Annotated in this window: 694 protein-coding genes, 40 tRNA genes, 2 rRNA genes, 3 pseudogenes, 9 riboswitches and 6 other annotated features (2 of these 754 cut by a window edge); of the genes and pseudogenes, 621 read left to right on the top strand and 118 right to left on the bottom strand. The window is 31.5% G+C overall.

Features of this window, described 5'->3' with window-relative positions:
* The 4 genes from KQH81_RS15840 to KQH81_RS15825 all read left to right on the top strand — a co-directional run.
* Positions 1-2439 (top strand): 23S ribosomal RNA (locus tag KQH81_RS15840); it begins 465 nt to the left of the window's first position.
* Between the two features lie 132 nt (positions 2440-2571).
* Positions 2572-2689 (top strand): 5S ribosomal RNA (gene rrf, locus KQH81_RS15835).
* A gap of 5 nt (positions 2690-2694) precedes the next feature.
* Positions 2695-2770 (top strand) — tRNA-Phe (locus tag KQH81_RS15830).
* Positions 2771-2776: 6 nt separating this feature from the next.
* Positions 2777-2850: transfer RNA gene (locus KQH81_RS15825), tRNA-Cys, on the top strand.
* A gap of 35 nt (positions 2851-2885) precedes the next feature.
* On the opposite strand, the gene KQH81_RS15820 is transcribed toward KQH81_RS15825, so the two are convergent.
* Positions 2886-3791, bottom strand: coding sequence for a S66 peptidase family protein (locus KQH81_RS15820; protein ID WP_230028485.1), 906 nt, complete (start codon positions 3789-3791; stop codon positions 2886-2888).
* A gap of 78 nt (positions 3792-3869) precedes the next feature.
* Positions 3870-4814, bottom strand: a complete 945-nt coding sequence (locus KQH81_RS15815; RefSeq protein WP_027639755.1) for a magnesium transporter CorA family protein — start codon at positions 4812-4814, stop codon at positions 3870-3872.
* 354 nt (positions 4815-5168) lie between these two features.
* On the opposite strand from KQH81_RS15815, the gene KQH81_RS15810 reads away from it, so the two are divergent.
* On the top strand, positions 5169-5675 hold the full coding sequence (locus KQH81_RS15810; protein WP_027639754.1) for a hypothetical protein: 507 nt from the start codon (positions 5169-5171) through the stop codon (positions 5673-5675).
* Here the strand turns inward: KQH81_RS15810 and KQH81_RS15805 are convergent.
* Positions 5672-6841 (bottom strand): zinc-binding metallopeptidase family protein, encoded by a 1170-nt coding sequence (locus KQH81_RS15805; protein ID WP_074846598.1) that lies wholly within the window; start codon positions 6839-6841, stop codon positions 5672-5674. The two genes, KQH81_RS15810 and KQH81_RS15805, sit on opposite strands and share 4 nt — an antisense overlap.
* Before the next feature lie 183 nt (positions 6842-7024).
* Between KQH81_RS15805 and KQH81_RS15800 the strand changes: the two genes are divergently transcribed.
* The 8 genes from KQH81_RS15800 (at position 7025) to KQH81_RS15765 (ending at position 12265) form a co-directional block, all read left to right on the top strand.
* On the top strand, positions 7025-7228 hold the full coding sequence (locus KQH81_RS15800) for a sigma factor G inhibitor Gin (RefSeq protein WP_027639752.1): 204 nt from the start codon (positions 7025-7027) through the stop codon (positions 7226-7228).
* A gap of 25 nt (positions 7229-7253) precedes the next feature.
* Positions 7254-8666, top strand: a complete 1413-nt coding sequence (locus KQH81_RS15795; RefSeq protein WP_230028484.1) for an aminotransferase class I/II-fold pyridoxal phosphate-dependent enzyme — start codon at positions 7254-7256, stop codon at positions 8664-8666.
* Between the two features lie 160 nt (positions 8667-8826).
* Complete coding sequence (gene tmk / locus KQH81_RS15790; RefSeq protein WP_230028483.1) at positions 8827-9456, top strand: dTMP kinase; 630 nt, start codon at positions 8827-8829, stop codon at positions 9454-9456.
* Between the two features lie 75 nt (positions 9457-9531).
* Positions 9532-9861 (top strand): cyclic-di-AMP receptor, encoded by a 330-nt coding sequence (locus KQH81_RS15785; RefSeq protein ID WP_027639749.1) that lies wholly within the window; start codon positions 9532-9534, stop codon positions 9859-9861.
* A 20-nt stretch (positions 9862-9881) separates the two neighbouring features.
* The gene (locus KQH81_RS15780; protein ID WP_143081366.1) at positions 9882-10817 is read left to right on the top strand and encodes a DNA polymerase III subunit delta'; all 936 of its coding nucleotides are present in this window, start codon (positions 9882-9884) and stop codon (positions 10815-10817) included.
* Position 10818: 1 nt separating this feature from the next.
* Positions 10819-11724 (top strand): PSP1 domain-containing protein, encoded by a 906-nt coding sequence (locus KQH81_RS15775; protein WP_027639747.1) that lies wholly within the window; start codon positions 10819-10821, stop codon positions 11722-11724.
* 12 nt (positions 11725-11736) lie between these two features.
* The gene (locus KQH81_RS15770) at positions 11737-11940 is read left to right on the top strand and encodes a heavy-metal-associated domain-containing protein (RefSeq protein ID WP_027639746.1); all 204 of its coding nucleotides are present in this window, start codon (positions 11737-11739) and stop codon (positions 11938-11940) included.
* Between the two features lie 154 nt (positions 11941-12094).
* On the top strand, positions 12095-12265 hold the full coding sequence (locus KQH81_RS15765) for a DUF362 domain-containing protein (RefSeq protein WP_027639745.1): 171 nt from the start codon (positions 12095-12097) through the stop codon (positions 12263-12265).
* A 70-nt stretch (positions 12266-12335) separates the two neighbouring features.
* On the opposite strand, the gene KQH81_RS15760 is transcribed toward KQH81_RS15765, so the two are convergent.
* On the bottom strand, positions 12336-12974 hold the full coding sequence (locus KQH81_RS15760; RefSeq protein ID WP_027639744.1) for an MBL fold metallo-hydrolase: 639 nt from the start codon (positions 12972-12974) through the stop codon (positions 12336-12338).
* Positions 12975-13186: 212 nt separating this feature from the next.
* On the opposite strand from KQH81_RS15760, the gene KQH81_RS15755 reads away from it, so the two are divergent.
* The 9 genes from KQH81_RS15755 (at position 13187) to disA (ending at position 22644) form a co-directional block, all read left to right on the top strand.
* The gene (locus KQH81_RS15755) at positions 13187-13636 is read left to right on the top strand and encodes a CtsR family transcriptional regulator (RefSeq protein ID WP_027639743.1); all 450 of its coding nucleotides are present in this window, start codon (positions 13187-13189) and stop codon (positions 13634-13636) included.
* A gap of 20 nt (positions 13637-13656) precedes the next feature.
* On the top strand, positions 13657-14187 hold the full coding sequence (locus KQH81_RS15750; RefSeq protein ID WP_027639742.1) for a UvrB/UvrC motif-containing protein: 531 nt from the start codon (positions 13657-13659) through the stop codon (positions 14185-14187).
* A complete protein-coding gene (locus KQH81_RS15745; RefSeq protein ID WP_230028482.1) occupies positions 14187-15209 on the top strand; it encodes a protein arginine kinase in 1023 nt (340 codons plus the stop codon). Before KQH81_RS15750 ends, KQH81_RS15745 begins: the two co-directional genes overlap by 1 nt.
* Before the next feature lie 21 nt (positions 15210-15230).
* The gene (locus KQH81_RS15740) at positions 15231-17681 is read left to right on the top strand and encodes an ATP-dependent Clp protease ATP-binding subunit (RefSeq protein WP_027639740.1); all 2451 of its coding nucleotides are present in this window, start codon (positions 15231-15233) and stop codon (positions 17679-17681) included.
* A gap of 132 nt (positions 17682-17813) precedes the next feature.
* Positions 17814-18536 (top strand): GntR family transcriptional regulator, encoded by a 723-nt coding sequence (locus tag KQH81_RS15735; protein ID WP_230028480.1) that lies wholly within the window; start codon positions 17814-17816, stop codon positions 18534-18536.
* Entirely contained in the window at positions 18533-19261 is a 729-nt protein-coding gene (nagB, locus tag KQH81_RS15730) for a glucosamine-6-phosphate deaminase (protein ID WP_027639738.1), read from the top strand. The genes KQH81_RS15735 and nagB overlap by 4 nt, the downstream gene beginning before the upstream one ends.
* A gap of 89 nt (positions 19262-19350) precedes the next feature.
* Positions 19351-19887 (top strand): TDE2712 family protein, encoded by a 537-nt coding sequence (locus KQH81_RS15725; RefSeq protein ID WP_027639737.1) that lies wholly within the window; start codon positions 19351-19353, stop codon positions 19885-19887.
* Between the two features lie 309 nt (positions 19888-20196).
* On the top strand, positions 20197-21561 hold the full coding sequence (radA, locus tag KQH81_RS15720) for a DNA repair protein RadA (protein ID WP_027639736.1): 1365 nt from the start codon (positions 20197-20199) through the stop codon (positions 21559-21561).
* 18 nt (positions 21562-21579) lie between these two features.
* On the top strand, positions 21580-22644 hold the full coding sequence (disA, locus tag KQH81_RS15715; RefSeq protein WP_027639735.1) for a DNA integrity scanning diadenylate cyclase DisA: 1065 nt from the start codon (positions 21580-21582) through the stop codon (positions 22642-22644).
* Positions 22645-22768: 124 nt separating this feature from the next.
* On the opposite strand, the gene KQH81_RS15710 is transcribed toward disA, so the two are convergent.
* Positions 22769-23167 (bottom strand): nucleoside triphosphate pyrophosphohydrolase family protein, encoded by a 399-nt coding sequence (locus KQH81_RS15710; RefSeq protein ID WP_074846589.1) that lies wholly within the window; start codon positions 23165-23167, stop codon positions 22769-22771.
* Positions 23168-23491: 324 nt separating this feature from the next.
* Between KQH81_RS15710 and KQH81_RS15705 the strand changes: the two genes are divergently transcribed.
* The 64 genes and pseudogenes from KQH81_RS15705 to KQH81_RS15390 all read left to right on the top strand — a co-directional run bounded on the left by KQH81_RS15705 (position 23492) and on the right by KQH81_RS15390 (position 70719).
* The gene (locus tag KQH81_RS15705) at positions 23492-24571 is read left to right on the top strand and encodes a PIN/TRAM domain-containing protein (protein ID WP_027639733.1); all 1080 of its coding nucleotides are present in this window, start codon (positions 23492-23494) and stop codon (positions 24569-24571) included.
* A 40-nt stretch (positions 24572-24611) separates the two neighbouring features.
* Positions 24612-25316, top strand: coding sequence for a 2-C-methyl-D-erythritol 4-phosphate cytidylyltransferase (ispD, locus tag KQH81_RS15700; RefSeq protein WP_027639732.1), 705 nt, complete (start codon positions 24612-24614; stop codon positions 25314-25316).
* A gap of 83 nt (positions 25317-25399) precedes the next feature.
* Positions 25400-26992 (top strand): annotated as a pseudogene (locus KQH81_RS15695) (YbaK/EbsC family protein); the annotation flags it as partial.
* Between the two features lie 143 nt (positions 26993-27135).
* A complete protein-coding gene (gene cysS / locus KQH81_RS15690; protein WP_083405220.1) occupies positions 27136-28539 on the top strand; it encodes a cysteine--tRNA ligase in 1404 nt (467 codons plus the stop codon).
* A 117-nt stretch (positions 28540-28656) separates the two neighbouring features.
* The gene (locus KQH81_RS15685) at positions 28657-29082 is read left to right on the top strand and encodes a Mini-ribonuclease 3 (protein ID WP_027639729.1); all 426 of its coding nucleotides are present in this window, start codon (positions 28657-28659) and stop codon (positions 29080-29082) included.
* 19 nt (positions 29083-29101) lie between these two features.
* Positions 29102-29845, top strand: coding sequence for an FAD-dependent thymidylate synthase (gene thyX, locus KQH81_RS15680; protein ID WP_074846580.1), 744 nt, complete (start codon positions 29102-29104; stop codon positions 29843-29845).
* Between the two features lie 124 nt (positions 29846-29969).
* Positions 29970-30704 (top strand): 23S rRNA (guanosine(2251)-2'-O)-methyltransferase RlmB, encoded by a 735-nt coding sequence (gene rlmB / locus KQH81_RS15675; protein ID WP_035771215.1) that lies wholly within the window; start codon positions 29970-29972, stop codon positions 30702-30704.
* Between the two features lie 9 nt (positions 30705-30713).
* Positions 30714-31223 carry an NYN domain-containing protein gene (locus tag KQH81_RS15670; protein ID WP_027639726.1) on the top strand — a complete coding sequence of 170 codons (510 nt, stop codon included), beginning with the start codon at positions 30714-30716 and terminating at the stop codon, positions 31221-31223.
* A gap of 70 nt (positions 31224-31293) precedes the next feature.
* Positions 31294-31932 carry an RNA polymerase sporulation sigma factor SigH gene (sigH, locus tag KQH81_RS15665; protein ID WP_035771207.1) on the top strand — a complete coding sequence of 213 codons (639 nt, stop codon included), beginning with the start codon at positions 31294-31296 and terminating at the stop codon, positions 31930-31932.
* Positions 31933-32057: 125 nt separating this feature from the next.
* Positions 32058-32133, top strand: a tRNA-Thr gene (locus tag KQH81_RS15660).
* Between the two features lie 65 nt (positions 32134-32198).
* On the top strand, positions 32199-33392 hold the full coding sequence (tuf, locus tag KQH81_RS15655; RefSeq protein ID WP_074845260.1) for an elongation factor Tu: 1194 nt from the start codon (positions 32199-32201) through the stop codon (positions 33390-33392).
* 212 nt (positions 33393-33604) lie between these two features.
* Positions 33605-33769, top strand: a complete 165-nt coding sequence (gene rpmG / locus KQH81_RS15650; protein ID WP_267890578.1) for a 50S ribosomal protein L33 — start codon at positions 33605-33607, stop codon at positions 33767-33769.
* Positions 33770-33811: 42 nt separating this feature from the next.
* The gene (secE, locus tag KQH81_RS15645; RefSeq protein ID WP_027639836.1) at positions 33812-34066 is read left to right on the top strand and encodes a preprotein translocase subunit SecE; all 255 of its coding nucleotides are present in this window, start codon (positions 33812-33814) and stop codon (positions 34064-34066) included.
* Between the two features lie 40 nt (positions 34067-34106).
* Positions 34107-34628: a transcription termination/antitermination protein NusG gene (gene nusG / locus KQH81_RS15640; RefSeq protein WP_027639835.1), complete on the top strand. Its 522-nt coding sequence runs from the start codon at positions 34107-34109 to the stop codon at positions 34626-34628.
* A 79-nt stretch (positions 34629-34707) separates the two neighbouring features.
* Positions 34708-35133: a 50S ribosomal protein L11 gene (gene rplK, locus KQH81_RS15635; protein ID WP_027639834.1), complete on the top strand. Its 426-nt coding sequence runs from the start codon at positions 34708-34710 to the stop codon at positions 35131-35133.
* Between the two features lie 55 nt (positions 35134-35188).
* Entirely contained in the window at positions 35189-35878 is a 690-nt protein-coding gene (gene rplA, locus KQH81_RS15630; protein WP_027639833.1) for a 50S ribosomal protein L1, read from the top strand.
* A 36-nt stretch (positions 35879-35914) separates the two neighbouring features.
* Positions 35915-36041: a sequence feature (ribosomal protein L10 leader region), on the top strand.
* A 37-nt stretch (positions 36042-36078) separates the two neighbouring features.
* On the top strand, positions 36079-36576 hold the full coding sequence (rplJ, locus tag KQH81_RS15625; protein ID WP_027639832.1) for a 50S ribosomal protein L10: 498 nt from the start codon (positions 36079-36081) through the stop codon (positions 36574-36576).
* A gap of 56 nt (positions 36577-36632) precedes the next feature.
* Positions 36633-36998 (top strand): 50S ribosomal protein L7/L12, encoded by a 366-nt coding sequence (gene rplL, locus KQH81_RS15620; RefSeq protein WP_027639831.1) that lies wholly within the window; start codon positions 36633-36635, stop codon positions 36996-36998.
* 271 nt (positions 36999-37269) lie between these two features.
* The gene (gene rpoB, locus KQH81_RS15615; protein ID WP_027639830.1) at positions 37270-41001 is read left to right on the top strand and encodes a DNA-directed RNA polymerase subunit beta; all 3732 of its coding nucleotides are present in this window, start codon (positions 37270-37272) and stop codon (positions 40999-41001) included.
* 21 nt (positions 41002-41022) lie between these two features.
* A complete protein-coding gene (rpoC, locus tag KQH81_RS15610) occupies positions 41023-44559 on the top strand; it encodes a DNA-directed RNA polymerase subunit beta' (protein WP_027639829.1) in 3537 nt (1178 codons plus the stop codon).
* A gap of 156 nt (positions 44560-44715) precedes the next feature.
* On the top strand, positions 44716-44958 hold the full coding sequence (locus tag KQH81_RS15605) for a ribosomal L7Ae/L30e/S12e/Gadd45 family protein (RefSeq protein ID WP_099336536.1): 243 nt from the start codon (positions 44716-44718) through the stop codon (positions 44956-44958).
* Between the two features lie 57 nt (positions 44959-45015).
* Entirely contained in the window at positions 45016-45393 is a 378-nt protein-coding gene (rpsL, locus tag KQH81_RS15600) for a 30S ribosomal protein S12 (RefSeq protein ID WP_027639827.1), read from the top strand.
* 130 nt (positions 45394-45523) lie between these two features.
* On the top strand, positions 45524-45994 hold the full coding sequence (gene rpsG / locus KQH81_RS15595) for a 30S ribosomal protein S7 (RefSeq protein ID WP_027639826.1): 471 nt from the start codon (positions 45524-45526) through the stop codon (positions 45992-45994).
* Between the two features lie 75 nt (positions 45995-46069).
* Positions 46070-48133, top strand: a complete 2064-nt coding sequence (gene fusA / locus KQH81_RS15590; protein ID WP_027639825.1) for an elongation factor G — start codon at positions 46070-46072, stop codon at positions 48131-48133.
* A gap of 98 nt (positions 48134-48231) precedes the next feature.
* Positions 48232-49425 carry an elongation factor Tu gene (gene tuf, locus KQH81_RS15585; RefSeq protein WP_074845260.1) on the top strand — a complete coding sequence of 398 codons (1194 nt, stop codon included), beginning with the start codon at positions 48232-48234 and terminating at the stop codon, positions 49423-49425.
* 628 nt (positions 49426-50053) lie between these two features.
* On the top strand, positions 50054-50362 hold the full coding sequence (gene rpsJ, locus KQH81_RS15580) for a 30S ribosomal protein S10 (protein ID WP_027637855.1): 309 nt from the start codon (positions 50054-50056) through the stop codon (positions 50360-50362).
* 90 nt (positions 50363-50452) lie between these two features.
* Complete coding sequence (rplC, locus tag KQH81_RS15575; RefSeq protein WP_027637854.1) at positions 50453-51082, top strand: 50S ribosomal protein L3; 630 nt, start codon at positions 50453-50455, stop codon at positions 51080-51082.
* Positions 51083-51106: 24 nt separating this feature from the next.
* The gene (gene rplD, locus KQH81_RS15570) at positions 51107-51727 is read left to right on the top strand and encodes a 50S ribosomal protein L4 (protein ID WP_027637853.1); all 621 of its coding nucleotides are present in this window, start codon (positions 51107-51109) and stop codon (positions 51725-51727) included.
* Positions 51727-52023, top strand: a complete 297-nt coding sequence (gene rplW, locus KQH81_RS15565) for a 50S ribosomal protein L23 (protein ID WP_074845148.1) — start codon at positions 51727-51729, stop codon at positions 52021-52023. The genes rplD and rplW overlap by 1 nt, the downstream gene beginning before the upstream one ends.
* A 58-nt stretch (positions 52024-52081) precedes the next feature.
* Positions 52082-52915 carry a 50S ribosomal protein L2 gene (gene rplB, locus KQH81_RS15560; protein ID WP_027637851.1) on the top strand — a complete coding sequence of 278 codons (834 nt, stop codon included), beginning with the start codon at positions 52082-52084 and terminating at the stop codon, positions 52913-52915.
* Positions 52916-52975: 60 nt separating this feature from the next.
* The gene (rpsS, locus tag KQH81_RS15555) at positions 52976-53257 is read left to right on the top strand and encodes a 30S ribosomal protein S19 (protein ID WP_027637850.1); all 282 of its coding nucleotides are present in this window, start codon (positions 52976-52978) and stop codon (positions 53255-53257) included.
* A 22-nt stretch (positions 53258-53279) separates the two neighbouring features.
* Positions 53280-53615, top strand: a complete 336-nt coding sequence (rplV, locus tag KQH81_RS15550; protein ID WP_027637849.1) for a 50S ribosomal protein L22 — start codon at positions 53280-53282, stop codon at positions 53613-53615.
* Between the two features lie 20 nt (positions 53616-53635).
* A complete protein-coding gene (rpsC, locus tag KQH81_RS15545) occupies positions 53636-54301 on the top strand; it encodes a 30S ribosomal protein S3 (protein WP_027637848.1) in 666 nt (221 codons plus the stop codon).
* 17 nt (positions 54302-54318) lie between these two features.
* Positions 54319-54762 (top strand): 50S ribosomal protein L16, encoded by a 444-nt coding sequence (gene rplP, locus KQH81_RS15540; RefSeq protein ID WP_027637847.1) that lies wholly within the window; start codon positions 54319-54321, stop codon positions 54760-54762.
* Positions 54752-54964, top strand: coding sequence for a 50S ribosomal protein L29 (gene rpmC, locus KQH81_RS15535; RefSeq protein ID WP_027637846.1), 213 nt, complete (start codon positions 54752-54754; stop codon positions 54962-54964). Before rplP ends, rpmC begins: the two co-directional genes overlap by 11 nt.
* Positions 54965-54985: 21 nt before the next feature.
* Positions 54986-55240 (top strand): 30S ribosomal protein S17, encoded by a 255-nt coding sequence (gene rpsQ, locus KQH81_RS15530; RefSeq protein ID WP_027637845.1) that lies wholly within the window; start codon positions 54986-54988, stop codon positions 55238-55240.
* Between the two features lie 30 nt (positions 55241-55270).
* Positions 55271-55639 carry a 50S ribosomal protein L14 gene (rplN, locus tag KQH81_RS15525; RefSeq protein WP_027637844.1) on the top strand — a complete coding sequence of 123 codons (369 nt, stop codon included), beginning with the start codon at positions 55271-55273 and terminating at the stop codon, positions 55637-55639.
* An 18-nt stretch (positions 55640-55657) separates the two neighbouring features.
* Positions 55658-55972 (top strand): 50S ribosomal protein L24, encoded by a 315-nt coding sequence (rplX, locus tag KQH81_RS15520; protein WP_035770319.1) that lies wholly within the window; start codon positions 55658-55660, stop codon positions 55970-55972.
* A 23-nt stretch (positions 55973-55995) separates the two neighbouring features.
* Positions 55996-56538: a 50S ribosomal protein L5 gene (gene rplE / locus KQH81_RS15515; RefSeq protein WP_051196169.1), complete on the top strand. Its 543-nt coding sequence runs from the start codon at positions 55996-55998 to the stop codon at positions 56536-56538.
* A 15-nt stretch (positions 56539-56553) separates the two neighbouring features.
* Positions 56554-56739 carry a type Z 30S ribosomal protein S14 gene (locus tag KQH81_RS15510; protein ID WP_027637841.1) on the top strand — a complete coding sequence of 62 codons (186 nt, stop codon included), beginning with the start codon at positions 56554-56556 and terminating at the stop codon, positions 56737-56739.
* A 32-nt stretch (positions 56740-56771) separates the two neighbouring features.
* Positions 56772-57170, top strand: a complete 399-nt coding sequence (gene rpsH / locus KQH81_RS15505) for a 30S ribosomal protein S8 (RefSeq protein ID WP_027637840.1) — start codon at positions 56772-56774, stop codon at positions 57168-57170.
* Between the two features lie 94 nt (positions 57171-57264).
* A complete protein-coding gene (rplF, locus tag KQH81_RS15500; protein ID WP_027637839.1) occupies positions 57265-57807 on the top strand; it encodes a 50S ribosomal protein L6 in 543 nt (180 codons plus the stop codon).
* Positions 57808-57826: 19 nt separating this feature from the next.
* A complete protein-coding gene (rplR, locus tag KQH81_RS15495; protein WP_027637838.1) occupies positions 57827-58186 on the top strand; it encodes a 50S ribosomal protein L18 in 360 nt (119 codons plus the stop codon).
* 16 nt (positions 58187-58202) lie between these two features.
* The gene (gene rpsE, locus KQH81_RS15490; protein WP_027637837.1) at positions 58203-58700 is read left to right on the top strand and encodes a 30S ribosomal protein S5; all 498 of its coding nucleotides are present in this window, start codon (positions 58203-58205) and stop codon (positions 58698-58700) included.
* Positions 58701-58713: 13 nt separating this feature from the next.
* On the top strand, positions 58714-58893 hold the full coding sequence (rpmD, locus tag KQH81_RS15485) for a 50S ribosomal protein L30 (RefSeq protein WP_027637836.1): 180 nt from the start codon (positions 58714-58716) through the stop codon (positions 58891-58893).
* Positions 58894-58915: 22 nt separating this feature from the next.
* Positions 58916-59356: a 50S ribosomal protein L15 gene (gene rplO / locus KQH81_RS15480; protein ID WP_027637835.1), complete on the top strand. Its 441-nt coding sequence runs from the start codon at positions 58916-58918 to the stop codon at positions 59354-59356.
* Positions 59357-59358: 2 nt separating this feature from the next.
* On the top strand, positions 59359-60645 hold the full coding sequence (secY, locus tag KQH81_RS15475; RefSeq protein WP_027637834.1) for a preprotein translocase subunit SecY: 1287 nt from the start codon (positions 59359-59361) through the stop codon (positions 60643-60645).
* Between the two features lie 22 nt (positions 60646-60667).
* Positions 60668-61318, top strand: a complete 651-nt coding sequence (locus tag KQH81_RS15470) for an adenylate kinase (protein WP_230028479.1) — start codon at positions 60668-60670, stop codon at positions 61316-61318.
* Entirely contained in the window at positions 61318-62070 is a 753-nt protein-coding gene (gene map, locus KQH81_RS15465) for a type I methionyl aminopeptidase (protein ID WP_027637832.1), read from the top strand. Before KQH81_RS15470 ends, map begins: the two co-directional genes overlap by 1 nt.
* A gap of 59 nt (positions 62071-62129) precedes the next feature.
* Positions 62130-62426, top strand: a complete 297-nt coding sequence (locus tag KQH81_RS15460; RefSeq protein ID WP_074845153.1) for a KOW domain-containing protein — start codon at positions 62130-62132, stop codon at positions 62424-62426.
* A gap of 17 nt (positions 62427-62443) precedes the next feature.
* Positions 62444-62662, top strand: coding sequence for a translation initiation factor IF-1 (gene infA, locus KQH81_RS15455; RefSeq protein ID WP_027637830.1), 219 nt, complete (start codon positions 62444-62446; stop codon positions 62660-62662).
* 15 nt (positions 62663-62677) lie between these two features.
* Positions 62678-62791 carry a 50S ribosomal protein L36 gene (gene rpmJ, locus KQH81_RS15450; protein WP_003156543.1) on the top strand — a complete coding sequence of 38 codons (114 nt, stop codon included), beginning with the start codon at positions 62678-62680 and terminating at the stop codon, positions 62789-62791.
* Between the two features lie 153 nt (positions 62792-62944).
* Positions 62945-63310 (top strand): 30S ribosomal protein S13, encoded by a 366-nt coding sequence (rpsM, locus tag KQH81_RS15445; protein WP_027637829.1) that lies wholly within the window; start codon positions 62945-62947, stop codon positions 63308-63310.
* Positions 63311-63328: 18 nt separating this feature from the next.
* Positions 63329-63724 (top strand): 30S ribosomal protein S11, encoded by a 396-nt coding sequence (rpsK, locus tag KQH81_RS15440; protein WP_027637828.1) that lies wholly within the window; start codon positions 63329-63331, stop codon positions 63722-63724.
* A gap of 27 nt (positions 63725-63751) precedes the next feature.
* Positions 63752-64372 carry a 30S ribosomal protein S4 gene (rpsD, locus tag KQH81_RS15435; RefSeq protein ID WP_027637827.1) on the top strand — a complete coding sequence of 207 codons (621 nt, stop codon included), beginning with the start codon at positions 63752-63754 and terminating at the stop codon, positions 64370-64372.
* A 106-nt stretch (positions 64373-64478) separates the two neighbouring features.
* Entirely contained in the window at positions 64479-65426 is a 948-nt protein-coding gene (locus KQH81_RS15430; RefSeq protein ID WP_027637826.1) for a DNA-directed RNA polymerase subunit alpha, read from the top strand.
* Positions 65427-65438: 12 nt separating this feature from the next.
* Positions 65439-65780 carry a 50S ribosomal protein L17 gene (rplQ, locus tag KQH81_RS15425; RefSeq protein ID WP_027637825.1) on the top strand — a complete coding sequence of 114 codons (342 nt, stop codon included), beginning with the start codon at positions 65439-65441 and terminating at the stop codon, positions 65778-65780.
* A 259-nt stretch (positions 65781-66039) separates the two neighbouring features.
* Positions 66040-66873 (top strand): energy-coupling factor transporter ATPase, encoded by an 834-nt coding sequence (locus KQH81_RS15420; protein WP_407647353.1) that lies wholly within the window; start codon positions 66040-66042, stop codon positions 66871-66873.
* Positions 66858-67706, top strand: coding sequence for an energy-coupling factor transporter ATPase (locus tag KQH81_RS15415; protein WP_074845155.1), 849 nt, complete (start codon positions 66858-66860; stop codon positions 67704-67706). The genes KQH81_RS15420 and KQH81_RS15415 overlap by 16 nt, the downstream gene beginning before the upstream one ends.
* A gap of 45 nt (positions 67707-67751) precedes the next feature.
* Positions 67752-68555, top strand: coding sequence for an energy-coupling factor transporter transmembrane component T family protein (locus KQH81_RS15410; protein WP_022788120.1), 804 nt, complete (start codon positions 67752-67754; stop codon positions 68553-68555).
* A 27-nt stretch (positions 68556-68582) separates the two neighbouring features.
* Positions 68583-69317, top strand: coding sequence for a tRNA pseudouridine(38-40) synthase TruA (gene truA / locus KQH81_RS15405; RefSeq protein WP_027637822.1), 735 nt, complete (start codon positions 68583-68585; stop codon positions 69315-69317).
* A gap of 155 nt (positions 69318-69472) precedes the next feature.
* Entirely contained in the window at positions 69473-69907 is a 435-nt protein-coding gene (rplM, locus tag KQH81_RS15400; protein WP_027637821.1) for a 50S ribosomal protein L13, read from the top strand.
* A gap of 21 nt (positions 69908-69928) precedes the next feature.
* Positions 69929-70321, top strand: coding sequence for a 30S ribosomal protein S9 (gene rpsI / locus KQH81_RS15395; protein ID WP_027637820.1), 393 nt, complete (start codon positions 69929-69931; stop codon positions 70319-70321).
* A gap of 110 nt (positions 70322-70431) precedes the next feature.
* On the top strand, positions 70432-70719 hold the full coding sequence (locus tag KQH81_RS15390) for a peptidoglycan-binding domain-containing protein (protein WP_027637819.1): 288 nt from the start codon (positions 70432-70434) through the stop codon (positions 70717-70719).
* Between the two features lie 65 nt (positions 70720-70784).
* Here KQH81_RS15390 and KQH81_RS17655 read toward each other — a convergent pair whose 3' ends face one another.
* Complete coding sequence (locus KQH81_RS17655; RefSeq protein WP_268254211.1) at positions 70785-70910, bottom strand: hypothetical protein; 126 nt, start codon at positions 70908-70910, stop codon at positions 70785-70787.
* Entirely contained in the window at positions 70903-71379 is a 477-nt protein-coding gene (locus tag KQH81_RS15385) for a DUF2691 family protein (protein WP_099336068.1), read from the bottom strand. The genes KQH81_RS17655 and KQH81_RS15385 overlap by 8 nt, the downstream gene beginning before the upstream one ends.
* Before the next feature lie 208 nt (positions 71380-71587).
* On the opposite strand from KQH81_RS15385, the gene KQH81_RS15380 reads away from it, so the two are divergent.
* The 10 genes from KQH81_RS15380 to cwlD all read left to right on the top strand — a co-directional run bounded on the left by KQH81_RS15380 (position 71588) and on the right by cwlD (position 80326).
* A complete protein-coding gene (locus KQH81_RS15380; protein ID WP_074845164.1) occupies positions 71588-72037 on the top strand; it encodes a hypothetical protein in 450 nt (149 codons plus the stop codon).
* A 173-nt stretch (positions 72038-72210) separates the two neighbouring features.
* On the top strand, positions 72211-73494 hold the full coding sequence (locus KQH81_RS15375; RefSeq protein WP_230028478.1) for a GNAT family N-acetyltransferase: 1284 nt from the start codon (positions 72211-72213) through the stop codon (positions 73492-73494).
* A 56-nt stretch (positions 73495-73550) separates the two neighbouring features.
* Positions 73551-74030, top strand: coding sequence for a GNAT family N-acetyltransferase (locus tag KQH81_RS15370; protein WP_230028477.1), 480 nt, complete (start codon positions 73551-73553; stop codon positions 74028-74030).
* 4 nt (positions 74031-74034) lie between these two features.
* Positions 74035-74757, top strand: a complete 723-nt coding sequence (locus tag KQH81_RS15365; protein WP_099336071.1) for a carbon-nitrogen hydrolase family protein — start codon at positions 74035-74037, stop codon at positions 74755-74757.
* 47 nt (positions 74758-74804) lie between these two features.
* Complete coding sequence (locus KQH81_RS15360) at positions 74805-75281, top strand: flavodoxin family protein (RefSeq protein WP_027637815.1); 477 nt, start codon at positions 74805-74807, stop codon at positions 75279-75281.
* 136 nt (positions 75282-75417) lie between these two features.
* The gene (locus tag KQH81_RS15355) at positions 75418-75924 is read left to right on the top strand and encodes a hypothetical protein (RefSeq protein ID WP_027637814.1); all 507 of its coding nucleotides are present in this window, start codon (positions 75418-75420) and stop codon (positions 75922-75924) included.
* Entirely contained in the window at positions 75917-76810 is an 894-nt protein-coding gene (locus KQH81_RS15350) for an ABC transporter ATP-binding protein (RefSeq protein WP_230028476.1), read from the top strand. Before KQH81_RS15355 ends, KQH81_RS15350 begins: the two co-directional genes overlap by 8 nt.
* Positions 76797-77585, top strand: a complete 789-nt coding sequence (locus tag KQH81_RS15345) for an ABC transporter permease subunit (protein WP_099336072.1) — start codon at positions 76797-76799, stop codon at positions 77583-77585. The genes KQH81_RS15350 and KQH81_RS15345 overlap by 14 nt, the downstream gene beginning before the upstream one ends.
* A gap of 334 nt (positions 77586-77919) precedes the next feature.
* Entirely contained in the window at positions 77920-79533 is a 1614-nt protein-coding gene (locus KQH81_RS15340; protein WP_230028474.1) for a Na/Pi cotransporter family protein, read from the top strand.
* Between the two features lie 106 nt (positions 79534-79639).
* Complete coding sequence (gene cwlD / locus KQH81_RS15335; RefSeq protein ID WP_027637810.1) at positions 79640-80326, top strand: N-acetylmuramoyl-L-alanine amidase CwlD; 687 nt, start codon at positions 79640-79642, stop codon at positions 80324-80326.
* Positions 80327-80497: 171 nt separating this feature from the next.
* On the opposite strand, the gene gltS (KQH81_RS15330) is transcribed toward cwlD, so the two are convergent.
* Both gltS (KQH81_RS15330) and gltS (KQH81_RS15325) read right to left on the bottom strand, forming a co-directional pair.
* Entirely contained in the window at positions 80498-81706 is a 1209-nt protein-coding gene (gene gltS / locus KQH81_RS15330; RefSeq protein WP_027637809.1) for a sodium/glutamate symporter, read from the bottom strand.
* A gap of 631 nt (positions 81707-82337) precedes the next feature.
* Complete coding sequence (gene gltS / locus KQH81_RS15325; RefSeq protein WP_027637808.1) at positions 82338-83534, bottom strand: sodium/glutamate symporter; 1197 nt, start codon at positions 83532-83534, stop codon at positions 82338-82340.
* An 807-nt stretch (positions 83535-84341) separates the two neighbouring features.
* Here gltS (KQH81_RS15325) and KQH81_RS15320 point away from each other — a divergent pair.
* The 17 genes from KQH81_RS15320 to KQH81_RS15240 all read left to right on the top strand — a co-directional run bounded on the left by KQH81_RS15320 (position 84342) and on the right by KQH81_RS15240 (position 103337).
* A complete protein-coding gene (locus KQH81_RS15320) occupies positions 84342-85310 on the top strand; it encodes a GntR family transcriptional regulator (protein ID WP_027637807.1) in 969 nt (322 codons plus the stop codon).
* Between the two features lie 49 nt (positions 85311-85359).
* Positions 85360-85776: a methylaspartate mutase subunit S gene (gene glmS / locus KQH81_RS15315; RefSeq protein WP_027637806.1), complete on the top strand. Its 417-nt coding sequence runs from the start codon at positions 85360-85362 to the stop codon at positions 85774-85776.
* Between the two features lie 31 nt (positions 85777-85807).
* Positions 85808-87196 (top strand): methylaspartate mutase accessory protein GlmL, encoded by a 1389-nt coding sequence (gene glmL / locus KQH81_RS15310; RefSeq protein WP_027637805.1) that lies wholly within the window; start codon positions 85808-85810, stop codon positions 87194-87196.
* A gap of 41 nt (positions 87197-87237) precedes the next feature.
* Positions 87238-88692, top strand: a complete 1455-nt coding sequence (locus KQH81_RS15305; protein ID WP_027637804.1) for a methylaspartate mutase subunit E — start codon at positions 87238-87240, stop codon at positions 88690-88692.
* A gap of 94 nt (positions 88693-88786) precedes the next feature.
* On the top strand, positions 88787-90028 hold the full coding sequence (locus KQH81_RS15300) for a methylaspartate ammonia-lyase (protein ID WP_027637803.1): 1242 nt from the start codon (positions 88787-88789) through the stop codon (positions 90026-90028).
* Positions 90029-90085: 57 nt separating this feature from the next.
* Positions 90086-90928 carry a fumarate hydratase gene (locus KQH81_RS15295; protein WP_027637802.1) on the top strand — a complete coding sequence of 281 codons (843 nt, stop codon included), beginning with the start codon at positions 90086-90088 and terminating at the stop codon, positions 90926-90928.
* 21 nt (positions 90929-90949) lie between these two features.
* Positions 90950-91507 carry a Fe-S-containing hydro-lyase gene (locus KQH81_RS15290; RefSeq protein WP_027637801.1) on the top strand — a complete coding sequence of 186 codons (558 nt, stop codon included), beginning with the start codon at positions 90950-90952 and terminating at the stop codon, positions 91505-91507.
* A gap of 23 nt (positions 91508-91530) precedes the next feature.
* The gene (gene citD / locus KQH81_RS15285) at positions 91531-91794 is read left to right on the top strand and encodes a citrate lyase acyl carrier protein (protein ID WP_027637800.1); all 264 of its coding nucleotides are present in this window, start codon (positions 91531-91533) and stop codon (positions 91792-91794) included.
* Positions 91795-91820: 26 nt separating this feature from the next.
* Positions 91821-92693: an HpcH/HpaI aldolase/citrate lyase family protein gene (locus KQH81_RS15280; RefSeq protein WP_027637799.1), complete on the top strand. Its 873-nt coding sequence runs from the start codon at positions 91821-91823 to the stop codon at positions 92691-92693.
* 48 nt (positions 92694-92741) lie between these two features.
* Positions 92742-94280 carry a citrate lyase subunit alpha gene (citF, locus tag KQH81_RS15275; protein WP_027637798.1) on the top strand — a complete coding sequence of 513 codons (1539 nt, stop codon included), beginning with the start codon at positions 92742-92744 and terminating at the stop codon, positions 94278-94280.
* A 173-nt stretch (positions 94281-94453) separates the two neighbouring features.
* Complete coding sequence (gene citC, locus KQH81_RS15270; RefSeq protein WP_099336073.1) at positions 94454-95497, top strand: [citrate (pro-3S)-lyase] ligase; 1044 nt, start codon at positions 94454-94456, stop codon at positions 95495-95497.
* Between the two features lies 1 nt (position 95498).
* The gene (citX, locus tag KQH81_RS15265; RefSeq protein WP_035770313.1) at positions 95499-96014 is read left to right on the top strand and encodes a citrate lyase holo-[acyl-carrier protein] synthase; all 516 of its coding nucleotides are present in this window, start codon (positions 95499-95501) and stop codon (positions 96012-96014) included.
* A complete protein-coding gene (gene citG / locus KQH81_RS15260) occupies positions 96007-96867 on the top strand; it encodes a triphosphoribosyl-dephospho-CoA synthase CitG (protein WP_099336074.1) in 861 nt (286 codons plus the stop codon). The genes citX and citG overlap by 8 nt, the downstream gene beginning before the upstream one ends.
* Before the next feature lie 19 nt (positions 96868-96886).
* On the top strand, positions 96887-97603 hold the full coding sequence (locus KQH81_RS15255; protein WP_099336075.1) for a tetratricopeptide repeat protein: 717 nt from the start codon (positions 96887-96889) through the stop codon (positions 97601-97603).
* 153 nt (positions 97604-97756) lie between these two features.
* Positions 97757-98977 carry an exonuclease SbcCD subunit D gene (locus KQH81_RS15250; protein WP_178310767.1) on the top strand — a complete coding sequence of 407 codons (1221 nt, stop codon included), beginning with the start codon at positions 97757-97759 and terminating at the stop codon, positions 98975-98977.
* Positions 98964-102458: an AAA family ATPase gene (locus KQH81_RS15245; protein ID WP_230028473.1), complete on the top strand. Its 3495-nt coding sequence runs from the start codon at positions 98964-98966 to the stop codon at positions 102456-102458. The genes KQH81_RS15250 and KQH81_RS15245 overlap by 14 nt, the downstream gene beginning before the upstream one ends.
* 168 nt (positions 102459-102626) lie before the next feature.
* Positions 102627-103337, top strand: a complete 711-nt coding sequence (locus KQH81_RS15240; RefSeq protein WP_178310763.1) for a Fic family protein — start codon at positions 102627-102629, stop codon at positions 103335-103337.
* Between the two features lie 368 nt (positions 103338-103705).
* Here the strand turns inward: KQH81_RS15240 and KQH81_RS15235 are convergent, their stop codons facing one another.
* Positions 103706-105721, bottom strand: coding sequence for a sigma 54-interacting transcriptional regulator (locus KQH81_RS15235; RefSeq protein ID WP_178310761.1), 2016 nt, complete (start codon positions 105719-105721; stop codon positions 103706-103708).
* A gap of 535 nt (positions 105722-106256) precedes the next feature.
* Between KQH81_RS15235 and ptsP the strand changes: the two genes are divergently transcribed.
* The 7 genes from ptsP (at position 106257) to KQH81_RS15200 (ending at position 112836) form a co-directional block, all read left to right on the top strand.
* Entirely contained in the window at positions 106257-107873 is a 1617-nt protein-coding gene (gene ptsP, locus KQH81_RS15230; protein ID WP_099336080.1) for a phosphoenolpyruvate--protein phosphotransferase, read from the top strand.
* A gap of 208 nt (positions 107874-108081) precedes the next feature.
* Entirely contained in the window at positions 108082-108636 is a 555-nt protein-coding gene (locus KQH81_RS15225; RefSeq protein ID WP_074845173.1) for an RNA polymerase sigma factor, read from the top strand.
* A gap of 3 nt (positions 108637-108639) precedes the next feature.
* Positions 108640-109818 carry an anti-sigma factor family protein gene (locus tag KQH81_RS15220; RefSeq protein WP_027637788.1) on the top strand — a complete coding sequence of 393 codons (1179 nt, stop codon included), beginning with the start codon at positions 108640-108642 and terminating at the stop codon, positions 109816-109818.
* 148 nt (positions 109819-109966) lie between these two features.
* Complete coding sequence (locus tag KQH81_RS15215) at positions 109967-110296, top strand: tetratricopeptide repeat protein (protein WP_027637787.1); 330 nt, start codon at positions 109967-109969, stop codon at positions 110294-110296.
* 106 nt (positions 110297-110402) lie between these two features.
* Positions 110403-111575, top strand: coding sequence for a beta-aspartyl-peptidase (gene iadA / locus KQH81_RS15210; RefSeq protein ID WP_027637786.1), 1173 nt, complete (start codon positions 110403-110405; stop codon positions 111573-111575).
* A 76-nt stretch (positions 111576-111651) separates the two neighbouring features.
* The gene (gene trxA / locus KQH81_RS15205; RefSeq protein ID WP_196802069.1) at positions 111652-111960 is read left to right on the top strand and encodes a thioredoxin; all 309 of its coding nucleotides are present in this window, start codon (positions 111652-111654) and stop codon (positions 111958-111960) included.
* Between the two features lie 15 nt (positions 111961-111975).
* Entirely contained in the window at positions 111976-112836 is an 861-nt protein-coding gene (locus tag KQH81_RS15200; RefSeq protein ID WP_230028472.1) for an NAD(P)/FAD-dependent oxidoreductase, read from the top strand.
* Positions 112837-112852: 16 nt separating this feature from the next.
* On the opposite strand, the gene KQH81_RS15195 is transcribed toward KQH81_RS15200, so the two are convergent.
* Entirely contained in the window at positions 112853-113431 is a 579-nt protein-coding gene (locus tag KQH81_RS15195; RefSeq protein ID WP_027637783.1) for a cell wall hydrolase, read from the bottom strand.
* Between the two features lie 72 nt (positions 113432-113503).
* On the bottom strand, positions 113504-114460 hold the full coding sequence (locus KQH81_RS15190) for a hypothetical protein (protein ID WP_027637782.1): 957 nt from the start codon (positions 114458-114460) through the stop codon (positions 113504-113506).
* 216 nt (positions 114461-114676) lie between these two features.
* Here KQH81_RS15190 and cdaA point away from each other — a divergent pair, with 216 nt between their 5' ends.
* From cdaA to KQH81_RS15105, 17 genes are all read left to right on the top strand, one after another.
* Complete coding sequence (gene cdaA, locus KQH81_RS15185) at positions 114677-115528, top strand: diadenylate cyclase CdaA (RefSeq protein WP_074845178.1); 852 nt, start codon at positions 114677-114679, stop codon at positions 115526-115528.
* Positions 115495-116703 (top strand): CdaR family protein, encoded by a 1209-nt coding sequence (locus KQH81_RS15180; protein WP_027637780.1) that lies wholly within the window; start codon positions 115495-115497, stop codon positions 116701-116703. Before cdaA ends, KQH81_RS15180 begins: the two co-directional genes overlap by 34 nt.
* An 18-nt stretch (positions 116704-116721) precedes the next feature.
* Positions 116722-118335, top strand: a complete 1614-nt coding sequence (locus KQH81_RS15175; RefSeq protein ID WP_074845181.1) for an NAD(P)/FAD-dependent oxidoreductase — start codon at positions 116722-116724, stop codon at positions 118333-118335.
* A 275-nt stretch (positions 118336-118610) separates the two neighbouring features.
* Positions 118611-119525, top strand: coding sequence for a phosphate butyryltransferase (gene ptb, locus KQH81_RS15170; protein ID WP_027637778.1), 915 nt, complete (start codon positions 118611-118613; stop codon positions 119523-119525).
* Between the two features lie 13 nt (positions 119526-119538).
* Positions 119539-120609 carry a butyrate kinase gene (buk, locus tag KQH81_RS15165; RefSeq protein ID WP_027637777.1) on the top strand — a complete coding sequence of 357 codons (1071 nt, stop codon included), beginning with the start codon at positions 119539-119541 and terminating at the stop codon, positions 120607-120609.
* Between the two features lie 202 nt (positions 120610-120811).
* Positions 120812-121564, top strand: coding sequence for a VanZ family protein (locus KQH81_RS15160; protein WP_051196166.1), 753 nt, complete (start codon positions 120812-120814; stop codon positions 121562-121564).
* Between the two features lie 292 nt (positions 121565-121856).
* Positions 121857-122138: a ribosomal protein L7/L12 gene (locus tag KQH81_RS15155; protein WP_027637776.1), complete on the top strand. Its 282-nt coding sequence runs from the start codon at positions 121857-121859 to the stop codon at positions 122136-122138.
* Positions 122139-122163: 25 nt separating this feature from the next.
* Positions 122164-122328 (top strand): hypothetical protein, encoded by a 165-nt coding sequence (locus KQH81_RS15150; protein ID WP_099336086.1) that lies wholly within the window; start codon positions 122164-122166, stop codon positions 122326-122328.
* 708 nt (positions 122329-123036) lie between these two features.
* Entirely contained in the window at positions 123037-123537 is a 501-nt protein-coding gene (locus KQH81_RS15145; protein ID WP_230028471.1) for a hypothetical protein, read from the top strand.
* Positions 123538-123612: 75 nt separating this feature from the next.
* On the top strand, positions 123613-123813 hold the full coding sequence (locus KQH81_RS15140; protein WP_230028470.1) for a hypothetical protein: 201 nt from the start codon (positions 123613-123615) through the stop codon (positions 123811-123813).
* A gap of 143 nt (positions 123814-123956) precedes the next feature.
* Positions 123957-124394 (top strand): hypothetical protein, encoded by a 438-nt coding sequence (locus tag KQH81_RS15135; protein WP_230028469.1) that lies wholly within the window; start codon positions 123957-123959, stop codon positions 124392-124394.
* Positions 124395-124603: 209 nt separating this feature from the next.
* Positions 124604-125440, top strand: a complete 837-nt coding sequence (locus KQH81_RS15130) for an AIM24 family protein (protein WP_027637774.1) — start codon at positions 124604-124606, stop codon at positions 125438-125440.
* 180 nt (positions 125441-125620) lie between these two features.
* Complete coding sequence (locus tag KQH81_RS15125; protein WP_027637773.1) at positions 125621-125890, top strand: ATP cone domain-containing protein; 270 nt, start codon at positions 125621-125623, stop codon at positions 125888-125890.
* 324 nt (positions 125891-126214) lie between these two features.
* Positions 126215-127000 carry a glutamate racemase gene (gene murI / locus KQH81_RS15120; RefSeq protein ID WP_027637772.1) on the top strand — a complete coding sequence of 262 codons (786 nt, stop codon included), beginning with the start codon at positions 126215-126217 and terminating at the stop codon, positions 126998-127000.
* Between the two features lie 183 nt (positions 127001-127183).
* The gene (locus KQH81_RS15115) at positions 127184-128611 is read left to right on the top strand and encodes a potassium/proton antiporter (protein ID WP_027637771.1); all 1428 of its coding nucleotides are present in this window, start codon (positions 127184-127186) and stop codon (positions 128609-128611) included.
* A 51-nt stretch (positions 128612-128662) separates the two neighbouring features.
* Complete coding sequence (locus KQH81_RS15110; protein WP_178310755.1) at positions 128663-129487, top strand: hypothetical protein; 825 nt, start codon at positions 128663-128665, stop codon at positions 129485-129487.
* A gap of 119 nt (positions 129488-129606) precedes the next feature.
* Positions 129607-129795, top strand: coding sequence for a hypothetical protein (locus KQH81_RS15105; RefSeq protein ID WP_027637770.1), 189 nt, complete (start codon positions 129607-129609; stop codon positions 129793-129795).
* An 18-nt stretch (positions 129796-129813) separates the two neighbouring features.
* Here KQH81_RS15105 and KQH81_RS15100 read toward each other — a convergent pair whose 3' ends face one another.
* From KQH81_RS15100 to KQH81_RS15090, 3 genes are all read right to left on the bottom strand, one after another.
* Positions 129814-130983 (bottom strand): M50 family metallopeptidase, encoded by a 1170-nt coding sequence (locus KQH81_RS15100; RefSeq protein WP_074845186.1) that lies wholly within the window; start codon positions 130981-130983, stop codon positions 129814-129816.
* Positions 130984-131081: 98 nt separating this feature from the next.
* On the bottom strand, positions 131082-131549 hold the full coding sequence (locus tag KQH81_RS15095; RefSeq protein ID WP_051196164.1) for a helix-turn-helix domain-containing protein: 468 nt from the start codon (positions 131547-131549) through the stop codon (positions 131082-131084).
* Positions 131550-131593: 44 nt separating this feature from the next.
* Complete coding sequence (locus KQH81_RS15090) at positions 131594-132850, bottom strand: hypothetical protein (RefSeq protein WP_143750457.1); 1257 nt, start codon at positions 132848-132850, stop codon at positions 131594-131596.
* 206 nt (positions 132851-133056) lie between these two features.
* Here KQH81_RS15090 and KQH81_RS15085 point away from each other — a divergent pair, with 206 nt between their 5' ends.
* The 26 genes from KQH81_RS15085 to KQH81_RS14965 all read left to right on the top strand — a co-directional run bounded on the left by KQH81_RS15085 (position 133057) and on the right by KQH81_RS14965 (position 160538).
* Positions 133057-133767, top strand: a complete 711-nt coding sequence (locus KQH81_RS15085; RefSeq protein ID WP_027637768.1) for an ABC transporter ATP-binding protein — start codon at positions 133057-133059, stop codon at positions 133765-133767.
* Complete coding sequence (locus tag KQH81_RS15080) at positions 133760-135367, top strand: hypothetical protein (RefSeq protein ID WP_230028467.1); 1608 nt, start codon at positions 133760-133762, stop codon at positions 135365-135367. Before KQH81_RS15085 ends, KQH81_RS15080 begins: the two co-directional genes overlap by 8 nt.
* A gap of 89 nt (positions 135368-135456) precedes the next feature.
* Positions 135457-135662: a binding site (T-box leader), on the top strand.
* A gap of 109 nt (positions 135663-135771) precedes the next feature.
* The gene (gene thrS, locus KQH81_RS15075) at positions 135772-137706 is read left to right on the top strand and encodes a threonine--tRNA ligase (protein WP_074845190.1); all 1935 of its coding nucleotides are present in this window, start codon (positions 135772-135774) and stop codon (positions 137704-137706) included.
* Positions 137707-138036: 330 nt separating this feature from the next.
* Positions 138037-138657: a YhbD family protein gene (locus KQH81_RS15070; RefSeq protein ID WP_027637765.1), complete on the top strand. Its 621-nt coding sequence runs from the start codon at positions 138037-138039 to the stop codon at positions 138655-138657.
* Positions 138658-138670: 13 nt separating this feature from the next.
* On the top strand, positions 138671-139465 hold the full coding sequence (locus KQH81_RS15065) for a polymer-forming cytoskeletal protein (protein WP_099336089.1): 795 nt from the start codon (positions 138671-138673) through the stop codon (positions 139463-139465).
* A 12-nt stretch (positions 139466-139477) separates the two neighbouring features.
* Positions 139478-140263: a polymer-forming cytoskeletal protein gene (locus tag KQH81_RS15060; protein WP_027637763.1), complete on the top strand. Its 786-nt coding sequence runs from the start codon at positions 139478-139480 to the stop codon at positions 140261-140263.
* Between the two features lie 147 nt (positions 140264-140410).
* Positions 140411-140788 (top strand): DUF2089 domain-containing protein, encoded by a 378-nt coding sequence (locus KQH81_RS15055; protein WP_027637762.1) that lies wholly within the window; start codon positions 140411-140413, stop codon positions 140786-140788.
* Positions 140789-140831: 43 nt separating this feature from the next.
* The gene (locus KQH81_RS15050) at positions 140832-141230 is read left to right on the top strand and encodes an SHOCT-like domain-containing protein (protein ID WP_027637761.1); all 399 of its coding nucleotides are present in this window, start codon (positions 140832-140834) and stop codon (positions 141228-141230) included.
* A 9-nt stretch (positions 141231-141239) separates the two neighbouring features.
* A complete protein-coding gene (locus KQH81_RS15045; RefSeq protein ID WP_099336090.1) occupies positions 141240-141503 on the top strand; it encodes a hypothetical protein in 264 nt (87 codons plus the stop codon).
* 19 nt (positions 141504-141522) lie between these two features.
* Positions 141523-141657 carry a hypothetical protein gene (locus tag KQH81_RS17650; protein WP_268254210.1) on the top strand — a complete coding sequence of 45 codons (135 nt, stop codon included), beginning with the start codon at positions 141523-141525 and terminating at the stop codon, positions 141655-141657.
* A gap of 59 nt (positions 141658-141716) precedes the next feature.
* Positions 141717-142532: an ATP-binding cassette domain-containing protein gene (locus KQH81_RS15040; RefSeq protein ID WP_230028466.1), complete on the top strand. Its 816-nt coding sequence runs from the start codon at positions 141717-141719 to the stop codon at positions 142530-142532.
* Positions 142533-142540: 8 nt separating this feature from the next.
* On the top strand, positions 142541-143122 hold the full coding sequence (locus KQH81_RS15035; protein WP_230028465.1) for an ABC transporter permease: 582 nt from the start codon (positions 142541-142543) through the stop codon (positions 143120-143122).
* 96 nt (positions 143123-143218) lie between these two features.
* Complete coding sequence (locus KQH81_RS15030) at positions 143219-143371, top strand: hypothetical protein (protein ID WP_230028464.1); 153 nt, start codon at positions 143219-143221, stop codon at positions 143369-143371.
* A 13-nt stretch (positions 143372-143384) separates the two neighbouring features.
* Positions 143385-144206: an ABC transporter permease gene (locus KQH81_RS15025; RefSeq protein WP_230028463.1), complete on the top strand. Its 822-nt coding sequence runs from the start codon at positions 143385-143387 to the stop codon at positions 144204-144206.
* A gap of 128 nt (positions 144207-144334) precedes the next feature.
* Entirely contained in the window at positions 144335-145681 is a 1347-nt protein-coding gene (gene glmM / locus KQH81_RS15020) for a phosphoglucosamine mutase (protein ID WP_022788076.1), read from the top strand.
* A 615-nt stretch (positions 145682-146296) separates the two neighbouring features.
* The gene (gene glmS, locus KQH81_RS15015; RefSeq protein WP_027637757.1) at positions 146297-148123 is read left to right on the top strand and encodes a glutamine--fructose-6-phosphate transaminase (isomerizing); all 1827 of its coding nucleotides are present in this window, start codon (positions 146297-146299) and stop codon (positions 148121-148123) included.
* Between the two features lie 61 nt (positions 148124-148184).
* Positions 148185-148343 carry a hypothetical protein gene (locus KQH81_RS15010; RefSeq protein ID WP_168972047.1) on the top strand — a complete coding sequence of 53 codons (159 nt, stop codon included), beginning with the start codon at positions 148185-148187 and terminating at the stop codon, positions 148341-148343.
* 152 nt (positions 148344-148495) lie between these two features.
* Positions 148496-148912: a hypothetical protein gene (locus tag KQH81_RS15005; protein WP_074845204.1), complete on the top strand. Its 417-nt coding sequence runs from the start codon at positions 148496-148498 to the stop codon at positions 148910-148912.
* A 318-nt stretch (positions 148913-149230) separates the two neighbouring features.
* On the top strand, positions 149231-150841 hold the full coding sequence (locus KQH81_RS15000) for an ATP-binding cassette domain-containing protein (protein ID WP_074845208.1): 1611 nt from the start codon (positions 149231-149233) through the stop codon (positions 150839-150841).
* Between the two features lie 116 nt (positions 150842-150957).
* Positions 150958-151989: a DUF2804 domain-containing protein gene (locus KQH81_RS14995; RefSeq protein ID WP_074845210.1), complete on the top strand. Its 1032-nt coding sequence runs from the start codon at positions 150958-150960 to the stop codon at positions 151987-151989.
* 126 nt (positions 151990-152115) lie between these two features.
* A complete protein-coding gene (locus tag KQH81_RS14990) occupies positions 152116-154125 on the top strand; it encodes a sigma-54 interaction domain-containing protein (protein WP_027637753.1) in 2010 nt (669 codons plus the stop codon).
* Between the two features lie 190 nt (positions 154126-154315).
* On the top strand, positions 154316-155053 hold the full coding sequence (locus KQH81_RS14985) for a gamma-glutamyl-gamma-aminobutyrate hydrolase family protein (RefSeq protein ID WP_074845214.1): 738 nt from the start codon (positions 154316-154318) through the stop codon (positions 155051-155053).
* 30 nt (positions 155054-155083) lie between these two features.
* Positions 155084-156382, top strand: coding sequence for an APC family permease (locus KQH81_RS14980; RefSeq protein ID WP_074845216.1), 1299 nt, complete (start codon positions 155084-155086; stop codon positions 156380-156382).
* 66 nt (positions 156383-156448) lie between these two features.
* Positions 156449-157645, top strand: coding sequence for an alanyl-tRNA editing protein (locus KQH81_RS14975; protein ID WP_074845218.1), 1197 nt, complete (start codon positions 156449-156451; stop codon positions 157643-157645).
* A 217-nt stretch (positions 157646-157862) separates the two neighbouring features.
* Positions 157863-159071 (top strand): NupC/NupG family nucleoside CNT transporter, encoded by a 1209-nt coding sequence (locus KQH81_RS14970; protein ID WP_027637749.1) that lies wholly within the window; start codon positions 157863-157865, stop codon positions 159069-159071.
* Between the two features lie 144 nt (positions 159072-159215).
* The gene (locus KQH81_RS14965) at positions 159216-160538 is read left to right on the top strand and encodes an IS3 family transposase (protein ID WP_022788069.1); all 1323 of its coding nucleotides are present in this window, start codon (positions 159216-159218) and stop codon (positions 160536-160538) included.
* A gap of 101 nt (positions 160539-160639) precedes the next feature.
* Here KQH81_RS14965 and KQH81_RS14960 read toward each other — a convergent pair whose 3' ends face one another.
* Complete coding sequence (locus KQH81_RS14960; protein WP_074845220.1) at positions 160640-161371, bottom strand: class I SAM-dependent methyltransferase; 732 nt, start codon at positions 161369-161371, stop codon at positions 160640-160642.
* A gap of 114 nt (positions 161372-161485) precedes the next feature.
* Between KQH81_RS14960 and KQH81_RS14955 the strand changes: the two genes are divergently transcribed.
* The 9 genes from KQH81_RS14955 to KQH81_RS14915 all read left to right on the top strand — a co-directional run bounded on the left by KQH81_RS14955 (position 161486) and on the right by KQH81_RS14915 (position 172807).
* Entirely contained in the window at positions 161486-162289 is an 804-nt protein-coding gene (locus tag KQH81_RS14955) for an MBL fold metallo-hydrolase (RefSeq protein ID WP_230028462.1), read from the top strand.
* Positions 162290-162400: 111 nt separating this feature from the next.
* On the top strand, positions 162401-163318 hold the full coding sequence (locus tag KQH81_RS14950) for a D-alanine--D-alanine ligase (RefSeq protein WP_027637746.1): 918 nt from the start codon (positions 162401-162403) through the stop codon (positions 163316-163318).
* A complete protein-coding gene (locus KQH81_RS14945; RefSeq protein WP_027637745.1) occupies positions 163303-164766 on the top strand; it encodes an aminotransferase-like domain-containing protein in 1464 nt (487 codons plus the stop codon). The genes KQH81_RS14950 and KQH81_RS14945 overlap by 16 nt, the downstream gene beginning before the upstream one ends.
* A gap of 34 nt (positions 164767-164800) precedes the next feature.
* Positions 164801-166567, top strand: coding sequence for a sigma-54 interaction domain-containing protein (locus KQH81_RS14940; protein WP_027637744.1), 1767 nt, complete (start codon positions 164801-164803; stop codon positions 166565-166567).
* 284 nt (positions 166568-166851) lie between these two features.
* Positions 166852-168147 (top strand): L-cysteine desulfidase family protein, encoded by a 1296-nt coding sequence (locus KQH81_RS14935; protein WP_230028460.1) that lies wholly within the window; start codon positions 166852-166854, stop codon positions 168145-168147.
* Between the two features lie 75 nt (positions 168148-168222).
* Complete coding sequence (locus tag KQH81_RS14930; RefSeq protein WP_230028459.1) at positions 168223-169521, top strand: alpha-L-fucosidase; 1299 nt, start codon at positions 168223-168225, stop codon at positions 169519-169521.
* A 59-nt stretch (positions 169522-169580) separates the two neighbouring features.
* Complete coding sequence (locus KQH81_RS14925) at positions 169581-170624, top strand: DNA polymerase IV (protein WP_074845239.1); 1044 nt, start codon at positions 169581-169583, stop codon at positions 170622-170624.
* Between the two features lie 566 nt (positions 170625-171190).
* Positions 171191-171859 (top strand): DUF969 domain-containing protein, encoded by a 669-nt coding sequence (locus KQH81_RS14920; protein ID WP_027637740.1) that lies wholly within the window; start codon positions 171191-171193, stop codon positions 171857-171859.
* Positions 171860-171886: 27 nt separating this feature from the next.
* Positions 171887-172807 carry a DUF979 domain-containing protein gene (locus tag KQH81_RS14915; RefSeq protein WP_027637739.1) on the top strand — a complete coding sequence of 307 codons (921 nt, stop codon included), beginning with the start codon at positions 171887-171889 and terminating at the stop codon, positions 172805-172807.
* Between the two features lie 145 nt (positions 172808-172952).
* On the opposite strand, the gene KQH81_RS14910 is transcribed toward KQH81_RS14915, so the two are convergent.
* From KQH81_RS14910 to KQH81_RS14890, 5 genes are all read right to left on the bottom strand, one after another.
* Positions 172953-173933, bottom strand: coding sequence for an anti sigma factor C-terminal domain-containing protein (locus tag KQH81_RS14910; protein WP_230028458.1), 981 nt, complete (start codon positions 173931-173933; stop codon positions 172953-172955).
* Positions 173926-174252 carry an RNA polymerase sigma factor gene (locus KQH81_RS14905; protein ID WP_268254209.1) on the bottom strand — a complete coding sequence of 109 codons (327 nt, stop codon included), beginning with the start codon at positions 174250-174252 and terminating at the stop codon, positions 173926-173928. The genes KQH81_RS14910 and KQH81_RS14905 overlap by 8 nt, the downstream gene beginning before the upstream one ends.
* A 172-nt stretch (positions 174253-174424) precedes the next feature.
* On the bottom strand, positions 174425-175279 hold the full coding sequence (locus KQH81_RS14900; protein WP_230028456.1) for a metallophosphoesterase: 855 nt from the start codon (positions 175277-175279) through the stop codon (positions 174425-174427).
* A gap of 165 nt (positions 175280-175444) precedes the next feature.
* Positions 175445-176494, bottom strand: coding sequence for an ABC transporter substrate-binding protein (locus KQH81_RS14895; RefSeq protein WP_027637736.1), 1050 nt, complete (start codon positions 176492-176494; stop codon positions 175445-175447).
* A gap of 87 nt (positions 176495-176581) precedes the next feature.
* Positions 176582-176911: a hypothetical protein gene (locus KQH81_RS14890; protein ID WP_051196161.1), complete on the bottom strand. Its 330-nt coding sequence runs from the start codon at positions 176909-176911 to the stop codon at positions 176582-176584.
* 208 nt (positions 176912-177119) lie between these two features.
* Here KQH81_RS14890 and KQH81_RS14885 point away from each other — a divergent pair, with 208 nt between their 5' ends.
* A complete protein-coding gene (locus KQH81_RS14885; protein ID WP_027637734.1) occupies positions 177120-177461 on the top strand; it encodes a hypothetical protein in 342 nt (113 codons plus the stop codon).
* A gap of 51 nt (positions 177462-177512) precedes the next feature.
* On the opposite strand, the gene KQH81_RS14880 is transcribed toward KQH81_RS14885, so the two are convergent.
* Positions 177513-177965, bottom strand: coding sequence for an NUDIX hydrolase (locus tag KQH81_RS14880; protein WP_099336141.1), 453 nt, complete (start codon positions 177963-177965; stop codon positions 177513-177515).
* A 155-nt stretch (positions 177966-178120) separates the two neighbouring features.
* On the opposite strand from KQH81_RS14880, the gene KQH81_RS14875 reads away from it, so the two are divergent.
* The 6 genes from KQH81_RS14875 to KQH81_RS14850 all read left to right on the top strand — a co-directional run bounded on the left by KQH81_RS14875 (position 178121) and on the right by KQH81_RS14850 (position 185002).
* Positions 178121-179020, top strand: a complete 900-nt coding sequence (locus KQH81_RS14875) for a ribonuclease Z (RefSeq protein WP_230028455.1) — start codon at positions 178121-178123, stop codon at positions 179018-179020.
* Between the two features lie 60 nt (positions 179021-179080).
* Positions 179081-179310 (top strand) — a binding site (T-box leader).
* A 66-nt stretch (positions 179311-179376) separates the two neighbouring features.
* Positions 179377-181035: a glutamate--tRNA ligase gene (gltX, locus tag KQH81_RS14870; RefSeq protein ID WP_027637731.1), complete on the top strand. Its 1659-nt coding sequence runs from the start codon at positions 179377-179379 to the stop codon at positions 181033-181035.
* A 106-nt stretch (positions 181036-181141) separates the two neighbouring features.
* Positions 181142-181906, top strand: a complete 765-nt coding sequence (locus KQH81_RS14865) for an amidohydrolase family protein (protein ID WP_035770299.1) — start codon at positions 181142-181144, stop codon at positions 181904-181906.
* A 21-nt stretch (positions 181907-181927) separates the two neighbouring features.
* Positions 181928-182479: a TVP38/TMEM64 family protein gene (locus KQH81_RS14860; RefSeq protein ID WP_027637729.1), complete on the top strand. Its 552-nt coding sequence runs from the start codon at positions 181928-181930 to the stop codon at positions 182477-182479.
* Positions 182480-182646: 167 nt separating this feature from the next.
* A complete protein-coding gene (locus KQH81_RS14855) occupies positions 182647-184281 on the top strand; it encodes a PQQ-binding-like beta-propeller repeat protein (protein ID WP_168972039.1) in 1635 nt (544 codons plus the stop codon).
* 79 nt (positions 184282-184360) lie between these two features.
* A complete protein-coding gene (locus KQH81_RS14850) occupies positions 184361-185002 on the top strand; it encodes a pentapeptide repeat-containing protein (RefSeq protein ID WP_168972038.1) in 642 nt (213 codons plus the stop codon).
* A gap of 111 nt (positions 185003-185113) precedes the next feature.
* Here the strand turns inward: KQH81_RS14850 and KQH81_RS14845 are convergent, their stop codons facing one another.
* Entirely contained in the window at positions 185114-185983 is an 870-nt protein-coding gene (locus KQH81_RS14845; protein WP_074846384.1) for a methionyl aminopeptidase, read from the bottom strand.
* Positions 185984-186115: 132 nt separating this feature from the next.
* Here KQH81_RS14845 and KQH81_RS14840 point away from each other — a divergent pair, with 132 nt between their 5' ends.
* The gene (locus KQH81_RS14840; RefSeq protein WP_074846381.1) at positions 186116-186820 is read left to right on the top strand and encodes a PHP domain-containing protein; all 705 of its coding nucleotides are present in this window, start codon (positions 186116-186118) and stop codon (positions 186818-186820) included.
* 44 nt (positions 186821-186864) lie between these two features.
* Here the strand turns inward: KQH81_RS14840 and KQH81_RS14835 are convergent, their stop codons facing one another.
* On the bottom strand, positions 186865-187908 hold the full coding sequence (locus KQH81_RS14835) for a DUF6709 family protein (RefSeq protein ID WP_027637723.1): 1044 nt from the start codon (positions 187906-187908) through the stop codon (positions 186865-186867).
* Positions 187909-188161: 253 nt separating this feature from the next.
* Between KQH81_RS14835 and ald the strand changes: the two genes are divergently transcribed.
* Positions 188162-189280, top strand: a complete 1119-nt coding sequence (gene ald, locus KQH81_RS14830; protein WP_074846378.1) for an alanine dehydrogenase — start codon at positions 188162-188164, stop codon at positions 189278-189280.
* Between the two features lie 98 nt (positions 189281-189378).
* On the opposite strand, the gene KQH81_RS14825 is transcribed toward ald, so the two are convergent.
* The 4 genes from KQH81_RS14825 to KQH81_RS14810 all read right to left on the bottom strand — a co-directional run bounded on the left by KQH81_RS14825 (position 189379) and on the right by KQH81_RS14810 (position 193970).
* Complete coding sequence (locus KQH81_RS14825) at positions 189379-190071, bottom strand: 5'-methylthioadenosine/adenosylhomocysteine nucleosidase (RefSeq protein ID WP_168972037.1); 693 nt, start codon at positions 190069-190071, stop codon at positions 189379-189381.
* An 11-nt stretch (positions 190072-190082) separates the two neighbouring features.
* On the bottom strand, positions 190083-191105 hold the full coding sequence (asnA, locus tag KQH81_RS14820; protein ID WP_168972036.1) for an aspartate--ammonia ligase: 1023 nt from the start codon (positions 191103-191105) through the stop codon (positions 190083-190085).
* A 66-nt stretch (positions 191106-191171) separates the two neighbouring features.
* Positions 191172-191428: a binding site (T-box leader), on the bottom strand.
* Positions 191429-191548: 120 nt separating this feature from the next.
* A complete protein-coding gene (gene feoB / locus KQH81_RS14815; RefSeq protein WP_074846372.1) occupies positions 191549-193654 on the bottom strand; it encodes a ferrous iron transport protein B in 2106 nt (701 codons plus the stop codon).
* Positions 193655-193742: 88 nt separating this feature from the next.
* Positions 193743-193970: a FeoA family protein gene (locus KQH81_RS14810; RefSeq protein ID WP_027637718.1), complete on the bottom strand. Its 228-nt coding sequence runs from the start codon at positions 193968-193970 to the stop codon at positions 193743-193745.
* A 139-nt stretch (positions 193971-194109) separates the two neighbouring features.
* Between KQH81_RS14810 and KQH81_RS14805 the strand changes: the two genes are divergently transcribed.
* From KQH81_RS14805 to KQH81_RS14790, 4 genes are all read left to right on the top strand, one after another.
* A complete protein-coding gene (locus KQH81_RS14805; RefSeq protein ID WP_168972035.1) occupies positions 194110-194601 on the top strand; it encodes a metal-dependent transcriptional regulator in 492 nt (163 codons plus the stop codon).
* Between the two features lie 85 nt (positions 194602-194686).
* A complete protein-coding gene (locus tag KQH81_RS14800) occupies positions 194687-195685 on the top strand; it encodes an ABC transporter substrate-binding protein (RefSeq protein WP_206152981.1) in 999 nt (332 codons plus the stop codon).
* On the top strand, positions 195660-196412 hold the full coding sequence (locus tag KQH81_RS14795; RefSeq protein WP_168972034.1) for an ABC transporter permease: 753 nt from the start codon (positions 195660-195662) through the stop codon (positions 196410-196412). The genes KQH81_RS14800 and KQH81_RS14795 overlap by 26 nt, the downstream gene beginning before the upstream one ends.
* The gene (locus KQH81_RS14790) at positions 196400-197092 is read left to right on the top strand and encodes an ABC transporter ATP-binding protein (protein ID WP_168972033.1); all 693 of its coding nucleotides are present in this window, start codon (positions 196400-196402) and stop codon (positions 197090-197092) included. Before KQH81_RS14795 ends, KQH81_RS14790 begins: the two co-directional genes overlap by 13 nt.
* 165 nt (positions 197093-197257) lie before the next feature.
* Here the strand turns inward: KQH81_RS14790 and KQH81_RS14785 are convergent, their stop codons facing one another.
* Together KQH81_RS14785 and KQH81_RS14780 are read right to left on the bottom strand one after the other, a co-directional pair.
* Positions 197258-198544 carry an amidohydrolase family protein gene (locus KQH81_RS14785; protein ID WP_168972032.1) on the bottom strand — a complete coding sequence of 429 codons (1287 nt, stop codon included), beginning with the start codon at positions 198542-198544 and terminating at the stop codon, positions 197258-197260.
* A gap of 31 nt (positions 198545-198575) precedes the next feature.
* The gene (locus KQH81_RS14780; RefSeq protein WP_027637712.1) at positions 198576-199130 is read right to left on the bottom strand and encodes a DUF2284 domain-containing protein; all 555 of its coding nucleotides are present in this window, start codon (positions 199128-199130) and stop codon (positions 198576-198578) included.
* Positions 199131-199471: 341 nt separating this feature from the next.
* On the opposite strand from KQH81_RS14780, the gene KQH81_RS14775 reads away from it, so the two are divergent.
* The 6 genes from KQH81_RS14775 to KQH81_RS14750 all read left to right on the top strand — a co-directional run bounded on the left by KQH81_RS14775 (position 199472) and on the right by KQH81_RS14750 (position 203502).
* Positions 199472-199747, top strand: coding sequence for a cysteine-rich small domain-containing protein (locus KQH81_RS14775; RefSeq protein WP_027637711.1), 276 nt, complete (start codon positions 199472-199474; stop codon positions 199745-199747).
* Positions 199748-199812: 65 nt separating this feature from the next.
* Positions 199813-200874 carry a DUF4097 family beta strand repeat-containing protein gene (locus KQH81_RS14770; protein WP_168972031.1) on the top strand — a complete coding sequence of 354 codons (1062 nt, stop codon included), beginning with the start codon at positions 199813-199815 and terminating at the stop codon, positions 200872-200874.
* A gap of 7 nt (positions 200875-200881) precedes the next feature.
* A complete protein-coding gene (locus tag KQH81_RS14765; protein WP_074846362.1) occupies positions 200882-201424 on the top strand; it encodes an RNA polymerase sigma factor in 543 nt (180 codons plus the stop codon).
* On the top strand, positions 201400-201714 hold the full coding sequence (locus tag KQH81_RS14760) for a hypothetical protein (RefSeq protein WP_074846358.1): 315 nt from the start codon (positions 201400-201402) through the stop codon (positions 201712-201714). The genes KQH81_RS14765 and KQH81_RS14760 overlap by 25 nt, the downstream gene beginning before the upstream one ends.
* Before the next feature lie 13 nt (positions 201715-201727).
* Positions 201728-202267, top strand: coding sequence for a hypothetical protein (locus KQH81_RS14755; protein WP_168972030.1), 540 nt, complete (start codon positions 201728-201730; stop codon positions 202265-202267).
* A 116-nt stretch (positions 202268-202383) separates the two neighbouring features.
* The gene (locus KQH81_RS14750) at positions 202384-203502 is read left to right on the top strand and encodes an AI-2E family transporter (RefSeq protein ID WP_035770293.1); all 1119 of its coding nucleotides are present in this window, start codon (positions 202384-202386) and stop codon (positions 203500-203502) included.
* A 54-nt stretch (positions 203503-203556) separates the two neighbouring features.
* On the opposite strand, the gene ispF is transcribed toward KQH81_RS14750, so the two are convergent.
* Entirely contained in the window at positions 203557-204030 is a 474-nt protein-coding gene (ispF, locus tag KQH81_RS14745) for a 2-C-methyl-D-erythritol 2,4-cyclodiphosphate synthase (RefSeq protein WP_168972060.1), read from the bottom strand.
* Positions 204031-204450: 420 nt separating this feature from the next.
* On the opposite strand from ispF, the gene KQH81_RS14740 reads away from it, so the two are divergent.
* The 6 genes from KQH81_RS14740 (at position 204451) to KQH81_RS14715 (ending at position 209529) form a co-directional block, all read left to right on the top strand.
* The gene (locus tag KQH81_RS14740; RefSeq protein ID WP_027637705.1) at positions 204451-205041 is read left to right on the top strand and encodes a class D sortase; all 591 of its coding nucleotides are present in this window, start codon (positions 204451-204453) and stop codon (positions 205039-205041) included.
* A gap of 30 nt (positions 205042-205071) precedes the next feature.
* A complete protein-coding gene (locus KQH81_RS14735; RefSeq protein ID WP_027637704.1) occupies positions 205072-205986 on the top strand; it encodes an alpha/beta hydrolase in 915 nt (304 codons plus the stop codon).
* Between the two features lie 21 nt (positions 205987-206007).
* Positions 206008-206892, top strand: a complete 885-nt coding sequence (locus tag KQH81_RS14730; protein ID WP_027637703.1) for a polysaccharide deacetylase family protein — start codon at positions 206008-206010, stop codon at positions 206890-206892.
* Positions 206893-207010: 118 nt separating this feature from the next.
* Complete coding sequence (locus tag KQH81_RS14725) at positions 207011-207916, top strand: ABC transporter ATP-binding protein (protein WP_168972059.1); 906 nt, start codon at positions 207011-207013, stop codon at positions 207914-207916.
* Entirely contained in the window at positions 207916-208734 is an 819-nt protein-coding gene (locus KQH81_RS14720) for an ABC transporter permease (RefSeq protein ID WP_051196158.1), read from the top strand. The genes KQH81_RS14725 and KQH81_RS14720 overlap by 1 nt, the downstream gene beginning before the upstream one ends.
* Before the next feature lie 3 nt (positions 208735-208737).
* A complete protein-coding gene (locus KQH81_RS14715) occupies positions 208738-209529 on the top strand; it encodes an ABC transporter permease (protein WP_051196157.1) in 792 nt (263 codons plus the stop codon).
* Positions 209530-209571: 42 nt separating this feature from the next.
* Here KQH81_RS14715 and rluF read toward each other — a convergent pair whose 3' ends face one another.
* Entirely contained in the window at positions 209572-210405 is an 834-nt protein-coding gene (gene rluF, locus KQH81_RS14710) for a 23S rRNA pseudouridine(2604) synthase RluF (RefSeq protein WP_230028453.1), read from the bottom strand.
* A 197-nt stretch (positions 210406-210602) separates the two neighbouring features.
* Here rluF and KQH81_RS14705 point away from each other — a divergent pair, with 197 nt between their 5' ends.
* The gene (locus KQH81_RS14705; RefSeq protein WP_027637698.1) at positions 210603-210827 is read left to right on the top strand and encodes a glutaredoxin family protein; all 225 of its coding nucleotides are present in this window, start codon (positions 210603-210605) and stop codon (positions 210825-210827) included.
* Here the strand turns inward: KQH81_RS14705 and KQH81_RS14700 are convergent.
* A complete protein-coding gene (locus KQH81_RS14700; protein ID WP_074846349.1) occupies positions 210819-211889 on the bottom strand; it encodes an anti-sigma-I factor RsgI family protein in 1071 nt (356 codons plus the stop codon). The genes KQH81_RS14705 and KQH81_RS14700 overlap by 9 nt on opposite strands.
* 106 nt (positions 211890-211995) lie before the next feature.
* On the opposite strand from KQH81_RS14700, the gene KQH81_RS14695 reads away from it, so the two are divergent.
* From KQH81_RS14695 to KQH81_RS14615, 17 genes are all read left to right on the top strand, one after another.
* Positions 211996-212688, top strand: coding sequence for a DUF3298 and DUF4163 domain-containing protein (locus KQH81_RS14695; RefSeq protein ID WP_074846347.1), 693 nt, complete (start codon positions 211996-211998; stop codon positions 212686-212688).
* A 144-nt stretch (positions 212689-212832) separates the two neighbouring features.
* Positions 212833-214206, top strand: coding sequence for an aldehyde dehydrogenase (locus KQH81_RS14690; RefSeq protein WP_074846346.1), 1374 nt, complete (start codon positions 212833-212835; stop codon positions 214204-214206).
* A gap of 134 nt (positions 214207-214340) precedes the next feature.
* A complete protein-coding gene (locus tag KQH81_RS14685; RefSeq protein ID WP_074846343.1) occupies positions 214341-216119 on the top strand; it encodes a M3 family oligoendopeptidase in 1779 nt (592 codons plus the stop codon).
* A 170-nt stretch (positions 216120-216289) separates the two neighbouring features.
* Positions 216290-217219 carry an ABC transporter ATP-binding protein gene (locus KQH81_RS14680; protein WP_230028452.1) on the top strand — a complete coding sequence of 310 codons (930 nt, stop codon included), beginning with the start codon at positions 216290-216292 and terminating at the stop codon, positions 217217-217219.
* 48 nt (positions 217220-217267) lie between these two features.
* Positions 217268-218932, top strand: a complete 1665-nt coding sequence (locus KQH81_RS14675; protein WP_027637693.1) for an ABC transporter permease — start codon at positions 217268-217270, stop codon at positions 218930-218932.
* Between the two features lie 490 nt (positions 218933-219422).
* Positions 219423-222176 carry a sigma 54-interacting transcriptional regulator gene (locus KQH81_RS14670; RefSeq protein WP_074846339.1) on the top strand — a complete coding sequence of 918 codons (2754 nt, stop codon included), beginning with the start codon at positions 219423-219425 and terminating at the stop codon, positions 222174-222176.
* On the top strand, positions 222166-223023 hold the full coding sequence (locus KQH81_RS14665; protein WP_074846336.1) for a sugar phosphate isomerase/epimerase family protein: 858 nt from the start codon (positions 222166-222168) through the stop codon (positions 223021-223023). Before KQH81_RS14670 ends, KQH81_RS14665 begins: the two co-directional genes overlap by 11 nt.
* Entirely contained in the window at positions 223001-223414 is a 414-nt protein-coding gene (locus tag KQH81_RS14660; protein ID WP_027637690.1) for a PTS sugar transporter subunit IIA, read from the top strand. The genes KQH81_RS14665 and KQH81_RS14660 overlap by 23 nt, the downstream gene beginning before the upstream one ends.
* A gap of 17 nt (positions 223415-223431) precedes the next feature.
* Positions 223432-223902: a PTS sugar transporter subunit IIB gene (locus tag KQH81_RS14655; RefSeq protein ID WP_027637689.1), complete on the top strand. Its 471-nt coding sequence runs from the start codon at positions 223432-223434 to the stop codon at positions 223900-223902.
* Positions 223903-223920: 18 nt separating this feature from the next.
* The gene (locus tag KQH81_RS14650; protein ID WP_027637688.1) at positions 223921-224703 is read left to right on the top strand and encodes a PTS mannose/fructose/sorbose/N-acetylgalactosamine transporter subunit IIC; all 783 of its coding nucleotides are present in this window, start codon (positions 223921-223923) and stop codon (positions 224701-224703) included.
* Complete coding sequence (locus KQH81_RS14645; RefSeq protein WP_074846333.1) at positions 224690-225517, top strand: PTS system mannose/fructose/sorbose family transporter subunit IID; 828 nt, start codon at positions 224690-224692, stop codon at positions 225515-225517. Before KQH81_RS14650 ends, KQH81_RS14645 begins: the two co-directional genes overlap by 14 nt.
* A 28-nt stretch (positions 225518-225545) precedes the next feature.
* Positions 225546-226541: an SIS domain-containing protein gene (locus KQH81_RS14640; protein ID WP_027637686.1), complete on the top strand. Its 996-nt coding sequence runs from the start codon at positions 225546-225548 to the stop codon at positions 226539-226541.
* A 244-nt stretch (positions 226542-226785) separates the two neighbouring features.
* Positions 226786-227853 (top strand): mannose-1-phosphate guanylyltransferase, encoded by a 1068-nt coding sequence (locus KQH81_RS14635; RefSeq protein ID WP_027637685.1) that lies wholly within the window; start codon positions 226786-226788, stop codon positions 227851-227853.
* Positions 227854-228137: 284 nt separating this feature from the next.
* The gene (locus KQH81_RS14630) at positions 228138-228683 is read left to right on the top strand and encodes an NADH peroxidase (protein WP_027637684.1); all 546 of its coding nucleotides are present in this window, start codon (positions 228138-228140) and stop codon (positions 228681-228683) included.
* A gap of 157 nt (positions 228684-228840) precedes the next feature.
* Positions 228841-229185 (top strand): PadR family transcriptional regulator, encoded by a 345-nt coding sequence (locus KQH81_RS14625; protein WP_074846748.1) that lies wholly within the window; start codon positions 228841-228843, stop codon positions 229183-229185.
* Positions 229172-229876 carry a permease prefix domain 1-containing protein gene (locus KQH81_RS14620; RefSeq protein WP_027637682.1) on the top strand — a complete coding sequence of 235 codons (705 nt, stop codon included), beginning with the start codon at positions 229172-229174 and terminating at the stop codon, positions 229874-229876. The genes KQH81_RS14625 and KQH81_RS14620 overlap by 14 nt, the downstream gene beginning before the upstream one ends.
* On the top strand, positions 229869-230459 hold the full coding sequence (locus tag KQH81_RS14615) for a hypothetical protein (protein ID WP_230028451.1): 591 nt from the start codon (positions 229869-229871) through the stop codon (positions 230457-230459). The genes KQH81_RS14620 and KQH81_RS14615 overlap by 8 nt, the downstream gene beginning before the upstream one ends.
* A gap of 52 nt (positions 230460-230511) precedes the next feature.
* On the opposite strand, the gene KQH81_RS14610 is transcribed toward KQH81_RS14615, so the two are convergent.
* The gene (locus KQH81_RS14610; RefSeq protein ID WP_230028450.1) at positions 230512-231084 is read right to left on the bottom strand and encodes an NUDIX hydrolase; all 573 of its coding nucleotides are present in this window, start codon (positions 231082-231084) and stop codon (positions 230512-230514) included.
* Between the two features lie 251 nt (positions 231085-231335).
* Between KQH81_RS14610 and KQH81_RS14605 the strand changes: the two genes are divergently transcribed.
* The 19 genes from KQH81_RS14605 (at position 231336) to KQH81_RS14515 (ending at position 247033) form a co-directional block, all read left to right on the top strand.
* The gene (locus KQH81_RS14605; protein WP_027637679.1) at positions 231336-231845 is read left to right on the top strand and encodes a sigma-70 family RNA polymerase sigma factor; all 510 of its coding nucleotides are present in this window, start codon (positions 231336-231338) and stop codon (positions 231843-231845) included.
* A gap of 3 nt (positions 231846-231848) precedes the next feature.
* A complete protein-coding gene (locus tag KQH81_RS14600; protein WP_230028449.1) occupies positions 231849-232895 on the top strand; it encodes a type 2 periplasmic-binding domain-containing protein in 1047 nt (348 codons plus the stop codon).
* Between the two features lie 244 nt (positions 232896-233139).
* Positions 233140-233685: an NADH peroxidase gene (locus tag KQH81_RS14595; RefSeq protein ID WP_099336154.1), complete on the top strand. Its 546-nt coding sequence runs from the start codon at positions 233140-233142 to the stop codon at positions 233683-233685.
* 226 nt (positions 233686-233911) lie between these two features.
* Positions 233912-234238, top strand: coding sequence for a hypothetical protein (locus KQH81_RS14590; RefSeq protein WP_074846760.1), 327 nt, complete (start codon positions 233912-233914; stop codon positions 234236-234238).
* A gap of 420 nt (positions 234239-234658) precedes the next feature.
* Positions 234659-235204: an NADH peroxidase gene (locus tag KQH81_RS14585; RefSeq protein WP_027637675.1), complete on the top strand. Its 546-nt coding sequence runs from the start codon at positions 234659-234661 to the stop codon at positions 235202-235204.
* Between the two features lie 167 nt (positions 235205-235371).
* Positions 235372-236142: a type I 3-dehydroquinate dehydratase gene (aroD, locus tag KQH81_RS14580; RefSeq protein WP_230028447.1), complete on the top strand. Its 771-nt coding sequence runs from the start codon at positions 235372-235374 to the stop codon at positions 236140-236142.
* A 66-nt stretch (positions 236143-236208) separates the two neighbouring features.
* Entirely contained in the window at positions 236209-236775 is a 567-nt protein-coding gene (locus KQH81_RS14575; RefSeq protein ID WP_081670177.1) for a bifunctional chorismate mutase/prephenate dehydratase, read from the top strand.
* 139 nt (positions 236776-236914) lie between these two features.
* Positions 236915-238186: a patatin-like phospholipase family protein gene (locus KQH81_RS14570; protein ID WP_168972602.1), complete on the top strand. Its 1272-nt coding sequence runs from the start codon at positions 236915-236917 to the stop codon at positions 238184-238186.
* A gap of 148 nt (positions 238187-238334) precedes the next feature.
* Entirely contained in the window at positions 238335-238580 is a 246-nt protein-coding gene (locus KQH81_RS14565; protein WP_027637672.1) for a (2Fe-2S) ferredoxin domain-containing protein, read from the top strand.
* A 12-nt stretch (positions 238581-238592) separates the two neighbouring features.
* Entirely contained in the window at positions 238593-240302 is a 1710-nt protein-coding gene (locus tag KQH81_RS14560) for a [Fe-Fe] hydrogenase large subunit C-terminal domain-containing protein (RefSeq protein WP_168972601.1), read from the top strand.
* Positions 240299-241459: a SpoIIE family protein phosphatase gene (locus tag KQH81_RS14555; protein ID WP_027637670.1), complete on the top strand. Its 1161-nt coding sequence runs from the start codon at positions 240299-240301 to the stop codon at positions 241457-241459. The genes KQH81_RS14560 and KQH81_RS14555 overlap by 4 nt, the downstream gene beginning before the upstream one ends.
* A 15-nt stretch (positions 241460-241474) precedes the next feature.
* Positions 241475-242947, top strand: a complete 1473-nt coding sequence (locus KQH81_RS14550) for a 4Fe-4S dicluster domain-containing protein (protein WP_027637669.1) — start codon at positions 241475-241477, stop codon at positions 242945-242947.
* 149 nt (positions 242948-243096) lie between these two features.
* Positions 243097-243339, top strand: a complete 243-nt coding sequence (locus tag KQH81_RS14545) for a hypothetical protein (RefSeq protein ID WP_027637668.1) — start codon at positions 243097-243099, stop codon at positions 243337-243339.
* 196 nt (positions 243340-243535) lie between these two features.
* Positions 243536-244090 (top strand): GNAT family N-acetyltransferase, encoded by a 555-nt coding sequence (locus tag KQH81_RS14540; RefSeq protein ID WP_027637667.1) that lies wholly within the window; start codon positions 243536-243538, stop codon positions 244088-244090.
* Positions 244091-244202: 112 nt separating this feature from the next.
* Positions 244203-244658, top strand: a complete 456-nt coding sequence (locus tag KQH81_RS14535; RefSeq protein WP_027637666.1) for a VOC family protein — start codon at positions 244203-244205, stop codon at positions 244656-244658.
* Positions 244651-245322, top strand: coding sequence for a DNA alkylation repair protein (locus KQH81_RS14530; RefSeq protein WP_074846411.1), 672 nt, complete (start codon positions 244651-244653; stop codon positions 245320-245322). The genes KQH81_RS14535 and KQH81_RS14530 overlap by 8 nt, the downstream gene beginning before the upstream one ends.
* Before the next feature lie 67 nt (positions 245323-245389).
* Positions 245390-245551 carry a hypothetical protein gene (locus KQH81_RS14525; protein WP_168972600.1) on the top strand — a complete coding sequence of 54 codons (162 nt, stop codon included), beginning with the start codon at positions 245390-245392 and terminating at the stop codon, positions 245549-245551.
* 124 nt (positions 245552-245675) lie between these two features.
* Positions 245676-246173, top strand: a complete 498-nt coding sequence (locus KQH81_RS14520) for a GNAT family N-acetyltransferase (RefSeq protein ID WP_074846414.1) — start codon at positions 245676-245678, stop codon at positions 246171-246173.
* A gap of 110 nt (positions 246174-246283) precedes the next feature.
* Positions 246284-247033 carry a creatininase gene (locus tag KQH81_RS14515; protein WP_206153190.1) on the top strand — a complete coding sequence of 250 codons (750 nt, stop codon included), beginning with the start codon at positions 246284-246286 and terminating at the stop codon, positions 247031-247033.
* A gap of 41 nt (positions 247034-247074) precedes the next feature.
* On the opposite strand, the gene KQH81_RS14510 is transcribed toward KQH81_RS14515, so the two are convergent.
* Positions 247075-247803, bottom strand: coding sequence for a Crp/Fnr family transcriptional regulator (locus tag KQH81_RS14510; protein WP_081670175.1), 729 nt, complete (start codon positions 247801-247803; stop codon positions 247075-247077).
* 168 nt (positions 247804-247971) lie between these two features.
* Here KQH81_RS14510 and deoD point away from each other — a divergent pair, with 168 nt between their 5' ends.
* The 5 genes from deoD (at position 247972) to KQH81_RS14485 (ending at position 253921) form a co-directional block, all read left to right on the top strand.
* Positions 247972-248688, top strand: coding sequence for a purine-nucleoside phosphorylase (gene deoD, locus KQH81_RS14505; protein ID WP_027637662.1), 717 nt, complete (start codon positions 247972-247974; stop codon positions 248686-248688).
* Positions 248689-248698: 10 nt separating this feature from the next.
* Entirely contained in the window at positions 248699-249889 is a 1191-nt protein-coding gene (gene deoB, locus KQH81_RS14500; RefSeq protein ID WP_027637661.1) for a phosphopentomutase, read from the top strand.
* Positions 249890-250022: 133 nt separating this feature from the next.
* Positions 250023-250203, top strand: a riboswitch (cobalamin riboswitch).
* Positions 250204-250443: 240 nt separating this feature from the next.
* Positions 250444-251346, top strand: a complete 903-nt coding sequence (locus tag KQH81_RS14495; RefSeq protein WP_074846420.1) for an energy-coupling factor transporter transmembrane component T — start codon at positions 250444-250446, stop codon at positions 251344-251346.
* A complete protein-coding gene (locus KQH81_RS14490) occupies positions 251319-253007 on the top strand; it encodes an ABC transporter ATP-binding protein (RefSeq protein ID WP_074846423.1) in 1689 nt (562 codons plus the stop codon). Before KQH81_RS14495 ends, KQH81_RS14490 begins: the two co-directional genes overlap by 28 nt.
* Positions 252986-253921, top strand: a complete 936-nt coding sequence (locus tag KQH81_RS14485; protein WP_027637658.1) for an ECF transporter S component — start codon at positions 252986-252988, stop codon at positions 253919-253921. The genes KQH81_RS14490 and KQH81_RS14485 overlap by 22 nt, the downstream gene beginning before the upstream one ends.
* A 44-nt stretch (positions 253922-253965) precedes the next feature.
* Here KQH81_RS14485 and bcp read toward each other — a convergent pair whose 3' ends face one another.
* A complete protein-coding gene (gene bcp / locus KQH81_RS14480) occupies positions 253966-254436 on the bottom strand; it encodes a thioredoxin-dependent thiol peroxidase (protein ID WP_027637657.1) in 471 nt (156 codons plus the stop codon).
* Positions 254437-255066: 630 nt separating this feature from the next.
* Here bcp and KQH81_RS14475 point away from each other — a divergent pair.
* Genes KQH81_RS14475 through KQH81_RS14450 form a run of 6 tightly spaced genes read left to right on the top strand, consistent with a single transcriptional unit; the run spans position 255067 to position 259584 of the window.
* A complete protein-coding gene (locus tag KQH81_RS14475) occupies positions 255067-255765 on the top strand; it encodes a glycosyltransferase family 2 protein (RefSeq protein ID WP_074846426.1) in 699 nt (232 codons plus the stop codon).
* 14 nt (positions 255766-255779) lie between these two features.
* Complete coding sequence (locus tag KQH81_RS14470) at positions 255780-255926, top strand: hypothetical protein (protein WP_168972597.1); 147 nt, start codon at positions 255780-255782, stop codon at positions 255924-255926.
* Positions 255927-256274, top strand: a complete 348-nt coding sequence (locus tag KQH81_RS14465; RefSeq protein WP_027637655.1) for an EamA family transporter — start codon at positions 255927-255929, stop codon at positions 256272-256274. It begins immediately after the preceding gene.
* 23 nt (positions 256275-256297) lie between these two features.
* Positions 256298-257560 (top strand): ArnT family glycosyltransferase, encoded by a 1263-nt coding sequence (locus KQH81_RS14460; RefSeq protein ID WP_230028446.1) that lies wholly within the window; start codon positions 256298-256300, stop codon positions 257558-257560.
* Entirely contained in the window at positions 257529-258227 is a 699-nt protein-coding gene (locus tag KQH81_RS14455; RefSeq protein ID WP_074846433.1) for a response regulator transcription factor, read from the top strand. The genes KQH81_RS14460 and KQH81_RS14455 overlap by 32 nt, the downstream gene beginning before the upstream one ends.
* Entirely contained in the window at positions 258217-259584 is a 1368-nt protein-coding gene (locus tag KQH81_RS14450) for a HAMP domain-containing sensor histidine kinase (RefSeq protein WP_074846435.1), read from the top strand. Before KQH81_RS14455 ends, KQH81_RS14450 begins: the two co-directional genes overlap by 11 nt.
* Before the next feature lie 66 nt (positions 259585-259650).
* On the opposite strand, the gene KQH81_RS14445 is transcribed toward KQH81_RS14450, so the two are convergent.
* Complete coding sequence (locus tag KQH81_RS14445) at positions 259651-260094, bottom strand: threonine/serine exporter family protein (RefSeq protein WP_230028445.1); 444 nt, start codon at positions 260092-260094, stop codon at positions 259651-259653.
* A gap of 1 nt (position 260095) precedes the next feature.
* Positions 260096-260860, bottom strand: a complete 765-nt coding sequence (locus KQH81_RS14440) for a threonine/serine exporter family protein (protein ID WP_027637650.1) — start codon at positions 260858-260860, stop codon at positions 260096-260098.
* Positions 260861-261105: 245 nt separating this feature from the next.
* Between KQH81_RS14440 and rbr (KQH81_RS14435) the strand changes: the two genes are divergently transcribed.
* The 12 genes from rbr (KQH81_RS14435) (at position 261106) to KQH81_RS14380 (ending at position 273880) form a co-directional block, all read left to right on the top strand.
* A complete protein-coding gene (rbr, locus tag KQH81_RS14435) occupies positions 261106-261645 on the top strand; it encodes a rubrerythrin (protein ID WP_074846437.1) in 540 nt (179 codons plus the stop codon).
* Positions 261646-261807: 162 nt separating this feature from the next.
* Positions 261808-262524, top strand: coding sequence for a GntR family transcriptional regulator (locus tag KQH81_RS14430; protein WP_081670174.1), 717 nt, complete (start codon positions 261808-261810; stop codon positions 262522-262524).
* Between the two features lie 223 nt (positions 262525-262747).
* Positions 262748-263566, top strand: coding sequence for an acyl-CoA dehydratase activase (locus tag KQH81_RS14425; RefSeq protein ID WP_206153186.1), 819 nt, complete (start codon positions 262748-262750; stop codon positions 263564-263566).
* 20 nt (positions 263567-263586) lie between these two features.
* The gene (locus tag KQH81_RS14420; RefSeq protein WP_027637646.1) at positions 263587-264822 is read left to right on the top strand and encodes a 2-hydroxyacyl-CoA dehydratase subunit D; all 1236 of its coding nucleotides are present in this window, start codon (positions 263587-263589) and stop codon (positions 264820-264822) included.
* 2 nt (positions 264823-264824) lie between these two features.
* Entirely contained in the window at positions 264825-265943 is a 1119-nt protein-coding gene (locus KQH81_RS14415; protein WP_074846439.1) for a 2-hydroxyacyl-CoA dehydratase subunit D, read from the top strand.
* Positions 265944-265967: 24 nt separating this feature from the next.
* Complete coding sequence (locus KQH81_RS14410; RefSeq protein ID WP_027637644.1) at positions 265968-267101, top strand: YkvI family membrane protein; 1134 nt, start codon at positions 265968-265970, stop codon at positions 267099-267101.
* 89 nt (positions 267102-267190) lie between these two features.
* Positions 267191-268783: an AMP-binding protein gene (locus KQH81_RS14405; RefSeq protein ID WP_035770280.1), complete on the top strand. Its 1593-nt coding sequence runs from the start codon at positions 267191-267193 to the stop codon at positions 268781-268783.
* 15 nt (positions 268784-268798) lie between these two features.
* Positions 268799-269938 carry an acyl-CoA dehydrogenase family protein gene (locus KQH81_RS14400; RefSeq protein ID WP_074846442.1) on the top strand — a complete coding sequence of 380 codons (1140 nt, stop codon included), beginning with the start codon at positions 268799-268801 and terminating at the stop codon, positions 269936-269938.
* A 17-nt stretch (positions 269939-269955) separates the two neighbouring features.
* Positions 269956-270741, top strand: coding sequence for an electron transfer flavoprotein subunit beta (gene etfB, locus KQH81_RS14395; RefSeq protein WP_074846446.1), 786 nt, complete (start codon positions 269956-269958; stop codon positions 270739-270741).
* Between the two features lie 20 nt (positions 270742-270761).
* Positions 270762-271943: an electron transfer flavoprotein subunit alpha/FixB family protein gene (locus tag KQH81_RS14390; protein WP_074846449.1), complete on the top strand. Its 1182-nt coding sequence runs from the start codon at positions 270762-270764 to the stop codon at positions 271941-271943.
* A gap of 5 nt (positions 271944-271948) precedes the next feature.
* Positions 271949-272593, top strand: a complete 645-nt coding sequence (locus KQH81_RS14385) for a YczE/YyaS/YitT family protein (RefSeq protein ID WP_074846452.1) — start codon at positions 271949-271951, stop codon at positions 272591-272593.
* A 45-nt stretch (positions 272594-272638) separates the two neighbouring features.
* Positions 272639-273880 (top strand): CaiB/BaiF CoA transferase family protein, encoded by a 1242-nt coding sequence (locus tag KQH81_RS14380; RefSeq protein WP_027637639.1) that lies wholly within the window; start codon positions 272639-272641, stop codon positions 273878-273880.
* Positions 273881-273978: 98 nt separating this feature from the next.
* Here the strand turns inward: KQH81_RS14380 and KQH81_RS17815 are convergent, their stop codons facing one another.
* Together KQH81_RS17815 and KQH81_RS17810 are read right to left on the bottom strand one after the other, a co-directional pair.
* Complete coding sequence (locus tag KQH81_RS17815; RefSeq protein WP_289614339.1) at positions 273979-274851, bottom strand: IS3 family transposase; 873 nt, start codon at positions 274849-274851, stop codon at positions 273979-273981.
* Positions 274821-275402, bottom strand: coding sequence for a transposase (locus tag KQH81_RS17810; protein ID WP_407647304.1), 582 nt, complete (start codon positions 275400-275402; stop codon positions 274821-274823). Before KQH81_RS17810 ends, KQH81_RS17815 begins: the two co-directional genes overlap by 31 nt.
* Positions 275403-275526: 124 nt before the next feature.
* Between KQH81_RS17810 and KQH81_RS14370 the strand changes: the two genes are divergently transcribed.
* The 16 genes from KQH81_RS14370 (at position 275527) to KQH81_RS14295 (ending at position 296284) form a co-directional block, all read left to right on the top strand.
* Positions 275527-276294 carry an endonuclease/exonuclease/phosphatase family protein gene (locus KQH81_RS14370; protein WP_206153078.1) on the top strand — a complete coding sequence of 256 codons (768 nt, stop codon included), beginning with the start codon at positions 275527-275529 and terminating at the stop codon, positions 276292-276294.
* Between the two features lie 19 nt (positions 276295-276313).
* The gene (locus KQH81_RS14365) at positions 276314-276955 is read left to right on the top strand and encodes a cadmium resistance transporter (RefSeq protein WP_230028444.1); all 642 of its coding nucleotides are present in this window, start codon (positions 276314-276316) and stop codon (positions 276953-276955) included.
* A 37-nt stretch (positions 276956-276992) separates the two neighbouring features.
* Positions 276993-277721, top strand: a complete 729-nt coding sequence (locus tag KQH81_RS14360; RefSeq protein ID WP_074845274.1) for an aminoglycoside 6-adenylyltransferase — start codon at positions 276993-276995, stop codon at positions 277719-277721.
* Positions 277722-277834: 113 nt separating this feature from the next.
* Positions 277835-278021: riboswitch (cobalamin riboswitch) on the top strand.
* Positions 278022-278267: 246 nt separating this feature from the next.
* The gene (locus KQH81_RS14355; protein ID WP_027637636.1) at positions 278268-279410 is read left to right on the top strand and encodes a DUF4430 domain-containing protein; all 1143 of its coding nucleotides are present in this window, start codon (positions 278268-278270) and stop codon (positions 279408-279410) included.
* 25 nt (positions 279411-279435) lie between these two features.
* Entirely contained in the window at positions 279436-282798 is a 3363-nt protein-coding gene (locus KQH81_RS14350; RefSeq protein ID WP_230028443.1) for an Ig-like domain-containing protein, read from the top strand.
* Between the two features lie 88 nt (positions 282799-282886).
* Positions 282887-284845 carry a DUF4430 domain-containing protein gene (locus KQH81_RS14345; RefSeq protein WP_074845280.1) on the top strand — a complete coding sequence of 653 codons (1959 nt, stop codon included), beginning with the start codon at positions 282887-282889 and terminating at the stop codon, positions 284843-284845.
* Complete coding sequence (locus KQH81_RS14340) at positions 284778-286745, top strand: prenyltransferase/squalene oxidase repeat-containing protein (RefSeq protein WP_177192664.1); 1968 nt, start codon at positions 284778-284780, stop codon at positions 286743-286745. Before KQH81_RS14345 ends, KQH81_RS14340 begins: the two co-directional genes overlap by 68 nt.
* The gene (locus KQH81_RS14335; protein ID WP_230028441.1) at positions 286717-287709 is read left to right on the top strand and encodes an AAA family ATPase; all 993 of its coding nucleotides are present in this window, start codon (positions 286717-286719) and stop codon (positions 287707-287709) included. The genes KQH81_RS14340 and KQH81_RS14335 overlap by 29 nt, the downstream gene beginning before the upstream one ends.
* Entirely contained in the window at positions 287706-288872 is a 1167-nt protein-coding gene (locus tag KQH81_RS14330) for a DUF58 domain-containing protein (protein ID WP_230028440.1), read from the top strand. Before KQH81_RS14335 ends, KQH81_RS14330 begins: the two co-directional genes overlap by 4 nt.
* Before the next feature lie 12 nt (positions 288873-288884).
* Positions 288885-291242 (top strand): transglutaminase-like domain-containing protein, encoded by a 2358-nt coding sequence (locus tag KQH81_RS14325; protein ID WP_074845288.1) that lies wholly within the window; start codon positions 288885-288887, stop codon positions 291240-291242.
* 16 nt (positions 291243-291258) lie between these two features.
* Complete coding sequence (locus tag KQH81_RS14320; RefSeq protein ID WP_099336000.1) at positions 291259-291807, top strand: DUF4430 domain-containing protein; 549 nt, start codon at positions 291259-291261, stop codon at positions 291805-291807.
* 27 nt (positions 291808-291834) lie between these two features.
* Positions 291835-292716: an energy-coupling factor transporter transmembrane component T gene (locus KQH81_RS14315; protein ID WP_178310718.1), complete on the top strand. Its 882-nt coding sequence runs from the start codon at positions 291835-291837 to the stop codon at positions 292714-292716.
* Positions 292689-294368, top strand: coding sequence for an ABC transporter ATP-binding protein (locus tag KQH81_RS14310; RefSeq protein WP_178310716.1), 1680 nt, complete (start codon positions 292689-292691; stop codon positions 294366-294368). The genes KQH81_RS14315 and KQH81_RS14310 overlap by 28 nt, the downstream gene beginning before the upstream one ends.
* 12 nt (positions 294369-294380) lie before the next feature.
* On the top strand, positions 294381-295130 hold the full coding sequence (locus tag KQH81_RS14305) for an ECF transporter S component (RefSeq protein ID WP_178310715.1): 750 nt from the start codon (positions 294381-294383) through the stop codon (positions 295128-295130).
* Positions 295123-295365, top strand: coding sequence for a homing endonuclease associated repeat-containing protein (locus KQH81_RS14300; RefSeq protein ID WP_027637626.1), 243 nt, complete (start codon positions 295123-295125; stop codon positions 295363-295365). The genes KQH81_RS14305 and KQH81_RS14300 overlap by 8 nt, the downstream gene beginning before the upstream one ends.
* Before the next feature lie 289 nt (positions 295366-295654).
* A complete protein-coding gene (locus tag KQH81_RS14295; RefSeq protein WP_074845294.1) occupies positions 295655-296284 on the top strand; it encodes an HAD family hydrolase in 630 nt (209 codons plus the stop codon).
* A gap of 103 nt (positions 296285-296387) precedes the next feature.
* On the opposite strand, the gene KQH81_RS14290 is transcribed toward KQH81_RS14295, so the two are convergent.
* Entirely contained in the window at positions 296388-297017 is a 630-nt protein-coding gene (locus tag KQH81_RS14290) for a GNAT family N-acetyltransferase (protein ID WP_027637624.1), read from the bottom strand.
* A gap of 217 nt (positions 297018-297234) precedes the next feature.
* Positions 297235-298584 carry a DUF4317 domain-containing protein gene (locus KQH81_RS14285; protein WP_099335998.1) on the bottom strand — a complete coding sequence of 450 codons (1350 nt, stop codon included), beginning with the start codon at positions 298582-298584 and terminating at the stop codon, positions 297235-297237.
* 441 nt (positions 298585-299025) lie between these two features.
* Here KQH81_RS14285 and trhA point away from each other — a divergent pair, with 441 nt between their 5' ends.
* Positions 299026-299697, top strand: coding sequence for a PAQR family membrane homeostasis protein TrhA (trhA, locus tag KQH81_RS14280; RefSeq protein WP_027637622.1), 672 nt, complete (start codon positions 299026-299028; stop codon positions 299695-299697).
* 46 nt (positions 299698-299743) lie between these two features.
* Here trhA and KQH81_RS14275 read toward each other — a convergent pair whose 3' ends face one another.
* Positions 299744-300448: a DUF1287 domain-containing protein gene (locus tag KQH81_RS14275; RefSeq protein WP_207719576.1), complete on the bottom strand. Its 705-nt coding sequence runs from the start codon at positions 300446-300448 to the stop codon at positions 299744-299746.
* Positions 300449-300725: 277 nt separating this feature from the next.
* Here KQH81_RS14275 and KQH81_RS14270 point away from each other — a divergent pair, with 277 nt between their 5' ends.
* The 4 genes from KQH81_RS14270 to KQH81_RS14255 all read left to right on the top strand — a co-directional run bounded on the left by KQH81_RS14270 (position 300726) and on the right by KQH81_RS14255 (position 306619).
* Complete coding sequence (locus tag KQH81_RS14270; RefSeq protein ID WP_035770332.1) at positions 300726-301871, top strand: ribose-phosphate pyrophosphokinase; 1146 nt, start codon at positions 300726-300728, stop codon at positions 301869-301871.
* 188 nt (positions 301872-302059) lie between these two features.
* Complete coding sequence (locus KQH81_RS14265) at positions 302060-302524, top strand: prolipoprotein diacylglyceryl transferase family protein (protein ID WP_177192665.1); 465 nt, start codon at positions 302060-302062, stop codon at positions 302522-302524.
* Between the two features lie 125 nt (positions 302525-302649).
* Positions 302650-305847 carry a DEAD/DEAH box helicase gene (locus KQH81_RS14260; RefSeq protein WP_230028439.1) on the top strand — a complete coding sequence of 1066 codons (3198 nt, stop codon included), beginning with the start codon at positions 302650-302652 and terminating at the stop codon, positions 305845-305847.
* A 19-nt stretch (positions 305848-305866) separates the two neighbouring features.
* A complete protein-coding gene (locus tag KQH81_RS14255) occupies positions 305867-306619 on the top strand; it encodes an exodeoxyribonuclease III (protein ID WP_027637618.1) in 753 nt (250 codons plus the stop codon).
* 47 nt (positions 306620-306666) lie between these two features.
* On the opposite strand, the gene KQH81_RS14250 is transcribed toward KQH81_RS14255, so the two are convergent.
* Positions 306667-306975: a RepB family plasmid replication initiator protein gene (locus KQH81_RS14250; protein ID WP_027637617.1), complete on the bottom strand. Its 309-nt coding sequence runs from the start codon at positions 306973-306975 to the stop codon at positions 306667-306669.
* Between the two features lie 138 nt (positions 306976-307113).
* Here KQH81_RS14250 and KQH81_RS14245 point away from each other — a divergent pair, with 138 nt between their 5' ends.
* The 12 genes from KQH81_RS14245 (at position 307114) to KQH81_RS14190 (ending at position 326050) form a co-directional block, all read left to right on the top strand.
* A complete protein-coding gene (locus tag KQH81_RS14245) occupies positions 307114-308532 on the top strand; it encodes a sigma-54 interaction domain-containing protein (protein ID WP_099335995.1) in 1419 nt (472 codons plus the stop codon).
* A gap of 191 nt (positions 308533-308723) precedes the next feature.
* Complete coding sequence (locus KQH81_RS14240) at positions 308724-309626, top strand: trans-4-hydroxy-L-proline dehydratase activase (protein ID WP_099335994.1); 903 nt, start codon at positions 308724-308726, stop codon at positions 309624-309626.
* A gap of 30 nt (positions 309627-309656) precedes the next feature.
* Positions 309657-312017 carry a trans-4-hydroxy-L-proline dehydratase gene (gene hypD, locus KQH81_RS14235; protein WP_230028438.1) on the top strand — a complete coding sequence of 787 codons (2361 nt, stop codon included), beginning with the start codon at positions 309657-309659 and terminating at the stop codon, positions 312015-312017.
* Positions 312018-312072: 55 nt separating this feature from the next.
* Complete coding sequence (gene proC, locus KQH81_RS14230; RefSeq protein ID WP_099335992.1) at positions 312073-312888, top strand: pyrroline-5-carboxylate reductase; 816 nt, start codon at positions 312073-312075, stop codon at positions 312886-312888.
* Positions 312889-312962: 74 nt separating this feature from the next.
* A riboswitch (NiCo riboswitch) is annotated at positions 312963-313062 on the top strand.
* Between the two features lie 120 nt (positions 313063-313182).
* Complete coding sequence (locus KQH81_RS14225) at positions 313183-315711, top strand: HAD-IC family P-type ATPase (protein ID WP_099335991.1); 2529 nt, start codon at positions 313183-313185, stop codon at positions 315709-315711.
* An 84-nt stretch (positions 315712-315795) separates the two neighbouring features.
* The gene (locus KQH81_RS14220) at positions 315796-316962 is read left to right on the top strand and encodes an amidase domain-containing protein (RefSeq protein ID WP_099335990.1); all 1167 of its coding nucleotides are present in this window, start codon (positions 315796-315798) and stop codon (positions 316960-316962) included.
* Between the two features lie 157 nt (positions 316963-317119).
* Positions 317120-320884, top strand: coding sequence for an SH3 domain-containing protein (locus KQH81_RS14215; RefSeq protein ID WP_230028437.1), 3765 nt, complete (start codon positions 317120-317122; stop codon positions 320882-320884).
* A gap of 177 nt (positions 320885-321061) precedes the next feature.
* Positions 321062-321415 carry an ArsR/SmtB family transcription factor gene (locus tag KQH81_RS14210; RefSeq protein WP_027637611.1) on the top strand — a complete coding sequence of 118 codons (354 nt, stop codon included), beginning with the start codon at positions 321062-321064 and terminating at the stop codon, positions 321413-321415.
* A gap of 15 nt (positions 321416-321430) precedes the next feature.
* Complete coding sequence (locus tag KQH81_RS14205) at positions 321431-323893, top strand: heavy metal translocating P-type ATPase (protein WP_230028435.1); 2463 nt, start codon at positions 321431-321433, stop codon at positions 323891-323893.
* 201 nt (positions 323894-324094) lie between these two features.
* Positions 324095-324616 (top strand): NfeD family protein, encoded by a 522-nt coding sequence (locus KQH81_RS14200; protein WP_099335988.1) that lies wholly within the window; start codon positions 324095-324097, stop codon positions 324614-324616.
* Between the two features lie 33 nt (positions 324617-324649).
* A complete protein-coding gene (gene floA, locus KQH81_RS14195) occupies positions 324650-325624 on the top strand; it encodes a flotillin-like protein FloA (protein ID WP_099336006.1) in 975 nt (324 codons plus the stop codon).
* A gap of 3 nt (positions 325625-325627) precedes the next feature.
* On the top strand, positions 325628-326050 hold the full coding sequence (locus KQH81_RS14190) for a hypothetical protein (RefSeq protein WP_027637608.1): 423 nt from the start codon (positions 325628-325630) through the stop codon (positions 326048-326050).
* Positions 326051-326276: 226 nt separating this feature from the next.
* Here KQH81_RS14190 and KQH81_RS14185 read toward each other — a convergent pair whose 3' ends face one another.
* Entirely contained in the window at positions 326277-327008 is a 732-nt protein-coding gene (locus tag KQH81_RS14185; RefSeq protein ID WP_027637607.1) for a glycerophosphodiester phosphodiesterase, read from the bottom strand.
* Between the two features lie 92 nt (positions 327009-327100).
* Between KQH81_RS14185 and KQH81_RS14180 the strand changes: the two genes are divergently transcribed.
* The 7 genes from KQH81_RS14180 to KQH81_RS14150 all read left to right on the top strand — a co-directional run bounded on the left by KQH81_RS14180 (position 327101) and on the right by KQH81_RS14150 (position 333272).
* Positions 327101-327379, top strand: coding sequence for a hypothetical protein (locus KQH81_RS14180; protein WP_099335987.1), 279 nt, complete (start codon positions 327101-327103; stop codon positions 327377-327379).
* A 279-nt stretch (positions 327380-327658) separates the two neighbouring features.
* A complete protein-coding gene (locus KQH81_RS14175) occupies positions 327659-328306 on the top strand; it encodes a redox-sensing transcriptional repressor Rex (protein WP_027637605.1) in 648 nt (215 codons plus the stop codon).
* Between the two features lie 279 nt (positions 328307-328585).
* Entirely contained in the window at positions 328586-329368 is a 783-nt protein-coding gene (locus KQH81_RS14170) for a short-chain-enoyl-CoA hydratase (RefSeq protein ID WP_027637604.1), read from the top strand.
* 24 nt (positions 329369-329392) lie between these two features.
* Positions 329393-330532, top strand: coding sequence for an acyl-CoA dehydrogenase (locus KQH81_RS14165; RefSeq protein WP_099335986.1), 1140 nt, complete (start codon positions 329393-329395; stop codon positions 330530-330532).
* A gap of 12 nt (positions 330533-330544) precedes the next feature.
* Positions 330545-331324: an electron transfer flavoprotein subunit beta/FixA family protein gene (locus KQH81_RS14160; RefSeq protein WP_027637602.1), complete on the top strand. Its 780-nt coding sequence runs from the start codon at positions 330545-330547 to the stop codon at positions 331322-331324.
* A 20-nt stretch (positions 331325-331344) separates the two neighbouring features.
* Entirely contained in the window at positions 331345-332352 is a 1008-nt protein-coding gene (locus KQH81_RS14155; protein WP_027637601.1) for an electron transfer flavoprotein subunit alpha/FixB family protein, read from the top strand.
* Positions 332353-332423: 71 nt separating this feature from the next.
* Positions 332424-333272 carry a 3-hydroxybutyryl-CoA dehydrogenase gene (locus tag KQH81_RS14150; RefSeq protein ID WP_168972372.1) on the top strand — a complete coding sequence of 283 codons (849 nt, stop codon included), beginning with the start codon at positions 332424-332426 and terminating at the stop codon, positions 333270-333272.
* A gap of 65 nt (positions 333273-333337) precedes the next feature.
* Here KQH81_RS14150 and KQH81_RS14145 read toward each other — a convergent pair whose 3' ends face one another.
* Positions 333338-334159, bottom strand: coding sequence for a glycoside hydrolase family 65 protein (locus KQH81_RS14145; RefSeq protein WP_027637599.1), 822 nt, complete (start codon positions 334157-334159; stop codon positions 333338-333340).
* Between the two features lie 126 nt (positions 334160-334285).
* On the opposite strand from KQH81_RS14145, the gene KQH81_RS14140 reads away from it, so the two are divergent.
* The 4 genes from KQH81_RS14140 to KQH81_RS14125 all read left to right on the top strand — a co-directional run bounded on the left by KQH81_RS14140 (position 334286) and on the right by KQH81_RS14125 (position 338128).
* Positions 334286-334747 (top strand): hypothetical protein, encoded by a 462-nt coding sequence (locus KQH81_RS14140; protein WP_168972370.1) that lies wholly within the window; start codon positions 334286-334288, stop codon positions 334745-334747.
* Positions 334748-334832: 85 nt separating this feature from the next.
* A complete protein-coding gene (locus KQH81_RS14135; RefSeq protein ID WP_027637597.1) occupies positions 334833-335720 on the top strand; it encodes a sulfide/dihydroorotate dehydrogenase-like FAD/NAD-binding protein in 888 nt (295 codons plus the stop codon).
* A complete protein-coding gene (gltA, locus tag KQH81_RS14130) occupies positions 335720-337102 on the top strand; it encodes an NADPH-dependent glutamate synthase (protein ID WP_027637596.1) in 1383 nt (460 codons plus the stop codon). The genes KQH81_RS14135 and gltA overlap by 1 nt, the downstream gene beginning before the upstream one ends.
* A gap of 126 nt (positions 337103-337228) precedes the next feature.
* The gene (locus KQH81_RS14125) at positions 337229-338128 is read left to right on the top strand and encodes a DNA-3-methyladenine glycosylase family protein (RefSeq protein WP_230028434.1); all 900 of its coding nucleotides are present in this window, start codon (positions 337229-337231) and stop codon (positions 338126-338128) included.
* Between the two features lie 45 nt (positions 338129-338173).
* Here the strand turns inward: KQH81_RS14125 and KQH81_RS17805 are convergent, their stop codons facing one another.
* Positions 338174-338845 (bottom strand): TIGR01906 family membrane protein, encoded by a 672-nt coding sequence (locus tag KQH81_RS17805; RefSeq protein WP_027637594.1) that lies wholly within the window; start codon positions 338843-338845, stop codon positions 338174-338176.
* A gap of 301 nt (positions 338846-339146) precedes the next feature.
* Between KQH81_RS17805 and groES the strand changes: the two genes are divergently transcribed.
* From groES to KQH81_RS14005, 24 genes are all read left to right on the top strand, one after another.
* The gene (gene groES / locus KQH81_RS14120) at positions 339147-339419 is read left to right on the top strand and encodes a co-chaperone GroES (protein ID WP_027637593.1); all 273 of its coding nucleotides are present in this window, start codon (positions 339147-339149) and stop codon (positions 339417-339419) included.
* A 20-nt stretch (positions 339420-339439) separates the two neighbouring features.
* Positions 339440-341068 carry a chaperonin GroEL gene (gene groL, locus KQH81_RS14115; protein WP_027637592.1) on the top strand — a complete coding sequence of 543 codons (1629 nt, stop codon included), beginning with the start codon at positions 339440-339442 and terminating at the stop codon, positions 341066-341068.
* Positions 341069-341259: 191 nt separating this feature from the next.
* Positions 341260-342009 carry a prepilin peptidase gene (locus tag KQH81_RS14110; protein WP_027637591.1) on the top strand — a complete coding sequence of 250 codons (750 nt, stop codon included), beginning with the start codon at positions 341260-341262 and terminating at the stop codon, positions 342007-342009.
* A 28-nt stretch (positions 342010-342037) separates the two neighbouring features.
* Positions 342038-343726 carry a GspE/PulE family protein gene (locus KQH81_RS14105; RefSeq protein WP_178310704.1) on the top strand — a complete coding sequence of 563 codons (1689 nt, stop codon included), beginning with the start codon at positions 342038-342040 and terminating at the stop codon, positions 343724-343726.
* A gap of 12 nt (positions 343727-343738) precedes the next feature.
* A complete protein-coding gene (locus KQH81_RS14100) occupies positions 343739-344944 on the top strand; it encodes a type II secretion system F family protein (RefSeq protein WP_230028433.1) in 1206 nt (401 codons plus the stop codon).
* Between the two features lie 49 nt (positions 344945-344993).
* The gene (locus KQH81_RS17690) at positions 344994-345407 is read left to right on the top strand and encodes a type II secretion system protein (RefSeq protein WP_168972365.1); all 414 of its coding nucleotides are present in this window, start codon (positions 344994-344996) and stop codon (positions 345405-345407) included.
* A gap of 78 nt (positions 345408-345485) precedes the next feature.
* On the top strand, positions 345486-346637 hold the full coding sequence (pilM, locus tag KQH81_RS14090; RefSeq protein ID WP_230028432.1) for a pilus assembly protein PilM: 1152 nt from the start codon (positions 345486-345488) through the stop codon (positions 346635-346637).
* A gap of 13 nt (positions 346638-346650) precedes the next feature.
* A complete protein-coding gene (locus KQH81_RS14085) occupies positions 346651-347214 on the top strand; it encodes a PilN domain-containing protein (RefSeq protein WP_027637587.1) in 564 nt (187 codons plus the stop codon).
* Positions 347201-348352 carry a hypothetical protein gene (locus KQH81_RS14080; protein ID WP_230028431.1) on the top strand — a complete coding sequence of 384 codons (1152 nt, stop codon included), beginning with the start codon at positions 347201-347203 and terminating at the stop codon, positions 348350-348352. Before KQH81_RS14085 ends, KQH81_RS14080 begins: the two co-directional genes overlap by 14 nt.
* A 12-nt stretch (positions 348353-348364) precedes the next feature.
* Complete coding sequence (locus tag KQH81_RS14075; protein ID WP_027637585.1) at positions 348365-349162, top strand: prepilin-type N-terminal cleavage/methylation domain-containing protein; 798 nt, start codon at positions 348365-348367, stop codon at positions 349160-349162.
* An 11-nt stretch (positions 349163-349173) separates the two neighbouring features.
* Positions 349174-351063: a hypothetical protein gene (locus KQH81_RS14070; RefSeq protein WP_168972364.1), complete on the top strand. Its 1890-nt coding sequence runs from the start codon at positions 349174-349176 to the stop codon at positions 351061-351063.
* Complete coding sequence (locus KQH81_RS14065) at positions 351045-351593, top strand: prepilin-type N-terminal cleavage/methylation domain-containing protein (protein WP_230028430.1); 549 nt, start codon at positions 351045-351047, stop codon at positions 351591-351593. The genes KQH81_RS14070 and KQH81_RS14065 overlap by 19 nt, the downstream gene beginning before the upstream one ends.
* Positions 351594-351604: 11 nt before the next feature.
* On the top strand, positions 351605-353695 hold the full coding sequence (locus tag KQH81_RS14060) for a vWA domain-containing protein (RefSeq protein WP_230028428.1): 2091 nt from the start codon (positions 351605-351607) through the stop codon (positions 353693-353695).
* A gap of 201 nt (positions 353696-353896) precedes the next feature.
* On the top strand, positions 353897-354298 hold the full coding sequence (locus KQH81_RS14055) for a prepilin-type N-terminal cleavage/methylation domain-containing protein (protein ID WP_051196146.1): 402 nt from the start codon (positions 353897-353899) through the stop codon (positions 354296-354298).
* 241 nt (positions 354299-354539) lie between these two features.
* Positions 354540-354637, top strand: a riboswitch (purine riboswitch).
* A gap of 89 nt (positions 354638-354726) precedes the next feature.
* A complete protein-coding gene (guaB, locus tag KQH81_RS14050) occupies positions 354727-356181 on the top strand; it encodes an IMP dehydrogenase (protein WP_168972361.1) in 1455 nt (484 codons plus the stop codon).
* Between the two features lie 93 nt (positions 356182-356274).
* Entirely contained in the window at positions 356275-357807 is a 1533-nt protein-coding gene (gene guaA / locus KQH81_RS14045) for a glutamine-hydrolyzing GMP synthase (RefSeq protein WP_027637580.1), read from the top strand.
* Between the two features lie 476 nt (positions 357808-358283).
* Positions 358284-360029, top strand: coding sequence for an ABC transporter substrate-binding protein (locus KQH81_RS14040; protein ID WP_035770271.1), 1746 nt, complete (start codon positions 358284-358286; stop codon positions 360027-360029).
* Positions 360030-360106: 77 nt separating this feature from the next.
* Complete coding sequence (locus KQH81_RS14035; protein WP_027637578.1) at positions 360107-361069, top strand: ABC transporter permease; 963 nt, start codon at positions 360107-360109, stop codon at positions 361067-361069.
* A gap of 14 nt (positions 361070-361083) precedes the next feature.
* Positions 361084-362013, top strand: coding sequence for an oligopeptide ABC transporter permease (gene opp4C / locus KQH81_RS14030; protein WP_027637577.1), 930 nt, complete (start codon positions 361084-361086; stop codon positions 362011-362013).
* Positions 362014-362024: 11 nt separating this feature from the next.
* Positions 362025-363011 carry an ABC transporter ATP-binding protein gene (locus tag KQH81_RS14025; protein ID WP_027637576.1) on the top strand — a complete coding sequence of 329 codons (987 nt, stop codon included), beginning with the start codon at positions 362025-362027 and terminating at the stop codon, positions 363009-363011.
* Positions 363011-363979: an ABC transporter ATP-binding protein gene (locus KQH81_RS14020; protein WP_230028427.1), complete on the top strand. Its 969-nt coding sequence runs from the start codon at positions 363011-363013 to the stop codon at positions 363977-363979. The genes KQH81_RS14025 and KQH81_RS14020 overlap by 1 nt, the downstream gene beginning before the upstream one ends.
* A 108-nt stretch (positions 363980-364087) precedes the next feature.
* Entirely contained in the window at positions 364088-364246 is a 159-nt protein-coding gene (locus KQH81_RS14015; RefSeq protein ID WP_155850225.1) for a hypothetical protein, read from the top strand.
* Between the two features lie 180 nt (positions 364247-364426).
* Positions 364427-365776, top strand: a complete 1350-nt coding sequence (locus tag KQH81_RS14010) for a glucose-6-phosphate isomerase (RefSeq protein WP_027637574.1) — start codon at positions 364427-364429, stop codon at positions 365774-365776.
* Positions 365776-366213 carry a YaiI/YqxD family protein gene (locus tag KQH81_RS14005; RefSeq protein ID WP_099335982.1) on the top strand — a complete coding sequence of 146 codons (438 nt, stop codon included), beginning with the start codon at positions 365776-365778 and terminating at the stop codon, positions 366211-366213. The genes KQH81_RS14010 and KQH81_RS14005 overlap by 1 nt, the downstream gene beginning before the upstream one ends.
* Positions 366214-366267: 54 nt before the next feature.
* On the opposite strand, the gene KQH81_RS14000 is transcribed toward KQH81_RS14005, so the two are convergent.
* Positions 366268-366444 (bottom strand): hypothetical protein, encoded by a 177-nt coding sequence (locus tag KQH81_RS14000; RefSeq protein ID WP_155850223.1) that lies wholly within the window; start codon positions 366442-366444, stop codon positions 366268-366270.
* 141 nt (positions 366445-366585) lie between these two features.
* Between KQH81_RS14000 and KQH81_RS13995 the strand changes: the two genes are divergently transcribed.
* The 6 genes from KQH81_RS13995 (at position 366586) to KQH81_RS13970 (ending at position 374920) form a co-directional block, all read left to right on the top strand.
* A complete protein-coding gene (locus tag KQH81_RS13995) occupies positions 366586-368622 on the top strand; it encodes a triple tyrosine motif-containing protein (RefSeq protein WP_027637572.1) in 2037 nt (678 codons plus the stop codon).
* Between the two features lie 88 nt (positions 368623-368710).
* Entirely contained in the window at positions 368711-369427 is a 717-nt protein-coding gene (locus KQH81_RS13990) for a pseudouridine synthase (protein WP_178310692.1), read from the top strand.
* A gap of 345 nt (positions 369428-369772) precedes the next feature.
* Complete coding sequence (locus tag KQH81_RS13985) at positions 369773-370078, top strand: YerC/YecD family TrpR-related protein (protein WP_027637570.1); 306 nt, start codon at positions 369773-369775, stop codon at positions 370076-370078.
* A gap of 129 nt (positions 370079-370207) precedes the next feature.
* On the top strand, positions 370208-372463 hold the full coding sequence (pcrA, locus tag KQH81_RS13980; RefSeq protein ID WP_230028424.1) for a DNA helicase PcrA: 2256 nt from the start codon (positions 370208-370210) through the stop codon (positions 372461-372463).
* 26 nt (positions 372464-372489) lie between these two features.
* On the top strand, positions 372490-374481 hold the full coding sequence (gene ligA, locus KQH81_RS13975; RefSeq protein ID WP_407647303.1) for an NAD-dependent DNA ligase LigA: 1992 nt from the start codon (positions 372490-372492) through the stop codon (positions 374479-374481).
* Positions 374482-374599: 118 nt separating this feature from the next.
* Positions 374600-374920, top strand: a complete 321-nt coding sequence (locus tag KQH81_RS13970; protein ID WP_230028420.1) for a hypothetical protein — start codon at positions 374600-374602, stop codon at positions 374918-374920.
* Between the two features lie 26 nt (positions 374921-374946).
* Here KQH81_RS13970 and KQH81_RS13965 read toward each other — a convergent pair whose 3' ends face one another.
* Entirely contained in the window at positions 374947-375195 is a 249-nt protein-coding gene (locus tag KQH81_RS13965) for a hypothetical protein (protein ID WP_035770265.1), read from the bottom strand.
* A gap of 95 nt (positions 375196-375290) precedes the next feature.
* Here KQH81_RS13965 and KQH81_RS13960 point away from each other — a divergent pair, with 95 nt between their 5' ends.
* Together KQH81_RS13960 and KQH81_RS13955 are read left to right on the top strand one after the other, a co-directional pair.
* Entirely contained in the window at positions 375291-375731 is a 441-nt protein-coding gene (locus tag KQH81_RS13960) for a hypothetical protein (protein ID WP_027637567.1), read from the top strand.
* Positions 375732-375788: 57 nt separating this feature from the next.
* Positions 375789-377342: an ABC transporter substrate-binding protein gene (locus KQH81_RS13955; protein ID WP_180269217.1), complete on the top strand. Its 1554-nt coding sequence runs from the start codon at positions 375789-375791 to the stop codon at positions 377340-377342.
* A gap of 106 nt (positions 377343-377448) precedes the next feature.
* Here KQH81_RS13955 and KQH81_RS13950 read toward each other — a convergent pair whose 3' ends face one another.
* Positions 377449-378810, bottom strand: coding sequence for a hypothetical protein (locus KQH81_RS13950; protein ID WP_099335978.1), 1362 nt, complete (start codon positions 378808-378810; stop codon positions 377449-377451).
* A 171-nt stretch (positions 378811-378981) separates the two neighbouring features.
* On the opposite strand from KQH81_RS13950, the gene rdgB reads away from it, so the two are divergent.
* The 47 genes from rdgB (at position 378982) to KQH81_RS13715 (ending at position 396959) form a co-directional block, all read left to right on the top strand.
* On the top strand, positions 378982-379593 hold the full coding sequence (rdgB, locus tag KQH81_RS13945; RefSeq protein WP_027637564.1) for an RdgB/HAM1 family non-canonical purine NTP pyrophosphatase: 612 nt from the start codon (positions 378982-378984) through the stop codon (positions 379591-379593).
* Positions 379594-379608: 15 nt separating this feature from the next.
* The gene (locus tag KQH81_RS13940; protein ID WP_027637563.1) at positions 379609-380085 is read left to right on the top strand and encodes a metallophosphoesterase; all 477 of its coding nucleotides are present in this window, start codon (positions 379609-379611) and stop codon (positions 380083-380085) included.
* A gap of 114 nt (positions 380086-380199) precedes the next feature.
* Positions 380200-380275: transfer RNA gene (locus KQH81_RS13935), tRNA-Pro, on the top strand.
* A gap of 19 nt (positions 380276-380294) precedes the next feature.
* Positions 380295-380368 (top strand) — tRNA-Gly (locus KQH81_RS13930).
* A gap of 26 nt (positions 380369-380394) precedes the next feature.
* A tRNA-Arg gene (locus KQH81_RS13925) sits at positions 380395-380471 on the top strand.
* Positions 380472-380475: 4 nt separating this feature from the next.
* A tRNA-His gene (locus KQH81_RS13920) sits at positions 380476-380551 on the top strand.
* Positions 380552-380554: 3 nt separating this feature from the next.
* Positions 380555-380629 (top strand) — tRNA-Gln (locus tag KQH81_RS13915).
* Between the two features lie 4 nt (positions 380630-380633).
* Positions 380634-380709: transfer RNA gene (locus KQH81_RS13910), tRNA-Lys, on the top strand.
* A gap of 17 nt (positions 380710-380726) precedes the next feature.
* Positions 380727-380810: transfer RNA gene (locus KQH81_RS13905), tRNA-Leu, on the top strand.
* A 5-nt stretch (positions 380811-380815) separates the two neighbouring features.
* Positions 380816-380890: transfer RNA gene (locus KQH81_RS13900), tRNA-Gly, on the top strand.
* Between the two features lie 4 nt (positions 380891-380894).
* A tRNA-Gly gene (locus tag KQH81_RS13895) sits at positions 380895-380968 on the top strand.
* A 30-nt stretch (positions 380969-380998) separates the two neighbouring features.
* Positions 380999-381075 (top strand) — tRNA-Arg (locus KQH81_RS13890).
* Positions 381076-381079: 4 nt separating this feature from the next.
* A tRNA-Lys gene (locus KQH81_RS13885) sits at positions 381080-381155 on the top strand.
* 11 nt (positions 381156-381166) lie between these two features.
* Positions 381167-381242 (top strand) — tRNA-Pro (locus tag KQH81_RS13880).
* 19 nt (positions 381243-381261) lie between these two features.
* Positions 381262-381335: transfer RNA gene (locus KQH81_RS13875), tRNA-Gly, on the top strand.
* A 30-nt stretch (positions 381336-381365) separates the two neighbouring features.
* Positions 381366-381442, top strand: a tRNA-Arg gene (locus KQH81_RS13870).
* Between the two features lie 4 nt (positions 381443-381446).
* A tRNA-His gene (locus tag KQH81_RS13865) sits at positions 381447-381522 on the top strand.
* Positions 381523-381525: 3 nt separating this feature from the next.
* A tRNA-Gln gene (locus KQH81_RS13860) sits at positions 381526-381600 on the top strand.
* A gap of 53 nt (positions 381601-381653) precedes the next feature.
* Positions 381654-381737 (top strand) — tRNA-Leu (locus tag KQH81_RS13855).
* A 16-nt stretch (positions 381738-381753) separates the two neighbouring features.
* Positions 381754-381830: transfer RNA gene (locus KQH81_RS13850), tRNA-Arg, on the top strand.
* Between the two features lie 4 nt (positions 381831-381834).
* Positions 381835-381910, top strand: a tRNA-Lys gene (locus KQH81_RS13845).
* An 11-nt stretch (positions 381911-381921) separates the two neighbouring features.
* A tRNA-Pro gene (locus tag KQH81_RS13840) sits at positions 381922-381997 on the top strand.
* 19 nt (positions 381998-382016) lie between these two features.
* Positions 382017-382090, top strand: a tRNA-Gly gene (locus KQH81_RS13835).
* A 61-nt stretch (positions 382091-382151) separates the two neighbouring features.
* Positions 382152-382227 (top strand) — tRNA-Lys (locus KQH81_RS13830).
* A gap of 3 nt (positions 382228-382230) precedes the next feature.
* Positions 382231-382305, top strand: a tRNA-Gln gene (locus KQH81_RS13825).
* 4 nt (positions 382306-382309) lie between these two features.
* A tRNA-Lys gene (locus KQH81_RS13820) sits at positions 382310-382385 on the top strand.
* A 17-nt stretch (positions 382386-382402) separates the two neighbouring features.
* Positions 382403-382486: transfer RNA gene (locus KQH81_RS13815), tRNA-Leu, on the top strand.
* 5 nt (positions 382487-382491) lie between these two features.
* A tRNA-Gly gene (locus KQH81_RS13810) sits at positions 382492-382566 on the top strand.
* 4 nt (positions 382567-382570) lie between these two features.
* Positions 382571-382644 (top strand) — tRNA-Gly (locus tag KQH81_RS13805).
* Between the two features lie 46 nt (positions 382645-382690).
* A tRNA-Arg gene (locus tag KQH81_RS13800) sits at positions 382691-382766 on the top strand.
* A gap of 135 nt (positions 382767-382901) precedes the next feature.
* Positions 382902-383204 carry a hypothetical protein gene (locus KQH81_RS13795; RefSeq protein WP_035771285.1) on the top strand — a complete coding sequence of 101 codons (303 nt, stop codon included), beginning with the start codon at positions 382902-382904 and terminating at the stop codon, positions 383202-383204.
* A gap of 23 nt (positions 383205-383227) precedes the next feature.
* Positions 383228-383878 carry an isochorismatase family cysteine hydrolase gene (locus KQH81_RS13790; RefSeq protein ID WP_027639853.1) on the top strand — a complete coding sequence of 217 codons (651 nt, stop codon included), beginning with the start codon at positions 383228-383230 and terminating at the stop codon, positions 383876-383878.
* A 100-nt stretch (positions 383879-383978) separates the two neighbouring features.
* A riboswitch (cobalamin riboswitch) is annotated at positions 383979-384180 on the top strand.
* Positions 384181-384326: 146 nt separating this feature from the next.
* Complete coding sequence (locus KQH81_RS13785; RefSeq protein WP_027639852.1) at positions 384327-385061, top strand: energy-coupling factor ABC transporter permease; 735 nt, start codon at positions 384327-384329, stop codon at positions 385059-385061.
* A gap of 21 nt (positions 385062-385082) precedes the next feature.
* Positions 385083-385367 carry an energy-coupling factor ABC transporter substrate-binding protein gene (locus KQH81_RS13780; RefSeq protein WP_027639851.1) on the top strand — a complete coding sequence of 95 codons (285 nt, stop codon included), beginning with the start codon at positions 385083-385085 and terminating at the stop codon, positions 385365-385367.
* Position 385368: 1 nt separating this feature from the next.
* The gene (gene cbiQ / locus KQH81_RS13775) at positions 385369-386145 is read left to right on the top strand and encodes a cobalt ECF transporter T component CbiQ (RefSeq protein WP_230028418.1); all 777 of its coding nucleotides are present in this window, start codon (positions 385369-385371) and stop codon (positions 386143-386145) included.
* Between the two features lie 26 nt (positions 386146-386171).
* Positions 386172-387029, top strand: a complete 858-nt coding sequence (locus tag KQH81_RS13770; protein WP_027639849.1) for an ATP-binding cassette domain-containing protein — start codon at positions 386172-386174, stop codon at positions 387027-387029.
* A 45-nt stretch (positions 387030-387074) separates the two neighbouring features.
* Positions 387075-387761 carry a precorrin-2 C(20)-methyltransferase gene (gene cobI / locus KQH81_RS13765; protein WP_230028416.1) on the top strand — a complete coding sequence of 229 codons (687 nt, stop codon included), beginning with the start codon at positions 387075-387077 and terminating at the stop codon, positions 387759-387761.
* A complete protein-coding gene (gene cobM / locus KQH81_RS13760) occupies positions 387761-388516 on the top strand; it encodes a precorrin-4 C(11)-methyltransferase (RefSeq protein WP_027639847.1) in 756 nt (251 codons plus the stop codon). Before cobI ends, cobM begins: the two co-directional genes overlap by 1 nt.
* Positions 388516-389493: a cobalamin biosynthesis central domain-containing protein gene (locus KQH81_RS13755; RefSeq protein ID WP_027639846.1), complete on the top strand. Its 978-nt coding sequence runs from the start codon at positions 388516-388518 to the stop codon at positions 389491-389493. The genes cobM and KQH81_RS13755 overlap by 1 nt, the downstream gene beginning before the upstream one ends.
* Positions 389490-390689 (top strand): glutamyl-tRNA reductase, encoded by a 1200-nt coding sequence (hemA, locus tag KQH81_RS13750; RefSeq protein ID WP_074845326.1) that lies wholly within the window; start codon positions 389490-389492, stop codon positions 390687-390689. Before KQH81_RS13755 ends, hemA begins: the two co-directional genes overlap by 4 nt.
* Positions 390686-391417 (top strand): precorrin-3B C(17)-methyltransferase, encoded by a 732-nt coding sequence (gene cobJ / locus KQH81_RS13745; RefSeq protein ID WP_027639845.1) that lies wholly within the window; start codon positions 390686-390688, stop codon positions 391415-391417. Before hemA ends, cobJ begins: the two co-directional genes overlap by 4 nt.
* A gap of 10 nt (positions 391418-391427) precedes the next feature.
* Entirely contained in the window at positions 391428-391913 is a 486-nt protein-coding gene (locus tag KQH81_RS13740) for a precorrin-2 dehydrogenase/sirohydrochlorin ferrochelatase family protein (RefSeq protein ID WP_027639844.1), read from the top strand.
* 1 nt (position 391914) lies between these two features.
* Positions 391915-392787: a hydroxymethylbilane synthase gene (gene hemC, locus KQH81_RS13735; RefSeq protein WP_027639843.1), complete on the top strand. Its 873-nt coding sequence runs from the start codon at positions 391915-391917 to the stop codon at positions 392785-392787.
* Positions 392788-392792: 5 nt separating this feature from the next.
* Entirely contained in the window at positions 392793-394280 is a 1488-nt protein-coding gene (cobA, locus tag KQH81_RS13730; protein WP_027639842.1) for a uroporphyrinogen-III C-methyltransferase, read from the top strand.
* A gap of 13 nt (positions 394281-394293) precedes the next feature.
* Positions 394294-395277, top strand: a complete 984-nt coding sequence (hemB, locus tag KQH81_RS13725; RefSeq protein WP_027639841.1) for a porphobilinogen synthase — start codon at positions 394294-394296, stop codon at positions 395275-395277.
* Positions 395278-395290: 13 nt separating this feature from the next.
* Positions 395291-396589 carry a glutamate-1-semialdehyde 2,1-aminomutase gene (gene hemL / locus KQH81_RS13720; RefSeq protein WP_027639840.1) on the top strand — a complete coding sequence of 433 codons (1299 nt, stop codon included), beginning with the start codon at positions 395291-395293 and terminating at the stop codon, positions 396587-396589.
* Between the two features lie 4 nt (positions 396590-396593).
* A complete protein-coding gene (locus tag KQH81_RS13715; RefSeq protein WP_027639839.1) occupies positions 396594-396959 on the top strand; it encodes a sirohydrochlorin chelatase in 366 nt (121 codons plus the stop codon).
* An 82-nt stretch (positions 396960-397041) separates the two neighbouring features.
* Here the strand turns inward: KQH81_RS13715 and KQH81_RS13710 are convergent, their stop codons facing one another.
* Complete coding sequence (locus tag KQH81_RS13710; RefSeq protein ID WP_022788069.1) at positions 397042-398364, bottom strand: IS3 family transposase; 1323 nt, start codon at positions 398362-398364, stop codon at positions 397042-397044.
* 108 nt (positions 398365-398472) lie between these two features.
* Entirely contained in the window at positions 398473-399405 is a 933-nt protein-coding gene (locus tag KQH81_RS13705; protein ID WP_027638652.1) for a Rossmann-fold NAD(P)-binding domain-containing protein, read from the bottom strand.
* A gap of 239 nt (positions 399406-399644) precedes the next feature.
* Between KQH81_RS13705 and KQH81_RS13700 the strand changes: the two genes are divergently transcribed.
* The gene (locus KQH81_RS13700) at positions 399645-400274 is read left to right on the top strand and encodes a TrkA C-terminal domain-containing protein (protein ID WP_027638653.1); all 630 of its coding nucleotides are present in this window, start codon (positions 399645-399647) and stop codon (positions 400272-400274) included.
* 254 nt (positions 400275-400528) lie between these two features.
* On the opposite strand, the gene KQH81_RS13695 is transcribed toward KQH81_RS13700, so the two are convergent.
* Both KQH81_RS13695 and proS read right to left on the bottom strand, forming a co-directional pair.
* Positions 400529-401755 (bottom strand): IS256 family transposase, encoded by a 1227-nt coding sequence (locus KQH81_RS13695; protein WP_099336549.1) that lies wholly within the window; start codon positions 401753-401755, stop codon positions 400529-400531.
* Positions 401756-401934: 179 nt separating this feature from the next.
* Positions 401935-403374, bottom strand: a complete 1440-nt coding sequence (gene proS, locus KQH81_RS13690; RefSeq protein ID WP_099336018.1) for a proline--tRNA ligase — start codon at positions 403372-403374, stop codon at positions 401935-401937.
* Positions 403375-403431: 57 nt separating this feature from the next.
* Positions 403432-403641 (bottom strand) — a binding site (T-box leader).
* Positions 403642-403808: 167 nt separating this feature from the next.
* Here proS and KQH81_RS13685 point away from each other — a divergent pair.
* The 11 genes from KQH81_RS13685 (at position 403809) to surE (ending at position 414813) form a co-directional block, all read left to right on the top strand.
* Positions 403809-404324, top strand: coding sequence for a DUF2179 domain-containing protein (locus KQH81_RS13685; protein WP_027638655.1), 516 nt, complete (start codon positions 403809-403811; stop codon positions 404322-404324).
* A gap of 24 nt (positions 404325-404348) precedes the next feature.
* On the top strand, positions 404349-405914 hold the full coding sequence (locus KQH81_RS13680; protein WP_230028414.1) for a sigma 54-interacting transcriptional regulator: 1566 nt from the start codon (positions 404349-404351) through the stop codon (positions 405912-405914).
* A 257-nt stretch (positions 405915-406171) separates the two neighbouring features.
* Entirely contained in the window at positions 406172-407473 is a 1302-nt protein-coding gene (gene prdC, locus KQH81_RS13675; protein ID WP_230028412.1) for a proline reductase-associated electron transfer protein PrdC, read from the top strand.
* A 12-nt stretch (positions 407474-407485) separates the two neighbouring features.
* Complete coding sequence (prdA, locus tag KQH81_RS13670) at positions 407486-409579, top strand: D-proline reductase (dithiol) proprotein PrdA (protein ID WP_027638658.1); 2094 nt, start codon at positions 407486-407488, stop codon at positions 409577-409579.
* Positions 409580-409616: 37 nt separating this feature from the next.
* Positions 409617-409868 (top strand): CBO2463/CBO2479 domain-containing protein, encoded by a 252-nt coding sequence (locus tag KQH81_RS13665; RefSeq protein WP_027638659.1) that lies wholly within the window; start codon positions 409617-409619, stop codon positions 409866-409868.
* A 2-nt stretch (positions 409869-409870) separates the two neighbouring features.
* On the top strand, positions 409871-410596 hold the full coding sequence (gene prdB / locus KQH81_RS13660) for a D-proline reductase (dithiol) protein PrdB (RefSeq protein WP_081670259.1): 726 nt from the start codon (positions 409871-409873) through the stop codon (positions 410594-410596).
* A 72-nt stretch (positions 410597-410668) separates the two neighbouring features.
* On the top strand, positions 410669-411421 hold the full coding sequence (gene prdD, locus KQH81_RS17645; RefSeq protein ID WP_027638662.1) for a proline reductase cluster protein PrdD: 753 nt from the start codon (positions 410669-410671) through the stop codon (positions 411419-411421).
* A 19-nt stretch (positions 411422-411440) separates the two neighbouring features.
* Entirely contained in the window at positions 411441-411917 is a 477-nt protein-coding gene (locus KQH81_RS17640) for a glycine/sarcosine/betaine reductase component B subunit (RefSeq protein WP_027638663.1), read from the top strand.
* Positions 411914-412921, top strand: a complete 1008-nt coding sequence (locus KQH81_RS13650; RefSeq protein WP_027638664.1) for a proline racemase — start codon at positions 411914-411916, stop codon at positions 412919-412921. Before KQH81_RS17640 ends, KQH81_RS13650 begins: the two co-directional genes overlap by 4 nt.
* Before the next feature lie 113 nt (positions 412922-413034).
* Positions 413035-413913 carry a sulfite exporter TauE/SafE family protein gene (locus KQH81_RS13645; protein ID WP_027638665.1) on the top strand — a complete coding sequence of 293 codons (879 nt, stop codon included), beginning with the start codon at positions 413035-413037 and terminating at the stop codon, positions 413911-413913.
* Between the two features lie 141 nt (positions 413914-414054).
* On the top strand, positions 414055-414813 hold the full coding sequence (gene surE / locus KQH81_RS13640; RefSeq protein ID WP_027638666.1) for a 5'/3'-nucleotidase SurE: 759 nt from the start codon (positions 414055-414057) through the stop codon (positions 414811-414813).
* A 98-nt stretch (positions 414814-414911) separates the two neighbouring features.
* Here surE and KQH81_RS13635 read toward each other — a convergent pair whose 3' ends face one another.
* Positions 414912-415187 (bottom strand): acylphosphatase, encoded by a 276-nt coding sequence (locus KQH81_RS13635; protein ID WP_177192667.1) that lies wholly within the window; start codon positions 415185-415187, stop codon positions 414912-414914.
* 143 nt (positions 415188-415330) lie between these two features.
* Here KQH81_RS13635 and KQH81_RS13630 point away from each other — a divergent pair, with 143 nt between their 5' ends.
* The 3 genes from KQH81_RS13630 to KQH81_RS13620 are packed head-to-tail and all read left to right on the top strand — an operon-like array spanning position 415331 to position 419034.
* Positions 415331-416662 (top strand): DUF2334 domain-containing protein, encoded by a 1332-nt coding sequence (locus KQH81_RS13630; protein WP_051196235.1) that lies wholly within the window; start codon positions 415331-415333, stop codon positions 416660-416662.
* 33 nt (positions 416663-416695) lie between these two features.
* Complete coding sequence (gene eutH, locus KQH81_RS13625; protein ID WP_035770703.1) at positions 416696-417787, top strand: ethanolamine utilization protein EutH; 1092 nt, start codon at positions 416696-416698, stop codon at positions 417785-417787.
* Between the two features lie 20 nt (positions 417788-417807).
* Positions 417808-419034: an ABC transporter substrate-binding protein gene (locus KQH81_RS13620; protein WP_177192668.1), complete on the top strand. Its 1227-nt coding sequence runs from the start codon at positions 417808-417810 to the stop codon at positions 419032-419034.
* Positions 419035-419085: 51 nt separating this feature from the next.
* Here the strand turns inward: KQH81_RS13620 and KQH81_RS13615 are convergent, their stop codons facing one another.
* Positions 419086-420198 carry a glycosyltransferase family 4 protein gene (locus KQH81_RS13615; protein WP_027638669.1) on the bottom strand — a complete coding sequence of 371 codons (1113 nt, stop codon included), beginning with the start codon at positions 420196-420198 and terminating at the stop codon, positions 419086-419088.
* A 137-nt stretch (positions 420199-420335) separates the two neighbouring features.
* On the opposite strand from KQH81_RS13615, the gene KQH81_RS13610 reads away from it, so the two are divergent.
* From KQH81_RS13610 to KQH81_RS13600, 3 genes are read left to right on the top strand one after another with little or no spacing between them, the layout of a single operon-like run.
* Positions 420336-421340, top strand: a complete 1005-nt coding sequence (locus KQH81_RS13610) for a CotS family spore coat protein (RefSeq protein ID WP_407647301.1) — start codon at positions 420336-420338, stop codon at positions 421338-421340.
* Between the two features lie 2 nt (positions 421341-421342).
* Positions 421343-422092 carry a protein kinase family protein gene (locus KQH81_RS13605; protein ID WP_074845340.1) on the top strand — a complete coding sequence of 250 codons (750 nt, stop codon included), beginning with the start codon at positions 421343-421345 and terminating at the stop codon, positions 422090-422092.
* Positions 422093-422104: 12 nt separating this feature from the next.
* Positions 422105-423151, top strand: a complete 1047-nt coding sequence (locus KQH81_RS13600; RefSeq protein WP_099336014.1) for a CotS family spore coat protein — start codon at positions 422105-422107, stop codon at positions 423149-423151.
* Positions 423152-423174: 23 nt separating this feature from the next.
* Here the strand turns inward: KQH81_RS13600 and KQH81_RS13595 are convergent, their stop codons facing one another.
* A complete protein-coding gene (locus KQH81_RS13595; RefSeq protein ID WP_178311357.1) occupies positions 423175-424311 on the bottom strand; it encodes a glycosyltransferase family 4 protein in 1137 nt (378 codons plus the stop codon).
* Between the two features lie 105 nt (positions 424312-424416).
* On the opposite strand from KQH81_RS13595, the gene KQH81_RS13590 reads away from it, so the two are divergent.
* The 13 genes from KQH81_RS13590 to spoIIR all read left to right on the top strand — a co-directional run bounded on the left by KQH81_RS13590 (position 424417) and on the right by spoIIR (position 440245).
* The gene (locus KQH81_RS13590; RefSeq protein WP_027638674.1) at positions 424417-425421 is read left to right on the top strand and encodes a CotS family spore coat protein; all 1005 of its coding nucleotides are present in this window, start codon (positions 424417-424419) and stop codon (positions 425419-425421) included.
* 99 nt (positions 425422-425520) lie between these two features.
* Positions 425521-425841, top strand: coding sequence for a hypothetical protein (locus tag KQH81_RS13585; RefSeq protein WP_051196236.1), 321 nt, complete (start codon positions 425521-425523; stop codon positions 425839-425841).
* A 140-nt stretch (positions 425842-425981) separates the two neighbouring features.
* Positions 425982-426881 (top strand): sporulation peptidase YabG, encoded by a 900-nt coding sequence (gene yabG / locus KQH81_RS13580; RefSeq protein WP_178311355.1) that lies wholly within the window; start codon positions 425982-425984, stop codon positions 426879-426881.
* A gap of 273 nt (positions 426882-427154) precedes the next feature.
* The gene (locus KQH81_RS13575) at positions 427155-427391 is read left to right on the top strand and encodes a Veg family protein (protein ID WP_027638676.1); all 237 of its coding nucleotides are present in this window, start codon (positions 427155-427157) and stop codon (positions 427389-427391) included.
* Positions 427392-427657: 266 nt separating this feature from the next.
* On the top strand, positions 427658-428644 hold the full coding sequence (locus KQH81_RS13570; protein ID WP_168972418.1) for a D-isomer specific 2-hydroxyacid dehydrogenase family protein: 987 nt from the start codon (positions 427658-427660) through the stop codon (positions 428642-428644).
* 520 nt (positions 428645-429164) lie between these two features.
* On the top strand, positions 429165-430730 hold the full coding sequence (locus tag KQH81_RS13565; protein WP_168972419.1) for a DUF3794 and LysM peptidoglycan-binding domain-containing protein: 1566 nt from the start codon (positions 429165-429167) through the stop codon (positions 430728-430730).
* Between the two features lie 138 nt (positions 430731-430868).
* On the top strand, positions 430869-431699 hold the full coding sequence (locus tag KQH81_RS13560; protein ID WP_027638679.1) for a cyanophycinase: 831 nt from the start codon (positions 430869-430871) through the stop codon (positions 431697-431699).
* Positions 431680-434301, top strand: coding sequence for a cyanophycin synthetase (gene cphA / locus KQH81_RS13555; protein ID WP_027638680.1), 2622 nt, complete (start codon positions 431680-431682; stop codon positions 434299-434301). The genes KQH81_RS13560 and cphA overlap by 20 nt, the downstream gene beginning before the upstream one ends.
* Before the next feature lie 297 nt (positions 434302-434598).
* A complete protein-coding gene (gene ispE, locus KQH81_RS13550; protein WP_027638681.1) occupies positions 434599-435441 on the top strand; it encodes a 4-(cytidine 5'-diphospho)-2-C-methyl-D-erythritol kinase in 843 nt (280 codons plus the stop codon).
* A 254-nt stretch (positions 435442-435695) separates the two neighbouring features.
* Positions 435696-437162, top strand: coding sequence for a spore germination protein (locus KQH81_RS13545; protein ID WP_407647300.1), 1467 nt, complete (start codon positions 435696-435698; stop codon positions 437160-437162).
* Between the two features lie 15 nt (positions 437163-437177).
* The gene (locus KQH81_RS13540; RefSeq protein ID WP_168972421.1) at positions 437178-438278 is read left to right on the top strand and encodes a GerAB/ArcD/ProY family transporter; all 1101 of its coding nucleotides are present in this window, start codon (positions 437178-437180) and stop codon (positions 438276-438278) included.
* On the top strand, positions 438275-439456 hold the full coding sequence (locus KQH81_RS13535; protein ID WP_230028409.1) for a Ger(x)C family spore germination protein: 1182 nt from the start codon (positions 438275-438277) through the stop codon (positions 439454-439456). The genes KQH81_RS13540 and KQH81_RS13535 overlap by 4 nt, the downstream gene beginning before the upstream one ends.
* A 156-nt stretch (positions 439457-439612) precedes the next feature.
* Complete coding sequence (spoIIR, locus tag KQH81_RS13530) at positions 439613-440245, top strand: stage II sporulation protein R (RefSeq protein WP_027638685.1); 633 nt, start codon at positions 439613-439615, stop codon at positions 440243-440245.
* A gap of 57 nt (positions 440246-440302) precedes the next feature.
* Here the strand turns inward: spoIIR and KQH81_RS13525 are convergent, their stop codons facing one another.
* Positions 440303-441433 carry an MGDG synthase family glycosyltransferase gene (locus KQH81_RS13525; protein ID WP_027638686.1) on the bottom strand — a complete coding sequence of 377 codons (1131 nt, stop codon included), beginning with the start codon at positions 441431-441433 and terminating at the stop codon, positions 440303-440305.
* Positions 441434-441609: 176 nt separating this feature from the next.
* Between KQH81_RS13525 and KQH81_RS13520 the strand changes: the two genes are divergently transcribed.
* The 5 genes from KQH81_RS13520 to rho all read left to right on the top strand — a co-directional run bounded on the left by KQH81_RS13520 (position 441610) and on the right by rho (position 446139).
* Positions 441610-442083 (top strand): DUF1934 domain-containing protein, encoded by a 474-nt coding sequence (locus KQH81_RS13520; RefSeq protein ID WP_230028407.1) that lies wholly within the window; start codon positions 441610-441612, stop codon positions 442081-442083.
* Between the two features lie 16 nt (positions 442084-442099).
* The gene (locus tag KQH81_RS13515) at positions 442100-442276 is read left to right on the top strand and encodes a hypothetical protein (protein WP_196802072.1); all 177 of its coding nucleotides are present in this window, start codon (positions 442100-442102) and stop codon (positions 442274-442276) included.
* Positions 442277-442491: 215 nt separating this feature from the next.
* Positions 442492-442758, top strand: a complete 267-nt coding sequence (locus KQH81_RS13510) for a ribose-5-phosphate isomerase (RefSeq protein ID WP_143081328.1) — start codon at positions 442492-442494, stop codon at positions 442756-442758.
* 161 nt (positions 442759-442919) lie between these two features.
* A complete protein-coding gene (locus KQH81_RS13505) occupies positions 442920-444527 on the top strand; it encodes a CTP synthase (RefSeq protein ID WP_027638689.1) in 1608 nt (535 codons plus the stop codon).
* A 187-nt stretch (positions 444528-444714) separates the two neighbouring features.
* Positions 444715-446139 (top strand): transcription termination factor Rho, encoded by a 1425-nt coding sequence (gene rho, locus KQH81_RS13500; RefSeq protein WP_267890564.1) that lies wholly within the window; start codon positions 444715-444717, stop codon positions 446137-446139.
* A gap of 199 nt (positions 446140-446338) precedes the next feature.
* On the opposite strand, the gene rpmE is transcribed toward rho, so the two are convergent.
* Positions 446339-446551 (bottom strand): 50S ribosomal protein L31, encoded by a 213-nt coding sequence (rpmE, locus tag KQH81_RS13495; RefSeq protein ID WP_027638691.1) that lies wholly within the window; start codon positions 446549-446551, stop codon positions 446339-446341.
* 143 nt (positions 446552-446694) lie between these two features.
* Between rpmE and KQH81_RS13490 the strand changes: the two genes are divergently transcribed.
* The 28 genes from KQH81_RS13490 to mreB all read left to right on the top strand — a co-directional run bounded on the left by KQH81_RS13490 (position 446695) and on the right by mreB (position 471602).
* Positions 446695-447285, top strand: coding sequence for a thymidine kinase (locus KQH81_RS13490; RefSeq protein ID WP_230028405.1), 591 nt, complete (start codon positions 446695-446697; stop codon positions 447283-447285).
* 23 nt (positions 447286-447308) lie between these two features.
* Entirely contained in the window at positions 447309-449081 is a 1773-nt protein-coding gene (prmC, locus tag KQH81_RS13485; RefSeq protein WP_074845346.1) for a peptide chain release factor N(5)-glutamine methyltransferase, read from the top strand.
* A 61-nt stretch (positions 449082-449142) separates the two neighbouring features.
* Positions 449143-450225, top strand: a complete 1083-nt coding sequence (gene prfA, locus KQH81_RS13480) for a peptide chain release factor 1 (protein ID WP_230029293.1) — start codon at positions 449143-449145, stop codon at positions 450223-450225.
* Between the two features lie 70 nt (positions 450226-450295).
* Positions 450296-450877, top strand: coding sequence for a hypothetical protein (locus KQH81_RS13475; RefSeq protein ID WP_027638695.1), 582 nt, complete (start codon positions 450296-450298; stop codon positions 450875-450877).
* Positions 450878-450930: 53 nt separating this feature from the next.
* Entirely contained in the window at positions 450931-451647 is a 717-nt protein-coding gene (locus KQH81_RS13470) for a ZIP family metal transporter (protein WP_027638696.1), read from the top strand.
* Between the two features lie 20 nt (positions 451648-451667).
* On the top strand, positions 451668-452720 hold the full coding sequence (locus tag KQH81_RS13465) for an L-threonylcarbamoyladenylate synthase (RefSeq protein ID WP_027638697.1): 1053 nt from the start codon (positions 451668-451670) through the stop codon (positions 452718-452720).
* Positions 452721-452732: 12 nt separating this feature from the next.
* Positions 452733-453185, top strand: a complete 453-nt coding sequence (locus KQH81_RS13460) for a low molecular weight protein arginine phosphatase (protein ID WP_027638698.1) — start codon at positions 452733-452735, stop codon at positions 453183-453185.
* Positions 453186-453247: 62 nt separating this feature from the next.
* Positions 453248-453697: a ribose 5-phosphate isomerase B gene (gene rpiB / locus KQH81_RS13455; protein WP_027638699.1), complete on the top strand. Its 450-nt coding sequence runs from the start codon at positions 453248-453250 to the stop codon at positions 453695-453697.
* An 11-nt stretch (positions 453698-453708) separates the two neighbouring features.
* A complete protein-coding gene (gene upp / locus KQH81_RS13450) occupies positions 453709-454338 on the top strand; it encodes a uracil phosphoribosyltransferase (RefSeq protein WP_230028403.1) in 630 nt (209 codons plus the stop codon).
* 139 nt (positions 454339-454477) lie between these two features.
* Positions 454478-454966 carry a deoxycytidylate deaminase gene (locus KQH81_RS13445; protein WP_027638701.1) on the top strand — a complete coding sequence of 163 codons (489 nt, stop codon included), beginning with the start codon at positions 454478-454480 and terminating at the stop codon, positions 454964-454966.
* Between the two features lie 26 nt (positions 454967-454992).
* A complete protein-coding gene (locus tag KQH81_RS13440) occupies positions 454993-456021 on the top strand; it encodes a glycosyltransferase family 4 protein (protein WP_230028401.1) in 1029 nt (342 codons plus the stop codon).
* Between the two features lie 17 nt (positions 456022-456038).
* Positions 456039-457193, top strand: coding sequence for a non-hydrolyzing UDP-N-acetylglucosamine 2-epimerase (gene wecB / locus KQH81_RS13435; protein WP_027638703.1), 1155 nt, complete (start codon positions 456039-456041; stop codon positions 457191-457193).
* A gap of 119 nt (positions 457194-457312) precedes the next feature.
* Positions 457313-458497: an acetyl-CoA C-acetyltransferase gene (locus tag KQH81_RS13430; RefSeq protein WP_022788028.1), complete on the top strand. Its 1185-nt coding sequence runs from the start codon at positions 457313-457315 to the stop codon at positions 458495-458497.
* A gap of 765 nt (positions 458498-459262) precedes the next feature.
* A complete protein-coding gene (locus KQH81_RS13425) occupies positions 459263-459631 on the top strand; it encodes a hypothetical protein (protein WP_022788029.1) in 369 nt (122 codons plus the stop codon).
* Between the two features lie 4 nt (positions 459632-459635).
* Positions 459636-460316 carry a F0F1 ATP synthase subunit A gene (locus KQH81_RS13420; protein ID WP_027638704.1) on the top strand — a complete coding sequence of 227 codons (681 nt, stop codon included), beginning with the start codon at positions 459636-459638 and terminating at the stop codon, positions 460314-460316.
* A gap of 19 nt (positions 460317-460335) precedes the next feature.
* Complete coding sequence (gene atpE / locus KQH81_RS13415; RefSeq protein ID WP_027638705.1) at positions 460336-460572, top strand: ATP synthase F0 subunit C; 237 nt, start codon at positions 460336-460338, stop codon at positions 460570-460572.
* Positions 460573-460673: 101 nt separating this feature from the next.
* Positions 460674-461153, top strand: a complete 480-nt coding sequence (locus KQH81_RS13410) for a F0F1 ATP synthase subunit B (protein ID WP_027638706.1) — start codon at positions 460674-460676, stop codon at positions 461151-461153.
* A gap of 1 nt (position 461154) precedes the next feature.
* Positions 461155-461694: a F0F1 ATP synthase subunit delta gene (locus KQH81_RS13405; protein ID WP_027638707.1), complete on the top strand. Its 540-nt coding sequence runs from the start codon at positions 461155-461157 to the stop codon at positions 461692-461694.
* 10 nt (positions 461695-461704) lie between these two features.
* A complete protein-coding gene (gene atpA, locus KQH81_RS13400; RefSeq protein WP_027638708.1) occupies positions 461705-463213 on the top strand; it encodes a F0F1 ATP synthase subunit alpha in 1509 nt (502 codons plus the stop codon).
* 47 nt (positions 463214-463260) lie between these two features.
* Complete coding sequence (gene atpG, locus KQH81_RS13395; RefSeq protein ID WP_027638709.1) at positions 463261-464115, top strand: ATP synthase F1 subunit gamma; 855 nt, start codon at positions 463261-463263, stop codon at positions 464113-464115.
* Positions 464116-464127: 12 nt separating this feature from the next.
* Positions 464128-465528, top strand: coding sequence for a F0F1 ATP synthase subunit beta (atpD, locus tag KQH81_RS13390; protein ID WP_027638710.1), 1401 nt, complete (start codon positions 464128-464130; stop codon positions 465526-465528).
* 14 nt (positions 465529-465542) lie between these two features.
* A complete protein-coding gene (atpC, locus tag KQH81_RS13385) occupies positions 465543-465947 on the top strand; it encodes an ATP synthase F1 subunit epsilon (RefSeq protein ID WP_027638711.1) in 405 nt (134 codons plus the stop codon).
* A 192-nt stretch (positions 465948-466139) separates the two neighbouring features.
* On the top strand, positions 466140-466751 hold the full coding sequence (locus tag KQH81_RS13380) for a YwmB family TATA-box binding protein (RefSeq protein WP_027638712.1): 612 nt from the start codon (positions 466140-466142) through the stop codon (positions 466749-466751).
* 20 nt (positions 466752-466771) lie between these two features.
* The gene (gene murA / locus KQH81_RS13375) at positions 466772-468031 is read left to right on the top strand and encodes a UDP-N-acetylglucosamine 1-carboxyvinyltransferase (protein ID WP_027638713.1); all 1260 of its coding nucleotides are present in this window, start codon (positions 466772-466774) and stop codon (positions 468029-468031) included.
* Between the two features lie 123 nt (positions 468032-468154).
* Positions 468155-469204: a stage II sporulation protein D gene (spoIID, locus tag KQH81_RS13370; RefSeq protein WP_027638714.1), complete on the top strand. Its 1050-nt coding sequence runs from the start codon at positions 468155-468157 to the stop codon at positions 469202-469204.
* A 185-nt stretch (positions 469205-469389) separates the two neighbouring features.
* Entirely contained in the window at positions 469390-470142 is a 753-nt protein-coding gene (locus KQH81_RS13365; protein WP_230028399.1) for a M23 family metallopeptidase, read from the top strand.
* Positions 470143-470224: 82 nt separating this feature from the next.
* On the top strand, positions 470225-470479 hold the full coding sequence (gene spoIIID / locus KQH81_RS13360) for a sporulation transcriptional regulator SpoIIID (RefSeq protein WP_027638716.1): 255 nt from the start codon (positions 470225-470227) through the stop codon (positions 470477-470479).
* An 82-nt stretch (positions 470480-470561) separates the two neighbouring features.
* A complete protein-coding gene (gene mreB, locus KQH81_RS13355; protein ID WP_027638717.1) occupies positions 470562-471602 on the top strand; it encodes a rod shape-determining protein in 1041 nt (346 codons plus the stop codon).
* Positions 471603-471710: 108 nt separating this feature from the next.
* On the opposite strand, the gene yyaC is transcribed toward mreB, so the two are convergent.
* The gene (gene yyaC / locus KQH81_RS13350) at positions 471711-472274 is read right to left on the bottom strand and encodes a spore protease YyaC (protein ID WP_051196239.1); all 564 of its coding nucleotides are present in this window, start codon (positions 472272-472274) and stop codon (positions 471711-471713) included.
* 122 nt (positions 472275-472396) lie between these two features.
* On the opposite strand from yyaC, the gene KQH81_RS13345 reads away from it, so the two are divergent.
* From KQH81_RS13345 to metK, 10 genes are all read left to right on the top strand, one after another.
* On the top strand, positions 472397-472978 hold the full coding sequence (locus KQH81_RS13345; RefSeq protein ID WP_051196240.1) for a hypothetical protein: 582 nt from the start codon (positions 472397-472399) through the stop codon (positions 472976-472978).
* A gap of 228 nt (positions 472979-473206) precedes the next feature.
* Positions 473207-473292, top strand: a tRNA-Tyr gene (locus KQH81_RS13340).
* Between the two features lie 7 nt (positions 473293-473299).
* Positions 473300-473375 (top strand) — tRNA-Val (locus KQH81_RS13335).
* Between the two features lie 17 nt (positions 473376-473392).
* Positions 473393-473467 (top strand) — tRNA-Thr (locus KQH81_RS13330).
* Between the two features lie 6 nt (positions 473468-473473).
* A tRNA-Tyr gene (locus KQH81_RS13325) sits at positions 473474-473559 on the top strand.
* A gap of 9 nt (positions 473560-473568) precedes the next feature.
* Positions 473569-473644: transfer RNA gene (locus KQH81_RS13320), tRNA-Val, on the top strand.
* A 16-nt stretch (positions 473645-473660) separates the two neighbouring features.
* Positions 473661-473735 (top strand) — tRNA-Thr (locus tag KQH81_RS13315).
* A gap of 7 nt (positions 473736-473742) precedes the next feature.
* A tRNA-Tyr gene (locus tag KQH81_RS13310) sits at positions 473743-473828 on the top strand.
* 359 nt (positions 473829-474187) lie between these two features.
* Positions 474188-474781 (top strand): GNAT family N-acetyltransferase, encoded by a 594-nt coding sequence (locus tag KQH81_RS13305; protein WP_230028397.1) that lies wholly within the window; start codon positions 474188-474190, stop codon positions 474779-474781.
* 66 nt (positions 474782-474847) lie between these two features.
* Positions 474848-474950, top strand: a riboswitch (SAM riboswitch).
* A gap of 74 nt (positions 474951-475024) precedes the next feature.
* Complete coding sequence (metK, locus tag KQH81_RS13300) at positions 475025-476200, top strand: methionine adenosyltransferase (RefSeq protein WP_230028395.1); 1176 nt, start codon at positions 475025-475027, stop codon at positions 476198-476200.
* Between the two features lie 70 nt (positions 476201-476270).
* Here metK and nagA read toward each other — a convergent pair whose 3' ends face one another.
* Positions 476271-477404, bottom strand: coding sequence for an N-acetylglucosamine-6-phosphate deacetylase (gene nagA / locus KQH81_RS13295; protein ID WP_027638720.1), 1134 nt, complete (start codon positions 477402-477404; stop codon positions 476271-476273).
* A 192-nt stretch (positions 477405-477596) separates the two neighbouring features.
* Here nagA and recD2 point away from each other — a divergent pair, with 192 nt between their 5' ends.
* The 8 genes from recD2 (at position 477597) to KQH81_RS13255 (ending at position 489854) form a co-directional block, all read left to right on the top strand.
* Complete coding sequence (gene recD2 / locus KQH81_RS13290) at positions 477597-479828, top strand: SF1B family DNA helicase RecD2 (protein ID WP_027638721.1); 2232 nt, start codon at positions 477597-477599, stop codon at positions 479826-479828.
* Positions 479829-479843: 15 nt separating this feature from the next.
* On the top strand, positions 479844-480860 hold the full coding sequence (locus KQH81_RS13285; RefSeq protein ID WP_230028393.1) for a hypothetical protein: 1017 nt from the start codon (positions 479844-479846) through the stop codon (positions 480858-480860).
* Positions 480833-481516, top strand: coding sequence for a ComF family protein (locus KQH81_RS13280; protein WP_230028391.1), 684 nt, complete (start codon positions 480833-480835; stop codon positions 481514-481516). The genes KQH81_RS13285 and KQH81_RS13280 overlap by 28 nt, the downstream gene beginning before the upstream one ends.
* A gap of 649 nt (positions 481517-482165) precedes the next feature.
* Positions 482166-482693, top strand: a complete 528-nt coding sequence (hpf, locus tag KQH81_RS13275) for a ribosome hibernation-promoting factor, HPF/YfiA family (protein WP_168972586.1) — start codon at positions 482166-482168, stop codon at positions 482691-482693.
* Positions 482694-483047: 354 nt separating this feature from the next.
* On the top strand, positions 483048-485561 hold the full coding sequence (gene secA / locus KQH81_RS13270) for a preprotein translocase subunit SecA (RefSeq protein ID WP_027638725.1): 2514 nt from the start codon (positions 483048-483050) through the stop codon (positions 485559-485561).
* A 74-nt stretch (positions 485562-485635) separates the two neighbouring features.
* Positions 485636-486758 (top strand): peptide chain release factor 2 gene (gene prfB, locus KQH81_RS13265; protein WP_177192669.1). Its coding sequence is split into 2 segments (ribosomal slippage): positions 485636-485713 and positions 485715-486758, totalling 1122 coding nucleotides; the frame shifts between segments, so codons are not numbered across the junction.
* Positions 486759-486782: 24 nt separating this feature from the next.
* Positions 486783-488951, top strand: coding sequence for a Tex family protein (locus KQH81_RS13260; RefSeq protein WP_178311349.1), 2169 nt, complete (start codon positions 486783-486785; stop codon positions 488949-488951).
* Positions 488952-489007: 56 nt separating this feature from the next.
* A riboswitch (FMN riboswitch) is annotated at positions 489008-489122 on the top strand.
* Between the two features lie 96 nt (positions 489123-489218).
* Positions 489219-489854 (top strand): ECF transporter S component, encoded by a 636-nt coding sequence (locus tag KQH81_RS13255; protein WP_230028389.1) that lies wholly within the window; start codon positions 489219-489221, stop codon positions 489852-489854.
* A gap of 50 nt (positions 489855-489904) precedes the next feature.
* On the opposite strand, the gene rimI is transcribed toward KQH81_RS13255, so the two are convergent.
* The 3 genes from rimI to tsaE are packed head-to-tail and all read right to left on the bottom strand — an operon-like array spanning position 489905 to position 491532.
* Complete coding sequence (rimI, locus tag KQH81_RS13250) at positions 489905-490363, bottom strand: ribosomal protein S18-alanine N-acetyltransferase (RefSeq protein WP_027638728.1); 459 nt, start codon at positions 490361-490363, stop codon at positions 489905-489907.
* Positions 490364-490366: 3 nt separating this feature from the next.
* Positions 490367-491074, bottom strand: a complete 708-nt coding sequence (gene tsaB, locus KQH81_RS13245) for a tRNA (adenosine(37)-N6)-threonylcarbamoyltransferase complex dimerization subunit type 1 TsaB (RefSeq protein WP_027638729.1) — start codon at positions 491072-491074, stop codon at positions 490367-490369.
* On the bottom strand, positions 491071-491532 hold the full coding sequence (gene tsaE / locus KQH81_RS13240; RefSeq protein WP_027638730.1) for a tRNA (adenosine(37)-N6)-threonylcarbamoyltransferase complex ATPase subunit type 1 TsaE: 462 nt from the start codon (positions 491530-491532) through the stop codon (positions 491071-491073). The genes tsaB and tsaE overlap by 4 nt, the downstream gene beginning before the upstream one ends.
* Positions 491533-491683: 151 nt before the next feature.
* Here tsaE and KQH81_RS13235 point away from each other — a divergent pair, with 151 nt between their 5' ends.
* The 9 genes from KQH81_RS13235 to KQH81_RS13195 all read left to right on the top strand — a co-directional run bounded on the left by KQH81_RS13235 (position 491684) and on the right by KQH81_RS13195 (position 497215).
* Complete coding sequence (locus tag KQH81_RS13235) at positions 491684-492610, top strand: metal ABC transporter substrate-binding protein (RefSeq protein WP_027638731.1); 927 nt, start codon at positions 491684-491686, stop codon at positions 492608-492610.
* A 65-nt stretch (positions 492611-492675) separates the two neighbouring features.
* Entirely contained in the window at positions 492676-492942 is a 267-nt protein-coding gene (locus tag KQH81_RS13230; protein ID WP_027638732.1) for a hypothetical protein, read from the top strand.
* Between the two features lie 91 nt (positions 492943-493033).
* A tRNA-Trp gene (locus KQH81_RS13225) sits at positions 493034-493109 on the top strand.
* Positions 493110-493347: 238 nt separating this feature from the next.
* Complete coding sequence (locus KQH81_RS13220; protein ID WP_027638733.1) at positions 493348-493719, top strand: GNAT family N-acetyltransferase; 372 nt, start codon at positions 493348-493350, stop codon at positions 493717-493719.
* A gap of 173 nt (positions 493720-493892) precedes the next feature.
* Positions 493893-494975 (top strand): nicotinate-nucleotide--dimethylbenzimidazole phosphoribosyltransferase, encoded by a 1083-nt coding sequence (cobT, locus tag KQH81_RS13215; protein WP_027638734.1) that lies wholly within the window; start codon positions 493893-493895, stop codon positions 494973-494975.
* Positions 494976-494983: 8 nt separating this feature from the next.
* Entirely contained in the window at positions 494984-495568 is a 585-nt protein-coding gene (gene cobC, locus KQH81_RS13210) for an alpha-ribazole phosphatase (RefSeq protein WP_027638735.1), read from the top strand.
* A gap of 13 nt (positions 495569-495581) precedes the next feature.
* On the top strand, positions 495582-496133 hold the full coding sequence (gene cobU / locus KQH81_RS13205) for a bifunctional adenosylcobinamide kinase/adenosylcobinamide-phosphate guanylyltransferase (protein WP_027638736.1): 552 nt from the start codon (positions 495582-495584) through the stop codon (positions 496131-496133).
* 24 nt (positions 496134-496157) lie between these two features.
* Positions 496158-496913: an adenosylcobinamide-GDP ribazoletransferase gene (gene cobS, locus KQH81_RS13200; RefSeq protein ID WP_027638737.1), complete on the top strand. Its 756-nt coding sequence runs from the start codon at positions 496158-496160 to the stop codon at positions 496911-496913.
* A gap of 26 nt (positions 496914-496939) precedes the next feature.
* A complete protein-coding gene (locus KQH81_RS13195; protein WP_035770718.1) occupies positions 496940-497215 on the top strand; it encodes a hypothetical protein in 276 nt (91 codons plus the stop codon).
* Between the two features lie 139 nt (positions 497216-497354).
* Here the strand turns inward: KQH81_RS13195 and KQH81_RS13190 are convergent.
* Positions 497355-497430: transfer RNA gene (locus KQH81_RS13190), tRNA-Trp, on the bottom strand.
* A gap of 126 nt (positions 497431-497556) precedes the next feature.
* Here KQH81_RS13190 and KQH81_RS13185 point away from each other — a divergent pair.
* The 7 genes from KQH81_RS13185 (at position 497557) to KQH81_RS13155 (ending at position 511053) form a co-directional block, all read left to right on the top strand.
* Positions 497557-498393 (top strand): polysaccharide deacetylase family protein, encoded by an 837-nt coding sequence (locus KQH81_RS13185; protein ID WP_074845348.1) that lies wholly within the window; start codon positions 497557-497559, stop codon positions 498391-498393.
* A 162-nt stretch (positions 498394-498555) separates the two neighbouring features.
* On the top strand, positions 498556-503286 hold the full coding sequence (locus KQH81_RS17685; protein ID WP_027638739.1) for a S8 family serine peptidase: 4731 nt from the start codon (positions 498556-498558) through the stop codon (positions 503284-503286).
* A 187-nt stretch (positions 503287-503473) separates the two neighbouring features.
* On the top strand, positions 503474-503656 hold the full coding sequence (locus tag KQH81_RS13175; protein WP_027638740.1) for an alpha/beta-type small acid-soluble spore protein: 183 nt from the start codon (positions 503474-503476) through the stop codon (positions 503654-503656).
* A gap of 209 nt (positions 503657-503865) precedes the next feature.
* On the top strand, positions 503866-504999 hold the full coding sequence (locus KQH81_RS13170; protein WP_027638741.1) for a metallophosphoesterase family protein: 1134 nt from the start codon (positions 503866-503868) through the stop codon (positions 504997-504999).
* Positions 504996-507764, top strand: coding sequence for an ATP-binding protein (locus tag KQH81_RS13165; protein WP_027638742.1), 2769 nt, complete (start codon positions 504996-504998; stop codon positions 507762-507764). Before KQH81_RS13170 ends, KQH81_RS13165 begins: the two co-directional genes overlap by 4 nt.
* Positions 507765-507767: 3 nt before the next feature.
* Positions 507768-509549 carry a MutS-related protein gene (locus KQH81_RS13160; protein WP_027638743.1) on the top strand — a complete coding sequence of 594 codons (1782 nt, stop codon included), beginning with the start codon at positions 507768-507770 and terminating at the stop codon, positions 509547-509549.
* 142 nt (positions 509550-509691) lie between these two features.
* A complete protein-coding gene (locus KQH81_RS13155; RefSeq protein ID WP_027638744.1) occupies positions 509692-511053 on the top strand; it encodes an MATE family efflux transporter in 1362 nt (453 codons plus the stop codon).
* 18 nt (positions 511054-511071) lie between these two features.
* On the opposite strand, the gene KQH81_RS13150 is transcribed toward KQH81_RS13155, so the two are convergent.
* Positions 511072-512544, bottom strand: a complete 1473-nt coding sequence (locus tag KQH81_RS13150) for a hypothetical protein (RefSeq protein ID WP_027638745.1) — start codon at positions 512542-512544, stop codon at positions 511072-511074.
* Positions 512545-512628: 84 nt separating this feature from the next.
* Here KQH81_RS13150 and lexA point away from each other — a divergent pair, with 84 nt between their 5' ends.
* Entirely contained in the window at positions 512629-513684 is a 1056-nt protein-coding gene (lexA, locus tag KQH81_RS13145) for a transcriptional repressor LexA (protein WP_027638746.1), read from the top strand.
* A gap of 275 nt (positions 513685-513959) precedes the next feature.
* Here the strand turns inward: lexA and KQH81_RS13140 are convergent, their stop codons facing one another.
* On the bottom strand, positions 513960-515333 hold the full coding sequence (locus KQH81_RS13140) for an amino acid permease (protein WP_027638747.1): 1374 nt from the start codon (positions 515331-515333) through the stop codon (positions 513960-513962).
* 189 nt (positions 515334-515522) lie between these two features.
* On the bottom strand, positions 515523-515834 hold the full coding sequence (locus KQH81_RS13135; RefSeq protein ID WP_035770721.1) for a YtxH domain-containing protein: 312 nt from the start codon (positions 515832-515834) through the stop codon (positions 515523-515525).
* 195 nt (positions 515835-516029) lie between these two features.
* Between KQH81_RS13135 and KQH81_RS13130 the strand changes: the two genes are divergently transcribed.
* The 4 genes from KQH81_RS13130 (at position 516030) to KQH81_RS13115 (ending at position 519680) form a co-directional block, all read left to right on the top strand.
* Positions 516030-516455, top strand: coding sequence for a CBS domain-containing protein (locus KQH81_RS13130; RefSeq protein ID WP_027638748.1), 426 nt, complete (start codon positions 516030-516032; stop codon positions 516453-516455).
* A 260-nt stretch (positions 516456-516715) separates the two neighbouring features.
* Entirely contained in the window at positions 516716-516982 is a 267-nt protein-coding gene (locus KQH81_RS13125) for a metal-sensing transcriptional repressor (RefSeq protein ID WP_027638749.1), read from the top strand.
* A 9-nt stretch (positions 516983-516991) separates the two neighbouring features.
* Positions 516992-519433 carry a heavy metal translocating P-type ATPase gene (locus tag KQH81_RS13120; RefSeq protein ID WP_027638750.1) on the top strand — a complete coding sequence of 814 codons (2442 nt, stop codon included), beginning with the start codon at positions 516992-516994 and terminating at the stop codon, positions 519431-519433.
* A 49-nt stretch (positions 519434-519482) separates the two neighbouring features.
* The gene (locus KQH81_RS13115) at positions 519483-519680 is read left to right on the top strand and encodes a heavy-metal-associated domain-containing protein (RefSeq protein ID WP_027638751.1); all 198 of its coding nucleotides are present in this window, start codon (positions 519483-519485) and stop codon (positions 519678-519680) included.
* 95 nt (positions 519681-519775) lie between these two features.
* On the opposite strand, the gene KQH81_RS17800 is transcribed toward KQH81_RS13115, so the two are convergent.
* The 4 genes from KQH81_RS17800 to KQH81_RS13100 all read right to left on the bottom strand — a co-directional run bounded on the left by KQH81_RS17800 (position 519776) and on the right by KQH81_RS13100 (position 522627).
* A complete protein-coding gene (locus tag KQH81_RS17800) occupies positions 519776-520648 on the bottom strand; it encodes an IS3 family transposase (protein WP_289614339.1) in 873 nt (290 codons plus the stop codon).
* A complete protein-coding gene (locus KQH81_RS17795; RefSeq protein ID WP_407647298.1) occupies positions 520618-521199 on the bottom strand; it encodes a transposase in 582 nt (193 codons plus the stop codon). The genes KQH81_RS17800 and KQH81_RS17795 overlap by 31 nt, the downstream gene beginning before the upstream one ends.
* 109 nt (positions 521200-521308) lie before the next feature.
* Entirely contained in the window at positions 521309-521965 is a 657-nt protein-coding gene (locus tag KQH81_RS13105; protein WP_027640130.1) for a hypothetical protein, read from the bottom strand.
* A gap of 11 nt (positions 521966-521976) precedes the next feature.
* Positions 521977-522627 carry a PspA/IM30 family protein gene (locus tag KQH81_RS13100; RefSeq protein ID WP_027640131.1) on the bottom strand — a complete coding sequence of 217 codons (651 nt, stop codon included), beginning with the start codon at positions 522625-522627 and terminating at the stop codon, positions 521977-521979.
* A 212-nt stretch (positions 522628-522839) separates the two neighbouring features.
* Here KQH81_RS13100 and KQH81_RS13095 point away from each other — a divergent pair, with 212 nt between their 5' ends.
* From KQH81_RS13095 to KQH81_RS13065, 7 genes are all read left to right on the top strand, one after another.
* Positions 522840-523169, top strand: a complete 330-nt coding sequence (locus tag KQH81_RS13095; protein WP_143081321.1) for a hypothetical protein — start codon at positions 522840-522842, stop codon at positions 523167-523169.
* A 345-nt stretch (positions 523170-523514) separates the two neighbouring features.
* Entirely contained in the window at positions 523515-524675 is a 1161-nt protein-coding gene (rpsA, locus tag KQH81_RS13090; protein ID WP_074845111.1) for a 30S ribosomal protein S1, read from the top strand.
* A gap of 50 nt (positions 524676-524725) precedes the next feature.
* Positions 524726-525214 carry a tetratricopeptide repeat protein gene (locus KQH81_RS13085; protein WP_027640133.1) on the top strand — a complete coding sequence of 163 codons (489 nt, stop codon included), beginning with the start codon at positions 524726-524728 and terminating at the stop codon, positions 525212-525214.
* Positions 525215-525690: 476 nt separating this feature from the next.
* Complete coding sequence (locus tag KQH81_RS13080; protein WP_168972394.1) at positions 525691-527142, top strand: sensor histidine kinase; 1452 nt, start codon at positions 525691-525693, stop codon at positions 527140-527142.
* 90 nt (positions 527143-527232) lie between these two features.
* Entirely contained in the window at positions 527233-528696 is a 1464-nt protein-coding gene (locus KQH81_RS13075; protein ID WP_027640135.1) for an aminoacyl-histidine dipeptidase, read from the top strand.
* A 115-nt stretch (positions 528697-528811) separates the two neighbouring features.
* On the top strand, positions 528812-529606 hold the full coding sequence (locus KQH81_RS13070; protein ID WP_027640136.1) for a rhomboid family intramembrane serine protease: 795 nt from the start codon (positions 528812-528814) through the stop codon (positions 529604-529606).
* 99 nt (positions 529607-529705) lie between these two features.
* Positions 529706-530530, top strand: a complete 825-nt coding sequence (locus KQH81_RS13065; protein ID WP_178311336.1) for an alpha/beta fold hydrolase — start codon at positions 529706-529708, stop codon at positions 530528-530530.
* Between the two features lie 60 nt (positions 530531-530590).
* On the opposite strand, the gene KQH81_RS13060 is transcribed toward KQH81_RS13065, so the two are convergent.
* Complete coding sequence (locus KQH81_RS13060) at positions 530591-532003, bottom strand: HAMP domain-containing sensor histidine kinase (protein ID WP_051196383.1); 1413 nt, start codon at positions 532001-532003, stop codon at positions 530591-530593.
* Between the two features lies 1 nt (position 532004).
* On the bottom strand, positions 532005-532688 hold the full coding sequence (locus tag KQH81_RS13055; RefSeq protein ID WP_027640139.1) for a response regulator transcription factor: 684 nt from the start codon (positions 532686-532688) through the stop codon (positions 532005-532007).
* Between the two features lie 162 nt (positions 532689-532850).
* Between KQH81_RS13055 and KQH81_RS13050 the strand changes: the two genes are divergently transcribed.
* The 4 genes from KQH81_RS13050 to KQH81_RS13035 all read left to right on the top strand — a co-directional run bounded on the left by KQH81_RS13050 (position 532851) and on the right by KQH81_RS13035 (position 538122).
* Positions 532851-533801, top strand: coding sequence for an alpha/beta hydrolase (locus KQH81_RS13050; protein WP_051196384.1), 951 nt, complete (start codon positions 532851-532853; stop codon positions 533799-533801).
* Between the two features lie 190 nt (positions 533802-533991).
* On the top strand, positions 533992-534492 hold the full coding sequence (locus KQH81_RS13045; protein ID WP_027640141.1) for a TspO/MBR family protein: 501 nt from the start codon (positions 533992-533994) through the stop codon (positions 534490-534492).
* Positions 534493-534689: 197 nt separating this feature from the next.
* Positions 534690-535841 (top strand): amidohydrolase, encoded by a 1152-nt coding sequence (locus tag KQH81_RS13040; protein WP_027640142.1) that lies wholly within the window; start codon positions 534690-534692, stop codon positions 535839-535841.
* 121 nt (positions 535842-535962) lie between these two features.
* Complete coding sequence (locus tag KQH81_RS13035) at positions 535963-538122, top strand: type IA DNA topoisomerase (RefSeq protein WP_027640143.1); 2160 nt, start codon at positions 535963-535965, stop codon at positions 538120-538122.
* 82 nt (positions 538123-538204) lie between these two features.
* Here KQH81_RS13035 and KQH81_RS13030 read toward each other — a convergent pair whose 3' ends face one another.
* The gene (locus KQH81_RS13030; protein ID WP_035771425.1) at positions 538205-538603 is read right to left on the bottom strand and encodes a hypothetical protein; all 399 of its coding nucleotides are present in this window, start codon (positions 538601-538603) and stop codon (positions 538205-538207) included.
* A gap of 204 nt (positions 538604-538807) precedes the next feature.
* Between KQH81_RS13030 and KQH81_RS13025 the strand changes: the two genes are divergently transcribed.
* Positions 538808-541006, top strand: a complete 2199-nt coding sequence (locus KQH81_RS13025; RefSeq protein WP_027640145.1) for a VIT and vWA domain-containing protein — start codon at positions 538808-538810, stop codon at positions 541004-541006.
* Positions 541007-541030: 24 nt separating this feature from the next.
* Here KQH81_RS13025 and KQH81_RS13020 read toward each other — a convergent pair whose 3' ends face one another.
* From KQH81_RS13020 to KQH81_RS13005, 4 genes are all read right to left on the bottom strand, one after another.
* Complete coding sequence (locus KQH81_RS13020; RefSeq protein ID WP_051196385.1) at positions 541031-541867, bottom strand: tetratricopeptide repeat protein; 837 nt, start codon at positions 541865-541867, stop codon at positions 541031-541033.
* 85 nt (positions 541868-541952) lie between these two features.
* Positions 541953-542738 (bottom strand): ABC transporter permease, encoded by a 786-nt coding sequence (locus KQH81_RS13015; RefSeq protein ID WP_027640146.1) that lies wholly within the window; start codon positions 542736-542738, stop codon positions 541953-541955.
* Complete coding sequence (locus tag KQH81_RS13010; RefSeq protein WP_027640147.1) at positions 542731-543495, bottom strand: ABC transporter ATP-binding protein; 765 nt, start codon at positions 543493-543495, stop codon at positions 542731-542733. The genes KQH81_RS13015 and KQH81_RS13010 overlap by 8 nt, the downstream gene beginning before the upstream one ends.
* 15 nt (positions 543496-543510) lie before the next feature.
* Positions 543511-544548, bottom strand: a complete 1038-nt coding sequence (locus KQH81_RS13005) for an ABC transporter substrate-binding protein (RefSeq protein ID WP_027640148.1) — start codon at positions 544546-544548, stop codon at positions 543511-543513.
* Between the two features lie 220 nt (positions 544549-544768).
* Between KQH81_RS13005 and KQH81_RS13000 the strand changes: the two genes are divergently transcribed.
* The 10 genes from KQH81_RS13000 (at position 544769) to KQH81_RS12955 (ending at position 558275) form a co-directional block, all read left to right on the top strand.
* Positions 544769-545683: a hypothetical protein gene (locus tag KQH81_RS13000; RefSeq protein ID WP_027640149.1), complete on the top strand. Its 915-nt coding sequence runs from the start codon at positions 544769-544771 to the stop codon at positions 545681-545683.
* Between the two features lie 241 nt (positions 545684-545924).
* The gene (locus tag KQH81_RS12995) at positions 545925-547865 is read left to right on the top strand and encodes a BglG family transcription antiterminator (RefSeq protein WP_180269237.1); all 1941 of its coding nucleotides are present in this window, start codon (positions 545925-545927) and stop codon (positions 547863-547865) included.
* 12 nt (positions 547866-547877) lie between these two features.
* Positions 547878-548162, top strand: coding sequence for a PTS sugar transporter subunit IIB (locus KQH81_RS12990; RefSeq protein ID WP_027640151.1), 285 nt, complete (start codon positions 547878-547880; stop codon positions 548160-548162).
* An 8-nt stretch (positions 548163-548170) separates the two neighbouring features.
* Positions 548171-548617: a PTS sugar transporter subunit IIA gene (locus KQH81_RS12985; RefSeq protein WP_027640152.1), complete on the top strand. Its 447-nt coding sequence runs from the start codon at positions 548171-548173 to the stop codon at positions 548615-548617.
* Positions 548618-548682: 65 nt separating this feature from the next.
* Positions 548683-550017 carry a PTS galactitol transporter subunit IIC gene (locus KQH81_RS12980; protein ID WP_230028386.1) on the top strand — a complete coding sequence of 445 codons (1335 nt, stop codon included), beginning with the start codon at positions 548683-548685 and terminating at the stop codon, positions 550015-550017.
* Positions 550018-550200: 183 nt separating this feature from the next.
* Positions 550201-550824 carry a DUF488 domain-containing protein gene (locus KQH81_RS12975; RefSeq protein WP_027640154.1) on the top strand — a complete coding sequence of 208 codons (624 nt, stop codon included), beginning with the start codon at positions 550201-550203 and terminating at the stop codon, positions 550822-550824.
* A gap of 62 nt (positions 550825-550886) precedes the next feature.
* Positions 550887-552911 (top strand): prolyl oligopeptidase family serine peptidase, encoded by a 2025-nt coding sequence (locus tag KQH81_RS12970; RefSeq protein ID WP_035771429.1) that lies wholly within the window; start codon positions 550887-550889, stop codon positions 552909-552911.
* Positions 552912-553081: 170 nt separating this feature from the next.
* Positions 553082-555040 (top strand): GTP-binding protein, encoded by a 1959-nt coding sequence (locus tag KQH81_RS12965; RefSeq protein WP_027640156.1) that lies wholly within the window; start codon positions 553082-553084, stop codon positions 555038-555040.
* 78 nt (positions 555041-555118) lie between these two features.
* Positions 555119-556303, top strand: a complete 1185-nt coding sequence (locus tag KQH81_RS12960; RefSeq protein ID WP_230028384.1) for a MalY/PatB family protein — start codon at positions 555119-555121, stop codon at positions 556301-556303.
* A gap of 37 nt (positions 556304-556340) precedes the next feature.
* A complete protein-coding gene (locus KQH81_RS12955) occupies positions 556341-558275 on the top strand; it encodes an HIRAN domain-containing protein (protein ID WP_051196386.1) in 1935 nt (644 codons plus the stop codon).
* Between the two features lie 59 nt (positions 558276-558334).
* Here KQH81_RS12955 and KQH81_RS12950 read toward each other — a convergent pair whose 3' ends face one another.
* Together KQH81_RS12950 and KQH81_RS12945 are read right to left on the bottom strand one after the other, a co-directional pair.
* A complete protein-coding gene (locus KQH81_RS12950; protein ID WP_027640158.1) occupies positions 558335-559012 on the bottom strand; it encodes a L,D-transpeptidase family protein in 678 nt (225 codons plus the stop codon).
* A 124-nt stretch (positions 559013-559136) separates the two neighbouring features.
* Positions 559137-559327, top strand: a riboswitch (cobalamin riboswitch).
* 545 nt (positions 559328-559872) lie between these two features.
* Positions 559873-561255, bottom strand: a complete 1383-nt coding sequence (locus KQH81_RS12945; protein WP_027640159.1) for an MATE family efflux transporter — start codon at positions 561253-561255, stop codon at positions 559873-559875.
* 227 nt (positions 561256-561482) lie between these two features.
* Between KQH81_RS12945 and KQH81_RS12940 the strand changes: the two genes are divergently transcribed.
* The 6 genes from KQH81_RS12940 (at position 561483) to KQH81_RS12915 (ending at position 568741) form a co-directional block, all read left to right on the top strand.
* On the top strand, positions 561483-562325 hold the full coding sequence (locus KQH81_RS12940) for a Cof-type HAD-IIB family hydrolase (protein ID WP_027640160.1): 843 nt from the start codon (positions 561483-561485) through the stop codon (positions 562323-562325).
* A gap of 86 nt (positions 562326-562411) precedes the next feature.
* Entirely contained in the window at positions 562412-563920 is a 1509-nt protein-coding gene (locus KQH81_RS12935; RefSeq protein ID WP_027640161.1) for a DUF1846 domain-containing protein, read from the top strand.
* Between the two features lie 192 nt (positions 563921-564112).
* A complete protein-coding gene (brnQ, locus tag KQH81_RS12930; protein WP_027640162.1) occupies positions 564113-565417 on the top strand; it encodes a branched-chain amino acid transport system II carrier protein in 1305 nt (434 codons plus the stop codon).
* Positions 565418-565749: 332 nt separating this feature from the next.
* Positions 565750-566760, top strand: a complete 1011-nt coding sequence (locus KQH81_RS12925; RefSeq protein WP_027640163.1) for an aldo/keto reductase — start codon at positions 565750-565752, stop codon at positions 566758-566760.
* Between the two features lie 266 nt (positions 566761-567026).
* Entirely contained in the window at positions 567027-567719 is a 693-nt protein-coding gene (locus tag KQH81_RS12920; RefSeq protein ID WP_027640164.1) for an iron-sulfur cluster assembly scaffold protein, read from the top strand.
* 20 nt (positions 567720-567739) lie between these two features.
* Positions 567740-568741: a GGGtGRT protein gene (locus KQH81_RS12915; RefSeq protein ID WP_027640165.1), complete on the top strand. Its 1002-nt coding sequence runs from the start codon at positions 567740-567742 to the stop codon at positions 568739-568741.
* 480 nt (positions 568742-569221) lie between these two features.
* Here KQH81_RS12915 and KQH81_RS12910 read toward each other — a convergent pair whose 3' ends face one another.
* Together KQH81_RS12910 and KQH81_RS12905 are read right to left on the bottom strand one after the other, a co-directional pair.
* Positions 569222-569767: a hypothetical protein gene (locus KQH81_RS12910; protein ID WP_027640166.1), complete on the bottom strand. Its 546-nt coding sequence runs from the start codon at positions 569765-569767 to the stop codon at positions 569222-569224.
* 7 nt (positions 569768-569774) lie between these two features.
* Complete coding sequence (locus tag KQH81_RS12905) at positions 569775-570734, bottom strand: YeeE/YedE family protein (RefSeq protein WP_051196387.1); 960 nt, start codon at positions 570732-570734, stop codon at positions 569775-569777.
* Positions 570735-570917: 183 nt separating this feature from the next.
* On the opposite strand from KQH81_RS12905, the gene KQH81_RS12900 reads away from it, so the two are divergent.
* The 7 genes from KQH81_RS12900 (at position 570918) to KQH81_RS17780 (ending at position 578983) form a co-directional block, all read left to right on the top strand.
* Positions 570918-575978: a leucine-rich repeat protein gene (locus KQH81_RS12900; protein ID WP_230028382.1), complete on the top strand. Its 5061-nt coding sequence runs from the start codon at positions 570918-570920 to the stop codon at positions 575976-575978.
* Between the two features lie 876 nt (positions 575979-576854).
* The gene (locus KQH81_RS12895; protein WP_027640169.1) at positions 576855-577313 is read left to right on the top strand and encodes a GNAT family N-acetyltransferase; all 459 of its coding nucleotides are present in this window, start codon (positions 576855-576857) and stop codon (positions 577311-577313) included.
* A gap of 228 nt (positions 577314-577541) precedes the next feature.
* Positions 577542-577679, top strand: coding sequence for an RNA polymerase sigma factor (locus tag KQH81_RS17790; protein WP_233429148.1), 138 nt, complete (start codon positions 577542-577544; stop codon positions 577677-577679).
* Complete coding sequence (locus KQH81_RS12890) at positions 577627-577884, top strand: hypothetical protein (RefSeq protein ID WP_230028380.1); 258 nt, start codon at positions 577627-577629, stop codon at positions 577882-577884. The genes KQH81_RS17790 and KQH81_RS12890 overlap by 53 nt, the downstream gene beginning before the upstream one ends.
* A gap of 18 nt (positions 577885-577902) precedes the next feature.
* Positions 577903-578199, top strand: coding sequence for a hypothetical protein (locus tag KQH81_RS12885; RefSeq protein WP_051196388.1), 297 nt, complete (start codon positions 577903-577905; stop codon positions 578197-578199).
* Positions 578200-578464: 265 nt separating this feature from the next.
* Positions 578465-578605, top strand: coding sequence for a hypothetical protein (locus tag KQH81_RS17785; RefSeq protein WP_341349893.1), 141 nt, complete (start codon positions 578465-578467; stop codon positions 578603-578605).
* Between the two features lie 78 nt (positions 578606-578683).
* Complete coding sequence (locus KQH81_RS17780) at positions 578684-578983, top strand: group II intron maturase-specific domain-containing protein (protein WP_027640170.1); 300 nt, start codon at positions 578684-578686, stop codon at positions 578981-578983.
* Between the two features lie 264 nt (positions 578984-579247).
* Here KQH81_RS17780 and KQH81_RS12875 read toward each other — a convergent pair whose 3' ends face one another.
* The 4 genes from KQH81_RS12875 to KQH81_RS12860 all read right to left on the bottom strand — a co-directional run bounded on the left by KQH81_RS12875 (position 579248) and on the right by KQH81_RS12860 (position 581628).
* Positions 579248-579481, bottom strand: a complete 234-nt coding sequence (locus tag KQH81_RS12875; protein ID WP_027640171.1) for a hypothetical protein — start codon at positions 579479-579481, stop codon at positions 579248-579250.
* Between the two features lie 399 nt (positions 579482-579880).
* The gene (locus tag KQH81_RS12870; RefSeq protein ID WP_027640172.1) at positions 579881-580216 is read right to left on the bottom strand and encodes a thioredoxin family protein; all 336 of its coding nucleotides are present in this window, start codon (positions 580214-580216) and stop codon (positions 579881-579883) included.
* Positions 580217-580232: 16 nt separating this feature from the next.
* On the bottom strand, positions 580233-581240 hold the full coding sequence (locus tag KQH81_RS12865; protein ID WP_230028378.1) for a permease: 1008 nt from the start codon (positions 581238-581240) through the stop codon (positions 580233-580235).
* A gap of 82 nt (positions 581241-581322) precedes the next feature.
* Positions 581323-581628: an ArsR/SmtB family transcription factor gene (locus KQH81_RS12860; protein WP_027640174.1), complete on the bottom strand. Its 306-nt coding sequence runs from the start codon at positions 581626-581628 to the stop codon at positions 581323-581325.
* 196 nt (positions 581629-581824) lie between these two features.
* Between KQH81_RS12860 and KQH81_RS12855 the strand changes: the two are divergent.
* The 14 genes and pseudogenes from KQH81_RS12855 to KQH81_RS12795 form a co-directional block, all read left to right on the top strand.
* A pseudogene (locus KQH81_RS12855) lies at positions 581825-582218 on the top strand (integrase DNA-binding domain-containing protein); the annotation flags it as partial.
* Between the two features lie 117 nt (positions 582219-582335).
* Positions 582336-583394, top strand: a complete 1059-nt coding sequence (locus KQH81_RS12850; RefSeq protein ID WP_027640176.1) for a DMT family transporter — start codon at positions 582336-582338, stop codon at positions 583392-583394.
* Positions 583395-583604: 210 nt separating this feature from the next.
* A complete protein-coding gene (locus KQH81_RS17620; RefSeq protein ID WP_081670414.1) occupies positions 583605-583745 on the top strand; it encodes a sigma factor-like helix-turn-helix DNA-binding protein in 141 nt (46 codons plus the stop codon).
* On the top strand, positions 583735-583941 hold the full coding sequence (locus tag KQH81_RS12845) for a hypothetical protein (protein WP_230028376.1): 207 nt from the start codon (positions 583735-583737) through the stop codon (positions 583939-583941). The genes KQH81_RS17620 and KQH81_RS12845 overlap by 11 nt, the downstream gene beginning before the upstream one ends.
* 20 nt (positions 583942-583961) lie before the next feature.
* Positions 583962-584723: an anti sigma factor C-terminal domain-containing protein gene (locus KQH81_RS12840; protein WP_230028374.1), complete on the top strand. Its 762-nt coding sequence runs from the start codon at positions 583962-583964 to the stop codon at positions 584721-584723.
* Between the two features lie 16 nt (positions 584724-584739).
* Positions 584740-585519 (top strand): hypothetical protein, encoded by a 780-nt coding sequence (locus KQH81_RS12835; RefSeq protein ID WP_099336225.1) that lies wholly within the window; start codon positions 584740-584742, stop codon positions 585517-585519.
* Between the two features lie 255 nt (positions 585520-585774).
* Positions 585775-587157, top strand: coding sequence for a tyrosine phenol-lyase (locus tag KQH81_RS12830; protein ID WP_099336228.1), 1383 nt, complete (start codon positions 585775-585777; stop codon positions 587155-587157).
* Positions 587158-587326: 169 nt separating this feature from the next.
* The gene (locus tag KQH81_RS12825; protein ID WP_027640187.1) at positions 587327-588010 is read left to right on the top strand and encodes a GntR family transcriptional regulator; all 684 of its coding nucleotides are present in this window, start codon (positions 587327-587329) and stop codon (positions 588008-588010) included.
* Between the two features lie 125 nt (positions 588011-588135).
* A complete protein-coding gene (locus KQH81_RS12820) occupies positions 588136-588924 on the top strand; it encodes a class I SAM-dependent methyltransferase (protein ID WP_027640188.1) in 789 nt (262 codons plus the stop codon).
* A gap of 15 nt (positions 588925-588939) precedes the next feature.
* Positions 588940-589398, top strand: coding sequence for an NUDIX hydrolase (locus tag KQH81_RS12815; RefSeq protein ID WP_230028372.1), 459 nt, complete (start codon positions 588940-588942; stop codon positions 589396-589398).
* 246 nt (positions 589399-589644) lie between these two features.
* Positions 589645-591330, top strand: a complete 1686-nt coding sequence (locus tag KQH81_RS12810; protein WP_099336224.1) for a SulP family inorganic anion transporter — start codon at positions 589645-589647, stop codon at positions 591328-591330.
* A 153-nt stretch (positions 591331-591483) separates the two neighbouring features.
* The gene (locus KQH81_RS12805; RefSeq protein WP_099336223.1) at positions 591484-591687 is read left to right on the top strand and encodes a heavy-metal-associated domain-containing protein; all 204 of its coding nucleotides are present in this window, start codon (positions 591484-591486) and stop codon (positions 591685-591687) included.
* A gap of 35 nt (positions 591688-591722) precedes the next feature.
* Positions 591723-591878 (top strand): hypothetical protein, encoded by a 156-nt coding sequence (locus tag KQH81_RS12800; RefSeq protein ID WP_099336222.1) that lies wholly within the window; start codon positions 591723-591725, stop codon positions 591876-591878.
* Positions 591879-592053: 175 nt separating this feature from the next.
* Positions 592054-592713 (top strand): class I SAM-dependent methyltransferase, encoded by a 660-nt coding sequence (locus KQH81_RS12795; RefSeq protein WP_230028371.1) that lies wholly within the window; start codon positions 592054-592056, stop codon positions 592711-592713.
* A 72-nt stretch (positions 592714-592785) separates the two neighbouring features.
* Here KQH81_RS12795 and KQH81_RS12790 read toward each other — a convergent pair whose 3' ends face one another.
* From KQH81_RS12790 to KQH81_RS12780, 3 genes are all read right to left on the bottom strand, one after another.
* Entirely contained in the window at positions 592786-593379 is a 594-nt protein-coding gene (locus KQH81_RS12790; protein ID WP_230028370.1) for a chromate transporter, read from the bottom strand.
* A 2-nt stretch (positions 593380-593381) separates the two neighbouring features.
* Positions 593382-593933, bottom strand: coding sequence for a chromate transporter (locus KQH81_RS12785; RefSeq protein WP_099336220.1), 552 nt, complete (start codon positions 593931-593933; stop codon positions 593382-593384).
* A 114-nt stretch (positions 593934-594047) separates the two neighbouring features.
* Positions 594048-594425: a metal-dependent transcriptional regulator gene (locus tag KQH81_RS12780; RefSeq protein WP_027639380.1), complete on the bottom strand. Its 378-nt coding sequence runs from the start codon at positions 594423-594425 to the stop codon at positions 594048-594050.
* Between the two features lie 169 nt (positions 594426-594594).
* Between KQH81_RS12780 and KQH81_RS12775 the strand changes: the two genes are divergently transcribed.
* The 5 genes from KQH81_RS12775 (at position 594595) to KQH81_RS12755 (ending at position 598064) form a co-directional block, all read left to right on the top strand.
* Positions 594595-594807: a FeoA family protein gene (locus tag KQH81_RS12775; RefSeq protein ID WP_027639379.1), complete on the top strand. Its 213-nt coding sequence runs from the start codon at positions 594595-594597 to the stop codon at positions 594805-594807.
* A gap of 13 nt (positions 594808-594820) precedes the next feature.
* Positions 594821-595042: a FeoA family protein gene (locus KQH81_RS12770; protein ID WP_027639378.1), complete on the top strand. Its 222-nt coding sequence runs from the start codon at positions 594821-594823 to the stop codon at positions 595040-595042.
* A gap of 70 nt (positions 595043-595112) precedes the next feature.
* Positions 595113-597239 carry a ferrous iron transport protein B gene (feoB, locus tag KQH81_RS12765; protein WP_230028368.1) on the top strand — a complete coding sequence of 709 codons (2127 nt, stop codon included), beginning with the start codon at positions 595113-595115 and terminating at the stop codon, positions 597237-597239.
* The gene (locus KQH81_RS12760) at positions 597240-597407 is read left to right on the top strand and encodes a FeoB-associated Cys-rich membrane protein (protein ID WP_230028367.1); all 168 of its coding nucleotides are present in this window, start codon (positions 597240-597242) and stop codon (positions 597405-597407) included.
* A 27-nt stretch (positions 597408-597434) separates the two neighbouring features.
* Positions 597435-598064, top strand: a complete 630-nt coding sequence (locus KQH81_RS12755) for a DUF3793 family protein (RefSeq protein ID WP_027639375.1) — start codon at positions 597435-597437, stop codon at positions 598062-598064.
* An 88-nt stretch (positions 598065-598152) separates the two neighbouring features.
* Here the strand turns inward: KQH81_RS12755 and KQH81_RS12750 are convergent, their stop codons facing one another.
* Positions 598153-599796 carry a PucR family transcriptional regulator gene (locus KQH81_RS12750; RefSeq protein WP_027639374.1) on the bottom strand — a complete coding sequence of 548 codons (1644 nt, stop codon included), beginning with the start codon at positions 599794-599796 and terminating at the stop codon, positions 598153-598155.
* Positions 599797-600062: 266 nt separating this feature from the next.
* Here KQH81_RS12750 and KQH81_RS12745 point away from each other — a divergent pair, with 266 nt between their 5' ends.
* From KQH81_RS12745 to KQH81_RS12730, 4 genes are all read left to right on the top strand, one after another.
* Positions 600063-600923, top strand: a complete 861-nt coding sequence (locus tag KQH81_RS12745; RefSeq protein WP_074845142.1) for a DUF3100 domain-containing protein — start codon at positions 600063-600065, stop codon at positions 600921-600923.
* Positions 600924-600948: 25 nt separating this feature from the next.
* Positions 600949-601413, top strand: a complete 465-nt coding sequence (locus KQH81_RS12740) for a hypothetical protein (RefSeq protein ID WP_027639372.1) — start codon at positions 600949-600951, stop codon at positions 601411-601413.
* Between the two features lie 70 nt (positions 601414-601483).
* The gene (locus KQH81_RS12735) at positions 601484-602629 is read left to right on the top strand and encodes a M20 family metallopeptidase (protein WP_230028366.1); all 1146 of its coding nucleotides are present in this window, start codon (positions 601484-601486) and stop codon (positions 602627-602629) included.
* A gap of 14 nt (positions 602630-602643) precedes the next feature.
* A complete protein-coding gene (locus KQH81_RS12730) occupies positions 602644-603582 on the top strand; it encodes a DUF1177 domain-containing protein (protein ID WP_027639370.1) in 939 nt (312 codons plus the stop codon).
* 163 nt (positions 603583-603745) lie between these two features.
* On the opposite strand, the gene KQH81_RS12725 is transcribed toward KQH81_RS12730, so the two are convergent.
* Positions 603746-605092: an MATE family efflux transporter gene (locus KQH81_RS12725; protein WP_099336218.1), complete on the bottom strand. Its 1347-nt coding sequence runs from the start codon at positions 605090-605092 to the stop codon at positions 603746-603748.
* Between the two features lie 252 nt (positions 605093-605344).
* On the opposite strand from KQH81_RS12725, the gene KQH81_RS12720 reads away from it, so the two are divergent.
* The 8 genes from KQH81_RS12720 (at position 605345) to KQH81_RS12685 (ending at position 617273) form a co-directional block, all read left to right on the top strand.
* The gene (locus tag KQH81_RS12720; RefSeq protein ID WP_027639368.1) at positions 605345-605800 is read left to right on the top strand and encodes a low molecular weight protein-tyrosine-phosphatase; all 456 of its coding nucleotides are present in this window, start codon (positions 605345-605347) and stop codon (positions 605798-605800) included.
* Positions 605801-606050: 250 nt separating this feature from the next.
* A complete protein-coding gene (locus KQH81_RS12715; RefSeq protein ID WP_099336217.1) occupies positions 606051-606983 on the top strand; it encodes an FAD:protein FMN transferase in 933 nt (310 codons plus the stop codon).
* An 11-nt stretch (positions 606984-606994) separates the two neighbouring features.
* A complete protein-coding gene (locus KQH81_RS12710; protein ID WP_027639367.1) occupies positions 606995-607387 on the top strand; it encodes an FMN-binding protein in 393 nt (130 codons plus the stop codon).
* A gap of 11 nt (positions 607388-607398) precedes the next feature.
* Positions 607399-610191: an FMN-binding protein gene (locus tag KQH81_RS12705; RefSeq protein WP_230028365.1), complete on the top strand. Its 2793-nt coding sequence runs from the start codon at positions 607399-607401 to the stop codon at positions 610189-610191.
* 162 nt (positions 610192-610353) lie between these two features.
* The gene (locus tag KQH81_RS12700; RefSeq protein ID WP_051196302.1) at positions 610354-612243 is read left to right on the top strand and encodes a S8 family peptidase; all 1890 of its coding nucleotides are present in this window, start codon (positions 610354-610356) and stop codon (positions 612241-612243) included.
* Positions 612236-613981: a S8 family peptidase gene (locus tag KQH81_RS12695; RefSeq protein ID WP_230028364.1), complete on the top strand. Its 1746-nt coding sequence runs from the start codon at positions 612236-612238 to the stop codon at positions 613979-613981. Before KQH81_RS12700 ends, KQH81_RS12695 begins: the two co-directional genes overlap by 8 nt.
* Before the next feature lie 248 nt (positions 613982-614229).
* Positions 614230-615594 (top strand): SulP family inorganic anion transporter, encoded by a 1365-nt coding sequence (locus KQH81_RS12690; RefSeq protein WP_027639231.1) that lies wholly within the window; start codon positions 614230-614232, stop codon positions 615592-615594.
* A 209-nt stretch (positions 615595-615803) separates the two neighbouring features.
* Positions 615804-617273: a sigma-54 interaction domain-containing protein gene (locus KQH81_RS12685; protein WP_081670312.1), complete on the top strand. Its 1470-nt coding sequence runs from the start codon at positions 615804-615806 to the stop codon at positions 617271-617273.
* Positions 617274-617371: 98 nt separating this feature from the next.
* On the opposite strand, the gene KQH81_RS12680 is transcribed toward KQH81_RS12685, so the two are convergent.
* Both KQH81_RS12680 and KQH81_RS12675 read right to left on the bottom strand, forming a co-directional pair.
* Entirely contained in the window at positions 617372-618673 is a 1302-nt protein-coding gene (locus KQH81_RS12680) for an acetyl-CoA hydrolase/transferase family protein (RefSeq protein ID WP_027639229.1), read from the bottom strand.
* Positions 618674-618695: 22 nt separating this feature from the next.
* On the bottom strand, positions 618696-620147 hold the full coding sequence (locus KQH81_RS12675) for a 4-hydroxyphenylacetate 3-hydroxylase family protein (protein WP_027639228.1): 1452 nt from the start codon (positions 620145-620147) through the stop codon (positions 618696-618698).
* A 321-nt stretch (positions 620148-620468) separates the two neighbouring features.
* Here KQH81_RS12675 and KQH81_RS12670 point away from each other — a divergent pair, with 321 nt between their 5' ends.
* Genes KQH81_RS12670 through KQH81_RS12640 form a run of 7 tightly spaced genes read left to right on the top strand, consistent with a single transcriptional unit; the run spans position 620469 to position 626241 of the window.
* A complete protein-coding gene (locus KQH81_RS12670) occupies positions 620469-620753 on the top strand; it encodes a NifU family protein (protein ID WP_230028363.1) in 285 nt (94 codons plus the stop codon).
* Positions 620754-620764: 11 nt separating this feature from the next.
* Positions 620765-621535: a MaoC family dehydratase gene (locus KQH81_RS12665; protein ID WP_230028361.1), complete on the top strand. Its 771-nt coding sequence runs from the start codon at positions 620765-620767 to the stop codon at positions 621533-621535.
* 28 nt (positions 621536-621563) lie between these two features.
* Positions 621564-621803: an acyl carrier protein gene (locus KQH81_RS12660; RefSeq protein ID WP_027639225.1), complete on the top strand. Its 240-nt coding sequence runs from the start codon at positions 621564-621566 to the stop codon at positions 621801-621803.
* A 19-nt stretch (positions 621804-621822) separates the two neighbouring features.
* The gene (locus KQH81_RS12655; protein WP_027639224.1) at positions 621823-622479 is read left to right on the top strand and encodes an MBL fold metallo-hydrolase; all 657 of its coding nucleotides are present in this window, start codon (positions 621823-621825) and stop codon (positions 622477-622479) included.
* On the top strand, positions 622469-623542 hold the full coding sequence (locus tag KQH81_RS12650) for a LuxE/PaaK family acyltransferase (protein WP_035770901.1): 1074 nt from the start codon (positions 622469-622471) through the stop codon (positions 623540-623542). Before KQH81_RS12655 ends, KQH81_RS12650 begins: the two co-directional genes overlap by 11 nt.
* Positions 623532-624785, top strand: coding sequence for an acyl-CoA reductase (locus tag KQH81_RS12645; protein ID WP_230028360.1), 1254 nt, complete (start codon positions 623532-623534; stop codon positions 624783-624785). The genes KQH81_RS12650 and KQH81_RS12645 overlap by 11 nt, the downstream gene beginning before the upstream one ends.
* A 16-nt stretch (positions 624786-624801) precedes the next feature.
* Positions 624802-626241 (top strand): AMP-binding protein, encoded by a 1440-nt coding sequence (locus KQH81_RS12640; RefSeq protein ID WP_230028359.1) that lies wholly within the window; start codon positions 624802-624804, stop codon positions 626239-626241.
* Between the two features lie 72 nt (positions 626242-626313).
* Here KQH81_RS12640 and KQH81_RS12635 read toward each other — a convergent pair whose 3' ends face one another.
* From KQH81_RS12635 to KQH81_RS12625, 3 genes are all read right to left on the bottom strand, one after another.
* Positions 626314-627996 (bottom strand): ABC transporter permease, encoded by a 1683-nt coding sequence (locus KQH81_RS12635; RefSeq protein ID WP_027639220.1) that lies wholly within the window; start codon positions 627994-627996, stop codon positions 626314-626316.
* Between the two features lie 18 nt (positions 627997-628014).
* Positions 628015-628989: an ABC transporter ATP-binding protein gene (locus KQH81_RS12630; protein WP_230028358.1), complete on the bottom strand. Its 975-nt coding sequence runs from the start codon at positions 628987-628989 to the stop codon at positions 628015-628017.
* 74 nt (positions 628990-629063) lie between these two features.
* Entirely contained in the window at positions 629064-630128 is a 1065-nt protein-coding gene (locus KQH81_RS12625; RefSeq protein WP_099336263.1) for an extracellular solute-binding protein, read from the bottom strand.
* Between the two features lie 313 nt (positions 630129-630441).
* Here KQH81_RS12625 and KQH81_RS12620 point away from each other — a divergent pair, with 313 nt between their 5' ends.
* Positions 630442-631068, top strand: coding sequence for a PHP-associated domain-containing protein (locus tag KQH81_RS12620; RefSeq protein ID WP_027639217.1), 627 nt, complete (start codon positions 630442-630444; stop codon positions 631066-631068).
* Between the two features lie 43 nt (positions 631069-631111).
* On the opposite strand, the gene KQH81_RS12615 is transcribed toward KQH81_RS12620, so the two are convergent.
* On the bottom strand, positions 631112-631834 hold the full coding sequence (locus KQH81_RS12615; protein WP_051196280.1) for a helix-turn-helix domain-containing protein: 723 nt from the start codon (positions 631832-631834) through the stop codon (positions 631112-631114).
* 163 nt (positions 631835-631997) lie between these two features.
* On the opposite strand from KQH81_RS12615, the gene KQH81_RS12610 reads away from it, so the two are divergent.
* From KQH81_RS12610 to KQH81_RS12590, 5 genes are read left to right on the top strand one after another with little or no spacing between them, the layout of a single operon-like run.
* Entirely contained in the window at positions 631998-633668 is a 1671-nt protein-coding gene (locus KQH81_RS12610) for an NEAT domain-containing protein (RefSeq protein WP_230028357.1), read from the top strand.
* A gap of 58 nt (positions 633669-633726) precedes the next feature.
* Complete coding sequence (locus KQH81_RS12605) at positions 633727-634296, top strand: class D sortase (protein WP_027639214.1); 570 nt, start codon at positions 633727-633729, stop codon at positions 634294-634296.
* Positions 634297-634305: 9 nt separating this feature from the next.
* Complete coding sequence (gene isdE, locus KQH81_RS12600; RefSeq protein ID WP_027639213.1) at positions 634306-635214, top strand: heme ABC transporter substrate-binding protein IsdE; 909 nt, start codon at positions 634306-634308, stop codon at positions 635212-635214.
* 19 nt (positions 635215-635233) lie between these two features.
* The gene (locus KQH81_RS12595; RefSeq protein ID WP_027639212.1) at positions 635234-636226 is read left to right on the top strand and encodes a FecCD family ABC transporter permease; all 993 of its coding nucleotides are present in this window, start codon (positions 635234-635236) and stop codon (positions 636224-636226) included.
* A complete protein-coding gene (locus tag KQH81_RS12590) occupies positions 636223-637011 on the top strand; it encodes an ABC transporter ATP-binding protein (RefSeq protein WP_027639211.1) in 789 nt (262 codons plus the stop codon). Before KQH81_RS12595 ends, KQH81_RS12590 begins: the two co-directional genes overlap by 4 nt.
* 139 nt (positions 637012-637150) lie before the next feature.
* Here KQH81_RS12590 and KQH81_RS12585 read toward each other — a convergent pair whose 3' ends face one another.
* Genes KQH81_RS12585 through KQH81_RS12565 form a run of 5 tightly spaced genes read right to left on the bottom strand, consistent with a single transcriptional unit; the run spans position 637151 to position 640100 of the window.
* Entirely contained in the window at positions 637151-637603 is a 453-nt protein-coding gene (locus KQH81_RS12585; RefSeq protein ID WP_268254235.1) for an NUDIX hydrolase, read from the bottom strand.
* 25 nt (positions 637604-637628) lie between these two features.
* Complete coding sequence (locus KQH81_RS12580; RefSeq protein WP_027639209.1) at positions 637629-638162, bottom strand: DUF7010 family protein; 534 nt, start codon at positions 638160-638162, stop codon at positions 637629-637631.
* 51 nt (positions 638163-638213) lie between these two features.
* The gene (locus tag KQH81_RS12575) at positions 638214-638966 is read right to left on the bottom strand and encodes a methyltransferase domain-containing protein (protein ID WP_027639208.1); all 753 of its coding nucleotides are present in this window, start codon (positions 638964-638966) and stop codon (positions 638214-638216) included.
* A gap of 58 nt (positions 638967-639024) precedes the next feature.
* The gene (locus KQH81_RS12570) at positions 639025-639429 is read right to left on the bottom strand and encodes a GNAT family N-acetyltransferase (protein ID WP_035770898.1); all 405 of its coding nucleotides are present in this window, start codon (positions 639427-639429) and stop codon (positions 639025-639027) included.
* A complete protein-coding gene (locus KQH81_RS12565) occupies positions 639429-640100 on the bottom strand; it encodes a hypothetical protein (RefSeq protein ID WP_027639206.1) in 672 nt (223 codons plus the stop codon). The genes KQH81_RS12570 and KQH81_RS12565 overlap by 1 nt, the downstream gene beginning before the upstream one ends.
* 294 nt (positions 640101-640394) lie before the next feature.
* Here KQH81_RS12565 and msrB point away from each other — a divergent pair, with 294 nt between their 5' ends.
* From msrB to KQH81_RS12540, 5 genes are all read left to right on the top strand, one after another.
* A complete protein-coding gene (gene msrB / locus KQH81_RS12560) occupies positions 640395-640841 on the top strand; it encodes a peptide-methionine (R)-S-oxide reductase MsrB (protein WP_027639205.1) in 447 nt (148 codons plus the stop codon).
* A gap of 106 nt (positions 640842-640947) precedes the next feature.
* Complete coding sequence (locus KQH81_RS12555; RefSeq protein ID WP_027639204.1) at positions 640948-641904, top strand: carbohydrate kinase family protein; 957 nt, start codon at positions 640948-640950, stop codon at positions 641902-641904.
* Between the two features lie 229 nt (positions 641905-642133).
* Entirely contained in the window at positions 642134-643402 is a 1269-nt protein-coding gene (locus KQH81_RS12550; protein ID WP_035770897.1) for a sugar ABC transporter substrate-binding protein, read from the top strand.
* A gap of 82 nt (positions 643403-643484) precedes the next feature.
* The gene (locus tag KQH81_RS12545; RefSeq protein ID WP_035770896.1) at positions 643485-644363 is read left to right on the top strand and encodes a carbohydrate ABC transporter permease; all 879 of its coding nucleotides are present in this window, start codon (positions 643485-643487) and stop codon (positions 644361-644363) included.
* Positions 644360-645208 carry a carbohydrate ABC transporter permease gene (locus tag KQH81_RS12540; protein ID WP_035770895.1) on the top strand — a complete coding sequence of 283 codons (849 nt, stop codon included), beginning with the start codon at positions 644360-644362 and terminating at the stop codon, positions 645206-645208. The genes KQH81_RS12545 and KQH81_RS12540 overlap by 4 nt, the downstream gene beginning before the upstream one ends.
* 25 nt (positions 645209-645233) lie before the next feature.
* Here the strand turns inward: KQH81_RS12540 and KQH81_RS12535 are convergent, their stop codons facing one another.
* Complete coding sequence (locus tag KQH81_RS12535; RefSeq protein ID WP_027639200.1) at positions 645234-646292, bottom strand: ABC transporter ATP-binding protein; 1059 nt, start codon at positions 646290-646292, stop codon at positions 645234-645236.
* Positions 646293-646553: 261 nt separating this feature from the next.
* Here KQH81_RS12535 and KQH81_RS12530 point away from each other — a divergent pair, with 261 nt between their 5' ends.
* The 4 genes from KQH81_RS12530 to KQH81_RS12515 all read left to right on the top strand — a co-directional run bounded on the left by KQH81_RS12530 (position 646554) and on the right by KQH81_RS12515 (position 649837).
* Positions 646554-647861, top strand: coding sequence for an SPFH domain-containing protein (locus tag KQH81_RS12530; protein ID WP_074845888.1), 1308 nt, complete (start codon positions 646554-646556; stop codon positions 647859-647861).
* 11 nt (positions 647862-647872) lie between these two features.
* Positions 647873-648562: a hypothetical protein gene (locus KQH81_RS12525; protein WP_027639199.1), complete on the top strand. Its 690-nt coding sequence runs from the start codon at positions 647873-647875 to the stop codon at positions 648560-648562.
* A 39-nt stretch (positions 648563-648601) separates the two neighbouring features.
* Positions 648602-649057 carry a hypothetical protein gene (locus KQH81_RS12520; protein WP_027639198.1) on the top strand — a complete coding sequence of 152 codons (456 nt, stop codon included), beginning with the start codon at positions 648602-648604 and terminating at the stop codon, positions 649055-649057.
* Positions 649058-649168: 111 nt separating this feature from the next.
* A complete protein-coding gene (locus KQH81_RS12515; RefSeq protein ID WP_027639197.1) occupies positions 649169-649837 on the top strand; it encodes a hypothetical protein in 669 nt (222 codons plus the stop codon).
* A 69-nt stretch (positions 649838-649906) separates the two neighbouring features.
* Here the strand turns inward: KQH81_RS12515 and KQH81_RS12510 are convergent, their stop codons facing one another.
* The 3 genes from KQH81_RS12510 to KQH81_RS12500 all read right to left on the bottom strand — a co-directional run bounded on the left by KQH81_RS12510 (position 649907) and on the right by KQH81_RS12500 (position 653176).
* Positions 649907-650932, bottom strand: a complete 1026-nt coding sequence (locus tag KQH81_RS12510; RefSeq protein ID WP_230029289.1) for a PTS sugar transporter subunit IIC — start codon at positions 650930-650932, stop codon at positions 649907-649909.
* Positions 650933-651036: 104 nt separating this feature from the next.
* On the bottom strand, positions 651037-651891 hold the full coding sequence (locus KQH81_RS12505) for a response regulator (RefSeq protein ID WP_027639195.1): 855 nt from the start codon (positions 651889-651891) through the stop codon (positions 651037-651039).
* Entirely contained in the window at positions 651872-653176 is a 1305-nt protein-coding gene (locus KQH81_RS12500; RefSeq protein ID WP_074845890.1) for a sensor histidine kinase, read from the bottom strand. Before KQH81_RS12500 ends, KQH81_RS12505 begins: the two co-directional genes overlap by 20 nt.
* A gap of 157 nt (positions 653177-653333) precedes the next feature.
* Here KQH81_RS12500 and KQH81_RS12495 point away from each other — a divergent pair, with 157 nt between their 5' ends.
* The 17 genes from KQH81_RS12495 (at position 653334) to KQH81_RS12415 (ending at position 672746) form a co-directional block, all read left to right on the top strand.
* Entirely contained in the window at positions 653334-654260 is a 927-nt protein-coding gene (locus KQH81_RS12495; RefSeq protein WP_027639193.1) for a DUF7916 family protein, read from the top strand.
* Between the two features lie 85 nt (positions 654261-654345).
* The gene (locus KQH81_RS12490) at positions 654346-654753 is read left to right on the top strand and encodes a hypothetical protein (RefSeq protein ID WP_230028356.1); all 408 of its coding nucleotides are present in this window, start codon (positions 654346-654348) and stop codon (positions 654751-654753) included.
* Positions 654754-655005: 252 nt separating this feature from the next.
* Positions 655006-656061 (top strand): galactose ABC transporter substrate-binding protein, encoded by a 1056-nt coding sequence (locus KQH81_RS12485; RefSeq protein WP_027639191.1) that lies wholly within the window; start codon positions 655006-655008, stop codon positions 656059-656061.
* A 74-nt stretch (positions 656062-656135) separates the two neighbouring features.
* Positions 656136-657635 carry a sugar ABC transporter ATP-binding protein gene (locus KQH81_RS12480; RefSeq protein ID WP_027639190.1) on the top strand — a complete coding sequence of 500 codons (1500 nt, stop codon included), beginning with the start codon at positions 656136-656138 and terminating at the stop codon, positions 657633-657635.
* Between the two features lie 43 nt (positions 657636-657678).
* Positions 657679-658917 (top strand): galactose/methyl galactoside ABC transporter permease MglC, encoded by a 1239-nt coding sequence (mglC, locus tag KQH81_RS12475; RefSeq protein WP_027639189.1) that lies wholly within the window; start codon positions 657679-657681, stop codon positions 658915-658917.
* 205 nt (positions 658918-659122) lie between these two features.
* The gene (locus KQH81_RS12470; protein ID WP_230028354.1) at positions 659123-659839 is read left to right on the top strand and encodes a hypothetical protein; all 717 of its coding nucleotides are present in this window, start codon (positions 659123-659125) and stop codon (positions 659837-659839) included.
* A 367-nt stretch (positions 659840-660206) separates the two neighbouring features.
* Entirely contained in the window at positions 660207-661802 is a 1596-nt protein-coding gene (locus tag KQH81_RS12465) for a response regulator (RefSeq protein ID WP_230028353.1), read from the top strand.
* A 10-nt stretch (positions 661803-661812) separates the two neighbouring features.
* Positions 661813-663603, top strand: coding sequence for a sensor histidine kinase (locus KQH81_RS12460; RefSeq protein WP_230029287.1), 1791 nt, complete (start codon positions 661813-661815; stop codon positions 663601-663603).
* Positions 663604-663606: 3 nt separating this feature from the next.
* Positions 663607-664587, top strand: a complete 981-nt coding sequence (locus KQH81_RS12455; protein ID WP_230028352.1) for a substrate-binding domain-containing protein — start codon at positions 663607-663609, stop codon at positions 664585-664587.
* A 19-nt stretch (positions 664588-664606) separates the two neighbouring features.
* Positions 664607-665644 carry a galactose ABC transporter substrate-binding protein gene (locus tag KQH81_RS12450; RefSeq protein WP_027639184.1) on the top strand — a complete coding sequence of 346 codons (1038 nt, stop codon included), beginning with the start codon at positions 664607-664609 and terminating at the stop codon, positions 665642-665644.
* Between the two features lie 150 nt (positions 665645-665794).
* The gene (locus tag KQH81_RS12445; RefSeq protein WP_027639183.1) at positions 665795-666163 is read left to right on the top strand and encodes a GntR family transcriptional regulator; all 369 of its coding nucleotides are present in this window, start codon (positions 665795-665797) and stop codon (positions 666161-666163) included.
* Entirely contained in the window at positions 666163-666864 is a 702-nt protein-coding gene (locus KQH81_RS12440; protein ID WP_027639182.1) for an ABC transporter ATP-binding protein, read from the top strand. Before KQH81_RS12445 ends, KQH81_RS12440 begins: the two co-directional genes overlap by 1 nt.
* Positions 666858-667661, top strand: coding sequence for an ABC transporter permease (locus tag KQH81_RS12435; protein ID WP_230028351.1), 804 nt, complete (start codon positions 666858-666860; stop codon positions 667659-667661). The genes KQH81_RS12440 and KQH81_RS12435 overlap by 7 nt, the downstream gene beginning before the upstream one ends.
* Positions 667662-667794: 133 nt before the next feature.
* Complete coding sequence (locus tag KQH81_RS12430) at positions 667795-668556, top strand: DeoR/GlpR family DNA-binding transcription regulator (RefSeq protein ID WP_027639180.1); 762 nt, start codon at positions 667795-667797, stop codon at positions 668554-668556.
* Positions 668553-669458 (top strand): 1-phosphofructokinase, encoded by a 906-nt coding sequence (pfkB, locus tag KQH81_RS12425; protein WP_230028350.1) that lies wholly within the window; start codon positions 668553-668555, stop codon positions 669456-669458. The genes KQH81_RS12430 and pfkB overlap by 4 nt, the downstream gene beginning before the upstream one ends.
* Before the next feature lie 17 nt (positions 669459-669475).
* Positions 669476-671347, top strand: a complete 1872-nt coding sequence (locus KQH81_RS12420; protein WP_230028348.1) for a PTS fructose transporter subunit IIABC — start codon at positions 669476-669478, stop codon at positions 671345-671347.
* 187 nt (positions 671348-671534) lie between these two features.
* The gene (locus KQH81_RS12415) at positions 671535-672746 is read left to right on the top strand and encodes a dicarboxylate/amino acid:cation symporter (RefSeq protein ID WP_230028347.1); all 1212 of its coding nucleotides are present in this window, start codon (positions 671535-671537) and stop codon (positions 672744-672746) included.
* Between the two features lie 69 nt (positions 672747-672815).
* Here KQH81_RS12415 and brnQ (KQH81_RS12410) read toward each other — a convergent pair whose 3' ends face one another.
* On the bottom strand, positions 672816-674153 hold the full coding sequence (brnQ, locus tag KQH81_RS12410; RefSeq protein WP_230028346.1) for a branched-chain amino acid transport system II carrier protein: 1338 nt from the start codon (positions 674151-674153) through the stop codon (positions 672816-672818).
* Between the two features lie 119 nt (positions 674154-674272).
* Positions 674273-674517, bottom strand: a binding site (T-box leader).
* A gap of 332 nt (positions 674518-674849) precedes the next feature.
* Between brnQ (KQH81_RS12410) and KQH81_RS12405 the strand changes: the two genes are divergently transcribed.
* The 3 genes from KQH81_RS12405 (at position 674850) to KQH81_RS12395 (ending at position 678323) form a co-directional block, all read left to right on the top strand.
* On the top strand, positions 674850-676415 hold the full coding sequence (locus tag KQH81_RS12405; protein ID WP_027639175.1) for an ABC transporter substrate-binding protein: 1566 nt from the start codon (positions 674850-674852) through the stop codon (positions 676413-676415).
* 127 nt (positions 676416-676542) lie between these two features.
* Positions 676543-677493 carry an ABC transporter permease gene (locus KQH81_RS12400; RefSeq protein ID WP_027639174.1) on the top strand — a complete coding sequence of 317 codons (951 nt, stop codon included), beginning with the start codon at positions 676543-676545 and terminating at the stop codon, positions 677491-677493.
* A gap of 26 nt (positions 677494-677519) precedes the next feature.
* Positions 677520-678323 (top strand): ABC transporter permease, encoded by an 804-nt coding sequence (locus KQH81_RS12395; RefSeq protein ID WP_230029285.1) that lies wholly within the window; start codon positions 677520-677522, stop codon positions 678321-678323.
* A 46-nt stretch (positions 678324-678369) separates the two neighbouring features.
* Here KQH81_RS12395 and KQH81_RS12390 read toward each other — a convergent pair whose 3' ends face one another.
* Together KQH81_RS12390 and KQH81_RS12385 are read right to left on the bottom strand one after the other, a co-directional pair.
* On the bottom strand, positions 678370-679347 hold the full coding sequence (locus tag KQH81_RS12390) for a permease prefix domain 1-containing protein (RefSeq protein ID WP_230028345.1): 978 nt from the start codon (positions 679345-679347) through the stop codon (positions 678370-678372).
* Positions 679348-679677 (bottom strand): PadR family transcriptional regulator, encoded by a 330-nt coding sequence (locus tag KQH81_RS12385; RefSeq protein WP_027639633.1) that lies wholly within the window; start codon positions 679675-679677, stop codon positions 679348-679350.
* A 266-nt stretch (positions 679678-679943) separates the two neighbouring features.
* On the opposite strand from KQH81_RS12385, the gene KQH81_RS12380 reads away from it, so the two are divergent.
* Together KQH81_RS12380 and KQH81_RS12375 are read left to right on the top strand one after the other, a co-directional pair.
* Positions 679944-680087, top strand: a complete 144-nt coding sequence (locus KQH81_RS12380) for a hypothetical protein (protein WP_178311473.1) — start codon at positions 679944-679946, stop codon at positions 680085-680087.
* Entirely contained in the window at positions 680060-680341 is a 282-nt protein-coding gene (locus KQH81_RS12375) for a ChbG/HpnK family deacetylase (protein ID WP_178311471.1), read from the top strand. The genes KQH81_RS12380 and KQH81_RS12375 overlap by 28 nt, the downstream gene beginning before the upstream one ends.
* Here the strand turns inward: KQH81_RS12375 and KQH81_RS12370 are convergent.
* Entirely contained in the window at positions 680320-681678 is a 1359-nt protein-coding gene (locus KQH81_RS12370) for an MATE family efflux transporter (protein ID WP_230028344.1), read from the bottom strand. The two genes, KQH81_RS12375 and KQH81_RS12370, sit on opposite strands and share 22 nt — an antisense overlap.
* 283 nt (positions 681679-681961) lie before the next feature.
* Between KQH81_RS12370 and KQH81_RS12365 the strand changes: the two genes are divergently transcribed.
* Both KQH81_RS12365 and KQH81_RS12360 read left to right on the top strand, forming a co-directional pair.
* Positions 681962-682582, top strand: coding sequence for a nuclease-related domain-containing protein (locus tag KQH81_RS12365; RefSeq protein ID WP_230028343.1), 621 nt, complete (start codon positions 681962-681964; stop codon positions 682580-682582).
* A 203-nt stretch (positions 682583-682785) separates the two neighbouring features.
* The gene (locus KQH81_RS12360; RefSeq protein ID WP_099336291.1) at positions 682786-683412 is read left to right on the top strand and encodes a zinc dependent phospholipase C family protein; all 627 of its coding nucleotides are present in this window, start codon (positions 682786-682788) and stop codon (positions 683410-683412) included.
* A 48-nt stretch (positions 683413-683460) separates the two neighbouring features.
* Here KQH81_RS12360 and KQH81_RS12355 read toward each other — a convergent pair whose 3' ends face one another.
* Positions 683461-685449, bottom strand: a complete 1989-nt coding sequence (locus KQH81_RS12355; RefSeq protein ID WP_230028341.1) for a 5'-nucleotidase C-terminal domain-containing protein — start codon at positions 685447-685449, stop codon at positions 683461-683463.
* Positions 685450-685803: 354 nt separating this feature from the next.
* On the opposite strand from KQH81_RS12355, the gene KQH81_RS12350 reads away from it, so the two are divergent.
* Both KQH81_RS12350 and KQH81_RS12345 read left to right on the top strand, forming a co-directional pair.
* Entirely contained in the window at positions 685804-686352 is a 549-nt protein-coding gene (locus KQH81_RS12350; protein WP_027639625.1) for a GNAT family N-acetyltransferase, read from the top strand.
* A gap of 91 nt (positions 686353-686443) precedes the next feature.
* Positions 686444-687550, top strand: coding sequence for a metallophosphoesterase family protein (locus tag KQH81_RS12345; RefSeq protein ID WP_230028340.1), 1107 nt, complete (start codon positions 686444-686446; stop codon positions 687548-687550).
* Between the two features lie 74 nt (positions 687551-687624).
* On the opposite strand, the gene KQH81_RS12340 is transcribed toward KQH81_RS12345, so the two are convergent.
* Positions 687625-688515, bottom strand: a complete 891-nt coding sequence (locus KQH81_RS12340) for a DUF1002 domain-containing protein (RefSeq protein ID WP_230028339.1) — start codon at positions 688513-688515, stop codon at positions 687625-687627.
* Positions 688516-688677: 162 nt separating this feature from the next.
* Between KQH81_RS12340 and KQH81_RS12335 the strand changes: the two genes are divergently transcribed.
* Positions 688678-688893 carry a DUF1292 domain-containing protein gene (locus KQH81_RS12335; protein WP_027639622.1) on the top strand — a complete coding sequence of 72 codons (216 nt, stop codon included), beginning with the start codon at positions 688678-688680 and terminating at the stop codon, positions 688891-688893.
* Between the two features lie 43 nt (positions 688894-688936).
* On the opposite strand, the gene KQH81_RS12330 is transcribed toward KQH81_RS12335, so the two are convergent.
* Both KQH81_RS12330 and KQH81_RS12325 read right to left on the bottom strand, forming a co-directional pair.
* A complete protein-coding gene (locus tag KQH81_RS12330) occupies positions 688937-690058 on the bottom strand; it encodes an MGDG synthase family glycosyltransferase (protein ID WP_027639621.1) in 1122 nt (373 codons plus the stop codon).
* Between the two features lie 224 nt (positions 690059-690282).
* Entirely contained in the window at positions 690283-690750 is a 468-nt protein-coding gene (locus KQH81_RS12325) for a hypothetical protein (RefSeq protein ID WP_027639620.1), read from the bottom strand.
* Between the two features lie 193 nt (positions 690751-690943).
* Here KQH81_RS12325 and rbr (KQH81_RS12320) point away from each other — a divergent pair, with 193 nt between their 5' ends.
* A complete protein-coding gene (gene rbr / locus KQH81_RS12320) occupies positions 690944-691531 on the top strand; it encodes a rubrerythrin (RefSeq protein ID WP_027639619.1) in 588 nt (195 codons plus the stop codon).
* Positions 691532-691599: 68 nt separating this feature from the next.
* Here the strand turns inward: rbr (KQH81_RS12320) and KQH81_RS12315 are convergent, their stop codons facing one another.
* Complete coding sequence (locus tag KQH81_RS12315) at positions 691600-692313, bottom strand: lysophospholipid acyltransferase family protein (RefSeq protein ID WP_230028338.1); 714 nt, start codon at positions 692311-692313, stop codon at positions 691600-691602.
* A 267-nt stretch (positions 692314-692580) separates the two neighbouring features.
* On the opposite strand from KQH81_RS12315, the gene KQH81_RS12310 reads away from it, so the two are divergent.
* The 4 genes from KQH81_RS12310 (at position 692581) to KQH81_RS12295 (ending at position 696757) form a co-directional block, all read left to right on the top strand.
* Positions 692581-694074, top strand: a complete 1494-nt coding sequence (locus tag KQH81_RS12310) for a GTP pyrophosphokinase (protein ID WP_099336526.1) — start codon at positions 692581-692583, stop codon at positions 694072-694074.
* A 13-nt stretch (positions 694075-694087) separates the two neighbouring features.
* Positions 694088-694789 carry a DUF5714 domain-containing protein gene (locus tag KQH81_RS12305; protein ID WP_230028337.1) on the top strand — a complete coding sequence of 234 codons (702 nt, stop codon included), beginning with the start codon at positions 694088-694090 and terminating at the stop codon, positions 694787-694789.
* 130 nt (positions 694790-694919) lie between these two features.
* Positions 694920-695021: riboswitch (purine riboswitch) on the top strand.
* 39 nt (positions 695022-695060) lie between these two features.
* On the top strand, positions 695061-696467 hold the full coding sequence (locus tag KQH81_RS12300) for an NAD(P)/FAD-dependent oxidoreductase (RefSeq protein WP_027639616.1): 1407 nt from the start codon (positions 695061-695063) through the stop codon (positions 696465-696467).
* Positions 696468-696526: 59 nt separating this feature from the next.
* Positions 696527-696757 (top strand): DUF3892 domain-containing protein, encoded by a 231-nt coding sequence (locus tag KQH81_RS12295; RefSeq protein ID WP_027639615.1) that lies wholly within the window; start codon positions 696527-696529, stop codon positions 696755-696757.
* Positions 696758-696829: 72 nt separating this feature from the next.
* On the opposite strand, the gene megL is transcribed toward KQH81_RS12295, so the two are convergent.
* A complete protein-coding gene (megL, locus tag KQH81_RS12290) occupies positions 696830-698029 on the bottom strand; it encodes a methionine gamma-lyase (protein ID WP_230028336.1) in 1200 nt (399 codons plus the stop codon).
* A gap of 306 nt (positions 698030-698335) precedes the next feature.
* On the opposite strand from megL, the gene KQH81_RS12285 reads away from it, so the two are divergent.
* The 9 genes and pseudogenes from KQH81_RS12285 to KQH81_RS12245 all read left to right on the top strand — a co-directional run.
* Positions 698336-699943, top strand: coding sequence for an amidohydrolase (locus KQH81_RS12285; RefSeq protein ID WP_230028334.1), 1608 nt, complete (start codon positions 698336-698338; stop codon positions 699941-699943).
* A 120-nt stretch (positions 699944-700063) separates the two neighbouring features.
* Entirely contained in the window at positions 700064-701248 is a 1185-nt protein-coding gene (locus tag KQH81_RS12280; protein WP_027639612.1) for a M20 metallopeptidase family protein, read from the top strand.
* A gap of 266 nt (positions 701249-701514) precedes the next feature.
* Entirely contained in the window at positions 701515-702276 is a 762-nt protein-coding gene (locus tag KQH81_RS12275; protein ID WP_027639611.1) for a DeoR/GlpR family DNA-binding transcription regulator, read from the top strand.
* Between the two features lie 165 nt (positions 702277-702441).
* On the top strand, positions 702442-702783 hold the full coding sequence (locus tag KQH81_RS12270) for a PadR family transcriptional regulator (RefSeq protein WP_027639610.1): 342 nt from the start codon (positions 702442-702444) through the stop codon (positions 702781-702783).
* Positions 702776-703456 (top strand): DUF1129 domain-containing protein, encoded by a 681-nt coding sequence (locus tag KQH81_RS12265; protein ID WP_027639609.1) that lies wholly within the window; start codon positions 702776-702778, stop codon positions 703454-703456. The genes KQH81_RS12270 and KQH81_RS12265 overlap by 8 nt, the downstream gene beginning before the upstream one ends.
* A 23-nt stretch (positions 703457-703479) precedes the next feature.
* Entirely contained in the window at positions 703480-703836 is a 357-nt protein-coding gene (locus KQH81_RS12260; protein ID WP_051196332.1) for a DUF3221 domain-containing protein, read from the top strand.
* Between the two features lie 17 nt (positions 703837-703853).
* On the top strand, positions 703854-704114 hold the full coding sequence (locus tag KQH81_RS12255) for a GNAT family N-acetyltransferase (RefSeq protein WP_081670359.1): 261 nt from the start codon (positions 703854-703856) through the stop codon (positions 704112-704114).
* A 141-nt stretch (positions 704115-704255) separates the two neighbouring features.
* Complete coding sequence (locus KQH81_RS12250) at positions 704256-704894, top strand: DUF3267 domain-containing protein (protein ID WP_027639607.1); 639 nt, start codon at positions 704256-704258, stop codon at positions 704892-704894.
* A 196-nt stretch (positions 704895-705090) separates the two neighbouring features.
* Positions 705091-705415 (top strand): annotated as a pseudogene (locus tag KQH81_RS12245) (maltose acetyltransferase domain-containing protein); the annotation flags it as partial.
* Here KQH81_RS12245 and KQH81_RS17775 read toward each other — a convergent pair.
* Positions 705372-705470, bottom strand: coding sequence for a hypothetical protein (locus KQH81_RS17775; protein WP_353479580.1), 99 nt, complete (start codon positions 705468-705470; stop codon positions 705372-705374). The pseudogene KQH81_RS12245 and the gene KQH81_RS17775 overlap by 44 nt on opposite strands.
* A gap of 116 nt (positions 705471-705586) precedes the next feature.
* Here KQH81_RS17775 and KQH81_RS12240 point away from each other — a divergent pair, with 116 nt between their 5' ends.
* From KQH81_RS12240 to KQH81_RS12200, 9 genes are all read left to right on the top strand, one after another.
* Positions 705587-706633, top strand: a complete 1047-nt coding sequence (locus KQH81_RS12240; RefSeq protein ID WP_099336521.1) for a MerR family transcriptional regulator — start codon at positions 705587-705589, stop codon at positions 706631-706633.
* Positions 706634-706758: 125 nt separating this feature from the next.
* Positions 706759-707565, top strand: a complete 807-nt coding sequence (locus KQH81_RS12235; RefSeq protein ID WP_099336520.1) for a DUF368 domain-containing protein — start codon at positions 706759-706761, stop codon at positions 707563-707565.
* A gap of 332 nt (positions 707566-707897) precedes the next feature.
* A complete protein-coding gene (locus tag KQH81_RS12230; protein ID WP_035771126.1) occupies positions 707898-709544 on the top strand; it encodes a DEAD/DEAH box helicase in 1647 nt (548 codons plus the stop codon).
* 42 nt (positions 709545-709586) lie between these two features.
* Positions 709587-710456 (top strand): tRNA 2-thiocytidine biosynthesis TtcA family protein, encoded by an 870-nt coding sequence (locus KQH81_RS12225; RefSeq protein ID WP_027639603.1) that lies wholly within the window; start codon positions 709587-709589, stop codon positions 710454-710456.
* Positions 710457-710627: 171 nt separating this feature from the next.
* Positions 710628-711173: a sigma-70 family RNA polymerase sigma factor gene (locus KQH81_RS12220; RefSeq protein ID WP_230028333.1), complete on the top strand. Its 546-nt coding sequence runs from the start codon at positions 710628-710630 to the stop codon at positions 711171-711173.
* Between the two features lie 3 nt (positions 711174-711176).
* A complete protein-coding gene (locus KQH81_RS12215) occupies positions 711177-712511 on the top strand; it encodes a DUF4179 domain-containing protein (RefSeq protein WP_099336519.1) in 1335 nt (444 codons plus the stop codon).
* Positions 712512-712660: 149 nt separating this feature from the next.
* Positions 712661-713995, top strand: coding sequence for an MATE family efflux transporter (locus KQH81_RS12210; RefSeq protein ID WP_099336518.1), 1335 nt, complete (start codon positions 712661-712663; stop codon positions 713993-713995).
* Between the two features lie 134 nt (positions 713996-714129).
* Positions 714130-715158, top strand: a complete 1029-nt coding sequence (locus KQH81_RS12205) for a pyruvate kinase (RefSeq protein WP_027639599.1) — start codon at positions 714130-714132, stop codon at positions 715156-715158.
* A gap of 46 nt (positions 715159-715204) precedes the next feature.
* Positions 715205-717500: the 5' portion of a 3'-5' exonuclease gene (locus KQH81_RS12200; protein ID WP_099336517.1), read on the top strand. The gene runs 269 nt beyond the window's last position; the window shows 2296 of its 2565 coding nt (coding positions 1-2296); it begins with the start codon at positions 715205-715207; its stop codon lies off the right edge, out of view.

Genomic DNA, 717500 nt, shown 5'->3' with positions numbered 1-717500 from the left:
AATACTACCTGATGACCGATAGTGAAGCAGTACCGTGAGGGAAAGGTGAAAAGAACCCCGGGAGGGGAGTGAAATAGAACCTGAAACCGTGTGCCTACAACCGGTCAGAGCACTTTATATGTGTGATGACGTGCTTTTTGTAGAACGAGCCAGCGAGTTACGGTATGTAGCGAGGTTAAGGACTTAAGGTCCGGAGCCGAAGGGAAACCGAGTCTTAACAGGGCGAAAAGTTGCATGCTGTAGACCCGAAACCAGGTGACCTATCCATGGTCAGGTTGAAGCGAAGGTAAAACTTCGTGGAGGACCGAACCACGTTGGTGTTGAAAAACCATGGGATGAACTGTGGATAGCGGAGAAATTCCAATCGAACTTGGAGATAGCTGGTTCTCCCCGAAATAGCTTTAGGGCTAGCGTTGAGAATGAGTAGTGGAGGTAGAGCACTGAATGGGCTAGGGGGCATAGAGCTTACTGAACCTTATCAAACTCCGAATGCCACTAACTTGAATCTCGGCAGTCAGACTACGAATGATAAGATCCGTGGTCAAAAGGGAAACAGCCCAGACCATCAGCTAAGGTCCCAAAGTGTAGATTAAGTGGAAAAGGATGTGGGATTTCTAAGACAACTAGGATGTTGGCTTAGAAGCAGCCACTCATTTAAAGAGTGCGTAATAGCTCACTAGTCAAGAGATCCTGCGCCGAAGATGTCCGGGGCTAAAATCTACCACCGAAGCTATGGGTGTACACTAGATGTACGCGGTAGGGGAGCGTCCTATGTTGGAAGAAGTTGTACCGAAAGGAGCAGTGGACGACATAGGAGTGAGAATGCTGGCATAAGTAGCGAGAAGTGAGTGAGAATCTCACTGGCCGAAAACCTAAGGTTTCCTGAGGAAGGCTCGTCCGCTCAGGGTTAGTCGGGACCTAAGCCAAGGCCGAAAGGCGTAGGTGATGGACAATCGGTTGATATTCCGATACCACTATAAGCGTATGACCAATGGGGTGACGCAGGAGGATAAGATGTGCTAACTAATGGATGTTAGTCTAAGCACTTAGACAGTAAAGATAGGCAAATCCGTCTTTATAATGTTGAGGTGTGATGGGGAAGGTGCAAGCACCGAAGTATCTGATTCCACGCTGCCAAGAAAAGCCTCTAGGGAGCAAAGTAGTGCCCGTACCGCAAACCGACACAGGTAGGTGAGGAGAGAATCCTAAGGCCATCGGAAGAATTGCAGTTAAGGAACTCGGCAAATTGACTCCGTAACTTCGGGAGAAGGAGTGCCATAGAAATATGGTCGCAGAGAATAGGCCCAAGCAACTGTTTAGCAAAAACACAGGTCTCTGCTAAAGCGAAAGCTGATGTATAGGGGCTGACGCCTGCCCGGTGCTGGAAGGTTAAGGGGAACACTTAGTTTAGGCGAAGGTGTGAACTTAAGCCCCAGTAAACGGCGGCCGTAACTATAACGGTCCTAAGGTAGCGAAATTCCTTGTCAGGTAAGTTCTGACCCGCACGAATGGCGTAATGACTTGGGCACTGTCTCAACTGCAAATCCGGCGAAATTGTAGTGCCAGTGAAGATGCTGGCTACCCGCGATTGGACGGAAAGACCCCGTAGAGCTTTACTGCAATTTAGCATTGAGTTCCGGTATTGTCTGTACAGGATAGGTGGGAGGCTGAGAAATAGGATCGTCAGGTCCTATGGAGCCACCCTTGGGATACCACCCTGACAGTACTGGGATTCTAACCGGGCACCATGAAGCTGGTGACGGGACATTGTTAGGTGGGCAGTTTGACTGGGGCGGTCGCCTCCAAAAAAGTAACGGAGGCGCCCAAAGGTTCCCTCAGAAGGGTCGGAAATCCTTCGAAGAGTGCAAAGGCAGAAGGGAGCCTGACTGCGAGACCAACAAGTCGAGCAGGGACGAAAGTCGGGCTTAGTGATCCGGTGGTACCTCGTGGGAGGGCCATCGCTCAACGGATAAAAGCTACCTCGGGGATAACAGGCTGATCTCCCCCAAGAGTCCACATCGACGGGGAGGTTTGGCACCTCGATGTCGGCTCGTCGCATCCTGGGGCTGAAGTAGGTCCCAAGGGTTGGGCTGTTCGCCCATTAAAGCGGCACGCGAGCTGGGTTCAGAACGTCGTGAGACAGTTCGGTCCCTATCCGTCGCGGGCGTAGGAAATTTGAGAGGAGCTGTCCTTAGTACGAGAGGACCGGGATGGACTGACCTCTGGTGCACCAGTTGTTCCGCCAGGAGCATAGCTGGGTAGCTAAGTCGGGAAGGGATAAACGCTGAAAGCATCTAAGCGTGAAGCCCCCCTCAAGATGAGATTTCCCATAACGTAAGTTAGTAAGACCTCTTGAAGAACACAAGGTAGATAGGTGAGAGGTGTAAGTGCAGCAATGTATTCAGCTGACTCATACTAATAGGTCGAGGACTTAATCAAAGATACAAAGATAGAAAAGAAAATCTGTGTGCAATTTTGAAAGAATAATTAAGTTCTTTCAAAGGAAACTTACTCACTGAAGTGAGGAGTACAGTTTTTCAGCTAAATCGAAGATTTAGGAAAAACTAAGCATCTGGTGATGATGCGTAATTTGGTAATACCCGTTCCCATTCCGAACACGAAGGTCAAGCAAATTACGGCTGATGGTACTGCAGGGGAGGCTCTGTGGGAGAGTAGGTGGTCGCCAGGTCATATGGCTGGATAGCTCAGTCGGTAGAGCAGAGGACTGAAAATCCTCGTGTCCCTGGTTCGATTCCTGGTCCAGCCACCAAAGTGTGGCGCTATAGCCAAGTGGTAAGGTACGGGTCTGCAACACCCTCATCCCCGGTTCAAATCCGGGTGGCGCCTCCATAAAAAGAGTTAGTAGAATTTCTACTAACTCTTTTTTATTTTACTATAGGTTCCAATATTTCAATTACATGTCCACTTATGTCTAAAGTTGCTTTAGCACCTATAGGCAGAGTAAGGTTAGGGGTATTGTGTCCACACATAAAGTTATATATTACAGGTTTATTTAAAGAAAATATATAATGCTCTAATACACATTCTAATGAAAGCTCTTTACCATTAGAGCAATCTTTAAATTGACCCAAAATGAAACCAGCACATTGCTGTAGTTTGTTAGATAAGGTCAATTGGCATAACATTCTATCTATAGAATAAGGCTCCTCACTTATTTCTTCAATAAACAGAATTTTATCCTTAAAGTTAATTTCGTAAGGGGTACCTATGGTAGCACATATAAGAGAAAGATTACCTCCTACGATAATACCAGATACAGATTTTGAACCATAAGACTTTAATTGAGTATTATCAGGATTTTTTATAGAAAAAGGTTTATCACCATTCATGAGAGTATCTAAAAGACTCTTTAAAGTATCATCTTTTAATTCACTATTAGCCATAGGACCATGAAAGGTAATAAGGTTATTTTTTCTGTATACATGGTTTAAAAGAGTAGTTATATCACTATATCCTATAAAAATTTTTGGATTACTTTTTAAAAGATTAAAATTTACATAAGGTAGCATTCTCATAGTTCCATATCCACCTCTATAGCACATGATTGCATCGATGGAAGGATCTTGAAAGGCTGAATTGATATCAAATGCTCTATTTATATCTTTACCTGCTAGATATCCATATTTATCATATACATGTTCACCAATTTTTACATTAAAACCTAAAGATTTTAAAAGTTCTATTTTAGAAGTTATTTTTTCCTTTTCATCGCCACTTGCTGGACAAATTACGCCTATTGTATCACCAAATTTTAATTTTTTAGCTAACATAAATGACCTCCTTTTTAAATTTAATTTAACAAAAAAAGAGTAGTAATCATTAGATTAGTACTCTTTTGTAAATTTAAATTAAAACATATCCATTTTATTTAGGAATATAGTTACAAGTATACAAAGTATAGTTATCCCACCAAGAATAATCGCAAAGCCATTTCCAGTTCCAGATAACGGTATACCGCTCACATTCATACCAAACAAGCCGGATACCATGTTTGGTATAGACATAACTATTGTTACTGAAGCAAGAACTTTCATTACGATATTTAAGTTATTAGCAATTACAGATGCAAAAGCGTCCATAGTTCCTGAAAGTATATCACTATATATATTAGCCATTTCAATAGCCTGTTTATTTTCAATTATAACATCTTCTAGTACATCATTGTCCTCAGGATATCTTTGCATTAAATCCATTTTAAGCATCTTCTCAAGAGTAATCTCATTGGATTTCAGGGACGTTGAGAAATAAACAAGAGATTTTTCTAAAGAAAGCATTTGAATTAATTCTTTATTTTTCATAGATTTGTGAAGTTTCTTTTCTATCATTAAGCTCTTCTTGTCTATTTGTCTTAGGTATAGCAAATAATAAGTAGCAACTCTGCTTAGAATCTGTAGTATGAATCTAGAACGTTTAAATGTATAAAAGGAACGAATTTTCCCATCTATAAAATCAGTAATAATTTTACTGTTTTTTAGGCATACTGTAATTATATTTTTTTCGGTATGAATTATTGCTAATGGATATGTATCATAAGTTAAAGAGTTATCTTCCATTTCTGTAAAAGGGATATCTACAATAACAAGCACATTAGATCCATCTTGTTCTATACGAGATGTTTCTTCATCATCTAATGGGGATCTTAAAAATTCCATTGATACTCCAGTTTTTTTAGAAAGAAGAATTATTTCTTCGTCAGAAGGAGCCGTAACATTTATCCAACATCCAGGTTCAATATTATCTAAATTCTCTAGAGTATTATCAACTTCACTTTTACTTTTATAAATTGAAATCAACTTTACTACCTCCTTTGAAAGTCTTATTATATTATATACTATCCAATTAATTTTGGATATAACAGTTTTACTAGAAAAAAACAGTTGATTGAAGGATAGATGAAATATATAATGAGTATATTATTATCCTATGTCTTTTCTGTTAACAAAATATTAATGAAAAACAGAGCATGGACAAGCTAATTAGATTACCATGAGCCATTAAAGAGATAAATTAGTATTTAAGGTCAAATCACGATAATTTGAGTATTAAACAAGTCTAGGTGCTATAGATTTAATTATAAAGCCCTAGTATAATCACTATGTATCAATGAATACTTATATATGCAAAAGGAGTATATGGGGGAGCAAATTATGAATACTATGTACAAAGAAGTTGTAGGAAGAAGAATGACTCCAGTTATAGTGGGGAGTTTCGTCTTAATAACAATAATGATAAATTTATCAAACACAATAGAAAATGTTAAGATTTTTGATTATAAAATAGGGGGAATAACAAATCCGCTATTGTTAATCTTTACCATATCTGTGATTGGAATAGAATTCTTCAAGTGCAATGTGAAGTATAAGTATTCCATTATAGCAGGTGAACTTATAATATACAGAATGAATAATAAATACCAAGAAATAATAGAGAACATCAAGCTAGAAAATATAGTGTATATAGGAAGAAGAAAAGAATGCAAAAGAAAGATAAGTGTACTATCAAGTAAAAAATGTTTATGCACTTTATTGCATTTTGATAAAGCATGCTGTATATATAAAGATGGAGACAATTATAAGGAAGTATATTTTGATCCAAGCGAGAGATTGCTTGCAAAATTAAAAAAGATATCAAAAAATAACCAGGCTGCGGCCTAGTTATTTTTTTTGTTTATACATGCAACTTCTGCTTTAGCTTCGGTTAATAGAACTTGATTTTCTACTAAGTCTATAGCCGTTAAGGCAAGTGCCTTTGCAGCAGTAATAACCACTTCATTTCCATGCTCACTTATAGTTTGTGCAGCAAAGTCAGAGGTTCCATAAGATATATGTCTGTCATCTATTATAGATACATAAGGATGAATTGTAGGACATATATGGCTTACATCACCTAAGCTGATTCCGGCATATATATCACGAGGTGGTTTTATATCTATTATCCCATGTTCTTTTAAATTATGGGCAAATAAACGAGACATTGTCTTGTTAGTTAAGAGATTTTCATAAGGCATCTCATAAATTGAAATATCACATTTCATGTTCATAAGCGTACTTACCGTTGAAGATATTAATTTTATTTTCTCTTTTATATTTTCTGCATCCTTCATTGTTTTTGCTCTAATGTAAAATTTACCTTCACAATTACTAGGAACAATAAGTGGAGATACGCCACCTTGAGACAATATGCCATTTACAGAGACTTCATCTTTAAAGTTTTTATCTATGGAGTTTATTATATTAAAAGTGAGCACCATAGCATCTAAAGGTGAATAATTATGTTTATTCATAAAACTCAATAAAGAGCTGTCATAACTGTATTTAATCAATAGAGGAAGTATTGCTGAGGATGTTCCACTTTCACTGGTTGCTACATCAGGGTGAGCCATGAGGACGGCATCTATATCCTCAAAAACATTTTGCCTGCACATAGTAACAGTAGCACCACCTAAATATTCGCCTGGACATCCTAAAACTACTATAGTACCTTCAAAATCATCTATTATTTTGGAAATACCTAAAGCAGCACCTATAGAGATTGCGCTGATGGCATTATGACCTGTAATATGACCTTCATTGGGAATAGCATCATATTCACATATGAAACAGATTTTTGGATAACCGTTTCCTATTGATGCATAGAAGCTTGTATCAATATCTAAAAACTTTTCTTTAACTGTAAAACCGTGAGATTTAAGTAAATTTATTAAGTAACTACATGCCTTCACTTCTTTGTAACTTTCCTCTGGATTTGAATAAAGATATTTGGATATATTTAAAATTTCATCCTTTAAGCTTTCAATATAACTTATGGCTTGAGTTTTCATATTGAAACCTCCTTATAGTAATAATCAGAAGTAGTTTAACCATAATAGACAAATTATATTTATTATAAAAATTTTAAAAATAAAACTGTGGACACAATAAGTTTTATAAGTTTTATGAATACAATATAGTATAAGGGGCAAGAATTGAAATAGTTTAAGAAATAATAAGGAGGCTCGACATAAATGTCAAAGTGCAACTGTATATTATGCAGAAAACCCCTAAATGATGGTATAATAATAAACGGTAGAGGCATATGTGCATCTTGTGAGAGTAAGATGATAAACCTTACAGCGAATAATGATTTTTATGAGTATTACAAAGAGTGCATAAAAAAGTATATTGCAGAAGATTTTCTAAAAGAGGATTGCAAATCGTGTAAAATTTAAGCTTCTTCCGGAAGGAGTTCGATTTTTGAATACGCCATTGATAGACGCAGTAGTTAACTATATAAAAGAAAATAATACACCATTTTCTATGCCAGGTCATAAGAATGGAAAGGCATTTGATTTCTATACTCAAGGTTTAGAGTTTTCAAAGCTTATGCTTCAAGGAGATTTGACAGAAGTAGACGGATTGGATAATCTTCACAAACCTGAAGGCCCTATAAAAGAATCTTTAGAGTTATTGGCAGAAGCATACAAAGCAAAGAAATCATATTTTTTAGTAAACGGTAGTACAAGCGGTAATTTAACCATGATATTTTCCGCATTCAATGAGGGAGATAAAATTTTAGTAGATAGAGGATGTCATAAGTCTATTTTTAATGGAATGATAATGAGAAAGCTTAATCCTATATACATGAAGACACATATAAGCAGAGAGCTTAACATGCCTCTTTCCATTAAGTTATCTGATTTAAAGGTTGCGTTAAAAGACAAAGAGATAAAAGGCATAGTGCTTACTTATCCTACTTATTATGGAGTTACCTATGACATAAAATCTATTATAAACTTGTGTAAGAAAAATGGGTTAAAGGTGCTCATAGACTGTGCACATGGAGCACACTTTGGATTCAATGATAAGCTACCAATGAATCCTATAGAACTTGGAGCTGATATGGCAGTAATGAGTGCTCATAAAACTCTTCCAAGTTTAACTCAGACCGCATATCTTCATCTGGGAGATGATTCTTACAAAGAAAAAGTTGATTTCTATGTTGGAGCTTTTTCAACAACAAGTCCATCATATATGTTTATGATGAGTTTGGAGTATGCAAGGGCTTACACAGAAGACAATGGCATAGCAGGATATGATAAGCTTATAGATATGTGTGAAGAGCTAAAGGAAAAATTAAAGGGTCATAGTATCTTTAAAATAGTTGAAGATAAAGATTTAGATGAAGGTTTTCATATAGATCCAACTAGAATTATAATCAATTGTGCAAGAGGATATAGTGGACACAAAACCTTGGAATATTTGAGAACACAGGGAATACAGGCTGAAATGAGTGATAACAGTAATGTCATATTAATTCCATCTCTTTTTTCTACAGAAGATGATTTTAAAAAGGTATATGAATCTTTAATTAAATGCGACTTACAATTAATAAGAAGGAATGAACCTATTATTAAAGAAAGCGTAGATATAAAAACTGTAATGAAACCTTATGAAGCAATAGACATGCTGAAGACAGATGTTGATTTCACTAAAGCAGCTGGAAAAATAGCAGGAGAGAATATAACACCTTATCCTCCAGGAATACCTCTTGTGATGATGGGTGAAAAGATAAATAAAGAGGTTATAGAACTTATAAAGTACTACAAAGAGAGTAGAGTAACAGTTCTAGGCTTAAACGATAATCTTATAAAGATTTTAAAATTATAGAGAGTAAAAGGAGTATTGAAATTTGAGGTAGACTGAAGGCTTTAGGAAGAAGTTAACAGCTTTGGGTAGTACTTCGAAACTTAATACTCCTTTTTTTTATACAGAATAGAGTAAGAATATGATAAAATAGAATAAGCTTATGACATGGGAGGGATAACTTTTGAAGAAAGGTTTATTTATAGTATTTGAAGGCCCAGATGGAGCTGGAAAGACAACTATATTAGAAAAGGTACATAATGAGCTGAAGTCTAGGGGAATAAAATGTATATCAACTAGAGAGCCTGGCGGGATAGTTATATCTGAGAAGATAAGAAACATAATTTTAGATAAAGAGAATACTGCAATGGATGGTAGAACAGAAGCTTTATTGTATGCTGCAGCAAGAAGGCAGCATCTAGTAGAGAAAGTTATACCGGCATTAGAAGAAGGAACTATGGTTTTATGCGATAGATTTGTGCTGTCTTCTCTTGCTTATCAAGGATTTGCAAGAGGCATAGGAATAGATGAGGTTATGTCAATAAATGAATTCGCAATAGATGGATACATGCCTGATATGACTATATATTTTGATATAAATCCTGAAGCAGCTATGAAAAGGATAATGGCAAACTCAGAGAGAGAGATTAATAGACTTGATTTAGAAAGTATTAACTTTCATAATAAGGTTCAAGAGGGATATAAAAAGATTATAAGTTCATATGGATATAACATAAAAGAGGTAAACGGCGAAAAGTCCGTTGATGAAGTGTATAAAGCTGCAATTAGTATAATAGATGATATTTTAAAGTAATTTATTAAATTTTATAACTATTGAAATTAATTATATTATGGTAAAATATAATTAAAAACCATTGGAGGTGCTATTATGAAGCTTATAATTGCTATAGTCCAAGATGATGATGCAATAGATCTAATTGACGAACTAACAGAAAACGGATATAGAGTTACTAAACTCGCTACTACTGGAGGATTTCTAAAATCAGGGAACACTACACTTATGATAGGAGTAGATGATGAACAAGTAGATGCTGTTTTAAAGATAATAGAAGAAACAAGCAGAACAAGAGAGCAAATTGTCACAACTCCATCACCTATCGCTGGAACTACAGGAGTTTATGTACCATATCCAGTAGAAGTTCAAGTAGGTGGAGCAACAGTATTTGTAGTACCTGTAGATAAATTTATGAAATTATAAATTGAATGGAGGGGTGAACTTTGATTAATATAATAGGACATCAAGGAATAAGAGAAACTTTAAATAAATCTGTTATCAAGGACACCCTTTCGCATGGTCATCTTATAGTTGGAGAAGATGGCGTAGGAAAGAGCTTAGTAGCTAAAGAATTAGCTATGAATATCTTAAACAAGACAATTGATAAAGATTATGCAGATATAATAGATTTCAGATGCACAGGTAAATCCATTGGAGTGGATGATATTAGAAATATTATCGAAGAAATAAACAAAAAGCCATTTGAAGAAGATAAAAAAGTAATAATATTACATAATGGTGATGATATAACAGTTCAAGGTCAAAATGCCTTTTTAAAAACTATTGAAGAACCTCCAAAAGGAGTTTATATCATCATACTATGTGAAAGCGATAAAGGTATACTGGATACGATAAAATCTAGATGCCAAATACACAAGCTAAATTCACTTACGGATGAAGAAATGAAAACTTACATAAAGAATAAGTTTTCATCTATAGATGATGCCACTATGAGGACATTATTAGCATTTAGCGAGGGTATTCCAGGAAGAGTAGATAATTATATGACAAATAAGTCATTTAAGGATATACGAGAGTTGACTTTGAGAATTTTAATGGATATAAATTCTAGAGATACAAATGTGGTTGTAAATTACTCAAAAGAGATTAATGAGAAATATAAAAACTTCTTTAAAGATATATTAAATGTTATACTATTTTACGTAAGAGATATTATAGTATATAAAGAACTTGGTGATGAAAAATACATTTTAAATCAAGATATAACAGAGTCAATAAAAAAATTATCTCTTAATATGTCATTTAATAAATTAAATGCTATCGTTAGAGTTATAAATGAAACAAGAAATAATTTAGATAGAAATGTAAATGCAGTAATGACTTTTGATGTTATGCTGATGAACATGCTGGAGGGCTAATATGGTAAAAGTTGTAGGAGTACGTTTTAAAAAAGCAGGAAAAGTATACTATTTCGATCCAACAAATTTAAAGATAGATAAGGGCACTTATGTTATTGTTGAAACCGCTAGAGGAGTGGAGTTCGGCGAATGTGTAATTGGAGAGAAAGAAGTATCAGAAGAGGATATAGTATCTCCTCTTAAAAATGTTTTAAGGATAGCTGATGAAACTGATATTGTAAAGCATGAACAAAATAAAGCAAAGGAAAAAGATGCCTTTGAAATATGCTTAGGGAAAATAGAGCAACATAAGCTTACTATGAAGCTTATCGATGTAGAGTATACATTTGATAATAATAAGGTTATTTTCTACTTTACGGCTGATGGAAGAGTTGACTTTAGAGAGCTTGTAAAAGATTTAGCGACTATATTTAAAACTAGAATTGAACTTAGGCAAATAGGAGTAAGAGATGAAGCCAAAATGATAGGAGGACTTGGGCCTTGCGGAAGACCACTTTGTTGTTCTGCTTTCCTTGGAGATTTTGCTTCAGTTTCTATAAAGATGGCAAAGGAACAGAGCCTATCTTTAAATCCTACTAAGATTTCAGGAATATGTGGAAGACTTATGTGTTGTTTAAATTATGAGCAACAAACATACGAAGAGATAAGAAAGAGACTTCCAAAGGCTGGCGCTGTAGTGAAGACCGAACTTGGAAAAGGAGAAGTTGTAAGCAACAGCGTAGTGAAAGAAACTGTAAAAGTTAAGCTTAAGATAAATAATGAAGAGGTTATGGAGAACTTTAAGATAACAGATGTAGAACTTGTATCTGGAAGCTACGAAGGAATCTTGAATGATGATGAGATTAAAATAGATGTAGAAAACAAAGAAGATGCAATGGACATAAAAAATTTGCTTAAAGATAAATAAGGAGGATATCTCATGAAATCTTCATTGGAAATTTGTAATATGAATACAATTGATGATGTAAATAAAGTTAGAAAAGCTATAGCTAGTAATGAAGGAGTTATAGCCTGTGAGATAAGCAGAGAGAAAAAAGAAGTAAGTATAATATTTGACGATTATTTTGTAAATATAGATGACATCATAGAATCTATAGAAAATCTAGGATATACGGTGCTTTAGTGAAAAATGATGATATAAATGTAGTAAGTTGTAATTACAAGATACTATACAATGGCTAAAAATTCAAAATTAACTTTGAAAATATAAAAAAACGTGTTAAAATAAAACTGGACAATAACTTGTCCAGTTTTATAATTTTAGGAGGTGTTTTTTAATGGCATACAAAATAACAGACGCTTGTGTATCATGCGGAGCTTGTGCATCTGAGTGCCCAGTTAACGCTATAAGCCAAGGAGATTCTATATTTGTAATAGATGCAGACACATGTATCGATTGTGGAAATTGTGCAAATGTTTGTCCAGTAGGAGCTCCAGTACAAGAGTAATAAAACATATAAAGAACTATCTTACATTTTGTGAGATGGTTCTTTTTATTTTACATAAATATAATCATAGTCATTGAAGTGGAGGCATTACAAAAACTGCATTTATGCAATCAGGCATGAAATTTAAACTCAAAGAAGAGTCAGATAGTCTTTCACCATTTTTCATATCAAATATAAAATCCTCTGCGCCCTTGATGTCAAAACCATCCTTCATAAATTTATAGTGCATAGGAATTATAACTTTAGGACTTATCATATTACATAATGTACAAGCTTCTTTTGAATCGAGAGTAAAGTTTCCGCCAACAGGAATTAGTAGAATATCTAAATCTTTTAAAGAACATAGTGTTTCTTTATCTGGAATATGTCCTAAGTCACCTAAATGACATATCTTAAATCCATCGAATTCATATAAAAATATTATATTCTCTCCCCGCTTTAGTCCATTTATATTGTCATGAAAGCTTGGAAGTCCGCTTATACGAAGATCCTTATCTTCATAAGTACCAACAGCATCTATGATTTTTATATTTTCTTTGAAAGGTTCAGTGTAATTATGATTAGAATGACAATGGCTTACAGTAATCAAATTTACAGTTCCTATAAGATTTTTTTCTATAGCAGCACATTTAAAAGGATCTATAAGTATCTTTCTTCCCATGGCAGTTTGTAAAATAAATGACGAGTGTCCCAAATATATTATTTTCATTAAAAAATTACCTCCATAAATTAGCTATAAGCATTTTATATTATAACCATATATTTAAATGTAATTCTAAGAAAATGAGAGAAACTGAATAATATTTTAGGTAAATTACCCATAATCATAGAAAGAAGAATTTTTTAACTATTGAAATAAAGGAGGGAAAATAATAATATTTAATAAAGGTCAAAGAAAGTCAAAATAAAAGGAGAATGGATATGGCTAGATTATCAGATATAATAGAAGAATTTATAAAGGAAATGCTAGAAGAAAGTGGAGATATGGTTCAGATACAAAGAAATGAACTAGCAAATCATTTTAGCTGTGCTCCATCTCAAATCAATTACGTATTAACTACTAGGTTTACAACTGATAGAGGATATATTATAGAGAGTAGAAGAGGGGGAGGCGGATGTATCGTTATCAGACAAATCCCTTATGACAATAAAGATGAGCTTATAAATGTTCTTCAAGAAAAAATAGGAAACAGTATTACTTACAATGGAGCTTTAACTATAATAGAAGGACTTTTAGAATCAAAATTTATTACGGTAAGAGAGGCTGCACTTATGAAACTGGCGGCTAATGACAGAACTTTAAACTATACTGAAGAGAAAAATAAACTGAGAGCAGATATATTAAAGGCTATGATAATGATAATTGGATAGATGTAAAAGGAGGAGATAATATGTTATGCGATAAGTGTAATAAAAACAAAGCTACTATTCATATTGTGAAAATAGTTAATGGTGCAAAGCAGGAAATGAATTTGTGTGAATCCTGTGCAAAGCAGCAAGATGATATAGGATTTTATGGTATGGGGAATATGAGCACTCCATTATATTTTCAAAATCTTTTGAGCGGTCTTATGGATTACATGAAACCATCTCAAGAAAGCATAGCATTAAAAGAGCAGGTATGTGAATATTGTGGGATGACTTATAATGATTTTAAGGAAAAGAGCCTTTTAGGTTGTGAGAAATGCTATGAAACTTTTGCACCTATGGTAAATCCAGTTATAAAAAGAGTGCAAAGGGCAAATGAGCATATAGGTAAGGTGCCTCATAATGGTGGTAAAGAGCTTATAGAGAAAAGAACGTTACTCAAATTAAAAGAAGACCTTCAAAAGGCTATATTAGAAGAGGAATATGAAGAGGCTGCCGTAATTAGAGATAAGATTAAAGAAATTCAAGAGAGAAATAGGGAGGGAGAAAAGTAATGAAAAACTGGATAGAAAATAACGATGATAAAACCATCATTCTAAGCAGTAGAGTAAGACTTGCAAGAAATATAAAAGATAAGCCCTTTCCTAATAGATTGAATAAAGATGAAGCAAAAGAAATAATTAAATCCGTAGAAGATGCTTTCTATACTTCTGATGAAATAAAAGAGGAATTTAGAACTATATACCTTTGGGAAAGAAACAATAATGAAAATGTAAGCTTTCTAGAAAAGCATCTAATAAGCAGTAATCTTCTAAATTCAAAAGATAAGTCAGCTTTCATATGTAAAAATGATGAAACAGTAAGCATAATGATAAATGAAGAGGATCATATAAGAATGCAGTGCATATATGGAGGAATGGCTATAAGGAAGGCTTATGAAGAAATTAACTCTATAGATGATAAGCTTGAAGAAAGCCTAGAGTTTCCTTTTGATGAGAAGTTAGGTTATATTACAGCATGTCCTACAAATTTAGGAACTGGAATGAGGGCTTCTGTGATGCTGCATCTTCCAGCACTAGCTTCAAATAATCAAATTCCAGGAATAATTAATGCTCTAACTCAGGTTGGAATGACGATAAGAGGGCTCTATGGAGAAGGATCAAAGGGATATGGAGACATTTATCAGATATCAAATCAAATAACACTTGGAGTAAGCGAAGAAGATATCATAAATAATATTGAAGCTATAACATCTCAATTAGTAAATCAAGAGTTAGAACTTAGAGAAAAGATGACGGACCAATATAAAACTGAATTAGAAGATAAGATATGCAGATCATTAGGAATATTAAAGACAGCAAGAATTTTAAGTACTCAAGAGGCATTAAATTTGTTATCTAATGTTAGAATGGGGAAAGAAATGGGAATAATAGAAGATGGCGGCATAGAAATGAACAAAATACTTGTAAATGTTCAGCCTGCCACATTGCAATTATCTTATGGAAAAGAATTATCACCTAAAGAGCGTGATATTGAAAGAGCACGACTAGTTAGGAAAAGTCTAGGGCAAATGTAAACACATAGGAGGTGGAGTGTTATGTTTGAAAAGTTTACTGAAAGAGCTCAAAAAGTAGTGATGTATGCTCAAGAAGAAGCAATAGAGTTACGACATGGGTATATAGGTACAGAGCATATATTGCTTGGAATATTAGAGGAGAATGGATTAAGTAAAAATTTATTAAATAAGAAAAATGTGACATTAGAAATTGTAAAAGAATTGATACTACAATATGAAGGACAGGGGGATTTTGGCATTGATCAAAATCAAATCCCTTTAACTCCAAGAACAAAGAGAATTTTGGATTTAAGTCTTGTTGAAGCTAGAAATTTAAATCAAAATTATGTTACTCCGGAGCACATACTTCTTGCTATAACAAGGGAATCAGATGGGGTAGCCTATACTATCTTGACTAATATAGGTGTCAATATGGATTCTTTAAGACAAGAACTTTTATCAAGTTTTTCAAATCAAGGAAATGGAAAGACAACTAGAGATAATGTAAATAAGCATGTAAATACACCAACTTTAAATCAATATGGGAGAGACTTAACGGACCTAGCTAGAGAAGGAAAACTTGACCCAATCATAGGAAGGGACTCAGAAACACAGAGAGTTCTAGAAATCCTCTGCAGGAGAACTAAGAATAACCCATGTTTTATAGGAGATCCAGGTGTAGGCAAGACAGCTATAGTAGAAGGATTAGCGGAGAAGATAGTAGAAGGAAATATACCTGAGATTCTAGCAAGCAAAAGGGTTGTAACCTTAGATATATCATCACTTCTTGCTGGTTCAAAGTATAGAGGTGAATTTGAAGAGAGACTAAAGAAGGTTATGGAGGAAATCCGCAAGGCTGGAGACATAATTTTATTCATTGATGAGATACACACAATAGTAGGAGCAGGAGGTGCAGAGGGAGCAATTGATGCTTCTAATATTTTAAAGCCAGCATTAGCTAGAGGAGAAATTCAATGTATAGGTGCTACTACAATAGATGAATATAGAAAATATATAGAAAAGGATGCCGCTCTAGAAAGGCGTTTTCAACCGGTAATGGTAGTAGAACCTACAAAGGAAGAAACATTGCAGATTCTTAAAGGGGTAAGAGATAAGTATGAAGCTCATCATGGAGTTAAGATAACAGATGAAGCTTTAGAAGCATCAATAACTCTTTCAGATAGATATATAACTGACAGATATCTACCGGATAAAGCAATAGATCTTATGGATGAAGCTGCAGCCAAGATTAGAATAGAAAACCTTACAACACCTCCAGATTTGAAAATGTTAGAGGAGGCTCTAAATAAGGTTGAAAAAGAAAAGGAAGATGCTATAAACCTTCAAGACTTTGAAAAAGCAGCCTCACTAAGAGACAATGAAAGAGAGATAAAGAATAAAATAGAGGCATGCAAGATTAATTGGAAGTCAGAAGCTAATATAAGAACAAAAGTAGTTGGAGAAAGAGAAATAGCATCAGTAGTTTCAAGATGGACTAAGGTTCCCGTAGAAAAACTTACAGAAACGGAATCAGAAAGACTACTAAATCTTGAGAATATACTTCATGGAAGAGTTATAGGTCAAGATGAAGCAGTCAGAGCTATATCAAAAGCAGTAAGACGTGCTAGGGTAGGATTAAAGGACCCTAATAGGCCAATAGGATCATTTATATTCTTAGGACCAACAGGAGTAGGAAAAACTGAGTTAAGTAAAGCATTAGCAGAAGCTATGTTTGGAAATGAAAACAGTATGATAAGAATCGATATGTCTGAATACATGGAGAAACACTCAGTGTCTAGACTTATAGGTTCACCTCCAGGATATGTGGGATTTGATGAAGGTGGTCAACTTACTGAAAAGGTAAGACGTAATCCATACTCAGTAATTCTATTTGATGAAATAGAAAAGGCGCATCCAGAAGTATTTAATATATTACTTCAAATATTAGAGGATGGAAGGCTTACTGATGGAAAAGGAAAGACTGTAAACTTTAAAAATACAATTATAATAATGACATCTAATGCTGGAGCTAATACTCTTAAAAAGCAAAAAACTTTAGGATTTGCTACTGATGATTTTGAACAAGACAGTGAATACGAAAAGATGAAGGAAAATATTATGGAAGAACTTAAGAGAAGCTTCAGACCAGAATTCTTAAACAGGATAGATGATATAATAGTGTTCCATGAAATAAAAGAAGAAGACTTATCTAAGATAGTTAAGCTTATGCTTCACTCTGTAACAGAAAGGCTTCAAACACAGGAAATATATCTAAACTTTAATGAAGATGTTACAAAGCATCTTGCGAAAAAAGGATTTGATCCTGTATATGGAGCTAGACCACTCAGAAGAGCTATAACAAAAGCTGTAGAAGATAAATTGAGTGAGGAAATCCTAAAAGGAAATATACAAAGAGGAGACTCTGTGAATATCACATTGAAGGACAATGACCTTGAATTCACTAAGACAGATACTCAAAATGATATATTATAATTAATAAAAAATCCTCATACTTTTGATTGAATTAAAATCATAGGTATGGGGATTTTAAAAATCAATAAAATATTTTAACTGGTATAGACAACTATAACTCTATATTATATAATCACATTAGGAGGGATGATTATGATAAATAAAAATAGTCCGATCCCAGTATACTATCAGCTTAAAGAAGACATAGAACAGAAGATAAACAATGGTTTTTGGAAAGTAGGACAGTGTATAGATAGTGAAAGAGAGCTTTCAGAAAGTTATGGAGTGTCAAGAATGACCATAAGACAGGCTTTAGGAGAGCTGGTTAATGAAGGAATATTAGTAAGGGAAAAAGGTAAAGGAACTTTTGTCTGTGAGCCTAAGCTGAAGCAAAAGGATATAATGAGCTTTTCATCCATAATAGAAAAGATGGGAATGAAGTTAGATAATAAAGTAATAGAATTTAAGGTTATAGATACCCCAGCTACAATGGAAGAGGTATTTCCATTTGAGCATCTTTATAAGATAAACAGAATGAGGATAGTAGATGGAGAGAGTATAGCAAATGAAGTTGTATATATACCATGTGATTACTGCGGGTATTTAGATGAAAAGATGTTAGAAGGGTCATTATTTAGTATTTTAAAAAATTTTGGCTATGATATAGATTACTCGGAATCATCATTACAGGGAGTCTTACCAAATGATGAGTACAGAGAATTATTTAACATTAATTATGATGTACCTTTTTTAAGAAACATAAGTAGAAACATAGATAAATATGGAAAGGTAATTTTTATAGAGGACGCAATATACAGGTCCGATAAGTATATATTAGAAGTTAATATTTCTAGGAGAGAGGGAAGAATAAGATGAGGATATTAGTAGAAAAAAATTATGAAGCTATGAGCAAAAGAGCAGCAGAGGAAATGGCTGCGGTTATAAAGGAAAAGAATGACTGTGTTTTAGGATTAGCTACAGGGGGAACTCCAGTTGCTATGTATAAGGAACTTATAAACATGTATGAAAATGGAGAATTAGATTTTTCTAAAGTTTCATCAATAAACCTAGATGAATACAGAGGACTTTCAGGGGATCATCCTCAAAGTTATAGATATTTTATGAATACAAATCTATTCAATCACATTAACATAGACAAGTCAAAGACTTTTGTACCAAATGGATTAGCAGAAGATGCAGAAAAAGAATGTGAAAACTACGATAAAAAGATAGAAGAGTTAGGCGGAATAGATATTCAATTATTAGGAATAGGACCAAATGGTCACATTGGATTTAATGAGCCAGATGAGTATCTAAATACTAGAACTCACTTAACTAAATTAGAAGAAACTACTATAGAAGCAAATGCAAGATTTTTTGATAATATAGATGAGGTTCCAAGAGAAGCAATAACTATGGGCCTTGGCGGAATAATGAAAGCAAAAAGAATACTTCTTATAGCAAGCGGAAAGAATAAAGCAGAAGTTATAGAAGCTTTAGCAAGCGGAAAGATAACAACACAAATTCCAGCAACACTATTACAGGTGCATCCAAATGTTACAGTAATAGTTGACGAAGAAGCTGCATCTTTAATAAAGTAGGATTCTAGTGTATAATATTAATTGAAAATATTAAGAATTATGCAATTATTAGAGACTGATATAGTTTCTAATAGAAGGTGGGGGATTCTATGATTCAAAGAATTAAATTAAATCTTGAAGCTGTAGAAGCTATGTTATACTATTGGCAGGCAGCAAGTGAAAAGGAAAATATCTCAGAAGTATTTTTCAATGATGTTGCAAATATGAAAGCTTTAAGCATAGCTTATGATGATGAATTTGATGGAGAGTCTGTAAGGCGTGCATTAAGCGCCATCAAAAACAGAGAGCCATTCACAGGAAACAAGAAGGAAAGGAAATTCTGGAACAACAACATGTGGATGATGGAAGATCTAGAATACACTAAAGCAATGGCTAATCCTGTAAAACAGTTAAATGTAGATGACTTACTAGAAGATTTACAAAACGTAGAGAATAAGAACAACTATGAAGAGCTTGAGGTTATATTCTCACCATTACATTCAGATGAATATCTTATAGTTAAAAATGCATTGGTTATAAACTTCTTTAGAGTAAGACCAAGCGATTACGATGAAAATACTTTTATCGGAGATAAAGAGATAAAGGTATATATAAAAGAAAAGTTAGTTGAATTATTGACTAAATAGGAAGAGACCTGTAAAATGATTTAAATTATTTTACAGGCTTCTTTTTTATATACCAATATTTAAATTTGATTTTGACTATATATGTTGATATAAAGATATAAAAGAAAATATTTTTGAATAATATAAATGTAAGTAAAATAACAACTGTTTCTTCAAAATATGATAATATATATAGATATGGTCAATAATAAAAGATATATTAATGTAAATTTATTGATTATAAGGAATTAAAAAATGTATAATAAATTTATATGTTTAACTAAAGAACATTCTTATGATTTAATATAAAAATTTTTAGGAGTTGATAAGGTGGCAAAGTCAAAAACAGTTTATGTTTGTCAGCAATGTGGTTATGAAACAGCTAAATGGATGGGAAAGTGTCCTTCTTGTAATAATTGGAATAGTTTTGTGGAAGAACAAAAGATTCCAGAAGGTAAGGTGAAGAATCCATTAGCTAACGTTATATCAACTTCAACTCCAAGAAGCATAAAGGAAATAAAATCTGGAGAGCAAGAAAGATTTGATACTGGTATGCCTGAACTTAACAGAGTTTTAGGGGGAGGGCTTGTAAGGGGGTCCCTTACACTTATATCTGGAGATCCTGGAATTGGGAAATCAACACTTCTTCTTCAAAGCGCTAGTAGCATAGCTGGTAAGTATGGTAAGGTATTATATGTTTCAGGTGAGGAGTCGGAAGAACAAATAAAGATGCGTGCAGATAGATTGGATGCGGTTTCTTCAAATTTGTTTATTGTTTCAGAAACTAATCTTGAAACTATAGAAAAGCATGTAAATGATATAAATCCTATGTTTGTTATCTTAGACTCTATTCAAACTCTATTTAAATCTACGGTGTCCTCAGCACCAGGAAGTGTATCCCAAGTTAGAGAATGTGCAAATGACATAATGAGAATTGGAAAAGGAAGAAACATTCCATTTTTTATAGTTGCCCACGTTACTAAGGCAGGAGAACTGGCAGGACCAAGAGTCCTTGAACACATAGTGGATACAGTTTTATATTTTGAAGGTGAGAGGTCAGAGGAGTTTAGAATACTCAGAACCATCAAAAATAGATTTGGAACAACTAGTGAAATTGGAGTTTTTGAAATGAAACAGGAGGGTCTTATGGAGGTTTACAACCCATCAAAGATATTCCTAGAAGACACAAGTTTTAATCAAGAGGGTGCTATGGTAATAGGTATAATGGAAGGCAGTAGACCTATATTAGTAGAGGTTCAGGCACTAGTTAGTGAGACAAATGCTTACAACCCGAGAAGAACTGCTGTTGGAATAGAGGTATCTAGATTGAATCTAATATTGGCGGTATTAGAAAAGAAACTTAAGATACCATTCTACAATTGTGATGTTTATGTAAATGTTGTAGGGGGGCTTAATATACAAGGTCCTGTGGCAGATTTAGGAGTAGCACTAGCGCTTATATCAAGCTCAAAGAATACACCGTCAAAACTTGAAAATATGATAGCTATAGGAGAAATAGGTCTTACAGGGGAAGTGCGTCCTATAATGTCTAGTGAGAGAATCGTAAATGAAGCTTATAAGATGGGATTTAATAATGTTATATTACCCAAAAGAAATAAAGATAATATAGATATAGACGGAATAAATATAGTAGGAGTAAAAACATTGAGAGAAGCCCTTAATTCAGTATTTTAATGAGGAGTGTATAGTAAGGTGAGGATTGAAAATGACAAAGAATTAAAAAATATTTTAAAGATAATGGGCCCCGGAACGCAATTAAGGGATGGTTTAGAGAATATATTAAGAGCTAAAACAGGTGGACTTTTAGTATTGGGAGACAGTAACGAAATCTTAAATATAGTAGATGGTGGGTTTAACATAAATGCTGAATACAGTCCTTCGTATGTATATGAGTTAGCTAAGATGGATGGTGCTATAGTAATAAGCTCAGACTTAAAAAAGATAGTAAGAGCAAACGCACAGCTTATACCAAACTCATCAACTCAAACATATGAAACTGGTACCAGGCATAGAACTGCAGATAGGGTTGCAAGACAGACAGGAGCTATAGTTATTGCAATATCTCAAAGAAGAAATATAATTACAGTTTATAAAGGCAGTATAAAATATGTGTTGAGAGACAGTAGTGTTATAATAACTAAGGCAAATCAAGCAATACAGACTTTAGAGAAATATGTTTCAGTCTTAGATAGAGTCATTGACAATTTAAACTTATTGGAGTTTCAAGACTTAGTTACTCTATTTGATGTAGTCACATCAGTACAAAGAACTGAAATGGTTATGAGAATAGTTTCTGAGATAGAGAGATATATATGTGAGCTTGGCAATGAAGGAAGACTTATATATATGCAGCTTAATGAACTAATAAAAAATATAGAGAGAGATGGATTACTTCTTATTAGAGATTACTGTAGAGAAGACATGGATTACAATGAAATATATGAAGAACTTCAATCATTAACTCAGGAGGAACTTTTAGATTTAGAAGAGGTAGGTAAGATTTTGGGATTTAATACTAAATCTTTAGTTGATACTTTAATTTCACCAAGAGGTTATAGAATGCTTAACAAGGTTCCAAGAATACCAGCTCAAGTAATAGAAAATTTAGTTAAAGAATTTAAAGAATTAAAGCTTGTTATCGAAGCTAATTATGATGAACTTGATAAGGTTGAGGGGATTGGAGAAGCTAGGTCTAAAGCTATAAAGAACGGACTTAGAAGGATAAAAGAACAAGTGTCTTTAGATAAGCAACTTTAAGAAATAAAAAGGCTATAACTATTAGAGTATGGTTATAGCCTTTAATGCTATAAATATATATGTATAAAAATACATTACTCTCCTGCATAAGAGTATAAAATAAAGTGTTAGATAAGCGTATATTCTATCTTAGTCTATATTTTCCTAAAGTGTTTAGCTTATCATACTCATTAATTAGAACATCATATAGATTTAAGTCTAATGCATTGCAAAGTGATGCGATATAAAACAAATGATTTCCTAGTTCTGTAGAGATAATATCTCTACAATTGTCACAAAGCTCCCCGCTTAAATGTGATTTAAGACAATTATTAAGTTCTTCTATAGTTTGAGTTTCATCAGGAATACATTGTTTCTTACCATTGATTTCTATACAACCGCAATTGGTAACAGATTTTATTAAGGCTCTATTTACCCTTGCTTGAGACTCATCTAGTTTAGTAATTATATCCAATATGCTTTTGTGTCTTAAAAGAGATTCGCTCACACAGTTTTGGAAATCATCAAAAATCATATCTTTCATTTAGTCTCAACTCCTTAAAGAAATACTTATTATGGCTTATAAGGTAATTATAGTTTTCTTAAGTTAATTTTGTCAATAAACTTAAGAAAGATAACTAAGATGTGTATATATTAAATCACAATAAAAACTTTGTATAGGGGGTGAAAATATATAGATTTGAAAAAATAACATATAAATACAAAGAGTTAATATTTTTGGATGATAGTAAAAATTTTATTAAAGTATAATAACTTATATTGAAAAGGAAAATTGCTTAATATATAGTTATAATAGGATTTAAAAATTATATTTAAGTCAATAATGTTTTATAGGAGGTGAATTTAGTTGTTGAGGAAAATATTGAGGATTTCTTTTACAATCATAGGTATGACTATAGGGTTTTACCTTGGAACTATTGTTTTAGCAACAGAGTTCTTAAAAAGTTTTAAAGAGAGTGTTATAAAAAGTGGTGGAGTATTAGCTATAATATCACTAATATGCGGACTTATATTATATTTATTGTTCCCTTGGATATATAAGAATTTAAGAAAATTAATGGACTATATAGAAAAGAACATGCAGAAGCTTAGTGCTATGGAAATAATATTTGGGGCTGTAGGTGCTATATTATTCTTAGTGATTTCTGCACTAGTATTTAGTGTTCTAACTGGAGTACCTAGAGTGGGTAAATTACTATATGCTGTTATAAATATAATAATGGCTGTTTTAGGTGCTGATCTTGCTATAAAGAAGAAAGATGAGATTCTGAATGCATTAGGAAACTTTAAGAAAGTTGGATCAAACAAAGATAAAAAAGTTAAACATTCATATAAAGGAACTCCTAAGGTTCTAGATACATCTGTTATTATAGATGGAAGAATTGCGGATTTATGTAAGACTGGGTTTATAGAAGGAACTTTAGTAATTCCTAATTTTGTTTTAGAAGAGCTTAGACATATAGCTGATTCCTCTGATGGGCTAAAAAGAAACAGAGGAAGAAGGGGGCTTGATATATTAAACAAAATTCAAAAGGAATTGGATATAGATGTTGAGATATCAGAAAAAGATTTTCCTGATATAGCTGAAGTAGACAGCAAGCTTTTAAAATTAGCTCAGGTTTTAGGTGGTAAAGTAATAACTAACGACTACAATCTAAATAAGGTTGCAGAATTTCAGGGAGTACCTGTTCTAAATATAAATGAATTGGCTAATGCTATAAAACCAGTGCTTCTTCCAGGAGAAGAGATGAGTATACAGATTATCAAAGACGGTAAGGAATCTGGTCAAGGGGTCGCATATCTAGATGATGGTACTATGATTGTAGTAGAAGGTGGAAGAAAGCATATAGGAGAAGATCTAGATGTTATAGTAACCTCTGTACTTCAAACTCCAGCAGGAAGAATGATATTTGCTAAAGAAAAATAATTTGCTTTAAGATTATTGACCCTTAGGGAGGATGAAAAGATTGAGTAAAAATTATGCTCTTATCGTAGCAGGAGGAAAAGGTAAGAGAGTAGGTCGGGATATAAGTAAGCAATTTATTTGTATCAACAATAAGCCTATTATCTGGTATACCATAAAAGCCTTTGAAAGCTGTGAGCATATAGATGGTATAGTCGTTGTAATATCTAAAGATGATATGGATTATTTCAACGAAAATGTATTAGAAGTATATGATTTTAAAAAAATATTAGCTGTTGTAGAGGGTGGCGCTGAAAGGCAGGATTCAGTTTATAATGGACTCTTAATGATGAAGGATTGTGATATAGTTTTAATTCATGATGGAGCAAGGCCTTTTGTTTCTGAGAAAATAATAAACGAAGGAATAGAATATGCTAAATCATATGGTGCAGCAGCTTGTGGTGTTATGCCAAAGGACACAATAAAGGTGAAAGACAGTGATGATTTCTCAAAAGAAACTCTTCAAAGAGACACTTTATTTGCAGTGCAGACACCTCAATGTTTTGAATATAACAGCATTAAAAAAGCCCATGAGTTTATAAGAAAAGAAAATCTTATGGTGACTGATGATACGATGGTTATCGAAAAGCTTGGTAAAAGAGTATATCTTTATGAAGGCAGTTACACTAACATCAAAGTTACTACTCCAGAAGATATAGAGGTTGCGGAAATTATATCCAAAGGTATTGTTGACAATAACCATCAGTAAAATATATAATATAAACAAAACTTTAGAGCTCGCCTTACAATGATAAGGTGAGCTCTTATTATACAAGGCTTGGAGGGTTAGATATGAGAATGAAAAATACTTTATCATGTACTCTTAGAAATGCACCGGCAGAAGCAACAAAGGACATAGAAAGCTACAAGCTTATGCTTAGGGCAGGGATCATAAGAAAAGAAGCTCCAGGGGTATTTAACTTTTTACCTTTAGGAATGAAAGTGGTAAATAACATAAAAAAAGTTATTTTAGATACTATGGAGGAGTTGAATAGTGAAGAAATAAAATCTTCTTATTTAAGTAATGCATTCATAAACGGTTTTACAACAAAAGATTGTTATAATAATACATATTCTTTAAATAGGAACTATATAAGCAAGCTTACAGGAACATTTGGAGAAGTATTGGAGAACACAAAGAATAATGTATATAGATTTCATGAATTTACAACGGACTTTGAAAATATAGAGAAACCAAAGCATGGGCTTTTAAAGTGTAGAGAAAATATAATATTTCAAGGTTTTGAAATTCAAGGATTAGAGTCAGAAGAATCTAAAGAAAATCCTATGAAAGAAGAGATAATTAAAGACTTAGAAAATATGGGACTGGATGTATTTACTCTTAAAAATTGTATCACAAATGATTTAATAATAGAAGATATAGTAGTTTCAAGCGATTTAGGGGAAGATATGCTTTTACAATGTAAATCCTGTGAGACAATGGAAGAAAGTGAAATGTTTTCAATACATCCTCAGATAAATCAGCAAGATGAAGTAAAAGATAAAAATAAAGTCCTAACCCCTGATATAAAAACGATTGATGATTTAGTTAAATTTCTTGACATAAAGAAAGAAAATATAGCTAAAACCCTTATATATAAGGCGGGAAAGAAAACTATAGCTGTAATGATTCCTGGAAATAGGGATGCAAGTGAGGGAAAAATAAAAGAATTCTTAAAGTGTTTCCCTATTATAGATATGGCTGATGAAGAAAGTGTCAAATTTGCAACAGGAGCAGATATAGGATTTGCAGGTCCAATAGGAATAAAAGCTGATTATCTTCTAGTAGATGAAGAAGTAGCTAATATGAAAAATTTTGTAGTAGGGGCTAATGACACAAATTATCACTATATAAATGTGAATTACGGAAGAGACTTTGAAGGTCTTATTGGAGATTTTAAGACGGCAGAAGGAAGAGATACATGCAAAGAATGTGATGGTGAACTTTGTAGCAGTTCTTATATAAAGATAGGCAGTTTTATAACTAATAAAAATATAGGAATAAAGGGAAGATCATCTGTTACAGTTAATGAAATTAAAATAAATATATCTAGAGTCTTAGGATTAATAGTAGAAAATCATAGTAAAGAAAATGAGATAATATGGCCGGAAATTATTTGTCCATATCATGTAGCGATAATAATTGCTTTAGGAAAAAATGAAGAACAGATTAAAGCTGGTGAAGATTTATATAAAAGAATAAGAGCTATAGATAAAAATGTAATATTAGATGACAGAGAAGATAGGGTTGGAGCAAAATTTAAAGATATAGAGCTTATGGGAGTTCCAGTGAGAATTGTAGTTGGAAAGTATATAAAGGATGGTATGGTTGAATATAAAGATCGTAATAGTGATGAGCCCAGTATTATATCCTTAGATGAAGTTGTAGATAGAATAAACTAAATTTTAATCTTCAGATAAAATCTTTATAATTTTAAATAGGTCTAGTACGTTAAATTTAATTTCTATGATATAATATATTTGTATTTTGCTGTATTTAAATACACGAGGAGGTAATTAGTTTTATGATTAAGATATATAATACCCTTACCAGAAAAAAAGAGGACTTTGTTCCGATTAATGATAAAGAAGTAAAGATGTATGTGTGTGGACCGACTGTATATAATTATTTTCATATAGGTAACGGAAGAACTTTCATAGTTTTTGATACTATAAGAAAATACTTAGAGTATAGAGGTTATGATGTTAAGTTTATTCAAAATTTTACAGATATAGATGACAAGATGATAAAAAGAGCGAATGAAGAGAACTCAACAGTAAAAGAAGTTGGAGATAAATATATAGAAGAATATTACAAAGACGCTGATGGTTTAAAGCTTAAAAGAGCAACTGTAAATCCTAGAGCAACTGAATATATGGATGAGATTATAGAATTTGTAGAAGCTCTTATAGAAAAGGGTTATGCTTATGAAGTAGATGGAGATGTATATTTCAGTACGAAGAAATTCGATGAATATGGAAAGCTTTCAGGTCAAAATCTTGATGATCTTCAAGCTGGAGCAAGAATAAATGTAGATGAAAGAAAAAATGACCCTATGGATTTTGCCATATGGAAAGCTCAGAAGCCTGGTGAACCTGCTTGGAAGAGCCCATGGGGAATGGGAAGACCAGGATGGCATATTGAGTGCTCATGCATGTCCTATAAGCTTCTAGGAGAAACTATAGATATACATGCAGGTGGATCAGATTTGGTTTTTCCTCACCATGAGAATGAAATAGCACAAAGTGAATGTAGAACAGGAAAGCCTTTTGCAAAGTATTGGATGCATTCAGCTTTTCTTAATGTAAACAACCAAAAGATGTCTAAGTCTTTAAACAATTTTTTTACAGCTAGAGAAGTTTTAGAAAAGTATGACGCAGAAGTAGTTAGATTCTTAATGCTTTCAGCTCATTACAGAACTCAATTGAATTTCAGTTCAGAACTTTTAGATTCTGCAAAATCTTCTATGGAAAGACTATATAATGCAGTATTTAACTTAGAGAACTTATTAAAAGAAGTTAAGAGTGAAAATTTTACACATAGCGAAAAGGAATATGTTAAGACTTTAGATTCTTATAGAGAAAAATATATAGAAAAAATGGATGATGACTTCAACACTGCAGATGGAATATCAACTATTTTTGATTTAGTTAGAGACGTTAATACAAATATAAATGCAGAGTCATCTAAGGAACTAGTTAAGTATGCTTTAGGACTTATAAGAGAACTTGGAAAGCCTCTTGGAATATTAGAAAATTCAACACAAAATGATTTAGAAGCTCATGTTGAAAAGCTTATTGAAGATAGACAAAATGCAAGAAAAGAAAGAAATTGGGCTTTAGCAGATAAGATAAGAGATGATTTAAAAGCTCAAGGAATTGTATTAGAAGATACACCTCAAGGAGTAAGATGGCATTTAAAAAATGATTAAAGGCGTGTAATTAAAAGGAGGCTTTAAAGCCTCCTTATTTTAAATAAAATTATGCTACAAATTTATTTATATATATAGTATTATTAATTGTATTAATTAAACTAGAGGAGAAATGTTATGAGCAATAACTTTTTACATGAAACCTTAACTGTAGAGGAAGCCAGACAAATCAGTCCTCTAAATTTGGCTTTTATAGGTGATGGAGTTTATGAACTTTATATAAGAGATTATATATTAAAAAATCACAAAAAGATGTCAGCACACAAATTACATTTAAATGCAATAAGCTATGTAAAAGCATCAGCACAAAGTGATATAATAAAGGATTTAGAAGATAATCTGACAGATGAAGAGATTGGGATTTACAAAAGAGGAAGAAATGCTAAATCACCAACTGTTCCGAAAAATGCAGATGTTAGGGAGTATAGAAATGCCACAGGCCTTGAGGCTCTAGTTGGTTTTTTATATTTAACAGACCAAAAGGAAAGGCTAGAAGAGCTTATGTGCAAAATGATTGAAAGTAGAAAAAATGACATCAAATAACCAAGGAGGTATTAGTAAAATGAAATTAAAGGTTTCGCTTATAGAATATACGCCAAATCCAGAAGCAGTAATTGCAGCAGCAGCAAAATTATGTTACAGCCAAGTTGGAATTGATGAGATAATGGAAAATTTAAATGAGCAAAATATAGAGAAGTTTTTAAACATGTTAATGTCTTATGGTCATGAGTCTCCTATAGAACATGTAAGCTTTACGTTTGCGGCAGAAGGAGTATCTAGAAGCTTAACTCATCAGCTTGTTAGACATAGAATTGCTTCTTACTCTCAACAAAGTCAACGTTATGTAAAATTAGATCAGTTTGAATATATAGTTCCACCAGCAATAGAAAATAACGACAAAGCTAAAGATATATATATAAAGGCTATGGAGCAGTGCCAAAGATCTTATGATGAATTAGCAGATATGCTTAAAGCTCAATACATAGAAGGCGGCATGAAAGAAAAGGCTGCAGAGAAAAAGGCTATAGAAGATGCTAGATATGTTTTCCCTAATGCATGTGAAACAAAGATAGTATTTACAATGAATGCAAGATCTTTAATGAATTTTTTTAGACATAGATGCTGTACGCGAGCTCAATGGGAAATAAGAGCTATGGCTGATGAGATGTTAAAGGAAGTAAAAAAGGTTGCGCCAACTTTATTTAAATATGCTGGTCCAAGTTGCGTGAATAGCCAATGTCCAGAGGGGACTATGACTTGTGGAGAAATACTGGAGATTAGAAAAAGATATTTAGGACAAAATTAATGATAGAAAAGTAACGAAAGGAGAACTGATTATGGCAAAGATTAATAGAAATTCAAGTAAGAATAGTAATAAGAGTAAAAATAATATAAGTAACAAGCAACCGAAAAAAGTGGTAGCAGAGCCTATGAGAGAGGACATTGTTCTAGGAAGAAACGGAGTTATAGAGGCTTTAAAAGCCAAAATAACTGTAGAGCAGATTCTTATATCCAAGGGTGAGAAAGAGGGGTCCATAGTTAAGATTATGGCTTTGGCTAAAGAAAAGGGAGTTGTAATCAAAGAAGTTGATAGAAAGAAATTGGATTCATTAAGTCAAGGAGAGGCACATCAAGGTGTCGTTGCTATGGTAACGCCATTTAGATATTCAGAAATTCAAGATATTCTTGATAGAGCCAAAGAAAGGGAAGAATCTCCTTTTATAATAATATTAGATGAGATAGAAGACCCTCATAATTTAGGTTCTATAATAAGAACTGCTGAGCTTTGTGGAGCTCATGGAATTATAATTCCAAAGAGAAGAAATGTAGGAGTTACTCCAACTGTATACAAAACATCTGCAGGCGCAGTTAATTATATGAAAATAGCTAAGGTTTCCAACATTAATAATACAATTGATGAATTAAAGAAAGAGAATATATGGGTATATGGGGCTGATGGAGAAGCAGAGAACTTCAGTTACAATGTGGATTTCAAAGGTGCAGTAGCGTTGGTTATAGGTAGTGAGGGAAGAGGGATATCTAAACTTACAAGAGAAAAATGCGACGTTATGGTAAAGATACCTATGGTAGGGAAAGTTAACTCCTTGAATGCATCAGTTGCTGGAGGAATATTAATGTATGAAGTTCTAAAGTCTCGTTTGTAGGAGAAAAGTGTGAGAATTGTATTTGTAGATGGATATAATGTAATTAACCATTGGCATATACTCAAAACTATGAAGGAATATAGCTATGAAACTGCAAGAATAAAGTTGATTGAGATATTAAATAATTATGCTAGCTTTACTGGATATAAGGTGGTTTTAGTATTTGATGCCCATTTGATTCCGGGAAATATAGAGACTACAGAAAAACATGGCGAAATAAAAGTCGTGTTTACTAAAGATGGAGAGACAGCAGATAGTTATATAGAAAGAAGCGTAAATGACATAGGAAGAAAAGTTGAAGTTGTAGTGGTAACATCGGATTCTTTAGAGCAGCAGCTTGCCTTTCAAAGAGGTGCTATAAGAACTTCATCTATAGAATTCGGAGTTGAAGTAAGAGAGATAGAAGGAAAGATAAGTAAAAAGTCAGAGAGGCAGATTAGCAAAAATCGAAATCGGCTAGAAGATGCATTAGATCAAGAAACTTTGGAAAAACTTGAGAAGATGCGCAGGAGCCGTTGAGATTGCTTGACTTATGGAATTGTGGTAGCATATAATGAATGTGTATGACGTATATTTTGGAGGGGATACTATGGAGGGTAAAGGGAGTGCTATAGATACTAAGGGCGAATTTGATAACAAACTTGATGAAGAAATTGCTATGGAAGCTAAGGAAGGCAATAAAAGAGCTCAAGAGTATTTAATCAATAAATATCAAAATTTTGTAAAATCTAAATCTAAGTCTTATTTTCTTATTGGTGCAGATAAAGAAGATATTTATCAAGAAGGTATGATAGGACTTTATAAGGCTATACGAGATTTTAGACCAGATAAATTAGCATCCTTTAAAGCTTTTGCCGAATTATGTGTTACACGTCAGATAATAACTGCTATAAAAACAGCTACTAGACAAAAACACATTCCGCTTAATACATATGTATCTTTAAATAAACCTATATATGAAGAAGAATCAGATAGAACTCTTTTAGATGTATTAGCTGGACTTAAAGTTACAGATCCGGAAGAGTTGGTTATAAGCAATGAAGAGATGAAGCATATAGAAAAAGAAATAGGACAAGTATTATCAGATTTAGAAATGGAAGTGCTTATGTCTTATCTAGATGGAAAATCATATCAAGAAATAGCTTGCGATTTAGATAGGCATGCAAAATCTATAGATAACGCACTACAAAGAGTAAAGAGAAAACTAGAAAAATGTCTCAATAAATAAAGAATGAAAAGCCTTAATATATTAAGGCTAAAAAAGTATAAATCTATTGACAAGAAAAGAAAAAAATATTAAAATAATAAAAGTAATAATAGAAGTGGGAATAAATATCTCACTTCTATTTGAGTGCCCATGTAGCTCAGTAGGCAGAGCGTCGCCTTGGTAAGGCGGAGGTCGGCGGTTCGAGCCCGCTCGTGGGCTCCAAAATTTTGGAGAAAAGAAAACGCTAGGTAGAGTTTGTGAAAGAAGTATAAGGGAGGAATAGAAAAATGGCAAAGGCAAAATTTGAAAGAAATAAGCCACACGTAAATATCGGAACAATAGGACACGTAGACCACGGTAAGACAACATTAACAGCTGCAATCACAACGGTTTTAGCAAACCAAGGATATGCAGATGCGTTTAAGTATGACGAAATAGATAAGGCACCAGAAGAAAAAGAAAGAGGAATTACAATCAACACTGCACACGTAGAGTATCAAACAGAGAACAGACACTATGCACACGTTGACTGCCCAGGCCACGCTGACTACGTTAAGAACATGATAACAGGAGCAGCACAAATGGACGGAGCTATACTAGTTGTATCAGCAGCAGATGGTCCAATGCCTCAAACAAGAGAGCATATACTACTAGCTTCAAGAGTTGGAGTTAACTACATAGTAGTATTCTTAAATAAAGCAGATATGGTAGACGATCCAGAACTAATTGAATTAGTAGAAATGGAAGTAAGAGAACTATTAAATGAGTATGATTTCCCAGGAGACGATACTCCAATAATAGTAGGATCAGCATTAAAAGCATTAGAAAATCCAACAGATCCAGAAGCAACTAAGTGTATAGTTGAATTAATGGAAGCAGTAGATAGCTATATCCCAACTCCAGAAAGAGCAACAGATAAGCCATTCTTAATGCCAGTAGAAGATGTATTCACAATCACTGGAAGAGGAACAGTTGCAACAGGAAGAGTTGAGAGAGGAATACTACACGTAGGAGACGAAGTAGATATCGTAGGATTAAGCGAAGAGAAGAGAAAGACAGTAGTAACAGGAATAGAAATGTTCAGAAAGTTACTAGACGAAGCGCAAGCTGGAGACAACATAGGAGCACTATTAAGAGGAATCCAAAGAACAGATATCGAAAGAGGTCAAGTACTAGCAAAAGTTGGATCAGTACATCCTCACAAGAAGTTCGTAGGTCAAGTATACGTACTTAAGAAAGAAGAAGGTGGAAGACATACTCCATTCTTTGATGGATATAGACCACAATTCTATTTCAGAACAACTGACGTTACAGGATCAATCAAGTTACCAGAAGGAATGGAAATGGTAATGCCAGGAGACCATATCGACATGAATGTTGAATTAATAACAGAAGTAGCAATGGACGAAGGACTAAGATTCGCTATCAGAGAAGGTGGAAGAACAGTAGGTTCTGGAGTTGTTACTAGCATAATAGAGTAATTTTAATCAAGTAATTTTCATAGGACTAGGGGTTACCTAGTCCTTTGTGAAATAAAACTGTTTTATACTACATAGAACTTATTGATTTAATTTAGGAGAGAGTGGCGCTTGGTGCAACAAATACAAGTTGACACAATTTTTGAATTATGATAAAGTATGTAGGTAATACGCAACGAAAAGCTACAGAATATGAGCTTTCTATAGATATATAAATGGAGGTGCACATCATGAGAGTTAAGGTAACATTAGCATGTACTGAGTGTAAGCAAAGAAATTATAACTCAATGAAGAACAAGAAGAATGATCCAGACAGACTAGAATTAAAGAAGTATTGTAAATTCTGTCAAAAACATACTCTTCACAAAGAGACTAAGTAGTTTAGACCTCACACCTATTATTATTTTAAGGATGTGAATAATATGGCTTTAGATGTAAATAATACAAAGAAGGACCAAGTTAAAAAAAATAAGGAATCTAAAAATATATTCTCTAAATTTTTCAAATTCCTTAAAGAGGTTAAGGCTGAAATAAAGAGAATAACTTGGCCAGATAAAAAGGATGTTAAAAAGGCATCAATAGCAGTAGCTACTTTTTGTTTGATCTATATTTTATTTATAGGCGGAGTTGACATAGTTTTCAAAAACCTCTTTGATTTAATTGCTAAACTAATTTAAATTTAAAAAGGAGGTTGGGATGTTTAACATCCCTAAAATTATGGGAGAAAAAGCTAGATGGTACGTAGTACACACATATTCTGGGTATGAAAATAAAGTTAAAGCGACTCTTGAAAAAACTATTGAAAATAGAAATTTACAAGATTCAATACACTTTGTAGAAGTGCCTACTGAAGAAGTCGTTGAAGAAAAGGACGGGAAGCAGAAGGTAGTTGTAAAGAAGAAATTCCCTGGATATGTGTTGATTAAAATGATAATGACTGACGAATCATGGTATGTAGTTAGAAATACCAGAGGAGTTACAGGATTTGTAGGACCAGGATCTAAACCTGTTCCGCTTACCGATGAAGAAGTTGAATCTATGGGCATAATGGAAACTCCTATAGATTTAGATTTGGAGGTAGGAGAAAGTGTCAAGGTTACAGCAGGACCTTTAAGAGAGTTTATTGCTGTTATTCAAGAAATAAACCTTGAAAAGCACAAGATAAAAGCTTTGGTTAACATGTTTGGCAGAGATACATTAGCTGAACTAGAATTTAACCAAGTTGAAAAATTAGATTAATATAATATTCACGAGACGAAAAGTCTTAGTAAGTGGGAGGGTGTAAACCCGTATAACCACAGTATAGGAGGAATAACTCATGGCTAAGAAAGTTACAGGAATGATCAAACTTCAACTTCCTGCAGGAAAGGCGACTCCAGCACCACCAGTTGGACCTGCATTAGGACAACACGGAGTTAACATTATGGGATTCTGTAAGGAGTTCAATGCAAAAACTGCAAATCAAGCTGGATTAATAATTCCAGTAGTAATTACTGTATATCAAGACAGATCTTTTAGTTTTATACTTAAGACACCACCAGCAGCGGTATTATTAAAGAAGGCTGTTGGAATCGAAAGTGGTTCAGGTGTTCCAAACAAGACAAAAGTTGCTAAGATTTCAAGAGATAAAGTAAGAGAAATTGCAGAAACTAAGATGCCAGATTTAAATGCGGCTTCAGTAGAAGCGGCTATGAGCATGATCGAAGGAACAGCTAAGAGCATGGGAATAGTTGTTGAAGATTAATTATGTTTAAATGGTGGGAGGTAACTGCCGTTAATACCACAAAGGAGGCTTAATAATGGGAAAGAATTATATCGAGAGTGCAAAGTTAGTAGATAAGAACGCTTTATATACACCAGTAGAAGCTATGGAATTAGCTGTTAAGACTGCAAAGGCTAAGTTCGATGAAACAATTGAATTAGCTGTAAGATTAGGTGTAGATCCAAGACACGCTGATCAACAAGTTAGAGGTGCTGTTGTTCTTCCTCATGGAACTGGAAAAACTGTTAAAGTTTTAGTTTTTGCTAAGGGAGATAAAGTGAAGGAAGCTCAAGAAGCTGGAGCAGAATTTGTTGGAGCAGAGGATTTAGTAGAAAAGATCCAAAAAGAAAATTGGTTTGACTTTGACGTAGTTGTTGCTACACCAGACATGATGGGAGTAGTAGGAAGACTAGGAAGAGTTTTAGGACCTAAGGGATTAATGCCAAATCCAAAATCAGGAACAGTTACATTTGATGTGGCTAAAGCCGTTCAAGAGATTAAAGCTGGTAAGGTTGAATATAGAGTTGATAAAACTTCTATCGTTCACGTTCCACTAGGAAAGAAATCTTTTGGAGCTGAAAAATTAGCTGAAAACTTTAAAGTTCTAATGGAAGCACTTATAAAGGCTAAACCAGCAGCTGCTAAGGGACAATATATTAAATCTATATCTGTTTCTAGCACAATGGGACCTGGAGTTAAAGTTAATTCATCAAAAGTATTAGAATAGTATTGACATGCAAAGGTCTTTGTAGTATACTATAATAGTTGAAAAACAATATATCCGTAGACCGTAGGTGCGAGAGCGTAACGATTACTACCTACCGAGGATCCATAACATAGATTAATGTGTGGTCTTCTTGCGTCTGCGGGAAGGCCTTTGTTTTATAGAATAAGCAGTTTATTAACTGTGAGGAGGTGGCACGCGTAGTGAACAAGAACAGACAAATGAAGCAAGCTAAAGTTGAAGAGATAAAAGAAAAATTACAAAAATCTCAATCAGTAATTCTTGCTAGTTATCAAGGATTAACTGTTGAAGAAGATACTCAACTAAGAAAGTCTTTAAGAGAAGCTGGAGTTGAATATAAAGTTTACAAGAATACTTTAGTTATTCTTGCAGCTAAGGAACTAGGAATCGAAGGCTTAGATGAGCATTTACAAGGACCAATATCAATAGCTATTGGTTATGATGATGTAACTGCACCAGCAAGAATATTAAATGATTTTGCAAAGACTCATAAGAAACTTGAACTTAAAGCTGGTTTAGTACAAGGTGAGATATATGATGCAGATAAGGTAAAGCAATTAGCAAACATACCTTCAAAGGATATTCTTATTGCAAAACTTCTTGGAAGTATCAAGTCACCACTTTCAAAGTTTGCATACCTTTTAAATGCAATCAAAGAAAGCAAGGAATCTGCTGAATAGTAGATAAGAAAAAAGAAATCAAATCATAATATTAACGAAATGTGGAGGTGTCAATAATGACAAAAGAGCAAATTATAGAAGCTATAAAAGAAATGAGCGTTTTAGAATTAAATGATTTAGTAAAGGCTTGCGAAGAAGAATTCGGAGTAAGTGCAGCAGCACCAGTTGCAGCAGCAGGAGCAGCAGCAGCAGGAGCAGCAGCAGAAGAAAAGACAGAGTTTGATGTAGTACTTGCAAGTGCTGGATCTGAAAAGATCAAGGTTATAAAGGTAGTTAGAGAGTTAACTGGCTTAGGATTAAAGGATGCTAAGGAAGTAGTTGACGGAGCACCTAAGACATTAAAAGAAGGCGTTTCTAAGGACGAAGCAGAAGCTATAAAGGCTAAGCTTGCTGAAGTTGGAGCTACTGTAGAAGTTAAGTAGTAAAAATACGCATTTAAAATAATGAGGCACTTTACTAATAAAGTGCCTCTTTTTTAGGCTATGCTATTGACTAGTTGTTTTTGTTGTGATACCATTATTAAATGTACTATTCTATATAGGAGTAAATTTGATAAAAAGGTATAGAAATTGAATTATTTTCATTTATATGGTTACACTTATATGATGATGTTGTATGCAATCCAGAAGCATAAAAGTCCTTAGGGATATTATGCTTGTGGCTATTTTAGTTTATACAAGGGGTGAAGGCTTAATGGTACATCCTATTCAAAACGGAAAAAGAACAAGGATGAGTTTTGGTAAGGTAAAAGAAGTAATTGATATGCCTAATCTTATAGAGGTCCAATTAGATTCGTATAATTGGTTCTTGGAAGAAGGCTTATATGAAGTGTTCGACGATATTAACCCTATTACCAACTATACTGGTAACCTTGTGCTTGAGTTTATTGATTTTCACTTAGACAGGGATAATATCAAGTATTCTGTCGAGGAATGCAAAGAGAGAGATGCAACTTATGCAGCTCCTCTAAAGGTTAAGGTCAGACTTCATAATACTGAAACAGGCGAAATAAAAGATCAAGAAGTATTTATGGGAGATTTCCCACTAATGACAGAGCAAGGCACATTTATAATAAATGGTGCTGAGAGAGTTATAGTAAGCCAGCTTGTGAGATCACCAGGGGTTTATTATAGCGAGGCAAGAGATAAGTCAGGAAAAGAGTTATTTGCATCTACTGTTATTCCTAACAGAGGAGCATGGTTAGAGTACGAAACAGACTCTAATGATGTTATATATGTAAGGATTGATAAAACAAGAAAACTTCCAATAACTATACTTGCAAGAGCAATGGGTTATGGTAGTGATGCTGAAATAATTGATTATTTTGGCGAAGATGAAAGATTAAGAGCAACAATAGAGAAAGACAACACTAAGACAAAAGAGGAAGCTTTACTCGAAATCTATAAGAGATTGAGACCGGGCGAACCTCCTACAGTTGATAGTGCAGTATCTTTAATTGAATCTTTATTCTTTGATGCAAAGAGATATGATTTATCAAAAGTTGGTAGATATAAATTCAACAAGAAATTAGCATTAAATCTTAGGATTTCTAACCAAATAGCAGCAGAAGATGTTGTAAATGGTGAAACTGGAGAAATTTTCGTGTCTAAGGGTGAAAAGATATCAAGAGAGATGGCATTAAAAATACAAAATGCTGGTATAAATTCTGTTGATATAATTGTCGAAGACAAAGTTTTAAGAGTAATAGGAAATCACTTTGTTGATTTACAAGCACATGTTAATTTCGATATAAGCACTTTAAATATTAAAGAAAGGGTTCATTACCCAACTTTAAAAGAGCTTTTAGACAATTATTCTGATGAAGAAGAGCTAAAAGAACAGATTAAAAAGAATTTAACTAAATTAATACCTAAGCATATAATCAGAGATGATATCTATGCAACTATTAGTTATGAACTTGGATTACCATATGCAATAGGTTATGTAGATGATATAGATCACTTAGGAAACAGAAGATTAAGATCTGTTGGAGAGCTTCTACAAAACCAATTTAGAATTGGACTTTCTAGAATGGAAAGAGTAGTTAAGGAGAGAATGACTATTCAAGACCAAGAAGGAATAACTCCACAGGTTCTTATAAATATTAGACCAGTAGCTGCAGCTATAAAAGAGTTCTTTGGAAGTTCTCAGCTATCACAGTTCATGGATCAAACTAACCCACTTTCAGAACTTACTCATAAAAGAAGACTTTCAGCATTAGGACCAGGAGGTCTTTCAAGAGAAAGAGCTGGATTCGAAGTTAGAGACGTTCACCATTCTCATTATGGTAGAATGTGTCCTATAGAAACTCCGGAAGGACCAAACATAGGACTTATTAACTCATTAGCCACTTATGCAAGAGTTAATGAATATGGATTTATAGAAACTCCATATAGAATTATAGATAAAGCTACAGGTGTTGTTACAAACGAGATAAGATATTTTACAGCTGATGAAGAAGATAGATATGTTATTGCTCAGTCTAATGAGCTAATAGGTGAAGATGGATTATTCTTAGATAAGAAGATAACTGTCAGATCTAAGGATGACATACTTATCATTCCAAGAGAAGATGTAGACCTTATGGATATATCACCAAGACAGATAGTTTCTGTTGCTACAGCAATGATACCATTCCTTGAAAATGACGATGCATCTAGAGCACTTATGGGAGCCAACATGCAACGTCAGGCAGTACCACTATTAAAGCCACAGGCTCCAATAGTTGGAACAGGGATAGAGTATAAGGCTGCTGTTGATTCAGGAGTACTCCCAAAAGCTAAAAATGCTGGCGAAGTAGTATATGTTAGCGCTAACGAAGTTAGAGTTAAGAGAGATTCTGATGGTGGTATAGATTCTTATAGACTTCTTAAGTTTAAGAGATCTAACCCAGGAACATGTATAAACCAAAGACCTATAGTTGATAAAGGTGAGAAAGTAGAAATTGGTTCTGTATTAGCTGACGGACCATCAACTGACTTAGGTGAAATTGGATTAGGTAAGAACATAAGAATGGGCTTCATAACTTGGGAAGGATACAATTACGAGGATGCTATGCTTATTTCAGAGCAGCTTGTAAGAGACGATGTATTTACTTCTATTCATATAGAAGAATATGAATGTGAAGCTAGAGATACTAAATTAGGACCAGAAGAAATCACAAGGGATATACCGAATGTTGGTGAAGATGCACTTAAAGATATCGACGAAAGAGGTATCATAAGAATAGGTGCTGAAGTTAGATCTGGAGACATATTAGTAGGAAAAGTTACCCCAAAGGGAGAAACAGAGCTTACTGCTGAAGAAAGATTACTTAGAGCTATATTTGGTGAAAAGGCTAGGGAAGTTAGAGATACATCTTTAAGAGTTCCTCATGGTGAAGCTGGTATCATAGTTGATATAAAAGTGTTTACTAGAGAGAATGGTGATGAATTAACACCAGGAGTAAACGAACTTGTTAGATGTTATATAGCACAAAAGAGAAAGATATCTGTTGGAGATAAAATGGCAGGACGTCACGGTAATAAGGGGGTTATCTCTAGAATATTACCAGAAGAAGATATGCCATTCTTACCAGATGGAAGACCACTTCAAATCTGCTTAAACCCTCTAGGTGTACCATCACGTATGAACATCGGTCAGGTTTTAGAGGTCCACTTAGGTTTAGCAGCATCTAAATTAGGATGGCATATAGCTACTCCAGTATTTGATGGTGCAACAGAGCAAAATATTGAGGATTGCTTAGAGATGGCGGGTTATGCAAGAGATGGTAAGACTGTTCTTTACGATGGAAGAACGGGAGAGCCTTTCGATAATAGAGTAACTGTTGGTTACATGTATATCTTAAAGCTTGCTCACTTAGTTGATGATAAGATACATGCTAGATCTACAGGACCTTATTCACTAGTAACTCAACAGCCACTTGGTGGTAAAGCTCAATTTGGAGGACAGAGATTTGGAGAGATGGAAGTTTGGGCTCTAGAAGCTTATGGATCAGCTCATACTCTTCAAGAAATACTAACTGTTAAGTCAGATGATGTTGTTGGTAGAGTTAAGACATACGAAGCTATTGTAAAGGGAGAGAATATCCCAGAGCCAGGTATCCCAGAATCATTCAAGGTTCTTATCAAAGAACTTCAAGCTTTATGTTTAGACGTAAAAGTTTATAATGAAGAGAATGAAGAAATCAAGATAAGAGAATCAGTAGATGAAGATATGGAAGATTTAGAAGTTAATATAGAAGGAAATGAACCAAACCCTTCAACTTTAGCAAATGATGCTGGAACTACTGATGCTGAAGGCGAGAATGAAGATGAGAATGATGAATTTGAAGATGATATTGAAGAAATAGATTATGAGTCACTTAATCTTGATGATCTTGAAAGTGAAGATTTAGATATTGATGGATTTAATGATGAACACTAATTTTGAAGGGAGGATACACCCTTGTTTGAATTAAACAATTTTGATGCTATACAAATTGGTTTAGCTTCCCCAGAGCAAATAAGAGAATGGTCTAGAGGAGAAATAAAGAAACCAGAAACTATTAACTATAGAACACTAAAACCAGAAAGAGATGGTCTTTTCTGTGAAAGAATTTTTGGACCTATGAAAGACTGGGAGTGTCACTGTGGTAAATATAAGAGAGTTAGATATAAAGGAATAGTCTGTGACCGTTGTGGTGTTGAAGTAACTAAGGCTAAAGTAAGACGTGAGAGAATGGGGCATATAGAACTTGCTGCCCCTGTATCTCACATATGGTACTTCAAGGGTATTCCATCTAGAATGGGATTACTTCTTGATATGTCACCAAGATCTTTAGAGAAGATATTATACTTCGCTTCATATGTTGTGCTAGATCCTAAAGAAACTCCGCTTCTAAAGAAACAACTTTTAAATGAGAAGGAGTATGCAGAAGCAGTTGATAAATATGGTGAAGAAAGTTTCGAGGCTGGAATGGGTGCAGAAGCCGTTGAGAAGCTTTTAGAAGAAATTGACTTAGAGAGAGGCTCTAAGGAATTAAAAGAAGAACTAAAGACTAGTACGGGTCAAAAGAAGATCAGAATAATAAGAAGACTAGAGGTAATCGAATCATTTAGAAAATCTAGAAATAAGCCAGAATGGATGATAATCAGTGTAATACCTGTTATTCCACCAGATTTAAGACCAATGGTTCAATTAGATGGAGGAAGATTTGCTACTTCAGACTTAAATGATCTTTACAGAAGAGTTATAAATAGAAATAACAGACTTAAAAAGCTATTAGATTTAGGAGCACCAGACATCATAGTTAGAAATGAAAAGAGAATGCTTCAAGAAGCAGTAGATGCTCTTATTGATAATGGTAGAAGAGGAAGACCTGTAACAGGACCTGGAAACAGACCTCTTAAATCTTTATCAGATATGTTAAAAGGAAAGCAAGGAAGATTTAGACAAAACTTACTTGGTAAGAGAGTTGACTATTCTGGTAGATCAGTTATAGTTGTTGGTCCAGAGTTAAAGATGTACCAATGCGGTCTTCCAAAGGAAATGGCTTTAGAGTTATTTAAACCTTTTGTTATGAAGAAGCTTGTTGAAAGTGGAGTAGCTCACAATATTAAGAGTGCTAAGAGAATGGTTGAAAGAGTTCAGGCTCAAGTATGGGATGTATTAGAAGAAGTAATTCAAGATCACCCAGTATTATTAAACCGTGCTCCTACACTTCATAGACTAGGAATTCAAGCATTCCAACCAGTTCTAGTTGATGGAAGAGCTATAAAACTTCATCCATTAGCATGTACAGCGTACAATGCTGACTTCGATGGAGACCAGATGGCTGTCCATGTGCCTTTGTCAGTAGAAGCACAAGCAGAATCAAGATTCTTAATGCTTGCAGCTAGCAACATATTAAAGCCATCAGATGGTAAGCCGGTTTGTGTACCTACTCAGGATATGATTTTAGGATCATATTACTTGACACTAGATAAAGACGGTGAGCCAGGCGAAGGAAAATGCTTCATGTCTGCAGACGAAGCTGTAATGGCTTATGAAAATAAAGTTGTTTCTCTTCACGCTAAAGTCAAAGTTAGATTAACAAAGGTTATAGATGGAGTAGAAAGACAAGGAATAATTGATACTACTGTTGGAAAGATTATCTTTAATGAGTCTATCCCTCAAGTATTAGGTTTTGTTGATAGAAGCAAAGAAGAAAATCAATTCAAATTAGAAGTTGATTTCTTAGTCGATAAAAAGAAACTAGGTAAGATTGTTGATAAGTGCTATATGAAGTTAGGTCCAACTGAAACTTCAATAATGCTTGATAAAATCAAGGCTAAAGGATATCACTATTCTACAATAGGTGCAATAACCGTTGCAGCATCAGATATGATAGTTCCGGCTCAAAAAGTTGATCTTCTAAAGGATGCTGAAGCTACTGTAGATAAGATAGAAAAACTTTATAAGAGAGGTCTTATATCAGAAGATGAAAGATATAACTCTGTAATAGATAAATGGACTCAAACTACTGAGGATGTAGCGAATGCACTTATGGATAACTTGGATAGATTTAATCCAATATTCATGATGGCAGACTCAGGAGCGAGAGGATCCAAATCTCAGATAAAGCAGCTTGCAGGTATGAGAGGACTTATGGCTAATCCATCAGGTAAGATCATAGAACGTCCAATCAAAGCTTCATTTAGAGAAGGTCTAGATGTACTTGAATATTTCATATCTACACACGGTGCTAGAAAGGGTAATGCCGATACAGCCCTTAAGACTGCTGACTCAGGTTACTTAACAAGAAGACTTGTTGACGTTAGCCAGGACGTTATAGTTAGAGATGAGGACTGTGGAACTAAAGAAGGTATTTACGTTTCTGAGATTAAAGAAGGAAATGAAGTTATAGAACCTCTAACAGAGAGATTAACAGGTAGATATAATGCTGAAGACATACTTCATCCTAAAACAGGAGAAGTCTTAGTTCCAAGAGATACTTATATGGATTTAGATCTTGCAGAGAAAGTAAGTGATGCTGGAGTTAAGAGAGTTAAAATCAGATCAGTATTTACATGTAATTGCAAAGTAGGGGTATGTGCTAAGTGTTATGGAATGAACATGGCGACTGCACAAAAAATAAATATAGGAGAATCTGTTGGTATTATAGCTGCTCAGTCAATCGGTGAACCAGGAACACAGCTTACAATGAGAACATTCCACACAGGTGGAGTTGCTGGATCAGATATAACTCAAGGTCTACCTAGAGTTGAAGAATTATTTGAAGCTAGAAAGCCAAAGGGATTAGCTATAGTAACTGAAATAGCAGGTACTGTTTCTATAGATGATACTAAGAAAAAGAGAACTGTTATAGTTACAGGAAATGATGGAGAGACAAAGGAATATGATATTCCATTTGGATCAAGATTAAAAGTATCTAAGGATGATGTAATTGAAGCTGGAGATGAAATCACTGAAGGTTCAGTAAACCCTCATGATATTCTAAAAATAAAAGGAATAGATGGTGTTAGAAGATATCTTCTATCTGAAGTTCAAAAAGTATATAGACTTCAAGGTGTTGACATCAATGATAAGCATCTAGAAGTTGTTGTAAGACAGATGACTAGAAAAGTTAAAGTTCTAGAGTCAGGAGATACAGATTTACTTCCAGGAACAATGATAGATATGTTTGACTTTAGAGAAGAAAATGAAAGAGCTATCGCAAATGGAGGAGAAGAAGCACAAGGAGAACAAGTACTTCTAGGAATTACAAAAGCGGCTCTAGCAACAGATTCATTCTTATCAGCAGCATCATTCCAAGAAACAACCAGAGTACTTACTGATGCTGCTATTAAAGGAAAGATAGATCCATTAATAGGATTAAAAGAAAATGTAATCATTGGTAAGTTGATACCAGCTGGTACAGGAATGCCAAAATATAAAAGTGTAAAATTAAGCACTGATAAAGATTTGGTAAAAGAGGATATAACAACCGCTATAGAAGAATAGACATATTTTATTGACATGAGTTATATGTGGTGGTACAATAAATTTTGTGTGATTTTAATAATTTAAAAATAAGTCATGACATTGTCTAACATGTACTTAAATGGAGGCAATTTGTTAAAAGTTGTCTCCATATAATTCTTATGGGGAGGGAGTAGCATGGTAGACAGAATAAAAGAAAAGCATGTAGTAGGAATAAAACAAGCTGCTAAAGCAATAAGCAATGATAATTGCAAAACTCTTTATGTAGCAAAAGATGTGGAAGAGAAACTTGTAAGTCCTTTAATCAAAAAAGCGAATGAAAAAAATGTAGATATAGTATATGTAGATACAATGAGAGAGCTTGGAAGATTATGCGGAATTCAAGTAGCTGCTTCAGCTACAGCGATTTTAATTAAATAAGCTATCAACTTATTTATATAGATTGTTTAATTAAAAAAAATTAGGAGGTGAAAATTAATGCCAACTATAAGCCAATTAGTTAGAAAAGGCAGAAAGACAGTAGCAACTAAATCAACAGCACCAGCACTTAAGGAGTGCCCTCAAAAGAGAGGAGTATGCACAGTAGTTAAAACTACTACTCCAAAGAAGCCAAACTCAGCGCTTAGAAAAATTGCCAGAGTTAGACTTACTAATGGATATGAAGTAACAGCATACATTGGTGGAATAGGCCATAACTTACAAGAGCACTCAGTTGTTCTTATAAGAGGTGGTAGAGTTAAGGACCTTCCTGGTGTAAGATACCATATAGTTAGAGGAGCACTTGACTGTGCAGGAGTAGCTAACAGACTTCAAGGAAGATCCAAGTACGGTGCTAAGAGACCAAAGCAAAAGTAATTTGATAACTCGTTAATTAGTGCGATGTCTTCAGCGTTTATTATATATAGAAGCAGAAGATTAGAGCGCTTTGCGACGCAGAGTCGAGTACCGATGATCTTAAATTTTAAATGTTAAGGAGGGAAGAAAAGTGCCAAGAAAAGGACATATAGCAAAAAGAGACGTTCTAGCAGATCCAATATACAACAGTAAGGTTGTAACAAAGCTTATAAACAGCATAATGGAAGATGGTAAAAAAGGAGTAGCACAAAAAATATGCTACGATGCTTTTGAAATCATAGCTGAGAAAACTGGAAAAGATGCACTTGAAGTATTCGAAACAGCAATGAATAACATCATGCCATTACTTGAAGTAAAGGCAAGAAGAGTTGGAGGAGCTACTTACCAAGTACCAATGGAAGTTAGACCAGAGAGAAGACAAACATTAGGTATAAGATGGTTATTAGCAGCTGCAAGAAAAAGAGGCGAAAAGTATATGAGAGAGAGACTTGCAAACGAGTTAATGGATGCAGCTAACAATACTGGAGCCGCTGTTAAGAAGAGAGAAGATACTCATAAGATGGCAGAAGCGAATAAAGCATTTGCTCATTACAGATACTAATACTAAAACTGTTTTGGTTATAAACCAAAACAGTTTTGTCGAATTTTAAATCGCAACTGAGAGGAGGAACTAAGAGTGGCAAGAGAGTTTCCATTAGATAAGTTCCGTAATATAGGAATCATGGCTCACATAGATGCTGGTAAAACTACTACTACGGAGCGTATATTATTCTACACAGGAAAAACACATAAGATAGGTGAGACTCACGAAGGTGAATCTCAAATGGACTGGATGGCGCAAGAGAAGGAGAGGGGAATAACAATCACTTCTGCTGCAACAACATGTGAATGGCAAGGCCATGTAATAAATATAATCGACACACCAGGACACGTAGACTTTACAGTTGAGGTTGAAAGATCTCTAAGAGTTCTTGACGGATCTGTAACAGTTTTAGATGCAAAGAGTGGAGTTGAACCACAAACAGAAACTGTTTGGAGGCAAGCGGATAAATACGAAGTACCAAGAATGGTATATGTAAATAAGATGGATGCTACAGGTGCTGATTTCTATGCTTGTATAGATTCTATAAGAGATAGATTAAAAGCAAATGCAGTTCCAATACAAATTCCAATAGGTCAAGAAGATCAATTCGTAGGAATGGTAGACTTAGTTGAGAATATTGCTATCCTTCATAAGAACGACTTAGGAACTGAAATAGAAAAGGTTGAGGTTCCAGCAGAGCTTAAGGATAAAGCAGAAGAGTATAGAATGGCATTAGTTGAAGCTGTTGCAGAAACAGATGAAGAATTAATGATGAAATACTTAGAAGGTGAAGAGTTAACTGTTGAAGAGTTAAAGATAGGAATAAGAAAAGCTACTATATCTAACCAAATGATACCAGTTCTATGTGGAACATCATATAAGAACAAAGGTGTTCAAGAAATGATAGATGCAGTAGTTGCTTACATGCCATCACCACTAGATATTCCAGCTATAAAGGGAACAGATCCATCAACTGGAGAAGAAATGGATAGACATGCTAGCGACGACGAGCCAATGTCAGCATTAGCATTTAAAATAGCTACTGACCCATTCGTTGGAAGATTAGCTTTCACAAGAGTTTACTCAGGAATAATGGAAAGTGGTACATATGTATTAAATTCCACAAAGGGTAAGAAAGAAAGAATCGGTAGACTTGTTAAGATGCATGCTAACCATAGACAAGAAGTTGCAGAATTAAGAGCTGGAGACTTAGGAGCTGTAGTTGGTCTTAAAGAAACAACTACAGGAGATACTTTATGTGCTGATAATGCACCAGTAATCCTAGAGTCTATGGAATTCCCAGAACCAGTTATTCGTGTAGCTATAGAACCAAAAACAAAAGCTGGTCAAGAAAAGATGGGTATTGCACTTGCAAAACTTGCAGAAGAAGACCCAACTTTTAAGACTTATACTGATCAAGAAACTGGTCAAACAATAATAGCAGGTATGGGTGAGTTACACCTTGAAATAATTGTTGACAGACTTCAAAGAGAGTTTAAAGTTGAGTGTAACGTTGGTCAACCACAAGTTGCATACAAAGAAACTATCAGAAAGACTGTTCAAGCTGAAGGTAAGTTTGTAAGACAATCAGGTGGACGTGGACAATACGGACATTGTTGGATTGAAATGAGTCCAACTGAAGGAGAATATACATTTGAAAATGCTATAGTTGGAGGAGCTATTCCAAGAGAATATATACCAGCTGTAGATAATGGAATTAGAGAAGCTTGTGAGAGCGGTGTTATTGGTGGATACCAAACAATTAACTTTAAAGTTAAGTTATTTGATGGATCATACCATGATGTTGACTCATCAGAAATGGCATTTAAGATCGCTGGATCTATGGCATTTAAGAATGCTATGGCTAAGGCTGATCCAGCATTACTTGAGCCTATGATGAAGGTTGAAGTAGTTGTACCAGAAGAGTACATGGGAGACGTTATTGGAGATATAAACTCTAGAAGAGGAAGAATCGAAGGTATGGATCCAAGAAATGGAGCACAAGTTATAAGATCTTTCGTTCCACTTTCAGAAATGTTTGGATACGCAACTGTACTTAGATCAAGAACTCAAGGTAGAGGAGTTTACTCAATGGAATTCGATCACTATGAAGAAGTTCCAAAGAGCATTCAAGAACAAATAGTTGGTAAGAAATAATAAAAATTCTTATCGATAAAAATTTATAACTTTTAAGATTAATAAAAAAAGATTATAATAATATTAATAATATATGATCTGCAAGGAGGAATAGAAAAATGGCAAAGGCAAAATTTGAAAGAAATAAGCCACACGTAAATATCGGAACAATAGGACACGTAGACCACGGTAAGACAACATTAACAGCTGCAATCACAACGGTTTTAGCAAACCAAGGATATGCAGATGCGTTTAAGTATGACGAAATAGATAAGGCACCAGAAGAAAAAGAAAGAGGAATTACAATCAACACTGCACACGTAGAGTATCAAACAGAGAACAGACACTATGCACACGTTGACTGCCCAGGCCACGCTGACTACGTTAAGAACATGATAACAGGAGCAGCACAAATGGACGGAGCTATACTAGTTGTATCAGCAGCAGATGGTCCAATGCCTCAAACAAGAGAGCATATACTACTAGCTTCAAGAGTTGGAGTTAACTACATAGTAGTATTCTTAAATAAAGCAGATATGGTAGACGATCCAGAACTAATTGAATTAGTAGAAATGGAAGTAAGAGAACTATTAAATGAGTATGATTTCCCAGGAGACGATACTCCAATAATAGTAGGATCAGCATTAAAAGCATTAGAAAATCCAACAGATCCAGAAGCAACTAAGTGTATAGTTGAATTAATGGAAGCAGTAGATAGCTATATCCCAACTCCAGAAAGAGCAACAGATAAGCCATTCTTAATGCCAGTAGAAGATGTATTCACAATCACTGGAAGAGGAACAGTTGCAACAGGAAGAGTTGAGAGAGGAATACTACACGTAGGAGACGAAGTAGATATCGTAGGATTAAGCGAAGAGAAGAGAAAGACAGTAGTAACAGGAATAGAAATGTTCAGAAAGTTACTAGACGAAGCGCAAGCTGGAGACAACATAGGAGCACTATTAAGAGGAATCCAAAGAACAGATATCGAAAGAGGTCAAGTACTAGCAAAAGTTGGATCAGTACATCCTCACAAGAAGTTCGTAGGTCAAGTATACGTACTTAAGAAAGAAGAAGGTGGAAGACATACTCCATTCTTTGATGGATATAGACCACAATTCTATTTCAGAACAACTGACGTTACAGGATCAATCAAGTTACCAGAAGGAATGGAAATGGTAATGCCAGGAGACCATATCGACATGAATGTTGAATTAATAACAGAAGTAGCAATGGACGAAGGACTAAGATTCGCTATCAGAGAAGGTGGAAGAACAGTAGGTTCTGGAGTTGTTACTAGCATAATAGAGTAATTTTAATCAAGAATTTAAATCTTTTTAATTAAAATAAATTTTAAAGTACCATTAGAACTGATGGGAATTTATGCTGGAAGCTGACTTTATAAATTTTTGCGCAAAAATTTATAAAGTCAGTGGAAAGAAAAGTTTTGATGTGCGCAAATCAAAAGCCTAGAGATTATTTTTAGCGCAATATAATTTCAAGGAGAGTTCTAAAAGAGGAATTAGGGAGATGTCTTCCTAGATTCCTCTTTTCTTTTTGAACAAACTATATAATCTAGGTAAATTATATAAATTTGTGGAAATTAAAAAAATATATTGAAATAAATAAAAATAAGCTATATAATTTAAAAAGCGCATTAAAGAGGTATTCAAAATAATACCTAAAAATGCAAAATAAAAAATGCTTGTAAAGCCTTAAAAAATATAGTATAATGAAATAGTTGTGAAGCTATAGTGCGATGAGGTGAGAGGTTGCCGAACTTAGGGGGAATTCTCACTGAGTATGTTTGGATCTTCGAATCCAACGACAGGGATATTGCGCTGTTTTGTGTTGTTAATTAGGAAACACCCGGAACAGTTTATAGAATAAATCCCTGTTGTGCGTAGTAAGGTAAGCGTACAAGAAAAGGAGGGAATGAAAATGTCAAAACAAAAAATAAGAATCAGATTAAAGGCTTTTGATCACACAATACTAGATCAATCAGCTGAGAGAATAGTTGAGACTGCTAAGTCAACTGGAGCTAAAGTAGCTGGACCAGTGCCACTACCAACTGAGAAAGATGTTGTTACAATATTAAGAGCTCCTCATAAGTATAAGGACTCAAGAGAGCAATTTGAAATAAGAACTCACAAGAGACTTATAGATATCGTTAATCCATCACCAAAGACAGTTGATGCATTAATGAGATTAGACTTACCAGCAGGTGTAGATATTGAGATAAAGCTATAAAACGTGCATAAAATGTACGCGTAATAGATAACTATTACGAACTATTATGATCACACTGTGATCCGCTAATATGTTTAGGAGGTGTATTGAATGAAAAAAGCTATAATGGGTAAAAAAGTAGGAATGACCCAAATATTTAATGAACAAGGGAAAGTAATTCCAGTAACAGTTGTAGAAGCTGGTCCATGTGTAGTTCTTCAAAAGAAAACTGTAGAAAGCGATGGATATGAAGCAATACAAGTAGGATTTGGTGATATAAGAGAGAAACTTGTTAACAAGCCAAAGACTGGTGTATTCAAGAAAGCTGGAGTTAACGTAAAGAGATATATAAGAGAATTCAGACTAGAGGATGTTAGTGCATACGAAGTTGGAACTGAAATCAAGGCTGACATATTTGCAGTTGGAGATAAAGTTGACGTAAGCGGAATATCTAAGGGTAAGGGATTCCAAGGAACTATAAAGAGATGGAATGCTCATAGAGGACCAATGTCTCACGGTTCTAAGTTCCATAGAGCAGTAGGTTCAATGGGAGCATCTTCAGATCCATCAAGAACATTCAAGAATAAGAGAATGCCAGGTCACATGGGAGCTGTTAAAACAACAGTATTAAACCTAGAAGTTGTTAAGGTAATGCCAGAAAAGAACGTTATCTTAATAAAGGGTGGAGTACCAGGACCAAACAAGGGCATGGTAATAATAAGAAATAGCGTGAAAGCTTAATTATAGAAGAAAGGAGGATGCAGAATGCCTACAGTAGGATTATTTAACAAAGAAGGACAAAAAGTTGGAGATATGCAATTAGCAGAAACAGTATTCAGCGCTAACATAAGCGAAGCTGCTGTTCATCAAGTTGTTGTTGCATTACTTGCTAACAAAAGACAAGGAACACAATCAGCTAAGACAAGAGCTGAAGTTTCAGGAGGCGGAATTAAGCCTTGGAGACAAAAAGGAACTGGAAGAGCAAGACAAGGATCTATCAGAGCTCCACAATGGATACATGGAGGAATAGTATTTGCTCCAAAGCCAAGAAGCTACAGAGTATCTGTTCCAAAGAGCATGAGAAGAGTTGCTATGAAATCAGTTCTAACAAGCAAAGTTCAAGAAAATGAGATGATTGTTTTAGAAGATTTATCTTTAGAAACTCCAAAGACTAAAGAAATGATAAAAATGATAAATGCATTTGAAGTTAAGAAAGCTTTAATAGTTACTGCTGAATCAAATGAGAATGTATATAAATCAGCTAGAAACATTCCTGGAGTAACTGTAGTACCAGTTAACAACATAAATGTTTATGATTTATTAAAGTATGAAAAGCTAATAATAACTAAGGATGCTGTATCCAAGATCGAGGAGGTGTACGCATAATGAAGTTAACTAGCCACGATATAATAAGAAAGCCAATCATCACTGAAAAATCTATGGCTGCTATGGCTGAAAAGAAATACAGTTTCATAGTTCACCCAGAAGCTAATAAAGTTCAAGTTAAGAGAGCTATAGAAGAAGTTTTTGGCGTAAAGGTTAAAGATGTAAAGACAATGAATTTCTTAGGAAAAACTAAGAGAGTAGGCGTACATGTAGGAAAAAGAGCAGACTTTAAGAAAGCTGTTGTTATGCTTACAGAGGATAGTAAGACAATCGAATTCTTTGAAGGAATGCAATAATAGATAAATAAGCAGGTATTGGTGAAAGCCAGATAAGCTCAAAAAGGAGGGAATTTACATGGCAGTTAAAAAGTTTAACCCAACCACTCCATCAAGAAGAGAAATGACTATGTCTACTTTTGAAGAGATAACAACTAATAGTCCAGAAAAATCTCTACTTGTATCAGTTAAAAAGAGTGGCGGAAGAAATGCTCATGGTAAAATAACTGTTAGACACCACGGTGGTGGAGAAAAGAGAAAATACAGAATAATAGATTTCAAGAGAAATAAGGATGGTATACCAGCAAAGGTTGCTACTATAGAGTATGATCCAAATAGATCAGCATATATATCATTAGTAGTATATGCAGATGGTGAAAAGAGATACATACTAGCTCCTGTAGGCCTAAAGGTTGGAGACGTAGTAGTTTCAGGACCAGATGCTGACATAAAACCAGGTAATGCTCTTCCATTAAAGAACATTCCTGTTGGTACAGTAATCCATAATATAGAGTTAGCTGCTGGAAAAGGCGGACAGTTAGTAAGATCTGCTGGAGCATCAGCTCAGTTAATGGCTAAAGAAGGAAACTATGCAACTTTAAGATTACCATCAGGTGAAATGAGATATGTTAGAATAGAGTGCAGAGCTACAATCGGAACTGTATCTAACTTAACTAACGACATAGTTAACATCGGTAAGGCTGGAAGAAAGAGACACATGGGATGGAGACCAACTGTAAGAGGATCTGTAATGAATCCTTGCGATCACCCACACGGTGGTGGAGAAGGTAAGTCACCAGTAGGTAGACCAGGACCACTTACTCCATGGGGTAAGCCAGCCCTAGGATTTAAGACTAGAAAGCATAAGAAGTATTCAAATAGATTAATAATAAAGAGAAGAAATAGCAAATAGTTGGTGGAGAGAATGAATAATTCTCTTCTGCCATAGCTGTATGTGAAGGGAGGAAAATCAGTGAGTAGATCAATCAAAAAAGGACCTTTCGTGCAAGAAGTTCTTTTAAAGAGAATCAATGAGATGAATAAAGCTGGAGAGAAGAAGGTTATCAAGACTTGGTCAAGAAGTTCAACAATATTCCCTCAAATGATAGGCCACACTATAGCAGTTCATGATGGAAGAAAGCATGTCCCAGTTTATGTATCTGAGGATATGGTTGGACATAAATTAGGAGAGTTCGTTTTAACTAGAACTTACAAGGGACACGTTGACAATGAGAAATCATCAAAGGTAAGATAACCTTGGAAAGGAGGATACATTAATGGAAGCTAAGGCTATAGCTAAATATATAAGAATGTCACCAATGAAAGTTGGAGTAGTACTTGACTTAATAAGAGGGAAAAATGTAAATGAAGCATTTGCAATTCTTCAATACACTCCAAAAGATGCTGCAGTAGTTGTTAATAAGTTATTAAAATCTGCTGTTGCTAATGCTGAAAACAACAATAACTTAGATTCAACTAGATTATTTGTTGCTGAAGCACATGTGGGTCAAGGACCAACATTAAAGAGATTTAGACCACATGCTCAAGGTAGAGCATTTAGAATAAATAAGAAGACTAGTCATATAACACTAGTTGTAAAAGAAAGAGCTTAATAAAGAAGGAGGGAACTAGAGTGGGACAAAAAGTACATCCTCACGGACTTAGAGTCGGCGTTATCAAAGGCTGGGATGCTAAATGGTATGCAGACAAAAAGAATTTCGCAGATTATCTAGTTGAAGATAACAAGATAAGAGAATTCGTAAAAAGCAAGTTATATTCCGCAGGAATATCTAAAATAGAAATAGAAAGAGCTGCAAAGAAAGTTAAGCTTAACATCTATACTGCAAAGCCAGGTGTTGTTATAGGAAAAGGTGGATCAGGAATAGAAGCTTTAAAGAAATCTTTGGAAACTTTCGTAACTGATAAGCACATACTTATAAACATAGTTGAGGTTAAATCTGTTGATACAGATGCTCAATTAATGTCAGAAAACATAGCTGCACAACTTGAAAAGAGAATATCTTTCAGAAGAGCTATGAAACAAACAATCCAAAGAGCTATGAAGAATGGAGCTAAAGGTGTTAAGACTACATGTGGCGGAAGACTTGGCGGAGCTGAAATCGCTAGATCAGAAAGCTATCATGAAGGAACAATTCCACTACAAACTTTAAGAGCTGATATAGATTATGGATTTGCTGAAGCAAATACAACTTACGGAAAAATCGGAGTTAAAGTTTGGGTTTATAAAGGAGAAGTTCTTCCAGTTAAAAAAGTAGAAAAGGAAGAAGTTAACGCGTAAGAAAGGAGGAATACGACATGTTAATGCCTAAAAGAGTAAAACATCGTAAGGTACAACGTGGTAGAATGAAGGGTAAAGCTACCAGAGGTAACTTTATTGCGTATGGAGATTATGCAATTCAAGCAACTGAATGTGGTTGGATAACAAGTAACCAAATAGAAGCTGCCAGAATAGCAATAAACAGATATATAAAAAGAGGTGGAAAACTTTGGATAAAGATTTTCCCAGATAAGCCAGTTACAGAAAAACCAGCTGAAACACGTATGGGTTCAGGTAAAGGTTCACCAGAATACTGGGTTGCAGTAGTTAAGCCAGGCAGAGTATTATTTGAATTGTCAGGTGTTAATGAAGAAACTGCAAGGGAGGCAATGAGACTTGCATCACACAAGCTTCCTATAAAAACTAAGTTTGTAACAAGAAGAGATTTTGAGGAAATGGGTGGTGAAAACAATGAAGGCTAGAGAATTACAAGAGTTAAGACAAAGCAATCCTCAAGATTTAAATGTTAAATTAGGAGATCTTAAGGCTGAGCTATTTAACTTAAGATTCCAATTAGCTACAGGTCAGTTAGAAAATCCAATGAGGATAAGAGAAGTTAAAAAGTCAATCGCCCAAATAAAGACAATTTTAAGAGAAGAAGAGTTAAAGGCTTTTGAACAGTAAAGCTGAAAGGAGGTTCGCCCTGTGGAAAGAGGAAATAGAAAAACCAGAATTGGTAGAGTCGTTTCAGATAAGATGGATAAAACTATAGTTGTAGCTGTTGAAACAAAGGTTCGTCATCCACTTTACGGAAAGACAGTTAATACAACTACTAAATTCAAAGCTCATGATGAGAATAATGAAGCAAAAGTTAATGATAGAGTTTTAATAATGGAAACAAGACCACTATCTAAAGACAAGAGATGGAGACTAGTGGAAATAGTTGAAAAGGCAAAATAGTCTTTTAAGTACTGAAAGGAGGGTATTTGCATGATACAACAACAAACTATACTAAATGTTGCAGATAATTCTGGTGCTAAAGAAATTATGTGCATAAGAGTATTAGGTGGTTCCAAGAGAAAGTATGGAAACATTGGAGATATAATAGTTGCTAGCGTTAAAAGTGCAACACCAGGCGGAGTTGTTAAAAAAGGTGACGTTGTTAAGGCTGTTATAGTTAGATCAGTTAAAGGGTTAAGAAGAGCAGATGGATCTTATATAAGATTCGACGAGAACGCAGCAGTAATCATTAAAGATGATAAACAACCAAGGGGAACTCGTATCTTCGGACCAGTTGCTAGGGAGCTAAGAGATAAAGAGTTTAACAAGATATTATCATTGGCACCTGAAGTTCTATAAGAGGGAGGTAGCTAAATAATGAAAGTTCATGTAAGAAAAAATGACACAGTTATGGTTATATCTGGAAAAGATAAAGGCAAAACTGGAGAAGTTATAGAAGTTATGCCAAAGACTGGTAAGATAAGAGTTAGTGGCGTTAATATAGTAAGCAAACATAAGAAACCAAGCCAAGCAAACATGCAAGGTGGAATAATAAAAGAAGAAGCACCTATTTACAGCTCAAAAGTTATGTTATACTGCACTAAGTGCAAGAATGTAACAAGAATCAACTATAAGATTCTTGAAGATGGAGCTAAAGTAAGAGTGTGCAAGAAGTGTGGAGAAACATTCTAATACTTGAAAGGAGGTAAAATCTAATGATTTCAAGACTACAAGAAAAATACAATAAAGAAGTAGTTCCAGCTATGATGGAAAAGTTCGGATATAAAAACATAATGCAAGTGCCAAAACTAGAGAAAATAGTTATTAATATGGGAGTAGGAGAAGCTAAGGAGAATGCTAAAAATTTAGAATCTGCTGTTTCTGATCTTCAAATAATAACAGGACAAAAGCCAATCTTAACTAGAGCAAAGAAATCAGTTGCTAACTTTAAGATAAGAGAGAATATGGCTATTGGTTGTAAGGTAACTCTTAGAAAAGAGAAAATGTATGAGTTTGCTGACAAATTCGTAAGCATAGCTTTACCAAGAGTTAGAGACTTTAGAGGAGTTTCAGACAAATCTTTTGATGGAAGAGGAAACTACTCTTTAGGAATCAAAGAGCAACTTATATTCCCTGAAATTGAGTATGATAAAGTTGACAAAGTAAGAGGAATGGATATTATATTTGTAACTACTGCAAAGACAGACGAGGAAGCAAGAGAATTACTAAGATTCCTTGGAATGCCATTTGCTCATTAATAAGGAGGGAAAACTGTGGCACGTAAGGCTATAATTGAAAAGTGGAAAAAAGGACCAAAGTATTCTACACAAGCATATACAAGATGTAGAATATGTGGAAGACCACATTCTGTTTTAAAGAAATATGGAATTTGCCGTATATGCTTTAGAGAACTTGCATACAAAGGTGAAATACCTGGATGCAGAAAAGCAAGTTGGTAATATTGATTGGGTAAAGAAAGGAGGCATATTAAATGGTTATGACGGATCCTATCGCAGATTTGCTAACACGTATTAGAAATGCAAATGCTGTAAAACATGAGATAGTAGAAATACCTTCTTCAAACATAAAGAAGGCTATAGCAAATATATTACTTCAAGAAGGATATATAAAGGAAATTGAGGAGTACTCTGAAGGAGTTGTGCCTATGATGAGATTAACACTTAAATATGGCATTAACAATGAAAGAGTTATAACTGGAATAAAGAAAATATCTAAACCAGGTTTAAGAGTATACTGCCAAAAGGACGATGTACCTAAGGTATTAAACGGACTAGGAGTTGCAGTAATTTCTACTTCAAAGGGTATTTTAACTGATAGAGAAGCAAGAAAAGCTGGCGTAGGTGGAGAAGTTATCTGCTACGTTTGGTAAAATAATTGAGATTTAATCTTAGTATGGATTTTATTATAGATAAGTATAGGGGATAAACTCCCCGTACACCATAAGGGATATAGGAGGTGCAATCATGTCAAGAGTTGGTAGATTACCGATAGCTATTCCTAATGGCGTAACTGTTACAGTAACTCCAGAGAACGTTGTTACTGTAAAAGGACCAAAAGGCCAATTAGAGAAGGCTATGCACAAAGACATACAAATAACAGTTCAAGGCAATGAAGTAGTTGTTACTAGACCAAGTGATAACAAGGATCATAGAGCACTACACGGATTAACTAGAGCTTTGTTAAATAACATGGTTAAAGGAGTATCCGAAGGATACCAAAAAACTTTAGAATTAGTTGGTGTTGGATATAGAGCGCAATTACAAGGAAAGAAGCTTGTAATGAACTTAGGATATTCTCACCCTGTAGAAATAGAGCCAGTTGAAGGCGTAACTTTTGAAATTCCAGCTGCTACAAAAGTTGTAGTTAAAGGAATTGATAAAGAAAAAGTTGGAGATATGGCTGCTGACATAAGAAAGTGGAGAGTACCAGAACCTTACAAGGGTAAAGGAATCAAGTATGAAGGTGAAGTTATCAGACGTAAGGAAGGTAAGACTGGTAAGAAGTAATAGAAAGGAGTGAACCTAAATGTTCAAAAAAGCTGACAGAAAAGCGCAAAGAGAAAGACGTCATTTAAGAGTTCGTAAGAAAATCTCTGGAACAAATGAAAGACCAAGACTTTGTGTATATAGAAGCGAAAAGAATATATATGCTCAAATAATAGATGATGTAGCTGGAAGAACTTTAGTTGCTGCTTCTAGCACTGAGAAAGACTTTACAGCTAAGGGAAGCAACAAAGAAGCTGCTAAATTAGTTGGAGAAGCTATAGCAAAGAGAGCAATTGAAAAAGGAATCAATGATGTTGTATTTGACAGAGGCGGATACATATATCATGGAAGAGTTAAAGAGCTTGCAGAGGGCGCTAGAGAAGCGGGCCTACAATTCTAATTAAGGAGGAAAATAAATGAGAATCGATCCTAGTACACTAGACCTTAAAGAAAAGGTTGTTTCTATAAATAGAGTTACTAAGGTTGTTAAAGGTGGTAGAAACTTCAGATTCAGCGCTCTAGTAGTTGTTGGAGACGAGAACGGACACGTTGGAGTTGGAATTGGTAAGTCTATAGAAATACCTGAAGCAATCAGAAAAGCAATAGAAGATGCTAAGAAACATTTAGTTTCTGTTGAGATAGTTGGAACTACAGTTCCTCATGCAGTACACGGAATATTCGGTAAGGGTGATGTTTTAATAATGCCTGCTACTGAAGGTACTGGAGTTATAGCGGGAGGTCCAGCAAGAGCGGTCCTTGAATTAGCTGGATTAAAGGACGTTAGAGCTAAGTCTCTAGGTTCAAATAACCCTAAAAATATGGTTAACGCAACAATAAACGGATTAGCAAGCCTAAGAACAGCTGAGCAAATAGCTAAGCTAAGAGGAAAATCCGTTGAAGAAATTTTAGGTTAAGGAGGGGATTGCCTTGGCTAAAATGAAAATAACATTAGTTAAGAGCTTAATAGGTAGAAAGAAGGACCATATCGCTACTGCTAATGCTCTAGGACTAAGAAAAATTGGAACAGTAAAAGAGCATGAGGGTACTCCTCAAGTTATGGGTATGATAAAGAAAATTGATTACCTACTAAAGGTAGAAGAAATATAATTAACGAGGAGGTGCAAGATAGATGAAACTTCATGAGTTAAAACCAGCAGCAGGAAGCAGAAAAGCTCCTAAGAGAATCGGTAGAGGTACAGGTTCAGGATTAGGAAGAAACGCTGGTAAAGGTGAAAAAGGACAGAATGCTAGAAGTGGTGGCGGAGTAAGACCAGGATTTGAAGGAGGTCAGATGCCATTATTCAGAAGACTTCCAAAGAGAGGATTTACTAACATATTTGCTAAAGAATATGTTGCTATCAATGTAGATAGATTAAATGTTTTTGAAAATGGAACAGAAGTTACACCAGAATTACTGCTAGAAAAGAGAATAATCAGTAAAGTAAAAGACGGAGTTAAGATTTTAGGAAATGGAAACTTAGAAAAGAGCTTAACTGTTAAGGCTTCAAAATTCTCTAAATCAGCAGCTGAAAAGATTGAAACAGCTGGAGGAAAAGTTGAGGTGGTATAAAAATGCTATCAACCCTACGTAACGCCTGGAAAATTCCAGAACTAAGAAAAAGAATTTTATACACCATATTTTTAGTGATGGTTCTAAGAATGGGAAACTTTATTCCGGTTCCTGGAGTCAACATAGCAGCTTTATCTGCAAGTATGGGACAGTCTGGAACACTAATAAATTTTTATGACTTAATATCCGGAGGTGCCTTTAGCGGATTTAGTATCTTTGCATTGGCTGTATCACCATACATCAATGCATCGATTATAATGCAGCTTCTTACAATAGCTATTCCAAAGTTGGAACAGCTATCTAAGGAAGGCGAAGACGGAAGAAAGAAAATACAAAACATAACAAGATATATATCAATACCTATATCAATTATAATGGCATATGCATCTTATATGTATATTTATAATCAAGGAGTTGTTACTGATAGTTCATTCCTTGGAGTTATGTTAATCTTAGTTCCTCTTATTGCAGGAAGTACATTCTTAATGTGGTTAGGGGATCAGATTACAGTAAAAGGTATTGGAAACGGACTTTCTTTGATAATCTTTGTAAATATAATTTCTAGATTTCCAACTCTAGTAAATCAAATTATAAAGTCTCAAGAAACCGGAGCTGTTACTGGAGTAGCAGTAGCAATGCTATTAGTAGTATCATTAGCTATCTTGTTGTCAATAATATATATGACATTAGCAGAAAGAAGGATTCACGTTCAGTACGCTGGAAAAGCTGTTGGAAATAAGACTTATAAAGGTCAAACAACCCATATTCCAATAAGCATAATCGGATCTGCTGTTATAGCAATAATATTTGCTATGTCAGTACTTCAATTTGTTCCAGTAATTACTCAATTATTCTTCTCAAAAACTTCTTTCTATGCATTTATTAATTCGAATAGTCCGTGGAATATATTCAGTACCAACACATGGTCACATGCAGTTGTTTATGCAATATTAGTTATATTCTTCACTTGGTTTTATTCACAAATTACATTTAAACCAGAAGAGATGGCTGAAAACATGCATAAGTCTGCTGGATTTATACCAGGTATAAGACCAGGAAAACAAACTGAATTATATTTAGAGAAGATATTAAATAAAGTGTCTGTAATAGGTGGAATATATGCGTCAATCATAGCACTTTTCCCTATAATAATATCGGCACATACGCCATTTAAGGGTATTCAATTTGGAGGTACAATGTTCTTAATTATGGTCAGTGTATCGTTAGAAACTGTAAGACAAATTGAATCTCAATTAGTAATGCGTCATTATCAAGGATTCCTTAAATAGAATATAATGGAGATGATGCAAAATGAGAATAGTTTTATTAGGTCCTCCAGGAGCAGGAAAAGGAACGCAAGCTAAGTCAATTAGCAATAAATATTCTATACCGCATATATCTACAGGTGATATTTTTAGAAAGAATATTTCTGAAAAAACACCTTTAGGAATAGAAGCTAAGGGATATATTGACAAAGGTCACTTAGTACCAGATTCATTAACTATAGATTTAGTTAAAGATACTTTAAGCCAAGAGTTCTGCGAAAATGGATTTTTACTAGATGGATTTCCAAGAACAGTAGCTCAGGCTGAAGCATTAAAAGAATTTTTAAAGGAAAATGGAACAGATCTTGATGTAGCACTTTTAATAGATGTACCTCAAAACTTCATTCTTGAAAGAATGACTGGAAGAAGAGTGTGCACATCATGTGGAGCAAGTTATCATATAAAATTCAATCCACCATCTGTTGATGGAAAGTGCGATGTATGTGGTAATGATGTAGTCCAAAGAAAAGATGATACAGAAGCAACTGTAAAAGAGAGATTGGATGTTTATGATAGCCAAACTCAACCTTTAATAAACTATTATGATGCTGAAGGACTCTTAAAGACTGTAGATGGTACTAAGGCAATCAATGAAGTTTTTGAAAGTATCTGCAATATTCTAGGAAGCGATAAGTAATGATTATATTAAAAAATAATCATGAAATTGAGTGCATGAGAGCCGCAGGACATATAGTCGGCGAAACTCTTTTAAAACTTGAAGAGGTTATATCACCAGGTATGACTTCCGCAGAGATAGATAGATTAGCAGAAGAATTTATAACTAAGCAGGGAGCAAGGCCGTCCTTTAAGGGATATGGAGGTTTTCCAGGGTCAATATGTGCATCTATTAATGAAACTGTGGTTCATGGCATCCCAAGTAATGACGTAATCTTAAAAGAAGGAGACATAATCAGTATTGATTGTGGAGCTTGCTTTAATGGGTTTCATGGAGATGCCGCAAGGACCTTCCTAGTTGGAAAGGTCTCAAATGATGCTAAGCAACTTGTAAAAGTTACTGAAGAAAGTTTTTTTAAAGGTGTAGAAAAGGCTATAATAGGAAATAGGATAACCGATATAGGTCATGAAATCCAGACTTTTGTTGAGACTCATGGATATTCTGTTGTAAGAGATTATGTGGGTCATGGAATAGGAAGGAGTCTTCATGAAGATCCTGCAGTTCCTAACTTTGGTAGACCTTGTAGGGGACCAAAAATAGTCGAAGGAATGGTATTAGCAATTGAACCGATGGTAAACAAAGGTCAGCATTACGTAAGGACTAAAAGAGATGGATGGACTGTAGTAACTACAGATGGAAGTCTCTCAGCTCATTATGAGAATACTGTTGCTATTTTACCAAATGGTCCTGAGATTTTAACATTAATAAAATAAAAACCCAAGTTTAGCGATGCTTAGTTATAAATTCATATCGGCTAAAGCTGAGTTAATTTATGACTAAGGTAATCATTGAGGTGAAAAATTTGCAAGACAATGACTTGTTAGGTAAAGTTGTAATTTCTAAAGCAGGCAGAGACACAGGTGATTACTACATTGTCATAGAGCAAATAGATGATAACTATGTATTACTTGCTGACGGAAGGTTAAAAACAATAGAAAAGCCTAAAAAGAAAAAACTAAAACATTTAAAAATGACTGATGTTTTGGCAACAGATATAAGAGAATACATAATGTCTAATAAACGAATCTTAGATGTTATGATAAAAAAGTTTTTAGAAGGCATTGTTTAAGGAGGTTTGATTACCTTATGTCTAAAGATGATGTTATAGAAATGCAAGGTATAGTTTTAGAAGCTCTACCTAATGCAATGTTTCAAGTAGAACTTGAAAGTGGGCATAAAATATTAGCTCACATATCAGGTAAGTTAAGAATGAACTTCATAAGGATTCTACCAGGAGATAAAGTTACTGTGGAGCTTTCTCCATATGATTTGACTCGTGGAAGAATTACTTGGAGAGCGAAGTAATAAGGAGGGTTAGCCATGAAAGTAAGACCGTCAGTTAAGCCTATTTGCGAAAAGTGCAAGGTTATAAGAAGAAAAGGAAAAGTAATGGTTATCTGTGAAAACCCAAAGCACAAGCAAAAACAAGGCTAATATAAAAAAAGATATAACCGTTAGTAGATTTTAGGTAAGGCTGACAATAGAGTAACCGCTACGCTCTATTGACCTAAGATTTGAAATAAATTCATTAAAACCACTAGATAAAGTTAAACAAGACATTTCAATTACCAGGAGGTGTAAATTTTAATGGCAAGAATAGCAGGCGTAGACCTACCAAAAGAAAAAAGAGTAGAAATAGGTCTAACATATATATTTGGAATAGGATTACCTACTTCTAGAAAAATTCTTGAAGCTACTGGAGTAAATCCAGACGTTAGAGTTAAGGATTTAAGTGAAGAAGAAGTTAATGCTATAAGAGATTACGTAAAGAACCTTAAAGTTGAAGGTGATCTTAGAAGAGAAGTAGCTCTTAATATCAAGAGATTAGTAGAAATCGGATGTTACAGAGGTATGAGACATAGAAGAGGTCTTCCAGTAAGAGGACAAAGAACTAAGACTAATGCTAGAACTAGAAAAGGTCCTAAGAAGACTATAGCAGGTAAGAAGAAGTAATAGTTAGGAGGTAAGACAATGGCAGCTCAAAAGGTTAAAAAGACCAGAAGAAGAAAAGAGAGAAAGAATGTTGAGCACGGTGCAGCACACATAAAGTCAACTTTCAATAACTCAATAGTTACTTTAACTGATGCAGCAGGAAATGCTTTATCATGGTCTAGTGCGGGAGCATTGGGATTCAGAGGATCAAGAAAAAGTACTCCATTTGCTGCACAAATGGCAGCTGAAACATCAGCTAAAGCAGCTATGGAACACGGTTTAAAGAGTGTTGAGGTATATGTAAAAGGACCAGGAGCAGGAAGAGAAGCAGCAATCAGATCTCTACAAGCAGCAGGTCTAGAAGTTACTCTAATAAAGGACGTAACTCCAATACCACATAACGGATGTAGACCACCAAAGAGAAGAAGAGTTTAATTTTTAGTTAACAGGAGGTGTAATTTAATGGCAAGATATACTGGAGCAAGCTGCAAACTTTGCAGAAGAGAAGGTATGAAGTTGTTCTTAAAAGGTGATAGATGTTATACAGATAAATGTGCATTTGCTAGAAGAAGCTATGCGCCAGGACAACACGGACAAAACAGAAAGAAAGTATCTAACTACGGAATGCAGTTAAGAGAAAAACAAAAAGCTAGAAGAATATATGGTGTTCTTGAAAAGCAATTCAGATGCTACTATGAAAAAGCTGATAAGCAAAGAGGAATCACTGGTGAAAACTTATTAAGACTTTTAGAAATGAGACTTGATAATGTTGTTTACAGACTAGGATATGGTGCATCAAGATCAGAAGCTAGACAATTAGTAACACACGGACATTTCTTAGTAAATGGTAAGAAGGTTGATATCGCTTCTTACAATGTAAATGTCAACGATGTTATAAGTGTTTGTGAGAAAAGCAGAGCTACTGAAAAATTCAAGGTATTTGCTGAGAATCCAAAGACTTTACCAAAGTGGTTAGAAGCTAACGTTGAAAACTTTGAAGGTAAAGTAGTAGCACAACCTGCTAGAGAAGACATAGATTCTCCAATAAACGAGACATTAATCGTCGAGTTATACAGCAGATAATAGCTTTTAAAATAATTGTGGTAGAAGTTTATTTCTACCATAATTATATGAAATCAGTTGCCCTCATAAAATAATATGCCAGTTTAAATATAAGGAGGGTTTGTAGATGTTAGAAATAGAAAAGCCAAAAATAGAATGTGTAGAAGTTAGCGAAGACGGAAGCTATGGTAAATTTGTTGTAGAACCTCTTGAGAGGGGTTATGGTATAACATTAGGAAATGCTTTAAGAAGAATATTGCTTTCCTCATTGCCAGGTGTTGCAGCAACTTCTGTAAAAATAGATGGGGTTTTACATGAACTTTCAACTGTTCAAGGTGTTAAGGAAGATGTTACAGAGATAATCTTAAACATTAAAGCTTTAGCTCTTACAATGACAGGAGAAGGTCCAAAGACTATTTATATTGATGCTCAAGGACCAGGAGAGGTTACTGGTGCTGATATAAAGACAGATGGAGATATTGAGGTTATTAATAAGGACCTACATATAGCTACTCTAGATACAGATGGTAAGCTATATATGGAGATTACTATTAATAATGGTAGAGGCTATGTAAGCCAAACTAGAAATAAGACAGATGATCTTCCAATATCATCAATAGCTGTAGATTCTATATACACTCCAGTAAAGAGGGTAAACTTTACTGTAGAAAACACAAGAGTAGGTCAAATTAGTGATTATGACAAATTGATATTAGAAATTTGGACTAATGGAACTATTAAGACTGAAGAAGCTATCAGTTTATCAGCTAAAATACTTATAGAGCATTTCAAACTATTCATGACTCTTACAGATCATGCTAACGATGTTGAGATAATGATCGAAAAAGAGGAAGATAAGAAAGAAAAAGCCTTAGAAATGACCATAGAAGAACTTGATTTATCAGTAAGATCTTACAACTGTTTAAAGAGAGCTGGTATAAATACAGTTCAGGAGCTTGCTCAAAGATCTATGGATGACATGATGAAGGTAAGAAATTTAGGTAAGAAATCCCTTGAAGAAGTGGAAAGAAAACTTAAAGAATTAGGCTTAGGCTTAAGACTAAACGATGAGTAAGGAGGTAAATCTATGGCAGTACAACGTAAATTAGGACGCCCAACTGATCAAAGAATAGCTATGTTAAGAAACCTTGTTACTAGCTTCTTAAAGAACGGTAAAATAGAGACTACTGAAACTAGAGCTAAGGAAACAAGAAGATTAGCTGAAAAAATGATAACTCTTGCAAAAGCAGGAGATCTTCACTCAAGAAGACAAGTGCTTTCTTTCGTAACTGAAGAAGCAGTTGTTAAGAGATTATTTGATGAAGTTGCTCCAAAGTATGCTGAAAGAAACGGTGGATATACTAGAATGTACAAAGTAGGTCCAAGAAGAGGCGACGGAGCAGAAGTAGTTATACTTGAATTAGTATAATAAATTCTTTTACATCAGGGATTAAGTTTAAGACTTAGTCCCTATTTTAATATATATATATAAAATTATAAAAAATTATAAAAATTTAAACGGTTATTTATACCGCTTAACTTGAATTAAAATGGAATATTATTTATAATAGGAAAGGTAATGAAATTTTTCTAGAACATAGGTAAAATAAGCTTTCATAAAGGCTTTACACTATGACGATATTCACTACACATTTGGATAATTTTTGGAGGAAATCCTAATGGATACTATGATTAAAAGTGAAAATTTAACATATAAATACTTTCATGAAGATGAAAATGAGGAAAAGTTCGCTGTTAATGGGGTAAATCTTAATGTAGATCGAGGTGAGTTTTTAGTTATACTAGGTCATAACGGATCAGGAAAGTCTACTATAGCAAAACTAATGAACGCACTTCTTTTACCAAGCAGTGGAACTATTTATATAAATGGAATGGATTCGAAAGATAGCGATAATCTTTGGAATATAAGAAGTAGCGCAGGTATGGTGTTTCAGAATCCTGATAACCAGCTTGTTGCAACTATAGTTGAAGAGGACGTTGCTTTTGGACCAGAAAATTTAGGGGTTGACCCTAAAGAGATAAGACAAAGAGTGGACAGCAGTCTAAAGAAAGTAGGAATGTATGAGTATAGAAGGCACGCTCCACATCTTTTATCTGGTGGGCAAAAGCAAAGGGTGGCTATAGCAGGAATACTTGCTATGAGACCAAAATGCATTGTATTAGATGAACCTACAGCAATGCTAGACCCTTCAGGAAGAAAAGAAGTTATAAAGACTATAAAAGAGCTGAATAAAGAATATGGGATAACTATAGTCCTTATTACTCACTATATGGAAGAGGCTGTAGAAGCTGATAGAATAATAGTTATGGATGATGGAAAAGTACTTATGGAAGGAAAACCTAGAGATGTGTTTTCTAAAGTAAGGGAAATGAAGAAAATAGGACTAGACGTACCACAGGTAACAGAGCTAGCCTATGAATTAAAGAAAAGTGGTATTGATGTCAGTGAAAAAATATTAACTATAAATGAGATGGTGAATGCATTATGTCAATTAAAATAAGTAACTTAACACATGTATATATGCCAGGATCACCTTTTGAGAAAAAGGCGTTAGACGATGTTTCTCTAGAGATTAATGATGGACAGTTTGTTGCACTTATAGGTCATACTGGTTCAGGAAAATCCACATTAATACAACATATGAATGGGCTTCTTAAGCCAACCAGTGGAGAGATTATTGTTGATGATAAAAATATAACTAATAAAGAAATAAAACTAAGTGATGTTAGAAAAAAAGTTGGTATCGTATTTCAATATCCTGAGTATCAATTATTTGAGGAAACAATAGAAAAGGATATTGAATTTGGTCCTAGAAATTTAGGTCTTTCTGATGAGGAAATCTCAGTAAGAGTAAAGAAAGCCATGAAAATGGTTGGATTAGACTTTGAAACTTACAAAGATAAATCTCCATTTGAATTAAGCGGAGGTCAAAAGAGAAGAGTAGCTATAGCTGGAGTTGTAGCTATGGAACCAAAAGTGCTTATATTAGATGAACCTACAGCTGGATTAGATCCAAAAGGAAGAGATGAGATATTAGGCCAAATCAAGAAACTTCATGATGAATACAATATGACAATAATTTTGGTTTCCCACAGCATGGAGGACGTAGCACGAGTTGCAGATAGAATTCTTGTAATGAATAAGGGAAAATGTGTTCTTGATGGAAAGCCTTATGAGGTATTTAAAGAAATTGATACATTAGAGAATATAGGTCTTGCTGCACCTCAGATTACTTATTTAGTGAGAGAACTGAGGAATAGAGGTTTTAACATAAATGATGATATATTTACAGTAGAGGATGCTAAGAAAGCTATTCTTAAAATACTAAATTAAGAATAGGTTCTAGCCAAAGTTTGATTAGGACGGAGGAAGAGAAAAATGATAAAGGATATAACAATAGGACAATACGTTCCGGGAGATTCCTTTATACATAAATTAGATCCAAGAACAAAGATACTTATATCTATACTATTTATTGTAGATATCTTTTTAATCAAAAGTTTTTGGGGATATTTATTTGTAGTATTATTTATTGGTGCAATATTATATGTTTCAAAATTGTCTCCTAAATATCTGTTTAAGGGGCTAAAAGCTATATTTGTACTAGTTTTGATTACCGCTATATTGAACGTTTTTATGATAAAAGGTGAGACTTTGATATATAAGTGGGGATTTTTGGAGGTTTATAGAGAAGGGCTTAGAACAGCAGGATTTATGATATTAAGACTTATATTCCTTATATCAGGTACATCACTTCTTACACTTACAACATCACCTATAGAGCTTACAGACGGTATAGAGAAGCTACTAAATCCATTTAAAAAGATAGGTCTTCCTGCGCATGAGTTAGCTATGATGATGACTATAGCATTAAGATTCATACCAACTTTAATGGATGAAACTGATAAGATAATGAAGGCTCAAATGGCAAGAGGAGCAGATTTTGAAAGTGGTGGAATTATACAAAAGGCAAAGAGCCTTATACCTCTTTTAGTACCACTATTTATATCTTCCTTTAGAAGAGCAGATGAACTTGCAAATGCTATGGAAGCGAGATGCTATAGAGGCGGAGAAGGAAGAACTAGAATGAAGATTTTAAAAATGGAAACTAGAGATACTGTTGCATTTATTCTATTTGCAGTGTTTGCAATAGCTTCAATAGGAATAAAATACGTAGTTTAAATTAAGATAAAAGTTGAAGGTGAAAAGATGAAAAATGTTAAGCTAACATTGGAGTATGACGGTACTAATTATGCTGGCTGGCAGAAACAAAATAACGCTTTGACTGTAGAAGGAGAACTTTTAAAAGCCATAAAGCGAGTTACTGGTGAAGATGTTAAGACTATAGGGTGTAGCAGAACTGATTCAGGAGTACATGCAGAGAACTATATAGTAAATTTTTATACAGAGAGCACAATTCCTGGAGAAAAGTTTATGTTTCCTTTAAACAATGCTTTGCCGAAAGATATATGTATCACCAATTCAGAAGAAGTGGATTTAGAATTCCACGCTAGATATTACACAAAACAGAAGACTTATTGCTATACCATATTAAATAAAGAAGAGCCAAGTGTTCTTTATAGGAATTACTCCTATAGAGTTAGAGAAAAACTTGATTTAGAAGCCATGAAGAAAGCATGCACATACTTTTTAGGGACTCATGACTTTGAAGCTTTTAAGACTCAAGGAAGCTCAACTACATCTTCTATAAGAACTCTTTACGATGTACATATAGAGAATCAAGGGGATATGATAAAAATATATGCCACAGGTGATGGATTTTTATACAATATGGTTAGAATAATGGTAGGGCTTCTAATAGAAATAGGAAGAGGGAAGAAGAATCCCGAAATAGTATTAAAAGCCATAGAATCAAAAAATAGAACATACACTAAGAAAGTAGCGCCGCCACAAGGATTGATACTTAAAAAAGTATTTTATTAAAATGCTAAGAATATGTTGACACGCCCGGCTAGATGTAATATAATAGTTTTGTTTGATAAGTGTGTCATCGTGTAATAGATTCACGAGATTTTGAATCTTAACATAAATGGATACTGACGAAAAAAACTTAATGTATAGTTCAGGGAGGGAAAAACATGAAATCATACATTGCTAAACCACAAGAGGTTGAAAGAAAATGGTATGTAGTTGACGCAGCAGGAAAGCCACTAGGAAGAGTTGCTAGCCAAGTTGCATCAATATTAAGAGGAAAACATAAGCCAACATTTACACCAAATGTTGACACAGGAGACTTCGTAATAATAATAAACGCTGAGAAGGTAGTTTTAACTGGAAAGAAATTAGACCAAAAAATGTTAAGACATCACTCTTTCTATCCAGGTGGATTAAAAGAGACTTCTTACAGAGTAGCATTAGACAAGAAGCCTGAGTTCGTATTTGAAGAGGCTGTAAGAAGAATGCTTCCAACAGGAGTTTTAGGAAGAAAAATGCTTAAGAAGCTTAAGGTTTATAGAGGCGCTGAGCACAATCACGCAGCACAGAATCCAGAAGTACTTGAGTTAAAGTACTAGTAGCTGAGAGGAGGAATTGAGATGGCTAAGGTTCAATATATGGGAACTGGTAGAAGAAAGAAATCTATCGCTAGAGTAATACTTGTACCAGGAGAAGGTAAAGTAACAATAAATAAGAGAGATATAGAAAATTATCTTGGATTAGAAACTTTAAGAGTTGTAGTTAATCAACCATTAGTTTTAACAGGAACTAAGGACAAATTTGACGTTATAGTTAATGTTAATGGTGGTGGATTCACAGGTCAAGCAGGAGCTATAAGACACGGAATAGCTAGAGCTTTATTAAAAGCTGACGAAAGCTTAAGACCAGAATTAAAGAAAGCTGGTTTCTTAACTAGAGACCCAAGAATGAAGGAAAGAAAGAAATACGGTCTTAAAAAGGCTAGAAGAGCTCCACAGTTCTCAAAGAGATAGTATTTGGAGTTATACAAATCCCACAAACTCAGTGTTTGTGGGATTTTTTTATATAAAATGAGAGTAAATTTAAGTCATTACTAATAGGGAAAAGTACTTGGGTAGAGAATTTGCAACAAGAGTGCAATAATCAAGGATATTCCAATCAAAAAGTGGATGGGTATCCAGGACCTAATACATTAGATGGGTGCCCATTAATCAAACATGGTGCTAGTGGAAATATAACAAAACTTCTTCAACAAAGGTTAATAAGTCTAGGCTATAGTATTTCTTATGGATCAGATGGAATTTATGGATATGAAACTAAGAATGCTGTAATGAGATTTCAAGAAGATAATAATCTTAGTGCAGATGGTATTGTTGGAAGAAATACTTGGAGAGCATTAATTGGATTATAAAATTTATTTAATCAAATATGCTAAAAGGATTGTTCCTAATATCATCATGTGTTAAATAATGGACATTAAAAAAATTCTAAATTGTAAAGTTCATACGAAATTGGATTAAGAATTGTAAGTATTGGATTACCTATAAGATTTGAAAAATCAAAATAAACTCCTATATTTTCATCTTTTATAAATTTAAGCATATACAGCATAAGGATTGCTTCTAATATCATCATCTGTTAAATAACGGACCTTAGAAAAATTATTTTTTATAGCGTTTTTATATATTTCTTCTAATAATATAGCGTTTTTACATAATATAGTAGTATATACAGAATCATATATATCTATTACTATTTCACAATTGCTATTTAAAAATTTATCATACTTACCAACATGTTCATATGTTTTATCTTTAGGGAAAGCATTGAATCCAGCGAAAATTAGATAATAATCTGAATTTTTTATAGTAGAATAAAAAGTTTCTCCGTCAATAAAATGTATATTGTTAAAAAGTAAATCATTTACTAATTTACCGTCGTTACCTATTAGATGAATATCATTAGAAAAAATTTCCCAATTGTAAAGCTCACATGAAATTGGATTAAGAATTGTAAGTAGTGGATTGTCTACAAGATTTGAGAAATCAAAATAAATTCCTATATTTTTCATATATAGTACCTCCTTATTTTCATAATTATAACTTATAAATTAAAATGAGTCAAAATGTAAAGTATGTAAAAAAACAACATATATTATATTTTTTAAAAGTTTATATTAAATATATAATAATTTCCAAAGCTAATTTACTAATATATAGATATTTATGTTAGTATTTATATATTAGTAAATCAACTTATTAATGAAATGGGGGGAATATATGAATAAAAAAATAATTAAAAAGATTGTTTTATTATCTTTAGTAATTATTATGATAATATTTTTATTTAAAATATTTATTCCTAGTTATTACACATATAATAATGAAAAATTGAGGATATCCTTAAAATTACCTAATTATTGGAGAAATAGATGTATATTTAAAGAAGAGAATGATTCAATATATTCTTATTACATTTCTAAGGAATCTAATAAAAAAGCTTTACTTTTTGCAATTGTTAAGTTAGATTCAAATGATAATCCTATTGATGGAGAAATATATGACTCAATAGGAAGAGATATAATATTTCATATAAATGGAAATAGATATAGAGTGGGGGGAACAACAGATGTGGGTTTTCCTAATGATAATATTGAATATCAAAATTATATTAAAATGAAATCACAGATTTCTGAAATAGTAAAAACAATGGAGATTTCATCTAACTAATAAAGTTGATATAGTTCATTATTAGAAAATATAAGCAAGTAAGACACAAGTGGCAAATTATCTGATAGGTCTTTAAAATTAAGAATTAATGAGAAAAATCTATAAGATATAATTAACTTATAATGTGAATTTATTACTGATTCGTAAATAACCATAAGAAAAGGGGGAGAAAAATGAAGACATTAGAAACTAATAGGCTACTACTTCGTAGATGGAGAGAAGAAGATGCAGAGGATGTCTATGAGTATGCAAAGAGTAGTAATGTTGGACCAAGAGCAGGATGGAAACCTCATGAGAATTTGGAGGAGACTAAAGGTATACTGAAGATGTTTATAGAACAAGATGAGACGTGGGCTATAGTTTTAAAGGAAACTAACAAAGTTATTGGTTCTTTGGGCATGCATAAAGCTGAAGTTCATTATGAAAAGACTCTAGGTTATGTTCTTGGGGAAGCATATTGGGGACAAGGACTTATAAAAGAAGCAGCTATTGCAGCTATGAGATATATGTTTGATGAAGAAGGAATTACGCAAATTTCAGTATATCATTTTCCTTTTAATAATCAGTCAAAACGAGTCATTGAAAAAATAGGGTTCCGCTATACAGGAATAAAAAAAGAATCAACAAAAATCTATGATGGCAGTGTATACGATGATGTATGCTACATGATAACAAAGGATGAGTTCTTTAACCGTTATGTTGGAGATGAGGATAGGTATAAAAAGCTGATTGGTGAGCTTCATAAAATGATGAAGGGCTATATACCAGAAGAGGAATGGATGGACTATGCCATGGATTCTGATCAAAATAAGGGGGTATCTGTTCCTGATATGGAGAAAGTCTATGAAGGAAAGACACAAATAGAATTGAAAATGGATTTTGAGAATGTCATTTGTAATAATGATTTTCAAAGGATAATTGAGAATCGAAGAAGTCACAGAAGATTTAGTAAAGAATCCATATCTGTGGATGAATTATCTTATTTATTGTGGATTAGTCAAGGGTATGAAAATAATTTGAGATTGAGAAATGTACCTAGTGCAGGTGCAATGCATCCTTTTGAAACGTATATATTTGTAAAAAATGTAGAGGGATTAGAAAGAGGATTGTATACTTACCATGTATCTACTCATAGCCTTATTTTCTTAAGGGATATTGAGAACATGGAGGAACAACTTACGAGAGCAACCTATGGTCAGGAATTTTTCGGCACTGCACCAGTATCAATTATATGGAGTGTTATACCATACCGCTCAGAATGGAGATATTTAAATAAGGCAGCAAAATATGCTTTACTTGATGCAGGACATGTATGCCAAAACTTATATTTAGGTGCTACGGCAATGGAGTGTGGCGTATGTGCCATAGGCTGTTATAATCAAGATATGTGTGATAAAATGCTAGGCATTGGAAATGAAGAGTTTACAGTTTATATGGTAGCTGTAGGTAAGGTTTAGAATAGAGATAACTTTTATATAGACTTAAGAATTAACTTAAAAGGGGGACAATAAATATGACTACGGAATTAGAATTTAGAAGCGCAGAAGAGAAAGATGTAGCTACAATTCTAAATTTTATAAAGCAGTTAGCCACCTATGAGAAGCTGGAGAATGAAGTGGTTGCTACAGAGGAATTATTAAAAGAGTGGATTTTTGAAAAGAAAAGAGCAGAAGTACTTTTAGCTGTAGCAGATGGGAAAGAAGTAGGTATGGCTCTGTTTTTTCATAACTTTTCAACATTTCTAGGAAGAGCTGGAATCTATCTAGAAGATTTAGTTGTTTTACCGGAATATCGAGGGCGTGGATATGGAAAAGCTATTTTAAAGAAACTGGCACAGATAACTGTAGAAAGAGGATGTGGAAGGCTTGAGTGGTCATGCCTTGATTGGAATAAGCCAAGTATAGATTTTTATTTATCATTAGGAGCTGTGTCGATGAATGGATGGACTATTTATAGGCTTACAGGAGAAACTCTTAATACCATAGGAGAATAGTATTATGAAAATTGGATTGGTATCATCAAAAAATAGAGATAATGATATAGAATTTAATGTAAATGAGATAAAGAGATATGTAAGAGAAAATAGAGACGTAGATTTATTATGTTTTGGAGAATCTTTTTTGCAAGGATTTGAAGGTTTATGTTGGACCTATGAGAAAGATTATAAAAGAGCTTTTAGTAAGGATGATGAGGTAATAAAGGAATTAAGAAAGTTAGCTAGAGATTACAAAACAGCATTATCATTTGGCTTTATAGAAAAGTATGAGAAAAATATATATAGTAGCAATATGGTAATAGATTCGAATGGTGATATAATTGATATATTTAAGAGAGTATCAAAAGGATGGAAAGAAGCGATAGCCACAGAAGAATATAAAGAGGGAACAGGTTTTCATAGTTTTATACTGAATAGTAAGCTGTTTGTAACTGCTATATGTGGAGACTTATGGCATGATGATCTTCTAGAGAAAATAGATGAAATAAGCGCTGATATTATGTTATGGCCATTATATATAGATTATTCTATAGAACAGTGGAATAGTGAAGCGTTATATGAATATCAAGAGAGAGTTAAGGGTATCAAATGCCCTGTAATGATGATTAATAGTTTTGTGGATTTGCCTGATAGAGCTAATGGTGGATGTTATGTATTTTTAAATGGATCAGTTGATCAATTGCTTCCCATGGGGAATATTGGAGTTTTAAAGGTAGAAATTTAATAATACAGATTGAAAATACTTAAATAGATTAAGGAGATGTGAGGAATATGAAAACTGCAGTAATTTATTATTCTTTAGAGGGAAACACTGAGTTTATAGCAAAGAAAATTGCAGAAAAGACTCAAGGTGATATGATTAAACTTGTACCAGATAAAGACTATCCTACAGGAAAGATAAGCAAATTTTTCTGGGGTGGAAAAAGTGTGATGTTTGGAGAAAAACCTAAGCTTAAAAATACACCTATAGATATTGAGAGTTATGATAGGATATTTATAGGAACTCCTATATGGGCAGGAAAGTTTACTCCTCCAATAAATACTTTTTTAAATACATGTAAAATTAGAGGGAAAGATATTATACTTTTTGCTTGTCATGGAGGCGGGGGAGCAGATAAGTGCTTTAATAAGATGAAGGATATTTTGAAAGATAATAATATAATAGGAACTTATGATTTTGTAGATCCATTCTTTCACAACGTAGAGGACTGGGATGCGAAAGTAGAAAAAATAATTGTGAGTAAATAAGATAAATTTTCAAGATAAAATTAGTAATAACAGGTAAGACTGCAACTTAAAATATAAAAAGTGCACCTTACCTGTTTTTATATTGAGAGAATTTTAGAAGATATATATAATAAAATCAAAGAGGAAGGAGATATCCATGAAGATAGTTTGTGAATATTTAGAGAATGGAGAAGAAATGATGGATAAGCTTAAAAGATATATAAAAACTGAAGCAGATGTTGAAATATTTTCTTGTGTGCATGGAATTTCATTGATATTTATATATGGATTTTTATTATGGATATTGGGGATTAACTCAGTCCCATTTACTGTGATATTCCAAATGTTTTTGCTCGGTTATGCTATTTCATGGTTTCAAAAGTGCCTCTTTTTAAGAGAGAAAATTTATAAAAAGAGAGAGTATAAAATAAGAATAGTACTATGGATAGTAGGACCAGTATTCATGATGATAATATGTCAGTATATTTTTCATTGGTTTATTAAAACTCCATATTATGTAGCTTTGATTTATGATGCAGTTATGTTGAGCTATTTTATAATGTTATATTTCTTCATAGAAATATTTTATAAGAAAGATACTTTTGAATTAAATAAGATGCTGTCAAGCTATAAAAATAATATAGGAGATGTGATAGATGAGTAATGTTATTGAGGTAAGGAATCTTACTAAAAAGTATGGTAAATCAAGAGGAGTTATAAAGCTGAATTTAAATGTAGAGAAAAATGATTTTTTTGGGTTTATAGGACCGAATGGAGCAGGAAAGAGCACAACTATTCGTACGATTTTAGGTCTTATAAAACCTACTTTAGGGACAGCAGAGGTTTTTGGTATGGATTCTTTAAAATTTAGAGATAAAATTCTACGAGAAGTTGGATATATGCCTTCAGAGGCTATGTTTTACAATGGTATGAAAGTAGAAGAAATAATAAATTTTTCAGCAAGACTTCGAAATGAAAATTGTACTAAAGAGGTTAAAATATTATGTGACAGACTTCAGCTGGATTTAAAGAAAAGGGTTGAAGAACTTTCACTAGGAAATAGGAAAAAGGTATCTATAATATGTGCTCTTCAGCACAAACCTAAGCTTTATATTTTAGATGAACCCACAAGTGGACTTGATCCGCTTATGCAAAAGGAGTTCTTTTCTTTGCTTAAGGAAAGGCAAAAAGAAGGAGCTACTATATTTTTATCATCTCACATACTATCAGAGATACAGCATTACTGCACTAAAGCTGCTATAATAAGAGAAGGTCGTCTTATTGTTCAAGATTCTGTAGAATCATTTATAGGAAAGGCTACAAAACAAGTAAATATTCATGGAATCACACACCTTCCAGATATTAAAGAAATTAAAAAGGCAGAAATAAGTGGTGATTCAGTAAGTTTCATATATGACGGGGAAATTAAGAATCTAATTTCAGCTTTAAGCGGATTAGATATAAAGGATATGACTATAACAGAGCCAGATTTAGAAACAATATTTATGGATATCTACAAAACCGGAGGTGAAGCAAATGACAATATTTAGTCATGAGATAAAGCAAAATAGAAAGATGCTTATAATATGGAGCCTTAGTGTTGGACTACTTATGGTGACATGTATGATGCTGTATCCTCAAATGCAGAGTCAGATGGAAGACATAAATAAGATGTACAGTTCCATGGGAAGTTTTTCAGAAGCCTTTGGAATGGATAAACTTAATTTTGGAACTGTAATGGGCTTTTATGGGATTGAATGTGGAAATATACTAGGTATAGGAGGAGCTTTTTTTGCAGCTATGGTAGGCATATCAATGCTATCAAAAGAAGAGAGCGGTCACACTGCAGAGTTTCTTCTAACTCATGGAGTAAGTCGTAAAAGGATTGTATCAGAAAAACTTTTGGCAGTCTTAACGATTATAGTGGTTTTTAACGCCATATGCATAGGACTTTCAGCGATATCATTTAAATTCATCGGTGAAGAAATTGCTACGAAAGAATTTTTATTATTTCATTTAGCTCAGTTTATAATGCAATGTGAGTTAGCTTTTATATGTTATGGCATATCGTCCTATATAAAAAGAGGTGGCAATGGAATAGGGATAGGTATAGCATCTTTAGGATATTTCTTAAATATAATATTAAATATAAGTGATAAGGCACAGTGGCTGAAATATGTAACTCCTTTTGCATATTCTGATGCGGCTGATATATTATCGAAAGCTGAAATCAAATGGGATTTAATTGGCATAGGAATATTTTACGCTATAGCGGGAGCTGCCATAGGATTTTGGCAATATTGTAAGAAAGATATAGTAAGCTAGAAGCTATAAGAGTAAGTTATATAAATTATTATTTTTCAACGGGAAATTTTAAATTTCTCGTTTATTTTTTGTATTATATTTTAGAATTACAAAACTAAATCTAGGTCTGTTAAAAAATTAAAATAAAATAAAAAATATCTTTGCAAAATTTAAATAAAAATTCGTATTTGTAGGTAAAATAAACATATATATATACTATATATTAGAACATATGACCTTTTTCTTAAGACTTATATTAAGTTTAGGTTAAAAAACTGAAAAATATCTTAACATATGTTAAGAAATAATATAATATGTTTTTTGGGTAATAGAAAATATTGTGGAGGAATATATTTTGGATAATTTGGATATGATAATAGGATTAATTGGGGGATTAGGTTTATTTCTTTATGGAATGAAGTTAATGGGAGATGGATTAGAAAATGCAGCTGGAGACAGTTTAAAGTCTCTCTTAGAAAAAGTAACTTCAAATCCAATAATGGCTGTATTAATCGGAGCTATAGTAACTGCTGTTATACAAAGTAGTAGTGCTACAACTGTTATGGTAGTAGGTTTTGTTAATGCTGGACTTATGAATTTATATCAAGCTGCTGGAATTATAATGGGAGCAAATATTGGTACTACAATAACAGCACAATTAATTTCATTTAAGCTAGATGGAATAGCACCTATATTTGTAGCTTTAGGAGTTGCAATAGTTATGTTCTCCAAAGCTAAAAAACGTAAAGAGATTGGAAACATAATACTTGGATTCGGTATACTTTTCATGGGTATGGGAATAATGTCTAGTGCTATGAAGCCAATAGCTGAGTCACCTTTATTTAAAGAATTTATTATAGCTATAGGGAATAATTGGGCGCTTGGTCTTTTAGCAGGACTTGCTATGACTGCAGTATTGCAGAGCTCATCTGCAACTACTAGTATAATAGTAGCTTTAGCAACTACAGGTTCTATAACTATGAAGGTAGCACTTCCTGTTATCTTCGGATGTAATATAGGAACTTGCGTAACTGCTTTATTATCAAGTATAGGAACAAATAAAACTGCAAGGAAAGCAGCGCTTATACATCTTATATTTAATGTGCTAGGAACTATTATCTTTATACCTCTTATGGGAATATTGATAAATATAGTAGAATCTATGAGTCCTGGAGATGTTAAGAGACAAATTGCAAATGCACATACTATCTTTAATATAACAAATACAATAATAATGATACCATTAATAAAAATATTAATAGATGTAGTAAATAAAATACTACCAGGCGAAGATGAAGTTGAAAAAGTTGGAGCAACATACATAGATGATAGATTTTTAGAGACGCCTGTTATAGCTAGTGGTCAGGTTATAAAAGAGACTATAAGAATGGCAAATAAAGCAAAAGAAAATCTTGAACTTTCAGTAACTGCTTTTATGACTAATGACGATGAGCTTATAACTAAGGTTTATAACAATGAACAAATTATAAATACTCTAGAACATGAAATAACAAACTACTTAGTAAAACTTGCAAAAACAGATCTATCTGATAAGGAAAAAGGAATAGTAGCATCTACTTTTCATATTATAAATGATATAGAGAGAGTAGGAGACCATGCTAAGAATATAGTAGAACTAGCTTCGGAAAAGATTTCAAAGAGATTTTCTTATAGTGAGGATGCTCAGCAGGAGTTAATGGATATGTACAATTACACATTAGATTCATTAACTGCAGCTATAGAAAGCTATGAATCATCAAATATTAAGAAAGCAGAAACAGTTAGAAAGCTTGAAGAAAGAATAGATATACTAGAAAAAGAATTGAGATCTCACCATATTAAGAGATTGAATGATGGACAATGTAATGCAATATCAGGAGCGGTATTCTTAGATCTTATAAGTAACTTTGAGAGAATAGGAGATCATGCTACTAACATTGCAGAAAGTGTATTAAATAACGCTGTATAGATTTTAAGGAGTGTCAGTTTAAACTGACGCTCCTTATATTTTTTTGAACATGTGGATAAACTACTTTCATGAGTTTAAGAGTAGTTAAGGAGGATAAAACATGAATATGCATTTATGCAAGAAAAATATTTTAATAATTATAATGGCGTTTTTGGTAGTGTTTCCAATAAATATGATTTCAGTAAAAGCTGATGAAAATCAAAAGTGTATTTTGATAGATCCAGGACATGGTGGAAAAGACGGTGGAGCTAAATCGAAAAATGGAACAAGTGAAAAAGATATTAATTTATCTATAAGCAAAAAATTAAGACAGATATTAGAAGATAATGGATACAAAGTATTTCTTACAAGAGAAGATGATGTGAATCTTAAAAGTGAAAAAATTAAAACAAGTAAATTTAAGATATCTGATTTAACTAGAAGATGCGAGTTAAAAGAAGAGACAAAATGTGATATGTTTATAAGTATTCACTTAAATATGTATACAGATTCAAAGCCTAAAGGAGCTCAAGTATGGTATTCAACTTATGAAAAAAGCAAAATTTTAGCTGAGGCTATTCAAAACAGTTTTAAAGAAAACTTAGATAGTAGTAATAAAAGGCTTCCTAAGGCCGCTGGAGAGCACTATAAGATCCTTAGGGACAAATATCAAGGGCCAGCTGTAATTGTTGAATGTGGTTTTTTATCAAATCCCCAAGAGGAACAACTTCTTAAAGATGAGGCATATCAACAAAAAATTGCAGAAAGTATAGCGAAAGCTGTTAAGAAATATTATGAACTAGAAAATAAATAGATTTCCTAGGAAATAATAAATAAAATGTGGAAAATAATCAATGATGATATGTAATAAATGTACAATAAAAGCTACTATAAGATAATTAGCTACAAAATTAAAATGACTATGGCATATTTGTCATAGTCATTTTGGTGAATTTTAAAATGGTAGTAATTTTAATGGTATATTCTAAAGAATATTTGTAAATAATGTTATTATTAATGAGTTGGAGAAGTCGATTAAGAATGCTCCAACAACAGGTAAAACAAAGTAAGCTGTAGGTGATGGTCCGAATTTTGAAGTTACAGCATCCATATTAGCCATGGCATTTGGAGTAGCTCCCATACCAAAACCACAATGTCCAGCTGAAATTATAGCTGCATCGTAATCTCTTCCCATAAGCTTGTATGTTATGAAATAAGAGAAAAGACCCATTAATATTGCTTGGGCTATTAATAATATTATTAATGGACCAGCCACTTCTTGAAGTTCCCAAAGTCTTAAACTTATAAGAGCCATTGATAAGAAAACATTCAAGCCTATTGTACCAAGAGTGTCAGTACATTTTTTATTGATTTTAAATTTGCCTGTTTTTTCGCCAACGTTTACAATGATACAAGCAATTATCATTGCATCTATGTAAGAAGGTAATGTTATACCTACTTTAGTAAATACACTTTCAAGGATTGTACCAAGTCCCATAGCTATAAATATTATAGATAATGTATTAAATAGAGATTTGGTATCTATAGTTTCATTTGCATCTTCCATAGCTACATCAACTGCAGCTTCAGCCTTAGCTGTGTTAAGATTTGCATTAGGACCTTGAAGTTTATTTTTCATTATTAATCTTCTACCGATTGGACCTCCAATTAAGCTACCGCAAATAAGACCAAAAGTAGCAGATGCCATAGCAATAGTACTAGCTCCTACTAGACCGTAATTGTTTTCAAACAATGCCCCCCAAGTAGCACCAGTACCGTGTCCGCCTGTCATGGTTACAGAACCAGCTATAAGACCAAGTAAAGGATTAGTACCAATTGCTTTAGAAATTGTTACTCCCAAGATATCTTGTAAAATAACTAAAGTTATAGCAGCGATAAAAAATAATATAACTTTCTTTCCGCCTGCTTTAATCATTTTAAAACTTGCTCCAAGACCTATTGTAGTAAAGAATACTAGCATAAATGGATCTTGAAGAGTAGTGTCTAGTTTTACAACTGCAACATTTGTTTGTCTAAGAATTAAAGTAAAAATTGCGAATACTAATCCTCCGATAACTGGAGAAGGAATACAGAATTTTTCTAGAATAGATATTTTACTCTTTAAAAAACTACCTAAAAAATACGCGCCAATGGCAATGGCAAGTGTTTGAATCATGTTTAATTCAACTGTCATCATAATACCTCCTATTATTAAATTTAAGTCTACGAAAAAGATTATATAATGAGAAGTAAATTTGACACAAATTGAGATTTTTGGGCAATAACATCAAATAGCTACTTATTTTGCAATATATCTCCGTTTTAAATCGTTTTTAGTAAAATCATTAAAAATAATAAAAAAAGTGAGAATTTTAAAATAAATGATAAAAATTAAGGCGAAAAAAGAGAAAAATAGAGAAAAAAAGAGTAAAAAAGAATATGAATGCATATAAATTGAATAAACATCAATATTTCAAGGAAAATGAGCGAAAATACCATGTAAAGGATTAATAGTAAATGTGTTAAATAGTTTTATTTATTATATAATATAGTAGATGTGATGAATAATAAAAATTAATTGATACTTATGTATATATATAATATTTAAAATATTATGATTTATATATTGAAAAGACCTTGGAGATATGATATTCTATAAGTGGAAATGGACTTTTGAAAATAGACCATTTATCTAAAAAGGAACTAGTATCTCTCATATTGTTAAAGGTAAATTAAGTCTACAAATTAATTTTTATTGATAATATTAGGGTACTAAAAAAGAGTTATAGGATGGCCCCTATAACTCTTTTTAATTAAATAAATTCTTATACCATATTTACAAATGCAGTAATTACAGCAAGATTCATAAAATCAACTAAGAATGCTCCAACTATTGGAATAACTAAATATGCTGTAGGTGATGGGCCGAATCTTGAAGTTACGGCATCCATATTAGCCATAGCATTTGGAGTAGCTCCCATACCGAAACCACAATGTCCAGCAGCTAAGACTGCAGCATCAAAGTTCTTTCCACAAAGTCTAAATGTCACAAAGTAAGCAAATAGTGCCATTAACAATGTTTGAGCAAGTAATATTATTAATAGTGGACCAGCAACAGCTTTTAATTCCCAAAGTTTTAAGCTTATAAGAGCCATTGACAAGAATACGTTTAATCCCATATTTCCTAAGATATCATTACATTCAGGATGAACATTTAACTTCTTTCCAGCTACATTAACTATAACACAAGCTATAATCATTGCTCCTATATAAGATGGCATTGTTATACCAATATTTTTTAATCCATTAACTATTATAGTACCAAGTCCCATACAGACAGCCATTAACCCAAATGTGTCAAACATAGATTTTAATGTTATCTTTGAAACTTTAGCATCAGCAACATCAGCAGCAACATTTTCATGAGCTGCAATATCAGCTTCAGCTGGCTTTAATCCATTTTTAAGGATTAGCTTTCTTCCTAGAGGACCACCCATTAAGCTGCCTGAAACAAGTCCGAATGTAGCAGCTGCCATAGTTATTGCCATAGCACCAGTTATTCCGTAACTTTCTTCAAATACAAGAGCCCAGCTTCCACCAGTACCGTGACCTCCAGTCATTGTAATAGAACCAGCCATTAATCCTAGTAAAGGATTTTGTCCTAACACCTTAGCAAGTCCTACACCAACCACATTTTGAAGAGTTAAAAGCACTGCAGTCAGTATTGCGAAAATTATAAGTAATTTTCCACCCTTCTTGATAACCTGGAAGTTAGCAGTAAGTCCAACACTAGTAAAGAAAACTAACATGCATGGACTTTGCAATGTTGTATCGAAAGATACAGTTAAAATTCCAGCTTCTTTTAGAATTAAAGTTAAAATAGAGAAAATAAGTCCTCCTACAACAGGTGATGGAATACAGAACTTTTCAAGAAAGCTCACTTTCTTTTTTAGCCAGCTACCTACATAATAAGCTACAATAGCTAAAGCTAAGGTTTGGATCATGTCTAAATTTAATTCCATTATAAAACCTCCTATTATTAAATTATAAATTAAGTCTACAATAGGATTATACAATGTAATGAAAACGGTGAACAAACCTAAATATTCTAATATAATACTATAATATCTAACGAATTCTCAGCTATAATCCTATTTTGGCAAGTTTTGATAAAATTCTGAAAAAAATTTAGAGAAATTTAATTAAACTCTTAAAATAGTATATAAGAAAAGAATATTATTGATTAAATAAAGTTAGTAAATATAGTAATAGTTAATGAATTTGCAAAGTCTACCAGAAATGTTCCTACAATTGGTAAAGATAATTATATATAAGAATAAATTTAGATAATAAACATAATTTGATAATTTAAATACTAAGTATTAATGGAAATATATAATAAAAAGAATCATATTACGTGTTAAAAAAAGTAAGAAAAATTAGGCCTATTTCTACAAATAGGAGACAATTAAAAAGTGGCACTATTTATGTTTTTAAATTTAAAAAATTAAGATAATTATAAAAATAAAATTAATTAAATAAATTTATTTGGGAAAATAACGATATAAAATCTAAAAATGTAATAATATAGAGCTTTAGTAAACGACTTCATATTATCATATAGTCAAAATAATTGTAATTTAATAAATAAATGATAAGAATTTTGATAAAGTAATGTAAAATTGCATTTAGAATAAGAACAAATATGACTATTTCATATATTTTAAAATTTTTCAAAAATACAATTGAATGCAATTATTTCCTATGATATTATAAAGAAGACAACAAAAGGACTAATCCATTAGACCAATTGCTAAAGGAGGAGTACAATGAATATAATTCTTACTAAAGGAAATGGACTACCTCTGTATTTGCAAGTAAAGAAGCAGATAATGAACCAAATACAAGTTGGATTACTAAAAGTTGGACAAAAAATGCCTACTGAAAGAGAGCTTTCTGAGATATTGAAGGTTAGTAGAAATACAATAACATCTGCATATAAAGAGCTAGAAAAAGAAGGAGTTCTAAAATCCTATCAGGGAAAAGGGACTTTTGTAGCAGAAGAAAACAATACTTGGGAGCAGAAGGAAAGCAGAGATAAGATAGTCAAATTTGTGGATTTAGGTTTTGAAGAAGCTCTAGAAAGCGGATTAGGAGTAGACGAATTTTTGTCTATAGTTAAAGAGAGAGTTAGAGAAAAAATAGATCAGATGAGAAAAATTACTGCACTTTATATAGAGTGCAATATTGAACAGTCTAGAACTTTCGCTAAAGAGCTAACTAAAAAGACAGATATGAATGTAATTCCTTTAACAATAAATGATTTAAAAAAAATGGATAGAGAAACAAGAAGTAAATTAGAAGCTTGTCAGGTTATAATTACAACTTTCAATCATGTAAATGAAGTTAAAGATGTAACTAGAGAATTTGGAAAAGAAACATTAGGTGTAGCAATAAATGCTGACTTAGGTACTATAGTAAAAATTGCTAGATATCGAGAAGGGACAAGGTTCTCATTATTTTCTATATCAGAGGAATTTATATTTAAGATAAAAAGTGCATTAGAAAAATCTGGCTTAGGCCAAATTGATATAAATTATAGTAACACAACTGATACTGATGAAATAATCAGGGGAATAGAAAGATGTGATGTGATAATAGTATCACCAGGAAGATATAAGGATATCAAAAAATATAATAAGGATAATAAAGATGTCATTGAATTCGTATACACTTTAAATGAGGGTTCAGTGAAAATGTTAAAGTCAAAATTAGTAGAGTTAAATTATAAGAGCTAATCCTTTAGTTCTTAATAATATAAAATTAAGTGTTAGGAGGCCCAATTTTATGGAAAAGAAAAAAATAGTCCTAGGTGTAATAGGATCAGACTGCCACGCTGTAGGAAATAAAATTCTTGACTTCGCATTTACACAAGCAGGTTTTGAGGTAATTAATATAGGAGTGTTATCACCTCAAGAAGACTTTATAAATGCTGCTAAGGAAACTAATGCAGATGCTATAGTAGTATCTTCATTATATGGACAAGGAGAATTAGACTGCCAAGGAATGAGAGATAAATGTGATGAAGCTGGATTAGAAGGAATACTTCTATATGTAGGTGGAAACATAGTTGTTGGAAAGCAAGACTGGAACGAAGTTCATAAGAGATTCAAAGCTATGGGATTTGATAGAATTTATGCACCAGGAACACCAGCAGAAACTACAATAGCAGACTTAAAGACAGATTTAAAAGTAGAAGAGTAATATATAAATAAATCCAATAGGGGTGAGTAGTGTGAATGCATATTTATTAATTGATTTTGGTAGTACCTATACTAAGCTCACAGCTGTGGACATAGATAATGAAGAGATTTTAGCGACTGCGAAAGATATAACTACAATTGAAAATGATATAATGATTGGTTTCAACAAAGCCTATGAAAAGCTTATGAAAGACCTTGATGGTAAAGAAGTAAACTTTGTAAACAAGCTTGCATGTTCATCAGCAGCTGGTGGACTTAAGATGATTGCAATAGGCTTAGTACCAGAGCTTACAGCAGAAGCGGCTAAGAGAGCAGCTTTAGGTGCTGGAGCTAGAGTATTAAAGACATATAGCTATGAATTGACTGAATTTGAAATTGACGAAATAAAAAATAGCAATATCGATATAATCTTACTAGCTGGCGGTACAGATGGTGGAAACAAAGATTGTATAATTCATAATGCTAAGATGTTAGCTGAAAGTGGTTTAAAGATACCGGTTGTAGTAGCTGGAAATAAAGTTGCTAATGATTATATAAATAAGCTGTTTAAAGAAGCTCAAATACCTTTTTCTATAACAGGAAATGTAATGCCTAAATTAAATACTTTAAATGTAGAACCTGCTAGAGAGGAAATCAGAAAGATTTTCATGGGCAGAATCGTTGAAGCTAAAGGCTTAAGCAATGCAGAAAGTTTTATAAGTGGAATACTTATGCCAACTCCAGCAGCTGTTTTAAAAGCAGCTGAAGAATTAAGCGTAGGTAGTGATGCCGAAGAAGGCATAGGAGATTTAATTGTAGTAGATATAGGTGGAGCCACAACAGATATTCACTCTTTAGCAGATGGAGAACCATCAAAGCCAGGAGTGACATTAAGAGGACTTGAGGAACCTTTTGCAAAGAGAACAGTAGAAGGAGACTTAGGTATGAGATATTCTGCACTATCCTTATGGGAGGCAGCAGGAACTAGAAAAGTAAGAAAGTATCTTAAAGATAAGACCGTAAATATTGAAGAGAATTGTAAATATAGAGCTGATAATATAATGATGGTTCCTCAGACACAGGAAGAAATCGATTTTGATGAAGCTATGGCAAAAGTTGCTACAGACCTTGCATTAGAGAGACACTGTGGATATGTAGAACCAGCATATTCTCCATGTGGAGTTATATATACTCAATATGGAAAGGATTTATTAGGTGTTAAATATGTTATAGGAACAGGCGGAGTACTTGTGCATAGTAATAATCCACAAGATATTCTAAAAGCTGGAGCATATACTCCTGAAAGCTTAAATTCACTTAAGCCTCAAAGACCTAAATATTTACTTGATAAAACATATATATTATCTGCAATGGGGCTTTTAAGTTTTGAGCTTCCAGATGTAGCAGTTAGAATTATGAAAAAGTATTTAGTAGAAGTATAGATAACCTTAAACAATCGTATTTGAAAGGTAGGTAGTTAATAGTGAAACTTAGAAATAAAAAATGGACTGAAGAAGAATTTTTCGCAGAAAGAAAAGAAGTTTTGGCTCAATGGCCAACTGGTAAAAATGTAGATTTAGAAGAGGCTGTAGAATACTTAAAGAGCATTCCAGACAGCAAGAATTTCGCAAAGAAGCTTGTAGCAGCTAAGAAAGCAGGAAAGACTTTAGCTCAACCAAGAGCAGGGGTTGCTTTACTTGATGAACATATAAAATTATTACAACACTTACAAAATGAAGGTGGAGCAGATTTATTACCATCAACTATAGATGCTTACACAAGACAAAACAGATATGATGAGTGTGAAAGAGGAATAGAGCAAAGTTTAGCAGCTGGAAGATCATTATTAAATGGATTCCCAGCAGTAAACCACGGTGTTGAAGGGTGTAGAAAAGTTCTAGAATCAGTAAACCTTCCACTACAAGCAAGACACGGTACACCAGATTCAAGACTATTAGCTGAAATAATCCATGCTGGTGGATGGACTTCAAACGAAGGTGGAGGAATTTCTTACAACATTCCATATGCAAAGAGCGTAAGTATAGAAAAGACATTATTAGACTGGCAATATTGCGATAGACTTGTTGGATACTATGAAGATCACGGCGTAACTATAAACAGAGAGCCATTTGGACCTTTAACAGGAACATTAGTACCACCAAGTACTTCTAATGTAGTAGCCATAATAGAAGCTTTACTTGCAGCTGAACAAGGTGTTAAAAACATAACTGTTGGATACGGCGAATGTGGAAACCTAGTTCAAGACGTTGCAGCTATAAGATCACTTGAAGAACAAGTAAATGAATACTTACAAGCTTACGGATACAATGATGTATTCATAACTACAGTATTCCATCAATGGATGGGTGGATTCCCAGCTGATGAATCAAAAGCATTTGGAGTAATTGCAACTGGTGCAGCAATCGCATCTTTAGCAGGAGCTACAAAGGTTATAGTTAAGACTCCACACGAAGCAATAGGTATACCAACTAAGGAAGCTAATGCAGCTGGTATCAAGGCTACAAAGATGGCTCTTAACTTATTAGAAGGACAAAGACTATCAGATTCTAAGGAATTACAAGATGAAATAAACTTAATCAAGGCTGAAGTTAAGTGCATGATGGACAAGACTTTCGAACTTGGTAATGGAGACTTAGCTATAGGAACAGTTAAAGCATTCGAACAAGGTGTTATAGATATACCATTTGGACCATCTAAGTACAATGCAGGTAAGATGTTACCAGCAAGAGACAACAATGGTGCAGTAAGATACTTTAATGTAGGAAATCTACCATTCACTCAAGAATTAATAGATTTCAACAGAAAGAAATTAGAAGAAAGAGCTGCATTTGAAGGAAGAGAAGTTTCATTCCAAATGACAGTAGACGATATATTTGCTGTAGGTAAAGGACAATTAATCGGAAGACCTCAAAAATAAGGCCTTTTAAAAAATTAGTTATAAACTGTAGAGTTTATTATAAATAATTATGTAGGCTTTTAATTTAGCCACAATAAAAAGGAGTGCAGGAAAAATGAAAATTGTTGATGTTGTATGTTCAGCAGGCAGAACTGGTTTCTACTTTGATGATCAAAGAGCTATAAAGAAGGGTGCAGGTCATGACGGATTTACTTACGTTGGAGAACCTGTAACAGAAGGATTTACTTCTATAAGACAATCAGGAGAATCAATTTCAGTTCAATTAATACTAGAAGATGGACAAGTTGCATTAGGAGATTGTGCAGCAGTTCAATATTCAGGAGCAGGCGGACGTGATCCATTATTCCTAGCAGCAGATTTTATACCTGTTATAGAAAAAGAAATAGCTCCAAAGCTAATCGGAAGAGAATTAAATTCTTTCAAAGCTTTAGCTGAAGAGTTTGATAAAATGCAAGTAAATGGTAAGAGATTACACACTGCTATAAGATATGGTGTAACTCAAGCTATACTAGATGCAGTAGCAAAAGCTAACCATGTAACTATGGCTGAAATAGTTAGAGATGAGTACAATACTGGAGTAGAAATAAAGAGAATTCCAATATTCACTCAATCAGGAGATGACAGATACGACAACTCTGATAAGATGATAATCAAGGGTGCAGACGTAATGCCTCACGCATTAATCAACCATGTTGCTGATAAATTAGGAGAACACGGTGAAAAATTACTTGAGTATGTTAAGTGGTTAAGAAACAGAGTTATCCAATTAAGAACTTGTGAATGTTACAGCCCAGTATTCCACATCGACGTATATGGAACAATCGGATTAGCATTTGACTGTGATGTAAACAAGATGGCTGATTATATCATGACTCTTGAAGAAGCAGCTAAACCATTCCACTTAAGAATTGAAGGACCTATGGACGTTGAAGAAAGACAAGCTCAAATGGAAGCTTTAAGAGACTTAACTGCTGAATTAGCAAAGAGAAACAGCACAGTAGAATTAGTTGCTGACGAATGGTGCAACACTTACGATGATGTTAAATTCTTCGCTGACAACAAAGCAGGAAACATGCTTCAAATAAAGACTCCAGACCTAGGTGGAGTAAACAATATAATCGAGTCTATCTTATACTGTAAGAAGATGGGTGTTGGAGCATACTGTGGAGGAACTTGTAACGAAACTAACAGATCTGCAGAAGTATGTACAAACATCGCTATCGCTTGCGGAGCTGACCAATGCTTAGCTAAACCAGGAATGGGTGTTGACGAAGGATACATGATCGTTAACAACGAAATGAACAGAGTAGTAGCTCTAGTTAATAGAAGAAAATAGCAAAAAACAGGGGGCAGTTAATATAACTGCCCCATACTTTTCAAGGAGGGAAATGCTGTGAGAGAAATAAATGTTTCTACAATAACAAGTGCAATAAAAGAGTTATGTATAAATGCTAACTATTACTTAGATCAAGATATAAGAGATAGATTAAAAGAAGCTCAAGATAAGGAAACATTTCCAATAGCAAAAGAAATGTTAACTAAAATCATGATAAATGCTGACATAGCCAAAAATGAGCAAATGCCTATGTGCCAAGATACAGGAATGGCTTGTGTTTTTGTTGAATTAGGACAAGAAGTTCATATAGCTGGCGGTAGCTTAGAAGAAGCTATACATGAAGGAGTAAGACAAGGATACACTGAAGGATATCTAAGAAAATCAGTAGTAAAAGATCCTCTAGACAGAGTAAACACTAAGGACAATACTCCAGCAATAATCTATTACAACATAGTACCAGGAGATAAACTTAAAATAACAGTTGCTCCAAAGGGATTTGGTTCAGAAAACATGAGCGGAATAAAGATGTTAAAACCAGCAGATGGAGTAGAGGGAGTAAAGGAATTTATAATAGAAACTGTTAAAAAAGCAGGCCCTAACCCATGTCCTCCTATAGTTGTAGGAGTAGGTATTGGAGGAACTTTCGACAGAGCTGCAAATCTTGCTAAAAAAGCTTTAATAAGACCAACAGCTGAAAGAAATGCTAATCCAATGTATGCAGACCTAGAAGCAGAATTATTAGAAAAGATTAATGCTTTAGGTATAGGACCACAAGGATTTGGTGGAAAGACTACAGCTTTAGCTGTAAACATAGAATACTATCCAACTCATATAGCAGGTCTTCCAGTAGCGGTAAATATAAACTGTCATGCTACAAGACATGCTGAAGTAGAACTATAGAGCATATATAGGAGGTGCCTTATGGAAAAGAGAATTACAACCCCTTTAACTTTAGAAAAAGTTAAAGATTTAAAAGCAGGAGATACCGTTTTAATAAGCGGAACAATATATACATCAAGAGATGCTGGACATAAGAGATTTGTTGATCTTTTAGATAAGGGAGAATCTCTACCTTTTGACCCTAAGGATCAAATCATATATTATGTTGGACCAACTCCAACAAAACCAGGACATGCTTTTGGATCAGCAGGTCCAACAAGCAGCTATAGAATGGATCCTTATGCCCCAAGACTTTTAGAAGTAGGTCTTAGAGGAATGATTGGAAAAGGATTAAGAAATGAAGCTGTTATAGAATCTATAAAGAAAAATGGCGGAGTTTACTTTGCAGCAATCGGTGGAGCAGCAGCTTTAATCGGAAAGGCAGTTAAGAAAGCAGAAATAATAGCTTACGAAGATTTAGGAGCAGAAGCTTTAAGAGAATTGCAAGTAGAAGATTTACCTGTAATTGTTGTAATAGATTCAGAAGGAAATAACTTATACGAGCAAGGTCAAAAAGAATATTTAGACAGCGTTAAATAAATAAACAGGAGGTGTAGGCTACAATGAAAATTGAAAAAGTAGCAAAGGCAGGAACTCTTGAGTCTAATGACATAGTAATCATGGTGTATCCAAACGAAAATGATACAGTTGAAATAGAGCTAGAGAGCATAGTTATGCAACAATTTGGCACTAGAATCAGAGAAGTTATACAAGAGACATTGAAATCATTAGGCGTTACTAGCGTAAAAGTTAAAGCTCAAGATAAAGGGGCTTTAGATTATACAATAGGAGCTAGAGTAGAAACAGCAATAAAAAGAGCACAATAATATTGCTTATATAAGGTGGGATTATAATGAAGGAATTAAGAAGAAGTATGCTTTTTATGCCTGGAAATAACCCAGGAATGCTTCAAAATGCAGCTATATTAGGCGCAGACTCAATAATACTAGATTTAGAGGATGCTGTAAGTTTAACTGAAAAGGATAGCGCTAGAATTTTAGTTAGAGAAGCCATAAAAACAATGGATTATTCTGATGTTGAAGTAATTGTAAGAGTCAATCCTATAGATACAGAATTCGGACCTACTGATTTAGATACAATAGTTAGAGTAAAACCTGATACTATATTAGTACCAAAGGCTAGCATTGAATCTATAAAAGAAGTAGATGGAATAATTACAAATATAGAAAAAGAAATGGGATTTAACCTAGGAGAAATAAAGGTAATAGCTCTTGTAGAGACTGCAGACGGTCTTCAAAATGTTTATGAAATAATAAAGGCGTCTTCAAGAGTTAATGGTGTACTTTTAGGCGGAGAAGACCTAACTGCTGACTTAGAAATAAAGAGAACTAAAGAAGGAGAAGAAATCTTCTATGCTAGAAATAGAATTGCTATAGCTTGTAGAGCATGTAAAGTAAGTTCTATTGATACACCATTCACAGATACAAATGACTTTGAGGGTCTAAGAAAAGATATAAGAAAAGCTAAGAGCTTAGGATTTACAGGAAAAGCATCTATAAACCCAAGACAAATAGACACTATACATGAAGTTTATTCTCCAACAGAGGAAGAAATCGTTCATGCACAAAGAGTACTAAAAGCTATGGAAGATGCTAAGAAAGAAGGAAAGGGAGTATTCTCATTAGATGGAAAGATGGTAGATGCTCCAGTTATAAATAGAGCGGTAAGAACTGTTGACTTAGCTAAGACTTTAGGTCTTATATAGAAAACCTTGTTTTTAGGAAAAAACATAAAAAAAGGTGGGATTATTACTATGAAAAATGCAGTAGGAAGAGAACTACCTTCTTATATAGAAGGATATGGAGAGGTAGTGCCTTTTCAAGGAGCAGAAAACAATTCTACTGTTAAGCCAAAAACTACAGTAAAAGGCAGCGCAGTAGGTCCAAAAGACGTTAAAATTTTAAGCTCAATAAGTGAAGCTATAGATAAAGCTGAAATAAAAGATGGAATGACAATATCTTTCCATCACCATTTAAGAAATGGAGACTATGTTTTAAACATGGTTATGGAAGAGATAGCAAAGAGAGGAATAAAGGACTTAACTATAGCAGCTAGTTCAATATTCCCATGTCACGAGCCTTTAGTAGAACATATAAGAAATGGAGTAGTAACAAAGGTTATTGCTGCTTATATGTCAGGCCCAGTTGCAGCAGCTATTTCTAGAGGAGAATTAAAATATCCAGCAGTAATGCAAACTCATGGTGGAAGAGGAAGAGCTATAGAAAATGGAGAAGTTCATATAGATGTAGCTTTCGTTGCAGCACCAAGTTCTGATGACTATGGTAATATAAATGGACTTCAAGGACCAGCAGCTTGTGGTTCATTAGGATATGCAGTAGCAGATTGCTTATATGGAGATAAGGTAATTGCTATAACTGATCATTTAGTAGCTTATCCAAACTGTCCAATAGAAATTGATGAAACAAACATAGACTATGTTGTTAAAGTTGATTCTATAGGAAATCCAGCAGGAATAGTTTCAGGAACTACTAAGGTTACAAAGGACCCAGTTGGATTAAAGATTGCTCAAATGACAGCAAAACTTATGAAAGCTTCAGGTCTTGTAAAGGATGGACTATCATTCCAAACAGGAGCTGGTGGAACATCTCTAGCAGTTGCACAAGAATTAAAAGATATAATGAAAAATGAAGGCATTAAAGGAAGCTTTGCATCTGGTGGAATAACAGGATATATAGTAGATATGTATGAAGAAGGATTATTCCAAAGTTTATTTGATGTTCAATGCTTTGATTTAAAAGCTGTTGAATCATTAAGAAGCAACAAAGCACACCAATCAATGTCAGCTTCAATGTATGGAAATCCTCATAATAAGGGAGCAGTAGTAAACAAGCTTGACATAGTAATCCTTGGTGCTACAGAAATAGATACAGACTTCAATGTAAATGTAACTACAGGATCAGACGGAGTAATCATGGGAGGATCAGGCGGACACAGTGATACTGCAGCAGGCGCTAAGCTTACTATAATAGTATCAAACCTTGTAAAAGCAAGACTTCCAATAATAAAAGATAAGGTTACAACTGTAACAACTCCAGGCGAAAGCATAGATGTATTAGTTACAGAAAGAGGAATTGCAATAAATCCTAAACATGCTGATCTAATAGAAAGATTAAAGAAGACTAACTTACCAATAATGACTATAGAAGAACTTAAGGAAGTTGCTGAAAAGTTAACTGGAAAACCAAAGGAAATAGAGTCAGATGATAAGATAGTTGCTGTTATAGAATACAGAGATGGAACTGTAATTGACGTTGTAAAAAAGGTAAAATAATTCAAAAATAGAGGGGAACAACCCCTCTATTTTTAATCTCAAAAAAATTCCTTCCTATATATAGGTAAATTTTCACTCACATTGAGAGAACAATATAATTCATGATATAATGAGGATAAAAATGGGAAGATAAATTAAAAAGATTTATAAATTCTAAGAAAAGGATGAGAAGGATGTACGGACTAAATATAGAAAAGATACATTTAGATGATGAGAGAGAAAAAAATGAAGTTGCTGAGTTCCTAAAAAGATTCGAACTCAGATATGACGATGATATAGATTATACATTAGTAGCGAGACAAAATGGAAAAATTCTTGCTACAGCTTCTAAAGCGAAGAATATAATAAAAGCTTTTGCAGTTGATGATGAACTAAGAGGTGAAGGAATAAGCACATCATTAGTAACATCAATAACAGATAAAATGTTTGAACAAGGAGTATATCATAGTTTTATATTTACTAAACCAAAGAACATAACTATATTTTCCTCATTAAACTATAAACTAATATATGAAACTTCAAAATCAGCACTTTTGGAAAATGGATTATACAATATAAATTCCTCTTTAGATAAAATAATAAAAGAAAATGATATAGATACATCAAAAACTAGAGGAGCCTTAGTTATGAATTGTAATCCTTTCACTAAAGGACATCAGTTCTTGGTTGAGAAGGCTGCAAGCGAATGTGATGAAGTTCTAGTATTTGTGGTAGAAGAAGACAAATCTCTTTTTCCATTCAAGCATAGATTTGAACTAGTAAAAGAGGGAACTAAGCACCTTTCTAATGTGAAAGTTGTAAAAGGTGGGGAATACATAATATCACAAGCTACATTCCCATCATATTTTTTAAGACAGGAAGATGATAAACTTAGAGTTTATACTGAGATGGATGCTGGTATATTCGGAAAGTATTTTTGTCCTAAATTTAATATAAAGAGAAGATATGTAGGGGAAGAACCTTACTGCGCAGTTACTAATGCATATAATAATACATTAGTAGAAGAACTTAAAAAGTTTGGAGTAGAAGTTTGTGTAGTAAAAAGAAAGACTTATGATGAAAGTGCTATAAGTGCATCAAGAGTTAGAGAACTAATAAAAGAGGATAAAATGAAAGAAGTTAAAGAACTAGTTCCTGAAACTACTTGGGAATTTTTAAATACAGAAACGGGGAGGGAAATAGCGGAGAATATAAAGAAAAGTAATTCTCCCCACTAATATGGAATATACAGCTTTAGATATACTAGATGCGCGAGAAGAAAGAGTTGAACTTCAAGAAAAACTTATGGATGATTTTCAAAACACCCTTGTATGCGTGAGAGTTAATATACCTGGAGTAAGGAAGAAGACTAATTTATCTCAAGGGATATTTGAAGTCATCTCAAAAGAAATAGAAAAGCTCTTCCAAGGAAGAATATTAAAATCTCAAGCAAATACAGGAGCGGAAGGTCCTATAGAACTCTTAATTATAGAGGAAAAATCAGAAAAGGTAAAAATTCAAACTATCCAATTGGAAGAGACTCATACTCTTGGAAGGTTTGTAGATATAGATGTATATGATCATCAGAGTAGAGAAAGTTTATCGAGAACTTCTATGGGATTTGTACCTAGAAAGTGCTATATATGCGATAAACCTGCTTGTGAATGTGTAAGAAACCAAAGTCATTCAAAAGAAGAAATCATATGTTATATTGAAAAAACATATGAAAGATATAGGAGTATGACTGATGAATAATGAGATTTCAACTAAAGATCTGCCACATATTTTAAGTGAATTTGCACTTAAGGCCATGCTTTATGAGGTGTCATGCTATCCGGCACCAGGACTTGTATCACCTATATCCACTGGTTCACATAAAGATATGAATCATTTCACCTTCATAGACAGTAGCCTTGCAATAAGTCGATTTTTTTGTGAAGCTGTAGAGGTGTCTTTAAATGAAGACAATGAAGAAGAATTATTTAAAAAGCTTAGAAAAATAGGCGTAAAAGCCGAAGAAGCTATGTTTCATGCCACTAGAGGAATAAACACTCAAAAGGGAATAATATTTCTAATGCTTATATCTTTAGGGGCTGTTACTTTAACTATAAAAAGAGGAAAAACCTTTGATGAAATAGAAAAGTATATAAGATGCATGACAAAAGACATTATAGAAGAAGATTTTAGAGATTTAGATAAAAAAGAGAAACTCACCTATGGAGAAAAATTATATTTAAAGTATGGGTTAAAAGGCATAAGAGGAGAGGTTGCTAAAGGACTTCCTATAGCTTTAAAAGTGGGTTTAATGGTGTATGAAGAAGGCAAAAATCTAAGCGAAAATCAAAGAATAGCAAATACTTTGATTCATATAATGACATGCTGTGAGGATACAACGCTACTTCATAGGAAACCTATAGAAATTCTTTATTATGTTCAGAATACAGCGAAAGAAGCTATTTCTATGGGAGCCATGAGAACTGATGAGGGAAGAAAATTTATAGATGATATGGACAAAGATTTTATAAGCAAAGGAATAAGTCCTGGAGGTAGTGCTGATTTATTAGCAATGACAATCTTCTTTCACAATGTAAAGTCTATAGTCAAATAATAATTAAAAGGTGATTTAAATGGATAAAAAGACGAGGAATAAGCTTATAATTTTTATAATCTTTGCTTTAATAGCTGTAGGCATAATAGGATATACTTACATAGAAAATAAACGTAAAACTGATTCTTTAAAACAGCAGTATGATATGGAAATCAAAGCTAAAGAAAATGAAAAGCAAGCTGAAAAACAGCGTATAGAAGCTGAAAGAAAAGAAAGAGAATCCTTTGAGGGAGTAAAGTGTGATGAGGCAGAGAGCCTTTTATTTAGCGAGGATAAAGATAAGTATAACAAAGTAATAAAGATAACTTCAGATGTTATAGAAAAATATCCAGATAGCAAAAGAGCATACACTCTTAGGGGAAGGGCCTATGGCTTTTCATCAAATATAGTAGCTGGAAATAAGGATAAGGCTTTAGCGGATTTAGATAAGGCACTAGAAATAGATCCTGAATACGGATATGGAAGGTTTAACAAAGCTTTAATATATGAACTCTTCGGAAGGTATGATGAGGCTTTAGTTTGGTACGATAAAGCTATAGAGGTGGAGCCTGATTATGAGTGGAGTTACTATGGAAAGGCATCTATTTATGGAAGAAGAGGAGAACTAGAGAATACTTTAGTAAATCTAAAAAAAGCTATAGAATTAAAACCTTCAGCAAAAGAAGCAGCAAAAGAAGAACATGACTTTGACAATGTGAGACAACATAAAGAGTTTCAGGACTTAATCAATAAATAAGTAGATTTATTTTTAGTGAAAATTTGATATAATAAAGCTATAATGTAAAGCGCTAATCTTAAAAGATCAGTGCTTTTATTTTTAAGAGGATTAAAAGTAAATGTATTTGGTTAAATTTGATTATATAAGATGGGGACAAAGAGGAGGAAATTTATGAGAATATTGCATACTGGTGATTGGCATTTAGGGAAGAACCTAGAAGGTCAAAGTAGAATGGATGAACAAGAATTGTTTTTAAATGATTTTATTGAGATTGTAGAAAGACAAGATGTAGATTTAGTCATAATTGCTGGTGATGTATATGATAGCAGTAATCCGCCAGCTAGAGCAGAAAAGATGTTTTATGATACATTAAAAAGGATATCAAACCATGGAAAAAGACTTACTTTAGTGATTTCTGGGAATCATGATAACCCTGAGCGATTAGTAGCAGCGGGACCTTTAGCCATGGAACATGGAATTATTATGGTGGGTACGCCAAAGACAATTGTACAACAAGGAGACTATGGAAAGCATAAGATATTGAATTCTGGAGAAGGTTTCATCGAGATAGAGATAAATGGAGAGAAATCTGTAATACTTACAGTGCCATACCCAAGTGAAAAAAGACTTAATGAGGTTTTATATGGAGATATGGATAGTGATGATGAAAGGCTAAAATGTTATAGCGATAGAATTCACGATCTTTTTGATAATCTGAAATCTAATTATAGAGAGGACACTATCAATCTTGTGGTTTCACATCTTTTTGCTATGGGAAGTGAGGAAAGTGGTTCAGAAAGAAGTATTCAGCTTGGAGGTAGTTACATTGTAGACGGAGGATGCTTTCCTGATGAAGCTCAATATATAGCATTAGGTCATGTGCATAAACCTCAAATAGTACCTGGAACAAACAAGAGGGCTAGGTATTCAGGATCTCCACTTCACTATAATAGAAAAGAGATTTCTTTCGATAAAAAGTGTTTTGTAGTAGATGTTAAACCTATGCAGCAGTGTCATATAAGCGAAGTTAATTTTAAAGTTTATAAGCCCATAGAAGTTTGGAAGTGCAAAAGCATAGATGAGGCTATTGAAAAGTGTGAAGAAAATAGAGAGAAAAACTGCTGGGTGTATTTGGAGATAACGTCTGACAGATATATAAGAGAAGATGAGATAAAAAAGATGAAAGATTTAAAGAAGGATATTCTAGAAATAACACCTAAAATCATAGGAGAAGATGATTTTAAAGATGAAGAAAACTTTGCAGAAAAGCCTTTTGAAGATATATTTAAGGAGTTTTATAAGAAAGAAAGAGGAGCAGAACCGGAGGAAGAACTGGTAGAATTATTGATGTCAGTTTTATTAAAAGAGGGGGATAAGGATGAGACCAATTAAGCTTAAAATAAAGGGAATAAATAGTTTTATAGAAGAACAGGTTATTGATTTTGAAAAGCTTAGTGATAGAGGACTTTTTGGTATCTTTGGTCCAACTGGTAGCGGTAAATCTACAGTATTAGATGGAATAACCCTAGCACTATATGGAAAGGTAGCTAGAGATAGCAGTAATTATATAAATGCTAATTGTGACAGTGGAAATGTAAGCTTTGAATTTCAGATATCGGGAGTAGAAAAAAAGAGATATTTAGTAGAGAGAGAGTTCAAGAAAGATAAAAAGACAGAGAATGCGAAGTCGGGTAAATGTAAAGTAGTAGACATTACAGGAGGAATACCTGAAGTACTCGCAGACTCGAAGACAATGGTGGACAATAAATGTAAAGAAATAATCGGATTAAATCTAGATGATTTTACCAGAACTGTAGTGCTTCCACAGGGGAAATTCAGCGAATTTTTAAAGCTTGAAGGTGTAGATAGAAGAAGGATGCTAGAAAGGCTCTTTAATCTTCAGCAATATGGTGATGATCTTTCAAGAAAACTTTCCTTTGAAATCAATAAGGAAAAAACTGAAAACAGTGTTCTTATAGGACAGCTTAAAGGTTATGAAGATTTCAGTGAAGAAAAACTTAAGGAAAGAGAGGAGTTATTTGAGCAAGTTAATAAGGAATTAGAAAAGATATCTATAGAAGTAAGTGAATTAGAAAAGCAATATGAAAATCAAAAAATTGTATGGGATTTGCAGCTTGAACTAAAGGAACTTAGATGTAAGAAAGAAGTTCTTGAAAATAAAAGAGAAGAGATAGAATCATGTAAGGAGAAAGTATTCCTTGGAGAGGGAGCATCTAAGGTAATGCCATATATAGATTCTTATGAAAAAACCATAAATGATATAGCAAACTCTGAGAAGGAGAAAAGAAATTTTGAAGAAGCTGTGGAGTTTTCAAAATCTCAGAAGGAGAAAGCTGATATTCAATGGCAGGAATGCAGAGATAACAAGGAGGAAAAACTTCCGGATTTTATCATAAAGAAACAGAAGGCAGAAGATGCATTAAAAGAAAAAGCACTTTTAGAGACCATTGAAAAAGAAATAATTATAATGAAAAAAGACATGGTGAAGCTTGGAGACGAATTAGAGAAAAAGACAAAGATTATGGAGAAGCTTTCTGGTGAAATATTTGAAATAAACTCAAGTATAAATCAAGCAGAAGAAAAATCTGAACAGCTCAAAATAGATGGAAGCTTAAAGGAAAAAGTTTTAGAAGGAGCTAGAGTTAAAGATAAATTAGAAGACATATTAAAGCTTAAGAATGGTAATGAATCCAAGAAGCTTAGAGGTCAAAGAGATGTAGAAGAACTTCAGCTTAAGGAAAGAGAGTTATATAAATCCTTTGAAAAAAAACAAAAAATTTATGAAGAAAAGAAAATTCTTTTGGAAAATATGATTAATAAGTGTCCGGGAAACCAAAATGATATAGTAGCTCTTCAAAAACAGCTTCTAGAAGCTAAAGAAAAGTGGAATAAGTATCATGAGCATACCAAAATAATAGAATCAGCTAATGAGGCTCTTAAAGATTATAAAATATCCGTGCAGAAAGAGGAAGCAAAAAAAAATCTTTTAGAGCATAGTATTGCAGAATTAAAAACAAAAATTAAAGAACTAGAAATAGAAAATCTAGCTTATAAGCTTAGGGAAGAATTAAAAACAGGCGATGTATGCCCAGTGTGTGGTTCGACAGACCATCATAGAGAAAATATTAAACATAAAGATTTAAGAGATGATAAGGGTATAGAAAAGGGACTTGAAGCAAATGAAAAAGAATTAAAGTTAATAGAAGAAAATATCACAAAGGGAAAAACTAATATAGACATATGTAATGGAAATATAGAAAAAGCAAATGATGGCATAGCAGCATTAGGTGATGACTTCAAAAATATTTCTGTAGAAGAATTGAATAATAGTTTTGAACAGTTGAAAAAAGCTATATCTGAATATGATGGCAATAAAAATAAACTAGAAGAAGATATGAAAAAGCTTCTGGAAGAAAAACATAAACTTGAAACTAACATAAGTACTTTAAGAAGTACAATCAATGAAAAGAAAAATCAGCTTAAGGAAATTGATAGTGACTTAGAGAAAAATCATGAAGCATTAAAAGAAATTGAAATAGTTTATGATTGCCTTGTAAAAGAAACTGGGATAATGGATTTTAAAGCTAAAAGTCAAGAGATATTAGCTTGTGAAAAAGAGAGGGAAAATCTTTTAAAGGATTTAAAGGTATATAGAAAGAGATTAGAAGATGCAGATCTTAATATGAAGGCTTTAGAGCAAGAATCAAAGAAAATAGAAAATGACCTTACAAAGGGAAATACGGCTATAGAAGAAAAGACTAAAATCCACAATGAAAAGATATCACTTATAAAGAATAAAGTTGGGGATGTAGAAGATATAGGCACTGTGCTTATAAAGATTGAAAATATAATAAAGACAATAGAAGATAATTTTGTAAAAGCAGAAAAGATAAAAGAAGATAAAGAGAAGATATATCAACAAAACAATGAAAAGCTTATTGCAGTAATGAGCAGATTAACAGAACTTCATAAAAGAAAAGCGGAAGATCATAAGAATATAGAGAAGAATTTAGAACTTCAAGGGTTCAAAACCATAGAAGAGGCAAAGAAAAACATACTTAATGTAGAAGAGATTGGATCTTTAAAAGAGTATATAGAGAGATATAGCGAAGAGGTTTCGAAAAATAATGGAGCTATAGAAAGTGTATTGAAGAAACTTGATAATAGAGAGATTGAAGAAGAGCAGTGGGCAAAGCTTCAAGAAGATAAGGTGAAAACAGAAGAGAAGTATAAAGAACTTAATGAGTCAAAAATAAAAGTTGAAGAAGAAGTTAGGATTATAAAAGAAAAACTATTTGAGCTTTCTGAACTTTTAAAAAAGAAGGAAAAGCTTGACCGTAAACTTGGACTTTTAGGAGATTTAGAAAAACTTTTCAAAGGCAAGAAGTTTGTTGAATTTGTAGCTACTACAAGATTAAAATATGTATCTATAGAAGCATCAAAACGATTAAAAGAAATAACTAATGGAAACTATGGATTAGAAGTAGATGATAATGGTAAATTCCTTATAAGGGATAACAAAAATGGTGGAGTTGAAAGAGAGGCTTCAACCTTGTCAGGAGGAGAAACATTTTTAGCATCTTTGGCACTAGCTTTAGCTTTATCTGCTGAGATTCAGCTTAAAGGCACTGCGCCTTTAGAATTATTTTTCCTAGATGAAGGATTTGGAACCTTGGATGATGATCTTTTAGAGGTTGTTATGAGTTCATTAGAAAAAATTCATAATGATAAACTGAAAATAGGTCTAATAAGTCACGTAGAATCTATAAAAAATAGAGTGCCAGTAAAACTAATATTAACTCCAGCAGAAGCAGGCAGAGGTGGAAGCAAAGTAAGAATAGAAAGAAGTTAAAAAAATAAACTGTAAAAGGACTGATTAACCTATAATATGTACTTAAGAAAGTGTTTATTATAGAATATAAGTATATTAAATAATAATATTACAAGGATTACTGAATGTATTATAAATTTTAAAATAGAAGATATGAGAAATTTAATTAATGGAGGTGTAGGGATTAGAATGAATAAGGAATATTATGATAGATTTCTAAAAATATTAAAAGAAACAAAGGGAATTCATAATTCACTAAATGAAATTTTAAAATATGATTTTATATATCATTCAAATAAAATAGAAGGAAGTACATTTACAACAGAAGCGTTACAAATGCTTATGGAAAAAAATATAGTTACAGGAACTCATACCTTAGACGATGTACAGGAAACTGTTAATTCATTTTATACATTTGATTTAGTTATTGATAATTTAGATAGACCCTTAACTTTAGAAATGATAAAAGAGTGGCATGCTAGTTTAATGTATAGAACTAGATTATACGATTTAGGTTTGGTAGGTGTTTTTAAGAAGTATTCTAATAAAATATTAGGAGCTAACTTCGATACTGCGAATCCTTGGGAAGTTGAAGATAAACTTAATATTTTAATAAATGAATTTAATAATCTAAAAGAAGTAACTTTAGAAGATATAGCAAAATTTCATTTAGAATTTGAAAGGATACATCCATTTCAAGATGGTAATGGGAGAATAGGTAGATTTATATTTTTAAAACAATTACTTGATAATAGATTATCACTTAAATATATGAATGGTGAAAGTTCAATTGAATATAAAAAAGCTTTAGATGAATCTACAAATGATAATATAAGACCGTTGATTGAATATTTGAATAAGCAGAAAGATTTTATTGAAGATAATAGGAGTATGTTTTAATAAAATTTTAGAATACGATAATTTGAACCATATTACAAGTAAATGAGGTTTATAGCCTTAGCTATTGATATAATTAGATTAAGACTAGTTTTACAAGTGAAACTATAGTAGCGCAAGTAATTATAATAGCACTAGCTATATGTATTTATCTTCGAGTAGCTAAGAAGCTTAAAATAAAAGAGCATCTGTTAGCACTTAAGGCATCTAGAAAAAATGAAATGTTCAAATATAAGACATGCTTTAAATCACCAATTATGTTATCACTAATTATTTTTGGATTAATTAATGCGGTGTCGGGAATCTTCTATTTAGTTAAATAAATAAGGTGCTGTTATAAAAACTATTATTACAATAGCACCTTATTTGTGTTAATTATTTATTTTCTTAATATCAATATCGTACTTTTTACATTTCAATGAAATTGTTCTGTGTGTAAGACCAAGAGCTTTACCAGCCTTATTGTAACTGCCGTATTTAGCCATAGCAGCTTTTATTATTTCCTTTTCATAGCACTCAAAAGGCATAATATCTCCATTTGGAGTGTTTATAAGAGCATCACCAGAATATTTTTCATCTTTAAGATGAAATGGAAGGTCTGATACGCTTATCATAGAAGACTCGCATAGATTCATGGCACGTTCTATTATATTTTGAAGTTCTCTTATATTACCTGGCCAATCGTATCTTTCAAGCAACATCAATGCATTATTATCAATTCCAAGTATATTCTTGTTTAGTTCAGTATTGAATTTTTGGATAAAATGATGAACAAGCAGTCTTATATCATCTTTTCTTTCTCTTAAAGGCGGTAGGACTAGGGAGAGAACATTAAGTCTATAGTAAAGATCTTCTCTAAATGTACCATCTCTAACCATTTCAGCCAAATTTCTATTGGTAGCAGCTATTATTCTTACATCAATCTTTTGTGGTTTTGTAGAACCAAGACTCTCAAATTCTTTTTCTTGAAGCACTCGTAAAAGTTTTACCTGCATTGAAAGAGGAAGGTCGCCAATTTCATCTAAAAATATAGTTCCTTCATTAGCTATAGCAAACTTTCCAGGTTTACTCTTTAAAGCACCTGTAAATGCTCCTTTCTCATAGCCGAATAATTCACTCTCCATAAGAGTTTCAGGTATTGCAGCACAATTCACTTTTACGAAGGTGTTATTATAACGAGGACTATTGCTATGAATAGCTTTTGCAATAAGCTCTTTACCTGTACCGCTTTCACCTCCTATAAGAACTGTTGATGGACTTTGAGAAGCCTTTTTGCACATTGTAATTATATCTCTCAAATTTGAATTAAATCCGATTATATTCTTAAATGAATTTTGCTCTCTGCTTTGTTTTAAGAGCTCTTCTCTATAGTAATCTATCTCAGCCTCATATTTTTTTACTTTTCCTATCCAATGACGTATTTCACTTAAAGGTTTAGAAAGTGATATAACTCCTTTGAAATCGCCATCTATAAAAAGAGGTTCTATGTTTGAGATTATCTCTATGCCTTCTTTCTTTTGGATAAAATTCTCTATCTTCTCTTTTGATGTGAATGACTTTATTCTAAGGCCATTTGGTGACACATCTAAAAGATCTTTTCCTAAAATATCATTTGGATTTATATTAAAATGGTGCTCATAAGCTGGATTTATATAAGTTATCTTTCTGTTTTCATCAACAAAGCAAATCATATCATGGGATGCTTCAAGGAGTTTTTTGAATCTTGTATTTACTTCCTTCATACCCATTACTTCAGAGATATCCTGAAGAACTCCAACGGCACCTATTATGTGATTATCTGATATAATTGGAGAACGATTTACCAGGAGTATATTATTATTTATATGTTGAATCTTACCAAACTCTTTAGTTCCTGTATTTATTATATTTGGAAGGTCAGAGTTAGGGATTACATCTGTGATTTGATGACCTAAAATATCTTTAGAAGGCTTATTTAATATTTTTAGAGCATAAGAATTTATATTGCTTATTGTACAGTTTGTATCTATAACTATAATTCCCATAGGAAGGTCCGATAAAATCTGTTCATTTGCTATGGTACTCTCTTGAATTATGGCATCAACTTCATTCATTATGCCGTAATTATAGGCAAGATCTTTTGTTATATAGTCACAAAGTACCTCAACAGCTTTTATTGAAGCATAATTAGAATTTTTAGATCCTATGGTTATCACTTCACCTTGCTGAATTCTAAGAGATATTAAAGCAAGAATGCTTATTCCTATAAAAGAATCATCATTTTTCCTTTTTATAAGAAGGTCAACTCCATAACGCTCCTTAACTTCAGCAGCTTTATTAACCACCATCGCAGCAATTCTAGTATGAAGACCATTTTCTATGCTTACAGTTACATTTCTTTTAACCAAATTATTTCACCTCTTTAATTTTATGACTAGTTTTTATGCTCACACCTTTTTTAAGTGAGAGATAATAAGGCTTATACCTTTAAATAACGACTTTTTAGTTTCAAATGGAGTGGAAAATAGGATTTAAGATAAAAGTCAGTTTATAAACTTGATAAAAATTATCAGATTTTCTAAAAGTGTTGATACTTTTTATCAATATCTATATTAATTTAAAATCTTCAGAAAGTCTAGAGAATTTTCATATAAAAAACACATACTTACATATAATTTCTCATGTAAAATATAAACTTTGTGGGAACTATATAAATAAGCATTAATATAGCAGAGGCAATATAGAAATTTATCTTGAAATTACGAATGATAAGAAAATAATGTTTTGTACCTTGATAAATTTTATCAAGGTATATTGATTCTGAGAATTTACGAAAATACTAGGTAATCATTGAAAGTAAAGGGACTCAGAAGTTTCGACAATATTGGCATGATAATTGCTAATATATTAAGGATAAGATGATATTTAGGAGGAAGAGTGAGTATGAAAAAAGGAATAGCAGCATCTAAAGGATATGCAATAGGAACAGTAGTATTAAAAGAAAATGATGAGCTAATAATAACTGATGAAAAGGTAACTGACATTCAAGCGGAAAAAGAAAGACTTCAAAATGCTTTAGAGCAATGTAAAGCTCAGCTTACATCTATAAAAGAAAAAGCTTTAGCAGAAATGGGAGAAGAAAAGGCTGCAGTTTTTGATAGTCATATCATGCTTTTAGATGACCCAGAATTTACTGGTGCTATGGAAATGGAAATAGAATCAAACAACTCTAATGCTTTAAAAGCTGTTGATTCAGTTGCACAAACTTTCTTAATGATATTTGAATCAATGGAAGATGAATATATGAGAGAAAGAGCAGCAGATATAAAGGATGTTGCCAATAGAATAAAATTAAACTTAGCGGGAAAAGCTATGGGACTTAATATAGAAGCAACAAACACAATAGTAGTAGCATATGATTTAACTCCATCAGATACAGCACAGCTTGACAGAAGCAAGGTTGTAGCATTCCTTACTGATATCGGAGGAAGAACATCTCATAGTGCTATAATGGCTAGAACATTAGAAATACCAGCAATAGTTGGATTAAATGATATAACAAGCAGCGTAAAAGACGGAGACTTCATAATAGTAGATGGAGTAGAGGGAAATGTAATATTACACCCAGATGAAGCTACAGTAAAAGAATATGAAGCTAAGAGAGATGCTTACGAAAAAGAAAAAGAAGAACTTAAAAAGCTTATTGATGTAAAAGTTAAGACTAAATCTGGTAAGAGAATAGAAGTGTGCGGAAACATAGGAAAGCCAGAAGATGTTCACAAAGTTATAGAAAACGGAGCAGATGGAATAGGTCTTTTCAGAACAGAATTCTTATATATGGATAGAGATGATATGCCAACAGAAGAAGAACAATATGAGGCATACAAATATGTTCTAGAGAAAATGGAAGGAAAGCCAGTTGTTATAAGAACTCTAGACATCGGAGGAGACAAAAAGCTTACTTATCTTCCAATGCCAGAGGAAATGAATCCATTCCTTGGATACAGAGCTATAAGATTATGCTTAGATAGAAAAGATATATTCAAGGTTCAAATAAGAGCTTTACTTAGAGCTTCTTACTATGGAAACTTAAAGATAATGTTCCCAATGATATCATCTTTAAGCGAATTTGAACAGGCTAAGAGCTTTGTAGAAGAGTGCAAAGCTGAATTATTAAATGAGGGACAAAAAGTTAGTGATTCTATCGAAATAGGAATAATGGTAGAAATACCAGCAGCTGCTGTAATGGCTGATGAGCTTGCAAAGCATGTTGATTTCTTCTCAATAGGAACAAATGACTTAATCCAATATACATTAGCTGCAGACAGAATGAGTGAGAAGGTATCTTACTTATATAACCCAATGCATCCAGCAGTTTTAAGACTTATAAAGATGACAATTGAAGGTGCTCACTCAGCAGGAAAATGGTGTGGAATGTGCGGAGAAATGGCTGGTGATGAAACAGCTATAGCTACTCTTGTAGAGTATGGATTAGATGAATTCTCTATGAGTGCATCGTCAATACTTGGAGCTAAAAAAATAATAATAGATCAAGAATAACTTATTTGATATTTAGACGTTAGTCCATATAGATATACTGTAAAGCAATTAGCTTTGCAGTATATTTTTTTGATTTTTAATGGAAATTGTTACAAATAAAATTAAACAGCTTGTATAATATTAATAAGATAAAATTAAAATTTAAGGTTACAATATGGGAAAAATTTCGTATATATTAATGAGAGGTTAGGATAAGGGGGAAGAGGATTTGGATGAGGACTTAAAACTCATAAAGGAAGTGCTAAAAGGAAATGTAGATAGTTTTTCTATACTTATGAACAAATATGAGCATATGGTTTTTTCATTTGCTTATAATATGATAAATGATAGAGAAGCAGCTCAAGATGTGACTCAGGAAGTATTTATTATAGTATACAACAAGCTGTATATGTATGATAAAAAATATAAATTTAAAAATTGGCTTTTAAAGATAGCTAGAAATAAATGTATAGATTATATAAGGAAATATAAGAGAGTTTATGAGGCTAATATTGAGGACATAACTTATATTTATGATAAGAATCCAGGTCCAGAAGAAGCTATGGAAATAAGGGAAGCTAAGCTTATAATAAGAGATTTCATAGGTAAGCTTGGAGATATAGACAGACAAATTATAACTTTAAAATATTCCAGTGGAACAACTTTCGTAGATATAGGAGAGGTTATGGGCATGACAGAAGGAGCAGTAAAAAGACGATATTATAAAATAAGAGACAGTTTCAAAAAACATTATGAAAGGGAACAAAGAGAAAAGGAGGTGTAGTTTGTGAAGTGTAAAACTTTTAGAGATCATATGTATGAATATATGGAAGGTGATTTATCCAGAGATATGGAAAAGTCCATGGATATGCACAAAGAACAGTGCATGAAATGCAGGGAAGTTTTTGAAGAAGAAAAAGCAATGGATGACACTTTTAAGAGAGCTTTTGACAATACTTATATTGAATTTGACAGCACTAGAAATTCAGTATTGGAATCCATAGATAGAAACAAATACTCTAACAAGAATGGCAACAAACTATACTATAAATTTTGTAAAAGCTTTAAATCATATGGAGCCATAGTTGCTATGATTATAGGTATGCTGATTTTAGCTCCTTTTATAAAAAATCTCTTTAGTACATCATCAGAAATAGTGCCTCTTAAACATGATGAAAGTATGTCAAAAATTACTTTTGATATTACCTCAGAAGAAATATCTATAAGTGACGAGCTAAAAGGGTTATCATGGAATAATTCTAAGGATAGTAGATATACTATGGCTATATATAATGATGAAGATCAGACCGATATGAAACCATTCATATTTTTTACAGATAACAATATAAAGAAGAGCTATAAATTGACTTTTAAAAGTAAGAATAACTCTGATATTAAGATTTATGAATTTAAGTGGATGGAAGATAATAATATAATGATTCTTTTAAGCGATAAAGATAGTAAACTTCAGGGAGGGAATAAACTTATAGTGTTGAATCTTGAGAATTTAAGCTTTGACATCATATATGGAACGGAAACAAGTAATGATGTATTCAGGGAATTTACAATAAATCACAATCAAATAAGAATAGATACAACAAGTGTAGATGAAACTGGAAGGCAAATAGGAAAAGGTGTGGAATATGTAGATTTTAAAGATGTGACAACAGATGAAAATAATGAAGTAAGAATATATTTAAACAAAATAATTGAAGCTATAAAAAATGATGATTATGAGTCTATAAGTGGTATTCTAGAAGGAGCTAAAATTAATAAAAAATATATGGATTCTGATATATATTTAAATAAAATATATAAAATAGGTAATGAAGAAGAAGGAAAGAGGGAATTTTTAATAGACTTTTTATGTGTTAAAGATGATGGCAATAGGAAAAGATATATAAAGAGAGTAATGTTAGAAAACAAATACGAAAAGACATTTCTTAAAGGATTGGGTGTCGAATGATTCTTTAAGTAAATGATTGAAAGATAAATGCATAAATGGTACAATATGTATGTGAATTTTGAGGATTGACTTTATATGAAAAGAGGGTAAAACCTCTTTCTTTTTATGTCAAGATGTGTATTTTATTAATTGGAGGAGTGTGTATATTATGGAGAGTTACGCATATATTGATGGACATTATGATGAGGCAGAAAAACTATATAAAGATATGAAAATAAAAGATGCGTTGATAATGTTGCTTTATGAATGTGGAGAAAAATCAATTGAAAAAATTGAAGTTAAGATTTTAATAGGGAAGTGTTATTTCGCTTTAGGGAAATATGATCTAGCAAGGAAATACTATAAAGAAGTACTAAACATGGATAAGAAAAATAAAGAAGCAAAACTTCTTATAAAAGAGCTTGGGAAAATATCTAAGAAATATACCAAGGAAGGAAATTCAATACCGATTTTTATAATAGGAAGATGTTACATATAAAAACAATCTTAAGATATAGAAACATAAATTGAAAGGATTATAGAAACAACTTAAAGAATAATATCTATAATAAATAAACAACCTAAGAAAAGAGAGGAGGAGAACTGTGATAACGATAATTAAAAATATAGAAATTTATGTACCAGAGTATTTAGGAAAAAAAACAATAGTGCTTATAAATGACAAAATAGAAGGGATATTTGACGATATTAAAATACCTGTAAATTTTTTAGATATCGAAGAAGTAGATGGTGAAGGTCTTATAGCTCTTCCGGGATTTATTGATGCTCATGTCCATTTAATAGGTGGAGGTGGAGAAGGTGGGTTCAATACAAGAACTCCAGAAATAAAGCTTTCAACCTTAACTAAGGCTGGAATAACTACTGTAGTAGGATGTCTTGGAACAGACGGAATATGTAGAGATATGAAAACTCTTCTTGCAAAGGCGTATGCATTAGAAGAAGATGGAATAACAACTTACAGCTATACGGGTTCCTATGGAATACCAGTAGAAAGTGTTACAAAATCAGTAAAAGAGGATATAATGATAATTCCTAAAATTATAGGCGTAGGTGAAATTGCGTTATCGGATCATAGATCATCACAACCTACATATGAAAGCTTTGCTGCTCTTGCAGCAGAAGCCAGTGTAGCTGGAATACTTGCTCATAAAGCAGGTGTTGTTCATGTACACCTAGGAGATGGAAAGAGGAAGTTTGGATATTTATCAAAACTTATAGAAGAGACAGAAATACCAAAGCATGTTATAGTACCAACTCACTGCAATAGAAATCATGATTTGTTCAAAGATGCTATAACTTATGGGAAAAATGGAGGATATGTAGATCTTACTACAAGTTCTGATACATCAGCAGAAGATGAATCTATAAAAGCAAGTACAGCTTTAAAGGAGCTGCTAGAAGCTGGTGTTGATATAAGCAATATCATGTTTTCCTCAGATGGTCAAGGAAGCCTTCCAAGATTTGATGAAAACAGAAAATTTATAGGCTTAGGCATAGGTTCAGTAAGCACTCTTTATGGAGAAGTAAAAGATGCTGTTTTAGAGGATGGAATACCAATGGAAACAGCTATAAGAGTTATAACTTCAAATGTAGCTGATACATTAAAACTTAATGCTAAAGGAAGAATCAGTCAAGGAAAAGATGCTGACCTAGTATTGGTGAAGAAAGAGGATCTTTCAATAAACAGTGTTATAGCAAAAGGAAAATGGATGATAAGAGATAATGAGATTTTAGTTAAAGGAACATTTGAAGAATAGTATTGACGATTTTAAATTTATGTATTAATATATAAATATAGAGATACCCCTTAGGGGTATATGAAAGGAGATAATAATTATGTTAGAGATAAAAGATGAAAATTTTAATAGTGAAATAGCAGAAGGAATAGCAGTTGTAGATTTTTGGGCTCCATGGTGTGGACCTTGTAAGATGCTTGGACCAGTATTAGAGGATGTAGCAGCAGAATTAGGAGAAGTTAAGTTCTGCAAACTTAATGTAGATGAAAATATACAGATACCTCAACAATTCAGTGTTGCAAGCATACCAACAGTTATGGTATTTAAAAATGGAAACTTAGTTGATAAGGCTGTAGGATTTAGACCAAAAGAAGAATTAGTTCAATTAGTTAAGAAACACATTTAAGAATAAGGTGATAATATGAGCGAAAGATATGACGTTGCCATTGTAGGCAGTGGTCCAGCTGGATTATCTGCAGCTATCAATTGCAAGATAAGAAACAAAAATATAATTCTATTTGGAAATGAAAATCTAAGTAACAAGGTAAGTAAAGCGCCAAAGATAAATAATTACCTTGGTATTCCAGGCATAAAAGGTGAAGAACTTAAAGAAGCCTTTAAAAAACATATAGATTCAATGGATATATCTATAACTCCAGAGAGAATAAATGCTATTTATGCTATGGGAGATTATTTTGCTCTTATGGTAAATGAAAAGATGTATGAAGCGAAGTCTGTTATTCTTGCTACAGGAATGGAGTATGGTAAGGCTTTAAAAGGTGAAGAAGAATTCCTTGGGAAAGGTGTAGGATATTGTGCTACATGTGATGCTCCTTTATACAAAGGAAAGAAAGTAGCAATTATTGCTCATAATAAAAAGGAAGAAGAAGAAGCTAACTTTGTAAAGGAATTAGCAGAAACAGTCTATTATATACCTATGTATAAGGATATAGAGAATCTTAGAGAAGATATAATAGTAGTGAGAGAGAATCCAGTAGAGATTATAGGCAACGATATGGTAAGAAGTCTTAAACTTTCAAACACTACTTTAGAAGTAGATGGAGTTTTCGTCCTAAAGGATAGTATATCACCAGATCAGCTTATGCCAGGTTTAAAGATAACTGATGGACATGTAGAAGTTGATAGGCAGATGGCTACAAATCTAAAAGGATGCTTTGCAGCAGGAGATTGTACAGGAAAGCCATATCAATATATAAAATCCTCAGGTGAAGGATTAGTAGCTGCACTTAATGCAGTGAGCTATTTAAACAATAAAAAATAATGTGCAGTGATGCACATTATTTTTTTGACTTAAAGAATACATGATTACCTATAGTTTTCGTACTAACCTTTTCAACATTCTTCATCCATTGGGATGTAGCAGTTTTCGGGTTGTAGAAAAATACGGCTCTATCGGTAGGGTCAACTCCCTTTATAGCATCCATTACTGCTTTTTTGCAGTCATCGTCAGGGGTTACGGAAATTTTACCATCTCTAACGCATGAAAATGCATTCTTTTGTGTTATAACTCCCTCAACAGTCTTAGGAAATCCAGAATTCAAAGTACGATTTAATATAACTGAAGCAACAGCTACTTTTCCATCATAAGGTTCTCCTTTGCTTTCCGCGTAAACTATTTGGGACATCAAATATATGTCGTTATTTGTTAAATAAATTTTTCCCGCTTCGTTATTAAAAACTTGAACAACATCTTGTTGTTCCCTATAGAGATTTGAACTATCATCATTTGATGTGACTGTATAAGAACCTTCAATTAATTCTGGTGAGTCACCTATTTTGTAAGCATATGCCACATTATAAGGGATGATAGCAACTACCAATAGAAAACTTAAAACAATCACGGTGTATTTTTTCATATACATCCTCCTTGTTAAAATTTTCATAGTGGTATTATACCCAATAATTTTTATAATAATACATTTTTTCTTTTATAGGCTTAAATTATCTTTATACTTTTTTAAAGTTGTTTTAAATTTTTCTATACAAGTATTAACTGATTCTCTTTTACTTTCACTATTTTCAAAAAAATTTTCATCCTTAGAGTTTAAAGTAGATTTTGACAAATCAAGCTGCACAGCATTTAGATAATCTCTGTAAGCAGCAATCACTTGCTTGAAGTCTTCATAAGAAGCAGTGGCTTCGTTAGGGATAGCCAATGCGTAAATCTTTCCTGATAAAGTATCTAGCGAATTTTGACATTTCTCTATGTCATCTATAAGTGAATCATAGCTACAGGTGTTTTTTTGCCATTTTTCTATGTAAGGCGAAAAGTCTTTATTTATAGAAGAAAACTCAGTTATGATTCTTTCAAATGATAATATAAATGTTTTGTTTTTTTCTTCATTCAATTGAGTATCTCTATTAGAAATTCTTAGAGTATCTATTGATGAATATAATGCAGAAAGTTTCTTGTTATCACCATTAAAAAAATAAATTTTAAAAGGAGATATATTGTTGTACGATTCGCAGGCTGACTCTTGGTAGTTCTTAAGATTATTTTGACTTTCTTCTAAATCTTTTCCCTTGAGATTGTTTAAAATAGCTGAGAACTGCCTATAAAATAATATGTTGGATTTTATTCCACTAGATAGACTTGAAACTATGTCTGAATATTTTTCAGGCACATCTATAGAAGAGATTTTTTCTTGAATAGAATTCAAATCATCAATAGCTGATGGTATCCTTAATGATATTTCGGGGTTGCTTAAATCATCCTCAACTACATCAAAAACATATTTGTTTGATAGGTTTATATCATCAACCAATTCAGATAAAGATGAAAGCTCTTTAGGAATCTTGTTTTTATTTACCATAGGGAAAAGTGTAACAACTAAAATTATAAGAAGTATACTAAGGGCTAAGTTTAAAATAATATTTTTTTTCATAAAATCACCACCGTACCATATTTTTTAATCTTTAAGTTTCGTTTATATAAATATATTAATGAGAATAAGGTAAAATTACCTTTATAGGATAAAATGTATAGAAAGAAATTCTTAAGAAAAATAATATAATTGCTTTATAAATATTGTCGTCATGTTGCTATAGGATGGTGTATAATTATAAGTATATTCACAGGGGAAATGAGGTGGCTTCCTAAGATGGAATTATTTGAAATGATTTTAAATACTGTAAAAAATATCAATATGCTATCTGTTCTAGATATTCTTGTTGTAGCCTACTTCTTTTACAAAGGCTATATGCTTATGAAGGAAACTAGAGCAGTTCAATTATTAAAAGGATTATTGTTAATAGTAGCACTAATACCTATAAGTTATCTTTTAAATTTAAGAATGGTTTATACTATTCTTATAAAAACAATTACCATAGGAGTATTATCTGTAATTATCATATTTCAACCGGAAATAAGAAGGGCTTTAGAGCATCTTGGAAGGTCTGCTTTTAATGATAAACACTTTATAGATGATGATAAAATATTACAGAAGATGATTTCAGAGATTGTAACTGCTGTTGAAAATTTAGCAATTACTAAGACAGGAGCACTTATAGCAATAGAACAGAATACAGGGCTTGGAGATGTAGTCACTAGCGGTACTAAAATAGATGCCATAGTTTCATCAGCTCTTTTAGAGAACATTTTCGTAGTAAATACGCCACTTCATGACGGAGCTACTATAATAAAAAACGGAAGAATAGAAGCATCGGGTTGTGTGCTTCCTCTAACTTCAAATACAGATATAAATAAAAAACTTGGAACAAGGCATAGAGCTGCTATAGGGTTGTCAGAGGTATCTGATGCAATACTTATAATTGTATCAGAAGAAACAGGAGTTGTTTCTTTAGCTGTCAACGGAAGGCTTACAAGAAACTATGATAAAAATAAACTTACTGATATATTAACGAGAATAATAAAAAATAGACAGGTTAAATCAAAGACCGTAGGGGAGAAGGTGAAGTTATGGATGCTAGGAATAAAAAGCAAGATATCTTAATAAAACTTATTTGCCTTTTGTGTTCATTTGGGTTATGGATATACGTATCTAATGTTGAAAACCCAACCATAACTAAAACCATAAAGGATGTGGGAGTAACTATACTCAATGAGGATGTTCTCACAAACTCTAAACTTGTAATGATGCCTAATCAGACTTTTAAGGTAAATGTAGCTATTCAAGGGGCATCTTCTGACGTTTATGCAGTAAAGTCAGAAGATTTTCAGCTTTCTGTTGATTTGAGCTCCTATGCATTGAAAAAGGGTGATAATACTATATTAGTAAATATAGATAAAGCCCCTGCAAATGTAAATATAAAGCAGACAGAAACATTAAAGGTAACTGTAGTGCTTGATGATTTGGAAGAAAAGAGCATACCTATAAAAGCTGACATCAATGTATCCTCTAAAAAAGGAACTTACCCATCAACACCTGTAGTAGATCCTGTAAATGCAACAATATCAGGACCAGCTCAGTATGTGGATAAGGTTGAAAGTGTTGTTGCATCAGGAGAGGCTAAGGATGTAGAGAATGATGTAGTACTTACATTAAAGCTAGTAGCTATGGACAAAAATAAGAGAGCTATTAAGGAAGTAACAATAAATCCTGTAACTGCTAATGTGGTTGTTCCTATAAAGAAAGGAAAGACAGTTCCAGTAAGCATAAAAACTAAAGGAAGTCTAAATTCGAATCTTCTTATGAAATCTATGGAACCTTCACCTAGTAATGTTGAAATCACAGGTGATGAAGCTGCACTTAATAAAATAACATCCATAGACACAGAAGCTATAGACTTATCTTTAATAACAACATCAAAAGATATAATGGCAAAGCTTAAATTACCACAAGGTATATCTTTAGTTAATAATACAAGTGGTACTGTAACAATAAAGTTTAGTATAGAAGGTATAAGCCAAAAGACATTAAATGTTCCTATAACTATAAATGGCGTTGGAGATGGATTAAGTGCTTCGTTAGATAAGGAAAGCGTCAGCATAACAATACAAGGTCCTAGCAATATATTAGATGGAATAAACGAACTGAAGGGGGATATAGATGCTTCGAACTTAGGTGAAGGAACCAGCGAAGTTGCTCCCAATATTAAGCTTCCAGATGGCGTAACAATGGTGAGCATGTCACCAGATAAATTAAAACTAACTATAACGAAGAAATAGCTGAGAGGAGCGTAATTTGTGGCAATAAAAATAAATAATATAGCATTAAATTTAGATGAAGATATAGAAAAGGATATGTCATGCTTATATAAAAAAGCTGCTAAGAAACTTAGAATAGATCAAAAGGACCTAAAAAATTTAAAAATACTAAAAGAGTCCATAGATGCAAGAAAGAAAAATGATATAAAATTTAAATATTCAATAGAAGTAGAGTGCTCCAGGGAAGAACATGTAGTAAATAAAGTTCACGATAGGGATGTAATGTTAGAGAAAGAATCAGTTCATGATGAGCTGGTATTCGGAAATAAAGTAATGGAACATAGACCAATTATCGTGGGAATGGGGCCTGCAGGAATGTTTGCAGGTCTTATTCTTGCTCAGCATGGATATAAGCCTCTTATAATAGAACGTGGAGAATGTGTAGAGGATAGATCTAAAACTGTGGATAAATTTTGGAGAGATGGAATCCTTGACACTGAGTCTAATGTACAATTTGGTGAAGGTGGAGCAGGTACTTTTTCTGATGGAAAGCTTACAACTAGAATTAAAGATAAACGTTGTGATTTTGTATTAAGGGAACTCGTAGAGTCTGGAGCACCATCAAATATAGTATATAGCGGAAAACCTCATGTTGGTACTGATATCTTAAAAGAAGTAGTTAAGAATATAAGAAACACTATTATAAATTTAGGTGGAGAAATAAGATTTTCAAGTAAACTTCAAGATATAAAAAGCAGGAATGGAAGGATCCAATCTATAATAGTTAATGAAGAGGAAATACCTTGTGAGACACTAATATTAGCTATAGGACATAGTTCGAGAGATACCTATGAAATGCTATATCGTAATAATATATTTATGGAACCTAAAGCTTTTGCAATAGGAGTTAGAGTTGAACATAAGCAAAGTTTTATGGACGAAAATCAATATGGCAAATTTGCTAACCATCCTAGGTTAAGAGCCTCAGACTACAGACTTGTTTATAATAATAAGGAAAAAGAGAGATCAGCATATAGTTTTTGTATGTGTCCTGGAGGAGTAGTTGTAGCTGCAGCATCAGAAGATGAAAGACTTGTTGTAAATGGTATGAGTTATTATGCAAGAGCTGAGGCTAATGCTAACTCTGCTATAGTTGTTACTGTCAACCCTAGTGATTTCGAAGGAAGTTCCCCATTAAGTGGCATGGAATTCCAAAGACATTATGAAGGATTATGCTATAAGCTTGGAGGAGGACAGTATAAGGCACCAGTACAAAAGATTAATGATTTTCTGCAAGACAAGGTTACAACGTCTTTAGGTGATGTTGAACCATCATATAAACCAGGATACGAATTTAAAGATATGAGAGAAACATTACCTCCTTATGTCTCTGACATGCTAAAGGAAGGCTTTATGGATTTCGATAGGAAAATAAGAGGTTTTGCAACAGGCGATGGCATAATGACAGGAATAGAAACTAGAACATCAGCACCAGTAAAGATAGCTAGAAATGAAAATTTAGAAAGTATATCACTAAAAGGTCTTTATCCATCAGGAGAAGGGGCAGGCTTTGCTGGAGGAATAATATCAGCAGCGGTTGATGGAGTTAAGGTTGCAGAAAAGATAATGATGGAATTCAAAACAAAAGAATGATTTTTCTGAAAATAGGCCTTTTTTCATAAAATTTTGATACAATAGAGTAGAGACGAATTGATAAAAATATAACTATCTAAAATTTTACATAATACTCGGTAAAATTAAAAGATAGCTAGGAAATTCAGGCTCTACTTATTTTTTATTCAATATAAAAAATACAAATATAATTACATATGGAATAATTATACTTTAAATACCTAAAGTATTGTTAAATTCCTAGCGTATATCAAGGGGAATAAAAATATAAAATATAAAGAAGAGGTGCAATTGTAATGGTCAAAAACTTTGATGAAGTATTAAAGAAAGTTAAATCACTTGAAACAAAAACAGTAGCTGTAGCTGTAGCTCAGGATGAACCAGTGCTTCAAGCTATAATGGAAGCTAAAAATCAAGGAATAGCAAATGCTATACTTGTAGGAGATGAAGAAAAGATAAAAGTAGTTGCAGCTTCAATAAACATGGATTTATCTCAATTCGAAATAGTTCATGAGGCTAATGCTGCAAAGGCAGCTTTAAAAGCTGTAGAACTTGTATCTTCAGGAAAAGCAGATATGGTTATGAAAGGCCTTGTAGATACTGCTAATTTCTTAAGAGCAGTATTAAACAAAGAAGTAGGACTAAGATCAGGAAGACTTATGTCTCACGTTGCAGTATTTGAAATTGCTGGTGTTGACAGATTAATATTCTTAACAGATGCAGCTTTCAATATGTATCCTGAATTAAAAGATAAAGTAGACATAATAAATAACTCAGTAAAAATGGCTCATGCTATAGGTATAGAGTGTCCAAAGGTTGCACCAATATGTGCAGTTGAGGTTGTAAATCCAAGCATGCCAGCAACTTTAGATGCAGCAATGTTATCTAAAATGAGTGATAGAGGACAAATAAAGGGATGTATAGTTGACGGACCTTTAGCATTAGACAATGCATTATCAGAAGAAGCAGCTAAGCACAAGAATGTAACAGGACCAGTTGCAGGAAAGGCTGATATAATGGTTTTACCTAATATAGAAGCTGGAAACGTTATGTACAAGACTTTAACATACACATCAAATTCAAAAAATGGCGGATTATTAGTAGGAACAACAGCTCCAGTTATATTAACTTCAAGATCAGACAGCTTTGAAACAAAGATGAACTCAATAGCTTTAGCAGCTTTAGTTGCAGAACACAATAAATTATCTTAGGGGGATTATTAAAATGAGTTACAAAATATTAATCATCAATCCAGGATCAACTTCTACAAAAATAGGAGTATACGAGGATGAAACTCCAGTATTAGTAGAAACTTTAAGACATAGTGCAGAAGAAATTGGCAAATACCCAACTATATACTCTCAATTAGGCTTCAGAAAAGATCTTATATTAAATATTTTAAAGGATAAAAATTTTGATATAAAGACTTTGGATGCAGTAGTTGGAAGAGGTGGACTTTTAAAGCCAATAGAAGGTGGAACATATTCTGTAAATGAAGCTATGCTAGAAGACTTAAAGATAGGATATCAAGGACAACATGCTTCTAATCTAGGTGGAATCCTTGCAAATGAAATAGGAAAGGAAGTAAATATTCCTGCATATATCGTTGACCCTGTTGTAGTAGACGAGCTAGATGAAGTTGCAAGAATATCTGGAATGCCAGAAATAAAGAGAACATCTATTTTCCATCCTTTAAATCAAAAGGCTGTAGCAAGAAGATATGCAAAAGAAAATGGCAAGAAGTACACTGACATAAATGTAATTGTTGCACATTTAGGCGGCGGAATATCTGTTGGAGCTCATAAAAAAGGAAGAATAGTAGATGTAAATAATGCATTAAATGGAGAAGGTTCCTTCTCACCAGAAAGAATGGGATCAGTTCCATCTAGAGAATTGATAGAGTTATGTTATAGCCAAAAATATACTCTAGAAGAAATGAGAAAGAAGATAAGTGGACAAGGTGGATTTGTTGCATTCTTAGGAACAAATGATGCCAAAGAAGTAGGGGAAAGAGCAGCTGCTGGAGATGCAAAAGCAAAGCTTATATATGAAGCTATGGGATATCAAATAGCAAAAGAAATAGGAAAGTGTGCTACAGTGCTTTGTGGTAAAGTAGACGCTATAATCTTAACAGGTGGAGTAGCATACTCAAAAGAAATGGTAAGACTTATATCTGAAAGAGTAAGCTTCATTAGCGATGTTGTAGTATATCCAGGTGAAGATGAACTTTTAGCTTTAGCTCAAGGTGCAATAAGTGTATTAAGCGGAGCTGAAAAAGCAAAAGAATATAAGTAGTATAAACTGAATTCTTAGTTTTAGATAAAAATTTATGTAAGCATAGATAAGTATCAAGTTATTGATAGGCATCTATGCTTATTTTTATTATAGTGAGTTTACAAAATATGTTACAATAAAAGATAATAAGATTAAGGGGAAGATAAATTAGAATTTACAGCATAAATTAATTTTAGATTAAAAAAAGGGGGAGGAGATAACTTTGATAACAATACCATACATATATATAGTTGCTATATTAATTGTAATTTGGGTTATATATAGGATTATAGCATTAATTAAGAGTAAAGAAAAAAATATATTGAGAGAAGTAGTAATAAATATATTTTTCATATATTTTCTAATATTAATTAATTTAACAATATGCAAAATGAATATGTTACAAATAAGGTTTCAACATAAATTTCATGTCAACTATATACCGTTTATTGAAACTATAAATATGTTTAAAGATAATTTTATAGGTATAGGAAATGCCATTTACAATGTGGTTGGAAATATTTTGTTATTTGTACCATTAGGTTTTTTTATTCCATTATTATTTAAAAAGAAAAATAAAATTATTAATATAGTTTTATATGGATTTTATGCATCGCTTGCTATAGAACTTATTCAACTGCTTACTGCAATTAACTTAACTGATATTGATGACATAATATTTAATACTTTAGGTGCAGTTTTAGGATTTTTAATCTATAACGTATTTTATTATGCTATAAAGAAAACAAAGCTAGGTAAGTTAGCTAGAAAGGTTACAAGTAAATTTGATGGTAATTTAGTAGTATTAAGTATCAAACCTCTAAGTATTATGTTTGGTGCAGTTTTACTTTTTACTATGATTACTATATATAGTTCAACTATGTCTGCAAATACATCTAATGAAGATATTGCAAAGGTAGTATTTAAAGATAGTAAAAATACAGATTTTCAAGCTGTAAAAGACCTTTCAGAATAAAGGATGAAGAAAATTACGTCAATAATGAGATGAAATTTGCAAATTAAATCATTTTTAAATTAAGTGCAAGTTTATCTTATAAATTATGTTTTATTTGTAAGATGAGTAAAGTGACGAGTTAGAGGAGGAATTCATATGGACAAATTTCAAAGTGGACTTTTAGCAATTGGCTCATAGAATAAGAAATAAAAAATAGAGAGAATAATTGTTACTGAATAAATTTGTAAATTATGGTATGATTAATTCATAATAGTATTATTATGAGAAATAACTAGTGATGGAGGCTGAAAATATGGAATCTACAGTTATAGGTTTAATATCTATTCTATTTATTATTTTAAGTATTAGCATTAATATGATACAATCCAAACAAGAGAGAATAGAGTCAAAATTAAATACAATTATTGAGCATCTTGGGATAACTGATCCATTTATAAAGAAAATAGATGATGAGATGAAGGATGAGATAATAAAGCTTGTTGAGGCAAATAAAAAAGTCAAAGCAATAAAAAAGGTAAGAGATATAACTGGAATGGGATTAAAGGAAGCAAAGGATTATGTAGACAAGCTATAGTTCTTCTTTCTATGAGGAATTTGATATGGAAAATAAAAACGATAATTTATATGAGAGTTTCATTAATTATTCTTATAGCCAATTAAAGGAATTATTTAAAAATGCAAAAACAAAAGAAGAACAAGATTTTTATATGACTTTATCAAATTTAGTGTTACAAAAAGAGCAAGCAAAGGTAATAGGGAAATAATATGACCACATATAAAATTTTTGCAGGAGTCAACGGATCAGGTAGAATTTCAATATATAAATTTCAACTAAACGTTATAATTAAGCAGCTTATTAAATGGTTGAATATATCAAAGTTGCTAAATTACAATTTGTAGGTATGATGATTATTATTGAAAAATTTTTTATGTTTATTTTTTATAAAAATTTGATATAATATAAATAAGAAAAGCTTAGTGCTGGTAACACTAAGCAATCCTTAGAACGTTTTTAGTTTTAGGGCTATTGGATTTTAATAAGTCTATTAACAAAATGATGCTAATCTTTGTGGGATGGAGCATCTTTTTGTTTGCCTTTAATTTCAATATCAAGACAAATAAATTTTACTGAAATCTTTAAATAGTGAATAAAAAGATTATGTTTTAAAAACAATCTAATTATATAAATAACAACGAAGCTTTTTATAATTAATTCAAGCATATCCAATACCACCCCCTTAAGTTATGATGTAAATCACCAATAACCCAAGGTGGGAATACGTACAACCACCGTAGCCATCCTACTACGGAGTTTCAAAATATTACTTTAGAATTATACCATAAATGGATATATTATATACATAAGAATAAAATGGAAAAACAGCACTTATGGTATGGTGAAGCGTACCACAAGTAAAGGAGCACGGCAAATAATATATTGCAGACAATAGATAAAATTTAAATATCGGAAGGTGATTAATATTACAAGTTTAAAACTAGATAATAAGATAAATAAATTTAGCAAGAACGATCCTAGATTAATAAAATCAACCTTTTTACAAGCAAAAGAGTATCACTTAGCATCAACAATTTTAACAAAGCAACATGAAGCTAATTTTGAAGGTGAAAAGATTTATTTAATATCATCATCATACTCTTTAGCTGCATTTTCGTGTGAATTATATTTAAAAACCATTCTACTATTATATGGTAAGGATGCACATGGGCATAAATTATTAGAACTATACAGTAAATTACCAGAAGTAGAAAAGATAAAAATTATTAAATTTTTTGAAGTATATGATTTAAGTCAAGAGAAGTTTACAAAAGAGCTTGAGGATATATCTCAAGCATTTGTTGTAATAAGATATTCAAATGAATTGAAATCAATTGCATTTAATGGTAAGTTTCTAGCATATTTTCTTAATATATTATTTAAAATATGTAAGGAAGAAATAAACAATATAAAATAATATTATACGTCTATTTTAATACTATTATTAGATTATCTAATAGAGAAAAAGAAGTTAAACGAAGAAATAGAAGGATTGAAGTTTAGAATGGGTGAACTTCAAAGAGAAGTAATGATATCAGAAGATGAGCTAATATATTTTGAGTTAGTAAGTCAAGTCATGAAGATGTTTGGAGAAGTATTCAAGGAGAGTAGTACAAGACAACAAAGAAAGCAGTTGTTGAACTTACTTGTATCGAAGGTAACTATAGATAAGTCAAGAGCAATAGATAAATGAATATGTAATAAGATACTTAGTGAAGGAAGGGTCGTCTGAAGAAGACGAAGATACTTCCTTTTTTCATGCTCCAATGCTTAATTGTACTTGTTTTAAATTTGCAATATAATAATAAGTACTAATAACTGGATTTGGGGGATAATATGAGAATAGAAAGCTTAATGACAACTGAAAATGAAGTTATAGATAGCATTTCATCTAAATTAGAAGAAATGGGGTATGAGATAAAAAGTAAGTGCAGTACATCAGAGCGAGGAATAGACTTACATGCAATAAAGAATGAAGTTGAATTATTAATAGAAGCTAAGGGTGGAACAACCTCAAAGGATACAAGTCGAAAAGGTAAGCCATTCAATAGTAGCCAAGTAAAAGACCATGTTGCAATGGCAATACTAAAAGCTATGCAGTTAAAGCAGAAACATCCTAAATCAAAAATATGTATAGCATTACCAAGTGATGAAAAACACAAAAGAGTAATAGAGACTGTAATGTTGTCGTTAAAATCATTAGATGTAACTGTAATTTGGAGTGACGGACAAGACGTAACTATAGACCAAAACCAAGATAATCCAATAAATTAGATAAAACCGTGCTCCATTGGAGGTGTAACGGTGAAGCGTACCACAAGTAAATAAGCTTTTTAATTTCAGTGTACAGTAGATAACACATTTATATAGAGTTTTTTTATCCCTAATTTTTGAAAGCACCTATCTATGTTCTTATTTCTATTTTTATTGATAAAAATTGTATATAATAATATATAGATATAAAGGGATATTGGAGGGAAGTTATGAGAACTAGCTTGAATATAAACAATACATTAACTAAGATAGATGAAATGAAGGGAGAGGACGCTGTATTTCAAGTCCTTGAGTATGACGAATTAAAAGGCGGAAAAGATGTTAATACGGCCCTTATGTTAAGCTTCATGAAAGATGCTCATATAAAGCTTAGACAGCTTAGAATAATGTTAAATAACGGTACAGTTAGAATAGAAACAGGTGCATTACATTTTTTAAAGGGCAATATAACTATGGAAAATAAGATGGGAGGAGTGTTTGGACTAGGTAAGAAGATGTTTACCAGCAAGGTAACAGGAGAAACAACTTTCAAGCCTGTCTACAAAGGAACTGGTGAGATTTTTCTAGAGCCAAGCTTCGGTCATTATGCATTAATAGAATTAGAAGATGAAGCGATTGTAGTTGATGATGGATTATTTTATGCCTGTGAAGAGGGGATAGAAGTAGGTGCAGCTATGCAGAAGAATTTATCCTCTAGTCTATTTGGAAATGAAGGATTATTTCAAACTAAGCTTTCAGGTTCAGGGGTGGCAGCCTTAGAGCTTCCAGTTCCAGAAAGTGAAATAATAAAGGTTAAATTGTTTAATGATACGCTAAAGGTAGATGGAGATTTTGCGATTTTAAGAAGTGGAAGATTAGATTTTACAGTAGAAAAATCATCGAAATCTCTTTTGGCAACTGCAACTGGCGGAGAAGGTTTATTGAATGTATATAAAGGAACTGGAGAGGTATGGTTGATGCCTACATCATCTGTCTATAAAGAACTTGGAACTAGTGGTATTGAAAAGATAGCAACTCCAACAAATAAAAGAAACACTGATGAATAATATATAGAACTTTAGTATATGCTGCAAAATGAATAAATCATTTTGCAGCATATATTTTTTTGTTTAATAATTTGAATACTTATAATGAATTACAAATGTATTTAAGTTATTAAATGGTGGAATAATAGGGATAAGTTAGAACACATCTGTATATTTAAAATAATATGAGGAGTGAGAAATATGAAAATAAAAAAGCGAAATGGAAAAATTGAGGACTTTGATAAGGGTAAAATAGTTACATCAATAACTAATGCTTCAGATGAAGTTAATGAGCCCTTAAATGAAAGTGATATCTATATAGTAACTAACGCAATTTACCATGATATTACAAATGAGAAGGATGAAATAATTAGTTCGGAGTATATATTCCAAGCAATATATACTGAATTAAAAAAGATAGGATTTAAAGATGTAGCAGAAAGTTATAGAAATGGACTTAATAGGAGATAAAAGAAAGTAAAAAATGATAATTTAGAATATGCTATGAAAAGCGTCTAATATTTGGAAAATTCAAAATTGACAATAGATTTAGTAAATGATATTCTAAATGTATACCATTACATTTAATTGATAAATATGTAAATAAAACTATGTGATAAAAGATAAAAAAATAATAACAAATACGAAAGATTAGTAGAATAAATAGGGTTGTATCACTTACAAAAGATAAGTATAATAGGGCAATAGGGAAACATTGCAGAATGAAATTTTTATTACCCTTAAATACAAGTTTTAGAAATAAGATTAAAATTATTTATCATGGGGGACGGTAATATGGAGAACAGAAAAAAAATAGGGGTATTAGATTCAGGAGTAGGAGGACTTACCCTTGTAAAAGAGTTAGAAAAGCTTATGCCAAATGAAGATATCGTGTATATTGGAGACAATAAAAATTGTCCATACGGTAATAGAACAGCAGATGATATCGTTGGTCTAACAAAAAACATGATAGAATTTTTAAAGGAACAAGAGGTAAAGATTGTTGCAGTAGCTTGCAACACTATATCTTCATTAATAGATAGATATGGAAATGACTATGAATTTCCGATTTTTGGAATAATAGATCCTGCATCTCAGTATGTTGTGGACAAGGAAGTAAAGGAAGTAGGAGTTTTAGCTACAGAATTTACTGTGAACAGCAAGTGTTATAATAGGCTTATAAATGAAAAGAATACAGATATTGCTGTCTATGGTGAAGGAAGTCGTAATTTAGCAAGTTTAATTGACTGTGGTGAATTCGATATGGAAGCTATTGAAGAAGATATAAAGCTTCACATGGTCAATCTTTTAGAAAGATGTGATGCCAAGAATATTATCTTAGGCTGTACACATTACCCTATAGTTCAAGATTTATTTGAGAAATATGGACCTGGAATAAACTTTATTAATCCAGCTTTACAGCAAGCAAAAAAGATAAAATCTTACCTAGAAGATAATAATTTATTAAATGATAATCCCAATCATTGCTATAATATATACACAAGTGGGACAACAGACACATATGAGAAACTTTTAAAGGTATTAAATATACAGACGCCTTTTGATATAAAAACTATATAATAATAAAAATAGTGGGTGAATAAAAGCATAAAATATATGGGCTTTTACTATCCGCTATTTTTATTTAAATACTCAAAGTTTATATTTTATTTTAAATAAAAATTGGAAATGATATAATATAATATAAATGTATTAAAGTTACATCTAGATAATTTTATAATAATTAAATAAAGGAGGAATTTGATGACCGAATTGATGATGATTAGTGGACTAGTATTAATTATTTGTATAACGTCAACTAAAGTGTTATATAAGTTTGGGGTTCCAATACTTCTTATATTTATTGTTTTGGGAATGTTATTTGGATCAGATGGATTAATTGGAATTTATTTTGATAACTATGAGCTTACTAAACAGATAAGTTCGTTAGGATTAGTTTTTATTATGTTTTATGGCGGTTTTGGGACTAATTGGAAAATGGCTAAGCCCATAGCATTTCCAGCGGTATTAATGTCATCATTAGGAGTTGTTATCACAGCAGGACTTACAGGAGCGTTTTGTTATTTCGTAGTAAAGACTACTTTACTAGAAGGAATATTGATAGGATCAATAGTTGCATCTACTGATGCTGCGTCAGTATTTGCAATTTTAAGAGCTCAAAAATTAAACTTAAAGGGTTCGTTAGCATCACTTTTAGAAGTTGAAAGTGGAAGTAATGATCCAATTGCTTATATGATGACTCTTATAGTATTAGCTATGATGAAGAGCTCTGGAATATTAAGTTTAGGTACAATAACTTATATGATAATTATACAAATTCTATTTGGTTTGTTAGTTGGATTTCTATTAGCAAAGGGTACAGTTTATATATTAAGGCATTCAAAATTTGAAATAGATGGATTTTATACAATATTTATAATGGCAGTTGCAATACTTTCATATTCCCTTAGTGAGTTTTTAGGTGGAAATGGTTATTTAAGTGTTTATATATCAGGGATAATAATAGGAAATAGCAAAATACCTAGAAAGAAAAGTATATTTCATTTCTTTGATGGAATTTCTTGGATAATGCAAATAGTACTTTTCTTTATGTTAGGACTTTTATCTTTTCCATCAAAACTACCTTATGTTACAGGAAAGGCAGTGTCTATATCTTTATTTATGATATTAATTGCAAGACCTTTGGCTACATTTATAATACTTAGCCCATTTAAATTTAAAATAAAAGAAAAAATATTTATATCATGGGTTGGACTTAGAGGTGCTGCATCGGTTGTTTTTGCAATATTTGCAGTAACATATGGTGTTAATGTGGAAAATGATATATTTCATATAATATTCTTCATAGCTTTATTTTCTGTGGCAATACAAGGAGCCCTTATACCTAGAGTAGCAAGTTTATTAGATTTAGTTGAAACTGAAGGTGAGGATTCTGTTCTAAAAACTTTTACTGATTATATAGGGGAAATAAATACTGATTTATTAGAAGTTACTATAACAAATAATAATAAATGGAAAGGTAAAATGATTATGGATGCCAATATACCTGAGGAGATACTAATTGTCATGATAAAACGAGGAGATAAAATACTAATTCCAAAAGGATCTACTGTAATAAAATCTGGAGATATTTTAGTTCTAAGTGGCAATAACATAAGAGCTTTAATATAAAAGTTATATAGCTAAATCATAAATTGTGAGTTATAAGAGTAGGAGGATCTGATGAATATTATAGATATGAGAGGTGACTTTGAAAATTTTTACGATGAAGCAAAGGTGATTGGAAAGTGGACAGCTTTTAAGAAATATTATGAAAAATACAGTGAATTATTTGACTTGATGATAGAAGGACTTTATATGATTGAGTTTAATGAGTTTAAGAATATAGTAGAAAAAACTAATTTCGACACTATCTTTCATAGATTAAAACTTATAGATGAGTCAATGGTTGAAAAAATAAAAGAAATTACTAAAAAATCTATAAAAGGATTAGAATTTGAAAAGGAGTTTGATTTGTATATAGGAGGTGGAGTGGGACATGCTTGTGGGGTAGCTTTACCTACTAAGAAACCATCTATATATATTGGACTAGAATGCATTGATAAATGTGATATAAATTTTCTTATTCCACATGAAGTGAATCATATGGTTAGAATAAACTCAATTAAAAATATAAACTTATATAGTTTTGCAGAACGGGTTATGACAGAGGGGCTTGGTGTAATTTATCCGCTAATTTTAAACCATTTGCCTATAAATATGGACAATATAAGTAAAACACTGGTTATAGAAAAGAAACAAGTAGAAATTTTGCAAGAGAAATATTATGAATTAAAACAAAAGGTTATTAATCATTTTGAGGATACTTTAAATTATAAATTGATGAATGAATTTTTCACTATACGTAATGATGAAACTACAAAAACTATATTGTCAGGTTATTATATTGGATTGAAAATAATCGAGAAAATGATTTGTGAAGGAGATGACATTAGAGAATTAACTAAAATGCCGATTAATGAACTTGTTCTGAGAAGCAGTATATGAAAAATGTGAGGGGAAAATATATTATATTGAACTTGATTTCCTAATTGGTATTAAGGTAAAATATGATTATTATAACTTTATAAAACAATGAATATTAAATAGTATTGGATGAGAAAACAATGAAAAACTTTATAAAATATATTATAAAGCCTATGGCAATAATATCTTGTATACCTTTTTTAGGTGTACTTTCTTACTGGATGACTCAAAGAAAAGATTTATTAGCAATAAGTTTAATTTTGTATTTTTCTGTAATAATTGGGAGTAGTATAAAATATTTTTATGCTAATAAATCTAATCAAATGTAAATTAAAGATAGTTTGTTATTAAATATTAGACTCCTTATTTATATTAAGTTGGGATAAATTTTTTATATAATTAATAAGTTCACGTTCACCTTCGATTTCGCATATGTAGGGATAAGACTTACTCACTTTTTCAAAGGATTTAAGGTGCTTTTCTGCGGCTTGTTCATCTTTTTTTAGAAGTAATTCATAGGCATATAACATACGAATTATAGAAGGATTTTTTGCAGAAGTTTTGAGGAATTTATTGAAGTTTTTAGTGAACATATTCTCTATTTTTTCTTTATTATTTTCAGTTATAAGTTCACAAAAGATCATTTCTGATGTGATCATATATCTATGAACATCTAAAAGACCTCCAGAGTTATTAAGTAAGTTATAGCCGATTTCTTGCGCTGTTTTAAAATTCATTGCATCTATGGCACGGTTACATGCTAATACACCTACAGAAGCACATAAAGCATTTTTCATTTCCTCATGGTTTGGGATAATAAATAAGTCATCAGGCATATCTTTTAGACGAATTCCATTATTAATTAATCCAATAATTTTTAGTTGAATCCAAAAACATCTTTTAGCAGACCCATTCTTCCTAAGATTAAAAGCGTTATATCCATCATTATCTATTGGACCAAGATGCATTGGTATTCCATTTATTAGGGCAAAGGCAATACCTATAATAGCTAAGACAAGAAAAAAAAGAGATAAAAATTCAATGTGCCTAGTAACAAAGTATAAGATTATTGAAATGATGGATAAAAGTACATTAAAGAGACTTCCACCAATGTTGTAAAGCAAAAATGGAATATCATCATTATATGGTTCCGGAGGTGTCATCAAGCATTGCCCGCCAGTCCCCATTAAAGAAAATCTCTTAAACTTGATTTTTTCATCATTTTTTACAAGCATGAAGCTTCCTATACGAAAAGAAGCAAAATCATATCCACTTATTAATCCGCATATGAGATGTCCAAATTCATGTACTATAATTTGAATTATTATTGATATATATACTATAAGAAAAAGAATTATAAAGAGAGAAATCTTTTGGGACAAAGAAATACTCTCTTTAAATATTTTTCCAATGTATGTTCCACCTAAATAACCTGATAAAGCACCAATCAGAATAAAAAGTGGAAAAACAATCCATTGACTAGATTTGTGTTTTGTTTTGTTAGTGGATTTTTTCATGAGTATAACCCTCCAAATATAATTTTTAAAAATTGAATATATGCTGACTTCTTTATATTTTATTAATTCTTAAGAACAGCAAAAGTTGCAGCGAATTTCTAGGAGTCGAACTCATCTAAATCACATAAGATTTTTCCAAGAAATCTAGGTTTTCCATATATTATTATTCTTGCGTTTTTCTCTTCTTCCATGTAATAATATTGAAAGTTTATACCAGACTGATTAGAATGTTCACTATTTACCCTTGAAATAATTTTCTCACAAAGGGGGGTGGCCTTATCTGCACTAGCAACATGGTAATTTAATATGACACAGCTCTCTAAGGTTTTGTTATTATATTTTTTGCCTTGGACAAATTCTTCTAGGGTAGAGGCAGAGTTTTTAGCAACTCTGCCATTAAAATTGTCTACACACATGAATTCCTTTAAATCAGAGGATGTTATCCTCCATTGACCGCCAATCTTAGAGGCTTTTATTTTGTTATCTTTAATATATCTTCGAATTGTTATGGGATGGACTCCTAATATTCCTGAGACTTCTTCAACAGTTAATAGTTCCTTATCCATAAATACATCCCTTTCTGATTTGTAATCATCTATGACACAGATAATTAGTTAGATTCGATTTGTTCATTATATAAATCTACACAAAATATATTATTATCTTCAGAAACTTCACCATAGAAAGTTCCTTTAGAAGTCAGTATACCGTGGTCAAAAACTTTTGGTTTGTCTGATACAAAAAATTCGATTTTATCTACTGTCCAGAAGTCTTCTTTATGGAAGGATAGGGCTTGATCTTTGATACAGCTAGAATTATATTTTATGAAGTTTTTGTGTAAAACTTTATTATCCATAGAAATTACATTCATAGGATCAAAACCGGATAGCTTTAGATTTCCATATAGAATAACTTTATAGCCTTCACTTTTATTAAAGTTTTCAAAAGATTCCTTCTTGGAATCCACATATTTGTTTATAAGTTCTTTAGCACTTTCTACATAATAGTTGTCTATAGAAAAATCAGTAAGCTCATTGAAAGAGCCGAATTTAGCTTTGAAAAATTTATATAAGTAAGTATCGCTATTGGTGAATTCTTCATGCCAATTAGGAGCAATGCTGTCTAAAATAAGACAGATAACTAATCCAAAAGCGTAACATGAAGCTCTATACTTATTCAGATCTTCAAAATCAAAGTTATGCAAGAAATCTTCTGCTACATCCATAACATCTATGTTTTTTCTGTGAGCTAAAGCTTTGACTTCAACATAGGTAGCAGTACCTTCTATTGATTCTAAAGCCAATTCGTAATTTAACATTGATCCAACAATATTTTTTCTTCTTTCTCTTCTTTGAATAAAGTCTGTAAGAAGTTTATCTCTTGTATATTTGTTTTGATCATCTAGAGCGCAAAGCAAATAATCTTTATCCATAAGTCTTAGAGATATAGAACTTTGAGAAAAGTTATAATTTATAAAAAGCATCTCATCAGCCCAGCGATTTTCGTTATGAGAAAGCTGATGACAGTGAAACATCTCATGAACTAATATAGAGTAAACTTTATTTAAACTGCTACTAGAATCTAGTGAATATAGTGTATCCATATTTAATATAGCAGTATAATGTCCATTTAGATTTATTGCCGTGTTACCTACAAAGGAATCATTCCAGGAACCTATATAAGCTTCACGAAGAGGTGAAAAATCTTTAGGAGGATTAGGATGATTGCATAGGACTACAGTTGTAGAGTTGTACAAAGCAAAAGGTGATTTTTTGAAGCCTTTCCAATACAAATCAAAGTCATCTTTATTTAGAATCTCAACTATATCTTCATATAGAGCTAAAGATTTAAGTTCTTGAACCATCAATTAAACACATCCTTTTCTTATACTTCACTATAATTATAGGTATCAACAGAAAATATTTCAATACAAATAGTAATAAAATGTATCAAAACCCTATAAAGTATACTGATTTAATAGATTTATGAAACTTTTAAGAAAGTTTGAGCTAATAGGTAGACTTATAATGATATAATTATAAGAAATATTGTATTAGGAGTTGATCTTTAGACATGCAGCTTGTATTAAGTGATATAGAAAAAAATTATGGAGATAAGAAGGTATTAAAGGGAGCATCTTTTCAGTTTGAAAAAGGAAAGATTTATGGCCTTCTTGGACGTAATGGAGCTGGAAAAACAACTTTATTTAACTGTATAAGTGAAGAGGATAAGGCTGATTGTGGTAAGGTAGAAATTATAGAGGATAATGGACATTCAAGAGATATAAAACCATCAGATATAAGTTTTGTATTTTCTCAGCCAATACTTCCTGAATTTTTGACTGGCTATGAATTTTTAAAGTTTTATATAGATATAAATAAAGACAAAATAGAGAATCCGCTTTCAATAGATGAATATTTTAATATATTGAATATAAATGAAGAAGATAAATATAGGCTTATGAAGGGATATTCCCATGGAATGAAAAATAAGATGCAGATGGCATGCTTTTTAATTGCGCGACCACCAATAATTTTATTAGACGAGCCGCTTACTTCTTTTGATGTGGTTGTTGCCTTAGAGATTAAAAATCTTTTAAAGCAGATAAAGCATGATCACATAATAATTTTTTCTACACACATATTACAACTGGCTACAGATTTATGTGATGAGATAGTTGTTCTAAACAATGGTATATTGGAAGAGGTTGAAAGTGATATATTAAAAAGCCCTGAATTTGAGAAAAAAGTAATTGAAATTTTAAAGGATGATAGTCATGTATAATACGTTTAAAAATACATTCAATGTAGGATTTGCAAAGAAAGCCAATGGAATAATATATGCACTTCAGAAACTTCCTCTAATAGGGAAGAAAGTACCATCAACATTATATAACCATACAAAATTAAAACTTACTCTAGGTGTTATTGCAACTGTATTTTCAGTGCTTGGTAGATTTGTTGGAAAAGCATTGTATTTAGGAGTAATGATAATGCTTCCAGCTTATTATATAAATGACGGAATGGAAAATATATATCCTATATTTTTGCAAATGTTTTTCTTTTTAAGTTTAGTATTTGGAACTATTATGGAGAGCAGGGTTTTTACAGGTTCTGTTAAAGAAGCTTTTGATATGATAAGACTTATGAGATGTGAGCCTAAGAAATATTATCTTAAAAATATAATATATAAGAATGTGGTGGATTTTATATATTTTATGCCTGCAATGTTTATATTAGGATCCATAATAGGAATGAGTCCTGTAAAGTCCATTATTCTAATCTTTGAATTTGTAGCTTTAAGATTTATAAGTGAAGCAATGTACTTATTTCTTTACAGTAAATTTAGCATAATTTTTCAAGAGAAGATGTGGTTTTTAGTTCCTATTATGTTCGCAGCGTTAGCCACTTCATATGGACTTGCTTTCTTAAAAATCAATATAAATTGTGATGTTATATTATTTAATTTTGTAACGCCACTTATACTTGGTGTATTGGCAGTAATGAGCCTTATGTATGTAATAAAATATAAAAAATATACTAATATAGCCATTAATACCCTTAAGCAGCAAACATTTATTGACGCAGAAGGGGCTGTAGAAAAAGCCATGTTTGCAGAAGTTACGTTGGATGAAAAGAAAATGCACAAGGAAGATTTAAATAAGAATCTTTATGAAGACAAAAAAGGATATGAATATTTAAATGCTTTATTTTTTAGAAGACATATGAAAATAATAGTAGCCCCTATAAGAATAAGGGTTATTATAGTTGGAGCTATATTTATAGCAGGTGTATGTCTTGTAATTTTTGCACCGGAAAGCAGAGTTGATATTATGAAAGAATTAAAGGAAATGTCACCGTTAATGGTATTTATAATGTATATAATGTCAACAGGAGCTAGATGCTGTAAAGCTATGTTTTATAATTGTGACGCTAGTCTTCTTAGATACTCATATTACAGAGAGAAAGATGTTATACTTTCAAATTTTAAGGCCAGACTTAAGAGAATTGTAGGGCTTAATCTTATACCATCAGTTGAATTGTGTATAGGAATAGTAATTATAGTGATTATCAGTGGTTATTCTAATGAACTTATAAACTTGATTCCTCTAATGCTATCAATTTTATGTTTATCATGTTTCTTTTCAATACATCACTTGTTCATGTATTATGTATTGCAGCCTTATACAGAGCAGTTTCAGGTTAAAAGCCCAATATTTAGTGCAGTAAATGGAGCTATTTATTTTATTAGTTATATGTGCTTGAATATAAAAACTGCATCCTCATACTTCACTTTTATAGTTTTAGGTGTGACTATAATATATATGTTTGTAGCACTTATAGTTACATACAAGGTAGCACCAAAGACTTTCAAAATTAAATAAGATAGTATATTAGATTATAAGCTTATGGTAAGTTTTGTGAGTATATTGACTTTCATAAAACATATGATATAATAAAAAAATCTAAATATGAAAAAACAATGACAAGGACAGTAATTTATAATACCATTTTTCAGAGAGGGATATGCGGTGAAATTATCCTAAATGCCTATAGATGAAAACCACCTTGAAGTGACTTTAATACAGTACGGCTGAGCACCGTTAAAAGCTTTCTATGAGACCTGAATTTTTAGGTAAAGTAGGGTGGAACCACGAATGTTATACGCTCGTCCCTTCAATTTTGTGAAGGATGAGCGTTTTTTTGTTTTTAAATTAAAAGTAAAAATATAAAAGAACACATTTTAAAGTTAGTTCTTTTTCTATAAGATTACAAAGGAGATGAAATTATGTTAAAGATAACATTAAAAGATGGCTCTGTTAAAGAGTTTGAAGGAAAAATATCTATATTAGAACTTGCTAAAAGCATAAGCGAAGGATTAGCAAGAAATGCCTGTGCAGGTATAGTTAATGGAAAAGTAGTAGACCTAAGATTTGAAGTTGAAGAAGACAGTAATGTAAGCATAGTTACTTTCAATGATGAAGAAGGACAGCATGCTTTCAGGCATACAGCTTCTCATATATTAGCTATGGCTGTAAAAAGATTATACCCAGAAGCAAAGCTTGCTATAGGACCATCTATAGATGACGGCTTTTATTATGACATAGATAGGGATGGCTCGTTTACTAACGAAGAGATAGAGAATATAGAAAAAGAAATGAAATCTATAGTGAAAGAAAATTTAGCTATAGAGAGATTTGAGCTTCCAAGAGAAGAGGCTTTAAAGCTTATGGAAGAAGCAGGAGAACCTTATAAAGTTGAACTTATAAATGATCTTCCAGAAGGAGAAATTATATCCTTCTATAAGATGGGCGATTTCGTTGACCTTTGTGCAGGACCACACCTTATGTCAACAAAGCCTATAAAAGCATTTAAACTTACTCAAGTTGCCGGTGCGTATTGGAAGGGCAGCGAGAAGAATAAGATGCTTACTAGAATTTATGGAACAGCATTTACTAAAGCTTCAGATTTAGAAGAATTTTTAAAGATGAGGGAAGAAGCGAAGAAGAGAGATCATAATAAGCTTGGAAGAGAGCTTGGATTATTCACTACATCTGATGTAGTTGGTCAAGGACTTCCTCTTTTAATGCCAAAAGGAGCAAAGATAGTTCAGCTTCTTCAAAGATGGATAGAGGATGAGGAAGAGAGTAGAGGATATGTTCTAACTAAGACTCCATTCATGGCAAAAAGTGATTTGTTTAAGATATCAGGACACTGGGATCACTATAAAGATGGTATGTTCATAATTGGAGATGAAAGTGATGAAGATAATTTACTTGCATTAAGACCAATGACATGCCCATTCCAATATATTATATACAATGCAGAGCAGCACAGTTATAGAGATCTTCCAATAAGATATTCTGAGACATCAACTCTTTGCAGAAATGAGTCATCAGGAGAAATGCATGGTCTTATAAGAGTTAGACAATTTACTCTTGCAGATGGACACATAGTGTGCAGACCAGATCAAGTTAAGGAAGAATTCAAAGCTACAGTAGATCTTATAAAATATATAATGACAACTTTAGGTATACAAGATTCAGTGACATATAGATTCTCTAAATGGGATCCAAACAACACTGAAAAATATATAGATAATAAAGAAGCTTGGGAAAAGACTCAAGATGAGATGAGAGAAATATTAAATGAACTTGAGTTAAAGTATAAAGAAGCAGATGGAGAAGCAGCATTCTATGGTCCAAAGCTTGATATACAGTTCAAGAATGTACATGGAAAAGAAGATACTATAATAACAGTTCAGTTAGACTTTGCTCTTGCAGATAGATTTGATATGAGTTATGTTGATGCAGATGGTTCGAAGAAGAGACCATTCATAATTCATAGAAGTTCTATAGGATGTTATGAAAGAACTCTAGCTATGCTTATAGAAAAGTATGCTGGTGCATTCCCAGTATGGTTATGTCCAACTCAAGCAAAGGTACTTCCAATATCAGATAAGTATCATGATTATGCAGAGAATGTAGTAAAAGAGCTAAAGAGATCTGGAATAAGAGTAGAAGCTGATTACAGAGCTGAAAAGATAGGATACAAAATAAGAGAAGCAAGAATGAATAGAATACCTTATCTACTAATCGTTGGAGAGCAAGAGGCTGAAAATGGAACTTTAGCGGTTAAGAAGAGAGGAGAAGACCTAGGAGTTCTTTCATTAGAGGAATTAAAGAACAGAATCGTTGTAGAAAATGTAAATAAAGAGATATAGAATTTAGTTAAGAGATAAAAGTGAAGAGTTAAGAGTTAGTGACTCATAGGTCCCTTTAAATGTTGGAGTATTTAATTTAGAATTAAAGTTTCATCGCGGGGAGTGCTATTAAGAAAAGCAGCTATCAAGATACCATGATTTAGTGGTAATTAAGATAGCTGCTTTTTAGTTTGTTTCAAATTTAAATTGTAGAAAAATTCATCATCTATAATTTTGTTTATATTTTTTTATCTCTCCCTATGTTTTTAGAAAAATTTTAAAAATAATGAAACAACCCCTTTACAACGTAACAATGTTTTGTTATGCTAAATTTAAAGGAGGAGGAGTTTAGTGGAAGAAAATTTAATTTCAAAGAAGGAACTTTTAGAAAAGACAGGAATATCCTATGGACAATTATATAGATGGAAGAGAAAGAATATAATTCCGGAGGAGTGGTTTATAAAAAAATCTAGCTTTACTGGTCAGGAAACTTATTTTCCTGAAGATAAAATATTGGAGAGAATAGAAAAGATAAAAGCTATGAAGGATGAATTGTCATTAGAAGAATTAGCAAATATGTTTTCTCCTAAACCAACATCTGTAAATTTAAGCAAAGAAGAAGTATTGGAAAAAGGAATATTATCTCAGAATGCAATAAATATATATGAGGATATGGGGAAGGTAATAGAGAATTTCGAAAGTATACTTCAAGTATATATTATGGAAAATCTTCTTATGACGGGAGAAATAACTTTAGATGAAGGTAAAGCTCTTTTAAGTATATTGGTAAAAGAAAATGAAAATATAAATGGTGTGAATTATAATATTCTCCTTGTAAGAAAGCTTGGAATAAGCATATGGATGGTGGGAGAGTTTTCAGAGAATGTATTTATTGAACCTCAAGGTAAGATTGTCATAAAAAAAGCGATTGGAGACTTTGTAGAAGAATTAAAGGTAAAATTAAATAAATAAGGAGAGGAAAGAAATGAATGGAGAATATAATATTGATGGAGTTGGAAGTATAGCTGGGGGTGAATATCAAAGGCTTGTTATAGATGGTGTTGGATCTGTAAATGGAGACTTGACATCAGAATATATAGAGATAAATGGTGCTGGGAAATTTAAAGGTAAAGTAAAAGCTAAATCAATAGAGATAGATGGATCTGCAAAATTTTTAGATGATACAATTTGTGAAGAACTTGAGATAGATGGAAGTGGAAATTTTAAGGAGAACCTTGGAGTGGATAACCTTGAAGTTAATGGAAGCGCTAAAATAGAAAAGGTGATACAGGGAGTAAAAGCTGATATAGGAGGAGGACTTGTAGCTTTAGAAGGTGCTGAATTTGAGAATATAAGCATAAATGGAGCTTTTAAAACTTTGAAATCCTTAGAAGTGGAAGAACTAAGATGTGATGGTGTATTGAATATAGGGGAAGAACTTAATGGTGAAAAAGTAATTATATCTTTAAGGGGAACATCAAAGGTGAGAATTATAGGAGGACATGAGATAAAAGTTAAAAAAAGAAGCTTTTGTGGAGCTTCTCAAATATTTTCTATGATAAAGGATTTGTTCTCGGCAGAAGAGGCCACATATGATGGGCTAACTTGTGAAGAAATAGAAGGTGATGAAATAGATATAGAGTATACAAAGTCTAAAGTAGTTAGAGGAAATAATGTGGTGATTGGTGACAAGTGTGAAATTGGGAAAGTAGAATACAGTGAAAGTATTGAGGTGTCACCTAGTTCAAAAATAAGAGAAAAGGTAAAAGTTCAAAAATAGGGGGAGTAACGAATGGATAATAATTTAATGGATATAAAAATATCAGGATCATCTACTATGCCTGGAGGAAAATATAGAGATGTAAAAATAAGCGGTGCTGGAAAAATTCAAGGAAATGTAGAATGCGAATGCGTTAAAGTCAGTGGAGCAGCTACTATAGCGGGAGATGCTTTAGTAGTAAATGATATAAAGGTATCTGGAAAATGTACTCTTAAAGGTCATGTTAAAGCGGGGGAAGTTAAAGTTAGTGGTTCCTTATCTGTAGAACAAGATTTAACTGCATCAGCTTTAAAAATTAGTGGTTCTACTAGGGTTAATGGTCAATGCAATGTAGAAGAAATTCTGATTAGCGGGTCTCTTTCGGCAACAGAGGTAAATGGAAAGAGAATAAATGTAGCAGGCTCTTTAAAAACATCAGGAGATGTAGAAGCAGATTTTATAAAATTTAATGGTAAATTTAATATAGAAAATCTTTTAAGTGGTGATGAAATAATAATCAATCCATCAAACAAGTGTTATGCAAAAGAAATAGGAGGCCAAAATATAAGGATTGAAAGATATGAGAACAATGGAGGTATTATCTCTAGCTTTTTCGGGCTTTCATTAGCATTTGGAAAGGTGAGTGCGCAGCTTATAGAAGGAGATAATATTGTTCTTGAATACACTGATGCTGATATTGTCAGAGGAAAAAATGTGGTTATAGGAAGAGGATGCAATATAAATAAAGTAGAGTACACCAACGAATATAAGTTAAAAGATGATGGAAAAGTTGAAAATGCAGAACAAATTTTTCTGTAAAATAAATAAAGTTAAGTTTCAAATAAATAAAATTAATTTTAAAATTGATAATAATGATTAAAATTAAAATAATAATTAAATATTTTAATTTTAATATTGAATTTTTTAAATAAATAGAATATAATGTCACTAAGGAGATGTGAAAAGATGAAATACAAAGTTTTAAATAGATGTCCAGTGTGTTCATCTAAGCTTTTAGTAAAAAAACTACAGTGTAGTAAGTGCAGCACAGTTATAGAAAATGACTTTGAATTATCAAAGTTTGATTATCTCACAGCTGGTCAACTAGAGTTCGTAGAGGTGTTTCTAAGATCCAGAGGAAATATAAAGGATGTAGAAAAAACTCTTGGGATTTCATATCCTACGGTGAGAGCTAAACTTGATGAAGTTTTAACATCATTAGGGTATAAGACAGAAAAGCAAGAAACAAAAGATATGACATCTCAAAATAAAGATGTTTTAGACGCTTTAGAAAAAGGAGATATATCTCCTGAAGAAGCTATAAAGCTTCTCAATAAAGAGTAAATCTAATTTAAAAAAAGGGAATAAATAATAGGAGGGTTTAATTATGAATGAAGAGGTAATGAGAGTATTAAAGATGGTTGAGGAAGGAAAGCTTTCTAGTGAAAAGGCTTCACAGCTTATAGAGGCTCTAAATAATGGGGAAAAAGAAGATAACAATGTTACGTTATGTAATGTTAGTGATGAAAATTATGGAAATAAGATGTTGAAGATACAAGTTGATTCTCATGATGGAGATGAGGTAAAGGTAAATCTTCCAGTAAACTTTATAAGTGGAGTGCTAAAAGCTTGTGGAAAGTTTCCTATGAATATAGAAGGTATGGAAGGAATTGATAGTGAAATGCTTATCCAAAGCATAACTGCTGCCTTAGATAACAAACTTATGGGAGAAATAGTAAAGGTAAACTCTCATGATGGGGACGTAGTGAGAATCTTTATAGAGTAAGGTGACGTTATGAGGATAAGGATAAAAGAGAAAAGTAATGATAAAAATATAAATATTTCTATTCCAATGTGGCTTGTAACTGTATGCATAAAGCATATGGGTTTTATAACAAGAGTAAGCTCTAAAGGGATAGATCCTAAAACTATGGAAGTCATAAACTCAATAGATTTTCGGCTTATAGCAAGGAATTTTAAGCAACTAAAGAAATACAAAGGTTTAAGAATTATTGATGTAAAAGAAAAAGACGGAGATGAGGTGACTATAGAAATTTAAGTGTTTTTGGAGGGGTATCATGGAGGGAAAACCAGAAATTGTAGTTGCAGTAGATGATTTAAAAAAGACATTCGTCATGAAGAAAAAGAAGTTTTTTAGAACTATAGAGAAGACAGAGTTTAAAGCTGTAAATGGAGTTAACTTTAATATATAAAAGGAGAAATTTTTGGTCTTCTAGGGCCTAATGGGGCAGGAAAGACTACAATAATAAAAATGATAACAGGACTTTTACGGCCTAGTTCAGGATGTGTAAAAGTTATGGATATAGATGTGGACAAAAACCCAAAGGAATCTTTAAAAAGGATAGGAACTGTATTAGCTGGAGATAGAAGTATTTACTGGAAACTTACAGCTAGAGAAAATCTAGAGTATTTTGGAGCTTTATATGGATTGAGTCCAAAGACTGCCAAGGATAGAGCAGAAAAGGTTCTAAAACGGCTGGATCTTATAGAAAAAGCTGATGTTATAGTTGAAAAATTTTCAACAGGAATGAAGCAAAAGGTGGCCTTAGGAAAAGCACTTATGCCAGAGGCACCAGTAATCTTATTAGATGAACCGACTCTAGGATTAGATCCTCAATCAGCGTTAAATCTTAGAGAAATCATAATGGAATTAAAAAGCCAAGGAAAAACAATTCTTTTAACAACTCATTATATAGAAGAAGCAGACTTCTTATGCGACAGAATAGCAATCATAGATAACGGCGAAGTCATCGCCTTAGACACACCTGAAAATCTAAAAAAATCAATCAATGAAATAAAAGCAATAAAAATAGAAGTAGACAAATTTTCAGATTCAATAAAAGAAGAAATAACAAAAATCCATCATATAGAAAACCTTATATCAGAGTTTAAAGAAGATAAGGGAACCTACGAACTTTTAATTCACCACAACAATGGTGAGGAGATAATAACAGAAATAATGACAAGGATTTATAAAAACGGAATAAAGCTTTTAAATATAAACGTGCTAGAGCCATCCTTAGAAGATGTATTCATAAAACTTACTGGAAAGAAGTTAAGGGAGTAGGTGAAAATATGGGGAGATTTTATACAGTTAAAGCTATAGTGAAAAAAGAGCTTACACAACTAGTAAGGTACCCAACGTGGATAATACAGATGCTCATATGGCCTCTTATATTTCCACTTGCATATGTACTTCCTGGTTTGAGTATGGCAGGAACTGATGGCAGTGGATTTCAGCAATTCTCAGATATAGCTGGGACCAATAGTTTCATGGGTTTTGTAGTAATAGGGACTATGGTATGGATGTGGTCAAATATGACTATGTGGAACTTTGGGACATTAATCAGAGAAGAACAGATGAGAGGAACTTTAGAATCAAATTGGCTGTGTCCTATAAGTCATGTAGACCTGCTTATTGGAGGAGCTATAGTATCCATATTAGAAAATCTTTTGACTGTAGTAATAAGTATAGTTGAATATAAACTTGTATACGGTGTTTATTTTACTGGAAATATATTTTCATGGATAATCTGCTTTATAGTATTAATACCTGGGGTTTATGGGTTTGGATCAATCTTTGCAAGCTTGGTTTTATGGTTTAAGGAAACAGGGGCTGCGGTTCAAATCATAAGAGGCTTTATAACAATATTTTGAGGGATATCATTTCCTATCATAGTACTTCCTAATTCTCTTAAAATCATTTCTAAAATTCTTCCTTTTACCTATGGAATAAACTTGACTAGAAATGTGATGTTAAACGATATATCTATTTTTTCGGAAGCAGCTTTAAAAGATATTGTGCCAGCACTTACTATAGGCATAATCCTTCTTATAATAGGAAGAATATGCTTTCTAAAAGTAGAACTGAAAGTAAAAAATGAAGGATCATTAGAAAGGTTTTAAAGGAGGGAGATATATGAGAGAAAATTTGATAGTTATAAGGGCTAGATTTATAAGAAGTATGAAAAATTACTTTAGATATCCTCTGAATTTTTTTTTGAGTCTATTTAATCCTATTATATGGTTGGCGCCCTATTATTTTATGGGAAAGGCGTTTGAACAGGGGGGAGAGGTTTTAGGTTTTGCAAGTTATACAGGAAATTCAGATTATATGGGATTTATGATAGTTGGATATATAGTAACATCTTATTTTTCAACTGCCCTATGGAGTACAGGGTTCACTTTGAAAAACGAAATGATGCAGGGGACCTTAGAATCTAATTGGAGCACACCTGCAAATAGGATGGCTATGATTTTAGGATCGGTATCTTTTCAATTTTGTGCAACTACCTTTGAGATGATATTAACCCTTATAATATGTCACTTTCTATTTAATTTTACAGTTGGAGGAAATATACTCTTAATATTGGCATTTTTTATACCTGGAATAATAGCTTTGGTTGGTCTTGGAATAGCGGTTTCTTCAGCAGTATTGTTAGCAAAAGAAGCAAATGCCGTAATAGATTTGTCAAGCAGCATCTTTCAAGGATTGTCAGGAGGTTTTTTCCCAGTAAAGATTCTTCCAAATGTGTTTTTGTTCATATCATTATTGCTGCCATTGACATATCTTAATGATGGTATGAGGGCTATAATGATAGGACAGACACCTATAATCAGCTTAAAATCAGAGTTTGTTTTGATAATAATATCAATGTTTGTATTTTATCTAGGAGGAAGATATATATTCATGAGAGTAGAGAGACTTTGCAGAGATAAAGGATTACTAAGTGGGCATTGATGTGATGTAAAATTTAAATGTACATTGTATCTATAAAAATTATATAATATAATAATACTTGGATTACGAAATAATCCTTTCTATAATTTTATAGAAAGGATTAATATTTTAAAAGCGAGGTAATATTTATGGGTAGAATGTTTGGAACCGATGGAGTAAGAGGCATTGCAAATACAGAACTTACAGCTCAAATGGCCTATGATTTAGGAAGAGCAGGAGCATATGTCTTAACAGAAGGAACTCATAAGCCTAAGATTCTTGTTGCAAAAGATACAAGAATATCAGGAGATATGTTAGAGTCTGCTTTAGTTTCAGGGATACTTTCAGTTGGAGCTGAGGCGGTGTGTTTAGGAGTTGTGCCAACACCTGCAGTTGCATATTTGACAAGAGCTTATGGAGCAGATGCTGGAGTAATGATATCAGCTTCTCACAATCCAGTAGAATATAATGGAATAAAGTTTTTTGATAATAAAGGATACAAACTATCAGATGAATTAGAAGATAACATACAAGAAGTTATAGAAAATGGATGCAAAGATGTTCCATGCCCAGTTGGGGGAAGCTTAGGAAGAAAGAAGAAAGAAGATTCTGCTTTAGAGGATTATATAGAGCATTCTAAAGCAACAGTAGATGTTGATTTCTCAGGAATGAAGATAGCTTTAGACTGTGCAAATGGATCAGCATACTATGCAGCAGTTGAAACTTTTAGAGATTTAGGAGCAGAGGTTGTTGTTATAAATAATGACCCAGATGGAATCAATATAAATAAGAGCTGTGGATCAACTCATCCAGAAGAGCTTATGGATTACGTTGTTAGAAAACAATGTGATTTAGGATTAGCTTTTGATGGAGATGCTGACAGATGTTTAGCTGTTGATGAAAAAGGAAGGCTTATAGATGGAGACTTCATCATGGCTATCTGTGCTAAAGAGATGAAAAAACAAGGTAGATTAAAGGACGATGTTTTAGTTGTCACTGTAATGAGCAACCTTGGACTTGATATAGCAGCAAAAAAAGAAGGAATTAAAACTGTAAAGACTAAAGTTGGGGACAGATACGTTCTAGAAGAGATGGTTAAGGAAGGATATAAGCTAGGCGGAGAGCAATCAGGACACGTTATATTCCTTGACTATAACACTACTGGAGATGGAATGGTTACAGGACTTCAATTAGCATCAGTTGTGAAGAAAAGCGGAAAAACTCTTTCTGAGCTTGCATCTATCATGAAGGAACTTCCTCAAGTTTTAGTTAATGCAAAGGTACCAAATGACAAGAAGAACATTCATGAAGTTGATGAAGAAATCAAGGCAGAAATAGCAAGTATAGAAGCAGCACTTCACGGAGCTGGAAGAGTTCTTATAAGACCATCAGGTACAGAGCCATTAGTTAGAGTAATGCTTGAAGGAGAAGATCAAGCAGAAATAGATATTATGGCACATAAATTAGCAAAGATGATAGAAGAAAAAGTTAAATAATTTATATAATAGAGTTTTTGAAGTTAATAAATTTATCTTTAGGAGCTCTATTTATTTTCATATTACAAAAAAATTAAATTTTTAATTTGCTATTGATTTAAAAGAAGTGTTTTGATATTATGTACAAGAAGAGTATTCAAAAATGTTATATTTACGAGTAACTTCTGATAAAAAAGAGAATATAATATATTATCTCAGCTTAGGGATTAAGAGGGTTTATCTTAGGCAGAGAAGAATTATTAAGCGCCAGAACTTAATGAAAGTGCACACCTTGTGCATGTCCATGTCTCTATTGGGACTTTAAGTTGACGAGGATGGGGAGTATCGAAGACTTCGGCGGATGCCCCACGGTAAGACACTACCGTTAACCATTGGTAAAGCCAAGGAGCAATTCTTGGAACAAATTCAATGTGGTGATTAAAACCTTCCTTTAAAATTTTCAAATTATAACTTTTTAAAATTAAAGAATGATTTACCGGGTATTTTTATGCAAATTTATGATATATGCATAGGTTTATTAATTGCGGCCAAAAATAGTAAAAATGTTTGGTTTTACTTTTGTTATTCACAAATTCAAATAAATTTAAATAAAACCCAAAGAGAGGAAGATTAATTATGTGTGGAATAGTAGGATATTTAGGAAAAAAAGAGGCATCGCCAATACTTATAAAGGGCTTATCAACTCTAGAGTACAGAGGATATGATTCAGCAGGAGTTGCAATAATGGATGGAGGGCACATTGATGTCCAGAAATGCAAAGGAAGACTTGCTAATCTAGAGGAGAAGCTTAATGATAATCCTGTAAAAGGGCATATAGGAATAGGACATACAAGGTGGGCAACTCACGGAGAACCTTCAGATGTCAATTCTCATCCTCATAACAGCCTAGACGGAAAAGTGAGTGTTGTTCACAACGGAATTATAGAGAATTACCTAAAGCTTAGAGAATGGCTTCAAGGAAAAGGATACAAGTTCTTATCAGATACGGACACAGAGGTTATACCAAACCTTGTTGAGTATTATTATGAAGGAAACCTTCTAGATGCTGTAATGAAAGCTACAGCAAAGATGGAAGGAAGTTATGCTATAGGAGTTATGTGCAACGATGAACCAGACAAGATAGTTGCAGTAAGAAAGGACAGTCCTCTTATAGTTGGACTTGGACAAGGAGAATGCTTTATAGCTTCAGATATACCAGCAGTACTACCTTACACTAGAGATATTTATCTTTTAAATGATAAAGAATTTATAGTAATGGAGAACTCAGGAGTATCAATATTCAATGAGTATAAAGAGCCGGTAAACAAGGAAGTATACCATGTAACTTGGAATGCTGATGCAGCAGAAAAAGGCGGATTTGAAGATTTTACATTAAAGGAAATTCACGAACAACCTAAAGCGGTAAGAGATACTTTAGCAGGAAGAATCGTACCAGGTAAAGCAATATCTTTAGATAAGATAAGCTTAACGAAGGAAGATTTAGATGAAGTAAGCAAGATTTATATAGTTGCTTGTGGAACAGCATATCATGCAGGGCTTGTTGGAAAGTATGTAATTGAAAAATTAGCAAGAATACCAGTTGAAGTTGATATAGCTTCAGAATTTAGATATAGAGATCCGATCATAGATAACAAGACATTAATAATAGTTATAAGCCAATCAGGAGAAACAGCAGACACATTAGCAGTTTTAAGAGATGGAAAGAAGAAAGGTGCTAGAGTACTTGCTATAACAAATGTTGTAGGAAGTTCAGTATCTAGAGAAGCTGATGATGTATTCTATACTTTAGCTGGACCAGAGATAGGAGTTGCATCTACAAAAGCATATTTAACTCAGCTTATAGCTATGTACACTATGTCACTTCACATGGCAGTGCTTAGAGGAACTATTTCTGATGAAGAGGTAGAAAAAATAAAGGCAGAGCTTACAGCTTTACCAGAAAAGATAAATGAAATATTAGCTAAGAAGGAAGAAATTCAAAGATTTGCAGCTAAGCACTACATGGAAAAAGATCTATTCTTCTTAGGAAGAGGACTAGATTATGCTGTATCTTTAGAAGCATCACTAAAACTTAAAGAGCTTAGCTACATTCACTCAGAAGCTTACGCAGGAGGGGAGTTAAAGCACGGTCCTATAGCATTAATTGAAAAGGGAACTGTTGTAATAACTACATTAACTCAAGAAGATTTAATAGATAAAATGGTGAGCAATGTAAAAGAAGTAGTAACTAGAGGTGCTCATGTACTTGCAGTAACTTATGAAGAAAACAAAGATATTGAAAAAGTTATGGATGCTGTTATATACATCCCAAGAACTATAGATATATTAGCACCAGTTTTAGCTATAGTACCACTTCAACTTTTAGCTTATTATGTAGCAGTACAAAAAGGTTGTGACGTAGATAAGCCAAGAAATTTAGCAAAATCAGTTACAGTTGAATAATACGATAGATAAAGTTCATATATAAATAGAAAGTAATATTAAAAACAGGGGTGATTACTTTATGAATGAAGAATTATTGAGATTATTAGAAAAATACAAAGAAACTCAAAAATGCTTAGAAATGGGCATAACCCTAGTTGATCAAAAAGATTACGCACAAGGAAAACTCGAAATAGTAAACATGATGATTCATGATATAGAAAAAGTATTAGCAGAATAAAAAAATAAATTAGGCAATACACAGAAAATACGTACTTGTCCACAGTTGAAGCTTACAGGAGGCTTTGGCTGTGGATTTTTTTATTAATAACAAGAAGAATATTACTTTTATTGGTATACAATAGTAATAATAAAAGAATTGGGGATGAGAATTTGAATAGTAAAAATAAATTTGGGTCTAAATCAAAGATCATATTAATAAGTGTAGCAATGCCTTTATTAGTGGCTATATGTGTTTATAAATCAAATAACACATATAGAATTGATGAAGTTTCAAAAATTATAATAAACTATTTAGATGATAAGTCTGTGGTATTTAAAAACTATACTTTGATTGATAAAGATAATATTAAAACAGTTATAAATGCTATGAACAACAAGGAAAAATTAAAAGGTAAGATAGATATTAGAACTCCTGATTATTCAATAATTATATTTTTAACTAATCAGACACAAGAACAATATAATTTGTGGTTAGGTGATTCTACTAAAGGACTTATTAGCAAGGATAATATAGTTTGGAAACTAAGTGAAAAATCAACTGTAACTATGAAAAAACTTCTGGATTGAATTTAAAGGGGAAATGCAAATGAATAAAAATCTTTTCTATAAAATTATTGCATATACATTGTCTATCTTTTTGCTTAGCAAATATTAATATAGAAGAGTTAAAATCTGTAATTGAAGCTTTAAAATAGCTTTGATTGCAGATTTTTTATTTTATTTCAAAGTATTTAATTGTATCATATTGATATGTTTTGTTATATATTATATTGACATGATTTAATATGTTTCATATACTTGTATTATAGTAAAAATAATCCATAATTAAACTTTAAATACCAACTATAGTCCATAATGAATAAGAAATAGAGGGGGGTATGAATTGTGAAAAATAACAGTCTTAACAGCATGTTAAAGAGCAATAAAAATATAATAATGCAGCTTGTGATACTTGGGGTCATTAGTTCGGTTTGTATATTGATAAGTCCTATATTACTAAACTTTTATTTGAGCAAAGGCTCCGATATAGATTATTCTATAGTAATGCTTATAATCGGATGCATGGTATCAGCATATGTGATTCAATTATTGATAGTTTATGTTAAAAATAGATTTGCTGTTTCTTTTAAGGTTAAGCAGTCTAAGTTACTATATGACAAGGTGTTTAAGCTAACGTATGATAAATATATAGACTTGCAGCCATCTTATTTAGTAGAGCGTATACAGATGTGTGTGATAACTTTATATAACCTTTTTGCAGAAGGACTAACCACTATAATAGCTAATATAGTAATAATTTCATTCAGTTTGATATTTTGTTTCACAATTAATAAAGTAATATTTCTTTTGCTCTTAATCTTATTACCATTTAATATATTAGGATATAAAAAGTTAAATAAGAAATTACAAGAGAAAGCCAGCGTTATGCAAAATGTTGTAGCAAGTAATTTTAAGGATATATTAAGTGTGGTGAAGCAGGTAGATTACATCAAACAAGCTGAGTCCACAGATGATGTGATAAATGTCATATCTCAAAATCTATATGATCTTGAAAAAAGTATGTATGATGTAAATATATATGCTGGTGCAGTAAGTAGCTCTTTGAAATTTGTAAATTCTTTAGTGCAAAACATTATAATCATGCTTTGTGGATATTTAGTTTTCACAGGAAAACTTCATTTCTCCTCAATCTTTATTCTTTCTATAATACTACCTATATATTTTGGAAGCATAACTAATATTATTGGAATGAATGTAAGCTTAAGAGACTTGAAGGGGGTAAAAGATTTTATAAATGATGATTTGACACACAATGAGGAAAATGAAGGAAATGTAGATGTAAATGATGTTGAAGCCATAAAGATAGATATTGATTCTGTAAGGATTAAGGATAATGAGATTATCTCTAATGTACATCTCGAGGCGAAGAAAGGGGATGTTGTAGGAATTATAGGGGGATCTGGTTCAGGTAAATCTACTATAATGAAATATATATTGAAATTTCGTGAAGTGGACAGGGTTTTAGTAAATGGAATAGATATTAAAAATATAAGAAATAAGTCGCTTAGAAATCAGATGCTTTATTTTTCTCAAGAGGTCCCTATATTATCAAAAAGCTTGAAAGATAATTTGTTATTTGGAAGAAATGAAAATGATGTTGATTTTTCTAAACTTGATAGTTGTAATCTTTTAGAAAGTCTCAAGGATAAATCAGGTGGTTATGATAGAGTTATACTAGAGAACGGTAACAACCTTTCAGGAGGGGAAAAGCAGAAGATAGCAATAGGACGTCATTTGATACAAGATGGAAGTGTATATATATTAGATGAAATAACTAGTTCTATAGATAAAAAGAGTGAGCAAGAGATAATGGACTTCATTATGTCTCATTGTAAAGAAAAAATTGTCTTTATAATATCCCATAATAAAGATAACTTAAAATATTGTAATAAGAAATATAAGATTGAGAATAAAAAGTTTTTAGAGTTAAAGTAAAATTAGAATTAATAGCATTTAAGATGGTATAAAAAATAATTTAACAAAAAGTACATTCCCTCTTATATGGAAAATGTGAAAAAACTGTAATATAATTTCCTAAAGGGGGTTTTTATATGCAAAAAGAAATAAGTGGACGTGGAAGGCTGTTGGATGAAAATGGAGAGTTGTTGCAGAAAGGATATGCAAAAAAACTTTTGCTTGATTATGACAGAACCAACATAAAAGCTAGAGGGTATAGAATAAAAGAGTGGGATTACTACTTGATTTACAATGATGACTTTGGAGTAGCATTTACTATAGCTGATAATTCTTATATGGCACTTCTAAGTGTGTCACTATTAGATTTTAAAAATACATTTTATAAAACTACCAGCATAATAAAACCGTTTACCTTTGGAAAGCTTAAACTTCCAGCTACATCAAAAATAGGAGATGTTTCATATAAAGATAAGAGGATAGAAATAGAGTTTTTGAATGATGCATTAAGTAGAAGAATCAATTGTAGAATGAAAAATTTTGATGGAGATAAAGATTTTGAATGCAATTTAGTTTTGACAGAGAATGGCAAGGAATCCATGGTTATAGCTACTCCGTTCGAGGAAGATAAAAAAGCTTTTTACTACAATCAAAAGATAAATTGTATGGATGTGGAAGGAAAGGCTGTCTACAATGACAGAACATACACATTTTCAAAGGGGAATTCCTTTGGAACCTTAGATTGGGGAAGGGGTGTATGGACGTATAAGAATACTTGGTACTGGGGTTCTGCATCAGGTATAGTTAATGGAAAAAACTTTGGATTTAACATAGGCTATGGATTTGGAGATACCAGCAATGCCAGTGAGAATATGATATTTTACGATGGTAAAGCTAATAAGCTTGATGAGGTTACATTTAATATACCTCAAAATGGTGAAATATATAATTACATGAGCCCATGGACATTCGCATCAAACGATGGAAGATTTGAGATGGACTTTATACCTATATTAGATAGGAAGGATTATTCGTCAGTGGGTATAATATCAAGCAACCAGCATCAAGTCTTTGGAAGATTTACTGGAAAAGTTGTTTTAGATGATGAAACAACAATAGAAGTAAGAGATTTATTGGGGTTTGCAGAGAGAGTAGTGAATAAGTGGTGAGAATTGAAAGGCTATACTGTTTTAGTGTAGTCTTTTGTGTTTAAAGGGACAATAGTGATAAAGAAGAAAAGAATATGGTATTATAAAATTAAATAAAGCTTAATTTAAAGAATTTGAGGTGGAAATTTGAAAACAATAGCTATAGTAACAGATGGCAAGAATAAACTTGATGAATTTTTGAAAGAAAATTTATTAATGGTTTTGAAAGAATATATAAAAGTGACCTTATATCATTTTAATGCTTTAGAAGACGATTTTATAATTAATGAAGATATAGTATTAGTGATGTTGAAAAACAGAGTTAATAAAATAAAAAAATATGTGGATGAAAATAAAAAGGTTATAGTAATAGAAAGAACTTTAAAGGCTAAGGATATATATAAGCTTTTTTCTATTCCTAATAATGTAGAGGTATTAGTAGTAAATGATAATTATGAGACAACTCTTGAAATGACTTCTTTATTGTATGAATTAGGGATAGACCACTTGAAGCTTGTTCCATATGATTTTAAAGGTGAGTATAAAAATATAAAAATAGCCATAACACCAGGAGAGTCTAAATTTATTCCTAAACATATAGAGAATGTAATAGACTTGGGAAATAGAATTATAGATGTATCGACTTTTTATAAGATACTTGTGTATTTAGAAATAGAAAGAGAAGATGTCATAAATAGACTAACTATATATTCTAATGAACTTATAAATGTACAATCAGGTATTAATGAAAGTTTAAAAAAGATGGTGATTAAAAATAACCAGCTAAAAACAGTTTTGAATATTTGTAAAAATGGCATACTACAATGCTCGGCAGATGGCAATATAGTTATGTATAATGATAAGTTTTTAGAAATAATGAACTTTAAAGATGATATTGAAAATAAAAATATAATAGATATATTACCAAAAGAGATGCAAGGCATCTTGAAAGCTAAAGAGGTAAAAGATGAAATAATAAGAATAAATCTCAAATACCTTAATGTTAATAAGAAAATCATGTATTACATGGGTGAAGTTATAGGAATATATTTTTATATCGAAGAGATAACTTATATAAGACAATTAGAACAAAATTTAAGTAAAAAACTTAGGGAAAAAGGACAAATTGCTAGATATAATTTAGATGATATAGTTACAGTTTCAAATACCATGGTCAAATGTAAAAATCTAGCCGATAAAGTATCGAAAACAGATTTGACTGTGCTTATAACAGGAGAAAGCGGCACTGGAAAGGAGCTAATAGCTCAATCTATACACAATAATTCCAAAAGATATAATCAACCATTTGTAGCAATAAATTGTGCTGCAATGCCTGAAAATCTTTTAGAGAGTGAACTTTTTGGATATGATAGTGGAGCATTTACAGGAGCAAATAAGGAAGGGAAAAGAGGAGTTTTTGAGCAAGCTAACCATGGAACTATATTTTTAGATGAGATAGGCGATATGCCAATGCATCTTCAAACAAAATTATTAAGAGTGCTTCAAGAGAGACAAGTTGTGAGAATTGGTAGTGAGAATGTTATAGAAATTGATGTTAGAATAATTGCTGCAACTAATAAAAACATTGCCAAACTTATAGACGAAGATAAATTTAGAAGAGATTTATATTATAGGTTAAATATATTGCCTATTAAAGTGCCTAATTTGAAGGAAAGAAAAGAAGATATAGTCCTTTTGTTAAAAAGATTTATTGGAAAAGAAATTTCTATAAGCGATGAGGTTGTTTCATTGTTAGAAAACTATAATTGGCCAGGAAATGTAAGAGAGCTTAAAAATGTAGCTTCATATATAGAAACATTATGTTGTAGCCAATGCGTTTCAATTGAGGATTTACCTCAGTATTTGATAGAAGTAAATTATAAAATTTTTGATGAACATATGTTAATGTTTAAGCAAAATAAAATTTTTGATTTAGCTATTATAATTTTAAAAGAACTAAATCAAAATAAGGGTAATGGAATTGGAAGAGTTACTTTAATGGAGAGTTTAAAAAGAAAAAATGTTATTCTTGCAGAGGGAAAAATAAAGAGGGTTTTAAATATCTTAAATTCAGTAGGCATGGTAAAGTCGCATGTTGGAAGAGGCGGAAGTAGTATAACGGATAAAGGAATAGAATTTTTAACATATGTAAAATAGGAAGTTAAACAGGAAGTTAAAACTTCCTATTTTTTTATTTATCAGAAAAATTTTAATAAAAAATCAGAAAAATTCACAACATATTATAAGTTTTAAAAGAATATTTCAAAAATACACAATAAATTCAAAGTGGCATAATAATTGCTCATAAAATAAATATACGCTAAAACTAATTAGGAGGTAGTAAACTTTGGACAAAAATAAAGTTATAGTCGGAATTTCTGGAAGCTATATTATTGATAATGGTGGTATGTTTCCGGGATATAAAAGAGCTTATGTGAATGATGATTATGTGGATTCCGTAGTTAGAGCTGGTGGAGTTCCATATATAATTCCAATTGTGCATGATAAGGAAATAATAAAAGAGCAACTAAAAAATGTTGATGTATTAATTCTTTCTGGTGGTCAAGATGTTAATCCGCTATTATGGGGTGAAGAACCTAGTTCAAAATTAGGTGAAGTGCTTACTATTAGAGACGAATTTGATATACAACTTATGAAAATTGCCAATGAAATAAAGATGCCGGTTTTAGGGATTTGCAGAGGAGAGCAGATTATAGCAGTTGCCAATGGAGGAAGCTTATACCAAGATATATCATTTATTGAAAAGGCTTACATAAAGCATAATCAAGGACATTCTCCTAATATTCCAACTCATACAGTAGAAATAGAAAAAGATAGTAAGCTATATGAAATTTTAGGTGATAAAGTTCTTACAAATAGTTTTCATCATCTTGGAGTAAAAGATGTTCCTCAAGGGTATTCAATTGTAGCAAGATCAAAAGATGGTGTTATAGAAGGGATAGAAAAAGAGGGAGATCATTTTGTTTTAGGAGTTCAATGGCATCCAGAAATGATGTCAAAAGATAATGAAGATATGCTTAATATATTTAAAAGATTGATTGATGAAGGTAAAAAAAGAAAATAATATAAAAAATATATAAGGAGTGTATTATTTATGAGTGATAAAAATAAATTGGGTTTATTTAGTATTGTACTATTAGGAATTAACGCTATTATAGGTTCAGGTATTTTTGTATTACCTGGAGATGGATACTCTAAGTTGGGGCCAGCAAGTGTATTAGTAATAATTTTTTGTATGGTATTATCTGTTTCTATTGCTCTATGTTTTGCAGAAGCTGGAAGTTGGTTCGAAGAAAATGGTGGTCCATATGTATATGCAAGAGAAGCTTTCGGTGATTTTATAGGGTTTGAAGTTGGATTTATGAAATGGGCTATTGGTATAATAGCATGGGCTGCTATGGCAAATATATTCACAACAGTACTAGCCAATGTATGGCCAACAGCTGCAGATCCAACAGTCAAAAAAATAATTATATCTGTTGTAGTAATAGGTTTGGGCATAATTAACATAATGGGAGTTAAAATATCTAAAATCATAAACAATGTAGTAACTATAGGAAAATTAATTCCAATAATCGCATTTATAGCAGTAGGTATGTTCTTTATAAAAGGCGGAAATTTTACTCCTTTTGTTATTTTACCGGAAAACACAACATTTATGAGTGCGTTTTTTACTGCAGCTATATCATTATTTTATGCTTATACAGGTTTTGAATCTTTAGCTATTGCAGCTGAAGATATGGAAAACCCTAAGAAGAATGTTCCTAAGGCAATGGTTTTAGTAATGGCTTTTGTATCTATTGTATATTTTCTAATTATAGCTATTTCTATAGGTATATTAGGAAAGGATTTAGCTGGATCTAGTATACCAGTATCAGATGCAGCCACAGCTATAGTTGGTCCAATAGGTGGATGGTTTGTAACTATAGGTACTATTGTTTCTATTGGAGGAATAAATATAGCTGCATCCTTCGGAACACCAAGATCAGGAGTTGCGTTAGCGGAAAATGGATTGTTGCCTAAAAGCGTAGCAAAGACTAATAAAAAAGGTGTACCTTACATTGCTATCATAATAACTTGTGTATTAACTTTAATGATTGCTTTATCAGGCACATATTCTCAACTAATAAAAATAAGTGTTATTTCTAGGTTTATTCAATATATTCCTACTTGCATAGCTGTACTTGTATTTAGAAAGAAATATGTTGGAAAGAAAGTAAATTTCAAGATACCTTTTGGTCCAGTTGTTCCTATTTTTGCAACTATAGTTAGTATAGTACTTCTTGCATTTGCTGGAAGTAGTGAACCTGAAAAGATATTATGGGGATTTGGAGGACTACTTATAGGAGTACCTATGTACTTTATTATGAGATATTTAAATAAGGATAAATAGTGTAGAGTTCAATAAAATATTCATTGAAATATGATATAGTATAGATATGAATAGGAGTGATAGGATTTGAAGCTTTACTATGAGGATCAATATATAAAAGAGTTTAAGGCAGAAATTATAGATATAAAGGAAAATGACGGGAAATTTCATGTGGTTTTAGACAAGACTGCTTTCTTTCCAGGGGGAGGAGGCCAGTTTTGTGATTTAGGAACTATAGAAAAGGAAAAAGTAATAGATGTTTATGAGGAAAACGGAACGATATATCATGTTGTGGAAAAGAAACCTATAAAAATACATAAGGCATCATGTACACTGGATTGGAAACGAAGAGTTGACGGGATGCAGCAACATTTAGGACAGCATGTTTTATCAGGATGTTTCTTTAAGCTATTTAATGCAAATACTGTAGGGTTCCATATGGGTGATGAAATAAGCACTGTAGATATAAATGGACATTTGAATGAAGTACAGATAAGGGAAGCTGAAAGATTTGCAAATGAAATTATAGGAGAAAATATCAAGGTAGATTTTTTAATGCCAGATAAAAAAGAATTAAAGAAACTTAACCTTAGAAGAGCTCTTCCAAAGACAAACGAACCTATAAGAGTAGTAAAGATAGGAGATTTGGATATAAACGCTTGCTGTGGAGTTCATCCAAGTTCAACTATAGAGCTTAGAGTTATAAAGATAAAGAGATGGGAAAAGCACAAAAGTGCTACAAGAATAGAGTATGTCGCAGGAAATAGAGCTGTAGAAAACTTCTTTAAAAAGGATGAATTCTCCAAGGAAGTATGTAGATATTTAAACTGTGGAGATGAAAGTGCATTAAGTACCATAAGGAATATGTCTTCAAACATGAAAGAAACAATAGATGAAAATAAAAAACTGAGATTAGAACTTGGTGATTATAAGATAAAAGAAATGCTGAATAACGGAGAAAAAATAGAAGACATAACAGTAGTAAAGAATATCTACCAAGATGAGGATGTTAAAAACTTAGGTAAATTAGCTTCTAGGATAGTTGAAAATAATAAGGCTGTTGTGTTATTTGGAGTAGAAGGAGCTGGAAGAGCAAATCTTATATTTACATGCTCAAAGGATATAAAGAAGCTAAATATGAATGAAATCTTAAAGGATGCAATAACTCTTATAGATGGGCGAGGCGGTGGAAATAAAACGTTAGCTCAGGGAGCAGGAAAAAATGTTTCGAATTTAAATTCTACTATGGATTATGCAATGATGAAAGTTAAGAAATTATTTTAGTATTTTCCAGATAGTTTTATTAACTAAAACCAAAGTTGAATAAGAAAATTTAAAAGGTCTTGAAACCAGTTAATTGATATGATATGATATGTCCAGCTTGATAGGGGTATATCAATGAGTGGTTTTAAGGCTTTTTTTATTGAAAAAAATGAGTATTTTTTTTACTGAGAGGAAGAGACTAATTAATGAAAATACATAAGTAAAAGGATGATGTTGATTGAGAATATTAAACGGACTATTAGGAATTTCTGTCATATTTATTATTGCATATTTTATGTCTAGTGACAGGAAGTCTATAAATTGGAGAACTATAAGTATTGGATTTTTACTACAATTATTTTTTGCATTTTTAGTATTAATGTCTCCTTTTGGGAAAAAAGTGTTGGGGAAACTTTCAAGTGGAGTAACAAAAATAATTGATTATGCCAATGAGGGCATAAATTTTTTATTTGGGTCAGTTATACCTAAGGATGGAGGTATGATTTTTGCTTTTCAAGTTCTTACAATAATAATATTTATTTCATCTTTAGTTGCAGTGCTTTATTATCTTGGAATAATGCAGATGGTAGTAAGAATAATAGGAGGAGGACTAGCTAAACTTTTAGGGACTTCTCAGGTTGAAACTTTATCCGCAGCAGCTAATATATTTTTAAGTCAAACAGAGGCACCACTACTTATACGACCATATATTTTAAGGCTTAGTACCTCAGAACTTTTTACAGTTATGGTAGGAGGTCTTGCTTCAGTATCTGGATCTGTTTTAGTAGGTTATAATCTTATGGGAGTACCTCTAGAATATCTCATAGCCGCAAGTTTTATGGCAGCACCAGCAGGACTTATAATTTCAAAAATAATTATGCCAGAAAAAGAAAAACTTAAATCAGATGAGTCAGTGACTTTTGATAAGGATCAATCTGTAAATGTAATTGATGCGGCGGCAAGAGGAGCTTCTGACGGACTTCAGCTTGCTTTAAATATAGGAGCTATGCTTCTTGCATTTATTTCTCTAATAGCTTTGATTAATGGAATAATAGGGTGGGTTGGAAATCTTTTTGGAAACTCAAATTGGAGCATGGAAAATTTACTTGGATACGTATTTTATCCATTGGCTCTAGTTATAGGAGTTCCTCTTAAAGATGCTCTAACTGCAGGGTCCCTTATAGGACAGAAGCTCATATTAAATGAGTTTGTAGCTTTTAGCAGATTTGGACCTATAATGACATCTTTAGATCCTAAAACTGTAGCAATAATTACTTTTGCTTTATGCGGATTTGCCAATATATCATCTATTGCTATTTTGATAGGAGGACTTGGTGGAATGGAGCCAAAACGAAAGGATGAAGTAGCCAAGATGGGATTTAAAGCTGTAATAGCAGGTACTTTAGCTAATCTTTTAAGTGCAACTTTAGCAGGGATGTTTATATGATGACTATAAATCAGTTTAGTTATTGATATGAAAAATGAGAGTGTATCCATTTTAAAATGGAACCTATAAGATAGACACTAATAAAAGAGAGTCTATCTATATAGGTTCTTTTTTTGTACAATAAGTTTATGAGGTGAATTAACTATGAGTAAAATAAGATTTTCAAATGATGAAATTAGTAGACTATCAAGAAATAAATATGTGAGCAATGTAAGTGAAAAAGCAATAACATATACTAATGAATTTAAAATACATTTTATCGCTGAATGTAGCAAAGGGAAAACTTCAAGAGTTATTTTTGAAGAAGCTGGATTTGATATAAATACCCTCGGTATTCGTCGTATTGAATGCGCTGGTACAAGATGGAGAAAAGCATTTAAGGATAATGGAATATTAGGATTAGACGACACTAGACGAAAAAATAGTGGTCGACCACGTAAGCGTAGTATTACTAGCGATGAAATAATAGAAAAGCAAAAAGCAGAAATTGAATATTTAAAGGCTGAGGTAGAATTGTTAAAAAAATTAGAGCTGCACGAAAGGCAGGTGAGAAAAGGTAAATTAATTGCAGCACAAGCATTTGCCTTAATAGAATATATTGTTAGCAAGTTGCAAAATCATAATGTAGTCAAACATCTATGCAGTACGGCTGGTGTTTCACGCTCTGGTTACTATAGATATCTGTCTTGTAAAAATATTAGAACTAATCGCGAAAACAAGGATAATTTAATTAGAAATACTATTCTTGAAGCGCTGAATTATAGAGGTTATAAAAAAGGATCAAGATCAATCAAAATGATTTTAAAAGATAAATTTAATATTGTGTATAGCAGAAGGCGTATCCAAAGAATAATGAGAAAGTACAATATAGTTTGCCCTATTAGGAAACCTAATCCATATAAGCGTATAGCTAAGGCTACAAAGGAACATACCGTGGTACCTAATCTACTCAATAGAAATTTCAAGCAAGAAATACCTGGTAAAGTATTGCTTACAGATATCACATATCTACCATATTCAAATAATAATATGGCTTATTTATCGACCATCAAAGACGCTTCTACTAATGAAATCCTAGCATATAATTTATCTAATAGAATAACCTTAGATATCGCCACGAATACAATACTTAAACTAATGGCCAACTCCAATGTCAAATTAGCAAAAGATGCTTTTATTCACTCAGATCAAGGTAGTCATTATACAAGTCCAATATTTCAAAAACTTTTAAAATCTAAGAATCTTGGACAATCTATGTCTAGACGTGGTAACTGTTGGGACAATGCTCCTCAAGAATCATTTTTTGGTCATATGAAAGATGAAATTGATTATAAATCTTGTTCAACTTTATCTGAACTACAGTTAATTATTGATGACTATATCGACTACTATAACAATGATCGTTGCCAGTGGAATTTAAAAAAGCTGACTCCTGTTCAATACAGAAATCAGCTTTTAGTAGCCTAGCTCTCTTTTTTTAGTGTCCTTGACATAGGTTCCACTTTATTTAGATATACTCTCGTTTTTTATAAGTTTTAAAATATCTAGAGTAGTTGTTAAATCCTACTCTAAATATTTTTTTCGCATACTACTATAAATGGCATAGATTCTAATGGTTTAAATTCATCACCTTTAAAGCTTCCATATGTAGCTATTACGTTAAAACTAGAGCTTTTCAACATTGACATTAACTCATCAGGTTTTATAGGAAGTAGCTCTATGTTGTTTACAAACTCACCATTATCAGGAGTTTTTAAAATGGTATTAAAAGTGATTTTATTTCCATTATGAATATAATTTCGTATGAATTCTATTCCCACATCTTCATTTTTTATAGTTGGAAGACATGAGAGATTTTTTTCAAATATTCTATGATAATTTATTATTTGGATTACTAACCTTCCTCCAGTTGGTAAAAGGTCATTTATGGATGAAAGTAAACTTTTGATTTCATCAGCTGAGTTTAAATGTACTAGTGAATTTCCTATGCAAAATATACTGCTGAATTCATCATTTGCAAAGTAATTCTTTAGGTCTAACATGTTGCCAACTATAAATTTCGAATTAAGATGTTCTTCAATAGCTTTTTCTTTAGCTTTTTTAATCATTGCTTCATCTAAATCTAAGCCAGTAACATTTATGCCATTAGCAGATAATCCTAAGGTATATTCACCGCTGCCACAGGCCAAATCTAAGACTTTTTTATCTGACTTAAGATTAGCCTTTAAAAATTCTAGAGTTGAAGGATTTAAAGGGAATATGTACTTATAGTACTTTGATAATTCATGATAAAATCCCATTGAAATCACGACCTTTCTATGATACTTATAATATAAGTATATGCTGATTTTTAATTATTTAAAGTATATATTTATTTTATTAGCAGAAAACTTATAAAGGAGACGGTGGAGGAGATGGAAAAATTAATCGTACTAGGAACAGGAAATGCTATGGCTACAAAATGTTATAACACATGTTTTTCAATAACAGATGGTGAAGAATATTTTTTAGTTGATGCAGGCGGGGGTAATGGCATATTTTCCATGTTGGACAAGGCTAATATTAAGGTTTCAAAAATTCATAATATGTTTGTAACCCATGAACATACTGATCATGTACTTGGTGTTACATGGATAATAAGAAAAATTGGAACTATGATTTTAAATGATAAATATGAAGGTAATTTTAATATATATTGTCATGAGGATTTGGAGAATACTATAGTTACAATAGCAAAATTAACTCTTCAAAAGAAAATTACAAACTTGTTTGGCAAGAGAATAATCATTTATCCGGTTAAGAATGGAGAAAAGAAAAAAATACTTGATTACAATATAACTTTTTTTGATATTTACTCCACTAAAGCAAAGCAGTTTGGGTTTACTATGAAACTAAAAAATCAAAAAACACTTACTTGCATGGGAGATGAACCTTATAATTCTTTATGCGAAAGTTTTATTAGAAATAGTAACTGGCTTTTGAGCGAAGCTTTCTGTCTTTATGGTGACAGGGAAAAATTTAAGCCTTATGAGAAACATCACAGCACAGTAAAGGAGGCTTCAGAGCTTGCTGAAGAACTGAATATAGAAAATTTAGTTCTGTGGCATACTGAGGACAGCAAGATAGAGGAAAGAAAAGAGCTTTATACTAATGAAGGAAAAGAGTATTATAGAGGTAATTTGTTTGTACCCAATGATCTTGAGGTGATTGAACTTTAAAATGATACCACTAGTTTAAATAAGTACATACTAGGTGGACCTTACTAAAGTTACCAAATGATTATAAAATGTATATAATGTATGTAGAGCGTAAATATGGAGGTAGAAAATATGAAAATTGGTGTTTTAATGGGTGGAATTTCTAGTGAAAGAGAAGTTTCATTAAAGAGCGGAGAAGAGGTTTTTAATAATTTAGATAGAGAAAAGTATGAAGTAGAAAAAATAATTATAGATAAAAAAATGGATGTACTTGAAAAATGCAAGGATATAGATTTAGCATTTTTAGCATTACATGGTGAGTTTGGTGAAGATGGATCAGTTCAAAATTTATTAGAAACTATGGGAATACCTTATACTGGAGCAGGAATGTTATGCAGTGCAATATGTATGAGTAAAGATGCTTCAAAGAGAATGTTAAAGAGCGAAGGAATATTAACTCCAAACTGGTATACAGCAAGACGTGGTCAGGAAATAGAGTATGATGTTATAGAAAAGATTGGGTATCCAATGTTTGCAAAACCTAACTGTGGAGGTTCAAGTGTTGCGACTTTTAAGGTGACAAATAGAGAAGAGCTTGTTCATTCTATAGAGGAAGGATTCAAATGGGATGAGGAAGTCATAATAGAAGAATTTATAAAAGGTGAAGAGATAACTTCTTTTATAATGAATGGAGAAGTTTACCCAACAATAAGAATAACTGCAAATAAGGGGGATTTCTTTGATTTCGCATCTAAGTATGATGATGGCGGTGCAAGTGAGGATATAGTATATTATCCAGCAGACGTTCAAGAAATGATAAATGATATAACTAAAAAATGTTACAGATTATTTAATTGTCAAGTGTATGTAAGAATTGATATGATATTAAGAGAAGGAAAAGCATATGTCCTTGAGCTTAATACATTACCAGGAATGACAAAGAACAGTTTGATTCCAAAGAGTGCAAATGCAAAAGGACTAAGCTACAGTGGACTTCTAGATAAAATAGTAGAATATTCTGTAAGGGTGAGAGGATGTTCAAGGATTTAATATTTGTTGATGGTACAAGTAAATATGTGCAAATTGCAGATCATATAACAAAGCTCATAGAGGATGGGATGCTCATTGAAGGGACAAAGCTCCCTTCCTCTAGGGAGCTTAGTTCTATTTTAGGGGTTGGGAGAAATACTATAGTTGAAGCATATGGAATCTTAGAAGAAAAAGAATTTGTAGAAACTTTAAAAGGAAAAGGAACCTTTGTCTTGGGAAATAAAATTAAGATGAAGAGTAACTGGCACATAGATTGGAATACTAAAACAAACAGATATGCTGAAATAGCTGAACAGTTGGATATAGTTAAAAGTGAAGATAAATGGAAGCATGGAATGATATCTTTCAAAAGTATATCTCCACCTGGAGAACTATTTGATATGGAAGAGTTTAAGCGAGCTTTTTTAAATAGAATTTCCATAGAAGAACACAAGATTTTGAATTATGGTTATGCCATAGGATATAGACCATTTCTACAGTATCTAAACAGCTATATGATAGAGAAGGGAGCATGCTCAAAAAACAAGGATATAATAGTAACCAATGGATTTACAGAGGGACTGGATATGCTTTTGTCAGCCTTCACAAAGCCAGGAGACTATATATTATGTGAAAATCCAACTCATAACACAGCTTTAAAGATAATGAAGACTCATGAATTAAATATAATAGGCGTTGATATGATGGAAGATGGTCTAGATATTGATGACCTTGAAAAGAAGATAAAGGATAGAAACATAAAATTTGCTTATTTAATTCCTTCTTATCATAATCCAACTGGAGTTGTGATGTCTATAAGCAAGAGAAATAAAGCATACAATATTTTAAGGGAAAATAATATTCCAATAATAGAAGACGGATTTAATGAAGAGCTTATATATGAAAGTTCTCATGCTATACCTCTGACAACTATAGATGGAGAAAATAATGGAGTTATATATCTTGGGAGCTACTCTAAAATATTGTTTCCAGGATTGAGAATTGGCTGGATTTATGGTGATAAAAGGGCTATTGAAATACTAGAAAGTGTTAAGAGATGCCGAAATATACACACATCATTCTTAGATCAAGGTATACTATATGAGTTTTTAAAAAGCGGAGCTTTTGAAAAATATATAAAAAAAGTAAGGCGTGTTTACAAAGAGAAGTACGAATTTACAAAAGAGTGTATAGAAAAAAATATAAAGGAAGCAGAAATATGGGGAGAAGGCGGACTTCATATGTTCCTTAAGATAAAAGGAATAGATACAAGACAGCTTTTAAGAGTATGTTATGAAAAAGGAGTCATCTTCATGCCAGGAGATGTATTTTATATAAATAGAGAAGAAAATAGCACTCTTCGCTTAGGATTTACAAGGCTATCTTATGAAGAAATAGAAAAAGGTATAGAAATAATAAAAGAGGCATTAGAAACTATTAAGAAACAGCAAAATTGTGGTAAAATGTAGTAAACATATCATTTATAGTGTAAAGGAGAACGTTATGGAGCTAAATTGCATAAAAAATTCAGTTCAAGAAGTTGCAGAAGCTATAGCTGCTGTTTTGCATGTTGATGTAACTATAATAGACCACAATTTTAAAAGGATAGCCTCCACTGGAAATTATAAAACTAGAATTGGAGATAAACTTCCTTCAAAATGCCTTTACGAATATGTTATGAATGAAAAATCTCCTCATTATGTAGAGAGAAATGCTAAGTCACATGGGAAAAATTCAATATGTGATAGCTGTGAAGCTAGCAATACTTGCAAGGAAACGGCAACAGTGGGTTATCCTATAATGAATGGTGATCAAGTTGTTGGAGTAATAGGTATAAATATTTTTGACGAAGAACAGTGTAATAATATATCAAGTGATTTAAATTCTATGATAAAATTTCTTGGAAGATTGAGTTCACTTTTAGTAGGAAATATACACTATCTTGAGACTATAGATAAGCTTCAGATTCATAAAAAAGAAACTAATCACATAATGAATGGATTGAGCAATGGCGTAGTATGCGTTGATGATAAAGGTTATATCAAGTATATAAATGAAAAAGGAAAAAGACTTTTAGGCATAAAAGATGAAAATGAAGATATAGACATAAGAGATGTGTTAAAAGAGATAAATTTAAAATTTTTAGAAGAGAACGGTGGAGCTTCGTTTTTAGAAGTTCATGGATCAAATAATAAACATCTTATGATAAAAGGAAAACCTATAACTATTCAAGGAAAGACAGTGAGCTATATAATACAGCTTACTAAGAAAAGTGAAGAGGTTAGGGCTGCTTATAAACTCTTTGTAAACTCTAAAGAGGTAAGATTTGATGATATAATTGGAGAAAGCAAGGCTATAAATTCGGTAAAAGCATTAGCAAGAAATGTTGCAACCACTAATGCTACTGTTCTTATTCAAGGGGAAAGCGGTACTGGAAAGGAACTTTTTGCAAGAGCTATACATTCTGAAAGTCCAAGACATAATGCACCATTCATAGCGGTAAACTGTGCATCTATACCGGACAATCTTTTGGAAAGCGAATTTTTTGGATATGAAGGTGGAACATTCACAGGAGCTAGAAAAGAAGGGCACACAGGCAAATTTGAACTTGCAAATGGAGGAACCATATTTTTAGATGAGATTGGAGATCTTCCACTGCATCTTCAACCTAAAATTCTAAGAGTTCTTCAAGAACAGAGTTTTACTAAGATAGGCGGAAAAGAGGAAATTCATGTGGATGTTAGGATAATTGCCGCCACTAACAAAAATCTTCAGGCTATGGTGAGCGAAGGTCAGTTTAGAGAGGATTTATATTATCGTTTAAATGTAATTCCACTATATCTGCCATCATTAATTGATAGAGAAGAAGATACTCTTCTTTTGAGCAGCTATCTTTTAAATAAGTATTGTAAAAAGTATGATGTTGAGGAAAAGAGATTTTCAGAAGAAGTGAAGGCTGCTTTTAGAGTCTATAGATGGCCGGGAAATATAAGAGAGTTAGAGAACATAATAGAATATCTAGTCAATGTTTCAAAGGATACTGTTATAACTGAAGAATGTCTTCCTGCAGTTCTTAAGAATATAGATAAGACTTCAAAAAAATGCGCTATGAGTTTAAAAGATAGAGTAAATGAATATGAGAAAAATCTCTTAAAATCTATGTTGAATAATTATGGAGATAATGCTGATGGAAAGAATAAGATATGCAAAGAATTATCCATAGATTTATCTACACTGTATAGAAAACTTAATAAGCATGATTTGCAATAATGCGAAAAGTTTGCAATAATGCGAAAATATAAATTATGATATAAGAGTCTTTGTTATTATAGGTTTATAACCTTGAAAACAAAGGCTTTTGCTTTCTTTAGGAGATAATAGCAGTGAAAGATAAGGAAAAATATAAAGAGGAAAAAATATATGTAAAGGTTTTTTCGCATTTATGCAAAAAGTGATTTTGAAGAATCTAATAAATACAAGGTGTTTGTCTTGGCACGGAAATTGCTTTATTAATTTATAAATATAATAAAGCTTGGATTAAGGGGAGATTAAATATGGATAATATATGCAAGGAAGATATGATAGATAGATTATTAGAAGTTGTAAAATGTGAAACAAAACCTGCTATAGGATGTACTGAGCCTGTTGCGGTAGCCTTAGCTGCTGCTACTGCGAAAAAGTACTTAAAAGAAGACTTTAAAGAAGTAAATGTTAAAGTAAGTAAAAATATATTTAAAAATGGAAAGAGTGTTACAATACCAAACACTCATGAATGTGGAATAGGAATATCTGCAGCTCTAGGAGTGATATGTGGAGATAGTGATTCAGGATTATTGGTATTTAAAAATGTTAATGATGATTATGTAAAAAAAGCAGAGGAAATTATAGAAAAAAATATGGTAAAAGTGTCTCACTTAAATGAAGGAGACTCAGTATATGTAGAGGTTAATTTAGTTGGAGAAAACAACAGTAGTACTGCAATAATAAGAGGCGCACATACTAATCTGGAAAAGATAATTGTAAATAATGAGATAATATTTCAAAAAGAAGCTGTAGAAGATAAGAAAGTTGATTCTTCTTTCATAAAAGAACTTACAGTAGCCGAAATAAAAGAAGTTGCAGAAAATATAGAAATAGAAAAATTAGAGTTTATAAAAGATGGAATCAAGATGAATAAGAAAGCAGCAGAGGAAGGATTAAAGAAAAGTGAAGGGCTTAAATGGGGAGTTTCTCTATTAAACTTACAAAAAGAAGGAGTTATAGCAAAGGATTCTGCAAATACTGCAAGAATACTTACAGCAGCTGGAGCTGACCTTAGAATGAGTGGTGGGAATTATCCTATAATGACTAGTGGAGGAAGCGGAAATCAAGGTTTAGGTGTAATACTTCCAATAGTAGTAGTCGCTGAGGAGAAAAACATTCCAGAAGAAAAAGTTCTAAGAGCTGTATTCTTTGCACATCTTATAAACCTATATGTAAAGAAACATACAGGAAAGCTTTCAGCAATGTGTGGATGTGCTATAGCAGCAGGGATAGCTTCATCAGTAGGAATAACTTGGATGCTTGGAGGAAATGAAGAGCAGATAGAAGGAACGATACAAAATATGCTTGCTAATCTTACTGGCATGGTTTGTGATGGTGCAAAAGAAAGTTGTGCTATAAAGCTTTCAACTTCTTCGGCAGAAGCTGTATTAAGTGCATACCTTTCATTGCATAACACAGTGGTGCCAGTTAAGACTGGTATCATAGGAAATAATGTAGAAAAAACTATAGAAAACTTAGAAGTTTTGTGTAACAATGGCTTTACGCAGGTAGATGACGCAATGATAGATATATCATGCAACCAATAATTATTACATTATGATATACTTAATTTATTAAATGCATATATAAAATAAGGCTGATTAAGATTGGGGGATTTTAATATGTCTAATTATGAAAAGATGATGGAAAGAACTAAATGGTTTAGAGAAGATAGATTTGGAATGTTTATACATTGGGGATTATATACTATACCAGCAAGAGGTGAGTGGATAAGGTGCTCAGAGAAAATGAGCAAAGAAAAATACGAAGAGTACTTTAACGAGTTTGATCCAACACAATATGATCCTAAAAAATGGGCTAGGCTTGCAAAGACAGCAGGTATGAAATATGCTGTAATGACTGCAAAACATCATGATGGGTTTTGCCTTTTTGACAGTAAGTACACAGAATATAAAAGTACTAATACTAAGGCAAAAAGAGATCTTATAAGAGAATATGTAGAAGCTTTTAGAGCAGAAGGAATAAAGGTAGGAATATATTATTCTCTTATAGACTGGCATCATGATGACTATCCGCATTATGGAGATATGTATCACCCAATGAGAGATAATGAAGCTTTTAAGGATGTAAAGCATGATTTTAAAAATTACCTTAAATATATGCATAATCAAATAGAAGAATTAGTTACGAACTATGGGAAAATAGATTTGATGTGGTTTGATTTTTCTTACGGTGACATGGTAGGCGAAAAATGGGAAGCTACAAAAATTGTAGAACTTGTTAGAAAACATCAACCTGGTATATTGATAGATAACAGAATGGGAAGTGCGGGAAATAATATGATGGCTGGCGGAATAAGAGATGAGGAGCCATGTATATATGCTGGAGATTTTGCATCACCAGAGAAGATAATTCCAATAGAGCCTATAAAGAATAAGGCTGGAAAGCAGATTCCTTGGGAAGCTTGCGTTACAATGAATGATAACTGGGGGTATTCTTCAAAGGATAAGAATTTTAAGTCACCAGAAACTCTAATAAAGACATTGGTTAACTGTGTAAGCAAGGATGGAAATCTTCTTTTAAATGTAGGACCAAACAGTAAAGGTGAGATACCAGAAGAGAGTGTAGATATATTAGAGAGTATAGGAAAGTGGATGAGATATAATAGCGACAGTATATATGGGTGCGGATCAAGTTGTTATGAAAAACCACAATGGGGAAGATATACTCAAAAAGGAAATAAATTATATGCTCATATATTAGAAGAACCAATTGGACCTGTTTATTTTGAGGGCATGAAAGAATCGATAGAAAAGGCGAGGTTTCTAAAGGATGGTTCAGAACTTAAAGTAGAAACTCCATGGAATGCAGAAGAATATAAAGATTATGGGTTTATAACGCTTCCAAGCCATGTCTTTAAGACTAACTATCCTGTAGTGGTTGAGCTGACTATAAAATAAATACTTAGCTTTAGGTGAAATTTTAATTTCATCTGATAAAATAGGAGAGATGAATATCTGTGGATAGAACCATAATGCATATAGATATGGATGCTTTCTTTGCATCTGTGGAAGTGATGGATAACCCGAGACTTAAAGGGCAACCAATAATAGTTGGAGGAACAAGCCAAAGAGGGGTAGTGGCTACATGTTCTTATGAAGCTAGAAAATATGGAGTTAGAAGTGCAATGCCAGTATTTAAGGCTAGGGAGCTATGCCCTAATGGAATATTTCTACCAACTAGACATTATAGGTACTCAGAGGTTTCGAAATATATATTCAGCATCTATAATGAAGTTACTCCATATGTAGAACCTCTTAGTATAGATGAGGCTTATCTTGATATAAGTCATCTGAAAGAAAATCCTATTGATATAGCAAAGTATATAAAAGGTAAGATTTACAGAACAACTTCACTTACTTTATCTGTAGGAATATCCTACAATAAGTTTTTAGCAAAATTAGCTTCGGATTGGAATAAGCCTAATGGATTAAAGATAATAACTAAATATATGGTACCTGAGATATTATTTCCGCTGCCAGTATCTAAGGTATACGGATTAGGTAAAAAATCCGTTAGTAAGCTTAATAATATAGGTATATTCACAGTGGAAGAGCTATATAATCTTTCTTATGACATGTTTATAGAACTCTTCGGTAAATCTGGAGTTGACATATATTATAGAATAAGAGGCATAGATGACAGATTGGTTGAAACAATAAGGGAAAGGAAATCTGTAGGACGTGAAACAACCTTGAAGAATGATACTTCTGACAAAGAAGAATTAAAAAAGTATATATTATGTTTTTCAGAAGAGATCGAAAGAACATTAAATATAAAAAATTTATCAGGAAAGACTATAACGTTAAAGATAAAGACAAGTTCTTTTGAAAATCACACTAGAAGTAAAACCTTGTACAAATATATATGTGACAAAGAGGATATATATAAAGAAGCAGAAGAAATATTAGAAGGTTTAAATTTTCAGGAGAATATAAGGCTTATAGGATTATCTATAAGTTCTTTGGAAGAAAAAACTTTAGAGCAGATGAGTTTCTTTTAGAAATACTATAAAACATATGGAACCAGCATTTAGAAGCTGGTTCCTTTTTTATACAACAAATTGATAAAATAATAACGTACTTTTGCTATAGCTATAACTCAATTCAATAGAAATTGCAAATCAGTAATATAAATATAATACGACAAATATAGCAAAATAATGCATAAAAAGTGATAAAAAGCTGTATTTCAGTGAAATTTACATGAAAGACTTAATTGATATAAAATAAAAAGCTGATATAATAAAAATGCGAGAAAATATAAAAATGATAAAAGTGAAAAAAATATCAAATTTATATTCAGTAAACTTAAGTTTTGTTATTCTGAATGTGATGAATCTGAAGTAAGAAATGCATTAAAGAAATAAATTGAGGAAAGATAGCTAAAGCAGAAGACGTAATTGAGAAACACAATATATTATTTTCATACAAGTAGAGATTAAGTTGAATTATGGAAGAATGTTTCTTAAAAAGATAGGAATTAGACCTATAGAGGTTTAATATATAATTATCCATGATTTCATTTCATAGAGAATAGATTAATCAAAGGAAAAGGAAGTGAAGAGCAATGATTAAATTAATAGGTATATTAATTATTGTAGTAGGATTTGCATTGAAACTAGATGCAATAGGAATAGTAATGGCAGCAGGTATCACTACTGGATTAGTAGGTGGTATGGATCTTCGAGAAATTTTATCTACGTTAGGTTCGACATTTGTATCAAACAGATATATGGCTATGTTTATAATAACCTTGCCAGTAGTAGGAGTTTTAGAGAAAAATGGTTTGAAACAGGTGGCGGGAGATCTTATAGCAAAGATGAAGAAAGCAAGCCCAGGTCTTATAAGTTCTTTATATACTGTAATAAGAGGTTTTCTAGCAGCATTCAATGTAAACTTAGGAGGAGTTGCTGGATTCATAAGACCAGTAGTAAATCCTATGGCAGAGGCTTCAATTGAGAGATATGGAAAGAAGCTAGATACAGAGGACGCAGATACAGTAAAGGCAATGAATACAGCAGCAGAAAATATAAGCTGGTTTTTTGGTCAATCATTATTCATCGCAGGTTCAGGACTGCTTTTAGTTAAGGGTACATTAGAACCATACAATTATATAATAGACCCAGTTCAAGCAGTAAGAGCAGAGATACCAGTATTTATAACAGCATGTGTGGTATCAATCATTTACTTCATGTTCTTAAACAAGAAATTAATGAAGAAATATAAGCAGCTATAAAAATACTAGAAAATGAGGTGATGAAAAATGAGTAACAAAGATATAATAATGGAAGTAATATATGTAGCATGTGGTCTTATGTCAGCTTATGTTGGATATAGAGCATTAGCGGATAAAAATCAGAAAAATAAAATCGGAACAGCAGTATTCTGGCTGGCTTTAGCAGCTTTATTAGCCCTAGGAAGATGGATGTCTCCAGTTGTAGCAGGAATATTAGTAGTTATAATGACAATACCACCTATAATAAAGAGAGTAAGCCCAGGAGTAAACAAGGTTATACCAGAAGAATATAAGAGAAAAATGGCAGATAAGCTTGGATTAAAAGTATTTATTCCAGCCCTTACTATGGGAATGCTTGCTTTAATAATTGGAATAGCATTACCAAAACTAGGAGCGTTAGTTGGATTAGGTTTTGGTATATTAGTATCAGCTATAATTATATTAATAATGTCAAAAGACAGCCCTACTGTAGTACCAATAGAAGGTAAGAAGCTTTTAGAGGCTGTAGGACCATTATCAATATTACCACAGCTTTTAGCTTCATTAGGTGCAATATTTGCAGCAGCAGGAGTAGGTGATGTAATATCAGGAATGGTAAGTAACATCGTACCAGAAGGAAATGTGACAGTAGCTATAATCGTATATGCTGTAGCTATGGCATTATTTACAATGATAATGGGAAATGCTTTTGCAGCATTCTCAGTTATAACAATAGGTATAGGAATACCATTCATATTACAATATGGATTAGATCCAAATGTAGTTGGAATGATAGGCTTAACAAGCGGATACTGTGGAACACTTATGACACCAATGGCAGCAAACTTTAATATTGTTCCAGTAGCAATCCTTGAAATGGAAGATAAATATGCCGTTATAAAGAAGCAGATACCATTAGGACTTACACTTCTTGTAGCTCAAATTATCATAATGATGATTATGGCATAATAAAATATAGAATTAAAAAACTCCTTAAGAGGGAGCTTTGGATTATTTAAGATTTTAATATAGAATGAAGGCAAAGACGCTTCAATATTTCAAATTAGAAATTTTGAAATTTATTTGCCTTCATTTTTGTTTTATTCAGTATATATTAACGTTTCTCACCAATATATAGTGGATCTACTATGACTCCAATGGAGGATGCTTTAATAAGTGGGGTATCTATCAACTGTTTTAATTCTGATTTTGTTCCGTGGACGATGACTCCAAGGATTTCGGCATCTTCTATTTTTGTTTTACCATTTGAAATTATCTTATCATATAGGGCTTTGTGTTCAGGAAGAGAACTTTTATTTAAGGTATCTACTATCTCGTCGTAGCCTTGAGTATATGGATTATAGGTGAAACCATTATGTGCCATAGGTAATGAAAGTCCTATAGTTTCACTTTCAGAAACACCATTTGCTTTAGCGTCATAATTATCTATCTCATACTGATATTCCTGCATTTTTTTATCAGTAAATTCATTCAACCACATCCAAGTTACATTTACAGGTTTCAATTTATTTTGAATGATAGATAAATCGGTTACTTTGTAGGGTTTATCAAAGGAGATTGCCATTTCTATTAATTTTCCATCAGGTATTTTTTCTATATCAGCTAAATCATTTTTATATTCTTTATACTGAAGTTCTGGATGAAAAAATAACATCTTTTTATATCCGTTTTCCCAAAAGGATACCGGCCACTGAGATGCAATATGATAACCACCGCCATTTAATACAGAGTAATTTATTGGAGGGAGTATACCAAATGAAGAATTTTTATCTTCTAAGATAACAGGTTTACCATTCATATTTTTAGCTATCTTATAAGTTCCAGTACCACCTAAAAAACCTATAATAGTATTTGATTCGCTTATATAACCATTAGGAATTGATAATTTTACATAAGCATCATTTTTCTCGTACTGTTTTTTACTAAGATTTAGACCTACCAATATATTCAGTAAGCTTACAATTATAAAGATAATTAAAACTACTCCAATTATCTTTAATATGGACTTAACCTTTGCTTTTCTTATAGATTGCTTTAATTTTTTATCATCAAATATATCATCAATATCACTCATAGATTTTATTCCATTCCTCCTTAAATTTATTTCTTGCTCTATACAAGTAAGTTTTTACCATGTCTTCATTTAAACCTAAAAGAGCAGCAATTTCCTTGTAGCTTAAATCCATTTCGTATTTAAATATCAGTAAAGATCTATATTTTTCATTTAGATTACTGAGCACATTATTTACTTCTACAGATTTTTCTTCACTTAAGACTGCTCTCTCAACAGAAGTATCGCTTACCAGCTGAGTATAAAAATTTTCTTTTATTATAATATCTTTGTCCATCTTTCCTCCTCTTTTATTTTTTAAGGCCTTATGTATATAAGACAATTCTATAAGTAGAATGTATACAAAAACTAAAAATATTTTTTTGATTCTAGGATATTATAAAGCTTTCAGATAAATTACTATTATGAAGAAAAGAGTAAAGATTAAGGATTGAAAACAGTTTTTAGAAAACTTAACTTACAGTACATTAGTGTAAGATATGTTATAGATTTTATTACTCACTTTTTAATGTTACAACAACAATTTCAGGTCGATTAAATACTCTAAATGGGAAAATGCTATTTCCTAAACCTCTGCTTACAAACATAGTTGAGTTGGCATTTTTATAAGGACCACTTGTATATTTGGGAAAGAATCCTTGGTCCGGTGCAATTAATCCGCCTAAAAAGGGAAGTCTAATTTGTCCGCCATGAGCATGACCAGAAAAAATTAAATCTATGTTGTTTTCAATATATAGAGAAAATAACTCAGGACGGTGGGAAAGTAATATTTTATAATTTATATCGTTTGACCACTGTTTTAGTTGTAGTTCTAATTTTTTAGTGTTTGTACCATCCAAGTAATTTGAAGTAAGAAAATCGGGGTCTGACAAACCAAGGAGTTGTATTGAGTTCTCACCTTTTAAGAGTTCAAGAGAAGTATCATCTAAAATTAAAACTCCAGCATCTTTTAGAGATTGTTTGATTTGATCATATTTGCCTGACCAAGCCTCATGATTGCCAGATACATAATAGATTGGAGCAATATCAACAGCTTTATTTATAAAACACATAGCTGTATCTAAATCAAATCTTCGTCTATCTATTAAGTCACCAGTAATAACGATGATATCAGGGCTGGAAGCTTTAATTTTTTTTATAAGATAATCTTGATTTTTACCAAACATTTTATTGTGTAAATCAGAAATGTGAAGAATTTTATACCCGTGGAAAGCAGATGGAATTTTTCGACTGCGATGAGTATAGTTTGAAATTACAATGCTATTATTTTGCAAAAAGCAAAAGATAGCAACTACAATAAAGAACACACTGAATTCTATAAATAATTTAATTTTGGCAAGTTTTTTCATTTCATAAACCTCACAAGAAATATATTGATTTTTCATGAAAGCTATATATTAAAACTATTATAACATATTTTGTAAAATAATAGATTTTTAAAAAGTAGTTTAAGATGTATTTAGGATAATATTAAAAAAGTAGTGAAACCTAATAAGATTTCACTACTTCTATCTTTATTGTTTTATTTCAGTCCAGATGTAATCATATAATTTTTTGCTTTCACTAGGCAAGTCAGTATAGATTTCACATCTGTCCATTATTTCTTTAGGCATATAAGCATTAGGATTATTTCTAACTTCTTCAGGCTGCTCTAATCTCGCTTCTTTATTTGGAGTTGTATAGCCTATTTCATCAGCTATTCTAAGAGCGCTTTCTTTATCACTTACAAAATTTATAAATTTTTCAGCAGCAGATACGTTTTTAGCATTAGCAGGTATACATAGGCTGTCAATCCAGAAGTTAGCACCTTCCTTAGGTACAATATAAACTAAATTAGGGTATTCATCTTGAAGATTTAAACCTTCACCAGACCAAATCATGTTTATATCAGTTTCACCAGCTGGAATCATTGTAGTTCCATTATCAACTCCATAGATTGGATTAACTAACTTTCTTTGATTTATCAGTAACTGTTTAGCCTCTTCAAGTTCCTTAGGATTAGTTGAATTTAGAGAATAGTTTAATTTTTTTAAGGCTGCTCCAAGAGTATCTCTGTAGGTATCAAACATGAATATTTTATCTTTATACTTTTCATTCCACAATATATCCCAGCTATCAACATTTTCTGTTACAACATCTTTATTGTAAATAAGTCCAACAGTTCCGAACATATAAGGTACAGAATATTTGTTGCCTGGGTCTATTGATAGATTTAAATAATCTTCTTCCATTTGAGATATATTAGGGATACTGTCTTTATTTAATTTTTGAAGTAAATTTTGATCTATCATTCTTGGCATTAAGGCATCAGATACTAGAACTACATCATATTTAGTACCTCCCTTGCTGAGCTTTTGATACATTGTTTCCATGTCATCAAAAGTTTCAATATTAACTTTTATGCCATACTTATTTTCAAATTCTTCCACAGTTTCTTTGTCTATGTTTTCTCCGTAGTTAAAGAAGTTTATTTCTTCAGCTGTTTTTTTAGTACAGCCTACAAAAAATACTGTCATTAGAACCATACAAATTGATAAACTTAATAATTTAAATGATGATTTCATAGTGTATTTTCCTCCGTGTATTATTTGGGTTATAAATATTCTTCTGAATTATAGCATTGTTTTACATATGTGTCTAATATGGCATTACTATTTATTAGGCACAAAGTTAAGTTCTTTCTTAGGACCATCATCGATATGTTGGAGATTAAATAGGGTGCTAATTTCATATCCTATCATTTTTCCATCAACTTCTTTTCCGTTGATTTCCTTGATACTTAATACATTCCAGCTGATCACTTTATAACCTATACCATAGTATTGTGTAGTTCCACCATCTTTTGCTATAGAAACAGGAATTACAAAAATGGGCTGTTCATCATTAGCAACTAATCTAGAATCAACATTATAAGCAAATATTGAAAAGATAAAAATGAGGATACAGAAGACTAATACTTTATGGTGTTTTTTTGTGATCAAATATATTACCTCCAAATTTAATATTGAATATACTCATATTCTATTATTAAATAAATTTTATCATAACTACTAATATTTAACTATCCAATTTTTTGAGAACAAGCACATGGTTTTTATATCAATATAGAATGAATCTTATATATAAAAAAGTTACTTTATATAAATAAATTGTGGAAGTTATGAAGATAATATTATTGAGGTGATACTAATGAAAAAAAGAATTTTTACATTTATATGTTCATTAATGTTGTTTTTCTCAATTTTTACATCTACAGCATATGCTACTGAGTTCATACAACCATCTAATCAAATATATAAAGCTGGAATTTACCAGCTTAATCAAAATGATAAGTATACATATAATTTAATGTATCAATTTACAGAAAAAGATAAGAAATCTGCAATAATTGTTTTAGATGATAATTATGATATTGTATATAAAAATGTTAACTGTCATAGAAAATGTAATGCAGGGACAATAACAAATAAAAACACTATAGTTGTAGTAGGCGATAGTGAGGTAGGACTTTATTTTACTAAACTTGATTAAAATCTTAAAAAAATATTCTTCGAATATATCGGAGAATATTTTTTATTTATTCTATTTTTTAAATTTTAATTTTAGGAAGTTAGAATTAATAACTTTTTCTATGAGTTTAGGCTGGATAAGGGGATAAGTTAATTGGTTAGGAATCTGTGAAAACAGGACGACTTTTTCTATTTCAGATGCTGGGATATCATCAAATCGAATAATTTCAGCATAATAGAGCATACCAAATGATTCTTCGCCAGTCTCATTAACCCTTGTTTTACCTATAACTGAATATATAGAAACCGGAAACAAATTAAACTCAACTGCACCTGTTTCCTCAAAAAGTTCACGCTTTGCTGTATCGATTATTTTTTCATTTACTTCTCTATGTCCACCAGGTATTTCATAAGTGCTTCTTTCTTTGTGCTTGCAAAATACCCATTTTCCATTAAATTGAGATACAATTACTGCAAATTTAATTTTTTCATCATTTATGGAATCGTAAAATTTAACGTTAATCATTTTGCCTCCTATAAATCCCTATTTGTTCCCTTATTAAATAAATTATATCATGTTTTAAGTGGTATTATTTGATTTTAAAAGAACATCTATGTGACAATAATATAAAGATAATTAATAATATAAAGTTGAATTCTGTATTAAAAGGAGTGTTTTCTATGATGGATTTAGCACTTTTAGGCTGCGGTGGAAGCATGCCTATGACTTATAGAAGATTATCATCAATGCTTATAAATTTTAGAGGAAGAAAAGTTCTCATAGATTGTGGAGAAGGAACTCAAGTTGCAATAAGGTCTATAGGTTGGGGATTTAAAACTATAGATTATATATGCATAAGTCACTTCCATGGTGACCATACTGTAGGTATACCTGGACTTTTAGGTACTATAGGAAACAGTGGGAGAACAGAGCCTTTAACCATAATCGGACCAGAAGGGATAAAGGCTGTTATAGATGGACTTCGAGTTATATGCCCATATCTCCCTTATGAGGTAAGAATAATAGAAGCACCAAAGGAAAGTATAAATTTATATGACAACATGAAGCTGGAAACTTTAGAGCTTAAACATAGTGCACCATGTATAGGCTATAGGTTTGATGTTAAGAGAAGAGCAAAGTTTTCTGTAGAATCTGCTGAGAAGAATGAGGTTCCAAAGATTTTGTGGAGCAGACTTCAAAAGGGGGCGGATTTGGAATATGAAGGAAAAATCTATAAGCCATCAATGGTTCTAGGGGAAGATAGGGAAGGCATAAGGTTATCTTTTATTACCGACAGTAGACCATTAGTAACTATTCCTACTTTTATAGAAAATAGCGACTTATTTGTGTGTGAAGGAACTTATGGAAATGATGATGATAGGGTGAAAGCAATAGCTAATTGTCATATGACATTTAGAGAGGCTGCTGAGATTGCTAAAGAGGGAAAGGTAAAGGAAATGCTTCTAACTCATTTTAGTCCAGCAATGATGTTGCCAGAGCAGTATATAATGAATGCTAGAGAAGTATTTGAGAACACAGTCCTTGGAGAAGATGGATTAATTAAAAACTTAAGTTTTTAATAATTTTGAGAAGGATATTTACAATTTTAGAACTTAACAGTATAATAGTGATTAATATAATAAAAGGCTATGAAAAAGAAGAGTATATGAATATTTTCTGCAAAGAGAGCTGATAGATGGTGGGAGTTCAGTGAGAAAGTTCATAGAAAGAAGCTTTGGAGCTATGGCTGAAAGAAGATTTCGTAGTAGGTCATGGGAGGCACCCCATATATGCGATAAAGAGAGTTTTGCTTATATTTTAAGCAGGCTAATTTAGGTGGTACCGCGGATAACAGTCTTTCGTCCTAATATAGGATGATAGGCTTTTTTTATTTTTAGAAATAATATTATCATATAGAGTAAGGAGAGATGAAACTATGGATTACAAAGCATTAGCAGACAAAATGCTTCCACAAATTACAAAAACATCAGAATACTATTTAGATAAGTACAAGAAGAGAAACTTAAAAGAGGGTGCAAAAGTTACAAGATTTGCTCCATCACCAACAGGATTCCAGCATATAGGTGGAGTATTTGCAGCTTTAGTATCAGAGAGACTTGCAAAGCAAAGTGACGGGGTTTTTATACTAAGAATAGAAGACACTGACCAAAAGAGGGAAGTTAAGGGAGCTATAGCAGATACTATAGCAACAATGCACAACTTCAATATAGATTTTGATGAAGGTATGACAGGAGAGTATGAAGAGAAGGGTGACTACGGTCCATATAAGCAAAGTGAAAGAGGAGAAATCTATCAAACTTTTGCAAAGGGATTGATAGAAAAGGGATTAGCTTATCCATGTTTCTGTTCATCAGAAGATATAGACGCTATAAGAGCAGAGCAAACTGCTATAAAAGAAACTCCAGGATATTATGGAAAGTGGGCTAGATGTAGAGATATATCACCAGAAGATGCTATAAAGAGAATTGATAGTGGAGAAAAATTTGTAATAAGATTAAAATCTCCAGGATCACCAGATAGAAGAAAAGAAATACATGACTATGTAAAGGGAGATGTATCATTCCCAGAAAGTCTACAAGATGTTGTAATCATAAAATCTGATGGACTTCCAACTTATCATTTTGCTCATGCTGTTGATGATACATTAATGGGAACAACTCATATAACAAGAGGAGAGGAGTGGCTTCCATCACTTCCAACTCATGTTCAGTTATTTGAAGTTTTAGGCTTCCCTCTTCCAAAATATTGTCATATACCAACTATGATGAAGATGGATGGAGAGTCTAGAAGAAAGCTAAGCAAGAGAAAAGACCCAGAAAGTGCTGTAACTTACTATAGAGAAGAAGGATATCCAAATGTTTCAGTTTTAGAGTACCTATTAAATATAATTAACTCTAACTTTGAAGATTGGAGAGCTGAAAATCCAGAGGCTCCTTACACTGACTTCCCAGTATCTCTTGACAAGATGAGCAACAGTGGAGCATTATTTGATATAGTAAAACTTCATGATGTAAGCAAAAATGTAATAGCAAAGATGCCTGCAGATAAAGTTTATGACTTATATACAACTTGGGCAAAGGATTACGACAAAGAGATGTATGATCTTCTAACTAAGTATGAAGATAGAGGAAGAGCTCTATTCAATATAGACAAAGAAGGTCCAAAACCAAGAAAGGACTTTGGAAAGTGGAACGAAGTAAGAGAAAAAATATTCTACTTCTTTGATGAATTATTCTATGATGAGCCAAAGGAAAATTTAGAGCTTCCATCTAAGATAGACTTAGAAGAATGCAAAAATCTTATAAGAGAATATAAAGAAGTATTCGATATATCAGGAGAGCAAACTGACTGGTTCGCAGGACTTAAGGAATTTGCAGTAGCTCATGGATATGCAGCTGATAGAAAAGCTTACAAGAAGAATCCAGAAGAGTTCAAAGGTATGGTATCTGATGTGGCAGCAGCAGTTAGAGCGGCCGTAACTCACAGAGGAAATACTCCAGATCTTTATACAATAATGAAGATTTTAGGAAAAGAGAATGTTAAAGAAAGATTTGAAAAGTTTTTAGATTTATAATATAAGAGAATCACTCCAATAGTTTTATATTGGAGTGATTCTCTTAATATGAGATGGAATAGCATATAATTAAGTATGTATATTATTGTAGTAGGAAGCGATTAGATTGGGAAAGATTATAGATGCACATTTACATTTACCAGTAGACGAAGAACTTCATAGTTTTGAAGACAAAAAACAAAGGCTTATTAAGGAACTTAATAAGAATGGAATATTAGGGGCTGTAGTTATAGCTGATTCTGTGGAACCAAGTGATATTGGTACTAACGACCAGTGTATAAGATTATTTAAGGACAAGAAATATATACATATCATAGCTGGTATTAGTGTATTTTATAAATATGAAGATAATTTAGAGAAGTTAGAGAAATATTTGAAGAATAAGGATATAGTAGCAATAAAGATATATCCAGGTCATGAAAGATTTTATATAAATGATTCGAGGCTTATAAAAGTGTATAACTTATGCACAAAGTACGATGTTCCAATAGCTATTCATACTGATAGAAGTGTTTATGCAACTCCTTATCTGATGTCTAAATTGGCATTAACATATCCTAAACTGAAAATCGTCTATTGTCATATTGGATTCCCCAATATTTATGAAAGCTATATATTTACAATGGACAAAGATAACATATATTATGATATTTCATCCGTAGCTTACTATGATGATACGATAGAAAATTCAAAGGGCATAATATCACAAATAGTTAGAGAGAAAGAAGACAGAGTAATTTTCGGAAGTGACTATGGTGGATGTAGTATGAAAGCTCATAAGGATTTTGTTGAATCATTAGATATAACATATATGCAAAGAGAAAAGTTATTTCACATAAATGCAGAGAAGTTGTACAAACTAGAAACCTAAAGACGAAAGGAGTTTTTACACATGTTTAGTATTGATAGTGTAGTTGAGCTCTTTAATCAATATAATAATATTGCTGTTTTAATATCTCTTCTTATAAGCATAGGTATAGCATTATCAGGAGTTATTCCTTCAGTTTTTGTCACAGGAGCAAACATATTATTTTTTGGACCTATAAATGGATTTTTAATTTCACTTTTAGGAGAAACAATAGGGGGATATATAACCTTTAAAATTTATAGGCTAGGATTTAAGAAAAAAGCTGAATTCATAAGCGATAAGCATAAGCTTTTAGATAAACTAGTAAATAGTGATGGTAAGAGGTCAGGCATGCTTATTTTTGAAGGAAGACTAATACCTTTTATACCAGCAGGCTTTGTAACTCTTGCTGCTTCTCTTAGTAATGTAGGTGGAGTAAGATTTACTATAGCTACATTTTTAGGAAAGATTCCATCTATAGCTCTAGAGGCATTAGTGAGTTATGATATTATAAATATTAGTGAAAACTATATAAGGCTAGGTATAACTTTAATATCACTGCTGCTATTATGGTTTACAATAAGAAGAAAAAAATAAATAATTAGAATTTGCACCTCATATTGAATTATGAGGTGTTTTTTCTTGTAATTAGAAGTTTGAATAATTACATAAACCCATAGGCCCTCATATATACATATAGTGTGTATAGAAACAATCATTGTAAGTACAATTGGTATTTTAGGTGATTTATTGGGGGAATGGACATGGGGAACATAAAAATTATTGCATATAGTCTTATAACGACTATATTTGTTAGTGTATGCTGCACTGGATGTAAACATAAGAATGAGGATTCAAGTGAAAAAGAAGCAGTATGTTATGCTGTAAATATTCCAAATACAAAGCCTTCTAAAGAAATTAATGATGGGGAAAAGTTAATAGAGCGGTTTGTAAATTTGAAGATTAATAATGTAGAGCGAATAAATTTTGATGTGATAGGTGCTGAAAATTTAGATAAGAATATAGTATTTCATGAATCATATACTAGGCTGGAAGGAGTTACGACCTTTAGAGGAAATAATTATAGGACATCACCTTCCTATGGAAAATGTGAGATTAAAGAAAAGAAGCTTGAGGCTCAATGGAAATTTACTACTTCATCAAGTACCTGGGGAGGGGGAGCTGGATGGACTGGACAGCCTTCTATAGTTAAATGGCCAGAATCACTTAGAAGATCTATGAATATAAAGGATGAATTCAAAGAAAACAAGGATTTCACAGAAGTTATATATTCCTCTTTAGATGGAAACATATATTTCTTAGATTTAGAAACGGGAAAACCTTCAAGGGACAAGGTATATGTAGGTAATCCTATAAAGGGAACATTGACTATAGACCCAAGAGGAATACCTTTATTGTATGTTGGTGAAGGAATAAATGAACGTGATGTAGTTGGACTTAATATATTTAGTTTAATTGACGGTAAAAAGCTTTATGAACTAAGAGGATGGGATGGAAATGCATATAGGGGATGGCCAGCTTTTGATTCTTCACCGCTCATACATGCTGCCACAGATACATTGATTGAAGGTGGAGAAAATGGGATTTTATATATTATGAAGTTAAATACAAATTATGATGCTGATGCGAGCAGTATATCAATTGAACCTAAAATTACTAAGTATAGGTATAGAATTTCAGAATCTCAAGGACTTCTAGGAATAGAGAACTCCGTAGCTATATATAGTAACCTTCTATATTTTGCAGACAACAATGGATATATACAATGTATAGATCTAAATACAATGAAGCCAATATGGATGTTTGATAGTGGGGATGATACAGATGCATCCATAACTATAGATGTAGAAAATAATATTCCTTATTTATATACTGGAACAGAAGTAGATATACAAGGAGCGAAAGGGGTATCTACTCTTAAAAAGATAAATGGACTTAAAGGAGAAGAAGTATGGTCAAAGAAAATGCAGTGTGAATCTCTTATAGGGAATGATCCTGTAAATGGAGGACTTCTTGCTACAAATATCATTGGAAAAAACAAATTATCTGATAGAGTTATATTTTCATTAGCTAGATATAAAGGATTTAATAGAGGGGCTGTCATATCTATGAGTAAAACCTCTGGAGAAATTCTTTGGGAAACAGAGTTAGACAATTATATGTGGTCGTCACCGGTAGATTTTTATGATGAAGAAGGCAATGGATATATAATTCAATGCGATTCTGCTGGCAATATGTTTTTAATGGATGGGATTACTGGAAGGATATTAGATAAAGTGAATCTTGGTTCCAACATAGAATCTTCACCAGCAATCTTTAATAATAAGGTAGTTGTAGCAACAAGAGGGGGACTTATATGCAGCGTAAAGATAAAATAGAAAGATAAATGGAACTTTTTATTAAATCTATAGTTTGCTATAATCTATATTAAAGTAAATGAGGAAAGAAGGGTCTTACATGTCTACAAAAAGTAAGGTACAAAAGCCTAAATTTATAGATGAATTTGAAGAAGTAGATAAAATATATAGAAATGACTATTTAGATAAGATACAAAATAAATTAATCAAAAACTGTACAACATCGGAAATAAGCGAAAAAGGAGTTGAGATAGACTCCTGTATATTTAAAAATGTTGTATTTGAGGAATGTGAATTTCCTAATATAGATATCATAGACTGCAGATTTGAGAACTGTGATTTGTCAAACGTTATGTTTTCAAATTCTAGTATGAAAAGAGTGGAATTTGTAGGATGTAAGCTCATAGGAGCTAAGTTTGATGAAAGTAGCTTAAAAGATGTTTTGTTTGAAAATGTCATAGGAAAATATATGAATTTTTCATTCTCTAAACTTCAATCTTTAAATATCATTGAAAGCAATTTTAATGAGGCAGTATTTCAAGAGGTAAAGCATAAAGCTTTGACATTTGTTAATTCAGACTTAAGTGCCAGCTATTTTAATGGAACATCTCTAAGTAAAATAGACTTTACTACTTGTGATATAAATGGAATTAATGTGGATATATCAGCGTTAAGAGGGGCAATAGTAACTCCTATGCAAGGGTTAGAACTTACTAGGCTTTTAGGTCTTGAAATTAAATAAAGATCATATAAAAAATACCATATTACTATGTAAAAAAACAAAAACTAGCAGTTTCCAAACTGCTAGTTTTTTGCTAACTCTTAACTTTTCACTACGTAACTTTTAACTATTCTAATGAGTTAATATTTCAGTTCCAGTTTCTGTTACAAGCACAGTGTACTCCCATTGAGCAGAAGGATATCCGTCTTCAGTTAGAACTGTCCAATCATTATCTTCATCTATAAAGATATCAGATGTACCCATATTGATCATTGGCTCTATTGTAAATATCATGCCAGGAACTAATAGCATTCCAGAACCTTTTGTTCCTACATGGGCAACGAATGGGTCTTCGTGGAATTGTATGCCTACACCATGACCGCCAAATTCTCTAACTACAGAGTAACCGTGACTTTCAGCATGAGTTTGAACGGCTTCTCCGATATCTCCAAGGAAACTCCAAGGTTTAGCTGCTTCTAATCCCTTATCAAGGCATTCCTTTGCAACTCTAACTAGGTCGTCAAGTTTTTCATGAACAGCTCCTATTTTAAACATTCTAGAAGCATCAGCGTAGTAACCCTTATAAATAGTAGAAACATCTACATTTATTATGTCTCCTTCTTCAAGAACAACATCTGGACTTGGGATTCCGTGGCATACTTCATCATTTATAGATGTGCATACGCTTTTTGGGAAACCTTCAAAATTTAAAGGTGCAGGAATTGCTCCTTGAGCTACAGTAAAATCATGAACTAAAGTGTTGATTTCATCTGTAGACATACCAGCCTTTATGTTCTCAGCAACCAAATCAAGAATTGCAGTATTTATTCTGCAGCTTTCTTTTATACCGTTAATCTGCTCTTCATTTTTTATAAGTTCTCTAGGTGGGACAATACAACCTTTATCTCTATAAGATTGTAATTTCTCATCAAATTCAAGATGGCATGTTTTGTATTTCTTATTACTGCCACACCAACATTTATCATTTCTATTAAGCTTCATATAATCATCGCTCCTTATAGCACTATATTCTTCTATTATAATACTTTTATAAAAAAATGACACTGCTCTTTAAGATTTAGAATATAATAAAACATAAATGATTAAGCAATTTACAAGATATGAAGGAGAATCATGTTTAAAAAGGGGGATTTCCATATACATTCAATTTATTCAGATGGAAGTATGACACCAAGTAAAATCGTACGTATGGCAAAATTTTATGGAGTGGATATAATGTCTATAAGTGATCACAATATAGTTTCAGGAATAGACGAAGCCATCAAAGAAGGTGAGTGCATCGGGGTTGAGGTCATACCGGCCGTTGAGATTTCAGCTAGATATAAGAATACAAAGGTACACGTTCTTGGATATTTTAAAGATGACAGCTATAAAAATGATATGTTTAATGAAATCCTGATGGAAGCAAAAAGAGGACATATAGAGAAAATAAGATATATGTTTGGAAATACAATCGATTTTTATGAATATAGTCATAAGCTTTATATAGAGACAGCAGTAAGAATTTTGAAATTCTTTGGTGCAACAGTAGTATTAGCCCATCCAGTTCTTCTGCCAAGAGAAGAATTTGAAATTATAAAAACTATGGGTTTTGATGGCATAGAGGCAAAATATGCTAAGAATACTATAGATGATACACGTTATTTTATACATGCTGCTAAAAGTAACAATATGATATATACTGCTGGTTCTGATTTTCATAGGATTAATGATGTGAGTAGAAATCATGGAAACATAGGGGAAGTCTACTTGAATGAAGAGGAGATAGATGATTTTTTAACGAGAAGTGGTCTTATATCAAGAATAAAAAAATTATAATTAGATTTAAAGCTACCATGACATGATTCATGGTAGCTTTGTTTTTAAATTTGCATGTGTGACCATTTATCAAAAAATTCTTTTGAGTCATTTTTTATGGAATCGTCTACATCATGAGAATATCCTAAAATTGTTGTAGGACATTGGCTAGAGATATGGCTGAGAAGTTCTTCAAAACTATCATCAGAATTGTAGAAATTTATTGAGCAACAAACTTTATTTGATAGCATGAAAAATATTCTGTGTCTTTTAATTAGATGCCTATCTTTGTACATTTTATCTGGTTTTTTATACACCCATACTAATTCTGAAAGTGGAATAGCTGCCACTAATAAGTCGCTTAGTATTACTAGATAATGTTCAGTTATCATAATCGAATCATTAATGTATACGGACTCACAAAGAAGCTCAGCATCAATTTCCTCATAAATAAGGTCAGGATAAACATTTGAAAATCCATTCAAGCTGTTTAACATTTTGCTATTTTGAATTGATATATGTATAAATAATGTAAAGGATAGTGCGAATATTATAAGGGAAATTATTATAGGTTGAGATGCAGATTGAAGAGGAGACATCGCTTGAACATAATTTTTAAATACTAAAGAATTAAGCTGTGCATCGGAGAAACCTAATTCCTTTAAGTTGTTTTTGATCAAAGAAAGTTTATCTTCATTTAGACACTTTACTACTCCTCTTAATGTGTAGCTTGATGGTGATTGCTTTACAAATTCTTCAAAATCAGAATCAGATAAATCAGCTATTAGTATTTTATTATTAAAACAGAGGGCTACATAATTACTATTATCGAATTCTCCAACCTTTATCCCTAAATTGCTGGAACGAACATATTCGGATACATTAAGAGCTCTTATGTCGTTCAAATTAATTTTTATATACTTGTCTTTTAGGTTTGAGGATGAATAGGAAAGGGAATCATCAATTATGAGTGGAGAAGTATAATTTTTATTAAAAAGAGAAAGTCCAGAGAAAAGGATAGACAATGAAAAAAATAAGGCTATTGAAAAAAGTATACTTCGTACAATCATGTTTCTTTTATAATTATAGATAAAAAATGAATCTTCCATATTAAAAGCCCCCCATAAAATAGATTTAAGATAAGAGTAACAAACTCTATAGATTATGTCAATAATATCCAAATTTTTAAATGTATTTCAAAGATAAGTCAAAAATTTCACTATGCAATATTTTGAGATTTTTTAGTAGAATAATGATAAAAAAAGAAAAAAAATACATAAGAATGTGCTTTACAATTAGTGGAAAAAGATTTTTAATTATAATATAGAGTTAAATATTTGATGTGTAAGGAGGGCAAATATCATGATTATAGGAATTCCAAAAGAGATAAAAGCAAATGAAAATCGTATTGCTATTACACCAGCAGGAGTGACAGATTTCATTAATGCAGGACATGAAGTCTATATTGAAAAATCCGCAGGACTTGGAAGTGGATTTACTGATAAAGAATATTTGGACGAGGGAGCTAAAATTTTTGATACTCCAAAAGAAGTCTATGCTATATCAGATATAATTATGAAAGTAAAAGAACCATTACCTCCAGAATACGACTTATTTAAAGAAGGACAAACGATTTTTACCTATTTTCATTTAGCTCCTGAGCCAGAGTTGACAAAAGCTTTGCTAAAAAAGAACATCACTGCTATTGCTTATGAGACGGTTCAGCTTGATAACAGATCTCTTCCTCTTTTAGAGCCAATGAGTGAAGTTGCAGGAAGAATGTCTATTCAAGTTGGAGCAAGACTTTTAGAGAAAATAAACGGTGGCAGAGGTATGCTTTTAGGTGGAGTATCAGGAGTAGAGCCTGCTAAAGTAGTTATAGTAGGAGGCGGAACTGTCGGACTTAATGCTGCTAAAATGGCTGTTGGACTTGGAGCACAAGTAACTGTTATAGATATAGTACCATCTAGACTAGCATATTTAGATGACATATTTGGAGGTAGAATTATAACCTTGATGTCTAACAAATATAATATAGCTAAAAGTGTTAAAGAAGCAGACTTGGTAGTTGGTGCAGTTTTAATACCAGGAGCAAAAGCGCCAAAGTTAGTTACAGAGGCAATGGTAAAATCTATGAAATCCGGAGCGGTTTTGGTCGATGTAGCTATAGACCAAGGAGGTTCAATAGAAACTATAGACAGAATAACAACTCATGAGAATCCTTATTTTATAAAATATAATGTAGTTCACTATTCAGTTGCTAATATGCCCGGAGCAGTACCAAGGACATCAACATTAGCTCTTACAAATGCAACTATGCCATATGCATTACAAATTGCCAATAAAGGTGCAGAGCAGGCAATGAAGGATAACAGGGCACTTCTAAAGGGATTAAACACTTACAAAGGAAAAGTCACATATAAAGCTGTAGCTGATGCACAAGGATTAGAATATAGTCCTGTATCTGAATTTGGATTTTGAAAATAATGTGTAATAAAATCTAATACTAGAAATAATATATGATTGGTAAATTCATAAAAATCCCACCTGAAATATTAGAGTGGGATTTTTAATATATATTATTTACTTAGTAAGTCTAATAAACCTAGTACAAGTATAGCTGAATTATTTGCAGCTATTTTTTCAAATTGGTCATAATCAATATCAACGTTATTGTCAGCGTTATCGGATATGCTTCTTATTACTAAAAATGGCACATTGTTTATTGCAGAAACATGAGCAATAGCAGAACCTTCCATCTCTACACAGTAAGGATCATATTGTTCTATAATGGAAGATTTCAAAGCAGAGTCTGAGATAAAAGCATCTCCTGTCACAATTCTTCCAAGGTGATAATCAAAGTCTTCTAAATCAGATGCATCACATACCTTAAGGGCTAATTGGATTAATTCATCATCAGCCTTAAATGATTCCATAAAGGGAAAGCATGTTTTCATTTGAATTTTTCTTACATCATGATAAGTTAAATCTTTTGAAATAACGGTATCACATAGCTTTACTTTAGGATTTAAACTACCTGCAATTCCTGTGTTTATGATTTTATCTACGCAAAACTTATCAATTAATATTTGTGTACAGCATGCGGCATTTACTTTGCCGCCACTACAAGATACCAATACTACATCTAAATTTTTATATTTAGCAACATAAAAGTGGAAACCTGCATAGTTTTTTTCAGTAAATGTGGATAAATTATCTTTTATTGCCTCTATCTCTATTGTCATGGCTCCTATTATTCCAATAACACTCATAGATTTACCTCCTATAAAAGCATAATATTGTTATCAGCACATATTTCTATCATTTCATCACTCCATAAAGAAGCTTGTACTTCTCCTATGTGAGCTTTTCTTAAAAAGAACATACATATTCTTGATTGGCCTATACCTCCACCCATTGTATAAGGAAGTTTTCCGTTTAATAAAGCTTGGTGGAATTTCAAATGCTTTCTGTTTTCGCAATGTGATAGCTCAAGCTGCTTTAGTAGTGTTTCTTCATCAACTCTTATTCCCATAGAAGAAAGTTCGATAGAAGTATCAAATAGAGGATAATAAAATAATATATCTCCATTTAAGCTCCAATCGTCATAGTCAGGACTTCTTCCATCATGCTTTTCACCAGAAAGAAGAGTACATCCTATCTGCATTAAGAATACAGCCCCTTTATCACGAGTTATGGCATGCTCTCTCTCCTTTGGAGAAAGGTCAGGGTACATATCCTCTAACTCTTGAGTAGTTATAAAAGTTATTTCATCAGGAAGAATTCTTTCAATTTCAGGATAAAGTGAATGAATATAACACTCAGTGTCCTTAAATGTTTTGTAGATATCTCTTACTGTATTTTTTAGAGTATCAATATTTCTGTCTTTCTTTAAAATTATCTTTTCCCAATCCCATTGGTCTACGTAGATTGAATGAAGATTGTCTAAATCCTCATCTCTTCTTATGGCATTCATATCAGTGTAAAGACCTTCATAAGTAGAAAAACAATAGCTTTTTAAAGCGCGTCTTTTCCATTTTGCTAGGGAATGAACTATTTCAACAGTTGTGTCTGGAACTGATTTTATATCAAATTGAACAGGACGTTCAACACCATTTAAATTATCATTCATACCAGAATCTTCAGTTACGAATAGTGGAGCTGAAACTCTTGTTAGGTTTAATGATTTAGCAAGAGATTCTTCAAAAAAATCTTTTAGATGCTTGATGGCAATTTGTGTTTCTTTTACGTCTAATATACTGGTGTAGTCTTTAGGTAGAGTTAGTAAATCAATAGTTTGTTTCATAAATATTACCTCCATTAAAATGTATTTTTTGTTATATAAAATAAAAAAACCTTTCATCCTATAAAAATATAGGACGAAAGGTTAATATACTTCCGTGGTACCACCTATGTTAGCAAATGCTCACTTTAATCAATGCCAAATTCGAATTTCAAATTTGAGATTGTCCCATTGTAACGGAAGGGTCCCGTCTAAGTCTACTATCTAAAAGATTTCGGTTAGAAACTCAAGGATGTTATTCATACAAGCTTTCGTTTGAGGCTTACACCATCCCTCAATCGCTGAGACTACATTCTCATATTACTTCTTCCTATCAAAGTTTTTATCAGATAAAAAATAATTATGTTTATTATATATTGATAAAGGACAGATGTAAAGATAAATTTTAAAATTTAATCAAGTGAAGTGGTAAATATGTACCACTTCACGTTGGTTTCAATGGAGATTTAAAAACCAAAAGCTCTATATAGTGTAGCAGTTATAAAGCATACTACTATAGCAATTAAAGTTGGAATTAAGAAAGCTAAAGCAGTCCATTTTAAACTTCCAGTTTCTTTTTTTATAGTCCAAAGGGTTGTAGAACAAGGCCAGTGAAGGAGACTGAATAGCATAGTGTTTAGAGCTGTAAGGTAAGTCCATCCGTTGTTAAGGAGTATGGTTCTAAGAGATTCTATGGAATCAAAATCTGTCATTACTCCTGTAGAAAGATAAGACATCAAAATTATAGGTAGAACTATTTCATTTGCAGGGAAGCCAAGTATAAATGCTAGAAGTATAAATCCATCTAACCCTATAAGATGAGCAAATGGTTCTAGAAATCCTGCTACATGAGATAATATGCTGGCATCACCTATATAAATATTGGCGAAGACCCAAGTTAAAGCTCCTGCTGGAATAGCAATTATTACAGCTCTAGATAAAACAAAAATTGTTCTGTCAATTAAGGAATTATAAAGTACTCTCCCTATTTGTGGTTTTCTATAAGGGGGAAGCTCTAAAGTGAAGGTTGATGGAACTCCTTTAAGAAGCGTCTTTGATAAAATATAAGACACAAGAAGGGTAATCCCAATACCTATGATTACTAAAATAGTTATAGTTAAAGCTGGAATAAAAGAAGAAACAGTTTTGTTTGATACCATAAAAAATACACTTGATATAGCTATGATTGTAGGAAATCTTCCATTACAAGGCACAAAGTTGTTGGTTATTATTGCAATTAGCCTTTCACGAGGTGATTCTATTATACGGCATCCTATGACTCCGGCAGCATTGCAGCCAAAGCCCATGCACATAGTTAGACATTGTTTACCATGAGCGCATGCTTTCTTAAACAAATGATCCATATTAAATGCAACTCTTGGAAGATAACCAAAGTCCTCTAATAATGTGAATATAGGGAAGAAAATAGCCATAGGAGGAAGCATTACAGCAACAACCCAAGCTAGAGTTTTATAGATACCAAGCACAAATAAATCATGAAACCACATTGGTACGCCTGTGGATATTATAAACTCACTGAGTTTTATTTCTATTTTTCCAAACAAATCAGAAAGCATTGAAGAAGGAACATTGGCTCCGGTTAAGGTAATCCAAAATACCATAGCAAGAAGTAAAAGCATTATAGGTATTCCAAAAGTTTTTGAAGTTAAAATATTATCTATCTTCTCATCACGAAGATATTTTTTGCTCTTTTCCGTGACAAATTTACTTTTTATTTTCTCTGCAATTTTGTAGTTTTCCTCCATGAGATATTCACGTAGATGTTCACGAGTTAATGGTAATGAAGTCTTAAACGATAGTATCTCATTAAAGGCATCTTCACCAAGAAAATCCTTTATAGATGTCAATAATCTCTCGTCGCTATCTAATAATCTCAATGCAAGCCATCTGCTGTCTACAGAAGGAATAATTTTTTTTATAGACTCTTCTAGAGGTTTGATTTTATCTTCAATTTCTGGATAGAGAACTCTATTTACACAAGAGAAGTCTGTTTTTAAAGAAACTTTTTCTATAGCTTCTTTAAGCTTATCGAGGCCTTCATTATTTCGGGCAGATGTTAATACAACAGGAATTCCAAGAAAATCCTCTATACCTTTTCCATCCACTTGTATATTTTTTTTCTTAGCCTCATCTATTAGATTTATACAAAGGATTACTTTTGGAGTAAGTTCCATTACTTGAAACACCAAGCTTAAATTTCTTTCTAGGCAGGTAGCATCTGTTACAACTATAGCGGCATCTATGTTTCCAAAACATAAAAAATCCCTTGCTACCATTTCTTCAACAGATGAAGCAAATAATGAGTAGGTTCCTGGAAGGTCAACTAAGACATAATCTTTATCGTTATAGGAAAAATCTCCTCTTGCATTTACTACGGTTTTTCCTGGCCAGTTGCCTGTGTGCTGGTTTAATCCTGTTAAAGCATTAAATACTGTGCTTTTCCCTGTATTAGGATTTCCAGCCAGAGCTATGACAGTTTTATTTTCTTTTTCACCTATGGTGAAGATATCTTGTAATGAATTTTTTTGTACTGAACTGTAAGTAAGTCCCATGACAGATGATACACCTCCAAATATATAAAGATTTTTAATCACAGTGAGACTTGCTTAACTCACTGTGATTGAAAAAGAACAAGGGATTTTAAGATTCAGATACATATATCAATGATGATTCCTCATTTCTAAGGGCAATCATAGCGCCTCTGATTCTAAATACTGTAAGGTTGTTTTTAGGACCTTTTCTTAGAACTTCAATTTTAGCTCCGCGAGTTAGACCTAAGGATAAGAATCTTTCTTTTAATATATCTTTTGCAGTTAAATTTTCAATTTTTACGATTGAACCTATCTTTGCGTTACACAATTTCTCCATACTTTGTACCTCCATGTTAACCTAGACTAACTTTTGTTTTTATATATAATATGAATGGAACTTTTTAGTTGTTCCTATAATTATAAAAATCAATTTATAAGAATATAATTAAATAAAATGCTTTAATTATGGGGTAATGATGGAAAAAGATAGATTTTATACTTTTTATAAATACATGGGAAAAGAATTTAATGATTTAAGTGCTTCAGAAGAGGATTATATAGAGATGATATACAGATTAGGGATTGAGAATACTGATGGAGTGAGAGTAAATGAGCTCGCACGTATACTGCATGTAAAACCTCCATCAGTTACAAAGATGATAAAAAGACTTGCTGATATAGAACTTGTAAAATACAGAAAATACGGTGCGATAATTTTGACTGATGAAGGAAATATAATTGGAGAACTGCTTTTAAAGAGGCATGAATTGATTTTTATATTTTTAAAACTTTTAGTATATTGTGATGGATATGAAGAAGACAAAATATTAGAAGAGACAGAAAAGATAGAGCATACTATAAACAAGGAAACACTAGAAGGTATGGGGGAACTTATGGAGTTTATGCAGGCTAATGAAGACATAATGGATAGATATATAGAGTTTAAAAATAGATGTAGTAAAAATTAATTTATAGAAAAAATAGTAAATGTTAGTTGTTAATAATAGTTCTCTGATATACAATATATATGTATATATAAGGGAGGTATGAATTATGAGATTCATAAAAAGAAACAAAATAATAATATTAGCATTATCAATGATGCTTTTAATGATATCTGGATGTGGCAGCTCATCGCCAGATAATAATGCAAAAAAGGAACCTGTAGACATAAATGTTTATGTGCCTGAAGGACTCCCAGCCATTACTACGGCAAAACTTATGAAAGATAAGCCAGAGATTGCAGCTGGATACAATGTGACATATACTGTGGAAAAGACATCAGACAGCTTAGTTGCAAAGGTACTAAATGAGGAAGCAGATATAGCTGTAGTTCCATCTACACTTCCAGCACAAGCAGCTAATAAAGGCTTAGACTACAAGCTTGCAGCAACAGCTGGATGGGGTTCTTTATATATGATTTCAAGTGAAGATATAAAGGATTTAGCTTCAGTGAAAGGAAAAGAAATCTATACTATAGGAAAAGGTCTTACACCTGATGTTGTTCTTAGATATGTATTATCTCAAAATAGTGTAGATCCAGATAAAGATGTCACACTAACTTATTTAAATGGAGCTACAGAGCTTGCACCAGCTTTTATATCAGGAAAAGCAAAAGTAGCTGTTGTACCAGAGCCTATGCTATCACAAATTTTATCTAAAAAGCCTGAAACTAAAATAGTAGCAAGCTTAAATGACCAGTGGAAAGAAAAACAAAGCAGTAATTATGGATATCCTCAATCTAGTCTTATAATTAAGGGCAAGGTTGCAAAGGAACATAAAGCTTTTGTAGATAGCTTTTTAAAAGAATATGAAAAATCTATAGCTTTTGCAAATGAGAAGCCAGAAGAGCTTGGACAATATAGTGAAGATTTAGGATTAACTTTATCTAAAGCGTTAGCACCAAAGGTTATGGAGAGAGCAAATATAAATTATGTTGCCATAGATAAATCTAAGGATGATTATGCTAAGTATTATGACGTTATAATGAAATTTGCTCCTAAGTCAATAGGAGGAAAGATTCCTGATGAAGGATTATACATGCAGAAATAATAAATATATATTAATATCATTAATACTTATAATTTTTACATGGGGAATATTAGGGGAGAATTATGACGATATCATAATTCCCTCTATTTCTAGTACCATTAAAGCCTTAAATGAAATCATAGGAAATGGGAATTTTCTTATGATTTTATTTTCATCTCTAAAAAGATTTTTAATAGCATTTATTATCACTATGATTTTAAGTGTAATCATGTCTATATTAAGCAGAATAAATAATTTCATATATAATCTTATGATTCCAATAGTTGCTTTATTAAAATCTGTACCAACTATGGGGATAGTAATAATAGCACTTATATGGCTTAATAATGATAAAGCACCGATACTCATAGGATTTATAATAGTTTTTCCAATATTATATGAAGGCTTTATAGGAGCGTTAAAATCCATAGATAAGAAGCTCATAGAAATGGCTAGAATGTATAAAGTAAGCAAGAAAAATATAATAAAAGATATTTATATACCATCTATGATTCATGGTATTCTTCCACTTATGCCATCAGCAATGGGGCTTATGTTGAAGGTAATAATAGCAGGAGAAGTATTAGGACAGCCAGCTTACTCCATAGGCGGTAGTATGAATTTGGAGAAGATATATCTAAATACACCAGGAGTATTTGCATGGATAATAATAGTCATGATTATAACTTCTATTTTTGATTTTATTATTAAACTTATGGTAAGGAGGTCTATGCAATGGAAGGCTTAGAGAAGACATATAAAGTTGTAGACCTAAAAAAGTCTTATGGAGAACTGAAGGTTCTTGATGGAATAAATATAGAGTTTAAGTCGGGTAAAGTTACAGCGATTTTAGGACCATCAGGCTCAGGAAAGACTACTATGTTTAATATTCTTATGGATAATATAGAGGATTTTTCAGGAGAGATTATAGGTTTTAAAGATTGCTCTATAAGCTCTATATTTCAAGAACACAGGCTTATCCAATGGAAAAGTGTGTATGAAAATATAGAATTTGTTCTAAAAGATAAAATCCAAAAGGAAAATTTAAAAGGAATCATTGATAAATATTTAAATTTAGTAGGACTAAAAGATTACATAGATTATTATCCTAAAAGTTTAAGCGGAGGTATGAAGCAGAGAGTAAATATAGCTCGAGCTTTCGCATATCCTTCAGAGGTGCTTCTTATGGATGAGCCTTTCAAATCATTGGATATACGAACTAAAAATGATATCTATAATTTATTTAGAGAACTGATGGTAAATTCCAAAAGAGCAGTGATACTTATAACTCATGATATAGATGAAGCTGTAGCCCTTGGTGACACCATTGTGATTTTTTCTGATAAACCTACAAAGATCAAGGCTGTCATAGAAAATAAAAAAGGTCATGAATCAAACGTAAAGAAGCAGATTGAAAACATAATGTAAATACAGAATATCTTGATTTTAGGGAAATAGAAGTAGGAGAGTATGAAATAATAGCATTATCTATGAGAATAAAAGACGGTGATGGAAGTCCTGCTAGGGTTATTCTTAAAGAAGTTCATAGATAGAAGATAAAAGTGAAGAGTTAATAGACTCTCCACTTTTGTTTTATAAGAATAAATTACTCAAGCTCTGTTTTAAAGGCTCTTCTATGTCTTTCTCTATATCCATTGAAATAAGTTTATAATCACGTATTATCTGATTTCCACCTACAAATACATCTTTTACATTATTTTTAGAATCGAGTATCTTTAAATCGCAGAAACTGTTTTTTGCTATGTTTCCTACAAAACCTTCACCAAGTTTTAATGGAGTAGATCCAAGTAAATCTATAATAGATTCGTCTATATTTTTATACCTATCTTTTATAAAATCTCGTTCATGCATTATAGAAAGGTCATCATTACTTGCTTCTCCATCAGTACCTAAATAGATAGTGATATTTTTTTCTAAAAGTTTTGTAAGATTCGCAGAACCTGTTTTTATTCTGTGATTCATTCTAGGGTTTAAAACAACTTTCATGCCATATCGCTTTATTATATCGCTTTCATTGTCATTAATCCAAACGCAATCTGAAAGTATAACATGACTTAGACTTTTTACCTCACCGTTTTTTAAAAGAGACTCTAAAAATTCTATTGGCCTGAATCCATAAAGCTTTAAGGATAAGTCTACATCACCTTTATCTTCAGATAGATGAAATTGTATATATCTGTTATGGTCAAAAGCTAGGTTTATACCATTTATTATTGCATCCTTTGAAGAAGCATGAATGCTGTGAAGAGAAGGAGCAACAGTTATTGTATTTGGGTAGCATTCGTTTAAAAGAGCTAAGAAGTTCTTTTCTGCTTCAGAAGGAGATTCGTAGTAACTCTTTTGAGAAACTTTCTTTCCTTCATAAGCATCTTCATTCATTATGTCGTAATTCATCCTTCCAAAGTATAATCTTATTCCAACATCTTTAGCAGCCCTTAGAACCTCATTATCCAAAGTGTTTCCCTTATTGCCGTGGCAATAGTAGGATACCATCACAGATGTATCCCCGAGAAGAAGCATCCTTGAAAAGGCACGTAAGCAGCCTAAATATATATGCTCATTTTTTAAAACTGAACTGTATTTATAAATTGTATTTCTGCACCAAGTTCCAAGATCCCAAGATTTATCTATGATATCTGTATAGATAGACTGCTCAGGATGTGAATGGCAATTAAAATCACCAGGATATATGATGTAGTTGTCATCGTATTTAAAAATATCTCCTGAAAAAAATTCAGGCATATCTTTTGAAAAATTAACTTCTTCTATAATGCCAGAATTTATATCAGTTAGGATATAGCCATTCTTTATACCGGAATCAGTGCTTATTCTGCCACAAAAGGCTGATTTATTATCCATAATAACAACTTCCTTCAACACATTTATTTCTTTAAATGGCATCATCACAGCAGAATAATGCAGCACCAAAAAATGAAAGTGACTTTCCATCGCTCTTAAATTCAAAACCGCATTTTTCAGCCATCTTGCTTACATCTATACAATATGCTGAAAGGCATGCTCTAGCCTTGTCTGGATGTTTGCATGGAGAGTTTGTAATTTTGCTACACTCACTACAATAGGAGCATTTACTAGCTACATTTAGTATAGTTTTATCAATGTTTTCTCTAAAAAATTCAGTTATCTTTTCAGCATTTCCATTATGTCTGCTTTCTATGAGTTTTATATTTTCTTTGTCATCAAAATCCCTTATGGCACCTGTTGTTGAATAAAAAATTACATATTCATATTTCAATGCTCTTTGCTTTACTTCCTCAAATGTGCCTATATCAGGAGGACACATATAATTTCGTCCATACATGCCACATTTATTTTCTTCACAATACTTTCTGAAAACTGGATTAAATACAAGTTCTTTTGTGCTTAGACATTTTGCATTTGTTCCACAGATTTCACTAACCTTTTTTTCAATCTCATATATATTCATAAAGATCCCCCTAACCATATAATTTACAAAACAATTATAAAACACATAATTTTTTAATACAAGGATATTGAAAATATGGAAAAAGGATGTCAGAGATATATAAAGCTTTAAAAAGTAAAATTATTATTGAGTTTAACCTTATATGAATATTATATAGGAAATATACTGTATTATGTATAGGATTTCTATTGTAATAGGAGCGATATAAAACTACAGAAAGAATTGTATAGAAATAATCTTAATATGACTAGGGGAGAGGTTATAGGGGCTTTTGACTAAACAGAGCTATTATTATATATTTAATTTAGGGATATATAACATAAAGAGATGGAGGGGTTCCAATGGAAAACAGTTATAGATTTTTTTCAAACAAAGCGTGCAAATATTTTCCTTGTCACAAGGTAGCAAATGAGGATGATTTCAATTGTTTATTTTGCTACTGTCCATTATATTTCTTAGAGGAATGTGGAGGAAATCATAAATTATCTAATGGAGTGAAGGATTGCAGTGATTGCATGATACCTCATGGACCAAGAGGGTATGAGCATATAGTCCAAAAGATAGTAGATGTAAATGCAGAAAGGCTTATAGAAAGCTATAAAAAAAATAATAAATAATCTGTGGGATTTATAAAAGTGCTGCGTCTAATATAATGAAAACAAGTTTATGGAGGAGAAATAGTATGAGAAAAATCGGTACGATAACAACCGCCATATCCTTTATATTTTTAGGCGTGGCACTTTTGTTGTCTAAATTTAATGGGGATTTAGCATATACATTATTCAAATTTTGGCCAATGATGATAATAGTGTTGGGATTAGAATTTCTTTATATATCCTACAAAAATAAAGATGAGGCAAAGTCATACAAATTTAGTTTTTTAACTATTTTCGTACTTATAGTATTTTTAATAACAGATAGTGCATGGGGACTTTTTCGATCAATTGATTTTGAGAGTTTAAAATCTCAAATAGAAAATTCTATAGGATATTCTAACACTAATAAAGTAGCATTCAGAGTTGAAAAAGAGCTTTCAAAAGCAAGAATAATCTTAAGGGCAAACAATGCAGACATCGATATAAAACCATCCAAGGAAAAGAAATTAATTTTTGATGGATATATACAAGCTAAAAATAATAAAGGTATAGATGAAACTGACACATACTTTAGAGAAGAAGCAGATAAGCTTACTTTAGACCTTAATAGAGAGCCTATAGGAGGAATAGAGGGAACTTTATATGTACCAAATGGTATATCAATAGAGATTATAGTGAATAACGGTAAGATTGAAAGTGAGGAAGATTTGTCAAATGCAGTTATGATTGTAGATTCTAAAAATGCATATGTAAATCTTAAAAATCTTAAAGAAGCCCATATCAAGAATTCAAATGGTGATATAGATATAAGCAATATAAATGATTCCTCCATAGAAAATGTAAATGGAAGTGTTAAGGTAAATGGAAACAGTGAAAATGTAGATATAGACAATAAAAATGGAGCTGTAATAATAGATAACGATATAAGTAGAAATATAAAAGTAAGAAGTAATACGGGCGATATTAGACTGAGCAGTGACAGTGCAGATGCAGTACTTAAGGCTACTACAGATTATGGGAACATAAGACTGAATGGAAATACTTTAAGTGAGAATAAGCAGAATCTAAACAAGACTTTAGGAAATGGCAATGGAAATATAAATATATGGACAAAATCAGGAGATATTGATATAGAAATGAAGGAGTGAGAAAAGTTTGGAGGAAGCAGAGTTAGTAAAAAGGCTGAAACAAAAAGATGAAGCTGCATTTATAGAATTTGTAAATGAATATAAAAATAAACTTCTTTCTCTCTGCTTTTCTTATACTAAAGATTTAGGAGAGGCAGAAGATATGTCTCAAGAAGTCTTTATCGCAGTATACAAAAATATAGGCAGTTTTAGAGGAGACAGTTCACTGAAAACTTATGTATACAAGATTGCAATCAATAAATGCTTGAGCTATAAACGAAAGCGGACTATAAAAGATTTTATAAGTGATGTAGTAAAGGGAGAACCTTCCCATAAAGAAGACTTAGATGACAGGAGATTTATTCGTGAATGTATAAAAGAGCTTCCAAAGGATTTGAAAACTCCTTTAGTGCTTCATTACTATGTTGGTCTTAGCTATAAAGAAATATCAAATATCCTTGATATAACTGAGCGAGCAATTGAAGGAAGAATATATCGAGGTAAAAAAATTTTGAAAGAAAAACTGGAAAAAGAGGAGGTTTTATTATGGAAGAAAAAGATGAGTATTTAGAAAAACTTCTTAGTGAATGCGGAAAGACAAATACCGATAATGACTATAATATGAAACTTTTATCCAAGATTCATAAGAATAATGAAATGCAGATGCTTGCTGAGAAAAAACTAGAGAAAAAGCTTCCAAGTGTAAGAGAGAGATTCTCTTTTTATAATAGAACAACAGGTCTCAGCTTTGTAACCAGTGGATTAGCGCTTATCGCCTTAAATATATGGGGAAGTAAGATAAATGAAATTATATTTTTGCTTAAAAATATAGCACTTAACTTTAACAATATACTTAGATAGGGAGGAATGAAAATTGAAAAGAAATAGTTTTTTAAATTTTATATGTGCATGTATACCTGGAGTTGGATTTATGTACAATGGGTTGATAAAGAAAGGAATAAGTGTATTAGTGCTGTTTATGCTTGCGTTTGAAATACCAAGCATGTTATATATACATTCATTACAAATGGTACTGGGATTGCCTATATGGTTTTATAGCTTCTTTACTACCTTTGATGTATACAAGAGAATAAATAATGGTGAATATATAGATGACAAGGTTATAATTGGAGAGGAAACACTAGAAAATATAATCATAAGCAAAAACTTTAGAAAAGGCATAGGTATAGTTTTAATAGTTTTAGGTGTATTTGCATTTATAAGAAGTATATCAGAAGACTTCAATCTAATACCTTATTTTGAATATAGGTTTAGGAGATATGTAGGACCTGTAGCACTTATAGCTTTAGGAATTTTTATCCTTATGAAGAGCAAAAATCATAATACAAAGAATAGAATAGAAGAAGTAGAAAGTTTGGAATTAGAAGAAAATAAATTGCAAGAAGAAAATTAAGCTTATAACACTAGATTTAGGAAATCATTAAGATGATAAATCCGATAAATCTAGTGTATTTTTTTCTATAAACTGATATAATGAAATAATAAATTTCAGGAAATGGAGTGAATTAATTGAAGTTCATAAATAGAATTACTAAGTATATTGATATAATCATAGGAGTTATTATAGCTTATGTACTTATAAGGGTAATAGATAACTACAATTATTTTTTTAACATATTTGGTAAGGCAAAAGCCATATTAACGCCTTTTATATACGCTTTTATAATAGCCTATGTATTAAATCCACTGATGAATTTATTTGAGAGAAAACTAAAGTTAAAAAGGTGGATAAGCATTTGTTTAACCTATGCAATTATAATAGGACTTCTCGTACTTTCAGTTACAACCCTTATACCAAAAGTAGTAGATAGTATAATAGATATAGCATCAAATGTACCTTATTATGCAACAGTAGTACAAGATAAAATAAATGAGTTTTTATCGAATCCTAATGTACAAAATATACTGAGTTCAACAAATTACATGGATAAGATAAACTTGAACTTTATTACATCAAAGGGAAGTGAACTTTTAGTTTCATCGCTTAATTCTATAGTAAGCAATATGGTTACATTTACTGGCAGCCTTATAAAATGGATATTTGGATTTATAATATCAATTTACATTCTTGCAGATAAAGAAAACTTTTTAAGAATTGGTAGAACTTTTACTTACATGATTCTAAAAGAAAAGAGAGCATCTAAATTTTTAGAACTTGTAGGAAATGTCCATCATATGATAGGGGTTTACATAGGAATTAAAGCTATAGACTCACTTATAATAGCTGTAATGGCTTTTGTAGGAATGACTATACTTAAGATACCTTATACTATGCTTTTAGCTGTAATAGTTGGAATAACAAACATGATACCATATTTCGGACCATTTTTAGGAATGCTCGTGGCATTTGTCATCAATATGTTCATTAGCCCTATAAAGGCAGTAGTAGTATTAATTTTCTTATTCCTTCTTCAACAATTTGATGGTTGGTACTTAGATCCTAAGCTTATAGGTGGAAAAGTAGGGCTTCATCCTTTCCTTGTAATACTTGCTGTAACTATAGGTGGAGGAGTTTATGGAGCAGTAGGAATGATACTTTCGGTTCCAATAATGGCAGTAATAAAGATTTATATGGATAGAATTATAAAGAGAAATGTAAAGGATAATGGATATACAGATTTAATATAAAATAAAAAGAGTTTTTCCTTCAAAATTAAGAAGGAGGAACTCTTTTAAAATTTATTATTTATTTAGTAATAAAGCTATGCTTTGAGCAGATATCCCACAGCCAGATCCAGTAAAGCCAAGACCCTCTTCAGTGGTTGCTTTAATATTAATTTGATCTAATTCTATTCCAAGTATGGAACTGATATTTTCTCGCATTTTCTGAATGTGAGGAGACATTTTGGGCTTTTGTACTATTATAGTAGCATCTATATTTCCTATAGAAAAGCCATTGTCTTCAATAAGTGATTTTACATGTTTTAATAATTCTAAGCTGCTTATATTTTTATACTTAGAATCGGTATCTGGAAAATAATTTCCAATATCACCTAAAGCAGCAGCGCCTAGTATAGAATCCATTATCGCATGAATCAATACATCAGCATCAGAATGGCCAAGAAGGCCTTTTTCAAAAGGAATTTCTACACCACCCATAATAAGTGGTCTATCTAAAACTAATTTATGAACATCGTAACCAAGTCCAACTCTCATTGTCATACTTCTCCTCTCAACTTTATCTTGTGTATACTATTATAGAATACTTTTCTTGTCTGTAGAGAGATTTTTTTTAGAATTATTCTTTTTTAAATGAAGTAATTTGTATAAAAATTTGTGAATAAACCTATGAAGTTTGCAAGTAGTTTGATTTTTTACAGCCTTTTTACTTTGAAAATCTACATAAATTACCTTACCTTTCAAAAAAATCAACACCTTTCAAATGTTGTATATACTATTATTATACATCAATTATCTCTAAAATGATAATGTTTACAAAAGAAAAAATCAATATTATTATTTTATAAATATAATAGTTTATTAAATAATATCTAGAAAAATTTAAGGTAATTGGAAATTTGTTTTGTGATATAATTATGTATAAGATTTATATTAATAAGGTGGGAGAGCTAGGTTATGAAGGATAAAAAGAAGGTTTTCGGAATTGTCTTAGTGGTTATAGGATTATTGGTGATAATTATATCTGCAGGAATAAAGATTAATTCTATGAATACTGAAAAGAGACTTAGAGAAGAATATGAACAAGCATTAAATGATTTACAAAAGGGAACAGATGAACAAGGGGAGAGTGATTCTAAACTTGGTTTTGAAAATGAGGATGTAAATGCCATTGGAATAATGGTTATACCGAAAATAAATGTTAAAGTTTTAGTTACTGAAGGCACAGAAGATGAGAAATTAAAATACTATGTTGGTCATTTTGAAAACACCGCACTTCCTGGAGAAAAAGGGAATTTCGCTGTGGCAGGACATAGAAATTATATATACAATGAAATGTTTAGAGACGTTAATCAATTAGAACAAGGGGATGACATTATAGTTAGAACCGCAAAAGGAGAATTCACTTATAAGGTTAAGGAACAAAAAGTTATTGAACCTACTGATGTGCAGATATTAGATCCAACTGATGATGCTACTGTAACTTTAGTTACATGTACAATTGGAGGGAAACAAAGATTAATAGTCACAGGTGAGTTGGAGAAATAATACAATAACTCATTAGGGGGAGGTCCGTATATGTATGCTTTAATACTCATTGTACTAGCTATAATTTTAATATGTATAATAACTAACAAATATTTTAGAATGATTGTAACAAGAAAAACTGATGAAGAAGAAAGTATGTATGAACAGCAGATAAGTAGAAACCTTATAGATAAAGACTGGTATTTTAATCTTCCAAAAGAATATATAACATTAATATCTCATGATGGTCTAAAGTTAAAAGGAGAATTCATAGACAATAATTCTAACATGACAATGATATTTGTACACGGTATTACTGTAAGTAGAATATGGTCTATAAAATATATAAAAATGTTTTATGATAGAGGATGGAATATACTGCTTTATGACCAAAGAAGGCATGGAAAAAGTGAAGGTGTATTTTCAACTTATGGATATTATGAAAAGCTTGATTTAGACTTATGGGTAGATTTTGTTGCAGAGAGAAAAGGTAAGAATTCTATAATTGGTATTCATGGTGAATCTATGGGAGCGGCAACTGCACTTCAATATATTGATATAAATAAATATGCAGATTTTATAATTGAGGATTGTGGATTCTGTAGTCTTAGGGAACTATTGATGAGAAAAGCTAAGAATAGCAGTATAATTTTATATCCATTTTATTATTTTGCTAGCTTAGAGGCAAAACTTAGGGCAAAGTTTATTTTTTCAGATATAAGACCAATAGATATGGTTGAGAAATCGAAGATACCAATAATGTTTATACATGGAGATAAAGATGATTTTGTCCCATGGGACATGAGTGTAAAGATGTATGAAGCTAAAGAAATAGGAGAGAAGGCTATGTACATAGCTAAAGGAGCTGCACATGCACGAGCTATAGAGGTAGATAAATCATCCTATGAAAAAGAGGTATTCAAATTTGTAGATAAGGTTCTTTCGAACATTGAAATAGAAGTATAACATAATATTTAGGAGGAAAATATGAACAAGAAGAAAGCCACTATAATAGCAGTTTGCATTTTAATAGTCGCTATTATAGGCGTAATTTTTATTGGAGAACAAAGAAAAAATAAGAGTAATAAAGAGAGCTATAATTCTGAGGTAGTAAAGGTAGAAAGTAATAAGGAAGAAGAAAAAGCTCCAAAAGAAGAGGAAAAGAAAGACGAGGTAAAGATATCATTAGTTGAAAATACTAAAGGAATACCAGTGCTTTATTATCATTCAATAGGTGACGATGGGAACGGTGATGAGCTTGTTGTGCCAACTGATAAGTTTAAAGAACAGATGAAATATTTAAAGGATAATAACTATCATACATTATCAATAGATGAATTTTATGGCTATGTGAAAAATGGAGACAAAGTTCCTGAAAATGCTATACTTATAACTTTTGATGATGGATATAAAAATAACTATGAAAATGCTTATCCAGTTTTAAAGGAATATGGATTTAAAGCAACTATATTTGTAATAACTGACATGGTAGATAAAGTTGGCTTATACTTAACTACTGACCAAATAAAAGAACTTAGTAAAAATAACATAGATATCGGAAGCCATACTGTGAATCATGAGAATTTAAGCTCTACTTCAAGGGAAAATACAAAGAAGACCTTAAAAGATTCAAAAGAATTCTTAGAAAAGATAGTGGGAAAACCAGTAACCAGTATAGCTTACCCATTTGGAGTTTATGATGCAGCTACAATTAATTCAGTAAAAGAAGCTGGATACACAATAGGATTCAGTACTGATATGGGATGGGCAAAGGGAAAAACTGATGAATATAAGGTTAAAAGAGTTTATGTAAACGCAACTAAAGATATGGATGTGTTCAAAGAGAGATTATCAAATCCTAATTACAAATAAAGAATAAGCAGTTAGATTTATAAACAAAATTAATCTAACTGCTTTTTGTTTTAAATGAAATTATGTCTTTACAAAAAAATACAAAAGTGTAACATAGAGTATATACACTGTATGAAATATTATTATAAAAATTTTTCTTCCAACGACTTATAGAGAAGTAGAGGCGGTAAGGGATGTAAGCTTAAATATAAATAAAGGTGAATTTGTAGGACTGATTGGTAATAATGGAGCAGGTAAATCTACACTTATAAAGATGATGACAGGGATCTTATACAATTCATCGGGTGATATAAGAATTTTAGGAAAAGATCCTTATGAAAATAGATTAGAGAATAATAAAAAGATAAGTGCAGTTTTTGGACAGAGAACTCAATTAAGATGGGATTTGTGTGCTATAGATTCATTTCAATTATTAAAGGTAATTTATAATATAGATGATGATATATATGAGAAAAATCTTAATAAGTTTATTGAATTGTTTGAAATGAAATCCTTTATCAAGCAGCCTGTGCGTACTTTAAGCTTAGGACAGAAAATGAAATGTGAAATAACAGCAGCATTTCTTCACAATCCTGAACTTGTATTATTAGATGAACCTACTATTGGGCTAGATATTTTTAGTAAAGATGCTATAGTAAAGTTTTTAAAGGAAATGAAAGAGACAACAGATGTTACAATTCTTTTGACTACACATGATATGAATGAAATAAGTGAAATCTGTGAGCGTGCTGTATTTTTGGACAAAGGAAAGATTATATTAGATAAAAATATAAAAGAACTTATGCAGGTAAGTACTAAAAAAAATATAAGTATTGTTCTTGAAAATAGAGTTCCAGTAGAAATAAAAGATGCTTTAGATTTAGATATAAGTTATGAGGAGCATATGATAACTTTTAATAGTGTGGATAAAGATAGGATCTTTGAGTCTATCTCAAAAGTTGTGGAAAAGAACAATATAAAGGATATAAGCATATCTGAAGAGAGCTTTACAGATGTGGTAAAGAGAATATATAGCAGGGAGTGATGAAGAATATGAAAAGATTAAAAAACTGCTATTTATATATTTTCTTAAATGCAAAAACAGCTTTTAATAGTCAATATGTATATAAAGCCGCGTCCCTGTTAAATTTTTTGACTCAAGTAATTCTGATATTAGCTCAGTATTTTTTATGGAATGCTATTTACTCAAATACCACTAGTGTAAATAACTTTACGTTTGAAGATATGATTACTTATTTAGTACTATCATTTTCAATGGGAAGGCTATATCCATTTAGTGTAAGCGGTAAATTTGGACGTATGGTAAAAAACGGAGATATAATTCATAATCTATTAAAGCCTGTAAAAATAGAATATCAACTTTTTACTGATTCATTAGGTGAGCTTTTTTATAAGATGATTTTTATAGCATTACCGATAATCTTGACTGGATATTTATTTTTAGATATTCATATTATGGTTGATATGAGTACTTTTATTATGGCGTTGATATTTTGGATAAGTTCTTATGTATTTATATTTACGCTTGAACTTTCAATCGGAGTTTTCAGCTATTATACTAATAGTCTTTGGGGAATAAATAATTTTAAATCTTCGATTATAAGTATACTTTCGGGTAAAATTTTGCCTATAAACTTTTATCCTAAGCTTTTTCAAAGCATAATATATTACCTTCCATTTTCAACTATTTATTTTGTTCCAATAAATATACTTCTTAATAAGCCAATAAATGATGCATTTACTTTACTTTTAATATTATGGGGATCTATAGCTATTCTATATTGCTTTTATAAGGTAATGTCAAAAATTATGATAAGAAAAATCATGATTCAAGGGGGATAATAGATGGGGAAAATGAAACGAACAATAGAATTGTTTAAAGCATATTATAAAACGAATGTAAAAGAAGTTGCTATATATGATAAGGATTTTTATTTTGGAATAATCTCTATGATTATAGAATATGCTGCAAGTTTAATGGTTTTATTTTTTATATTTGATATTGTTGAAGAAATAAATGGATGGACGTTTTATGAAATATTATTCTTATACTCTTTTAATTTAATTGGATTTTCATTGTGGGCATGTTTCTTTATAAACACCATAACTCTTCCCTACTATATACAGGATGGATCTTTTGATAGATTTTTATTACGTCCTATATCACCTATATTTCAAATAATGATGAGTGGATTTGATGAAGACTCTTGGGGGGAGCTTTTAACAGGGGTAATACTTTTTATATACTCTTGGATAAAACTAAAGATCAATATATGGTTTATATTAATAACACCTGTATTTTTTGTGTCAGCGTGTTTTATTTATGCAGGAATATCAATTATGTTTTCAACACTTTCCTTTTACACTATAGCAAAAGCTGATTTTGCAAATTTGACCATGGAGTTTAAGGAGTTTGCAAAATATCCAATGACTATTTATAAAAAAGGTTTGCAAATAATATTCACAACAATAGTTCCAATAGGATTTGTAGCTTTTTATCCAAGTAAAATATTTTTTGAAGGACTTAAATATAGCTATTTAATAATTGTGATACCTATAATTTCATATATATACTATAGATTCTCTAAATATATATGGAACATAGGATTGAAAAGATATGGGAGTTCAGGATCTTAAAAAGCCAATCAATGAATAAAATCATTGACTGGCTTTTAGATGCTAATCTTCGGATGCTTCTTTAGTTTTTACAGATTCTCGTGTGAGTTCATTTATCTTTTCAAGTTCTTTTGCAGAAAGATATCTCCATTTTCCTATAGGAAGATTGCCTAAAGAAACATTCATTATTCTTATTCTTTCAAGCTTTGTGACTTCATATCCAAGATAGCTGCACATTCTTCTAATCTGTCTATTGAGACCTTGAGTAAGTATTATTCTAAAGACATATTTGCTTTCATGTTTTACCATACACTTTTTAGTAACAGTATCTAATATAGGAACACCGCTACTCATTTTTTGTACAAACTCTGGAGTTATAGGTTTGTTAACTGTGACTATATATTCTTTTTCGTGGTTATTTCCAGCTCTTAAAATTTTGTTTACTATATCCCCATCATTAGTTAGAAAAATCAATCCTTGAGAATCTTTATCTAGTCTTCCGATTGGGAAAATTCTTTTCTCATGACCTATAAAATCAACTATATTTCCACGTACTTTATGTTCCGTAGTGCACGTTATTCCTACAGGTTTATTTAATGCTATATACACGAAATCTTCCGTAGAGGAGATAAGTTTATTATTTATATAGACTTTATCACCAGGAGATACTTTGTCACCCATGATAGCAACTTTATTATTTATTTTTACTGAACCTTTTTCTATGAGCTTATCAGCTTCACGTCTAGAGCAATAGCCGCTTTCTCCGATATATTTGTTTAATCTTACAGTAGTATTTTTATCTTCATGAATTATTTTAGTAACATCATTTGATTTATTTTTATAATTATCTATCTTAGTTGTTTCATTTTTTTTACAATAAAATTTAGATTTACTCATTTTCATTACTCCTAATTGTGGGATGTTAAATTTTAAATTAGTAACAATATATAATTATATCTAATATATATATAATTGTATAGGAATTGAGATAAATTAAATAAACTGAATTTTTAACTTCAGGTAGAGTATTAAGTCTATCTGAAGATTAGATAGTTAAAAGAAAATGATTAAAATGAATTTGTGGAGGATAAATTATGAAAAATGTAGTTGTATATACATCAGATAGTTGCACTTATTGTACTCTTACAAAGAACTATTTAAGATCCAAAGGGATTCACTTTGAAATTAGAAATATAAAAGAGCCTATTTACAGAAGAGAACTTATGCGAATGAGGCTTAGGGGAGTTCCAGTAATAAAAGTTGATGATGCAGTTATTGTTGGTTTTGATAGATATGCTATAGATGAAGCGTTAAGATAAAAATATAAAAGGAAGAGAACTAATAGAAAGTTCTCTTCCTTTTATATTGAACAAAGAAGATGAGACATCGTTTGAAGTTAAGTCAATAAACTCATCTTTCCCATTATTATTTATATTAGTGTTGATTTTATTACCCTTTAAAAAGTTTATAGTGGTTTCTAATTTAGAAAAGTTAATAGATTTATTAGTTATATATATGTTTATGGAACTTCCTTCCTCAATAATGCCATTATTCTTTGAATAGTATAGTATATTATATAAAGCTTGATCTAGAGATTTATTATCTATCTTTACATTTTTAACTATTTTTCTTGTAGAAGAGCTTCCACCAGAAGCTTCATGTACTTTACCAAAACTATTAACTCTTAATGTAAGATTGCCGCTTATACTCACTACAACAACAGATTGAGTATTGTTATAAACTAGAGAGGCAATTAAGATACTTAAAGCAAGTACAAGTGAGAATCCAACTATCAATGGAAGTTTTCCTTTAAGTGGTTTTGTTTTCACGCCTTCTATTATGTCACCTATTTTAATGTCATTATGTTCAACATTAGTAGGAACAACGCTTGTTATAGCTCCTGTGCTGGTTAATATTATGCAGTAGTTTTTTGAAACTGACAAAACCACTCCCATTAGTGGAGTCTGCGAATTATCATAAGGAATATTTTCGTTTTCTGTGATAGTCAAAAAGTTACGAAGACTTGTATGCTTTGTTGGATACAAAAGTATAAAGTATAAAATTATATAATTTCTATATTTTGATATAAAATCAGGAAGTTCTCCGCTCATTTGTGAAATCTTTTTTAGAGGAATAGATTTTTTATCGTGTATAAAAGCCGTTAAACGAGAATCTTCTAAAATAAGAAAAACTATATTCAAAATTTTGTTTCTAATTTTAATGCTTGGACAAGATGAAGTAAGTGATTTTAAATTTAGTTTAAAATCATTTAGTTCAGCTAAAAAAGACAGTACATCTTTTTTTCTAGAATCCTGCATATTATCATTTAGCATATATAGTTTTGGAGCATGTGAAAAACTATATTTTTTATTAACGCCCATAAAGCTACTCTCCTCTTAAAAAATATTATAATGTGAATATTATAGCATATAAATGTAGAAAATGAGTTAAGAAAGTAAATTAAGTTGTAATTAAAAGAGGTGCAATATGAAAAAGAATAAATGGATTTGTTGTTTTTTTGCAGTACTTTGTTTAGTAATGATAATATGTGGTTTTGACAAAAAGGATTTGGCAGGTGTAGGAAAAGAGACTATCTCTAAAAAGAGTGATTTTTACGATATATATATGGATATTCCCAAGATTGAAGGGCTTAAAAATTTAGATTTTCAAACTCAAATCAATGATAAGATAAAAAGAGAATCATCAGATTTCGCAGATCAAGTACAAAAGGAAGCAGAGGAATATGGTAAAAACCTTGCAGGAATAAAATTTATTATAAAACAGGACTTTAGTACCACATATAATGGAAAGGAGCTTTTGAGCATTCCTGTAAGCAGATATTATTATGCTGGAGGAGCTCACGGGGTTACAACTCTTAAGACTTTAAATATAGATAAGAATTCGGGGAAAGAGATAATATTGAAGGACTTATTTAAAGAAAAGTTTGATTTTAAAGGAGTAATAAACAAAGAGATATCATCTCAGATAGAGAAAAATAAAAATGAATACTTTCCAGATGAGTTCAAGGGGATAAAAGATAATACAGAATTCTTTTTGACTAATAATGGAGTGGTAGTTTATTATCAGCTTTATGAAATAGCCCCATATGTGAAAGGAATTCCTAAATTTGAAATAAAATATGACTTATTAAAAGAAGGACTTAAATATAATATGCCATAAGATGAAATTAATAAGGTAACTATATTGACTTTATATGGTAGAGATAATATAATTAGTAGCAAATTAAGTAGTAAGACCAGCCTTGATGTGCTTAGTTGGGGCTGGTCTAATGCTATTGTATTATATTTTATAGGAGGGCTAGCCGTGAATTTAAATGAAATAGTAGAATCTCAGAGAAAGTACTACAATCAAGGTGAAACCTTAGACGTTAGTTTTAGAATTGCAATGCTTAAGAAATTAAAAAATAGTATTTTAGCATATGAAGAAAATCTATATGATGCACTTTGGCAAGATTTAAGAAAGTCTAAGTTTGAATCTTACGAAACAGAAATAGGTCTTGTCATAGATGAAATCGATTTATCAATAAAAAAGTTACGATCTTGGGCAAAACCAAAGAGAAAGAGAACACCAATGGTTCATTTCTTATCCTACAGCTATAGATACCCTAATCCATATGGAGTAGTTCTTATAATGTCACCATGGAATTATCCATTTCAACTTACTATGTCACCATTAGTTGGAGCAATTGCAGCAGGAAACTGCGCTGTTATAAAGCCATCAAAATATTCTAAGGCAACTTCAGAAATCATGGAGAAAATAATAGAAGATACTTTTAAGGTAAATTATGTATCAGTAGTTGAAAGAGAAGGTGGACGTGAATCCATACAAAATATTTTAAAGGAAAGATATGATTATATATTTTTTACGGGAGGAACTACTGTAGGAAAGGTAGTCATGGAATCAGCATCTAAGAATCTAACTCCAGTAACTTTAGAGCTTGGAGGGAAAAGTCCATGTATAGTTGACAGTGATGCAAATATAGATTTAGCTGCTAAGAGAATAGTTTGGGGAAAATTTTTAAACTGTGGACAAACATGCGTTGCACCAGATTATTTATGGGTGCAAAAGGATGTAAAATATAAGCTTCTTGATAGAATGGGGTATTATATCACTGAGTTTTATGGTGAAAATCCTAATATAAGTCCTGATTATCCACGAATTATAAATGATAGACAGTTTGACAGGCTTATTTCTTATTTAAAGAAAGGCAATGTGGTTATAGGTGGGGTATATGATAAAGAAACAAGATATATATCACCAACAATAATAGATAATGTTGAATGGGATTATGAGATAATGAAGGATGAAATATTTGGACCTATAATGCCTGTTTTAGAGTTTTCAACTATTGAAGAGGTTATTGATAAGCTTAGGGGAAAAGAAAAACCATTAGCATTTTATTATTTTACTAAAAGCAAAGACAAAGAGAAAAATATGATGATAAAGACAACATCTGGCGGTGGATGTATAAATGATACAATAATACATGTAGCATCTCACCATGTGCCTTTTGGTGGAGTAGGTGCAAGCGGAATGGGTGCCTATCATGGAAAAGCTTCTTTTGATACATTTACTCATTATAAATCTATTATAAAGAAGAGTAATTTACTTGATATAAGATTTAGATATGCGCCATATGCTGGAAAGCTTAAGTGGTTAAAAAAGATTATGGGCTAAGAACCTAATATATTCTAGCTTCAAAGGATAAAAACTGATATGCAATTTCTAAAACTGTACTCCTAAAACCATAAATAAAAGAATATCAATGATATAATTTAGTTAACACAATATGGAATCAAGGAGGAATAACTATGAGCGAGGAATTAAATATGAGTTGGGATTTAAGCCAGCTATATAGCAGTTTTCAAGGAGAAGATTTTATCTCAGGTATGAAAGCTTTAGATGATAAAATTAATGAGATAAATAATTGGGCTAAAAACAATTTAAATACTACAGAAGATGCGGTTAGAAAGATGGAAGAGTATTTAAATTTAAATAGAGAATATACATCTCTTTTGGGAAGACTTTCATCTTTTTCAAGATTAACTCTATCAGCAAATGCAAAAAATAGTGAAGCAAAGAAAGCATCTGTAGTACTTAAGCAAAAGGAGACATTGACTAAGAATGTTCAAGTTGTATTTATAAAATGGCTAGGAAAATTAGAGAATATAGATGAAATAATAAATGCGTCAGAAGAACTAAAAAATCATGAGTTCATAATAAAAGAATTAGATAGTAAGAATGATTATATGCTTAGTGAAGAAGTTGAAGTTGCCTTATCTAAAATGGCTCTTACAGGCTCAAGCTCTTGGGAAAACCTAAGAAATACTTTAACTTCAAATCATATGGTTCCCATAACTATAGACGGTAAAGAAGAAATCTTAAGTATAAATAAAGTGAAGAATATGCAATTCAGTTCTGACAAGACCTTGAGAAAGATTGCGTCAGAAGCTGAAAGAAAAAGTAACAAAGTCATAGAAGAAGGCGTTGCATCAGCATTAAATGGAATAAAGGGTGAGGTAATCACTGTATGTGATATGAAAGGATACAAATCTCCTCTTAGCAAAACTCTTATAGATGCAAGAATGGATGAAGAAACTTTAAATTCTATGTTGGAAGCTATGAAAGAAAGCTTAAATGATTTCCAAAAATATTTTAGAAAGAAAGCGCAGCTTTTAGGCCATAAAGATAAACTTCCTTATTACGATATTATGGCTCCAATAAGCACATCAGAAAAGGAGTATACTTATGAAGAGACTAGAGACTTTATAGTAAAACATTTTTCTTCATTTTCTAAAGATATGGGAGCTATGGCCGAAAGAGCTTTTAATGATAGATGGATAGATTCAGAGGTAAGAGATGGGAAAAGAGGAGGAGCGTTCTGCTCAAACCTTCATGTAATAAAGCAAAGCAGGATACTTTGTAGTTTCAGTGGAAGCTTTAAAAATGTATGTACATTAGCTCATGAACTTGGACATGCTTATCATGGAATGATTTTAGGAGCAGAGGACATACTTAATACAAAATATCCAATGCCTTTGGCAGAAACAGCATCAATATTCTCAGAAACTATGGTAAGAAATGCTGCTTTAAAGGATGCAGACAAGGAAGAGGCTTTAGGAATACTTGGAGCAGAACTTGTAAACTGTGCATCAGTTATAGTTGATATATATGCTAGATTCTTATTTGAAAAAGAAGTATTTGAAAGAAGAAAGAATGGAGACTTATCTGTTGATGAAATAAAAGAAATAATGGTTTGTGCAGAAAAGGAAGCTTATGGCGAAGCTATTGATGAAACAACATTAGATCCATATGCATGGATTCATAAGCCACATTACTACTTTACAGAGAGGAACTTCTACAACTTCCCATATGCTTTCGGATTATTATTTGCAAAGGGATTATATAGTCAGTATCTAAAAGAAGGAGACGCTTTTGTAGAAAAGTATAACAAAATCCTATCTTTAACGGGAAAAGCAAATATTTATGATGTAACAAAATTTGCAGGAATAGATGTTCATGACATAAACTTCTGGAGAAGTTCTTTAGATATAATAAGAAAAGATATAGAAAAGTTTTGTCAGTTATAAAATATAAGATACAGGGGATAGATCCTCTGTATTTTTTTGAACTAAATAGATTAAGTTTCCCGCAAATCTTAAATATTCCTAAAGAGTTTCTTAAAAGCTATTAAAGGTGCTTACTAAATGGGAATACTATAAGATATAATTAAAAGAGTAATAATTTTATGAGGTGAATTATGGCGACTATATTAGAATTGAAAAATGTCAGTAAAACAATGGGGAAGAAAAAAGCCGTAGACAATATTAGTTTTACAGTAAATTCAGGAGAGATATTTGGCTTTTTAGGACCCAATGGAGCTGGTAAGACTACGACTATAAAAATGATAACAGGTCTTTTAAGTATCGATGAAGGAGAAATTTTTATAGGCGGAAAAAATGTAAAAAAGGATTTTGAAGGTGCTTTAGAAAATGTTGGGGGGATTATAGAAAATCCTGAGATGTACGGATATTTAAGCGGAAGAGATAACTTGAAAATTTATGGAAAAATGCATGGAACAGTATCAAAAGATAGAATAGATGAAACCGTAAAGATGGTAAAGCTTGAAAATCGTATAGATGATAAAGTTAAAAAATATTCCCTAGGAATGAGACAGAGACTAGGAGTTGCTCAAGCTTTACTACATAAGCCTAAGCTTCTTATATTGGATGAACCTACCAATGGATTAGACCCAGTAGGTATAAAGGAACTTAGAGATAATCTTAGAGAGCTTGCTGAAAACGAAGGACTTGCTGTTTTAGTATCCAGCCATCTTTTAAGTGAAATGGAGCTTATGTGTGACAGAGTTGGAATAATAGATAATGGAAAGATAATCGACATAAGGTCTTTAAAGGACATAAAGAAGAAAAGTAAGGATGTTAACTTGTATTCTTTAGATGTCTCAGATACTGATAAAACCATAGAAGTTATAAAAGATGAATATAAAGATATGAAGGTTGAAAAACATGATGAAAAGCTTAGATTAAACTGTTCTCGTGAAGAGATAGCTAAGATAAATAAACTTCTAATAAATGTAGATATTTTGGTTTATGAAATGGCTATAAATTCTAAAACTCTTGAAGATGAGTTTATGGAAGTTACAAAGGGGTCTAAGGATCAAATATCTTAATAAAAATGATATTAGGTAATATATCTTAGTTATAAAAGGAGAATGAAAATGAGAAAGATAGGTATTCTTACGAAGAATGAACTGATAAAGCAATACAAAAAAGTTGGTACAAAAGTAATTTTAATTTTAATACTTATATCAGCTCTTGCTATTCCAGGAGCTATAAAGTTTATCAGTGAAAAAGAAAGAAATTCAAATTCCTATATAGAGCATTATAAATCACAGCTTGAATATTTAGATATGGATAATAAAAATTTGGAGAAGGAAGGAAATACCAAGAATAATCAGCTTCTTAAAGCAATAAGAAGCAAGGAAAAAGAAAAGTTAAACATTCTTATAGACAACAATATATCCTATGACGACTGGAGATCTGATAGTGTAAATCAATGGTTTGAAAATGAAGTTTCAATAATAACAATTCAAGCTATATTAGATGGACATGAGACAAAAGATATACCAGATTATTTTGGATCAGAAAAGATACAGATATTTAGTTCAATGTCTAAAGAAGAGTTGCAAGAAGAGTTAAAGATACTAAATAAGAGTAATCCAAAACTAAAGGACGGTATAGTAAAGAATGATTTTATGTCTTATTTAGATGCTAACATAAAATCGATGAAAGAATCAGTAAATAAACAAAAAGAGAATATAAAGACTATGGAAGATGCTATAAAAGCTGATCCTAAGAAGAATGATTTAAAAGCAGTTTTAGAAAGTGCAAAAGCACAATTAAAGGCTACAGAAGGAAGACTTGAAGCAACTCAATATAGATATAACAATAAAATAGCTTATGACAATAATGATTGGAAGAGTAATACTATAAAAGATATAGGATTCAAGTATGATTCTCAGATGGAGGCCATGCTAGATGAAGAAAGATTCAATCAGCAATATAGCCATCAAATTTCAAGAGGTATGACATATGAAACTTATAAAAAAGATTTTGAAGATAAACAGAAAAAGATAAAAGAAGAGATAGAGCTTAATTGGTATAGTTTGAAAAATGAAGTGCCACAAATTAAATTCCAAAAAGATGCTAGAAGTTCTGTAGACCAACTATATTTAATGTATGTATCTGTAATAATAGTTGTCTCTATAATAATAGCAGGTGGTATTGTATCATCAGAGTTTTCTACTGGAACAGTAAGGCTTCTTATGATAAGACCAGTATCAAGATGGAAATTCTTGTTCTCAAAACTTATGGCAGTACTTATTGTAGGCTACACAACTCTTATATTAAGTGTGGGAATGCTTATAATATCAAGTGGAATAACTTATGGATTTAAGGGATTTGGAACCAATGTAATAAGCTTTGTAGGAGGAAGCATAGTAGAAAAGAATTATATTGCTTCGATAATACCAAAGCTAATGTTCTCAAGCATAAGTCTTATATTTATAATTGCAGTTGCAATAACTTTATCAACAATAACTAGAAATACAGCATTATCAGTAGGTTTAACTATGATGATGTATTTAGGAAGTTCACCTGCTACTCTTATGCTTACAGGATTAAATATGAAATGGGTGACAAAAACAATATTCCCATACATGAATTTATCAAACTTCTATGGTGATTCTATAATAGTGGGAATGATAAAGCAGCAATTTGGAGTAAATTTGGATCCAAACTTCGGAGCTGCATATCTTCTAATATTTGCAGCTATACTACTTGCAATTTCCTTTATATCTTTTGTAAAGAGAGACGTTAAGTAGATATAAGAGTAAATAGTGAATAATTAAGCGATAAAAAATAAGATAGCATTAACTAGGATTTAGAAGTTTTAAAATAATTTCAAATAAAAGAATTTAAAATTGAGTATGAGTTTTTAATTGTATAAAAAAGGAGCAAGTTTCCCCCCTCGGAAGTTCTTGCTCCTTTTTCTTGTGACAAATATTATATAAATATTTAATTTATTTTTCTGTTGAAATGAGGATATCAAAAATATAACTTATTTCAGTTTAAAAGATAGTGTTTATAAAATTTAGAGATAAAATAAGCATTTATTGAAAATTTGACACTACAAGATAGAATTAGACAGTGTTGGACAATTAAACACTATTTTATGTTGAAAAATGCATAGTGTTTAAAATAAAATAAAATTGGTAGGTAGTGTTGAAAATTTATAGAACTAAAGACTCAGAATAAAAGCAAATTTATAATGATATCGTAGAAGAAAACGATATTGGAAAGAGGGGTGGTTATATGAGTTATACAGCTTCTAAAATTCAGATAATCCAATATCTTCGTAAGCTAAGCCGTAACTTTAATATGGAACAAATGTCTGGATTCACTACTATCAACATAAGTAAGGCATTAAATATATCTAGATCTTTAACATCACAATATTTAAATGATCTTGTAAAAGAGAATGAAGTGATAAAGATTAGTTCAAGACCAGTTTATTACATAGACAAAAATGAGATTGAAAAAAAATATCAGATAGAAATGAAAATGTCTGAATATTTAAGCTTAGCTGAATTGAGAGAGGAATTAAATCAAAACAGTCCTAATTTAAAGGATTTTCAAAAAGCCATAGGATGTGATGGAAGTTTAAATTACTGTATTTCACAAATGAAATCCGCGCTTCTATATCCACAGGGAGGTCTTCCAATTATTTTATATGGGGAAAAAGGAAGTGGAAAATCTTATTTAGTAAAACTTATTCATGAATTTTGCATGAATCAAATACCTACACAGAAACAATCTTCATTAGTAAAAAAACGTATCTTCAAAGGAGAAGATGCACAGAAACAAATGGAAGAAATTTTTGGAAAGTATGATGAAAAAGAAAAGGTTATGCAGAAGGGATTGATAGATGAAGCAGAGGGAGGAATATTATGTATTCAAGATGCTTCTAATTTAACTGAGAAATGCCAAGAAAAATTGTCGGAATATATAAGCAGTTCTAAATTTACAAGATTTGGTGATGACAAAGTCCTTGTAGAAGGAAATACAAGAATAATTTTAAGTACTACAAAGAACCCATACGACTCTTTGTCACAAAGTTTAGTGTTGAATATTCCTATAATATGCAACATTCCTTCTTTAAGAGATAGAAATGATGATGAACGTTTGGAGTTCATTATAAAATTTTTTAAAGAAGAGCAAAACAGATTGGATCGCTCAATATATATATCAGAAAAATTAATTCAATTTTTGATGGAATACCATTTTGAAAATAACATAAATGAATTAAACAAATGCGTAAAATCTATATGTGCAAATGCATTCTCAGAATGTACTTCTTCTACTTTTGTAAATGTCTACTTGTATCATTTGCCTATTAATATGATGAATCAGATTACAGTAGATAAGGTATCTAAGGATGAGGACAATATAATACGCATAGATAGCATTGAAAAGGAATCGAAAAACAATAGAATCCTTATAATGTGGGATCAAATGTTAAATGCTTATAATGAGTATGTATTAGAAATGCAGCCATTTTCTAAGTTTTTAGAACATGGTCATAAAGCACTTAGATACTATTACGATATTTTAATATTTAAGGAAACTTATTATGATGCCAGATTAAAAGCAATGGAAAAGATTGTTTTAGAGGTCTTAAATGCTGTGAAATCAGCCAAAAGCATAAACTTGCCTTTAAACTGCGCTTATGTTTTGACTAGAATGATAATTTCTTATCAAAAAAATAACTCAGTGCTTAAGCAATGGGAACAGGATAATCGTAAGGAAATAAGAGAATGCTTAACAAGAATGTGTGAAAATATGCCTAATGAGTATATTCTTACTGATATGATTGTCAAGCAAATACAATCAAATATAAATATAAGACTGAATGAAATGAACATTATATTTCTTATGATAAATATCAATTTTTATAACAAAGATTTAAGGTCGCAAGATACTATAGGCATAATTTTAAGTCATGGATATTCTACAGCTAGTTCAATAGCTGATGCGGCGAATTCTTTATTATCATCATATATATTTGAAGCAATTGATATGCCTTTAAATACATCTGTTGAAAAAATTAGTGATAAGTTAAATAAGTTTATAGAAGAAAATACTCATTTAAAAAATATTATTTTACTTGTTGATATGGGATCTCTAGAAGGAATTGGGGAAGTTATTGCAGATAGTGTAAATGTAGGTGTGATAAATAATATATCAACTTCATTAGCATTAAACATAGGGATAAAAATTCAGCAGCATTGTGAATTAGAGGAAATACTAAAAATAGCATGTGAAGAAAATCAATGTAGATATAAAGTATTATCTGTAGCTGCAAAAGAAAAGGCTATCGTATTCACAAATGATGCAGGACTTATGGTATCTGAAAAGTTATGTCGTTTATTTAAAGATAGTTTGCCAAGAAAGATAGATTTGAAAATGATTGAATATGACTATGATGAATTAGTTAAAAACAAAACAGAGGATATTCTATTCAAAAAATACGATGTAGTTTTAATGATTAAACCATATTCCTTAAAATTAAAAAAGGTAAAGAGCGTTACTTTGGAAGAGATTATTAATTTTAAAGACATAGACAAAGTAAATAATGCTTTAAGACCTTACTTAAGTACAGAGGAAATAGAATGTTTTGATCAAGAACTATTGAAAAATTTCTCAATGCAGTCAGTTATGGAAAATTTGACCATACTTAACGCGCCTAAATTGCTGGATTATGTAAGTGATTCTATATACTCACTTCAACATACAATTGGGAAGAAGTTTCAAAGCAAAACAATTGTAGGGATTTACATTCATATTTGTTTTCTTGTAGAGAGACTTGTAACTAAAACAGCATTATATAAATACGAAGGATTAGAGGACTTTATACAGACTCATCAGGATTTCATAGATAAGGTTAACAATAGTTTCGAAGCGATGCTTTCTCACTATAATGTGGAAATGCCTATTAGTGAAATTGCTTATTTATATGAGTACATTGAAAATGATGAGTTAAAAGGTGGTGGAGAAGATGAATTTTAAATCTAGGTTATGTGCAATGAATTGTCATTACCGTTTTTATGAATTGGAAGAGTTTTTTAGACATGCCCATATAAATGGCATAAAGTATGTAGAACTATGGACAGGCCCTATGCATTTTTTTGTTGATTACAACCAACATGATGATGTAGAAATTCTTAAACTATTATCAGAAAAGTACAAAATTAAAATTATCGGATTATGTCCTGAGCAAACCAATCCAAAGCCTAACAATATAGCAGTGAAATCTGAAATAGGAAAACAAAATGTCTATAAATATTATAAACAGATAATAGATATAGCGGACAAGATAGGGTGTAAACAAGTTTTAGTAACAAGTGGATGGGCATATTACAATGAACCTATAGAAGATGCATGGAATAGGTCTGTAAGTATGATGAAAAGGATTGCGGAATACTCGAAAAAGAAAGACATCATGCTTGTATTAGAAGCTTTACAAATAGATGAGTCTTTACTTGTAAATAGTGTAAATGATATTAAGAGATATAGAGAAGATGTTAACAGCGGCAATTTGAAGGTGTGCATTGATTTTGGAGCTATGTCAAGAGCACAAAATACTATTGAAGAATATTTTGAAACTTTTGGAGATGATGTTAGACATATTCATTTTGTTGATGGAAAACCTACAGGACATTTAGCGTGGTCTGATGGGGATAGAGATTTAGAGAAAGATTTAAATGATCTTCAAAGATATAATTATAACGGATTTTTATCATTAGAGACTGCAACACAAAGATACTATGAGAAACCGTGGATTGCTGAAGAAAAAACTATTAGTACATTTGAGAAACTGGAGGGAGAAAAAGATGAGACATTATATATTAGCTAGTCATGGAACATTCTCTCAGGGGCTTTATGAAGCTATAAAGATTATTATGGGAGAGCAAGAAAACGTACATATTATCACAGCCTATGTTGAAGATGGTTTTGACTTGAAGCAGCAGATTCAAAAGACCATTGATAGTATTCCAGAAGATGATGAAATTATTACATGTACTGATATATTTGGTGGAAGCGTTAACAATGAAATGATGAAATATATTCGAAGAGAAAACTTCTATTTGCTAACAGGTATAAATCTTCCAATATTAATTAATATATTTTTATCAAAAGATGAAAATTTTGATGTTTTGATGGAACAAATATTTTCAGAGGAATTACAAGGTATAGTGTATTGCAATAGAAAAAAAGATAAATCAGTTGAAGAAGAGGATTTTTAAAGAAAGGAGGAATTAAAATGATTAAATTATGTCGTGTTGATCATCGTCTTTTACATGGACAAGTTGCATTCTCATGGACAAATGCAGTTAGTGCAGATTGTATTTTAGTTGCTAGTGATCATGTTGTGAATGATGAAATGTGGAAAACTACATTAAAGTTAGGTAAACCTGCAGGGGTAAAGCTAGTAATCAAAAATATTGAGGATTCTATAAAGGCAATTAATAGTGGAGTTACAGACAAGTACAAATTATTAATTGTTGTACAGAACATTAAAGATGCAAATCGTTTAAGTAAAGAATGTTCAGCTATAAAAAGCATTAATCTTGGTGGAACAAAAAAACAAGATGGTTATAGACAAATTAGCAAAGCTATTTTCATTGGGGATGAAGATGAGAAAGATATCAAAGATATGTTAAGTCGTGGATTACAAGTTGAGATTCGTCAATTAGCTGCTGAAAATAGTGTACCTGTACAAAATGTTTTATAAGAAAAGGGGGATAAGGATATGTTAGAAGCAATTTTAATTGGACTGGTTGCTGCCCTAGGTGTATTTGGAGATCAGTTAGGTTCTCTCTACATCAACCGTCCTATCATTTTGGGACCTCTTGTTGGTCTTATACTTGGAAATGTAGAACAAGGACTTATTATTGGGGCAAGTCTTGAATTATTCTTTATGGGTGCAGTAAGTGTTGGAGCTTATATACCTCCAGATACAATTGTAGGTGGAGTATTGGCAACTGCATTCGCTATTTCAATGGGGAATGGAATTGAAACTGCAGTAACGTTAGCAATGCCAATTGCTTTGTTATCACAGGCAATGGGTAATTTCTTTAATGTATTTAACTCCATTATACTTAGATTTACGGATAAATATGGAGAAAAGGGCAATTATCGAGGGGTCGTTGCTACTCACTGGCTTATTGGTATGCTTACAATCGTTCGTCGTTTCCTTCTAGTATTCTTTGCATTTTACTTAGGATCAGAAGTTGTAGGAAATATGATTAATGCGATTCCAGAGTTTGTAACTAGTGGTATGGCTGCTGCTGCTGGATTATTACCTGCATTAGGATTTGCTATGTTAATGCGTATGACAGTAAATAAACAAAATGTACCATACTACTTTTTAGGATTTGCATTAGCTTCTTATATGAAAGTGCCTATATTAGGAGTTGCTATTCTTGGAGTTATCTTAATTCTTGTTAAATTTAACTTCTTAGAGCCAAAAGCTGCAGCGGTAACTGTAGGAGGGGAAGTTATAGAGGAGGTAATGGAAGATGAAGACTTCTAATTCAAAAATAACAAAAAAAGATATAACAAATATGGCTTTTAACCAAGGATCCTTAGGAATGGAGTTTTCTTGGAACTATGAAAGACAAATGCATATTTCATTTGCTATGATGATTAATAAAATTCTAAAAAAAGTATATAAGAATGATGAAGAAGGTTATAAAGAAGCTTTAGTTAGACACTTAGAATTCTTTAATATAACTCCTCAATTTGCTCCTTTTGTAGGCGGAATAGTAGCTTCAATGGAAGAAATGAAGGCTCGTGGAGAGGTAGATGGGGAAGCAATATCTAGCATAAAAACAGCACTTATGGGACCGTTAAGCGGGATCGGTGATTCTATTTTTGTTGGATGTCTACGTGTAATAGCTGTAGGAATTGGTATTTCTTTAGCTCAAACTGGAAACATATTAGGACCTATCTTATATTTCCTTTTATATAATATCCCTGCATTTATAGTAAGATATTTTGGAGCACATCTTGGATATGATATAGGATTTAATTACTTACAGAAGATGCAGCAGAATGGTATGATGAACAAGCTTTTAGCTGCTGCTAGTATACTAGGAGTTATGGTAATTGGGTGTATGTCTAAAGACATGGTATGGACTACGATAAATATTCAGCTTGGTGCAGTAGGAGAAGAAATCACCACTTTACAATCTGTATTAGATGGTATTATGCCTGGTATGATTGGATTAGGTGGAACGTGGTTGTATTATTGGTTATTAAAAAAGAAGGTAAATCCAATAATGCTTATAGTTGGAACAATGATTGTAGGAATCATTGGAGCATACTTCGGTGTATTAGCTGGCTAAATATAAAAAATAAGGGAGGAAAAAACAAATGTTAAAGTTTAATGAAAAAGCAAGTATTGAGAGTGTAAATGGAGCGCTAGCTTTAAGAGGAGAAATAAATAAGGTTGTAGATGAAATATGTAAAGAAGGATATACTAACATTTGCTGGTTAGGTATTGGAGGAACATGGGCAAGCAGTATGCAAGCAACAGTTCATATGAAAGAATTATCTAAAATAGAAACTTGGGCTGAAAATGCGTCAGAGTATTTAACAACAGGCAACAAAAGAATAGGAAAAGGAACAGTTGTTGTTACTTCTTCTGTAACAGGAAGTACTATCGAAGTTGTAAAAGCTGTAAAAAAGATGCAAGAAGAGGGAGCTAAAGTTATAGGGTTTATTGATATAGATACAACAGAACTTGCAAAAATGGTAGACTATGAAATAGCATATAAAGCTAATGAGCAGTTAAAGTTCTTTATGGTAGCAGATAGATTCTTATACAATAATGGAGAATTTGATGACTATGAGGATATGTATAAAGAATTTGATGAGCATCTTGCACAAGCTTTAGTAGATGTAGAGAAAGAAACTGATTCATTTGGAGAAGCATTTGCAAAGAAACATTGGAATGATGAGATACATTACTTTGTGGGTGCAGGAAATCAATGGGGAGCAACTTACTCTTATGCAATGTGTTACTGGGAAGAGCAGCTTTGGATTAAAACCAAATCTATTACATCAGGTGAGTTTTTCCATGGTATGTTTGAGATTATAACAAAAGAAGTGCCTGTTACAGTATTTGTTGGAGAAGATTCACAACGTTCTCTGTCTGAAAGAGTAGTAAATTTCCTTCCTAGAATCTGTGAAAACTATACAATAATTGATACAAAAGATTTTGAATTAAAAGGAATTAGTGAAAAATATAGAGGACATATATCTCACTTAGTTATGCATGCAGTAACTAATAGAATTGATGCACATATGGAAGTAGAAACACGCCATCCTATGGATATACGTCGTTACTACAGAAAATTAGATTATTAATAATATAAAGAATTAAATTTTTAAGCTGCATATATATTAAATCATATTTGATAATAATCAGGTATTGATAGTATTATGCAGTTTTTTTATATTACTATTATGAGTTTAAATTAAAAAGTTTGTTCATATAAAAATTTATTAAAACTTCTGAAATTAACATATTGAAAAATTGTTAAAATAAACCTTCACAATATAAATTGCCGCTTCATATTATAAAATGTATCAATAATTGGAGTGAGCTATATTGCAATATGCATTAATATTAGCAGGAGGAAAGGGAACGCGACTTTATCCATTATCTAGATCATCAAATCCCAAACAATTTCTGAAAGTAGTGAACAATAAGAGCTTTCTCCGTAACACCGTAGATAGAATAAAACCAATAATACCTAAAGAAAATATCTATGTTGTTACTAATGAGGAGTATATTGAAAAAATAAAAGAGGAACTTCCAGAAATTGATTCAGAGAATATATTTGTAGAACCCCAAAATAAAGAGACGGCAACATGTATAGGATTATCTGCAATAAAACTTTTGAAAAAGGACAAAGATGCAGTGATGGTTGTACTTCCTTCAGACCATTACATTGAAGGTGAAAAGGAGTTTTTAGACACATTGACACAAGGCCTTGAAATAGCAGAGAGGAGGAGGGGACTTATAACGATAGGGGTAAGTCCTACAAGACCTGAAACTGGATACGGATATATTCAAATGGGAGAAAGGGTAGCTGGATCTATAGCTACTTTTAAAATAGAAAGGTTTACAGAAAAACCTAATATAGAAGTTGCTAAGGACTTTCTATTAGAAGGGAATTACTTGTGGAATTCAGGAATGTTTGTTTGGAGGGCTGATGTATTTTTAAGAGAAATGGAAAAATATCTTCCAAAGATGTATAAGCATCTTATGGTGGTGTATCAAAACCTAGGGGAAGAAAATGAGATGGAGATCATAAGAACTCAATATAATTTGATTGATGGAATTTCTGTTGACTTTGGAATTATGCAAAGAACAAGAAAAGCATATGTAATAAAAGCTGAATTTATATGGGATGATATAGGAAGTTTTGCTGCATTATCTAGATTCTTAGATGAAAGGGAAGGAAACCATATATCAGATAATGTATATCTAAACCAAAGTGAAAACTGCTCAATTTTCAGTGATAAGAAACTGATTATAGGATTTGGTATAAAAGATTTAGTCGTAGTTGACGCAGGTGATGTAATATTGATAATGGAAAAAGGCAAAGACCAAGAAGTTAAACATCTTTTCAATGAAATGCAAAATAATAAAGAGTATTATAGATATTTATAAATTGAAGTCTTAGCTTTAGATGGAGTTTAACTCTATCAGATAAATATATCTATATAGATATATTTAAAAGAACAAGTCTTAAATAATAATTTGAGGCTTGTTCTTTTTTTGTTCAAAGATATTTTATAAAAAATACATACTATTTGTTGACAATTATTATTTGTTATGATATTATAAATACATAGATAACAAGAGAAAAAATAAATCAAAGCACAAAAGAAAAAGTAATTAGAAATGTTAATATACAAATATAAAAAATGTTTTTTTCAAGGAGGAAATATATTATGAAAAAATTTATATGTACAATTTGTGGATATGTTTATGAAGGGGAAGCAGCACCAGAAGTCTGTCCTCAATGTAAGGCACCAGCATCAAAGTTCGTAGAAAAGTCAGATGAAGAGATGTCATGGGCTGATGAACATAGAATCGGAGTTGCAAAAGATATAGATGAAAGAGTAATCGAAGGATTAAACCAAAACTTCATGGGAGAATGTACAGAAGTAGGAATGTACTTAGCAATGAGTAGACAAGCTGATAGAGAAGGATACCCAGAAGTAGCAGAAGCATATAAGAGAATAGCATTTGAAGAAGCAGAGCACGCAGCAAAATTTGCAGAATTATTAGGAGAAGTAGTTGCAGCAGATACAAAGAAGAACCTTCAAATGAGAGTAGATGCAGAGCATGGAGCATGCCAAGGAAAGAAAGACCTTGCAACTTTAGCTAAACAATTAGGACTAGATGCAATCCATGACACAGTACATGAAATGTGCAAAGATGAAGCAAGACATGGAATGGCATTCAAAGGATTATTAAACAGATATTTTAAATAAGATTTAAATCTAACTCCTATAATATAAAAAGAATTTTAACTCCCCCTAAAGGAACTGAATTTTACCATTCAGTTCCTTTTTTTATCTTGATATACATAGATAATCGATGTATAATTAAAGCATAGATAATCTATGTATTAAATAATGAGGTGATTATATGAAAGTAGATAAGAGTTTAATTACAGGAAGTACAACTATGCTTGTTCTTAGTTTATTAAAAGATGGTGATAAGTATGGTTATGAGATGATAAAAGAATTAGAGAAGAAATCTGATGAAACTTTTAGCTTAAAAGAAGGAACTTTGTATCCTATTCTGCATGGCCTTGAAGTTGATGGTATGGTAGAGTCCTATAGCAAAGAGTCTGAAATGGGAAGAAAGAGAAAATACTATAGGCTTACAAAAAAAGGACTTAGGCTTTTAGAAGAAAAAAAAGAAGAATGGAATCTATTTGCTTCAAAGGTAAACAAAGTTTTAGGGGGATCAGGCTATGCCTTGGCGTAAAGAGATAGAAGAATATCTGGACGAGATATGCAGTCATGTGAAATACAAAAGAGATAGACAAGCTATAAGAGAAGAAATAGGCAGCCACATAAATGAACGAATATGGGATTTAAAACATGATGGAGTAAGCGAAGAAGAAGCTGTAGCAAAAGCTATCGAATCTATGGGAGATGCAGACACCATAGGAATATCCTTGAATAAGGTTCACAATCCTATATTGGGATGGATATTTTTTATAACCAATATAGCAGCAAAAGTATCAATGGGTGTTTTAATCTTTTGGTTTGCATTTTCATTAATTTCAGAACTTGAGCCATTTAAACCAGGGAAAAGTAAATCTGATATAGTATATGAGAAAAAGCTTGATCTCAAAGGTAAAATTGATGATACAGCTGTAAAGTTTAAAAATGTGGTGCTATATAAAGATGGAGATGTGTGGATTGAGTTTTTGCAATATCCTACTAGGTTATCTTCAATAGATAATTATTCTACAACATGGGGATTTGAGGCGTATACGGACAATGGAGAGAGAATAGAAGGTAGATATGGAAATGAAAGAAGTGGTGTTTTTTTCAAAAGGAGTGCTATAATCTTTAATGCAAGAGGGTCAGATAAAATAGTATTAGATTATGATAAATACAATAGAAAGATGAGAGTTGAAATACCTCTTACAGGTGAAGAGAATGAATAAAAAGAAAAAGTTTATAATAAATTTAGTTGTTTTAATCTTTGTCTGTGTATATTTTTTTGGAATACAAGTAGGATTTAGATTCACACCGCTTGGAGTACACAAAGCAATAGAGAAAAAAAGTTACTATGGACCATCAGAAATAATAAATATCATAGAAGAAGATGATGAAGTCATATATGTGTCTAAATATGACAAATGGAATTCTATTGACAGTGCTAAAAGACATAAATTCGGATTATGGAGAGGAAAGAATTCTCTGCGCATTTCAGAAAATAAAAAGGACAAGCCACTTACTATAAATCCATATTATTTTGGACAAGCTATTGATGAAAAACACACAAGATATGAATGGATGATTTGGGGAGTAATAAATGATGAGAATATAAAAGATGTTAGACTTATCATTATGGATGATGGAAATCTAGAAGTTCTAGAAGAAAATCATATGAAAGGTGGCACCTATGTATTCCGGTGGGATAGTAGCAGACAAAGTTATGATAATAGTGACCTAATGATCGTTGGACTAGATGAAAACGAAAATCCAGTATATAAAGTGAGCTATAAAGGTCAGGAATACGAATAGAAGATGTATAGGGGATAGCAGCAGTGCTATCTCCTGTTTTTTGTGAAGAATTTTAGAAACTTACAAATTCATCTATAGCTAAGAGTATAAGCGCTCCTTTTATAGAAAAACGATGGGATAGTACAAATTCTTTAGCTTCACTTATTGGGATTTTTAAAACTTCAAGCTCCTCGCTATCTTCTATGTGCTCATTTGTTATTTCGCCTTCAACATCCATTTTCACTACAGCTGTGGTTTCGTCGCAGATTCCTACAGAAGAAAAAGAAGGCCTTAAAACCACTTTCAAACTTTTGCACTTTAAACCTGTTTCTTCAAACAATTCCCTTTTAGCAGCGCACTCAAAATTCTCATCTTTATCAACCATTCCAGAAGGCAGTTCATATATGTAATCATTTATTGCTGGTCTATATTGCTTTACTAAAACTACCTCATTGCCACTAGTGATTGGTATCACTATGACACCATCACAGATATCATAATTTTTTGTGAGACATATAAGATCTTTTTTCTTTCGCCTGCTTATTATAAAATAATCTTTAGGATTTCCTTTTCTATTTAAAAGGTTTAGCTTGAATAAATTAATATATTTACCTTCCCAAAGAGAAATTACATCTAATAAAGTCATTTCTAAAGACCTCCAATAAAAAATAAATTTCAATTATTATTTTTAACATATTTACTAATACTTATATAAGTAATTTCATCCAAATATTAATGAAAAATATGTATAACTATATTTAAGTAAATTGTACGTTGAAGTTTTACTTTATAATTAAGAAAAAGAAAAATCTTTATAATTGCAACCTTTATCGATGTTAATTTATCTAATAGGCGTAAAAGATTTAAATTGTGCAATTTAAAGACAAGAGGTGAACCATGGAAATACTAATATACAAAGCTCAGAGAGGAAACAGAGAAGCTTTTATTAAAGCAATAAACAGCTGTACAAAACAATTATATAAGATAGGAAAGAGTATGAGACTTAATGATGAGGATATCGGTGATGCTATGCAGGAAACTATCCTAACAGCCTATAAAAAAATAAATACATTAAAAGAACCAAAATTTTTCAAAACATGGCTCGTTAGAATATTTATTAATAAATGCAATTCGATTTTAAATAGTAATAAAAAGATAGTTTTATTAGATGATTTTAAAGCCGTAGAAGAAGTTTGTGAAGTATCATCAAATGAAGATTTGCAAGATGCAATAGATCAGCTAAAGGAAGACTATAAGAATGTTATCAATTTATATTACATCATGGGATACTCCATAAGAGAAATTTCTTATATATTAGAGGAAAAGGAAGGTACAGTAAAATCTAAGCTCAGCAGAGCTAGAAGTGAACTTAGAAAAGTTTATAAGAGTAAAGGGGAGGTAATTTAAGTAATGGATAATTTAGAAAAGGAATTATTTGAATTAAATAAGAATGATTTTGAGATTCCAGAGGAAGTATCAAATAAAATAAATATGGCTTTTGATGAGATAAGAAGTGAAGAAAAGGGAAGGAAAAAGAATAAGCATATGAAAAAAACATATATTGCAGCAGCAGGTTTGGCACTTGCGGTTATGATAGGGACTTCAACACCAGTAAAAGCTATTGTTGAAAAATTTATATTCAATTTCTATAATGCAGGGGTAGAAGAGGCTGCAAAACAGGATTATGTGCAGCATATATCCGATAAAAAGATATCTACATCTAAATATGATATAGAACTGAAAAATATATTAGTAGATAGAGCCAACATAGCTCTTGACTTTGAATTAAATATTCATGACAAGAATCTTCTTGAAAATACGAAGTATATGGATGCAAATATAGAATTATATGATGATAAGGGAAATGTAGTTGATAAAGATGGTGTTGCTGGAGCAATCGGAGGGACGAAATATTCTATAAATTATAAGGATATAGAAAACAATAAATTAGGACTAAATGTACTGTATCCTTCAGCTTCAGCAGAGATACCTAAAATTAATGGTTTAAAAATAGTTGTAAAAGATATATTCTTTAGAAATCCATATGAAGATAAAGCTATAGAAGTTTCAAGGAATCTAAACTGGGAAATGAATATTAATTTAGATGGGAAGTTTGCAGAAAATAGGGAGGTTCCGTATAAAGCAATTACAGAATCTAAAAATTTTAAAGTTAATAATGCAATGGCACTTCCAACAGGAATGTTTATCGATATAAACTATTTTCCACAAGGTCATTACGAAAATCTTATGCACAAGATAACCCTAGTAGATGATAACGGAAATAGGTATAAGAGCAGTGGAAGTGCAAGAATGAATACACTTACTAATGGAGGAGAATCATATCAATCTACATTCCAAGGATTAAGTTCTTTTACTTGCACTGACAGTTTTACTATAGAAATAGAAAATCCAGATGGAGTTACAGTAGATAAAATAAGAATGGAAAGACAAAACTAAATAAGAGATTAAAGAATTTTAATTATATCAAAGCACCGGAAATAAATCATATTTCGGTGCTTCTTTTTACTTAAAAATAATTTTATAAAAAATATCTATTATTTATTGACAATAATTATTTGTTATGATATTATAAGTACATAGACAACAATAAAATAAATCAACAACGAAAGATGAATTAGAAATAAAGAATTAAATTAAAGATAGAATAAATAATAGTTAAAATTCAAGGAGGAAATATATTATGAAAAAATTTATATGTACAATTTGTGGATATGTTTATGAAGGAGAAGCAGCACCAGAAGTCTGTCCTCAATGTAAGGCACCAGCATCAAAGTTTGTAGAAAAGTCAGATGAAGAGATGTCATGGGCTGATGAGCACAGAATCGGAGTTGCAAAAGATATAGATGAAAGAGTAATCGAAGGATTAAACCAAAACTTCATGGGAGAATGTACAGAAGTAGGAATGTACTTAGCAATGAGTAGACAAGCAGATAGAGAAGGATACCCAGAAGTAGCAGAAGCATATAAGAGAATAGCATTTGAAGAAGCAGAGCACGCAGCAAAATTTGCAGAATTATTAGGAGAAGTAGTTGCAGCAGATACAAAGAAGAACCTTCAAATGAGAGTAGATGCAGAGCATGGAGCATGCCAAGGAAAGAAAGACCTTGCAACTTTAGCTAAGCAATTAGGATTAGATGCAATCCATGATACAGTACATGAAATGTGTAAAGATGAAGCAAGACATGGAATGGCATTCAAAGGATTATTAGACAGATATTTTAACTAAAAACTAAATCCTAACACATAAATAAGTAATACCAATAAATATTCCCAATCATTACAACAAAATCCGCTGATATATAGAATTCTAGATCATAGCAAAGCCGTGATCTAGAATTCTTTTTTATAAACTAAATTAATAGATTCATATAAAAGAATATATAATAAAAATATAAGCTATCTGATATAATAGTAAATAATACCAAAATAGAATTTAAGAGGTGATTTCAAGTATGTGGACTTTTATACTTATTGTTGCAACAGCACTTATAATAGCTATAATTCTTTCTAAGAAATCTACAATAAAGATTAATGGAAAAGAAATAAGCGGAATGAAGAAAATTCCCTATGGATTTATTGCTATATTGATAGCTGCTTTAGGAATAATTTTTGCCATAGCTTTAGTAGCTATTTTTGTAGGATTAGGACTTGGTATAATTGGAATTGTAGCCATATTGATTCTTATTGCTATACCTATAGTATTACTTATAGCATACTTCACAACGGGAATAACGATAAATGATAAGATTTATAGATTTAAAAAAAATAAAGATAGATAATATACACTTTATCATGTCAATTTGTTTTTCATCTTTATTAGCTGTGAAACCTAGCTTAGTATAGAGATGAATGGCATTTTCATTACATTCATCTGCCATGAGAAAAGCTCTTGTTGCACCATGTTTTTTTCATGATCTCTTTGAACGATTATAGCGAAATCTTTAGAACCAACATCTACCGCTGAAGGTTCAGTACCATTTATCCATTCTTCTGTCTGACCGCTAAAACCTATGCTTTGATTTCTACAGGATTAAAACAAAGAAATAAAATTATAAAAATATCTATTATTTGTTGACAATTATTATTTGTTATGATATTATAAGTACATAGAGAACAAGAGAAAAATAAATCAATATACAAAAGAAAAAGTAATTAAAGAGATTAATATAAAAAATGTTTTTTCAAGGAGGAAATATATTATGAAAAAATTTATATGTACAATTTGTGGATATGTTTATGAAGGAGAAGCAGCACCAGAAGTCTGTCCTCAATGTAAGGCACCAGCATCAAAGTTCATAGAAAAGTCAGATGAAGAGATGTCATGGGCTGATGAGCACAGAATCGGAGTTGCAAAAGATATAGATGAAAGAGTAATCGAAGGATTAAACCAAAACTTCATGGGAGAATGTACAGAAGTAGGAATGTACTTAGCAATGAGTAGACAAGCTGATAGAGAAGGATACCCAGAAGTAGCAGAAGCATATAAGAGAATAGCATTTGAAGAAGCAGAGCACGCAGCAAAATTCGCAGAATTATTAGGAGAAGTAGTTGCAGCAGATACAAAGAAGAACCTTCAAATGAGAGTAGATGCAGAGCATGGAGCATGCCAAGGAAAGAAAGACCTTGCAACTTTAGCTAAGCAATTAGGACTAGATGCAATCCATGACACAGTACATGAAATGTGTAAAGATGAAGCAAGACATGGAATGGCATTCAAAGGGTTATTAAACAGATATTTTAAATAAAATAAATATATAGTATAAATTCATATCTATCTAGCAACAGGGTCAAACTCAAATCGAGTTTGACCCATTTTTATGTCGTCATAAGTAAAAAGAAAAATGTTAAATTATTATGATAATTTTGTTATAATGATAGGATAATAAATGGAAAACAGCTTGGGGGAAGATGTATGAGGCGTATCGTAGAAGTGAAAAATATTAAAATTGGTGAAGGAATTCCTAAGGTTTGCGTTTCAATGACAGGAGAAAATTTGGAGGAACTAAAAAAAGAAGCACATGTTTTGAAAACAGCTCCTCTAGATATAGTTGAATGGAGAGCAGATTTTTTTGATGAAGTTCAAGATATCTTAAAGGTCAAAGAAACCTTAAAAGTTATAGGAGAAATCCTTTATGATATTCCTATATTATTTACATTCCGTAGTAAAAAGGAGGGAGGAGCTAAAAACATAGATATAGAATATTATAAAACTCTTATTCTATGTGTTGCAGAAGAGAAGAGTGCAGATTTAATTGATATAGAACTGTTTATGGGGGATGATACAGTAAAAGAACTTATAGAAAAATGCCACGAAAATGGAGGCAGAGTAGTAGTATCTAATCATGATTTTCAAAATACTCCCAGGAAAGAAGAAATCGTAGCTAAATTAAAAAAGATGCAGATGTTAGGAGCTGATATAGCCAAAATAGCAGTTATGCCTAGAAACTCTAGTGATGTTATAGAGCTTTTAAGTGCCACTAATGAAATGAATCAAAAATGTAGAGAGATTCCAATCATAACTATGTCTATGTCAGGTATTGGAGTATTAAGCAGGGTAGCAGGTGAAATCTTTGGATCAGCGGTAACATTTGGGGCTGTTAGAAAACCTTCAGCACCAGGGCAGATAGGCATTGGTGACTTAAATTCAATATTAAAAGTATTGCATGAAAGCTTAAACAAATAAGATTAAATAAGGAAAGAGTGAGGTGAATTTTAGTAAAGTTTAACTAAAAACTTTACTAGAAATATTATGTTGTTGAATGATATAAGAAAAGAAATAGACAAAGTTGATAATGAAATTAAAGCACTTTTTAAGGAAAGAATGAAGATTGCTGATGCGGTTGCTAGGGTTAAAGCAGAAAATTATGATGTTATATTAAAACCAGAGAGAGAAACTCAGATCATAAACAACCTTCTTCAAGGAGTGGATTCCTCTATAGCTATGGAGTACGAAGCATTTATAAGAAAGACTATGACAGTAAGCAGAATGTATCAATATAAGAAAACATTAAATCTTAGAAAAGAAGAAATAAACAAACTAAATGAGCTAGCACAGGAACTTATGTCTGATACTGAACACAATAGAATAGAAATACTACTCTCTGTTGATGATCAAAGCGGCAGCTTAGGGAATATTTTATCTATGATAGGAGATTATAAAGTTAATATAAAAGAAATTAAATCCTTAATTGGGACAGAATATGGATTTTCTATAGTTATTGAGGGAAATCTCCTAGAGGATAACATGAAGGCTCTTATATATCAATTGTCAAAAGAGACAGCTGCCATGAAAGTTATAAAGAGTTATAAAGAATAAACCAAGGATCGACAAATTAATTAACAAGGACTCTAAGAATATCTAAAATATATTCATAGAGTCTTTGTTGTATGTGAATAACATATTCTTATATATGTGGATAATATAATAGTAAACTATAGATGTGGAGGAATTTTCTATGATTTTAGCGCTTGTACTTGGAGGGGGAGGAGCAAGAGGATCTTATCAGATTGGAGTGTGGAAAGCTTTAAGGGAGCTTGATATAAAGGCAGATATAATTACTGGTACTTCAGTGGGAGCTATAAATGGAGCTATGATAGCACAAGGAGAATATGAAAGAGCATTAGACTTATGGATGAACATAGAAAATAAGATGGTGTTCGGTGGGATTTATGAAGAGGATGATAAAAAATCAAAAATTGAAATAGTTATAGAGAAACTGATGGAAAATGATTTGCTTAATATGAATCCACTAAAAGAACTCTTAGAGAAAAACATAGATGAAGAAAATATAAGAAATTCAGAAGTTAAATTTGGAATAATGACAGTAGATAAAGATGCTTATAAGGAAGAAGCTATTTTTTTAGAAGATATAAATGAAGGAAAATTAGTGGATTATATAATGGCAAGTGCAGCACTATATCCTTTAGTAAAAGCTCATGATATAGATGGTAAGCAATATATAGATGGAGGGTTCTATGATAATCTTCCAATTAACATGGCAGTGAGCAAAGGGGCAGATAAAATAATAGCTGTAGATCTTAAGGCCATAGGAATTATAAAAGAAGATGGAGAAAACTGTGAAAAGGAAGTAATAAGAATAAGTCCATACAGAGATCTAGGTTCAATTATAGATTTTAAAAGCAGCCAGATGAAAAAAAATATAGACCTTGGATATACGGATGCTATGAAGTCTTTTAAAGTTTTGGATGGAAGAAGCTTTACATTTTTAAATGGAGAGGTTGAAAAATTAGAAGAAAAGTGTTTTGAGAGATTTAGTGAAGTTTATTCATTTATGGGTGAAGATTTTGAAAGAAACAAACTTCTTGATGGTCGATGTATAGAGGAACTCATGAAACTTTTTAATATTCTATTGAGTGGTGAAAATGACGATGAGAAATTTATACTTCAATGTGCAGAAAAAGCAGGAGATATCTTTGATATTGACTATATAAAAATATATACAGCTCAAAGTTTTAAGGATGAAATCAAACGAGAGATTATAAAAGTTGAGTATGATGAAAAATTTTCTATGGATGATTTGAAAAATATTGATATAATTCCAGTGATAAAAAATGTTTTAACACCTAAGTCAAGAGTACTTATAATGGCAAAGATAATTAAAAATATAAAAGAAACACAAAAACCTAAAGATATTTTAAAAGTTATGTCATTAAATAAAGAGGAGTTTAAAGGAGCTTTATTTATATATGGAATAGGAGCTGCATAGCAGCAGAGGTAATTAATAAGTGAAAACGTATAAATGATAAAAAAATAACAATACAATGAGAATTAAGAGAGATAGATTACTTGAAATAAGTGCGTAATTTTGAGAAAATAAAGATATAACAAACAATGGGGAAGAAGGGGTGAATTTAATGAAAGAATTAAAAGTATGTATTGGAAGTGCATGTCACTTAAAAGGATCTTACGATGTTATTGAAGGATTTAAAAAATTAATAAGTGATAATGGCGTAGAAGATAGAATATCATTAAAAGCAGCGTTCTGCTTAGGTCATTGTACAGAAGCTGTTTCAGTAGAAAAATGGGATGGAACTATACTAAGCGTTTCAAAGGATAATATAGAAGATATCTTTAAAAATCAAATTTTATGTGACTTATAGGAGGTTAATCCTATGGGTATTATTAAATTCTTAGAAACAAACTGTAGGAATTGTTATGCTTGTGTTAGGGCATGTGAAGTTAATGCCATAAAGATTAAAAATGATCAAGCTCAAATAATAGAAGATAGATGCATACATTGTGGTATGTGTGTGTCTGCATGTCCTAGAAATGCAAAAGATATAGAATGCGATATAGATAAAGTAAAAGGCTTTTTCAAAAACAATGAAAGAACAGTAGTATCCTTAGGATCAACTTTTGTGGGAGCTTTTGGACATAATAGTCCGAAGATTGTAGCTGCACTAAAGAAGCTGGGATTTGATTATGTAGAGGAGATTGTAATAGCTTCTCAAAGAGTAAGTAGGGAATATGAAAAGTATGCAGAAAGAAAAGATGGAAAGTGCTACATTACAAGTTATTGTCCATCTATAAATGAGTTGATTCAAAAATATTATCCAGAAGTAATTCCGAATCTTATTCCAGTGATTCCTCCTATGGTATGTCACGGTAAAATGATTAAGAAGAGGTACGGGGATGATACAAGGGTAATATTTATAGGACCCTGCGTAGCTAAAAAATCAGAAGCAAAGGGAGAAGATGACGTAGATGCTATCATAACCTTTGATGAACTGTCACTTTGGTTAAAAGAAGAAGGAATAGAATTTTCAAGCCTTGAAGAGGTACCGTTTGATGATAAATCTATTTATGGCAAGAGATTTCCTATTTTTGGAGAAACTGTGTATCAGATGAATACAAGAGGGCTAAAAGGTGAAGTAATTTATGTTGATGGAATAAATGACTGTAAAGAAGTCCTTCAAAAGGTAAGAGAGGGAAAGTTTAAAGATATACTTATAGAGATGAATTTATGTAGACATGGATGCCTTGATGGCCCAGCTATGCCACATAATGTTGCCACAATTTATGAAAGGCAACAAGATATGAAAAAATACATCAACAATTGTGAAAAAACTAACAAATCATATTTAAAAATGGAACCTGAAGATAATATAGATATGGTAAAGAAATTTGACCCTAAAGTTCAGACTTTAAAAAGACCAAGTAAGGAAGAGATAACAGCTATACTGGCTAGTATAGGAAAATATAGAAGAGAAGATGAGCTTAACTGCGGAGCTTGTGGATATTCAACATGCAGGCAGAAGGCTATAGCTGTCTATAATGGTCTTGCAGAACCAACTATGTGTCTTCCATTTATGAAACAAAAGGCAGAAAACTTTTCAAATATAATCTTTGATATGACACCTACAGTTATATTAGTTATAGATGATAAACTAAAAGTTTTAGATTGTAATTCAGCAGCTGAAAAGTTTTTCTCTACTACTAAGGGCGCAGCTATTGGATCAAGTATTGGTAAATTTATGCATACCAGCATTATAAAAGAAAGCATTTCTTCAGACAGAGATATAATAAATAGAAGGCAGAATTTGGATGCAAATAATGCTACTGTTCTTACTAGCATAATAAAGGTAGAGAATTCGAATATAATATTGGTACTTATAAATGATTTTACTAAAGCTTTAAAGCAAGAAGAAAAGCTTCAGAAAATGAGAATAAATGCAATAGATATGGCTCAACATGTAATAGATAAACAAATGACAGTTGCTCAAGAGATAGCTAGTCTGCTTGGAGAAACTACGGCAGAGACAAAAGTATCCTTGACAAAATTAAAAAGGTTAGTACAAGGGGAAGAGGTTGATCTAAAATGAGTTTTTTCGTAGACTATGCAACTGACAGCTTGAATAAAGCTGGAGAAGAGTTGTGTGGTGATACCGTAGAATTCTTCCGCTCTGATAGCAATGCTATTGCTGTCATGTCAGATGGATTAGGCAGCGGTGTAAAAGCAAATATATTAGCAACTCTTACAGCAAAGATAGCTATTACAATGCTTAAAGAAGGACTTCACATAGAAGAGGTTGTTGATACAATCGCTCATACACTTCCTGTTTGTAATGTTAGAAAACTTGCGTATGCTACTTTTACAATAGTAAAGGTTGATAATAACGGAACTGTATATGCAGCTGAGTTTGATAATCCAAGCTTATTTTTAATAAGAAATGGGAAAGTAGAAAAATTAGATGGAACCACTATTGAGATAAATGAAAGAAAAATAAAAGAGAGCATTTTTAAATTACAGGAAGACGATATCTTAATACTTGTAAGTGATGGAGTAGTGCATGCAGGTGTAGGCACTGTACTTAGCTTAGGATGGCGTTGGGAAGAGATAGCAGAGTTTATTGAAAAGATGCCACTGAAGAAAATGTCTGCAAAAGATATAATGAATAAGATCTTAACAACATGTGATAATCTTTATTTAAAAAAACCAGGCGATGATGCTACTGTATCCGTTATGAAATTGGTAAAGCCAAAAGAAGTAACTATGTTTTCAGGTCCACCTAAAAACCATAATAAGGATTCTGAGATAATAAGGGACCTTATGAGAGCCACAGGACAGAAGATAATATGTGGAGGGACGGCCTCAAATATCGCCTGTAGGGAGTTAAATAGAGAGTTAAATATAGATATGGAATATGTAAACAAGGAAATACCACCTATAGGATATATAAATGGTATTGACCTTGTAACTGAAGGGGTACTCACTATAAAAGCAACAATAGAAAGATTGAAAAAGATTAAGCTATCAATGGATTTTAGTGCTTTAGATGGAGATGATGGTTCTTCAAAGCTTGCTAAGCTTTTATATGAAAACTGTACTCATTTAAAAATGCTTGTGGGAACAGCGGTAAATCCAGCTCACCAGAATCCAAGTTTTCCAGAAGAGTTAAGCATAAAGTATAAATTACTTATGGAATTAGAAGACATAATGAAGAGTTTAGGAAAAGTTGTTGAAGTGAAGTACTATTAGGAGGAGAATAAATAAATGAGAAAATTTGAAAGCCAGGTACAATTAATAAAATACAAGGTTTTAAAGGATATAATAGAAAGAACTATAAATGGTACTTTTGTAGAAAGTCGTTATAAAATGCCAAAGGAAATTTTATCAAGTGACGAACCTCTTACAAGATGCTGTATATATAAGGAAAGAGAAATAGTTTCTCAAAGAATAGATGTTGCAGCAGATCCATTAAATGATGATGAATGTGTAATAAATATTTTAAGTATAGCTTGTGATGAATGTCCAGTAAAGAGATTTCAAATTACTGAAGCTTGTAGAGGATGTCTTGCTCATAAGTGTATTCAAGTCTGTCCACGTGATGCTATAATAATAGAAAATGGAAGAGCGGTTATAGATCAAAAGAAATGTATAGAATGTGGAAGATGTAAAGATGCATGTCCATTTAATGCTGTATCAGATGTTATGCGTCCATGTAAGAAAGCGTGTGGAAGTAAAGCAATAAAGATAAGAGAAGATAAAAAGGCAGATATAGACAGAGATAAATGTACTAGCTGTGGAGCATGTGCATATAAGTGTCCATTTGGAGCTATAAGCGATAGAAGTGAAATTATACCAATAGTTAAATCTTTAGAATCATATAAGAAAGATAAGAAACAAAAGGTATATGCTGTTGTTGCTCCAGCTATTGCTAGCCAATATCATGCTCAAGCAGGGCAAATAATAGCAGCAATAAAGAAAATGGGATTCAGTGATGTAATAGAAGCTGCTTTAGGAGCAGATATAGTTGCTTACCACGAATCTTTAGAGTTTGCTGAAAGAGTAGGCAAAAACGGAGAAGTATGTATGATGACTTCATGTTGTCCAGCTTTTGTTGAACACGTAAGAAAGAATCATCCTGCAGTAGCAGAGCACCTATCTACTATGGTATCTCCAATGGTTGCTATAGCAAGATTTATAAGAAAGACTGATGAAGATTGTAAGATAGTATTTATAGGACCATGCACAGCAAAAAAAGAGGAAGCCCGTGTAGAAGAGTTAAAAGATGCGGTTGATTACGTAATGACTTTTGAAGAATTAGAAGCTATGATTGATGCATACAATATAGTTGTAGAAGAATGTGAAGCTGAGCCAATGGAAAATGCATCTCCATTTGGAAGAGTATTTGCAAGATCAAGCGGAGTTAAAGATGCTGTAGTTCAAGCTATAAAAGAAGAAGGACTTACAGATATGGAATTTAAACCACTTGTGTGTAATGGAATAGATGAGATAGACAAAGCTCTTATGCTTTTAAAGTTAGGAAAGCTTCCATATAACTTTATAGAAGGTATGGCTTGCAAGGGTGGATGTATGAATGGACCAGGATCTTTAACTCATGAACCAAGAGATCAAAAACTTATAGATAAGTATGCAGAGCAATCTGTAGAAGGAACTATAAAAGAGGCATTAAGAGTTATAGATTTAAATGGAGTGAAACTTCATAGAAAATACGGTAAATAAGTTAAAAGTGAAGAATAGAAAAGCCGAATTCCTATAGGAATTCGGCTTTTCTATTTGAATCCAGAAATCATTTTATGCAGATAGTGACATTTTTTAAAAGATATCCATATACTATAGTATATTTCAATATACAAAGGAGGAATAAGAAAATGAGCTATTGCAATAATGAATGGATTGAAGGTACATGCAATGAAGAAGAGTATATAGATAGAATGGAAGACATCTTTGGCGATTGTGATGAAGATGATGAGGAGGATGTTGGTGAAACATGTGGAAATCCATGGTCATGTGACTGCAGAATATTTTGCATAAGAGACTATAGAAATGTTTTTGACTATTGCTATGGAATACCAACATTTGATACATGGGATTGTGGATATTGGTGGTATTAAGCTTAAGTAAAAATTAGGACAGAAAAAGCTGAATTTATAGCCTTAACCATTGATGATGTTTGGTTAGGGCTATTTTTTTGCAAATAAAAATAGTTTTTTATAAGTAATAAGTCATTTATAGAATATGCTATAATGGAAATAATTACAAAGATCCAGTTTAGCGAACTTAAGAATTAGAAGTTAAGGAGGTTTTTTAATGAAACATAAAGGCACAAAATACATAGAAACTGAACGATTAATATTGCGACCATTTACAATGGAAGATACATCAGCTATGTATAAAAATTGGGCATCTGATGAAGACGTTACAAAATTTCTTATGTGGCCAGCGCATAAAGATGTATCTATAAGCGAGAATGTATTAAAAGAATGGACTAAAAATTATCAAGATATGTCTTACTATCAGTGGGCAATTGTTTTTAAACAATATTCAAATGAACCAATTGGGAGTATTGGAGTGAATAATTCAATAGATGAAACAATACAAATGGCGCATATAGGATATTGTATTGGTAAAAAGTGGTGGCATATGGGGATTACATCAGAGGCATTGAAACTTGTTATGGAATATCTATTTGATGAAGTTGGGATTAATCGGGTAGAATCTAGACATGATCCAAGAAATCATAATTCAGGTGAAGTTATGAAAAAATGTGGAATGAAATACGAAGGAACGCTAAGAGCTGCTGATTGGAATAACCAGGGCGTGTGTGATGCAAGCTACTATGCTTTATTAGCAAGTGAACGATAAATTCTATTTTATTACTTGATAAACTTATATACAAATTAGAATTTAAAGTTTATATTAGGCTAGCTAAGATTTGTTGAATTTTAATGAAATTAAGTTGTTTATGGAGGAAATTATGCATTTAGGAAGTATTTATTTAATTGTAAAAAATTTTGAGTATTCTATAGATTTTTATGAGAAATTGCTTGAAATGCCTGTTTCAAAGAAGAATATGGATAGATTTGCTATGTTTAACTGTGATGGACAATGTATATCAATTATGAATGGCTATTTTGATATACAGAATCCTGATAAAGTTATAACTAAAGGTAATTTTGATGAATATTTTGATGACTTGGTACAAATATCAAATCTACCTAATTCCAGAAAAGTAGTTTTGAATTTCTGGGATGAAGATTTACGAAAAGAATATAATCGAGTAAAGAGATTGAATATTTCAAGTAACTTAACTGATATAAAGTATGTTTGTAATGTAAGTCCATACTATTATTTTCAATTTACTGACCCAGATGGAAATGTAATTGAAGTAACGGGTGAATACACACCGGAAAATGGTGAATTTAATGAGTAATTTTATTGTTTATGTAAAAAAGCATTTAGATAATCTTACTCTTACTTTTGGTGGTGAGCATATAAAAACAGTAGAGATACGAAAATTATCAAACAATCTTTATAGAGAATTAGATGATAAGTCAAAAGCTAATGTATTCAAAATATGCGAAGATCTTCTAGAGGAGTATAATTGGGCAATGGGAGTGATAGCATATGATTTTGCATACAGAGTTAGAAAACAATATGATGATAATACTTTTTCAATATTTGAATCATGGCTTATCAAATATGTACGTGGTTGGGGGGATTGTGATGATTTTTGTACTCATGCATTTGGAGAGTTGCTTATTCAAAAGCCTGAATGCTTTCATAAAATTATATCATGGACTAATAGAGAAGAATTTTGGATGCGTCGAGCAGCGGCAGTAATTCTAATCCCATCTATTAATCAAAACAAATATAGTAAACTTGAACCATTTTTAATATCTGACAAATTAATAAAAGATGATAATGTGTTAGTATGTAAGGGATATGGTTGGATGCTAAAAGTTCTATCAATTAAGGAATTGGAACTCGTATATAACTATCTTGTTAATAATAGGGAAATTATGCCACGTGTTTCTTTTAGGTATGCAATAGAAAAAATGGATAAGCATATGAAGGAACAATTGATGAGGTTATGAGGATAGTTTACTTTTGCAAATTTCAATTTATAGTACGGATTATTTATATAATTAGAAGGTGATTTTGATGGACATTAGAACAGCAAACGAAAGAGAATTATTAAATTTATGGGAAGAGACAGAGAAAAGTATGAAACCAACTACTCGTTTTTTTATGACAATATTAAAAGATGAAAAACAAACACCTAATACATGTGAAAAATTTTGCTTGTTACAAAAGCAATTATAGATGAAGGACTAAACATAGAGGTTATTTAACAATTTTAATATTTTATAATAAATTATAAAAGAATTAGGGGAGAGTTTAGCAGCTGACTAAAATTAATAATAAATTAAAGATAGGTGGGGGAAGAATGGAGCTAGAAACAAATAGATTGATATTAAGAAAGTTTAGAGAAAATGATATTAATGAAGCAGCTGAGTATTTAAAAGATATAGAAGTCATGAAGTATATTGAGAAGCCATTTACAAATAAAGAAACAAAAGACTTTATTCGTAAATATGGTATTAATAATATTCCTCTTATTTATGCACTATATGAAAAGAATGAAAGGAAGGTTATAGGGCATATAATTTTTCATTCATTTGATAGCAGTGATACTTATGAATTAGGATGGATTATTGGAAGAGAGTATTGGGGTAAAGGATACTGCATTGAAATAAGTAAAGCTGTCATTGAATATGGATTTAATAAAATGAATTTGAAAAAAATTATTGCTGAAACAGTAAAAGAAAATAAAAATTCAGTAGCACTAATTAAAAAATTAGGTTTAATTGAAGAGAAATGTGTAAATAAAGATTATAACGATGAATTAATAGTATTTAGCATAAAGAGTCCTTATGAAAATTAAATTAGATCATATTTATAGCTTTAACCATTGATGGTATTTGGTTAAGGCTATTTTTATAAGTAGAAATGTTGTATTATAAATAGTAAGACAAATTTGGAGGAGGAATTCATATGACTTTAATGAAGAACATGACTTGGTATGAGTTTAATGAAAGAAAAGATAAGGATATTGTTATACTTCCAGTAGGTTCTGTAGAACAGCATGGACCACATTTGCCGCTTTATACAGACACGATAATTTCAGAAGGATTTGCACAGCTTTTAGCAGATAGAATAAATGGAATAGTTATGCCGTCTATTAATTATGGATATAAGTCTCAGCCTGCTTCTGGAGGAGGACCATTATTTCCTGGGACAATAGATTTGAATGGAGCAACTTTAGTAGCTATAGTTAAGGATATTATAGAAGAACTTATAAGAGACGGAGTGAAAAAAATAGTTCTTGTAAATTCCCACTTTGAAAATCAAGCATTTTTATTAGAGGCTATAGATTTAGTAAGTAGAACTATGCCAGAGGGAACAAAAATTGTTATGATGAGCTGGTGGGATTTAATAAGTCAGGAAACTATAGATAAAGTTTTTAATGAAGTAGAATTTCCAGGTTGGGCGTTAGAGCATGCTGCTATAACAGAAACTTCTTTAATATTAAAATTTGCACCTGAACTAGTTCATATGGACAGACTAATAGATGAGAAAATAGAGGAAGTTCCAACATATCAAGTATATCCAATACCAAAGGATTTAGTTCCAAAATCAGGACTTTTAGCTATAGGAAGAACGAGTTCCAAGGAAAAGGGAGATTTAATTGCAGAAGAATCTTTAAATGGAATGGTAAAAATTATAGAAAAAGAATTTAGTTAATAGAATGACTTCTTAGTTTCAGATGGAGCTAAGAAGTCATTCTATTTTGGAAGAGTAAGGGTGTCATTTTTAACACTATCTTTTAAAGATAACTCCAGCTTATCATGATGAGCTTTATTAATTAGTATCTTGCCATGATTCACAGAAACAATATTGTCTTTCTGCAAAGATAATATTATTCTATTTAAAGTTCGTACAGAGCATCCAACTTTACTAGCTAACGATTCCCTTGTGTCTTTAATAATAAAGGGATAGCTTTCTTGCTTTTTACATTCATTTCTAAGAGCTAATAAAAATTTTGTTCTGTTATCAACAAAGAGATACTGCCTTTGCAGTTGGGTTTGGATTGAAAGCTGACGCATTAACATTTGAGTTCTTAAAAAGAGAGCATTGTTATCACTGTGCATCCAATTAAGATATTGAATAGATGGTATGCGAAGAAAAACAGATTCCTCTATTGTCATTAACGTAACTAAGTACTCATCAGTCTCGGCAAACAGTTCAAAATCACCAACAATATCGATAGGTTCAAGCTCTGTAAAAGTATAGGGACTGCTACAGATTTTTTCTTCAATAGCTTGAAGCCTGCCTTTTAGCAGCACAAAAACATAATTGTTTTTATCGTTTGCATTTATAAGAAGCTGATTAGCTTTGTAAGACTTTATAGACATGCTATCTAATACATTTTTGGGACATCCTCTAAAAAGAGATTCTAAAAAATTTAATTGATTTTGGGGTATAATATATTTTATACTATCAATAAAATCCATAGTATGCCTTCTTTCCAGTTTTATTAAAAAAACAGGACACATGTCCTATTTAAAAGGTTTACTTTATAGTAATATAATTTATATAGGAAATCAATAAAATTTAGATAGTTTGTGACTTAAAAGGTAAATATAATATCAGGTATACTAAAAATTAAGGAGGAATTTAAAATGTCAACACCACATAACGCGGCTAAATCAGGAGAAATAGCAAAAACAGTCTTAATGCCAGGAGATCCATTACGTGCAAAATTTATTGCTGAGACTTATTTAGAAAATCCAGTTCAATTTAATACTGTTCGTAATATGTTTGGATATACAGGAACATATAAAGGACATAAGGTATCTGTAATGGGTTCAGGTATGGGAATGCCAAGTATAGGTATCTACTCTTATGAGCTTTACAAGTTTTATGGAGTTGAAAACATCATAAGAATAGGAAGTGCTGGAGCATATACAGATAAGTTAAATTTATTTGATATAGTTTTAGCTGATAGTGCTTGGAGTGAATCATCTTTTGCAAAAGCTCAAGCTGGAGACGAAAATGATGTTCAATATCCAAGTCAGTCTTTAAATGAGAAAATCGAAGAAGCTGCTAAAAAAATCAATAAGCCTATAACGAAGGCAAGAATACATTCAAGCGACGTTTTCTATCATGAAGATAATGTAGATGGTTTTAATGAATTCTATACAAAGCATAATTGTGTATGTGTTGAGATGGAAAGCTTCGCTCTTTTCCACAATGCTAAAGTTTTAGGAAAGAATGCAGCATGTATTCTTACAATCTCTGATTCACTAGTTACTCATGAAGCAACTACTGCAGAAGAGAGACAATTATCATTTAATAATATGATGGAAGTAGCTTTAGAGAGCGCTATTATGTTATAAGGAGATCTTAATTATGAAATATAATAGAATTTTTACTATAGTAATAGATTCTTTAGGTGTTGGTGCTATGCCAAACGCAAAAGAGTATGATGATGAAGGCTGTGATACTTTAGGACATATAGATGAAAAAATGGAGTCTTTCAATATAGAAAATTTAGCTAAGATGGGATTAGCAAATTTACATCCATTAACAAAAGTAAAAGAAGTTGAGAAACCTTTAGGATATTATACAAAATTATTAGAAGCATCTGTTGGAAAAGATACAATGACAGGTCATTGGGAGATGATGGGGCTTCATATAACAAAACCATTTAAAACTTTCACAGACACAGGATTCCCACAGGAATTATTAGATGAATTATCTAAGCGTTGTGGACGTAAAATTGTAGGAAATAAATCAGCAAGTGGAACTGAGATATTAGATGAACTTGGTGAACACGAAATTGCAACAGGAGATATGATTGTTTATACATCAGCAGACTCAGTGCTTCAAATTTGTGGTAATGAAGAAACTATGGGACTAGATAACTTGTATCGCTATTGCGAAATAGCTCGTGAACTTACAATGAAGGATGAATGGAAGGTTGGTCGTGTTATTGCACGTCCATACGTTGGAAAGAAAAAAGGTGAATTCAAACGTACTTCAAACCGTCATGATTATGCTTTAAAACCTTATGGAAGAACAGTATTAAATGCATTAAAAGATGCTGGCTATGATGTCATAAGCGTTGGAAAAATCAAAGATATATTTGATGGAGAAGGAATAACAGAAGCTCACAAATCAAAGAGTAGTGTTCATGGAATGGAGCAGACAATAGAACTTATGGATAAAGATTTTAAGGGTCTATGTTTCGTAAACTTAGTTGATTTTGATGCTTTATGGGGACATAGAAGAAATCCTATTGGATATGGTAAGGAACTTGAAGCTTTTGACGAAAAGTTAGGTGTACTTTTAAGTAAATTAAAAGAAGATGATTTATTAATCATAACTGCTGACCATGGAAATGATCCAACATTTAAGGGAACTGATCATACAAAGGAAGCAGTACCATTCCTTGCTTATAGCCCAAGCATGAAAGGATCAGGAGAACTTCCAGTAGAAGATAACTTTGCAGTTATCGGAGCTACTATTGCAGATAATTTTGACGTAGAAAAACCAGAAAACACAATTGGAAAAAGTATATTAAATGAATTACAATAAGTAGATTTAGAGATAAGGCAAACATCTTAATAAAAATATGTTTGCCTTATTTTGCATTTTTAAATTAAAGTATTTATATATTGACAACAGCAATAAAAGAATGATAACCTTTACTATGTAATAAGGTGAAAAATTAAATATAAATCAGTATAGTTACAATAGTATTAAAAGGGAATATGGTTAAAAGCCATAACAGCCACCGCTACTGTAAAATTGACGAAAGCTTTAAAGTTTACTCTACTAATGTATTTTGGGAAGGAAAAGCAAGTAGAATGATATTAAGTCAGGAGACCTACTATATTGATATATACTAGTAGCTTTTCGGTGGGAAAAGACAAAGTAGATGACTTTAATATTTAAAAGATCATAATCGTAATTCAACTAACCACGAAAGGGTTAGTTTTTTTATTTGTTTTAATACAGTTTAGGGGGATTTTATCCAAAGATCAAATAAAATCCTTATTATGGATGTGAAAAATATACTTTAAAGGATGGTGACAAAATATCATTGCTTTATACATATAATTTAGGAAAGGATGTAGGAGATCAATATTATGATTAAAGAAGAAAAAAATTCTACTTTTGCGACGTTTCATCCCATAATTACATTTGTGTATTTTGCGGCGGTTATTGGAATAACTATGTTTTCAATGAATCCTATTTTTTTAGCAATGACATTTATCATATCATTTATTTATTCTGTTATGATTTATGGGCGTAATGCAATAAAATTAAACCTTAGTGTACTAGTACCTATAATGATAGTTACTATGATACTTAATCCTTTGTTCACACATAAGGGAAAGACTGTGCTGTTTTATCTTAATGGAAATGCTATGACATTAGAATCTATAATTTATGGATTAGCAGCAGCTACTATGTTAAGTAGTATGATAATTTGGTTCAGCTGTTTTAATAAAATGATGTCATCTGATAAATTTATTTATCTTTTTGGCAGAGTAGCACCTGCTATATCTTTAATATTATCTATGTGTTTTAGGTTTATTCCTATGTTAAAAAATAGATTTAAAGAAATATCAGAAGGGCAAAAATGTATGGGAAGAGATTTTTCAGGAGGAAGTTTAATAAAAAGAAGTAGGCAACTTTGTAAAGAAATATCTATCCTAATAGCTTGGTCTTTAGAAGTATCTATCGAAACATCTGATTCTATGGAAGCTAGAGGATATGGCTTAAAAGGAAGAACAAGCTTTAGTATTTTTAGGTTTGATAAAAGAGATGGAAGATTAATGAGCCTTATTATAATTTTATTTATAATAGTATTGGCTGGGTGTATGAAAGGTCAAAATAACATACTTTATTATCCTGAAGTTATTTTTACTCCTATCACTTCATTTTCTATAATAGTTATTATATCATACTTTTTATTGCTGTTATTACCTATCATAATTGATATACGAGGTGAACTAATGTGGAAACGATTGAGTTTAGAAATTTAAGCTTTAGATATCCTAATTGTGAGAATGATGCATTAAAAAAAATAAATTTAAAAATCGACACTTCTGACTTTATAGTTGTATCTGGAAAGTCAGGCTGTGGAAAGAGTACTCTTTTAAGACATCTAAAAAAGAATTTAACACCCTATGGAGAATTTCAAGGAGGGGTGTATTATAACGGAATAGAGATTTCTGATTTAGATGATAGAGTAAATGCTAGTGAAATAGGATTTGTTCAACAAAATCCTGATAATCAAATTGTAACCGATAAGGTTTGGCATGAGCTTGCTTTTGGTCTTGAAAGTTTAGGATATAATAGTAAGATAATTCGACGAAGAGTAGCGGAAATGGCAAGTTTTTTTGGGATACAGACATGGTTTAGAAAGGATGTATATGAACTTTCAGGTGGACAAAAACAGCTGCTTAATCTTGCATCAATAATGGCCATGCAACCTAAGGTTATAGTTCTAGATGAGCCTACATCACAATTAGATCCTATAGCATCAACAGATTTTTTAGAAACTATTAAAAAAATTAATAGAGAATTAGGAATTACCATAATAATTTCTGAACATAGATTAGAAGAAGTATTTCCTATGGCTAATAAAGTTATTGTTATGGACAATGGAGAAGTATCAGCTTATGATACTCCATATAAAATAGGAGAATTTTTAAGTAAAGGTAATAAAAGACATCCAATGTTTTCAGCTCTACCAGCTCCTATGAAAATTTACGCTGAGATTAAGCCAGAAGGGACATGCCCTATTACTGTTAGAGAAGGTAGGCTATGGCTTAACAATGTTTTAAAAGCTGGCATTAAAATAGATACTCTTAAGGATTGGAAACATGAAAATGAGTATCAAAAAGACAAGGATATTGCTATAGAATTATCAGAAGTATGGTTTAGATATGATAGAAATAGTCAAGACGTTGCAAAAGATTTGTCCTTAAAAGTTAACAAGGGAGAATTATTTTGTCTTGTAGGTGGAAATGGTGTAGGAAAGAGTACTGCACTAAAAATTATAATGGGGATAAACAAGCCTTATAGAGGCAAAGTTTTCATAAACAATAAAGAATTAAATAAGTATTCTAAAAAGGATCTCTTTAATGCAAATATAGGAGTAGTTCCTCAAAATCCACAGTCACTTTTTACGGAAATAAAGGTGGAAGAAGAATTATATGAGGCACTTATATATTCTAATATTAAAGAAGAAGAGAAACTGAAAAAAATAGATGATATATTGAATTTGTTACAGTTAGGACATTTAAGAAAGTCACATCCTTATGACTTAAGTGGAGGAGAACAACAACGCTTAGCTCTTGGAAAAATTTTGCTCACGAAGCCTAAGATACTTCTTTTAGATGAGCCTACAAAAGGGTTGGACCCATTTTTTAAGAGTATATTATCTGATATATTATGTAAATTAAAGGAAAAAGGAGTGACTATATTAATGGTTACTCATGATATTGAGTTCTGTGCAGAACATGGAGACACATGTGCTATGTTTTTTGATGGAGGTATAGTAACTCAAGATACCTCAAGGGCATTTTTTGGAGGAAATAACTTTTATACTACTTCTGCTAACAGAATGTCTAGACATGTGTTTAAAAATGCCATAACTTATAAGGATGTGGTTGATTTATGCGACAAAAATATGATGTAAATCAATATGAAAAGGCTAGAAAAAAAAGGACAAAATTAGCTGCGTTAATTATATTTATTTTAATACCTTTAACTATATTTATAGGGATTAAGTTTTTAGGAGACAAAAAATACTTAATTATTAGTTTATTAATAATAATATATACAATGATTCCGTTCTTTTTAGTATTTGAAAGAAGAAAACCTAAGGCTAGAGAACTTGTAATAATAGCTATGATGTCAGCTTTAACGGTATGTGGAAACATGGTTTGTTATATGATGGTTCCATTTCAAGCAGGAACAGCTTTGGTTATAATATCAGGAATAGCATTAGGACCAGAAGCAGGTTTTTTAGTAGGATCACTAGCTAGATTTTCTTCTAACTTTTTTCAAGGGCAAGGTCCTTGGACTCCATGGCAAATGTTTTGCTGGGGAATACTTGGGTTTTTATCCGGAATAATATTCAATAAAGTAGATATAGATAAGATAAAATCAAGGAGTTTCCAAATTGTAAAAGGTCCTGTGTTAACTATATTAATTTCAATATTAGTAGCATATTTTATACATATAAAATGGGGAGATGGAACATTTTTAGGATGGAAACTTTATGTGTTTGGTGCAATTGGTTTAATAATTGGACTTTTGATACAAAGAAAAAGACTTCCTATCGATGATATAACTTTATCTATATATGGATTTTTAACTACATTTATTATTTATGGTGGAATTATGAATATAGCAACAATGGTTATGGCTAGTGCAATACCTAATACAGGAATATCCATAAGTTTTAAATCATTAGCTGTGCTTTATATTTCAGGGACACCTTATGATGCAGTACATGGATTAGGAACAGCATTTTTTCTATTCTGGTTTGGAGAAAAGGTGATTCAAAAGATCGAAAGAATAAAAATAAAATATGGTATATATAGATAAAGATAAAAGGTTGTTATAAAAGTTTTTATAACAACCTTTTTTAGTTAAATGTGATTTGTTTGTAAATAAGCAAGAACTTCTGCAGCATTTTCGGCTGCCTTGACTTTATCATATACCTTATCAATGAATCCGTTTTTGATTATGTAAGTAGTGCGAACTACACCCATAGAAACCTTTCCATACAGTTTCTTTTCCTTATAAACATCATATGCATTTATAGCCTTTAATTCTGGGTCTGATAAAAGGATAAAAGGAAGCTCTTGTTTTGATGCAAAGTTAAAATGAGATTTTATACTGTCTTTGCTTATACCAATTACAGGAACATTAAGTTTTTCATACTCCATATAAGAATCTCTAAAACCGCATGCCTGCTTAGTACATCCAGGTGTTGAATCCTTTGGATAGAAATATAAAACTACAGTAGGATGTTTCTCTAAAATTCCACTTAATGAAACTTCATTTCCATTCTTATCTTGCAAAGTAAAATCAGGTGCTTTTACTCCAACTTCTAACATAAAAATCATCTCCTATCATTTATCTCACATCTCAATATTTAAATCAATATGGATGTGTATTATCCTTAAAAATTATTTTAGTATAAAAGGTAAATAATATCAATGTATCTCTACAATTAGATCAATAATATTATCACCAGATACATTGAATGTAGTTACATTTAAAAGTATTACAGCTATTGTATAACAAGTTACGTTTATAGTACTTCCTGATAAGTAAATAGTTGCACATAAAAAATTCGCAAATTCACGGATACCTTTTTAAATAGTATACAAACAAAGTTAAAGAAGTAATCTGAACTACTTATAATTATTCCATTAATCTAGTAATATATGAAATTTATATGTTAGGTCTCCTTTATTTTGAAGAGAATTTGTATGGAATTTGTAAAAAATATATGGACTGAAATTTAAAATATATATTATATGATTGAATTAAGAAGATTTTATTGGGAAAATCATTTGAAATCACTCTAAATCAATATGATATATAGATAAATTGAATAAGTATATTGGAAAAGTGAAAGAATTAAGAAAAAGAACTTCATAAATTCTTCATAACTTTCCTAAGTACTTCTTCATACTTAGAAAATAAAATTAAACTATAATCAAGAAAGGATTTTGGTAAAAATGAAATGTTTAATTATAGTTCCGGCTTACAACGAGGAGAAAAACATATATAAGGTTGTGAAAGATATAAAATACTTTAATCCTAATGTGGATATAGTTGTAGTTAATGATGGGTCAACAGACGATACTTATTTTGAAGCTAAACGTGCTGGAGCAAAAGTTATTGATTTAAAATATAATCTTGGAATAGGTGGAGCAGTCCAAACAGGATATATATATGCTCTAAATAAGGATTATGATTTAGCAGTTCAAATAGATGGCGATGGTCAGCATGATCCTAGAGATTTAGAAAAGCTTATAGAAAATATGAAAAATGATAAGTGTGATATGATAATTGGTTCAAGATTCATAGAGAAAACTGACTATAAGCCAAGTATATTTAGAAATGCAGGGATAAAGTATTTTTCAAAACTTGTATCACTGTTATGTGGAAGAGCTTATTATGACACAACATCTGGGTATAGAATGGTTGGTAAAAAAGGTATAAGACTTTTTGCTGAATATTATCCAGTAGATTATCCAGAGGTTGAAACCATAGTGTATGCATGTAAACATGGACTACAAGTTAAAGAAGTGGGAGTGAACATGCAGGCAAGGTGTCAAGGAAAATCATCTATAACACCTCTTAAATCTGTTTATTATATGATAAAGGTGACGATATCAACCTTATCGGCTGCACTTTCCAAAATTTCATTTTAGAAGGAGGATAAAATGTGAATGTACTTATATTGATAATTATAATAGAGAGCTTACTAATATTGGCAGTCGTATCACAGATGATTAAGGTAAAGAAAGTGATAAAAAGACTTATTCAGGAAAATGCAGTGATTTGGGAGTATTTGAAGGAGAAAAAGAATTAGATGATATATATATTATTAGGAATAAATATATTACTTTTAGCTACAGGACAGATATTGTGGAAACTTGGAACTATGAAGGTAAGTTTTACAGCTTCTTTTAAAGGTATAATGGAACTTATTTTTAACCCCTATATATTAGGGGGTGGGGGATTGTATGTAGTTGCCACAGTATTATGGCTTTATATATTAAGTAAAGCTGAACTAAGCAAAGTATATCCTATCCAGAGTTTATGTTATGTACTTGGAACTATGGCTGGAGTTTTTATATTCAATGAAAAATTTACAACTAACAAGTTTTTAGGATTAAGTTTTATAATACTTGGAGCTTTTTTTATAGCTAAAAATTAAGCTGAATAGGGGATGATATAGGGATGTTTTTACTGAGAAATGAAGATAAAAAAACAAAGTATTTTATAATGGGAATAATATCATGTTTTTTGATTTTTTCTTTAATAATAATATTTAGATGGGGGAATTCAACACTTTTAGGAAGCTTGGAAACTTTTGATAATGATGATGTAAAATATATAAGAAGTGCATGGACCTTAGTTGACAAGGGAGTCTTAACATATGAGGATACTGTTACACCTACTGTTTTTATAATGCCGGGACTTACATATGTTTTAGCTGGCTTTACATGGATTTTTGGAAAGATGAATGGAATAATAGCCTTTAGAGTTTTTCAAGTATTGCTCCAATGTGGCAGTTTGTATTTGCTATTTCTAATAGCTAGAAAGATATTCAATAGTAAGATAGCCATTATAGCATGTATCATTGATGCACTATATTTTGTTGAAACTTATGTTACTAGCTTAGTACTTATGGAGTGCTTGTTTAAGTTTTTATTTCTTTTATTAATTTATCTAAGCATATATGCTCTTAATGAAAAGAAAACAAAATTTTATATAGCAGCAGGATTTGTATGGGCTATTAGTTGTTTATTTAGGCCGCCTATCGCAATATATCCCCTAGTTATATTGATATTTTGGATTAAAAACAAATACGAAGTCAAAGACATGATAAAATATGCTACTATAGTTTTTATGATATTCTGCATAGTTATGAGTCCATGGTGGATTAGAAACTATAAAGAGTTTAGCACATTCATACCTTTTACAAAGGCATCAGGGAATCCATTTCTTCAAGGAACGTTTCCTAACTATGATGATAGCGATGAATTTGGGGTTCCTTATGAAACTGGAAGCGACTATATAGATAACGATGCGAAGCAAGTAAAGATGGGGCTAGAAAGATTAAAGATATATGGAACTAAGGAACCATTAAAGTATTTCTTATGGTACACTGTAGGAAAGACTATAAAGCTTTGGGAATCACCATTTTATTGGAATGGAGTAAAAGGAATGGCAATATCAGCGATATGGCATTATATGATTCTTGTAACAGGAGCTCTTGGAATTGGTTTATATTTTAGGAAAAGGGAAAATAAGATGGCAGGCTTTGTACTTTCTATAATAGTTGTATTAAATATAAGTTATCTTCCGTATTTTACATTTAGTAGATATGCATATCCTCTTATGCCTCTTGTTATGATTTTTTCAGCGAATTTCTTTTATAGGATTTTACAAAGATGGAGGGAAAATAATGGGGAGAGATTTTACAATACTGATTGTTGATGATGAAGATGATATAAGGGATATGATAGAGATTTATTTAATTAATGAAGGTTTTAATGTACTTAAAGCTCAAGATGGACTAGAAGCATTAGAGGTTCTAAAAGCTAAAGAGGTAGACCTTATTGTCCTTGATATAATGATGCCGAAGATGGATGGAATAAGAACCTGTCTTAAGGTAAGAGAAGATAAAAAGCTACCAATAATAATGCTATCAGCTAAGGGTCGGGATAGTGATAAGATTTTAGGACTTAATATAGGAGCGGATGATTATGTGACAAAGCCATTCAATCCATTAGAGCTTATAGCAAGAATAAAATCACAGCTTAGAAGGGTGACCACATTTAATGAAAACAGTGAAAGTTACGAAAATGAGATAAAAATAGGTGAGATTAGGATAAATCTAAATAGTAGGGAGGTTTTCGTAGAGGATAACTTCGTAAGATTAACTCCAAGAGAATTTGATATATTAGTTGTATTGGCAGAAAATAGAGGTCATGTACTAAGTACAGAGCAGATATATGAAAAAGTCTGGAAAGAACCTTTTTATAATGCAGATAACACAGTAGCTGTTCATATAAGAAATATAAGAGAAAAAATAGAGATAGACCCAAAGAATCCTCAATACATAAAACTTGTATGGGGGGTTGGCTACAAAATTGAAAAGTAAGAATATAAAGATCAACATAAGCTTAAAACAGAAGCTTTTGATGATAAATATAATTGTAGTTCTAATCATACTTATTGCAACGTCTTTTGGGATTTTTACACTTAGAAACGAGGCAAACTTATCAACAATAATAAGTGATTTCAATCAGCTTTATACAGAAGCTGCTAGATATATAAACAAAAATGATTATAATTCAGAAAATTATCTTAACAAATTATCTGCATATAGAAAAGCTAAGATGGCTATAGTTGATAAAAACGGAAATATAATTATGAAATCAAATAATGTAACAGAAGATCATATTGATATGGAATATATGAGAAGAGTGTTTCAAGAAGGTATAAAGGATGGCAATCTGTATCAGCGTTATAATATATATATAAACAACAAAGAGGAAATCCTTTTTATATGGAAAGAGTTTAGGACTCCAAGCAAAGGAATACAAAATTTTTTAATCATAACTTTAACATCTGTAATAATAGCTATGACAATTTTATATTATTTTATAAACAAAAAAGTAGCTTATATAAAAGAATTGTCAAATGGAGCAAAGGAATTTTCTAATGGAAATTTAAATTATACACTAAAAGAAATTGGAAGAGATGAATTACAGTTATTAGCTGAATCTATGAATTCAATGGCTAAAAATCTAGAAGAAAAGATAGAGAAAGAGAGGGAAGAGGAGAGATTCAAAACAGAACTGATAACAAATGTTTCTCATGATTTAAGAACACCCTTAACATCTCTTATCGGATATCTTCAACTTTTAGATAATCCAAAGATAAATGATGAGGACAAGCTTAAGTATATTAGGATTTCTATAGATAAGTCTTACAAACTAAAGAGCCTTATAGAAGATCTTTTTGAATACTCTAAGCTTGAATGTAAACATATAAAATTGGAAAAGTCAGAGTCAAATATAATAGAAATAATAGAACAGAGTATAGGAGAATCATTTATAGAGGCACAGAAGAAGGATATGTTTTTTTATAAAGATTTTTCAACTTACGATATAAAGATTTCAATAGATTCAGAGAAGATAGGGAGAGTATTCGAAAATCTCATAAGCAATAGCATAAAATATGGACGAGATGGCACAAAAATAGATATACATGTAGATGAGGATGAAAGTGAAGTTAATATTAAAATAAAAAATTATATGGAAAAAGATGAATTTGATGATATAAAATCGGTGTTTAATAGATTTTATAGAGGGGATGTTTCCAGAAATTCTAAAATTGATGGGTCAGGACTAGGTCTTGCTATAGCTAAAGATATAATAGAACTCCATGAAGGTAAGATATGGGCGGAAAGTAAAGATAATATTTTTAGCATAAATATAAAATTGAAAAAGTAAATCAAGATATTTTTAACTTATATCTAAAGACTTATGTTTAGATTTATAGAAACTAAAAGGAGTCATCTAAATTTTAGATGATCCCTTTGTTTTAATAAATTTTATTATCTTTATAAAAGTCGATACTACAACAACACCAAAGGCTATTATTGCAGCAGATCCCAAAGTTGTAAGTATCACATCCCAAGTTTTCTGAGAATAACCTTGAACTGCTGCATACATAGTGTAGTACATGGCTCCTCCGGGAACTAGAGGAATTAAAGAACCTATGAGAAATACAGTTACAGGTGTCTTGAACTTTCTTGCGCATATTTCTGAATAAGCGCTTATACAGATTGATGCAAGAAATAAAGCAGGTATTATAGACATATTTAAGCCAACAAAAATTTTATATACAAGCCAACCTATACCACCACCTATAGCAGATAAAAGTAAGTTTTTGCCTCTTACATTAAAAAGTACACCTATTCCCAAAACACCTACAGCTGCAGCTAAGACTTCTTTTAACATATTATATACCTCCCATATGAATCTTTAGTAGGAAGATAGCAGCTGTTCCTAAGGCAATTGAAATCGCAACTAAAAATGCTTCAGCACCACGAGTAAGACCAGCTACTAAATCTCCGTGCATTGTATCCCTTATAGCATTGGTTATTAAAAGTCCTGGAACTAAAAGCATTATAGCTCCTATGGTAATAGTATCCACATTATCTCCAAGACCGAAATGGACAGAAGATATAGCCATTATTGCACCAAGCATCCCACTTAAAGCATTTACAAAGTACTGATTTAAATTTATACGTCCGCACCATACAGCTACAAATCTTAAAAGTATACCTATGAAAAAGGTACAAATAAAGTCGTGAAAAGTACTTCCAAATAGTATAGAAAAGCATGAAGCTGCTAAAGCAGCAGAAAATAGCTTTGTTTTATTATTATATCCTGTTATTGAATTAATCTCATCCAGCTGAGCTTCAAAGTCATCTAAAGAATATGCCTTTACAGCTAAATTCCTTGATAAGGTATTTATTCTAGAAACTTTCTCTAAATCCCAAGACATAGTTTTAACTCTTTTTACGTAGGTTTGAGTATTACAATACTTAGAACTTACAGAAACCATTATTCCAGTTGGAAGAACAAGACTTTCAGCATTTTTTATTCCGTAAGCATTACATATTCTTATTATAGTTTCCTCAGTCCTAAAAATCTCACCTCCGCTTTCGAGCATTATTTGACCTGCGTAAACTGCAAGGCGAAGAATTCTATCTATATCCAAGTTTTCCACCACCTTAAATGATACAAAATAATCTTCTTTTTTATATTATTTCAACTTTATAAAATAATACCTTTTCTAAAAAAATAAATCAATAATAATAGAGAAAAATGTGGATTATAGAAATAAAATTTTGATTAATTGGAAAATATATGTTGACATAGAAGAAGATATAGTATAAAATTTAATTAATAAATAATTATTATTAGTTAATAATTGAGATGGATGTAAAGAGGAAAGGGGATATTATGATGGAGTTAAAAGGATCAAAGACTGAAAAGAATTTAATGGAGGCTTTTGCTGGAGAATCACAAGCAAGAAATAAATATACTTATTTTGCATCAAAAGCTAAGAAAGATGGATATGTTCAAATATCTCAAATTTTCCAAGAAACTGCAGATAATGAAAAAGAGCACGCAAAAATTTGGTTTAAGCTATTAAATGACGGAATCGGATCAACTATGGAAAATTTAAAAGCAGCTGCAGAAGGTGAAAATTATGAATGGACAGATATGTATGCTAAATTTGCTCAAGAAGCTCATGAAGAAGGTTTTGAAGAAATAGCATACTTATTTGAAGGTGTAGCTAAGATAGAAAAGGAACACGAAGAGAGATATAAGAAACTTCTTCAAAACTTAGAAGATGGAAGCGTATTTAAAAAAGAAGAAAAATCAGTATGGCAATGTCTAAATTGTGGATTTATATATGAAGGTGAAGAGGCACCAGAAAAATGTCCAATCTGTGCTCATCCAAAGTCATATTTCCAATTAAGAAATATAAATTACTAAGAAAAGAATTCAAGCAAAATGTTGTCTATACTTTATAGACGACATTTTGTTTGTTTTTAAAGAAAAATATGAACATTCTATAAAATTGTATGTTATAAGGAAATATATTTACTTACAAATTTACACAAAATATAGTATACTAGTATCTAAGAAAGAAAAGAGATGAAAGAGAAGGATAAAATGGTGAGTTATTTTGAGAATATACCACAACCAATATCAACGGATGATGTATATAAAAGTATAAAAAAAAGAATATTAAAATTAGATTTAGAGCCTGGACAAAAAGTTAGCGAAAATCAAATGTGCCAAGAATATAATGTGTCTAGATCAGTTATAAGAACTGTATTTACTAGACTAAATCAACTAAAACTTGTTGAAGTATATCCTCAAAGAGGGACATATGTAAGTCTAATTGATTTAGATCATATAGAAAGTCTTTTGATGCTTAGAACTGCTGTTGAAAAGGAAGTTTTATATGAGATGTTTTGTAAATTAGGAAAAGCGGATAGAATGGCTTTAGTAGAAAGGCTAGAAGAGAATTTAAATAGACAGAAAAAGTATGATAATTATAAAAATTATGAGATAGAGTTCCAAAATCTTGATTCGGAATTTCATAAAATACTATTAGATAGTGTGAAAAGATATAAATTATTAGAGCTTTTAAATGATCAAATGGTACATATAGCTAGATGGAGAAACTTTAATGTTGCAGCAGAAGATAGAATGCATGAACTTATTGAAGAACATAGAAATATAATTGAATCTATAAGAAATGATGATCTTATTGCCGCACAGGAAAATATAGCGAAACATTTAAATACTATATCACGAAGTAATGATAAGGTAAAATTGCAATATCCTCAATATTTTATCAAGTAAATTTGTGAGAATATACAAAAAAGTGTATTTTTACTGTTGCTTATTTACTTTTTATTCAAAGATTGATATCATGGGTTTGTGGAATTGATTATTCAAGTAGTCAATTGTGCAAGCTTTTTTTGTTAATAAAGAAAAGTATTATTTTTTGCTACATCTTGTATACTAGCATACTTAGATTCAAGAATACATGTGGCAAATTTAATTTTGCTCAACTTTGTTAAAAATGTACCAAAGTATTTTACAAATTATAGATAAGGAGGGGAATAATATATATACTTTAGGAATTGACATAGGGTCTACCACATCAAAAGCAGTTATTTTAAAAGATGGAAAAGATATAGTAGCTTCCACTATAATCGTAGCGGGTACTGGTACTGTTGGGCCGCAAAAGGCTATGGATGAAATTTTTCAAAAATCAAAGATTTCTCGAGAAAATATCGATTACATAGTAGCCACTGGATATGGAAGAAAAACCTTTAAGGGGGCAGATTATGAAGTGAGTGAGCTCACTTGCCATGCAAAAGGAGTTAATTTTTTGTTTCCAGAAGTTAGAACAATTATCGATATAGGAGGGCAAGATGCTAAGGTTCTTTCCATAAATGCAGAAGGAAAGATGGTTAATTTTTTAATGAACGATAAGTGCGCTGCAGGTACAGGAAGATTCTTAGATGTAATGGCAAATATTTTGCAATTAGATATTAATGAACTAGAAGTTGAAGCAGCAAAGTCAGATAAGCCAGTAAAGATATCTAGTACATGCACTGTATTTGCAGAATCAGAGGTTATTTCACAACTTGCAATGGGAGTTCATATACCTGATTTAGTTGCAGGAATTTGTGAATCAGTGGCATGTAGAGTTGCATCCTTAGCAAAAAGAATAGGTATAAGAGAAACAGTGTGTATGAGCGGCGGTGTTGCACAAAATGGGGGAGTACGTAAGGCTCTAGAAAAAGAACTTGGAGTTACAATTGCTTACTCAGAAAAAGCTCAGCTTATGGGAGCTTTAGGCGCAGCACTGTATGCCTATGATAAATTAAATTAAAATTAAAGGAGGTCTTCTTAATGGGAGAAGGGGTTCAAAAACCAAAGTTCAAGCCGGATCCAAACTCAGCAAAGTATAAACTTGGTGAAATAATTGTAAACCACTACAAGGAAGTGCAAGAAGCAAAGGATAATGGAGAAAAAATAGGATGGTGTGCAAGTAACTTTCCGCAAGAGATATTTCAAACTTTAGGAATAAAGGTTTGTTACCCAGAAAATCAAGCAGCTGCAATTGCGGCAAGAGGTGCTGGAGAGAAACTTTGTAATATATCAGAAGCAGATGGATATTCTAATGATATTTGTGCATATGCAAGAATTAGTCTTGCTTATATGAAAATCAAAGATGCACCAGAACAGAATATGCCTCAGCCAGATTTTGTTCTTTGTTGTAACAACATTTGCAACTGTATGATTAAATGGTATGAAAATATAGCAAAAGAATTAAACATACCAATGATTTTAATTGATATTCCATTCAACCCTGATTATGAGGTATCAGATGCACAAATAGCTTATGTTAAGGGACAATTTTTAGCAGCAATTAAACAGCTAGAAGAGATAACAGGTAAGAAATGGTCTGATGAAAAGTTTAAGGAAGTTATGGAAGTTTCAAATCGTACTTCTAGAGCTTGGTTAGAAGCTACTTCTTATACAAAATATACACCATCTCCATTAAATGGATTTGACTTATTAAACCATATGGCTGTAGCTGTATGTGCTAGAGGTACTGTAGCAGCAGCAGACGCATTTGAAACTTTACTTGAAGAGTATAAGGCAGCTGTTGAAAATGGTACAAGCACTTTTAGAGGAGAAGAAAAACATAGAATAATGTTCGAAGGTATAGCATGTTGGCCACATCTTCGTGCCACAGCTACTGGATTAAAATCTAGAGGAATAAATATGGTAGCTACAATTTATGCAGATGCATTCGGATTTATATATGATGATTTTGATGGACTTATAAGAGCATATTGTAGAGTTCCAAATTCTATAAATCTAGAGCTTGCTCGTGACAAGAGAGAAGCTATTGTAAAGAAAACTAAAGCAGAGGGACTATTAGTTCATACAAATCGTTCTTGTAAACTTTGGAGTGGATTTATGTATGAGATGAGCCGTCAAATAGGAGAAGATTGTGAAATTCCTGTAACATCTTTTGACGGAGACCAAGCAGATCCTCGTAATTTCTCAGAAGCACAATATGAAACTCGTGTTCAAGGTTTAGCTGAAATTATGGATGCAAATAAGGGAGGTAAATAATTATGGCAGTTAATGAATTACTAAAACAATTTCATGAGATTGCTTCATCTCCAAAAAAGCAATTAGACAATTATCTTGCACAAGATAAAAAAGTTGTAGCTTGTGTTCCAGTTTACACACCAGAAGAAATAATTCATTCTATGGGACTTGTACCATTTGGAGCATGGGGAGCAGATACAGAAATAAAGGAAGCAAAGAGATATTTTCCAGCTTTCATATGCAGTATAATGCAATCAGTTTTAGAACTTGGAATGACAGGAACTTACGAAGGAATATCAGCAATAGTAATTCCATCTCTATGTGACTCATTAAAGTGTTTAGGTCAAAATTGGAAGTATGCAGTTCCAAGTATACCATTTATTCCAATGACTTATCCACAAAATCGTAATAATGAAGTAGGAAAGGCTTTCACAAAAGCAGGATATGAGAGAGTAATAAAGGATTTAGAAACTTCAACAGGAGCGAAGTTCTCTGAAGAAGAATTAAAAAAATCAATAAAGGTATATAATGCACATAATGAAGCTATGAGAAAATTAAGCAGAGTATTAGTGGATTATCCATCAATTACTGCATCTCAGAGAAGTGATATTTTCAAGAGTGCTTACTTCATGTTAAAAGAAGAGCATACTGAATTAGTTGAAAAGTTCTTAGTAGAACTTAATGAAATGCCTAAGAATGATAAAAAGAAGATTAAGGTTGTTACATCTGGTATACTAGCAGACAACAAAAACCTTCTAAATATATTTGAAGAAAACGGAATTCAAATAGTTGCAGATGATGTAGCTCATGAATCTAGACAATATCGTGTAGATACAAAAGAAGAAGGAAAGCCTTTAGAAGCTTTATCAGAAAAGTTTGCAAACATGGATAATTGTTCCGTATTATATGATGTTGATAAAAAACGTGCAGATTATATAGTTAATTTAGCTAAAGAATATAATGCAGATGGGGTTATTATGATCATGACAAAATTCTGCGATCCAGAAGAGTTTGATTATGTAATCATTAAGAAAGCATGTGATGCAGCAAATATAATGACATTACAAATAGAAGTTGACCGTCAAATGGTTAACTATGAACAAGCAAATACAATAGTTCAAACTTTTAAAGATATGATATAGGAAGGCTTATAGGAGGAAAAAAGGATGATAGATAAGAATAAAATGCCAGTAGCCATGGGAGTAGCATTTGTATGGTTTACAACACAATTTGGTGGAGGATTTGCATCTGGTGCTCAGTTAATTCAGTACTTTGTAGCATTTGGCATATGGGGATTAGTTACTCCAGTTTTAGCACAAGCAATAGGTGCTTTATTCCAATGGTATGCACTTCGTTATGCAAAGAAACATAACAAATATGACTATAAGAGCTTTAATGATAGTTTTTATGGAAAGTTTGCACCAATATTCTCAAATTTATATGAAATAGTATATATTATGCTTTTATGTTTAGCCCCTGCAGTTGCATTTGCTACTGGAGGAGCTACAATGCAAGAATTAACTGGACTTCCATATATGGTCTGTACAGTTATTATAGGAGCATTTATTTTCTTAATAACTATGTATGGAACTGATCTTGTAAGAAAAGCAGCATCAACTTTATCTGTAATTATAATAGTAGGTTTATTAGTAGTTTATATTCCAAACATAATAGCTCAATGGGGAAATATAACATCAAATATAAGTGCAATGGCAGCAGAAGCAGCACCTGTAGGTCCGGCCATGTGGAGCTGTTTTATATACTCAGCTTTCCAATTGGCATCTATAGGACTACTAGTTCAGCATGCAGAGTCATTTAAGTCTGAAAAAGAAGCTGGAACTAGTATGATATATGGATTCATAGTAAATGCAGGAATTATATTCTTATCAACTTTAGGTATGGTTGCAATAGTTGATAATCCAGTATTAGCAACAACTAATATACCAATATTAATATTAATTAGAGATGGGGTTGGATCTTCATTTATGACTCCAATCATCTCAATACTAATCATCTTAGGATCAATATCTACAGCTGTTAATATGATAGCTGGTGTAGTTCAACGTGTTACTAATTCTTTTGAAAAGCCAGAGGTTAGGGAAAAAGCAAATGGTAAGCCAACTAAGATGACAATATGTACTGCTTTAGGATTCACAATTTTAGCATTTGGAATTGCTCAATTTGGATTACTTCCACTTGTTAAGAAGGGTTATGGATACCTAGGCTATGTAACAATTGCTGTTGTAATAATACCATTTATTATAAGAATGGTTATGGAAGCAATAGGTAAAACAGAATAAGAATTATTACTATCCGATGTTTAGACATCGGATAGTAATAATAAATAACATGTATACAAGTATACTAAAATGTTTTGGGAGTGTATGATATGAATAACCTTATCTCAAAAACAATAGGAGAGTGTTTAAATGAACGTGCAAAAACAACTCCAAATCTTTGCGGATTGAGCTATAGAGATTATAGCTATAGCTGGAGGGAAGTTGATGAAATTTCTGATTTCCTAGCATTAGATTTTTTAAAGCTAGGAATAAAGAAAGGAAGTCACGTGGCAATATGGAGTGTAAATAACCCTAATTGGGTATTATCCTATTTTGCACTAGTAAAGATAGGAGCGGTAGCTATATTGGTAAATACCTGTTACAAGGAAGTAGAACTTGTACAAATCCTAGAATATGCAGATGTAGAGTTTATTCTTTGCGGAAGAAGCTGTAAAAACACTAACTATGATGAGATATTAAAGAATATAAATACATCCAGATTGCCTAAATTAAAAAAGATACTTTATTTAGAAAAAAATCAGGAAATTAGATGGTATATGAGGGGGGATTATCCTCTTTATATGAATGATGAAGAAAAAGAAATTCTTCTAAAAGCTAAAGGTAATGTTTCAATAGATGATACAGCTAGTATAATGTTCACCTCAGGTACTACAAAAATGCCAAAAGGTGTTAAACTTTCTCACTATAGTTTAATAAATAATTCATTAGAGCTTACAAGACAAATGAAATGGACATCAGAAGATAAAATGTGTATAGCAGTGCCACTATTTCATTGTTTTGGAATAACTGCTGGAATATTATCAGGAGTTCATTCAGGAGCATGTCTTCATTTACTTAAATATTATAAGACTTTAGAAGTTTTAGAGCAGATTGAAAAATATAAATGTACTGTTCTAAATGGAGTGCCAACAATGTTCATGGCTCTAGTGAGAAATACAAAACTGAGAAATTATGACCTCTCTTCTATAAAAAGCGGCATTGTAGCTGGATCTGCTATTCATCCAGAGGAGTATATAAATATATGCGAGTGTTTAAAGATAAAACATCTTCAAACATCCTATGGACAGACTGAAACATCACCGTGCATTTCAATATCAGATTATGAAGACTCTATGGTGGTTAAAGCAAATACTGCTGGTAAATGCATAGACAATGTAGAACTTAAGATATGGAATAAAGAGCAAAATCGAGAAGCTTTAGAAAATGAAATTGGAGAGATTTTGACTCGAGGATACCATGTGATGCAAGGTTACTATAATATGCAAGAGGAAACGAAAAGCACAATTGATACTGAAGGATGGCTTCATACTGGAGATTTAGGTTTTCTAGATTTCAATGGATATCTTCATGTAACAGGCAGAATAAAAGAAATGATAATTAGAGGTGGAGAGAATATATCTCCTCTAGAAATTGAACACTGGATTAGAAAATTAAATTGTGTTGAACAAGTAAAAGTAATAGGAGTACAAGCTGAAGTTTTACAAGAAGAGATAGCGGCTTGCATAATACCAAAGCAAGGAATGAACTTAGATGAAGATGAGGTAAAAAGCTTTGTAGCTGAGAATCTCGCTGATTATAAAGTTCCTAAATATATATTGATTTTTGATGAATTCCCATTAACTTCTAGTGGAAAGATTCAATTAGGAGAATTAAGAAGACAGATAGAAAAGAGAATAAAATAAGAGGAGGACTAAAAAATGTATTTTACAGAACAACATGAGTTAATCAGAAAATTAGCAAGAGAATTTGCAGAAAAAGAATTAACTAGTGAAATCCTTGATAAGGTTGAAGAGACAGGGGAGTTTCCTCAAGAAATTTTAGACAAGATGGCAAGAGCCGGATTCTTCGGAATTAAAGTTCCAAAGGAATTAGGTGGACAAGGAGCAGATTCACGTGCTTATGTAATTGTTATGGAAGAAATAGCAAGAGTAAGCGGAGTTGCAAGTATATATGTTTCTTCTCCAAACTCATTATCAGGTGGTCCATTACAACTTTCAGGTAATGATGATCAAAAAGAAAAGTATTTAAGACCAGTAGTTACAGGCACAAAGAAGTTAGCATTTGCTTTAACAGAGCCAGGTGCTGGTTCAGATGCAGGTGGAATGACTACAACAGCTGTAAAAGATGGAGACTACTATATATTAAATGGACGTAAATGCTTTATAACAGCAGCACCACTTGCTGATTATTCAGTAATTTATGCTAAAACAGATATGACAAAAGGAACAAGAGGAATAAGTGCTTTTGTTGTAGATATGAAGCTTCCAGGTGTATCTTGCGGAAAGCCAGAACATAAGATGGGACTTATAGGCTGTGCTACAAGTGATATAATCCTTGAAAATGTAAGAGTTCATAAGAGCGACTTATTAGGAGAAGAAGGAAAAGGATTCATAAATGCAATGAAAACTCTAGATACAGGACGTATGGGGGTTGCTGCTCAAGCTATAGGAGTTGCTCAAGGTGCATTAGATGAAGCTATAAAATATGCAAAGGAAAGAAAGCAATTCGGTAGAAGAATTGGAGATTTTCAAGGAATAAGCTTTATGATTGCTGAGATGGCAACTAAGTTAGAAGCAGCAAAACAGCTTGTATACAAAACTGCATACTTAATGGATACACATCAAGATGCATCAATGGCAGCATCAATGGCAAAATACTTTGCTTCAGAAGCTTGTAATGAAATAGTAGCAAAAGCAGTTCAAATTCATGGTGGATATGGATTCATAAAGGATTATAAGGTTGAGCGTATGTATAGAGACTGTCGTGTATTCACTATTTATGAAGGAACATCTCAAGTACAACAAATGGTAATAGCAGGAAAGTTACTAAAAAAGTAGAAGGAGGACATTAGAAAATGAAGATTTTAGTTTGTGTAAAACAAGTACCAGATACTAACGAAGTAAAGATCGATCCAGTGAAAGGAACCTTAATTCGTGATGGCGTTCCAAGTATCTTAAACCCAGATGATGCAAATGCTCTAGAAGCAGCATTAGCTTACAAGGATAAAAATCCAGATACTGTAGTTGCAGTTCTTACAATGGGACCTCCTCAAGCAACTTACATGCTAAGAGAATGTCTTGCTATGGGTGCTGATGAAGCATACCTATTAAGTGACCGTGCATTTGGTGGAGCTGATACATGTGCAACTTCAACAACAATTGCAGCTGGTATCAAAAAGGTAGAGGGAGTAGATGTAATCTTTGCAGGTCGTCAAGCAATAGATGGAGATACTGCTCAAGTAGGACCTCAGGTTGCTCAAAGATTAGGACTTCCAGTTGTAACTTATGTTCAAGATATAAAACTAGAAGAAGGAAAAGCAATAGTTCACAGACAAATGGAAGATGGATATGAAGTTATAGAAGTTCAAACACCATGTGTGTTAACTGCTGTAAAAGAATTAAATGAGCCTAGATATATGTCTATAAGTGGAATCGTTGATGCTTATAAGAAAGATATAACTGTATGGAATCATGTAGATGTAGAACTTAATCCAAAGGATTGTGGATTAAATGCATCTCCAACACAAGTATTCCGTTCATTCACTCCACCTCCAAAGGGAAAAGGAGAGATGTTAAACGGTTCTGTAACTGAAATGGCAAGTACAGTTATAAATAGATTAAAAGAAAAACATTATATATAAGTAGAAAGGACGGATGAAACATGGCTGTTAATGTAATAAAAGAAAAATGTAAAGGCTGCTCTATTTGCGTAAAGAACTGTCCTTTTAGTGCAATCACTATGGAAGGAAAGTTAGCTGTAATAGGATCATCTTGTACAGGATGTGGAGTTTGTGTAGAGAAGTGTCCATTTAAAGCAATAGAAAAGACAGAAGAAGAGAGAGAAATAAAAGACTTAAGTGCATATAAAGGTGTTTGGGTATTTGCTGAACAAAGAGAAAAGAAAATCATGCCAGTTGTTATTGAACTTCTTGGTGAAGGTAAGAAGCTTGCAGAAGAAGTTGGATGTGAACTATGTGCAGTTCTTTGTGGATCTGACGTTGAAGGACTAGCTGATGAATTATTCGAATATGGAGCAGATAAAGTGTATATAGCTGATTCTCCAGAGCTTGAAAAGTACACTACAGATGGATATACAAAAGTTATATTTGAAGCTATCGAAGAGTACAAGCCTGAGATAGTATTACTTGGAGCAACTCACATAGGACGTGACTTAGGTCCATGTCTAGCAGTAAAAGCAAATACTGGTTTAACTGCAGACTGTACAATGCTTGAGATAGACCCAACAGATAAAAAGATAAAGCAAACTCGTCCAGCATTTGGTGGAAACTTAATGGCTACAATAGTGTGTCCAAATCATCGTCCACAAATGTCTACTGTAAGACCAGGAGTTATGACAAAGGCAGAACGTACTCCAGGTAAGAAGGGTGAAATAGTTAAATTAAATGTTTCATTCAAAGAAGGAGACATAAGAACAAAAGTATTAGAAGTTGTTAAGAGTATGAAAGAAACTGTTTCTTTAACAGATGCTGAAATCATCGTAGCTGGTGGTATGGGACTTGGAAAAGCAGAAGGCTTTGATCTATTAAAGGAATTAGCAGATAAATTAGGCGGTATAGTTGCATCATCTAGAGCAGCTGTAGATGCTGGATGGATTGATCATGCATATCAAGTAGGACAAACAGGAACTACTGTAAAACCTAAGATATATATAGCATGTGGTATTTCAGGAGCTATACAGCACGTAGCTGGAATGCAGAATTCAGAACAAATTATAGCGATTAATACTGCAGAAAATGCGCCTATATTTGAAGTAGCGGATTACGGAATAGTAGGAGATTTATACAAAGTTATACCTGCTATGATAGAAGAATTAGGAAAATAATATGTATGAATAAAAAGATAAAGCAGGCATCGAGTTATTGCTTAGGATTATTATTACTAGCTTTTGGGGTGACATTTTCCATTAAATCTAACTTAGGAGTGTCACCAATTAATTCAATACCATACGTTTTAAGCTTGATAACAGGATTAGATCAAGGAGTTTTAACCACATCTGTATTTTGTATATTTATATTGATGCAGATAATTATACTGAGAAAAGACTTTAAACCAATCAATTTATTGCAAATTGTATTTTCTAGTCTTTTTGGATACTTCGTGACTTTTTCTAATAGTATATGGACATTTGAAGTTCCAAATAGTTATAGTTTTAGGTTAGGACTTCTTGTCATCAGTATGTGTTTTGTAGCTCTTGGATTAATGTTCTATCTGGCAGCGGACATAGTTCCGATGCCAGCTGAAGGAACGATGATAGCTATTCAGCTTAAAACAGGAATTGAATTTTCTAAGATTAAAGTCATGTTTGATACAGCAATGGTTATAATAGCAGGAATACTTTCATTAGTATGCTTTCGTGAATTACAGGGGGTACGAGAAGGTACACTTATTGCAGCCATAGGTATTGGAAAGATTTTAGGGATACTTAGAAAGAAATATCAAAAGACAGTAGAGGATTTTGTACACAATTTGTAAAATATAAATTTAAATTTAAATTTAAATGAGGGAGGCTCTTAGATTATGAGCGAAAGAAAACCATTAAAAGGTGTTAAAGTTGTAGAACTTGCCACTTTCATAGCTGCAGCAAGTGCAGGAAGATTTATGGCCGATTTAGGTGCTGATGTTATAAAGATAGAATCTGCAAAAGGAGATCCACTTAGATACACAGCGCCATCAGAGGGAAGACCTCTAGATATGTATGAAAATACTACATGGGAATTAGAAAATGCAAACAAGCGTTGTATATCTTTAAATATGAAAGATCCTGCAGGAAAAGAAGCATTCTTTAAATTATTAGAAACTGCAGATGTTTTAATAACTAACTGGAGAGTTCAAGCGCTTGAAAGAGCAGGACTTGATTATGAATCATTAAAGGAAAGATACCCTAAATTAGTATATGCTATATGTACTGGTTATGGTGAGTATGGTCCAGATAAAGATTTACCAGGATTTGATTTCACAGCTTATTTTGCAAGAGGAGGATATTTAGATTCTCTACGTCAAAAAGGAACTGTACCAATGAATGTTGTTCCAGGAATAGGTGACCACAATGTAGGTATGAATCTTGCTGCTGGTATACTTGCAGCTCTTTATCAAGCTAAGGTAACTGGTAAAGGAGAAAAAGTTGAAACAAGTTTATTCGAAAGTGCTATATACAACATGGGAATGATGGTACAAGCAGCTAACTATGATGGTATTGCTAGACAATATCCAATAAACATACGTGAAGGTGCAAATCCATTCAATTCAGCGTGGAGAACTGCTGATGATCGTTTTATACAAACTTGTATGCCTGATTACAACACTTACTATAAGAAATTCATTGCTGCAATTGGAAGAGAAGATTTAGTAGAAAGTGAAAAATACTTCCCAATCCAAAATGTTCAAGCACAAGGTGTTGGAACTGAAGTTTATGATATAGTTATGGAAGCTTTCGGAAAGAAAACAGTATCAGAATGGAAAGAGATACTTAGAGCAGCAGATATACCATTCAGCGTTGCACAATCATGGACAGAAATTCTTGAAGATGAGCAAGCATGGTCAAATAACTGCTTCCACAAGATGAAATATGACAATGGAAACGAAAGAACTTTAGTACGTCTACCAGTTAAGTTCCACGAAATGGGAGTGCCAGAATACAACCGTGGACCACTTATAGGAGAACAAGGTGTAGAAGTTTTAACTGAATTAGGTTACACAGCAGATCAAATAAAAGAATTCTTAGACAATAAAACATTATTTGTTTGGGAAGATCAAAAATAATATATTTGGATAAAATAAAGCCATGATAATGAAAGTTATGATGTGACCCCCAAAAGTTAGACTTTATTAGCGAGACAGTTTCGGCTGCCTCGCTATTTTTATGCAGCCAAGAGTTTGAGTCTGTATTGCACAGGACTCATCCATCCTAGTTTCTCTTTAATCCTTTGTTCATTGTAGTACTTTATATATCTTTCTATTTCAGATTTCAATTTCTCATAACTGTAATAAACAACACCATAGTATATTTCCTGTTTCAAGAGTCCAAAGAAGTTTTCCATTACAGAATTATCGTGACAGTTTCCCTTGCGGGACATGCTCTGAAAAATCCGCTCTTCTTTAAGACGATGTGAGTATGACTTCATCTGGTAAGCCCAGCCTTGGTCAGAATGAAATGTTCTTCGATATGGGCAATCAGATGTTATTTCAATGGCTTCATTTAGAGCATTTATCACATTGGTGGCAGAAGGCCGCCTATCAATACCGTAACTTAAAATCTCACTGTTACACATATCCATAAACGGATCCAAGTATAGTTTGTGCATCGTCATATGTCCCTTAGAATCTACCTCATAGTATTTAAACTCAGTAGTATCTGTTGTGATTTTCTGATGAGGGATATTGGTATTAAAACGTCTTCTGATTCTGTTGGGGGCAACTGTTCCGACCTTGCCTTTGTAAGAACTATATTTACGACTTTTTCTAGTAAAGGAAGCAACTTGGAGATTTAGTTTCTGCATGATTCTCTGTACTTTCTTTTTATTAACAATAAAGCCCTGATTTCGAAGTTCACCATATATTCTACGATAGCCATAATCCTTGTTTGTGTTATGTATTTCTAAGATTTTATCCTCAATTGCCTGGTCAGGATTTTCCCTATCAAATCTTTTCTGCCAGTACATATATGTTGCCTTCGGAAAGCTAACAATTGCGAGAATATCTTTTAGTTTGAAGTCTCCTCGGAGGCTGTGGATGATTCTCGCTGTTTTTTCAGAAGAGTTTCCTCCTCTAAACGCAGCCTCCTCAGTTCTTTTAAATAGGCATTCTCAATTTTAAGTTTTAAAAGTTCATCTTCAAGTTGTCTCAAATGTTCAGCACTTGTGTCTACTGGAGTAATTTCTGAAGATAACTGTACTTTTTCTTTCTTATTATTTGACACCAATGACTTCTTACGACCTTTCTTCTTCGGTCTCAATGCATCAACACCTGCAATATTAAAATCATTGACCCATTTACATATCTGTACTGGGTTGTTGATTTTCTCTTGGAGAGCTAAATCCTGATACGAAACCTCACTTGATAAATATAACTCTACCACATGAAGTTTATATTCAAAAGAATAATTATTTTTTTTTCTTGAGCGCTTTAATCCTTCATCACCCATTTTGGAATAAGATAATACCCACTTCTTAATGTTACTCCACGCAGGAATACCATAAGTCTTGGCAAGATACGGATATCCGCCTTCACCATTTAAATATGCATCAACAACCTTTTTCTTAAATTCATAACTGTATTTTGCCATAAAAAATCGACCTCCAATTCGTTAGATTTTTGGTCTAACTTTTGGGGGTCGGTTCATTATCATGGCTTTTATGATATAATTTTTATAATATACTTTAATTAAGCGGGTGAAAATAGTGAGAGTTATGACATTTAACCTTAGAACAGATAGCATATTTGATATAAGAAATCCATGGAAGAGTAGAAAGACCATGGTTAATAATATAATAGGAATGTATTCTCCTGATATAATAGGAGTTCAAGAACTTAATAATAGCATGTTTAGAGATTTAAGTGAAAGTGTAAAAGATCAGTATAATATAGTTGGAGAGGCAAGGACTAAAAAACTTTTTGCTGAGAAAAATGATATTTTAGTTAAAAAGAACCATACAATAAAAAATCATACTACCTTTTGGCTATCAAATAAGCCTGAAAGAGTAGGAAGTTCTCAGTGGCATTCATTATTTCCCAGGATATGCACAACAGCATTAATAGAGATGGAAAGTGGAGAGATGGTGAGAGTTTATAATACACACTTAGATTGCATATCACCATGGGCCAGAGATTATGGACTTAAAAAGATAAGTGAAATTATAGAGCAGAATTACGAATCAGAAAATGTACCTGTTATGGTTATGGGAGATTTTAATGCAACACCAGGTAGCAAGACAATACAAAACTTTATAGCCTTAAATAAGGATAAGAGAAACTTTATAGCTGTTCAAGAAAGCAATAAAGAAATGTATAGTGAATCTACCATGAGCAAATTTAAAGGTTCTACTAAAGGGTTACACATAGATTATATATTTGTTTCAGATGAGTTTAATGTTATGAGTAGTGAGATTGTGAGATACAATGAAAATGGGAAGTATCCATCAGACCATTATCCACTTATAGCTGAATTGACATTATAAATTTTATGGGGGAGAGTCAATGATTCCTATAATTATTTCAGTAGTGCTTTCGTTTATAAGCACAAATATAGATGACATATTTGTGCTTATGATACTTTTTTCAAAAGCAAATTCAAACAAGAAAAAACGGTATGTATGCATAGGTCAATATATAGGAATAGGTATGTTGGTACTAATAAGTGTTTTAGGAGCTTTAGGTATTTCTATAATATCAGAGAAGTATATAGGATTTTTAGGGTTTATACCAATATTTATTGGAATAAAGGAGCTTTATGAATATAAAAGATGTAAAGTTGAAGAAAATGATGTGGTGGAAGTAGGAGATGATTCATCAAAGATTTCAACACCTAATTTACTAAAAAAATATATACCAGCAGATGTAATTAAGGTATGCATGATAAGCATAGCCAATGGAGCGGATAATATAGGAATTTATATTCCTATGTTTACAACTATGACACCAATATATTTAATTGTTACAATTATAATATTTGCTTTTATGATAGGTCTATGGTGTATATTTGCTATAAAACTAGTAAACTATCCATTCATAAAGGATAAGATAGAGAAATATAAAGATATATTAGTACCAGTAATATTTATTATGATAGGAACCTTTATATTGATAGAAAGTGGAGCACTTAGCTCAATAATAATATAAATTAGGAATATAAAAAGCAATTTAATAGGAGGGGCAAATGCGTAGTGAGAAGGAAATGTTTAATTTAATCTTAGGTATTGCAAAGAATGATACCAGAATACGTGCGGTATATATGAATGGTTCAAGGACAAACCCTAATGTTATACCAGATATCTTTCAGGATTATGATATCATATACGTTGTAAAAGAAACAAAATCTTTTATAGAGCAGAGAGATTGGATCGACATTTTTGGTAAGCGTTTGTATATGCAGTATCCTGAAGAAGGTTACTATTATAAGCATGATATAGAGAATAGTTATGGATGGCTTATTCAGTTTGAAGATGGAAACAGATTAGACCTTCATGTATGCACTTTACCTCATGTGCTAAAAGAAATTAGAAATGACAGACTTTGCAAAATATTGCTTGATAAAGATGAATGTCTTCCAGATATGCCTGAGGCAACAGATGAGGATTATTGGGTAAAGAGACCCATAGAGGGTCAGTTTCTTGATACCTGCAATGAATTCTGGTGGTGCTTAAACAATGTAGCAAAAGGATTATGGAGAGAAGAAATTCCATATGTAATGGACATGCTAAATTATTATGTACGCTCTCAACTAATACGAATCATGGGATGGAAAATAGGATTTGAAACAAATTTCACCGTTAGTATAGGAAAGTCAGGAAAATATGTGTATAAATTTTTAGAGAAAAATGAATGGGATAAATTTTTAAAAGGCGTTAATGTAATGCCGAAAGATGCAAATGAGATATACTATTAGGATAAAAATATAAAAGTAGCAAGAGTAATTTTCTTATATTACCATATATATGTATATTATTCGCTTTTTATATTGACTTATAATATCCATATATGTTAATATTTAATTATAATTAAATATATTATGATTACAGTGCATGCGTAATAGCATACTTAAATGGGAATACGGTGTAAATCCGTAACAGTCACGCTGCTGTATGGTGGACGAAAACCCAATAATGTCACTGGAGAGGTTTCTCTGGGAAGGCGGGTAAGTAGGGTGAAGCTAAGTCAGAATATCTGCTGTAATTACAGACAATATTTAGCCTTTCGGCAGAAGAGGTGGTCTGGATAATAGGTGTAGTGCACATATTATAAATAGTATTTTCTGCCATTATGGAGTTTTTCATAATGGTTATTTTTTTGTGATACAAATAAAAGCAGGCTGTCGAAAGATAGTCTGCTTTTATTTTTGAATTGAGATAGAGAAGGACATGCCATGTAAATATAACTTTAAAGTTATATTAATATATAATATTTTAAAATTTTAAGTAAAGGGGAGAATGTTGTGAGAAAAAATAAGGAAAAGATCTTGTCTATCCTTCTTGTGTTTATGATGGTATTTTCCATACTTGTTCCGCCAGTATTTGCATCAGCAAGTACCACTGGTGAAATATCCATTGAAACCACATTGACAGATGGCATGACTTTAAAAGGAAGTAAAAAAACCTTTGATGTTATTGCTAGAGATGCAAACAATAAGAAGATAGTTTCATCAGTGACACTTAATGGTGACCCTGTCAAGGTTAATTGGGACGATGATGTAAAAACAAGCTATACTCTTAAATTTATCAAAGAAGGTGAAAATACTGTTATTGTATCTGCTGGGGGAAAATCTCAAACATATAGGATAATATATCAAAAGGCACAGCCTGGAGATCTCATTGGATATTCAACATGGACAATAGAAGCTTTAACAATTGGAAGTGGTTTTATTGAACTTCCAATGCAGGTGCCAATTTATGAAGGTGAAAATGCTGCTGTAATGTTGGACAGACTTTTAACTGAACATGGATACTCCTATAGTCGTACAGGTAATTTGGAAAGCTCTTTCTATTTAGCGATTTTAGGAAATGGGGGAGCAAACAACTTATACAACGATAGTAGTTTTAAATATGGTTGCCAAGACCCTGCAAAAGGAAAGAAACTAAGTTTACCTCTCAATCCAACAGATCAGATTCCAAAGGATTTAATATCAGTACTAGAAAAGGAAGGAATTGCTTTAGAAGATGCTCTTTATGTTGATGAAAATAATAAACCTTATGGATTAGGTGAGTTTGATTATACATCTATGTCTGGTTGGATGTATGCAATTAACTCTAAGTTTCCTAATGTAGGTTTTGCTGATTCATATGTATCTGATGGAGATGTTGTACGTGTCCAATTTACTCTTTATGGTTATGGTGCTGACATTGGTGGAGGATATGCAATGGGTGGAGTAAACACTGATTATTACTCTGTTGCTAATAAAGATAAATTGATGACAGAAATTGCACGTATTAATTCAGCTGATGATAAAGATAAAATTTTGGCTAAGAAAGGCGTAAAACAAGCTTATGAAAACGCTATTACAGTTGCAGAACAGTTGAATGCAAAACAAGAGGCTGTAGATAAAGCTTATATGGAGCTTCAAAATATTTTAAAATTTTAATTAAATAAGTAAAGGAGAGAATATTGTGAGAAAAAATAAGGAAAAGATTTTGTCTATCCTTCTTGTGTTTATGATGGTATTTTCTATATTTGTTCCGCCAGTATCTGCATCAGCAAGTACCACTGGAGAAATGCCTATTAAAATCACATTAACAGATGGAACAACAGAAGTAACAAATATTGAGAGAAGTGAGATTTCAGTAGACCCTGGGAATGATGGCGAAAAAACTACAATACCTTTATTCAATGCTGAAATACCTTCAGGAACAGAATATGTATATATTTACTATCCTGCTGGATCTGATATATCAAAGTATTGTGCTTGGTATGATCAGACTTTAGATCAATATCCTATGCAAGAAGAAGGAGAATATACACTTGAGAAGTTAGACGATGGATCTTTCAAACTTAGAGTAAAAGTTGATAAAACAGGAGATGGAAATGCTGATACTTTCATAATGAAAGATAGCAAATTAAAGCTTGTAAACGCTGTTGCATTTAAGTTTAAAGATGGTTCAGGGGGTATTGCTGCTACAGGAGTTTCTCTAAATAGAAACAATGCAGAGATAAAAAATGGTGAAAAGCTTCAATTAGAAGCTAAAGTAGAGCCTAATAATGCTGCAAATAAAAAAGTAACTTGGAAATCTTCTGATAGCAATATTGCATCAGTTGATGAAAATGGACTTGTAACAGCCAATGCTAAGGGAAAAGCTATAATTAAAGTTACAACATTAGATGGCAACCATACATCAGAATGTGAAGTATCAGTGCTTCCAAGTGATAGTGAATTAGCTGTTGAGGTTAAAATTGCTACAACACCAGAAGATGCAATTATATTCTTAACTGATGTAGATGGAAATCGTATTCTACCTCTTGAAAATGGGAAATATTCTTTAAAGAATGGCTTAAAATATGATTATATTGCTACAAAGTATGGTTATGTGTCTAAGGCTGATAGTTTTGTAGCTGGTGAAGAAACACTTAATATAGTATTAGAAAAAGCAACGGATAATGAGGCTATAAAGCCTAATATTCCGTCTCAGTGGCCAAATTTTAGAGGTGATCAAAACAATAATGCTGTTGTAAATATGAAAACTCCTAAAAATGCAAATGAAGCTACTTTATATTGGTCAACTAAAAAAGGATCAGGCTATGGCGGCAATGCAATTGGATCTCCAATTATTGTTGATGACTATTTAGTTTTTTGTTCTGGAAAATCACTTTATAAAATGAATAAGTTCACAGGAGAAGTTATGGAACAAACGGGCAAAATGGTTGGAAATTCAAATTTCAATATAATTCCACCAACATATGCTGAAGGAATGATTTTTGTAGGATTAGCTAATGGTACTATTCAAGCTTTCAATGCTGACACTTTAGAATCATTATGGGTTTATAAAGACTCATTAAGAGGACAACCTAATAGTCCAATTGTATATAATGACGGCTATGTGTATACTGGATTTTGGAAAAATGAAAGAAGAGAGGCAAATTATGTATGTGTTTCAGTCACAGATGAAGATATTCATAACACACTAGAAGAAAAAAAAGCTACATGGAAGCATGAACAACGTGGAGGTTTCTACTGGGCTGGATCTTATGTATGTAATGACTTTGTACTTGTAGGCACAGATGATGGAGTAAGCGGATATTTATCAGATACTTCAAATTTTCTTTCATTGAACCCAAAGACAGGAGAAATAATTGACAAAATTGAAAATTTAAACGGTGATATAAGATCATCTGTATCTTATGATAAGGTAACAAATCGTTATTATTTCACTTGTAAAGGTGGAAGTTTCTACAGTGTTGCAGTGAATAAAGATGGAACTTTTAAAAAGGATCCATCAGGTGTTCAAGGATATGACCTTAAAGAAATTTTACTTGATAATGGTGCAAATGAACCAGAATTACCTCCAATGAGTACATCTACTCCTGTTGTTCATAATGGACGTGCATATATAGGAGTTTCAGGAACTTCACAGTTTGGACAGTATAGTGGACATAATATTACTGTAATTGATCTAAAGAAATGGGAAATTGCATATAAAGCACCTACAAAAGGATATCCTCAAACTAGCGGATTGTTATCTACTGCTTATGAGGATGAAGATGGATATGCATATGTTTACTTTATAGATAATTATACACCTGGACAAGTGCGTGTAATAAAAGATAAGCCTGGAGTAACTTCAGTTATTGATGGAGTAACTGAACAATATGGTAATGGTGAAATATTGAAGGGGTGTGCACCTGTACTATTTACACCATCTGGAGATGAAGCACAATATGCAATTTGCAGTCCAATTGTAGACAGTGAAGGTACAATGTACTTTAAGAATGACTCTGCACGTATGATGGCTTTAGGTAGCAAAATAGATCATATAGCAATTACTGAAAAGCCACAAAAAACCACTTATGTGGAAGGAGAAACATTTGATTCCACTGGAATGAAAGTTACAGCTTATCTTATGAATGGATTACAAAGAGATATTACTAAATATGTTTCATTTTCTAAGGATCCATTAACAAAATCAGATACTGATATTACTATTTCCTACAATTATGTTAAGTATGGTGATAAGTTTAATGCTGAAAATGGAAATGAAACAAATGTAACTGTTATCCCTCCTGAAACTTATATTGACCTAGTTATATTATCATCAGGAGATCAAGATACAATTACTCATGTTAAAGGATTAATTGATGCTATTGGAGATGTAACTCTAGATAGTGGCAAGGCAATCGATATAGCTAGAAAAAGCTATGATGCTTTAGATGAGTCTTTAAAAGAATATGTTTCTAACTACAATGTTTTAACTGCTGCTGAAGCTGAATATGACGCTATAAGTAATGTGGTATCTCAAATAGAAGCTAATAAAGAAGTTTCTTATTCTAAGGCAGAAGATATAAGAAAAGCTAGAGAGGCTTATGAAGTCCTAACTTCAGAGCAAAAGGCTAAGATTACGAATTACCAGACATTATTAGATGCAGAAAAAGAACTTCAATCTTTAATTAATGAAATTGAGAATGTTAAAACATCAATTAATAATATCGGAACAGTAAGTCTTGATAGTGAAGAGGCAATTACTATGGCACGTAAGGCATATGATGCACTTCCAGAAGATTCAAAGGCTGGAGTTGACAACTATAATGTATTAACTGATGCAGAAGCTTCCTTAAAGACATTGAAGGAAGATGCTGATTCTGGTCAAAAACCTTCAGAAGATGAAAAAACGTCAGAAGATACAAAGCCTTCAGAGGATGAAAGAACTCAAGAGGTACCTTCAACAGGTGATGAAAATAATTTAATTTACTTTGCTATTACTGGTATTTTATCAGTAGCAGGTATTTTGGCAATGAGAAGTTCATCAAGACGTAGAGTGTAAAATAAAAATTAATTGTTTAAATGCGGTGAAGGCTATTTGATTTTGACAATAGCCTTCGCTGTCTTATTAATTATATAAGGTGAGATTTATGAAAAAAACTAATAAAAAATTAATACGTTTTTTGACTATTTCAGTTGTTCCACTTTTACTTATTATATCTATGGTTTTAACAGGATTCCAAACAAAGGTTCAGCCAGAAAATCCATTGAATACTGAGTCAACCTCATCAAAAATGATGCCTAATGCTGGAAAGACTATTGGACTAGAGGGTGAATATCTTACTAATTTAGGAAATGCAGATATTAACAAAGCAGAAGTATCAGATGAGAACATTGATGAGGATAGCTTGGAATCAAATGATAAAAATGATGGTAAGGGCGATATAGGAGAGACTTCTGACAATATAGGAGATAGTGATAAAGTAAATCCTAATAATCCTGGAGATTTCCAAATTTCTTCAGGAGATACGACGGATACTGTATATTTTACTACTACCATTAAAAATGGAGAGGTTGTCTATTCTAGGGATTATTCTTTTAAAATCAATCATAAACAGGAAAATTTAAGGGTTAAAGAAGAAAGAGTTTATATAAATAACATTCAACAACCACAGTTTAAAGGAAATGTTTTGCTTGAGGAAGGTAAAAATGAAATTAAAGTTTCAGTTACCTATGTGGATAAGCAAGGGAAAAAAATGACGTTATATCAAGACTACGTTGTATACGTAGACTTAGGGAATCTTGTAATACGTTCGGATTTAAAAAATAAAACAGTTGAAACAGATACTTTGGATTTTACTGCCTCTGCAACTCTACAAAAAAAAGAGGTTCCAGTTACAGTGAAGTGTAACGGTGAGGAGTTGAAATCTTCTTCCGATAATAAATATAGGGCAAAGTTAAATGAAGGAGAAAATACCATTGAGTTATTTGCAGAAAGTGGAGGAAAGAGCGATAAGCAGACTTATACAATACAGTGTCGTTTGCCAAAAGATTCAAAGATTGAGACTGATTTAGTAAATCAAACTGTTAATACTGATACCTTTTCATTCAAAGCAGCTATTATTAATTTTTCAAGCAAAGGAAGATTAACTGTAGTTTGCAATAAGAAAACTATTTTGCCTGTGGCAGAAAATGAATATACAGTTCCATTGAATATTGGAGCTAATATTATTCGTTTAAAAGCAACGGATATAGTGAATGGAAAATTAGTTACTTTGGCTGAGGCATCCTATGTTATTAAATATGTGCCTATTGCAGATGAAGGGACTAAACCTGCAATTAAACATATAAATGTAACTGATGGTATGACAATAATGGGTAATGAATTTACTTTAGATTTACTTCCAGAAGATTATAAGGGAAATAGAATTTATAGCGAGGGTATTACCGTACAGCTAAATGGAAAAGTGTATAAAAATACATGGCAATCAGAGTTTACAAGCTACCTTCTTTATCTCCAAGGAGGAGCAAATACGCTAGATATTAGAATTAAGGATTCGGACGGAAGATATAATGATTATAGTTATAAAATTAATTGTAAAACCGTTGCAGATGGAGAAAAGATTGGAGAAATTACAATTAGTGTAGACGCAAATGTACTAGGACTCGGATACATTGTAGCACCAGTTAAAGTGCCAATCCGTCAAGGAGAAACTGGTTCATATTTTCTCACTCGTTTTTTAGAGGAAAAGGGATTCAAGTATAAGCATACCGGTTCTCTTGATATAGGGTTTTACTTGTCAAGAATTATGAAACCAGGTATAGCAACTGGAGTATCTATACCAGAAGATTTAAGACAAGCCATTGATAAGGATGGATTAGAGTGGAAAGAACAACGCTATGATGATAGTATTGGTGAATTTGACTATTGTCAAGGCTCTGGATGGATGTATTCTGTAAATGGATCTTTTCCTGGATATGGCTTCTCTGATGTTGTTTTTAAAGATGGTGATGTGGTTCGCATAAGATTCACACTAGCATATGGAAAGGATATTGGAGGATATAAAGCAACTGGTGGACAAGGACAAAATTACGATAAGGTATGGTGAAAATAAATCTATGAAGCGATTGATAAATAAAACAGCAGTTCTTATTTTGACGGTAATATTTATTTTATCCAGTGTGCCTGTTTATGCATATGCACAGCATAAAGATTATACTTTATCCAATTTAGAAGAAACAATAATAGGTATTGTTGATTGGAAAAAATCTGAGGGTAGTGGAAAAAATAAAAGCTTGTTTAATAAAAAGGTTATTTCTGAAGCTGGAAATGGTTCTGCTGATTGGTATGCAGTAGGATTAGGAAGAATGGGTTATGATGATGACTATTTTTCTTATTTAGCAATGCTAAAAAACTTTATTCAGCAGAGATACTCCACAGAAGATAAGCTAGATGCTCAAAAAGCAACTGAATGGCACAGGATATCTTTAGCTATATTATCTCTTGGAGGAGATCCTACAGATGCAGCAGTAGACAAAGATGGAAAGCATATCAACTTGATTGCTGATGGCACATATAATAGGGGGAATACGGAATCACTAGGCTCTCAGGGAATTAACGGCTATATATGGGGATTAATTACCTTAGATGCTATGAGATATACAGTGCCAGAAAATTCGGCAGATACTAGAGATAGTATTATTCAAAAAGTTCTTGAGAATCAGCAATCAAGTGGTGCTTTTTCACTTAATGGAGATGATGCTGATGTTGATATCACTGCTATGGCTTTGACGGCGTTAGCGCCATATTACAATAGTGAACAAAGTTATTTTGTACATGAGAGTAATTTAACAGTTAGAGATTCTGCAGACAAGGCAGTAGAGTATCTTTCAAAAGCTCAGGGGGATGATGGTGGATTTACTTCCTGGGGAATAAAAAATTGTGAAAGCTCAGCCCAAGTTATGGTTGCCTTATGCAACCTTGGAATTGACCCAGTTAATGACGAGCGTTTTATCAAAAATGGAAATAACATTCTTGATGGATTAATGCAGTACAAAGTAGACAATGGAGGTTTTACTCACAGCTATGATGAGGATAAGGATAATCCTTCAGCGTCTCCAGGAAAAGCTAATTCCATGGCAAGTGAACAAGCTTTATATTCTTTGGTTTCCTTATATAGGTTTCAAACCAACTTGAGATCACTTTTTGATTTTAGACCTGAAATGACGAAAGCACAAAAGGAGCAAATTGAAAAATTAGAAGACAATATTGATGCTATGTCTGAGGACTATGGATCTGTTCAAAAGTTGTTTGAGGAATATCTTAGAATTCCTGTAACTGAACGATGCTATGTGAAGAATTATTGGAAATTAGCAAATTCAATAAAAAAAATGGGTATTAAAAATACTAGTGAATATTTATCATCAGCAATGAATGAAAATACATCCCAAAAGGGTACTGTAATTAATATTTTTAAGCAACAGGCTGTCAAATTAAATTTAATTTTTAATGAAAACGACTTAGAAGAATACAAGTCGCTGCCAGATAAGATGGGAACGGAATACTATGGAACTGTTATACGTCTTATAGAAAAGCTTGAAGCCTCTAAAAATAATGAAGAATATAAGAGCATTCTTGATGATTTGATTAATAAAAAATCCCAGATTGAAGAAGTTCAACATGAGATAGAAGATATTAATGCATTTATTTTGGAGTCTCTTTATCCATTTGAAAATATTGGTTATAAGGACAAAGATAAGATAGATAGTATTCTATACAGAATAGACAAGCTAGATGAAAATGATAGGAGTCTTGTTCTTGGATATGAAGATGTTCTTCGTGGGAAAACTCAAATAACAACACAAATAAGATCAGTGATTATTGGAGCTTTGGTTACTTTAGTTGCTGCTATATTAATTGCAATTTTGGTATTGCGATTTAAAAAGAAAAGAAAATGCAAAAAAGAACAGCTTATGATTGATGAGAACAATGATAATGACGATTGGTAAGGTGAAAAATATGTTAAATAAAACAGAAGAAATTATGGAAGAATTAAAAAAAGCAATAGTTGGAAAAGATGACATATTAATTAAAGTTTATATGGCTATCATTTCCTCAGGTCACGTTTTGTTAGAGGACGTACCAGGAGTTGGAAAGACAACTTTAGCATTGGCTTTCTCAAAGGTACTAGGATTAGATTATAAAAGAATGCAATTTACATCTGATAGCGTACCATCAGATATTACAGGCTTTTCTATATATGATAAATCTCAAAATAGCTTTAAATATCAAGAAGGCGTTGCCATGACCAATTTTTTATTAGCAGATGAAATTAATCGTACTTCAAGTAAAACTCAGGCGGCTTTACTTGAGGTTATGGAAGAAAGACAAATTACGGTTGATGGAATAACTCGTCCAGTACCATCACCTTTTATTGTACTTGCAACACAAAACCCTGTAGGTTCGGCAGGAACTCAAATGCTTCCTTCTTCACAGCTAGACCGTTTTATGATCAAGCTAAAAATGGGTTATCCAGATTTTCATAGTCAAGTTAACATTTTAAAAGAACGACATAGTGCAAATCCACTTGATTCTGTACAATCAGTGACTACCAGAGAGGAGATTATTGAGATACAAAAGACAGTTGCAAAGATCAATGTAGAAGATTCCATTTATGAATATATAACTCGATTGGTAGAAATGACAAGAAACCATAGTTCAATTGAATTAGGTATCAGTCCTAGAGGTGCTTTAAGTATATGCCAGATGACAAAGGCACATGCATATGTAGAAGGACGTGACTATGTAATTCCCGCAGATGTTCAAGCTATATTCTGTGATGTCAGTGCACACCGTTTGATTATTAAACAGAAAGCAAAGATTTCAGGGGCAGATGCTTTGTCTATTGCTAAGGACATTTTATCTTCTGTAGAAAAGCCTGTTATTGGAACACATACTGGGAAAAAATTATGATGAAAGCAAGAGTTTACTATATACTTTGGATTATATTTCTACTGATTGCTAATGTTTTTATAAATACAGCCGGCGCTTTTATATTGCTGGTTCTAACTATAATGATAACCTTACTAAGTTTATTTATATACCTTTTTACATCGCCTAAGATTTCTATTATAGTTAAATTTCCTGAAAATACGGACAAGAAAAAAACAGCTCATGGAAATATTCAGGTGATAAACAAGGGGTATCTTCCATATGTAAGAATTAAGTTTACACTATACGGTGAAAATTTATTAACGGGTGAAAAAGTTGAATTTCCAGTACAAGTATCTGTTCCTTCCTTTGGTAAAATAGATATTCCAGTTAAAATAAAGGATGATTTCTGTGGAAAAATTGATTTTTCAGCCACAGATATGAAAATATATGATGTTTTTTTATTGACATATAGGTCAAAATCTTGTGAGGTAAAAGGCAATATGCTTGTTTTGCCAGATTGGATATCTAGTGATATTAGGATTAATAATGCAAATCATACAGATTTGGAAGCAACGGATTATTCTGATTCCAAATCTGGTTTCGATATGAGTGAGCCTTTTGGATATCGAGAATATATACAAGGAGACAGTCCTAAAAGTATCAATTGGAAGCTAACGCAGAAACTAGATAATTTGATTGTTCGTGAAGGAGGTAATCCTGTTTCTAGATTGGTACTTATTCTTCTAAATACAGGAGTGAGCAACCAAGATGAGCTGCCTGAGTATAAGGTAATAGACACTATTATAGAGGTGAATGTAGCTTTAAGCAGGATTTTACTAGCAAATGGTATTGCACATGGAATGGCTTGGCAAGATCAGAAAAGTAATGAATTTAATATATATGAAATTAATAGTGAGGATGATTTAGCAGATATCATTCTGAAATTATTGTCTTTACAGATTAAAGTTGATGAAATTTCATGCTTAGAACACTACATGAAAAACTGTAAAGATCATGATTTTTCCAATATTCTTTGTGTCTCCCCAGTTGTACCACCATCAGAATTATTGCAATATCAAAGAACAACTGTGCTTTTAGTTGAAAAGGAAAAGACACAAGAGGTTTATGAGGATGGCAAGGCTGAAATCATTCCATTTTCATCTGATAGTATGAAAACAGATTTGCTTAATATTAGGATTTAAAGGGGGCATATTATGAATAGTTCAGTAAGAAGTACATTAAAGTTTGCAAAAGTTGAAAAAGAATTGTCCCTAGAGTTTTCTCCAAGAGATTTATGGTGGGAATGGCTTTTAGCCTTTATAGGTACCGTAAGTTTTATTAACTTATTATGCGTTATATTTTCTATTAAAAATACATACTTAATTGTATTAGGTGCAGCATTTTTATCCATAGGAATCCAATTTTTATATTCCTATGGAGGGAAAATACGTATTTTGAGTTTTGGTATTTTATTATTTGGAATTCTTGCAGCATTGTTAGTATATACGAAGATACTAGGCGGATTTTATATTACAATAAATCAGGTTTTAGATACATTCGGAAATTGCTTTGGGAAAATTATGCCCATTTTTTCAGTGCCTGTTTTAAAAGAAGAATATGTATTATCCCAGATGTTATTTATAGGGATATTAACATTTATTATGGCATATCCGATTACTTTTTCTAGTAAAAACAAAGAGATTATAATACCTACTATTTGTTCATGTATCCTACTAGTACTATGTGGTGTACTAAAATGCCAAGTACAACCTATACTTCTTATATTTTGGAGTATTTTTGTACTTGGAATAGTAATTGGAAAGATCTGTGCAAATAAACGGATTACCTTTATATTAGGAGGGGCTACGGGGATTATTTGTATTTTAAGTGTAGTTATTTTCTCTTTGACAGGATTTACAGATAATTATGAAGGAATGAATATATTTTCTTCAGCGAAATCTAGCATGGACAATTTAGTTCATAATGCTAGATATCAAGGGACTAACATTATGCCAGAGGGAGATTTTCGAAATCTAAAACCATTTCATCCAACAGAGAAAGAACAATTAGAAATTGTAATGAATAAGCCTGATTCTTTATATTTAAGAGGTTTTGTTGGTAGTAAATATAATGGTAGAGGCTGGGATAATATTTCTAATTCTAAATTATTCGAAAGTAAAGATCTTTTTTACTGGCTTCATGAAGAAGGGTTTTATGGACAAACACAGATTGCCAATTTAGCTCAATCAGTAGATAGTTCTATAACAAATGATAAGTATAATCAAATATCTATACGTAATATTGGAGCAAACAGCAAATATATATACTCACCATATGAACTTGTTGACGGAGGTAGTATATCTTTGCCTGAAGATAATATAGGTGACGAGAATATATTAGCTAATGGATTTAAGGGTAATAGGTACTATAAATACACTGCATTGTTAAATCAAGTAAAGAGTTATACAACTTTATCTCAAAAATTAAACAGTCAATTAAGCTCAAATGAAAAAGATATTGAGTCATACATTAATAGTGAAGAGCACTATAATGAATTCGTATATGATACTTATTTGGATATGCCAGAAAATATAAGGAATTTATTAAAGAATCATTTGGGTGACTACAATTTAGAAGGAAATACGCATTTGAATTATTATAATGCAAAACAAAATATATTGTCGTATTTAACAACTAAACTATCATACAGTACTGATGTACACTTTACGGATAATGGAAATGATTTCTTGCAAAATTTTTTGGAAGGAAGCTGCGAAGGATATTCTGTGCATTACGCTACAGCAGCGACTTTAATGTTTAGATATTATAAGATTCCTGCTAGATATGTAGAAGGGTTCGTTATTACTCCAGATGATGTAAAGGGAGTGCTTGCAAATTCGGCAATTTCCATAGATGAAACACATGCACATGCTTGGGTGGAGTTTTATCAAGATGGAGTTGGATGGATACCATTTGAAGTTACGCCACCATATTTAAATATTATGGAAAAGGATGATGAATTATCAGGCCTTCCTAATATGGATTATGAAGAAAGTAATATAGAACAGAATGATAATGGTAATAATGAACAGGATGTCAATGAAGGAATAAGTGAAATGGATAAGATGAAGCATTTTAGTTTCGTTTTAAATGTTATGAAATTTACATTGGGGCTTATAATTTTAATATTATTAGCACTAATAATGATAGTTCTTTATAAAAGACTCAAATTGAAAAGAAGACTAAAAACTTTTGAAAGCTCTGATATTCAAGAAAGCATTATTCAAATATTTTCATATATAGCAGATATGATGATTGTAACAGGTGTGATAAAAGATGAAAATGAAATATATGAGGTAGATATATCTTTAAGAGAATGGTTAAAGGATGATACGTCAGATTTTCAAAAGGCATTACAAATATATGAAGAAGCTAGATATAGTAGACATGAAATGAATTCACTTCAAAGGCAATATTTAATTGATACAAAAGATAAAATACAAAAGAAAATTCGCTACAATGCTAAGTTTTTTAGAAACTTAAAATATCGTTTAGTGAATTGCATTTATTAATATTGGAGGGAGTATGATGAAAAAAGATATATTGGGAATTTTTGCTCTAATACTCTTGATTTCTGTGCTTGTAATGGGTACTGATATCCAATCAGTGGATGAATATTATATGACTCATATTGATGACATTACAGAAAGCAGCCAAACTGTAACTATTAGTATACGTTGTGATACGGTACTAGATAATTATGATAAGTTATCTAAAAAATTAAAGTCGAATGAATTCATACCTAAGGATGGCGTTATTCTTTCTCCTACAAAATATGTTTTACGTTCAGGAGATACTGTCTTCGATATTTTAGATCGAGCAGTTCGTTATAATCGTATTCAAATGGAATATGAAGGAGCTGAGAAGAATAGTTTTGGAAGTGCATATGTTCAAGGAATTAATTATTTATATGAGTTTTCTTGTGGACCTTTGTCTGGGTGGATGTATTTAGTAAATGGGGATTTCCCTAATTATGGATGCTCTAAATATCAATTAAAAGATGGAGATGTTATAGAGTGGGTATACACTTGTAATTTAGGAAAAGATGTTGGATGTAAATGGAATGAAACAAAGTAAACTTAAGAAGATGAGAAGGTGAAAATTATGAAAGCATTTGGTTCTTATCATCCTACAGTACTGTTGATTTATTTTCTTTCTGTATTGCTAATTGCTATGTTCACAGTTAATCCTGTTATTCTAGTATTGGCACTTATTGGTGGAATTTGTTTTTGTTCCATTATGAATAGACCGAAAGAAATTTTAAATAATTTATTGTTTTATATACCTTTGTTTCTTATGATTGCTATAACAAATCCATTGTTTTCGCATAATGGAGTTACACCATTATTTTTTTTAAATGGAAATCCTGTTACTTTGGAAGCAATACTGTATGGATTTGATATTGCACTAATGATTGTTGCAGTTATGTATTGGTTTAAATGTCATAACTATATTATGACTAGTGAAAAAATATTATATTTATTTGGAGAAATAATTCCAAAACTTTCTTTACTTTTATCTATAGTATTACGATTTGTTCCTTTGTTTAAAACTCAAATTAAAAAGGTACATCAAATGCAGAAAGCAATGGGACTTTATTCATCAAATAGTTATGTAGATAAAATTAGAAGTGGACTACGAGTGTTTTCAGCAATTTTAATGTGGTCTATAGAAAATGCGGTTGATACAGGAGATTCTATGAAAGCACGAGGATATGGATTAAAAGGACGCAGTCATTTTTCAATGTTTCACTTCACTTTGCAGGATGGTATTGTTATGGGAATTATTATTACTAATTTAACTATTGTAATAGTAGGGATGTTATTTCATACAACGGAATTTTACTTTTATCCTCGTATGACAGAAATACCTCAGACGCCACTTGCATGGACAGTATATATATCATTTGGGATTTTATGCTTTCTTCCATTCATAATAGAAATTAAGGAGAATTTAAAATGGAAATATTACGTATCGAAAATTTAAGCTTCCGTTATGCAGGAGCAAAAAAAGTTGCACTGGATAATATCTCATTTTCCATTAATTCTGGAGATTTTGTAGTTATTTGTGGAGAATCAGGATGTGGGAAAACCACTTTATTAAAGCTTTTAAAAAGAGAATTAGCTCCATACGGAGAAAAAAAAGGAAAGATTATATATCGTGGGATTAATCAAAGTGAGTTAGATGAACGTACTTCTACATGTGATATTGGTTATGTTCTTCAAAATCCAGAAAATCAAGTTGTAACAGATAAGGTGTGGCATGAGCTTGCTTTTGGATTAGAGAATCTAGGATATCCCACTGAAATAATTAGACGTAGGGTATCAGAAATGGCTAGTTACTTTGGAATTCAAACTTGGTTTCGAAAAAATACTAGTGAACTTTCTGGGGGACAAAAGCAGATGCTGAACTTGGCATCTATTATGGTTATGCAACCCAAAATATTAATTTTAGACGAGCCTACATCGCAGCTAGATCCAATTGCGGCTGCTGATTTTATTGGTACATTACAGAAACTGAATAAGGAATTAGGGTTGACGATAATTTTAGTAGAACATCGTTTAGAGGACGTATTCCCAATTGCAGATAAGGTAATGCTACTAGAGGAAGGAAATATTTTGCTATTTGATTTCCCAGATCAAGTTAGTAGTAAACTTCGTAAAATTAATGGAGAACATAAGATGCTTACAGGACTTCCTAGTGCTGTTCGTATTTTTCATGGTCTTGATGTAGAGGGTGCATGCCCTTTGACAGTAAAAGATGGACGTAATTTTTTAGAAGAGAATTATGATGCAAAGATAAATACACTAGATATCATTCCTTATTGTCATAGTGAAAGAATTGTATTAGAAATGAAAAATATTTGGTTTCGATATGAACGAGATTTGCCGGACGTATTACGTGGGGTTACTTTTTCAGTTTATGAAGGAGAGACCTTCTGTATATTAGGTGGAAATGGAACTGGAAAAACCACCACTTTAAATGTACTTGCGGGGATCAATAAAGCATATAGAGGTAAAACCTTAGTACAAGGAAAGAAGATATCTGAATTTAAAGGTAATTCTTTATATCGTTATAATATTGCATTACTTCCACAAAATCCACAGATGGTATTCCTGAAAAAAACAGTACTTGATGATTTTCAGGAAATTTGCAAAATAATGGAGTATGAAAATTCGGAAAAAGAAGCTTTGATTCAGGATGTTTCAAATAAGTTAGGTATATTACATTTGCTGGATTGCCATCCATATGATTTAAGTGGAGGAGAGCAGCAAAAAGCCGCTCTTGCAAAAATGCTTTTATTGAAGCCAAAGATACTTTTATTAGATGAGCCTACTAAAGGAATAGATACATATTCAAAGCAAAGCCTTTCTTTAATTTTAAAAGACTTAAAGAAAGAGGGAATAACAATTGTTATTGTTACACACGATATCGAATTCGCTGCTATAAATGCTGACAGATGTGCTTTATTCTTTGATGGTGAGATTACATCTATTGATACTCCAACAGCATTTTTTGCAGATAATAATTTTTATACAACGGCTGCAAATAGAATTGCTAGAAATCTTTATAAAAATGCTATTACATGTGATGATGTTGTTAAACTTTGTAAAATGAATCAATTAAAAGTTAAATAAGGAGATATAAATATGAGAGAAACAATAAAACATAAAAATGGTGAGAAGAATAAAAAATCTCAGATTGGTATCTTCCTAATTATTGTGGTGATTCCATTGTCGATATGGATAGGCACAGTAATTTTTCCTGAAAAAATTTATGCATGGATATCACTTGTGGTTGCGATTTTATCGTGTATTCCTATTTTTGTACATTTTGAGAGAAAAGAGACTAGCAACAAAGAGCTTATAATTATCGCTGTACTAATTACTATATCTACATTAGGAAGATTTTTATTTGCGTGGATTCCTGGGTTTAAACCAGTAACTGCAATTACTGTGATTGTTGCTGTCTACTTAGGGAAAGAAGTTGGATTTGTAGTTGGATCATTGTCTGCAGTTGCCTCAAATTTTTATTTTGGTCAAGGTCCTTGGACACCATTCCAAATGTTTTCATGGGGATTTATTGGATTTTTAGCTGGAGCACTAGCTCCTAATTTGAAGCGAAAGAAAATAAATTTGATGATATATGGTGCATTTTCAGGAGTTCTTTTTTCTTTAATTATGGATAGTTGGACAACATTGTGGGCAGATGGAACATTCAATCTTAGTCGTTACTTAGCCGTATGTGTTTCGGCAATCCCAGTTACAATAGAATACATGATTTCTAACATTATATTTTTGCAATTAATGTATAAGAGCATGGGAGATATTTTGGAACGTATTACGATAAAATACGGATTATTTCAAGAAGCTAGGAGATCACAAAGTTATTATGAATGATAAATGTAAAAAAGAAGCACTTGAGTTATTGCAAAGCAAGGCAAGTGAAATTGGAAGATTGCCTAAAAAAGCTGATTTTCAAGAAGAAACAGCAAGATTTATTAGACGAATGCTTGGCCCGTGGCCTCGCGCATTGGAGCAAGCAGGTTTAAAAGAAATTAGTCCAACTTATATGGGGAAAAAAGCTCGAAATAGAGTAAAACGAAAAAGAAGAAGAAATCAAAATAAAGCATAAAAAATTAATGTAAATATATAGCAATAAAAAAGTACACCAGAAAATGGTGTGCTTTTTTATTGCTTTAGAACATATAAAAGTACATATTTTAAGAAGTTACAAAAAAGCTACAAAATTAGGAGTTTATATATCGTAACTTAATTAAATAATATGTTTACTAAATAGATTAAGGAGAATAAGGCACCTAAACAACGTAATATTTATATTGTAACTTGGATATTGCTCAATGATTATATAAAATAAATATAGAGGGCAAAATATTATCGAATAAAAAAGGGGATATATAAAAATGAAAAAATATAAGTGTATAATTTTTGATTTAGATGGGACAATGCTAAATACAGAAGAGATGAATATGATACCATTACAAAGGTTAATTAAAGAGGAACTAAATAAAGATATTTCATATAATGACCTTCTAAAATATAAAGCCTATTCAGGAAAGAAAACCTTAGAATTACTAGGCTTTAATGATATTGAGAAGTCTTATTCAAAGTGGGTAAAATATGTTAATGAATATGAAAATGGTGCTGAATTATATGATGGATTCAAAGAAGTAATTGAAACTTTAGATAAGAATAATATTTTATGCGGCATATCAAGCTCTAAAACTAGGGCTCAGTATGAAATAGATTTTTTTAAAACTGGATTACAAAAGTATATGAAAAGTGTTATCTTAGCAGAAGATACAGAAAATCATAAACCACATCCAGAGCCATTATTAAAAGTAGCAGAAACTCTAGAGGTATCCCCTAAAGAAGTAATATATGTTGGAGATACTTTTGCAGATTATAACGCTGCTAAGTCAGCCGGTATGGATTTTGCATTTGCAATATGGGGAGCGTCAGATACTAATGGAATAGAAGCAGATTATAATTTAAATGAACCAAAAGATTTATTAAAGGTATTGGGAATATAGATTTATTTAAAATTTCAAAAACAAAAGAATAGTAAGATTTTTATATATGATACGGAGAACCGTACCACAAATAATTGGTACGGTTCAATAAATATATTATGAATTAAAATTTATATTCATAGAGAAAAGTATTTAGTTTTAAATTTAAACTGTCTAAGCATAATTCCTTTTCATTTAATCTATTAAAGTTTTGGCTATCATAAAATCCGTAATTGCATCTAGTATCAGTAAATAAGTATAAGGATTTTACGTCTTTATTTTTCATATAATCAAATAAATAGTTAATTAAAGTTTTTCCAACACCAAGTCCTCTAGATTCTTTAGATACAATAAATAACTGTATAGCTCCTTGAAAGTTATCTTCTTTGCCTTCTATAAGCTCGTTGTATGAATCTTGAATTTTTGATAGTTCTCCAAGTAAAAATTTATTTTCTTCATTATTCAGTATTAAATCAATTTCCCTACTATCAGATTCAGAAGCATCATTGGAGTATTTTATATGGTTTTTATCATTTTTAGAATTTCCTAAAATAAAACCAATTACTTTATTATCCTTTTCAGCTACTTTGCCAAATGAGCTATTTGAAATAGAATCTTTTAGATAACTATCTAATACTGTATTTAATAATAATTTATCTTTAATAAAGTTATTAAAGCCAAATGCCTCTCCAATTAATTCCTTAATAGTAGCATAATCTGATTTAATTATTTCCCTGTATATTACTTTGTTCATGTTCATAAAATATCCTTTCTATAACTATATTTAAATTTATTATGTAACATAAATTATATTGTATTATGATAATAATGTATCCCTTAAGAGGAGAGTCAATAAAAATATAAATAGATAATATTAAATATTTGTATATAAGAGTGTTGAAGTTCTATTTAATAATTTTAAAGCAAAAAAATAGCAAATCTTAAAATAAGATCTGCTATCTTTATATGTTTTAAATCAAATCATCTACTCCGTTAACTGTAGTTTGTTCATTTTCATTTATAGGTATGACTATACATTTTTGACCATCAATTAATTGAGATTTTATTTGAGGAACCTTTTCAGGTTTTACTTGAACAATTATGTCATAGTCAGAAACTAAATCATCATTTGCTGATTTTGTATCTTCATTTTCATCTAGCGTGTCTTCTAAATCATGTGCTGAAACATCATCTAGTACAGAATCATTTTCAGTTGAAAGAGTCTCGTTGTCGGCATCAGCTTCTTGTGCAACCTCATCAAGCTTAGTTTGAAGTATTTCTACTTGTTTTTGAAGGTGATGCTCTCTTTTTCTTTGTTCGTTAACTTTAAGGGTTTTTGCATCAAGTAAGCTTTCAGCTAAAGGAAGATCTTCACCAAAGTTTTCTACGTAGGATTTTTCAATCTTAGTAGTTATTTCTTCTGGAACTCCACTTTCTATTAAAAGATTTTGTATATCTTTATTTGTTAAAATTATAGGTTCACAGTCTGTATCTTCATACATAGCATTATGCTCGTCTATCATATTACTTAGATTATCTTGAACTTCCATAAAGACTTTCTCAGCTTTTTTCTCATCAGCACCAAAGGAATCTTTAATGATTGATTGGAAGGCTTCTTTTTGTATAGTTGAAGTTTGTTTTGAATAGCATCCTAAAGTGGTTTCCATTAATTCAGGATGGGTATCCTTTGCATTTTTAGTATAGTACATAATAGAGTTAACATCTGAACTACGCTCGATAAAAGCAGGGAATACAAATCCATTAGTTGGAGCTTCAACTACCCAATCGCGTATACGTGCTTTTATCTTATTCTCATCTTCGAAATATCTAAGACCAGGTTCAGAAAGTGAAACAGGGCATATAGCACATAGTACATATTCATATACTTCTTCAGATTCATCTAACTTTGCATTATCAGTAGTTTTGGTCATTACATCATAAGCATCATGAAAAATAAGTATCAAAAAGTTGCCTGTATAATCGTAGTTGTTTATTATAGAATCATAAAAGTCATTAAGGATGCTATCATCCTTCAAACGACTGTTTTTAAGACGCATAAGCGAAATCTGTCTTTCATTTACAAGATCTTCGTTAAGTGGAAAGTTAAGCTCTAAAATATTATTTCCAATGGTTCCAGATAGCACTTTTTTAGCTATTTCTAAATACTTAAAGTATTCATCTTCCTCTAAGTTTAGGAATGTTTCTCTAAATTTTAAAATAATATGCTTTTCTCCGTTAACATAGCATCCACACATTTTAGTGAAGGTGCAGTGATCTTTTTTGAAACGCTTTTTTAACTCGAGTATATCTTTTTTTCTCATATATAAACCTCTCAATCTAAATTTTTATATTCGCAGATATTATCATTATTAAGTATAGTATTTTTTTGATATTAATTAAAGATTTAATCAGTGTAAATCATAATCTCTATTAAGTATTCATTAATACTTTTAATGCTGAGTTCATTAATTGAGAAGATTGAAGCATAAAAAAATGGATGAAGTTTTATTATGATACTTCTTAAATTAATTATACAATAAAATTGCGATATTATCAGGTAAATAGTGGATAAAATTGAATATGATATAATATGATAATAAACCTTCTTGTATCATATATAATAAACGTTATTTAGGATTGCTTTTAGAGATTGTAATATGTATATATATCATTAGGATAGGCAAGATTATCTCAAAGACTGAGCTGGAAAAAGGCTTTAGATTTTAGTATTTAATTTACTATGATAACGGAGGAATTAGATTATGGATAGTGAAAAGGAAAATAGAAAAAAGAGAATAAGAGAACTAAATGAGCCTCCACACCTCACTGCATTAGAAGAAACAGGGAACGCAGTTACCCATGGAATAGGAGCAGTTTTAGCTATAGCAGGGTTTATATTACTATTGTTAAAATCAGATACAGAACTTAAGATTATGGCTTCTTGTTTTTATGGAATTAGTCTGTTTTTATTAATGCTTATGAGCTGTCTATATCATGCATTTAAAAGTGGTTCTGTTGTAAAACGATTATGGAGAAGATTCGATTACGCTTCTATTTATCTATTGATAGGAGGAACTTTTGCACCATTATATTTGGTATATTGGGGAAATACGTTGGGTATAATACTTTTCTGCATTCAATGGGCTTTGATTCTTTTAGGAATAGTTATGCTTAGCGTTTTTGGGCCCGGAAGGCTAAAGTGGCTTCACTTTTCATTATATTTTGTAATTGGATGGAGTGGACTTATATTTATACCGGATTGGATTCACAATAATATGCCTTTATTATGGATGATTTTAATTGGAGGGATTATATACACTATTGGAATGATTCCATTTACAAGAGACAAAAAATATGATCATTTTCTTTGGCATTTCTTTGTAGTGGCAGGAGCAATACTGCATTGGTTTGGTATCTATATGTTTGTTTATTAAAGCAAATCTCTAATTGAATATTATGCAATATCAATTAGAGATTGCATTAAAATTTCCATCTATAATGATATATTTCGTCAAGATTGAACCATGATAGCTTGGACTTTTTCATTTTAGGATAGGAATTGTGTAGCACAAATGGAATACCATCAGAATCACGTTCATTAGATATCATACCAACATGTTCATAAGGTTTAAGAAATAGTAGAATATCGCCAGGCTGCCATTGCTTTAGGTTGTCAGCATCATTAGGAATAACTTTAGTAGTTTCAGCTGAACAGTATTTATCAAAAAATACCTTTTGATTCTTTACACGTCTAAAATCTATGTTGGAATCAGGTTTTCCATTGACACCAGGATAGGAATTTACACTTTTTCTTATATCTTCATCGATTAAAGACTTAAGATCTATTCCAACAGCTTTAAAACTACGCCATATAACATCAGTACATACACCCTCACTATCAGGGGGATAGCCTCCTATATAATAGGCATCCTTATATAGTGTTTCTTCATTAAAGCTTTTCTCGGCAGAAGCAACCATATCTATAGTATCAGCTATACCATTATTATTTCCATCTGTTTTTGAGGATTCATCAGGAATATCTAATTTATTCTCTGGATGAATTATATCTAACCCTTTTGATATACCAGTGATTTCTTCAGTAGAGGGAGTCTTTGATATTACAGGGATGAGTAAGATTAAAATTATTACAATACATATAAAAAAGTATTTGAAAAACTTTTTCAAAATATCACCTCCAAAGTATACATCAATCTAATTGTAATTGGGAAATAATAATAAAGTCAATTATAAAAATGCAATAATAATTTCATAATATGCTATACTCTATATTAAATATGTAGCAAAATAGGAGATGAATTTAAAAAAAAGAATAAAAAATATGAGTAAATGATGCTTTTAGTGTTGTAATTTATGTGGAAATATGACAGAATAATGTTATATCATTACTAAAAAAAGTTCGGTTTTAAAATATACGTGTACAATCGGAGGGAGTATTTTGGAAATTAAATCACCATTATCAATTCCAAATGGTCAACTTGCTATAATTGCATTGGATAGCATAGGTGTACTAGGGAAAAAAATTGATAGCAGTCTTGTAAAATGTAGAAAAAGCATGATAAATGGAGAAGAAGATGTTTATCTAGATGCAAAGGATTCTTATCTTATAGGATCTGATACAATTAGATTTTCAAATGGAGAAGGAAAAGTTGTATTAGAAGATACTGTAAGAGGTAAAGATGTTTATATATTATGTGACGTAGGAAATTATGGATGCACATATAAGATGTTCGGACGCATAAACCATAAGAGTCCAGATGATCACTTTCAAGATATAAAGAGAGTATTATCTGCTATGGGCGGAAAAGCCAAGAGAATAACTGTTGTTATGCCATTATTATATGCTAGTAGACAACATAGAAGAAAGAGCAGAGAATCTTTAGATTGCGCAATGGCTCTTCAAGAGCTTGAAAGATTAGGAGTAGACGATATAATAACTTTTGACGTTCATGATCCAAATGTTCAAAATGCTATACCACTTATATCTTTCGATAATCTATACCCAACTTATGAAATAGTTAAAGCATTTTTAACTAAAGAAAAAGATCTTCCAATAAATAAGGATAATATGCTTGTAATAAGCCCTGATACAGGAGCAATGGATAGAGCTATATATTATTCTGGAGTATTAGGATTAGATATAGGATTATTCTATAAGAGACGTGATTATTCAACAGTTGTAAATGGAAAGAATCCAATAATACAACATGAATACATTGGAAGAGAAGTTGAAGGCCAAAATATATTAATAGTTGACGATATGATAGCGTCTGGAGAATCAGTATTTGATATAGTAAGAGAGTTAAAAAAGAGAAAAGCTGAAAAGATATTTGTTTCAGCAACATTTGCTCTTTTCACAGAAGGTATAGACAAGTTTGATAAGTACTATGAAGAAGGACTTATTGAAAGGGTATACTCAACAAACTTAACTTATATACCTGAAGAAGTTAAGACTAAACCTTGGTTTAGAGAAGTCGATATGTCTCACTTTATAGCTGAAGTTATAAACAACTTAAATCTAGATGAATCTATAGCACCACTTTTAGATGCTACAGAAAGCATAAATAAGCTTCGTGAAAATAGAAAATAATATAAAAGTATTATGGCAGTCTTCTAGGGAAGGCTGCCATTTTGTATAGTAGTCAAATTTTAATCTATAAGTCATAATATTTAAGGATTAAATATATAATTAATTAGAAGCTCTAATGGGATGTGATTATTATATATTTTTTAAGTACTGGCTTATGGAATATGGACATGTCATATGATTTTACAATCATGATATTAAAAATTGTATTAATATTTATGCTTATTGGATTATGTTGTAAATTAAGAAAGATTGATTTCAACAGTATATTTGACACAATGATAGTATCTATTCCTTCTGCTTTTTTAGGTGGGCGTATTTACCATGTTGTAATGAACATAGATAAGTATAAATTAAATATAATAGATATGCTAAATATAAGCAAAGGCGGTTTTGACAACATTGGAATGATAATAGGAATCTTCATAGGGTCATGGCTTTATACTGTTTATAAAAAATACAGTTTATTAGATTTTATGGATATTATTGCTCCTGCTTTAGTCTTAGGAGATATGGTTTTCAACATTTTATCCTTAGGTTTTTCTGTAAATATATTAATGCTGATTATTTTAATGTTTATAACAAAAGTAGCTCAGAAAAGTGGAGTTGTTATAACAATTTACCTAATTCTAATATTTATAGTCAATATAATATAAAGAATACCTTCTTTTAAGAGGGTATTTTTTATTGTGCGGAAGATAATATGAAATAAGTATAGAAAGAAACACTGTATATTGGGTATAATTAGCTATAGTATTAAATTGTTAAGAGAGTGATGAAAGTGAGCAGAAAAATTAAAAAAGGAAAGATAGATAATTATTTTAGTCCTTTTAAATATTCTAAAGCACATAAGCTTTACATAGAAGATTATATAATAGATTTAACCTCAAGATATAAGGATAGGGAAAATGTGCTTCAAGGTATAGTAGCTTCAGAAACTTATGGGGAATATTTAGTTAAAATAAGAGTTGATGAAGATGATGATATGACATTTTATAGCTGCAGTTGTGATGATTTTGATGGTAAGGGAAAGCCTTGTGAGCATATAGGAGCATGTTATCTAAAATATATAAATGAAATGGAAACAGGGCCATCAGAGTTAGATGATCTTTTAAGTTTATATGAAGATGAAGATAAGAAAATTCAAGAAAGTGATATTTTAAAGCTTGATATAACACTAGGACATACTTCAACTAGAGTCATAAATAATTTTATTGAGCTTAAGGCTGGAGTAGATAAGCTTTATGTTGTAAAAAATTTTAGATATTTTTTAAATGCCTATGCACGAAAAGAACCTACACAGTTAGGACGATATATACTAGACTTTGCTAAGGTTTCTATAACAAAAGAAGATCAGAGGCTTTTTGATTATTTTTTAGAACTTTTAGATATGGATAATATATTTTTGTCAGCTCAAGGGACTGCGGTAAGGCTTGTAGAAGACAAAAGAATATTTATAATGGAAACTCATTTCAAAAGGGTTATGGAGATTTTAAAAAATAAAAGTATATCTTTGTCCATACCAACAGGGGATTATGAAGATGTGCATGTGAAAGAAGAAGAGCTTAGTATAAACTTTGCTTTAAAAAGAGATGGCGAAGATCTGATGCTTACATTTCAAGGAAGCAGCATACCATTTCCTATGACTTCAAAGGGTGATTATTATTTCTATAAAGACGGTATATGGAGAGTGAAGAAGAACAAAGAAAGCTACTTGATAGCATTATTTGATACAATGATAAAAAATCCATATGGTGCATTGAATATTAGAGATGATGAAAAGGACAGGTTTGCATCTTTTCTTATGCCTAAGGTTAAGGAGCTTGGAAATCTAAATATAGAAGAAAGCGTGAAAAAGGAATTCATAGAAGAGCCTTTAAGTGCAGAATTTTATATAGACAAAGATATGGATGTATTGTTGCTTTCACTTTACTTCTATTATGGAGATGAAAAGATTAATGCTTTAAAAAAGGTAAATAAGAAAAATACTCAGGGAATACTTATAAGAGATGTAGAAAAAGAAAAGAACATTTTAGATATAATCAGAGAATACGGATTTGAAGACATGGATGACAAATTTATATTACAGGAAGAGGAGATCATAGTTGATTTTATTATTGATGGAATAAATAAGCTAAAAAACCATGGTGACGTATACTATTCAGAAGCTTTTAAAGGAAGCAAAATAGCAACTACACAAAATGTAAAGATAAGGGTACGGCTTACAAGAGAAGATATGCTGGCACTTTCTTTTGATTTTAAAGATATACCACGTGATGAGATAATAAATCTTATAAAAGCATTTAATGAAGGCAAAAAGTATTACAAACTAAAGGACAATGGTATAGTACTTCTTCAGGGAAATACTATATTAAAGATGCAGGCACTTAATGAATTCCAAAATATAGACAATGACTACTTTGAAAAAGAAGAAATAATGCTTCCTAAGTATTTAGCACCTTATATAAATGAGAAATTCATAAGTGAGGGTAATTTTAAGAGAGATAAAGGCTTTAGAGAACTTATTAATAACATAAAAGAAGCTAAGGATATGGATTTTGAAATTCCAAATGCTATAAAAGCTGAATTAAGAGATTATCAGATTAAGGGATTTCAATGGATGAAGACTTTAAGTCAATGTGGTTTTGGAGGAATACTTGCCGACGAAATGGGACTTGGTAAGACACTTCAATCTATAACATTTATAAGTTCATTAGAAAAAGGAGAATCTTTAATTGTTTGTCCAACATCTCTTTTATACAATTGGAAAGAGGAGTTTGAAAAATTTGCTCCTTCGCTAAAAATTTTAGTTATGAATGGTGGACCAAATGAGCGTCAGGAGAACTTCGAAAAACTTCATGACTATGATGTTATAATAACGTCTTATAATATTCTGACGAGAGATATTGAAAGCTATGAGAAGATTAATTTTACAGCTGTAATAGTAGATGAAGGTCAAAATATGAAAAATCCATTATCTCAAAGAGCAAAATCAATGAAGAGATTAAATGGTAAAAATAAGTTTGTACTTACAGGGACGCCTATAGAAAATGCTCTTACAGAATTATGGTCTATCTTTGATTTTATAATGCCGGGATATATCCTAAATCGTAAGAAGTTCCAAATGAAGTATGAAATACCTATAGTAAAAGACGGAAATCCTAAGGCTTTGCAGGAACTTAAATCTAGGATCATGCCTTTTATATTAAGGAGACTTAAAAAGGATGTTGCAGCAGAACTTCCTCCAAAGATAGAGAAGACTATAAAGGTAGATATGACGCCAGAACAAAAGGATGTATATGTGACTTATGTGAAGATGTTCAAAGAGGAGATTGAAAATATAGATTTAAATGACTTTAATAAAGGAAAGATGAAGATATTCTCTGCACTTACAAGACTTAGGCAGGTATGTTGTCATCCTAATAGTTTCTTAATGGACTATGATGGGGATAGCGGAAAGTTTGAAGCTTTTTATGATATACTGAACTCATCTATAGAAGAGGGACATAAGATTCTTGTATTTTCACAATTTACATCAGTATTGTCTATAATTGAAAAAGAATTTAGAAAGCAGCACATAGATTATAGCTATCTTGATGGATCTGTACCATCAGAGCAAAGGATGAAGCTTGTAAAGGAATTTAACTCTGGTAATAAAAAGGTGTTTTTAATATCACTAAAGGCAGGAGGTGCTGGACTTAATCTGACCTCAGCTGATGTAGTAATTCATTTTGACCCATGGTGGAATCCAGCAGTTGAAGATCAAGCTACAGATAGAGCTCATAGAATAGGGCAGAAGAATTCTGTAGAGGTTATAAAGCTAATAACCAAAGGTACAATTGAAGAAAAGGTTCTTATGCTTCAAGAAAAGAAAAAACAAATAATAAAAGATGTAATCGGAGAAGAGGAAATAGGAGATAAAATACTGTCTTCCATGGATTTTGAAGATTTGCAGGGACTATTTAATTTTGAAGAATAAACAAATTTAGGAGGTACATATGAAATTAATATCATGGAATGTAAATGGCATCAGAGCTTGTGTAACTAAAGGGTTTCTTGATTTTTTTAAGGAAGTAGATGCAGATATATTCTGTCTTCAAGAGACTAAGCTTCAAGAAGGACAAATAAATTTAGATTTAGAAGGCTACCATCAGTATTGGAACTATGCTGAGAAAAAAGGGTATTCAGGAACAGCGATTTTTACAAAAGCAGAACCTTTAAGTGTCAGCTATGGAATAGATATAGAAGAGCATGATAAAGAGGGTAGAGTTATCACATTGGAATTTGAAGATTTTTATATGATTACTGTATACACACCAAATTCTAAACAGGCTTTAGAAAGACTTGAATACAGAATGAAATGGGAAGATGATTTTAGGGCTTATTTGAAAAATTTAGAGACTAAAAAACCGGTCATAGTATGTGGAGATTTAAATGTAGCACATAAGGAAATAGACCTTAAGAATCCAAAGAATAATATTAAGAATGCAGGCTTTACACCTGAGGAAAGAGAAAAATTCACTGAATTAATAAATGCTGGATTTATAGATACCTATAGATACTTCCATCCTGATACAGAAGGTGTGTACTCTTGGTGGTCTTATAGATTCAATGCTAGAAAGAATAATGCTGGATGGAGAATAGACTATTTCTGTGTATCTGATGCTTTGAAAGATAGACTTGTAAGTGCTGATATACATATGGAAATTTTAGGATCAGACCACTGCCCGGTGGAGCTTATCATAAAATAATAATTTTATTTTGGAAATGAAGATAGATGTGTGTAACATATCTATCTTCATCTCTTTATTTTAATAATGATTTTTTCTCCTTTTATGACTTTGTATGAGAATGTTAAAGTCAGATCCAATTCATTAAATTCCTTTTGTAACGATGCTAGAACAGTAGGCCTTAAATAGCAATATGTATGTGAGCTTTGAGGAACATTTAGTATGCAGCTCAAATCTTTTAGGGATACTGTTATTACATCTTCATCTTTATGTTCTTTAAGCCATTTATAAAAAAGACTGCCGTAAATTGACTTGAATTTTATAGTTTCAGTGTTACGTTTCTTTTTGAAAGAAACTCTAATTTTTTCTTTTTTCATATAATAATCCTCTCTGAGATTCTTTTAATTATAGTATATACCTATTATACTTAATGTATATAGGGAAAATTAAGAGAAAATATGGCTTTCATGGGCATTCTTGAATAAATATATGATTAAAACTAAGGGGTAGGGATTATGGATTATAAAAGAATACTTGAAACTTTAATAGAGTTTTCTGATGAAGGAATAATAATAACTGACAATAAAGGAAATATAGTTTTTTATAGAGAGAGCAAAAAGAACTTAACAGGAATAGAAAATAAAAAGCCAGAAGGTAAGAATATACTTGAAGTTTTCCCATATCTGACAGAAAGCTCAAGTACTTTTTATAATGTTTTAAAATATAGAAATCCCATAATAGACAGAGTTCAAAAATATAAGAATCATTTAGGAAAAGAAGTTACTGTAATAACATCCACATATCCAATAATAGAGCAAGGAGTTCTTAAAGGAGCCTTTGAAATATTTAAGGATTTTACATTGGTTTATGATCTTTCTGAAAAGGTAGTAGCTCTTCAAAAACAAATGACCAAGGGAAAAGAAGCAAAATATAAAGCTCTAGGAGCAAAATTTACCTTTGATGATTTTATTGGAAATAATCCTAGAATTATAGATTTGAAAGAGAAAGGCAAGAAGATAAGCAACAGCAAGTCTCCTATACTTGTCTATGGAGAAACAGGTACAGGCAAAGAGATATTGGTACAGGCTATACATAACGCTGGAAAAAGGAAAAACAAACCTTTTATAGTACAAAACTGTGCAGCTTTGCCTCATAATCTTTTAGAAAGTATATTGTTTGGTACTGAAGAAGGAAGCTACACTGGAGCAAAAGATAAGATTGGGCTTTTAGAGGTAGCTCATGGGGGAACATTATATTTAGATGAAATAAATTCTATGGACTTAGATCTTCAAGGTAAACTTTTAAGAGTTATACAAGGAGGAGAAGTTAGACGACTTGGAAGTAGTAAAGTTAAAGAGGTAGATATTAGAATAATAGCATCAACTAATGAAAAGCCAGAAGTTCTTATAGAAAACAATAAGTTAAGGTTAGATTTGTATTATAGGCTTAATGTAATATATTTTAAGATACCTCCATTGAGAGAGCGTAAGGATGATATAGATCTTTTAGCAAAGTATTTTTTAAACAAGTACAATAAAGAATTTGACAAAAATGTTCTCAGTATAAGCGAATCTCTAATGAAAGATTTTATGACATATGATTGGCCTGGAAATATTAGAGAGCTTCAACATGTAATTGAAAGTGCTATGAATTGGTGTGAAGAACCTGACATAAATCATAAACATGTGGAAATGAACTTTGGGGATAAAAAAGAACAGTATAAGAAAAATGATATGGAATTATTTGATTGTGGGCTTAAAGAAAACTTAGAAAAATATGAAAAATTTTTAATAGAGAGTGCTATAAGGCAGTGTGATGGAGTCTATGCAAAAGCAGCTAGGAAACTTCAAATACCAAAGCAGACTCTTCAAAATAAAATAAAGAAATATAAAATAAAGAAAATATTTAGTATTGAATTTAGTACAAAAAACTAAAATTAGTACTAAATAGTATTGTTTTTAGTACTAATCTGAAATTTATGTAGAGCTTAAAAATTAAGCTCTACTTTTTTATTACGTCAAATTGTATATGATATAGGAGGTTAGAAAAAATTATGGCAGCATATGAAATTATGGCATAGCTATTGCTATATTTATATGATATTTAAAGCTGGGAGTGAAAATAAATGAGGGGCAGTATATTTAATATTCAAAGATACTCCATACATGATGGGCCAGGAATTAGAACAACTATATTTTTTAAAGGATGTCCTTTAAAATGTCAATGGTGTCACAATCCTGAGAGTCAGAGACAAGAAAAGGAGATAATGATTTATACTAACAAATGTATAGATTGTGGATTTTGTGCAAAGGCATGCAAATCAGGAGCTTTGACATTTGAAGAGGAGTTGATACATTTTAATAAAATCCTTTGTAAAAATTGTGGAGAGTGCTGTGAAGTGTGCCCTACAGGAGCAAGAACAATTGTAGGAGAGTATAAAGATCCCGAAACTTTATTAAAAGAAATAGAAAAGGACAAGGTCTTTTATGATGAGTCCGATGGAGGGGTGACTTTTTCTGGGGGAGAGCCGTTAAGCCAAGGGAAATTTCTTGAAGAGATACTTAAAAGATGTAAAGAGGCTGGGATACATACAACTGTTGATACCAGCGGATATGGAAGTGAAAATACTATAAGAAGCATAATACCATATGTAGATTTGTTTTTATATGACTTAAAGTCCATGAATGATTTTGTTCATAAAAAGTATATAGGGGTATCAAACAAAAGAATACTTGAAAATTTAAAGATTATAAGTGAACTTGGAGGAAAGATATTTATAAGAATACCATTAATACCAGGTATTAATGATTCAAAAGAAGATATATATAGCTTCATAAAATTCATAAAAAATATAGATGGAATTCTTCAAGTTAACATTCTTCCATATCATAATATTTCTCAAGAGAAGTATTTAAGACTTAGAAGAGAATATCAGTGTGAACATGTGAAAGAACCAACATCAGAAGGATTAGAAAAAATTAAATCAATGTTTGAAAATGAAGGTTTTAAAACTGTAATTGGTGGATAAAGATTTATTAGATTAGGGGAGATGAGAAAAATGAGAGAAAGAGTTAGAAGACTTAGAGAGAAAAGTTTGAAGGCCACTCCAACACTATCAATAGAGAGAGCGAAAATAGTTACTGATACTTACAAAGAATACTGTGATAAGGTTTCAATACCTGTTCTTAGAGCCTTTGCGCTAAAGGATATTTGTGAGAAGAAAACTATATGTATAAATAATGATGAGCTTATAGTTGGAGAAAGAGGACCGAAACCTAAAGCAGTACCTACCTATCCGGAATTATGCTGCCATACATTAGAAGATTTTAGAGTTATAGATAGCAGAGAAAAGACGTTTTTCAAAGTAGATAAAGAAGCTTTCAGAGTTCAAGAAGAAGAGATAATACCTTATTGGCAGGGTAAGTCAATGAGAGATAAGATACTAAATGCCATGACTGAAGAGTGGAAGACTTGCTACGGTGACGGAATATTTACTGAATTTATGGAACAGAGGGGACCAGGACATACCGCTGGAGATAAAAAGATATTCACTAGGGGATTCTTAGAAGTTATAGATTTAATAGATAAAGAATTAGAAAAATTAGATTATGTAAATGATATGGATGCCTATGACAAAGGTGAAGAGTTAAAAGCTATGAGAATAGCAGCAGAAGCTGTAATAACTTTTGCTAAAAGACATTCTGCTTTAGCTAGAGAAATGGCAGAAAAAGAAAGTGATAAAAGGAGAAAGGCTGAACTATATAAGATTGCTGAAGTATGTGACAGAGTACCGGCACATAGACCAGAGACATTTTGGGAAGCTGTACAAGGATATTGGTTTATTCATTTGACTGTTATAACAGAGCTTAACCCATGGGATGCATTCACTCCAGGAAGATTTGATCAGCATTTGTATCCTATATATAAAAAAGATGTAGAGGAAAATAATTTAGCTAGAGAAGATGCAGAGGAACTACTTCAATGTCTTTGGGTAAAATTTAATAATCAACCTGCTCCTCCAAAAGTAGGTATAACCTTAAAAGAAAGTGGAACTTATACTGACTTTGCCAATATCAATAGTGGAGGCTTAACAGCTGATGGAGAAGATGGGGTAAATGATGTAACTTATCTAGTACTGGATGTTATTGACGAGATGAGACTTCTTCAGCCTAGTAGTAATATTCAATTAACAGAAAAGAATCCTGATGAGTTTATAGAAAGAGCTTGCAAGATAATAAGAAAAGGATGGGGGCAGCCTTCTGTATTTAATGCAGACATGGTAGTTAAGGAACTCATGAGACAGGGGAAATCTTTAGAAGATGCAAGAACTTCAGGAACTACAGGCTGCGTAGAAGCTGGTTCTTTTGGTAAAGAAGCTTATATACTTACAGGATATTTTAACCTTGTAAAGATTCTTGAGGTAACTTTAAATAATGGATTAGATCCTAGAACAGGAAGGCACATTGGAATTGAAACAGGAAATGCTGCTGAATTTAAGAATTTTGATGAACTTATTGAAGCTTACAAAAAGCAGGTACATCATTTTATAGATATAAAGATAAGAGGAAATAACGTAATAGAAAGATTATACATGAAGCATATGCCGGTTCCATTTTTATCATTACTAGTTGATGACTGTATATCAAAGGGAAAGGATTATAATGGAGGAGGAGCAAGATATAATTCTAATTACATTCAAGGAGTTGGAATTGGAACTCTTACAGATTCACTCGCATCTATAAAATTTAATGTGTTTGACAAAAATAAAATAACTATGGAAGAGCTTTTAGAAGCATTGAAGGAAGACTTCAAAGGCAGAGAGCCTCTAAGACAGATGTTACTAAATAAAACTCCGAAATATGGAAATGATGATGACTATGCTGACGATATAATGAGAGTTTGTTTCGATATATTTTTTAATGAGGTAGATGGTAGAGATACAGTTAGAGGCGGAAAATATAGAATAGATATGCTGCCAACTACATGTCACGTTTACTTTGGAGAGGTTACTGGAGCTACAGCCGATGGAAGAAAGGCAGGAGTCACTCAATCAGAAGGAATATCTCCTGTAGGAGGAGCAGATAAGTATGGACCAACCTCTGTTGTAAAATCAGCATCAAAGATGAATCATGAAAATACTGGAGGAACTCTTTTAAATCAGAAATTTACACCATCGTTACTGCAAGGAGAACAGGGAATAAAGAATCTTCGTTCGCTTATAAGAGCATATTTTAAGATGGGAGGACATCATATACAGTTTAATGTGATTAGCAGGGACACTCTTCTTAAAGCACAAGAAAATCCAGAAGCGTATAAGGATTTAATAGTAAGAGTTGCTGGATATAGTGATTACTTCTGTGACCTTGGACGTGCGCTTCAAGATGAGATAATAAATAGAACTGAGCAAGAAAATTTTTAATGACAGGGTAGAAAAATGATATAATTTTAATATAGAAACATGGAGGGAAATAAAAATGAATAAAACAATTGGATTTATTGGATGTGGAAATATGGCAGGTGCCATAATTGGAGGCCTAGTTTCATCAGGAAAAGTTAAAGGTGAAAATGTAATAGCTTCTGATGGATTTTCTAAGGGATTAGAAAATTGCCAAAAGAAATATGGAATAAGAACTTCTTTAAATGACAATTTAACTGTTGCAAGAGAAGCAGACATATTGTTTTTAGCAGTAAAACCTAATGTGTATTTTAATGTTATAGATGAAATCAAGAATGACATCAAGGAAAATGTTGTTATAGTTACAATAGCAGCAGCTATAAGCATGGATTCTGTCAAAGCAGGTTTCGGAAAAGAAATTAAGATAGTTAGAACTATGCCTAACACTGCAGCTATGATAGGAGAAAGCATGACTGTTGCATGTAAGAATTCTCTAGTTACTGAAGAAGAAATGAATGAGGTTATGGAACTTCTAAAATCATTTGGTAAAGCGGAGTTTTTAGAGGAGAAGCTTATGGAAGCTGTCATAGCAGTTAATGGATCATCACCAGCATATATATATATGTTCCTAGAAGCTATGGGAGACGGAGGAGTACTTGCTGGAATCCCAAGAGATAAAGCATATAAGATGGCTGCACAAGCTATGATAGGTTCTGCAAAAATGCTTTTAGAAACAGGAAAGCATCCAGGTGAACTAAAAGACATGGTTTGCTCTCCAGCTGGAACAACTATAGAAGCAGTATATTCTTTAGAAAAGAATAATTTTAGAGGAACTATAATAGAAGCTATGGAAAAATGTACTGAAAAATCAAATAAGATGGCAGGAAAAAAATAATTTCAAAAGTAGTAGAAAAAGTCATAAAATGGGCATATAATAATATAAAATCTCTTTGCACTGCATATAAATCTACAGTACAAACTGATCAGGCCGATGAATGACTTTATTTATGGAGCCGGGCCGTAAATGGCAACAGGATTTTTAGGAAGCTACAATACCTGTGGGACAGTTTATTGTTCTACAGGTATTTTTTGCGTACTTTTAGAACAATAACTGAGTCTTTATTGCAATGCCATAGAGCTATCAAACAAATATTCTTGGGAAGCAAGAATTAAAATGGAGGTAACTTTTATGACAGAACAAAACAAAAATCAATTAAAAGGTCTAACAAAAGATGAGGTGAGAGTTCTACAAGAAAAATTCGGGAAAAACAGATTAGTACCTGAAAAGAAAGAAAATTTCTTTCTAAAGATTATTCAAGTTTTAAAAGAACCGATGTTTCTATTGCTTATTGCTGCAGCAATAATCTACTTTTTACTTGGAGAGCCTAGAGATGGAACTATAATGCTGGTGTTTGTAGTAGGAATAATCAGCATAGATGTAATCCAAGAATGGAAAACCGACAAGACTTTAAATGCACTAAAGAATTTATCTGCACCACATATAACCGTTATAAGAGATGGTATAGAGTGTACTATAAATAGTGAGGATTTGGTACCTGGAGATTTGATGATGATAGCAGAAGGGGTAAAGCTCCCTGCTGACGGTAAAGTAATCAAAGCAAATGATCTTTGCATTGATGAATCCTCTTTAACTGGGGAAGCAGAAGGGGTATGGAAGTGCATAGATGATAGTGGGAATAAGGATTATTGGAAAAAGGATCATTGCTATGCTGGAACACTAGTAACTCAGGGTACAGGAGTAATATTAATAGAGAAAATAGGTGCAGAAACTGAGTATGGAAAGATAGGAATAAATGTGGCTGAGGCACCAGATAGACCTACCCCAATGGAAAAGCAGACGAAGAAATTAGTTAAAGTATGTGCCGTAATAGCAGCAGTTTTATTTTTGCTTGTGTGCATAATAACCTATTTTAATCTCCCTGATCATCAGTTGAAGGAGAGATTAATAGAAAGTATCTTGTCAGGAATAACCCTAGCTATGGCTATGATACCGGAGGAATTTCCAGTGATTTTAACTGTATTCTTGTCAATGGGAGCATGGAGACTTGCAAAGAAAAACTCTTTAGTAAGAAGACTTCCATCAGTAGAAACCTTGGGAGCAGTTTCAGTTTTATGTGTAGATAAGACTGGAACCATCACTATGAATAAGATGAGAGTAAGGGAATGCTGGGCCATTAGTAATAATATAAAAGAAACAAACAAAATAATGGGAATGGCTTGCGAGGTAGATGCTTATGATCCAATGGAGCATGCAATGCTTGACTATTGTGAAGAAAATAATATTGCAAAAGAAGAGTTATTTAAAGGTGAACTCATAAGTGAATATTCATTTACAAATGAGAGAAAGATGATGGGGCATGTATGGAAGCTAAATGGTGAAGTTGTAATAGCATCAAAGGGTTCCCCAGAGAAGATATTAACATTATGTAATTTAGATAAAAATGAGAAAAAAATAATAGAAAGTAAAATCTTCAATATGTCATCTCAAGGCTTAAGAGTTATTGGGATAGGTAAAATGATATTGAAGGATGAAAAAGATATTCCAGAAACTTTAGAAGAATGTAGTTTAGAATTTCTAGGACTTGTAGGGCTTCAAGATCCTCCAAGAGAAAAGGTAAAAAATGATATTGCAAGCTGTGTAAGGGCTGGAATAAGAGTTGTAATGATCACTGGAGATAACGGAATAACTGCAAGTGCTATAGCAAAACAAGTTGGCATACCTCATAGTAGTGTTATAATCACTGGTGATGAATTAAACACTATGACAGATGATGAACTTCAAGAAAGAATTAAAGATGTAAGCATATTTTCAAGAGTTATGCCAGAGCATAAGATGAGAATAGTTAAAGCATTTAAGGAGAATGGTGACGTAGTTGCTATGACAGGAGATGGTGTTAATGATGCACCAGCTCTTAAATATGCAGATATAGGAATAGCTATGGGGAAGAAAGGTTCTGAAGTTTCAAGAGAGGCAGCGGATCTTATCCTACTTGATGATAATTTTTCAACTATAGTAGATACCATAAAAGATGGAAGAAGAATTTATGATAATATAAGAAAAGCCATAGGGTATGTTTTTACTATTCATATACCAATAGCATTTGCATCTTTATTAGCACCTATGCTTAATATAAGGTCATCTATGATACTTCTATTACCAGTTCATGTTGTATTATTAGAGCTTATAATAGACCCTACCTGCTCTATTGTGCTTGAGAGACAGCCAGCAGAAAGTGATATTATGGAACGAAAACCACGTAATCCTAAAGAAAGCATATTAACGGCATCAGTATTAGTAAAGAGCATAATACAAGGTATGATTTTATTTGTAGCATCCTTTGCTTCTTACTATTTGTATTTAAAAGCTAACCCAGAACAAGCTGAGGTAGCACGTTCAATAGGTCTTGCCATCATAATGCTTTCTAATGTACTTCTTGTGCAAGTTAATAGTTCAGAAAGCGAATTTGCATACAAGTCATTGATAAATCTAAAGAAAGACCATGTTATGTGGGCTGTAGGTATTGGAACCCTAATTGGACTTGGAGTAATACTATATACTCCTATTGCTGAGTTCTTAAGCTTAGCACCATTAAATTTAAATCAGATCTTTAGAGTTGTAGTGACTTCTGTTGCTGCAGTAATGTGGTATGAGATAGTAAAGTTATTTAAGAAAATCAGAAAAGGCAGAATTAAATAAGATTTATTGGGAAACTTAATTGTAATTAGGGGGCTTTGCTTTGAGCAGAGTCCCCTTTTATAATTTTTCAGTGGAGGAAAGATAATGAAAGGAATTGCGAAGATTACAGTGTGGTTTATGATTGCTATGGTGTTATGCTCATTTTCATATTGGAAAAAAGATGAAAGGGTATGTAAAACCATCATAAATTCATATATACAAGGATATTTAGAAAGTTATAAAACGGGTACATATATAAAACCTTATTCTCTGGAAGATAATGATGATACTTATATTTACAATATCTTAGGTGAGATAAATGGCAAAAGGGTGATGCTCTTAAACACTAGATTCAAGAGTTATAACTATTCCATAAACTATAAAAATCTGGATTTTAATGATAACTCTGCTAGAATTACAGTTTTAGTAGATATTGACTATGAGTATGAAAATGGAGTAAAGGGCGGGTTACGTGATATAGATTATGAATTTAACCTTGAAAAAAGAGATGAAGGTTGGATTATAACGAATTTAGAAAGTAATTATGATGAATTTCAAGACTTTAAAAATAGAGTAGACGAAAAGAAAAAAGTTATGAGGGGAGAAACTAAAGAGATAATAGATAGTTGCCGTGATGATGAGATTGAGCGGATTAAAAATTATAAAAAGAAACCATCATTAAAAAATGTATTCGGTGATAAAGATGTGTGTGGAGATATAAAAACAGACATTGGCGTTAAGTACGCTTGTGAATTCGCATTAAAAAATAAAAATGACAGATTATTTTATACTGCTGGAAATAGTGATTGTACAAATTTTGTATCTCAATGTATATGGGCATCTCTTGGAAATTATAATCCTTTAGATAATAACTATACTATTGCAAATATAAAACAGGAAAGATGTATGGTTAAGAATGTATGGCTTGGTAATAAATATGGAGGTACAACTGCATGGGAAAATGTAGAGGCGCTTTGGAGTTTTATTTTAAATAAAGAAGAGTTTAATGCTAAAGGTATGAATAAAAATAAACCTGTATCAGAGCTAAATCTCAATGATATATCAGAGGGGGATATAGTCCAAGTGAGAAAACGTAATGATTATAGGTATAGTCATTCCACATATGTAACTCTAGTTAAGAGAGAAGATGGTGAAAGTTTGATATATGTATCACAGCATTCTTATGATAAACTTAACAGAAATTTGGAAGATTTGATATTTAGCTGGGGTGGAGAAGAATGTTACATGAGAATTATAAAATTTGTAAAATAAGCTTTTATGATATGAAAAAAATGAAAGAAAGTATAATGACAAATATAACTTAATTTTATAAAGTGTTTTAAATTTCATAAATGTACCACATTATTCCTTCAAACTACAAGGAATTTATGGTAAAATTAATTAGAATATAGTATAAGGGGGGACTTATGTGAAAAAAGCTAAAATAGCAAGTCTAATTGTTGCAACTACTGTAATGCAGAATACTGTTGTATCAGCAATACCTAATGATGAAGCTAATAGGAAAATTGATTTAGATAAGTTTAAAGGAATAGAAGAAAATGCTAAGACATCTAAGGTTTCAGCAGTTATCAATGGAATTCCTATAAAAAAGATGCTAATAGATATGAATTATTCAAAAGGTGTTACTATAAGTCCTAAATATATAGTAATACATGACACAGATAATAGGAGCTTTGGTGCTGGAGCTATAGCAAATAGAAACTATTTTGCTAATCACCCAAATGCTCAAGCATCAGCTCATTTTACAGTAGATGATAGAAATATAGTTCAAGTGTTAGAAGAAACATGGAGAGGATGGCATATTGGAGATAGATATCCTGGAGTTAAACCAAATAGGCCTGAAGCTAACAATAGCAATACAATAGGTATTGAGATTACAGTAAATCCAGATAGTAATTTTGATACTGCGATGAAAAATGCTATTGAACTTACGAAATATTTAATGTTCAAGCATAATATACCAGCATCAAATGTAATAACACATAATGATGCTACTGGGAAAATATGCCCTAGAATGATGCTTGAAGATAGACCTACATTGTGGCCAACATTCAAAAGTGCTGTAGGTTCAAGTGCCTCAAATCCAAGTGGACCATCTGATAGCAATCCTGAAAGCAGTGGTATATTTGGAGCTATAAAAAATGTAGAGGCAATTGTAAATACTAGTGTTCGAGAATCGGTTTATAGTGGTATGGGAGTATCTACTGGTGTTACGGGAAATGTGTATCCTAATGAAAAAGTTAAAGTAAATTATTTTTTAAATGATTGGGCAAACATAACTTTTAATACAGCATCAGGAGGCACCAAGACTGGTTTTATAAATGCAAGCAAACTTAATGTATCAGGTCTTAATCGTGTGAATAAACAAGCCTCTATAAGAAATAGTGGAGATGTTACTGTATATAAAGATCTAGAAGGTGCGGTTCAAGATTCACTTACACCAAATAGAGGAGTGACTCTAAACTATACTTTTAAAGAATGGTCGCATATAAGTTATGTTGCTACTAATGGAAGTATTAAACATGGCTTTGTAAATAGCAGTTTAGTAAAAATCAGTGACAACGATGGAGATAGAGGAGATGGAATTATAAATGCCATAAATAAGAATGGTACTGTAGTGAATACTAATAGCACAAAAGTCTATTTGAATGCTGATGAAAATAGTGACGGAATAGGGTTCCTTTATAAAAATGATAATATGAGAGTAAATTTCAGTAAAGGAGCTTGGTATAACGTAACATTTACTACTGCTGACGGAAGTAAAAAGAATGGTTATATAAAGAGTCAGTTTGTTTCTTTAGAATCATCATTAGATGATAATTATAAACCAGTAGGAAAAGGAAAAGTCATAAATGTGACTAGTGCTTTGAGAATAAGAAAAGGTCCTGGTACAACTTATGATGCAATTGGATGGCTTTATAATGATGATAATGTAGAGATCCTAGGGAGAGAGGGACAATGGTTTAAAATAAAGAATAACGATACTATTGGATATTGCCATGAGGATTACATAAAAGAAGTAAGGCAAGATGATACAGAGATAGTCCCTGAAAATCCGTTAACAGGAAAAGGAGAGGTAATCAATGTAACCTCAAATTTGAGAATAAGATCATCAGCTTCAACTAGCAGTTCTGTACTTGGATATTTAAATAACGGTGATTCATTTGATATTTTAGGAAAAGAAGGACAATGGTATCAGATATCTCATAATGGAACTCAAGGGTATATTTATGGAGATTATGTAAAAGTTATTGAAGAAGGTGGAAATCAAAATTCAGGAAATGATTCATCAAATAATGGTGGAAATGAAAATACCACTGCTCAAGGAAAAGGACAGGTTATAAATATAACTTCAAATTTAAGAATAAGATCAAAAGCTTCTACAGATAGTGAGATTATAGGATATCTTAATAATGGAGACACTTTTGACATTTTAGGAAAAGAAGGACAATGGTATCAGATATCTCGTAATGGAACTAATGGATATATTCATGGAGATTATGTAAAAGTTATTGAAGAAGGCGGAAATCAAAATCCAGGAAGTGACTCGGGAAATAATGGGGTAAATGAGAATAATTCTGTTCAAAGTAATGGACAAGTTATAAATGTAACTTCAAACTTAAGAATAAGATCATCAGCCTCAACTAGCAGTTCTGTACTTGGATATTTAAACAATGGTGACTCATTTAATATTTTAGGAAAAGAAGGACAATGGTATCATATATCTTATAATGGAATTCAAGGATATATTCATGGTGATTATGTAAAAGAGATTCAAGGAAATGCTGAGGATTCAGGAAACGGCAATAGTGGAAATAATGGAAGCAGTAATGAAAATAATTCAGTTGCAGGTAAAACAGGACAAGTTATAAATGTATCAACAGGACTTAGAATGAGATCAGGTGCTGGAACAAATTACGAAGTGGTTGGCTGGCTTTATGAAGGAGATAATTTTGAGATTCTAGGGAAAGAAGATTCTTGGTATAAGATAAATAAAAATGGAGTAAATGCATATATTCATTCTGATTATGTAAAAATACTTGAGAATGGAGATGGCAATCAAAACAATTCAGGTTCAGGATCAAATTCAGGAGGAGAGACTTCTAAGGCCTCTAAAGGCAATGTAATAAATGCTCCTAATGGATTAAGAATACGAGAGGGTGCTGGAACAAACTATTCTGTAATTGGCTGGTTATATGACAATGATGAGGTTAAGATAGCTGAGAAATCTGGACAATGGTATAAGATTGAAGCAAAAGGGGTTACTGGATATGTCCATAGTGATTATATAAAGACTAGTACTGATGAGGGGAGCAATAATGAAAATACAGAAAATATAAGTAAAAAAGGAAAAATAGTAAATGTTTCAACAGCTTTAAGAGTTAGGAAAGAGCCAAATACTTCATCAGAAGTTTTAGGATTTGTATATTCAGGCAGTATTGTAGATATAAAAGGTAAAACTGGAGAATGGTATAAGATTTCTTATGATGGTCAGGAGGCTTATGTTCATTCTGATTATGTGAAAGAAGTAAGTGGTGATGAAGTTACTGACAATAATAATCCAAGTGTAGTTATAAAGAAGAAGGGAAAAGTTGTAAATGTAGAATCAAGCTTAAGAGTAAGAGAAAAAGCATCTACTGACTCTCTAGTTGTAGGATATCTTTCACCAAATGAAACTTTTGATATATTAGATAAGGTTGGAGATTGGTATAAGATAAACTTTGATACTTATAGCACAAAGAAACAAGGATATGTCCATAAAGATTATGTAAAAGAGTTTGACGAAGTTGAAAGTGATAATGCTACTGGACGTGAAATAGTAGAATACGCTAAAAAATTCTTGGGAGTAGAATATGTTTGGGGAGGAACAACACCAAACGGATTTGACTGTTCAGGATTTACTCAATATGTGTATAAGCATTTTGGAATCGAAACAGGAAGAACTACATGGGATCAAATAAAAACAGGAAGAAGAGTTACAGTAAGTGCAGCTCAAGAAGGTGATTTAATCTTCTTTGGAGATTATGATGACCCTATGAATCCAGTTCATGTAGGAATGTATATGGGAAATGGAGACGTAATTCATGCATCTTATGGTGCAAAAAAAATAAAGATAAGCAAACTTGAGTATTTTGGCATGAATGTAATTCAAGCTAACAGATACATAAAGTAAAGCAATAGCCTTGGGAGAAAATCCTAAGGCTATTTTTTTCCCTTTTGCAAAAGATATTATTGCGAATACAATGCATTACACAAAAATTAACAATTAAAATAGTAGACAAATGAAAAAAAATGAATATAATAAAAGTATGAACATATGAATAATTGTTCATATGAATGGAGGTAAAAAATGAAAGAAGTAGAAGTTTGTAATTGTACAACAATACATGATGATATAATAAATGACACCAAAGATAAACTGCCAACAGATGAGATTTTATGTGATTTATCGGACTTATTTAAAGTATTTGGAGATGGAACTAGAATAAAGATAATATGCGCTTTATTTCAACATGAAATGTGTGTATGTGATATAGCGGCACTTTTAAACATGAGTCAGTCAGCGGTTTCGCATCAGCTTAGAGTACTTAAAACTGCAAAGCTGGTAAATAACAGAAGAGATGGCAAGGTTGTATACTATTCTCTAGCAGATGACCATGTTAAGAGAATTTTTGATCAAGGTTTAAGCCATGTATTAGAATAAAAGGGAGGGAGCTCAGTGGATAAAAATTTGAAAAAGCAATTTAATTTACAAGGCCTTCATTGTGCTAACTGTGCCAATAAGATAGAAGAGAAAATCTCTCATATATCTTGGGTAAAAGATGTTGGCATAAATTTTGCAACTAAGACTTTAAGCTTAGAAGCTGAGAAAAATGTAAATACTGAAAGGCTAGAAGAACTGCAGAACATTATAAATTCTGTAGAATCAGGAATTGTTCTTAAAGAAAAAAGGAAAGCTACGCCAGTAAAACCAAAAATGAAAACAGTGACAAAGGTTAATTCATCTGATTCAGCTAGTAGCAAAAAAATTTATCTTCTTCAAGGATTGAATTGTGCTGGTTGTGCTGCAAAGATAGAGGATAAAGTTGGAAGACTACCAATGGTAAAAGAAGCTTCCTTGGATTTTGTATCAAAGAAATTAATAATAGATTTAAATGATAATAAAGAAGATATAGACAGTAAGGTTAAAAAAATTGTAAATGATTTGGAACCTGATGTAGCAGTTAAAGAATTATCATTAGATATGTCAAGATCAGCATATGTGTTAAATGGACAGGAAGTTATAGGTGGTTCTGTTATTTCAAATGAAAATCATGGAGAGGAACTTTCCGAGAAGCATGGGGACATATCAAAAGAAGATAAGATAAAATTCATAGTAGGATCTATGTTCTTTATATCCGCATTTATAGTAAAAGATATAGAGTGGCTTAAAGTTGGACTATTCCTTATAAGTTATATATTGGTAGGTGGTCATGTTGTTATGAGAGCTGCTAAGAATATATTAAAAGGACAAGTATTTGATGAGAATTTCTTAATGGCTATAGCTACTATAGGAGCATTTACTATAAAAGAATATCCAGAAGCTGTTGCTGTTATGATATTTTATCAAATAGGAGAACTGTTCCAAGATGCAGCAGTAAGCCGTTCAAGAAAATCTATAGGGGATTTGATGAATATAAGACCTGATTCAGCAACTATAAAAGTTGGGGATGAAGAGAAAGTAGTAGATCCAGAGCAGGTTAATATAAATGATATAATCATAGTGAAACCAGGAGAAAAAATTCCTTTAGATGGAAAGATAATTTCAGGGGAGGCTCAGATAGATACGTCAGCCTTAACAGGAGAATCTGTTCCAAGAAAAGTATCTGTAGGGGATGAAGTATTAGGTGGATGTATAAATACCAATGGAGTATTAAATATAGAAGTCACAAAGATATTTGGAGAATCAACTATTGCTAAAATATTAGATTTAGTAGAAAATGCAGGTGCAAAGAAAGCGCCGACAGAAAAATTTATAACCAAGTTTGCTAGATATTACACTCCTATAGTTGTAATTTTAGCATTAGCATTAGCCATAATTCCTCCAATTTTAAATGGGGGACAGGATATTCAACAGTGGGTGTATAGAGGATTAGCTTTTTTAGTAGTTTCATGTCCTTGTGCATTAGTAGTATCTATTCCTTTAGGGTTCTTTGGAGGTATAGGGGCTGCGTCTAAAAATGGAATCCTTGTAAAAGGTGGAAACTATTTAGAAGCCTTAAATAATGTTGATACTGTAGTCTTTGATAAAACTGGAACTCTTACAAAAGGGGTATTTAAAGTTACAAAGGTTCATAATGAAAGCTGGATAAATAAAGATGATTTAATTTACTATGCAGCTTACGGCGAAAGTTATTCTAATCATCCAATAGGAAAATCTATCATAAATGCTTATGGGAATGATATTGACAAAAATAAAGTATCCGAGTTAAAAGAAATAGCAGGGCATGGACTTCAAGTCAATATTGATGGAAAGATTGTACTTTTAGGAAATAGCAGGCTTATGGAGAGGGAAAGTATAACTCACCCTGTAGCAAAAGAAATTGGAACTATTGTACATGTCGCTATAGAAAAAAGATATGCTGGATATATAGTAATATCTGATGAAATAAAGGAAGATTCTAAAACTGCTATAGAGCTTTTAAAGAAGGCAGGAGTAAAGAATACTATTATGCTTACGGGCGATAATGAAGCAATAGCAAAAGCGGTATCAGATGAAATTGGTCTGGATAAATATTACAGTCAGCTTTTGCCTCAAGATAAGGTTGAAAGACTTGAAGATATTGATAAAACAAAAGAAGGTAAGATGATATTCGTAGGAGATGGAATAAATGATGCTCCAGTGCTTGCAAGAGCAGATATAGGGATAGCCATGGGAGGAATAGGTTCAGATGCTGCAATAGAAGCTGCTGATGTTGTTATAATGACAGATGAACCTTCTAAAATAGCTCAAGCTATAAAAATTGCAAAAGCAACCCAAAAGATAGTGTGGCAGAATATAACTATCGCTTTAGTCATAAAGGTTGCAATATTAATTTTAGTAGCAATGGGATTAGGAAATATGTGGGAAGCTGTCTTTGGAGATGTAGGTGTAGCACTTATAGCAATAGTAAACTCTGCAAGAGTTTTAAAATTGAAATAGCAAATTTTTAATTAGATCTAGAATAAAATCATTCTAGATCTAATTTTCATATAGAAATAGTTGACAATAAATAAAAGGTATGATATATTATATTAAAAGGTATTTAATAACCTTTATTAAAACATTAAATTTTATATAAAATATAGTAAATTAATGCAAAAAATAGTATTATATTAAGTAAGATATAAAGGAGGTGATGGTATGTTTATGACGACATTAGCTAATATTACTATGGCTAGCGGAATTTTACTTATCTTAGGACTAATATTGGTCATAGTAGAAATGTGTATACCGGGTTTTGGTGTACCAGGTATATCAGGAGCAATTCTCCTTATCATAGGCATAATATTAACAGCAGAAAGTGCTGCGCAGGCTTTAATTTTAGGGACAATCATATTAGTAATATTAAGTGTGGCGCTTGGTGTAGTAATATATCTTGTATCAAAAGGCAAGCTTAAAGGAATTATACTAAAGGACAAACTTGACAAAGTAAGCGGTTATTCAAGCACTGAGAATCTAGACTATTTCCTAGGAAAAGAAGGTATTACATTGACTGTTCTAAGACCATCAGGGACTGCAGATTTTGATGGCGAAAAATTAGATGTAGTCTCTGAGTGTGAATATTTGGAAAAAGGAACTAGCATAAAAGTTATAAAAATAGACGGAAGAAAAGTTTTAGTTAGATCTACACAAAATATAGAGTATCAGACTCAAAATAAATAATAGAAAGAGAGATGAATATTTATGTCAGGAATTATGGGGACAGCAACAATTTTAATATTAGTCATAGTAGTACTAGTATTATTCTTCACTTTTGTTCCAGTAGGACTTTGGATTTCAGCATCAGCAGCTGGAGTAAAAGTTGGTATTTTTAATTTAGTAGGTATGAGACTTAGAAGAGTTATACCTAGCAGAATAGTGTTACCTCTTATAAAATCCACAAAAGCAGGAATGCATTTAAATGTTAACCAGCTTGAAGCTCACTATTTAGCAGGTGGTAATGTTGACAAAGTAGTAGATGCGCTTATAGCAGCGCAAAGAGCAAATATACAACTTCCATTTGAGAAAGCTGCAGCTATTGATTTAGCTGGTAGAGATGTATTAGAAGCAGTTAAAATGAGTGTAAATCCTAAGGTTATAGAAACTCCAAAAGTTTCAGCTGTTTCAAAAGACGGTATAGAATTATTGGTTAAAGCTAGAGTTACAGTAAGAGCAAATCTAGAAAGATTAGTAGGTGGAGCTGGAGAATCAACTATATTAGCCAGAGTTGGAGAAGGTATAGTAACAACAGTTGGTAGTTCAGGATCTCATAAACAGGTTTTAGAGAATCCAGATACTATATCAAAAGTTGTTTTATCAAAGGGATTGGATGCAGGAACAGCATTTGAGATTCTTTCTATAGATATAGCTGATATAGATGTAGGAAGAAATATAGGAGCTCAACTTCAAACACTTCAAGCAGAAGCAGATAAAAACATAGCTCAAGCTAAAGCAGAAGAAAGAAGAGCTATGGCTGTTGCTAAAGAACAGGAAATGAAGGCTGCAGTTGTTGAAGCAGAAGCAGAAATTCCAAGAGCTATGGCGTATGCTTTAAAAGAAGGAAAGCTTGGAATAATGGATTATTATGATATGCAGAATATAATAGCAGATACTAAAATGAGAAATTCTATTTCCTCAACAGGTCAATCAACATCTATAATAGGTGGAAACGACGATAAGAGTGGTAAATAATATATGGGAATGGGATTAGGAGATATATTTAAAGCTATAGTTGAGGAACTAGGAGAAGATGCCTTAGGTTCTGCTACCCAAATGCTTTTTGATAAAAAGAAAGATGAATTTCCTATTCCTATCAAAAAACCGTTTTGGGAAGAAGGTAAATCTGAACCTGAAGTAAAACCAAATAGAAAAATTCAAAATCAAAATAAGAAAAATAAAAAATCTGTTGAAAATGACAATAAGGCTGAAACATCGAATAAAAATGAAACTAAAAATAATGAAAAATCATTAGAGGCTCAGTTATCTAAACTTAAAGAAAAAGAATCTTCTTATGAATATTTGGAATCTATAGATAAGGAAGAACTAAAACGAGGTATAATAATGTCTGAGATTTTAGGAAAACCTAGATGTAAGCAGCGAATTAGAAAAAGATTTTAAAATTACAAAGTCTATGGATGAAAATCCATAGGCTTTAATATTTATTGTAAAGATAATTAAATATTAAAGAAGTAATTGCCATTGACAAAATGTGAATTTATAAATATAATAATTTGTGTTTGAAAATTCCAGGTAGTAATTTATGTAACGTAGGATTATTTTTCACCAGTTAAGAAGCTTGAGTATGATATAGGGTTGTGTCATACTCAAGCTTTTTTTTTATAAATTATCTATTGTTCATAACTGTATATAGTTTATCAGGATAGTTAGTGATTATAGAATTTATTTTTAAATCTAAAAGTGCATTCATGTGAATTTCATGATTTACTGTGTAGGTATTTATCATTATTCCCTTATCTTGTATCCTTTTAGTAAGCTGTGGGTCTAAAAGAGAAAAATATTGAGGATGTAAAGCATCAGCTCCAAGTTTCTTACAATATTCTTCTATGTCCACAAAAGTTCCTTCATATAAAAGTCCAGTTTTTATGCTACTGTCTATTTCCTTACATTTCATCATTGAGAAATGGTTAAAGGAAGATAATATAATAGAATCTTTTAAATCATATTTATATATAAGATCTATAACTTTTTTTTCAATGCCTTCATAAGGAAAAAGTCCATTTTTTAGTTCTAGATTTAAAAAGATATTATTTTTTTTGGCTAACTTTAAAAGGTCTTCAAGAGTTGGAATTTTTTCGCCGATAAAATTAGGAGAAAATTTTATTCCAAAATCAAAATTCAAAAGTTCCTCATATGTATAATTTTTTAGTAATCCTGTACCAGTAGAAGTTCTATCTAACAATTCATCATGGCATATGACTAAGACACCATCTTTAGACACTTGTACATCTGTCTCTATGCCATCGCAATGAGCATTGATTGCTTCTTTAAAAGCTAACATGGTATTTTCAGGATACATTCCACTAAATCCCCTATGGGCAATATTTAAAGTTTTCATATTTTAATCTCCTTTACATGTAACGATATGATATAATATAATTATAAAACAACTAATAGAAAAGATAAAATATAAAGAAAGGAAATTTTTTTATGAATCAAATAGTACAGCCGATTATTAGGATAGGCTTATTTTTGCTGATAGCATGGATTGTATTTCCTCTTATAGGATTTGTTTTTCAAATAATATTAGCGTTAGTATTAGCGTTTCTATTATATAAGTTCATAAGGAATCTATTAAAAAAACCAAATTTAAACAAAAATAGTAAAGCTAAAAATGAAAACGTCTATAACTCGGAAAATCAAAATGTAGATAATGATTTTAATGATGATAAAAAAGTAATAGATGTAGATTACAAAGATGTAGAATAATTTCAAATTATTTGTCAATTAGCATGGTTTGTTTAAGCCATGCTTTTTTAGTATAAATTGCTTCAAAATATAATATAAATATTAAATTAATCTATTATTGCTATAATAAATTTTACTAAATCGGTTGAAAATATAGGTAAATAACTAGTATAATTAAATAGTTAAGTAATTAAATTGATTAAATAGTTAAATAATAAACAAATTTTTGTTAACAATTGATGCAAGTAAATATATAATAATAAGTTATATATTTTAATGTAATGAAGATGAGGTGTGGAAATGGAGAAGAAGAGAAGTATTTCTATGGCAGTAGTTAAAAGACTACCAAAATATCACAGATACTTGTCGGAGCTATTAAATAATGACGTTGACAGAATATCATCTAAAGAACTAAGCGAAAAAATAGGATTTACAGCTTCACAGATAAGACAGGACTTGAATTGTTTTGGTGATTTTGGACAGCAGGGCTATGGATATAATGTGAGAGATTTATACAATGAGATAAGCAACATTTTAGGTCTTTCAAAAGAATATAGAACAGTAATAGTAGGAGCCGGTAACATAGGTCAGGCCATTGCAAACTATACTAGATTTACAGATATAGGCTTTGATTTGTGGGGGATTTTTGATGCTAATCCTAAGCTTGTAGGTATAAAAATAAGAGATATAGAAATAAAGGATATAGATGAACTAGAAGGATTTATTAAGAAAAACAATATAGATGTTGGAGTGATATGTGTTCCTAGAGCTAATGCTCAAAAGGTGTGCGATATTCTTTTAAAAGGAAACATAAAAGGAATATGGAACTTTGCTCCAGTAGATTTGATAGTGCCTGAGGATATAACCATAGAAAATGTACATTTAAGTGAAAGTCTTATGACTTTAGCTTATCTTTTAAACGAAAAAGATCAGGAAAAAAATAAATAGAATTGCAAAAGAACTCCTTAGAGCGTAAAAGCTCTAAGGAGTTCTTTGTAAATATATAAACCTAAAAATAAAATATTTATAAATGATTTAAAATAGAATAAAAAATTCAAAAAAATTTGCAAACTTATTCTTGAAAAAGTTTAACTATGACTATATAATGGGAAGTGTAGGAAAACAGATATTTTTTTAACTGCAATTGTTAAGGTTGTAACAATTATGAGTTTTAGAATATCACATTTGATTTAAAAAAATACAATAATGGAAATAAGGGGGATAAAAATGGAGTTAAAAAATGTGCTTTTAGAAAAGAATAATCACATAGCTACAGTGACTATAAACAGACCTAAGGCTTTGAATGCCCTTAATTCAGAAACATTAAGAGATTTAAATGAAGTGTTAGAAAATTTGGAAAATGATAGTGATGTCTATGTTGTAATTTTAACAGGTGCAGGTGGAAAATCATTTGTTGCTGGAGCTGACATTACAGAAATGAAAGATTTAAACACTATAGAAGGAAGAGAATTCTCTCAACTTGGAAATAAAGTTTTTAGAAGACTTGAAAACCTTGAAAAACCAGTAATAGCTGCCATACCAGGATTTGCCCTTGGTGGAGGATGTGAACTTGCATTATCATGTGATATTAGAATAGCATCTGAAAAAGCAAAATTTGCTCAACCAGAGGTTGGTTTAGGAATAACTCCAGGATTTGGTGGAACTCAAAGATTAGCTAGGTTAGTTGGCACTGGAATAGCTAAAGAAATGATTTACACTGCAAGAATAGTAAAGGCTGATGAAGCATTAAGAATAGGCTTAGTTAATAAGGTAGTAGAAGTGGACAAGCTTATGGAAGAAGCTATGAACATGGCAAGCTTAATAGCTAGTCAAGCACCTATAGCTGTAAAACTTTCAAAAGCAGCTATCAATAGAGGAATACAATGTGACATTGATACAGCTGTAATGTATGAAGCAGAAGCTTTTGGAGCATGTTTCTCAACTTTAGATCAAAAAGAAGGTATGATTGCTTTTGTTGAGAAAAGAGATAAAAGCTTTCAAAATAAATAGGGCTTAAGTTAGGAGGTATATTAAATGAACTTTGCACTTTCAAAAGAACAAGAATTAGTAAGACAGATGGTAAGGGAATTTGCAATCGATAAGGTAAAGCCTATCGCAGCAGAAATAGATAGAACTGAAGAATTCCCAATGGAAAATGTTAAGCTTATGGCTAAATATGGTATGATGGGGATTCCATTTGCTAAAGAATATGGTGGAGCAGGTGGAGACACCCTAGCTTATATACTAGCAGTAGAAGAATTATCAAAGGTGTGTGGAACTACAGGGGTTATACTTTCAGCTCACGTTTCATTATGTGCATCATTAATAAATCAATTTGGTACAGAAGAACAAAAACAAAAATACTTACCAAAACTTGCATCAGGAGAAATGATAGGTGCTTTTGGTTTAACTGAACCAGGTGCTGGAACAGATGCAGCAGGACAACAAACTATTGCAGTTTTAGAAGGAGACCATTATGTATTAAATGGATCAAAAATATTCATAACTAATGGTGGAGTTGCAGATGTATTTGTAATATTTGCAATGACTGATAAAAGCAAGGGAACAAAAGGAATATCAGCATTTATAGTTGAAAGAAGTTTTAAAGGATTCTCAAGTGGTAAGATAGAAGACAAGATGGGAATAAGAGCATCTTCTACTACTGAACTTATAATGGAAGATTGTATAGTTCCAAAGGAAAACTTAGTTGGAAAAGAAGGAAAAGGCTTTGGTATAGCTATGAAAACTCTTGATGGAGGTAGAATAGGTATAGCTGCACAAGCTCTAGGAATAGCTGAAGGTGCTATGGAAGAAGCTGTTAACTACATTAAAGAAAGAAAACAATTTGGAAGATCATTAACAGCATTCCAAGGATTACAATGGTATTTAGCTGAAATGGATGTAAAGATAGAAGCAGCTAGACACTTAGTTTACAAAGCAGCTTGGTTAAAGGATAATGGTAAGCCATATAGCGTAGATGCAGCAAGAGCTAAGTTGTTTGCAGCTGAAACAGCTATGGAAGTAACAACAAAGGCTGTTCAATTATTCGGTGGATATGGGTATACTAAGGATTATCCAGTTGAAAGAATGATGAGAGATGCTAAGATAACTGAAATCTATGAAGGAACTTCTGAAGTTCAAAAGATGGTTATTTCAGGTAGCATAGTTAGATAGGAGGGCTTTCAGATGAAAATAGTTGTATGTATTAAGCAAGTACCAGATACTACTGTTGTTAAAATAGATCCAAAGACTGGAACACTTATAAGAGAAGGAGTTCCATCTATAATAAATCCAGAAGATAAGAATGCTTTAGAGGAAGCTTTAAGACTAAAAGATGCACATGGTGCACATGTTACTGTAATAACAATGGGACCTCCTCAAGCAAAAGATGCTTTAAGAGAAGCGCTAGCTATGGGAGCTGATGAAGCTATACTAATAACAGATAGAGCATTTGCAGGAGCAGATACTTTAGCTACTTCAGAAGCTTTAGCTGGAGCTATAAGAAAACTTCCTTATGATATAATCTTAGGAGGAAGACAAGCTATCGATGGAGATACTGCTCAAGTAGGACCTGAAATAGCAGAACATTTAGGAATATCTCAAGTAACTTATGTACAAGCAGTTGAAGCTAATGGAGATAAGCTTACAATAAATAGAGCATTAGAAAACGGACATGAAATAATAGAAGTTCAAACTCCAGTTTTACTAACTGCAATAAAAGAATTAAATGAGCCAAGATATATGAATGCGAGAGACATCTATGAATCTGCTAACAAAGAAATACAAATCTGGACCGCTGACGATATAGATGTAGATAAGAGTAAGCTAGGACTTTCTGGTTCTCCAACAAAGGTTAAGAAGTCAATGACTAAAGAAGTTAAGGGCCAAGGAGAAATAGTAAATATGGCACCAAAAGATGCCGTTGAGCATGTCCTTGCAAAATTAAAAGAAAAACACTACATCTAATAGATTAGGAGGTTATGGATATGAGTTTAGAGCAATATAAAGGCGTTTGGGTCTTTGCAGAGCAAAGAGATGGACATTTAGAAAAGGTATCTTTAGAGATATTAGGAGAAGGAAAAAAGATCGCAGAAAAATTAGGCGTTAAAATAACAGCTTTACTTATGGGACACAATGTAAAGCATTTAGCAAAAGAATTAGAAGCATATGGTGCTGACGAAGTTCTAGTTTGTGACAATGAAAACTTAGCACATTATACAACTGATGGATATACAAAAGTTATATGTGATTTAGTTGAAGAAAAGAAGCCAGAAATCTTATTTATAGGAGCAACATTCATAGGAAGAGATTTAGGACCTAGAGTTGCAGCAAGACTACATACAGGACTTACTGCTGACTGTACATCATTAGATATAGATGAAGAAGGAAAGTTCCTATTAGCAACAAGACCTGCTTTTGGTGGAAACTTAATGGCTACTATAGCATGTGCTGATCATAGACCACAAATGGCTACAGTTAGACCAGGAGTATTCAGTAAGAGAGAAAAAGATACTCATGCAGAAGCTGTTATAGAAAATGTTAATGTATCATTAGAAAGCAGCGATATAAGAACTATCATAAAAGAAGTAGTTAAAGAAACTAAGAAGGTAAAAGACATATCTGAAGCTAAGGTATTAGTATCTGGTGGTAGAGGTGTTGGATCAGCTGAAAACTTTAAAATACTTGAAGATTTAGCAGCAGCACTTGACGGTACAGTATCTGCTTCAAGAGCAGCTGTAGACAATGGTTGGATAGACAAAGCTTATCAAGTTGGACAAACAGGAAAAACTGTAAGACCAACTATATATGTAGCTTGTGGTATTTCAGGAGCAATACAACACGTTGCTGGAATGCAAGATAGTGATATGATAATTGCTATAAACAAAGACGAAACAGCTCCAATAATGAAGCTTGCTGATTATGCAATAGTTGGAGATTTAAATAAAGTAATACCAGAAATGGTAGCACAATTAAATGCTATAAAAGGCGAATAGAAAAATAACTTTCCTATGAAACCTATTTACTAGGTTTCATAGGAATATATAATATTTGAGGAGGGGTTTTCATGAAAAAAGTATTTGTACTAGGTGCAGGAACTATGGGAGCAGGAATTGTGCAAGCATTCGCTCAAAATGGTTTCGAAGTTATAGTTAGAGACATAAAGGATGAATTTGTTGAAAGAGGATTAGCAGGTATTGAAAAGAACCTAAGCAAATTAGTTGCTAAAGGAAAAATGACAGAAGAAGCTAAAGCTGAAATATCAGCAAGAATATCTGGAACTACAGATATGAAATTAGCTGCTGACTGTGATTTAGTAGTAGAAGCTGCTATAGAAAACATGAAGATTAAGAAGGAAATATTTGCAGAGTTAGATTCTATCTGTAAGTCAGAAACTATTTTAGCTTCAAACACTTCTTCTTTATCAATAACAGAAGTAGCATCAGCTACAAAGAGAGCAGATAAAGTTATAGGAATGCATTTCTTTAACCCAGCTCCAGTTATGAAACTAGTTGAAGTTATAAGAGGAGCTCAAACTTCCCAAGAAACTTTTGAAGCAGTTAAATCAGTTTCAGAAGCAATAGGAAAGAGCCCAGTAGAAGTTGCAGAAGCTCCAGGATTCGTTGTAAATAGGATACTTATTCCAATGATCAACGAAGCTGTTGGAATTTATGCAGAAGGAATTGCTTCAGTAGAAGATATAGATACTGCTATGAAATATGGTGCAAATCATCCAATGGGACCTTTAGCATTAGGAGACTTAATAGGACTCGACGTTTGCCTTGCTATAATGGATGTTTTATATAATGAAACAGGAGATTCTAAGTACAGAGCTCATACTTTACTAAGAAAGTATGTTAGAGCTGGATGGCTTGGAAGAAAGTCAGGAAAAGGATTCTACGACTATTCAAAGTAAGAAATATTAAATAAAAAACCAGAAGAAAGCTATTTTGCTTTCTTCTGGTTTTTTATTTAAATTATTTATCTAATATTTTCATTATAAAGTGTATCAAAGCTTTTTACACATGCGTTTTTTACTAAAGTTTTTGAGCGTGTTATAATTTGTTCTTTTTTCTTTGGTAAACCACTAGTTATAGATACATATTTAAAAAGAGTTAGGGGTACATTTTTCATTGCACGACCTTTTAATGTGTAAGATACAAGGTTGTTGGTGCAACACATATTTTCATAAGAAGTTTGTTTAAAATAACCTTCATGAAGTTCGCAGCGAATAGCACTGCTTAAAATATAGTTTTTTTCTGCATTTAGAAAGGATAAAACACCACATTTGCTACAAATATCTCCTTGAACTTTTTCTAAAGGGATAGTAATATTAGAGAAATCAATATATGGAGTGAAGGTAATTATACCATCGTAATTTAAAGGAGTTATACTATAAGAAACACAGTATATCTCTTTTAACGAACTGCTAAGAAGCTTCTTAATGTATAAACGATTTCGACGACCATTTTTATCTTCTAATATTGTTTCTCTTACCGCAACATTATTTTTCATATGTAGCGTTTCTCTATAGCTTATAACTTTACAACATGATAAACTTAGAGGAGAAGTGTTTATGGATACATTAATTCCTAAAATATTTGGCAGAGGAATAGAGCCTTGATGACCAGAATTCTGCTTGGAAAATTTTAATTTTACGGTTCCTAACTCATCATTACAGGATAAATTATTTTCGTCATGTAAGGCTCGGATTGACATATAATTATTGTTCAGAATTGAGTCCATTTTTTTAAAGGATTCTGTGTCATAATAAGTTAGATTGATAATATCGTTATAATTCATATAAATCACCTATCATTCAAACATGCTTATTAATAATTTATGCAGAAGGTTAACAAAATGGGATTAATAAATTAAAAAATAATACAATCAATGGTATAGATAATGGTATAATTAGGGGGGGATTTTATGACACGTAGAGGAATTTTAACAGCTATTTTTATGACAGGGATTATGGGATGTATTTCGTATTTCTTTAGCCCTGCTATGGCATTAATAATTTTAGGAATATTTTATTTATTTTTAGGATTTGCCCATATGACAAATAGACCAATGTATGATAAAATAATAACAATAATAAATATTGATAAATTTAATGCATATCAAAAAAAAGATGATGACTTCAAAAAATATATAAAAGATAATGCAGCATCTATGATATTTATAGGTATGGTATTATTGTATTTTGCATACAGGTGGTATGGCCAAGCTTTCAAGGTAAGTTATAGTGTGTTGATAATGATATTAGTTCTTGGTAGCTACTTTATTGATACTTATTCAATGACTAAGAGCAAAGACTGGGAAGATTACAAGAAGAAAAGTCTTATGTGGATGATTGTTCTTGTAGCAATAGCAGTTCTAGTTTTATGATTATAATATTCTCTAAGCAAAACTTAAGGAATACTATATAAAGATTATTATATTTTATCTTATTTACATGACAAGGGGGATTACGATGTATAAAATCTTAAAGAAAAGGTTTCTTGCGCAAAATATTTATTTGATGGATGTTGAAGCGCCAAGAGTAGCTAAATCATGTCATCCAGGTCAATTTATAATAGTTAAAATGGATGAAAAAGGTGAAAGAATACCACTAACTATATGTGATTACAATAGAGAAACAGGCAGCGTTACAATAGTATTCCAAGCCTTAGGAGAATCTACAAAAGAAATGTTAGAGTACAATGAAGGAGACTACTTTAAGGATTTTGTTGGGCCACTTGGAAGACCATCAGAATTTGTACATGAAGATTTAGAAGAATTAAAGAAGAAGAAGATAGTATTCGTGGCAGGTGGAGTTGGAGCAGCTCCTGTTTACCCACAAGTTAAGTGGTTACATGAGCAAGGTATAGCTGTAGACGTAATAGTAGGAGCTAAGACTAAAGATTTAGTTATCCTTGAAGAAGAAATGAAAAATGTTTCTGGAAACTTATATGTAACTACAGATGACGGAAGTTATGGATTTAAAGGAATGGTTACAGCTCAACTTGAAGAGCTTGTTAATCAAGGGAATAAATATGATTTATGCGTGGCTATAGGACCTATGATAATGATGAAATTCGTATGTCTTTTAACTAAAAAGTTAGAAATACCAACTATAGTAAGCTTAAATCCAATAATGGTAGATGGAACAGGAATGTGCGGTGCATGTAGAGTAACAGTAGGCGATGAGGTTAAGTTTGCTTGCGTTGATGGACCAGAATTTGATGGACATCTTGTAAATTTCGATGAAGCAATGAGAAGACAAACTATGTATAAGACAGAAGAAGGAAGAAAACTTCTAAAAATGCAAGAGGGAGATACTCATCATGGCGGATGCGGATTTTGCGGAGGTGACAAATAATGCTTAGAATGACTAAAGTTCCAGTAAAAGAACAAGATGCAAAGGTAAGAGCTACAAATTTTGAAGAAGTTTGTTTGGGATATACACCAGAAGAAGCAATAGAAGAAGCAAAGAGATGTCTAAACTGTAAGAAACCACTTTGTGTTTCTCAGTGTCCAGTATCAATAGACATACCAGGATTCATTTCTCATGTTAAAGAAGGAGATTTTGAGGGAGCGGCAAAGGTGATAGCTGAATCCAGCGCACTTCCAGCAGTTTGTGGAAGAGTTTGTCCTCAAGAAACTCAATGTGAAGGTAAATGTGTTCTTGGAATAAAAGGAGAACCAGTTTCAATTGGTAAGCTTGAAAGATTTGTTGCTGATTGGTCTAGAGAAAATAACATAGACTTAGGAACAACTGTTGAAAAGAAAAACAAGAAGGTTGCTGTAATAGGAAGTGGTCCTGCAGGGCTTACTTGTGCAGGAGACCTTGCAAGAATGGGTTATGATGTGACTATATTTGAAGCACTTCATGAGCCAGGAGGAGTTTTAGTTTATGGAATTCCAGAATTTAGATTACCAAAAGACACAGTTGTAAAGCATGAAATTGATAATGTTAAGAAGCTTGGAGTTAAGATAGAAACTAATGTAATAATAGGTAGAACTGTAACTATAGACGAGCTTATAGAAAATGAAGGCTTTGATGCTGTATTCATAGGTTCAGGTGCAGGACTTCCAAAATTCATGGGAATCAATGGAGAAAACTCTAATGGAGTATTCTCAGCTAATGAATTCCTAACAAGAAATAACCTTATGAAAGCATTTAAAGAGAATTACTCAACTCCTATAAAATCAGGCAAAAAGGTTGCTGTAGTAGGTGGCGGAAATGTTGCTATGGATGCTGCAAGAACTGCTTTGAGATTAGGATCAGAAGTTCATATAGTATATAGAAGATCGGAAGAGGAGCTTCCAGCAAGAGTTGAAGAAGTACATCATGCTAAGGAAGAAGGAATAATCTTCGATTTACTAACTAATCCAGTTGAAATAATAGCAGATGAAAACGGCTGGGTAAAGGGAATGAAGTGCATAAAGATGGAACTTGGAGAACCAGATGCTTCAGGAAGAAGAAGACCAGTAGAAGTTAAGGGTTCAGAGTACATTATGGATGTTGATACTGTAATAATGTCTTTAGGAACTTCTCCAAACCCATTAATATCATCTACAACTCCTGGACTTGAAACAAACAGATGGAAGTGTATAGTTGCTGATGAAGAGACAGGACTTACATCTAAAGAGGGAGTATATGCTGGCGGAGACGCTGTAACTGGTGCTGCAACAGTAATACTTGCTATGGGAGCAGGAAAACATGCTGCTAAAGCAATAAATGAATACCTTTCAAAATAGATGATACGGAAAGAGAGGATATTTAAAGATATTAAACTTTGAATATCCTCTTATTTTTTTATATTGGATTGGGGATAATATATATTATATAATAGAAATTGAAAATTGATAAAATGGAGGGATTATATGGACTTTAAAAGTGTGGAAGAGTTTTCTGATAGAATAGTCGTAAAGGAAGTGGAAAATTTTGAACTTCCTCACATATTTGATTGTGGGCAATGCTTCAGATGGAATAGACAGGACAATGGAAATTACATTGGTGTAGCTTTCAAGAGGGTTATAGAAGTTGAAAAATCAGGGGATGATGTGATTATATATAATGCATCAAAAGATGATTTTGAAAATATATGGAAATATTATTTCGATCTTGAAAAAGATTATTCTTTTATAAAAGAGAAATTAAAGAAAGACCCTATTTTAAAGGATGCGGTAGAGTTTGGAAAAGGAATAAGAATTCTTAATCAAGAACCATTTGAAATTCTTATAAGCTTTATAATATCTGCAAACAATAGAATTCCTATGATAAAAAGAGCTATAAACAGAATATCAGAAAAGTGGGGAGAGAAGATAGAGTATAAAGGAAATACATATTATGCATTCCCAACAATTGATGAGTTTAGTGAAGCATCAGCAGAAGAAATAGAAGCTTTAGGAGTAGGTTTTAGAGCAAAATACATAAAAGACACTTTAGATAAAGTTACAGAATCTTGTTCTAATAAAGAGGATATGTTTAATATAAATAGAATAAAGAGCTTATGCGATGATGAGTGTCATAAAGCTCTTCAAAACTTCATGGGTATAGGACCTAAGGTTGCAGATTGCATAATGCTTTTCTCTATGGAAAAGTGTTCTGCTTTTCCAGTAGATGTTTGGGTTAAGAGGGCTATGCAGTATTTTTATGTAGCTCCTGATGTATCTTTAAAAAAGATTAGAGATTTTGCTAGAGAAAAGTTTGGAGAACTTTCAGGCTTTGCACAGCAGTATCTTTTCTATTATGCTCGTGAAAATAATATAAAGATAGACTAAAATTGAATAATAAGTATTTTGTTAGGGACTGTCCTATAAAGAAACTTAAAGTGATCTATAGGAACAGCCTCTTTTTTTATTCAAATGAGAATTTATAAAAAATCCAATAGCAATGAATAAAAGGCTTAACAGAATTATAAAGGCACATATGAAAATAAAACAATGAAAGAAAAATTCTTGTGGCAGAATAGTTATAACAGGATCGAATACAGGGGAAAATAACCAATAGTCATTTGTAAAAAGAATTTTATGAAACAATGTAAATGCAAAATCAAAATTTATAAGAGAGCTTAATAGAATAGAAACAAGAATTAGTAAACAGCTGAAAGCTCCATAGTATAAGAAATTCATACGCTTATTCATATAAGAAAAATATATACAAATGCAAAGTGAAAGCAAACTTATAAATAGTAAACTTTTATTTTTTAAGAATAGTTCCTTAGTATCCTTAAAATGTATAGAACCTTCAGGAGAAATAGGAAAACTGGTTAGCTTTAACTCTTCAGGTTCTCTGTGATTTATATAATAAAGTAGCTCTTCAAAATTTTGTTTTACTTCTGCTTTGGAAATGTTTTTAGATTCACCTAAATTTAGACGATCTATATCTCTATGATATATCCACCTAGTATTTGCCACAGAAAATATACTAAATGAACATATAAATAATACCAAACTTAATGAACCTATAAAATTAATAAAAAAATGTGATTTTCGCATAAAAACCTCCTAGAAAATAAATACTATATATCTAATTATTAACCAAAAGTGCGAAAAATAGTAGTATAAATATTTAGAACATAGCTAAAAATCTATATTATAGTAAATAAAAGAAAATTAAAGAAATAGTGATATAATCTCTGTAAATTGGATTAAATGAATATTTAAGATAATTTGTTAAATTTGAAGAACTTAGACTAATAATATATATTATAACTATGTTAGCACTCGATATTAATGAGTGCTAATAAAACACAAGTATATAAATTTAATTTATGATAAATTTTAAGGAGGGGTTTCAATGAATATTAGACCACTTGGAGACAGAGTAGTTATCAAAAGACTAGAGGCAGAAGAAAAAACTAAGGGAGGAATAATCCTAACTGGAAATGCTAAAGAAAAACCTCAAGAAGCAGAGATTGTAGCTGTAGGACCAGGAACTTCTGAAGTTAAGATGGAAGTTAAAATAGGAGATAAGGTTTTATTTTCTAAATATGCTGGAACAGAAGTTAAACTTGATGGAGAAGAATATACAATATTAAAACAAGAAGATATATTAGCAGTAGTTGAATAAGAATTGGGAGGTAATGTATTATGGCAAAGAACATAATTTTTGGAGAAGATGCAAGAAGATCTATGCAAAAAGGTGTAGATACTTTAGCTAATACAGTAAAAGTTACTTTAGGACCTAAAGGAAGAAACGTTGTTTTAGACAAAAAGTTTGGAGCACCACTTATAACTAATGATGGTGTTACAATAGCAAGAGAAATAGAATTAGAAGATCCATATGAAAATATGGGAGCTCAACTTGTAAAAGAAGTTGCAACTAAGACTAATGATGTAGCAGGAGATGGAACAACAACTGCAACATTACTTGCTCAAGCTATAATTAGAGAAGGATTAAAGAACGTTACAGCTGGTGCAAATCCAATGATGATAAGAAATGGAATAAAGGTAGCTGTAGATAAAGCTGTAGAAGAATTAAGAAGTATTTCTAAGCAAGTAGAAGGAAAAGAAGACATAGCAAGAGTTGCTGCAATATCATCTGCAGATGAAGAAATCGGACAATTAATAGCAAATGCTATGGAGAAAGTAGGAAATGAAGGAGTTATAACTGTTGAAGAATCTAAGTCTATGGGAACAGAGTTAGACATAGTTGAAGGAATGCAGTTTGATAGAGGATATGTTTCATCTTATATGGTAACTGACACTGAAAAGATGGAAGCATCATTAGATAATCCATATATATTAATTACAGATAAGAAGATAACAAACATTCAAGATTTACTTCCAGTTCTTGAGCAAATAGTTCAACAAGGAAGAAAACTTCTTATAATAGCAGAAGACATAGAAGGAGAAGCTATGGCAACTCTAGTTGTAAACAAACTAAGAGGAACATTTACATGTGTAGCTGTTAAGGCTCCAGGATTTGGAGATAGAAGAAAAGAAATGCTTCAAGATATAGCAATATTAACAGGCGGAACAGTTATATCTGAGGAACTAGGCCATGACCTTAAGGAAATCACTTTAGATGCTTTAGGAACTGCAGAAAGCGTAAAGATAAGCAAGGATAATACAACTATAGTAAATGGCAAGGGTAATAAAGAAGAAATTCAAAACAGAGTTCATCAAATAAGAACTCAATTGGAAGAAACAACTTCTGAATTTGACAAGGAAAAGCTTCAAGAAAGACTAGCTAAATTAGCTGGAGGAGTTGCTGTTATAAAAGTTGGAGCAGCTACAGAGACAGAACTTAAAGAAAAGAAACTTAGAATAGAAGATGCTCTAGCAGCAACAAAAGCAGCAGTAGAAGAAGGAATTGTTCCAGGAGGCGGAACTGCATTTGTAACTATCTTAAATAAAGTTGCAGAATTAAAATTAGATGATGCAGATGCTCAACTTGGTATAAATATAATAGCTAAATCTTTAGAAGAGCCAATGAGACAAATAGCTTGTAATGCAGGGGTTGAAGGTTCAGTTATAATAGAAAAGGTAAGAAACAGTGAAGTTGGAGTAGGATACGATGCATTAAAAGGACAGTATGTAAACATGATAAAAGCTGGTATTGTAGATCCAACTAAGGTTGCTAGATCAGCATTACAAAATGCAGCTTCTGTAGCATCTACATTCCTAACAACTGAAGCTGCTGTGTGTGATATTCCTGAGAATAATCCAGCACCAGCTATGGGACCACAAGGAATGGGTATGGATGGAATGTACTAAAATTTAAATAATAAAATAATTAAACAGCCTAGAAATTTAAAATTCTAGGTTGTTTTTCTTTGTTCTACAAATAAGTTTAATGGAGACTATAGAAACAACATATATAATGTAGAAAAAAATTATAAATTATGGTATATTATACATATAATAAGTTGTGATTATTATATTGTATTATAATTTGAGGTAAAAAAATGAACTGTATTATATTTATTTTAGGTTTAATTATTGGCAGCTTTATAAACGTGTGTGTATATAGAATACCTAGGGAGGAGTCCATCTCTTACCCACCATCTACATGTACAACTTGTGGCTCTAGAATAAAAATTTACGATTTGATACCTGTGGTAAGTTACATCATGTTAAAAGGAAGATGTAGAAAATGCAAAGAGAAAATATCCATAAGATATCCTATTACAGAGTTATTAACAGGTATCTTATTTTTGTTTATATATTTAAAATTCGGAAATTCATATGACACTATAAAGAATATAGTGTTAGTGGTATTTGTAGAAATAATAGCGATCATAGATTTTGATACCATGGAAGTATATAGCTCTATAACTTATACAGCCATGGCAATTGGCGTTTTAAATATAATTATAGAAAAAATAGTATTTCATATGCATATATTAACTTACTTATTAGGAGCAGCTATACCAGCTGCCTTCATTTACATAATTAATAAGTTTAGTAAAGGTTTTGGTGGAGGAGATATAGATGTTTTTATTATAATAGGATTATTTTTAGGAGCAAATCTTAGTGGACTAACCTTGTTTTTCTCTATTATTATAGGTGCTGCTTCCGCAATTATTCTTGTGATTTCAAGAAAATTAAGTAAAAAGGATGCCATGCCTTTTGTTCCATATATATTTGCTGCGATGCTTATAACACTTTTGTGGGGAGAAGAGATAATAGACTACTATTTAAAGATGATTGTATAAGGTACTTTAAGAGATAAGGAGAATGCTTATGGCTATAATGACTAAAAAGAGATTAGGAGATATGCTTCTTGAAGAGAATAAGATAACCACAGCTCAGTTAAAATCATCATTGGAGAAACAAAAATTTTCAGGTAAAAAGCTTGGTGAACTGCTTATTGAGGAAAAACTAGTTACAGAGGAAGAAATATTAGAAGTACTAGAAAAGCAGCTAGGCATAGAAAGAATAAATCTAGAACTTATATCAATAAGTGAGAAGATGATATCTATGCTTCCTGAAGCTATATGCTTAAAATATGAGCTTATACCTTTTGATATGGTTGAAGGGAAAATAAAGATTGCCATATGGGATCCTTTAAATATATTTGCAATAGATGATGTGTCCATTGCTACAGGACTTCAAGTTGAAACTTATATAACATCAAGAAGTCAAATTAAAAAATCTATAGAGAGATACTATTCTAGCCATCAAGTACTTAAAGCAGCGGAAGAATTATCCAAGGAAAAGCATAATCTGAAGATAGAAACGGATTCATTGAATAGTTTCAGTGACATAAAAAATGCTCCAGTAGTAAAAATGGTTGATTATCTTATAAAAAGTGCTATAGAGGATAAAGCCAGTGATATACATATTGAACCTTATGAAAATATCATAAGGATAAGATATAGAATAGATGGAGAGCTTAAGGAAATGTCTACATTATCAATAGATACACTGCCATCTATAACTACAAGAATAAAAGTTCTAGCAAACCTTAATATAGCAGAAAAAAGAATACCTCAGGATGGAAGAATTGTAATAAATATAGAAGGTCAGCTTGTTGACCTAAGAGTATCAATACTTCCTATGATTACTGGTGAGAAAATAGTTATAAGAATATTGGACAAGGCTTCTTATGAATTAACAAAGGAATCTTTAGGACTTAGTGAAGAAGAAGTTAAAAATCTTAATGGACTTGCATCTAGACCCAATGGAATAATCTTAGTAACTGGACCTACAGGTAGTGGAAAGACAACAACCTTGTACTCAGTTTTGCGTGATATCAATACTGAAAACAGGAATATAATAACTATAGAAGATCCAGTTGAGTATACTATGGAAGGTGTAAATCAAGTTAATGTAAATACAAGAGTAGGTCTTACTTTTGCTAATGGGCTTCGTGCAATACTTAGACAAGATCCTGATGTAGTTATGATAGGTGAGATAAGAGATAATGAAACAGCTGAAATAGCTATAAGGGCTGCAATAACTGGACATTTAGTATTGAGCACTCTTCATACAAATGATGCTGCATCATCTATAACAAGACTTTTAGATATGGGATTAGAACCTTATCTTGTTGCTACGGCAATAACAGGAGTTGTTGCTCAACGATTAGTAAGAAAAGTATGCCCTAAGTGCGGATATTCTTATGAGGCTGATGATTATGAAAAAAGGCTTTTGAATTTGGATGAAAATGAACCTTTAAAGCTTAAAAGAGGTACAGGATGCCCATATTGTAATGGCACTGGATATTACGGAAGAGTTGGGGTTTATGAAATTATGGAAGTTACTTCTGACCATAGGAAGGCAATAGTTAAAAGTAATGATATAGAGTTATTTAGAGAGATGTGTATAAAAAATGGAATGAGAACTCTAAAGGAAAGCTGCAGAGAAAAAGTCATAGATGGAACAACTACATTAGATGAGATGATGAAGATATCATATTTAAAAGAATAGAGGTAAATAGTAATGGCTACCTACAGATATAAAGTCGTAAATGAAAAGGGAGAAAAGTTAGAAGGCATCTACGAAGCCTCATCAAGGGATGAAGTTATGCAGATGATAAGCACTAACAATTATTACCCTATAAAAATAGAAGAACAAAAGTCTAAAAATAATTTATTTACTATAAGAGTAGAAAAGAAAATTGGAATGAAGGACTTGGCAATTTTCTGTAGACAGTTTTATACCATGTTTAATGCAGGATTGTCTATAAACAATTGTTTAAAAGTACTTGAGCATCAGATTAATCACAAAGTATTAAAAAAGGCTTTAGCTGATATAGAAGATCGAGTGAAAAAAGGACAAACAATGGCTGAAGCTATGGGAAGTCTAGATGATATTTTTCCTCAGCTGCTTATAAATATGATAGCCTCAGGAGAAGAAAGTGGTAATCTAGATATAGTTATGCTGAGAATGGCTAACTATTATGAGAAAGAAAGTAAGAATGAGAGTAAGATAAAAAATGCTATGATTTATCCAATAGTACTGTCAGTAGTGGCGCTTTTGATAATGATAATACTAATAACTTTCGTAGTTCCAACTTTTGTATCATTATTTGATTCAAGCGAAATGGAACTACCATCATTAACTAAATTTATTTTAGGAACCAGTAGATTTATAGGATCATACTGGTATTTGATTTTACTATTAATAATTGCAGCAGTATGGAGTATATCTACATACCTTGGAACTCCTAAAGGTAAAGTTAATATGGACAATCTTAAGCTTAAGTTACCTATAGTGAAAGGATTAAATCAAAAAATAATAGTCTCAAGATTTACAAGTACTTTGTCCACATTATTAGCTAGTGGAATATCAATTATACAAAGTTTAGAGATTGTATCAGCTATAGTAGGTAATAAGGTAGCTGAATCAGATATTTTAAATATAAGAGAAAGGATGCTTAGGGGTGAATCCTTAGGTACACTGATACAGCAGAGTTCCATATTTCCAATGATGCTTGCGTCTATGGTCAGTATAGGCGAAGAATCAGGAAAACTTGAAGAAATTTTATCAAAGACAACTGATTTTTATAATAATGAGCTAGAAAATGAAATTCAAAAGGCGATAACCCTTATAGAACCGCTTTTGATAGTGGTAATGGGACTAATTATAGGAATAATGGTATTAGCAATAGTGATTCCTATGGTTACGATGTATAACATTGTGTAATGGATTCGTTACATATTGATATAAAAAACATACATATGGAGGGAAAATAATGAAAAAAGCTTTAGTAAACAAGAAAAAGAAGGGCTTCACATTAATCGAACTAATAATAGTATTAGCAGTAATGGCCATTATAGCAGCTATAGCTGTACCAAGTTATAACGCTATAAAAGAAAATTCAGCTAGAAAGGCTGATGAACAAAGTAGAGCAACTGTAGAGAGAGTAGCTACAATGTTAGCAGCAGATGGAAGTCTTGACGATGATACTTATACAATAACTTTTGATACTGCAAATAAGGCTATAGCAAAAGATAGTAAGACTGCACAAAATAAGGTTTTAACTGATGCGTTGAGCGAAGTAAAACCACTTCAAAGCAAAAATGATGACAAAAAAGATGCAACTGGATTTACAGTAAAAGTGTCTAATCAAAGTGCTAAGGTTGAAATAGACTATACACAAAAATAATATACAGGCTATTTTCTAAAGTGTAAGGCTATATTCGGCCTTACACTTTATGCATAAAATTCATAAAGGAGGATTAATGTGAGTACGCTAACCAAGGAAGCAAAAGAGACTAAAGAAATTTTAAAAGACATATTACATAAAGACATAGTTTTCCCTAAGCTGAAAAAGAGAAAGAAGAAAAAAGTAAAAAAGCTTATTCTCCATAAAGAACTTGTAGTTTTCGATATAGGATCCAGATATATAAAAGTAGTTGAAGGTAAAGTAGATATACATGGAATAAAGCTTAAAAGGGCATTTCTTATAGACACTCCAAAAGATTCTGTTGATGATGGCTCTATTTTAAATAAATTATCCATATTAAAAGTCATAAAGGAATTAACTGAGGAAAAAGGGATAAAAACAAATAAAGTGGTTTTTGTTAATAATAGTACCTCAATAATAAATAGAAATATATCCATACCAAAGATTTACGACGAAGATCTTAGAACATTGGTGACTTTTGAAATACAAAAATTCCTTCCTATAAATATGAATGATTACATAATCCAATATTATGACCCTTATGAAAATAAGGGTGATACAGAAAAGCAGAATGTATTATCTATAATATATCCATACAAAATGATAAAGCAATACTATGAATTATGTAAAGAAGCCAAAATGATTCCTGTAGCTTTAGATGTAAGCTTCAATTCTGCAAAAAAGCTTATTGAATATTCTATGTCAGAAATTATGGAAGAAAGGACTATAGCTGCCATTGATATTGGATATGATGATTTGTACATAAGTATTTATGATAAGGGAATTTTGAAGTTTACAAGAATAGTTAGAAAAGGTTGTAAACAAATAGATAGATATATATCAGAATATAGAAAAGTTAATATGAAAGAGGCAGAGGTTATAAGGTCTGATATAGGTCTTGATTATCAAGAGTTAAATGATGATAAAGAAATATCGGAAGCTATTACAGAGTATATTGAAACATGGGTAGAGGAAATAAACAGAATAATTCAGTTTTATAAAAACAAGAACCACGGTCAAGGTATTGAAGAAATTTTTATTTATGGTGGCGGATCTATGATGACAAATGTTGATAGATATCTTGAAGACAAATTGAATATATCAGTGAAGAAAATCAATAAACTGCCTAAAGTTACATTACCCAAAAATCATGAGGATTTAAAAGTTGAATTATATTTAGATGCTATAGGAGCGTTACTAAGATACTAAGGAGGAAGAGCGAATGAGAGATTTTAACTTTTTTGAACCCTATATAGGGGAAAGTAAGAAGAACAATATGAATTTTATATGTTCTACAATTATACCTTCCTTAGTTGGTTTATTTATAGTAGTAACATTTAGCTTAAATAAAATATATGAATACAAGCTGAAATCGGAAATGACTCAGTATAATAATGAAATTAAAGCAAAAGGTTATGAGATAGGAAAGGTAGACGAGCAAGAAAAGAAGCTTAGTATATTAAATAAATATTATGAGGAAGTATCAAAAGTACAAGCAGATATCGAATCTAAGGATGACATTGATTATAAATGTATTCATGATGTGAAGGGAGCCATGCCAAAGGAACTTTCTCTATATTCTATAGAGATGAAGGAAAGTCTAGTTACAGTTACAGGTAGAGCGAAGAGTAGAGAAAATATAGCAGAGCTTCAAAAGAATTTTAGAGGGTTAGAGTACTTTGAAGAAGTGTCTATGTATAAAATAGAGGAGACTAAAGCTGGTGAAGAGTTCAGCTTCATGATGAAATGTACTTTGAAGGGAGGACAACTCCATGAAAGTAAATAAGAAGAAAAATATTATAATAGTGATAACGGCATTAATTATGGGCGTTGTTTATTATAAATTTCCTTATGCAAAAGAAAAAGAGAAGCTGGATGGAATAAAGATACAGCATAGTGTTGAAAGAGCAAGACTTAACAGTTACTTAAATGATATAGATTTGTTGGAGAAAAAAGAATCAGAATTAAAGATTTTAAACAGCAATATTCAAGATAAAACTCTTAGATTATATCCTTATATTAATGAAGAGAGAATAATATTAGAAATAGACAAACTCATAAAAAGCTCTGGACTTCAAGCAACATTGGAATTTTATCATGATAATGAGAATGAAAAAAAACAGCAGAAATATGATTCTCTTCTTAAGCTTGTAAAAGAGTATAGGAAAATACAAAAGAATGAAAAGAAGATTAAAGGAAGTAAAGACTCTATAAAAATATCAATGGAGTTTAGAGGAACATATGAAAGCTTTGAAAACTTTATAAAAGCAGTGGACAATCATAAAAAAGAAGTTATACTAAGTGAAGTAAAGCTGCAAGGATCTGGAGATAAAATAAACGGTGTTATTATAATGGAGTTTTTTGCAGTTCCAAAAGTTAGTGATGAAGATGAAAATTATGATAATTGGCCATTTGAAGATAACTATGGGAAATACAATCCTTTTGATATGACAAGTGGAGTCTATAATAGTGCAAGTGAAAATAATGATTCTGTAGATAACAATTATGATTTCGTAATGTCTGTAAAACCATTATCATCAGATTTGCCAACACTTACACTTGGAAAATCTAAGGATAGCAGCAGAAATACATATATATATTCAGATAAAAACACAGAAGAAAATGTAGAAATTACAATAGACAAGAAAAATGGAAAATATTTTTACAAATATAAAACAACTGAGAAAAGTTATCCAGAGAATTATGACGGTGATGGAATAAGCTTCGAACCAATAGGAGATGACATAGTACTTAAGATATTTTCTACTCCCAAAGATGGCGGGATAGATTCGAGCAGTGCAAAAGTTGTTTTAATAAACAACACAGATAAGAATGTACAAGTATTAGTAGAGAATGATGATAAGGATGCACCTAGAGTTAGAGTTCAAGCACAAGGAAATGGTGTTGATATTATAAGAAAATAGGTGGCTCATATGATGAGAAAAAAGAAAAAGGCTATGACATTGATAGAAGTTATAATAAGCATAGGAATATTTGCTATCATAGCAATCCCTATTTCAACTATGATTTTAAAAGCTATAGATGCAAATAGACAAGGAGAATACAAACAGCAGTCTATAAATTATGGTCAGAAAATCATGGAAAAGCTGAAGTCATTAGACGATGAAGAATTCTTGAATTTAGATAAAAATCATGATTTGCAAGATATAGAAGTATTAAAAAAAGATATGGGCTATGCTTTAGACGGAAGTAAGAATGGGTATAAAATCACAGGAACAATAACACCTGTGGAAAAATATACCGTTCAAAAAGTGGAAAATGCTTATGATTCAATAGATGCAGATGTGTATTTAAGTATAAGTAGTAATAAGAACTCAGCCATGAAAATTAAAGATGGTATCAAATATGATTTGGGAATGATTGATGATAAATTATCTATAGCTATAAATGAAGACTCTTTAATTATAAATAACAAGAAATTCAGAAATTCAATAACTTCAATTCTTATATTGTTTGAAGAAGACAGTAAGAATCAATATATACTTGATTTAAATAATAAAAAATCAGGATTAAATCTTTATATAGCAAAAGAAAGAGGGAGTGAAGCTTCCTATAATATGAACAGTCATGGAAATTCTATTAATATATATGAAGGAATAATAAAAGAAAGAGATTTGAGTTATGGTGAGAGCAGACTTTACAATATAGAACTTAAAATAGAGAAAAACGGAAAAGTATTCAATATAGAAGGTGACAAGAGAGTCAGGAGGTAAGGATAAGGAGTATGAAAAGAAAAGTTAAAAAAGGATCTTCTTTATTATATGTAGTAATTCTTACAGCTATGTTGATTACCTTTGGAACAGTAGTGCTTATATTGACTGTAACTGATTATAAGATGAGAATAAGTGAAGGAAATAGGATAAAGAATCTTTATAGCGCGGAGTCAGGTATTGAAGAGGCTTATGGAAAGTTATCTAAACTTCTATATATAGCTGTTGAAAATGGTCAGAAAGCTGTAAAAGAAAGTGAGGATAAAGATAAAGAAAAAGAAAATTTTAAGAAAGCATATAAGGATACTGTTGAGAAGAATATAAAAGAAACATTAGAAAGTGAATATATATCTAAAAATGGATCTAGACCAAATTTAATTGTAGTAACTCCAGATGAAAGTTTAAAGTTTAAAGATGATAAGATGAGTGTTGTTGTCCAAGCATCTTTTGTAGATAAAAATAGCTTAAGCAAGACTATACAATCTACATTTAATATAGCAATTCCTGAATATGAAGGCATAACCTCATCATCAATTTCAACAATACCAATAAAGCCAGCATGGTCAAAGGCTATAGTTGCAGAAAAAAATATGCTTTTAAAAGGACCTGTTGTTTTAGATGGAGGGGCTTATATAGGGGGTAAGGCTGAAGGTAATGAGAAGGGACTTATAGTTACTTCTCGAGGAAAAGCTGATGTTACTAATGGAGATATCATAACTTTAGAGGACATACGACTAAAAGGTATAGATAGTAATTTCAAGGTTGACAAAAGCAATGTTTTTACAGACAGCTTAGTTATAGAAAAGTCAACAAGTGAAGCTCACATAGATATAAAAGGAAAGGTTTATGCCAATAATGACCTAGTATTAAATGCAAATAAATCAAGCATAAATATTGAAGGTGGTTTTTACGGAATTAATGATGAGACTGAATTAGGTACTTTTGAAGAAGATAGCAAGAAATCAAGTTCAATTTATGTAAATAACGATGATTTAGGAGAAAATAATGGATCATACATAAATATAAAAAATGAAGCACTTATAATGGGAACTGCATATATAAAGACGAATCCACATTACCAAACAGGAGAATCGGTGGCTATCAAAGGAAATTACAGGATATATGCTGAGACTCTTAATATGGGACCACTATCTGGAGAAAACATATTATTTAAGTATAAAGATCCCATGCAGCTTGCAGATGCTTTCAAAGATGGAAATCTATTAAATTATGAAGATAAGAGTGCTTATATAAAGCAGTATATAGAAGAAAACCCAAAAGATATAAGAATAAAGTACGGTGAAGGAATAACTCTGCCTGCCAATACTATAAATGTAGGAGGTATATTTACTAATGGAGAGTTTAAACCTTCCAATTATATCGTTGATAATGAAGGTGGTATAGTAAAGGAAGCTAAAACTTTCTATGAAAATGCTGTAGATAGTGTGAATTTAGACAGTGATATAAAGTTTGAAAATATAAAATTTGAAGCAATACAATTAGGCGGAGAGGTTTTATATTTAGACAATAGTTCTAAGCCTACATATATATTAGGAAATGGTGGAGAAAGAGTATCAGGAGAAGGTTATGAAATAGATGCCTCTCATCCTATAAAAGGCGTGATCATAACATCTGGAGATGTGATAGTAAGAGGTAAAGTAAATTTCACAGGTACCATAATAACTAAAGGGGATATAATTTTTGAAGACGAGAAATCAAAAGTCATAAAGTATGATAGAGACTATGTACAAAGTGTCATAGGAGCAAAGTTTGATTTATTTAAAGATGTACTTTCAAGTAGCCCAGATAGTGTTGTTTTAAAGCCAGGGAATACAACCTCCTTAGTGAATGCTGTAGATATGAAATCGCTTATATCTATAAAAAAATGGAAGATTATAAAGTAATAGATGTGGAGGAGAATATGAAGAAAAAAGGAATGACCTTGATAGAGATAATAATAGCTTTAGCTATATTTGCTATAGTAGTACCTGTAATATTTTTCTTTTATATGTCTCACTACAAGGCTCTTGATAAAACAACTATAATGTCTGATTTGCAGATTCAAGGTGGAAAAGCAAGAGAGCAATTAAGTAATATATTTATGGAAGGTAGTAATATAGATAAAGTTATAGATAAAGAAGGAAATGAGATATCTTTAATGAATGAACCAGTTGGAGTTAGTAGGATTGTTTTTATTGATGGTGAAAACATGAGACACGATATTTATATTGAAAACAATGAGATAAAGCATTTAAAAAATAACAAATATGAAGGAAAAATTGCAGGAAAAGTAGACTCTATGAAAGTTAAAAATGCAGGCATAAAAAAAGATAATGTTAAGGGCGTAGGAATAATAAAATTTTATATAAAATTTAAAGAAAAAGATTTAGAGTATGAAGTAGATTTTAACGTTAATTTGAGAAATAGGGAATAGGGGTGTGCTGAATGATTGGCAAAGGAAAAACTAAAAAAAGGTATCTTTATTTGTTCTTTGCTATAATTTTAATAATATTTATAGTAAAAGCAGGGTTTAATGCAATTGCAGCTCAAAATAAGCCTCAATTAAATATTTCAGTAAGTACAGATAGAAGTAAGTACTTGGTTAACGAGGACATAAATATCACATATAGAATAGAACCACAACCTTTAGAACTAAAAGATGTAAATGCATTAAAAAATAAAGAAATATTATTTGTTATGGATACATCGGATACACCATTTTCTCAAGGAAACTTAAACAAGGAAAAAGATATAGCAAGAAATTTCGTAAATAAATTTAAAGACATACCAAACGTAAAAATATCCATATTAAATTATGATATATGTACAAGAAATCTTACAGGACTTAAGAGCCCCTCAATAGATTACGAAAGAGAAGAATTGATAAGCTTCATAAATAATGTTGGGATACCTCCAAGTGCGCCCTGGTGGGGAAGTAATATTGGTGATGGACTAAGACGTGCATTAGCGGGATTTTCTAAAAATGACTCTAAGAAATACGTAGTCTTTATGTCAAAATGCAAACCTAATTATTACACTTCTACTAGGAGGAGTGGACCTTACTATACGATAATTGATGATAAAAGTGATTTATATTATAGCGGCAATAATATTTTTGTTTCTAAAAATGGATTTGACTATGCATTAATAATGGCTAATGAAATGAAAGTCAGAAATATAACGAACTTTTTCATTGGGTTCAATGGACTGATTTTGAATAATGTAAAGACTATAGCTCAGTTATCTGAAGCTAGTGGTGGAAAAGCTTATAATGGAAAAAATCTTGATTCTATAAATGATATTTTTAATGATATAGCAGATCAAATAAAAGCTGATTATATAGTTGATGATATAAAATTTAAGTTCACTTTACCAAACAACATTACTTACTCAGGGGATAAGGTTGGGGTAACTGAGGATGGACGTAATTTATCAATGGAAATTCCAAATATAATTTATAAGCTTAATGATAGAAAAAATAAATATATAGCAGATCCTATAGAATTTTCGATATCGTTAAAATCCAATAAAAGTGGTAATTATACTATGGGAGATGGATGGACATTAAATTATAAGGCTATAAATGGAAAAACCATAACTCAAAAAGTGCCTGATTTCACTATATCAGTGAATTCTTTAGAAGTAGGCTTTGATGTGGAAAGGGCATTTGTGAATTCTAAAGGTAGTATAGGATTAGGGAAAAAAACTACAATTCAATATAAGGTGAATCCTAAAGTTGTTTCTGTTCCTTCAGAATTTGCAAATAGAGTAAATGAAAATAATATATTAAGCAATCCTAAGATAATTGAAACTTTGCCTGAAGGGGTTGAGTTTACAGATACGTTAAGTGGTTATCGAGAAATTGAAGTTCCATTAAAATATGTTTACGACAAAAAGAAGGGTGGTTTTTATGCAGCTCCTGTAGTTATTGAAGCGGAGATAACATCTGATAAGCCTGGGAAACATATTTTGAATAATGGGAAGTTTTCATATAATGATTTTGAGAATATATTATCTAGTGAAAAGTTTAATTCTCTGATACTTAAAGTTGAGGATGAGTATATACTTAAGCAGGGTCTATTTGATATAAATAAGAATAACTATAGTAGTCTTGGTGAAAATTACATAAAGAATTTGGATAAAATAAATATAACGGATGGATCTATGAATAGACTAGGTGCGTATGTAAGAAGTAGTGGACAAGATTTTATATTAAATATAAATTTAATGGAAATAACTCATTTTAATATGCTGTCTTTTAATGATATTTCTGTTGAAGTGTACAAAGTTGATAAAGAGAATAAGCTTAAAAAAATTAATGCACCATACAAAATCAATGGAAATAAGAATTTGAGGATTTCTATAAATGGAGATAGCTCAGAAGAATACTGTTATTACATTATTAATTATAATTTTAGAGTCAACTGCAAAAATAAGAATATTAGCACTCAGATTTCAAGTAAAGCTACAATAGAAAATAGCAAAAAAGAAAATATCCTTCCTATTAATATAGTATCGCTGCCAGACTTATTTTAAAAAAGTAGCTTCAAGATTATCTTGAAGCTGCTTTTATGTTGTAATAAATAAATTTCATAATATACTTATAAAACTTCATTTTTAAGTATATTATGGGAAAAAATCTTAAGATGATAAGTATAAAAATAATATATATGTCTATCATCTATGGATAAGGGCTAAATTAAAATATAAAGTTAAAGTGTTAAGGAGGAATATATAATGATTAAAAAAGGAAATAAAACAAAGAAAGGCTTTACCCTTATAGAGATGATAATAGTCATAGCAGTTATGGCTATCATAGGAGCAATAGCTATCCCAAATCTTTCAGCAGTGAAAGATAATGTTGCCCAAAAAGCTGACAATGAAAGCTGTGCAACAATTGAGAGGACAACCAAAATGGTACTTGCTGATAAAGATTTATCCAAATCTACAGCAAAATACAATGTGACTTTTAATAATGGAGCTGTATCAGTATCTGGTGCTAATGATAAGGGGGATGGTAATGTGGCATCAGAACTTCAAAAATGTCTTGCAGATATAAAAGAACCACAAGCAGATGGGAAAAAAGGATTTGTCATATCTATAGAAAATTCAAAAGTAACAGTTAATACAACAACTTAATTAACAATATATAAAGTTAAATATAATAGAAAACTATTAAAAATCACGGGGATGGGGCAATATATATAGTAAAATTATCAAAATGTATATGATTTCATATAAACTTTCTTAAGTTTATAAATTAACATACAGAATTATGCGAAATATTTCATATTTTGCATTGACAAGGCGAAAAAAAACTAATAAAATAGTATAAAATACAGAGAGTAAGAAAAATAACTTGCATATATAATTTAAAAATGAAATTTTTATTTCATTTACTCATATATACCCTGAATAAGGCAGGGAGTATCTACCGGAAACCATAAATTACCGACTATGAGTGAGATTAATTACTTTATCTAAAAGTACATTAATTTCACTTTCATTTAAAGTGGATTTAATGTGCTTTTTATTTTAGAAAAATAAAAAAATCGGAGGTTTAAATCATGGGAAAAATAATTAAAACAGCTTACACATTTGATGATGTACTTTTAATGCCAAACAAATCAGAGATATTACCAAAGGAAGTATCATTAGGAACAAATTTAACAAAAAAGATAAGACTTAATATACCTCTAATGAGTGCTGGAATGGATACTGTTACAGAATCTAAAATGGCTATAGCTATGGCTAGAGAAGGCGGTATAGGAATAATACATAAGAATATGACTATAGAGGCACAAGCTGAAGAAGTAGATAGAGTTAAGAGACAAGAGAACGGAGTAATAACAGATCCTTTCTACCTTCATCCAGATAATACTATAGAAGATGCTCAAAAGTTAATGAGAAAATATAGAATATCAGGAGTTCCAATAACAGTAGAAGGAAAGCTTGTTGGAATACTTACAAACAGAGATGTTATTTATGAAAATGATTATTCAAGAAAAATAGAAGAAGTTATGACAAAAGAAAATTTAGTTACTGCTCGTGAAAATACAACATTAGAAGAAGCTAAGGAATTATTAAAATCTCATAAAATAGAAAAACTTCCTCTAGTTGATGAAAACAATAATTTAAAAGGACTTATAACAGTTAAAGATATAGAAAAGGCTAGGATTTTCCCTAATGCAGCGAAAGATGAGCAAGGAAGATTATTATGCGGAGCAGCAGTTGGAGTTACAGGAGATGTAATGGATAGAGTTGATGCTCTTGTGAAAGCTCAAGTTGATGTTATAGTAATAGATACAGCTCATGGACATTCTTTTGGAGTTATGGAGGCAGTTAAAAATATAAAGGCAAAATATCCTGAACTTCAAATAATTGCAGGAAATGTTGCTACAGCAGATGCAACTAAAGATTTAATTGAAGCAGGAGTTGACTGTGTAAAAGTTGGTATAGGACCAGGATCAATATGTACAACAAGAGTTGTTGCTGGAGTTGGAGTTCCTCAATTAACAGCAGTTATGGATTGTGCAGAAGAAGCTTCAAAATATGGGATTCCTGTTATAGCTGATGGTGGAATTAAATTCTCAGGAGATATAGTTAAAGCTCTAGCAGCTGGGGCTTCAGTTGCCATGATGGGATCAATGTTTGCTGGATGTGAAGAAGCACCAGGTGAAATAGAAATATATCAAGGAAGAAGCTATAAAGTATACAGGGGAATGGGTTCTTTAGGTGCAATGGCTTGTGGAAGTAAGGATAGGTACTTCCAAGAAGGAAATAAAAAGCTTGTACCAGAAGGGGTAGAAGGAAGAATACCTTATAGAGGACATGTTTCAGATATAATATTCCAAATGTGTGGAGGAATACGTTCAGGAATGGGATATTTAGGATCGGCAAATTTTAAGATTTTATGTGATACTGCAAGATTTGTAGTTCAAACTTCATCAGGATTAAGAGAAAGCCATCCACATGATATAAATATAACGAAGGAAGCTCCAAATTATAGTATAGATAGATAAGAGTTCTTATGATAAACTCTTATAGTGAAATATCAAAGAAAAACAAAGATTGTAAAGTTTAGAAAAAGCAATCAACTTTAGAGGAGGGTATTCATGGAAAAAAACTTAGTGCTAGTTGTAGATTTCGGCGGTCAGTATAACCAGCTTATAGCTAGAAGAGTTAGAGAATGTGGAGTTTATTGTGAAATAATTCCATACAGCTATACATTAGAAAAAATAAAAGATAAAAACCCTAAAGGTATAATATTTACAGGAGGTCCTAACTCAGTATATGGGGAAGGAGCACCTACAGTTTCAGAAGGTATATTCTCATTAGGAGTACCAGTATTAGGAATATGTTATGGCGACCAACTTATGGCACATACTTTAGGTGGGAAAGTTAAATCAGCAGAAGTAAGAGAATATGGAAAAACTGAAATAGAATTAGATAATACTTCTAAACTATTTAAAGGAATAGATTCGAAAGATCAATGCTGGATGAGTCACACTGATTATATATCAGAATTACCACAAGGGTTTAAGATAATTGGAAAAACATCAGAATGCCCTATAGCAGCTATGGAAAATGAAGAAAAGAATCTTTATGGAGTTCAATTCCACCCAGAAGTAGAACATACTTTATTTGGACAAAAGATGCTTCAAAACTTCTTGTATGAAGTTTGCGGACTTGCAAAAGAATGGACTATGTCTTCATTTGCTAAGAATAAGATAGAAGAAATAAAAAAGATAGTCGGAGATAAAAAACTTATCTGTGCATTATCAGGTGGAGTTGACTCATCAGTTGCAGCAGTGTTAGTTCACAAGGCTGTTGGAAAAAATCTTACTTGTGTATTTGTTGATCATGGTCTTTTAAGAAAAGATGAGGGTGATCAAGTTGAAGAGATATTTAAAAATCAATTTGACATGAATCTTATAAGAGTAAATGCTCAAGAAAGATTCTTAGGAAAGCTTAAAGGTGTAAGCGATCCTGAAAGAAAGAGAAAAATAATTGGAGAAGAATTCATCAGAGTTTTTGAAGAAGAGTCTAAAAAATTAGGTGAAATATCTTACCTTGTACAAGGAACTATATACCCAGATGTAGTTGAAAGTGGAACAGATACTTCAGCAGTTATAAAGAGTCATCATAATGTTGGAGGGCTTCCAGAAGATATGGAGTTTTCATTAATAGAGCCATTAAGAGAATTGTTTAAAGATGAAGTAAGAGCTGTTGGTGAGGAACTTGGAATTCCACATAATTTAGTATGGAGACAACCATTTCCAGGACCAGGTCTTGCTATAAGGGTTCTTGGAGAAGTGAATGAAGAGAAACTTCACATAACTAGAGAAGCTGATGCTATATTTAGAGAAGAAATTTCTAAAGCAGGATTAGAAGGAAAGATATGGCAGTACTTTGCATGTCTTCCTAATATTCAGTCAGTTGGAGTAATGGGTGATGAAAGGACTTATTGTCACACAATTGCGTTAAGAGCTGTTACAAGTTCCGATGGTATGACTTCGGATTGGGCTCATATACCATATGAAATTCTTGATAAAGTTTCCAGAAGAATTGTAAATGAGGTTTCAGGTGTCAATAGGATAGTTTATGATGTAACTTCTAAGCCACCTTCAACTATTGAGTGGGAATAGTATAAGAGGTATATATATAAACATATGTAAAATTAGATATCTTTAAGATAATAGGTGTAAAATTAATATAATATTAATTTTACACCTATTTTTATTTACGAAAATATAATTGATTATAATGAATTGCAAAAGGTTTACATTAAATATAATTGTACCTAAAATTGACATTAAAAATAAAATGTGATAATGTTTATATATAGAACTTACATAATTGTAATTTATTCACAAAGTAATAAATTTAAAATTTATGCATAAATTTATACAAAATAAAAAATATGTTTACAAATCTAAAATAATTAACTATAATATCTTTATACCAAAATGAAATGGCAATTCTATTAACATTTATTTATCAGAAAATTTTAATTAAAAGAGATGTTTATCGAAAATTAAGTGTACCTTTTTGTAGTTTGATATATTGCTAATTTTAAGCAATATTCAATAATAGAAAGAAAATGAAGAGGGGGAAATATTTTATGAACAGAAAGAAACTTATGGCTACAATGGCCGGGGTTATGGCTCTTTCAGTTGGTTTGACAGCTTGTGGAAGCAGCGATGACAAAACATCTGATGGCAATAAGCCAGTGGATAATAACAAGGAAAATAAAATTCAAGTAGTTAAGGCTACTAATCCAGACAAATTGCCTGATGCTGCAAAGAATAGAAAGGATACTTTAGTTGTTGGATTACAACTTCCAGATGGAATATTTAATCCATTGTATTCAGATTCAGCTTATGACAATCAAATAAATGAAACTTTATTTGCTCCATTATTACAATATAAAGCTGATGGTACATTAGAAGCAGCTTTAAGTGAACTTCCAAAAATTTCTGAAGATAAGAAAACTTATACTTTTAAGCTAAAAGATGGTGTAAAATGGAGTGATGGTGAACCAATAACTACTGATGATATAGAGTTCACATATAAAATTATAGCTGATAAAGGTTACACAGGGCCTTCTGATATGCCTACTTTAGACATAGTGGGATGGAAAGATTACAATGAAGGAAAATCTAAAGAAATATCTGGAGTTAAAAAGATAGACAAGCAAACTATAGAAGTAACAGTTGCAAATCCTAAAGCTCCATTGGAAGCTTATCTTGCAGTAACTCCAATTCCAGCACATTATTATGGAAAGAATTATACTCAAGGAAAGGCTGACGAAGTTTTACAACCATTACACAGAAAGCCAGAAGTTACTTCAGGAGCATACAAATTTAAGAGTTATACTGAAGGACAAGAAGTTGTTTTAACTGCTAATGAAAACTTCTATAAAGGAAAAGCTAAAATTCCTAATTTAATATTTAAAGTTGTAAGTAAAGACACATATCTACAATTACTACAAACTGGTGAAATAGATATGGTTAATGCTACAATAAAAGAAGAAACAATGGAACAAATAGCTGATATGGGCTTTGTTGATGTACATTATTGGCCAAACAATGGCTATGGATACATGGGATTCAACTTATTAGGAGAAAATTCTAAGTTTAAGGATCCTAAAGTTCGTCAAGCATTAACTTATGGTTTAGATAGAAAGACAATAGTTCAAAATGTATATGGACCATATGCAGATCCTATAAATATTCCTCAATCTGCACTTTCTTGGGCATTTAATGATGAGGGAACAGAAAAATATGAGTTCAATACAGAGAAGGCTGCTAAGTTATTAGAGGAAGCTGGATGGAAGAAGAATTCTAATGGAATTCTTGAAAAGGATGGAAAGGAATTTGAAATCAGATTCTTACAAACTACTCCAAATGAAGTTAATGATGCTTTAGTTCCAGTTGCTATAAAGAACTATGAAGCTTTAGGAATTAAGTTCACTCCAGAACAAATGGACTTCCCAACACTAAGAAAGAAATTAGATGATGCTAAGGCAGGAAAAGCTGGGGCTGATTATGATATGTTCTTCATGGCTTGGGGATTGAATCCAGAACCAGATGTTACTACAATATTCTCTTCAAAGGGAACTCAAAATAAGAACGGATACAACAATCCTAAGGTTGATGAATTATTAAGTAAGGGTCTTAACGAGTTTGATTTAGAAAAGAGAAAAGAAATTTATCATGAAATGTATAAAGAATTAAATTCAAATCTTCCTTACATTTATGTATATCAAAGAAAAGATGGTTGGGCTGTAAACTCTAGAGTAGAAGGATTCACTATGAGCCCATATAGAAATTTCACTTATGATATACAAACATTTACTTTAAAATAATATAGACTATATAAATGAGAGAAGTGCCCGAGGAGAAATTCTCGGGCATTTAAGAAGAAAATCAGAGGGGGATTAGAATGAGGCAGTATATAACTAGAAGATTGCTTGAAATGATACCAGTTATTATAGGTATATCCTTTTTACTTTTTGTAATATTTGCTATGGCTCCAGGAGACGCTGTAGATAATATTGCAAATCCTAACATATCTCAAGAAAAATTAATGGATCTAAAAAAACAATATGGTTTAGTTGGTAATCCAGTTGAAAGATATTTTAACTGGGCTAAAAAAGCGGTGCAATTTGATTTTGGTGATTCAATAAAGCACAAGGAAAAAGTATCTACAGTCATCGATACTTATGTGTGGAATTCATTTTGGCTATCATTAGGATCATTTTTCTTAAGCACATTAATTGCAATACCTATAGGAGTCGTTTCTGCTACGAAGCAGTACTCGGTTTTTGATAAATTCTTTACCATATTTGCTTTGTTTGGGGTATCCATACCATCTTTCTTCTTTGGTATGGTGCTGATTAAAATATTTGCAGTAGACCTAGCTATTTTCCCGGTTTCAGGTATGATATCTACAGGAGTAAATGCAACAGGAATTGCTCATGTATTAGATGTAATGAAGCATATGGCACTACCACTTATTGTACTTACATTGATTTCTCTTGCAGGTCTTATGAGATACACAAGAACTGCTATGCTTGAAGTTATAAGACAAGACTATATCAGAACAGCTAGATCTAAGGGCTTATCTGAAAAGGTTGTTATTTATAAGCATGCACTTAGAAATGCAATGATACCTATAATTACTATACTTGCGATGCAGCTGCCAGGATTATTTGGCGGGGCAATTCTTACTGAACAGGTATTTGCTTGGCCTGGAATTGGTAGAGTTGCTATAGAAGCTATAAACGGCAGAGACTATCCTTTACTAATGGGCTTTGAAGTCTTACTTGCAATTTTGACTTTATTGGGAAATCTAATTGCAGACGTAACTTATGCATTAGTTGACCCAAGAATAAGACTTAAGTAGAGGAGGGGTATAGCATGGCAGAAAATAAAGGAGTTGAAAATACTCAAAAGACAAAGGTAGAAAAAATAGAATCACCTTGGACTGTAGCTTGGAAAAGGCTTAGAAAAAATAGATTAGCTATAATTGGTCTAATAATGCTAATTGTAATGATATTAGTATGTATGCTTGGACCAACAGTATTTAAACTTGTAAAGGGATATGACTATACAGATATGGTTGGAATGAAGTTTGAAAAACCTTCAGGAAAATTCCTTCTTGGAACTGATAACCTTGGTAGAGACGTATTCCTTAGAGTAATAAAAGGTGGACAAATATCTTTATTTGTTGGAATATCTGCGGTATTAATTCAAGTAGTATTAGGTACTATTTTAGGAATAGTAGCTGGATATTATGGTGGAATAGTTGACAGTATCATAATGAGAATAGTTGACGTATTTATGAGTTTACCATCATTACCACTATTACTTATTGTTGCTGCAGTACTTTCAGATATGAATTTCCCACCAGAATATAGAATGTTTGTAGTTATGTTTATACTGGGATTCCTATCTTGGCCAGGACTCTGTAGAATGATAAGAGGACAAGTTCTTTCTATCAGAGAGCAAGAATATATGCAGGCTGCAGATGCTTTAGGAATCAGAGATAGTAAAAAAATGTTTAGACATATATTTCCGAATGTTGTGCCAATCATAATCGTTAACGCTACGTTAGGACTTGGCGGAACTATACTATCAGAATCCTCATTAAGTTATTTGGGACTTGGAGTTGTTGCTCCTACACCATCTTGGGGTAACTTAATTCAAACGGTTAACGACTTTTATAACTTAAAAAATAGAGGATGGCTTTGGATACCACCAGGAATATGTATTTTCATAACAGTTATGGCGATAAATTTATTTGGTGATGGATTAAGAGACGCCATAGATCCAAAGCTTAAGAAGTAGGGGGGATTATTATGGCTAACAACACATTAGTAGAATTCAAGAACTTAAAAACTTATTTCTATACAGAAGACGGAATAGTTAAAGCGGTAAATGACGTATCTTTCAAGATAAAAGAAGGAGAAACTGTTGGTATAGTTGGAGAATCAGGATGTGGTAAATCTGTTACATCCATGTCTCTTATGAGACTTATACCAAATCCTCCAGGAAAGATTGTAGGAGGAGATATATTATTCGAAGGAAGAAGTGTTCTTTCAATTCCTGAAAATGAAATGAGAGAAATAAGAGGAAATAAAATTTCTGTTATATTCCAAGAGCCTATGACTTCTTTAAATCCTGTCTTTACAGTAGGAAAGCAAATATCAGAAGCTGTATTGCTTCATCAAAAGCTTACTAAAGAAGAGGCTAGGAATAAAGCTATAGAAATGTTAAAACTTGTTGGTATACCAAGATCAGATGAAATTGTAGATGCATATCCTCATGAATTATCAGGAGGTATGAGACAAAGAGTTATGATAGCTATGGCGCTATCTTGTAATCCAAAGCTTTTAATAGCTGACGAACCTACAACAGCTCTTGATGTTACTATACAGGCACAAATTCTAGAACTTATGAAAGACCTTAAAGAAAAGCTGAATACAGCTATAATGCTTATAACTCATGACTTAGGAGTTATAGCTGAAATGGCTGACTATGTAGTAGTTATGTATGCAGGAAAGGTTGTTGAAGAAGCTCCAGTAGAAGAGCTATTCGCAAATCCAATGCATCCATACACAAAAGGATTGTTAAAATCAAAGCCTAGCATAAACAAAGAAGAAGAATCAGGAAGGCTTTATTCTATACCAGGACAAGTACCTAATCCAATAGGAATGCCTGATTATTGTTATTTCTGTGACAGGTGTGAAAAGAGATTTGAAAAATGTAAGCAAGAAATACCTGACTTGAAAGAAGTTAAACCAGGTCATAAAGTAGCTTGCTGGTTATACGAGGAGGGAAAATAATGGCAGAAGAGACTATTTTAAAGGTTGAAAATCTAAAGAAGTATTTTCCTATCAAGGCCGGAGTTGTACAAAAAACTGTTGGATATGTAAAGGCTGTAGATGATATATCATTTGAAATAAAAAAGGGTGAAACCCTTGGACTTGTTGGAGAATCTGGATGTGGAAAATCTACTACAGGAAGAACAATTCTTAGACTTCTAGAAAAGACTGATGGAAATGTAATTTTTAAAGGCACTGATTTACATTCTTTAAATAAGAAGCAATTAAGAAGTTTAAGACCAGAGATGCAAATAATTTTCCAAGACCCTTATAGTTCACTAAACCCAAGAATAACAGTTGGTGAAATAATAGGGGAAGCACTTTTAGAGCATAATCTTGCTACCAAATCAGAGGTTACGGACAAAGTTCTTCAAGTAATGGAAGTCTGTGGATTAGCTCCTTATCATATAAGAAGATATCCCCATGAATTCTCAGGTGGACAAAGACAAAGAATAGGTATAGCTAGAGCTCTTATCTTAAACCCAGAGTTTATAGTTGCTGACGAACCAGTTTCAGCTCTAGACGTATCAATTCAATCACAGATAATTAATTTGCTTATGGAATCACAGGATAAATCAGGTTTCTCATACCTATTTATATCCCATGACCTTAGCGTAGTTAAACATATCTCTCATAAAGTAGGAGTTATGTACCTAGGATCTCTTGTTGAGCTTGCACCAAAGGATGAACTTTATGCTCATCCAGTACATCCATATACAAAAGCATTGCTTGCAGCAGTTCCAATACCAGATCCTACTATAAAGAAGAACAGAATTATATTAAAAGGAGATATTCCATCTCCTGCAAATCCACCATCAGGATGTAAGTTCCATACTAGATGTCCTTATGCTACTAAGAAGTGTAGTGAGGAAATTCCTGAATATAAATGTGTAGGCAATGACCACTTTGTTGCTTGTCACTTAGTTTAAAACAATAGGTAGATGAAAGATATATTCATCTACCTTTGCTTTTAAAATCTTTAAAGTATAGATAAATAATATATGACGTGATATTATAATACTAATGGAGGTGGCTATATGGAGAACAATAGAGAAACTAGAGAAAAGATTTCAATGAAAGATGTATTTGCAATGATTATAGCGCAATATAGTGTGATTTTGCCTATAGTCTTAATTGGATTTGCAATATGGGGAGCATTAATTTGGTTTGTAGTAAAAGTGCTAATGGGAGGCTAATGAAATTTGTTTTATAATGAGTACTAAGGAATCTAAAAAAAGATTTTTTAGTACTTTTTTTATATATTAAACGTTAACATAGGGAAAAGTAATCATTATTAAGGTGTGTTAGATTAATATATGCAAAAGAATTATGATATAATAAGAAAGAAATTATAGAGTAAACTGGAGGTAAAAGATATGAAGAAAATGTTAAGCTTAGATTTATCAAAAATCAATCCTTATGTAGTTGACCATGAGATAGAGTATATGCAGGAAATGGTTAAGGATGCTCACAAAAAACTTCATGAAGGAACTGGAGCAGGTAATGACTTTTTAGGATGGCTTTCATTACCTTATGATTATGACAAAGAAGAATTTACAAGAATAAAAAATGCAGCAGAAAAGATAAAAAAGAATTCAGAAGTTCTTATAGTAATCGGAATAGGTGGTTCTTATTTAGGAGCTAGAGCAGCTATAGAAATGTTAAATAATAGTTTCTTTAACTCTATAGAAAAAGAAGAGAGAAAAAACCCATATATCTTTTTTGTGGGAAACAATATAAGTTCAACATATATGAATGATCTTTTAAATCTAGTTAAGGACAAAGACATTTCTGTAAATGTCATATCTAAATCTGGAACTACTACAGAACCAGCTATTGCATTTAGAGTGTTCAAGGATTTGATGGAAAAGAAATATGGAAAAGAAGGCGCAAAAGAAAGGATATTTGCGACTACGGATAAGAGCAGAGGAGCTTTAAAATCTTTATCAGATGCAGAGGGTTATGAAACATTTGTAATACCTGACAATGTAGGAGGAAGATATTCAGTATTAACAGCTGTAGGTCTACTTCCAATAGCAGTTTCAGGAGTTAATATAGATGAAATAATGGAAGGTGCAAAGGATGCAGCTGATTATTTTGCTAATGAAAATGTTATGGGAAATGACTGCTATAAATATGCTGCAGTAAGAAATATATTAAATAGAAAAGGAAAAGATATAGAGATCTTAGTTAATTATGAGCCAAGATTACATTTTATTGGTGAATGGTGGAAACAGCTTTATGGAGAAAGCGATGGAAAAGACAATAAGGGAATATTCCCAGCAGCAGTAGATTTCTCTACAGACCTTCACTCAATGGGACAGTTCATACAAGAAGGTGCTAGAACTATGTTTGAAACAGTTCTTCAAGTAGAAAAGGTTCCATCAGAAGTAGAAATAGAGGCATCACCTGAAAACATAGATGGATTAAATTTCCTTGCAGGAAAGACAATGCAGTTTGTAAATGATAAGGCATTTGAAGGAACACTTCTTGCCCATCATGATGGTGGAGTACCTAATATGATAATAAATATACCTGAAATGACTCCATACTATTTTGGACAAATGGTATTTTTCTTTGAAAAAGCATGTGGAATAGGTGGATACTTACTAGGAGTTAATCCATTCAATCAACCAGGAGTAGAAGCTTATAAGAAGAATATGTTTGCTCTTTTAGGAAAGCCAGGATATGAAGAGTTAAAGGCAGAGTTAGAAAAGAGATTATAATGAGGATTTTAGTAGATGGTGATGGTTGCGCAGGACGTGATATAATCGAAAGTGTAGCTAAAAAGCATCAGCTTGATTTAATAGTATATTGTGATATTAATCACGTAATTACATTGAATTATGGTGAGGTAAAAGTATGTGATAGTGAGTTTCAAAGTGTAGACAATATACTATTTAATAATTGCATTGCTAAGGATATCGTGGTAACTCAAGATTATGGTGTTGCAGCTATGGTGATATCAAAAAAGGCATTTGCAGTTAGTCCTTCAGGGTTTGTATATGATGAGAGTAATATTGATAGATTGCTTTTTGAAAGGCATATGAAGGCTAAAGCAAGACGTGGAGGACAAAGAACAAAAGGTCCAAAGAAAAGGTCTAAAGAAGATGATGAAAGGCTTTATAGGTCCTTAAACAATATAATATGTAGTAATAAGTAATTAATAAAGGGATGTCTGAAGATTTTCAGATATCCCTTTGAATTTTGAGGATAATTACTTAAACTCATTCTTAACATTAGACTTTACTTCTTTTGCTATATCATCAGTATTTATTATATTTTCATATCCTTGAACTATGGTAGAACTAGTAAGAATATTTTTATCCTTTGGATTTTTTGGATCACTATTAAATTTGTAATCTATGAACGTACCTTTTGTAAATCCTGGCATAATCAACACCTCCTTAAGAGTAGTTTTACAAATAAATAAATTAATTATTCTTAAAATCGGTAAAATAGTCCTGAAAACCCTATTACAAAATATGGAATTATAGTATAATTAAAATATATATCATATTGCGGGGGTCTAAAGATGAACGAGATAGAGATAAAAATTGAGTCACAAGAGCCACAAAAAGTGCATAATGGTAAAAATATAATTATTGCTAATGAATATAAAAAAAATTTACTTTACAAATTTATGATTGGAAATAAAGGATTGTGGAAAACAATTAAAGACTATTCTGAAGAAAAGATATGCACTTGGAATCCAATAAATAATGGGGAATATATAGTAATGGTTCAGGCAAAAGAAAAAGAAGGTAAGAAAAATTCTATTTATGTTTCAAGAATTTCTTATAAAATAGGAGAAGATGATAACGAAGATATAATAAACTATATAAGACTAAATAAAGATGAATATAGAGTAGGAGAAAAACTTACTTTAGTTGTTGAAACAAATTACACTGATGTTATGTATAGATATTGGATACGAGTTGAAGATTCATGGGAGCTCATAAAAGATTACAGCATTGAAAATGTACTAATATACACTATACAGGATCAAGGTAGTCAAGAAATTTTAGTTGAATGTAAAAATATAAATTCTTCAAATAAATTTGATGACTTTAAAACTGTGAGATTCAATGTAAGAGAACCTATTCCAGTGGAAATCTCGGGTTTCACACCATTAACTGAGGGTGATTTTTTAGTTGATGAGGAAATTGCGGTTAAAGTCGATGTATTAAATAAAGAAAACAAGAATGTTTTATATAAATTCTATAAAGCAGATAAAAATGGACATGTAGAATTCAGTCAAGATTATTCTACGAAGCCTATATTCTCTTATATAGAAAAGAATCAAGGAAATTACAAGCTTCTATGTATGATAAAGGATATGTATTCTTTAGAGGAATATGATGATAGAGCTATTTTAAATTATGAAGTAAAACCTTACAATGATGTGAAGATATTAAACTTTAATAGCGATATGGCATCACCACAATTATTAAATAGAGAGATATCTTTTCAGACTCTAGCTGTTGGAGGGAAAGACCTAAGATATAGATTTCTGATAGAAGGCATCCATGAAGAAGACAGCGGATTTACTAGAATGAATACTTTTGTATGGAAGTCTAAAGCAGAAGGACAGTATACAATAAAAACCTTTGTAAAAGATGTATCCTCAAAAGAAGAATACGAAGCCATGAGTTCTATGAATTTTGAAATAACAAATGAACAGTATGTTCCTATAAAAATAAAGAATATAGTAATAGATAAAGCGAGAAATTATGTAAAAGGAGAAACTATAACTGTACGTGTAGATACTACAGGAGGAATTGATCCATTATATCAATTTAAAGTATACAATGAAGATGAAGAGGTAGAATGTAGAGATTACAGCAAGTCAAATTGGATGAGCTTTACACCAAATAAAGGCGGAAATTATAAGCTCCATATTAGAGTAAAGGACATAGGATCTACCAAAGAATTTGATTGTGAGACCTTTGAATGCTTTAATGTACAGGAATTTATATCAGGAACTTTAGATTATGTCCTTATGAATTCTAATGAATATTATAGGATAAAGGATAAAATAGCTCTTGATATAATAGCTGAAAATACATCAAATACTTATATAAAATATACTCTTACTATAAATGATAGAATTGTTGAGGAAACTCAATATGGAATTAGTAAAAGATATTGTTTTATTCCAAAGGTAAGTGGAAAGTATGTCGTTGATATATATGGAAAAAATAAATTTAGTAAAAAGGAATATGATTGCAAAAAGCAAGTGAAGATATTAGTACATGATACTCTCCCTGTTACTGATATAAAAATAAAAGCTAGTGTACCTGTTATACATGTAAATAACGGAGTAGATTTTTTTGTAGAAAGCAGTGGAGGTCGTGACGTTGTATATGAATTTTATTTAATGGAAAGAGGAGATTGGAAGAGAGTTCAAAGTTACAGCAAGAAAAATTTTTATTCCTTTATGCCTTTTGCGGAAGGGGTTCATAAATTATTGGTTCTTGCAAAAAGTTTTCATAAAAAGTCAGCATATGAAGATTATAAGCTTTATGAATTTAATGTAGAAAAATCAACAGATACTGAAGATGCTATATAAATATTAATATGGCAGATATAAAATCTCTTGCACTAAAGAAAAATTACATATACTATAAATATTAGTATATATACATGGAGGATAACTGATGGAAAGATTAGATAAAGTACTTTCAAACTTAGGTTATGGAAGCAGAAAAGAAATAAAGGCAATAGTTAAAAAGGGAAATGTAACTGTTGATGGAGTTATTTTAAAAGACAGCTCAGTTCAAATAGACCCAGATAAATCTGTTATCGAGATAAATGGGGAAAGAATTGAATATAAAAAATACGTTTATCTTCTTATGAATAAGGCAGATGGCTATGTTTCAGCCACATTTGATAAGTTTGACCCTACGGTAGTCGATTTGCTTGAACCGGAAGATGCGGTTTTCAATCCATTTCCAGTAGGAAGATTAGATAAGGATACAGTTGGACTTCTTCTTCTTACTAATGATGGAGAACTAAATCACAGACTTATATCGCCTAAAAATCATGTTGACAAAGTATATTATGCTCATATCAACAAGGGTGTAAACGAGAAGGATCAAAGAGCTTTTGAAAGAGGCATAACTATTGATGATGGATACAAGTGTCTTCCTGGAAAACTTGAAATAATAAAGAGCGAGGAAGAATTTAGCGAGGTTTTAGTGACCATTCATGAAGGAAAGTTTCATCAAGTAAAAAGAATGTTTGAAGCTCTAGAGAAAAAGGTGATTTATTTAAAGAGGATAAAGTTTGGACCTATAGACTTAGACGAAGAGTTAGAGGAAGGCCAATATAGGGAGCTTACAGATGAAGAGATAATGGTGCTAAAATCAATTTAAGTCAATGTTTAAAATTTAACAAATATAGTATAAAGATAGCAAATAAATATGACATTTATTATTCAGTAAAGAAGAATATAAGAATTTTTTAATGTAAGGAATTTAAAATTACTAATTACTAATTTTAGTGTGGTTGAATAAAAAAGGGGAATTTACTATAATAATGCATGCAAGATAAATAAAAAGATAGATAGCCCCCTTTTTATTTATTCCCAAGCACAACCTTCCCCCAAGGGTTGTGTTTTTTTTGCGAAAAATTAAGTTATTTCAAAAACTATAGTATAACAATGAAATTAATGGTAATATATAAATTAATAGTAGGATTAGTGAGGGGTGTTATAATTCATGATGGAGTACAAGTCAAAATTGCAAAGTGAAGAATTGGATTTATTATTTGAAGCAATTTTAAAATTAAACACTATAGAAGAGTGTTATCGATTCTTTGAAGACATTTGTACTATTAATGAAATAAAATCTTTAGAGCAAAGGCTGCAAGTGGCAAAAATGCTTCAAGATAAAAAGACGTATCAGGAAATAGCTCATAAAACTGGGGCTAGCACTGCAACAATAAGCAGAGTTAATAAAGCATTGAATTATGGCAGTGATGGATATAAAACAGTCTTAGAACGTATGGATTTAAAAAACGAATAATCTTAACTTGTATAAACATATTGAGACATAAAGAATAAGGGGAGGGAAACCTCCCTTTAATATATGAGGATTAAAAGAATTAATATATTGTGATATAATAATTTGTACATCACGAAAGGGAGTGATTTAATGGACTTAAAATCTCTATTAAATAAGGAACAATATGAAGGTGCTACTACCATAGATGGCCAAGTGCTTATATTAGCTGGAGCAGGAAGTGGAAAGACAAGAGTACTTACACACAGAATAGCACACATGATAAATGATTTAGCTATATATCCTTCTCAAATATTAGCTATAACTTTCACCAATAAAGCTGCAGGAGAAATGAAAGACAGAGTTAGAACGCTAGTTGGAGATGAAGCAGAATACATGTGGATTTCTACATTCCATTCAACTTGCGTGAGAATTCTCAGGAGAGAAGCAGATAAAATTGGATATCAAAAAGATTTTAGCATATATGATACATATGACCAAAAAGCTCTTATAAAACAATGCATGGCTGAGCTTAATATAAATGACAAGGATATAACTGAAAATGAGATATTATCAAAAATAGGTAAGGCTAAAGATAATCTTATAGGACCAGCCAGTTTTAAAAGAGAAAATGAGGATAATTTTAGAGAAAATAAAATTGCAGATGCATATATATTGTACGAGAAGAAACTAAAGAATAATAATGCTATGGACTTTGATAATCTTATCTTTAAAACTATAGAACTATTCAAAAGCAATCAAGAGGTGTTAGAGTTTTATCAAAGAAAATTCAAATATATAATGGTAGATGAATATCAGGATACCAACAGAGCACAATATGAATTTACAAGGCTTTTAGCTGATAAATACAAGAACATATGTGTGGTTGGAGATGATGATCAGTGTATATATATGTGGAGAGGAGCAGACCTCAGAAATATTTTAGACTTTGAGAAAGATTATCCATTAACTAAGGTAATAAAACTCGAGCAAAATTATAGATCTATGGGAAATATTTTAATGGCAGCAAATGAGGTCATAAAGAATAATAGTGAAAGAAAGAGAAAGGTATTAAGAACAGAAAAAGCCAGCGGAGAAAAGATAAAAATGTACAGAGCTCCTTCTGATAGAGATGAAGGAGAATTTGTAGCTTCTCAAATTCAAAAGATAAAAGAAGAAAAAGGTAAGAGCTATAGGGATTTTGCAATACTTTATAGAACTAATGCTCAATCTCGTGTATTTGAAGATGTTTTTATAAAAAGAGGTATACCTTATAGGATACTTGGTGGACTAAAATTCTATGATAGAAAAGAAATTAAGGATATGCTTGCCTACCTTAGAGTAGTCGCAAATCCAGCAGATGATATTAGTTTGAAAAGGATAATAAATGTTCCAAAGAGAAGTATAGGTGATGCAACAATATCCAAACTTCAATCTTTTGCCGATAACTCAGAACAAAGCCTTTTTGATGCAGTTATGGAAGCAGAAAATAATTCAGCTCTTACAGCGAGAAATATAACTTCAATAAACAAATTTGCAGACATACTTACAGAACTTAGGACCATGGGAGAAGTACTTCCAGTATCAGAATTTATAGAATATGTTTTGGAAGTAACAGGATATTTAAATGAACTTAAAAATTCAAAAAATCCAGAAGATGAAAGTAGAGTTAGCAATTTAGAGGAACTTGTATCAGCTGCAGTTGAATTTGAAAAGACATCAGAAGATAAAGGTCTTTCAGCTTTCCTAGAAAAAACTGCTTTAATATCTGATATAGATAATTATGATGAGAATGCAGATACAGTTGTACTTATGACCGTTCACAGTGCTAAAGGTCTGGAATTTCCTGTAGTATTCATGGTGGGAATGGAAAATGGTATATTCCCAGGAGCAGCATCTCTTAAAGAACCAAGTGAGATGGAAGAGTCTAGAAGACTGTGTTATGTTGGTATAACAAGAGCAGAAGAAATTTTATATATGACTTCAGCAGAAATGAGAAGAGTTTTTGGTAGAACTCAATGTTATGATAAATCAGAGTTTTTAAGAGAGATATCAGATGATTTAAAGGAAAATGTAAATGGGAGAGGAGAGGTTTTTACAGGTTCATCGAGAACTTTTGATGGAGGATATAGAAATAATACTTCATATGGTAGAAATCCTCATGGACTTCAAAATTTATATAATAAGAGTTATAATAATGGATCTTCAGTTAATAATAAAACTATTAGGGAAGATAGTGCAGAACTATCAGAAATGGTGGTTGGAAGAAAAGTTAAACATAGTAAGTTTGGTGTGGGAACTATAGTCGCTTCAAGTGGAGAGGGAGCAGATAAGAAAATTACTATAGCTTTTGATGCCAATGGAATAAAGCAGCTTCTAGCTTGCAGTGCACCTATAGAATTATTGTAAAATCAGGCTTCATGGAGGAAATGGCTGTGGATAAGAGAAAAAGAATAGAGGAATTAATAGAAGAGCTTAATAGATATTCTCATGAATATTATGTATTAGATAATCCTTCAGTAAGTGATAAGGATTATGATATAAAATATGATGAATTAAGAAAATTAGAAGAGGAAACAGGGATAGTGCTTCCTTATTCACCAACAGTTAGAGTTGGTGATGGTGTACTTCCTCAATTTAAAAAATATACACATAAAGCTAGGTTATGGAGTTTGGATAAAGCTCAGACATTAGGAGAGCTTGAAGATTGGCATAGAAAAAATTTGAAAGCAGTAGAGGACTATAATAAAACAGCAGAAAGCCCTCTTCCACAAATATCTTATGTTGTTACGAAAAAGTTTGATGGGCTTACTTTAAATTGTACTTATGATGAAAGTGGGATTTTTGTAAAAGCTGCGACTAGAGGAACAGGAGAGGTTGGAGAGGATATTACAGCTCAAGCAAAGACAATAAAGTCACTTCCTCTAAAGATAGACTATGATTATCAAATAGAGATACATGGAGAGGCTATAATGACTAGAGAAGCTTTTGAAGCATATAATAAAAGTGCAGAAGAGCCTCTAAAGAATCTTAGAAATGGAGCAGCGGGAGCTTTAAGAAACCTAAATTTAAAGGAAACTGCAAAAAGAAATCTTACGGCATTTTTCTATGATGTAGGATATAATGAGGGAACACCATTTAAAACTTATATGGAAATGATGGACTTTATAAAAGAAAAAGGTTTCTTAATGGATGACTATTTAAAACAATGCTCTGATATGGAAGAAATTGAAAAAGAAATAAAATATATAGAGCATATAAGATTTGATTTAAATTATGATATAGATGGTGTCGTAATAGCAATAAATGATATGAGGACTAGAGAGCTTCTTGGATATACTGTGAAATTTCCTAAATGGGCCATAGCCTATAAGTTTGAAGCTCAAGAAGCAGTTACAACTCTTATGGATGTAGAATGGAATGTTGGAAGAAGTGGAAGAGTAAGTCCAACTGCTATATTAGAACCGGTGGAATTAGCAGGAGTTACTGTAAAAAGAGCCACTTTAAATAACATGGATGATATTCATAGAAAAGGAGTTAGACTGGGATCAAAGGTATTTGTAAGAAGATCTAATGATGTAATTCCTGAAATCATGGGAGTAGCTGAGGAAAATACAGAAACTACTAAAGAGATAATACCTCCAACTCATTGCCCTTATTGTGGAAGTGAGATTGTTTTGGATGGAGCACATTATTTTTGTGAGAATACATTGTCCTGTAAGCCACAAATGGTAAAGAGCATAGTACATTTTGCCTGCAGGGAGGCCATGAATATAGAAGGATTTAGCGAAAAAACTGCAGAGCAGCTATTTGAAAAACTAGACATAAAGTCTTTAAGTGATTTATATACTTTAAAGAAGGAAGAACTATTAACCTTAGAGAAATTTGGTGAGAAAAAAGCACAAAACTTACTAAATGCTATAGAAAAAAGCAAAAATTGTGATTTAAGTTCATTTGTATACTCTTTAGGAATACCTAATGTAGGAGTAAAAACTTCTAAGGATTTAGCTAAGAACTTTAAAAGTTTGGATGGAATCAGAAATGCAAAGGTTGAAGATCTAGTTTCTATTCAAGATATAGGAGATATAGTTGCAAAAAGCATAGTTGAGTTCTTTAAAGATGAAAGAATTCAAAAATCAATAAATGATCTTTTAAATTTAGGGGTTACTCCTAGATTTGAAGAGACATCAGTAGTTGAGAATCCATTCCAAGGTAAAACAGTAGTCGTTACAGGAACCTTGAAGAACTATTCTAGAGGAGATATCAAAGCAAAATTTGAATCTTTAGGTGCAAAAGTATCATCTAGTGTAAGCAAAAAAACAGATTATGTTTTAGCAGGTGAAGAAGCAGGATCCAAGTATAATAAAGCTGTAGAATTAGGAGTTAAGATACTTTCTGAAGATGAATTTACTGAAATGATAAATTGATGAAATTTTAAGATTTTCTTAAAATGATTAACATTCCATAAAGTGGTATTTACAAAAGTATTTTAAAATAGTAAACTAGTAAAATGAGTTAAAGAAAAAATTTTGTGGAGGAAATCAGATGAGATACAATAATATATATAGAAATTCAGTATCGTTAAAGTCATTAATAAAAGACGGTTTGACGGTATTAAGCTGGGCATCAGTAACATTTACTATAATAGTTTTAATAAGTGTTTTTCTATCCACTCATAATATAATTTATATCAAGTTTTTAAATAATTATTACGCACTGCAAATATCAATGAGCATAACATTTTTCTTGTGGTCGGCTAAGTTTTTTACCTATGGCAAAAATAAGACTTCAAAATTTACATATTCATTTATTTGTATGCTTTTATCCATAGGATCTTTATGCTTTACAATGCTTAATGTATATTAGAATATATGAAAAGAAGCTGTATATATTTATTCAGCTTCTTTTTTTTCTATTATGGGTTCATCATCTAAAGCTTCATCGTCACAATCATTGTAAAATGATTGGTCATCTACATAATCCTTTCTTAATAAAACTATATTTTGGTTTAATTTTTCCAAAATGTAATTTTTATACTTCATTTGATAAAACATTTTATTTAAAGTTACAAAAGCAGCAATAGTCATACCTATAAAAAATAACATAGTAATAGCTGCTAATATTTGAATAAATAATACCATAAAAACCTCCAAATTATTAGGATTTTATACTAGCTATATTATATCACAGTTTTTTACATCATATAATATATAAATCAATTTTATAAGACAGGGATATGAAAAAAATATTAAAAGAAGTAGCCGAATCTAATGAAACAATTGATGCAAATACTGAGGTACTAAAAAAAATAAAAATCAATAATGTATATTATAATATAACCAGAATTTGTTGGAAATATGACACACAATATCTTTTATTATACAAAGATAAAGAAATTATGGAAATGATATTGAGAGGATTCAAATATCAATACTACTTTAAATTTGAAAAATCAGGATTAGTAGACTTTAATCATGTAGAGAAATTTAAGAAAAAAGTAAAAGAATTAAATGTATCAAAAGGAATATATATAATTACTGGAAAATTTGATTCTAAAGTAAAGATGAATAGGTATCTATATTTTTTGCGAAAAATTTGGCTTATAGATGGGAAAATGTTTTTAAAAACCCAAAAATCTTTAAATGAAATGAATTTTTATAGATATATTCCTAAGTGATTAAACATTTTAAATCCTGTCAATAATTTAAGATAAGATTTTATGACGGGTGATTATATGAAAAAATGTTTGATGATATTTATTATATGTATACCATTAGTATTTAGTGGATGCATAGAAAAGAATGCTACAAAAGAAGATGAAAAGAGAAGCGTACCTATAATCAGTTTAGAAAATATGCCTGAATCTTTAGTATCATTTCAAAATAAAGATGAGGAGGAAATAGCCTGTGCTTTATTTGATGGTCTTGTAACTTTGGGAGATAATGGAGAGATTGAAGGAGCATTAGCGAAAGAATATAGCGTATCAAATGATGGAATTACTTACAATTTCAAATTAAGAGATGATATATTCTGGAGTAATGGCAAAGAGATAACTTCCTATGATTTTGTGGATTTTTTCAAGAATTTATTAGACCCAAAACAAAAGATAGAAGGCGCAGAGAATATGTATTGTATATTTGGAGCAAAGGATTATAATCAAGGGAAAGGCCAGTTTAGTTCTGTAGCAATAGATTCTGTAGACAAAAAAAATCTTAGGATAAGAATGAATTACAAAGATGATAGTTTCCTGTACAATTTAACGAAACCTGAATTTAGACTTAGAAAAAATTTTGATTTACTTAAGAATTACAAAAATCAATATGAAAAGATAGATTATAGTGGACCATATAAAATAGCTTCTCTAGAAGACGGCAAAACTTTAAAACTAAAAAGCAATGAAAAGTATTGGGACACTCCTAAAGCTAAGGAGCTTGTTATATCTATAAACAGTAATGAAATGGCTACGGCTGCTTTTGGACTTGGGAAAGTAGATTTTTTATTTAATCTACCCATAGCAGAGAGCCAGTCTTTAGAGGAATTTGTTGATTACACTTATGTAGGTGATATGTATGCCGTTGTATTCAATATGCGAAAGGATAAGATAGGAGAAAATTTAGTTTTTAGAAGAGCTATAGAAGAAGCACTTAAAGTTTTATATATAAAAGATGATATATATAAAGAAGGTGGGTTCGTAGATACAAGAGGGAACATGAACTTTATAAGCAGGGAACAAGGAGCAAAGCTTGTTATGAGCACTAATGAGCATGACAGTGTAAATTTATCAAAGGTGAATCAATGGTTTAAAGAGATGAATTTTGATAAAGACACAGAAATAACTTTGCTATGCCCTAAAAATAATACGGCTATGTTTCTCGGCGAAAAACTTAAGAATGTCCTTAAGGAAGAATTAGAGATTAATGCAAAAACCTTGTATTTAGATGAGGAAGAGTATGAAAAATCATTAAAAAATGGAAACTTTAGTTTTGCATTGAAGCTATTTAAAGATAGCAAAAACCCAACAGGTTTTTTTAATTACTGGACAAAAGATAACGAAAAAAATTATGCTGGATATTCATCCATTGAATATGAAAAGATTTTTCAAAAATATAAGACTTCTTTAAGTGACAGTGATAAGGTTCTATTAAATCAAATATTAAAAAGAGATGTACCATACGTTCCAGTATGTTATACGAGCATGAGTTATGGAGTAAGTCCTAATATTTCGTCTTTAAAGCTTGATGGAAATAACAATATAAACTTTAAGACCATAGAGTTTTCAATGAAATAGGAATATCACTTATAATTAACAACAAAAAAAAGCCCCTGAATTTAGTTGAAATTAAGCTAAATTTATGGGCTTTTTCGTTACAAAGTTTTATGAAAATGATTAATAGCTAGTTTAAACAGAAAAGACATAAAAATATAGGATATATTGAGTTGTCAGCATTAAAAGAATTTTTTATGTCTGTAAATTGATATTTTTTAGTTTTAAATTTTACTGATTTATAAAATATAGGAGCAATAGACGAAGCCTCAGGTGTTGGGATGGAATTTTGTTTGAAATTATCTTCACTAATTAAATCCTCAGATTTTTGGGTAAAGTCTCTATATCGTTCTAAATTATTTAGGGCAGGCGGATCAGGCCAGCTACCTATGATACCAGATGAAATAAGACCTTTTCTATAAACATTAACTATTTTATTTGAAATTTTTGAGTCGTCTTTGAAAGAATATATTGCAGCTATATATGATACAAAATCTTCACCATAGTACGAGATTTCTTTTTTGTCCTGCTTCTTTATAAATATGCCTATATTGTCATCATAAGATAATGAGAGTTTCTCCAATAAAAGTTCTTTTTCCTTAAGAAAGAATTCAGAGTTCATATTTTTATTAAACATATCTATATTTATTAGAAGCAGTGAATATTCACTTATGTCATTGCTGTGGCTGTTTTCCTGAGTATAAAAGTCATCAATAGCCCAGTCCATTAAGTCTATGAGTAAAAGTTCTGCATTAGTATCTCTAGAAGCTTCATAGTATATATTTAACCCCATAATAAATTTGTACATCTCTTCTGACGGAAGTTCGTATAATTCATCTTTATAGGTGGTAAACATATTTAGTATATCTTTAGAAAAGGATTTAAATTGTTCTGCATCATGAGCATTTGGATCTATAGAATACTTGTAATATGCAGCCATGAGCATGCATTGGTCAGAAACTTTGTATTTATCATCTTTTATTTCAAAAGCTAAGTTGCTACCATTTGAACCAGTATACTTTTTATTTACAAACATTCCATCATCATTTCTTAGGTATTTTAAATAGAAATCTAATTGAGCTTTTGCCATATGTGAATATAGAACTCCTAAAGAATAAAGGTTCTTGTCCAATTTTTCAAATTGATAATAGTAATCAGCCAATTTTAAAAGGCTTAGTGTCATATAAACATTACCACTTACTGTGAGTTCTTTTTTGAAAGAAGAATCATCCCAATAAGGTCCATACTTTCCTTTTATTATTTTGTCATGAGCTTTTTTATAAACACATAAAAGTGGAGAATTCTCCTTAAATATGTTAATATCAGTGTTAGGCGTAGATTTTATCTTTAGATCCTTTAGGGATGTAGTTATTCCACATCTAGAATTTAAAGCTATATGCTTTAATGATTCTCTAGAAAAGTATAATAATTGATTTGATATATTTTCTGGAGTCATGGAATTAATTCTTAAAAAAGGGCCTATATACTTCAATTTTAAATCTCCTCAAAAGTAATCCTTATATAAATAATATGTAAGAGAATGGGATTTAGTGAATATATATTTCTAAAATTTTATAAATTACTGAATATGATTTAACGATTATCTAAGAAGAATCAGATGATAAGAAATTTTATGAGTCTTATAATCAATAGGAGGATAGATATGAAAAAAATAATAGTAGCAAGTAATAATAAACACAAAATACAAGAGATAGAAGCAATTTTAAAGGACATAGATATAGAAGTCGTGTCTTTAAAAGATGAAGGGATTTTTATAGAAGTAGAAGAAGATGGAACAACATTCAAAGAAAATTCTTATAAAAAAGCAAAAGAAATTTATGATTATTTAATATCAAAGAAATATGATAATTTTATAGTGATGGCTGATGACTCTGGTATAAGTGTAGATGCACTTAATGGAGAACCAGGAGTATACTCAGCGAGATATGCGGGAGAGCCTTCAGATTCAGATAAAAACAATGAAAAACTTTTAGAAAATTTAAAAGATATTCCTTGGGAAAATAGAGGTGGAAGTTTCATTTGTCATATAACTCTTATAGATGACAATGGAATCTCATACGATGCAGAAGGGGTAGTGAGAGGAATAGTTACTACGGAATTAAGAGGAAGAGATGGTTTTGGATATGATCCTCTATTTTATATAGAAAAATATAAAAAGACTTTTGGAGAAATTGATAGCTATGAGAAGAATAAAATAAGTCACAGAAGCTTAGCATTAGGAAAAGTTAGAGAAATTGTACAAAGCATAAAGTAGAGGAGGAACATAATAGTGCTTATTGCAGTACTGAGTGACACTCATAGATATGAAAGCTATATAAAGATGGCAGCAAAGATGTGTAAAAATGCAGATATAATATTACACTTAGGTGATAACGTTAGTGATGTAGAAATAATAAAAAAGTATACAGGGAAAGATGTTGTTTTTGTAAAAGGAAATTGTGACATTGAGAGATCTGTTAAGGTAGATCAACTCATAGAAGTAGAGGGTAAAAATATATTTATGACACATGGACATGAATATGGAGTGAAAAGCGGTTTATTAAACCTGCATTATAGAGCGAAGGAGTTAAATGCTGATATAGCCCTATATGGTCATAGTCATATTGCATCTATTGAAAGGCATGATGGGATATGGCTTATCAACCCAGGCAGTACATCGCTTCCAAGAGGACTAAAACATACTATGGCGTTCATAGAAATTAAAGATGGAGTAATAAATTCTTGGTTAAAGGACATAATGAGATAATGTTATAAAATAAATTTAAAAAAAACTAAAAAAAAGTTATAAAAAGTATTGACGTATCAATTTATATCGTGTAGAATAATCTATGTCGTCAGGACGACGGCACTGATTATGAATCGGGGTGTAGCGCAGATGGGAGCGCGCGTGCTTTGGGAGCATGAGGTCGCAGGTTCAAGCCCTGTCACCCCGACCATTTTAAAAATAAATAATATGCGGGTGTAGCTCAATGGTAGAGCCCTAGCCTTCCAAGCTAGTTACGTGAGTTCGATTCTCATCACCCGCTCCATGAAAGCTTTTAGCTTTTAATGATATGCGTCTTTAGCTCAGCTGGATAGAGCAACGCCCTTCTAAGGCGTGGGCCAGGAGTTCGAATCTCTTAAGACGCACCATGTGGTGGACGTAGTTCAGTTGGTAGAGCACCAGATTGTGGCTCTGGGTGTCGTGGGTTCGAATCCCATCGTTCACCCCACATTGGGATATCGCCAAGCGGTAAGGCAACGGACTTTGACTCCGTCATTCGTAGGTTCAAATCCTGCTATCCCAGCCAAGTTGGTTCACTAGCTCAGTCGGTAGAGCACATGACTTTTAATCATGGTGTCCGGGGTTCGATTCCCCGGTGAGCCACCAATTTAATAAAAAGGTATGCAGATGTGGCGGAATTGGCAGACGCACTAGACTTAGGATCTAGCGCCTACGGCGTGGGGGTTCGACTCCCTTCATCTGCACCAATTAAGCGGGAGTGGCTCAGTGGTAGAGCGTCACCTTGCCAAGGTGAACGTCGCGAGTTCGAATCTCGTCTTCCGCTCCAATATGCGGGTGTAGCTCAATGGTAGAGCCCTAGCCTTCCAAGCTAGTTACGTGAGTTCGATTCTCATCACCCGCTCCATAAAAGCTTTTGGCTTTTAAATACATATAAGCGTCTTTAGCTCAGCTGGATAGAGCAACGCCCTTCTAAGGCGTGGGCCAGGAGTTCGAATCTCTTAAGACGCACCATAATGCAGCATTAGCTCAGTTGGTAGAGCACCTGACTCTTAATCAGGGTGCCCAGGGTTCGAGTCCCTGATGCTGCACCAAAAAGTTACATCGGGGTGTAGCGCAGATGGGAGCGCGCGTGCTTTGGGAGCATGAGGTCGCAGGTTCAAGCCCTGTCACCCCGACCACTTTAAAAACAAATAATATGCGGGTGTAGCTCAATGGTAGAGCCCTAGCCTTCCAAGCTAGTTACGTGAGTTCGATTCTCATCACCCGCTCCATAAAAGCTTTTGGCTTTTAAATACATATAAGCGTCTTTAGCTCAGCTGGATAGAGCAACGCCCTTCTAAGGCGTGGGCCAGGAGTTCGAATCTCTTAAGACGCACCATGTGGTGGACGTAGTTCAGTTGGTAGAGCACCAGATTGTGGCTCTGGGTGTCGTGGGTTCGAATCCCATCGTTCACCCCATACTGGGATATCGCCAAGCGGTAAGGCAACGGACTTTGACTCCGTCATTCGCAGGTTCAAATCCTGCTATCCCAGCCAATTTTTAAAATTGACTTATGGGATGTAAATCAATAAATGTTTAAAATTAGCATGCAGATGTGGCGGAATTGGCAGACGCACTAGACTTAGGATCTAGCGCCTACGGCGTGGGGGTTCGACTCCCTTCATCTGCACCATTAATTTAATAAATAAGCGTCTTTAGCTCAGCTGGATAGAGCAACGCCCTTCTAAGGCGTGGGCCAGGAGTTCGAATCTCTTAAGACGCACCATAATGCAGCATTAGCTCAGTTGGTAGAGCACCTGACTCTTAATCAGGGTGCCCAGGGTTCGAGTCCCTGATGCTGCACCAAAAAGTTACATCGGGGTGTAGCGCAGATGGGAGCGCGCGTGCTTTGGGAGCATGAGGTCGCAGGTTCAAGCCCTGTCACCCCGACCACTTTAAAAACAAATAATATGCGGGTGTAGCTCAATGGTAGAGCCCTAGCCTTCCAAGCTAGTTACGTGAGTTCGATTCTCATCACCCGCTCCAATAAATCTTGACGCTTATATGAGTGGTATGATATCATGAAATAGTTGAAAGATTGAAAAATGCAGCATTAGCTCAGTTGGTAGAGCACCTGACTCTTAATCAGGGTGCCCAGGGTTCGAGTCCCTGATGCTGCACCAGATTGGGATATCGCCAAGCGGTAAGGCAACGGACTTTGACTCCGTCATTCGTAGGTTCAAATCCTGCTATCCCAGCCAAGTTGGTTCACTAGCTCAGTCGGTAGAGCACATGACTTTTAATCATGGTGTCCGGGGTTCGATTCCCCGGTGAGCCACCAATTTAATAAAAAGGTATGCAGATGTGGCGGAATTGGCAGACGCACTAGACTTAGGATCTAGCGCCTACGGCGTGGGGGTTCGACTCCCTTCATCTGCACCAATTAAGCGGGAGTGGCTCAGTGGTAGAGCGTCACCTTGCCAAGGTGAACGTCGCGAGTTCGAATCTCGTCTTCCGCTCCAATATGCGGGTGTAGCTCAATGGTAGAGCCCTAGCCTTCCAAGCTAGTTACGTGAGTTCGATTCTCATCACCCGCTCCACGAGTAAAGGATAACTTAATAAAAGTTATCCTTTATTTTTATATATGCACCTATAGCTTAAGAGGATAGAGCATTAGACTCCGGATCTAAAGATACAGGTTCGACTCCTGTTAGGTGTGCCAACACAAAAACGTTGTTCTTACAAGAACAACGTTTTTTGTATTAAAATTTTATATTATATATGAAGATATTCAAAGCATAAATACATTTATGGATTCATAGTAATTATTAGTATTTAAGGATAAGGGGGAATATTAATGGAATTGTATAAAGTACTGATTTTAGCTCTTATAGGTGAATCCATTTGGGAAACATTAAAATTAATATGGAATAAAGGGAAAGTTTCTGTTGACAAGATTGGTGCAATATTAATAGGGGTGCTTTTATCAGTTTCAACGGGAACAGATATAATGAATTTGGTAGGAGTACCTATATTTATTCCGTATGTAGGTACGATATTAACGGGTATATTAATTAGTAGAGGATCTAACTTTGTTCATGATATAATAAATAATATGAATGGTATATATATGGAGAGAAAGACAAGAATAAGCAATTAACTAAACTATGGGAGGAATAAATTATGAAACTAATTTTAACAGGAGTACCACAGTTTGATGAGATGAAAAACATCGAAAAAGATAATTTAGAGATTAATGAAGAAAAGAAAACAGCATTATTTATAGTTGATATGAATAATGGATTTGCAAGAAAAGGTGCGTTGAGTAGTAGCAGAGTGGAATCTGTAATACTAAATATAGAAAAGATAACAGAAAAATTTATAAAAAATAATTATCCAGTATATGCTTTTACAGATTGCCATGATGGGAATGCAATAGAATTTAAAGAGTATCCAGTTCACTGTGTAAGAGGTTCTGAGGAAAGTGAATTAGTTGATGAACTAAAAAAGTTTAAGGAACATATAAAGTTGATAGAGAAGAATTCAACTAATGGATTTTTAGAAGATGGAGTTGATGATATAATCGATTCTTTATGTGAAAGTGGATATGAAGAATTTGTTATAGTTGGATGTTGTACAGATATATGTGTATGCAATTTTGCAATGACTCTAAAATGTTACTTGAATAAGGAAAACAAGGATGGTAAGGTAATTGTACCATTAGATGGAGTAGAAACTTTTGATGCACCGTATCATCCAGGAGATTTCATGAATATGGTTGCTTTAAAAATAATGGCTCAAAATGGTATAAAGTTGGTGAAGAAAGTAGTTTAAAGATTATTATGAATTTAGAATATAATTAAGCTTACCTAAATTTTATCAAAAAAATACTTTAAAAAAATTGATAAAGTGGTATAATAAGTGTGAAAATTAAATAATGTTGTGATGTATTGGTTATGTTTTAAATATATTAAAAGGGAATTAGGTTGGAGTCCTAAACAGTCCTGCTGCCGTAATAACTGAGAGCGTTTTCATGAGACGATATTGTCTTTTAAGGCCACTGAATTTAGATTTGGGAAGGCGAAAACAAACGATGATGTTTAAGTCGGAAGACCTGCCAATACCATCTATATATTGTAAAATATATAGAATACTATTACTTCACAGTGTATGAAGGGGGTAGTTTATGATGTAAAATACAATGTGTATTATTAATTATCATAATAATGGAAGCCTTTACTTACATAAAGTAAAGGTTTTTTGTGTTTTAAAGGAGAGTTATATGAATAAGAAGAAAAGTACAATATTAAAAGCTATCATTTTATCGGTAATTTTAATGGATTTAATTCCTCAAAAAGCATATGCAATGCATATAGCTGAAGGATATTTACAACCTAAATGGTGTTTATTCTGGGCTATATTGTCACTGCCTTTTGTAATCGTAAGTTTCTTTAAAATTAAGAAGAAGGTATTGATATCTAATAAGCACCTTGTATTGTTTGCTATGAGTGGAGCTTTTGCATTTGTTTTATCAGCTTTAAAGATACCATCAGTTACAGGAAGTAGCTCCCATCCAACAGGAGTAGGTCTTGGAGCAATTTTATTTGGACCAATGCCTATGGTTCTTATAGGACTAATAATTTTATTATTTCAAGCAATATTACTTGCTCATGGTGGAATTTCAACACTTGGAGCCAATACATTTTCCATGGCTATTGCTGGACCATTAGTATCTTATGGAATATTTAAGCTTTTTAAAAAGCTAGGAATAAAAAATACTTATGGGGTGTTTTTTGCAGCCGCTCTTGGAAATTTAGCTACCTATGTAGTTACATCAATACAGCTCTCACTTGCTTTTCCAGGTGAAAACTTTATGGGCTCTATGGTTAAATTTTTATCAATTTTTGCAGTAACTCAAATACCTCTTGCAATATGTGAAGGAATACTTACAGTAATCATTTATAATATACTAGAGAAATATAACAAAAAAGAATTAAAAGAATTAGAAGTATTTTAAGTTGGATAAGGGGGAGAAGTAATGAAATTATATAAAAAGAATCTACTTTTAATAATACTAGCAATATTTATAGCAGCAGCTCCACTTGCAGTGCTTAAGAATGCTGAATTTGAGGGAGCAGATGGACTTGCAATGGATGCTATCGGAGAAATTGTACCTGATTATGAACCATGGATGAACTCACTTTTGATTCCTAAAAGCGGGGAAGTTGAATCTTTATTATTCTCACTTCAAGCTGCTATTGGAGCAGGTGTTGTAGGCTTTGTACTTGGAAGGATGACATCAAAGAAAGCAAAGGTAGAATAAAATGAATTCCATAGACAAATATGCATATAAATCTAAAATTTGTGATATTGATCCTAAAAGTAAGATTGTAGTATCAATGGTAACACTTTTAATATGCCTTGTCATGAATTCATTATGGGTTGGAGCTGCAGCTGTTGTAATAATGGGATATGAATCCATAAGATGCAGCGGCATATCCATTAAAAAATATATAAAGCTTTTAATGATACCAACTGTGTTTCTTTTAATAGGAACAATCACTATAATCGTGAATAAACACGATATAACTCAGCAACTTTTGGTAGGAATCAAAATTGGAGAATACAACTATGGAGTGAATATAAATTCACTCCAATATGGTTTTACTCTTATTTTTAAAGCTTTAGGTGCGGTAAGTTCAATGTATTTTTTAACATTAAACACACCTATGATAGATTTATTTGAATTTTTCAGAGGAACTCATCTTCCAAATTTAATAATATCATTGATGGAACTTATATATAGGTTTATATTTATTATTAGTGAGGAAACTGAAAATATGAAAATAGCCCAGGACTCAAGATTAGGCAATTTAACGTTCAAATCTTCTATTAGGTCAACTGCTGAGATGATAAGTATGATCTTTTTAAGATCCTATAGGAGGGCGGATAGAATATATACTGCATTAGAGTCTAGAGGATATGAAGATAATGTGCAATTCATGAAAGAAAACTATAAGTCAGGCAAAAAAATATACATAACAGGGATTAGCATTAATATTTTTATAATAGCTGTAGGTATTATAGAAAAAATAATTTAATCAAAAAGAGAAAAGAGGATATAGCATTGAATGTGATAGAAACCAAGGAATTATGCTATTCATATGATGGTGAAGAATCTGCTTTGGACAAAGTTAGTGTGAAGATTCCAAAAGGCAAAATAACTGCTATTATGGGAGGAAATGGTGCTGGAAAGTCCACATTTTTTCTCAATTTGAATGGTGTCTTAACTCCTGACGCAGGGCAAATTATATTTAATGGGAAAGTTATAATTCATAACAAAAAAAATATAAAAGAGCTTAGGAAAAGTGTAGGCATTGTTTTTCAAGACCCTAATGATCAGCTTTTTTCTTCAAGTGTAAGAAAAGACATTTCTTTTGGAGCTGTAAACCTTGGACTTTCTGAAGATGAAATTTCAAGGCGAGTGGATGATGCTATTGAGAGAGTTGGGATTAAGGATCTCGAGAGACGACCTATCCATGCTTTAAGTTATGGTCAGAAGAAAAGAGTAGCTATAGCTGGAGTACTTGTCATGGAACCAGAAGTTATTATATTAGATGAGCCTACAGCAGGATTAGATCCTATAGGAGTAAATGAACTCATGAAAATTCTTATTGAGATTAAAGAAACTATGGGAATATCTATTATAATTGCAACTCATGATATGGATATTGTTCCTCTTTATTGTGATTATGGCTTCGTATTTCATAGGGGTAAAGTTATAATGGAAGGAACGCCTAAAGACATATTTTCTAATCCTGAAATATTAAGAGAAAATTCTTTAAGACTTCCTAGGATTGCTCATCTTATGGAAATTTTAAAAGATAAAGATAATCTTAATATAGATAACAATGCATCTACTATATCTATGGCAAGAGCCAGCATAAAAAAGATGGTGAAATCTATAGAAGAAAAAAATATATAAATAATATAGTTATACTAAATAATTAAAATAGGATGGTAAAAGTTAATGAGTGGAATTTTATATGGAGTAGGGGTTGGCCCCGGAGATAAAAAATTTTTAACCCTTGATGCAGTAGAAAAGTTAAAGAACGCAGATATAATTGCAGTGCCCGATACTGGTAGTGAAAAAACTGCAATGAATATAGTTTCGGAATTTATTCAGGGAAAAGAGATTTTATACTGTAATATGCCTATGACAAGAGATGAGGCAAAGCTTAAAGAAGGACATGAAAGCAGTGCAGATTCAATAATACATAAATTAGATGAAGGGTTGAATGTTGCATTTATAACCTTAGGAGACCCTACAGTATATTCAACTTATATGTATGTTCACAGAATAGTTGTAGCGAGAGGATATAAAGCCGAAATAATTTCTGGCATACCATCATTTTGTGCAGCAGCAGCGTCACTTAATATATCACTTTGTGACAAATCGGAACATCTTCATATAATTCCAGCATCTTATGAGGGTACAGAAGAACTTCTAAATATAAAGGGAAACAAAGTACTTATGAAGAGTGGAAAAAGCCTTTCTAAGGTGAAGGCTACATTAAAAAATATGGGATATGGCAGCTCATGTAAAATGGTAGAATGTTGCAGTATGAAAAATGAGAAAACTTATGAATCATTAAATGATATTCCAGAAGAATCAAGTTATTTTTCAATAATAATTGTTAAAGGAGATAGGAAGTAATGGTATATTTTATAGGAGCTGGTCCAGGAGCAGTTGATTTGATAACAGTAAGAGGGAAAAATATTTTAGAAAAAGCAGATATAGTTATTTACGCAGGTTCACTTGTAAATCCAATGTTATTGGAATATACAAAAAAAGATTGTGAAATACATAATAGTGCTTCAATGACTCTTGAGCAGGTAATAGACGTGATGGAAAAAGGTGAAGCTGAAAATAAGCTTATAGTAAGGTTACATACAGGAGATCCAAGTATATACGGAGCTATAAGAGAACAAATGGATATACTTGTAGAGAAAGGAATTGAATTTACAGTAGTTCCAGGAGTAAGTTCATTTTCAGGTGCAGCAGCTGCACTTAAAGCGGAATATACACTTCCAAATGTAAGTCAGACAGTTATATTAACTCGTATGGAAGGAAGAACTCCGGTACCAGAAAAAGAGGAAATATCAAAATTAGCTTCTCATCAAGCTTCAATGGCATTGTTTTTAAGTAGTGGAATGTTAGAAGAACTTTCAAGGAGACTTGTAAAGGGAGGCTATAGTGAAGATACTCCAGCTGCTATAGTATACAAAGCCACATGGCCTGATGAAAAAGTTATAAGAACTACAATTAAAAATCTTAGTGAAGATGCTAAGAAAAATGATATAAGCAAAACAGCATTAATATTAGTAGGTGGTTTCCTAGGAAATAATTATGAACGTTCTAAACTTTATGACCCAAGTTTCACTCATGAATTTAGAGAGGCAGAGAAATAATGAAAATAAATCTTATCTCATTTACGCAAAATGGATCAAAGGTTTCGAATGAACTTATAGATTTATTTGAAAATAAAGATTATGACATCTATGCAGTAGGAAAATATCCTTTTGGAAAGATAAAAGCTTTAAATAAAAGCGTTTATGAATTTTGTAAGGATTCTTTTGAAACTAAAGCAGATGCTATAATAATTATTGGAGCTTTAGGTATTGCTGTAAGAGCTATAGCTGGTAACTTAAAAAATAAGGGATGCGACCCTGCAGTCATAGTAATTGATGATAAAAAGAACTTTGTTATTCCTGTGATTTCTGGTCATATAGGAGGAGCCAATGCTTTAAGCATGATTATTGCGGAAAGCATTGGTGCAATACCTGTGATAACAACAGCTACTGATGTGAATAAAAAATTTGCAATTGATTCATGGGCGGTAGAAAATGGATGTAGTATTGCAGATATATCGAAAATAAAGTATGTATCTTCAGCTATTTTAAGAGGAGAAGATGTAGGATTAATATGTGATTTTCCTATAGAAGGGAAACTGCCACAAGGATTAAAACTGGGAAATATGTATAAGGTAGGCATATGTATCAGTACTTGTGATAAAAAAATATCTTTCAAAAATACATTGAATTTAATACCAAAAGAATATGTTATAGATATACAGTTTAAAGAAAATATACCTTATGATGATTTTAAGGATACAATAGATAGAATTTTAGATGATGAAAAAATTTCGCCACTTCAAATAATAGCTGTATCTTCCGAAGGGTTAAAATGTGAAAACATACATAAGTACTGTATTGAGAAAAAAATAGAATTAACTAATAATAAAGCAAATGAAATCTTAAGATATGAAAATATTAATGAAGCTTACAAATATAGAGAAAATGGCAATAAAAAAATTTTTATAAAAGAATGTATATGTGATAATATTAAAATAGCTATTTCAAAAATAAACTGGAGGTGTATATTTTGAATATAGTTATGGTTTCTGTTGATTATAAATCAGCAAAAATTGAAGGAAGAGAAAAGTTTAGTTTTACTACAAATAAGGTAAGAGAAGCTGTAAGAAATATAAAGGCAACTCCACTAGTAAGAGGAGCTGTGCTAATATCTACATGTAATAGAACAGAGCTATATCTTTCATGTGAAGAAGAATGTGAAATAAATCCAGTAGAGTTATTATGTAGAGAAGCAAATGTAAACCATATGGATATGCCGGATATTTTCAATATAAAATATAATGAGGATGCTATTAATCATGTTATGGAAGTTGCTTGTGGGCTTAGATCTATGATTTTATGTGAAGATCAAATAATAACCCAGGTTAAAACTGCTGCTCAGATAGCTAGAGAAGAAAAAGCAACAGACTCCATATTGGAAACATTGTTTAGGTTAGCAGCTACTTGTGGGAAAAAAGCTAAAACTAAAGTTAAGGTTAGAGCAGTACCGACATCAGTAGCTGATCAAGCAATTTGCATGCTTGAAGATAAATATGGAATTAAAAATAAAAAGATTTTAGTTATAGGAAATGGTGAGATGGGAAGAATATGTTCTTCCAAATTAGTTGAAAAGGGAGCGGACGTAACAGTTACTCTTAGAACATATAAGTATGGAGTAAATATAGTTCCATTTGGATGTAAAACTATACCATATGATGAAAGAGAAAAGATTATACCAAATATGAATATGATTATAAGTGCCACAGCAAGTCCACACTATACTATTACTAAAGACATGCTTAAAATAATCAATAACGATTTGATACTTGTAGATTTAGCTGTGCCACGTGACATAGATTCTGAAATTGAAGGGAAAGATTTTATAACATGCTACAATATTGATAGTTTAGCTAAAGGCGAAGAATTAAATAATGTTGAAGCTATAAAAAAGATAAGAGAAATAATTCAAGAAGAAGAAGAACAATTTTTTAAGTGGTATAATATTCACTTATGTCAAAGTCAAATAAATGGAATTAAAAATGTAATAACAAAGAGAGTAAGCGGAGGACTAGATATAGATTATGAAGATGACTTATCTTTTGAGATATTAGAAAAAGCTGTTCATAAGACAATAGATATATGCCTTAGATCTATAAAGGACGAGCTTACGCCAGAATTTCTTGAAAATATGAAGTATCAAATGACTAAAAAGCAGGGGGATAAGAGATGAAATTATATGTAGTAGGATTAGGTCCTGGAGAACAATCACAGATGACAGTAAAGGCTTTAGAAGCTATAAAAAACAGTGATACCATAGTAGGATATGGTGTGTATGTAGATTTAATAAAAGATATAGTAGAAGGAAAAGAAATAATAACTACACCTATGAAAAAGGAAGTTGACAGATGCCATATGGCAGTTAAGGCAGCAATAAGTGGAAAGAATGTATCAATGGTTTCTAGCGGAGATGCAGGAATTTATGGTATGGCAGGACTTGTTATAGAAGTATTATCCGAATATGAAAATCACAATGTTGAAGTTGAAGTAATACCAGGAATAACAGCAGCATCATCAGCATCTTCAGTTCTTGGAGCACCTTTAACTCATGACTTTGCTGTTATATCATTAAGTGATCTTTTAACTCCATGGGAGCATATTGAAAAAAGATTATCTTTAGCATCAGAAGCTGGTTTTGTAATTTGTCTTTATAATCCTTCAAGTAAGAAAAGAGCTGATTATTTAAATAAGGCTTGTGAAATAGTCATGAAAAACTTGCCTAAGGATACTCCTTGCGGATTTGTAAAGAATATAGCTAGAGAAGGTCAAGAGTCTGTTATACTAACTCTTGAAGAACTTAAAGATGCAAAGGTTGATATGTTTACTACAGTAGTTATAGGAAATAGAACTACAAAAATTGTAGATGGAAAGCTTGTAACTCCAAGAGGATACAATATTTAAAATAAGGTAGATGATTTTAGTTATGAACAATGATTCTAAGTTTTTTCCGTTATTTATAGATATAAAAAATAAAAAAATTTTAGTTGTAGGCGGAGGAACTATAGCAACTAGGAGAGTAAAAACTCTTTTGAACTTTGGAGCCTCAATAGAAGTAGTATCACCTCATGTAACAGAGGAATTAAGGGAATTAGAAAATAAAAAATATATAAGAGTAGAATATAGAAAATTTATTTCAAAGGATATAGATGGATGTATCTTAGTTGTTGCAGCTACAAATGATAGAGAAACTAATCACTTAATAGGGGAAGAAGCAAAAAAGCAAAGTATATTTACTAGCGTAGCTGACTGTAAAGAGGAGAGCACTTTTTATTTCCCAGCTATATTTGAAGATGAAAGAATTATAGGCGGTTTAGTATCAAAAGGTGGTAATGACCATAAAAGGGTTAGAAAAACTGCTGAAGAATTAAGAGCTTTTTTAAACAAGGAGGAGATATAGGGTGAAAAGAAAAATTAAGGTTGGTACGAGAGATAGTAAGCTTGCTATGATTCAAACTCAGATGGTTATAGACTCTATAATTGAAAATAATCCAGATATAGAGATTGAAATAGTATCTTTAAAAACCACAGGAGATAAGATTCTTGATAGAGCTTTAGATAAAATTGGCGGAAAAGGTCTGTTTGTTAAAGAATTAGATGAAGCACTTTTATCAGGAGAAGTTGATTTTACAGTTCACAGCTTTAAGGACATGCCAATGGAGATAAATGAAAATCTTCCTATAGTAGCTTTGTCTGAAAGAGCTGATTTTAGAGATGTATATATACTACCAAAAGGACATAGCAATACAGAGGCACCTATAGGATGTGGAAGTAAGAGAAGAATTGTTCAACTAAAAAGTATATTTAAGGATAAAGAAATAGCCCCAATCAGAGGTAATGTTATAACAAGACTTGAGAAACTTGATAGGGGTGAGTATTCTGCCATAGTACTTGCTGCAGCGGGAATAAAAAGATTAGGTCTTGATGAAAGAATAAATAGGTATTTTGAAACAGAAGAAATACTACCTTCAGCTTGTCAAGGAATCATTGCAGTGCAGGGAAGAAAGGGAGAAAATTACGATTATCTAAAATATTTTAATTCACCAGAATCTCAAATAATAGCAGCAGCAGAGCGTAGTTTCGTAAAAGAACTAGATGGAGGATGTAGCGCTCCAATAGCTGCATTTGCTACTGTTGAGGAAAATAAAGTGAAACTTAAAGGTATGTACTATAATGAAGAAACTGAGAAGCTTGTAAAAGAAGAGATCATCGGTGATATAAGTGAAGCGGAAAATATGGGAATAGAATTAGCAAAAAAGGTAAAGATGAGGTGAACATATTGAAAAAAGGGTTTGTGGCGTTAGTAGGAGCAGGTCCTGGAAATAAAGGCCTTTTAACTTTAAGAGGTGCGGAACTATTAAGCAAGGCAGAAGTTGTAGTTTACGATAGATTAGTATCTAATGATATTTTGAACATGATTCCAGATAGCGCTGAAAGAATTAATGTAGGAAAACAAAGCAGTCATCATCTTGTAAAACAGGAAGACATAAATAAAATATTACTAAATGAAGCATTTCAAGGGAAAAATGTAGTAAGACTTAAAGGCGGAGACCCTTTCGTATTTGGAAGAGGTGGAGAAGAATTAGAGCTACTTGCAGAAAATAACGTTGACTTTGAAGTGGTTCCAGGTATAACTTCAGCAATCTCCGCCCTTACTTATGCTGGGATACCAATAACTCATAGAGATTTTTGTTCTTCTCTTCATATAATAACAGGTCATGCTAGAGAAGGTGGAAAACTTAACATACCATTCAAAGAAATATCAAAATTAAATGGTACATTAGTGTTTCTAATGGGAGTGTCATCAATGCCGTTTTTAATGGAAGGACTGTTAAATGCAGGAATGAATCCTGATACAAAAGCAGCTATAGTTGAGAATGGAACTAGATACAACCAACGTAAAGTGATAGCTACAATTTCTACATTAGTGGAGAAGGCTAACCAGTATAAAATTAAATCACCTGCAATAATTGCTGTAGGCAACGTATGTTCATTATCAAATGAATTTGACTGGTTTATGAAAAAGCCTTTATTTGGAGAGAATGTAGTTGTTACTAGACCTAAAAACTCTATTGGAACTTTATCAGATAGGCTTAGAGAATTAGGAGCAGAAGTGATAGAATATCCTTGTATAGATACTATAGAATTGGATATAGATATCCCAGAAATAGATAAATTTGATGTTATAACTTTTTCTAGTAAAACAGCAGTGGAAATATTTTTCAAGAAGTTATTTGCAAAGGGTAAAGACGCTAGATATTTAAATAAAGTTAAAATTGGAGCTGTTGGTACTCAAACGGCAGAAGAACTTAAAAAGTATGCCATAATTGCAGATTTTATACCAAGTATTTTTGATGGGGCTCATCTTGGAAAACTTATATCAGAAAGTATAGAAAAGAATGAGAAAGTATTGATTTTAAATGCATTAAAAACTAGTGGCGATTTAGAAAAGTCTTTTGAAGAGTCTGAAATATCATTTGAAAGAATAGCTCTTTATGAGACAATTTATAAAAATGATCAAAGCGAAGAATTAAAAAATAAAATAGAGAGTAATTTAGTTAATTGGGTATTATTCACAAGTGCTTCTACAGTCAATGGATTTGTAAAATCAATGGATAATTTAAATAAAAACAATATAAAGGCCTTATGTATAGGAGAGCAGACATTAAAAGCAGCTAAAGAATTTGGTTTTGATTGTGAAGTTTCCGATAAAGCATCTATAGACTCTATGATAGATAAGCTAGTAAAATGTACAAAAAGGAGATAATAATATGAATTTTATGAATGATAATATAAGACCAAGAAGACTTAGAAAAAGTGAAACTTTAAGAGATATGGTAAGAGAAGTTAGACTTTCTCCAAAGTCATTAATTTATCCTTTATTTTTGAAAGAGGGAAATAATATAAAATCAGAGATTTCATCTCTTCCAAACAACTTTCACTATAGCCCAGATAGAGTTGGAGAAGCTGTAGAGGAAGCATTAAAAAATGATGTACGTTCAATTTTATTATTTGGACTTCCAGATCATAAAGATGAGGTAGGTTCACAGGCATATGACGAAAATGGAATAATACAACAAGGAATAAGAAAAATTAAAGATGAGTATCCTGAAATGCAGATAATAACAGATGTATGCATGTGTGAATACACATCACATGGTCATTGTGGAATTTTACACAATCATGATGTTGATAATGATAAAACTCTAGATTATATAGCTAGAATAGCTCTTTCGCATGTGCAAGCTGGAGCAGATATGGTAGCACCATCTGATATGATGGATGGAAGAATTGATGCTATAAGAAGAGTATTAGATGAGAATGGATATAATGATACTGCTATAATGTCATATGCAGTAAAATATGCATCGGCATTTTATGGGCCATTTAGAGATGCTGCTGGATCAGCACCTTCATTTGGAAATAGAAAGTCATATCAAATGGACTATCACAACAAGAGAGAAGCACTTAAAGAAGCTCTTTTAGATGTAAGTGAAGGAGCAGATATATTGATGGTTAAACCTGCTCTTTCATATTTAGATGTTATTAAAGAGGTTAAAGAAAATACAAATCTTCCTTTAGCTGCTTATAGTGTAAGTGGAGAGTATGCAATGATTAAAGCAGCAGCAGCTCAAGGACTTATAGATGAGTATGGTGTTATGTGTGAAAGTACTGTTGGGATATACAGAGCAGGAGCAGACATATTGATAAGTTATTTTGCAAAGGAAATCGCTCAAGCAATAAAAAAAGGTGATATAGGTTAAAGGAGATAGTGATATGATAAACAAGACAAGTAGCGATCTTTTTAAAAGAGCCAAAGAAGTTATGCCAGGAGGAGTAAATAGTCCAGTAAGAGCATTTAGAGCAGTAGGGTCAGATCCTCTTTTCATAAAGAAAGCAAATGGGTCAAAAATTTATGATGCTGATGGTCATGAATATATAGACTATATATGTTCATGGGGACCTATGATATTAGGTCATAATCATCCTATAATACTAGATGCTGTAGCTAAAGCTATTCAAAATGGATTAAGCTATGGTGCACCTACTGAAAATGAAGTTTTAATTGGGGAATTAATCAGAAAGATGGTTCCTAATGTTGAGATGATAAGAATGGTAAATAGCGGTACAGAAGCTGTTATGAGTGCTATTCGTGTTGCTAGAGGATTCACAGGAAGAAATAAAATAATAAAATTTGAAGGATGTTATCATGGACATAGTGATAGTATGCTTGTAAAAGCTGGTTCTGGTCTTTTGACAGAAGGTACTCCAGATAGCTTAGGAGTTCCTAAGAATGCAACTCAAGATACTTTAACTGCAGAATATAATAATATAGAATCAGTAAGAAAATTCTTTGAAAACAATAAAGATGAAATTGCTGCTGTTATAGTAGAACCTGTTGCAGCTAATATGGGAGTAGTTCCTCCTAAGAAGGAATTCTTAGAGGGATTAAGAGCTATATGTACAGAAAATAAAACTATTTTAATTTTTGATGAGGTTATAACTGGATTCCGTTTAGCTAGAGGTGGGGCTCAAGAGTATTTTGGAATAGAAGCAGACCTTGTAACTTATGGTAAGATTATAGGTGGAGGAATGCCTGTTGGAGCTTATGGCGGAAGACGTGAAATCATGGAATACGTATCACCTTTAGGAGGCGTTTATCAAGCAGGAACGCTATCAGGAAACCCAGTTGCAATGGCAGCAGGATTAGCGCAGTTAACTATGCTATATGAAAATCCTGAAATATATGAAAAAATAAATAAAACTACTGAAAAATTGGCAGAAGGCTTTAGAACCATAGCAGCAAAATATAATGCACCTATATCAGTAAATGTAGCAGGATCTTTAATGTGTCCTTTCTTTACAGATAAGAAGGTTGAAAATTATAATGATGCAAAAACAAGTGACACTGAAGCATATGCAAAATACTTCAACAGTATAGAAGAAAGAGGAATATATATTGCTCCATCGCAATTTGAAGCTATGTTTATGAGCTATGCTCATAGTGATGAGGATATAGATAAAACATTACAAGCAGCAGAAGAAAGTATTAAAAAAATTTGGGGAGGAAAGTAAAGAGATGAAGGGTATTTTAATTTTAGCACACGGTAGCAGAGAAAAAGAAACAGAGGAAACTTTAAGAAAAATAACAGAAATGACAAGAGCTAAACTTCCTGATACTATCATAGAGACGGCATATCTTCAATTTTCTGATGTTAACTTAGAAAAAGGAATTGATAAGCTTATAGAACAAAATGTTACAGATATAAGAGTAGTTCCATACTTTTTATTTTCAGGAGTTCATATAAGAGAAGATATTCCAAAAGAAATAGAAGAGTATATAGCTGATAAACCAGGAATAAAAATATCTATGGGAAATACTCTTGGAGAGGACCCAAGACTTGCAGACGTTTTAGCAGATAGAATAAAAGAAGTTCTTCTATAAAAGTTTAGGATATACTTAAAAATAAAGAAAGATATGGTGATTATAAAGTGGAACCTATGTCAAGGACACTAAAAAAAGAGAGCTAGGCTACTAAAAGCTGATTTCTGTATTGAACAGGAGTCAGCTTTTTTAAATTCCACTGGCAACGATCATTGTTATAGTAGTCGATATAGTCATCAATAATTAACTGTAGTTCAGATAAAGTTGAACAAGATTTATAATCAATTTCATCTTTCATATGACCAAAAAATGATTCTTGAGGAGCATTGTCCCAACAGTTACCACGTCTAGACATAGATTGTCCAAGATTCTTAGATTTTAAAAGTTTTTGAAATATTGGACTTGTATAATGACTACCTTGATCTGAGTGAATAAAAGCATCTTTTGCTAATTTGACATTGGAGTTGGCCATTAGTTTAAGTATTGTATTCGTGGCGATATCTAAGGTTATTCTATTAGATAAATTATATGCTAGGATTTCATTAGTAGAAGCGTCTTTGATGGTCGATAAATAAGCCATATTATTATTTGAATATGGTAGATATGTGATATCTGTAAGCAATACTTTACCAGGTATTTCTTGCTTGAAATTTCTATTGAGTAGATTAGGTACCACGGTATGTTCCTTTGTAGCCTTAGCTATACGCTTATATGGATTAGGTTTCCTAATAGGGCAAACTATATTGTACTTTCTCATTATTCTTTGGATACGCCTTCTGCTATACACAATATTAAATTTATCTTTTAAAATCATTTTGATTGATCTTGATCCTTTTTTATAACCTCTATAATTCAGCGCTTCAAGAATAGTATTTCTAATTAAATTATCCTTGTTTTCGCGATTAGTTCTAATATTTTTACAAGACAGATATCTATAGTAACCAGAGCGTGAAACACCAGCCGTACTGCATAGATGTTTGACTACATTATGATTTTGCAACTTGCTAACAATATATTCTATTAAGGCAAATGCTTGTGCTGCAATTAATTTACCTTTTCTCACCTGCCTTTCGTGCAGCTCTAATTTTTTTAACAATTCTACCTCAGCCTTTAAATATTCAATTTCTGCTTTTTGCTTTTCTATTATTTCATCGCTAGTAATACTACGCTTACGTGGTCGACCACTATTTTTTCGTCTAGTGTCATCTAATCCTAATATTCCATTATCCTTAAATGCTTTTCTCCATCTTGTACCAGCGCATTCAATACGACGAATACCGAGGGTATTTATATCAAATCCAGCTTCTTCAAAAATAACTCTTGAAGTTTTCCCTTTGCTACATTCAGCGATAAAATGTATTTTAAATTCATTAGTATATGTTATTGCTTTTTCACTTACATTGCTCACATATTTATTTCTTGATAGTCTACTAATTTCATCATTTGAAAATCTTATTTTACTCATAGTTAATTCACCTCATAAACTTATTGTACAAAAAAAGAACCTATATAGATAGACTCTCTTTTATTAGTGTCTATCTTATAGGTTCCATTTTATTACACCATATCTTCTTTATTTACATAATTCTATAAAATCTTTAAGATTTTTTGAGTAAACATATTTACTAAATGCGGCACTTATTTCTTGACTAGCTTCTCTATAATATATAGAAGGAGAATTATTTATAGCATAAAAATTAACGCTCTCTTTATGATATATAGGGTGATTATAAGATGTATGATGGAAACCCTCAAAAGTACGTCCGGGACAAGCCGCTGCATCAATTATAAGAGTATTTTGTTTTAATTTTGCATAATCGGATATCTTTAATAGCGGTTCGCTATGAGGAGGTAATTCTATACCATTTATTATAATATCAAAATCAGACATTTGATCTAAAAACTCATTTAAAGTTTTACGGTAAAACATTCTTATATCACATGAAAATTTAGAGATGGCATTGAAAGCGCCTTGAGATGTATTTCCAGAACCTAGAACAGCAACTTTGTGTTTAAAAGAAGGGATCATTCCGAAGCTCATTAAAGCATGCATCGTAGAAGAATAACCAGCTATATAGCTATTTTTATAAACAAAGTTTTTAGGTATCCACGGAATAGGAATCTCTCTATTTTCATAAAAGATTTCGGGGTGTATATTATCTAAATCTACTACCATAAGATTTTTGGGAACAGCTACTTCTTCCATAAATGTATTACCTGACCCATAGGGGTGAGTCCAACCTACTATAATTTGATTTTCCCTTATATAAGGATAATCGGATGGTTTTATTACTTTTAATGAAAAGATGCCGTCACATTCTTTAAAAATATCTTCTCGATTGAGAATAGTACAACCTTTATCTTCATATTCTTTATCACTTATACACAGGTGATGACCAAATCCTTTTTCTATGAAGATTTCATTTTCAAAATTATTTATGTGCCATGGTAGCAGAGCTACACGTTTTTCGTTTGGATGATTTGGTATTATAAAACCTAACTTCATCTGATAATTACATCCCCTTTCTTATTATTTCTTTATTATTAATATTACTATTATATTATGCTTAATGCAAAAAAATATAGCTATAAAGCCAATTATAATAACAACTTAATTATAATATATAAGTTTTTAGTTGTCAAAAAAAGTATCAATTTTACGTATAACTTTATAAATTATCAATAATATGGTATTCTAATAATAAGAATAAATAAGAATAAATAAGAATAGATGTGGAGGGTTAAATGTTGGGCGGAAAAATGATGTCTCCTATATATAAGCAAATAGCTTTAGACTTGGCAAATAGAATTTATCATGGAGACTTGAATGTAGGTGACAAAATTCATGGCAGATCTACTTTAGCAGGGGAATATAACGTATCTCCTGAAACTATAAGAAGATCAGTTAAACTTTTGGAGGACATGGAGGTTGTGACAAGTTCCCAAGGCAGCGGAATAACAGTGTTGTCAAAAGAAAATGCTGCTACATTTATTAAAAGATTCAAAGATATAGAAAGCATAGGTGTACTCAAAGATAATATTGATGGACTTTTAGATAAAAGAAGAAACATAGATGAAGAATTACATAATGCTATTGAAAAAGTTATAAGTTTTTCTGAGAGGCTTAAGAATGTAAATCCAATAAATACATTAGAAATACAACTGCCTCCAAAATGCCATTTAGTAGGAAAGAGTGTAGCTGAAGTGAAATTTTGGCAAAATACAGGGGCTACTATAATAGGAATAAGAAGAAAAGGTGAACTTATAATATCTCCAGGGCCTTATGCAAGCTTTGAAGAAGGAGATACAGTTCTTGTAGTAGGAGAAAATGTGTTAGAAGTTATAGAGAGATATTTTGAAATAAAAAAAAATTAATAGAAAATTGCAATATACAATAAAAACTCCTTGAAGGATTTTTATGTTACAACAACATGAAATCCTACAGGGAGTTTTTTGAGAATGTGCATCGATTTGTGTAAATTAGATATTAAATCTTTTATATAACTGGAAATTTTCATTTCCAGTTATATTTTTAAGCTTTTCAACTAATACTAAAAATAAGAATTCTTTATATTTCTATCTTGCACTAAAATTTGTGAAATATACTTAATTTTTATAAATAATACAAGCTATACTGCTAATGCTTCGTTAATTCTGTCTTTAAACATTATCTCAAATTTTAAAAGTGTTACACCCCAGTTTGGCAGTGGTGAAGTCCACTTCCTCATTATCTGATCAGTGGCCAAATACAATGATTTACGTAGTGAATCATCAGTAGGAAATACTGTGCGTGTTTTAGTGAACTTTCTTATTTGCCTGTTAAAACCTTCTAGTGTATTGGTTGTATAAATCATTTTTCTAATTTCTTTAGTGTAGGAGAAGTATGTAGATAACTTATCCCAGTTTTCATACCAGGAGTCTACAACTGAGCCATACTTATCATCCCATTTGCTCTTCAGTTCATCCAAGTTAGATAATGCAAGCTCTTCTGTATCAGCCTTATAAACTAGTTTCAAATCATTCATGAACTCTTTTCTATGCTTGTATGACACATACTTTATAGAATTTCTAATCTGATGAATTATGCAGTTTTGAATACAAACATTAGGAAATACTGCTCTTATTGCATCTGGAAGTCCTCTAAGGCCATCCATGCAGGCTATCAATATATCCTTAACTCCTCGATTGCTCAAATCATTGCAGACGCTTAACCAGAACTTTGCACCTTCTGCTTCGCCTATCCATATGCCTAATATATCTTTATAGCCTTCCATATCAATGCCCATACAAATATAGGCGGCCTTAGACACAATTCTGTGTTCATCTCTAACTTTAAAGTGTACTGCATCCATGTATACTATTGGATATACTGGGTCTAACATTCTGTTTTGCCACTCAGCTGCTCCAACCATAATTTTGTCTGTTATCTTTGATATCATTGATGGTGAAACCTCTATTCCATATAAGTCTTCAAGTTCTGATTCTATATCTCTTGTTGACATTCCACGAGCATATAAGCTTATAATTTTGTTATCTAACTCATTGCAGTCAGTTGTATATTTTCTTATTGATCTTGGTTCGAATTCTGCTTTCCTGTCCCTTGGAATATCCATAGGTAGTTCCCCGTAGCTGCTTTTCACTAGCTTTTTAGAATGACCATTTCTGTAATTCTTATCTTCGTCTTCATCTGTTCGCTCATACTTCTCACGTCCTAAATGTTCATCCATTTCTGCCTCTAATAACTGCTGCATGACATCCTTTAGAAGTCTTTGCATCAATCCATTCTTGCCAACTACATCTTCCATAGTCTTACACTTTTTAACTTCTTCATGATAATCAATATCTGGTACTTTCATTTGGAATCCTCCTCAATCTTTTTAATGTATATTATTCCAAATCTACCATCAAAACATACAAAAAAGGAATGTAGTAGATTTGATTTACACAAATCTATCTACATTCCCAGTTTTTTATATGAAGAAAAGTGAAAACAGCACAGAAAACTAAAATCCCATAACTCTTAACTTTTCACTCTTTAATAAGCTCTTCCCCAGTATACTAATTTCTCAGCTTTTTTGCCACAGCATACACAAGTGTCACTTACTGGTTCTTGATCATTGAATGGCATACATCTAGAAGATGCACCAGCAACTTCTTTTATCTTATTCTCACATTCAACATCTCCGCACCACATAGCTTTTACAAAACCGCATTGTTCATCTAACTTATTTTTAAATTCATCTAAGTTAGTAGCAACGAAAGTTTTAGCATTTTGAGATGATCTAGCTTTTTCAAGAAGGCTGTTTTGTATATCTTGAAGTACCTTTGGTACTACTGTTTCGATTTCATCTAGTGAAACAACAAGTTTTTCTCTATTGTCTCTTCTTACAAGAACACATTGATTCTTCTCGATATCTTTTGGACCTATTTCAAGTCTTAGAGGAATTCCCTTCATTTCATATTCAGAGAATTTCCATCCTGGGCTCTTATCGCTTACATCCTTTTTAACTCTAACTATAGATTTTAATCTATTTTCTAGTTCTTCTGCCTTTTCTATAACCCCTTCCTTATGCATTGCTATAGGAATTATCATAAGTTCAGTTGGAGCTATTTTTGGAGGTAATACAAGACCATTGTCATCACCGTGAACCATTATTATTGCTCCTATTAATCTTGTAGTAACACCCCATGATGTTTGGAAACAGTTTTTACGTGAACCATCTTTATCTGTGTAAGTTATATCGAAAGCTTTAGCAAATCCGTCTCCAAAGTTGTGAGAAGTTCCGCATTGAAGAGCTTTACCATCATGCATTAAACTTTCTATAGTATAAGTTGCAACAGCTCCTGCAAACTTTTCTTTGTCAGTCTTTCTGCCTTTAACTACTGGAATTGCAAGATACTCTTCACAGAATTTAGCGTAAGTATTTAACATTCTTAAAGTTTCTGCTTCAGCTTCTTCAGCGGTAGCATGCATTGTATGACCTTCTTGCCATAAGAATTCTAAGCTTCTTAAGAATGGTCTTGTAGTCTTTTCCCAACGAACTACAGAACACCATTGGTTATATAGCTTAGGAAGATCTTTATAAGATTGAATTATATTCTTGTAGTGGTCGCAGAAAAGAACTTCTGATGTAGGTCTTACGCATAATCTTTCAGTTAATTCTTCAGTTCCACCATGAGTTACCCATGCAACTTCTGGAGCAAAACCTTCTACGTGGTCTTTTTCTCTTTGTAGTAGACTTTCTGGAATTAGCATTGGCATATATACATTTTCGTGTCCTGTTTCCTTAAACATTCCATCAAGAACCTTTTGAATATTTTCCCATATAGCATATCCGTAGGGTCTTATAATCATACATCCTCTTACAGATGCATAGTCTACTAATTCAGCTTTTTTAACAACATCTGTGTACCATTTTGCAAAATCATCATTCATTGAAGTTATAGCTTCAACTAATTTTTTATCTTTTCCCATGATGAATATCCTCCTAAAATTTATTGTGTAAAAAAATAAAAAGCCTCGAGTCCCCATAAAAGGGACCGAGACTGTATCGGCGGTGCCACCCTAATTAATGCAGAAATTCTACATTCTCTTAGAGACTATAACGTAGTCAACGCTATGGGTTTGTAATCCATAGAACTCTGAGGTAGGTTCAAAAAGTTCAATTTAGAGATATTTCACCATACTATCTCCTCTCTGAAAAAAGAATACTTATTTACTAGTCCTCTTCATAGTTCGTAAAAAAATATTAATATACTTATACTAAAATATAAATTATTAATTGTCAATAGAGAAAAAAGTTAAGAGCACTCTATTTTTATTAAATTCTATATAGTATAATAGAATTGTTTTGAGTTCAATAGAATAAATAAGATGAAGGTATTTTTATTAAGGGGGAGAAGAAATTTATGATTTGGATACTTTACATCGGAATTTTTTTAGCTAAGACACTGGAGGTGACTTTAGCTACAATAAGAACTGTTTTAATAACAAGAGGAGAAAAATTACTAGGGGCGCTAATTGGATTTGTAGAAGTAATTATATGGGTTTATCTTGTAGGAAATCTTATAACTACCGTCAGTGAAGATCCTATAAAGGTTCTTTTCTATTCAGCAGGTTTTGCATTTGGTAACTATGTCGGAACATTTTTAGAAGAAAAGTTGGCATTAGGGCTTATAACTGTAAATGTTATAACATCTAAAGAAGATGGAGACAAATTAGCACATCTTTTGAGAGAGGAAAAATTAGGAGTCACTACTATTGATGGAGAAGGCAGAGTTGAAAGTAAAAAGATACTTATGGTACATTTAAAGAGAAAGAAAAAGAATGAAGTTGTAGAAATGATAGAAAATTCAGGGTATAACTGTGTGATTTCTGTAAATGATACAAAAGTGGTTTATGGAGGTTATGGAATAAAAAAATAATATCATAAGGAGAAAAACGAGGAGTTGGATAAGAAACAATCTTGTTTTGAAACAAATAGTTTGATGAACAAAGGCTTTATAAAAGTTGCTGAAGATACAAAGATAGAAGATGCATTTAAAGTTATGGAGAATAACAAATGTGAAGAAATTTTAATTGTAGATAAAGAGAGTAACTTAAAGGCCGTATTGACTAATAAAGATGTAAATGATTTTTACTTTAAAGTAGAAGAAATATTTAGATTTCAAAATCACATACTAAACAGTATTCATGAAGCTGTTTGTATATGTGATAATGATGGCATAATAATATATTGGAATAAAAGCTCAGAAAAATTATATGGTATAAAGTCAGAAGAAGTTATAGGAAAACATATTTCAACTCATTTTTGTAATCCTATAATTTTAAAAGCTTTAAATGAAGAAAAATCCATTGAAAATGTAAAGCATGAGCCTATAAAGGGAAAGTCTGTTATATTGAGTGCTATACCGGTATTTAATAAAGAAAACAAGCTTATAGCAGTAGTTTCTACAGATAGAGATGTGACAGAGGTTGCTAAACTTTCAAAAGAACTTGCATCTGTTAAAAAGGAAATCGAATTTTTAAGCTATGCTTATAATAGAGAAATAGCAAATAATTATAATTTTTCTTATGTAATGGGAAAGAGCAAAAAAATAATAGATGCGATAGCGCTATGTCAGAAAGTAGCATCTACATCAACATCTGTTCTTATAACAGGAGAAAGTGGAACAGGTAAAGAGGTTTTTGCAAAGTCTATTCATGAAGCTAGCGGAAGACAAGGTAAATTTGTTGCATTAAATTGTAGTGCTATACCAGAACATTTGCTTGAAAGTGAGTTATTTGGATATGTAGACGGAGCATTCACAGGAGCTTCGAAAAAAGGTAAGATTGGAATGTTTGAGTTTGCAGACGGAGGTACATTATTTCTTGATGAAATAGGAGATATGGCCATAGGAATGCAGAGCAAGCTTCTTAGAGTGCTTCAAGATGGAGTTATTTATAGGCTTGGTAGTGAAAAGCCTATACGGACGAATACTCGAATAATAGCTGCTACTAATAAGAATCTTAGAAATGCTATAAAAAACAATGAATTTAGAGATGATCTTTTTTACAGACTTGCTGTAGTACAAGTTGAACTTCCACCTTTAAGAGAAAGGAAAGAAGATATAAAGGATCTTACAAACTTTTTTATAGCTCAGGTTTCCCATCAAGAAGAAATAACTATAAAAGTAGTTAATGATGAAGTTTATGATATATTAGGTGCTTATAGATGGGATGGAAATATAAGAGAACTTAAAAACGTAGTTCAAAGAATGGTTGTTCTTTCAACAGAAGGAATAATATCAGCAGATAATATTCCGGAGTATATCACAAAAGATGAAAAGGCATACATTGATAAAAAAGAAACATCTTCATATGACTTAGAGGACAATGTAAAAGAATTAGAAATAAGGCTTATAAAAAAAGCTATGGAGCTTGCGAAAGGCAATAAAGCTAAAGCTGCTAATATATTAAATATAAAGAGAACTACTTTATATTACAAATTGAATCAATATGATATTAAAGATTAGTATTTAACGCTAGTGTCAAAAAAATGACACTAGCGTTAAATTTTTGACAGACTCTCTGAGGACAGTAATATCTTTAAAGAAAGATAAAAAATTAACAAACTGTGTCAAAAAAATGACACTCGTATTATTTTTATAATTTTATAGCATACTAGTAACATCAATAATACATAAGGCTTTGATAGATTTTTTAAATGAACAAAAAGTTGGCACTATAATTGCTATATAAAAATATGTACAAACAATTTGGAGGTGAAACCTTGGATAAAATATTTAAATTTCCTCTAAAAATGCACGTTGGAGCCCCTTGTGAGCCTATCGTTAATAAGGGAGATAGAGTTGAGAGAGGACAGTGCATAGCAGAACCAAATAAAGGATTAGGAGCGAGAATTCACTCTAGTGTTACAGGATCGGTATTAGAAGTTAACGAAAATGAAATAGTCATATTAGCAGAGGAACATCAAAGTACAGATTATTTAAAAATTAAAGAATGTAATTCTATAATAGATTATGTTTTTGAAGCAGGTATAGTGGGAGCAGGTGGAGCTGGTTTTCCAATTCATGTGAAGTTGAAAGCAGAAATCCCAGACGGCTACATAATAGCTAATTGTGTAGAGTGTGAACCTCTTTTGAAACACAACATAAGACTTCTTGAAGAAGATCCAGAAATAGTTTTAAAGGGTATAAGATATGCTATGGAAGCTACTAAAGCCCCAAAAGCTTATATTGGAATAAAAGAAAAAAATAAAGAAGCTATAGAATCAGTAAAGAAAGCTTTAAATGGAGATACTTCTATAGAAGTTAAATCTCTTCAAGATTTATATCCAATGGGAGAAGAAAGAGCACTTATACATGCAATTTTTGGAAATTGGCTGAATCCAGATCAGCTTCCATTAGAAGCTAAGTGTGTAGTTTTAAATACAGAAACTCTTGCAAATATAAAGAGAGCTGTTGAAGATAGAAAGCCTGTTATAGATAAAGATATAACAGTAGCTGGAAAGCTTAAAAATGGTACAGAATCAAATGTATTCTTCCAAGTTCCAGTAGGGACACCTATAAATGAACTTATTGAAAAATGTGGAGGAATAGATGGAAACTATGGAGAGCTTGTAGTTGGCGGACCTTATACGGGAAAAGCTGAAGTAGTAGACAATGCCATAGTTACTAAAACATCAGGAGGAGCAATAGTTACAATAGAACTTCCTGAATTCAATGGAAATCTTGGCCTTTTAATTTGTGCTTGTGGTGCAAATGAAGATAGACTTAGAGACCTGGCTGGAAAAATGAAGGCAAATGTTATGGGAGCTGTGGAGTGTAAGAACGTAGTGCATGTCAAAAATGCATTAAAGTGTAAAACTCCTGGCGACTGACCAGGTCAGACAGCTGTAGTTTTGCAGCTAAAGAAGATGGGTGCAGAGAGAATACTTATTGGTAATTGTAGTGATTGTACCAATACTGTAATGAATTGTGCACCAAAAATGGGTATAGGAGTTTACCATACTACAGACCATATATTTAGAACAGTAGATCACAAATTAACACGTAGATTAGATGTAGAATAGGAGGAATAGTTTATGTCAATGAGCGCTGAGCACGCTGAGGCTCTAAAAAATGAAGTTGCCGTTGTATGTTGCAGAACAGAAGCTGGAACTATACTTTCAGCTGACAACCTTGAGGATCCAGATATATTCCCAGATATGGTTGACTCAGGATTATTAACAATACCTTCAGACTGCCTTAAGGTAGGAGAAGTTATAGGAGCAAAGCTTACTAAAACAATAGATTCTTTAACTCCATTAACTCCAGACATAATTGAAGGAGCTAAGGTTATAGAAACAAAGAATGAAATTAAAGAAACTGTTTCAATAGATGAAAATGCTAAAGCAGTTTTAAAATTAAACAAGAATGCAGGAGATATTATAACTGCAGAAGATTTGGAAAATCCTATGTATTTTGAACAACTAGAGGATTCATTACTTGTAAAATTAGGAGATGCAGTGCTTACTGTTAAAGAAGTATTAGGAAAGACTTTAAGAAGTCATACTCCAGCATTAACTCCAGTGACAAGAGATTTATTAGAAGGCTATGAGGAGGAATTAGAGGTGGCTAATAACCAAGAGATAATTACAACTCTTAACTCATCAGTATTAAAGATAAAGATAGCTGAGGGTAAAGGAATAGATATTGAATTACCATTAAACATTGTGCCAAGTGTAGCACCTATGGCAAAGGCAGCACCAGTTGTTACTGCAGCTAAAGCAGAAGTGCCAGCAGAAAAAGCTGTAGAAAAGGTTAAGGAACCTAAAAAAGTTAGAGAACTTATCAAAAAACATTTTGCTATAAAAGAAGTTAAATTTGGAGAAAAGACTAAGATAGAAGGAACAACTCTTTATATAAGAGAAGACATCTGCAGTGATGCTGTAAATGAAAGCGACTTAGTAAAATCTATAAAGATAGATATAATAACTCCAGATAAGTACAACACTTATTCTGATACTATAATGGACGTTCAGCCTATAGCAACTAAAGAAGGAGATGCTAAGATAGGAACTGGAGTTACAAGAGTATTAGATGGGGTAATCGTAATGGTTACTGGAACTGATGAAGACGGAGTTCAAATAGGTGAATTTGGATCATCAGAAGGTATATTAGAAGAAAATATTATGTGGGGAAGACCAGGAGCTCCAGATAAGGGAGAAATCTTCATAAAGACAGAAGTTGTTATAGCTAGAGGAACAAACATGGAAAGACCAGGACCACTAGCTGCTCACAAAGCAACAGATTATATAACTCAAGAGATAAGAAATGTATTAAAGACTGTAGATGAATCTTTAGTTGTAGATACAGAAGAAATAGATGAATATAGAAGACCAGGCAAGAAGAAAGTTGTAATAGTTAAAGAAATCATGGGCCAAGGAGCAATGCATGATAACTTAATATTACCAGTTGAGCCAGTTGGAGTACTTGGAGGAAAACCAAACGTTGACCTTGGAAATGTACCAGTTATGCTTTCACCAATTGAAGTTGTTGATGGAGGAATTCACGCTTTAACTTGTATAGGACCTGCGTCTAAGGAATGCTCAAGACACTACTGGAGAGAGCCTTTAGTAATGGAAGCTATGGCTGATGAAAATATAGATCTTGCAGGAGTTATATTTGTAGGATCACCTCAAATCAACTCTGAAAAATTCTATGTATCTGAAAGACTTGGAATGATGATAGAGTTTATGGATGTTGATGGAGCTATAGTTACAACAGAAGGTTTTGGAAATAACCACATAGACTTTGCATCTCATATAGAGCAAATAGGCATGAGAGGAATTCCAGCGGTAGGGATGTCATTCTGTGCAGTTCAAGGAGCTTTAGTTGTTGGTAACAAGTACATGAAGTATATGGTAGACAACAACAAGTCAGAAGCAGGAATAGAAAACGAAGTTTTATCTTGCAATACTTTATGCAAAGAAGATGCTATAAGAGCATTATCAATGTTAAAGTCTGCAATGAAAGAAGAAGAAGTTAAAGCAGCTGAAAGAAAGTGGAATCCAAATGTTAAAGAAAACAATCTTGAAGCTATAGAAAAGACTGACAATGTAAAAATAAACAGAGTAGAGAATGAAACTTCAATTCCAATGAGTGAAAAGAGATTAGAGAAATACTCTACAAAATAATTGAAAAATCATAGTCATAGAAAAGAGGATATATACTATGAAATATGGTGATAAGATAATTGAAATGCAAGGCATTATAGTTGAACTCCATGATGGATGTGTAGCTATAGACTTAAAAGGAAGACTTGGATATATGAAAGTACCTATGAGAATGCTTATAACAGATTACGAATTAAAGATTGGTCAAGAAGTAGCTTTCAATATGAGTTTTCCAGAAGTTATAAACTCAGAGCCTAATGAAAAATATGTAAGTAACATTGAAAAGAGAAATAGAAAGGAAGGAATGTAAGAATGGATTATACTGCAGTTAAGGGTTTACAATCCGAAATATTTGTACCAATAACTCCACCACCAGTATGGACACCAGTTACAAAAGAATTAAAAGACATGAAAATAGCTTTCGCTACAGCTGCTGGAGTTCATCTAAAATCAGATAAGAGATTTAATTTAGCAGGAGATTTTACTTATAGAATAATTCCAGGAGATGCTAAGACATCAGACCTTATGGTATCACATGGAGGATATGATAATGCCGATGTAAATAAAGATATCAACTGTATGTTCCCTATAGATAGATTAAGAGAGCTTGCAGAAGAAGGATTCATAAAAGAAGTTGCTCCTGTTCATATAGGATTTATGGGAGGCGGCGGAAATCAAGAGAAATTCTCTCATGAAACTGGTCCAGCCGTTGCAAAAATATTAAAAGAAGAAAATGTTGACGCTGTTGTTCTAACTGCTGGCTGAGGAACTTGTCACCGTTCAGCTGTTTTAGTACAGAGAGCGATTGAGGAATCGGGGATTCCTACAATAATAATAGCAGCATTACCACCAGTTGTAAGACAAACAGGAACTCCAAGAGCTGTTGCTCCACTTGTTCCAATGGGAGCTAATGCAGGAGAGCCAAACAATAAAGAAATGCAACATGCTATATTAAAAGAGACTTTAGAAAAATTAATTGAAATTGATACTCCAGGAAAAATAGTACCACTTCCATATGAGTATGTAGCTAAAGTATAACAAAGAGTTACAGTGGAGCTGTTATATAGCTCCACTGAATTTGATTATATTAAATTTTAGGAAGGTGATTATATGGTAAAAAAAGAAAATACTCTCACTATAAAAACCTTTCATATAGAAAAGGTAAAATTTGATGAAAGAACTTATATAGAAGATAGAACCTTATATTTGAGTTCGGATTTAGAATCAATAGAATTTAATAGAGAATATATAAAAGAATATAAAATCAATGTAATTAATCCATATAATCATGATATTTTTATTAATTCAATTTTAGATTTTTCACCAATAGCAACTAAAGTTTTGGGAAATATCGGTGAAGGGATAACTCACGTTTTAACAGGAGTTGTTATTATGCTCACTGCTGTCGATGAAAATGGAATTCAAGTTGCTGAGTTTGGATCCTCAGAAGGGATTTTAAAAGAACAAGTATACTTTGGAAGAGCTGGAACACCAAGTGAAAGAGATAGCATAGTGAACATAGATATAGTGCTTAAGCAAGGAAAAGGAATAGATAGATTAGCAGTAATGGAATGTCATAGAACATGTGATAAAATTGTACAAAGTATAAGAAAACCGTTAAAAGAATTAAATGGAAGAAAGTGCGATGAACGTTATGACTACACTAATCAAGTAACTGATTATAGTAAAAAGGTAGTAATAGTAAAACAAGTTGCAGGACAAGGAGCAATGTATGATACTGGTTTATTTCCAAATGAACCAGGTGGATTTATTGGTTGCAAATCCATTATAGATATGGGAAATATGCCTGTAGTATTGACACCTAATGAGTATAGAGACGGAGCTTTAAGAGCTATGCATTAAATTTAGGAGGAACATAATTATGGGAGTAGGACCATCTACAAAAGAAACTACACTTCATCATTTCAGAGATCCTCTTCTAAACATTGTAGGTGAGGATAAGGATATTAATTTAATAGGTATAGTTATAGTTGGTACACCTCAAGATAACAAGGAAAAGCTATTTGTAGGAGATAGAGTTGGAACTCTAGTGGAAGCTATGGGAGCCGAAGGCACTATAGTTTCAGTAGATGGATGGGGAAATAGTCATGTGGATTTTGCTCATACCATAGAAGAAATAGGCAAAAAAAACATTCCTGTTGTAGGAATGAGTTTTGTAGGAACTCAAGGGAAATTTGTAGTGACCAATTCATATATGGATACCATAGTAGATTTTAATAAATCCAAATTAGGAATAGAGACAGAAGTTGTAGGAGAAAATAACGTTACAGCATTAGATGCTAAAAAAGCTATTGGTTTTCTTAAGTTAAAAATGAGAAACAGGGGGAATAAAATATGAGATTTGTAAAATCTATTCAAGCTGTTGATTCCCATACTATGGGAGAACCAACAAGAATCGTTACAGGAGGCATACCTTCCATAAAAGGAAATACTATGCCAGAGAAAAAAGCGTATTTAGAAAATAATATGGATTATATAAGAACAGCTATTATGCATGAACCTAGAGGTCATAAAGATATGTTTGGTTCAATCATCACAGCTCCAACTAAAGAAGAAGCAGATTTAGGAATAATTTTCATGGATGGTGGCGGATATCTTAATATGTGCGGACATGGGTCTATAGGTGCTGCTACAATAGCTGTTGAAACAGGAATGGTAGAAGTAAAAGAACCATATACTAATATAGTACTAGAAGCTCCTGCTGGTCTTGTAAAAGCAAAAGTAAAGGTTAAAAATGGAAAAGCTATAGAAGCTTCAATAGTTAATGTTCCATCTTTCTTATATAAAGAAGGATTAACTATTGATGTTCCTAATATTGGAAATGTGAAAGTTGATATATCTTTTGGAGGAAGTTTCTTTGCATTAGTAGACAGTAGAGAACTAGGAATAGATATATGCCCAGAAAATTCTACAAAGCTTACTGAAGTTGGACTTATGATAAGAGATATAATAAATAGCACAGTAGAGATAAAGCATCCTACATTAGAACATATAAAGACTGTGGATTTAGTTGAAATATATGGACCTGCTAAAAATCCTCAAGCTACATATCAAAATGTAGTAGTATTTGGAGAAGGACAGGTCGATAGATCTCCTTGTGGAACAGGAACAAGTGCAAAGATGGCAGCTCTTTATGCAAAAGGAAAATTAAAGATAGGTGAAGATTTTATATATGAGAGTATACTTGGAACCATGTTTAAAGGAAGAGTTTTAGAGGAGACTATGGTTGGGGACTATAAGGGAATAATCCCTGAAATTACAGGAAGTGCTTATATAACGGGATTTAATCACTTCGTAATAGATGAAGATGACCCAGTAAAATATGGATTTAGCCTTTCATAAGATGATGTAGAGGGCGTATCCCTCTATATTATTCTGAGAGATCAGAATAATATAGAAATTTACCTGGATGCTACGAAAATACAATAGAAAAATACCATTAGGGGGAATAGAATGTGTTAACAAAAATTGTATTAATGATTTTAGGAATTTTAGTAGCTATATTTGCAGTATTTTTTATAAAGGACTTTATAAAGTCTAGTAGAGAAGGAACTCTTGGAGAAGGAAGTTTCGTCACTGCCGGAGTATCAGGATTTGTAGTTAATTTTTTTGATACGTTAGGTATAGGCGCATTTGCTCCTCTTACGGCATTATTAAAGGGATTTAAAATAACAAGAGATAAACTTATACCAGGTACTTTAAATGTAGCATGTACTATTCCAGTTGCAGTAGAAGCTTTTATATTTATAGATAGTATAGAAGTAGAACCTATAACTCTTATATCAATGATAGCAGCTGCTTCATTAGGAGCAATACTAGGTGCAGGGTTTGTTTCAAAGTTAGATGAAAAGAAAATACAGATAACTATGGCTGTAGCTTTATTGATTGTAGCGGTAATAATGCTTATTTCTCAGCTAGGACTTATGCCATTAGGTGGAAATGAAGTGGGACTTTCAGGAGCAAAACTTGTAATAGCTATAGTAGGGAATTTTATTTTAGGAACATTAATGACAGTAGGTATAGGACTTTATGCTCCATGTATGGCTTTAGTTTATGCATTAGGTCTTAGTCCAAAGATAGCTTTCCCAATCATGATGGGATCTTGTGCTTTCTTAATGCCATCAGCATCAATAAAATTTGTAAAAGAGAAATCCTATGATACAAAGGCATCCATGGCAGTAACAATATTTGGAGTTATAGGGGTATTTATAGCAGCATACTTAGTAAAAGAATTACCATTAGAAGTGTTAAAATGGCTTGTAATATTAGTAGTATTATATACATCATTAAGTATGTTTAAATCTTTAAAAAGTAAAAGAGCTGGAAAAGCATAAAGAGTTTAGAAAACATAAAATATAATAATAGGAGAACTAGATTAGATTTTAATTTAGTTCTCCTATATTTTTATTTCAAAAGAATGAAAAAGAAAATTGTGATAAAATTATATATGTATATTGCTAGAAAGGGTGAACTAAATGAGAATATTGATAGCTAATGACGATGGAATAAGAGCTAGAGGAATATGTGCTTTAGCAAAAGAACTTGTAAAAGAACACGAAGTTATAGTAGTGGCACCTAGAGAAGAAAGAAGTGCCTCAAGTCATTCTATAACATTATTTAAGCCTATAAGTATAAAAGAGGAGAAATTAGAAGGATTAGACTGTAAAGCCTATAGCATAAGTGGAACTCCTGCAGATTGTGTAAGAATAGGATTAGACAGATTAACAAAAGATGTTGATATGGTTATATCGGGAATTAATAGGGGGATTAATCTTGGAACAGATGTTATTTATTCAGGAACAGTATCAGCTGCTATGGAAGCTGCAATATATGACTATCCATCTATAGCTATATCACAAGAAGTTAATTGGGATAGAAATGATGAGGATTATACAATGGCAGCAGAATATGCAGCTTATATATTAAAAATAGCAGAGAAAAAATACTTGAAACCGAATGTGGTACTGAATATAAATATACCAAATAAGCATAAGAGTGAAATAAAAGGTGTGAAGGTATGTCCTATAGGGAAAACCACTTATACTCATGAATATATAAAGGTTGAAGAAGAGGGGTATCCAGAAACTTATAAAGTATCGGGGATAAGAAATCAGCGTGAAGAAGCATTAGATGATATAAGTTATATAGATAAAGGATATATAACATTAACACCACTTCATTATGACCTTACTAATTTTAAACTATTAAAAGAAGCAGAAGAAATTTTTGAATAATATAAACTTATATTGAAGTTATGACCTTAGCACATGGATATACAATCTAGCTAAGGTCAAAATTTACTTTAAAAATATTTGTATATGTATAAATGAATTTAATATTTAACTTTAAATTTTTTTTCTTTATCTATTAAGTCTATATATGAAATTTCTATATCTTCTACGTTTGCAAATCTATTACCCGTTTTTAGGATATCTAAAAAATTATTAAGGTTTATATCATTTCCCTGAGCTTCTATAATTACAGAACCGTCATAAGAGTTTTTAACATAACCTGTCAAATTTAAATCAATTGCCAAAGTCTGAGTAAAAAACCTAAAACCTACTCCTTGGACTCTTCCCTTAATTTTAACATAAACTCTTCTCATCAATATCAACTCCAATAAAATAATGTGCTAATATAATATTATATCTAATATATCACATTATTTAAAATGTTAGAATACAATAAAAAAATTAAAGTTTCATATATTAGAAGTATAGAGATAATTAATATTAAGTGGGAGAAATCAAAATGAAAAAGAAGAAAATAAATGTAATATTTGCACTATGGATAATTGGCTTTTTAATAATAGGAATATACAATATTCCTGATAAGGGTAAAGAAATAAAGCAAGACTTTTATTCTATATCTCTTGATAAAAAAGCAAGAAGAGAAATTATCTTAAAAGGCGGAAATGGTAATGTAAGTGTTAATTTTAATATGGAAGGGAAACCTTTTAAACCAAAGCACAAGCTTATACAATGTGATAATAGATATTATCTTGATATTGAAGATATATGTAATGCTGTTGGAGCAGAATTTAAAATTGAAGATGAGTATGCTACTATAAATGATGTAAAAATAGATTTAAAAAGCGATAGATATAAGCCAGGGAAGAAATGGAAAGACTTAAGAGGAGAGACTGTCATGGTTGATAATAAACTTTATATGACCATGATAGACTTAACAGAAATTTTAAACATAAAAACTTCATGGGACAGCAAAAATAATACTATCAGTATGTTCAAAAATAGAGAAACTGTAGAAAAAGAAAAGGCTCCTAAAAATCTTACTAAAAGAGCATATATGAGATTAGAAGATGTAACGGCTGGAGATGTTTATACAAAAGATGAAAATCTAGAAAAGTTTAGAATAGAAGGAGACTATTTAGAGCAAAAGGGAGCTAAATTTCATGTGGCATGGGTTCCAAGATACGTAAATCCTGAAAAGAATATAGATAATGATTTGCTAAAGAATTTAACATTTAGTAATGCTCATTTCTTATATACTTTAGATTATTTGATTAATAGAGGTGGAGTAGTAGGATTACATGGATATACTCACCAGTTTGGAGATGCAGAAAGTATCATAGGTTCAGAATTTCAAGACAGCTTCAACCAAACTTATGAAGAGAAAAAAGCAAAAGTAGAAAGTGCTTTAAATACTGCTAATAGACTTAATATACCACATGTATTCTTTGAAACGCCACATTATAGAAGTAGTGAAGAATTCCAAACTATGCTAGAGGAGTACTTTAATTATGTTTATGAACCATGTATAGGTGTATGGAATTACAATGTTTATAAAAGTGTAAGAAACAATAGAACAAAGTTTATTCCAGCACCTTTAGGTTATGTGAAAGATAAGAATGTTGATGAAATGATAGAAAAAATAAAGACAAAGGATGAAAACTTAAAGAGTTTTTACTATCATCCAAGCAAAGAATTTGAATATATAAAGATAGAAAAAGATTCTAGTGGCTATCCTTATTTCAAATATGATGAAAATTCTATGTTGCATAAATTAATAAATGAGATTTATAAAGAAGGATATTCGTTAAAGTCCATAGAAGATTTTAAGTAGAAAATTAAAATAAGAATTAATTGTGGGGAATCTATGGATAAAATAGTTCTGTATATTATAACTGGATTTTTTATAATTGGGGCATTAGATTATGCTTTTGGAGACAAATTAAAGATTGGTCAGAAATTTAATGAGGGTATTTCCACTATGGGTCCTATGTTTTTAGCCATAGCTGGAATATACTCTCTAAGTCCTATTATGGCAGAATTTTTGAGTGAAATTTTCACACCTATATCCAATGTATTATCTTTGGATCCTTCACTATTTCCATCTATGATATTAGCTATTGATATGGGAGGCTATTCTCTGAGTGAAACTATGGCCTTATCTTCAGAAATGAGGCTTTTTTCTGGGGTACTATTATCGTCAACTCTTGGGACTTTAGTTAGTTTTACATTGCCTGTAGCCATGTCAATAATAGAGAAAAAAGATATAGAGAGTTTTATAAAAGGAACTTTAGCGGGAATTATAACAATACCAATAGTTTGCTTTGTAGGTGGTATCATTCAAGGTATAAATATGAAAGTTCTTTTATGGAATCTAACACCTGTGATTATAATAGTAGTGTTAATTATGATAGCAATGAAAATATGTTGTGATAAACTAGTGAAAGTTTTGGCTGCTGTGGGAAAGTGTATTACTTATATAGGAATGTGTGGACTTATTTTTCAAGGGATAAATATAATAACAGGGGCTACTGTTATTTCAAATCTTGTAGACACTCAAGAAGTTGTATTCGTTGCAGGAAAGATGGCTCTCGTACTTTCAGGGGCTTATCCGATGATTTCCGTTATATCACGTGTTTTTCACAAAGCTTTTATAGTTATAGGGCGAAAACTTGGTGCTGATTCTGCTACAGTAGTTGGAATTCTAGGAGGACTTGCTAGTAATCTTTTAGTTTTTACTACATTGAAAGACATGAAGGAAGATGGTAAGATTATAGCATGTGCATTTTCTGTAGGAGGAGCTTTTATTTTTGGAGGACAGCTTGGATTTGTATCAAGCAAAGCTCCAGAGATACTTGGAACTTTTATAATTGTAAAGTTTCTAGCAGGAATAATATCAATTGTATTTGCAGAAATACTGTTTATAATACCTAGAAGAAAGAATCAGGTGATGGAATGAAAAAAATAATCTCACTTTTTATGAGCGCTGTTATCTTGTTTTCTATGACATCTTGCGGGAATAAAAAAGAAACAGAAGAAAAGAAAATTATAACTATAACTGTAATGGCGTATAGAGAATACATACAATTAGTGAAGACAGCGGCTGACAATTTCAAAAAGAATAATGAAGATGTAAATATAGAGATTAAAGATATAGAGAGCTTTCAAGATGAAAAAACTATGATACAAGATTGGAATGACTATGCTGATATAGTAATTCTTCCTGGGGTTGTAAGTGAAAAATTGATTTTAAATTATGAAGATAGTTTTGAATCTATGAATAGCTATTTTGGTGATTATAATGATATGTTTGATAGAGATAGAACTTCTTCGCTTATATCTCAAAAAAAGTTAAAGGCGATTCCAATAAATATGGAGCCAGTATCTTTTTATTACAGAAAAGACAAATTAAAAGATCTAAATATGGAGGGGAAGGACATAATAACCTGGAATGATATATTAAATATGCACAACTCTTCACAAAATATATCATTAGGAGTTACATTAAAAGGACAGATGTCTATATACTATCTTCTCATGAATCAGCTTCATCGTGATTATTTAAATGAAAGATTAGAGTCAACTTTGGATAGCGATGACTCATTAAAAGTGATAAATCTCTTAAGAGATTTAGAAAAACGTGGAATGTTAAAAGTATACGAAAATGAAGATGAAATTTTAAATGGTGCTGAGAAAGGTGAAATTTTTGCTTTTTTAGGAACACCTCAGTACTTATACAAAATGAAAGACAAATTAGATACTGAGATTTGGGATATCATGAAGGTTCCAGCTTTTGAACCAGGGGGAAATAGAGCTATAATAGTACCTGGAGAAAATATGTTTTTATTATCTTCTAGTAAAAATAAAGAATTAGCAGCAAAATTTATGAAATTTTTATCAGGAGATAAGGAGACTCTGTTATGGGCTATGAAGAATCTTTATTTAATGCCTGCTTATAAGCCAATATATAAAAATGAGATCTTTGATAGTGAGGTCGAGGATCTTGGTGGCAAAAAGATATATAGGTTTTTTGAGACTATTATAAAGAATTCCTCTTCATCATCTTATAATTTGAAGTCATCAAATATAGAAAAAGATATAGAAAACAATATTTATAGAATAATAAAGGATGACAACTTTAAAAATATAATAAAGAGCATAAAAGAAAATATTGATAATCTACTAAATGAAAATATCAAGAAATAGATAAAATGAAAGTAAAAAAGTAGTTTTGGTAATCCAAAACTACTTTTTGTTTTAGAGTGTTAAATTTTTATAAGCTTTTAAAGTTTTTTCAGCGGTAAGTGTCCAAGAAAAATTCTTAGATTGTCTTAAAGATGAAGAAATGAGCTCTTCTCTTAAAAAAGGAGTATTCAAAACTCTTTCAAGAGAATTACATAATTCGTATAGATTTGGATTAATTATAAGACCACCATCACCAACTACTTCTGGAATAGATGTTAAGTTAGATGTGATTACAGGAGCACCACAACACATTGCTTCTAAAGGAGGAAGACCAAAGCCTTCATAAGTTGAAGGATAAACGAATAAAGAACATCCATTGTATAATATTGGAAGCATATCTTCTTCACAGAAACCAAGAAATTTAATTTTATCCTTTATTGGACTCATATTTACATACTCCATTAGTTTTTGACCTTCGTCCTTCACAGAACCAGGAAGCACTAGATAGTACTCTTTATCTAAATTTTTGAAGGATGATATGAAGGCATCTACTAAAAGTTTTACATTTTTTCTAGGACTAAATCCGCCAACATAAAGTATGAAGTCCTTATCTATATTATATTTTTTATTAAGTATGCGTAAGCAGTGTTCTCTATCTAAGGGCTTATACTTATAATTTGCAGCAAGGGGAGTAACACAAATTTTATTTGAATCTATTGGAAAGTATTTTAAAATATCTTTTTTTGACCAGTTTGATACTGTAAGTATACAATCAGAGTCTTGAATTATAAAAGGCATTTCTTTTAGAAATCTTAGAAGATATCCTCTTCCAACGGTTTCAGGGGAAATGTAGGGTATAAGGTCATGAATGGTTACAACATTTTTTGAATTATTTAAGCTTTTAAATCCTATTCCATTTTGAGGAACGTGATAAACATCTATAGCTTCTTCTTTTAAAAAGTGTGGAATATAATGCTGTTCAAAGAAACGAGTATGCTTTCTCGATGCCATTATTAGATGGCAGTTTTCTTTGTAAAAGCTGCTATCATATTCTCCAGACCAGAATATAAAATATTCATTTTCCTTGTCTATAGTAATGAGTTCTCTAACTAAATTCTCTGTATAAGTTCCGATTCCGGTACCTCTATACCAATTTATACCGCGGCCATCTATTGCAATTTTCATAAAATCACTCCTGAACGTACTCCATATATATTATTAATATTACTATAGGAGCAAATTGGTGATAAATTATATTAATCACAATGATTGTAATATTTTCATATAATAAGAAATAGAGAAGAATATTTGGAGGAATTTACGTGGACAGAATAAAAAGTTTAGTTGAGAAAGAATATGGAATAAAGGTGGACTCTATAGAGAAAATGAAAAACGTATATAAAATACAAAGTTCAGATGAGATATTTTCTCTTAAAAAAATAAAGTATGAATTTCCACATTTCCTTTTTATAATAAGTGCGATGAAACATCTTGAAAACAATGAATTTGATAGAATACTCCCTTTTATAGAAACAATTTCAGGAAAGGCTTATGTGGTTTTAGATGATGGCTTTGCATATTTGAACAAATGGATAAATGCAAGAGTTTCAAATTATGAGAACCCTATAGAGGTGGCAGAGGCAGCTGTAAAATTGAGTGAACTTCATTTATGCAGTAGAGGATTTGAAGTGAAAAAAACCATGAAACCAAGAATAGGATGGATGAAATGGGTAGAAACCTTTAATACAAGGTTGGATGAGATTCAAGACTTTAAAAAACGTATAGAGGTAAAAGAAGAAAGAACGTTTTTTGATGATACCTATTACAACTCAATAGAGCAAGGTATTCGAATTGGAAGAGCTGCTATTGATATGCTAGAGAGAAGTAGATATAAAGAAGTTATGGAAAAAGAAATGACTTTTAAAGGTTTTTGCCATCATGATTATGCACATCATAATATTCTTATTGATAACAATAATGACATGCACATAATTGATTTTGACTATTGTATACTTGATACTCATCTCCATGATTTATGTAGCCTTATGATAAGAGTTATGAAAAATGAAAAGTGGGATATTGACACAGCAAAGTTTATAATTGAAAGTTACAGTTTAAAGTATAAGGTGAAGCAAGAAGAGATTCCTATAATGGCAGGATTTATTATGTTTCCACAGGAATTGTGGCAGATAGGAATACAGTATTATTGGGAAAATCAGAAATGGGATGAAGACTTTTTTGAAAAGAAGCTTTTAAAGATCATTGAGGATATGGAACCAAGATATGATTTTGCCAAGGAATTAGAATTATTGAATTATGGAGGTTAGCTGTGGAAGAGAAATATGAGAAGTTTAGAGAATATATGAATGAAAAGAATATAATAGTAGATAGCAGCATAAATATTAATGAAAATATAACTGAAGAAAGACTCAGTGAATATATAGAAAGTTTAAGTGAATTTCATAAAAATGCTATGGGGTATGAAGATTTTATTGATGATGTAATTCCCAATACCATAGGACGTCAGGTGGAACAATGTAGGACTTCTTTAAGAAAGACTCAGAGATACCTTATTAGACTTAATGGAAAAGAGAAAAAGAATAAGGTAGATGATATGCTTATGAAAGATGGATTCAATATTTTAAAAAATAGCGAAGCTGATTTTAAGGACATATATAGAAGCAATATTATGAAACTTATAAGGAGGTCCATGAATAGAAAGGAAGTAATTATAGGGTACTTTGCTCCATACAATGTTATGAAACAGAACTCATCTATTATGGTTTCAACATTGAATAGATGTAGCTATGATCTTGTAGAAATAGACTATGTTAAGATGCTTATAAAGCTAAAGAAATATAGAAGAGATCTCTTAACGGAAGATTTAATAAAAAGATGTATAGAGGCAGAGGGATTAAATGAAGATAGCTATAATTTTATAAAAACAATGGTAGAATTTCCTTATGATTTTATAAGAAATTTTAATAGATATAGAGAGAATAGAAAACTTTGGACATTAGATGAATACTACAACAGAATTCAAAAAGCTGTTAAGGATGACAGAAATATAATGATATAAAGAGGTGAAGTTGTGGAATTAAGATATACGAATAAAGGAGCCCTGATAGAGTATGACCTAGATGTGAGGTTATTTGAAGCTTTTGATTTAAAAGTTTCTGACATCGTCCCATTAAAGAATGGATACTTGATTTCTTCTGACAGAGGCAAGATGCTTTTAAAGCAGATGGATTATTCTGAGGGAAAACTTGAGTTCATAAATAAAGCTTTAGAGTATATAGGAAAAACTTATAATTCTTATATTAAGCCTTTACAAACTAAAGATGAATCTATATCTAAAGTATGGAAAGGAAGAGAATATATAATCTTTGAGCTAAAGGATAATATACAGTGCGATATGGGGAATATAGATCATTTAAAGGCTTCAGTAAAATCTATAGCTAATATGCATAAAGCATCACTTGGAATCTTAAATTATATATCAAACGATTACTATGAGCTTTTAAAGGAAAATTCATCGTTGACTTTTTCTATAGAGCAAGAAGAAGAAGCTTTTGATAAGTTAAAGAAGTATAAAGAATGGACAAGTGTTTACGTTTATAAAAATCAAGTGGATAAAGTTTTTTTAAATTATGTAGATTATTATATGAATAACATTAAGAAATCATTAGCTATATTAAAAAATTATTCATACGAAGATTTGTGCAGAGAAAGAGACAAGATAAGTTTATGTCATGGAGATATTAATGCAGGAAATATAACGCTTGATGAGAATTTACAGGCCTATTTAATGAATTTTCATTTAAGTACTATAGATTTAAGGATAAAGGATTTATGCAATTTGGTTGATCAGGAAATGAAGTATGAAGATTTTGATTTAACACGAATACAGATGATATTGAGCGTTTATAATTCCATAAATTCATTGCAGTCTAATGAAATTCAAGTAATTTATGGATTTTTAAAGTTCCCTACTGAATTCTTTGAAATAGCTAGAGATTACTATGAGAAAAGGAATTTATGGGAAGAGGAAGTTGTTTTAGATAAAATGTTAAAATATATTAATCTTGAGGATAAAAGAGAGAGGCTCTTAGAAGGCTTAAGGAGTTTTCGACTATAAAAAAATGACTAATGGATATTCCATTAGTCATTTTTTTTATTTTGTATTATAGAGTTATAAGCTCGTATAGTTTTGCGTGCAGTTGTATTCCAATTAAGCTTATTGCTTCTTACGATGCCTTTGAAGATAAGTTTTTCTCTAAGAGCTTTGTCCATAAGTACCCTTAATATAGCGTCAGATATCTCATCTACATCATAAGGATTTATAGAAAGAGAAGCATCTCCTACAACCTCAGGAAGAGAAGTTGTATTAGAAGATATAACGGGAGTGCCACAAGACATTGATTCGATAGGAGGAAGACCAAAACCTTCATAGAATGAAGGATATACAAATGTCTCAGCGCCATTGTAAAAATAGTTTAAATCATCAACAGGAATGAAACCTGGAAATAAGACTTTAGATGAAATATTTAATTTTTCTGCTCTTTCCTTGTATAAACTGTATGATTTTCCGTGGTTACCTACAATGACTAACTTTAAATCATCATGATATACATCTAAGACTTTACTAAAGGCATCTAACAAGCCTAGTATATTTTTCCGAGGACTAAAACCGCCTACGTTAAGAATGTAGTTACCTGTAATTTTATATTTTTTTTGCAGGAATATTTTAGCTTCGACTTTATCAATAGGACCATATATTTTTTGACTTGCTAAAGGTGTTACAAATATTTTGTCTTTAGGATAGTTTAAGGTATTTGCAATGTCATCTTTAGAAAAATCAGAAACTGTAATTATTCCATTGGCATTTTTTAAAATGAATTCAAGATTTTGAGAGAATATATTTAAATATTTATCGCTAACCGTTTCTGGCATTTTTAATGGGATTATATCATGAAGTGTTATGACTATAGGACAATCATTTTCCCTAGGTAGACCAATGCCGTTTTGTGGGTTATGATATATATCTATGGTTTTTTTAGGGATGTAGGGATAGTGACTTATGGTATCCCAAAAATTCTTTTCTATGGGGAAATTATAGAAGCTAGTAAAAAAATTATTTTTAAAATTGATGTCTAATTTATTATTATCTTTCATAAATATTACATATCTATAAAAATTATCTATGGAGCTGAGAGCATTTAAAAGCTCATAGGTATAAGTGCCTATACCTGTTCCTCTATACAAAGAAGCAGCTCTACCATCAATACCAATATTCATCAAGTTTATCCTTTCATAATACTATAATTTATTATATTAAACTCTGTTAATAAGTGTTAATAAATACAGTCAATACTACATATAAATTATAAGGGGGTGATTAATATGATGAGAGAATTTGAAATAGAGAGACAATTCAACATAAAAATAGAAAGTATAAAACCTTATAAAGGAGTATACTATCTGAAAACTGATAAGGGAGAGATGTGTTTAAAAAAGATAAACTATGGACCCCAAAAGCTTTTATTTGTATATGGTGCAAAAGAGCATTTGATAAATAATGGGTTTTCAAGTATAGATAGATACTACTTAAATACTGAGGGGGAACCTTATGCTTTAGTAAATGAAGATTTATATACTTTATCTCAATGGATTCAAGGTAGAGAATGCGATTTCTATAATATTGAAGAGATAAAAAATGCAGCAAAGACTTTAGCAAATCTTCACCAAAGTTCCAAAGGATATGAACCTCCTGAAAATAGTAAGCTTAAAAGTGATTTAGATCGCTGGCCTCATCTTATGGAAAAAAGAGTAAAATCTTTAAGTAAAATGTGGGATATGGCTAGAAAGAAAAATAATAAGAGTAGTTATGATTTGGCTTATATAAAATCAATGGAGTTTTATAAGAATCTTGGTAATAGAGCTAAAAATGTGCTTTTAAGTTCTAAATATGAAGATATATGCATGAGGACAAATGAAGATAAGCTTTTCTGCCATCACGATTACACTTATCATAACATAATAATTGACGAAAACGAAAATTATAATGTTATAGATTTTGATTATTGCAAGAGAGAAGTGAGAAGTTACGATATAAATAATTTCATGGTGAAGGTTTTAAAGAGAAATGGATGGAGCATAGAGTATGCTAAAGCTATTTTAGATTCATACAATGAGGTTAGTACACTAGAAGAAGATGAATATAGATTGATATTTGCATTCTTGTTATTCCCTCAAAGGTATTGGAGGCTCGCTAATAGATATTATTATAATGAAGTCAACTGGGCACAAAATACTTTTATAAATAAGCTTGAAAAACTTATTGCAGAGCAGGATAAATACTTGAATTTTATCGAAGAATTTAAAAAAGAATATAATCAATCAGAGTAATTTAAGGGTGTTGAAAAAATCAACACCCTTAAATTAATACTAAATATCATAAAAATGAAATATAAATATACATATAGTATTTTAAAATAGGGGTAATTTATGATAACAGCGATAGTAATTCCAACTCCAACAAGAGTTAAAAAAGTGGTTAGAGAATTTAATGTGAAAGAAAAAATTAGAAGCGAAGGGGTAAAACAAAGAATAATATTATACGGACTTATAAGTGGAGGAGTTGGAGTTGCGATTAAAAATCCTGTTCCAGCTAAACCAATTATGATAGGAACTTTGATTTATTATGGATTAGCTTACGAAGTTATTATGAAATGGTATGATAAGTACGGCGATGACGAAGAATTGATGAATCTACTTAGGAATTATGATTACAGTGCAGCAATCTCTGGAAGAAGAATATTCTTATAAGTTTGAGTGAAAGCAGTATTTTACTAAAAATAGTAAAGTGATGCTTTTTATATTATGTAAGTACAACATATTTATGACAAGTGGCAAAGAAAAATTTAACGCATATTATATATAGAAATAGTTGAGAGAAGAGGTTTGTTATGGACATAGGAGATTATGTAGTTAGAAAATCATATGAAAAGGATATAACATTTAAAATAATTGATAAACGTGTAAATGAAGATGGAAAAGAAGTTTTTGTTTTAAAAGGGACAAATTTAAGAATAATTGCAGATTCGCCTATAGATGATTTAGAAGAAGTAAAACCAGACTATAGTGGAGAAAAAGATATAGTGTTTAACAATGCCGTAAATGACACTATAAGAAAGATTGTGGCATATAGAGGGGGTGGTGAGGACATAGAGCCAGTAAAAAGAAAGAGGGCTCATAAGAGCCCTCACAGACTTATATCAGATGGAAATAAAAATGATCTTGTTTTCGGAAGGCCAGGCAAAATACTTCATATAGATGGAGATCCTGTTTATTTAGATAATTGCCTTAAAGTATACAAGCAACTTTCTTTAAATGCTGTTGGATTTGCTGTAAAGGAGCGAGAACAGCCAAGCAAAGTAATAGAACTAGTAAAGGAAGTAAAACCCGATATAGTTGTTTTAACAGGTCATGATGGTATGGCAAAAGATATTAAAGATTATATGGATGTAAACAATTATAGAAACTCAAAATTTTTTATTGAAGCTGTAACTGAATTAAGGAATTACAATTCAAGTTATGATGAACTTGTAATTTTTGCTGGAGCATGTCAGTCATGTTATGAAAAGATTCTAGATGCTGGTGCTAATTTTGCATCAAGCCCTAATAGAGTGCTTATTCATTGCCTAGATCCTGTTTTTATATGTGAAAAGATAGCTTATACCAATATAGAAAAAGTATTGACTATACACGAAATATTAGAAAATACTATAACGGGAATTAAGGGTGTTGGAGGACTTCAAACGAGAGGAAAATATAGAGAAGGATATCCTAAATCACCATATGCCTAGAAAAATCCCCTAAAATATAATTTGGGGGATTTTTTTCTTTATATAGAAGTTATATTAAATTTTAATAGTAAACTTTAGAGATGTTTACAAATAAATATTGAAAATATACATATAATTTAAGAAAAATGTTAATAATATAATCAAATAGTAAAAAAACTTTTGTTAACATTTTTTTAACATTGACAAATTGCAATTATCAGTGGTAAAATAATAAGTTTATTGACATAAAGGGGTAATAGTAGTATAATATAAAAGAGGAAAGAGGGTGTTTATATGGAAAAATTTAAAACTCTTGCTTCCATTAAAAAAGACATAGAAAACCATGTAGGCGAAAGAGTTACATTAAAGGCTAATGGTGGAAGAAGAAAAATACTCGTTAATAGCGGAGTGCTTGAGAGTACTTATCAAAGTATATTTGTTATTAGACTAGACAGTGACACCCAAAGGAAAGTGACATATAGTTATTCTGACGTACTAACTAAGACAGTGCAGATAGTATTTGCAGGATAGTAAAATAAAATTAATAAGAAGGACTTAGGGCTTTTTTATTTTAAGACTTTATGATAAAAGACAAGAGTTTATTAAATGAACCCTGAAAGATGAAAACTTGTAAAAGAAGTTTGTCTTTCAGGGTTATTTTTCTATAGAATGATAATATAGCATTTATAGAATATGATAAAACACGATTTGAATAAAGAGAAAAAATTAAAATATTGACATAAATACAACTAGACTATATATTGAATGTGAAATTATTATAAGAGGAGTGGAAGTTGATGAAAGTATTAGCATACTGTGTAAGACCAGATGAGGTTAGTAGTTTTGAAAAATTCTCTGTTAAATATAATCATGAAGTTAAAATATTAAAGGAATCCTTCGCACCATCAACTGCAGCTTTAGCAGAAGGATATGATGCTGTTTGTATACTAGGCAACTGTACAGCAAATAGAAAAGCTATTGAAATCATTTCAAAGTTTGGAATAAAATATTTAGCTACTCGTTCTGCAGGCTTTAATAATATAGATTTAGAAGCAGCTAAGGAATTTGGAGTTAATGTATCTAATGTTCCTGCATATTCCCCAAATGCAGTTGGAGAATTTGCAGTTGGAGTTACTCTTTGCTTAGCAAGAAATTTTAGACAAGCATTTAGGAGAGTAGATGCTCAAGATTTTTCCTTGGAAGGATTAATAGGGTTTGAGTTAAGAAATAAAACTATTGGATTTATAGGGACAGGAAAAATAGGGCAGACAGCAATTAAAGCTTTCAGTGGATTTGGATGTAAAATGATAGGATATGATTTATATCCAAATGAAAATGCTATGAAGTATTTAGAGTATAGGACTTTAGATGAGGTTTTAGCTGAAGCTGATGTAATATCTCTACATTGTCCATTAACGGATGATAACTATCATATGATAAATGCTGAAAGTATAGCTAAGATGAAGGAAGGAGTAATTTTAATAAACACTTCAAGAGGACAATTGATGGACACAAGAGCTTTGATAGATGGAATTAAGAGTAAGAAAATTGGCGGAGTTGCCACAGATGTTTATGAATATGAATATGGAATATTCCATCACAATCATCAAAATAGAATAATAACAGATGAAACTCTATTAACATTAAAGTCTTTCCCTAATGTAATAGTTACACCACATTATGGATTCTATACAGATGAAGCAGTTGCAAACATGGTTGAATACTCATTACAAAACTTATATGATTATGAAACTAAAAATGATTGCAAAAATAAATTAGTGTAACTAGGGGGATAGCAAGCCGACTAGTTGAGAAACTTAAAAAGAAAACATCATAGTAAAAGATAAAAAGTATATAGGTATGGATGGTTTTGTTAGAATATCGACAAACGATATGGAACAAAACAACATAATTATATAGAGAAGAAAAGCATTTTTAAATTAGAATTATATAAATAGTGTAAAAAGGAATCAGTTCTAAACTGATTCCTTTTTGTATATATATAAATTATAAAGATAAAACTGTCGTTTGTCGAAAAATAAAAAAAGGAAAGATGGCAAAAATCCATCTCCCAACTATGGTGTAAAAGGGTACTGCGAATTTATGAGAGGTTATGTATGTAATAACCATAATTTATAATAAGCTATAATTTGGCAAATGTCAACAAAATAATTGATAATTTATAAAAAATATAAAAAATAGAAAATTACCTCAAAAAAAATTCTTTTTATTTTTTATATAAAGTGTCATAAATAAACTGAAAATTATATATATATTAAATAGGTATTTTATGGGAGGGATATTATGGCAGAGATAGAAGTTTTAAAAGAAAACATAGAATATGAACAAATGCTTGGGGAAGGTTCTTGTGATACAGTAGTTAGAGGAGAATATTTGATTCCTGATACTCATCCTGATATAGAGGAAGTTTTAATGCTTGACGTCAAACCGGTTGTTACAGAAAAGGAACTTCTACAAGACAGGATTTATGTTGAAGGAACATTGGAATACAATATTCTCTACTTAGCTAAAGAAGATGAAGGTATGGGGGTTCATAGTTTAAACTACAATGATAAGTTTTCAAATTACATCGATATAGAAGGTGCAGATGGAAGACTAAATGGAGATGTTAACTGTGAAATCGAACATATAGATTGCAATATAATCAATGAAAGGAAAATAGAAATAGAAGGCATCTTAAATGTTTCAGGAGAAGTTTATAAAAATTACAATGTAGACATAATAAGAGATATAGATGCATCTAACAATATACAAATGCTTAAGAAACCAACTACAGTAGATAAGATGGTTGGTATTATAGAAGAAGAACTAGAAGGAAAATCTACAGTGAAAATCTCAATGGATAAGCCACAAGTAGGCAAGGCATTAAAGACTAATGTATATCTTCATAAATGTGAAGTTGTGCTAAATGAAGGAAAGGCTAGCATATCAGCTTTTGCAAAAGTACAAATGCTATATAGAGGTATGGACAGCAAAGATATAGTTTTAGCAGAAGAGGATATATACATGTCTAAGGAGGTTGTCAGAGAAGATATAGGAATAAATATGAAGAGCATAACCAATTGTGCTATAAATGATGTAGACATTTCTATTAAACAAGATGACTTAGGAGAAAATAGAATATTAGAAATAGAAGTAAAAGCTTCTGTTGATGTTAAGCTTATGAATAAAGAACAGTATGACGTTATAGAAGACGCATACAGTCCTAATAATGTAATTGAATTAAATAAAGAAACTTATGATCTTAACGTACTCCATGGAATGAATGAAATGGATATAATAGTTAAAGAGAATATTCAAATTCCATCAGAAAAACCTATGCCTATCCAATGCATTATGAGCAAGGGGGATGTGGTTGTAACTGATAAAAAGCTTGTTGAAGATAAAGTTGTTGTAGAAGGAATAGTTAAAGTTAATGTTATTTATAGAGCTAAAGACGAAGAAAAACCTATATATACAGTTGGTGACGAGCTTCCATTTACAGCAACTATAGACATTGCAGGCACAAAGATAGATATGATTGGACAGGTAAAAGCTAATTTAGAAAGTATCGATGCAATAGTAGAAGCTGATACAATTGCAGTTAAAGCTGTAGTTCATTTATGGTCTAAGGTTAGTTACAATCAATCAAAAGACTTTATGACATCTTTAGATAAATCAGAAGAAAATCCTCCAAGTAAAAAAGCAAGTATAACTATTTATGTAGTTCAAAAAGGTGATACGCTTTGGAGTATAGCGAAGAGATATTATACAACAATAGAAGAACTTGTAAATGTAAATGATATAAAAGATCCTAACGTAATCAAAGTTGGAGACAAGATTTTGATTCCTGGAAGAGCAAGAATTTAATAGAAAATATAAAAAAATTACTATGTCTTATTAAGGCATAGTAATTTTTTGTGAAATAAAATGGATTACATATTAAGTGTATATTTACAACTTTATTGGTTAAAAATATAGTATACAAGTGTAAAAGGTGGTTATTAAATGGAAAAAGTCAAAGAGCGATTAATCATAATAGGAGGAGCTGAGGACAAAAAAGGAAATAAAGAAATTTTAAGAGAAGTTTGCAACGCTATTGATAAATCGAAGGATGAGCTTGTAATAGCAACTATAGCTACCGAAACACCAAAGGAAGCAGGCAACAAATATAAAAGGATATTTAGGGAACTTGGAGTCTCAAATATAAGTATATTGTACGTCCCTAGCAGAGAGGAATGTCATAGCAAAGAAGCAGTAGAAATCATAAGAAAGGCTTCTTTAGTGTTTTTCACTGGTGGTGATCAATTGCGTATTACTAGTATTCTAGGTGGAACACCTCTACATAAAGAACTTATTGAAAGTTATGAAAGAGGATGTATTTTTGTAGGTACATCTGCAGGAGCTTCAGTTGTAAGCTCTACTATGATAGTAAATGGACCAGATGATGAGTCTCCAAAGAAATGTACTTTAAAAATGGCACCTGGATTAGGTCTTATTTCAAAAGTTATAATAGACCAACATTTTGCTCAAAGAGGCAGAATAGGCAGGCTTTTGGTAGGTGTGGCAGAGAATCCTGAAATATTAGGGATAGGAATAGATGAGGATACAGCTATTATAGTAGATAGCGAAAACAAGTTTAGAGTCAAAGGGTCGGGTGCGGTTTATGTAATTGACGGAAGAAATCTCTCTTACTCGAATGTGTCTGAACAGCATCAAAATGAGCTTTTAAGTTTGTTTGATGTGAGAATGCATGTATTAAAAGAGGGAGATGGCTTTGACCTCAACACAGGAAGGCCGCTAGAGGAGGAATTTCTTAATGAAAATAACGAGTTATAAAATCTTTGATGGAAGGAATATTTATTCTCATAAAAAGTGTATAAGATTGGAACTGGATCTTCAGGGATACTGTGATACACCAAGCAAAGATATACCTAACTTTAACAAAAGATTATTAGAAAGCATTCCAGAATTATATACACATAGATGTGGTATATATGAAGAAGGCGGATTTGTAAAAAGATTAGAAGAAGGAACCTATCTAGCTCATATATGTGAGCATATGATTATAGCCCTTCAAAATAGACTTGGAATTGATGCTGCTTATGGAAAAGCCAGAGAAATAAGAGGCGATATGTATTATGATATAATACAATATGAATACAAAAAGACTGTTGTTGAGATTGCTAAATTAGCCGTAAACTTTATAAACGCTCTATGCAGTGATAGGGAGTTTAACTTTGATGAAAAGTTTAATGATGTAAGGACTATTTATAATGAAGAAGTCATGGGACCTAGTACTATGGCTATTGTCAATGCGGCCAAAAGCAAAGAAATACCTGTAATGAGCATGTGGGATAGTGGATTTTATATGCTTGGGTATGGAAAATACAGCAAAATTATAGAGGCTACTGTAGTGGAAGAAACTAGCTGTCCATATGTTGATTTAGCATGTGACAAGGTAATGACAAAAAAGATATTACAAAACCAATGTATACCTGTAGCTGCAGGTGGTATAGTAAACACATTGTTAGAAGCTTTAATTCAGGCAGAATCTATAACTTATCCTGTGGTATTAAAACCTAGATATGGAAACCATGGAAATGGTGTAAAAGTAAATATAAAGAACCAAAAAGAACTCACTGAGGCTTTCAGTGAAATTAGAAAAAATTACAATGAAATAATAATAGAGAAATACTATACAGGAAAAGATTTTAGAATATGCATGATTGACGGGAAGATGGTAGCAGCATCTTTAAGACTTCCTCCATCAGTTGTAGGAGACGGCAGAAAAACTTTAAAGGAATTAATAGGAGAATTGAATTCAGATCCTAAAAGAGGAGAAGAACATGAAAAGCCTCTTACCAAAGTTAAGATTAATGATAATATGCTAAATGCTATTTCAAGACAGGGATTTAAACTTCATTCTATTATTCCAAAAGGCGAGAAAGTATACCTAAGAGAAAATGCAAATCTTTCTACAGGTGGTACAGCCATCGATTATACAGATAAGGTGTGTAGAGAAAATATAGAGATTTTTGAGAGAGCAGCAGCGTCGCTTAATTTGAATATATGCGGAATAGATGTGTGTCATGAAGATCTTGCTATTCCATTAAAAGACAAAGGGATTATAATGGAGGTAAATGCAGGACCAGGAATAAGAATGCACCATTACCCTTATGAAGGGTCGTCAAGACCAGTTGGAGAGGCTATTGTAAATATGATGTTTAAAAATTCACCTAAATCAATTCCTATAGTTGCAGTTACAGGAACAAATGGTAAGACAACTACAACAAGAATAATAGGGCATACATTAAGTTGTATGGGATATAGCGTAGGTATGACTACTACTAGTGGCATTTATGTAAATGACAAGTGTATTCACAAAGGTGATGACACAGGGTATGAAAGTGCTAAAACAGTACTTATGAACAAAGATGTCGAAGTGGCAGTATTAGAAACTGCTAGAGGCGGTATTATAAGAAATGGATTATGCTATGATTTGGCTGATGTAGGGATAGTAACTAACATAAGTGAGGACCATCTTGGACTTGATGGCATAAACACTATAGAAGATTTAGCAAATGTAAAATCTCTTGTATTAGAAGCTGTTAAAAAGGATGGGTATAGCGTAATAAATGGTGATGATCCTGTTAGTTTGGATATTTTAAACAGAGTAAAAGGAAATCCTATAATCTTTTCAAAAGATAAGGATAATCCTTATTTGAGAGAAAATATAAAAAAAGGTGGATATGGAGTTTACATAAATGATCAATCAATATATGTAGAAAAGGATAAAAAGATTTTTTATGTAACCGATATAAAGGATATTCCTATAACTTTAAATGGAGCATTAGATTATAATGTGGAAAATGCATTAGGTGCATGTAGTGCATTAGTTGGATTAGGCGTAGATTATTGCACTATAGCTAAAGGATTGAGAAGTTTTAAAGGCGATGAAGAAAATAATCCAGGAAGATTTAATGTATTTGAAGTTAATGGAGGGAAAGTAGTACTTGATTATGGACACAATATAGAGGGATACAAAGCTGTTATAAGAGGACTTAAAAGGTTGCCTCATAATAGACTTATTGGAGTTATAGGGGTTCCGGGAGATAGAATGGATTCTAATGTAGTAGAGGTAGGAAGAATAAGTGGAAACTTCTTTGATTATATTGTAGTTAAAGAAGATAAAGAAAAAAGAGGTCGTATGACAGGAGAAATAGCGGAGATTTTGAAAAAAGGTATTGATGAATCTTCTATAAGCAATGAAAATGTAACTACCATATTAGATGAAGTCAGTGCATTAAAAGCAGCTTTAGATATGATGAATCCGGGAGATATCGTAGTTGTATTCTTTGAAGATTTCGATGGAGTAAGAGCTCTAATAAAAAACTATATAAAAACAGAATATAGGGATGATATACCTAAATTAGGATAATTAGCAATAGATAATTTTTTATAAGGAGTCAACAAATATTGCTGTAAAATAATTTTTGTAATATAAATTTTCTTTATAAAAGAGAGAGTTCTCATTTATATTCTAAGAAAAAAATGTATAATTAATTTATACAGCGTGTAGTTTTGATAAACGTAAGTCCAATTATCAAAACCACACGCTTTTTATTTTATAGAGATTATTAATTGTCATCTTAAGGACTCATTTTAATTGTATCTAGAGTATATTAATATTATGATATATAATATAGAAATGAGAATTCAATAAGGTGGGATATATATGAAAGTAAAAGCCTATGGAAAAGTTAATCTTTCTTTAGATATTGTAGGCAAGAGAGAAGATGGATATCATTTTTTAGAAATGATAATGCAGACTATAGATTTGTATGATGTGATAAATGTAGTAAAAATTCCATCTGGAATAGAAATAAAGTGTAATAAAAATTATGTGCCAACAGATAGGAGAAATATAGCTTATAGGGCAGCTGAATTGTTTCTAGAAACTTTTAAAATAAAAAATGGAGTTAGAATAGAAATAGAAAAGAATATACCTGTAGCGGCAGGTCTTGCAGGGGGAAGTACTGATGGAGCGGCTGTCATAAAAGCTATGAATAATTTATTTAATGTAAATGTGCCTAAAGAAAAATTGGCGGCTATAGGAGTTACTATAGGTGCAGATATACCATTTTGCATATATGGTGGAACAGCTTTAATTAAAGGTATAGGAGAAGAAGTTACACCTTTAAAGAGATTTCAAAATCATATACTGGTTCTAGTTAAGCCGAATTTTGGAGTATCAACAAAAGAAGTTTATGGATCTATAGATATAAAAAAGATTCATAAGCATCCAAATACAAAAGCTCTAATACAAGCAATAGAAAGAGAAGATGAGAAATTTATAAGCAGAAATATGAAAAATGTACTGGAAAATGTCACATTAAATAAGCATAGGGTATTAAAAGATATAAAGCGTGAAATGATGAAAATGGGAGCAGAAGGTTCTCTTATGAGTGGTAGCGGGCCTACTGTCTTTGGTATTTTTGACAACATGTTAGAAGCACAAAAATGTTATGATGCAATGAAGAAGAATTTTAATGAGGTATATATAACAAGAACTATATAAGATAAGAATTTGTTATCTAGGAGTGTGAATATTGTTATAGAATATCTAAAAAGAGATGTGAGTGTTATAATTGATATAAATCAAATAGAAAAATAATCGTGTTAGAGATGCTATTATTAAGTTCATTTTCGAGATTTTTTAGGAATCTTGACTGAACTTAAATTAATAGTATCTCTTTTTGCATAGAATTTATTTTATTGAAAAAAATAAACTGAGGACACAATAATGAATTCAATATAATGGGAGGGGTTATAGTGAAGGAAGAAAAAGGTATAAAGGTGTATGAGAAACTAGAAGATAATCTCATATATATAAAATCTGTATTAGAGGGTGCCTCAGATATTGTATATAGAACATTTGAAGGTGGGAATAATAACGCCGCACTTATATACATTGATGGGATGGCAGATAAAGTTCTGTTAAATGAATATGTGTTAGAAGAATTTATGAGCAACAAAGAAAGTATGTCTCTAGAAATGATAAAAGAAAGAGTAATAACCCTTACAGATTTAAAAGAAATAGATTCTTTAGATGATGGCATAACTGCATTATTATCCGGTGATACACTAATGCTTTTAGATGGAAGTACTAAAGCATTAGTATTTGCTACAAGAGCATGGCCTAATAGAGGAGTAGGAGAACCAGCAGGAGAGACAGTAGTAAGAGGTCCGAGAGAAGGCTTTACAGAGACTATACGGTTTAATTCTGTTCTTCTTAGAAGAAGAATTAGGGATCCAAGATTAAAGGTTGAACCAATGTCTCTTGGAGAAAGGTCAAAAACTGATATTAACATAACTTACATAAAAGATATAGTTGATGAAAAAGTTTTAGAGGAAACTAAGAAGAGACTGAACAAGATTGACATAGATGCCATATTAGATAGTGGATACGTGTCTCAGCTTATAGAAGATGATCCTTGGAGTGTTTTTCCACAGATTCAATCTACAGAAAGGCCTGATGTTGTAGCAGCAGCTCTTTATGAAGGGAGAGTTGGTATCCTTGTAGATAATTCTCCATTTGCACTTATAGTACCAGCTACACTTCCACAGTTTTTTCAATCACCAGATGATTATTATCAAAGATGGATGTATGGTTCTTTAACAAGGTTTATAAGGGCATTTGCTATAATCTTAGCAGTGGTTCTACCAGGGTTGTACGTAGCGGTAACTTCTTTTCATACCTCTATAATACCTACTAAACTTGCTTATTCTATAGCAGCAGCTAGAGAGGGAGTGCCATTTCCAGCTTTTGTAGAAGCTTTGCTCATGGAAATAAGTATGGCATTGCTTTTAGAAGCCATCGTAAGACTGCCTAAAGCTATAGGAGCTACTATTGGGATAGTTGGAGGTCTTGTGATAGGTCAGGCCGCAGTGAGCGCCGGAATAATAAGTCCTATAATGGTAATAATAGTTGGAGTTACTTCTATTACAAGTTTTATAACATCAAATTATGAGGTTACCTATGCTTTAAGAATAGTTAGGTTCTTAATAATAATAGCAGCATCTATAGCAGGGCTTTATGGAATAACCTTTGGATGTATACTTTTTTTAATACATTTGATTAAACTTAAAAGCTTTGGATATTCTTATTTGTCTCCAGTTGTAGAAACAACTAAAGATAACTTTAAGGATTTATTCTTTAGGTATCCATGGAAAAAGTTCATTAGAAGACCAGATTTTATGGATATAGGAGATAAGATAAGACAAAAAGAAACACCTTAAAAAGGAGGGAATTGTATGAATGATGAGAGCATAAGACCGTACGGGCTATTTACGACAATTGTACTCACAACTATAGGTGTAGGGGCATTTTCTTATCCTAGATACGTGTGTGAGGTGGCAGGCAGAGACGGCTGGATAAGTGCATTGGTTGCAGGTGTGCTTGCACTTATCATGGTATCTTTAATATATTATGTACAAAAACTCAACAATTTTGACTCTTATGTAGAGATAATTTTTAATTCATTTGGAAAGTTTTTTGGATATATAAATTTATTTTTATTTATGATTTATGTAGTTGTAACCTTATCCGTAGACATGAGGAGATTTGCTGAGGTTTTAAAGATTTACTTGCTTCAAAATACTCCAATAGAATTTTTGGTTTTAACTATATTAGCCTTAGGAATATATGTGGTTGGTTTTGGCGTTGGCGATTTAATGAAATTTAATGAAGTCGTATTTTTCATAGTATTTATACCTATGATTTTAGGTTTTATATTTTTGATAAATTCTGTTGACTTTACAAATATAATGCCAATTGGGAAAAGCGGTATATATGAAACATATGTAAGTGGAGTTTATAGGGGGTTCTTAGCATTTGGGGGTTATGAAATATTATTTTTAACAGCACCGTTTATAAAAGATAGAAAAAAAATTAAGAAAATAACTCTATGGTCTATAATTTTCATAGCTGTTTTTTATTCTTTCTTAACAATATATTGTATTTCTATATTTGAGGTAGAAGAAACAAAGAGTTTGCTATGGCCCGCTATAACCATGATAGCATCTATAGATATACCTGGAAACTTTGTGGAAAGATGGGAAGGCATAGTTATGATTTTGTGGATATTATTTTATTTTACTACATTTATAGCTTTACTTTATTTTGCATGCTACACAATGAGATATGGATTTAAGATAAGAAAAGCAAGGATAGGAGCTATAATATTAATTCCTATAATTTATTTTATAACCATGTATGCTGACAATATAATTCACCTAGATTATCTCTGCAAAAAGTTATTAATTCCATTAGAATTTATAAATATAGTTATAGTACCTATATTGCTTTTTATAATTAATGTTATAAAAAAGGAAAGAAGGAGGGGGGTACGATGAAACATAGAAAGCTGATCGCTACGTTTTTAATTGTGCTATTCCCTCTTATATTTAGTGGTTGCTGGGATAAGTATGAGATAGAAAGAAAGGTATTTGTTTCTACAATAGGGATAGATGTTGGAGAAGATATAGACAAGGAACAGAAAATAAAGGATGAGAATAAAGAAGGAGCATATAGTGCTAGAAATATAAAGAAGCTAAAGATAACTTATGGTTTTCCAGACATAAGTCACTTTTCGCCTTCTCAAGCTGTAATTGAAAAAGATGGTACAATAACAGTGAGTACGTACTCTATGGAGGGAGCTTTTGCAGAAGCAAATAATAAAAGTAGCAGAAGCATATATTTAGGTCATGCTAGATTGATTCTTATAAATCAGGAACTTTTTAAATATCCAGATACTTTTAGAGAAATTGTTGACTATATAAGAAGACAATCGAATTTAAATAGAAAAATATATGTTGTTCTAACTGATGGATCTGTAGAACAGTTTATGAAGGCTGAATTCGATATAGATAAACATATACAGACGTATATAAGTGGGATATTAGAAAATAATCAAAGCTTTGAATCAGCAGTAGAAGTATCTTTAAATGACTTTTTAACCAGCCTTGCTGAAAAAGGTAATGCTATTTTGCCTATACTAAAAATGGATCGAGAAAATAAGGAAATAAAACTTAGCGGTATAGGGGTTATGGAGAATTATGAATTTAAAGGTCAACTAAATGATGCAGAGACTACTACAGTAGAAGTGCTTAGGGGAAAGGCAAAAAAAGTAGTAAAGGTTGTGAACTTAGAAGGTCATCCTTACGACTACGAGATAGAAAGAGTACGAAGGAAAATAGAAGTCAGCGAAAATGATGGTAAAGTGAACATAAATATTTATCTTAAGCTTAGTGGTGCTATAAAAGAGGGATATAAGGAAAGACCTTTGACTCTAGAAGAAATAGATGAACTTGAATCTATTTTTAATAATACTATAGCAGAAGAAGGTACAAAGATTATGAAAAGTATTCAGCAGAACATAGGTATTGATATTGTAGGAATAGATGATTATATAAGAAAATTTAAACCATCAATATGGGAGAAGTTTGGAGAGAATTGGTCCGAAGTATATTCGAATAGCAAAATCAATATAGAGGTAGATACGAACATAAAGACCACAGGTATAATTAAATAACTAAATTAAAAACATTCTTCAAATGAAAGTTATATTCTAGATTGATTTTATTAAGCTTTCAAAAAGAAGAATGTTTTTTCTTTAAAAAATTTTAGAATCTATGTATAAAAAACCTTATATTGTAAATAATAACAACTAAAGGAGAGGATGAGTGGTATGAAGAAAGTAATAGCATTAGTGCTTAGTTTTATAGGAATTATAGTTTTATTTAATGGATATAATAAAAATGTACAAGCAGAGGAAACTAAAGAAAGTATGAGTTCAAAGATAATAAGATTTCATGTATTGGCAAACAGTGATAGTGAAGAGGATCAAGCTCTTAAACTCAAAGTTAGAGATCAGGTTTTAGGGTATATAGCTCCAAAGCTTAAAGAGTCAAAGTCAAAAGAGCAATCTAGAAATATTTTAATAAGTGAAGAAGAAAATGTTAGGAATATATGCTTAAAAGCAATTAGAGATAACGGATATGATTATGGAGTGAACATACAGCTTAATAAGCAGAACTTTCCTGTAAAGACTTATGGTAATATAGTTCTTCCTCAAGGAGAATATGAAGCTTATAGAATACTTATAGGAAATGGAGAGGGACAAAATTGGTGGTGTGTTATGTTTCCTCCTCTATGTTTTGTTGATATATCAAAAGGTGAACCGGCTTATGATGAAAATGAAAAAAATATGAAAGAAGTTTTAGACGACGAAGAATATAACTTAGTAGATGGAACTAAAAAAGAGAAAGATGTTACTTTTGGATTTAAAATAGTAGAGATTATAAAAAGCTTTTTTAGTTAGTGTGAATTGAAGAAAATAAAAGTAGAATAGGGTATATTATAAAATGACTCAAGCATTTTATAATATACCCTTATTTGATGTCAGACAGCTTTTCATTAAATCTATAATGTTGTTTCCAGAGAAAGGTTTTGCAAAATTTGCATATCTATCTTTCATTGAACTTAAAAGCTCAGGATTCATTAAAATATAGCTTATTTTTTTGCTACAACTCATATCATCATTGACTTGAAAAGCAAGCTTATGTTTTATTAAAAATTCAGCATTTTTTTCCTCTTGTCCTGGTATAGGTGAGATAAGAAAAAGAGGTACATGACAAATCAGAGCTTCAGAAACTGTTAGTCCTCCAGGCTTAGATATAAGCAAGTCTGAACATCTCATATATTTGTTTACTTCATCAGTATAACCAAGGATAAAAGTCTTTTTTGAAGCAAATTTAGATCTTTCAGTTAAGGCGGACTTTAATTTTTCGTTACTACCTGTTATAACGATAATCTGAAAATCAAAATTTATTAAAAGAAGTTCATCATAAACCTTTAAAATATTACCTATACCAAGACTCCCACCCATTATCAAAATAGTAATTTTATTTGGAGAGAGACCAATGGATTTCAAGGTTTCGGCTTTAGGGTAAGGAATTAAAAATTTAGGTGATACAGGAATTCCAAAGTCATAAACCAGTGAAGCAGGAACTTTTCTTTTTATCATTTCAATCTTCATCTCTTTACTTGACACAACATATCCATCTATATTGGGATGAATCCAAAATTTATGAGGCGAATAGTCTGTCAATATTGATATTATAGGACATGAAATCTTTCCATTTACTTTTAGTGAAGAAAGCATGTCATTAGAAAAAGGATGAGTAGATATTATGACATCTGGATTAAAATTATAAATTAAAGAAAGTAGTTTTGGTGATATAAAATTTACAAGTCTACTTGATATGGAATAAAGTAGTTCAGTATTTTCAGTATGTCTATATAAAAAGCCAAAAGAAGCTGGAGAGATTTTTAAACTTTTCAAATAAGTGCCGATTATTAGCTTATCTAATATAGGATTTATATAGTTGAAAGTATCTATTATCTCAACATTAGACTTTGGATCATCTAATTTTATATAAGATTTTAAAGAGAACGCTGCGTGCATATGTCCCCCGCCTGCTGATATAGAAAATATTAGAACATTCATTATCGTACCAATACCTTTCAAAATATTAATAAATAAGTTAAAATAATTTAATATTATAGTAACAAATACCATTATAGTATATGATTGTTAAGAATGTATTAGAAAAAACTAAAAAAAATCTTAAAAATAACTTATATTTGTAAAAAGAGTTTAAAAATATATTTAGATTAGTACTATTGCAACTTAAGAGAAGTTATTCTAAAATTTTATATAGTACACCTATAGAAAGGAATGGCGAAATGAAGAAAAAAGCTGTGGTATACATAAAGAGTAAACAAAGCATCGATGATGAAGGAATAGAGGTTGTCAGCACAGGAGAATTTGAAAAGACCGAATATGGATTTCTAGTATCTTATGAGGAAACTGAACTTTCAGGAATGGAAGGAACTACAACATACTTAAAAATCTTTGATGAAAAGCTTATTCTTCAAAGGAAAGGAAGCACTATAGCAGAATTGGAATTCCAAAAAGGAAATAACAATGTAAGCCTTTATGATACTCCTTATGGAACTCTCGAACTAAGAGTGAAAACAAATGATACTATTATAAAAATAAATGATAATGGAGGTAAGATTAAGGTAGATTACGACATAGCACTATCTGGTCAGAAACCATATAAAACAATATTGGATGTAGAAATAAAAGCATAGAAAAAAGACAGGCGATTTGATTTCGTCTGTCTTTTATATTAAAGAAATAATTTTGGCATTAGGAGTTTTTAAAGGAGAAGACCATAACTTAATATCAGGAATATGCATAGGATTTGGAAGCGCAGCAGGTGTATTAGGTATAGGAAATTTAATACTCTCATTTATGATATCTGAAAATAATTTAGCGAAATAATATATAGAACCAATTTTAATATAATATTTTATAAAAAATGTTCGTAGATAAATGTATCTTTACGAACATTTTTTATTATTAAATTTATTTATATGTTAAATCTGCCTATAACTAGTGAATTAATATAATAAGAATGATTAAAAAATACAAATAGGGACATATTCTTAGATAAGAATAGAAAGGGGTTGTAAAAAGTGCTTAGTGAGGAGAAAATGATGCAAATCATAAAATTCATATGTGATAAGAATCATACTTCAAATGAGCAGATGATGAATATTTTAAAAGACAGAGAGTATAGATACTTAACTATCCTAATACTAAAAAAACATGGATATAGTGATTCTTTAGATGAGATGATGAATTTTAAAAGCAAAAGATCTGTCAATTACAGTATAAAGAAAGCAGAAGAAAAATTTTTTATAAATAGTGAATTTAGAGATAAATATTTTAGACTAGAAAAAGAATTGCAAGATATGATGTGAAAAAATATGTTTTAAAAAATCAAAAAAAGGACTATCGCACCGACAAAAAATGTGGTATCATATAATCTATGTTTTAAAAAAATATATAATTAGAGAGGTAATTATTATTATATGAGATATTACCTCCGTTGTCAAGAAAAAAATGAATTTAGGAGGAGTATATGAGTACTAAGTATATTTTTGTTACAGGTGGAGTAGTTTCATCCATTGGAAAGGGTATTACTGCAGCATCTTTAGGGAGGCTTTTGAAGGATAGAGGATTAAAGGTATCTATTCAAAAATTTGACCCTTACTTAAATATAGATCCAGGAACAATGAGTCCATATCAGCATGGAGAGGTGTTCGTAACTGATGATGGAGCGGAAACAGACTTGGATTTAGGACATTATGAGAGATTTATTGATGAAAATTTAACTAAAAATAGTAATATAACAACAGGTAAGGTATACTGGTCTGTAATATCTAAAGAGAGAAAAGGTGAATATTTAGGTGGTACTGTTCAGGTTATTCCTCATATAACTAATGAAATAAAGTCTAAGGTATATGAGGCGGCAGAAGAAAGTGATGCTGATGTTATCATAACTGAAATAGGAGGAACTGTAGGTGATATAGAATCTCAACCTTTCCTTGAAGCTATAAGACAAGTTAAGTTTGAAGCTGGAAAGGAAAATGTATGTTATATCCATGTTACGCTAGTTCCATATCTTCATAAAGCAGGCGAACTTAAAACTAAACCTACACAACACTCTGTAAAAGAGTTAAGGAGTATAGGTATTCAGCCTGATATCATAGTTTGCAGAACTGAAAAGCCTTTATCAGACGATTTAAAGAGCAAGATAGGCTTATTCTGTAATATTGATGGCAACTCTGTTGTTCAAAATTTAGATGCAGAAAATTTATATGAAGTTCCATTGCTTCTTCAAAGAGAAGGGTTAGACTCTTTAGTTTGTGATAAACTAAATTTAGAGGCAAGAAATATAAATAATGAATATTGGATAAAAATGGTAGAAGAATTTGAAAAATTAAAGGATGAAGTTAATATAGCTCTTGTTGGAAAATACGTTGAGCTTCATGATGCTTATATATCTGTAGTAGAGGCATTGAATCATGGTGGTTTAGCTAACAACGTTAAGGTAAATATTAATTGGATAAATGCAGAAGATATAAATTATAAAAATGTAAAAGATATTCTTGGAAAATCAGATGGTATATTAGTGCCAGGTGGTTTTGGTGATAGAGGAATTGAAGGAAAGATAGAAGCTATAAGATGGGCTAGAGAAAATAAAGTTCCATTCTTAGGGATATGCCTTGGTATGCAGTGTGCAGTTATTGAATTTGCCAGAAATGTATTGGGATATGAAGGAGCAAACAGTTCTGAAATAGCCTCTTCAACTAAATACCCTGTAATAGATCTGCTTCCAGATCAAAAAAATATTGAAGAAGTAGGCGGCACTATGAGATTGGGCGCTTATCCTTGTGCATTAGTAAATGATAGTAACGCTATTAAAGTCTATGGAAAAGATATGATTAAAGAAAGACATAGACATAGATATGAGTTCAATAATGATTATAGAGAGAAAATTGTTCAAGGTGGTCTTAACATAACAGGAACTAGCCCTGATGGCAGGCTTGTTGAAATTATAGAGATTAAAGATCATCCTTGGTTTGTTGGATGCCAATTTCATCCTGAATTGAAATCAAGACCTAATAATCCACATCCTCTATTTGTAGGATTCATTAAAAATGCAAAGAAGAGAACAAATAGATAAAAACTATGAGATAAGTTAGAAAAATATAAAGGAAATTTCTTAATCACCTTGAAGTATTTACAATAATGATTATAATTAAAATGAGTTTCTAAATTTAGTATAAGAATTTGTTTTAATGATAATAATTTTTAGTGCCACCTAAATATTAAAATGGGTTTTGTAAGAATACATAATTGGAGGTGCCGTATTGGTTAATAATAATTACGATGACATGACCTTGGTTGAGCTTCGTAAAATAGCTAAAGACAATAATATAAAAAATATAAGCAAGCTAAAAAAAGCCGAGCTTATAGAGGCTATAAAAAGCTTAGAGTCATCTAATGCTAATCCAGTTTCTATAGAAAGAAATGGAGTAGTACTAAAAGAAAAGATAACTCCAAAATCAAGTAATGAAGAAGTTCCTACAAGAAGCGAGAACTCAGTAAAGAGTTCAATAGATAATCAAGATGATAAGAAACAAAAACTAAAAAACATGATAAATGAGTCTGACTCGGTGTCGGGAATCTTGGATATAAATGAAAATAATAGTTTTGGATTCTTAAGATGCGAGAATTATCTTACTGGGAGTGACGATGTGTATGTTTCTCCTTCTCAAATAAGAAGATTTAATCTTAGGACAGGTGATGAAGTAAGAGGAAAAGTGAGAACTCCAAAAGAAGGAGAAAAATTTAAAGCTCTTCTTTATGTTGAAAGTGTAAATGGTGAAAGACCAGAAAAGGCAGTTATGAGAACGCCTTTTGAAAAACTTATCCCTATTTATCCGCAAGAAAGGTTAAGATTGGAAACTGATGATTCAAAAGACTTGTCTTCAAGACTAATGGATATAATATGTCCTATTGGTAAAGGACAAAGAGGTGTCATAGTAGCCCCACCTAAAGCTGGAAAGACTACTTTACTAAAAAAAGTAGCTCAAAACATATCTAAGAATTATCCGAATGTAAAACTGATAGTGCTTTTAATAGATGAAAGACCTGAAGAAGTTACAGACATGCAAAGATCGATTCAAGGAGAAGTTGTTTATTCTACCTTTGATGAGGAACCTATGAATCATACTAAAGTTGCGCAACTTGTTTTAGAAAGAGCAAAGAGGCTTGTTGAGTATGGTGATGATGTAGTTATACTTTTAGATAGTTTAACAAGACTTGCTAGAGCTTGCAATCTTACAATAACTCCAACAGGAAGAACTCTATCTGGAGGATTAGATCCAGGAGCTCTTATAATGCCTAAAAAATTCTTTGGGGCAGCAAGAAATATAGAAAAAGGCGGAAGTCTTACTATACTAGCTACTGCATTAGTTGAAACAGGAAGTCGTATGGATGACATGATATTCGAAGAATTTAAAGGTACTGGAAATATGGAAGTTCATTTGGACAGAAAACTTCAAGAGAGAAGAATATTCCCAGCTATTGATGTATACAAATCAGGAACAAGAAAAGAAGAACTTTTATTTACTGATGATGAGAAAGATGCTTCTTTTGCAGTTAGAAGAGTAATGTATAGAGATGGAAACATAGAAGATGTAACTGAAAATCTTATAAATTACTTATCAAAGACAGCTAACAATAATGAGTTTGTAGAGATAATAAAAAAGAGTGATATGTTCTCAAAATAAAGTATTTCTAGAGAGATAATTTTTAAATTATAGAATCTGCAGTGAGAAAATGAATGATTTCAATATCTCACTGCTTGTTTTATAATTTAAAAATTTACAAAAAATAAAAAAACCATGACAAGATTAGCTTGACATGGTTTTTTTATTGCTCTATGAATCTAAGTAGCTAAGGAAAAATTACGTTCTTTCCTTAAAAGTACTATTCCTCATTCTTTAAGTTGAACTTCTTGTTGAATCTTTCAACTCTTCCGCCAACGTCAACGATCTTTTGACGGCCAGTGAAGAATGGGTGGCACTTTGAGCATATTTCTACTTTTAGTTCCTTCTTAACAGAACCAGTTGTAAAAGTATTTCCACATGCGCACTTAACCACTGCATCATTGTGGTATTCTGGATGTATGCCTTCTCTCATTTTGTTCACCTCTTTCAAGTTGCGGTATACCCGCTTATAACTACTAGATTATATCATAAATTTAAAAGTTTAGTCAATAGAAAATGATATGAGTTTATGGTATAATCTTTAAGGATACTGTAAAGCGAAAAGGAGAAAAAAAGATGGCTAAACTTTACTTTAGATATGGAGCGATGAATTCGGGAAAGTCTACCAGTTTAATGCAGGTAGCATACAATTATGAAGAGCGTGGAATGAAGATAATTCTAATGAAGTCAGAGACAGACACAAAAGGTGGAGACAAAGTTTTGTCTAGACTTGGAGTTGATAGAAAAGTTGATATTATAGTAAAAAAAGAACAAAATATATTTGAACTGCTAGAAGAAAGATTAAGTAGTGAAGATATACATTGCATATTGGTTGATGAAGCTCAATTTTTAAAATCTCATCATGTAGATGAGTTATTTAAAATTGCTGTAATGAAAGATGTGCCCGTTATATGCTATGGATTACGAACAGATTTTCAAATGAACGGATTTGAAGGAAGTCAGCGGTTACTCCTTATAGCTCATAGTTTAGAAGAAATGAAAACTATTTGTGCCTGTGGAAGAAAGGCTATTTTAAACGGGAGAAAGATAAATGGCAGATTTGTATTTGAAGGGGAACAAGTTGCAATAGATAAGACTGACAATGTGGAATACGAATCTTTATGTGGAAAATGCTACTTTGAACAAAAGGGTGAATATGAAAAATAAAGATAAGGATAGGTAGGGGAAATATGAAGAGAAAATGCAATGTGGGAGGTCAGGCTGTAATAGAAGGCGTTATGATGCGTGGTGAGAAAGGCATTGCTACCGCAGTTAGAAAACCAAATGGTGAAATAACCATAGATTTAAAAAAACAGACGCCATTAAATAAAAGAAATAAGTTTTTTTCACTCCCTATAATAAGAGGTTTTTTAGCTCTTATAGATTCACTAGTTATAGGAATTAAAACATTAAATTTTTCAGCATCTTTTTTTGAAGATGATGAAGAACCATCTAAGACTTACGAATTTATGAATAAAATTTTTAAAGGAAAAGCTGACGATATAATAATGGGCATAACTACGATTTTATCTTGTGTGCTTTCCGTAGGATTGTTTATAATAGTGCCAACTATTATAGCTCAATTTTTTAAACGTATGGGGATATCGAGCATAGGGCTTAATTTTATAGAGGGCATTATAAGGGTTATTTTATTTCTGATGTATATAGTTCTTATAAGCAAACTTGATGATATATATAGACTTTTTCAATATCATGGAGCAGAGCATAAAACTATATTTTGCTATGAGGATGGATTGGAACTTACAGTAGAAAATGTAAAGAAATTCGGTAGGCTTCATCCTAGGTGTGGGACTAACTTTATGTTTTTAGTTGTTCTTGTAAGTATAGTACTTTTTTCATTTACTGGATGGGGAAGTGTGACGGAAAGAATTATATCAAGACTTTTACTTTTACCAGTGGTTTCAGGATTAACTTTTGAAATCATAAAATGGTTAGGGGCTTCCGATAGCGCTATAGGAAAAGTTGTAGCGTATCCTGGATTAAAATTACAGCTTTTAACTACAAAGGAACCTGATGATAAACAAATAGAGGTTGCTATAGCATCTTTAAAGTCGGCTGAAGGGGTACCTATAGAAAAAACAATTGGTGAGCTTTTAAATGAATCTAATGAAAAACTAAAGGGAGTAAGCGAAACTTATATTTTAGATGGTCAGCTTATGATGGAAAAAATAATAGGAAAAGATAGAATTTATATAATGACTAATAGATCTGAAAAGCTGACTTTGGACCAGGAAGCAGAATTTAGAGAGCTTTTACAGAAAAGAGAAGATAATATGCCTATGAAATATATATTAGGACATACTGAATTTATGGGTATAGATTTTTATGTTGAAAAAGGTGTACTTATACCAAGAAACGATACTGAAATACTTGTAGAAGAAGCAATAAATATTATAAAATCTATTGAAAGTGACAAAATTAAAATCTGTGATTTATGTTGTGGTTCGGGAGCTATAGGGTTGTCTTTAGCCAAGATTCTAGATAAAGTTAAAGTGGACCTTATAGATATAGAAGAGATACCTAAAAAAGTTACAGAAATAAATATAGAAAAACTTGAGTTGAAAGAAAAGTGCACGTTTATCCATAGTGATCTTCTAGAAAAAGTCATAAAAGAAAATAGGATGTATCAAGTCTTAGTAAGTAATCCACCATATATAAAAGCTGATTATATAGATGAACTTATGAAAGATGTAAAAGATTATGAGCCTAAAACAGCTTTAGATGGAGGAATTGACGGCCTTGATTTTTATAGGGAGATTGCAAAAGAAGCATTGAATGTTTTGGAGGAAAATGGATATATAATTTTCGAAATAGGTCATGATCAAGGAGAAGATGTTAAAGCTATATTGAATCAAAACGGATATGTTAATGTAAGGATAGTACAGGATTTAGCAGGAAAAGATAGAGTTGTATTAGGAGTGAAAGTATCTAGTGTTGATTAGGAATTAGCTTTTGTGATATAATAATAAACTATGAAAATATGATTACGGAGTGATAAAGAGAATGTTAAATAAGCTTAATTTTATAGAAGCAAAGTACGATGAATTATCGATGAAAATAAGTGATCCTTCAGTAATGGCAAATCAAAAAGAGTGGCAGAAGCTTTGTAAGGAACATGCGGATTTGGAAGAAGTTGTAGCTAAATTTAAAGAATACAAAAAAGCTGAGGAAGACATAGAATTCAACAAGGAGATAATAGAAACTGAGAGTGATAAAGAACTTAAAGAGATGGCTCAGGAAGAACTTAAAGAGCTCGTTGCAGACAAAGAAAGATTAGCAGAAGATCTAAAAGTACGTTTACTACCTAAAGACCCTAATGATGACAAGAACGTATTCGTAGAAATTAGAGGTGGAGCAGGTGGAGATGAAGCAGCATTATTTGCAGCTAATCTTTTTAGAATGTACACAAGATATGCAGAAAATAGAAGATGGAAAGTTGAGCTTATGTCTGCCAATGAAACAGATATCGGAGGTTTCAAGGAAGTTGTATTCATGGTAAAAGGACACGGAGCATATTCAAGATTAAAGTATGAGAGCGGAGTTCATAGAGTGCAAAGAGTACCTGACACAGAATCAAGTGGAAGAATTCACACATCTACTGCTACAGTTGCAGTGCTTCCAGAAGTTGATGATGTTGATATTGATGTAAATCCAAGTGATTTAAAAATAGATGTATTTAGAGCATCTGGAAATGGTGGTCAGTGCGTAAATACTACAGACTCAGCTATAAGAATGACTCACTTACCAACAGGACTTGTTGTATCATGTCAGGATGAAAAATCTCAGCTTAAGAATAAAGAAAAAGCCCTTAAAATATTAAAGGCTAGATTATATGAAAAGGCTGAAGCTGAAAGAAATGCAAGCATAGCAGAAGATAGAAAGAGTCAGGTTGGAACTGGTGATAGAAGTGAAAGAATAAGAACGTATAACTATCCTCAAGGAAGAGTAACAGACCACAGAATAGGACTTACTCTTTACAAGCTTGAAACTTTCTTAAATGGAGATATAGATGAGATAATAGATGCCCTTATAACAACTGATCAGGCTGAAAAGATGAAGTCTATGGGAAATACAGAAGAACTTTAAAAATAATTAGTGAATGGGGGATCCCATTCGCTACATTAATATTTATATAAATATTATCAGGGGTGGAGCTATGAATATTGATAAAGCCATAAGAAAGCAGAGGAGATCTTACAAGATATTTATGCTTACTATGAGCTTTATTTTTTTAATATTACCTACGGCACTATTTGCAACAGAACTCCGCAAAAACTTATTTTTAGTATCTTATATGGTGATCATAGAATTGTTGGTGGCTATGTCCATGTTTATAAGAGCGAATCAAGAAAGGTTGGAGTTTGAGTACGGTAATAATAAACTTAAGATATCTGTAGGGCTTATCAGAAAAAATTATGTTATCTTTTGTGATAAGGTTGCATTAGTGCATACAGAAGATAAAGAAGATGATTTTTCAATAATAATAGTCACTACGCTAAAGTTTAGAAATAAAAAAATAAGGCTTATTGGAAAAGAATTTTTGAAACGATACCCTTATGTAGGTAATGAATATCTCAAACTAAAAAGGAAAGAACCTGAAAAACACTTTTATTATATAGTCATTAAAAAAGGTGGATTAAAAAAATACATATTATTGGATACAATATATAAGAGTTCTGTAAAAGCTGTATTTACAGATGAGGCAATAGAAAATATAAAAAAAGCTAGAGCGGTATAAAAGTTATATTTTCTTTCTTCCATAAATAAACTTAGTAATGGAGGAGGGAGAGTATGAATCTTATTTTTATAATAATAGTGAGTTCTGTAATATCTCTTATAGGTACTATGATAGGTGCTTCTATAGGTGTGTTCGTTAAGAATCCAAGCCAAAAGTTTATTGGTGGATCTATGGGGTTTGCAGGAGGATTAATGCTGTCTGTAGTAGCCTTTGATTTAATACCAGAAGCTATGGAAAAAACTGGATTTTGTAATGTGATATTCTTTTATATCATAGGTATTGTAATAATATATGCTATAGATAGGGTTACAGACAATGGAGCTTCAAACTCCTATGTTAAAGTAGCATTCATAACATCATTAGGACTTATGTTACATAACTTTCCAGAGGGAGTTATAATGGGATGCGGTTTTTTAGCAGGAAAGAGTTTAGGGTTTAAGATGAGTCTTATAATAGCTATTCATGATATACCAGAAGGTTTAGCTGTGACAACACCTCTTATGGCAGCTCACAAGAGCCCTGCCAAAGTTCTTTTGTATGCTTTTATTACTGCACTTCCTACTGCTTTTGGAGCTATACTTGGAGTAGGGCTTGGAAATATATCGGATAAATTTTTAGGTATGTGTCTGTCTATAGCCTCTGGAATAATGATGTATGTAGTATTTGGAGAACTTATACCGGAATCGAACAATTTAGGAAGTAATGTTATAAATACAGTAAGTTTGTTAGTTGGGGTAACGCTAGGACTTATAATGATGAATGTTATGTGATTTACAAGGAGGATTTAAAGTTGAAAACGGAGATAGCTGTTATTGATGAAAAGAACATAGATATGTCAAAAGTAAAAAAGGCAGCAGCAATAATAAGGCGTGGAGGCGTTGTTGCATTTCCAACAGAAACTGTTTATGGACTTGGAGCCAATGCTTTTGATGAAGAAGCTGTAAAAAAAATTTTTATAGCAAAAGGAAGACCTCAAGACAATCCTTTGATAGTTCATATTCAAAGTGTTGATGAATTAGAAAATTTAGTGTATGATATATCAGATGTAGCAAAAAAACTAATGAACAAATTTTTTCCTGGTCCTATTACTATAATTTTGAATAAAAAAGAAAGTATACCTGATGTGACTAGTGCAGGTCTTAAGACTATAGGAATAAGGATGCCTAAAAACAAAATAGCGCTAGCGCTTATAAAAGAATCAGGAGTACCTATAGCAGCACCTTCTGCTAATATTTCAGGAAGACCTAGTCCTACGGATGTGGAAAGATGTATAGAGGACTTAGAAGGAAGAGTTGAAGGGATATTAGGTGGACCATGTAGTGAAATTGGAGTTGAATCAACTATAGTTGACTGTACTGTAGAACCTCCTTGTGTATTAAGACCAGGAGGAATAACTTTAGAACAGCTTAGGGAAGTTGATATTGATATTTATATGGATAAGGCAATTATGCAAAAACCAAGTAAAGATTTAAAGCCTAAGGCTCCAGGAATGAAGTACAGGCATTATGCACCTAAAGCACCATTAAAAATTATAGAAGGAAATGTAGAACAAACTGTTGCAAAAATTAATGAAATGTTGCAAAATTATATAGATGATAACAAGAAGGTAGGAATACTTGCTTGTGATGAGACAAAAAGTCGTTATAAAGACGGCATTGTACTTTCTCTAGGAAGTTTGGATAATATGCAGGAAATAGCATCAAACTTATTTGAAGCGTTAAGACATCTTGATGATTTAGATGTTGATATAATATTATCAGAATCCTTTGAAGAAAGAGGAATTGGGGTAGCCATAATGAATAGGTTAAGAAAGGCTGCGGGTTTTAATATTGTAAGAGTATAGAAGGAGGTAAAGATGAAAATACTATTTGTATGCACAGGAAACACTTGTAGAAGTCCTATAGCAGAAGCTATATTTAATAAAAAGTGTCAAATAGAAGGCGTAGAAGCTATTTCGGCAGGTATCTCTGTAGTCCCATATAGTGTTACATCTAAAAATTCTTCTTATATAGTTTTTAAAAATCTAGATATAGATATAAGCAAAAGAGTTTCTGTTCAGCTTACGAAAGAAACTATAAATTCTTGTGACTTGATTTTGACAATGACTCAATATATTAGAAATATTCTAAAAAATAATTTTTCTGAAAAAGCAGAGTGCATTTACACCCTAAGCGACTTTATTGGAGCAGAGGGTGATATTATAGACCCTTACGGTGGGGATATTTTCTTATATGGAGAGACTTACAAAGAGTTAGAAAAGAAAATAGAGTTACTGTTAACAAAATTAAAAGAAGATATGAGTATTTAAGTATACTACTATCTTCTTTTTTGCAATAATCAAAAAAATATAAACAAATTGGAGGTATTACTATGAAAATAGCAATAGGATGCGACCACGGTGGATTTCAATTAAAGGAGGAAGTAAAAAAGCATCTTTCTCAAAAAGGTATAGAATTTGAGGATTTTGGTACATATAGTGAGGAATCTTGTGACTATCCAGACATAGCAGCATGTGTTGGCGAGAAAGTAGTAGCAAAAGAATTTGAACTTGGAATATTAATTTGTGGTACTGGTATAGGAATAGGTATAGCTGCAAATAAAATTCCAGGAGTTAGAGCAGCTTTATGCAGTGATACATTTAGTGCTCATGCAACTAGACAGCACAATAATGCAAATATCTTAACAATGGGTCAAAGAGTAGTTGGTCCTGGACTTGCATTAGATATAGTAGATACATTTTTAAATTCTTCTTTTGAAGGAGATAGACATCAAAGAAGAATAGATAAAATATCAGCAATAGAAAATAAATATAAGAAATAGGAGTGAATAGAATGAGAAAAGTTATACAAATATCACACCCACTAATACTACACAAATTATCTTTTATAAGAGATAAGAACACTGGATCTAAGGATTTTAGAGATCTTGTAAGCGAAGTTGCTATGCTTATGGCATATGAAGTTACTAGAGATGTACAAACTACGGATATAGAAATAGAAACTCCTATCTGTCAAACTACATGTAAAACTTTAGCAGGTAAGAAAATGGCTATAGTTCCAATATTGAGAGCTGGACTTGGAATGGTGGATGGAATGTTAAATCTAATACCAGCTGCTAAGGTTGGACATATAGGATTATATAGAGATGAAGAAACTTTACAACCAGTTGAGTATTTCTGCAAATTACCTCAGGATATAGAAGAAAGAGATGTTATAGTTGTAGATCCAATGCTTGCTACAGGTGGATCTGCTGCTGATGCTATAACACTTCTTAAGAAAAGAGGAGCAAGAAATATAAAATTAATGGTGCTTATAGCAGCGCCAGAAGGATTAAAAGCTGTTATGGATGTACATCCAGATGTAGATGTATATACTGCTTCTGTTGATGAAAAGCTTAATGAGAATGGGTATATAGTTCCAGGTCTTGGAGATGCAGGAGATAGGTTATTCGGAACAAAGTAAAACTTAAAATTAAAACTTTCTTAAAAAGGCTGTAGAGACCAAGGGTTCTACAGCCCTTTTATTTACTTACAGGGGGATTTAGGGTATAATTTAGGTGTTTAAGTAAATGTATCGAGATAAAAGGAGATTTTAGGGATATATGGATAGAAGAGATAAACATAATTATTATTTAGATATAGCTCAAACTGTTTTAGAAAGAGGAACATGTTTAAGAAGAAATTATGGGTCAATAATAGTAAATAATGATGAAATTATATCAACTGGATATACAGGAGCACCTAGAGGAAGAAAAAACTGTATAGATCTAAATATGTGCATAAGAGAAAAGTTTAAAGTACCAAGGGGTACCCACTACGAATTATGTAGAAGTGTTCATAGTGAAGCAAATGCAATTATAAGTGCTGCTAGAAAGAATATGATAGGAGCTACTTTATATTTAGTAGGAAAGGATTGCGGTACAGGAAAGCTTGTGGAAGATGCCAATTCATGTGCTATGTGTAAGAGGCTTATCATAAATTCAGGAATTAAGCAGGTCATAGTAAGAGTAAGTGGAGATAAGTATAATATAATAGATGTAGAAGATTGGATAAGAGAAGATGATTCTTTAGACATGATTACGGGATACTAAAATAAATTTAGATAGGAAGAATATATATGGGTGATATAAAACTAGCTGTTATATCTTTTCTTATATCTTTAGGCGTAACTCCTTTTGTGAGGAAATTAGCTTTTAAAATAGGAGCTGTAGATGTACCTAAAGAAGCGAGAAAGATTCATAATAAGCCGATGCCTAGAATGGGTGGATTTGCTATTTTTATAGCTTTTGTTTTTGGGCTTGTGATAAGCAAGAGAGCGATAACTACAACGGAGAGAGGAATAATAATAGGAGCCACTGTAATTGTGATAGGTGGAATATTAGATGATGTCATGGATTTAAAGCCAAAGAGCAAACTTGCATTTCAAGTGCTTGCAGCTGTGATTCTTATATTTCATGGCATATACATAAATTCAATAACAAATCCTTTTTCATCTTTGAGTGATGGATTTATAAATATAAATATATTTGCGATTCCAATGACCATAATATGGGTTGTAGGAATTACTAATGCTCTAAATCTAATTGATGGGCTTGACGGGCTTGCAGCAGGAGTTGGTTTTATAGCATCAGTAACTATATACATGGTTGCAATATTGGCTGAAAGAAATAGTGTTGCCACACTTACAGCTATATTAGCTGGATCAATACTAGGATTTTTGCCACATAATTTTAACCCTGCGTCAATATTTATGGGCGATACAGGGTCACAGCTTTTAGGATTTCTTCTTGCTGCTATATCTATGGAAGGAGCGGTTAAGTCAGCTACTACGTTTGTAATAGTAGTACCAATATTAGCTTTAGGACTTCCTATTTATGATACTTTATTTGCTGTTATAAGAAGAAAGGTAAATGGTAAATCTATAATGGAAGCTGATAGAGGACATTTGCACCATAGATTATTAGATTTGGGACTCAGCCAAAGGCAGAGTGTTATAATAATGTATTTAATAAGTGCTTGCCTTGGAGCAATTGCTATACTGGCTATGGAAATAAGTACGAAAAAAGCTTATTTCTTATTAGTTTCGGTTATAGTATTAATTGCTGGAGTAGCGTGGAAAATGGGATTTTTTAAGAAAAGTATTTAGCGTTAGGAGAGAAAATAATGGAAAAAATTAAGATTATGACTATATTTGGAACTAGACCAGAAGCTATCAAGATGGCTCCATTAGTTAAAGAATTAGAAAGCAGAGATGAAATAGAGTCGATAGTATGCGTGACAGCTCAGCATAGGCAGATGCTTGACCAAGTTTTAGATCTTTTTGAGATAACACCTCAATATGATTTAAACATAATGCAGACAAAACAGACTTTAACAGGTATAACTAATAGGGTGCTAGATGGGCTAGAGAAAATATATGATGATGTTGAACCTGATATGATATTAGTTCATGGAGATACTACAACAACATTTGCGGGAGCTTTATCAGCATTTTATAAACAAATTAAGGTTGGGCATGTGGAAGCCGGACTTAGAACATTTGATAAATATTTCCCATTTCCAGAAGAGATGAATAGAAAGCTTACTGGAGCTATAGCTGATTTACACTTTGCTCCAACGCTAGGATCTAAAGCAAACCTTTTAAGAGAAGGTGTAAGTGAAGATCAAGTTATCATAACAGGAAACACAGTAATAGATGCTATGGAGTTTACAGTAGAAGATAATTATAAATTTGATACAGAAGAGCTTAATAATATAGATTTTGAAAATAAAAAAGTAATAATGGTAACAGCCCATAGAAGAGAAAACTGGGGAGAAGGCATAGAAAATATATGTAAGGCTCTAAAGAATATAGTTGAAACTAATGAAGATGTAGAGCTTGTTTATCTTGTCCACTTAAATCCAATAGTTAAAGATGTAGTTTGTAAATATTTAGATAATATGGAGAGAGTACATCTTTTATCCCCACTTGATACAAAAGAGACTCACAATCTTATGAATAAATGCTTTATGGTTATGACAGATTCAGGAGGATTACAAGAGGAAGCGCCTCATCTAGGAAAACCTGTTTTAGTTTTAAGAGATGTTACAGAAAGACCAGAAGCTGTAGAAGCAGGAACTGTAAAATTATTAGGTACGGATTTTGATAGAATATGTGAAGAAGCTAACAAGCTATTAATGGATACAGAGGCTTATAAGAATATGAGCAAGGCTATAAACCCATATGGAGATGGTATGGCCTCAAAGAGAATTGTTGATTCAATACTAAAATACTATAAAATGACCGATAGAATTATTGAAGAGTTTAAAATAAAATAAATTAATTAAGTTTTTTGTAAATTTACATAATTCCCTTGAAGTATTTATAAAAAAAATATATAATACAAGTATGTTAATAATTTATCAATTACATATATATAAATAGGGGGGTCCAAGTTATGAAAGAAGTAGTTATAGCAAGTGCTGTAAGAACAGCGTTAGGAACATTTGGAGGAACGTTAAAATCAACTCCAGCAGTTGATTTAGGAGCTTTAGTAATAAAAGAAGCTTTAGCAAAAGCTGGTGTAAATGCAAGTGAAGTTGATGAAGTTGTAATGGGAAATGTTCTTCAAGCAGGATTAGGACAAAACACAGCTAGACAAGCAACTGTAAAAGCTGGTCTACCAGAAGAAGTTCCAGCAATGACAATAAATAAAGTTTGTGGATCAGGATTAAGAGCAGTAAGCCTTGCTTGCCAAATGATATTAGCAGGAGATGCTGATGTTATAGTTGCAGGTGGAATGGAAAATATGTCAAGAGCTCCATACGTTTTAGATAACGCAAGATGGGGACAAAGAATGAATGATGGAAAAATGGTTGATGAAATGGTAAAAGATGGTCTATGGGAAGCATTCAATGACTATCACATGGGAATAACTGCTGAAAATATAGCTGACCAATGGAATATAACTAGAGAAGAACAAGATGCATTTGCTGCAAAATCTCAACAAAAAGCTGAAGCAGCAATAAAATCAGGAAGATTTAAGGATGAAATAGTTCCAGTTGTTATACCTCAAAGAAAAGGAGATCCAATAGTATTTGATACTGATGAGCATCCTAAATTTGGAACAACAACTGAAAAATTAGCTAAGCTTAGACCAGCATTCAAAAAAGATGGTACAGTTACAGCTGGTAACGCTTCAGGATTAAATGACGGAGCTGCTGCATTAGTTGTAATGTCTGCTGAAAAGGCTAAAGAATTAGGCGTTAAGCCATTAGTTAAAATAGTATCTTATGGATCAAAAGGATTAGATCCAAAGATAATGGGATATGGACCATTCCATGCTACAAAGAAAGCTTTAGAAAAAGCTAACCTAAATGTAGAAGATTTAGATTTAGTAGAAGCAAATGAAGCTTTTGCATCTCAAAGCATAGCTGTATCAAGAGATTTACATTTTGATCTAGAAAAAGTTAATGTTAACGGAGGTGCTATAGCATTAGGACACCCAATTGGAGCTTCAGGAGCTAGAATATTAGTTTCTTTAATCCATGAAATGTTAAAGAGAGAAGATGCTAAAAAAGGTTTAGCAACTCTTTGCATAGGTGGAGGAATGGGAACTGCTGTAATAGTAGAAAAGTGCTAATATATAGATAAAATTTTATAAGTCTTATATAAAAATAAGTGAGAGTACTACTCTCGCTTATTTTTATTGTAATGAATATTATTGCTCTAGGATTAAGAAAGAGAGTATATTAGAATATAAAAATCTTTGTACAAAATAAAGAGTGAAAAAATAAAATTTTAAATCTTTTGATTTTTATCGGGAGATTTAAAATTTTGGGTTTATAAAATTTTAAAATGCATAAAATAAGTTGAAGACAATATTGTAGTCATGTAAAAAAGATGGAAAAAATATATAATCTTTCAAGTGATAATGAAATGGACAGTAACTTATAAAAAAGTAATTATAACTGTATAGCTTGAGATATAACGTATACAGATAGAAGAATAAGAAAAAAATAAAAATAAAAATAAATTTTTCATGAATAATTTACAGTTAAAACCTTCATTTTTCAGATATATAGAAAATATAAAAAATTAATTTGATAAAAATAGCAGTGATATTTATTGAAAGTATTATAAAAAGACTTCGTGAAAACATTTTCTGGTAATCAGTTTCGTAAATGAATAAATTGATACATTTCAGACAAATGCATTAATAAGACTCATAGTATTTAATATGATAGAAAAATGGAAGAAAATAAAGCTAGAAAGATTATTGACTATTAAATATTGGGAAATCCTATGTAAATTGATATATATAGCTGAATTTAAAAAAATATAAGATTTTGTTAAAAAAAAATACAGCTATATAATGAATCAGTAGTCAAGTGGAAGGAGAATTTCCATGGATAAAGTAATTGCCAAAATGATAAATTCAATATTGAAATATAATTTGTACCTAGGTGCCATTTTAGGAATTTATATCTTTATTAACCCGAAACAGGCAGTTTTATTGATTCTTGGACTATTTGTTGGTACTGGGAACTTTATCTTGAGTACCATTGTTAACAGCTATTTTATGAAACCAGAAGGAGCTTTGGGAGCAATAAGATTTATAACTTTTGCAAGAATACTAGTGGTTGTTGCTATAGGAGCTATTATATTTGTATATAATAAGTTAAATGTTCTCTTATATGCTATCGGGTTTACACTTCATTTCATAGGAATAGTTATGTATGGAATTAGAGATTCTCATAAGGAAGGAAGTGAATAAGGGGATGGAGTCAGCAGAGCCTATATTTACTTTTACAGTAGGAAGTATTCCTATTGATATAACCATAAATCTTGTAATTCAATGGATTATAATGATTTTACTAATTGGGGCGGCTTTGTTTTTTTCTAAAAATTTAAAAGAAGTCCCAGATAAAAAACAAACTATTATAGAGAGTTTTGTAGGGTTCATTAGAGGACTGGTAGATGAGAATATGGGAGATGGATATAAAACATTTGTCCCATTTGTTGGAACCATATCAGTTTATCTTCTAGCTATGAATTTTACAGGTCTTATTGGACTAAAACCTCCCACTCAAAGTTACGGTGTAGCATTGAGTATGGGAATTATAACATTCCTTGTAATTCAAGGATATACTATCAAAAAACTTGGACTTTTGCATTATTTTGCAGGATATGGGAAACCTTTTGCAGTAATGCTTCCCTTGAATCTTTTAGAGAGGGTAATGCTTCCTGTATCGCTTAGTTTAAGACTTTTTGGAAACATGTTTGCAGCCACCTATATAATGTCTATGGCCTACAGCAGCTTAGATAAAATAGGATGGATTGCACAAATCGGGCTTCCTATCCCGCTTCACTTATATTTTGATGTGTTTGATGGGACGATCCAAATGATAATATTCTTAATGATATCAATGATTAATATAAAAGTAATAGCTGAACATTAGTTTTAAGGAGGAATTTTAAATGAGTGCTGAAGGATTATTAGCAGTAAAAGCTATCGCGGCAGCAATAGCAGTATTAGTAGGAATAGGAGCAGGTATATCTACAGGGTTATCTACAGGTAAAGCTGTTGAAGCTATCTCAAGACAACCAGAGGCAAGTGGAAAAATAATTAGTGCTCTTTCAATTGGTAATGGATTTGCAGAAGCAACAGCAATTTATGGATTCTTAATTTCTATATTATTACTAGTACTAAAGTAAACACAAAATTTTCTTGAGTAGGACATTAAAGTCCTACTCAAAATTAAAATTACTATAATAATATAAAAAATTAGGCCTGGAAGGGAGGCTTTAATTAAGATATGGGAATAAACTGGTCGGAGTTTACTGGATCATTAGTAAACTTTTTAATCATATATATAATATTGAAAAAGGTGCTTTTTGATAAAGTCAACAAGATTTTAGATGAAAGGCAGAAAAAGACGGAAGAAAGTATAGAAAAAACAAAAGATAGATTAAAAGAAGCAGAGGAAATAAAGTTAAAAAATCAAGAAGAATTAAAGAATATAAAGAGTGAAGGTAAAAAGATAGTTGAAGCTAACAAGAAAAAGGCTAATGACTTATATGATGAAATAATAAATGAAGCTCATAAAGAAGCTAGTCTTATAATGGAAAGAGCTAATACCGAAATTGCAAGAGACAAGAAGAAGGCAGAAGATGAAGTAAAGACTAAAGCTATAGATATAGCTGTTATGCTTTCGGAAAAAGCTATGCAAGAAACCATAGATGAAAAGAAGCATAGAGAAATCATTGATGACTTTATATCTAAGGTAGGTATTTAATATGTATGAGTATCTAGATAGGAGATATGCATTAGCTCTTTATAATGTAGCAGAAGAAAAAGGAAAAGTAGAAGAATATCTTAGCAATCTTAGAGAAATAGTTGAACTTATAGATAACAATGAGGAATTTCAACAGATAATAAAACATCCTCAGATAAGTACTTCAAAAAAGAAAAAGACATTCATAAAGATTTTTAAAGGTCATATAGATGAGGATCTTTTATCCTTCCTTTTAATTCTTATTGAAAAAGATAGAATTCTTTATTTAAAAGAAAAACTTAACGAAATGGAAAAAATTCATCTAGAAAAGATGAATACAATGATAGCAGAAATTAAAACTGTGATTCCTTTAAATGAAGAAGAAAAAGAAAATTTAATACTAAAATTATCTGAAAAATATAAGAAAAATATAGTATTAAAAGAAGAGATAGATGAATCAATAATTGGCGGTGTCTTTGTAAAAGTAGGCAACGATGTAATAGATGGAACTATAAAATCAAGATTAAAAGATATGAAAAAACTAGTTCAGAGTAGGGATTAGAGGTGAAAGCATGAATATCAAACCAGAAGAAATTACTTCTATAATTAAAGGTGAAATAGAGAGATATGAAAAGAAAATACAGACAATTGACTCAGGAACTATCATACAAATTGGAGATGGTATAGCTAGAGTATATGGTTTAGATGAATGCATGGAAGGAGAACTTTTAGAGTTTCCTAGAGGAGTCTATGGAATGGCTTTAAACTTAGAGCAAGATAATGTTGGATGCGTTCTTCTTGGATCTGAGGAAGGCATAAAAGAAGGAGATATAGTAAAGAGAACTGGAAAGATAGTTGATGTTCCAGTTGGTGATGAGCTTATCGGAAGAGTAGTAGATTCATTAGGAGAACCTTTAGATGGGAAAGGACCTATAAAGGCTGATGAAATGAGACCTATAGAAGTTCAAGCACCAGGTGTAATTGATAGACAGTCAGTAAGAGAACCTCTTCAAACAGGTATAAAAGCAATAGACTCTATGGTTCCTATTGGAAAAGGACAGAGAGAACTTATAATAGGGGACAGACAGACTGGAAAAACAGCTATAGCTTTAGATGCAATAATAAATCAAAAAGGAAAAGATGTTATATGTATTTATGTAGCTATAGGACAAAAGCAATCTACAGTAGCTCATATAGTAAATACTCTAAAAGAGATGGGGTCTATGGATTATACTATAGTGGTATCTTCAACAGCATCAGATACAGCACCTCTTCAATTCATCGCTCCTTATGCTGGATGTAGCATGGGAGAATATTTCATGAACAAAGGAAAAGATGTATTGATAGTTTATGATGATTTATCTAAACATGCTGTAGCGTACAGAGCAATGTCATTACTTTTAAGAAGATCTCCAGGTAGAGAAGCTTATCCAGGAGATGTATTCTATATTCATTCAAGACTTTTAGAAAGAGCAGCTAAGCTTTCAGATGAATTAGGTGGTGGATCATTAACTGCACTACCAATAATAGAAACTTTAGCAGGAGATATAACGGCGTACATTCCTACAAATGTTATTTCTATTACTGATGGACAGATTTTCTTAGAGTCAGAATTGTTCTATGCAGGTCAAAGACCAGCTATAAATGCAGGTATATCTGTATCAAGAGTTGGTGGAAATGCTCAAATAAAAGCTATGAAACAAGTATCAGGGACTCTTAGATTAGAACTTGCTCAATATAGAGAACTTGCAGCATTTGCTCAATTTGGATCTGATTTAGATAAAGAATCAAAGAACAGACTTGAAAAAGGTAAGAGACTTACTGCAATATTAAATCAAGGTCAGTATAACCCTATGTCTGTTGAAAATCAAATAATGATTCTTTATGCAGGAGTAAACAATCATCTTATGGATATACCAGTATTGAAGATGAGTGAGTTTGAAAAAGAATTTTTAGAATTTATGAATACTCATCATAGAGATATTGGAAAAGGTATTTTAGAAAAGAAGAAGTTAGATGATGAACTAAAAGAAAAATTAAACTCAGCTATTGATGAATTCAAAAAAATATTTTTAGCTTAGTAAAGCCCATAAGAATATGCGAAATATGAGTTTAAGGAGGTGGGCGTATGGCAGGAGCAGGACTCATAGCCATAAAGAGAAGAATTAAGTCTGTAACCAACACAAAGAAAATAACTAAGGCCATGGGACTTATAGCCACTTCTAAGTTAAGAAAAGTCAAGGTCATCATGGAATTTAATGATAGATATAACACTCAATTAGAGGATATAGAAAAAGATATACTTTCTTTAGTTGATGGACATTCATGTAAATTTATAACAGCAAATTCATCTAATAAGAAATTATATCTGGTATTTACATCTGATTCTGGATTTTGCGGAGGATACAATGGAAATATTGTAAATACTGCACTAGAAACTATAAAAAAAGATAGAGAAAATAATCTTATCATGATATTGGGACAAAAAGGAAGAGAGTATTTAAGACGTTTTAAGTACGAAACTACAGCTGAATATGTGGAACTTTCAGATGTACCTAATATGAAAGAAGCAAGAGTGATAGCAGATGATGTAATAAGGCTTTTTGAAAATGAAGAAGTTGGTGAAGTTTATCTTGTATATACAAAATTTATGTCCTCTGTAAAACAGAATCCTGTGGTAGAAAAACTTCTACCTCTAGAAAAGCCTGAAATTAAAGGTGCAGAAGACAGATTCATATATGAGCCACAACCAAGAAATATGGTAGAAGATGTGGTTAATATGTATATAAGAAGCAAAATATTAAACAGTCTTATGACGGCAAAGCTTAGCGAACACAGTTCTAGAATGACTGCAATGGATGGCGCTAGCAAAAATGCTGATGATATATTAGAAAAATTAAACTTAAAATATAATAGGATTAGGCAGACCTTCATAACTCAAGAAATTACTGAAATAGTGGGAGGAACAGAAGCCCAAAAATAGGAGGGGAAAATAATGCCAGCTAATGTAGGTAAGGTAATACAAATAATAGGACCAGTTATAGATATAAAATTCCAATCAGAATGTCTTCCAAATATACTAAATGCAATAGAAATAGATTTAGAAGATGGAAGAAAAATAATAGCAGAAGTTGAACAGCACGTTGGTGACGATATAATAAGAGCTATAGCAATGGAAGCTACAGAAGGATTAAAAAGAGGGATGTCAGCAGTAGATACTGGAAAGCCAATATCAGTACCTGTTGGAGACGAAGTGCTTGGAAGATTATTTAATGTTTTAGGAAATCCTATAGATGGAAAAGAAGAGTTTAAAACTCCTGAAAAAGCAGCTATTCATAGAAAAGCTCCATCTTTTGAAGAACAGGCAGTATCTCCAGAAATGTTTGAAACTGGAATAAAAGTAATAGATCTTATAGCTCCATACCAAAAAGGTGGAAAGATAGGTTTATTTGGTGGTGCAGGTGTAGGAAAAACTGTACTTATTCAAGAACTTATAAACAATATAGCTAAGGAACATGGTGGATTATCTGTTTTTACAGGAGTAGGAGAAAGAACTAGAGAAGGAAATGACCTTTATAATGAAATGAAAGAGTCAGGTGTTTTAGATAAAACAGCTTTAGTATTTGGACAAATGAATGAGCCGCCAGGAGCGAGAATGAGAGTTGCTCTTACAGGGCTTACTATGTCTGAATATTTCAGAGACAAGGGTCAAGATGTACTTTTATTTATAGATAATATATTTAGATTTATACAAGCAGGTTCAGAAGTATCAGCTCTTCTTGGAAGAATACCAAGTGCTGTTGGATATCAGCCAACACTTGCTACAGAAATGGGAGCTCTTCAAGAAAGAATAACATCAACAACAAATGGATCAATAACATCTGTTCAGGCTGTTTATGTTCCAGCGGATGACTTAACAGACCCGGCCCCAGCGACAACTTTTGCTCACTTAGATGCAACAACAGTTTTATCTAGATCAATAGTTGAGCTTGGAATATACCCAGCTGTTGATCCTCTAGAGTCATCTTCAAGAATGCTTGACCCAAGAGTAGTTGGAGAAGAGCATTATGAAGTAGCTACAAAGGTTAAGCATATACTTGAAAGATATAAAGAACTTCAAGATATAATAGCTATATTAGGAGTAGATGAACTTGCTGATGAAGACAAAATTATAGTATCAAGAGCTAGAAAGATACAAAGATTTTTATCACAGCCATTTACAGTAGCAGAACAATTCACAGGAATGAAAGGTAAATTTGTACCTATAAAAGAAACTATAAGAGGTTTTAAAGGAATATTAGAAGGAAAATATGATGATATTCCTGAATCAGCATTTTTATTTGCAGGAACCATAGATGAAGTAGTAGAAAAAGCTAAGACTCTTATGGAACAGTAAGGATGTGATTAGAGGTGCAAGGAACATTTAAGTTAACTATATTGACGCCCTTAAAGACACTATATAGAGGAACAGTTGTAAAACTTAATTTAAAAAATGAAAAAGGAAGCTTTCAAGTCCTTCACAATCACATACCAATGATAAGTGAGATAGAAACTAATATAACAGAGTTTCAAACAGAAGATGGAGATATAAAAAGATTATTTACATCATTGGGAATGGTAAGGATCGAGAAAAATAAAGTTACTCTACTATGTGAAAGCGGAGAATGGTCTGAAAATATAGATTTTGAGAGAGCGGAATCAGCAAAGAAGAGAGCAGAAGAAAGACTAAATAGGAAAAATGAATCTGGAATAGATATAAAACGAGCTGAAGCTGCTCTTTTAAGAGCTGTAACAAGGCTTGATTTAAGAAGTTAGAAGTTAAAATCTAACTTCTTATTTTTTTGTAACAAATTGCATTGAATGAAATATATTAATAGTATATTGATTCAGATGATTTTATAAAAGAAGGTAGCAGTGTACTTTAAGACATTTTAGAGTTAAAGTAATTACCCATCTTTGTGTATATTATTCAAAAATATGTTAATAATTAGGATGGGAGGGGACAAGATGAGAAATAAATTTATGCTGATTACGTTCTTAATTTTTACTCTTTTTTCTATGCCAAAAACCGAAGAAGATTTTATAAACAGTGCAATTAAAAGTGTTGACGGAACTGTAATAGAAAATGGATCAAGGATAGAAATTAGAAATGCAGGAGATTTTAATAAAAATGAATTAGATGATGTTTTAGCAAAGTATGATGAAAATAAAGTAAGAATTTCAATTGATGAAGAAGCGTTGGAATTAGAAGGTAGAGTTATCATAAATACAACATCTAAGGATAATAGTTTTTCACTTAATAATTTAAATAAAGACATATTAAAACAAGTTACGAGAGAAGATAGAAATATAAAAGTTTTTAGTTATGTGAAAGCACAACTTAAAGATGAGGATTTAGAGCTCTATAAAAATAATTTAGAAAAATATTTAATAAACACAGGAGGAAAGAACATAGAGTTTAGTTCAATTGATTCTGGAGTAACAGGGATAGCTTCGGCTAAGATAGGAAACTCTAAGGAGTTAAACAATACTTTTTTTAATATTAATTTTGCGATAGTGAAATATACTTCAGGAACATATATAATTGTTGGTACTCCAATAATTACATGTGCTTATTAACAATTTTTTTGGAGGATACTATGGAAAAGATTATAATAAAAGGTGGATGTAAACTAAGTGGAGAAATTAATTTAAGTGCTGCTAAAAATGCTGTACTTCCAATTATAGCGGCAAGCATACTTCCAAGTGATACGTGTATTATTGAAGGTGCACCTATGCTGGAAGATGTAAGTGTTTTATGCGATGTCCTTAAAAGTTTAAATGCAGATGTAGTTATAAATAAAGAGCTCGAAGAAATAAGTATAGATTCAAAAAATATTTTCAATACTGATGCAAATAGCGAGCTTATAAGAAAGATGAGAGCATCATTTTTAATAATGGGGCCAATGCTTTCACGTTTTGGACATTTTAGAGTTTCTCTTCCAGGAGGTTGCAACATAGGTTCAAGGCCTATAGATCTTCATCTTAAAGGATTTAAAGCCTTAGGTGCTGATATATATATGGACCATGGTTTTGTAGAAGCTAAAGCGGATAAGCTTGTTGGAAGTGAAATATATTTAGACTTTCCATCAGTAGGAGCGACAGAAAATATAATGATGGCAGCTGTACTAGCAGAGGGAGAGACAATACTTGAAAACTCAGCAGAAGAGCCAGAAATAAAAGATTTGGCAAATTACCTTATATCAATGGGTGCAGATATTGAAGGTGCTGGCACAGATACCATTAGAATTAGAGGAGTAAAAAAATTAAAAGGAACAAAATATAGACCTATTTTTGATAGAATAGAAGCAGGAACTTTTATGATAGCAGGAGCTATTACTAACAGCTGCATAACTATAAATGGAGCGGAAGAAGAATATCTACGCCCTGTAATAGCTAAACTTACAGAGTGTGGAGTAAATATGGATATAAATGAAAAATCTATCACTATAAAGGGCTATAATGAATTAAAGGCTATAGATATAAAAACTATGCCATATCCAGGATTTCCAACAGATATGCAGGCTCAAATGATAGCTTTACTATGTTTAACACCAGGTACAAGTATAGTTACAGAGACTGTATTTGAAAATAGATTTATGCATGCTGCAGAACTTAAGAGAATGGGAGCTAATATAAAAATAGATGGTAGATCTGCAATAATAGAAGGAGTTCCTAAAATAACAGGGTCAGAGGTAAATGCAACAGACCTTAGAGCGGGAGCTGCTCTCGTATTAGCTGGTCTTGCAGCAGAAGGTGTAACTGAAATAGGAGATATATATCATATAGATAGAGGATATGTAAGAATAGAGGAAAAACTTAAGGGTTTAGGAGCAAATATAGAAAGAATTAATAAATGATTTGTATAAAGAGTTTGTTTAATCTTATAAATAATTTAAGATTAAACAAACTTATTTTTTATCATAAATTCTCCTAAAGATTAATAAAATTATATATACTCAATATCTAAGAGGGGGAAGCAGATGAAAAATAGAATACTTGTTTTAAAACTTAGAGATATACTTATAGTATCTATATTGCTATTATCTTTTATTATTGGATTACCATTACTTCTTTTAAAAGATAAAGATGGAAAAGTAAATCAAACTGATGAATCCGAAAAAGCTACAATTTCGATTGAAAATGATTCTCATATAGTTAATACTGATGAAGTAAAAAAATTATATAAGTCTATGATAAAGGTATATAAAACTAAAGAAAATAAAGTTGTAGAATTGCCTATCGAAGAGTACATAAAGGGAGTTGTAGCATCTGAAATGCCTGCTAACTTTGAAGAAGAGGCTTTAAAATCACAAGCAGTAGCTGCAAGAACTTATACATTATCTAAGCTGCTTCATAAGTGCAGTAACGCTAAAGGAGCTGATTTATGCGATACTACTCACTGTCAGGTATATACAGACAAAGATAAGCGTATAGAAAGCTGGGGGAAGGCTCATGGAAGTGAATATTGGGATAAAATAAGTAAAGCTGTAGATGAAACTCAAGGTGAAACTTTGTTTTACAACGATGGTTTAGTACTTAGGGCTCAGTACTTTGCTATAAGTGGAGGGAGAACAGAAAATATAGAAGATGTTTTTGGAAGTGAAGAACCATATCTAAAATCTGTTTCCAGTGAAGGAGAAGAGATTGCAGGCAAATACAAAACTACTGTAGAGATGAGCATAAATGATTTTATAAATAAGGTAAACAGTGCTTATCCGAAAGCAAAACTTACCTCAAAGGGAATTTCATCTGTAAAAATAATAAGCAGGACTGAAGGGGGAAGCGTCAAAAGTATGTCAGTTGGATCAGAGGAAACAAGTGGTAAAAACTTTAGAAAAGCTTTGGGATTGAACTCGGCTAATTTTAATATAAAGTTTGACAGTAAAAAAGTATATATAGAATGTAGGGGATACGGCCATGGTGTTGGGATGAGTCAGTGGGGAGCAAATGTAATGGCTAAGGAAGGAAAAAATTACAAAGATATATTGACTCATTACTATAGTGGGGTAGATATAGTAAAAATTGAATAGATGCTTGAATAATTAAGGTATGACGAAAGTTGTACCTTTTTTTTATTTTTCGATAAGTAATTTAAAAACAAAAGGAGTAGGAGAAAAATATTTAAAGAAAAATGTAGAAAAAAATCTTATAAAACTTGGCTTTTATGTGAATTAAATTCTATAAGTGGGCAAAAATGATGAATGGAGGTGTTCATATGGACAAAAATTCACAGGACAAATCATCTAAATTTTTTAAGAAGGAGGGTTTCTACGTAGTATTATTTGTATGTTTATGCATTATCGCTGTGGCCACAGCTTTTGGCATTAGAAATGCAAGAATAGCTAAGAAGCCAGTAGCTACAGATGTTAGTAGTATAAATTCAGAAGATAAAAATGTAGCGTCATTAGATATAGATGACACAAAAGAAACTATTAACAATGCCACAGAAGCGAAAAATGATAAATCTACAAAGAATTCAGCTGTTGCTGATAGCGAAAAAGAAAACAAGTCTGCTGCTGTAGCAAATACTAATACAGGAAAATTTATTAATCCTGTTGATGGAACTCTTGTAAAGACTTTTTCTAACGAAACTCAATATTGTGAAACTTTAGGCACATGGAGAACTCACTTTGGAATAGATATCAAAGCAGATCTAGGAAAAACAGTTAAGGCTGTTCAAGAAGGTGTAGTTACTAAAGTTGCTAATGACAACACTGAATATGGTCAGTATGTTGAAATAAAGCATCCTAATGGATTAGTAACTAGATATGGAAACTTAGATACAAAGGTTTCTGTCAAAGTAAATGCCAAGGTTAAGCAAGGAGATGCTATTGGCACAGTAGGAAAGACTTCTGGAAATTACTCCAATGAGAAATATGGATCACATCTTCATTTCCAAGTTCTAAAAGATGGAAAAGATGTAGACCCTGCTAAATATGTTTCATATAAAGAAACAGCAAGTAAATAAAAGACATTCTCCAGAATAAATAAATTTATTCTGGAGAATAAATTTCATTAAAAATAAAGAGAGCAATTAGGGAGGTAGTATTTTGAAAGACTACATTGAAGAAAGAGTTTTAGAGGTTGCTCAATATATAATAGATTCAAAGGCAACCATAAGAAAAACTGCAAAAGCTTTTGGGGTAAGCAAAAGTACAATACACAAGGATATGACAGAAAGGCTTCCAAAAATAAATCCTGTTATAGCCAAAGAAGCTAAAGAGATATTAGAACTTAATAAAGCAGAGCGTCATATAAGAGGCGGAAAAGCCACAAAATTAAAATACAAAGCTATTGAAGGATAAAGTCATTAAATGTATAATTATAATGATAAAATTAAAAAGATGATGTAATTTTTAGATAATTTGTATTTAGGAGTGAAATAAGATGTGGTTTTGGAGTATGGGAGCTGATATGGGTATAGACCTAGGTACTGCTACAGTACTTGTGTTTATAAAAGGAAAAGGGGTAGTTTTAAATGAACCTTCAGTAGTAGCTTTAGATAAAAATAGTAATAAAGTGTTGGCTGTTGGTGAAGACGCAAGAAAAATGATAGGAAGAACTCCAGGGAATATAGTGGCAGTAAGGCCTTTAAGAGATGGGGTTATATCTGATTATGATACAACAGAAAAAATGCTGAAATATTTTATAAAGAAAGCTTGTGGCAAGAAGAGAATATCTGCTCCAAAGGTAATGGTATGTATACCAAGCAAAGCCACAGAAGTAGAAAAACGTGCTGTAAAAGATGCTGCAGTGCATGCTGGAGCAAAGAAAGTATTTTTGATAGAAGAGCCTTTAGCAGCTGCGATTGGAGCCGGAATGGATATAACTATTCCAAGTGGTAACATGGTAATAGATATAGGAGGCGGTACTACTGATATCGCAGTTATATCATTAGGTGGAATAGTTGTAAGAGATTCTTTAAAAGTGGCTGGGGACAAGTTTGATGAGGCTATAATGAAATATATAAGAAAGAAATATAAACTTATGATTGGTGAAAGAACAGCGGAGAACATTAAAATAGGTGTTGGATCTGCATGTTTAGATGTAGATGATGAAATAAAAACTATGGATATAAAAGGAAGAGATCTTGTTACAGGGCTTCCTAAAAATATATCTATTTCATCAGAAGAAATGGTTGAAGCACTAGATGAATCTGTTAATTATATTGCAGAATGTGCCCATGCTGTACTAGAGAAGACTCCACCAGAATTAGCGGCTGATATAGCTGAAAAAGGAATACTAATGACTGGTGGAGGAGCTTTGCTAAATGGACTGGACAAGCTATTATCTAAAATAACTCATGTTCCTGTAACTATAGCAGAGTCATCTGTAGAATGTGTTGCAGAAGGAACGGGTAAGGTTTTAGAGTACATAGACAAAATAGATGTAACGTTAAATGATGGAGAAGTTGCATTAATAGATTAGAAATTCATAATAAATATTGTTTAAAAATATAAAAAATCCTTTCATCAGTATAAAAGATTATGGTGAGAGGATTTTTTATGACATTGAAGTTTAAAATGAATAGAGAATTTAAATGAAGTTTCTTTCTATTGACTCTAGAGATATATCATTTTCAATATCTAAAGATAATACATGAAATAGAGATTGGACTATAACTCTAGCCATATCTATTATTAGGGAAAGTCTTATATTTCTGCTAGTAAAAAGTTCCGAATTATCACTGCTATCTACAATTCCAACTATAGATATATCTCCTACATCAGGAAGTACTTTTCCAACCCCTTTTCCAGGATGAATGGCGTAATCTCTACAATGAAGTTGACCTATGGAATTTATATCTCCTAAGCAAGCATCTATAGCAAGAATATTGCCTTTAGGATGCTTGCTTTTTATATCATTCACATTTTTTTCTAAGTTAAGAGCGTGTATAGGATGATGGATAGTACCATATACATCTAATGGAAAGCCTTTATGATTGAGCAATGACCCAACTAGTGGACCAAGACAATCACCTATGCATCTATCAGTACCTATACATATTATTATAGTATCTTTATTGACGTATTTCTTTAAAAAAAATGCCATATCATAATATGCCATTTCATCTTTATAATTGACTTTTATTTTGTTCAAGCATCAGCACCTCCCTTGTAGTAATTTATATGAATAATATTTAAAGATTATTAGCCTATTGAATAAATTTTAAAGACTAAGTTAATTATTATAAATGTATTTGTTTATAAGGAGGCGTCATGATGAATAAGAAATTATTATACTGCATTTTAATAATGTGTACTCTTATAACATCAGTAACTATTGTTTATATACTTTCATCTGATTTTATAAATAATGACAAGGTAGAAGAAATTGTAGAGGTGAAAAATGAAACTCCTCAAGAAACTAAAAAAGAAGCCTTAAATCAAACTGCAGAAGCAGAGGGAAAAAAGCAAAGTGAAAAGAAGAATGAGGCTGATAAAATAGTAAAAGAGACGAAAAACAATGAAACAACAAAAGAATCTAAAGTACAGGAGTCTCCACAAAAAAATGTTGCTAGCACAAGTAAAAAAGAAGAAGCAAAATCTGTATTTAAAGTTAATGCAGGAACTATAGAAAAGAGTTTAAGTACAATGGACAAAGCAAAACTTTTATTTATAGGAAGTAAGCTTTCCACAGTGGATGAAGGAAGGGTAAAGGATTATCTTTCCGACAATGATCGAGAAGAGGGCGTTAAGAAAGCATATAAACTGTTGAAACAGAGATTAGACGATGATGATATTAATAAGGTGAAAGAAATTTTGGAAAAATACATAAATATAGATGTAGTGGAGAATCAGTAAATATTTTATTAATACATTATGTCGAAAATGATAATTGGATTATAATAGAGAATTTATGAGAATATATTAGAAAAAAAACTATAATTTCGTATAATAGCTTAAAATGATGTTTGAAATAAAGTCGATAAATTAGTATACTAATCTTCGTCGGTAAGAACTGATTTAGTAAGAAGTTCTGAGATATAGGCTGAAGAATAAATTGAGTAATTAGTTTATTCTCAATAATGTGGAGGAGTTCCCGAGTGGCCAAAGGGGGCAGACTGTAAATCTGTTATCGTTCGATTTCGATGGTTCGAATCCGTCCTCCTCCACCACCAAAGTGGGCGCATAGCTCAGCTGGGAGAGCATCTGCCTTACAAGCAGAGGGTCACAGGTTCGAGCCCTGTTGTGCCCACCACTTTGAAAAAATAATATGCTGGCATGGCTCAATGGCAGAGCAGCTGACTTGTAATCAGCAGGTTGTAGGTTCGACTCCTATTGCCAGCTCCAAAAAGTGGAGGAGTTCCCGAGTGGCCAAAGGGGGCAGACTGTAAATCTGTTATCGTTCGATTTCGATGGTTCGAATCCGTCCTCCTCCACCATTTTAAAATGGGCGCATAGCTCAGCTGGGAGAGCATCTGCCTTACAAGCAGAGGGTCACAGGTTCGAGCCCTGTTGTGCCCACCATTTTAAAAAATAATATGCTGGCATGGCTCAATGGCAGAGCAGCTGACTTGTAATCAGCAGGTTGTAGGTTCGACTCCTATTGCCAGCTCCATAATTATGGAGGAGTTCCCGAGTGGCCAAAGGGGGCAGACTGTAAATCTGTTATCGTTCGATTTCGATGGTTCGAATCCGTCCTCCTCCACCAAAAGAAACTCATTATAAGATGAGCTAAATGAACTCCGATAAGATCGGAGTTTTCGTTTTTATTAAAATAAATATGTAATAATTAAAGTTAATCTCATGAGCAGAATATGTTCATGAGATTTTTTGTTTTACGTTTTCAGGTATTTAGATAATAAACTTTAAGGACAAATGGTTTATTTTTGAAAAAAATATTAATTTTAAATAAGGTGATTTAGTACTTAAAATTTAGCAAGTTAATGAAAGAATGAAAGACAAGATAGTTATATAATTAAAAAAGAAAATCTGATATAAAGTTTAAAGTTACTCTTGAGTACATCTTGGTGATTGAATCTTTATAGTAAAAATGGAGAGTGGAATTTAATGTGTGCCTTAAGGATAAGGAAGGCTAAAAAAAGTGACGTAAGAAAAGTAGCAGAATTAGTTTATACAACGGAGGATGACCCCAGTTTGTTGTGGGGAGGAGATTCAAAGGAAGATTGCTTAGACAATCTATGTAGTCTTATAAAAAGCAGGGGTTCGAGGTATAGCCTTGAGTATATATCTGTAGCAGAATACAATGGAGAAGTTGAAGGTATGATTATACTGATTCCATATGAAAGATTTCGAAAGTTATCTTCTAATACAGATAAAATTGTTTTAAAGAAAACAAAAGGAATTCTAAAAAAACTAAAATTTTTTATAGATCAATTTAGATATTTTAGAATTGAAGAATGTGAAAAAGGAGAATTTTATATAGCTAATATAGCAACTTCTGATAATGTAAGAGGTCTTGGCATAGGTAAAAGGCTTATGTATCATGCTGAAACAGAAGCTAAAAATCAAAATAAAAGTGTGTGTTCTCTTATAGCAAAAGACGAATTTGTAGAAAAGTTCTATAAAAAGATAAATTATGATACGATAGTAGATAAATCCATACTGGGTCATAGAATCATAAAGATGGTAAAAACTATATAGTATAAAGTGTGTTGACTTGGATTTATTATGGTGTTATAATAAATCAGAATTAAAATTTAATAAAAACTCTTATCCAGAGAGGTGGAGGGAAATGGCCCGATGAAACCCGGCAACCTGTGCTTTCGTGCACAAAGGTGCCAATTCCAGCAGCTATGCTGCAAGATAAGAGAGAGTCAGGTATATTGAATCTCTTCTTATCGAAGAGATTTTTATTTTTGAATAAAGAAAAGGAGAGTAGAAAAAATGAGAGCATTATTCACATCAGAATCAGTTACTGAAGGACATCCAGATAAAATATGTGACCAAGTATCAGATGCTATACTTGATGCTATTTTGGAGAATGACCCTAATGCAAGAGTAGCTTGTGAAACAGCAGTTACAACAGGAATGGTTATGGTTATGGGAGAAATAACTACAAAATGTTATGTAGATATTCCAAAGGTTGTCAGAAATACAATAGAAGATATAGGTTATGTAAGAGCTAAATATGGATTTGACTCTGATACATGTGCGGTTTTAACATCAATAGATGAGCAGTCAGGTGATATAGCTATGGGAGTAGATGAAGCTCTAGAGTCTAAATCAGGACAAATGGAAAATGTAGATGCCATTGGAGCTGGAGACCAAGGTATGATGTTTGGATTTGCAACAAACGAGACAGAGGAGTATATGCCATTACCGATATCAATGGCTCATAAGCTATCTAGAAGACTATCAGAAGTTAGAAAAAACGGAACTTTAGAATACTTAAGACCAGACGGAAAGACTCAGGTTACAGTAGAATATGAGGATAATAAGCCAGTTAGAATAGATACTATAGTAATTTCAACTCAACATGGACCAGAAATAACTAGAGAGCAGATTGAAAAAGACTTAATGGAAAATGTAATAAAGCCTGTAGTTCCAAGTGAATTATTAGACGAAAATACTAAATACTTTATCAATCCTACTGGGAGATTCGTTATAGGGGGACCTCAAGGGGACTCTGGACTTACAGGAAGAAAGATAATAGTTGATACTTATGGCGGATACGGAAGACACGGTGGTGGAGCGTTCTCAGGAAAAGACCCTACAAAGGTTGATAGATCTGCTGCTTATGCTGCAAGATGGGTTGCTAAGAACTTAGTTGCTGCAGGAGTTGCTGATAAGATAGAAATTCAGCTTGCTTATGCTATAGGAGTTGCTAAGCCAGTTTCAGTATTTGTTGATACTTTTGGAACAGGAAAGATAAGCGATGACAAGATAGCTAACATAGTAAACAAGGTATTTGATTTAAGACCAGCTGCAATTATAAAAGAATTGGATCTAAGAAGACCTATCTACAAACAAGTTGCTGCATATGGCCATTTTGGAAGACTAGACTTAAATCTTCCATGGGAACAATTAAACAAAGTTGAAGAAATAAAGAAATATTTATAATATAAGAAAATCAGCAGGAAGTTTTAGCATAACGCCAAACTTCTGCTGATTTTTTATATTGCTTTTAACTTTACTTGATAACTTTTCCGTTTATTATAACTTTCTTTATATCAATATCCTCATCAAATATAACTATGTCTGCATCATAACCTTCTTTTATTAAACCTTTTTTATCATCAACCATACAGAATTTTGCAGGGTTTAAAGTTGCCATCTTTACAACTTCATATAATTCATAACGAGTGTTTGAATAAACATTCTTTATAGCTTTGTCTAGTGTAAGTATAGAACCTGCTAAAGAACCATTTTCAAGTCTTGCAGCTCCACTCTTTACAAATACGTCTTGACCACCTAGAGCGTACTTTCCATCAGGCATACAGCAGGCCATCATAGCATCTGTTATAAGCATAACCTTATCAGTTGTCTTTTGTGCGTAAGCAATTCTTAAAGATGGGAAACTTATATGGACTCCATCAGATATCGTTTCTGTTGTAATATCAGTATCAAAGGTCGCACCTACTACTCCAGCCTCTCTGTGATGAAGAGGTGTCATAGCATTGAAAAGGTGTGTTGAATGACATACACCACATTTTATACCTTCAATAGCTTCATCATAAGTAGCTTTAGTATGGCCCATAGAAACTTTTATATTGTTGTCAGCTAAGAATCTTATAAGTTCATGAGCGCCATCCACTTCTGGAGCTAGAGTTATGCTTGTCACCGCATCCATATTATTTCCAACTATAGCCTTGAAGTTTTCGATTGATGGAGAAGCTATGAAATTAGGATTTTGAGCTCCAATCATAGAAGGATTTATAAATGGCCCTTCTAGGTGAGCACCAAGAACATTAGCTCCATCTGTTCCATTTAGTTTAGCTTTTTTTATAACCTCTAAAGATTTTAAAATATCTTCCTTTGAGCATGTCATAGTTGTTGGAAGAAAAGAAGTTGTACCATGAGTACATATTGTTTTTGCAATAGAATTTATGGCATCATAAGTACCATCCATAGTATCATATCCACCAGCACCGTGGATATGTATATCGATAAATCCAGGAGCAGCATAAAGACCGTTTCCTTCTATAATTTCACCAGAATAATCATTTAGTGATGGATTAATTTCTTTTATTTTTCCATTCTCTATTAATAAAGAACCTTCTTTAATGTGGTCACTAAAAATTAATTTACAATTTCTAATTAGCATTTATATCACCTCAATACAATTTTAATTTTTGACAATTAATAAGTCAAATTAAAAAATAATAATTATGAATGATTATTGTAACAATTGTGTAAATATATGAGGAGACTAATAGGATAAACTAATATTAAATATGGAGTACTATAAAAATATGATATAATAAATATTGTAATTTTTTTAAGTAGGGAGATTTCTATGGATGAAATAAATGGAGTAATAGATGAGATAGTTTTTCAAAATGAGGAAAACGGATATGTAGTTGCAAAACTTAGTGCTGATAAGTCTATAGTTACAATAGTTGGAACTATTCCGTACCTAGTTGAAGGCCAGAATTTAAAACTTTTGGGTCAGTGGATAACTCATCCTAAGTTTGGAAAGCAATTTCAAGTTAAAAGCTGTGAAGAGATTTTGCCAACATCAACAAAAGGAATAGAAAAATATCTCGCTTCAGGTGTAATTGTAGGAATAGGCCCAATAACTGCTAAGAAAATAGTAAATAAGTTTGGAGAAGACACTTTAGATATTTTAGATAATGATATTGAAAGACTTAGAGAGGTAGAAGGAATCGGTGAAAAAAAGCTTGAGCTCATATATGATTCTTACGGAAAACAGAGAGATGTGAGAAACATAATGATATTTCTCCAAAGTTATGGGATAGGACCTAATCAGTGCATGAAAATACACAAGAGATTTGGCTCTCAAGCCGTAACTGTAGTGAAGGAAAATCCTTATATACTTTGTGAAGAGGTTGCAGGTATCGGTTTTAAGACTTCTGACAAAATAGCTAGGAGCCTTGGAGTAGAAAAAGATGCACCTTTTAGAATTCAAAGTGGAATTAAATATGTAGTGAATGAATTTTGTGCTATGGGACATACTTATATACCAAAGGATAAACTTGTCAACAATGCAGCAAAGGTTCTTTTAGTTGAAGAGAGCATTATAGAAAGAAATATATCAGATTGCATAATTGATGGAAAGATAAAGATGGAAAAGATAGAAGGATTAGAGTGTGTATTTACACCATTCTACTATTATTGTGAGCTTAGTGTTACTAAGAACATCTTAACTTTGGCTACATCAAATTATGACGACCTAAATATAAAAGTTGATGATGAGATAGAGGAGTTTCAAAAGAAGAACAATATAGCTTTTGCTGATAGTCAGAAGGAAGCTATAAGAGGAGCTTTTCAGCATGGAGTTGAGATAATAACTGGTGGACCAGGAACAGGAAAAACCACCATAATAAACTGTATAATGGACATATTTGAAGATAACAGTTTTAAGGTGGTAATGGCGGCTCCTACAGGAAGAGCGGCAAAACGAATGACAGAGGCAACTCATAGAGAAGCAAAGACAATACATAGACTTTTAGAGATGGGTTTTACAGGTGATGAAACATTGGATGTATTTGCAAAAGGTGAAGAATCGCCTCTAGAATGTGATGTAATTATAATAGATGAAGCTTCAATGATTGATATATCATTGATGTCCAGTCTTTTAAAAGCAATAAAGATAGGAACAAGACTTGTAATAGTTGGAGACGTGGACCAGCTGCCATCAGTGGGACCTGGAAATGTGCTTAGAGATTTGATTGAAAGTGGATGCGTTAAAGTTACAAAACTTCAGGAGATATTTAGACAATCTGAAACTAGCCTTATAACTATAAATGCCCACAAAATAAACAATGGGGAGATGCCATTACTAAATAAAAAGGGAAAAGACTTCTTCTTTATGCAGGAAGAAGGACCAGAAGAGATTTTAACTAAAATTAAAGAGCTTATAAAAGTTAGACTTCCAAAGTTCAATAAATCATGGGATGGTTTTAGTGATATACAGATTCTTTCACCTATGCGAAAGGGAATGCTTGGAGTAGACAATCTAAATTCCAATCTTCAGGATATACTTAATCCAAGAGAAAAAGGAAAAGCAGAAAAAGAATATAGAGGCATGATTTTTAGAGAAGGTGACAAAGTCATGCAGACAAAAAATAATTATAATCTTCAATGGATCAGAATAAAAGGTAGTGGAGAAAAGGAAGGTTTAGGGGTATTCAATGGTGACATAGGCTTTATAGAATCAATAGACAATGAAGGAAATTCAATAACTATAATTTTTGATGATGAGAGAAGAGTATGTTATGAAAGCATGTACTTAGATGAATTAGAACTAGCTTATGCAATAACTATACATAAAAGTCAAGGAAGTGAATTTCCTGTAATAGTGATACCTATGTTCATGGGACCACCTATGCTTATGAATAGAAATCTAATATATACTGCTATAACAAGAGCAAAAGAGTTAGTTGTTTTAAATGGTTCGCCTAAAGCGCTAAAATTTATGATTGAGAATGATAGAGCGTTTGAGAGATATTCATCATTACGATGGAGAATACAAGATATTTTAAAAGATGATATTTTTAATGAATAGGAGAAGGGGGATTATATGATTTGGTTCAAATCCCATAAACATCATGCAGAGAAATCTATAAGTGAAAAGATTGAAAGATGGAGCAGGAGTTTTAATAAGAATTCTATGCTAAATATATTGGCCACGCCATACAGTTCACCAGATATATTTTTAAACACAGTTTTAAACTTTATGAATTCAAAAAAGAGAGTGTTATATATCACAAATGAACAAGAAGATAATATAAAATTCTTAAAGATTTTGAAAAGAAGCAGCGGCTTTAGAAATTATGCCTATTTTAGAAATAATGGAAGTTTAGATGAAGGTGTTCAGCTCATATTTTCAAATCATGAAAATGCTTTTGAATTAAGTATGAATTTTGATTTAGTGATATATGATGATATAAGCGAGTATGCGGATTATAGTAGAGATGAGATAGAGGAAATTACTATATCAAAGAAAACTCAAAAGTATCTAGTGTACTCTGTTGAAACTGTGCTTCTAGATGGGGATACTATGGAGCATGTATCGGGCAGAAATCCATTTATAGAGCCAAGGATAGTGAATACTAGAATAGACTTATCAAAAGATATACCGTATATCATATATGATTATATAAAGTGGTTTATAGAAAGTAAGAGAAATCTTATAATATATCTTCCTGCAAGTCAAAGTCGTCAGCTTATCTCAGAGTACCTTCAAAATATAGATGAAGAGTATGAGGATATAATATTAGATATTGAGAATGACTATAGACGATCTTTAAAGAAAATTAAAAATAAAGACATAGCAACTATAATTTTAACAAGCCCAATGTATAATATTCCTCAGGATGTCAAGAATGTAGACATAATAGTCTATTTTGCAGACAGCACTGAGTTTAAATATAAGAGACTCTTGTTTTTATGTGGGAAGGTAGGTATAAGCAATAGTGGAAACCTTGGAGAAACCATATTTTTATCTAATACTGTGACAGAAAATATGACTAAAGCTAAGGAGATAGCTAGAAGCTTCAATAAGTTGGCATGGGAAAGCGGTTTGTTGAAAGAGTAGAATACATCAAGAGATGCATTTTGAATACTATATATGATGAAGAAGAAGGCCTCTGCTTAAACTGCAGGAGGCCTGTTTTATATGATTTTTTATGCAGTAGCTGTAAAAAGAAAATATTAATTCCAAAAGATCCATATATTTTAGAAAAAGATTATTATAAGCTTTCTATATATAGTGCAGCTTATTATTCTTCTGTAGTCAAAAATATGATATTAGTTTTCAAGTATAAGGATGATTTTCAATGTGGAGAATATTTAGGTCAGTTAATGATAGAATGCATGAAAAATCTTAATCTTAATGATATAGATATGATAACTTATGTACCTATGACTAAAGAAAATAAGAAAAAAAGAGGATTTAATCAAAGCGAATTCTTAAGTATGATTATAGGAAGAAAATTCAACTTAGAAGTAGAAGAAACTCTGGAGAAGAAAAATGGCCACAGAAAACAAAAGACATTATCTGTAGAAGAGCGTTGGGTGAATGCAAAAAATGGCTATAAGTTTATAGGTGGTAAAAATGTAAAGGATAAAAATATTATGCTTATAGATGATGTGTTGACCACTGGTGCTACAGTATTTTATTGTAGCAGAGAACTTATGAAAAACGGTGCTAGAAAAGTTTGGGTATTGACTGTTGCAAAATCTCGTATATAATAATATTGTAGCTAGGTTTGTGGTTGAAAGTCGATGCCAGTCGCAGGCAAAACGATCCACGTAAGTTAAACAAAGTTTTAATGAGCATGGTGCGGCTTAGAAGTAAGTCCTGCCATATTTTAATATGAGAGGGTTAGTAGTGAGAGGTTAAATCCGGGTAGCAAAAGCTCCTGCAGGCGAGTGTGGGGTCAAAGACCAGGTCAGCTAGCTTCAAACCTTTGTATATCAGAGGTTCGCAGTCTTAAGGGGCTGCTTTTTTATTGTCTTTTTAGTGAAATTCCCGACCTATTCCCGACCTAATTTTACTTAGGAACGGTAATCCTATAATTTTGAAGTGCCTTTTTAATACCTTAATTCTTGATAATCATATGTAATTTTATAGGGATTTTTATATAAATATGACTGTTAAGAGCAGTCAAATATGAAGTATAAATGAATTTAATTAAAGAAGAGTAAAATAAATATTAAATTATCTGAAAATTATAAAAATATAATCTTTAGAGAAAAACATTGATATTGAAAGAAAACATAAGATAAATGAAGATAAATTTAAATATAAAGGTTTGAGAAGTTGATGGACATGGTATAAAATTAGATTAACAAAACATAATAAATAGGTGAATATCACCATAGAGAGGGGCTGGAATTTATGGAAATTAAAATCGTAGCTAAAAACATAGAGCTAACACAAGGACTTAAGGAGGCAGTTGAGAAAAAACTTTCTAGATTGGAAAAGTACTTTGGACCGGAGGTTGTAGCTCATGTAACTCTCAGTGTACAGAAAAAAAGGCAGATAGTAGAAGTGACTATTCCTTTTAACGGCGTTGTGCTTAGAGGTCAAGAAGATTTAGAAGATATGTATGCATCTATAGATTTAGTTATAGATAAATTGGAAGGACAGATAAGAAAGCAAAAGACTAAACTACAAAGAAGACAGGTTGGTGATTCATTAAGATATCAATATATAGATGATTTAAAGGAATGTGGCGATGATGAGCCAAAAATAGTGAAAACTAAGAGATTCTCTATAAAGCCAATGTCTACAGATGAAGCTATACTTGAGATGGAACTTATAGGACATAATTTCTTTGTATTTGAAGATGCGGACAATAATGATATATGTGTTGTCTACAAAAGAAAAGATGGGAATTATGGATTGATTGAACCTGAATATTAAAAAGTAATTTAAACCCTTAGAGTGAAATTAAAACTTCCTCTAAGGGTTTTATATATTTTACAATATGTCAATAATCATAATGTAAGCTAATTGTTGAAATATAAGTAGCTTAAATGGTATAATTTATAAATGAATATTCTATATATCATATCATGAAGAATAATAGTATAAGCCGACTTCTTAGATTCAGATGGTGTGAACTTCATCTTAAGGTTAGAAGTCGTTATCTAGAGGTGTGTTTATTGAAACATTTTCGTCTAAAAAGATGTGAAGTTATTTCAACGGATACCAATTGAGTAAAATTTAAATGATAGAATTATAGATTAATATTACAAGAAGTGTGAGGATGAAAAAATGGGATTTTTAGAAAAGTTTTTTGGAACATATAGTGAACGAGAAGTCAAAAGAATACAGCCCTTAGTAGATAAAGTAGAAAAATTTGAAGATAGTATAAAGCCTCTAAGCGATGAAGAACTTAGAAACAAAACAGAAGAATTTAAAAATAGATTAAATAATGGTGAAACATTAGATGACATATTACCAGAAGCGTTTGCTGTTGTAAGAGAAGCATCTGTAAGAACATTAGGACTTAAACATTATAGAGAACAGATTATAGGGGGTATAGTTCTTCACCAAGGAAGAATTTCAGAAATGAAAACTGGAGAAGGAAAAACTTTAGTTGCTACACTTCCTGCATATTTAAATGCTCTTTCAGGCAAAGGTGTTCATGTAATTACAGTTAATGATTACCTTGCAAAAAGAGATAAAGAGTGGATGGGACAAATCTATGAGTTCTTAGGGCTAAAAGTAGGAGTTATAACTCATGAATTAAATAATGAGGAGAGAAGAGAAGCTTATAACTCAGATATAACATATGGAACAAACAACGAATTTGGATTCGATTATTTGAGAGATAATATGGTTGTATATAAGGAGGAAAGAGTTCAAAGAGAACTTAACTTCTGTATAGTGGACGAAGTTGACTCCATCCTTATTGACGAAGCTAGAACACCTCTTATAATATCAGGTCAAGGTGAAAAGTCTACAGAGTTTTATAAAGTTGCTGATTACTTTGTAAAGACATTAAAAGAAGAGGAAGACTTCACAATAGATGAAAAAGCAAAATCAGTTATAATGACAGATAGTGGAGTGCAAAAGGCTGAAAAGTATTTCCATTTAGATAACTATGCTGATTCAGCAAACATGGAAATACAACACCACGTAACTCAAGCATTAAAAGCAAATTATATAATGAAGATAGATAAAGACTACATGGTTAAGAATGGTGAAGTTATCATAGTTGATGAATTCACTGGAAGACTTATGGAAGGTAGAAGATACTCTGATGGTCTTCACCAAGCTATAGAAGCTAAAGAAGGTGTAAAGGTAGAAAGAGAATCAAAGACTTTAGCTACAATAACATTCCAAAACTATTTTAGAATGTACACTAAGCTTTCAGGTATGACTGGTACAGCTCTTACTGAAGAGAACGAATTTAGAGAGATATATGGACTTGATGTTATAGTTATACCTACTCATAAACCAATTCAAAGACAAGATATGCCAGATTTAGTATATAAGACTGTAAAAGGAAAATACGAGGCTATAGTAAAAGATATAATTGAAAGTCATAAGAAAGGACAGCCGGTACTTGTTGGTACAGTAAGTATAGAAAAATCAGAAGTTTTATCAATGCTTCTTAAGAAAAAGGGCGTACCTCATCAGGTATTAAATGCTAAGTATCATGAAAAGGAAGCGGATATAGTATCTCATGCTGGAGAAAAGGGTATGGTTACCATAGCTACAAACATGGCAGGTAGAGGTACAGATATAAAGCTTGGCGATGATGTAGTAGAACTTGGTGGTCTTAAGATAATAGGTACTGAAAGACATGAATCAAGAAGAATAGATAATCAGCTTAGAGGACGTTCTGGTCGTCAAGGAGATCCAGGAACATCTCAATTCTATATAGCATTAGAAGATGACCTTATGAGAATATTCGGTTCCGAAAAGCTTGAAGGACTTATAGACAAATTAGGTTTAGAAGAAGACGAAGCTATAGAAAGCAAGATGGTTACAAAAGCCATAGAAAGTGCTCAAAAGAAGGTTGAAGGTAACAACTTTGATATAAGAAAGACACTTCTTGGATATGATGACGTTATGAATAAGCAAAGAGAAGTTATCTACTCTCAAAGAGCTGAAGTTTTAAGTGGAACAAACTTAAAAGAACAAGTTGAGAGTATGATAAACTGGGCTATAGAGAATGCTGTAAGTTCCCATATAACTGGAGTAGAAGATACATTTAATGATGAAGTAAAAGCTCTATCTCATTACATGGAAGATATGATAGGTCATAGAGCATTAATTAAGCCAGAAGAGCTAGAAAAACTTTCAAATGAAGAAATGATAGAGAGATATAAGAATATAGCTTTTGAAATGTATAATGAAAAGGAAAAGGATTTTGAAGAAGAACAAATGAGGGAAATTGAAAGAGTTGTTCTTCTAAAAGTAGTTGATACTAAGTGGATGGATCATATAGACAATATGGATCATTTAAAACAAGGTATAGGATTAAGAGCTTACAAACAACAAGATCCAGTTCAAGCATATCAATTCGAAGGAAGTAATATGTTTGATGAAATGATAGATAATATAAAGATTGATACAGTGAGAATGCTTATGCATGTTCAAATAGAAAAGGCGCCAGAAAGAGAAAGAGTTGTAAAGGAAACAGCAACCAACTACAGTGATGATGGAAATTCTGGAGCACATACTCCTATAAAGAAGGAGAAAAAAGTAGGCAGAAATGATCCATGCCCATGTGGAAGTGGTAAAAAGTATAAAAACTGCTGCGGCAGAGAGGCTTAGTATTGTTTAGTAGATTTGCAGAAACTCTTATTCTGCAAATCTATATTTATTTAGGCATAGAAAGGATGATAGGCGTGATATTAAAATTACAACAAGAATTAGGAAGTTTGGAAGGCCTTAGAGGTACATTAAATGAAATGAGGGACTCTCTTTGACTTGCCTAGCTTAAAAAAGAAGTTAGATGAACTTGAGATGAAGATGCAGAGCAGTGTTTTTTGGGATGACATTAAAAATGCTCAAGAGATTACTCAAGAAGCAAAATCTTTAAAAGATAGAATAGATGCATTTAATTCTTTAGAGCAGAGATTTGAAGATATATTCGAATTAGGCCAGCTTGTAGAAGAAGATGATGAAAATTCTATAAGGGATATTTTATCGGAGATAAAAGAACTACAAGATTCTATAGAGAACTTTAGAATAGAAATACTTTTATGTGGAGAATATGATAAAAACAACTGCATTTTAAATCTTCATACAGGTGTTGGAGGTACTGATGCTCAGGATTGGACTGAGATGCTTTTAAGGATGTATACAAGATGGTGCGAGAAAAAGGGATTTAAAACAGAAATTATGGATTATCTAGCTGGTGATGAAGCAGGAATTAAATCAGTGACATTAAAGGTAACTGGAGGGTATGCTTATGGATATCTTAAAGCAGAAAAAGGAATTCACAGACTTGTAAGAATATCTCCATTTAATTCTAATGGCAAAAGACAGACTTCTTTTGCATCGGTAGAAGCTATGCCTGAACTTACAGCAAATCAGGATATAGACATAAAATCTGACGATTTAAAGATAGATACCTATAGAGCTGGAGGGGCAGGAGGACAGTATGTAAATAAAACTGAATCTGCAATAAGGATAACTCACCTTCCTACAGGAATAGTTGTGCAATGTCAAAATGAAAGAAGTCAGCATACAAATAAAGAATCTGCCATGAAGATATTAAAAGCAAAGCTTATAGAGCTTAAAGAAAGAGCTCATAAGGAGAAAATAGAAGACTTAGCTGGCGAACTTAAAGATATGGCTTGGGGCAGTCAGATAAGATCATATATATTTCAACCATATACTTTAGTAAAAGATCATAGAACTAATTTAGAAAATGGTAATGTAAATAGTGTTATGGACGGAGAGATAGACGGATTTATAAATGAATATTTGAAACAGAGCAGCAATGGAACTTTGGATTTAAATTAGCTTGAAGTTCATGAGGAGGATTATATGAAAAAAATAGAAGAATTATTGAGTAAGGAACTAAATATAAGCTTAACTCAGGTGAATAATGTAATAGAACTTTTAGATGAAGGAAATACAGTTCCTTTCATTGCTAGATATAGAAAAGAGAGAACTGGAGGGCTTAGTGATGAACTTCTTAGAACCTTCAATGAAAGGCTTACATATCTAAGGAATTTAAATGATAGGCGTAATGATGTGTTAAGAATCATAGAAGAACAAGGAAACCTTTCAGAGGAAGTAAAATCTGCTCTTATGAAGGCAGAAACATTAACTGAAATTGAAGACATATATAGGCCATTTAAGCCTAAAAAGAGAACAAGAGCTACAATGGCGGTTGAAAAGGGATTAAAACCTTTATCAGAAGCATTATTTTCAAAAGATTTTCTGGGAAATATAGAGGATATAGCTGTTGAATTCATAAATGAAGAAAAAGGTGTAAAGTCTGTAGCGGAAGCTATTCAAGGAGCAATGGATATAGCAGCAGAAACTATATCTGATAATGCAGATTATAGAAAATGGATAAGAAGTTATGTGTTTAATGAAGGTATTGTAGAAACAAAGGGTTCATCAGAAGAACCAACTCCTTATGAGATGTATTATGACTACAATGAGAAAGTAAGATTTATTCCAGCTCACAGAATTCTTGCTATAAATAGAGGAGAAAAGGAAAAAATACTTTCTGTAAAGATAACATCCAATGAGGAAAAAATACTTCAGTATTTAGATAACAGACTTTTAAAATATAGTGAAAACCAAAATAAATATATAGCTATGTCTATTAGAGATTCTTTAAAAAGACTTATATATCCATCAATTGAAAGAGATATAAGAAATGAACTAACTGAAAAGGGAGAAGAAGGAGCTATAACAATATTTAAAGCTAACTTAAAAGCTCTTCTTATGCAAGCTCCTATAAAGGGCAAAGTTGTCTTAGGATATGACCCTGGTTTTAGAACAGGATGTAAAGTCGCTGTATTAGATGATACAGGAAAATTTTTAGAAAAGGCTACAGTATATCCAACAGTTCCTAAAAGCGATGTAGAGGGAACTATAAGAACTCTTAAGGAACTTATCTATAAATATGATGTAGAAGTTATATCTCTAGGAAATGGTACTGCAAGCAGGGAATCAGAAGAGGTTATAACAAGGCTTATAAAGGAAGTTAAATCAGAAAAGAACAAGGATATATATTATGTTATAGTAAATGAGGCGGGAGCATCTGTTTATTCAGCTTCAGAGCTTGCTACAAAAGAATATCCTGACTTAGACGTAACAATAAGAGGTGCTATATCCATAGGAAGAAGACTTCAAGATCCACTTGCAGAGCTTGTAAAAATAGATCCTAAGTCTATTGGGGTTGGACAATATCAGCATGATGTAACTCCAAAGAGGATGGATGAATCATTGAAAGGTGTTGTTGAAGACTGCGTTAACTCTGTAGGAGTAGATCTTAATATGGCAACTCCATCATTACTTTCATATATTTCAGGAATAAATGCATCAATTGCAAATAATATTGTTCAGTACAGAGAAGAAAAAGGAAAGTTTGAAAGCAGAAAAGAACTTCTAAAGGTAAAGAGACTAGGACAAAAGGCTTATGAGCAGTGTGCAGGTTTCTTGAGAGTTATGGAAAGTAAAGAAGCTTTAGATAACACTGCTGTTCACCCAGAATCTTATGAAGCAGCAAAGGCGTTAATAATAGAGCTTGGATATTCATTAAATGATTTAAAGAAGGGAGCTTTAAGTGGTATTGAGGCAAAAGCAAAAGAAGTTGGAATAAAGATGTTAAGTGAGAAATTAAACATTGGAGATATGACACTTCAAGATATAATAAAAGAGCTTCAAAAGCCAGGAAGAGATCCAAGAGAGGATATGCCTAAGCCTATACTAAAATCAGGTGTTTTAGATATAAGTGATCTTAAGCCTGGAATGATCTTAAATGGAACTGTAAGAAATGTATCAGACTTTGGAGCCTTTGTTGATATTGGAGTCCATCAAGATGGATTAGTTCACAAGAGCCAGATGTCAGATAGGTTTGTAAAGCATCCTTTAGATATAGTAAAAGTTGGAGATATAGTAGAAGTTAGAGTTTTAGATATAGATATTAAGAGAAAGAGGATATCCCTTTCAATGAAAAAAGAGGAAAAATTATAAAAACATATTGAATTATAAAAACAAAAGATATATAATAAATTTGTAAAATATAATAAAGTTATCTTCAGGGCAGGGCGTAAATCCCTACCGGCGGTATAGCCCGCGAGCCGTAAGGCATGATTCGGTGAAATTCCGAGGCCGACAGTATAGTCTGGATGAAAGAAGGTATTATTATTAGAAATGGTAAGTTATGCCCTGGCTTTTTGTCAGGGCTTTTTCTTGTTTCTAGTACTTATACCCTGGAGGATTATTTGGGAGGGTATCAAAATGGCAAACAATTCTATCAAACTAAACAAAATGGTAAAAATCTCATTTTTAGCGTCTGTGGCTGTTGTTCTTATGGCAATAGATTTTCCACTACCAATTTTTCCTGCTTTTTTAAAAATTGATTTAAGTGATGTACCGGCTATAGTAGGAGCATTTACTTTAGGACCAGTAGCAGGGGTTGTAGTTGAATTTATCAAGGTTTTTCTTTATGCTTTAATAAAAGGTACAAGCACAGCTATGGTTGGGGAAACAGCCAACTTTTTAGTTGGAGGATCATTAGTATTAGTTACAGGACTTATCTATAAGAAAAATAAAACAAGAAAAAGTGCAATTATAGGATTAATTGCTGGAAGTATAACAATGACTGTTGTAGCAGCACTTGCTAACTATTATTTTATGCTTCCTGCTTATGTGAAGTTTATGGGAATGACAATGGAACAAATTGTATCTATGGGAACAGTTGTTAATAGCAGCATAGTTGATCCGTTCACTTTGGTACTATTAGGAATAACTCCATTTAATTTAGTTAAGTGTTTACTTGTTTCAGTAGTTACAATGGTTTTATTTAATAAGGTTATACCAGTATTATCATCTGTAAAAGACGGAAGTGCAAAAGGTTCAAATAGAGCCGCCTAACATAAAATAAAGAACCGCTGGATTTTTATTCAGCGGTTCTTTGTTTATATCTAAATAAAACTTTCTAAAGATCTATTCCACATAAGTAGTGCGTCTTCTTTGTTATTAGCGTAGTATCCTTTGCGGATTCCTTCAACTTCAAATCCAAATTTCTTATATAGATTTTGAGCAATGATGTTAGAACGTCTAACCTCAAGTGTGATGGCAGTCCCATTTTCTTTATGGCAAATTCTTAATAGTTCTTTCACTATGGCAGAACCTATTCCCTTGCCCCTATATTCAGGAGAAACTGCTATGTTGGTTATATTTCCTTCGCCAACAATTATCCAGCAGCCTCCAAAACCAACGACTTTATCATCACATAAAGCTACTACATATCTAGAAAATTTATTTTTAAATTCTTCTTCAAAGGATTGAAAACTCCAAGGTATTGCAAGACTTTCTTCGCTTATTTTAACCATATCATTTATGTGATTTTTAGAAGCTAAAATCACTTTTATATCACACATAGACTACAATCCTTTTTTTAGTTTTTCATCATATTCTCTTTCAGCTTGGGATTTTCTAAGGTATAGGGGATTAGATATATTTATATCATCGCTGATACCTTGAGATAATAATTTTATTCCAAGCTCTCCAAGAGAAGATGCTCTAGTATAGTTCAAATTGTTTGGAGCGAAGAAACAGTTTTCTAAAGAATTCTTTAAAAGTTCTCCATACTTTTTAGTTCCATCTCCAACAAAATATACAGGTTCATTAAACTCTTTTAATTTTGAAACAAGCTCATCTAATGAAAGCCTGTCATAATCCATAAGTTTTATCATCTCACCATTTTCAAACTTATATAAGCCGCAGTATACATTTTCTCTAAGTGCATCCATGATAGGACATACTATTCCATTAGCTCCATACAAGTTATAGGCTAGAGAATCTAGTGAAGATATAGATACATAAGGCTTAGAGCTTCCAAGGCTTAATCCTTTTATTGTAGCCATTCCTATTCTAAGTCCTGTAAAGGAGCCGGGGCCTTTAGATATTACAAATCCTTCTATATCATCTATAGTCAAATCTAATGACTTAAGAAGTTCATCTATCATAGGCATTATAAGTACTGAATGCTGCTTTTTATTTGCAAAATTCATTTCTCCTAATATTTGATCGTTACTAACTACAGCAGCAGTTGCAGCGTCTGTTGCTGAATCTATACTCAAAACTATCATATAATAATCTCCTTTATATAATCATATTGCTCTCCATGAGGAGTTAAAGTGATTTTTCTCACATTTTCCCCTAGGCTAGGCACTTTTTCTATTTCTATGTTTAAAAAGTTCTTTGGAATAAGTTCTTCTATATAATTAGCCCATTCAATGATAGAGACACCTTCACCGAATATATACTCGTCAAAACCTATTGCACTTATTTCATCTGGGTCATTTACTCTGTATACATCAAAATGATAAAGAGTAAGTCTGCCGCTGTGATATTCATTTACTATATTAAATGTAGGACTTGTTATGTATTCATCTATTTTAAGACCTGTAGCAAAACCTTTAGTAAGATGAGTTTTTCCAGTGCCTAAATCTCCTATAAGACATATTATATCTTCAGAGTTGCATAGTTCACCCAATTGTTTTCCTATATTAAAGGTTTCCTCCACGCTATGTACAAAAAATTCCATAGTCAATGACCTCCTAATATTAAAGTCTATCCTTTATTTTATCCTAAAATCTATAAAAAGAAAAGCTTAGGGAATATTTCGATGTAATAAGTTTGACTTGAAATTTACTAGAGGTTAAAATTAAGTAAGTATTATTTAGAGGGTGATTTAATTGAAACGAGGTTGGAAACTTTTAATAGCATTCATAATCACTAATGCAGTTGTGATTTCAGCCATAGTAGTAAGTCATAATGTTCAGCAGAAAAAGTATGCACCTATGTTAGATGAAAAGGAAAGAGAAAGTTACATATCAATCATGGTTCCCACAAAAAGCTTGTATAATATGGTTCTTGACATTGTAGGAGATGACCATGATGTTTCATATATGTTTAAAAATGACAATGAAAATTTAAATTTTGAATATACAAATGATAGCGTAATAAATGTTGGGAAACAGGATTTATTTTTGTATATGGGAATGGAAAATGAGCCTTGGGTAGATGGATTTTTGGATTTGGTGAAAAGAGAAACCCTATCCACTTCGAATATATCTAGAGGTATCATATCATTACCTCTTACAAAGCCTAGAAAGATAAAGGAAAAGGAGTATAAGGAGAATCCATATTATTGGATGAATTTAGAAAATTATAAAACTGCTTTGAATAACATAAGAGTTGCTGTTACTGAAAAGGACACTAGGAATAGAGATAAATATGAAAAAAATTTCAAAGAAGCTATGGAAAAGATTAATAAGCTTGAAGAGAGTTTGAATGAATCATTAGAAAAGGTAAGTCAATATACTTTTGTTGTAAGAGAAGACACATTTGATTATTTTCTAAAATACAAGGGATTAAAAACTATAAAAATTCCTAAGGAGTTAAAAAAAGAAGAATGGGATACTATGAAAGAAAAATTTAAAGAAACTAAAAACCTTATTTTTCTATGTGGTTATAATGATATCCTTAGAGAAAATGAAGGCATAATAACAGAGTTTGGAATGAAAACTATGTATATAGATATAGATAAATATCATAATTCCAATTATGAATTTTTACAAAAGTTAGTTGAAAAATTCACGAGTTTCGAGTCTGAAAAATAAATGTAAAATATGATAGTTTTAAAATATGCTCATATTATTAAAGTAATATTGCTAGTTTTTTTGATATGAGCTATGAAAAAGCAGAAATGATATTGGTTGTTATAGCAGCAGTGGTTTTATTTATCGGTATTTGTGCAATTAATAGTCCAAGGACTACAGCAAAAGATTTTATTTACCAGTACAGTAGAACAGCTTCTCATCAAGATATAAAATCAAGATGGGGACAAGATTTTGATTTAATAAGGTCAGGCTATGGATTTTTTATACGTTTCTTTATAGTAGGAATCACTATGGTGATTTATTGCTTTGCTATAGAGAAGATATTTTTTTAGTATTGTTTTAAGGGTCGTCTTTTTTAGAGCAATGCGAAGAAAAAAATGTGTTGCAAAATTTACTGAATTAATTTATAATAAATTTTGTCTTAGGGGTATAGCTCAATTGGTAGAGTAGCGGTCTCCAAAACCGTTGGTTCCGGGTTCAAGTCCTCGTGCCCCTGCCAAAAATAGTCAGTAAAATTACTGGCTATTTTTTTGTTTAAAAGTATTAAATTTTAATATGAAGCAATTGAAATACATTTTAAAAGATATATTTTTAAATAATATAAGAAATATTAACAATATCTTAAAAAAAGTTTTTTTTATAATGAAATAGTTAAAAAAGTGATTTTAAAATAACTTTAGAACTGTGATATACTATAGCCAATAAAAAAGGGGTAACTCTAGTTATTGGGAGGAATTATGGATAAGAATTGTAGGCTAAAAGTAGAGTTAAGTAAAAATGAACCGAGTGAGACTATTTACAAATTTATACTAAATGAAAATGGAGAAAATATTGGCTGGTGTCACACAAAATTGAATAAATTTGGTGCTGTAGAAATAAATTATGAGATTTACAGCCAATATAGAGGACTTGGATATAGTATAGAAGGTATAGGAAGCGTACTAAAGATGTTGAAAGATAGTAACCTTAATATGAAAATTGTCGCTAAAGTAATTGAGAAGAATATTGGAGCATGGAGAGTTTTAGAGAAAACAGGATTTAATTTAGAAAAAGTATTTCTTGACAAAGATGAAAATACTATGGCTAGAATTTATATTTATAATATATAATGTAGGCATTCAATAGATTAGAATATTTAAAATTAATTGATTTTTATTATGTAAAATTATATAATGAGAATTGAGCATAAGCAAGAAGAGAAAACTTTACTTGTTTTAGCTAATAAATAGTATTATTTGACCTCTATAATAGTATAGAGGTCTTTCTTATTAGGGGGAGCTTTATGGATAATATAAACAGCATTATAAATGGAATAAAACCACTAAATGTACAAGTTATGAAGGATGTAAAGACAAAAATAGACAATTTAGCTAAGCCTATAGGAAGTCTTGGAACATTAGAAGATATAGTTATAAAACTTAGCGGAATTAATGAAAAAGCTGTAAAAACTATAGAAAAAAAGTCTATAGTAATAATGTGCGCTGATAATGGCATTGTAGATGAAGGTGTATCGACATGCCCTCAATCCACAACTCTTACTGTGTCTCTAAATTTTGTAAAGGGAACTACAGGAGTGTGCCTTTTAAGTAAATATGTAGGATCAGATTTAACCGTTGTTGATATAGGTATAAATGCAGAGGTTGATGATTCAAGGATACTAAATAGAAAAATTTCTTATGGTACAAAGAATATAGCAAAAGAAGCAGCTATGTCTAGAGAAGATGTGATAAAAGCTATAAATGTAGGAATAGATATTGTAAAGGATTTGAAGAAAAATGGTTATGAGATGCTTGGTACAGGAGAGATGGGAGTAGGAAATACCTCTACTTCAGCAGCGGTAATAAGCGTATTAACTGGAAGACATAGTGACAGTATAGTTGGGAAAGGATCTGGGCTTACGGACTTAGGACTTGAAAATAAAAAAGAAGTTATAAGAAGAGCTATAGAAGTAAATAAACCTGATAAAAGTGATACTATAGATGTTTTAAGTAAGGTTGGAGGGTTAGATATAGCAGGGTTATGTGGATGCTTCTTGGGTGCTGCTTATGAGAGAATTCCTATAGTTATGGATGGAGTTATTTCTGCAGCAGCAGCTTTATGTGCATATAGATTAAATCCATTAGTTAGAGATTATATATTCCCATCTCATATTTCTATGGAAGAGGGAAGTAGAACAGTTTTAGAAGAAATGGGATTGCAGTCTATGATTAATTTAAATATGAGACTTGGAGAAGGTTCAGGATGCCCATTTACATTTAAAATAGCGGATATGGCTCTATTCACTTTATGTAATATGTCATCTTTCAATGAATCAGGAATATCAAAGGATGATTATGTAGACATAAGGGAAGATGACAGCCTTTAGGAGGATTTATGAATATTTATTTTGTAAGGCATGGTAAAACTGAAAGTAATGAAAAAGGAGTTTATTATGGATCCTTAGATTCATCTATAAATTCTATTGGCAAGGATCAGGGTAAAAAACTAAATGAGTATTTAAAAAATGTAAATTTCACTAAAGCCTATGTGAGTCCGCTTAAAAGAGCAAAGGAAACTTTAGCTTTAATAGAACCTAAATGTAGCATTGTTGAAGATGAAAGGCTTAAGGAGCGAAGCTTTGGCGTTTTTGAAGGTCTTACTTATGATGAAATAAAGAGTAGTTTTCCTAAAGAACATGATATTTGGATTAAAGATTGGGAGAATTTCAAGCCAGAAGATGGAGAAAGTTTTAGAGATTTTTATGATAGAGTAGAAAGTTTTATTTTAGATGTTGAAAAAGAAAATGAAGATAATATATTAGTAGTAACTCATGGAGGAGTCATAAGAGCTGTATATTGTCATATATTAGAAGGAAATCTTGATTTTTATTGGAAATTTGCAAGTAAAAATGGAGATGTATCTGTTATAAAATATGAAGATAATTACATGTACATTGATTCTATAGTTCATATAGACTAGGAGGAGAATTGAAATGAGCAATATTACTTTAGTAACTGGAGGAAGCAGAAGTGGAAAGAGTTCTTTTGGTGAATCTCTTTTGAAGGATACAGATGATGTACTTTACATAGCTACTGCAATAGTGACAGACAAAGAGATGGCAGCAAGGATAAAGAGACATAGAGAAAGTAGAAATCAAAACTGGCCAACTTACGAAGGATATAAGAATTTAGATGAAATTTTAGGGAATTATAGTGAAAAAAATATATTTTTAGATTGTGTCACTGTAATGACTACAAACCTATTATTTGATAGTCCTATAGATTTTGATAAAGCAAGTCAGGATGAAATAGATAAAGTGACTGAATATATAAAAGGGCAGTTTACAGTATTGATTTCAAAAGCCAGAGAGTTAGATAAAAATTTGATTCTTATCACTAATGAAGTAGGCTGGGGACTTGTGCCAGAATATAAATTGTCTAGAATATTTAGAGACGTAGCGGGATTTGTAAATCAACATATAGCAATGGCTTGTGATGAAGTTTATCTAGTGAGCTGTGGAATTCCATTAAAATTAAAGGGGTAATTTTAGAAAAATAGGAGCAAAGTTATGAAAAAATATTTAAATGGGTTTCTTCTTATGATACAATTTATGACTAGAATACCCGTAAACAAAGAACTAAGTTGTAATATGGATGATTTTAGAATAGGAATATCATATTTTCCTATAATAGGACTTATAGTTGGAGGAATTCAATATTTGATATATTTCCTTCTTCAAAATATTATAGCATCAGAAATTGCTATTGTAATAGCTGTCATAGCGGGAGTCATGTTGACAGGGGCTCTTCATGTTGATGGACTCGGAGATGTCTTTGATGCATTTTATTCATTTAAAGGTGGAAAAGATAAAATTCTAGAAATCATGAAGGATAGTAGAATGGGGACCTATGGTTCACTTGCAATTTTCTTTGATGTTCTTTTAAAGATAGTATCATTTATACTTTTAGAACAAAGAGGACTTATAAGCCTTATGATAGTAACTCCTGTAATAGGAAGAGGTGCTATGGTATTTCTTTTCTCTATAGGTAAAAGTGCAAAGGAAAAGAGTAGCGGAAATGTTTATATAGGGAACTGTGGTATAAAAGAAGTTATAATAACCTTTGTGGAGATTATGATAATAGGAACACTTATAGTTGGACCTATTAGAACAATATCACTTATAGCATGCTCATATATTATAGTGTTTTTATTCAATAAGTATTGTAATATCAAGATAGGAGGACTTGTTGGAGATACTTTAGGGGCAGGTAATGAGTTAAGTGAAATTTTAACTTTAATTATATCTAATTCATATTTATTCTAAGTTTACGGTTTTAGGAGGAGGAACATATGGTAATAAAGATATGGGGCAAAATAATGAAAGATACTAAGATAGTAAAAGATTGCGTAGTTATATCAGAAGATATAGATGAATATCAGGCATGCCTTACATATTGTATAAATGAGATATGCGATAAACTTGATATAGCAAAGCCATACTGGCTCCCTGTAAACTTAAAGAGGTACAATCAATTTGGAAAGACAGCTTTCAATAAGGATAACTTCATTGAGGATATAGAGTTCGATAAGTTTGTTATTGAAGAAATAGAAGATGATGATAAGTAGAATTCAGTATATAATAAGGATTTAATTATAACAAAGAGTATTTAATCTAGAGAACGATAAGAAATGTATGTTTTTATTGTTCTCTATTTTTATGTAAAAAAATATAATAAAAAGCAGTCAGTATTTCACTGACTGCTTTTGGCAGGGGCACGAGGACTTGAACCCGGAACCAACGGTTTTGGAGACCGCTACTCTACCAATTGAGCTATACCCCTTCGAACAATAATATTATAATACAAATTTTATGTAATAGCAAGTTTTTTTACAAAAAAATAATTTAGATACAATTTTGTAACATATTATGGAAGAAATAAAATATAATGGAGATAGGTGGTGGTAATATGAGAGAATTTTTTAAAGAGAAAAAGCTTGAGAAAAACTACATAATTATAATTTTTATATTGCTTTTTTATAATATGTTGTCTATTGAACTTTACTTATATTTAAACTTACGAAGCAATACTGTACAAGCTTCTGAAATAGAAGATAAAGTTGATAAGCCAATAAATGAGGGAGTAGTGGAGCAACCTCTTAGGTATAGAGCAAACGAAGATGAGAAAGTTTTTCTTGAAGATGTCTATAAAAACGATGGGAAAAAAACTGCATATTTAACATTTGATGATGGACCAAGCAATTATGTAACGTCTGTGATATTGGATATTTTAGATAAATATAATATAAAGGCAACATTTTTTGTTGTAGGAAATATGGCTATGGAAAATAGCAAGATTCTTAAGGAAGAGTATATTAGAGGTCATAGTATAGGCTCTCATAGCTATGATCATGACTACAAGAAGATTTATGCTAGTGAAGATAGTTTTAGAGAAGAAAAAGAGAAAGGGTTTAAAGTTCTAAATGATATACTCGGCAATAAATTTGAAACTAGATTATTTAGGTTTCCAGGAGGTTCTTTTGGAAATAATAAACATAGGTTTAAGGAGATTTTGCATGAAGAAGGAAAAGTTTATGCAGATTGGAATGCTTTAAATGGTGATGGAGAAGTTCAAGGTGCCAGTGAAGAATGGCTTTTTAATAGACTAAAAGAAACTGTAAAAGGTAAAGAAAAGGTAGTTGTATTAATGCATGATACAAATGCTAAAGAAAGTACCGTAAGGTCTTTAGAAAGTATAATCCTATATTTGAAAAATGAAGGATATGAATTTAAATCTATTAAATAATGAAAAATTAAGATTATTCATATTGAAATTTGAAGATTTAAATGTTAAAATTGCATTAAATTACCACAATGAATGTGTACTCATTGTAAATGAAAGTTAAATAAAGGGTGATTACTAAGCTATAAATTAGCTTTGTAAAATAAATAAAACAGGGGGATTTTTATGAAGAGAAGAGGGATGTCAAAAATTCTTGCATTTACAGTTTCATTAGCATTAATAACATCTAACATGTCTGTATTTGCAAAAGAAGCCTCTAAAGAGGCACTAGAAAAGAACAACTCTGAAGTACAACAGAAAGTAGACGAATTAAAGAAGCAGCTGTTAGATGAAAAGGAGGAAATTAAAGATACTCTAAAAGATCCAGAGGAATTGGTTAGAGTCATAGTCGAGACTAACGGAAAAAGTGCTATGGAACGATCATCAATGCCAACTCCTTACGCTGTTGAGTCAGCTAAAAATGATATTCAAAAAGTAGAGAGAGTTGCATCTGACTTAGAAGGAGCAGAAATAAGACACAGTTATGGAGTAACGTTTAACGGCTTTAGTATGGATGTAAAAGCAAAAGAGGTAGACAAGCTAAAAGACATGTATGGGGTGAAAAATGTAAGATTAGCTAATACTTACACTGCTGATATGACTAATGCTAAAAAACTTACTCAAGTTTATGATGAATGGAAGGACTATGGATTTAAAGGAGAAGGTCAGCTTGTTTCTATAATAGATACAGGAATAGATTATGAACATAAAGATATGAAAGCACCTTCGGAAAAAGCAAAGCTTAAACTTACAGAGGATTCAGTTAAGGAAAAAATAGATAAATATGATCTTAAAGCTGAAAAAGGAAGTTATAAACTAAAGGGATATTGCACAGAAAAAGTTCCATTTGCTCACAATTATGCAGATGCAAAAGGTAGTTCTATAAAAGAAGATATTGTAAAAGATACTAAACCAGATGGCGGGCATGGAATGCACGTTGCTGGAATAGTTGGAGCTAATGGCGATGAGGAAGAAGTTAAAAATGGAGCTGCTATACAAGGTGTAGCACCAGAAACTCAGCTTTTAAACATGAAAGTTTTCTCAAATGATGTAAATAGAAAAGGTGCATACAGTGATGATATAATTGCAGCAATAGAAGACTCTATAATTTTAGGTGCAGATGTAATAAATATGAGTTTGGGAGCACCATCTGGATTCCAAGATAGCAATGATCCAGAGCAACAAGCAGTAAAGAAAGCAACAGAGGCTGGAATAATAGTAGTTATTTCCGCTGGTAACTCATCTACATCAACATATCCATATGTTGATCCTAAGGTAAAAGATACTTCTACATCGGGAACACCAGGATTATCAGAAGATGCTCTTATGGTGGCGAATTATCAAAATTCAGCTATATCAGCTAATGCTATATCAATAAAAGTATCTGGAAAAGATGATCGAAAATTCCCATTCAAGGCTCATCAAGTTAAGTTTGGAAATAACGAACTTAAAAATTTTGTGGATGGAGGTCTTGGAAAACCAGAACAATTAAAAGATGTAAAAGATAAGATTGTTCTAGTTCAAAGAGGAGAATTAGCATTTACAGATAAGATATTAAATGCTCAAAAACAAGGGGCAGCTGGGGTTATAGTTTACAACCATGAAGCAGGTGGAGACGCAATGGTTAGTATGGCTACAGATCCTAGTATAACTATACCTGCTATATTTACATCTCACAATGCAGGTGTTGCTTTAATAAATGATATTTCACATGATCCAACTGTAGTGTTAAATGATGGAACTGTACAAGTAGTAAATCCATCAGCAGGAGATTATGATGATAGTACTTCTTGGGGACCTGCTCCAAATCTAGATTTTAGACCTCAAATAGCAGCTCCAGGAGGAAATATAACATCCACTGTAAACAATAATCAATATGATGTATATAGTGGAACTTCTATGGCGGCTCCACATGCAGCTGGAGCTATGGCTATAATAAAACAAGAAATTGAAAAATCTAAAGATAGTTTTAAATTTGCTACTCCAAGAGCTTTAGTTGAATATGCTAAAAATTGTGCCATGAACACTTCAGATGTAAAGAAGGATGGCTCAGGAGTTCCATTCTCTCCAAGAAGACAAGGTTCTGGACTAATTCAATTAAATAATGCAGTAAAGAATAGAGTTACTGCAACCTATGATGGAGAATCAAATGTAGCTTTGAAGGAAATAGGAAAAGATGGTAAGAGCTTTAATATAAAAGTTCAAAACTATGGAACAAAAGAAGCAGTGTATGATTTGTCAATATTAGATGGAGTTTTAACAGATGGTGATACTGAGTTTAAACAAGGAATGAGTAAAGATATAGTCCTTTCAAAAGATAAAGCAGATTTAACTTTTGGAAGTAAGACAATAAAGGTACCAGCTGGGGGATCAGTAGAATTTACTGCAACTCTTACTATAGGAAATTTAGATGCAGAAAGATTTTTAGAAGGATATATAATGCTTACATCTAAGACAGAAGGTGTTCCAAACCTAAATGTTCCATTCATGGGTTATTATGGTGAATGGGATCAAGCTCCTGTATTAAGCAATTTTGTATGGGATCAAGAAAAGAATAACTTCTTATATAATGATCAGAAATTAGCAAGCAGATATGCTTACGGTATGAATGGTAAGAATTATTATGCTAGTGATAAGCCAGAAGAATTAGCGTTCTCACCTAATGGTGATGGAAACATGGATAGTTTAGTACCAGTAATATATTTTATGAGAAATGCAAAATCATTTACAGTAGAAGTAGAAGATAAAAATGGAAATAATCTTGGAGAAGTAGCACGTGATACTGATTTAAGAAGACAAATTTATAACAGTCCTGATGGAAAAGGAAAGAAGATTTTCTTATGGCCACAATTTGCTTGGGATGGAAAAGTAAATGGAAGTCTAAAAGAAGAGGGAGAATATACAGTTCTTTTAAAACCAGTTGTAGGAATTGAAGGTGCTGAAGCTCAGGAATATAGAATTCCAATGAAATTAGACGTAACAGAACCAGAAATCAATATAACTTCACCTTCTATTACTAATAGCAGAGAGTATGAAGTGGCATGGACAGTTACTGATAATCTTTCAGGAGTAGGTTTAGAAGGCATATTTATAAATGACAAAATTGTTAAAGATGTAGATATAAAAGCTGATGGTAATAATAGAACAGCTAAGATAACTTTGCCTGAAGGTCAAGATAAAGCTGTTATTACTGTTCTCTCAATGGATAATGCTCACAATTCTCAAATGAGTAAATTAAATGTAAATATAGATATTAAAGCACCAGTTGTATCTATAAATGGAATAAAGAATAATGGTATTTACAATAAAGATGTAACTCCTAATGTTTCTATGGATAAAGAGGGAACTTTAGAACTTACTCTAGATGGAAATCCATATGAAAATGGAACAACTGTAAATGCAGAAGGAACTCACGTATTAAAGGCAGTAGCAAAGGATTTAGCAGGTAATATAACAACAGAAACTTATACTTTCACTATAGACAAGACTGCACCAGAAATATCAGTACAAGGAATAGAAGATAAAGGATTATACAATAAAGATGTAGCTGCAAAAGTAATGACTAATGAGGAAGCTACGCTAGAGATTACTTTAAATGGAAAGGCTTATGTGAATGAGACAGCTATAACTGAAGACGGAAAATATGTATTAAAGGTAGCTGCAACAGATAAAGCTGGAAACAAATCAGAAAAATCATTTGAATTTTCGATAGACAAATCTAATCCAGAAATAAAAGTTGAAGGATTAAATGATGGATGGGTTTACAATAAAGATGTAACTCCTACTATCTCATTTGGTGAAGAGGTTAAAGCTGAAATAACACTAAACGGAAAAGCTTATGTAAGTGGAACGGCAATATCTTCTGAAGGCAATTATGAATTAAAGATAGTTGCAACAGATAAAGCTGGAAACAAAAATACTGTAATTTATAAATTTGTCATAGATAAAACACCAGCTGTAGTAAAGATTACAGGTGTTGAAGATGGCGGACATTATAATAAGGATGTAACTGTAGGATTATCAGTTAATGAAAAAGCTGAAACTTCAGTATTATTAAATGGAAAACCATATGATCTTGGAAATCCTATAACAGAAGAAGGTAACTATGAGTTAGAAATAACTGCTATAGATGCTGCAAAGAATTCAACTAAAGTTGTAGTTAAGTTTGTTATAGACAAGACTGCTCCAGAAGTTGTAATAAAAGGTGTAGAAGATGGTATGGCATATAAGAGTGAAGTTAAGCCAGAAATAACTGCTAGTGAGGATGCTACTATAACTGCAACTTTAAATGGAAAAGAGTATAAGCCTGGAACAATGATAAGTGACGAAGGTCAATACGAGTTAAAAGCATTTGCAGTAGATAAGGCTAATAATAAGTCAAAAGAAGTTGTAGTTAAGTTTACAATAGACAAGACTGCTCCAGAATTTAAGATATCTGGTGTAGAAGATGGAGAAACTTATGACAAGGCTGTAAAGGTAAGCGTTGAAGCAGAAAAGGATGCAGTTGTAACAGCTACATTAAACGGCAAGGATTTTGACTTGACTAAGGAAATTATGGAGAATGGAGAATATAGCTTAGTTGTAAAAGTTCAAGACAAAGCTGGTAATGTTACTGAAAAGACTATAAAGTTCACTATTAAGATAAAGAATGATAATCCTGGTGGCGGTAGTGGAAGTATTGATAAGCCAACTAATGATAAACCATCTACTGGGATTGGAAAACTTCCTCAAACAGGATCACCAATAAGCTTTGCTGATATAATGACATTTGGAGTTGTTATGACTCTAGCCGGTGTTGCTTTCTTATCAGAGCAAAGAAGAAGAAATAAAAAAAATCAAATAAATGATTTAAGATAAATGATATAAAGGAGCAGATTTCTTAGGAAATCTGCTCTTTTATTTGAAATAAAATACATAATAAGAACTTCAATCCTCAATTACATAAAATTAAATAGAGTATTAATTCTATGAGTGGTCAAAATAGTAGTGCAAGGAGAAAACTTGCAAAATAAATAAAACCCTAAATTACGAGGAGGAATGTATTATGGCAAAGAAGTTAGTTCCAGAAGCAAAACAAGGATTAGCAAATTTTAAGAATGAAGTAGCTTCAGAGCTAGGAGTTCCATTTAAGGACTACAACGGAGATCTTACATCAAAACAATGTGGATCAGTTGGCGGCGAAATGGTAAAGAGAATGGTAGAAGCATACGAAAAAGGTATGAAGTAGACCAAAGTCTAATTAACTTCTATCACGATAGTATTTTTGCTATATCAGTATCTATATAAATAATTATAGATAAGGCAAAAATAGGCTTAGGGTAAAAACGGGAGTCTCAGATTTGTAGAAGATAATTATCTTCTACAGGTTTGAGGCTCTTTGTTTTTCTAAATTACTATGATAAAATTAAATGAGAACTAAAGTTCGGAGGTGTTATAATGAAAGGCGTTAAGATTCTGCATTGTGCAGACCTGCATTTTGACAGTCCTTTTAGAGATTCTGATCCTTCCTATAGGGAGAAGAGGAAAGAGGATCTAAGAGAGACTTTCGGAGCCATAATAGATAAAGCAGTAAACGAGGAAGTAGACATAATTTTAATGGCAGGGGATTTGTTTGATAATGCAACAGTTATGAAAACCACCGTAGATTATGTTATAAGAAAATTAAAAGAGATACCACATATAAGAGTATTTATCTCTCCAGGTAATCATGACCCTTATCATGGAAAATCATTTTATAAGATAATACCATGGCCAAATAATGTCCATGTATTTCAAGATAAACTTGAAAAGATACATATAGAAAATTTAAATACAATTGTTTATGGAATAGGATTTGGAGATAGTTATGAAAGAATAGGCCTTATAGAAGAAATGAAAAGTAAAATTGATATAGATGATAGCAAAATAAATATAATGGTACTACATGGAGATGTGACTGCCGGTATAAGTGAATACAATCCTATAACTATAGATGATATAGGGAAAAGTGGAATGGATTACATAGCTTTAGGTCATAAACATGATTTTTCAGGAATTCTTAGAGAAGATGATACTTTCTATGCGTATAGCGGCAACCCTGAAGGAAGAGGATTTGATGAATGTGGAGAGAAGGGAATAATTCTAGGAACTGTATATAAGAACTATGTAGAATTAAATTTTCACCCAATTTCAAAGAGAAAGTACGTTATATGTAGTGTTGACATTTCTGGATGTAGAGATTATGAAGAAGTAAAGAGTATGATACTTAAAGCTTCAGAGAGTTTTTCAAGGGAGAAAAATTTGTTTAAGCTTATGCTTTGCGGGGAAGTCTCAGAAGATTTCATAATAAATAAAGAACTTTTAAATCATAAGATAAAAGATGATTTCTTTTATGTAAAATTAGAAGATAATACTACAATATCAATAGATTATGAAGAGATAGCAGGAGAATTTTCTCTTCGAGGTTTGTATGCGAAGAAGATGTTAAAGTCTATAGAGGAAGAAACAGAATCTTCAGAAAAGGAATTCCTTTATAAGGCACTAAAGCTAGGAATAGAAAGTTTAACTGCAAAAGAGGTCAAAATGAAATGATAATAAAAGAATTGAATATAAAATCTTTTGGGGCTATTAAAAATAAAAAAATAAGCCTTACAGAAGGGATTAATGTAATATATGGTAAAAATGAAAGCGGAAAGAGTACTACAGAGGGCTTTATAAGTATATTATTATATGGAATGAGCGGTGGTCGAAAAAATTTAAAACAGAATGAGAGAAAAAGGTTTATACCTTGGAAAGAAAATACAGCTCAAGGAGAAATCCATATCAAACATGGAGAAGACGAAATTATAATAGAGAGAACTTTTGGATCAACTAAAAAAGAAGACACTATAAACTTCATAAATTTTCTCACTGGTGAAAAGATAAAAGGAATAACTAAAGAGCCAGGAAGATATTTTTTAGATTTATCAAAGGAAAGCTTCATGAAGACACTCCTTATAAAACAACTTGGGGCAGAAGTGGCAAGAGATAAGGAAGAGGAGATAATGCAAAAACTCACCAACTTGGAACAGGGCGGAGACGATAGTATATCTTATTATGAAGCGGTTGCTGTCCTTGAAAATTATAAAAAGTTTTATGTTGGAAGCAGAAAAAATGGAGAACTTGATTCATTAAGAAAAAGGCTATTATTATTAACAGAAGAGCTCAGCGACTCTTTAAAAAGAAATGAGGATGGAATTGAAGATGAGATAAAGCTTAAAGAGTTGAAAGATGAAGGTGAAAGCTTAATTAAAAATCTTAAAGCTTTAGAATTATATAAAAAATACATGAGAAAAATGAATCTTCAAAAGGAATATGAAGAAATCTCTAAATATCTAAAAATGAGTAAAGACCTTGGAGAAACCAAAGATCAGTATGATAGGGATTTAGGACAATATATAAATGAAGAAGTATTAAATAGAATTAGTGAAGATTACAAACAATACGAAAGTTTAAATGATGAACTTATATACCAAGAAGAGTGTCTAAAAGAAGCTGAAAGCAATTATGATATCTTCAAGGATGAATATGAGAGATTAGAGGCTTTTCAAGGTTTAGAGGATGATGTTGACATAAAGCTCATAAAGCTTTTGGAAGAAAGAAAGGGCGCTCTAATTAAACTAGAACATCGCAGTAAATGTAAAAAAAATTTAGATAATATAGAAAATGAGATTAATGAGGTAAAAGGCAAAATAGAAAAATATGGTATAATAGATGATGAGAGAAATGATATAGATAAGATTCTGGAAAGATACGAAGATGCCTTGAAAGAATTAAAATATCTTTTAAACACATACTCATCACATAACAATATTACTATATCAAATGAAGAGATTAAAAAAAATAAAATCATGGCAAATCTTTTAGAAATAGGAGCTATAGCTTCTGCTGGTATTTTTATTTTTCAGCTCATAAAAAAGTCAGCAGGAATACCAATGTATTTTCTGGCTATAATCTCTATTGTATGTATTTTTTTATCATTTAAAATTAAAAATCATGCAAACTTAAATGAGATGAGGATGAAAGATGATCAAAAGAAATATGATTCAATAAACTCTCTAAAGGAAGAGATAGTTTCTATAGAAAATAAACTAGAATCATATTACAATAAGCTTGGAATTAAGAATTATGAGGAATTTGTTGCAGCCATAAAATGTTATGATGTCATGAAAGATAAGGAAGAAAGACTTAAATATGTTATGAGGGAAAAACTTATAGAATTTAACAGCTATGAGGGAGAAAGTTTGGAAAACAGTTTAAATAGAGCGAATAACATGATAAACTTTTTATTAAACCATACATCATGCGAAAATGAAGAAGAATTTCTTAGAAATCATAAACTTTATGAGGAAAAAGCTTTTCAAATGGATTCTCTAGAAAGAGAACTTAAAAATTTAGAAAGCAATGTCTCAACAATAAAAAATAAGTTGGACATTAAGGAAATTGAATTAAAGAACGAACTTTCAAAAATAGAGAGAGGGTATATACCTCTAGAAAAGCTTACAGAAGAGATTGAGATTTTAAAGAATAAGCTTAAAATGAAGGTTATGGTAGAAAATGAAATAAAGAGAGTTGAAGATGGATACAAACTTCTTTTAAAAGATAGGCATCTTGAAGACATGAAGGATGAACTGCAGGATATCTTTAAAGAGGATATAGATTTTTCATTTGAAAAAGAAGAAGATGTTGATACATGTCTTAAAGAGAATAATGAAAAGCTTAGAGAAACAGAAAAATCTATAAAAGATGTTGAAAATTCTATAAGCAATAGGTTTAAAGGATTTAGAGAACCTTGGATTATAGAAGAAGAGATAGAAGAAGTAAAGTCAGCTATAGAAAATGGGGAAGAAGCTGTAAAAATAGCTGATATAGCTTTAGAAAATTTGAATCAATGTTTTAAAGAGCTTCAGAAAAACTTTGGACCAAAGCTTAACAAAATAGTAGGGAAAATATATAGTAAACTTACTGATGGAAAGTATGAAGAAGTTAAAGTAAGCGACAATTATGACCTTCTTGTAAGAGATAACAAAGAAAATTCCTTAGTTGAAGCTAATTATTTAAGCAATGGAGCTTTTGATCAAGCGTATTTTGCACTTAGAATGGCATTGATAGAAATGATATTTGGTGAAGATAAAGTTCCTATAATCTTAGATGATACATTTATTCAATATGACGATGAGAGAACTCTAAGGGCTCTAAAGATTCTTGAGGAATACAGCGAGAACAAACAGATAATTCTTCTTACATGTCAAAGTAGAGAAAAGGATTATTTTGAAAGGGTGGATAATGCAAATATAATAACTATGGAGGGGATCTAGAGAATGAATAAAAGGTATAAATATGATAATCGTATTAGGGGATATGAGAAATTTCAAGATAAACTTTTAAAGGTTGCAAGAACTTACAGTAATATAAGACTTATAATAGCATTTGCAGCTATAGTACTATGTGTTGTATTTTATAAAATGCGCAGAGAGGATTTATTCATAATAAATCTTGTGGTTATGCTGACTGCATTTATATTTATAGCGGTAAAGCATTCTAAGGTTATAGCCTTTATTAAAGAGGTAAAGATCTTAAAAAATATTAATTTAAATGGAATCAAGAGAATTGAAGGAAAGTTTGCAGAGATTCTAGATACTGGTGAAGAATTTAAAGATGAGGAACATAACTATTGCAATGACTTGGATATCTTTGGGGCATCATCCTTATTTCAATGGATGAATAATGCTGTTACATTTAAAGGAAGAGAAAGACTAAGTCGTATTCTTAAGGGAAATATGAGTTTTGATAAGAATATTATATATAACAGGCAGGAGGCTATAAAGGAATTATCTCCTCTTGTTGGTTTCAGACAGAGATTACAAGGCAAAGCTATTATAAATGCTGAACATATCTTAAATCCTCAGGATTTTATAGAATGGGGAAAGGAAAAAGGAAAAGACATATCTAATATGTTTATAATGGTGCTCTATATAGACTCTGCCGTGACAATAGGATTCTTTATAGCTGCAATGCTTAACTTAGTATCATTTGGATTTTTTATGGCTATGGTGCTTTTAAATGTAGTAATAATTCAAGGTAATAAGAAAAATTTAGGAAGCAGTCTAGATATGGTTGGAAAACACTATAAGGCTATGGTTTCCTATAGAGATATGTTAAGACTTATAGAAAGAAGAAATTATAAAAGCAGATTATTAAAAGGACTTAAAGATAAGATAAAAAATCAGAGTTTTGACAGCTACAAAGAATTTGTTGAGCTTACAAAATTAACTGAAACAATAGAGGATAGACAAAATGCCATATACCTTTTATTGAACATTCTTTTCTTTTTAGATTTTCACTACTATAACAAACTTAACAGCTGGAAGAAGATATATGGTGACAATATAGAAGATGTCCTTGATGTTATAGCTGAATTTGAAGAATTAAGCTCTTTTGCAGATATTTATTACAATAATGATGATTATGCATTTCCAATTATAAAAGATGACTTTATAGTTAAGGGGGAAGATATAAGGCATCCTCTTATAGGAGAAAAGGCAGTAGGAAATCCTATATCGTTAACTCATAAAGGAGAAGGATGGATTATAACAGGTTCAAATATGGCTGGAAAGAGTACATATTTGAGGACTATAGCTATAAATTTAGTTTTAGCTTATAGTGGAAGTGCTGTAAGAGCTAAGAATTTTGAATGTAGCCCTATGGAGATATACACATGTATGAGAATTGGTGATAATTTAGAAAAGAGTATATCATCTTTTTATGCAGAAATTTTAAGGGTTAAAGCTATAATAGAAAGTGTAAAATCAGGAGAGAGGGTATTTTATCTATTAGATGAAATATTTAAGGGAACTAACTCAAGAGACAGACATAAAGGAGCAGAGATACTTATAAATGAACTTTCAACACTAAATACTTTAGGTCTTGTTTCAACTCACGACTTAGAACTTGGAGAAATAGAAAACGAAAAGATAAGCAATTATCATTTTGAAGAGTATTATGAAGACGGTAAGATAAGATTTGATTATACCCTTAGAAAGGGAATAAGCACTACACAAAATGCATTGTATCTTATGAGAATGGCCGGTATAAATTGTTAATATAAAATAGCTGAGGATGTTAATCCTTAGTTATTTTTATGCAATAAATAGAGAGTTATGGAATGAAAATTTGTATCTTGACATAACAAATGCTAGATATTAGAGTAATAATGTTACTATTAAAAAAGGGGGAATTATAACAGTGACAAAAAGAATCAACTTAATAGATGGGGAAATTGTACCAAGTCTTATAAGACTTGCGCTACCTATTATGGGTACATCGTTCTTGCAGATGGCCTATAATATGACGGACATGCTATGGCTTGGAAGAGTGGGGAGCAGTGCTGTAGCTGCAGTTGGAACGGCAGGTTTTTTTATAATGTTTGCCAATTCATTAGTTATGATATGTAAAGCAGGAGCAGAAATAAAGGTTGCTCAGTCAATTGGAAAAGGAAGAGAAAATGAAACAAGACTATACATAGTAAATAGTATACAAGTCAATATTATACTATCTATAATTTACAGTACTATAATTTTAATGCTTAATAAACAGCTTATATCATTTTTCAGGCTTGGTGAAAGCGGTGTTGTAAATATGGCTGAAGAGTATCTTATAATTATGGCTTTAGGAATGATTTTTACATTTATAAATCCAGTGCTTACGGCTATATTTAATGGGGCAGGTAATAGTAAAACTCCATTTTTTATAAATACATTAGGTCTTATTTTTAACATAGTTGCTGACCCGATTCTTATATTTGGGGTAGGACCTTTTCCTGTAATGGGAGTAAAGGGAGCAGCTATTGCAACAGTAATGGCGCAGGCAGTTGTAACTTTATGCTTTATAGCAGAGATAAAAAAATCTAAAGAAAGCTTTTTTAAGTTCACTCTGCTTCAAAAAATTCATTGGAATTATGTAAAAAAGATTTCTAAAATAGGTATGCCTGTGGCTTTGCAAAGTGGATTATTCACTGTGTTTGGAATGTTTATAGGAAGAATAATAGCAGTATGGGGGGAAGTGCCTATAGCAGTTCAAAAAGTAGGAACTCAAATTGAGGCTATAACTTGGATGACAGCAGGGGGATTCTCAACAGCTCTTGGAACCTTTGTTGGTCAAAATTATGGTGCTAAGAAGTATGACAGAATCTTTAAAGGATATAAGGCAACTATGGGATTAGCCATTGCAGTAGGAGCAATAACCACTATTTTGCTTATAGTGGGTGGAGAATTTATATTCTCACTATTTATACCAGAGGCAGAAGCTATAATGCTTGGAAAAGATTATTTGAGGATACTTGCTTATTCTCAGCTCTTCATGTGTATTGAAATAACTACAAGCGGAGCATTTAATGGCCTTGGAAAGACACTGATACCATCTGTAGTAAGTGTAATTTTCACTGGACTTAGAGTGCCAGCTGCATATATACTATCATCTGAAAATTTACTTGGATTAAACGGAGTATGGTGGAGTATAAGTTTAAGTAGTGTGTTTAAAGGTGTGATACTTACATCAATATTTGTGTATTATATGAAAAAGAAAAAAGAAAAGCTTTTTAGAAAATAAGTATAAAGACGTTATTGCCTAGGCAATAACGTCTTTATACTTATTTTTATTGATTGATTTTTTAAATAACATATAGTTCATAGAAGGTACCTTTTTTAATGACAATATATTATCTGAAATCATAAAACTTTCGTCGCTAAACTCATTTTTAACTATATCATCTAAAGTTATATCTTTTAAAGCATAAGAAAAGTTCCATGTAAAAGATGAAGCTTTGGAAGAAAAATTAAAAACACCTATATATATGTCACTATCAGTATATAATAAAAATCCAAACACATTATTTTTGTACAAGTAAGGAAGTATTTTGTGGGATTTTTTTAGTGAAAGTGATATATCATTGTATATACTGGAAGAATCATATTCCTTAAAATTTGTATTTATGAATAGCTCAAGTAGTTCTTTCATTTCAGCATTTTTTATAACGTGTTTTTCATTGTGGATATAAAATAAATTGTACAAAATAGAGTTTATTAAAAACTGATGATTAAACTCATATTTTGAATGGCTTGAAAAAATAGTTTTAGATTGATGAACTATTTTTTTGTAAGCGATATTATATCCAGGGCATAATCCAATAGGAATATCAGAAACGCATATAGTTATATTAGGGAACACTTTTTTTATTATTGAAAGAAAGTTGTTTATTTCGTAAAAGGAATTAAAAACTTTTTTTGAAGCAGTAAGCTCCAGATATTCAACTAAGTCATGAATTTCTAGGACATCGTTTTTTAAGTGCTCATTTATCCAAAGAAGTATGTAATCTTGCCCATCTTTTGACGAAATGTCTATAGCATAAGGGGTGGAACTTTTGCTTTTAACATAAGATCCATTGACCTTCAGGGAAAACGACTGTGGTTTTTTTGTAAAGAACATTGATTGTAAGGAACGTTTCTGCATTTCATAGAATTTCATATTTTTCTTAGGGATTTCATTTATATATATATCTAATATTTTTGATACATATGAAGATATCATGTTGGTATAACTTATATCCCAAGAAAAATATAGAGGATCTAATATAATCTCTTCATCACTTTTTAAAATATGACTTACAAAATTATAACTTGGATTTATTGAAATATTATTTTTAGAGTAATCAAAGTTTATAGAAGTATACGAAGTTTTAGACCCTAAAAACCCTATAAGAAAATTAGCGTAATCATTGCTTGAGAAAGCGGTGAAAAGGTAGGAACTCGCAATTTTATCCTTTATAGGGTGAATTTCTACAGGTTTTTTTAGGGAATTATCATATTGCAGTATAGAGTCATAATCTTTTTTATTTAGACTAAATGCTTCGAAAGAAAGATTATTAAGTATAATATCGTTTTTTGAAGTATTTATTATAGAAAGATTTAAAGTATTAACATATATCTGCATCTTTAAAAAAACACCATTATATATATTTAGACAACTGTTATTATCTTCGGATTTTATGATATAATTTTTATTATTGATTCGTACATTTATATTATTTAACTTAAGATACATTACATCACCTCATCAGTAGGAATATATTATATATTATACCATATATTGTAAAATAAGTATATAGCAAATAGAAAGGAATAAAAAATGGAGTTTACTAAGAAGGAAAAAAATTATATAAAAAGTAAGCCTTATTGCTTAAATGTTCTTAGAGGACCCTGCGAATGGTATAGAGATTTGAGTCTTAATAGAATTGCTTACTTAAAAAATAATTATTGTTTAAATGAAAAACAAAATATAATCTATCTAGCTGAGAAGGAAAATTTAGATGAAATTCAAACTAAGTTTTTACAAATAGATCAAAGCAGAGATTACTTATCATTATTTAGCTTTTTAAATGTTGGCGTAGCATTCTATCCTTTAGAAGAATTAAATAATATGACATCACTAGAAAATTATAGTCACATATTTATTGAAGGAGTGAAAGCATTTAATTGTTATAGAGACGAAATATTAGAGTTTTTAAATCATGACTGTAAACCTTGCTTGAGTATATTAGCTGAAAATAGAGATAGAATAAAGAAATCTGGCATATCTATAAAATTTAAAAATGTAAGATATGCTTTACCTAAAAAAGATAATATGAACAATACAAAAGAATGCGTAAATGAAAGAAATTGTGAAAGTAACATAGATACGGAGTTTGAATGTTTTAAATATGTAGATTTAAGACATGGAAATGCCATTTCATATAAGAGAGAAATATCAAAATTAGAAGAGATAATTATAGGAGAAAATAAGGAGTATGTTGATAAAAAGAGCCTTATAGAAGTTCCATTATATAGCAATATAGCAGCTGGAGAACCTATAGAAATAAATCCTGTAGCAGAAGACCATTTTTATATACCTGACTACATGTTAAGAGGAGTTAAAAATTGCTTCTTTCTTCAAGTAAGAGGAGATAGTATGAAAAATGCGGATATAAATAATGGAGATTATGTACTTATAAGACAGCAGAATTCGGCCAATAATGGGGATATAGTTGCAGTAGATTTAGATGGAGAAGCTACATTAAAGAGACTTAAACTTAATAGTAAGGAAGCTTATTTGATGCCTGAAAATCCAAAATATAATCCAATAAATTTAAGAGAAAATATGGGAACAATATTAGGACTAGCTGTAGCAATAGTAAAGAAAATTTAAAATTTTAAAGGTTTTAATTTGAAAATATATGTGATATAGTATAAATACTAACAGTAAATCATAGATTAATATTGCTTTAGGAGGCATAGCTATGAAAAAAAAGTCAAAATTAATAATAACAGCAGCAGCTTTAGGAGCACTTGTTGCCACTTTAGCTAAAGATAAAAAAAATCAAACAAAAGATATAAAAAAATCAACTTCACAAGATTAACATAAGATTTTGATTACAAAAATATTGTCAGAGAATAATGTTTATTCTCTGACGTTTTTTTATATTACTTATTTTGAATTGAATCTTTTGGAAGTCTGTCATTTTGGAACATCATATATACGTAAAATGGAATGCCGAGAAGCATTAATATAAATCCGAAAGTTACAGTTTCAAATCCTGAACCATAAATAGCATATATGCTATATGCAAATGACAGTGCTACAATAATAGATTTTTTAAGTCCTTTTCTAGTAAACAACTCATCTTTCTTAAACAAAAGTACCACTTCTGCACATACACATATAGTATAAATTGGAAGAAATGATAAAGTAGCAAGTAGTATCATGAAATTAAATGCTGTATTTAAAGATGATACGTAATTTAAAATTAGCAGTAAGTTAGTTAAGATACCGCTTATTACAAGAGAAGACACTGGTGTTTTATACTTAGGATGAACTTTGTAGAATACTTTTGGAAATATGTTTCTCTCAGCAGCAGAAAATGAACTTCTAGCTGTTGTCATAAGCCAACCAGAGGTTGCTCCTAAAGTAGAGATTATAGCTCCTATGGCTATAAAGTTTCCACCCCAGCTTGAACCAGTTACGTAATCAATTATTTGAGCTAAAGGAGCAGTTGAGGACATAAGCATTTCTTGAGGTATGGCTCCAGCTGCAGCTATAGATATAAGCAAATAAATAATTCCAGCAAAACTTATACCTATTATGGTGCTTTTCCTTACTATTTTTTCAGCGTTTTTAATCTCTCCAGCAGTTACTGTGCAGCTTTCAAGCCCTATAAAACTCCATAGTGCAACAGCTATAGCTGATGGTAGTGTAGATACTCCATGAGGTGTAGTGCTTCCAACTGGAGTAATAAGATTTGTAGCATCAAACTTTGAAAAAGCAATTATTAAAAATACTAAAAGAGGAAGTATTTTTAAAACAGTGGTAATGATTCCGATAAAACCAGCTTCCTTAACTCCTCTAATATTTATGTATGTAAATCCCCAAACAATAAATGTTGAAATTAAGAATGATAAAAGACCATTTGATTGAAGTATAGGAAAAAAATGTGATAAATAATTTATGCAAGCAGTTATTATAGCTGCATTTCCAACCCAGGAGCCTACCCAGTAGAGCCATGATACCAAGAAAGCTGCAAAGCTTCCAAAAGCTTTTTCAGTATAGATTATAGGTCCTCCTGTTTCAGGGAATCTGCTAGATAGATTTGTGAAACTAAGAGCAAGTAAAATTGAACCTATGGCTGTTATAATCCAAGCTATAATAGTAGTTATGGGGTCAGACACTAAAGCCATAGAAGTTGGGGACATGAAAATACCTGAACCTATAGTATTTCCTATTACAATAGCTATAGCAGCTGTCAGGCCAAGTTCTCTCTTTAGAGAATTCTCATTAGAAAGATTTGAGTTGTCACTCATTTTAAGACCTCCTATGATATTAAGAATAAATAGTATTGCGTATCGGCTATAATTTTTGAAACAAATATTTCTATTAAAAAAACATCCATGATATACAAGATAAAACTTTACTCATGGATGTAGAATTTAGGCCTATTTTTAAACTAGTCTGTGTTATTAGTAATATATCCTTTTTGTACAAATTATATTCTATCTCTCTGAAAACATATCTTCAGTAATATCGATCATATTTTCTTCTACATTTTTCTTCTCATCTTTATTAAGGTATGAAGATAATTTGTTTTTTGCTTTAATTGTTGTAGAGCTTGCTTTTTCTTTTATATTAGTATTTAATTCCTTTGCAGAATTAGTTAAATTTTTTCTGGTTTCTTTACCTGATTTTGGAGCAAATAGTATTCCAGCAGCTATTCCAGCTAAGAGACCAGTAGTACAAACTGCGATATTTTTAGTTGTATTTTTATTTTGTTTTTTCTTTTTAGCATCAATTAGATTTTTTAACATATATGTAAACCTCCTTATAGTTTAACTAATTAAGAGTATAACAAAAATTTAAATGGTTTTCTATACATTTTAAATGGTAACTATAACGTGTTTAATAATTTATGAACTTTATCTAATCGAATGGATAGAGGTCTGAAAATATGGTAAAATGAAATCATAAAGATAAAAATATATTTTAAGGGGAAAGGGTTTGCCATGAATATTGCGTTCTTTCTGACACCTAAAAATGAAGTTATATATGAAAATATAGAGTCTAACATGAGACAAGTTATTGAGAGGATGGAGTATCACGGATATACTGCCATACCACTAATAAATAATCAAGGAAAATATGTTGGAACTCTTACTGAAGGGGATATACTTTGGAAGCTTAAAAGTAATCCTGAACTTAATTTTTCAAATACACAACGAGTAAAGGTGCATGATATACCAAGAAGAATAAGACATAAATCAGTCACTATAAATTCAACTATTGAAAGCCTGATGTCATTAGCAGCTAGTCAAAACTTTGTACCTGTTGTAGATGATGAAGGAATTTTTATAGGGATAATAAAAAGAAGTGATATAATAAACTATTGTTCAGATGCGCTTATGAGCTGTGAACAGAGAAATATAGTTTAATAATAAGAATAGTTGTATAAACTTAAAGAGTGCTATAAGAGATATGCACTCTTTTTATATATAATTATATTCTTTAAGATGAAACCGAACAAAAGAAACTGACAATGTAATATTATAATGACTAAAAGCAGGTTATATATACAAAAATATATATGATCTGTTTTTTTTTTATAAAATATATATTGAATTATTTAAATTATAGTGATATACTTTTAACATACCCCTCATACGGGGAGGGGGTATATAAAAGAGGTGAAATTATGAACGAAGAAAAAAAGGCAGCCTTACAGATGTTAAAGACATCAAAAGGACAAATAGAGGGAATAATAAAAATGATAGAAGATGGCAGATACTGCATTGACATATCTAATCAAATAGTAGCAGCTCAGGCACTTTTGAAGAAAGCTAACTCATTAATTTTAAAACAGCATATGAATCATTGTGTCAAAGAAGCGTTTCTTCACAATTCAGGAGAGGAAAAAGTAGATGAAATAATAAGTGTCTTAGAAAAGATTATGGGAAAGTAGGGATATATGATGGCAAACAAGATTTTAAATATAGATGGCATGACTTGTGCTGCTTGTGCAAAAGCTGTAGAGAGAGTGACTAAAAAACTTGAGGGCGTTGAAAGTGCTTCTGTAAATATAGCTACTGAAAAACTTAATATATCATATGATGAAAATAAAGTTACTGTTGAGCAAATTGAAAATGCTATAGAAAAGGCTGGTTACAAAGGAAAGTTAGAAACATTAGAAAAGACTATGGTTATAGAGGGAATGACTTGTGCTGCATGTGCAAAGGCTGTAGAAAGAGTGACTAAAAAACTTCCAGGAGTTGTGGAATCCAATGTAAATATAGCTACAGAAAAATTAAAAATAGTATATGAACCATCGCTTACAGACATAGCTGATATAAAGAGAGTTATTTCTAAAGCAGGGTACAAAGCATTAGAAATAGAAGAAGGAAAGAAAGAAGAATCAAATAAAGCTGAGAGAGAAAGCAAAAGTCTTTGGAAGAGATTTATAATATCACTTATATTTACAGCTCCTCTTCTATATATTTCTATGGGTCATATGATGGGACTTCATCTTCCATCGATTATAGACCCTATGATAAGTCCATTAAACTTTGGAATAGTGCAGCTTCTACTTGTAGTTCCAGTTATGTATACAGGAAGAAGATTTTATGTTAATGGGTCTAAAGCATTAAAACTTATGGCGCCTAATATGGACTCACTTATTTCTATAGGCACTCTAGCAGCAGTTTTATATGGATTATTTGCTATATATCAGATATATATAGGAAACTCAAAATATGCAATGGATTTGTATTTTGAGTCAGCAGCAACAATATTAACTTTGATAACATTAGGAAAATATTTAGAAAGTGTATCAAAAGGAAAGACTTCAGAAGCTATAAAGAAGCTTATGGGGCTTGCACCTAAAAATGCTACTATAATCAGAGATGGAAAAGAGATTGTTGTACTAATAGATGATGTTATGGTGGATGATATAGTTATTGTCAAGCCTGGAGAAAGGCTTCCTGTGGATGGAGAGATAGTAGAGGGAAGTACATCAATAGATGAATCCATGCTTACAGGGGAAAGCATACCTGTAGAAAAGAATATAGGTTCCAAAGTAATAGGGGCTTCTATAAATAAAAATGGCTATATAAAATATAGAGCAACAAAGGTTAGAAAGGATACTACACTTTCTCAAATAATAAAGCTTGTAGAAGAAGCCCAAGGGTCAAAAGCACCTATTGCAAAACTTGCAGATGTAATTTCAGGTTATTTTGTTCCTACAGTAATAGGACTTGCAATTTTAGGAGCAATAATATGGGTTATTGCAGGCAAGGATACTATATTTGTGCTTACTATATTTATATCTGTTCTTGTAATAGCGTGTCCATGTGCATTAGGATTAGCTACACCTACAGCTATTATGGTAGGGACAGGAAAAGGAGCAGAGAATGGTGTTCTTATAAAGAGTGGAGAAGCATTAGAAAATGCTCACAAAATAAATGCTATTATTTTTGATAAAACAGGAACGATAACTGAGGGAAAACCTAAGGTTACAGATATAATAACTTATGATATTGATGAGAAAGAACTGTTATATTTTGCTGCTACAGCAGAAAAGGGATCGGAGCATCCTCTTGGAGAGGCAATAGTAAAAAAAGCAGAAGACGAGAACATAGAATTTGGAGCATCAGATAAATTTACAGCTATATCAGGAAGAGGCATAGAGGTAATTATAAATGGAAAAGATGTTTATTTAGGAAACATAAATCTTATGATGGATAAAGAGCTGCCTTTAAAAGATGTAGATAAGCAAATGGAGAGTTTATCATTAGAAGGTAAAACTCCTATGATAATAGCTATAGATAAGGATATAAAGGGAATAATAGCTGTTGCTGATACTATAAAGCCTAGCAGCAAAAAAGCTGTAGAAGTGCTTCACAATATGGGAATCACAGTAGCTATGCTTACTGGTGACAATAAAAATACAGCAAATGCTATAGGAAGACAGGTTGGGATCGATAAGATTATAGCAGAAGTAATGCCTGAACATAAATCAGCAGAAGTAAAGAATCTTCAAAAACAGGGGTATAAGGTTGCTATGGTTGGAGATGGTATAAATGATGCCCCAGCTTTAGTTGCTGCTGATGTAGGTATAGCTATAGGTTCTGGTACTGATGTAGCTATAGAATCAGCAGATATAGTTTTAGTAAAAAGTGACCTCATGGATGTGCCTATAGCCATAGATTTGAGCAAGAAAACTATTAGAAATATAAAAGAGAATTTATTCTGGGCATTTGGATATAATACATTGGGAATACCAGTGGCAATGGGATTATTATATGCCTTTGGAGGACCGCTACTAAATCCTATGATAGCTGCATTAGCTATGAGTTTTAGTTCAGTTTCAGTTTTGTTAAATGCTTTAAGATTAAAAGGCTATAAGCCTTTAAAATAAATTAGTGCATGGAGATATGCACCATATAATTAAAAGGAGATGTATAGATATGAAAAAAGTAATTATAAATGGAATGAGCTGTGGACATTGTGCAAACCATGTTAAAGAGGCTTTAAGTGAAATAGGAGCTAAAAATATTAATGTAGATTTAGCTTCCAAATGTGCTACTTTTGATGGAGAAATATCAGATGAAGCAATAAAAAATGCTATAGAAGACTATGGATATGAAGTGGTTGAAATTCAATAAAAATTTAAAGTAAATATAAAAAAGCTGCCTTTAAATGATGTGACCCCCAAAAGTTAGACTTTATTAGCGAGACAGTTTCGGCTGCCTCGCTATTTTTATGCAGCCAAGAGTTTGAGTCTGTATTGCACAGGACTCATCCATCCTAGTTTCTCTTTAATCCTTTGTTCATTGTAGTACTTTATATATCTTTCTATTTCAGATTTCAATTTCTCATAACTGTAATAAACAACACCATAGTATATTTCCTGTTTCAAGAGTCCAAAGAAGTTTTCCATTACAGAATTATCGTGACAGTTTCCCTTGCGGGACATGCTCTGAAAAATCCGCTCTTCTTTAAGACGATGTGAGTATGACTTCATCTGGTAAGCCCAGCCTTGGTCAGAATGAAATGTTCTTCGATATGGGCAATCAGATGTTATTTCAATGGCTTCATTTAGAGCATTTATCACATTGGTGGCAGAAGGCCGCCTATCAATACCGTAACTTAAAATCTCACTGTTACACATATCCATAAACGGATCCAAGTATAGTTTGTGCATCGTCATATGTCCCTTAGAATCTACCTCATAGTATTTAAACTCAGTAGTATCTGTTGTGATTTTCTGATGAGGGATATTGGTATTAAAACGTCTTCTGATTCTGTTGGGCGCAACTGTTCCGACCTTGCCTTTGTAAGAACTATATTTACGACTTTTTCTAGTAAAGGAAGCAACTTGGAGATTTAGTTTCTGCATGATTCTCTGTACTTTCTTTTTATTAACAATAAAGCCCTGATTTCGAAGTTCACCATATATTCTACGATAGCCATAATCCTTGTTTGTGTTATGTATTTCTAAGATTTTATCCTCAATTGCCTGGTCAGGATTTTCCCTATCAAATCTTTTCTGCCAGTACATATATGTTGCCTTCGGAAAGCTAACAATTGCGAGAATATCTTTTAGTTTGAAGTCTCCTCGGAGGCTGTGAATGATTCTCGCTGTTTTTTCAGAAGAGTTTCCTCCTCTAAACGCAGCCTCCTCAGTTCTTTTAAATAGGCATTCTCAATTTTAAGTTTTAAAAGTTCATCTTCAAGTTGTCTCAAATGTTCAGCACTTGTGTCTACTGGAGTAATTTCTGAAGATAACTGTACTTTTTCTTTCTTATTATTTGACACCAATGACTTCTTACGACCTTTCTTCTTCGGTCTCAATGCATCAACACCTGCAATATTAAAATCATTGACCCATTTACATATCTGTACTGGGTTGTTGATTTTCTCTTGGAGAGCTAAATCCTGATACGAAACCTCACTTGATAAATATAACTCTACCACATGAAGTTTATATTCAAAAGAATAATTATTTTTTTTTCTTGAGCGCTTTAATCCTTCATCACCCATTTTGGAATAAGATAATACCCACTTCTTAATGTTACTCCACGCAGGAATACCATAAGTCTTGGCAAGATACGGATATCCGCCTTCACCATTTAAATATGCATCAACAACCTTTTTCTTAAATTCATAACTGTATTTTGCCATAAAAAATCGACCTCCAATTCGTTAGATTTTTGGTCTAACTTTTGGGGGTCGGTTCAAAAGGGGCAGCTTTTTTGTGTACTTATCAATGTTGAAAATTAATTATTACAAACTAGTAGTTACTCTGTTCGTAAATGCCTGCAATAGTATCGAACTCATTTACATCTTCTATCTCACCAAATTCATCACCGGAAAGAGTTGGATAATAATACAGTATGAATTTATCATCCTTGTCCACTATATTTTCAATTAAAATATATCTTTTGTCTAAATTACAATCTTTTATAGTAGCTAAAGTTTTATACTTATTTCTTCTTCCTGTGTCATTGTTAGTAAGGTCTAAGGTAAAGTTGTCATGGAATGTTACGCAAAACCTTTCATGATCGCAATAGTTAGTATGAGAATTTCTTCTACAATCACTGCAGGCTTTAAATTTACATTCTGCTACACAGTTTAGACATTTACAGGTTGAACATGTAACAAGTTGATTTAAAGATTCAATATTTTTAGATTTGTAGCTTTCCAAATTAGATATTGAACTATCACCTTTAAACATAGAAAACAGCCCTTTTTTCTTATTTGAAGATGTTTCTGAAGCTTCAAGCATATCAATATATTTATCAAGTACAGGAAGCTTTATAACATATTTTCTCTTAGAGAGTTCATCCTTTTCTAAAAAAGGTGAAATGTTGTCTATAGCGTAGTTTATATCTACAAACACCTTACCGAAGGAGTCTTTTTCCTTTTCTATAAATTCTCGAGTACTCATGATAGCACCTTCTATTTATTCTTGTATTTTTCAAGTTCAGCATCTAAGTCTAGGTTATTTAAATCTTCAAATTCTTTGTCTAAAGAGTTATTGTCTCTTAAATCTTGAAGACCTTCGGCCATAGCTTCTTTTCTTTGAATTTTTCTCTCTATATCATCTATATTTATTTTGTTAGATGATGTTTGAACGTTAGATAAAATTTCATTTACTTTTTTGTTTGCTTCAGCGTTATTGAATCTAGCTGCAGCTTCATCTCTATAGTTTCTTGTTTCTTGAATTTCTTCTTCAAGAGCTCTTAAATTCTTTTTAACTGCTTCTGCCTTTACAGATGCTTCGTCATAACTCTTCTTTAATGACTCGTATCTCTTATCTGCATCCAATTTTCTTTCTAAAGCTTTCTTTGCAAGGTCTTCATTGCCTTTTCCTAAAGCAAGCTTAACCTTACCTTCGTAATCAGCAGATTCCTTTTGGCACTCTTCCATCTTTTTTTGGATTTCTCGTACATTGCCTAATATTTGAGCTGAAGAAAGTTTTGCTTTTCCTAAGCTTTCTTCCATATCTCTTATCTTTTGATCCAATAGTTCAATTGGATTCTCCATTTCATCTAAAGTATTATTTACCTTTGCTCTAAACATGTTTGAAATTCTATTAAATACTCCCATTCTTATTACCTCCGTATTATTTATATTTTTTATCAAAGTAACGTTTTATTGCTTTGATAATTATGATTATTAGTATTAATAATACTACAAACTTTAACACAGTTCCAATAGAAAATCCACGGCCTCCCCCATAATAGGATCTACCCCAAAAAAATGGGTTTGGAAAGAAGGATCGGCTAGAACTTCCACCTGAACCTGAGCTGCTATTATAGGTGGACTCTTTCTTTGAACTGCTGGTATTATCATTGCTTGAACTTTTATCCTTTGAATTTGAGAAACTTCCAGACTTAAATCCACCAGAGTTTGAATTGCTACTGGAAGATGAACCGGATGAACTTTTACTTCCGCTATTAAAATTTCCGGATTTAAATCCACCAGAAGATGAAGAAGTTCCACTTTTTCCAGAAGAAGAACTTGAACCACTACCAAAGGAACCAGATTTAAAGCCACTTGAACTTTTACTAGAAGAACTTTTAGTTGAAGAACTTTTGCTAGAAGAGCTTCTACTTGATGAGCTCTTAGAGGAAGAACTTTTAGCATAAGCTATAGTGGTAGAAGATTCACCGCTGTTAATATCAAGCTGAGAAACCCCAAAATCTAAATAACAAGTGAATAAAAAGATAAATGTTAATAATATACTAAGTATAATAGGTCTTTTATTTTTATTTTTAATTGTTGACACCCCCCAGAAAAATAAATTACATATAATAAATATATGTAATTACCTAATTTTAAGTATACATGATGTATTATAAAATAGTAAGACAGAATATATGCTTTTATAGAAAGATTAAGATTTTATTAACATAGTATGATAATATTTCATTGAAGACTACCATATAAATCGAGTAAAATATAATTATACAAAACTTAAGGAGTGTTATAAGATGAGTGAAAATGAAATGTCTATGGAAGAATTACTAAGCCAGTACGATTTGAAAACCTTAAGAACAGGTGAATTAGTGAAGGGAACAATTTTGAAGGCAACTTCTGAATATATTCTTGTAAATATAAATTACATGAAGGATGGAATAATAGAAAAGAAAAATTTATGTAATGAAGATGAGAATATAGAAGAGCTTTTCCATGAAGGAGATTCAATAGAAGCTATAATAGAAAGCTTTGACGATGGAGAAGGAAACGTTTCTTTGTCAAAGAAATCTGCTGATGAGAGAATTGCTAGAAAGAACATAAAGAAAGCTTTCGATAAAAAGGAAGAGATAACTTTAAAAATTAAAGAAGAAGTTAAAGGCGGTCTTGTAGCTGATTACAATGGAATGAGAGTATTCATACCTGCATCTCATGCATCAGTTCATAGAGTTGAGCTTAAAAACCTTATAGGTAATGAATTTAAGGCTGAAATCATAGAACTTGACCTAAACAAAAATAAGATAGTTGCTTCAATAAAAGTTGTAGAGAAGAAAGAATTAGAGGCTAAGAAGGAAAAGCTTTGGAATTCTTTAACCAAGGGAGAAACTAGATGCGGAACTGTAGTTAAGCTAATGAGCTTTGGTGCATTTGTTGATCTTGGTGGAATTGAAGGACTTGTACATTTAAATGATTTAAGCTGGAAGAGAGTAAATAAGCCAGAAGAAGTTGTATCTGTTGGAGACAAGGTAAATGTTTATGTAATAGACTTTGATAGAGACAGAAATAGAATTTCTTTAGGACTTAAGAATATAGAAGAAGACCCTTGGAACAAGGTTGAAACTGAATTGAAAATTGGAGATGTTGTACAAGGAAAAGTTGTGAAATTCATAAACATTGGAGCCTTTGTTGAGGTTATGGATGGAGTTGAAGGTTTAGTACATATATCAGAAATATGTGAAGATAGAATAGCTAAGCCATCAGAAAAGCTTGAAATAGGACAAAAGGTAAATGTTAAAGTACTAGATATAAATACTAAGAATAAGAGGATTTCTTTAAGCATAAAGGATGCTGTAGAAAAGCCAAAGGAAGATTACTCAATGTACAATGATAGTAGTGATGAAGGAACAAGTCTTGCAGAGCTTTTAGGAAATAAACTTAAAGATTTAAAATTAGATTAGAATATTTTAAGGGGATTTGATCCCCTTAAATTTTTTTAGAGGTGATTAACATGAATTTTCCATTGAATAGTGGAAAAAAAAGAAAGCTTACAGTTGGTATGATTATAATAATTCTTTTAGGGGTAATGGAACCATTTGTATGGCTTCTTCTAATTCCATATGGTATATATGTTTTAAAGAAGATAAAAATCTATAAAAGTGAAGAGGCAAAGTGTTTTGATAATGCAGTAAGAGCCTTCGATAAAGAAGACTATGAAAGAACTCTTGAGATACTTGATAGGAAATTCAATTATGAAGAATTAAAAAAAGATATAGTTGTTATGAAATCTTATTGCTATTATAAGCTTAATAGGCATAGAGAATTTTTAAGTCTATGTGAGACAATTCCAGAGAATCAGATGGAGTATAACTACACATTGCTTTTGGCTAAAGGAGAAGCTCTAGAATTAATTGGAGATATAGAAAAGGCTAAGGAGCTTTATGGGACTCTTATAAAAAGGTTTCCTAAAAGTGAATTTTTAAAAGAAAAATTAAAATAGATTTAACTCATTTTAATTACAATATATTATTTATTAAGTTGTAAAAATAATAAGTATTAATGTCGAAAAAAATGATATTAAAGAAATTAATGGCACTTTGTGATATAATAGCAATTATATTATTATGATATTTAGAGAGGTGTTAGATGGACGGAGAATTTACAACTAGTGCTATTTTACTAGTGTTAAATATAATGATAGCGGTATTATACACATGTATATGGACCCTTGAAAGAAAAAGCTTTATAAAATTATGGGTGCATGCAGCATTTTATTCCGTTTCTTCTCATATACTGTACTTTATTATTATTTTTATAGACTTACCTCATATTAGAAACATATTGATGATTCTGAAGTGCTGTTTTTTGATTCTTAGTTCTATATATTTTATATATGGAATCTTTGAACTTATGAATAGAAAGCTGAAACTTAACATTAGAATTATCAATATTATTATTATAGCAAGCGGTATTATTATGAAAATTTTTAGATATACACCTAGAAATTTTCTGCAATTATATATGAACTTTGTGGGAATAGCTATAATAGTAACATCTATTGTTTATTCAAAAACAATGATACATAAATCCTTATACAAAACTTATACAAAAGTATCTTTAATGGTTTTTGGAATAATAGTATTGTTCTTTAACTATGGACATTCAAATTATTTTTCATTAATAAGCTTTTGTAATACTTACACAGCATTACAGTCTGTTGTTTATTTAAGCTTCTTATTTCTATATTTTCAAAATGTAAAAGACGAACTTATAGAGATTAAAAATAGGCTTCAAAGAAATGAAAATAAGCTTAGAGATATTATAGAAAATCAGAAAGATGTTATTTTTGAGTTAGACGAATATGGAAAATTTACTTTTGTAAGTGATGCAGCTAGAACTATACTTGGGTATAGTGGCAATGAACTCATAGGGAAAAATATAAAAGATATCTTTAAGGTAGATATAGAAACAGGAATAGTAAGAAACGAAGAAAGTTACATGAAAATGGAAGTTATCTTTGAAAGACAAGATAAAAAGAATATTTCATTAGATATAACTTGGAAAAACATAAAAGGAAATTTAAACAAATTTAAAGGAGCAGTAGGATCTATTAGAGACATAACGGATCATAAGCTTTTAGATGAATATATAAAGACAGACAAGATAAAGACGGAGAATTTCACTAATTTATCCCATGATTTAAGAACTCCTCTTAATGTTATTAATAGCACTCTTCAAGTTGTAGACCTTTATAAAAAGGAAAACATTAAAGATCAAGGAGAGAAGTTAGATAACTATCTAGATGTTATGAAAAAAAATGTATATAGACTTATAAAACTTGTGAATAATATTATAGATATTTCAAAATTGGATAGTGGTTTTTATAAGCTTAATTGCACATATGGAAATATGGTTGAAGTTGTAGAAGATACATGTATGCTTGCTGTTGATTATGCTAAGAGTAAAGAAATAACTCTTCAATTTGACACAACAGAAGAAGAGATGTATTCTGATTTTGATGAAGATAAAATAGAAAGAGTGGTTCTTAATTTATTATCAAATGCTCTTCGATTTACACCAAGAGGCGGATATATAATGGTGAATATGAATATGGAAAGTGAAAATATAATTATAAGTATCAAGGATAGTGGCATAGGTATAGAGAAGGAAAAAATAGACCTAATCTTTGATAAATTCACTCAGCTTAATAAGAGCAATTTAAGAGGTACTGCAGGAAGTGGTCTTGGTCTTTCTATTGTAAAGTCGTTAATTGAACTTCATGGCGGCATTATAGAAGTTCATAGTGAAATTAATAAGGGGTCAAACTTTATTATAAGGCTCCCTATAACTAATCATAATAATGGTGAAAAATCAGCATTATTAGCAAGAAGCAAGGAAAATATAAAGATAGAATTAGGTGACATATAGAACGAATTCCTAAAATAACAAATATTAGGAAGGAGTTTTAAATATATAGTCGAATACTAAAATAAATGCAAATTAGGGGGTAAAAATAACATGGAAAATAGAATATTAAAAGACTTAGAACCTCAATCAGTATTTAAATACTTTGAAGAATTATCACAGATTCCAAGAGGTTCAGGAAATGAAAAGGCAATTAGTGATTATTTGGTAAATTTTGCAAAGAAACTAAATCTTGAAGTTAAACAAGATAAAGCATTGAATGTTATAATAAAAAAGCCAGCTACAGCTGGATATGAAAAAGCTGAACCTGTTATAATACAAGGTCATATGGACATGGTATGTGAGAAGAATAAAGGAACAGAGCATAACTTTGAAACAGACCCATTGCAGCTTAGAATAGATGGGGATTATGTATATGCAACCGATACAACATTGGGAGCTGATAATGGAATAGCAGTAGCTTATGCTATGGCTATATTAGCATCAAATGATATAGCTCATCCAGCTTTAGAAGTTCTTGTAACAAGCGAAGAAGAGACAGGAATGGGAGGAGCTACAGCCTTAGATAAGAATGATGTAGTTGGAAGAACTTTAATAAATATAGACTCTGAAGAAGAGGGAACTCTTTTAGTAAGCTGTGCTGGAGGAATAAGAACCTGTGCTACACTTCCAATCTGCTGGATTGATGGACCAAATTCAAATGTAGTTGACTGTTCTATAGTTGTATCTGGGCTTAGAGGCGGACACTCCGGAATGGATATCAACAAAGAAAGAGGAAATGCAAATAAGATTTTAGGAAGAGTTCTTATGAAACTTCTTAATTCTGTAGACCTATATATAGTTAACTTAAATGGGGGCGCAAAAGCAAATGCTATACCAAGAGAAGCAGATGCTACTATAAAAGTATACGAAAATTCACTTTCTCTAATAAATTCAAAGATAGAAAATTTAAATGAAATTTTACAAAATGAATTAAAGTCTTCTGATCCAGGAGTTAAAATTGAACTTAAAGTCTTAGATAAGACTACAAGCAAATGTTTCTCCAAGATTTCAACAGAGAAAGCTGTAAGTCTTTTATGCTTAATGCCAAATGGCGTTAAGAGCATGAGCATTGATATACCAGGACTTGTACAAAGTTCGGTAAATCTAGGAGTTGTAATTACTGGCAAAAATGAAATAGAATTCGATAGTGCTGTAAGAAGTTCAGTAGGATCTTTAAAAGATGAAATAGTGAATGAAACAGTTATATTATCAGAGCTTCTAGGAGCTAGGATAAATGCTCACAGCTCATATCCAGAATGGCAGTATGATAAGAATTCTAAAATTCGCAAGGTTTTTGAAGAGACTTATGAAAAACTATATGGAGAGAAGCCAGAAATAGCAGCACTTCATGCTGGTCTTGAATGTGGTCTTTTTAAAGAAAAATTTGGAGAAATAGATATGATTTCATTTGGACCTAACCTTTATGACGTTCATACTCCAAATGAGCATATGAGCATAAGCTCAGTAAAGAAGAATTGGGAATATCTTGTTGAAGTATTAAGAAATTTAAAATAGTTTAAAATATATTTACAAAGAGGCTGTCTTAAGGTAGCCTCTTTAAATTTAATTTTACTTTTATTGTGTAGATACTATATAATTATAATTAACTGACGAAGGGAGGAGTGACCATATGAAGTTTTTGGACCGTATGGAGCGAAAATTTGGCAGATTTGCTATAAAAAATTTAATGACATACATCATAAGTGCCAATGCAATATTTTACGTTCTTATATACTTATTAGGAAATACTAAGTTGTGGAATCTTATGATATTGATACCCGAAAGAGTTATGCATGGTGAAATCTGGAGACTTATAACATTTATACTCATACCGCCAAATACAAGTCCGTTGTGGATAGTATTCACGCTATATTTTTATTATCTTGCTGGAAGCGGTTTGGAGTCTCATTGGGGGTCTTTCAAATTCAATATGTACTACTTATGCGGGGTTATAGGAACAATCATAGGAACCTTTATAAGCGGAAGTGTAAGCATAGGTGCTACTTTTATAAATTTATCTCTATTCTTAGCTTTTGCAAAGCTATATCCTAATTTTGAGCTTTTAGTATTCCTTGTACTTCCAGTACCTATAAAAATACTAGCTTGGATAGATTGGTTCTATATAATATACAACATAGTAGTTGCACCAAATAATGCTGTAAGAATAGCAGCTATATTTGCTGTATTAAACTACTTCTTATTCTTTGGAAAAGATATGGTGAAGACTGTGAAGCTTAAGAAGACTGTAGCAGACAATAGGGACTTTAGAGTTATTACAAATACTGAAAAACCTTATATTCATAAATGCACAGTTTGTGGAATAACAGAAAATGATGACCCAGATATGGAATTTAGATATTGTTCTAAATGCTCAGGGGCAAGAGAGTATTGCATGAAGCATATAAAGGATCATGAGCATATATAAGTGATTTTACGTCCAAGGAGATTATTTCTTCTTGGACGTTATTTGTAATATAATATTATTGGAAAAATCATATGTAGTTCAAAAGGAGAAAGAAAATTTATGAGATGTAATATAGATGATATATGGATAAATTATGAGGTTATAGGTGAAGGGAAACCAATTCTTATGATTCATGGCTTTTATGCTGATCATAGGCTTATGAAGGGGTGTATGGAACCTATATTTAAAGATTTATACGGGTATAAAAGAATTTATATAGATCTTCCAGGAATGGGAAAGACAAATGGCTCTGAAAAGATAACTTGCTCAGACAATATTTTAGATATAGTTCTTGAATTTATAAATAAAGTTATACCAGAAGAAAAATTTCTCCTTGCTGGAGAATCTTTTGGTGGATATATTTCGAGGGGAATAATATATAATATGGCTGATAGAGTAGATGGACTTTGTCTCATATGCCCAGTTATATATGCTTATATGGATAAGAGAAATGTTGATAATCATGTGATTTTACATCGAGATGAAGAACTTTTATCCCGTCTTTCAGATGAGGATTTAGATATGTTTGACAAATCTTCAGTAGTTCAAAGCAGAAGGATTTTTGAGAGATATAGAAATGATGTGCTTTCAGGTATTAAAATAAGAGAAAAAGATTTTTTAAGAAATATTAAAAAATATGGGTATGAATATTCTTTTGATGTTGATGTTTTAGAACACAAATTCTTAAAACCATCATTAATACTTTTAGGAAGACAGGATTCTAGTGTAGGCTATCGTGATGCTATATCAATTTTAGAAAACTATCCAAGAGCAACCTTTGCTATTATAGACAAGTGTGGACATAATCTTCAAATAGAACAAGAGAGATTATTTAATGAGCTTGTAAAGGAATGGATAATGAGGACTCGGGAAGAAAATAAGTAAAATAACGAAGAGTGAAAGGCTTTTAAGTCTTTCACTCTTTATAATTTAAAAATAAACTTATTATAGATTTTCTGATAATAAAGTAATTACGAAAATACAACCCTTATTTATGTCGCTATATAGTTCTATAGTACCATTATGCTTTTCTATTATATCTTTTGCTATAGCAAGACCAAGGCCATTTCCTCCGCTTTTAGAATTACGTGAATCATCAACCCTTACAAAGGGATTGAATATATCATGTTGTAGGGAGGCTGGGATTCCTATTCCATTGTCTTCAATGGTTATAATAAATGAGTTTTTTGAGGATTTCCCAGAAATTTTTACTTTAGTTCCATCAGGATTATATTTTATTGAGTTATTTATTATATTAGATAAAGCTCTATACATATGCTTTTCATCTATTTTGAGCATAAAAGGTTCTTCCATTATATCAAAATCATAATCAAACTTATTTTTATCAAATTCAGGAATGTAGAAAGCTATTATTTCTCTTAAAAATTCACATATATCACTGTTTATTAATGTAAGTTTAAAGTCAATACTTTGAAGCTTAGAGAAATCAAATAAATCTTGTAAAAGTTCATTTGCTCTCTGGCTATTATTATTTATAACCTCAAGATATTTCTTTTTATCCTCATTTGGGATATTTTCTTCTAAAATGAGATTTGAATAACCTAAGATACTTGACAATGGATTTTTTAAATCATGGGATATGTCAAGTATAAGTCTTCTTCTACTTTCTTCAGATTTTTCACGAAGCATCATTTCATCCTGAATTTTTTGTGCCATTATATTAAAAGAATCCTTTAATTCACCAAACTCATTTTCAGAATAAATAGCAATTCGTGTGGAATAATCTCCTTTAGCAAAACGATTTGCTCCTTCCGTTAAAAGCTCAAGAGGTTTTACAAAATCTCTTGATGATAGCCTAGAGTAAAAGATAAAAAATATAGCGATTATAGAAAATCCGCTTAATAGTGATAGTGCTATAAATACCCTAGGACTTAATCTTTTCTTTGGAGGATGAATATCTTTTTCACCGCTTTCTGGTATAGCTACTACTAAAAGAAAATCTTTATTTTTATTATAACTGCTTCTATAGGAATACCCATCTTCTAAATTTTCAAATTGGCTGCTTAATATTATCTTATTATAATCTTCTAAACTATAATGAGATTTTGGATTAGGATTCGTTCCTCTAGTATAAACTACATTATTGTTTTTATCTATAACCTCTACAAAACCTCCTGAAGATTCAATAGTGGAGGTATCGATCAAAGTATAATCATCCATCATTATTTCCTCTGGCTCAGACATAACGTTTGAAGTATTAAAGAAGAGAAAAAATGCAAACATTCCTACTATTATAGAGGTTATAATAATAAGTAGAGTCATGGAAAAAGCTAAAAATACATAGTTACGAAGCAGGGAATTAGCAATCTTATGCTTATATTTTTTATTGCAGCTCATATTATAGACTTTCAAGCTTGTAGCCTATACCTCGGATAGTTTTTAGGTATTTAGGCTCTCTGGGATTGTCCTCTATTTTTTCTCTAATATGGCTTATGTGTACCATTATTGTATTATCATCGCCATAATAAGTATCTTTCCAAACCTGCTCATAAATTTGTTTTTTAGTATATACTTTTCCTGGATTCTCCATAAGAAGCTCCATTATTTTATACTCTTTAGCATTAAGCTCTATAGGGGCATCATTTTTGCATAAAGCGCAACTATCTCTACATAGAGATAAATCCCCAACGTATAAGATGTTTTTTCCTTTTCCATTAGTAAATTTATAGTATCTTCTTAATTGGGCATTGACCCTTGCTATAAGTACCATTGCAGAAAATGGTTTAACTACATAGTCATCAGCTCCTAGATTTAATCCTGCTATTTTATCGGTATCTTCACCTCGAGCAGTTACCATAATAACTGGTATTTCACTAGTTTCTCGTATATTTTTAAGGACAGAAAATCCGTCCATTATTGGCATCATTACATCTAGAATAGCTAAATCAATATTATTATTCCTAAAAGTTTCTATGGCTGACATTCCATCAAAGGTTTTAAAAACGTTGAATCCTTCCTTTGTCAGATGCAGGGCCATAAGTTCGCATATATCTTGTTCATCTTCAGCTATCAGTATATTCAAAGCATTTCACCTACCTATAATTTTCTATATGTATAAATTAATAAAATAATTATATCATAATGTAATTACATTATGATTACGATAAAGTGTAGATTTCTTAAAAAATATTATATAAAATAAGTTTAAAGATGTTTTTATGAAATACAGATGAGGTGAGTAAGTGTGAAAAGAAAAAACTTTAAGTTTATAGATAGTCGTGGAATAAAATTAAATTGCTATAAGTGGGAAAATATTACATGTGATATGCCTAAGGCTATCGTTCAGATTTCTCATGGTATGTCAGAAAATATATTAAGGTATGATGAGTTTGCAAGAGAACTTGTAGAAGTAGGATTTACTGTCTATGGACATGATCATAGAGGACATGGGGAAACTGCAGCATCAATAGATGATTTAGGATATATGGATGATAAGGACAATTTTCATTCTATGGTATATGATTTAAAAGATATGAATGATCTTATTAAAAGAGAAAACGAAGGAATACCTATTATTTTATTTGGTCACAGTATGGGTTCTTTCTTATCTCAAAGGTATATAGAGCTTTACGGAGACAGCATAGATGGGCTTATATTGTCAGGATCTAATGGAAAGCAGAAAGCTATAAATAATCTTGGAATTCCTATATCATATTTGGAGATGAAAATCTTTGGAAGAAGAAAGCAAAGTAAACTTATGGATAAGCTTTCTTTTGGAAGCTTTAATAATAACTTTAAGCCTGTTAGAACTAACTGTGACTGGCTTACAAGAGATGAAAAAGAAGTGGACAAGTATTTAAATAATAAATATTGCGGAAATATCTTTACAGCATCTTATTTTTATGATTTATTAAAGGGATTAAAAGAAATTCATAAAGAGAGTAATTTAAAAAAAATACCAAAATCATTAAACATATATATTCTAGCTGGAAGTAAAGATCCTGTTGGAGAAAACGGAAAAGGAATTATAAATCTATATAACCTTTATAAGAAGCTTGGAATAAAAAATGTTTCCTATAAGCTATACGATGGAGCAAGACATGAGATATTAAATGAAATAAATAGGGATGAAGTCATAAACGATATAAAAAATATCTTAGAAGAAATACTTTCAAAAACTATTGTATATTCATAATACATTAGTATAAAATGGAATATCTCCTCATAATATTTAATAAACCGAATTCTTAGATTTAGGTTTAAAGTCATCTTAAGCATAGAAGTCTTTGTCTATGGACATGTCTGTTGTTATTTCTTATCTGAAAAGATGTGGGAGTGTTACAACGGCTAGTCATGAGATGAAACATATGGGGAGGGTCTTTTTTATGAAAAAAGGAAATAAAGAAAAGAAGAAAGTTGACATAGGTGCTCTCATAATAAGTCTGATTATATCAGTAGGAGGGGGCTTCATAGCTGGAATTTTTAATAAAAATTCCATACTTATGTACTCTAATTTACAAAAGCCTGTATTTTCTCCGCCAGCTATAGTATTTCCAATAGTTTGGACAATTCTTTATATATTAATGGGAATAGCCGCATATAGAGTATACATGGTAATAAAAGAAACTAATACCTCAAAGATTCCATTAGTGTTCTATGGAATTCAGCTTATTCTAAATTTCTTATGGCCATTCCTTTTCTTTAATTTTAGACTATATGGTTTAGCGTTTGTAGAGCTTGTAGTGCTATTTATTTTCATAATTTTAACTACCATAGCATTTTTTAAGAGAGATAAGGTGGCAGGAATGTTGATGATACCTTATGCGGCTTGGGTAGCTTTTGCAGGAGTATTAAACTTTTTTGTATGGATGCTAAATGAGATGTGATTAACAAGTTTTAGGTTTGAACACCCATATCTAGATTATATATGGGTGTTTTATATTTGTAATGAACATTAATATATAAACATTTTAAGCAATACAATTTTAAAAAAAGTAGTACAGATATTTAAATAATAACAAGGCTTTTATATTACTTATATAGAAAAAGATAGTATAGATAATTTAAAAGGAGGCTATAACATATGCTTATAAAAAATGGAAAGATATACACCATGGCAGAGGATGTATATGAAAATGGTGATATATTAATTGAGGATGGAAAGATAAAAAAGGTAGCAAGGGAGATAAAGGATTACTCCGGAGAAATAATAGACGCTAGTGGAGCTGTGGTTATACCTGGAATGATAGATGCGCATTGTCATTTAGGAATGTGGGAATCAGGCATGGGCTTTGAAGGTAATGATGGGAATGAAGCCACTGACCCAATAACTCCAGAAATGAGAGCTATAGATGGTATCAATCCTATGGATCATTATTTTGACGTAGCCGTCGAAGCTGGAATAACTACAGTTATGACTGGGCCAGGAAGTGCTAATGTTGTAGGTGGACAATTTGTTGTAATGAAAACTTATGGAAACAATGTAGACAAGATGAAAATAGTTGAACCAGCTGCTATGAAAATAGCTTTTGGAGAAAATCCAAAGAGAGTATATAACGGAAAGGGTAAAATGCCTTCAACTAGAATGGGTACAGCAGCACTTCTTAGAAAAACTATTACGGAAGCAGAAAACTACAAAGCTAAGAAAGAAAATGCAGAAAAGAAAGGTGAATATTTTGAGAAGAATATAAAGATGGAAGCTTTCTTACCAGTACTTGAAGGTAAAATGCCGCTAAAGGCTCACTGCCATAGAGCTGATGATATATTAACTGCAATAAGAATAGCTAAAGAATTTGATTTAAAATTGACTTTAGATCATTGTTCAGAAGGGCATTTAATAAGTGACGACGTTAAGGAATCAGGATGTCCAGCTATAATAGGACCAACTATGTCGAATAAATCTAAGATAGAGGTTAAAAATAAGAGCTTTGAAACACCAGCAGCGCTTATGCATAAGGGGGTAAAAGTTGCTATAATGACAGATCACCCAGTTATAGAAATAAATTATCTTCCAATATGTGCAGGACTTGCTCAAAAAGCAGGAAATTTAACTTTTGAAGAGGCACTAAGCACAATAACAATAAATGCAGCAGAAATATTAGGTGTTTCAGATAGATTAGGTTCTATAGAAGAAGGAAAAGATGCTGATGTGGTAATCTTAGATGGCAATCCCCTAGATACTTATACCAACACTTTATATACAATAATAAATGGAGAAGTAGTATATAAAAGATAAATATAAACTTCCTAGACAAGTAGTTCTAGGAAGTTTTTAATTTGTAAATTATTAAAAAAAACGTATAATAGAAATAGAAAACTATACTAATAGTCGTAGCAATTAGGAGGAAACTTCAACAATGAAAAAAGTTATAATAGCAGAAAAGCCTTCTGTAGCTAAGAATATTGCAGATGCTTTCAAGATAAAAACTAGAAAAGATGGATACTTTGAAGGAGAAATCTATATAGTTACCTGGGCTTTTGGACATCTGCTTCAGTTATATGATGCTAAGGATTATGATGCTAATATGAAGGGCTGGAGGCTTGAAAAGTTTCCTTTTATACCACAAGGATTTAAGTATAAGATTAAAAGTGACAGTGTAAATAAAGCTATGGTGGATAAGGGAGCTCAAAAGCAGATAGAAACTATAAAAAATCTTATAGATAGAAATGATGTAGATGGAATTATCTCTGCAACAGACTTTGATAGGGAAGGACAGCTTATTGGAGATGAACTTTTCATGTATTTTCATGAAAAAAAGCCTGTTTTTAGAATACTTTTGAATGAATGGACAGCAGAAGAAGTAAAAAAGGGTATGGAGAAGTTAAAGGCCAATGAGGAAATGAAATCTCTTAGGGATGCTGGAATAGGAAGGCAATGGGCAGACTGGATAATAGGAATAAATTTAACCTCTGTGGCAACCTTAAGATATAGTACCAATAAAAAAGGTATAATAAATATCGGAAGGGTACTTCTTCCAACATTAAAGATTATTTATGACAGAGACAAGGAGATTGAAAACTTTCAGGCAACTACTTATTATAAATTATCAGCAGATTTTAAGAATAAAAGCAATGAGGAATTTCAAGGAATCTACTATGAAAATGAAAGTGAAAAGTTTGAGGATAAGGAAAAGCTAGAAGAAATTAAAAAGCTTTTGAAAGATAAAAGCGGACAGATAATGGAGAAGCAGATAGAAAAGAAAAAAGAATATCCGCCTCTTTTATTTAACCTTTCAAATCTTCAAGGACACATAACGAGCAAATATAAGGGGTGGACTTCGGATAAAGTTTTAAAGGTTGCTCAGTCTCTTTATGAAAAGAAATTCATAACTTATCCGAGAACAGGTAGTGTGGCCTTAGAGGAAAGCTTAAAAGATAGGACACAAAAAGTTCTTGATACCTTGAAAAAAGGGCTTCCATATGAAGCTCAGATTAAATTCACTACAAATAAAAGAGTATTTGATAACTCGAAAGTAGAAAGCCACAGTGCTATAGTTCCGACTTACATGAAGCCTCAAGGTTTAACTAAGGATGAATTCATAGTTTATGAGGCTGTAAAAAACAGATTTTTGATGCAGTTCATGCCTATAGCTGAGTTTGAAGAAACTAAGCTTATAATAAAAGTAAATGAACCTAACATACCTGGAGTCTTTATGGCGAAGGGTAAGGTACAAATCGTTGAAGGATGGCGTATTGTAGAAAATATGGAAAGCAAGGATACTATTCTTCCTATGGTTTTAGAAAAGGAAATGGTAGATATAACTAATGCTAAGGTAAATGCTGTAACTAAAAAGCCGCCAAAGCTTCATACTGAAAAAACTCTATTAAGGGTTATGGAGACTTGTGGAAAGAGCTTTAAAGATGAAGAGGATAGCGCAGAGATGATGGCTGCCATCCTTAGTGGGTTTAGCATCGGAACTCCTGCAACTAGAGCAGAAACTATAAAGAAATTAAAGGATGCAGGTTATATAAAATCTAAAGGAAAGAGCCTGACTTGTACAGAGCTAGGAAGAACATTAGTTGAAATATTTCCTGTGAGAGAGTTATTGGATCTAGAGTACACCGGACGTCTTGAAAAAACTCTTTCAGATATAGAAAAAGGAAAATTTCAAAGAGATGAATTTTTAGAAATGATAAAAGATTTTACTGTAAAAGCTACAGAAGCAATAAAGAATGACACATCTATGCTAAAAAATTTTAAGATGGAAGTTCCAGAAGGATATGAAGAAATAGGTAAGTGTCCTATTTGTGGCAATCCAGTTATAGAAACAGAAAAAGCTTTTGGCTGTACAAATTGGAAAAATGGCTGCAAGTACACCATATGGAAAGAGGACAAATTTATAGCATCCTTTAATAAGCCGGTTAACCGTGCTATGGTAGAGCTTCTTCTTAAAAATGGTAAAGTTGGTTTCAGAAATCTAAAGAGCCGAAAGGGTAATGTATTTAGTGCCTATTTTAAGTATGAAAAAGATGAGGAAACTGGATACTTTAAATGGAAGATGGAGTTTATAGAGTAAAAAAATCAAATAGGATTTTAAGAAAGTATCTATGATGAAAATTTAAATCATCATAGATACTTTTGTTTATAATTCTTAAAAACTATTTTAAATCATCTATAACCTTTGAGAGTGCAAGTGCTAGATTATCTCCTTTTGAATTATCTCTAGTGAAAGAGATATTGCCTTGTTTTAATTTTATTTCTATTATTTCTGTAGAGTCTTTGTCATATACCTTAAATTCCTCTATATCTTCTAGAGAAATTTTATCTACACTTCTAACTTCTTCAGCGTAACCTATGGCAACATGTCCTATAGCAGCTAAGTAAAGAGAATCCTTTGTCAAAACCATTATGATGTTGTTAGCTATATCTCCGCCAGCTACAAGCAAGTTACCTATAAAGTTGTTTATCATATCTTTTGTAGTTACAGGTTTAGAAACTTTAATCTTCATTATCATGTCTTCATCTTTTAGTTTAAGTGCTAGATTTAATTCATCCATAATAGTTCCTCCAGATTTATTTGTAATTATATGGTTCAATTATACACTAATGTATTTAATAGTGAAATAAAATTTGATGTTTATGTAAAATATATAATTGAAATAAAAAGTTGAATTTCTATGAGAAGGAAAGAAATAGACAGTAAAAGTGCGGAATGTTATAATATTCTAAAGTGTTTGTGTGAATAGGAGGAAGTGTTGTAAATGAAAACATATAGATTTCATAATAAAAACCTTGAAGAATTACCTGTCATACTTAAGAACGTAGTAATAAGCGGAAATATATGTGGTGAGTTTGTTGAATTTGTAATGGAGCAAACTTTTGAAAACATAGGTGAAGACAATATAGAGGCTATATATAGCTTCCCAATACCTGATACTGGAATCATAACGGGACTTGAAGTTTCTTTAGGAGGACGCAGTATCAAAGCTATGGTAGAAGAAAAGGCAAAGGCAAAAGAACTTTGGGATAAAGCACTGGAAGAGGGAGTAAACACTCTAAACTTAGAAGGGGACAGTGACAATATATACAATATAACCATAGGAAATATTCTACCAAATGAAGTTGTGAAGATAAAGATATCTTATATGGACCAATTGACATTAGAGGATGAAGTATATAAGCTTATCATTCCAGAAATAGAAGGTCCAATAGGAATAAATCGTGGACTAAAAGAGAACGCAAGTGATTATGATGTGTCTATGAATTTACTGATAGAGTCTTTTGAAAGATTAAAAATATGGAGTCCATCTCATGATATTGAAAAGGAATATGGTAGTCAAACTCTAGTTAAAGTAACTTTAAAGAAGGGGGAGACACTAAATAGAGAATTCGTACTTCTTATGGAGGAAGAAACAGAATATGAGTTTAGTGCTATGTCTTATAGTTTTCCAAAACATATAAAGGATGAAAGTATAGTTTATCTAAAGGTATTCCCTGATATGGATGAGGACGAAAGTAAAAAGCCAGTTAATTATCTTTTTTTGATGGATATATCAAATGATATGGGTGATAATAACCTAAGCGAGATTAAGACTTCGTTATCATTAGGATTAAGAAATCTTAATAAGGAAGATAGATTTAATATATTGGCATTTCATGATGAGTTAAACTCCTTTAGTGATGAATTTTTGAATAGCTCAGAAGAGAATGTAGATAATGCAGTAGCTTGGCTTAAGAAATTGAATTATGGAAATGGTGCTGATATAAGTGAGGCATTAAAGTGGGCATTAAACCAAGGAAATGACTCTGTAATAATTCTATTTACAAATGATGAAGCTGAAAATGAAGAGCAGATTTTAAGATATATAAGAGAGAATGTAAAAGAAAATAGAATCTTTCCAATAGGAGTTGCAGATAAGACTAATAAGTATTTCATAAGGGAGATTGCAGCAATTAGCGGAGGACGTGCTGATTTCATAAAAAGAGAAGAGAAAATAGGAGAGCTTATATTAAGGCAATTTAATAGAATAACAGGGCCTCAAATAGATGTAAGAGAAATATATTTTGGAGGAGAAACCTTAAATACTTATCCAAGAACTATAGAATATATTTATGATATAGAGCCTTTTTCTATATTTGCTAAGATTAAAGGCATAACAAAAGGACCAATTATCATAAAAGGGTTTATAGGAGATAAACCTTTTATTCAAGAAGTTCCAATAGATTCATTTGAATTAAAAGAAAATGCTTATTTAATAGAAAAAGTTTGGATAAGAAAGAGAATAGAGATATTAGAAGAGAGAATGGATTCTTTTAGAGGAATTGAACGAGATGCCATGGAAAGTAAGGTTGTAGAGTTATCTAAAAGCTATGGGATTATAAGCAGTAAGACATCCTTTATCATGACAGAGGTATTAGAAGACCCTCTTTTAGGAATAGCAATTCAAAAGATACTTCCTCTTGATGTTTCGGAGGAAACTATGGAAAGTCTTAGCTATGGATATTTCTTGGATGCACCAGGATTTTTATATAAGATAAGCAAAAATAATAATAATATTTTAGACAATGAAAAGCTGTATAGTAAGATGGCTGAGAATCAAAGAAAAGATGGATCTATATGCGTAGTTGATGCATCGGAAAAAGAAAAGATTAAATCTACTTTAAAAGCATTAATAGCTTTTGCGTCCTGTAAACAAAGCTTAGGTGTTTATGTGAAAATAATAAACAGAGCAATAGCTTATGTATTAAATTATATCAATGAGAATTCTTTAGATAGGTCAGAGCAGTTATTGTATCTTACAGCATTTAGAGCTTTAGCTCTAAAAAATACAATAGTCAAGGACAAAACAGGTGCCTTTAAAGCAGCATACGATAAACTTTTATCCATGATAAATGAACCTCAAGAAATAAGAGATGTAAATGACATAATTGATTTAATTACAATCAAAAACAATCTATAAAAAATGGGCTGCCATAAGGCAGCTCTAATTTTCATTTCCGTTGATTTGCTTTGGGTCAATAGAGTTTAGTAATGATTCAATATCTTCTTTATGTATGGCTGTCAAAAATCCTTGAGGACACTTTAATGCCAACTCTAAAAGCTCCTTAGCCTGATCAATTTTTTCTTCTTTTATATAAATTGAAGCTAAGTAGTAATAAGGTTCTGAGAAAGTTAAATTTCTCTGTGTAAGATTTTCATAAATTTCTTTTGACTTATCATACTGACCTAAGAAATAATAGCTTTCAGCAAGGTTGTCTATTATTATTTCATCATTACTATCATATTCAAAAGCTTCTAAATTAAACTTTAATGCCTTTTCATAGTCTTTTGATAATAAAAGAAGATATCCAAGGCTTTCATAAATCATAAGAGCCTTAAGTTCTAAATTTGCATCTTCTAAAATTTTTATGGCACCTTCTAGATTATCATCTTTCCATTCTATAAGTGCTTTGGTAGTGAAATAATTTATCTTCTCCCTAGGGTCTAAGGCATCATTTTTAACTAGATGCAAAGCTTCTTCAGCTTCCTTTATTCTTTCTTCAATTAAAAGAAGATAAGAATAGCTTATTATAGTTCTAGGTCTGCATGATGAAACTTTTGCAGCTTTACCATACCATTTTAAAGCACCATCTTTATCTCCATTATCAAATTTAGTTTTACCTATCATTGAAAAAAGACTGTATCTAAGAGCAAAAAGTTTGTATGCAAAATAAGCTATAAGTAAAAGCGTACCATAAAGTGGCTTTACTTTTGATACTAGAAAAATTAATAAAAACAATAAACCTACTTCTAACAGTAGTTTTTTTAGTGCACTATTCATAAAACTTCCTCCAAACCGATGTAGTAATGAAAATATTTTAATACTATTATACAATGATTTGGAGGAATATAAAAGAAAGAAAATTCTAAGAATATTTTTTTTCAAATATAGCAACAAATTTGTACATAACGAAAGCGATGATGGATAATACTACAATACTCATCATTACCATATCAAGTTGTGATATTTGACCGCCATATACTATTATGAAACCAAGACCATCTTTTGCTACTAAGAACTCACCCATTATTACACCGACCCAAGATAGTCCTACATTTATCTTTAGCGCGGATATAAATGTAGGTATTGAAGCTGGCATTATAAGATGAGTTAAAATTTGAAGCTTAGATGCACCAAAGGTTTTTAGAAGCTTAATTTTATCTTCATCAACTTCGTTAAAACCTGATAGAACACTTATAATAGTAGTGACTATGGAAATGAGCAAAGTTATAACAATAATAGCAGTAATTCCATTACCAACCCAGAAGATTATAATAGGAGCTAAAGCTATCTTTGGAAGAGCATTTAAGACTATTAAATAAGGCTCTAAAACTTTAGAAACAAAGGTTGACCACCAAAGAAGCATTGCAATCAGTGTACCTAATACAGTTCCTAAAGTAAAGCCCACTATAGTTTCATATACGGTTATACCTGTATGCTTAAGCAAGGTGCCTTCAGTATAAAATTCCATAAAACTCTTCCACATTCTAGAAGGACTGCTGGTTAGGAATGGATCTATCCACTTTTCTTGTGCAGCTATTTCCCATAGTGCTATAAGGAATACTAAAAGAAGTATTCTTGTAATGGTTACAATCCATTTATCTCTTGAAAGTTTATTTAAATATTTTTTGTGTTCAAGTTCTTTATTCATTTAAATCCAGCTCCTTCCATATACGATTAAAATATTCTCTGAAAGCTGGAGACTCTCTTCTCTTTAGTGGTGATGAATACTCCGAGTCGATATCTATTTTTATTACATCTTTTAGATAAGCTGGTCTCTTAGAAAGCACTACAATTTTGGAAGATACAGAGACTGCTTCTGAGATATCGTGAGTTACCATTATAGCTGTTTTATTTTCCTTTTTTATTATATTGTATATTTCATCACTTACCATAAGCCTGCTTTGATAGTCAAGAGCTGAAAATGGTTCGTCTAAAAGAAGTATATGGGGGTCAAGGGCTAAAGTCCTTATTAAGGCTACCCTCTGCCTCATACCACCAGAAAGCTCTGAGGGCTTATGATTTTTAAATTCATGAAGTCCATAGTTTGTCAATAGTTCATCTATTTTCTTTTTAGACTTCTCGTTAAGTTTTTTCTTGATTTTTAATCCTAAAATTACGTTTTCCCACACTGTAAGCCATTCAAATAATTGATCTTTTTGAAACATGTACCCTATTTTTTCATTTGGACCTGTTATTAATTCGCCTTCAAGTAAAATATCACCACGTGATGGCTGTATTAGGCCGCATAGTATATTTAATAAAGTAGATTTTCCACATCCCGAAGGGCCTACAATGGATATAAACTCTCCCTCTTCTAGAGAAAAGCTTATATCCGTAAGGGCTTCTGTAACTCCAGTTGGGGAGTGATAATTCATATAAACATTTTTTATATCCATTTCATTCATTACAATTCACCTACTCTATTTTCCAGACACTGCTTTTTCTGCAAATTCATTTGTTACTATATCTTTAAATGCTGGTTTTTTAGCTATTAATTTTGCGTCATATCCTTCTATTAATGACATAAGTCTATTCATATCTTCTTCTTTTATTATAGGAGAAGTAGCTATTGCTTCTATTTCTCTATAGTTTTTCATAACGTTTATTATAATGTCATGGTTAGTTCCAGGGAAGAAACTCTCTATAGCTGTAGCAACTTCTTCATCAGAATGATTTTTAACCCATTGTTGTCCTTTGTATATTGCATTTGTGAATCCTTGAATTATTTCAGGGTTCTTTTCCATATAAGATTTAGTTGAGTAGAAGCAGGTATATGGAAGGTTTCCAACTTCTTTTCCTATAGATGCTGCAATATATCCGCCGTCTTCTTTTTCAAGCATACTAGCTGTTGGCTCAAATAATGCTACATAGTCTTCAGAACCGCTTTTAAATGCACCAGATGTTGCAGTGAAAGCTATATTAGTTACAATTTCAACGTTTTTTCCTTTTTCAATCCCGTGGTTTTTTAGTGCTTGTTCGAGTGACATTTCTGGTACTCCGCCAGGTCTTGCACCAATTATGCTTTTTCCAGTTACATCTTCCCACTTAAAATTAGTTGGTTTTTCTTTTGCAACTAAGAAAGAACCATCTTTTTGAGTTAATTGAGCAAAAACTACAGGCAAATCTTCTCTTCCTTGATTATATATATATATTATTTGTTCAGGACCAGAAAATCCTATATCTGCATTGTTACTTAGTAGTTGTTGCATAGTTTTATCTGCACCTTGACCAGTTGCAAGATCTATGTCTATGCCTTCTTCTTTAAAGTATCCATTGTTTATTGCTACGTACATAGGTGCATAGAATACTGAACGTACAACTTCATTAAGTCTAACTTTAGTAAGTGGCTTTTCTTCTGGCTTTTTTGCGGTGTTGCTATTGCCACATGCTGCCAGTGAAAAAGATAATGCACAGATTAAAACTGCACCTATGAGTTTCTTTAAGTTTCTCCTGTTCATGTTTTTTATACCTCCTCTTGTTAGTTGAATGGTAAATAGTTACTAGTATGGTTTATTATATGAACTTATGTAGGTAAGTGTTAAATTATTTATCTAAAATATAAATAAATAATTTATCTAAACATAAATTAGTAATAATGGTATGTTATAATAAAATATGATAATTATAATGAAAAGTGACATGATAAATATTTTAGATTTTAATGGGGTGGTTAAAGTTATGAAAAGTGGATTAAATGAAATTTTTATGACAGATTTAAAAGAGGGTAAGCTTAAAGAACTTTTAGATTTTGTTAAAAAAGACGATACCCTGAGTCTAGAAATAAGACAGAATTTTATAGAGCTGTATTATAGAGGACAAAAAATTTGCAAAGTAATTTCAGAGAATAATGATTATAAGATTATAGATTTATCTCAAAACAATGATGATATAGAAAGATGCTGTTATGAGTGGACAAGATATATACCACTTATGAAACAGAATATAGATTTTTATCTTCATGATAATCCTAACCTAGAAATGGAATATGGACAGTGCCTTGTTAGAGAAAACAATAGAAATGCTCAATCTGATAAAACGGACTATTATATGGCTTCTATGGAATATAGCAGAGATGAGGAAAATAAAATAAATTTAGTAGGAATAAAGTGGCTTGCAACAGAATCAAGCAGAACAAAAGGTGATAGAATTGCTCTTGCATTTATAGAAATGAAATATGGTGATAAAAAGCCAATTGAGGATTCTATTCTTCAAAAGCATACTGAGGATTTGAATGAGTTTACACAAAATAAGAGAAATTTATTTGGAATATATGAAGATATAGAAATCATATTTAATCAAAAGGTAGAGCTTGGACTTATAAATGGAGTGGATAAGGAGATTACTATAAATAGAAACATAAAACCTGAACTTATATTGGTGGTATCAAGTCATAGGGGAGAAAATCATGAGCTTATAAGTGAAATAAGAAAAGTCACAACATCTTTTGATTACTCAAATCTTGTGCAAAATATAAATATGAAAGTAGCAAAAACTAACTATGCAGGATATGGTCTTTATGAGGAACAGATTTTAAACATTCAAGAGTTTGTGAACGAATGTCAAGATATATGGGGAGTTCATGTAGATTATTAAAAATAATTATTATAGGGGGAAGGCTGAAAGCTAGATTCAGCTTCCCCCTATTTTTATATAATAAATAAGAAAAAGTAGTATATGATGATATTTACTTAAGCATAGAGAAAACGCTCTAATGCATGATATAAATAGACTTATTAAAAGTTAGGTGAAAAGTTCCTCTACTTAAGAGAAAAAAGAGAACTTTTATAAAAAGTATATTGTTGATAACATAATATGTGTAAAGGTGATATGAATGTTGAAAGATACCATAAACTTAAGAAAAAGAACAATTATAACTAAATTACTAAATGCAGAGCTTTATATTACAGGCAAAGATTTAGCAGAGGAACTAAAGCTCTCAGTGAAAACGGTTCAAAACGAAATTAAGGAAATCAATTGCATTTTAAAGAATTATGGATGTGAAGTTGTTTCCAAAAAGGGCTTAGGATATAAGATCGAATATAGAGATTACGAGCAGTATAGTCAGTTAAAAGCCATAATTAAAGAAAATACGGGAGAAGCTTTTCCTACTATAGAAAAGAACCGAGTAGAGTGGCTAATAAAAAAATTGGCTCTTCTATATGTTGATGAGGAAAGAGTAAGTATAAAGCTGGACGAGCTAAGCGATGAACTGTTTATAAGTATGTCTACTTTAAAAAATGACTTGAAAATAGTTAGAAATATTCTTAATGAATATGAATTAGAATTATCAAGATATGGGAATTCTGGTGTAGGAATAAAAGGTGAAGAGGCAAAATTCAGATATTTTATATCTGAGTATATAGTTCATAAGAATGACTGCAAAGATCAGACCAAGTTTTTTGAACTCATAAGTAAAGAGATGGAGAGCACTCTGAAAAATGAGATGATAAAAATAATAAAGAAATATAATTTAAATGTAACTGATTTAGGATTTGAAAATTTATTTAATCATATAATCATTACAGTTACAAGAATTAAGAGTAATAAGCTTATAACATATTCAATCACTAAAAATATGTCATCAGATAAAATTGAGTATAAAGCTTCAGAGGAATTGTGCAGGAAAGTTTCAGAATACTTTTCAATAGAATTCTCAGAAGAAGAGATATCCTATGTATATGAGTACCTAAAAGCTCAAAACAAACTTGTTTTAGAACAGCATTGTGAACTAGACAAGGAAGATGAAAGAAACCTTATTTTGGTGAAAAAGGCTTTAGAAGAAATACATAAAAAAATGGGTATTGATTTTACAAATGATAGCATATTGGTTTTAGGTTTAGTAACTCATCTTAAAAGTCTTATCCATAGAATAAAGCTTGGAATGAAAATAAAAAATGATATGCTTTATGAAATAAAAAAAAGTTATCTTTTAGCATTTGAATTAGCTGAAATATTGGCTTTATTAATAGAAGAAGAAAATGATGTGGTTATGGATGAAAACGAAATTGGCTTTTTAACACTGCACTTTGGAGGTGCATTGGAAAGGATGAACTTAAATAAGAACAAATCAGTTTTAAGAGTAGTGGTAATATGTGCATCAGGGATGGGGACATCAATTCTTATAAAGAGCAAGCTTATATCAAGATTTGGTAAACAAATAGAAGTTGTTGGTGTACATCCATCATATAATGTGGGAAATATAAATTTAGATGAAATAGACCTTATAATTTCAACTGTAAATCTTCAGCTGAAGAGAAAGCCAGTAATACAAATATCACCATTGTTAGTTGAAGAAGATATTAATAAGCTTGAACACTTTATTTCTAAAGGAAGCGAGAACTATAAAATAAATATAAGTTCCTTGTTTAAAGATGATTTATTCTCTGTAGATATAGAATTTAAAGATAGGCTTAAAGCTGTAGAATTTATGGCTAATAGAATGTTTGAATTAGGTTATATAAATGAGAATATGAAAAAATCTTTTATAGATAGAGAAAATTTAGGAACTACAGAAATAGGAAATATGGTAGCTATACCACATGCTGTAGTTGAAAATGTAAAAGTGCCTTGCATATATCCGTGTATATTAAAGAAACCTATAAAATGGGTATATGGTGAAGTACAGCTTATATTTATGTTAGCTTTAGATAAAGAAATTTTTATAGAACATGAAGATATATTTTTAAACATATATGAAAAAATAAATGAATCATACAAGGTAAAGGATATAATATGTAAAAAAAATTTAAATTATATAAGAAATATATATTATTAGGAGGAATAAATAATGAAAAGGATAGTAGTATCATGCGGAGCAGGAATAGCAACATCAACAGTAGCCATACAAAAATTAAAGACAGCTTTTGAAAAAAGAGGAGTATTAAATCAAATATCATTCACTCAATGTACAGTAGCAGAACTTCCAACAAAGGCTCAAGGACACGATTTAGTAGTAACAACTGCTCAAACATCTTATAAGATGGACATTCCGGTTATATCAGGATTACCATTCATCACTGGAATTGGAGTAGACAAAGTAGTAGACGATATAGTTGCAAAACTTGGACTATAGGAGGAATTATGTTAACTCAAGAATTAATATTTTTACAAAGAGAAGAAAAAACAAGTTTTGAATTTTTATCAAATATATCTGATAAGCTTTTGTCTATGGGATATATAAAAGAGAGCTTTAAGAAAGCTATTCTTAAAAGAGAAGAAATATTTCCAACAGGTATAGGAACAGAAAACTATAGTATAGCCATACCTCATACTGATTCAGAACATATTATAAAGCCAGGCATAGCATTTGTAAGATTTAATAATAAATGTGCCTTTAAAGAAATGTGTACTAATAATGATTTAGATGTAACTATGGCTTTTGTATTGTTAGTAAAAGCAAAAGAAGAGCAGGCAGTATTACTATCAAAGCTTATGGGATTATTTACTGACAATGAATTACTAGACAAGCTAAATAGTGAAAATGATTGTGAGACAATAGTGAACATTTTAAATGATAAATTAAAGTAAATATTTAAACCATTTTAATGGCTTTAGAATAATTAAAAGATATAAATAAAAGGAGAGTTTTAAAAATGCAAGCTTTACAATACTTAGTTGATTTAGGCCCTTCCGTTATGATGCCGATAATATTCACAGTATTTGCACTTTGTTTAGGAGTTAAATTCGGAAAAACAATACGTTCAGGACTTCTAATAGGAATAGGATTTATAGGATTAAATTTAGTAATAACACTTCTTACTGAAAATTTAGGACCAGCAGCAGAGGCTATGGTTGCGAATTTTGGATTACATCTAAATGTATTAGATGTAGGTTGGCCTGCAGCATCCGCGATAGCATTTGGTTCTACAGTTGGAGTTTTAATAATACCTTTAGGAATAATAGTTAATATTATAATGCTTTTAACAAGAACAACAAGAACCGTAAACATAGATATATGGAATTTTTGGCATTTTGCTTTTACTGGTTCCTTAGTGTACATGTTAACAGGTAATTTAGGAATTAGTTTGTTAATGTCTGCAATAAATATGATAATAACTATGGTTATAGCCGATAGAACTGCTCCAAAGGTAGAAAAGGAACTAGGACTTCCAGGAATATCAATACCACATGGATTTTCAGCATCATATGTTCCTATAGCATGGATTGTTAATAAAATATTAGATGTTATACCAGGAATAAACAAGATAAAATTAGATGCAAATGATATTCAAAAGAAATTTGGAATATTTGGAGATCCAGCTATATTAGGAACTTTAATAGGTGTACTATTAGGATTACTTGCAAAGTATAACGTAAAAGATACTTTAAACTTAGCTGTTATTATGGGAGCAGTACTAGTATTAACTCCAAAAATGGCAGCTATATTAATGGAAGGTCTTATGCCAGTATCAGAATCAGTTCAAGAACTTATCCAACGTAAGTTTGCGGGTAAAGCTAAGCTATACATAGGATTAGATTCTGCAGTAAGTGTTGGACATCCTGTAACATTAGCAGTATCACTTGTACTTGTACCAGTTACATTATTATTAGCAGTTATCGTACCAGGAAATCAATTCTTACCATTTGCATCCTTGGCGGGACTTCCATTCATGTTTGTACTTATAGTACCATTAGCAAAAGGAGACTTTTTTAGAACTTTTGTTATAGGGGTAATAACAGTTGGATTGGGACTTTTAATAGGAACAAACATAGCACCATTATTTACAGAAGCTGCTGTAGCCGCTAAGTTTGCTATACCAGATGGTGCAAGATTAATATCAAGCATAGATTATGGTTCAAGCCCATTACCATGGTTAATAATAAAACTTGTTGAATTTAAGACAATAGGATTAGCATTAATAACAGCCTTTACAGCAGGATTAATGGTATGGAATAGAAAGAAAATAATCTCTGAAGATGCACAATAATAAGTAAGTATTTTATCTTAATCTCAAAGTTTAATAAATAAATTCTTTTGAAAACTGCTTCAAAGTAATTAGAAGCAGTTTTTTTATATTACAAAATATAAGAGATAAAAATACAAAAAAGTAGTATATGTTTAAGTTTAATGTATTAAAATAAAAATATAGTAATGGAGAGAGGTGAAAAGTATGGAAATATACACAATAGGTCATTCTAATTATTCAGTAGAGAGACTTATAGATATGCTGAAAAAACACCATATAAATTGTGTTGTTGATATAAGAGGGACACCTTATTCAAAATATAATATTCAGTATAATAAAGAAACTATAAGAAATACTTTAATAAATGAAGGTTTTACATACATTTATATGGCTAAGGAATTAGCAGCTAAACGAGAAAACAAACAGTCATACAATAAAGAGGGATACTCTGATTTTGAAAAAGTGTGTAAAGAGGATGATTTTTTATCAGGAATTGAAAGGCTTAAAAATGGGTGTAGAAAAGGATATAGAATAGCACTTTTAGGTGCTATGCAGGAGCCTATAAGATGTCATAGAAGTGTTTTAGTAGGTAGAGCTTTGAGAGAAGAAGATTTTGATGTAAAGCATATACTGCATGACTATTCCATTGCATCACAGGAAGATATAGAAGAAATGCTTTTAGATAAATATTTCAGCAAAAGATATGACCTTACTATAGACGAGCTTTTGGGAAATAAAATGTCTAGAGAAGATATGATAAAAGAAGGATATAGAAGGGCTAATAAAGAAATAGGATATAGGATAGAACATATAGATGAGAAAAAGTGATTGTAAATTTATTAACAGTCATAAGAATAATTAGAGGATTTGGGAAAGTTGGGGTGTTTTTTATGATAAAAAAGGTTAAAGTAGTAGATGATTATCATGGTATGAAGGTTTATGATCCATATAGGTGGCTTGAGGATATTCATAGCGAAGATACTACAATGTTTGTGGACGAGCATAATGAAAAAACTAAAGAATTTGTTGAAGGCTACTATGATTACGATATTATAAAAGACAGAATGAAGGAACTTTGGAAGTTTGACAGCTATTCATCGCCTAAGAAATTTAATGGATATTACTATTTCTTTTATAATGATGGTAGTAGAAACCAACCATGCTATTATAGGGCAAAAGAACTCAATGGAGAAAAGGAACTTTTAATAGATCCTAACTCTTATGCAGAAGATGGCACAGCTGCAATAGGAACTGTTTCTGTAAATCCAGTTAAAGACATACTTGCTTATTCAATATCTCAAAAGGGTAGTGACTGGCAGGTAATAAAGATTTATGATATGAGGGAAAAAAAGCACATAGATGAAGAGTTGAACTGGTGCCGCTTTACAGGAATAGAATGGCTTACAAATGGTGAAAGTTTTATATATTCTAGATATCCAGAACAAGGGTCTATGGATGACGAGGAATTGTCTTATCACAATATGGTGTGCATACACAATCTTGGAACAACACAAAATGATGACATAATTTTAGTTGATGGCAAACAAAAATCAGAGTACTCAAACTATGTAGCCTTAACTTCTGATGGAGACTATATGATATTAGAAAAGCAAAAGGGTACGTCTTCAAATAATTTGGTATTAATCCAAGATCTTAAAAAAGAAAAGATTTTTGACCCATTTGAAGGGAAAGAGGCATCTTGGGAGCTTTTAGGAAATAAAGAAACAAAGTTTTACTTCCTTACGAATTACTGTGCACCTAAGAGAAGAATAATAGAAGTAGACTTGAATGACTATAGAGAAGAAAACTGGAAAGAACTCGTGGAAGAAGATAATATAGATACAATATCTTTTGCTATATATAATGATGGATATATAGTATTAGCATTTATGCATCATGCTCATCATGAGCTTGCTATGTATAATATATCTACAGGTAAGTTATACAATCATGAGATGAATTCTTTAGGTGCCATATCAGAAATGTCTAAAGGAGAAAAAGGTAAAGAGATCTTCTTCAAATTTGCCTCATATCTTTTACCAGACACCATTTATAGATTTGATCTACAAAGTAAGGAGTGCACTAAAGTATTTGAACCTCATTTAGATGTAGATTTCTCTAAGTTTGAAACTATTCAAGTTTTTGTGACTTCTAAAGATGGCACAGAAATTCCTATGTTTATAAGCCATAGGAAGGGGATAAAATTAGATGGTGGAAATAGAACATTATTATACGCTTATGGAGGGTTTAATCTAAACAGAATACCGGAATTCAGAGTTCCAGAACTAGTATGGATGGAAAGAGGGGGAGTTTTTGCAGTTGCCAATATAAGAGGAGGGAATGAATATGGAGAGCAATGGCATGAAGATGCTATGCTTGAGAAAAAGCAGAATTGCTTTGATGATTTCATATCCTGTGCAGAATGGCTTATAGAAAACAAATATACAAACAATAGATATCTGGCTATAAGAGGAAGAAGCAATGGAGGCCTACTTACTGGAGCATGTATGGTTCAAAGACCAGATCTTTATGGAGCTGTAATCACGCAAGTTGGAGTTTTAGATATGCTTAGATATCATAAGTATACAATAGGAAGATTCTGGATTCCTGAATATGGAGATGCCGAGCATGATAAGGAACATTTCAAATTCTTATTTAAATACTCACCACTTCACAATATAAAATGTGGAACTGTTTATCCTCCAGTATTAGTTGCTACAGGAGATAGTGATGACAGAGTACTGCCTTGCCATTCTTATAAATATGTTGCAACTCTAGAGGAAGTATCAAGCGGAGAAAATCCTATACTTTTAAGAGTAGAAAAAAATGCAGGGCATGGACAAGGAAAGCCTATTTCAAAACTTATAGATGTAGAAGCTGATATATATTCTTTCTTAGAAAAGGTGTTAGTATAATATACAAGGTGCCAAGATGCTTAAAGAGTATCAAGGTACCTTTTTTAATAGTGATAGGTAATGGGAAAATTATCTGAATTTTAGGAAAATCCAAAGACGTATTTCAAGAATATAAAAGGATTTTTTGATATAATAAGATTAAGAATCAATAACACATAGGATGTGAGATTATGAATAAAACTATAGGGATACTGGCTCATGTAGATGCCGGGAAAACCACATTGGCAGAACAGATTTTGTATCACACAAATGCAATAAGAAAAAGGGGAAGGGTAGATTACAAAGATGCTTTTCTAGATAGTCATCAAATAGAGAAGGACAGAGGAATAACTATATTTTCATCTCAAGGGAGATTCAACTATAAGGATTCAACTTACTACCTGGTAGACACACCTGGACATATAGATTTTTCGCCAGAAATGGAAAGAGCCATAAGCATAATGGATTACGCAATAGTAGTTGTAAGTGCAGTTGAGGGAGTACAAGCTCATACAGAAACAATATGGAGATTATTAAGAAAGTACAACATCCCAACTTTTATATTTATAAATAAGATTGATAGAGATGGAGCAGACTGCATAGAAACTCTTGATGATATAAAGTGCAATCTTTCTCCTGACGCATATTTGATTGAAAATAATATGTTTGAAGAAGATATAGATGATGGACTCATAGAAATAATAGCAGAGAATAATAATAATCTTTTGGAACAATATTTAGACGGAAAGTATGATAAAAAACTTTGGCTAGAAGAATTGAAAAATATGATAAATCACCGTGATGTATTTCCTTGTTTTAAAGGTTCAGCTCTTCAGGATTTAGGTATAGAAAAATTTATAAATAGTTTTCACAATCTAACAACAACTGAATATAATGATGATGGTGACTTTCAAGGAAAAGTATATAAAGTAAAATATGACGGTAATGGAAATAGAATCACATATGTAAAAGCTATAAGAGGGACTATTAAGACTAAAGACATAGTAAGTTATAAGTTTAATGGAGAAGTCTTAAATGAAAAAATAAATGATATAAGATACTATAATGGGGAAAAATTTGAAAAGACAAATGAAGCAAAAGCTGGAGAAGTATTTGGATTAGTAGGACTTACAAAGATATTTTCAGGGCAAGGGATAGGATATAGGGAAGAAAACATAGATTATGACATGATTCCTACATTGAGTTCTAAGGTAATTTATGATGAGAAACTTAATCCCAAAGAAGTTTTAAGTTTTTTCAAAATTTTAGAGGATGAGGAAACCTCGCTAAAGGTTATATGGCATGAAAAGCTTAAAGAGATACATATTCATGTTATGGGCGTAATTCAGCTTGAGATACTAAAAGAAATAGTAAAAGATAGGTTTAAGTTGGATATAGAGTTTGGGCCTTGCCAGATACTTTATAAAGAGACAATAAGAAAAACTTCTATAGGTAGAGGACATTTTGAACCTTTAAGACATTATGCAGAGGTACATTTAAGACTTGAGCCGGGACAAAGAGGAAGTGGTATAACATTTTATAGTAATTGTCCTATAGATACTTTAGCTGTAAATTTTCAAAACTTAGTTAAAAGTCATGTTTTTGAAAGAGAGCATAATGGAATTCTTATAGGGGCTCCAATAACGGATATAAAAGTTACTTTAATTAATGGAAAATCTCATATAAAACATACAGAGGGTGGGGATTTTAGAGAAGCTACTTATAGAGCGTTAAGACAGGGCTTGGAAAAGGCGGATAGCACTCTTCTTGAACCATACTATAGATTTAAGATACAAGTAAATATTGACAGCATGGGAAGAGTATTATCAGATATACAAAAGTTCAATGGAACTTTTGATACACCAAAGATATTTGGAGAAAAAGTCATAATAGAAGGCAGGGGGCCTGTAAAGACATTTATGAACTATTCATTAGAGTTAGTATCTTTCACAAAAGGGCGTGGAATTATAAATTTTATCTTTGATGGATATGATTACTGCCATAATGAGGGAGAGATAATTAAAGAAAAAGGATACAATAAAGATGCAGATACAGAGTATACCTCAGCTTCAGTATTTTGTTCTAAGGGAGTAGGCTTTGTAGTAAAGGGGAATGAATCTGATAACTATATGCATTGCATCTCTGAGTAAATAAACTGAATTTTTAGTTTCAGGTGGAGTTTTAATTCTATCATATAAAAAGATTATATTAAGAAAAGGGGTATTAAAATGTACGATTTTGACAAAGTTGTAGACAGAAGACATACTCATAGTAGAAAACATGATATGGTATTAGAAAAATATGGGGTAGATAATGATGAAGCAATTCCATTATGGATTGCAGATATGGATTTTGAATCTCCAGAGTGTGTTAGACAAACTTTAATAAATTACATAAAAGATGGAGCATTAGGATATGGTGGAGACTATGAAGATCTTTATGAAGCTCTCATAGCTTGGTATAAGAGAAGACATGGTTTTGACATAAAGCGTGAATGGCTATGCTTTGGCAGCACTATTATAGACATAATACTTAGATCAATAAGAACATATACTGATGAAGGGGATAAAATATTAATTCAGCCTCCTGTATATCATCAGTTTGCGAATATGATTAAACATGCCAACAGAACTGTCATAGAAAATCCGCTAAAGCTTCAAGGAGACAAATATTATATGGATTTAGATAATCTGAAGGCTATCATAAAGGAAAATAAGGACATAAAGATGATGATACTTTGTAATCCTCATAATCCTGTTGGAAGAGCATGGAGCGAAAAAGAATTACAAGAATTAAGCAAAATATTAATAGAGAATAATATAATTATAGTATCCGATGATGCACACTGTGAGCTTGTTCATAAAGATTATAAACATAATTTTTTGATATCTTTAGGTGAAGAGGTAGCTGATAATACTATAACCTGTATATCATGTCATAAGACTTTTAATCTCTGCGGCCTTCAAATATCAAATGTCATTATTCCAAATAAAACATTAAGAGAGAAGTATAAGAGTGTTCTTGAAAAAGAACATGGTGGTGATCCTAATTTACTTGGCGCCATAGCTATAAAAGCAGCTTATGAAAAGGGAGATAAGTGGCTTGATGAGCTTTTAGATTATCTACAAGAAAACTTTAAGTATCTAAAGGACTTTATGAAAATACATGTTCCTAAAGCTAAAGTTATAGAATCAGAAGCTACATTTTTAGCTTGGATTGATTTAAGAGAATTTGGACTTAATGGAAAAGAATTAGAAGAGTTCTTGAATAAAGAATCTAAGGTTATTCTAAGTCAAGGATATAGCTTTGGAAGCAATGGAGATGGTTTTGTAAGATTGAATTTAGCTTGCTCAAGAGAGGTGTTAAAAAAAGCACTTGAAAGACTAGAAATAGCACTAAAAAAATTGGATTAATAGAGTGAAAATATTAAGAAGTTAGGGGGGAGTTCTTATGCAAGAGGAATTAAATTGTAAATTTATATATGAAACGCTGAATGACTTTGTATATAGAAATTATGATTCTATCTATAAAAATCAGGATTTTGAGAATAGTGGTAAGTTTGACGTTGAGCAATTTCTGATGGGAGAAGAACTGCCCATGGAAAGAAAGTATAGTCTTTCAAGAGAACTAATTTTCTGTATAGACAATTACTTAGAATGTCCTAATGAAGATGAACTGGTAGACTTCTTAGATGAAAATAAGTTAATCCTATATTACTTTACATTTTATGAGATGATAAGTGCTTATGTAAATGATGGGTTTATAGATAGACTTACTTTAAGCAGCATAGCAGAACAATTTATTACAAAATCAAATGAGGAATCTCTAATAAAGCTTGGAATTACACTTCTTGGTATAGTAGACAAAGAAAAAGCTAAAGACTATGGAAGGGTACTAGGTATATTAAGTGAATATACGTTTTTTGTAGTATATTCAGTAAAGAATAGTAAAGACGAAAATACTTTTATTTTTGACTTACTCAAGAGGACTTATGGATATGGAAGACTTATATGTCTTCAAAATATATATCCGTTTGATGACACAATAAAAGATAAAATTTTATTACTAGGAATGGACAATGAGGGATTAGAGGGGATTAGTGCCAGTATTCTAAGCAAAAAGGTTAACTTGAGTTGGTATTTGGAGCCTTGTAGAATAAAGGAAGAATATTTTCATAAAATCTCTAAAGTTATAATTAATATATTAAAGTTAGAAGAAAAATCTATTTATACTATAGAAGATAGTGCTAATTTTATATGGCTTTATCTAAAGAAAATAGATGAAATGGGAAATTCTCTAGATGATATGATGGCTATAGATTATTTAGGATATGCACTATATGCAGAAGCAGAAGATGTAGATAGAATTCCTAAATCCTTGAAAGAACAGATGATAGACAAGATTGGAGAAGTTATAGTATCTTCAAAGTGGAAGCCTGTATTTAGACAGGGGCTTGTAGAAGGACTTTATGATGTTGATTTCTACTACAATATTGGAGAACTTATAGATGAAACTATAGAATTTGATGATTTGAAAGCTTTTTTGAAGAGGAATCCATTGAATATGGCTGTATATTATCATGTGGGGGATACTGGTGGTAAGGAAGAAATGAAAAAACTTCTTAAGTTTGCCAAGAAGACTCTGCCCTTTGATGAAATAAACTGTGGCTCTGAGGATTTAAAACAGGATGATTTAACCTCTAATAATAATGGTGATATATGCCTTATGTTTCTTTTACGATTCTTAATGGAATATAATATAGAAGATGATGAGCTATATCTTTCATCATTATCAGCTAGATTTAATGAATGTAGAAAATTAAGTTTGAAATATTTAAAAAAGAGAAACTTAGTTAAAAATAAAGATATACAAGAATTATTAAAGGCTCTTGCTGATACTGAGCCCAATAGAGAAATACGAGGAAAGATTTTAAAGCTTATATATAGCGATAAAGATAAAAGTAAAGATAAAATAGAGGAGATTATAAATGTAAAGAATCAGATTATAACTCCACATATAAAAGATATCTCTTTAATGACTACAAATGTAGCAGGAATGTATTACAGAAATATGGATGTTATAGAGGGAACGCTGCAAGAAAATGATATAGTTCTTCTAAAAAGAGAAAGTGATAATCCATATGATAAAAATGCAATTCAAATAGCTACTGAAAAAGGATATGTAATAGGATATGTATCTAAACAAGATAATCTTATATTAAAACAGCTTTTAGATAGTGGTAAATATCTATATGGAATAATAGAAGATTTAGATTTAGACGAAAATTATATGCAAATAGATGTAGTTATGAGTTATAAAGATGTGATTTTAGATATAAAAGAGATAATATCAATGATAAATGGAAGCGACAACCTTAAGAATTAGTATATAAAAGAATTCCCCTATTATAAAGTATATAATAGGGGATTCTTTTATATTTGTATTTATTCGAATTTATATATTCCGATAGAATTCAAAAATTTCATATCTAGGGTATAATTTTCGTAATCAAAACCATAATCCATTTTATAACGTTGAACTGCTTTTATGAGAGGATAATCATATATTCCATTAAAGGGGCCATTATAGTAACCCATAGCATTTAGTATCTTTTGTACTTCATATACATCGGCACCTTTATCATTAGGATTTATATTTCGAACGTAAGAAGAAAAAATCCAACTTGGTCCGCTGTATACAATAACAGGTGTATCATAATCAATCATGTAAAACAGTTCTTCTATATTTTGATTGTACATACGGATACATCCATTAGATGAAAGACTTCCTATAGAATCTGGACGATTCGTACCGTGAATACCAAAAGTATCCCAAGGCACATTAAGCCCAAGCCAATAGCCTCCAAATACATGATTTTTAAGAGCTTTGCTAGAAATTTTCCAACACCCAATAGGTGATGGAGTTTCTTTTTTTCCAAGAGCAACAGGATATCTTTTCACCACCTTAAAAGTGTTGGATTCTATAACATATAAAGAAAATTCATTTGTATCTATTAATATTTTATATTTTGATTGTTTAATTTCTTCAGCATAAATTGATGACGTAAAAATCAGCATTATAGCAACGAAGAACAATATTATTTTGTATAGATATTTCCGCATTTTATCACCTACGTAGAAATAATGTTAGTACTTTAATATCATTAGCAAAAATTAAAAATATTATTTATAAATTAAAAAATATGTTGCAATTACATATTTTATATGATATTATAAGTATGAAAAGTGAATAAGACAAGCTTAAGGTTACATTTTTAAGCAATGTATTAAAAGGGAATATGGTTAAAATCCATAACAGCCCCCGCTACTGTAAGAATGACGAAAACTTATATTTTAGTCACTGAGATATATCTCGGGAAGACTTAAGTTAGTAGGATGATTTTGAGTCAGGAGACCTGCCCTATGCTTTTAAAAGAAATTTCGGTGGGAAATGGTCTTTATATTATTAGAAATAATATGTGTGAGATTTTGTGGGAGCCGAAGAGTTTAGGCTCCCTTTAATATTGCTATATTTTATACAAAGTCGCGCGAATTCGTTTCTTGTATGTAGTTACCATTGTATTATCACCACCAATGAATTTGCTAATAACCATATTATTTTCCATAATGTACTCCTAACATTATTTAAGTCTACAGTTTATTGGATTGGCAGTCGCAGTAAACACCTAAGAAAATAATATGGTTTTTTTTAGATTTTAATAATGTTTAAATATATATAGATAATTTATAAATGCATTTTGATATAATGCATCAAAACGAATATTGTATTGGAAGAGGAACTACCTAACAGGTTTCTCTTTTTTTTATATAAAATTAAAGCTTTGAGATATATGAAAAGTATATATACATAAAAATGATTGAATCCTGTATAATATAGGATTCAATCATTAAGAGTTGATTAATTAAAATGTTCAATATGTGAGGTTCAGTTCTTTTATATTAAGAATTAAGAAAAATATTACTTAAGAAACTTTAACATTCTTTTTTCCTTCATCAGGATGAGCAAGTTTCTTTTTATAAAATATTGCGAAGCAAGTTACAGTAGATAATACAGCAATTATATCTGCTACTGGTTCAGCAGTTAATACTCCTAATAACTTATTTTCAAAGAAGCTTGGAAGTATGAATATAAGAGGTATTAAAAGTATTATTTTTCTAAGCAATGCAAGCATTAAAGAAATCTTTGCTTGTCCTAAAGCTAAGAATGTTTGTTGGCAAGCTATTTGGGCACCAAATATGCTCATTCCTATAAAGTAAATTCGTATGCTCCATACAGTGATTTCCATAAGTTTTTGGTCTTTATTGAAAATACTTACAAAGAATTCAGGGAACATCATAAGAAGTCCACAGCATACAAGAGTAAGTGTTAATGAGCTTATCAAAAGAAGTCTAAAAGTCTTTTTAACTCTATCCATATTTTTAGCACCGAAATTATAGCTTATTATAGGTTGAGCACCTTGAGTCAATCCTTGAAGTGGAAGGGTAATCATTTGCATTATGCTGCTCATTATTGTCATAGCCCCAACAGCTAAGTCACCACCATAAGCCTGAAGTTTGGTATTTAAAGAAATAAGAACTAAACTTTCAGTAGACTGCATTATAAATGGAGATACACCTAAAGCCATAACAGGCAATATAACTTTGGGGTTAATGGCTAAGTATTTTTTTCTTATTTTTAATATGCTCTTTTTTCCAAATAAAAATTTCAATACCCATATAGCAGAAACGGTTTGTGCAATTATAGTAGCTAAAGCAGCTCCTTTAACCCCCATGTCTAGACCGAAGATTAGTATAGGGTCTAAAACTATATTTATAACTGCACCTATAAGTACTGTTATCATACCAGTCTTTGCAAATCCTTGAGTGTTTATAAATGGATTCATTCCTAAAGCTATTTGAACGAACACAGTTCCAATAAGATAAATGCTTAAATATTCTAGTGCAATTCCTATAGTTGCCTCACTAGCTCCAAAAGCCCATAAAATAGGCTCTTTAAATATCATAAATACTATAGTGAGAATTAGACCCAGTATTATTAATGTGGAGAAACAGTTGCTTAAGATATTTTCGGCTCCATCGTTGTCGTGTTCTCCCATTTTTATTGCACAGCGGGGTGCACCTCCCATACCTATAAGCGAACTGAAAGCAGAAACTATTATTATAATAGGAAAGGCAACACCAACACCAGCCATAGCAAGTTCTCCGCTAGGAAGCCTACCTATAAATATTCTATCTACTATATTGTATAAAACATTAACCAGTTGAGCGATTATAGCTGGAACGGAAAGTTTTAGAAGAAGCTTTCCGACACTACCCTTGCCTAAATCTATAGAATTTTTCGACATAAATTATTCCTCCTAAAAATATTATGAATAAAAATATTACAATAATATAATGATACTACAAATACTTATTTTGTTAAATGAATTTTGGTTCATTTAACAAAAAATTTTAAATCTTTATTAGGAAAACGTATAACCAGATTAGGCGTATATTTTTTTATATGATATAATTTAATAGGTCAAAAAAACAGTGATTATAAAAATAATTTGTTTTATAATGAGGAGATATTATGGAACTATATGTTACAGATTTAGATGGAACTTTGTTAAATAGCGACAAAAAAGTGTCTCAGAACTCTCAGGAGTTGTTAAATAAATTTATAAATGAAGGATTAGAATTTACTATTGCTACAGCTAGAACCCCTGCTACAGTTGTCGATTTATTAAAAGGAATTGATATTAAACTTCCAGTTATACTTATGAATGGTGTTGTAACTTATGACATACATGAAAATAAATATCTAGATGTAAAAGATATGAAAAAAGATGATGTATTGAAGATATTAAAGCTATTAAAAGATCATAAGAGAAGTGCTTTTGTATATGGTATAAAAAATAATAAACTTTATGTTTATCATCAAGATTTTCAATATGATTCCGAATATAATTTTTATAAGGAAAGATGCACTAAGAAGTTAAAGGAATTTGTAAAAGTTGATGAATATGAAAAAGCTATAGAGGGCAGTGCTGTTGTAAATGTATTAATTTTTGACACATTAGATAATATTAAAAATATGTACAAGTCTTTAAAAGATTTGAAGAGTATAACTTGTAATTATTATGAAGATATATATGAAAAAGGAGCGTATTTTTTAGAAATATACAGCAGTGATGCATCAAAAGCTAAAGCTATAAAAAATCTATCTAATTTAATGAAAGATGATAAGATAATATGCTTTGGAGATAATATAAATGATATACCAATGTTTGAAACTGCTAATGAAGGATATGCCGTAGAAAATGCCGTTACTGAGCTTAAAAATATAGCGACAGCTATAATTGAAAGCAATAATCAAGATGCAGTAGCAAAATTTATAGAAAAGAGATTTATATGTGGTAAAAATATATTATAACTACAAGTATTTACAATTTACATCTTAAAAAAATTGTGCAATAATAGAAAAATGTAAATTTAAAATAGGATAAGCGAGGAGTATAAATGAAGATAGGATTTGATCATAAAAAGTATCTTGAAGAACAATCAAAATATATTTTAGAAAGAGTAAATAACTATGATAAGCTATATTTAGAATTTGGCGGAAAGCTTATGTTTGATATGCATGCCAAAAGAGTACTTCCAGGCTTCGACGAAAATGCAAAAATAAAGCTTTTACAAAAGCTTAAAGAAAATGCAGAAATAATAATATGCGTATATGCTGGAGATATTGAAAGAAATAAAATAAGAGGCGATTTTGGAATAACATATGACATGGACGTACTAAGGCTTATAGATGATTTAAGAGCTTACGAACTTGATGTCAACAGTGTTGTTATAACAAGATATGAAGGACAGCCGTCAACTAAAGTATTTATAAACAAACTTGAGAGAAGAGGAATAAAGGTCTATAAACATGAAGCTACAAAAGGATACCCAACTGATGTAGACACTATAGTAAGTGATGAAGGATATGGAAAGAACCCATACATAGAGACAACTAAACCTATAGTTGTTGTTACAGCTCCAGGACCAGGAAGCGGAAAGCTTGCTACATGTTTAAGTCAGCTATATCATGAGCATAAGAGAGGAAATGTTGCAGGATATTCAAAGTTTGAAACTTTCCCAGTATGGAATGTACCTTTAAAGCATCCATTAAATATAGCTTATGAAGCTGCTACAGTTGATTTAAAGGATGTAAACATGATTGACCCATTCCATATGGAGGCTTATGGGAAAACTGCTGTAAACTATAATCGAGACGTTGAAACTTTCCCTGTACTTAAGAGAATAATAGAAAAAATAACAGGAGAAGAATCAGTATATCAGTCACCAACAGATATGGGCGTAAATAGAGTTGGGTTTGGAATAGTTGATGATGAAGTAGTAAAGGAAGCATCAAGACAGGAAATAATAAGACGTTACTTTAAAACAAGCTGTGAGTATAAAAAAGGATATGTAGATAAAGAGACTTTCCAAAGATCTAAGCTTATAATGGAGGAACTAAATCTTAAAGAAAATAATAGAAAAGTTGTAGAACCAGCTAGAAATTATGCTAAAGAACTTAATGAAGATTCCTCAAAGAGAGAGCTCTGCACAGTAACAGCATTGGAACTTGAAGATGGAACTATTCTTACAGGTAAAAGCTCTGAACTTATGGATGCTTCAGCTGCAGTTATAATAAATGCTATAAAATATTTAGCAGGAATAGCAGATGGAATATATCTTCTATCTCCAGTTGTATTAGAGCCAATTCAAAAATTAAAAGAGAAGACTTTTGGAGATAAGAGAATAGCTTTAAGCGGTGAAGAAATCCTTATTGCTCTAAGCATATGTGCTGCAACAAATCCTATGGCGGAAGTAGCTATGTCTAAACTTCCAGCATTAAAAGGATGTCAAGCACACTCAACTACTATACTTTCATCAAATGATGAGCAGACATTTAGAAAATTAGGAATAGATATAACTTGTGACGCTGAATACCAAAGCGAAAGCTTATTCTACGGAAACTAAATTAATTAAGAATTTAAAATTGAAAATATAAAATTTATGATAAAACTCCTGTTAAGGAGTTTTATTTTTGTGAATAAATTAAATTTATAATTGTAAATATAAGGTTTGAGCAAAAGGTGCCCATACAATAAATAAAAGGAAAAGATTATAATTAAATTATATGAAAAAAGAAAACGATTAGAGGGGGATATCATGAAAAAAACTTATGCAAAGGATGTTTTTATATCAGGATTTGCATTATTTGCAATGTTCTTTGGAGCAGGAAATTTAATATTTCCTCCATATTTGGGGTGGAGTAGTGCATCAAATTGGTTTCTAGGATTTTTATGTTTTATAATTACAGATATCGGTTTAAGCATGCTTGGAATTATTGTTGTTGGAAAAGTTGGGAAGGGAGCTCAGGGTGTAACAGAGCCATTAGGAAAGTTTTTCTCTATACTTCTTTTGGCAGTAGATGTCATTTGCCTTGGTCCTCTTATCGCTATACCAAGAACAGCAGCAACAACTTTTGAATTTGCAATTCTTCCTAATTTTACAAACATTAACAGTTGGGTATTTTCAATAATATTTTTTGCTATAGTTGTGACTTTAAGTATAAAGCAGACAAAAGCAGTAGACATAGTTGGAGCTGTTTTAGCACCTATAATGTTTATAGCACTAATACTTCTCATTATAAAAGGTACACTATCACCTTTAGGGTTTGCTGAGAGAACAACAGTAGTAGGTACTGTTGTATCTGATGGAATAAAAGCTGGATATCAGACAATGGATATGATGGGAGCTATAATAATGGCATTAGCTCTTACATTTAGTATGAAATCTAAAGGATATACTGAACCAAAACAACAATTTAAAATGATTTCTCAAGCTGGAATTATTTCATCTATAGCTCTTTTTAGCGTATATGGAGGGTTAGCATATCTTGGATCTACGGTTTCATCAGTATTTTCATCAAATATGAGTCAAGCTGAATTACTTATTGCAATAACTAGTGGACTTTTGGGGAAAAGTGGAATAATACTTCTTGGAGTAATAGTAGCCTTTGCATGTATTACAACAGCTATAGGACTTTTGTCTAGTGCATCAACTTTCTTTGAGGAAATTTCTAATGGAAAATTTAAATATAAAACAAATATAATAGTGGGAGCGGTCATTAGCTGTTTTGTATCTAATCTTGGTATATCAGCAATAATAAATTTTGCAGCACCTATCCTTGACCTAATATACCCAGTTCTTATAGTACTCATAGTTCTTGGTGCCTTTAATGGTAAAATTAAAAATCTTAATATTCATAAAGCTGCTTCTTTAGGAGCTTTTGCAGTATCATTAGCAACTCTTATTCAAAACATAACAGGAATAAACTTAGGTATAAATATGCTACCATTAAATAATATTGGTTTTGGATGGCTAATTCCATCAGTAGTAATGGGAATAGTAGGCTCATTCATTAAGAAGTCAGAAGTTCATGTGAAAAATATTTTAAGCAAAGAAGCCTAGGAAACTAAATTAATTAAGAATTTAAAAATGAAAATATAAATTAAGAGGGTGCTTCAAAATAATTTATTTATCTTGGAACACCCTCTTAATATAATTCCTTTATCTTTTTATATTTTTCCGTTATATGCTTTAAATCCGCCACGTACATTAATTACCTTATAGCCAAGTTTAGAGAGGTGTTTTGATGTTCTTAAGCTTCTCATAAAAAGCTCTAGCAGAAATATTATCTTCAAAAACCCATAAGGATATTTTAGACTTAACTTTCATTATTGGTTTGATGTATTATTAATATATATAAATAATATATATTAATAATAAAAAGGGGTGCTATTATGGAATATAGGGTTTTGGGGAAAAGTGGGCTGAAAATCTCTGCTATTGGATTTGGAGGAATACCTATTCAAAGAGGAAGTGTAGAGGAAGCTAAAGGGGCTATAGTAAAAGCACAAGATTTAGGAATAAATTTTATAGACACTGCAAGAGGATATACAGTATCAGAGGAATTTATAGGAGAAGCATTAGAAAAAAGACGTAGCAGTTGGATAATAGCTACAAAAAGTATGGCAAGAGATAAGGTATCTATGGCAAAAGACATAGAGATAAGTTTAAAAAATTTGAGGACAAACTATATAGATTTATATCAACTTCACAACATAAAAACTAGAGAGGATCTTGAAAAAGTTTTAAGTGAAGAAGGCGCATATAGAGCATTAATAGATGCTAAAGAATCTGGAAAGATTGGTCATATAGGTCTTACATCTCACAGCTTAGAACTTCTGGAGTATGCTATAGAGCTTGATAAGTTTGAAACTATAATGTACCCATATAATATAGTAGAAAATCAAGCTGACGAATTATTTAAAAGAGCTAATGAATTAAATATAGGTGTAATTGCAATGAAGCCATTGGCTGGGGGAGCCATAGAAGATGGTACTTTAGCATTAAAGTTCATAAGAAATAATCCAGCAGTTACAGTAGCCATACCTGGAATGGGTAATTGTAAGGAAGTAGAGGAGAACTCAAAAGTATATGAGGAAAATCAAAACCTTTCAGAAGAAGATTTAAAGAATATAGATGAAATAAAAAAAGAGCTTGGAAATGAATTTTGCAGAAGATGCGGATATTGTGCACCATGTCCTAGAGGAATAGATATACCAACCATGTTTATATTTAGTGGATATAAGGAAAGGTATGGACTTGGAGCTTGGGCAGAAGATAGATATTTTTCTCAAAAAAATAGAGCAAAAGATTGCATAGAATGTGGTGCTTGTGAAAAGAAATGTCCTTATGAACTTCCAATAAGAAAAATGCTTGCAAAAGTTAGAAGAACTTTTAACGAATAAAAAATGTTGTTTTAAACTTTAACCATTAATGTATTTTATATACATTACATAAAAATACATGTAAACATTTAGATATTAAGAAACTCAAAATTATATCAAATTACCACAATAAAAACTACTAATTTTTTAAAAAATTTTCGAAAAAACGTAGAGAAATACAGCGATTATTTGATAGAATAGTAAAGTGGATGGACAAGGCCTAGGCCAATGTCGAAACACTTTTTAAAAGATGTTTAAACTTTTCACAAGGAAGGAGAAATTTAACAATGATGTATTCAGCAGAAGTTAAGGAAATGTGTACATTAGCAAAAGGACCTAATCATGGTTCAGCACCAATTCCTCAAGAAGGTAAATGGGTTCAATCTAAAGAAGTAAAAGATATTTCAGGATTAACTCATGGAATAGGTTGGTGTGCACCTCAACAAGGAGCCTGTAAGTTAACCTTAAATGTTAAAGATGGAATAATTCAAGAGGCACTAGTTGAAACAATAGGATGTTCTGGTATGACTCACTCAGCTGCAATGGCTTCAGAAATATTACCAGGAAAGACTATATTAGAAGCATTAAACACAGACCTAGTTTGTGATGCTATAAACACAGCTATGAGAGAATTATTCTTACAAATAGTTTATGGAAGAACTCAAACTGCATTCTCAGAAGGCGGACTTCCAATAGGAGCAGGACTTGAGGACTTAGGAAAGGGATTAAGAAGCCAGGTTGGTACTATGTACGGAACTCTAGCTAAAGGCCCTAGATACCTAGAAATGGCTGAAGGATATGTAACTAGATTAGCAGTTGATGCAAATGATGAAATTATAGGATATGAATTTGTTCACCTTGGAAAGATGATGGAAATGATCACTAAGGGAACAGAGGCAGCTGAAGCTTTAGAAAAAGCAAAGAGCACTTATGGAAGATTCACTGAAGCTGTTAAGTATGTAAATCCAAGACACGAATAATAAAGGGAGGTTACTGAGAAATGGCATTATTTGAAAGTTATGAAAGAAGAATAAATCAAATAACTCCAGTACTTGAAAAGTACGGTATAGAATCATTAGAAGCTGCTAGAGAACTTTGCAATTCTAAGGGTTTTGATCCATATACAATAGTAAAGGAAACTCAACCAATAGCATTTGAAAATGCTGCATGGTCATACACTTTAGGTGCTGCTATAGCAATAAAGAAGGGATGTACTAAGGCTGCTGAAGCTGCTGAAGCAATCGGAGAAGGATTACAAGCATTCTGTATTCCAGGATCTGTTGCAGATGATAGAAAAGTTGGTTTAGGACACGGAAATTTAGGAGCAATGCTTCTAAGAGAAGAAACTAAATGTTTTGCTTTCTTAGCAGGACACGAATCTTTTGCAGCTGCAGAAGGTGCTATAAAGATAGCTGAAAAAGCTAATAAAGTAAGAAAAGAGCCACTAAGAGTTATATTAAACGGTCTTGGAAAAGATGCTGCTTATATAATCTCAAGAATCAACGGTTTCACTTACGTTCAAACTAAGTTCGATTACTACACTTCAAACTTAGAAGTTGTTAGAGAAGTTCCATTCTCAAATGGGCCAAGAGCTAAGGTTAAATGTTACGGATGTGACGACGTTAGAGAAGGTGTTGCTATAATGCACGCTGAGGGAGTTGACGTATCTATAACTGGAAACTCAACTAACCCAACTAGATTCCAACATCCAGTTGCAGGAACATACAAGAAAGAATGTGTACAAGAAGGCAAAAAGTACTTCTCAGTTGCATCAGGTGGTGGTACTGGAAGAACTCTTCACCCAGATAACATGGCTGCTGGTCCAGCTTCTTACGGTATGACAGATACTATGGGAAGAATGCACTCAGACGCTCAATTCGCAGGTTCATCATCAGTTCCAGCTCACGTTGAAATGATGGGACTTATCGGAATGGGTAATAACCCAATGGTTGGAGCTACTGTTGCAGTTGCTGTTGCTGTTGAAGAAGGCATGAATAAGTAGTATTAAATTTATAAAATATATGAGGTGAGCATATTTTGTCCATGATGGGACAATTTATGTCCTATATGGATAATTTGCTGGCCCAGAAAAGTAAGCACACATTTATTATTAGAATATTAAGTTCTAGTAATAGATGTGTGTTTTTTTATTTAGTTTTTATGCCTATAGAACAATTAAAAATCCAAGTTTATATATTTTATTTATGATGATGTTATTTTGGGGAATGAATTTCACTTTAGACTTCTACTCTCGCAAAATAAAATATATAATGATCAATACTAAGTATTATTAATAAATATCATATTTATCTTGATGGTGTGCTGTGCAAAGTGGTCAACGCAAAAGGACCTGCGAACTAAATTACTTAGTGCGCAGATCCTTTTATTTATAATATCCTTCAGAAACCAGAACTTCTTCATCCCATGCTTCTTTTACGAGTACCTGCTGACTTACATACCTGCAAGTTGTATGTAAGCCGGCTCATCCGCCATTCGCATCTTTGTGAATTTGAAATTCACCTACTGTTAGAAAGATTTCATTGCAATAATTGCAGGAAACAACACGTTTGGTTTCGTATACGGCATCATGGTGAATCGTCCTATACACTGGTGGAACCCATTCTTTTTCAACTGGAGTAGTCGAAGGAGAAGTGGTGGATTCATGAGGTTTATTTTCCTCGGGCATTGTAGGGGTAGGTGATACGTTTTTGGAAGCATCAACAGGAGTATGAGGTTGTTGCGACTCTATAGTAGTGGGCACTGATGCAACTTCAGACATAGGAGTATCCGCTTCTGTTTTTTCGGCTACTGCATTGGAAGTATCTTGAAGTTCGTCTGTAGCATGATCTATAACAGAATCTTCCTTCTCAACAATCATATTCGTGCATGTATTCGGTGTTGATTTCGATAGTTGTTCACGAATCTGTGGCAATTTCAAACCACAAAGGAAAAATGCAACTAATAGGAGAATAATCGTTATTTGTTCTTTATGATATAAAGTTATATTCTTTAATTTCTTTTTTTCCATAAGTTACCTACAATAATTTATATAATATTTTAATTCCAACAAATGAGCCCATAAACAAAAAGATTAGAAAGATCCAAGCTGATAGTGAAAGTGAAGCTGCACTAATAAAAAATGCGCTGATATTACAGCCACCAGCAATACAAGCACCATATCCCATAAGCAAACCGCCTATCACCGATTTCAAAATCTGTTTGTACGAACGGATTTTTTGTATATGAAATTTTTTGCACACTAGTACGGATAAGAAAGCACCGAGAAATAACCCAAAATTTCTTAGATTTGGTCCGAGAGCAGCCATGAGGGAATCCACTTTTACAGTGGAGAGTTCACCAAACCAAAAGAATGCTCCAGTAATTGACCATGTAGACTTTAATACAAAAAAATGAAGTACATTAAGTATTCCTAAACAGATAGCACCGTATAAATAATTAGATTGATATGAGATGGCAGTGGATGATTCATACTTTCGTGCTGCCAAATAGAGCAAAAGTATAATTAAAATATTAGAAACGATGCCAGCGCTCCACCCGATTTCATGTGGCAAAAAAATGACAGGTGCATCCACGATGAAGTTAGACCAAAGTGTAGTATAGTGTTTGGTACCAATCAGATAACCAATAATCACACTGGGAATGGTGAAAAGGTGTACCATACATCCTTCTGCTAATCGAATGAACATTCCAGAAGCACATGTTCCAGCAAGCATCATTCCTATTCCAAACAAAAATGCTCCGAACATAAGTGGAATACTAATAGTAGAAACACCTAGTAAATCCAATGCGCCATTTGATAAATATTTCATGATTGTAATTCCAAGAGATGAGGTGAGAATTCCAATCAAAATAGAACGAAATATTTCTGTTGAGCCTGTAATCTGAGGATCACTCATTGCAGACACAAAACAAATATGTGAGCGTTGCAAAATGACTCCAAACCCTATTCCAAATAATAAATACCACAGTATCATAAAATTGCTCCCAAATTTTATTTACGCTTATTATCCCATAAAAATCGAAAAAAAGCAATATATAGAAAAATATAATATATAAGATGATAATCAATCGAAAATATCAATAAGTAAATGTGTTGGAAATTATAGGTTAAGGTGATATTATTAAAGTAAATATGTCTAAATATGGGGGGAGAGATTATGAAAAAGAGAAGATGGATTGCATTGCTGTTATGTTTTATTATGCTAATGTCAGATGCAATTCCCGTATTCGCAACAAATGTGAAAAACCAAAGTGAAGTAGTCTGGACATCAAAAGATTTCACATATGGAACTTATGAAAAAGATTTGTATGGTTGCGATTACACAAGACAAATTAAAGTCAAAGGAGTGGCGATTACAGGTTTTTCTGAATCGGGTGAAGAAAAATTAACAAAGAGCAAAGATTTAGTAATCCCATCAGTTGATGATGAGGGATATGCCATTGTAGGCATAGCTGGTAGTGCGTTTAAAGGGAAAGGACTTACATCAGTAGTATTCCCTACGGGAATGATGGTAGACTATGACGATACCATTACTCATAAAGTAACCAAGAGAGGGAATTTTGTGATTGCTGAAAATGCATTTTCGGGTAACCAATTAACTTCGGTAGTTTTGCCAGAAGGAGTAATTGCAGTTTTATCAAATGCATTTATGAATAATAAAATTGAAACTGTAAAATTACCAAAAACAATTTGGTGGTTAGAAACACAGGCATTTTCGAAAAATAGAATCACAACGGTTAATTTTCCAACTACATGTGATTTTCAACTTGAAATGCATGGGATGACATTTGCAAATAACTTTATTAAATCAGTTCGTTTACCAGATTATACAGAAGTAGTAAACAAAGATGCGTTCATATTAAACACAGGAATGGAACCAATTGAAGCAACTGCAAAGGATACTTACAAAACATACATAGTTGATGGAGTAAAACATGATGCTGGTGTTGTGTATATGTACACAGATAATGCAGAATTGGAAGGAAAAGATCGCATTCATCATACAGGAAAAGAAACCGCATCGCAAAAATCATATGTGCAGAAGTTGGTCGTAACCAATGGTTCTGGTGATACGAATCTGCTATGGAACATTAGTGATTTTACTGTGGATGGCACAACAATCACAGGTTTGTCAGATTCAGGAATAGATAAAAGAAAAACCAATAAGCATCTAGTAATTCCGGAATTTAACAAAGATGGTCAGTATATTACGGAGATTGGTAGTGCGCCTTTTGGTGGATATGGTTTGTTCGCATCAGAAACGGAAAAATTTGAATCCGTTTATCTACCAAGTGGTGTAAAAATAATTGGCAACTTTGCATTTCAAAATAATGATTTGAAAGAAGTTACATTCCCTTCTAAATTAGAGAAAATAGGAAATGTGGCCTTCCAAACAAATAACTTAACAAGCGTTATCTTACCAAACAGTGTTACCTCATTAGGAAGTGGTGCATTTGCAACCAATCCGAAATTAGAACGAATTAGCTTATCAAAAGGATTGACAAAGATTCCAGACAGTGCATTTGGATGTAGTGATGGTGATAACTGGATGGATAAGTTAACAAGTATTGAATTACATGAAGGTATTACAGAAATTGGAAGCCGTGCGTTTGCTGGAAATAATTTTAGTAAAATAGAAATCCCATCAACTGTCACAAGTATTGGGAGTTACGCTTTCTCCACGAAGAACTATTTGAATGGACCATGTGAAGTGATTTTACAGGAAGGCTTGAAAACAATTGGTGCAGATGCATTTAGAAACAAAGTGATTTCTGAAATAGAGCTTCCTACTACAGTTACAAAACTTCATAAGAATACTTTTAGAAAAGAATATTCAGATAGTACTCAAGCATTGGTGACAAAAGTTTATGTTTCTTCAAAAACTCAGTATGAAGATACAAAAAACTTTCCAACGTCTGATTATCATAAAGTGTATTTAACAGACACATCTGTATGGACAGCAGAGGATTTTACTTATGGAGAAGAAAGCGTGGCTTTATATCCAGCATCGGAATATTCTTCAACTAATAATATCACAGTATGGGTTGTGAAAGGTTTCTCGGAACAGGGCGAAGGAAAACTCTCAACAAATAAGGAATTGGTTATTCCTGCAAAGGACCCAACAGGAAGAGTTGTAGAAGGGGTAGGGGCCAATGCCTTCAAAGAAAAAGGAATTACAAAATTAACATTACCAGAAGGTGTTATGACACAACACAGTGAAGACTTTTGGAAAACAGATGCCACGGGAATTGCACAGAGAGGGAATTTCTATATCCTTAGCGGTGCATTCAGAAAAAACAAGTTGACATCATTAGAATTACCAGAAGGAGTTATTTACGTTGGTGGAAATGCATTTAAACAAAACCAACTTTCTAGAGTTATATTTCCAAAAACATTGATGTTTATCGGAAATGCTTCTTTTGCTCAGAATCAGATTCAGTTACTATCCTTTACAGAATCTACTGATTTTGCTTTAAACATTGACACTCAGGCATTTGCTGTCAATCAGATTAGCGCAGTACAACTTCCTGTGAATACAGAGAAAGTTACAAAATGGGCATTTATGCAAAATACAGGTATGGAGCCGGTAACGTCAGGAACGGCTTCAGAGAAAAAAGGTGGCATTGTGTACATGTACAAGGCTGATGCTACTGGCAATTATATTGACCATATAGATAATAAAAAGTCTAACGTACAAAAACTAATTGTTGGAACCATTCCATCTAAATATACATCATGGAATGAAAAGGATTTTACTTATGATGTAGCAGGTACAAGCATTACAGGGTTGTCAAACGATGGAAAAGATAAAATTAAGATTAATCCAAGGCTGGAGTTACCAAAGGTAGGACTAACAGGAGAGAAGATTGTAGCGTTAGGTGATGGTGCAAATAATGTAGGAATTTTTGTGTATAGCGAAGGGGATAAAAACTATACACCAGCTAGTATTGTTTTGCCAGATAGCTTAACTAAAATAGGTAAATGGACATTTGCGTTAAATACAACATTGACTTATGAAGCAGAAATGAAAGCAATTAACCTTCCGGATGGATTGGTTGAGATTGGTCAGACTGCTTTCCAAAATTCAAAATTAGAATCGGTATCTATTCCAGATAGCGTAACTACAATGGGAATTGGAAGCTTTACAGGCAGTGCTAACTTGAAAGAAGTAAAATTATCTAGGAATGTGGAAGTGATTCCTCAATCAGCCTTTGCTTCAGCTATTGAATTAAAGAATATTGCAATTCCAGAAGGTGTAAAAGAAATAGGAAAACAGGCATTTGCAGGAACTCATGTGGAAGAATTAAGTTTACCTAGCACATTGGTAGAAATTGAACAACGAGCATTTGAAAATCACAATTTAGTTACATTGGAAATTCCTTCTAACGTTAAAAATATCGGAAAATATGCGTTTAGAGTAAATCAAGAAGGATATACAGGAAAACTTAAAACACTAGTGTTACATGAAGGGTTGTTAAGTATTGGACAAGAGGCATTTGTCGGTTCGGCAATTGAAGAAGTAACACTTCCAAGTACAACTGTTCTTTCTACTATAGATAAAGCAGCGGATTGTATTTTTGGAAATAAGTCAAAGCCAGCGGAACCAATCGTTGTTGTCCGTGTTTCAGATGAATCAAAAGTAAATGCATACAATACATCATATGCAAACAACTATTCTCACAGAGTTATTTATGATGAATTACTAGGAAGTGGATGGAATCATAAAGATTTCACATATGATGAAGGTACCGCAACTATAACTGGATGGTCAGAAAGTGGACAGGTAAAACGTACTCAATTACGTGAATTAGTTCTTCCAGATACAACTCCAGATGGAAAAACAATTGTTGCAGTAGGGGAGGGTGCATTTAAGATTCCAGATAATGAAGTTGTAATTACAAAGTTTGGGATATATTCACCAAATGGTATGCGTTCTGTTAAACTTCCCAATGGTATTCAAACGATTGGAAAAGAGGCATTTTCTCAAAATGCATTAACAGAAGTAGATTTAAAGAGTGTTACTGAAATTGGTTATCGTGCATTTTATGGGAATGATCTTGTAAAAGTACAGATTCCAGATACAGTTACAAAGCTTGGGGATGGAGCGTTCGCTACAAATGACATTAAAGAATTGAAACTTTCTTCAGGAGTTACAATTATTCCTAAAGGTGTATTCTCCATGAATATTCATCTTGAATCCATTGAAATTCCAGATACGGTTACTGAAATTGGAGCGACAGCATTTGCAGGAGCTAGATTAACATCTCTTACTATTCCAAAATCTGTTGAGAAAATTGGTGAAAAGGCATTCCACCTACACCATTTATCTTCATTGACCATTCCAGGCAATGTCAAAGAAATTGGAGAATCAGCATTTGAAGGGACATACAAAGCAACTACACTTACAAAATTAGTAATTGAAGAAGGTGTAGAATATATTGGAAAATTTGCATTTAAAGAAGCATTATTGGAAACTGTATATTTACCAAATAGCATTAAAAAAATAGGAGAGAAACCATTTTTAAATAATTCAGGAAAAGATGGTTCTCACGTAGTTGAGATTATTACAAAAAATTATGCACACTTAAGCTTTGTAGATGATTCTTATAGTATTACATATGCAGGAATTTGGCCTATTTCCGCTTATGAGAATAGTATTAAATTATCAGCTGATGCAGTCCCTTATACAGGCACAGAGTTGAAACCTACTGTAAGTATTGAGGGATTAACAGAAGGAAAAGATTTTGTTGTAAGCTATAAAAACAATATTGAAGTAGGTACAGCAACTGTTGTAGTTACTGGGGTGAATGGATACAATGGCGAAATTTCGAAAACATTTGTGATTACATCTAATCCATTTGTAGCAGAGAATGAGCAGCTTAAGGCGGACAAAGAACAACTACAAGCAGAGATAGACAGACTGAATAAACAACTGAATTCTCATAAATGCGAGACAAAAATAGTGGAAAAGGTAGTTGAGAAAGATACTCCTGTTGAAAAAGAGGTAGCAGCAGCAGTAGAGCAAAAAGAGGTGCCAAAACAAGAATCAAAACAAAAACAAGAGGTCAAGGACAAATCTACAGAAGAACTAAAAGAGAAAGTGGTGAGTGGAAAAGCTGAAACAGGAAACAATCAGCTTATCGTTGGAATTGTAATAGGTGCACTGGTCGGTGGATGTATCGTGTATTTACTATGTGGTAAAAAGAAAATAGCTTAAATGAAAAAAAGAGAATGTGCATCAATTTAAAGTGGAATCTATAAGATAGACACTAATAAAAGAGAGTCTATCTATATAGCAATGTCATTAAGTTAAGATGACAAAGTCAGATCTCTATACTAGGAAATAGTATAGGGGTCTTTTTTTTATAAAAAATAGTTAACAAGAATAAGAATATGTGCAGCCGCTTTCGCTTAAACAAATGCTAACAGGAATTAGTGGTACCTAATCTACTCAATAGAAATTTCAAGCAAGGAATATCTGGTAAATTATTGCTTACAGGTATCACATATCTACCATATTCAAATAATAATATGGCTTTAATTTAAAAGCTATAAATGATGACAAAGTATTAACTCAAATTCATTAAGTGTGTGATTAACTGGTGATGTTGACAACACTACTATTGAAAGTATGCACCATAAAAATAAAAAGTTTGTTTTTGGTAATAATCATATAATTAAGTTACCACATCATGGTTCACTAAATTCTGATAAGATTATTAAAGAGAATATAATTAAATATTTTGATTTTGCTATATCAACAGGGTACAAAAAACATGGTTTGCCAAAAGATGAAATTATAAATAAATAACCTCTTTGATAACTGAATAATATGGTGTTTACAAAATATGTTATAATTAATTCATAATTGTATTATAACACTAAGTAAAGATTACTAAGATTAATAAAGGGGGGAGTGTGTTATGAGTAAGGATTTAAAAAGGTGGTTGCCTTATGTATTTGGGTTCTTCTTTATTGCAGGAGTAATTGTTACGTCTATTTATTATGTGTTTGTAAAATAGTGGATAGAGTAACTTCATATATTTATTAAAGTGCTAACTGAAAATTATAAACATATAAGGTGGTGCAAAACATGAAAGTAAGAAAAACGGTTAAAGAGGACATTGACTTCCTCATAAAGATTCGTATGGAATACCTGTTTGCAGAAAAAGGTGTGTCTTCTTCGGAAGAAGTGCAAGATATTAGAAGGAAGTTAGAAGAATATTTCACTCAACATCTTAACAAGGGATTTATTGCTATCATTGCCGAGAATGAAAATGAAGTATTAGCAACTGCATTTATGTCAATCGTGGAAAGACCTCCGCTAATAGCGTTTTCATCATATCTTGTTGGTACAGTGTACAATGTCTTTACATACCCTCAATATAGAAGAAAAGGCATTGCAACGAAAGTTATGAATGAACTTTTATCTGAAGCAAAGCTATTAGGCGTTGCTGCAGTTGATTTAATGTCAACTGAAAAAGGGAAACCATTATATGAAAATCTTGGATTTCGAGTATCAAATTATACATCAATGAACAAGTTCCTCTAACTCCAGCAAAATAATCATAATAAGCGAGATAAATTAAATAAATCTGAATTTTAGGTATGGATTATTTATATAATATACAATTCTATCGGAATTAAAGCACTGAACTCATATAGAGAATCAGTGCTTTTTAAAATACCATAGAAAATTTTGGGGTACATATTGTAACCTTTTATTATTCTCAGTTGTATTATCAGTGAAAGGCTTTCAAATAGATTAAGGAGTAGACTCATGAGGTTATCGGTAGAGATATTGATTGAAAAGTACAAGAACAATATTTATGTAATAGCTTTTAATTTATGCAAAAACGCTCAAGATGCAGAAGATGTTGTTCAGGATACATTTATTCAGTATTTATCAAAAAAATGATTTTGAAACAGAGCAACATATACGTGCATGGCTTATCAGAGTAGCAATTAATAAAGCAAAGAATAAAAACAACACTTTTTTTAGAAGGAATACATTACATTTGGAAGACTATATAGAAACATTAACTTTCGAATCATCTGAATCATTGGAATTATTTGAGGAAGTTATGAAACTACCTAATAGGAAAGATGAAAAAAATAAGTAGAAAGCAAAAATAAATCAAATGGTTGCAGCTGTTGCTACCTGTGTACTTTTAGTGGGAGGATCAACTGTTGCATATGCTGCTGATTTAGGCGGAATTCAACGTATAGTTCAGCTTTGGATACATGGAGACAAAACTGAAGTATCCATTGATTTTAATTCTGACGGAAGCTATGATATGGAATACTACGACAACAAAGGAAATGTCATTCAAGAAAGTGGCGGTGGAGTTGCTTCAAATCTTAATGGAAGCGAAAGACCTATAACAGAAGATGAACTAATGGATCACCTTGATGACCCAGAAGTAAGATATGAATAGGATGGCTCTGTTTGGATTTATTATTTTAATCAAAAAATTAATATAACAGATAAGTTTGATGATAATATTTGCTATGCTCAAGTTTCAAACGGAAATGAAACATTATATATGACTATAAAATATAAAAATGGATGGAGTATAAGCTCTAATAAATATCAGAGTCCTTCTTCATTTAACTAATAGCATAACAGTTAGATAAATGAAAATGAGCATAACTTAAACTAAAAAATAATGATATAAAAAATACCGTACTATTCAAAAGAATATGCGGTATTTATGGGAAGCAGAAAGATATTATGAACAACTTAAGGAAAGAATGGCGAAATTCAACCTAGAACTTGAAGATAATAAAAGTAGATTGTTGAAATTTGGTAAGTTTGCAGAAAGCAATAGGAAAGCAAGGTGAGAAGGAAAACCAGAGACATTCGATTTCTTAGGATTTACATTTTACTGTGGGAAAAGTCGCAGAGGGTATCCATGTGTAATGTTACAAACAAGCAGAAAGAAATTTAGACAAAAGCCGAAAGATACTAAAAAGTGGCTGTATGATAATAGAACTATGCTAGTTAGAGAAATGATAAAGGCATTAAATCTTAAGTTGGTTGGGCATTATAGGTACTATGGTATATCTTTTAATGGCAAGATGATAGCAAACTTTTTGCATAGGGTACAGCAATTTCTATGTAAGACATTGAATAGGCGAAGCGACAAGAAAAGTTACAGCTGGGATGGATATAGAAATGCTAAAATATTATCCTTTAGCAAAGCCAAAGATATATTTTAAGCTGTTTTAATTGTGAATGTTATTATGAGGAGTCGTATGCGGGAAAGTCGCACGTACGGATTCTGTGAGTGGCTTACATTGTGAGGTGTAAGTCTACTCGACTGTTGACTAGCTTATTGAATAAATAGAGAGAAGAAAACTAAAAATACTGTATTATTCACAAATGAATACACAGTATTTTTTATGTTGCAATCATAATATATTGAGAATTAAAATGTAGTAAGAATGAAAGTTAGAAGGTTATATAAATGATTAGTAAAATTATTACTCTATAATAGGGTCATCATCAGAATCTTCATTTGAAGAAGTAGAACTTTGTTTTTTAGATGAAAGATATTGTTCTTGAGATGCAATTGTAAGCATTATACAACCTACACCAACAATGAAATTACCTAGTACATTTATTTCATCAGGAGTTCTATCCTTTGAAAAAGAAAGTGCTAACATATTTGTTAATATAACTAAGTCTTCTGATGATAAATTGTCTAACGATATCATTCTTACACCCACCTACAAATTTAGTATATTAATAAATATGATTTATTTACAAATATATGAGTATTTATTAACAAGTTTTATATCTAATTTACGATTATATGCACAAACACTACACTATCAAGCATTTTGAAGTATAGAAAAATACTTTTTTCTCATTGGGTTAATCCTCCCCTTTCCGCAAATACTGAAATATATAAACGGAAATACCGCATATACCTTTAGGTAATGTAAAAAAGAGAGCAAGAAAAAAGCCCGCACAAAACATATAGTATGCACGAGCCTTTAAAATTTTCTTATATTCAGATGTTGATAAAAGCCATATTTTTCTGTGTAATGGTATGCTTAAAACGGTTTATAACAAGAATATTTACACCTATTTTCATGGTCTTTATGATATTTTTATTTTTTAGTCAATAGTGCTTTAACTTCTTCTACTGTCAATACTTTTCCATACGATATAACTTCGCCGTCAACAACTAATGCTGGTGTAGACATTACTCCATAGCTGGCAATTTCTGCAAAGTCTTTAATGTGTTCAATCTCATAGTTTAACTGAAGTTCAGATAATGCTGTTCTAGTTGATTTTTCTAATTCCATACATTTTGCACAACCCGAACCAAGTATTTTAATGCCTTGCTCTTGTTTCTTACTTTCTGCATTTTGCATAGTTTCAGATGTGCAATTTCCACTACAGCAACATGATTTTGTTTCTTTTTTCTTTCCAAATAATTTCATTTCTTATTCGCTCCTTTTAAATAAATAGTGTACTAAAAATATTAAAGAGATAACCTACAAGGATAATGCCAAATGTACAAATAGCAATAAATAAAGTTAATAGTTTTGTCTTTACGGCCTTTTTTAGCATGATTAAAGACGGTAAACTCAATGTTGTTACTGCCATCATAAATGATAAGATTGTACCTAATTGTGCCCCCTTTGCAAGCAAAGCCTCTGCAACTGGAATTGTTCCGAAAATATCAGCGTACATAGGAACTCCGACAAGTGTGGCTAAAATAACACCGAACGGATTGCTGCTTCCTAAAATACTTTCAATCCATGTTTCAGGTATCCAGTTATGGATAATTGCTCCGATACCTACACCGATCATAATGTATGGAAATACTTTTTTGAATGTTCCCATAACCTGCTCTTTCGCATATTGAAGCCTATCCTTTTTAGTTAAGGTAGGAGAACTAATATCAACGTTACTTGCATTTTTGACGAAATCTTCCACATATTTTTCCATGTGTAGTTTTTCAATTAAAGTACCACCAATAACAGCGATTATCAGACCTACAATTACATAAGCAAAAGCAACTTTAGCACCGAAAATACTCATTAGCAATACAAGACTTCCTAAATCAACCATAGGGGAAGAAATCAAAAAAGAAAAAGTTACTCCAAGTGGTAATCCTGCACTTGTAAACCCTATAAATAAAGGGATAGAAGAACATGAGCAAAATGGCGTAACTGTTCCCAACAATGCAGATATGATATTTGCTCCGATACCATGAAAACGTCCTAAAATTTTCTTACTTCGTTCTGGTGGGAAATAACTTTGAATATACGAAATAAAGAAAATCAGTAAACACAATAAAATTGTGATTTTGATTACATCGTATAGAAAGAATTGAACACTTCCACCTAAACGACCGTTAATGTCAAACCCTAGTAGTGATAGTCCATTACCAATTAAACTATTCAACCATTTCATGCCTAATATTTGGTCTTGAAAAAATAACCATATTGAATTGAACATTTCCCAAAAACCCCTCCTTTATACAACATATCAACTTTTTTTGATATGAAAAAGTTTTATAAAAGCCACCTTTCGATGACCTTTATTTGCAACAACTTGATTGATTTTCGATATTTGGTGTTGTTAATTCTAACAATCTTTTTGACGCATATTCACTTCCGCTTTTGCTAAGACTGTAATGCGTCCATTTACCGTCTTGTCTTGCGGTAACAATACCAGAGTCGCAAAGTATCTTCATGTGATAAGATAAAGCCGATTGTCCTATGTTCATATTTTCAATTAGAACACACGCACATTTTTCGCCACTTTTCAAGTAATCTAAAATAGTTAGCCTTTTTGTATCACAAAGAGCCTTAAAAATTTTAGAGTCTTTTGAAAAATCAGTCATTATCATCGCTCCTCACATCAAAATATTTTGATATATATATCATAAATCTAACAAATGAATTTGTCAATATATCATATCAAAATATTTTGATATATTTCTATTTCTTTCTCTTGATTACCCATTACAGAAAAGAAAAAGCCCTGCCGAGAGTTTTGCCACCATTGGTGGTGCTTGCAATCTTGATCGGGATTTTTGTTTGCTGTATCTTCTTACAAGAGGACTTATCCTGCATACTGGAGAGAGCCAACGAACAGACAGAAAATACTTATACAAATATATGGATGCATTTGGAAGCACAGAATATGTGTATGCTTGGAGGTTGGCACCCACAGACCCAACGCCAAAGGAAACAACTCATGCTGTTATTAAAAGAGAACAAGTTAGGTGATAGGAGCATTGACAATATCAAACCCTATGAGGCTAAGGAATGGGCGTTACGCATGAAAGAGAAAGGTTTTTCCTGTAATACCATTAACAACTATAGACGCTTGTTAAAAGCGTCATTCTATATAGCCATACAAGATGATTGCGTGAGGAAAAATCCCTTTGAGTTCAAGTTAAGTGAAGTCATAGAAAATGACACAAAAGATGATTAATAAAAATATTTTTTTAAAATTGAATAGTGTGATATTGAAAAAGATACTATAATTAACTTAATAAGTAAGATAGATTAGAATATTTTGATGAGTTAGAAATGGAGTGAGTATATGAAGAAAAAGAATGTTGCAACAGCATTCGCAATACTAGCGGCATTATTATATGCCATAAATATACCTTTATCAAAGTTATTATTAAGACATGTAGATGCTACAATGATAGCAGCATTTCTTTATTTGGGCGCAGGTATCGGAATGATGATATATGGTTTTATAAATAATTTAATGATAAAAGAAAAGAAGAAAGAGTTGTTAACTAGAAAGGAATTACCATATACAGTTGCAATGGTGATATTAGATATCATTGCGCCAATACTTTTAATGTTTGGTATTGGTAAAACAACATCTGCAAATGTATCATTACTAAATAACTTTGAAATAGTAGTAACTTCATTGATTGCTTTGGTTATTTTCAAAGAAGTAGTTTCTAAAAAATTGTGGGTTGCTATCGGACTTGTGACAATAGCAAGTACAATACTTAGTTTTGATGGAAATGGAGCATTTATATTTAATGAAGGTTCTTTATTCATTCTTGGAGCTTGTATATGTTGGGGACTTGAGAATAATTGTACGAAAATGATTAGCAATAAGAGTTCAGAAGAAATTGTAATTATAAAAGGTTGTTTTTCTGGATTAGGAAGTTTTATCGTAGCATTGATACTTAGAGAAAATATTCCTGAATTTAATTGGATAATATCAGTTTTTATATTAGGATTTGTTGCATATGGACTTAGTATTAATTTTTATATTATGGCTCAAAAGGAGTTAGGAGCTGCAAAGACAAGTGCCTATTATTCAGTTGCTCCTTTCTTAGGAGTTGTTTTTAGTATGATATTGCTTGGAGAAAGACCTACAATACAGTTTTATATAGCGTTAGTAATTATGATTGTTAGTACAGTTATTATGGTTAAAGACAGCATTGGTTTACAGCATAATCATGAACATGAGCATATTCATACTCATGAGCATAGTCATGGTAATTTTATACACATTCATGAACATGTTCATAGACACTGCCACATTCATACTCATGAAGATGAATCAGAAAATCATACACATAATCATGATAATTTGGATTTTCATAACCATATTCATATGTTAGAGGTGTAAAGCTCATACGTAAATTTTAGCTTGTAGAGAATTTTATCATAAGCTATTTAAATCTACCATTCAATAAAGGTTGTTTGGTAGATTTTTTATTTAGTGTAAAATTAATGTATACATATTTGGAGTTAAAACGTCATAGTAACAGAAGTACTTCAATATTAAAACAATTAACTTTTGCTTTATGGAGGGAGGCTACAATGAGTAAAGAATTTATTGATATTTAAATATGATTTTTGTTTGTCTTATAAAGAGATATCAGAATTATTGGATATTAAGGAGAATACAGTTAGAACCTATCTTTTCAGAGCTAGGGAACAATTTAAAAAAGTTTGGGAGGAGAAATATGAAAAGTGATGACGAGAAATTAAAAGAATTATTCGAGACAAAAGAAAAGACTACTTTTGGTAATCCTATTAAAAAAGCCAGATCTTTATCAATAATCAGAAATGTAATAATAAGCTTAATGGTATTTATAATTTTAAATGCTATAGCATTAATATTAAATTCCACCTTTTTAACTAATATTAGTGAGAAAGAAGAAAAAAATTAGAAAACTGGTTTAATATAGCTATGCCAAATGCTTATGTAGGAAATATAAAAAACTATGATGGAGTCATGACTGGAGAGATGGATTATGTTAGATATAGATTTGTAGGAAATAAACCTATAGTTGATGGTGATTATAAAGAAAAGTATACTTACGTGCCTTTAATTAACAATAATTATGGTAATAGGGGAGACTACTTATGGAATAGCAATGGGAAATCGTTAGAAGATATCCAGCAAAAAAGAAAATATAATAAGATTGGCAAGAGAGTTATGAAATTTTATCATCCATCAATGGAATACAAAAATTATATAAATGAATTAGGAAACATTGATAGTATAGATGATTCTAAACTCATAGAGATGTCACTGTCTTTTGATAAAGAATATACTATGAATCAAATACAAAAAATGTTACCTAAAGATGTTATATTAAATTGGTACTGGATAAATACCTTAAACGAAAATGATACGAAAACTGAGAGTAAAGTAATTTTTGATGAATATGATGTATATGGTATAAAAGTTTTAGATAAACAAGGACATGCAATTATTAATCCTGAAAATAAATTTATAAAAGCTATAATGGATGGTAAGAAAAAAAATTATAGTGAAACTTATGAAAAACTCTTTGATACTTTGAGTAATGGCAAAGGTGCGATTAATATCGAGGATTTAAAGATAATAGGAGTAGTTGTTAGTGGAGATGTGAATACATTAAAAGCTTTGAAGGATGAGAGATATATTAAAGCTGCTACAATTGGAGCTGTTGTAGATAGAGATTAATGGAGGAGGGATAGATGTGAAAACTTATTTAAAATTAGAACTAAAAAAGACGTTATTTTCATGGAAAACAATAATTGCAATTTTAATAATTTCAATGCTATTGATGATATCTTATTTAAAAGAAATAGCTTTTCCATATCCAGGTCTAGATGGAGTAGATTTGTTTATAAGAATTTGTGGATTTTCATATATTGGTTTTTGGGGACCAGTATTAGCTGGTTTAAATTATTCAACATCAATAATTAAGGATGAGGAATCGGGATTTTTAAATAAAGTGTCAGAAGTTATAAATATAAAAAATTATTTAATTACTAAAGGCATAGTGAATGCTATAACAACATTTAGTATTTTTGCAATTAGTCAAGGTGGTTGGATTTTATATCTTATTATGAAATTTGGAATAAATGATGTAGGCATATCAGATATTGCAAAAGGTATTTTTACAGGGGGATATGATGTTTCAAAAATCACATATATTATTCTAATATGTTTAGCTGTGTCTCTGTCTGCAGCTGCCTTTTCAGTATTCATTTTGGGAGTTGTAACATTTACTAAAAAGAAATCTATATCATATATATTACCTATATTTTATGTAATAGTTACGGGTATTTTATTTGATGCATGTCATTTTAATAATTTAATTGATTTTAATGTAATTAAACTGTTCAATTTAACAAGAAATTATAACACAAAAGCTTATGGTTTATTAATATATGATTTTATATTAATACTAGTTGGAATAATGTTCTTATATCAATTTTTAAATAAGAAAATTGATGGTTTACGAGATTCATAACCAAAACGATTTTTAATAAAATTAGAGGCATTAAGATGAAAAATCTTAATGCTTTTTTTGATTTGTAGAAAAATTACTTGTATAAATTTGTTAAAATAGAGATGTTTTTGTATGAAAATTATTCTCTAAGAATATGATTCATTTATTGACGAAACGTATAAAATGGATTAATATGGATTTATAAATGCATGATGCATGATGCATTAAGTGCTATTTGATTTATTTTTATAGTATGAGGGAGGAAAGAAAATGGATATGGATTTATCAAGATACCCTGCAGAACCATTCAAAATTAAGAGTGTTGAACCAGTAAAAATGATTTCAAAGGAAGAAAGGATTAGGGCGATAAAAGAAGCTGGATACAATACATTTAATTTAAAGTCGGAAGATTGCTATATAGATTTATTGACAGATAGTGGAACTAATGCAATGTCGGATGCACAATGGGCAGGAATAATGATGGGCGATGAAGCCTATGCTGGCTCTAAAAATTGGCTTTTTTTAGAATCAACTATAAAGGAATTGTTTGGGTTTAATCATGTTGTACCAACTCATCAAGGACGTGGAGCAGAAAATATTCTTTCTACAATTGCTATAAAACCAGGACAATATGTATTAGGTAATATGTATTTTACAACTACTCGTTATCATCAAGAAAGAAATGGCGGTATTTTTATAGATGTTATTAGAGAAGAAGCGCATGATGCTACTAAAAATATTCCTTTTAAAGGTGATATTGATGTAGAAAAACTAGAAAAAGTTATCATAGAAAAAGGAGCAGAAAATATTGCATATATCTGTTTGGCAGTAACAGTAAATTTAGCAGGTGGACAACCTGTTTCTATGAAAAATATGAAGGAAGTAAGAGAAGTTGCAAATAAATATGGTGTCAAAGTATTTTATGATGCTACTCGTTGTGTAGAAAATGCTTATTTTATTAAAGAACAAGAAGAAGAATATAAAGATAAAACTATAAAAGAAATTTGTCATGAAATGTTTAGTTATTCTGATGGAGCAACCTGCTCAGGGAAAAAAGACGGCATCGTAAATATTGGTGGATTCTTGGCAATCAATGATGATGAATTGTTTGGCAAAGCAAAGGAAATAGTTGTTGTTTTTGAAGGAATGCCATCTTATGGTGGTATGGCAGGTCGTGACATGCAAGCAATTGCTATAGGATTTAGAGAAGCTATGCAATTTGAATATATAGAACACAGAATTAAACAAGTTCGTTATTTGGGAGATAAATTATTGGAAGCTGGAATTCCAATTATCGAGCCAGTGGGAGGACATGCTGTATTTTTAGATGCTAGAAGATTTTGTCCACATTTAACTCAAGATCAATTCCCAGCACAAGCATTGGCAGCAGCTTTATATGTTGAAGCGGGAGTTCGTTCAATGGAGAGGGGAATTGTATCAGCAGGAAGAGATGCAAAAACTGGAGAAAATCACAAACCAAAATTGGAGACTGTTAGATTGACAATACCTAGGAGAGTATATACTTATCGTCATATGGATGTTGTTGCAGATGCATGTATCAAATTATTCCAACACAAAGAAGATATTAAACCATTAAAATTTGTATATGAACCAAAACAATTACGTTTCTTTACAGCAAAATTTGATATTGATGAATAGTATAATATTTTAAAAATCTATAATTTGGTGCCAAAATTAATTAACAAACAGAAACCTTTGATGCTAAGGTTTCTGTTTTTGTGATTTTGATTAGAAAGGATTCTTATAGTATAATTATAATGTTCTGAAAAGATTTTGGAAGAAGTAGATATGAGAGGTATAGTAAGAAATGGCAATTATAAAAAAATCACTAAGCGATCAAATATATGACGAATTGAAAATGGAGATTATCACCAAAAAGATTCTATTTGGATCAAAAATTGTTAATAGAAATTTACAAGAAAGATTCCAAGTAAGCTCTTCTCCCATTCGTGATGCCATTAATAGGCTTTATGCAGATGGTTTAATTCAAAGCATTGATAATACTGGAGCCTTGGTGGTTAATTTTGATGTTGATTTTTATGTGGAAGTTAATGAGATATTATTAGGAATAACTAATACAGGAATAAAATTGGCATTTCAAAAATCCGATCATAAAGAAGTTGCAGATATATTGAAAGAATATATTTCTTTGCAGAAAAAAAGCATAGGAACGGAAAAATACTTTGAATATGATTATGAATTTCATAAGGTGTTTATTGTTTTTTCAAAAAATTCTCGTTTGAAGAAACTATATAAGAAGTTTAATGTACTGCATGAAGTATTATTAAGAGGTTATTATGAAAAAGAAGTTTTTAAAATGCAAGAACATAGCATTGAAATTCATGAAAAAATGGCAGAGGCCTTTTCAGAAAATGACTTGGAAGAATGTTTTCGATTAAATGAAGAGCATTATAAAAAGGCGGAAGAATTATTTAAAGAGGTATTTTTGCGAATTGGGGAAGAAGCTATAAAAACAACCATTGATGATTAGAATATTATGAGGGCATTAAGATGAAAGTCTTAATGCCTTTTACACAGATTATATCAAAGAAATTTTAACTCATGATATAATAGTTTTAGAAAGAGCATAATTTAAAGGGTGGGAAACATAAAGATATGACAATGGAATTAGAAAAATACTATAATAAATTTTGTGAAGATAAAAGATTAACCAGAAGACACGGAAAAGTTGAATATATAACTTCTATGAAGTATATTCATGAATATTTGAATGGCAATAAAAAGGCAAAAATCCTAGATGTAGGAGCAGGGACAGGAAGATATTCCGTAGAGTTAGCTAATGAAGGGTATGATGTAACAGCTGTTGAGCTTGTAAAGCATAATTTAGGTGTTTTAAAATCAAAGGGAAGCACCGTAAAGGCCTATCAAGGTACAGCATTAGATTTGTCAAGATTTGAGGACGATACTTTTGATATGACTTTAGTATTTGGACCTATGTATCACTTATATACTTTTGAGGATAAGGTAAAAGCTCTTAAAGAGGCTAAAAGAGTGACAAAGGTTGGAGGAGTTATATTAGTAGCATATTGCATGAATGAATATAGCATATTAACATATGGCTTCAAAGAAAATAATATCAAAGAATCTATTGAAAAAGGTAAAGTTAGTGATGATTTTCATGTTGTATCAGAACCAGAAGATTTATATGATTATGTAAGGATTGAAGATATCAATAGAGTAAATGAAGCTGCATCAGTGAAAAGAATAAAGCTAATTGCTGCAGATGGTCCAGCTAACTATATGCGTCCTATTCTTCATAATATGGATGAAGAAACATTTAAGCTTTTTATTGATTATCATTTGTCGACTTGTGAAAGGTCAGATTTACTTGGAGCGAGTGCACATACATTGGATATTTTAAAAAAGGAAAATGAAGATAAATAGTGAAAGGTAAGAGATATGGATTATATAAAGTATATAAGAAAATATATGGGACACAGGCCGGTGATTTTGAACGGAACTTCAGTTTTGATTTTAGATCAAACAAATAAAGTATTGCTTCAAAAAAGAACATATCCAGATAAGATTTGGGGTCTTCCAGGAGGAATAATGGAGATGGGAGAAAGTCTAGAAGAGACTGGAATAAGAGAAGTCTATGAGGAAACAGGTCTATATATTAATAACTTACAACTTCTTGATATTTATTCTGGCAAAGAACTATATAAGAAGCTGCCTAATGAAGATGAGTTTTATTTAGTTAATATGGTATATTATACTCACGAGTATCACGGTGAAATGATAGTAAATAAAGAAGAAGGTCTTGAGCTTAGATTTTTTTCATTGAAGGAACTTCCGGAAAAAATGGTTGGAAGCCATCGAAAATTTATTAATGATTTTATTAAAAAAATGAATTTATAGAGAAATCCTCATTTATGAGCAAAACATAGATGAGGATTTTTTTGTTGTTATATGAAATTATGAAATTTTAATGCTTTAGAAAAAAGATTTATAATTTATATAGTTAAGACATAATTTGTTCATAATTAATGTAGACGTATTTTATATGGTATATTATAATATATATGGTGGTATGAAAAATCTGATTAAAATTGAAAATGCTTACTTTTATATTTTCATTAATATATAAATTATGGAGGAGAAAAAATGAATGACTTTAGGCCTAAGCTGTGGGGATGCATGAGGGAGTATACAAAAGACCAGCTCTTTAAGGATATTCTAGCTGGAATCATTGTTGCAGTAATTGCTTTTCCACTATCTGTAGCACTTGCTATTGCATCGGGTATGAGTCCTGAAAGAGGACTATATTCTGCAATAATAGGTGGATTCTTTGTGTCCTTTTTTGGAGGAAGTAAAGTTAACATTGGAGGGGCAACAGCAGCAACTGTAATGACTGTATTTACCATTATTGAAGAATTTGGACTTGTGGGACTAGCCATTGCAAGTATTATGGCAGGAATTATATTAATTATAATGGGACTTTTTAAGTTTGGACAACTTTTAAAGTATATTCCAAAGACTATTACTTTAGGGTTTACAGCAGCTATTGCTATGGGTATTTTTTCGGGACAGATTAAAGGTTTCTTCGGATTAACCATGGAAGAAATACCTGTAAAGGTTATGGATAAGTTTGCAGCATACTTCAAAGTTATAGATACAATAAATATACCAACATTAGCTATTGGACTTCTTTCTATAGCTATACTTATAATTATTCCTAAAATTACAACTAAGATACCAAATTCCTTAGCGGCGATACTTATTACAACGCCATTAGTAATGGCAGCAAATCTAGATGTAGCAACTATTAAAAGCGTATATGGAAATATTCCATCGAATTTTCCGAAATTTCAAGTGCCAGAAATCAGTTTTGAATTAGTTCAAGCTTTAATTCCATCAGCAGTAACTTTGGCATTTTTAATAGCAATAGTATCTTTATTAGCTTGTGTTGTAACTGATGGATTAATGGGAGAAAAGCATAACTCTAATCAAGAATTAGTAGCACAAGGTATTGCAAATATATTTTGTGGATTTTTTGGTGCAGTTCCTGTAGCAGGAGCGGTTGCTAGAGCTTCTAATGGGGTTAAAAATGGTGGTCGTACACCTATTGCAGGAATTGTTCATAGTGTTGTAGTAACTTTTATTTTATTATTACTAATGCCTCTAGCAGGATATATTCCAATTCCTACTTTATCAGCTATACTTATCATGGTAGCATATAATATGAGTAATATTCATGAGTTTCGCTACATGGCTAAGCATGCACCAAAGTCAGATTTTATTGTACTTATAGTTACATTTCTTTCAGGTGTTTTAGTAGATTTATTATTTGCAGTAGAAATTGGGGTTGTACTATCAGCATTGCTTTTAATGAAGAAAATGTCAAACACATCTTCTGTTATAGAGCTTAAACCTGATTGGGAAGATGAGATCCAATCGGAGCCCTTAAGATTAAAATCAATTCCTAAACATACATTAGTATTTGAAATAGAAGGCCCTATGTTTTTTGCTACAGTAGATGAATTTATGAGTATATCAGCTACATCATCCACAAAGGTTGTTATATTAAGCATGAGAAACGTGCCATCAATTGATATAACAGCATTACATTCTTTAGAGGAATTACTGAAAAGATGTAAGAAAAAATCTATAACTCTGATATTTTCTGGTGTTAGAGAGCTGCCATATGAAGTTATGAGAAAATCAGGGTTTATAGAAAAAAACGGAGAAGAAAATTTTTGTGTTAACATAGATGAAGCCTTTATTAAAGCAGATATTATTGGGGAAAAAGCTATTAAACGTAATATACCTAAAATAGTAGTAACGGATTAATATATAAAAATAGTACAAGCTATTAAAATATAACTTAAAATAATCCTCATAGGTGACTTATTTCGCCACCTGTGGGGGTTTTTTTATACTATAAAAAAAGTTTATCGAGGTAAACTAGTAATGTAAATTCTTTATAAGGAGATGATTTTTGATATGGAAAGAGAACATTATGAAATCAATGGTTTGCTTAATTCTTCAGTTAAGACTCAAGTCAAAAATGCCTTAGAAAAGATAGATGGAGTAAACAAGGTATGTGTAGATATAGGAAGAGGAACAGTTGAAGTTGCATACAATAATCCTGCTACTCCAGAAACAATAAAAAGTTGTATTGAAAGCACAGGACACAAAGTTCAATAGAAATAGTTATAGAGAATGTAAGGAGGAAAATACACATGAATACTAAAAATCGTAAATCCTACACCAAAGAAAATTTTTTAGCTAATGGAAATAAAACTCAAAATCAATGGGCAAAAAACAAACTTAATACTACAATTGAAGAACCTGGACTTAATGAAAGTGGCATAGAAGCAAAGAAAAAGGGATTCTAAAAATATATTATTTATTCTTTAATGTATTTTTAAAGTAATTGATGGAGTTCATCATAAAGCAAATTAACTTTATGATGAACTTTTTTATATATAGAATATTTAAAATATAATTTTAAATTATGGTACAATAAATTTATGATTGATATTTATAATATATATAAATGAAGGTGAATTTATGGGGAATGAATATGAAAAGTACATTAAAGTTGAGGATAAAATATATAAAAACTTGGAAATAACAATTCCTACTAATAAAATTATAGGAAACCCTAACTTAGACAAAGGACTTAATTGGATAAGTAGAGGAGTAGAGAAATTATTTGATTTTGGATGTGGCAATGGCAGTATGCTTTTTTATTGTGCATTAAGAGGAGTAGAAAATCTTCATGGAATGGATTTATCTACAGAGGCTATAAAGCTTGCCAAAGAAAGAGCAAAGCTTATGAAATGTGGATTTTATGATTTTAAAGTTGGAAGTATTGAAGAGCTTGTGACAAAAGCTTATGAAAGTTATGATGGAATCATACTATCAAATATCATTGATAATTTGAGACCTGAGGATGGAGAGGAATTATTAAGACAAGCTAGAAGAATTGTTAAAGAAAATGGAAAGATTCTTATAAAATTAAATCCATACATAACTGAAGAAAAAATCAAAGAATGGAATGTAAAGATTATAGATGACAATCTTTTGGATGATGGACTTCTCTTATGGAATCAAACTACGGAGCAGTGGAGAGAGCTTTTTAAGAAGTATTTTAAAGAAGAAGAATTTGTAGATATTTATTTTCCTGAGTATGATCAACATAATAGGATGTTTTTTATGAGAAAGTAGAATAAAGAATCCTTTATGGATGATTTATTGAAGCATTCATGAGGATTCTTTAGAAGATGAAATTTTATGATATTATAGTTTAAATATAACTCCAATTATTGCTGAAAACACTATAAGCATGATTGGACTAAGTTTTTTAAATTTCTTTGATATAAAAAATAGTATACAAAATAATAATATATAAGGGATTTTGAAGAGATCTAAAATCTGACCGCTGGATTTAAATGCATCTAAGCTAAATAAAGTAACCATAAAAATACCTAATCCTGCTGATGCAATAAGAGCTGTTACTGCTGGTCTTAAACCATAAAATACAGATTGAACAACCTCACTTTCTTTAAATTTCTTTAGAAACTGCGCGATTATACATATTATAATCAAACTTGGAAGTACAAGCCCTATTGTGGTTATTAAAGCACCAAGTATTGCTCCGATAATTCCATAGCCTTTTAGTCCAGTAATGAATCCAACATAGGTGGCCATATTTACTCCTATGGGACCAGGAGTTGATTCAGAGACTGCAATCATATCTGTCAAAAATTCAGTTGTAAACCATCCATATTTTTCAATTATCTCTTGAAGAAAGGGAATAGTAGCAAGCCCGCCTCCAATGGCAAATAGACCTGTCTTAAAAAATTCTATAAATAATGTAAAGAATAGTTTCATGATTATTTACTTCCTTTCTTTAAAAAGGATATATGCTTAGCCATAAATCCTAACGCTCCAGATAGGATTACTATAAAAACTGTGGAGATGTTAGTAAAATAAGCGACTCCTAGAGAAAGTATAAATATTATGATACCTAAAGAATCTTTAACACCGCTTTTCCAAAATTTTATTACTGCATTAAGGACCAAGACACATACCGCAACTCTAATTCCAGATAAGGCATGTACAACAACAGGAAGAGTTGCGAAATTTTGAAGTAATCCTGCAATTATACTTATTATTACTATGCTTGGAAATACAATTCCAAAGGTTGCAAATACTGCACCTGCAATACCAGCCTGATAAAATCCTATAAAAGTTGCTGTATTAACAGCTATTATTCCAGGGGTGCATTGAGCTACAGCAAAATAATTCATAATGTCATCATTAGTAGTCCAATGATGCTTGTCTACAACTTCTTCTTGAAGCATAGGAAGCATAGCATATCCCCCTCCAAATGTAAATGTTCCTATTTTAGCGAAAGTAAAAAATAATTCTAACAACTGTTTCAACTATTACCATCTCCTGAAAAGTTTGTAAATTTAATTGTAGAGTACAAATAAGCAATTAAATTTACTCAATATATAATTTAAAAAAGATATAACAAAATTAGGGAGCATTCACCCTTAATAGGTAGATGCTCCTCTTTTATTTATATGTTCTTTAAGTTTTTCAAAGGTTTCTTCGCTTATATCATGTTCTATGCGACAGGCATCTTCTCTAGCAATTTCTTCAGAAACTCCTATACCTACAAGAGCCTTTGTTATAATGGTATGTCTTTCATAAATATTTTCTGCAATATTTTTCCCTTCATCCGTAAGTGTTATAAAACCATTGTTATCCATATTTATTAGTTCTTTATTTCGTAGATTTTTCATAGCAACACTGACACTAGGTTTAGAAAAACCCATCTTGTTTACAATGTCTATAGAACGTACATCACCAGATTTATTTAAAACTAGAATAGTCTCTAAATAATCTTCTAAAGATTCTTGTCTTTTCACATTACTCACCTCCGAGTATTTATTATATAGGTTAACATAGATTACACAAATTATCAATAAATATGAGAAAACCTCTTGACATAGTAAGTTAGCGATAGTAAACTTAAATTAATGAGTTAGTTGAAGCTAACTAGAGCGAATTAAATTAATTGTTAAGAGGGGAGGAGTCATAATGCCCTTAACAATGGCTAGGATAGGTGAAAATAACATTATAAAAAGAATAACAGGTAAGGATGAGGTGCGTCAGCACTTATCGGAATTAGGTTTTGTTGTTGGAGAATCGGTTACCATTGTTTCTGTGATTGGAGGCAATATGATTATATCTGTAAAAAATAGTCGTATAGCAATAGATAGAACAATGGCTAGTAGAATCATGATATAAAGGAGAGAGAATTATGAATACATTAAAAGATGTGAAAGTCGGTTATAAAGCCACTATAATAAAGCTTCACGGAGAAGGAGCAGTAAAAAGACGTATCATGGATATGGGACTTACAAAAGGAACAGAAGTTTATGTAAGAAAGGTAGCACCATTAGGAGATCCTATAGAGTTAAATGTAAGAGGATATGAGCTTTCAATAAGAAAAGCAGATGCCCAAATGATTGAAGTTAATTAATTTAAGGCAGTTTAAGCTGCTAATTTTTTTAAAAAGCAGGTTAGTTTGTGCTAACTGGATGGAGGGAAATATGAGTATAAAAATTGCACTTGCAGGTAATCCAAACTGCGGTAAGACTACCATGTTTAATGATTTAACTGGGAGTAGTCAGTATGTTGGGAATTGGCCTGGAGTTACAGTAGAAAAAAAGGAAGGAAAACTAAAAGGATATGATGATGTTATAATTCAGGATTTACCGGGAGTTTATTCTTTGTCTCCATATACTTTGGAAGAAGTTGTTGCACGTAATTATTTAACAAATGAAAGACCAGATGTCATTATTAATATAGTAGATGGAACTAATATTGAGAGAAATCTATATCTTACAACTCAGCTTATAGAACTAGGTATTCCGGTAGTTATGGCTGTAAACATGATTGATATAGTACGTAAAAATGGAGATGAAATAAATTTAAATAAACTTGGTGCAGCTCTTGGATGTGAGGTGGTAGAGACTTCTGCATTAAAGGGTATAGGTTCTAGAGAAGTGGCAGAAAAGGCAGTAAAATTGGCCAAGCTTAAAAAGAAAATTGAACTTCCTCATGTATTTAATGGATCAGTAGAACATGCCATTGCACATATAGAGGAATCTATAGAATATACAATAAATGATAAAAATTTAAGATGGCTATCTATCAAATTATTTGAGAGAGATGAAAAAGTCCTTGATGAGTTAAAACTTTCAAATGAACTTATTTCACATATTGAGGAACATATAAAAGAATGTGAAAATGAGATGGATGATGATGCTGAAAGTATAATTACTAATCAAAGATATGCATATATAAGTAAATTGACAGGGCAATGTGTAAGAAAAAAATGTAAAAATAATCTTACTCAATCAGATAAGATAGATAGATTTGTAACTAACAGATGGTTGGCTTTACCAGTTTTTGCAGCAATTATGTTTTTAGTTTATTATATCTCTGTTACAACTATAGGAACTTTAGTTACAGACTGGACTAATGACACCTTATTTGAAGAATGGATTATGGGAGGTCTAAAATCATGGATGGAAAGTGCGGAAGTACAACCATGGCTTACAGGTTTAGTAGTTGAAGGAATAGTTGGCGGTGTTGGAGCAGTCCTTGGTTTCGTACCTCAAATGCTTATATTGTTCTTATTACTTTCTATGTTAGAAGATTGCGGATATATGACTCGTGTAGCATTTATTATGGATCGTATTTTCCGTAAATTTGGACTTTCAGGTAAAAGTTTTATTCCTATGCTTATAGGTTCAGGATGTTCTGTACCTGGAATAATGGCATCGCGTACTATAGAGCATGAAAGAGATAGACGTATGACAATTATGACTACATCTTTCATACCTTGTGGAGCAAAGATGCCAATAGTAGCTCTTATTGCAGGAGCATTATTTGATGGAGCATGGTGGGTAGCACCAGTAGCATACTTTGTAGGAGTTGCAGCAGTTATAATATCAGGTATTTTATTAAAGAAAACAAAGATGTTTGCAGGAAAGCCAGCCCCATTTGTTATGGAACTTCCAGCTTATCATATGCCTACAGCAAACAACGTTTTAAGAAGCACTTGGGAGAGAGGCTGGTCATTTATTAAACGTGCAGGTACAGTAATACTTCTATCCTCAATAGTGTTATGGTTCTTACAGGGCTTTGGTTTTGTGGATGGAGCTTTAACTATGGTAGAAGATAATAATACAAGTTTATTAGCGAATATAGGTAAGTTTATAGCTCCGATATTTGCGCCACTTGGATTTGGAACATGGCAATCTTCTGTTGCCACATTTACAGGACTTGTAGCTAAGGAAAATGTAGTAAATACTTTTGGTGTTCTTTATGGTTTTGCTGAAGTTGCAGAAGATGGAGCAGAGTACTGGTCTATGATGGCTAAAGACTTTACAACATTATCAGCATTTTCATTCCTGACATTCAATCTTTTATGTGCACCTTGCTTTGCAGCTATTGGGGCTATAAAACGTGAAATGAACAATGGAAAATGGACATGGTTTGCAATAGGTTATTTATGTATATTTGCTTATGTGATTTCACTTATAATCTATCAACTTGGATTATTCTTTACAGGCGGAGGATTTACTGTGTTTACAGGAATAGCATTGATATTACTAGCTATCTTGATATATCTTTTAGTTCGTAAGAATAGATATGAGGAGATGATGTAATTGGAATTTTTGAATATGAATCTTTCAACTATGGTGGTTGGGTCAGTAGTTTTGTTAATTGTAGCATCAGTAATTTTTAAAATGGTTAAAGATAAAAAGAAAGGCAAAAGTTCTTGCGGATGTAACTGTGCTAATTGTCCAAGTTCAGGAATGTGCCATTCAAAATAATATTAAATATTAACTAAGGAGAAGAATATGTGTGCAGTAGTTAAGAGTTTATATGAGACTTTAAAAGAAATGAATGATAAAGATTATATAGAAAAATTTCTTGTATATAATTTGTCTATTGTTATTGAGGGAAGCAAACCATCTGCAACAGTCACATTAAAAAAAGATTGTGACAATACCTACGGGAAATGGATGGAGCACGGAAGAAAATTCATAGATAATATTGGATTAAATTATATAGTATTAAGAGAAGATTTAAATTCAGCCATACTTCTTATATACAATGCAGAGATATTAAAATCATATTTATTCACAGAAAAAAGTTATCAGTTCTTAACTGGGATTGGATATTCTTTAGATCAAGACTTAGAAAGCTATTTAAGTAAGTTAAAAGAAAGATATTCACTTTACCACTGCCCACATGAACTAGGTATATTTTTAGGTTATCCTATAAATGATGTGAAAGACTTTATGAAATGTACATCAAAACAATGTCTTATGTGCGGATATTGGAAAGTATATAATGATTTAGATTCTGCAGTAAAAGTATTTGAAAAATATGATACTATAAAAAAACAAGCAGCACAAAGTATAATACATGGGTTACAAGCTCATGATCTGGTGTATAAGTTAAAAAAAATAGATTATTCTGCGTGATTTTAATGAATATAAAGCAACCTAAAATTGATGTGACCTCGATAAGTTAGACTTTATAGCGAAGTAGTATTTTACTGCTTCGCTATTTTTATTTATATATTTTATTTTTTGCAACAAAGGGATAGAATTTCATAGCTACGGCTAAAGACAGTAAGTCATTTTTATCTGATAGATTATAGCCTGTTAAATGTTCAATCTTTTTTATTCTATACATAAGTGTATTTCTATGAAGGAATAAATTTTGAGCAGCTTGAGTTTTTATGCCCATACATAAAATAAGCTGATTTAATGTTTCTAATAGCTGAGAACCATTTTTCTTATCATAGTCCTTAAGAATAAAAATAGTATCATATATATATTTTTGAATAATATCATTGTCAGATACCTGAAGGAGGGCTTGTTCAAGACGATTATTCTCTATAAAAATAGACCTTGAATTACTGCCAATTAAACGTGATATTTTAATAGCTTCTCTAGCGTCCTTGTTTGCTTCATGCAAGGATGTATAAGAATCAAAAATAACACTTATTCCTACAGTAAGCTCTATATGCAAGTTGGCTTGAACTTTATTTTGAATATTATTTATGCATTTTGAAAGTTCTTCTTTTTTGCAAGTATGAGGAAGGAGACAGGTAAAGCTGTCACTTCGAGGAATTATGCTGAAATTTTTAGTCAAAGCTTTCAAATGAAGCCTTATAGTGTTAAGTATAAGTTCTTTAAGTTCTTGAATATAGAATTCATCCTTATTTTTTATGATAGTATCAAATTGATCTACGTCAAATATAGCAAGTCTAAGTGGTGGAGAAGGCCATTTTAAATTGAAGGCTCTCAATTTAGCTTCCTCTTCATTTTTTATATTTCCCGCTATTATATCTAAGTAGAAATGATTCCCTATTAATTTCATTTGTTCATCTAAGGCTGTTTTTTTGGAGAATTCCAAAGCAATTGCAGTAGTTGCATGATCAATTATTATATCAGCCATTTCATTTTGAATTTCATCATCTTCTTCTAAAATAAGGTAACCATGAATTTTATCTTTATTACTTATCTTTCTTATTTTATATAAAGTATTTGTTTCAAGATCTCTATAAAATACTATTGGTTTATTTTTGAAACTAAGTATAGAAGGAACAGATAGAAGCTTATTGCAAAAATAATTTAATGAACTAGTATGATTTGCTGATGAAGATTTTATTGTTTCAATTTCAAAGTTAGAATCCACTATAGCGTTAGGCAGTTTTAAAAGGGTATACAATACGCTTGAAATTGCGCTGAATCCTCCACCATTCAATTCTAGATCTATAAATTTATTATGTATGGTTTGAGAATATTCTAGTCTTGAATGATGTTCATCCATTATTGATTTCATTAAAGGAGTGAGTACTTCAACAAATGGAAGATCATCTGGCATTTCAATTAATGGAACTCCGAGTTCATCAGCCAGATCAATGGTTTCCTTTGAAAATGGTCCAATAAATCTAGTTTTTATTGCGATTCCTGACGCATGAGTTCTATAAACTATGTTTATTAAGTCTATTAAATTTATAGAAGAACTTTTCAAAGCATAGCCTGTAGTTACTAGAAGTTCACCCTTGGTAAGCCATGGTTCTATATCTGGAATCTCCATTGAATTTGTATGTAGAATTATATTCGACAATCCTTTGCTTCCAGCCACTAATTTACATTTTTTTAAGCCACCAAAATTAAGGGCATCTCTAATTGTTAATGACATACATTTTCCTCCTTTGTAGTGTAATATGACTAACTTTACCAACAGTATTGTAATAATTATAAGAATAAGAGTATTAATTGTCAACGAGAAAAGGTTTTCCTTTACCAGTTTCAAATAATATTATTGTGCAATGTGCACTATAACTGTGGTGATTTCTTGGATAGACTGAACCTAGACAGCTTCATGTATGTCCATTTATAATTATATTAACATTTAAGAAAAATTAAAATATTTAAAAATTAAACGTGAAAAAGGGGGAATTATAGATGAAAAGGAATACAGGCAGTATTAATTGTTTGATAGCTGCTATAATTATTTGTTTAATAGCAGAAGCAATGGGGCCTCTTCAATTTACTGTTTTCGGCATACCAGTTAAGATCATGACAATGATTTGGGCAATTATGCTAGGTATAGCTCTTTCACCACAGCTTTTAGGAAAAGTAATCCCAGCGGTTAAAAAGTTTATTACAGAAAAGGAGATTAAAATAGCTCCTTATTTATTATCATTAACACTTTATCCATTAGGAATCATGTTTGGTATTAGTGCAGGTCCAAAAGTAGGAATAGTTCTAGAAGCAGGTCCAGCGTTATTATTTCAAGAAGCAGGAAACGTTATGACAATGCTTATAGCACTTCCATTAGGAGTTTTATTAGGTCTTGGAAGAAGCGCTGTAGGAGGAACATTCTCACTTTGCAGAGATACAGCATTAGGAATTATAGGGGATAAATATGGATTAAATTCTAGAGAAGGTATGGGGACATTAGGAACTTACATAAGTGGAAGTGTGTTTGGAGCTATAGTGTTTTCATTATTAGCACCAATTGGATTAGGAATTGGATTACATCCATATGCTTTGGCAATGGCATCAGGAATGGGAAGTGCATCTATGATGAGTGCCGCAACAGCAGCTCTTAGTGGAGCAGCAGATCCAATGTTTGCAGAGCAAATTTTAGCATATTCAGCCACAAGTGGAATGATAACAGCAGTTACAGGAGTTTATGTTGAAATGTTTGTAGCACTGCCTTTAGCTAACTTCTATTATAAAAAGGTTGCACCTCCTATAGAAAAATTAAGAGATAAATTATTTTCAAAGAAGGAAGATAGAAAAAAGGCAAACATAGCTTAATTAATATGAGAAAGGGGAAATAGTAATGAAAAGTACAGTTTTAGATATAATGGAGCAGCTTAAGTATGTGGTTATAATATATGGCATAGTTGCTTTGATTCACATTTTTTCACAAGGTACTGAGGTAAAAGGATTATTGCTTTCAACGGCAGTTAGTTTTGCTATGGTATTTATCGCATTAGTATTAAAAAACTTTATAAAAAAACCTAATTTACCAGGGTTTGCATGGGCTACATTGGTTTCATTTTTCCTTACGCTTCCAATATCTCCATTACAAGAATTTATAGTTAATTCAATGGGATCAATGAGTTTTGGACTAGTTGGACTTCCATTGGTAGCTTTTGCAGGAATATCAGTTGGGGATCAGCTTGATGTATTTAAAAAGTTAAGCTGGAAAATAGTTTTGGTTTCTTTTGTAGTCATGGCATCAACATATTTCTTCTCAGCTACAATTGCAAATCTTGTACTGTCTACAAAGGGAATGATTTAAAAAGAGGGGTTTTAAAATATTAATATAAAATAGCAGGCTGAGTTAGGCATTGCGGAATGGAGTGGAGAATATGGAAGATAGAATTCGTGAATATAAAGAGGAAATATGTACTCTTTCAGAAGAGAAACAGCAAGAACTTGGGAACATTTGCAGTTATATTTTTTCAAATCCAGAGCTTGGCTTAAAGGAATTTAAAGCACAAAAGATACTTTGTGATTATCTTGAAGAGAACGGATTTAATGTGGAAAGAGGAGTTGGAAGTTTAGAAACGGCCTTTATAGCCACTTATGATAGTGGAAAGCCAGGTCCAACAGTAGCTCTTTTAGCAGAGTATGATTGCTTGCCAGAGATTGGACATGGATGTGGGCATAATATTATTGGGACAAGTTCTACGGGAGCAGGTGTAGTTCTTAAAGAAATTATGCAAAAGAATAATATTGGGGGAATATTAAAGGTTATGGGAACACCTGCTGAAGAGAATGTAGGTGGAAAATGTGTAATGCTTGATGAAGGAGCATTTAAGGGAATAGATGCAGCACTTATTATGCATCCAACAGATGAATCTATCCCAGATGATATTTCTTTTGCAAGTGTAAATATGGAATTTACTTTCCATGGAAAACCAGCACATTCAGCTGCATTCCCTTGGAAGGGTGTAAATGCATTAAGCGGAGTTATACAGATGTTTAATGCTGTAGACGCAATGAGATTACATTTTAAAGATTATACACGTGTACATGGAATTATAACTAATGGAGGAACTGCTCATAATACAATTAGTGATAAAGCAACAGCAGTATTTAACATACGTGCATTAGAATATGAGTATTTGATGGAAGTAGTAGAAGTTATAAATAACTGTGCTAAAGGTGCAGCAATGTGTGTTGGTGCTACAGTTGATATAAAGCAAAACAGTGTACTATTAAAAGATGTAAGAAATGATAAGAAATTAGTAAACTATGTTCGTAAAAATATGGAGTTTATAAATGAGGAGTATATAGAGCGTGACTATACTCAGGGAATAGGTTCCACAGATGTTGGAAATGTAACTCATGAAATTCCAGCAATTCAATTCTATATAAGATTAAAGAGGGGAATTGGAACGCATACACTTGATTTTGCAAAAGCTTCAGGTGGAGCAGAGAGACTTCGTACACTTAGTGCAGCAGTTAGAGTATTAGCACTTAGTGCACTTGATGTATTACTAGAAAAATAGGGGGTTAGCTAGAAATGTTACTAAAGCACTTAATAGAGTTATATGACATACTTGACAGTAAGAATGTAGATGGGGAAACAGTTTTAAAATATCTAAAAAATATAAATCCAGAGGTAGATGCGGAGACTTATCCTTTAGTAGGAGAAAAAGGTCAGACACATATGATTAGAATAAGAATACCTGGCACTAACGGAAAAAATAGTGGAAACTCAGCTCCTACTATAGGACTTCTAGGAAGACTTGGCGGCTTAGGTGCTCGTCCAGAAATGACAGGGTTTGTATCAGATGGAGATGGAGCTTTAGTTGCTCTTGCTATAGCGGCAGAACTTTTAAATATGCAGAATAAGGGAGACTTCCTTGAGGGAGATGTATTCATATCAACTCATGTGTGCCCAGATGCACCGACTAGTCCACATAAGCCAGTACCTTTTATGGGATCTCCTGTAGATATTGCACAAGTTAATCAAGAAGAAGTAACAGATGAACTTGATGCTATACTTTCAGTTGATACAACAAAGGGAAATAGAATAATAAATAAGCGTGGTTTTGCAATATCTCCAACAGTTAAAGAAGGATATATATTAAGAGTAAGTGATGACCTTATGGATATAATGCAGACAACAACAGGAGAACTTCCAAGTGTATTTGCATTAACAACTCAAGATATAACTCCATATGGAAATGATATATATCATATTAATAGCATATTGCAGCCATCTACAGCTACTACAGTTCCTGTAGTAGGAGTGGCTATAACTACTGAAACAATGGTTCCAGGATGTGCGACAGGTTCAACTCACATAAATGATTTAGAGGAAGCAGGAAGATTCATGATAGAAGTTGCAAAATACTTTGGAAAGAATCAGTGCTCATTCTATGATAAAGAGGAATATAGTAGAATAATAAAATTATATGGTTCTATGAATCATATTCAAACGCAAGGAACAAAGTGATTTTATAATAATTTGCTATCAAAGATGATTTCACAAGCTAAAGAACCCATCATGCAAAAGTATGATGGGTTCTTTAATGAATAAAAAGAAGAATGAATTATAGGAGAAATTTATATTATGAAAAGAATAAAAATCTCAAAAACTATTATCTCTTCACTTAAATTTATTTTTTCTCAAATCCGTGAATCCAGTCTGATTTCAAATAGTATATAAGGAATATGATTGAACTTAAGGACCAGGTCAATGGATAAGCCCAGAATACTACTTGAATCTGTGGAATAAAGTGAGTTGTTATTGTTATATAAGTAACTCTTATTATGCACCAGCATAAAAGCATTACAAACATAGGAACTATAGATTTTCCAGCACCTCTTAATATACCAGCTATACAATGTGAGAAAGCTAGTAAGAAATAGAATAACGCGATAGTCCTTGACTGAGATGTTCCAAATTGAACTACTTCTGGTTCAGTGTTGAATAGTGATACTAGTTGAGGCGCTAATATGAAAAATATAATACCGATTATTTCAGCCAAGATTAAGGAAGATATTATTCCAAATTTAGCACCTTCCTTTGCTCTGTCGTATTTTTTCGCTCCAAGATTTTGCCCTATAAAGGTAGTCATAGACATGGCAAAGCTTGTTATTGGAATAAATACAAAACCTTCAATTTTTGAATAGGAACCACATCCAGCCATGGCTACAGAACCAAAGGCATTTATATTGGCTTGTACAACTACATTTGCAAGAGCAATTACGGAATTTTGTATGCCTGCGGGAAGTCCTAAACGAATAATTTCTTTTAATATCATAGGATCAATGCGTATTTTCTTAAAATCTATTTTGTATACATCAGTAGTAGTGCTTAGCTTATAGAAGGCAAGAACTACGCTTACTGTTTGAGAAATTACAGTAGCTATAGCAGCACCGCCTATTCCCCATTCAAATACAACTACAAAAATAAGGTCTAAAACAACATTTACAATTGATGATATTATAAGATAGTAAAGAGGATGCTTGCTGTCGCCAACAGCTTGAAAAATACCACTTGAAGTATTATATAGAACTATGGATAATATACCCATAAAGTAAATTCGTACATATAGTGTTGCATTAGAGAATACAGAGTCAGGTGTTCCCATAAGTCTTAATATCTGAGGAGTAAGCAGCGTACCTACTATAGTTAGAATTATCCCAGCTATTATGGCAAAAGCAATGGAAGTATGAATGGATCTTTGCACAGAATCTTTTTTGCCAGCTCCGAAATATTTAGATATGACAACTCCAGCTCCCATGAAGATACCGCCAAAAAATCCAACCAATAGAAAGATTAATGATCCTGTAGAACTTATGGCTGCTAAAGCATCTCTTCCTACGAAATTTCCAACAACAACAGAGTCAACGATGTTATACAATTGCTGAAATAAGTTTCCCCAGCATATTGGTAGTGCAAATTTAACTATTTTCCTCCATATACATCCTTCTGTCATTAATGATGAACTTGAATCCATTTATATATAGTCCCCCTGTTTAAGTAATTGTGTCTCATCTGATTTGATTTGAATGTATCAGATAAAACACCACACTTAATCTTATAGTATGACATCAATAGATACAAGGTACAGTTATAAGGTTAAAGATTTAAAGATACGGTACAGATATAAAAATTTGTATTGAAAGTATAAGATTCTTATAATTTAGTTCAATATACATAAATAATAAGTTATTATATAATGAGAAAAACACTTAAGGGGGAGATACTTATGATAAAAGTTATGTTTGTCTGCCACGGCAATATATGCAGATCACCTATGGCAGAGTTTGTATTTAGGAATATGGTTAAAAAAGAAGGACTTGAAAATGAATTTTATATAGCTTCATCAGCAACTTCTAGAGAGGAAATAGGGAATCCAGTTTATCCTCCAGCTAAAAGGAAACTTAAACAACATGGTATTTCTTGCGATGGTAAAAGAGCAATTCAAATTACAAAAGATGACTACAAAAATTATGATTATATAATAGCTATGGAGTCGTATAATATAAAAAACATTATGAAAATTATAGGAAGCGATAATGAAAAGAAGATATATAGACTTTTAGATTTTACAGATAATAAAAAAGATATTGATGATCCTTGGTATAGCGGTAACTTTGATATAACTTATGATGAGATTTGCGAAGGATCTAGAGAACTTTTAAACTATATATTAAAAAAATAATAATTTTAAAAATGCATTGCAAGATAAATATTTTGCAATGCATTTTTAGTTATTTTAAATTTATTATTTGATTTTACAAGAGAGCAAATTCGATAATTGTAATCTAATTACAATTTAATCTAAAAAAGTATCTTAGATTAACCTTAATTTATATATTTAGTATATTGACAAATATATTTTTAATAGTAAAATGAAAATGATAATCATTATCAATACATGAGGTTAATTTTATTTTAAAAGGAGAGGTTAAATGAAACATGAATCAATTATAAATGGCAACTTTTATATGCAAGGTTTTTATTTTGATACAATTGTGGAAATTAATATATATTGTAATTTGGACAAGGGTAACGAGATATTAAACAAATCTTTTGATATTTGTAAATACTATGAGGAACTTCTTAGCAAAACTAAAGAAGGCAGTGATATTTATAATTTAAATAATAGTGGGGAAAATGGAGTAAATGTTGATAATGAAACTCTAAGCATAATAAATAAAAGTTTATACTATAGTGAACTTTCTAATGGAAATTTTGACATTAGTGTTCAGCCGCTTTTAAAGCTTTGGAATTTTAAAAGTGAAGATAAAGTCATTCCTAATCAAAAAGATATTGATGAGAATCTAGAATTTGTAAACTATAAAAATATATTAGTTAATAAAAATAATGTTAAATTTAAAAAAAATGGAATGTCAATAGATTTGGGCGGAATTGCCAAAGGATATATAGCAAATAAGATAAAGGAATATTTAGTTTCTGAAGGTGTAAGTAGCGGAATAATAAACTTAGGTGGAAATGTATTATGTGTAGGGAAAAAAGATAATGGAGAAGATTTTAGAATTGGTATTCAAAAACCATTTTCCGATAGAGGTGAAGTGCTAGGTGTGGTAAAAGTATGTGGAAAATCAGTTGTTTCTTCAGGAATATATGAGAGATTTTTTAAAAAGGAAAATAAAATTTATCATCATATAATAAGTCCAAAGGATGGGAAGCCATTTGAAAGTGATTTAATTCAAGTAACTATAGTATCTGACGATTCAATGGATGGAGATGCATTAAGTACCATAGCATTATCGCTTGGTGAAGAAGAGGGATTGAAGCTTATAAATTCAATAAATGATGTTGAAGGAATATTTATAAATAAGAATGGTAGTATAAAGTTTACTGATAATATTCAAATTTAAGGAGAGTCATGATGAATAAAAAAATTGTTTTATTGATAGGAATTATTGTTTTAGGAGTAACATTTTCAGGGTGTTTAAATAAAGGTACTAATGTAAAAGATGATAAAAATGAAAAGGGAGGTATAACTGTTAGTTCAACTGCTGGTAAAGATGGAATTTTTGAAGGAGAAGGAGAAGGATTTGATGGAAAAACTAAGATATCACTTGAAATAAAAGATGGAGTAATAAAAAAAATAGATGTTATTAGTTCAAAAGATGATGAAAGTTATTTAAACGAAGCTAAGAAGTTGATACCTAAAATAATTGAAAAACAAAGTTCAGATGTTGATTCAATAAGTGGAGCTACTTTTAGCTCTAAAGGTATAATTTCAGCTGTAGAAAATGCCTTAAAAAGTTCTAAATAGGAGGAAAGTTTATGAATAAAAAATCAAAAATAATTGCAGGTGGTATCCTTATTACAGGTGCAATTGGAGCAACCAGTTTTGCGATAATAGATCCATATAATTTAATGAGCAAAAAAAATATAGAGACTCCAGAAAAAAGTTTAAATGTTTTAGAATCCACTACTAAAGAAAAAGATAAGAAAGAGATTGATGGATTAAATTTAAATGGAATAAAAGACGGTACATATTTGGGAGTTTCAAAAGGCTATGGTGGAGATATTAAGGTAAAGGTTACTATAGAAAATAGTAAAATTAAAAATATTGAGGTAGTTTCTCATTCAGAAACACCAAAATATTATGAGAATGGAAGCAAGATTATTGAAGCTATTTTGAAAGAAAACTCTACTAATGTAGATGCTATTTCAGGAGCAACGTTGACTTCTAATGGTATAAAAAATGCTGTTAAAGATGCATTGTCTAAAGCAGGTTTTAATATAGATACTAATAACGAAGAATCAAGTATACTTAAAAATTATAGTGATGTCAGATATATAAAAGATAAAAATTATACTAATAATATTAAAAATATGGATTTACGAGAATATAAACTTGAAGATGGAAAATACATAGGTGAAGCTATAGGCTTTAAAGGAAATGTGAAAGTACAAATTACAATAAAAAATGGTACATTAGTAAATGTTCAAATAATTAATCACAATGATGATGAGGAATTTTTCAATAAAGCTAAGAGTGTAATAATCAAAATCTTGAAAAATCAAACTACTGCTGGAGTAGATACAATTTCAGGAGCCACATATTCAAGTAGAGGTATTTTAAATGCAGTTACTAAAGCTTTAAATAATGCAACTAAAAAAGAAAATATTTTATCCGATATGAGTACATCTTCTGCAGGAAGTAGTGTATTTGAAAAGGATAATGATAAATTAAATAATGAACCAAAAGAAAATGTAGAGGAACCTAAAGATAACGAAGATAAAAAAGCTACTGAACCAACAAAACAGGATTATTCGAAATATGTACTTCCAGATGGAGAGTATAATGGAAAAGCAGCGGGATATGGTGGAATAATTGCAGTAACTGTTAAAGTAGAAAATGGGGTGATTTCTAAAGTTACTGTTGATTCTCATAATGAAACACCAATATATTATGAAAAGGTATCAGAAATTTTTGGAGAAATCGTAAAAAATAATAGTACAGGCATTGATACTGTTTCAGGAGCTACTGTTACATCTAAAGGTATTTTATCCGCTGTTGAAGATGCATTGTCTAAAGTAAAAGGAGAAGAGAGAAAGGAATATTCCGAAGGTACTTGGTATGGTCAAGGGCGTGGACATTACTCATATGACTCAGAAAGTTATGGAGAGAGAAGAACTGCAACAGAAGCAAAGGTTACTATTAAGGATGGTAAAATATTGGAAGCAAAACTTGTAAACCATGGTGATGATGAAGGATTTGAAAAACTGGAAGGTTATGAATTAATAGAGAAACATATTATTAAAAATAGTAGCACAAAAGGTATTATGGAAATTTTAGCAAATAAGGATAGAAATGAACCAATATATGATGCGGTTTCTGGTGCAACAAATAGTGCAAGAGGATTTGTTAATGCAATTGATGATGCTTTAAATCGTTCAGTTAAATTCAAAAAAGATGGAATTTCACAAGAAATTCGTGGCATCACTTTAAAGGAACGACCTTTTGCTAGTATAGAATATGGAGAAGAGGTTAATTTAAAAGATTTTGTTGTTAAAGTAACGTATCTTGATGGGCATGTGGAAGATGTTCCTTTTGCTAATTTAAAGGATAAGGGTATTGAATGCAACTTACCTATGATATTTATACCTGAACCTGAAGACAAAAATCATTATGATAAATATAGAAACTATATTTTAACTTTTACTGATAAAAAATCAACAAGCAAACATTCATCAGAACTGCAAGCCAGAAGAAAAGTTGTATATAAAGAAATTTCTGAAATTGTACTTGAAACAAAAGACGGAGATTCCTATAAAGTTCCTGTATCAAATAAGTTTAGGTATACTGTTGATTTAAAAGAAGGTGAATTTAAAGAAATAACAAAAGTAAAAGTATTTGATTCAAATCATGAGTTGGTTTCAGTTGAAAAATTTAAATTGGAATCATATGATTTACCTACTCTTTATGTGGATTTGAAACCATTAGATAAAACTAATGAATTATATAGAAATTCTGGATATAGAATTGAATTTAAAGTAAATGTAGAATTTAATAAAGATAAAATTCAATCTTTTAGAATAGATTCTAAGCCTAGTAAGCTTGAATATTTTACAGGAGAAAAACTTAATTTAAATGGATTAACGATTACTGCTACAGATTCAAATTATGTGAAGAAAAAAATTGAATTTTTTGATTTGGGAAATGATTCTTTTAAAGAAAATGGGTTTATTATTGAGCCTAAAACTGGTATAGATTTAAATAAACCAGGTACTGTTAAAATATCTATTAAGCATAATAATCCTGAAATTCAAGAACAAACCTTTAATATTGAGGTTAAAGAAAGAACAGAATTACCTAGCAAAATTGTAATACAAAACAGTAAAGATGAGATTGTTAAAACAATTAAACTTAAGGATGGACAGAGAGTATATCATGGTGTTAAAATTCCAAAGAAATATAAAACTGAGTCTTTAAAAATAAAAGTGTATAGTGAAAAAGAGGAAGAAATTAAGCCTCATGAAGTGAAATTTAAACCTGGATCAAAGTTGTTACAAGTCTATTTTACTGAAGATACTTATGCCTTTTTAGGAATGGTATATGAAGATTAATTAGTTAAAATAGTTTTGTTATTAAATATAAATAATACCCTGTGTGATTTATTTCAGCATAGGGTATTATTTTATTAATTTAAAATTAAATAACATTTTATTGAATTGAATTGAATATTGTTTATATAGTAGTAATTTTAAATTTGAGGATAGGGATATGTTATGAGCAAAAATTGTAGTGGATTTTTAAATGAAAATAATATTGGATTTGTTGTTGAATATAGAGGCGATTTTGAAAACGAAATTGATAAAGTAGATTATGCATGTGGAGCTGTAATAGATGATAATTTAGCTGTCATTTCAGTTCAAGATCAAAAATTAAATCTGTTAAGACAAGAGGTTCCTTCTATTGTGTTTGTTGAAATACCTAGTTTATATATCCTTCAAGATATAACTCCATCAGATATAGAAAATATTGCTGTAGTTAAACATAATCCTTATTTAAATTTAAATGGAAGAGGAATTTTGGTTGGAGTTATTGATACGGGGATTGATTATTTGAATCAAGAATTTATAAGAGAAGATGATACTACAAGAATAGTAAGATTATGGGATCAATCAGTACAAAACAAAGGAGATAATGATTTATATATAGGAACTGAATATAAAGAAGATGATATTAATAAAGCTATTGCATCATATAAAGCTGGTGGTAATCCATACGATATAGTACCTAGCCGTGATGATATAGGTCATGGAACACAGATGAGCAGCATAATAGGAGCAAGAGGATATAATAAAGAAATCGAAGGCGTAGCAAGTGATTGCGATTTTTGTATTGTAAAGCTATTAGAATCTCCTTTTTTAAAGAAGATAAATAAAGAAAATGGCTTAAACTCAATTCCTATATATAATAATACAGAAGTTTTGGCTGCTATAGCATATCTTAAAAGATTAGGAGAAGAATCGCAAAGACCATTAGTTATATACTTAGGAGTAGGAGGTCAGGAAGGAAGTCACGATGGATATAATATAACATCAAGATATTTAACTTATACTGCAAGCAAACCAGGAGTTATTGTAGTTGCTGGAACTGGAAATTTAGGAGATTATGAAGGACATGCACTGGGATTTGTAAAAAATGTTAATGATGTATATAGTTCAGAGCTTCAACTTACAAAAGGAATGAAAAGATTTGTATTGTATATATGGATTCAAAAACCCAATCGAATGTCTTTAAATATAACTGCACCATCAGGAGAAAATTCAGGAGAATTTAATGCAGCAATATTTTCTTCAGAAACAAGAAAATTTTATTTGACTAACACAAAAGTAACCGTTCAATGCAACGATCCTGAAAGTTTAACTGGTCATCAAGTATATATATTAGAGTTCTCTGATATCACTTCTGGTATATGGAAATTTAATCTCAAAGGATTATTTATAACTAATGGAAGAGTAGATATATGGCTGCCAGGAAGTGGCATGGTACCTGAAGGAAGTAAATTTTTAAATTCTATTTCAAGTAATACGTTAACAATACCATCAACAGCAGAAAATATTATTACTACAGCTTACTATGACAGTTTAACTGGAGCAAAGCTTAATGAATCAGGAAAAGGATTTAATACAAACCAATGGATTAATCCTGATATTTCTACTTTAGGAACTAATATATTGACTACTTCCTTGGATGGAAAAAGTGTTTCTACTGTCAGTGGAAGTTCTGCTGCAACAGCTATAGTAGCTGGATGTTGTGCATTACTTCTTCAATGGGGTATAGTTGAGGGCAATGATTTAACTCTTTATTCTACAAAAATGAGAAGCTTGTTTATTTATGCAGCCACAAGAGAACCTAATGAAGAGTATCCAAATGAAATCTCAGGATATGGGAAAATGGATTTGTATAATATATTTAATATAGTAGGTGGAAATTATAGAGGCAATGATTTAAACAATAATATATATAGAGAAGATAAAAGTAAGATAACTTATGGAAATATGTATAGAGAAGAGGGCTATGGAGAAAATAGCATATTTTTTAGGCTGCCTGCAAAATTTTTTAATATAAGGTATATTAAATATAAATGGAGGATTATTAATAATGGCTGATAATAATGATATAAGTGGAATTATTTCTGATGAAAATTATTATATTTATACTGTTTTATATGGAGGAAAAGCTGAAGAAAAGATATATTATGATAATGGTGATATAACTCTTGTTATTATAAATGAAACTTATGCTATGGCAGTAATTAAAAATACAGTGACAAAAGATATTGGAAATACAAATATAATAGCTTCTATAATAAATAAAGCTGTAGAAGGTAATGGGATAATAATATACTATGTAGCACCTCCAGAAATATTTACGCTTCAAGAAACTTCTGCAATAGATGCTTCCGAAGTTAATTCTGTTCAACTAAATCTTCCACTGGATTTAAAGGGAACCGGAGTAACTGTAGCTATAATTGATACAGGAATTGATTATCTTAATGAGGAATTTTGTGATATAAATGGTAAGACTAGAATTAAATTTTTATGGGATCAAACTTTAAAGCCTGCGAAAGGAGAAAATGTATCTTTTGGAAGAGTATATAATAGTGAAGAAATAAATAGAGCAATAGAAGCAAAGAAAAACAATTTAAATCCATATGACATAGTTCCAAGTATTGATAAAGATGGCCATGGTACCAATATGGCAGGAATTGTTGGAGCTAGAGGTGTCAATCCTACAATCAGAGGGATGACACCAGAGTGTGATTTTCTTATAATTAAGTTGGCTCAGGCTAACAGTTATAATAATTTTTTTCCGACAAATGTAAATAAATATAATGTAGCATTTATAATTTCAGCATTAGAGTATGCAAAAGACTATGCATTAACACAAAATAAGCCTACAGTAATACTTCTTCCATTAGGAACTAATAATGGTAACCATAAAGGAAAACATATATTAGACTCTTTTATACAATCGATTTCTCAAAATGTAGGTATTGTAGTTGTAAGCGGAAGTGGGAATGAAGGAATACAGGATTCTCATGTATCAGGATTATTAGAAAAAAAAGGTGATACTGATTCCATAGAACTTATAATTGCTCCAAATCAAAAAAATATGCTTATAGAAATTTGGGTTGATCTTCCTAACATTATAGATGTAGAAATAATTTCACCATCGGGTGAGACAACAGGATTAATTCCTGCTATCCTCAATTTGAATAAAAAATATGTTTTTACTTTTGAATTAACGGATATATCAGTTTATTATTATTTGCCAGAAGAATATACAGGGGATGAGCTTATACGTATTTATTTAAGGAATCTACAAGAAGGTATATGGCGAATAAGGGTGACATTGAAGCTTGGAGATAGGGCTACATACAATGCATGGATTCTTCAAAAAGGTCTTACTGTACATGGAACTAGATTTACATCAAGTGACTCTTATGGAACTATTATGATACCAAGTGACTCTCCAGCAGTTATAACGGCAGCTGCTTATAATCAAAATAATAATAATCTCTTGGCTTATTCGGGAGTTTCTTTTAGAAATCAGTATATAAACAATATAGATTTTGCAGCAGGAGGAGTAAATACATCAACTGTAGGACTTAATAATAAGGTTGATATAATTAATGGGACGAGTCTTTCAGCAGCTGTTGGCGCAGGGGCATGTTGTTTGTTGTTTCAATGGGGAATTGTAAATAAAAACTATCCATATATGTATGCTCAAAGTATGAAGACATTCCTATCACGAGGTACATTAGAAAGAAGAGGAGATGTGTATCCAAACCCTCAATGGGGTTTCGGAATACTAAATATATATAAATTATTTGAAAATATATAATAAATATAATCCAGAATATAGGTGCGGTATAAGCACCTATTTATTTTGAAAAATTATTGCAATTATGAAACAAATGCAAAAATGCAACAAAGAGGATTTAAAAATTCACTGTAGAAAATATTAAAAGTATTGGTTAATATATATATTCTATGTAATCGATGTAATTTCATGAGAAGAAATGAATTGGCATAGGTTTTGCTATATTAATAACTAAAGAAAACTTTTATTAATGAAGGGGGAAACACAATATGGCGATGGTAAGAAAAGAAGGTACTGAACAGCCTTATATTCCAGCTGGGATATTTAAGATAAGATTACCTTTTATTCATTATCGATGGGAATTATCAGAATGTCTACAGGCGATTTTAATGTGTGCTACTTGCTTAGGTGCTATACCAGTTTTGGAGCAAATTCTTGGAGTTCCATATGAAGTAGCTTGGAGCATGGTTATTATCAATGGTTTATTTTACAACCTGCATTCATTATTAGGTGACCCAGTTGTACCAGGATGGATTACACCAGCTATACCATTAGTTACAGCATTTTTAACTTTAACTCAGCAAGGACCAGAAAGAGTGCAATCTTTAATTGCATTACAAATTTTAGTAGGACTTATTTTCTTAATCATGGGAATCACAGGACTAGCAGGAAAGATAATAGGATTTATTCCTAATGCAATTAAAGCTGGTATTTTACTTGGCGCTGGTTTTTCAGCAATCATGGGAGAATTCAAGACAGGAGGAAGATTTGGATTATATCCAATTACAGTTGGAATAGGAACTTTAATAGCATATTTCTTACTATTCTCTATTTTGTTTAAGGGTATGAAAGATAAAAGTAAACTCTGGCATACTATAGGAAATTTTGGTATGCTTCCAGCTATTATAATTGCAGTTATAATTGGACCATTAACAGGAGAGCTTCCAGCACCTAATCTAGTATTAGGATCCATTATCAAAATTCCTGATATAGGCGAGATTTTTAGGACACTAAGTCCATTCTCTATAGGTTTTCCTAGTATTTCTCAATTTATAGCAGCATTACCTACAGCAATTGCAGTTTATATTATTGCTTTTGGTGATTTCGTTTCTAGTGAACAGCTTATTAGGGAAGCTGACGAAGTAAGAACTGATGAAAAGATAGACTTTAATCCAAATAGATCAAATGTTATAAGTGCTATACGTAACCTTGTTCAAGCTATAATTTGTCCTTACGTTCCTCTTTGTGGACCTCTTTGGGCAGCAGTAACAGCAGCTGTTGGTGAAAGATATAAAGAAGGAAGAAAATCTATGGATTCAATATATAGTGGAATAGGTACATTCCGTTGGATGACATTTATATGCGTAGCACTTGTGCCTGTTGCATCATTTGTACAGCCAATACTTCCAGCGGCTCTTTCTCTTACATTAATAGTACAGGGATATGTCTGTTGTAAGATAGGACTTTCAATGATTTCTACAGATATGGAAAGAGGTATTGCTGGTGTTATGGCTGCAGTTTTAGCAACATCTGGAGCAAGCTGGGGTCTAGCAGTTGGAGTTGTTATTTATATATTAATAAAGGGTAACTTCAAAAATCCAGAGCCTATAAAATTAGAAAAATTAGAAGCATAACACTAATATTTAAATAGTTAGCTTAATATTAAATGGTGAGGATTATTTAGAGTAATAATCCCACCATTTTTCATGCGTTATAAAATAAATTGATATTAAATTTGTAGATTGTTAAGAAAGATGTAGAGGAATTAATAATGTTTATTGAGAGGTGTCTCTAAATGTGATAACATGAAATTATCTAAATTATCTAGAAAAGGGGTGTTTTAATGAAAAAGCCGCAGATAGATAAAACAGATGAATTTTCGAAAGAAAAAATAAATGTGGAAATGTTTTCAAACACAAAAGAAGCTAATGATAAATTGGATGCTATTATCGAAAACTCATTTGATGGCATATATATCACTGATGGACAAGCTAATACCATTAAAGTCAACAGATCCTATGAGAATATAACAGGGCTAAGAAAAAGGGAAGTATTAGGACATAGCATGCATGAACTTGTGAAACATAATGTGATTTCAGTTTCAGGTTCTTTAATGGCAATAAAAGAGCGTAGAGTCATCACACTGCAGCAAGAGTTTAAAACTGGACGTAAAGCTTTGATTACCAGCTCACCCGTATATGATAATAAGGGTAAGATTATCATGGTAGTCACCAATGTACGTGATTTAACGGAACTATATAATCTAAAGGAAGAAGTCCAAAAGAAAACTCAGGAAGAGATTAAATTAAGACAGGAACTAGAACATGTTAGGGAAAAGCTTATGGATGACAATATGGTTGTTCATGATAAAAGATCCTTAGCAGCATTACTATTAGCAGATAAAGTGGCTCCATTAGATGCAACTGTAATGCTTTTGGGAGAAACTGGTGTTGGAAAAGAAGTATTTGCAAAATACATATTTCAGAACAGTAGAAGAAAAGATAAGTCTTTTATCAAAATCAACTGTGGAGCAATACCAGCTAATTTAATAGAAAGTGAATTATTTGGTTATGAAAAAGGAGCCTTTACTGGAGCAAATAAAAATGGAAAGATGGGACTATTTGAAGTAGCAGATAAAGGAACTATATTTTTGGACGAAATAGGAGAACTTCCAATGTCTATGCAAGTAAAATTACTTCGTGTTCTTCAAGAGCAGGAGATAGAGCGTATAGGGGGGAGTCAGCCAATAAAGATAGATGTACGTATTATTGCGGCAACAAATCGTAATCTTGAAAAAATGGTGAAGGAGAAGAGTTTTAGAGAAGATTTATACTATAGGCTAATGGTGTTCCCTATAAATATACCGCCGTTAAGGGAAAGGACAGGAGACATAGTACCGTTATCGGAATTATTTATAAGTAATTTAAATAAAAAATATGGGTTTAGTAAACGTTTTTCTATGGAAGCTGAACAGATATTAAAAAATTATAATTGGCCGGGAAATATAAGGGAATTAAAAAACATAATAGAAAGAGCAATTATAATAAGCAATGGAGATGAAATAACTATAGATAGTATTCCTATTCAAAATAAAAGATGCAGAGGTGAAATTAAAACTCATGTCATAAATCCAAATAAAGATTTGAAGAGTGCATTAGAAGCTTTAGAGCTAGAATATATAAATAATGCATATGAAACTTATGGCAACGTAAGACAGGCAGCAGAAAGCCTTGGAATGAATGCATCTACTTTTGTTAGAAAGAGGCAAAAATATAGTGAGCATTTAGAGCAGATTAATGGTACTATGGAATAATATAAATTGATAAATTAGATAAATAAAACATCTGTATGAATTAATAACATACAGATGTTTTATTTGTGTGGATTGCTTAATGGACTAAGATTTAAATATTATTTATATGAACAATGGAATCTCTTTTCATATTCTGCAATCAACCCTTCTTTAAAGTCAGGATGTGCAATATCTATTAATGATTTAGCTCTTTCTCGAAGAGTTTTACCTTTCAAATGAGCAATTCCATATTCAGTAACTACGTAATCTATATCATTACGAGAAGTTGTTACTGTTGCTCCTTCATCTAAAAATGGAACAATCTTTGATATTTTACCTTTAGCAGCTGTAGAAGGCATTGCTAAGATTGAAGTACCGTTTTTAGCCATAGCAGCACCTCTTATAAAGTCTACCTGGCCTCCAACTCCACTTATTTGAGTAAGTCCGACAGCTTCTGAGCATGCTTGACCCATAAGGTCTACTTGAACACAAGAGTTGATGCATACTATATGGTTATTTTGAGCTATAACAACAGGATCATTTATATAATCTACTGTATACATAGCAACATCAGGATTATGGTCTACGAAATCATATAATTTCTTTGTTCCCATAAGGAAGGTAACAGCCATTTTTCCAGGAAGAAGCTCTTTTTCAGAACCATTTATTACTCCAGCCTTTACTAGTTCTACAACTCCATCAGAGAACATCTCAGAGTGTATTCCTAGATTCTTCTTATCTTTTAATGAAAGTAGAACAGCATCTGGAATTCCTCCAATACCAAGCTGAAGTGTATCTCCATCTTTGATTAAAGTAGCACAGTTACGGCCTATAGCTTTTTCAATTTCGCCTAAAACTGCAGGTTGAACTTCTGGAATAGGATTTGAATGTTCTACGAAGCAGTCTATTTCGGAAACATCTAAAAGAGAATCTCCGTAGGTATAAGGCATTTGATCGTTAACTTGTGCAATTACAAGCTTAGCGTTCTTAGCAGCTCCTTTTGTATAGTCTACAGAAACACCTAAGTTAACTTTACCATTTTCATCTGGAGGGGTTACCATGATGAGAGCAACATCAGGATGAAGCTGCTCCTCAAAAAGCCTTGGTATTTCAGAGAAGAAACAAGGTGTATAGTCTCCACGTCCGCTTTGTATAGCTTTACGTGTATTTCCGCCTACAAATAGAGAATTATGACGGAAGTGTTTTTCCATACCTTCATTACAATATTCATTTTTACCAAATGAAACCATATGGAATATTTCAACATTTTCGTACCACTCTTTATGTTCAGCCATGACGCTTAATAAATATGCAGGTTCTCCAACAGCATGTCCTACAACCACACGACTGTTGCTAGGAACCTTCTTTACAGCTTCTTCAGCTGACATAAGTCGTGAATTATATATTTCTTTCCAACTCATTATTGTACCTCCTAAAGGATGACTATTCTTCTATTTTTGCAATGGCTTTAGCAAGCTTCTTCTTCATTGCTAAATTTCCTTGACGAGCGATCATTATTCTTTGTGCTTGTGGAGATCCAGCTCCATGCATAGATTCTGTACGATATCCAACAGCAGCAGTTCCTAAAGTTAAGTTTTCTATTAATCTTAATATACGAAGACGATTTTCAGTTGTAACAGAATTTACGCCCTTTAGATATTTGTCAATGTAAGCACCTAGTTTAGGATCTCTTAAGTCTTTTTCAGAAGGAGCTGTAACCATAAGACCTCCAGCAATATCTTCTGCAAGACGAGCTATTTCATAAGGGAAACGAGTTACGTTTTGCTTACATACGTTTGCAAGTAATAGGTCTATCATATAGTTTCCAGAATTAGTTTGACTACCTTCTGCTGAACAAGCTATACCACAGCAATATAAAGTTTCGTTTAAATGAGTCATTTCAATTAATTTATCTTTGACGTGAGAAGCTCTTTGTGCTCCGTTATATTCAGCAGCAACAGCAGCAGCTCCTATTAAAACATCACCAACACCAACTTTACATCCGCCATAAGATTGTCTATGATATCCAGCAAAACGTTCAACTAAAACACCAGCAAATTCATATTCACCATTTAAGAATATTCTATCGTTTGGAACAAAAACATCATCAAATATAGTAAGTGCTTCGACTCCGCCAAACTCAGAGTTTCCAACATCTATTGATGAACCTTCAAGCTTACGTGTATCACAAGATTGACGTCCTATAATCATAATTATGCCTTCAGTGTCTGTAGGGATAGAGAAAGAAACAGCGTAGTCCTTATCATCTTCACCCATAGATATAGTCGGCATTACTAATACTTCATGAGAATTAACTATACCTGTTTGGTGAGCTTTAGCACCACGAACAACTATACCATCAGGTCTTCTTTCAACAACATGAAGAAAAAGATCTGGATCAGCTTGAGCGTGAGGAGCAAGTGATCTATCTCCTTTAGGGTCAGTCATAGCACCATCAACAGTTAAATCGTTTTCTTGTGCGTACTGTAAGAATTTCTTAAAGTTTTCATGATAGTGAGTTCCGTGCTTAGCATCTGTTTCAAAAGTAGTACTGAAAACTGAATTGAAGGCATCCATTCCAACACATCTTTGGAAACATGCAGCAGTTTTTTGTCCACAAAGTCTTTGCATTTTAACTTTCTTTATCAAATCACTTGTGTTTTGATGAATGTGTGTGAAACGGTTTATTTTTTCACCAGTAAGTACTGAAGTAGTAGTCATTAAATCCTCATACTCTGGCATTTGTGCAAGATCATAAGTTGCCTTAACTGAATTTAATGATGGTCTCAAAATAGGATTGTCCACAGGATTTTCAATTTTTTCTCCAAACATATAAATTTGAAGATTTAACTTTCTTAAACTTTCGATATACTGTTCACCTGTCATTAATGCCATAATGAATCATCCTCTCTTATTTAAAATTTATTTTTTATAATTTAAATTGTCTATACTTTTTTATTAAGCAAATGCTGTGCCAAAACAGAAAATTCATAAAAGTTACTACAAAACTCTTGTAAAACAATAAAAAAGAGGATAAATGGTTGAAGGTGAAATAAGATATCGTTGCATAAATGCAACTGTACTTCATAAATGCAACGATTTTTCATGGTAAAGATAACTAAATAAAATGGAATGAGGTAATATATAGTTTCATATTGCTAAAAATAATTGGCATTATATTTGCTACTATATAATAGTTAATAGGAGGTAGTTAAAATGATAAAGAAGATAGAAAATATATTAGAAAATGATGTTAGACCGATTTTGTTAAGTCATGAAGGAAACGTTAAAATATTAGAATATAGAGATGGAATTTTAAAAATAAAGCTCACAGGAAAGTGTTCAGGATGTCCTTCAGCAAATATAACTACTGAAGAAATCATAAAAAAAGCAGTAATGGATAAGTGCGATGAGGTTAAGGATGTAGTATTAGTAAATGAGGTAAGTCCAGAGCTTATAGATATGGCAAAGAAAATATTGAATCATGAGATATTACATTAAAGGAGAAAGATATGGATATTGGAATTAAATTCTGCGGAGGATGTAATCCAAGATATAATAGAATACAGTGTGTTGAAAAGATAAAAGCCAAGTTTCCAGAGCATAGTTATGTAACCCAAAAAGATAAGAAGGTATGCGACATTTGGCTCATTATATGTGGATGTTCCAGGTCGTGTGCTGATTCAGAGGACTTAATTTCTTTAAAAAAGAAGTTTATTTTAAAGAGTTTCAAAGATTTTGATATGGTGAGAGACTATTTAGAAAAAGAGCAAAATGAAATAGGAGAGGAAGAAGATATCAAATGGAAAAATCCAATTAATGATAAATTACCACCTGCTCTTCAGGGAAGAAAGGAATTAATCCTTGGTGAAAAAAAAGAAATGAATAGAACAATAACGCAGGAGGATTTAATAAGCTTTGCTAAGCTGACTGGTGACTATAATAGAATGCATATGGATAAAGAATTTGCAGCTAAACAGTGGTTTTTAAAGCCTGTAGTTCATGGAGTATTTGTTGCAAGTTTTATATCAACTATTATGGGTATGGACCTTCCTGGATCAGGAACAATACTTATGAAAGAAGAACTTGAATTTCTAAAGCCGGCCTTTATAGGGGATAAAATCACCACAGAAGTTACATTTTCAAGGTGTGAAGAGTATAAAAGGCATTACATTGGAGAGTTTAAAGGAATTTGTAAAAATCAAAATGGCGATATATTAGTTCAAGGAAAATGCACTCAAATGATGATGAAAAATTTATTTTTAGTTAAAAATTTAGCTTGAAACAAAGATTAGAAAGGCGATGGGGAATATGACAAATTTAGAAAAGTACAATAAGATTTTTATGGTTTCATTTAATAAGAAGGTAGAAGAACTTCCTAAGCTTCGTTATCGTGGCTTTGAGGAATGGGATTCAGTTGGACATATGGAACTTATGTCTGCATTAGAGGAAGCATTTGATATAATGATGGAGACACCAGATGTTCTTGATTTCACATCTTATGAAAAAGGTAAGATAGTTTTAGGAAAGTATGGTGTTGAAATAAATTAATTATAGAGAGTGATTAGATATGACAGAGATTTTAAGATTAGAGGACAAACTAACAACCAGTAACTGCTATATTATAGAGGAAAATAAAAAGGCTTTAATAATTGACCCAAATAATTTTTTAATGATAAAACGTGTATTAGAGGAAAAAGAGTTGGAGCCTCAGATTGTTATTTTGACTCATGAGCATTGTGACCATATGCAGGGGTTAGAAGAACTCCGCAAGCATTATAAAGTAACGCTTATTGCGAGTGAGGAATGTAGCTACGGAATTCAAAATGATAAGCAAAATATGTCTAGGATGATGGAAGTGTATCTCTATTTTAAAAATAAAGAAAAGGTTATTAATAGCTATAAACCATTTGTATGCAGACCAGCAGATGAAACTTTCAAAACTGAAAAAGTAATTAAGTTTGCAAATCATGAACTTAAGATGTTTTCATTGCCAGGGCATACCTTGGGAAGTACTTGTATAGTTATGGATGATGAAAATCTGTTTAGTGGAGATTATTTATTAGAAGAAAAAGTCATAACGAGACTTCCAAGCGGAAGCTCAATAGACTATGAAAGTAAAGCCAAACCATGGCTTAAATCTTTACCTATTGGAATCAAAGTATTTCCTGGGCATGGTAAAGAGTTTATATTGACGGAGGATGTGATGAGAAATCATGAATTATGATTTGTTACTTCAAGAAAAGCCGTATTCAATGAACCAAGAAGAAAAGGAAAAATATTATATTTCTTACATGAAAGAGCTTACTGCATATCATAAAAAGTTTTGTAAATCTTACAGAAATATTTTGGATATGCTGTGCTACGATGAAAAAAGTATAAATGAACTAAAAGAGATTCCTATGATTCCAGTAACGCTGTTTAAAAAGTATGGCCTTTTTAGCATAGATGAGGAAGATATATTTAAAGTGATGACATCTTCAGGTACCACAGGTCAAGAGGTATCAAAAATATTTTTAGATAAAAAAACAGCAGAATATCAGCAAAAAACTTTATTTAATATTGTGAGTGATTTTATAGGACCAAAGCGAATTCCTATGATAATAATAGATTCACCAGAGGTATTAAAAAACAGAGCAATGTTTTCAGCAAGAGGTGCTGGAATTCTTGGGTTTTCTATTTTTGCATCACAGCGTATCTATGCATTAGATAAAGAGATGAGATTTGATGTGGAAAAGGTTAAAAGTTTTTTAGAAAAACATAAAGACGAAAAGATTTTGATCTTTGGATTTACATATATGATATGGGAATATTTCTATAAGGTACTGAAAAGAGAAGGTATAGATATAGATTTATCTAATGGAATTTTGATTCATGGTGGAGGATGGAAGAAACTTAAAGATAAGGCTGTAAGTAAGGAAGTTTTTAAAAGTGAATTAAGAAATATCTGCAAAATAGATAATGTTCACAATTATTACGGCATGGTAGAACAGACTGGCTGCATTTACATGGAATGTGAATATGGTCATCTTCATGTCAGTAGTTATTCAGAAATTATTACTAGAAAAATGAGAGATTTTGAAATTTGTGATATTGGAGAGGAGGGCGTGATACAGGTTATTTCTCCTATGGCTGAATCCTATCCAGGACATTCTATACTTACAGAAGATAAAGGTGTTATTTTGGGAATTGATGATTGTCCTTGTGGGAGGAAAGGAAAATATTTTGAAGTGACAGGTCGTATTAAAGCGGCAGAAATAAGGGGGTGCAGTGATACCTATGAGATATGAAGATGAGGTTGATGTATTTAAATGCAACTTTTTTCATAAAGCTTCAAATATGGAAATACTTAATGAGATAAAATGTCTTGCTGGCGTTGAGAGACCAGTGATATTTCCTATGAGGGCATTTAGTGATGAAATCATAGATTTTCTTAATGAATTATCAGAATGTATTAGAAGAAATGAAGTTCTAAGGAGAAATGAAGAAGCAGCAGCCTTTGGATTTTGGTGTCGTAAATCTCATTTATTAGATATGAAAAAGAAATATGATAATGAAGAAAATAAAATTGGATTAGGATTGATATTTCATATAGCTCCATCAAATATTTCAACAGTATTTGCCTATTCTTTTGCTATAGGATTATTATCTGGAAATGCAAATGTTGTTCGAATTTCTAAAAGAAATTCTGATACTGCCATGGAAATTTGTGGACTATTACAAGAGTTGTTTAGGAATCCTAAATATGAAAATATAAAAAAGAGAACATCTATAATAACTTATGAAAAGAACAAAAGTATAACAGATGGATACTCTGATTTATGTAATGGAAGAGTGATTTGGGGTGGAGATAAAGCTATAAATGAAATTAGAAAATCTCCATTAAAGCTTATGGCAAAGGAAATAATATTTCCCAATAGATATTCACTATGTATATTGAACACACTTTATATTTTGAATATGGAAAAAGAAGAATTAGAAATACTTGCACACAAGTTTTACAATGATACCTACAACATGGACCAAAATGCTTGTTCTAGTCCTAAAATTATTTTTTGGAGCGGAGGGAATAGCAAGGAGAAAAGAGAAGCACAAAATAAGTGGTGGAAGTTTGTTTATAAAGAGGCTTCGAAATTGTACAACCTTAGTGAAAATAAAGTGAGCTTAAAATACTCCACTCTATGTGAATGTGCTATTAATTGTGAAGAAATACAGAGAGTTAAAAGATATGATAATCTTTTATATGTAGTTGACTTAAAAGAAGTACCAGCAAATATAGAAAGTTTAAACGGCAGGTTTGGATTGTTTTTTCAATATGAATTAATAAATATAAAAGAAATAGAATCTTATGTGAATGAAAGAGTTCAAACCTTAACTTATGAAGGTTTTGACAAAAACTATCTTATAAACTTTGTAATAGAAAACCACTTAAAAGGTATTGATAGAATTGTACCTATTGGACAAGCAATGGACATGAATGTTGTGTGGGATGGTATGAATCTAATTGAGAGGTTATCGAGAAGTATCATGTAAAAGTGAGGGTATGAATATGATGTATTTTGAAAAAAATTCTCAGTACAAAAATAGGATAATGCTTATAGATGATAAAGGAAGTAAGGTTACCTATGCTGATTTAGATCACTTTTCAGAAAAGGTATCGTACTATTTAAAGCCTAGAAAGCTTTTATTTCTTCTTTGTGAAAATACCATAGGTTCTGTTATGACATATTTAAGTTCCCTGAGAAATAAAGTAGTACCACTTTTATTAGATTCTCATATGGGAAATGATATGTTGAAAAATTTATGTGATATATACAAACCTGATTACATTGTAATACCTGAGAACATGGGCATTAGCATAGATGAAGGTAAACTTTTATTTCATGAATATAAATATGATTTTTATTACATCGATCAGCAAGAAGAAACAATTTTAAATCATGAAATAGCACTTTTAATGACTACATCAGGAAGTACTGGCGGAGCGAAACTCGTAAGGCAGAGCTATAAAAATATAGACAGCAATGCAAAATCTATTGCAGAATATTTAAATCTTACTGAGGAAGAAAGACCTATAACGACGCTTCCTATGAATTACACCTATGGACTATCTATGATAAATAGCCACGTACTGGTAGGAGCTACCATACTTTTAACTAAATACTCATTATTTGAAAAGGAATTTTGGAACTTTCTTAAAGAGCAGAAAGCAACTTCCTTTGGAGGAGTTCCCTATACCTATCAAATTTTAAGAAGACTTGGATTTACTAAAATGGAGCTTCCATCTTTAAAAACAATCACTCAAGCAGGAGGAAAGCTTCCAGAAAGACTTCATAGAGAATTTGCAGAGTATGCCGAGAAAAATGAAAAGGCATTTATAGTAATGTATGGTCAAACAGAAGCTACTGCAAGGATGTCTTATCTTCCTTTTCAGTATTCTTTAGAGAAATGTGGAAGTATAGGACTTGCAATACCAGGTGGAGAATTTTCTATTATAGATGATGATGGTAAAGAAATAACTACAGTGGATACTATAGGGGAATTGATATATCGTGGACCTAATGTTACCTTAGGATATGCTAAAGAGAGAAGTGACCTTGCGAAGGGTGATGAAAGAAAAGGAGTTTTATTTACTGGAGATTTAGCAAAGAGAGACTCAGATGGTTTTTATTATATAGTTGGACGAAAAAAGAGATTTTTAAAGATATATGGCAATAGGGTGAATTTAGACGAAGTAGAGCAACTTTTAAAACAAAGATTTGAAGATGTAGATGTTGCATGTACAGGAGTGGATGATAAATTATTTATAGCTGTAATTTCTGAAACTCATGACATAGAAAATGAAATGATAAAATATCTTCAAGAAAAAACAAGGCTTAATCCTCATGCTTTTTCTGTTGCATTTGTAGATGAGATACCCAAAAATAAATCTGGGAAAACTTTATATAAAGAGTTAAAAGAAATTTTAGAGAGAAAATTTAATGAATAAAAGAGATGATAAAATTTTATCTATCATCTCTTTTTTATGTTAGCATTAGTTCGTAATTTTACTGTGTTTTTTCTAGATAGTCTTTTCTTTATCAAATTTCATTATTATAAACATAGCCATAAGACATACAAGGATGGTCAAAGTTCCATAGGCCATTGACAGCTCAATGTCATACTCTTGCATAGAACTTACCATAGCTATAGAAATCGGACGATTATATATTCCATATAGTAGAGCAGAACAGGTATATTCACCTATAGTACGGATAAATACTAAAGCAGCACTTGAAATTATAGCTGGCATAACTACAGGGGCTGTAATACTTATAAAAGTTTTGACTGGTCCTGCACCAAGACTTCTAGATGCATGTTCTAGTGAAATATTGAAGCTTTCCATGGCTATCTTGTTAGTTCTTATCATTAATGGTAGAGAAATTATTATATAAGCTAGTGGAAGAATCCAAAAGGTTCCTATAAGTGATGTATTGAATGAAAATATATTTTTCACATTAAAGGAATTAATTAGGTTGATTCCAATAGTACTCACAGGCATAGCCCAAGGAAGCATTGCTAAAAATAGCACAACTGAATTATATTTAGTTTTATTTTTGGCCAGAAAATATGATAATGGCAATGTAATTACAAGTAAAACTATTACTGTTATAAATGACATTGTGATACTATTTATAAAAGGTTTTAATACTCTGGCTGTTGAAAATATTTTTATATAATTATCAAAAGTAAACTCCTTAGGGAAGATTTCTACCATCATTGATCCTTTCTCTGCAAAGGATAAAAATATTATTCCTGCTATTGGGAGTATGATGACTAATAGGATTATTGTCAGGAGTATTTTCAAGATGTATCTTAAAGCAGGATTTTTAATTTCTTTTGCTTCAATTGGAACATTTCTTACTGATGATTCAAAAGTATATTTCTTTTCGTAATACTGAATAATCATCATTACTGATAGCCCCATAATAAGCAGTATAACCACTTGAAGGGATGCTATATTCATAAAATTATTTGCTTTTGAGCGAACTATTTGGGTAGTTAAAACCCTGTAACCTCCACCTATGAGATTAGGAGCTGAAAAGGAACCTATTCCAGAGATAAACGTCACTATAGCCGAAGACAATAAAGCTGGAGCTATTGATGGAATTATTATAGTAAATAGGATTTTTATTTTAGAAGCACCTATACCTCTCGCTGCTTCAATAGTAGAGTAATCTACATATTTCAAAGCTATAGAAGTGTTTAAATAAAAATATGTGTATTGAGTACAAGCATGAACAAACAAGATACCGCTAAGACCATTGAAATTATATGGAACTTCTGAAAGATTAAAGATACATTGCAATGCCTTTGTTATTATTCCGCTTTCTCCGTATAGTTGAATAAATGCAATTACAATTATTAATCCTGGCACCATCATAGGACTTAGCAAAAGGGCATTAATAAGTTTTTTATTTTTAACTTTTACAAAACTCATGTAAAAAGCCAATGCGGTTCCTATTAAGCCACAGATAATTGCAGTAAAGAGTCCCATTATAAAGGTTTGTTTAACTATTTGAAAGCTATTGGGATTTTTAAAAAATTCAATATAATTTCCAAAATTCATGCCGCTATCAGTTTCAAAACTTGAAAATACCGTATTTAGCATTGGTAAAAAAACAAATCCTATTAAGAACCAAAACACAGCAAAATAAAATATTACTTTTAAAACTCGTCTTAAAAGCAAGCTTTCTTTATTCAAAACTACCAATCCTTTCTATTAATAATTAATTAATGTAACTTTAACTAAGTCACCAACATTTTTTATATGTCCATCATTTAATTGAATTATAGAAAGGACCTTGTTTGAAACAGATACTTTGTATTCGATAAAACCTCCATTAAAGGTCTTTTTTAATACTTTTCCTTCAAGACCATAGCTATTATCTATTGGAAGAAGCTTAAATTTTTCAGGGCGGATATAAAGAGAATTTTGTTCAGTCTTTATTCCAAAAGCAGAGGCTTCATCTTTTGATAATATAGTAGATTCACCAACAAAGTTTGCAACGAATTCATTTATAGGAGAATTATATATTTCTTCTGGAGTTCCCTGTTGAATACATCTACCATCTTTTATAACGGCAATTTTATCTGAAATAGAAAGTGCTTCCCTCTGATCATGAGTTATAAAAAGAGTGGTTATTTTTAGTTTTTGCTGGAGACTACGAATTTCTTCTCTCATTTTTTCTCGAAGAGCAGCATCAAGATTCGACATTGGTTCATCTAAAAGAAGCACATTAGGCTCAATTGCTAAAGAACGAGCAAGTGCAACTCTTTGCTGTTGTCCACCAGATAGCTCTGATATTTTTCTCTTTCTATATTCGTACATTCCAACCAAATCAAGATAATGTTTTAGACGATGATCTAATTCAGTTTTATTAAGTTTCCTTATTTTTAATCCATAAAGAATATTGTCCTCTACATTCATATTTGGAAAAAGAGCATAGTTTTGAAATACTGTTCCTATATTTCTTTTTTCAGATGGAAGAGACGTTATATTATCTTTATTTAAAAGAATAGAACCCGTTGTTGGCTTTATGAAACCTGCAATAATTCTAAGAAGCGTAGTCTTTCCACATCCAGAAGGCCCTAGAAGAGTAAAAAGTTCGCCATCTTGTATTTCTAAATTTATATTATGAAGTACTTCGGTTTTTCCGAAGCTATGATTTATATCTTTTAAAATAACTTTTCCCATAATATCTCCTTTTTTATAGCACAAAAAATAGTGAGGAATTTCTTCCTTACTATTTTCGGCTTAAAGCTGTTATATTATTTTTTAGTAACCTTTTTATTTGCATCTAATATTTCATTATCAAATTTTTGAAGCCATTGGCTTTGATTTTTAGATACAACAGACCAGTCTGTGTCCATAGCTTTATATTCTGTCTGCATCCACTCAGGAGAATCTTTAAGAGCAGATTTTAATGTTGGTATACGACCAAAATCATTAGCTACCTTAGACTGCATTTCTGCGCTTCCTGCAAATTCAACAAAAGCTTTTGCTGCATTTGGATGAGGAGCATTTTTTATTGCTGCTATACCATCTGTTATTACAACAGAACCGCTTTTAGCATCTATGACTTCTAAAGGCATGTTATTTTTATCTTTATTTTGAGTTATAGCACTTAATACAGAAAATCCTATAGCAGCTTCATCTTTACCTATAGCTTGGAATAACATAGTATCATTATTATAGTAATTTTTCATATTTGCGTCTAAACCTTTAAGATATGTCCATGCATCGTCAATCTTGCCTTCCTTTTCATAGCCATATATCAATGCCATTAAAGTTGAACGTATAGAAGATGATGCTGTATCTCTTGAAACTATTAAGTTTTTGTATTCAGGTTTTGTAAGATCAGACCAATCTTTTGGAGCTTTATCCTTAGATAACATTGATGTGTTATAGAACATCATAACAGGAGTCTTTATTGTTCCATACCATGCTCCATCTTTATCTTTAAACATTGGGTCAAGTTCACTTGCCCAAGATGGAGTTGTTGACTGAAAAAGACCTTCATTTGTCATTTCCATAAATAATGAAGATGCACCTCCAAACATTATATCTGCTTGAGGATTTTCCTTTTCTGCTCTAACACGATCAGCTAATTCACCTTTTAAATTAACAAATTCAACTTTTACACCAGTTTTTTCGGTAAATGCATCTGAAACTTCTTGAAGTAAGTTTTCTGGATGTGTTGAATAGATCACTAAATTTTCTTCTAATTTTGCATCTTTATCTGCAGTTTCATCTTTTTTACTGGTTCCGCATCCTGCTAAAGTAAGACCCATAGTAGCAGCCAATAAGAAAGATACAATTCTTAATTTTTTCATTTTGCCACCTCGTAATCGATTTTATATTAGTTTCTTAAGAATGTTTCATGAATATACAAAATATTTCGTAAAACATTGAAAATTGTAATATCTACGTCTAAAGTCTAACTAAAATTTATTATATATGCAACATGTTTAGAAAATTTATATATTTTAATTTTCTATAGATAATTATATATATATAGAAAAATATAATATTGATATATTTTTTACATAATCTAGGTGATTACATGTTGATTTAGGTTGTCCAACATGATATACTTTCTCAAAATATGATATATATTTATAGATAATTTGAAAGGAAGTTATTTTTATGCTTATAGATTTACATATGCATGAGTCAACTTGTTCGAAAGACAGCTTTTTAAAATTAGAACGTATAGTCGAATTAGCGAAAGAAAAAGGACTTGATGCTATTTGTATAACGGATCATGATAGCATGGGATTAAAGGAATTCGCTGAAGATTGTTCAAAGAAAATTGGATTTCCTATTTTTGTAGGCGTTGAATATTTGTCTCTTCAAGGAGATATAACAGCTTGGGGAATAGACAGCTTTCCAGAGAAAAGAATAGAAGCTCAGAAGTTTATAGATTTGGTGAATGAACAAAATGGATTTTGCGTAGCATGTCATCCTTTTAGAAATAATAATAGAGGACTTGAAGAAAACTTAAAGACTGTTAAAGGATTAGGTGGAATTGAAGTTTTAAATGGAAGTACTGATATGGAAGCTAATAGAAAGGCTCTAAAATACTGTAAAGAGCTTGGACTACAGATGGTAGGAGCTAGTGATTCTCACTGGGAATCTGCAGTGGGAAAATATGTAACTTGGATTCCAGAAGACGTTACTACATTAGAAGATTTTATAAGAGTAATGAAAAGCAAAAAAAGTAAACCAGCTATATGGAAGGAAGACCACTATGAAGTGGTAGATGAATTTTAATATTGATATATGTAAGGAAGTGGAGTAATCACTTCCTTATTTTTTATGATAAAAATTGATTTCTATACTCTGATGGTGATATGCCTGTGTATTTTTTAAAGGTTCTACAGAAATAACTTTGGTCTTTGAAACCTACAGAAATAGCCACATTTAGTATTGAATAAGATCTATCTTTCAAAAAATTCTTACTCTTTTCAATTCTATACTTATTTAAAAACATTATGATAGAATCACCTGTTTCTTTTTTAAATATATTACAAAGATAATTTTTGCTGATTTTAATATGTCTGCATATAGTATCAACATTCAAATTGCTACTATAGTTTTGATGGATATAATCTATAGTATCTATGACATAGATAGAATAATTTACGCCATTTGAGGATGTTAAAAAATTTTTTTCAAAAATTAATAATATGAATTGTGTCAAATAACTTATGCAATCTCTACTTCTTAAAGGAATATTATATTTAGGTATAGCTAAATCAACATAGAATGGTCCTATTGCAAAATAAATATTATCTTTTGACGGTGTATCTAATCTAATTAATGGAATTATAATATTATTTTTATGACAGATAACATATGAGTTTGAGTGAAAAGTACATGTTAGAAGCCTGTCTTTAAGATGAATATTTTTTAATATTTCTAAACTATCTTTAGTATGACCAGATTCTCCTAATTGATTATAATTTTTATCAAAAGCTTTTATAGGAATGTTAGTACAAGTATTAAACAATTTACAAACATAATTAATTGAACACACCTTAAAATCTCCTTATATAAAAGTAATATTGTATTAATAAAAAGTAATATTGTACAAAATGTTAAGGAAAAAACATGGTACAATAATATTAATGAAAATGATTATCAATTATAAATAATTATCAATTATTTAATTGGAAAAGTCAAGAATAAGGGGGAGAAAAATGATTAGTAAAAAAATACAGCAATTGATAGCAGGTGCATTGGTGATGGGAGTAGTTTTAGGAACGGCTCCTATTAAAGTGTATGCTGCAGAAGGAAATAGAAGCATCGGAATTGAGCATAAAAGTGGATATAAAGATGGAATATACCATGTTAAAAATAAAACAGAATATATAGACCCATCTAATGAAACAGGAAACAGCATGGCAAGAAATGCCTTGAAAGAGAATACTAATGTTAAGATCGAAAACGGAAAATATAGGATTACATTCTCTTTTAATGATATGCTATATCAGTTTATGAAGGATATAAAAATTTTCTCGGGAGATAAGGAATTAGAGGCAAAAATAAATGATGAAAAAAAATCTGCCACATTTGAATCAGATTCTATAAATGAAAAGTTAAGAGTGGACATGTTCATAACTATGATGAATAGAAAAGTATCATTTTATGTAACTCAAGATATAGGTACTATGGAACTAGAAAATGAGGCGCCAACTATAGAAGCAAGTGATATAAGCATAACCATAGGAGATAGTTTGAATTTGTTAGATAAAGTTAAAGCTTCTGATAAAGAAGATGGAGAAGTTAATGTAGAAATTGTTTCAGATACAAGCAAATTCTTAAAAGGAAATGTAGCAATAAAAGCTGGAACATATGATGTTGAGTATAAAGCTGTAGATAAGACCGGATTAGAAACAAGAAAAAAAGTTAGTGTTACAGTAAAAGATATAGTTAAAGATAATTTAGAGCAAGGAAAATATTCTATAAAAAATACTGTTGAATATATAGGCGATGGAAATGCTCAAATTGGTAATGAAATGGCTAGAAAGACTTTAGAAGAAGTTTCGTTTTTAGAAATAAAAGATGATGAAAAACTATTGACACTAAAGTTCAATAAAGATCAATTTAAATTTATTGGAGATGTTAATATCACTGTAGATGGCAAAGAAGTTGAAGTGGACTTAAATAGAGAAAAAGCAGAGGCTGTTATTAAAGTTCCTTCCATTAATTCTGATATAAGAGTTAGCGTAGCGGTTAGCATTATGGGAAGAACAACTACATTTAAAACTTCGCTATTGGAAAATACGCTTACAAAAATTGATGATACTTCCACATCAAAGCCAGAAGAAGAAACTATTAATCCAGGAACTACTGAAACAAAACCAAGTGTAGATGAAAATAAAACTGAAATAAAGGTTGTAAAAGGAAAACTATATTCTATAACTAATGAGGTTCATTACCAAGATAAGAATTCTATAGGACAGTCTATGGCAAGACAATATCTTGATAAGTTATCCTATATAGAGGAAGTGGAAGGTAAAAGATATTTAAATCTAACTTTTAGTGGCATAGAATATATGAGCAAACATAGATTTTTTATAAATAATCAGGAGATATCGTATAAGAAAGTGTCAGATGACGGAAAGAAAGCTACATTTAGATTTGAAATTCCAAATTTAGATGCAAGAATAAAAGTAAAAATGTATGTAGCACCTATGGGCAGAGATGTAGAGTTTGATGTGACATTAAACAAAGATACATTAAAGTTTATAAAAGAATATTCCGTTAAGACTCTTCCACAAACTGGAGGAATGGTAGATAGCAGTTTGTTGTTTATGTTAGGTTCAACATTGATTGGATCAGGAGCTTATCTAAGAAAGAAAAAATAAGATTAATAAAAAGGAGAATTTTCTCCTTTTTTAAATTTAAATATCTAAGGGAGATATTATGAAAAAAATAAAATCCAATATTTTAATTTTAGCAGGCTTTATTATTTTAATATCAGCCTTTAGTTTTAAGCTAATTAACTTTATAGAAGAAAATAAAAGTAAAAGTGAGCTAGAGTCAAAAGTATCTGATATTAAATCCAATAATATCAAATCTAGCGATGTCTATAAAAATATACAATCTGGTGATAAAATTGGCAAACTAAGTATTCCAAGTTTAAATATAGAGGGAATTATAGTCGAGGGAGTAGAAAACGAGGAAATAACCCATAATATAGGCCATTTCAATAATACAGCAATGCCTGGTGGAAATGGGAATTTTTCAATAGCAGGACATAGTAGCACTGTGTATACAAATGTATTTAATGAAATAGATAAAATAAAAAATGGAGATAAAATTGTAATAGATGCATTAAACGGAAACTTTGTTTATGAAGTTGTAGATAAATTTGTAGTAGAGCCAGAAGAAACAAGTGTTTTAAATGGATATAGTGACAAGAAAGAAATCACTATAGTTACATGTACAGCAAAAGGAAAAGAAAGATTGATTGTTAAAGGAGTTTTAAAATAGGAGGAAAATATGAAAATAAAAAGAATGATCACATTATTTATTGCCATAGCTACAGCACTTACTATGTCTGCATGCAGCAATGAGGAAAAAACTGATAAAAATATAAAAAAAGAAGATGATAAACCAATTGTTGAGGAGCAGAAAGATACTGTTGTAGCTACATCTGTAGCTGTAGTTGAAATATTAGATAAATTAGGAGTGAAATTAGCAGGGGTTCCCGAAACCTCCTATACTCTTCCTGATTCTACGAAAGAAGCTACCAAAATAGGAAATCCAATGAATCCAGATATGGAAATAATAAAATCTTTAAATCCAACAGTTACAGTTGCGACAGATACTCTTGGACAAGACTATAAAAATCTATTTGAATCAAATAATATTCCAAGTATATTTGTAGATTTAGATAGCGTAGATGGTCTAAAGAAAAGCATAAAAGATTTAGCAAAAAGATTTAATAAAGTTGAAGATGGAGACAAGATTTTAAAAGAATTAGAAGAGAAGGAGAATTCTTTTAAAGATTCATCAAAATCATCGCAATCAGCTAAAAATATAATGATAGTTTTTGCGGCTCCAGGTGGAGTGAATATGCTTGCTACAGAGGAAAGTTATATTGGTAATTTAGTTAAAATTGTTGGAGGAGAAAATGTAGTAAAAGAAACTTCTGGACCATTTGTTTCATATAGTAGAGAAGCTTTATCCCAAATGAATCCTGACAAAATCATAGTTATGACCCATGCAATGCCGGAAAAGACTGAAAAAGAATTTAAAGAGACATTAAATACTGATGCTGCATGGAAAGATATTAAAGCAGTGCAGGATGGAAAGGTAGAATTTTTAGATAGAACTTATTTTGGAATGAGTGCGAACTTAAAAGTAATAGAAGCATTGGATATTTTAAGTGACATAATATATAAGTAAAAGAAATATAAGGTGGCATATGAAGAAAATAAGTGAAAAAAAGAAAAGAATATATATAGTCGCTTCCTTATTAATATTGGCAGGGCTTATTTTATACTCTTTAAAGGTTGGCAGTATAAATATATCTTTCAGTGAATTAGTAGAGGGATTTTTAAATAATGCTAATGAAGGTAATATAAAGATAATAAAAGACATAAGAGTTCCAAGAGTGCTATCTGCAGTATTGATTGGATGCAATCTTGCAGTTGCAGGTGTGCTTTTACAAGCCGTAATAAGAAATCCATTAGCGGATCCTTATATAACAGGTATATCATCAGGAGCTTCCCTTGTAACAGTTCTGATAATGATTTTTATACCATCTCTTAATATGGTTAGACCGCTCATGGGATTTATGGGAGGAGCAATATCCTGTGCTGTTGTTTATACATTTGCCTTTAAAAGAGAATTATCACCTATTCGTATCGTTCTAGTTGGATCAGCAGTAAATGCACTTCTAGGAGGAATAACTTCTCTTATGACCACAAGTGCAGGTATAGGAGGAAACAGCATCCAACGATGGCTCACGGGAAGTTTGGCAACAATAAAAGTAAATGATTTAAAAATCCTATTTTTCTATTCTTTTCTTGGAATAATAGCAGCTCTATTTTTAAGCAAAAACTGTAATATTATTAGTTTAGGTAGAAAGAATGCCAAAAGTTTAGGGGTAAATACGGATTTTCAAATGATATTTATAACAGGAGTTGCAGTGTTTTTATCAAGTGTATCAACAGCTATAGGTGGAACAATATCCTTTGTTGGACTGATAGTTCCACACATGTGCAGAATTATTATAGGATCAGATCATAAATATTTAATTCCATTCTCTGGAATAGTAGGAGGGATACTTCTACTTTTAGGGGATACTCTTGGTAGAGGAATTATGAAGCCTAATGAAATTCCAGTAGGAATTATAATGTCAATAATAGGGGCACCATTCTTCTTATATCTTTTGAGGAGGAGTGATTTAAAATAGAACTAGAAGCAAGAAATATAAGTTTTTCTTATGAAGGGAAATCTTTTATAAAAAAATTAAACTTAAATATTGAGGAAGGGAAAATTACTACGATAATTGGACCAAACGGAAGTGGAAAATCAACATTACTTTCTTTGCTATGCGGAATAAATAAAAGTATAAGTGGTGATATACTGGTGAATAAAAAAGATATAAGAAAGATAAAAAATAAAGAATTAGCTAAGATTATATCTACTGTCCATCAGCAAAACTCAGTTCCAAGTGATTTAACAGTTTATGAGCTTGTTAAATACGGCAGAATGCCATACAAAAAAGCATTTGAAGGCTTTAATGATGAAGATGAAGAGATAATTCATTGGGCTATCAAATCAACCGGCATGGAAAAATTTCTTGATAAAGAAGTCATGTGCTTGTCAGGTGGAGAAAGGCAGCGAGCTTTTATAGCTATGGCATTAGCACAAAAGACTGATATATTGGTTTTGGACGAGCCAACCACTTACTTAGATATATATCATCAAATTCAAGTATTAGATATAGTTAAGAAGTTAAATAAAGACAATAAAACTACTGTCTTAATGGTACTCCATGATATAAACCAGGCACTGCAATATAGCGATAATATCATAATTATGAATGAGGGAAAGATAATAGCGCAAGGAAGAAGTGAAGAGGTTATAAATTGTAATATAATAAAAAGAGTTTACGGAGTAAATGGTATAATAAAGACAGATGAAGATATTAAAAGAAGTTATTTTATTCCTGTAGAAAGCGTATGCAATATGTAATTGTTTCATAAAAAGTATAATGGGTTTAGAATTGATGGACTTCATTTTAATCTGAAAAATCTTAAGAAAATATATAAAAGATAAGAAAAAAGCAATCTGTTAAACTTAAATAACGGATTGCTTTTTATATATGATATTATCATTCCACATAAACAAAATGTTCTACCTTATTTAATCCCTGAGTAAGATATTTTTTTGCTTCAATAGGATATAATTCTATAGTTTCTATGTCTTTAGTATCAATCCAAGAGAATTCTAATTTAAATGACTCATCATCTAATTGCTCTGTCCCTAAAAATGTTCCATCAAGAGGTATAGTTATCTTATCCATTAGCAATATATTATAAAATAAACATATCTGATGACATGGCTTATCTCCCCATGGAAAGAATATTTCACCAACCCATCGTAATTCATCTACCTTTATATCTGCATTTATTTCTTCTTTAAATTCACGCACTAATGTTTCTTCGTTTGTTTCGCCAAGGGCAACATGACCACCTGGAATTGAATATACTGTATCATTTTGAGGTCTTTGTAATAGAACTTTGCCATTATGGATCAATATTCCAGCAACCCTATAACTGAAAATATAATGATCTGTTTTAAATATAACTCTATATCGAAAGATTTTTATTTTCTATTTTGAGACATATACTAAATAAAATTTCTATTACCATCATCAATGCTGCAAGTACATAAGGGGCAAAATTTAAGCCAACGATAAGTGATAAAATTGGAATTACAATAGATAAAAACATATAAGACCTAGATTTATATAACCAGCTATATGGTAACAAATGCGCTCCAAAAATCATTGCTAGTACCATTAGCATTTTTTCAGGCACTGTTGGATATATCCACATAGCTATCAATAAGTATAGCATTTGATTTGCAGAAAAGAGAACCCCTAAATTAGTTAAGGGATTCTCTTTGTTTTGAAAATCTATATTAACTAGTTTGGATATTAAGAATGCTAAAGGCATTAGTGGGGCTGTACAGAAAAATGTAAATAAATTTTTAGTTAAAATAGGTAGTGATGTTAAATGAATGATTAATACAGCAAACCAAATAATGATAGATGCTAATATGAAATGTAATCCTTTTTTTTGTTTAACCGCACAATCTAAGCGTAATTCGTCTAAATTCATAATAAATCCTCCATATAAATAATTTATTAGATTGTATTTGCCTTAATACTATTAAGGCTTTTTTGCTAAATACAAAACTATCGTGTCATAAAGCTTTATATTATTACCAAAACTTAAAATAGCTTCCTTGATGCCAGTGTAAAAATTTGATTTATAAGGTTCAGTAAGAGTTAAATGAGAAGCATGTGTACTTATCCATGATATATACTCATCAGCATTAAGTTCTCTTATTTTGTGATAAGTAAAGCATTTGATATCAGTAAAACCATATTTTTTAGTATTGTTGTAATTTAAATTGCATGTATATTCTTTTTCAGGACGAAAATATTCAGAGTATACTTTCTGTATTCTTGAATACAAAAGTTCATTATCACTTTTTTCATCTGTTCGAGTTAACATCATTGCAAAAGTTCCTTTGCTTTTTAGGATATCATAAACTTTTGAAAATCCAATTTCTTCTGGAATCCATTGAATTGTGGCAGCTGAATAAACTAAATCAAATTGGCGATTATCAAAATCATAATTTTCAAAATCAGCATTTACAATTTCAAAATTATCGTATGAACTAAACTTATTTTGTGTGTATTTTGCAAGGTTTTCACCAAGTTCAATTGCTAAATATGAGCAGCGTGTTTTTAATATTGGCTCGGTAGCTTGACCTGTTCCGGGACCAATTTCCAGGGAGGTTTTACTAGAATCAAGCTTTGAATACTCAATAAGATCTAAGAAAAGTTCATCACAATAACGAGTTCTCCATTTATCAAATTCTTCAGGAATGCCATCGAAAACCTTCCTAAAATCCATAAAAACACCTCTTGATAATTACTAGTAATTTAATATTTTCATAATTTATTATGTTTATTTATCTCATATATCCTATGATATTCATATCTTCCAATTTTTTTAGGTTAAATGACTTATAAAACTTGTTGTCAACTACATCTTCTATATCAGTCAAAACTATGAACATTCTTACTGTAGAGTATTTTTGCATTATAGAATTAAAAAGATATGTCCCAATTCCACGTTTTTGATATTCTGGATCAATAATTAAGTCTTGTACCATCAAAATATGTTCTCCATCTCCAACACATCTGATAAAACCTATAAGTCTAAAATCATCAAATGCTCCCATAGTATATAATGAATTATCAAATGCTCTTATTAGTTTTTCATCGTCATTTAAATAAGCATTCCAAGATTCTTTTTTATAAATATTCTTTACTGATTCAATCATGGACGAATCAAATTCCTTATAAGTAATCATTATATTAATTTCTCCTTTTCAAATATTTTGTTTTTGATACGAATGCTAGCTTCAATATGCATTATCCAATGTCTTGAAAATGGCATTTGAATTAAACCTTGTATGTTTTTACTACACCAATAATCAATTAACCAAATTGAATTTTCATCATCGCTTACAACTTTTAGTGAACGAAGCATTTCTTTATCTTTTTCTGTCATTTTAGTTTTTAGATCTTCATAGGAAAGTTCTTTTAATAGGTTTGTTGTAGAAACATCTACATCATAAATATACTGATACAACTCATCTAAATCTAACTTAGAAGAGAAGGTTGAGATTTCTTGTTTTACTAATTCATTGCCAGTTGTAATAATTGACGATTTCATTCTATTGCAATAATCATGTTGAAAAAATATCTGAACATCCTTTTTTATCAAAGAGTTAGCAACAATATCTTCTATTCTAAAAATATGATATAGAGAATAAGCGATTGTTTTACTATGATAACCATTTGCGTTTATAAATGGAATTGCATTAAAATTTTCTCTACTTAACACATTTTTAAAATAAAGTATCTGCTTCATTAATTCTTTCCTTAAAATAATTAAGGTTTCAATGCCTAAATAGAAGGTATCTTTTTTCTTTATTTGTAATTGAGTTTTTTTATTTAATTCAGACCATTCTTTATTCATAAAATCCTCCTAGAAATTTTATTTTTTCTGAATAATATGACAGATGTCTTTCCTTTCAAAACCTCACTATTTTTAATAAGTTAATAAATTTTTACTTTACTATGAATTCCAGTTAACAATATTATACTTAATAAGTTATAAATTAACAAATACATTTCTAAGATACTTTTTTTCTAACATTAATTAAATAAAGCAACTTATGATTTTATTAAACTTTGATGCTTTAAATATTATTTGTATATAATAAAGAAAAGGATTAGTATATACAAATAATATAAATGTAAGGGGTGTATTATGGATAAAAAATATGAAAAAAAGAGCAAAGAAGAATTAAAAGAAATTTTAACAGAGATACAATATAGAGTTACTCAAGAAAATGCCACTGAGAGACCTTTTGTTAATGAATATGATGATTTATTTGAGGAAGGAATCTATGTAGATATAACCACTGGAGAACCTCTATTCACATCAAAGGATAAGTTTGATTCAGGATGTGGGTGGCCAGCATTTACAAGTCCTATTTCTAGAACTGTGATAAAAGAAAATATAGATAAAAGCTATGGTATGGTTCGTACTGAGGTGAGAAGCAAAAATGGAGATGCTCATTTGGGACACGTATTTTGTGATGGACCAGAAGAAAAGGGAGGGTTAAGATACTGTATTAATTCTGCTTCTTTAAAATTTATTCCAAAGGATAAAATGAAAGATGAAGGTTATGAAGAGTTTTTAAAATACATATAGTTTTCCCTATTAATGAGCTTATATATACAGATGTGTTGAAATTTGTAGAGAAATAATGTATAGTATTTAAGCGGATAATTTAGAAAAATGTAGGGAGAACTGGATTATGATTAGGGAAAATGAACCATATATATTAGTTTTTGGTGCATCGGTTTATGATATTTTTGGGTTTACATATAAAAATTACAGATGCAAGGATTCAAATCCTGGCTCAGTAAAGGTATCCTTTGGAGGAGTCTGTCGAAATATTGCAGAAAATATGGCTAGGATTAACATAAATACTAAGCTTATATCTACATTAGGAAATGATGAAAAAGGAAAGAGTATACTAAAGTATGCTGAAAGTATAAACTTGGATATGAGTGAATCTATTGTCTTAGATGGAGAATCTACTCCAACATATATGGCTATACTTAATGAAGAGGGAGAAATGGAATCTGCAGTTGTTGACATGACAATAACTGATAAATTAACTGAAGAATTTGTTGATTCAAAGAGTGAGATCATAAAGAATTCAGAATATATAGTTGTTGATTGCGATAATCCGAGTATTTTAGAGTATATGCTTACAAAATATAATGGAAGTACAAGATTTATATTAGATCCTGTATCTGCTGCAAAAGTTCAGCGTGTTAAGCATTTAATAGGAAGGTTTCATACTATTAAACCTAATAGACATGAGGCAGAGGTTTTATGTGGATTTATTATAAAAGATAGCGATGATGTAAGAAAAGCTGGAAGATATTTTTTAGAATTAGGAGTCAAAAACGTATTTATAAGTTTAGATTCTGAGGGTATTTATTATAATGATGGAAATAAAGAGGGATTTGTAAAAGCTCACGATGTTTCTGTAATAAATGTGACAGGAGCAGGTGATTCCTGTGTAGCTGGAATTTGCTATGGATATATGAAAAGTTTAAATGTGATAGATACATTAAAATATGCAATAGCTATGTCTGCAATAACAATATCTCATAAAGAAACCATACACCCACAAATGGATTGTGGATTAGTGGAGAAATATTTAAAGGAATTGAGATTCTCAGAGATTGAATGTAAATAGTTGTTTGGAATATAACTGGAAGTATTCATTTCCAGTTATATTATTTTTTGTTTGTTATGTATTCTTTAAGAACTTTAAGAGAAAATAAGTTTATAAGTATTTGAAAGCTAAATAGAAAATAGTTATTTATAGAAAAAAACTATAAGTAATTTTTTGTATTAATTTGTATAATAACGTATTTTTAAGTATCATATTAATATAAAATAAAATTATTTTGGGAGGACAAATAATGAAGAGACTTAAGTCGATCTTAGTAATCGTTATGAGCTTTACAATGGTAGCTAGTTTATTTGTTGGATGCTCTAAAGGTGAAGAGAAAAAAGATGCTGCTAAAAGTTCAGGAAAAGAAATAACATTTATGATTCCAGAGTGGGGTGCTCCATCTCAGGAAATGCTTAATGAATTCGAAAAAGAAAGTAGTATTAAAGTAAAGGTAAATACTGTGAGCTGGGATGATATTAGAGATAAAATCTCAGTATCGGCAGCAGGAAAAACTGCGCCAGCAGATGTTGTTGAAGTGGATTGGTCATGGGTTGGAGAATTCCAAAGTGCTGGATGGCTTGAGCCGCTTAAGATTTCTAAAGAAGATATAGAAGATATGCCTTCAATTCAGTCATTTATGGTAAATGATGAAGTTTTGGCAGTTCCTTATGCTAACGATTTTAGAATAGCTTACTACAACACTGAACACTTTAAAAAAGCAGGTATAGATGCTGAGCCAAAGACTTGGGATGATATATATAATTATTCTAAAAAAATAAAAGAAGATAATGTTACAAAATACCCTTATGCTATTCCTCTAAGTGCTGAAGAATCAACAACTACATCATTAATATGGTTAGCTTTTGCTAAAAATGGAGTAGTGTTTAATGACGACAATACATTAAACAAAGAAAGTGTTTTAGATGCATTAAAATATATTGATAAGTTAAACAAAGAAGGATTAGTAGATCCTATAAACAGAACTTCAAAAGGTATGGATGCCTATCGTAAATTAACAAAAGGTGAAGCTAGTATGTTAATAGGACCTACATCTTTTGTTGGTCGTGTTAATGATCCTAAAGAATCACAAGTTGTAGATAAGGTTACTCCTATAATGCTTCCTGGCAAAAGTGATAAATCAGACAAAACAATGGCATTACCAGAAGGAATAGGTGTTACTAAATACTCTAAAAATAAAGAAGCAGCAGAAGAATTCGTAAAATGGTATACATCTGCTAAAATGCAAGAACAGTTATTTGAAAAAAATAATTCAATACCAACTAGGACTACAGTTTTAGAAAAACTAATAAAAGAAAATAAAATTAAAAATTCTGGTGCAATGTTGGAACAATCAAAACTTATAAAATCACCATTTCCAAAAGGCGTACCTAACTATTATACTGAAATGAGTACAGCTATGTTTAATGCTGTAAATAAAATGGTGAATGGTGAACTTACTCCAGAAGAAGCTTATAATCAAATGGAAACTAAGATAAACGAATTGGCAAAAAAATAAATTAAATACAAATAACATAATATAAAATTTCAAGGATTGTCTATTGACAGTCCTTGAGTCTATTTTATGAAGGGAGAAAAGTATGATACAAAGGCAAAAGAAGTTTCCCTATCTACTGCTTATTCCTAGTATGATAATAATGATAGGTCTTGTTATAGTGCCTATAGTAGCTACATTTTTTTTAAGTCTTGAAAGATACAAGCTAACAGAGCCTCAAAATAAATCTTTTGTTGGAATAAAAAATTATATAGAGGTATTGCAGAGCGAAGGCTTTAGATATTCTCTAGTTAATACTTTGTTTGTGGTTATAGTAGTTATTATTATATCATTGATATGCAGCATTGCTGTGGCTTTAATATTAAATAAAAAAGTACGACTAAATGGAGTTTTAACAGCTATAGCAATACTTCCTTGGGCATTGCCACCTATAGTTAATGGAATAGTATGGAGATTTATATTTTATCCAGGGTTTGGATTTATGAATAAAATGCTGTTTTATTTTGGAATAATTGATGAGCCTATAACTTATACAATAAATAGATTTATGTTAATGTTTATAATAGCATTAATTGTATCGTGGAGAATCATACCATTTTGTGCAATTATATTTCTATCAAATATGCAGTCTATTCCAGAAAATCTTTATATATCAGCTAGAATGGATGGGGCAAATAAGGTTCAAGCATTTTTTAAAATAACGCTACCATTACTTATACCTTCATTCATAGTAGTGATGACTAATATAACAATAAGTGCTATAAATGTATTTGATGAGGTTATTGCTTTATCTGGATATAGCGACATTGGTCAAACTCTTTTAGTTTACAACTATGTAAATACATTTAAATTTTTAAATTTTGGACTAGGAAGTGCAATTACATATATAATTATGCTTATATCAGGAATAGCAGGATATTTCTATGTTAAAAATATTTATAAGCCAATAGGAGTGAGAAGATGAACAAGTCTAATTTAATTGAGAAAACAGTTTATGTATTTGCTGTGATTATATTTGTAGTTTTTTCTGTTGGACCGATTCTATGGTGTTTGATAGTAAGCTTAACTCCTGAAAATGAAATGTTAAAAGAAACTGCTAACTTTTTTCCAACTCAATTGATATTTGATAATTATAAAATATTACTTTCAGCAGGTACAAGTCAACATGAAACTTTTTTTACTGCATTAATAAATTCTTTAAAGGCAGTAGGAATAACATTAACATTAGGAATACCTTGTTGTGTTATGACAGCATATTCGCTTTCAAGATTTGAATTTAAAGGAAGAAAAGCAATAAAGACATTTTTATTAATCACCATGGTGATACCTCTATTTACAACTATTATACCGTTATATAAAATATTTTCTAGCTTTGGTTTATTAGATAACATTTTTTGGCTTTCTATGGTGTATGTTTCATCTTTTTTGCCTATTACAACGTGGCTTTTATGCAATTATTTTGAGTCTATACCTAAAGAGCTTGAACATGCTGCATTAGTGGATGGATGCGGAAATATGAAAATATTTTTTAAGATAATACTCCCTATTTCTTACCCCATAATATTTGCATGTATTTTAATAATATTTCTTTTAACATGGAATCAGTTCCAAATACCTTTAATACTTGCTTCTTCTGAAGCTACAAAGCCTTTAAGTATGATAATGGCTGAATTTATGACTAAAGACTCTATACAATATGGTATTACAGCAGCAGCTGGAATACTTGCTATAGTGCCGCCTGCATTAGTTGCTATTATATTTAGAAAACTGCTCATATCAGGACTTACTCAAGGTTCAGTAAAAGGATAAAGCTAAAGCTTAATTTGCTTTAGCTTTATTTTATTCTAGATCCGTCTTTGGGATCAAATATAAATATTCCAGGATGTTTGAAAAGCAGCTTTACAACTTCATCCTTTTTAACAGTTACACTAGATGGAACAGTAATTTTTATCTTTATATCATCAATAGATAAATCAATAAGCTTTTCTCTACCAAGGGTATAGAAGTTTTGAATTTTTGCTGAGATATTATAATCATCCCCCTCTGTTAGACTAATACTTTCAGGCCTTATACCTAAAATAACATCTTTGTTATTAATTTCTTTTGGAAAATCATATTTTATTTTAATATTTCCATCAGTAATTAAATAATTGTTTTCTACTTTGCCGTGAATTTTATTAATAGAAGGATTTCCAATAAAACCTGCAACAAATAAGTTATTAGGATTGTTATATAATTCTTCCGGAGTAGAGTACTGCTGAACAACTCCTTTATCCATTAAAAGTATTTTATCAGAAATAGTCATAGCTTCTTCTTGATCATGAGTTACAAATATAGCAGTTATATTTGTGCTTTTTTGTATGTTTCTAATTTCTTCACGCATTTCTATTCTAAGCTTTGCATCAAGGTTTGATAAAGGCTCATCTAAAAGAAGTATCTTCGGCTCTTTAGCAAGTGCTCTAGCTATTGCAACTCTTTGTTGCTGACCTCCAGAAAGCTCTTTTGGTTTTCTATGAAGCATAGAATCAATATGTACAAGATTAGCTAATTCATTTATTTTTTTTGTTCTTTCTTTTTTGGAAATCTTTTTTATCTCAAGGGGAAACCCGATATTTCTTTCAACACTCATATGAGGATATAGTGAATAATTTTGAAATACAAGCCCTATATTTCTTTTTTCAGGAGGAATATTCGTAATATCTTCATCATCAAAAAATATTTTTCCTTTAGTACCCTCTAATATACCTGAGATAAGATATAGCATGGTACTTTTCCCACAGCCACTTGGACCTAAAAGGCATATAAGCTCACCATCATTAAATTCAACATTTAAATTATCAATGGCTGTAAAATTGTTGAATTTCTTTGAAAGATTCTCTATTTTAACTTTCATAGTGCATCACCTCAAAATAATTATTTGCCATAATGTAATAATATCAGAAAAAGTGATAAAGCGGTATTTGATTATTAAATAGAAAATTTTCATATAATAAAGAATTTTATATAATAAAAATTATATCTAACTTTGAATATAGGAGATTATATTATATAGTGATAGTATAATATTAATTAATATTTCATAATTAGTTAATATAGATAATTGGAGTAATATAATATTTGAAATAATAACTTTATTATTACGGGGGGAAGACTTATGGCAATTGTAGATGTAGTAAAATATAATGGGGGACCAGATGTGCTAGCGTGGAAATATCCTAGTGAGGAACTTGGAACATGGACGCAACTTATAGTAAACGAATCTCAAGAAGCAATATTATTTAAAGGTGGAAAAGCTTTAGATGTATTTGAGAGTGGAAGACATACTTTAAGTACAGCAAATATACCTGTTTTAAATAAAATCGTAAATTTACCATTTGGAGGACGTTCTCCATTTACTGCTGAAGTATGGTATATAAATAAACTATTTTCATTAGACATCAAGTGGGGAACAGCAACTCCAATTCAAATTCAAGACCCTAAGTACGGAGTTTTTGTTCCTATAAGATCAAATGGAATGTTTGGTGTACAAATAGAAGATTCTAAGAAGTTTTTAGTAAAGCTTGTTGGAACAATGGGAAGCTTTGATAAGAATACTTTAGTTAAATATTTTAGAGGACTTTATATAACAAAGGCTAAGGATGCAATTTCATCATATGTTATAAATAAAAAAATTAGTATCTTAGAAATAAATGCTTATATAGATGAACTATCTTCCTTTATGAAAGAAAGAATAGAACCAGTGATGGAGGAATATGGAATAAGACTTTTGAACTTTTATGTCAATGATATAAGTCTTCCAGAAGATGATCCTGCTGTTTCAAAATTGAAGGAAGCTTTAGCAAAGCGTGCCGAGATGAATATCATAGGATACAGCTATCAACAAGAACGTTCCTTTAATACTTTAGAAGGGGCTGCCAAAAACCCAGGAAGTTCTTCTTCTCAAATAATGGGAGCAGGATTAGGCCTTGGTATGGGAGTAGGTCTTGGTGGAACTGTAGGAAATGCTTTTGGTTCTATTTCAGGGGAAATAAATACTAGCAACAAATCTGCTATGAAAAAATGTCCTAATTGTCATGATGAAATTGACGCAGATAAAAGATTTTGCGGAATTTGTGGATTTGATACTTCTCAAAAAGAAGAGAAGAAGGAAGAGAAAAAGAGGCTTACATGTTCTAATTGTGGATGCGATATAAATGAAAATGTGAAATTCTGCCCAGAATGTGGAAATAAATATAATCCATGTCCAGAGTGTGGATATGATATGGAAGAGGGTGCAACAAAATGCGCAGGATGTGGTTATGAGCTTCCTAAGAAGTGCCCTAAATGCGGAAATAATGTACCAGCTAATGTGAAATTCTGTCCAGAATGCGGAGAAATGCTAGCAGCACGATGTACAAAGTGTAATGCTATAGTTGAAGGAAATCCTAAGTTTTGTCCAGAGTGTGGAGAAAAACTACAATAAGGAGGGATAGTATGAAGAGGAGAGAAAAAGCATTTTCTATTTCAGGAATTTTAGTGATATTAGTAACTATTTTATTATTTTTCATAACAACTCAAGAAAGGACTACAATTACATGGCTTGGATTTTGCTTTCTTATCATAGCTGAAATTGTTTTCTTTGGTGGTATGATATTTATCGAAAAGTCAGCAAAAGAGTTATCTCAAATAATTGTAAGATCAGGTTTAGGGTCAACGATAACTATATATGCAATTGCTTCAATAATAGTTTCACTTGTATATATGAATTTCTTTAGGGATTCAATAATATCATTCTGTGTGATACAAATACTTTTATTAGCTATATCAATGATTTTGGGAATAGTCTTTTATACAAGTGGGAAAAGTACAAAATCTAATGATGACATGATAAATGATGCTTCAGCTATGATAAATAAAATGCTTAGTAAAATGAAGTTATTAATGTCTAATAAAGAGTATAAAAATGATCTTGAAAAGCTTTATGACAGCTTAAGATTTAGTGATACATCAACCTTAGTAAAAGCGGATTATGAGTTAGATGATAAAATTAAAGATTTAGAAAGTGTATTTTCAAAGGATGATGAAAATAAAAATGAAAAAATAGATACTTTACTCAATAATATTTCAGAACTTATAAATAGAAGAAAATCAGAAGTTATGGAATCTAAGAGAGGAAGCATATAATAAAAGGTTAATACAACGATTGGATTTGGGAGGATAAAAATGAATAATTCTAAAGCAGCAGTTACTGTGAGCAGCATTATATCAAAAATTCAGATGGTATGTGGAGTACCTTGTATACTTTTGGGAATAGTGGGAATAGTATCTAGCATAGGCCATATGAAAACAGAAGATATAACTTTTATAATAATTTTTCTTGGAGGAGGTTACTTACTTATAAGGAACGGCAGGAGAAGAAAGAAATTAATTCAAGAATTCAAAAAGTATGTAATCTATATTTCAGAAAATCCATTTGGCTCTATTTCTGATTTAGTTATGTCAATGGGAAAGTCTGAAGATGAAATTAGGAAAAATTTAGATATTATGATAAAAAAGAAGTATTTTACCAATGCTTATGTTGATTTAAAAGAGAATAGAGTGGTTATTTCAAATGCAAAACCGGTAAATAATGTACCTGGAAATTACACAGCTCCTACAATAAATCCAGATGATATTTAATACGTTTCTATTACATGTCCAAGCTGTGGTGGAGTAAATAAAGTTGAAAAAGGAACTGTATATGAATGTGATTTCTGTGGATCTCACATTAATGGTTAGGAGTTGGCAAAGATGAGAAATGAAAAAATAAAATCAAGTTCATGGGCATTTATAATTACAATGTGCATTCTATTTTGGCCTGTAGGTTTTTATTTATTATACAAGAAGCTTTCATCAGATAAGTCTGTAGTATTAAAGAATAGTAAAACTGTAAAGATAGTAGGTATTGTATTTATCGCTTTATCAATTATCTATATAATTATGGGGCTGACAGGAGAATTGAAAGATTCAAAGGGGAATGCTCCAGTGGGAATTATTATAATAGTAATATTGTTCTTTGGATGTGGCGGAGTATTCATGATTCGTACTTCTAAAAAAATGCAGCTTCAAGGAGAGAAATTTAAGAAATATATATCTATAGTAATTAATAATAACGAAACATCAATAGATAACATAGCATCTGCTATGAATGTAAGCTATGAAGAGGCGATAAATGATCTTAAAATTATGATTGATAAGGGATATTTCTTAAATGCATATGTAGATTTAGGTTCAAGAGAATTTGTAATTAGAAAAAAACAATATGAGCCTATAAATGTTAAGAAAAACTCTTCGGTTAATGAAGTAAAAGAGGAAAAACCTAAGATGAAGGTTGTAGTATGTAAGAATTGTGGTGGAAATAACACCATATTAGAAGGAGAAATTTCTGAATGTGAATTTTGTGGTTCTCCATTAAGTTAATAGTTTAAAAAGAAAATGGGTTGTATCAAAATTTATTTTGATACAACCCATTTATATTAAGTAACAATTTTATGCACATGATGATGTTTCAACTAAGTTGTCTTGCTTTACTGCCCTATTTTTAAATACAATGCTTCCAACAAATCCTGCTAGACTTCCTCCTAAAATTGCGAAGAATAAAGCACCTATTACAGCCATTGGAGGGTTAAAAGCAAATGGAGCCATAAGTCCTGGTATAGGAGATGCAGTTCCGGGTGCATTATTAATTATACCAAATACAGCAGCGGAACTTCCTGCTAGTCCACCTCCAAAGAAATTAGAACAATAAATTGGAATTGGATGAGATGTAATAATGTCAGATTGGGTTAATGGTTCAAGCATAACAGCAATTATGTTACTCTTATTACCTAATTTTAATCTATGGAAAATCAATCCGTTTGTAAAGGATCCTCCAACACATGCTATAGCTGCAATTCCCATTGCAAGTCCTTGTAAGCCTAACATAGCAGTTAATGCCATAGAGCTTAAAGGAGAAGTACAGATCATCTTAATAATTCCACCTAACAAGAATCCCATAACTAAAGGAGATTGCTCTGCAGCAGCTGCAATTGTTCCACCAATAGTAGTTAAGGTAGCGTTTACAGCAGGGTCAACTAAGATTACTATAAATCTAGCTAAGGGAGCAATAGCAAGAGCTCCTAATATTATATTTAGCCCTTCAGGAAGTTTGCGTTCGATAATTGGTGATATAAGTCCTACGATATAGCCAGCGATGAATCCTGGTAAGATTCCATAACCTCCAACTGCTACACCAGCGGCAACTGCAAATACAGGATTTGCTCCCATGCTTATAGGAACCATGATAGCAGCAGCAACACCGCCCATACTACCTGAGACAGATCCTATTTCTCTAAAGAAAGCAAGTCCGAATAAGTCTCCACTAATATATTTATGAACTGCTTCAACTAAGAAAGTTGCAACTGCAGCATTAGCCATACCAGACATGGCTTTTTGGCCTTTTGGCATTTTTAAACTGAAGAATGAAAATCCTGCTAATGTTAATAATAATAGTCCTATTCCTGAAACAATCGTCATCATAATTTGTTCACCTCATATTATTTTTTTTATTATTTGGATTAATTTAATAATAAATATGAAGTTTCAAAAGATTACAAAAAGTATCAAAAAAAATAATTTTATTAATTTTTACTAAAAGCCACTAATGAATTTAGAAAATTTTTGATTTTAACATTTCCGTGACGTTCACTCTTACCACGAATATAGTTCATTTCCTTACGTACCTGCTCAAAATTATAAATTGAACTAGCATATTCTATGAAAGTATCATTTGAATAATCCTCAATACCTAGATTAGCTAAATTCACCATTCCAGCGATAGCTGCCCTTCGGATTCTCTGCTCTACAGACTTAGGGGAATCGCTAAATTTGCTACATAATTCATGCAAGGTAGACTCTCCAACGTGCTCCTCATGTTTTACTAAATAGTCTACTAAAGCGATAATATCTTTACTGCCATGATCACCTAGAATACCTAATTTTTGAAGTATGGATTTTAATTTTGTAATATGTTTAGGTTCTCTAGTATTAAAATTAAATGGAGTAGCTGGCTGTACAGAGCCTAATTCTTTTTCAAAAATATTTTGCATTTTAAGCAGTGTACGGTTCATAGATAAGGTTTGAATTACGTTATTTAAAACTGTTACTACCTCCACACCATTTATAGGTTTTTGTATGAAAAATTCAACACCACTTTCATAAGCGCTTGCAATCATATCTTTAGAAGACACTTGAGATAACATAATAAATGCAGTATCAAGTAGAAATGATTTTGCCTTTTTCACAAAAGTGATGCCGTCCATTTCAGGCATTAAAAGGTCAACAATTATTATATCAGGATTACATAGTTTTACATCAGAAAGTGCATCTTCTCCATTATTGCAGGTACCGCATACACTTCCTAACTGACGGTCTTCAATAATCATTTTTAAAATATTTACAACGTTTTTATCATCATCAATAAGATACAATTTCATTTGCTGTTCCCTCCAAATTTTTTTTAGATAACTGCACATAAAAAGTAGTTTGATTTTTTTCAGACTCAACCCATACTTTACCTTTAAATTCTATTTCTATTATATCTTTTACTAAGCTAAGCCCTAAGCCTCTATTGATTTCTCCGGTGGAATAATTAATCTTTGTAGAGAAGCCTGGAGAAAATATATCGTTGATATTGTCTGAATTAATCCCTTTTCCAAAGTCTGTTACAGAAAAAATATAATGATGCTCAAATTCTTTTTCTCTAACGACAATTGTGCTATTTTCAGAAATGCTTGCCTCTAATGCGTTAGTAAACAAATTATTAAAAACAGACATTAAATAATAAGGTTTGTTTGTGTACAGATTTTCATCACATTGAACATCTATAGTTAATTGCTTTTTTTGAGTCTTTGCTTCACGCATATGTACGTCTTGAAGTATATCAAACATTTCAGAAATATACATTCCTCTGTCACGCAAATCATTATTTAAAGCTTCGGAAATACCACGCATGATAAGCATATATTCTTTCTTTATTTCATGAATATCTTTTGCAATGCCAAGAGCTGTTCTAGACAGATTTTCATCTATATTATCACTTTTCATTCTTTCAAAGAGTTGATAAGAATCATTCATAGTATGTTCTATTAAAGAAGTGTTTTTTTGCATCCATATAACTTCCCCTTTAAGTCTAGAAATTAGAAGAAGCAATTTTTTGTATCTTTCAGCATGTTCTTTATTAATGATTGCAAAACTATAAGAATCAATTGCAGTTATAATTGACCATATCAATAATGTACGTATTAAAGCTACTACCAAAATACTAAATTGCACTTTAAAAGTGAATACATCCAAATGAACACGATATGATAACTCAACAAAATTTGCACAATAATCCATGATTAATAATGGCATAAAACATCTATTTTTATGAAGTATACAACCTTTATATTTGTAATAAAAATAAAGCAAACAACCATATGTTAAATAAAATAAAACTTCAGGAAAAGAATTTTTAAAAATATGCATGTAAAAACCATATTGCATCCAATTTAAAAGTGAACGTGATAAAAAAACTCCAATGGAGGATAAAAAAGTCACAGGAATGATGGGGAAATCATCCAAAAGAAAAAGAAGTACTGGAAATAAAAAAATTCCAATAGAGATTTTAAAATCTGTTACAACTAAGTTGATTTTTATTTGTGCTAGAAATACGACAACAATACTGAAGAAAAAAATTCTATTCCAAAATGAAAGTCGTTCATAGTAAGATTTCGACATCTTAAATACTCCTTATTAACTAAATATATAATATATAGTAACATATAAGATGGAATTGCGCATATATTTATATGAATTTTTGAAATATTTGCTTAAAATAGTTTGAATTTGTGTTATAGTGTAAATGAAATTGCGTATTTAAAAGGAGGAATAAACTATGGTAAAGAGAATACTTGATTGCACAACTAGTGATTTTAATAAGTTTACAAAAGAAGATTGGTTAACATCTATAGCTGGTAGTGAAGGTAGAGTTTTAGCTTCTGAATGTATTGGAATAACAACACCTATCTTGGGAGATGTAACAAACGCTGAATTTGCAGCAGCTATGGGAGCTGATATTCTTTTATTAAATATGTTTGATGTACAAAAACCATATATTGCTGGACTTCCAAAAGTTAAACCTTGTGATACAATTAGTGAAGTTAAAAGGCTCACAGGAAGAATGATTGGAATAAATCTAGAACCTGTAGAAGATGAAATTGCTAAAGATAATTCTGATACACTTTGGGCTATGTCAGAAGGCAGAAAAGCTACTTTGGCTAATGCAGAAAAAGCTTATGACATGGGAGTTAACATGATACTTCTTACAGGAAATCCGGGTAATGGAGTAAGCAATAAAGCAATAGTTGATTCACTAAAAACAATTTCTAAAAAACTTGGAACTAAGATAATTTTAGCTGCGGGGAAAATGCATGCATCAGGAATTATAACAGAGGGTGCGGAAAATATAATAACAAAAGAAGATATTAAAAGTTTTAGAGAAGCTGGTGCAGATATAATATTGCTTCCAGCACCAGGAACAGTTCCCGGCATAACTATGGAATATGTAAGGAATCTTATATCATATACTCATAGTTTAGGGGCATTAGCCATAACAGCTATAGGAACTTCTCAAGAAGGAGCTGACCTAAATACAATACGTCAAATAGCTTTGATGTGTAAAATGGCTGGCACTGATATTCATCACATAGGAGACAGTGGATATCCTGGAATGGCTACACCTGAAAATATACAAGCCTATTCTGTAGCGATTAGGGGAGTTAGACATACCTATCATAGAATTGCAATATCAATAAATAGATAGATATTTACAGTAAGAGGATAAGCCAGTATAATGATAGTGAAAAGTCTTAATTAATCGACAAATTGCCGAGGAGGAAGAGATTATCATGGAAACCAAAGAAAAACTTAAGAATTTAGCTGAAGAGGCTGTAAGTTTAATCAAAGAGTTTGATGAGGTGGATATATTATCAGAGGATCTATTTAATGAAATCAATATAAAGGAGAATGGAAGAGCTATAGCAGTTGATGATGTTTTTGAAGGTAAGGCTGAATATCCATTAACTAAAATAAGCTCAGTATTCGATATATGCATGAGGGGATGGGGGCCAGATCCTGCAGGCTTTTATGACGCCTTAGAAGAAGCTAAATTTGACCTGAAAGACAGCATTACAAAATTTAGCAAAGATGAATTCAAAAAGTATGCTGGAGACTTAGCCTATGCAGAATATAGATGTGAGGCTATATACGAAAGATTAAAGGATATAGAAGAAGAAGCAGAAAAAATTGGAGCATAATATAAAAAATGGACTATTGGATTAATCAATAGTCCATTTTTGTGTTTATTAACAGCTTAAAGATAAAGAATAATCAAGGGAGTTTTATATAATATATATTTCTAAATCAATATATATTATATAAAACTTCTAAGAATTTTGAAGATTTTTCGTAGAATATTATATGGAAAATAAATGGGAAACATAATATTATTAATATATGTAAACGTTAACTTAATCTGGATAAAAAGTTATTAAGATGGGGGAATGAAAATGAAAAAAGTTAAAAAGTTATTAGCAATTGCATTATCAGTAACTGCAGTAACTGCTATGATGGCAGGCTGTGGAAACAGTGATAGTAAGAAATCAGGGGATTCAGGTTCAAAAGTTTTAATAGGTTCTGCTATATACAAATTTGATGATACATTTATGACAGGAGTTCGTAATGCTATGCAAGGAGAAGCAGATAAACAAGGTGTTACTCTTGAACTAGTTGACTCACAAAATAAGCAGCCAACTCAAAATGAGCAAGTTGATACATTTATCACAAAGGGAGTAAATGCTTTGGCAATCAACCCAGTTGATAGAACAGCAGCAGCTCCAATTATTAAAAAGGCTAAAGACAAGAAACTTCCAATAGTATTTTTAAATCGTGAGCCAGAGAAAGCTGATATGGATAGCTATGATAAAGTTTGGTACGTTGGAGCAAAGGCAGAGGAGTCTGGAAAATTATCTGGAGAGATAATATCTGATTACTTTAAGGCAAATAAGGGAGCAGACAAAAATGGTGATGGAGTTATCCAATATGTAATGTTACAAGGAGAACCAGGACACCAAGACGCAACTTTGCGTACAGAATATTCAATCAAAGCTATAGAAGAAAATGGTTTTAGAACAGAAAAACTTGCTGCTGATACAGCAATGTGGGATAAAGCAAAAGCTACTGACTTAATGAAAGCATTCATAACTGGACAAGGATTAGACAAGATAGAAGCAGTTATCTGCAATAATGATGACATGGCATTAGGTGCAATAGAAGCCTTAAAAGCTGAAGGATACAACAAGGGAGATGCTGCAAAGTATATACCAGTTGTAGGTGTTGATGCTACAGCTCCAGCATTACAAGCTATGAAGGAAGGCTCTTTATTAGGAACAGTTTTAAATGATGCCGATAACCAAGGTAAAGCTACAGTTGCTATAGCTGCAGCAGCTGCTAAAGGAAAAGAAATAAATAAAGACACAATTGGTTATGATGTAACTGATGGGAAATATGTATGGATTCCTTATGTAAAGGTTACTGTAGATAACTATAAGGACTTCATGAAATAATTAGTATGAATTTTAAAAGGATGTGGAATCTTTGGATTTCCCATCCTTATCTTTAAGAAAAGGAGATTTTGTGGATGGGTGAAGAATTTGTACTGGAAATGAACCATATAACAAAGACATTCCCAGGGGTTAAAGCTTTAGACGATGTTTCATTAAAAGTTCGCAAGGGAACAGTTCATGCACTTATGGGTGAGAATGGAGCAGGAAAATCCACATTGATGAAGTGTTTATTTGGAGTTTATGATGAAGACGATGGTGAAATTATATTAGATGGTGAAAAAAGAAAGATTACAACATCTAAACAGGCATTAGACCTAGGTATATCAATGATACATCAAGAGCTACATCCAATAAAGTTTCGTCCTGTTATGGAAAATATTTGGCTTGGTAGATTCCCAATGAAGGGTATAGTAGTTGATAAAAAGGCTATGATAAAGAAAACAAAGGATTTATTTGATGAGATTGAACTCAATATAAATCCAGAATCGCTTGCTGGAAGTCTTTCAGCATCTAATCTTCAATTGGTAGAAATAGCTAAGGCAATTAGTTATAATTCAAAAATAATAATTATGGATGAACCAACATCATCTCTTACTGATAATGAAACATATCATTTATTTAAAATAATAAAAACTCTTAAAGAAAGAGGATGTGCGGTTATATATATTTCTCATAAGATGGAAGAAATTTTAAAGATATCTGATGAAGTTACTATTATGAGAGATGGAAAAAATGTAGGTACATGGGATGCTAAAGAATTGACTACAGATCTTATCATAAATCGTATGGTAGGAAGAGACTTAACTAATAGATTTCCAATAAAAGATTATGTGGCAGGTAAAGAAATTGTTCTAAAAGTAAATAATTTGTGCTCAGATAATCCTAAATCATTTCAGAATATAAGTTTTGAATTGCATAAAGGAGAGATATTAGGAATAGGCGGGCTTGTTGGAGCCCAAAGAACGGAACTTGTTGAAGCTATATTTGGACTTCGTACAATTCAAAGTGGGAATATCGAAAAAGATGGAAAAGAAATAAAAATAAAATGTGTTAATGATGCTAAAAAACAAGGTTTTGCACTTTTAACTGAAGAAAGAAGAGCAAGTGGAATATTTGGTATATTATCTGTACTTGACAATACTGTTATAGCAAATCAGAAAAAGTACTCCACTTTAGGAGTACTTAATGACTCTGAAAGATATAAAGCTTCAGTAGAAACAAATAAGGGACTTAAAACTAAGACGCCAAGTCAAAGTGAACTTATGGAAAATCTTTCGGGAGGAAACCAGCAAAAGGTGCTTATAGCACGTTGGTTACTTACAGACCCAGAAATTCTTATATTGGACGAGCCTACAAGAGGTATAGATGTAGGAGCTAAATTTGAAATATATACTATAATGCATGAGCTAATCAAAAAGGGTAAATCAATTATCATGATTTCCTCGGAAATGCCTGAACTGTTAGGTATGTCAGATAGAATAATGGTTATGTGTGAAGGACGGCTTACAGGATTTTTAAATCAAGAAGAGGCAGACCAGGTTAAGGTTATGAATTACGCAACAGCATTTATGTAATAGGTATATAAATTGAAATTATCATGGAAAGTGAGTGATATGTATGGAAACTTGTGCGAGTGGTGGAAAGATAATTTCCCGTAAGGATTTTGGAAAGAGATTCCTTATCATAGGCTTAGTACTTTTAGTATTGGCTGTAGCATTAAAATTTATATTAGATCCTAACGTATTTTTTGATTTATATCTTTATGTAGGAGCCGTAGCTGTTGCTTCTATAATTTATGGAGCAAAGCAGACGTATAGCAAGAAAAATGAAGGAGTTCCAGTTGAAATTTCTGCTAAAACAGCAAAAAGATTTTTAACTAATAACGCAATAATATTAGCTTTATTAATGCTTGTTGTGGTTATAATGATAATTCAGCCACGGTTTATGCAATATAAAGTAATGCTTGATATATTGACTCAATCATCAACAAAAATGATAGTTGCTTTAGGAATATGTTTTACATTGCTTATTGCAGGTACTGACTTGTCAGCTGGACGTTTAGTTGGACTATCTGCAGTAATCTCAACATCAATGCTTCAGACAGCAGACTATGCTAATAGATTTTTCCCAGATATGCCCCAAATAGCATTGATACTTCCTATAGTTGCAGCAATACTTGCCTGTGTACTATTTGGAGCACTTAATGGTTTCTTGGTAGCTAGATATGATATGCATCCATTTATTGCAACATTAGCTGTGCAAGTTATGGTATATGGTGCATGTTCTCTATATTTTGATATGGAACCAAATAGATCACAGCCAATAGGAGGAATAAGACCAGACTTTATTGCCTTAGGTCAAAAGAAATTACTTGAAATTGGGGAATTTCCAGGAATATCGATACTTGTTCCTATAGCATTAGTTTTTGTAGTTTTAGTTTGGTTTATATTAAACAAAACTGTGTTTGGAAAGAATGTTTATGCTATAGGCGGGAACCGTGAAGCAGCAGTTGTTTCAGGTGTAAATGTATTTGCAACTATAATGGGAATATTTATCTTTGCTTCATTTTTATATGGGGTAGGAGGTATTCTTGAAGCAGCAAGAACTGCAGGAGCTACTAACCAATATGGAGCTGGGTATGAATTGGATGCTATAGCCGCCTGTGTTGTTGGAGGTGTTTCTCTAAATGGAGGCGTAGGTAAAGTAAGCGGAATAGTATCAGGAGTTCTGATATTCACCGTAATTCAGTATGGATTACAATTTATAGCTGTAAGTCCAATGTGGCAGCAGGTTATAAAAGGTGTAATTATAGCTGTAGCGGTTGCTATAGATATGACAAAGTATAAGAGAAAATAAACTTTCAAATCAGCCTTAAGGATTATATAATCCTTAAGGCTGATTTTATAAATAGTTTATGTTTTAATATAATGTTAGATTTTCATAGTGATAAATTTACTAATGCAGATGTTGTAGCAATGTACTGAGGTTCTAAAATATGTTATAATTAATCGATAATGATATTCATTGATATTAATTATAATTTAATGAAGGGAATGACTAAATGAAAATGAAGAAGTTCTTCGCCATTTTATTGGTTGTTACTATATCTCTATTTGTGGTAGCTTGTGGTGGAGAGAGTAAGAAAGAAAGTTCTGGGAATGATACTGAACAAGTAAGTTCTGAGAATATTAATGGAAAAGAAAGTTCTGGGATTGTTATTGAACAAGTAAGTTCTGAGAATATTAATAGAAAAGAAAATTCTGAGAATGTTAATAGAAAAGGAACTCCTGAAACTGATATTAAAAATGAGATTGTTATGGCGGGGGAAGGTAATACAGTAAATGGGGTTTGTCAATTTATTTTAGGTGAAATTTATGTTACATCAAGAATTGAGCCTTCAATTATTACTGGAAGCAGTTCATGCTATGATGTAAAAACTCAAGGTAATATTTATATAGATGTAACGTTAGCTATGACAAATTCTGGTTATAAAGCTAAATTGATAAATGACATAATTGATGCAAGGATAAAACTCAACAATAATGAGTATACCTGTTTTTCTTTGGTAGAAAGTGTTGATGGTTCTGATTTAGAAAAGAATGCTTTAATAAAACCAAAAGTAGTGAGAGATATTCATTACGTAGCTGAAGTTCCTATAGAAGAAGTCATTGGTGAAATAGAGGTTATTTTAACTGTTGATGGAAAAGATTTTAGTCGTACAATTAATTTAGAAGATATGATGTCTTGGAATGAGTATAAAGAGAAAATGGGATGGTAAAATTTTCGTATACCCCAATTTATTAAAGTTTTGAAATTAATAAGTGCGAACTGAAGATTATAAACATGAAAGTAAGAAAAAGAGAAAAAAAGTCTGGTATCATAAAAGGATAGAACAGGTGTTATAGAATTTTAAAAGGAATCGGTTTGTCAATATGACAGATAGCTGATTCCTTTTTGTGATTTTAGCATAGGTACAGACTAATTGATAAAACTTTTAAATCTATTAATATTAATAAAATAATAAATAAAGGGTGTTAAAGATGAAATTGTTAATAGTATGGATTAAAATATACATAAAAGTATAATAATGGTATAATTGTTTATAGATATGTTTAAAACGATTACTACATTTAGGAGGATAGCCCATGTATAAGATCATGATAGTGGATGACGAAGAAGAAGTAAGGCTTGGAATAATAAAAAAAATGGACTGGAAATCTTTTGACTTTGTAGTGGTAGGGGATGCAGAAAATGGACAAGAAGCTTTAGAAAAAGCAGAAAAGCTGGAACCAGATGTAATAATGACAGATATAAGAATGCCATTTATGGATGGGCTAGAATTGGGAAATAAGCTGGTAGAAATACTCCCATCAACAAAAATAATAGTATTCTCGGGTTATGATGATTTTGAATATGCAAAGCAAGCTATAAAGATAAATGTAATCGAATACTTATTGAAACCTATAAATTCAGCTCAGCTTGCAGAGGTTTTAAGAAATCTAAAAGTACGACTAGACAAAGAATATGATGAAAAAAGAAATATAGATATATTAAAACAGTACTACTTAGAAAGTCTGCCTATGATTAGAGAACAATTTTTCATAGGAGCTATAGAGGGACGTGTAAAATCAGATGACTGGAACATAGAGCTGAAAAAGCTGTGTGTAGAATTTCAAAGTAAACACCTTGCTGTAGGATTGATTAAATTGGATGATGAAGATAGAAGTGATGAGGATTTTATTAAGGAGAAATCTCTTATTCTAATATCGATTAAGAAAATCGTTGATGAAAACATGAATAAATTTTGTAGATTCGTAAGCCTTTTATATGTGGACAAAGTTGTGGTAATAGCAAATTTTGATAATAAGAGCGATATAAACAAAGTAATAAACGGATTAAATGAAGTATGCAAAATATTCCACAGAATAATGAATAGAAATATTGCAGCTGGAATTGGAGATATAGCACTAAATCCATCTAAACTTTACAGATCATATAGAACTGCAGAGGATGCTTTGGAATATAGTGTAGTTTTAGGAAGTGGACATGCCATATATATAAATGATGTGGAGCATACAACTTCAATCAATCTTCAGTTGGATGAAAATAAGGAAAGAGAACTACTAAATGCAGTTAAAGTGTCTTCAAAAGAAGAGATAAGAAATGTAATAGATGAACTATTTAAAGATATTGAAAGTATTGTACTTCCTTTTAATCAATATAGAATTTATTTTATGGAAATAATGACAGCTATGCTAAAGCTGGTTCAGATATATAATTTAGATTTAAATGATATTTTTGGTGAAGAATTCAATTTTTATAAATATCTAGAAAAGATTAATTCTATAGATAAGATAAAAGAGTGGTTTGTAGATAAAGCTATAGCTATAAACAATGGAATTAAAAAAAATAGAATGAGGTCTTCATCTCTTATTGTGGCAAATGCAAAAGAATATATAAGAAAACACTATATGGACCATGACATTTCAGTGGATAAGTTATGTGATAGCATACACGTAAGTCCTACATATTTTTCTACTATATTTAAAAAGGAAACGAACATGAATTTTGTTAATTTTCTTACTGAAATTAGGCTTGAGGAAGCTGTGAAACTTTTAAATACTACTGCAGATAAGACTTACATCATAGCAAATAAAATAGGTTATGAAGAAGCAAATTACTTTAGCTATGTATTTAAAAAGAAATTTGGAGTTTCTCCTTCTAAATATAGAAAGAATTGAGCTGAAAACAATGAGTAAAGTTATGGGGGTTATTATCAAAAAATATAAAAAAATAAGTATACAACAGATGATAGCAATTTCATTTACACTTATATCTGTAATAGGTATGTTTAGTGTTGGTATTACATTATACATAAGGTATATAACATCAAATAAGGAGACTGTAGCTCAAAACAATATAGCTATATTAGACCAAGTAAATATAAACCTAGACAGCTATGTAAGGAATATGAAAAAAATATCAAATTCAGTTTATTACAGCGTAATAAAGAGAGCTGATTTTGACAAAGACAGTATAGAAAATGAACTGAATTTATTATATGACACAAATAAAGATTCTATAGTAAGTATATGTGTATTTTTGGAGGACGGGGAACTGGTAGCGTCCTCACCTTTAGGACAGCTTAAGAAAACGGCAAATCCAGCAGGTAGTGAGTGGTTTAAAAAAGCTATAGAAGAAGGGGAAAATGTACACTTTTCAACACCTCATATAGAAAATCTGTTTTTTGATCCTAACTATGAATATCATTGGGTAGTATCTCTTAGCAGGCAGGTTGAACTCACTTACAACGGAAAAGTTAGAAGAGGGGTTCTTGTTGTAGACATGAATTTCAGAGCTATAGAACAGATTTTTAAAAATGTTACTCTTAGAAAATCTTCTTACACTTATCTTGTTCATAAAAATGGAGAGATTATATATCACCCAAGGCAGCAGCTTATATATAGCAATCTTATTGAAGAGAACAATTTAAAACATGCAAATCTAGAAGATGGAAATCATAATGAGGTGTTTCAAGGACAGCAGAGAGTAATAACGGTAAAAACTATGGGATACACAGGATGGAAGATTGTATGTGTAACTCCTATGAGAGATATAACATCTGATTATAATCAGATGAAAGTATTTGTCATAGTAATAATGACCTTTGCCATAATAATACTTATTTTAATAAATAAATTTGTAGCTATGCGTATAACAAATCCTATAACGGAACTAGAAAATTCGGTTAGAAAGCTTGAAAACGGTGCGAAAGACATTCAGATATCCATAAGTGGTTCCTACGAAATAACTCACCTAGGAAATGCAATTCAATCTATGGTTTACCAGCTTCATTCACTTATGGACAATATAGTAAAAGAGCAGGAAGGAAAAAGAAAAAGTGAGCTTAATGCACTTCAAGCACAGATAAATCCTCACTTTTTATATAATACATTAGATTCTATAATTTGGATGATTGAGAATGGGAATTATGAAGGTGCTATAAATATGGTTACAGCTCTTGCAAAATTATTTAGAATAAGTTTGAGCAAAGGGAAAAATATAATCACTGTAAAATCAGAAATAGAGCATGCAGAAAATTATTTAAAGATTCAAAGTATAAGATACAAAAATAAATTTGAATATAGATTTGAAGTACAGGATGAGGTACTTGACCTAATGAGCATAAAGCTAATTGTACAACCTCTTATAGAGAATGCTATATATCATGGTATGGAATTTATGGAAGGTGACGGAGAAATTGTGATTTTAGCATATATAAAAGATGGTGATTTATATATAGATGTTAAGGATAATGGTCTCGGAATGGAGCAGGAGGTAGCGGATGAGCTTTTACTTAAGGAGCTGAAATCTACAAAAAAAGGTTCTGGGACAGGGCTTAAAAATGTAAATGCTAGAATAAAACTTTATTGTGGAGATGATTACGGACTAAAAATTTATAGTGAACCGGATGAAGGCACGACTATAAGCATTCATATGCCATGTGTGAAATATGAAGAGATTCAAAATAAGGAGATTTAGTTTATGAAAAAAAAGAAGAAGGCCATAGTATATATATTATTGCTAGGGTTGATGTTCATGGTACTTATTTTGAAAGATAGCATTTTTTCTGATAATGAAAATAAAGTATATAACATTTCAATAATAACACGAGGGAAAATGAATGAAAGCAGAAGAATAATGAAAAGTGGTGCTGAACAAGCAGCATCAGAGGTTAATGCCAATATAAAATTCATATCATTATCTAAAGAAAATAATGTAGAAGAGCAGATAGAAAATATAAAAAAGGAAATTTCAAATGAATCAGATGCAATATTAATTGATCCGGCAAGTTACGAAGAATTAAGTGAGACTATTGAAAAAGTCAACAAGGATAAACCTGTAGTCCTTATTGATTCTGATATAAATATCAAGAATAAAATAAATAAAGTAAGCTGTGACAATTATGCACTAGGAGTAGATTTGGCTAGAGAAATTTTAAATCACCAAGTAAAAGATGAAAAGGTAGTGGTAGTGAAAAATGGACTTGATTGCAGCAGTATAAAAGAAAGATATGATGGATTTATTGACACAATGGATAAATCAAATAATACTCTTTTATATTGGAATATGAGTGATGAAGAAACTGAAAAATATTATAGTCAAGCAAAGAGATTCCTTCAATACAACAGCGTAGATTCTATAGTAGTTTTTGATAGTTACATTCTTCAAAACATAGGTGAAGCCAAACGTTCATTAAATGCAGAAGGTAGTGAAGCAGAGTGTAGTATAAAGCTTTACGGAGCAGGAAGTGATAGTAAAATAATTTCCTTATTAGAAAACAGGCAGATTACAGCTATTGCAACCGAAAATGAATTTAATATAGGATATTTGGGAGTGAAAAATGCTGTAGATAAAGTTTCTGACAGAAAAGTTGATGATAGTATTATAAGGTCTACTGTTATAAATAGCGACAACATGTACTCTAAGGAAAATCAAAGATTATTATTTTCTTTTGTAAAATAAACCAGGAGGAAATGTGTGGATGGGAAGATGGTATAACAAAATTCTTTTAGGAATATCTATTATATCTATGACAGGAGTTTTTACTTCATGTGAATTTAAAAATCAGAGTATAAAACCAACAAAAGATATGAAAATAGGAGTTACTTTCTATAAACAAGATGATATGTTTATATCAAATGTAGCTAAAAGTGTAGAGGAATACGCTAAGACTAAAAGTTTTGATGAGAACTGCGAAATAAATGTAAATGTATTATATGCTAATGGAAGTTCTCTTGAGCAAAGTAATCAAGTAGATAAATTTATAAAACAGGGGTATGATGCTATTTGCGTAAATATGGTAGATAGAACAGAAGCTGCTGTAATTGTTGAAAAATGCAGAAAAGCTGATATACCTCTAATATTCTTTAATAGAGAGCCTGTAGAAGAAGATATGTATCTTTGGAATAAATCTTATTATGTAGGCGGTTTAGCTAAGCAGTCAGGGGAGATTCAAGGAGAGATAATAGTTGATGCATATAAAAAAGATAAAAGTTATGTTGACAAGAATGGGGATGGGAAAGTTCAATATGTTATGCTAGAAGGTGAGCAAGAACATCAAGATACTCTTCTTAGAACAGAGTATTGTATAAAAACTGTAAATGAAAGTGGCATAGAACTTCAAAAGCTTGCAGATGAAACCGCAAACTGGCAGAGTTCACAAGGAAATTCTAAAATGGCAAAGTGGATAAATGAATATGGTACTGATATAGAAGTTGTATTTTGCAATAATGATGCAATGGCTCTTGGAGCTATAGCAGCCTTAAAGGATGCAAAAATAGAAAAAAATAAAAGGCCTTTAGTAGTTGGTATAGACGGAATTCCAGAGGCGATAAAAGAGATAGAAGAAGGAAACATGGAAGGAACAGTAATAAATAACTATGTAAAACAGGCACAAGCCATAATAGATTCAGCTTATGATATAATAACTAGAGGGTCAATTACTTCTATATATGGACTTAGAAGTGGCAAGTATATAGATATACCTCATGAAAAGTTTACTAAGGAAAATTTAAAGTAGATATATAACAGCAATGAATGATTAGAAATCCATTGCTGTTTTTATTTTATATTTTATGAAAATGATATTGACATAAAAATATTAAGGTAGTATTATTGTATTAAGGTATTAATACAACATTACAATAATACAAATTAAGGAGTTGAGATTATGTCATGGGAATTAAAAAATGACAGACCAATTTATACTCAACTGATGGATCAGATAACACTTAAGATAGTATCAGGTGAATATAAGTCAGGAGAAAAGCTTCCATCAGTTAGAGATTTGGCAGCTGAGGCAGCGGTAAATCCAAATACTATGCAGAAAGCTTTAACAGAGCTTGAGAGAATTAATTTAGTTTATAGTGTAAGAACAAGTGGTAGATTTATAACGGAGGATATTGATATGATAAAAGATATGCAGGAAAATCTAGCCAAGAATGAAATAAAGGAATTTTTAAAGAAGATGCAGAAGATAGGTTTTGAGAAAGACAGAACGTTAAAGGTATTAGAACAGGTAATGAAGGAGATGGAGTAATGAGTGACGTAATACTAGAATGTAAAGGTCTTACAAAAGATTATGGTAATAAAAAAGCTTTAGATGGGATAGATCTTACTATAAAAAAAGGAAGAATAGTCGGACTTCTTGGACCAAATGGAAGTGGAAAAAGTACCTTAATAAAACTTGCCAACGGACTTTTAACACCAACTAATGGAGAAATACTTATAAAGGGTATGAAGCCAGGAGTTGAAACTAAAAAGATAGTTTCATATCTTCCAGAGAGAACCTACTTAAATAACTGGATGAGAGTTTCCGATATAATAAAATTTTTCTCAGACTTTTATGAAGATTTTAACTCAGAAAAAGCTTATGATATGCTTGGAAAATTAAAGATTAATGCAAATGATAAATTAAAGACTATGTCAAAAGGTACAAAGGAAAAAGTTCAATTGATATTAGTTATGAGCAGAGAAGCGGATTTGTATTTTTTAGACGAGCCAATAGCAGGTGTTGACCCAGCAGCGAGAGATTATATATTAAACACTATTATAACTAACTACAATGAAAACTCTACTATAGTGATTTCAACTCACCTTATATCAGATATAGAAAAGGTTCTAGATGATGTTATATTTATATCATATGGAGAGATTTACCTTACTAAGAGCGTTGATGATATAAGAGAGGAAGAAGGCAAGAGTGTTGATGAACTGTTTAGGGAGGTATTTAGATGTTAGGAAAATTGATGAAATATGAATTTAAAGCTACAGGAAGATTATTAGTCCCATTATATGTAGCACTTATGATTTTTGCGATTATAAATAAATTGTTTATGGGAGATATGTCAGCTATAGATTCAAGTAGTACTTTTGGAACTTTTATTAAAGTTACCACTATGATAATATATGTTGTTATAATGGTATCTATATTTATAGTTACACTATTTGTAATAATTCAAAGATATCGAACAAATCTTTTAGGAGATGAAGGATATCTTATGAATACATTGCCAGTTAAGCCATGGCAGAATATAATGAGTAAGCTTTTAACAGCTTCAATATGGATGATATTAAGCGTAATTATGGCTATGCTTTCTATATTGATTTTAGCTTATCAAAAAGATATGTTCTCTGTATCTTGGGATTTTATATCTGAATTTTTTAAAGAAGCTTACAGATATTCAGGAAGCAATGTTATATTCTTTAGTATAGAAATAATATTAATGATGATATCTGGACTAGTTTCTTCAATACTAATAATATACGCTTCATTATCTATAGGAAATTTATTTGCTAAAGCGAAGATATTAGCTTCATTTGGAGCATTTATAGGTTTAACTACAGTATCAGAAATAATAACAACCTTTGCTTTTAATCCAATAATAAATAGTTGTGAAAACCTAAGAATAGAGGGTATTACAACTACACATTTCCACTTTATATTCCTTTTCGCAATAGTATCAGTAACTATATATTCAGTGGCATATTTTATTATAAGTCATTATATATTAACTAGAAAACTTAATTTAGAATAAAATAAAAATCCATGGTTATTTTAAGACCATGGATTTTTATTTTATAAGAATGAATGAAAATGATTGTTTTTGAATTATTATGCTTGATTTTGGATTTAAAATGGAGTATTATGAAATTGAGGAAGTGGTGTAAATGTTAACAGAAGAAAGACATGAATTGATTTTGAATGAATTGAAAAAACACTCAGTGGTTCATGTGAGCACTTTAGTGGAAATGCTGGACACGTCAGAATCAACTATAAGAAGAGATCTTAACTTTCTTCATAATCAAGGAAAGCTTAATAAAGTTCATGGTGGAGCAACTTCTATTAAAAAAAATATCCATACGAAAGATGATGAAATAGAGGTTAGAAAAAATCTTCATACTGAGGAAAAAATATCAATAGCAAGAAAGGCAGCAAGTCTAATAAAAGCTAATGATTTTGTTTATATTGATGCAGGAACAACCACGGAACTTATGGTGGATTTTATTGAAGAGAAAAATGCAGTATATGTTACTAATGGAATAAACCATGCAAGCAGATTAGTTTCAAGAGGCTTTACCGTATATATTTTGGCAGGAGAAGTAAAAATATTAACACAAGCTATTATAGGAATTGAAGCTGTGAACTGTCTTAAAAAATATAATTTTACCAAAGGATTCTTTGGTACTAATGGAGTGTGCTTAGAAAATGGATTCACTACTCCAGAAATAAAGGAAGCTCTTGTAAAGGAAACAGCATTAAAGAAAGCAAGAGAGGCTTACATATTAGCTGATGATTCAAAATTTAATGAAGTTAGTTGTGTAACTTTTGCAGATATAAAAGATGCAGCAATAATCACATCAAATGTAGATAATAAATATAAAGAACTAGTAAAAGCAGATACAAAAATATTAGAGGTGGTAATAAGATGATTTACACAATAACATTTAATCCAGCTTTAGATTACATTGTAGAGGTTAAAGACTTTAAAGATGGAGCTGTTAATAGAAGCTGCTATGAGGAAATTTATGCTGGAGGTAAGGGTATAAATGTTTCTATAGTTTTAAATAATTTAGGAGTTAAAAATAAAACTCTTGGATTTATTGCTGGATTTACTGGTGATGAAATAGAGAGAAGAGTAAGAGAACTAGGCTGTGATACAGATTTTATAAAGTTAACAGAGGGTATATCTAGGATTAATGTTAAACTGAAATCAAATAAAGAATCTGAGATAAACGGGCAGGGTCCTAGAATAAGTGATGAAGATTTAGAAAATATGTTTCAAAAGATTAAAACACTTAAAGAAGGCGATATCTTAGTTCTAGCAGGAAGTATTCCATCTACGATACCAAAGGATATTTATGAGAGAATAATGGCAATGGTAGAGGAAAAGAACGTTAAAACAATAGTAGATGCAACAGGCAAGCTTCTTTTAAATGTTTTAAAGTATAAGCCGTTTTTAATAAAGCCAAATCATCACGAACTTGGAGAATTATTTGGTATAGAACTTAAATCTCATGATGAAATTATAGATTACGCTAAAAAGCTGCAAGATATGGGAGCAAGAAATGTTCTCATTTCTATGGCTGGAGATGGAGCTATAATGGTAACTGAAGATGGTACGGTGTTAAAGAGCGATGTTCCAAAAGGTAAACTAGTAAATTCAGTTGGGGCAGGAGACTCAATGGTTGGAGGATTTCTAGCTGGATATTTGGAAAATAATGATTTTGAAAAAGCTTTTAAAGCGGGAATTGCAACAGGAAGTGCTAGTGCATTTTCAAAGGGGTTAGCAACAAAAGAAAAAGTAAATGAACTATTAAATGAAATAATATAATAAAGGAGCAGCAAAATATGAAGATAAGAGACTTATTAAATGCTAATTCAATAGCCATAAATCCTGAAATTAAAAGAAAAGATGAAGCTATAAATAAATTAGTGGATCTTATGGATAATTCAGGCAATCTTAATAATAAAGAAGAATATAAGAAGGCAGTACTTCAGAGAGAAGAATTAAGTACTACAGGAATTGGGGATGGAATTGCAATACCTCATGCCAAAACTTCAGCAGTTAAAAAATCAGGTCTAAGTGCCATGATTTTAAAAGATGGAATAGATTACGATTCATTGGATGGAGAACCAGCAAATCTTTTCTTTATGATTGCTGCAACAGATGGAGCAGATAATACTCACCTTGATGTTTTAGCAAGATTATCAACAATGCTTATGGACGTTGATTTTAAAAATATGTTAGTTAATGCTTCTTCAACAGAGGAATTTTTAAGACTAATAGATGAAAAAGAAAATGAAAAATTAAATAAAGAGGAAGTTAAGTCTAAAGAAGGTTATCAAGTATTAGCTGTAACAGCCTGCCCTACAGGAATAGCTCATACGTTTATGGCAGCTGAAAGTCTTGAGAATAAGGCAAAAGAGATGGGTGTAACAATAAAAGTTGAGACTAATGGCTCTGGTGGAGCAAAGAATGTGCTTACTAAAGAAGAAATTGAAAATGCGCAATGTATAATAGTAGCAGCCGATAAAAATGTAGAGATGGCAAGATTTGATGGTAAAAAGGTAATACAAACAAGAGTTGCTAATGGAATCCATAAGGCAGAAGAGCTTATTGAAAGATCAGTCAATGGTGATGCACCAGTTTATCATCATGCAGATGGATCACATCATGCTGAAGAGTCAGAAGAAAATGAAAGTATAGGAAGACAAATATATAAATATCTTATGAATGGAGTTTCTCATATGCTTCCATTCGTTATAGGTGGAGGAATACTTATAGCTCTAGCATTTTTATTTGATGATTACAGCATAGATCCAAGCAAATTTGGAAGTAATACTCCATTTGCAGCATTTTTAAAGACTGTTGGAGACCAAGCATTTGGATTCATGTTGCCAGTACTTGCTGGATATATCGCTATGAGTATTGCCGATAGGCCTGCACTTGCAGTCGGATTTGTTGGCGGAGCTTTAGCCAATTTTGGAGGTTCAGGATTTTTAGGAGCTTTACTTGCTGGTTTTATAGCTGGATATTTAGTTTTAGGATTAAAGAAGATTTTTGGATATTTACCAGACAGCTTGGAAGGATTAAAGCCTGTTTTACTTTATCCTTTCCTTGGAATTCTTGCTATAGGTGCCATAATAGTATTTATTGTTAACCCACCAGTTGCAGCAGCTAATACTGGAATTACAAACTTCCTAAATGGAATGGGAGAAAGCAGTAAAATACTGCTTGGAGCAGTCTTAGGAGGAATGATGGCAGTAGACATGGGAGGCCCAATAAATAAAGCAGCTTATGTATTTGGAACAGCATCACTAGCTAGCGGACAATATGAATTTATGGCAGCTGTTATGATAGGCGGTATGGTACCTCCTTTAGCAATTGCATTATGTACAACATTCTTTAAGAGTAAATTTACAGAAAATGAAAGAAAATCAGGAATAACTAATTATATAATGGGATTATCTTTTATAACAGAGGGAGCTATACCATTTGCGGCAGCAGATCCACTTAGAGTTATACCAGCATGTGTACTTGGTTCAGCAGTAGCTGGAGCTATGTCAATGTTCTTTGGATGTGCATTAAGAGCACCTCATGGTGGATTATTTGTAATTCCTGTTATAAGCAATCCTTTGGGATATATAATAGCTTTAGCAGCAGGATCAGTTATAGGAATGATCACACTAGCAGTTCTAAAAGGAAAAACTAGAAAATAAAAATATACTAATTGAATATATTTGATTTATGAGAGGATACATTTGAAATACAGATGTATCCTCTCATTTTTATATCTTAGAATAAATGAAAAATAAAAATTTGACAAATTTCATAAAAGACAGTATAGTGTATTTATTACAAATACAAATGTACTCTATAAAAATACACGAAATGAGGAATTTTTTTATGAAGAAAGTATCATTAATAGCTCGGATATTTATTTGCCTGATAATAGGTGTATTTCTAGGAATAATATGTAAAAACTTAGATATAGTATTTCCTATAAGAATATTAGCTACCTTAAGCGGACTTTTCGGTAATTTTTTATCTTTTATCATTCCTCTTATAATTATAGGATTTATAGTTCCAGGAATAGCTTCATTAGGTGGAAAATCAGGGAAGGGATTATTGATTACAACAATAATAGCCTACATATCTACAATAATAGCAGGCTTTTTAGCATGGGCATCTGGACAAACATTGTTGCCTAAGTTGATAAAAGAAAACATTTTATTAAGCAATGGTGGACAGGCTATAGAACCATATTTTTCAGTAGATATGCCTCCTATTATAGGAGTTATGTCAGCGTTAGTACTTGCATTTCTTCTTGGTATTGGATTATCAAAAATTAAAAATAGCACTCTTTTAAAATCTATGGAGGATTTTAGTTCAGTAGTTTTAATGGTAGTTACAAAGGTATTAATACCATTAGTGCCAATTTATATAGGATGTGTATTTGCAAAACTAAGTTTTAGCGGAGAGATCTTTAATACATTAAAGTCATTTGGGATTGTGTATTTAATATTATTTTCATTACAAATAATTTATCTTTTAATTCAGTATAGTATTGCAGGAATAATAAAGAAAAAGAATCCAATAGCACTTATAAAAAATATGATGCCTGCATATCTAACAGCAGTAGGAACACAATCATCGGCAGCTACAATACCTGTAACATTAGCATGCACAAAAGATAATGATGTTCAAGATAAGGTGGCAGATTTTGTTATACCATTATGTGCAACAATACACCTATCAGGAGATACGATAACATTAGTACTGACATCTATGGCTGTCATGTATATGAACGGTAATATACCTACATTTTCAATGATGATGCCATTTATATTTATGTTAGGAATAACTATGATTGCTGCACCAGGAGTACCTGGCGGCGGGGTAATGTCAGCTCTTGGTCTATTAGAATCAATGTTTGGATTTGGTGGAATTGAGAAACCTATAATGATAGCATTGCATGCTGCTCAAGATAGTTTTGGAACGGCAACAAATATAACTGGGGATGGGGCTATTGCAATAATTATAGAGTATATTATAAATAGGAAATCAAATTCTAAAACTGAAGAAACAGAATATGATGATATAACTGAAGCTGTATAAAATGAATTCTTTAAAAAAGCTGTGATTGATATTTTTACATAACAATCACAGCTTTTTTAGCAAAATATATTAACTTACCTTTTCTTCTAATAAAGTCTCTGCTTTTGAATTTTTATCTTTAATAGATCCTATAACGAAACCTAATACAGCACCTAAGACGGAAGGGATAACCCATACAAGACCTTCACTTGCCAAAGGAATTGCTTGAAGAAAAGAGAACTTTAATCCGAATCCTTCTAATCCTGACAATACACTAAATACTGAAGTAAACAGCATACAAAATTGATATACTTGTTTATATCCTTTAAATAGGTTATGAGCAAATGGTAAAAGTATAAGAACTATTGCCATTGGATATATGACGTTAAGTATAGGAAGTGAGAATTCTAATATTTTATTTAAGCCAACATTAGCAAATAGCATACTGGATAGACATAATACACTTATACATGTTTTGTAGCTAACTTTAGGAAGTATAGTTGTAAAGTATTTGCTGCAAGAGGTTATAAGTCCAACAGAGGTACTTAAGCATGCTAATGAAAATATAACGCCAAGTAGTACAATTCCCTTTGAACCAAATAGATATAAAACAATGTTTGTAAGACTTTGAGCACCATTTTCAACAGGACCTAGTGATCCTTGAGCTGAAGCTCCGAGATAAGATAAAACTATGTATATTATAGTTAATACTAAACCTGCAATTACTCCTGCCTTTATAGTATTACTTATAAGACCTTTTTCACTATTTACTCCTTTTTCTTTTAAAGCAAAAGCTATAACTATACCAAAATTAAGAGCTGCAATAGCATCCATTGTCATATATCCATCCAAGAAACCTTTTAACACTGGGCTATTTGAGTAAGAGGCTGTTGGAGCAGAAAATGAACCTATAGGTTTTAATATATTTCCAACCAAGATTAAAGTTATAAGTATTAAGATACAAGGAGTAAGAACTTTACCTAATCGGTCAACAAGTTTTGATGGTTTAAGACTCAACCAAAAAGCTAATGCAAAATAGCATAATGTGTATACTAAAAGCGGCATAGCACTTGAATGAAGAGATGCAGGTAAAAATGGTTTGATGCCCATTTCAAAAGCAAGGCTTCCGGCACGCGGGATTCCTAAAAAAGGACCTATAGATAAATATATTAATATTGTAAATACTAGTGCGAAAGTTTTATTGACACGTCCTGCTACAGACTGAAGTCCATTAGCTTTAGCTACGGTTGCTACAGCTAAGATTGGAAGACCTACTGCAGAAATCAAAAAGCCACCTAAAGAAAATACTAAATTTGTACCAGAAAGCTGGCCAAGCAGTGGTGGAAATATAAGGTTTCCTGCACCAAAAAACATTGAGAATAACATTAAGCTTATTAATAATAAATCTTTCTTTGATAATTTTTCCATTTGAATTCCTCCTAGTTATCATATAAATATTAATTGGACCACAAATACCTATGTCACTTTCCAAAACACCACCACCTCTCTGTGTAAAATTTAGCAAATAAAAAAACTCGTCCTTATCACAAAAGGACGAGTTATACTCGCGTTACCACCTTAATTCCGTTAAAATAGATGCATTTTAACGACACTCATCAACGTACTATCATACGTGTTCCTTATAATGTAGGACAACCATCAAGTCTTACTGATTTTCAGACTTGCTTCTCGGAGATGATTTTCAGATACACATTGCACATTGGTTCTCAGCATACCCCAATTCTCTGTAGAACAAAAATTATACCTTACTTTTTCTCGTCTTAGAATTTAATTATTGCTTTGTATAAATTTATATCATGTTTTTTAAAACTTGTCAACAATAAATAAAAAATATTGATAAATTAGGAATGAAAAGTACATTATAGGAGAATACATAAATTGTAAAATATTGAAGTTACAATAATTAATCTAATAAATTACAAAATATAGATAGAAAACTTTATAAACATAAAATAAATACAAAATAAAATATTCAAATATATAAATTAGAAAAATTTTATAGATAAATAAAAATCTATCGATATTATGAATTGGATTAATACATTATTACTTGATATAATTCCACATGGACAGATGAAAAACAGAATGAGGGGGAATTGTAATATGAAAATGAAAAAGATATTACCTATTGTCATTGCTTCATGTATGGTTTTGCTTACTGCTTGTGGGGAAAAAAGTAATGATGCAAGTGATACAGGAAAAATAAAAGAAGGTGGAACCATAGTATTTGCCGCTGGGGGAGATCCAAGAGTATTAAATCCAATGTACGGTAATGATAGAGTTACTATGACCATAAATAACGCAGTATACTCACCATTATTCGATATAGAAAATGGTGAAAAGCAATATTACTTAGCTGAAAGCTTTACACCATCAGAAGATTTTTTAACTTACACTTTAAAATTAAAAAAGGATTTAAAATGGCATGATGGAGAGGCATTAACAGCAGATGATATAGTGTTCACTTTAGATAAAATATTAGATAAAAGTCAAAAATCTCTATTAAGAGGAGATCTTTTAGTAGATGGAAAACCTGTGGAATATAAAAAGGTTGATGACTTAACTGTTGAATTTAAAATGCCAAGAGTTATGATGAATTTTGAATCTGCATTAGCTAGTTTCTCACCTATACCAAAACATATATTTCAAGGGGAAACTGATATAGCTACAAGTACAAAAAATGAAAATCCAATAGGAAGTGGTCCATATAAGTTTAAAGAACATAAAAAAGGTGAAAGTGTTACATTAGTAAAAAATGAAGACTATTTTGGTGGAAAACCTCATATAGACACTGTAGTGTACAGAATAATAGCTGATGCTAACTCATCTACTTCAGCATTTTTAAATGGAGAAATATCAGCAAAATATGTTGACCCAAGAGATATAGACAAATTCCAAGATAAAGCTACTATAGAGACTTATGATGAGGGAATGTTAGTGAATGCTATCATGAATTTTGATAGTCCAGCTTTAGCAAAAAAAGAAGTTAGACAAGCTATAGCATATGCACTAGATAAAGATGAAATTATAAAAGCAGGGTATATTGATGAAAAATATGCACTAAAAGCATATTCAGATTTAGTACCAACCACTTTATACTATACAGATGATGTTAATAAATATGAAAAGAATGTAGAAAAAGCTAAAGAACTTATAGCTCAATCAGGAATGAAAGATATAACGTTAAATATAATTTTTACAAATGGTAAAAAGTCAGATGAAGCTACTGCATTAGTTATGCAGGAAAGATTAAAAGATATAGGAATAGATCTTCAAATCGTACCAATGGAGAGAAATGCATTTATACAAAAGCTTTTTACAGAAGGTAAAAAAGACTTTGATATGGCAATAAATGCATATGTTATGGGTAATGAACCAAATGCATATAGATCAATGTTTGAAACAGGTGCAGAAAATAACATATCTAACTATGTAAATAAAGATTTAGATAAAAAATGGGAAGCTGCTAATGGAGAAACAGATAAGGATAAGAGGAAAGAACTATATAAAGAAATTCAACAAACTTTATCAGAAGATCTTCCAATATATCCTATAACATATTCTCAATCAATAATAGCAATTGACAAGAAGATAGGTGGAGTAAAAGAAGCAAAGCCAGCGCCAATCTTTATGTTTAAAGATTTATCAAAACTTTATTTAACTGAATAAAATTTTGATAGATAAAAACTTATAAGCCTTTAGGAAAATTAAATTTTACTTGAAGCTAAGAATTAAGTTTATTACAAAGCTCCTTGTGACGCCTACAAGGAGCTTTGATATTAAAAGGAGATGTTTTATGTCAAAGTATATATTAAAAAGAATCTTAGGTACGATACCTATGTTATTAATAGTATCTATAATATCGTTTGGAATAATAAAACTTGCTCCAGGAGATCCAGTTATGGCATATGCTACTCCACAAATGCATAAAGAGGATTTAGATAATCTTAGAACTGAATTAGGACTTGATAAACCTATATATGTCCAATACGGAGCTTGGCTTTCAAAAACTATAAAAGGGGATTTGGGTTATTCAACGGTAGATTTCAGACCTGTTAAAGATAAGGTTACAGAAAGAATTGGCAATACACTTCTGCTTATGGGAATATCAATAATGGTAGCTCTCATATTTGGGATAATATTTGGTTTGTTAAGCGGATATTATGAAAATAAGTGGATAGATAAAATAGTTAGTGTAGTGAGTTATATAGGAATTTCTATCCCATCATTTTGGTTTGCTATGATGCTTATAGTAGTTTTTTCAGTTAAGCTTAACATACTTCCTAGTATAGGTATGCATAGCATAGGAAAAAATTCATTATTTGATGTGCTTATACATACTATAATGCCTGCTATGGTCTTAAGTTTTCAAGACTTCGCCGTTATCTCTAGATATATAAGAAGTAATATAATTGATGAAAAATATGAAGATTATGTTAGAACTGCTAGGGGTAAGGGACTATCAGAGAAAGTTGTATTTGGAAAGCACATATTAAAGAATTCATTGCTTCCCGTAATAACTATATTAGGTATGTCACTGCCTGGATTGATTTCTGGAGCTTTTATAACAGAAACTATATTTGGATGGCCAGGCATGGGAAGACTGGGCATTCAAGCTATATTTGGATTTGATTATCCTGTAATAATGGCTATAACACTTATGTCTTCTTTATTTCTTATAGTTGGCAACCTTATATCAGACATACTTTATGGTATGGTTGACCCTAGAATAAAGGTGGTGTCATAGTGTACAGTAATCTTAAAAAAAAGGTAATGAAAAATAAATTAGTATTGGCAAGCATAGTTATTTTAATTATTCTTGTAATAATTAGTATTTTAGCTTTTGCATCACCATATGATCCTAATGCTATTGATGTAGCCAATAAATTAAAGACTCCTAGTCTAAGGCATCCATTTGGAACAGATGATATGGGAAGAGATTATTTTACTAGAGCATTATATGGCGGACGAGTATCATTAATGGTTGGATTTAGTTCAATGATTATATCAACTATATTAGGGACACTTATAGGAACAATAAGTGGATATTTTGGAGGATGGATAGATACATTTATAATGAGAACTATAGATGTGCTTATGAGTATACCAAGCTTTTTTATAATATTAACACTAAATGTCTATTTGAAACCAGGAGTAGGTACAATAATAGTTATTATAGCACTATTTAGCTGGATGGGAGTTGCAAGGATTATAAGAGGAGAAACCTTATCAGTAAAGGAACGTGAGTATGTAGTATGTGCAGTTTCACAAGGTATAAGATCTAGGAAAATAATATTTAATCACATAATTCCAAATGTGATGCCAAGTGTTATTGTAGCTGCAACTATAAATGTTGCAAACTCAATACTTATGGAATCATCTTTAAGTTTCTTAGGATTAGGAATACAAGCACCTAATGCATCTTGGGGAAGTATGCTTCAAAATGCTCAAGGATATATTTTAGATATGCCATATCTTGCTGTGTTTCCAGGATTATTGATACTCATGACAGTCTTGTCATTTAATGTAATTGGAGATTTTATGAGAGATGTTACTCATCCTAGAAAAGTAAGATAAATAGAAAAATAAGAGTATGTACAAAAAACACATACTCTTATTTTTATTAATCATTTTTGGATTCATTATGAGTAGCATTGTAAAAGGCAGCAAAACCTCCAAAGAGAATTCCTGTTATAGGAAATACTACCCAAGAAATACGCCAAAGGCCAAAAATAAATCCTAGCAATAGAAAGATACATACAGCTATAGGCCATACAACGGCAGCTACAGCACCTATAACTTTATTATTTTTTATTTGAACCATATTGTATTCACCTAGTTGTAGAAGTTTTTTGTAAGGGTCTTGAAGAGAACTGGAGTTTATGAAAATATATACTGCAACAGTTATGATGAACATTAAAGCAACTAATCCGTAAGTAGATGCTTCATCACTTATGGCAGAGCCTAGAAATATACAAAAAGGTGAGGCTATACATAGAGAAACACCAGTTATTGTAAAGGCTGTGAACTTAGAATGATTCTCTTTTAGTTTGTTTTCAAGATAAATTTTTGAGTCTGAAGTAATAGAGAAATCACCTTTTTCAATAGCATTATATTTTTCCATTATCTGCCCAGAATATATAAATAGTGCTATAGCAGGTAGTATTAATATAAATAAAGGCATTAAAGGGACAATGTCTGTGACTCTTTCAGAAAATCCTCTTAAAATAATTTCTGATTCAATCAGCTGGTTTGTAAGGATAAGCATTGCTCCGCCTATTATGCAAAGAGATACACCTATGCTGATAAGAAAAGAAGTTCTCTTTTTATCTTCTAAATATTGAAGTATTGTGTTTTTTGACAAAGTATTTTCAGCACGTTCCTCAGGAATTTCGATATATAATTCATTTAGAAGCTCATCTATATTACCAAATTCAGAAATTACAATACCAATAGCTTCATTTTCACTCTTACCTTCATCTTTTAACTCTAAATATTTTTCTTCCATATTAGATAAAAGTTCTTCTTTTAATCTTTCGATTTCTTCTGTGTGTGGCAGGGTAGAAAACATATTTTCAATGTAAGTTTTGATAGCTTCCATTTAGTTCATCTCCTTAATAAATTTATTGATAACATCTTTAGTTATTTTCCATTCTTCACATTTAGCTTCGTAATATTCTTTTCCCTCAGGAGTGATTTTGTAATAAGTTCTCTTTTTCCCAAAGGTTTCGTTGCCAGCATAAGAAACTATATATCCGTTTTTTTCAAGTCTATTAAATGCAGAGTATAAAGTTGTTTCTTTAATTATATAAAGGTCGTTTGTTATAAGCCTTATATTTTTAGAAATTTCGTATCCATAAGAGTCATTCTCCAAAAGAAGACTCAATATAATTGTGTCGTTGTAGCCTCTAATAACATCACTGCTGATCAAGATTAAGCTCCTTTCTCTTTTTACTTTATCTGTCGTAGTAATTTAATAATATCATTTTTACTACGACAGGTAAAGTACTTTTGGGAAAAATTTTCTAAAAATAAAAAAGACCGTTCAACCGATCTTTTTAATGTTATGATTTATTTTAATGTTTAAGGTTATGCTCATTCAATAGTGTTGTCGATATTTAGAAGCTTACAATATTCTTCAAACAATAAATCGAGCACTATATCAAAACTTATTCTGGAAGTTAAACTACTACACTTATGATGAATATGCCAGGAACTATTCATGGTGCGGAGTTAAGTAAAGAGGTTGGGACTTTAGCTATAGGATTAGACCTAAATATATCATTAGGCAAACCTCTTACAAAGGCAAGTCTTTGGTTGGGGAAGATGGGAAGTTCATAAAGCCAAATAACCTTCCACAAGGATATACATACTGTGAAGAAGATTTAGAAAAAGAAATAAGAGCACAGTATGATAAATTTCTAGAGCTTATGGTCAGGAAGTCATCACATTTGGATTCACATCTTTTTAGTACAGATAAAGTTCCAGAAATGAGAAAATTATCAGTTAAACTTGCTTTAGAAAAGGATAATCCTTTTAGAAATTATGATATAGATGTATACCCTTTAAGGTTTTATCTTTTGTTTTTAGCGTAATGAATCCAGTTTGCTTTTTTATAATAGATAAATAAAAGAAGAGCACTTGTAAACCATGTTATAGGATACCCTAGGAATACTATACGTATATCATTGAAGATTGGAACAAGAGATAGAATCCATGCCATACGCATAAAGCACCAACAACAGACCATTATTATCATAGGAATAGAGGTTAAACCGGCACCTCTTAAAACTCCTGATATGGCATGAGACAGTGCTAAGAATATATAGAATGGAGCAAGAGCTTTTAGCATTAATGTTCCATAATAAATTACATCTTTATTATCTGAAAAAATTCTAAGTATATTAGGTGCAAATATAAGAAGGATAGCAGAAATAGTAAAAGTTATTACTGTACTTAAAATTATTCCAATCTTAGTTCCTTCTTTTACACGATCATACTTTTCAGCACCTATATTTTGACCGGTAAATGTTGTTAAAGCCATAGAAAAACTCATAACAGGCAATATTGCAAAGCCATCAACCTTGGTATAAGAGCCGCAACCTGCCATAGCCAAAGTTCCAAAGCTGTTGATATTGCTTTGCACTACCACGTTAGAGAAGGAAACTATGGCATTTTGGACTCCACTAGGAAGTCCTATTTTTACAATTTTTAAAACTTGGGCTTTATGAAATTTTATATCTTTTAGAATAACACCATACTCTTTTTTCCCTTTCATAAGCACATACATAGTTAAAGCTGCGCTTATACATTGAGCAATAAGAGTAGCTAATGCAACGCCAGCAACACCCATATTAAAGTTTATAACAAATACTAAGTCAAGAACTATATTAACTGCTGATGAAACTATTAGAAAATAAAGAGGAGTTTTAGAATCACCAATGGCACGAAGGATTCCACTACCCATATTGTAAAGTATGATTCCGATAATTCCTCCGAAATATATCTGAAGATATAAAATAGATTCAGGCATGATGTCTTCAGGTGTTCCCATAAGTCTTAATATAAGAGGGGAACATATAACACCGATTAGAGTAAGGATGATTGATCCAACAACAGCTAAAGCCATGGTAGAGTGAACTGCATCATGAAGCCTTTCTTTATTTCTAGCACCATAATATTGAGATATAACAACACCAGCACCAACAGAAATTCCCATGAAAAAGCTGACTAGAAGATTAATTATAGGAGTGGATGAGTTGACAGAGGCAAGAGCATTACTTCCTACATAGTTTCCTACAATAACAGAGTCCACAGTATTATAAAGCTGTTGAAATAGATTTCCTAAAAGAAGCGGAAGAGCAAAGTTCATAAGCTGCTTTAAAATAGAACCTTCGGTCATGAGGCCCTTAGTTTCTGAATTTGTTTTCATTATTTAAAATCCCCCCAATTTAGTAGTTACTTTGATGTAAAATAAGATTTCTTATAAACAAGAAATCTTATATTATATCTTAACACTTTATGAAAAAAGTTTCTATTAATCAGTGCAATTAACTAAATTTAGTATAAAGATACAATACATTATCTGAGGTATGATAATAAAAAATACTTTAAAAAGAAAATATTTGAATAAATATCTTCAATAAATAATTTATGGAAAAATACATATACTAAAAAAATATTAAAAGTGCTACTTATAAGATTGGAGATAAATTATGAAAGCTATAATAGTAATAATTGTAGTTGCATTACTTTTGAAAAAATTTTTAAAACTTTATAAACCTATGATAAAAGGAAATATAGGAGAAATTAAAGTAAAGTTTAAATTGAAATTTTTGCCAAAACAATATAAGACTATAAATGATGTTATGCTCTCTAATAATAAAGGAAAAACTGTTCAAATAGACCATATAGTAGTTGGAAATAATGGAGTTTTTGTTATAGAAACAAAGAATTATAGCGGTACAATTTGCGGCGTAGCAGATGAAGTTTATTGGAAACAAATATTTCAAAAATCTAGTCATGATTTTTATAATCCTTTATTTCAAAATAAAGGACATATTATAGAACTTCAACATAAGTTAAAAAAACTTGGACATATACCAATTTATTCAGTGATAGTATTTGGCGAAAGTTGCAACTTGATGCTTCCAGATTCTATTACTAATGTAATTTATATGAATGACGTAAGAAATTACATTAAATCTTATGAAAGTGAATTGATTATAGATAATAACAGTATAGAAAAAATAATAAAAGTAATAAAAGAAAATAATATAAAAAGTTTAAGAAATAAAAGAAAACATAGAATTTATGTGAAACAAAAATATAAATAACCAAGGGTATTTATCGACATTTCGTACATAATAATAAAGCCAACTAAAATAATTGTAACAATATTTGTACGTTTAGAATATTATCATTGTATTAAGATATTAAGATATTAAGATAATTTAAGAATATTTATGTTTAAATTTTAATCAATATAAAGTATAATTTAAGAAGTGAACTTTAATAAATAAGAGATGAGGAATGAACATTGTTAGTAAATACCCATAAATTAATTGGCAACATGTTGTTAGACCAGTTAGATTTGAATAAGTATGAAATGCTAAAGAGCAATTCCTTTCTTTGGGGTAATATAAAACCAGACTGTGCATCTAAGTATAAGTTCAAAAAACATTATCAAGAAGAAAGCTTTGAAATGATAACAAAAAAGATAGAGTTTTTATCTTCATTGACACTTGATGATTTAGGCTATGTATATAATATAGGCAAGTTTAATCAAGAATTAGGAGTTATATGTCATTTTTTATGCGATTTCTTCTGTGTTCCACATTATGAAAGATGGGAATTTAAGAGTGCTGATGCCACAAAGAGACATATAATATACGAAAGAGAATTAAATAAATATTCAAAGGATTATAGATTTAAGAGCGAAACATTTAACGATTTTAAAATTGATGATATTGATACATTTTTATTATCTTTTTTAGATGAGTATAAAGAAGAACAAGATTATAGAAATGATTTAAGCTATGCTTATTTTATATGCTATAATGTTTTAAATTCTATACTTTCTAATGTAGTAAGAAATAGCAAAAATCGAAAGTATATAACCATACTTGGTTGTACTGCTACTAAAAAATTTAATATAGCATATTAAAGAACTCACTTACCCTAAACAATTAAGGGTAAGTGAGCTTTTTTTTATTTATAGGTCTTGTTCTTTTTTAGATTTTGCTAGCATAGAACCAATTAGTATAGTTAAAAAGCCGAATAATAAAAGCACATTTGTATCTACAACAGAACCAGTTTGAGGAAGCTTGTCCTCATAAGAAGGTTTATCAATAGAATTATTATTATCACTAGGTTTTTCAGGAATATAAGCTTTTATATCATCTACTGTTATGGATTTTACATTTGGTGTCCTTCCATCTGCAGACATAGGAACTGATATAGTTCCATCATTCAATAATTGTACAGCTAACGCTCGTAGTTCAGGATTCCAATTGTTACCGATGATTTTCCAGTTATTATCTAATTCTGGTGATATAGTACCACCTTTAACATTTATAATGTAGTCTCTAATTAGCTCTCTAACGCCGCCTATGTCACCCTTGATATCCTTTTCAACAAGTATTGGAAGATCTTCTCCTTTTTGATATATAGGGCCATAACTTAATAATTGAGAGTTTGCTCTATAGTTATTTATAGCTATCTCAAAAGTCTCATTATCTTTTATAGGTGTACCATCCATCCAGGTTAAATTAGTTATTCTATTTCCAGCTTCTTTTGAAATATCAACATCGTATTTAACCCCAGAGAACATATCATAGTTGTATCCTCTTATATTTTCATTAAATGAAACGGTCAAATCTCCATCTTTATAAGTATTATAGTAAGAAGCAGACCACTCCATGTATTTCTTTAATTGAGCTCCAGTCATTTTTAATTTATAAAGAGTATTATCATATTTGTAAATTAATGATGTATCACATTTTTTTATATTTCCTTCTAGCATATTTGCCCTAGAGTTGAAAGCTGCAGCAGCAGATACTTTTGCACCGCTATAATGCATTTGAACTTTGTTGATTAGATTAATCATTGCAGTTTCTTGTATTTGAGATGTAGGAATACCTTTAGCTTCATCAGAAGGAACTAAATTACCATCTACAAGTTTTCCTATTACCTCATTAGCATCTGAAATAGCTCTTTCATTATAAGGTTGTAATATTTTAACTAAATCTTCATCAGGAGCATAGTTTGAAATTGTATTAAGTTTTGAAGATTTATCAACAACACTATACGTACCATCAGTTCCTTTAGTTAATTTTAAATTTATTTGTGCTAAAGTTTTTGCACCGTTTTGATTTTCAACGATAAGCACTCCATTTCTAGTCACGCCAGAAACTTTTTTATGTTCATGAGCAGCTACTATAGCAGTAAGTTCTGGACATGCATCTGCTATTTCATAAGCACTTGAACCAACGGTGCCATATTCGCTTCCTTCAGCTACGTGAGAAACAGCTATTATTATATCAGCTAAATTATTATTTTTAATTTCAGCTATAGCTTTTTTTGTTTCATCAACAGGGGTTGTTACCTTATAACCAGCATCAGGAATGTTAACCTTGTCCCATCTTTCTATATTTTGAGAAACAGTTCCTATTATAGCTATTTTAACTCCAGCTTTCTCAATTATTGTATAAGGTTTGAAAACTCTATTTCCATTAGAGTCATATAGATTGGCACAAAGAAAATCAGCAGTGGATTTGCTTACAATATTTTTTAATGTAGGAACTCCATAATTGAACTCATGGTTTCCAGCAGTTATTGTATCATACTGAATTCCATTCATAGCAGCAATCATTGGATGAATGCTGTCATTTAAAAATAAGGCTGAAGAATTGTCTTGAATTATATCACCAGCATCAACTAAAAGAGTGTTAGGATTGACTTTTCTAAGTTCTTTTACAGCTGTAGCTACTTGAGCTAAACTTCCAGATTTATCAGTAGTATTTAGAGAATAATCATAAGGCATAAATCTTCCATGAGTATCACTAGTAGCAAGAATTTGTAGATTTACTTCATTATCTGCAGCTTTTGCATTTGTTGTAAATCCAGATTGACACATGGTGGAGAACATAGCAAAGGCAACTAAAAATGAAGTACATCTCTTGTTGATTTTTCCTTTAAACAATTTTAAAACCCCTTTCAATAATAGTAATATTATGAATTCCAATCGTCTTTAAAGAATTAATTGTTATTAATGTAAAATTTAGGCGAATAAAATTCATTTAAATTATACTTCTAATATACCAATGTGTAAACTAGATATTTATATTAAAGAAAAAATATTAAAAAATCATGAAAAATAAACCATTTTATGGTAAAATTAAAATGTGAAGAAATAAAAAAGGGAGGTAAAAGATATGAATATTAAAAAAATGTAAAAATATAAATCAAAAAGCTTAATGGGGTTCAAGATATTTATAGGGTTTTTAGTAATTTATTTATATGTATATGATAATTAGATGGTATAAGGCGGGATAATATGAATGAGGTTATGTATGAGGAATCTGTTTCAAAAAATGAAATTAATTTGGAAATCAGAGATGTTAAATTGGAAGATACAGAGGAAATAAAAGGGTTTTTATTTAATTTGAAAGATGAAAGCAGAATTTTTATGGCGTTATGCGAGGGGATATCTCTAAGTTATGAAGGAATATATAATTATATAAACTCAATAATTGAGCGTAAAAATAGTCTTGGGATAGTTGGGCGTGTAGATGGAGAGATAGTAGCTATTGCAGGAGTGATAGGGGACAAAAAAAGTATATGTTCGCATAATGGAGAATTATTCGTTTTAGTAAGGCGAGAATACTGGGGAAGAGGAATTTCTAAAATAATGATTGCTAATATTGCAGCTAAGGCAAAAGTAAGAACAAAGCTTAAAAATGTTATGTCAACTTTAAATATTGAAGATGGATCTATTATAGAAGCATATGAAGAAATGGGATTCAGAAAAGTTGGTGTATATAGGAATTATTATAAAATAGGAAGACAATTCTGTCATGGAATAATAATGGTGCTAAATATCTAAAATTGCGAAATTATATTAAATTACGAAAAATGTATATTAAAGCTTTGTTTATTTTACTATAGATAAGAATACAGCTAAGGAGGAGTTCTTAATGAACTATAAATACAGAATAGAGGATTTGAAAAAGAATCTAGAATCATTAGAAGATTTAGTTAGTTTTATAAATATAGAAAAAAGTTTAGAAGATATATCTTTAACTCATTGTTTTTTAATTAAAAATGTGATTGATTTACATAAAAATGAGGAAGGTGTAGAAGAAAATAAACTGCTATCTTCTACTTGTGATATAAGAGAAAGTTTAAAGAGAACTCAAGATAAAAAACGATGTAGGGGACTTTATACATTCAACAATGAAAACTCTTTTTACTATATATTCGGAGATATTCACTCTGATTCATTATCTGTAATTAAATTTTTAGATAGAATTGATTTTATAAAGAGAGTTTTGAATAATGAAGAAATTTGTATAATATTCCTTGGTGACTATGTTGATAGGGGACATGCTCCTTTTAAAACCATAGAACTTATACTTCTACTAAAATATATTTTTCCCAAGAATGTATTTCTACTTAGAGGAAATCATGATGGAGGAACATTAATATCTAATGATGAATACAAGCTTTGCGTAGGAAGAAATGAAGGAACAACAGATGATGATTATTTTACGGCTCTAACATTCAATAAACTAAAAAAAATGAATATGCCATTAATGTTACTTGAAGACTATCATAGATTTTTTAAAAGCTTATGTACTATAGCTTTCGTTAAAAATGGTGAAGATATAGTTATGTGTGTTCACGGAGGTATCCCACGTCCACAAAACGATAAATATGATTTTATAGAAAAATTAAGTGATCTATGCCGTGAAAGTATAGTGGACAGTATTGGAAGAACCATAGTTCACAATACATTGTGGAGTGATCCTGCTGAGAATTTAGACATGATAAGAGATGGTGGAAGATTTTATTTCTATGAACATCAATTTAATGAATTCCTAAAGAAATTTTCAGTATCAAAAATAATAAGAGGTCACCAAGCATTTTGCGGTGGATATAAGGAGTTTTTCAACGGAAGGCTTATAAGTATATTTTCATCAGGAGATATTCCAAATTTAAAAAATGATGAGACTGCCTATAATGGAATGGAACCATGTATTTTAGAATTAAATAATGGAAAATATAAGGTGGTAAGACTATAGAATTTTAAATAAGTATGTTTAAACAAAAATAAGGTGTGGGGGATCACACCTTATTTTTTATTTATTAAGGGATTTTATGAAAATAGGTTAGAAAAGAAATTACCTATGTTGCGAAGAAATTCACCTATTTTTGAAAAAAAGCTTTGGGCCTCTTCGCTGCCTAATTTTTCCTTAAGTAGACTGCTTACATCATTTAATTGATCTTTAATCTTTGAAAAATCTAAATCCAAATCATTTATTTTATCCATTAAAGCTGTAATCTTTTCTATATCTTCATCGCTAAGTTTGTCCTTTATATCTTTATAGCTTGAAGTAGTTTTTTTAACTATATTTTTTACATCTTTTTCGCTTTTTGGATTTTCTTTTACTACTTCTTTTTTAATTTCATTTATAAGACCTGCAGCTTCATCTTGTCCAATTTTTTCACCAAGATTTCCTGTTACAACTAGTTCTTCATTAGCTGCTTCTTTTTTATTCTCATCTATTTTTTCCCCAGCACTACTATTTTCGAAACCCTTTAATATTCCAGTAAGTGCAGCAGTTCCCGATACATTAAAGGGAGCTCCTACAACTACATTAGCATTTTCGATTCCAGCAGTTATAAGGGAATTCTTTATCATATTTTCAGTAACCCAATGTATATTATTTATGGAGATTTTTAGTCCGCCTTTATTAGTAGGTTCTATATAAGAGCAGGATATAGCTTTTAAACCTATCTGTTCTTTTGTTGCAGCTTTACCTAGATATTTAAATTCTTCATCATTAGTAACATAAACTATATTAGCTTCTTTCTTTGTAACACCAAAATATTTTAACATTGATTCTTTTTGACTTTCAGTTAAATCCGCCCCTAAAGTTACTACCTTTAATGAATCAGCTTTTGCAGTCTTCATAGGAACAGCTATGCCTAAGGATAGACACATAATTAGAGCTAATGCTTTTGAAAAAGTTTTCTTAAATTTCATATTCTCACTCCTTATCTTTATCAATTATACCATTGGCAGCTTAAAAAAATGTTTAAATAAGGTTACGAAATCCTTAAAATTACTGTTATAAATCTTAAGATAATAATAATTTTATTTTTACACAAACTATAATATATAAGTCTTAATTAAGGAGGAGTTTTTATGGAAAAAGTATTTTCATTTAGAGATGAAAATGGAAATGTAGTAAAATACAAGGTCAAAGAACATGTTGAGGTTGGAAAAAATGAGTATGTAATAATGTGTCCAGAGAATAGTTGTGCTAATTATGAAGTTTTTAGGTTTGAAAAAGAGGAATTAGATTTAGTAGAAGATAGTGATGAATTATCCAGAATTAAAGCAGTTTCTAAAGTTTTGTAAAATAAAAAGGTATGACAATTTTAAAGCTTTGTCATACCTTTTATTATTTATTTTTTACTTTGTCTTCATTGATAAGATTCATACATAAGTCATAAAGCTTATCAGGGCAGTAAGATAAACTTAGATTTTTCATATTATTTTTCAATTCAGTCAAAAGTTTAGGGTTTTCAATAAGCTTATTGATTTCTGAGTTAAGTTTGTTTAAGTTGTTTATGTAAACAGCACATTTTTTTTCAACTAAAAAATCTCTATTGTCTGTCTCCTGACCAGGTATAGTAAAAGGAATCATCATCGGTATATTTGAGACAACGGCCTCCGAGGTTGTAAGACCACCTGGCTTTGTTATGAGCAAATCACAATTAAACATTATAGAAGCTACCTTTGAGGTGTATCCTAAAATGGTAAGGGTTTTATTATGATAATGATTAGAATATCTGGAAGTTAAATGTTCCTTTAACTTATTGTTATTGCCACATACAACTATTATATCTAATGGATTAGGATTATGAACAATTTTTTCTAGTACAGAAGACATATTATCCATTCCCATTCCACCTCCCATAAGCAGTATGGACATGTTCTTTTTATTTGTTAGATCTATATCGTCATGTGAATTTTTATAAAAATCACTTTTCACAGGAATACCTAATATTTGTATTTTAGAAGGCTTTATACCTCTTTCTATAAGACTTTCTTTTGTGCATTCATTAGCAACTATGTATAAGTCTATTTCTTGACCTATATATGTATAATGTGCTTTAAAATCAGTAACTATAGAAACTATAGGGATAGATATAAGATTATCTCTTTTTAAACGGCACAAAATATTTATAGCTAATGGATGCGTTGAAATTATAAGGTCAGGTTTTATAGAATTTATATAATTTAAAACTTTTTTTCTAACTGTATGAAAAAACACTTCTGTGGCAGGCACTATAAACTTTTTATCACTCATTCTATAGGCTACCCCATATAAAGCTGACAGTTTGTTCGCATACACTTCATATCCATCAACTATAAATGCATTCATAAATTTATCTGTTTTAAAGAAATCATATATAGTAACATCATTATGTTCATTTTCTAAAATCATTTTTGTAGCTTCTGCAGCTTGATTATGACCGTTGCCTGTAGAACTAGTCAATATTAATATTTTATTTTTCATCTCTATACACACTTTCCTTTGTGGATTGCCATAAACTTTAAAGGCTAGTATTTATATAATTTTATTGCATATAACAATATAATAAGATAATTATACCAATAAAATATATACTTTAAAAGGAATTTACTCCATGAGTCCTTAATATATCATAAAATCTTAATATGTACAAGGTTTAAGCAGCTCTAGAAATTATTTAAGGGCTGCTTAAGATAATTAAATTTAATTTATAATGACATAAGAATACAATTGTAGAAATCATTATGAATAAATATATCGATAAGAAGTTCAAAAACTAAACCTTTATAATACTGATGATTTAAAGCGTTGATAAGATCTCTATAAAAAATCATAGTATCTAACTTTATCTTTTTGATGGTGTGAATTCCTTCTTTATATGACTTAGGAATTTCAAAATTTATTTCTTGTTCTTCTAAAGGAGAATTAGTGAAGAAACAAAAAATTTCTTTAACAAGTTTTTTGTGATTTCTATCATCATCAGAAATCCTTAAAAGCATTTCTTTACACTCGATAGAGGAAGCTAAGGTTAGTAGGTATTGATTTAATATTTCTGAATATTTCAATGAGGATATGATATCTGAACTTTGCTGTAAAATTTCTTCTAAAGATTTATAGTTTTTTGATGCTGGAACATTCCTAGCGAATGAATAAAAGGGGTTAAACATAAAATCCACATAAATCACCTTAAAAAATAATTATATGGTATTTTATGTTAATTTATATAAGAAGGTTACATCTCTAACATGGGATTTATAAATTTATATAAAAACTGATTGTAATGTAGAGGTTTAAAAGAATATTATTATTCTAAAATACAAATCCTAGTAATGTACTATAAATTTCAATCGAATATTAGGAGGTAGGAAAATGGAATTAAAAGATAGTAAAACTAAAATAAATCTTATGAGAGCTTTTGCTGGAGAAAGTCAGGCGAGAAATAGATATAATATATCTGGAGCTGTAGCAAAGCAACAAGGTCTGTATATAATACAACAAGTTTTTGATTATACTGCTAACCAAGAAAAAGAACATGCAGAGGTATTTTATAATTTTTTAAAGGAATGTGGTGGAACTAATATAAATATAGAAGGAGGATATCCTGTAGATATTTATGATACAACTGCAAAGATTCTTAGAGCAGCAGAGCATAACGAGCATGAAGAATCTGATAAGGTTTATATAGATTTTTCTAATGTAGCAAAGGAAGAGGGATTTACTAATATATCTAAAGTTTTCGAGAATATAGCAAAGATAGAAAATGTCCATGAGAAAAGATTTGCAAGATATGCTGAAGAGTTAGAAGCAGGGACACTTTTCAAAAAAAATACTGATGTAACTTGGATGTGCACTAATTGTGGTTTTATTATAGAAGGAAAAGAAGCTCCAGCAGCATGTCCTGTTTGTAAGCATCCTCAAGGATATTTTATATTATATGCAAATTCTATGTTCGAATAAAATTATATACTTTTAGATAATAAGCACTTGAATTATTAAAATTAAAAAGACCTTGGGTAATCCAAGGTCTAAAGTTTTGACTTTATTATGTTTTCTACTGTAGTATGAAGTTGTTTTTCCTCTTCTTTAGTCAAAGTGGAAGTTTCAATCATAGGATGGATATATAAATCAACTTCAGCTGGTCTAATTCTATTATTATTAGCTTCCATAAGTTTATAGGAACCTTTTATGGTTACAGGAACTATAGGAACTTTAGCTTTTGTTGCAAGCTTAAAGCTTCCAGCTTTAAATTCACCCATAGCATCACCTTTGCTTCTAGTCCCTTCTGGGAAAATGACTAATGAGTAACCATTTTTTAATATGTTTACACCTTCTATAATAGCGGCAGCAGATTTTTTTAAACTGCTTCTATCCATGAAAACACAGTGGATATATTTCATCCATGTACTTATAATAGGAATTTTTTTCATTTCAATTTTGGATATATATCCCTTAGGTTTATCTATAAGACTCATAAATAAATTAATATCAAAATTACTTTGATGATTGCTTATAAAAAGTACTGGAATATCCTTTGGTATATTTTCTAGGCCATGAACATTAATCTTAGCACCACTTACTTTTAGTTGAATTTTAGCCCAGTTAGCAGTGACAGCGTTGGAACAAGAGTCTCTTTTTTCTATAAGTCCTTTTTTGTCCAAGTACTTTGCTCTTAGGATAAAAGGACTTGTCAATATCAATGATACTACAAAGGTAAAGTACCAAATTATAGTTCTAATCATAATAACCTCCAATAAAAAATCTGTTATAGATAATTATATCTATTTAAGGGTGATTTGAAAAGCACAAGAATTTTATATTTATAAGATTGGATGATGAGATGATTTTTAATTTACATTTAACTTATGCCTTTTCTTGACATAGTACTAGATGAAAAAACTTTGCAAAAATATGAACAACTTAATATATTATAGTGAAAACACTTTTAAAAATAAAGATTATATTACATAATTAGATAGTAGAACTTTAAGTAACCAGGAGGAAAGAATATGGAACTTCACATATTTGAATTTATAAAAAAAGTAAGTGAATATATGGATGAAAATTCAGCGGGATTTGAAGAGGCTTCTAATTATATAAAGAAGTTTTTTGATGATAATTTAAGAGATTTAGATGAAGGATATTTAAACATAAATAGCAGAGTAAAATCTATACCGAGCCTTAAAGAAAAAATTTTGAGAAACAGCTACTATAAATTTTATGATGGTGCAGAAGAGTTTCTGGACAATCTTCATGACCTCATAGGCGTAAGGATAGAGTGTAGGTTTATAGAAGATGAAAAAGCTATATATAGTAGTGTAAAAAGATTATTTAATATACATAAGGGAAAGGGATATTACTGTTCAGAACTTGATGAAAATTTAGTTTTAGAGTTAGATAGTTCTCAACCTCAAGTACAGAAAAATGGCTTTGAGATTTATAGGATTGATGGGGCGTATATCAAAGATGGGCAAAAAATAAACTTTGAGCTTCAGATTAAATCTTTAGTTAATGTGTTCTGGGGAGAAATTGAGCATAAAATAATTTATAAAAACAATAATTACACCATGGGAGATGACTATATAAAACAGATGCTAGTTTCTATAAAGAAAAATTTAGCAATGATAGATAATCAGCTTCTTATAATAGATAATCAGTACAACAGGTTTAACGCTATAGATCCACATATAAGAAGGTCTCAACTTGAAAAATTATTAGCGAAAATCACCTACGAAATATTTGCTACAAAGATGAAAGAAAGCATAGGTTTTAATGTGGACTTCAAAAAATCTTGTGACTCCATAGTAGATTACATGGTGAGAACCACTAGTTTTTTAGGAAATGATCCTTCGGAGATGATGATAAGAATTCTAACAAGATTAAATGAAATTGGAAAGTTAGATGTTGATTTCAGTAAGGAGATTGTATTTGAAAGAGAAATAGTATTTGAGGATGAATTTTCAAGCATAATATCGGAAAAGATAAAATCTCTTATAAACACGGATTTTCAGTGGTATTTATTTTTTAGAATATTATTTGAGATTGAAAGAGGAAATAATGCAGAGGATTTTGAAGGATTTATAATTTTTGTTCAGAATAGATTTTTAGGAAATGAGGCTTTTTCAAAATTATATTATAATGTAGATAAAAATTTAGGAAATGAAATAAAAAATAAAATTTTACTCATTATAGCAGAGGATTTTAATTCTATAGGAAATATTTCTTTCATTCATGAAGATATAATAGAAGAAATAAATTCACATGTATCAAATGCTATTGATCTTATATGTAATGGAAGTACAAATAATAGTATAGATGATAAAGAGCTAGATATATATTTGAGTATATTTAATTACAATGTGCAATCAGCTTTGGGTGCAAAAATAGAAGTTAGCTGCATAGTTGATATCGTAAAGAAGATAAAGAATACTATTCCTAACAATCTTCGTAGAAATTACAGTCTCGAATATATAAATGAACTTTTAGGAATCAAGAAAAATTAAGGGGGAGAATGCAATGATAAATAATGTAAATTGTTTGGTTTGTGGGAAAGAGCTAAAATACTATGAGGAGAGTATACCTATGGTATGTCATTATTGTGGGAAATCCTTCGAGTCTAATGCTTGTTGTGAAGCTGGTCATTATGTCTGTGATTCATGTCACAGTATGAGTGCATATGACATAATAAAATCTTACTGTAGCTCATGCAAGAGTACTGACCCTGTAGAGATGGCTGAATCTTTAATGAGTCATCCTTCAATAAAAATGCATGGTCCAGAGCATCACTTTTTAGTTCCAGCTGTACTTTTAACAGCTTATTCAAATGCAGCTAATCAAGAAGAAAAGCTTCCATTTATGATTAAAGAGTGTGAAAAAAGAGCTAAGAATATACTTGGAGGATTTTGTGGATTTTATGGTGCTTGTGGTGCAGCAGTAGGAACAGGAATTTTTATGAGTATAGCTTTAGGAGCTACTCCTTTATCTAGTGAAAAATGGGGAAAATGCAACTTGATGACTGCAAAATCATTAGAAGCTATAAGTTCTTTTGGTGGGCCAAGATGTTGCAAAAGAGATAGTTTTTTGGCTATAGAAGAAGCTATAAAGTTCTTAGATGAGAACTCAATAGTTAAGTTAGATACGCATGAATACAAATGTAAATTTTCTTGCAAAAATAGCGAGTGTTTGCGAGAAAAATGCAAGTTTTATTTTAAATATTAATAGAAATACGTGAAAGAGTCTAGGGGGATTAATTAAGTAATCCCTCTTTTTTTATGATAAATATAAAAAAAGACTATTGATTTTTTTATAGAATTGATATAAACTTCCTAATGGGCGAACTTTAACGTCTATAAAGTAAAAAATGTTCACTTATATAAATCTAGTAATAAGGGCTAGATGTTTCTACCGAACTACCATAAATAGTTCTACTATAAGTGGGAAAGCTAATACAATTTCAAATTAAATTCGCTAATTTTAGGAGGATGTTATTATGAAATATGATGTAATAATCGTAGGAGCAGGTCCCGCTGGAATATTCACAGCATTAGAGCTAATTAAAAAGGGTTCAAAAGATAAAATATTGCTTTTAGATATGGGTAAAAGCATAGATAAGAGACATTGTCCAAAAGATAAGACAAAGGTATGCGTAAATTGTAAACCATACTGTCATATAACAACTGGATTTTCAGGAGCTGGAGCATTTTCAGATGGAAAACTTTCTTTAAGCTATGAAGTTGGAGGAGACCTTCCAAACCTAATAGGGAGCGATAAAGCTCAAGAATTTATAGATTATACAGACAGCATATACCTTGATTTTGGAGCAGATACAAAAGTTGAAGGTGTAGAAAACAATGAAGAGATAAAAGAAATAAGAAGAAAAGCTATTGAAGCTGGATTAAAGCTTGTAGATTGTCCAATAAGGCATTTAGGAACTGAAAAAGCACAAGAGATATATCTTAAGATACAAAACTATTTAAAGGATAATGGGGTAGAATTAAGATTTGATACTATAACAAAAGATTTAGTTGTTGAAAATAATGAAGTAAAAGGTGTTGTAATTTCAGATTCAATGACTAAAACAAAAGATGAAACAGTATATGGAGAAAATGTCATAGTTGCCACAGGAAGAAAGGGAGCAGATTGGCTTAAAGATATGTGCACAAAGCATGATGTAAAACACCATGCAGGAACTGTTGACTTAGGAGTTCGTGTTGAGATAAGAAATGAGGTTATGGAAATGGTTAATAATGTTTTATATGAATCAAAATTAATCGGGCATCCAGCACCTTTTAAAGATAAGGTAAGAACATTCTGTCAAAATCCAGGAGGTTTTGTAAGCCAAGAGAACTATGATAATAATTTAGCTGTAGTTAATGGACATTCATATAAAGATAAGAAGTCAAACAATACAAATTTAGCTATATTAAGCTCACACAATTTCTCACAGCCTTTTAATCAGCCTATAGAATATGGTAAGAAGGTTGGAGAGCTTGTAAATATGCTTGGAGATGGGCATATAATAGTTCAAAGATATGGAGACATATTAGATGGAAAAAGAACTTGGCAAAAAGAGCTTGATCAGACAAATGTGAAGTACACCCTTCCAGATGCTGTGGCAGGAGACCTTACTGCAGCTATGCCATATAGAACTATGACTAATATACTAAATTTTATAGCGGCAATGAATGTGATTGTACCAGGCTTTGCAAGCAGTGAGACATTGCTGTACGGACCAGAAATAAAGTTCTACAGCAATAGAATAGATATAGATAAAGATACTTTCGAAAGTAGCATAAAAGGTCTTTACTGCTTAGGAGACTCAAGCGGATGGACTAGAGGTCTTATGATGGCTTCAGCTATGGGAGTAATCATGGCTAGAAATTTGATGAATAAATAAGTTTTATATCCACAAAATATTATTACCCTAGATAAAAATATTAAGGAGGGATAATATTTATGGAAAAGAATAAAATTATTAAAGTTAAAAAGAACTCTGATGGTGATATAACAGATGTTATGTTAGAGAATGGAGAAGTTCACTCAGTAACAGAAGCTATATCTATGGCAAAGAATGAGTTGATAGATGGAGTAAACGTAGGAAAAGCTAAAAATGGAAGAGAATTTATAAGAAGCAATCCTAACGGAAAAGAAAACGACAATCTAGATGAACTTCCAAATTTCGATTAATAAATAAAGAATTAAACTTAAAGAGCCTATCATTTTAAAGTGATAGGCTCTTTCTATAAAAAAGTTATTTTTTTAAAGCAGCATATTTAAAACATTATTTAAATCTTCAATTATATCGGTAGCATCTTCAAGTCCTACAGAAAGTCTAACTAAGCTATCGCTTATGCCTGCTTCAGCCCTTTCTTCAGCACTGTAAGGTGAATGTGTCATAGAAGCTGGATGTTCTATTAAGGACTCGGCATCGCCAAGACTTACAGCAAGTTTACAAAGTTTAACATTATCCATAACCTTTATGCCTTCCTCTAAACCACCTTTTAATTCAAAGGCTACCATACCACCAGGAAGTTTCATTTGCTTTTTCGCTAACTCATATTGAGGAAAAGATTTAAGCCCTGGATAGTATACCTTTTCAACAGCTGGATGAGATTCTAAAAACTCAGCTACCTTCATAGCATTAGCACAGTGTCTATCCATTCTTATAGCCAAAGTCTTGAGACCTCTTATTATTAGAAAAGCATCAAAGGGACTTAAATTTGCACCTGTCATATCTTTTATGCCAAAGAATCTTACATTATCAATAAATTCCTTTGTTCCACATACAAATCCTGATATTACATCGCCATGACCGTTAAGATATTTTGTTCCAGAATGAATAACAACATCAGCACCAAGCTCCGTAGGTCTTTGGATATAAGGTGTACAGAAAGTATTGTCCACAAAAACTAAACAGTTTTTATTTTCGTGAGCTATTTTACTTATTGCCTCTATATCATTTATTTTTAGAGAAGGATTTGCAGGAGTTTCGAGATATACTACTCTAGTGTTTTCTTGCATAGCTTTTCTTATATTTTCAGGATCAGAAGCATCACAGAATGTTACTTCAACACCATATCTTGTTAAACCATGATTCAAATATGCAAAAGTACATCCATATAATGTGTCAGATGCTACCACATGGTCGCCAGCTTTTAATGCTGTCCACATAGCTGCTGATATAGCCCCTATACCTGAAGCAGTTGAAATTGCAGCTTCAGTACCTTCCAATAAAGCAAGTTTTTCTTCTAACGAAGTATTAGTTGGGTTTCCCAATCTAGAATATATATAGCCATCTTCTTTTAAAGCAAATCTATCTCCACCTTGTTTTGCATTATCGAATACAAAAGTAGATGTTTGATATATAGGTGTAGATAGTGCACCATATTGATTTGGTTGATGCCCACCATGTATGGCTCTTGTAGCAAATCCCTTGTTCTTTAGATCCTTATTATTCATTAATACAACCCCCTATTGTAAAAATATCTTATGATTAAAGAATAAAGCAAAGTTTATACTTTTACAATAAGCATACTGAATCTTTGAAAAATTTAGAAAAAATAATTAGTTTAATAATCATAGAAAAAGTTGATAAAGATATAAAAAGGAAAAGTATTTTAATACTGAATATTAATGAAAACTAAAAAATGAGTACAAAGTATTAAATTTTATTTTTTTCTTAAACTTGCACAAGGATGTAATGAATTTTTAAAGAATATGTGATATATTATTTTACACTTAAGTTCTTTTAAGGAGGTCTTTAATATGAAAGAACAAATCTATTATAATGGTGAGATTTTGACCATGGAGAATAATAACTATGTAGAGGCTATCTTTGTAAGGGATGGAATAATAGAAAATGTAGGAACAAAGGAAGAAATTTTAGAAAAAAAGGGAAATGACACTGAAGTCATTGATTTGGAAGGAAAAACTTTAATTCCAGCTTTTATAGATCCTCATAGCCATATAACGGCTTTTGCAAGTACATTAGTTAGTGTTGACTTAAGTGGAGCAGCTAGCTTTGATGAAATAATAGAAAAGATAAAAGCATTTAAGGAAGGTAGAAAATTAGTTGATGGGCAATGGATAAGTGGATTTGGATATGACAACAACTATTTAATAGAAAAGAAACATCCAGATAAATCTGTTTTAGATAAAATTTCTTTAGATATACCTATAATAATTGCTCATGCTTCAGGACATATGGGAGTAGTTAATTCTGCAGCACTTAAAAAACTTGAAATAAATAGTGATAGTGTTAATCCAGAAGGTGGAGTTATAGGAAGGTACGAAAATTCTAATGAACCTAATGGATATTTAGAAGAAAATGCTTTTACTCATACAGCAGGAAAAATTCCTCAACCATCATTGAAAGATGTATTAGGATTTATTGAAGAGGCACAGGAGAGATACTTGAGCTTTGGAATTACTACAGTTCAAGATGGAATGGCAGGAAATAATGAAATTAGACTTTTAACTGCTATGGCTGAAAGCAATAGATTAAAAGTAGATGTAGTAGGATATGTGGATTTGAAAAATGCTAAAAGTGCTGCTGAAAGCAATAAGAAGTACATAAATAAATATTTTAATAGATTTAAAATAGGTGGATATAAAATCTTTTTAGATGGATCACCACAAGGAAAAACAGCATGGCTTACAGAGCCTTATGAAAGTTCTGATGATGAGTATAAGGGATATCCTATATACAAAGACGAAGAAACAAAGAAGCTTATAGGCGTAGCTTTAAAGGAAAAAATGCAGCTTTTAACTCATTGTAATGGAGATGCTGCAGCAGATCAGCTTATAAATGGATTTAAGGAAAATATAAAAGAAAATAATTATACCGACACTTATCGTCCTGTCATGATTCATGCTCAAACTGTGAGGTATGATCAACTTGATGAGATGAAAAAGATAAATATGATTGGTTCTTTCTTTGTTGCACATACTTATCATTGGGGTGATATTCATATCAAAAATTTAGGTCGTGAAAGAGCATTTAAAATAAGTCCAGTAAAGACAGCAAAAGAAAAAGGAGTTGTGTACACTCTTCGCCAAGATACTCCAGTAATATTACCTAATATGCTAGAAACCATATGGTGTGCAGTTAATAGGATTACAAAAGAAGGTGTAGTTATAGGAGAACAGGAGAAAGTATCTCCACTAGATGCTTTAAAAGGTGTAACAATAAATGCGGCTTATCAATACTTTGAAGAAGATAAGAAAGGTTCAATAAAAGAAGGTAAATTAGCTGACTTAGTCATTTTAGACAAGAATCCTTTGAAGGTTGATCCTATGACCATAAAAGATATAAAAGTAGTTGAGACAATAAAAGAAGGAAAAACATTGTATAGAGCTAAGGAGCAAGAATGATAAGGAAAGATAATGATTAAATAAGGACATTAATTATCATATTTTGACTTGAGTAATATAAGTAATATAACAAAAAAGTTAGAATTTTATTAAATTTTAAGATGAAAATGAGGTGCATTTATGAATAAAATTATAAATCAAGCTAAATTAATAAAAGATGAATTAATAACTTATAGAAGAACCATTCATAGTAATCCAGAAGTTGGTTCGGAATTGCCTAAGACAAAATCTTATGTGATTAACAAATTAAAAGAATTTGGATATGATCCAAAAGAGATATGTGAAAGTGGAATAGTTGCCACAATTAAAGGAAAGAAAACGGGAAAAACATTTTTATTAAGAGCAGATATGGATGCATTACCAATGGAAGAAGCAACTGAATGTGATTTTAAATCAAATAATGGATTTATGCACTCATGTGGACACGACATGCATACTGCAATGCTTTTAGGAGCAGCTAAATTATTAAAACAAAATCAAGATGAAATAGAAGGTACAATTAAATTAGTATTTCAACCAGATGAAGAGGGATTTACTGGAGCTAAAAAAATGTTAGCAGCAGGTGTACTTGAAAATCCTAAAGTTGATGCAGCTATGGCAATGCATGTTCATTCTGGAACTCCTTCAAATGTTGTTTTATGTGGACTAGGAACCAGTATAGCAGGATGCATAAGATTTAGAATAGTAGTAAGAGGAACAGCTTGTCATGGCGCTATGCCGGAACTAGGAGTAGATCCAATAAATATAGCGTCACATATATATATATCTTTACAAGAAATAATTTCTAGAGAAATATCTGCTACTCAATCTGCAGTATTAACAATAGGTAAATTTGTAGCAGGAGATGCACCTAATATAATACCTAGTGAAGTTATTATGGAAGGTACTATAAGGAGTTTAAATAGGGATATAGGTGAATTTATCTTTAATAGAATAAATGATATAGTAAAATCTACAGCTAATATGTTTAGAGGAGAGGCTGAAATAATAGAATTATCATCAGTCCCACCTTTAGTTAATGATACTAATTTAGCGAAGGAGATAACATCTTATTTAAAAGATTTGTTAGGAGAAAAATCAGTCGTTTTATTTGAAGGAGGCGGAATGGGCTCAGAAGATTTTGCATCTTATTCATATGAGGTTCCTAGTATTTATCTTATGTTAGGTGCTGGTACGAAGCAGGAAAATTCATTATATGGGGAAGCAATGCACAATGAAAAAGTAGTATTTAATGAGGATATATTAGTTACTGGGGCAGCTATGCATACATATTCTGCTATTATGTGGCTAAAAAATAATAAATAAAAAAACTAGGCACCTTAAAATAGTCATTGATTAAGCTATTTTAAGATGCCTGAACATATAAATATGACGCTAAGCATTACCCTATGACGCTGAATTATATGACAATTATAATGATTTTGATTAATGTATATTATCATTTGCTTCTGTTTATTATCATTTTATATCATTTTGCAATGTTATTCAAGTGATTTTGTAATGTTTAAATGAATATGCTATAATAACAATCAAGAATAGGAATAAATGATAATAATTAATGAGGTGTGTAAATGTTTACTGAAGAAAGACTGGAACAAATTTTAAATATACTCGATAAAAATGGCAGAGTTAAAGTAAAAGATCTTAGTGAACTATTTAATGTTTCAGAAAGTATGATAAGAAAAGATTTGAAAAAGCTAGAGTCTGAGGGAGTTCTTCAAAGAACATATGGCGGAGCTATACTTAATAGAAAATTTTCTAGTAATATTCCTATTGATAGTAGAATGAAAGTAAATTTAGACACCAAGGAGTTAATAGCTGAAAAAGCATTTAAACTTATAGATGAGGGAGATGTAGTTTTTTTAGAATCCTCAAGTATCAATTTTTTTCTAGCTAAATTAATAGCAAACAGCACTAAGAAAATAACTTTAATAACTAATATGTCAATAATACCTCCATTATTTAATAATAATGATATCGTAACATTAATATGTATAGGCGGTATATACAACAACAAATCTGGAGGTGTTTTAGGTTCGGAAGTTATTAAAAGTATATCTAAATACATATTTAATAAGGGATTTGTTGGGAGTGCAGGCGTGAATTTAATTAGCAATAGTGCATATACTGCAGAATTAGAAGATGGCAATGTTAAAGAACTTATAATTTCTAATAGTAAAGAAGCCTTTTTGGTTGTTGAGAAGGAAAAATTTGATATAGATAGTACGTATAGATTTGCGGATTTAGAGGAATTTAAGGCTATAATTACTGATTCAGACATTAGTGATGAAATTAGAAATAAGCTGAAAAAATTATCGGTGAAATTAATATAAAGGTTAAATGCTAAAAGCACTTATTCTTAAGAGAATGAGAGCTTTTTTTATTTCTTATAAATTTCCTTTTGAAATTTATAAGAAATAAGTATTTACTTGAGGGCTACCTTGCAGTACAATATAGTTAATGTATCTTGTACTGCAAGGTAGCTAGGAGGTGATATTTTGGGCGACAAATCTCAATTTTTTAAAGGAACATTGGAGGGATGTATTCTTAAAATTATTAATGATGATGAGGTGTATGGATATGAAATTGCTGAAAAGCTAAAAAGGTTTGGCTTAGATGAAGTTAGTGAAGGGACTATTTATCCATTATTATTGCGTCTAGAGAAAAATGGTTTGCTTAATTCGGAAAAGAAAGAATCAGCATTAGGACCTAAAAGGAAATATTATACGTTGACTAATTTAGGAAAAGAAGAGTTAGCAGAGTTTTTTAAAATTTGGCAAGAACTTAAAAGTAGTGTAGATAGAATATTTGAGAATTATGGAGGGGATATTTGTGAGTAGTATTGATGAAAAAAGAAAAGAAAATAATAGGATAAGTGAAAATTTAAATGAAGAAAACCTTAAAATATATACAGATTTTGTTTGTTATTTGCGAGTAAGTGATTTGAGTGAAGAGGAACAGGAAGAGATTTTAAGCGACGTATTATTAATGTTTTTAGAGTGGCAACAAGATGGAAAGTTAATAGAAGCTATGGTTGGAGGTGATTTAAAAAAGTTTGCTGATGATACTATAGCAGCAGTAAATCCACATAAAACTATAGTTCAAAAAATTAAGGAAAATCTATCAATTGTGGTTGAGAGCTTTTGTATTATGCTTACAATAGATTTTATATTCTTGTATTTCCATAAAATAATAAAAGGAAATGTAAATATGACCTATGATTACGATTTGTCAATGTTTTTTAGATGGGTGATATTTATAGGAATAGCATATTGGATTATAAATTATATTGGTAAAAATAGTTTTGAACTTAGCAAGAGTAAAAAACACGATAAGTTAGCTAATTTTATTTTTGGAGCAAGTATAGCCGGCTTAATAATATTTACTGTAATTATGTCAAAAATCCTAAGCAGTATAGTTATATTTTCATTAAATATAACTTATGTAGCTATAATAGTAGGAGTGTACTGGATATATAAAGGCGTGAATAAATTTATAATTAAGAGTGAATGAGAATTTAATGGGAGGGTAGTGTTTTGAAGCCACGAAAAGTGTATTGGATTTTATTTGTAGTTTCGCTTATCCTGATTTTTTTTCTGATGTATATTTTTAAACCTATGACAATGAATGATATTTATACAAAACCAAATTTTAAAGGGACAGTGGTCGAGGTTATGGATAATTCGATTCTCGTTTCAGTTAATGAAAATGAAGAAGAATTTAAAAGTAGTGACAAAATATCTGTATCGTTAGATGTTAAATTAAAAGACAGTATGACACATTTTAATATAGGTGATAATGTATCTGTTTATTATAGTGGTACAATATTAGAAACTTATCCTGCAAAAATAAATGAAGTATATGCGATTATACTTCGAGGTGAGTCTGAATAAGATAAGCATATTAATGAATTCAAAGAAATTATAGCTTTAAAATCTTATATGTTTCCACTGTATTTGTTGATGAAAAATATAGAAATAAGAAGATTGGTACACTCCTAATGAATGAAATTGAGAGAAGAGCAAAACTATTAGGAGCAAACATAATTAGATTAGATACATTTAATTGGCAAGGGAGAGAGTTCTACACTTCAATAGGTTATGAGGAAGTTGGAAGTTACGAAAGTGTAGAAGATGGATTTTCGGAATATTTCTTTCTAAAGAGATTATAAAAAGTGAAATTACACGCTTGATATAATCATAGCTAAATAAATTGGAGTTTATAGTAAAAAATATTTGTATAATACCAAGTGATGATACTTTCTATTTATACTAATTACAAGATATTATACAGTTTAGAAAGGTGAATTATAATGGCAAAAAAAGAAAGAAAATTAACTTCGGCGGAGGCGAAAAGAAAAGAATTATTTGAAGCTAAGGTTCAGAATCTATTGAAACAAGGATATAAGAAAAAAGATTTAACGATTAGTGTTGTTACGGCAAATGTTATGGCAGTTGTTGTTATGCTTCCTGCTGTGATTTTATTTTGTTGGCTTTACTTTAGGATGAATGGAGGACGAGCCATGATAAACTTTGATTTTGTAAGTGGAATGATTTTTCTGATTTCTGTAGTTATGCTTACAGTTATTCATGAGGGCATTCACGGAATAACATGGGCGTTTTTTTCAGAAAACCACTTTCATGACATTGAGTTTGGGTTCATTTGGCATATGCTAACTCCATATTGTACTTGTAAATCAGCATTGACAAAGAGGCAGTACATTATTGGAGCGCTTATGCCAACCATTATTGTTGGAATTATTCCTGCTATTATTGCAATTATATACCATTATGACATTCTATTTCTACTTTCACTACTTATGATTATAGGAGGTGGCGGTGATACGCTTATAGTTTTAAAATTGTTATTTTATAAAGAAAATGGACGAGATAGTATATATATGGACCATCCATATGAATGTGGCATTGTTGTATTTGAGCATACAAATTAAATCTATGATATTTAGTAAGCTAATGTAATAAGATAGCTACAAAAGCAATAGAAGAAGCTACTGAAAGAATAAAGGCACTAGAAAAAATAGGCTTTTCCATGTCTAGAGAAAAGCTAATTGGACATGATGGGACAGAGTACTGTTCTTATTTTGTATTAATGAGTCAAATAAATTTGAATTTTGTGGAGATTTAGATATGACAGAAAGAGAAAAAATGTTAGCAGGACAGCTTTATGATTGTGGAGATGAAGAATTATTAAACCAATGGCATAAAGCTAAAAATCTCGCTAGAGATTATAACCAAACAGATTCCGAAAATGCAGCGGAAAAAGACCATATATTAACAGAATTGTTAGGTGGGCGTGGCTCTAATTTGTGGATTAAGCACCGTTTTTGTTGATTATGGCAACAATATTTGTTTTGGAAATAATTGTGAAGTGAATATGAATCGTACTTTTTTGGATGATAACAAAATTGTCATTGGAAATAATGCGCTAATTGAACCAAATGTTCAGATATATCTGTAAGAGAATTTAGTCTTTGATAGAAATCTAGAGACAGTTCTAATGAATCCATACTGTTTTCGCTTATGTTATCAAACAATACATTTTCTATAATAAAATTATTAAATTTGAATCATTGACATTGCCCTAAGGGCAGATAATATACTAAATTCAAAGGGAGGGGTAAAGATGAAGAGCAAAGAATTATGTGAGTTTTTAGATATATCTTATAAAGCACTTAGGGTTTATGAAGAAGAAGGGTTAATAAAACCTAATAGGGATAATAATAATTATAGGAATTATAATGAAGATGATATTTTGAGAGTTAGGGAGATAATGCTTTATAGAACATTGGGATTTTCTATAAAAGATATAAAAGAAATGATGAAAGATTATGATGAAGATGGATATAGCTTTATTGAAAGACTATATAACCAAAAGAGAGCGGTAGATTATAAAATTAATACTCTTTTAAAGATTAAGGAATCCCTAAAGAATACCATAAATGATGCCCTTGTTTTAAAAGAATGTGATGCAAATCATTATAAAGATATACTAAACTATAATTATGAGAGTGTGAAAAATAGTCAAAGCTGGAGAGATAAATGGGGGTTTGACAGTTGGGCTAAATCCTATGATATGAGCGTAAGAGATTTAGGTGACGAATTAAATCTATTTTGTCAATATGACCACATTATTAATGATATAGCTGAAAAGATAAATGTGTTACCTAAAGAAAGCAGAATTTTAGATATAGGATGTGGTACTGGAAATCTTCTTGGGAAATTGAAAGACGATAAGGAACTTATTGGCATAGATCAAAGCTTAGAGATGCTTATAATGGCTAAAAATAAATATCCAAATTTGACTTTAAAGCTTGGAAATTTTTTAGATGACAATTATGATGATAATCCTATTGATGTTATAGTTTCTACTTATGCATTTCATCATTTAGACAGTAAGGAAAAGATAGAAGCATTAGATAATATGATTAAAGCTTTATCATCCAATGGAAAAATAATAATAGTTGACTTGATGTTTGAGAATCAAAGAGAACGTCAAAGAAAAAAAGAGTATTACAAATCTATAGATAGAGAAGACTTGTGGGAAATAATTGAAGATGAATATTATAGCGATGTGGAGTCATTGAAAGATTATGCTGAGGAAAGAAAGTTAAAATTTTATTATAATCATGTAATTAATTTTACTTGGGTCATTGAATTTGGTAAAATGTAATAGGTGTTTTGAGAAAACAAAGAATAAGATAAAATGAATTCTTAGCTTAAGATGGAGTTTTAAATTCATCATACAAAAAAAGCGAGATCATGATTTAATGAGGAAACAAACGAAGGAGAGAACCTATGAATAATTTGATGAACTTTTTTAAAGGTATGGCTGTAGGTGTCGCAAATATAATACCTGGAGTAAGCGGCGGAACTATGGCTGTAATACTTCATATGTACGACGAACTTATAGAATCTATCAGTACATTCTTTAAAGACTGGAAGAAGAACTTATTGTATTTAATTCCAATAGGACTTGGAGCTGTAGTTGGAATAGTTGCTTTTAGTAAGATAGTAAAATATCTTTTAGGAAATTATCCAATGGCAACTAACTTCTTCTTTATAGGACTTATAGTTGGAAGTTGCCCACTTATATTCAACAAGGCAAAAGAGGGTGGAGTTAAAAAAGGCAACATAATACCATTCATAATAACTTTTGCATTTATAGTAGCTATATCAGTTATTAATCCGCCAGAAGAAAACGCAAAGATAATAACTACACTTACTTTGAATTCATTTATTACCCTTGCATTAACTTCCATGATTGGTGCAGTTGCTATGATAATTCCAGGACTAAGCGGATCCTTCATATTGCTTATTTTAGGTGTTTACACAACAATAATAACGGCTATAGCTGATATGAATGTTTTAATTTTAGTTCCTGTAGCAATAGGAGTTGCATTTGGTATATTAGGCGGTTCTAAAGCTATAGATATACTTATTAAAAAATATAAACAAGGAACATATATGGCTATACTTGGATTTGTAGTAGGATCAATATTCGCCATATATCCAGGCTTTGTTTTTGGAGCAGAAGGAATTGTATCTATAATAGTATTATTAATAGGTGCAGCCATGGCATATTTCTTAGGTTCTAATAAATAATAACTCAAAAAAGGCATTTCTTTCAAAAAAAGAAGTGCTTTTTTTAATTTGACTATAATATTTTCATGTGTTATAATGGAAATCTGTATAAACGACACTACATGCGAATTGGTTTTGTAGTTTGATAAAATTGGGAATTTTGAATTTCTCGGGCCGAATTTGAAAATTCTTTTATTTGTATAAATGAGAGTTTTTTTGAAGTTCGGCTTTTGTGTTGCGATATTTTATGAAATAACTATGGAACCGAAGGGAAGTATATTGGTTTAAAATTAAAGAAAACTTAATATCAGTAGGTTCGACTTATATAAAATTAAAAATAAGAGGAGAATTTAATGGAAACAATAAGATTTGAAGAATTGAACTGCTCAGAAGCAGTAAAAAAAGCTGTTAGAGAAATGGGATTTGAGGAAGCTACTCCTATACAATCAATGGCTATACCAGCAGTATTTGAAGGAAGAGACGTTGTTGGGCAAGCGCAGACTGGAACTGGAAAGACAGCGGCATTTGGTATCCCTACAATAGATATGGTGGATGAAGATTTAAATGCTATTCAAACTTTAGTACTTTGTCCAACTAGAGAATTGGCAGTTCAGATAAGTGAAGAGTTCAAAAAACTTGCAAAATACAAGAAAAACATAAGAATCTTAGCTGTATACGGTGGAGAGTCTATGGAAATGCAGATAAGAACATTAAGAAGAGGAGTTAATATTATAATAGGAACTCCAGGAAGAGTAATGGACCACATGAGAAGAGGTACTATCAAATTTGATAACCTTAAATCTCTAGTATTAGATGAAGCTGATGAAATGTTAAACATGGGATTCAGAGAGGATATAGAAGAGATATTAAATCAAATAGAAGGTGATATTCAAGCTCTACTATTCTCTGCAACTATGAAGAAGAATATCTTAGAGATAGTTGACAAATATTTCGACAATCCTCAAAAGATAAAAGTTAAGCAGAAAGAATTAACAAATACACACATAGATCAAAAGTATATTGAAGTTGAAGAGAGATACAAGATAGAGGTATTAACAAGACTTATAGATATACACAATCCAAAGCTTTCATTGATATTCTGTAATACAAAGAGAATGGTTGATGAAATAACGGATGAACTTGTACAAAAGGGTTATTCTTGTAACAAGATACATGGAGATATGAATCAAGGTGCAAGACTTGAAGTTATAAAGAAGTTTAAAACCGGAGATATAAAAATCCTTGTGGCAACAGATGTAGCAGCAAGAGGATTAGATATAGATGATGTAGAGATGGTATTCAACTATGATGTACCAAATCATGAGGAATTCTATGTTCACAGAATAGGAAGAACAGGAAGAGCAGGAAGATTAGGTACAGCCATAACTATGACATCTCCAAAAGAGTTCTATGCTTTAAAGGATATAATGTCATATACAAAGATGAACATTACTCAAGAAAAAATTCCTTCAATGAATCAGCTTAAGAAAGCAAGAACAGAAAAGCTTATGGAAGATTTAAAGAGTACTATAAGCGAAATGGATATAGATAAGTATACTTCTGTTCTTCAAGAGTTTGAAGAAGAAGGAATAACTCCAGTAGAACTTGCGGCTGTATTATTAAAGAATAACTTAGCCTTCATGGATAAAGAAGATATAGATATGACTCCACAGAGAAGACAAAGAAATCGTACAGAAGGTTTTAGATCACAATCACGTGGTGGAAATAGAGAAGATCTATGTAGACTATTTATCAATATAGGAAAGACTAAAGGTGTAGAGCCTAGAGATTTTGTTAAATTCATAGCTGAGAACGGAAAAATCAAAGGTAAAGTTATAGGAAATATAGATATATATGATAACTACACCTTTGTAAATATTCCAAAAGAATATGAAGAAAATATTGTTAAATCCTTAAGCAAGAAAAAGATTAAAGGATGTAACGTAAACGTAGAAATAGCTAAAAATAAATCAAATGATGGAAAAAGAAGAAGAAGATAAAAAAACATGGTATAATGGTTTTGTTAAAGAGAGGTGTTTTTTGTGAGCGGAATAGCAGGAGAAGGATGTGAAATTCTAGTCCCAACTAGTGAGAGAAAACCTCTAGCGGATATAGAAAGAAGCATAGTAAAAACATACAGAAAAAAAATATGGTCTAAGTTTACCAAGGCTATAAAGGAATATAATCTAGTAGAAGATGGTGATAAGATAGCTGTAGCTATATCGGGGGGGAAGGATAGCCTTCTTATGGCAAAACTTTTTCAAGAACTTCAGCGTCATGGCCAAATGAACTTTGAACTAGAATTCTTAGTTATGGACCCTGGATATCATGAAAATGTTAAAGAGCTTCTTATAGACAACTGCCAGTATTTAAATATACCTATAAAAATATATCCATCAGATGTATTCCAAGTTGTGGATAGGATAGCTCAAGAATACCCTTGTTATATGTGTGCAAGGATGAGAAGAGGATTCTTATATGCAAAAGCAAAGGAACTTGGTTGCAATAAGTTAGCATTAGGACATCATTTCAATGATGTAATAGAAACAACAATGTTAAATGTGCTTTATGCAGGAAATTTTAAGACTATGCTTCCAAAGCTTAGAGCTACAAATTTTGAAGATATAGAACTTATAAGGCCTATGTACCTTATAGAGGAACAGTATATAAAGAACTTTACACAAAGTTCAGGAATATGGCCGCTAAACTGTGCATGCATGGTAGCTGCTAAAAAAATCGGAAACAAGAGATATGAGATAAAAGAGATGATTTCAAACATCAAGAAAGACTTTAAAGATGTTGATAAATCAATTTTTAGAGCCGCTGAAAATGTAAATATGGACTCCATTTTAGGATGGCAAAAGGATGGAGAAAAACATTCATATTTAGATTTTTATTATGATGAAGAATAAATGATATTAACCCCTAAATTGCTAAAAGCAGTTTAGGGGTTATTTTTTAGAGTTAAATTCTGTAAAGAATATTAGATTATATAGTAATATAAGAATATTGAATTTAAAGAGAACCAATCTTTATAGTTATGCATCTAAATAGTAGATAAGAAATTATGAAGGAGGTTTATCATGGAGGTTTCAATGACAGGGATAATACCGAGGCACAATGCAGAAATACTTTTGGTAAAAAGAGCAAAACAAGGCGATAAGGATGCCTTTTGTAATCTTATTAGAGATTATAAATCCTCAATGTATGGAGTAGCAAAAACTATTCTTAAGGAAGAAGAGGATATAAAAGATGCGTTATCATCATCTATATTAAAAGCTTATGAATGCATAGGTGGCTTAAGAAAGAATGAGTATTTCAAAACGTGGCTTATAAAAATAGTAATAAATCAATGTTATGAGATATGCAGAAAAAATAGAAGGGTAATATTTTTGAATAATGATGCTAGTATCAATCAAGAAAAATATGTAGATACATATGAAAATTTAGATCTCAAAAGAGCGCTGGACTCTTTAGATGATGATTTGAAAATAGTGGTAGAACTTTATTATTATGAGGATTTTTTATTAAAAGATATAGCCAAAATTTTAGAAATACCTGAAGGAACTTTAAAGTCACGACTTTCTAGAGCTAGAAAAAAACTGTATTCAATTTTAAAGGAGGATTAAGATATGAATAGGGAAGAAAAAGAAGATGCATTTTTAAGAACAAGATTTAAAAATAATGGTGATATACCAAAAGAAATAGATGATGCAATAGAGACTACGCTAAATTCTATAAAGGATGGTAGCTTTAAAAATGAAGAGAATGGAAAAAGAAATAATATTGACAAAAAGAAAGTCATAAAGTGGTTAGCAGCTGCGTTGGTTACAATAACTATTATAGGAGTTGGAGAGAAGTCCTTTGATGTATCAGCAAAGATATCAGGATTTTTCGAAGAAATATCTACTAGAAAAATAATTTCAAGCAAGGGTGAAGAATTTGGCACAATGGTAGGAAGTACACTTTCAAAAGATGGTTATGATGTAACACTTCAAAGAATCATATCAGAGTCTAACAGTATAAAAGTCGTATATGCGATAAAAGGTGAAAAACCATGGGAGTTAGGCAAGGGAGATTTGAAAGTATACATCAATGGGAGTTTTATTGATAGTAAAAGAGCCAGTGATGATTATATAAAACTAGATAATGATAAAGGACTTTTGATTATAAATTTAGCAACTGAAGAGGAATTACCTTCAAAGTATGAATTAACAAGCACTTTGTCAAAAGGAAAGAGTGAGTGGGTCTATAAAGTAAATATTGATAGTACAAAACTTTTAAATAGCACAAAGAACATTTCGGATAAAAAGGTTACTAAAGGGAAAAATTACGATGTTATTTATAATGAAGTTGTAGCTTCTCCTATGGAGATAAAAGCATCAATAAATGTAGAATTCAAAAATTCTTCGGATCATTATAATAAAAATGATATTATAGGATTTGTAGTTAAAAATGAAGATGGAAGAATACTGGACAATCATTTAAGTGGGTCAGGAATCTTAGAGGAAAACAGAATTTCCTATATGTTAAGTATTATGGATTATGATGATATACCAACGTCTTTAGAACTTATACCATATATAATTCATACAGTAGACAAAGACGATTTAGAACAGGTGGGAATTAAAAATTTCCAGAAGGAAATAGTAAATAATGAAGAAAATTATTTTAAGATAATTTCAATTACTGAGGATGAGCAGTGTTTTAAAGTAGAGGTAAAAGCTTCAGGTGAGCTTATAGGAAACTTGGCTAATACTATATCATTTATAGGTAATAATGGTGACGAAGCATTTTTATCATGGAGCAGTATATTAAATCTTAGAAATCCATCATCTGAAGGCAGCTATACTCTTGTATATGAAAAACATAGCAACGATGAGGAATATAAACTTCAATTACCAAAAAGTATTTCAACTATGTATGATGTGCTACAGGAAAATAAGACAAATATTAATTTGAGATGATTAAAATGAATTCTTAGCTTCAGGTATGGGGTAATTCCATATGAAGCTAAGAATTTGTTATTTAAAGAAGCCTTTAAGTATTGACAGCATAGATAAATAAGCTAAAATGGTAAAATGGGTTTAATTATTTGTAGTAAGAGAGGTAAGACATGAAGGGAAATACAGATTTATTAAAAGCAGACATAGGGAAAATATTTTTTAGATATTGCATTCCAAGTATAGCAGGTGTTGTAAGTGTATCTTCGTACATATTCTTTGACACTATGTTTATAGGACAAGGTGTAGGAGCTGAAGGTTTGGCAGCATTAAATATAGTTCTACCACTTTATAATTTATTTAATGCTTTAGCATTTTTATTTGGAATGGGTGGAGCGACAGTTTTATCGATATCAAAAGGAAAAAATGATAAAGAGGCTGAGCACAAAGTATTCACTTATTCATTAGTTATAGGGATTATTAGTGGGGCGATATTGACATTAATTTGCCTCGTTTGTTTAGATAATATAGCCATGTTTTTAGGAGCAAATAGTGAAAATATAAATTTAGTGAAAGAATATATGAGGATAATAATGATAATGCCAATAGGATTTATTTTGAATCCTATGCTGAGTATCTTCATAAGAAATGATAAAGCTCCCCAGCTTGCTATGTGGAGTATGATTTTGAGCAGTTTATCAAATATAATCCTTGATTATATCCTTGTATTTCCTTTAGGAATGGGGATGAAGGGAGCTGCTTTGGCAACCTTTGTATCCCCTATAGTAGGGATCATTATAATAAGCACTCATTTTACTAAAAAATCCTGCACTTTAAAGCTGAATTTTAATAAGGTTGATTTTGGGATATTAAAACGATTGATTTTAGGGGGAATACCTTCTTTTATAATGGAAATGTCAGGTGGTATAGTTATATTTGCATTTAATATAACTATACATAAATATCTTGGAAATTTAGGAATTTCAGCTTACAGCATAATAGCAAATATAGGATTGATTTTTGTAAGTATATTTAATGGAATAGCACAAGCTGCTCAACCAATAATAAGTATAAATCACGGTGCTAAATTAGAAAAAAGGGTTTTAAAGCTTCTAAAGATATCAGATTTCACAGCATTAGTTTTTGGAGTAGTATTTTTCATGACAGGAATGTTATTCCCAAAGATTTTAATAAGAATATTTAGCAAGGATTTATCGCTAATTGATATAACTACAAGAGGAATTTATTTATACTTTATTGCTTTTATCTTTATGGGTATAAATATAATAACTACTATATATTTTCAGTCTATAGAAAATCATAGAGCTTCTACTATAATGTCTATATCAAGAGGTATTGGAGGCATACTTTTAGGTTTACTTATGATTCCTATGATTTTAGAAGTTGATGGAGTTTGGCTTACAGTACCTTTTGCAGAAATAATAACCTTTATTATAGGAATAAGTATTTTATTTAGTAAAAAGCAATTTATAAAAGAATTTAAGTAAGTCTTTTGAGCATTATTGAGATTTTAAAATCTTAATAGTGCTTTTTGTTTAAATTAATTTAAGATAGAGGTCATAAATTTTTAAGAACCACATAATTTTTATTAAAGCATTAATTATTGTAAGAGGATATATAAGTGAAAATAATAAGTTCTATAGGACCTAATGCAAAGGAAAAAAATTTTATAGATATGATGGTTAAGAGTGGTACAGATACTTTTAGATTTAATTTGTCTCATGGAAATTTAAATGTAATGGAAGAACAAATTGATTATATAAAGAAGAAATACCCACAAGTGGAGCTTTTGGGAGATCTTCAAGGAAACAAGATAAGAGTTGACAAAAGTTTTAATGGAGAGAAAAAGGTTGTTCCAGGCGAAAAGGTAAGATTCTCATCTCCTGCCTATTATAAAAACGTAAAAAATAAAGATAATGTAATACCTCTTAGCTTCAAAGGAGATTTCTCAAGGCTTTATGGTGTAAGAGAAATTTCAATGAAAGATGGAACTATGAAATTTGAGATACAAGGAATAAATAAAAATAAGGAAATAATAACCGCTGAAGTTATCTTGGGTGGGATTATAAGAGCTGAAAAAGGCGTAAATGCAATTAATATGGATAGAGAAGAGCAGGGACTTACAGAAAAGGATAAAAAGGACATACGATGGGCAATTATGAATGGAATAGATATAATAGACTTATCCTATGTTTCATCAGTGACTGAAATAGAAGAAACTAAGCTTTTGATAAGAAATATTAGAAAAAAAGAATGCATAGTTTACAAACCTAAATTATGGGCAAAAATTGAATGTAGGGAAGGCATAGAAGATCTCTATGAGATAAGTAAAAAGGTAGACGGAATAATAATTGGAAGAGGAGATTTGTGTTGCGAAATTCCAGCTATATCTGTGCCTATAATAGAGAACAAAATAATAGATGACATGAAAAGAACCAAAAAAGATATAATAGTAGCAACTCATGTCTTGGACTCAATGAAATATAGTGATACACCGTATTTAAGTGAAATAGAGTCGATTTATAGATTCGTAGAGAGAGGGGTAACAGGTTTTATGCTATGCGGAGAAACCAACATAGGTAAGTACCCTATAGAATCCATTAAAACTCTAAAAAATATTATTGATATGTATTGTGAAACTTTAATATGATATCATAAAGAAAAGAAATCAATAAATTACTTTATGGGAGATAACCATGGATAAGGATATTTTAGGAGAAGAATTTAAGAATTTAAATGAAGAACAAAAGAAGGTTGCATATAATCTTTGTGACAACCTCTTAGTTTTGTCGCCAGCAGGCACGGGAAAGACTAAAACAATAGCAGCACGATGTGCTAACATAATTTTTAGTGGTATAGAAGCTTCTAAAATAATGTGTCTGACCTTTACTAATAAAGCTTGCAATGAAATGAAGGAAAGAATAAGAACTTCCGTAGGAACAGTAGGAGATGAAATATACATAAGAACTTTTCACTCCTTCTGTTTTGATGTAATAAAAAGTGAAGCTAGAAAAAATACCGATATATCTTCTGATTTTTTAGTGTTTGATGAAGAGGACAGCAGAGAAATAATAAAAGAAGTTAATTTAAAATCATATCCGTCCAGGGTGTTAGAGACATTTATATATGATATAAAACATTTTTCTCTGTCTATGCCCAAAGAAGTGAGAGAAGATTACAAAGTTTTAATAAATGAGTATTTTAAAGTTAATTTGGAAACTTTTAAAGAGAAGGCTATAAGAAAAAATGATCCTATAGATTGTTTAAAGGCTTTGGTAAACTATGGACATATACTTTTAAAGAAATATGATCTCATTTTGAAAGAAAGACACGGAATGGACTTTTCGGATTTAGTTGTAAAGTGTTATGAGATTTTTGAAGATGATGAAATAGCTATTAGATGGAGAAATAAGTACAAGTTTATACAAGTGGATGAGATTCAAGACACAAGCCTTTTAGAGTATTCTATAATAGAAAAACTGGCAAAAGGAAATAATTTAAGCTTTTTTGGTGACACAAATCAAACTATATATGGATGGAGAGGATCAAAGCCATTTCATATACTAGAAAGCTTTAAGAAAAATTTTTTACCAATAAAAGAGATACATCTAACTACAAATTATAGGTCAACAGATACACTTTTAAATGCTTCATGCTCTTATTTAGACAAAGTGAGAAGAGTATATTTTGGTAATGGAATATATCTAGATACACCTATAAGTTATTTTAATGATGAAGGAGAAAAGATAAAATATAAAAGGTATAGAACAATAGAAGAAGAGGGAAATGCTATATGCGATATAATAAAAAAAGATTATAGTGATTCTCTAAATTCTGTAGCTATTTTAACAAGAAACAATGAACTTAATAAAGTATATTCATCTATATTAGAAAAGAGAGGAATACCAGCGTTTTTGGTTGATGAATATAAATTCTTTAGAAGAAAAGAGATAAAAGATATGCTGGCATTTTTAAAGTTGGCTTTAAACAAATATGATGTAAACAGTATGAAAAGAATATCCTTTGAATTTGTAGCTGGAGTAGGAGACAAAACCATTGAATACATAGAGAAGAGTGAAAATAAAGCAATAGGTATAAGACTTACAGATTTTATTGAAAAAGCTACAATTGAATATGGAGATCCTTATTATGATCTTACAGAAGATATAGATATTGGTAATGTAGTTGTATTTGATGTAGAGTCTACTGGTGTTGACGTAAACAAAGATGAAATTGTGCAGATAGCAGCTGTAAAGCTATGTAGTGATGGGAGTTATACTGTATTTGAAGAGTTTTTAAAACCGTCAAAATCCGTAGGAGATTCAGAAAGAGTTCATGGCTTTAGTGATGAGTTTTTAAAGGAAAATGGATGTAAACCACAAGAAGGACTTAGAAAATTTCTAGAATTTATAGATGGAACTGTTATAGTTGGACATAATGTACAGTATGATTTGAGCATACTAAAAAGCCAATTGTATAGACTAGGTATGAGTGACTATAGAATAAAAGATTTTTATGATACTTTAGATATGTCAAGAAAGCTATTTCCTGAGTTGCCTAATCATAAGCTGAGTACATTAAGCGATTATATAGGCGTGAGTCAGCTACCGGATCATAATGCTATGAATGATATACTAGCCACAAAGGATGTACTTCTTCATATGGTAAAAAGACTTAGAAGCACATATCTTGATAGAATGAGGGTTATGAGTTCTTATAGGAAGAGATTTTTACCATTATATGAAATTATCGTAAAATTAAAAAAAGATATAGACATTAAAAGACCACATGAAGTTTTAAATGATATATATATTCAGTGTGGAGTAGATAAAAAATATAAAAATGATCCTAAGCGTATAGAAAATCTTGAGGAATTGTACCTGTTTTTTAAGAAAAATGATAATATAAATATAAATCCAAGAGATTCTCTTAGAAATCTCCTTACGATAACATCGCTTTCCAATAGTGAAATTGATAGAGCATCAGGTGGAG

Source organism: Clostridium cadaveris (genome assembly GCF_020911725.1).
Taxonomy (GTDB): domain Bacteria; phylum Bacillota; class Clostridia; order Clostridiales; family Clostridiaceae; genus Clostridium_X; species Clostridium_X cadaveris.
This window is presented reverse-complemented; position numbering and strand designations above follow the sequence as displayed.

Bases quoted from the DNA above. Each gene is read 5' to 3' on its own strand.
- KQH81_RS15820 (WP_230028485.1), bottom strand. From the start codon at position 3,791: ATGTTAGCTAAAAAATTAAAATTTGGTGATACAATAGGCGTAATTTGT.
- KQH81_RS15810 (WP_027639754.1), top strand. From the start codon at position 5,169: ATGAATACTATGTACAAAGAAGTTGTAGGAAGAAGAATGACTCCAGTT.
- KQH81_RS15805 (WP_074846598.1), bottom strand. From the start codon at position 6,841: ATGAAAACTCAAGCCATAAGTTATATTGAAAGCTTAAAGGATGAAATT.
- KQH81_RS15800 (WP_027639752.1), top strand. From the start codon at position 7,025: ATGTCAAAGTGCAACTGTATATTATGCAGAAAACCCCTAAATGATGGT.
- KQH81_RS15785 (WP_027639749.1), top strand. From the start codon at position 9,532: ATGAAGCTTATAATTGCTATAGTCCAAGATGATGATGCAATAGATCTA.
- KQH81_RS15775 (WP_027639747.1), top strand. From the start codon at position 10,819: ATGGTAAAAGTTGTAGGAGTACGTTTTAAAAAAGCAGGAAAAGTATAC.
- KQH81_RS15770 (WP_027639746.1), top strand. From the start codon at position 11,737: ATGAAATCTTCATTGGAAATTTGTAATATGAATACAATTGATGATGTA.
- KQH81_RS15765 (WP_027639745.1), top strand. From the start codon at position 12,095: ATGGCATACAAAATAACAGACGCTTGTGTATCATGCGGAGCTTGTGCA.
- KQH81_RS15760 (WP_027639744.1), bottom strand. From the start codon at position 12,974: ATGAAAATAATATATTTGGGACACTCGTCATTTATTTTACAAACTGCC.
- KQH81_RS15755 (WP_027639743.1), top strand. From the start codon at position 13,187: ATGGCTAGATTATCAGATATAATAGAAGAATTTATAAAGGAAATGCTA.
- KQH81_RS15750 (WP_027639742.1), top strand. From the start codon at position 13,657: ATGTTATGCGATAAGTGTAATAAAAACAAAGCTACTATTCATATTGTG.
- KQH81_RS15745 (WP_230028482.1), top strand. From the start codon at position 14,187: ATGAAAAACTGGATAGAAAATAACGATGATAAAACCATCATTCTAAGC.
- KQH81_RS15740 (WP_027639740.1), top strand. From the start codon at position 15,231: ATGTTTGAAAAGTTTACTGAAAGAGCTCAAAAAGTAGTGATGTATGCT.
- KQH81_RS15735 (WP_230028480.1), top strand. From the start codon at position 17,814: ATGATAAATAAAAATAGTCCGATCCCAGTATACTATCAGCTTAAAGAA.
- nagB (WP_027639738.1), top strand. From the start codon at position 18,533: ATGAGGATATTAGTAGAAAAAAATTATGAAGCTATGAGCAAAAGAGCA.
- KQH81_RS15725 (WP_027639737.1), top strand. From the start codon at position 19,351: ATGATTCAAAGAATTAAATTAAATCTTGAAGCTGTAGAAGCTATGTTA.
- KQH81_RS15710 (WP_074846589.1), bottom strand. From the start codon at position 23,167: ATGAAAGATATGATTTTTGATGATTTCCAAAACTGTGTGAGCGAATCT.
- KQH81_RS15685 (WP_027639729.1), top strand. From the start codon at position 28,657: ATGAGCAATAACTTTTTACATGAAACCTTAACTGTAGAGGAAGCCAGA.
- thyX (WP_074846580.1), top strand. From the start codon at position 29,102: ATGAAATTAAAGGTTTCGCTTATAGAATATACGCCAAATCCAGAAGCA.
- rlmB (WP_035771215.1), top strand. From the start codon at position 29,970: ATGAGAGAGGACATTGTTCTAGGAAGAAACGGAGTTATAGAGGCTTTA.
- sigH (WP_035771207.1), top strand. From the start codon at position 31,294: ATGGAGGGTAAAGGGAGTGCTATAGATACTAAGGGCGAATTTGATAAC.
- tuf (WP_074845260.1), top strand. From the start codon at position 32,199: ATGGCAAAGGCAAAATTTGAAAGAAATAAGCCACACGTAAATATCGGA.
- rpmG (WP_267890578.1), top strand. From the start codon at position 33,605: ATGGAGGTGCACATCATGAGAGTTAAGGTAACATTAGCATGTACTGAG.
- secE (WP_027639836.1), top strand. From the start codon at position 33,812: ATGGCTTTAGATGTAAATAATACAAAGAAGGACCAAGTTAAAAAAAAT.
- nusG (WP_027639835.1), top strand. From the start codon at position 34,107: ATGGGAGAAAAAGCTAGATGGTACGTAGTACACACATATTCTGGGTAT.
- rplK (WP_027639834.1), top strand. From the start codon at position 34,708: ATGGCTAAGAAAGTTACAGGAATGATCAAACTTCAACTTCCTGCAGGA.
- rplA (WP_027639833.1), top strand. From the start codon at position 35,189: ATGGGAAAGAATTATATCGAGAGTGCAAAGTTAGTAGATAAGAACGCT.
- rplL (WP_027639831.1), top strand. From the start codon at position 36,633: ATGACAAAAGAGCAAATTATAGAAGCTATAAAAGAAATGAGCGTTTTA.
- rpoB (WP_027639830.1), top strand. From the start codon at position 37,270: ATGGTACATCCTATTCAAAACGGAAAAAGAACAAGGATGAGTTTTGGT.
- KQH81_RS15605 (WP_099336536.1), top strand. From the start codon at position 44,716: ATGGTAGACAGAATAAAAGAAAAGCATGTAGTAGGAATAAAACAAGCT.
- rpsL (WP_027639827.1), top strand. From the start codon at position 45,016: ATGCCAACTATAAGCCAATTAGTTAGAAAAGGCAGAAAGACAGTAGCA.
- tuf (WP_074845260.1), top strand. From the start codon at position 48,232: ATGGCAAAGGCAAAATTTGAAAGAAATAAGCCACACGTAAATATCGGA.
- rpsJ (WP_027637855.1), top strand. From the start codon at position 50,054: ATGTCAAAACAAAAAATAAGAATCAGATTAAAGGCTTTTGATCACACA.
- rplC (WP_027637854.1), top strand. From the start codon at position 50,453: ATGAAAAAAGCTATAATGGGTAAAAAAGTAGGAATGACCCAAATATTT.
- rplD (WP_027637853.1), top strand. From the start codon at position 51,107: ATGCCTACAGTAGGATTATTTAACAAAGAAGGACAAAAAGTTGGAGAT.
- rplW (WP_074845148.1), top strand. From the start codon at position 51,727: ATGAAGTTAACTAGCCACGATATAATAAGAAAGCCAATCATCACTGAA.
- rplB (WP_027637851.1), top strand. From the start codon at position 52,082: ATGGCAGTTAAAAAGTTTAACCCAACCACTCCATCAAGAAGAGAAATG.
- rplV (WP_027637849.1), top strand. From the start codon at position 53,280: ATGGAAGCTAAGGCTATAGCTAAATATATAAGAATGTCACCAATGAAA.
- rplP (WP_027637847.1), top strand. From the start codon at position 54,319: ATGTTAATGCCTAAAAGAGTAAAACATCGTAAGGTACAACGTGGTAGA.
- rpmC (WP_027637846.1), top strand. From the start codon at position 54,752: ATGAAGGCTAGAGAATTACAAGAGTTAAGACAAAGCAATCCTCAAGAT.
- rplN (WP_027637844.1), top strand. From the start codon at position 55,271: ATGATACAACAACAAACTATACTAAATGTTGCAGATAATTCTGGTGCT.
- rplX (WP_035770319.1), top strand. From the start codon at position 55,658: ATGAAAGTTCATGTAAGAAAAAATGACACAGTTATGGTTATATCTGGA.
- rplE (WP_051196169.1), top strand. From the start codon at position 55,996: ATGATTTCAAGACTACAAGAAAAATACAATAAAGAAGTAGTTCCAGCT.
- rpsH (WP_027637840.1), top strand. From the start codon at position 56,772: ATGGTTATGACGGATCCTATCGCAGATTTGCTAACACGTATTAGAAAT.
- rplF (WP_027637839.1), top strand. From the start codon at position 57,265: ATGTCAAGAGTTGGTAGATTACCGATAGCTATTCCTAATGGCGTAACT.
- rplR (WP_027637838.1), top strand. From the start codon at position 57,827: ATGTTCAAAAAAGCTGACAGAAAAGCGCAAAGAGAAAGACGTCATTTA.
- rpsE (WP_027637837.1), top strand. From the start codon at position 58,203: ATGAGAATCGATCCTAGTACACTAGACCTTAAAGAAAAGGTTGTTTCT.
- rplO (WP_027637835.1), top strand. From the start codon at position 58,916: ATGAAACTTCATGAGTTAAAACCAGCAGCAGGAAGCAGAAAAGCTCCT.
- secY (WP_027637834.1), top strand. From the start codon at position 59,359: ATGCTATCAACCCTACGTAACGCCTGGAAAATTCCAGAACTAAGAAAA.
- KQH81_RS15470 (WP_230028479.1), top strand. From the start codon at position 60,668: ATGAGAATAGTTTTATTAGGTCCTCCAGGAGCAGGAAAAGGAACGCAA.
- map (WP_027637832.1), top strand. From the start codon at position 61,318: ATGATTATATTAAAAAATAATCATGAAATTGAGTGCATGAGAGCCGCA.
- KQH81_RS15460 (WP_074845153.1), top strand. From the start codon at position 62,130: ATGACTAAGGTAATCATTGAGGTGAAAAATTTGCAAGACAATGACTTG.
- infA (WP_027637830.1), top strand. From the start codon at position 62,444: ATGTCTAAAGATGATGTTATAGAAATGCAAGGTATAGTTTTAGAAGCT.
- rpmJ (WP_003156543.1), top strand. From the start codon at position 62,678: ATGAAAGTAAGACCGTCAGTTAAGCCTATTTGCGAAAAGTGCAAGGTT.
- rpsM (WP_027637829.1), top strand. From the start codon at position 62,945: ATGGCAAGAATAGCAGGCGTAGACCTACCAAAAGAAAAAAGAGTAGAA.
- rpsK (WP_027637828.1), top strand. From the start codon at position 63,329: ATGGCAGCTCAAAAGGTTAAAAAGACCAGAAGAAGAAAAGAGAGAAAG.
- rpsD (WP_027637827.1), top strand. From the start codon at position 63,752: ATGGCAAGATATACTGGAGCAAGCTGCAAACTTTGCAGAAGAGAAGGT.
- KQH81_RS15430 (WP_027637826.1), top strand. From the start codon at position 64,479: ATGTTAGAAATAGAAAAGCCAAAAATAGAATGTGTAGAAGTTAGCGAA.
- rplQ (WP_027637825.1), top strand. From the start codon at position 65,439: ATGGCAGTACAACGTAAATTAGGACGCCCAACTGATCAAAGAATAGCT.
- KQH81_RS15420 (WP_407647353.1), top strand. From the start codon at position 66,040: ATGATTAAAAGTGAAAATTTAACATATAAATACTTTCATGAAGATGAA.
- KQH81_RS15415 (WP_074845155.1), top strand. From the start codon at position 66,858: ATGTCAATTAAAATAAGTAACTTAACACATGTATATATGCCAGGATCA.
- KQH81_RS15410 (WP_022788120.1), top strand. From the start codon at position 67,752: ATGATAAAGGATATAACAATAGGACAATACGTTCCGGGAGATTCCTTT.
- truA (WP_027637822.1), top strand. From the start codon at position 68,583: ATGAAAAATGTTAAGCTAACATTGGAGTATGACGGTACTAATTATGCT.
- rplM (WP_027637821.1), top strand. From the start codon at position 69,473: ATGAAATCATACATTGCTAAACCACAAGAGGTTGAAAGAAAATGGTAT.
- rpsI (WP_027637820.1), top strand. From the start codon at position 69,929: ATGGCTAAGGTTCAATATATGGGAACTGGTAGAAGAAAGAAATCTATC.
- KQH81_RS17655 (WP_268254211.1), bottom strand. From the start codon at position 70,910: ATGCTTAAATTTATAAAAGATGAAAATATAGGAGTTTATTTTGATTTT.
- KQH81_RS15385 (WP_099336068.1), bottom strand. From the start codon at position 71,379: ATGAAAAATATAGGAATTTATTTTGATTTCTCAAATCTTGTAGACAAT.
- KQH81_RS15380 (WP_074845164.1), top strand. From the start codon at position 71,588: ATGAATAAAAAAATAATTAAAAAGATTGTTTTATTATCTTTAGTAATT.
- KQH81_RS15375 (WP_230028478.1), top strand. From the start codon at position 72,211: ATGAAGACATTAGAAACTAATAGGCTACTACTTCGTAGATGGAGAGAA.
- KQH81_RS15370 (WP_230028477.1), top strand. From the start codon at position 73,551: ATGACTACGGAATTAGAATTTAGAAGCGCAGAAGAGAAAGATGTAGCT.
- KQH81_RS15365 (WP_099336071.1), top strand. From the start codon at position 74,035: ATGAAAATTGGATTGGTATCATCAAAAAATAGAGATAATGATATAGAA.
- KQH81_RS15360 (WP_027637815.1), top strand. From the start codon at position 74,805: ATGAAAACTGCAGTAATTTATTATTCTTTAGAGGGAAACACTGAGTTT.
- KQH81_RS15355 (WP_027637814.1), top strand. From the start codon at position 75,418: ATGAAGATAGTTTGTGAATATTTAGAGAATGGAGAAGAAATGATGGAT.
- KQH81_RS15350 (WP_230028476.1), top strand. From the start codon at position 75,917: ATGAGTAATGTTATTGAGGTAAGGAATCTTACTAAAAAGTATGGTAAA.
- KQH81_RS15345 (WP_099336072.1), top strand. From the start codon at position 76,797: ATGACAATATTTAGTCATGAGATAAAGCAAAATAGAAAGATGCTTATA.
- cwlD (WP_027637810.1), top strand. From the start codon at position 79,640: ATGCATTTATGCAAGAAAAATATTTTAATAATTATAATGGCGTTTTTG.
- gltS (WP_027637809.1), bottom strand. From the start codon at position 81,706: ATGACAGTTGAATTAAACATGATTCAAACACTTGCCATTGCCATTGGC.
- gltS (WP_027637808.1), bottom strand. From the start codon at position 83,534: ATGGAATTAAATTTAGACATGATCCAAACCTTAGCTTTAGCTATTGTA.
- KQH81_RS15320 (WP_027637807.1), top strand. From the start codon at position 84,342: ATGAATATAATTCTTACTAAAGGAAATGGACTACCTCTGTATTTGCAA.
- glmS (WP_027637806.1), top strand. From the start codon at position 85,360: ATGGAAAAGAAAAAAATAGTCCTAGGTGTAATAGGATCAGACTGCCAC.
- KQH81_RS15300 (WP_027637803.1), top strand. From the start codon at position 88,787: ATGAAAATTGTTGATGTTGTATGTTCAGCAGGCAGAACTGGTTTCTAC.
- KQH81_RS15290 (WP_027637801.1), top strand. From the start codon at position 90,950: ATGGAAAAGAGAATTACAACCCCTTTAACTTTAGAAAAAGTTAAAGAT.
- citD (WP_027637800.1), top strand. From the start codon at position 91,531: ATGAAAATTGAAAAAGTAGCAAAGGCAGGAACTCTTGAGTCTAATGAC.
- KQH81_RS15280 (WP_027637799.1), top strand. From the start codon at position 91,821: ATGAAGGAATTAAGAAGAAGTATGCTTTTTATGCCTGGAAATAACCCA.
- citF (WP_027637798.1), top strand. From the start codon at position 92,742: ATGAAAAATGCAGTAGGAAGAGAACTACCTTCTTATATAGAAGGATAT.
- citC (WP_099336073.1), top strand. From the start codon at position 94,454: ATGTACGGACTAAATATAGAAAAGATACATTTAGATGATGAGAGAGAA.
- citX (WP_035770313.1), top strand. From the start codon at position 95,499: ATGGAATATACAGCTTTAGATATACTAGATGCGCGAGAAGAAAGAGTT.
- citG (WP_099336074.1), top strand. From the start codon at position 96,007: ATGAATAATGAGATTTCAACTAAAGATCTGCCACATATTTTAAGTGAA.
- KQH81_RS15255 (WP_099336075.1), top strand. From the start codon at position 96,887: ATGGATAAAAAGACGAGGAATAAGCTTATAATTTTTATAATCTTTGCT.
- KQH81_RS15250 (WP_178310767.1), top strand. From the start codon at position 97,757: ATGAGAATATTGCATACTGGTGATTGGCATTTAGGGAAGAACCTAGAA.
- KQH81_RS15245 (WP_230028473.1), top strand. From the start codon at position 98,964: ATGAGACCAATTAAGCTTAAAATAAAGGGAATAAATAGTTTTATAGAA.
- KQH81_RS15240 (WP_178310763.1), top strand. From the start codon at position 102,627: ATGAATAAGGAATATTATGATAGATTTCTAAAAATATTAAAAGAAACA.
- ptsP (WP_099336080.1), top strand. From the start codon at position 106,257: ATGAAAAAAGGAATAGCAGCATCTAAAGGATATGCAATAGGAACAGTA.
- KQH81_RS15215 (WP_027637787.1), top strand. From the start codon at position 109,967: ATGGAGAGTTACGCATATATTGATGGACATTATGATGAGGCAGAAAAA.
- KQH81_RS15200 (WP_230028472.1), top strand. From the start codon at position 111,976: ATGAGCGAAAGATATGACGTTGCCATTGTAGGCAGTGGTCCAGCTGGA.
- KQH81_RS15195 (WP_027637783.1), bottom strand. From the start codon at position 113,431: ATGAAAAAATACACCGTGATTGTTTTAAGTTTTCTATTGGTAGTTGCT.
- KQH81_RS15190 (WP_027637782.1), bottom strand. From the start codon at position 114,460: ATGAAAAAAAATATTATTTTAAACTTAGCCCTTAGTATACTTCTTATA.
- cdaA (WP_074845178.1), top strand. From the start codon at position 114,677: ATGGAATTATTTGAAATGATTTTAAATACTGTAAAAAATATCAATATG.
- KQH81_RS15180 (WP_027637780.1), top strand. From the start codon at position 115,495: ATGGATGCTAGGAATAAAAAGCAAGATATCTTAATAAAACTTATTTGC.
- ptb (WP_027637778.1), top strand. From the start codon at position 118,611: ATGGTCAAAAACTTTGATGAAGTATTAAAGAAAGTTAAATCACTTGAA.
- buk (WP_027637777.1), top strand. From the start codon at position 119,539: ATGAGTTACAAAATATTAATCATCAATCCAGGATCAACTTCTACAAAA.
- KQH81_RS15155 (WP_027637776.1), top strand. From the start codon at position 121,857: ATGGAATCTACAGTTATAGGTTTAATATCTATTCTATTTATTATTTTA.
- KQH81_RS15150 (WP_099336086.1), top strand. From the start codon at position 122,164: ATGGAAAATAAAAACGATAATTTATATGAGAGTTTCATTAATTATTCT.
- KQH81_RS15135 (WP_230028469.1), top strand. From the start codon at position 123,957: ATGAGAATAGAAAGCTTAATGACAACTGAAAATGAAGTTATAGATAGC.
- KQH81_RS15130 (WP_027637774.1), top strand. From the start codon at position 124,604: ATGAGAACTAGCTTGAATATAAACAATACATTAACTAAGATAGATGAA.
- KQH81_RS15125 (WP_027637773.1), top strand. From the start codon at position 125,621: ATGAAAATAAAAAAGCGAAATGGAAAAATTGAGGACTTTGATAAGGGT.
- murI (WP_027637772.1), top strand. From the start codon at position 126,215: ATGGAGAACAGAAAAAAAATAGGGGTATTAGATTCAGGAGTAGGAGGA.
- KQH81_RS15115 (WP_027637771.1), top strand. From the start codon at position 127,184: ATGACCGAATTGATGATGATTAGTGGACTAGTATTAATTATTTGTATA.
- KQH81_RS15110 (WP_178310755.1), top strand. From the start codon at position 128,663: ATGAATATTATAGATATGAGAGGTGACTTTGAAAATTTTTACGATGAA.
- KQH81_RS15105 (WP_027637770.1), top strand. From the start codon at position 129,607: ATGAAAAACTTTATAAAATATATTATAAAGCCTATGGCAATAATATCT.
- KQH81_RS15100 (WP_074845186.1), bottom strand. From the start codon at position 130,983: ATGAAAAAATCCACTAACAAAACAAAACACAAATCTAGTCAATGGATT.
- KQH81_RS15095 (WP_051196164.1), bottom strand. From the start codon at position 131,549: ATGGATAAGGAACTATTAACTGTTGAAGAAGTCTCAGGAATATTAGGA.
- KQH81_RS15085 (WP_027637768.1), top strand. From the start codon at position 133,057: ATGCAGCTTGTATTAAGTGATATAGAAAAAAATTATGGAGATAAGAAG.
- KQH81_RS15080 (WP_230028467.1), top strand. From the start codon at position 133,760: ATGTATAATACGTTTAAAAATACATTCAATGTAGGATTTGCAAAGAAA.
- thrS (WP_074845190.1), top strand. From the start codon at position 135,772: ATGTTAAAGATAACATTAAAAGATGGCTCTGTTAAAGAGTTTGAAGGA.
- KQH81_RS15065 (WP_099336089.1), top strand. From the start codon at position 138,671: ATGAATGGAGAATATAATATTGATGGAGTTGGAAGTATAGCTGGGGGT.
- KQH81_RS15060 (WP_027637763.1), top strand. From the start codon at position 139,478: ATGGATAATAATTTAATGGATATAAAAATATCAGGATCATCTACTATG.
- KQH81_RS15055 (WP_027637762.1), top strand. From the start codon at position 140,411: ATGAAATACAAAGTTTTAAATAGATGTCCAGTGTGTTCATCTAAGCTT.
- KQH81_RS15050 (WP_027637761.1), top strand. From the start codon at position 140,832: ATGAATGAAGAGGTAATGAGAGTATTAAAGATGGTTGAGGAAGGAAAG.
- KQH81_RS15045 (WP_099336090.1), top strand. From the start codon at position 141,240: ATGAGGATAAGGATAAAAGAGAAAAGTAATGATAAAAATATAAATATT.
- KQH81_RS17650 (WP_268254210.1), top strand. From the start codon at position 141,523: ATGGAGGGAAAACCAGAAATTGTAGTTGCAGTAGATGATTTAAAAAAG.
- KQH81_RS15040 (WP_230028466.1), top strand. From the start codon at position 141,717: ATGATAACAGGACTTTTACGGCCTAGTTCAGGATGTGTAAAAGTTATG.
- KQH81_RS15035 (WP_230028465.1), top strand. From the start codon at position 142,541: ATGGGGAGATTTTATACAGTTAAAGCTATAGTGAAAAAAGAGCTTACA.
- KQH81_RS15030 (WP_230028464.1), top strand. From the start codon at position 143,219: ATGTTAAACGATATATCTATTTTTTCGGAAGCAGCTTTAAAAGATATT.
- KQH81_RS15025 (WP_230028463.1), top strand. From the start codon at position 143,385: ATGAGAGAAAATTTGATAGTTATAAGGGCTAGATTTATAAGAAGTATG.
- glmM (WP_022788076.1), top strand. From the start codon at position 144,335: ATGGGTAGAATGTTTGGAACCGATGGAGTAAGAGGCATTGCAAATACA.
- glmS (WP_027637757.1), top strand. From the start codon at position 146,297: ATGTGTGGAATAGTAGGATATTTAGGAAAAAAAGAGGCATCGCCAATA.
- KQH81_RS15010 (WP_168972047.1), top strand. From the start codon at position 148,185: ATGAATGAAGAATTATTGAGATTATTAGAAAAATACAAAGAAACTCAA.
- KQH81_RS14995 (WP_074845210.1), top strand. From the start codon at position 150,958: ATGCAAAAAGAAATAAGTGGACGTGGAAGGCTGTTGGATGAAAATGGA.
- KQH81_RS14980 (WP_074845216.1), top strand. From the start codon at position 155,084: ATGAGTGATAAAAATAAATTGGGTTTATTTAGTATTGTACTATTAGGA.
- KQH81_RS14965 (WP_022788069.1), top strand. From the start codon at position 159,216: ATGAGTAAAATAAGATTTTCAAATGATGAAATTAGTAGACTATCAAGA.
- KQH81_RS14960 (WP_074845220.1), bottom strand. From the start codon at position 161,371: ATGGGATTTTATCATGAATTATCAAAGTACTATAAGTACATATTCCCT.
- KQH81_RS14955 (WP_230028462.1), top strand. From the start codon at position 161,486: ATGGAAAAATTAATCGTACTAGGAACAGGAAATGCTATGGCTACAAAA.
- KQH81_RS14950 (WP_027637746.1), top strand. From the start codon at position 162,401: ATGAAAATTGGTGTTTTAATGGGTGGAATTTCTAGTGAAAGAGAAGTT.
- KQH81_RS14945 (WP_027637745.1), top strand. From the start codon at position 163,303: ATGTTCAAGGATTTAATATTTGTTGATGGTACAAGTAAATATGTGCAA.
- KQH81_RS14940 (WP_027637744.1), top strand. From the start codon at position 164,801: ATGGAGCTAAATTGCATAAAAAATTCAGTTCAAGAAGTTGCAGAAGCT.
- KQH81_RS14935 (WP_230028460.1), top strand. From the start codon at position 166,852: ATGGATAATATATGCAAGGAAGATATGATAGATAGATTATTAGAAGTT.
- KQH81_RS14930 (WP_230028459.1), top strand. From the start codon at position 168,223: ATGTCTAATTATGAAAAGATGATGGAAAGAACTAAATGGTTTAGAGAA.
- KQH81_RS14920 (WP_027637740.1), top strand. From the start codon at position 171,191: ATGATTAAATTAATAGGTATATTAATTATTGTAGTAGGATTTGCATTG.
- KQH81_RS14915 (WP_027637739.1), top strand. From the start codon at position 171,887: ATGAGTAACAAAGATATAATAATGGAAGTAATATATGTAGCATGTGGT.
- KQH81_RS14910 (WP_230028458.1), bottom strand. From the start codon at position 173,933: ATGAGTGATATTGATGATATATTTGATGATAAAAAATTAAAGCAATCT.
- KQH81_RS14900 (WP_230028456.1), bottom strand. From the start codon at position 175,279: ATGAAAAAACTTGCCAAAATTAAATTATTTATAGAATTCAGTGTGTTC.
- KQH81_RS14895 (WP_027637736.1), bottom strand. From the start codon at position 176,494: ATGAAATCATCATTTAAATTATTAAGTTTATCAATTTGTATGGTTCTA.
- KQH81_RS14885 (WP_027637734.1), top strand. From the start codon at position 177,120: ATGAAAAAAAGAATTTTTACATTTATATGTTCATTAATGTTGTTTTTC.
- KQH81_RS14880 (WP_099336141.1), bottom strand. From the start codon at position 177,965: ATGATTAACGTTAAATTTTACGATTCCATAAATGATGAAAAAATTAAA.
- KQH81_RS14875 (WP_230028455.1), top strand. From the start codon at position 178,121: ATGATGGATTTAGCACTTTTAGGCTGCGGTGGAAGCATGCCTATGACT.
- gltX (WP_027637731.1), top strand. From the start codon at position 179,377: ATGGATTACAAAGCATTAGCAGACAAAATGCTTCCACAAATTACAAAA.
- KQH81_RS14860 (WP_027637729.1), top strand. From the start codon at position 181,928: ATGTTTAGTATTGATAGTGTAGTTGAGCTCTTTAATCAATATAATAAT.
- KQH81_RS14855 (WP_168972039.1), top strand. From the start codon at position 182,647: ATGGGGAACATAAAAATTATTGCATATAGTCTTATAACGACTATATTT.
- KQH81_RS14850 (WP_168972038.1), top strand. From the start codon at position 184,361: ATGTCTACAAAAAGTAAGGTACAAAAGCCTAAATTTATAGATGAATTT.
- KQH81_RS14845 (WP_074846384.1), bottom strand. From the start codon at position 185,983: ATGAAGCTTAATAGAAATGATAAATGTTGGTGTGGCAGTAATAAGAAA.
- KQH81_RS14840 (WP_074846381.1), top strand. From the start codon at position 186,116: ATGTTTAAAAAGGGGGATTTCCATATACATTCAATTTATTCAGATGGA.
- KQH81_RS14835 (WP_027637723.1), bottom strand. From the start codon at position 187,908: ATGGAAGATTCATTTTTTATCTATAATTATAAAAGAAACATGATTGTA.
- ald (WP_074846378.1), top strand. From the start codon at position 188,162: ATGATTATAGGAATTCCAAAAGAGATAAAAGCAAATGAAAATCGTATT.
- KQH81_RS14825 (WP_168972037.1), bottom strand. From the start codon at position 190,071: ATGAGTGTTATTGGAATAATAGGAGCCATGACAATAGAGATAGAGGCA.
- asnA (WP_168972036.1), bottom strand. From the start codon at position 191,105: ATGAAACAAACTATTGATTTACTAACTCTACCTAAAGACTACACCAGT.
- feoB (WP_074846372.1), bottom strand. From the start codon at position 193,654: ATGGGACTTACTTACAGTTCAGTACAAAAAAATTCATTACAAGATATC.
- KQH81_RS14810 (WP_027637718.1), bottom strand. From the start codon at position 193,970: ATGGAGAAATTGTGTAACGCAAAGATAGGTTCAATCGTAAAAATTGAA.
- KQH81_RS14805 (WP_168972035.1), top strand. From the start codon at position 194,110: ATGGAAAAAGATAGATTTTATACTTTTTATAAATACATGGGAAAAGAA.
- KQH81_RS14800 (WP_206152981.1), top strand. From the start codon at position 194,687: ATGAGATTCATAAAAAGAAACAAAATAATAATATTAGCATTATCAATG.
- KQH81_RS14795 (WP_168972034.1), top strand. From the start codon at position 195,660: ATGAAGGATTATACATGCAGAAATAATAAATATATATTAATATCATTA.
- KQH81_RS14790 (WP_168972033.1), top strand. From the start codon at position 196,400: ATGGAAGGCTTAGAGAAGACATATAAAGTTGTAGACCTAAAAAAGTCT.
- KQH81_RS14785 (WP_168972032.1), bottom strand. From the start codon at position 198,544: ATGGATAATAAATCAGCCTTTTGTGGCAGAATAAGCACTGATTCCGGT.
- KQH81_RS14780 (WP_027637712.1), bottom strand. From the start codon at position 199,130: ATGAATATATATGAGATTGAAAAAAAGGTTAGTGAAATCTGTGGAACA.
- KQH81_RS14775 (WP_027637711.1), top strand. From the start codon at position 199,472: ATGGAAAACAGTTATAGATTTTTTTCAAACAAAGCGTGCAAATATTTT.
- KQH81_RS14770 (WP_168972031.1), top strand. From the start codon at position 199,813: ATGAGAAAAATCGGTACGATAACAACCGCCATATCCTTTATATTTTTA.
- KQH81_RS14760 (WP_074846358.1), top strand. From the start codon at position 201,400: ATGGAAGAAAAAGATGAGTATTTAGAAAAACTTCTTAGTGAATGCGGA.
- ispF (WP_168972060.1), bottom strand. From the start codon at position 204,030: ATGAGAGTTGGACTTGGTTACGATGTTCATAAATTAGTTTTAGATAGA.
- KQH81_RS14740 (WP_027637705.1), top strand. From the start codon at position 204,451: ATGAAGGATAAAAAGAAGGTTTTCGGAATTGTCTTAGTGGTTATAGGA.
- KQH81_RS14735 (WP_027637704.1), top strand. From the start codon at position 205,072: ATGTATGCTTTAATACTCATTGTACTAGCTATAATTTTAATATGTATA.
- KQH81_RS14730 (WP_027637703.1), top strand. From the start codon at position 206,008: ATGAACAAGAAGAAAGCCACTATAATAGCAGTTTGCATTTTAATAGTC.
- KQH81_RS14720 (WP_051196158.1), top strand. From the start codon at position 207,916: ATGAAGAATATGAAAAGATTAAAAAACTGCTATTTATATATTTTCTTA.
- KQH81_RS14715 (WP_051196157.1), top strand. From the start codon at position 208,738: ATGGGGAAAATGAAACGAACAATAGAATTGTTTAAAGCATATTATAAA.
- rluF (WP_230028453.1), bottom strand. From the start codon at position 210,405: ATGAGTAAATCTAAATTTTATTGTAAAAAAAATGAAACAACTAAGATA.
- KQH81_RS14705 (WP_027637698.1), top strand. From the start codon at position 210,603: ATGAAAAATGTAGTTGTATATACATCAGATAGTTGCACTTATTGTACT.
- KQH81_RS14700 (WP_074846349.1), bottom strand. From the start codon at position 211,889: ATGGGCGTTAATAAAAAATATAGTTTTTCACATGCTCCAAAACTATAT.
- KQH81_RS14695 (WP_074846347.1), top strand. From the start codon at position 211,996: ATGAAAAAGAATAAATGGATTTGTTGTTTTTTTGCAGTACTTTGTTTA.
- KQH81_RS14685 (WP_074846343.1), top strand. From the start codon at position 214,341: ATGAGCGAGGAATTAAATATGAGTTGGGATTTAAGCCAGCTATATAGC.
- KQH81_RS14680 (WP_230028452.1), top strand. From the start codon at position 216,290: ATGGCGACTATATTAGAATTGAAAAATGTCAGTAAAACAATGGGGAAG.
- KQH81_RS14675 (WP_027637693.1), top strand. From the start codon at position 217,268: ATGAGAAAGATAGGTATTCTTACGAAGAATGAACTGATAAAGCAATAC.
- KQH81_RS14670 (WP_074846339.1), top strand. From the start codon at position 219,423: ATGAGTTATACAGCTTCTAAAATTCAGATAATCCAATATCTTCGTAAG.
- KQH81_RS14665 (WP_074846336.1), top strand. From the start codon at position 222,166: ATGAATTTTAAATCTAGGTTATGTGCAATGAATTGTCATTACCGTTTT.
- KQH81_RS14660 (WP_027637690.1), top strand. From the start codon at position 223,001: ATGAGACATTATATATTAGCTAGTCATGGAACATTCTCTCAGGGGCTT.
- KQH81_RS14655 (WP_027637689.1), top strand. From the start codon at position 223,432: ATGATTAAATTATGTCGTGTTGATCATCGTCTTTTACATGGACAAGTT.
- KQH81_RS14650 (WP_027637688.1), top strand. From the start codon at position 223,921: ATGTTAGAAGCAATTTTAATTGGACTGGTTGCTGCCCTAGGTGTATTT.
- KQH81_RS14645 (WP_074846333.1), top strand. From the start codon at position 224,690: ATGAAGACTTCTAATTCAAAAATAACAAAAAAAGATATAACAAATATG.
- KQH81_RS14640 (WP_027637686.1), top strand. From the start codon at position 225,546: ATGTTAAAGTTTAATGAAAAAGCAAGTATTGAGAGTGTAAATGGAGCG.
- KQH81_RS14630 (WP_027637684.1), top strand. From the start codon at position 228,138: ATGAAAAAATTTATATGTACAATTTGTGGATATGTTTATGAAGGGGAA.
- KQH81_RS14625 (WP_074846748.1), top strand. From the start codon at position 228,841: ATGAAAGTAGATAAGAGTTTAATTACAGGAAGTACAACTATGCTTGTT.
- KQH81_RS14620 (WP_027637682.1), top strand. From the start codon at position 229,172: ATGCCTTGGCGTAAAGAGATAGAAGAATATCTGGACGAGATATGCAGT.
- KQH81_RS14615 (WP_230028451.1), top strand. From the start codon at position 229,869: ATGAATAAAAAGAAAAAGTTTATAATAAATTTAGTTGTTTTAATCTTT.
- KQH81_RS14610 (WP_230028450.1), bottom strand. From the start codon at position 231,084: ATGACTTTATTAGATGTAATTTCTCTTTGGGAAGGTAAATATATTAAT.
- KQH81_RS14605 (WP_027637679.1), top strand. From the start codon at position 231,336: ATGGAAATACTAATATACAAAGCTCAGAGAGGAAACAGAGAAGCTTTT.
- KQH81_RS14600 (WP_230028449.1), top strand. From the start codon at position 231,849: ATGGATAATTTAGAAAAGGAATTATTTGAATTAAATAAGAATGATTTT.
- KQH81_RS14595 (WP_099336154.1), top strand. From the start codon at position 233,140: ATGAAAAAATTTATATGTACAATTTGTGGATATGTTTATGAAGGAGAA.
- KQH81_RS14590 (WP_074846760.1), top strand. From the start codon at position 233,912: ATGTGGACTTTTATACTTATTGTTGCAACAGCACTTATAATAGCTATA.
- KQH81_RS14585 (WP_027637675.1), top strand. From the start codon at position 234,659: ATGAAAAAATTTATATGTACAATTTGTGGATATGTTTATGAAGGAGAA.
- aroD (WP_230028447.1), top strand. From the start codon at position 235,372: ATGAGGCGTATCGTAGAAGTGAAAAATATTAAAATTGGTGAAGGAATT.
- KQH81_RS14575 (WP_081670177.1), top strand. From the start codon at position 236,209: ATGTTGTTGAATGATATAAGAAAAGAAATAGACAAAGTTGATAATGAA.
- KQH81_RS14570 (WP_168972602.1), top strand. From the start codon at position 236,915: ATGATTTTAGCGCTTGTACTTGGAGGGGGAGGAGCAAGAGGATCTTAT.
- KQH81_RS14565 (WP_027637672.1), top strand. From the start codon at position 238,335: ATGAAAGAATTAAAAGTATGTATTGGAAGTGCATGTCACTTAAAAGGA.
- KQH81_RS14560 (WP_168972601.1), top strand. From the start codon at position 238,593: ATGGGTATTATTAAATTCTTAGAAACAAACTGTAGGAATTGTTATGCT.
- KQH81_RS14555 (WP_027637670.1), top strand. From the start codon at position 240,299: ATGAGTTTTTTCGTAGACTATGCAACTGACAGCTTGAATAAAGCTGGA.
- KQH81_RS14550 (WP_027637669.1), top strand. From the start codon at position 241,475: ATGAGAAAATTTGAAAGCCAGGTACAATTAATAAAATACAAGGTTTTA.
- KQH81_RS14545 (WP_027637668.1), top strand. From the start codon at position 243,097: ATGAGCTATTGCAATAATGAATGGATTGAAGGTACATGCAATGAAGAA.
- KQH81_RS14540 (WP_027637667.1), top strand. From the start codon at position 243,536: ATGAAACATAAAGGCACAAAATACATAGAAACTGAACGATTAATATTG.
- KQH81_RS14535 (WP_027637666.1), top strand. From the start codon at position 244,203: ATGCATTTAGGAAGTATTTATTTAATTGTAAAAAATTTTGAGTATTCT.
- KQH81_RS14530 (WP_074846411.1), top strand. From the start codon at position 244,651: ATGAGTAATTTTATTGTTTATGTAAAAAAGCATTTAGATAATCTTACT.
- KQH81_RS14525 (WP_168972600.1), top strand. From the start codon at position 245,390: ATGGACATTAGAACAGCAAACGAAAGAGAATTATTAAATTTATGGGAA.
- KQH81_RS14520 (WP_074846414.1), top strand. From the start codon at position 245,676: ATGGAGCTAGAAACAAATAGATTGATATTAAGAAAGTTTAGAGAAAAT.
- KQH81_RS14515 (WP_206153190.1), top strand. From the start codon at position 246,284: ATGACTTTAATGAAGAACATGACTTGGTATGAGTTTAATGAAAGAAAA.
- KQH81_RS14510 (WP_081670175.1), bottom strand. From the start codon at position 247,803: ATGGATTTTATTGATAGTATAAAATATATTATACCCCAAAATCAATTA.
- deoD (WP_027637662.1), top strand. From the start codon at position 247,972: ATGTCAACACCACATAACGCGGCTAAATCAGGAGAAATAGCAAAAACA.
- KQH81_RS14495 (WP_074846420.1), top strand. From the start codon at position 250,444: ATGATTAAAGAAGAAAAAAATTCTACTTTTGCGACGTTTCATCCCATA.
- KQH81_RS14485 (WP_027637658.1), top strand. From the start codon at position 252,986: ATGCGACAAAAATATGATGTAAATCAATATGAAAAGGCTAGAAAAAAA.
- bcp (WP_027637657.1), bottom strand. From the start codon at position 254,436: ATGTTAGAAGTTGGAGTAAAAGCACCTGATTTTACTTTGCAAGATAAG.
- KQH81_RS14475 (WP_074846426.1), top strand. From the start codon at position 255,067: ATGAAATGTTTAATTATAGTTCCGGCTTACAACGAGGAGAAAAACATA.
- KQH81_RS14465 (WP_027637655.1), top strand. From the start codon at position 255,927: ATGATATATATATTATTAGGAATAAATATATTACTTTTAGCTACAGGA.
- KQH81_RS14460 (WP_230028446.1), top strand. From the start codon at position 256,298: ATGTTTTTACTGAGAAATGAAGATAAAAAAACAAAGTATTTTATAATG.
- KQH81_RS14455 (WP_074846433.1), top strand. From the start codon at position 257,529: ATGGGGAGAGATTTTACAATACTGATTGTTGATGATGAAGATGATATA.
- KQH81_RS14445 (WP_230028445.1), bottom strand. From the start codon at position 260,094: ATGTTAAAAGAAGTCTTAGCTGCAGCTGTAGGTGTTTTGGGAATAGGT.
- rbr (WP_074846437.1), top strand. From the start codon at position 261,106: ATGATGGAGTTAAAAGGATCAAAGACTGAAAAGAATTTAATGGAGGCT.
- KQH81_RS14430 (WP_081670174.1), top strand. From the start codon at position 261,808: ATGAAAGAGAAGGATAAAATGGTGAGTTATTTTGAGAATATACCACAA.
- KQH81_RS14425 (WP_206153186.1), top strand. From the start codon at position 262,748: ATGTACCAAAGTATTTTACAAATTATAGATAAGGAGGGGAATAATATA.
- KQH81_RS14420 (WP_027637646.1), top strand. From the start codon at position 263,587: ATGGGAGAAGGGGTTCAAAAACCAAAGTTCAAGCCGGATCCAAACTCA.
- KQH81_RS14415 (WP_074846439.1), top strand. From the start codon at position 264,825: ATGGCAGTTAATGAATTACTAAAACAATTTCATGAGATTGCTTCATCT.
- KQH81_RS14410 (WP_027637644.1), top strand. From the start codon at position 265,968: ATGATAGATAAGAATAAAATGCCAGTAGCCATGGGAGTAGCATTTGTA.
- KQH81_RS14405 (WP_035770280.1), top strand. From the start codon at position 267,191: ATGAATAACCTTATCTCAAAAACAATAGGAGAGTGTTTAAATGAACGT.
- KQH81_RS14400 (WP_074846442.1), top strand. From the start codon at position 268,799: ATGTATTTTACAGAACAACATGAGTTAATCAGAAAATTAGCAAGAGAA.
- etfB (WP_074846446.1), top strand. From the start codon at position 269,956: ATGAAGATTTTAGTTTGTGTAAAACAAGTACCAGATACTAACGAAGTA.
- KQH81_RS14390 (WP_074846449.1), top strand. From the start codon at position 270,762: ATGGCTGTTAATGTAATAAAAGAAAAATGTAAAGGCTGCTCTATTTGC.
- KQH81_RS14385 (WP_074846452.1), top strand. From the start codon at position 271,949: ATGAATAAAAAGATAAAGCAGGCATCGAGTTATTGCTTAGGATTATTA.
- KQH81_RS14380 (WP_027637639.1), top strand. From the start codon at position 272,639: ATGAGCGAAAGAAAACCATTAAAAGGTGTTAAAGTTGTAGAACTTGCC.
- KQH81_RS17810 (WP_407647304.1), bottom strand. From the start codon at position 275,402: ATGGCAAAATACAGTTATGAATTTAAGAAAAAGGTTGTTGATGCATAT.
- KQH81_RS14370 (WP_206153078.1), top strand. From the start codon at position 275,527: ATGACATTTAACCTTAGAACAGATAGCATATTTGATATAAGAAATCCA.
- KQH81_RS14365 (WP_230028444.1), top strand. From the start codon at position 276,314: ATGATTCCTATAATTATTTCAGTAGTGCTTTCGTTTATAAGCACAAAT.
- KQH81_RS14360 (WP_074845274.1), top strand. From the start codon at position 276,993: ATGCGTAGTGAGAAGGAAATGTTTAATTTAATCTTAGGTATTGCAAAG.
- KQH81_RS14345 (WP_074845280.1), top strand. From the start codon at position 282,887: ATGAAAAAAACTAATAAAAAATTAATACGTTTTTTGACTATTTCAGTT.
- KQH81_RS14340 (WP_177192664.1), top strand. From the start codon at position 284,778: ATGGAAAGGATATTGGAGGATATAAAGCAACTGGTGGACAAGGACAAA.
- KQH81_RS14335 (WP_230028441.1), top strand. From the start codon at position 286,717: ATGAGAACAATGATAATGACGATTGGTAAGGTGAAAAATATGTTAAAT.
- KQH81_RS14330 (WP_230028440.1), top strand. From the start codon at position 287,706: ATGATGAAAGCAAGAGTTTACTATATACTTTGGATTATATTTCTACTG.
- KQH81_RS14325 (WP_074845288.1), top strand. From the start codon at position 288,885: ATGAATAGTTCAGTAAGAAGTACATTAAAGTTTGCAAAAGTTGAAAAA.
- KQH81_RS14320 (WP_099336000.1), top strand. From the start codon at position 291,259: ATGAAAAAAGATATATTGGGAATTTTTGCTCTAATACTCTTGATTTCT.
- KQH81_RS14315 (WP_178310718.1), top strand. From the start codon at position 291,835: ATGAAAGCATTTGGTTCTTATCATCCTACAGTACTGTTGATTTATTTT.
- KQH81_RS14310 (WP_178310716.1), top strand. From the start codon at position 292,689: ATGGAAATATTACGTATCGAAAATTTAAGCTTCCGTTATGCAGGAGCA.
- KQH81_RS14305 (WP_178310715.1), top strand. From the start codon at position 294,381: ATGAGAGAAACAATAAAACATAAAAATGGTGAGAAGAATAAAAAATCT.
- KQH81_RS14300 (WP_027637626.1), top strand. From the start codon at position 295,123: ATGAATGATAAATGTAAAAAAGAAGCACTTGAGTTATTGCAAAGCAAG.
- KQH81_RS14295 (WP_074845294.1), top strand. From the start codon at position 295,655: ATGAAAAAATATAAGTGTATAATTTTTGATTTAGATGGGACAATGCTA.
- KQH81_RS14290 (WP_027637624.1), bottom strand. From the start codon at position 297,017: ATGAACAAAGTAATATACAGGGAAATAATTAAATCAGATTATGCTACT.
- KQH81_RS14285 (WP_099335998.1), bottom strand. From the start codon at position 298,584: ATGAGAAAAAAAGATATACTCGAGTTAAAAAAGCGTTTCAAAAAAGAT.
- trhA (WP_027637622.1), top strand. From the start codon at position 299,026: ATGGATAGTGAAAAGGAAAATAGAAAAAAGAGAATAAGAGAACTAAAT.
- KQH81_RS14265 (WP_177192665.1), top strand. From the start codon at position 302,060: ATGATATTAAAAATTGTATTAATATTTATGCTTATTGGATTATGTTGT.
- KQH81_RS14255 (WP_027637618.1), top strand. From the start codon at position 305,867: ATGAAATTAATATCATGGAATGTAAATGGCATCAGAGCTTGTGTAACT.
- KQH81_RS14250 (WP_027637617.1), bottom strand. From the start codon at position 306,975: ATGAAAAAAGAAAAAATTAGAGTTTCTTTCAAAAAGAAACGTAACACT.
- KQH81_RS14245 (WP_099335995.1), top strand. From the start codon at position 307,114: ATGGATTATAAAAGAATACTTGAAACTTTAATAGAGTTTTCTGATGAA.
- KQH81_RS14240 (WP_099335994.1), top strand. From the start codon at position 308,724: ATGAGGGGCAGTATATTTAATATTCAAAGATACTCCATACATGATGGG.
- hypD (WP_230028438.1), top strand. From the start codon at position 309,657: ATGAGAGAAAGAGTTAGAAGACTTAGAGAGAAAAGTTTGAAGGCCACT.
- proC (WP_099335992.1), top strand. From the start codon at position 312,073: ATGAATAAAACAATTGGATTTATTGGATGTGGAAATATGGCAGGTGCC.
- KQH81_RS14225 (WP_099335991.1), top strand. From the start codon at position 313,183: ATGACAGAACAAAACAAAAATCAATTAAAAGGTCTAACAAAAGATGAG.
- KQH81_RS14220 (WP_099335990.1), top strand. From the start codon at position 315,796: ATGAAAGGAATTGCGAAGATTACAGTGTGGTTTATGATTGCTATGGTG.
- KQH81_RS14210 (WP_027637611.1), top strand. From the start codon at position 321,062: ATGAAAGAAGTAGAAGTTTGTAATTGTACAACAATACATGATGATATA.
- KQH81_RS14200 (WP_099335988.1), top strand. From the start codon at position 324,095: ATGTTTATGACGACATTAGCTAATATTACTATGGCTAGCGGAATTTTA.
- floA (WP_099336006.1), top strand. From the start codon at position 324,650: ATGGGGACAGCAACAATTTTAATATTAGTCATAGTAGTACTAGTATTA.
- KQH81_RS14190 (WP_027637608.1), top strand. From the start codon at position 325,628: ATGGGAATGGGATTAGGAGATATATTTAAAGCTATAGTTGAGGAACTA.
- KQH81_RS14185 (WP_027637607.1), bottom strand. From the start codon at position 327,008: ATGAAAACTTTAAATATTGCCCATAGGGGATTTAGTGGAATGTATCCT.
- KQH81_RS14180 (WP_099335987.1), top strand. From the start codon at position 327,101: ATGAATCAAATAGTACAGCCGATTATTAGGATAGGCTTATTTTTGCTG.
- KQH81_RS14175 (WP_027637605.1), top strand. From the start codon at position 327,659: ATGGAGAAGAAGAGAAGTATTTCTATGGCAGTAGTTAAAAGACTACCA.
- KQH81_RS14170 (WP_027637604.1), top strand. From the start codon at position 328,586: ATGGAGTTAAAAAATGTGCTTTTAGAAAAGAATAATCACATAGCTACA.
- KQH81_RS14165 (WP_099335986.1), top strand. From the start codon at position 329,393: ATGAACTTTGCACTTTCAAAAGAACAAGAATTAGTAAGACAGATGGTA.
- KQH81_RS14160 (WP_027637602.1), top strand. From the start codon at position 330,545: ATGAAAATAGTTGTATGTATTAAGCAAGTACCAGATACTACTGTTGTT.
- KQH81_RS14155 (WP_027637601.1), top strand. From the start codon at position 331,345: ATGAGTTTAGAGCAATATAAAGGCGTTTGGGTCTTTGCAGAGCAAAGA.
- KQH81_RS14150 (WP_168972372.1), top strand. From the start codon at position 332,424: ATGAAAAAAGTATTTGTACTAGGTGCAGGAACTATGGGAGCAGGAATT.
- KQH81_RS14145 (WP_027637599.1), bottom strand. From the start codon at position 334,159: ATGAATTATAACGATATTATCAATCTAACTTATTATGACACAGAATCC.
- KQH81_RS14140 (WP_168972370.1), top strand. From the start codon at position 334,286: ATGACACGTAGAGGAATTTTAACAGCTATTTTTATGACAGGGATTATG.
- KQH81_RS14135 (WP_027637597.1), top strand. From the start codon at position 334,833: ATGTATAAAATCTTAAAGAAAAGGTTTCTTGCGCAAAATATTTATTTG.
- gltA (WP_027637596.1), top strand. From the start codon at position 335,720: ATGCTTAGAATGACTAAAGTTCCAGTAAAAGAACAAGATGCAAAGGTA.
- KQH81_RS14125 (WP_230028434.1), top strand. From the start codon at position 337,229: ATGGACTTTAAAAGTGTGGAAGAGTTTTCTGATAGAATAGTCGTAAAG.
- KQH81_RS17805 (WP_027637594.1), bottom strand. From the start codon at position 338,845: ATGCGAAAATCACATTTTTTTATTAATTTTATAGGTTCATTAAGTTTG.
- groES (WP_027637593.1), top strand. From the start codon at position 339,147: ATGAATATTAGACCACTTGGAGACAGAGTAGTTATCAAAAGACTAGAG.
- groL (WP_027637592.1), top strand. From the start codon at position 339,440: ATGGCAAAGAACATAATTTTTGGAGAAGATGCAAGAAGATCTATGCAA.
- KQH81_RS14110 (WP_027637591.1), top strand. From the start codon at position 341,260: ATGAACTGTATTATATTTATTTTAGGTTTAATTATTGGCAGCTTTATA.
- KQH81_RS14105 (WP_178310704.1), top strand. From the start codon at position 342,038: ATGGCTATAATGACTAAAAAGAGATTAGGAGATATGCTTCTTGAAGAG.
- KQH81_RS14100 (WP_230028433.1), top strand. From the start codon at position 343,739: ATGGCTACCTACAGATATAAAGTCGTAAATGAAAAGGGAGAAAAGTTA.
- KQH81_RS17690 (WP_168972365.1), top strand. From the start codon at position 344,994: ATGAAAAAAGCTTTAGTAAACAAGAAAAAGAAGGGCTTCACATTAATC.
- KQH81_RS14085 (WP_027637587.1), top strand. From the start codon at position 346,651: ATGAGAGATTTTAACTTTTTTGAACCCTATATAGGGGAAAGTAAGAAG.
- KQH81_RS14080 (WP_230028431.1), top strand. From the start codon at position 347,201: ATGAAAGTAAATAAGAAGAAAAATATTATAATAGTGATAACGGCATTA.
- KQH81_RS14075 (WP_027637585.1), top strand. From the start codon at position 348,365: ATGAGAAAAAAGAAAAAGGCTATGACATTGATAGAAGTTATAATAAGC.
- KQH81_RS14070 (WP_168972364.1), top strand. From the start codon at position 349,174: ATGAAAAGAAAAGTTAAAAAAGGATCTTCTTTATTATATGTAGTAATT.
- KQH81_RS14065 (WP_230028430.1), top strand. From the start codon at position 351,045: ATGGAAGATTATAAAGTAATAGATGTGGAGGAGAATATGAAGAAAAAA.
- KQH81_RS14060 (WP_230028428.1), top strand. From the start codon at position 351,605: ATGATTGGCAAAGGAAAAACTAAAAAAAGGTATCTTTATTTGTTCTTT.
- KQH81_RS14055 (WP_051196146.1), top strand. From the start codon at position 353,897: ATGATTAAAAAAGGAAATAAAACAAAGAAAGGCTTTACCCTTATAGAG.
- guaB (WP_168972361.1), top strand. From the start codon at position 354,727: ATGGGAAAAATAATTAAAACAGCTTACACATTTGATGATGTACTTTTA.
- guaA (WP_027637580.1), top strand. From the start codon at position 356,275: ATGGAAAAAAACTTAGTGCTAGTTGTAGATTTCGGCGGTCAGTATAAC.
- KQH81_RS14040 (WP_035770271.1), top strand. From the start codon at position 358,284: ATGAACAGAAAGAAACTTATGGCTACAATGGCCGGGGTTATGGCTCTT.
- KQH81_RS14035 (WP_027637578.1), top strand. From the start codon at position 360,107: ATGAGGCAGTATATAACTAGAAGATTGCTTGAAATGATACCAGTTATT.
- opp4C (WP_027637577.1), top strand. From the start codon at position 361,084: ATGGCAGAAAATAAAGGAGTTGAAAATACTCAAAAGACAAAGGTAGAA.
- KQH81_RS14025 (WP_027637576.1), top strand. From the start codon at position 362,025: ATGGCTAACAACACATTAGTAGAATTCAAGAACTTAAAAACTTATTTC.
- KQH81_RS14020 (WP_230028427.1), top strand. From the start codon at position 363,011: ATGGCAGAAGAGACTATTTTAAAGGTTGAAAATCTAAAGAAGTATTTT.
- KQH81_RS14015 (WP_155850225.1), top strand. From the start codon at position 364,088: ATGGAGAACAATAGAGAAACTAGAGAAAAGATTTCAATGAAAGATGTA.
- KQH81_RS14010 (WP_027637574.1), top strand. From the start codon at position 364,427: ATGAAGAAAATGTTAAGCTTAGATTTATCAAAAATCAATCCTTATGTA.
- KQH81_RS14005 (WP_099335982.1), top strand. From the start codon at position 365,776: ATGAGGATTTTAGTAGATGGTGATGGTTGCGCAGGACGTGATATAATC.
- KQH81_RS14000 (WP_155850223.1), bottom strand. From the start codon at position 366,444: ATGCCAGGATTTACAAAAGGTACGTTCATAGATTACAAATTTAATAGT.
- KQH81_RS13995 (WP_027637572.1), top strand. From the start codon at position 366,586: ATGAACGAGATAGAGATAAAAATTGAGTCACAAGAGCCACAAAAAGTG.
- KQH81_RS13990 (WP_178310692.1), top strand. From the start codon at position 368,711: ATGGAAAGATTAGATAAAGTACTTTCAAACTTAGGTTATGGAAGCAGA.
- KQH81_RS13985 (WP_027637570.1), top strand. From the start codon at position 369,773: ATGATGGAGTACAAGTCAAAATTGCAAAGTGAAGAATTGGATTTATTA.
- pcrA (WP_230028424.1), top strand. From the start codon at position 370,208: ATGGACTTAAAATCTCTATTAAATAAGGAACAATATGAAGGTGCTACT.
- KQH81_RS13970 (WP_230028420.1), top strand. From the start codon at position 374,600: ATGAGATACAATAATATATATAGAAATTCAGTATCGTTAAAGTCATTA.
- KQH81_RS13965 (WP_035770265.1), bottom strand. From the start codon at position 375,195: ATGGTATTATTTATTCAAATATTAGCAGCTATTACTATGTTATTTTTT.
- KQH81_RS13960 (WP_027637567.1), top strand. From the start codon at position 375,291: ATGAAAAAAATATTAAAAGAAGTAGCCGAATCTAATGAAACAATTGAT.
- KQH81_RS13955 (WP_180269217.1), top strand. From the start codon at position 375,789: ATGAAAAAATGTTTGATGATATTTATTATATGTATACCATTAGTATTT.
- rdgB (WP_027637564.1), top strand. From the start codon at position 378,982: ATGAAAAAAATAATAGTAGCAAGTAATAATAAACACAAAATACAAGAG.
- KQH81_RS13795 (WP_035771285.1), top strand. From the start codon at position 382,902: ATGGAATTGTATAAAGTACTGATTTTAGCTCTTATAGGTGAATCCATT.
- KQH81_RS13790 (WP_027639853.1), top strand. From the start codon at position 383,228: ATGAAACTAATTTTAACAGGAGTACCACAGTTTGATGAGATGAAAAAC.
- KQH81_RS13785 (WP_027639852.1), top strand. From the start codon at position 384,327: ATGAATAAGAAGAAAAGTACAATATTAAAAGCTATCATTTTATCGGTA.
- KQH81_RS13780 (WP_027639851.1), top strand. From the start codon at position 385,083: ATGAAATTATATAAAAAGAATCTACTTTTAATAATACTAGCAATATTT.
- cbiQ (WP_230028418.1), top strand. From the start codon at position 385,369: ATGAATTCCATAGACAAATATGCATATAAATCTAAAATTTGTGATATT.
- cobI (WP_230028416.1), top strand. From the start codon at position 387,075: ATGAGTGGAATTTTATATGGAGTAGGGGTTGGCCCCGGAGATAAAAAA.
- cobM (WP_027639847.1), top strand. From the start codon at position 387,761: ATGGTATATTTTATAGGAGCTGGTCCAGGAGCAGTTGATTTGATAACA.
- KQH81_RS13755 (WP_027639846.1), top strand. From the start codon at position 388,516: ATGAAAATAAATCTTATCTCATTTACGCAAAATGGATCAAAGGTTTCG.
- cobJ (WP_027639845.1), top strand. From the start codon at position 390,686: ATGAAATTATATGTAGTAGGATTAGGTCCTGGAGAACAATCACAGATG.
- KQH81_RS13740 (WP_027639844.1), top strand. From the start codon at position 391,428: ATGATTTTAGTTATGAACAATGATTCTAAGTTTTTTCCGTTATTTATA.
- hemB (WP_027639841.1), top strand. From the start codon at position 394,294: ATGAATGATAATATAAGACCAAGAAGACTTAGAAAAAGTGAAACTTTA.
- hemL (WP_027639840.1), top strand. From the start codon at position 395,291: ATGATAAACAAGACAAGTAGCGATCTTTTTAAAAGAGCCAAAGAAGTT.
- KQH81_RS13715 (WP_027639839.1), top strand. From the start codon at position 396,594: ATGAAGGGTATTTTAATTTTAGCACACGGTAGCAGAGAAAAAGAAACA.
- KQH81_RS13710 (WP_022788069.1), bottom strand. From the start codon at position 398,364: ATGAGTAAAATAAGATTTTCAAATGATGAAATTAGTAGACTATCAAGA.
- KQH81_RS13705 (WP_027638652.1), bottom strand. From the start codon at position 399,405: ATGAAGTTAGGTTTTATAATACCAAATCATCCAAACGAAAAACGTGTA.
- KQH81_RS13700 (WP_027638653.1), top strand. From the start codon at position 399,645: ATGTTGGGCGGAAAAATGATGTCTCCTATATATAAGCAAATAGCTTTA.
- KQH81_RS13695 (WP_099336549.1), bottom strand. From the start codon at position 401,755: ATGAAAGTACCAGATATTGATTATCATGAAGAAGTTAAAAAGTGTAAG.
- proS (WP_099336018.1), bottom strand. From the start codon at position 403,374: ATGGGAAAAGATAAAAAATTAGTTGAAGCTATAACTTCAATGAATGAT.
- KQH81_RS13685 (WP_027638655.1), top strand. From the start codon at position 403,809: ATGATTTGGATACTTTACATCGGAATTTTTTTAGCTAAGACACTGGAG.
- prdA (WP_027638658.1), top strand. From the start codon at position 407,486: ATGTCAATGAGCGCTGAGCACGCTGAGGCTCTAAAAAATGAAGTTGCC.
- KQH81_RS13665 (WP_027638659.1), top strand. From the start codon at position 409,617: ATGAAATATGGTGATAAGATAATTGAAATGCAAGGCATTATAGTTGAA.
- prdD (WP_027638662.1), top strand. From the start codon at position 410,669: ATGGTAAAAAAAGAAAATACTCTCACTATAAAAACCTTTCATATAGAA.
- KQH81_RS17640 (WP_027638663.1), top strand. From the start codon at position 411,441: ATGGGAGTAGGACCATCTACAAAAGAAACTACACTTCATCATTTCAGA.
- KQH81_RS13650 (WP_027638664.1), top strand. From the start codon at position 411,914: ATGAGATTTGTAAAATCTATTCAAGCTGTTGATTCCCATACTATGGGA.
- surE (WP_027638666.1), top strand. From the start codon at position 414,055: ATGAGAATATTGATAGCTAATGACGATGGAATAAGAGCTAGAGGAATA.
- KQH81_RS13630 (WP_051196235.1), top strand. From the start codon at position 415,331: ATGAAAAAGAAGAAAATAAATGTAATATTTGCACTATGGATAATTGGC.
- eutH (WP_035770703.1), top strand. From the start codon at position 416,696: ATGGATAAAATAGTTCTGTATATTATAACTGGATTTTTTATAATTGGG.
- KQH81_RS13620 (WP_177192668.1), top strand. From the start codon at position 417,808: ATGAGCGCTGTTATCTTGTTTTCTATGACATCTTGCGGGAATAAAAAA.
- KQH81_RS13615 (WP_027638669.1), bottom strand. From the start codon at position 420,198: ATGAAAATTGCAATAGATGGCCGCGGTATAAATTGGTATAGAGGTACC.
- KQH81_RS13595 (WP_178311357.1), bottom strand. From the start codon at position 424,311: ATGAATATTGGTATTGATGGTAGAGCTGCTTCTTTGTATAGAGGAACA.
- KQH81_RS13590 (WP_027638674.1), top strand. From the start codon at position 424,417: ATGATGAGAGAATTTGAAATAGAGAGACAATTCAACATAAAAATAGAA.
- KQH81_RS13585 (WP_051196236.1), top strand. From the start codon at position 425,521: ATGATAACAGCGATAGTAATTCCAACTCCAACAAGAGTTAAAAAAGTG.
- yabG (WP_178311355.1), top strand. From the start codon at position 425,982: ATGGACATAGGAGATTATGTAGTTAGAAAATCATATGAAAAGGATATA.
- KQH81_RS13575 (WP_027638676.1), top strand. From the start codon at position 427,155: ATGGAAAAATTTAAAACTCTTGCTTCCATTAAAAAAGACATAGAAAAC.
- KQH81_RS13570 (WP_168972418.1), top strand. From the start codon at position 427,658: ATGAAAGTATTAGCATACTGTGTAAGACCAGATGAGGTTAGTAGTTTT.
- KQH81_RS13565 (WP_168972419.1), top strand. From the start codon at position 429,165: ATGGCAGAGATAGAAGTTTTAAAAGAAAACATAGAATATGAACAAATG.
- KQH81_RS13560 (WP_027638679.1), top strand. From the start codon at position 430,869: ATGGAAAAAGTCAAAGAGCGATTAATCATAATAGGAGGAGCTGAGGAC.
- cphA (WP_027638680.1), top strand. From the start codon at position 431,680: ATGAAAATAACGAGTTATAAAATCTTTGATGGAAGGAATATTTATTCT.
- ispE (WP_027638681.1), top strand. From the start codon at position 434,599: ATGAAAGTAAAAGCCTATGGAAAAGTTAATCTTTCTTTAGATATTGTA.
- KQH81_RS13540 (WP_168972421.1), top strand. From the start codon at position 437,178: ATGAATGATGAGAGCATAAGACCGTACGGGCTATTTACGACAATTGTA.
- KQH81_RS13535 (WP_230028409.1), top strand. From the start codon at position 438,275: ATGAAACATAGAAAGCTGATCGCTACGTTTTTAATTGTGCTATTCCCT.
- spoIIR (WP_027638685.1), top strand. From the start codon at position 439,613: ATGAAGAAAGTAATAGCATTAGTGCTTAGTTTTATAGGAATTATAGTT.
- KQH81_RS13525 (WP_027638686.1), bottom strand. From the start codon at position 441,433: ATGAATGTTCTAATATTTTCTATATCAGCAGGCGGGGGACATATGCAC.
- KQH81_RS13510 (WP_143081328.1), top strand. From the start codon at position 442,492: ATGCAAATCATAAAATTCATATGTGATAAGAATCATACTTCAAATGAG.
- KQH81_RS13505 (WP_027638689.1), top strand. From the start codon at position 442,920: ATGAGTACTAAGTATATTTTTGTTACAGGTGGAGTAGTTTCATCCATT.
- rpmE (WP_027638691.1), bottom strand. From the start codon at position 446,551: ATGAGAGAAGGCATACATCCAGAATACCACAATGATGCAGTGGTTAAG.
- KQH81_RS13490 (WP_230028405.1), top strand. From the start codon at position 446,695: ATGGCTAAACTTTACTTTAGATATGGAGCGATGAATTCGGGAAAGTCT.
- prmC (WP_074845346.1), top strand. From the start codon at position 447,309: ATGAAGAGAAAATGCAATGTGGGAGGTCAGGCTGTAATAGAAGGCGTT.
- prfA (WP_230029293.1), top strand. From the start codon at position 449,143: ATGTTAAATAAGCTTAATTTTATAGAAGCAAAGTACGATGAATTATCG.
- KQH81_RS13475 (WP_027638695.1), top strand. From the start codon at position 450,296: ATGAATATTGATAAAGCCATAAGAAAGCAGAGGAGATCTTACAAGATA.
- KQH81_RS13470 (WP_027638696.1), top strand. From the start codon at position 450,931: ATGAATCTTATTTTTATAATAATAGTGAGTTCTGTAATATCTCTTATA.
- KQH81_RS13460 (WP_027638698.1), top strand. From the start codon at position 452,733: ATGAAAATACTATTTGTATGCACAGGAAACACTTGTAGAAGTCCTATA.
- rpiB (WP_027638699.1), top strand. From the start codon at position 453,248: ATGAAAATAGCAATAGGATGCGACCACGGTGGATTTCAATTAAAGGAG.
- upp (WP_230028403.1), top strand. From the start codon at position 453,709: ATGAGAAAAGTTATACAAATATCACACCCACTAATACTACACAAATTA.
- KQH81_RS13445 (WP_027638701.1), top strand. From the start codon at position 454,478: ATGGATAGAAGAGATAAACATAATTATTATTTAGATATAGCTCAAACT.
- KQH81_RS13440 (WP_230028401.1), top strand. From the start codon at position 454,993: ATGGGTGATATAAAACTAGCTGTTATATCTTTTCTTATATCTTTAGGC.
- wecB (WP_027638703.1), top strand. From the start codon at position 456,039: ATGGAAAAAATTAAGATTATGACTATATTTGGAACTAGACCAGAAGCT.
- KQH81_RS13430 (WP_022788028.1), top strand. From the start codon at position 457,313: ATGAAAGAAGTAGTTATAGCAAGTGCTGTAAGAACAGCGTTAGGAACA.
- KQH81_RS13425 (WP_022788029.1), top strand. From the start codon at position 459,263: ATGGATAAAGTAATTGCCAAAATGATAAATTCAATATTGAAATATAAT.
- KQH81_RS13420 (WP_027638704.1), top strand. From the start codon at position 459,636: ATGGAGTCAGCAGAGCCTATATTTACTTTTACAGTAGGAAGTATTCCT.
- atpE (WP_027638705.1), top strand. From the start codon at position 460,336: ATGAGTGCTGAAGGATTATTAGCAGTAAAAGCTATCGCGGCAGCAATA.
- KQH81_RS13410 (WP_027638706.1), top strand. From the start codon at position 460,674: ATGGGAATAAACTGGTCGGAGTTTACTGGATCATTAGTAAACTTTTTA.
- KQH81_RS13405 (WP_027638707.1), top strand. From the start codon at position 461,155: ATGTATGAGTATCTAGATAGGAGATATGCATTAGCTCTTTATAATGTA.
- atpA (WP_027638708.1), top strand. From the start codon at position 461,705: ATGAATATCAAACCAGAAGAAATTACTTCTATAATTAAAGGTGAAATA.
- atpG (WP_027638709.1), top strand. From the start codon at position 463,261: ATGGCAGGAGCAGGACTCATAGCCATAAAGAGAAGAATTAAGTCTGTA.
- atpD (WP_027638710.1), top strand. From the start codon at position 464,128: ATGCCAGCTAATGTAGGTAAGGTAATACAAATAATAGGACCAGTTATA.
- KQH81_RS13380 (WP_027638712.1), top strand. From the start codon at position 466,140: ATGAGAAATAAATTTATGCTGATTACGTTCTTAATTTTTACTCTTTTT.
- murA (WP_027638713.1), top strand. From the start codon at position 466,772: ATGGAAAAGATTATAATAAAAGGTGGATGTAAACTAAGTGGAGAAATT.
- spoIID (WP_027638714.1), top strand. From the start codon at position 468,155: ATGAAAAATAGAATACTTGTTTTAAAACTTAGAGATATACTTATAGTA.
- KQH81_RS13365 (WP_230028399.1), top strand. From the start codon at position 469,390: ATGGACAAAAATTCACAGGACAAATCATCTAAATTTTTTAAGAAGGAG.
- mreB (WP_027638717.1), top strand. From the start codon at position 470,562: ATGTGGTTTTGGAGTATGGGAGCTGATATGGGTATAGACCTAGGTACT.
- KQH81_RS13345 (WP_051196240.1), top strand. From the start codon at position 472,397: ATGAATAAGAAATTATTATACTGCATTTTAATAATGTGTACTCTTATA.
- KQH81_RS13305 (WP_230028397.1), top strand. From the start codon at position 474,188: ATGTGTGCCTTAAGGATAAGGAAGGCTAAAAAAAGTGACGTAAGAAAA.
- metK (WP_230028395.1), top strand. From the start codon at position 475,025: ATGAGAGCATTATTCACATCAGAATCAGTTACTGAAGGACATCCAGAT.
- nagA (WP_027638720.1), bottom strand. From the start codon at position 477,404: ATGCTAATTAGAAATTGTAAATTAATTTTTAGTGACCACATTAAAGAA.
- recD2 (WP_027638721.1), top strand. From the start codon at position 477,597: ATGGATGAAATAAATGGAGTAATAGATGAGATAGTTTTTCAAAATGAG.
- KQH81_RS13285 (WP_230028393.1), top strand. From the start codon at position 479,844: ATGATTTGGTTCAAATCCCATAAACATCATGCAGAGAAATCTATAAGT.
- KQH81_RS13280 (WP_230028391.1), top strand. From the start codon at position 480,833: ATGGGAAAGCGGTTTGTTGAAAGAGTAGAATACATCAAGAGATGCATT.
- hpf (WP_168972586.1), top strand. From the start codon at position 482,166: ATGGAAATTAAAATCGTAGCTAAAAACATAGAGCTAACACAAGGACTT.
- secA (WP_027638725.1), top strand. From the start codon at position 483,048: ATGGGATTTTTAGAAAAGTTTTTTGGAACATATAGTGAACGAGAAGTC.
- KQH81_RS13260 (WP_178311349.1), top strand. From the start codon at position 486,783: ATGAAAAAAATAGAAGAATTATTGAGTAAGGAACTAAATATAAGCTTA.
- KQH81_RS13255 (WP_230028389.1), top strand. From the start codon at position 489,219: ATGGCAAACAATTCTATCAAACTAAACAAAATGGTAAAAATCTCATTT.
- rimI (WP_027638728.1), bottom strand. From the start codon at position 490,363: ATGTGTGATATAAAAGTGATTTTAGCTTCTAAAAATCACATAAATGAT.
- tsaB (WP_027638729.1), bottom strand. From the start codon at position 491,074: ATGATAGTTTTGAGTATAGATTCAGCAACAGACGCTGCAACTGCTGCT.
- tsaE (WP_027638730.1), bottom strand. From the start codon at position 491,532: ATGGAATTTTTTGTACATAGCGTGGAGGAAACCTTTAATATAGGAAAA.
- KQH81_RS13230 (WP_027638732.1), top strand. From the start codon at position 492,676: ATGAGCTATGAAAAAGCAGAAATGATATTGGTTGTTATAGCAGCAGTG.
- KQH81_RS13220 (WP_027638733.1), top strand. From the start codon at position 493,348: ATGGATAAGAATTGTAGGCTAAAAGTAGAGTTAAGTAAAAATGAACCG.
- cobT (WP_027638734.1), top strand. From the start codon at position 493,893: ATGGATAATATAAACAGCATTATAAATGGAATAAAACCACTAAATGTA.
- cobC (WP_027638735.1), top strand. From the start codon at position 494,984: ATGAATATTTATTTTGTAAGGCATGGTAAAACTGAAAGTAATGAAAAA.
- cobU (WP_027638736.1), top strand. From the start codon at position 495,582: ATGAGCAATATTACTTTAGTAACTGGAGGAAGCAGAAGTGGAAAGAGT.
- cobS (WP_027638737.1), top strand. From the start codon at position 496,158: ATGAAAAAATATTTAAATGGGTTTCTTCTTATGATACAATTTATGACT.
- KQH81_RS13195 (WP_035770718.1), top strand. From the start codon at position 496,940: ATGGTAATAAAGATATGGGGCAAAATAATGAAAGATACTAAGATAGTA.
- KQH81_RS13185 (WP_074845348.1), top strand. From the start codon at position 497,557: ATGAGAGAATTTTTTAAAGAGAAAAAGCTTGAGAAAAACTACATAATT.
- KQH81_RS17685 (WP_027638739.1), top strand. From the start codon at position 498,556: ATGAAGAGAAGAGGGATGTCAAAAATTCTTGCATTTACAGTTTCATTA.
- KQH81_RS13175 (WP_027638740.1), top strand. From the start codon at position 503,474: ATGGCAAAGAAGTTAGTTCCAGAAGCAAAACAAGGATTAGCAAATTTT.
- KQH81_RS13170 (WP_027638741.1), top strand. From the start codon at position 503,866: ATGAAAGGCGTTAAGATTCTGCATTGTGCAGACCTGCATTTTGACAGT.
- KQH81_RS13165 (WP_027638742.1), top strand. From the start codon at position 504,996: ATGATAATAAAAGAATTGAATATAAAATCTTTTGGGGCTATTAAAAAT.
- KQH81_RS13160 (WP_027638743.1), top strand. From the start codon at position 507,768: ATGAATAAAAGGTATAAATATGATAATCGTATTAGGGGATATGAGAAA.
- KQH81_RS13150 (WP_027638745.1), bottom strand. From the start codon at position 512,544: ATGTATCTTAAGTTAAATAATATAAATGTACGAATCAATAATAAAAAT.
- lexA (WP_027638746.1), top strand. From the start codon at position 512,629: ATGGAGTTTACTAAGAAGGAAAAAAATTATATAAAAAGTAAGCCTTAT.
- KQH81_RS13140 (WP_027638747.1), bottom strand. From the start codon at position 515,333: ATGAGTGACAACTCAAATCTTTCTAATGAGAATTCTCTAAAGAGAGAA.
- KQH81_RS13135 (WP_035770721.1), bottom strand. From the start codon at position 515,834: ATGTTAAAAAATCTAATTGATGCTAAAAAGAAAAAACAAAATAAAAAT.
- KQH81_RS13130 (WP_027638748.1), top strand. From the start codon at position 516,030: ATGAATATTGCGTTCTTTCTGACACCTAAAAATGAAGTTATATATGAA.
- KQH81_RS13125 (WP_027638749.1), top strand. From the start codon at position 516,716: ATGAACGAAGAAAAAAAGGCAGCCTTACAGATGTTAAAGACATCAAAA.
- KQH81_RS13120 (WP_027638750.1), top strand. From the start codon at position 516,992: ATGGCAAACAAGATTTTAAATATAGATGGCATGACTTGTGCTGCTTGT.
- KQH81_RS13115 (WP_027638751.1), top strand. From the start codon at position 519,483: ATGAAAAAAGTAATTATAAATGGAATGAGCTGTGGACATTGTGCAAAC.
- KQH81_RS17795 (WP_407647298.1), bottom strand. From the start codon at position 521,199: ATGGCAAAATACAGTTATGAATTTAAGAAAAAGGTTGTTGATGCATAT.
- KQH81_RS13105 (WP_027640130.1), bottom strand. From the start codon at position 521,965: ATGAGTACTCGAGAATTTATAGAAAAGGAAAAAGACTCCTTCGGTAAG.
- KQH81_RS13100 (WP_027640131.1), bottom strand. From the start codon at position 522,627: ATGGGAGTATTTAATAGAATTTCAAACATGTTTAGAGCAAAGGTAAAT.
- rpsA (WP_074845111.1), top strand. From the start codon at position 523,515: ATGAGTGAAAATGAAATGTCTATGGAAGAATTACTAAGCCAGTACGAT.
- KQH81_RS13085 (WP_027640133.1), top strand. From the start codon at position 524,726: ATGAATTTTCCATTGAATAGTGGAAAAAAAAGAAAGCTTACAGTTGGT.
- KQH81_RS13080 (WP_168972394.1), top strand. From the start codon at position 525,691: ATGAAAATTTTTAGATATACACCTAGAAATTTTCTGCAATTATATATG.
- KQH81_RS13075 (WP_027640135.1), top strand. From the start codon at position 527,233: ATGGAAAATAGAATATTAAAAGACTTAGAACCTCAATCAGTATTTAAA.
- KQH81_RS13070 (WP_027640136.1), top strand. From the start codon at position 528,812: ATGAAGTTTTTGGACCGTATGGAGCGAAAATTTGGCAGATTTGCTATA.
- KQH81_RS13065 (WP_178311336.1), top strand. From the start codon at position 529,706: ATGAGATGTAATATAGATGATATATGGATAAATTATGAGGTTATAGGT.
- KQH81_RS13060 (WP_051196383.1), bottom strand. From the start codon at position 532,003: ATGAGCTGCAATAAAAAATATAAGCATAAGATTGCTAATTCCCTGCTT.
- KQH81_RS13045 (WP_027640141.1), top strand. From the start codon at position 533,992: ATGAAAAAAGGAAATAAAGAAAAGAAGAAAGTTGACATAGGTGCTCTC.
- KQH81_RS13040 (WP_027640142.1), top strand. From the start codon at position 534,690: ATGCTTATAAAAAATGGAAAGATATACACCATGGCAGAGGATGTATAT.
- KQH81_RS13035 (WP_027640143.1), top strand. From the start codon at position 535,963: ATGAAAAAAGTTATAATAGCAGAAAAGCCTTCTGTAGCTAAGAATATT.
- KQH81_RS13030 (WP_035771425.1), bottom strand. From the start codon at position 538,603: ATGGATGAATTAAATCTAGCACTTAAACTAAAAGATGAAGACATGATA.
- KQH81_RS13025 (WP_027640145.1), top strand. From the start codon at position 538,808: ATGAAAACATATAGATTTCATAATAAAAACCTTGAAGAATTACCTGTC.
- KQH81_RS13020 (WP_051196385.1), bottom strand. From the start codon at position 541,867: ATGAATAGTGCACTAAAAAAACTACTGTTAGAAGTAGGTTTATTGTTT.
- KQH81_RS13015 (WP_027640146.1), bottom strand. From the start codon at position 542,738: ATGAATAAAGAACTTGAACACAAAAAATATTTAAATAAACTTTCAAGA.
- KQH81_RS13010 (WP_027640147.1), bottom strand. From the start codon at position 543,495: ATGAATGAAATGGATATAAAAAATGTTTATATGAATTATCACTCCCCA.
- KQH81_RS13005 (WP_027640148.1), bottom strand. From the start codon at position 544,548: ATGAACAGGAGAAACTTAAAGAAACTCATAGGTGCAGTTTTAATCTGT.
- KQH81_RS13000 (WP_027640149.1), top strand. From the start codon at position 544,769: ATGAAAAGTGGATTAAATGAAATTTTTATGACAGATTTAAAAGAGGGT.
- KQH81_RS12990 (WP_027640151.1), top strand. From the start codon at position 547,878: ATGAAAAGGATAGTAGTATCATGCGGAGCAGGAATAGCAACATCAACA.
- KQH81_RS12985 (WP_027640152.1), top strand. From the start codon at position 548,171: ATGTTAACTCAAGAATTAATATTTTTACAAAGAGAAGAAAAAACAAGT.
- KQH81_RS12980 (WP_230028386.1), top strand. From the start codon at position 548,683: ATGCAAGCTTTACAATACTTAGTTGATTTAGGCCCTTCCGTTATGATG.
- KQH81_RS12975 (WP_027640154.1), top strand. From the start codon at position 550,201: ATGGAAATATACACAATAGGTCATTCTAATTATTCAGTAGAGAGACTT.
- KQH81_RS12970 (WP_035771429.1), top strand. From the start codon at position 550,887: ATGATAAAAAAGGTTAAAGTAGTAGATGATTATCATGGTATGAAGGTT.
- KQH81_RS12965 (WP_027640156.1), top strand. From the start codon at position 553,082: ATGAATAAAACTATAGGGATACTGGCTCATGTAGATGCCGGGAAAACC.
- KQH81_RS12960 (WP_230028384.1), top strand. From the start codon at position 555,119: ATGTACGATTTTGACAAAGTTGTAGACAGAAGACATACTCATAGTAGA.
- KQH81_RS12955 (WP_051196386.1), top strand. From the start codon at position 556,341: ATGCAAGAGGAATTAAATTGTAAATTTATATATGAAACGCTGAATGAC.
- KQH81_RS12950 (WP_027640158.1), bottom strand. From the start codon at position 559,012: ATGCGGAAATATCTATACAAAATAATATTGTTCTTCGTTGCTATAATG.
- KQH81_RS12945 (WP_027640159.1), bottom strand. From the start codon at position 561,255: ATGTCGAAAAATTCTATAGATTTAGGCAAGGGTAGTGTCGGAAAGCTT.
- KQH81_RS12940 (WP_027640160.1), top strand. From the start codon at position 561,483: ATGGAACTATATGTTACAGATTTAGATGGAACTTTGTTAAATAGCGAC.
- KQH81_RS12935 (WP_027640161.1), top strand. From the start codon at position 562,412: ATGAAGATAGGATTTGATCATAAAAAGTATCTTGAAGAACAATCAAAA.
- brnQ (WP_027640162.1), top strand. From the start codon at position 564,113: ATGAAAAAAACTTATGCAAAGGATGTTTTTATATCAGGATTTGCATTA.
- KQH81_RS12925 (WP_027640163.1), top strand. From the start codon at position 565,750: ATGGAATATAGGGTTTTGGGGAAAAGTGGGCTGAAAATCTCTGCTATT.
- KQH81_RS12920 (WP_027640164.1), top strand. From the start codon at position 567,027: ATGATGTATTCAGCAGAAGTTAAGGAAATGTGTACATTAGCAAAAGGA.
- KQH81_RS12915 (WP_027640165.1), top strand. From the start codon at position 567,740: ATGGCATTATTTGAAAGTTATGAAAGAAGAATAAATCAAATAACTCCA.
- KQH81_RS12910 (WP_027640166.1), bottom strand. From the start codon at position 569,767: ATGGAAAAAAAGAAATTAAAGAATATAACTTTATATCATAAAGAACAA.
- KQH81_RS12905 (WP_051196387.1), bottom strand. From the start codon at position 570,734: ATGATACTGTGGTATTTATTATTTGGAATAGGGTTTGGAGTCATTTTG.
- KQH81_RS12900 (WP_230028382.1), top strand. From the start codon at position 570,918: ATGAAAAAGAGAAGATGGATTGCATTGCTGTTATGTTTTATTATGCTA.
- KQH81_RS12895 (WP_027640169.1), top strand. From the start codon at position 576,855: ATGAAAGTAAGAAAAACGGTTAAAGAGGACATTGACTTCCTCATAAAG.
- KQH81_RS17790 (WP_233429148.1), top strand. From the start codon at position 577,542: ATGAGGTTATCGGTAGAGATATTGATTGAAAAGTACAAGAACAATATT.
- KQH81_RS12890 (WP_230028380.1), top strand. From the start codon at position 577,627: ATGCAGAAGATGTTGTTCAGGATACATTTATTCAGTATTTATCAAAAA.
- KQH81_RS12885 (WP_051196388.1), top strand. From the start codon at position 577,903: ATGGTTGCAGCTGTTGCTACCTGTGTACTTTTAGTGGGAGGATCAACT.
- KQH81_RS17785 (WP_341349893.1), top strand. From the start codon at position 578,465: ATGCGGTATTTATGGGAAGCAGAAAGATATTATGAACAACTTAAGGAA.
- KQH81_RS17780 (WP_027640170.1), top strand. From the start codon at position 578,684: ATGTTACAAACAAGCAGAAAGAAATTTAGACAAAAGCCGAAAGATACT.
- KQH81_RS12875 (WP_027640171.1), bottom strand. From the start codon at position 579,481: ATGATATCGTTAGACAATTTATCATCAGAAGACTTAGTTATATTAACA.
- KQH81_RS12870 (WP_027640172.1), bottom strand. From the start codon at position 580,216: ATGAAATTATTTGGAAAGAAAAAAGAAACAAAATCATGTTGCTGTAGT.
- KQH81_RS12865 (WP_230028378.1), bottom strand. From the start codon at position 581,240: ATGTTCAATTCAATATGGTTATTTTTTCAAGACCAAATATTAGGCATG.
- KQH81_RS12860 (WP_027640174.1), bottom strand. From the start codon at position 581,628: ATGACTGATTTTTCAAAAGACTCTAAAATTTTTAAGGCTCTTTGTGAT.
- KQH81_RS12850 (WP_027640176.1), top strand. From the start codon at position 582,336: ATGAAGAAAAAGAATGTTGCAACAGCATTCGCAATACTAGCGGCATTA.
- KQH81_RS12845 (WP_230028376.1), top strand. From the start codon at position 583,735: ATGAAAAGTGATGACGAGAAATTAAAAGAATTATTCGAGACAAAAGAA.
- KQH81_RS12840 (WP_230028374.1), top strand. From the start codon at position 583,962: ATGCCAAATGCTTATGTAGGAAATATAAAAAACTATGATGGAGTCATG.
- KQH81_RS12830 (WP_099336228.1), top strand. From the start codon at position 585,775: ATGGATTTATCAAGATACCCTGCAGAACCATTCAAAATTAAGAGTGTT.
- KQH81_RS12825 (WP_027640187.1), top strand. From the start codon at position 587,327: ATGGCAATTATAAAAAAATCACTAAGCGATCAAATATATGACGAATTG.
- KQH81_RS12820 (WP_027640188.1), top strand. From the start codon at position 588,136: ATGACAATGGAATTAGAAAAATACTATAATAAATTTTGTGAAGATAAA.
- KQH81_RS12815 (WP_230028372.1), top strand. From the start codon at position 588,940: ATGGATTATATAAAGTATATAAGAAAATATATGGGACACAGGCCGGTG.
- KQH81_RS12810 (WP_099336224.1), top strand. From the start codon at position 589,645: ATGAATGACTTTAGGCCTAAGCTGTGGGGATGCATGAGGGAGTATACA.
- KQH81_RS12805 (WP_099336223.1), top strand. From the start codon at position 591,484: ATGGAAAGAGAACATTATGAAATCAATGGTTTGCTTAATTCTTCAGTT.
- KQH81_RS12800 (WP_099336222.1), top strand. From the start codon at position 591,723: ATGAATACTAAAAATCGTAAATCCTACACCAAAGAAAATTTTTTAGCT.
- KQH81_RS12795 (WP_230028371.1), top strand. From the start codon at position 592,054: ATGGGGAATGAATATGAAAAGTACATTAAAGTTGAGGATAAAATATAT.
- KQH81_RS12790 (WP_230028370.1), bottom strand. From the start codon at position 593,379: ATGAAACTATTCTTTACATTATTTATAGAATTTTTTAAGACAGGTCTA.
- KQH81_RS12770 (WP_027639378.1), top strand. From the start codon at position 594,821: ATGAATACATTAAAAGATGTGAAAGTCGGTTATAAAGCCACTATAATA.
- feoB (WP_230028368.1), top strand. From the start codon at position 595,113: ATGAGTATAAAAATTGCACTTGCAGGTAATCCAAACTGCGGTAAGACT.
- KQH81_RS12755 (WP_027639375.1), top strand. From the start codon at position 597,435: ATGTGTGCAGTAGTTAAGAGTTTATATGAGACTTTAAAAGAAATGAAT.
- KQH81_RS12750 (WP_027639374.1), bottom strand. From the start codon at position 599,796: ATGTCATTAACAATTAGAGATGCCCTTAATTTTGGTGGCTTAAAAAAA.
- KQH81_RS12745 (WP_074845142.1), top strand. From the start codon at position 600,063: ATGAAAAGGAATACAGGCAGTATTAATTGTTTGATAGCTGCTATAATT.
- KQH81_RS12740 (WP_027639372.1), top strand. From the start codon at position 600,949: ATGAAAAGTACAGTTTTAGATATAATGGAGCAGCTTAAGTATGTGGTT.
- KQH81_RS12735 (WP_230028366.1), top strand. From the start codon at position 601,484: ATGGAAGATAGAATTCGTGAATATAAAGAGGAAATATGTACTCTTTCA.
- KQH81_RS12730 (WP_027639370.1), top strand. From the start codon at position 602,644: ATGTTACTAAAGCACTTAATAGAGTTATATGACATACTTGACAGTAAG.
- KQH81_RS12725 (WP_099336218.1), bottom strand. From the start codon at position 605,092: ATGGATTCAAGTTCATCATTAATGACAGAAGGATGTATATGGAGGAAA.
- KQH81_RS12720 (WP_027639368.1), top strand. From the start codon at position 605,345: ATGATAAAAGTTATGTTTGTCTGCCACGGCAATATATGCAGATCACCT.
- KQH81_RS12715 (WP_099336217.1), top strand. From the start codon at position 606,051: ATGAAACATGAATCAATTATAAATGGCAACTTTTATATGCAAGGTTTT.
- KQH81_RS12710 (WP_027639367.1), top strand. From the start codon at position 606,995: ATGAATAAAAAAATTGTTTTATTGATAGGAATTATTGTTTTAGGAGTA.
- KQH81_RS12705 (WP_230028365.1), top strand. From the start codon at position 607,399: ATGAATAAAAAATCAAAAATAATTGCAGGTGGTATCCTTATTACAGGT.
- KQH81_RS12700 (WP_051196302.1), top strand. From the start codon at position 610,354: ATGAGCAAAAATTGTAGTGGATTTTTAAATGAAAATAATATTGGATTT.
- KQH81_RS12695 (WP_230028364.1), top strand. From the start codon at position 612,236: ATGGCTGATAATAATGATATAAGTGGAATTATTTCTGATGAAAATTAT.
- KQH81_RS12690 (WP_027639231.1), top strand. From the start codon at position 614,230: ATGGCGATGGTAAGAAAAGAAGGTACTGAACAGCCTTATATTCCAGCT.
- KQH81_RS12685 (WP_081670312.1), top strand. From the start codon at position 615,804: ATGAAAAAGCCGCAGATAGATAAAACAGATGAATTTTCGAAAGAAAAA.
- KQH81_RS12680 (WP_027639229.1), bottom strand. From the start codon at position 618,673: ATGAGTTGGAAAGAAATATATAATTCACGACTTATGTCAGCTGAAGAA.
- KQH81_RS12675 (WP_027639228.1), bottom strand. From the start codon at position 620,147: ATGGCATTAATGACAGGTGAACAGTATATCGAAAGTTTAAGAAAGTTA.
- KQH81_RS12670 (WP_230028363.1), top strand. From the start codon at position 620,469: ATGATAAAGAAGATAGAAAATATATTAGAAAATGATGTTAGACCGATT.
- KQH81_RS12665 (WP_230028361.1), top strand. From the start codon at position 620,765: ATGGATATTGGAATTAAATTCTGCGGAGGATGTAATCCAAGATATAAT.
- KQH81_RS12660 (WP_027639225.1), top strand. From the start codon at position 621,564: ATGACAAATTTAGAAAAGTACAATAAGATTTTTATGGTTTCATTTAAT.
- KQH81_RS12655 (WP_027639224.1), top strand. From the start codon at position 621,823: ATGACAGAGATTTTAAGATTAGAGGACAAACTAACAACCAGTAACTGC.
- KQH81_RS12650 (WP_035770901.1), top strand. From the start codon at position 622,469: ATGAATTATGATTTGTTACTTCAAGAAAAGCCGTATTCAATGAACCAA.
- KQH81_RS12645 (WP_230028360.1), top strand. From the start codon at position 623,532: ATGAGATATGAAGATGAGGTTGATGTATTTAAATGCAACTTTTTTCAT.
- KQH81_RS12640 (WP_230028359.1), top strand. From the start codon at position 624,802: ATGATGTATTTTGAAAAAAATTCTCAGTACAAAAATAGGATAATGCTT.
- KQH81_RS12630 (WP_230028358.1), bottom strand. From the start codon at position 628,989: ATGGGAAAAGTTATTTTAAAAGATATAAATCATAGCTTCGGAAAAACC.
- KQH81_RS12625 (WP_099336263.1), bottom strand. From the start codon at position 630,128: ATGAAAAAATTAAGAATTGTATCTTTCTTATTGGCTGCTACTATGGGT.
- KQH81_RS12620 (WP_027639217.1), top strand. From the start codon at position 630,442: ATGCTTATAGATTTACATATGCATGAGTCAACTTGTTCGAAAGACAGC.
- KQH81_RS12610 (WP_230028357.1), top strand. From the start codon at position 631,998: ATGATTAGTAAAAAAATACAGCAATTGATAGCAGGTGCATTGGTGATG.
- KQH81_RS12605 (WP_027639214.1), top strand. From the start codon at position 633,727: ATGAAAAAAATAAAATCCAATATTTTAATTTTAGCAGGCTTTATTATT.
- isdE (WP_027639213.1), top strand. From the start codon at position 634,306: ATGAAAATAAAAAGAATGATCACATTATTTATTGCCATAGCTACAGCA.
- KQH81_RS12595 (WP_027639212.1), top strand. From the start codon at position 635,234: ATGAAGAAAATAAGTGAAAAAAAGAAAAGAATATATATAGTCGCTTCC.
- KQH81_RS12580 (WP_027639209.1), bottom strand. From the start codon at position 638,162: ATGAATTTAGACGAATTACGCTTAGATTGTGCGGTTAAACAAAAAAAA.
- KQH81_RS12575 (WP_027639208.1), bottom strand. From the start codon at position 638,966: ATGGATTTTAGGAAGGTTTTCGATGGCATTCCTGAAGAATTTGATAAA.
- KQH81_RS12570 (WP_035770898.1), bottom strand. From the start codon at position 639,429: ATGATTACTTATAAGGAATTTGATTCGTCCATGATTGAATCAGTAAAG.
- KQH81_RS12565 (WP_027639206.1), bottom strand. From the start codon at position 640,100: ATGAATAAAGAATGGTCTGAATTAAATAAAAAAACTCAATTACAAATA.
- msrB (WP_027639205.1), top strand. From the start codon at position 640,395: ATGGATAAAAAATATGAAAAAAAGAGCAAAGAAGAATTAAAAGAAATT.
- KQH81_RS12555 (WP_027639204.1), top strand. From the start codon at position 640,948: ATGATTAGGGAAAATGAACCATATATATTAGTTTTTGGTGCATCGGTT.
- KQH81_RS12550 (WP_035770897.1), top strand. From the start codon at position 642,134: ATGAAGAGACTTAAGTCGATCTTAGTAATCGTTATGAGCTTTACAATG.
- KQH81_RS12545 (WP_035770896.1), top strand. From the start codon at position 643,485: ATGATACAAAGGCAAAAGAAGTTTCCCTATCTACTGCTTATTCCTAGT.
- KQH81_RS12540 (WP_035770895.1), top strand. From the start codon at position 644,360: ATGAACAAGTCTAATTTAATTGAGAAAACAGTTTATGTATTTGCTGTG.
- KQH81_RS12535 (WP_027639200.1), bottom strand. From the start codon at position 646,292: ATGAAAGTTAAAATAGAGAATCTTTCAAAGAAATTCAACAATTTTACA.
- KQH81_RS12530 (WP_074845888.1), top strand. From the start codon at position 646,554: ATGGCAATTGTAGATGTAGTAAAATATAATGGGGGACCAGATGTGCTA.
- KQH81_RS12525 (WP_027639199.1), top strand. From the start codon at position 647,873: ATGAAGAGGAGAGAAAAAGCATTTTCTATTTCAGGAATTTTAGTGATA.
- KQH81_RS12520 (WP_027639198.1), top strand. From the start codon at position 648,602: ATGAATAATTCTAAAGCAGCAGTTACTGTGAGCAGCATTATATCAAAA.
- KQH81_RS12515 (WP_027639197.1), top strand. From the start codon at position 649,169: ATGAGAAATGAAAAAATAAAATCAAGTTCATGGGCATTTATAATTACA.
- KQH81_RS12510 (WP_230029289.1), bottom strand. From the start codon at position 650,932: ATGACGATTGTTTCAGGAATAGGACTATTATTATTAACATTAGCAGGA.
- KQH81_RS12505 (WP_027639195.1), bottom strand. From the start codon at position 651,891: ATGAAATTGTATCTTATTGATGATGATAAAAACGTTGTAAATATTTTA.
- KQH81_RS12500 (WP_074845890.1), bottom strand. From the start codon at position 653,176: ATGTCGAAATCTTACTATGAACGACTTTCATTTTGGAATAGAATTTTT.
- KQH81_RS12495 (WP_027639193.1), top strand. From the start codon at position 653,334: ATGGTAAAGAGAATACTTGATTGCACAACTAGTGATTTTAATAAGTTT.
- KQH81_RS12490 (WP_230028356.1), top strand. From the start codon at position 654,346: ATGGAAACCAAAGAAAAACTTAAGAATTTAGCTGAAGAGGCTGTAAGT.
- KQH81_RS12485 (WP_027639191.1), top strand. From the start codon at position 655,006: ATGAAAAAAGTTAAAAAGTTATTAGCAATTGCATTATCAGTAACTGCA.
- KQH81_RS12480 (WP_027639190.1), top strand. From the start codon at position 656,136: ATGGGTGAAGAATTTGTACTGGAAATGAACCATATAACAAAGACATTC.
- mglC (WP_027639189.1), top strand. From the start codon at position 657,679: ATGGAAACTTGTGCGAGTGGTGGAAAGATAATTTCCCGTAAGGATTTT.
- KQH81_RS12470 (WP_230028354.1), top strand. From the start codon at position 659,123: ATGAAAATGAAGAAGTTCTTCGCCATTTTATTGGTTGTTACTATATCT.
- KQH81_RS12465 (WP_230028353.1), top strand. From the start codon at position 660,207: ATGTATAAGATCATGATAGTGGATGACGAAGAAGAAGTAAGGCTTGGA.
- KQH81_RS12460 (WP_230029287.1), top strand. From the start codon at position 661,813: ATGAGTAAAGTTATGGGGGTTATTATCAAAAAATATAAAAAAATAAGT.
- KQH81_RS12455 (WP_230028352.1), top strand. From the start codon at position 663,607: ATGAAAAAAAAGAAGAAGGCCATAGTATATATATTATTGCTAGGGTTG.
- KQH81_RS12450 (WP_027639184.1), top strand. From the start codon at position 664,607: ATGGGAAGATGGTATAACAAAATTCTTTTAGGAATATCTATTATATCT.
- KQH81_RS12445 (WP_027639183.1), top strand. From the start codon at position 665,795: ATGTCATGGGAATTAAAAAATGACAGACCAATTTATACTCAACTGATG.
- KQH81_RS12440 (WP_027639182.1), top strand. From the start codon at position 666,163: ATGAGTGACGTAATACTAGAATGTAAAGGTCTTACAAAAGATTATGGT.
- KQH81_RS12435 (WP_230028351.1), top strand. From the start codon at position 666,858: ATGTTAGGAAAATTGATGAAATATGAATTTAAAGCTACAGGAAGATTA.
- KQH81_RS12430 (WP_027639180.1), top strand. From the start codon at position 667,795: ATGTTAACAGAAGAAAGACATGAATTGATTTTGAATGAATTGAAAAAA.
- pfkB (WP_230028350.1), top strand. From the start codon at position 668,553: ATGATTTACACAATAACATTTAATCCAGCTTTAGATTACATTGTAGAG.
- KQH81_RS12420 (WP_230028348.1), top strand. From the start codon at position 669,476: ATGAAGATAAGAGACTTATTAAATGCTAATTCAATAGCCATAAATCCT.
- KQH81_RS12415 (WP_230028347.1), top strand. From the start codon at position 671,535: ATGAAGAAAGTATCATTAATAGCTCGGATATTTATTTGCCTGATAATA.
- brnQ (WP_230028346.1), bottom strand. From the start codon at position 674,153: ATGGAAAAATTATCAAAGAAAGATTTATTATTAATAAGCTTAATGTTA.
- KQH81_RS12405 (WP_027639175.1), top strand. From the start codon at position 674,850: ATGAAAATGAAAAAGATATTACCTATTGTCATTGCTTCATGTATGGTT.
- KQH81_RS12400 (WP_027639174.1), top strand. From the start codon at position 676,543: ATGTCAAAGTATATATTAAAAAGAATCTTAGGTACGATACCTATGTTA.
- KQH81_RS12395 (WP_230029285.1), top strand. From the start codon at position 677,520: ATGAAAAATAAATTAGTATTGGCAAGCATAGTTATTTTAATTATTCTT.
- KQH81_RS12390 (WP_230028345.1), bottom strand. From the start codon at position 679,347: ATGGAAGCTATCAAAACTTACATTGAAAATATGTTTTCTACCCTGCCA.
- KQH81_RS12380 (WP_178311473.1), top strand. From the start codon at position 679,944: ATGATGAATATGCCAGGAACTATTCATGGTGCGGAGTTAAGTAAAGAG.
- KQH81_RS12370 (WP_230028344.1), bottom strand. From the start codon at position 681,678: ATGAAAACAAATTCAGAAACTAAGGGCCTCATGACCGAAGGTTCTATT.
- KQH81_RS12365 (WP_230028343.1), top strand. From the start codon at position 681,962: ATGAAAGCTATAATAGTAATAATTGTAGTTGCATTACTTTTGAAAAAA.
- KQH81_RS12350 (WP_027639625.1), top strand. From the start codon at position 685,804: ATGAATGAGGTTATGTATGAGGAATCTGTTTCAAAAAATGAAATTAAT.
- KQH81_RS12345 (WP_230028340.1), top strand. From the start codon at position 686,444: ATGAACTATAAATACAGAATAGAGGATTTGAAAAAGAATCTAGAATCA.
- KQH81_RS12340 (WP_230028339.1), bottom strand. From the start codon at position 688,515: ATGAAATTTAAGAAAACTTTTTCAAAAGCATTAGCTCTAATTATGTGT.
- KQH81_RS12335 (WP_027639622.1), top strand. From the start codon at position 688,678: ATGGAAAAAGTATTTTCATTTAGAGATGAAAATGGAAATGTAGTAAAA.
- KQH81_RS12330 (WP_027639621.1), bottom strand. From the start codon at position 690,058: ATGAAAAATAAAATATTAATATTGACTAGTTCTACAGGCAACGGTCAT.
- rbr (WP_027639619.1), top strand. From the start codon at position 690,944: ATGGAATTAAAAGATAGTAAAACTAAAATAAATCTTATGAGAGCTTTT.
- KQH81_RS12315 (WP_230028338.1), bottom strand. From the start codon at position 692,313: ATGATTAGAACTATAATTTGGTACTTTACCTTTGTAGTATCATTGATA.
- KQH81_RS12310 (WP_099336526.1), top strand. From the start codon at position 692,581: ATGGAACTTCACATATTTGAATTTATAAAAAAAGTAAGTGAATATATG.
- KQH81_RS12305 (WP_230028337.1), top strand. From the start codon at position 694,088: ATGATAAATAATGTAAATTGTTTGGTTTGTGGGAAAGAGCTAAAATAC.
- KQH81_RS12300 (WP_027639616.1), top strand. From the start codon at position 695,061: ATGAAATATGATGTAATAATCGTAGGAGCAGGTCCCGCTGGAATATTC.
- KQH81_RS12295 (WP_027639615.1), top strand. From the start codon at position 696,527: ATGGAAAAGAATAAAATTATTAAAGTTAAAAAGAACTCTGATGGTGAT.
- megL (WP_230028336.1), bottom strand. From the start codon at position 698,029: ATGAATAATAAGGATCTAAAGAACAAGGGATTTGCTACAAGAGCCATA.
- KQH81_RS12285 (WP_230028334.1), top strand. From the start codon at position 698,336: ATGAAAGAACAAATCTATTATAATGGTGAGATTTTGACCATGGAGAAT.
- KQH81_RS12280 (WP_027639612.1), top strand. From the start codon at position 700,064: ATGAATAAAATTATAAATCAAGCTAAATTAATAAAAGATGAATTAATA.
- KQH81_RS12275 (WP_027639611.1), top strand. From the start codon at position 701,515: ATGTTTACTGAAGAAAGACTGGAACAAATTTTAAATATACTCGATAAA.
- KQH81_RS12250 (WP_027639607.1), top strand. From the start codon at position 704,256: ATGGCAAAAAAAGAAAGAAAATTAACTTCGGCGGAGGCGAAAAGAAAA.
- KQH81_RS17775 (WP_353479580.1), bottom strand. From the start codon at position 705,470: ATGGATTCATTAGAACTGTCTCTAGATTTCTATCAAAGACTAAATTCT.
- KQH81_RS12240 (WP_099336521.1), top strand. From the start codon at position 705,587: ATGAAGAGCAAAGAATTATGTGAGTTTTTAGATATATCTTATAAAGCA.
- KQH81_RS12235 (WP_099336520.1), top strand. From the start codon at position 706,759: ATGAATAATTTGATGAACTTTTTTAAAGGTATGGCTGTAGGTGTCGCA.
- KQH81_RS12230 (WP_035771126.1), top strand. From the start codon at position 707,898: ATGGAAACAATAAGATTTGAAGAATTGAACTGCTCAGAAGCAGTAAAA.
- KQH81_RS12220 (WP_230028333.1), top strand. From the start codon at position 710,628: ATGGAGGTTTCAATGACAGGGATAATACCGAGGCACAATGCAGAAATA.
- KQH81_RS12215 (WP_099336519.1), top strand. From the start codon at position 711,177: ATGAATAGGGAAGAAAAAGAAGATGCATTTTTAAGAACAAGATTTAAA.
- KQH81_RS12210 (WP_099336518.1), top strand. From the start codon at position 712,661: ATGAAGGGAAATACAGATTTATTAAAAGCAGACATAGGGAAAATATTT.